902 protein-coding genes, 7 tRNA genes, 5 pseudogenes and 2 riboswitches (2 of these 916 only partly in view) are annotated in these 906,579 nt (G+C 65.4%); of the genes and pseudogenes, 490 read left to right on the top strand and 424 right to left on the bottom strand.

Annotated elements, in window-relative coordinates; translation table 11 throughout:
- The 4 genes from KF730_RS01180 to KF730_RS01195 all read left to right on the top strand — a co-directional run.
- On the top strand, positions 1-386 hold the end of the coding sequence (locus KF730_RS01180; protein WP_294091679.1) for a sulfite exporter TauE/SafE family protein. Its footprint begins 391 nt before the window's first position; 386 of the gene's 777 nt are visible here — the last part of the coding sequence; its start codon lies beyond the left edge, outside the window; its stop codon occupies positions 384-386.
- A 17-nt stretch (positions 387-403) separates the two neighbouring features.
- The gene (locus tag KF730_RS01185) at positions 404-1,081 is read left to right on the top strand and encodes a cytochrome b/b6 domain-containing protein (protein WP_294091680.1); all 678 of its coding nucleotides are present in this window, start codon (positions 404-406) and stop codon (positions 1,079-1,081) included.
- Positions 1,078-1,812, top strand: coding sequence for a molybdopterin-dependent oxidoreductase (locus tag KF730_RS01190; RefSeq protein WP_294091681.1), 735 nt, complete (start codon positions 1,078-1,080; stop codon positions 1,810-1,812). Before KF730_RS01185 ends, KF730_RS01190 begins: the two co-directional genes overlap by 4 nt.
- 81 nt (positions 1,813-1,893) lie before the next feature.
- Positions 1,894-3,144, top strand: a complete 1,251-nt coding sequence (locus KF730_RS01195; RefSeq protein WP_294091682.1) for a cyclopropane-fatty-acyl-phospholipid synthase family protein — start codon at positions 1,894-1,896, stop codon at positions 3,142-3,144.
- A gap of 3 nt (positions 3,145-3,147) precedes the next feature.
- Here KF730_RS01195 and KF730_RS01200 read toward each other — a convergent pair whose 3' ends face one another.
- Complete coding sequence (locus KF730_RS01200; RefSeq protein WP_294091683.1) at positions 3,148-3,567, bottom strand: DUF1801 domain-containing protein; 420 nt, start codon at positions 3,565-3,567, stop codon at positions 3,148-3,150.
- Complete coding sequence (locus KF730_RS01205; protein WP_294091684.1) at positions 3,560-4,636, bottom strand: tetratricopeptide repeat protein; 1,077 nt, start codon at positions 4,634-4,636, stop codon at positions 3,560-3,562. Before KF730_RS01205 ends, KF730_RS01200 begins: the two co-directional genes overlap by 8 nt.
- 124 nt (positions 4,637-4,760) lie before the next feature.
- Between KF730_RS01205 and KF730_RS01210 the strand changes: the two genes are divergently transcribed.
- The 4 genes from KF730_RS01210 to KF730_RS01225 all read left to right on the top strand — a co-directional run bounded on the left by KF730_RS01210 (position 4,761) and on the right by KF730_RS01225 (position 11,277).
- The gene (locus tag KF730_RS01210; RefSeq protein WP_294091685.1) at positions 4,761-5,978 is read left to right on the top strand and encodes an argininosuccinate synthase; all 1,218 of its coding nucleotides are present in this window, start codon (positions 4,761-4,763) and stop codon (positions 5,976-5,978) included.
- A 199-nt stretch (positions 5,979-6,177) separates the two neighbouring features.
- Positions 6,178-7,689 carry an NAD(P)/FAD-dependent oxidoreductase gene (locus tag KF730_RS01215; protein ID WP_294091686.1) on the top strand — a complete coding sequence of 504 codons (1,512 nt, stop codon included), beginning with the start codon at positions 6,178-6,180 and terminating at the stop codon, positions 7,687-7,689.
- A 106-nt stretch (positions 7,690-7,795) separates the two neighbouring features.
- Positions 7,796-9,544 (top strand): hypothetical protein, encoded by a 1,749-nt coding sequence (locus KF730_RS01220; RefSeq protein WP_294091687.1) that lies wholly within the window; start codon positions 7,796-7,798, stop codon positions 9,542-9,544.
- Between the two features lie 44 nt (positions 9,545-9,588).
- Entirely contained in the window at positions 9,589-11,277 is a 1,689-nt protein-coding gene (locus KF730_RS01225; RefSeq protein WP_294091688.1) for a hypothetical protein, read from the top strand.
- 5 nt (positions 11,278-11,282) lie between these two features.
- Here the strand turns inward: KF730_RS01225 and KF730_RS01230 are convergent, their stop codons facing one another.
- Positions 11,283-12,419: a GNAT family N-acetyltransferase gene (locus tag KF730_RS01230; RefSeq protein WP_294091689.1), complete on the bottom strand. Its 1,137-nt coding sequence runs from the start codon at positions 12,417-12,419 to the stop codon at positions 11,283-11,285.
- Positions 12,420-12,454: 35 nt separating this feature from the next.
- Between KF730_RS01230 and KF730_RS01235 the strand changes: the two genes are divergently transcribed.
- Positions 12,455-13,222, top strand: a complete 768-nt coding sequence (locus tag KF730_RS01235) for a hypothetical protein (protein WP_294091690.1) — start codon at positions 12,455-12,457, stop codon at positions 13,220-13,222.
- Positions 13,223-13,375: 153 nt separating this feature from the next.
- Here the strand turns inward: KF730_RS01235 and KF730_RS01240 are convergent, their stop codons facing one another.
- From KF730_RS01240 to KF730_RS01250, 3 genes are read right to left on the bottom strand one after another with little or no spacing between them, the layout of a single operon-like run.
- Positions 13,376-14,674: a mechanosensitive ion channel domain-containing protein gene (locus KF730_RS01240; protein WP_294091691.1), complete on the bottom strand. Its 1,299-nt coding sequence runs from the start codon at positions 14,672-14,674 to the stop codon at positions 13,376-13,378.
- Positions 14,674-15,861 (bottom strand): cystathionine beta-lyase, encoded by a 1,188-nt coding sequence (metC, locus tag KF730_RS01245; RefSeq protein ID WP_294091692.1) that lies wholly within the window; start codon positions 15,859-15,861, stop codon positions 14,674-14,676. Before metC ends, KF730_RS01240 begins: the two co-directional genes overlap by 1 nt.
- A gap of 10 nt (positions 15,862-15,871) precedes the next feature.
- A complete protein-coding gene (locus KF730_RS01250) occupies positions 15,872-16,696 on the bottom strand; it encodes a sulfurtransferase (RefSeq protein WP_294091693.1) in 825 nt (274 codons plus the stop codon).
- 55 nt (positions 16,697-16,751) lie between these two features.
- Here KF730_RS01250 and queF point away from each other — a divergent pair, with 55 nt between their 5' ends.
- The 3 genes from queF (at position 16,752) to KF730_RS01265 (ending at position 20,925) form a co-directional block, all read left to right on the top strand.
- The gene (queF, locus tag KF730_RS01255) at positions 16,752-17,198 is read left to right on the top strand and encodes a preQ(1) synthase (protein ID WP_294091694.1); all 447 of its coding nucleotides are present in this window, start codon (positions 16,752-16,754) and stop codon (positions 17,196-17,198) included.
- Between the two features lie 144 nt (positions 17,199-17,342).
- The gene (locus KF730_RS01260; RefSeq protein WP_294091695.1) at positions 17,343-19,601 is read left to right on the top strand and encodes a glycosyltransferase; all 2,259 of its coding nucleotides are present in this window, start codon (positions 17,343-17,345) and stop codon (positions 19,599-19,601) included.
- Between the two features lie 37 nt (positions 19,602-19,638).
- The gene (locus KF730_RS01265) at positions 19,639-20,925 is read left to right on the top strand and encodes a glycoside hydrolase family 130 protein (protein ID WP_294091697.1); all 1,287 of its coding nucleotides are present in this window, start codon (positions 19,639-19,641) and stop codon (positions 20,923-20,925) included.
- Here the strand turns inward: KF730_RS01265 and KF730_RS01270 are convergent.
- From KF730_RS01270 to KF730_RS01295, 6 genes are all read right to left on the bottom strand, one after another.
- Complete coding sequence (locus tag KF730_RS01270) at positions 20,922-22,922, bottom strand: oligopeptide transporter, OPT family (RefSeq protein WP_294091699.1); 2,001 nt, start codon at positions 22,920-22,922, stop codon at positions 20,922-20,924. The genes KF730_RS01265 and KF730_RS01270 overlap by 4 nt on opposite strands.
- 207 nt (positions 22,923-23,129) lie before the next feature.
- Positions 23,130-25,460, bottom strand: coding sequence for a TIM-barrel domain-containing protein (locus KF730_RS01275; RefSeq protein WP_294091700.1), 2,331 nt, complete (start codon positions 25,458-25,460; stop codon positions 23,130-23,132).
- 80 nt (positions 25,461-25,540) lie between these two features.
- A complete protein-coding gene (locus KF730_RS01280) occupies positions 25,541-27,202 on the bottom strand; it encodes a helicase HerA-like domain-containing protein (protein WP_294091702.1) in 1,662 nt (553 codons plus the stop codon).
- Positions 27,203-27,284: 82 nt separating this feature from the next.
- Positions 27,285-28,784: a Do family serine endopeptidase gene (locus tag KF730_RS01285; protein ID WP_294091703.1), complete on the bottom strand. Its 1,500-nt coding sequence runs from the start codon at positions 28,782-28,784 to the stop codon at positions 27,285-27,287.
- 108 nt (positions 28,785-28,892) lie between these two features.
- Entirely contained in the window at positions 28,893-29,741 is an 849-nt protein-coding gene (locus KF730_RS01290; RefSeq protein ID WP_294091705.1) for a protease modulator HflC, read from the bottom strand.
- Positions 29,738-30,835, bottom strand: coding sequence for a protease modulator HflK (locus KF730_RS01295; RefSeq protein ID WP_294091707.1), 1,098 nt, complete (start codon positions 30,833-30,835; stop codon positions 29,738-29,740). The genes KF730_RS01290 and KF730_RS01295 overlap by 4 nt, the downstream gene beginning before the upstream one ends.
- 267 nt (positions 30,836-31,102) lie before the next feature.
- Between KF730_RS01295 and KF730_RS01300 the strand changes: the two genes are divergently transcribed.
- Positions 31,103-31,864, top strand: coding sequence for an Mrp/NBP35 family ATP-binding protein (locus tag KF730_RS01300; RefSeq protein WP_294095632.1), 762 nt, complete (start codon positions 31,103-31,105; stop codon positions 31,862-31,864).
- A 2-nt stretch (positions 31,865-31,866) separates the two neighbouring features.
- A complete protein-coding gene (locus KF730_RS01305; protein WP_294091708.1) occupies positions 31,867-32,295 on the top strand; it encodes a CoA-binding protein in 429 nt (142 codons plus the stop codon).
- Here the strand turns inward: KF730_RS01305 and KF730_RS01310 are convergent.
- From KF730_RS01310 to KF730_RS01330, 5 genes are all read right to left on the bottom strand, one after another.
- Positions 32,282-33,388, bottom strand: coding sequence for an aminotransferase class V-fold PLP-dependent enzyme (locus tag KF730_RS01310; protein WP_294091709.1), 1,107 nt, complete (start codon positions 33,386-33,388; stop codon positions 32,282-32,284). The genes KF730_RS01305 and KF730_RS01310 overlap by 14 nt on opposite strands.
- Before the next feature lie 100 nt (positions 33,389-33,488).
- On the bottom strand, positions 33,489-34,265 hold the full coding sequence (locus KF730_RS01315) for a tryptophan 2,3-dioxygenase family protein (RefSeq protein ID WP_294091710.1): 777 nt from the start codon (positions 34,263-34,265) through the stop codon (positions 33,489-33,491).
- A gap of 41 nt (positions 34,266-34,306) precedes the next feature.
- Positions 34,307-35,098 (bottom strand): hypothetical protein, encoded by a 792-nt coding sequence (locus KF730_RS01320; protein ID WP_294091711.1) that lies wholly within the window; start codon positions 35,096-35,098, stop codon positions 34,307-34,309.
- 65 nt (positions 35,099-35,163) lie between these two features.
- Complete coding sequence (dapD, locus tag KF730_RS01325; RefSeq protein ID WP_294091712.1) at positions 35,164-35,979, bottom strand: 2,3,4,5-tetrahydropyridine-2,6-dicarboxylate N-succinyltransferase; 816 nt, start codon at positions 35,977-35,979, stop codon at positions 35,164-35,166.
- Positions 35,976-36,644, bottom strand: coding sequence for a pyrimidine 5'-nucleotidase (locus KF730_RS01330; RefSeq protein WP_294091713.1), 669 nt, complete (start codon positions 36,642-36,644; stop codon positions 35,976-35,978). The genes dapD and KF730_RS01330 overlap by 4 nt, the downstream gene beginning before the upstream one ends.
- A 65-nt stretch (positions 36,645-36,709) precedes the next feature.
- Here KF730_RS01330 and KF730_RS01335 point away from each other — a divergent pair, with 65 nt between their 5' ends.
- Entirely contained in the window at positions 36,710-37,699 is a 990-nt protein-coding gene (locus KF730_RS01335) for an LLM class flavin-dependent oxidoreductase (protein ID WP_294091714.1), read from the top strand.
- On the opposite strand, the gene KF730_RS01340 is transcribed toward KF730_RS01335, so the two are convergent.
- The 4 genes from KF730_RS01340 to KF730_RS01355 form a co-directional block, all read right to left on the bottom strand.
- The gene (locus tag KF730_RS01340) at positions 37,696-38,517 is read right to left on the bottom strand and encodes a hypothetical protein (RefSeq protein ID WP_294091717.1); all 822 of its coding nucleotides are present in this window, start codon (positions 38,515-38,517) and stop codon (positions 37,696-37,698) included. The genes KF730_RS01335 and KF730_RS01340 overlap by 4 nt on opposite strands.
- Before the next feature lie 66 nt (positions 38,518-38,583).
- A complete protein-coding gene (locus tag KF730_RS01345) occupies positions 38,584-39,891 on the bottom strand; it encodes a HAMP domain-containing sensor histidine kinase (protein ID WP_294095634.1) in 1,308 nt (435 codons plus the stop codon).
- Between the two features lie 178 nt (positions 39,892-40,069).
- Complete coding sequence (locus KF730_RS01350) at positions 40,070-40,735, bottom strand: response regulator transcription factor (RefSeq protein WP_294091718.1); 666 nt, start codon at positions 40,733-40,735, stop codon at positions 40,070-40,072.
- Between the two features lie 22 nt (positions 40,736-40,757).
- Entirely contained in the window at positions 40,758-41,114 is a 357-nt protein-coding gene (locus tag KF730_RS01355) for a hypothetical protein (protein ID WP_294091719.1), read from the bottom strand.
- A 56-nt stretch (positions 41,115-41,170) separates the two neighbouring features.
- Here KF730_RS01355 and KF730_RS01360 point away from each other — a divergent pair, with 56 nt between their 5' ends.
- Entirely contained in the window at positions 41,171-42,949 is a 1,779-nt protein-coding gene (locus KF730_RS01360; protein ID WP_294091720.1) for an ATP-binding cassette domain-containing protein, read from the top strand.
- 122 nt (positions 42,950-43,071) lie between these two features.
- Here the strand turns inward: KF730_RS01360 and KF730_RS01365 are convergent, their stop codons facing one another.
- The 7 genes from KF730_RS01365 to KF730_RS01395 are packed head-to-tail and all read right to left on the bottom strand — an operon-like array spanning position 43,072 to position 51,861.
- Entirely contained in the window at positions 43,072-44,028 is a 957-nt protein-coding gene (locus KF730_RS01365) for a sensor histidine kinase (protein ID WP_294091721.1), read from the bottom strand.
- Positions 44,025-44,156, bottom strand: a complete 132-nt coding sequence (locus KF730_RS01370; RefSeq protein WP_294091723.1) for a hypothetical protein — start codon at positions 44,154-44,156, stop codon at positions 44,025-44,027. Before KF730_RS01370 ends, KF730_RS01365 begins: the two co-directional genes overlap by 4 nt.
- A 16-nt stretch (positions 44,157-44,172) precedes the next feature.
- Entirely contained in the window at positions 44,173-44,982 is an 810-nt protein-coding gene (locus KF730_RS01375; protein WP_294091724.1) for an ATP-binding protein, read from the bottom strand.
- Between the two features lie 31 nt (positions 44,983-45,013).
- Positions 45,014-47,089 carry a tetratricopeptide repeat protein gene (locus tag KF730_RS01380; protein ID WP_294091725.1) on the bottom strand — a complete coding sequence of 692 codons (2,076 nt, stop codon included), beginning with the start codon at positions 47,087-47,089 and terminating at the stop codon, positions 45,014-45,016.
- Entirely contained in the window at positions 47,073-48,422 is a 1,350-nt protein-coding gene (gene prsR / locus KF730_RS01385) for a PEP-CTERM-box response regulator transcription factor (RefSeq protein WP_294091727.1), read from the bottom strand. The genes KF730_RS01380 and prsR overlap by 17 nt, the downstream gene beginning before the upstream one ends.
- Complete coding sequence (gene prsK / locus KF730_RS01390; RefSeq protein ID WP_294091729.1) at positions 48,419-50,473, bottom strand: XrtA/PEP-CTERM system histidine kinase PrsK; 2,055 nt, start codon at positions 50,471-50,473, stop codon at positions 48,419-48,421. The genes prsR and prsK overlap by 4 nt, the downstream gene beginning before the upstream one ends.
- Positions 50,473-51,861 carry a TIGR03013 family XrtA/PEP-CTERM system glycosyltransferase gene (locus KF730_RS01395; RefSeq protein WP_294091730.1) on the bottom strand — a complete coding sequence of 463 codons (1,389 nt, stop codon included), beginning with the start codon at positions 51,859-51,861 and terminating at the stop codon, positions 50,473-50,475. The genes prsK and KF730_RS01395 overlap by 1 nt, the downstream gene beginning before the upstream one ends.
- 168 nt (positions 51,862-52,029) lie before the next feature.
- Here KF730_RS01395 and KF730_RS01400 point away from each other — a divergent pair, with 168 nt between their 5' ends.
- Together KF730_RS01400 and KF730_RS01405 are read left to right on the top strand one after the other, a co-directional pair.
- Positions 52,030-53,118 carry a mannose-1-phosphate guanylyltransferase/mannose-6-phosphate isomerase gene (locus tag KF730_RS01400; RefSeq protein WP_294091731.1) on the top strand — a complete coding sequence of 363 codons (1,089 nt, stop codon included), beginning with the start codon at positions 52,030-52,032 and terminating at the stop codon, positions 53,116-53,118.
- 7 nt (positions 53,119-53,125) lie between these two features.
- Complete coding sequence (locus tag KF730_RS01405; protein ID WP_294091732.1) at positions 53,126-53,728, top strand: aspartyl/asparaginyl beta-hydroxylase domain-containing protein; 603 nt, start codon at positions 53,126-53,128, stop codon at positions 53,726-53,728.
- On the opposite strand, the gene pepF is transcribed toward KF730_RS01405, so the two are convergent.
- From pepF to KF730_RS01430, 5 genes are all read right to left on the bottom strand, one after another.
- Entirely contained in the window at positions 53,729-55,588 is a 1,860-nt protein-coding gene (gene pepF / locus KF730_RS01410) for an oligoendopeptidase F (RefSeq protein WP_294091734.1), read from the bottom strand.
- 110 nt (positions 55,589-55,698) lie between these two features.
- Positions 55,699-55,878 carry a hypothetical protein gene (locus KF730_RS01415; RefSeq protein WP_294091736.1) on the bottom strand — a complete coding sequence of 60 codons (180 nt, stop codon included), beginning with the start codon at positions 55,876-55,878 and terminating at the stop codon, positions 55,699-55,701.
- Positions 55,879-56,119: 241 nt separating this feature from the next.
- Complete coding sequence (gene groL / locus KF730_RS01420) at positions 56,120-57,763, bottom strand: chaperonin GroEL (RefSeq protein WP_294091737.1); 1,644 nt, start codon at positions 57,761-57,763, stop codon at positions 56,120-56,122.
- A gap of 109 nt (positions 57,764-57,872) precedes the next feature.
- Positions 57,873-58,160 (bottom strand): co-chaperone GroES, encoded by a 288-nt coding sequence (gene groES / locus KF730_RS01425; RefSeq protein ID WP_294091739.1) that lies wholly within the window; start codon positions 58,158-58,160, stop codon positions 57,873-57,875.
- Positions 58,161-58,273: 113 nt separating this feature from the next.
- The gene (locus tag KF730_RS01430) at positions 58,274-59,677 is read right to left on the bottom strand and encodes an MATE family efflux transporter (protein WP_294091741.1); all 1,404 of its coding nucleotides are present in this window, start codon (positions 59,675-59,677) and stop codon (positions 58,274-58,276) included.
- 129 nt (positions 59,678-59,806) lie between these two features.
- Here KF730_RS01430 and sppA point away from each other — a divergent pair, with 129 nt between their 5' ends.
- Genes sppA through KF730_RS01445 form a run of 3 tightly spaced genes read left to right on the top strand, consistent with a single transcriptional unit; the run spans position 59,807 to position 62,702 of the window.
- Positions 59,807-61,702: a signal peptide peptidase SppA gene (gene sppA, locus KF730_RS01435; protein WP_294091744.1), complete on the top strand. Its 1,896-nt coding sequence runs from the start codon at positions 59,807-59,809 to the stop codon at positions 61,700-61,702.
- Entirely contained in the window at positions 61,699-62,274 is a 576-nt protein-coding gene (locus tag KF730_RS01440; RefSeq protein WP_294091746.1) for a GNAT family N-acetyltransferase, read from the top strand. Before sppA ends, KF730_RS01440 begins: the two co-directional genes overlap by 4 nt.
- Before the next feature lie 44 nt (positions 62,275-62,318).
- Positions 62,319-62,702 (top strand): hypothetical protein, encoded by a 384-nt coding sequence (locus tag KF730_RS01445; protein WP_294091748.1) that lies wholly within the window; start codon positions 62,319-62,321, stop codon positions 62,700-62,702.
- Here KF730_RS01445 and KF730_RS01450 read toward each other — a convergent pair.
- A complete protein-coding gene (locus KF730_RS01450; RefSeq protein WP_294091749.1) occupies positions 62,699-62,857 on the bottom strand; it encodes a hypothetical protein in 159 nt (52 codons plus the stop codon). The genes KF730_RS01445 and KF730_RS01450 overlap by 4 nt on opposite strands.
- A gap of 44 nt (positions 62,858-62,901) precedes the next feature.
- Positions 62,902-63,537 (bottom strand): trimeric intracellular cation channel family protein, encoded by a 636-nt coding sequence (locus KF730_RS01455; protein WP_294091750.1) that lies wholly within the window; start codon positions 63,535-63,537, stop codon positions 62,902-62,904.
- Positions 63,538-63,588: 51 nt separating this feature from the next.
- Here KF730_RS01455 and KF730_RS01460 point away from each other — a divergent pair, with 51 nt between their 5' ends.
- A complete protein-coding gene (locus KF730_RS01460) occupies positions 63,589-64,227 on the top strand; it encodes a YoaK family protein (RefSeq protein ID WP_294091751.1) in 639 nt (212 codons plus the stop codon).
- Between the two features lie 6 nt (positions 64,228-64,233).
- Here the strand turns inward: KF730_RS01460 and KF730_RS01465 are convergent, their stop codons facing one another.
- From KF730_RS01465 to sdhC, 17 genes are all read right to left on the bottom strand, one after another.
- Positions 64,234-65,568, bottom strand: coding sequence for a serine hydrolase (locus KF730_RS01465; RefSeq protein ID WP_294091752.1), 1,335 nt, complete (start codon positions 65,566-65,568; stop codon positions 64,234-64,236).
- Positions 65,569-65,688: 120 nt separating this feature from the next.
- Positions 65,689-67,089, bottom strand: a complete 1,401-nt coding sequence (lpdA, locus tag KF730_RS01470) for a dihydrolipoyl dehydrogenase (RefSeq protein ID WP_294091753.1) — start codon at positions 67,087-67,089, stop codon at positions 65,689-65,691.
- 134 nt (positions 67,090-67,223) lie between these two features.
- Positions 67,224-68,444, bottom strand: a complete 1,221-nt coding sequence (odhB, locus tag KF730_RS01475; RefSeq protein WP_294091755.1) for a 2-oxoglutarate dehydrogenase complex dihydrolipoyllysine-residue succinyltransferase — start codon at positions 68,442-68,444, stop codon at positions 67,224-67,226.
- Between the two features lies 1 nt (position 68,445).
- Positions 68,446-71,376 (bottom strand): 2-oxoglutarate dehydrogenase E1 component, encoded by a 2,931-nt coding sequence (locus tag KF730_RS01480; RefSeq protein WP_294091757.1) that lies wholly within the window; start codon positions 71,374-71,376, stop codon positions 68,446-68,448.
- Between the two features lie 55 nt (positions 71,377-71,431).
- On the bottom strand, positions 71,432-72,316 hold the full coding sequence (gene sucD, locus KF730_RS01485; RefSeq protein ID WP_294091758.1) for a succinate--CoA ligase subunit alpha: 885 nt from the start codon (positions 72,314-72,316) through the stop codon (positions 71,432-71,434).
- Positions 72,317-72,865, bottom strand: a complete 549-nt coding sequence (locus KF730_RS01490) for a hypothetical protein (RefSeq protein ID WP_294091759.1) — start codon at positions 72,863-72,865, stop codon at positions 72,317-72,319.
- A complete protein-coding gene (mdh, locus tag KF730_RS01495) occupies positions 72,865-73,827 on the bottom strand; it encodes a malate dehydrogenase (protein WP_294091760.1) in 963 nt (320 codons plus the stop codon). The genes KF730_RS01490 and mdh overlap by 1 nt, the downstream gene beginning before the upstream one ends.
- A 210-nt stretch (positions 73,828-74,037) precedes the next feature.
- On the bottom strand, positions 74,038-75,879 hold the full coding sequence (locus KF730_RS01500) for a glycoside hydrolase family 2 TIM barrel-domain containing protein (RefSeq protein ID WP_294091762.1): 1,842 nt from the start codon (positions 75,877-75,879) through the stop codon (positions 74,038-74,040).
- Between the two features lie 28 nt (positions 75,880-75,907).
- Positions 75,908-77,020 (bottom strand): cell division protein ZapE, encoded by a 1,113-nt coding sequence (gene zapE / locus KF730_RS01505; protein ID WP_294091763.1) that lies wholly within the window; start codon positions 77,018-77,020, stop codon positions 75,908-75,910.
- Positions 77,017-77,487 (bottom strand): PaaI family thioesterase, encoded by a 471-nt coding sequence (locus tag KF730_RS01510; protein ID WP_294091764.1) that lies wholly within the window; start codon positions 77,485-77,487, stop codon positions 77,017-77,019. Before KF730_RS01510 ends, zapE begins: the two co-directional genes overlap by 4 nt.
- Positions 77,484-78,269 (bottom strand): succinate dehydrogenase iron-sulfur subunit, encoded by a 786-nt coding sequence (locus tag KF730_RS01515; protein WP_294091765.1) that lies wholly within the window; start codon positions 78,267-78,269, stop codon positions 77,484-77,486. Before KF730_RS01515 ends, KF730_RS01510 begins: the two co-directional genes overlap by 4 nt.
- Before the next feature lie 96 nt (positions 78,270-78,365).
- Positions 78,366-78,980 (bottom strand): peptidase S14, encoded by a 615-nt coding sequence (locus KF730_RS01520; protein ID WP_294095636.1) that lies wholly within the window; start codon positions 78,978-78,980, stop codon positions 78,366-78,368.
- A gap of 286 nt (positions 78,981-79,266) precedes the next feature.
- Positions 79,267-80,229 (bottom strand): C13 family peptidase, encoded by a 963-nt coding sequence (locus KF730_RS01525; RefSeq protein WP_294091766.1) that lies wholly within the window; start codon positions 80,227-80,229, stop codon positions 79,267-79,269.
- Positions 80,230-80,305: 76 nt separating this feature from the next.
- Positions 80,306-81,067, bottom strand: a complete 762-nt coding sequence (locus KF730_RS01530) for a hypothetical protein (RefSeq protein ID WP_294091767.1) — start codon at positions 81,065-81,067, stop codon at positions 80,306-80,308.
- Positions 81,068-81,170: 103 nt separating this feature from the next.
- Positions 81,171-82,985 (bottom strand): succinate dehydrogenase flavoprotein subunit, encoded by a 1,815-nt coding sequence (sdhA, locus tag KF730_RS01535; protein ID WP_294091768.1) that lies wholly within the window; start codon positions 82,983-82,985, stop codon positions 81,171-81,173.
- Positions 82,985-83,371: a succinate dehydrogenase, hydrophobic membrane anchor protein gene (gene sdhD, locus KF730_RS01540; protein WP_294091769.1), complete on the bottom strand. Its 387-nt coding sequence runs from the start codon at positions 83,369-83,371 to the stop codon at positions 82,985-82,987. Before sdhD ends, sdhA begins: the two co-directional genes overlap by 1 nt.
- The gene (sdhC, locus tag KF730_RS01545) at positions 83,364-83,786 is read right to left on the bottom strand and encodes a succinate dehydrogenase, cytochrome b556 subunit (RefSeq protein WP_294091770.1); all 423 of its coding nucleotides are present in this window, start codon (positions 83,784-83,786) and stop codon (positions 83,364-83,366) included. The genes sdhD and sdhC overlap by 8 nt, the downstream gene beginning before the upstream one ends.
- 209 nt (positions 83,787-83,995) lie before the next feature.
- Between sdhC and KF730_RS01550 the strand changes: the two genes are divergently transcribed.
- From KF730_RS01550 to KF730_RS01565, 4 genes are all read left to right on the top strand, one after another.
- Positions 83,996-85,321, top strand: a complete 1,326-nt coding sequence (locus tag KF730_RS01550) for a methyl-accepting chemotaxis protein (RefSeq protein ID WP_294095639.1) — start codon at positions 83,996-83,998, stop codon at positions 85,319-85,321.
- Positions 85,322-85,336: 15 nt separating this feature from the next.
- The gene (locus tag KF730_RS01555; RefSeq protein WP_294095641.1) at positions 85,337-86,701 is read left to right on the top strand and encodes a methyl-accepting chemotaxis protein; all 1,365 of its coding nucleotides are present in this window, start codon (positions 85,337-85,339) and stop codon (positions 86,699-86,701) included.
- Between the two features lie 106 nt (positions 86,702-86,807).
- Positions 86,808-87,509 (top strand): SDR family NAD(P)-dependent oxidoreductase, encoded by a 702-nt coding sequence (locus KF730_RS01560; protein ID WP_294091771.1) that lies wholly within the window; start codon positions 86,808-86,810, stop codon positions 87,507-87,509.
- Positions 87,510-87,551: 42 nt separating this feature from the next.
- Positions 87,552-88,517: a 50S ribosomal protein L11 methyltransferase gene (locus tag KF730_RS01565; RefSeq protein ID WP_294091772.1), complete on the top strand. Its 966-nt coding sequence runs from the start codon at positions 87,552-87,554 to the stop codon at positions 88,515-88,517.
- A gap of 1 nt (position 88,518) precedes the next feature.
- On the opposite strand, the gene KF730_RS01570 is transcribed toward KF730_RS01565, so the two are convergent.
- Both KF730_RS01570 and phhA read right to left on the bottom strand, forming a co-directional pair.
- Positions 88,519-88,761 carry a hypothetical protein gene (locus tag KF730_RS01570; RefSeq protein ID WP_294091773.1) on the bottom strand — a complete coding sequence of 81 codons (243 nt, stop codon included), beginning with the start codon at positions 88,759-88,761 and terminating at the stop codon, positions 88,519-88,521.
- Complete coding sequence (phhA, locus tag KF730_RS01575) at positions 88,755-89,621, bottom strand: phenylalanine 4-monooxygenase (protein WP_294091774.1); 867 nt, start codon at positions 89,619-89,621, stop codon at positions 88,755-88,757. Before phhA ends, KF730_RS01570 begins: the two co-directional genes overlap by 7 nt.
- A gap of 46 nt (positions 89,622-89,667) precedes the next feature.
- Here phhA and KF730_RS01580 point away from each other — a divergent pair, with 46 nt between their 5' ends.
- On the top strand, positions 89,668-90,426 hold the full coding sequence (locus tag KF730_RS01580; RefSeq protein WP_294091775.1) for an alpha/beta fold hydrolase: 759 nt from the start codon (positions 89,668-89,670) through the stop codon (positions 90,424-90,426).
- 55 nt (positions 90,427-90,481) lie between these two features.
- Here KF730_RS01580 and KF730_RS01585 read toward each other — a convergent pair whose 3' ends face one another.
- Positions 90,482-90,775, bottom strand: a complete 294-nt coding sequence (locus tag KF730_RS01585) for a hypothetical protein (RefSeq protein WP_294091776.1) — start codon at positions 90,773-90,775, stop codon at positions 90,482-90,484.
- A 9-nt stretch (positions 90,776-90,784) separates the two neighbouring features.
- A complete protein-coding gene (locus KF730_RS01590; protein ID WP_294091777.1) occupies positions 90,785-91,825 on the bottom strand; it encodes a glycerophosphodiester phosphodiesterase in 1,041 nt (346 codons plus the stop codon).
- Positions 91,826-91,929: 104 nt separating this feature from the next.
- Between KF730_RS01590 and KF730_RS01595 the strand changes: the two are divergent.
- Positions 91,930-92,319, top strand: a pseudogene (locus KF730_RS01595) (XdhC family protein); the annotation flags it as partial.
- Positions 92,306-92,899, top strand: a complete 594-nt coding sequence (locus KF730_RS01600) for a nucleotidyltransferase family protein (protein WP_294091778.1) — start codon at positions 92,306-92,308, stop codon at positions 92,897-92,899. The pseudogene KF730_RS01595 and the gene KF730_RS01600, both read left to right, overlap by 14 nt.
- A gap of 37 nt (positions 92,900-92,936) precedes the next feature.
- Here the strand turns inward: KF730_RS01600 and KF730_RS01605 are convergent, their stop codons facing one another.
- Genes KF730_RS01605 through KF730_RS01620 form a run of 4 tightly spaced genes read right to left on the bottom strand, consistent with a single transcriptional unit; the run spans position 92,937 to position 97,710 of the window.
- Positions 92,937-94,145, bottom strand: coding sequence for an ABC transporter permease (locus KF730_RS01605; protein ID WP_294091779.1), 1,209 nt, complete (start codon positions 94,143-94,145; stop codon positions 92,937-92,939).
- On the bottom strand, positions 94,145-94,858 hold the full coding sequence (locus KF730_RS01610) for an ABC transporter ATP-binding protein (RefSeq protein ID WP_294091780.1): 714 nt from the start codon (positions 94,856-94,858) through the stop codon (positions 94,145-94,147). Before KF730_RS01610 ends, KF730_RS01605 begins: the two co-directional genes overlap by 1 nt.
- On the bottom strand, positions 94,845-96,281 hold the full coding sequence (locus KF730_RS01615) for an efflux RND transporter periplasmic adaptor subunit (RefSeq protein WP_294091781.1): 1,437 nt from the start codon (positions 96,279-96,281) through the stop codon (positions 94,845-94,847). Before KF730_RS01615 ends, KF730_RS01610 begins: the two co-directional genes overlap by 14 nt.
- Positions 96,271-97,710, bottom strand: a complete 1,440-nt coding sequence (locus KF730_RS01620; RefSeq protein ID WP_294091783.1) for an efflux transporter outer membrane subunit — start codon at positions 97,708-97,710, stop codon at positions 96,271-96,273. The genes KF730_RS01615 and KF730_RS01620 overlap by 11 nt, the downstream gene beginning before the upstream one ends.
- 122 nt (positions 97,711-97,832) lie before the next feature.
- On the opposite strand from KF730_RS01620, the gene acs reads away from it, so the two are divergent.
- The 3 genes from acs to KF730_RS01635 are packed head-to-tail and all read left to right on the top strand — an operon-like array spanning position 97,833 to position 100,524.
- Positions 97,833-99,770, top strand: a complete 1,938-nt coding sequence (gene acs / locus KF730_RS01625; RefSeq protein WP_294091785.1) for an acetate--CoA ligase — start codon at positions 97,833-97,835, stop codon at positions 99,768-99,770.
- A 5-nt stretch (positions 99,771-99,775) separates the two neighbouring features.
- Complete coding sequence (locus tag KF730_RS01630) at positions 99,776-100,285, top strand: O-acetyl-ADP-ribose deacetylase (protein WP_294091787.1); 510 nt, start codon at positions 99,776-99,778, stop codon at positions 100,283-100,285.
- Positions 100,286-100,344: 59 nt separating this feature from the next.
- A complete protein-coding gene (locus tag KF730_RS01635) occupies positions 100,345-100,524 on the top strand; it encodes a hypothetical protein (protein ID WP_294091788.1) in 180 nt (59 codons plus the stop codon).
- 367 nt (positions 100,525-100,891) lie between these two features.
- Here the strand turns inward: KF730_RS01635 and KF730_RS01640 are convergent, their stop codons facing one another.
- Positions 100,892-102,685, bottom strand: coding sequence for a peptide MFS transporter (locus KF730_RS01640; RefSeq protein ID WP_294091789.1), 1,794 nt, complete (start codon positions 102,683-102,685; stop codon positions 100,892-100,894).
- Positions 102,686-102,817: 132 nt separating this feature from the next.
- Between KF730_RS01640 and KF730_RS01645 the strand changes: the two genes are divergently transcribed.
- The 5 genes from KF730_RS01645 to KF730_RS01665 all read left to right on the top strand — a co-directional run bounded on the left by KF730_RS01645 (position 102,818) and on the right by KF730_RS01665 (position 105,185).
- The gene (locus tag KF730_RS01645) at positions 102,818-103,426 is read left to right on the top strand and encodes a nitroreductase (RefSeq protein ID WP_294095644.1); all 609 of its coding nucleotides are present in this window, start codon (positions 102,818-102,820) and stop codon (positions 103,424-103,426) included.
- A gap of 6 nt (positions 103,427-103,432) precedes the next feature.
- Positions 103,433-103,789 carry a GntR family transcriptional regulator gene (locus tag KF730_RS01650; RefSeq protein WP_294091790.1) on the top strand — a complete coding sequence of 119 codons (357 nt, stop codon included), beginning with the start codon at positions 103,433-103,435 and terminating at the stop codon, positions 103,787-103,789.
- A 5-nt stretch (positions 103,790-103,794) separates the two neighbouring features.
- On the top strand, positions 103,795-104,637 hold the full coding sequence (lepB, locus tag KF730_RS01655; protein WP_294091791.1) for a signal peptidase I: 843 nt from the start codon (positions 103,795-103,797) through the stop codon (positions 104,635-104,637).
- 61 nt (positions 104,638-104,698) lie between these two features.
- Positions 104,699-104,935: a putative quinol monooxygenase gene (locus KF730_RS01660; RefSeq protein WP_294091792.1), complete on the top strand. Its 237-nt coding sequence runs from the start codon at positions 104,699-104,701 to the stop codon at positions 104,933-104,935.
- A gap of 58 nt (positions 104,936-104,993) precedes the next feature.
- The gene (locus KF730_RS01665) at positions 104,994-105,185 is read left to right on the top strand and encodes a hypothetical protein (RefSeq protein WP_294091794.1); all 192 of its coding nucleotides are present in this window, start codon (positions 104,994-104,996) and stop codon (positions 105,183-105,185) included.
- Here the strand turns inward: KF730_RS01665 and KF730_RS01670 are convergent.
- The gene (locus KF730_RS01670; protein WP_294091797.1) at positions 105,182-106,888 is read right to left on the bottom strand and encodes an acyl-CoA dehydrogenase; all 1,707 of its coding nucleotides are present in this window, start codon (positions 106,886-106,888) and stop codon (positions 105,182-105,184) included. The genes KF730_RS01665 and KF730_RS01670 overlap by 4 nt on opposite strands.
- A 46-nt stretch (positions 106,889-106,934) precedes the next feature.
- Here KF730_RS01670 and KF730_RS01675 point away from each other — a divergent pair, with 46 nt between their 5' ends.
- Entirely contained in the window at positions 106,935-107,891 is a 957-nt protein-coding gene (locus KF730_RS01675) for an L-threonylcarbamoyladenylate synthase (RefSeq protein ID WP_294091799.1), read from the top strand.
- Between the two features lie 85 nt (positions 107,892-107,976).
- Complete coding sequence (gene aqpZ / locus KF730_RS01680) at positions 107,977-108,702, top strand: aquaporin Z (protein ID WP_294091800.1); 726 nt, start codon at positions 107,977-107,979, stop codon at positions 108,700-108,702.
- Positions 108,703-108,718: 16 nt separating this feature from the next.
- On the opposite strand, the gene msrA is transcribed toward aqpZ, so the two are convergent.
- The gene (gene msrA, locus KF730_RS01685) at positions 108,719-109,261 is read right to left on the bottom strand and encodes a peptide-methionine (S)-S-oxide reductase MsrA (protein WP_294091802.1); all 543 of its coding nucleotides are present in this window, start codon (positions 109,259-109,261) and stop codon (positions 108,719-108,721) included.
- A gap of 65 nt (positions 109,262-109,326) precedes the next feature.
- Between msrA and galE the strand changes: the two genes are divergently transcribed.
- Positions 109,327-110,322, top strand: coding sequence for a UDP-glucose 4-epimerase GalE (gene galE, locus KF730_RS01690; RefSeq protein WP_294095647.1), 996 nt, complete (start codon positions 109,327-109,329; stop codon positions 110,320-110,322).
- 137 nt (positions 110,323-110,459) lie between these two features.
- On the opposite strand, the gene KF730_RS01695 is transcribed toward galE, so the two are convergent.
- From KF730_RS01695 to KF730_RS01705, 3 genes are all read right to left on the bottom strand, one after another.
- Entirely contained in the window at positions 110,460-111,173 is a 714-nt protein-coding gene (locus KF730_RS01695; protein ID WP_294091803.1) for a phosphatase PAP2 family protein, read from the bottom strand.
- A gap of 222 nt (positions 111,174-111,395) precedes the next feature.
- Positions 111,396-113,483, bottom strand: a complete 2,088-nt coding sequence (locus KF730_RS01700; RefSeq protein WP_294091806.1) for a bifunctional (p)ppGpp synthetase/guanosine-3',5'-bis(diphosphate) 3'-pyrophosphohydrolase — start codon at positions 113,481-113,483, stop codon at positions 111,396-111,398.
- Positions 113,484-113,531: 48 nt separating this feature from the next.
- Positions 113,532-113,849: a hypothetical protein gene (locus KF730_RS01705; RefSeq protein WP_294091808.1), complete on the bottom strand. Its 318-nt coding sequence runs from the start codon at positions 113,847-113,849 to the stop codon at positions 113,532-113,534.
- Positions 113,850-113,995: 146 nt separating this feature from the next.
- On the opposite strand from KF730_RS01705, the gene KF730_RS01710 reads away from it, so the two are divergent.
- Entirely contained in the window at positions 113,996-114,472 is a 477-nt protein-coding gene (locus tag KF730_RS01710; RefSeq protein WP_294091809.1) for a helix-turn-helix domain-containing protein, read from the top strand.
- Position 114,473: 1 nt separating this feature from the next.
- On the top strand, positions 114,474-115,115 hold the full coding sequence (locus tag KF730_RS01715) for a hypothetical protein (protein WP_294091810.1): 642 nt from the start codon (positions 114,474-114,476) through the stop codon (positions 115,113-115,115).
- On the opposite strand, the gene KF730_RS01720 is transcribed toward KF730_RS01715, so the two are convergent.
- Both KF730_RS01720 and KF730_RS01725 read right to left on the bottom strand, forming a co-directional pair.
- Positions 115,105-115,530 (bottom strand): thioesterase family protein, encoded by a 426-nt coding sequence (locus tag KF730_RS01720; protein ID WP_294091811.1) that lies wholly within the window; start codon positions 115,528-115,530, stop codon positions 115,105-115,107. The two genes, KF730_RS01715 and KF730_RS01720, sit on opposite strands and share 11 nt — an antisense overlap.
- On the bottom strand, positions 115,527-116,735 hold the full coding sequence (locus KF730_RS01725; RefSeq protein ID WP_294091813.1) for an LL-diaminopimelate aminotransferase: 1,209 nt from the start codon (positions 116,733-116,735) through the stop codon (positions 115,527-115,529). The genes KF730_RS01720 and KF730_RS01725 overlap by 4 nt, the downstream gene beginning before the upstream one ends.
- Before the next feature lie 115 nt (positions 116,736-116,850).
- On the opposite strand from KF730_RS01725, the gene phaC reads away from it, so the two are divergent.
- The 3 genes from phaC to clpS all read left to right on the top strand — a co-directional run bounded on the left by phaC (position 116,851) and on the right by clpS (position 119,995).
- Complete coding sequence (phaC, locus tag KF730_RS01730; protein WP_294091815.1) at positions 116,851-118,584, top strand: class I poly(R)-hydroxyalkanoic acid synthase; 1,734 nt, start codon at positions 116,851-116,853, stop codon at positions 118,582-118,584.
- Between the two features lie 113 nt (positions 118,585-118,697).
- Positions 118,698-119,420 (top strand): phasin family protein, encoded by a 723-nt coding sequence (locus KF730_RS01735; protein ID WP_294091817.1) that lies wholly within the window; start codon positions 118,698-118,700, stop codon positions 119,418-119,420.
- A 242-nt stretch (positions 119,421-119,662) separates the two neighbouring features.
- Positions 119,663-119,995, top strand: coding sequence for an ATP-dependent Clp protease adapter ClpS (clpS, locus tag KF730_RS01740; RefSeq protein WP_294095649.1), 333 nt, complete (start codon positions 119,663-119,665; stop codon positions 119,993-119,995).
- A gap of 191 nt (positions 119,996-120,186) precedes the next feature.
- Here clpS and KF730_RS01745 read toward each other — a convergent pair whose 3' ends face one another.
- Positions 120,187-120,894 (bottom strand): Crp/Fnr family transcriptional regulator, encoded by a 708-nt coding sequence (locus tag KF730_RS01745; protein WP_294091818.1) that lies wholly within the window; start codon positions 120,892-120,894, stop codon positions 120,187-120,189.
- 151 nt (positions 120,895-121,045) lie between these two features.
- On the opposite strand from KF730_RS01745, the gene murA reads away from it, so the two are divergent.
- The gene (gene murA / locus KF730_RS01750; protein ID WP_294091819.1) at positions 121,046-122,332 is read left to right on the top strand and encodes a UDP-N-acetylglucosamine 1-carboxyvinyltransferase; all 1,287 of its coding nucleotides are present in this window, start codon (positions 121,046-121,048) and stop codon (positions 122,330-122,332) included.
- Between the two features lie 276 nt (positions 122,333-122,608).
- On the top strand, positions 122,609-123,373 hold the full coding sequence (locus KF730_RS01755) for a hypothetical protein (protein WP_294091821.1): 765 nt from the start codon (positions 122,609-122,611) through the stop codon (positions 123,371-123,373).
- On the opposite strand, the gene KF730_RS01760 is transcribed toward KF730_RS01755, so the two are convergent.
- A complete protein-coding gene (locus KF730_RS01760) occupies positions 123,357-125,867 on the bottom strand; it encodes a glycoside hydrolase family 9 protein (protein ID WP_294091823.1) in 2,511 nt (836 codons plus the stop codon). The genes KF730_RS01755 and KF730_RS01760 overlap by 17 nt on opposite strands.
- A 73-nt stretch (positions 125,868-125,940) precedes the next feature.
- Between KF730_RS01760 and KF730_RS01765 the strand changes: the two genes are divergently transcribed.
- Together KF730_RS01765 and KF730_RS01770 are read left to right on the top strand one after the other, a co-directional pair.
- Entirely contained in the window at positions 125,941-127,506 is a 1,566-nt protein-coding gene (locus tag KF730_RS01765) for an MFS transporter (protein ID WP_294091824.1), read from the top strand.
- Between the two features lie 89 nt (positions 127,507-127,595).
- Entirely contained in the window at positions 127,596-128,492 is an 897-nt protein-coding gene (locus tag KF730_RS01770) for an iron-containing redox enzyme family protein (RefSeq protein ID WP_294091826.1), read from the top strand.
- Positions 128,493-128,558: 66 nt separating this feature from the next.
- On the opposite strand, the gene KF730_RS01775 is transcribed toward KF730_RS01770, so the two are convergent.
- Entirely contained in the window at positions 128,559-128,765 is a 207-nt protein-coding gene (locus tag KF730_RS01775; RefSeq protein WP_294091828.1) for a cold-shock protein, read from the bottom strand.
- Positions 128,766-128,928: 163 nt separating this feature from the next.
- Positions 128,929-129,105: a hypothetical protein gene (locus tag KF730_RS01780; RefSeq protein WP_294091830.1), complete on the bottom strand. Its 177-nt coding sequence runs from the start codon at positions 129,103-129,105 to the stop codon at positions 128,929-128,931.
- Positions 129,106-129,246: 141 nt separating this feature from the next.
- On the opposite strand from KF730_RS01780, the gene KF730_RS01785 reads away from it, so the two are divergent.
- A complete protein-coding gene (locus KF730_RS01785) occupies positions 129,247-130,245 on the top strand; it encodes an SGNH/GDSL hydrolase family protein (protein WP_294091832.1) in 999 nt (332 codons plus the stop codon).
- On the opposite strand, the gene KF730_RS01790 is transcribed toward KF730_RS01785, so the two are convergent.
- Complete coding sequence (locus KF730_RS01790; protein ID WP_294091835.1) at positions 130,242-131,558, bottom strand: cystathionine gamma-synthase family protein; 1,317 nt, start codon at positions 131,556-131,558, stop codon at positions 130,242-130,244. The two genes, KF730_RS01785 and KF730_RS01790, sit on opposite strands and share 4 nt — an antisense overlap.
- Positions 131,559-131,740: 182 nt before the next feature.
- Here KF730_RS01790 and KF730_RS01795 point away from each other — a divergent pair, with 182 nt between their 5' ends.
- On the top strand, positions 131,741-132,880 hold the full coding sequence (locus tag KF730_RS01795) for an N-acetylmuramoyl-L-alanine amidase (RefSeq protein ID WP_294091836.1): 1,140 nt from the start codon (positions 131,741-131,743) through the stop codon (positions 132,878-132,880).
- 11 nt (positions 132,881-132,891) lie between these two features.
- Here KF730_RS01795 and pgeF read toward each other — a convergent pair whose 3' ends face one another.
- Genes pgeF through lgt form a run of 4 tightly spaced genes read right to left on the bottom strand, consistent with a single transcriptional unit; the run spans position 132,892 to position 136,183 of the window.
- Positions 132,892-133,662, bottom strand: a complete 771-nt coding sequence (pgeF, locus tag KF730_RS01800; protein WP_294091837.1) for a peptidoglycan editing factor PgeF — start codon at positions 133,660-133,662, stop codon at positions 132,892-132,894.
- Entirely contained in the window at positions 133,659-134,162 is a 504-nt protein-coding gene (locus KF730_RS01805) for a GNAT family N-acetyltransferase (protein ID WP_294091838.1), read from the bottom strand. Before KF730_RS01805 ends, pgeF begins: the two co-directional genes overlap by 4 nt.
- Positions 134,159-135,256 carry an SAM-dependent methyltransferase gene (locus tag KF730_RS01810; protein ID WP_294091839.1) on the bottom strand — a complete coding sequence of 366 codons (1,098 nt, stop codon included), beginning with the start codon at positions 135,254-135,256 and terminating at the stop codon, positions 134,159-134,161. Before KF730_RS01810 ends, KF730_RS01805 begins: the two co-directional genes overlap by 4 nt.
- Before the next feature lie 39 nt (positions 135,257-135,295).
- The gene (lgt, locus tag KF730_RS01815) at positions 135,296-136,183 is read right to left on the bottom strand and encodes a prolipoprotein diacylglyceryl transferase (protein ID WP_294091840.1); all 888 of its coding nucleotides are present in this window, start codon (positions 136,181-136,183) and stop codon (positions 135,296-135,298) included.
- Between the two features lie 182 nt (positions 136,184-136,365).
- Here lgt and KF730_RS01820 point away from each other — a divergent pair, with 182 nt between their 5' ends.
- The 4 genes from KF730_RS01820 (at position 136,366) to KF730_RS01835 (ending at position 141,659) form a co-directional block, all read left to right on the top strand.
- The gene (locus KF730_RS01820) at positions 136,366-138,594 is read left to right on the top strand and encodes a molybdopterin cofactor-binding domain-containing protein (RefSeq protein ID WP_294095651.1); all 2,229 of its coding nucleotides are present in this window, start codon (positions 136,366-136,368) and stop codon (positions 138,592-138,594) included.
- Entirely contained in the window at positions 138,594-139,616 is a 1,023-nt protein-coding gene (gene hemH, locus KF730_RS01825; RefSeq protein ID WP_294091841.1) for a ferrochelatase, read from the top strand. Before KF730_RS01820 ends, hemH begins: the two co-directional genes overlap by 1 nt.
- Positions 139,617-139,645: 29 nt before the next feature.
- Positions 139,646-140,368, top strand: coding sequence for an acetoacetyl-CoA reductase (gene phbB, locus KF730_RS01830; protein ID WP_294091843.1), 723 nt, complete (start codon positions 139,646-139,648; stop codon positions 140,366-140,368).
- Positions 140,369-140,672: 304 nt separating this feature from the next.
- The gene (locus KF730_RS01835; protein ID WP_294091845.1) at positions 140,673-141,659 is read left to right on the top strand and encodes an esterase-like activity of phytase family protein; all 987 of its coding nucleotides are present in this window, start codon (positions 140,673-140,675) and stop codon (positions 141,657-141,659) included.
- On the opposite strand, the gene KF730_RS01840 is transcribed toward KF730_RS01835, so the two are convergent.
- Together KF730_RS01840 and rpmB are read right to left on the bottom strand one after the other, a co-directional pair.
- Positions 141,654-142,160: a hypothetical protein gene (locus KF730_RS01840; RefSeq protein ID WP_294091847.1), complete on the bottom strand. Its 507-nt coding sequence runs from the start codon at positions 142,158-142,160 to the stop codon at positions 141,654-141,656. The genes KF730_RS01835 and KF730_RS01840 overlap by 6 nt on opposite strands.
- Before the next feature lie 96 nt (positions 142,161-142,256).
- The gene (gene rpmB, locus KF730_RS01845; RefSeq protein ID WP_294091849.1) at positions 142,257-142,553 is read right to left on the bottom strand and encodes a 50S ribosomal protein L28; all 297 of its coding nucleotides are present in this window, start codon (positions 142,551-142,553) and stop codon (positions 142,257-142,259) included.
- Positions 142,554-142,717: 164 nt separating this feature from the next.
- Between rpmB and KF730_RS01850 the strand changes: the two genes are divergently transcribed.
- The 4 genes from KF730_RS01850 to KF730_RS01865 all read left to right on the top strand — a co-directional run bounded on the left by KF730_RS01850 (position 142,718) and on the right by KF730_RS01865 (position 145,207).
- A complete protein-coding gene (locus KF730_RS01850) occupies positions 142,718-143,011 on the top strand; it encodes a hypothetical protein (RefSeq protein WP_294091850.1) in 294 nt (97 codons plus the stop codon).
- Positions 143,011-143,196 (top strand): YqaE/Pmp3 family membrane protein, encoded by a 186-nt coding sequence (locus KF730_RS01855; RefSeq protein WP_294091851.1) that lies wholly within the window; start codon positions 143,011-143,013, stop codon positions 143,194-143,196. The genes KF730_RS01850 and KF730_RS01855 overlap by 1 nt, the downstream gene beginning before the upstream one ends.
- A gap of 76 nt (positions 143,197-143,272) precedes the next feature.
- Positions 143,273-143,704 carry a nucleoside deaminase gene (locus tag KF730_RS01860; RefSeq protein ID WP_294095652.1) on the top strand — a complete coding sequence of 144 codons (432 nt, stop codon included), beginning with the start codon at positions 143,273-143,275 and terminating at the stop codon, positions 143,702-143,704.
- A gap of 189 nt (positions 143,705-143,893) precedes the next feature.
- On the top strand, positions 143,894-145,207 hold the full coding sequence (locus tag KF730_RS01865) for a hemolysin family protein (protein WP_294091853.1): 1,314 nt from the start codon (positions 143,894-143,896) through the stop codon (positions 145,205-145,207).
- A gap of 54 nt (positions 145,208-145,261) precedes the next feature.
- Here the strand turns inward: KF730_RS01865 and KF730_RS01870 are convergent, their stop codons facing one another.
- From KF730_RS01870 to purD, 3 genes are all read right to left on the bottom strand, one after another.
- Complete coding sequence (locus KF730_RS01870) at positions 145,262-146,143, bottom strand: helix-hairpin-helix domain-containing protein (protein ID WP_294091854.1); 882 nt, start codon at positions 146,141-146,143, stop codon at positions 145,262-145,264.
- An 85-nt stretch (positions 146,144-146,228) separates the two neighbouring features.
- Positions 146,229-147,995: a VWA domain-containing protein gene (locus KF730_RS01875; RefSeq protein ID WP_294091855.1), complete on the bottom strand. Its 1,767-nt coding sequence runs from the start codon at positions 147,993-147,995 to the stop codon at positions 146,229-146,231.
- Between the two features lie 140 nt (positions 147,996-148,135).
- Positions 148,136-149,401: a phosphoribosylamine--glycine ligase gene (purD, locus tag KF730_RS01880; RefSeq protein ID WP_294091856.1), complete on the bottom strand. Its 1,266-nt coding sequence runs from the start codon at positions 149,399-149,401 to the stop codon at positions 148,136-148,138.
- Here purD and xseA point away from each other — a divergent pair.
- From xseA to KF730_RS01900, 4 genes are all read left to right on the top strand, one after another.
- Positions 149,400-150,788 (top strand): exodeoxyribonuclease VII large subunit, encoded by a 1,389-nt coding sequence (gene xseA / locus KF730_RS01885; protein ID WP_294091857.1) that lies wholly within the window; start codon positions 149,400-149,402, stop codon positions 150,786-150,788. The two genes, purD and xseA, sit on opposite strands and share 2 nt — an antisense overlap.
- A 16-nt stretch (positions 150,789-150,804) precedes the next feature.
- Complete coding sequence (locus KF730_RS01890) at positions 150,805-150,999, top strand: DUF2093 domain-containing protein (RefSeq protein ID WP_294091859.1); 195 nt, start codon at positions 150,805-150,807, stop codon at positions 150,997-150,999.
- Positions 150,999-151,898 (top strand): M23 family metallopeptidase, encoded by a 900-nt coding sequence (locus tag KF730_RS01895; RefSeq protein ID WP_294091860.1) that lies wholly within the window; start codon positions 150,999-151,001, stop codon positions 151,896-151,898. Before KF730_RS01890 ends, KF730_RS01895 begins: the two co-directional genes overlap by 1 nt.
- A gap of 268 nt (positions 151,899-152,166) precedes the next feature.
- Entirely contained in the window at positions 152,167-155,193 is a 3,027-nt protein-coding gene (locus KF730_RS01900; protein WP_294091861.1) for a TonB-dependent receptor, read from the top strand.
- Between the two features lie 144 nt (positions 155,194-155,337).
- Here KF730_RS01900 and clpB read toward each other — a convergent pair whose 3' ends face one another.
- Positions 155,338-157,920 (bottom strand): ATP-dependent chaperone ClpB, encoded by a 2,583-nt coding sequence (gene clpB / locus KF730_RS01905; protein ID WP_294091862.1) that lies wholly within the window; start codon positions 157,918-157,920, stop codon positions 155,338-155,340.
- A gap of 102 nt (positions 157,921-158,022) precedes the next feature.
- On the opposite strand from clpB, the gene KF730_RS01910 reads away from it, so the two are divergent.
- Genes KF730_RS01910 through KF730_RS01920 form a run of 3 tightly spaced genes read left to right on the top strand, consistent with a single transcriptional unit; the run spans position 158,023 to position 161,801 of the window.
- Positions 158,023-158,487 carry a hypothetical protein gene (locus KF730_RS01910; protein WP_294091864.1) on the top strand — a complete coding sequence of 155 codons (465 nt, stop codon included), beginning with the start codon at positions 158,023-158,025 and terminating at the stop codon, positions 158,485-158,487.
- A 56-nt stretch (positions 158,488-158,543) separates the two neighbouring features.
- Positions 158,544-159,608 carry a hypothetical protein gene (locus KF730_RS01915; RefSeq protein WP_294091866.1) on the top strand — a complete coding sequence of 355 codons (1,065 nt, stop codon included), beginning with the start codon at positions 158,544-158,546 and terminating at the stop codon, positions 159,606-159,608.
- 45 nt (positions 159,609-159,653) lie between these two features.
- A complete protein-coding gene (locus tag KF730_RS01920; protein WP_294091867.1) occupies positions 159,654-161,801 on the top strand; it encodes a penicillin acylase family protein in 2,148 nt (715 codons plus the stop codon).
- Positions 161,802-161,828: 27 nt separating this feature from the next.
- Here the strand turns inward: KF730_RS01920 and KF730_RS01925 are convergent, their stop codons facing one another.
- Positions 161,829-163,502, bottom strand: coding sequence for a M20/M25/M40 family metallo-hydrolase (locus KF730_RS01925; RefSeq protein WP_294091871.1), 1,674 nt, complete (start codon positions 163,500-163,502; stop codon positions 161,829-161,831).
- Positions 163,503-163,639: 137 nt separating this feature from the next.
- Between KF730_RS01925 and KF730_RS01930 the strand changes: the two genes are divergently transcribed.
- A complete protein-coding gene (locus tag KF730_RS01930; RefSeq protein WP_294091873.1) occupies positions 163,640-166,447 on the top strand; it encodes a pitrilysin family protein in 2,808 nt (935 codons plus the stop codon).
- Positions 166,448-166,466: 19 nt separating this feature from the next.
- The gene (locus tag KF730_RS01935; RefSeq protein WP_294091874.1) at positions 166,467-166,766 is read left to right on the top strand and encodes a hypothetical protein; all 300 of its coding nucleotides are present in this window, start codon (positions 166,467-166,469) and stop codon (positions 166,764-166,766) included.
- Between the two features lie 146 nt (positions 166,767-166,912).
- Here KF730_RS01935 and KF730_RS01940 read toward each other — a convergent pair whose 3' ends face one another.
- The 3 genes from KF730_RS01940 to gpmA form a co-directional block, all read right to left on the bottom strand.
- Positions 166,913-167,998, bottom strand: coding sequence for a 5-(carboxyamino)imidazole ribonucleotide synthase (locus KF730_RS01940; RefSeq protein WP_294091875.1), 1,086 nt, complete (start codon positions 167,996-167,998; stop codon positions 166,913-166,915).
- A complete protein-coding gene (gene purE, locus KF730_RS01945; protein WP_294091877.1) occupies positions 167,995-168,474 on the bottom strand; it encodes a 5-(carboxyamino)imidazole ribonucleotide mutase in 480 nt (159 codons plus the stop codon). Before purE ends, KF730_RS01940 begins: the two co-directional genes overlap by 4 nt.
- A gap of 171 nt (positions 168,475-168,645) precedes the next feature.
- Positions 168,646-169,332, bottom strand: a complete 687-nt coding sequence (gpmA, locus tag KF730_RS01950) for a 2,3-diphosphoglycerate-dependent phosphoglycerate mutase (RefSeq protein ID WP_294091878.1) — start codon at positions 169,330-169,332, stop codon at positions 168,646-168,648.
- A gap of 113 nt (positions 169,333-169,445) precedes the next feature.
- On the opposite strand from gpmA, the gene KF730_RS01955 reads away from it, so the two are divergent.
- The 5 genes from KF730_RS01955 to KF730_RS01975 all read left to right on the top strand — a co-directional run bounded on the left by KF730_RS01955 (position 169,446) and on the right by KF730_RS01975 (position 172,570).
- The gene (locus KF730_RS01955; protein WP_294091879.1) at positions 169,446-170,348 is read left to right on the top strand and encodes a hypothetical protein; all 903 of its coding nucleotides are present in this window, start codon (positions 169,446-169,448) and stop codon (positions 170,346-170,348) included.
- A 75-nt stretch (positions 170,349-170,423) separates the two neighbouring features.
- Positions 170,424-170,861, top strand: coding sequence for a DUF3592 domain-containing protein (locus tag KF730_RS01960; protein ID WP_294095653.1), 438 nt, complete (start codon positions 170,424-170,426; stop codon positions 170,859-170,861).
- 11 nt (positions 170,862-170,872) lie between these two features.
- Positions 170,873-171,565: a hypothetical protein gene (locus tag KF730_RS01965; protein ID WP_294091881.1), complete on the top strand. Its 693-nt coding sequence runs from the start codon at positions 170,873-170,875 to the stop codon at positions 171,563-171,565.
- 25 nt (positions 171,566-171,590) lie between these two features.
- Positions 171,591-172,040, top strand: coding sequence for a hypothetical protein (locus KF730_RS01970; protein ID WP_294091883.1), 450 nt, complete (start codon positions 171,591-171,593; stop codon positions 172,038-172,040).
- On the top strand, positions 172,037-172,570 hold the full coding sequence (locus KF730_RS01975; protein WP_294091884.1) for a hypothetical protein: 534 nt from the start codon (positions 172,037-172,039) through the stop codon (positions 172,568-172,570). The genes KF730_RS01970 and KF730_RS01975 overlap by 4 nt, the downstream gene beginning before the upstream one ends.
- A gap of 12 nt (positions 172,571-172,582) precedes the next feature.
- Here KF730_RS01975 and KF730_RS01980 read toward each other — a convergent pair whose 3' ends face one another.
- From KF730_RS01980 to KF730_RS01995, 4 genes are read right to left on the bottom strand one after another with little or no spacing between them, the layout of a single operon-like run.
- Positions 172,583-173,050: a GNAT family N-acetyltransferase gene (locus tag KF730_RS01980; RefSeq protein ID WP_294091885.1), complete on the bottom strand. Its 468-nt coding sequence runs from the start codon at positions 173,048-173,050 to the stop codon at positions 172,583-172,585.
- Between the two features lie 2 nt (positions 173,051-173,052).
- A complete protein-coding gene (locus KF730_RS01985) occupies positions 173,053-173,823 on the bottom strand; it encodes an energy transducer TonB (RefSeq protein ID WP_294091887.1) in 771 nt (256 codons plus the stop codon).
- Between the two features lie 16 nt (positions 173,824-173,839).
- Complete coding sequence (locus tag KF730_RS01990; RefSeq protein ID WP_294091888.1) at positions 173,840-174,955, bottom strand: M14-type cytosolic carboxypeptidase; 1,116 nt, start codon at positions 174,953-174,955, stop codon at positions 173,840-173,842.
- Entirely contained in the window at positions 174,952-175,545 is a 594-nt protein-coding gene (locus KF730_RS01995) for a DUF4136 domain-containing protein (RefSeq protein ID WP_294091890.1), read from the bottom strand. The genes KF730_RS01990 and KF730_RS01995 overlap by 4 nt, the downstream gene beginning before the upstream one ends.
- Positions 175,546-175,713: 168 nt before the next feature.
- Here KF730_RS01995 and ykgO point away from each other — a divergent pair, with 168 nt between their 5' ends.
- Both ykgO and KF730_RS02005 read left to right on the top strand, forming a co-directional pair.
- Positions 175,714-175,839, top strand: a complete 126-nt coding sequence (gene ykgO / locus KF730_RS02000) for a type B 50S ribosomal protein L36 (protein WP_066482602.1) — start codon at positions 175,714-175,716, stop codon at positions 175,837-175,839.
- A gap of 9 nt (positions 175,840-175,848) precedes the next feature.
- A complete protein-coding gene (locus KF730_RS02005; protein WP_294091892.1) occupies positions 175,849-176,463 on the top strand; it encodes an HAD family phosphatase in 615 nt (204 codons plus the stop codon).
- A gap of 71 nt (positions 176,464-176,534) precedes the next feature.
- Here the strand turns inward: KF730_RS02005 and KF730_RS02010 are convergent, their stop codons facing one another.
- From KF730_RS02010 to pyk, 3 genes are all read right to left on the bottom strand, one after another.
- Positions 176,535-176,861, bottom strand: a complete 327-nt coding sequence (locus KF730_RS02010) for a hypothetical protein (protein ID WP_294091893.1) — start codon at positions 176,859-176,861, stop codon at positions 176,535-176,537.
- A gap of 65 nt (positions 176,862-176,926) precedes the next feature.
- Positions 176,927-178,024 (bottom strand): MBL fold metallo-hydrolase, encoded by a 1,098-nt coding sequence (locus KF730_RS02015; RefSeq protein WP_294091895.1) that lies wholly within the window; start codon positions 178,022-178,024, stop codon positions 176,927-176,929.
- Positions 178,025-178,117: 93 nt separating this feature from the next.
- Positions 178,118-179,590, bottom strand: a complete 1,473-nt coding sequence (gene pyk, locus KF730_RS02020; protein WP_294091898.1) for a pyruvate kinase — start codon at positions 179,588-179,590, stop codon at positions 178,118-178,120.
- Positions 179,591-179,626: 36 nt separating this feature from the next.
- Here pyk and KF730_RS02025 point away from each other — a divergent pair, with 36 nt between their 5' ends.
- The 7 genes from KF730_RS02025 to KF730_RS02055 all read left to right on the top strand — a co-directional run bounded on the left by KF730_RS02025 (position 179,627) and on the right by KF730_RS02055 (position 184,129).
- Positions 179,627-180,040, top strand: coding sequence for a DUF1244 domain-containing protein (locus KF730_RS02025; protein ID WP_294091900.1), 414 nt, complete (start codon positions 179,627-179,629; stop codon positions 180,038-180,040).
- Between the two features lie 73 nt (positions 180,041-180,113).
- Entirely contained in the window at positions 180,114-180,353 is a 240-nt protein-coding gene (locus tag KF730_RS02030; RefSeq protein WP_294091902.1) for a DUF2312 domain-containing protein, read from the top strand.
- A 134-nt stretch (positions 180,354-180,487) separates the two neighbouring features.
- Positions 180,488-181,567 carry a S41 family peptidase gene (locus KF730_RS02035; protein WP_294091904.1) on the top strand — a complete coding sequence of 360 codons (1,080 nt, stop codon included), beginning with the start codon at positions 180,488-180,490 and terminating at the stop codon, positions 181,565-181,567.
- A gap of 63 nt (positions 181,568-181,630) precedes the next feature.
- Positions 181,631-182,374, top strand: coding sequence for a YebC/PmpR family DNA-binding transcriptional regulator (locus tag KF730_RS02040; RefSeq protein WP_294091906.1), 744 nt, complete (start codon positions 181,631-181,633; stop codon positions 182,372-182,374).
- A 139-nt stretch (positions 182,375-182,513) separates the two neighbouring features.
- Positions 182,514-182,999, top strand: coding sequence for a crossover junction endodeoxyribonuclease RuvC (ruvC, locus tag KF730_RS02045; RefSeq protein ID WP_294091907.1), 486 nt, complete (start codon positions 182,514-182,516; stop codon positions 182,997-182,999).
- A 138-nt stretch (positions 183,000-183,137) separates the two neighbouring features.
- Positions 183,138-183,731: a Holliday junction branch migration protein RuvA gene (ruvA, locus tag KF730_RS02050; RefSeq protein WP_294091909.1), complete on the top strand. Its 594-nt coding sequence runs from the start codon at positions 183,138-183,140 to the stop codon at positions 183,729-183,731.
- A complete protein-coding gene (locus KF730_RS02055) occupies positions 183,728-184,129 on the top strand; it encodes a hypothetical protein (RefSeq protein ID WP_294091911.1) in 402 nt (133 codons plus the stop codon). Before ruvA ends, KF730_RS02055 begins: the two co-directional genes overlap by 4 nt.
- A 23-nt stretch (positions 184,130-184,152) precedes the next feature.
- Here KF730_RS02055 and KF730_RS02060 read toward each other — a convergent pair whose 3' ends face one another.
- The gene (locus tag KF730_RS02060) at positions 184,153-184,578 is read right to left on the bottom strand and encodes a hypothetical protein (RefSeq protein WP_294091913.1); all 426 of its coding nucleotides are present in this window, start codon (positions 184,576-184,578) and stop codon (positions 184,153-184,155) included.
- A gap of 134 nt (positions 184,579-184,712) precedes the next feature.
- Between KF730_RS02060 and KF730_RS02065 the strand changes: the two genes are divergently transcribed.
- The 3 genes from KF730_RS02065 to ruvB all read left to right on the top strand — a co-directional run bounded on the left by KF730_RS02065 (position 184,713) and on the right by ruvB (position 186,689).
- Entirely contained in the window at positions 184,713-185,141 is a 429-nt protein-coding gene (locus tag KF730_RS02065) for a hypothetical protein (protein WP_294091914.1), read from the top strand.
- 226 nt (positions 185,142-185,367) lie between these two features.
- Positions 185,368-185,670, top strand: coding sequence for a hypothetical protein (locus KF730_RS02070; RefSeq protein ID WP_294091915.1), 303 nt, complete (start codon positions 185,368-185,370; stop codon positions 185,668-185,670).
- Entirely contained in the window at positions 185,667-186,689 is a 1,023-nt protein-coding gene (gene ruvB, locus KF730_RS02075) for a Holliday junction branch migration DNA helicase RuvB (protein ID WP_294091917.1), read from the top strand. The genes KF730_RS02070 and ruvB overlap by 4 nt, the downstream gene beginning before the upstream one ends.
- On the opposite strand, the gene KF730_RS02080 is transcribed toward ruvB, so the two are convergent.
- Complete coding sequence (locus KF730_RS02080; protein ID WP_294091919.1) at positions 186,686-186,889, bottom strand: helix-turn-helix transcriptional regulator; 204 nt, start codon at positions 186,887-186,889, stop codon at positions 186,686-186,688. The two genes, ruvB and KF730_RS02080, sit on opposite strands and share 4 nt — an antisense overlap.
- Positions 186,882-187,331 (bottom strand): hypothetical protein, encoded by a 450-nt coding sequence (locus KF730_RS02085; RefSeq protein WP_294091920.1) that lies wholly within the window; start codon positions 187,329-187,331, stop codon positions 186,882-186,884. The genes KF730_RS02080 and KF730_RS02085 overlap by 8 nt, the downstream gene beginning before the upstream one ends.
- Before the next feature lie 113 nt (positions 187,332-187,444).
- Here KF730_RS02085 and KF730_RS02090 point away from each other — a divergent pair, with 113 nt between their 5' ends.
- From KF730_RS02090 to KF730_RS02140, 11 genes are all read left to right on the top strand, one after another.
- A complete protein-coding gene (locus KF730_RS02090; RefSeq protein ID WP_294091921.1) occupies positions 187,445-187,906 on the top strand; it encodes a YbgC/FadM family acyl-CoA thioesterase in 462 nt (153 codons plus the stop codon).
- A gap of 30 nt (positions 187,907-187,936) precedes the next feature.
- The gene (gene tolQ / locus KF730_RS02095) at positions 187,937-188,596 is read left to right on the top strand and encodes a protein TolQ (RefSeq protein ID WP_294095656.1); all 660 of its coding nucleotides are present in this window, start codon (positions 187,937-187,939) and stop codon (positions 188,594-188,596) included.
- 149 nt (positions 188,597-188,745) lie between these two features.
- Positions 188,746-189,204, top strand: coding sequence for a protein TolR (tolR, locus tag KF730_RS02100; protein WP_294091922.1), 459 nt, complete (start codon positions 188,746-188,748; stop codon positions 189,202-189,204).
- Entirely contained in the window at positions 189,204-190,010 is an 807-nt protein-coding gene (locus KF730_RS02105) for a cell envelope biogenesis protein TolA (protein WP_294091923.1), read from the top strand. Before tolR ends, KF730_RS02105 begins: the two co-directional genes overlap by 1 nt.
- Positions 190,011-190,018: 8 nt before the next feature.
- Positions 190,019-191,380 carry a Tol-Pal system beta propeller repeat protein TolB gene (tolB, locus tag KF730_RS02110; protein ID WP_294091924.1) on the top strand — a complete coding sequence of 454 codons (1,362 nt, stop codon included), beginning with the start codon at positions 190,019-190,021 and terminating at the stop codon, positions 191,378-191,380.
- 69 nt (positions 191,381-191,449) lie between these two features.
- Positions 191,450-191,959, top strand: a complete 510-nt coding sequence (gene pal / locus KF730_RS02115) for a peptidoglycan-associated lipoprotein Pal (protein ID WP_294091925.1) — start codon at positions 191,450-191,452, stop codon at positions 191,957-191,959.
- 120 nt (positions 191,960-192,079) lie between these two features.
- Positions 192,080-192,985: an SPFH domain-containing protein gene (locus KF730_RS02120; RefSeq protein ID WP_294091926.1), complete on the top strand. Its 906-nt coding sequence runs from the start codon at positions 192,080-192,082 to the stop codon at positions 192,983-192,985.
- A gap of 9 nt (positions 192,986-192,994) precedes the next feature.
- Complete coding sequence (locus KF730_RS02125; RefSeq protein ID WP_294091927.1) at positions 192,995-193,207, top strand: toxin-antitoxin system HicB family antitoxin; 213 nt, start codon at positions 192,995-192,997, stop codon at positions 193,205-193,207.
- Positions 193,204-193,425: a hypothetical protein gene (locus KF730_RS02130; RefSeq protein WP_294091928.1), complete on the top strand. Its 222-nt coding sequence runs from the start codon at positions 193,204-193,206 to the stop codon at positions 193,423-193,425. The genes KF730_RS02125 and KF730_RS02130 overlap by 4 nt, the downstream gene beginning before the upstream one ends.
- Positions 193,422-193,682, top strand: coding sequence for a hypothetical protein (locus KF730_RS02135; protein WP_294091929.1), 261 nt, complete (start codon positions 193,422-193,424; stop codon positions 193,680-193,682). The genes KF730_RS02130 and KF730_RS02135 overlap by 4 nt, the downstream gene beginning before the upstream one ends.
- On the top strand, positions 193,679-194,629 hold the full coding sequence (locus tag KF730_RS02140) for an alpha/beta fold hydrolase (protein ID WP_294091930.1): 951 nt from the start codon (positions 193,679-193,681) through the stop codon (positions 194,627-194,629). Before KF730_RS02135 ends, KF730_RS02140 begins: the two co-directional genes overlap by 4 nt.
- On the opposite strand, the gene KF730_RS02145 is transcribed toward KF730_RS02140, so the two are convergent.
- From KF730_RS02145 to KF730_RS02160, 4 genes are all read right to left on the bottom strand, one after another.
- On the bottom strand, positions 194,626-195,468 hold the full coding sequence (locus KF730_RS02145; RefSeq protein ID WP_294091931.1) for a S1/P1 nuclease: 843 nt from the start codon (positions 195,466-195,468) through the stop codon (positions 194,626-194,628). The genes KF730_RS02140 and KF730_RS02145 overlap by 4 nt on opposite strands.
- Positions 195,465-196,466 carry an isoaspartyl peptidase/L-asparaginase gene (locus tag KF730_RS02150; protein ID WP_294091932.1) on the bottom strand — a complete coding sequence of 334 codons (1,002 nt, stop codon included), beginning with the start codon at positions 196,464-196,466 and terminating at the stop codon, positions 195,465-195,467. The genes KF730_RS02145 and KF730_RS02150 overlap by 4 nt, the downstream gene beginning before the upstream one ends.
- Positions 196,467-196,542: 76 nt before the next feature.
- Positions 196,543-197,010: a hypothetical protein gene (locus tag KF730_RS02155; protein WP_294091933.1), complete on the bottom strand. Its 468-nt coding sequence runs from the start codon at positions 197,008-197,010 to the stop codon at positions 196,543-196,545.
- Positions 197,011-197,107: 97 nt separating this feature from the next.
- On the bottom strand, positions 197,108-198,304 hold the full coding sequence (locus KF730_RS02160) for an MBL fold metallo-hydrolase (protein WP_294091934.1): 1,197 nt from the start codon (positions 198,302-198,304) through the stop codon (positions 197,108-197,110).
- Between the two features lie 85 nt (positions 198,305-198,389).
- Between KF730_RS02160 and ligA the strand changes: the two genes are divergently transcribed.
- Positions 198,390-200,522 (top strand): NAD-dependent DNA ligase LigA, encoded by a 2,133-nt coding sequence (ligA, locus tag KF730_RS02165; protein ID WP_294091936.1) that lies wholly within the window; start codon positions 198,390-198,392, stop codon positions 200,520-200,522.
- Positions 200,523-200,723: 201 nt separating this feature from the next.
- Positions 200,724-203,969, top strand: coding sequence for a carboxypeptidase regulatory-like domain-containing protein (locus KF730_RS02170; protein ID WP_365972860.1), 3,246 nt, complete (start codon positions 200,724-200,726; stop codon positions 203,967-203,969).
- Positions 203,970-204,078: 109 nt separating this feature from the next.
- Here the strand turns inward: KF730_RS02170 and KF730_RS02175 are convergent, their stop codons facing one another.
- Positions 204,079-204,669 carry an HD domain-containing protein gene (locus KF730_RS02175; protein WP_294091940.1) on the bottom strand — a complete coding sequence of 197 codons (591 nt, stop codon included), beginning with the start codon at positions 204,667-204,669 and terminating at the stop codon, positions 204,079-204,081.
- Between the two features lie 388 nt (positions 204,670-205,057).
- Between KF730_RS02175 and KF730_RS02180 the strand changes: the two genes are divergently transcribed.
- From KF730_RS02180 to KF730_RS02195, 4 genes are all read left to right on the top strand, one after another.
- On the top strand, positions 205,058-206,167 hold the full coding sequence (locus KF730_RS02180; RefSeq protein ID WP_294095658.1) for a histidine kinase: 1,110 nt from the start codon (positions 205,058-205,060) through the stop codon (positions 206,165-206,167).
- Positions 206,164-206,964: a response regulator gene (locus KF730_RS02185; protein WP_294091942.1), complete on the top strand. Its 801-nt coding sequence runs from the start codon at positions 206,164-206,166 to the stop codon at positions 206,962-206,964. Before KF730_RS02180 ends, KF730_RS02185 begins: the two co-directional genes overlap by 4 nt.
- Before the next feature lie 216 nt (positions 206,965-207,180).
- Positions 207,181-207,615: a hypothetical protein gene (locus KF730_RS02190; RefSeq protein WP_294091944.1), complete on the top strand. Its 435-nt coding sequence runs from the start codon at positions 207,181-207,183 to the stop codon at positions 207,613-207,615.
- Between the two features lie 60 nt (positions 207,616-207,675).
- Entirely contained in the window at positions 207,676-208,434 is a 759-nt protein-coding gene (locus KF730_RS02195) for an isocitrate lyase/phosphoenolpyruvate mutase family protein (protein WP_294091945.1), read from the top strand.
- Positions 208,435-208,774: 340 nt separating this feature from the next.
- Here KF730_RS02195 and KF730_RS02200 read toward each other — a convergent pair whose 3' ends face one another.
- The 3 genes from KF730_RS02200 to KF730_RS02210 form a co-directional block, all read right to left on the bottom strand.
- On the bottom strand, positions 208,775-210,367 hold the full coding sequence (locus KF730_RS02200) for a serine hydrolase (RefSeq protein WP_294091946.1): 1,593 nt from the start codon (positions 210,365-210,367) through the stop codon (positions 208,775-208,777).
- Between the two features lie 40 nt (positions 210,368-210,407).
- Positions 210,408-210,683 carry a DUF3297 family protein gene (locus tag KF730_RS02205; protein WP_294091947.1) on the bottom strand — a complete coding sequence of 92 codons (276 nt, stop codon included), beginning with the start codon at positions 210,681-210,683 and terminating at the stop codon, positions 210,408-210,410.
- 89 nt (positions 210,684-210,772) lie between these two features.
- Positions 210,773-211,123, bottom strand: a complete 351-nt coding sequence (locus tag KF730_RS02210) for a hypothetical protein (RefSeq protein WP_294091950.1) — start codon at positions 211,121-211,123, stop codon at positions 210,773-210,775.
- Between the two features lie 150 nt (positions 211,124-211,273).
- Here KF730_RS02210 and KF730_RS02215 point away from each other — a divergent pair, with 150 nt between their 5' ends.
- Together KF730_RS02215 and KF730_RS02220 are read left to right on the top strand one after the other, a co-directional pair.
- Positions 211,274-211,675 (top strand): EVE domain-containing protein, encoded by a 402-nt coding sequence (locus tag KF730_RS02215; protein ID WP_294091951.1) that lies wholly within the window; start codon positions 211,274-211,276, stop codon positions 211,673-211,675.
- Between the two features lie 62 nt (positions 211,676-211,737).
- Positions 211,738-212,217, top strand: a complete 480-nt coding sequence (locus KF730_RS02220; protein WP_294091953.1) for a methylated-DNA--[protein]-cysteine S-methyltransferase — start codon at positions 211,738-211,740, stop codon at positions 212,215-212,217.
- A 49-nt stretch (positions 212,218-212,266) separates the two neighbouring features.
- Here the strand turns inward: KF730_RS02220 and KF730_RS02225 are convergent, their stop codons facing one another.
- Both KF730_RS02225 and typA read right to left on the bottom strand, forming a co-directional pair.
- On the bottom strand, positions 212,267-212,830 hold the full coding sequence (locus tag KF730_RS02225) for a hypothetical protein (RefSeq protein WP_294091955.1): 564 nt from the start codon (positions 212,828-212,830) through the stop codon (positions 212,267-212,269).
- A gap of 98 nt (positions 212,831-212,928) precedes the next feature.
- Positions 212,929-214,752, bottom strand: coding sequence for a translational GTPase TypA (gene typA / locus KF730_RS02230; protein ID WP_294091957.1), 1,824 nt, complete (start codon positions 214,750-214,752; stop codon positions 212,929-212,931).
- A 376-nt stretch (positions 214,753-215,128) separates the two neighbouring features.
- Between typA and KF730_RS02235 the strand changes: the two genes are divergently transcribed.
- Positions 215,129-215,719 (top strand): NADPH-dependent FMN reductase, encoded by a 591-nt coding sequence (locus tag KF730_RS02235; protein WP_294091958.1) that lies wholly within the window; start codon positions 215,129-215,131, stop codon positions 215,717-215,719.
- Positions 215,720-215,825: 106 nt separating this feature from the next.
- Here the strand turns inward: KF730_RS02235 and KF730_RS02240 are convergent, their stop codons facing one another.
- Complete coding sequence (locus KF730_RS02240) at positions 215,826-216,410, bottom strand: hypothetical protein (protein WP_294091959.1); 585 nt, start codon at positions 216,408-216,410, stop codon at positions 215,826-215,828.
- Positions 216,410-217,252 carry a hypothetical protein gene (locus KF730_RS02245; RefSeq protein ID WP_294091960.1) on the bottom strand — a complete coding sequence of 281 codons (843 nt, stop codon included), beginning with the start codon at positions 217,250-217,252 and terminating at the stop codon, positions 216,410-216,412. Before KF730_RS02245 ends, KF730_RS02240 begins: the two co-directional genes overlap by 1 nt.
- A 222-nt stretch (positions 217,253-217,474) precedes the next feature.
- On the opposite strand from KF730_RS02245, the gene KF730_RS02250 reads away from it, so the two are divergent.
- The 4 genes from KF730_RS02250 (at position 217,475) to KF730_RS02265 (ending at position 221,197) form a co-directional block, all read left to right on the top strand.
- The gene (locus KF730_RS02250; protein ID WP_294095663.1) at positions 217,475-218,680 is read left to right on the top strand and encodes a toxic anion resistance protein; all 1,206 of its coding nucleotides are present in this window, start codon (positions 217,475-217,477) and stop codon (positions 218,678-218,680) included.
- Between the two features lie 6 nt (positions 218,681-218,686).
- Positions 218,687-219,397 (top strand): hypothetical protein, encoded by a 711-nt coding sequence (locus KF730_RS02255; protein WP_294091961.1) that lies wholly within the window; start codon positions 218,687-218,689, stop codon positions 219,395-219,397.
- Entirely contained in the window at positions 219,394-219,954 is a 561-nt protein-coding gene (locus KF730_RS02260) for a hypothetical protein (RefSeq protein WP_294091962.1), read from the top strand. The genes KF730_RS02255 and KF730_RS02260 overlap by 4 nt, the downstream gene beginning before the upstream one ends.
- 286 nt (positions 219,955-220,240) lie before the next feature.
- A complete protein-coding gene (locus KF730_RS02265; RefSeq protein WP_294091963.1) occupies positions 220,241-221,197 on the top strand; it encodes a hypothetical protein in 957 nt (318 codons plus the stop codon).
- Here KF730_RS02265 and KF730_RS02270 read toward each other — a convergent pair.
- From KF730_RS02270 to ubiA, 3 genes are read right to left on the bottom strand one after another with little or no spacing between them, the layout of a single operon-like run.
- Positions 221,175-221,963 carry a 3'(2'),5'-bisphosphate nucleotidase CysQ gene (locus KF730_RS02270; RefSeq protein WP_294091966.1) on the bottom strand — a complete coding sequence of 263 codons (789 nt, stop codon included), beginning with the start codon at positions 221,961-221,963 and terminating at the stop codon, positions 221,175-221,177. The two genes, KF730_RS02265 and KF730_RS02270, sit on opposite strands and share 23 nt — an antisense overlap.
- Positions 221,964-221,975: 12 nt before the next feature.
- Positions 221,976-223,322 (bottom strand): metallopeptidase TldD-related protein, encoded by a 1,347-nt coding sequence (locus KF730_RS02275; protein WP_294091968.1) that lies wholly within the window; start codon positions 223,320-223,322, stop codon positions 221,976-221,978.
- Between the two features lie 31 nt (positions 223,323-223,353).
- Positions 223,354-224,280 (bottom strand): 4-hydroxybenzoate octaprenyltransferase, encoded by a 927-nt coding sequence (gene ubiA, locus KF730_RS02280; protein WP_294091969.1) that lies wholly within the window; start codon positions 224,278-224,280, stop codon positions 223,354-223,356.
- A gap of 156 nt (positions 224,281-224,436) precedes the next feature.
- Here ubiA and KF730_RS02285 point away from each other — a divergent pair, with 156 nt between their 5' ends.
- The 4 genes from KF730_RS02285 (at position 224,437) to KF730_RS02300 (ending at position 227,688) form a co-directional block, all read left to right on the top strand.
- The gene (locus KF730_RS02285) at positions 224,437-224,811 is read left to right on the top strand and encodes a DUF2147 domain-containing protein (RefSeq protein WP_294095664.1); all 375 of its coding nucleotides are present in this window, start codon (positions 224,437-224,439) and stop codon (positions 224,809-224,811) included.
- 104 nt (positions 224,812-224,915) lie between these two features.
- The gene (locus KF730_RS02290) at positions 224,916-225,518 is read left to right on the top strand and encodes an EF-hand domain-containing protein (RefSeq protein ID WP_294091971.1); all 603 of its coding nucleotides are present in this window, start codon (positions 224,916-224,918) and stop codon (positions 225,516-225,518) included.
- A gap of 9 nt (positions 225,519-225,527) precedes the next feature.
- On the top strand, positions 225,528-226,268 hold the full coding sequence (locus KF730_RS02295; protein WP_294091974.1) for a 16S rRNA (uracil(1498)-N(3))-methyltransferase: 741 nt from the start codon (positions 225,528-225,530) through the stop codon (positions 226,266-226,268).
- Positions 226,269-226,311: 43 nt separating this feature from the next.
- Complete coding sequence (locus KF730_RS02300) at positions 226,312-227,688, top strand: glutamate--cysteine ligase (protein WP_294091976.1); 1,377 nt, start codon at positions 226,312-226,314, stop codon at positions 227,686-227,688.
- Here the strand turns inward: KF730_RS02300 and KF730_RS02305 are convergent.
- Positions 227,685-228,227, bottom strand: a complete 543-nt coding sequence (locus KF730_RS02305; protein WP_294091977.1) for an MOSC domain-containing protein — start codon at positions 228,225-228,227, stop codon at positions 227,685-227,687. The genes KF730_RS02300 and KF730_RS02305 overlap by 4 nt on opposite strands.
- Positions 228,228-228,236: 9 nt before the next feature.
- Entirely contained in the window at positions 228,237-229,538 is a 1,302-nt protein-coding gene (locus KF730_RS02310; RefSeq protein ID WP_294091978.1) for an isoprenylcysteine carboxylmethyltransferase family protein, read from the bottom strand.
- A gap of 124 nt (positions 229,539-229,662) precedes the next feature.
- Here KF730_RS02310 and KF730_RS02315 point away from each other — a divergent pair, with 124 nt between their 5' ends.
- The 4 genes from KF730_RS02315 to KF730_RS02330 are packed head-to-tail and all read left to right on the top strand — an operon-like array spanning position 229,663 to position 233,463.
- Positions 229,663-231,561 (top strand): collagenase, encoded by a 1,899-nt coding sequence (locus KF730_RS02315; RefSeq protein WP_294091979.1) that lies wholly within the window; start codon positions 229,663-229,665, stop codon positions 231,559-231,561.
- Positions 231,562-231,590: 29 nt separating this feature from the next.
- Positions 231,591-232,133, top strand: a complete 543-nt coding sequence (ppa, locus tag KF730_RS02320; protein ID WP_294091981.1) for an inorganic diphosphatase — start codon at positions 231,591-231,593, stop codon at positions 232,131-232,133.
- Positions 232,134-232,165: 32 nt separating this feature from the next.
- Positions 232,166-232,825, top strand: coding sequence for a hypothetical protein (locus KF730_RS02325; protein WP_294091982.1), 660 nt, complete (start codon positions 232,166-232,168; stop codon positions 232,823-232,825).
- A complete protein-coding gene (locus KF730_RS02330) occupies positions 232,822-233,463 on the top strand; it encodes a DUF1345 domain-containing protein (RefSeq protein WP_294091983.1) in 642 nt (213 codons plus the stop codon). The genes KF730_RS02325 and KF730_RS02330 overlap by 4 nt, the downstream gene beginning before the upstream one ends.
- A gap of 73 nt (positions 233,464-233,536) precedes the next feature.
- Here the strand turns inward: KF730_RS02330 and KF730_RS02335 are convergent, their stop codons facing one another.
- The 4 genes from KF730_RS02335 to ispG are packed head-to-tail and all read right to left on the bottom strand — an operon-like array spanning position 233,537 to position 236,383.
- Complete coding sequence (locus tag KF730_RS02335; RefSeq protein WP_294091984.1) at positions 233,537-233,893, bottom strand: TfoX/Sxy family protein; 357 nt, start codon at positions 233,891-233,893, stop codon at positions 233,537-233,539.
- Positions 233,893-234,375: a GNAT family N-acetyltransferase gene (locus KF730_RS02340; RefSeq protein ID WP_294091985.1), complete on the bottom strand. Its 483-nt coding sequence runs from the start codon at positions 234,373-234,375 to the stop codon at positions 233,893-233,895. The genes KF730_RS02335 and KF730_RS02340 overlap by 1 nt, the downstream gene beginning before the upstream one ends.
- A complete protein-coding gene (locus tag KF730_RS02345) occupies positions 234,372-235,265 on the bottom strand; it encodes a DMT family transporter (RefSeq protein ID WP_294091986.1) in 894 nt (297 codons plus the stop codon). Before KF730_RS02345 ends, KF730_RS02340 begins: the two co-directional genes overlap by 4 nt.
- Positions 235,262-236,383 (bottom strand): flavodoxin-dependent (E)-4-hydroxy-3-methylbut-2-enyl-diphosphate synthase, encoded by a 1,122-nt coding sequence (gene ispG / locus KF730_RS02350; protein WP_294091988.1) that lies wholly within the window; start codon positions 236,381-236,383, stop codon positions 235,262-235,264. The genes KF730_RS02345 and ispG overlap by 4 nt, the downstream gene beginning before the upstream one ends.
- A gap of 109 nt (positions 236,384-236,492) precedes the next feature.
- Here ispG and KF730_RS02355 point away from each other — a divergent pair, with 109 nt between their 5' ends.
- On the top strand, positions 236,493-237,701 hold the full coding sequence (locus tag KF730_RS02355) for an acyltransferase (protein WP_294091990.1): 1,209 nt from the start codon (positions 236,493-236,495) through the stop codon (positions 237,699-237,701).
- Here KF730_RS02355 and KF730_RS02360 read toward each other — a convergent pair.
- Positions 237,648-238,475 carry a LytTR family DNA-binding domain-containing protein gene (locus tag KF730_RS02360; RefSeq protein WP_294091992.1) on the bottom strand — a complete coding sequence of 276 codons (828 nt, stop codon included), beginning with the start codon at positions 238,473-238,475 and terminating at the stop codon, positions 237,648-237,650. The two genes, KF730_RS02355 and KF730_RS02360, sit on opposite strands and share 54 nt — an antisense overlap.
- Positions 238,476-238,561: 86 nt before the next feature.
- Here KF730_RS02360 and KF730_RS02365 point away from each other — a divergent pair, with 86 nt between their 5' ends.
- Positions 238,562-239,677 carry an acyltransferase family protein gene (locus tag KF730_RS02365; RefSeq protein WP_294091993.1) on the top strand — a complete coding sequence of 372 codons (1,116 nt, stop codon included), beginning with the start codon at positions 238,562-238,564 and terminating at the stop codon, positions 239,675-239,677.
- Here the strand turns inward: KF730_RS02365 and KF730_RS02370 are convergent, their stop codons facing one another.
- The gene (locus KF730_RS02370; protein WP_294091995.1) at positions 239,678-240,262 is read right to left on the bottom strand and encodes a DUF3617 domain-containing protein; all 585 of its coding nucleotides are present in this window, start codon (positions 240,260-240,262) and stop codon (positions 239,678-239,680) included. It abuts the gene before it with no gap.
- Positions 240,263-240,365: 103 nt separating this feature from the next.
- Here KF730_RS02370 and KF730_RS02375 point away from each other — a divergent pair, with 103 nt between their 5' ends.
- From KF730_RS02375 to KF730_RS02385, 3 genes are all read left to right on the top strand, one after another.
- Positions 240,366-241,304 (top strand): ABC transporter ATP-binding protein, encoded by a 939-nt coding sequence (locus KF730_RS02375; RefSeq protein WP_294091996.1) that lies wholly within the window; start codon positions 240,366-240,368, stop codon positions 241,302-241,304.
- On the top strand, positions 241,297-242,139 hold the full coding sequence (locus KF730_RS02380) for an ABC transporter permease subunit (RefSeq protein ID WP_294091997.1): 843 nt from the start codon (positions 241,297-241,299) through the stop codon (positions 242,137-242,139). Before KF730_RS02375 ends, KF730_RS02380 begins: the two co-directional genes overlap by 8 nt.
- A 265-nt stretch (positions 242,140-242,404) precedes the next feature.
- The gene (locus tag KF730_RS02385) at positions 242,405-243,280 is read left to right on the top strand and encodes an OmpA family protein (protein WP_294092000.1); all 876 of its coding nucleotides are present in this window, start codon (positions 242,405-242,407) and stop codon (positions 243,278-243,280) included.
- 101 nt (positions 243,281-243,381) lie between these two features.
- Here the strand turns inward: KF730_RS02385 and KF730_RS02390 are convergent, their stop codons facing one another.
- Entirely contained in the window at positions 243,382-245,055 is a 1,674-nt protein-coding gene (locus KF730_RS02390) for a hypothetical protein (RefSeq protein WP_294092001.1), read from the bottom strand.
- Between the two features lie 158 nt (positions 245,056-245,213).
- Between KF730_RS02390 and uvrB the strand changes: the two genes are divergently transcribed.
- The 5 genes from uvrB to KF730_RS02415 all read left to right on the top strand — a co-directional run bounded on the left by uvrB (position 245,214) and on the right by KF730_RS02415 (position 249,846).
- Complete coding sequence (uvrB, locus tag KF730_RS02395) at positions 245,214-247,409, top strand: excinuclease ABC subunit UvrB (RefSeq protein WP_294092002.1); 2,196 nt, start codon at positions 245,214-245,216, stop codon at positions 247,407-247,409.
- Between the two features lie 88 nt (positions 247,410-247,497).
- The gene (locus KF730_RS02400) at positions 247,498-248,622 is read left to right on the top strand and encodes a glycoside hydrolase family 5 protein (RefSeq protein WP_294092003.1); all 1,125 of its coding nucleotides are present in this window, start codon (positions 247,498-247,500) and stop codon (positions 248,620-248,622) included.
- A gap of 38 nt (positions 248,623-248,660) precedes the next feature.
- Positions 248,661-249,197: a hypothetical protein gene (locus KF730_RS02405; RefSeq protein ID WP_294092005.1), complete on the top strand. Its 537-nt coding sequence runs from the start codon at positions 248,661-248,663 to the stop codon at positions 249,195-249,197.
- On the top strand, positions 249,194-249,649 hold the full coding sequence (locus tag KF730_RS02410) for a hypothetical protein (RefSeq protein WP_294092006.1): 456 nt from the start codon (positions 249,194-249,196) through the stop codon (positions 249,647-249,649). Before KF730_RS02405 ends, KF730_RS02410 begins: the two co-directional genes overlap by 4 nt.
- A gap of 47 nt (positions 249,650-249,696) precedes the next feature.
- Positions 249,697-249,846: a hypothetical protein gene (locus tag KF730_RS02415; RefSeq protein ID WP_294092007.1), complete on the top strand. Its 150-nt coding sequence runs from the start codon at positions 249,697-249,699 to the stop codon at positions 249,844-249,846.
- A gap of 451 nt (positions 249,847-250,297) precedes the next feature.
- On the opposite strand, the gene KF730_RS02420 is transcribed toward KF730_RS02415, so the two are convergent.
- Both KF730_RS02420 and mutS read right to left on the bottom strand, forming a co-directional pair.
- The gene (locus KF730_RS02420; RefSeq protein ID WP_294092008.1) at positions 250,298-250,525 is read right to left on the bottom strand and encodes a hypothetical protein; all 228 of its coding nucleotides are present in this window, start codon (positions 250,523-250,525) and stop codon (positions 250,298-250,300) included.
- Positions 250,522-253,104: a DNA mismatch repair protein MutS gene (gene mutS, locus KF730_RS02425; RefSeq protein WP_294095666.1), complete on the bottom strand. Its 2,583-nt coding sequence runs from the start codon at positions 253,102-253,104 to the stop codon at positions 250,522-250,524. Before mutS ends, KF730_RS02420 begins: the two co-directional genes overlap by 4 nt.
- A 101-nt stretch (positions 253,105-253,205) precedes the next feature.
- Between mutS and KF730_RS02430 the strand changes: the two genes are divergently transcribed.
- From KF730_RS02430 to KF730_RS02450, 5 genes are all read left to right on the top strand, one after another.
- Entirely contained in the window at positions 253,206-254,765 is a 1,560-nt protein-coding gene (locus KF730_RS02430; protein WP_294092010.1) for a hypothetical protein, read from the top strand.
- Between the two features lie 32 nt (positions 254,766-254,797).
- On the top strand, positions 254,798-257,053 hold the full coding sequence (locus tag KF730_RS02435; protein ID WP_294092011.1) for an NADP-dependent malic enzyme: 2,256 nt from the start codon (positions 254,798-254,800) through the stop codon (positions 257,051-257,053).
- A gap of 71 nt (positions 257,054-257,124) precedes the next feature.
- Positions 257,125-257,499: a BlaI/MecI/CopY family transcriptional regulator gene (locus KF730_RS02440; protein WP_294092013.1), complete on the top strand. Its 375-nt coding sequence runs from the start codon at positions 257,125-257,127 to the stop codon at positions 257,497-257,499.
- Positions 257,499-259,013, top strand: coding sequence for a M56 family metallopeptidase (locus KF730_RS02445; RefSeq protein ID WP_294092014.1), 1,515 nt, complete (start codon positions 257,499-257,501; stop codon positions 259,011-259,013). Before KF730_RS02440 ends, KF730_RS02445 begins: the two co-directional genes overlap by 1 nt.
- Positions 259,014-259,095: 82 nt before the next feature.
- Positions 259,096-259,431, top strand: coding sequence for a UrcA family protein (locus KF730_RS02450; protein WP_294092016.1), 336 nt, complete (start codon positions 259,096-259,098; stop codon positions 259,429-259,431).
- On the opposite strand, the gene KF730_RS02455 is transcribed toward KF730_RS02450, so the two are convergent.
- Positions 259,428-260,216 (bottom strand): SDR family oxidoreductase, encoded by a 789-nt coding sequence (locus tag KF730_RS02455; RefSeq protein ID WP_294092017.1) that lies wholly within the window; start codon positions 260,214-260,216, stop codon positions 259,428-259,430. The genes KF730_RS02450 and KF730_RS02455 overlap by 4 nt on opposite strands.
- A 3-nt stretch (positions 260,217-260,219) precedes the next feature.
- Positions 260,220-261,365, bottom strand: a complete 1,146-nt coding sequence (locus KF730_RS02460) for an acyl-CoA dehydrogenase family protein (RefSeq protein WP_294092018.1) — start codon at positions 261,363-261,365, stop codon at positions 260,220-260,222.
- A gap of 144 nt (positions 261,366-261,509) precedes the next feature.
- On the opposite strand from KF730_RS02460, the gene KF730_RS02465 reads away from it, so the two are divergent.
- Positions 261,510-262,949, top strand: a complete 1,440-nt coding sequence (locus KF730_RS02465; protein ID WP_294092019.1) for an MFS transporter — start codon at positions 261,510-261,512, stop codon at positions 262,947-262,949.
- A 113-nt stretch (positions 262,950-263,062) separates the two neighbouring features.
- Here KF730_RS02465 and KF730_RS02470 read toward each other — a convergent pair whose 3' ends face one another.
- Together KF730_RS02470 and aceA are read right to left on the bottom strand one after the other, a co-directional pair.
- Entirely contained in the window at positions 263,063-263,218 is a 156-nt protein-coding gene (locus tag KF730_RS02470) for a hypothetical protein (protein ID WP_294092020.1), read from the bottom strand.
- Positions 263,219-263,229: 11 nt separating this feature from the next.
- Entirely contained in the window at positions 263,230-264,513 is a 1,284-nt protein-coding gene (aceA, locus tag KF730_RS02475) for an isocitrate lyase (protein ID WP_294092021.1), read from the bottom strand.
- A 196-nt stretch (positions 264,514-264,709) separates the two neighbouring features.
- Here aceA and KF730_RS02480 point away from each other — a divergent pair, with 196 nt between their 5' ends.
- Together KF730_RS02480 and KF730_RS02485 are read left to right on the top strand one after the other, a co-directional pair.
- On the top strand, positions 264,710-266,080 hold the full coding sequence (locus tag KF730_RS02480; protein WP_294092023.1) for an XRE family transcriptional regulator: 1,371 nt from the start codon (positions 264,710-264,712) through the stop codon (positions 266,078-266,080).
- Between the two features lie 118 nt (positions 266,081-266,198).
- Complete coding sequence (locus KF730_RS02485; protein WP_294092025.1) at positions 266,199-266,504, top strand: hypothetical protein; 306 nt, start codon at positions 266,199-266,201, stop codon at positions 266,502-266,504.
- 59 nt (positions 266,505-266,563) lie between these two features.
- On the opposite strand, the gene metH is transcribed toward KF730_RS02485, so the two are convergent.
- Genes metH through KF730_RS02505 form a run of 4 tightly spaced genes read right to left on the bottom strand, consistent with a single transcriptional unit; the run spans position 266,564 to position 272,097 of the window.
- On the bottom strand, positions 266,564-269,167 hold the full coding sequence (metH, locus tag KF730_RS02490) for a methionine synthase (RefSeq protein ID WP_294095668.1): 2,604 nt from the start codon (positions 269,165-269,167) through the stop codon (positions 266,564-266,566).
- Between the two features lie 39 nt (positions 269,168-269,206).
- A complete protein-coding gene (locus KF730_RS02495; protein ID WP_294092027.1) occupies positions 269,207-270,253 on the bottom strand; it encodes a homocysteine S-methyltransferase family protein in 1,047 nt (348 codons plus the stop codon).
- Complete coding sequence (gene metF, locus KF730_RS02500) at positions 270,250-271,143, bottom strand: methylenetetrahydrofolate reductase (protein WP_294092028.1); 894 nt, start codon at positions 271,141-271,143, stop codon at positions 270,250-270,252. The genes KF730_RS02495 and metF overlap by 4 nt, the downstream gene beginning before the upstream one ends.
- A 3-nt stretch (positions 271,144-271,146) precedes the next feature.
- On the bottom strand, positions 271,147-272,097 hold the full coding sequence (locus KF730_RS02505; protein ID WP_294092030.1) for a metalloregulator ArsR/SmtB family transcription factor: 951 nt from the start codon (positions 272,095-272,097) through the stop codon (positions 271,147-271,149).
- A gap of 129 nt (positions 272,098-272,226) precedes the next feature.
- On the opposite strand from KF730_RS02505, the gene KF730_RS02510 reads away from it, so the two are divergent.
- The 3 genes from KF730_RS02510 to KF730_RS02520 are packed head-to-tail and all read left to right on the top strand — an operon-like array spanning position 272,227 to position 273,565.
- The gene (locus KF730_RS02510; protein ID WP_294092031.1) at positions 272,227-272,466 is read left to right on the top strand and encodes a hypothetical protein; all 240 of its coding nucleotides are present in this window, start codon (positions 272,227-272,229) and stop codon (positions 272,464-272,466) included.
- Entirely contained in the window at positions 272,463-272,624 is a 162-nt protein-coding gene (locus KF730_RS02515; protein ID WP_294092033.1) for a hypothetical protein, read from the top strand. Before KF730_RS02510 ends, KF730_RS02515 begins: the two co-directional genes overlap by 4 nt.
- Positions 272,621-273,565 (top strand): aldo/keto reductase, encoded by a 945-nt coding sequence (locus KF730_RS02520; RefSeq protein ID WP_294092034.1) that lies wholly within the window; start codon positions 272,621-272,623, stop codon positions 273,563-273,565. Before KF730_RS02515 ends, KF730_RS02520 begins: the two co-directional genes overlap by 4 nt.
- 74 nt (positions 273,566-273,639) lie before the next feature.
- On the opposite strand, the gene KF730_RS02525 is transcribed toward KF730_RS02520, so the two are convergent.
- On the bottom strand, positions 273,640-275,694 hold the full coding sequence (locus KF730_RS02525) for a TonB-dependent receptor (RefSeq protein WP_294092035.1): 2,055 nt from the start codon (positions 275,692-275,694) through the stop codon (positions 273,640-273,642).
- A 175-nt stretch (positions 275,695-275,869) separates the two neighbouring features.
- Here KF730_RS02525 and KF730_RS02530 point away from each other — a divergent pair, with 175 nt between their 5' ends.
- Both KF730_RS02530 and alr read left to right on the top strand, forming a co-directional pair.
- A complete protein-coding gene (locus KF730_RS02530) occupies positions 275,870-277,450 on the top strand; it encodes an MFS transporter (RefSeq protein ID WP_294092036.1) in 1,581 nt (526 codons plus the stop codon).
- 10 nt (positions 277,451-277,460) lie between these two features.
- On the top strand, positions 277,461-278,480 hold the full coding sequence (gene alr, locus KF730_RS02535; RefSeq protein WP_294092037.1) for an alanine racemase: 1,020 nt from the start codon (positions 277,461-277,463) through the stop codon (positions 278,478-278,480).
- A gap of 137 nt (positions 278,481-278,617) precedes the next feature.
- On the opposite strand, the gene KF730_RS02540 is transcribed toward alr, so the two are convergent.
- Both KF730_RS02540 and KF730_RS02545 read right to left on the bottom strand, forming a co-directional pair.
- Positions 278,618-279,793, bottom strand: a complete 1,176-nt coding sequence (locus KF730_RS02540; RefSeq protein ID WP_294092038.1) for an acetyl-CoA C-acetyltransferase — start codon at positions 279,791-279,793, stop codon at positions 278,618-278,620.
- A gap of 30 nt (positions 279,794-279,823) precedes the next feature.
- A complete protein-coding gene (locus tag KF730_RS02545) occupies positions 279,824-280,894 on the bottom strand; it encodes an alpha/beta fold hydrolase (protein ID WP_294092039.1) in 1,071 nt (356 codons plus the stop codon).
- A gap of 13 nt (positions 280,895-280,907) precedes the next feature.
- Here KF730_RS02545 and phaR point away from each other — a divergent pair, with 13 nt between their 5' ends.
- On the top strand, positions 280,908-281,462 hold the full coding sequence (gene phaR, locus KF730_RS02550; protein ID WP_294092041.1) for a polyhydroxyalkanoate synthesis repressor PhaR: 555 nt from the start codon (positions 280,908-280,910) through the stop codon (positions 281,460-281,462).
- A 140-nt stretch (positions 281,463-281,602) separates the two neighbouring features.
- Here phaR and KF730_RS02555 read toward each other — a convergent pair whose 3' ends face one another.
- Both KF730_RS02555 and KF730_RS02560 read right to left on the bottom strand, forming a co-directional pair.
- Positions 281,603-282,667, bottom strand: coding sequence for a methyl-accepting chemotaxis protein (locus KF730_RS02555; RefSeq protein ID WP_294092042.1), 1,065 nt, complete (start codon positions 282,665-282,667; stop codon positions 281,603-281,605).
- Positions 282,668-282,720: 53 nt separating this feature from the next.
- Positions 282,721-283,524 carry a methyltransferase domain-containing protein gene (locus tag KF730_RS02560; RefSeq protein WP_294092043.1) on the bottom strand — a complete coding sequence of 268 codons (804 nt, stop codon included), beginning with the start codon at positions 283,522-283,524 and terminating at the stop codon, positions 282,721-282,723.
- Between the two features lie 52 nt (positions 283,525-283,576).
- Here KF730_RS02560 and KF730_RS02565 point away from each other — a divergent pair, with 52 nt between their 5' ends.
- Positions 283,577-283,765, top strand: coding sequence for a hypothetical protein (locus KF730_RS02565; protein WP_294092044.1), 189 nt, complete (start codon positions 283,577-283,579; stop codon positions 283,763-283,765).
- Here the strand turns inward: KF730_RS02565 and KF730_RS02570 are convergent.
- Genes KF730_RS02570 through KF730_RS02580 form a run of 3 tightly spaced genes read right to left on the bottom strand, consistent with a single transcriptional unit; the run spans position 283,762 to position 286,038 of the window.
- On the bottom strand, positions 283,762-284,895 hold the full coding sequence (locus tag KF730_RS02570) for an aspartyl protease family protein (protein ID WP_294092045.1): 1,134 nt from the start codon (positions 284,893-284,895) through the stop codon (positions 283,762-283,764). The two genes, KF730_RS02565 and KF730_RS02570, sit on opposite strands and share 4 nt — an antisense overlap.
- An 8-nt stretch (positions 284,896-284,903) precedes the next feature.
- On the bottom strand, positions 284,904-285,248 hold the full coding sequence (locus KF730_RS02575; protein WP_294092046.1) for a hypothetical protein: 345 nt from the start codon (positions 285,246-285,248) through the stop codon (positions 284,904-284,906).
- Positions 285,232-286,038, bottom strand: coding sequence for an aspartyl/asparaginyl beta-hydroxylase domain-containing protein (locus KF730_RS02580; protein ID WP_294092047.1), 807 nt, complete (start codon positions 286,036-286,038; stop codon positions 285,232-285,234). The genes KF730_RS02575 and KF730_RS02580 overlap by 17 nt, the downstream gene beginning before the upstream one ends.
- Before the next feature lie 170 nt (positions 286,039-286,208).
- Here KF730_RS02580 and KF730_RS02585 point away from each other — a divergent pair, with 170 nt between their 5' ends.
- Together KF730_RS02585 and KF730_RS02590 are read left to right on the top strand one after the other, a co-directional pair.
- A complete protein-coding gene (locus KF730_RS02585; protein ID WP_294092048.1) occupies positions 286,209-289,118 on the top strand; it encodes a M16 family metallopeptidase in 2,910 nt (969 codons plus the stop codon).
- A gap of 63 nt (positions 289,119-289,181) precedes the next feature.
- Positions 289,182-289,568 (top strand): hypothetical protein, encoded by a 387-nt coding sequence (locus KF730_RS02590; RefSeq protein ID WP_294092049.1) that lies wholly within the window; start codon positions 289,182-289,184, stop codon positions 289,566-289,568.
- A gap of 10 nt (positions 289,569-289,578) precedes the next feature.
- Here the strand turns inward: KF730_RS02590 and KF730_RS02595 are convergent, their stop codons facing one another.
- The 3 genes from KF730_RS02595 to KF730_RS02605 are packed head-to-tail and all read right to left on the bottom strand — an operon-like array spanning position 289,579 to position 294,175.
- Entirely contained in the window at positions 289,579-291,390 is a 1,812-nt protein-coding gene (locus tag KF730_RS02595; protein ID WP_294092050.1) for an AMP-dependent synthetase/ligase, read from the bottom strand.
- Between the two features lie 43 nt (positions 291,391-291,433).
- Positions 291,434-293,152, bottom strand: coding sequence for a gamma-glutamyltransferase (ggt, locus tag KF730_RS02600; protein ID WP_294092052.1), 1,719 nt, complete (start codon positions 293,150-293,152; stop codon positions 291,434-291,436).
- 45 nt (positions 293,153-293,197) lie between these two features.
- Positions 293,198-294,175: a quinone-dependent dihydroorotate dehydrogenase gene (locus KF730_RS02605; RefSeq protein WP_294092054.1), complete on the bottom strand. Its 978-nt coding sequence runs from the start codon at positions 294,173-294,175 to the stop codon at positions 293,198-293,200.
- A 260-nt stretch (positions 294,176-294,435) separates the two neighbouring features.
- Between KF730_RS02605 and KF730_RS02610 the strand changes: the two genes are divergently transcribed.
- The 11 genes from KF730_RS02610 to KF730_RS02660 are packed head-to-tail and all read left to right on the top strand — an operon-like array spanning position 294,436 to position 302,513.
- Positions 294,436-295,338, top strand: coding sequence for a helix-turn-helix domain-containing protein (locus tag KF730_RS02610; RefSeq protein WP_294092056.1), 903 nt, complete (start codon positions 294,436-294,438; stop codon positions 295,336-295,338).
- A 53-nt stretch (positions 295,339-295,391) separates the two neighbouring features.
- A complete protein-coding gene (locus KF730_RS02615) occupies positions 295,392-295,820 on the top strand; it encodes an Rrf2 family transcriptional regulator (RefSeq protein WP_294092058.1) in 429 nt (142 codons plus the stop codon).
- The gene (gene sufB / locus KF730_RS02620; protein ID WP_294092059.1) at positions 295,820-297,283 is read left to right on the top strand and encodes a Fe-S cluster assembly protein SufB; all 1,464 of its coding nucleotides are present in this window, start codon (positions 295,820-295,822) and stop codon (positions 297,281-297,283) included. The genes KF730_RS02615 and sufB overlap by 1 nt, the downstream gene beginning before the upstream one ends.
- A complete protein-coding gene (locus KF730_RS02625) occupies positions 297,280-297,522 on the top strand; it encodes a hypothetical protein (protein WP_294092061.1) in 243 nt (80 codons plus the stop codon). Before sufB ends, KF730_RS02625 begins: the two co-directional genes overlap by 4 nt.
- Positions 297,519-298,034 carry a hypothetical protein gene (locus KF730_RS02630; RefSeq protein ID WP_294092062.1) on the top strand — a complete coding sequence of 172 codons (516 nt, stop codon included), beginning with the start codon at positions 297,519-297,521 and terminating at the stop codon, positions 298,032-298,034. Before KF730_RS02625 ends, KF730_RS02630 begins: the two co-directional genes overlap by 4 nt.
- Before the next feature lie 51 nt (positions 298,035-298,085).
- Positions 298,086-298,829 (top strand): Fe-S cluster assembly ATPase SufC, encoded by a 744-nt coding sequence (sufC, locus tag KF730_RS02635; protein ID WP_294095670.1) that lies wholly within the window; start codon positions 298,086-298,088, stop codon positions 298,827-298,829.
- Entirely contained in the window at positions 298,826-299,953 is a 1,128-nt protein-coding gene (locus tag KF730_RS02640) for a SufD family Fe-S cluster assembly protein (RefSeq protein WP_294092063.1), read from the top strand. Before sufC ends, KF730_RS02640 begins: the two co-directional genes overlap by 4 nt.
- Positions 299,950-301,197 (top strand): cysteine desulfurase, encoded by a 1,248-nt coding sequence (locus KF730_RS02645; RefSeq protein WP_294092064.1) that lies wholly within the window; start codon positions 299,950-299,952, stop codon positions 301,195-301,197. Before KF730_RS02640 ends, KF730_RS02645 begins: the two co-directional genes overlap by 4 nt.
- Positions 301,194-301,652, top strand: coding sequence for an SUF system Fe-S cluster assembly protein (locus KF730_RS02650; protein ID WP_294092066.1), 459 nt, complete (start codon positions 301,194-301,196; stop codon positions 301,650-301,652). The genes KF730_RS02645 and KF730_RS02650 overlap by 4 nt, the downstream gene beginning before the upstream one ends.
- A 40-nt stretch (positions 301,653-301,692) precedes the next feature.
- Positions 301,693-302,049, top strand: a complete 357-nt coding sequence (locus KF730_RS02655; protein ID WP_294092068.1) for an iron-sulfur cluster assembly accessory protein — start codon at positions 301,693-301,695, stop codon at positions 302,047-302,049.
- Entirely contained in the window at positions 302,046-302,513 is a 468-nt protein-coding gene (locus tag KF730_RS02660; RefSeq protein WP_294092070.1) for a GreA/GreB family elongation factor, read from the top strand. The genes KF730_RS02655 and KF730_RS02660 overlap by 4 nt, the downstream gene beginning before the upstream one ends.
- Here the strand turns inward: KF730_RS02660 and KF730_RS02665 are convergent.
- From KF730_RS02665 to KF730_RS02680, 4 genes are all read right to left on the bottom strand, one after another.
- Entirely contained in the window at positions 302,500-305,601 is a 3,102-nt protein-coding gene (locus KF730_RS02665) for a PAS domain-containing sensor histidine kinase (RefSeq protein ID WP_294092071.1), read from the bottom strand. The genes KF730_RS02660 and KF730_RS02665 overlap by 14 nt on opposite strands.
- Before the next feature lie 102 nt (positions 305,602-305,703).
- On the bottom strand, positions 305,704-306,645 hold the full coding sequence (locus tag KF730_RS02670) for a hypothetical protein (protein ID WP_294092073.1): 942 nt from the start codon (positions 306,643-306,645) through the stop codon (positions 305,704-305,706).
- A gap of 97 nt (positions 306,646-306,742) precedes the next feature.
- Positions 306,743-307,327: a TetR/AcrR family transcriptional regulator gene (locus KF730_RS02675; RefSeq protein WP_294092075.1), complete on the bottom strand. Its 585-nt coding sequence runs from the start codon at positions 307,325-307,327 to the stop codon at positions 306,743-306,745.
- Positions 307,327-308,955, bottom strand: coding sequence for a sulfatase-like hydrolase/transferase (locus KF730_RS02680; protein ID WP_294092077.1), 1,629 nt, complete (start codon positions 308,953-308,955; stop codon positions 307,327-307,329). The genes KF730_RS02675 and KF730_RS02680 overlap by 1 nt, the downstream gene beginning before the upstream one ends.
- A gap of 117 nt (positions 308,956-309,072) precedes the next feature.
- On the opposite strand from KF730_RS02680, the gene KF730_RS02685 reads away from it, so the two are divergent.
- The gene (locus KF730_RS02685; protein ID WP_294092078.1) at positions 309,073-309,957 is read left to right on the top strand and encodes a haloalkane dehalogenase; all 885 of its coding nucleotides are present in this window, start codon (positions 309,073-309,075) and stop codon (positions 309,955-309,957) included.
- 14 nt (positions 309,958-309,971) lie between these two features.
- On the opposite strand, the gene KF730_RS02690 is transcribed toward KF730_RS02685, so the two are convergent.
- The 5 genes from KF730_RS02690 to infA all read right to left on the bottom strand — a co-directional run bounded on the left by KF730_RS02690 (position 309,972) and on the right by infA (position 312,404).
- Positions 309,972-310,047: transfer RNA gene (locus KF730_RS02690), tRNA-Phe, on the bottom strand.
- A gap of 54 nt (positions 310,048-310,101) precedes the next feature.
- Positions 310,102-310,287: a DNA gyrase inhibitor YacG gene (gene yacG, locus KF730_RS02695; RefSeq protein ID WP_365972893.1), complete on the bottom strand. Its 186-nt coding sequence runs from the start codon at positions 310,285-310,287 to the stop codon at positions 310,102-310,104.
- Positions 310,287-311,231, bottom strand: a complete 945-nt coding sequence (locus tag KF730_RS02700; RefSeq protein ID WP_294092081.1) for a ribonuclease — start codon at positions 311,229-311,231, stop codon at positions 310,287-310,289. The genes yacG and KF730_RS02700 overlap by 1 nt, the downstream gene beginning before the upstream one ends.
- A 165-nt stretch (positions 311,232-311,396) precedes the next feature.
- Complete coding sequence (locus KF730_RS02705) at positions 311,397-311,963, bottom strand: nucleoside triphosphate pyrophosphatase (RefSeq protein ID WP_294092083.1); 567 nt, start codon at positions 311,961-311,963, stop codon at positions 311,397-311,399.
- 222 nt (positions 311,964-312,185) lie between these two features.
- A complete protein-coding gene (gene infA / locus KF730_RS02710) occupies positions 312,186-312,404 on the bottom strand; it encodes a translation initiation factor IF-1 (RefSeq protein WP_003049127.1) in 219 nt (72 codons plus the stop codon).
- Positions 312,405-312,566: 162 nt separating this feature from the next.
- Here infA and KF730_RS02715 point away from each other — a divergent pair, with 162 nt between their 5' ends.
- The 4 genes from KF730_RS02715 to KF730_RS02730 all read left to right on the top strand — a co-directional run bounded on the left by KF730_RS02715 (position 312,567) and on the right by KF730_RS02730 (position 316,801).
- Positions 312,567-313,718 (top strand): acetyl-CoA C-acetyltransferase, encoded by a 1,152-nt coding sequence (locus tag KF730_RS02715; protein ID WP_294092085.1) that lies wholly within the window; start codon positions 312,567-312,569, stop codon positions 313,716-313,718.
- 148 nt (positions 313,719-313,866) lie between these two features.
- Positions 313,867-314,886, top strand: coding sequence for a CaiB/BaiF CoA-transferase family protein (locus tag KF730_RS02720; RefSeq protein ID WP_294092086.1), 1,020 nt, complete (start codon positions 313,867-313,869; stop codon positions 314,884-314,886).
- Positions 314,883-315,662: an SDR family NAD(P)-dependent oxidoreductase gene (locus KF730_RS02725; RefSeq protein ID WP_294092087.1), complete on the top strand. Its 780-nt coding sequence runs from the start codon at positions 314,883-314,885 to the stop codon at positions 315,660-315,662. The genes KF730_RS02720 and KF730_RS02725 overlap by 4 nt, the downstream gene beginning before the upstream one ends.
- Positions 315,662-316,801 (top strand): acyl-CoA dehydrogenase family protein, encoded by a 1,140-nt coding sequence (locus KF730_RS02730; protein ID WP_294092088.1) that lies wholly within the window; start codon positions 315,662-315,664, stop codon positions 316,799-316,801. The genes KF730_RS02725 and KF730_RS02730 overlap by 1 nt, the downstream gene beginning before the upstream one ends.
- Before the next feature lie 7 nt (positions 316,802-316,808).
- On the opposite strand, the gene KF730_RS02735 is transcribed toward KF730_RS02730, so the two are convergent.
- Positions 316,809-317,450: a glycosyltransferase gene (locus KF730_RS02735; protein WP_294092090.1), complete on the bottom strand. Its 642-nt coding sequence runs from the start codon at positions 317,448-317,450 to the stop codon at positions 316,809-316,811.
- Positions 317,451-317,546: 96 nt separating this feature from the next.
- Here KF730_RS02735 and KF730_RS02740 point away from each other — a divergent pair, with 96 nt between their 5' ends.
- The 3 genes from KF730_RS02740 (at position 317,547) to KF730_RS02750 (ending at position 321,358) form a co-directional block, all read left to right on the top strand.
- The gene (locus tag KF730_RS02740) at positions 317,547-318,623 is read left to right on the top strand and encodes a glycosyltransferase family 2 protein (protein WP_294092091.1); all 1,077 of its coding nucleotides are present in this window, start codon (positions 317,547-317,549) and stop codon (positions 318,621-318,623) included.
- A gap of 115 nt (positions 318,624-318,738) precedes the next feature.
- Positions 318,739-320,913 carry a catalase/peroxidase HPI gene (gene katG / locus KF730_RS02745; RefSeq protein WP_294092092.1) on the top strand — a complete coding sequence of 725 codons (2,175 nt, stop codon included), beginning with the start codon at positions 318,739-318,741 and terminating at the stop codon, positions 320,911-320,913.
- A 157-nt stretch (positions 320,914-321,070) separates the two neighbouring features.
- On the top strand, positions 321,071-321,358 hold the full coding sequence (locus tag KF730_RS02750) for a hypothetical protein (RefSeq protein WP_294092094.1): 288 nt from the start codon (positions 321,071-321,073) through the stop codon (positions 321,356-321,358).
- A 620-nt stretch (positions 321,359-321,978) separates the two neighbouring features.
- Here KF730_RS02750 and KF730_RS02755 read toward each other — a convergent pair.
- The 3 genes from KF730_RS02755 to nusB all read right to left on the bottom strand — a co-directional run bounded on the left by KF730_RS02755 (position 321,979) and on the right by nusB (position 325,829).
- Positions 321,979-324,168, bottom strand: a complete 2,190-nt coding sequence (locus KF730_RS02755; RefSeq protein ID WP_294092095.1) for a sodium-translocating pyrophosphatase — start codon at positions 324,166-324,168, stop codon at positions 321,979-321,981.
- Positions 324,169-324,280: 112 nt separating this feature from the next.
- Complete coding sequence (thiL, locus tag KF730_RS02760) at positions 324,281-325,168, bottom strand: thiamine-phosphate kinase (RefSeq protein ID WP_294092096.1); 888 nt, start codon at positions 325,166-325,168, stop codon at positions 324,281-324,283.
- A 199-nt stretch (positions 325,169-325,367) separates the two neighbouring features.
- Positions 325,368-325,829 (bottom strand): transcription antitermination factor NusB, encoded by a 462-nt coding sequence (nusB, locus tag KF730_RS02765; RefSeq protein WP_294092097.1) that lies wholly within the window; start codon positions 325,827-325,829, stop codon positions 325,368-325,370.
- A 30-nt stretch (positions 325,830-325,859) separates the two neighbouring features.
- On the opposite strand from nusB, the gene KF730_RS02770 reads away from it, so the two are divergent.
- The gene (locus KF730_RS02770; RefSeq protein WP_294092098.1) at positions 325,860-326,297 is read left to right on the top strand and encodes a hypothetical protein; all 438 of its coding nucleotides are present in this window, start codon (positions 325,860-325,862) and stop codon (positions 326,295-326,297) included.
- A gap of 10 nt (positions 326,298-326,307) precedes the next feature.
- Here the strand turns inward: KF730_RS02770 and KF730_RS02775 are convergent, their stop codons facing one another.
- The 3 genes from KF730_RS02775 to hisG are packed head-to-tail and all read right to left on the bottom strand — an operon-like array spanning position 326,308 to position 328,636.
- A complete protein-coding gene (locus KF730_RS02775; protein WP_294092099.1) occupies positions 326,308-326,697 on the bottom strand; it encodes a hypothetical protein in 390 nt (129 codons plus the stop codon).
- Positions 326,697-327,989, bottom strand: a complete 1,293-nt coding sequence (hisD, locus tag KF730_RS02780; RefSeq protein WP_294092100.1) for a histidinol dehydrogenase — start codon at positions 327,987-327,989, stop codon at positions 326,697-326,699. The genes KF730_RS02775 and hisD overlap by 1 nt, the downstream gene beginning before the upstream one ends.
- Positions 327,986-328,636, bottom strand: coding sequence for an ATP phosphoribosyltransferase (gene hisG / locus KF730_RS02785; protein WP_294092101.1), 651 nt, complete (start codon positions 328,634-328,636; stop codon positions 327,986-327,988). Before hisG ends, hisD begins: the two co-directional genes overlap by 4 nt.
- A 49-nt stretch (positions 328,637-328,685) precedes the next feature.
- Between hisG and KF730_RS02790 the strand changes: the two genes are divergently transcribed.
- Positions 328,686-329,744 carry a DUF2332 domain-containing protein gene (locus KF730_RS02790; protein ID WP_294092102.1) on the top strand — a complete coding sequence of 353 codons (1,059 nt, stop codon included), beginning with the start codon at positions 328,686-328,688 and terminating at the stop codon, positions 329,742-329,744.
- A gap of 246 nt (positions 329,745-329,990) precedes the next feature.
- Here the strand turns inward: KF730_RS02790 and KF730_RS02795 are convergent, their stop codons facing one another.
- The 4 genes from KF730_RS02795 to KF730_RS02810 form a co-directional block, all read right to left on the bottom strand.
- Positions 329,991-330,881 (bottom strand): alpha/beta hydrolase, encoded by an 891-nt coding sequence (locus KF730_RS02795; protein ID WP_294092103.1) that lies wholly within the window; start codon positions 330,879-330,881, stop codon positions 329,991-329,993.
- Between the two features lie 82 nt (positions 330,882-330,963).
- Positions 330,964-331,461, bottom strand: coding sequence for a hypothetical protein (locus KF730_RS02800; RefSeq protein ID WP_294092104.1), 498 nt, complete (start codon positions 331,459-331,461; stop codon positions 330,964-330,966).
- Positions 331,462-331,641: 180 nt separating this feature from the next.
- Positions 331,642-332,541, bottom strand: coding sequence for a pirin family protein (locus KF730_RS02805; RefSeq protein WP_294092105.1), 900 nt, complete (start codon positions 332,539-332,541; stop codon positions 331,642-331,644).
- A 54-nt stretch (positions 332,542-332,595) separates the two neighbouring features.
- Positions 332,596-332,880 carry a BolA family protein gene (locus KF730_RS02810; RefSeq protein WP_294092106.1) on the bottom strand — a complete coding sequence of 95 codons (285 nt, stop codon included), beginning with the start codon at positions 332,878-332,880 and terminating at the stop codon, positions 332,596-332,598.
- An 89-nt stretch (positions 332,881-332,969) separates the two neighbouring features.
- On the opposite strand from KF730_RS02810, the gene KF730_RS02815 reads away from it, so the two are divergent.
- On the top strand, positions 332,970-333,533 hold the full coding sequence (locus KF730_RS02815; RefSeq protein WP_294092107.1) for a J domain-containing protein: 564 nt from the start codon (positions 332,970-332,972) through the stop codon (positions 333,531-333,533).
- A 175-nt stretch (positions 333,534-333,708) separates the two neighbouring features.
- Here KF730_RS02815 and KF730_RS02820 read toward each other — a convergent pair whose 3' ends face one another.
- Genes KF730_RS02820 through KF730_RS02835 form a run of 4 tightly spaced genes read right to left on the bottom strand, consistent with a single transcriptional unit; the run spans position 333,709 to position 335,603 of the window.
- A complete protein-coding gene (locus tag KF730_RS02820; RefSeq protein ID WP_294092109.1) occupies positions 333,709-333,888 on the bottom strand; it encodes a hypothetical protein in 180 nt (59 codons plus the stop codon).
- Positions 333,889-333,899: 11 nt separating this feature from the next.
- Positions 333,900-334,625 carry a DUF1428 family protein gene (locus tag KF730_RS02825; RefSeq protein ID WP_294092110.1) on the bottom strand — a complete coding sequence of 242 codons (726 nt, stop codon included), beginning with the start codon at positions 334,623-334,625 and terminating at the stop codon, positions 333,900-333,902.
- 25 nt (positions 334,626-334,650) lie between these two features.
- A complete protein-coding gene (locus KF730_RS02830) occupies positions 334,651-335,133 on the bottom strand; it encodes a VOC family protein (RefSeq protein WP_294092111.1) in 483 nt (160 codons plus the stop codon).
- A gap of 23 nt (positions 335,134-335,156) precedes the next feature.
- Positions 335,157-335,603: a VOC family protein gene (locus KF730_RS02835; RefSeq protein ID WP_294092113.1), complete on the bottom strand. Its 447-nt coding sequence runs from the start codon at positions 335,601-335,603 to the stop codon at positions 335,157-335,159.
- 78 nt (positions 335,604-335,681) lie between these two features.
- Between KF730_RS02835 and KF730_RS02840 the strand changes: the two genes are divergently transcribed.
- The gene (locus KF730_RS02840) at positions 335,682-336,356 is read left to right on the top strand and encodes a helix-turn-helix domain-containing protein (protein WP_294092115.1); all 675 of its coding nucleotides are present in this window, start codon (positions 335,682-335,684) and stop codon (positions 336,354-336,356) included.
- Here the strand turns inward: KF730_RS02840 and KF730_RS02845 are convergent.
- The gene (locus KF730_RS02845) at positions 336,353-337,057 is read right to left on the bottom strand and encodes a hypothetical protein (protein ID WP_294092117.1); all 705 of its coding nucleotides are present in this window, start codon (positions 337,055-337,057) and stop codon (positions 336,353-336,355) included. The genes KF730_RS02840 and KF730_RS02845 overlap by 4 nt on opposite strands.
- Positions 337,058-337,233: 176 nt before the next feature.
- Here KF730_RS02845 and cobS point away from each other — a divergent pair, with 176 nt between their 5' ends.
- From cobS to KF730_RS02880, 7 genes are all read left to right on the top strand, one after another.
- On the top strand, positions 337,234-338,238 hold the full coding sequence (gene cobS / locus KF730_RS02850; protein ID WP_294092119.1) for a cobaltochelatase subunit CobS: 1,005 nt from the start codon (positions 337,234-337,236) through the stop codon (positions 338,236-338,238).
- A complete protein-coding gene (locus tag KF730_RS02855) occupies positions 338,235-338,444 on the top strand; it encodes a hypothetical protein (RefSeq protein ID WP_294092120.1) in 210 nt (69 codons plus the stop codon). Before cobS ends, KF730_RS02855 begins: the two co-directional genes overlap by 4 nt.
- A gap of 47 nt (positions 338,445-338,491) precedes the next feature.
- A complete protein-coding gene (cobT, locus tag KF730_RS02860) occupies positions 338,492-340,318 on the top strand; it encodes a cobaltochelatase subunit CobT (RefSeq protein ID WP_294092121.1) in 1,827 nt (608 codons plus the stop codon).
- A gap of 103 nt (positions 340,319-340,421) precedes the next feature.
- Positions 340,422-340,670 carry a ribbon-helix-helix domain-containing protein gene (locus KF730_RS02865; RefSeq protein ID WP_294092122.1) on the top strand — a complete coding sequence of 83 codons (249 nt, stop codon included), beginning with the start codon at positions 340,422-340,424 and terminating at the stop codon, positions 340,668-340,670.
- A 101-nt stretch (positions 340,671-340,771) separates the two neighbouring features.
- Positions 340,772-343,300: a TonB-dependent receptor gene (locus KF730_RS02870; protein ID WP_294092123.1), complete on the top strand. Its 2,529-nt coding sequence runs from the start codon at positions 340,772-340,774 to the stop codon at positions 343,298-343,300.
- Between the two features lie 101 nt (positions 343,301-343,401).
- Complete coding sequence (locus KF730_RS02875; RefSeq protein WP_294092124.1) at positions 343,402-343,989, top strand: tetratricopeptide repeat protein; 588 nt, start codon at positions 343,402-343,404, stop codon at positions 343,987-343,989.
- Positions 343,983-344,666: a Fe2+-dependent dioxygenase gene (locus KF730_RS02880; RefSeq protein ID WP_294092125.1), complete on the top strand. Its 684-nt coding sequence runs from the start codon at positions 343,983-343,985 to the stop codon at positions 344,664-344,666. Before KF730_RS02875 ends, KF730_RS02880 begins: the two co-directional genes overlap by 7 nt.
- On the opposite strand, the gene KF730_RS02885 is transcribed toward KF730_RS02880, so the two are convergent.
- From KF730_RS02885 to KF730_RS02915, 7 genes are all read right to left on the bottom strand, one after another.
- A complete protein-coding gene (locus KF730_RS02885) occupies positions 344,663-345,574 on the bottom strand; it encodes an FAD:protein FMN transferase (RefSeq protein WP_365972908.1) in 912 nt (303 codons plus the stop codon). The genes KF730_RS02880 and KF730_RS02885 overlap by 4 nt on opposite strands.
- Positions 345,575-345,648: 74 nt before the next feature.
- Positions 345,649-346,479, bottom strand: a complete 831-nt coding sequence (locus tag KF730_RS02890; RefSeq protein ID WP_294092126.1) for a DUF4198 domain-containing protein — start codon at positions 346,477-346,479, stop codon at positions 345,649-345,651.
- Positions 346,480-346,495: 16 nt separating this feature from the next.
- Entirely contained in the window at positions 346,496-347,029 is a 534-nt protein-coding gene (locus KF730_RS02895; protein ID WP_294092127.1) for a DUF2271 domain-containing protein, read from the bottom strand.
- Positions 347,030-347,042: 13 nt separating this feature from the next.
- A complete protein-coding gene (locus KF730_RS02900; protein WP_294092128.1) occupies positions 347,043-347,684 on the bottom strand; it encodes a PepSY-associated TM helix domain-containing protein in 642 nt (213 codons plus the stop codon).
- Positions 347,685-347,781: 97 nt separating this feature from the next.
- Positions 347,782-348,525 (bottom strand): hypothetical protein, encoded by a 744-nt coding sequence (locus KF730_RS02905; RefSeq protein WP_294092129.1) that lies wholly within the window; start codon positions 348,523-348,525, stop codon positions 347,782-347,784.
- A gap of 38 nt (positions 348,526-348,563) precedes the next feature.
- On the bottom strand, positions 348,564-353,177 hold the full coding sequence (locus tag KF730_RS02910; protein ID WP_294092130.1) for an NAD-glutamate dehydrogenase domain-containing protein: 4,614 nt from the start codon (positions 353,175-353,177) through the stop codon (positions 348,564-348,566).
- Between the two features lie 111 nt (positions 353,178-353,288).
- Positions 353,289-354,539, bottom strand: a complete 1,251-nt coding sequence (locus KF730_RS02915; protein ID WP_294092132.1) for a hypothetical protein — start codon at positions 354,537-354,539, stop codon at positions 353,289-353,291.
- Positions 354,540-354,717: 178 nt separating this feature from the next.
- Between KF730_RS02915 and KF730_RS02920 the strand changes: the two genes are divergently transcribed.
- A tRNA-Thr gene (locus tag KF730_RS02920) sits at positions 354,718-354,793 on the top strand.
- A gap of 210 nt (positions 354,794-355,003) precedes the next feature.
- On the opposite strand, the gene KF730_RS02925 is transcribed toward KF730_RS02920, so the two are convergent.
- The 9 genes from KF730_RS02925 to KF730_RS02965 form a co-directional block, all read right to left on the bottom strand.
- The gene (locus KF730_RS02925; RefSeq protein WP_294092133.1) at positions 355,004-355,840 is read right to left on the bottom strand and encodes an IclR family transcriptional regulator; all 837 of its coding nucleotides are present in this window, start codon (positions 355,838-355,840) and stop codon (positions 355,004-355,006) included.
- A gap of 168 nt (positions 355,841-356,008) precedes the next feature.
- Positions 356,009-357,346, bottom strand: a complete 1,338-nt coding sequence (locus KF730_RS02930) for a CaiB/BaiF CoA-transferase family protein (protein ID WP_294092134.1) — start codon at positions 357,344-357,346, stop codon at positions 356,009-356,011.
- Complete coding sequence (locus KF730_RS02935; protein ID WP_294092135.1) at positions 357,265-357,990, bottom strand: SDR family oxidoreductase; 726 nt, start codon at positions 357,988-357,990, stop codon at positions 357,265-357,267. The genes KF730_RS02930 and KF730_RS02935 overlap by 82 nt, the downstream gene beginning before the upstream one ends.
- Before the next feature lie 105 nt (positions 357,991-358,095).
- Positions 358,096-359,241 (bottom strand): acetyl-CoA acetyltransferase, encoded by a 1,146-nt coding sequence (locus tag KF730_RS02940; RefSeq protein WP_294092136.1) that lies wholly within the window; start codon positions 359,239-359,241, stop codon positions 358,096-358,098.
- Positions 359,234-359,614 carry an OB-fold domain-containing protein gene (locus KF730_RS02945; protein WP_294092137.1) on the bottom strand — a complete coding sequence of 127 codons (381 nt, stop codon included), beginning with the start codon at positions 359,612-359,614 and terminating at the stop codon, positions 359,234-359,236. Before KF730_RS02945 ends, KF730_RS02940 begins: the two co-directional genes overlap by 8 nt.
- 4 nt (positions 359,615-359,618) lie before the next feature.
- Entirely contained in the window at positions 359,619-360,773 is a 1,155-nt protein-coding gene (locus KF730_RS02950) for an acyl-CoA dehydrogenase family protein (RefSeq protein ID WP_294092138.1), read from the bottom strand.
- Positions 360,770-361,894, bottom strand: a complete 1,125-nt coding sequence (locus KF730_RS02955; RefSeq protein ID WP_294092139.1) for an acyl-CoA dehydrogenase — start codon at positions 361,892-361,894, stop codon at positions 360,770-360,772. The genes KF730_RS02950 and KF730_RS02955 overlap by 4 nt, the downstream gene beginning before the upstream one ends.
- 263 nt (positions 361,895-362,157) lie before the next feature.
- Entirely contained in the window at positions 362,158-363,087 is a 930-nt protein-coding gene (locus tag KF730_RS02960; protein ID WP_294092140.1) for an electron transfer flavoprotein subunit alpha/FixB family protein, read from the bottom strand.
- Positions 363,084-363,851 (bottom strand): electron transfer flavoprotein subunit beta/FixA family protein, encoded by a 768-nt coding sequence (locus KF730_RS02965; RefSeq protein WP_294092141.1) that lies wholly within the window; start codon positions 363,849-363,851, stop codon positions 363,084-363,086. The genes KF730_RS02960 and KF730_RS02965 overlap by 4 nt, the downstream gene beginning before the upstream one ends.
- Positions 363,852-364,005: 154 nt before the next feature.
- On the opposite strand from KF730_RS02965, the gene KF730_RS02970 reads away from it, so the two are divergent.
- From KF730_RS02970 to KF730_RS03025, 12 genes are all read left to right on the top strand, one after another.
- The gene (locus KF730_RS02970; protein ID WP_294092143.1) at positions 364,006-364,401 is read left to right on the top strand and encodes a PaaI family thioesterase; all 396 of its coding nucleotides are present in this window, start codon (positions 364,006-364,008) and stop codon (positions 364,399-364,401) included.
- A gap of 327 nt (positions 364,402-364,728) precedes the next feature.
- Entirely contained in the window at positions 364,729-367,233 is a 2,505-nt protein-coding gene (locus KF730_RS02975) for a TonB-dependent receptor (protein WP_294092144.1), read from the top strand.
- A gap of 32 nt (positions 367,234-367,265) precedes the next feature.
- A complete protein-coding gene (locus tag KF730_RS02980; RefSeq protein ID WP_294092145.1) occupies positions 367,266-368,180 on the top strand; it encodes a TauD/TfdA family dioxygenase in 915 nt (304 codons plus the stop codon).
- Between the two features lie 11 nt (positions 368,181-368,191).
- The gene (locus KF730_RS02985; RefSeq protein ID WP_294092146.1) at positions 368,192-368,965 is read left to right on the top strand and encodes a class II aldolase/adducin family protein; all 774 of its coding nucleotides are present in this window, start codon (positions 368,192-368,194) and stop codon (positions 368,963-368,965) included.
- Positions 368,966-368,988: 23 nt separating this feature from the next.
- A complete protein-coding gene (locus KF730_RS02990) occupies positions 368,989-370,371 on the top strand; it encodes an MFS transporter (RefSeq protein WP_294092148.1) in 1,383 nt (460 codons plus the stop codon).
- Positions 370,368-371,099 (top strand): hypothetical protein, encoded by a 732-nt coding sequence (locus KF730_RS02995; RefSeq protein ID WP_294092150.1) that lies wholly within the window; start codon positions 370,368-370,370, stop codon positions 371,097-371,099. The genes KF730_RS02990 and KF730_RS02995 overlap by 4 nt, the downstream gene beginning before the upstream one ends.
- A gap of 53 nt (positions 371,100-371,152) precedes the next feature.
- Positions 371,153-372,019 carry a MaoC/PaaZ C-terminal domain-containing protein gene (locus KF730_RS03000; protein ID WP_294092151.1) on the top strand — a complete coding sequence of 289 codons (867 nt, stop codon included), beginning with the start codon at positions 371,153-371,155 and terminating at the stop codon, positions 372,017-372,019.
- Positions 372,016-372,912 (top strand): MaoC family dehydratase N-terminal domain-containing protein, encoded by an 897-nt coding sequence (locus KF730_RS03005; RefSeq protein ID WP_294092152.1) that lies wholly within the window; start codon positions 372,016-372,018, stop codon positions 372,910-372,912. The genes KF730_RS03000 and KF730_RS03005 overlap by 4 nt, the downstream gene beginning before the upstream one ends.
- Positions 372,913-372,984: 72 nt before the next feature.
- Complete coding sequence (locus tag KF730_RS03010) at positions 372,985-373,887, top strand: SDR family NAD(P)-dependent oxidoreductase (RefSeq protein WP_294092153.1); 903 nt, start codon at positions 372,985-372,987, stop codon at positions 373,885-373,887.
- A 38-nt stretch (positions 373,888-373,925) separates the two neighbouring features.
- Complete coding sequence (locus KF730_RS03015; RefSeq protein WP_294092155.1) at positions 373,926-375,329, top strand: 3-oxoacyl-[acyl-carrier-protein] synthase III C-terminal domain-containing protein; 1,404 nt, start codon at positions 373,926-373,928, stop codon at positions 375,327-375,329.
- Positions 375,329-376,525, top strand: coding sequence for an acetyl-CoA acetyltransferase (locus tag KF730_RS03020; protein ID WP_294092156.1), 1,197 nt, complete (start codon positions 375,329-375,331; stop codon positions 376,523-376,525). The genes KF730_RS03015 and KF730_RS03020 overlap by 1 nt, the downstream gene beginning before the upstream one ends.
- A 23-nt stretch (positions 376,526-376,548) precedes the next feature.
- Complete coding sequence (locus tag KF730_RS03025; protein ID WP_294092157.1) at positions 376,549-377,337, top strand: enoyl-CoA hydratase-related protein; 789 nt, start codon at positions 376,549-376,551, stop codon at positions 377,335-377,337.
- Between the two features lie 53 nt (positions 377,338-377,390).
- Here the strand turns inward: KF730_RS03025 and KF730_RS03030 are convergent, their stop codons facing one another.
- The 3 genes from KF730_RS03030 to KF730_RS03040 are packed head-to-tail and all read right to left on the bottom strand — an operon-like array spanning position 377,391 to position 381,173.
- Positions 377,391-379,079 (bottom strand): acyl-CoA dehydrogenase family protein, encoded by a 1,689-nt coding sequence (locus KF730_RS03030; protein ID WP_294092158.1) that lies wholly within the window; start codon positions 379,077-379,079, stop codon positions 377,391-377,393.
- A 31-nt stretch (positions 379,080-379,110) separates the two neighbouring features.
- On the bottom strand, positions 379,111-380,331 hold the full coding sequence (locus KF730_RS03035) for a CoA transferase (protein ID WP_294092159.1): 1,221 nt from the start codon (positions 380,329-380,331) through the stop codon (positions 379,111-379,113).
- Positions 380,332-380,366: 35 nt separating this feature from the next.
- Positions 380,367-381,173 carry an enoyl-CoA hydratase-related protein gene (locus tag KF730_RS03040; protein ID WP_294092160.1) on the bottom strand — a complete coding sequence of 269 codons (807 nt, stop codon included), beginning with the start codon at positions 381,171-381,173 and terminating at the stop codon, positions 380,367-380,369.
- A 235-nt stretch (positions 381,174-381,408) separates the two neighbouring features.
- Between KF730_RS03040 and KF730_RS03045 the strand changes: the two genes are divergently transcribed.
- The 8 genes from KF730_RS03045 to KF730_RS03080 are packed head-to-tail and all read left to right on the top strand — an operon-like array spanning position 381,409 to position 390,390.
- Positions 381,409-382,503 (top strand): thiolase family protein, encoded by a 1,095-nt coding sequence (locus KF730_RS03045; protein ID WP_294092161.1) that lies wholly within the window; start codon positions 381,409-381,411, stop codon positions 382,501-382,503.
- The gene (locus tag KF730_RS03050; RefSeq protein ID WP_294092162.1) at positions 382,500-382,922 is read left to right on the top strand and encodes a Zn-ribbon domain-containing OB-fold protein; all 423 of its coding nucleotides are present in this window, start codon (positions 382,500-382,502) and stop codon (positions 382,920-382,922) included. The genes KF730_RS03045 and KF730_RS03050 overlap by 4 nt, the downstream gene beginning before the upstream one ends.
- Before the next feature lie 33 nt (positions 382,923-382,955).
- Positions 382,956-383,741 carry an enoyl-CoA hydratase-related protein gene (locus KF730_RS03055; protein ID WP_294092163.1) on the top strand — a complete coding sequence of 262 codons (786 nt, stop codon included), beginning with the start codon at positions 382,956-382,958 and terminating at the stop codon, positions 383,739-383,741.
- Positions 383,742-383,788: 47 nt separating this feature from the next.
- Positions 383,789-384,985 carry a CoA transferase gene (locus tag KF730_RS03060; RefSeq protein WP_294092164.1) on the top strand — a complete coding sequence of 399 codons (1,197 nt, stop codon included), beginning with the start codon at positions 383,789-383,791 and terminating at the stop codon, positions 384,983-384,985.
- Between the two features lie 17 nt (positions 384,986-385,002).
- Positions 385,003-386,175: an acyl-CoA dehydrogenase family protein gene (locus KF730_RS03065; RefSeq protein ID WP_294092165.1), complete on the top strand. Its 1,173-nt coding sequence runs from the start codon at positions 385,003-385,005 to the stop codon at positions 386,173-386,175.
- Positions 386,176-386,186: 11 nt separating this feature from the next.
- Complete coding sequence (locus tag KF730_RS03070) at positions 386,187-387,866, top strand: AMP-binding protein (RefSeq protein WP_294092166.1); 1,680 nt, start codon at positions 386,187-386,189, stop codon at positions 387,864-387,866.
- On the top strand, positions 387,863-389,047 hold the full coding sequence (locus tag KF730_RS03075) for a CaiB/BaiF CoA-transferase family protein (protein WP_294092167.1): 1,185 nt from the start codon (positions 387,863-387,865) through the stop codon (positions 389,045-389,047). Before KF730_RS03070 ends, KF730_RS03075 begins: the two co-directional genes overlap by 4 nt.
- 11 nt (positions 389,048-389,058) lie before the next feature.
- The gene (locus tag KF730_RS03080; protein WP_294092168.1) at positions 389,059-390,390 is read left to right on the top strand and encodes an MFS transporter; all 1,332 of its coding nucleotides are present in this window, start codon (positions 389,059-389,061) and stop codon (positions 390,388-390,390) included.
- A gap of 18 nt (positions 390,391-390,408) precedes the next feature.
- Here KF730_RS03080 and KF730_RS03085 read toward each other — a convergent pair whose 3' ends face one another.
- From KF730_RS03085 to KF730_RS03130, 10 genes are all read right to left on the bottom strand, one after another.
- Positions 390,409-391,203, bottom strand: a complete 795-nt coding sequence (locus KF730_RS03085) for a CoA ester lyase (RefSeq protein ID WP_294092169.1) — start codon at positions 391,201-391,203, stop codon at positions 390,409-390,411.
- Positions 391,204-392,204: 1,001 nt separating this feature from the next.
- Entirely contained in the window at positions 392,205-394,979 is a 2,775-nt protein-coding gene (locus KF730_RS03090) for a pitrilysin family protein (protein ID WP_365972930.1), read from the bottom strand.
- Positions 394,980-395,052: 73 nt separating this feature from the next.
- Positions 395,053-398,262, bottom strand: a complete 3,210-nt coding sequence (locus KF730_RS03095; RefSeq protein WP_294092170.1) for a TonB-dependent receptor — start codon at positions 398,260-398,262, stop codon at positions 395,053-395,055.
- A gap of 93 nt (positions 398,263-398,355) precedes the next feature.
- Positions 398,356-399,315, bottom strand: a complete 960-nt coding sequence (locus KF730_RS03100) for a FecR domain-containing protein (RefSeq protein WP_294092171.1) — start codon at positions 399,313-399,315, stop codon at positions 398,356-398,358.
- Positions 399,293-399,838 (bottom strand): sigma-70 family RNA polymerase sigma factor, encoded by a 546-nt coding sequence (locus KF730_RS03105; protein ID WP_294095677.1) that lies wholly within the window; start codon positions 399,836-399,838, stop codon positions 399,293-399,295. Before KF730_RS03105 ends, KF730_RS03100 begins: the two co-directional genes overlap by 23 nt.
- 693 nt (positions 399,839-400,531) lie before the next feature.
- A complete protein-coding gene (locus KF730_RS03110) occupies positions 400,532-401,743 on the bottom strand; it encodes a HupE/UreJ family protein (protein WP_294092172.1) in 1,212 nt (403 codons plus the stop codon).
- On the bottom strand, positions 401,740-402,630 hold the full coding sequence (locus KF730_RS03115; protein WP_294092173.1) for a peptidylprolyl isomerase: 891 nt from the start codon (positions 402,628-402,630) through the stop codon (positions 401,740-401,742). The genes KF730_RS03110 and KF730_RS03115 overlap by 4 nt, the downstream gene beginning before the upstream one ends.
- Positions 402,630-403,355, bottom strand: a complete 726-nt coding sequence (locus KF730_RS03120; protein ID WP_294092174.1) for a c-type cytochrome — start codon at positions 403,353-403,355, stop codon at positions 402,630-402,632. The genes KF730_RS03115 and KF730_RS03120 overlap by 1 nt, the downstream gene beginning before the upstream one ends.
- Before the next feature lie 19 nt (positions 403,356-403,374).
- Positions 403,375-404,847, bottom strand: a complete 1,473-nt coding sequence (locus KF730_RS03125; RefSeq protein WP_294092175.1) for a hypothetical protein — start codon at positions 404,845-404,847, stop codon at positions 403,375-403,377.
- Positions 404,848-404,850: 3 nt separating this feature from the next.
- Positions 404,851-406,998 carry a TonB-dependent receptor gene (locus KF730_RS03130; protein ID WP_294092176.1) on the bottom strand — a complete coding sequence of 716 codons (2,148 nt, stop codon included), beginning with the start codon at positions 406,996-406,998 and terminating at the stop codon, positions 404,851-404,853.
- 293 nt (positions 406,999-407,291) lie between these two features.
- On the opposite strand from KF730_RS03130, the gene KF730_RS03135 reads away from it, so the two are divergent.
- Together KF730_RS03135 and KF730_RS03140 are read left to right on the top strand one after the other, a co-directional pair.
- Positions 407,292-407,771, top strand: coding sequence for a DUF6644 family protein (locus KF730_RS03135; RefSeq protein WP_294092178.1), 480 nt, complete (start codon positions 407,292-407,294; stop codon positions 407,769-407,771).
- Between the two features lie 39 nt (positions 407,772-407,810).
- Positions 407,811-408,293, top strand: coding sequence for a DUF6644 family protein (locus KF730_RS03140; RefSeq protein ID WP_294092179.1), 483 nt, complete (start codon positions 407,811-407,813; stop codon positions 408,291-408,293).
- Positions 408,294-408,350: 57 nt separating this feature from the next.
- On the opposite strand, the gene mgrA is transcribed toward KF730_RS03140, so the two are convergent.
- Positions 408,351-409,391, bottom strand: a complete 1,041-nt coding sequence (mgrA, locus tag KF730_RS03145; protein ID WP_294092181.1) for an L-glyceraldehyde 3-phosphate reductase — start codon at positions 409,389-409,391, stop codon at positions 408,351-408,353.
- A 60-nt stretch (positions 409,392-409,451) separates the two neighbouring features.
- Positions 409,452-410,243: an IclR family transcriptional regulator gene (locus KF730_RS03150; RefSeq protein WP_294092183.1), complete on the bottom strand. Its 792-nt coding sequence runs from the start codon at positions 410,241-410,243 to the stop codon at positions 409,452-409,454.
- A gap of 42 nt (positions 410,244-410,285) precedes the next feature.
- Here KF730_RS03150 and KF730_RS03155 point away from each other — a divergent pair, with 42 nt between their 5' ends.
- The 5 genes from KF730_RS03155 to KF730_RS03175 all read left to right on the top strand — a co-directional run bounded on the left by KF730_RS03155 (position 410,286) and on the right by KF730_RS03175 (position 415,367).
- The gene (locus KF730_RS03155; protein ID WP_294092185.1) at positions 410,286-411,269 is read left to right on the top strand and encodes an acetaldehyde dehydrogenase (acetylating); all 984 of its coding nucleotides are present in this window, start codon (positions 410,286-410,288) and stop codon (positions 411,267-411,269) included.
- Positions 411,266-412,294, top strand: coding sequence for a 4-hydroxy-2-oxovalerate aldolase (gene dmpG / locus KF730_RS03160; protein WP_294092186.1), 1,029 nt, complete (start codon positions 411,266-411,268; stop codon positions 412,292-412,294). The genes KF730_RS03155 and dmpG overlap by 4 nt, the downstream gene beginning before the upstream one ends.
- Positions 412,295-412,316: 22 nt before the next feature.
- Positions 412,317-413,063, top strand: coding sequence for an SDR family oxidoreductase (locus KF730_RS03165; protein ID WP_294092188.1), 747 nt, complete (start codon positions 412,317-412,319; stop codon positions 413,061-413,063).
- Positions 413,064-413,103: 40 nt separating this feature from the next.
- A complete protein-coding gene (locus tag KF730_RS03170; RefSeq protein WP_294092189.1) occupies positions 413,104-413,508 on the top strand; it encodes a hypothetical protein in 405 nt (134 codons plus the stop codon).
- A gap of 227 nt (positions 413,509-413,735) precedes the next feature.
- A complete protein-coding gene (locus KF730_RS03175) occupies positions 413,736-415,367 on the top strand; it encodes an FAD-binding oxidoreductase (RefSeq protein WP_294092191.1) in 1,632 nt (543 codons plus the stop codon).
- Positions 415,368-415,476: 109 nt separating this feature from the next.
- Here KF730_RS03175 and KF730_RS03180 read toward each other — a convergent pair whose 3' ends face one another.
- The 3 genes from KF730_RS03180 to KF730_RS03190 all read right to left on the bottom strand — a co-directional run bounded on the left by KF730_RS03180 (position 415,477) and on the right by KF730_RS03190 (position 418,055).
- Positions 415,477-416,784 carry an MFS transporter gene (locus KF730_RS03180; RefSeq protein ID WP_294092193.1) on the bottom strand — a complete coding sequence of 436 codons (1,308 nt, stop codon included), beginning with the start codon at positions 416,782-416,784 and terminating at the stop codon, positions 415,477-415,479.
- A gap of 58 nt (positions 416,785-416,842) precedes the next feature.
- Positions 416,843-417,184: a hypothetical protein gene (locus KF730_RS03185; RefSeq protein WP_294092194.1), complete on the bottom strand. Its 342-nt coding sequence runs from the start codon at positions 417,182-417,184 to the stop codon at positions 416,843-416,845.
- A gap of 151 nt (positions 417,185-417,335) precedes the next feature.
- On the bottom strand, positions 417,336-418,055 hold the full coding sequence (locus KF730_RS03190) for a GntR family transcriptional regulator (RefSeq protein WP_294092196.1): 720 nt from the start codon (positions 418,053-418,055) through the stop codon (positions 417,336-417,338).
- A 60-nt stretch (positions 418,056-418,115) separates the two neighbouring features.
- Here KF730_RS03190 and KF730_RS03195 point away from each other — a divergent pair, with 60 nt between their 5' ends.
- The 4 genes from KF730_RS03195 (at position 418,116) to KF730_RS03210 (ending at position 422,243) form a co-directional block, all read left to right on the top strand.
- Positions 418,116-419,003, top strand: a complete 888-nt coding sequence (locus KF730_RS03195) for an alpha/beta fold hydrolase (protein ID WP_294092197.1) — start codon at positions 418,116-418,118, stop codon at positions 419,001-419,003.
- A 10-nt stretch (positions 419,004-419,013) separates the two neighbouring features.
- Positions 419,014-419,964: a 3-carboxyethylcatechol 2,3-dioxygenase gene (locus KF730_RS03200; RefSeq protein WP_294092199.1), complete on the top strand. Its 951-nt coding sequence runs from the start codon at positions 419,014-419,016 to the stop codon at positions 419,962-419,964.
- A gap of 54 nt (positions 419,965-420,018) precedes the next feature.
- Positions 420,019-420,942, top strand: coding sequence for a VOC family protein (locus tag KF730_RS03205; RefSeq protein WP_294092201.1), 924 nt, complete (start codon positions 420,019-420,021; stop codon positions 420,940-420,942).
- 68 nt (positions 420,943-421,010) lie between these two features.
- Positions 421,011-422,243, top strand: a complete 1,233-nt coding sequence (locus KF730_RS03210; protein WP_294092204.1) for an FAD-dependent oxidoreductase — start codon at positions 421,011-421,013, stop codon at positions 422,241-422,243.
- On the opposite strand, the gene KF730_RS03215 is transcribed toward KF730_RS03210, so the two are convergent.
- The gene (locus KF730_RS03215; protein ID WP_294092206.1) at positions 422,240-423,868 is read right to left on the bottom strand and encodes an FAD-dependent monooxygenase; all 1,629 of its coding nucleotides are present in this window, start codon (positions 423,866-423,868) and stop codon (positions 422,240-422,242) included. The genes KF730_RS03210 and KF730_RS03215 overlap by 4 nt on opposite strands.
- Before the next feature lie 2 nt (positions 423,869-423,870).
- Positions 423,871-424,179: an antibiotic biosynthesis monooxygenase gene (locus KF730_RS03220; protein ID WP_294092208.1), complete on the bottom strand. Its 309-nt coding sequence runs from the start codon at positions 424,177-424,179 to the stop codon at positions 423,871-423,873.
- A 540-nt stretch (positions 424,180-424,719) separates the two neighbouring features.
- On the opposite strand from KF730_RS03220, the gene wrbA (KF730_RS03225) reads away from it, so the two are divergent.
- Positions 424,720-425,319, top strand: coding sequence for an NAD(P)H:quinone oxidoreductase (gene wrbA, locus KF730_RS03225; RefSeq protein WP_294092210.1), 600 nt, complete (start codon positions 424,720-424,722; stop codon positions 425,317-425,319).
- Between the two features lie 24 nt (positions 425,320-425,343).
- Here wrbA (KF730_RS03225) and KF730_RS03230 read toward each other — a convergent pair whose 3' ends face one another.
- The 7 genes from KF730_RS03230 to KF730_RS03260 form a co-directional block, all read right to left on the bottom strand.
- Positions 425,344-425,784, bottom strand: coding sequence for a MarR family winged helix-turn-helix transcriptional regulator (locus KF730_RS03230; protein WP_294092212.1), 441 nt, complete (start codon positions 425,782-425,784; stop codon positions 425,344-425,346).
- Positions 425,785-425,901: 117 nt separating this feature from the next.
- Positions 425,902-426,666 carry a fumarylacetoacetate hydrolase family protein gene (locus tag KF730_RS03235; protein ID WP_294092215.1) on the bottom strand — a complete coding sequence of 255 codons (765 nt, stop codon included), beginning with the start codon at positions 426,664-426,666 and terminating at the stop codon, positions 425,902-425,904.
- Between the two features lie 30 nt (positions 426,667-426,696).
- Positions 426,697-427,506, bottom strand: a complete 810-nt coding sequence (locus KF730_RS03240; protein ID WP_294092216.1) for a fumarylacetoacetate hydrolase family protein — start codon at positions 427,504-427,506, stop codon at positions 426,697-426,699.
- On the bottom strand, positions 427,488-428,174 hold the full coding sequence (locus KF730_RS03245) for a class II aldolase/adducin family protein (protein ID WP_294092218.1): 687 nt from the start codon (positions 428,172-428,174) through the stop codon (positions 427,488-427,490). Before KF730_RS03245 ends, KF730_RS03240 begins: the two co-directional genes overlap by 19 nt.
- Entirely contained in the window at positions 428,164-429,069 is a 906-nt protein-coding gene (locus tag KF730_RS03250; protein ID WP_294092220.1) for a VOC family protein, read from the bottom strand. Before KF730_RS03250 ends, KF730_RS03245 begins: the two co-directional genes overlap by 11 nt.
- Position 429,070: 1 nt before the next feature.
- Positions 429,071-429,601, bottom strand: a complete 531-nt coding sequence (locus KF730_RS03255; RefSeq protein WP_294092221.1) for a VOC family protein — start codon at positions 429,599-429,601, stop codon at positions 429,071-429,073.
- A gap of 22 nt (positions 429,602-429,623) precedes the next feature.
- On the bottom strand, positions 429,624-431,114 hold the full coding sequence (locus tag KF730_RS03260) for a 2-hydroxymuconic semialdehyde dehydrogenase (RefSeq protein WP_294092223.1): 1,491 nt from the start codon (positions 431,112-431,114) through the stop codon (positions 429,624-429,626).
- 299 nt (positions 431,115-431,413) lie between these two features.
- Between KF730_RS03260 and KF730_RS03265 the strand changes: the two genes are divergently transcribed.
- The 4 genes from KF730_RS03265 to KF730_RS03280 all read left to right on the top strand — a co-directional run bounded on the left by KF730_RS03265 (position 431,414) and on the right by KF730_RS03280 (position 434,454).
- On the top strand, positions 431,414-432,316 hold the full coding sequence (locus KF730_RS03265) for a fumarylacetoacetate hydrolase family protein (protein ID WP_294092225.1): 903 nt from the start codon (positions 431,414-431,416) through the stop codon (positions 432,314-432,316).
- A gap of 45 nt (positions 432,317-432,361) precedes the next feature.
- The gene (locus tag KF730_RS03270; protein ID WP_294092226.1) at positions 432,362-432,817 is read left to right on the top strand and encodes an SRPBCC family protein; all 456 of its coding nucleotides are present in this window, start codon (positions 432,362-432,364) and stop codon (positions 432,815-432,817) included.
- 53 nt (positions 432,818-432,870) lie between these two features.
- Complete coding sequence (locus KF730_RS03275; protein ID WP_294092228.1) at positions 432,871-433,077, top strand: 2-hydroxymuconate tautomerase family protein; 207 nt, start codon at positions 432,871-432,873, stop codon at positions 433,075-433,077.
- A gap of 102 nt (positions 433,078-433,179) precedes the next feature.
- The gene (locus KF730_RS03280) at positions 433,180-434,454 is read left to right on the top strand and encodes a hypothetical protein (RefSeq protein WP_294092229.1); all 1,275 of its coding nucleotides are present in this window, start codon (positions 433,180-433,182) and stop codon (positions 434,452-434,454) included.
- Between the two features lie 308 nt (positions 434,455-434,762).
- Here KF730_RS03280 and KF730_RS03285 read toward each other — a convergent pair whose 3' ends face one another.
- A complete protein-coding gene (locus tag KF730_RS03285; protein WP_294092230.1) occupies positions 434,763-435,521 on the bottom strand; it encodes a GntR family transcriptional regulator in 759 nt (252 codons plus the stop codon).
- 205 nt (positions 435,522-435,726) lie between these two features.
- On the opposite strand from KF730_RS03285, the gene KF730_RS03290 reads away from it, so the two are divergent.
- From KF730_RS03290 to KF730_RS03325, 8 genes are all read left to right on the top strand, one after another.
- Entirely contained in the window at positions 435,727-438,117 is a 2,391-nt protein-coding gene (locus tag KF730_RS03290) for a TonB-dependent receptor (RefSeq protein ID WP_294092231.1), read from the top strand.
- A 142-nt stretch (positions 438,118-438,259) separates the two neighbouring features.
- Positions 438,260-439,213, top strand: coding sequence for a sugar phosphate isomerase/epimerase (locus tag KF730_RS03295; protein WP_294092232.1), 954 nt, complete (start codon positions 438,260-438,262; stop codon positions 439,211-439,213).
- Positions 439,214-439,353: 140 nt separating this feature from the next.
- On the top strand, positions 439,354-439,746 hold the full coding sequence (locus KF730_RS03300) for a DUF6152 family protein (RefSeq protein WP_294092233.1): 393 nt from the start codon (positions 439,354-439,356) through the stop codon (positions 439,744-439,746).
- Positions 439,747-439,814: 68 nt separating this feature from the next.
- A complete protein-coding gene (locus KF730_RS03305) occupies positions 439,815-440,528 on the top strand; it encodes a hypothetical protein (protein ID WP_294092234.1) in 714 nt (237 codons plus the stop codon).
- A gap of 2 nt (positions 440,529-440,530) precedes the next feature.
- Positions 440,531-441,232, top strand: coding sequence for a hypothetical protein (locus tag KF730_RS03310; RefSeq protein WP_294092237.1), 702 nt, complete (start codon positions 440,531-440,533; stop codon positions 441,230-441,232).
- A gap of 35 nt (positions 441,233-441,267) precedes the next feature.
- Entirely contained in the window at positions 441,268-443,871 is a 2,604-nt protein-coding gene (locus KF730_RS03315; protein ID WP_294092238.1) for a glycoside hydrolase family 3 C-terminal domain-containing protein, read from the top strand.
- A 135-nt stretch (positions 443,872-444,006) separates the two neighbouring features.
- Positions 444,007-444,510, top strand: a complete 504-nt coding sequence (locus KF730_RS03320) for a luciferase family protein (RefSeq protein WP_294092240.1) — start codon at positions 444,007-444,009, stop codon at positions 444,508-444,510.
- 415 nt (positions 444,511-444,925) lie between these two features.
- The gene (locus tag KF730_RS03325) at positions 444,926-447,079 is read left to right on the top strand and encodes an autotransporter domain-containing protein (RefSeq protein WP_294092242.1); all 2,154 of its coding nucleotides are present in this window, start codon (positions 444,926-444,928) and stop codon (positions 447,077-447,079) included.
- 266 nt (positions 447,080-447,345) lie between these two features.
- Here the strand turns inward: KF730_RS03325 and KF730_RS03330 are convergent, their stop codons facing one another.
- On the bottom strand, positions 447,346-447,939 hold the full coding sequence (locus KF730_RS03330) for a hypothetical protein (RefSeq protein ID WP_294092243.1): 594 nt from the start codon (positions 447,937-447,939) through the stop codon (positions 447,346-447,348).
- Between the two features lie 130 nt (positions 447,940-448,069).
- Between KF730_RS03330 and KF730_RS03335 the strand changes: the two genes are divergently transcribed.
- Together KF730_RS03335 and KF730_RS03340 are read left to right on the top strand one after the other, a co-directional pair.
- Positions 448,070-449,044, top strand: coding sequence for a DUF3800 domain-containing protein (locus KF730_RS03335; protein ID WP_294092244.1), 975 nt, complete (start codon positions 448,070-448,072; stop codon positions 449,042-449,044).
- 310 nt (positions 449,045-449,354) lie between these two features.
- The gene (locus KF730_RS03340; RefSeq protein ID WP_294092245.1) at positions 449,355-450,587 is read left to right on the top strand and encodes a hypothetical protein; all 1,233 of its coding nucleotides are present in this window, start codon (positions 449,355-449,357) and stop codon (positions 450,585-450,587) included.
- Positions 450,588-450,595: 8 nt separating this feature from the next.
- Here KF730_RS03340 and KF730_RS03345 read toward each other — a convergent pair whose 3' ends face one another.
- The 8 genes from KF730_RS03345 to KF730_RS03380 form a co-directional block, all read right to left on the bottom strand.
- Positions 450,596-451,600: a hypothetical protein gene (locus KF730_RS03345; RefSeq protein ID WP_294092246.1), complete on the bottom strand. Its 1,005-nt coding sequence runs from the start codon at positions 451,598-451,600 to the stop codon at positions 450,596-450,598.
- Between the two features lie 296 nt (positions 451,601-451,896).
- Positions 451,897-452,466, bottom strand: coding sequence for a hypothetical protein (locus tag KF730_RS03350; protein ID WP_294092249.1), 570 nt, complete (start codon positions 452,464-452,466; stop codon positions 451,897-451,899).
- A 215-nt stretch (positions 452,467-452,681) separates the two neighbouring features.
- Positions 452,682-455,762 carry a hypothetical protein gene (locus tag KF730_RS03355; RefSeq protein ID WP_294092251.1) on the bottom strand — a complete coding sequence of 1,027 codons (3,081 nt, stop codon included), beginning with the start codon at positions 455,760-455,762 and terminating at the stop codon, positions 452,682-452,684.
- Positions 455,763-455,798: 36 nt separating this feature from the next.
- Positions 455,799-456,773, bottom strand: a complete 975-nt coding sequence (locus tag KF730_RS03360; RefSeq protein WP_294092252.1) for a CsgG/HfaB family protein — start codon at positions 456,771-456,773, stop codon at positions 455,799-455,801.
- Positions 456,773-457,339: a hypothetical protein gene (locus tag KF730_RS03365; protein WP_294092253.1), complete on the bottom strand. Its 567-nt coding sequence runs from the start codon at positions 457,337-457,339 to the stop codon at positions 456,773-456,775. Before KF730_RS03365 ends, KF730_RS03360 begins: the two co-directional genes overlap by 1 nt.
- 146 nt (positions 457,340-457,485) lie before the next feature.
- Positions 457,486-459,471, bottom strand: a complete 1,986-nt coding sequence (locus KF730_RS03370; RefSeq protein WP_294092254.1) for a hypothetical protein — start codon at positions 459,469-459,471, stop codon at positions 457,486-457,488.
- A gap of 68 nt (positions 459,472-459,539) precedes the next feature.
- Positions 459,540-460,295: a hypothetical protein gene (locus KF730_RS03375; RefSeq protein ID WP_294092255.1), complete on the bottom strand. Its 756-nt coding sequence runs from the start codon at positions 460,293-460,295 to the stop codon at positions 459,540-459,542.
- A 119-nt stretch (positions 460,296-460,414) separates the two neighbouring features.
- The gene (locus KF730_RS03380; RefSeq protein WP_294092256.1) at positions 460,415-461,581 is read right to left on the bottom strand and encodes a pyridoxal-phosphate dependent enzyme; all 1,167 of its coding nucleotides are present in this window, start codon (positions 461,579-461,581) and stop codon (positions 460,415-460,417) included.
- 623 nt (positions 461,582-462,204) lie between these two features.
- On the opposite strand from KF730_RS03380, the gene KF730_RS03385 reads away from it, so the two are divergent.
- From KF730_RS03385 to KF730_RS03420, 9 genes and pseudogenes are all read left to right on the top strand, one after another.
- Positions 462,205-462,966, top strand: coding sequence for a LuxR family transcriptional regulator (locus KF730_RS03385; protein WP_294092257.1), 762 nt, complete (start codon positions 462,205-462,207; stop codon positions 462,964-462,966).
- A 46-nt stretch (positions 462,967-463,012) separates the two neighbouring features.
- The gene (locus KF730_RS03390; RefSeq protein ID WP_294092259.1) at positions 463,013-463,648 is read left to right on the top strand and encodes an acyl-homoserine-lactone synthase; all 636 of its coding nucleotides are present in this window, start codon (positions 463,013-463,015) and stop codon (positions 463,646-463,648) included.
- 13 nt (positions 463,649-463,661) lie between these two features.
- Complete coding sequence (locus KF730_RS03395; RefSeq protein WP_294092260.1) at positions 463,662-464,543, top strand: phytanoyl-CoA dioxygenase family protein; 882 nt, start codon at positions 463,662-463,664, stop codon at positions 464,541-464,543.
- 38 nt (positions 464,544-464,581) lie between these two features.
- A pseudogene (locus tag KF730_RS17770) lies at positions 464,582-464,743 on the top strand (DUF6499 domain-containing protein); the annotation flags it as partial.
- A 69-nt stretch (positions 464,744-464,812) separates the two neighbouring features.
- The gene (locus KF730_RS03400) at positions 464,813-465,358 is read left to right on the top strand and encodes a DUF2285 domain-containing protein (RefSeq protein ID WP_294092261.1); all 546 of its coding nucleotides are present in this window, start codon (positions 464,813-464,815) and stop codon (positions 465,356-465,358) included.
- 427 nt (positions 465,359-465,785) lie between these two features.
- Positions 465,786-467,387, top strand: a complete 1,602-nt coding sequence (locus KF730_RS03405) for an FAD/NAD(P)-binding protein (protein WP_294092263.1) — start codon at positions 465,786-465,788, stop codon at positions 467,385-467,387.
- On the top strand, positions 467,353-468,198 hold the full coding sequence (locus tag KF730_RS03410; protein ID WP_294092264.1) for a hypothetical protein: 846 nt from the start codon (positions 467,353-467,355) through the stop codon (positions 468,196-468,198). The genes KF730_RS03405 and KF730_RS03410 overlap by 35 nt, the downstream gene beginning before the upstream one ends.
- Positions 468,195-470,534: a hypothetical protein gene (locus KF730_RS03415; RefSeq protein ID WP_294092266.1), complete on the top strand. Its 2,340-nt coding sequence runs from the start codon at positions 468,195-468,197 to the stop codon at positions 470,532-470,534. Before KF730_RS03410 ends, KF730_RS03415 begins: the two co-directional genes overlap by 4 nt.
- A 386-nt stretch (positions 470,535-470,920) precedes the next feature.
- On the top strand, positions 470,921-471,214 hold the full coding sequence (locus tag KF730_RS03420; RefSeq protein WP_294092267.1) for a hypothetical protein: 294 nt from the start codon (positions 470,921-470,923) through the stop codon (positions 471,212-471,214).
- 64 nt (positions 471,215-471,278) lie between these two features.
- On the opposite strand, the gene KF730_RS03425 is transcribed toward KF730_RS03420, so the two are convergent.
- The 3 genes from KF730_RS03425 to KF730_RS03435 all read right to left on the bottom strand — a co-directional run bounded on the left by KF730_RS03425 (position 471,279) and on the right by KF730_RS03435 (position 472,365).
- Positions 471,279-471,716: an Arm DNA-binding domain-containing protein gene (locus KF730_RS03425; protein WP_294092269.1), complete on the bottom strand. Its 438-nt coding sequence runs from the start codon at positions 471,714-471,716 to the stop codon at positions 471,279-471,281.
- A 173-nt stretch (positions 471,717-471,889) separates the two neighbouring features.
- A tRNA-Leu gene (locus tag KF730_RS03430) sits at positions 471,890-471,976 on the bottom strand.
- Between the two features lie 206 nt (positions 471,977-472,182).
- Positions 472,183-472,365 carry a hypothetical protein gene (locus KF730_RS03435; protein ID WP_294092270.1) on the bottom strand — a complete coding sequence of 61 codons (183 nt, stop codon included), beginning with the start codon at positions 472,363-472,365 and terminating at the stop codon, positions 472,183-472,185.
- 115 nt (positions 472,366-472,480) lie between these two features.
- On the opposite strand from KF730_RS03435, the gene KF730_RS03440 reads away from it, so the two are divergent.
- From KF730_RS03440 to KF730_RS03465, 6 genes are all read left to right on the top strand, one after another.
- Positions 472,481-472,648, top strand: coding sequence for a hypothetical protein (locus KF730_RS03440; protein ID WP_294092272.1), 168 nt, complete (start codon positions 472,481-472,483; stop codon positions 472,646-472,648).
- A 537-nt stretch (positions 472,649-473,185) separates the two neighbouring features.
- Positions 473,186-474,145, top strand: coding sequence for a hypothetical protein (locus KF730_RS03445; protein WP_294092273.1), 960 nt, complete (start codon positions 473,186-473,188; stop codon positions 474,143-474,145).
- 8 nt (positions 474,146-474,153) lie between these two features.
- Entirely contained in the window at positions 474,154-474,639 is a 486-nt protein-coding gene (locus KF730_RS03450; protein ID WP_294092274.1) for a hypothetical protein, read from the top strand.
- A 43-nt stretch (positions 474,640-474,682) separates the two neighbouring features.
- Positions 474,683-475,768: a hypothetical protein gene (locus KF730_RS03455; protein ID WP_294092275.1), complete on the top strand. Its 1,086-nt coding sequence runs from the start codon at positions 474,683-474,685 to the stop codon at positions 475,766-475,768.
- 72 nt (positions 475,769-475,840) lie between these two features.
- Positions 475,841-480,859 carry a hypothetical protein gene (locus KF730_RS03460; protein WP_294092276.1) on the top strand — a complete coding sequence of 1,673 codons (5,019 nt, stop codon included), beginning with the start codon at positions 475,841-475,843 and terminating at the stop codon, positions 480,857-480,859.
- Entirely contained in the window at positions 480,856-481,356 is a 501-nt protein-coding gene (locus tag KF730_RS03465) for a hypothetical protein (RefSeq protein WP_294092277.1), read from the top strand. The genes KF730_RS03460 and KF730_RS03465 overlap by 4 nt, the downstream gene beginning before the upstream one ends.
- On the opposite strand, the gene KF730_RS03470 is transcribed toward KF730_RS03465, so the two are convergent.
- The gene (locus KF730_RS03470; protein ID WP_294092279.1) at positions 481,353-481,925 is read right to left on the bottom strand and encodes a TetR/AcrR family transcriptional regulator; all 573 of its coding nucleotides are present in this window, start codon (positions 481,923-481,925) and stop codon (positions 481,353-481,355) included. The two genes, KF730_RS03465 and KF730_RS03470, sit on opposite strands and share 4 nt — an antisense overlap.
- Before the next feature lie 177 nt (positions 481,926-482,102).
- Here KF730_RS03470 and KF730_RS03475 point away from each other — a divergent pair, with 177 nt between their 5' ends.
- Genes KF730_RS03475 through KF730_RS03485 form a run of 3 tightly spaced genes read left to right on the top strand, consistent with a single transcriptional unit; the run spans position 482,103 to position 487,895 of the window.
- Complete coding sequence (locus KF730_RS03475) at positions 482,103-483,287, top strand: efflux RND transporter periplasmic adaptor subunit (RefSeq protein ID WP_294092280.1); 1,185 nt, start codon at positions 482,103-482,105, stop codon at positions 483,285-483,287.
- 10 nt (positions 483,288-483,297) lie between these two features.
- Positions 483,298-486,483 (top strand): multidrug efflux RND transporter permease subunit, encoded by a 3,186-nt coding sequence (locus KF730_RS03480; protein ID WP_294092282.1) that lies wholly within the window; start codon positions 483,298-483,300, stop codon positions 486,481-486,483.
- A complete protein-coding gene (locus tag KF730_RS03485; protein ID WP_294092283.1) occupies positions 486,480-487,895 on the top strand; it encodes an efflux transporter outer membrane subunit in 1,416 nt (471 codons plus the stop codon). The genes KF730_RS03480 and KF730_RS03485 overlap by 4 nt, the downstream gene beginning before the upstream one ends.
- An 88-nt stretch (positions 487,896-487,983) precedes the next feature.
- On the opposite strand, the gene dinB is transcribed toward KF730_RS03485, so the two are convergent.
- Complete coding sequence (dinB, locus tag KF730_RS03490) at positions 487,984-489,054, bottom strand: DNA polymerase IV (protein ID WP_294092284.1); 1,071 nt, start codon at positions 489,052-489,054, stop codon at positions 487,984-487,986.
- Between the two features lie 238 nt (positions 489,055-489,292).
- On the opposite strand from dinB, the gene KF730_RS03495 reads away from it, so the two are divergent.
- From KF730_RS03495 to KF730_RS03520, 6 genes are all read left to right on the top strand, one after another.
- Positions 489,293-491,158: an ABC-F family ATP-binding cassette domain-containing protein gene (locus KF730_RS03495; protein WP_294092286.1), complete on the top strand. Its 1,866-nt coding sequence runs from the start codon at positions 489,293-489,295 to the stop codon at positions 491,156-491,158.
- A gap of 84 nt (positions 491,159-491,242) precedes the next feature.
- The gene (locus tag KF730_RS03500; RefSeq protein WP_294092287.1) at positions 491,243-492,868 is read left to right on the top strand and encodes a hypothetical protein; all 1,626 of its coding nucleotides are present in this window, start codon (positions 491,243-491,245) and stop codon (positions 492,866-492,868) included.
- Entirely contained in the window at positions 492,850-494,457 is a 1,608-nt protein-coding gene (locus KF730_RS03505; protein WP_294092289.1) for a hypothetical protein, read from the top strand. The genes KF730_RS03500 and KF730_RS03505 overlap by 19 nt, the downstream gene beginning before the upstream one ends.
- Positions 494,454-495,689 (top strand): cytochrome P450, encoded by a 1,236-nt coding sequence (locus KF730_RS03510; protein ID WP_294092290.1) that lies wholly within the window; start codon positions 494,454-494,456, stop codon positions 495,687-495,689. Before KF730_RS03505 ends, KF730_RS03510 begins: the two co-directional genes overlap by 4 nt.
- Before the next feature lie 232 nt (positions 495,690-495,921).
- Positions 495,922-499,086 carry a TonB-dependent receptor gene (locus KF730_RS03515; protein WP_294092292.1) on the top strand — a complete coding sequence of 1,055 codons (3,165 nt, stop codon included), beginning with the start codon at positions 495,922-495,924 and terminating at the stop codon, positions 499,084-499,086.
- 129 nt (positions 499,087-499,215) lie between these two features.
- On the top strand, positions 499,216-500,106 hold the full coding sequence (locus KF730_RS03520; protein WP_294092293.1) for an ROK family protein: 891 nt from the start codon (positions 499,216-499,218) through the stop codon (positions 500,104-500,106).
- A gap of 100 nt (positions 500,107-500,206) precedes the next feature.
- Here the strand turns inward: KF730_RS03520 and KF730_RS03525 are convergent, their stop codons facing one another.
- The gene (locus KF730_RS03525; protein ID WP_294092295.1) at positions 500,207-500,830 is read right to left on the bottom strand and encodes a DNA-3-methyladenine glycosylase 2 family protein; all 624 of its coding nucleotides are present in this window, start codon (positions 500,828-500,830) and stop codon (positions 500,207-500,209) included.
- 63 nt (positions 500,831-500,893) lie between these two features.
- On the opposite strand from KF730_RS03525, the gene KF730_RS03530 reads away from it, so the two are divergent.
- Positions 500,894-501,211, top strand: a complete 318-nt coding sequence (locus tag KF730_RS03530; protein WP_294092297.1) for a 2Fe-2S iron-sulfur cluster-binding protein — start codon at positions 500,894-500,896, stop codon at positions 501,209-501,211.
- A gap of 206 nt (positions 501,212-501,417) precedes the next feature.
- Here the strand turns inward: KF730_RS03530 and KF730_RS03535 are convergent, their stop codons facing one another.
- From KF730_RS03535 to KF730_RS03545, 3 genes are read right to left on the bottom strand one after another with little or no spacing between them, the layout of a single operon-like run.
- A complete protein-coding gene (locus KF730_RS03535) occupies positions 501,418-502,137 on the bottom strand; it encodes a hypothetical protein (RefSeq protein ID WP_294092299.1) in 720 nt (239 codons plus the stop codon).
- 14 nt (positions 502,138-502,151) lie between these two features.
- Complete coding sequence (gene rlmB / locus KF730_RS03540; protein WP_294092300.1) at positions 502,152-502,898, bottom strand: 23S rRNA (guanosine(2251)-2'-O)-methyltransferase RlmB; 747 nt, start codon at positions 502,896-502,898, stop codon at positions 502,152-502,154.
- Positions 502,898-504,499: a M20/M25/M40 family metallo-hydrolase gene (locus KF730_RS03545; RefSeq protein ID WP_294092303.1), complete on the bottom strand. Its 1,602-nt coding sequence runs from the start codon at positions 504,497-504,499 to the stop codon at positions 502,898-502,900. Before KF730_RS03545 ends, rlmB begins: the two co-directional genes overlap by 1 nt.
- Positions 504,500-504,621: 122 nt before the next feature.
- On the opposite strand from KF730_RS03545, the gene KF730_RS03550 reads away from it, so the two are divergent.
- Positions 504,622-504,707 (top strand) — tRNA-Tyr (locus KF730_RS03550).
- Positions 504,708-504,785: 78 nt separating this feature from the next.
- Here the strand turns inward: KF730_RS03550 and KF730_RS03555 are convergent.
- From KF730_RS03555 to cyoA, 7 genes are read right to left on the bottom strand one after another with little or no spacing between them, the layout of a single operon-like run.
- Entirely contained in the window at positions 504,786-505,319 is a 534-nt protein-coding gene (locus tag KF730_RS03555; RefSeq protein WP_294092304.1) for a response regulator transcription factor, read from the bottom strand.
- Positions 505,316-506,602: an ATP-binding protein gene (locus KF730_RS03560; RefSeq protein WP_294092305.1), complete on the bottom strand. Its 1,287-nt coding sequence runs from the start codon at positions 506,600-506,602 to the stop codon at positions 505,316-505,318. Before KF730_RS03560 ends, KF730_RS03555 begins: the two co-directional genes overlap by 4 nt.
- Positions 506,602-507,258 (bottom strand): SURF1 family protein, encoded by a 657-nt coding sequence (locus KF730_RS03565; protein ID WP_294092308.1) that lies wholly within the window; start codon positions 507,256-507,258, stop codon positions 506,602-506,604. Before KF730_RS03565 ends, KF730_RS03560 begins: the two co-directional genes overlap by 1 nt.
- A 1-nt stretch (position 507,259) precedes the next feature.
- Positions 507,260-507,601, bottom strand: coding sequence for a cytochrome o ubiquinol oxidase subunit IV (gene cyoD / locus KF730_RS03570; RefSeq protein WP_294092310.1), 342 nt, complete (start codon positions 507,599-507,601; stop codon positions 507,260-507,262).
- Complete coding sequence (cyoC, locus tag KF730_RS03575) at positions 507,598-508,212, bottom strand: cytochrome o ubiquinol oxidase subunit III (protein WP_294092311.1); 615 nt, start codon at positions 508,210-508,212, stop codon at positions 507,598-507,600. The genes cyoD and cyoC overlap by 4 nt, the downstream gene beginning before the upstream one ends.
- Positions 508,213-508,214: 2 nt before the next feature.
- Complete coding sequence (gene cyoB, locus KF730_RS03580) at positions 508,215-510,215, bottom strand: cytochrome o ubiquinol oxidase subunit I (protein ID WP_294092314.1); 2,001 nt, start codon at positions 510,213-510,215, stop codon at positions 508,215-508,217.
- Positions 510,216-511,253, bottom strand: coding sequence for a ubiquinol oxidase subunit II (cyoA, locus tag KF730_RS03585; RefSeq protein ID WP_294092315.1), 1,038 nt, complete (start codon positions 511,251-511,253; stop codon positions 510,216-510,218).
- A 130-nt stretch (positions 511,254-511,383) separates the two neighbouring features.
- On the opposite strand from cyoA, the gene KF730_RS03590 reads away from it, so the two are divergent.
- The gene (locus tag KF730_RS03590; protein WP_294092316.1) at positions 511,384-512,760 is read left to right on the top strand and encodes an MFS transporter; all 1,377 of its coding nucleotides are present in this window, start codon (positions 511,384-511,386) and stop codon (positions 512,758-512,760) included.
- Positions 512,761-512,797: 37 nt separating this feature from the next.
- Here the strand turns inward: KF730_RS03590 and KF730_RS03595 are convergent, their stop codons facing one another.
- Genes KF730_RS03595 through KF730_RS03620 form a run of 6 tightly spaced genes read right to left on the bottom strand, consistent with a single transcriptional unit; the run spans position 512,798 to position 519,495 of the window.
- Positions 512,798-513,301, bottom strand: a complete 504-nt coding sequence (locus KF730_RS03595) for an asparaginase domain-containing protein (protein ID WP_294092317.1) — start codon at positions 513,299-513,301, stop codon at positions 512,798-512,800.
- 14 nt (positions 513,302-513,315) lie between these two features.
- Positions 513,316-514,887, bottom strand: a complete 1,572-nt coding sequence (locus KF730_RS03600; RefSeq protein ID WP_294092318.1) for a sodium:solute symporter — start codon at positions 514,885-514,887, stop codon at positions 513,316-513,318.
- 9 nt (positions 514,888-514,896) lie between these two features.
- A complete protein-coding gene (locus KF730_RS03605) occupies positions 514,897-516,129 on the bottom strand; it encodes a DUF1343 domain-containing protein (protein WP_294092319.1) in 1,233 nt (410 codons plus the stop codon).
- A complete protein-coding gene (locus KF730_RS03610; protein WP_294092320.1) occupies positions 516,129-517,298 on the bottom strand; it encodes a serine hydrolase domain-containing protein in 1,170 nt (389 codons plus the stop codon). The genes KF730_RS03605 and KF730_RS03610 overlap by 1 nt, the downstream gene beginning before the upstream one ends.
- 37 nt (positions 517,299-517,335) lie before the next feature.
- Positions 517,336-518,349, bottom strand: coding sequence for an inorganic phosphate transporter (locus tag KF730_RS03615; protein WP_294092322.1), 1,014 nt, complete (start codon positions 518,347-518,349; stop codon positions 517,336-517,338).
- 21 nt (positions 518,350-518,370) lie between these two features.
- Complete coding sequence (locus tag KF730_RS03620; RefSeq protein ID WP_294095680.1) at positions 518,371-519,495, bottom strand: DUF47 family protein; 1,125 nt, start codon at positions 519,493-519,495, stop codon at positions 518,371-518,373.
- Positions 519,496-519,698: 203 nt separating this feature from the next.
- Here KF730_RS03620 and KF730_RS03625 point away from each other — a divergent pair, with 203 nt between their 5' ends.
- The 4 genes from KF730_RS03625 (at position 519,699) to KF730_RS03640 (ending at position 524,204) form a co-directional block, all read left to right on the top strand.
- Positions 519,699-520,034 carry a GntR family transcriptional regulator gene (locus KF730_RS03625; RefSeq protein WP_294092324.1) on the top strand — a complete coding sequence of 112 codons (336 nt, stop codon included), beginning with the start codon at positions 519,699-519,701 and terminating at the stop codon, positions 520,032-520,034.
- Positions 520,027-520,953: an ABC transporter ATP-binding protein gene (locus KF730_RS03630; protein WP_294092326.1), complete on the top strand. Its 927-nt coding sequence runs from the start codon at positions 520,027-520,029 to the stop codon at positions 520,951-520,953. Before KF730_RS03625 ends, KF730_RS03630 begins: the two co-directional genes overlap by 8 nt.
- Positions 520,940-521,812, top strand: coding sequence for a hypothetical protein (locus KF730_RS03635; protein WP_294092327.1), 873 nt, complete (start codon positions 520,940-520,942; stop codon positions 521,810-521,812). The genes KF730_RS03630 and KF730_RS03635 overlap by 14 nt, the downstream gene beginning before the upstream one ends.
- Before the next feature lie 220 nt (positions 521,813-522,032).
- The gene (locus tag KF730_RS03640) at positions 522,033-524,204 is read left to right on the top strand and encodes a TonB-dependent receptor (protein ID WP_294092329.1); all 2,172 of its coding nucleotides are present in this window, start codon (positions 522,033-522,035) and stop codon (positions 524,202-524,204) included.
- Positions 524,205-524,319: 115 nt separating this feature from the next.
- Here the strand turns inward: KF730_RS03640 and KF730_RS03645 are convergent, their stop codons facing one another.
- The 11 genes from KF730_RS03645 to rph form a co-directional block, all read right to left on the bottom strand.
- Complete coding sequence (locus KF730_RS03645; RefSeq protein WP_294092331.1) at positions 524,320-525,060, bottom strand: creatininase family protein; 741 nt, start codon at positions 525,058-525,060, stop codon at positions 524,320-524,322.
- Positions 525,060-526,571, bottom strand: a complete 1,512-nt coding sequence (locus KF730_RS03650; RefSeq protein WP_294092332.1) for a benzoate-CoA ligase family protein — start codon at positions 526,569-526,571, stop codon at positions 525,060-525,062. Before KF730_RS03650 ends, KF730_RS03645 begins: the two co-directional genes overlap by 1 nt.
- On the bottom strand, positions 526,564-526,968 hold the full coding sequence (locus KF730_RS03655) for a RidA family protein (protein WP_294092333.1): 405 nt from the start codon (positions 526,966-526,968) through the stop codon (positions 526,564-526,566). Before KF730_RS03655 ends, KF730_RS03650 begins: the two co-directional genes overlap by 8 nt.
- Complete coding sequence (locus KF730_RS03660; protein WP_294092334.1) at positions 526,965-527,357, bottom strand: thioesterase family protein; 393 nt, start codon at positions 527,355-527,357, stop codon at positions 526,965-526,967. Before KF730_RS03660 ends, KF730_RS03655 begins: the two co-directional genes overlap by 4 nt.
- 8 nt (positions 527,358-527,365) lie before the next feature.
- Complete coding sequence (locus KF730_RS03665; protein ID WP_294092335.1) at positions 527,366-528,529, bottom strand: acyl-CoA dehydrogenase family protein; 1,164 nt, start codon at positions 528,527-528,529, stop codon at positions 527,366-527,368.
- Positions 528,529-529,338, bottom strand: a complete 810-nt coding sequence (locus tag KF730_RS03670) for an enoyl-CoA hydratase family protein (RefSeq protein WP_294092336.1) — start codon at positions 529,336-529,338, stop codon at positions 528,529-528,531. Before KF730_RS03670 ends, KF730_RS03665 begins: the two co-directional genes overlap by 1 nt.
- Positions 529,335-529,817 (bottom strand): MarR family transcriptional regulator, encoded by a 483-nt coding sequence (locus KF730_RS03675; RefSeq protein WP_294092337.1) that lies wholly within the window; start codon positions 529,815-529,817, stop codon positions 529,335-529,337. Before KF730_RS03675 ends, KF730_RS03670 begins: the two co-directional genes overlap by 4 nt.
- Positions 529,814-530,536: an SDR family NAD(P)-dependent oxidoreductase gene (locus KF730_RS03680; RefSeq protein ID WP_294092338.1), complete on the bottom strand. Its 723-nt coding sequence runs from the start codon at positions 530,534-530,536 to the stop codon at positions 529,814-529,816. Before KF730_RS03680 ends, KF730_RS03675 begins: the two co-directional genes overlap by 4 nt.
- Positions 530,533-532,806: a bifunctional salicylyl-CoA 5-hydroxylase/oxidoreductase gene (locus tag KF730_RS03685; RefSeq protein WP_294092340.1), complete on the bottom strand. Its 2,274-nt coding sequence runs from the start codon at positions 532,804-532,806 to the stop codon at positions 530,533-530,535. The genes KF730_RS03680 and KF730_RS03685 overlap by 4 nt, the downstream gene beginning before the upstream one ends.
- A 151-nt stretch (positions 532,807-532,957) precedes the next feature.
- Positions 532,958-533,587, bottom strand: a complete 630-nt coding sequence (rdgB, locus tag KF730_RS03690; RefSeq protein ID WP_294092341.1) for an RdgB/HAM1 family non-canonical purine NTP pyrophosphatase — start codon at positions 533,585-533,587, stop codon at positions 532,958-532,960.
- Positions 533,584-534,297 carry a ribonuclease PH gene (gene rph / locus KF730_RS03695; RefSeq protein ID WP_294092342.1) on the bottom strand — a complete coding sequence of 238 codons (714 nt, stop codon included), beginning with the start codon at positions 534,295-534,297 and terminating at the stop codon, positions 533,584-533,586. The genes rdgB and rph overlap by 4 nt, the downstream gene beginning before the upstream one ends.
- A gap of 94 nt (positions 534,298-534,391) precedes the next feature.
- Between rph and KF730_RS03700 the strand changes: the two genes are divergently transcribed.
- From KF730_RS03700 to KF730_RS03735, 8 genes are all read left to right on the top strand, one after another.
- Entirely contained in the window at positions 534,392-534,604 is a 213-nt protein-coding gene (locus KF730_RS03700; RefSeq protein WP_294092343.1) for a DUF6438 domain-containing protein, read from the top strand.
- Entirely contained in the window at positions 534,601-534,906 is a 306-nt protein-coding gene (locus KF730_RS03705) for a hypothetical protein (RefSeq protein WP_294092344.1), read from the top strand. Before KF730_RS03700 ends, KF730_RS03705 begins: the two co-directional genes overlap by 4 nt.
- A 22-nt stretch (positions 534,907-534,928) precedes the next feature.
- Positions 534,929-535,720 (top strand): glucodextranase DOMON-like domain-containing protein, encoded by a 792-nt coding sequence (locus tag KF730_RS03710; RefSeq protein WP_294092345.1) that lies wholly within the window; start codon positions 534,929-534,931, stop codon positions 535,718-535,720.
- Positions 535,721-535,765: 45 nt separating this feature from the next.
- Complete coding sequence (gene hrcA / locus KF730_RS03715) at positions 535,766-536,809, top strand: heat-inducible transcriptional repressor HrcA (protein ID WP_294092346.1); 1,044 nt, start codon at positions 535,766-535,768, stop codon at positions 536,807-536,809.
- Between the two features lie 12 nt (positions 536,810-536,821).
- Positions 536,822-537,397, top strand: coding sequence for a nucleotide exchange factor GrpE (gene grpE, locus KF730_RS03720; RefSeq protein WP_294092347.1), 576 nt, complete (start codon positions 536,822-536,824; stop codon positions 537,395-537,397).
- 135 nt (positions 537,398-537,532) lie between these two features.
- Positions 537,533-540,280, top strand: a complete 2,748-nt coding sequence (locus KF730_RS03725) for a [protein-PII] uridylyltransferase (RefSeq protein WP_294092348.1) — start codon at positions 537,533-537,535, stop codon at positions 540,278-540,280.
- 12 nt (positions 540,281-540,292) lie between these two features.
- Complete coding sequence (locus KF730_RS03730) at positions 540,293-540,676, top strand: VOC family protein (RefSeq protein ID WP_294092349.1); 384 nt, start codon at positions 540,293-540,295, stop codon at positions 540,674-540,676.
- Positions 540,673-540,897 carry a hypothetical protein gene (locus KF730_RS03735; RefSeq protein ID WP_294092350.1) on the top strand — a complete coding sequence of 75 codons (225 nt, stop codon included), beginning with the start codon at positions 540,673-540,675 and terminating at the stop codon, positions 540,895-540,897. The genes KF730_RS03730 and KF730_RS03735 overlap by 4 nt, the downstream gene beginning before the upstream one ends.
- 441 nt (positions 540,898-541,338) lie before the next feature.
- Here the strand turns inward: KF730_RS03735 and KF730_RS03740 are convergent, their stop codons facing one another.
- From KF730_RS03740 to thrS, 5 genes are all read right to left on the bottom strand, one after another.
- A complete protein-coding gene (locus KF730_RS03740) occupies positions 541,339-542,199 on the bottom strand; it encodes a glycoside hydrolase family 16 protein (RefSeq protein ID WP_294092351.1) in 861 nt (286 codons plus the stop codon).
- Between the two features lie 121 nt (positions 542,200-542,320).
- The gene (gene infC, locus KF730_RS03745) at positions 542,321-542,854 is read right to left on the bottom strand and encodes a translation initiation factor IF-3 (RefSeq protein ID WP_294092352.1); all 534 of its coding nucleotides are present in this window, start codon (positions 542,852-542,854) and stop codon (positions 542,321-542,323) included.
- 116 nt (positions 542,855-542,970) lie between these two features.
- On the bottom strand, positions 542,971-543,279 hold the full coding sequence (locus KF730_RS03750) for an RcnB family protein (protein WP_294092354.1): 309 nt from the start codon (positions 543,277-543,279) through the stop codon (positions 542,971-542,973).
- Between the two features lie 132 nt (positions 543,280-543,411).
- Positions 543,412-543,735 (bottom strand): YnfA family protein, encoded by a 324-nt coding sequence (locus tag KF730_RS03755; protein ID WP_294092355.1) that lies wholly within the window; start codon positions 543,733-543,735, stop codon positions 543,412-543,414.
- Complete coding sequence (thrS, locus tag KF730_RS03760; protein ID WP_294092356.1) at positions 543,735-545,726, bottom strand: threonine--tRNA ligase; 1,992 nt, start codon at positions 545,724-545,726, stop codon at positions 543,735-543,737. Before thrS ends, KF730_RS03755 begins: the two co-directional genes overlap by 1 nt.
- Positions 545,727-545,912: 186 nt before the next feature.
- On the opposite strand from thrS, the gene KF730_RS03765 reads away from it, so the two are divergent.
- Positions 545,913-547,628, top strand: a complete 1,716-nt coding sequence (locus tag KF730_RS03765; protein ID WP_294092358.1) for a hypothetical protein — start codon at positions 545,913-545,915, stop codon at positions 547,626-547,628.
- Here the strand turns inward: KF730_RS03765 and KF730_RS03770 are convergent.
- Positions 547,625-548,080 (bottom strand): vgr related protein, encoded by a 456-nt coding sequence (locus KF730_RS03770; protein WP_294092359.1) that lies wholly within the window; start codon positions 548,078-548,080, stop codon positions 547,625-547,627. The two genes, KF730_RS03765 and KF730_RS03770, sit on opposite strands and share 4 nt — an antisense overlap.
- Positions 548,081-548,153: 73 nt before the next feature.
- Between KF730_RS03770 and KF730_RS03775 the strand changes: the two genes are divergently transcribed.
- Positions 548,154-549,065 (top strand): CPBP family intramembrane glutamic endopeptidase, encoded by a 912-nt coding sequence (locus KF730_RS03775; protein WP_294092360.1) that lies wholly within the window; start codon positions 548,154-548,156, stop codon positions 549,063-549,065.
- Here the strand turns inward: KF730_RS03775 and KF730_RS03780 are convergent.
- Both KF730_RS03780 and KF730_RS03785 read right to left on the bottom strand, forming a co-directional pair.
- On the bottom strand, positions 549,062-549,580 hold the full coding sequence (locus KF730_RS03780) for a PH domain-containing protein (protein ID WP_294092362.1): 519 nt from the start codon (positions 549,578-549,580) through the stop codon (positions 549,062-549,064). The genes KF730_RS03775 and KF730_RS03780 overlap by 4 nt on opposite strands.
- Entirely contained in the window at positions 549,577-550,026 is a 450-nt protein-coding gene (locus KF730_RS03785; protein ID WP_294092363.1) for a copper chaperone PCu(A)C, read from the bottom strand. Before KF730_RS03785 ends, KF730_RS03780 begins: the two co-directional genes overlap by 4 nt.
- 159 nt (positions 550,027-550,185) lie before the next feature.
- On the opposite strand from KF730_RS03785, the gene dnaK reads away from it, so the two are divergent.
- The 9 genes from dnaK to KF730_RS03830 all read left to right on the top strand — a co-directional run bounded on the left by dnaK (position 550,186) and on the right by KF730_RS03830 (position 561,762).
- Positions 550,186-552,096, top strand: a complete 1,911-nt coding sequence (gene dnaK / locus KF730_RS03790) for a molecular chaperone DnaK (protein ID WP_294092365.1) — start codon at positions 550,186-550,188, stop codon at positions 552,094-552,096.
- Positions 552,097-552,177: 81 nt separating this feature from the next.
- Positions 552,178-553,299: a molecular chaperone DnaJ gene (gene dnaJ / locus KF730_RS03795; RefSeq protein WP_294092366.1), complete on the top strand. Its 1,122-nt coding sequence runs from the start codon at positions 552,178-552,180 to the stop codon at positions 553,297-553,299.
- A gap of 58 nt (positions 553,300-553,357) precedes the next feature.
- A complete protein-coding gene (locus KF730_RS03800) occupies positions 553,358-554,080 on the top strand; it encodes a response regulator (protein WP_294092367.1) in 723 nt (240 codons plus the stop codon).
- Positions 554,077-555,405 carry a HAMP domain-containing sensor histidine kinase gene (locus KF730_RS03805; protein ID WP_294092368.1) on the top strand — a complete coding sequence of 443 codons (1,329 nt, stop codon included), beginning with the start codon at positions 554,077-554,079 and terminating at the stop codon, positions 555,403-555,405. Before KF730_RS03800 ends, KF730_RS03805 begins: the two co-directional genes overlap by 4 nt.
- A 138-nt stretch (positions 555,406-555,543) precedes the next feature.
- Positions 555,544-557,793, top strand: a complete 2,250-nt coding sequence (locus KF730_RS03810) for a glycoside hydrolase family 3 N-terminal domain-containing protein (RefSeq protein WP_294092369.1) — start codon at positions 555,544-555,546, stop codon at positions 557,791-557,793.
- Positions 557,790-559,136, top strand: a complete 1,347-nt coding sequence (locus KF730_RS03815) for a gluconate:H+ symporter (protein ID WP_294092371.1) — start codon at positions 557,790-557,792, stop codon at positions 559,134-559,136. The genes KF730_RS03810 and KF730_RS03815 overlap by 4 nt, the downstream gene beginning before the upstream one ends.
- 11 nt (positions 559,137-559,147) lie before the next feature.
- A complete protein-coding gene (locus tag KF730_RS03820; protein WP_294092373.1) occupies positions 559,148-560,158 on the top strand; it encodes an SMP-30/gluconolactonase/LRE family protein in 1,011 nt (336 codons plus the stop codon).
- Between the two features lie 132 nt (positions 560,159-560,290).
- Positions 560,291-561,034 (top strand): NUDIX domain-containing protein, encoded by a 744-nt coding sequence (locus tag KF730_RS03825; RefSeq protein ID WP_294095682.1) that lies wholly within the window; start codon positions 560,291-560,293, stop codon positions 561,032-561,034.
- Positions 561,031-561,762 carry an extensin family protein gene (locus KF730_RS03830; protein ID WP_294092374.1) on the top strand — a complete coding sequence of 244 codons (732 nt, stop codon included), beginning with the start codon at positions 561,031-561,033 and terminating at the stop codon, positions 561,760-561,762. The genes KF730_RS03825 and KF730_RS03830 overlap by 4 nt, the downstream gene beginning before the upstream one ends.
- Before the next feature lie 33 nt (positions 561,763-561,795).
- Here the strand turns inward: KF730_RS03830 and KF730_RS03835 are convergent, their stop codons facing one another.
- Positions 561,796-562,347, bottom strand: a complete 552-nt coding sequence (locus tag KF730_RS03835) for a hypothetical protein (RefSeq protein ID WP_294092376.1) — start codon at positions 562,345-562,347, stop codon at positions 561,796-561,798.
- A 220-nt stretch (positions 562,348-562,567) separates the two neighbouring features.
- Positions 562,568-563,779, bottom strand: a complete 1,212-nt coding sequence (gene manD / locus KF730_RS03840; protein ID WP_294092378.1) for a D-mannonate dehydratase ManD — start codon at positions 563,777-563,779, stop codon at positions 562,568-562,570.
- Positions 563,780-563,866: 87 nt separating this feature from the next.
- On the opposite strand from manD (KF730_RS03840), the gene KF730_RS03845 reads away from it, so the two are divergent.
- The 3 genes from KF730_RS03845 (at position 563,867) to KF730_RS03855 (ending at position 565,569) form a co-directional block, all read left to right on the top strand.
- Positions 563,867-564,637, top strand: a complete 771-nt coding sequence (locus KF730_RS03845) for a FadR/GntR family transcriptional regulator (protein ID WP_294092379.1) — start codon at positions 563,867-563,869, stop codon at positions 564,635-564,637.
- Between the two features lie 208 nt (positions 564,638-564,845).
- The gene (locus KF730_RS03850; protein ID WP_294092380.1) at positions 564,846-565,268 is read left to right on the top strand and encodes a thioesterase family protein; all 423 of its coding nucleotides are present in this window, start codon (positions 564,846-564,848) and stop codon (positions 565,266-565,268) included.
- Positions 565,269-565,392: 124 nt separating this feature from the next.
- A complete protein-coding gene (locus tag KF730_RS03855; RefSeq protein WP_294092381.1) occupies positions 565,393-565,569 on the top strand; it encodes a YegP family protein in 177 nt (58 codons plus the stop codon).
- On the opposite strand, the gene KF730_RS03860 is transcribed toward KF730_RS03855, so the two are convergent.
- The 4 genes from KF730_RS03860 to ispH all read right to left on the bottom strand — a co-directional run bounded on the left by KF730_RS03860 (position 565,562) and on the right by ispH (position 568,479).
- Positions 565,562-565,927: a hypothetical protein gene (locus KF730_RS03860; protein ID WP_294092383.1), complete on the bottom strand. Its 366-nt coding sequence runs from the start codon at positions 565,925-565,927 to the stop codon at positions 565,562-565,564. The two genes, KF730_RS03855 and KF730_RS03860, sit on opposite strands and share 8 nt — an antisense overlap.
- 76 nt (positions 565,928-566,003) lie before the next feature.
- Positions 566,004-566,444, bottom strand: a complete 441-nt coding sequence (rnhA, locus tag KF730_RS03865) for a ribonuclease HI (RefSeq protein ID WP_294092384.1) — start codon at positions 566,442-566,444, stop codon at positions 566,004-566,006.
- On the bottom strand, positions 566,441-567,397 hold the full coding sequence (gene thrB / locus KF730_RS03870) for a homoserine kinase (protein ID WP_294092385.1): 957 nt from the start codon (positions 567,395-567,397) through the stop codon (positions 566,441-566,443). The genes rnhA and thrB overlap by 4 nt, the downstream gene beginning before the upstream one ends.
- Positions 567,398-567,525: 128 nt before the next feature.
- The gene (gene ispH / locus KF730_RS03875; protein WP_294095685.1) at positions 567,526-568,479 is read right to left on the bottom strand and encodes a 4-hydroxy-3-methylbut-2-enyl diphosphate reductase; all 954 of its coding nucleotides are present in this window, start codon (positions 568,477-568,479) and stop codon (positions 567,526-567,528) included.
- Positions 568,480-568,697: 218 nt separating this feature from the next.
- Between ispH and KF730_RS03880 the strand changes: the two genes are divergently transcribed.
- The 6 genes from KF730_RS03880 to KF730_RS03905 all read left to right on the top strand — a co-directional run bounded on the left by KF730_RS03880 (position 568,698) and on the right by KF730_RS03905 (position 574,791).
- The gene (locus KF730_RS03880) at positions 568,698-569,333 is read left to right on the top strand and encodes a hypothetical protein (protein WP_294092387.1); all 636 of its coding nucleotides are present in this window, start codon (positions 568,698-568,700) and stop codon (positions 569,331-569,333) included.
- 238 nt (positions 569,334-569,571) lie between these two features.
- Positions 569,572-569,665: riboswitch (glycine riboswitch) on the top strand.
- Positions 569,666-569,827: 162 nt separating this feature from the next.
- Positions 569,828-570,991, top strand: a complete 1,164-nt coding sequence (gene gcvT, locus KF730_RS03885; protein WP_294092389.1) for a glycine cleavage system aminomethyltransferase GcvT — start codon at positions 569,828-569,830, stop codon at positions 570,989-570,991.
- Between the two features lie 3 nt (positions 570,992-570,994).
- On the top strand, positions 570,995-571,366 hold the full coding sequence (gcvH, locus tag KF730_RS03890) for a glycine cleavage system protein GcvH (protein ID WP_294092391.1): 372 nt from the start codon (positions 570,995-570,997) through the stop codon (positions 571,364-571,366).
- Between the two features lie 120 nt (positions 571,367-571,486).
- Entirely contained in the window at positions 571,487-572,845 is a 1,359-nt protein-coding gene (gene gcvPA / locus KF730_RS03895) for an aminomethyl-transferring glycine dehydrogenase subunit GcvPA (RefSeq protein ID WP_294092392.1), read from the top strand.
- Positions 572,842-574,413 (top strand): aminomethyl-transferring glycine dehydrogenase subunit GcvPB, encoded by a 1,572-nt coding sequence (gene gcvPB, locus KF730_RS03900; RefSeq protein WP_294092394.1) that lies wholly within the window; start codon positions 572,842-572,844, stop codon positions 574,411-574,413. The genes gcvPA and gcvPB overlap by 4 nt, the downstream gene beginning before the upstream one ends.
- A 24-nt stretch (positions 574,414-574,437) precedes the next feature.
- The gene (locus KF730_RS03905) at positions 574,438-574,791 is read left to right on the top strand and encodes a DUF6481 family protein (protein WP_294092395.1); all 354 of its coding nucleotides are present in this window, start codon (positions 574,438-574,440) and stop codon (positions 574,789-574,791) included.
- 412 nt (positions 574,792-575,203) lie between these two features.
- Here KF730_RS03905 and KF730_RS03910 read toward each other — a convergent pair whose 3' ends face one another.
- Entirely contained in the window at positions 575,204-575,683 is a 480-nt protein-coding gene (locus KF730_RS03910) for an isoprenylcysteine carboxylmethyltransferase family protein (RefSeq protein WP_294092397.1), read from the bottom strand.
- 73 nt (positions 575,684-575,756) lie between these two features.
- Here KF730_RS03910 and KF730_RS03915 point away from each other — a divergent pair, with 73 nt between their 5' ends.
- The 3 genes from KF730_RS03915 to KF730_RS03925 are packed head-to-tail and all read left to right on the top strand — an operon-like array spanning position 575,757 to position 577,469.
- Positions 575,757-576,272, top strand: coding sequence for a CcdC protein domain-containing protein (locus KF730_RS03915; RefSeq protein ID WP_294092399.1), 516 nt, complete (start codon positions 575,757-575,759; stop codon positions 576,270-576,272).
- On the top strand, positions 576,269-576,856 hold the full coding sequence (locus tag KF730_RS03920; protein WP_294092400.1) for a DUF938 domain-containing protein: 588 nt from the start codon (positions 576,269-576,271) through the stop codon (positions 576,854-576,856). Before KF730_RS03915 ends, KF730_RS03920 begins: the two co-directional genes overlap by 4 nt.
- Positions 576,846-577,469 carry a TMEM175 family protein gene (locus tag KF730_RS03925; protein ID WP_294092402.1) on the top strand — a complete coding sequence of 208 codons (624 nt, stop codon included), beginning with the start codon at positions 576,846-576,848 and terminating at the stop codon, positions 577,467-577,469. Before KF730_RS03920 ends, KF730_RS03925 begins: the two co-directional genes overlap by 11 nt.
- Before the next feature lie 178 nt (positions 577,470-577,647).
- Here the strand turns inward: KF730_RS03925 and KF730_RS03930 are convergent, their stop codons facing one another.
- Positions 577,648-578,541, bottom strand: coding sequence for a DMT family transporter (locus KF730_RS03930; protein ID WP_294095688.1), 894 nt, complete (start codon positions 578,539-578,541; stop codon positions 577,648-577,650).
- A 59-nt stretch (positions 578,542-578,600) separates the two neighbouring features.
- Between KF730_RS03930 and KF730_RS03935 the strand changes: the two genes are divergently transcribed.
- Together KF730_RS03935 and KF730_RS03940 are read left to right on the top strand one after the other, a co-directional pair.
- Positions 578,601-580,133: an aminoacyl--tRNA ligase-related protein gene (locus tag KF730_RS03935; protein WP_294092404.1), complete on the top strand. Its 1,533-nt coding sequence runs from the start codon at positions 578,601-578,603 to the stop codon at positions 580,131-580,133.
- Positions 580,130-580,735, top strand: coding sequence for a TIGR02466 family protein (locus tag KF730_RS03940; protein ID WP_294092405.1), 606 nt, complete (start codon positions 580,130-580,132; stop codon positions 580,733-580,735). Before KF730_RS03935 ends, KF730_RS03940 begins: the two co-directional genes overlap by 4 nt.
- A 151-nt stretch (positions 580,736-580,886) precedes the next feature.
- Here KF730_RS03940 and glpD read toward each other — a convergent pair whose 3' ends face one another.
- On the bottom strand, positions 580,887-582,374 hold the full coding sequence (gene glpD / locus KF730_RS03945) for a glycerol-3-phosphate dehydrogenase (protein ID WP_294092406.1): 1,488 nt from the start codon (positions 582,372-582,374) through the stop codon (positions 580,887-580,889).
- A gap of 151 nt (positions 582,375-582,525) precedes the next feature.
- Here glpD and rnr point away from each other — a divergent pair, with 151 nt between their 5' ends.
- Genes rnr through KF730_RS03960 form a run of 3 tightly spaced genes read left to right on the top strand, consistent with a single transcriptional unit; the run spans position 582,526 to position 585,571 of the window.
- Entirely contained in the window at positions 582,526-584,808 is a 2,283-nt protein-coding gene (gene rnr, locus KF730_RS03950) for a ribonuclease R (RefSeq protein WP_294092407.1), read from the top strand.
- A 50-nt stretch (positions 584,809-584,858) separates the two neighbouring features.
- The gene (locus KF730_RS03955) at positions 584,859-585,254 is read left to right on the top strand and encodes a hypothetical protein (protein WP_294092408.1); all 396 of its coding nucleotides are present in this window, start codon (positions 584,859-584,861) and stop codon (positions 585,252-585,254) included.
- Entirely contained in the window at positions 585,251-585,571 is a 321-nt protein-coding gene (locus tag KF730_RS03960; RefSeq protein WP_294092409.1) for a hypothetical protein, read from the top strand. The genes KF730_RS03955 and KF730_RS03960 overlap by 4 nt, the downstream gene beginning before the upstream one ends.
- Positions 585,572-585,606: 35 nt before the next feature.
- Here the strand turns inward: KF730_RS03960 and KF730_RS03965 are convergent, their stop codons facing one another.
- The 3 genes from KF730_RS03965 to KF730_RS03975 form a co-directional block, all read right to left on the bottom strand.
- Positions 585,607-586,770 (bottom strand): saccharopine dehydrogenase NADP-binding domain-containing protein, encoded by a 1,164-nt coding sequence (locus tag KF730_RS03965; RefSeq protein ID WP_294092410.1) that lies wholly within the window; start codon positions 586,768-586,770, stop codon positions 585,607-585,609.
- A gap of 66 nt (positions 586,771-586,836) precedes the next feature.
- A complete protein-coding gene (locus KF730_RS03970) occupies positions 586,837-587,592 on the bottom strand; it encodes a hypothetical protein (RefSeq protein ID WP_294092411.1) in 756 nt (251 codons plus the stop codon).
- The gene (locus KF730_RS03975; protein ID WP_294092412.1) at positions 587,589-589,361 is read right to left on the bottom strand and encodes an ABC transporter transmembrane domain-containing protein; all 1,773 of its coding nucleotides are present in this window, start codon (positions 589,359-589,361) and stop codon (positions 587,589-587,591) included. Before KF730_RS03975 ends, KF730_RS03970 begins: the two co-directional genes overlap by 4 nt.
- A gap of 148 nt (positions 589,362-589,509) precedes the next feature.
- On the opposite strand from KF730_RS03975, the gene phaZ reads away from it, so the two are divergent.
- Complete coding sequence (gene phaZ, locus KF730_RS03980) at positions 589,510-590,742, top strand: polyhydroxyalkanoate depolymerase (RefSeq protein WP_294092413.1); 1,233 nt, start codon at positions 589,510-589,512, stop codon at positions 590,740-590,742.
- A gap of 261 nt (positions 590,743-591,003) precedes the next feature.
- Here phaZ and KF730_RS03985 read toward each other — a convergent pair whose 3' ends face one another.
- The 12 genes from KF730_RS03985 to KF730_RS04040 form a co-directional block, all read right to left on the bottom strand.
- A complete protein-coding gene (locus KF730_RS03985) occupies positions 591,004-591,378 on the bottom strand; it encodes a YkvA family protein (RefSeq protein ID WP_294092415.1) in 375 nt (124 codons plus the stop codon).
- A gap of 168 nt (positions 591,379-591,546) precedes the next feature.
- Positions 591,547-592,029, bottom strand: a complete 483-nt coding sequence (locus tag KF730_RS03990) for a pyridoxamine 5'-phosphate oxidase family protein (RefSeq protein ID WP_294092416.1) — start codon at positions 592,027-592,029, stop codon at positions 591,547-591,549.
- Positions 592,030-592,076: 47 nt separating this feature from the next.
- The gene (locus KF730_RS03995; protein ID WP_294092418.1) at positions 592,077-593,024 is read right to left on the bottom strand and encodes a glucokinase; all 948 of its coding nucleotides are present in this window, start codon (positions 593,022-593,024) and stop codon (positions 592,077-592,079) included.
- A gap of 138 nt (positions 593,025-593,162) precedes the next feature.
- Positions 593,163-593,663: a DUF805 domain-containing protein gene (locus KF730_RS04000; protein ID WP_294092419.1), complete on the bottom strand. Its 501-nt coding sequence runs from the start codon at positions 593,661-593,663 to the stop codon at positions 593,163-593,165.
- A 32-nt stretch (positions 593,664-593,695) separates the two neighbouring features.
- Complete coding sequence (locus KF730_RS04005) at positions 593,696-594,244, bottom strand: SMI1/KNR4 family protein (protein WP_294092420.1); 549 nt, start codon at positions 594,242-594,244, stop codon at positions 593,696-593,698.
- 2 nt (positions 594,245-594,246) lie between these two features.
- Positions 594,247-595,425 carry an acetyl-CoA C-acyltransferase gene (locus tag KF730_RS04010; RefSeq protein ID WP_294092421.1) on the bottom strand — a complete coding sequence of 393 codons (1,179 nt, stop codon included), beginning with the start codon at positions 595,423-595,425 and terminating at the stop codon, positions 594,247-594,249.
- Positions 595,426-595,548: 123 nt separating this feature from the next.
- Positions 595,549-595,980: a MaoC family dehydratase gene (locus tag KF730_RS04015; protein ID WP_294095692.1), complete on the bottom strand. Its 432-nt coding sequence runs from the start codon at positions 595,978-595,980 to the stop codon at positions 595,549-595,551.
- A gap of 303 nt (positions 595,981-596,283) precedes the next feature.
- Complete coding sequence (locus KF730_RS04020) at positions 596,284-597,462, bottom strand: mechanosensitive ion channel family protein (protein WP_294092422.1); 1,179 nt, start codon at positions 597,460-597,462, stop codon at positions 596,284-596,286.
- Entirely contained in the window at positions 597,459-598,478 is a 1,020-nt protein-coding gene (locus KF730_RS04025; RefSeq protein WP_294092423.1) for a DNA topoisomerase IB, read from the bottom strand. Before KF730_RS04025 ends, KF730_RS04020 begins: the two co-directional genes overlap by 4 nt.
- A gap of 36 nt (positions 598,479-598,514) precedes the next feature.
- Positions 598,515-599,582 (bottom strand): acyltransferase, encoded by a 1,068-nt coding sequence (locus KF730_RS04030; protein ID WP_294092425.1) that lies wholly within the window; start codon positions 599,580-599,582, stop codon positions 598,515-598,517.
- On the bottom strand, positions 599,579-600,931 hold the full coding sequence (locus KF730_RS04035; protein WP_294092426.1) for a putative O-glycosylation ligase, exosortase A system-associated: 1,353 nt from the start codon (positions 600,929-600,931) through the stop codon (positions 599,579-599,581). Before KF730_RS04035 ends, KF730_RS04030 begins: the two co-directional genes overlap by 4 nt.
- The gene (locus KF730_RS04040) at positions 600,924-601,073 is read right to left on the bottom strand and encodes a hypothetical protein (RefSeq protein WP_294092427.1); all 150 of its coding nucleotides are present in this window, start codon (positions 601,071-601,073) and stop codon (positions 600,924-600,926) included. Before KF730_RS04040 ends, KF730_RS04035 begins: the two co-directional genes overlap by 8 nt.
- 179 nt (positions 601,074-601,252) lie before the next feature.
- Here KF730_RS04040 and KF730_RS04045 point away from each other — a divergent pair, with 179 nt between their 5' ends.
- Together KF730_RS04045 and KF730_RS04050 are read left to right on the top strand one after the other, a co-directional pair.
- Positions 601,253-602,494 (top strand): TIGR04063 family PEP-CTERM/XrtA system glycosyltransferase, encoded by a 1,242-nt coding sequence (locus tag KF730_RS04045; RefSeq protein ID WP_294092429.1) that lies wholly within the window; start codon positions 601,253-601,255, stop codon positions 602,492-602,494.
- A complete protein-coding gene (locus KF730_RS04050) occupies positions 602,491-603,348 on the top strand; it encodes a hypothetical protein (RefSeq protein WP_294092431.1) in 858 nt (285 codons plus the stop codon). Before KF730_RS04045 ends, KF730_RS04050 begins: the two co-directional genes overlap by 4 nt.
- On the opposite strand, the gene KF730_RS04055 is transcribed toward KF730_RS04050, so the two are convergent.
- Both KF730_RS04055 and KF730_RS04060 read right to left on the bottom strand, forming a co-directional pair.
- Complete coding sequence (locus KF730_RS04055; RefSeq protein WP_294092432.1) at positions 603,345-603,659, bottom strand: hypothetical protein; 315 nt, start codon at positions 603,657-603,659, stop codon at positions 603,345-603,347. The genes KF730_RS04050 and KF730_RS04055 overlap by 4 nt on opposite strands.
- Entirely contained in the window at positions 603,656-603,835 is a 180-nt protein-coding gene (locus KF730_RS04060) for a hypothetical protein (protein ID WP_294092433.1), read from the bottom strand. Before KF730_RS04060 ends, KF730_RS04055 begins: the two co-directional genes overlap by 4 nt.
- A gap of 90 nt (positions 603,836-603,925) precedes the next feature.
- On the opposite strand from KF730_RS04060, the gene KF730_RS04065 reads away from it, so the two are divergent.
- Positions 603,926-604,546, top strand: a complete 621-nt coding sequence (locus tag KF730_RS04065) for a S24 family peptidase (RefSeq protein WP_294092434.1) — start codon at positions 603,926-603,928, stop codon at positions 604,544-604,546.
- A gap of 36 nt (positions 604,547-604,582) precedes the next feature.
- Here the strand turns inward: KF730_RS04065 and KF730_RS04070 are convergent, their stop codons facing one another.
- Positions 604,583-604,759, bottom strand: coding sequence for a hypothetical protein (locus KF730_RS04070; protein ID WP_294092435.1), 177 nt, complete (start codon positions 604,757-604,759; stop codon positions 604,583-604,585).
- 107 nt (positions 604,760-604,866) lie between these two features.
- Between KF730_RS04070 and KF730_RS04075 the strand changes: the two genes are divergently transcribed.
- Together KF730_RS04075 and KF730_RS04080 are read left to right on the top strand one after the other, a co-directional pair.
- A complete protein-coding gene (locus tag KF730_RS04075) occupies positions 604,867-605,109 on the top strand; it encodes a hypothetical protein (protein WP_294092436.1) in 243 nt (80 codons plus the stop codon).
- 84 nt (positions 605,110-605,193) lie between these two features.
- Positions 605,194-606,948, top strand: coding sequence for an SLC13 family permease (locus KF730_RS04080; protein WP_294092438.1), 1,755 nt, complete (start codon positions 605,194-605,196; stop codon positions 606,946-606,948).
- Here KF730_RS04080 and KF730_RS04085 read toward each other — a convergent pair.
- The gene (locus KF730_RS04085) at positions 606,945-607,310 is read right to left on the bottom strand and encodes a VOC family protein (RefSeq protein ID WP_294092440.1); all 366 of its coding nucleotides are present in this window, start codon (positions 607,308-607,310) and stop codon (positions 606,945-606,947) included. The genes KF730_RS04080 and KF730_RS04085 overlap by 4 nt on opposite strands.
- A 58-nt stretch (positions 607,311-607,368) precedes the next feature.
- Here KF730_RS04085 and KF730_RS04090 point away from each other — a divergent pair, with 58 nt between their 5' ends.
- The 3 genes from KF730_RS04090 (at position 607,369) to KF730_RS04100 (ending at position 609,883) form a co-directional block, all read left to right on the top strand.
- Complete coding sequence (locus tag KF730_RS04090; protein ID WP_294092441.1) at positions 607,369-607,659, top strand: hypothetical protein; 291 nt, start codon at positions 607,369-607,371, stop codon at positions 607,657-607,659.
- Complete coding sequence (locus KF730_RS04095; protein ID WP_294092442.1) at positions 607,659-608,630, top strand: quinone oxidoreductase; 972 nt, start codon at positions 607,659-607,661, stop codon at positions 608,628-608,630. The genes KF730_RS04090 and KF730_RS04095 overlap by 1 nt, the downstream gene beginning before the upstream one ends.
- A gap of 107 nt (positions 608,631-608,737) precedes the next feature.
- Complete coding sequence (locus KF730_RS04100; protein ID WP_294092443.1) at positions 608,738-609,883, top strand: tetratricopeptide repeat protein; 1,146 nt, start codon at positions 608,738-608,740, stop codon at positions 609,881-609,883.
- Here the strand turns inward: KF730_RS04100 and KF730_RS04105 are convergent.
- Both KF730_RS04105 and KF730_RS04110 read right to left on the bottom strand, forming a co-directional pair.
- Positions 609,880-611,304 (bottom strand): aldehyde dehydrogenase family protein, encoded by a 1,425-nt coding sequence (locus KF730_RS04105; protein ID WP_294092444.1) that lies wholly within the window; start codon positions 611,302-611,304, stop codon positions 609,880-609,882. The genes KF730_RS04100 and KF730_RS04105 overlap by 4 nt on opposite strands.
- A gap of 151 nt (positions 611,305-611,455) precedes the next feature.
- Complete coding sequence (locus tag KF730_RS04110; RefSeq protein ID WP_294092445.1) at positions 611,456-612,754, bottom strand: M20/M25/M40 family metallo-hydrolase; 1,299 nt, start codon at positions 612,752-612,754, stop codon at positions 611,456-611,458.
- Between the two features lie 116 nt (positions 612,755-612,870).
- On the opposite strand from KF730_RS04110, the gene KF730_RS04115 reads away from it, so the two are divergent.
- Positions 612,871-612,941, top strand: a tRNA-Gly gene (locus tag KF730_RS04115).
- Positions 612,942-613,137: 196 nt separating this feature from the next.
- Here KF730_RS04115 and KF730_RS04120 read toward each other — a convergent pair.
- From KF730_RS04120 to KF730_RS04140, 5 genes are read right to left on the bottom strand one after another with little or no spacing between them, the layout of a single operon-like run.
- On the bottom strand, positions 613,138-613,911 hold the full coding sequence (locus KF730_RS04120) for an SDR family oxidoreductase (protein ID WP_294092446.1): 774 nt from the start codon (positions 613,909-613,911) through the stop codon (positions 613,138-613,140).
- Positions 613,912-613,932: 21 nt separating this feature from the next.
- Positions 613,933-614,652, bottom strand: coding sequence for a PA1136 family autoinducer-binding transcriptional regulator (locus KF730_RS04125; RefSeq protein ID WP_294092447.1), 720 nt, complete (start codon positions 614,650-614,652; stop codon positions 613,933-613,935).
- Between the two features lie 16 nt (positions 614,653-614,668).
- The gene (gene hchA / locus KF730_RS04130) at positions 614,669-615,754 is read right to left on the bottom strand and encodes a glyoxalase III HchA (RefSeq protein WP_294092449.1); all 1,086 of its coding nucleotides are present in this window, start codon (positions 615,752-615,754) and stop codon (positions 614,669-614,671) included.
- A gap of 59 nt (positions 615,755-615,813) precedes the next feature.
- A complete protein-coding gene (locus tag KF730_RS04135) occupies positions 615,814-616,686 on the bottom strand; it encodes an alpha/beta hydrolase (protein WP_294092451.1) in 873 nt (290 codons plus the stop codon).
- Positions 616,687-616,702: 16 nt separating this feature from the next.
- A complete protein-coding gene (locus tag KF730_RS04140) occupies positions 616,703-619,126 on the bottom strand; it encodes a TonB-dependent receptor (RefSeq protein WP_294092453.1) in 2,424 nt (807 codons plus the stop codon).
- A 145-nt stretch (positions 619,127-619,271) separates the two neighbouring features.
- On the opposite strand from KF730_RS04140, the gene KF730_RS04145 reads away from it, so the two are divergent.
- Positions 619,272-619,874 (top strand): TetR/AcrR family transcriptional regulator, encoded by a 603-nt coding sequence (locus KF730_RS04145; protein ID WP_294092455.1) that lies wholly within the window; start codon positions 619,272-619,274, stop codon positions 619,872-619,874.
- 152 nt (positions 619,875-620,026) lie between these two features.
- Here the strand turns inward: KF730_RS04145 and KF730_RS04150 are convergent, their stop codons facing one another.
- Positions 620,027-620,581, bottom strand: a complete 555-nt coding sequence (locus KF730_RS04150; protein ID WP_294092457.1) for a mechanosensitive ion channel domain-containing protein — start codon at positions 620,579-620,581, stop codon at positions 620,027-620,029.
- A 363-nt stretch (positions 620,582-620,944) separates the two neighbouring features.
- Between KF730_RS04150 and KF730_RS04155 the strand changes: the two genes are divergently transcribed.
- The 3 genes from KF730_RS04155 to KF730_RS04165 all read left to right on the top strand — a co-directional run bounded on the left by KF730_RS04155 (position 620,945) and on the right by KF730_RS04165 (position 625,014).
- A complete protein-coding gene (locus KF730_RS04155; protein ID WP_294092459.1) occupies positions 620,945-621,934 on the top strand; it encodes a Dyp-type peroxidase in 990 nt (329 codons plus the stop codon).
- Positions 621,935-622,038: 104 nt separating this feature from the next.
- A complete protein-coding gene (locus KF730_RS04160) occupies positions 622,039-623,424 on the top strand; it encodes a M20/M25/M40 family metallo-hydrolase (RefSeq protein WP_294092461.1) in 1,386 nt (461 codons plus the stop codon).
- 3 nt (positions 623,425-623,427) lie between these two features.
- Positions 623,428-625,014, top strand: coding sequence for an NAD(P)/FAD-dependent oxidoreductase (locus KF730_RS04165; protein ID WP_294092463.1), 1,587 nt, complete (start codon positions 623,428-623,430; stop codon positions 625,012-625,014).
- Between the two features lie 86 nt (positions 625,015-625,100).
- On the opposite strand, the gene KF730_RS04170 is transcribed toward KF730_RS04165, so the two are convergent.
- Positions 625,101-626,390 carry an amino acid permease gene (locus KF730_RS04170; RefSeq protein WP_294092465.1) on the bottom strand — a complete coding sequence of 430 codons (1,290 nt, stop codon included), beginning with the start codon at positions 626,388-626,390 and terminating at the stop codon, positions 625,101-625,103.
- Positions 626,391-626,495: 105 nt separating this feature from the next.
- Positions 626,496-627,251, bottom strand: a complete 756-nt coding sequence (locus KF730_RS04175; protein ID WP_294095694.1) for a molybdopterin-binding protein — start codon at positions 627,249-627,251, stop codon at positions 626,496-626,498.
- A 46-nt stretch (positions 627,252-627,297) separates the two neighbouring features.
- Between KF730_RS04175 and KF730_RS04180 the strand changes: the two genes are divergently transcribed.
- Positions 627,298-628,221, top strand: coding sequence for an MBL fold metallo-hydrolase (locus KF730_RS04180; protein ID WP_294092467.1), 924 nt, complete (start codon positions 627,298-627,300; stop codon positions 628,219-628,221).
- Positions 628,222-628,245: 24 nt separating this feature from the next.
- Positions 628,246-629,070: a type I methionyl aminopeptidase gene (gene map, locus KF730_RS04185; protein ID WP_294092469.1), complete on the top strand. Its 825-nt coding sequence runs from the start codon at positions 628,246-628,248 to the stop codon at positions 629,068-629,070.
- A 5-nt stretch (positions 629,071-629,075) separates the two neighbouring features.
- Here the strand turns inward: map and KF730_RS04190 are convergent, their stop codons facing one another.
- The 3 genes from KF730_RS04190 to KF730_RS04200 all read right to left on the bottom strand — a co-directional run bounded on the left by KF730_RS04190 (position 629,076) and on the right by KF730_RS04200 (position 630,665).
- Entirely contained in the window at positions 629,076-629,894 is an 819-nt protein-coding gene (locus KF730_RS04190; RefSeq protein WP_294092471.1) for a ferredoxin--NADP reductase, read from the bottom strand.
- 14 nt (positions 629,895-629,908) lie between these two features.
- A complete protein-coding gene (locus KF730_RS04195; RefSeq protein ID WP_294092472.1) occupies positions 629,909-630,328 on the bottom strand; it encodes a hypothetical protein in 420 nt (139 codons plus the stop codon).
- A 115-nt stretch (positions 630,329-630,443) separates the two neighbouring features.
- Positions 630,444-630,665: a hypothetical protein gene (locus KF730_RS04200; protein WP_294092474.1), complete on the bottom strand. Its 222-nt coding sequence runs from the start codon at positions 630,663-630,665 to the stop codon at positions 630,444-630,446.
- Positions 630,666-630,893: 228 nt separating this feature from the next.
- Between KF730_RS04200 and KF730_RS04205 the strand changes: the two genes are divergently transcribed.
- Both KF730_RS04205 and glnA read left to right on the top strand, forming a co-directional pair.
- A complete protein-coding gene (locus tag KF730_RS04205; RefSeq protein ID WP_294092475.1) occupies positions 630,894-631,232 on the top strand; it encodes a P-II family nitrogen regulator in 339 nt (112 codons plus the stop codon).
- A 31-nt stretch (positions 631,233-631,263) separates the two neighbouring features.
- Positions 631,264-632,676: a type I glutamate--ammonia ligase gene (glnA, locus tag KF730_RS04210; protein WP_294092476.1), complete on the top strand. Its 1,413-nt coding sequence runs from the start codon at positions 631,264-631,266 to the stop codon at positions 632,674-632,676.
- Positions 632,677-632,761: 85 nt separating this feature from the next.
- Here glnA and KF730_RS04215 read toward each other — a convergent pair whose 3' ends face one another.
- Positions 632,762-633,496 carry a hypothetical protein gene (locus KF730_RS04215; protein WP_294092478.1) on the bottom strand — a complete coding sequence of 245 codons (735 nt, stop codon included), beginning with the start codon at positions 633,494-633,496 and terminating at the stop codon, positions 632,762-632,764.
- Positions 633,497-633,644: 148 nt separating this feature from the next.
- On the opposite strand from KF730_RS04215, the gene KF730_RS04220 reads away from it, so the two are divergent.
- The gene (locus KF730_RS04220) at positions 633,645-634,226 is read left to right on the top strand and encodes a heme-binding protein (protein ID WP_294092479.1); all 582 of its coding nucleotides are present in this window, start codon (positions 633,645-633,647) and stop codon (positions 634,224-634,226) included.
- A gap of 45 nt (positions 634,227-634,271) precedes the next feature.
- A complete protein-coding gene (locus KF730_RS04225) occupies positions 634,272-634,499 on the top strand; it encodes a hypothetical protein (protein WP_294092481.1) in 228 nt (75 codons plus the stop codon).
- A gap of 218 nt (positions 634,500-634,717) precedes the next feature.
- Here the strand turns inward: KF730_RS04225 and KF730_RS04230 are convergent, their stop codons facing one another.
- Both KF730_RS04230 and KF730_RS04235 read right to left on the bottom strand, forming a co-directional pair.
- A complete protein-coding gene (locus KF730_RS04230) occupies positions 634,718-635,260 on the bottom strand; it encodes a glycine zipper 2TM domain-containing protein (protein ID WP_294092482.1) in 543 nt (180 codons plus the stop codon).
- Between the two features lie 105 nt (positions 635,261-635,365).
- Positions 635,366-636,190 (bottom strand): class I mannose-6-phosphate isomerase, encoded by an 825-nt coding sequence (locus KF730_RS04235; protein ID WP_294092483.1) that lies wholly within the window; start codon positions 636,188-636,190, stop codon positions 635,366-635,368.
- Positions 636,191-636,313: 123 nt separating this feature from the next.
- Here KF730_RS04235 and KF730_RS04240 point away from each other — a divergent pair, with 123 nt between their 5' ends.
- Positions 636,314-637,117: an outer membrane protein assembly factor BamD gene (locus tag KF730_RS04240; RefSeq protein WP_294092484.1), complete on the top strand. Its 804-nt coding sequence runs from the start codon at positions 636,314-636,316 to the stop codon at positions 637,115-637,117.
- A gap of 57 nt (positions 637,118-637,174) precedes the next feature.
- Entirely contained in the window at positions 637,175-638,839 is a 1,665-nt protein-coding gene (gene recN, locus KF730_RS04245) for a DNA repair protein RecN (RefSeq protein ID WP_294092485.1), read from the top strand.
- A 10-nt stretch (positions 638,840-638,849) separates the two neighbouring features.
- Here recN and KF730_RS04250 read toward each other — a convergent pair whose 3' ends face one another.
- The 3 genes from KF730_RS04250 to KF730_RS04260 are packed head-to-tail and all read right to left on the bottom strand — an operon-like array spanning position 638,850 to position 641,015.
- On the bottom strand, positions 638,850-639,143 hold the full coding sequence (locus tag KF730_RS04250; RefSeq protein WP_294092487.1) for a transcriptional regulator: 294 nt from the start codon (positions 639,141-639,143) through the stop codon (positions 638,850-638,852).
- Between the two features lies 1 nt (position 639,144).
- Positions 639,145-639,777 carry a hypothetical protein gene (locus KF730_RS04255; RefSeq protein WP_294092488.1) on the bottom strand — a complete coding sequence of 211 codons (633 nt, stop codon included), beginning with the start codon at positions 639,775-639,777 and terminating at the stop codon, positions 639,145-639,147.
- 5 nt (positions 639,778-639,782) lie between these two features.
- Complete coding sequence (locus tag KF730_RS04260; RefSeq protein ID WP_294092489.1) at positions 639,783-641,015, bottom strand: acyltransferase family protein; 1,233 nt, start codon at positions 641,013-641,015, stop codon at positions 639,783-639,785.
- A 261-nt stretch (positions 641,016-641,276) separates the two neighbouring features.
- Between KF730_RS04260 and KF730_RS04265 the strand changes: the two genes are divergently transcribed.
- A complete protein-coding gene (locus KF730_RS04265) occupies positions 641,277-641,651 on the top strand; it encodes a hypothetical protein (protein ID WP_294092490.1) in 375 nt (124 codons plus the stop codon).
- 60 nt (positions 641,652-641,711) lie between these two features.
- On the opposite strand, the gene KF730_RS04270 is transcribed toward KF730_RS04265, so the two are convergent.
- The 14 genes from KF730_RS04270 to KF730_RS04335 all read right to left on the bottom strand — a co-directional run bounded on the left by KF730_RS04270 (position 641,712) and on the right by KF730_RS04335 (position 651,686).
- A complete protein-coding gene (locus KF730_RS04270) occupies positions 641,712-642,080 on the bottom strand; it encodes a hypothetical protein (protein WP_294092491.1) in 369 nt (122 codons plus the stop codon).
- A 9-nt stretch (positions 642,081-642,089) separates the two neighbouring features.
- On the bottom strand, positions 642,090-643,067 hold the full coding sequence (locus tag KF730_RS04275; RefSeq protein WP_294092492.1) for a cell wall hydrolase: 978 nt from the start codon (positions 643,065-643,067) through the stop codon (positions 642,090-642,092).
- A 138-nt stretch (positions 643,068-643,205) separates the two neighbouring features.
- Positions 643,206-643,619 carry a hypothetical protein gene (locus KF730_RS04280; protein ID WP_294092494.1) on the bottom strand — a complete coding sequence of 138 codons (414 nt, stop codon included), beginning with the start codon at positions 643,617-643,619 and terminating at the stop codon, positions 643,206-643,208.
- 15 nt (positions 643,620-643,634) lie between these two features.
- A complete protein-coding gene (locus KF730_RS04285) occupies positions 643,635-643,958 on the bottom strand; it encodes a hypothetical protein (protein ID WP_294092495.1) in 324 nt (107 codons plus the stop codon).
- Between the two features lie 2 nt (positions 643,959-643,960).
- The gene (tgt, locus tag KF730_RS04290; RefSeq protein ID WP_294092497.1) at positions 643,961-645,106 is read right to left on the bottom strand and encodes a tRNA guanosine(34) transglycosylase Tgt; all 1,146 of its coding nucleotides are present in this window, start codon (positions 645,104-645,106) and stop codon (positions 643,961-643,963) included.
- 124 nt (positions 645,107-645,230) lie between these two features.
- Positions 645,231-645,611: a hypothetical protein gene (locus KF730_RS04295; RefSeq protein ID WP_294092498.1), complete on the bottom strand. Its 381-nt coding sequence runs from the start codon at positions 645,609-645,611 to the stop codon at positions 645,231-645,233.
- A gap of 99 nt (positions 645,612-645,710) precedes the next feature.
- Positions 645,711-646,376 carry an HAD hydrolase-like protein gene (locus KF730_RS04300; RefSeq protein ID WP_294092500.1) on the bottom strand — a complete coding sequence of 222 codons (666 nt, stop codon included), beginning with the start codon at positions 646,374-646,376 and terminating at the stop codon, positions 645,711-645,713.
- Positions 646,369-647,301 (bottom strand): cation diffusion facilitator family transporter, encoded by a 933-nt coding sequence (locus tag KF730_RS04305; RefSeq protein WP_294092502.1) that lies wholly within the window; start codon positions 647,299-647,301, stop codon positions 646,369-646,371. Before KF730_RS04305 ends, KF730_RS04300 begins: the two co-directional genes overlap by 8 nt.
- A gap of 34 nt (positions 647,302-647,335) precedes the next feature.
- Positions 647,336-647,857, bottom strand: a complete 522-nt coding sequence (locus KF730_RS04310) for an EF-hand domain-containing protein (RefSeq protein ID WP_294092503.1) — start codon at positions 647,855-647,857, stop codon at positions 647,336-647,338.
- A gap of 10 nt (positions 647,858-647,867) precedes the next feature.
- Positions 647,868-648,893: a tRNA preQ1(34) S-adenosylmethionine ribosyltransferase-isomerase QueA gene (queA, locus tag KF730_RS04315; protein WP_294092504.1), complete on the bottom strand. Its 1,026-nt coding sequence runs from the start codon at positions 648,891-648,893 to the stop codon at positions 647,868-647,870.
- A 24-nt stretch (positions 648,894-648,917) separates the two neighbouring features.
- Positions 648,918-649,592, bottom strand: coding sequence for a peptidylprolyl isomerase (locus KF730_RS04320; protein WP_294095696.1), 675 nt, complete (start codon positions 649,590-649,592; stop codon positions 648,918-648,920).
- 97 nt (positions 649,593-649,689) lie between these two features.
- Positions 649,690-650,187 (bottom strand): pantetheine-phosphate adenylyltransferase, encoded by a 498-nt coding sequence (gene coaD / locus KF730_RS04325; RefSeq protein ID WP_294095701.1) that lies wholly within the window; start codon positions 650,185-650,187, stop codon positions 649,690-649,692.
- A gap of 352 nt (positions 650,188-650,539) precedes the next feature.
- Positions 650,540-651,439: a polyprenyl synthetase family protein gene (locus KF730_RS04330; RefSeq protein WP_294092506.1), complete on the bottom strand. Its 900-nt coding sequence runs from the start codon at positions 651,437-651,439 to the stop codon at positions 650,540-650,542.
- Between the two features lies 1 nt (position 651,440).
- On the bottom strand, positions 651,441-651,686 hold the full coding sequence (locus KF730_RS04335; RefSeq protein WP_066797310.1) for an exodeoxyribonuclease VII small subunit: 246 nt from the start codon (positions 651,684-651,686) through the stop codon (positions 651,441-651,443).
- 87 nt (positions 651,687-651,773) lie between these two features.
- Between KF730_RS04335 and KF730_RS04340 the strand changes: the two genes are divergently transcribed.
- Complete coding sequence (locus tag KF730_RS04340; RefSeq protein ID WP_294092510.1) at positions 651,774-653,144, top strand: NAD-dependent succinate-semialdehyde dehydrogenase; 1,371 nt, start codon at positions 651,774-651,776, stop codon at positions 653,142-653,144.
- Positions 653,145-653,147: 3 nt separating this feature from the next.
- On the opposite strand, the gene KF730_RS04345 is transcribed toward KF730_RS04340, so the two are convergent.
- From KF730_RS04345 to KF730_RS04370, 6 genes are all read right to left on the bottom strand, one after another.
- Positions 653,148-653,747 carry an OmpA family protein gene (locus tag KF730_RS04345; protein WP_294092511.1) on the bottom strand — a complete coding sequence of 200 codons (600 nt, stop codon included), beginning with the start codon at positions 653,745-653,747 and terminating at the stop codon, positions 653,148-653,150.
- Positions 653,744-654,277 (bottom strand): hypothetical protein, encoded by a 534-nt coding sequence (locus tag KF730_RS04350; RefSeq protein WP_294092513.1) that lies wholly within the window; start codon positions 654,275-654,277, stop codon positions 653,744-653,746. The genes KF730_RS04345 and KF730_RS04350 overlap by 4 nt, the downstream gene beginning before the upstream one ends.
- Positions 654,278-654,356: 79 nt before the next feature.
- On the bottom strand, positions 654,357-655,034 hold the full coding sequence (locus KF730_RS04355) for a methyltransferase domain-containing protein (RefSeq protein WP_294092514.1): 678 nt from the start codon (positions 655,032-655,034) through the stop codon (positions 654,357-654,359).
- Between the two features lie 96 nt (positions 655,035-655,130).
- Positions 655,131-656,834 carry a long-chain fatty acid--CoA ligase gene (locus tag KF730_RS04360; protein WP_294092515.1) on the bottom strand — a complete coding sequence of 568 codons (1,704 nt, stop codon included), beginning with the start codon at positions 656,832-656,834 and terminating at the stop codon, positions 655,131-655,133.
- A gap of 31 nt (positions 656,835-656,865) precedes the next feature.
- A complete protein-coding gene (locus KF730_RS04365; protein WP_294092517.1) occupies positions 656,866-657,069 on the bottom strand; it encodes a hypothetical protein in 204 nt (67 codons plus the stop codon).
- 78 nt (positions 657,070-657,147) lie between these two features.
- Positions 657,148-658,803: a diguanylate cyclase gene (locus KF730_RS04370; protein ID WP_294092518.1), complete on the bottom strand. Its 1,656-nt coding sequence runs from the start codon at positions 658,801-658,803 to the stop codon at positions 657,148-657,150.
- Positions 658,804-658,969: 166 nt separating this feature from the next.
- Between KF730_RS04370 and KF730_RS04375 the strand changes: the two genes are divergently transcribed.
- Complete coding sequence (locus KF730_RS04375; RefSeq protein ID WP_294092519.1) at positions 658,970-660,124, top strand: DUF418 domain-containing protein; 1,155 nt, start codon at positions 658,970-658,972, stop codon at positions 660,122-660,124.
- 283 nt (positions 660,125-660,407) lie between these two features.
- On the opposite strand, the gene clpA is transcribed toward KF730_RS04375, so the two are convergent.
- The gene (gene clpA, locus KF730_RS04380) at positions 660,408-662,732 is read right to left on the bottom strand and encodes an ATP-dependent Clp protease ATP-binding subunit ClpA (RefSeq protein WP_294092520.1); all 2,325 of its coding nucleotides are present in this window, start codon (positions 662,730-662,732) and stop codon (positions 660,408-660,410) included.
- Between the two features lie 135 nt (positions 662,733-662,867).
- On the bottom strand, positions 662,868-663,065 hold the full coding sequence (locus KF730_RS04385; protein ID WP_294092521.1) for a DUF1192 domain-containing protein: 198 nt from the start codon (positions 663,063-663,065) through the stop codon (positions 662,868-662,870).
- A 75-nt stretch (positions 663,066-663,140) separates the two neighbouring features.
- Here KF730_RS04385 and KF730_RS04390 point away from each other — a divergent pair, with 75 nt between their 5' ends.
- The 10 genes from KF730_RS04390 to KF730_RS04435 all read left to right on the top strand — a co-directional run bounded on the left by KF730_RS04390 (position 663,141) and on the right by KF730_RS04435 (position 670,787).
- A complete protein-coding gene (locus KF730_RS04390; protein ID WP_294092522.1) occupies positions 663,141-664,142 on the top strand; it encodes an NAD(P)H-quinone oxidoreductase in 1,002 nt (333 codons plus the stop codon).
- Between the two features lie 52 nt (positions 664,143-664,194).
- On the top strand, positions 664,195-664,482 hold the full coding sequence (locus tag KF730_RS04395) for a GIY-YIG nuclease family protein (RefSeq protein WP_294092523.1): 288 nt from the start codon (positions 664,195-664,197) through the stop codon (positions 664,480-664,482).
- Positions 664,483-664,537: 55 nt separating this feature from the next.
- On the top strand, positions 664,538-665,116 hold the full coding sequence (locus KF730_RS04400) for a hypothetical protein (protein WP_294092524.1): 579 nt from the start codon (positions 664,538-664,540) through the stop codon (positions 665,114-665,116).
- 82 nt (positions 665,117-665,198) lie between these two features.
- Positions 665,199-665,816, top strand: coding sequence for a glutathione S-transferase family protein (locus tag KF730_RS04405; protein WP_294092526.1), 618 nt, complete (start codon positions 665,199-665,201; stop codon positions 665,814-665,816).
- 62 nt (positions 665,817-665,878) lie between these two features.
- The gene (locus KF730_RS04410) at positions 665,879-666,757 is read left to right on the top strand and encodes a UDP-2,3-diacylglucosamine diphosphatase (RefSeq protein ID WP_294092527.1); all 879 of its coding nucleotides are present in this window, start codon (positions 665,879-665,881) and stop codon (positions 666,755-666,757) included.
- A gap of 5 nt (positions 666,758-666,762) precedes the next feature.
- On the top strand, positions 666,763-667,782 hold the full coding sequence (locus KF730_RS04415) for a glycosyltransferase family 1 protein (RefSeq protein ID WP_294092528.1): 1,020 nt from the start codon (positions 666,763-666,765) through the stop codon (positions 667,780-667,782).
- A 163-nt stretch (positions 667,783-667,945) separates the two neighbouring features.
- Positions 667,946-668,611 (top strand): DUF1013 domain-containing protein, encoded by a 666-nt coding sequence (locus KF730_RS04420; protein ID WP_294092529.1) that lies wholly within the window; start codon positions 667,946-667,948, stop codon positions 668,609-668,611.
- 75 nt (positions 668,612-668,686) lie between these two features.
- Positions 668,687-669,541, top strand: coding sequence for a dienelactone hydrolase family protein (locus KF730_RS04425; protein ID WP_294092530.1), 855 nt, complete (start codon positions 668,687-668,689; stop codon positions 669,539-669,541).
- A 65-nt stretch (positions 669,542-669,606) separates the two neighbouring features.
- On the top strand, positions 669,607-670,230 hold the full coding sequence (locus tag KF730_RS04430) for a glutathione S-transferase family protein (RefSeq protein WP_294092531.1): 624 nt from the start codon (positions 669,607-669,609) through the stop codon (positions 670,228-670,230).
- 23 nt (positions 670,231-670,253) lie between these two features.
- On the top strand, positions 670,254-670,787 hold the full coding sequence (locus KF730_RS04435; RefSeq protein ID WP_294092532.1) for a TIGR00645 family protein: 534 nt from the start codon (positions 670,254-670,256) through the stop codon (positions 670,785-670,787).
- On the opposite strand, the gene KF730_RS04440 is transcribed toward KF730_RS04435, so the two are convergent.
- The 4 genes from KF730_RS04440 to KF730_RS04455 form a co-directional block, all read right to left on the bottom strand.
- Positions 670,748-670,972 carry a DUF1289 domain-containing protein gene (locus KF730_RS04440; RefSeq protein ID WP_294092533.1) on the bottom strand — a complete coding sequence of 75 codons (225 nt, stop codon included), beginning with the start codon at positions 670,970-670,972 and terminating at the stop codon, positions 670,748-670,750. The genes KF730_RS04435 and KF730_RS04440 overlap by 40 nt on opposite strands.
- On the bottom strand, positions 670,957-671,463 hold the full coding sequence (locus KF730_RS04445; protein WP_294092534.1) for a thioredoxin family protein: 507 nt from the start codon (positions 671,461-671,463) through the stop codon (positions 670,957-670,959). The genes KF730_RS04440 and KF730_RS04445 overlap by 16 nt, the downstream gene beginning before the upstream one ends.
- Positions 671,460-672,893 (bottom strand): DEAD/DEAH box helicase, encoded by a 1,434-nt coding sequence (locus tag KF730_RS04450; protein ID WP_294092535.1) that lies wholly within the window; start codon positions 672,891-672,893, stop codon positions 671,460-671,462. Before KF730_RS04450 ends, KF730_RS04445 begins: the two co-directional genes overlap by 4 nt.
- 101 nt (positions 672,894-672,994) lie before the next feature.
- Positions 672,995-673,450, bottom strand: a complete 456-nt coding sequence (locus KF730_RS04455; protein WP_294092536.1) for a hypothetical protein — start codon at positions 673,448-673,450, stop codon at positions 672,995-672,997.
- A 73-nt stretch (positions 673,451-673,523) separates the two neighbouring features.
- On the opposite strand from KF730_RS04455, the gene KF730_RS04460 reads away from it, so the two are divergent.
- Positions 673,524-674,972 (top strand): FAD-binding oxidoreductase, encoded by a 1,449-nt coding sequence (locus KF730_RS04460; protein ID WP_294092537.1) that lies wholly within the window; start codon positions 673,524-673,526, stop codon positions 674,970-674,972.
- Between the two features lie 62 nt (positions 674,973-675,034).
- Complete coding sequence (locus KF730_RS04465) at positions 675,035-675,817, top strand: SapC family protein (RefSeq protein ID WP_294092538.1); 783 nt, start codon at positions 675,035-675,037, stop codon at positions 675,815-675,817.
- Between the two features lie 456 nt (positions 675,818-676,273).
- Here the strand turns inward: KF730_RS04465 and KF730_RS04470 are convergent, their stop codons facing one another.
- Positions 676,274-677,119, bottom strand: a complete 846-nt coding sequence (locus KF730_RS04470) for an N-formylglutamate amidohydrolase (protein ID WP_294092539.1) — start codon at positions 677,117-677,119, stop codon at positions 676,274-676,276.
- A gap of 102 nt (positions 677,120-677,221) precedes the next feature.
- Between KF730_RS04470 and cpdR the strand changes: the two genes are divergently transcribed.
- Positions 677,222-677,596 carry a cell cycle two-component system response regulator CpdR gene (cpdR, locus tag KF730_RS04475; RefSeq protein ID WP_294092540.1) on the top strand — a complete coding sequence of 125 codons (375 nt, stop codon included), beginning with the start codon at positions 677,222-677,224 and terminating at the stop codon, positions 677,594-677,596.
- Positions 677,597-677,655: 59 nt separating this feature from the next.
- Positions 677,656-677,730, top strand: a tRNA-Val gene (locus KF730_RS04480).
- Between the two features lie 92 nt (positions 677,731-677,822).
- Here KF730_RS04480 and KF730_RS04485 read toward each other — a convergent pair.
- Positions 677,823-678,323, bottom strand: a complete 501-nt coding sequence (locus KF730_RS04485; RefSeq protein WP_294092541.1) for a hypothetical protein — start codon at positions 678,321-678,323, stop codon at positions 677,823-677,825.
- 252 nt (positions 678,324-678,575) lie between these two features.
- Positions 678,576-678,763: riboswitch (cobalamin riboswitch) on the top strand.
- Positions 678,764-678,877: 114 nt separating this feature from the next.
- Here KF730_RS04485 and KF730_RS04490 point away from each other — a divergent pair.
- From KF730_RS04490 to KF730_RS04555, 14 genes are all read left to right on the top strand, one after another.
- Positions 678,878-680,749 carry a TonB-dependent receptor gene (locus KF730_RS04490; protein ID WP_294092542.1) on the top strand — a complete coding sequence of 624 codons (1,872 nt, stop codon included), beginning with the start codon at positions 678,878-678,880 and terminating at the stop codon, positions 680,747-680,749.
- Positions 680,746-681,576 carry an ABC transporter substrate-binding protein gene (locus tag KF730_RS04495; RefSeq protein ID WP_294092543.1) on the top strand — a complete coding sequence of 277 codons (831 nt, stop codon included), beginning with the start codon at positions 680,746-680,748 and terminating at the stop codon, positions 681,574-681,576. The genes KF730_RS04490 and KF730_RS04495 overlap by 4 nt, the downstream gene beginning before the upstream one ends.
- Positions 681,573-682,544: an iron ABC transporter permease gene (locus tag KF730_RS04500; RefSeq protein WP_294092544.1), complete on the top strand. Its 972-nt coding sequence runs from the start codon at positions 681,573-681,575 to the stop codon at positions 682,542-682,544. The genes KF730_RS04495 and KF730_RS04500 overlap by 4 nt, the downstream gene beginning before the upstream one ends.
- A complete protein-coding gene (locus KF730_RS04505; RefSeq protein ID WP_294092545.1) occupies positions 682,535-683,302 on the top strand; it encodes an ABC transporter ATP-binding protein in 768 nt (255 codons plus the stop codon). Before KF730_RS04500 ends, KF730_RS04505 begins: the two co-directional genes overlap by 10 nt.
- Before the next feature lie 78 nt (positions 683,303-683,380).
- Positions 683,381-684,877: a CoA-acylating methylmalonate-semialdehyde dehydrogenase gene (locus tag KF730_RS04510; RefSeq protein ID WP_294092546.1), complete on the top strand. Its 1,497-nt coding sequence runs from the start codon at positions 683,381-683,383 to the stop codon at positions 684,875-684,877.
- Between the two features lie 5 nt (positions 684,878-684,882).
- Complete coding sequence (locus KF730_RS04515; protein WP_294092547.1) at positions 684,883-685,854, top strand: polysaccharide deacetylase family protein; 972 nt, start codon at positions 684,883-684,885, stop codon at positions 685,852-685,854.
- On the top strand, positions 685,851-686,294 hold the full coding sequence (locus KF730_RS04520) for a hypothetical protein (protein WP_294092548.1): 444 nt from the start codon (positions 685,851-685,853) through the stop codon (positions 686,292-686,294). The genes KF730_RS04515 and KF730_RS04520 overlap by 4 nt, the downstream gene beginning before the upstream one ends.
- The gene (locus tag KF730_RS04525; RefSeq protein ID WP_294092549.1) at positions 686,291-687,436 is read left to right on the top strand and encodes an acyl-CoA dehydrogenase family protein; all 1,146 of its coding nucleotides are present in this window, start codon (positions 686,291-686,293) and stop codon (positions 687,434-687,436) included. The genes KF730_RS04520 and KF730_RS04525 overlap by 4 nt, the downstream gene beginning before the upstream one ends.
- Before the next feature lie 8 nt (positions 687,437-687,444).
- Positions 687,445-689,085, top strand: a complete 1,641-nt coding sequence (locus KF730_RS04530) for an alpha/beta fold hydrolase (protein ID WP_294092550.1) — start codon at positions 687,445-687,447, stop codon at positions 689,083-689,085.
- Positions 689,085-690,119: an enoyl-CoA hydratase/isomerase family protein gene (locus KF730_RS04535; protein ID WP_294092551.1), complete on the top strand. Its 1,035-nt coding sequence runs from the start codon at positions 689,085-689,087 to the stop codon at positions 690,117-690,119. Before KF730_RS04530 ends, KF730_RS04535 begins: the two co-directional genes overlap by 1 nt.
- Complete coding sequence (locus tag KF730_RS04540; protein WP_294092552.1) at positions 690,116-690,322, top strand: hypothetical protein; 207 nt, start codon at positions 690,116-690,118, stop codon at positions 690,320-690,322. Before KF730_RS04535 ends, KF730_RS04540 begins: the two co-directional genes overlap by 4 nt.
- Positions 690,315-691,091, top strand: a complete 777-nt coding sequence (locus KF730_RS04545; RefSeq protein WP_294092553.1) for an enoyl-CoA hydratase — start codon at positions 690,315-690,317, stop codon at positions 691,089-691,091. The genes KF730_RS04540 and KF730_RS04545 overlap by 8 nt, the downstream gene beginning before the upstream one ends.
- A 124-nt stretch (positions 691,092-691,215) precedes the next feature.
- A complete protein-coding gene (gene mmsB / locus KF730_RS04550) occupies positions 691,216-692,091 on the top strand; it encodes a 3-hydroxyisobutyrate dehydrogenase (RefSeq protein ID WP_294092554.1) in 876 nt (291 codons plus the stop codon).
- A gap of 184 nt (positions 692,092-692,275) precedes the next feature.
- Complete coding sequence (locus tag KF730_RS04555) at positions 692,276-693,199, top strand: right-handed parallel beta-helix repeat-containing protein (protein WP_294092555.1); 924 nt, start codon at positions 692,276-692,278, stop codon at positions 693,197-693,199.
- Positions 693,200-693,326: 127 nt separating this feature from the next.
- Here KF730_RS04555 and KF730_RS04560 read toward each other — a convergent pair whose 3' ends face one another.
- Positions 693,327-694,937 carry an alkaline phosphatase family protein gene (locus tag KF730_RS04560; protein ID WP_294092556.1) on the bottom strand — a complete coding sequence of 537 codons (1,611 nt, stop codon included), beginning with the start codon at positions 694,935-694,937 and terminating at the stop codon, positions 693,327-693,329.
- An 81-nt stretch (positions 694,938-695,018) separates the two neighbouring features.
- On the opposite strand from KF730_RS04560, the gene KF730_RS04565 reads away from it, so the two are divergent.
- The 4 genes from KF730_RS04565 (at position 695,019) to KF730_RS04580 (ending at position 700,284) form a co-directional block, all read left to right on the top strand.
- The gene (locus KF730_RS04565; protein WP_294095704.1) at positions 695,019-697,025 is read left to right on the top strand and encodes a protein-disulfide reductase DsbD domain-containing protein; all 2,007 of its coding nucleotides are present in this window, start codon (positions 695,019-695,021) and stop codon (positions 697,023-697,025) included.
- A 69-nt stretch (positions 697,026-697,094) separates the two neighbouring features.
- Complete coding sequence (locus tag KF730_RS04570; RefSeq protein WP_294092557.1) at positions 697,095-698,540, top strand: circularly permuted type 2 ATP-grasp protein; 1,446 nt, start codon at positions 697,095-697,097, stop codon at positions 698,538-698,540.
- Positions 698,540-699,475: an alpha-E domain-containing protein gene (locus tag KF730_RS04575; protein ID WP_294095706.1), complete on the top strand. Its 936-nt coding sequence runs from the start codon at positions 698,540-698,542 to the stop codon at positions 699,473-699,475. The genes KF730_RS04570 and KF730_RS04575 overlap by 1 nt, the downstream gene beginning before the upstream one ends.
- Positions 699,475-700,284, top strand: coding sequence for a transglutaminase family protein (locus tag KF730_RS04580; protein ID WP_294092558.1), 810 nt, complete (start codon positions 699,475-699,477; stop codon positions 700,282-700,284). The genes KF730_RS04575 and KF730_RS04580 overlap by 1 nt, the downstream gene beginning before the upstream one ends.
- A 192-nt stretch (positions 700,285-700,476) precedes the next feature.
- Here KF730_RS04580 and KF730_RS04585 read toward each other — a convergent pair whose 3' ends face one another.
- Both KF730_RS04585 and KF730_RS04590 read right to left on the bottom strand, forming a co-directional pair.
- Positions 700,477-701,262, bottom strand: coding sequence for an arginyltransferase (locus tag KF730_RS04585; RefSeq protein ID WP_294092559.1), 786 nt, complete (start codon positions 701,260-701,262; stop codon positions 700,477-700,479).
- A gap of 333 nt (positions 701,263-701,595) precedes the next feature.
- On the bottom strand, positions 701,596-702,840 hold the full coding sequence (locus KF730_RS04590) for a threonine ammonia-lyase (protein ID WP_294092560.1): 1,245 nt from the start codon (positions 702,838-702,840) through the stop codon (positions 701,596-701,598).
- Between the two features lie 57 nt (positions 702,841-702,897).
- Here KF730_RS04590 and KF730_RS04595 point away from each other — a divergent pair, with 57 nt between their 5' ends.
- Complete coding sequence (locus tag KF730_RS04595; RefSeq protein ID WP_294092561.1) at positions 702,898-704,550, top strand: amidohydrolase family protein; 1,653 nt, start codon at positions 702,898-702,900, stop codon at positions 704,548-704,550.
- Between the two features lie 138 nt (positions 704,551-704,688).
- Entirely contained in the window at positions 704,689-706,320 is a 1,632-nt protein-coding gene (locus KF730_RS04600) for a hypothetical protein (RefSeq protein WP_294092562.1), read from the top strand.
- 12 nt (positions 706,321-706,332) lie between these two features.
- On the opposite strand, the gene KF730_RS04605 is transcribed toward KF730_RS04600, so the two are convergent.
- From KF730_RS04605 to KF730_RS04620, 4 genes are all read right to left on the bottom strand, one after another.
- Positions 706,333-707,487, bottom strand: coding sequence for a cytochrome c peroxidase (locus KF730_RS04605; protein ID WP_294092563.1), 1,155 nt, complete (start codon positions 707,485-707,487; stop codon positions 706,333-706,335).
- 3 nt (positions 707,488-707,490) lie between these two features.
- Entirely contained in the window at positions 707,491-707,634 is a 144-nt protein-coding gene (locus tag KF730_RS04610) for a hypothetical protein (protein WP_294092564.1), read from the bottom strand.
- Between the two features lie 135 nt (positions 707,635-707,769).
- Positions 707,770-708,477 (bottom strand): response regulator transcription factor CtrA, encoded by a 708-nt coding sequence (gene ctrA, locus KF730_RS04615; RefSeq protein ID WP_294092565.1) that lies wholly within the window; start codon positions 708,475-708,477, stop codon positions 707,770-707,772.
- A 198-nt stretch (positions 708,478-708,675) separates the two neighbouring features.
- Positions 708,676-709,587: a LysR family transcriptional regulator gene (locus tag KF730_RS04620; RefSeq protein ID WP_294092566.1), complete on the bottom strand. Its 912-nt coding sequence runs from the start codon at positions 709,585-709,587 to the stop codon at positions 708,676-708,678.
- 85 nt (positions 709,588-709,672) lie between these two features.
- Between KF730_RS04620 and KF730_RS04625 the strand changes: the two genes are divergently transcribed.
- The 6 genes from KF730_RS04625 (at position 709,673) to arfB (ending at position 713,919) form a co-directional block, all read left to right on the top strand.
- On the top strand, positions 709,673-710,416 hold the full coding sequence (locus KF730_RS04625) for a pirin-like bicupin family protein (protein ID WP_294092567.1): 744 nt from the start codon (positions 709,673-709,675) through the stop codon (positions 710,414-710,416).
- A 67-nt stretch (positions 710,417-710,483) separates the two neighbouring features.
- Positions 710,484-711,086, top strand: a complete 603-nt coding sequence (gene wrbA, locus KF730_RS04630) for an NAD(P)H:quinone oxidoreductase (protein WP_294092568.1) — start codon at positions 710,484-710,486, stop codon at positions 711,084-711,086.
- A 447-nt stretch (positions 711,087-711,533) separates the two neighbouring features.
- Positions 711,534-711,902 (top strand): mannan-binding lectin, encoded by a 369-nt coding sequence (locus KF730_RS04635; RefSeq protein WP_294092569.1) that lies wholly within the window; start codon positions 711,534-711,536, stop codon positions 711,900-711,902.
- 149 nt (positions 711,903-712,051) lie between these two features.
- A complete protein-coding gene (locus KF730_RS04640) occupies positions 712,052-712,837 on the top strand; it encodes a mannan-binding lectin (protein ID WP_294092570.1) in 786 nt (261 codons plus the stop codon).
- Between the two features lie 37 nt (positions 712,838-712,874).
- Positions 712,875-713,525, top strand: a complete 651-nt coding sequence (locus tag KF730_RS04645; protein ID WP_294092571.1) for an RNA pseudouridine synthase — start codon at positions 712,875-712,877, stop codon at positions 713,523-713,525.
- Entirely contained in the window at positions 713,518-713,919 is a 402-nt protein-coding gene (gene arfB / locus KF730_RS04650) for an alternative ribosome rescue aminoacyl-tRNA hydrolase ArfB (RefSeq protein WP_294092572.1), read from the top strand. The genes KF730_RS04645 and arfB overlap by 8 nt, the downstream gene beginning before the upstream one ends.
- Here the strand turns inward: arfB and KF730_RS04655 are convergent.
- Entirely contained in the window at positions 713,916-714,974 is a 1,059-nt protein-coding gene (locus KF730_RS04655) for an AraC family transcriptional regulator (RefSeq protein WP_294092573.1), read from the bottom strand. The genes arfB and KF730_RS04655 overlap by 4 nt on opposite strands.
- Before the next feature lie 63 nt (positions 714,975-715,037).
- Here KF730_RS04655 and KF730_RS04660 point away from each other — a divergent pair, with 63 nt between their 5' ends.
- From KF730_RS04660 to KF730_RS04670, 3 genes are all read left to right on the top strand, one after another.
- Positions 715,038-715,808: a DUF2306 domain-containing protein gene (locus KF730_RS04660; RefSeq protein WP_294092574.1), complete on the top strand. Its 771-nt coding sequence runs from the start codon at positions 715,038-715,040 to the stop codon at positions 715,806-715,808.
- Positions 715,809-715,849: 41 nt separating this feature from the next.
- A complete protein-coding gene (locus KF730_RS04665; protein WP_294095709.1) occupies positions 715,850-716,338 on the top strand; it encodes a GAF domain-containing protein in 489 nt (162 codons plus the stop codon).
- Positions 716,339-716,465: 127 nt separating this feature from the next.
- Entirely contained in the window at positions 716,466-717,452 is a 987-nt protein-coding gene (locus KF730_RS04670) for an RcnB family protein (RefSeq protein ID WP_294092575.1), read from the top strand.
- A gap of 19 nt (positions 717,453-717,471) precedes the next feature.
- Here the strand turns inward: KF730_RS04670 and KF730_RS04675 are convergent, their stop codons facing one another.
- Positions 717,472-717,927, bottom strand: coding sequence for a universal stress protein (locus KF730_RS04675; protein ID WP_294092576.1), 456 nt, complete (start codon positions 717,925-717,927; stop codon positions 717,472-717,474).
- Positions 717,928-718,056: 129 nt separating this feature from the next.
- Here KF730_RS04675 and KF730_RS04680 point away from each other — a divergent pair, with 129 nt between their 5' ends.
- From KF730_RS04680 to KF730_RS04710, 7 genes are all read left to right on the top strand, one after another.
- Positions 718,057-719,340, top strand: a complete 1,284-nt coding sequence (locus KF730_RS04680) for a pyruvate dehydrogenase complex dihydrolipoamide acetyltransferase (RefSeq protein ID WP_294092577.1) — start codon at positions 718,057-718,059, stop codon at positions 719,338-719,340.
- A gap of 15 nt (positions 719,341-719,355) precedes the next feature.
- A complete protein-coding gene (locus tag KF730_RS04685; protein ID WP_294092578.1) occupies positions 719,356-719,574 on the top strand; it encodes a hypothetical protein in 219 nt (72 codons plus the stop codon).
- Positions 719,567-719,950: an acyl-CoA thioesterase gene (locus KF730_RS04690; protein WP_294092579.1), complete on the top strand. Its 384-nt coding sequence runs from the start codon at positions 719,567-719,569 to the stop codon at positions 719,948-719,950. Before KF730_RS04685 ends, KF730_RS04690 begins: the two co-directional genes overlap by 8 nt.
- Before the next feature lie 13 nt (positions 719,951-719,963).
- Positions 719,964-721,364 carry a dihydrolipoyl dehydrogenase gene (lpdA, locus tag KF730_RS04695; protein ID WP_294092580.1) on the top strand — a complete coding sequence of 467 codons (1,401 nt, stop codon included), beginning with the start codon at positions 719,964-719,966 and terminating at the stop codon, positions 721,362-721,364.
- A gap of 11 nt (positions 721,365-721,375) precedes the next feature.
- Positions 721,376-721,984, top strand: coding sequence for a carboxypeptidase-like regulatory domain-containing protein (locus KF730_RS04700; protein WP_294092581.1), 609 nt, complete (start codon positions 721,376-721,378; stop codon positions 721,982-721,984).
- Positions 721,985-722,046: 62 nt separating this feature from the next.
- The gene (locus KF730_RS04705; protein WP_294092582.1) at positions 722,047-722,391 is read left to right on the top strand and encodes a DUF3140 domain-containing protein; all 345 of its coding nucleotides are present in this window, start codon (positions 722,047-722,049) and stop codon (positions 722,389-722,391) included.
- 102 nt (positions 722,392-722,493) lie between these two features.
- A complete protein-coding gene (locus KF730_RS04710) occupies positions 722,494-723,069 on the top strand; it encodes a DUF4142 domain-containing protein (RefSeq protein ID WP_294092583.1) in 576 nt (191 codons plus the stop codon).
- A gap of 80 nt (positions 723,070-723,149) precedes the next feature.
- Here KF730_RS04710 and KF730_RS04715 read toward each other — a convergent pair whose 3' ends face one another.
- Together KF730_RS04715 and KF730_RS04720 are read right to left on the bottom strand one after the other, a co-directional pair.
- Positions 723,150-723,653 (bottom strand): polymer-forming cytoskeletal protein, encoded by a 504-nt coding sequence (locus KF730_RS04715; protein WP_294092584.1) that lies wholly within the window; start codon positions 723,651-723,653, stop codon positions 723,150-723,152.
- The gene (locus KF730_RS04720) at positions 723,653-724,246 is read right to left on the bottom strand and encodes a hypothetical protein (RefSeq protein WP_294092585.1); all 594 of its coding nucleotides are present in this window, start codon (positions 724,244-724,246) and stop codon (positions 723,653-723,655) included. The genes KF730_RS04715 and KF730_RS04720 overlap by 1 nt, the downstream gene beginning before the upstream one ends.
- A gap of 274 nt (positions 724,247-724,520) precedes the next feature.
- Here KF730_RS04720 and rpsL point away from each other — a divergent pair, with 274 nt between their 5' ends.
- From rpsL to KF730_RS04870, 30 genes are all read left to right on the top strand, one after another.
- Positions 724,521-724,892: a 30S ribosomal protein S12 gene (gene rpsL / locus KF730_RS04725; protein ID WP_019831557.1), complete on the top strand. Its 372-nt coding sequence runs from the start codon at positions 724,521-724,523 to the stop codon at positions 724,890-724,892.
- A gap of 57 nt (positions 724,893-724,949) precedes the next feature.
- A complete protein-coding gene (rpsG, locus tag KF730_RS04730; RefSeq protein WP_294092586.1) occupies positions 724,950-725,420 on the top strand; it encodes a 30S ribosomal protein S7 in 471 nt (156 codons plus the stop codon).
- Between the two features lie 65 nt (positions 725,421-725,485).
- Positions 725,486-727,579, top strand: coding sequence for an elongation factor G (gene fusA, locus KF730_RS04735; protein WP_294092587.1), 2,094 nt, complete (start codon positions 725,486-725,488; stop codon positions 727,577-727,579).
- Positions 727,580-727,671: 92 nt separating this feature from the next.
- Entirely contained in the window at positions 727,672-728,868 is a 1,197-nt protein-coding gene (gene tuf, locus KF730_RS04740) for an elongation factor Tu (RefSeq protein WP_294092588.1), read from the top strand.
- Between the two features lie 157 nt (positions 728,869-729,025).
- Entirely contained in the window at positions 729,026-729,298 is a 273-nt protein-coding gene (locus tag KF730_RS04745) for a PadR family transcriptional regulator (protein ID WP_294092589.1), read from the top strand.
- Positions 729,295-729,912: a hypothetical protein gene (locus tag KF730_RS04750; RefSeq protein ID WP_294092590.1), complete on the top strand. Its 618-nt coding sequence runs from the start codon at positions 729,295-729,297 to the stop codon at positions 729,910-729,912. The genes KF730_RS04745 and KF730_RS04750 overlap by 4 nt, the downstream gene beginning before the upstream one ends.
- Complete coding sequence (locus KF730_RS04755) at positions 729,909-730,436, top strand: hypothetical protein (protein ID WP_294092591.1); 528 nt, start codon at positions 729,909-729,911, stop codon at positions 730,434-730,436. Before KF730_RS04750 ends, KF730_RS04755 begins: the two co-directional genes overlap by 4 nt.
- Positions 730,437-730,568: 132 nt before the next feature.
- Positions 730,569-730,880 carry a 30S ribosomal protein S10 gene (gene rpsJ / locus KF730_RS04760; protein WP_010545719.1) on the top strand — a complete coding sequence of 104 codons (312 nt, stop codon included), beginning with the start codon at positions 730,569-730,571 and terminating at the stop codon, positions 730,878-730,880.
- Positions 730,881-731,217: 337 nt separating this feature from the next.
- A complete protein-coding gene (gene rplC, locus KF730_RS04765) occupies positions 731,218-731,976 on the top strand; it encodes a 50S ribosomal protein L3 (protein WP_294092593.1) in 759 nt (252 codons plus the stop codon).
- A 2-nt stretch (positions 731,977-731,978) separates the two neighbouring features.
- Positions 731,979-732,608, top strand: a complete 630-nt coding sequence (gene rplD / locus KF730_RS04770) for a 50S ribosomal protein L4 (protein ID WP_294092594.1) — start codon at positions 731,979-731,981, stop codon at positions 732,606-732,608.
- A complete protein-coding gene (locus tag KF730_RS04775) occupies positions 732,601-732,918 on the top strand; it encodes a 50S ribosomal protein L23 (RefSeq protein ID WP_066797112.1) in 318 nt (105 codons plus the stop codon). The genes rplD and KF730_RS04775 overlap by 8 nt, the downstream gene beginning before the upstream one ends.
- A 3-nt stretch (positions 732,919-732,921) precedes the next feature.
- The gene (gene rplB, locus KF730_RS04780) at positions 732,922-733,770 is read left to right on the top strand and encodes a 50S ribosomal protein L2 (RefSeq protein ID WP_294092595.1); all 849 of its coding nucleotides are present in this window, start codon (positions 732,922-732,924) and stop codon (positions 733,768-733,770) included.
- On the top strand, positions 733,770-734,045 hold the full coding sequence (gene rpsS / locus KF730_RS04785; protein ID WP_066797106.1) for a 30S ribosomal protein S19: 276 nt from the start codon (positions 733,770-733,772) through the stop codon (positions 734,043-734,045). The genes rplB and rpsS overlap by 1 nt, the downstream gene beginning before the upstream one ends.
- Complete coding sequence (gene rplV / locus KF730_RS04790; RefSeq protein WP_066797103.1) at positions 734,045-734,422, top strand: 50S ribosomal protein L22; 378 nt, start codon at positions 734,045-734,047, stop codon at positions 734,420-734,422. The genes rpsS and rplV overlap by 1 nt, the downstream gene beginning before the upstream one ends.
- A complete protein-coding gene (gene rpsC, locus KF730_RS04795; protein ID WP_294092597.1) occupies positions 734,422-735,129 on the top strand; it encodes a 30S ribosomal protein S3 in 708 nt (235 codons plus the stop codon). The genes rplV and rpsC overlap by 1 nt, the downstream gene beginning before the upstream one ends.
- 15 nt (positions 735,130-735,144) lie before the next feature.
- On the top strand, positions 735,145-735,579 hold the full coding sequence (gene rplP, locus KF730_RS04800) for a 50S ribosomal protein L16 (RefSeq protein WP_294092598.1): 435 nt from the start codon (positions 735,145-735,147) through the stop codon (positions 735,577-735,579).
- 1 nt (position 735,580) lies between these two features.
- On the top strand, positions 735,581-735,784 hold the full coding sequence (gene rpmC, locus KF730_RS04805) for a 50S ribosomal protein L29 (protein WP_294092599.1): 204 nt from the start codon (positions 735,581-735,583) through the stop codon (positions 735,782-735,784).
- A gap of 10 nt (positions 735,785-735,794) precedes the next feature.
- Positions 735,795-736,064: a 30S ribosomal protein S17 gene (rpsQ, locus tag KF730_RS04810; RefSeq protein ID WP_294092600.1), complete on the top strand. Its 270-nt coding sequence runs from the start codon at positions 735,795-735,797 to the stop codon at positions 736,062-736,064.
- 170 nt (positions 736,065-736,234) lie between these two features.
- Positions 736,235-736,603 (top strand): 50S ribosomal protein L14, encoded by a 369-nt coding sequence (rplN, locus tag KF730_RS04815; protein ID WP_066797091.1) that lies wholly within the window; start codon positions 736,235-736,237, stop codon positions 736,601-736,603.
- A 1-nt stretch (position 736,604) separates the two neighbouring features.
- On the top strand, positions 736,605-736,922 hold the full coding sequence (rplX, locus tag KF730_RS04820; RefSeq protein ID WP_294092602.1) for a 50S ribosomal protein L24: 318 nt from the start codon (positions 736,605-736,607) through the stop codon (positions 736,920-736,922).
- A complete protein-coding gene (gene rplE, locus KF730_RS04825; RefSeq protein ID WP_294092603.1) occupies positions 736,915-737,496 on the top strand; it encodes a 50S ribosomal protein L5 in 582 nt (193 codons plus the stop codon). Before rplX ends, rplE begins: the two co-directional genes overlap by 8 nt.
- A gap of 18 nt (positions 737,497-737,514) precedes the next feature.
- Positions 737,515-737,820, top strand: a complete 306-nt coding sequence (gene rpsN / locus KF730_RS04830; RefSeq protein WP_294092604.1) for a 30S ribosomal protein S14 — start codon at positions 737,515-737,517, stop codon at positions 737,818-737,820.
- Between the two features lie 10 nt (positions 737,821-737,830).
- Entirely contained in the window at positions 737,831-738,226 is a 396-nt protein-coding gene (rpsH, locus tag KF730_RS04835; protein WP_066797082.1) for a 30S ribosomal protein S8, read from the top strand.
- Between the two features lies 1 nt (position 738,227).
- A complete protein-coding gene (rplF, locus tag KF730_RS04840) occupies positions 738,228-738,761 on the top strand; it encodes a 50S ribosomal protein L6 (protein ID WP_294092605.1) in 534 nt (177 codons plus the stop codon).
- Positions 738,761-739,120, top strand: a complete 360-nt coding sequence (rplR, locus tag KF730_RS04845) for a 50S ribosomal protein L18 (RefSeq protein ID WP_294095711.1) — start codon at positions 738,761-738,763, stop codon at positions 739,118-739,120. Before rplF ends, rplR begins: the two co-directional genes overlap by 1 nt.
- Position 739,121: 1 nt before the next feature.
- Complete coding sequence (rpsE, locus tag KF730_RS04850) at positions 739,122-739,829, top strand: 30S ribosomal protein S5 (RefSeq protein ID WP_294092606.1); 708 nt, start codon at positions 739,122-739,124, stop codon at positions 739,827-739,829.
- Positions 739,830-739,835: 6 nt separating this feature from the next.
- The gene (gene rpmD, locus KF730_RS04855; RefSeq protein ID WP_294092607.1) at positions 739,836-740,012 is read left to right on the top strand and encodes a 50S ribosomal protein L30; all 177 of its coding nucleotides are present in this window, start codon (positions 739,836-739,838) and stop codon (positions 740,010-740,012) included.
- Positions 740,013-740,107: 95 nt separating this feature from the next.
- Positions 740,108-740,653: a 50S ribosomal protein L15 gene (gene rplO, locus KF730_RS04860; protein WP_294095714.1), complete on the top strand. Its 546-nt coding sequence runs from the start codon at positions 740,108-740,110 to the stop codon at positions 740,651-740,653.
- A 131-nt stretch (positions 740,654-740,784) separates the two neighbouring features.
- Complete coding sequence (secY, locus tag KF730_RS04865; protein ID WP_294092608.1) at positions 740,785-742,146, top strand: preprotein translocase subunit SecY; 1,362 nt, start codon at positions 740,785-740,787, stop codon at positions 742,144-742,146.
- A 31-nt stretch (positions 742,147-742,177) separates the two neighbouring features.
- Entirely contained in the window at positions 742,178-742,831 is a 654-nt protein-coding gene (locus tag KF730_RS04870) for an adenylate kinase (protein ID WP_294092609.1), read from the top strand.
- 35 nt (positions 742,832-742,866) lie between these two features.
- Here KF730_RS04870 and KF730_RS04875 read toward each other — a convergent pair whose 3' ends face one another.
- Positions 742,867-743,292, bottom strand: coding sequence for a hypothetical protein (locus KF730_RS04875; RefSeq protein WP_294092610.1), 426 nt, complete (start codon positions 743,290-743,292; stop codon positions 742,867-742,869).
- Between the two features lie 144 nt (positions 743,293-743,436).
- On the opposite strand from KF730_RS04875, the gene KF730_RS04880 reads away from it, so the two are divergent.
- The 7 genes from KF730_RS04880 (at position 743,437) to KF730_RS04910 (ending at position 749,021) form a co-directional block, all read left to right on the top strand.
- Positions 743,437-743,595: a hypothetical protein gene (locus KF730_RS04880; RefSeq protein ID WP_294092611.1), complete on the top strand. Its 159-nt coding sequence runs from the start codon at positions 743,437-743,439 to the stop codon at positions 743,593-743,595.
- Between the two features lie 96 nt (positions 743,596-743,691).
- The gene (locus tag KF730_RS04885) at positions 743,692-744,384 is read left to right on the top strand and encodes a response regulator transcription factor (protein WP_294092612.1); all 693 of its coding nucleotides are present in this window, start codon (positions 743,692-743,694) and stop codon (positions 744,382-744,384) included.
- Positions 744,381-745,724: a HAMP domain-containing sensor histidine kinase gene (locus KF730_RS04890; RefSeq protein ID WP_294092613.1), complete on the top strand. Its 1,344-nt coding sequence runs from the start codon at positions 744,381-744,383 to the stop codon at positions 745,722-745,724. The genes KF730_RS04885 and KF730_RS04890 overlap by 4 nt, the downstream gene beginning before the upstream one ends.
- 66 nt (positions 745,725-745,790) lie before the next feature.
- On the top strand, positions 745,791-746,807 hold the full coding sequence (locus tag KF730_RS04895) for a polysaccharide deacetylase family protein (RefSeq protein ID WP_294092614.1): 1,017 nt from the start codon (positions 745,791-745,793) through the stop codon (positions 746,805-746,807).
- A gap of 271 nt (positions 746,808-747,078) precedes the next feature.
- Positions 747,079-747,447: a 30S ribosomal protein S13 gene (gene rpsM / locus KF730_RS04900; RefSeq protein WP_294092615.1), complete on the top strand. Its 369-nt coding sequence runs from the start codon at positions 747,079-747,081 to the stop codon at positions 747,445-747,447.
- Between the two features lie 14 nt (positions 747,448-747,461).
- The gene (rpsK, locus tag KF730_RS04905; RefSeq protein ID WP_169555796.1) at positions 747,462-747,851 is read left to right on the top strand and encodes a 30S ribosomal protein S11; all 390 of its coding nucleotides are present in this window, start codon (positions 747,462-747,464) and stop codon (positions 747,849-747,851) included.
- 102 nt (positions 747,852-747,953) lie between these two features.
- Entirely contained in the window at positions 747,954-749,021 is a 1,068-nt protein-coding gene (locus KF730_RS04910) for a DNA-directed RNA polymerase subunit alpha (RefSeq protein ID WP_294092617.1), read from the top strand.
- Positions 749,022-749,187: 166 nt separating this feature from the next.
- On the opposite strand, the gene KF730_RS04915 is transcribed toward KF730_RS04910, so the two are convergent.
- On the bottom strand, positions 749,188-750,498 hold the full coding sequence (locus tag KF730_RS04915) for a serine hydrolase (protein WP_294092618.1): 1,311 nt from the start codon (positions 750,496-750,498) through the stop codon (positions 749,188-749,190).
- Between the two features lie 212 nt (positions 750,499-750,710).
- Here KF730_RS04915 and rplQ point away from each other — a divergent pair, with 212 nt between their 5' ends.
- The 6 genes from rplQ (at position 750,711) to KF730_RS04945 (ending at position 757,742) form a co-directional block, all read left to right on the top strand.
- Positions 750,711-751,133, top strand: coding sequence for a 50S ribosomal protein L17 (gene rplQ, locus KF730_RS04920; protein ID WP_294092619.1), 423 nt, complete (start codon positions 750,711-750,713; stop codon positions 751,131-751,133).
- Positions 751,134-751,208: 75 nt separating this feature from the next.
- Positions 751,209-753,272 carry a prolyl oligopeptidase family serine peptidase gene (locus KF730_RS04925; RefSeq protein WP_294092620.1) on the top strand — a complete coding sequence of 688 codons (2,064 nt, stop codon included), beginning with the start codon at positions 751,209-751,211 and terminating at the stop codon, positions 753,270-753,272.
- Positions 753,273-753,410: 138 nt separating this feature from the next.
- A complete protein-coding gene (locus tag KF730_RS04930; protein ID WP_294092621.1) occupies positions 753,411-753,971 on the top strand; it encodes a hypothetical protein in 561 nt (186 codons plus the stop codon).
- A 77-nt stretch (positions 753,972-754,048) separates the two neighbouring features.
- Entirely contained in the window at positions 754,049-754,567 is a 519-nt protein-coding gene (locus tag KF730_RS04935) for a hypothetical protein (RefSeq protein ID WP_294092623.1), read from the top strand.
- A gap of 43 nt (positions 754,568-754,610) precedes the next feature.
- A complete protein-coding gene (gene guaA / locus KF730_RS04940; protein WP_294092624.1) occupies positions 754,611-756,167 on the top strand; it encodes a glutamine-hydrolyzing GMP synthase in 1,557 nt (518 codons plus the stop codon).
- 318 nt (positions 756,168-756,485) lie between these two features.
- Positions 756,486-757,742, top strand: coding sequence for a tyrosine-type recombinase/integrase (locus KF730_RS04945; protein WP_294092625.1), 1,257 nt, complete (start codon positions 756,486-756,488; stop codon positions 757,740-757,742).
- Here the strand turns inward: KF730_RS04945 and KF730_RS04950 are convergent.
- The 4 genes from KF730_RS04950 to trbG all read right to left on the bottom strand — a co-directional run bounded on the left by KF730_RS04950 (position 757,732) and on the right by trbG (position 760,452).
- Complete coding sequence (locus tag KF730_RS04950) at positions 757,732-758,025, bottom strand: AlpA family phage regulatory protein (RefSeq protein WP_294092626.1); 294 nt, start codon at positions 758,023-758,025, stop codon at positions 757,732-757,734. The two genes, KF730_RS04945 and KF730_RS04950, sit on opposite strands and share 11 nt — an antisense overlap.
- Before the next feature lie 122 nt (positions 758,026-758,147).
- Positions 758,148-758,369, bottom strand: coding sequence for a DUF2274 domain-containing protein (locus KF730_RS04955; protein WP_294092627.1), 222 nt, complete (start codon positions 758,367-758,369; stop codon positions 758,148-758,150).
- Positions 758,370-758,371: 2 nt separating this feature from the next.
- The gene (locus KF730_RS04960) at positions 758,372-759,499 is read right to left on the bottom strand and encodes a TrbI/VirB10 family protein (RefSeq protein WP_294092629.1); all 1,128 of its coding nucleotides are present in this window, start codon (positions 759,497-759,499) and stop codon (positions 758,372-758,374) included.
- Positions 759,496-760,452 carry a P-type conjugative transfer protein TrbG gene (trbG, locus tag KF730_RS04965; RefSeq protein ID WP_294092631.1) on the bottom strand — a complete coding sequence of 319 codons (957 nt, stop codon included), beginning with the start codon at positions 760,450-760,452 and terminating at the stop codon, positions 759,496-759,498. Before trbG ends, KF730_RS04960 begins: the two co-directional genes overlap by 4 nt.
- Before the next feature lie 60 nt (positions 760,453-760,512).
- On the opposite strand from trbG, the gene KF730_RS04970 reads away from it, so the two are divergent.
- On the top strand, positions 760,513-760,890 hold the full coding sequence (locus KF730_RS04970) for a nuclear transport factor 2 family protein (protein ID WP_294092632.1): 378 nt from the start codon (positions 760,513-760,515) through the stop codon (positions 760,888-760,890).
- A gap of 5 nt (positions 760,891-760,895) precedes the next feature.
- Here KF730_RS04970 and trbF read toward each other — a convergent pair whose 3' ends face one another.
- From trbF to KF730_RS05025, 11 genes are all read right to left on the bottom strand, one after another.
- The gene (trbF, locus tag KF730_RS04975) at positions 760,896-761,585 is read right to left on the bottom strand and encodes a conjugal transfer protein TrbF (protein ID WP_294092633.1); all 690 of its coding nucleotides are present in this window, start codon (positions 761,583-761,585) and stop codon (positions 760,896-760,898) included.
- The gene (gene trbL, locus KF730_RS04980; protein WP_294092634.1) at positions 761,582-762,943 is read right to left on the bottom strand and encodes a P-type conjugative transfer protein TrbL; all 1,362 of its coding nucleotides are present in this window, start codon (positions 762,941-762,943) and stop codon (positions 761,582-761,584) included. Before trbL ends, trbF begins: the two co-directional genes overlap by 4 nt.
- Positions 762,944-762,945: 2 nt before the next feature.
- Positions 762,946-763,212, bottom strand: a complete 267-nt coding sequence (trbK-alt, locus tag KF730_RS04985) for a putative entry exclusion protein TrbK-alt (RefSeq protein WP_294092636.1) — start codon at positions 763,210-763,212, stop codon at positions 762,946-762,948.
- 14 nt (positions 763,213-763,226) lie between these two features.
- Positions 763,227-764,003, bottom strand: a complete 777-nt coding sequence (gene trbJ, locus KF730_RS04990) for a P-type conjugative transfer protein TrbJ (protein WP_294092638.1) — start codon at positions 764,001-764,003, stop codon at positions 763,227-763,229.
- Positions 764,000-766,492 carry a conjugal transfer protein TrbE gene (trbE, locus tag KF730_RS04995; protein WP_294092640.1) on the bottom strand — a complete coding sequence of 831 codons (2,493 nt, stop codon included), beginning with the start codon at positions 766,490-766,492 and terminating at the stop codon, positions 764,000-764,002. The genes trbJ and trbE overlap by 4 nt, the downstream gene beginning before the upstream one ends.
- A gap of 10 nt (positions 766,493-766,502) precedes the next feature.
- Positions 766,503-766,784 (bottom strand): VirB3 family type IV secretion system protein, encoded by a 282-nt coding sequence (locus KF730_RS05000; protein WP_294092641.1) that lies wholly within the window; start codon positions 766,782-766,784, stop codon positions 766,503-766,505.
- A complete protein-coding gene (locus KF730_RS05005; RefSeq protein WP_294092643.1) occupies positions 766,784-767,116 on the bottom strand; it encodes a TrbC/VirB2 family protein in 333 nt (110 codons plus the stop codon). Before KF730_RS05005 ends, KF730_RS05000 begins: the two co-directional genes overlap by 1 nt.
- The gene (trbB, locus tag KF730_RS05010; RefSeq protein ID WP_294092645.1) at positions 767,113-768,096 is read right to left on the bottom strand and encodes a P-type conjugative transfer ATPase TrbB; all 984 of its coding nucleotides are present in this window, start codon (positions 768,094-768,096) and stop codon (positions 767,113-767,115) included. The genes KF730_RS05005 and trbB overlap by 4 nt, the downstream gene beginning before the upstream one ends.
- A gap of 146 nt (positions 768,097-768,242) precedes the next feature.
- Positions 768,243-768,722: a CopG family transcriptional regulator gene (locus KF730_RS05015; RefSeq protein WP_365973516.1), complete on the bottom strand. Its 480-nt coding sequence runs from the start codon at positions 768,720-768,722 to the stop codon at positions 768,243-768,245.
- Positions 768,723-768,732: 10 nt separating this feature from the next.
- The gene (locus KF730_RS05020; protein WP_294092648.1) at positions 768,733-770,721 is read right to left on the bottom strand and encodes a conjugal transfer protein TraG; all 1,989 of its coding nucleotides are present in this window, start codon (positions 770,719-770,721) and stop codon (positions 768,733-768,735) included.
- Positions 770,722-770,852: 131 nt separating this feature from the next.
- Positions 770,853-771,806 (bottom strand): LysR family transcriptional regulator, encoded by a 954-nt coding sequence (locus KF730_RS05025; RefSeq protein WP_294092649.1) that lies wholly within the window; start codon positions 771,804-771,806, stop codon positions 770,853-770,855.
- Between the two features lie 199 nt (positions 771,807-772,005).
- Between KF730_RS05025 and KF730_RS05030 the strand changes: the two genes are divergently transcribed.
- Together KF730_RS05030 and fabF are read left to right on the top strand one after the other, a co-directional pair.
- Complete coding sequence (locus tag KF730_RS05030) at positions 772,006-772,515, top strand: helix-turn-helix domain-containing protein (RefSeq protein WP_294092651.1); 510 nt, start codon at positions 772,006-772,008, stop codon at positions 772,513-772,515.
- Positions 772,516-772,519: 4 nt separating this feature from the next.
- Positions 772,520-773,782, top strand: a complete 1,263-nt coding sequence (gene fabF, locus KF730_RS05035; RefSeq protein ID WP_294092652.1) for a beta-ketoacyl-ACP synthase II — start codon at positions 772,520-772,522, stop codon at positions 773,780-773,782.
- Between the two features lie 83 nt (positions 773,783-773,865).
- Here fabF and KF730_RS05040 read toward each other — a convergent pair whose 3' ends face one another.
- Both KF730_RS05040 and tet(G) read right to left on the bottom strand, forming a co-directional pair.
- Positions 773,866-774,780 (bottom strand): LysR family transcriptional regulator, encoded by a 915-nt coding sequence (locus KF730_RS05040; protein ID WP_294092653.1) that lies wholly within the window; start codon positions 774,778-774,780, stop codon positions 773,866-773,868.
- Between the two features lie 92 nt (positions 774,781-774,872).
- Positions 774,873-776,048 carry a tetracycline efflux MFS transporter Tet(G) gene (gene tet(G), locus KF730_RS05045; RefSeq protein ID WP_063856077.1) on the bottom strand — a complete coding sequence of 392 codons (1,176 nt, stop codon included), beginning with the start codon at positions 776,046-776,048 and terminating at the stop codon, positions 774,873-774,875.
- Between the two features lie 104 nt (positions 776,049-776,152).
- Between tet(G) and tetR(G) the strand changes: the two genes are divergently transcribed.
- The gene (gene tetR(G) / locus KF730_RS05050) at positions 776,153-776,779 is read left to right on the top strand and encodes a tetracycline resistance transcriptional repressor TetR(G) (RefSeq protein ID WP_294092657.1); all 627 of its coding nucleotides are present in this window, start codon (positions 776,153-776,155) and stop codon (positions 776,777-776,779) included.
- Here the strand turns inward: tetR(G) and KF730_RS05055 are convergent.
- The 9 genes and pseudogenes from KF730_RS05055 to KF730_RS05095 form a co-directional block, all read right to left on the bottom strand.
- Positions 776,776-776,892: pseudogene (locus KF730_RS05055) on the bottom strand (DUF3363 domain-containing protein); the annotation flags it as partial. The gene tetR(G) and the pseudogene KF730_RS05055 sit on opposite strands and share 4 nt — an antisense overlap.
- 93 nt (positions 776,893-776,985) lie before the next feature.
- Positions 776,986-778,200, bottom strand: a complete 1,215-nt coding sequence (floR, locus tag KF730_RS05060; RefSeq protein ID WP_294092659.1) for a chloramphenicol/florfenicol efflux MFS transporter FloR — start codon at positions 778,198-778,200, stop codon at positions 776,986-776,988.
- Positions 778,201-778,416: 216 nt separating this feature from the next.
- Complete coding sequence (locus tag KF730_RS17775) at positions 778,417-780,324, bottom strand: DUF3363 domain-containing protein (protein ID WP_365973518.1); 1,908 nt, start codon at positions 780,322-780,324, stop codon at positions 778,417-778,419.
- Between the two features lie 460 nt (positions 780,325-780,784).
- Positions 780,785-781,717, bottom strand: a complete 933-nt coding sequence (locus KF730_RS05070) for a lytic transglycosylase domain-containing protein (protein WP_294092660.1) — start codon at positions 781,715-781,717, stop codon at positions 780,785-780,787.
- Positions 781,714-782,049: a DUF736 domain-containing protein gene (locus tag KF730_RS05075; RefSeq protein ID WP_294092661.1), complete on the bottom strand. Its 336-nt coding sequence runs from the start codon at positions 782,047-782,049 to the stop codon at positions 781,714-781,716. The genes KF730_RS05070 and KF730_RS05075 overlap by 4 nt, the downstream gene beginning before the upstream one ends.
- Positions 782,050-782,084: 35 nt before the next feature.
- Positions 782,085-782,630, bottom strand: coding sequence for a S26 family signal peptidase (locus KF730_RS05080; protein WP_294092662.1), 546 nt, complete (start codon positions 782,628-782,630; stop codon positions 782,085-782,087).
- Entirely contained in the window at positions 782,627-783,145 is a 519-nt protein-coding gene (locus tag KF730_RS05085) for a DUF2840 domain-containing protein (RefSeq protein ID WP_294092664.1), read from the bottom strand. Before KF730_RS05085 ends, KF730_RS05080 begins: the two co-directional genes overlap by 4 nt.
- 61 nt (positions 783,146-783,206) lie before the next feature.
- A complete protein-coding gene (locus KF730_RS05090; protein ID WP_294092666.1) occupies positions 783,207-784,283 on the bottom strand; it encodes a replication initiator protein A in 1,077 nt (358 codons plus the stop codon).
- Positions 784,284-784,553 carry a helix-turn-helix domain-containing protein gene (locus tag KF730_RS05095; protein WP_023516906.1) on the bottom strand — a complete coding sequence of 90 codons (270 nt, stop codon included), beginning with the start codon at positions 784,551-784,553 and terminating at the stop codon, positions 784,284-784,286. It abuts the gene before it with no gap.
- 462 nt (positions 784,554-785,015) lie between these two features.
- Here KF730_RS05095 and KF730_RS05100 point away from each other — a divergent pair, with 462 nt between their 5' ends.
- The gene (locus KF730_RS05100) at positions 785,016-785,303 is read left to right on the top strand and encodes a DUF2285 domain-containing protein (protein WP_294092667.1); all 288 of its coding nucleotides are present in this window, start codon (positions 785,016-785,018) and stop codon (positions 785,301-785,303) included.
- Positions 785,304-785,428: 125 nt separating this feature from the next.
- On the opposite strand, the gene KF730_RS05105 is transcribed toward KF730_RS05100, so the two are convergent.
- From KF730_RS05105 to KF730_RS05115, 4 genes are all read right to left on the bottom strand, one after another.
- Positions 785,429-785,944 carry a GNAT family N-acetyltransferase gene (locus KF730_RS05105; RefSeq protein WP_294092668.1) on the bottom strand — a complete coding sequence of 172 codons (516 nt, stop codon included), beginning with the start codon at positions 785,942-785,944 and terminating at the stop codon, positions 785,429-785,431.
- 255 nt (positions 785,945-786,199) lie between these two features.
- Entirely contained in the window at positions 786,200-786,847 is a 648-nt protein-coding gene (locus tag KF730_RS05110; RefSeq protein ID WP_294092670.1) for a DUF2285 domain-containing protein, read from the bottom strand.
- Positions 786,765-786,980, bottom strand: coding sequence for a DUF6499 domain-containing protein (locus tag KF730_RS17780; RefSeq protein WP_365973060.1), 216 nt, complete (start codon positions 786,978-786,980; stop codon positions 786,765-786,767). The genes KF730_RS05110 and KF730_RS17780 overlap by 83 nt, the downstream gene beginning before the upstream one ends.
- Positions 786,981-787,181: 201 nt before the next feature.
- Complete coding sequence (locus KF730_RS05115) at positions 787,182-787,712, bottom strand: antirestriction protein ArdA (protein WP_294092671.1); 531 nt, start codon at positions 787,710-787,712, stop codon at positions 787,182-787,184.
- A gap of 467 nt (positions 787,713-788,179) precedes the next feature.
- Here KF730_RS05115 and KF730_RS05120 point away from each other — a divergent pair, with 467 nt between their 5' ends.
- Genes KF730_RS05120 through KF730_RS05135 form a run of 4 tightly spaced genes read left to right on the top strand, consistent with a single transcriptional unit; the run spans position 788,180 to position 794,177 of the window.
- The gene (locus tag KF730_RS05120; protein ID WP_294092672.1) at positions 788,180-789,898 is read left to right on the top strand and encodes an Eco57I restriction-modification methylase domain-containing protein; all 1,719 of its coding nucleotides are present in this window, start codon (positions 788,180-788,182) and stop codon (positions 789,896-789,898) included.
- Positions 789,898-790,644 (top strand): PaeR7I family type II restriction endonuclease, encoded by a 747-nt coding sequence (locus KF730_RS05125; RefSeq protein WP_090844159.1) that lies wholly within the window; start codon positions 789,898-789,900, stop codon positions 790,642-790,644. The genes KF730_RS05120 and KF730_RS05125 overlap by 1 nt, the downstream gene beginning before the upstream one ends.
- Before the next feature lie 12 nt (positions 790,645-790,656).
- Positions 790,657-791,982, top strand: coding sequence for an SIR2 family protein (locus KF730_RS05130; protein WP_294092676.1), 1,326 nt, complete (start codon positions 790,657-790,659; stop codon positions 791,980-791,982).
- Positions 791,979-794,177 carry an ATP-binding protein gene (locus KF730_RS05135; RefSeq protein ID WP_294092677.1) on the top strand — a complete coding sequence of 733 codons (2,199 nt, stop codon included), beginning with the start codon at positions 791,979-791,981 and terminating at the stop codon, positions 794,175-794,177. The genes KF730_RS05130 and KF730_RS05135 overlap by 4 nt, the downstream gene beginning before the upstream one ends.
- On the opposite strand, the gene KF730_RS05140 is transcribed toward KF730_RS05135, so the two are convergent.
- A complete protein-coding gene (locus tag KF730_RS05140) occupies positions 794,154-794,441 on the bottom strand; it encodes a hypothetical protein (protein ID WP_294092679.1) in 288 nt (95 codons plus the stop codon). The two genes, KF730_RS05135 and KF730_RS05140, sit on opposite strands and share 24 nt — an antisense overlap.
- A gap of 92 nt (positions 794,442-794,533) precedes the next feature.
- Between KF730_RS05140 and KF730_RS05145 the strand changes: the two genes are divergently transcribed.
- Genes KF730_RS05145 through KF730_RS05160 form a run of 4 tightly spaced genes read left to right on the top strand, consistent with a single transcriptional unit; the run spans position 794,534 to position 796,404 of the window.
- Entirely contained in the window at positions 794,534-795,160 is a 627-nt protein-coding gene (locus KF730_RS05145; protein WP_294092681.1) for a hypothetical protein, read from the top strand.
- A 32-nt stretch (positions 795,161-795,192) separates the two neighbouring features.
- Positions 795,193-795,573 carry a GNAT family acetyltransferase gene (locus tag KF730_RS05150; RefSeq protein ID WP_294092683.1) on the top strand — a complete coding sequence of 127 codons (381 nt, stop codon included), beginning with the start codon at positions 795,193-795,195 and terminating at the stop codon, positions 795,571-795,573.
- Positions 795,570-795,917 (top strand): ArsC family reductase, encoded by a 348-nt coding sequence (locus tag KF730_RS05155; protein WP_294092684.1) that lies wholly within the window; start codon positions 795,570-795,572, stop codon positions 795,915-795,917. The genes KF730_RS05150 and KF730_RS05155 overlap by 4 nt, the downstream gene beginning before the upstream one ends.
- Positions 795,918-795,972: 55 nt before the next feature.
- The gene (locus tag KF730_RS05160) at positions 795,973-796,404 is read left to right on the top strand and encodes a hypothetical protein (protein WP_294092685.1); all 432 of its coding nucleotides are present in this window, start codon (positions 795,973-795,975) and stop codon (positions 796,402-796,404) included.
- Between the two features lie 6 nt (positions 796,405-796,410).
- On the opposite strand, the gene KF730_RS05165 is transcribed toward KF730_RS05160, so the two are convergent.
- The 4 genes from KF730_RS05165 to KF730_RS05180 all read right to left on the bottom strand — a co-directional run bounded on the left by KF730_RS05165 (position 796,411) and on the right by KF730_RS05180 (position 798,016).
- The gene (locus tag KF730_RS05165; protein WP_294092686.1) at positions 796,411-796,860 is read right to left on the bottom strand and encodes a surface-adhesin E family protein; all 450 of its coding nucleotides are present in this window, start codon (positions 796,858-796,860) and stop codon (positions 796,411-796,413) included.
- Between the two features lie 62 nt (positions 796,861-796,922).
- On the bottom strand, positions 796,923-797,135 hold the full coding sequence (locus KF730_RS05170; protein ID WP_294092687.1) for a helix-turn-helix transcriptional regulator: 213 nt from the start codon (positions 797,133-797,135) through the stop codon (positions 796,923-796,925).
- Positions 797,128-797,550: a hypothetical protein gene (locus tag KF730_RS05175; RefSeq protein ID WP_294092688.1), complete on the bottom strand. Its 423-nt coding sequence runs from the start codon at positions 797,548-797,550 to the stop codon at positions 797,128-797,130. Before KF730_RS05175 ends, KF730_RS05170 begins: the two co-directional genes overlap by 8 nt.
- A 1-nt stretch (position 797,551) precedes the next feature.
- The gene (locus tag KF730_RS05180; RefSeq protein WP_294092689.1) at positions 797,552-798,016 is read right to left on the bottom strand and encodes a hypothetical protein; all 465 of its coding nucleotides are present in this window, start codon (positions 798,014-798,016) and stop codon (positions 797,552-797,554) included.
- Between the two features lie 124 nt (positions 798,017-798,140).
- On the opposite strand from KF730_RS05180, the gene panB reads away from it, so the two are divergent.
- The 5 genes from panB to KF730_RS05205 all read left to right on the top strand — a co-directional run bounded on the left by panB (position 798,141) and on the right by KF730_RS05205 (position 803,130).
- Positions 798,141-798,998: a 3-methyl-2-oxobutanoate hydroxymethyltransferase gene (gene panB / locus KF730_RS05185; protein ID WP_294092690.1), complete on the top strand. Its 858-nt coding sequence runs from the start codon at positions 798,141-798,143 to the stop codon at positions 798,996-798,998.
- A gap of 71 nt (positions 798,999-799,069) precedes the next feature.
- Entirely contained in the window at positions 799,070-799,780 is a 711-nt protein-coding gene (locus tag KF730_RS05190; protein ID WP_294092691.1) for a tetratricopeptide repeat protein, read from the top strand.
- Positions 799,777-801,099: a PQQ-binding-like beta-propeller repeat protein gene (locus KF730_RS05195; RefSeq protein ID WP_294092692.1), complete on the top strand. Its 1,323-nt coding sequence runs from the start codon at positions 799,777-799,779 to the stop codon at positions 801,097-801,099. Before KF730_RS05190 ends, KF730_RS05195 begins: the two co-directional genes overlap by 4 nt.
- Before the next feature lie 123 nt (positions 801,100-801,222).
- Positions 801,223-802,590, top strand: coding sequence for a ribosome biogenesis GTPase Der (gene der / locus KF730_RS05200; protein ID WP_294092694.1), 1,368 nt, complete (start codon positions 801,223-801,225; stop codon positions 802,588-802,590).
- Between the two features lie 87 nt (positions 802,591-802,677).
- A complete protein-coding gene (locus KF730_RS05205; RefSeq protein WP_294092695.1) occupies positions 802,678-803,130 on the top strand; it encodes an Hpt domain-containing protein in 453 nt (150 codons plus the stop codon).
- An 18-nt stretch (positions 803,131-803,148) separates the two neighbouring features.
- Here KF730_RS05205 and KF730_RS05210 read toward each other — a convergent pair whose 3' ends face one another.
- From KF730_RS05210 to KF730_RS05230, 5 genes are all read right to left on the bottom strand, one after another.
- Positions 803,149-804,156, bottom strand: a complete 1,008-nt coding sequence (locus KF730_RS05210; protein WP_294092696.1) for a phage tail protein — start codon at positions 804,154-804,156, stop codon at positions 803,149-803,151.
- 91 nt (positions 804,157-804,247) lie between these two features.
- On the bottom strand, positions 804,248-804,733 hold the full coding sequence (bfr, locus tag KF730_RS05215) for a bacterioferritin (protein ID WP_294092698.1): 486 nt from the start codon (positions 804,731-804,733) through the stop codon (positions 804,248-804,250).
- 104 nt (positions 804,734-804,837) lie between these two features.
- Complete coding sequence (locus tag KF730_RS05220) at positions 804,838-805,008, bottom strand: (2Fe-2S)-binding protein (protein WP_294095732.1); 171 nt, start codon at positions 805,006-805,008, stop codon at positions 804,838-804,840.
- Between the two features lie 77 nt (positions 805,009-805,085).
- Entirely contained in the window at positions 805,086-806,312 is a 1,227-nt protein-coding gene (locus KF730_RS05225; RefSeq protein WP_294092700.1) for a DUF418 domain-containing protein, read from the bottom strand.
- The gene (locus KF730_RS05230) at positions 806,309-806,746 is read right to left on the bottom strand and encodes a hypothetical protein (protein ID WP_294092702.1); all 438 of its coding nucleotides are present in this window, start codon (positions 806,744-806,746) and stop codon (positions 806,309-806,311) included. The genes KF730_RS05225 and KF730_RS05230 overlap by 4 nt, the downstream gene beginning before the upstream one ends.
- Positions 806,747-806,936: 190 nt before the next feature.
- Between KF730_RS05230 and KF730_RS05235 the strand changes: the two genes are divergently transcribed.
- Both KF730_RS05235 and KF730_RS05240 read left to right on the top strand, forming a co-directional pair.
- Positions 806,937-807,248, top strand: a complete 312-nt coding sequence (locus KF730_RS05235; protein ID WP_294092703.1) for a hypothetical protein — start codon at positions 806,937-806,939, stop codon at positions 807,246-807,248.
- Complete coding sequence (locus KF730_RS05240) at positions 807,245-807,610, top strand: hypothetical protein (protein ID WP_294092704.1); 366 nt, start codon at positions 807,245-807,247, stop codon at positions 807,608-807,610. Before KF730_RS05235 ends, KF730_RS05240 begins: the two co-directional genes overlap by 4 nt.
- Here the strand turns inward: KF730_RS05240 and purL are convergent, their stop codons facing one another.
- Together purL and KF730_RS05250 are read right to left on the bottom strand one after the other, a co-directional pair.
- Positions 807,611-809,830, bottom strand: a complete 2,220-nt coding sequence (gene purL / locus KF730_RS05245; RefSeq protein WP_294092705.1) for a phosphoribosylformylglycinamidine synthase subunit PurL — start codon at positions 809,828-809,830, stop codon at positions 807,611-807,613.
- Between the two features lie 100 nt (positions 809,831-809,930).
- Positions 809,931-810,356 (bottom strand): hypothetical protein, encoded by a 426-nt coding sequence (locus KF730_RS05250; RefSeq protein ID WP_294092706.1) that lies wholly within the window; start codon positions 810,354-810,356, stop codon positions 809,931-809,933.
- Between the two features lie 162 nt (positions 810,357-810,518).
- Here KF730_RS05250 and KF730_RS05255 point away from each other — a divergent pair, with 162 nt between their 5' ends.
- The gene (locus KF730_RS05255; protein WP_294092707.1) at positions 810,519-811,256 is read left to right on the top strand and encodes a hypothetical protein; all 738 of its coding nucleotides are present in this window, start codon (positions 810,519-810,521) and stop codon (positions 811,254-811,256) included.
- 11 nt (positions 811,257-811,267) lie between these two features.
- Here KF730_RS05255 and arsC read toward each other — a convergent pair whose 3' ends face one another.
- Genes arsC through aroQ form a run of 4 tightly spaced genes read right to left on the bottom strand, consistent with a single transcriptional unit; the run spans position 811,268 to position 813,919 of the window.
- Positions 811,268-811,603, bottom strand: coding sequence for an arsenate reductase (glutaredoxin) (gene arsC, locus KF730_RS05260; RefSeq protein WP_294092708.1), 336 nt, complete (start codon positions 811,601-811,603; stop codon positions 811,268-811,270).
- Positions 811,600-812,961, bottom strand: a complete 1,362-nt coding sequence (gene accC, locus KF730_RS05265; RefSeq protein ID WP_294092710.1) for an acetyl-CoA carboxylase biotin carboxylase subunit — start codon at positions 812,959-812,961, stop codon at positions 811,600-811,602. Before accC ends, arsC begins: the two co-directional genes overlap by 4 nt.
- A 1-nt stretch (position 812,962) precedes the next feature.
- Positions 812,963-813,451 carry an acetyl-CoA carboxylase biotin carboxyl carrier protein gene (gene accB / locus KF730_RS05270; protein WP_294092711.1) on the bottom strand — a complete coding sequence of 163 codons (489 nt, stop codon included), beginning with the start codon at positions 813,449-813,451 and terminating at the stop codon, positions 812,963-812,965.
- Between the two features lie 33 nt (positions 813,452-813,484).
- A complete protein-coding gene (gene aroQ / locus KF730_RS05275) occupies positions 813,485-813,919 on the bottom strand; it encodes a type II 3-dehydroquinate dehydratase (protein WP_294092713.1) in 435 nt (144 codons plus the stop codon).
- Positions 813,920-814,158: 239 nt separating this feature from the next.
- Here aroQ and thiS point away from each other — a divergent pair.
- The 5 genes and pseudogenes from thiS to KF730_RS05300 form a co-directional block, all read left to right on the top strand.
- A pseudogene (gene thiS / locus KF730_RS05280) lies at positions 814,159-814,374 on the top strand (sulfur carrier protein ThiS); the annotation flags it as partial.
- A 139-nt stretch (positions 814,375-814,513) separates the two neighbouring features.
- Positions 814,514-815,281, top strand: a pseudogene (locus KF730_RS05285) (thiazole synthase); the annotation flags it as partial.
- A 154-nt stretch (positions 815,282-815,435) separates the two neighbouring features.
- Positions 815,436-816,587, top strand: coding sequence for a PepSY domain-containing protein (locus KF730_RS05290; protein WP_294092715.1), 1,152 nt, complete (start codon positions 815,436-815,438; stop codon positions 816,585-816,587).
- Complete coding sequence (locus tag KF730_RS05295; RefSeq protein ID WP_294092716.1) at positions 816,584-816,748, top strand: hypothetical protein; 165 nt, start codon at positions 816,584-816,586, stop codon at positions 816,746-816,748. The genes KF730_RS05290 and KF730_RS05295 overlap by 4 nt, the downstream gene beginning before the upstream one ends.
- 22 nt (positions 816,749-816,770) lie before the next feature.
- The gene (locus KF730_RS05300) at positions 816,771-818,924 is read left to right on the top strand and encodes a TonB-dependent receptor (RefSeq protein ID WP_294092717.1); all 2,154 of its coding nucleotides are present in this window, start codon (positions 816,771-816,773) and stop codon (positions 818,922-818,924) included.
- Positions 818,925-819,246: 322 nt separating this feature from the next.
- On the opposite strand, the gene KF730_RS05305 is transcribed toward KF730_RS05300, so the two are convergent.
- Positions 819,247-819,843, bottom strand: coding sequence for a class I SAM-dependent methyltransferase (locus KF730_RS05305; protein WP_294092718.1), 597 nt, complete (start codon positions 819,841-819,843; stop codon positions 819,247-819,249).
- A gap of 92 nt (positions 819,844-819,935) precedes the next feature.
- On the opposite strand from KF730_RS05305, the gene KF730_RS05310 reads away from it, so the two are divergent.
- Both KF730_RS05310 and KF730_RS05315 read left to right on the top strand, forming a co-directional pair.
- Complete coding sequence (locus KF730_RS05310) at positions 819,936-820,139, top strand: CsbD family protein (protein WP_294092719.1); 204 nt, start codon at positions 819,936-819,938, stop codon at positions 820,137-820,139.
- A 186-nt stretch (positions 820,140-820,325) separates the two neighbouring features.
- Entirely contained in the window at positions 820,326-820,640 is a 315-nt protein-coding gene (locus KF730_RS05315) for a helix-turn-helix domain-containing protein (protein ID WP_294092720.1), read from the top strand.
- Here KF730_RS05315 and KF730_RS05320 read toward each other — a convergent pair.
- Positions 820,637-822,283 carry a thiamine pyrophosphate-binding protein gene (locus tag KF730_RS05320; RefSeq protein ID WP_294092721.1) on the bottom strand — a complete coding sequence of 549 codons (1,647 nt, stop codon included), beginning with the start codon at positions 822,281-822,283 and terminating at the stop codon, positions 820,637-820,639. The genes KF730_RS05315 and KF730_RS05320 overlap by 4 nt on opposite strands.
- A 47-nt stretch (positions 822,284-822,330) precedes the next feature.
- On the opposite strand from KF730_RS05320, the gene KF730_RS05325 reads away from it, so the two are divergent.
- The 14 genes from KF730_RS05325 to grxD all read left to right on the top strand — a co-directional run bounded on the left by KF730_RS05325 (position 822,331) and on the right by grxD (position 832,933).
- The gene (locus tag KF730_RS05325) at positions 822,331-823,074 is read left to right on the top strand and encodes a glutathione S-transferase family protein (RefSeq protein WP_294092722.1); all 744 of its coding nucleotides are present in this window, start codon (positions 822,331-822,333) and stop codon (positions 823,072-823,074) included.
- Between the two features lie 74 nt (positions 823,075-823,148).
- Entirely contained in the window at positions 823,149-823,856 is a 708-nt protein-coding gene (locus KF730_RS05330) for a CoA transferase subunit A (RefSeq protein ID WP_294092723.1), read from the top strand.
- Complete coding sequence (locus KF730_RS05335; protein ID WP_294092724.1) at positions 823,853-824,920, top strand: HAD family acid phosphatase; 1,068 nt, start codon at positions 823,853-823,855, stop codon at positions 824,918-824,920. The genes KF730_RS05330 and KF730_RS05335 overlap by 4 nt, the downstream gene beginning before the upstream one ends.
- Positions 824,920-825,555 carry a CoA transferase subunit B gene (locus KF730_RS05340; protein WP_294092725.1) on the top strand — a complete coding sequence of 212 codons (636 nt, stop codon included), beginning with the start codon at positions 824,920-824,922 and terminating at the stop codon, positions 825,553-825,555. The genes KF730_RS05335 and KF730_RS05340 overlap by 1 nt, the downstream gene beginning before the upstream one ends.
- A complete protein-coding gene (locus KF730_RS05345) occupies positions 825,555-826,436 on the top strand; it encodes an alpha/beta hydrolase (protein ID WP_294092727.1) in 882 nt (293 codons plus the stop codon). The genes KF730_RS05340 and KF730_RS05345 overlap by 1 nt, the downstream gene beginning before the upstream one ends.
- Positions 826,437-826,467: 31 nt before the next feature.
- Positions 826,468-827,139 (top strand): ferritin-like domain-containing protein, encoded by a 672-nt coding sequence (locus KF730_RS05350; protein WP_294092728.1) that lies wholly within the window; start codon positions 826,468-826,470, stop codon positions 827,137-827,139.
- Between the two features lie 114 nt (positions 827,140-827,253).
- A complete protein-coding gene (locus tag KF730_RS05355) occupies positions 827,254-828,090 on the top strand; it encodes a c-type cytochrome (protein WP_294092729.1) in 837 nt (278 codons plus the stop codon).
- A 70-nt stretch (positions 828,091-828,160) separates the two neighbouring features.
- Positions 828,161-829,603, top strand: coding sequence for a 3-isopropylmalate dehydratase large subunit (leuC, locus tag KF730_RS05360; RefSeq protein WP_294092731.1), 1,443 nt, complete (start codon positions 828,161-828,163; stop codon positions 829,601-829,603).
- 171 nt (positions 829,604-829,774) lie between these two features.
- Entirely contained in the window at positions 829,775-830,386 is a 612-nt protein-coding gene (leuD, locus tag KF730_RS05365; RefSeq protein ID WP_294092732.1) for a 3-isopropylmalate dehydratase small subunit, read from the top strand.
- Positions 830,367-831,368, top strand: coding sequence for an NADPH:quinone oxidoreductase family protein (locus KF730_RS05370; RefSeq protein WP_294092734.1), 1,002 nt, complete (start codon positions 830,367-830,369; stop codon positions 831,366-831,368). The genes leuD and KF730_RS05370 overlap by 20 nt, the downstream gene beginning before the upstream one ends.
- Before the next feature lie 2 nt (positions 831,369-831,370).
- Positions 831,371-831,991, top strand: a complete 621-nt coding sequence (locus KF730_RS05375) for a glutathione S-transferase (RefSeq protein WP_294095737.1) — start codon at positions 831,371-831,373, stop codon at positions 831,989-831,991.
- A gap of 60 nt (positions 831,992-832,051) precedes the next feature.
- On the top strand, positions 832,052-832,375 hold the full coding sequence (locus tag KF730_RS05380; RefSeq protein ID WP_294092735.1) for a DUF1476 domain-containing protein: 324 nt from the start codon (positions 832,052-832,054) through the stop codon (positions 832,373-832,375).
- Position 832,376: 1 nt separating this feature from the next.
- Positions 832,377-832,616 carry a BolA family transcriptional regulator gene (locus tag KF730_RS05385; protein ID WP_294092736.1) on the top strand — a complete coding sequence of 80 codons (240 nt, stop codon included), beginning with the start codon at positions 832,377-832,379 and terminating at the stop codon, positions 832,614-832,616.
- Positions 832,617-832,621: 5 nt separating this feature from the next.
- Positions 832,622-832,933, top strand: a complete 312-nt coding sequence (grxD, locus tag KF730_RS05390; protein WP_294092737.1) for a Grx4 family monothiol glutaredoxin — start codon at positions 832,622-832,624, stop codon at positions 832,931-832,933.
- 90 nt (positions 832,934-833,023) lie between these two features.
- Here grxD and KF730_RS05395 read toward each other — a convergent pair whose 3' ends face one another.
- Positions 833,024-834,202 carry a hypothetical protein gene (locus tag KF730_RS05395; RefSeq protein WP_294092738.1) on the bottom strand — a complete coding sequence of 393 codons (1,179 nt, stop codon included), beginning with the start codon at positions 834,200-834,202 and terminating at the stop codon, positions 833,024-833,026.
- Positions 834,203-834,593: 391 nt separating this feature from the next.
- Here KF730_RS05395 and KF730_RS05400 point away from each other — a divergent pair, with 391 nt between their 5' ends.
- From KF730_RS05400 to nadA, 6 genes are all read left to right on the top strand, one after another.
- Positions 834,594-834,962, top strand: coding sequence for a BlaI/MecI/CopY family transcriptional regulator (locus KF730_RS05400; RefSeq protein ID WP_294092739.1), 369 nt, complete (start codon positions 834,594-834,596; stop codon positions 834,960-834,962).
- Entirely contained in the window at positions 834,959-836,488 is a 1,530-nt protein-coding gene (locus KF730_RS05405) for a M56 family metallopeptidase (RefSeq protein ID WP_294092741.1), read from the top strand. The genes KF730_RS05400 and KF730_RS05405 overlap by 4 nt, the downstream gene beginning before the upstream one ends.
- A gap of 135 nt (positions 836,489-836,623) precedes the next feature.
- On the top strand, positions 836,624-837,730 hold the full coding sequence (locus KF730_RS05410; RefSeq protein ID WP_294092743.1) for an AI-2E family transporter: 1,107 nt from the start codon (positions 836,624-836,626) through the stop codon (positions 837,728-837,730).
- A gap of 7 nt (positions 837,731-837,737) precedes the next feature.
- Positions 837,738-838,595, top strand: a complete 858-nt coding sequence (locus KF730_RS05415) for an MBL fold metallo-hydrolase (protein WP_294092744.1) — start codon at positions 837,738-837,740, stop codon at positions 838,593-838,595.
- Positions 838,592-839,278, top strand: a complete 687-nt coding sequence (locus KF730_RS05420) for a DUF4230 domain-containing protein (RefSeq protein ID WP_294092746.1) — start codon at positions 838,592-838,594, stop codon at positions 839,276-839,278. The genes KF730_RS05415 and KF730_RS05420 overlap by 4 nt, the downstream gene beginning before the upstream one ends.
- A 7-nt stretch (positions 839,279-839,285) precedes the next feature.
- Positions 839,286-840,314, top strand: coding sequence for a quinolinate synthase NadA (gene nadA, locus KF730_RS05425; RefSeq protein ID WP_294092748.1), 1,029 nt, complete (start codon positions 839,286-839,288; stop codon positions 840,312-840,314).
- Between the two features lie 6 nt (positions 840,315-840,320).
- Here the strand turns inward: nadA and KF730_RS05430 are convergent, their stop codons facing one another.
- Positions 840,321-840,974: a hypothetical protein gene (locus KF730_RS05430; protein ID WP_294092750.1), complete on the bottom strand. Its 654-nt coding sequence runs from the start codon at positions 840,972-840,974 to the stop codon at positions 840,321-840,323.
- Between the two features lie 52 nt (positions 840,975-841,026).
- On the opposite strand from KF730_RS05430, the gene nadC reads away from it, so the two are divergent.
- Positions 841,027-841,875 carry a carboxylating nicotinate-nucleotide diphosphorylase gene (gene nadC / locus KF730_RS05435; RefSeq protein WP_294092751.1) on the top strand — a complete coding sequence of 283 codons (849 nt, stop codon included), beginning with the start codon at positions 841,027-841,029 and terminating at the stop codon, positions 841,873-841,875.
- Positions 841,876-842,035: 160 nt separating this feature from the next.
- On the opposite strand, the gene KF730_RS05440 is transcribed toward nadC, so the two are convergent.
- Complete coding sequence (locus tag KF730_RS05440; RefSeq protein ID WP_294092752.1) at positions 842,036-842,440, bottom strand: DUF4112 domain-containing protein; 405 nt, start codon at positions 842,438-842,440, stop codon at positions 842,036-842,038.
- Positions 842,441-842,463: 23 nt separating this feature from the next.
- Positions 842,464-843,906: an ABC transporter substrate-binding protein gene (locus KF730_RS05445; protein WP_294092753.1), complete on the bottom strand. Its 1,443-nt coding sequence runs from the start codon at positions 843,904-843,906 to the stop codon at positions 842,464-842,466.
- Positions 843,907-844,070: 164 nt separating this feature from the next.
- On the opposite strand from KF730_RS05445, the gene KF730_RS05450 reads away from it, so the two are divergent.
- Positions 844,071-844,301 carry a hypothetical protein gene (locus tag KF730_RS05450; protein ID WP_294092755.1) on the top strand — a complete coding sequence of 77 codons (231 nt, stop codon included), beginning with the start codon at positions 844,071-844,073 and terminating at the stop codon, positions 844,299-844,301.
- Positions 844,302-844,309: 8 nt separating this feature from the next.
- On the opposite strand, the gene KF730_RS05455 is transcribed toward KF730_RS05450, so the two are convergent.
- Positions 844,310-844,810 (bottom strand): helix-turn-helix domain-containing protein, encoded by a 501-nt coding sequence (locus KF730_RS05455; RefSeq protein ID WP_294092757.1) that lies wholly within the window; start codon positions 844,808-844,810, stop codon positions 844,310-844,312.
- A 69-nt stretch (positions 844,811-844,879) separates the two neighbouring features.
- Here KF730_RS05455 and KF730_RS05460 point away from each other — a divergent pair, with 69 nt between their 5' ends.
- From KF730_RS05460 to KF730_RS05470, 3 genes are all read left to right on the top strand, one after another.
- Positions 844,880-845,974, top strand: coding sequence for a branched-chain amino acid aminotransferase (locus KF730_RS05460; protein WP_294092759.1), 1,095 nt, complete (start codon positions 844,880-844,882; stop codon positions 845,972-845,974).
- 45 nt (positions 845,975-846,019) lie between these two features.
- A tRNA-Gln gene (locus KF730_RS05465) sits at positions 846,020-846,094 on the top strand.
- A 116-nt stretch (positions 846,095-846,210) separates the two neighbouring features.
- Positions 846,211-846,657: a hypothetical protein gene (locus KF730_RS05470; protein WP_294092760.1), complete on the top strand. Its 447-nt coding sequence runs from the start codon at positions 846,211-846,213 to the stop codon at positions 846,655-846,657.
- A 307-nt stretch (positions 846,658-846,964) separates the two neighbouring features.
- Here the strand turns inward: KF730_RS05470 and KF730_RS05475 are convergent, their stop codons facing one another.
- Positions 846,965-847,183, bottom strand: a complete 219-nt coding sequence (locus KF730_RS05475; protein ID WP_294092762.1) for a DUF6471 domain-containing protein — start codon at positions 847,181-847,183, stop codon at positions 846,965-846,967.
- Between the two features lie 166 nt (positions 847,184-847,349).
- Between KF730_RS05475 and KF730_RS05480 the strand changes: the two genes are divergently transcribed.
- Both KF730_RS05480 and KF730_RS05485 read left to right on the top strand, forming a co-directional pair.
- Positions 847,350-848,294, top strand: a complete 945-nt coding sequence (locus KF730_RS05480; RefSeq protein ID WP_294092763.1) for an IS1595 family transposase — start codon at positions 847,350-847,352, stop codon at positions 848,292-848,294.
- Complete coding sequence (locus KF730_RS05485) at positions 848,291-848,497, top strand: hypothetical protein (protein ID WP_294092764.1); 207 nt, start codon at positions 848,291-848,293, stop codon at positions 848,495-848,497. Before KF730_RS05480 ends, KF730_RS05485 begins: the two co-directional genes overlap by 4 nt.
- A gap of 8 nt (positions 848,498-848,505) precedes the next feature.
- Here KF730_RS05485 and KF730_RS05490 read toward each other — a convergent pair whose 3' ends face one another.
- Positions 848,506-848,817 carry a hypothetical protein gene (locus KF730_RS05490; protein WP_294092765.1) on the bottom strand — a complete coding sequence of 104 codons (312 nt, stop codon included), beginning with the start codon at positions 848,815-848,817 and terminating at the stop codon, positions 848,506-848,508.
- Between the two features lie 104 nt (positions 848,818-848,921).
- Between KF730_RS05490 and KF730_RS05495 the strand changes: the two genes are divergently transcribed.
- Positions 848,922-849,158, top strand: coding sequence for a helix-turn-helix transcriptional regulator (locus tag KF730_RS05495; protein WP_294092766.1), 237 nt, complete (start codon positions 848,922-848,924; stop codon positions 849,156-849,158).
- Positions 849,159-849,165: 7 nt separating this feature from the next.
- On the opposite strand, the gene KF730_RS05500 is transcribed toward KF730_RS05495, so the two are convergent.
- The 10 genes from KF730_RS05500 to KF730_RS05545 all read right to left on the bottom strand — a co-directional run bounded on the left by KF730_RS05500 (position 849,166) and on the right by KF730_RS05545 (position 858,051).
- On the bottom strand, positions 849,166-849,555 hold the full coding sequence (locus KF730_RS05500; protein WP_294092767.1) for a hypothetical protein: 390 nt from the start codon (positions 849,553-849,555) through the stop codon (positions 849,166-849,168).
- Between the two features lie 448 nt (positions 849,556-850,003).
- Positions 850,004-850,399, bottom strand: a complete 396-nt coding sequence (locus KF730_RS05505; RefSeq protein ID WP_294092768.1) for a TrbC/VirB2 family protein — start codon at positions 850,397-850,399, stop codon at positions 850,004-850,006.
- Between the two features lie 13 nt (positions 850,400-850,412).
- On the bottom strand, positions 850,413-851,336 hold the full coding sequence (gene virB11 / locus KF730_RS05510) for a P-type DNA transfer ATPase VirB11 (RefSeq protein ID WP_294095741.1): 924 nt from the start codon (positions 851,334-851,336) through the stop codon (positions 850,413-850,415).
- A gap of 65 nt (positions 851,337-851,401) precedes the next feature.
- Positions 851,402-852,403 (bottom strand): TrbI/VirB10 family protein, encoded by a 1,002-nt coding sequence (locus KF730_RS05515; RefSeq protein ID WP_294092769.1) that lies wholly within the window; start codon positions 852,401-852,403, stop codon positions 851,402-851,404.
- 98 nt (positions 852,404-852,501) lie between these two features.
- The gene (locus KF730_RS05520; protein ID WP_294092771.1) at positions 852,502-853,185 is read right to left on the bottom strand and encodes a TrbG/VirB9 family P-type conjugative transfer protein; all 684 of its coding nucleotides are present in this window, start codon (positions 853,183-853,185) and stop codon (positions 852,502-852,504) included.
- A complete protein-coding gene (locus KF730_RS05525; protein WP_294092772.1) occupies positions 853,182-853,898 on the bottom strand; it encodes a type IV secretion system protein in 717 nt (238 codons plus the stop codon). The genes KF730_RS05520 and KF730_RS05525 overlap by 4 nt, the downstream gene beginning before the upstream one ends.
- The gene (locus tag KF730_RS05530) at positions 853,895-855,118 is read right to left on the bottom strand and encodes a type IV secretion system protein (protein ID WP_294092774.1); all 1,224 of its coding nucleotides are present in this window, start codon (positions 855,116-855,118) and stop codon (positions 853,895-853,897) included. Before KF730_RS05530 ends, KF730_RS05525 begins: the two co-directional genes overlap by 4 nt.
- Entirely contained in the window at positions 855,115-857,469 is a 2,355-nt protein-coding gene (locus tag KF730_RS05535; RefSeq protein ID WP_294092775.1) for a VirB4 family type IV secretion/conjugal transfer ATPase, read from the bottom strand. Before KF730_RS05535 ends, KF730_RS05530 begins: the two co-directional genes overlap by 4 nt.
- The gene (locus KF730_RS05540; protein WP_294092776.1) at positions 857,448-857,732 is read right to left on the bottom strand and encodes a type IV secretion system protein VirB3; all 285 of its coding nucleotides are present in this window, start codon (positions 857,730-857,732) and stop codon (positions 857,448-857,450) included. Before KF730_RS05540 ends, KF730_RS05535 begins: the two co-directional genes overlap by 22 nt.
- A gap of 1 nt (position 857,733) precedes the next feature.
- A complete protein-coding gene (locus KF730_RS05545) occupies positions 857,734-858,051 on the bottom strand; it encodes a TrbC/VirB2 family protein (protein ID WP_294092778.1) in 318 nt (105 codons plus the stop codon).
- Between the two features lie 270 nt (positions 858,052-858,321).
- On the opposite strand from KF730_RS05545, the gene KF730_RS05550 reads away from it, so the two are divergent.
- From KF730_RS05550 to KF730_RS05625, 16 genes are all read left to right on the top strand, one after another.
- Positions 858,322-858,534 carry a hypothetical protein gene (locus tag KF730_RS05550; protein WP_294092779.1) on the top strand — a complete coding sequence of 71 codons (213 nt, stop codon included), beginning with the start codon at positions 858,322-858,324 and terminating at the stop codon, positions 858,532-858,534.
- A 58-nt stretch (positions 858,535-858,592) separates the two neighbouring features.
- Positions 858,593-862,780 (top strand): RHS repeat-associated core domain-containing protein, encoded by a 4,188-nt coding sequence (locus KF730_RS05555; RefSeq protein WP_294092780.1) that lies wholly within the window; start codon positions 858,593-858,595, stop codon positions 862,778-862,780.
- Complete coding sequence (locus KF730_RS05560) at positions 862,771-863,286, top strand: hypothetical protein (protein WP_294092781.1); 516 nt, start codon at positions 862,771-862,773, stop codon at positions 863,284-863,286. The genes KF730_RS05555 and KF730_RS05560 overlap by 10 nt, the downstream gene beginning before the upstream one ends.
- A gap of 256 nt (positions 863,287-863,542) precedes the next feature.
- Positions 863,543-865,042, top strand: a complete 1,500-nt coding sequence (locus tag KF730_RS05565; RefSeq protein ID WP_294092782.1) for an RHS repeat-associated core domain-containing protein — start codon at positions 863,543-863,545, stop codon at positions 865,040-865,042.
- Positions 865,027-865,566 (top strand): hypothetical protein, encoded by a 540-nt coding sequence (locus KF730_RS05570; protein ID WP_294092783.1) that lies wholly within the window; start codon positions 865,027-865,029, stop codon positions 865,564-865,566. Before KF730_RS05565 ends, KF730_RS05570 begins: the two co-directional genes overlap by 16 nt.
- A 15-nt stretch (positions 865,567-865,581) precedes the next feature.
- Positions 865,582-865,914, top strand: coding sequence for a hypothetical protein (locus KF730_RS05575; protein ID WP_294092784.1), 333 nt, complete (start codon positions 865,582-865,584; stop codon positions 865,912-865,914).
- Positions 865,915-866,036: 122 nt separating this feature from the next.
- On the top strand, positions 866,037-867,122 hold the full coding sequence (locus KF730_RS05580; protein WP_294092785.1) for an RHS repeat-associated core domain-containing protein: 1,086 nt from the start codon (positions 866,037-866,039) through the stop codon (positions 867,120-867,122).
- A 284-nt stretch (positions 867,123-867,406) separates the two neighbouring features.
- The gene (locus KF730_RS05585; RefSeq protein WP_294092787.1) at positions 867,407-867,613 is read left to right on the top strand and encodes a transposase; all 207 of its coding nucleotides are present in this window, start codon (positions 867,407-867,409) and stop codon (positions 867,611-867,613) included.
- Positions 867,614-868,245: 632 nt separating this feature from the next.
- Positions 868,246-868,866, top strand: a complete 621-nt coding sequence (locus tag KF730_RS05590) for an Ig-like domain-containing protein (protein WP_294092789.1) — start codon at positions 868,246-868,248, stop codon at positions 868,864-868,866.
- A gap of 62 nt (positions 868,867-868,928) precedes the next feature.
- Positions 868,929-870,737: a hypothetical protein gene (locus KF730_RS05595; protein WP_294092790.1), complete on the top strand. Its 1,809-nt coding sequence runs from the start codon at positions 868,929-868,931 to the stop codon at positions 870,735-870,737.
- The gene (locus KF730_RS05600) at positions 870,692-873,415 is read left to right on the top strand and encodes an RHS repeat-associated core domain-containing protein (RefSeq protein WP_294092791.1); all 2,724 of its coding nucleotides are present in this window, start codon (positions 870,692-870,694) and stop codon (positions 873,413-873,415) included. Before KF730_RS05595 ends, KF730_RS05600 begins: the two co-directional genes overlap by 46 nt.
- Positions 873,416-873,429: 14 nt before the next feature.
- Entirely contained in the window at positions 873,430-873,864 is a 435-nt protein-coding gene (locus KF730_RS05605) for a hypothetical protein (RefSeq protein ID WP_294092793.1), read from the top strand.
- Positions 873,865-874,133: 269 nt separating this feature from the next.
- Positions 874,134-874,985, top strand: a complete 852-nt coding sequence (locus tag KF730_RS05610; RefSeq protein WP_294092794.1) for a hypothetical protein — start codon at positions 874,134-874,136, stop codon at positions 874,983-874,985.
- A 66-nt stretch (positions 874,986-875,051) separates the two neighbouring features.
- The gene (locus KF730_RS05615) at positions 875,052-875,828 is read left to right on the top strand and encodes an RHS repeat-associated core domain-containing protein (protein ID WP_294092796.1); all 777 of its coding nucleotides are present in this window, start codon (positions 875,052-875,054) and stop codon (positions 875,826-875,828) included.
- Positions 875,829-875,952: 124 nt separating this feature from the next.
- The gene (locus KF730_RS05620) at positions 875,953-876,285 is read left to right on the top strand and encodes a hypothetical protein (RefSeq protein WP_294092797.1); all 333 of its coding nucleotides are present in this window, start codon (positions 875,953-875,955) and stop codon (positions 876,283-876,285) included.
- A 95-nt stretch (positions 876,286-876,380) separates the two neighbouring features.
- Positions 876,381-876,524 (top strand): hypothetical protein, encoded by a 144-nt coding sequence (locus tag KF730_RS05625; protein ID WP_294092798.1) that lies wholly within the window; start codon positions 876,381-876,383, stop codon positions 876,522-876,524.
- A 12-nt stretch (positions 876,525-876,536) separates the two neighbouring features.
- On the opposite strand, the gene KF730_RS05630 is transcribed toward KF730_RS05625, so the two are convergent.
- The 4 genes from KF730_RS05630 to KF730_RS05645 all read right to left on the bottom strand — a co-directional run bounded on the left by KF730_RS05630 (position 876,537) and on the right by KF730_RS05645 (position 881,636).
- Positions 876,537-878,099, bottom strand: coding sequence for an AMP-binding protein (locus KF730_RS05630; protein WP_294092799.1), 1,563 nt, complete (start codon positions 878,097-878,099; stop codon positions 876,537-876,539).
- On the bottom strand, positions 878,096-879,727 hold the full coding sequence (locus tag KF730_RS05635) for a carboxylesterase family protein (protein ID WP_294092800.1): 1,632 nt from the start codon (positions 879,725-879,727) through the stop codon (positions 878,096-878,098). Before KF730_RS05635 ends, KF730_RS05630 begins: the two co-directional genes overlap by 4 nt.
- 89 nt (positions 879,728-879,816) lie before the next feature.
- A complete protein-coding gene (locus KF730_RS05640) occupies positions 879,817-880,881 on the bottom strand; it encodes a serine hydrolase (RefSeq protein WP_294092801.1) in 1,065 nt (354 codons plus the stop codon).
- Positions 880,882-880,883: 2 nt separating this feature from the next.
- On the bottom strand, positions 880,884-881,636 hold the full coding sequence (locus KF730_RS05645) for a GntR family transcriptional regulator (protein ID WP_294092803.1): 753 nt from the start codon (positions 881,634-881,636) through the stop codon (positions 880,884-880,886).
- Between the two features lie 197 nt (positions 881,637-881,833).
- Here KF730_RS05645 and KF730_RS05650 point away from each other — a divergent pair, with 197 nt between their 5' ends.
- The 6 genes from KF730_RS05650 to KF730_RS05675 all read left to right on the top strand — a co-directional run bounded on the left by KF730_RS05650 (position 881,834) and on the right by KF730_RS05675 (position 889,088).
- Complete coding sequence (locus KF730_RS05650; protein ID WP_294092805.1) at positions 881,834-884,197, top strand: TonB-dependent receptor; 2,364 nt, start codon at positions 881,834-881,836, stop codon at positions 884,195-884,197.
- 88 nt (positions 884,198-884,285) lie between these two features.
- Entirely contained in the window at positions 884,286-885,587 is a 1,302-nt protein-coding gene (locus KF730_RS05655; protein WP_294092808.1) for an MFS transporter, read from the top strand.
- A 13-nt stretch (positions 885,588-885,600) separates the two neighbouring features.
- The gene (locus KF730_RS05660) at positions 885,601-886,860 is read left to right on the top strand and encodes a hypothetical protein (protein WP_294092809.1); all 1,260 of its coding nucleotides are present in this window, start codon (positions 885,601-885,603) and stop codon (positions 886,858-886,860) included.
- A complete protein-coding gene (locus tag KF730_RS05665; RefSeq protein WP_294092810.1) occupies positions 886,857-887,534 on the top strand; it encodes a glutathione S-transferase family protein in 678 nt (225 codons plus the stop codon). Before KF730_RS05660 ends, KF730_RS05665 begins: the two co-directional genes overlap by 4 nt.
- A gap of 169 nt (positions 887,535-887,703) precedes the next feature.
- Positions 887,704-888,624, top strand: a complete 921-nt coding sequence (locus KF730_RS05670; protein WP_294095746.1) for a formylglycine-generating enzyme family protein — start codon at positions 887,704-887,706, stop codon at positions 888,622-888,624.
- 149 nt (positions 888,625-888,773) lie between these two features.
- Positions 888,774-889,088: a metalloregulator ArsR/SmtB family transcription factor gene (locus tag KF730_RS05675; protein ID WP_294092811.1), complete on the top strand. Its 315-nt coding sequence runs from the start codon at positions 888,774-888,776 to the stop codon at positions 889,086-889,088.
- Here KF730_RS05675 and KF730_RS05680 read toward each other — a convergent pair.
- The 4 genes from KF730_RS05680 to manD (KF730_RS05695) all read right to left on the bottom strand — a co-directional run bounded on the left by KF730_RS05680 (position 889,067) and on the right by manD (KF730_RS05695) (position 893,384).
- Positions 889,067-889,966, bottom strand: coding sequence for a 1-phosphofructokinase family hexose kinase (locus KF730_RS05680; RefSeq protein ID WP_294092812.1), 900 nt, complete (start codon positions 889,964-889,966; stop codon positions 889,067-889,069). The genes KF730_RS05675 and KF730_RS05680 overlap by 22 nt on opposite strands.
- Positions 889,963-890,961 carry a bifunctional aminoglycoside phosphotransferase/ATP-binding protein gene (locus tag KF730_RS05685; RefSeq protein WP_294092814.1) on the bottom strand — a complete coding sequence of 333 codons (999 nt, stop codon included), beginning with the start codon at positions 890,959-890,961 and terminating at the stop codon, positions 889,963-889,965. Before KF730_RS05685 ends, KF730_RS05680 begins: the two co-directional genes overlap by 4 nt.
- A 67-nt stretch (positions 890,962-891,028) precedes the next feature.
- Entirely contained in the window at positions 891,029-892,159 is a 1,131-nt protein-coding gene (locus KF730_RS05690) for an endo-1,4-beta-xylanase (protein WP_294092818.1), read from the bottom strand.
- 13 nt (positions 892,160-892,172) lie between these two features.
- On the bottom strand, positions 892,173-893,384 hold the full coding sequence (manD, locus tag KF730_RS05695) for a D-mannonate dehydratase ManD (protein WP_294092819.1): 1,212 nt from the start codon (positions 893,382-893,384) through the stop codon (positions 892,173-892,175).
- A gap of 124 nt (positions 893,385-893,508) precedes the next feature.
- Here manD (KF730_RS05695) and KF730_RS05700 point away from each other — a divergent pair, with 124 nt between their 5' ends.
- Positions 893,509-895,656, top strand: a complete 2,148-nt coding sequence (locus tag KF730_RS05700; RefSeq protein WP_294095750.1) for an alpha-glucuronidase family glycosyl hydrolase — start codon at positions 893,509-893,511, stop codon at positions 895,654-895,656.
- A gap of 241 nt (positions 895,657-895,897) precedes the next feature.
- On the opposite strand, the gene KF730_RS05705 is transcribed toward KF730_RS05700, so the two are convergent.
- Complete coding sequence (locus tag KF730_RS05705; protein WP_294092820.1) at positions 895,898-896,914, bottom strand: cupin-like domain-containing protein; 1,017 nt, start codon at positions 896,912-896,914, stop codon at positions 895,898-895,900.
- A gap of 67 nt (positions 896,915-896,981) precedes the next feature.
- On the opposite strand from KF730_RS05705, the gene KF730_RS05710 reads away from it, so the two are divergent.
- Positions 896,982-897,695: a DUF6445 family protein gene (locus KF730_RS05710; protein WP_294092822.1), complete on the top strand. Its 714-nt coding sequence runs from the start codon at positions 896,982-896,984 to the stop codon at positions 897,693-897,695.
- A 76-nt stretch (positions 897,696-897,771) separates the two neighbouring features.
- Here the strand turns inward: KF730_RS05710 and KF730_RS05715 are convergent, their stop codons facing one another.
- The gene (locus tag KF730_RS05715) at positions 897,772-901,047 is read right to left on the bottom strand and encodes a TonB-dependent receptor (RefSeq protein WP_294092825.1); all 3,276 of its coding nucleotides are present in this window, start codon (positions 901,045-901,047) and stop codon (positions 897,772-897,774) included.
- Between the two features lie 331 nt (positions 901,048-901,378).
- Here KF730_RS05715 and KF730_RS05720 point away from each other — a divergent pair, with 331 nt between their 5' ends.
- The 4 genes in view from KF730_RS05720 to KF730_RS05735 are tightly spaced (each overlapping or abutting the next) and all read left to right on the top strand, a layout consistent with a single transcriptional unit that may run on beyond the window.
- Complete coding sequence (locus KF730_RS05720) at positions 901,379-902,875, top strand: tryptophan halogenase family protein (protein WP_294092829.1); 1,497 nt, start codon at positions 901,379-901,381, stop codon at positions 902,873-902,875.
- On the top strand, positions 902,875-904,311 hold the full coding sequence (locus tag KF730_RS05725; RefSeq protein ID WP_294092830.1) for a tryptophan halogenase family protein: 1,437 nt from the start codon (positions 902,875-902,877) through the stop codon (positions 904,309-904,311). The genes KF730_RS05720 and KF730_RS05725 overlap by 1 nt, the downstream gene beginning before the upstream one ends.
- On the top strand, positions 904,308-905,828 hold the full coding sequence (locus KF730_RS05730; RefSeq protein WP_294092832.1) for a tryptophan halogenase family protein: 1,521 nt from the start codon (positions 904,308-904,310) through the stop codon (positions 905,826-905,828). The genes KF730_RS05725 and KF730_RS05730 overlap by 4 nt, the downstream gene beginning before the upstream one ends.
- On the top strand, positions 905,825-906,579 hold the 5' portion of the coding sequence (locus KF730_RS05735) for a tryptophan halogenase family protein (RefSeq protein ID WP_294092835.1). 748 nt of this gene lie beyond the right edge of the window; only the first 755 of its 1,503 coding nucleotides appear in the window; its start codon is at positions 905,825-905,827; the stop codon falls past the right edge of the window. The genes KF730_RS05730 and KF730_RS05735 overlap by 4 nt, the downstream gene beginning before the upstream one ends.

Below are 906,579 nucleotides of genomic sequence, written 5' to 3' on the forward strand. Positions count from 1 at the left end.
ATTGGCTGCACGCCCGCGTCACCATCGGCCGCCCCACGCTGATCGCGGCGCAGAGCCTGCTTGGCATCTATGGCGGCTATTTCGGCGGTGGCGTCGGGCTGATCACCACCGCGGTCTATGGCCTGCTCGCCGGCGCGCATCCGCGCTCGCTGTTCGCGATCCGCACGCTGATGCTGGCGGTCGCCAACCTCGCCGCCGCGTTCGTGTTCATCGCCACCGGGCTGGTCCGCTGGTGGGCGTGCCTGCCGATGCTGGCTGGGGCGATCATTGGCGGGTGGCTCGGCGCGCGAGTGGGCAAGAAGCTGCCCCATGGCCTCGTCCGTGCCTGGACGCTGATCGTCACCGGCGTCACCACGCTCGTCTTCTTCGTGCGCGCCTACGGATAATGGAGTAGGTCGGCGCCATGCAGGTCTATCGCCACCGGCTGATCACGCGCATCTGGCACTGGCTCAACGCGCTCGCCGTGTTCGTGATGATCGGCTCGGGCCTGATGATCTTCAACGCCCATCCCCGGCTCTACTGGGGGCATTATGGCGCGAATTACGATCATGCTTGGCTGGAGCTGCCGCGCTGGCCGGGTTGGATGACGATCCCCTCGCACTACAGCCTCGCCGGCGCTCGCCACTGGCACCTGTTCTTCGCGCTGGTGCTCGCGTTCGGCCTGCTGGTCTATCTGATCTGGAGCCTGATCAATCGCCACATCCAGCGCGACCTGCGCATCCGCGCCGACGAGCTGACGCCCGCGCATCTGCTCGAAGACGCCCGGGCGCATCTCCAACTGCGCTTCCACGATCCCGCGAATCCGCGCGCCTATAATATCTTCCAGAAGATCAGCTATGCCGGCGTGCTGTTCGTGCTGCTGCCGCTGCTGATCCTGACCGGCCTCGCCATGTCGCCGGGGATGTGGCCATGGCTGATCGATCTGTTCGGCGGGCGGCAATCGGCGCGCTCGGTCCATTTCATCGCGATGGTGGCGATGAGCGGCTTCATCGTCGTCCATCTGGCGCTGGTGTTCCTCGCCGGGGCCATCAACGAGGTCCGCTCGATGATCACCGGCTGGTGGAAGGCGCCGGAGGAATGATCGTCACCCGTCGCAAGGTCATCCTCGGCACCGGCGCGGTGATGCTCGCCGGCTGCGATTCGTTCACGGACAATCCGGTGCTGCTCGGCGCGGACGACGCCCATCGCTTCCTCCAGCGTTCGGTCACCGGCCGCGCCGCTCTCGCCCGGGAATATCGCGCCGATCAGCGCAGCCCGTTGTTCCGCACCAACGGCAACCGTAATCCCGACACGCCCGAATATAATGCGCTCGCCGCCAATCGCTTTGCCGATTGGCGGTTGCGGGTGGACGGTCTCGTCCAGCGCCCGCTCAGTCTCAGCCTGGCCCAGCTCCAGTCGCTCCCCCAGCGCGCGCAGATCACCCGCCACGATTGCGTCGAGGGCTGGAGCGCGATCGGCAAATGGCAGGGCCCGCGGCTGGAGACGATCCTCGGGCTGGCCGGCCTGCGCGACGCCGCCCGCTATATCGTCTTCCACTGCGCCGACCGCTTCGGCTCCTCGCCCTATTACGAGTCGATCGATCTGGTCGACGCCTTCCATCCCCAGACCATTCTCGCCTGGGCGATGAACGACCGCTACCTCGAGATCGGCCACGGTGCCCCGCTGCGCCTCCGCGTCGAGCGCCAGCTCGGCTACAAGCACGCCAAATATGTCATGCGGATCGAAGCGGTCGCTTCGCTGGCCGGGATCGGCAGCGGCAAGGGCGGGTTCTGGGAAGATTCGAACGCCTATGAATGGTATGCCGGTATTTGAGGGGCATACCGACCTGATACATTGTCAGGACATGTCAGGTGTCTAGGAGGGTAGCCGGGGGGCTGTTTGACGGGACGGCCTATGCTGTTGATCGACAAGTTTTTCACACGGGCGGTGCGCCGCGGGCAATTGCGGGTGGTCTATGCCGATGGCCGTATCGGCGACTATGGCGCGCCCGATCCCGATCTTGCTCCCGTCGCGATGCGCCTCGAAAAGGGCGCCGCCGCCGCGATCCTCCGCGATCCGGCGCTCGGCGCGGCCGAGAGCTTCATGGATGGCCGCCTGGTGCTCGAGCAGGGCGACATCCTCGCGCTGCTCGACCTGATCACCACCAACAACCGGTGGGAACAGAACGCCTCGGTACTCAATCCGCGGCCGCTGCGCCGTCTTGCCGGCGCGATCGCCCATCGCATCGGCCGGATCAACATGGCGGCCCGCGCCAAGCGCAATGTCGCGCATCATTACGATCTTTCCGGCGAGCTCTACGCGCTCTTCCTCGATTCCGACCTCCAGTACAGCTGCGCCTATTTCACCGATCCCGCCAACAGCCTCGAACAGGCGCAGGCCGACAAGAAGGCGCACATCGCCGCCAAGCTGGATCTGCGCCCCGGCATGCGGGTGCTCGACATCGGCTGCGGCTGGGGCGGCATGGCGCTGTACCTGCACCAAAAGACTGGCGCCGAAGTGCTGGGAATCACGCTTTCCGAAGAGCAGCTCAAGGTCGCGCGCCGCCGGGCCGAGGCGGCGGGCGCGGCCGGCCAGGTCCGTTTCGAGCTGATCGATTACCGCCACCTGACCGGCCAGTTCGACCGCATCGTCTCGGTCGGCATGTTCGAGCATGTCGGCGTCCATTATTTCCGAACCTTCTTCGCCAAGGTCCGTGAGCTGCTTACGCCTGAAGGCGTCGCGCTGATCCACACGATCGGGCGCGCGGGCGGGCCGGGCGTCACCGATGCCTTCACCCAGAAATACATCTTCCCCGGCGGCTATATCCCCGCTCTGTTGGAAATCGCGCGCGGCTATGAGGGGCAGCGCATGTTCATGACCGATGTCGAGGTGCTGCGCCTCCATTACGCGCTGACGCTCGAGCACTGGTACCGGCGCACGGTCGCCGCGAAGGACGATATCGTCGCGCTCTATGACGAGCGCTTCTATCGCATGTGGTGCTTCTATCTCGCCGGCTGCATCGTCAGCTTCCGCAACGGCGGGCTGGTCAATTACCAGCTGCAATTCTCGCGCGCCCGCGATGCCCTGCCGCTGACCCGCGACTATATCGGCGAGGCCGAAGCCAGATTGCGCGGCGAGACGGCGCCCGCGCGGAATTTCGCATGACCGTCAGCAGGCGTTGCACTGGTCGATCGTGGTTTCGAACGAGCGCCGGGTGATCTCCGCGAGCACATCCGCGTCCACATCGGCCAGCTTCTTGATATAGAGACACGCCTTGGAGCGTTTGTGCGTGCCCAGCCGCGCCAGCATCGCCTCATATTCGGGAAAGCCGCCGACATAGAGCACCAGCTCCGCCTTGCGGGGTGAGAAGCCCACCCGGCACATGTCGCCCTCATGCCCGCTGGCATATCGATAGTGATAGCTGCCGAAGCCGATGATGGTCGGCCCCCACATCGTCGCGGGCTCACCCGTCACCCGCTCCATCATCGCGCGCACCGCCTTGCCGTCCGCGCGCCGCTGTGGATGCTCAACCGCTTCGAGGAAATCGTCGACGCTGACCTCGTTGGCCTTCGTCTTGATCTCAGCCATCGCAATCGTTCCAATAATCCTTGTTGGTCGTGCACTGGCGGATGCCCTTGATCGAATCGACAAGGCAGGTCGTCTTCATCGGGCAGGATTTCCATACGCGCGGATGATATTCGGGGGGTGCGTTGGCGCGCTTGAACGCCGCGACCACCTGCGGGCGCATCGTGCTGATCTGCTCCTTGATCTTGGCGTCGCCATCGCGGATTGCGGTGTCGAACCAGTAGAGCACCTCGTCCTCGCGGGTCTTGGCGTCCTTCATCTGGAGCAGCGCGCTGGCGGCGAGCACTGCGCCCACCACCTCGCCCTGCGAATCGAGATTGCGCGCAAGGCGATAGGCGAGGGCGTGATCGGTTTTGATGCCGTCGCCGTCATTGGCCATATAGGCGGCAAGATAGGTGGCATAGGTATGCCCGCGCTCGGCGGCGCGGCGGAAATAGTCGAACGCCTTGGGCTTGTCCTTCTTCACCCCCAGCGAGCCGTCATAATAATAATTGCCGGCCAGGAAGAGCGCGTCGACATGCCCCGCCGCCGCCGCTTTTTCGAGCAGGGGCAGGGCGCTGGCGTAATCGGGTTTGCCCATGGCGGTGCCGTTTATGTAGAGCAAAGCCTCGAAATATTGGGCGTGGGCATAGCCCTTATTGGCTGAATCAACGAGCAGTGACCATGCCTGCGGACCCGTCAGCTTGGTAGTCTTGCCCTGAAAAACCGCATTGGCGACCTCGAAATAGGCGACCGGATCGCCATTGTCGCCATAGGTCGCGGCGAAGGACAGCGCATCCTCGGTCTCGATCGTCCGGTCGGTGGCGCGGGCAGCGAGCGCGGCGCTTGGCTCGGGACAGGGCTGCTTGGCCTTGGCGGCGTTTTCGTAGCTTTCGGCCCAGGCCTGGTCCTCATTCGAGATGCCCTTGCCGGACTTGGCCTGGGCGAAGACCAGGTCATAGGCCCCATGGCAATTGGAGCGGTGGAAATGCGAGGTGCCGATTTCCGGCATCGATCCGTTTCGCTGATAGGCCGTCGCGGTCCCCGCTGCCGCGATCCATACGCACGCAAACAACAAGCCGCCGATCCGCATCGCCTGTCTCCTCTTCGATATTGCGAAGTTGTGCATTTGCCGCGCCGGGCGTCAAGCGTTCGGGTTGCACGCAGGGGCCATGGACCCTAGAGCGCGCCGGTTCCCAGAATCCCGGAGTCGTTTCATGTCCGATCAGATCAACCGCGTCGTCCTTGCCTATTCGGGCGGCCTGGACACCAGCGTGATCCTGAAATGGCTCCAGCAGACCTATAATTGCGAGGTGGTGACCTTCACCGCCGATCTCGGCCAGGGCGAGGAGCTCGAGCCGGCGCGCAGGAAGGCCGAGATGGCCGGCGTCAAGCCCGAGCACATCTTCATCGACGATCTGAAGGAAGAGTTCGTCAAAGACTTCGTCTTCCCGATGATGCGCGCCAATGCGCTCTATGAGGGCCTCTATCTGCTCGGCACCTCGATCGCCCGGCCGCTGATCGCCAAGCGCCAGATCGAGATCGCGAAGCTGGTGAACGCCGACGCCGTCAGCCACGGCGCGACCGGCAAGGGCAATGATCAGGTCCGCTTCGAGCTCGGCTATTATGCACTCAACCCGGACATCAAGGTCATCGCCCCGTGGCGCGAATGGGATTTGACCTCGCGCACCCGCCTGATCGAGTTCGCCGAGGCGCACCAGATCCCGGTCGCCAAGGACAAGCGCGGCGAAGCGCCCTTCTCGACCGATGCCAACCTTCTCCACACCTCGTCCGAGGGCAAGGTGCTCGAGGATCCGTGGGACGAGGTTCCCGATTACGTCTATTCGCGCACCGTCAATCCCGAGGACGCGCCGGACCAGCCCGAGACGATCACGATCGATTTCGAGCGTGGCGACGGCGTCGCGCTGAACGGTCAGGCGCTGTCGCCGGCCAATCTGCTGGCGGCGCTCAACGAGTTGGGCCGCAAGCACGGCATCGGCCGCCTCGATCTGGTCGAGAACCGCTTCGTCGGAATGAAGTCGCGCGGCATGTATGAGACGCCGGGCGGCACCATCTATCATCTCGCCCATCGCGGCATAGAGCAGATCACCCTCGACCGTGGCGCCGCGCACCTCAAGGACGAGCTCGCGCCGCGCTATGCCGAACTTATCTATAACGGCTTCTGGTTCGCCCCCGAGCGCGAGATGCTGCAGGCAGCGATCGACCATAGCCAGGAAAAGGTCACCGGCACCGTCCGCCTCAAGCTCTACAAGGGCAGCGTCATCGTCACCGGGCGCAAGTCGCCCTACACGCTATACAGCGAGAAGGTCGTCACCTTCGAGGACGATCAGGGCGCCTATGACCAGCGCGACGCGGCGGGATTCATCAAGCTCAACGCGTTGCGCCTGCGGCTGCTCGGCCGCCGCGAGGGCTAGGTTTGCGCGCCTGCGAAAGCAGTAGCCCAGAGCCCCAACCAAAGCGACCGGTAACCCTGGGCTCCTGCTTTCGCAGGAGCGCGGGAACGCACCCGAACAGCCAATATCCGCGCAGCGCGCATTCTCCGCCGCGTTAACCCTCCGTTATCCTTCCTTCTTCATTTCCGGTTCCGTGAATATATCCCGGGGAACCACCAGAATGGCCGCTTCCAGTAACGCCGTTGACGTCGCGATCATCGGCGCGGGCCCGGCCGGGCTGACTGCGGCGTATCTGCTTACGAAAGCGGGCTATTCTGTCACGGTGATCGAGAAGGATCCCGTCTATGTCGGCGGCATCAGCCGCACCGTCGAGCATCAAGGTTTCCGCTTCGATATCGGCGGGCACCGCTTCTTCTCGAAATCGAAGGAAGTGGTCGATCTCTGGAACGAGATCCTTCCGCATGATTTCATCGAGCGCCCGCGGATGAGCCGCATCTTCTATGGCGGCAAATTCTACAGCTACCCGCTGCGCGCGTTCGAGGCCCTGTTCAATCTGGGGCTCTGGACCTCGACGCTTTGCATGCTGAGCTATGCCAAGGCCAAGCTCTTCCCCAAGAAGGACGTGAAAAGCTTCGAGGATTGGGTGGTCAACCAGTTCGGCCACAAGCTCTATTCGATCTTCTTCAAGACCTATACGGAGAAGGTCTGGGGCATGCCATGCGACGAGATGTCGGCGGATTGGGCGGCGCAGCGGATCAAGGGGCTGAGCCTCGGCAAGGCCGTGATCGACGGGCTCAAGCGCTCGCTGCACCTCAACACCAGGCCCAATGACGGCATGGAAACCAAGACGCTGCTGGAAAGCTTCCGCTATCCGCGCAAGGGCCCCGGCATGATGTGGGAAGCCGCGCGCGACCGGGTGGTCGAAGGCGGCAACCGCGTGCTGATGGACCACGCCCTCAAGGCTATGCGCTTCGACGACATCACCCAGCGCTGGAACGTTCAGGCCAGTCATGGCGGCGACATCGTCACGATCAACGCCGCGCACGTCATCTCCTCGGCGCCGATGCGCGAGCTGGCGGGGCGCATCCAGCCGCTGCCCGCTACCATCCCGGCGGCGATGGACCTGCATTACCGCGACTTCCTGACGGTGGCGCTGATGATCCGCTCGGAAGACCTGTTTCCCGACAATTGGATCTACATCCACGAACAGGGCGTGAAGGTCGGCCGGGTCCAGAATTTCCGCAGCTGGTCGCCCGAAATGGTGCCCGATGCGGAGCTCGCCTGTGTCGGCCTCGAATATTTCTGCTTCGAAGGCGATGGCCTGTGGAACAGCAGCGACGCCGATCTGATCGCGCTCGCCACCAGCGAACTCCACAAGCTCGGCCTCGCCGATCCCGCCACCGTCGTCGGCGGCGCGGTGGTGCGCCAGGAAAAGGCTTACCCCGTCTATGACGAGGGCTATCGCGACAATGTCGATACGCTGCGCGAGGAACTGGAAGCGCGCTACCCGACGCTGCACATGGTCGGCCGCAACGGCATGCATCGCTACAACAATCAGGATCATGCGATGATGACCGCGATGCTGACGGTCAAGAACATCGAGCTGGGCGCGCGCGTCTACGATATCTGGAACGTCAATGAAGACGCCGAATACCACGAGAGCGGCACCGAGGGCGAACAGGCGGCGCTGGCTTCCGAGCGCCTCGTTCCGGAGAAACTGAGGGCGGCATGACCGCAGCCTCGGCTATTATCTTGTGCTCCTGCGAAAGCAGGAGCCCAGAGCCACAAACGGCGATGCCCATTACCCTGGACCCCTGCTTTCGCAGGGGAACGGACGCGTGAGCACAATGCCCTCCCAACGCCTCGTCCCCACCGTCCTGATCGGCTGGGGTGTCGCCGCGCTGGTCCTGACGCTCGTCTCGCTGCCCCAGATCGCCCATCTCTGGTTCCCCGATCCGGACGACGCGATGCGCCTCAACGAGGTCCGCGACTGGCTCGGCGGGCAAAGCTGGTGGGACGTCAGCCAGCACCGGCTATGGGGCGGCGCCTTCGAGATGCACTGGTCGCGGCTGGTCGATATCCCGCTCGCATTCGTAATCGCGATCTTCACGCCCTTGGTCGGCCCGTGGTGGGCGGATCGCATCGCGCTCACCGGCGTGCCGCTCGTCACCCTTCTGATCGTCATCGCGCTCGGCGCCGAGCTCACCCGCCGCGTCGCCGGGATCGAGCGCGCGAAGATGGCCGTGCTCCTCGCGCCGCTGTCGGTGCCGCTGATCTATCAGCTCCGCCCGATGCGGATCGATCATCATGGCTGGCAGATCGCCCTGGCGCTCGCCGCCGTCGTGGCCTTGCTCGGCAAGCCCAACGCCAGATCCGGCGCGCTGATCGGCCTGTCGCTCGCCGCCCTGCTCACCATCTCGCTCGAAGGGTTGCCGATAACTGTCGCCATCCTCGGCGTGATGCTGCTCGCCTGGGTGTTCGATGATGCCCGCCGCGAGCAGGCGGCCGCCGCGCTGGCAACCCTCGTCATCGGCGTCGTCGCGCTGCATGTCGCAACGCGCGGTCCGGCGATCATGGCGCCCGCCTGCGACGCCATCGCTCCCGTCTGGATCGCAGCCCTTGCGGTCGGCGCGCTCGGCGCCTGCGCGGCGATGTTCGTGCCGCGCGCCAGCGTGCCCGCGCGTCTCGCCATGCTCGCCATGGCCGGCGCCGCCGCGCTGGCGGTGATCGTCACCAAGGCGCCGCTGTGCACCAAGGGACCGTTCGCGACGCTCGATCCGCTCTCGTACAATTTCTGGTACCGCAACGTCTCCGAAGGGCTGCCGCTCTGGGATCAGGTGCTGCCCTGGGCGCTGATGACGATCGGCTTTCCCATCGCCGGCCTTGTCGGCGGCGTCCTCGCCTGGCGCGAAGCGCAGGGCGAGGACCGTGCCCGCTTGATGATGATCCTCGCGCTGGCCGCGCTCTCCTTCGCGCTGTCGATCCTGATCATCCGCACCGGCGCCACCGCCAACGCGCTCGCGCTGCCTGGCGGCGCCTGGCTGCTTCACAATCTGCTGACCCGCGCCCGCGCGATTACATCTCCGCTCAAGCGCACCCTCGCCACCGCCGGCGCGCTGATCGCCGCGACTCCCGGCCTTGCCGCCAGCGCGCTGTTCGGCTTGCAGGGCGACACGCAGGCGACCACGCCCGTTGCCGCCACTGTACCGCTCTGCGACCAGGGTCACGAAATCGCCGACCTCAAGGCGCTGCCCGCCGCGACGCTCTTCGCGCCGCTCGATATCAGCCCGGCGCTGCTCGCCTGGACTCCGCACAAGGCGATCGGCAGCGGCTATCACCGCAACGCCCAATCGATCCACCGCGTCCTCGCCACCTTCCTCGGCACGCCCGAAGCCGCCCAGGTATCGGTCCTCGCCAGCAACGCCGATTATGTCGTCGGCTGTCCCGGTTCCAACGAAACCGAGATCTACAAATCCGCCGCGCCGAACGGCTTCTGGGCCCGCCTCGAACGCGGCGAGCGCTTCGGCTGGCTCCAGCCCGTCGCCATTCCGGGCTCGCCCGTCCTGATCTGGAAAGTGATCCGCTAATCCTCCGCTTGCAGGCGTGGCGGAAGCGCGCTTAGAAGCCGGTGATGGACAAAGGCGAAGCGCTGCAATGGTGGCAGACACGATGGTTCGTGGCGCTTTGCACATTGCTCGCGATCGTGCCGCTGCTCTGGCCCGAGATTCCGCCGCTCGTCGATCTGCCCGGCCATATGGGGCGCTACCGCGTCCAGCTCGTCTACGATCAGTTTCCGCACCTCCAGCAATGGTATAATTTCCAGTGGAGCCTGATGGGCAATCTGGGCGTCGATCTGCTCATCATCCCGCTGTCGAAGATCTTCGGGCTCGAGTTCGCGGTGAAGCTGATCGTCATCTCGATACCGGCGATGACGGTGGCCGGGCTCTTGTGGATCGCCCGCGAAGTGCATGGTCGCATTCCCGCCACGGCATTGTTCGCGCTGCCGCTGGCCTATGCCTTTCCCTTCCATTTCGGCTTCGTCAATTTCGCTTTGTCGATGGCGCTGGCGCTGCTCGCATTCGGCTGGTGGCTGCGGCTGGCGCGGCAGGGCAGGCTGGTGTTCCGCGCGATCGTGTTCGTGCCGGTCTCGTGCCTGATCTGGGTGGCGCACACCTTTGGCTGGGGCGTGCTCGGCGTGCTCGCTTTCTCCGCCGAGATGATCCGCCAGCACGATCTGCGCCCGCCGTCGGACAAGCCGTGGCACCGCGATCTCGTCGATGCCTGGGTCAAGCCGGCTTTCTGGGCAGGCGTGCACTGCATTTCGATGGCGCTGCCGGCGCTGCTGATGGTGGCATGGCGCAGCGGCGCGCATGTCGGCGGCCAGACCGCGGACATGTTCAACTGGCGCGCCAAGATCCTGTGGGTGGTGCAGGTGTTCCGCGACCGCTGGCAGCTGTTCGACATCGCCTCGGTCGGCGTGCTGTTCCTGCTGCTGTTCAAGGCGGTCCGCGATCCGAACATCCAATATTCGCGCAATCTCGGCCTTTCCGCCGGTTTCCTGCTCGCAGTCTATATTCTCCTGCCGAGGATCGTCTTCGGCTCGGCCTATGCCGATATGCGGCTGGTGCCGTTCATGCTCGCGATCGCGATCATCGCGATCCGGCCCAAGCCTGGCCTGTCGATGCGCGGCGCCGCCACCGTGGCGATTCTCGGCATGGCATTCTTCACCGTCCGCATCGCCGCGACGACCTGGAGCTTCGCGCTCTACGATCGCAGCTATGACCGCGAGCTGAAGGCGCTCGACCATCTGCCCCAGGGGGCACGGCTGGTCAGTTTCGTCGGCGAGACCTGTTACAATGAGTGGCGGATGACGCGGCTCCAGCACATCCCCGGCCTGGCCCTCGAGCGCAAGCTTGCCTATACCAACGATCAATGGTCGATGGCCGGCGGGCAACTGCTCACCGTGCGCTATCAGAGCAATACCCCGCGCGGCGATATCCGCCGCCGTTTCGTCCACGACCCCTCGCAGATCGTCACCGACGTCCAGTGCCCGCGCGAATATTGGCGCCCGATCGCGTTCATGCTCGCCAAGCTGCCGCGCGACGCATTCGACTATATCTGGATCATCCGCCCGCCGGCCTATGACCGGCGGCTCGAACAGGGCCTGATCCCTCTGTGGCGCGAGGGCAGCAGCGCTCTGTTCAAGATCGATCACAGCGTCGATCCCGCCCAGCCGAGCGCGCGGGATCTGCCCCGGCCCAAGCCGCTTTCGGCGACGCCGGAGGACGAAGTCCGCAACTCGATGTCGCCCGACGAATAGGGCGCCTAGCCGCGCTTGAACGGCATCAATTCGCCGAGGAATTCCTGCTCCTGTTCGACCGCGGCGCGTTCGCGGACGAGGAAGTCGCTGACCGCGCGGCGAAAGCCGGAATCGGGGATGTAGTGCGCCGACCAGGTCGTCACCGGCGCATAGCCGCGCGCCAGCTTGTGCTCCCCCTGGGCGCCCGCCTCGACCCGTGCAAGTCCGCGCGCGATCGCCGCGTCGATCGCCTGATAATAGCAAAGCTCGAAATGGAGGAAGGGCACGTCCTCACGGCACCCCCAGTAGCGGCCATAGAGCGCATTGGCCCCGATCAGATTGAGCGCGCCCGCGATCGGCACCCCACCGCGCTCGGCGAAGATCAGCAGCACCTTGTCGGCCATCTCCGCGCCCAGCAGCGAGAAGAACTCGCGGGTCAGATAGGGCCGCCCCCATTTGCGGCTGCCGGTATCCTGATAGAAATCCCAGAACGCGTCCCAATGCGCTTCGCCGATCTCGCCGCCGCTCAGGTGTCGGACGGTCAGCCCGTCCAGCGCCGCCGCGCGTTCCTTGCGGATCGCCTTGCGCTTGCGGCTCGATAACGCCACCAGGAAGTCCTCGAAGCTGGCATAGCCGGCATTTTGCCAGTGAAACTGCGTCCCCGCGCGCACCAGCCATCCCGCCGCCTCGAACCAGTGCAACTGGTTCTCGTCGAGGAAGGTTATGTGCGCCGAGGACAATCCGTTCTGTTCGGTCACCGCCTCGATCGCCCCGATCAGCGCTGGCGCCAGCGCTTCGTCGCGCATCAGCAGCCGCGGCCCCGGCACCGGCGTGAACGGCACCGCCACCTGCAGCTTCGGATAATATTGCCCGCCCGCCTGTTGCCACGCATCGGCCCAGCCATGATCGAAGACATACTCGCCCTGGCTATGGCTCTTGGCATAGGCGGGCGCGATCGCGGCGGGCGCGCCATCGGCGCCGTCGATCACGATCGGCAACGCCTGCCACCCGGCGCGCGGCGAGACCGATCCCGAACGCTCGAGGATCGAGAGGAAGGCGTGGCTGACGAACGGATTGCCGAAGCCCGCGCACGCATCCCATTCGGCGGCGGGAAGCGGGGTCACGCCTTGGGCGATGCGGGCGGTAATCGGGGCGGGAGGCACAAAGCCTAACTAGGGATGATGGTCGTCGGTCCGCAATGGCGGAGGTGATCGTTGACGGCCGTTTGTACAGAGAGCAGTTTGAAATTGTGGAGAAGGATCGAACCAGCCTCGATAGCCGAACTCGGCTGGCAGCAGCCATCGCCCTCTGTTGTATAACGCTGGTGAGCGTGAAAGCGCAGGCGGTCGATCCCGCAACCGAGAGAAGCAATGCCTTCGAGCAACTGCTGCACGCAGCCAAGGACCGCCCATTTTATACCTTGGACTGGCATCAGCTCAGATTGGCGATTGTCGACGATCAATCGGCGGCCCGATTGAAGCACGCATTGTCACGCTCCGGGCGTTCGACGTCCGACGTGCAGGAACAGAGCTTGTGGGTCGATGCGGCGGCGGGGCATCACCAAGCCGCTCTCGCATTTTATGATGCCAACGCCGCAAGCAATCCGAATGACAAGACGCTCCTCAACGCCGCATGTTGGGCACGTGCGGCTCACGGGATCGATCTTGAGCACGTGATGACGGTCTGCGATGCGGCAGTGGCGGCGGATCGGCAGAGCCACACCTTGGTTCATCGCGGAAAGGCGGCGTTGCAACTGGGGCTTTTTCAGAATGCATTGACCGATTTCGATGCGGCTCTCGCCGACGAGGCGTTTATGCCGCACCCGATGCGGGCTGATGCCGTTTTCGGTCGCGGCGTAGCGCGTGTTCGTCTTGGTGATGTCGGCGGCCGAGTAGACATTGGCACCGCCACCCGAATGAGCAAACGCGTCGCGACGGATTTCGCTGATATCGGGATCGTGCCCTAGCCGACCCGCCTGTAAACCGCCTGGTCCTACATCGCCTGTTTCTGCTTAGCTCCCGACTCGCTCCTTGAACCGCCGGGATGCGCATCCCTGCCCGCGTAACAATCTTGCGTGTATAGGAAGCGAAGTTTCACGATTCGCATGAAAAGTGTGAAGCTAAGCCTGCTTATGGTCAGTGCGACGGTCAGGGGAATTCGTGGCGCCTGGCTTCATCTGCACCTCACGTTGCGCCACCGGAATCGTGATCCCCGCATCCTTGAACATAAGCCACAGCCGGTTGAGCACATCGCTGCGAACATTGCCGACCCCGCCTTCGGGGTCGCTGATCCAGCACAATATCTCATGCTCGACGCCGTTCACCCCGAATGCCGACAAACGCACCGTCGGCTTGGGACTGGTCAGCGCGCGAGGGCTGTCGACCACGGCCTTGAGCATCAGCTCTTGCGCCTTGGCCAGATCGCAATCGTACGAGACCGTGACGGGTATCCGCACCCGGACGTTGCGGTCGGTATAGGACCAGTTCTCCACCTCCTGCGTCATCAGCAGCTCGTTGGGGATCAGATGCTCCTTGCCGTCGCGGGTGATCACGCTGACCGCGCGCACGCCGATCTTGTTAACCCAGCCGAAGCTGTCGCCGACCACGATCACGTCGCCCGGTTTGATCGAGCGGTCCATCAGCAGGATGATGCCCGCGATCAGATTGCCGATGGTCTTTTGCAGGCCGAAGCCGATCGCGAGGCCGAACGCGCCGGAGAACACCGCGAAGGCGGTCAGGTCGATCTCGAGAAGGTCGACGCCGATGAAGAACGCCATCACAACCGCGGCAATGCCGGCGAGCTTCTGGAAGAGCAGCTTCTGCGTCGCGTCAAAGCCGCGGGCGCTGGAGATCGAATGCGCCAGCATCCTGTTGACCAGCCGCACGCCGGCGAAGAGCAGCAGCACGGTGACGCCGAAGGTCAGCGCCGAGAGCAAGGTGAAACGCCGCGCGCCGACCTGCACGCCGACCCGGTCGAGCGTCGTCTCGACCACCGAGAAACCGCCGATCGCGTGGCTGAGGATCGCGGTGAAGGCGAGCGACGCAAGCGTCCATGCCGCCCAGCGCGGCATGTTGAGCCCGCGCAGCACCGCGACGACGAGCATCGCCGCCGCCGCGCCGCAGGCGATGCCGAGGCCAAGATCGGCAAGCGGGTGCCACGGCCACGCCGCGAGGATCACCGCGAGCAGCAGTGCCGCGACGCTGTGGCGGACGATGCCGGCGGTGCGTGGGCCGAGGCCTTCGCCGATCCCGCCGGTGCGCCTGGCCAGCAATTCGGTGATGCGCGTGCCGAGGTGCCGCCCGGCCAGCCAGCCGGTCGCCAGCGCGGCAACCGCCAGCGCGGCGGCGACGCCGGCCTCGCTCAGTTCGACGGGGGCGGGCAGGCCATAGCCCGCGAGCCAAGCCTGGATCCGCTCCATCAGCCGCGTGCCATGGCGAAGCGGGCGAGCCCGGCTTCGAGATCGGCAATCAGGTCGTTGGGATCCTCGAGGCCGATCTGGAGGCGCACCACCGGCCCCTCGGCCCGCCATTTGGTGACGGTGCGGATGTTCTGCGGATCGGCGGGAATGGCGAGGCTCTCATAGCCGCCCCAGCTATAGCCGATTCCGAAATGTTCGAGCCCGTTGATCAGCGCGGCGCGCGCGGCCTCGCCGCCGCCGTTGAGTACGACCGAGAACAGCCCCGATGCGCCCTTGAAGTCGCGCACGAAGAATTCGTGGCCCGGACAATCGGGCAGCGCCGGATGCAGCACGCGGGCGATTTCGGGCCGCTTGTCGAGCCATTCCGCGACCTTCAGCGCCGAACGGCCATGCTGCTCCAGCCGCACTCCCATCGTCCTGAGCCCGCGCGCGCCGAGCCAGGCGTCGTCGGGACTGGCCATCTGCCCGAGCTGATAGGTCGCGTTGCGCAGCGCGTCATACTTGCCCTGGGCCGCGGTGACCGATCCGAGCATCACGTCCGAATGGCCGACGACATATTTGGTGCAGGCGAGCATCGAATAATCGACGCCCATCGCGATCGCCGGAAACAGCAAGGGCGTCGCCCAGGTATTGTCGAGGATTGTGGCGATACCGCGCGCCTTGGCGACCGCGACGATCGCCGGAATGTCCTGCACCTCGAAGGTCAGGCTGCCCGGGCTTTCAAGCAGGATGACCTTGGTGTTGTCCTGGCAAAGACCCGCGATCCCCGCGCCGATCAGCGGATCGTAGAAGGTCGTCGCGACCCCCATCCGCTTGAGCATGCCGTTGGCGAAACTGCGGGTCGGATCATAGGCGCTGTCCGGGACCAGCAGATGGTCTCCCGGCGACAGCAGGGCGAGCAGCACCGACGAGAGCGCCGCGACGCCGGACGGGTAGAGCAAGGTCGCCTCGGCGCCCGGCTCCAGTTCGGTCAACGCTTCGGCCAGCGACCATTGCGTCGGCGTGCCGCGCCGGCCGTAAAACAGGGTGTGATGGGTGTCGGGCTTGTTGTTGGCGCGCAGCGCCGCGACATCGTCATAGAGCATCGTCGAGGCGCGCCATACCGGGGGATTGACGATTCCCCGTGTCCATTCCTTGCGGCGGCCGGCGGTGACGATCCTGGTCGCCGGTTTCTTGTCGTCGCTCATGGTCTCATCTTCATGCTGGGCCCAATGCCTTGGCGGTTTCGGGCCGCGAGCCCCATTCGGTCCAGCTGCCGTCGTACAACGCCGCCTCTACGTCGAGCAGATGCGCGCCAAAGGCGAGGATCGCGGCGGTGATGCCCGATCCGCAGGTCGTGACGAGCGGCTGGGCAAGGTCGATCCCGCTCTCTTCGAACACGCCGCGGATATGCTCGGGCCGCTTCCATGTCCCGTCGGCATTGAAGAAGCGCGGATAGGGAATGTTCTTCGATCCCGGGATGTGCCCCGCCGCGACGTCGCCGCGCGGATCGGCTTCCTCGCCGGTGAAGCGTGCCGCCGAGCGGGCGTCGGCGATCTGCTCGGTCGTGACTTTCATCTGATCGAGCGTGCGCGCCTGCGATCTGGGCGCGCGCGGCTCGAAACTGCCGGGCTCGGCGCGGTGCGTGCCGCTTTCCAACGCACGGCCTTCGGCTTTCCACTTCGCCATCCCGCCATCGAGCAGCGCCGCATCGACTCCGGCCAGGCGCAGCACCCACCAGGCGCGGCACGCGGTATGGTGCGGGCTGTTGTCGTAGAGGACGATCTGGGTCTCGGTATCCGCGCCCAGTTCGCGCAGCCGCTCGGCGATCCTTGCGACGCTCGGCATGGTCGAGGGCAGAGGGCTGGTCTCGTCGATCAGGCTGTCGAGATCGAGGAAGCGCGCCCCGGCAATATGTTCGGCCTCGAATTCGGCGCGCGGATCGCGTGGCGCAGAGCCCGGGATCGTCGAGGTGTAGGTCGCATCGAGCACCAGCGCATGCGGCGCCTTCGCCAGCCAATCGGTCGTTACCAGTCCGTCCATCGCCGCTGACCCTAGTGGGATGCAAAGCGCGGGGCAAATCGCTACATGGGCGGCCATGGACGCCAAGCATCTCGGAAAGACCTCGACTCTCCCCGCCACGCCGGAGGAAGCCGAACTCGATTACGTGCCCAATCCACGCAAGGGCACGCGCTATCTGATCCGCTTCGCCGCGCCCGAGTTCACCTCGCTCTGTCCGATCACCGGCCAGCCCGACTTCGCGCATCTGGTGATCGATTATGTGCCGGGCGAGACGATCGTCGAGTCCAAGTCGCTCAAGCTGTTCCTCGGCAGCTTCCGCAATCACGGCGCCTTTCATGAGGATTGTACCGTCGGCATCGGACAGCGCCTGTTCGACGAGATGAAGCCTGAATGGTTGCGGATCGGCGGTTATTGGTATCCGCGCGGTGGCATTCCGATCGACGTTTTCTGGCAATCGGGCGAGCCGCCGGCAGGCGTCTGGGTGCCGGCGCAGGACGTGCCAGGCTATCGCGGGCGCGGCTGAACGGCACATTTACACCGGTCTGCCGCGAGTCATTGATGTTGCAATGCAGCACAACGCAACCATATTAAAAAGCGAGAGTTTGAAAGGGGAAATGGCGATCTCACGCCAAAACTAATTTGCGTTAGCGAAAGGACAGAACGGAGCATGAATCCGCCCGGCATCCAGCACATCGCGCTCATCGGCAATTTCCTTCCGCGCAAGTGCGGCCTCGCGACATTCACCACCGATACGTACAACGCGCTTACGCGGCGCTATCCTGATCTCCAGGTCGATGTTTACGCGATGGACGATCACCCGGGACGCTATGACTATCCGGACGAGGTCACCGCCGCGATCCCGCAGAATGATCGCAATGCCTATCTCGAGGCGGCGCGTGCCATCCAAGAGTCCGGCGCCCAGGCGCTGTGGGTCCAGCACGAATACGGCATTTATGGCGGCCCCGCCGGCGAGTTCCTGATCGCGTTGATCGACCGGCTGAACATTCCGGTTATCGCAACTCTGCATACCGTGCTCGAACGCCCCAACCCCGACGAGCGCCGGGTGATGGAAGCTCTATTGCGCCGCGCCTCGCGCGTGATCGTGATGGCGGAAAAGGGTCGCGAGATTCTCAAGCGCGTCCACGGCGTCGAGGATCGTAAGGTCGTGATGATTCCGCATGGCGTGCCCGATCGTGCCTTTGCCGATCCCGCGCTGTTCAAGCCCGCATTCGGCTGGGCCGGACGCGATGTGATCTTCACCTTCGGCCTGCTCGCGCCGGGCAAGGGTATCGAGACGATGATCGAGGCGATGCCGGCGATTGTCGCCGCGCATCCGGCGGCGCATTATGTCGTGCTCGGCGCGACGCATCCTAATCTCGTTGCGCATGAGGGCGAAGCGTATCGCGATCGGCTCAAGGCGCTGGCCGCGGAACGCGGGGTCGCCGGACATGTCGCGTTCATCGACGCTTTCGTCGAGCATGACGAGTTGATCGACTATCTGCAGGCGGCGGATATCTATGCGACGCCGTACCATAACCCCGCACAGATCACGTCGGGCACGCTCTCCTATGCCGTCGGCGTCGGCAAGGCGGTGGTCTCGACCCCCTATGTCCATGCCACCGAGATTCTCGACGCGGGTCATGGCGTGCTTGTTGATTTCCGCGATTCCACTGGCTTCGCGCGCGAGATCGTCCGGCTGCTGGGTGACAAGGATGCGCGAATCGCGTTGTCGCAACAGGCCTATGCGCGTGGTCGCACGATGCTGTGGCCGCGCCTTGCCGAGCGCGCCATGAGCGAGTTGCAGCAGGCGCTGGCGTCCAGGCCGCGGCGCCTGTTCAAGCCGGCGCTCGATCTGACCGTGCTCAAGCCGGATATCGCCGCGGTCGAGCGGATGAGCGATGCGACCGGCATGCTCCAGCATTCGATCTATTCGGTGCCCGATCGCCGCCACGGCTATTGTATCGACGACAATGCCCGCGCGCTGATCCTGATGTCGAAGATCGACGATATGGACGAGACGCTGCGTGACAAATGGACCTCGGTCTATGGCGCCTTCGTGCAATATGCGTGGAACCCCGATCAGCGCCGCTTCCGCAACTTCATGAATTTCGACCGGACCTGGTGCGAGGATGTCGGATCGGAGGATTCGAACGGCCGCGCGCTTTGGGCGCTGGGCGTCACCGCGCGCGACGCCAGGCAACAGAAGCATCGCGCCTGGGCGTCGTCGCTGTTCGACACGACCGCATCGATCGCGCTCGATCTCGGCAGTCCGCGAGCCAAGGCGTTCGCCATGCTTGGCGCGGCGGCGATGCTCGACGCGCATCCGGGGCATCCGCTGTGCCGCGAAATCCTCGATCGCTTCGGCGGTGAACTGATCCAGCTGCTCGACGGCAACCGCCGCCCCGAATGGAGCTGGTTCGAGATTGTGCTGGCGTACGACAATGCCCGGTTGCCCGAGGCGCTGTTGCGCGCCGGGCAGGCGTTGGGCCGCAGCGAGTTCACCAGCGTTGGCCTCGAGACGCTGGAATGGATCGTCGTGCGCCAGACCTCGCCCGAAGGCCGTTTCCGCGCCGTCGGCACCGAAAGCTTCGGGCGCGCCTATGCCGCGCCGCTCATGTTCGATCAGCAGCCGTTGGAGGCGCAAGCCACCGTTGATGCGTGCGTCGCGGCGCACGAAGTCACCAGAGAAGCGCGTTGGGTGGAGGAGGCAATGCGGGCTTATCGCTGGTATCTGGGCGTCAACGACCTCGAAATGCCGCTCGCTAGTCCGCAGGATGGCGGCTGCTTCGACGGTCTGATGCCGCATGGGCTCAACCGGAATCAGGGCGCGGAATCGATTTTGGCGCTCCAGCTCGCCAATTGCGCGATTTCGGGCCTTTCAAAATCGGCGGAAGTCGTGGCAGGACCGGAGCTCGCCGTAGCCTGACACCAGCCGACGGGCGATCGGCATTCCCGGGGGTGCGATGCTCGACGTTTTCAATCATGAACTGCGGTTGCGCGCCGATCCGTCCCGCGTGGTGGTGCGGCCGTTTCACATAGCTTGGCAATCGAACGGCCGGGGACCTAGCCGCAGCGAGCGGCTGGTCGCGAATGTGCTGCGGATGACGCCGGCGGAAGCAAGCCAGCAGCTCGAGGTGGTGCTGAAGGATTTCGAGGCGCGGCACTGGCAGACGCGGCGGGTGTTCATGACCCGCTATGACGAGATCGAGGGCATGCTCGGCCTCAATGGGGCCGAGATCGGCGACGAGAAGCGCCAGTTGATCGGCGCCTACTTTTGCCACGAATATAGCTATGCCGCCGCCGCGCTGATGAACCCCAGCGCGGTTCCGCATTACGATCAGTCGGGCATGCCGCGCGGTTCGCTGCGCATCCTGATGAGCCTGCGCGCGGTCGGCGAGGGGCATATCTCTTCGGTGGCGTTCCGCGAGGGGATCATCACCGACAGGAACGAACTGACGCTCGCGCCCGAGCCGCCCTTCGCCACCGCTGCCGATGCCCGCGAGGAGGAAGAGGACCAGATTCCCGAGGGGCCGGTGACCGTGTTCCGCCATCGCGATTCGACGCTGTCAGGCACCGTCATCTTTCCGATCACCAAGGCGCAGTCGAACGGGCTCGAGGATCTGCGCATCTGCCATTTCACCCATGACGATGGCGAAGTGGAATGGATCGGCACCTACACCGCCTATAATGGCTCGCAGATCCAGTCCGAGCTGATGCGGACCAAGGACTGGCGCAGCTTCGATCTGGTGCCGATGGCCGGCAGCGCCGCGCGCAACAAGGGCATGGCGCTGTTCCCGCGCAAGATCGGCGGCAAGTATATGATGCTCGGGCGGCAGGATGGCGAGAATATCTTCCTCCATACCTCCGACACGCTGACCGACTGGGAAGGCGGCGAGCTGCTGATGAAGCCCGAATACCCCTGGGAACTGGTCCAGATGGGCAATTGTGGGCCGCCGATCGAGATCGATCAGGGCTGGCTGGTGTTGACCCACGGCGTCGGCGCAATGCGCAAATATTCGATCGGCGCGGCGTTGCTCGACAAGGACGATCCCTCAAAGGTGATCGCGCGATCGAAGGAGCCGCTGCTCGCCGCCGCCGACCAGGACCGCGAGGGCTATGTCCCCAACGTCGTCTATACCTGCGGCGCGATCCGCCATGGCGACAAGCTGTTCATCCCCTATGGCGTCGCCGACAGCTCGGTCGCGTTCGCATTCGTGCCGATCCAGTCGATCCTCGACCAGATGGCCTAGCGATAGCTAGCGATGTCCGGGTCCGCGGGCGGTTCGTTCGCCGGCGGTGCCGAGGCGACCAGCGCACGGGTGCGGCCGTAAAGCAGAGCGATGGAGCCCGCGAACAGGAGGGGCGCCAGCCACATCGCTGCCGTCTCGAATTCCTCGCCGAGCAATGCCAGCGGCGCGTCGCTGCCGGTGCTTGCGACGACGCCGGCAAAAGCGACACCGAACAGGCTTTCGCCGACGATCAGCCCGGTCGCGGCGAGGATGCCCATCCGTTCGGCGAACGCCGGATTGGCCTGGCGTCTCGCCCAGCGATCGTAGAAATGGCCGATCACCGCGCCGACCGGGATCAGCAAGGTCAGCGCCATCGGCAGATAGATGCCCATGCCGACGCCCAACGGGGGCAGGCGCATCCTGCCGGCCTTGCCGAGCAATTCGTCGATAAGGATCACGACCACGCCGATGCCGGCACCGGCGCCGATCAGCTTCCAGTCGATATCGCCGCCGAGCACGCCCTTGGCGAGGCTGGAGATCAGCGCCGCCTGTGGCGCGGCGAGCGCGGTATCCTTGGCATTGGGGGCGCCCTGGAAGGTGAAGGCGGTGTTGAGCAGATCGAGCACCGGCGGAATCACCAGGCTGCCGAAGATCACGCCGAGCACCAGCGCGAACTGCTGCTTCCACGGCGTTGCGCCCACCAATTGCCCGGTCTTGAGGTCTTGGAGATTGTCGTTGGAGATCGTCGCGACCGAGAAGACGATCGCGGTGGCGAACAGGGCATAAGCGATCAGCGCGTTGGTGCGCGCGGGATCGGTGCTGTGGCCGAAGATCGCGACGAGGAGCAGCGATGCGCCGAGCACGGCGAGGATGCCGACGCCGGAGACCGGCGAGTTCGATGCGCCGATCAGGCCGGCCATATAGCCGCACACCGCGGCGATGATGATGCCGATGATGACGATATAGAGGATCGTGCCGCCAATGACCGGCACCGCCGCTTCATGCACCGGTCCGCCCGCCGAGAAGGTCCAGAGCAGCCAGCCGATCGGAATCAGGGTGAGCAGCACCGATCCGCCGACGACGCCGATCGGCAGGTCGCGCTCGGTAAGCTCGAGCACCTGCCCGCCGGCGCGGGCGCGCGATGCCGCCATCGCCGAGCGGATGCCGCCGATGATCGGGCCGAGGATCTTGAGCAGGGTCCAGATCGCGGCGACACCAATGGTGCCGGCGCCGACGAAGCGGACCTGGTTGCGAAACACGGTGCTGACCACCGTGTCGATCTCGCCGGGGACGCCGGCGGTAAGATAGGGCATCAGCCCGGCCCAGGCGATCAGCATGCCGAACAGCATCGCCGCGCCGACCGACAGGCCGACGAGATGGCCGACGCCGATCAGCGCCATCGACCAGCTGGTCGAGACGCCGGTCGCACTGGCGGTACCGACCTTGAAGTTCTTGGCGGCCTCGGCTGCGGCCAGTTTCACCGCGGTGGCGAGCTGGAACAACGCCGCGGCGACCGAGCCGAGGATGATGACCTTGAGCCCGCGCGCATTCTCGGCATCGCCTTCGCGCGATCCGGCACCGACGCGCAGCACTTCGGCGGCGGCGACGCCCTCAGGGTAGGGCAGGTCCGATCCGGTGACGAGCGCGCGGCGCAACGGCACCGAGAACATCACGCCGAGGATGCCGCCGGCGGCGCAGACCATCGCCGTGGTCCAATAGGGAAAGCCCTGCCACCAGCCGACCAGGATCAGCCCCGGCAGCACGAAGATGATCGCCGCCAGCGTGCCGGCGGCGCTCGCGATCGTCTGGACGATATTGTTCTCGAGGATGTTGGAGGTCCTGAAGAAGCGCAGGATCGCCATCGAGATCACCGCCGCCGGGATCGAGGTGGCGAAGGTCAATCCGACCTTGAGCCCGAGATAGACGTTCGCGGCTGTGAACAGCACCGTGATCAGCGCACCGAGAATAATGCCCCGGATGGTGAGTTCGGCGAGCGGACGGGCGGGTTCGGTTGCCATTTATCGGGCTCCGGAAATGCGAATGTTGAGGATGCGAATGTTGAGGAAGTTTAGTGTTTTTGGGGGACTCAACATTCGCGACCCGACAACTCCAGGGTTGGGCAACGCGCCGGCGAGACGGCTGGGCACATCGGCATTCGAACAGCGTAGGCTCATGGCGTCAGCGTGGCATTTGTCGGCGGTGTAGGACAGCGATTTTTTGAGGAGTCAGTTCGTCGTCCGACCGGGAACCACGCGCAGCAGCGCCTGGGCGTCCTGCCCGGTCGGCAGCTTGCCCGAGACGCTCAACCGCTGCGCGGCATCGTCCCAGCGCAGCACCGCCGACCGGCCGCCGCCGGCCTTATAGGCGTCGCTAGTGCCGTCATCGTCGAACAGCGTGAAGCTGCCACTGGCGCCGGGGAAGACACGGATCTCGGTGAGCGGCTGGCGGACGCTGGTATTGGCGACATCGGCGCCGAGCGGAACGATGGCCCCGGCGCGGGCGAACAACGGGATGCGGTCGATCGGCGCCGACGCATCGATCCACGTGCCGCCGGCGTGGCGTGCGCCGGTCCACCAATCGTACCAGTCGGTGCCCTGCGGCAGATAGACGCGGCGGCTGGTCGCGCCCTGCTCGGTCACCGGGGCGACCAGCAGCGCCGCGCCGAGCATATATTGGTCGCCGATCGTCGCGGCCTGGGCGTCCTTCGGGAAATCCATGAACAGCGCCCGCATGAACGGCGCGCCCGAGCGCCAGGTGCCGTGGCCGAGCGAATAGAGATAGGGGATCAGCCGGTAGCGCAGGCGCAGATACTCGGCGAGGATCGGCTCGGCGGCGGCGCCATATTCCCAGATCGCGGTGGCCGGACGCTGGCCATGGATGCGCAGGGTCGGGGTGAAGGTGTTGAGCTGGAACCAGCGCACGAACAGCTCGGGATAGTCCTTGTAGGACGGCGCCATCGCGGTCGCGCCGGCCGGATCGACCAGCACCGGCCGCTGCGCTTCCGGCCCGTTCGGCCACATCCAGCCGCCGGTGTCGCTGCTGGTATAGGCGATGCCGCTTGCCGCCATGTTGAGCGTGGCGGGGACCTGACGGCGCAGCGCCTCCCAGGTCGAATGAACGTCCGCCGTCCAGAAGATCGCCCCCGATTTCTGCGCGCCGAGATAGGCGGCGCGGGCGAGGATCAGGTTGCGGAAGCCTGGCCGATCCCTGGCCGAACCCTCGGCGACGCCGGCGGTGTGGACCAAGGGGTAGAGGTTATAATAGCGGTCGCCCGAGCCGATCGAATAGAAATGGCCGGAGGGGACGAGATCGGGCTCGGTCTCGTCGAGCCAGAACCAGTCGAAGCCCTGGCTGGCGAGATTGTCGCGGATGCGGTCCCAGAACCAGGCGCGGGCTTCGGGATTGGTGCTGTCGAGCAGGGCCCCGGCGCGGTCCGAGCGCAGGGGCAGCCCCTCGACCGCATTGCCGCTACTGTCCTTGAGCAGCCAGCCCTTGGCGACGAGCATGTCGTGGTAGCGGCCCTCGCGCTCATAGCGCGGCCACACCGAGAGGATCGAGCGCATGCCGCGATCGTGCAATTGCTTGTTCATCCCTTGCGGATCGGGGAAATAGGCGCGATCGATGTCCATCTGGCCCATCCGGGTCCAGTGGAACCAGTCGAGCACCATCACGTCGAGCGGATAGCCGCGCTTGGCATACCCATCGGCGATACCCATCAATTCGGCCTGGCTTTCGTAGCGCGCCTTGGACTGGATCAGGCCGAAGGCGGCCTTGGGCGGCAGCGGGGTCTGGCCGGTGAGCAAGGCATAGCCGGCGTAGAGATCGTCGGTGGTGTCGCCGGTGATCAGGAAGAACGAGACGCGCTCGCCGACCCTGGACTGGAAGCTGGTCCTGCTGTGCAGGCCGGGCGAGACGGTGGTCACAGAGGGATTGTCCCAGACGATGCCATAGCCCTGGTTGGTGACAAGGAAGGGGACGCACACGGTCTCGCCGGCGGGCGCATCGTAATTGTGGCGGCAGTCGATCGTTCGTCCGCGCAGATCGAGGATGCCCTCCTGGTTCTGGCCGAGTCCGTAATAATGGGTGTCGGGCCGGTCGGCGAAGCTGGCGCCGACGCGGAAGGTCGCTTCGCCATTGACTTCGTGGGGCACCATCTCCCAGCCGTCCATCCGCGTCACTTCGCGGCCGTCGGCGCGGCGGATCGTGACCGAGACCGGCGGCAGCGAGGGCAGGAAATAGCGCTCCATCATCGACGGCGCCTTGGGGAAGGGCTTGGCGTCGATGGTCACCGCCAGCGCGGAGGAGGTGAAGACATCGCCCGAGGCGTCCGTGCGGTGCGCCCAGCCGCGCGCGTCGGGCTTGGCGATGAAGCCGGGGCCGGGGCCCCTTTCGAGCTCGGCGCGGTCGAGCGCGATCGTGACGTGGACGATATTGGGGGCGTAGGTCTCGATCGAGACCAGCCCGCCATGGCGATCGAGCGTGCTGGGCTGGGCGGCCGCCGACGATATGCCGAGCATGCCCGCGACCAGGAATGTGAGAATCTTGCCGGCGCCCATCAGATCCTCACCCCCAGGATTGCATCGGCGCCAAGTCTGCTACCGCTAACATCGTTGCGCAAGCGAGACTTTCGGGGCGGTCACCTTCCCTTGAACAATCCCCCGAGCACGCCGCGGACCAGCCCGCCAATGACACTGGCGCCGATGCCGCTCTTCTTGCCGAACACCGCCTTCGAGACTTCGCCCGCGACGGCGCGGCCCGCCGCCGAGGTGGCGGAGCGGGTGGCGGAGTTTATCGCACGGTTCCAAGGGTTGGCGGCGGCGGCGCGCTCGGCGTCGCGCTGGGCCTGGCGGTCGAGCCGGGCCTGACGGTCGGCGTCGCGTTGTTCGGCGAGGCGAGCGCGCTCGGCTTCCTTGGCGAGCCGGGCATCTTCCTTGGCCTGGACAGCGGCAACCTTTTCGGCGTCGCTGGCAGCCTGGGCTTCGGCGGCCGCGGCGGCGGCCTCGGCGCTCTTGGCGGCGAGCAGCTCCTCGGCGGATTCGCGATCGATGCGCGTGTCGTATTTGGTACCGATCGCATCGGTCTGGATCAGGACGCCGCGCTCCACTGGCGTGACCGGGCCGACGCGCGAGCCGGGCGGCTTGATCAGCGCGCGCTCTACGGGCGCGGGGGCGCCGTCTTCCTGAAGCATCGAGACCAGCGCCTCGCCGACCTTGAGCTCTGTGATGATGGTCGCGACATCGACCCCGGGATTGGCGCGGAAGGTGGTCGCCGCCGATTTGACCGCGGCCTGATCGCGCGGGGTGAAGGCGCGAAGCGCGTGCTGGACGCGGTTGCCGAGCTGGCCGGCGATGGTGTCGGGGACGTCGATCGGGTTCTGGGTGATGAAATAGACGCCGACGCCCTTGGAGCGGATCAGGCGGACGACCTGCTCGATCTTTTCGAGCAGCGCCTTGGGGGCGCCGTCGAACAGCAGGTGCGCCTCGTCGAAGAAGAAAGCGAGCTTGGGCTTGTCGGGATCGCCGACCTCGGGGAGCGATTCGAACAGGGCCGAGAGCAGCCACAGCAGGAAGGTGGCGTAGAGCTTGGGGCTGGCCATGAGCTTGTCGGCGGCGAGGATATTGACGACGCCGCGGCCCTTGTCGTCGAGGGTGAGGAAGTCCTCCATCGACAGCGCCGGCTCGCCGAAGAAATGCTCACCGCCTTGGCTGCGGAGCTGGAGCAGCGACCGCTGGATCGCGCCGACCGACTGCTTCGAAACATTGCCATAGGTCGCGGTCAGCTCGTCGGCGCGCTCGGCGCAATGGACCAGCATCGACTGGAGATCGTCGAGATCGAGGATCAGCAGCCCTTCCTTGTCGGCAAGGGTGAAGGCGATGGTGAGCACGCCTTCCTGGACGTCGTTGAGGTCGAGCAGGCGGCCGAGCAGCAGCGGGCCCATCTCGCTGACGGTGGTGCGGATCGGGTGTCCCTGCTCGCCGTACAGATCCCAGAATTGCACCGGGGTGTCGGCATAGGCCCAGTCGCTCTGGCCGATCTCGGCGGCGCGGGCGGCGAAGATGTCGTGCATCTTGCCGGTGGGTGAGCCGGCCATGGCGAGACCGGACAAGTCGCCCTTCACATCGGCGACGAAGCAGGGGACGCCGGCGGCGGACAGGCCCTCGATCATCCCCTGGATGGTGACGGTCTTGCCGGTGCCGGTCGCGCCCGCGATCAGCCCGTGGCGGTTGGCGCGCTTGAGGTTGAGCGCGATTGGCGTGCCGCTCGCGGCGCCCATGAAAATGCCCGTCTCTCCCGCCATGCTACGCTCCTTATCCAGAGCGCCAGACATAGGGGAAAGACGGGCGATGTTTCCAGTGCTTCCGCAAGGGGAGCGCGGCAGATCAGCGCGGAATCTCGACTCCGACATAGCCGCTGCCGCCGCCGCGGCGCTGGATGTACAGGCTGACGGTGGGCCGCCCGGCGCGTTTCGCATTGGCGACGATCGCGGCGATCTGGGCCGCGGTCGTGACCGGCTGGTTATTGGCCTCGGTAATGACGTCGTAGCGCTGGATCTTGCTCGCGGCATCGCTGTTGGGAGCGATGTTGAGCACCAGCACGCCGCGCGTCGTCGGGTCTAGGCCCAGCTGGCGCGCCTCGTCGGGGGCCAGCGTCCGCATCTGCAGGCCGAGCGAGGCCGCGGCCATCGAACCGCTGTCGCCATCGGGGATGGTGCTGTCATCCGACGGATCGAGCTGGCGCAGCTGATCCTCGGGCGGGCGTTCGCCGAGCGTGACGTTGAGCGTCAGACGCTTGCCGTCGCGGATCACCTCGAACGGCACGCGCGAGCCGGGCGTCAGCGACGAGGTCAGGTTCGACAGGGTCTGGTCGGGCGTGACGTCCTTGCCGCCGATCTTGACGACGACATCGCCGCGCTTGATGCCGGCCTTGTCGGCGGCCTCGCCGGGGCGGACATCGCGGATGATCTCGCCAAAGCCCTTGTCGACACCCCATGCGTCCGCGATGTCCGGGGTCAGCGGCTGGATGCCCACCCCGATATAACCGCGCTTGACCGCCGCGCCTTTCATCAGGGTGGCGATGATCGGCTGCGCCTGTTCGGCGGGGATCGCGAAGCCGATGCCGACATTGCCGCCGGTCGGCGAATAGATTTGCGAATTGATGCCGATGACGGCGCCGTTGAGGTCAAACATCGGGCCGCCGGAATTGCCGCGGTTGATCGAGGCGTCGGTTTGAATGAAGCGGTCGAACTGGCCAAGGCCGGTGCGGTGCACCGCCGAGACGATGCCGGCGGTGACCGACCCGCCAAGGCCGAAGGGATTGCCGATCGCGACCACCCAGTCGCCGACGCGGGTCGATGTCGAATCGCCGAACTTGACGAACGGCAGGTTGGTCTGGCCGTCGATCTTGAGCACGGCGAGGTCGGAGAGCGCGTCGTTGCCGATCAGCCTGGCCTTGAACTCGCGGCGATCGGGCAAGGTGATGGTGATCGATTCGACCACGACGCCCTTCTGGTTGCCCGCCGAGATGACATGGTTGTTGGTGACGACATAGCCGTCGGCCGAAATGATGAAGCCCGAGCCGAGCGATTCGGCCTTCTGGGTGGTCGGCCCGCCCTGCGGCCCGAACTGCTCGAACGGCGTGCCCGCGAACGGATTGACGCTCTGGACCTTCACCCGCTGGGTGGTCGAGATGTTGACCACCGCCGGCTGAAGCTTGGCGACCATGTCCGCAAAGCTCATCGGCGCGCCGGGACGCGGCGTGCTCGCCTGGATCGTGCCGGGCTCGTTCTGCGCGGTCTGCGCGCCGGCGGGAACGTTGAGCGTCAGGGCGGTGGCGGCGCCACCAAGCAGCACGGCAGTGGTAAGAGCGTAGGCGTAACGCACGGGCGTGAATCCTCTCAAAGGTCCAAAGCGAAATTGGGGCATATCTTGCGCCGCTTTCCTGAACGGCAATTGAATATGAACGTTTTGACAGGCTTTTGGCCGCCTGCTTCAGCGTCCCATGAACTCCTTCAAATAGCTGTTCTGCGGGCTGAGGATGATCGACGTTTCACCCTTGTCCGCCGCCGGATCGAGGAAGGTTCTCCGGTACGACTGCATCGCGCGGTAGAAGTCGTAGAATTTCGGATCCTTGTTGAACGCGGCGGCATAGATTTCCGCCGCCTCGGCCTGCGCCGTGGCGCGGATGATCTGCGCGTCCTTCTGGCCCTGGGCGCGGATCGTCGCCGCCTCCTGCTGGCGGGCGGTACGCATCCGGTCATAGGCGCTGTCGAGCGGCGAGCCGGTCGGCAGATCGGCATGCTTGATCCGGACATCGACGATCTCGACGCCATATTGGGTGCCGAACGCCTGCAGGTTCTTCTGGATATTGTCCATCACCTGCCCACGCTCGGCGCTGAGCAGCGCCGAGAAGGGCTGCTTGCCGAGTTCGTTGCGCAGCGCCGAGCTGAACAAGGGCTGGAGCCGCTCGGTCAGGCGATCGGTCGAGCCGACGGTGATCGCCATGCGCAGCGGATTGACGACGCGGAAGCGCGCGAACGCATCGACTTCGATGCGCTGCTGATCGGTCGACAACACCGGCTGGTTGGACAGGTCGAGCGACAGCACGCGCTTGTCGACCCACACCACGCGATCGATGAACGGGATGTGGAACAGCACGCCCGAGCCGGTGCGGCCGAACTGCTCGCCGCGCTTATAGGCATTGACCGTCTGGTACGGCTCGTTGAGCCGCAGCACGACGGCCTGGCGCGTCTCGGGAACGATCGAGAAGGAGCTGAAGAGCAGCACCAGCAGGATCGCACCCGCCACGGCCATGGCGATGGGGCTACGAAAGGCGGTCATCGCGTGGCTCCCTGAGCGGGCTTGTCGGCAGGCTCGGCGCCCTTTCGGGCGAGACCGGGCAGCGGCAGATAGGGGGTGACGCCGGGCGCCTCGACGATCGTCTTGTTGGTCTTGCTCAGCACCTGCTCCATCGTCTCGTAATAGATGCGGCGGCGGGTGACGTCGGGGGCGAGCTTGTATTGCTCATAAATCTTGTCGAACTCGGCGGCGTCGCCCTGCGCGGCGGCGAGCACCTGCTGGGCATAGGCGTTGGCGTTGTTCTTGGCGGCCTGCGCCTGCTGCTGCGCGGCGGTGACCTGCTTGAACTCCTCGTCCACCGCCTGCGGAGCGGCGGCCTTCTGGATCGAAACGCTCTGGATCTGGATCCCCGAATTATATTCGTCGAGGATCTGCTGCATCAGCAGGATCACCTGCCCCTCGATCTTGGCGCGGCCCGACGTGATCGTGTCGTTGAGCGTCGCATTGGCGACGACCGCGCGCATCGCGGATTCGGCGGTGTCGCGGACGGTTTCCTGCGGGCTCTTGACCTGGAACACATAGTCCGAGGCGCTGCGCACCTTCCACTGCACCAGATAGGCGAGATCGACGATGTTCTGATCGCCGGTGAGCATCAGATTCTCGCCGCCGCTCTTGGGGAAATTCTCGTCGCGGATCGCCTGGACGTCGATCGTCTGGACGACCGAAAACGGCGCCGGCAGGGTAAAGCGCCAGCCTGGCTCGAGCGTGCCGGAGAAACGGCCGAGGGTCTGGACGACCGCGCGCTCCTGCGGGCCGACCGAGTGGACCGATGTGAAGGCGATCCAGCCGAACAGCAGCGCGCCGACAACCAGGCCCCAGAAGCGGCTGCCCTGCGGAATACCGGGCATGCCCGAACCGCCGCCGCGGCGTGCGCGCTGGAACAATTCGTCGAGCGCGCTCGCGGCACCCTTGCCGGGGCGCTTGCCGCCGGGGGGAAGCGACCATGGGTTGCGCGGGCCGCCGCCATCGCCGCCGCCCTTGTCCCCGCCGCTACCGGAGCCGGCGCCCCAGGGGCTTTTGGGAGGTTCGTTCTTGAGAGCGCCGGCCCATGATCGCCAGCCCGAAAGGTTTGCCATACATGCTTTATAGGGGTGCCGCAGCGGATTTACAGTGGCGCGCCGCGATTGTGTGCCTATCTGGCGGACATAATGACCGACAGTGCAACGATTCAGGCCGCGCTCGATCCCGTCGCGGCGGGCCGCGCCACCGCCCGGCTGGAAAACGGGCGCACGAATATCGTTCTCGACGTGACCGGCCTCAGCGAAGCCGCGCGGACGGAGCTTGAGGCCGATGTCCGGTTCGCGGCCGCCGGTGTCGAAGGCGCCGGGGAAATTCGCGTGCTGATGACCAGCGAGCGGCGCACGCGGCGCCTGATCGCGGTGGCGAGCGGCAAGGGCGGGGTCGGCAAATCGACCGTGGCCGCCAATCTCGCGATCGCGCTCAAGAATGCCGGCCGCAAGGTCGGGCTGGTCGATGCCGATATCTATGGCCCCTCGCAGCCGCGGCTGATGGGGGTGGATGGGGTGAGGCCCAAGGCGCGCGACAAGACGCTGCTGCCGGTGGAGACGCCCTATGGCGTGCCTTTGCTGTCGATGGGCGGGCTGGTCGCCGAAGGACAGGCGATCGCCTGGCGCGGGCCGATGGCGGGCGGGGCGCTCGGTCAGTTGGTCGACGGCGATTGGGGCGAAGCCGAATTGCTGGTGCTCGATCTGCCGCCGGGTACCGGCGACGTGCAGCTGACGATGATCCAGAAGCACAAGCCGGCCGGTGCGGTGATCGTCTCGACGCCGCAGGACCTGGCGCTGATCGATGCGACGCGCGCGATCGACCTGTTCCGCAAGGCCGGGGTGCCGATCATCGGCCTGATCGAGAATATGAGCGGCTATGCCTGCCCGCATTGCGGCGAGGTATCGGACCCGTTCGGCAAGGGCGGCGCGGAAGCGGCGGCGGAGAAGCTGGGCATCCCGTTCCTCGGCCGCGTGCCGCTCGAAATGGCGATCCGCGCCGCTTCCGACGCGGGCACGCCGCCCGCCGCCGGGAACGGGGCCGAGGCGCAGGTGTTTGCTCAGATAGCCGACAAGGTGAATGGCTGGCTGGGAGGCTGAACATGCCGCTGACGCGTGACGAGGATATCAGGGCGCTGCTCGAGGAGACGCGAACCATCGCGATGATCGGCGCGTCGGACCGCCCCGACCGCCCAAGCTATGGCGTGATGGCCTATCTCCAGAGCCGCGGCTACCGGGTGATCCCGGTCAACCCGCAGATCACCGGCGAGCATATCCACGGCGAGTTCGTGTTCCGCGAATTGTCGCAGATCGGCGAGCCTATCGACATGGTCGATATCTTCCGGCGTCCACAGGCTGCGGGCGAGGCGGTGGACGAGGCGATCGCGGCGGGCGCCAAATCGGTGTGGCTGCAGATCGGCGTGATCAACGCGGAAGCCGCCGCGCGTGCCGAGGCGGCGGGGCTCAAGGTGGTGATGGACCGTTGCCCCAAGATCGAAATCCCCCGGCTGGGCGTCGCTAGAGCCGGCTGAGCGCTTCCAGCAGCGCGTCGACGTCGCGGGCGTCCTGGTAGAGACCGAAGCCGATGCGGAGCACATCGCCGCGCACGTCGGTGATGATGTCCTGCGCCTCCAGCTCGGCCTGCCAGCGCTGGGCGTGGGGCGAACGCAGCGCCACGAAGCGGGCCGGGGACGCCGCACTGATCACCTCGCCTTTCAGCGGGAGATCGGCGAGCAACTGCGCTCGCAGCCGGGCGGTATGCGCGGCTATCGTCGCGGTGGCCAGCCCCTCCTCGGCGAGCATGTCGCGCACCGCGACGAAGCGGTAAATGCCCGAAGGGTCGAAGGTCGAGCCCATATAGCGCCGGGCATCGGGGGCGTAGCCGATCTGGCCCGGGGGCAGCGAAAGATCGTCGAACTCGGCATACCAGCCGGTGATCTCGGGGCGGGCGCCGAAGCCCGGTGGCGCGTGGAGGAACGCGCAGCCCTCGCCCGCCATCGCATATTTATAGCCGCCGGCGAGGTAGAAGACCTTGTCCGCGATCGCTGACAGATCGACTTCGGTGGCCATGAAGGCGTGATAGCCGTCGATCACCACCCAAGGACCTTCGGGCCGGGCAAGCGAGGCGAGATACTCCGCCTCGAGGAAATATCTGCCGGTGCCGAACTGGACATGGCTGACGAAGATCAGGTCGTGCTCGCCCGCGCCCGCCCGCGACGGCAGGCGCTCGATCGGCACGCGTTCGACGATCGCGGTGCCCGCTTCCTCCCAGCGCGCCGCCTGGCGGCGGAAGCTGTGGAACTCGCCGTCGCTGGTCAGGATGCGTAAGGGGCGGTTTGGCAGGGCCGAGACGATGCGCAGCAGCAGATCATGCGTGTTGGGCGCGAAGACGATCGTGTTGGGGTCGGGCAGGTTGAGTTCGGCGGCGACATGGGCCTGCGCGGCGGGCCAGATCTCACCCATCACCCGTTCCCATTTGCGGTCCGCGAGGCGCGCGGCGTCGTCCCAGGCGGCGAGCTGGCCGACATAGGACGCATCGGGCCAGAGATGGTGCGAATGGGCGGCGAAATGGAGTCGTTCGGGCGCGGCGGCCAAGGCGCGCTGGAAGAGGCGCTTGTAGCTCATGCGCCGTGCCCTTGCGAAAGCAGGAGCGCAGGGCGGCAAGCGATCGGCCTGTGACCCCGGGCTCCTGCTTTCGCAGGCGCACGCAGGTGACATTCCCGGATCAAAGTTGGGTCCTGAGCGACCAGAGCTCGGGAAAGGCGCGCTTCGACAGCGTCGATTCGAGATAGGGGACGCCCGCGGTGCCGCCGGTGCCCATCTTCATGCCGATGACGCGGCTGACGGTGATGACGTGCTTGTGGCGCCAGGTGGCAAGGGCGTCATCGACATCGACCAGCTTCTCGGCGAGCTGATAGAGCTCCCAATATCGGTGCGGGTTGCGATAGATTTCGGCCCAGGCATCCTCGACCGCCTTGCTCGGCCGATAGGGCTCCGCCCAGTCGCGTTCGAGCGTCTCGGCGGGCACAGTGAAGCCGGCGCGGGCGAGCGCGGCATTGGCTTCGTCCCACAGGCTCGGCGCGGCCTTGGCGGCATCGGTGAGCGGGCCGGGCACGCCGCCGCCGCGCACCCCGAGCAGGGTCTCCACCGCGCGGAACTGATCGGACTGGAAACCGGAGGAGGTGCCGAGCACCTCGCGGAAGCGGGTGTAGTCGCTGGGCGTCATCGTCGCGAGCACGTCCCAGCTCAGCGTCATCACGGCCTGGATGCGGCTGACCCGGGCGAGGTTCTTGTACGCCTCGACCGGCTTGTCGGCGCGCACGAGCTGGATGGCGTCGCGCAGCTCGACCAGCATCTGCTTGAGCCATAGCTCCTTGGTCTGGTGGATGATGATGAAGAGCAGCTCGTCGTCGCGGTCCGAGATCGGATGCTGCGCGTCGAGCAGCTGGTCGAGCGCGAGGTAGCGGCCATAGGTCATCGGAGTGGTCTGGGGTTCGGTCATGACCGTATCGCTAGGACGATCGCGCGCGATTGGCTACCGATTCAGAAGTTTCGCGAGGGCCCGAATAGGATCGCGAAGGCGGCGAGGCAGGCGATCCCGAACAGGAGGAGCGGCCAGCTGCGCGCCAGCACGAACGGCCGGGTTTCGGTGCCGTGCGGGGTAGCGAAGCCGATCGATATAAAGCCCGCCAGCCCGCCGAACGAGGATGCCGCCGCCGACATGATCGTGATGACGATACCGACCGGGTTCATCAGCCCGACCACCACCGCGGCGAGCCCGGCGGTCGCGTAATAGACATGCGCGATGCGGCGCCGGGCGCTTCCGGTCTCCTCCGAATCGCCGAGCATGATGGTGAGGGTGCGGATCGCGGCGCGAACCAGCAGGATATAGGCGATCACGCCGAACGCGAACTCGCCGACGCGCCATGCGAGCGGCATCGGCATCCCCGTAAGGCTGCCGCCTTCGCCCGTGCCGAGATCGCCGAACCCGGTCGCGCCCGAAAAGCAGAAATAGCCGGCTGCGACAAAGCTTTCGCTGACCCAGATCAGCCATAGGAGCAGCCGCGCCCGATCGCCCTTGGCGCCGCGCCAGAGCAGATAGGCGATACAGGCGAGGATCGCGTTCACCGTAACGCCCGCCAGCGCGACGATGATGTCGGCGATGCCGCTAAGGCCGGTGCATTCGACGTAAAAGGCGCCGATGGTGGCGACATGCCCGCCCTGGACCGCGCAGGCCGCGGCGTGGCCGCCAATCTCGTGCCACATGGTCAGGAGCGGCATCAGCGCCATGCCGATGCCCGCCATCGTCAGCAGATCCACGCGTTGCCCGGTCATCCGCTATCCCCCCCGCTCAGTGCGCGGACAGCATTTCACGCGGGACCGGTTGAGGCAATGGCGGATCAGTCGCGCAGCAGCTCGTTGATGCCGGTCTTGCTCCGCGTCTGGGCATCGACCGTCTTGACGATCACCGCGCAGTACAGCCCCGGGCCGCCGTCCTTGACCGGAAGCGTGCCGGGGACGACCACCGAATAGGGGGGCACGTGTCCACGATGCACTTCGCCGGTGGCGCGGTCGACGATCTTGGTCGATGCGCCGAGATAGACGCCCATCGACAGCACCGCGCCTTCGCCGACGCGGACGCCCTCGGCCACTTCGGCACGCGCGCCGATGAACGCGCCGTCGCCGATGATCACGGGATCGGCCTGGAGCGGCTCGAGCACGCCGCCGATGCCGACGCCGCCCGAGAGGTGGACGTTCCTGCCGATCTGCGCGCAGCTGCCGACCGTCGCCCAGCCATCGACCATCGATCCCTCGCCGACATAGGCGCCGATATTGACGAAGCTCGGCATCAGCACGACGCCCTTCGAGATATGCGCGCCGTGGCGGACGATCGAGCCGGGAACCTGGCGGAAGCCGGCGGTGCGGAAGCGGGCATCGTTCCAGCCGGCGGTCTTCAAGGGTACCTTGTCGAAGCCGACACCGCCGCATTCGGCCGGCATCACCGCATTGTCGTTGAGGCGGAAGCTGAGCAGCACCGCTTTCTTGAGCCACTGGTTGACCTGCCAGCCGTTACCGACCGGCTCGGCGACACGCGCCTCGCCGCTGTCGAGCAGGTTGAGCGCTTCCATCACCGCATCGCGGACCTCGCCCTGTGTGGCGGTCGAGAGATCGGCACGGGCTTCCCAGGCGGCGTCGATGGTCGCTTCGAGAGTCACGCTTGGTCCTCCAGGATGTCGTGGAGCCAGGCTCCGAGATCGGTGATCGTGTAGTCGATGAAACTGCGGTCCGAATCGTCGGTCTGCTCTGAGCCGTTGTCGATCCACACGGTGGTCATGCCGATCGCCTTGGCGGGCTTCAAGTTGCGCGCCATGTCCTCGACGAACAGGCTGGCCCGCGGATCGATGCCATAGCCCGCGCACATGCTTTCATACGCGAGCGGATCGGGCTTGGGACGATAGTCGGACTGGTGGATATCGTGGATCGCCTCGAACGTGTCGTTCATCCCGAGCCGTTCGAGCACCTCAGCGGCGTATGGCGCATTGGCGTTGGTGAAGATCAGCTTGCGGCCGGGCAGGCGGATCAACGCTTCGGCGAGCGCCAGATCGGCCTCAAGCCCGCTCATATCGACCTGATGCACGGCGTCGAGATAATGATGCGGATCGACAGCATGCTCGGTCATCAACCCGTTCAGCGTCGTGCCGTGACTGTGGAAATAGCCCTTCTGGATGCGATGCGCTTCCTCGGGCCCGCACTTCAGCAAGGTCTGGACGTACTGGCCAATCCTGGCGTCGATCTGCGTCCACAGGTCGCCGCTCGCCGGATAGAGCGTGTTGTCGAGATCGAAGATCCAGTTCTCGATATGCGATAGCGCGGCTTTCATGGGCGCGCGTTAAGCTGCGTCATCCGGGGTGGCAAGGGCGCGAACGCCACCCCATTTGTCGAACCATGACCGCTTACTCGCTGCTTGACCTCGTCCCCATCGTCCAGGGCGGCACCGCCTCCCAGGCCTTCGCCAACGCCGCCGATCTGGCGCGGCATGCGGAGAGCCTTGGCTACACCCGTTACTGGGTTGCCGAGCATCACGGCATGGAGGGCATCGCCAGCGCCGCCACGGCGGTGGTGATCGGCCATGTTGGCGCGGCGACCGCGACCATCCGCATCGGTGCCGGCGGGATCATGCTGCCCAACCATGCGCCGCTTCAGATCGCCGAGCAGTTCGGCACGCTCGATGCGCTGTTTCCCGGCCGGATCGATCTCGGGCTGGGCCGCGCGCCGGGATCGGACCAGCGTGTCGCCCAGGCGATCCGGCGCAATCTCGAAACCGACGCCAATGCTTTCCCGCAGGATGTGATGGAACTGCAGAGCTTCTTCGCCGATGACGGCAAGACCGGCATCCGCGCGACGCCGGGGGCGGGCGCGAAAGTCGATCTGTGGATTCTCGGGTCGAGCACCTTCGGCGCGCAACTCGCGGCCGCGCTTGGCCTGCCCTATGCCTTCGCTTCGCATTTCGCGCCGGGGCAGATGATGGAGGCGATCGCGCTGTATCGCCGCAACTTCCGGCCCTCGGCGGCGCTGGCCAAGCCGCATCTGATGCTCGGCTTCAACGTCTTCGCCGCCGATACCGACGCGGAAGCCGAACTGCTCGCCTCGTCGCAGCAGCAGGCGTTCGTCGCCATCCGCACCACCGGGCGCGGTATCCAGCTGCCGCCGCCGGTGCCCGGCTATCGCGAGAGCCTCGGCGCGCAGGGAATGGCGGTGCTCGACCATGTCCTGTCGGCCAGTGCGGTCGGCGGGCCGGACAAGGTCCGCGAGCAGATTGCCGCCTTCATCGCCAGAACCGGTGCCGACGAGTTGATGATCGCCAGCGCGATGTTCGATCACCAGGCGCGCAAGAAGAGCCTGACGCTGGCGGCCGAGGCGATGCGGGGGCGTTAGCCGGCGAGCGCGCAGCGCAGCCCCGGCTCCAGCATCGGCACGTGGGTCCGCCCGACCACGACGAACACCTTGTCGCCCTTCAGCGCGGCATCCGCGAAGCTGCGCAGCATATGCGCGTTACGGAACTCGCTGTCGGCGGCGGCGATCGCGGTCAGGAACCCGGCTTCGGGATCGCGTGCGATCGACGAGAACCAGTTGTCGGGCATGGTGCGCCAGTCGCGACCAGGCCATTCGCGGGCCACGGCGGCAGTGAGGCTGGCGAGGTCGGTGATGCTGGTGGTCAGCCCTGCCTTGGCGACCAGCGGCGCGGACTTGGCGAGCATCGCGGTGACGAGCATGTCGAGCACCTCGCCGCTCTTTCCCTCCCGGTCGCGGATCCGCGCGGCTTCGCGCAGCACGAAGAACATCAGGATGCGATCATGGCTGAACCTGTCACGCAGCGCCGCGATCTGATCGACCGGGTCTGGCTCGAGCGAGGCGACGGGCAGCCCGGCCTGTTTGGCGAGAAAGCGGAGATAGCCCGATTCGCCCATCGTGCGGATCGCGTCATCGGCATTCTCCGCGGTGCCGCGGTCGGGGCCTTCGAAAAAAACGCGCGTGGGCGCGGCGGCGGCGAAGCGCTCGGCGATATGGGCGAACTGCTTGTGCGCCGGATCGCGCATATGCTGGGCGCCGATCACCGTGACCGATCCGCCGCCGGGCGCAGTCAGGCTAAGATCCCAGTTCCGTCCGGGAATGTCCTTCCAATCGGCATAGGAGCCGAGGCGGGCTTCACAGGGCGCGGTCTGCGCGGCGAGCAGGAGAAGGGCGGTCAGCATAGAGTGTGGCGTAACGATGATGCACCGCCAGGCAAGCCTCGGTCGTCGATTCTTCGCCGCATTGCCCTATGAGGCCGCGGGCAGCCGTAACCGCACCAGCAGCCCGCCGAGATCCTCGCTCTCCTCAAGGCTGACGGTGCCGTCATAGATCTCGGCCACGTCGCGGACGATGGCGAGGCCAAGGCCGGTGCCGGGCTTGCCGCTGTCGAGGCGGACGCCGCGATCGAAGATGCGGATGCGATCGGCCTCGGGGATGCCGCGCCCATCGTCCTCGACCATGATCTCGACAAAGCCGGACTGGACGCTGGCGGTGATGAACACGCTGCCCCCGCCATATTTCGCGGCGTTCTCGACGAGATTGCCGAGCAGATCGTCGAGATCCTGGCGCTCGATATGCGCGACGAGGTTCTTCGGCCCGTCCACATCGATGCGGACCTGCGGATAGAGGCGGGCGACCGCGCGCTCGACCGCTTCGATCGACGGCCAGACCTGCGCGCGGCTGTGCGCCGAGCCGCGGCGGCCGACGGCGCGGGCGCGGGCGAGGTGATGATCGATCTGGCGGCGCATCGTCCGCGCCTCGCGGATCACCTGCGGACCCATATCGGGCTGGCCGGCGGCGGCGGCGTTCATGATGACGCTGAGCGGCGTCTTGAGCGCATGGGCGAGATTGCCGGCGTGGCGGCGCGCTTCCTCGGCCTGGCGGTCGTTATGCTCGACCAGCGCGTTCAGTTCCTCGACCATCGGCGCGACTTCGGCGGGCATCGCCTTCTCGATCCGCGCCGATTGCCCCGCGCGCAGCCGGGCGATCTCGGATCGCACCCGGCGGAGCGGCAACAGCCCGTACCAGGTCTGGAGCGCGACCATGATCATCAGCCCGAGCCCGAGCAGCACGAAGCTGCGGATCAGCGTGGTGCGCAGCGTCGCGATCTGGCCGTCGAGCGTCTCGCGGCTCTGCGCGACCTGGAAGCGCCAGCGCACATTCGATCCCGGCAGCGTCGCGTCGCGCTCGGCGATGCGCAGCACCTGGCCGGGAAATTCGGTGCTGTCGTAAACATGGACGTCGGTGTCCTTATGGACCTGATCGACCTTGAGGCGCTGGTCCCAGAGCGATCGCGACGGGAAGGTCTCGAAGCCCTTGCCGCTGATCTGCCAATAGGCGCCCGAATTATATTCGAGGAAACGCTGATCGGCGAGCTCGCGGTTGAGGATGACCTCGCCGCCGGGGCCGAGCTCGGCGGAGAAGATCATCGCCTTGAGCAGATAATCGAGCTGATCATCGAAATTGCGGGTGACGGTGGTGACCAGCACGCGATCGAGCGCGTAGCCGCCGCCGACGAGCAGCAGCATGATCCAGGCGATCGCGACCAGCAGCATCCGCCGGCTGACCGATCCGGTGGCGCGGACATAATGGCGCGGCTGCGGCTCGGTCACCGGCTGGGCGATGCGCGCGGTATCCTCGGCGCTTTCGTGCGGCGCGTCGGGCGCGGCGACGGGCCTGGCCGAGAGGCGCTGGCGAAGCCCGCCGAGCATCTGGCCGAGCCCGGGCATGGCGTTACGCGGTCGGCTCGTCCAGGCTGTAGCCGAGCCCGCGGATGGTGGTGATGATCTCGGCGCCGAGCTTCTTGCGGATGCGCGTCACGAACACTTCGATGGTGTTCGAATCGCGATCGAAATCCTGATCGTAGATATGATCGATCAGCTCGGTACGGCTGACCACCTTGCCCTTGTGATGGAGCAGATAGCTGAGCAGCTTATATTCCTGCGCGGTCAGCTTGACCGGCTCGCCGGCCTTGGTGACCTTGCCCGAACGCGTGTCGAGGCGGATGTCGCCCGCGGTCAATTCGGCGGAGGCGTTGCCCGAGGAACGGCGGATCAGCGCGCGCAGGCGGGCGATCAGCTCCTCGGTCTGGAAGGGCTTGGCGACATAATCGTCGGCGCCGGCATCGAGCCCGGCGACCTTGTCCGACCAGCTGTCGCGCGCGGTGAGCACCAGCACCGGGGTCGCCTTGCCCTCCTTGCGCCAGCGGTCGAGCACGGTCAGCCCGTCGATCTCGGGAAGCCCCAGATCGAGGATGATCGCGTCATACTGCTCGTTCGAGCCGAGATAGAGCCCCTCCTCGCCATCGGTGGCGAGATCGACGGCATAGCCCGCGCCTTCGAGCGCGTTCTTGAGCTGTTGGCCGAGCGTCGGCTCGTCCTCGACGATCAAAAGTCGCATGGTCTGTTTCCCCTCAGCGCGCTCAATTGCCCGAGCGTCGTACGATGTTGCCGGTGCGGCCATCGACGTCCACCCAGATCACCGATCCATTGCGCAGGAATTTGAGCGTGTAAACGTCCGAAGACGGATCGTAATCGAATCCGAGATATTGCGCGCCCGGCATCTGGGGGATCACGCGGCGTTCGATCTCGCGCACCGATATGCCCGGCACCTGGTTGCGGCGCTTGGCCTGGCTGTCCTGCGCCCGGTCGCGCGGCGTCGAAAACGCCGGCTGCGCCGGTTGCGCAAACGCAGCCGCTGGCAACGGGATCGCCAGCAGACATGCGCACAGAACCGGTTTCGCCAGCATCTTCATGCGTCTGCCATGGGGTTCGCGCATTGAATAGCCCCTGAACGGGGACGACAGACGCCCGTCAGGTTGCTAGGGGGCCGCGCATGGCGGCACCTGTACTTGCATATGAGGGCCTTGGCTTGGTCCAGGGACATGGCTGGCTGTTTCGCGGGCTCGATCTCTATATCGGCGCGCGCGACCGGCTGGCGCTGATCGGGCGCAATGGCGCGGGCAAGTCGACGCTGCTGCGGCTGATCGCCGGGCGGATCGATTCGGACGAGGGCCGGCGCGTCATCCAGCCGGGCACCAATGTCGTGATTCTCGAACAGGATCCGAACGTGGAGGGGTTTCCGACCCTGCTCGATTTCACGCTCGGCGGCGAGGATGCGCCGCAACGCTACGAAGTCGAGGCGATCGCGGGGCAGCTAGGCGTCGATCTGAGCCGCGAGGCGGCGACCGCGTCGGGCGGCGAGCGGCGCCGCGCCGCGATCGCGCGGGCGCTGGCGCAGAATCCCGATGTGCTCTTGATGGACGAGCCGACCAACCATCTCGACATCGCCGCGATCGACTGGCTGGAGAATTGGCTGGCGCGTTACACCGGCGCGTTCGTCGCGATCAGCCACGATCGCACCTTTCTCACTCGCCTGACTCGCCAGACATTGTGGCTCGACCGCGGCACCATCCGGCGCGCCGAAGTGGGCTTTGGCGGGTTCGATGCCTGGACCGAGCAGGTCTATGCCGAGGAAGAACGCAACGCCCAGCGGCTCGACGCCAAATTGAAGATCGAGGAACATTGGCTCCAGCGCGGTGTCACCGGGCGACGGCGCCGCAACGAAGGGCGCAAGGCCAAGCTGATGGAGATGCGCGCCCAGCGCGCGGCGATGATGGGCCCGGCGGGCGCGGCCAGGATCCAGATCGGCAGCGACGACGCCCAGACCAAGGTGGTGATCGATGCCAAGCACGTCACCAAGCGCTTCGGCGACCGCACGATCATCAAGGATTTGTCGCTGCGCATCACCAAGGGCGACCGTATCGGCATTGTCGGCGCCAATGGCGCGGGCAAGACCACGCTGCTCAGGCTGCTGACCGGCGAGTTGGCCCCCGACGAAGGCAGTGTGCGGCTGGCCAAGACGCTCGACGGCGTGATCATCGACCAGCAGCGCAGGCTGATGGACCCGGCCAAGAGTGTGCGCGACGTGCTGACCCAGGGCGGCGAATGGATCGAGGTGCTGGGGGTCAAGAAGCACATCCACGGCTATTTGAAGGAGTTCCTGTTCGAGCCGTCGCTGGCCGATGCCAGGATCGGCACGCTATCGGGCGGCGAGCGCTCGCGGCTGCTGCTGGCGCGCGAATTCGCCCGGCCGTCGAACCTGCTGGTGCTCGACGAGCCGACCAACGATCTCGATCTCGAGACGCTCGATCTGCTCCAGGAAGTGATCGCCGATTATGAAGGCACGGTGCTGATCGTCAGCCATGACCGCGACTTTCTCGACCGCACGGTGACGGTGACGCTCGGGCTCGACGGTTCGGGGACGGTCGATGTCGTTGCCGGCGGCTATATGGACTGGGAAGCCAAGCGGAAGCCGAGGGCCGAGGCCAGGAAGCCGGTGGCGAAGGCGGCGGCTCCGGAGACGCCGAAGGCGAAGGCGACCAAGCTCAGCTACAAGGACCAGCGCGATTACGACCTGCTGCCGGCGCGCATCGAGGAGATCGAGAAGCAGATCGCCCGTGACGAGGAGGCACTGGCCGATCCGGCGCTCTACACCCGCGATCCGGCCAGGTTCACCGCGCTGAGCGAGGGCATCGGCAAGCTGCGCGACGAGAAGGACGCGGCGGAGATGCGCTGGCTCGAGCTGGCCGAGATGGTCGAAGCCTTGGGGTAGCTGATTCCCCTTCCTGACGGGGAGGGATTAGGGGGCGTGCCCGTATACGGCGAGGCCGACACCGAGCTTCTCCGTACTGCCCGGACGGGCCCTCCCGACCCCCCTGTCAGGGAGGGGAGTGATCATGCCTCCAGCTCGACCGTCACCGTCGTGCCTTCGGCTGTGCTTTGGGTCGAGACGGTGCCGTGCGCCTGTCGCGCGAAAGCGTCGATCAGGCGGGTGCCCATGCCGCCGTCGCGGCCTTTGGTCCGTTTGGCCTCCGACATGCCCGTGCCATTGTCGCTGACCGTCAGCCGCCAGCCGTTTTCGGTGGCTTCGAAACGGACGCTGATGCGGCCGGCGTCGCGTCCCGGAAAGGCGTGCTTGACGGCGTTGGTGACAAGTTCGTTGACGACGAGGCCGATCGAAACCGCCCGGTCGCGGGGGATGGCGGCATGATCCGAATAGCAATCGAGCGTGATCGCCCCGCGCAGGAACAGGGCTTCGGAAAGCGCGGTGCAGAGCTCGCCCAGATAGGATGCCATGTCGACGCTGCCCGGCGCGGTGCCGCTGCCGCGATAGAGATGGCGGTGGGCACGGGCGATGCTCTCGACGCGCGATAAGGCCGCCTGCAGCGCATCGGCGGTCTCGCCTTCGCCGGCGCGGCGGCGCTGCATGTCGAGCAGCGAGGCGACCAGCGTGAAATTATTCTTCACGCGGTGATCGAATTCCTCGAGGAACAGGTCGCGCTCGGCGACTTCACGGTCGCGCTCGGCGGCGGCGCTGCGCACCGCCCGCCGGAACATCTCCGCGAGCGCGACGGTGAGGATCACGCCGACCACGACCGATCCCATCGTCACCGCCTGGGCCGGACTTTCGAAGCGCCATGAGTTCTTGACCGGGAACAGATAATACCAGCCGTACAGGACCGAGATCGTCCCGGACGTCGCGCCGGCCGGCCAGCGCGCGAACAAGGTGGCGATCATCGCCGCGGGAAAGATCAGCGGGAAGATGGCGGCGCCCGGCACGATCGCATCCATGACGAAGCGCGCGATCGCGGCGCAGGCGGTGGCGAGCAGGCCGATGGCGATCGACGTCAACCAGCGCGGAACGGATGGCGCCAGCCGGTCTGGTAGATCGAGTTCTCCAATTCGCCCCATAATGGGTAGTCAGGCGCGAGTGACCGGGCGAAGTCAAGCATTCGCGCGCGCGCCTTGATCTCGATCATGCGGAATCGTGCATATTCATAATGATTTCCCCGAACGCCCGGCAAGATCGACAATATATTGCCATGCGACCCGCCCCGAGCGGCTGCCGCGCCGGGTCGCCCAGCCAACCGCTTCTGCGGAGTCGAATGGCAAGCCATGCGCTTCGGCATAGCCGCGGACGATGTCGAGATAGGTATCCTGATCGACGACATGGAAGCCGAGGCTGAGGCCGAAGCGGTCGGCCAAAGCGAGGCTGTCATCAACGCTGTCGCGCGGATTGATCGCCGAGGATTGCTCGGCGATGTCGCGCGGGACCAGGTGGCGCCGGTTCGAGGTGACGATCAGCCGGGCATTGGCCGGACGCGCTTCGGCGCCGCCTTCGAGGAGGGAGCGGAGCGCGCGGGCGTCACCGGCGGCATCGAAGCCGAGATCGTCGAGGAAGATCGCGAAGGTCCGGTCAGCCCTTGCGAGCGTCGCGAACAGCGAAGGCAAGGTCCCGAGATGATTGGTCGCGGCTTCGACCAGCGCGAGCTTGCCGCCGCCGGCCTGAACTGCCGCCACCGCGCCCTTGACCAGCGCGGATTTGCCGGTGCCGCGTGCCCCCCACAGCAAGACGTCCTGCGCGGCATGGCCGGCGGCGAGACGCTGGAGATTGGCGAGCAAGGCATCGCGCTGGGCATCGACACCGTGCAGCACGGCAAGCGGCAGCGGATCGAAGGCGCGGGCGGGCGTGAGCGCATCGCCGCGCCATATATAGGCGGGGTGCGCGGTGAGGTCGGCCGGCGGCGCGGGCGGCGGCGAGAGTCGCTCGAGTGCGTCGGCGATGCGGAGGAGGGGATCGGTCACGCCGCCGCTATAGCGCGCGCGAGCGCTCGGCTCACCCCAGTTTGGCTATCAGCGCCTGCGCCGCTTCCTTGTCGGCAAAGCTCGGATCGGCGAGCGCGGCCTGGGCGTGGAGCCTTGCTTCGGCCTTGCGGTTCGCGCCGGCATAGGCCTGCGCCAGATGCCATCGCAGCCCGGCGTGGCGTGGCGCGATCGCGACCGCCTTTTGCAGCAATTCGATCGCGCCATTGGTGTCGCCGTTGCGGAACATCGCCCAGCCATAAGCATCGGCCACCGCCGGATTGGACGGAGCGAGGCCATAGGCGGCCTCGCCGAATTCGAGCGCGGTGCCGAATTCGCCGGTGCCGGTATAGGCGGCGGCCAGCTCGGCGTTGAGCGCGGCGTCGCCATCGCCGATGCGGCTGCGCAGATCCTCGAGGCTGTCGATCGCGGCGTCATATTCACCGCCCATCAGCTGCCAGTGCGCCGAGAGGCGGAGCGCGGCGAGATTGGTGGGGTTCTGGGTCAGGAACAGCGCCAGCGCGTTGGCGGCATCGGCGCGGCGGCCTGCGGCATCAAGCGCCTCGATCAGCCGCAGCATCGTCGGCTCGTCGAAGCGGAGATCACCGGCGCGGCTATAGGCGGTCGCGGCGTCGGCGGGGCGGCCGGCGAGCATCAGCGTGTCGCCGAGCAGGATGTGGGCGGCGGGCGCGCCCTGGTTTTTCGAGACGATGTCCTGCGCTTTGGCGAGCGCGCCGGCCTTGTTGCCGTCGCTCAGCAATGCGCGGATCAGCGGCACCATCGCGCCCGGATCGCCGGGGCGCTGAGCGGCATCGGCGGCGAGCACCGGGGTCGAATCGTCGGACGAGAAGGACGTCGCATCGCCGGTCGCGGGATAGGCGGCACGGTCGAGATAGCGGGCGGCCTCGACGCGGTCGCCGATCCGTTCGAAGCCGCGCGCGACGAGAGTCAGCGCATAGCTGTCCGCGTCGGGACGGGCGACGACCGGGCGGAGCGTGTCGATCGCGTTGCGCGCGCTGTCGGTGCGCAGCAGCGCGACCGCGAGCAGCTTGCGCGCGGTGATGTTCATCGGCTGCTGGGCGACGAGTTCGCGGAGCTTGGCGAGCGCCTGCTCATATTCGCCGTTCTGGATGTCGAGCGTGCCGCCGAGCAGCAGCGCGCCGGGGAGCCCGTCGATCGCGCCGCCGGTCTTGTCCATGATCGTGCGGGCGAGATCGAACTTGCCGGCACGCGCGGCGATCACCGCTTCGAGATAGAGCGCCTGCGGGCTGCCGGGGCGCGATTCGAGCGCGCGGCGGCAGGCGGCGAGGGCATCGACGGTGCGGCCCGAATCGCCAAGCGTGGCGGCATATTCGATCAGCGCGTGATGGTGAAAATTGTCGCGTTCCAATGCGCGCTCGAACCATGGCAAGGCAGCGACGAGGCCGTACTGGCTGCGGACGAGCTCGCCGCGCAGCACCAGCGCCTCGACATTGCCGGGCGCCAGCTTGACCGCCTTCTCGGAAGCTTCGGCCGCGCCGAGCAGGTCGCCAGCGGTGAAGCGGAAGCGGCCGATATCGGTCCAGACCTCGGCATCGTTCGGGGCGAGGCGCGCCGCCTCGTCGAGATTTTCCATCGCCGCCGCGTAGTTGCCGAGCGCGGTGAACGCCTTGCCGCGCACGCGCAGGCCATAGACGCGGAATTTGGGATCGGTCCTCTCGCTTTCGGCGAGCGCCTTTTCCGCTTCGCCCTGCAGCAGCAAGGCGTGCGCGCGCAGGTGCGGCGCGAATTTCGGGTTGTAGCCGGCATCGACCGCGCGCTGGATTTCGCCCTCGGCGCCGATGCCGTCATCGAGCGCGAGTTCGGCCTGGGCGAGCGCGATATGCGCGTCGGCGCTGTTGGGATCGAAGCGCACCGCGTTGAGCGCCTGCACCTTGGCACCGTTGGCGTTGTTGGCCTGATACAAGGCTAGGCTGCGCTGGACCGCGTCGCGCGCGGAAGCCGGATCGAGCCGGGTCGGCGCGAGCGTGAACCAAGCGACGATCGCCGCGGCGAAGGCGGCGAGCGCGGCGCCGACGACGAGCGCGCGGCGGAGCATCGGGGCGCGGGCGCGTTTACGGCTGGAGGTCATAGGCCTTCATCAGATCATAGAGGGTGGGGCGGCTGATCCCGAGCAGGCGCGCGGTGCCGGAGATATTGCCTTCGGCGCGGGCGAGGGCATGACGGATCGCCTTGCGATCGGCCATCTCGCGCGCGGCCTTCAAATTGACCGGGCCGGTCTCGCCCTGCGCTTCGAGATCGAGATCGGCGGCGGTGACGAGCTTGCCATCGGCCATGATCACCGCGCGCTTCACCCGGTTTTCGAGCTCGCGGACGTTGCCCGGCCAGTTCCATGCGTCGATCGCGGCGAGCGCGTCGGGGGCGAAATTGCGGACCCCGGTCTTCATCGCATCGGCATATTTGTGGAGGAAATGGCGCGCGACCAAGCCCGCATCGCCCGGGCGTTCGGCGAGCGAGGGAATGCGGATGACGATTTCGGCGAGGCGATAATAGAGATCTTCGCGGAAGCGGCCTTCGGCGACCATCGCGTCGACGTCCTGATGCGTGGCGCAAACCACGCGGACATCGACCGGGATCGCCTTGCGCCCGCCGATCCGCTCGATGACGCGCTCCTGGAGGAAGCGGAGCAATTTGACCTGGAGCGGCAGCGGCACGTCGCCGATCTCGTCGAGGAACAGCGTGCCGCCCTGCGCGAGTTCGATCTTGCCCTCGGTGGTTTTGACCGCGCCGGTGAAGGCGCCTTTCTCATGGCCGAACAGCTCGGATTCGAGGAGAGTCTCGGGGATCGCGGCGCAGTTGATCGCGACGAACGCGCCCTTGCGGCGGCTGGCGTCATGGAGGCCGCGCGCGAGTAGTTCCTTGCCGGTGCCGCTGGCGCCGAGCAGCATCACCGAAACGTCAGCGCCGGCGACGCGCTCGATCGTGCGGGTGACCTTGAGCATCTCGGGCGCGCCGGTGATCATGCCGCCCAGCACCGTGCCGGCTTCGGCACGTTCGGCGAGGCGGCGGTTCTCGGCCTCCAGCGCATGGACATGGAAGGCGCGTGCGACGATCAGGCCGAGCGCGTCGATGTCGATCGGCTTCTGATAGAAGTCCCAGGCGCCCATCTCGATCGCGCGCAGCATCGAATCGCGGGCACCGTGGCCCGAGGCGACGATGACCTTGGTATCGGGGCGCAGCGACAGGATGGTCTCGAGCGTCGCGAAGCCTTCGGTGGTGCCGTCGGGATCGGGCGGCAGGCCGAGATCGAGCGTGACCACCTGCGGTTCCTCGGCGCGGATCAGCGCGATCGCTTCCTCGCGATTGGCGGCGCAGTGAATCTCATAGCCTTCATAGGCCCAGCGCAGCTGGCGCTGGAGCCCGGCATCGTCCTCGACGATCAGGAGCTTCTTGATGTCGCTCATGCCGCGCGTTCCACAGGCAGATCGGCGGCGTGCGCGGCCTTGAGGATGACGCGGAAGCGGCTGCCCGCGCCTTCGCGCGAGGTGACTTCGATGCGGCCTTCCATCTGCTGGGCGAGCTGCATCGCCTCGAACGCGCCGATGCCGAAGCCGCCGGGCTTGGACGAGACGAACGGCTTGAAGAGCTTGTCGCGGACGAAAGCCGGCGACATGCCGGTGCCGGCGTCGATCACGTCGATCGTCACCTGCGCGCCATCGGCGCCGATGGCGAGGGTGACCGGCTCGGTCGCCGGGCTGGCTTCGATGGCGTTCTGGACGAGATGGCCGAGGATCTGCTCCAGCCCAGTCGGATCGGCCTGGGCGATGGCGGCGCGGGCGCCGGCGATGATCACCGGATGCTGGGCGCGGCGGTCGGCGGCGACGCGCTCGACCAGCGGCACGATCTCGCACGCTTGCGGCGCTTCGGCGCGGCCGCGATGGATCTGCGACAGGCGCGCGAGCAGGGCGTTCATCCGCTCGGCCGAATCCTTCAGCGTCGCGACCATGTCGGCGCGGAATTCAGGCTTGTCGGCATGGCGCTCGGCGTTGCGGGCGGTGAGGGTGAGTTGGGACACGAGGTTCTTGATGTCGTGGAGGATGAAGGCGAAGCGGCGGTTGAACTCGTCGAAACGCTGAGCTTCGGCGAGCAAGTCCTGGGCGCGGGCCTCGGCGAGATAGGAGGCGACCTGGCGACCGGCGACCTTCAGCAGATCGAAATCCTCCCAATCGAGCGGCCGGCTGACCGCGGGACGCGCGAGCAGGATCGCGCCGGCAAGGCTGCCGAGATGCGGCAGTGGCACCAGCACCCAGGCATCGGGCGCATCCTGCATCCATTGCGGGACGGCAGCGGCATCCCCCTGATCCGGATTGGCGCGGATCGCGTCGAGATCGAGGATGCGGCCGGTCGCTTGGAGGTGGTGCGCGAGCGCGGTATCGCTGGCCAATGGGAGCTGGGCGCGGTCCCAGTTCCAGCTGGCGCCGGGGCCGAGGCCGCCGGCATCGGGAACCAGCAGCACGCCCGCCGGCGATTCGGTAAGGTCGGCGATGGCTTTGACGATCCGTTCTTCGAGTGCGGTGCCGCCGGGCGCGCCGAGCGTCTCGGTGAAGCGCATCCACTCGCCGCGATAGTCATATCGGTGCCGGAAGAGGTGCTTGGCGAGCTTGACCTTGATCCAGGCGCGCAGCCACGAATTCGAGACGAGCGTCAGGATCGCTGCGGTCGATCCGAACACGAAGGCGGTCTGGAAGACGCGGGCATTGTCGCCGCCGATCGCGGCGATGCCCCAGGTGGCGAGCGCCAGCAGCGCGAAATAGGCGCCGATCGCGACCAGCGACAGCGACTGATAGGCGACGGTGCGCGAGACATGGACGTTCCATTCACCCTTGCGCTGGAGCCCGGTGCCGATCGCCAGCGCGACGACCACCATCGAGAAGCCGCGCAACGCCACCTCCCAGTTCGCCCAGGTGGCAGTGACATAGGAAGTGCTGAAGATGAGGAAATCCATCGCCCAGATTCCGGCGAGCGCGAACACGACCCATTTGAGGCCGCCGCCTGCGGACGGGTGAACCGAGGAATAGATCGCCTGGACCAGCACCAGCGCGGCGACCGCGACGAGCATGCGCAGCAGCAGCGCGCCGGTTTCGACCTCGCGCGCGATCTCGGGTCCGCCGGCGTTGCCGGCGACATGCATCGCCAGCGCGGCGACCGCGACCAGCGCGACGACGCCGTAAACGGTGCCGATCGCGACCGGCGGGCGAACGCTGCCGCTGCGGCGGTGGAGCGCGATCATGAAGGCGAGCCAGGCGAGGTTGCGCAGCGTCTCGGTGATGCGCGTGCCCATGTCCGCCGCGCCGATGCCGGCGACGGCGAGCGCCCAGAGCGCGGTCATCGCCAGCGCGAGGACCAGGCCCCGGCGCGGCAGGTGCGGCTCGCGCGTGCGCCAAGCCGCGATCACCAGCCCGCCGAACAGCAAAGCCGCGAGCGCATGGCTCCAGACGACAATCTCGATGCCCATCAGCGCGCGCCTTCGGGGAAGAGCACGACGCGGATGGTCTGGAGGATGATCAGCAGATCGAGAAAGGGCGAATAATTCTTGGCGTAATAGAGATCATATTCGAGCTTCTGGCGGCTGTCCTCGATCGACGCGCCATAGGGATAGTTGATCTGCGCCCAGCCGGTGATGCCCGGCTTCACCATGTGGCGCTCGGCATAATAATTGAGCTTGGTCTCGAGATCCTCGACGAATTGCGGACGCTCGGGGCGCGGGCCGACAAAGCTCATCTCCCCCTTCAGCACGCTCCAGCATTGCGGCAGCTCGTCGATTCGAGACTTGCGCAGGAACTTGCCGACGCGGGTGATGCGCGGATCGTCCTTCTCGGCCCATACCGCCTTGCCGCCGGCTTCGGCGTCCTGACGCATCGAACGGATCTTGATGACGTCGAAGCCCTGGCCGAACAGGCCGACGCGGCGCTGGCGGTAGAAGGCGGGGCCCTTGCTCTCCAGCTTCACCGCGATGGCGGCGAGGGTGATCACCGGCAGCATCAGGGTCAGCAGCAACAGGCTGGCGGCGATGTCGAACACGCGCTTGAACGCGCTCGAGATCATCCGGCCCGAGGAGAAGCCGTCCGAGAAGATCAGCCAGCTCGGATTGACCGACTGGAGATCGACGCGTCCGGTCTCGCGCTCGAGGAAGGTCGAGATTTCGTTGACGTGGACGCCGGTGGTCTTGATGCGCAGCAGATCCTTGAGCGGCAGCGCGTTGCGGCGCTCCTCCAGCGCGAGGACGACCTCGCTGGCGTTGAGCAGTACGACATGGTCGGCGAGATTATAGATGGCGTCGCGGGCGATCGCTTCGGGGATGACGCGGGCGGGCTCGCTCATCGAGATATAGCCGACCACCGCGAAGCCGGCGCCGGGGGTCTTGGAGAGCTCCTTGAGCCGCTGCGCACGGGCGCCGGCACCGAGCACGACGATACGGCGTTTGAACGCCTGGCTGCCCAGGGCCTTGCCGAGCAGCATGCGCAGGAAGATCAGCATCACGATCGACGCGGCCATCGCGTAGAGCAGGTTCGAGCGCCAGAAGCTGATCTCGGGGATCAGGAAATAGAGGACGCTGAGGCCGATCACACCGAGCGAGATCGCGACGATCAGCCGCGCCATGGCGTAGCGCAGCGATTGCAGCGCCTCGGTGCCGTAGACGCCGACCGCGATCATCGCGATTTCGAGGAAGGCGGCATAGCTCGCCAGCTCGGGCCAGCGCGTGCTCATCGGCAGCGCCGTCATGCCGAGCTGATTGGCACGGATCGTCCAGCCGATCTCGCCAGCGGCGACCAGCAGGATGATATCCAGCACACCGAGCAGCAGCACGGCATTGGGAACATAATGCTTGAACAAGCGGATCATGACGCCTTCGCATTAATCGCGAAGTGTAAACAAATCCGACATGCCCGCGCCTGTCGAGCGGTTTGACGCGAAAAAGTCGCTTGGGGCTGCAACCGGCGCCTGAGGCAGGTGTTTGACGCCCGGAGCAAACACCACCATTCAGCGAGGCATAGTCAGGAGCCCGTACCCATGCCGGATTTGAAGCCGATCATCCCTGTCATCCTGTCCGGGGGATCGGGCACGCGGCTGTGGCCGATGTCGCGCAGCGAGCGGCCCAAGCAATTGCTGGCGCTGACCGCCGAGGAGACGATGCTGCAGTTGACCGCGCGGCGGAGCATTGGCGGATTGCGCGCAGAGGGCGCGCGGCGCGGCGAGCGCTTCGCCGCGCCGATCGTGGTGGCCAATGCCGCGCATGCCGATCTGGTCGACGAGCAACTGGGCCTGGTCGGCGCGGCGGCGCAGGCGCTGATCCTCGAGCCGGTGGGGCGCAACACCGCGCCGGCGATCGCGCTGGCAGCACTGGCGGCGGGCGGCGGCGCCGATCCGCTGCTGGTGATGCCGTCCGACCATGTCATTGCCGATGTCGCCGCTTTCCACCGCGCGATCCAGGCGGCGCTGCCACTGGTCGAGGACGGATGGCTGGTCACCTTCGGGATCACCCCCGACGCGCCCGAGACCGGCTATGGCTATATCAAGGTCGGCGAGCGGATCGGCGAGGGCGTCCATCGCGTCGATCGCTTCGTCGAGAAACCGATGCGCGACAAGGCCGAGGAGATGCTCGCCAGCGGTGACCATGCCTGGAATGGCGGCATCTTCCTGTTCCGCGCCGATGTCTATCTGGGGTCGCTGGCGTCCTATGCGCCCGAGATGCTCGCCGCCGCGCAAGCCGCAATGGAGAAGGGCAAGCGCGATTGCGCGCGGATCTGGCCGGACGCGGACGCCTTTGCCGCGAGCCCTTCGAACTCCATCGACTATGCGGTGATGGAGAAGGCGCCGCGCGTCGCGGTGGTGCCGGTCGATATGGGCTGGAGCGATGTCGGCAGCTGGGACGCGCTGCATGCGATCAGCGATGCCGACGATGGCGGCAACGTGCTGCGCGGCGATGTCGTCGCGATCGACACCGCGCATTGCATGGTGCGCGCGGGCGCCGGCAAGCGCGTGGCCCTGGTTGGCGTGTCGGACCTGATCGTGGTCGCCGATGGCGATGAGATATTGATCCTGCCGCGCGGGCGCAGCCAGGAGGTCAAACGGTTGCTCGACGCGATGCAGCGCGGCTGACGCGGCGATGGCGACGGCGCTCCGAGAAGCAGGGCTTCCCGACCGGGTCCGTCTGCCGTTCGCCTTCGATCCCGCCGGACTGGCCGATGATCTGGCCTTGCTCGGCGATGCCGAATGGATCGCGCATTTCGTGCCGCAGAATTACGAGGGTGAATGGGGCGCGTTGCCGCTGCGTGCCAAGGCGGGCGCGACACATCCGGTGATGATGATCTATTCGGACCCGGAGGCGACCGAGTTCGAGGATACGGCTTTGCTGGGGCAATTGCCGCATATCGCCGCGGTGGTGGCGGCGTTTCGCTGTCCGGTACGCGCGGTGCGGCTGATGCGGCTGACGCCGGGATCAGTGATCAAGGAGCATCGGGATCACGACCTCGCCGCCGAATTCGGCATGGCCCGCATCCATGTGCCGATCGCCACCAATCCCGGCGTCGAGTTCCTAGTCAATCGAGCGCCGGTGGCGATGGCGCCGGGCGAGGCCTGGTATCTGCGGCTGTCCGATCCGCACGCCGTCGCCAATCGCGGCGAGAGCGACCGTATTCACCTCGTCATCGACGTGCTGGTCGATGGCTGGCTGGCCGCGCAGCTCGAAAGCGGCGCGGCCGGCGCCTGATTATGCCATCAGCGCTTCGGCCTGATCGAGCACCGATTTGAAATCGGCGACCAGCGCCTGATACGGGGCCGGGCTCGCCATATCCAGGCCGGCGCGCTTGAGGATCTCGACCGGATAGTCCGAGCCGCCAGCCTTGAGCACGCTCAGATAATTGTCGCGCTCCTTCGGGCCGCCCTTGAGGATCGCCTGCGCGAAGAAGGTCGCGGCCGAAATGCACGTCGCATACTGGTAGACGTAGAAGCTGTTGTAGAAGTGCGGGATGAACGCCCATTCGTTGGCGTAGGCGGGATCGAGGCCGAAATTCGGTCCGTGGTAGCGCTTGAGCAGATCGAAATAGATGTCGTTGAACTTGGCGCCGGACATGCCCTCGCCCGCTTCGGCCTTGTCGTGGGCGACGAGCTCGAACTCGGCGAACATCGTCTGGCGGAAGAAGGTGCCGCGGTAATTCTCCATCTGCTGGCCCAGGTAGAAGAGCTTCTCTTCCCTGGTCTTGGCACTCTTGAGCATGTGCGCGACAAGGAGCTGTTCGTTCAATGTCGAGGCGATTTCGGCGAGGAAGATCGGGTAATCGGCCTTGTCGTAAACCTGCGTCGCGTTCGACAGCAACGAATGGAGCGCATGGCCCCATTCATGGGCATAGGTGCTCATACCGTCATATTTCTCGCTGAGATTGAGCAGCAGGAACGGGTGCACGTCATAGGCGCCGGGCTGCATATAGGCGCCCGGATTCTTGCCCTCGCGCGGCCAGGGATCCATCCACTTCGCGGCCGTCGCCTTGGCGATGCGCGCCTGGTAATCGGTGCCGAGCGGCTTGACTGCCTCCAGCGTCGTCGCGCGCATCTGATCGAGGGTGAAGGTGCGGTCGAGCGAAACCAGCGGCGGATAGATATCGTAATAGTGGATGTCGGGCAGCTTGAGGATCCGGCGGCGCAGCTCGAAATAGCGGTGGAGCTGCGGCAGGCCCTTGTTGGCCTCCGCGACCAGCGTGCGATAGACGCCTTCGGGGATATTCGAGCCCGACAGCGCATTGGCCAGCGCGCTCGGATATTTGCGCGCCTTGGCGTAGAACATGTTGCCCTTGATCTTGGCCGCATAGGTCGCGCCGAACGAATTCTTGAACTTGCCGTGCGCGGTCCAGAAAGCGTTGAACACCGCCTTGCGGTCCTCGCGGTTGGGGGCGTCGCGGTTGAGGGTATAGCCTTGGCTGTCGAGGCGGACCTCCTTGCCGGTCGACAGCTTGATCGTCGGCCAGGGAATGTCCGACGAGCGCAGCTGGCCGGAGATCTGCTGGGGCGCCCCGAGCGGCGCGCCGACGCTGGCGAGGAGCGATTCACCCTCGGGCGAGAGCGTGTGCGCAGCCTGGCGGACGATATCGGCGAGATAGAAATCGAAGCGCTTGGCGAGCGTCGCATTGGCGGCGACGAAGCCCTTGATCCTGGCCTCGCCGACACCGAGCAATTCGGGTGACATCCATGATATCGCTTCGCCGAACGCGGTGTAGAGGTCGCGCGACTGGGACAGCTTCTCCTGATAGCCCGAATTGCGGACGTCCTCATCGGCCTTGAGCGCGGTGTAGACATAGATGCGGGCGATGGTGCGGCCAAGATCGGACTGGAGCACCAGCGCTTCCGCCAGAACATCGGCGCTTGTCCCCAGCTTGCCCTTATATTTCCCGATGCCGGGAAGGGCCGCGAGCGCGGTCTTGCGGGCGGCGTCCCAGGCGGCATCGTCGGGATAGATTTCGCTCAGGTCCCAGAGCGGTCCCGTGCCGCCCGCGGTCTGGCCCCATGCGGGGGCGGCGGCGGCAAGGGTGACGAGCGCGGCTGCGGTGAGTGCTTCGCGGCGCGTGACTTCGGTCATGAATGGCTTCCCCAGGGAACGCGCCGATAAGGCTCAGCGCTGGTTGAAGACGGCAATCTGTCGCCGAAATTCAAGGAAGGGAAGCGATTTGTCGAAGTGACACACCGGCCTCAGCGCTTTGGCGCGACGATCCAATCCCGCTTGGCGCGGCGGATCATCGATACTCCGCAATACATGCATCTGCTGGTATATTTGTCGTCGCCATCGGCTTTGACGGCATGCTTTTGCGACCGCTCATGCTTGCCGCCGAGGCAGCGCATGCGACCGGCAATCCAACGAAACACGAACATTCCCCCCTAAAACTTGCGCCCAGCTTGCGCAACAATCGCGACCGGTCAAGTCGCGCCTTTGGCCCATTTTGAACGCGAAGGCCGGGAGATCGCTCTCCCGGCCTTCAATTTGGTTCGACCGGATGGCCGGGTGGTTCGGATCCGGTCCCCGGCCAAGCCGGGGACTCGTCGGCGGGGCTGTGCCCACCGTCCGGATCGGAACGAGTCCTGGATTAGCGTGGCCAATCCAGGCCGTTCTCGATCAGAAATCCATACCGCCCATGCCGCCCATGCCGCCACCGCCCATCGGCATCGCCGGCTTGTCTTCCGGCAGCTCGCTCACCGCCGCTTCGGTGGTGATGAGCAGGCCGGCGACCGAGGCCGCATTCTGCAGCGCGGTGCGGACGACCTTGGTTGGGTCGATAACACCGGCCGAGACCAGGTTCTCATAGGTGTCGGTCGCGGCGTTGAAGCCGAGCGTCGGATCGCCGCCGTCGAGCAGCTTGCCCGAAACGACCGCACCGTCATGGCCGGCATTGGCAGCGATCTGGCGGACCAGCGCGGTCAGCGAGCGGCGGACGATATCGATGCCGCGGGTCTGATCCTCGTTGGAGCCGGTCAGACCGTCGAGCGCCTTCGAAGCATAGAGCAGCGCGGTGCCACCGCCGGGAACGATGCCTTCTTCCACGGCCGCGCGGGTCGCGTGGAGCGCGTCGTCGACACGGTCCTTGCGCTCCTTGACCTCGACTTCCGAAGCGCCGCCGACCTTGATCACGGCAACGCCGCCGGCGAGCTTGGCGAGACGCTCCTGGAGCTTCTCGCGGTCGTAATCGCTGGTGGTGACTTCGATCTGCTGGCGGATCGCATCGGTGCGGCCCTTGATCGCCTCATGCTCACCGGCGCCATCGACGATGGTGGTGTTGTCCTTGTCGATGGTGACGCGCTTGGCGGTGCCGAGCATGCCGAGCGTGACGCTCTCGAGCTTGATGCCGAGGTCTTCCGAGATGACTTCGCCCTTGGTGAGGACGGCGATGTCTTCCAGCATCGCCTTGCGGCGATCGCCGAAGCCCGGCGCCTTGACGGCCGCGACCTTGAGGCCGCCGCGCAGCTTGTTGACGACCAAGGTCGCCAGCGCCTCGCCCTCGATATCCTCGGCGATGATCAGCAGCGGACGGCCCGACTGGACGACGGCTTCCAGGATCGGGAGCATCGCCTGCAGGTTCGACAGCTTCTTCTCGTGGATCAGGATGTACGGATCGTTCAGTTCGACCGACATCTTCTCCGGATTGGTGATGAAGTAGGGGCTCAGATAGCCGCGGTCGAACTGCATGCCCTCGACGACGTCGAGCTCGAATTCGAGACCCTTGGCTTCCTCGACGGTGATAACGCCTTCCTTGCCGACCTTCTCCATCGCTTCCGCGATCTTCTCGCCGACTTCCTTGTCGCCATTGGCCGAGATGATGCCGACCTGCGCGACTTCGGACGAGCCCGAAACCGGCTTGGAGCGCGACTTGACGTCGTCGATCACCTTGGCGACCGCAAGATCGATGCCGCGCTTGAGATCCATCGGATTCATGCCGGCGGCGACCGACTTCATGCCCTCGCGGACGATCGCCTGGGCAAGCACGGTGGCGGTGGTGGTGCCGTCACCGGCGACGTCGTTGGTCTTCGAAGCGACTTCGCGGACCATCTGCGCGCCCATGTTCTCGAACTTGTCCTTGAGTTCGATTTCCTTGGCGACGGTGACGCCGTCCTTGGTGATGCGCGGCGCGCCGAACGACTTGTCGATGACGACGTTGCGGCCCTTCGGGCCCAGAGTGACCTTCACCGCATCGGCGAGGATGTCGACGCCGCGGAGGATGCGCTCACGCGCGTCGCGGCCGAATTTTACGTCCTTGGCTGCCATGTTGGCTATTCCTTGTTTGCTTGTGCTCCCGCGAAAGCAGGAGCCTGGGGTTCTGAATACTTGGCTCTAGGCTCCTGCTTCCGCAGGAGCGCAGGAAAGGGTCAGGCGATCAGCCGACGATGCCCAGGATGTCGGATTCCTTCATGATGAGGAGGTCCTCACCGTTGATCTTGACCTCGGTGCCCGACCATTTGCCGAACAGGATGCGGTCGCCGGCCTTGACGTCGAGCGGCGAAATCTCGCCCTTGTCGTTCTTGGCGCCGGCGCCGGCGGCGACGACTTCGCCTTCCTGCGGCTTTTCCTGGGCGGTGTCGGGGATGATGATGCCGCCGGCGGTCTTCTGCTCGGCTTCGACGCGGCGAACCAGCACGCGGTCGTGCAACGGACGGAAGTTCATTGCTCTAATTCCCTCTCGGATATGGAACGTCTGGCACTCAAGCGAGTCGAGTGCCAACAGCGCGCATATGTGGAGGCGGGTGACCGGCGTCAACCGGTACGCATGGAATAAATTCAGGCCGGCAGCAGGCCGATGCGGGCGCGGATATGCCAGCGCCACAGCAGCAGGATCGAAACGACGAGCAGCCCGACCGCGAGCCCGGTCCAGATGCCGACGCCCTCCCAGCCAAGCCCGAACCCCAGAATGACCGCCGTGCCAAAACCCGCGACCCAATAGCCGAGCCCGGCGACGATCATCGGCACGCGCGTATCCTGCAATCCGCGCAGCACCCCGGCACCCACCGCCTGTGCGCCATCGACGAGCTGGAATATCGCGGCGAGCGTGAGATATTGCGTCGCCAGCGCCACCACGCGCGCATTGGCGGCGGCGTCGACGTCGATATAGGCCGAGATCAGCAATCTCGGCATCATCCAGATCATGCTCGCGGTGATCGCCATCGCGCCGATGCCAAACAGGATCGCGGCGGTGCCGGCATGCGCGATCCAGACGTGATCGCGCGCGCCATAGCCCATCCCGACCCGGATCGTCGCCGCCTGGGCGATGCCAAACGGAATCTGGAAGGTAACCGCGGCGATATTGAGCGCGACCGCGTGCGCGGCGACTTCGGCGACGCCGATCAGCCCCATCAGCAGCGCCGCGCCGCCAAACAGGGCGCCTTCGAAGAACCAGGTGAACATGATCGGCGTGCCGATGCGAACGATCTCGCGGAAGCGCGCCCATTCGGTGCGCCACCAGCGCCCGAACAGGTGGAAGCGGCGCAGCTTGCGATCGGTGAGCAGGATCAGCGCATAGGCGAGCATCATCGCGATCATCGTCACGACGCTGGCGAGCGCCGAGCCTTCCAGCCCCATCGCCGGGAAGCCACCATGTCCGAAGATGAACAGCCAGTTGGTGAGGATCGCGACGCCGAGCGCGAGCGCGGTCACCACGAACGCCCAGAAGGCGCGGTCGAGCGCGGCGGCGGTGGTGCGCATGATGCCGGCGGCGACGCCGGGCACGATCGCGAACAGGATGATGTCGAGGAAGGTGCCGGCGCGCGCCGCCACGACCGGATCCTGCCCGGCGAGCAGCAGCAGCGTCTCGCCATGCGCGAGGATCAGGATAACCGGCACCGAGCCGGCCGCGCCGACCCACATCGCCATCCGGAAGCTGCGCCGCACCTCGCGCACCGAATGCGCCCGGCGGCCAAGCTCGGCGGCGATGATCGGCGCGGCGGCGCTGGTCAGCCCGATCAGCGCGAACATCGACAGGTTGAACAGAAAGACGCCCAGCGTCGCCGCGGCGAGCTCGACGGTGCCCAGCCGCGCGACGAAGATCACATCGACCGCCGACACCGTCATCTGGAGCAGGTTGGCGCCGACCAGCGGTCCCGCCAGCCAGACGAGCGCGCGCATTTCCTCCCGAAGGGTTGCGGGCGCGGGCGCAGTGACTGCCGTGGCGGGGATCATTCCGGACATGACGCGCGCCCCTATCGATTTCGGCGGATGAAGGAAACCACTCCGTGTTATTACGATAATACAGCCGTTTACTCGCCCGCTACACTCCGGTAGCTAGGACAGCGGGGCATTCTTGGATCGGAACCTATCGTGAAGCTCGTCAAAGGCGCCTGGAAGATTCTCGTCGCGATCAAGGACTTCCTTGTCCTGGTCTTCATGCTGCTGTTCTTCACCGTCTTGTTCGCGGCGCTGTCCCACAAGCCCAATGCGGCGGGCATCCGCGACGGCGCATTGGTCGTCGCGTTCGACGGCGTGCTGACCGAGCAGCCGCGCGAGCCCGATCCCTTCGCCAATTTCGGTGGCGGCCGGGCGACGAAGGAGCTGCGCCTGCGAGACGTGCTGCGCGCGCTCGATGCGGCGCGGACCGACGACCGCGTCAAGGCGGTGGTGCTGGATATGGACCGCTTCATGGGCGGCTATCCGGCCGCGGTGAGCGAAGTCGCCGAGGCGGTCGGAAAGGTGCGCGCCGCCAACAAGCCGGTGCTGGCCTATGCCACCGGCTATAGCGACGACGCCTATGCGATCGCCGCCAATGCCAGCGAGATCTGGGTGCATCCGATGGGCGGCACGCTGTTCGCCGGGCCCGGCGGCACCAGCCTCTATTACAAGGGCCTGCTCGACAAGCTCGGGGTCAACGCGCACGTCTACAAGGTCGGCAAGTACAAGTCGGCGGTCGAGCCCTATATCCTGACCGGCATGTCGCCCGAGGCGCGCGAGGCCAGCCAGGCGCTGTACGGCTCGATCTTCAGCCAGTGGCAGCAGGGCATCGCCAAGGCGCGGCCCAAGGCCAAGCTCGCCGGCTTCCTGACCAGGCCCGATGAAGCGGTGGCGGCGGCGCGGGGCGATATCTCGCAGGCCAATCTCGCTGCCGGTCTGGTCGACAAGCTCGGTGACCGGCTCGCCTTCGGCAAGCGCGTCGCCGAGATCGCCGGCACGCCGAGCGGCAAGCCCGCGGGCAATTTCAATGCGATCAAGCTCGCCGATTTCGTGGCGGCGCATCCGGCGCCCACCGGCGGCGACGCGATCGGCGTGATCACCGTTGCCGGCGAGATCGTCGATGGCAAGGCCGGGGCGGGCACCGCCGGCGGCGACACCGTCTCTTCGCTGCTCCTCAAGGGGCTGGCGACCAAGAATTTGAAGGCGCTGGTGGTACGCGTCGATTCGCCGGGCGGATCGGCGCTGGCCTCGGAACAGATCCGCCAGGCGATCCTGCAGGCCAAGGCGCAGGGTCTGCCGGTGGTGGTGTCGATGGGCAGCCTCGCCGCCAGCGGCGGCTATTGGGTATCGACCGCGGGCGACGCGATCTTCGCCGAGCCCGATACGATCACCGGATCGATCGGCATCTTCGGGATCCTGCCGACCTTCGAGAACAGCCTCGCCAAGATCGGGGTGACCAGCGACGGCGTCCAGACGACGCCGCTGTCGGGCCAGCCGAACGTGATGGGCGGGACCAACGCGGTGACCGACCGCATCCTGCAATCGGCGATCGAGCAGGGCTATCAGCGCTTCATCGGACTCGTCGCGGGCGCGCGCAAGCTGACGCCGCAACGCGTCGACGAGATCGGCCAAGGCCGGGTCTGGATCGGCGGGGTGGCGCATCAGCTGGGTCTGGTCGATCGCTTCGGCGGATTGCAGGCGGCGATCGAGGAGGCGGCGCGGCGCGCCAAGCTCGATCCGGCCAAGGTCCATCCGGTCTATCTCGAAAAGGAACAGTCGGGCTGGCTGAAATTCTTCGAGGAAGTGACGCGTGACGATACCGGCAAGGACGATGGCTGGGCCGATAGCCCGGGCGGCGAGGACGCGTTCGCGCGGATCGCCAGTCAGCAACGGGCGCTGGTGGCGCAGGCGCTGGGCGATGCGCGGCGGCTGGCCCGGGGCGGTTCGGTGCAGGCGCGTTGCCTCGAATGCGGCGGGCTGGGACCGGTCGCGGTGCGCGCCGAGGATCGCAGCCTGTTCGAGCTCCTGCTGGCGCGTTTCGCCGGATGATCGCGATCCGGGCCGCGACCAGCGACGACGCCAGCGCGATCGCGGCGATCTATGCGCCGCACGTGCTGACCGGCACCGTTTCGTTCGAGAATGATCCGCCCGACGCGCGGGCGATGCGGACGCGGATGGCGGCGAGCGACGGTCTCTATCCGTGGCTGGTGGCGACGACTGGTGGTTCGGGGGGCGGCGAGCCGGATGGCGGAGTGATCGGCTATGCCTATGCTACCAGGTTCCGCGACCGGCCGGCATATCGCTATGTCTGCGAGACCTCGATCTATCTGACCGACGCGTCGAGCGGATCGGGGGTCGGGCGGCTGCTCTACAAGGCGCTGGTCGATACGCTGCGCGCGCAGGGCTTCGTTCACGCGATCGGCGCGATCGCTCTGCCCAACGACCGTTCGATCCGGCTGCACGAGGCGGTGGGGTTCCGCCGCGCCGGAGTCTATCGCGAGGTCGGCTTCAAGCATGGCCAGTGGATCGATGTCGGCTTCTGGCAGGCCGAGCTGAACGAACCGAGCGTGCCGCCGGTCGAACCGCGCAAGTTCAGCGACGTGGGCGTGGTGCGCGGGTAACGCGCGGCAATACTTTCGCAGGGAAATCGCGCTAGATCGGGGATATGCAGCCGCCGGTTCAGACCATCCGCATCGATCGCGCGCATAAGCTTGTCGAGGTGCATCTGTCGGGCTTCTTCACGGCGGAGGATGCGGCGTGGACCGGCGAGGAATTGCGCGCCGCGATTCTGTCACTCGGGCTCGCGCCGGGCGAGCATGTTACGCTCTATGACGCGACCGAGCTCAACGTCGCGCCCAATGCCACGGTCGAGGCGGTGAAGAGCATGTTCGCCAACCCCAGCGTGCGGCCGCTCTGGGCGCGCAAGGTCGCGATCATCACCCGTTCGGCACTGGCGCGACTGCAAATACGGCGGCTGCGCGAGGCGCGCGCCGACATCGCGATCTTCGCGGAGCGCGACGCGGCGGTCGATTGGCTGCTCGCCGCCTAGTCGATCAGGGTGTGGCGGACGATATGGTCGAAGGCCGGCGCGTTGGGCGCCGAGTCGATCGCATCATAGGCATTGTCGCCGACGCGCGGCCAGCGCGTCGAGATCGTCACCTTATTTCCGCGGCTCGAACAGGTGAAGCGGATCGTGGTCGCCACACTGTCTCACATGCGGGCAACTCGGTTGAAAGATCAATCAAGAGTCAACGGCGCTTGCGATAATGCGGCATCGCGATCTTCCAATGGATCGCGGCGCCGCGCAGCGCGAAGCCGGTGCCGGCGGCGATCAGCCCGGCCGCGAAGGGCGGCAGTCCGGCCAGGGTGAGGCCGACCTGAAGCGCGGCGGCGACGGCGGCGGCGGTGACGTAGAGCTCGGGCTGGAGCAGGATCGAGGGCTCGCCGGCGAAGACATCGCGGATCATGCCCCCTGCGCACGAGGTCAGTACCCCCATTACCGCTGCCGGAACCGGAGGAATGCCATAGCTGAGCGCCTTGGCCGCGCCGAACGCGGCATAGGCGGCGAGGCCGGCGGCATCGAGCCAGTCGAACGCGCTCGCCGTCCACCAGCGCTGGGGCGTGAACCAGATCAGCACCGCCATCGACATGCACAGCGCCGCGACGCTGGGGGCATGGACCCAGAATACCGGTGCGCCGATCAGCAGATCGCGGATCGTGCCGCCGCCGACGCCGGTGACGAGCGCGAAGAAGGCGAGGGTGATGAAGGTCAGCTCGCGCCGCGCCGCCGCCAGCGCGCCGGTCATCGCGAACAAAGCGATGCCGAACAGATCGAGCCAGGGCAGGATCGGCCCAAGGCGTGCGGCGGCGGCGATCGGGTCCATGGGCGCTTTTCCCTGTTTGGCAGTGGCGCGTCAAACGCTAGAGAAAGGCATATGGACCGCACGCCTCAGCCGCTCATCGTCATCGCCATCTGCCTTGCCGCGCTCGCCGGCTTCGTCGACGCGCTCGCTTTCACCAGCCTCGGCGGGTTCTTCGCGAGCTTCATGAGCGGCAATTCGACCCGGCTCGGCGTCGGGCTGGGCAGTGGCGGGGCCGGCGACGCGGCAATGGCGCTGGCGCTGGTGATGAGCTTCGTCAGCGGGGTGATCGTCGCCAGCGTGATCGCGCGCAGATATGCCGCGCATCCGCGCGAATCGACGATGGTGGTGGTCACCGCGCTGCTGACCGCGGCGGCGACGATGGCCACGCTCGATCCCGGCCCGGTGGTGCTGATCTTCCTCGCCATGGCGATGGGCTGCGAGAATGGCGTGTTCAACCGCGATGGCCAGGCCAGTTTTGGTGTCACCTATCTTAGCGGCACTTTGGTGCGACTGGGGCAGAAGGCCGCGAACGCGCTGATGGGCGACAGGGACCGCTGGGGCTGGGTGCCGTATCTGGCGCTGTGGCTCGGCTTCGTGTCGGGCGTGCTGATCGGCGCGGCCAGCCAGCTCCGCTGGGGCTGGGGCGCGCTATGGGCCGCACCCGTGGCGGCGGCGGTGATTACTGTTGCGCTGGGGCGGGTGCGGAGCTGAGCCAGGCTATTTCCGCACAGCTTTCATGTCGCGGCCGTTCTGGTGCATCACTGCGCCGTCGATCTTGCCGGTTGCGTCGCGCGTGAAATCGATCTGCGCATCGACGACCTTGAAGAAGAAATGGTCGGGCGTTTCGGCGAAGAGATCGAGCGCGTTCTGGCCGGTGGCCTGTGCGGTCAGCCTGGCGCCGTCGGCACGGATGGTGAAGCCGAAGCGAGGCGAAATCTCGTAAGTCCCCTCATATTGCTTGAGGGCGTCCGCGGGCAGCGTCACTGCCTTGCGCTCGCTTGGCAGTATCACCGCGCCGCCGCGCGCCAGCGTCATCAGCGACCTGCCGAGCCTGCTTGCCGCCGGGCCGTTGAGATTAGCGAGGACGATGACGGTGACCTTGCTCTCGGGGTCATAGGCGAGCCAGGAGTTGAACCCGTCGATCCCGCCGCTGTGCTCGATCGAGGTCTTGCCGTCTGCCTTCGCGACGACGATTCCGAGCGCGTAATTGTTTTTATAGGGCGTGGTGAAGGCCGTGAAGCTTTCGGGCTTGAGCATTTTGCCGCCGAACATCGCGGTCTGCCACTTCAGCAGATCATGGGTGGTCGAATAGAGTCCGCCCGCTCCCTGGGGCACGGTCATGTCGAGATAATCGGCATTGACCACGCCGCCCGATGCGGGGCTGTAGCCCGAAGCGCGGCGTGCGAGCACCGTCTTGTGGCTGTCATAGCCGCTATCGGCCATGCCGAGCGGCTTGAAGATGTTGTCGGCAACGAACGTGCCGTAATCTTGGCCGCTTGCCTTCTCGATAATCGCGGTGAGCACGACATAGCCCGAATTCGAATAGTCCATCCGCTCGCCGGGCGCGAAATCGAGTGGCTTGTCGCGGAAGCGCGCGATCAGTTCGGTGGGCGTGGTGGCGAGCGCCTTGGTCTTTCCGTAATCGTCGAAGCCGGTGAAATTGGGGATACCGGCGCTGTGATTGAGCAGGTTGCGGACCGTGACCTTGTCCCAGCTTGCCGGCGCATCGGGCAGATAGGTCTTCACCGAGGCATCGAGGCTTAGTTTGCCGCGCTCGGCGAGCAGAAGGATCGCCGTGGCGGTGAACTGCTTGGTGACCGAGCCTAGGCGGAATTTGGTGTCGCCGTCATTGGCGATCTTCCATTCGAGATTGGCCGAGCCATAGCCGCGGTCGAGCAGGACCTTGCCATCCTTGGCGACCAGCACTGCGCCCATGAACTCGCTTTTGTCGGCATCGGCGCGGACGACGAAGTCCATCCGCGCCGGATCTTGAGCGCGCGCGGGCGCCGCGGCGAGTATGAAGGCGGTGACGGCAAGTAGCAAAGCGCGCATCGAAATCCCCTTGCATGTATTATTCAACTAATACGCGTAAGGAGCCGGTGCAAGCGGCGCAAGGAGGGCGAGTGCCGACTGGCGCGCTCGCCAACGATTTTCGCCAACCGCTTGCGTGGGTCAGACGTGGATCGGCTTCCCAAGCACCGCCATCGATGCTTCCTTGATCGCCTCGTTGTGCGTCGGGTGCGCGTGACAGGTATAGGCGATGTCCTCGCTCGTCGCGCCGAACTCCATCGCCTGCGCGACCTGGGCGATCATCGTGCCGGCGGGGACGGCGATCATCCACGCGCCGAGGACGCGGTCGGTCTTGGCGTCGGCGATCACCTTCACCCAGCCATCGGGCTCGTGATTGGTCTTGGCGCGGCTGTTGCCGGCCATCGGGAACTTGCCGATCTTGACCTCGCCGCGCTCCCGGGCCTGCTCTTCAGTCAGGCCGACACCGGCGATTTCGGGCCAAGTATAGACCACCGACGGAATGATGTCGTGGTTCACGATGCCGGTCTGGCCAGCGATGTTTTCGGCAACCGCGATGCCTTCGTCCTCGGCCTTGTGCGCCAGCATCGGGCCGGGGACGACATCGCCGATCGCCCAGACGCCGGGGGTGGCGGTTCGGAAGCTGTGGTCGATCCCGATCTGGCCGCGCTGATTGACCGAAAGCCCGGCGGCTTCGAGGTTGAGACCGTCGGTATTTGGCTTGCGGCCGATCGAGACCAGCACGCAATCGGCTTCGAGCGTCTCGGCGGCGCCGCCTTTGGCGGGTTCCAGCGTCAGGGTCGCCTTGCCGCCCTTGACCGTCACGCCGGTGACTTTGGTGCCGAGCTTCAATTCCATGCCCTGCTTCTTGAACAGGCGGCCGGCCTCCTTGCGGATGTCGCCGTCCATGCCGGGGAGGAGCTGATCGAGGAATTCGACGACGGTGACCTTCGCGCCGACGCGGCGCCACACCGAGCCGAGCTCGAGGCCGATCACGCCGCCGCCGATGACGACGAGGTGGCCGGGAACCTTGGCAAGCTCGAGCGCGCCGGTGCTGTCGACGACGACCTGCTTGGCGTTATCGACTTCGACGCCCGGAAGCGGCGTGACCGACGAGCCGGTGGCGATGACGATGTTCTTCGCGCGGACCTCACGGTCGCCGACCTTGACCGAATCCTTGCCGGTGAATGACGCGCGGCCCTTGAGCCATTCGACCTTGTTCTTCTTGAACAGGAATTCGATGCCGCCGGTGAGGCCCTTGATCGCATCGACGCGCTGGGCGTGCATCGCGTCGAGATCGAGCTCGACGCCGCTGGTCTTGACGCCGAGCTTGGCGAGCTTGCCGGATGCGGCTTCCTCGAACAGCTCGGAAGCGTGGAGCAGCGCCTTGCTGGGGATGCAGCCGACATTGAGACAGGTGCCGCCCAGCGTCTCGCGGCTCTCGGCGCAGGCGGTCTTGAGCCCGAGCTGCGCGGCGCGGATCGCGGCGACATAGCCACCGGGGCCGGCACCGATCACGAGGACGTCGAAGTCGTATTCAGCCATTTTCTCTTCCTTGTTCCCCGGCGAAGGCCGGGGCCCAGTACCGAGACGGAATTTGGTGAGCGTCTCGCGTAGTTACAAACTTCATTCCAACTGGGCCCCGGCCTTCGCCGGGGCACCGTTGGGTTTCGGTCAAATCACAAATCGATCAGCAGCCGGGTCGGATCCTCGATCGCGTTCTTGAGCGCGACGAGGAAGGTGACCGCCTCGCGGCCGTCGATCAGGCGGTGATCGTAGCTGAGCGCGAGATACATCATCGGGCGGATGACGATCTGGCCGTCGCGGACGACCGGGCGCTCCTCGATGCGGTGCAGGCCAAGCACGGCCGACTGCGGCGGGTTGATGATCGGGGTCGACATCAGCGAACCGAACACGCCGCCGTTGGAGATGGTGAAGGTGCCGCCCTTCATCTCTTCCATCTTGAGCGTCCCGTCCTTGGCGCGCTTGCCGAAATCGCCGATGGTCTTTTCGATGCCGGCGACGCTCAAATCCTGCGCGTCGCGGATCACCGGGACGACCAGACCCTGCGGCGCGGAGACCGCGACCGAGATATCGGCATAATCGTGATAGACGATCTCATCGCCTTCGATGCTCGCGTTGACGCTGGGGATATCCTTCAGCGCCATCACCGCGGCCTTCACGAAGAAGCCCATGAAGCCGAGGCGGACGCCGTGCTTCTTCTCGAACAGATCCTTGTATTTCGCGCGCGCTTCCATGACCGCGGTCATATCGACATCGTTGAAGGTGGTGAGGAGCGCGGCGGTGTTCTGCGCGTCCTTGAGGCGGGTGGCGATGGTCTGGCGCAGGCGCGTCATCCGCACACGCTCTTCCTTGCGGCCGCCCGAGGGCGTGGCCGCGGCGACGGGAGAGGCGGCCGGTGCCGGCGCGGGCGTCGCCGGCTTGGAGCTGGCGGCGGCGACCACGTCTTCCTTGGTGATGCGGCCGTCCTTGCCGGTGCCCTGCACCGTCGCCGGATCGACGCCATGTTCGAGCACGGCGCGGCGCACCGACGGGGAGAGCGCGGCGGCCTCGACTTCGCGGACCTGCTCGCTGGGGCCGGTCTGGCTGCCGTTGGTGGCGGGGGCTGGCGCGGCGGGCGCCGAGGCGGGTGCCGCAGCCGCGCCGCCTTCGCCGACGGTGGCGATGACGGCGCCGACCGAGACGGTGTCGCCGACCTTGACGAGGTGATCGCCCATCACGCCCGCGACCGGCGAGGGCACTTCGACCGAAACCTTGTCGGTCTCGAGGGACGCGATCGGCTCATCGGCCTTCACCAGATCTCCGGGCTGCTTGAGCCACTCGCCAAGCGTCGCTTCGGTGATCGATTCGCCCAGTACGGGAACGGTAACGTCGGTCATATCATGCCTTCCGGGTACGGCGGATTTCTTCGCGGACATTGTGGCCAAGCGCATCGGCGACGAGCGCGCCCTGCTCGGCCTGGTGGCGCTTCATCAGGCCGGTCGCCGGCGACGCGGCGGCGGCGCGGCCGGCGTAACGCGGGCGACGCGGCTTGATCCTGGCGTCGATAATGCACTGTTCGATCAGCGGCTCGACGAAGAACCAATAGCCATTGTTCTTCGGCTCTTCCTGCGCCCAGACCACCTCTTCGAGGTTGCCCATCTTCTTGAGGCGCGCGGTCAGCGGCTCGCCCGGGAAGGGATAGAGCTGCTCGATGCGGACGATCGCGGTGTTCTTGTCGCCGGCGGCGTCACGGGCTTCGATCAAGTCATAGGCGACCTTGCCGGTGCACAGCACGAGGCGCTTCACGTCCTTGTCGGCCGGAGCCGAGGGATCGGAGAGGATGCGGCGGAACTGGCTGTCGCCCTGGAACTCGGCCGCGCTGCTGACCGCCAGCTTGTGGCGGAGCAGCGACTTGGGCGTCATCTGCACCAGGGGTTTACGGAAATTGCGGCGCATCTGACGGCGCAGCAGGTGGAAATAATTGGCCGGCGTCGTGATGTTGGCGACCTGCATATTGTCCTGCGCGCAGAGCTGGAGGAAGCGCTCGGGGCGCGCCGAGCTATGCTCGGGACCCTGGCCTTCATAGCCGTGCGGCAGCAGCATCACCAGGCCGTTGGCGCGCAGCCACTTGGCTTCGCCCGAGGCGATGAACTGGTCGATCATGATCTGCGCGCCGTTGGCGAAATCGCCGAACTGCGCTTCCCAGAGGACCAGCGTCTTGGGATCGGCGCCGGCATAGCCATATTCGAAGCCGAGCACGCCATATTCGGAAAGCGGCGAATCCAGCACTTCGAAATTGCCGTGCGGGATCGTCGCGAGGGGCACATATTTATGCTCGTCGGTCTGATCGACCCAGACGGCGTGACGCTGCGAGAAGGTGCCGCGGCCCGAATCCTGACCCGACAGGCGGACGCCATAGCCTTCCGAGAGCAGCGCGCCGAAGGCGAGCGCCTCACCGGTGGCCCAGTCGAAATTCTCTCCCGACCTGAACATCTCGCGCTTGGCGTCGAGGACGCGACCGAGGGTCTTGTGGATCTGCAGCCCTTCGGGAACTTCGGTCAGCGTGCGGCCAAGGCTGTCGAACAGCTTCTTCTCGATGCCGGTATCGACGCTGCGGCGCGCGGTCTCGCCATCGGCGGGGGCGCCGAGGCCCGACCAGCGTCCGGCGAACCAGTCCGCCTTGTTCGGCAGATAGGCCTTGCCGGCCTCGAACTCGCCTTCGAGCAGATCGGTGAACTGCTGGACTTTCTGCGCGGCAAAGCCTGCGTCGATCACGCCCTGCTCGACCAGTCGTTTGGCGTAGATCTCGCTGACGCCGGGGTGGTTCCTGATCTTGGCGTACATCAGCGGCTGGGTGAAGCTCGGCTCGTCGCCTTCGTTATGGCCGAAGCGGCGATAGCACCACATGTCGATGACGACGTCGCGCTTGAAGGTCTGGCGATATTCGGTCGCGACCTTGCAGGCGAAGGTCACGGCTTCGGGATCGTCGCCGTTCACATGGAGGATCGGCGCCATCACTCCCTTCGCGACATCGCTCGGATAGGGTGAGGAGCGCGCGAATTGCGGGCTGGTGGTGAAGCCGATCTGGTTGTTGATGACGAAATGGATGCAGCCGCCGGTATTGTAACCGCGGATGCCCGAGAAGCCGAGGCACTCCCAGACGATGCCTTGGCCCGCGAACGCCGCGTCGCCATGGATGAGGACGGGCAACACCTGGGTGTGTTCCGCCAGATCGCCGCGGACCGTCTGAAGCGCGCGGACCTTGCCTAGCACGACGGGATCAGCGGCTTCGAGGTGCGAGGGATTGGCGACCAGCGACATATGGACGCTGACGCCGTCGAACTCGCGGTCGGTGCTGGTGCCCAGATGATACTTCACATCGCCCGAACCGGCGACGTCATCGGGGTTGGACGAGCCGCCGCCGAACTCGTGGAAGATCACCCGGAACGGCTTGGACATGACGTTGGCGAGCATGTTGAGCCGGCCGCGATGGGCCATGCCGTAGACGATCTCGCGCACGCCGGTGGCGCCGCCATATTTGATGATCGCTTCCATGGCGGGGATCATCGATTCGCCGCCATCCAGGCCGAAGCGCTTGGTGCCGACATATTTCTTGCCGCAGAAGCGTTCCCACTGCTCGGCTTCGATGACCTTGGAGAGGATCGCCTTCTTGCCCTCGGGCGAGAACTGGATTTCCTTGTCCTTGCCCTCCATCCGATCCTGGAGGAAGCGCCGCTCCTCGACATCGGCGATGTGCATATATTCGAGGCCGACATTGCCGCAGTAGTTGCGGCGCAGGATGTCGACGATCTCGCGGACGGTGCCCCATTGCAGGCCGAGCACGCCGCCGAGATAGACCGGGCGATCGATATCGGCGTCGGTGAAGCCATGATATTCGGTGCGCAGATCGGCGGGCAGATCCTGGCGGGCGAGGCCCAGCGGATCGAGATTGGCGGCGAGATGCCCGCGCACCCGATAGGTGCGGATCAGCATCATCGCGCGGATCGAATCCCCGGCCGCCCTGGCGATATCGTCCTGCGACGGCGGCGCCTTGGGCGCGGCTGCCGCCCCACCGCCCTTGGCGGGCTTGGGCGCGGGCTCCATCTGCGTCGGATCGAGCGCGGCGGTGAGCGCGTCGGTTTCGGTCGGCGGCCAGTTGGCCTGCTTCCAGCTCGGGCCCTGGGCGCTGCCTTCGAGCCCCTCGAACCATGTCCGCCAGCCGGCCTCGATCGAAGCCGGATCGGCCTTGAAGCGCTTGTACATGGTCTCGACGAAGGCCGGGCTTACGCCGCCCGCGATATCGTCGAAGTCGAGGCCCTCATAGCCCATCGGTCACATCCAATCGTTAGTCGAACGCGCGCGATACACCGCGCGCATTAACCATTTACCCCTTGAGCACTTCCAGCAGCGTCTCACCGAGCAGCGAGGGGCTGGCCGAGACGCGAATGCCGGCGGCTTCCATCGCCGCGATCTTGCTTTCGGCATCGCCCTTGCCGCCCGAGACGATCGCGCCGGCATGGCCCATGCGGCGGCCCGGAGGCGCGGTGCGGCCGGCGATGAAACCGGCCATCGGCTTCTTGCGGCCCTTCTTCGCCTCGTCGATCAGGAACTGCGCGGCCTGCTCCTCCGCATCGCCGCCGATCTCGCCGATCATGATGATCGACTTGGTGGCGTCGTCGGCGAGGAACAGCTCGAGCACGTCGATGAAGTTGGTGCCGTTGACCGGATCGCCGCCGATGCCGACCGCGGTGGTCTGGCCCAGGCCCGCATTGGTGGTCTGGAAGACGGCCTCATAGGTCAGCGTGCCCGAGCGCGAGACGACGCCGACCGAACCCTTCGAGAAGATGCTGCCGGGCATGATACCGATCTTGCACTCGCCGGGGGTCAGCACGCCGGGGCAGTTCGGGCCGATCAGCCGCGACTTGCTGCCCGAAAGCGCGCGCTTGACCTTGACCATGTCGAGCACCGGAATGCCCTCGGTGATCGCGACGATCAGCGGGATCTCGGCATCGATCGCCTCGAGAATCGAATCGGCGGCGAAGGGCGGCGGCACATAGATCACGCTGGCGTCGGCGCCGGTCTTGGACTTGGCCTCGGCGACGGTGTCGAACACCGGCAGGTCGAGATGGGTGGTGCCGCCCTTGCCGGGGGTGACGCCGCCGACCATCTGCGTGCCATAGGCCAGCGCCGCCTGGGTGTGGAAGCTGCCGGTCTCGCCGGTCATGCCCTGGGTGATGACCTTGGTATTCTTGTTGACGAGAATCGACATTCAAAACCCTCCAATGGCCTGCGAGACGAGGATCACGCCGCTAAGCCCCAATTGCTTGGCGACAGCTTCGTCCTTGGGCATGTAATTCAATTCAAAAGTCCGGCCATCGACCCATGGCTCCCACAGGAAGCGCGTGCCGCCGGCCACAGGCATCAATCCGCTCGTGGACGGCTTGCCGATCCAGCGTTCGACGACGGCCTCGTCGATCGCGCCGGGCGCATCGAAATCATAGACGCGGCAGCCATTGCCCCAGAAGCCGCTCTTATCCTCGTAGCGGCTGACGACGAGGAAGACCTGACGGACACCGACCGTGTGGCGATAGCGCGCGCCGAACATCGTGCCGTCATCGCCGACCGCGTCCCGCCCGAGCTTTTCGAGGTGCCAAAGCCGTGGGTCGGCGTCCTCGGCGATTTCTTCCCAGCCGCCCTTGGCCGCCTCGGCCTTGGTCTTCTCGAAATCCTCGACGTGCGCGCAGGGCGCGGCAAAGGCTTCGAGCAACGCCGTGCCATCGGTTGCTCCCGCGAGCAGCAAGGCGGCGGCGAACAGCATCAGCCGAGCGAGCTATCGATGCCCTTGCACGCGACCAGCAGTTCCTTGACCGCATCGACCGAAACCTGAAGGTTGGCCTTGGCCTCATCGTTGAGCTCGATCTCGACGATCTGCTCGACGCCGTCCTTGCCGATGATCACCGGCACGCCGACGTACAGGTCATCGACGCCATACTGGCCGGTCAAGTGCGCGGCGCAGGGGAGCAGGCGCTTCTGGTCGTAGAGATAGGCTTCGGCCATCGCGATGCCGCTGGTCGCGGGGGCGTAGAAGGCCGAGCCGGTCTTGAGCAAGCCGACGATCTCGCCGCCGCCCGAACGGGTGCGCTGGACGATCGCGTCGATGCGCTCCTGCGTCGAGCGATCCTGCTTGATGAGATCGGGAATGGGAATGCCCGCGACGGTCGAATATTCGACCACCGGCACCATCGTGTCACCATGGCCGCCGAGCACGAAGCTGGTGACGTCCTTGACCGAGACCTTGAATTCCTCGGCGAGGAAGTGGCTGAAGCGCGACGAATCGAGCACCCCGGCCATGCCGACGACCATGTGGTGCGGCAGGCCCGAGAATTCGCGCAGCGCCCAGACCATCGCGTCGAGCGGGTTGGTGATGCAGATCACGAACGCGTCGGGGGCGTTGGCGGCGATGCCTTCGCCGACGGCCTTCATCACCTTGAGGTTGATGCCGAGCAGATCGTCGCGGCTCATGCCGGGCTTGCGGGCGACACCGGCGGTGACGATGATCACGTCTGCGCCGGCGATGTCGGCATAATCATTGGTGCCGGTGATCTTGGCATCGAAGCCCTCGACCGGACCGCACTGCGAGAGATCGAGCGCCTTGCCCTGCGGCACGCCTTCGACGACGTCGAACAGGACGATGTCACCAAGACCCTTGAGCGCGGCGAGATGGGCGAGCGTGCCGCCAATGTTACCAGCGCCGATGAGTGCGATCTTCTTGCGGGCCATGAGAACTCCTTGCTCGTGCCGACACGCGCGAGGCCGCACCCCACGCGAATTTCGCGCGCGGCTTAGGCCGATTGGCCGCATGTCGCAACCTCAGAAGGGTGGAGCAATCGGATTATCTTTGCGACTAATTCGCAAGTGCAATAAAGGGTGATTTCTGGCGCGACGGGGCGGCGCGTCGCGAAAAACGCGCGGGCGGGATCTGGCTGCCGTTCAGCGGCTGGCGGCGCGGCGCTTGTACGCCTCCGCCAAAACGAAGAACGCCGCCTTGCGAGTGCCGGTCTCGGAGATCAGCCCCTTGCGGTTCCAGCCCTGCTGATAGACCGGGTGTTGGCGCCGCGGCGAGCGGAAGTCCTTGAGGATCCACGGCGATAGACCGGCGAGGAACGGTACCTTCTCCGCCATCTTCAGCGTCTGGCGATAATATTCGGCCTGGAATTCCTCGCTGAACTTGTGCGGATCCTGGTCGCCGTCATGGAAGCCGGCCAGCGCGTCGGCGCCGAATTCGGAGAAGATCAGCGGCTTCTGCACCGGCGTGCGCCATTCGAAGCCCGGCAGCGTCATCAGCGCGTCGTCCGAATACCAGCCATTATAGGTGTTGATCGCCATCACATCCAAATCGCCAACCAGCGGATCGTCGATCGTCATCACCTTGCCCTCGCGCTTGCTAAGCAAGGCGGCGGTTACGAGGCGGCTGTCGTCCAGGGCGCGGACATCGCCGATCAGCGTGCGCAGGAATGTGTTGCGCGTGTCGCCGACCGGTGTCTCGTTGGAGACGCTCCACAGCGCGATCGATGCGCGGTTGCGGTCGCGGCGGATATTCTCGGCGAGCATCGCGCGGGCGTCGCGCAGCGTATCGGGGTTGCTCCAATCGACGCGCCAATAGACCGGCACCTCGCTCCACACGAGCAGACCGAGCTCGTCGGCCATGCGGGTCATCACCTCGCTGTGCGGGTAATGCGCCAGGCGGACGAAATTGCCGTTCAGGCCCTGCTTGATCTCGGTGAGCAAAGCGCGGGCGGCAGCGGGCGTGATCGCACGGACCGGATCCTTGCCCAGCTCCTCCTCGTGCATCGAGATGCCGCGCAGGAAGATGGGCTGGCCGTTGAGCAGGATCTTCGTGCCGCGGACTTCGACGGTGCGGAAGCCGATACGGTCGGCGAGCACATCCTCGCCGCTGGCGACGCTGACATCGTACAGCGCCGGGCTCTCAGGGGACCAGCGCTTGAGGCCTTTGGGCGCCGCCACATCCGCTTCCCATTGTCCGGCCGCGTCGGTGCGGCCTTCGAGCTTGAGGCCGAGCGCTGGGATGGCCAAGCGGATCGCCGCACCGGCCCTGGCCGGCCCGTCGAGTTGCGCCGAGATCGCGATCTTGCCGTCACGGGTCAGGCGTACAAAGGCGTCGTCGACATAGGTTTCCGGCACCGCGATCAGCGTCACCGAGCGGGTGATCCCGCCATAGGTCTCCCAATCGGTGACCGGCGGCGGGACATCGGCATTGGTGCGGACGCTGTCGACGCCCAGCGTGATCTGGTTGTTGCCGGGCCGCAGGAGCGCGGTAACGTCGAAGGCGAAGGGGGTGAAACCGCCGCGATGACTGCCGACATGCTTGCCATTCAGATAAACATCGGCGGCATAATCCACCGCGCCGAAGCGGAGGAACACGCGTTTGCCGTCCGCCGGCGGATCATAGACGAAACCGCGCTGGTACCAGACCAGTCCCTGATACAGCCGCATCTCGGGTGCATGGCCGATCCAGCTGCCCGGCAGATGCGTCACCGGCGATTGCTGCATGTCGAATTCGAACCATTTGGCCGGATCGGCATCGGCGACATCCTTCTGGACGATATCCGCCCAGCGCCGCGTGCTCTCGCCCGGAGGGCCGCCATGGAAGCCGGCGACACCGTCACGATAGGGATCGATCGACCAGTGCCATGCCCCGTCGAGGCTGGTCGAGGGCCGCATATCGGCGGCGGCGAGGGTTTGCGCGGCGGCGGGGAAGGCGAGAAGAGTCAGCGCTGTCATCAGCGCGGCGATGCGGGCGAGCGGCTTCATCCTTCCCCTCCTGTAATTTGCGTCAGGCTTAGCGCTCGCCGTGCCCCTCGGCCAGATATTCGTCCGAGCGCATCTCCATCAGCCGGCTGACGGTGCGATCGAATTCGAAGCGGCCATCGCCGGCTTCGTAAAGATGCTCGGGCTCGGCATCGGCGGCGGCGAGCAATTTGACGTTGTGCTCGTACAGCGCGTCGATCAGCGTCACGAAGCGCGCGGCTTCGTTGCGGTTCTCGGGGCCGAGCCTGGGAATACCGACCAGGATCACGGTGTGAAAGCGGCGGGCGATGGCGAGATAGTCCGCCGCGCCGCGCGCCTCGCCGCATAGCCGCTTGAACGAGAACACCGCCACGCCTTTCAGGCACTTCGGCACATGGATCTCACGTCCGCCCTGCACCGGCAGATCGCATGCCGGAACATGATCGCGATCCTCGGGGGGATAATCGGTCAGGCGAAAGAAGGCGGCGGAAAGCTGCCGGGTCGCTTCGGGGCCGTTGGGGACGAGCCAGGTTTGCATGCTGCCAAGCCGGTCAAGCCGGTAATCGACCGGGCCATTGAGCGCGAGCACGTCCATCCGCTCCTCGATCAGCGCGATGAAGGGCAGGAACAGCTGGCGGTTTATCCCGTCCTTGTAGAGATCCCGCGGCACCCGGTTCGAGGTGGCGACGATCGTCAGGCCATGGCGCATCATCTCGGTGAACAGCCGCGACAGGATCATCGCGTCGGCAGGATTGTTGACCACCATCTCATCGAACGCGAGCAGGCGGATGTCCTCGGCCAGTGCTTCGGCAACCGCGATGACGGGGTCCGCCGTTTCCTTCTTGCGCTCGTCGTTGAGGCGGGCATGCACCTCGATCATGAACTCGTGGAAGTGAACGCGGCGCTTGCGGCGGATCTGTACGCACTCGAACAGCAGGTCCATCAGCATGGATTTGCCGCGCCCGACTCCGCCCCACAGATAGACGCCGCGCGGCGCTTCGGGCTGGCGGCCCAATGCGCGCCACAGGATGCTGCCTTTCTTGGGCACGGCTTCGAGGTGGGAAGCGAGGATATTGAGACGGAGCGCTGCGGCTTCCTGCTCGGGATCGGCGCGAAGCTCGCCCGCCGCAACCAGCTCGCGATAGCGTTCGAGAACGCGTGTCATGACGCCGGCTTGCGGATCGTGCCCGAGAAGCTGGCGATGGTCGCGCCTTCCTGCACGATCAGCCCGCGCAGGAACAGGAAGCGCCGAGTCTCGCGCAGCAATTCCACCCGCGCCTCGACCGCGCCGGTCGGCACCGGCGCGCCGGCGATGAACTGGGCGGAGAGGTCGAGCGTCGCGGCGGTGCCTGCGGTCAGCACGCCAAACGCGCGTCCTGCGGCGAACAGGGCCATGTCCATGAAGCCTAGCAATGCCCCGCCATGGACATCGCCGCGCAGGTTCGAATGCATCTGCTTGGGACTGAAGCGCACCCGCGCGATACCGTCCTCAACCAGCACCGATAGCGGCCCGAAGATCGAGTTGAACCGCGTCGTATCGGTCAGCGACCAGCGCTTCCAGCCGGGAAGATCGGGATCGTCCTCGAAAACGAAACGGTGTCCGTCAGCCCTGTTCGAGTCATTTGGGCTCAAAGCGTGCGCTCGGCTTCCATCTTCTTGATCTCGGCGATCGCCTTGGCGGGATTGAGACCCTTGGGGCAGACGTTGGCGCAGTTCATGATCGTGTGGCAGCGATAGAGGCGGAACGGATCCTCGAGCTGATCCAGACGCTCGCCGGTCATCTCGTCGCGGCTGTCCGCCAGCCAGCGATAGGCCTGGAGCAGGATCGCCGGCCCCAGGAACTTGTCGCTGTTCCACCAATAGCTCGGGCACGAGGTCGAGCAGCAGGCGCACAGGATGCACTCATAGAGGCCGTCCAGCTTCTCGCGCTGCTCGGGGCTCTGGAGCCGCTCCTTGCCGGAAGGCGTGGTGCTGACCGTCTGCAACCAGGGACGGATCGAGGCATATTGCGCATAGAAGTGCGTGAAATCGGGGACCAGATCCTTGATCACGTCCATGTGCGGCAGCGGGGTGATCTGGACCTCGCCCTTGATGTCCTCGATTGCCGTCGTACAGGCGAGGCCGTTGCGGCCGTCCATGTTCATCGAGCATGATCCGCAAATGCCCTCGCGGCACGAGCGGCGGAATGTCAGGGAGCTGTCGATCTCCGACTTGATCTTGATCAGCGCGTCGAGGACCATCGGGCCGCATTCGTCGAGATCGATCTCGAACTTGTCGTAGCGCGGATTTTCGCCGGTATCGGGATCGTAGCGGTAGATTTTGAAGGTCTTGGTACGCTCGGCGCCCGGTGCCGCTTTGTGCACCTTGCCCTTCTTGTTGATCTTGCTGTTCTTGGGCAGGGCGAATTCGGCCATCACGCGTTCCTTGTGCTGGCTGCGCGATAGCCAATCGGGGCGGGCGGCTCAACCTCCTATGATGCGGTGCCGCAAAGCCCGGTGTGTTTGGCAATGCTAAATCACGTCGAGCACCAAGCCGAGATCGCGCGCCTGCAAGGCGTCAATATACCAATTCGACGGCGCTCGCTGGCAGACCTCCTCGAAGGAGACGCGCGAACCGACGACGATCGCGCGGAAGCCTTCCTCCTCGATCCGCACCGATTCCTCGATCTCGTGCAGCGTCGCCTTAAGCGTGGCCACGCAGGACTTGAGCGGGCCCGAGACCTGGATCGTCTTGTCGATGATCCGCTCGTGCAGCATCAGCCGGGTGCCGCGCGTCAGGAAACGCTTGTCGACCGGGAAGCTCGCCATGAACGTCGCGCCCGCCGAATAGACCGCGACCTTGCCGAGGAAGAGCATCTCGCGGCCGGTATAGTCGCGCATCAGCCGCAATTCGTCACCCATCAGCCGCGCGACTTCGGGATCGCCGCCGAGCGTGGAGAGCGAGACGACCAGTGGGCCCTCGCGGGGCGCCTTGGCGAGCTGCTCGCGGAAGCTGGCGTACATCGCCTGATCGACGGTGCCCGAGAGACTGATGTGCGGCGTGCCAAGCAGCGGATAGTGCGTCGCGCGGCCTGAAGCTGCGCTGGAATAGGGTGTGGGGGCGGGAGCATGGGCCGGTTCGGTCATGGCCTGCGCAACCGGCGCGGGGGCCTGCGGTTCCGCGAAAACAGGACGGGGCAGCGATTCATGTCTGGGAGCGGGGCCCAGCGCCGCCCGCTTCGCCTCGCGCTTCTCCAGCATCCGCCGCACCACGAACGAGAAGCCGAAGGTGATCAGCGCGCCCAGAACGATCTGGATCAGCCGGTTCTTGAAGCCGCCGGGCAACATCTTCTCGACGGCGGCCGGGATCTGGTGCTCCAGATCGCCCGGGATCAGCCGCTCGATGAGCGTTTCCTGGCGCTCGGCCATGTGGCTATCCGCCCTTGAGCGCGTCGGTCGCCGGGCGGCCGACCGGCTGGCTCGCGGTCTTGGGCATCCGCGCCTCGAGCGGGACCAGCCAGGTCGAGACCTTGTCACCGATGCTCACCTGCGGGTTGCTCGGCTGCAGCCGCGCCGCGCCTTCCCAGTCGCCGATCAGCCCGCGCGCCTCGTCGGATGCCTTTTCCAGCGGCTGCGCTTTACGCAGGCCATGGTTGATCATCGCGTCGCCGAAGAAGGTCCAGTCATTCTCGGCCATGCAGCCGAACGACGGACGCTCGGAGGAGGCGGCGGTGAACAGCGCGGTAGTGTCGCTAGATACCGCCGGCACGAAGATCCCCGAATAGCAGGCCGAGAGGATCAGCACGCGGTTCTTGATGCCGAGTCCGTCGAGGATGCCGGCGAGCCGTGACGGGGTGAGGATGCCGAAGCCCTCGTCGCCGTCATGATAGGCGATGCCGACCTTGGCGCCATGGCTGGTGGTGTAGAGCACCAGCACGTCCTGCTGCTTGTCCATCAATTCGGCGACGCGGGCGAGGGCGAGGGTCAGGCTGGTCAGGCTGCCGGCCGGAAGCTCGCTCGGCGCGGCGCCGCTGGAGCCGCCGAGGACGATGGTGCGCCCCTTGGCGTCATAGCGCGCGCCGAGCACCTTGCCGGCTTCGCGCGCCTCGCGCCCGAACACCGGATCGCTGTCGAGCGCGATCGAGACGACATAGGCATCGACCAGCTTGGGCCGTTGCGGCTGGAGCGCGGCGAGCGCGGCGGCCAGCTTGCGGCTGTCGGCGAGCATCGCCGCGGGCGAGCGCCCGCGTTGGAGCTCGGGACCGAATTCGAGATCCTCGGCGCTGCCGGCAAGCGGCGGATAATCCACGGTATGCTTCGGCGCCTGATATTGGGCGAGCGCCGGGGACGCGACAGAGGCGGCAAGCGCGGCAAGCAACGCGAACAGAAAACGCATGGTCGGAACTGGCCCCCCGGATTTGGTTAACGTCAGTCTCTCCTGTGCGGGGGCGGAGTCAAGCGATTGGGAGTGACTATGGGTCCGATTGCGGGACCGTGCCTTCGCGCGGTGCGAGCAAGGCAGCGCGAGTGGACGCCAGAAGATAGACTATGATTACGCTCGAAGGAGCAGTCAGATCGGATGAGAGGATCGACAGCGCCGCTATCATCACTACGCTCAGCATGGCGCCACCAAAGACAATCGTGACACCCCATGAGCGGACCGGCCAGCCTCGGTTCCAATGCATTAGTGGTACCGGTAAGGCTCCGAAACCAGTGCTTATGAATATGCCGATCAGCGTCAGTATCGGGGTAAGGACCGTGAGGCTTACGCCGAGACCGGTGATCGGAATACCGATCGAATCGGCGCATACTGGGAAATATCGGCGGTCGAGATCAAGCGAGAGGCCGTGGATAATGCCGGGCACATAACTGAGCAGCGCTACGATGCCGAGAAGAAAGTACATCCAGCGATTTGCGGGTGTCCGAAACCATGGCCGCTCCGGTGCGCCGATCCGCAATGCCAGCACCAGCGCTGCGGTGGTGAGTGCGGCCGCAGCGACGGCGCTGCCGGCATTCATCAAAGCATAGTGCCAGCCGAACAATGCAAGGTACCGGTCACCCGCTGCGTGATCGACGCGTGCCGCCGGCGTGCACCATGCGTCGAACGCGGCGAACGCTTGCTCATAGGGTACCGTGTAGACCGGCAGGCTATGCCCATAGGCAGTCAGCGCGAGGCCGGTGACCGCCAACGCTACGCAGGCAAGCACCGTCACCCGAAAAGAAATTGACCGCATTGCCGCTCTCCTTCGAGGCGGCATTGCAACACTCGGTGCCGTCGGTAATGAGCGATCGATGAGCAAAGTCTGAGGCGCGCGAGCGCGCGGTCAGCCCGTCCCCTCAATAAACCCGCTTCTTCGGCTTGATATACTCGATCGCGTCGGTGAGCGTGTAATCATGCACCGGACGGTAATCGATGCCGGTCTTGCCGCCGGTACCACCCCAGCCGTCGAAGGTCGCGACGGTGTGCTTCATCCACTTCTTGTCGTCGCGCTCGGGGAAGTCCTCGTGCATATGGGCGCCGCGCGATTCCTTGCGGTTGGCGGCGCACTCCATCGTCACCACGGCCTGGCCGATCAGATTGTCGAGCTCGAGCGTCTCGACCAGATCGGTGTTCCAGATCAGCGAGCGATCGGTGATGCCGACATCCTGGAAGCTCTGATAGACCTTGCCGATCTTCTCGACGCCTTCGGCCAGCAGCGCGCTGTCGCGGAACACGGCGCAGTTGCGCTGCATCGTCTTCTGCATGTCGGCGCGAACCTGCGCGGTGGGCAACGAGCCCTTGGCGTTGCGGAAATGGTCAAGGCGGGTGAGCGAATATTCCTCGGAATTCGCCGGCAGCGTGTTGTGCGGCGTGCCGGGCTTGAGGATTTCCTTCAAGCGGAGACCCGTGGCGCGGCCGAACACGACCAGATCGATCAGCGAGTTCGAGCCGAGGCGATTGGCGCCGTGGACCGAGACGCAGGCAGCTTCACCGACCGCGAACAGGCCCGGGATGACCGCATCCGGATTGCCGTCCTTATTGTGGACGACCTCGCCGTGATAATTGGTCGGGATGCCGCCCATATTGTAATGGACCGTCGGTACCACCGGCAGCGGCTGGCGGGTCAGATCGACGCCGGCGAAGATCTTGCCGGTCTCGGTGATGCCGGGCAGCCGCTCGTGGAGGATCTTGGGGTCGATATGATTGAGGTGAAGGAAGATATGGTCCTTCTCCTTGCCGACGCCGCGGCCCTCGCGGATCTCCATCGCCATCGAGCGTGACACAACGTCGCGCGAAGCCAAGTCCTTCGCCGACGGAGCATAGCGCTCCATGAAGCGCTCGCCTTCGGAGTTGGTCAGGTAGCCGCCTTCGCCGCGCGCACCCTCGGTGATCAGCACGCCGGCGCCATAGATGCCGGTCGGGTGGAACTGGACGAACTCCATGTCCTGCAGCGCGATGCCGGCGCGCAGCGCCATGCCGTTGCCGTCGCCGGTGCAGGTGTGCGCCGAGGTCGCCGACTGATAGATGCGCCCGCCGCCGCCGGTGGCGAGCACCACCGCATGACTGCGGAAGCGATGGATCGAGCCGTCTTCCATGCACAGCGCGATGACGCCGCGGCAAACCCGTCCGTCCGGGCCATCCTCCATGATCAGGTCGAGCGCGAAATATTCGATGTAGAAATCTGCGTCGTACTTCAGGCTCTGCTGGTAGAGCGCGTGGAGCATGGCATGGCCGGTGCGGTCGGCCGCCGCGCAGGTGCGCTGCACCGGCGGGCCTTCGCCCATATTCTGCATATGGCCGCCGAACGGGCGCTGATAGATCGTGCCATTGTCGTTGCGGCTGAACGGCACGCCGGCATGTTCCAGCTCATAGACTGCGGCCGGCGCCTCGCGGACCATATACTCGATCGCGTCCTGATCGCCGAGCCAGTCCGAGCCCTTGACGGTGTCGTACATGTGCCACGACCAGTGATCGGGCGAGTTGTTGCCGAGGCTGGCGGCGATGCCGCCCTGCGCCGCCACGGTGTGGCTGCGCGTCGGGAACACCTTGGTGATGCACGCGGTCTTGAGACCCGCTTCGGCGCAGCCCATCGTCGCGCGCAGGCCGGAGCCCCCGGCGCCGACGACGACCGCGTCATAGGTGTGATCGATAATCTTGTAGGCGGACGACATCAGATCGCTCCGGCGGTGAACGCGGTCTTGAGGATCGCGAAGATCGCGGTCGTGGCGGCGGCGAGGGTGAAGAAGTTGAGCAGTACGAGGAACACGATCCGCGTCTCGTCATGCTGATAATCCTCGATCACGACCTGGAGACCCAGGCGGAAATGATAGAAGGTCGAGACGACGAGCAGGATCAGCGGCACCGCGACGGTGGTCTGGCTGGCCCAGCCATGGATCGTTTCCCAATCGTGCGCCGGCAGCAGCGCGATGCTGAGCACGAACCACAGGACGAGGATCAGGTTCGAGCCTGCGGTCAGCCGCTGGTGCCACCAGTGATGCGCGCCCTCATGCGCCGAGCCGAGCCCGCGCACGCGGCCGATTTCGGTTCCGTCACCCATTGCTCTTCTCCAGAATCCAGACCCAGAAGGCCGCCGTGGCGACGACCGAGAACACGAAGGTGACCATGGCCGTGGTCTTGTTGCCCTTCAGTTCGAAATTGGCGCCCTGATCGAGGAACAGGTGGCGCACGCCCGATGCCATGTGCTGGAAGAATGCCCAGGTCAGGCCGACGCCGACGATCCAGCCGATGGCGTTGAGCTTGCCCGAGCTGTAGGTGAACGGGTCGAGGAAGCCCGCATAGGCCGCCGGGCCCGAAGCGGTGGCGGTCAGCCACCATACGAACAGGATCGTGCCGAGCGTCGCCATGCCGGTGCCGGTGGCGCGGTGGATGATCGAGACCGCCATGCCGGGTCCCCATTTCCAGATCGTGAGGTGCGGCGAAAGCGGGCGCGCTTCGTTGCGGACGTTGGCCAAATGGCGTTCCTTTCGGGTCGTTGCCGCTTCCTTAGTCTGCCCTTCCGCCGATGCAAGCCGGGATGCTCGCCAGCTCGTCTTGGCTAACCGGGTCTTAACCAGTTCGGCGCATAGCTTTCCGCAACGGATCGAGTGGCTTGCCCGCTCGCGCGAAGGGAAACCCTGTGACGACTGCCGCCTCCATTGCCAGCCTGCCCGCGCCCGGCACCATGACCGCTCGCATCGACGTAAGCTCGCGCCTGCGCATTTTCGATTTCGAAGGCTCGCTGATCGCCAGCAGCCGCGAGGTGTGGAACACGCTCGAGCCCGAGATCCAGGCGGTCTCCGGCGCCTATTGGCAGCAATGGCTGCGCTGCTTCGCCGATGAGAGCAGTTGGGCCCCCGACGATACTCAGAAGATGATCGATGTCGGCGCGGTGTTCCTCAAGAATCGCTTCCTCGATACTTCGGGCACCGCCTGGGTCGAATCGATCGAGCGCTCGGTCGCCGCGGCCTATGCCAAGGATGTGCCGCCGATGGCGCTCCTGTCGATGATCAGCGCCAGCGATCGCGCCGCGCTGGAAGTGCTGATGCGCCGTGTCGGTACCGGCGATCCCAAGCTTCCCGTGCTGATCGACACGCTGATGCGGCTCTCGGCGCTCGAAGGCGACATCACCGTCGAAATCTACAACATGTACCGCGAATATGGCGCCCAGACCGCGCGCGACGTGCTCACCGCCGATTTCCGCGACTCGATCGGAGCCACCGTCGAGCGGGCATCGCGCGAAGGCGATGCGCTGCGCATCCAGGCCGTCCACACCTCGGCTTCGGCGCGTGGCATGCTTGGCAAGGCCAGCGAGGTTGCCGCCGCCGCCGAGCAATCGGCGGTTGCGATGCGCGAGGCGGCATCGACGGCGGCGGGCCTGATCCGGGCCATCGAGGACGCCCGCATGGAAGTCGAGGCCGCTGCCGAGATCGCCACCCGCGCGTCGGGACAGGCGGGGGCTGCGGTCGGCACCAGCGAGGCGCTTTCCGATCATGCCAAGTCGATCGAATCGATCCTCGGCCTGATCCGCGACATTGCCGGGCAGACCAATTTGCTCGCGCTCAACGCGACGATCGAGGCCGCCCGTGCCGGTGATGCCGGCCGTGGTTTCGCGGTGGTCGCGCAGGAAGTGAAAAGCCTCGCCAACCAGACCGCGCGCGCCACCGACGACATCGCCGCCAAGATCGCCGCGATCCAGTCGGCGACGCGCTCGACCGTCGAGACCAATGTCTCGATCCGCGAGACCGTCAGCGAAGTTCAGGAAAGCGCCCACCGCATCCGCAGCGCGATGGAGATCCAGGCGCAGACCGTGACCGCGATCACCGCCGCCGTCGATGAGACCGCGCTCGCCGCGGATTCGATGTCGGCGACGATCGGTGCGATCCGCGAGGACACCGAATCGGTTGCCAGCGAGATCGATCGGGTCGGACAGGGCTTCGCCGCCCTCGACGGCCAGCTCGCCAGCCTCAAGACCAGCGCCGGCGACTTCGTCGCCAAGGTCGCGGCGTAAGGGAGATTATAGATGATGGGTAAGCGCGAACCTGGGCATTGGACCGGCGGAAGCCGTTCGGTGGCCGATCATCGCCGCGAATATGACTGGGATGGCGCGATCGAGCCCGGCTGCCGCGAGATCTGCAAACTGGTCGGCACGCGTCAGCGCGAGATCGCCGAAGGCTTCTGGCGGCATTACAAGGCGCTGCCGGCGAGCGCACCGGTGCAAGGGATCCTCGATAATCCCGAAAGCTATGAAGAGCAGATCGCGCGGGGCACGATCTACGGCACGCTCAAGTTCGAGAAGCCGTTCAGCGAGGAATGGGTTGAGATGGTGTGCGGCTACGCCGCCGAGACCTATCGGGCCGGGATTCCGCTGCCGGCGGTGATCGCCGCCTTCTCCTATGCTCATAGCGAGACGATGCGCGTTCTGCGCGAGGAGCTGAAGGGCGATGCCGAGACGCTCGGCCGGCTCTGCGACGTCGTGCAGCGCATGGCGATGGCCGAGGCCGACCTGATGGCGGGTCATCTCGGCGCGCGCGACGCCGCCCAAGCCGACGAGGATCGCCGGGGCCGTTCGATCGCATTCCAGGCGAGCATCGCCGAATCGATCCAGAGCGCGACCGAAGCCGGCAACCGTATCCGTGTCCAGGCGCAGGGCGCGTCGAGCTCGGCGCGTGGCATGCTTGGCAAGGCCAGCGAGGTTGCCGCCGCCGCCGAGCAATCGGCGGTTGCGATGCGCGAGGCGGCATCGACGGCGGCGGGCCTGATCCGGGCCATCGAGGACGCCCGCATGGAAGTCGAGGCCGCTGCCGAGATCGCCACCCGCGCGTCGGGACAGGCGGGGGCTGCGGTCGGCACCAGCGAGGCGCTTTCCGATCATGCCAAGTCGATCGAATCGATCCTTGGCCTGATCCGCGACATTGCCGGGCAGACCAATTTGCTCGCGCTCAACGCGACGATCGAGGCCGCCCGTGCCGGTGATGCCGGCCGTGGTTTCGCGGTGGTCGCGCAGGAAGTGAAAAGCCTCGCCAACCAGACCGCGCGCGCCACCGACGACATCGCCGCCAAGATCGCCGCGATCCAGTCGGCGACGCGCTCGACCGTCGAGACCAATGTCTCGATCCGCGAGACCGTCAGCGAAGTTCAGGAAAGCGCCCACCGCATCCGCAGCGCGATGGAGATCCAGGCGCAGACCGTGACCGCGATCACCGCCGCCGTCGATGAGACCGCGCTCGCCGCGGATTCGATGTCGGCGACGATCGGTGCGATCCGCGAGGACACCAAATCGGTCACCAGCGAGATCGACACGCTCCAGCGCGACGTGACCGAAGTCGATGACAAGCTGCACCGCCTGCGCGACGCGGCGGACAGCTTCTCGAGCAGCGTGGCGGCTTAACCAACCCAGCGCTCCTGCGAAAGCGGGAGCCCAGGATCGCAATGGTAACGCCAATGGCCCTAGGCTCCCGCTTTCGCGGGAGCACGGGAGCGGCTAAGCGCAACCGATGGCCACCCATATCCTCCTGACTGGCAGCAGCCGCGGCATCGGCGCGGCGATCGCGGACTCCTTCGCGAACGATGACGTTCGCCTGATCGGTCACGGTACCAGCAGCGGCATCGCCGCCGATTTCGACAGCGCCGGCGGCGCCGGGTCGCTGTGGCAAAAGGCCCTCGATGCGCTCGATGGCCGCATCGACGTGCTGATCAACAATGCCGGCATCTTCGAAAGCAACCCGATCGCCCAAGACGATGCCGCCTGGGTCGCCAATTGGGAGCGGACAATGCGCGTCAATCTGACCGCCTCCGCCGAACTCTGCCGTCTCGCCATCCTCCATTGGCAGAAGGGAAAGCGCGGCGGCCGCATCGTCAACATGGCCAGCCGCGCCGCCTATCGCGGCGACTCGCCCGCGCACTGGCATTATGCCGCATCCAAGGCCGGCATGGTCGGCATGACCAAGTCGATCGCCCGCGGCTATGCGAGCGACGGCATCCTCGCCTTCGCGATCTGCCCCGGCTTCACCATGACCGGCATGGCCGAGGAATATCTCGCCAGCCGCGGCGGCGATAAATTGCTTGCCGACATTCCCTTGGGCCGCGTTGCCGAAACCGCTGAAGTCGCCACGCTGGCGCGCTTCTGCGCGCTGGAGGCGCCGCCATCGATGACCGGGTCGGTGCTCGACATCAACGGCGCGAGCTATGTGCGTTAATTTGCGCGGCTCCCGCCGTGCCGCGACAACAAGGATTCCGCGATGAGCAGCTGGAAGCTCACACTCCCCTGCACCCGCGACGAGGCCGAGGCGATCGACGCCGGCGAAATCGATCTCGATCCGGCACCGGTGCTGCTGACCAGCGAGACGATCGCCGACGATCCGGAAAGCTGGCAGCTCGAAGCCTATTTCGACGGCAAGCCCAATAGCGGCATGATCGATGCGGTCCGGCGGCTGGTGCCCAGTTCCGCGGCGGTGCGCGCGGCGCCCGAGAAAATTCGCGATCAGGACTGGGTGACGCTCAGCCAGTCGGGGATCGAGCCGGTCCATGCCGGGCGCTTCTATGTCCACACCGAAACCAACAAGGGCGTGGTGCCAGCTGGCGCCAAGGCGTACCGGATCGATGCCGGCCTCGCCTTCGGCACCGGCACCCATGAGACCACCTCAGGCTGCCTGATCGCGCTCGGCGACCTCGCCGCGGCGGGCAAGCGCTTCGACAATGTGGCAGATATCGGCACCGGCACCGGCCTGCTCGCCTTTGCCGCGATGCATCTTTGGCCGCGCGCCTATGCGACCGCATCGGATATCGATCCACGCTCGATCGACGTGACGGCGGAGAATGCCGGGTTGAACGGTGTGGCTCTGGGCGGCGGTCGCGGTGCGCTGTCGCTGGCGGTCGCGCCGGGCCTCGAACATCCGCTGCTGATCGGCCGCGCTCCCTATGATCTGATCCTCGCCAACATCCTCGCCGGCCCGCTCACCGAATTGGCGCCGACGATCGGCATGGCGCTGGCGGAGGGTGGGACGCTGGTGCTGGCTGGCCTGCTGCACTCGCAGGCCGAGACGGTGGCGCGCGCCTATCGCCGCCAGGGCCTGCGTCTGGTCGCCCGGATCGACCGCGGCGACTGGCCGACGCTGATTCTGGCAAAGCGCCACCGCTTCGGCGCGGATCGCGTGACGCGCATGAGCCGCGGCAAGGGCGAGGCGCCGGGGTTCGGAAGCTGGTGAGCTAAAGCTGCTCAGCCTCTGCCAGTAGCCGGCGAAGTACCGCCTTGCCTTCATCATCTAGAGGCAGATTAACCGCCAACGACTTGAGGCGGATGGCATCCAATGTTCGATCTCTGATCGGTATCGAGATGAAGTCGTCCCAATCCCACTGGCCGCTGTTGCCATCGAGAAAGTCACGCAGCGCGTTGGAAACTTGTCGAGGCGTGAGATCGGCGCGCCCCAAACCAGCGAGCCATTTCAGCACTTCGCATTCGCATATGCCTGCGTCCCCCGCGTGATCACGCGATCTTCCGGCAGGATCGTCGCGATCGGGATATCCGGCTGTGCGAGCAGCTCGCGATAGAGCGGCGCGAAATCGGTCTCGACGGTGACGCGGAGCAGCTCGTCGAAGTTCGGGATCACGAAATAATTCTGCTGGAAATCGTCGATCCGGTAATCGGTGCGCATCACCCGCCTGAGATCGAAGCCGATCCGGTTGGGGCTCGGATCCTCCAGCGCGAAGATGCTCTCGGCGAAGCTCGATACGATCCCCGAGCCGTAGATGCGCAGATCGCCCTCTTCCTCGATCAGCCCGAACTCGACCGTGTACCAGTAAAGCCGGCCGAGCTGCTTGAGCGCGCCCAGCTCCAGCGCGCGATTTCCGCCGCGGCCATAGGCTTCGAGATAGTCGGCGAACACCGGATCGGCGAGCATCGGCACATGCCCGAACACGTCGTGGAAGACGTCGGGCTCCTGGATATAGTCGAGCTGATCGGGGCGGCGGATGAAATTGCCGGCGACGAAGCGGCGATTGGCCATGTGATCGAAGAACACATCGTCGGGCACCAGACCCGGCACCGCGACGACCTGCCATCCGGTCAGCTTCATCAGCCGCTCGGACAATTGCTCGAAATTGGGGATGCCGCCGTTCGACAGCTTCAGCGCGTCGAGGCCCTTCAGATACGCCTTGCTCGCGCGGCCGGGGAGCAACTTCGCCTGACGCGCGTAGAGCGTATCCCAGGTGGCGTGTTCTTCGGCGGTGTATGCGTCCCAATTCTGCGGAATCGTCCAGTCGGCGGCCGAGCCTTCGGGAGGACGATCCAGTACGTGGGTGGTTTCAGCCATCGGCAAGGCATAGCATGATCGCGACAAGTACCAAATGATACGGATCATGACGCGAACCCTGGACAGGCTTTTGCCGAGCACCGCCGCCGAGCCGCCGCCCAAGCTGGCGATCGCGCTCGAATGGCCGCGCGCGGCGTGGACGCTGATGCGGCTGGCCGGGAGCAGCTGGGCGAAGGATTTGCCGCCCGGCGACGGCCGCCCGGTGCTGGTGCTGCCGGGATTGTTCAACACCGATCGCTCGAACACCGCGCTGCGGCACATGCTTCGCAAGCTCGGCTACCGCGCCTATGGCTGGGGGCTGAAGCGCAATCTCGGCGTGCGCACCGTCGGCAACGAGAATGAGCGGCTGATCGCGCGCATCGCCGCGATCCATGCCGAAACCGGCGAAAAGGTCACGCTGATCGGCATCTCATTGGGCGGGATCATGGCCCGGCTGGCGGCGCATCGGCATCCCGAGCTGGTCCGCGAAGTCATCACGATCAGCTCGCCCTTCGCCGGGCCGCCGACCGCGACCAATGTCTGGCGGCAGTTCGAATGGCTGACCGGCGAGAAGATCGGCGACGCGGCGGTGATCGCCCGGCGCGAGGAAGCGGGACGGCCTCTGCCCGTGCCGGCGACGGCGATCTGGAGCCGCAGCGATGGACTGGTCAACGGCCTGATCTGCCGCGAAGCCGAAGACGGCAATGCCCGTGCGATCGAGATCAGCAGCAGCCATTTGTTCGTGCAGATGAAGCCGGAAACGCTGCGCGCGGTGGCGCGAGTTTTGGCTGGTCGGGCATGCGCTCCTGTGGAAGCGGGAGCCTAGTCACGGGCGAGAAGGCTGGTGGTCCCGGGCTCCCGCTTTCGCTGGAGCACCAGGATCAATCGTCGCCGCGCCTGTGCTTGCGGTCCTGGCGCTGCTTTTCCTTGAGCTCGGCGTCTTTCCACCGGGCGTCCTCGTCGGCGGCGCGGCGCGCCTTGCCTTCGGCGGCTTCCTTCTTGCGCATCTTCTTGCCGTAATTGCGGTCGGCTTCGCTCTGGCTGGTCGTCGCCCAGTCGACGCCCTGACTGGCCGCCTTCACCGGCAGCGTCGCGACATCGACGAGTGTCTTGGCGATGCAGCCGCCCGCTAGCAGCGGCAAAGCCATGATCAGTGGTAACAAAATCTTGCGCATGTCAGCCCCTCACTTCGCGGGCGTCCGGAAGGACTCGCGCGCCTGGGCACCGATATAGGGGTAATCCGTGAAGAAACCGTCGACGCCCAAGCCGATGAAAAACCGGATTTCCTCGAGCAATCGGCCATGCTCGGCGGGGTCGGTTCCCGTGCGATAGGCGAGGTTGAGAAACGCGTTCTCGGCGCGGAAGGTCCAGGGATGGACCTTGAGGCCCGCGGCGTGCGCATCGGCGATCAGCGTCGTCGGCTTGTTGTCCGCGGCAAGAATCTGGGTCAGCTCGGGGCCAATGCCATAGGCGTAAGCCGCGATCTGCTTGAGCGCCGCTGGCTCGGCCATCTCGCGATAGGTGGCGTAGGAACCATCGGCGGGCGCGGTCGCCGGCTTGATCAGCTGGATCAGCCTTACCTTTGTTTTCTGGTGCAGCGCCTTGAGATTATTGACCTCGAACGACTGGATGAACACCGGCGCATCGGCGCGGTCCCAGCCCGCCTTCTTCAGCGCCGCGAGCAGCTTCGGCTCGATCGCCAGGCCCAAGGCCGCGAAATAGCTCGGGTGCTTGGTCTCGGGATAGATGCCGATCGTCCGTCCGCTCTCGGCGCCGGCGCGCTTTGCGAGGGCGATGACTTCCTCGAGCGTGGGGATCTCGGCCTGACCATTATATTGGGTGTTGGCCGGGCGCATCTGCGGCAGCCGCTCGATCGCGCGCAGCGTCTTCAATTCGGCGAGGGTGAAATCCTCGGTGAACCAGCCGGTTTCCTTGACCCCGTCGATCGTCTTGGTCGTCCGCCGCGCCGCGAATTCGGGATGCTGGGCGATGTCGGTGGTTTCGACGATATTGTTCTCGTGGCGAACGACGAGGTGCCCGTCTTTGGTTGGCACCAGATCGGGCTCGATATAGTCGGCACCCTGTTTGATCGCCAGCTCATAGGCCAGCAGCGTATGCTCGGGCCGCTCGCCGCTGGCGCCGCGATGGGCGATCACCAGCGGGCCGGTTTCCATTTTGTGCTCGGCAGTCGTCGCGCAGCCCCCCGCAGTCAGCCATGCCGCCATAATCAACGATCTCGCCAGTGCCCGCATCACGCGCTAGTCGATAGCGCATATCTGTGACGGGAGCGAGGCGAAGCGTGGCCGAAAACGACTGCGTGATCGCCACCGCGCGCTCCGCCGGCACGCCGCTCGATATCGGCACCGATCCCGCCAGTGGCATCAGCGCGATCGGCGTGGGCGGCTTCGTCAATCGTTACGATCCGCCGCGCCGCCTGCTGATCGTCGGAGCGGTTCAGATCGCCCAGTCGCTGACCGGCCTCGCCCGCGAGCTCGGGATAAAATGCACTGTCATCGATCCGCGCGGGAGATTTTTGACGCCCGCGCGTTTTCCTGATGTGACACTCGACGACCGCTGGCCCGACGAGGCCGTAACCGCCCTGAGACCCGACCGCGCCATTGAAGGCCCCGCCGGGCTCTATCCAGGCGTGATCGGCCCAGCCGAGATCGCCTTGTCGATCGCCGCCGCGATGGTACGGAGCTTCCATGGTCGAGCCTGAGAATGTCGCCCTGGTGCTGCTTGCCGCCGGCCGCTCACGGCGCTTCGACGGCGACAAGCTGAACGAGCAATTCCTCGACAAGCCGCTCGCCTACCATGTCGTCACCGCGCTCGCGAATATCCCTTTCTGCGCGCGGATCGCGGTGGTCTCTGACACCGGGCTCGACTTCGCGGCATTGGGATATGCGGTCGTCCAGAACCCCGATCCCTCGCTCGGCCAGGCAGGTTCGCTGTGCCACGGGGTGACGCGTGCGAAGGAATTGGGCTGCGACTATGTGCTGGTCGCGCTCGCCGACATGCCCCGCGTCACCGCCGCGCACATCATGCGGCTGTTCGATGCCGCGAACGGCCCCGACACGATCGTCGCTTCCAGCGACGGCGTCCGCCCGATGCCGCCGGCACTGTTCGGCAAGGACCGCTTCGACGAGCTGCTCGATCTCGACGGCGACGACGGCGCACGCGAACTGATCAAGGCCGGGCGGCATGTGGTGACCACCCCCGCCGAACTGGTCGATATCGACACCCGTGAGGATCTGGAGGAACTGCGCGCTCTCTACGGCCTGCCGACCGACGGCAAATGAAAAGCAAATCCTCCCCCGCTGGGGGAGGATTTAATCGTCACTCGTGCCGCAACGCATCGATCGGGTTGAGGCTCGCCGCCCGCCGCGCCGGGAAATAGCCGAACACCACGCCGATGATCGCCGAGATCGCGAAGGCGATGACGTTGATCTGCACATCGAACAGAAACGGCAATCCGCCCGCGATCGACAGCCCGATCACCGCCAGCTGCGCCAATAACAGCCCGATCACCCCGCCGAGCATCGCCAGCACCACCGCTTCGACCAGGAACTGCATCAGCACCTCGCTCGCCACCGCGCCGATCGCGAGGCGGATGCCGATCTCGCGGGTCCGCTCGGTCACCGACACCAGCATGATGTTCATGATGCCGATCCCGCCGACGATCAGGCTGATCCCCGCCACTGCCGCGACGATCTGGGTCAGCAGCGTCGTCGTGCCGGTCAGCGTGGCGCTGATCTGGGCCGTATCGAAAATGTTGAAATCATCCTGCTTGCCGCCCGAGATGTGGCGCCGTTCGCGCAACAGATCGGTGATCCCGGCCTGGACCTGGGCGCTGTCATAATCGGGATCGGTGCCGACCAGCATCAGCCGTATCTCGCGATTTCCCGTGAAGCGGCGCTGGACCTGCTTGATCGGCATGATCACGACATCGTCTTGATCGCCGCCGAACCCGGCCTGGCCGCGCGTCGAGAGGATGCCGATCACGTCGCACGAGATGCCGTTGATCCGCAGCCGCTGGCCGACCGCGTCGCCGCCGTTGAACAGGTTCTTGCGCACGGTGTTGCCGATCACGCACACGCCCTTGCCGGCCTGTTCCTCGGCCCGGTTCCAATAACGGCCATCGACCAAAGGCCAGGGCTGGACGCGGAAGAAGTCGAGCGTGGTGCCGTTGACCGTCGTCGTGGCGTTGGCGCCTTCGTGGATCGCGGTACCGCTGGCCTGGGCCTGCGGCGCCACCGCGGTGACGCCGGCGATCTGCTCGCGCACGGCCTGCACGTCCTGCTCGTCGAAATTGGCCGGCTGCGGCCCGCCGCCGCCGCGTCCGAACCCCTGGCCCGGGCGGACCTGGAGGATGTTGGTGCCGAGCGCCGAAATACTCTGCTGGACGGCGGCGGTGGTCGCCTTGCCGAGCGTGACCATCGTCACCACCGCGGCGACGCCGATGATGATGCCGAGCGCGGTCAGGATCGAACGGAGCTTGTGGCGCAGGATCGAGCGCAGCGCGAGCAGGAAGGTGGTACCGAACATCAGGCCGGCACCTTGTCATTGTGTTCGATCCGCTCGACCAGCCCGTCCTTGAAATGCACCAAAGTCCGCGCGAACGCCGCCATCTCCGGCTCGTGCGTCACCATCAGCACGGTGATGTTGCTGGTCTTGTTGAGGTCGGTGAGCAATTCCATGATCTCCACCGAACGCTCCGAATCGAGATTGCCGGTCGGCTCGTCCGCCAGCAGCACGTCGGGATTGGTGACGATCGCCCGCGCGATGGCGACGCGCTGCTGCTGCCCGCCCGAAAGCTCGGCCGGGGTATGATCCCACCATTTGTCGAGCCCGACCTTCTCCAACGCCGCCATCGCCATGTCGCGCCGCTGTGCCTTGGCATCGCCGCGATAGACGAGGGGCAGTTCCACATTCTCGAGCGCGGAGGTACGCGCCAGCAGGTTGAAACCCTGGAAGACGAAGCCGAGATATTTCCGCCGCATCAGCGCGCGCTGGTCGCGGCCCAATTGCTCGACATGAAAGCCCTTGAACAGGAACTGCCCCGCCGAAGGCACGTCGAGGCAACCGAGGATGTTCATCGTCGTCGACTTGCCCGAACCCGACGGGCCCATCACGGCGACGAAATCTCCCGCCGCTATATCGAGATCGATGCCCTTCAGCGCCTGGAACTGCGTCGCACCCTCGCCGTAAACCTTGGTGACGCCCTGCAGCCGGATCAGCGGCGGCTCATTGTCCGCCACGCTGACCTCCGCCCTGACTGCCTTGCGCCGAGCCGCCACCCTGGCCCGGGCTGCCGCCTTGGCCGCCCTGGCGCCGCTTGCCCGATCCGCTCTTGCCGCCGCTGTTCGCGGCAAGCTGCCCGGTGATGACCTTCATGCCGGGCTTGAGATCGCCCCCGGTCACTTCGGTCATGGTGCCGTTGGTTTCGCCGATGATGACCTTCACCGCCTGCGGCTTGCCGTCTTCGCCGAGCACATAGACGGTCTGTTCGCCGCCACTCGATACCGTGGAAGTGCTCTCGCGATTGCCACGGCGGCGCGGGCGGCTGGGGACCAACGAACCGGCGATGCCGCTCTTGCCGTCGCTCGCGCCCGCTCCATCGGTGGCGGCTGGCGTGAAGCGCAGCGCCGCATTGGGCACGAGCAGCACATCGGGCTTGGCCTTAGTGGTGATCTCGGCGGTCGCGGTCATGCCGGGACGCAGCTTGAGATCTTGGTTGGCCACGCTCAGCGTCGCGCCATAGGAGACGACCTGATTGGCGGTGGTCGTGCTGCTAGTCGCGCTGGCCGCGCTCGCGGTCAGGTTCGATCCGACATCGACGCGGGTGATCGTCGCCGGGAAGGTCTTGCCCGGAAAGGCGTCGACGGTGAAGGTCGCGGTCTGGCCCTGCTGGACCGAACCGACATCGGCTTCGTCGATCGACACCTGCAATTTCATCGCCGACAGATCCTCGGCGATCACGAACAGCACCGGCGCGTTGAGCGATGCGGCGACGGTCTGGCCCGGCTCGATCTGGCGGACCAGCACCACGCCGTTGACGGGCGAACGGATGACCGCCTTCGAACGCTGCGTCTGGTTGGACGACAGCGCGGCGCGTGCCGAGGCGACATTGGCCTGCGCCGCCCGCTGCGACGCGACCGCGCGCTGCACGGCGGCCCGCGCTTGCTCCATCTCGACCTTGGCGGGAACGCGCCCGCCCGACAGCCGGCTGACTTCCTCGAGCCGCGCCAATTGCGCCTGCGATTCCGAAACCGTCGCCGCTGCCTGTGCCACCTGCGCGATATTGGCGTTCAGCGCGGCGGCGCTTTGCGCGATCGCATCGTCGAGCCGCGAGGTGTCGAGCAATGCGATCGGCTGGCCCTTCACCACCCGGTCGTTGACGTCGGCGGTCACGCTGACCACCAGGCCCGAAAGTTCGGAGCCCACCGTCACCTGATTGGTCGGTGCCAGCTTGCCCGTCGCTGAGACGGTCACCGTCAAATTGCCGCGCGCAACCTCGGCGGTCGAATAGCGGACCTCGCTGGAGGTGCCGAACAGCTGCCAGCCCAGCAGCGCCAGCAGCAGTACGCCGGCTCCGATCAGCACCCATTTCAGGTAGCGACGCCACCATGGCACGGCGGGCGTGCCAAGGAATTCGTCGAGCTTCTTTGCGTCAGTTGCCATTTGCGGGAGCCTGTTCGGGAGCGGCCAAGGGAGCGATGGGCGTGACATTGCTGTCCCATCCGCCGCCCAGTGCGAGGTAGAGTGCGATCAGCGCAGTCGATTGGTCGGCCTGCGCCTGGGAAATGCCGTTGCGCGCCGAGAGCAGGCTGCTTTCGGCCTGGTTGAGCGTAGTGAAATCGGTGAGGCCCGATCGGTATTGCAACCGCGCCAGCAGCGTCTGGTTGTTGGCGGCATCGAGCGCGACGCGGAACTCGGCCTCGCGCGCCTGCGCCGAATGCAAAGCGACGATCGCATTCTCGATATCCTCGAGCGCTGCGAGCACCGTCTGCTTGTAGCTCAGGAACGCGCCGTCGGCGGCGGCCTCGGCCGAACGGACCTGGCTCTGGCGGCGCCCGCCGTCGAAGATCGTCTGGGCGATGTTGGCAAACAGCCGCCCGCTGATCGCATCGAAGATCGTCGATAGCGCCCCCCCGCCGCCATCGAGGCTGCCGCCGATCGAGAGCGATGGGTAAAGCTGCGCCGTCGCCACGCCGATATTCGCGGTGGCGGCGGCAAGACTGCGCTCGGCGGCGCGAACGTCGGGGCGGTGGCGCAGCGCATCGGCCGGGATGCCGGTCGCGACATTGGCCGGGCCGCGCGGGATCGGCCTGGCAGCCTCGAGCTCAGCCTTGAGCGCGCCCGGTGCCTGTCCGGTCAGCACGCCGAGGCGCGAGACGAAGCTGTTATAGCTGGCTTCCAGATTGGGAATCGACGCGGCGGTCTGCGCGCGGCTGGCCCGCGCCTGTTCCTGATCGAGCGAGGAAACCAGACCCGCCTGCACGCGGAAACCGGCGATCTCGAGATTGTCGTCTGAAATCGCAAGCGCATCGCGGGCGTTGGCGAGATTGGTTTGCGCCAGCCGCGCCAGCACATAATTGCGCGCGGTCTCGGCCTGCACCGAGATCAGCACCGCCGCATAGTCATACCCGCTCGCTTCATATCCGGCGCGAGAGGCTTCGACGCCGCGGCGCACGCCGCCGAACAGATCGACCTGATAGCTGGCGTCGCCGCCGATCGAGAAACTGGTGCCGCCACCGCCGGGCCCGGTGATCGCCTGGCTGTGCGAGGCGCCCGCCCCGGCGGTGATCGCCGGTAACAGGCTCGCGCGCGATTGGGCGAGCGACTCACGTGCCTGCCGCAGCCGGGTCACCGCCAACGCCACGTCGAGATTGTTGGCGCGGGCGCGATCGACCAGGCTTGCCAGCATCGGATCGTCGAATTTGGTCCACCAATGCGTCAGGTCTTCCTGGGCTTGGCTGTTGGCCTTGACCGAATAATTGTCCGGCACGCCCAGCTCGGCGGCGGCGCGCGGGCGATAGTCCGGCCCCGACGAGCAGGCGGCGAGCGGCATCGCAAGTGCGAGCGTCCAGGCGAGAGGGCGGTTAAGCATGACCTGCTAGATGGTTTCGCAAGCGGTTCTGTTCCACCAAAACATTGTCGCAGTTTGTCGCAGCGCTTGCGCTTGCGCGATTTGTCTCCGCGCTTCTATCAGGGGCGGGCAAGGAGAGCCCAATGTCTGACAGTGTCTATCCCGTTCCCGAAGAATGGGCGCGTAACGCGCGTGTAGACGCCGCCGGCTACGAGAAACTCCATGGTCGCAGCCTGGCCGATCCCGGCACTTTCTGGCTGGAACAGGCACGGCGGCTTGACTGGATCAAGCGGCCGGAGATCGCTGGCGATTGGTCGTTTGACGAAAACGACTTCCGCATAGAATGGTTCGCCGACGGCAAGCTCAACGTGTCGGCGAATTGCATCGATCGGCACTTGGCGAAGCGCGGTGATACGGTCGCGATCCTGTGGGAGCCCGATGAACCGTCGGAAGCGGCGCGCAGCTATACCTACCGCCAGCTGCATGCGGAGGTTTGCCGGTTCGCCAACGTCCTGAAGGGACAGGGTGTCCAGAAGGGCGACCGCGTCACGATCTACATGCCGATGATCCCCGAGGCGGCGTTCGCGTTGCTCGCCTGTGCGCGGATCGGCGCGATCCATTCGGTGGTGTTCGGCGGCTTCTCGCCCGAGGCGCTGGCCGGGCGGATCACCGATTGCGACAGCGGCGTCGTGATCACCGCCGACGAGGGCCGGCGCGGGGGCAAGAAGGTGCCGCTCAAGGCCAATGTCGATATGGCGGCCAAGCACGCCCCGGCGCTTGAGAAGGTGATCGTGGTCCGCGCGACCGGCGGCGATGTCGCGATGCAGCCCGGCCGCGACGTCTGGTATCACGAGGCCGCCGCCGCGGTCTCCGCCGATTGCCCACCCGAGCTGATGGGCGCCGAAGACCCTTTGTTCATCCTCTACACCTCGGGATCGACCGGCAAACCCAAGGGCGTGCTCCACTCGTCGGCCGGCTATCTGCTATGGGCGAGCTACACCCACGAGCTGGTCTTCGATTACCGCCCCGGCCAGATCTACTGGTGCGCCGCCGATATCGGGTGGGTCACCGGTCACAGCTACATCGTCTACGGTCCGCTCGCCAATGGCGGCACCACGCTGATGTACGAAGGCGTCCCCAACTGGCCCGATGCCAGCCGCATCTGGCAGGTGGTCGATCGCCACCAAGTCGAGATACTCTACACCGCCCCCACGGCGCTGCGCGCGCTGATGCGCGAGGGCGATCAGTACGTCACCGCCACCTCGCGCAAGAGCCTCAAGCTGCTCGGCACCGTCGGCGAGCCGATCAATCCCGAGGCATGGCGCTGGTATCACGAGGTCGTCGGCTCGGGGGCCTGCCCGATCGTCGATACCTGGTGGCAGACCGAGACCGGCGGCCAGATGATTAGCCCGCTGCCGGGTGCCACCGCGCTCAAGCCCGGCTCGGCGACGCTGCCATTGCCCGGTATCGATCCCCAGATCGTCGATGCCGAGGGCAACGTCCTGCACGGCGCCACCGAGGGCAATCTCTGCATCGCCCGCTCCTGGCCCGGCCAGATGCGCACCGTCTGGGGCGATCACGCCCGCTTCTTCCAGACCTATTTCAGCACCTATCCCGGCAAATATTTCACCGGCGACGGCTGCCGGCGCGACGAGGACGGCTATTACTGGATCACCGGCCGCGTCGACGACGTCATCAACGTCAGCGGCCACCGCATGGGCACCGCCGAGGTCGAGAGCGCGCTTGTCCTGCACCCCAAGGTCGCCGAAGCCGCGGTCGTCGGCATGCCGCACGACATCAAGGGGCAGGGCATCTATGCCTATGTGACGCTCAACACCGGCATCGGTTCGTCCGAAGCGCTGCGCAAGGAACTGCGCGACTGGGTCCGCACCGAGATCGGCCCGATCGCCACCCCCGACGCGCTGCAGTTCGCGCCCGGCCTGCCCAAGACCCGCTCGGGCAAGATCATGCGCCGCATCCTCCGCAAGATCGCCGAGGGCGACGTCTCCTCGCTCGGCGACACTTCCACCCTCGCCGACCCCGCCGTCGTCGACGATCTGGTCGCCAACCGCGTGACATGAGCAATATGCGCCTCCGCATCGTCGAGGGCGACATCACCCGTCTCCGCGTCGATGCGATCGTCAATGCTGCCAATTCCTCACTGCTCGGGGGCGGCGGCGTCGATGGCGCGATCCACCGTGCCGCCGGCCCCGAACTGCTCGACGAGTGCCGCAAGCTGCGCTCGCTCGGTGGCTGCAAGACCGGTGATGCCAAGCTGACCAAGGGCTACCGCCTGCCCGCCGGGCATATCATCCATACCGTGGGGCCGGTCTGGCAAGGCGGGGGCAATGGCGAACTGGAACTCCTCGCCTCCTGCTATCGCCGCTGCTTCGAGATCGCCCGAGCGCAAGGGTTCCGCACGCTGGCCTTCCCGGCGATCAGCTGCGGGGTCTATGGCTATCCTGTCGCGGCCGCGACGGCGGTCGCGGTCGCCGAGGCCCGCATTGCGCTGGCAGCCGACCCCGCGCTTGAAGTGACTTTCGCGACCTTCGGTGCCGAAATCACCGATGCGTACAAGAGCGAGCTCGCCATCTGAATCCCGATTGCGGCTGGCATGTAAACACGATCAAGATCCTGCTGCTCGCGGGCAGCGCTTTGTTGTCATCCACAGCGCTGGCGCAGACCGCGCCGAACGGGCCGCGCTTTGGCAGCTTCGGCGTCGATCTTAGCGCCAGGGGCCCCAGCATCAAGCCGGGCGACGATTTCTGGGCCTATGCCAATGGCGGCTGGGACAAGCGCACCGACTTCCCGGCGGACCGCGCCGCGATCGCGTGAATATCTGGTAAGCCGTACGGCTTCGATTTTCGGGGCGTCGCATCGAAGGATGCGGCGTCCCTTTTCTGTGCTTCTTCCCCGGCCGAGGCCCGTTCGGACCGCCGCAGCGGATGCCGCGCTACCGCAACCGCTCCCACCGGGCTGGCCTTCTGGGGGCAAGCCTGAGAATCTTGCAATGTAGGATTTGGCCTGCTTGGGCCGGAGCCCGGCATCGCCGCTGGCGGTACCGGCGCTCTTTGAATCGTCGCTGCCGGCCGGCATTTGCAAGGCCCATGGTCACTGCGACCATTGGGACCATTCGCAGGCGAGCGTGCACAAAAAATGGGGGTCCGCAGCCGCGGCCACGAACCCCCTTTTCGCGCAGCGCTTATTTGACGCCGTGCATCCACTTCTTGAGCGGGAAGCTCAGGAGCAGCAGCAGCACGCCCAGCCCGATCGCCCACCAGGCGATCAGCGTGAAGACATGGGTGTAGGTGTCGAGGCTGACCTTGAGATTGGTCACCTGACCGCCCACCGTCTCGACGCTTGCGAACTGGGCGATCACGCCGGCGACGTACTGCGCCACCGAGATCGACAGGAACCACACGCCCATCATCAGCCCGACGATCCGCGCGATCGAGAGCTTGGTGATCATGCTCAGGCCCACCGGCGAGATGCACAGCTCCGCGAAGCTGTGGATCAGATAGAGCCCGGCCAGCCACCAGATCGCCACCTTGAAGTCGTCACCGGCGAAGCTGGCGCCCCATGCGAGCAGCAGGAAGCCCAGCGCCACGCCGATCAGCGCGGTGCCGAACTTGACCGGGATCGTCGGCTCCATCCCGCGCTTGGCGAGGCTGGTCCACAGCATCGACATGAACGGAGCGAGAAGCACGATGAAGGCGGCGTTGAAGAACTGGGTCTGCCCCGCGGTGATCGTGAACAGGCCGAATACCGAGAGATCGGTGTTGCGATCGGCGAACAAGGTCAGTGACGAGCCGGCCTGCTCGAACAGCGTCCAGAACACGACGTTGAAGACGATCAGCACCATCGCCGCCAGCATCATCTGGAATTCCTGGCGGCTGCCGGCCATTGCCGACCAGATCAGGATTCCGGGCACGCCGAGCAGAAACGAGCCGAACAGCAATTTGCCCATCAGCGGCAGCGCCATGACATAGCCGACGATACCCGAGCCTTCGGCCGGCGCGGGGGCGTTCATCAGGTTGACGTAAAGCAGGTAGAACAGCGGCACGACGCACAGCGCCGCGATATAGATGATCCATTGCTGCTTGTTGACGTTGGGCTTGGCCGGAGGCTCGCCATAGCCGGCGAGCGACGGTCCGGCGAAGTGGATCAGGCACCACGAGATCATCATGCCGATCGCGGCGAGCAGGAAGCCGACCCACCAGTCATACGCAACGGCCAGCCACGGGCAGAGGATCTGCGAGAATAGCGAACCGAGATTGATGCCCATGTAGAATATGGTGAAGCCGCTGTCGCGGCGCCGGTCGCCTTGCGCATAGAGCTCGCCGACCATCGTCGAGATATTGGGTTTGAAGAAACCATTGCCGACGCTGACCATCGACAGCGCGAACAGCATCAGCATGACATGGAACGGGCTGCGCTCGGCGTCCGATTCGAAGCTACCCTTGGCGACCTTCTGCACCGATGCGCCATTTTCGAGCAGATCGACGGTGCCGTCGTCATTGCCCTTGATCTCGAGCTTGCGCGCGCCCTGGACGACGTAGCGGACTTCCTTGTCCGCCTGCTTCTCGATCGAGACCTCGTAGCGCTGGCCGTCGATCGTCGCGTTCGGCCTGGCGGTCTCGCCGCCGAAGCAGAGCGTGAGATAGCCGAGCGACATGATGATCGCGCCGAACTTCACCGCGCGCTTGGAGCCGAGATACTGATCGGCGAGGTAGCCGCCGACGAGCGGGGTCAGGTAGACCAAGGCGGTGAACCCGCCATAGATACCGGTCGCCTGCCGGTCGCCGAACATGAAATGCTGGGTCAGATAGAGCGTCAGCAGCGCCCGCATGCCGTAATAGCCGAAGCGCTCCCACATCTCGGTGGTGAACAGCCGCGCGAGCTGGCGCGGATGCCCGAACCAGGTCTTCTCATCGGCTGGATTGATATGGGTGATATCCGGTTCTGCCGGATTATCGGCGGTAGGTGTGTCGACCATGCGGGAAAATCCCCTCTTTTTCTCATCTTCCGGGCGGTGCCCGGCGCATGGGCGGCGAGACTAGACGGAATGAAGCGGCTGTAAAGCATCGGCTTGCTTGGCGCGGGCGCCGCGGCTTCCTAGATGCGCGTGATGTTCAACGACCGCTCCACGCCGCTCACGCTCCTCAAGACCCGCCGCTCGGGCAAGCCGCGCGAGATGGTCGCGCCGGGCCCGAGCCGCGAGCAATTGCTCGAAATCATCGAGATCGCCTCGCGCACCCCCGATCATGGCAAGCTCTTCCCGTGGCGTTTCGTGGTGGTGCCCGATGAAGCGCGCGACGCGCTGGCGGCGAAGCTGGGTGATATCCTGCGCGCCGAGAAAGCCGACTGCACCGACCGCGATGTCGAGGCCGCCTGGCAGTTTGCGCGCCAGGCGCCGGCGCTGGTGGTCGTGCTGTCCGCGCCGATCGCGGAGCACAAGGTTCCTGTGTGGGAACAGGAGCTTTCGGCCGGCGCCGTGGCGATGAACCTGCTCCATGCCGCCCATGCTTCCGGCTTCGTCGGCGGCTGGATCACCGGCTGGGCGGCCTATTCGGACGCGGTTCGCGACCTGTTTGGCAAGGAAGGCGAGCGGATCGCCGGATTCATGTTTCTCGGCACTCCCGCGCGGCCACTGGAAGAACGCCCGCGACCTGCACTGTCCGAAATCGTACAGTTTTGGCAAAACGGGTATGGACATACTGTGCAATCAGTGTATTAGGGAGGCATGACAGCGCTAGAGCATGAAGATTCGCCCGTATATCTCAAGCTCCGTGCGAGCATCGCCGCGGCGATTCTGCGCGGTCAATATCGTGCGGGCGATCAGCTTCCCTCGGTACGCGCGCTTGCCGCCGAGCACGGCGCCAATCCGCTGACCGTGGCCAAGGCGTATCAGAGCTTCCAGGACGACGGCTATGTCGAGGTCCGTCGCGGCGTCGGCATGTTCGTGCTGCCCGGCGCGGTCGAGCGGCTGCGCGTCGCCGAGCGCGATCGCTTCCTCACCGGCTATTGGCCGCGCGTGAAGGAGCATATCGCGCTGCTCGGGCTCGATGCCGGCGAGTTGCTGGGGCGCGAACTGGCGTAAAGCGCATGCGTCGGTTCGCGATCCCGAACTGGCTCAAACCGTTCACACCCTGGATATTGCTGGTGCTAGGCACCTTCACCTTCCAGACCGCGATCGCCAAACCCTTCTACATTCCCAGCGAATCGATGATGCCTGCGCTGCAGGTCGGCGATCGGCTGGTCGTGACGAAATATCCCTATGGCTACGCCTATTCATCGCTGTCGATCCACGGCAGCGGCGTGGTGCCCGGGCGCCTGTTCGGCCGCCTGCCCGAGCGCGGCGATATCGTCACCGTGGCGCGGCGGGGCGACGGCGCGGACCTGATCAAGCGCGTGATTGGCCTGCCGGGCGACACGATTGCGCTTAGCCACGGGCAGGTGATCCTGAACGGCGTAGCCGTGCCGCGCGTCGCCAACGGTCATGCGATGATCCCGGTCGATGCCAATACGCCGTGCGACGCCGATATGGTGCGGCCGTTCCGTCGCCCTGGACCGGATGGCGCGCTCTATTGCCAGGTACCCCTGTTTCGCGAGACGCTGCCTAATGGCGCGAGCTACGACACGATCGATCTCGGCGATACGCATCTGCCCAACGGCTATCTTAGTCCGCGCGACAATTTCGCCACGATCCGCGTACCCGAGGGCCATGTCTTCCTGATGGGCGACAACCGCGACCAGTCCGCCGACAGCCGCTTCTCGCTGGAAGAGAAGGGGCTGGGCGGTCCGGTGCCGCTCGAGACGATCAGCGGCCGCGCGGAGTTCGTGACGCACAGCTATGATGGCGACGCCGCGTGGTGGAACCCGGTCAGCTGGGTCAGCGAACTACGCGGCGGCCGTGCGGGAACGAACCTTCGTCCCGAACATCACTGATGCTGGTGATCACCGGCACTTCCGCGTACCGCCCGCCAATCTCGATGCGGCCCGCCCGCATATGGCTGCGATGATCGCCGCCAGCCGCGCCGAGGCGGGATGCCTGCACTACAGCTACGGCGAGGATGTTCTCGATCGCGGGCTGATCCACGTCACCGAATATTGGGTGAGCCGCGAAGCGCTGGCCGCGCACGGCGTGACCGCGCACATCAAGGCATGGCGGGCGAGCTGGCCGGAACTGGGCATCGGCGAACGCGATCTGACCCTGTTCGAAGCCGATGACGGCGCGCCGATCTAGGCAACATTCCCGAGGCGGCGTTTCACCAATTTGCGGAAGATGGTGCTATAGCGCGGTCATGCGTGTCCATATCGTCCTCCCATTCCTGCTCCTGGCCGCTTGCCATCCGCCGGCAAAGTCGCCCGCGCCGGCCGATACCGCCGATGAAAACACGGTCGAGCAGTCGATGGAGAACAGCCAGTTCGCGGTCGAGGACCAGATCGAGAATGATGCGATCGACCAGGAAGACGTCGAGGCGAACCTTGACTAGACCGCGAATTCCTCGGCGCTGACCGCATACAGCACGTCCGACTTCGCCATCGCCGCGGCCTTGAGGCCCATCGCCTCCGGGACGATCTGCTCGACATAGAAGCGCGCGGCGGCCTGCTTCATCCTTAGGAACGCGGGATCGCCCTCCGAGCGCGCCGCGATCCTTCCGCTTTCCTCCATCAGCCAGCCGCACACCGCGGTCGCGAGCATCGTCAGGAACGGATAGCTCGCCGCCAGCCGGTCGTCGGTCTCGCTCGCCAGCAGGTTGCGGCCGACCTCCTCGCAAGCGTCGATCAGGTTGAGCAGACCGGTATCCTCGGCATCGCCGCGCATCTCGGCGAGCAGTGCCAGCAGTGTCGCGCCATTATCCATGCTCAGCTTGCGCCCGACCAGGTCGGCGGCCTGGATGCCGTTGGTGCCCTCGTATATCGGGAAGATGCGCGCATCGCGGAAATGCTGGGCGGCGCCGGTCTCCTCGATATAGCCCATACCGCCATGGACCTGGATACCGAGGCTGGCGACTTCGTTGCCGAGATCGGTGCCGTGCGCCTTGGCGAGCGGGGTGAGCAGTTCGAGCCGCGCCTTGGCGGCGGGATCGCCGGCGTTGGCGCGGTCGAGCTGGCCGAAGGCGTAATAGACCAAAGCCCGCGCCGCCTGGGTCTGCGCCTTCATCCGCATCAGCATGCGGCGGACGTCGGGGTGCTCGATGATCGCCACCGGCTCGCGGCCCTGCCCGGCACGTGCCGACTGGATACGCTCGCGAGCATAGGCGACGGCGCGCTGGGTGGCGCGTTCGGCAACCTCGACGCCCTGCAGGCCGACGTTGAGCCGCGCGTTGTTCATCATCGTGAACATCGCGACGATGCCGCCCATCTCGTTGCCGATCAGCTCGCCGACGCAATCGTCATGGTCGCCGAAGCTCAGCACGCAGGTCGGTGAGGCATGGATGCCCATCTTGTGCTCGATCGAGACGGTGCGGACGTCGTTGAAGTCGCCGGGCGTGCCATCTTCGTTGAGGCGGTATTTCGGGACGAGGAACAGCGAGATGCCCTTGGTGCCCGCGGGCGCGCCGGGAGTACGGGCGAGGACGAGATGGACGATGTTGTCGGCCATGTCGTGATCGCCGAACGAGATGAAGATCTTGGTACCCTTGATCAGGAAGGTGCCGTCGCCGCGCGGCGTGGCGGTGGTACGCAACGCGCCGACGTCCGATCCGGCCTGGGGCTCGGTCAGGTTCATCGTCCCGGTCCATTCGCCGGTGGCGAGCTTGCCCAGATACGCGTCCTGCTGCGCCGGGCTGCCATGATGGACGAGCGACTCTATCGCGCCGACCGTCAGCATCGGCGCGAGCGCGAAGCCGATGTTCGAGGTGCCGAGCGTCTCGATCACCGCGGTGGCGAGGCTGACCGGCAGGCCTTGGCCGCCATGCGAGACCGGCGAGCCGATCGTACCCCAGCCATTCTCGACATAGGCCTTGTACGCCGCGACGAACCCGGCGGGCATGACCACGCCCTGTTCGGTCCACTTGGCGCCGACCTCGTCGCCCACGCGCTCGAGCGGCGCCCACTCGCCCGTTGCGAATTGGCCCACGCCCTCGAGGACCGCATCAACAAGGTCGGGCGTCGCTTCTTCCGAGAGCTCGCTCAGGCGGACGATATGGTCGAGCACGAAGCGCTGGTCGGCGATGGCTGGCTGAAAGGTCATGCTGTCTCTCTTGTCGGCGTCTTGATCGCGCTATAGCCGCAGCGTGATGAGTGCAACCAAGCCCTTGATACTGCCCTATGGCGACGCGGCTATCGCCGAGGCTGCGCGCGTGATCGCCTCGGGTGGATGCGTCGGGGTGCCGACCGAGACGGTTTATGGGCTCGCTGCGGACGCAACCGACGCCCGCGCCGTGGCGGGGATCTATGAAGCCAAAGGACGGCCTTCGTTCAATCCGCTGATCGTACATGTGTGCGATCTGGCGGCGGCGGAACGGATCGCGGTGTTCGACGATGCGGCGCGCGCACTGGCGAGGCGCTTCTGGCCGGGCCCGCTGACCCTGGTGCTGCCGGCGCGTGCCGATAATGGGGTCGCGTCGCTGGTGATGGCGGGGCACTCGACCATCGCCATTCGTGTGCCCGCGCACCGGGCGATGCAGGCTTTGCTCGCGGCTACGGGTAAGCCGCTCGCGGCGCCTTCGGCCAATGCCAGCGGCGGGATCAGTCCGACGCGCGCCGCGCATGTCGCGGCGAGCCTTGGCGGGCGAGTACCGTTGGTTATCGACGATGGCGCGACGCCTGCGGGGGTGGAATCGACGATCGTAATGGGGTCGCAGATTCTGCGCCCCGGCCCGCTGACCGAAGAACAGCTTTTCCCCGGCGAAGGCCGGAGCCCAGCCTTGAACTCTGAGTCCGGGGCCCAGCCTTCGGGGAAAGAAGGGGTGGTTTCGCCTGGGCAGCTCGCGAGCCATTATGCGCCGAGCAAGCCGTTGCGGCTGGACGCGACCGAAGCCAAGGACGAATGGCTGATCGGCTTCGGCGAAGTCGCGGGCGACGAGACGCTTTCCGCCTCCGGCGACCTCACCGAAGCTGCCGCCAATCTCTTCGATGCGCTTCACCGGGCGGATGCAGGACGCGCGGCCAAGATCGCCGTCGCACCGATTCCCGAGACCGGCGTGGGCGCCGCGATCAACGACCGCCTGCGCCGCGCGGCGCATCCGCGCTGACCTTTACACCTGCGCAACAAAGAATAGAATCCCCCTCCAGTCGTAAGCGTTGCGTGCCAGCGGAACCACTTGCGGAGGGGAAATCATGACCAATGTGCAGCGCGGGCTTGCCGAGATGATCGGCACGTTCTGGCTAGTCTTCGGCGGATGCGGCAGCGCGGTGCTCGCGGCGGCATATCCCGATCTCGGCATCGGCTTTACGGGCGTGGCGCTCGCTTTCGGGCTGACGGTGCTGACCATGGCCTATTCGATCGGGCATATCTCGGGCTGCCATCTCAATCCGGCGGTAACGCTCGGGTTATGGGCGGGTGGACGCTTCGCGGCGAAGGATATCCCGCTTTATGTGATCGCGCAGGTCGTGGGCGCCTGCATCGCCGCGTACCTGCTTTACCATGTCGCGAGCGGCGCGCCGGGCTATGCAGGCGGCTTGGCCTCGAACGGCTTTGGCGAGCATTCGCCTGGCAAATTCTCGTTCGAGGCGGGGATGGTGATCGAAGTGGTGCTGACCTTCATCTTCCTGCTCGTCATCATGGGATCGACTGACAGCCGTGCGCCCGCGGGCTTCGCGCCGATCGCGATCGGGCTGTGCCTGACGCTGATCCATCTGATCTCGATTCCGGTGACCAACACCTCGGTCAATCCCGCGCGCTCGACCGGGCCGGCGCTGCTCGAAGGCGGGATCGCGCTGCAGCAGCTAATGTGGTTCTGGATCGCGCCGATCGCCGGGGCGCTGATCGGCGGCTTTGCTTATAAGCTGCTTGGCGCCGATGCGACGAAGCGGCCGCCGATCGAAGGCGAAGCGCTTCCCTGACCGATCAGGGCGCGGCTCAGGCCGCGCCCTCCTTGGCCCGCGCGGCGAAGCTCTTGCGGAGCTTGCGCAGCTTGGGCGGGATGACGGCGAGGCAATAGGGGTTACGCTGGCCTTCGCCAGACCAATATTCCTGGTGATATTCCTCGGCGGGCCACCATTCGCCGAGCGTCTCGATGCTGGTCACGATCGGGGCGGGCCAATCGGGGCGAGCGCGGTCGAGCGCGTCCAGCGCCTCGCGCTCCTGCTCGGCCGAATGCGGGAAGATCGCCGAGCGGTATTGGGTGCCGATATCATTGCCCTGGCGATTGAGCTGGGTCGGATCGTGCGTCGCCAGGAAGATGTCGAGGATCTCGCCATAGCTGATCTGGTCGGTGTCGAAGCTGACGCGGATCGCCTCGGCATGGCCGGTCGTGCCCGAGCAGACCTCTTTGTAAGTGGGGTTGACCTTGGTCCCGCCGATATAGCCGCTCTCGACACCGGTGACGCCAATCACATCGTTGAACACCGCTTCGGTGCACCAGAAACATCCGCCTGCCAGCGTCGCGGTCTCGATGGTCATCTGCAACTCCTTGCTTACCGGCCCAAGATAGGATTGAGCGGAAGAACCACAATGCGGGGATGACGATGCGCGACGGAACGGTGATGGTCACGGGCGGGGCGGGCTATATCGGCAGCCATGCCGTGCTGGCCTTGCTCGATGCGGGCTGGAAAGTCGTGGTGATCGACAATCTCGTCACCGGCTTCGACTGGGCGGTCGACAAGCGCGCTTCGCTGGTGGTCGCCGATATCGAGGACGACGCCACGGTCCGCGCCACGATCCGCGAGCATGGGGTGATCGCGATCATGCACTTCGCCGGATCGGTGGTGGTGCCCGAGAGCGTGACCGACCCACTCAAATATTACCGCAACAACACCGTCGCCAGCCGCGCGCTGATCGAAAGCGCGGTGGCCGAAGGCGTGAAGCATTTCATCTTCTCCTCGACGGCGGCGACCTATGGCATTCCCGAGGTGGTGCCGGTCAAGGAAGACAGCCCCAAGCTGCCGATCAACCCCTATGGCATGTCCAAGCTGATGACCGAGATCATGCTCAAGGATGTCGCGGCGGCGCATCCGATCAATTATTGCGCGCTGCGCTATTTCAACGTGGCCGGCGCCGATCCGCAGGGGCGCTCGGGGCAGAGCACGGCGGGCGCGACGCACCTGATCAAGGTCGCGGTGGAAGCCGCTACCGGGAAGCGGGAGAGCGTCGGCGTGTTCGGCACCGACTTCGACACGCCGGACGGGACGGGTGTGCGCGACTATATCCATGTCAGCGATCTGGCGGCGGCGCATGTCGACGCGCTCGACCTGCTGATCGCCGACCCGGCCAAGAACCACACGATGAACGCCGGCTATGGCCGCGGCTTCTCGGTGCTCGAAGTGCTCGACGCGGTCGACCGGGTGACCAATCTGACGATCAACCGCAAGCTGGAAGGGCGCCGCGCGGGCGATCCCGACATGCTGATTTCGGACAACTCAGCGATCCTCGCGGCGCTGCCGTGGCGGCCGAAGAATGACGATCTCGACCAGATCGTCCGGGATGCGCTGGCGTGGGAGCGCAAGCTGGCTGAGCGCGCCTAACTTCACGCTTTTCACGGTCGTTCGGGTTCAAAGTTGCGCGCGTGGGAAATTTTCGTGCGTGGCGGGCTGTGGTGGGTTTCGACAGCGTCAAAGAGCGGGCCGGCGCTTCCGGCCGACACAGCCAAGCAGGCGAAATCCTACATTGCAACCGGCTTCTTGCCGTCCAGCCAGCGTAGCTCGATCCACCACCACAGCATCGCCCAGCCGCCGCCGAACACCCAGCCGGCGACGACGTCGCTCGGCCAATGGACGCCGAGATAGACGCGGCTGACGCCGATCGCGCCGGTAAGCAGGATCGCCACGCCGAGCACGAAGCCGCGCAGGCGGCGATCTGGCATCACCGGAAACAGCAGGGTGGCGAGGGTCAGGTAGACGATCGCCGAATTGGCGGCGTGGCCGCTCGGAAAACTGTGCGAGACCTCGACCATCAGCCGGTCGATCAGATCGGGGCGGGCGCGGCTGACCAGCGCCTTGATGACGGTGACGACCGCCGAGCCGAGCAGCGTCGCACCCAGTACCAGCGCCATGCTCCGCATCCGCTGGTGCAAGGCGAGGAAAATCGCGGCGGAGGCGACGACGAAGGTGAGCACGGTCGCGCTGCCCAGCGCGGTCACGTCGCGCATCGCCGAGGGGAGCCAGGCCGGGCCGGCGGGAATGTCGGGGTGGCCGGGCACGCGCATCGCCAGCATGATCGCGCGGTCGATGCTGGCGCCATCGCCTTCGCTTAGCTCATGGCCGAACCATAGGATCAGCAGCAGCAGCGCGGCGCAGGCGGAAGCGGCGGCGATCGGCCAGGGAATGCGGCGTGAGGCCGGGCGCTCGGGGCCGCGGATGATGGTGGGCTCGTCCATGGGGGGATGGTGGCGCGGCGGAGTGGAGAGGGCAACCGGATAGCGCGGGGAGAGGCCGGAAACCCGTCACCAGTTGATTTCACATGAGCCGAAGCAAGGCTGTTCCCCTGCGAAAGCGGGGGTCCAGAACCCCTAGCGGCAACTTCTGTGACCCTGGCTCCTGCTTTCGCAGGAGAGCATGTACTTAAATATCGGTGGTGCTTCGAGCTGTCGGTAACGGCCCTAAGCCCGCTCGGCCGAGCTCACCACGTCGGCGGCGCGCAGCGCCGCGAGCAGCTTCATCAGGTGCGCGGCATTGCGCACCTCCAGCTCGATCACGTTGGTGTGGAAGGTGGTGTCGCGGTTGTCCATGCGGAGCTCGAGAATGTTGGCCTTGTGCTGGCCGATCAGCGTGGCGATCGCGCCGAGCGCACCGGGCTCGTTCTTCAGCGTGACCGCGATCCGGGCGATCCCGCCCTCGGCCTTGTCGCCCCAGGTCAGGTCGATCCAGTCTTCCTCGTCGCTGTCCGCCAGATGCGCGCATTCGATGGCGTGGACCTCGATCGGTTTGCCGGCGCGGCGCAGCCCGACGATGCGGTCGCCCGGGATCGGCCGGCAATCGATCGCGAAGTCGAACGCCACCCCCGACGTCAGCCCCTTGATCTCGATGGCGTGCTGCTGTGGCGGATGCTCGTGCTCGTCGCCGGTCGCCGAGCCCGGCATCACCGCTTCCATCACCTGACGATCGGTCAGCTTGCGGCGGGCGATCGCCTCCATCAGCGTCGCTTCGTCGGCGAGCTTGAGGCGTTTCAAGGCATCCTTGAGCGCGCTCGCTCCGGGCGGAGTCGGCAGGCGGGTGACGATCTCGTCATAGAGCTTGCGCCCCAGCCGCATCGTCTCGTCGCGCTCCTTGTGGCGGATATGGCGGCGGATCGCCGCACGCGCCTTGCCGGTGATCGCGAAGTTGAGCCAATTGGCCTGCGGCTCCTGCGCCTTGGAGCGGAGGATCTGGACCTGGTCTCCCTGCTGGATCTCGGTGCGCAAGGGTACGACCTGGCCGTTGACCTTGGCGCCGACCGCCTGATCGCCGATGTTCGAATGCACCGCATAGGCGAAGTCGATCGGCGTCGCGCCCTTGGGGAGCTGGATCAGCTCGCCCGCGGGCGAAAAGGCGAAGATGCGGTCCTGGTACATCGCCATCCGCGTATGCTCGAGCAGCTCCTCGGGGCTGTCGGCATGTTCGAGGATCTCGATCAGGTCGCGGATCCAGCTGACCTGGGTGTCGGGCCGCACCGCGTCCTGCTTGTACGCCCAGTGCGCGGCCAGGCCATATTCGGCCTGGGCGTGCATGTCGCGGGTGCGGATCTGGATTTCGACGCGCTGATTGTCGGCGAGGATCACGGTGGTGTGGAGCGAGCGGTAGCCGTTGCGCTTGGGCGTCGAGATATAATCCTTGAAGCGCCCGGGAACCATCGGCCAGCGGCGGTGGATCACCCCCAATGCGCGGTAGCACTCTTCCTCGGTTTCCACCGTCGCGCGGAAGGCCATGATGTCGCTGAGCTGTTCGAGGCTGACATGCCGCTCGGACATCTTCTTCCAGATCGAATAGGGGTGCTTCTCGCGTCCCGAAACCTCGGCCTCGATGCCGCCGCGCGACAGCAGCAATTTGAGCCCCGATCCGATCTTGGCGATGCGGTCCTCGCCCTCGACCTTGAGCGCGTCGAGCCGCCTGGTGATCGATTCATAGGCTTCGGGCTCGAGCTCCTTGAAGGCGAGGCTCTGCATCTCCTTCATGAACTCGTACATGCCGATGCGTTCGGCGAGCGGCGCGTAGATGTCCATCGTCTCGCGCGCGATGCGGCGGCGCTTGTCCTCCGATTTGATGTAGTGGAGCGTCCGCATGTTGTGCAGCCGGTCGGCGAGCTTGACCAGCAGCACGCGGATGTCGTCGGACATCGCCAGCAGGAACTTGCGGAGATTCTCGGCGGAGCGCTCGGTCTCGCTCTGCGCCTCGATCTTGGAAAGCTTGGTGACGCCGTCGACCATCCGCGCGACATTGTCGCCGAACAGGCGCTTGATCTCGTCGGGAGTGGCGACGGTATCCTCGATCGTGTCGTGCAGGATCGCGGTGGCGATCGTCTCGTCGTCGAGATGCAGGTCGGTCAGGATGCCGGCGACTTCGATCGGGTGGCTGAAATAGGGATCGCCCGACGCGCGCTTCTGGCTGCCATGGGCGTTGACCGAAAACACATAGGCGCGGTTGAGCAGCGCCTCATCGGCTTGGGGGTCGTAGGAAAGGACCCGGTCAACCAGTTCATATTGCCGCAGCACAGAGCCTGTTTGGGGCCCTGTGCTGCTGCATTGCAATGATTTTTGAACTCAGCGCGCCTTGGCGTTGCACTTTTCGAGCGCGGCGGCGTCGAAATCGGTGCCGTTGGCGCGGAACGCGTTGAGCTTGCCGACTTCCTTGGCGACCAGTTCGCAGACGATGCTGTCACGCGCATCGGCCTTGTTGGCGACGCAGGTGCCGTCGGCGCACTTCCACACCGTCGAGCGCGTGATCATGCTGGTCTTGGCGGGGGCGGTAACCGGGCTGGCCGAATAATAGCCGCGCACCGGACCCTGGGCGAAGCCGGCGACGGGGGTGAGCGCCAGCGTTGCCGCGGCTGCTGCCGCGACGGCGAGAAAACGGGTCATGATAAATCCTCCTGGGGTACTGGCTTGCAACCAGGTTGCGAATCACCACCTAATTAACATAAAGGTAAGTTGCAAGCAGAAACCATTGCTGCGGCGCAAAATGTTATCCCGTTCCGAAACCCCGGGATTTGAGGTATGCAATCTTCATGGGTGCGAATAAATTGCGAGAAGACCTATCGGCCTTGTGCAGCCTGCCGGCGGCGCTGGAGGCGATGGGCGAGCGCTGGTCGTTCCTGATCCTTCGCGGCTCGTTCAACGGGCTCCACCATTTCGAGGAATTCCAGTCCGAACTGGGGATCGCCCGCAACATCCTCGCCAACCGGCTCGCCCGGCTGGTCGATCATGGCATCCTCAAGCGCCAGCCCTGCGCCGACGACCGCCGCAAGGTCGAATATGGGCTGACCGACAAGGGTTTCGCCCTGCTGCCGACGATGGTCGCGCTCCGGCAATGGGGCGAGCGCTGGGAAACCGGCGTGCCCGCCACCCCGATCCTCGTCGATGCGCGCGATGGCCAGCCGATCCGCCAGATCGAAGTGCTCAGCCATGACGGCCGCGTGTTGACCAAGGGCGATCTCCACTGGGCGCTGCCCGAGGATGTCGAAGCCGCGCGGGCCGCCGAATAATATGATCGCACGGGTCGCGGCGCTGGCGCTCCTGACGCTGACCGGCGCCTGTACGCTGAGCTCGAACGTGGCGCTGATCGCCCCCGGCGTGGCGGTGCCCGAGCTCAAGACCGGCACCTACCGGATCTATCTGCCGCTGGAGGAAGCCGATGCGCTGAAGCTTGGCGATGTGCGGGCGAAGGCATGCCTCAAGACGGTGCGTTCGGTCGAGGGCAGCGACACCCTCGATGGCCCGCGCCGCACCGAGCGGATCGTCTATTGCGACCGCGATCCCGAGACCGGCGAAGGGCCGTATGATCTCGAGCTGCGCGGCACGGCAGGGGCCTATACGCTCAAGGGTCCGGAGGGCGAGACGAGCCTCGCCTTCAAGGGGCTGGGCGACGGGCGCTATCTGGCGCAGACCGAGAAGGCGCCGCCTTCGACCGCGTTCGAATATACCCTCGCCGGATTCCATGGCGACGATATCGATGTCTTCACGCTTGGCTGCGACGAGTTCCCCTCCGTCAAGCAGACCGACGGGGCGGGGGCGACGCGCTGCGAGATCGCCTCGTTCGATCCGGTCACGCCCGAACTCGCCAAGGTCATCGCGCGGATCGAGGCCGGGACCAAGGCGCCGCTGGTGATCCTGAAGCTCAGCCGCTGAGCGCCGCGAGCCGCGCCCGGACATTGTCCGGCATCGGCTTCGAGCGGCGCGCGGCGAGATCGACATGGACGCTGACGATCTCGATCGTGGCATGCAGCTCTTGCGTTTCGGCGTGGCAGAGATCGACCGCCATGGTCAGGCTCGAATTGCCGACGCCGCTCACCCGCACCCACGCCTCGACCATGTCGTCGAAGCGCAGCGACTTTTTGAAATCGACCGTCGCCCTGACGACGTTGAACTCGGCATCGAGCCAGTCGGGGCCGATGTCCGCCAGGTTGGCCCAGCGCCAGAACTCGGTGAGCGCGACATCGCCATATTCGAGATAGCGCGAGTTGAAGACGATCTTCTGCCCGTCGATCTCGGAATAGCGGACGCGGAAGCGGGTCGAGAAGGGGAAGCCGGGGCGGGTGTTCATCCCGCCTTCGTGGCCCCGGTATTGACCCCCATCGACTGGAGGTACTTCTTCACGTTGCGCGCCGCCTGGCGGAGGCGCTGTTCGTTCTCGACCATGGCGATGCGGACAAAGCCTTCGCCATTCTCGCCATAACCGACGCCGGGCGCGACCGCGACCTTGGCGTGGCTGAGCAATTGCTTGGAGAATTCGAGGCTGCCGAGATGCGCCAGCGCCGGCGGCAGCGGCGCCCAGGCGAACATGCTTGCCGGCGGGGCGGGGATATCCCAGCCGGCGCGGCCGAAGCTTTCGACCAGCACGTCGCGGCGCTTGTGGTAAAGCTCGCGGTTCTTCTCGACGATGTCCTGCGGACCGTTGAGCGCCGCGCAGGCCGCGGCCTGGATCGGGGTGAAGGCGCCGTAATCGAGATACGACTTCACCCGCGTCATCGCCGCGATCAGCCGCTTGTTGCCGACCGCGAAGCCCATCCGCCAGCCGGCCATCGAATAGGTCTTGCTGAGCGAGGTGAACTCGATCGCGACATCCTTGGCGCCCGGCACCTGGAGGATCGAGACGGTCGGCTTGCCGTCATAATATAGCTCGGAATAGGCGAGATCGGAGATGATCCAGACCTGGTTCTCCTTGGCCCAGGCGACGAGGCGCTCGTAGAAGGCGATATCGACCGTCTCCGCCGTGGGGTTCGACGGATAGTTGACGACGAGGATCGAGGGCCGCGGCACCGTGAAGGCGATCGCGCGCTCAAGGCTTTCGAAATAGGCTTCGTCCGGCGTGGTCGGCACGGCGCGGATCGTCGCGCCCGCCAGGATGAAGCCAAAGGTGTGGATCGGGTAGCTGGGATTGGGCGCCAGCACGACGTCGCCGGGGGCGGTGATCGCGGTGGCGAGGCTGGCGAGCCCCTCCTTCGATCCCATCGTCACCACCACTTCGGTCTCGGGGTCGACATCGACGCCGAAGCGGCGGCCGTAATAATTGGCCTGGGCGCGGCGCAGCCCGGGAATGCCCTTGGATTGCGAATAGCCATGGGCGTCGGGCTTTTGCGCGACTTCGACCAGCTTCTCGATGACGTGCGGCGGCGGCGGCAGATCGGGATTGCCCATGCCGAGATCGATAATGTCCTCTCCCGCCGCGCGCGCCGCCGCCCGCATGCCGTTGACTTCGGCGATGACGTAGGGTGGCAGGCGCTTCATGCGGTAGAATTCTTCGGACATTTCCTCGTCTCGTGAGTTAGGAGGGCGGCACGAACCTGTGCCGTGCTGGTGCTGATAGGGCATAAGCGCCTAAGGTGGAAAGCAGTTACGCTTTGCACGCCCGAGGAGAGGATTGATGGCCGAGACCCCCACGCCGACCCCGAGCCTCGAAGACCTGCAGCACTGGACCTGGGTGCTCGGCAAGGCGCAGCAGATGATGCTCGAACAGGGCATGGACGTGATGCAGAACGCGCCGGCGAATCCCGCCTTCACCGCGATGTTCGATCCCGCCACCGCGATGCGCGCGACTGCCGATTTCTGGGCGGATTCGATGCAGCTGTGGCAGCGCTTCCTCGATCCCGCGCATGCCCAGCCGTTCGAGGAGACGCCCGAACAGGCGCGCGACAAGCGCTTCAAGGCGCCGCAATGGCGCGAGGAGCCGGTGTTCGATTTCCTCCGCCAGAGCTATTTCGTCATCGCCGACCATCTGCTGAAGGGCGTCGACGCGCTCGACGGGGTCGAGGGCAAGCAGAAGGAGCAGATCCGCTTCGCCACCAAGGGCTTTATCGACGCGATCAGCCCGACCAATTTCCCCGCGACCAACCCGCAGGTGCTCGAAAAGATCGTCGAGACCAAGGGCGAGAGCCTGTTGAAGGGACTCCAGCACATGCTGGCCGACATCCAGAAGGGCCAGATGACCCAGACCGCGGAAGGGGCGTTCGAACTCGGCCGCAATCTGGCGATGACCCCGGGCAAGGTCGTCAAGCGCACGCCCTTGTATGAGCTGATCCAGTACGCGCCGGTGACCGAGCAGGTCTTCAAGACGCCGCTGATCATCTTCCCGCCCTGGATCAACCGCTTCTACATCCTCGACCTGACGCCCGAGAAGAGCTTCATCGCCTGGGCGGTCAGCCAGGGACTGACGGTGTTCGTCGTCTCGTGGAAATCGGCCGACGCCAGCATGAAGGATGTGCGCTGGGACGATTATATCGAGGGCGGGCAGATCGACGCGATCGATACCGTGCGCGCGCTGCTCGGCGTCGATGCCGTCCACGCCATCGGCTATTGCGTCGCGGGGACGACGCTGGCGGCGACGCTCGCGGTGCTGGCGGCGCGCGGCGAGAAGGACAAGGTCGCCTCGGCCACCTTCTTCACCGCGCAGGTCGATTTCTCCGAGGCCGGCGATCTGCAGATGTTCGTCGATGACGATCAGCTCAACCTGATCCAGTCGCTGGGCGGCGAGGGCTTTCTCGACGGGCGCTACATGGCGACGACGTTCAACCTGCTGCGCGGACGCGACCTGATCTGGAACTATGTCACCAACAATTATCTGATGGGCCAGGATTACGCGCCGTTCGATCTGCTCCACTGGAACTCGGACGTGACCAACCTGCCGGCGGGCTGGCATCTCGATTATCTGCGCGACCTCTACCGCGACAACAAGCTGGTCGAGGCGGGGGCGCTGGCGATCAACGGCACGCCGCTCGATCTCTCGCAGGTGACGACGCCGACCTATGTCCAGGCGGGCCGTGAGGACCATATCGCCCCCGCCGCCAGCGTCTGGAAGATCACCCATCACTTCAAGGGGCCGATCCAGTTCGTGCTCGCCGGATCGGGACATATCGCCGGGGTCGTCAACCCGCCGAGCGCGAGCAAATATCAATATTGGACCAACGACAGCAAGGTCGAGACGCTCGCCGAGTTCGTCGCCGGCGCCGAGGAAACCAAGGGTAGCTGGTGGCCGCACTGGATCGGCTGGATCGAGGGCGTGGATGATGCCAAGGTCGCCGCGAAGGGCGCGCGCGTGCCCGGAAAGGGCAAGCTCAAGGCGCTTGCCGATGCCCCTGGCACCTATGTGAAGACGCGCTAAGTAACTGTCTTTATGTCCTAAAACATTTTTGTTGCAGTGCACAAAAAACCTCTTGCATTGCAACACGAGCCTGCATATATGCCGCATTGCAGCAATCAAGCAGGGAATGTCATATGGCAAGCAAGGGACCGAAGAACGGCACGGTGAAAACCGCCGCCAAGCCGGCCGCGCGCAAGCCGGCGGCAGCCAAGGCAGTCGTTGCTGCGCCCAAGGTTGAGAAGGCCGTCCCGGCAGCTCCCGTCGAACCGCTTGCCGCGGTTGTCGAGGCGCTGCCCGAGCCGGCTCCGGCCGTGGCAGCAGCAACGCAGGAAGTCATCGAAACCACCGAGACCGTCGAAGCCGCGATCGAGCCCGTTCAGGAGGCCATCGCCGAAACCGTCGCTCCGGCAACCACGAAAGTTGAGACCATGATCGAAGCAAACACCCAGAAGGCCCAGGCCATGTTCGCCGATTTCAACGACCGCACCAAGGCTGCCGTCGAGAAGTCGACCAAGCTGATCGAAGAAGCCAACGACTTCGCCAAGGGCAATGTCGAAGCGATCGTCGAGTCGGGCAAGATCGCGGCCAAGGGCCTCGAGACGCTGGGCCAGGACGCCGCCGAGTATAGCCGCAAGTCGTTCGAGACCGCGACCGCCGCGCTCAAGACCTTCGGCACCGTCAAGTCGCCGACCGAGTTCTTCAAGCTCCAGAGCGATTTCTTCCGCACCTCGTTCGACTCCTATGTCGCCGAAGCGTCGAAGAACACCGAAGCGATGATCAAGCTGGCCGGCGACGCCGCCCAGCCGCTGTCGAGCCGCTTCGCGGTCGCAGCCGAGAAGGTGAAGACCGCGGCGTAAGCCTGGCGCTTCGCTAACAGGTAGAGAGGGCGGTCACCCGAGAGGGTGGCCGCCCTTTTGCCGTCCCGGCTCGTCATCGCCGCGAAAGCGGGGACCCGGAGCCACGAACGACACCGCCTGTTACCCTGGATCCCCGCTTTCGCGGGGATGGCGAGGGGAGGGTCGGTGCAAACCCTTGCCCTTCCCCACCCGAACCCATATTTTCCAGCGCGATGCACCACAGCACCGATTTCCAGATTCGCATGGCCGAGGATGGCGATGACGATCGCCGCGGCGACGGCCCTTCGGTCGGGCTCGCCACGCGAACCCGCACGCGCACCAAGCAGCCGACGCCGTATCGGGTGCTGATGCTCAACGACGATTACACGCCGATGGAGTTCGTGGTGCTGGTGCTCCAGCGCTTCTTCAAGATGGACATGGAGGCGGCCACCCGGGTGATGCTGGCGGTCCACCAGCGCGGCGTCGGGGTATGCGGGGTGTTCAGCTACGAGGTCGCCGAGACCAAGGTCAGCCAGGTGATCGATTTCGCCCGGCAGAACCAGCACCCGCTGCAATGCACGATGGAAAAGGCCTGATCTGGCCGTTTCGGTCGCATCTACGGATATTACCGTAGCCGAAAGAACCCTGCGCATCCGCTAGGACAAGCATGTTCCTGAGGCCGGGGGGTAGTAGGGAACGGCGCCGGGCGGCGTTGAACTCCCTCGTAAACCGCCGCCCGGCCGCCGCTTTGTCGAAGCGGCAATTCCGGAAAGTCAGCTCGGCCCGGTCAATTGGGCTTGGGCAGCCAGTTGAGGCTGAGCCCCTCATAGCGATTGACGTAATTGGCGGCGCGGCCGAGCGCGCGCTCGTCGAGCAATGTCACGCGGCCGCCTTCGCGGGCGATCATCTTCTCTTCCTCGAGCTGGCGCAGCATCCGGTTGACATGGACCGCGGTGAGCCCGGTGGCGTCGCCGATCTCCTCCTGGGTCAGCCCGAGCGCGAAGACATTGGCGATGCTCTTGTCGGTGGCGCGAAGACGGTTGCGCAGTTCGAGCAGCAAGGCGGCGACACGCGCCTTGGCGCTGGTGCGCCCCAGCGCGGCGAGCCGGTCGGTCAGGGCGACGCGCTCGATCTGCGAATAGACCAGCACCATCGCGGCGAGGCGGGGATGCGCGACCATCATCTCGGCGAGCGCGGTGCGGTCGAACGGACTGACCACGCAGTCCGACAGCGCCGCCAGCGTCTCGGGCGCTTCGCTGTAGATCGCGGAGGAGATACCGAGCATGTCGCCGGGAAACAGGAAGCGCAGGATCTGGCGGCTGCCGTCGTCGAGCAGCACATAGCTCATCATCAGCCCCTTGCGGAGGATGAACAGCTCGCCACACGCTTCATTCTCGCGCTGCAACACCGCCCCGCGGCGCAGGGGCCGCTGGCGTTCTTCCAATTTTTCGAGCGCGTCCCGTTCGACTTCCGTCAGATCGACAAGCTCGCTCAATACTTCGGCAAAGCAACTACCGGACACGCGTTCACTTCTCCCCCACCGGCACACCGTGAAGCAGTGCAGTGGAATCAATGCATTAAAGTCGATCAAGCGGTGTAAATTGCACCATGCTTGCCTGACGCGGTCCAGCGGCTAGAAGTCCGCAATGGACCGAATCCTCATCCGGGGCGGAAACCGCCTCGCAGGCCAGATCCCGATCTCCGGGGCAAAAAACGCCGCACTGACGCTGATGCCGTGCGCGCTGTTAACCGACGAACCCTTAACCTTGCGCAACCTGCCCAGGCTCGCGGACGTCGACAGCTTCGGGCATCTGCTCAACGAGCTTGGCGCATCGACCGCGATCGAGGGCACGCGCCCCAGCGATTTCGGGCGGGTGATGACGATGCGCGCCGGGCGGCTGACCTCGACGGTCGCGCCCTATGATATCGTCCGCAAGATGCGCGCCTCGATCCTCGTGCTGGGGCCGCTGCTCGGCCGCGCCGGCGAGGCGACGGTGTCGCTGCCCGGCGGCTGCGCGATCGGCAATCGCCCGATCGACCTGCATCTGAAGGCGCTGGAGGCGATCGGCGCCGAGATCGAAGTCGCCGCCGGCTACGTGAAGGCGAGCGCGCCGAAGGGCGGGCGGCTGTCGGGCGGGCGCTATCGCTTCCCCGTGGTCTCGGTCGGCGCGACCGAGAATGTGCTGATGGCGGCGGTGATGGCCAGGGGCGCCACCGTGCTGGAAAATGCCGCGCGCGAACCCGAGATCGTCGATCTGTGCAACCTGCTGGTGGCGATGGGCGCGTCGATCGACGGCATCGGCAGCGAGACGCTGACCATCGAGGGCAAGGACCGGCTGCACGGCGCGACCTACAAGGTGATGCCCGACCGCATCGAAGCGGGCAGCTATGCCTGCGCGGCGGCGATCACCGGCGGCGATGTCGAGCTGATCGGCGCGGCGGCGGACGACATGCGCGCGACGCTCGACGCGCTGGTCGAGGCCGGGGTTACGGTCGAGGAGAAGAGGAACGGCATCCGCATTGCCGCCAGCGGTCCGCTCAAGCCGCTGACGCTGAGCACCGCGCCGTTCCCGGGCTTCGCCACCGATATGCAGGCGCAGTTCATGGCGATGCAGTTGATGGCCGAAGGTGCGAGCGTCTTCACCGAGACGATCTTCGAGAACCGCTACATGCACGTGCCCGAGCTGGCGCGGATGGGCGCGAATATCGATGTGCGCGGGCGCACGGCGGTGGTGCACGGCGTCGAGCGGCTGACCGGCGCGCCGGTGATGGCGACCGATCTGCGCGCGTCGATGAGCCTGATCATCGCCGGGCTGATGGCCGGGGGCGAGACCCAGGTGAACCGGGTCTATCACCTCGATCGCGGCTATGAGCGGCTCGAGGAAAAGCTCCAGGCGGTGGGCGCGGATATCGAGCGGGTTGGCGACGGGTAAAACCCCCTTTTCGTCATCCCCGTGAAAGCGGGACCCAGAGCCGGGAAGCGCGGCGCCGGGTACCCCGGGTTCCCGCTCTCGCGAGAAGAACCATGGCGAGGGAAACACCGAGCTGGACGATCGCCGCGACGCCGAGAAAGCGGCGGCATCCCGCTTGAATATGCGCCATGCGCGTCTCTCTCCCGTCGGTCTCCCGCACGCCATCAGCGCGATGCCTGCGGCAAAGGACTTTTCGCTCGGCTCGACTGGGGAACGGAAAGCTGATCTACGACCGGCATGGCCGATCTGATCCTGCCGGGCGGCCTGTCGGTCGCTCTCGATGCCTCGGGCAATTGGGAAAAGGTGATCCTCGCGACAGGCCCCGGATCCGCAAATGAGCTGGCGTTTTGCGCGCCCGGCGAAGCGCTTCGCGACGCGCTGATGGTGAACGATGGGGTGGTGGTGATCGCGAACGCGACACCGCTGGGTCCCGCAGTATGTGGGTGCGGCGGCACGCCGGGCTTCAGCAATGTGCTGACGCTTTCGGGCTGGAGGTTTCAGATACGCCCCGGCGTGAAGCAGTGTTTGATGATCAGCAAGTCGAAGAAGGGAGCGTTATGGACTCCCGATGGCGTCGGCCTTTTGTCCGATCCTTCGCAATGGACGCAAGCGGCTGTTTTCTCGGCCGCCGAGCCCGCGTCAATCGCCGCGCTCGTCGGTCGCATCGACGCCGCGCTCGTCGGTCGCATCGACAGCGTCTTTCGAGACGCGCACAGCAAGCGTACCGACCCCTATCATGCCCATTTCAACGACGTTGCGACCAATCCCGACTGGACCGGCATCCTGATCCTGAGTCCGTCTATTCTGTCAGCCGGGTGCGCTCATCATCTCGGCGTCACCCTGAGCACGATCGACCCCGCGGCCTCCGGCGCATCCGTCTCATCGATTTTTGGCTATATCGACGATGTCGATGGGCCAGGTGGCTTCCGGGTGCTGTTCCAGAACAGTGCCGTGCAGGCCTTCGCTTTCGTACCGGCCGATATGGTCAGCGCTTCTCCTTGAGCAAGTCGATACCGGCATGGACCAGCGCGATATAGCTCGGGCTCATGTTCACGACATATTCGTTCTCGCCCCAGAAGAACGGCCAATGTTCGCTGTTCTCGGGGAAGTCGGGCTTGAGGATCAGTGCGCCGGGCACCACGCCGCCGGCAATGAACGAGAAATCGGCACGGTTGCTGCCGTACGCGACTTCTTTGGAGACGGTGCCGACGCCCGAGACGAACGAGATGTCCGATCCCGGATGCGTGCCGTGGAGATAATCGAGCGCGGCGAATACGCGGCTGCCGTCGCTGATCGCCGGGAAGGCCTTGTGCACCGCATAGTCGGTGAGGCCGGTCTGGATCACCGCGCCATTGCCCGCCCAGCCGCCTTCGGTGATCGGCACGCCATAGGGGTTGCCGGGCGCGGGCTGGGCCTGCCATTGCCTCGCCGCCGCCTCGACCGCGGCGCGGTACGAGGGCGGCATCTCGGGCAGCGCCTGGATCGCGGTGGTCGCGTAGAAGCCGAAGCGCTTCGACACTTCCGGCCACAGCGCCTCGATCCGCGCGGCGTATTTCCTGTCGCGGGTGGTGGTCAGCAATTCGACCGCGGCGGTGAATTCCTCGCCGGGCAGCCAGCCGCCGGTGGTGTTGCCATGGCTGAAGGTGTTGGGGGCGTGACCCTGTTCCTCGTCCCATACGCCCGTCGCCAGCTTCAGCGCCTTGGCCGCGAGCGCATCGTCATGGCCCTTGAGTGCCCGGCTCGCCGCCGCCAGCGCCGCCGCCGAGCCATAGTTGAGTGCGGAGGATTTGCTGGTGAACACCCAGCGATCGTCGGGCGTGCCGCTCTTGCCGTCGCGCCGCTCGCCGCGCTTGAGGCTGGGATCATAGACCAGCCCGTCGGTTTTGGAGGCGGCATCGCCGAGATGGGTGTATTGCGCGACATCGGGCTCGACCACGCCGTGCACCGCATAGCCGACCGCATCATACATCGAGGCGAGATAGAGCACCCCATGCTTGATCTGCTGGAGCAGATCGGGCGCCCCGTCGGGGACGTGCATCTCGGCATGGCGCAGATCCCAATCGACCAGGGTCTGGTCGCGCGCCGGGCGGTGCCGCTCCCAGATATCGACGAGGCTGCGGATCACGGCATATTGCGTCTGGGTGCGGATGTCGAAGTCGCCGGCGTCGAGCCAGCCGCCGACGTTGAGGCCGGGAATATGCTCGCCGGGCGCGAACCGCGTGTCGGTGGTCGGGCCCTGCGCGTAGAGATCGATATGCTCGTGGTTGACCGGCGCCTGGCGGGCATCGTCGCGGTGGCTGTCGCCGTGCCAGACGCGATAGGCTTCGTTTACCGCCATGTGGTCCATCTGGACGGGCAGGTAGACGTCGAGGCTCGGGTGCCAGGCCTTGTCATAGACGTCGGCGGCGATGCGGAACGGCGCGGTGCGCTTGCCGGCATATTCGAGCATGTAGATGCCGGGCGCGCGGACCGCGCTGAAATCGAAGCTACGATACCGATAGCGCAGATATTTGCCCCATTCGGGGGCGGGGCTGGCCAGCGCCTCGATCATCTCGCCCTTGTCGGTCACGCGCAGCAGCCGCGCGGTATCGGCGCCGGGGTCGTTGGCGTCGAGCTCGATCACCGCGCGCTTGGCCTGACCCGGCGCATAGCCGAGCTGCGAATGACCGATCACGGGCGCGCGCTTCCAGCCCGCCACGCTGTTCGGGGTCACGCTCCATTCGAGGACCCGGCCGGTCTTGCCCGCCGGGATCAGGGTACGCGCGACGAACCAGCCATTCTGCGCCTGGTCGCGGCCGTCATAGAGCCGCACCCCCGCGCTCGAGGCGATCGTCACCCGCCGCGCCGGATCCTCGGGCGCCAGCACCAGCGATTTGCCGCTCGCGAAGGGCAAGGGCTCGGCGCCCGGCCCGATATCGCGCCCGCTCGCGGCGTTGCGCTCGCCGCCGGCGACCATGTCGCTTGCGGGGTGCAGCGGGAATGTGCCGCTGGCGCCGTCGGTCATCCAGCTCTTGTGGAAGAAGGCCGCCGGCAGGAATTCCAGGTTCAGCCCGGCCTTGCCCGCCAGCGCCGCGGGCAGCGGGGCATCGAGGATCACCGCCAGCACCACCGATCCGCCCCGCCGTTCGGCGCGGATGCGGTACCGGAATTCATGCTCGGGATATTCGAGCAGCACCTCGATCGCGCCGGTGCTGGCGTCGACGTCACGCTTCACCATCCGCCCGATCGGATCCCATTGGCCGGGCGTGGCGGAGAGGCGGACATCGCCGTTGGTGGCGATGCGCTCGCCCTGCTGGATGATCTCGACGCCGCTGATCTTGGCGTCCGCGAACAGCCCGTCATACCAGTTGGAGAAGACCAGCAGATTGGCGCCGTCGGCTTCGAAATAGCCGGCTTGGTTGAGCCGGAGGTCCTGCGCCGTGGCGGGCAGCGCGGTGCCCGCCAGCAGGCACGCGCAGATCAGTCGGAACGCCTTGGCTTTCACATCGCTCTCCATCGTGGCAGGTTGGTTCCCGCATTACGTTAGCGCTAACACAAGCGTGGCGGCGGGCAAAGCGGGGGGCTGGGAAATGACGGGAGCATTGGCGGATCGGCGCGGCGCCTGGGCGTTCGCGCTCGGTTGCGTGTGCGTCACCATCGGCGTGCTGATGCACATTCCGATGTTCCTGATGGGGCGCGACATGCATTTCATGCTCGCCGGCATGGCGATGGGCTGGGACATGATCCTCGGTATGGCGCTGATCGTCGGCGGCGCGCTGATCGCGGCCTATGGCCTGCTGCCGCGGAATCTCGCCGCGCAGCGTGCCGCCAGCGCCGGCATCACCGTCGCCGCGCCCGAGGATGCGCAACTGGGGCCGGCGCATTGGGGGTTGATGGCGGTGCTGGTCGTCGCCCTGGTCATCGACACGATGAAGCCCGCTGCGCTGGGCTTCACCATCGACGGGATGAAGCACGAATATATGGTCGATCAGTCGGTCGCCTCGCTGGTGCCGTTCTTCGCGCTGGTCGGCACCGTCACCGGATCGATCCTGTGGGGTGTGCTCGCCGACATCTATGGCCGCAAGGCGACGATCCTGCTGTCGGCGGTGATGTTCGTCGGCACCTCGATCTGCGGAGCGATGCCGTCGCTCTACTGGAATATCGGCATGTGCTTCATGATGGGCGCGGCGGCCGGCGGCATGCTGCCCGTCACCTATGCGCTGCTCGCCGAGATGATGCCGAGCAAGCATCGCGGCTGGAGCCTGGTGCTGGTCGGCGGGCTCGGCGCGGGCGGCGGCTATCTCGCCGCGAGCGGTGCGGCGACCTATCTCGTTCCGATCCTCAGCTGGCGGGTGCTGTGGCTGCTCAACCTGCCGACTGGGCTCGCGCTGGTGCTGCTCGGGGTGTTCATCCCCGAAAGCGCCAAGTTCCTGCTCGCGCGCGGCCGGGCCGCCGAGGCGCGGAAGGTGATGGCGAAGTTTGGCGCGGTAGTGCGCGAGACCGAAGCGCCGGCAGCGGCATCCGGTCGCCCGCACGGGGCCCTCAAGGGCATGCACCTCTATGGCAAGCTCACCGCGCTTTCGATCACCGCGCTGAGCTGGGGCTTCGTCAATTTCGGGCTGCTGTTGTGGCTGCCGGCGCATCTGCGCGACAAGGGCTATGCGCTCGAAGTCGCCAATGGCCTGCTCGCCAAATCGGCGCTGATCGCCATCCCGATGGCCTTCGCCTGCGCGCTGATCTATTCGCTGTGGAGCACCAAATGGTCTTTGGTCTCGGCGATCGGCATTCTCGCGCTGGGGCTGCTGGGGGTGCTGCGGCTGGAGCTGTTCGGCGGCGGCGATCCGGTGCTTCCCTTCGCGCTGCTGATCGTCGGCATCAACGGGATCATCGCGATCGTGCTGCCCTACACCGCCGAGAGCTTTCCCTTGCGCGTGCGCGGGCGCGCCACCGGCTGGGTGGCGGCGTGCACCAAGGGAGGCGGGGTGATCGCGCAGGGCCTGTCGATCACCCGGCTGGTGCCGCCGATCGGCATCGTCGCCGGGGCGGTGGTGGTGCCGGTGGCGGCGGCGCTGATCCTCGTCGCCTGGTTCGGCCGCGAGACGCGCGGCGGCGACCTGCGCCTGCTCGACGACGCGCTGGATGAACCGCTCGTCTGAAAATCGCCTGATCCACGTTAGTTAGCCGCGCGGAGGCGGAACGCGCAGGGTGTTGCCGGGTTGGTGGCTCAGAACTGGAGAGCGACCCGATGGCCACTCGTGCCCCCGAATTCACCGACAAGCCCGATTCCCAATTCCTCAAAGACAGTTTCCAGCGCGGCCTCGCCCATTGGAACCGCGAGCGGCTGATGCCGGGTTTCCCGAGCGACGCCTGGCAGCACCGCTTCGAACGCGACGTGAAGATGCAGCGGCTCGAAGGCGGCTTCCTTGAGGAACTGCGCGCCGAGGTAATCGACGAAGCCGCGCGGGCACCGACCGACGCGGACGGCTTCATCGCCTGGTTCGAGGATCTGAAGGCGAGCGGACCGGGACAGGGCGACCCCCTGTTCCCGTGGCTCGCGGAGGAAGCCGGCAAGGACCAGCTTCGATGGTTCTTCGAACAGGAAGCCGCCGGCGAGGCCGGGTTCGACGATCTCGTCGCGCTGACCCAGGTCAAGCTGCCGGTCGAGCCCAAGCTCGAACTTGCGCGCAACTACTGGGACGAGATGGGCCACGGCACCGCCAGGGGCATGCATGGGCCGATGCTCGACGCCCTGGTCGAGACGCTCCAGGTCGAGCCGGTGATCGAGAACACGGTGTGGGAAAGCCTCGCGCTCGCCAATGCGATGACGGCGATGGCGGTCAACCGCCGCTACGCCTGGCATTCGGTGGGCGCGCTCGGCGCGATCGAACTGACCGCGCCGGGCCGCGCGGCGCTGGTCGCCGAAGGTCTCAAGCGCGTCGGTCTGAGCCCCAAGGAAGCGCGCTATTTCACGCTCCACGCGGTGCTCGACGTCAAGCATAGCGAGGAGTGGAACCGGAACGCCATCCGCCCCGCCGTGGAAGAGGATCCACGCCGCGCGACGGCGATGGCCGAGGGCGCGCTGATCCGCCTCAAATGCGGTGAGCGCTGTTTCGAAGCGTATCGCGCGTACCTCTGGAGCTAGAAACGAAAACGGCCCGCTTCCCTTGCCGGGAAGCGGGCCGGATTCTTGAGCCGGGGCTCCGGGCGCTTAGAGAGCCTGGAGATTCACCGCCGAGGACTTGCCCCGGTTGTCGGTCTCGATCTCGTATGACAGGCGCTGGTCGTTCTGCAGCGTGCTCATGCCCGCGCGCTCGACGGCGCTGATGTGGACGAAGCTGTCATTGCCGCCGTCTTCCGGCGCGATGAAGCCATAGCCCTTGTCGTTGTTGAAGAATTTTACTTTGCCGATCGGCATGGAATGTTCCTTTCACGAAACATGGAAATTCCGCGGCGCAGCGTGCGCGGCGGAGCCAGGAAGCGCGAAATGGAAGGGTCGGCCCCAGGGGCCTAATATTCCGTCACAGGCGACGATAGCCCGCTCCATATAGGCGCAAACCGCCCGGAGAGCAATTGTGGGCCTATTCGGCGACGACCGTCTCGCGGCGTTTTTCGCGTCGCTCGGCGTCGGCGGCTTCCTTGGCCCAGGCATCGGCGGCGCGCAGCGCGACCACGCGGCTATTGTCGAGCGTCGCGGCGGCCGCCAGTTCGCGGTGATGGGCTTCCTGCTTGCGGCACATTTGCGAAGAGGGGTTCATTTCTGTCCTTCCGGGACTCCGGCGTTCGAGCCGGGGCGGCCAACGCTCTGATCCGATACGGAGCAGCCTGCTCGATATAGGGTGCCGGCGGCGAAATGACAGTGCTTCTCCGGCGCGGCGATGCGGGCTAGCCTTGCGCGCATGAAAGCATTGCTCGCGCTGCCGCTGCTGTTCACCGCGATTCCCGACGAGATGCCGCTCGTTGTCCAGACGCCGGGCCGGGTGAGCGCCGAGGGCCGCTTCGGCTGGCCGGGCGTCTATTTCGAGAGCCGCTTCAGGGGCGGCGACGTGACCGTCGCGGTCGATACCGGCGGCGAGCCGGTGCGGCTGCTGGTCGACGGCGAAGTCCGCGCCACCCTCGCCGAACCGCGCGAGACGCGCTTCACCGTGTCGGGGCTCGGGAACGGCGAACATGCGGTGCGGCTGGAGAAGGTCACCGAAAGCCAGTCGGGCGGGCCGCGCTTCCTCGGCTTCTGGACCAGAGGCGTGGCGCTGCCGGTCAAGCCGCGCGCGCGGCACATCGAGTTCATCGGCGATTCGCACACGGTGGGATATGGCAATACCTCGCCGACGCGCGACTGCGACGGGGCCAGGGTGCGCGCGACCACCGACACGCAATTGGCTTTCGGCCCACTCGCGGCCAAGGCGCTCGGCGCCGATTACCGGGTGATCGCCTATTCGGGATATGGCGTGGTGCGAAACTATGCCGGCAAGGCGCCCGGCGACAATCTGCCCGCGCGCTATCCGCGCATCGTGCCGGGCGAGACCGCGGTGCTGCCCGCCGCCGCCGACAGGGCGTGGCGCCCGCGCGTGATCGTCATCAACCTCGGCACCAACGATTTCTCGACGGCGCTCAAGCCCGGCGAGGCATGGGGTAGCGCCGACCAACTCCACGCCGATTACCGCGCGAAATATATGGCCTTCATTCGCCGGCTCAAGCGCGAGCAGCCCCAGGCGAAGTTCGTGCTGATGGCGGCGGAGAACTTCGCGCCCGATGTCGAGGCCGTCGCCGCGCAGGCGGGCGCGGCGATGCTGCGCGTGCCGGCGCTGGAACTGACCGGATGCAACTGGCACCCCTCGCTCAAGGACCATCGCACCATGGCGGGCCTGATCGAGGGGGCCGTGCAGCCGCTCTTCTAGATCGCGTTCAGCGCTTCCTCGAAATCGGCGATGAGATCGTCGGCATCTTCCACGCCGATCGATATCCGCACCAGGCTGTCGGTGATCCCCAGCGCGTCCTTGCGCGCCTGCGGGACCGACAAATGCGTCATCCCCGCCGGGTGCGACGCCAGCGTCTCGGTACCGCCGAGCGACACCGCCAGCTTGGCGATCTTGAGCGCGTCGAGGAACGCGAACGCCTCCTTCTCGCCGCCCTTAAGATAGAGCGAGAAGGTCGATCCCGCGCCGGCGCAGTGGCGGCGATAGATATCGGCCTGGCGGGCATCGCCCTGCTCATCGAGGAAGCCGAGATAGCCGACCCGGTCGACCTTGGGATGGCCGTTGAGGAAGTTGCAGACCTTGGCGGCGTTCTCGCCGGCGCGGCTCATCCGCAATTCCAGCGTCTCGAGCGAGCGCAGCAGCATCCACGCGGTGTTGGGATCGCAGATCGTGCCGATGGTGTTGCGCATCAGGCGGATGGTGTTGATGTGCTCCTTCGAGCCGAGCACGCCGCCGGCGACGAGGTCGGAATGGCCGCCGGCATATTTGGTCAGCGAATAGACGACGATCTCGGCGCCCTGCTTCATCGGCTGCGCCCAGAGCGGCCCGAGGAAGGTGTTGTCGATCGCGATCGGCGGCTTGTTGGCGCCGGTGAAGATCGCGTCGCGGCTGGCGCGCACGGCTTCGACATCGACCAAGGCATTGGTCGGATTGGCGGGGCTCTCCAGATAGATCAGCGCGACATTGCCGGTCGCGGCCTTGCTCAGCACCGCGTCGATCTCCTCGCGGGTCGCGCCGGCCGGGAAATCGACCCAATGCACCCCGAAGCGGCCGAGGATGCGGCCGATCAGCGTCTCGGTCGCGGCATAGAGCGGCCCCGAATGGACGATGGTGTCGCCGGGCTTGACCATGGACAAGAAGAGCGTGGCGATCGCCGACATGCCCGAGGAGAAGGCCAGCGCGTCCTCGGCCTCTTCCCAGATCGCGAGCCGGTCTTCGAGGATCTCCTGGTTCGGCCCGTTGAAGCGCGAATAGACCAGCCCCTCGGCGCCGCCCGGGCGCTTGCCGGTGACGCCCTCGAAATGGCGCTTGCCGGCCGCGGCGTTGGGAAAGACGAAGGTCGAGGTCAGGAAGATCGGCGGCTTCAACGATCCTTCGGAGAGCATCGGATCATAGCCATGCCCCATCATCATCGTCGCCGGCTTGAGCTTGCGGTTGCCGACCTTCTCGACGTTCGCCTTGGGGCGGCGGCGCGGGGTGCCGCCGGTCAGATCGGCTTCGGTTTCGTCGGTCATCAGGATCTCCGGAAAATATCGTATCGTCTGTAACCAGATCATTCGGTTTTGCGAGCGCAATCTGGAGCGCAGGATCAACGTTCCACGGCGCCCGAAGGAACCGCAACGGACGATTCCTGCACTTCCACGCAAGTGTGTCGCGGCATAGCTTCGCGGCATCGATACTTTCGGGAGGGGAACTTATGCCGGGCACATCGCCGATCGCCGGGCTGGCGCAACTCTATGCGAGCCAGCCGATACAATATCCGCAGCTGAAGGCGGTGACGCTGGCGCAGTGGATGGTGGAAAGCGGGCGCGGCACTTCAGGCCTGGCGACGCAGCACAACAATTTCGGAGGGCTGAAATGGCGCGACGAGATGGCGCCCTATGCGACCAAGGTGATGTATCAGGCGCATGACGGGCTCGATGCCTATTGCAAGTTCGCGACGCCCGAGAAGTTCATCGCCGGCTATTGGGCTTTTATCGCCCGCGCGCCTTATGCCGGCTGGGAAAAGCATGTCGCGACGCCCCAGGACTATATCCGCTTCATCGGCCCCATCTACACGCCAAAGCCGAGCTATCCCGATGACGTGCTGGCGCTGCTGGCCGAGGCGACCACGCTGCTTGGCGCGACCAAGGCCGGCGCGGCGCAAAGCGCGGTCGATATCGGCACGATCGTCATCGATCCCGGCCATGGCGGCCTGAAGAAGGACGAAGGGCCGGGCACGGGTTCGTGGAATAACGCCACCAGCGCTTCGGGGGTTCTCGAAAAGAATCTCGCGCTGCAATGGTGCAAGCGGCTCCGCGAGCTTCTCACCAGCCAGGCGGAAGCGGCGGGGCAGAAGATCAGGGTCGTGCTGACCCGCGAGACCGATATCAATCCCCGGCTCGCCGATCGCGCGGGCAAGGCCGGCGCCAACAATGCCAGCGTCTTCGTCTGCATGCATTTCAACGGCGGCGAGCCGGCGCTCAGCGGAACCGAGACCTTCTATGCGGTGAAGGCGAACGGCAACCAGAACGAGGCCGAAGACATCGCGTTTTGCGCGGCGATCCACGCCGCGATGCTTGCCGGCCTGCGCAAGGTCCGGCCGGCGACCAAGGATCGCAAGGTGAAGCCGGAGACCGATACCAGCAAGAAGCGGCTCGGCGTGCTGCGCGACGACTATCTCGGCAATAGCGGCAAGCCCAGAAAGTGTCTCGCCGCCTATCTCGAGGTCGAGCACATCACCAATGCCGAGGTCGACAAGGCGTTCATCTCCGGCCCCGATGCCGCCGCCAACCGCGATACGGTGCTCGCCTCGATCGCCACCGCGATCCGCGCGGAAATGGTCAAGCGATTGTAGCGGCAGGCTGCCTAGCGCAGTCCGATGATGGAGATCTGCCGGCCGTAATCGCTTTCCTGGCGGTGGGTGGCGCGGCGGAAGCTGTAGAAGCGTCCCGGCTGGGCATAGGTGTCCTCGCCCATGGTCTCGACGGTGCGGAGTCCCGCGGCCGCCAGCCGGTGCGCGACATAGGCTTCGAGATCGAACTGGTAATGCCGTGGCTTGCCATCGGCGAAGAAGCGCTCATTGGCGGGATCGGCCTCGGCGAAGCGGCGGAAAAAGCCTTCGTCCACCTCATAGCTGGCGCGGGCGATGCACGGGCCGATCGCGGCGGCGATGCGCTCGCGCTTGGCGCCCAGCTCCTCCATCCGCGCGATCGTCGCATCGGTGACGCCGCCGAGCGCGCCCTTCCATCCGGCATGCGCGGCGGCGACCACACCGGCTTCGCGGTCGGCGAACAGCACCGGCGCGCAATCGGCGGTGAGGATGCCGAGCAACAGGCCGGGCGTGCTGGTGACCAGCGCGTCGGCGTGCGGGCGCTCGGAAAAGGGCGCGGTGGCGATCACCGCGTCGGCCGAATGGACCTGAAACACCGTGGCGAGCGGCGCGCCGGGCAGGATCGCGTCGGCCGCGCGCCGGCGGTTCTCCTCGACAAGCCGCGCATCGTCGTGCGACCCGAGCCCGACATTCAATCCGGCATGGACGCCGGTCGAAACCCCGCCACGCCGCCCGAGAAACCCGTGCGCGACGCCCTCCAGTGCACGGGCGCGATTGACCTCGACCTCGTCAGGCTTTGGACTCACAGCACCATCCGATACAGCCGGTCCTCGTCGGCCTGATTGCCGACCATGAACGCATAGGGCCCCTGATCCGTGAAGCCGTAGCGTTCGTAGAAACGCTTGGCGCGGTGGTTGTCGCTGTACACCGTCAGCCAGATCTCCTCGGCCCCGCGCGCCCGGGCCTGCGCGATCGCCCAGTCCATCAGCGCCTGCGCCGCGCCGCCGCCCTTGGCGCGCTCGGCAAGGTAGAGCTGGCGCAATTCCATCGTGCGAGCGCTGGTTTCGGCGGGAAGTTGCAGGTCGCTGATCTTGCAGAATCCCGCGAGCCCGGCTTCGTCCTCGGCGATCCGGAAGCGCAGATCGGGTTGCGCGAATTCCTCCGCCCAGGCTTCGGGCGTGAAGCCTGCGAAGAATGCCGCCGCATCCTCGGGCGCGTAAAGGTGCCCGAAGGTCGCATCGAAGCTCTCGCGGAACAATGCGTCGATCGCCGGCAGATCGGCGGCGGTGGCGTCGCGATAGTTCATGCGAAACCCGCCGGCACCGGCCAGCCGGGCGCGGTCAGCGCGATGACCTTGAACAGTTCGCCCATCTGCTCGGGATCGATCAGCCGGTCGCGGTCGAGCGCCAATTGCTCCGCGCGTTCGGGCGACGCCTTGGCGAGCGCCTCGGTCCGCGCCGCGATGCCCAGCGCCGAGAGGAACGCGCCCTGCGTCACCGGCCCGTGCACGGTCAGTCCCTCGGCCTCGGCAGCCTCTTTGAGCGTCGCGAAATCGACATGCGCGGTGAGGTCGGCCTCACCCGGCGTGTCGAACGGGTTGGCATAGGCATGGTCCTTCACCGCCTGCAGCGTATCGCCGATGGCGGGGCCTTCATAGCCATAGTCGATGATCAGCGCCGCGCCGCCTTGCGCCAGCAGCCGCGCCGCCAGCCCGCGCAGGATCGCGACGCTGGCCGGCGAGGTCTCCAGCACCGATCCGGGATCGGCCTGGAGCAGGTCGCGCGGAATGATCATGTCGAAGCTGCGGTCGCCGGCGATCGGCAGGAACAAAATGTCCTGACAGGCGACCAGCCGCTCGCGCCAGCCCTCGCCGGTCGCGATCAATTGCCGGATCGGCAAAGCGTCGAAGAATTCATTGGCGATCACCAGCAGCGGCACATCGTCGTGCAGCCCGATCAGGTCGAGATGGAATTCGGCGTTCGGCACGCGTTCGGCCTGCGCCGCGCGCAGCATCGGGCTGTTCTCGATCAGATCGACCGGCGGCGCGAGTCCGGCCTTGGCCATGGCGCGCAAGGCGTCGGCGGCGAGCGTCCCGCGCCCCGGCCCGAGCTCGACATAGCGCGCCGGCGGCTTTCCCGCCCGCTCCCACATGTCGACCAGCCACAACCCGATCAGCTCGCCGAACATCTGGCTGATCTCCGGCGCGGTGGTGAAGTCGCCGCGCGCGCCCAGCGGATCGCGGGTGCCATAATAATGCGCGTTGGCGGCGGCCATGAACTGCGACAGGGGGATCGGCCCGCCCAGCGTGATCGCCCGCGCCAGCCGCTCGGGCAGCAAGGGTTCGGCGGCGTTTTCGGCGCGCTCCCGCGGCGCGGCGGCGAGGGGGTTATCGTCAGCCATCGAGCTTCTCAGGGTGACGGTTTCATTAAAGAGACGAGATCAGGCGACACTTTCGCCGCCCGCAATCGGCTCGACCCGCTGGCGGCGGCCCGCCGCGGTCGCGATCAGATAGATGCCGCCGGCGATCATCGGCAGGCACAGCCACTGGCCCATATGCAGCCCGGTCATATCGGCCAGCCAGACAAGCTGCTTGTCGGGCTCGCGGAAGAATTCGACGGTGAAGCGGCACAGGCCATAGCCGAGCAGGAAAATGCCGGTGAGCTTGCCCGGCTCGTAGCGCGATTTGGTCCGCCAGAAGAAGAACCACAGCACCGCGAACAGCAGCAGCCCTTCGAGCCCGGCTTCGTAGAGCTGGCTCGGATGGCGAACCGGCTCGATCTGCCCGGCCATCACCGTGTTTGGAAAGACGATTCCCCATGCGACATTGGTGGGCTTGCCCCACAATTCGCCGTTCACGAAATTCGCCAGCCGCCCGAAGAACAGGCCGAACGGTACCACGCAGGCGACATAGTCATGGATACGCAGCCAGTTGAGCCCGTTCTTGCGCGCGAACAGAATGATTCCGAGGGTGACGCCGATGACCCCGCCATGGAACGACATGCCGCCGTCCCACAGGCTGACCGCCCTGATCGGATTGACCAGCATCTCGGGCGCGTAGAACAGGATATAGCCGATCCGCCCGCCAAGGATGATGCCGAGCGTCGCGTAGAAGACGAGATCGTCGGCATGCGCCTTGCTCATCGGCGCGCCGGGCTGGCGCAGCAGCCGCCCGAGATACCACCAGCCGATCAGGATGCCGGCGATATAGGCCAGCGAATACCATTTGATCGTGAAGAAGCCGAGATCGAGCGCGACCTTGCTCAGGCCGAGCTGGTCGAAATGGATATGGCCGGCCGAGGCCGCGGCGAGGGTCAGGAGATCGGTCATCCCCGCCCGGATAGAGCAGCCGCGCGGCAAACCCAAGCGGCTTGGGAGGATGCCTTGATTGTTCCCCTGCTTTCGCAGGGGAACGATTAGGCTTTGGATATCTGGCGCTAGGGCCGGGGCCAAGCTAGAGCTACCTTCCAATGGCGCTCGACCTTCCCAAGCTCGACCTTTCCAAGCTCGATATGTCGAAGCTGAAGCGGCCCGACCGGCGGACGCTGCTGATCGGCGGCGGCGTCGGCGCCGGGCTGGTGGTCGCATGGGCGGTGTGGCCGCGCACCTATCTCCCCAATCTCACCGCGGCGCCCGGCGAAAGCCTGTTCGGGGCATGGCTCAAGATCGGCAGCGACGGGCATGTCGCGGTGGCTGTGCCGCAATGCGAGGAGGGGCAGGGGGTGTTCACCGCCATGCCCCAGATCATCGCCGACGAAATGGGCGCGGACTGGAAAATGGTCGGCGTCGAGCCGGCGCCGCTCAATCCCTTGTACGCCAATCCGCTGGCGGCGGCGTCGCTGTTCGAGCTGGCATTGGGCAGCCTGCCCGAGCAATTGCAACGGACCTACACGGCGCGCACCGGACTGATGCTGACCGGCTGCTCGACCTCGATCCGCAATTTCGAGGATCAGCTCCGCCAGGCCGGGGCCGCCGCGCGCATATTGCTGTGCAAGGCGGCGGCACGCCGCTGGAGCGTCGATTGGCAGAGCTGCGGCACCGCCGGCGGCTTCGTCATCCATGGCAATCAGAAGCTCGGCTTCGGCGAGCTGGCGGGCGAGGCGGCGGACGAGAGCCTGCCCGCCGATCTGCCGCTGCGTTCGGGCGATGCCAACCGGCTCTATGGCCAGACCGTGCCGCGCCTCGATGTGCCGGCGAAGGTCGATGGCAGCGTCAATTTCGCCGCCGACATCCGCCTGCCCAACATGGTCTTCGCCTCGATCCGGCAGGGGCCGACCGGCGAAACCGAACTGGTCAAGCTCGACCGCGAGGCCGCCAACAAGGTGCCGGGCATGCTCGCGGTGGTCACCACCAGCCAGTGGGTCGCCGCCGTCGCCGAGACGTGGTGGGCGGCCGAGCGGGCGATCGACGCGATGCGCCCGCGCTTCAAGACGCCCGAGGATGTCGTCAATTCGGACACGATCGAAGCCGGGCTGACCGCGGCGTTCGAAGGTGAGGGTGCGCGCATCGCGTCGGCGGGCGATCTGCGTGCCGAGTTCAAGGGCGCCAAGCTGGTCAGCGCCGAATATCGCGTCGGCCTCGGGCTCCACGCCGCGCTCGAGCCGATGACCTGCACCGCCAATTACGCCGATGGCCGGCTGACCCTGTGGCTGCCGACCCAGGCGCCCGGCCTCGCGCGCAGCGCCGCCGCGCGCGCCGCCGGGGTCGGCGAGGCCAGCGTCTTCATCCACGCGACGATGGCCGGCGGCTCGTTCGGCGCCAAGCTCGAACATGAAGTCGCGGCGCAGGCGGCGATGCTCGCGGTCAAGATCGGCCGCCCGGTCCAGCTGACCTGGCCGCGCGGCGAGGATTTCCGCCACGACCGCTATCGCCCCGCCGCCGCCGGGCGCCTGTCCGCGCGGCTCGACGGCAAGGGCCGCGTCACCGGCTGGCTGGCCAAGGTGGCGGCGCCCGAGACCGGTCGCGAACTGGCCAAAAGGCTGCTCGGCGGCGACGCGATCGTCACCGCCTCGCTGAAGATATCGGGCGCGGGCGACCCTTCGGCGATCGCCGGGGCGACGCCGCCCTATGCGATTCCCAATTTCGGGATCGACCATCATCCCGCGAAGATCGGCGTGCCGACCGGCTATTGGCGCTCGGGCGCGCATAGCTACACCGCCTTCTTCACCGAAAGTTTCATCGACGAGCTGGCGCATGTCGCCGAACAGGATGCGCTGACCTTCCGCATGGCGATGCTCGGCAACGAGCCGCGGCTCGCTCGTTGCCTGCAGATGGCCGCGCAACTGGGCGGCTGGCAGGGCGGCCAGCCGGGCAGTGGGCAGGGCATCGCCTGCCACATGTTCCGCGGCTCCTATGTCGCGGTGATGGCCGAGGCGCGGCTCAACGGGCGTCAGGTCAAGGTCGAGCGGCTGGTCGCGGCCGTCGATGTCGGGCGGGTGGTGAACCCCGATCTCGTCAAGCAGCAGATCGAAGGCGGATTGCTGTTCGGCATGGCCGCGGCGGTCGGCGGATCGACCGGCTTCACCGAGAATGTCGCCGACGTCCGTGAGCTGCCCGAGCTCAACCTCCCGACGCTGGCGAGCTGCCCCGACATCACCGTCGAGATCATCGCCAGCGGCGGCGACCCCGGCGGAGTCAGCGAGCTCGCCGTGCCGCCGGTCGCCCCCGCCATCGCCAACGCGCTGCAGGCCGCGAGCGGCGTGCGCTTCCGCCGCCTGCCGCTGCTGTCGGACGCTGAATGATGGACGATGGCGCGGGGCACGAACCCGCCGATCATCCGCTGGCGCCTTGCGGCAATATCGGCGTGCTGCTGGTCAATCTCGGCACGCCGGGCGCGCCCGATGCGCGATCGGTGCGGCGGTACCTGGCCGAATTCCTCTCCGACAGACGCGTTGTCGAGATCCCGCCGCTGATCTGGCAGCCGATCCTGCGCGGGATCATCCTCAATACCCGGCCCAGAAAGTCGGCGCACGCCTATGCCCAGGTGTGGCGTCCGGATGGCTCGCCGCTCGACGCGATCACCCGCGCCCAGGCCCGCGCGCTGCAGGACGCGTTCGGCGGGAATGTGTTCGTCGATTACGGGATGCGTTATGGCCAGCCGTCGCTCGGCGACCGGCTGGCGGGGTTCCAGGCTTATGGCTGCGACCGGATGCTGATCGCGCCGCTCTATCCGCAATATTGCGCGGCGACCACCGCCACCGCCAACGATGCCGCGTTCGCGACACTGGCGAAGATGCGCTGGCAGCCGGCGATCCGCACCCTGCCGCCTTATTACGACCACCCCGCCTATATCGCCGCGCTCAAGGCATCGGTGGAGAAGAGCCTCGCCGCGCTCGATTTCGCGCCCGACATGATCCTCGCCAGCTTCCACGGCATGCCGCAGCGGACGCTGGAACTGGGCGATCCCTATCATTGCCATTGCCGGAAGACCGCGCGGCTGCTGAGCGAAGCGCTTGGCCGCGAGCTGACCGTCACCTTCCAGTCGCGCTTTGGCCGCGCCCGATGGCTGGAGCCGGCGACCGACGCGACGCTCGCGGCGCTGCCCGGCAAGGGCGTGCGGAAGATCGCGGTCGTCGCCCCTGGCTTTTCCGCGGATTGCCTCGAGACGCTGGAGGAGCTGGCGATCCGCGGACGCGAGACCTTCCGCGCCGCGGGTGGAACCGATTTCGCTTATCTGCCTTGTCTCAACGACAGCGCGGATGGCGTGGAAATGCTGCGCAGCATTTTGCAGCAAGAACTTGAAGGCTGGGCTCCCGCCGCCTAGCGTCGGCGCAAACAAGGGAGAGAGATTCTATGGCACGCGTAGCGATCGTAACAGGCGGCAGCCGCGGTATCGGCGAAGCGATCAGCGTCGCGCTCAAGGAGGCGGGTATGACCGTCGCCGCCAATTACGCCGGCAATGACGAGCGCGCCAAGGCATTCACTGAGCGGACCGGCATCAAGGCGTATAAGTGGGACGTCGCCGATTTCGATGCCTGCCAGGCCGGCTGCGCCAGGGTCGCCGAGGAACTCGGCCCCGTCGACGTCGTGGTCAACAATGCCGGCATCACTCGCGACGGCACGCTGCTCAAGATGACCTATCAGATGTGGAAGGAGGTCATGGACACCAATCTCGGCGGCTGCTTCAACATGGCCAAGGCGACCTTCCCCGGCATGCGCGAGCGCAAATGGGGCAGGATCGTCAATATCGGCTCGATCAACGGCCAGGCCGGGCAATATGGCCAGGTCAATTATGCCGCCGCCAAATCGGGCATTCACGGCTTCACCAAGGCGCTGGCGCAGGAAGGCGCGCGCGCCGGGGTGACAGTCAACGCGATCGCGCCGGGCTATATCGACACCGACATGGTCGCCGCGGTGCCCGCCGACGTGCTCGAGAAGATCGTCGCCAAGATTCCCGTCGGCCGCCTGGGCCAGGCGCATGAGATCGCGCGGACGGTGGCGTTCCTGTGCTCGGACGATGCCGGATTCATCACCGGCTCGACGCTGTCGGTGAACGGCGGGCAGCATATGTACTGACCGTTGCAGGCGCGGCGACGTCCGCGCCGTTGCGCGAAGCGCAGCAGCGGGCACGGCCGGCGGGTGACCCAGGGTCATCCCGTCCGACGCGGGCTTTGCCCGCGTCCCGCCAATGCCCGGACATGCGAAGGGGGCCGATCCACAAGGAACCGGCCCCCAACCCTCGATACGCTACACGAGGGAATCGGTACGCGAACAACCCATATGGATTAACCCGGTTCCATTGACGCCTTGCTGAACAGCGTGGTTAGCGCGGGTTCATCTCCGCGCTGGTGGTGCCGGCGCGAATGGCTATGACGGCGCGATGCGCGTTCTCGCTTTGATGTTCCTGCTCGCTTTGTGCCTGTCGCTGGGCGCATCGGACTCGGGCCAGCGTGACATACTCGGCCTGGAAGCGAGGATCACCGCAACACCGGTCCTGCTCGATTCCCACGATCCCGCGCGGATAAAAGTCGGCGCGCTCACCTATCTGGGTGGCGTGCGATTGCGCAGCCCCGACCTCGCATTCGGCGGATTTTCGGCGATGCAGGTGGTCGGCGACCGTTTCCTGCTGGTCAGCGACGCCGGCAACATCGTCCGCTTCCGCATGGATGCCGCCTTCCGTATCTCCGAGGCCAGCTTTGGCGACGTCCGGATCGGGCCGGGCACCGGCCAGTACAAGCCCGAGCGCGATATCGAATCGCTCACCAGCGATCCCGCCACCGGACGGATCTGGCTCGGCTATGAGCGCGAGAACGCGATCTGGCGCTACGATGCCACGCTGCTGCGCAGCGCCCGCGCGGTGCGGCCGGCGGCGATGCGCGGCTGGTCGACGAACGGCGGTCCCGAATCGATGGTTCGCCTGCGCGATGGCCGCTTCATCGTCATCAGCGAAACCTCGCGGCCCAAGGGGCCATTGGCCAGGACCGGGCGGGAGGCGCTGATGTTCGCCGGCGACCCGACCGAGGCGCCCGATCGCGGCTTCGGCTTCGTCTATGTCCCACCCGCCGGCTTCGATCCCAGCGACATGACCGAGCTGCCCGATGGCCGCCTGCTGATCCTCAACCGCCGCTTCGCGGTGCCGTCGCTGTTCACCGCCAGGATCACCTTGGTCGATCCCGGAGCGATCCGCCCCGGCGCGGCGGTCCAGGGCCGCGAGATCGCGGCGTTCGCCTCGCCTCTGCTCCACGACAATTTCGAAGCGCTGGCGGTGACGCGCGAAGGCAAGGACACGATCCTGTGGATGGCGTCCGACGACAACCAGCAATTCTGGGAGCAGTCGCTGCTGCTCAAGTTCCGGGTGGAGCTATAGCTTCCTGCGCGGCTTGCGACGCTGGGCAGCGAGGCGCGCCACCTCGCGCAGCCGTTGCGGCATTCTGTCGGCGCGCGCCGAATTGCCGCAATTATCCACTGTCAGGTCGCCCACTTGCACATATGCGTCGGCGGTGCGCGTTCGTGTCACGAATAACAGCAGTGGCTTGCCCATCAGCAGCGGCGTGCGGGCGGTGGTATTCTCGCTGAAGATGCGGAAGCGTCGCGGCGGCCTGCCCTTATATGCCTTTTCGAGCGTCACGTCGTAATAGGCGCCCAGATAGGGATCGAGCCCGCCGGGCATGTTGCCGAACGAGAGCGGCTGCCTTAGCTTCACCGGGCGACGATTGTCGTCCAGCCAAGTAACCCCGGTCGCGCGGACCAGCACCACCAAATCCGAACGCCTGAATTCTCCGGCGACGCTATAGTCCGCGTCGTCGCAACTGGCGGATACGGGCACTGCTGCGAGCGAGGCGGCGAGAATCGGCAGGTAGCGGAGCATGACAGTTGCTAAGCGCCCCACGTCAGGTCCGCAACGCGAAAAACCCGCTCTCCCCCGGGGAGAACGGGCTGACGCTTTATTCCTCGAAAGGAAAGGTTAGGCGGCCTTCTCGGCGGCAGACGCCTTGCGCACGTCGCGCTTCAGGCGGCGCGCGCGCAGCGAGAGATCGTCGTCGCTGGTCTTGAGCAGCCAATTGTCGAGACCGCCATTATGCTCGACCGAACGCAGGCCGTGCGTCGAGACGCGCAGACGCACGCTCTTGCCCAGCGCATCGCTGATCAGCGTCACGTTCTGCAGATTCGGCAGGAACGTCCGCTTGGTCTTGTTGTTGGCGTGAGAAACGTTGTTTCCCACCTGCCGGCCCTTGCCGGTCAGCTCGCAAATGCGCGACATCGCTTTTAATCCTGGTTCGTGGCTTATGCCGGAAAGGCCGCGCCGATACCCGCAATGGGACGGTGCGTCAACCGATTCGCCCAAGGAAAGCCTTGTGCGAACGCAACCCTCGTGGTTGATAAACGTTAATTACGCAAGCGATTCAATTACAGGGGAGAATGACGATGCGTGGACTTCTGGTGCTGATCGGTCTGATCGCAATCGCCGTCGTGGTGCTGATGTCGCTGGGCATGCTCAAGATTACCCAGGCGACTCCGGGCGCGATGCCGAGCGTCGCATTCGACATGAAGGGCGGCAAGCTGCCCGAAATCAAGGCCGAGACGGGCTCGGTAGGGATCGGATCGACCAACGCGTCCGTTACGCTGCCGACGGTTGAGATGAAGAACACGACGGTGACCTTGCCCACGATCGAAGTGAAGCAGGCTCCGGGCGCCAGCCCGACGCCTGCCGCCAAGTAATGCCGCACCCGGGCCGCATCGCGGCGGCGGCATTGTTGCCGCCGCTCGGCGTGTACCTGCGTCGCGGCCCGGGGCGCGACTTCCTGATCGCATGCGGCCTCACCGTGCTGGGGTTCGTGCCAGGCATGGTGTTCGCGTTGTGGACGGTGCTGCGGGGCGAGCCCATGGCCACCGTCACGGCCTAGCCTCTCTCAAGCCCCTCCCTTGAAAGGGAGGGGCCAAGAAGGGCAGTACACCCCCATGTTCCCGCTGCCCGAACCGATGCGCCTCGCGCTCGCCGCCGCCCGCGCCGCCGCGCAAGCCGGCGAGGTTCCGGTGGGGGCGCTGGTCGTCCGCGACGGCGAAGTCATCGCCACCGCCGCCAATGCTCCGCGCGCGCTCAACGACCCCACCGCCCACGCCGAGATTCGTGCGATCCGCGCCGCCGCCGCCACGCTCGGCCGCGACCGGCTTGAGGATTGCGACCTGTGGGTCACGCTCGAGCCCTGCGCGATGTGCGCCGGCGCGATCGCCCATGCCCGCATCGCGCGGCTTTACTATGGCGCCAGCGATCCCAAGGGCGGCGCGGTTGAGCATGGTCCGCGCTTCTTCACCCAGCCGACCTGCCACCACCGCCCCGAAATCTATCCCGGCATCGGCGAGCGCCAAGCCGCCGATCTGCTCCGCGATTTCTTCCGCGAGCGGCGCGGTTGAACGGTCTTGCAATGTAGAATTTCGCCTGCTTGGCTAAGCCGGTCGGCGGTGCCGCCCGCTCTTTGAAGCCCATTCCGGAAAAAACACCCATGGTCAGTGCGACCATTGGGACCATTCGCGCCAAACCGGCCTCGTCGTCACACAGTTGTTGTGCAGCGCGGCGCAGTGCGGATATGAGGACCATGCACCATGGACGCCCCCTTTCCCTGGATCGATGTCGCGATCATCCTCGTGCTGATCGCCGTGAACGGCCTCTTCGCCATGTCGGAGCTGGCCATCGTCTCGGCGCGGCCGGCGCGGATGGAGGCGCTGGCCCGGGTCGGCAAGCGCGGCGCCAAGACCGCCGTGCTGCTCGCCTCCGATCCCGGCAAGTTCCTCTCCACCGTCCAGATCGGCATCACCCTGATCGGCATCGTCGCCGGCGCCTATTCGGGCTCCAGCCTCGGCACACCCACCGCGCAGCGCCTCGAATGGCTGGGCGTGCCGCACGAGACCGCCGAGACCCTGGGCTTCGGCCTCGTCATCGCAATCACCACCTATGCCTCGCTGATCGTTGGCGAGCTCGTCCCCAAGCAGTTCGCGCTGCGCTCGCCCGAGCCGATCGCGGCGATGATGGCGGTGCCGATGTTCTGGCTCAGCCGGGTTACCGCGCCGATCGTCTGGCTGCTCGATCAGTCGAGCGCGCTGATCTTCCGTCTGGTCGGCCTCAACCGCGAATCGGAAAACCGCGTCACCGCCGAGGAACTGCATCTGATCGTCGCCGAGGCGAGCAAATCGGGGGTGATTGAGGAGCATGAGCGCTCGATCATCTCGGGCGTGGTCCGCCTGGCCGATCGCCCGGTTCGCGAAGTGATGACCCCGCGCACCGAAGTCGATTGGCTCGATGTCGATCTCGATGGCGACGGCATCCGCCGCGCGCTGCTGGCGACGCCGCATACCCGCCTGCCGGTCGCGGAAGGTTCGGTCGATGGCGTGATCGGCGTGGTCCAGTCGCGCGACATCGTCGCGGCGCTGTTCCGCGGCGAGCCGCTAGATCTGCGTAAGCTGATGCGCGCCGCGCCGGTGCTGCCCGATCAGGTCGATGCGATGGACGCGCTCGGCGCGCTGCGCCGTGCCGACGTGCCGATGGGCCTTGTCCATGACGAATATGGCCATTTCGAAGGGATCGTGACCCCGGCCAATCTCCTCGCCGCGATCGCCGGCGAGTTCGCGTCGGACAGCGATCCCGGCGACAACCCCAATATCGTCGTCCGTGAAGACGGCTCGATGCTCGTCTCGGGGGCGATGCCCGCCGACGCGCTGGCCGAGCGGCTGGGGCTCGACCTGCCCGAGGACCGCGACTACGCCACCGTCGCCGGCTTGGCGCTGGCGGTGCTCAAGCACCTGCCGCAGGAAGGCGAGCGCTTCACCGAGCAGGGCTGGCGCTTCGAGATCGTCGATCTCGACGGCCGCAAGATCGACAAGCTGCTGGTGACGCAACTGACCAGGCGCGAAGAGGTGTAAAAGCCTTTGTCACCCCGGACTTGTTCGGGGTGACAGGGTCCAATTGCCCGCGGCTTACAGCTTCCCGAACGCCGCCTCGAATCCGGCGATATCCCCGCTCGCCAGATAGCCGGCCTGCTCGATCCAGCGGTCGCGGTGGATGCGGCCCTGGAAATCGCCGAGTTGGGCGTCGAGCGCATCGGCGGCTTCCGGGGTCAGCGCGGCGATCTGGGCGAAGCTGGAGATGCCGACGCTGCCAAGCCGCTCGGCCAGCCGCGGACCGACGCCCTTCATCTGGGTCAGGTCGTCGACGGTGCGCGGCGCGGATGCCAGGATCGGCTGCGGTGCGGGTTCCTCGTCGGCAACAGGCTCGGGCGCGGACAGATCGGCCGCGATCGATGCCGGCGAGGCGTCGAACGGTGCCGCCGCCGCGATCGGCTCGTCGGTGATCGGTGCCGGCTCGCGGGCTTCCTCGGCCGCTACCGGCTCCGGCTCCGGTTCGGGGTAGGGCGGAACATAGGCGACCGGTTCGGGAGCCGGTACAGGCTCCGGTTCGGGTGCGGGCGCTGGTTCCGGAGCGACATAAGCCACCGGCTCAAGCTCAGGCGCTGGTTCCGGCGCGACATATGCAACCGGCTCAGGCTCAGGCGCTGCGACAGGTTCCGGGGCGGGCTCGGGCGCAGGTGGCGCTTCATAGACCGGCGGCACGATCACCGGTTCCTCGGCGATCGGCGGCGGTGGCGGAGTCACCGGCGGCGGGGTGATCGGCCGGGTGACGGGCACTTCCTCATGATAGACCGGCTCGGCCACGTCTTCGGCGCGCTTGCCGCCCCGGAACAACCGGCTGAGCAGCCACAGCAGCACCAGGGCGATAACGACGCCCGCGCCGATTTGCACCGCGGGCTCGCGCGCCCAGGGTGGCGCGTTGGCCAAAAGCTGCTGGATCTGGTCGTTCATGCGCGCCCTCCCGACGCTAGGCAATTGCGTGATCTGGCAACTGCATAGCGCCGGGATGCCGGGAGCAACACCCTATTCGCGAAGCCTAGTCGCGGCCGCCGCGTGCTGGCTGTCCCGATTCGGCCAGCTGGACCAGCTTTACGAACTCGCTGCGCCAGTAATTGCCCGATGCCGGCGCCAGCGCGCCGATCTGGCGGTAGCCGAAGCCGTTCAGATATTTGTCGCCGCGCAATTTCTGCCCGAACGCCGCCACCGCAGTGACGAAAGCCATATCTCCCTGCGGCGCGCCGGCGTTGCGCATCAGGGCCGCGGGCACCGGGCGCTCGATCAGCTTCGACGCGGTCTGACCGGGCAGCTTGTAGCGCAATTTGACGAAGGCGAGCTCGCCGCCGGTGCTGGCCGGCACCGGCGCGGGCTGGCGATTGCCCTCATAGCGCCGCTCGGGCAGCCAGCCCGCCTTGTCTGCCGGTACGATCTCGTAGAGCGCGGTAACCTGATGCCCCGCGCCGATATCGCCGGCATCGACGCTGTCATTGGCGAAATCCTCCTCGGCCAGCGCGCGGTTTTCATAGCCGATCAGCCGGTATTGCTTGACCTGCGCGGGATTGAACTCGACCTGGACCTTCACATCGCCGGCGATGGTCAGCAGCGTCGCCGAAAGCTCCTCGTCGAGCACCTTCTGCGCTTCCATCAGGCTGTCGATATAGGAATAATTGCCGTTCCCGGCGTCGGCGACCTGCTCCATCATCGCTTCGTTGTAATTGCCTGTGCCGAAGCCGAGCGTGGTCAGGGTAATACCGCTGTCGCGCTCGCGCTTGACCATGTCGATCAGCGCCTTGTTGTCGCTGACGCCGACGTTGAAGTCGCCATCGGTGGCCATCAGGATGCGGTTGACCCCGCCCTTGATATAATTGGCGCGGGCGATGCCATAGGCCATCTTCATCGCCTCGCCGCCGGCGGTCGAGCCCTCGGCATAGAGGCAGTCGAGCGCCTGGCGGATATAGTTCTTGTTCGAGGTCGGCTCGAGCACGGTCGAGACGCTGCCCGAATAGGCGACGATCGAGACGCGGTCATTGGGCCCGATCCTGTCGGCGAGCATCGACAGCGATTTCTTGACCAGCGGCAGCTTGTCGTCCTCGTCCATCGATCCCGAGACGTCGACGAGGAAGACGAGATTGGCGGGCGGACGCCCCCGCGCATCGACATCGTATCCGCGCAGCCCGATCCGCATCAGCCTGGTATCGGGGTTCCACGGCGTTGTCGCGACATCGGTGGTGACGCTGAACGGCGCCTCGCGATCGGTCGGCTTGGGATAATCGTAGCGGAAATAGTTGATCATCTCCTCGGTCCGCACCGCTTCGCCGGGCACGTTCAGGCCCTGGGTCAGCATCCGCCGGACGTTGGCGTAGGCGCCGGTATCGACATCGACCGAGAAGGTCGAGACCGGCTGATCGGCGACCGAAAGGATCGAGGCGACCGCCTTGCCGTCATAGCGCTCGGTATTCTCCGCCGAGCCATATAGCGGCGTTGCCGGCACCCGCTGCACCGCCCCCGCCACCATAGCTGCGCTCGCCGAACGCGTCGCCATTGGCGCCGGCGGCGCGGGCGGGGAAGGCGGCGGCGGGGGCGTCATCACGGACATCGGCTCCGGAGCCGGCGCCATCGTCGGCGGGGGCGGCGCATAGGCCAGCGGCCGCGTCTTGCGGCGATAGTCCTCCCTCTGGCGCGGCGTGCACCGCACCGGCGAGCGGCGATCCTGGCTCGCGCCCTGCGGTGCGGCGGGAAGGGGCGGCGGCGCGGCGGAGGTCAGGAGGACGGCGGAGCAACCAAGCAGCAAGCTGAAACGCGGCATATCTACTCTCCCCTAATGCTCCGGCGAGCTTCACCGCGCGCGGATGACTGTTAGATGAACGTAATGATATCTTATATCATACACAGGTCAAGTACAGGGCCTTTGGTACCGGAGCCGGCCCGTGCAGACGAGGGAAGGGTCTAAAGCTTCTCGCGCTGGATCTCGCGCCAGCCGATGTCGCGGCGAAAGAAGCCGGTCGGGAATTCGATCGCGTCCACCGCCTTGTACGCGGCGGCCTGCGCCTCGCGGACATTCCTGCCCGATGCGGTGACCGCAAGCACGCGCCCGCCATTCGCCACCAGCGTCTCGCCTTCCATCCGCGTGCCCGCCTGGAATATCTGCGCGCCACCGGCTTCGGCCTTGGGGATGCCGCGGATCGCGCCGCCGCTCTCGGGCGTGCCTGGGTAGCCTTTCGCCGCCATCACCACCGTCAGCGCGCTGCCTTCGGAGAATCGCGGCGGCGCCCGCCCGGCCAGTTCGCCGCGCGCGGTCGCGACCATCCATTCGAGCAGATCGTCCTGAAGGCGCAGCATCAGCACCTGGCATTCGGGGTCGCCGAAGCGGGCATTATATTCGATCAGCTTCGGCCCGTCGGCGGTCAGCATCAGCCCGGCATAGAGCACGCCCGAATAGGGCGTGCCCATCCGCGCCATCGCCTTGACCGTCGGCCGCACGATCGTCTCGATCGCCCGCGCCTCCAGCTCGGGGGTCAGCACCGGCGCGGGGCTGTATGCCCCCATCCCGCCGGTATTGGGGCCGACATCGCCGTCACCGACGCGCTTGTGATCCTGCGCCGATCCGAACGACAGGATCGTCTCGCCATCGGTGAGCACGAACAGGCTGACTTCCTCGCCCTCCAGGAACTCCTCGATCACGACGCTGGCTTGCGGCTCTTCGAAGATCGCGAGGATCGCCGCCTCGGCTTCCTCGAACGACATCGCCACGGTCACGCCCTTGCCCGCTGCGAGACCATCGGCCTTGATCACCACCGGAATGCCGAAATCGCCGAGCGCGGCGAGCGCGCCATCCTTCGATTCGGCCTTGGCGAAGGCGGCGGTCGGGATGCGTTCGCGGGCGCAGAGATCCTTGGTGAAGCTCTTCGATCCTTCGAGCTGGGCCGCCGCCTTGTTCGGCCCGAATACGAGGACCCCCATGGTGCGCAGATTGTCGGCGAGCCCCGCCACCAGCGGCGCTTCGGGCCCGATCACCACGAAGTGGATCGAATGGCGCAGGCAGAAATCGATGATCGAACGGTGGTCGCTCACCGGGATATCGGCGAGCTCGGCATGATCGGCTATCCCCGGATTTCCGGGCGCCGCCCATAGCTTTTCGAGCGCCGGTGATTGCGCCAGCTTCCAGGCGAGCGCATGTTCACGGCCTCCCGACCCAAGCAACAGGACGTTCATGCCCGACCCCCTTTTCGACGAAAGCGTTTCCGAGTTTGGGCGGCTGGTAGCCGAGGAGATGCCTGGCGACAACGCGGCGGCGATGAGCGTCAGCGAATTGTCTTCGAAGCTGAAGCGCATGGTCGAGGGGGAATTTGGCCATGTCCGCCTGCGCGGCGAGATTTCGGGATGGAAACGCGCTGCTTCGGGCCATGCCTATCTGTGCCTCAAGGACGCCGATGCAGTGATCGACGGGGTGATCTGGCGCGGTGCCGCGTCGATGATTCCGTTCAGCCCGCAGGACGGGCTCGAGGTCGTCGCCACCGGCAAGCTCACCACCTATCCGGGCCGTTCCAAATATCAGGTCGTCATCGAGCGGATGGAGCTGGCGGGCGAAGGCGCGCTGATGGCACTGTTCGAGAAGTTGAAGGCCAGCCTCGCCGCCGAGGGCCTGTTCGACCGCGCACGCAAGAAGCCGCTGCCCTACATGCCACGCACGATCGGCGTGGTGACCTCGCCCACCGGTGCCGTGATCAAGGATATCCTGCACCGCCTCGCCGATCGCTTCCCGAGCCATGTCATCGTCTGGCCGGTAAAGGTGCAGGGCGATGGCGCCGCCGCCGAAGTCGCGGCGGCGATCCGCGGGTTCGATTCGTTGCCGGCGGATGGCCCGGTCAGGCGTCCCGACCTGATCATCGTCGCGCGGGGCGGCGGTTCGATCGAGGACCTGTGGGCGTTCAACGAGGAAGTGGTGGTTCGCGCCATCGCCGACTGTTCGATCCCGTTGATCTCCGCGGTCGGGCATGAGACCGACACCAGCCTCTCCGATTTCGCCGCCGATCTGCGCGCGCCGACGCCGACCGCCGCCGCCGAGATGGCGGTGCCGGTCTGCGCCGAGGTCGCCGGCACCATCGCCAGCCTGGCGCTGCGCACCGAACGCTGCGTCCGCCGCTATCATGAGCGCGCCGGCGAGCGGCTGTCGGCGCTGGTCCGCGTGCTTCCCCGCAGGGATGCGCTGCTCGGGCCGCAGCGCCAGAGGATGGACGATCTCGGCGGGCGCCTCGATCGTGCGCTGGAACGCCGCGTCACCCGGGCACGCGGCCAACTCGACCGTTCGACCGGCGCGCTGCGTCCGGCCATGCTCGGCCAACGTCTCGAAGCAGCAAGACAAAAGCTCGACGCCGCCGCGCGTCACCTCGATCTGGTCCACCCCAATCGCCCTCTCGAGCGCGGCTATGCCTGGGTCGAGGCACGCACCTCGGGCAAGGTGATCGGCACCGCCGATGCCGCGCGCGCGGCGGGCGCGGTAACGCTGCGGTTCATCGATGGCACGGTAGACGCCAAGGTTGAGCGGCCGGGCGGCAAGGCGTATCCAGCCGAAAAGCCCGAACAGCCAAGCCTGTTGTGACGGGCGGGAGAATGGAATGCTGATGTCGAACAGCCGCCCGGCGCGGCTGCACTATATGGCCAATAGCTTCCGCGTCCTCGTGCCCGGCGACCATGTCGTCTGCGCGGTGACCGGCGAGCGGATCCAGATCGACGCGCTGCGCTATTGGAGCGTGGCGCGGCAGGAAGCCTATGCCAGCGCCGAGATCGCCGCGCGGGCGATGCACCCCTGATGGGCCTCGCCGCGCGCCTGCCCGCCGCCGCCGCATTCTGGGTGTTGCTCGGCACCTGCGTGCAATTGCCGTCCGCGGCCGCCGACAGCGTCGCGCCGCGGCCGCTGCCGCAAGCACCGCAGACCGATCCGGCGTTGCGCTTCGCCTTTGATGGCCAGATGATTCAGGGCGGCGCGGTGATCGGCACCGCGCCCAAGGGCGCGACGCTGCTCACCCTCGATGGCGCCCCGGTGCCGATCGCGCCCGACCGCAAATTCCTGATCGCCTTCGATCGTGACGCCGGGCCGTCGGCGACGCTGGTGGCGACGCTCGGCAACGGCCAGCAGGTCCGCCGCGCGCTCGCCATCGCCCCGCGCGCCTGGGATATCTCGCGGCTCAACACCTTGCCCAAATATCCGGTGCCGCGGCCGGAATTCGAGAAGGTCCGCCCTGCCGAACTCGCCCAGATCAACGCCGCGCGGCGGATGCAAAGCGATTCGGCGGGCTGGCGCCAGACGATGCTGTGGCCGGTGGTCGGCCGCATCTCCACCTTGTTCGGCTCGCAGCGCATCTATGCGGGCGAGCCGGGTTCCTATCATTCGGGAATCGACATCGCCCGGCCGACCGGCACGACCGTGCTCGCCCCGGCCGACGGCGTCGTGATTCTGGCCGCCGCCAGGCCTTTCACGCTCGAAGGCAATCTGCTGATGATCGATCACGGCGCCGGACTGAACAGCGCCTTCATGCATCTATCCCGTATCAATGTGCGGGTAGGGGAGCATATAAGAAAGGGTCAGCCGATCGGTGCGGTGGGGATGACGGGGCGCGCAACCGGCCCGCATCTCCACTGGAGTCTCAAGTGGCGGGACGCGCGGATCGACCCGCTCCTGCTCGCCGGGCCGATGCCGGTCGCGGAATAAAGCCCGCGGCGCCTCTCGCGGCGCAACATAAACGAACATATCAGGCGGTTTTCGCGCAACAAAATGCGCGGCAATGTGTCATTTTGGCTACAGTTGGCCCAAAAGCGGGCGCAGCAATCTGAATGCGACCTTTACAGCGGCCCGCTCCATCTTCATCCACCGTACCCAAGCTTTGCCCGAAGTGCGCGCTGCGCATGGGAGGCTAAGCGGGGAGACACCCCGGCCGGGGGCACACACGCAAAACGGCCGGACCAAGCGAGGGAAGTTCATGAAGAAGACCCAGATCACCAGCGGCCTGCGCGGGGGCACTGCCCTGTCGGCGCTCGTCCTTGCCAGCGCGCTGTTCGCCGCGCCTGCGTTCGCGCAGGACACGAGCACGACGACCACGACGCAGACCGCTCCGGCTGCTGACGATGCAGCTACCGACGACGGCGCGATCGTCGTTACCGGTTCGCTGTTCCGTCGCACCAACTCGGAAACCCCTTCGCCGGTCACCGTGCTGAGCGCGGCCACGCTCGAGCAGCGCGGTATCAACACCGTCGCGGAGGCCGTTCAGCGCGTCTCGGCTGGTGGCGCTGGCAACATCACGCAGGGCTGGAACACTGGTTCGAACTTCGCGACCGGCGCGAACGCGGTATCGCTCCGCGGTTTGACCGTGCAGTCGACCCTGACCATCTTCGACGGCCTGCGCATGGCGCCGTATCCGCTCGCGGACGACGGTCACCGCAACTTCGTCGATCTGAATACCATCCCGAACGCCATCGTCGAGCGCATCGAAGTTCTGCGTGACGGCGCGTCGTCGACCTACGGCGCCGACGCGGTTGCTGGCGTTATCAACGTTATCACCAAGAAGCAGATCACCGGCCTGCATGCCAATGTTTCGGCGGGCATCTCGCAGCAAGGCGATGCGGCGGAGCAGCGCATCGATCTCACCTGGGGCTATGGTGATCTCGACGAGCAGGGCTTCAACTTCTATATTAATGGCGAATATCAGCGTCAGGACGCGCTGTACGCGCGTGACCGCAAATATCCGTTCGGCACGGCAGATCTGAGCCGCATCTGTAATGCTGCCGGCTCGTGCATGTTTAATAACGTTCAGAACAGCTACACTAATGGTCGCTGGAACGGTTTGTTTGCAACCCAGGTGCCGGTGGCACGCGCGGTTGACGCCACGGGAGCTGCGATTCCCGGCAGCACCGCGTTCACCCTCCTCAATCCGGCAGCGGGTTGCCGCGAACTGACTCCGGTTAACGTTCCGGCAGCAGTCAGCGCCACCGCCGGCGGGACCGTTCAGTGCTCGCGCGATGCTCGCGCGATGTACTCCCAGCTCTTCCCGGAGCAGGAGCGCCTGGGCTTCGCTGGCCGCTTCACCGCCAATATCGGTGACCGCGCTCAGTTCTACGCCTCTGCCAACTACTATCAGGTGCGGACCGAGACCCAGGGCACGCCGAGCCCGATGAGCGGCAACCTGCCGCCCCCCAACCCGGCAGGCTTCCTGCAGCCGTCGAACCTGTATTTGCCGGTTTATGTCTGCGGCACCGGCGTGGGCAACCGCCTGATGACCGGTACGGGCTGCACTGCGGCCAATGGTGTCCTGAACCCGCAGAATCCTTATGCTGCGGCCGGTAACCGCGCGCAGGTCCTGTCGAGCTACGATCAGCCGCGCTACATCCAGAGCAAGTCGCGCTCGCTGCGCGCTGCCGCAGGTATCAACGGCTCCTTCGCGGATGACTGGAACTATTCGGTCGAAGCGACGGTGTCGCAGGTTCAGCTGGACATCAACCAGTACAACCAGATCATCCCGCAGCGTCTGTGGAATGCGGTTGCTCGTGGCGAATGGAATTTCCTGAACCCCGCCGCGAACACGCAGGCAACGCGTGACTATGTCGCGCCGCTGAACAGCACGCGGTCCTTTTCGGATCTGTGGCAGGTGTCGGGCACGCTCTCGAAGGACCTGTTCCAGCTTCCCGGTGGTCCGCTTCAGGCGGCTGTCGGCGGTTCGTATCGTCACGAGTCGATCAACAACCCGTCGGCGAATGCCGAGAACCTGACCTCGCCTTACGATCGCTACTTCGTCGCCAACGCGGTTGGTGCTGTCGGTAGCCGTAACGTGAAGTCGGCGTTCTTTGAAATCAACGCGCCGATTATCCCGCAGCTCGAGATCAACGCTTCGGGCCGGTATGACGACTATTCGTCGGGCCAGAGCAACTTCTCGCCGAAGATCGGTGCGAAGTTCACTCCGATCAAGCAGCTCGCGATCCGCGGTACGTATTCGAAGGGCTTCCGTATTCCTTCGTTCAACGAATCGTTCGGTCTGCCGACGACGGGTTACGTGACGTACACCCTGAACCCGGCGGTTCCGGCCGAGGCGGCCTTCATCGCGGCGCACGGCGGCAACGCTTATGCCACGGGCAGCTTCCCGGTGGGTCTGACTTCGACCGGTAACCCGTCGCTCGCCCCAGAAAAATCGACCAGCTGGACCGTCGGCGGTATCTTCGAACCGATCCGCAACGTGAGCTTCACTGTCGATTACTGGAATATCGAAGTGAAGGACATCATCGGTGGTGCTGACTATTCGGACGTCCGTCGTCAGTATTATACGAACAACGGTGTCGTGAATGTCCCGGGGATCACCGTCGTTCCGGGCACGCCGGACGTCGCGTTCCCGGCCGCGCTCCCGCAGCTCGGCTTCATCCAGTATTCGTTCGAGAACAACGACTCGCAGCGCGTGTCGGGTATCGATCTGGGGGCGAATGTTCGCCTTCCGCTCGGTGGCGACATCACGCTGACGAGCGCGTTCGAAGCGGCGTATCTGCTGAAGTTCGAGAAGTCGATCGGTGGCACCGTCCAGCGTTACGACGGCACGCTGAGCCCCTGCGACGTCACGTCGTGCTCGGGTGCGCCGAAGTGGCGTGGCAGCTGGCAGAACACGGTCGAGATCGGTGGCTTCACCGGCTCGCTCACCGCGTACTACACCAGCGGCCTGGATCTGGCCTCGATCGACTACGGCGGGATCAAGGGTAACTGCACCGCCAGCATCGGCAGCTCGGTTTCGACCTACGCCGATGGCACGCCCGTGCTTTGCAAGACGAAGGCGCAGTGGAACGCCGATCTTGCCCTGAGCTATCGCATCAACGATCGCTTCACGGTCTACACCAACGTGCTCAACGTCTTCGGTATCGACCCCGTGTTCGATCCGAGCGCTGCGTACCACATCTTCCAGTTCAACCCGTCCTGGTCTGGCCCGAACATCCTGGGTCGTTACTTCCGCGTAGGCGCGCGGGTTAAGTTCTAAGACTCTGGATTTTCTGGAAAAAGAGGGGCGGCTCCGCAGGGAGCCGCCCTTTCTTTTTGACCTCGGCAGATCGCAGGTGCGGAGGGGCAAAAGGCCGCGGCCACCCTGGGGTGACCGCGGCCCTTCGCGTCGTTCAGTGGCGGATCAGGCGACGCTAAGCTTCAGCGCCCCATCACCCTCATCGACCTTGACGGTAGAGCCATCGCGAACCTCGCCGCGCAGGATCTTGTCGGCGAGCGGGTCCTGCAGATAGCGCTGCACCGCGCGCTTTAGCGGGCGCGCGCCATATACCGGATCGTATCCGACCCGTCCGAGCCACGCTTTCGCCGCATCGCTGAGCTCGATATGGATCTTGCGATCCGCGAGCAGCTTCGCCAGGCGCCCGACCTGGATGTCGACGATCGGCGCCATATGCTCCGCCGCCAGCCGGTGGAACAGGATGATCTCGTCGAGCCGGTTGAGGAATTCCGGGCGGAAATGGGCGCGGACGATTTCCATGACCTGCGGCTCGACGCTGGCGGTGGTCTCCCCCTCGCCAAGGTTCGCCAGATACTGGCTGCCGAGGTTCGAGGTCAGGATGATGATCGTGTTCGAGAAATCGACCGTGCGGCCCTGGCCATCAGTCAGCCGTCCGTCGTCGAGCACCTGCAGCAGCACGTTGAACACGTCGGCATGCGCCTTCTCGACCTCGTCGAACAGCACCACCTGATAGGGCCGCCGCCGCACGGCCTCGGTTAGCACGCCGCCTTCCTCATAACCGACATAGCCGGGAGGGGCGCCGAGCAGCCTCGCGACCGAGTGCTTTTCCATGAATTCGCTCATGTCGATGCGGACCATCGCGCTTGAATCGTCGAACAGGAATTCGGCGAGCGCCTTGGTCAACTCGGTCTTGCCGACGCCGGTCGGCCCGAGGAACAGGAATGAGCCGAGCGGCCGGTTGGGATCCTGCAAGCCGGCGCGGGACCGCCGAACCGCCGTAGCCACTGCCTTGACCGCATCGGACTGGCCGATCACGCGCTTGCCGAGCTGCTCTTCCATATGGAGCAGCTTCTCGCGCTCGCCTTCCATCATCTTGTCGACGGGGATGCCGGTCCAGCGCGCGACCACCGCGGCGATATCCTCGGCGGTGACTTCCTTGCGGATCATCGCGTCCTGGGTCGAAGCCTCGGCGTCGGCGATTTGCTTGGTCAGCGCGGGGATGGTGCCGTAGTTGAGCTCGGCCATCTTGGCGAGGTCGCCCTGCCGCTGCGCCTGCTCCAGCTCGGTGCGCGCGGCATCGAGCTGCTCCTTGAGCAAGGTCTCGGAATGCGTCCGCTCCTTCTCCGCCAGCCAGCGCGTGGTCAGCTCGGCCGATTGCTCCTCGAGATTGGCGAGGTCGTGACGCAGATTGCCAAGGCGCTCCTTCGAGGCGTCGTCGGTTTCCTTGGCGAGCGCCACTTCCTCGATCTTGAGCTGGAGGATGCGCCGGTCGAGATTCTCGATCTCCTCGGGCTTGCTCTCCACTTCCATGCGGATGCGCGACGCGGCCTCGTCCATCAGGTCGATCGCCTTGTCGGGCAGGAAACGGTCGGTGATGTAGCGGTTCGACAGCGTCGCGGCGGCGACGATCGCGGCATCGGCGATGCGCACGCCCTGATGATGCGCCTCGTACCGGTCCTTCAGCCCGCGCAGGATCGAGATCGTATCCTCCACGGTCGGCTCGCCGACGAACACCGGCTGGAAGCGCCGCTGCAGTGCCGGATCCTTTTCGACATGCTTGCGATACTCGTCGAGCGTGGTCGCGCCGATGCAATGCAGCTCGCCGCGCGCCAGCGCCGGCTTGAGCAGGTTGCCGGCGTCCATCGCGCCCTCGCCTTTGCCGGCGCCGATCAGCGTGTGCATCTCATCGATGAACAGGATGATGTCGCCTTCGCCGGCCTTGACCTCGTCGAGCACGCCCTTCAGCCGTTCCTCGAACTCGCCGCGATATTTGGCGCCGGCGATCAGGCTGCCCATGTCGAGCGCCATCAGCGTGCGATCCTTGAGCCCGTCGGGCACGTCGCCATTGACGATGCGCAGCGCCAGACCCTCGGCGATGGCGGTCTTGCCGACGCCGGGCTCGCCGATCAGCACGGGATTGTTCTTGGTGCGCCGCGCGAGAATCTGGATGGTGCGGCGGATTTCCTCGTCGCGGCCGATCACCGGATCGAGCTTGCCCGCGCGCGCATCGGCGGTCAGGTCGCGCGCGAACTTCTTGAGCGCGTCATACCGGTCCTCGGCGCCGGCGGTGTCGGCGGTGCGGCCGTTCCGCAGCTTCTCGATCGCGGCGTTGAGATTGTTCGCGGTCACGCCTGCGGCTGCCAGCGCCTTGCCTGCCGGAGTGGTCGTCGCCAGTGTCAGCGCGAGCAGCAGCCGCTCGACGGTGACGAAGCTGTCGCCGGCTTTCTGCGCGACCTGCTCGGCGGAATCGAGGACGCGCACCGCGTCGTTGTCGAGCCCGGGCGTCTGCTGCGCGCCGCTGCCCGAGACCGCCGGCACTTTGGCCAGCGCCGCGTCGATCTCGCTCAGTGCCTTCTTCGCATCGCCGCCCGCGGCCGCGATCAAGCCCGAAGCCATGCCCTGCTCGTCCTCGAGCAGCGCCTTCAACAGATGTTCGGAGCCGATCCGCTGATGGTTCATCCGGATCGCAACGGTCTGCGCCGATTGCAGGAAGCCCTTGGCGCGGTCGGTAAATTTCTCGAGATTCATGGAATACCCTGTTAGCCTGTACCGAACAGATAGTGTTGCAATTAGGCAACACAAGGGGCGTGCACGATGCCGTTGATATTATCTGCGCTCGTCCTCGCCGGGATGCAAACCGCGCCCGTCCGCATCGAGCCAGGCTGGGACGGCAGGAACTGCGGCGTGCGCGTTGACGATGCGCCGATGACGATGGAACAACTCACCGCAAGCGCCCCCGGCTGGTACGATACCGAGCGTGCGATCGAGATTCGCGTCGACAAGGAAATACCGTATCGCTGCGCGGGTGCGGTGATTCTCGCATTGCAGACCGAAGGCTTGCGGGCCCGCTTCGTCAGCGGATTCAGCGTCGTCCAGCTCGCCATTTTACCCGGCCCATGCCGCGTCGCCGTGAACGGCAAGCCCGTCAGCCTGTCTCGCCTTCCGGGCGAGACGCGCAAGTGGAAGAAGGACGCCGAAATCCATTTCGAGCCTGATCCGCGGGCCGAAACTGCCTGCGTCGATCGCGTGCTGAAGATCGTAAAGGCGAGCGGGCGCGGCAGGCTGGGTTTCGTCGGCAACGGCCTTGCCGAGTAGCACCTCGTTAACGCTCTCCGTTTAGAAATCCGGCCACACGCCATCCGGGGGAATGTGTGGCCACGCGATTTTCCAGCCAGTTCGCAGCGGCCGCCGCGCCGGTATCCGGTTCGCTCGCCGATCCGGCGCGCGCGATCCTCGGGCCCAAGCGCGACGCCTTGCTGTTCTGGGGGGCGCCGCTTGCCGCGTTCCTGTTCGTCCAGCTATGGCTGCGTGGCTGGGACACGTTCGTGCCCGCCGCGGTGTCGAGCCAGGCGGTGATAGCCCTGTTCGGTTTCGTCTCGGTGCTGACCTGGGCGCATCTGATCGCGGTCGTCCCGCGCGCCTATCTGAACCGCGAGGTATTCACGGCCTATAAGCTGCGCCTCACCATCGTCCCGGCGCTGTTACTCGCGGCGCTGTTCGCCTCGCACACCGCGTTGGTCGCGGCGGCGGTGCTGGCGGTGTTCTGGGACGTCCACCATTCGGCGATGCAGAATTTCGGCTTCGCGCGCATCTACGATATGAAAGCCGGCAACGCGCCCAACATGCTGCGCGCCACCGATCTGCGGCTGAATTGGGCGCTCTATGTCGGTCCGCTCGCCGCGGGCGCGGCGCTGGCGGTGCACACCGTCTATTTCAAACAGTTCGACGGTACCCTCCTCAGCGCGCTGACCAGCGTGCCGGGCGTGCTCGATGCCAGCCATGCGGGTATCCGCCTCGCCGCGATGCTCGCCTATGCGGTGGTGATCGGCTGGGCGGTGATCGACTATGCCGGCGCGATCCGCAGCGGCTACAAGCTGCCGGCCCACAAGCTGGCGACGATTATCGTCACCGGCGCCGTCTCGATCCTCGCCTGGGGCTTCTCGCCGCCGCTCGTCGCGCTGGCGGCGATCAATCTCTATCATGCGGTCCAGTATTTCGCGCTGGTCTGGGTCAAGGAAGGCGGGCGGATGGCGGGCAAGGGCACCGCGCTGCGCGGGGGCCTGTTGTTCGGGCTGGGTTGCGCCATGTTCGGCCTGGCATATGCGGCGGCGGTCTCCGGCCGCCCGACCCTGTTCGTCGCGCCCTTCATCGCCTGCTCGCTGCTCCATTTTTGGTACGATTCTTTCGTCTGGTCGGTTCGCAAGCGCCAAGTGTAAGTTGCCGCCCGAAGCCGCGAATCCAGCGGCGGGGGAGGGCCAGGAATGCGGATCGTCAAACGCATCGCGATCGGACTAGGCATATTGCTGGTCGTCATCGCGATCGGGCTCGCCACTTGGGAGCCCTTGCTCGCCCGCCGCGCCGCGCCGCCGCCGGATCACAAATATGACGTGGTGATCAAGCGCGACAAATTCGGCGTCCCGCATATCTTCGGGCGCACCGACGCGGACGTGTCGTACGGCATCGCCTATGCCCATGCCGAGGACGATTTCGACACGCTCCAGGAAGTGCTGGCGATGACCCGTGGCCGCCTCGGCGCGATCAACGGCCAGGACGGCGCCAAGACCGATTTCGTCGTTCACCTGCTCGGCGCCCGCGCCACGGTCGACCGCGACTATATGAAGCAGCCGGCGGATATCCGCGCCTTGCTCGATGCCTATGCGACCGGGCTCAACCGCTATGCCGCGCAGCACCCGCAAGAGGTCAAGCTCGCCAAGCTGTTCCCGGTCAACGGCCAGGATGTCGCGACCGGCTTCGTCGTCCGCTCGCCCTTCTTCTTCGGGCTGGAGGGCGTGCTGGGGGCCCTGTCGGGCGACAAGCCGCTGCCGATCGAGAAGGGCTATGCCAAGCCCGACGCTCCCGACGCGCCCAACGTCACGCCGCTCGGTCCGAACGCGCAGGAGAATGGCTCGAACGCCTTCGTCGTCGCGCCGAAGCGCTCGGCGGACGGTTTCACCCGGCTGGTCTCGAACTCGCATCAGGGCTGGCGGGGCGCCGCGGCATGGTGGGAGCTGGTCGTCCATTCGCAACAGGGCTGGAACTTCGCCGGGGCGACCTTCCCCGGCGCGCCCTATCCGCTGCTTGGCCATAACGAGCATCTCGGCTGGACCAACACCGTCAACCGGCCGGACATGGTCGACCTCTACAAGCTGGTCCTCAATCCGGCGGGCGACGAATATCGCTATGACGGGCAGTGGCGGAAGCTGGAGACGGAGCGCGTCTGGCTGCCGGTCAAGCTGTGGGGGCCGTTCGTGCTGCCGGTGCCCAAGACCGTCTACCGCGCCGTGCAGGGGCCGGTGCTGATCAACAAGGAGGGCGCCTTCGCGATCAATTATGGCGGCCGCGACCAGCTCGGCATGGTCGAGGAATATTACCGGCTCAACCGCGCCCAGAATTTCGAGCAGTGGCAGGCGGCACTGGCGCAGCACGCGATTCCCGGCACCAATTTCATCTATGGCGATGGCGCCGGCAACATCGCCTATTTCTACAATGCCAGCTTCCCCAACCGGAAGCCGGGGTTCGACTACAGGGCCGTGCTGGCGGGCGACACTTCCGCCAACTACCAGCCCGGCACCGTCCCGTGGGCAATGGTCCCGCACAATATCAATCCGGCCTCGGGCTTCCTGATCAACGCCAATAATTCGCCGTTCCAGGCGGCGGGCGCGGGATCGGAGATCAGGCCCGAGGACTGGTCGCCGCTGCTCGGCATCGAGACCGACACCACCAATCGCGGCACCCGTTCACTCGAGCTGATGGGTGCGGACGGATCGATTTCGGCCGAGGATCTGTACCGCATCAAGTTCGACAGCGGGGTCAGCCAATATTCCTACCTCTACGCCTGGTTCAAGGAGCTGATGGCGGTCGATCCCAAGGGCGACAAATTGCTGACCGACGCCCGCGAGTTGCTCAGCCATTGGGATTTCAACTGGGACGGCAAGGGGCCGGCGGACAGCCTCGCCTTCTCGGTGATGCGCGTCCCCAATCGCTGGCACTACGAGCGTAAGCCCAAGCCCGATCCACGCACCGTGCTGGCCGAGGCGGCGGGCTATCTGCAGAAGCATTTCGGCAAGCTCGACGTGCCCCTGGGCGAGTTCATCCGCCTGAAGCAGGGCAAGGTCGATCTGCCGCTCGATGGCGGGCCGGACGCGCTGCGCGCCTCGACCAGCTATGACGAACTCCCCGACGGCCGCCTCGCCATCAAGCATGGCGACAGCTTCGTGATGTTCATCACCTGGGACAAGGCCGGCAAGGTCAGCTCGACTTCGATCCAGCCGTTCGGCTCCGCCAGCACCCGCCCGGCTTCACCGCATTACACCGATCAGGCGCAGTTGTTCGTCCAGCACAAGCTCAAGCCGGTATGGTTCGATCCGGCCCAGCTCAAGGGCAATACCGAGCGGACCTATCGGCCCTGATCTCCCTCTCCCCTGAGGGGAGAGGGCTTATTGCTGCCCCGCAATCGGCGGCGGCGCGCCGATGCCGGTGGCCGGGCGCTTGGCCTTGGGCGCGTCCTTGGCGTAGCGCTCGCCATAGGTATTGCCCTCATACCAGCGCGGCGCCTCCTTGCCGTCGGCGATCTCGCGCGCGATCAGGTAATTGAGCCGCGCGAACTTGGCGCCGGCGTCCCAGTTGATCGGCTGCGTCACCTGGTCCGAGGGCTTGTGATAGGTCGTCGCGAGGAAGTCCTTGAACGCCTTCTCGCCGCCATTCTTGAAGCCCGTGACGAGGAACACCGAAGGCACGCCCTGCTTGACGAAGCTGTAGTGATCGGAGCGCATGAACAGATTCTCCTGCGGCATCGGATCGGGTGACAGCGTCACACCCATCCTGGCGCCCGCAGCCTCGACGATCGGCCCAAGGGTCGAATGCTCGGCGCCGAACGCGACCACGTCCTGGAAATCGTAGAGCAGGATCGGCATGTCGAGATTGACGTCGGCGACGACCTTGCCGGCGCCAACCACCGGATAATGGGCGAGATAGTCCGATCCGAGCAGTCCGTCCTCCTCGGCGGTCAGCGCCACGAACAGGATCGAGCGCCTGGGTGGCTTGCCGCTCCGCTTGAAGGCGCGCGCCGCCTCCAGCATCGTCGCCACGCCCGCGGCATTGTCCATGGCGCCGTTATAGATCTGGTCGCCGGCCAGCTTGGGATCGACGCCCTCATGATCGAGATGCGCCGACAGCACGACATGTTCGGGCGCGAGCTTGGGGTCGGAACCGGGCAGCAGCCCGATGACGTTGGGGCTGGAGACGAGCTTGACCTTGCTGGTGCGCTCGGTGGTGACCTTCTGCCTGAGCGCGAAGCCCTTGATCGCGCCCGGCTGCGCGGCGGCGGCGAACAGCTGCTCGGCGCTCATCGGCGCGCCCTGGAATAGCGCCGCGCCCGCGTCCGGATTGATATAGGCGCCGATCTTGATGCCGGGATCCTCGCCCGCCGGCGCCCCGCTCGGGCTCAGCCAGTTGGTCTGTTTCTGGCTGAAATAGCTCAACGCCTGAATCCACGGGAACGCGCCCTTCAGATTGTCCGGCGTGATCAGGTAGAGCACGCCGAGCGCGCCGCGCTTGCCGGCGATGACCGGCTTGTCGCTGCCGCCCGCGGCCTTGATCTGGTCCGGGGTCATCCCCTTGGGGGTGCCGATCAGCGTCACGACGAATTTGCCGCGCACGTCGAGCCCATCGTAATCGGCATCCATACCATAGCCGACGAACACCGCCTCGCCGCTCAGCGTCTGCGTCGCCTCGCCGTAGCGCGGGCTCGCCGAGACCAGCACTTCGGCGCCGTTGGCGAACTTTTTGGTGCCGATCGTGATCGACGCCGGCTTGCTCTCGTCGAGCGCATATTCGGCGAGCGGCACTTGCTGGTACCAGCCGCCATCGGGCGCGCCGGGCTTGAGCCCCAGCGCGGCGAAGCGCGTGGCGACATAGCGCGCCGCGACATCATATCCGCGCGTGCCGGCATTGCGTCCCTCGAGCAGATCGTCGGCGAGGAAGGTCATGTGTGCGCGGACCTCATCGGCGCTGAACACGGGCTCCCCCGAGCCCGACGGCGTCGCGGTCTGGGCAAAGGCGGCGGGTGCCAGGGCGAGCGACACCGCGGAGAGAAGCAGGGACAAACGCATCGAAAAATTGCTCCAGCGGGAGATCGGGAAGCGGCGAGGCTAAAGGAAAAGCGGCAACGCGCAAAGCGCGGTTTGCACCTGCCCGGACCGTGGCTAAGGTCGCGTCATATTGATCTCTTCAGGATGGCCCGCGTCTCATGAAACTTCCGCTCTTTCTCTGCGCCGCGCCGCTCGCGCTGGCCATGCCCGCCGCCGCACAGGAGGCGATCAAGCCGGTGCCGGTCGCCGAACTCGTCGCCCATGTGAACGTCCCCTACGAAACCTTCACGCTCAAGAACGGCCTGCGGGTGATCGTCCATACCGATCGCAAGGCGCCGATCGTCGCGGTCTCGACCTGGTACGATGTCGGCTCGAAGCATGAGCCCAAGGGTAAGACCGGCTTCGCCCATCTCTTCGAGCATCTGATGTTCAACGGATCGGAAAACGCGCCCGGCGAATTCTACGAGCGGCTCAAGGATTTCGGGGCCACCGACTATAACGGCACGACCAATTTCGACCGGACCAATTATTTCGAGACCGTGCCGGCGCCGGCGCTGGAGCGGACGCTGTTCCTCGAAAGCGACCGGATGGGCTGGCTGCTCGGCGCGATCGATCAGGCGGTGCTCGATGAGCAGCGCGGCGTCGTCCAGAACGAGAAGCGCCAGGGCGACAACCGGCCCTATGGCCTCGTCTATTACAAGCTGCTCGAGGAGCTGCTCGCCGGCAACCCCTATGGCCACACCCCGATCGGCTCGATGGCGGATCTCGATGCCGCCAGCCTCGACGACGTCAAGAACTGGTTCCGCGGGCATTACGGGCCGAACAACGCGGTGCTGGTGCTGGCCGGCGATATCGATGCCAAGACCGCGCGCCCGCTGGTCGAGAAATATTTCGGCAAGATCGCTGCGGGCCCCAAGAGCGTGCTTCCCAAGGTCGAGATTCCGACGCTGCCCGTCTCGAAAAGCGTGACGATCAAGGACCGTGTCGCTTCGACTCTGGTGATGCGCGCCTGGGCGGTGCCGGGGATGAACGACAAGGATGCGGTCGCGCTCGATGCCGCGAGCGATGTCCTTGGCGGGCTCGCCAGCTCGCGGCTCGACAATATCCTCGTCCGCAAGGAGAAGCTCGCGACCAGCGTGTCGTCGGGCTTCCAGTCGATGGCGCAGCTCGGCATCTTCACCGTCCAGCTGGTGGTGCGGCCCGGCGTCGATGTCGCGACGGCCACCAAGCGCCTCGACGAGATTCTCGCCGAGCTGATCGCCAAGGGGCCGACCGTGGATGAGGTACAGCGCGTGGCGACCACCAATGTCGCCGATCGGATCGAGGGGCTGGAATCGGTCGGCGGGTTCGGCGGCAAGGCCGTCGCGCTCGCCTCGGGCCAGCTTTATTCGGGCGATCCGCTGTTCTTCAAGAAGCAGCTCGAAGCGACCGCCCGGCTCACCCCCGAAGAGGTTCGCGCCGCCGCCGCCAAATGGCTCACGCGCCCGTCGGTGACCATCACTGTCGAGCCGGGCACGCGCGACGCCTATCAGGAGGCGCAGGCGGTGGCGCCCGCCAAGGTTGTCGCCGCGCCGCAGGCCGCGCCCGCCAACAGCCGCGGCGAGATGCCGGCGGTGGCGCAGATCCGCGATCTCGATTTTCCCGCCGTCACGCGCACGCACCTTTCGAACGGCATCGAGCTGATCTACGCCCAGCGCACCGCCGTGCCCCTCACCCAGATCGTGATTAGCTTCGATGCCGGCGCCGCCGCCGATCCCGACGGCAAACTCGGCACGCAGGGGCTGACGCTGTCGCTGCTCGACGAGGGCACCCCAACGCTCGATTCCGCCGGCATCGCTGAAGCGCGCGAACGGCTCGGTGCGGATATCGGCGCGGGCAGCTCGGCCGACCGTACCTATCTGACGCTGGCGGCGCCCAGCCCCAATCTGGCGGCGTCGCTGCAATTGTTTGGCGATATCGTGCGCAATCCCGCTTTCGCGCCCGATGAGGTCGAGCGGCTGCGCGCCACGCGCCTTGCCGGCATTGCCCAGGAGCTGACCAGTCCCGAAGGACTGGGCGGCCGCGCCCTGCCGCCTTTGCTCTACGGGCCCGATAATCCCTATGCCAAGCTCGCGGCGGGATCGGGCGATCCGGCGGCGATCAAGGCGCTGACCCGCGACGATATCGTCGCCTTCCACCGCGCCTGGATCCGTCCCGACAAGGCCAAGATCTTCGTGGTCAGCGATCGCCCCCTCGCCGAAGTGCAGGCAGCGATCGAGCGGTACTTCGGCGATTGGCGCGGGCAGGGTGCCCCCGGCACTAAGACCTTCGCCGCCGCACCGGTACAGTCCGCGCCCAGGATCGTGCTGATCGACCGGCCCGATTCACCCCAGTCGCTGATCCTCGCCGGGCAGATGACCGGGCTCGATCCGCAGACCGAATTGCTGACGGTGCTGACCGCGAACGAAGTGCTGGGCGGCGGCTTCCTGTCGCGGATCAACATGGATCTGCGCGAGGCCAAGCATTGGTCCTATGGCGTCAGCGGCGGGTTCGGCTGGCTCGAGCATGCCGTGCCCTACACGATCAGCGCGCCGGTCCAGGCCGACAAGACCGGCGAATCGATCCAGGCGTTGATGCTCCAGGTCCGCGAGTTCCTGACCACACGCGGCGTCACCGCCGCCGAGCGTGATCGCACCATCAACGGCGATGTCCGCGGGCTCGCCGGCCGATTCGAAACCGCCGGCGCGGTGCTCAGCGCGATGCAGACCAACGACATCCGCAAGCGTCCCGACGATTTCTACACCAGCATCGCCGAAAAATATCGCGGCATGACCGCGGCCCAGCTTGACGCTGCGGCACGCGGGGCTTTGCGCGCCGATGGCTTTGTCTGGGTGGTGGTCGGCGACGCCGCCAAGGTGCGCCCGCAGCTTGACTCGCTCGGCCTCCCTGTCGAGGTGGTTCCCGCAGCGGCGGTGACCGCCAACTGACTTTTTTGGAGAGACGATCATGGCGAATGTGGATGGCAGCTGGAACACCGTCGCGAAGACCCCGATGGGCGATCAGGCGGCGGTGCTGACGGTCAGCTCGAACGGCGACAGCTTCACTGGCACCTTTTCGGGCGCGATGGGCAACACCGAGGTCAAGGACGGCAAGGTCGATGGCGATCGCCTGACCTTCGCGATCGACATCACCGTGCCGATGCCGATGACGCTGACCGGCGACGTAACCGTCGACGGCGACAGCATGAACGGCACCGTCACCGCCGGCGCGTTCGGCGCATTCCCGCTGACGGGTACGCGGGCCTGAGCCTTAGATCCTCTCCCTCCGGGAGAGGAAAGACGGGCCGCAAGGCCCGGCGAAGGTGAGGGTTAGGTCGAAACGCTCGGTTACTAGCCGTTTCGACCCAGCCCTCACCTGCCGCTTCGCGGCTATCCTCTCCCGAAGGGAGAGGATCAGGAGCGCCCAACCCGGGTCAAATGTCCCATCTTGCGCCCCGGCCGGGCAGTGCCCTTGCCATAGAGGTGCAGATGCGTCCCCGGCTCGGCGAGCAGTTCGGCCCAGCGCTCGCCCTCCTTGCCGATCAGGTTCAGCATCTCGATCATGTTGCCGGTCAGCCCGGTCGATCCCAAGGGCAGCCCGCAGATCGCGCGGATATGGTTCTCGAACTGCGAGCATTCGGCGCCCTCGATCGTCCAGTGCCCGGAATTATGGACGCGCGGCGCCATCTCGTTGAATACCGGCCCTTCGGGGGTCGCGAAGAATTCGAGGGTCAGCACCCCGACATGGTCGAGCGCCTCGGCGACCCGCGCGGAAAGCGTTGCCGCCTGCGCCCAATGGATCGCGATCTCGTGCGGGGCGGGCAGCGTCGATCGGGCGAGGATGCCGTCCTTATGCTCGTTCCATGGCGGCGGATAGCTGGCCAGTGCACCGTCGAGCCCGCGCACGGTGATGATCGAGAATTCATGGCTGAAATTGACGAAACCTTCGAGGATCGCCGGCCGCTCGCCGATATCGGCCCAAGCGGCCTCGGCCTGGGCGGCATCGTGGATGCGCACCTGGCCCTTGCCGTCATAGCCGAGGCGCAGCGTCTTGAGGATCGCCGGCGCGCCGATCTCGGCAATCGCGGCGCGCAGCTCGTCGAGCGTGGTGACCAAGGCCCAGGGCGCGGTCCGCCCGCCCAGTTCGCCGACGAAGCTCTTCTCATTGGCCCGGTCCTGCGCGATCTCGAGGCTCTTGGGGCCGGGCCGCACCGGCACCTTGCCCGCCAGATATTCGACCGGCCGGATCGCGATATTCTCGAACTCGTAGGTCACGACATCGGCGTGCGCCGCCAGCTCGTCGAGGACGATGCGGCTGTGATAATCGGCGCGGGTGAAGCTGGACGCGGTCTGCGCCGCGACGCTCTCGGCATCGGGGGCGAGGATATGGGTGCGATAGCCGAGTTGCGCCGCCGCCACCGCCAGCATCCGCCCGAGCTGCCCGCCGCCCAATATGCCGATCGTCGATCCGGGCGCCAAGGAACCGTTGCTTGCGCTCATTCGGGCGAGTCCGCCACGCTATCAGTCTGCGCCGCGCGCCAGTCCTTGAGCCGTCCGGCCAGCGCTTCGTCCGATGTCGCGAGGATCGCCGCGGCCAGCAGCCCGGCATTGATCGCGCCGGGCTTGCCGATCGCCAGCGTGCCGACCGGAATGCCGCCCGGCATCTGCGCGATCGAGAGCAGGCTGTCCATGCCCTTCAGCGCCTTGGATTCGACCGGCACGCCCAGCACCGGCAGATGCGTCATCGACGCCGCCATGCCCGGCAAATGCGCCGCGCCGCCGGCGCCGGCGATCACCACCTTGAGCCCGCGATCGGCGGCGCTGGTCGCATAGTCATAGAGCCGCTGCGGCGTGCGATGCGCGCTGACTACCTTGGTCTCATGCGCCACGCCCAGCGCCTCCAGCACCTCGGCGGCATGGCGCATCGTCTCCCAATCGGAAGTGCTGCCCATGATGATGCCGACCAGAGGTGCCATGCGCGGCTTCCTAGAGGCGCGGTGATGTAGGAGCAACCTCGATCCTCCCCGGCACGGGGAGGGGGACCAGCCGCAGGCTGGTGGAGGGGGCGGGCCGCAAGCGCGGTGCCGCGTGGAAAGCCCCCTCCGTCACGCTGCGCGTGCCACCTCCCCGTGCCGGGGAGGATCGGATCACCGCTCGCTCAGATAGTATCGATCCGTCGCATTCAGCTGGTCGTCGAGCTCGAACACGATCGGCTGGCCGGTCGGAATCTCCAGGCTGACGATATCGGCATCGGCGATGTGCGAGAGATGCTTGACCAGCGCCCGCAGCGAATTGCCGTGCGCCGAGACGACCACCCGCTTGCCCGCCCTGAGATCGGGCGCGATTCTGGCCTCCCAATAAGGCTGCACCCGCGCGATCGTGTCCTTCAGGCTCTCGGTCTGCGGGATCTTGATCCCCGCATAGCGCCGGTCCTTCGTCAGATCGAATTCGCTGTCGGCTTCGCTCAGGGGCGGCGCGATATCGAAGGCGCGGCGCCAGATATGGACCTGCTCGTCGCCATGGATCCTGGCGGTCTCGGCCTTGTTGAGCCCGGTCAGCCCGCCATAGTGCCGCTCGTTCAGCGCCCAGTCCTTCTCGACCGGCAGCCACAACCGGCCCATCTCTTCCAGCACGATATTGAGCGTCTTGATCGCCCGCGTCTGCAGGCTGGTATAGCATTGATCGAAATCGAAGCCCTTTTCGCTGAGCAGCTTGCCCGCCGCCTTGGCCTCCTCGATCCCCTGATCGGTCAGGTTGACGTCCCACCAGCCGGTGAAGCGGTTCTCGAGGTTCCAGGCCGATTGGCCATGGCGGATCAGGACGAGCGTGGGCATGGCGGACTCCTTTTCGCGGTCCTCTTAGTCGTGCTTCGGCGGAGCGCAACCGGCAGAGCCTCTCGACCGGGCAATTGCCTCGTGCCATGCCAATGGGCGATGCGGACCAAGCCATGGATCTGAACCTCACGGACCTGCCCGTCGATGCCCCCGCGGTCCGCTACATGCGGCCCGATCCGCGGCTGATGCCCTATATTTCGGGCTATCACGCCTATGCGGCCGGCAGGATTGGCGGCGGCCCCTATCATGAATGGTTCTTTCCTGGCTGGGCCAATGTCCGCTTCCGTCTCGCCAGCGCGCCATGGCAATTGGGCTATGGCGACGCCGCACCCGAAGAGGTGCCGGAAATGGTGTTGTTCGGGCCGAGCCGATCGGGCGCGCACAGCATCTCGCAAGGCGGGCATCTGGTCGGGTTTGGCGTCACGCCGCTTGGTTGGCACCGGCTGTTTCGCGACCCGGCACAGCGCTTCGCGGACCGGCTGACTCCGCTCGATGGCCTGTGGCCCGCCGCGCGGCCGATGCAGGATGCGCTTCGCGACGCACGGACGACGGCGGATGTGGTGCGCATATTCAACGCGCACCTGCTTGGGGCGCTGCGGCCGGCCTCGCCGGACGAAGCGCTGATCGCGCGGCTGTTCGATCTGCTTGTCGAGGATCATGATCTGGATCTGCGCAAGGCGGCGGTGGCGATGGGCTGCTCGCCGCAGAAGCTGCGTCGGATATCGATCGCCCATTTCGGCTTTCCGCCCAAGATCCTGCTGCGCCGCTCGCGCTTCCTCAAATCGCTGGTGGCGATCGTCGGCACCGAGCCGGGGCAATGGAGCCAGCGGATCAGCGCCAGCTATTTCGACCAGTCCCACTTCATTCGGGATTCGCATTACTTTCTGGGCATGAAGCCGGGCGCGTTCCTCGCCCTCGATCGGCCGCTGGCGATGCTGTCGATCAAGGCGCGGCAGGCGGCGCTGGGCGCGCCGTTTCAGGCATTGCACCGGCTTGGCGCTTCTTCCACGGCGTGATCGTTTCTTCCAATCCACGCGGCGTATCTCGGACTAGCTCTTCGTCCTAAGCGGCGCGGAGGGCGATCCTTGGACGTGACATTATTGCTCGTGGTCGTAGCACCGATGGTGGCGATCACCGCCTTGCTGCTCTGGCTGGCCGCGCGCGCGGATCGGCTGCGCGAAGCTTCGAAGCATTGGCCAAAGGCGTCGGGGATCGTCGAAGAGGCCAAGGTCAACCACAGTGGCAAGGGCGGCCATTGGCCCAAGGTGCGCTACCGCTATTCGGTCCACGGTCAGCAGCATAGCGCCACCCGCATCGGATTCGTGCAGGAAAACCGGACCCGCGCCGATTGCGAGGCGCTGGTCGCCCGGTACGCGCCGGGAACCGCGGTGGATGTCTGGTACGATCCGCAACGGCCCGGTTTCTCGGTGCTCGAACGCGGCGGCAATTCCAACGGGCTGCGGATCGCGGCCTGGATCATCGGCGGACTCTTCGCGGTGACCTTCATGATTCTTGTGCTGAATGGATGAGGAGAATGGCGATGGCCGGTTTTACATTTGCGATCGCGGTGACGGGGATGACCTGGGCCATGCCGGCGCTGGCGCAGGATTGCCCGCCCGCCGGCGCTCGCTACGAGCATGACAATTTCGTCGTGCGCTCGATCGTGACCTCGCTGGGGGGAAGGCGCCATCCTGCCCTCGGATGCCAGTGGCGGCGATCGACCGACAATCGCGTGATCTGGCTGGAGCCGGGGGTGGCGATGAAGCCCGTCGGCGATAGCGCGACCGTCGCGCCGCGTATCTCGCCCGCGCGCCCGGCTGTTACCCGGCCACCGGCGCGCGTGGCCGTCACGTCGCCCGGAATTGCGGCGCCGTCGCGCCCTGTGCCAGCGCCCGCACCCGCACCTGTGCGGCCGGCCGGCGATTTCGGGCCGATCCAGATCGGCGTCTATGAATGCGATCAGCCGATCAGCATCGGCGGAATGATCATGGGATCGCCGGTGCCGGGCCCGATGTTCGGCGTCACCGGCCCCGGCGCGTATCGCGACTTCAATGGCGGCACCGGCAGTTTCAGCTTTTCCGGCGGCATCCTGACGATGACCAGCGGCCCCTTGCGGGGCACGCGATATCAGCGCTCCGACGCGACTCTCTTCCACCCGCTCGATGCCAAGGGGCAGCGGGGTTCGATTCGCTGTGTGCTGAACAAACGCAAGGATCTTCGCGGCCGATGGTGAGCCGCGCTTGTTGGGAGACGATGTGATGAAGACCGCTATCCTGCTGGCAGCATCCGGAGCGGCGCTATGTGCCGCGTTGCCGGCGGCCGCGCAGCCCTATCGCGAATATGACAAGGTCGAGGTGGAGGATGCCGAGAATCCCGGCGAATGGAACGCCTGTACCGTCACCAAGGTGTTCAAGGGCGCCTATGAGGTGAGTTGCAATTATGCCAAGTCGATCCGGCGCGATATCCAGGTGCGCCTGCCGGGGCGGGAGCCCGTGGCGCAAAGCGCGGCGATTCCGGTATCCGGCCCGCCCTTTGTGAAGGACGATCTGGTGCTGGTATCGACGATGGGCCTGCCCGATGATTGGAAGCTGTGCGTGGTCCGGCGCAACCAGGTGAACAGCCTGAACACCTATGTCGTGGCTTGTGGGGGCAGCGATTACAACGTGCTGCCCAAATGGGTCCGCGCCGATCCGGAAGCACCGCAATGAAGCCGCTCGCTTGCGTGGCGGCGGTGCTGATCGCGGGTTGCGCCTCGGCTCCGGCGGAGGCGCAGTCGCTCAGTTCCTGCTCGGTCGGCCAGCGGGTCAAATCGCCGGCGGGCCCGGCGACGGTCGTGTCGGTCCAGGGGTCGAGCTGCACGGTTCGGGTGGACGGGCGTTCCTATAACGATGTCTATGCCGCGTTCATGCTCGAGGCGCTGGGCGGTCCGCCCCGTACCGCCGCGCAGCCCCGCGCCGCCGCACCGGTTGCGGCAGCGCCGGGAGGCAATCCGAAGCCGGGCGTCTATCAATGCGTCGGCGGGCCCGCGGGCAACCTGAAGCTCCGTTTCTTCACCGGCGGCGGCTATGCCAATGAACAGGGCGCGCGCGGGCGCTATGCTCCGGGCAAGAACGGGCAGATCAAGTTCGTGACCGGCCCTTGGGAAGGCTATTATGGAAAGGTGCTTGCAAATGGCCGGATCGGGCTAACTTCCGTCGAGGGCGGCAGTTTCTATAACATGACCTGCGATCCGCGCTGAGCGCGGATCGCTTCACAACACCCGCGTCATGAACCGGCTGAACGGATCGTCCGCCGGATAATCCCCGAACGCCCCGCAATCGGTGAAGCCGAACTTGCGGTACAAGGCGATTGCCGGTTCGAACGCTTCGCCTGACCCCGTCTCAAGGCTCAGCCGCTTCATGCCCTTGGCGCGCGCCGCGCCGAGGATATGCGACAGGATCGCAGCGCCGGTGCCCCCGCGCAGCCGCCCCGGCGCGGTCCGCATCGATTTGATCTCGCCGGCATCGCCGCCCAAGTCCTTGAGCGCGCCGATCCCGGCCAGCGTCTCGCCGTCCCAGGCCGACCAGAAGCTGATGTCGGGCGTCCTGAGCCCCGAAAGATCGAGGAAATGGCAGCTCTCCGCCGGCGAGTTCGCCAGCATGCCCTGCGCATGCAAGCGCAACAGGTCGATCACCTGCGGATCGTCGAGGCCGCCGTCGCGAATATGCAATTCGGACATGCTCAGCGGATGATCTGTGGTGCGACGTACAATTCGGAAGCCATCGGCCGGCCGGCTTTGTCCAACGCAGGTTTGAACCGGGCTGCCGAAACGTACCGGCAAAGCTGAATATCGCCTTCGTCCGTGCCGGTGGTCCAGCTGATGCGACACCCCGTCACGTCGCCCCTCGCCGAAATCTGGGCCATCGCGCCGGGATTCTTCGTTGTGAAAGTCGCAGCCGCTCCGCGGATGACCAGCTTTTTGGGTTCGCTGAGAACGGCCTGCGTCGCCCATGCTGTTGGTAGTGAGAGCACGTTGACCGGTTCGTTCGACGGCGGTTTGGGAATTTCGAGGTCGAATTTCGCGCCGATTCGTACCTGCCCGGCCGTCGGCATTCCCTCCACCGTCAACGCGTGCCGGAAGACACCACGTGCGCGCAGAAGGCTGCACGTCACATCCCCCAATATCGCGGGTTGCGAATCTTCGATCACCCGGCAGCGCAGCAGCGCATCATCCGGGCCGACATCCACTTGGACGATCACCGATCCCGTGATCCCGGCATCCAGAGCCGATTTCGGATAGTCGGCTGGAGACAACCAGTCCGGCGCGTCCGCGCGAAGTTCCGCGTTGCGCAACAGCGCGGCGTCGTCGGGCAATTGATAGCCGGCGTAGAACGTAAAGACCGTGGGAGCTCGGCCATCGGGCAGCGGCTTGCCGTACGCAGATTGCGCCGCCGCCTGTTGCGCGCCGAATACAGCCGCAACGATTGCGGCCGCCGCCAAAGCTTCCCGCATATCGCCCCCCGTTTCCTCAGATCTCGTCGATGAACCCCGCCAGCGTCTCCAGGCACGCGTGCGCCAGGCGCTTGCACCGCTCCGGCGACCAGGCGAACTCGGCATCGGGGTTCGCGTCATGATCCTTGAACGGCATCTCCAGCGTCATCGACACGGCGCCGAAGCGCTCGGCGAGCTGGTTGGTCGACATCGAGAGATTGGCCGTGCCGGGCGCCGATTTGGCATAGCCCAGTTCGGTCTGGAAATCGGTCGTCTGCTTCGCGAGCCGGCGGGCATATTCGTAGAATTTCTCGCCATGCGCGTCGGTCCAGCTTGGGATTCCTTCAAAGCCGGCGAGGAAATTGGCCGGGATCGCCTCGTCGCCATGCACATCCATCGCGAAGTCGCAGCCGGTCTCGTCCATCGCCGCGCGCACCAGGAACACTTCCGGGCTCTTGTCCATCGACGGCGCATGCCATTCGCGGTTGAGGTTCACCCCCGCGGCGTTGGTGCGCAGATGCCCGCGGCGCGACCCGTCGGGATTCATGTTCGGCACGATATGGAAGGTCGCCTTGTCGCGCAGCGCCGTCGCGGTGGCGTTGCCCGAGGTCAGATATTCCAGCGCGCCCTCGGCCCACCATTCGGCCATGCTCTCGCCGGGATGCTGGCGGGCATAGATCCACACCGTCTTCGGGCCCGTGCCCATCGTCAGTACATCCATCGATTGCCCGTCGAGCGTCACGCCCAATTCGCGGTGCGAAACGCCCGGCATCAGCGCGATGCGACTGACCAGATCGTGATGCCGCTCCATCGAATAGGGTGCGAAATAAGCGAACCAGGCGATATCGCTGTCGAAGCTGTGCGTGAATTCGAACACGCCATCGGCATAGCCGCCCTTGGCCAGCCGCCATGTCTCGCGGTCGGTCGAGACGCGCGCATCATAATTGGGCCAGCCGTCCGGATAGGCCGATCCGGCGGCATTGAGGATGCGGAACGTGATGGTCCGGCCCTTCGCCCCGCTCACCCGGAAGTGAAACCATTGATAGAAATCGGAGAGGTGATCGACGACGATCTCGAGGTCGGCGCGGTCGCCGTCGATTGTCAAAACGCGAATATTGCCGCTGTCGAAAGCGGAATTGATCTGGATGCTCATTTCACCGTGATAGTCACCCCTGACTCGCCGGGGAAGCCCTTGAACAACGCCCTGGCCAGCCTGCCGGCCGTCTCGACCGGTTGGTCGCCGGCCGATTCGGTCACGGCCTTGCCTTCCCATATGGTGCTGTTGTCGCTGCGCCGGCGCAGCTGCACGGAAAGCTCGGAGACATAGAGTTCGCGGGTCTTGCCGCCGACCCCGAACGAGACGCCGCCGCCGACACCCACGCCGCCGCGATAGCCGCCGCCATAGCTGCCGCCGCCAATCCCGATCGAGACCGGCGGGCGTTCGCGGTATGCGCCGCGCGACATGCGGGTGAAGCCGACCGCGGCGATATAGCCGGACTGCATGTCCACGCCGCCCTTCACATAGCCGAGCCTCTGCAGCTCGATCGCCACCGCATCGGCGTAAAGCTGATATTCGGGACTGACCGTGGCTCCGATCGGCTCGATCGCCACGGTGGTGCGCTCGGTGATCGGCTGGCCGAGATGATAGCGCGTCACGTCGATCGGCCCGTTGCGCGTCGTCGCGGTGCAGCCGCCGAGCAGGGCGGCGCCGGCGAGCAGGGCGAGAGTGAAGGGCTTGGTCACGGGCTTCCTCCATGTTTCGCGAGCGCAACGGCTCGTTGGAGGTGTAACAAGAGTCGGGGCGAGTCGGTTCCCAGCCTTTTCCGCCCTCGCGCGCCTTGACTTGGGACGGTTCGGCCTCTAGGCGACCCCCTCTTTTCCAGACACCAATATTCGAGAAGCGAATCGGTCATGAAGATCGTGAATTCATTGAAGTCGCTCAAGGGCCGTCACCGCGATAACCGCGTGATCCGCCGCCGTGGGCGCATCTACGTCATCAACAAGACGAATCGCCGGTTCAAGGCCCGCCAGGGCTAAGCTTCCGTGGTGCAGCCCAAGGCCGTCATCTTCGATGTCGGCAAGGTGTTGTTCGACTGGGAACCGCGATATCTCTACGAGCGCCTGATCGGTGACGATCGGGCGCTCGAAGCGTTTCTGGCCAATGTCGTCACCAGGGACTGGCATTTCCAGCACGATGCAGGGCGTCCGTTCGCGGAGACGTCTGCCGAGCTGATTGCGCAATTTCCCGAGCACGCCGATCTGATTCGCGCCTGGGGCCCGCGCTTCAACGAAACGATTCGCAATCCCATCCCCGGCATGGCCGAGATCGTCGCCGAGCTCGATGCCGCCGGCGTGCCCCTGTTCGCGATCACCAATTTCTCGGGCGAGTTCTGGCGGCCGTTCGCCGCCGCGCATCGCGACCTGTTCGATCGCTTTCAGGGCATCGTCGTCTCGGGCGACGAAAAGCTGATGAAGCCGGATCCCGCGATCTACCGTCTTGCGCTCGATCGCTTCGGTCTGGAGCCCGGCGAAGCCGTTTTCGTCGACGACAACCTCGCCAACGTCACCGCGGCCAGCGCGCTCGGCATCCATGCGGTGCTGTTCACCTGCGCCGCGGGCTTCCGCGACAGCCTCGTCAGGTTCGGGCTGCTGGCGCCATAGCCTTTAGCCCGGAAGATGTCGGGAGCATCCCCGGCCACCAGTACGGCTGGCGACCGGCAGCAGGTCAGGCTTCACTGCTTCTTTCCCGTATAGAAGCCGAACTCGGCCTTGCACGCCGCATAGCCCGCCTGATCGAACGGCGGCGGCTTGGTGATGTCCATCGCCCGCGCCATGTCCGCCGAATATTGCGGTGAGGAGATGCCTTCCCGCTGCTTGGCGGCGAGCGACAATTGGCTCACATCGTTGAGCCAGAGATCGTCGTTCATGAACTTGCCGGTGCGCTTGTAATAGGTCTCGCTGTTGTACCAGGCGGTGGTCAGGCAATCCATGATGCGCCGGTAGCTCGGGTCCTGCGCCGCGATCGGCGTGGCGGCGGCGAGCAGCATCGCGCTCAACATCGGTGATCCCTCCCTGTTGCCCGGCGAATGTTCCCGCCCGCGCCGCGTGGGTCAATCCCCGCCGATCATTTGGCCGGCTCGCCGCGCGCCTCGCGCCATGCGCTCTCGATCAGCGGATCGAGCGCATAGTCGGTGAACCAGATCGACAGCCAGGCATCGCCCCCGGCAAAGGCGCGGCGCTCCGCGCTGAAATCGGTCTTCGCGCCCACTTCCTCCAATGGCGTGCCCGCAGCCAGCGGCGTCACCTGCTTGCGCACCGCATCGGTGAACGCGATCAGCTGGCGGAGATAGCGGTGATCGCGCATCGGCGTGCCATGCCCGGGCACCAGCACCGCGAAGTCATAGGCATCGATCCGCGCCAGTGTCCTGACCATCTCGGACGGCTTGACGTTGAACATATAGGGGATCGGCGCCACCACTGCGTCGCCCGCCGCCAGAACGCGCTGGCGCGGCAGCCAGACGATCGCGTCGCCATCGGTGTTTGCGGCGCCGAGAAACCGGATCTCGACCGGGACATCCTTGTCATCGATCCGGTAGCTGTCGGTGAACACCGTATCGGGCAGGATCAGATAGGTGCCGGCGACATCGCCGATCCGCGCTTCGGTCGCCGTGGCGGCATCGGCCCATTCGGCGCGCACCGTGGCGGGCAGCGACGCGTCCGCCGCGCTCTCGCGGAACTGCGCGATCGCCTTCTTCAGCCCGTCGATCCGCGCCGCTTCGAATTCGGGCGAGGGTTCTCGCTTGAGCCCGCCCATCGTCTCGGTTTCCATATGCTCGCGCGTCCGCACCGTCGAAATGATCCTCGCCGCCGGCCATTCGGCGCGGATCGCGGCAATGCCGCCGGGATGATCGCTATGCCAATGGGTGAAGATCACCGCTTTCACCGGCAGCCGCGTGATCGCCTTCACATGCGCCACCACGCGCTTGCCCACGCCATAGGTCGCGCCGGTATCGACCAGCACCACCCCGTCGCTCTGCTCGATCACCACGACATTGCCGATGACCCCGGCGAAGGTCCGTTCGGGCTGGCGCAACACGTGCACGCGCGGCGCGACCTGTTCGGCGGTCTGGATGTGCGACAGGGTCTGCGCGGCGGCGGGGCCTATGGGCAGCACCGGCAGCGCGGCGAGGAAAAGGGCGTGAAGACCGAAGCGAGGCAGCATGGATGCGGGCTCCTGACAGGAAGCCGCACGCCTTCCACCCGCCGCGCCGCGTGCCAATTAAAGATCGGCTAAAGCTTCGATAAAGCGCGGCGTTCAGCTTGCTTCGCCGTCGCCCTTGTAGCTCCTGAGCTCATCGCCGACGAGGGTGACGACATGGAGCACATTGGTCGATCCCGGGGTGCGGAACGGCACGCCGGCGCACAGGATCAGCCGGTCGCCCGCCGCGGCGATATGGTGCCGCATCGCCATCCGCTTCGACTTCGCGACCATTTCCTCGAACGAATCGACATCGCGGGTATGAACGGCGTGCGTGCCCCACAGCAGCCCCAGCCGCCGCGCGGTCTCGATCTTGGGTGTCAGCACCATGATCGGCACCGATGGCCGCTCGCGGGCGATGCGCCGCGCCGTCGATCCCGACGAGGTGAAGCACAGGATCGCCGTTGCCGATACCGTGCTGGCGATGGTCTTCGCCGCTTCCGAAAGCGCGTCGGCGGTGGTCGGATCGGGGCGGGTGATCGTGAAATGGACGCGGTCGCCATGCGTCGGGTCGCGCTCCACCGCGTCGGCGATCGAGTTCATCATCGCCACCGATTCGACCGGCCATCTGCCCGCCGCGCTCTCCGCCGAGAGCATGATCGCGTCGGCGCCGTCATAGACCGCGGTGGCGACGTCGGAGACTTCGGCGCGGGTCGGCGAGGGGCTCTCGATCATCGATTCGAGCATCTGCGTCGCGACGATCACCGGCCGGCCCATCCGCCGCGCGGTCTCGACGATGCGCTTCTGCAGCGGCGGCACGCTCTGCGGTGGCAATTCGACGCCCAGGTCGCCGCGCGCGACCATCACCCCGTCGCACTGCTCGACGATTTCGTCGAGCCGGGCGATCGCGGAGGGCTTCTCGATCTTGGCGAGCAACGCCGCCTTGCCCTGGATCAGCCGCCGGGCCTCCATCAGATCCTCGGGCCGCTGCACGAACGAGAGGGCGATCCAGTCCGCGCCCATTTCGCATGCGAATGCGAGATCGCTGCGGTCCTTCTCGGTCAGCGCCGCCAGCGGCAGCACCATGTCGGGGACGTTGAGCCCCTTGTTGTTCGACAGTGCGCCGCCGACCTCGACGATGGTGGTCAGCCGGTCCGGCTGGGCCGTCACGACCCGCAGCACCAGCTTGCCGTCGTCGAGCAGCAGCCGGGCATCGGCATGCGCCGCCTCGAAAATCTCGCGGTGGGGCAGCTCGACGCGGGTCGCGTCGCCCGGCGTCGGATCGCGGTCGAGAATGAACTCGTGCCCCGCCATCAGCATCACCTTGCCCTCGGCGAACTTGCCGACGCGCAGCTTCGGGCCCTGCAGATCGGCGAGGATCGTCGTCGGCCGGCCGAGCTTCTTCTCCAGCCCGCGGATCGCTTCGAACACCGCGACCTTCGATTGCTGGTCGCCATGGCTCATATTGATGCGGAAGGCGTCGGCGCCGGCGTCGAACAGCCGCTCGATCATCTCGGGGGTCGAACTCGCCGGCCCCAGTGTCGCGAGGATGCGGACCTTGCGGGAGCGGGGGCTTATGGCCTTTGTCATCGCTGTCATTCCTCGGCCAAAGTTCGGCGGTTGTGCGTGGCTGCCTCTAGCCCCAAATGCGAAGCGATCAACCCGGAGGTGCATATGGACGATCTCGACAGGCTCGACGACGCGACGGCGGCTCAGGCGTTCCGCCGCCTTGTCCGTCATCTGCGCCATCGCAAGGACGCCGAAAATATCGATCTGATGGGGCTTGCCGGCTTCTGCCGCAACTGCCTGGCCGATTGGGTGGCGGAGGCCGATGGCCGGCTCTCGAAGGACGAAGCGCGCCGCATCATCTACGGCATGCCCTTCAGCGAGTGGAAGGCAAAGCACCAGGGAGAGGCCAGCGAGGCGCAGCTCGCCCGCATGGAAGCGAGCATGCGCAGGAACGAGGACGCGCTCGACGAAGCCCTGGACGAGAGCTTCCCCGCCTCCGATCCGCCTTCGATGACCCAGCCCAATCGATAGGGCCAATCGATAAGGGTTGAGGCACGCGCCGGGCTTCTCTATCGCCCCCGCTTCATCCCATCAGGAGCCAAAAATGTCCGATTCTGTTTCCGCCGAGCAACTGCGCCTGTTCATCGAGCGCATCGAGCGGCTCGAGGAAGAGAAGAAGGGCATCGCCGACGATATCAAGGACGTCTATGCCGAGGCCAAGTCGACCGGCTTCGACACCAAGACGATGCGCGCGATCGTGCGGCTGCGTAAGATGGAAAAGCATCACCGCGACGAAGCCGACGCGTTGCTCGAGACCTATCGCAACGCGCTCGGGCTGCACTGATCCGCCGTCGCACGGCGCCCCGCCTGCATTTTCGTCGCCATATCCGGCATGTCCGTCGCATTTTCCTACGCGGCGCCGGATGGTCCAGATAGTGTGTTGCTTTAGTGCGACACCAATGGACCGTGGGAGGAAACATGCGCAATCTCGTCATCGCTCTGGGGCTGCTGGGGCTTGGCGCTCCCGCCATGGCCCAGCAGGCGCAGCCACAGCCTGTTGCCGCCGCATTCGATCGCAAGGCGGCCCTCGATGCCGTCGCGGCGCTGGCGGACGCGCTCGAGAAGCGTTTCGTGTTCCCCGAAACCGCGCGTGCCTATGCGGCGATGCTGCGCGCCAAGCTTGCCGCGGGCGCCTATGCCGGCATTGCCGACGCCGAGACGCTGGCGAACACCGTGACCGCCGATCTCCAGGCCGTGGCCGCCGATGGCCATCTGCGCATGCGCGCGCCGGGCGGCGGGGCCCCGGTTCGCGGCTCCGGCGGCGCGGGCACGCAGCCGCGCCGGCCCGATCCGATCGAGCAGCCCGGCTGGATCGCGCCTGGCGTCGCCTATATCCGGTTCAACGCCTTTCTCGGGGGAGACGAGGCCAAGCAGTTCGCCGCGTTCCTCGACACCCATCTGGGCGCCAGGACGCTGATCATCGACGCGCGCACCCATCATGGCGGCGGGCTCGACGAGATGGACCAGCTGTTCCCGCGCATCTTCGCCAAGCCGCAGACCGTGATGGTGATGGACACCCGCGGCGACGTCGGCGTGTTCGAGATATCCGATACGGTGGTCGCCGTCGAAGCGCCCGGTGACGTCCGGCGCTCCGAGCACCGTGTCGCGCCCGGTGCCGATTCGCCGTGGCGCGGCGCGAAGATCTATTATCTGACCTCGGGCCGCACCGCCTCGGCCGGCGAGCATCTCGCGACGGTGTTCAAATATACCGGGCGGGCGACGCTGATCGGCGAGACGACCGCCGGCGCCGGCAATTATGGCGGCAGTGTCGAGCTGCCGGGCGGCTATTCCGCCTTCATCCCGGTCGGTCACAGCTATTTTCCCGGCACGCGGGGCTGGGAAGGCACCGGCGTCGCTCCCGATATCGCCGTCGCGCCCGAGCGCGCGCTGGTCGAGGCGCTGGTCCGCGCCGGGGTGGCGCCGGCCGAAGCAGAGACGCTGTCCGCCAGCCATGTCCCGGGGGAGCCGATGGTCCGGCGCAGACCGCTGCGGCCTTGAGCGTTGCGGAACGACGGAAGACTGGCCTAGAGACGCCCGGTCCTATTACCGAAGAGAACCTCCGTGGCCGGTCATTCCAAATTCAAGAACATCATGCATCGCAAGGGCGCGCAGGATAAGAAGCGTTCCAACCTGTTCTCCAAATTGAGCCGTGAAATCACCGTCGCGGCCAAGATGGGCATGCCCGATCCCGAGATGAACCCGCGCCTGCGCGCGGCGGTCAATGCCGCCAAGGCGCAGTCGATGCCCAAGGACAATATCCAGCGCTCGATCGACAAGGCGAGCAAGGGCGATGGCGAGAATTACGAAGAGATCCGCTACGAGGCGTTCGGCCCCGGCGGCGTGTCGCTGATCGTCGAGACGCTGACCGACAACCGCAACCGCACCGTCACCAACGTCCGCACCGCGATCAGCAAGAATGGCGGCAATCTCGGCGCGCCCGGCTCGGTCGCGCACGCCTTCGACCGGATGGGCCTGATCAACTATCCGGCCAGCGCCGGCGATCCCGACAAGGTCTTCGAAGCGGCGCTGGAAGCCGGCGCCGAGGACGTGGCCAGTTCCGAGGACGGCCACGAGATCTGGACCGGTCAGGGCGACCTCCACGAAGTCGCCAAGGCATTGGAGCCGGTGCTCGGCGAAGCCGAAGGCGCGAAGCTCGCCTGGCGCCCGCAGACCATGGTCGAAGTCGACGAAGGCGATGCCGGCACCCTGCTCAAGCTGCTCGACGTGCTCGACGACGATGACGACGTCCAGACCGTCTGGGGCAATTACGAAATCTCCGATGCGGTCATGGAGAAACTGGGTTGAGGCAAACGCCCTCTCCCGTCGGGAGAGGGAAGGGGCCCGCTCGCGAAGCGAGTGGGAAAGGTGAGGGCCGCCGCCTCCATCCCGCACTCAGCCTTCCGCAGCCTCGCTGCTCCCTTGCTCTCCAGACGGGAGAGGGAATTTGATCCTCCTCGGCCTCGATCCCGGCCTTGGCACCACCGGTTGGGGCCTGATCCGCGCCGAGGGCAACCGCTTGAGCCATATCGCCAATGGCCGGCTCAGGACCGACACCGCCGCCCCGCTCGCGCGCCGGCTCGCGCACCTCGATGCGATGCTCGCCGCCCTGATCGCCGATCACGCGCCGGACGCCGCGGCTTGCGAGGAGGTCTTCGTCAATTCCAATCCGCAATCGACATTGAAGCTCGGCCAGGCGCGCGGGGTCGTGCTGTGTGCCGCCGCCCGTGCCGGGCTGGAGGTCGGCGAATATGCCGCGCGGCTGGTCAAGAAGTCGGTGGTCGGCACCGGGCAGGCGGAAAAGGCGCAGGTCCATGCGATGGTCGCGCGCCTGCTTCCCGGCGCCAGGATCGACGGCCCCGATGCCGCCGATGCCCTCGCGGTGGCGATCTGCCACGCGCACCATATGGCCAGCGCGCGCCGCCTCGGCTGAAAAGGCTTTCCTACCGGGCAATGTTCCTGTTAGGTTCCCCGCGATGCGGGCCCATGCACCTTTCCAACACCACCCTGCGGGCGTGAATATTGTGTGCCCTGAAAACACTAAACTTCCTCAACATTCGCGGGTCTCGCCATGATCGCGCACCTCAAGGGCCGCCTTGCCGCGACCGGCGCGGATCACGCGGTGATCGACGTGAACGGCGTCGGCTATCTGGTCGGCGCTTCGGCCCGCACGCTCGATGCTCTGGGCGCGATCGACAATCTCGTGACGATCCACACCGAGATGCTGGTCTCGGAGGATTCGATCCGCCTGATGGGCTTCGCCTCGGCCGCCGAGCGCGACTGGTTCCGCCTGCTGACCTCGGTGCAGGGGGTCGGCGCCAAGGTCGCGCTGGCGATCCTCTCGATCCTGTCGCCTGAAGAGGTCCAGACCGCCGTTGCCCGCGCCGACAGCGCGATGATCGCGCGCGCCAACGGCGTCGGTCCCAAACTCGCCCAGCGCATCGTCAACGAATTGAAGGACAAGGCCGGCGGCGTCGCGCTCGGCGGGGCCGGTGCGGCCGCGCCGAAAGGCGGCGCGGCGGCGGATGCGGTCTCGGCGCTACTCAACCTCGGCTTCAAGCCAGCCGAAGCCGCAAGCGCGGTCGCTGCCGCTCAAGAAGAGCTGGGCGCGGCGGCGACGCTCGACGCGCTGGTGCGGATGGCGCTACGGAAGGTGGCGAAGTGAGGGGTGTCTGGAAGGAAACCGAACGCCATCTCATCGGTCAGCCGCTTCGCCTGATGCGTCGCGAGAATGACTGGGCGTTCGATTTCGGCGACGCTGCGACCATATGTGTGGGCTGCTTGTGGCGGATGCGCAGCGAGGCGCTACTGCTGACAAGCGAGGACTCCGATCGACAATTTGGTTTGCCGGAGCCCATTGATGCTGCGTCCCGCTGCAATGAAATTGTTGCGGGCGCCGTCGTGGACGCGATTGCCTTCGACCAGCAGACTGGCGACCTGACATTGGACATGTCGAACGGCGTCAAGGTGGAATTGATTACCGACTCAAGCGGATATGAGAGCTGGCAAGTCTACGCTGGCGATGAATTGAGAGCGGTAGGTGGAAACGGTGGCTTGCGATGAAAGCGCGAGCCGCGACCCGCCTCTCACGCCACGCGCTTCTCCGGCGCCAGCAAAGCCTCGATACCGCTGCGCTCGCGCAGGATGTGGCGGTGGAGCATCGCCATCATGCCGCTGGCGTCGCGGCGATATTCGGCTTCGTGCCCCTCGATCCCGCTCGCGGTCCAGCGTCCGAGATAGACGCGGAAGGTCTCGCCCAGCGCGACGCAATCGATCTTCATCCGCTGCGCGATCCGCGAATCCTCGGGCGCGCCATGGCGGGTGAGCGGATCGAAGATGCGCTGGTGCTTGAACATCTGGTAGCCGGTCAGCAGCCGGGTAAGCTTCCAGCGCGCATGGGCGGTCGCCAGCGCGTCGATGGTGTCCGCCGTCAGCAGCGTCTGCGTCTCGGCCATCCCGGCCTTTATGTCGGTCTGGTGGGCGTAGAGTTGCGCGAGGATGCCTGTGTTCATGGCATGCTTGTGCCGCGGTCAGGGTGTTCAGCGCTTTACCCGCCCCATCCGTGCGAACCCGCATCCGGGTCACCCCGCGTCCGGCGAACTGCGTATTCTCGACAGGCGATGCCCTCGATGGCTAGGGGCGGCGTATGACCGACGCCGACCTCATCATGATCCTTAAGGATCGCGACCAAAGGGCGCGCCTTGCGCTTCGCGGAGCGGGGTTCGCATTTGTCGCGATGTTCGCAACCGGGCTGGCTGTGCGCGGCATTGCCGATCCCGGCGCGCTGTTTGTGATTGCCTTGGCTGCTGGGCTGCTGACCATGCCGGTCGCGCTGGGCCTGGGCGTTTTCGCAATTGCCCGCGGTCCGGTTTTGGTTGTGTTCGCTTCTCTGTTCGCGATGGTTACCGTCGTCCTCGGAGCGCTGGTGATGTGGGATGCGCTGATGTCTTCGCAATCGACCGCCGGCATCGCATTCTTCCTGCTGCCCATGGCCGAAATGGCCGCTTTCACGGTGGTGCTGACGGCCGGTCTCGTAGGCGACGCTATCCTCGGAACGCGCGGCAAATCCTCATGACCGACACCCACCGCATCCTCGCCCCCGCGCGCAAGACCAGTCTCGCTGACATCGTGTCATTTGCGATGGCGCTGCGAGGCGCGAGATGATGTTTCTCGCTCTTATCGTGGCAGGCGCGCAGGACATTCCGCCAAGCTCTCGCATTGCCCATCCCGTAGTCCGGTGCTGGGCGGGCGAGAAAGTCGGGGGCAGTTCCGATATTACGTCTTTCGATACGCACGATGATGTGTCGCCTTATCTGATCACGCACAATCGAGACCTGCTCTTCAAGGGCGATCAAGTCGAGCAGGACTATAATTTCATCGATTATTGGTTCGGGGAGCCCGCAAGGCCGATACATGCGCGCCACTATCTCCGCGACGAGCGTGTGACGGTCGATCTGCCGACGCCCGAGGGAGTCTCGATGTCGCTCGACCAACTCCGCGCGGCCTTTCCGCCCGAGATACTTTGCTATCTGCAGAAGCGCTTCGATCAGATCGAGGTCAGGACGGACGACGGCTATGTAGAACTATGGTCGAGCCGGAAATGACCGACGCCGACCGTATCCTGACCCCTGCGCGCAAGCCCGAGGATATCGACGCCGCGCTGCGCCCGAAGTCGCTCGACGAATTCGTCGGCCAGCGCGCCGCGCGCGAGAATCTGCGGGTGTTCGTCCAGGCGGCCAAATCGCGCGGCGAGGCGCTCGATCATGTCCTGTTCTTCGGCCCGCCCGGCCTCGGCAAGACCACGCTGGCCCAGATCGTCGCGCGCGAGATGGGCGTCGGCTTTCGCGCCACCTCGGGCCCGGTCATCGCCAAGGCGGGCGATCTCGCCGCCTTGCTCACCAATCTCGAGGATGGCGATGTGCTGTTCATCGACGAGATCCACCGGCTCAATCCCGCGGTCGAGGAAGTCCTCTATCCGGCGATGGAGGATCGCGCCCTCGATCTGATGATCGGCGAGGGCCCCTCGGCGCGCTCGGTCCGTATCGATCTGCCGCGCTTCACGCTGATCGGCGCGACCACGCGGCAGGGATTGCTCACCCAGCCGCTGCGCGACCGCTTCGGCATTCCGGTTCGCCTGCAATTCTACACCGTCGATGAGCTTGAGCGCGTCGTCGCGCGTGCCGCGCAATTGCTCGACCTCCATGTCGCGGAGGACGGCGCCCACGAGATCGCCAGACGCTCGCGTGGCACGCCGCGCATCGCCGGCCGCCTGCTGCGCCGCGTGCGCGACTTCGCCAACGTGCTGGGCGAAGCGATCGTCCACGCGAAAGCCGCCGACGCCGCGCTCACCCGGCTGGAGGTGGACGAGCTCGGCCTCGACAGCATGGACCGCCGCTATCTCGGCATGATCGCCGGCATCTACAAAGGCGGCCCGGTCGGCGTCGAGACGCTGGCGGCCGGCCTCAGCGAGCCGCGCGACACGATCGAGGAAGTGATCGAGCCCTATCTGATCCAGATCGGCATGATCGCCAGGACCGCGCGCGGCCGCTGCCTCAACCCGGCCGGGTGGAAGCATCTCGGGCTGGAGCCTCCGTCCAATGCGCAGGACGGGCTGTTCGACTAGGGCTTGAGCGAGAAGATCGCTTCGACCGGGCATCCCAGCGCCGCCGCCAGCTTGAGCGCCAGCGTGGTGGAGGGGACGAACACGCCATTCTCCACCGTGTTGATCGTCTTGCGCGTCACGCCCACCGCCTCGGCGAGCGCGGCCTGGGTCAGGCCGTGCTCGGCGCGCAGCTCGCGCAGGCGGTTGGCGAGCTCAGCCATCCTTGAGCGCGCGGCGCTCGAGCATGCCGAAGCGGAGCAGCGCCGCGCCGACCCCCAGCGTCAGCACCCGGTGAATGGCTTCGCGCGCGGTCACCGGCTCGAACGCCGAGAGGATATAGGCCGCCACGCAGGTCAGCATCGCCGCCCAGAAGCCGAAGGCGATGGCGCGCAGCCGGTGCTCGCGGCTCAGCTCGTCGTTGAGCAACGCGCGTACCTTCCTGCTGCGGAACAGCCCGCCGCCGGTGGCAAGCAGCAGCAGCAACGCCAGCGCCCAGACCAGCCATGCCGAGATTCTCGTCGCGTCCACGGCACGCATCGGCTGGGCGGCATTGCCGAAATAGATCGCCTGGCCCGAGAGGAAGATCAGCGCCATTGCCGGCAGCACCCGCGCGCGCCGGTGGGTCAGCCGTTCGGCGATCTCCTGATCGGTTTCGTAAGCCATGATTTTCGTCCCTTTTGCGTAACCTATAGGTGACATGTAACCCATGCGTTACATCGCTGCAAGGGGATTCCCCGGGGTTTCGCTCGCGACTCCGCTGGGTTAGGAGCCCCGGCATGGACCGCGACAACGCCTTCCTGCCACCCATCGGCCGTATCGAGGGTCAGGCGCATCATTTCGTCCTGCGTGTCTATTTCGAGGACACCGACCTTACCGGCGTGGTCTATCACGCCAATTATCTCAGGTTCATGGAGCGCGCCCGCTCGGATATGCTGCTCGCCGCCGGGATCGACCAGCGCGCGGTGCAGGAAGCGGGCGAGGGCGCCTATGCGATCAGCAATCTCGGCATTCGCTATCGTCAGCCGGCACGGCTGGGCGATGAACTGACGGTGGTCAGCCGTCTCCTGCGGCTTCGCGCCGCGTCTGTGGATATTCATCAACGAGTAATGCGCGGGGCTGAAATATTGACCGAAGCGGATGTGGAAGCGGCGTTCGTCGCTCCCGGTGGGCGGCCGCGTCGCCAGCCGGCCGCTTGGGTCTCGGCGTTCGAGCCGTTGATCTGGAAGGGGAAAGAATAAGTGGAGTTCTTCAGCACCGACGCCGCGACCATGTCTCCGGTCGGCCTGTTCCTGCAGGCGGACTGGATCGTGCGCGCCGTTATGGCCGGCCTGCTGCTCGCGAGCCTGTGGACCTGGGCGATCATCCTGAGCTTCGGCTTCAAGATTTCGGGCGTGCGCAAGGCGATCGACAAGTTCGAGGCCGAATATCGCGAAGCCGACGATATCGACGAGTTTCACCGCCGCGTCGCCGGGCGCGATCAGCCGATCAGCCGCGTATTCTCGGCGGGCGTCACCGAGTGGCGCCGCTCGACGGCGGGCAAGGCGATCGACCGCGAAGGCACCCGCGAGCGCCTCGGCACCACAATGGGCGCGACGATCGCGCAGGAGATCGATCGCCTGGCCGATCGGCTCAACTTCCTCGCCACCGTCGCTTCCTCGGCGCCGTTCGTCGGTCTGTTCGGCACGGTCTGGGGGATCATGCGCAGCTTCACCAACATCGCCAAGGAGCAGAGCTCGTCGCTGGCGGTGGTCGCTCCCGGCATCGCCGAGGCGCTGTTCGCCACCGCGATCGGCCTGTTCGCCGCGATCCCCGCGCTGATCGCCTACAATCGCTATTCGCACGGCATCAACCGCGTCGAGCAGCGCCTCAACCGCTTCGCCGACGGCTTCCACGCGACGCTCAGCCGCCGCCTGGAGATGGAGGCGTGAGGATGGCCTGCTTGATCCTCGCCGGCACGGGGAGGGGGACCAGCCGCAGGCTGGTGGAGGGGGCGTGCCGCAAGCGCTTCGCTATGAGGAGAGCCCCCTCCGTCAGCGCGTTGCGCTGCCACCTCCCCGGTACGGGGAGGATCTGAGGCATGGCGATGCACCTGCCCTCCGGCAAAGGCCGCGGCCGCCGCTCGCCGATGGCGGACATCAACGTCACGCCGCTCGTCGATGTGATGCTGGTGTTGCTGATCATCTTCATGGTCACCGCGCCGCTGCTGACGGCCGGCGTGCCGGTGAATTTGCCCGAAAGCCGCGCCAAGGCGCTCGAGCAGGAGCAGAAGCCCGTCCAGATCGCGATCGACGAGGCCGGCAAGGTGTTCGTCGACAATGAGGAAGTCACGGACGCCGCGCTGGCTGCCAAGCTCGAGGCCATCGCCGCCCGCCCCGCTGGCCCTGACGGCAAGCCCGCCCAGATCTTCCTGCGTGCCGATCAGGCGCTCGGCTACGGCAAGGTCATGAAGGTGATGGGCGAATTGAACCGCGCCGGGCTCAACCGCGTTTCGCTGCTCACCAATGCGAGCAGCGCCAGTCCGGGCAGCAAGCCCTGATGGATCGCATCGAGGGAACCGGGCTGACGATAGCTATCCTGGGCCATGCCGCCCTGCTCGGCTTCCTGTCGGCGACGTTCCTGCACCCGGCCGAACCGGTCAAGATCGAGCAGACGCCGATCGAGGTGTCGTTGTCCGACGATATTGGGCTCGAGACCACCGCACCCGAGATCAGCCATGAGGAGATGGCGGCCAAGCTTTCGCCGCTCGACGCCCCGGTCGAGCCGGAAAGCGCGCCGCCCGAACCCCAGCCCGAGCCACAACCGGCCAAGCCCGAACCGACTCCGCCCAAGCCGCAGCCCGCGCCCGCGATCAAACCGCAGCCGCCGGAAAAGCCGGCTCCGGCCAGGCCCAGCGCGCAGCCCCAGCCCAATCGTCCGGTCAAGCCGTCGGGCGGCCTGCCCGATTACGCCAAGGAGCTGGGGCAGGGGAACAAGCCGAGCGAGAGCAACTCGACCAAGCCGCCCGCCTCCGCCACCGGGTCGGATGTCGCTAGCTATACCGCGGCGATCCTCCGCCAGGTCCAGCCCTGCGCCAATCGTCAGGTGACGCCGGGACCGGGGGCCGAGCGGATTCGCGTGACCGTCCTGCTCAAGCTCAACCGTGACGGTTCGCTGGGCGCCGATCCGCAGATCATCGCGGTCGATGGCGATGACGAGGACAATAGCCGCTATGTTGCCCGTGTCCGCGATCTCGCGCGCGCGGTGTTCAAGGGCTGTTCGCCGATCACCGGACTGCCGCCCGCCTTGTACGATGTTCCCCGTGGTTGGCAGACGGTTCGTTTGCGTTACAAATTGCCTGGATGAGGAAGCCGATGAAGATTGTTCCAACCCTTGCCCTCGCTTTCAGCCTGGCTGGCGGCACCGCCTATGCGCAAACCCCGCCGGTGGCACCCCCGGTGCAGGTGGCGGAAGAGGATCCCGTCATCGATGTGGTCGGCGGCATCTCCGCGCCGATGCCGATCGCGATCCCGGTGATGCCGACTTCGGCAGTCGCCGCCACGCCCGCCGGTTCGACCGATGTGCTCGGCCGCCAGCTTTCCGAGATCATCACCAACGATCTGCGCAATTCCGGGCTGTTCACGCCGCTGTCGCAGGATCGCCTGCTCCCCGTCGCCTATTCGCAAGTGACCGCGCCCGCCTATCACAATTGGGGCGCGACCGGCGCGCAGGCGCTGGTGCAGGGCTATGTCCGTGCCAATGGCAATGGCAGCCTGACCGTCGGCTGCTATCTCTACGATATCGCCTCGCGTGCCGAGATGATCCGCGAAGGCTTCGTCGTCTCGCCCGCCGACTGGCGCCGCGCCGCGCACAAATGCGCCGATGCGATCTATACGCGCCTGACCGGCGAAGGCCCCTATTTCGACAGCCAGCTCGTCTATGTCGCCGAGCAGGGGCCCAAGAACCGCCGCCGCAAGCAGCTGGCGATCATGGATCAGGATGGCGCCAATCATCGCTTCATCACCAATGGCCAGTCGATCGTTCTGACCCCGCGGCTGTCGCCGAAGCAGAACCAGATCGTGTTCATGAGCTATGAGAACAAGCGGCCTTCGATCCGCATCTACGATCTCGGCTCGCGCACCACGCGCCTTCTGGTCGATAATGCCAGCCTCACCTTCGCGCCGCGCTTTTCGCCCAATGGCCAGAATGTGCTGTTCTCGATGTCGGTCGCCGGCAACACCGATCTCTACACCGTGCCCGCAGCGGGCGGCACGCCGCGCCGGCTGACCAGCGCGCCCGGCATCGATACCGGCGGCAGCTATTCGCCTGATGGTTCGAAGATCGTTTTCGAAAGCGATCGCGGCGGCACCCAGCAGCTCTATGTGATGAATGCCGATGGCAGCGATCAGAAGCGGATCAGCTTCGGCGGCGGCCGCTATGCCACGCCGGCCTGGAGCCCGCGCGGCGATCTGGTCGCCTTCACCCGCACCGGCGGCGGCGCCTTCCGCATCGGTGTGATGTCGCCCTCGGGCGGTGGCGAGAAGCTGCTGACCAACAGCTGGGGCGATGAAGGCCCGACCTGGTCGCCCAATGGCCGCGTGCTGATGTTCTTCCGCACGGCGCAGGGTTCGGGGCGCCCGGACCTCTGGTCGGTCGATCTCACCGGGGTCAACGCCCGCAAGATTCCGACCCCGCTCGACGGATCCGATCCCAGTTGGGGACCGATCCGCCCGTGATTCGTTGCGCTTGAAGCGTGCTTTTGTGCCCCGGACGGGCTAGTGTTCGTGAAAATGGAGGAAAGAACGATGGCAAAAGTGATGACCAGCGTGGTGCTGGGCCTGGCGCTTGTCGCAACCGCGGGTTGCACCAAGAAGCGCATCACCGACGTGCCCCCGGGCCCGATCACCGACAATGGCGGCGGCTTCGACAACAGCTCGGGCGAGGAAGGCTCGAGCGCGCTCAACGAGCAGTTCAAGCGCGAAGTCTCGAGCAACACGGTGCATTTCGCCTTCGATCAGTATGACATCGATGGCGAGGCGCGCGCGATCCTCGACAGCCAGGCGCGCTGGCTCGCCGCGCATCCCGGCGTGCGCATCACCATCGAGGGGCATTGCGACGAGCGTGGCACCCGCGAGTACAACCTCGCGCTGGGCGACCGCCGCGCTAACGCCGCCAAGAACTATCTCGCGGCGCGCGGCATCTCGCCCTCGCAGATCAACACGATCAGCTACGGCAAGGAACGTCCGGTCGCCCTCGGCTCGGACGAATCGAGCTGGGCGCAGAACCGCCGCGCGGTGACCATCGTCATCAGCTAAGCCCTTCGCAGGCAGGTTCGAAGGCCGTCGGAGCACGCGCTCCGGCGGCCTTTTCTTTTTGTTCTTGCCGCACCCTCCAAACCGATATAAATAAGATATCATAATTATCGGGAGGCTTTGATGACCGACGACCGTTCCGCAACCCATGCGCTGCGCCAGAGCCGCGAGAAGACCGCGAGCACCGCCAGCGGCTATGGCATGCTTCTCGTGCTGCTGCTCTCGATTGTCGCGGGCGCCGCCGCGCTCACCCAGATCGACCGGATGAACGATGCGATCGTGGTCCCCTGGCTCATCGCCTCGGTCGTCGTTTTTCTCTTTGTTTCCATGGGCTTCTATCTGCTCCAGCCCAATCAGGCGGCGGTGATCACCTTGTTCGGCGACTATCGCGGCACCGATCGCACCACCGGGCTGCGCTGGACCTGGCCGTGGATGGGCAAGAAGAAGATCTCGGCGCGCGCCAACAACATCATTTCCGAGCGGATCAAGGTCAACGATCTGCGCGGCAACCCGATCGAGATGGCGGCGCAGGTGGTGTGGCGCGTGACCGACACCGCCCAGGCGCTATTCGACGTCGACGATTACAAGGCGTTCGTGAACGTCCAGATCGAAGCCGCCGTCCGCACCATCGGTTCGCGCTATCCTTATGACGATTTCGAGCATCAGGAGATCACGTTGCGCGGCAATCACGATCAGGTCGGCAGCGAGCTCCGCGCCGAGCTGATCGCCCGGCTGACCGTCGCCGGGATCACCGTCGACGAATGCGGCTTCACCCATCTGGCCTATGCGCAGGAGATCGCCGGAGCGATGCTGCGCCGCCAGCAGGCCCAGGCGGTGGTCGCCGCGCGCCAGACGCTTGTCGAGGGCGCGGTCGGCATGGTCGAGATGGCGCTCGATCACCTCTCGGCCAAGAACGTCGTCGAGCTTGATGACGAGCGCCGCGCCGCGATGGTCTCGAATCTGATGGTGGTGCTGTGCGGCGAGCGCGACACCCAGCCGGTGGTCAATGCGGGCTCGCTGTACCAATAGGCTGGTCCGGTGTCCGCTCCTCCCAAAAAGGCGTTTCCGCTCCGTCTCGATCCCGCGCTCTACGCGGCGATCGAGCGGGCGGCGGCGAGCGACCTGCGCAGCGTCAACGCCGAGGTCGAATGCCTGTTGCGCGAGGCGCTGGGCCGGAGGGGCGTCAAATTGGCCGATCCGGTCCGCGCCAGGCGCGGCCGCCCGCCCAAGGATAAAGGAGACGAGGAATGATGCATCTGATCCCGCGCAGGCGCGGCTGCAACGGCCGCGGGAATCGGCGCATATCGGCCGCGCTCGGCCTGCTCTCGGCGATCATGATCGGTTTCGGCGCCTATCTCGGGCAGCACCATGAAGTGCGCACGCCGGTCGCGCTCGCAATCGGCCTCGGCATCCTCGTGGTCGGGCTGGTGGTGGTCCGCTTCGTCGCGCTCCAGGGAGACGGGAAATGAGCGATGATTCGGGCGAGTGGTTCGCCCCCAAGCGTTATGGTTATGGTTCGGGACTGCCGATCGCGTGGCAGGGCTGGGTGATCTTCCTCGGCTTTCTCGCCGCGATCATGGGCGGCGCGACGTTCCTGGCGCCGCGCTACCCGATCGGGTTTCTGGTGATCGCCTTGATCCTCACCGCCGCCTTCATGCTGGTGGTCGCGCGGCACACGCGCGGCGGCTGGCGCTGGCGCTGGGGCAAGGATGAGGATTCGAAATGAAGCTTCTCGCGCTGGCCGTCACTGCGGTGCTGACGATGGCGCCGGCGAACCCGGTCGAGCCGGTCGAAGTCACCGTGCCCGGCCCCGCCGGGCCGCTGGCGGGCACGCTGATCGATCCCGGCGGAAAGGCGCCCGCGATCCTGATCCTGCCCGGCTCGGGGCCGACCGACCGCGACGGCAACAATCCGCTCGGCGTGGCCGCCGCGCCCTATCGCCTGCTCGCCGATGCGCTGGCCGAGCGCGGCATCGCCACGCTGCGCGCCGACAAGCGCGGCATGTTCGCGAGCAAGGCGGCGATCCCCGATGCCAATGCGGTGAAGATCGCCGATTACGCCGCCGATGCGCATGCGTGGGTCGATATGCTCCGCCAGCGCTCCGGCCGCGCCTGTGTCTGGCTGCTCGGCCATAGCGAGGGCGGGCTCGTCGCGCTCAAGGCGGCGCAGCGCCCCGAGGGCATCTGCGGCGTCATCCTCGTCTCCGCGCCCGGCCGCCCGCTCGCCACGGTGATGCGCGAACAGCTTCGCGCCAACCCCGCCAATGCTCCGCTACTCGACGCCGCGATGGCTGCGCTCGATGCGCTAGAGGCCGGGCGCCGGGTCGATACCGCGACGCTGCCGCCGCTGGCCGGGCTGTTCGCGGCGCCGGTGCAGGGCTTCCTGATCGATGTCTTCGCGCAGCATCCCGCCGAACTCGCCGCCAGCCTGCACGTGCCGGTGCTGATGGTGCACGGCGACCGCGACATCCAGGTGTCGCTCGCCGATGCACAGGCGCTCGCTGCCGCCGCCAGGGGATCGACGCTCAAGATATTGCCCGGCGTCAACCACGTCCTGAAGTCGGTCGCGAGCGACGATCGTGCGGCGAATATCGCCACCTATGGCAATCCGTCGCTCCCGCTCGCGCCGGGCGTGGCCGACGCCATTGCCGGCTTCGTAAGTGCGCGGCGTTAGCCGAGCGCCTCGTCGAGCAGGCGCGCGAGTCTCAGCCCACCCTTCACCATCTGCTGGCGCGCGGGCTCCACGAGTTTGTCGATCGTCTCGGCCGTCAGCGTCCCCCGCGCCGGCGCATTGCGCGCGCAGGCGTCGCCGCCGAACGCGCTGCCATAGGCGACGTCGCGCGCCACCTGCCAGCTGTCGCGGCTCCAGTCCTCGGTGGTGCCGCCCCACAGCTTCTCGCGCTCCTCGGTCGAATAGACCCGCACGATCGATGGCGGCGTCGAGATCGCGCGCTCGGAGAGATGGCCGTCCCAGATCGTGTGGAGGCTGAGCTTTTCCGTCGAGTAAAAGCCATAGCTGGTCTTGGCACGATTGCCGCCAAGATCGCCATGATCGCCGGCATGGAGCGGCTGATGCAGATCGCCGACGAAATGGACGAGGAAGGCCAGCGCCATGATCCGCTCGCGCGTCGGCACGCCGTGATCCTTGAGCAGCTTCACGTCGCGGTCGATCTGCGCCGAGACGCAATTGCCGTCGGGGCAGTTCGATTTGATATCGAACGGCTTGCAGATGTTCACGTTCTGATAGTGCCAGTTATAGGCGTAGCTGAAGCGCGGCCCGAGCGTCTTGATGCAATCGGCCCAGACGCTGGCCTGCTCGATGGTCTTGGCCGGGCAACCCGCGGTTTCGAGCAGCGCCGAATTCTTGAGCAGCCGGTCGATCGAGGCGCGCACCTCCGGCGTCACGTTGCGATAGGCGATCGCGGCGACCGTCTCATGGCCCCATTCCCAATAGGCATGCGCGGGCGAGGCGAAGCCGATCAGGGCGGCGAGCAGGATAAGGATGCGCTTCACTTGTCGTCTCCATAGAAAGCCACGATGCGCTCGCCGTTCGACGATGCGCGTCCGCGATACATGCCGGGGGTGTTGAAGCTCCAGGCCATCTCGCCACTCGGGCCGGTCACGATCACGCCGCCCGCGCCGCCGAGTGCCAGGGTCTCGGCCATCACCGTGTCGGCGGCGGCCTTCAGGCTATCGTCCTTGAAGCGCACCCGCGCGCAGATCTCGTGCGCCACGCCCTCGCGGATGAAATACTCGCCCGCGCCCGTCGCCGAGACCGCGCAGGCGCGATCGTCGGCATAGGTGCCGGCGCCGATGATCGGGGCGTCGCCGATCCGGCCCCAGCGCTTGCCGGTCAGCCCGCCGGTCGAGGTCGCGGCCGCCACATGCCCATTGGCGTCCATCGCCACCGCGCCGACCGTGCCGTATTTGCGATCGACATCGTACCAGCCGAGCTTTTCGCTGGCCTTCAATTTGTCGAGCTGCTCGCGCCGCGTCGGCGTCGCGAACCAGCTGTTGGGCACCTGCTCCAGCCCCTGGCTGCGCGCGAATTCGTCCGCCCCGGCGCCGGAGAGCATCACATGCTGGCTTTTCTCCATCACCGCGCGCGCGGCTGCCACCGGATGCCGCGTCGTCGTCACGCCCGCCACCGCTCCGGCGGCGCGGGTACGCCCGTCCATGATCGCCGCATCGAGCTCGTTGCGCCCGTCCCAAGTGAACACCGCGCCGCGCCCGGCATTGAAATGGGGATCGTCCTCCAGCACCTGCACCGCGGCCTGGACGGCATCGAGCGCGTCGCCGCCGGCGTCGAGCACCTTCGATCCCGCCGCCAGCGCCGCTTCCAGCCCGGCACGCACCCCGGCTTCCTGCTCGGGCGTGATCCTGTCCCTCTCGATGGTTCCGGCGCCGCCATGGATCACCAGCGTCCAGCGCGGCTTTTGCGCTGCCTGATTCTGGGCCTGCGCCGCGAGCGGCGTCAGCAGCGCCGCGATCACAAAGGGCAAGAGTCGCATCGAGGCTCTCCGGGGGAGGGTGACGCGCTTTCCTAGCAGATGCTTGGAACCATGCTACCGCCGAGGCGGCGGCGGACTAATAATCGCGGCAGCGCCGATATGCCACGCGCCACATCACCACCCCGATGAACGCCGCGATCACCGCCAGCACCGCGCTGGAGGCGAGCGCGCTCAGCCAGCGATAGATCCACGCGCCATTGTCCATCGGCGGCATGCTGAACAGCCCGAAGCCATAGGTCTGCGCGCCGACGAAGATCGCCATCGCCGTGACCGCGCCGACCAGCGCGGCATGGCGCGGCTTGCGCAGCCCGGCGACGTGCATGACCAGCCACAAAGGTCCGCCCACGGCGGTGATGGCGATACCGGCGAAGACGCTGCCGATCACCCAGCCGCTGGTCAGCGTCAGCGGGTCGCGTTTGCCGCCGAGCAGCAGCAGCCCCAGCACTATGCCCCCCGCAAGCACGCTGCCCACGGCGAGGGCGAGCCCGGCGCGGTCGATCGACATTTCATAGCGGCGCGGTGCGCGCATGGCGCGGTCGTTCACCTGTTCAAAGCTCCCCAGCCCCAAGCCGGGAAATATATGCCTAACAGTTGCTTACCGCAACGGAGCGAATCGGAGGGTTTTGCCGTTTTGGCACGGCTCAGCGCAAAGCCGCGAAGCGCCCCGCGGTCTCGCACGCGGTGAGCGCCTTGAGATCGGGCGGCGGCGGCGCGGCGCCCAATGCCGGGACCTCGACGGTCTCGCCGATCCGGGTCGCGGCGAAGCGCGTGGGGTCGACATGCGCGCAGCCGAGCATCGCCTTCAGCATCTCCGGCGGCGTCTCGCGCCCTTCCCAGGACAGGCGGAAGGTGCCCCAATGGATCGGGACGGCGAACGGACGGCCCAGCCCGTCCCACACCCGTATCGCCTCGCGCGGCCCGATATGGCTGCCGCTGACCATCTGCCCCGCCTCGAAGCGGAACGCGCCGATCGGGATCGCCGCCAGCCGGATCGGCCCGAGGGCGGCTGCTTCCGCGGGCCATTGGCCGTCGCCATAGCCGGTGTCGCCCGCGAAGAAGAAGTTGCCGCTCGGCAGCTTTACCACGAAGCTCGACCACAAAGCGCGATTGCGGTCGGTGAACCAGCGGCTGTCCCAATGATGGCTGCGCGTGGCGGTGACCGTCACCCGGGCCGGGCAATCCGCGAACGCCGGCGGGCATTTGCCGATCCCGGTCGATCCGCGCCAGTCCAGCGCGGTGCCCGGAATGCCCGCGCCGCGCAGGATCGCATCGTTGCCGAGCGAGGTGACGATCAGCGGACGATCGCGCCGCCAAAGCCGCTTGAGTGTCGCCAGGTCCATATGGTCGTAATGGTTGTGGCTGATCAGGACGATGTCGATCCTCGGCAGATCGTCGAAAGCGATCCCCGGCTCGGCCACCCGCTTCGGCCCGAACCCGAACGGTCCGGCATGCGTGCTCCAAACCGGATCGGTCAGGATGTTCACCCCGTCCGCCTGCACCAGCAGCGTCGCATGGCCCACCCAGGTGACCAGCATCCGCCCGTCCTCGATCCGCGCCGGCGGCTTGGCGCGCGTGACCGCCACCTTCCCCGGCCAGACCGGGCGCTCGGAATCGCCAAACACCTGCTTCCAGATGAAGCGCACGCGGCTGCCGGGGCCGGTTACCTTGAGCCGGTCGTCATCGCCATCGGGATTGAAGAAATGGGCGCCGTCGAAATGGCCGCTCACCGCCCCGCGATAATAAATGCGGTCGAGGAAATGCGGGATCACCGTCGCGGCAAGGCACAGAGCGACCACAGTCCATAACAGGATGGCCGCACCGGCCCGAACGAAACGCATGTCCGCACTGTCGGCGTAGCGGGCCGTGCGATCAAGCGCGATCACGACCGTTGCCGTAACTGGGTTCAGACCCTAACCCGCTGGCATGACCGCCGCGCTGCCCGACACGCCCGAAACCGCCGCCGCCGAGCTCGAACGCCTCGCCGCCGAGATCGCGCACCACAACCGGCTTTATCACACCGACGACGCGCCCGAGATCAGCGATGCCGAATATGACGCGCTGATGCGGCGCAACGCCGCGATCGAGGCGGCCTTTCCCGATCTCGTCCGCCCCGATTCGCCTGCGAAGCTGGTCGGCGCCGCGCCCGCCGGGCACCTCGCCAAGGTCGCGCATGCCCGGCCGATGTTCAGCCTCGACAACGCCTTTGCCGACGAGGGCGTCACCGACTTTCTCGGCCGTGTCCGCCGTTTCCTCAAGCTCCGCGACGACGAAGCGATCGCGCTCACCGCCGAGCCCAAGATCGACGGACTGTCCTGCTCGCTGCGCTATGAGAGTGGCGCGCTGGTCCAGGCGCTGACTCGCGGTGACGGGCGGATCGGCGAGGATGTGACCGCCAATGTCCGCACCATCGCCGATATCCCGCAATCGATCGCCGGCGCCCCCGATGTGTTCGAGGTGCGCGGCGAGGTCTATATGGCCAAGGATGATTTCACCGATCTCAACGCCCGGTTGCTCGCAGAGGCCGAGGCGGTGGGCAAGGAAGCGCGCCAGTTCGCCAATCCGCGCAATGCCGCCGCCGGATCGCTCCGCCAGAAGGACGCGTCGGTCACCGCGTCGCGTCCACTGCGTTTCCTCGCCTGGGGGTGGGGCGAGGTGTCGGAAGAACCCTCGGGCGGGCAGTTCGAAGCGATGCGGCGGATCAAGGGCTGGGGTTTTCCGGTTTCGGATCTGCTGGTGCGCGGCGACCTCGACGAAGCGCTCGCCCAATATCGCCGGATCGAAAAGCGGCGCGCCGATCTGCCCTTCGATATCGACGGCGTCGTCTACAAGCTCGACCGGCTCGACTGGCAGGCGCGGATGGGCTTTGTCGGCCGCGCCCCGCGCTGGGCGATCGCCCATAAATTCCCCGCCGAGCGCGCCGAAACCACGCTTAACGATATCGAGATTCAGGTCGGCCGCACCGGCAAGCTCACCCCTGTCGCCAAGCTCGAGCCGGTCACCGTCGGCGGTGTCGTCGTCCGCAACGCCACGCTCCACAATGCCGATGAGATAGCGCGTCTGGGCGTCCGGCCGGGCGACCGCGTGATCCTCCAGCGCGCCGGCGACGTGATCCCCCAGATCGTCGAGAATCTCACGCGCGATATCGCCCGCCCGGTATGGCACTTCCCCGCGCGCTGCCCGATCTGCGATTCCGAAGCGGTGGCCGAGGAGGGTGAGGTCGATATCCGCTGCACCGGCGGGCTGATCTGCCCCGCTCAGCGGCTCGAACGGCTCAAGCATTTCGTCAGCCGCGGCGCGCTCGATATCGAGGGGCTGGGGGAGAAGACCCTGGTCGAGTTCCTCGATCTCGGCTGGATCACCGAGCCCGCCGACATCTTCCGGCTCGCGCCGCATCGCGACGAACTGCTTGGCAGGGAAGGCTGGAAGGAGAAGTCGGTCGATAATCTGCTCGAAGCGATCGAGGCGAAGCGCGCGCCCGATGCCGCACGGCTGCTCTTCGGCCTCGGCATCCGCCATATCGGCACGGTCACCGCGCGCGACCTGCTCAAGCGCTATGCGACGCTGCCCGCGCTGCAAAAGCTCGCCGACGAGATCATCGCGCTCCGCGCTGCGATGACGCCAGCGCTCGGCGAGGAACCCGCCAAATTCCAGGCCCGGCTCGACAAGGCTGTCGCCGAGCATATCGGCGTCGAGAATGTCGGTGCCGCCGTCGGACACGCGCTCGCCGATTTCTTCCACGAACCGCACAATCGCACGGCGTGGGACGATCTGCTGGCCGAGGTGGATCCGCCGGTCTTCCTTGTCGAATCGCGGGAATCCGAAGTCACCGGCTTCACGCTGGTCTTCACCGGCAGCCTGGAGTCGCTGAGTCGCGACGAAGCCAAGGCGCAGGCCGAATCGCTCGGCGCGCGAGTCGCCGGATCGGTCTCGGCCAAGACCGATCTGGTGATCGCGGGCCCCGGCGCCGGATCGAAGCTCAAAAAGGCCGCCGAACTCGGAATTCGGGTTATTTCTGAAGGGGATTGGGCGCAGATCGTGGCTGCGGCTAAGGAATGATACGGTGATGCTTTTTTGCAACGCAACAAAAGTCATCGATAGTTAACAACAAGTTCCTGAACGACTCCGATTGACCTGTCATGGACTCGCAATAAAGGAGTCTCATGGGCGGGCAGACGGTGAACCGCACCGCGTGATTCAGTGCAACGAACGCACTTTCAGGGGACTACCATGCGACATCAGCTATTTCTTGGCGCTGCAGTGGCTGCGCTTATCGTTCCGGCGGCCGCCAGCGCGCAGGAAACCACTTCGATCATCCGCGGCTCGGTGATTTCCAGTGCTGGTGAGGCCGTTGCGGGCGCGACCGTCACGATCACCAATGTTCCCACCGGCACCGTCGTGACGACGACCACCGATGCCGGCGGTCGCTTCTCGGCGTCGGGCCTCGCGGTGGGCGGTCCGTTCACCGTTGCGGTCGAGAGCGGCGCGGGCAATGCTCAGATCACCGACATCTTCACCGTTCAGGGCCAGGCCTTCGAAGTCCCGGTCGTGCTCGCCGAAGCCGGCGGCGACGAGATCGTCGTCACGGCGCGCGCCCTTGCGGGCGCGGGCATCACCGTTCGTGGTCCGACCACCACGCTTACCCAGCGCGACATCAGCAAGGTCGCTTCGATCAACCGCGACGTGCGTGATCTCGAGCGCCGCGATCCGTTCGCGACCCTCGATCTTTCGAACAGCCGCGCGGTTTCGTTCGCCGGCGTCAATCCGCGCTTCAACCGCTTCACGATCAACGGCGTCCAGGTCGGCGACAGCTTCGGCCTGAACGCCGACGCGAACCCCACCGGCCGCGGTCCGATCCCGTTCGACGCGATCGGCCAGTTCTCGGTCTCGGTCGCGCCGTTCGACATCCAGCAGGGCAACTTCTCCGGCGGTTCGATCAACACCGTGATGCGCTCGGGTACCAACGAGTTCCAGGGTACCGGTTTCTATTCGCTCAGCACCGACGACCTGCAAGGCAAGCGGATCGGCAACAACACCTTCAGCCCGCCCAGCTACAAGTCGAAGACCTATGGCGCCGAGCTCTCGGGCCCGATCTTCAAGGACAAGCTGTTCTTCATGGTCGCCGCGGAGCGCAACACCGATCCGCGTCCGCTCGCGGTCTCGTCGCCCACGCAGATTCCGGGCTATAACGCCGCCAACGTGGCGTCGGTGGTCGCCGCGGCCAAGACCGCGCGCTACGGCAATTACGATCCCGGCGATTTCGTCTCGATCAACAACCAGAAGGACGAGAAGATCGTCGGCAAGATCGATTGGAACGTCATGGACGGCCAGCGCCTGTCGCTGTCCTACATCAATGCCTACGAATCGAGCACCATCGCCAACGGCACGAGCACCAGCACCTCGACGCCGCAGATTTCGCTGGCATCGAACTATTATCAGCGCTCGGTCCTGCTGCGCGCCGGCATCGCCCAGCTCAATTCGGACTGGAGCGACCGTCTGTCGACCGAAGCGCGCGTGCTCTATCGGTTCACGCGCGTCGGCCAGGATTCGCTGATGGGCACCGGCTATCCGCAGATGCGCGTGTGCACCGATGCGGTCAGCGTCGGTTCGGCGACGGGCTGCACCTCGGGCGTTCCGGTCGTCGGCTTCGGCCCGGACAACAGCCGTCAGTCCAACCAGCTGTTCTTCGATACCTGGGGCGGCTCGTTCCTGACCCGCTATTCGGCGGGCGCCCATGAGTTCAAGCTCAACGTCGAATATACCGAGAACCGCACCTACAACCTGTTCCTCCAGAACAGCGCCGGCAGCTATTATTTCGACTCGATCGCCGATTTCCAGGCGGGCACGGCGAGCGGCTACAACCTGCAGGTTCCGGTCAACGGCGACATCCAGAGCGCTGCCGCGAACTTCCATTATGGCCAGTGGACCTTCGGCTTCCAGGACGACTGGCAGGTCACCGATCGTCTCGCCGTCACCATCGGCGCGCGTTATGACCTGTTCGGCATGCGCGATACGCCGCTCGCGAACGCAGCCTTCCTGGGCCGCTACGGCTTCTCCAACACCAAGACCTACAAGGGCCTCGACAATTTCCAGCCGCGGATGAGCTTCAGCTGGAAGGCCAATGACTGGTTCCGTCTGCGCGGCGGCGTCGGCGTGTTCGGCGGCGGCTCGCCCGACATCTATCTGTCGAACAGCTTCTCGAACACCGGCGTGGCGGCGAATGCGCTCAACTCATCGACCAGCAACTACGGCGTGATCCGTTCGGGCCCGGGTTCGCCCACCTGCACCGGCAGCACCTCGTCGATCTGTTCGGTGCTGAACAACGTGACCGCGCCCGCCCTGCCTGGCGCCGCGGTGAACTACCTCACCACCAACACCGCGTCGCTGGCTGCGGCGCCGACCAACTCGATGGCGCAGAATTTCCACCTGCCGTCGGTGATGAAGGCGACGCTGTCGGCGGACGCGACGCTGTTCGGCGTCAATGTCGGTGCCGACTTCCTCTATACTGACACGCTGCATGCACCGGCGTTCACCGACATTCGCGAACGCGTCGTCAGCACGCTGCCCGATGGCCGCCCGCGCTATGCCGGCCTGGTCACCGCCAACGACACCAACAGCGACTTCGTGGTCTATGATACGAACAAGGGCCGCAGCTATATCGGTGTCCTCCGTGCGCGGAAGGATTTCGATTTCGGCCTGTCGCTGCACGGCAGCTACACCTGGCAGGACGTCAAGGATTTCAGCCCTGCAACGTCGTCGACGGCCAGCTCGCTCTACGGCAATCAGACCGCGAGCGATCCGAACGTCGCGGCATACGGCACCTCGAGCGACCAGACCAAGTGGGCGTTCAAGTACGGCGTCGGGTTCGATCATGCCTTCTTCGGCGACTATCGCACCGTGTTCCAGCTGTTCGGCGAAACCCGCGCGGGCCGTCCGTACAGCTACACGATGATCGACAACAATACCGGCCGCTCGCCGGTGTTCGGCACCTTCGGCAACAACAACCGCTATCTGCTGTACGTGCCTGCCGGCACCACGGATGCGAAGGTCAGCTACGATTCGACCGCGACCCAGACGGCGCTCGAAGGCCTGATCGGCCGGACCAAGCTGGCCGATTATCGCGGCCAGATCGCACCGAAGAACATCGCCCGCAGCCGCGCCTTCACGCGAATCGACTTGCACCTCGAGCAGGAAATTCCGACCTTCGTCGGCAAGTCGCGGTTCACGGTGTTCGGCGATATCGAGAACCTGCCGAACCTGCTCAACAGCAATTGGGGCGGACTGCGTCAGCTCGGCTTCCCGCAGACCGCGTCGGTGATCCAGGTGCAGTGCCTGAGCGCCGCGACGGCAACCGGCACCGCGCCGGCTGCGGGTGTGGTGAATACTGCTCCAACCCAGACCTGCGCCCAGTACCGCTATTCGTCGTTCCGTGACCCGAACCAGGCTTCGGTGAACACGTCGAACTCGCTGTATCTGATCCGCGTGGGTGTTCGTTTCAGCTTCTAAGCTCCAACGACCTACCCAAAAAAAGAAACCGCCGCTCCAGCGATGGGGCGGCGGTTTTCTTTTGTGCCGAAGCGATGGGCCAGGCGGCCTGTGCTGCCGGCGCGGATCGTCAGGCCGCCTCGGCCGCCTTCGCGTAGATCGAGTTGAGCGGCCGGGCGAAGATGCGGCGCACCATCGGCTCGAAGAATTCGAGCGGTTCGCTCCGATAGGCCGGATCGAACGCCGCCTGATCATATTTCTCGCAGAACTCCGCGCATGCCTCGAAATGCCGGTGGCCGCGAAACGCTTCGCGCGCGTCGCGGTCGAGCCCGAGAAAATGGAAGAAATAATAGCCCTGGAAGGCGCCGTGCTTCTCGCAAATCCAGTGCAGTTCCTCGCTGACGAACGGCTTGAGGATCGCCGCGGCGATATCGGGATGGTTGTAGCTGCCCAGCGTGTCGCCGATGTCGTGAAGCAGCGCCATCACGACATAATCTTCCCCCCGCCCGTCGCGGTGCGCGCGCGTCGCGGTCTGCAGCGAGTGCTGCAGCCGGTCGATCGGAAAGCCGCCGAAATCGCCGTCGAGCAGCTTCAGATGCGCCAGCACCCGGTCCGCCAGCCCGTTGGCATAGCCCATGAACTGGCCGCCGATGATGCCCCAGTCCTCCTGCGTGCCCTCGGCCATCGCCGTGAATTTCGCGCGCTCGCCGCTATCTTCCATGCGCCTCTCCCTGGCCGCTCCGTCACGCCGGACTTGTTCCGGCATCCACCTCGCCGCAGGGGCTGGTCCGTGAGCTTCCTGGCCAGAGACTGCCGCACGGTGGCCCCCGGAACAAGCCGGTGCATATCCCTTTGCGCCAAGGTATCGGCTGTTCCCTGCGAAAGCAGGGGTCCAGAGTTACAAGCGATGCCGCTCGGGGCTCCTGGGCTCCTGCTTTCGCAGGAGAACGCGTTCACTCGCCTCCCTCCTTGTCCGAATGGTATAAGTACCGAACAAGCCCAGGGTGACAGGCCGTGGGACGCTCGCCCCGCACACGCGCTTTGCCGCGCCATCGCAGCGGTGTTAGAGAAGCGGCGTGGCGAACCCAGTCCATAGCGCCCGGCAACTGATGCCGGCACCGATCCGCGATCCCGGCCTGCTCTCGCGCCCGTTCTTCGAGGACAAGTCGCGCGCCTTCTGGCTGCTCCAGGCGGCGGGCTGGTCGGGCTACCTGTTGCTGCGCACCGTGGTATCGATTTCGAACGCGATCACGGTCGAGGCGATCATCGCCGCGATCATCGAGGCGATCGTCGGCTACTGCCTGACGCTGCTGCTCTCGACGCTCTATGGTTATTTCCGCCGGTTCAACCGCATCAGCGGCGTGCTGCTGACCCTCACCGCGCTCCTGCTGGCGACGGTCATCTACGCGGTGATCGACGCCTTCACCTTCAGCTTCATCAAGGCCGCCGAGCCGGGCATCAGCATACCCCTCGTCATCGGCTCGCTGTTCCTCAATTTCACAGTCCTCGCCGGCTGGTCCGCGCTCTATTTCGGGATCAATTTCTATCTGATCGTCGAGCAGCAGATCGATCAGATGCAGGCGCTGGAGATGCAGGCCAGCCACGCCCAGCTGGCGATGCTGCGCTATCAGCTCAATCCGCATTTCCTGTTCAACACGCTCAATTCGATCTCGACGCTGGTGCTGCTCAAGCAGACCGAGCGCGCCAACGTGATGCTGTCCCGCCTCAGCTCGTTCCTGCGCTACACGCTCGCCAACGAGCCGACCGCGCATGTCACGCTCGCGCAGGAGGTCGAGACCCTCCAGCTCTATCTCGAGATCGAGAAGATGCGCTTCGACGAGCGCCTGCGCCCGCATTTCGATATCGATCCGCGCGTCGCCAGGGCGCGGCTGCCCTCGCTGCTGCTCCAGCCGCTGGTCGAAAACGCGATCAAATATGCGGTGACGCCGCAGGAGGAGGGCGCCGATATCACCGTTTCGGCTCGGCTCGCCGGAGAACGGGTGCAGATCAGCGTATCCGACACCGGACCTGGATTGATCGAACGCCAGCCGAGGCCGACCCTTTCAACCGGCGTGGGGCTCGCCAATATAAAGGAACGGCTGGCGCAGTCCTTCGGGGCTGACCACCGTTTCGATTCGCAGTCGAACCCGGGGCAGGGGTTCAGCGTTGAGATCGAGATACCGTTCCAGATCGAGGAACCGAACCGAGAGGCCGCATGACCATACGCACCATTCTGGTCGACGACGAACCGTTGGCCATCCAGGGCCTTGAGCTCCGCCTTCAGGAGCACGAAGACGTCGAGATCATCGACAAATGCTCGAACGGCCGCGAGGCCATCCGCAGCATCAAGACCCACAAGCCCGATCTTGTCTTCCTCGATATCCAGATGCCCGGCTTCGATGGTTTCTCGGTCGTCCAGGGCCTTATGGAAGTCGAGCCGCCCTTGTTCGTGTTCGTCACCGCCTATAGCGACCACGCCATCCGCGCCTTCGAGGCGCAGGCGATGGATTATCTGATGAAGCCGGTCGAGCCCGCCCGCCTTGCCGACACGCTCGATCGCGTCCGCCAGCGCCTGACCGAGAAGCGCGGCGTCGAGGAAGTCGAGAAACTGAAGGAAGTCCTCGCCGAAGTCGCGCCAGAAGCCGCCGACGAGATCGCCACCACCGATGGTGAAATGGCCTCGAACCGCTTCGAGAAGCTCATCAACATCAAGGATCGCGGCCAGATCTTCCGCGTCGATGTCGATACCATCGAGCGCATCGACGCCGCCGGCGATTACATGTGCATCTATACCGGCGACAACACGCTGATCCTGCGCGAGACGATGAAGGACCTCGAAAAGCGCCTTGATCCGCGCCGCTTCCAGCGGGTCCACCGCTCGACGATCGTCAATCTCGATCTGGTCAAGCAGGTCAAGCCGCACACCAACGGCGAATGCTTCCTGGTGCTCGATTCGGGGGCCAGCGTGAAGGTCAGCCGCTCGTACCGCGACGTGGTGGCACGCTTCGTTCACTGATCGCCTAAATCCTCCCCGGAGGGGGAGGGGGACCGCGAAGCGGTGGAGGGGGCTTGCCCCAAACGATACCGCTCGTGGCGAACCCCCTCCGTCAGCCTTTGGCTGCCACCTCCCCCTCCGGGGCAGGATCAAAGCACCCAACCCTACCCTATCCAGGGGATAGCCACCGCCCGCCGCCCAGCTATCGCCATCTCCTGAACTATCAGGGGATGGCCGATGCGTTTCAGGGATATCATTGCCGCAATCGGCCTGATCGCGGCGACATTGTTTTCGGGCGCGGCGCAAGCGGGCGACAAGGCGGCGGGCTGGGCGAAATGGGCCGACCGCGCCGAACTCATCTATAACTCCACGCTTGCCGGCAATGCGATGGAGGTCGCCACCGCGTGCAAGGGCGTGACCGGCGTCGTCATCGGCCAGGGTTTCCAATTCCCCTATTGGGGCCAGTCGCTGATCCAGGTCTGCGACGTGCTGAAGGCGGCGGAAAAGGAGTCCGGCAATCGCCGCCGCAAGGGGCAGGTATGTTCGGACCTTCGCCGTCTAGCCAAGATCATGGCCAAGGCCGAACCCGTCGCCGAAGAGCCGCGCGCTGCCGTCGTCGCTCAGAATATCGCCAAAGTGCTGACGGTGATGGACCAGCAATCCTGCCACTGAGCGCTTGTTGACCGCATGGAACGAATGTGGAACATTGGCGGCGCGAGAGGAAGGCCGCCAATGACCAGGTTCGAGATATTTGCCGCCCTGCACGTGCCCGGAAACCCGCTGATCCTGTTCAACGTGTGGGACGCGGGCAGCGCCCAGGCGGCCGAGCGGGCAGGGGCCCTGGCCATCGCCACCGGCAGCGCCTCGGTCTCGACCGCGCATGGTTTCAGCGATGCCGAGGAGCTTCCGCTCGATCTCGCCCTCGCCAATGCCGAACGCGTCGTCCGCGCCACATCGCTGCCGGTCAGCATCGATTTCGAAGGCGGCTATTCGACCGATCCCGCGCAGACCGCCGCCAATGTCGCCGCGCTGGCCGCGACCGGCGCGATTGGCTGCAATCTCGAGGACCAGATCGTCGCCACCCATGGCACGCCCGGGCGGACCATGCACGCCATCGCCGATCAGGCCAGGCGCATCGCGGCGATCGTCAGGGCCGCGCCCGATTTCTTCCTCAACGCCCGCACCGATACCTTCCTGATCGCCAGGCCCGATACGCATGACGATGCGATGGCCGATGCCGCGATCGAGCGCGGCAAGGCCTATGCGGATGCCGGTGCGCACGGCTTCTTCGTTCCCGGTCTCGCCGATCTCCGGTTGCTGGAGAGGGTCTGCTCGGGCGTTCCGCTGCCGGTCAATTTCATGGCCTTTCCCGGCGCCCCCGATGCCAAAGCCGTCGCCGCCACCGGCGTCGCCCGCATCAGCCACGGCCCCTTTCCGCACATGGCCGCGCTCAAGGCCTTCGAAGACGCGGCGCGTGCGGCATTTGCCTAAAAATCCTCCCCCGGAGGGGGGGACCGCGAAGCGGTGGAGGGGGCAGGCCGCAAACGATATCGCCTGTGGCGAGCCCCCTCCGTCAGGCTGCGCCTGCCACCTCCCCCTCCGGGGGAGGATTGAGAAGCTTGCAATGTAGGATTTCGCCTGCTTGGCTCGCGCGGTCGGCATTGCCGTCCGCTCTTTGAAATCGTCGGTCCCGAACTCCCCATGGGCAGTGCGAAGATCGCGCCGCGCGCACAACAGCCAGCCCCCATGGTCAGTGCGACCATTGGGACCATTCGCGAATGTTTAGCCCCCTAAAAAGACTAAACTTCCTCAACATTCGCGCCGATGGCGATTACCGCACCGGCACGAACGCCAGGTGCTGGAAATCGTAGCTGAAGTCGGCGAGCGGCGAGAGCGCCTTCATGCTCACGCCCGTCACCTTGCCGTCCACGACCGCGAATTTGATCACCGCATCCTCGCCCGCGCCCTTGGGAAAATGGGTGCGGAAGGTGTCGGGCCCCCATGGCTCGAGCGCGCTCTTGAACACCGGCGTCGGCGTGAAATCGATAGCCAGACCCTTGCCGCGCTTGCTGACGACGATGTCGCCGTACCATGGATCGCGATAGCGCCCGGCATAGGCATCGAGAGCCAGGCTCGGGCCGCCCGCCGGCGCCTTGTCGAGACTGCCGCCCAATTCGGCCAGCGCCGCGTCGTTGGCGGCCTTGACCCGCGCCTGCGCCGCCGCGACCCAGTCGAATGCGGGCGCGCCGATGCACAGGTCGAGCAGCGCGTTGCGGATCCCGCCGGACACGCCATCCTCGGTGTTCGAGAACACCGCCACCGCCGCCTTGCGTCCCGGCAGCATCGCCGTCTGCGTCACCTGGCCCGAAAGCCCGCCCGAATGGTGCACCAGCCGTTCGCCGCGATAATCCTGGACGAACCAGCCGAGCGCATAGGTCTGGGTCACGCCACGCGCCGGCCAGGTGTCGCTCGGCCCGTTGGAGGAGGCGACGATCGTCTGCGGCTTCCATAGCTCGGCCTGCTGGGCGGGGCTCCACAGCGCGTTGCCGTCGGGCAGCTTGCCGCTCGCCATCTGCACTTCGAGCCAATGGACGATGTCGCTCACGCTGGCGTTGATCCCGCCCGCAGCGTCGGTCATCGGCCCCTCGTCCGGCGGAATCACTTCCATCGGTCCCATGCCCCGGAGCGGCGGCCCGAGCCGGGCGTGCCGCCCCGCGACATTGCCGCCCTTGAGGAAGCGCAAAGCCGGCGCCGCGTCGGTCATGCCCAGCGGGGTCAGCAGCCGCTGGCTGACGAACTCGGCCCATGTCTTGCCGGTCAGCCGCTCGATCAGCAGCCCCGCGACGACATAGAGGATGTTGTCATAGGCGTAGCCGGTGCGGAAGCCGCGCTCGGCGGCGAGGAAGGGCAGCGCCTTCAGCGCCTCGCTGGCTGGCCGCTCGCTCGCCGGGAATTGCATCAGGTCGCCCGCGCCCAGCGCCAGTCCGCTATTATGGACCAGCAGGTCGCGCACCGTCATCAATGCGGTGACGCGCGGATCGTGCATCCTGAATTCGGGGATATATTTGGTGACCGGCTCGTCCCACGCGACCTTGCCCTCCTCGACCAGCATCGCCAGCGCGGCGGCGGTGAAGCTCTTGGAGTTGGAGGCGATGCCGAAGCGGGTGTGGATATCGACCGGAGCCGGCTTGCCGAGCGTCTGGACGCCATAGCCCTTCAAATAGGTGGGCTTGCCCGGCCGGATCACCGCCACAGCGATCCCGGGCGTCTCGAACGCGGCCATGAACCTGGTGACGATATCGTCGATCGCGGGATCGGCGGCCGCCTGCTCGGTGGCGAAGGCCATTGCCGGCAAGCCCGCCGCGACGAGCCCGCCTGCGGACCAGAGCAGCGCCTGGCGCCGATTGAGTTGCAGCCCGCTCATGTCATGTGCTCCCGGTCGTTCGCCGCGAGCCTAGCCGGGCTTATTCGGCTTCGGAAGCCTCGTCGGCGGCGCCTTCCGCCGGGCGCTCGAACCAAGCCTCGACCGGGCCCTTGAGCGTGATCGTCAGCGGCTGGCCACGGCGATCGACCTTGTTGCCGAGCGCGACCTTGATCCAGCCCTCGGAGATCGAATATTCCTCGACGTCGCGGCGCTCGACGCCCTTGAAGCGGATGCCGATCCCGCGCTCCAGCACGGGCTGATCGAAATAGGGGCTGTTCTGGTTGACCGAGAGCCGGTCGGGGGGAGTATCGCTCATATTCGCGCCCTTAGCCGCTATTGCCGTCAAGCAAAAGGGGCGCGGAGCCTGTCGCTCCGCGCCCCTTCCCTGTTAGCCGGCGCTACGTCTTAGCGGCAGTAGCGGACCCGCACGCTGCGGCCCAGATACGGGTCGTACTGGCGGCGGATGGTGCAATGATCATATCCGCGATAACGGCGATAATTCTCGCGATAATAATAGCCGTCGGTCGGATAATAGCCGCGCTCGCGATAATAGCGGCGGTCATAATCGTAGCGGCTGTCGCTGGCGAGCGCCGCGCCGATGGCGAGACCCGCGATACCCGCGACAACGGCGGTGCCGGTATTGTCGTGATGATAGCGGCCGCGATAGCGTTGCGCTTCCGCGGTCGGCGCGACGGCGACTAGCATGCTGGCGCCCAGCGTGACGCCGAGAACCGCCTTTTTGACAAGATTGGCCATGACTTTCCTCCTCGTGTTCAACATCAGAGCCCTGACCCGACCTCTCATCAACGCGAGTCGAAGGCTGAGGATGCATTTTTAGTAAATTGCTTCTGAACCCGTGCGGAACCGAGTGTTCATGCCGCGTCCAGTTCGGTAAACACCGATGCCATGCGATACTGGCTCCTCCGCTCCGAACCCGACGCCTATAGCTGGGACGATCTGATCCGCGACAAGGGGACCGAATGGAATGGCGTGCGCAACTACACCGCGCGCAATTTCCTGAAGGAGATGGAGCCCGGCGACCGCGCCATCTTCTATCATTCGAACACCGAGAAGGCGGCGGTCGGGATCATGGAGATCACCCGCGCCTGGCAGCCGGATGGCGACGACGGCAAATGGGCGAGCGTGCGGGTCGAACCGGTCGAGAGATTGAAGAAGCCGGTGCCGCTGGCCGATATCAAGGCCGAGAAGCGCCTCGCCGAGATCGAAGTGCTGCGCCAGTCGCGCCTGTCGGTGACGCCGGTGCGCGAAGCCGAGTGGAAGGTGTTGCTGGAGATGGCCGGGCATTGAGCGCAAGCGGCGGGAAGCGGCGCGGCGGCTTGCCGGATAGTCGGCAGGCGAAAGGACCCGCTATGACTCTCGCTTTCAAGAATATGCCTTCGCCGGTCGGCGAGCTGAGGTTGGTGGCCAGCGACAAGGGGCTGGTCGCGATCCTGTGGGAGAATGACCGGCCGGGCCGTGTCATACTCGGGCCGCTAGCCGAGGATCGCGACCATGCGATCCTGACCGATGCCGAGCGGCAGATCGCCGCCTATTTCGCCGGCACGCTGACCCGCTTCGACGTGCCGCTCGATTTCCGCGGTACCGATTTCCAGAAATCGGTGTGGGCGGCATTGCTGACGATCCCGTTCGGCGAGACGCGCAGCTATGGCGAGATCGCGCAGCAGATCGGGCGGCCCAGCGCATCGCGCGCGGTCGGCGCCGCCAATGGCCGCAATCCGATCTCGATCATCGCGCCGTGCCACCGGGTGATCGGATCGAACGGCGCCCTGACCGGGTTCGCGGGCGGGCTGGCGACGAAGGAGCTGCTGCTGCGCCTGGAGCAACGATGAGCAAGAGCGAAGCCTGCTCTTTCAGACGAATCCTACATTGGAAGGGCGATCAGGGCGTCGCTGATCCGGGCTCGGCCGGCTTCGGATCATCGAGCGGGATCGGCACCCGGTTCGACTTGTCGATCCTCGGTTTCTTGCGGAACACCTTGCCGATATCGTGGAGCAATCCGCCGAAATTGGTGGCTTCGCCCGGTTCCTCGCAGCAGCTGTCCTTGTCGATCAGCTTCCCGACGGCGCGCACCAGGAAGGTCGCGCCGCCGAACAGGTCGACGCCTGTCGTGCAGCCCTGCGACAGCGTGGCGCAGGGCGGGACAGAGACACGAAGCGCATCGATGCCGGTGACGTCGGGATTGCTGGGCATCGGCCGGTCGGGCGGGCCGCGTTCTTCGGGTAGCGGCAGGCGGGGCACTTGCGCGGCGGCGGTGGCCGCCTCGCCGCAGACAAGGAGTTCGCCCTCGACCCGCTCCGAGGCGCAAGGGTCGGGCATCAGCGACCAGCGCTGCGTGCCGTCCTTGTCCCTGGCGGGCGTGGTGACGCCGCTACCGACCGTGTGAGGCACCGGCGCGGGAACGTCCTGCGCACCCGCCAGGATCAGCAATGCGGCGATGATCATTCCGGCGGCTCCCATTCGCCCTGTGCAGCGAAGATAAGCACGGGATTTCCTACATTAAAAGGAAAAGGCGCCCGGATCGCTCCGGACGCCTTTGAACCTCAGGCCGCGACCTTCGCGCGCGAGGCGCGCTTGCGCTCGTGCGGATCGAGGTGGCGCTTGCGCAGGCGAATCTTCGACGGCGTGACTTCGACCATCTCGTCATCGTCGATGTACGCGATCGCCTGTTCCAGCGTCATCTTCTTCGGCGGGGTCAGGCGGACGGCGTCGTCCTTGCCGCCCGAGGCGCGGAAGTTGGTGAGCTGCTTGGCCTTCATCGGATTGACTTCGAGATCGTCATTCTTGGCGTTCTCGCCGATGATCATGCCCTCATAGAGCGCCTCGCCATGGCCGACGAAGAGGATGCCGCGATCCTCGAGCGGGCCAAGCGCATAGCTCTGCGCTTCGCCCGAGCCGTTCGAGATCAGCACGCCATTCTTGCGGCCTTCGATATTGCCCTTGTGGGGACCGTACTTCTCGAACAGGCGGTTCATGATGCCGGTACCGCGGGTGTCCGACAGGAACTCGCCGTGATAGCCGATCAGGCCGCGCGACGGCGCCGAGAAGGTGATCCGCGTCTTGCCGCCACCCGAGGGGCGCATGTCGGTCATCTCGCCCTTGCGCTGGTTCATCTTGTCGACGACCGTGCCCGAATATTCATCGTCCACGTCGATCACGACGGTCTCGTACGGCTCGGTCTTGTTGCCGTTCTCGTCCTCGCGGAACAGCACGCGCGGGCGGCTGATGCCGAGCTCGAAGCCTTCGCGGCGCATCGTCTCGATCAGCACGCCGAGTTGGAGTTCGCCGCGGCCGGCGACCTCGAACGAATCCTTGTCCTCGCTCTCGGTAACCTTGATCGCGACATTCGATTCGGCTTCGCGCTCTAGGCGGTCGCGGATCATGCGACTGGTGACCTTCGAACCTTCACGGCCGGCCATCGGCGAATCGTTGACGGCGAAGCGCATCGACAGCGTCGGCGGATCGATCGGCTGCGCCTGGATCGCTTCGGTGACCGAAGTGTCGGCGATGGTGTTCGACACGGTAGCGACGGTGAGACCGGCGAGCGAGATGATGTCGCCGGCACGGGCTTCGTCGGTGGGGACGCGGTCGAGACCCTGGAAGGTCATGATCTTCGAAGCACGGCCGGTCTCGACGATCTTGCCGCTCATGTCGAGCGCGTGGATCGGCTGGTTGATCTTGACGGTGCCAGACTGGACGCGTCCGGTGAGGATGCGGCCGAGGAAGTTGTCGCGGTCGAGCAACGTCACCAGGAAGGTGAAGGGGGCATCGACTTCGAGCGCCGGCGGCGGCACGTGATCGACGATCTTCTGGAACAGCGGCTTGAGCGTCCCTTCGCGCAAGCTCGGGTCCTCATTGGCATAGCCGTTGCGGCCCGAGGCGTAGAGCACCGGGAAATCGAGCTGCTCGTCGGTGGCGTCGAGGGACACGAACAGATCGAACACTTCGTCGAGCACTTCCTGGATGCGCTCGTCGGGACGGTCGATCTTGTTGACGACGACGATCGGGCGGAGGCCGAGCTTCAGCGCCTTGCCGGTCACGAACTTGGTCTGCGGCATCGCGCCTTCCGACGAATCGACGAGCAGGATGACACCATCGACCATCGACAGGATGCGCTCGACCTCACCGCCGAAATCGGCGTGGCCGGGGGTATCGACGATGTTGATGCGCGTACCTTCCCACTCGACCGAGGTCGGCTTGGCGAGAATGGTGATGCCGCGCTCCTTTTCGAGATCGTTCGAATCCATCGCCCGCTCTTCGACGCGCTGGTTGTCGCGGAAGGTGCCGGACTGGCGGAAAAGCTGATCGACGAGCGTGGTCTTGCCATGATCGACGTGGGCGATGATCGCCACGTTGCGAAGGTTCATACGATATCCTGGATGCCGCCGGAGTGCGGTTCGGGCGCGCCCATAACCGAAATTGTGCGGATGCGAAAGGGCCGGGCAACAGCGCGGCATCGCGAATGTTGATGAAGTTTAGTGTTTTCGGGGCATGTTGCGGGCGTTCTCCAGAGGGGGGGCGCCGGCGACACGACACTGGCGCGACACCAGCGCGACACTGGCGAGACGCTGCCGCGACGCCACGCGACAGGTGCGCGACACCGCCGCGACGCGCGGGCGACACTGGCGCGGCACGCTGGCGACGCCGGCGCGACACGCAAGCGATGGGCGGAACCTGGGACTGGACTGCGCATTGCCGAGGGTACAGCAGAAAGCGCGCATGTAGGACAGCCCGGAGATGGTGATGACGGAACCGCTCAAAATTCTCGTGATCCTCGGATCGGTGCGCGAAGGGCGGATGGCCGCGCCGGTCGGGGACTGGGTGATCGAGCGGGCCGCCGCGCGCGCCGATCTGGATTGCGAACTGGTCGACCTGGACGACTGGGACCTGCCATTCTTCCCGCATGCCAAGCCGCCCGCCGCCGGCAAGTATCAGGACCCGCTGCAGATCCGCTGGGCGGAGAAGATCGCCGGTGCCGACGGCTATATCCTGATCTGCCCCGAATATAATCATTCGGGCAGCGCCGTACTCAAGAACGCGCTCGACACGGTGTTCGCCGAATGGGGCCGCAAGCCGGTGAGCTTCGTTGGCTATGGCACGGTCGGCGGGGCGCGCTCGGTCGAGCAATTGCGCCTGACCGCGGTGACGCTGGAAATGGCGCCGCTGGCGGGCGCGGTGCATCTGGTGCGCCCGGGCGCCAAGCGCGACGGCGACCGGTTCAACGCCGATTCGTATGACGACAAGGCGCTGGCCGCGCTGTTCGACGAACTGACCTGGTGGGGCCGGGCGTTACGGGTCGCGCGGGCTGGCCAACTTCCCAGCCCCTCCATTTAGCGAACCCCGTCCCATCCCAACAAAGCGCCAGACGAGGCATCGAGCCTCGTATGCCGCCGAGCCCACCCCTTTCCCCTCCCTTGAAAGGGAGGGGCCAAGAATGAAGCTATTTCGCGCAGCCAGCCGGCTCCCACATCGCGGTCGGGATCGATTCCTGTTCGGCCTTGGGGTCGCCCGCCGCCGCCCAGGTGTAGCTGTACCAGAGCGCCTGGCCGATGCCGCGCATGAAGATGCGCGCCGGGGCGGGATCCTCCGACTGCGGCGGGTTGCTGAACGCGGTCAGATCGGGATTGAAGGCGTCGAAGGTGATGTTCTGGAGCGGATCGGGCGCGTCACCAGCCTGCTTGGCGGATTCATCCCAATCCTTGAATGCCTGTGGCTGCTCGCCATCCTCGCGCATATCCTCCTCGTCGATCATCGCCGCGCTGAGCGAGGGCGACAGCCAGGTGCCGCCATAGCCGTTGGGCGATTCGAAGCCGAACCACCAGGTGCGCTTGGGACTCTTGATCCAGAACAACAGGTCCGACGTCATCCGGCCATGCGCGAGCTTGGTGAAGCCGGCGAGATAGTCGGCATTGTCCTTCATCCGGTACGTCGCCTTGTCGATCGCGCATTTGGGGGCGTCGAGCAGCTGGGCATGGGCGGTGGCGGGCAGGCAGAGCGCCGCCGCGGCGAGGAGAATATGGCGCATCAGAAGTCCTTCCATTCCTTGTCGAGGCCGCCGATCTGCGCGGAGACACCCTTGAGCTTGAGGCTGCTGCCCTCGATCTCGAAATCGAGATTGGCGCGGCCGCCGCTGGCGCAGCAATTGGCGTCCTCGTCGCGCCACAGCTCAGTCGCGGCGGCGAGATTGACGAGGTCGTAATCGACGCCGTGCCAGGCGCCGAACCCCTTGGGCAGGCGGCGGGCGAGATCCTCCTTCCAGCTTTGCGTCTCGATCTCGACCCATTTGCCGTTCTGGCGCTGGTAGAGAATGTCGGCATTGCCGTCGCCGGTGCCGGCCATGCGGCCGCTGACCCACAGCAACTGGTTATAGGCGCTGTAGCGGGGCGTCTCCATCCACACGCCCTCAAAGGTCCAGCCGATCAGCTGCGGCGGATTGGGACTGCTCGCATCCCACAGCATCGCGCCCATGCCGCTGCCATCCTCTTCCGACGCGCCCGACTGGAGCTGCCAGAGGATGCGGGTGCCGTCGAGGTCGCGGAGCATGCCGGCCATCGGCACGTTGCAGTTCATCGAGAGCCATTTGGCGAGGCAGTTCGCGCTGATGATCTCGGCCTGGCTCGCCTTGGCGGTGATGCCCCTGGCGCGTTCGATTTCGTTGTCGATGATGTGGATCTGATCGGCGATATGGCCTTTGCGCGCCGCGGCCGAGAGTGGCTTGCCCGCGTCATCGGTGGCGCCGGCCAGCCATTTGCGGAATTCCGCCGAGCGCGCCGCCCAGGTCGCGGGGCGCGCGGTCGCGGCCTGGACAGCGGTCTCTTTCGCGGCGAGATCGGCTTCGGAAGACTGGGCGAATGCGGGTCTGGCCATAGCCAGGATCGCCACACCGATGAGCAATTGCCGATACCGCACCCAAATTCCTCCCGAATTTCAATTCCTGCGCAGATTGGCACCGGATCCGCCCCACGCAAAGACCGTTACGCGAAAAATGCATCTCTTGGCGAGAATGCGCAGGTGTACTATATAGACAACACAGTTGGATAGCTGTCGAACTATGCCTATTGTGGGCGGGCAGCTTTGGAGAATGACGCGATGGCGACCGAGACGATCACGGCCGAACAGGATCTGGTGCTGACTCCGCCCGAGCCGGTGCAGGCGGTCGCGCCCGCCAAGGCCGCGGGTCTGGTGCCGGTCGAGGACGCCAAGAAGACCGAGCTCGACGCGCGGGTCGATGGCTTCATCGACGATCTCGTCGCGCAGGACGTCAACTCGCCCGAATTCGGCAAGCGCGTCGACGCGATCGCGGCGATGGGCCAGAAGGAGATCCGCGCCGCCGCCGGGCAATCGAACCGGTTTCTCGATCGCCCGGTGAAAGCGATCGGCAGCGACAGCGGCGTCGGCGCCGATCTGCTGGCGCTGCGCAAGACCGTCGAGGGGCTCGATCCGAGCAAGAACGGCAAGCTGATCAGCGGCAAGGACGGCTTCTTCGCCAAATTGTTCGGCGGCGGCGGGCTCACGCAATATTTCCGCAAATATCAATCGTCGCAGAGCCACATCAACGGCATCCTCAAGAGCCTGTCCAACGGCAAGGACGAGCTGATCGAGGACAATGCCGCGATCGGCACCGAGCGCGCCAATCTGTGGGAGGCGATGGGCCGGCTGGAGCAGATGATCTATCTCTCCAAGGCGATGGACGAGAAGCTCGAGGCCAAGGCGCTCGAGCTCGATCATACCGACCCGGCCAAGGCCAAGGCGGTGCGCGAGACCGCGCTGTTCTACGTCCGCCAGCGCACCCAGGACCTGCTGACGCAGATGGCGGTGACGGTGCAGGGCTATCTGGCGCTCGATCTGGTCAAGAAGAACAATGTCGAGCTGATCAAGGGCGTCGACCGCGCCTCGACGACGACGGTTTCGGCGCTGCGCACGGCGGTGACGGTGGCGCAGGCGCTGACCAACCAGAAGCTGGTGCTCGATCAGGTGACCGCGCTCAACACGACGACGGCGGGGCTGATCGATTCGACCGGGCAGCTGCTCAAGACCCAGTCGGCGGCGATCCACGAGCAGGCGGCCAGCTCGACGATTCCGGTCGAGACGCTGCAGCGCGCGTTCCAGAACATCTATGACACGATGGACGCCATCGACACCTTCAAGATCAAGGCGCTCGACAGCATGAAGACGACGGTCAACACGCTGTCGAACGAAGTCGAGAAGTCGAAGGGCTATATCGCCCGGGCCGAGGGCGCGGCGCAGAACCAGGTGAGCGGCGGCGCCGAGACCTTCAAGCTGGAGGCGATGTAAGCGCCGATGACCGATGTCGATCGCCTGAGCGCGCGGGCCAGCGAGCTGATCGAGCGTTCGCGCGCGCAATTGCCGGCGACGGCGGCCGAGCAACGGATGCGGCGGCGGCGCGAGAGCGAAGTGGTTCGCCGGGTCGGTCGCATCGCGATGGCCGATGGCGCGATCCTGGTCGGCGCGATCATATTCGCGCTGGCGGTGGCGCCGTTGGGGGCGATGGGCGCGTTTCTGGTGGCGCTGCTGCTGATCGCGGCGACCCTGCTGTTCGCGGTGCTGCCGGCGGGCAGCGCGCTCCAGGCCGAGCAATTGGGGCAGGTGCCGCTGAAGGCGCTGCCGAAGACCACCGAGGCGTGGCTCGATACCCAGCGCAAGGCACTGCCGGCGCCGGTGCTCGGGCTGGTCGATTCGATCGGCGTGAAGCTGGAAATACTCAGCCCGCAACTCGCCCAGCTCGACGAGCAGAGCCCCGCGGCGATGGAAGTCCGCAAGCTGATCGGCGAGCAATTGCCCGATCTGGTCAAGGGCTATGCGCGGGTGCCCGAGCCGCTGCGCCGCATCGAGCGCGGCGGGCTGACGCCCGACCAGCAGCTTGCACAGGGGCTGCAGGTGATCGACGACGAGATCGCCGAGATGAGCACGCAACTGGCGCAGGGCGACCTCGACCTGCTCGCGACGCGCGGGCGCTATCTGCAGATCAAATATCAGGGGGATGGCGAATGAGGCACTGGCTGGTGGCGTTGCTGGCGCTGATCGCGGTGCCGGCGCAGGCGCAGAGCGATGACGCTGCGATCCGCGGCATCGTGCGGAGCATCTATGCCGGTTACCAGACCAAGGCGGTGTCGCCCAATATCAAGGAACCGCGCGCGACGGCGCGGTTCACGGCGGTGGAGAAGCAATGCGCGGCGACCGCGCGCCTGCTCGACAAGACCGAACCCGACGCCTCGTACGGCTATTGCGCCAATGATTATGGCGTATGGTGCCAGTGCCAGGATTTCGAGGGGATCGATTTCGCGAACATGAAGGTGGACGTGACGATCGCCGGGACGGATGCGACCGCGACGCTCAACTTCACCGGCGGCAAGGATCCCGACCTGCGGCTGAGCTTCAAACGGATCGGCAAGGGCTGGGCGCTCGACGATATCTGGGAATATAACCGGCTGGAGAGCGAGGAAGGCAGCGAACCCGACGAGGCGAGCTATCGCAAGCGGCTGGTGCTCAACATCAACGAGATGCGCGAGACGCTGAACCTGCCGGCCTGGGCCGAGCCGAAGGGCTAGGGTCCGTACTCAATACCGGAGGTGGTCGTGACGGTCTGGATTTTGTTGTCTGGCAAGGAATTAGGAGGGAGCGATGCAGCGCATCGCGACCGACGACATGACGCGGCCAGGCGGCAAAAGGCGGGCCGCCGCTTCGCGGTCGCCCGGAGAGGGGCGCTGGCGGCGTCACGCCGCTTGCGCGGGCTACCAGCCCGCGACTGCGCGACCTTTCTTGCCAGCGCCCCTCTCCGGGCGATCCCGACCCCCTCCGGTATTGAGTACGGACCCTAGCGGGAGAATCGCGCCGATGCGGTTGCTGGCGTTCCTGGCCTGCCTGCTCTTCGCGATCGCGCCGACCGGCGCCCAGCCCAAGGATTTCGTCTATCTCGGTCAGGACGAACTCGAGGAAGCGCTGCCGATCCTCGACCGGCCCGACATTGGCGGCGCGCAGATCATGTATGTCTGGCGCAATCTCGAGCCGGAAAAGGGCGCCTACGACTTTTCGATGATCGAGCATGACCTCGCGCTGGCCAAGGCGCGGGGCAAGACGATCTATATCGAGATACTCGACCGCTTCTTCCAGCCGAACGCGCGGTATCTGCCCAAATATCTGCTGGACGAGCCCGAATATGGCGGCGGGCTGGCGCGGCAGGGCGATATCAAGCCGCAACCTTGGTCGGGATGGATCGCGCGGCAATGGGATCCGGCGGTGCGTGCGCGCTTCCAGGCGTTGCTCAAGGCGCTAGCCAGGCGATTCGACGGGCGGATCGCCGGGGTCATCCTGACCGAGACGGCCGCGGCGATCGACGAGGATGCGCCACCCGCGGGCTGGGATTGCGAGCGCTATTTCGAAGCGGAGAAGGAGAATGCGCTGGTCGCCCGCCGCGCCTTCAAGCGCGCGCACGTCATCCAATATGTCAATTTCTGGCCGTGCGACACGTTCAACTCGAGCCGCTACATGAGCCGTTTCTTCGATTTCGCGGCCGCCAATCGCATCGGCGTGGGCGGACCGGATATCGTGCCTTGGCAAAAGGGCCAGATGCTCAATTCCTATGCCTTTATCCGCGTCTATCAGGATAAGGTGCCGATCGTCGCGATGGCGGTGCAGGAACCCACGCTCGCCTATGTGAACCCGGAGACGGGCAAGCCCTTTACCCGGCGGGAGTTCGCGCGGTTCGCGACGGTCTATCTGGGGGTGGACGTGATCTTCTGGAGCAAGGAGGCGCCCTGGCTGCGCGAGCCTATCGCCGCACCGCCGCGCTAGCGCGCTCCGCCAGCCGTTCTACCGCGGCGGCGTGGATGCCGGGCGCGGTGGCGAGGACGCCAAAGGCTTCGGCTGCGGGGGTGTTGAAGGCGATCGGGCCGCCCAGCGCGTCGCTGACGGTGGCGCCGGCTTCGGTGGCGATCAGCACGGCGGCGGCGATGTCCCATTCATGGCCCCAGCGGATCGAGGCGAGGAGATCGGCTTCGTTCGCGGCGACCATGGCGATGCGCAGCGCGATCGAATTGGGCTTGGCGACCATTTCGAGGTCATTGTCGACCTGCGGGAGCTGATCGGCGGGGACGCGGGCTCCGGCTAGTTGCGTGCGGTTGCCGGCCGTCAGGCGCTTGCCGTTCAGCCATGCGCCCTGGCCCGCCCTGGCGATCCATTTCTCTTCGCGGGCAGGGGCATCGAGCACGCCGATCAGTGGCTGGCCGTCTTCGATCAGTGCGATCGACACGGCCCAGCCCGGGCGCATGCGGACATAATCGCGGGTGCCGTCGATCGGATCGACCACCCACAGCCGGCGGCTGCCCAGGCGATCGGCATTGTCCACGGTCTCCTCGGACAGCCAGCCGGCATCGGGGAGCAGCGCGTTGAGACGCCGGCGCAGGAGCGCATCGACTTCGAGATCGACGTCGCAGACGGGCACGCCGGGAGTCTTGTCCCAGCGCTTGAAGCCGGTGTGCCAGCGATCGATCGCAAGGCGGCCCGCTTCGGCGGCGATGTCCGCGATCTGCTGGCCGAGTTGGGGGTCTACGCGGATCATGAGTGCAGACCCCTAGTCACCGGCGATCGTCATCCCGTCGATGCGGAGCGTCGGGGCGTTGATCCCGTAGCGAAACTCAAGATCGTTGGCGGGGGTAAGCGCGCGGAACATATCCTTCAGGTTAGAGGCGATGGTGATTTCGGAGACGGGGCGGGTGATCTCGCCCTTCTCGATCAGAAAGCCGGCCGCGCCGCGGCTGTAATCGCCGGTGATGCCGTTGACGCCCTGGCCGATCAGTTCGGTGACGAGCACGCCATAGTCGATCTCGGCTATCAACGTCTCGGGCGGGATGTGTCCGGCCTGCATGAATAGGTTGCTCGGGGCGACGCCGGGCGCGCCGCCGATCCCGCGCGAGGCGTGGCCGGTCGGCTCGAGCCCGAGCTGGCGCGCCGAGGCGCTGTCGAGCAGCCACGTCTCCAACATGCCGTCATCGACGAGCTTGAGCGGCTGCACCGGCAGCCCCTCGCCGTCAAAGGGTCGCGAGCGCAGCCCGCGCGGACGGTGGGGATCGTCGCGGATCGTCACGCCCCTGGCGAAAACCTGCGTGCCGAGCGCGTCTAGCAGGAAGCTGGTCTTGCGGGTGATCGCCGAGCCGGCGATCGCGCCGAGCAGATGGCCGAGCATGCCCGAAGAGACGCGGCGATCGAACACCACCGGCATCGCGCCGCTGGCGATCTTCTGCGGATTGAGCCGGGCGACGGCGCGTTCGCCGGCGAGGCGGCCGATCGCTTCGGGTGCGTCGAGCGTGGCGGCATGGCGGGCGCTGTGGTGCGCATAATCGCGCTCCATACCGCTGCCGGTGCCGGCAAGCACGCTGGCCGAGAGCCCGTGGCTGGTCTGGGCATAGCCGGCGGCGAAACCGTGGCTGGTGGCGATGGCCATTACCGCGCGCGACAGGCTGGCGCTGCCGCCCTCGCTGTTGGTGACGCCGGACACGGCGCGGGCGGCGTCCTCGGTGGCGAGGGCGCGGGCCTTGAGCGCTTCGGGCGAATCACTTGCGCCGTCGTCGAGGTCGAGGAGGGGCGGGCTGCCGCGGAGCAGGCGCTCGGCGGGGGCGAGGCCGGCCCATTCGTCCTCGGGCGCCTCGCGCGCCATCGCCAGCGCGCGTTCGACGAGCGTATCGAGCGCCGCGCCGCTGAGATCCGAGGTCGAGACGCTGGCCGAGCGACGTCCGGCGAAGACGCGCAGGCCCAATTCCTCGCTTTCCGAGCGCTCGACATCTTCGAGCGCGCCCATCCGGACCGAGACCGAAAGCATGCGATCGGCGGCGAAGACGGCGTCGGCGGCGTCGGCACCTGCGGCTTTGGCGCGCGCGACGATATCGGCGGCGCGGTCGCAGGCTTGTTCGGTGGTCAGCATCGGCGCGATCTAGGTATGCGCGCGCCGAAGGTCAAAGCGTCTGCCCGACGACCAAGCAGGCGGCGAACATCAGCAGACCGGCATTGCGGTTGCTGCGGAAGCGTTCGAGTGCATTGACGCCGTTGGCGGGGGCGAGGGTGACGGCCTGCCAGAGCAAATGGAATCCAATTGGGATCAGCGTGGCCAGCGCCAGCGGGTCGGGGCGCATCCGCCAGACCGCGGCGGACCACAAGGCGAGCGCGAGCGCGTAGAACAGCGCGACGCCAGGCTTTACCTTTCCTCCCAGCGCGCGCGCCGAAGAGCGGACGCCGACCAGGGCATCGTCCTCGACGTCCTGTAGCGCGTAGATCGTGTCGTAGCCGATCACCCAGCATACGCTGCCCGCATAGAGGAGCAGGCCGGGGATCCACGGCATATCCGCGGCTTCGGCCCATGCGACCAGCGTCGCCCAGGAGAAGACCATGCCGAGCCATGCCTGCGGCCACCAGGTGATGCGTTTCATGAAGGGATAGGCGGCGACCAGAGCCAGGCTGGCGACTGCGATGGCGGCGGCTTTTGGGTTGAGTTGCAGCAGGACGACCAGGCCGATCAGGCATAGCGATCCCAGCCAGAGCCACGCAGATTTGAGGCTGATCGCGCCGCTGACGAGCGGGCGGCCTCGGGTACGGGCGACCTGCCTGTCGAGGTCGCGATCGACGATATCGTTATAAACGCAGCCGGCGCCGCGCATGGCGATGCTGCCCAGCAGGAACCACAGGATGAGATCCCAGCGCGCCACCGCGTTGCCCGACAGCGCCAGCGCCCAGGCGCCGGGCCAGAACAATAGCCACCAGCCGATCGGCCGATCGAAGCGGGCGAGCAAGGCGTAAGGGCGGGCGGCGGCGGGCAGCAGGTCGATCATGCCGCGATGCTCGCTATCGGGAACGTCGCTCGCGGCAACAGGGGCGGGATCGGTCATTTCGCAGCCCTATCGCCTTGCCCGGTGCGGCGGCAAGCTGCGGTTCAGCCATATCCCGCCATGATTGCGCCCTTGAAACGGCACGAAGGCTCCCGATGTGGCGAGCCGAGCCAGAGATTGGATGTCATGTTGATTCGTTTGTTGAGCCTGTTGACCGTGCCGCTCCTGATCGGGGCCGCTGCGCCGCCTGCCGCCCCTGGCATTCGGGGCGAATGGCGCAACACCAACAACACCGTGCATATGCGCCTCCAGCCCTGTGGCGCGGCGCTGTGCGGCACCGTAACCTGGGCGGCCGCCCAGCAACGTGCCGACGCCCGCAAGGGCAGCGGCAAGGAACTGGTCGGCAGCACGATATTGCACGATCTGAAGGCCGATGGCGACGCCACGTGGCGCGGCAAGGTGTTCATTCCCGATATCAACACCAATGCATCGGGCACGGTCGTGCAGGTCAGCGATATCCTGATCCGCGTATCGGGTTGCACGATGCTGGGCCTGCTCTGCAAGACGCAGCACTGGCATCGCATCGGCTAAGGCTCGGCAACATTTGAGCATGAGCCCGAGACAATTGCGCGCTATGCGGGCTTCGGAGACAGATTGATCGGAAGGCCCGGAACATGCGTGCGTTGATTTTCGGTATGGCAATCGCGGGCGCGGCGATCGGTAGCGCTTCGGCTCAGGACGCCAAGTTGCACGAGCGGCTGTTCGTCAGCCCGATGGGTGAACCGTTCCGCAGCGGCCGTGATGGGCCGGCGCCGCAGGATGTGTGGTTCGACGGCGCCGATACCAATCATGACGGCGCCCTGACTCTGGAGGAAATGATCGCCGATGGCGCGCGCTTCTTCGCGATCCTCGATGTGCGTGGCGATGGCGAGATCGATCCAGACGATATGGAGCGCTACGAGACGGTCTTGCTTCCCGAGGTGCGCGGCGGCGGCCCGGACCTGAGCAAGCGCCGGACCTACTTGAAAGGCGATGGCAGCGGCCTGCATGACGATAACGGTGCCGGCAGTCCGCGCGACCGCACGGTCACCACCGCAGGCAAGAAGGGGGCGGCACGCTTCGGCTATCTCGATTATCCGCAGCCCGTTATCGTCGCCGACCGCAACTTCAACCGTGGCGTCGATCCGCGCGAATGGGCCAAGGCGGCCGAACTCCGCTTCAACGCACTCGACACCAATGGCGACGGCAAGATCCTGAAGAGCGAACTGCCCGATTTGCCGCAAGGGCGCGGCTGGTAACGCACAGGCATGGCCGCAACGCCCGCCTGGCCGCCGCAATCGACGCCGCGGCTGTTCGTCGAGGGCGAGCTTGCGGTTGGGCCGCTGCGGATCGATGGGCCACAGGCGCATTACCTGGTGCAGGTGATGCGGGTGAAAGCGGGCGATCCGGTCAAAATGTTCGACGACAAGACCGGCGAGTGGCTGGGCGTGGCGGCGAGCGTCGGCAAGCGGGACCTCACGCTCGATGTCACCGCGATGCTGCGCCCGCGCGAAGCGGTGCCCGATCTGTGGCTGGTGTTCGCGCCGATCAAGAAGGGGCCGGTCGACTGGCTGGTCGAGAAGGCGTCCGAGCTTGGCGCCGACCGGCTGGTCCCGGTAATTACTCGCCGCACCGTGGTCGACCGGCTCAATCTCGACCGGTTACGCGCCAATATGATCGAGGCCGCCGAGCAATGCGGACGGACGGCGTTGCCGGGCATAATCGAGCCGGTGAAGCTGACGGCGCTGCTGCGCGACTGGCCGAAGGACCGGACGATATTCTTCGCCGACGAGACCGGTGGCGAACCCGCGGCGGAGGCGATGCGGGCGCGGCCCGGGCCGGCCGCGATCCTCATCGGCCCGGAAGGCGGGTTCGATCCGGAGGAGCGCGATGCGATCCGGGCGCGTCCCCAGGCGGTCGGCATAACCCTCGGCCCGCGTATCCTGCGCGCCGAGACGGCGGCGGCGGCGGCGGTTTCCCTGTGGATGGCGGCGGCGGGGGACTGGTAGTTCTTCGCTGGCGCACCACATGCCCCGAGAGTAAGGGGCGAAAATGAGCACGAAGACAGTTTCAAACAGCAACGTGACCGTCATCGAGAGCCGGGACCAGCTGATCGGCTATTTCGCCAAGGGCGAGAAGCCGGCGGAGCGCTGGAAGATCGGGACCGAGCACGAGAAATTCGTCTATTGGAAGACGCCCGATCACCGTGCGCCCAGCTATGAGGAGCCCGGCGGCATCCATGCGCTGCTGATCGGGCTGACAGAGTTCGGCTGGAAGCCGGTCTATGAAGGCGAGAATATCATCGCACTGTCCGGGCCGGACGGGGCGATCAGTCTCGAGCCCGCCGGACAGTTCGAACTGTCGGGGGCGCCGCTCGACAATCTCCATGAGACCTGTGCCGAGACCGGGCGGCATCTGGAGCAGGTCAAGGCGGTGGGCGACAGGCTCGGGATCGGTTTCCTGGGGCTGGGGATGTGGCCCGACAAGACCCGCGCCGAGCTGCCGATCATGCCCAAGGGCCGCTACGAGATCATGCTGAGCCACATGCCGCGCGTCGGCTCGCTGGGTCTCGACATGATGCTGCGTACCTGCACGATCCAGGTGAACCTCGATTACGCCTCCGAAGCCGACATGGCGAAGAAGTTTCGCGTCGGGCTGGCATTGCAGCCGCTGGCGACCGCTTTGTTCGCCAACTCGCCGTTTCTGGAAGGCAAGCCAAACGGGTTCCTGTCCTATCGCAGCCATATCTGGTCGGACACCGATCCGGCGCGCACCGGGATGCTGCCGTTCGTGTTCGAGGACGGTTTCGGCTATGAGCGCTATGCCGACTATGCGCTCGATGTGCCGATGTACTTCGTCTATCGCGAGGGCAGATATATCGACGCCTCGGGCCTCAGCTTCCGCGACTTTCTGGAAGGGAAGCTATCGGTCCTGCCCGGCGAGAAGCCGACGATGGACGATTGGGCGGACCATCTCTCGACCGCCTTCCCTGAAGTGCGCCTCAAGACCTTCCTGGAGATGCGCGGCGCCGATGGCGGGCGCTGGGGACGGATTTGCGCGCTGCCGGCGCTGTGGGTCGGGCTGCTCTATGACAGCCAGGCACTCGATGCGGCGTGGGATCTGGTCAAGGACTGGGACATGGCTGGGCGCCAGGCATTGCGCGATTCGGTGCCGAAACTGGCGCTCGACGCGCCGCTGCCGGGTGGCGGCAAGCTGCGCGACATCGCCGGCGAAGTGCTCGACATCGCCGCGGCCGGGCTCAACGCGCGCGGGCGGCTCAATTCGTCGGGCGATAATGAGAGCGGTTTCCTCGATCCGCTGCGCGAGATCGTGCGCACCGGCAAGGTGCCGGCGCAGGTGCTGCTCGACCGGTTCAATGGCGAGTGGCAGGGCGATATCTCGCGAGTGTATGAAGAGGCGAAGTTCTAGACGCGCTCGAGCGGCGCGTGCGGCAGCGGCGGCAGCTCGATCCCGATCGCATCGCCTGGCCGCACCGTTCCGCCCGCCAGCACCACCGTCATGACCCCGGCCTTACGGATCAGCTCGCCATTCGGGCCGTGGTCCAGGACGGCGCCGAGCAGGCCGGGCTGAAAGGCTTCGATCTGAGCGCAGGGATTGCGCAGACCGGTCAGTTCCAGCGCGGCGCCGCCAATGTGGAGCACGGTGCCGCGCGGCAAGCCAAGCAGGTCGATACCGCTGGTGGCGATATTCTCGCCGAGATCGCCGGGGCGGACGGTGAAGCCCTTGGCCGCCAGCTCCTCGAACAGCTCGGTATGGATCAGGTGGACCTGACGCAGATTGGGCTGGGTCGGGTCGGCGCGAACGCGTGAGCGATGCTTCACCGTCACGCCGGCATGCGCATCACCGGCGACGCCCTGCCCGGCGACGATCTCGATCGACGATGCGATCCGCTTGGAGAAACGATGTGTACCGTCGCGGGCGACCGCGACGACTTGGGCCCCGTTCATGCGCGCAGATTAGCGCGCGGCGAACAATCCGCCAATGCGCTGGAAGAAGCGCGGTACGAGGCCGTTGCGCGCCATCCAGCCATCATATTCCTGATAGGCCGGATCGAGCGAAAGGTGCTTCTCCTCGGTGCGGGCGCGCCAGTAATAGACGCCGCTGACGCACATCATCACCGCGGTGTTGCGGATCGCGTCGGTCCAGCTGCTCGTCGCCAGGAAGGGCAGGGTCGAGAGCCACCAGAAGGTGTTCTTCGACAGATAGGCCGGGTGGCGGCTGAACGCGTAGGGCCCGTGGGTCAGGATGCCGCGATGGGTGAGGTTCGAGAAGCGGATGCCGAAGGCGACCGTCGCCCAGGCATAGATGCCGGTGAGCGTGACGAGCACCACGCCGAGCGCGGTCAGCGCCCAGGAATGGCCCGCCAACCAATAGGTCCAGTCGGCCGAGCCCGGATGGTAATCGAGCGGACCGCCATCGCCCATCAGCAGGAACGGCGGGTAGCAGATCAGCGCCGCGGTCCAGCCGGCCGCGAAGGGATTGGCGGTGCGGATATGCGAATCGAGCGGACGGAAGGTGAGGATGTAGCCCGCCGTCGCGAACGCCACATCGATCACGAACATGAAGGTGATGCAGTAATTGGCCAGCGCGATCGGGTTCGACAGCAGCCCCTCGGTGTTCCACGCGATGAAATCGCCAAAGCCCGGCGGCACGATCGAGAGCATGAAGGCGAGGAAGAAGCCCTTCACCGCCCAGCTGCGCAGATGGTTGTGGATCGCGGCCTTGTCGGCGCCTTCGACGCCCATCAGCCACGCGCCCATATGCCAGGCGCCGTCGCGCGGCTCGACCATGCGGCGATCGAGCCAAAGCACATAGGGGATCGACAGCGCGAACAATGCCGGCGCTACCGTTTCGAAGCACCACATCGCGAACGGGAAATTGGCGAAGCGGGTGTCGGACCAGACACGGAAGACCGCATAGATCACGGCGATCCCGCCCCAGGTCAGCCACAGGCCGGTCAGCTTGGTGATCGAGATCTCGAGCGTGTCGCGCCACGGGCGAACATTCTTCCAGTCGATCCCGGTCGAGGGATTGCGATAGACCTTGTCGACGAAGACCGACCACAGCACCATCGGCAGCGCGCAGGCCGCGACATTGACGAGCGCCGAATAGGGTCCGTCGAGATGATAGACATATGCGAAGACCGTCCAGGCGCTCATTCCCGCGAGGCCCACGAAGCCGACGCCGGCGCTGACCGCCGATTTGGGGCGCGGATCGGTCCTGGCCGCTGCTTCTGCCAATGCGGGATCGTGATACATGGCCGAAATATCTAGATCGCAATGGTTAGCGAGCGGTGAAGGATAGGCGCCTTAGGTGCTTTACCTTGACCAATCACTCGGCCAATGTGCCGGCCATTCCGATCTTGCCCGAGAGGCCCATTCCATGATCCGTGCGCTTTCCATCGCTGCCCTGCTCGCCACCACCGCTCCGGCCTTTGCCCAGAGCCCTGCTGGCAATAGCGCGCCCCATCCGGTGCCGTTTACCGATACGATCCCGAAGCCGCGCGATGTCGCCTATCCGGGGACGATGACGCTCGACGTCGATGCCACCAACGTGCAGCAGGGCATCTTCCGCGTGAAGCAGACCATTCCGGTGGCCAAGAGCGGGCACATGGTGCTGCTCTATCCGAAATGGATTCCCGGCAAGCATGGTCCGCGCGGCGAGATCGACAAGCTGGCGGGGCTGAAGTTCTTCGCCAATGGCCAGCAGCTCGAATGGACCCGCGATCCGGTCGATGTGTTCGCGTTCCACATCAACGTGCCCAAAGGCGCGAAGACGGTCGAGGCGGAGTTCCAGTTCCTGTCGGCGACCAAATCCGATCAGGGGCGCATCGTGATGGCGCCGTCGATGATGAACCTGCAATGGTATTCGCTGAGCCTGTATCCGGCGGGCTATTATACGCGCCGCATCCCGGTGGTGGCGATGGCGACTTATCCCGAGGGCTGGAGCGCGGCCTCGGCGGTCCCCGCCAGGAAGGAGGGATCGACCTACACCTATGACAAGGTCGATTACGAGGTTCTGGTCGATTCGCCGGTATTCGCCGGGCGCTATTATCGCGACATCAACCTTGGCGAACGCGTCGATCTCAATGTCTTCGCCGATTCGCCGGAAGAGCTCGCCGCAACGCCCGAGCAGATCGAGAAACACCGCAACCTGGTGACGCAGGCGATCAAGCTGTTCGGCGCGGAGCATTATGACCGCTACGAATTCCTGTTCGCGATTTCCGCCGAGATGGGCGGCATCGGCGTCGAGCATCATCGCAGCTCGGAGAACGGCACCGGGCTTGGCTATTTCACCAAATGGGATGAGCAGAATACCGGCCGCAACCTGCTGGCGCACGAATATACGCATAGCTGGGTCGGCAAGTATCGCCGCGGCGCCGACCAGATCACCGCCGATTTCCGCCAGCCGATGCGCAACTCGATGCTGTGGGCCTATGAAGGGCATGACCAGTTCCTCGGCTATGTGCTCGGCGCGCGCGCCGGGCTGATGACCAAGGAGGACACGCTGGAGGTTCTGGCGAGCTATGCCGCGCTCCAGGACACGCGGCCGGGGCGCAAATGGCGCTCGATTCTCGACACCACCAACGATCCGATCATCACCGCGCGCGCGCCCAAGGGCTGGCTGAGCTATCAGCGCTCGGAGGATTATTACGTCGACGGGCTGATGACCTGGATGAACGTCGACGCGATCCTGCGCGAGAAGAGCGGCGGCACCAAGTCGATCGACGATTACGACCGCGCCTTCTATGGCATGCGCGACGGCGATTATGGCGATCTGCCCTTCACGATCGACGACATCGTCAAGACGCTGAACGGCATCGTGCCCTATGACTGGCGCACGCTGTTCGACGAGCAGATCAACAAGCCCACCGAGGGCGCCCCGCTGCAGGGCTTCGAGAAGAACGGCTACAGGCTGGTCTATACCGACAAGCCCAACAAGGCGACGCCCAAGACCGGGCTCGACCTGATGTATTCGCTGGGTCTGGCGATGGGTCCGTCGGGGATCAGCCAGGTGATGTGGGATGGCCCGGCGTTCAAGGTGGGGATCGATCTGGGAGACGAGATCCTCGCGGTGAACGGCCGCGGCTATACCGCCGACCGGCTGAAGGCGGCGGTGATCGCCGCCAAGGACGGCAAGGACCCGATCAGGCTGCTGCTCAAGAGCGGCGATCATTTCCGCGAAGTGAGCATCGACTATCATGGGGGGCTGCGCTATCCGCACCTCGAAAAGATCGGGGATGGAGAGGCCGGTCTGGACAAGCTGCTCACGCCTAAATGAGGCGGCGCGGCGCCATTACAGGGTAGACAATGCGTATTGATATGATCCCCGTCGGGGACGACGCGCCGAACAGCCTCAATGTGATCATCGAGGTGCCGACGGGCGGCGAGCCGGTGAAATATGAGTTCGACAAGGCGAGCGGCGCGCTGTTCGTCGATCGCATCCTGCATACGCCGATGCGCTACCCGGCGAATTACGGCTTCGTGCCGCATACCCTGTCTCCCGATGGCGACCCGCTCGACGCGCTGGTGATCTCGCGTTCGCCGTTCATCCCGGGCTGCGTCGTCCGTGCGCGGCCGATTGGCGTGCTCAAGCTCGAAGACGAAGCCGGCGGCGATGAGAAGCTGATCTGCGTGCCGATCGACACCACCTTCCCTTATTATTCGGATGTCGGCGAGCGGCAGGACCTGCCCTCGATCGTGCTCCAGCAGATCGAGCATTTCTTCAAACACTATAAGGATCTCGAATCCGAAAAGTGGGTGCGGATCGGCGAATGGGGCGATGCGGAGGAAGCGCGGCGGATCGTGATGGAAGCGATCGACACCGCCAAGCAGGCAAAGGCCGCCGCCTGAAGGCCGCGACCGCCTGGCGCGCCACGGCGCTGGTGGGGATCGCAACCCTCGTCGTCTCGTCGATGTTCGGGCGCGTGCCGGGATTGGCGGTGTGCGGGCCGAGCGGCGGCGCCGGGCCGGTGATCGCCTTCGAACTGGTGCGGACGGCCGAGCAGGTGCTGGCATTGTTCGGCAGCGAGCCGTGTACCAGCACGCTGATCGCGGCGCAGCGTGAGGCGCTGTGGCTCGATCTGCTCGGCTTCATCCCCGCTTATGCCGCGTTCCTGGCGCTCGGGGCGTTCGCGCTGCGGCGCTCGGGGTTGCTGCTGGCGCTGGTGACGATGAGCGTGTTTCTGGCGGCGGGCACCTTCGATGAACTCGAAGGGCTGGTGATGTTCAGGATCCTTGGCGCGATGCCGGGGAGCGATGCGATGTATCAGGCGCTATTCTGGACCGTGCGGCCGAAGTTCGCGCTGCTCGGCGCGGGCGAGATATTGCTGGCGGCGTTGCTGTGGCGCGGGCCGTTGCTGGCCAAGATCGCTTCGGGGCTGCTGCTCGCTGGCGGGCTGGCGTCGCTCTATTTCCTGTTCAACGATCCGCACGCCCCGGCGATGATGAAGGCACATAGCTATGCCTGGGGCGCGCTGCTGGTCGTGGCGCTGATCGGGGTGGTGCGGCCCGATTTCGTGACGCGCGAGACGCCCGCGGCATGAGCGCCGGTTGGAGCATCGGTAACCGGATCGCTCCGCCGCGCTTCCTTCTCTTCATCGCGGTGACGGCGGCGGGCGTTGCCCTCGCCGTGCCCGCGTTAGGCCCGCGTTATGGCGCGATGGCCGGATTCGACATCGGTGCTCTGGTCTTCCTGCTCGCGTGCATGCCGATGCTGCCGCACGAATCCGATACGATGCGCGAGGCCGCCAAGCGCAACGACGGCAATCGTTTCCTGCTGCTGCTGATCACGCTGGCGGTGTCGCTGGTGGTGCTGGCGGCGGTGGCTAGCGAATTGATGCAGAAAGAGACGGGCGAATGGTGGTCGATCCCGCTGGTGATCGGGACTTTGGTGCTGAGCTGGACCTTCAGCAACACCGTCTACGCGCTGCATTACGCGCATCTGTTCTATAGCGCGGCGGGCGGCAGGGATGCCGGCGGGATGACCTTTCCCGACACGCCCGAGCCCGATTATTGGGATTTCATCTATTTCGCCTTCTGTCTGGGGATGACCTTCCAGACCAGCGATGTCGAAGTGACGCAGGGACGGCTGCGCAAGCCGGTGACGCTGCATTGCCTGGCGGCGTTCGTCTTCAACCTTGGCGTGATCGCGTTTTCGATCAATGTGCTGGGGGGCGGGTGATCAACTAATGTGCTCCCGCGAAAGCAGGCGCCTGGAACCCGAAGCGTGTCGCTTATGACCCTGGACCCGGTAACTAGGGCTTCGTTTTCCTGGTCCTCGGCTTCTTCGCGGGCGCGCGCTGGCTGGCGGCGATCGCCACACCGGCCCATTCGCGCATCGCGTCGGGGTCGTCATAGACGTCCGCCGGCGCGCGCCAGTAGTTCATCACCTCGGTCTTGCCGTCCTTGCTGGTGAAGGTGAAGCGGCTCGATCCCGCTTCCTCCCACACCGGCGCGCTTGTCGCGTCGCCCTTGAACCAGATCTCGGTCTCATCGACGATCGCGAAGATGCGGCCGTCCGCGTAGAGCGTCGCGGTGCCCATCATGTGGCGCATCGCGACGTCGCCCAGCGCCTCGCGGACCAGCTCGACAAGACCCGCGTCGAACGCCATCAGCCGCGGCCGGCCAGCTTCGTCAGGGCGTCGCCGGTGACGCGGTTCACGGTCCACTCGTCCATCGCGACCGCGCCCATCGCGCGATAAAAGTCGATCGCGGCGGTATTCCAGTCGAGTACCGCCCATTCGAAGCGGGTGCAGCCGCGATCCACCGCCAGGCCCGCCAGATGCTTGAGCAAGGCGGTGCCGACGCCGGCGCCGCGGGCCTCGGGCGTGACGTACAGGTCTTCGAGATACAGCCCGCGCCAGCCGGTCCAGGTCGAGAAATTGTGGAAGAACAGGGCCATGCCGACGGGCTTGCCGTCGATCTCGGCGATCACCGCTTCGGCGGCGGGGCGATCGTCGCCGAACATTGCCCCAAGCAGCAATTCCTCGGTCGCGACGACCTTGTCGGCCTCACGCTCAAACTCGGCGAGTTCCTTCACGAAGAACATGATCTGCGGGACATCGGCCGGCGTGGCGTCGCGGATGTGGATCATGACAGGCCAGGCTCCATGGCTTCGGGTTTGCGGCGCAGCGCCAGCAGGCAGCCGGCGACGATCAGCAGCGTGCCGGCGACCGTCGAGAAGGCCAGCTTCTCGCCGAACATCCACCAGCCCATCAGCGCCGCCCAGATGAAGGCGGTGTATTCGACGGTCAGCAAGATCTGCGCCTCGGCACGGGCATAGGCCCAGGACAGCAGCAGCAGCGAGGCGATGGCAAGCAGGGCCGCCGCCCCGATTCCCGGCCAATGCTGCGCGGCAGGCACGGTCAGCAGGAACGGCGCCGCGAGGCCGAGCAGGATCAACACGAACAGGTTTTGCCAGAATGCGATTTCGAGCGGTTTGGCGATCTGGGCCTGGTGCCGCGCGACGACGAGGTTGCAGGCGTAGAATAGCGCGGAGACCAGAACCGCCGCCACGCCGTACATCGCGTCCGGGCTATGCGTGCCGCCGAGCCGCCCCGACAGGATCACGCCAACCCCGGCGAGGCCGAGGACCGAGCCGAGCACCGATTTCGCGCCGACCTGCTCCTTGAGGAAGATCGCGGCCAGCCCGAGCGCGATCAGCGGGGCGATGAACGAGAGCGCGATCGCTTCCGCCAGCGGAACGCGGACGATGCCCCAGAAAAAGGCGATCGCCATCACCGCGACGAGGATGCTCCGCCCGAAATGCACGCGCATCGTGCGCATCGCGGGCATGACCGGGCGGGTGCAGGCATAGAGCAGGCCGGTGAGGATCACGGCGATGCCGAGCCGCCAGACGAGGGTGTTGTACGCGCCGATCTCGATCGACACGGCTTTCATCACCGCGTCCATCACCGAATAGAGCGCGATGCCGAGACAGGCCGCGGCGAACGCCGCGACGACCTGATCGGGCCGGGCGCTCACTCCGCCGCTTGCGGTTCGGCGTTTGCCGCTTCGATCTCGGCGGCCTTGGCCTCGACCAGCTTGACGATGTGCTCGAGCATGTCCGCGCTCTCGACGGTGTGATCGGTCACGCCCGAGAGATAGACCATGTGCTTGCCGTTGCCGCCGCCCGTCAGGCCGATATCGGTTTCGCGAGCTTCGCCGGGGCCGTTGACGACGCAGCCGAGCACGGAGAGCGACATCGGCGTGCGGATATGCTGGAGGCGTTCCTCCAGCGCCTGGACGGTGCGGATGACGTCGAAGCCCTGGCGCGCGCAGCTCGGGCAGGAGACGACGCGGACGCCGCGGTTACGGATGCCGAGCGCCTTGAGGATCTCAAAGCCGACGCGGACTTCCTCTTCGGGCTCGGCCGAGAGGCTGACACGGATCGTGTCGCCGATGCCATACCAGAGCAGCGAGCCGATCCCGATCGACGACTTGACCGTACCGCCGACGAATCCGCCGGCTTCGGTGATGCCGAGATGGAGCGGGCAATCGACTTGCTCCGCGAGCTGCTGATAGGCAGCGACGGCGAGGAACAGGTCGCTGGCCTTCACCGCGACCTTGAATTCGTGGAAGTCGCGGTCCTGGAGCAGCTTGATGTGGTCAAGCGCAGATTCGACCAGCGCCTCGGGGCAGGGCTCGCCATATTTCTCGAGCAGATCCTTCTCCAACGACCCGGCATTGACGCCGATGCGGATCGCGCAGCCATTGGCCTTGGCGGCGTTGACGACTTCGTTGACGCGCTCCGCCGAGCCGATGTTGCCGGGGTTGATGCGCAGGCAGGCGGCGCCGGCATCGGCGGCTTCCAATGCGCGCTTATAGTGGAAATGGATATCGGCGACGATCGGCACGCGGCTGGCGCGGACGATCTGCTTCAATGCCGCCGTGCTCTCCACATCGGGGCAGGAGACGCGGATGATGTCGACCCCGGCATCCTCGCAGCGGCGGATCTGGTCGATTGTCGCGGCGGCATCGGAGGTCGCGGTGTTGGTCATCGTCTGCACCGTCACCGGCGCATCGCCGCCAACGGGGACGTTGCCGACCATGATCTGGCGGCTGGAACGGCGGACGATATCGCGCCACGGACGTACGGACATGGCGGCTCCTATAGACCCGCGCGCCGGTCGCGCCAACCGCGTCTTTACGCGATGCTAAGGCGCGGTGTGGCATGCGCGGGGACTGGTAAATCCCGCGGAAGGTCTATTCTTGCAGCACGACCCGACCCTTGCTGCATCGCTGCGCGCCAGCCAGCGCCATTACGGGATGGACTGGCTGCGCATCGCCGCCTTCGCGCTGCTGATCGTCTATCACATCGCCATGGTGTTCGCGCCATGGGAATGGGTGATCCACACGCCGCATCGCTATGCCGCGCTGATACCGCCGATGGCGCTGCTGACACCGTGGCGGCTGCCGCTGCTGTTCGCGGTATCGGGCTATGCCTCGCGCAAGCTCTATGACCGGTCGGCGGGCCCGGGCGATTTCGGCGCATCGCGGGCGAAGCGATTGCTGATCCCGCTGGCATTCGGGATGCTGGCGATCGTGCCGTTGGAGATGTGGGTGCGGGTGATGGAGACCGGCTACCCGCACGGTTATCTCCATTTCTGGGCGACGGATTATTGGCGCTCGGGCGAGTTTTACGGGCGCGAGTTTCCGAGCTGGGAGCATCTGTGGTTCGTCGCCTATCTGGCGGCCTACAGCCTGATGCTGGCGGGCGCGCTGGCGCTGGGCGGCAAGCGCGTCGTCGGCTGGCTCGACCGTGTCGTCGACTGGCTGGCAGAAGGCTGGCGGTTGTTGTGGACGCCGGTCGCGGCGCTGGTGGTGGCGCGGCTGGCCTTGCTGTTCGTCGTGCCCGAGCATCAGGGGCTTACCCGCGATTGGGCCGGGCACGCGCAATATCTGCCGCTGTTCCTGTTCGGCTTCGCGCTGGCCGGGGCGCCTCGGCTGTGGCTGGCGATCCACCGGGCGTGGAAGCCGGCGCTGGCGCTCGTGGCGTTGGCCGGGCTTCCGGTGGTGGTCACCGAGATGATCTGGCCGGGCAGCGCCATGCCGCCGCACGCGATCATGGCGCTCGATCGCGCCTGTCGCATCGCGATGGCCTGGGGGATGATCCTGACGCTGTTTCACGTCGCCGAGACCCGGTGGAACCGCGACCATAAGTGGCGCAAGCCGCTCGCCGAGGCGGTGTTCCCCTTCTATATCATCCATCACCCCGCGATCGTGCTGATCGCCTGGTACACGCTGCCGCTGAACCTTGGGCCTTTCGCCGAATTCGCGTTGCTGCTGGGTGGTACACTCACGACATGCATGGCGGTGTATTGGATCGGCGGACGGATCGGCTGGGTCAGGCCGTTGATCGGGCTGTCACAGCGCCGCGCGATAACGCCGGCTGCCGCGCAGCACCGCGCCGCCATCTAACGTCACGGTGAAGTCGCCGCTGCGCTCGGTCTCGATCGTGCGCACCGCGGCGCGGCGGACCAGCCGGCCGCGATGGATGCGGACGAAGCCGGGGCCCAGGTCCGCCTCAAGCGCCGCCAGTGTCGAGCGATGCAGCAGCACGCGCTCGCCCCAGGCGATCTCGACATAATTGCCCGCGGCGGCGGCCCAGCCGATCGCATCGACAGGCACGCGGTGGGTAACGCTGCCATCGGGGACGAGCAGGACTTCGGGCGAAGCGGCGGCGGGCTCGGGCTGCGCCAGCAACCACTGCGCGAGCGCCATGAAGGCGGCTAGCATCAGATAGGAAGCGGCGTCCTTGCGATATTCGTAGAGGAAGCGCTCGGCGGCGCCGCCATAGCCGTAGCGCTCGCCCATCGCTGCGTAGATGGCGAGCCGGATCGCGATCATCCCGGCGACGTGCACCGCCGAGATCGGCAGCGTCGCAACCGCATGGGCGAGCGCGGCCCAGCCCAAGGCCATACGCGGCGGGCGGACCCGCGCGACCATCCAGCCGATGACGGGGAGCAGCGCCACCCACATTGCGATGGCGCTCAATTCCCAGAGCCAGATATGCGCCGCCGTCTCACTAATCCCGGCACGGGTGAAATCGGCGCGGGTGCTCTCGACATTGGCGAAGGCGTGGACGCCAGCGAAAACAACGAAACCGAACACGAGCAGGGCGATGCGCTGGCGGCGCGGCATCCCGCTCGTCACGCCTCCGCCGCCGCTCGTCCCTGCCATGCTATCGGTCATCCCGCGCGCCCCGCCATTCCTCCCTCTCCGATATCGGCTGGCACCACGCTCCGCTAGCCGCCGTGCCACCAAGAAAAGGATCGGCGATGGAACGGCACTACGGGATGGACTGGCTCAGGATCGGCGCGTTCGCGCTGTTGATCCTCTATCATGTCGGGATGGTGTTCGTGCCGTGGGACTTCCATGTGAAGACCGCCGCGCCCGCCGATTGGGTGGCGATCCCGATGCTGTTCACCAATGCCTGGCGGCTGATGCTGCTGTTCCTCGTCTCGGGCTTCGCCAGCCGGATGCTGCTGGCGAAATCGAAGGGGTTGAGCGGATTTCTGCGCAACCGCAATGCGAGGCTGCTGATCCCGCTGGCGTTCGGCATGGCGGTGATCGTGCCGCCGCAAAGCTGGGTCGAGCTGGCCGGCAAGCATGACTATGCGCACGATTATTGGTGGTTCTGGACGCGAGACTATTTCCGCTTCGGCGCGCTGGACGGGATCGTCCTGCCGACCTGGAACCATTTATGGTTCGTCGTCTATCTCTGGGTCTACACGCTGGCGCTAGGCGTGTTGCTGCTGTTTCCGATCCGGCTTCGGCGGCTGTTCGACCGTGTGTTTGGCGGCGTGGGTGCGCTGTGGGTGCCGCTGGTCTATCTTATGCTGTTTCAGGTGCTGCTGTTCCGGCGCGGGGTCGAGACGCACGACCTGATCGGCGACGGCGTGGCGCACCTAGCCTATTTCCCGGCGTTCCTGTTCGGCTTCGGGCTGGCGGGGTCGCGGGTGACGATGCTGGCGTTCGCGCGGTGGTGGAAGCCCGCGGCGGTGCTGGGGCTTGCTGGATATGTGGCGGTGGCGGGGGTCGAGGCGATGTGGCCGGGGAGAGCGCTGCCGCTGGCCTGGATCAAGGATGGCTTCGCGGTAGCGCGCGAGGTGCAGACCTGGGCGAGCATCGCGGCGCTGATCGGGCTAGCGGAGTTGTATCTCAACCGCGACCATCCGTGGCGCGCGACGCTGACCGAAGCGGTGTTCCCCTTCTACATCATCCACCAGACGGTGATCGTGCTCGGCGAATATGCGCTGCTGCCGCTACGGCTACCCGCCGTGGCCGAGTTCGCGATCCTGGTCGCGGCGACCGTGGCGGGGTGCTGGTTGTTCTACCTGACCGCGCGGCGAATCGGCTGGCTCAGACCCCTGGCAGGGTTGCGGCCGCGCTGATCAGCCCTTGCACTCGCCCAGCCGCTTGCCGGTCGCGCGGATCGTCATCTTCGACTGGGCGGAGCCGCCCGGCGGGGTCTGCTCGGTGGTGACGGTCATGTCGTAGCTGCTCGGCGACTGGGTGCCGTTGATGGTCATCTTGACCGGGCCGAACGGGCCTTTGCACTCCATCTTCGCATCGACCTTGCCATTGGCCATCACATATTTGGGGAAGGTGCAGCCCTGCGTTGCCGGGGCGAGCTTGGTGAAGTCCATCGCCTTGGCGTCCTCGGCCTTGCGGCACTCCCTGGTGGTCGAAGGCGGCTTCTTCGCTTCCTCGGCCATTTTCTTGCGGAGCATCTCGGGCGCGCCGGGCATGTCGGCCGAGACCAGCTGGAAGGTGTTTTCCCATTCGCCGGGCTGCATCCTGTTCTTTTCCTGCGCCGCCGCGGCCTGCTTCATCACTTCCTCGGCAGTGGCGTTCTCGAGGCGGATCTCGCCGCTCGAGCGGGCGCTATCCTCGGTCGACGGCCCCTTGTCGCAACCGGCCAGCGCCACCCCAAGACCCGCCAACAGCACCAGCTTGCGCATATCCGTCTCCCTCATCCTCGCCCCTGTACAGACGATATTCGTGGCGGTGGCAATGACGCGGATTGACGACAGTGATTTGGTGTACTAGTTCTCCGGTACGGTAGAGGAGCGAATGGCGATGGCCACGAGGAATAGCGAACCGGTTCTGGAGATCGCGGGACTGAGCAAGACCTACACCCGGCGATCGGGCGGGGTGAAGGCGGTGCAGAACGTGTCGCTGACCGTCGGCGCGGGCGAGGTCTATGGCTTTCTGGGCGCCAACGGCGCGGGCAAGAGCACGACGATCCGCATGCTGCTCGGCCTGATCGCGCCGAGCGCGGGGACGATCCGCCTGTTCGGACGGGACCTTCGCCACGGCCAGCCGCCGCGCAAGGTGGGGTCGCTGGTCGATGGCGGCGCTTTCTATCCGTTTCTTTCGGGGCGGCGGAACCTCGACGTGCTGGCGCGCACGCAGGGGCTGGACGGCGGCAATATCGATGCGCTGCTCGCCCAGGTCGGGCTGGCGCGCGACGGGCACCGCAAGGTGAAGGGATATTCAACCGGCATGCGCCAGCGGCTGGGCGTGGCGGCAGCGCTGCTCAACGACCCCGATCTGGTGATTCTCGACGAGCCGGCCAACGGCCTCGACGCGGCGGGCATCCAGGAGATGCGGGCGCTGATCCGCAGCCTCGCCACGGAGCACAACAAGACCGTGTTCCTGTCCAGCCATCTGCTCAACGAGGTCCAGCAGACCTGCGACCGGCTGGCGATCATCGATCGCGGCGTGCTGATCCGCGAGGATACGGTGGCCGGCATCCTTCACGAAGAGGACATATTACGCGTCGTCGCCATCCCGCTCGGCAAGGCGCAGGCGGCGCTGGCCGACTGGCCCTCGGCGATCGAAGGCGCCGCGCTCAACGTCCGCGCCGCCAAGGCCGATGCGCCGGAGATCGCGCGGCGGCTGATCGCGGCGGACGTCGAGGTCTTCAGCCTCGCGCCGCATGAGCGCTCGCTCGAAGAAGCCTTTCTCGCCATCACCCAGGCTGAAACCAACGCGGCGGAGACCGGAAATGCGTAACATCGTCTCGGCCGAATGGACCAAATTGCTGCCGCACAAGGGCACCTGGCTGCTGGTGTGGATCTATCCGATCCTGTTCGCGCTGATCCTGACGATCGGGCTGATGGGCGAACCCGGCATGTCGAAGGATGCCGCCAAAGCGGCGGGCTGGATCGACGAAACGACAATGATCTGGCACGTGCCCGCGATCACGATGGGGCGCTATTTCATCGCCGCCTATTTCGCGCTGGTCTTCGCCGGCGAATATGGCTGGAACACGCTCAAGCTGGTGCTGCCGCACACGCCGCGCTGGAAGCTGGTCGCGGCCAAATATCTGGTGCCGATGGCGCTGCTCTATGCCGCCTGGCTGATCGCGGCGGTGCTGACGGTGGCGGCGGAATATGCCAAGACGGCACTGGCCGGACTGCCGGTGCCCGAAGGCGTGACCATGGCGACGATCCTGAACGGCCACGTCACCACGCTGCTGGACGGGGTGGTGCCGCTGTTGCTGACGGCGGCCTATGCCAGCGTGCTGGCGGTGTTCACCCGATCGACGCTGGCGGCGTTCATCGTCTCGCTGGTGCTGATCACGCTCGACGAGCTGCTCGGCAAGATCGTCAGCGCGCTGAGCGGTTTCGGGATGGAATGGCTGGCAGTGCCGTATCGCGTGCTGCCGAGCTACCATCTCGAGAATTTCGCCAGCTGGACGCAGCAGGGCGTGGCCTACAAGCTGCCGCTGGCGAGCGGGGCGGTGATCGAGATGTCGCAAATCACCTCGACTCTGGCGCTCGCGGCGTGGATCGGCGGGCTGGTCGCGCTGACCTTCTGGTGGTTCCGTCGGCAGGACATCAACTGAGCGGCGCAGGCGCTTCGGCGCCTGGCTTGCGCGGATCGACGCTCGCAAAGAGCGGGTGTCGCCGAATCCGGCCGGCGCCCGCTGACCGAAACAGGCGAAATCCTGCATCGCGACCCCGGTTTCGATGCGCCCGGCGGGTCGGCTCGCCGCAGGATCGGCTCGCACCATCCGCGCGGGCGGCAGAATCGCCGGGCGCGTTCATCCGGCAGACAGGTTGATCCGAACACGCCAGCCCAGCCGGGGTGGCGATATTCGGAGTTTTTTGATGCGAAATCTTCCCCACAAGCCGGCGATCGGCCTGGTCCTTGCCGGCCTTGCCCTGTCCGCGGCCGGCACCGCCTCCGCCCAGCAGACCCCGCAGGACAACAATATCGTCGTCACCGGCGTGCCTGCCGACGTCGCGCTGGTCGCGGGGCCCGAGGTCAAAGGCGTCATCGCCGCGCGCAATGGCGACCGGATCAAGGTCAATACGGTCGATCGTGGCCCGGTGATCGTCGCGGTCAACGACGCGACCAAGATCCGTGCCGGCGGCGGGCTGTTCAGCAGCCGCAGCAAGCTGGCGACCGATTCGCTGCTCAACGGCCTGCCGGTGACGATCCGGACGATGCAGCCCGCCGATGGCGCCGGTGGCGATCTGCTGGCCAGCCAGATCAGCTTCAAGAAGAACGACCTGAAGTTCGCGTCGATGATCCGCAACGGCACCGATCAGCGCTTCGAGGAGCAGACCGCCGCGACCGAGGCGCTGCGCGGCCGGCTGGGCGATATCGACAAGTATAACGTCAAGGCGACGACCAACGTCCATTTCGAGACCGGCCGCGCGGATATCTCCGCCGCCGACAAGGCCGAATTGTGCACCACGGCGGCATCGGCCGGGCAGATGGAGAACGCGCTGATCCTGGTGGTCGGCTATACAGATTCGACCGGCAATGACGACATCAACCAGGAGCTGAGCGATAAGCGCGCCGGCAAGGTGATGAACTTCCTCCAGCAGAAATGCGGCTGGAAGCCGTACCGGATGCTGACCCCGACGGGGATGGCGACCAGCGATCCGCTGGCCAGCAACGATACCGAGGAAGGCAAGGCGCAGAACCGGCGTGTGGCGGTGAACGTGCTGGTGAGCAAGAGTGTCGATGGGTTGTGAGTGATGCGGGCCGGGAGCGGTGTGGGCCGCTCCCGACTAGCGCCCGTAGAGCGGCACGGTCACACTGGGCCGCCGTGCCTGAGCCAGGCGGGCGCTCTACCTTACTTCGGTACCCATCCCGTATTCCCCGTGCCGCTCTCCTTGACGTAGAGCGTCGTGCCGGTTCCGCCGTCGCTTCGCGTGAACAGGGAGCCGATTGGCGCGATAACGGCGCCTTCCGGCGTGCCGCTGCCGCTCGTCCAGATCACCGATCCCACGCCGGGGCGGACCTCCGCTGAATAGGTCTGGCTAAAGCGCTTCGCCGACGTGCCGAGCGTCATCGTGTTGTCGGTCCAGGGATAGAATTGCGACGTACTCATATAGGCATTGAGCGCGCCGCCGATGAACCAAGTATGCGTCGAGCCGGCGCGGTACCGGGTGCTATTGGTCGCATCATCGCCGAGGCTCAGATGTGGATCCTCGTTGACCGCCACCTTGAGGAAGCCGGTCGATCCGATAGCGCCGACGCCGAGCGCGTGCGGAATCTCGAACCCGTATTCGAGATCGCGGATTTGCCATCCGGACGTCAGATAGGCCTGCCGCACCGCCGACGAGTTATCGAGGAAGTTGGAGCATTCGAGGGTGAGACCTCTCGCGCCCGACCAGATGCCGTAGGAAGACGGGTTGAGGCATCCAGCGGCCGTTGCCAGATGCGCCCGGATGGTGATGTTGACCTTGGGCGAGGCATAGGGCGTGGACGTGTCCACCGTACCGGTGGCGATGTCGGCATTCGCCACGCCCAGCGCGTTGCCGGTCTCGGACATGACGTTGGCGCGGATGTTGTAAAGTCCCTGTGCGGTGTCGGTCGGTGCCATGCTGGTCGTGGAGAGCTGGAGCGAAGGCCGATCCGAAATGTTGTGGATGTTCGCCTCAATGTTGCGCGTGCTGCGGACCCGCTTCGAATGGGCACCCGAGCTGCTCTCGGTGATGACGCCGATATTGGCGCAGGTGCCGCCAGCGAAGATGCCGGTATAGCTGGGCTTGACGAAGACGTTCGCCCGCCCATTGTCCACGCCGTAGACGAAATATGCACGGAACACGTTGTCGGCGACGATCAGGCCGATCTTGTGATTGTCGGGCGCATGCGCGCCGTTGAAGGCATAGGCGCATTCGGTGACGTCGATCAGATCGACGGTGACGCCATCGAACAGCCCATAGCTCTTGTCGTTGGCATCGTAGAGCAGGGCGTGCAGACCGTTGGTCACGCGGATCGTGCCGAACTTGTGATCGGTGAGGAGCGCGCCCGTTGGCGAATAGGCGCGGCAGGTGATGATACCGTTCGCGAGCGCGATCGCGAGCGTCGCCGCAGTCCACTCGTCGCCGGTCGCCTCGATATATTCGATGTCGAGGTTCGACATCTGGATGTCGAACAGCGTGACCTGCTTCGCGTTCGTGCCGGTGATCCGGAAGTTGGGGCGGCCGCGCATGACGAAGCCGTCCGTGCCGTCGAGCGTGAAGATCGAGTTGCCCGTCGTGACCGACGACCCAACCAGATAGGTTGCGTCGTCGAAGTGGAGGGCGAAGTTCGCGTTGTCCAGCACGAAGGCGACGGCATCGGCGATGGCGTCGGTATCGTCGGTCGTACCGTCGCCGACCGCACCGAAATCCTTGACATGGACGGTGTCGCGCAGCTTGTCCTCGACTGTCCTCGCGACCGCGTTGGCGTCGGGCTGGATGAAGCCGACCAGGGAGGCGCCGTTATCGGCGGCCAGATCGGTTGTGGTCACATAAGCCATTTTCGTTCTCCGTGAAGCTCTCGGAGGTGAGAGAACATTTGGAGAACATTCTAAATCCTACATTGCAAGTGGTGGCAGTGGAAAAGCGCAATTGCAGGCTGGCTCGTATTGCTCGTCGCGATTGCACCCCCCGCCCGCGCACCCCATATTCTCCCCCGATGGCCATCCAGATCCGCACCAGTCTCGACGAGCCCGAAACCGGGCAGTCGTTTATCCCGCATCGCCCCAACCGCCCCGACAAGCTCGAGGGTGGCAAGCGCTTCAAGATCGTTTCCGATTACACCCCGTCGGGCGATCAGCCGGCGGCGATCAAGGAGATGGTCGAGGCGGTGAATGCCGGGGAGCGCGATCAGGTGCTGCTGGGCGTCACCGGTTCGGGCAAGACCTTTACCATGGCGCAGGTGATCGAGGCGACGCAGCGGCCGGCGCTGATCCTGGCGCCCAACAAGATCCTAGCGGCGCAGCTTTATGGGGAGATGAAGTCGTTCTTCCCCGACAATGCAGTCGAATATTTCGTCAGCTATTACGATTATTACCAGCCCGAGGCCTATGTGCCGCGCTCCGACACGTACATCGAGAAGGAAAGCTCGGTGAACGAAGCGATCGACCGGATGCGGCATTCGGCGACGCGGTCGCTGCTCGAGCGTGACGATGTGATCATCGTCGCCTCGGTCTCGTGCCTCTATGGCATCGGCTCGGTCGAGACCTATTCGGCGATGATCTTCGATCTGAAGAAGGGCCAGAGCGTCGATCAGCGCGAGATCATCCGCAAGCTGGTCGCGCTGCAGTATAAGCGCAACGATGCGGCCTTTCAGCGCGGCAATTTCCGGGTGCGCGGCGATACGCTGGAGATCTTCCCGTCGCATTATGAGGACAGCGCGTGGCGGGTTTCGTTCTTTGGCGACGAGATCGAGGAGATCGTCGAGTTCGACCCGCTTACGGGCTCCAAGGTGGCTAGCCTTGACTATGTCCGCGTGTTCGCCAATTCGCATTATGTGACGCCGGGGCCGACGCTCAAACAGGCGGGCGAGGCGATCAAGCATGAGCTGGCCGAGCGGCTCAAGGAACTGCATGCGGAAGGCAAATTGCTTGAGGCGCAGCGGCTGGAGCAGCGGACCAATTTCGATCTGGAGATGATCGCGGCGACGGGGAGCTGCGCGGGGATCGAGAATTACTCGCGCTTCCTGACCGGGCGCCTGCCGGGCGAGCCGCCGCCGACGCTGTTCGAATATCTGCCCGAGAACGCATTGCTGTTCGTCGATGAGAGCCACCAGACGATCGGCCAGATCAACGGCATGTCGCGGGGCGATCACCGGCGCAAGATCACGCTGGCGGAGTACGGCTTCCGGCTGCCGAGCGCGATCGACAACCGGCCGCTGCGCTTCAACGAATGGGACGCGATGCGGCCGCAGACCGCCTATGTCTCGGCGACGCCGGGCAATTGGGAGATGGAGCAGACCGGCGGCGTGTTCACCGAGCAGGTGATCCGGCCGACCGGGCTGATCGATCCGCCTGTGGAGATCAAGCCGGTCGACGAGCAGGTCCAGGACCTGATCGTCGAGTGCAACAAGACCACGGCGCTGGGCTACCGCACGCTGGTGACGACGCTGACCAAGCGGATGGCGGAGGATTTGACCGAATATATGCACGAGGCGGGGATCAAGTGCCGCTACATGCATTCGGATACCGAGACGCTGGAGCGGATCGAATTGATCCGCGATCTTCGTTTGGGTGTCTATGACGTGCTGATCGGGATCAATTTGCTGCGCGAGGGGCTGGATATCCCGGAGTGCGGGCTGGTGGCGATCCTCGACGCCGACAAGGAGGGCTTCCTGCGCTCCGAGACGTCGCTGATCCAGACGATCGGGCGCGCGGCGCGCAACGTCGAGGGACGGGTGATCCTCTATGCCGACCGGATGACCGGGAGCATGGAGCGGGCGATCGCCGAGACCGACCGGCGGCGGGCCAAGCAGGAGGAATATAACCGGGCGCACGGAATCACGCCCGCTACGGTCAAGAAGAATATCGGCGACATCATCGCCCATGTCGCGTCGAAGGATCAGGTGACGGTCGAGATCGACGGCGCCAATGGAGTCGGGCGTCCGCACATGGTCGGGCACAATCTCAGGGCCTATATCGAGAGCCTTGAGAAGAAGATGCGCGATGCCGCGGCGAATCTGGAGTTCGAGGAAGCCGGGCGGCTGCGCGACGAGATCCGCAGCCTTGAGGCGGAGGAACTCGGGCTGCCGGCCGAGGAGCGCAAGGCGCCGGTGATGGGGCGGAGCAACGAGGGCAAGCCGGGTACGCGCAAGGGGCGCTATGGCAAGCAGAGCCGGACCAGGTTCGGGCGGTGACTGCTTGCCTTTGTCTGCGCGGTACCGCTAACAGTCAACGCTGACAGAAGCGCCGGAGAACCGGCGTGCGGGCGTTGGAGAGCAGGCGATGAAGCGCAATCCGGGATTTTCGAGTGTGATGGTGCTGGCGCTGGTCGCGTGCAGCGGAGCGAGTGCGGGGACCGGCGGGTCGGTGACGGCTCCGGCACCTGTGCCGACAGCTACCGTGACGCCGACGCCCACGCCGACCACAACGCCGACGCCGAGCTATACGCCGGCCGCCGCGCGGGTGCCGACCACCGGCATCTCGATCCCCGTCGGCAAGTGCGTCAACATGGGCAACCATCTCGAACCCCCCAACGAAGGCGATTGGGGGCGGGCGATCGCCGATGGCGATTTCGCGATCATCAAGGCGGCGGGGTTCGACACGATCCGGCTGCCGGTGCGCTGGTCCTCGCATGCGCTGGCCGCCGCGCCCTATACGATCGACGCGGCGTGGATGGCGCGGGTGAAGCATGTGGTGGACGCGGCGCGGGCGGCGGGACTCAACGTGATGCTCAACCTCCACCATTATGAGGAGATGGCGACGGCGCCGGCGGCGCACGCGACGCGCTTTGCCGAGCTGTGGAAGCAGATCGCGGCGGAGTTCGCCGGCTATCCGACCGCGAGCCTGTGGTTCGAGCTGATGAACGAGCCCAATGGCGCGCTCAACGACAGCAATCTGGCGGGCATCCTCGCGCCCGCGCTGGCGAATGTGCGCGCGACCAATCCGACACGGCCGGTGATCATCGGCGGGCAGAACTGGAGCGGGGTGGATTCGCTTGGCACCCTGGCGATCCCCGCCGATCCCTATGTCGTGGCGACAATCCACACCTATGATCCGTTCGACTTCACCCATCAGGGCGCGACCTGGGTGACGCCGACCCCGGCGCTGGGGCGCACATTCGGCAGCGCGGCGGATTATGCGGGCCTTGAGAGCAATCTGCAGAAGGTGCGCGACTTCATGACGCGGACCGGACGGACGGTATTCGTCGGCGAATATGGCGCGAACGATGTGGCGGGTGTGCCGCTGTCCGAGCGGATCAAATATTATGGCACGATAAGCGCGGCCTATGCTTCGATCGGGGTGCAGAGTTGCGCCTGGGCCTATGCCAATACGTTCCGGTTGCGCGACGGCAGCGCGTGGTTGCCGGGGATGATCGAGGCGATCCGGACGACGACTACGCTCCAGTAAGGTTGAGCATGGCGGCGACTTCCCGCATAAGCCCGGTGATGCGCCGCCTGTTCCTCGCTTCGTCCGCGCTGCTTGCGCTCGCTTCCTGCTCCACGCCCGAAGTCGCGCCAGCCCCCGCGCCGCCGGCGCCGCTGCCGGCCCCGACGCCAGCCCCCGCGCCGCGACCCGCACCTACCCCGGCGCTGGGTGCGGACTGGCGCGACTGGCCGCTGACGCCGGGAACCTGGGCGTACCGGCAGGACGGACGCGGCAGCATCGCCCTGTTCGGGCGGGCGGGGACCGATGCCGATCTGACGCTGCGCTGCGATCGCGGGCGCGGGCAACTCTATCTGTCGCGCGCCGGCGAAGGCTTTGCGACGCTGACGGTGCGCACCTCGACCGACCGCAAGGCGATTCCGGTGACATCGACCGGGGGCGTGCCGCCCTATATGGCGGCGGAACTTACGCCGCGCGACAGCCTGGTGGATTCGATGGGGTTCAGCCGTGGCCGCTTCGTGGTGCAGGCGAGCGGTATGCCCGATCTGGTGCTGCCCGCCTGGCCCGAAATCCTGCGCGTCGCCGAGGATTGCCGGTGAAGGCGCTGGCGATGCTGGCGGCGTTGCTGCCGGCGACGGCAGCCGCGCAGGACGTGGCGCCGCCGGTCAGGACGATGATCGCCACAAAGGGCGAATGCACTGGTCTGGTCGTCAATAGCGCGCCGGCGGCGTGCGGCGATGTGGCGCTCAACATGGTCTATCGCGATGGCCAGACCTCGATCATGATCAAGACCGGGGACGGCAATCTGGTCAGCTTCTACGGCACGCTGGACGGCAAGGGCGGGATCGCGGTGACCAAGGTGACGATGTCGCGTAGCGGCGAAACCCCGTCGGTCAGATCGACTCCCGCGACCGGCTATTGCACCGCCGAGACGCTGCGGAAGCCGCGCACGCATATCGAGTGCACCGCGGACGCGCCGGACGGCAGGCGTTTCGCGGCGTCGTTTACCGGCACCGAGGACGAGGTGACGGTCTCCGACATGGATCGCTAGCGGATAGCTTTGCCGCGCTCGCGCGTTTCCCGGCCGAGGAGACGGTCATGATCCGCAAGCTCAAATCGGGCGAATACAGGCTCTATTCGCGCAAGGTCGATCCCGAGACCCGCAAGCGCCGCAATCTCGGCACGTTCGACACCCGGGCGGCGGCCGAAAAGCACGAGCGCGAAGTGCAGTATTTCAAGCGGCATTAGGGAGGCTGGCAAACGTGGCGCAGAGCGCTTCGGGCCGGAAACTCTGATTCTGACGGCAAACAAAAATAATACAAGTCTTGCGCTGCGACTCGTGTTGATTCAGTGTGTTGCCGTGCCCAGACGGGTGCGCCGTTTCAACTAGCGAAAGGAGGTGATCCGATGTCTCATGGTTCAGCAATGGGGTCGGTTCAGTTCGTTCGGGAGACGCGCCGCTAAGCTGAAAGCGCGGATGGAAGCCCTCCATCCGTTTCGTGCCGGGAGGTATCCTCCTCCAATCAACGGCACGCGCTGAAGCAAAGCGGTCCGCCTGGTCTCCCGGGCTGGAACCATCCGGCCGCTGACCATGTCGGAGGTCGCCGGGATCCTTGAAAGGGTTCCGGCGGCCTTCTTCGTTTGGGGCGGGTGATCGCGTGCGGGCGGCGCGCCAACGCCTGCTTCGCAAGCGAGGTGGCTATTCGCCGACGATCGGATGTTCGCCGCGTATCTGATCGGCGAGGCGCTCGACCGCGGCATTCTCATAGGCGTCGCCGCTCGGGCTGATCAGCCAGTTGCAATGTGGATGGGTGGCGAGGCTGTAGAGCTTGACCTCGCCGAGCACCGCGCGCCAGCGGCGGCGGGTGCCGTTGCCCTCGCGGAGCAGCTTGCGGATGAAAAGGTCGATCAGCGCGTCGCGGGTCATGCGCCGTCCGCCGCCAGGCCCTTGAGGCGATAGAGCGCATCGAGCGCTTCACGCGGGGAAAGGGCGTCGACATCGATGGCGGCGAGTTCACTGCGCAGCGTATCGATCGCCTCTTCCTCCTGTTCCGCGGCGGCGGCGAAGAGCGGCAGGTCATCCAGCCCGGCGGCGAGACCTCCGGTTTTCTGGCGCCCGGCCTCGAGCTTGTCGAGGACCGCCTTGGCGCGCTTCAATGCTGCGGGAGGCATGCCGGCCAGCCGCGCGACGGCGATCCCGAAGCTGCGATCGGCCGGGCCTTCGGCGACTTCGTGGAGGAGGACGAGATCGCCCTTCCATTCGCGCGCGCGGACATGGTGGAGGGTGAGGGCGTCGCAGCGCTCCGCCAGCCGGGTCAGCTCGTGATAGTGCGTCGCGAACAGGCAGCGGCAGCGATTATCCTCATGGATCGCCTCGACCACCGCCCAGGCGATGGCGAGCCCGTCATAGGTCGAGGTGCCGCGGCCGACCTCGTCGAGGATGACGAAGCTGCGCGGGGTGGCCTGGGCGAGGATCGCTGCGGTCTCGACCATCTCGACCATGAAGGTCGAGCGGCCGCGCGCGAGATTGTCCGACGCGCCGACGCGGCTGAACAGGCGATCGACCAGACCGAGCTTCGCGCGCGTGGCGGGGACGTAGCTGCCGGCTTGCGCCAGCACTGCGATAAGCGCGTTCTGGCGAAGGAAGGTCGATTTGCCGCCCATGTTCGGGCCGGTGACCAGCCATAGCCGGCTGGATTCGGAGAGGGTGCAATCATTGGCGACGAAACGCGCGCCCGATCTGGCGAGCGCATCCTCGACCACCGGGTGGCGGCCGCCCTCGACTTCGAAACAGGCGTGATCGACCAGCGATGGGCGCGCCCAGCCGCCTTCCGCGGCGCGTTCGGCCAAGGCGGCGGAGACGTCGATGCGGGCGAGGGCGTCGGCGGTGGCGGCAATGTTTTCGCGGGTGGCGAGCGCGGCTTCGGTCAAGTCTTCGAGATGCGCGGCTTCGGCGGCGAGGGCGTGCGCGCCGGCCTGCGTCACCTTGATCGCGACTTCGTGGAGCTCGGGAGCGTTGAAGCGGACGACGCCGGCCAGCGTCTGGCGGTGGGTGAAGCCGCTCTCCTGCTTCATCAGCGGATCGGCGTTTTTCGCGGGGACTTCGATATGATAGCCGAGCACGCCATTGTGGCGGATCTTGAGGGCGTTGATGCCGGTGCGGGTCTTGTATTCGGCCTCCAGCGCGGCGATGGCGCGGCGACCGCCGGCGCCGGCATCGCGGAGATCGTCGAGCGCGGCGTCATAGCCCTCGGCGATATAGCCGCCCTTGTCGGCATCGATCGGCGGTTCGGGAACGAGCGCGCGGCTCAGCAGGTCGATCAGCGCGCCATGCCCTTGGAGCTGGGGGATAAGGCCGGCGAGCAAAGCGGGCTTGTCGGCGAGCGTGGCGAGCCGTTCGGCCAGGCGCCAGGCACCATCGAGGCCGTCGCGGAGCTGGCCGAGATCGCGGGGAGAACCGCGGCCGGCGGCGATGCGGCCAAGGGCGCGGCCGATATCGGGGAGGGCGCGCAGGTTTCCGCGCGTGCTGTCGCGAAGCCCCGAATCGTCGTGGAAGCGCTGGACGAGATCGAGGCGCGCGTTGATCGTGTCGCCGTCCATCAGCGGTGCGGCGATGTCCTGCCCGAGCAGGCGGGCACCGGCGCCGGTGACGGTGCGGTCGACCGCGTCGAGCAGGCTGCCCTTGCGAGCGCCTGCGGCGGTGGCGGTGAGTTCGAGGCTCTCACGAGTGGCGGCGTCGATCGCCATCGCCGCTTCGGTGCGGGTGATGCGGGGCGGGCGGAGGAAGGGCAGCGACCCCTTGGCGGTGTGTTCGAGATAGGCGACGAGTCCGCCGGCCGCAGCCAGCGCGGCGCGGGAGAATTGGCCGAAGCCGTCGAGCGTGGCGACGCCGAACAGGCGCTTGAGGCGGGCTTCGCCATTGCCGCTGTCGAAGTCGTTTTTCGGCCGCAGCGCGGTGGCCAGCTCGGAGAAGCCGGAGGCTTCGGAGGCGATGGTTTCGGCGGGCGAGAGCCGGGCGATCTCGGCATCAGCGCGGCCGCCATCGGTTTCGATGACGTGGAAGACGCCGGTCGAGATATCGGCGCAGGCGATCGCGACCTGGCCGCCGGCCTCGCCGATCGCCGCGCACCAGTTCGCTGCGCGGCTGTCGAGCAGGCTTTCCTCGGTCAGCGTGCCGGCAGTGACGACGCGGATGATGGCGCGGGCGACCAGCGCCTTGGACCCGCCGCGCTTCCTGGCTTCCTCGGGCGTCTCGGTCTGATTGGCGATGGCGACGCGGTGGCCGGCCTTGATCAGCCGGGCGAGATAGCCGTCCATGGCATGGGCGGGAACGCCGCACATCGGGATGCGCTCGCCTTCATGCTCGCCGCGCGCGGTGAGCGCGATGTCGAGGACTGCGCTCGCCACCTTGGCATCGTCAAAGAAGAGCTCGAAGAAATCGCCCATCCGGTAGAAGAGCAGGCAGTCCTCCGCCTCCGCCTTGAGGGCGAGATACTGGGCCATCATCGGAGTGGGAGCGGAGGACATGCTGACCCTCGCTAACCAGCCCGGGACGATATTCCAAGCGGGCGGGTGACAGCGCCTGTGGACAGCGATAACGGCGGGATATGGAAGACGGCGCGGGCGCTTCGGAAAAATCGCAAATGCGCATCGGGCTGCTCAGCTGGCCGGCCATTGTGCTCTTCGCGTTCGCGGCGCTGCTGCCTTTGCTGTTCACCGCGATCCCGCCGTTGATCGACTTGCCCGGACATCTCGGGCGCTACGCGATCCAGGCGGCGGGGCCGGATAATCCGCTCAGCGGCTATTTCGATTTCCGTTGGGCGCTGTCGCTCAATCTTGGCGTCGATCTGGCGGTAGAGGCGCTGCGGCACGTCTTCGGGCTGGTCGGCGCGCTGTGGGCGGTGGTCGCGGCGACAACGGTGCTGACCGTGCTCGGCCTGTTCCTGATCGCGCGGGCGGGCAATCGCAGCGGCGCATGGGCGATCAGCTGGGCGCTGCCGTTCGTCCATGGCTTCGCCTTCCGCCATGGCTTCCTCAATTTCTCGCTGGGGGTGGCGTGCTCGCTGCTCGGCTTCGCGCTGTGGCTGCACCTGGCGCAACGGCCCAAGCTGCGCGCGGCGTTGATCCTGCCGCTCGCGCCGCTGCTGCTGGTGGTGCACGCGGTCGGCGGCGGCTTGCTGATGGTGCTGATCGGCGGGCGTGAGGCATGGCCGGCATGGCGCGCACGGGACTGGCGGGCGCTGCGGCCGGCATGGCCGCTGGCGGGAGGGATCGCCTTCGCGCTTGTCTTCCTGCTGTTCGGCGATTCGAGCGGCGGGGCGACGCGCTGGGTGCTGGAGCGCAAGCTCGACGGGCTGATGATGCCGGTGCGCGACCAATATATATTGCTCGATATCGGCACGGTGCTGCTGACCGTCGCGGTGATGGCGACCGGCTGGCGGGCGGGGGCGCGGATGCGCGAGCCCGGCGCGGTCGCGGCACTGGCGTTGCTGTTCGTGGCGGCGCCGGCCCTGCTCTCGGGCGTCGCGCATATCGATTCGCGGCTGGTGCCGGTGCTGGCGATGCTGGCGCTGGCGCTGATGGACTGGAGCGCGGTGCTGCCCGGGCTGCGGCGTGGGGTGATGCTGGCGGGCCTGGCGCTGTTCGCGGTGCGGCTGGCGGTCACGGCCACCGCCTTTGCCGGTTATAATGCGAGCTATGTCAGCGAATTGAAGGCGCTCGACCATGTCGCGCAGGGGTCACGGGTGCTGGCGCTGACCGAAGTCGAATGCGGTCTCGCCGGGTGGCGCGAGACGCGGCTGGACCATATCTCCAACCTCGCCAGCCTCTATCGCGACACCTGGGTCAATTCGCACTGGGCGGCGGAAGGCGTGCAATTGCTGCAGGTGCGCTATCGGCCGTCGAACGACTATTATGTCGATCCGTCCGAGTTCGTCTGGCCCGCGCGCTGCATCGACAGGACCAAGCCGTTCGAGGTGCGCCCGCGCCATACCGCCGCCGAGACATTGCCGCGCCTGCCGGTCGAGCGCGTCGATTATGTCTGGCTGATCGGCGTGCGCGCACCTGCCGGATTCGCCGATCCGCGGCTGGCGAGGATATGGTCGAACGGCACCAGCGAGCTATATGCTGTGCGGGCACCGGTTCCCAATTCGGCGATACGGCCCTAAGAGGCGGGGAAACCTTCCCCGGAGAGACAAGAATGGCCGAAGACAGCAGCGTCCAGTTTTCCGAGCGCGAGGCGCTGCTCTATCACTCCGAGGGCCGCCCCGGCAAAATCGAGATCGTCGCCTCCAAGCCGATGGCGACGCAGCGCGACCTGGCCCTGGCCTATTCGCCCGGCGTGGCGGTGCCGGTGCTGGCGATCGCCGAGAACCCGGCGCTTGCCTATGACTATACCGCCAAGGGCAATCTCGTCGCCGTCATCTCCAACGGCACCGCGATTCTGGGCCTCGGCAATCTCGGCGCGCTGGCGTCCAAGCCGGTGATGGAAGGCAAGGCGGTGCTGTTCAAGCGCTTCGCCGATGTCGACTCGATCGATATCGAGCTCAAGACCGAGGATGTCGATCGCATCATCGACGCGGTCGAATTGATGGAGCCGAGCTTCGGCGGCATCAATCTGGAGGACATCAAGTCACCCGAATGCTTCGTGATCGAGCAGACGCTGCGCGAGCGCATGAACATCCCGGTGTTCCATGACGACCAGCACGGCACCGCGATCATCGCCGCCGCCGGGCTGATCAATGCGCTGCACCTGACCGGGCGCGACATCAAGGACACGAGAGTGGTGATGAACGGCGCCGGCGCCGCCGCGATCGCCTGCGCCGAGCTGATCAAGTCGATGGGGTTGCCGCAGAACAACCTGCTGATGTGCGACCGTTCGGGCGTGATCTATCAGGGCCGCGAGAAGGTGAACCAGTGGCAGTCGGCGCATGCCGTGGCCACCGACCGCCGGACCCTGACCGAGGCGCTGGCCGGGGCCGATGTGTTCATGGGCCTGTCGGCGGCGGGCGCGGTATCGCAGGACATGGTGCGGGCGATGGCGCCCAATCCGATCATCTTCGCGATGGCCAATCCCGATCCCGAGATCACCCCGCCCGAAGCCAAGGCGGCGCGACCGGACGCGATCATCGCCACCGGCCGTTCGGACTATCCGAACCAGGTCAACAATGTCCTCGGCTTCCCCTTCATCTTCCGCGGCGCGCTCGACGTGCGGGCGACGACGATCAACGACGCGATGAAGATCGCCGCCGCCAACGCGCTGGCCGAACTCGCCCGCCAGCAGGTGCCCGAGGAAGTCGCCGCGGCCTATGGCGTCAAGCACAGCTTCGGCCCCGACTACATCATCCCGGCGCCGTTCGATCCGCGGCTGATGGAGATCGTCCCCGCCGCCGTCGCCAAGGCCGCGATGGATTCGGGCGTGGCGACCAAGCCGATCGCCGACTTCGCCGCCTATCGCCAGTCGTTGCGGGCGCGGCTCAACCCGACCACTTCGGTGCTGAGCCTTGCGGATGAGGGCGCGCGCGCCAATCCCAAGCGGGTTATCTTCGCCGAGGCCGAGGAAGAGGTGGTGCTGCGCGCGGCGATCGCCTTCAAGGCCGAGGGCTATGGCACGCCGGTGCTGATCGGACGCGAAAGCGTGATCGACAAGCTCCGCTCGCTCGGCGCCAACCCCGACGAGTTCGAACTGCACAACAGCGTCAATTCGCCGCTGGTGCCCGAGATGGTCGAGTTCCTCTACCAGCGGATGCAGCGCCGCGGGTACCTCCGCCGCGATGCCGAGCGCATGGTCAATCGCGACCGCAACATCTTTGGCGGGCTGCTGCTCCAGCTCGGCAAGGCCGATGCGATGATCACCGGCGTGACGCGGACCTGGGCGGAATCGATGCGCCAGGTGAAGCGGGTGATCGATCACCAGCCGGGTCGCACCCCGTTCGGCATGCACATCCTGGTCGGCCAGTCGCATACCGTGTTCATCGCCGACACCACCGTCAACGAGCGCCCGACCGCCGAGGAACTGGCCGATATCGCCGAGGGCGCGGCGCTGGTCGCGCGCCGCATGGGTCACGAGCCGCGCGTCGCGTTCCTCAGCTATTCGAACTTCGGCAATCCCGAGGGGCGCTGGCTCGAGAACCTGCGCGGCGCTATCAAGGTGCTCGATACCCGCTCGGTCGAGTTCGAATATGAAGGCGAGATGTCGCCCGACGTGGCGCTCAATCCCAAGCAGCTCGCCAATTATCCGTTCGCGCGGCTTTCCGGGCCGGCCAATGTGCTGATCATGCCCGGTCTGCAATCGGCCAACATCTCGGCGAAGCTGCTGCGCGAGCTGGGCGGCGATTCGACGATCGGGCCGATCCTGATGGGCATGGAAAAGTCGGTCCAGATCGCCCCGATGACCGCGACCGCGAGCGAACTGGTGACGTTGGCGGTGCTCGCGGCGGGGGGGATCGCCCGCTAACACGGCACGTTGAAAGCCTCTTGCTGCTACATTTGTAGCATGCTACGTATGTAGCAGGATGGAGGTTTGCCGTGATCGAATCGCTGCCGCGCCGCGAGCGTGAAGTGTTTGAAATCCTCTGCAGCATGAAGGAGGCGACTGCCGCTTCGGTCCGCGGAGCGATGAACGACGCGCCGACCGACTCGGCGGTGCGAACCTTGCTGTCGCGGCTGACCGCCAAGGGCTTGGTGCGGCACCGCACCGAGAACCAGGCCTATGTCTATTCGCCTGCGCCGCAGACCGGCGAAGTGGCGGAGACGGCGTTGCAGAAGCTGGTGCAGACATTCTTCCAGGGGTCGGCGGCAAGCGCCGCGACCGCCTTGCTGGGGATGGAGCCCAAGCTCGCCCCCGATGAGATCGACGCGCTCCAGCGCGCCATCGACCGCGCCCGCAAGGATGCCGAGTGATGCAGGACATGCTCGTCGATCTCGGCTGGAAATCGGCGCTGATCGCCGGTGCGGTACTGATCGCATATCAGGCGCTGCGGCGCAGACCGGCGAGCGAGCGCGTGTGGATGCTGCGGCTCGGGATCGGCGCGTTGCTGGCGCTGCCGTTGGTGGCGCTGTTCGCGCCGTCGCTCGATCTGGCAGTGCTTCCGGCGGAGGAAGCCGTTGCGATGGCGGTGCCGATCATCGCTGACACTGCGCCGATGGCCGTGAAGCCCGAGGCGCCGGACGCGCTCGATCTGATCCTGATGCTCTATTTCGCCGGCGCGGCGATCGTGTTGCTGCGGCTGATCCTGGGGCTGTTCACCTTGTGGCGCTGGACGCGGACGGCGGTCCCGGTCACCGATCCGCATTGGCTGCGCGCACTTGCCCGCGCAGCGGCGGGGATCGGTCGGCCGGTTCGGCTGCTGGTGTCGCGCAAGGTGTATGCTCCGCTAAGCTGGGGTCTGGCGCCGGCGTGGATATTGATCGGCCCCGAGGCCGAGGCGCGCGGCGAGCAGGCGCAAGCGGTGATCGCACATGAGATGGCGCATGTTCGGCGCTTCGACTGGCCGATGCTGATGCTGGCGCAGATGGTGACGGCGATACTGTGGTTCAATCCGCTGGTCTGGTGGCTGGCGCGTGCGCTTGCGGCGCAGATCGAGCTTGCCGCCGACGAGGAAGCGGTGGGGCAGGTCGCGCGGTTCGATTATGCCGAGACCCTGCTCGCCGTCGGCGCGGGGAGCGCGCATCCCTCCGCCTGCGGGATGACCTATGCTCGCGCCACGCTGGGTCAGCGCATACGCGGGGTTCTCGAGGCGGCGCCGCAGCGCCCGGCGAACCGAGTGTTGTGCGCGGCGATGCTGATCGTGGCGATGGCGACCGCCGGCCCGCTTGCGATGCTGCGGTTCGTGCCGGTCGCCGCACAGGCCGCGCCGGCACCCGCGCTGGACGAATATATTCCCGCCATCACTCCCGAAGCGCAGGCGGTGTCAGCCGCTGTGCAGACCGCGCCGAAACCAATGGCACCACGCAAGCGCAAGGCGCCCGGCTTCGCGACGGCAGCGCCGACGCGTCTGGTGGAAACCGCCGCGGCAGCGCCGGCCAATCCCATCCCGGTCACGTCGCCGGAACCCGTTGCTCCCACCGCGTCTGCATCCCTGAAGCGCGGACCCCGGTGGGAGCAAACCCCAGCCGCGATTGAGCGCCACGCAGCGCTCGAGGCGCGGCGCGTGGTACGCGCCGCCGAATTGGAGCGACGCCTGGCCGCCGAAGTGGAGCAACGCCTGCGCGTCTCGCCCGTCGAGCGGGACCGCGCGCTCCGAACGAGCGAGACCGCCAACAGCATGCGAAACAAGGCGCGGATATTGGAGAGGATCGCCGCCGATCCCGCCACGCCACGAGATGTACGGAACGAACATATCCGCGTGGCGAGCCGACTCCGCCGCGCCGCGCAGACCATGGATTACGATGCGCGGCAGATGATCAAGCTCTAACCGCCCGCCCATCCGACGACCGACGCAGAGCGCGATTTCGCGCCACGGGGTCGGCTTGCCTGCAAAACAAAGGAGATGAACGATGCGAGTGACTGTCTTCCTGCCGCTTGTGATGCTCGGTGCGTGCGCCGCGCGTGGACCGCTGCCGGTTGCTGAGCCGGCGGCGCGCGTCTTCTATGGCGACATCGCGCTGGACAGTGCCACGGGTCGCGCCGCACTTCGCGCGCGGGTCGCCAATGCCGCGCGCGGTTTCTGCGCGAAGCATGAGGACGAGATCACGCCCGACGCGCTACGCACCGACAAATTCTACTGCCTCGAACGGGTGCGCGACACGCTGGTTGCCGAAATGCCGGGCGCGGTCCGCGGCGCCTATCGCACCGCTATGGACGAAGCGGGGATCATCGGACGGCGGCTTTAGATGTCGATGCTGCTAGACAGATTGGCGTTGACGATACCGCCATCGACGGTGAGCGTCTCGCCGACGACATAGTCGCCGGCGCGGCTGGCGAGGTAGATCGCGGCGCCGGCCATGTCCTCATCGACGCCGATGCGGCCCGAAGGAATACGCTTGGCGACGCCGTCGGCATGGTCGCGGGCGGCCTTGTTCATGTCGCTGGGGAAGGCGCCCGGGGCGAGCGAGGAGACGACGATCTGGTCGCTGATCAGCCGCGCGGCCATGCGGCGGGTGAGGTGGATCAGCGCCGCCTTCGACGCCTGATAGCTGTAGGTCTCCCACGGATTGACGCGCTGGCCATCGATCGAGGTGATGTTGATGACCTTGGCCGGCTGGGCTTCGCTGGCGCCGGCCTTGAGCAGGCTATGCAACGCCTGAGTCAGGAAGAAGGGCGACTTGACGTTGAGGTCCATGACCTTGTCCCAGCCGCTTTCGGGGAATTCGGCCAAGGGAGCGCCCCAGGCGGCGCCGGCATTATTGACGAGGATGTCGAGCCGTGGCTCGCGCTCGGCGATCGCCGCGGCGAGGGCCTTGCAGCCCTCGACCGTCGAGACGTCCATCGGGATCGAGATGCAATTGGGGCCGAGCGCATCCGCGGTGGCATCGCAGGCATCGGCCTTGCGGGCTGAAATATAGACCTTCGCGCCCTGCTGGATGAAGCCGTCGGCGATCATGCGGCCGATGCCGCGCGATCCACCGGTGACGAGTGCGACGCGGCCGTCGAGGCGGAAGAGCTTGCTGGTGTCCATGGGTTATCCTCCCCGTTTCAGTGTTTCGCGTGCGATGATCAGCTGCTGGATCTGGCTGGTGCCTTCGTAGATCCGGAACAGGCGGACATCGCGATAGAGGCGTTCGATGCCGTAATCGGCGATATAGCCGGCGCCGCCGAAGATCTGGACGGCACGATCGGCGACGCGGCCGACCATCTCGCTGGCATAATATTTGGCGGCGGCGGATTCCATGACGACATTCTCGCCGGCGTCCTTTGCTGCGGCGGTCTGCAATACCAGCGCCTTGGCGGCGAGGGCCTCGGTCTTGCTGTCCGCGAGCATCGCCTGGATGAGCTGGTGCTCGGCGATGGGCTTGCCGAACTGCTTCCGCTCGCTCGCATAGGCGACGCAATCGGCGATCAGCCGCTCGGCGACGCCGACGCAGACCGCCGAGATGTGAAGCCGCCCGCGATCGAGCACCTGCATCGCAAGTCTGAAGCCTTCGCCCTCGGCGCCGAGGCGGAGCGCGGCGGGAACCGGCGTATCGTCGAACACCACGTCCGCGACCTTGGCGCCCTTCTGGCCCATCTTCTTCTCGGGCTCGCCGATGGTGATGCCGGGCAGATCGCGCGGCACGAGGAAGGCGGAGACGCCGCGGCCGCCGGGTTCCTCGCCGGTGCGGGCCATGACGGTGAAGACATGCGCCTTGTCGGCGTTGGTGATGAAACGCTTGGTGCCGGTGAGGCGGTAGACGTCGCCATCGCGGACGGCCCGCGTTTTCACCGCACCCGAATCCGATCCGACATCGGGCTCGGTCAGCGCGAAGCTGGCGACGACTTCGCCGCTGGCGATACGGGGGAGCCAATCGGCCTTTTGCTCGGCGGTTCCGGCCATGACCAGGCCCTGGCTGCCGATGCCGACATTGGTGCCGAAGGTCGAGCGGAAGGCCGGCGTGGTGCGGCCCAGTTCGACCGCGACCTTGCATTCCTCGACCATATTCAGGCCGAGCCCGCCATATTCCTCGGCGATCGAGAGGCCGAACAGGCCGAGGTCGCGCATCTCCTGGACGATGTGCGCCGGGATCGCATCAGCTTCCTCGACCTCACCCTCCAGCGGGCGGAGGCGCTCGGCGACGAAGCGGCGGATCGTCTCGATCAGCGTGTCGAAGATTTCGGGTTCGAGCGCCATTCCGCACCGTTCTTTCTGTTCGAAGCGCCAAGGCTATAACGCGGACAACGGATCGGACAAGCCATACCCGATCTTCCAATCGCATATGATTGACGCGGCACCGGGCGGCTTCCATGCTGCAGGCAACGAGCGAGGGAGAGACGCATGTCAGCGGTGCAAGAGGCCGGGAATCTACCGCCGGTCCGCCGATTGGGGCAGCCGACCATGCTGGCATATGGTGCCGGCGCGGTGGCCTATGGGGTCAAGGATTTCGGCTTCTCGACCTTCCTGCTGTTCTTCTTCAACCAGGTGATGGGCTTGCCGGCGTCACAGGTGGGGCTCGCGATCCTGTGCGCGCTGATGCTCGACGCGTTCATCGATCCGATGATCGGCACGCTTTCGGATCGCACGCGCAGCCGATGGGGGCGGCGGCATCCCTGGATGTACGCGTCGGCGATTCCGATCGCGGTGGGGTGGCTGTTGCTGTGGAACCCGCCCGCGCTCGGGCAGGGAGCGATGCTGGTCTGGGTGTTCGCGCTTTCGGTGATCGTCCGCAGCGCGGTCTCGGCCTATGAAGTGCCGTCGCAAGCGCTGAGCCCCGAGCTTTCCGCCGATTATGACGAGCGCACGCGGATCATGGCTTATCGCTACCTGTTCGGCTGGGCCGGCGGCATGGCGATGCTGGTCGCATCCTATGCCTATTTCCTCGCACCCTATCCCGGGCAGGAGACGGGGCTGCTCAACCGCGAGAGCTATGTCGGCTTCTCGATCGCGGGCGCGGTGGCCATGGCGGTGGCGATCCTGGTCTCGGCGCTGGGAACGCATCACGAGATCGCGCATCTGCCCAAGCCGGTGATCGCGCAACAAAGCATCGCCGGGCATTTCCGCGAGCTGGGCGAGACGGTGCGCAACCGCGCCTTCCTGATCCTGATGGGGGCGGGGATCTGCTTCTATTCGGCGCAGGGGATCAGCTTTTCGCTGTCCAACTATCTCTACACCTATGTGTGGGGGATGAAGGGCGGCGATTTCGTCGCGCTGGCGGGGGCGTTGTTCCTCGGTGTGGTCGGCGCGTTCGTGATCGCGCCGCGGGTGGCGCGGCGGGTCGGCAAGCCGGTCGCGGCGATGGCGTTCATGGCCGGCGCGGCGATACTGATCGGATCACCCTATGCGCTGCGGCTGCTTGGGGCTTTCCCCGATCCTTCGAGCCCGGCGATGCTGCCGCTGCTGTTCACGATCTTCGGAGTCAATGCGACATGCAGCGTCTCCTCGACCATCCTCGGCGCTTCGATGATGGCCGATGTCGTGGAGCATTCGGAAGTGGATACCGGGCGGCGATCCGAGGGCGTGTTCTTCGCCGGCGGCTTCTTCGTCCAGAAATGCACGACGGGCATCGGCATCTTCGCCTCGGGCTTCATCCTTTCCGGCATCGGCTTTCCCGAGGGCGCCAAGCCCGGGACCATCCCCGCGGCGACGATCGACCTGCTGACGATCATCTTCATCCTGCTTTATCTGATGCTGGGGATGGGCGCGGCGTATCTCTATCGCCGCTTCCCGTTCGGCAAGGCCGAGCATGATGCGCGGATCGGGCTGGCAACGAACGGGTAAATGCCCGCTGGAGCTTGGCGCTCCAGCGGGCATCCTTTCCTCCCCAGGAAAGCTGTAGGCTCCGTTAGGAGCCGGAGCCCCGGCGCAGGCCGGGGTCCAGTATCAAGGGCGCTTCAGCCGACGCGGCCGAGGCGGTGGAAGAGATTGGCGAACTTCACGGACTCGGGCTGGTCCTTGATCGCCTGAAGATGGGTGCCGACAGCTTCGCGGATCAGGCGGAAGTCCTCGGTCGAGAAGACGGCGCGGCTGCGCTGCGGTTCGTTGGTCATCCTTACTCTCCTTACGCTGCTTGCTTGTTGAACTGATCGGCCTCGGTCGATTCCGAATAGGCCGTGGTCGAGCTTTCGCCGCCGGCGACGGCCTGGGCGATCAGGTCGAAATAGCCGGTGCCGACTTCGCGCTGATGCTTGGTCGCGGTGTAGCCATTGGCCTCGGCCGCGAATTCGGCCTGCTGGAGCTCCGAATAGGCCGCCATGCCGCGATCCCTGTAGCCCCGGGCCAACTCGAACATGCCGTAGTTGAGCTGGTGGAAGCCGGCCAAGGTGACGAACTGGAACTTGTAGCCCATCGCGCCGATCTCGCGCTGGAAGCGGGCGATATCGTCCTTGTCGAGATTCTTCTCCCAGTTGAACGAGGGCGAGCAATTATAGGCAAGCATCTTGTTCGGTTGCTCCTTCTTGATCGCCTCGGCGAAGCGGCGGGCATCGTCCATGTTGGGCTTCGAGGTTTCCCACCACAGCAGATCGGCATGCTCGGCAAAGGCGAGGCCGCGCTTGATGCAATGGTCGACGCCGGTGCCTTCCTTGAGGCGATAGAAGCCCTCGGCGGTGCGCTCGCCGGTGAGGAATTCATGGTCGCGCTCGTCGATATCCGAAGTGATCAGCTTGGCCGATTCCGCATCGGTCCGCGCGCAGATCACCGTCGGCACGCCGCAGACATCCGCCGCGAGACGGGCGCTGTCGAGATTGCGGATATGCGCCTGGGTCGGGATCAGCACCTTGCCGCCGAGATGCCCGCACTTCTTTTCCGATGCGAGCTGATCCTCATAATGCACGCCCGCGGCGCCGGCGGCGATATAGGCCTTCATGATCTCGAAGCAGTTGAGCGGCCCGCCGAAGCCGGCCTCGGCATCGGCGACGATCGGCGCGAACCAGTCACGCGTCGCGCCGCCTTCCGAATGCTCGATCTGATCGGCGCGCTGGAGGGCGTTGTTGATCCGCTTGCATAGCTCGGGGCCGGCATTGGCCGGATAGAGCGACTGATCGGGATACATGGCGCCGGCGGTGTTGGCGTCGGCGGCGACCTGCCAGCCCGACAGATAGATCGCCTTGAGCCCAGCGCGGACCTGCTGCATCGCCTGATTGCCGCTCATCGCGCCGAGCGAATTGATATAGGGCTCGGTCTTGAGCAATTCCCACAGCTTGAGCGCGCCCTTGCGGGCCAGCGTATGCTCGATCGCGATCGACCCGCGCAGCTTGGCCACATCGTCGGCGCTATACGGGCGGACGATTCCGTCGAAGCGGCCGGTGGGAGCGGAGATCAGGTCTTCGAAGCTGGTGGTCATTGTCGTTTCCTTGACTGAACTAGTCGCTGGATACCGACAAAATGGCGAATGGTCCCAATGGTCGCAATGACATTAGAGTGCGGCTGTCTTAAATCTCCTCTCCGATTGCATGTCGTGATGTAAATAATTTACAAGGCCGCGCTTATCGAGAAGCGGGCGTATCGAACGGCGCTCGTGTAGGACAGGGAAAAGCGCCATGGCCGAAGGCAAGCTGTTCGCGGGGCATCCGATCCGGCGGCTCAGGCGGCAGATCGGACTGACGCAGGCGGCGATGGCCGAGGCGCTGAACGTGTCGCCAAGCTATCTCAACCTGATCGAGCGCAACCAGCGGCCGGTGTCGGCGGTGCTGATGCTGCGCCTGGCGGAAGTCTATGATTTCGACCTGCGGACGCTCAGCGCATCCGCACCGGGCGGCGGCGCCGAAGCGCTGCGGCGGCGGCTGGCCGATCCGATCTTCGCCGATCTCGACATCGACCGCCACCAGATGGAGGAATGGCTGGCCGGGGCGCCGGGCGGGGCGGAGGCGTTCGCGCGCGCCTATGACCGGATCGGCGCGGGGCAGGCGGGCGCGGGTGACGCGCCCGATCCGCATGGGCAGGTGCGCCGCGAAATCGAGCGCTGGCGCAACCATTTCGCCGATCTCGACGCGGCGGCGGAAGCACTGGCCGACGAACTGCGGATGAGCGGCGATCTCTATGGAGCGATGGCCGAGCGGCTGCGGGTCAAGCACCAGCTATCGGTGCGGATCCTGCCGGCGGACGTGCTCGGCGCCAACCTCAGGCGGCTCGACATGCACGCGCGGCAATTGCAGCTCTCCGAAATGCTCGACGCGCCGGCGCGCAGCTTCGCGCTGGCCGGGCAGTTGGCGTGGGAAGTACGCGAGCAGATCGACGCGCTGGTGCGCGGGAGCGGGCTCGACCGGGTCGCGGAGCGATTGTTTCGCCGCCATCTGACCGGCTATTTCGCGGCGGCGGTGATGATGCCGTACGCCCGCTTCCTGCGCGCCTGCGAGGCGACCGGATATGATCTCGACATTCTCCAGCGGCGCTTCGGGGCGAGCTTCAGCCAGGTCGCGCACCGGCTGACGACGATGCAGCGGGTCGGCGCGCGCGGGCTGCCCTTCTTCATGCTGCGTATCGATCGCGCCGGGCAGGTATCGAAACGCTATGCCGGGGCGAGCGGATCGCCGCTGGCCGAGGGTCCGGGCGTGTGCCCGCTCTGGGATATGTTCGCGGCGTTCGCGCGGGCCGACGAGACGGTCGCCGATCTGGTCGAGACCGAAGACGGGCGGCGCTGGTTTACCCTGGCACGGTGCGTGACGCCGCAGGGCGCGGGAGCGGTCAGGGCGCGGTTCGCGGTGGCGCTGGGGCTGGAGGCGGCCGAGGCGCGGAGCCTGACGGCGGCGCGCGGCAGGGACTTCACCGCGCGGGCGACGCCGATCGGGCTGGGCTGCCGCGCCTGTACGCGCGCGGACTGCCCGCAGCGCTCGGCGCCGCCGGCGGGGCGCGGGCTGGTGGTCGGCGAGCGGGAGAGCGGCGTCACCCCGTTCGGCTTCGCGGGGGACTAAGGGTCCGGCCGTAATGGCGGCAATTGTCGGCCCGATCGGCTTGCCAGTGGCGGCGGCATGACCGCCTATGCTGCGGGTCCGGCGACTCCTTCACCGGACAATCCGGAGAGGAGAAATCATGGCCGACAATCCGAATTTTCCCGTCGCGACCGCCGCCGTCAACTGGATCGACAGCAGCGGCAATCTGCACATCCGCGTCTATTCCAGCGATGGCTACAACGTCATCGAGCGTTGTACCGATACCGGCACCAATGGCTGGACGACCGGCTCGTTCAGCCAGCCCGGATCGCAGGTCTCGGCGACCGCGTGGCAGACTTCGAATGGCGCCTATATCCGCGTCTATTGCACCGGCAACGACACCACCACCGAATGGTGCATGGATCCCGGCGGCAATTGGTATCAGGGCCAATACACCACGAGCTGAGCCTCGGCGGTGATTGCCGCGTGAACCGGTTCTCCGCCTTTCGCGGGGCGGAGGCTGGCTCAGTCCAGATTCGGCCGCAACCAGCGGGTCGCCTGCTCGACGCTGACGCCGCGCCGCGCGGCATAGTCTTCGAGCTGGTCCTGGCCGATGCGGGCGACGCCGAAATATTCGGCCTGGGGGTGGCCGAAATAGAAGCCGGAAACCGCCGAGGTCGGCAGCATCGCGAAGCTTTCGGTCAGGGAAATGCCGGTGCGGTGATGCGCGTCGAGCATCTTGAACAGGATCGGCTTGAGGCTGTGCTCGGGGCAGGCGGGATAGCCGGGGGCGGGGCGGATGCCGCGATACAGTTCCTTGATCAGCGCTTCGTTGGTGAGCTGCTCGCCCTCGGCATAGCCCCATAAGGCGGTGCGGACATAATGGTGGAGGCGTTCGGCGAACGCCTCGGCGAGACGGTCGGCAAGGGCCTTCAAGAGGATGTCCGAATAATCGTCGATCGCGTTCTTGAAGCGCGCGAGGTGCGGCTCGATGCCGTGAAGCGAGACCGCGAAGCCGCCGATCCAGTCGCCCTGCGGATCGATGAAATCGGCGAGGCACATATTGGCGCGGCCTTCGCGCTTGGCGATCTGCTGGCGGAGCATCGGCAGAGTGACATGGGTCTCGTCCTCGACATGGACGACGATGTCGTCGCCCGAGCGGCGGCACGGCCAGAGACCGGCGACGCCGCGCGCGGTGAGCCATTTCTCGGCGATGATCTTGTCGAGCATCTTCTGCGCGTCGTTGAACAGCGAGGTGGCGCTTTCGCCGACGATCTCGTCCTCGAGGATCGCCGGATAGACCCCTGCCAGCTCCCAGGCGCGGAAGAACGGCGTCCAGTCGATATACTGGCGGAGGTCATTGAGGTCCCAATCGGGGAAATCATGGATGCCGGGCATGCGCGGCTTGCCGGGCTTGAGCGCCATATCGGCCTCGAAAGCGTTGTCGCGGGCCTTTTCGAGCGGCAGCAATTCGCTCTGGCCGCGATTGGCGCGGGCCTGGCGGACGGCCTCATATTCCGCGGCGACCTTGGCGACATAATCGTCGCGGATCGTATCGGAGACGAGCGTGGTGGCGACGCCGACCGCGCGCGATGCGTCGAGGACGTGGACGACCGGGCCCTTGTACGCCGGCTCGATGCGCAGCGCGGTGTGGACGCGGGAGGTGGTCGCGCCGCCGATCAGCAGCGGCATGGTCATGCCCGAGCGCTGCATCTCCTCGGCGACGGTGACCATCTCGTCGAGCGAGGGGGTGATCAGCCCGGACAGCCCGATCATGTCGGCGTCATTCTCGTTGGCGGCCTCGAGGATCTTCGACCAGGGGACCATCACGCCGAGATCGACGACTTCGAAGCCATTGCACTGGAGCACGACGCCGACGATGTTCTTGCCGATATCGTGGACGTCGCCCTTGACGGTGGCCATCACGACCTTGCCCTTGCCCTTGGCGCCCTCCTCCTTGGCGGCCTCGATGAAGGGCAGGAGGTGGGCGACCGCCTTCTTCATCACGCGGGCGGACTTCACCACCTGCGGCAGGAACATCTTGCCGCTGCCGAACAGGTCGCCGACGACGTTCATGCCGTCCATCAGCGGGCCTTCGATGACTTCGATCGGGCGCGGGAAGGCGAGGCGGCATTCCTCGGTATCCTCGACGACATATTGGTCGATGCCCTTGACCAGGGCGTGCTCCAGCCGCTTCGAGACTTCCCAGCCACGCCATTCGGCCATCTGCTTTTCGGCGACGGCATCGGTGCCCTTATACTTCTCGGCCAGCGCGACGAGACGCTCGCCGGCATCGGGGTCCTTGTTGAGGATCACGTCCTCGCAGGCCTGGCGCAGCTCGGGCTCGATCGTGTCGTAGACGTCGAGCTGGCCGGCATTGACGATCGCCATGTCCATGCCGGCGGGGATGGCGTAATAGAGGAACACCGAGTGCATCGCCTTGCGGACGGTCTCGTTGCCGCGGAAGCTGAAGCTCAGGTTCGACAGGCCGCCCGAGATATGGACATGCGGGCAGCGCGCCTTGATCTCGCGGGTCGCCTCGATGAAGTCGACGCCGTAATTATTGTGCTCCTCGATGCCGGTGGCGATCGCGAAGACGTTGGGATCGAAGATGATGTCCTCGGGCGGGAAGCCGATGCCGGTGAGCAGCTTGTAGGCGCGCTCGCAGATCTCGATCTTGCGGTCGCGCGTGTCGGCCTGGCCGGTCTCGTCGAAGGCCATCACGACCGCGGCGGCGCCATAGGCCATGCACTTGCGGGCCTGTTCGAGGAACTGCGCCTCGCCCTCCTTCATGCTGATCGAATTGACGATCGGCTTGCCCGAGACGCATTTGAGCCCGGCCTCGATCACGCCCCATTTCGAGCTGTCGATCATCACCGGCACGCGGGCGATATCGGGCTCGGCGGCGATGAGCTTGAGGAAGGTCGTCATCGCCTCATAGGCGTCGAGCAGACCCTCATCCATGTTGACGTCGATCACCTGCGCGCCGTTCTCGACCTGCTGGCGCGCGACCTCGACCGCCCGGGCATAGTCGCCGGCCATGATCAGCTTCTTGAACGCGGCCGAACCGGTGACGTTGGTGCGCTCGCCGACATTGACGAAGGAGGTGGAGGAGGCGGTAGAAGTCATTGTCATTCCTAGTTCCTCCCCGCGCCGGGGAGGATCGATTCAGGCGGCCATCGTGAAGGGTTCGAGTCCGGCGAGGCGGGTGCGGACTTCCGGGGTGGCGAGTTCGCGCGGCGCCAGTCCCCGTACCGCTTCGGCGATCGCGGCGATGTGCGCCGGAGTCGATCCGCAACAGCCGCCAAGGACATTGACCTGGCCGGCATCGGCCCATTCCTTGACGAGGCCCGCGGTCGTCTCGGGCGATTCGTCATAGGCGCCGAGTTCGTTGGGCAGGCCGGCATTGGGATAGACCATGATCAGCGTGTCGCAGAGGCCCGACAGCGTCTTGACGTGCGGACGGAGCTGCTCGGCGCCGAACGAGCAGTTGAGGCCGATCGTCAGCGGATTGGCGTGGCGGATCGCGGCCCAGAACGCCTCGACGGTGTGGCCCGAAAGGTTGCGGCCCGACAGGTCGGTCAGCGTCATCGACATCATGATCGGCAGATCGCGGCCGAGATCGTTGGCGGCCTCGATGCAGGCCATCACCCCGGCCTTGGCGTTGAGCGTGTCGAACACCGTCTCGATCAGGATGAAATCGACGCCGCCTTCGACCAGTGCGTCGATCTGCTCGCGATAGACGTCCTTCAGATAGTCGAAATCGATCTCGCGAAAGCCGGGATCGTTGACGTCGGGGCTGAGCGAGAGCGTCTTGTTGGTCGGGCCGAGTGCACCGGCGACGAAGCGGGGGCGGCCGTCCTTGGCTTCGAACTCGTCGGCGATCTGGCGCGCCATCTTCGCGCTCTCGACGTTGATCTCGCGGACGAGATGCTCGGCGCCATAATCGGCCTGGCTGATGCGGTTGGCCGAGAAGGTGTTGGTCTCGGCGATGTCGGCGCCGGCTTCGAAATAGGCGCGGTGGATGCTGGCCGGCACGTGGGGCGCGGTCAGCGCGAGGATGTCGTTATTGCCCTTCTGATCGTGCGACAGGCCGAGAGCGCCGGCGTAATCGGCTTCGGCGAGCTTCCAGTTCTGGATCTCGGTGCCGAAGGCGCCGTCGGTGATCAGGATGCGCTTGCGCGCTTCGGCGAAGAATTTCTCGCGGGCGTTCATTTCGGGCGCACTCCCAGAAGGTGGCAGATCGCGTAGCTGAGCTCGGCGCGATTGAGCGTGTAGAAGTGGAACTGGCGGACGCCGCCGGCATAGAGCTTGCGGCACAGCTCGGCGGCGAGGGTGGCGGCGACGAGCTGGCGCGCGGCGGGGCGATCGTCGAGCCCCTCGAACAGGCGCTCCATCCAGCCGGGGACGTGGGTGTTGCACATCGCCGACATCTTCCGGACCGCGGCGAAGCTCATCACCGGCATGATGCCTGGCACTATCTCGTTCTTGATACCGACTTTCGCGCAATCGTCACGGAAGCGGAAGAAGGTGTCGGGCTCGAAGAAGAATTGCGTGATCGCGCGGGTGGCGCCGGCATCGATCTTGCGCTTGAGATTGTCGAGATCGGCGGCGGCGTGCGGCGAATCCGGATGGCATTCGGGATAGGCGGCGACCGAGATTTCGAACGGGTGAAGCCTGAGCAGTCCGCCGACGAGATCGGCGGCATTCTCATAGCCGCCGGGGTGCGTCGCATATTTCTCGCCGGCGCGAGGCGGATCGCCGCGCAGCGCGACGATATGGCGGACGCCGGCCTGCCAATAGTCATTGGCGACCTGATCGATCTCGTCGCGGGTCGCCTCGACACAGGTGAGGTGCGCGGCGGCGGGGATGCCGGTCTCGCGGGCGATGCGTGCGACCGTATTGTGGGTGCGCTCGCGGGTGGTGCCGCCCGCGCCATAGGTGACGCTGACGAAACGGGGGGCGAGCGGCGAGAGCGTCTGGATCGATTCCCAGAGCGTCTCCTCCATCTTCTCGGTCTTGGGCGGGAAGAACTCGAACGACACGTCGATATCGCCGGCAACGTCCGCGAACAGCGGTCCGGCCAGCGGGTTCACTTCAGTCATGACTCATGCCGCTTTCACTTTCCTGGCGGGCTCGCCGGTCTTGCGGCCGAGCCATAATTTGACCGTGAGCTCGCCGCCTTCGAGCGTCTCGACCTGAACCGGCGCGAGACCGTGCGCTTCGAGCCAGCCGAGCACCTGCTCGTCGGAGAAGCCGAGGCGGGTATGCGCGTCCTGCTGGCGAAGATCCTCGCGCTCGTGCGGCGCGAAGTCGGCGATCAGGAGCCGCCCGCCGGGCGCGAGCACGCGCGCGGCCTCGCCGATGGCGGCGCCGGGCTGTTGCGCGAAATGGAGGACGTGATGGAGGATCGCCGCATCCGCGCCGCCATCGGCGAGAGGCAGCGCGTAGAGATCGGCCTGGCGCAGCTCGGCGTTGAGCCCGCGCTCGGACAGCTTGGCGCGGGCGAGGCGGAGCATTTCCGACGAGCGATCGATGCCGAGCGCGTGGTTGGCCTGGGGCGCGAACAATTCGAGCATCCGGCCGGTGCCGGTGCCGATATCGATGAGGCAGCCGAGTGGGGCATCGCCCAGCGCCCTGGCCATCGCCGCCTCGACTTCGCTGTCGGCGACATGCAGCGAGCGGATCGCGTCCCATTGCCCGGCATTGGCTTCGAACCATTCGGCGGCGGCGCTGGCGCGGTCGGCGCGGACTGCGGCGAGGCGGGCCTCGTCGGCGACGGTCCAGTGATCGGCCTCGCCCCAGCTATCCAGCGCGGCGAGGATCGGCCTGACCCTGGCGTCCGGCCCCAGCGCCACGAACACCCAGCTACCTTCCTTGCGGCGCTCGGCGACGCCGGCGTCGCAGAGGATCTTGATATGGCGGCTGACGCGCGGCTGGCTCTGCCCGAGCACCTGCGCCAGCTCTCCGACCGACAATTCCATCGAGCGAAGCAGCGCGAGGATGCGCAGCCGGGTGGAATCGGCGAGGGCGCGGAAGATGATGAGAGCCTGGTTCATGCGGTTCCGTCTCTGGGTACATAGAGATATAAAGATATCTTTATATCAGGTCAACGCGCAGTTGGGGTTGCGTGAGAGAGAGCGGGTCGGTTAGCCCGTTGCCGACAGGAAAACACGAAAGGGACTATGATGCGCAAGGCTCTCCTCATCCCCCTCGCCGCGGCGGCGGTGCTCAGCCTCTCGGCGTGCGGCAAGAAGGCCGCCAACGAAGCCGCCGAGGCCAATGAATCGGTGGGCGGCGACAGCAACACGATGGGCGAGGCGGTCAGCGATGTGAACGCGGCCGAGAACGCGGCGTTCGGCGCGGCCGAGAACAGCTATGCCGAGGCCCCCGCCGACGAAGGTGGCGACAACGAGATCGAGGAATGATCCGCGCCGTCCCCCTGCTTCTGCTGCTCGCGCTTGCGGCATGCGGCGGGGACGATCCGGCGCCGGGCGGGCTCAGCCGCGGCGAGGAAAAGCAGCTCGACCAAGCGGCGGCGTCGATCGACATCAACGCGATGGACGACAAGGGGAATACGCAGTGAGCGCCGCGCGGGCGCTGGGCGGAAGCGGCCTGACCACGCCGCCGCTGGTGCTGGGCGGCAACGTCTTCGGCTGGACCGCGGACAGGGCGGCGAGCTTTCGCGTACTCGACGCGTTCGCCGATGCCGGCGGGACGATGGTCGATACCGCCGACGTCTATTCGGCCTGGGTGCCGGGGCATAAGGGCGGCGAATCCGAGACGCTGATCGGCGAATGGCTGCGGACCTCGGGCAAGCGCATGCAGGTCGCGACCAAGGTCGGGATGCTGCCGGGCGAGGGTGGCGAGAAGCTGGCGCCGGCGCGGATCGCCGCGGCCTGCGAAGCGTCGCTCAAGCGGCTCGGGGTCGAGACGATCGACCTGTATTTCGCGCACCAGGACGATGAAGGCGTTCCGCAGGAGGATGCGCTCGCGGCATTCGCGAAGCTGATCGAGGCAGGCAAGATCCGGGCTCTGGGCGCTTCGAACTTCAGCGCCGAACGGCTTGGCCTGGCGCTGGATGTGGCGAAGCGCGAGGGCCTGCCGCGCTACACGGTGCTCCAGCCCGAATATAATCTGGTCAGCCGCGACAGGTTCGAAGGCGCGCTGCAGGATCTGTGCGTCGCCGAGAATATCGGGGTCGTGCCCTATTATGGGCTCGCCTCGGGATTTCTGACCGGCAAGTATCGCTCGGCGGCCGATCTTGGCCAATCGGTGCGCGGCGGGCGGATGACGGCGTTGCTGGAGGGCAAGGGCGCGAAGGTGCTGGCGGCGATGGACGCGGTGGCGGCGGAGACCAATGCGAGCCTGGCGCAGATCGCGCTGGCCTGGCTGGCCGCGCAGCCGGGCGTGACCGCGCCGATCGCGAGCGCGACGCGGGTGGAACAGGTCGAGGAATTGATCGGAGCGTGGGATGTGGCGCTGAGCGACGATCAGTTGAGCCGGCTGACCGCGGCGGGGGCGTGACGCTTCGAGGGAATTGCGAGACGGGCAAGCGCGATTCCTGGCGCTCATGGAGCGGTCGCCGCAAGTGTCTTCCTTTAGAGGACGTGACGGACCTGGAGGAACAGATACTGGCTCTGCCGGGTCTCGCGGCGTTCGCTGAACAGGATCGGCGTGATGTTGCGCGGGCCGGAATGGACTTCGCGGCCATTGGCGACCCGGAAATTGGTGACGTTGCCGAGATCGATGCGGACGGTCATTTTCGGATTGGGCTTCCACTGGCCGTAGATCGAGACGAACGGCTGGTTGTCGATGGTGCGGACCTCGCGGACGCGATAGGCGGTGTAGCGGTCGATGTTGCAGCCATGTTCGAAGCCGTAGGAGAATTTGCCGCCCTCGAGATCGTGGTTGAACGACACGCTGCAGGCGAACGGGATTTCGCGCGACAGGCGGCGATGCTGGCCGGTGAGCGGATCGGTGACCTGCGACTTCTGGGCCGCGAAGCGCGCCGATAGCAGGGCGTTGGGGATGCCCAGCCGGTCGAACGGCAAGGTGATCCGCACCTGGCCGAGATTGACCCAGCCATTGCCGATATTGCCGACCGCGTCGAACCCGCCGATCAGCGGGATGATGTCGATCACATCCTCGATCTCGGTGTGCTGGAGAGTCAGCTCGACCGCGCCCTTGCCCCAGAAGCGGCGCTCGTAGACGACCTCATAGACGGTCAGCTTTTGCGGTTCGAGATCGGCATTGCCGCCGGCGACGGTACCGAGGTTGATCTCGGTCGAGGCCGAGAAGTCGCCGAAATTGAGCTGGCCGACCGAGCGCTCGGCGCGCAGCCGGATCTGGTGACCGGCACCAGGCACCCAGGTGAGCTGGAGACGCGGCTTGGGATAGACGAACGACTTGGACTTGTCGGTGTCGCCCGATTGGCTGATCGTCGATTTCTCGACGCGGAGCGCTGCCTCCAGCGTCAGGTTCGCGGTGGGCCGGAACGTGGTCTGGCCGAACGCCTCGCCGCGCAGCTCGCTGACCAGAACCTTGGCGTTGGGCAGGGCGACCGGAGCGCCGTTCTGATTGTAGCGGCTGGCGTTATCGAGGAAGTTGTAGGCGACCTCGCCGCCGCCCTCGAACGCCCAGCGGTCGCTCTGGCGATATTTGAGCGTGCCGCGGACGATGCTCTCGCCGCGAAGCGAATCATTGTCGAACTCGGTGGTCGCGCCGCTGCCGTCATAGCTCGACGAATCGTAGCGCTGGCGCGAGCCGCGCTGGAGGGCGATCAGATTGATCTCGGTGCGGGGCCCCAGCGGCCTGGTCCAGTTGACGCCGAGCTCGCCGCCCCAGGCGTGATTGACGTCCTGGTTGTGGCTGTTGACGCCGGGGCCGGACAGGATGGCGATGTCCTGACGGTTGTTGAAATTGGTGTAGTCGATCAGCGCGTTGGCGCGCAGCTTGCCGCCGCCCAGGGGCCGCGTGATCGAGCCGCGGACGCTGCCGTTGCGGTAACGGTCCCACAGATCGAGATCGGCTTCCTGAAACGCCGCGCCGGCCGCATCGTAGCGGGTGCGATGGCCCCTGGCGGTGCCGCCGGTGCGATCGGTGGTGGCGGAGAAGGCGATCTCGGTCTGCTTCTCGCCCTCACGCCGCGAATACTGCGCCTTGAGCAAGGGGCCGGCATAGGCGTCGCGGTAGAAATAGCTGTTGGTCTCCAGCACGATCTGCGAACTGGCGGTGCGCTTGAGCACGACATTGGCGATCACCGAGCGGCCCTGCATATCGATGCCCGGCGCGCCGCCGCGGATCAGCTCGACGCGCTCGACGCTGGCGGCGGGGATGCGGCGGAGAATCTCGAACAGATTGTCGGTCTTGGAGGAAGGGCGGCTGCCGTCGATCAGGACGTTACCCTGCGCACCGGCCAGCCCGCGGGCTTCGGAATTGCCGGTGTCGAGCCCGAAACCGGGGACGCGCTGGATCATGTCCAGCGCCGTATCGGGGCCGGCGCTGGCGAAGAATTCGGGTGGATAGATGAGGATGCCGGTTTGCGCCGAATCGGCGGGCGCGGCGGCGGTTGTGGTGGCGGGGCTTTCCTGCGCAACGGCCAGGCATGGCCATGCGGCAAGCGCGGTGCCTGCCATTGCGAGTGCGCGATTCATTCCCGGTCTCTCCCCTGTGTCGGACTTGTGTCCGATCTTTTGCCGGTGTGCTAGTGATTTGCCGCACCGTGTCTGAACGAAATGTATTGAACATGGATACACGATGACGGCCGGGCGACGCTTGCCGCCTTGCGCGCACGCGCTAAGGTCCGGCGAAAAGCCAGGGGAGGCGGGCATGGGGAGCGGAGAGCCGACGGCGAAGGAGATGCGGCTGGTGATCGGCGCGTCGTCGCTGGGCACCATCTTCGAATGGTATGACTTCTTCATCTGGGGCACGCTGACCACCACCGGCATCCTCGGGCGGACCTTCTTTCCGGCGGATAATCCGGTGCTCGGCGATCTGCTCGCCTGGGCGACCTTCGCGGTGGGGTTCGGTTTCCGGCCATTGGGCGCGGTGCTGTTCGGGTTTCTCGGCGACAGGCTCGGGCGCAAATACACGTTCCTGATCACGATCACGGTGATGGGCCTGGCAACCGCCGGGATCGGGCTGGTGCCGGGCTATGCGGTGGCCGGTGTCGCGGCGCCGGTGCTGATATTGCTGTTGCGCATCGCCCAGGGCCTTGCGCTGGGCGGCGAATATGGCGGGGCGGCGATCTATGTCGCCGAACATTCGCCGGGCAGGCGCGCCGGCTTCCACACCAGCTTCATCCAGGCGAGCGTGGTCGGCGGCTTCATCCTCAGCCTGACCGTCGTGCTGCTGTTCAGGATGGCGCTGAGCGACGTTTGGGACGCATGGGGCTGGCGGGCGCCGTTCGTCTTCTCGGTGGTGCTGCTCGCGGTGTCGCTATGGATGCGGCTGAAGCTTTCCGAGAGCCCGGTGTTCAAATCGATGAAGGAAGCGGGCGAGACCGCGAAGAACCCGTTCGTCGAGAGCTTCACCTATCCCGGCAACTGGAAGCGGCTGTTCGTCGCGCTGTTCGGCATCGCCGCGGGGCTGACGGTGATCTGGTACACGGCGATGTTCTCGGTGCTGTCGTTCCTCCAGCAGCAGATGCATGTCGATGCGACCGCGGCGCAGCTGATCACCGGCGGGTCGGCGCTGGGCGGCCTCGTTTTCTTCATCCTGTTCGGCGCGCTGTCGGACCGGATCGGGCGCAAGAAGCCGATCGTCTGGGGCTATGTGGCGACGCTGGTGCTGCTGTTTCCGATGTTCTGGATCATCGGCAGCGAGGCCAATCCGGCGCTGAGCGCCGCTTCCGCGCGGGCGCCGGTCGTCGTCTCGGGGCCGGAATGCGCCTATGATCCGTTCGCGTCGAAGCAGAAGGACGAATGCGGGCGCGTGCTCGAATATTTCGCCAAGAAGGGCGTCGCCTACACCAAGGCCGAAGCTTCGGCGATCGACGTGACCGTGGGCGGCACGGCGGTGCGCGACACCCGCGCCGCCGGGCTCGACGCGGCGCTGGCGGCGGCGGGCTATGACCTCAAGCCGATCACCCCGCCGGCGAAGAGCATCGCGATCATCATGGCCGCGATCCTGGTGCTGATGGCGCTATCGGGCGCGACCTATGGCCCGGTCGCGGCGCTGCTTTCGGAGATGTTCCCGCCGCGCATCCGCTATTCGTCGATGTCGATCCCCTATCATATCGGCACCGGCTATTTCGGCGGCTTCCTGCCCTTCATCAGCCAGTCGATCGTGGTGAAGACCGGCGATCCCTATTCGGGGCTGTGGTACACATTCGCCGTGGTGGCAGTGGCGCTGGTCGTGACGGTGTGGGGTTTGAAGGAGACGGTGGCGCCCGCATCCGTGGCACGCTAATCGCGCCACCATGTCCGCTCCGCTCCGTCTGCGCCTGAATGGCGATGCGCTTGTCGCCAATTGGCTGCTGCTGGCGCGGCTGAGCGGCAGCGCGGCGTGCGGCGCGGCGGTCAAGGCCGATGGCTATGGGCTGGGCGCGCGGGAGGTCGTGACGCGGCTGGCGGCGGCGGGGTGCCGCGATTTCTTCGTGGCGAACTGGGCCGAGGCGCGGGCGATCGCCGATGTCGGCGTGTCGGTGTCGGTGCTGCACGGGGTGCGCGCGGAGGACATGGCCGGCGCGCGGCCGGCGAACGTGCGGCCGGTGCTGGGCACGATGGATCAGGTGCGGCTGTGGCAGGGTGCCGGCGGCGGCGCGTGCGACGTGATGGTCGATACCGGCATGAACCGGCTGGGGGTCGCGGCGGAAGATGTGAGCGCGCTGGGCGGGCTCGCCATCGACACGCTGATGAGCCACCTCGCTTCGGCGGACGAGGATGTCGCGCTCAACCGGCAGCAACGCGATGCGTTCGCGGCGCTGGCGGGCACCACCAACGCGCGGCGAATGAGCCTCGCCAATTCGGCGGGGATCGGGCTGGGGGCGGCCTATGCCTTCGATCTGACCCGGCCGGGGATCGCGCTTTATGGTGGGAAGCAGCGCGCCGGGCATGATGGCATCGCCCAGGTCGTCACGCCCGAGGCGCAGATCGTCCAGCGTCGGCGGGTGTCTGCCGGAGGGATCGTCGGCTACAACGGAACCTTCACCGCGCCGCGCGACATGGAGGTGGCGATCCTCAATATCGGCTATGCCGACGGCTATCTGCGCTGCTTCTCGGGCAGGGGCATGGCGCGGGTGGACGGCGTCGCGCTGCCGGTGATCGGGCGCGTGTCGATGGACCTGACGGCGATCGACGTGGATTCGATGCCGGGGCTGGCCGAAGGCGACTGGGTGTCGCTCGACTACGCGCTGCCGGAGACTTCGGCGCTGAGCGGACTGTCGCAATATGAGCTGATCACCGGGCTGGGGGCGCGGTTCGATCGGGTTTGGGGGTGAGCCGATCCTCCCCGGTACGGGGAGGTGGCACGCGAAGTGGTGGAGGGGGCTTGCCACAGGCGGTCCGCTCGCGGCGAGCCCCCTCCGTCAGCCTGCGGCTGCCACCTCCCCCTCCGGGGGAGGATTGAAGTAGCGGCTCAATCCCGCGCGATGCACATGGCGATGCCCATGCCGCCGCCGATGCAGAGGGTGGCGAGGCCCTTCTTGGCGTCGCGCTTCTGCATTTCGTAGATCAGAGTCGTCAGCACGCGGGCACCCGAGGCGCCGATCGGGTGGCCGATGGCGATCGCGCCGCCATTGACGTTGACCTTGTCGGGATCGAGGCCGAGCTCCTTGCCGACCGACAGCGCCTGCGCGGCGAAGGCTTCATTGGCTTCGATCAGGTCGAGATCGGCGACGCTCCAGCCTGCCTTCTCCAGCGCCGCCCTGGAGGCGGGGACCGGGCCGATGCCCATGATCGAGGGATCGACGCCGGCCGAGGCCCAGCTCTTGATGACGGCGAGGATCGGGGCGCCGCGCTTTTCGGCTTCCTCGCGGCGCATCACGACCAGCGCGGCGGCGCCGTCGTTGAGGCCCGAGGCGTTGGCGGCGGTGACAGTGCCGTCCTTCTTGAAGGCGGGGCGCAGGCCCGCGACGCCTTCGACGGTGGCGCTGGCGCGGATATATTCGTCATCGGCGACGACGGTGTCGCCCTTGCGGCCCTTGATGGTAACCGGCGCGATCTCGTCCTTGAACTTGCCCGCCGCGCGCGCGGCTTCGGCCTTGTTCTGGCTGGCGACCGCGAACTCGTCCTGCTCGGGCCGGGTGACCTGATATTGCTCGGCGAGGTTCTCGGCGGTGATGCCCATGTGATAGCCGTTGAAGACGTCGGTCAGGCCGTCCTTGATCATCGTGTCGACCAGGCTGAGATCGCCCATCTTGGTGCCCGGGCGCAGCGACTGGGCGTGGGTCGACATCGACATGGATTCCTGGCCGCCCGCGACGACGATATTCGCGTCACCGGTCTTGACCGCCTGATAGGCGAGGGCGACGGCGCGGAGCCCCGAGCCGCAGACCTGCTGGACGCCCCAGGCCGGCACTTCCTTGGGGACGCCCGCGGCCATCGACGCCTGGCGGGCGGGGTTCTGGCCCTGCGCGGCGGTGAGCACCTGGCCGAGGATCACTTCGCTGACTTCCTCGCCCTTTACCCCGGCCTGTTCGAGCGCGGCTTCGATCGCGACGCGGCCAAGCTCGTGCGCGGGGGTGCTGCCAAAGGCGCCGAGGAAGCTGCCGACGGGAGTGCGCTTGGCGGCGGTGATGACGATATCGGACATGGCTCGACTCCGGCTGAAATTCGTTGCGCGTTACCTAGTGTGCGCTGCGGCAATTAGCCAGTCGCGCAGTGGCTCCCACAGTTCGGCCTGCGCACGGCCGCCGACGACCATGCCGACATGGCCGGAGCGGAGGATGCGCTGTGCGGGCAGGCCGGCGGCGCTGGCGGCGGGGACGATGCGGTCGGTCGCGGAGATGAACTCGATCGCCGGGCAGGCGAGGCGCGACGGCGCGATGCGGGTGCCACCGACCCACCAGCGGCCATGGCCGGGACGGTCGGCGGCGAAGAAGCGCTCGAACATCTCCTCGCCGACGGCATAGGTCAGCGGCGCGCCGCCATTCGCCCAATCCTCGAGCGCGACGAAGCCGCGCGCCTGCGGACTGCCGGGCGCCATCGCGGCGAATTTCTCGAACTTGGCGACGGTGCGGGCGGGGTCGAGCTGCCAGAAGCCCGATTGCAGCACTTCCATCGGGACGAGGCCGAGCGCCTGACAGGTGGGCCGCGCCGCTTCCCACTGCGCCGCGATCGCCGCGCGCGCGGGATCGCCGTAACGAACGAAGCGCCAGGGCGCGGCAATTGTCGCCACACCCCGCACCGGGCGCAACGACGCGGCGGCGAGCGCGAGCGTGCCGCCGAGGCAATAGCCGGCGAGCAATGGCGGTTCGCCGAGCGAGTCGATCAACGGCAGCAACAGCCGGGCGATATGATGGTCGAGGCCTTCGCCGCGCGCTTCCGGCCCCGGGCTGCCCCAATCGACCAGCAGCGGGCGCAGGCCCTGCGCCGCCAGCCAGCGGAGCAGCGAATTGTCTTCGGCAAGGTCGAGCACGAAGGGCGGATTGATCAGCGACGGGACGAACACCACCGGCGGACCCGAACCGCCATAGTCGCGCAACCGCGCCCGGCCCGATTCGGCGATGGCCGGCGGCGGCACGCGCTCGGGCGGGCGTTCGGCCTGCTGATAGGCCTTCAAACCGGCCAGCGCCGCCTCTCGCCGCTCCGGCGATGCTGCGGTTTCGCTGCGCAGCAGAGAGAGGAACAGCGGGAGCGGACGCGGCCCTTGTTGCGCTGCGGCATGAAACGATGTTAGGTGGCCTTCAGTCACTGACGGGGTTCCCATGAAGAAAGCAGCGCCTGGCACCGGTCCGGTCATCATCAAGAAGTATGCGAACCGCCGCCTCTACAACACCGAGACCTCGTCCTATATCACGCTCGATCATCTCGCGGCGATGACGCGCGAAGGCCGTGACTTCAAGGTCATCGATGCCAAGACCGAAGACGATATCACGCACAATGTGCTGACCCAGATCATCATGGAAGAGGAAGCGCGCGGATCGCAGATGCTGCCGGTCAATTTCCTGCGCCAGCTGATCTCGCTCTACGGCGATTCGATGCAGGCGATGGTGCCCGGCTATCTCGAAGCCTCGATGGAGAGCTTCCGCCGCAACCAGGAGCAGTTCAAGTCGACGATCGAGGGCGCCTTCGCCAATTCGCCCTTCGCCGAGATGGCCAAGCGCAACATGGCGATGTTCGAAGCGGCTTCGGCGGCGTTCAAGCCGGGCCAGGCCGGGGCCGCTCCCGAGGCGCCGGCGGCACAGGCCGGTGACGATGTCTCGGCGCTGAAGGCGGAACTGGCGCGGCTTCGGGACAAGATCGAGAAGCTGGGGAAGTAAGCCACCGCGGCTCCACTTAGGCACCCGTCACCCTGAACTTGTTTCAGGGGCCAATTCTCCACAAGCAACGGCATCGGTTGTTGCACGTTGGATGCTGAAACAAGTTCAGCATGACGACGCTATATATAGGTTCGTGGCGCCTAACCGCGCGCGCTGCGTGCCCTGAGCCCACCCAGCGCTTCGTCGATCTCGTCGGCGCTCAGCATCTTCTGTTCGATGACGCAGCGCAGGCCGAGGCCGCCAAAGCCGAGATAATCCTGGGCTGTCGCGAAGGCGACGGTCGATTCGCCGCGCACCTCGGCGCCGCGCACGGCGTTGGCGGGCAGCGGCACGATCTCGCCATAGCGCGAGCCCGACGAATCGGCGACGACGCGATCGGACTGATCGACGATGCTGATCCGGGTGCGGGCCCAGTCGCGCTCGCCGAACAGCGACTTGTCGGAGATCATCGCCTGGATGTGGCTCTCCCAGTCGAATTCCAGATAGAAGGCGCCGGCGGGCGCGCCCTCGACGCCGCGGGCGCGGATGCCGGTGACGAGGACCAGCACGGCGCGGTGATCGGACCAGGGGTTTTGCCAGACCTCGTCGGTGAACCAGTCGGTGCTGCGCCAGCTTGCCATCGCCTTGAGGAATTGCGGCGCGTCGGCGAGGTTGGTCTGCTTCACCCGCGCATTCGGGTTCGAACAGAGGATGATGCGGCCCGCGGCATCGGCGACGAAGGCGGTGACGTAATAGGGCGAGGTCGCGGTCAGCAGTTCGAGCCGGGCCTGCGCCGCGGCAAGATTTTCGGGGCCGGGATCGAGCGTGGCGGCGACGATCTCGGCGTCGGAGGCGAGCAGGCGCAGATCGAGGCTGCGGCCATAGATCTGGCGGGTGACGTTGTGGATCAGCGCCTGGGCGAGCTCGACCAGCCGGCTGCCTTCGATCTCGGCGACCATCTCGTCGGCGATGCTGGCGCCCTTGGCGAGCCGCTCGCCGACTTCGGAGCGGAATTCGAGGGACGCGCCGCGCGCCTGCTGGGCCAGCGCCTTCACTTCCTGGGCGACGACCGAGAAGCCGCGCCCGGCTTCGCCGGAGCGGGCGGCCTCGATCGCGGCATTGAGGGCGAGCAGATTGGTCCGCGTCGCGATCTCTTCGCTGGTGGCGGCGTAGCTATCGACTTCCTCGCGGAGGACGGACAGCAGGGATCGGATGCGGCGCGGCATGCGGGCACGCTACGCCGATAATGGTTAACGCACCGTGTTTCAGTCGCTTAGCCCTACGGCTTGACGAACTTCAGCGTCATCCGGTCGCTCTCGCCGATCGCCGTGTATCTGGCGCGGTCGACATCCTTGAGCCGGTAGCTGGGCGGCAGGGTCCAGACGCCGTTGGGCCAGTCGGCGGTGTCCCTGGGATTGGCATTGATCTCGGAGGCGCCGACGAACCTGAACCCCGCCGCTTCGGCGAGGAGGCGGACGGTCGAGACCTTGAGATAGCCGCTGGTCTTCTCGCGCTCGCTGGCGGCGCTTTCGGGCAGGCGGTGATCCTCGATCCCGAGGATGCCGCCCTTTTTGAGCATCGCGAACATCTGGGCGAAGGCTTCCATCGAATAATCCGCGCCCTGGCGCTGATAGCCCATCCGCCAGTTATGGACGTTGCGGAAGGTGAGGACGACATCGGCACTGCCATCGGGCACGCGCGGCTGGCCCTGCGCGGCGGGGAAGGCGGCGACCTGGATATGGCCATAGGTGGCGTGGTCCCCGGCCTGCAGCGCCTGCACCGCCTTGAGCCCGTCCGGCCAGGGCGCCGCCGCGTAATATTTTCCCTTCTTCGCGGTATAGGGCGCGAGGATCTCGGTGTACCAGCCGCCGCCGGGCCAGATCTCGACCACCGTGTCGCCGGGCTTCACCCCGAAGAAGGCGAGCGTTTCGGCGGGGTGGCGATAGGGATCGCGCGCGACGTTCGCCGCCGTGCGCGTCGGCGCGGCGACGCTGGCGTCGAGCGCGGGGCGATAATCGCTGGCGCAGGCGGTGACCGTGGCGAGCGCCAGTAGCGCCAGAGGATGGGCGAAGGTCTGGCGCATCGGTTTTCTCTCCCTAGATATGCCGGCCAAGGTGCGGGGAAACGGACGCTCGATGCAACAGGAATTGTGGACGGGCGTGGGAGTCGCGATGCTGGTCGCGGTGATCGCCGGACTGGGCGAGCGCAAGCGCAAGCGCCGCCGCGACATGGACCGGATCGGATTGATGAACTGGCCGCTGATCCAGGTGCTGGCGCTGTTGACGGCGCTGATCCTGACCAGCCTGGCGCTGCACCTCGGCTAATAAAAGGCGCGCAGCGTGATCGTGCGCTCGCGGCCGTCGCATTCCCGCAGGCGGACGACGCGGCCGGGCGTGCCGACGGTCCAGTCAACCTTGCCATCGGCCTCGACATCCTCGCGGACCGGCTGGCCATCGGCGGCGCAGATGCGCTCGCCCGCGGCGAAGCCGGCCTGTTCGGCGGGCGATCCGCGCATGACGTGCAAAATCCGCAGCGCGCCGTTCGCATAATTGACCAGCAGCCCGCTGGTCGAGCGCAGCGGCGTGCGTTCGGCGGCGGGATCGGGGCGCAGTACCATTCGGCCCGCGCCGGGATCGAGCAGCACGCGATAGCGCATCAGCAACCCGGTGCCGATCCGCCCGGCGGTGCCCGCCATTTGCGAGAAGCCTCCCGCCGCTTCGATGCGCAGCTCCGTCTCGCCGGTGGCGCGGCCGCCAAGCATGATGCCGGGCAGGATCGCCGCGTCGCTGACGAGCGCGCCGCCGGCGCCATAGCCGAGCGTGGTGGTGACGCGGGTGCCGGGCGGGCGGGCCGTGGTCCAGGCTTGCGATGTCAGGGTCAGCGACGAACCGTCGCCGGTATCGACGAGGATCGGGCGCAGGCGGCGGGTGCCAAGGGTGAATTCGGTGACGAAGACGCCGCTGCCGCGAACCTTGGACAAAGGTGCCGTGTCGCCAGTGAAGGGCATGCGGCCGCTGGGCAGGATACGAAAGCGGCGGGCGGGATAGTCGATGTCGATGGCGCAGCAGCCGAGCAGATCGGCGCCGACATAGATTTCGGCCGAAACGCCGGGGATGCCCGCCATATCGGCGACCGCGACGCGCCCGCCGGTGCGGCTCAATCCGCCGAACGCCACGCGCGGGGCCGCGGCGAGGTCGATCGGGATGGCGCCGCCGATCGCGGTCGCGCGCCCGCTTTCGAGATGCTTGAGCCCAAGCGTATCGGCGAAGCCACGCGATACGACGCTGATGCTGATGCCGGTGTCGAGAATGGCGCTGACGTCACGGCCGCCGGCCTGGATCGTGAAGCGGATCTGGTTGCTGGCGGTCAGCTCGAACGGCACCCAGCGCGCTTCGCTATCGGCCGCGAGAACCGGCTCCTGCGTGGCGGCGGCAAGGGCCAGCATGGCGAGCATCGCGCCGCTCAGGCTTCGGATTCACCCGCATGGGTGGTGGCGTTGGTGACGGTCTGGTCGTGCCCGCTCTTGTCGCTGAAGAACGCGGCGGCGAACAGCCCGCAGCCCAGCATCATCGACACGAACACGCCGCCGATCGTGGCGAGCACCGCCGAGGGATAGAGCGCGTCGTAGAGCGAGAGATACCAGAGCGACGCGACCACCATCAGCACGCCGGCGATGGCGATCCAGACGAGCATGCGCCGAAACTCGCTCCATGCCTTGGCGCGGTCGAAGGCGGGCGGAGCGACAGGCTGGTTTTCCATGGTGCCGATATGGTCCTTGCGGCGCGCGGCTTCAATGCTCGAGTGCACGATTCTCCTGGCTCCAGACGCGCAGATTGGCGCGCGCTTCCTGGACGAAGGCCGAGCGGCGGACGAGGCCGAGAAGGCTCTCGGCGATCCAGCGCCCGGGATTGCGCAGGGGGCGGCGGAACTGGATCGCGAGCACGATCCGCGTGCCCGACGTGTCGTTCCACACCTCATGATCGCGGGTATCGTCGAATATCAGGGTCTCGCCCTCGGCCCAGCGCACCACCCGGTCTTCGAGGCGCATCCGGGCATCGCCGTCGCGCGGGATGATCAGGCCGAGATGGCAGGTGATCAGCCCCTTGGTGACGCCGCGATGCGGCGGAATGTGCGTGCCCGGCGCGAGGATCGAAAAGAAGGCGCTGTTGAGCCCCGGAATGCCCTCGACCAGCGACGCGGTGACCGGGCAGCGATGGATATTCTCGGGGACCGAATAGCCATATCCCCACAGGAAGCAGGATCGCCACTTGGCGGGGTGGGCGATGGCGCGGTGATCGGGGGAAATCGCGGCGAGGGGCGGGGTGGCATCGGGCGCGAGCGCGGCGGCCAGCGCCTCGTCGCGGATCGCCTGCCAGTTCTCGCGCAATTGCTGGGTCCAGGCGAAATCGCGGACATCGAGCACGGCCTCGTCGGGCACCAGCGAAGACGCCGCGATCAGCCGGTCGAAGCCGCCGCGCAGATGCTTGCCGTATCTGATCAGCAGCGGCCGGCTGCGCGCGGCGGCGAGCGGCGCGTCATCGGCGCGCTCGTCTGCTTCGCGCTCCAACGCGCCGCCGGCAATGGATTCGGCCTTCACTGGAACATCCCTGTACGCACAAACGGAATCGCCCCCCGTCCGGCGACTCCGGGTTAGGCGGGGGCTGGGTCCAAAACATGGCCGCATCGGGCCATTTGGGGGCAATCCCGTACACCTGCGCGAAAGGTGAGCGCTGGCATGGGAGGGCGTTCCCCACTAGATGAGGCCGCATGCCCCCTATCAAGCGCTTGCCGCATTTCGCCTTCCTTGCCCTCATCACGCTCGCCGCGCCGGCCGCGCTTCAGGCGCAGACCGCGCCCCAAAGCGCCGCCCAGCCGGCGCCGCGCCCGGTCCAGACCGCCGAGGATCCCTGGCTCTACAAGGGCAGCGACCTCGTTCATGACGACGCGTGGAAATTCGGCCGCCTTCCCAATGGCGTGCGCTATGCGGTGCGCAAGAACGGCGTGCCGCCGGGGCAGGTCTCGGTGCGGGTGCGGATCGATGCCGGATCGCTGATGGAGCGAGATAGCGAGCGCGGCTTCGCCCATCTGCTCGAGCATCTGAGCTTTCGCGGATCGGTCCATGTGCCCGACGGCGAATCGAAGCGGATCTGGCAGCGTCTCGGCGTGACCTTCGGATCGGATTCGAACGCCAGCACCACCTTTACCGCGACCACCTACAAGCTCGATCTGCCGATGGCGACGACGACCGGGCTGGACGAGAGCATGAAGATCCTGTCGGGCATGATGACCGGCCCGGCGATCACGCCGGCGGCGCTGACCGCCGAGCGCCCGGTGGTGCTCGCCGAGCAGCGCGAGCAGCCGGGGCCGCAGGTGCGGATGCAGGACGCGCAGCTCGACCTGATCTTCGCCGGCCAGCCGCTCGCCCAGCGCGAGCCGATCGGCACCGTCGAGACGCTGAACGGCGCGACCGCCGAGACCGTCCAGGCGTTCCACGACCGCTGGTATCGTCCCGAGCGGGCGGTGGTGATCGTCATCGGCGACATGGATCCGGCGATCCTCGAACAGATGGTCGTCAAGCATTTCTCGGACTGGAAGGGCGTGGGCCCGGCGCCCGAGACCCCCGATTTCGGCAAGCCGAGCACCGGCCATCCGGTCGCCGCGAGCATCGTCGAATCGGCGATTCCACCGATCGTCATGATGAGCACGCTGCGCCCGTGGACGGTCTTCGCCGACACGGTGATCTTCAACCAGAAGCGGATGATCGACCTAGTCGCGATCCGCATCATCAACCGCCGGCTTGAGACGCGCGCGCGGACCGGCGGGACCTTCATCGCCGCCGGTGCCGATCTTTCGGACATCGCGCGTTCGGCCAATGTCACCACGGTGCAGGTCCTGCCGGCAGGCGAGGACTGGGAAGCGGCGCTGCGCGATGTGCGCGGGGTGATCGCCGACGCGCAGGAAACCCCGCCGACCCAGGCCGAGATCGACCGTGAGGTCGCCGAGATCGAAGCCGCGTTCAAGCAGCGCATCAACACCGCGCCGGTCGAGGCCGGCGCAAAGATCGCCGAGGACCTCGCCGAGGCGGTCGACATCAATGAGACCGTTACGACGCCCGAAGCCAGCTACGACATCCTGAAGGGCGCGATCGAAGGCAAGTTCTTCACGCCCGAGAATGTGCTCGCCGCGTCCAAGCGCGTCTTCGAGGGCACCGCGACCCGCGCGCTGGTCAATATCCACGCGCCCGACGCGAAGGTGCTAACCAAGGTGACGGCGGCGCTATCGGCCAATGTCACGGCGGCCGGCAACCGCAAGTTCGTCGGGGATGTCAGCTTCGACGCGCTGCCCAAGCTCGGCGCCCCGGGCGTGGTGGCGCTGCGCCAGACGGTGCTGCCCCTGGTGCAGATCGATCAGGTCACCTTCTCCAACGGCGTCAAGCTGCTGATGCGGCAGGATCAGTCGGAGACGGGCAAGGTCTATGTCCGCGTCCGCTTCGGTGGCGGGCTCAACGCGCTGCCCGCCAATCGCCAGACCCCGGCCTGGGCCGGCGAACCGGCGCTGATGGCAAGCGGCATCGGCAGCTATGGCCAGGAAGAGCTCGACGCGCTCACCGGGCGACGCCAGATCGGCGCCGATTTCTCGATCGACGACGACGCTTTCGTGCTGAGCGCACAGACCACCAAGGACGATCTGTCCGATCAGCTCAAGCTGTTCGCCACCAAGCTGGCGGCGCCGGGCTGGGATCCCAATCCGGTGCTGCGCGCCCGTGCAGGCATCCTATCGGGCTATGCCGGACTATCGGCTTCGCCGGATGCGGTGTTGTCGCGCGATCTGGACGCGTTGCTCCATTCGAACGATCCGCGCTGGGGTATCCCGCCGCGTGCGACGATCGATGCGATCACTCCCGAAGCGTTCCGCAAATTCTGGGAGCCCTTGCTCGCGAGCGGGCCGATCGAGGTCTCGGTGTTTGGCGACATGGACGCCAACGCCACTGTCGACGCCGTTGCCGCCACCTTTGGCGCGCTCGCGCCGCGTCCGGCGAGCACCGCCGCCGCGCCGCCGGTCAAATTTCCCGCGCATGTCGCCAAGCCGGTGATCCGCACGCATACCGGCAAGCCGGATCAGGCCGCGGCGGTGATCGCCTGGCCGACCGGTGGCGGCAGCGCCGGCATCACCGAGAGCCGCAAGCTCGAACTGCTCGCCGCGATCATGCGCGACCGGCTGCTCGATCAGCTGCGCAGCCAGGCCGGGATCAGCTATTCGCCCACCGTCGCCAGCCAATGGCCGGTCGGCATGGCCTCGGGCGGCAAGCTCATCGCGCTCGGCATGGTGCCGGCCGACAAGACCGATTATTTCTTCAAGCTGTCGCGCGAGATCGCCGCCGATCTCGTCGCCAAGCCGGTCGATGCCGATGAACTCGAGCGCGCGCTGACCCCGCTCAAGCAATTGCTGATGCGCCAGTCGAGCGGCAACATGTTCTGGATGCGGCTGGTCGAGGGCGGCACGCGCGATCCGGCGCGGATCGAGGCGGTCAACACGCTGGGGCAGGACATCGCCCTGACGACGCCTGCGGAAATCCAGGCGCTGGCGGTGAAATATCTCCGCCCCGACAAGGACTGGACGCTGGCGATCGTGCCGGAAGCGGCCAAGCCGGCGAAGGCGGCCAAGGCCAAGAAGTAGCAGCTTGGCGGAATGCCGCCCGCGCGGTTAGGCTTGCCGGTGTGGAACCGGAGAGTTGCGCGCATGGCATTTAACCGGATCGGCTGCGCCATATTGGTGGTCGTCGTTGCGCCACTGGCGCTGCTGTCCTCGTGCCCGCGGCCAGCGTGGAATCAATCGAGCCTGAAGGCGATCAAGGCCGAGTCGGACATGCTGATGACCACCTATCCGGTCCATCCGGTCGATCGTTCGACCGAGGTGCCCCAGGACAAGTGGCCGCCGGCCATCGCCAGGCTCGAGCCATATTCCGTGACCGTCTTCGATTGGGGTGTCGAGATCTCGACCAGGCCGGGTTTTGACGGTGGCTGGGGCTATGGCGTCCCGCGCAGCGGCAAGAAGACGGACCTGTCGATGCTCCCTGAGTGCTGGTCGGAAGTAAGCCCGGGCCTGTTCTGGCACGGGCCCTGCTGATCGTTCTGGTTCAGTAAAGCGCGTCCAGCCTTTCGCCATAAGCCTGCTTCAGCACGTGCCGGCGGATCTTCAGGCTCGGGGTCAGCTGCTCGTTCTCGATCGTGAACGGGCCATCGGCGATGATGAACTTGCGGACGCGCTCGATCACAGACAGCTCCTTGTTGACCCGCTCGACCGCCTCGCCAAGCGCCTTCTTGTAGTCGGGATCGTGCGCCAGCTCCTTGAAGTCGCACTTGCTGCCCGAGTGCGCGCACCATTCCTGAGTCCATTCGGGATCCGGGACGATCACCGCGGTCATATAGGGCCGCTTGTCGCCGGCGATCATCGCCTGAACGATTTCGTTCTGGAGCGTCAGCATCCCCTCGACCTTTTGCGGCGCGACATTGTCGCCCTTGTCGTTGACGATGATGTCCTTCTTGCGGTCGGTGATCTTGATCCGGCCCTTCTCGTCGATCAGCCCGATATCGCCGGTATGGAGCCAGGGGCCTTTGTCGGGCTCCGCCGGGTCTGGCTTCAGGACGCGGGCGGTCTCCTCCTCGTTGCGCCAATAGCCGTGCATGACCAGTTCGCCGCGCACGAGGATCTCGCCATCGGGCGCGATCTTGACCTCGACGCCCTCCAGCGCCGGCCCGACCGTGTCCATCTTGAGCCCCGCCTTGGGGCGGTTGCACGAGATCACCGGCGCGCTCTCGGTCTGGCCATAGCCCTGGAGGAAAGTCAGCCCCAGCGAAGTGAAGAAATTGCCGACCTCGGGATTGAGCGGCGCGCCGCCCGAGACCATCGCCTTGATCCGCCCGCCGAACTTCTTTGCGAGCTTGGGCCGCAGCGTGGCGTTGAGGAACAGGTTCATCGGCACGTCGGTGATCGGCACGCGGCCCTTCGCCGCCTTGTTGCCGATCGAAACGGCGCGATCGAGCAGGTAATTGGCGAACTTGCCCTGCTTCTCGACTTGCTTGACGATCCGCGTGCGCAGCACCTCGAACAGGCGCGGGACGACGACCATGATCGTCGGGCGCACTTCCTCGATGTTCGAGGCGAGCTTCTCCAGCCCTTCGGAATAATAGATTTCCGCGCCGAGCCCGATCGGGAAATGCTGGCCGCCGGTATGCTCATAGGCGTGGCTGAGCGGCAGGAAGCTCAGGAACACTTCGTCCTCCCAGCCGAAATCCTCCGAGATCAGCGAGCAGCACCCCTCGACATTGTGCAGGATCGCGCCGTGATGCTGCATCACGCCGCGCGGGCTTCCGCCGGTGCCGCTGGTGTAGATGATGCAGGCGGTGTCCTCGCGCAGCAGGCTGTCCGCGCGCGCCGCGGCTTCGCTCGCCGGGGTGTCGTGCCTGGCGATCAGATCGTGCCAGTCATGGAAATCGAGCGCGCCCTGCTGGCCGATGCGGACCTCGTCGATGCCGATGATCATCCGCGCCGAGGAAGCGCGGATCGCGGCGGGGAGCAAAGTCTTGGCGAGCTTGGTGTTCGAGACCACAATGGCGCAGGCGCCCGAATTCTCGATGATATGCTGGTGATCGCGCTCGGTGTTGGTGGTGTAGGTCGGCACGGTGATGCAGCCGGCCGCCATGATCGCGAGATCGGTGATGCAGAATTCGGGGCGGTTCTCGCTGACCAGCATGACGCGGTCGCCGCGCTTCAATCCCAATGCGGTGAAGGCACTGGCGAGGCTGGCGACCTGCCGCGCGGCGTCCGCCCAGCTCGTCGGCTGCCAGGCGCCGCCGGTCTTGTGCCACAGGAACGGCTTGTCGCCCTTCTCACGGGCGCGCGCGAAAAACATCGCGACGAGATTTTCGAACCGTTCGAGCTTGCGCATATCGTCCCTCTCCGAGCGCCGCTTGTGCGGCGTCTCCCCTGTATTACTCCGCCGGGCGGTTCGGCGTGGCGCCCACCCGGGTGATCGTGCTGGTGCTGCCGTCCTGCTGCATCACCACGCCTTCGCTGCGCGGATCGGCGGCGCCGGCCCAGCCAGCGCCGACCCGCTCGATGGCATTGGCCTTGAGGCCCAGCGGCATGACCTGGACGCGCTCGCCCAACGCCTCAAGCGCCGGGACCATCGCCTCGCGCTCGGTGCCCTTTTCGACGAAAGCGGTCGCGCCCGGCGCGTAGATCAGGCCCAGCGCGACCGCGTCCTGCGCCGGCAAATTCCAGTCGATCACCCCCATGATCGCCTTGGCCACCTGGGCGATGATCGTGGAGCCGCCGGCCGCGCCGACCGCCAGACGAACCTCGCCGTTCGGCGCATAGACGATCGACGGCGCCATCGAACTACGCGGGCGCTTGCCCCCCTCGACGCGGTTGGCGACGAGATAGCCGTCCTTGACCGGCACGATGTCGAAATCGGTGAGCTCGTTGTTGAGCATCGTGCCATCGACCGACAGCCCCGATCCGAACGAGCCCTCGATGGTGGTCGTCACCTGCGCGATGTTGCCGGCGCCGTCGGCGACCGAGAGCGAGGTGGTGCCGGGCACTTCGCTGGGCGTGACGCTGATCCGCTTGGGCGCCCCTCGGGGCGTGCCGGCGGTGACGCTCGCCATCGACCGGTCGGCGCTGATCAGCGCCGAGCGGCTGGCGATATATTTCCTGTCGAGCAGCCCCTTGATCGGGACCTTCACATAATCGGGATCGCCGACATAACGGTCGCGATCCGCATAAGCGAGGCGCGAGCTTTCGGCGAACAGATGCCAGGCGACGGGCGAATCCTTGCCGAGTGCCGCCATGTCGAAGCGTTCGAGCTGCTTGAGGATCATCAGCACCGCGACCCCGCCCGAAGACGGCGGACCCATCGAGCAGATCTTGTGCTTGCGATAGCTGCCGCACAGCGCCGGACGATCCTTGGCATCATAGGCGGCGAGATCGCCGATGGTCATTTTCGAAGGGTTGCGCGCGGCATTGTTGACGCGGGCGACGAGCTTCTCGGCCTGCGGCCCGATATAGAAGCTGTCCGGCCCCAATTTGGCGACGCGCTCGAGCAGATCGGCCTGTTCGGGGTTGCGCGCGGTGGCGCCGATCGCGAGCGGCTTGCCGTCGGCGCCGGCGAACAGCGCCCTGGTGCTCGCCTCGACATGGCCGGCATAGCTGTTGAGCGCGAAGTTGAGGCGCGACGAGACTTGGAAACCGTCCCGCGCCAGCCGGATCGCGGGTTCGAACAAGGCGGCCCAGGGCAGCTTGCCGGCGCGGCGATGCGCCATCGCCATCGCCCGCAACGTTCCGGGCACGCCGACGCTGCGCCCGCCGGGGACGGCATCGGCATGGCTGAGCGGCTTGCCGTCCGGCCCGAAGAACCAGCGCATATCCGCGGCCATCGGCGCGGCTTCGCGGCCGTCTATGGTGGCCGTCCGCTTCCGCCCGGCATCGTACTGGACGATGAACGCGCCACCGCCGATCCCGGCGCTTTGCGGCTCGACGACGTTGAGCGCGAGCATCACCGCGATCGCCGCGTCGGTGGCGCTGCCGCCCTTGCGGAGTATCTCGGCGCCGGCCGCCGCGGCGCGGGGATCGGCGGCGCTGACCACGCCCTGCGCCATGGCCGCGAATGGCAGGAACAGGGCGATGAGGAGCATGGCGAGCTTTTTCATGGCCGCAGGATTAGCCCGGTTTGGCGCGGTGGCAAAGACGCTACGTCAGCGAAGCGCGCGGACGATCTCGCGAACCAGGCCGGGGCCCTTATAGACCAGTGCCGAATAGATCTGGACCATCGCCGCGCCGGCATCCACGCGGCGCCTGGCTTCGTCGCCGCTATCGATGCCGCCGGCGGAGATCAGCGGGAGCTGGGCGCCCGATGCCTCGCGCGCCTCGATCAGTTTGGCGAGCGCCAGGTCGCGCAAGGGCTTGCCCGACAGGCCGCCCGCTTCGCTCGCGTTGCGCGAGACAAGCGGAGGGCGCGTGATGGTCGTGTTCGAGACGATCAGCGCATCGATACGATTGTCGATCGCCGCGCGGACGGCGCCGTCGATTCCGGCGCGGTCGAGATCGGGTGCGATCTTGAGGAACAAGGGCGTGCCGCCTCGCGCGGCATCGGCGGCGGCGAGCAGCTCATCGAGCGCGGGGCGTGATTGCAGGTCGCGCAGCCCCGGCGTGTTGGGCGAGCTGACGTTGATGGCGATATAGTCGGCAAGGGGCGCCGCCTTGGCGATGCCGGTCGCGTAGTCGGCGACGCGGTCGTCGCTATCCTTGTTGGCGCCGACATTGATGCCAAGTACGCCCTTGCGCTTGCCCAGTTTGGCGATGCGGGCGAGCGCGGCGTCGATCCCTTTGTTGTTGAAGCCCATGCGGTTGATCACCGCTTCGTCCTCGGCCAGCCGGAACAGCCGCGGCCTGGGGTTGCCCGGCTGCGGGCGCGGCGTCAGCGTACCGACCTCGACCGCGCCGAAGCCCAGCGCGAGCAGCCCGGGGATCGCTTCGGCGTCCTTGTCGAGCCCGGCGGCGAGCCCGACTCGATTGGGGAAGGTCACCCCGGCGATCGTAACTTGCGAGGAATCGTCCGTAACGGACGAAAAAGGCGTGCCGATGTTGCCCCAGAGTGACAGTGTCCGGATCGCCGCCCGGTGGGCGCGTTCGGCGTCGAGCGTGAACAGTGCGGAACGGAGCGGAAAGGTCATGGCTGGCCGCCTTTCGCACCTGAATTCCCCTCCGTCAAAACGCGGATGTCGGTTTCGTCCAATCCCCATCTGGCGAAATGGAATAGGTGGCAAATGCGACCCGAGGGTCCCGCTTTAAACAGGGGATCCTTCACTTCAGGGCCCGGCCGGCTTGCTGGCCGGGCCACTTTTCTGTCCGCCGCGTTCCCTGTATCCTGACCACAGGCAAAATTCCGGCAAGGGGCGGCGGGTTCGGCATGCGGGGCGCAAGCGATCGATTGTTGATTGACGATCCGGATGCCCGGGCCGCGCCGGCGCCGACCATCGAGTTACGCAACGCGACCGGCGCGCTGATGCCGCACGTCGAATCCTATTATCTGTTCCGCTTCGACGCGCGGGACATCGACGGCGTCGAGCGCGTCGATCTCGGCCAGTTGCGCTTCATGATCCGCGGCGAGGGGGAGGTGACCTTTCCCGATGGCCATGTCGAGAAGACCCGGCCGATCATGGTCAACGGCCCCGGCACCGCCGCGGCGCGCTACCGTATGAACGGGCCGTTCCACTGCTTCGGTGTGTCGCTGCGCGCGATCGGCTGGAAGGCGCTGATCGGGCTGCCGGCGGACAAGGTCGCCGATCATATCGTCGATGGCGAGAAGCTGTTTTGCGAGCAGGCGCCGATGCTGCTCCAGCGGCTGCGCAAGATGACCACGCTCGACGAGATGATCGCGGCGGTCGAACCGTTGCTCAAGATGCGCCAATATGAGGTCAAGCCGGTGCCCAAGGCGCATTTGGTCTTCCTCGGCGCGATCCGCGAATGGGCGGCGGGGGGCGATCCCTCGCTCGATCAGCTCTACGCGCTGATCCGCGCCAAATCGAATATCGGCGAGCGCCAGGTGCAGCGGCTGTGCAAGGAATATTTCGCCGGAAGCCCCGCGCATCTGCGCCGCAAGTTCCGCGCGATCGGCGCGGCGATGCGCATCTATCAAGGCGCTCGGGTCGAGGATGTCGTCGGGCCGTTTTCGGATCAGTCGCATATGATCAACGAGATCCGCCACTTCACCGGCCATACCCCGACCAGCCTGCGGTCGGGGATCGATCCGGTGCTGGCGGTGACGCTCGATAACGAGACCTTCCATTTCCTGCCCGATGTAATCCCCGAATCGGTTGACCTCAGGCGCCGCTAGGCCCACATGCGCAATCGGATCGAATTGATCTGATTTGAGAGTCATTCGCAATAATGCGTCTTTCGAGCCTTGCCGATTATGCGGTGGTGATGATGTCCGCGGCCGCGCGCCATTGCGGCAGCATCCGGTTGAACGCGACGTTGCTCGCCGACGAGACCGGTCTGCCGCTGCCGACGGTGCAGAAGCTGGTGAGCAAGCTTTCGGGCGCGGGGCTGATCGAATCGACACGCGGCACCGGTGGCGGCTTTCGCCTGTCGCGCCCGCCCGCGGCGATCAGCCTGGCCGATATCGTCGAGGCGATCGAGGGCCCGATCGCGATGACCGCCTGTGTCGATGCCGGCAAGCATGATTGCCATGTTGAGGATAGCTGCCGGGTCAAGCCGCATATGGGGGCGGTCAACGGCGCGGTGCGCGGGGCGCTGGCCGGGGTGTCGCTGGCGAGCCTTTCGGCCCAGCCCGTCCAGATGGCGGAGCACGCATGATGGCTACCAGGAATGCCGAAGCGCTCGCCGCCGCCAACAAGAAATATGAATGGGGTTTCAGCTCGAACATCGAGCAGGAGTTCGCGCCCAAGGGGCTGAGCGAGGACACGGTCCGCTTCATTTCGGCCAAGAAGAACGAGCCCGAATGGATGCTGGAATATCGCCTCAAGGCGTTCCGCGCCTGGCAGGCGATGGAACTGCCCGAATGGGCCAAGCTGGCGATCCCCGAGATCGACTATCAGGACGCCTATTACTACGCCGAGCCCAAGGCGAAGCCCAAGGTCGGTAGCCTCGACGAGGTCGACCCCGAGATCCTGCGTGTCTATGAGAAGCTCGGCATCCCGATCGAGGAGCAGAAGGTGCTCGCCGGGGTCGAGGGCAGCCGCAAGGTCGCCGTCGATGCCGTGTTTGACAGCGTTTCGGTCGCGACCACCTTCCGCGCCGAGCTGGAGAGCGCCGGCGTCATCTTCCGCTCGATCAGCGAGGCGATCCGCGAATATCCTGAGCTGGTGAAGAAGTGGCTGGGCAAGGTCGTGCCGGTCCGCGACAATTTCTTCTCCGCGCTCAATGCCGCGGTCTTCAGCGACGGCACTTTCGTCTATGTGCCCGAAGGCGTGCGCTGCCCGATGGAGCTCAGCACCTATTTCCGCATCAACGCCGAGAATACCGGCCAGTTCGAGCGGACTTTGATCGTCGCCGACAAGGGCTCGTACGTTTCGTACCTGGAAGGCTGTACCGCGCCGATGCGCGACGAGAACCAGCTCCACGCCGCGGTGGTCGAGCTGGTTGCCCTCGATGACGCCGAGATCAAATATTCAACCGTCCAGAACTGGTATCCCGGCGACGAGAACGGCAAGGGCGGCATCTTCAACTTCGTGACCAAGCGCGCGCTGTGCGCCGGCAGGAATTCGAAGGTGAGCTGGACCCAGGTCGAGACCGGCAGCGCGATCACCTGGAAATATCCGAGCTGCATCCTCCAGGGCGACGGCTCGGTCGGCGAATTCTATTCGGTCGCGGTCACCAACGGCCATCAGCAGGCCGACACCGGCACCAAGATGCTGCATATCGGCAAGAACACCCGCTCGACGATCGTCTCCAAGGGCATCTCGGCGGGCAAGTCGAACAACACCTATCGGGGCCGCGTGCTGGTCAATGCGGCGGCGGAGAATGTCCGCAACTTCACCCAGTGCGACAGCCTGCTGCTCGGCGACCAGTGCGGCGCGCACACCGTGCCCTATATCGAGGTCAAGAACCCCTCGGCGCAGATCGAGCATGAGGCGACGACCTCGAAGATCAGCGAAGACCAGATGTTCTACGCGATGCAGCGCGGACTCGACTCCGAGGCTGCGGTGGCGCTGATCGTCAATGGCTTCGCCCGCGAGGTGCTCAAGCAGCTGCCGATGGAATTCGCGGTCGAGGCGCAGAAGCTGCTGGGGATCTCGCTGGAAGGGTCGGTCGGGTGATCCTCGCCGGTGGTCTCCTCTTAGTGGTGATGGGCCTTTACTCTGCTTGTCGGATTCTGCGGTATGCACTGGGCGGGAAGGCGTTCGTGTTCAGCGATGCCTCTGGCAAAGGCCTGGCGGGTGAACAGGCGGCGGGTGCGCCGAATACCATGTTCTCAGCAACTCTAGTCATGAACCTGCTCGGCGCATCCGGGCTCATCATCGTGGGTGGGCTGTTGTTGTGGAGTGCGGTCGGATGATCGCCGCCTTCCTCCTTTTCCTCGCCGCGCAGGACGTACCCAAGCCCGTCGCCACAGCCCCGGCGGAAGACGACCAATATGACGAGATCGTCGTCAAGGCGACTTATGGCACCACGACGATGCTGTTCGACAAGGGCAGCGACAACAAGCTGCGCAATTGCCGGATCATGGTTTCGAGCGGCAGCCAGAAGCGCGACACCAACGCCTGTCAGGCGACGCCGGTCTGCTATGAGAAGACCGCCGATCAGGTCACCGATTGCGTCGCGCTGACGGCGATCGAGCCTTCGGCGATCGGCGGGCTGAAGGGCGCTCTCGGCACCGCGCAGCCGCCGGTGTTCGACATGCCCAAGCTGGTTCAGCCCAAGCCGGCGCCGTTGCCCGGCACGCTCGGCCCGGCGCTCGCGCATGACGATCCCGATAGCGACCGCCAGCGTGCCAAGAAACTTCCGCCCCCGCCCAAAAATGAGGGCAGCGGCCCCGTGATCCGGTTCGGCAATGTCGAAGACAAGTGATCCCCGGCCGGCGGCGGACCCGCGACGAACCTTCAACGTGAACGGACAATGATGCTCGCAATCGACAATCTCCGTGCCGAAATCGACGGCAAGGAAATCCTCAAGGGCCTGAGCCTCAGCGTGAATGCGGGCGAGATCCATGCGATCATGGGCCCGAACGGCGCCGGCAAATCGACGCTCGGCTATGTGCTGGGCGGGCGCCCGGGTTATGAGCCGACCGGCGGCAGCGTCGACTTCATGGGGGCTGACCTGCTCGAAATGGCGCCGCACGAGCGCGCCGCGGCGGGGCTGTTCCTCGGCTTCCAATATCCGGTCGAGATCCCCGGCGTCTCCAACGTCCAGTTCCTCCGCGAGGCGCTCAACAGCCAGCGCCGGGGCCGGGGCGAGGCCGCTCTGTCGGGCGGCGAGTTCCTCAAGCTCGCCCGCGCCCAGGCCGATGCGCTGGGCATGGATCAGGAGATGCTCAAGCGCCCGGTCAATGTCGGCTTTTCGGGCGGCGAGAAGAAGCGCAACGAGATGGTGCAGATGGGGATTATCGCCCCGAAGCTGGCGATCCTCGACGAGACCGATAGCGGCCTCGACATCGATGCGTTGAAGGCGGTCGGCGACGGCATCAACCGGATCATGCGCGCGCCCGACAAGGCGGTGATCCTGATCACCCACTACCAGCGCCTGCTCGATTATGTGAAGCCGGACTTCGTCCATGTGCTGGAAGCCGGCCGCATCACCCGCAGCGGCGGCCCCGAGCTGGCGCTCCAGCTCGAGCGCGAAGGCTATGGAGCGGTGGCGGCGTGACCACGCTCGAACTTCCTTCTCCCAAGCAGGAGGAATGGCGCTGGTCCGACATGGCGGCGCTCAAGGCGGCGGCTGGAGTCGAACCGCATACTTCGAATATCGATCCCGCGTCGCTGTTCCTCGATCTCGACGGCCCGCGCTTGCTGTTCGTCGACGGCACATTCGAGCCCGCGCACAGCCGCCCCGGCCCGGTGCAGGTTGGCCGGATCGTTCCCGATAGCGCGCATCCGCTAGGCGGTCGTGCGGGGGGCGAGGGCTGGATGCTGTCGCTCGATGCGGAAGCAGCCGTGACGGGCATCCAGATCGTCCATCTCGGTTCGGGCGGCGAAAGCCATGTGCCCGCCAGGATCGTGCTCGGCGAAGATGCGGTGGCATCGGTGGTCGAAACCTATGCCGGACTGGGCTGGGCCAACCGGATCGCGACGATCTCGCTGGCGAAGGGCGCCCGGATGATGCGTTCGGTGCGGCTGTTGCAGGACAAGGGCTTCGTCTCGATCCGCGACGAGGCCGAGATCGGTGAGGCGGCGAGTCTGGTCTCGATCTTCCTCGGCGCCGGGGGCATGGGCACGCGCATCGACGGCGCGCTGACGCTGACCGGCAAGGGCGCATTCGCCGAAATGGGCGGCGCGCTGCTGACGCGCGGATCGCAGCGCCAGGAATGCGCGGTATCGGTGCGGCACGAGGAAACCGACGGCAGCTCGCGCCAGATCTGGCGGGCGGTGGCGGCGGACAAATCCATGGCGAGCCTCGCCGCCCGCGTCGAAGTCGCGCGCGGCGCGCAGAAGACCGACGGCGAGCAATCCTTGCGCGGGCTTTTGTTGCAGCGGACCGCAACAGTGAACCTCAAGCCCGAACTTGAAATCTTCGCCGACGATGTGAAATGCGCGCACGGCGCCACGGTCGGCGAGCTCGACAAGCGTGCGCTGTTCTATCTCCAGTCGCGCGGCATCGACGAAGCTCGCGCCACGGCGATGCTGACGCGGGCATTTGTGGCCGACGCACTGGCGCGGATCGGCGAGGATGATGTGCGCGAGGTGTTCGAGGTGGATGCGGATCGCTGGTTGGAGGGCAATCAGTTCCCCTCCCGCTTGCGGGAGGGGCTAGGGGAGGGCGTGTCACAATGACCGGCGTTTCTCTGGGACAGGCCCTCCCCCGACCCCTCCCGCAAGCGGGAGGGGAGCCTTTGGACGTCCTCGCCGATTTTCCGGCGATCCCCGCCGGCTGGGCCTATCTCGATACCGCCGCGACCGCGCAAAAGCCGAAGCCCGTGCTGGAAGCGATCAACCGCGCTTATGGCGAGACCTATGCGACGGTGCATCGCGGCGTGTACCAGCGCTCGGCCGATATGACGCTCGCTTACGAGGCGGCCCGCCAGCGCACTGCCAAGTTCATCGGCGCGCGGGAGGATGAGATCGTCTTCGTCCGAGGCGCGACCGAGGCGATCAATCTCGTCGCGCAGAGCTGGGCCGGCACCCAGCTCAAGGCCGGCGACCGCATCCTGCTTTCCACGCTCGAGCATCATTCGAACATCGTGCCGTGGCAGATGATCGCCGAAAAGACGGGCGCCGAGATCGACGTGGTCCCGCTCGATCGGGAGCAGCGCATCGATCTCGACGCGATGGCGCGGATGCTGACCCCCGATCACAAGCTGGTCGCGCTGGCGCATGTTTCGAACGTGCTCGGCTCGGTGCTCGACGTGAAGCGCGCTGCCGCCTTGGCGCATTCGGTCGGTGCGAAGATTCTGATCGACGGCTGCCAGGCCGTGCCGCGCATGCCTGTCGATGTCGTCGATCTCGACTGCGACTTCTACGTCTTCTCGGGCCACAAGCTGTACGGCCCGACCGGCATCGGCGTGCTGTGGGGCCGCTACGAGCTGCTCGACGCGATGCCGCCTTATCAGGGCGGCGGATCGATGATCGACCGGGTCAGCTTTGCCGGCACGACCTACGCGCCGCCGCCGGGCCGGTTCGAGGCGGGCACGCCGCATATCGTCGGCGTCGTCGGGCTGCATGCCGCGATCGACTATGTCGAGGGCATCGGGCTGGATCGCATCCACGCCCATGAGACCGCCTTGGTCCGCCAGGCGCGCGAGGCGCTCTCGAAGCTCAACAGCGTTCGCCTGTTCGGGCCCGACGATGCCGCAGGGATCGTCAGCTTCGCGGTCGAGGGGGTGCATCCGCACGACGTCGCCACCATATTGGATGAGGGCAATGTCGCGATCCGCGCCGGGCATCATTGCGCCCAGCCGCTGATGGAGGCGCTGGGCGTGCCGGCAACCGCGCGGGCGAGCTTCGGGGTGTATAACAGCGCCGCCGATATCGACGCGCTGATCAAGGGTATCGAGCGAGTGACGAGGATCTTCGGGTGAGCGACAAGTTCGAAATCGAGCAGGTGGATGCGGTGACTCCGCCGCCCAAGGCGCGTGTCGAGGATGCGCGCGAGGGGTTTGAACGCAAGAAGGATTATCTCGCGGGCTTCCTCGCGCAGAAGCCGCAGCCCTTGTCCGGGGGAGAGCCCGGCGGCGAAGTCTATGAGGCGATCATCGCCGCGCTCAAGGATATCTACGATCCCGAGATCCCGGTAAACATCTACGATCTCGGGCTGATCTATGGCGTCGAAGTCACCGATGACGGCCATGCCGCCGTCACGATGACGCTGACGACGCCGCATTGCCCCGTCGCCGAGTCGATGCCCGCCGAAGTCGAGTTGCGCGTCGGCTCGGTGCCCGGCGTCGGCCATGCCGAAGTCAATCTCGTCTGGGATCCGCCCTGGGATCCGCAGAAGATGACCGACGATGCTAAGCTCGAACTGGGGATGTTGTGAAAAAGCCCCTTCCCTTCGGGAGAGGGGCTTGGAGAAGACGATGACGGAAGCCAAAATTCGCGAACGCCCGGCGGCTCTGAATCTCACGCCCAGCGCCGAGGCGCGCATCGCCGATCTGATGGCGAAGGCGCCCGCCGAGGCGATCGGAGTCAAGCTCTCGACCCCGCGCCGCGGCTGTTCGGGGCTGGCCTATTCGGTCGATTATGTCACCGAAGCCAAGGCGTTCGACGAGAAGATCGTTACGCCCGGCGGCACGCTCTATGTCGATGGCGGCTCGATCCTGTACCTCATCGGCTCGACGATGGACTGGGTCGAGGACGATTTCGCCGCGGGCTTCGTGTTCAACAATCCCAACGCCAAGGGCGCGTGCGGCTGCGGCGAGAGCTTCACGGTATGAGCGTCGCCTTTCGTCGCGAGAGCGACGAGGACCATAAGGAACCCAAATTCGAGCTGCCGCTGCCCGTCGGACCGAACATGGTCACCGCGCGCGGGCTAGCGCTGATCGAAGCCAGGGAAGCCGAACTCGAGGCGGCGATTGCCGCAGAGCAGGAAGAGGAGCCACGCGAGGCGCTCAAGCGCGAACTGCGCTATTGGCAGACCCGCCGCACCACCGCCCAGATCGCGCCACCGCCGGAAGAAGGCGTCGCCGGCATAGGCTCGCGGGTGACGATCAAGCTCGCCGGCAAGGTGCGGACCATCGACATTGTCGGTCATGACGAAGCCGATCCGTCGGCGGATCGCGTCTCATTCGCGGCCCCGCTCGCGCAAGTGCTGATTGGCGGCGAGCAAGGCGAGCGGGTCGATTTCAACGGCAGGACCGAAGCGATCGAAATAGTCGCGGTGGAGCTTATCCCTCGATAATCCCGCGGATGCGCGTCGCCAGCGCTTCCATCGCGAAGGGCTTGGTGATCATCGTCATGCCGGGCTCAAGGAAGCCCGAGGCCAGCGCCGCGTTCTCGGCATAGCCGGTCATGAACAGCACCTTCAGCCCCGGCCGCACTTCGCGCCCCGCATCCGCCACCTGCCGGCCATTCAGCCCGGGCAGCCCGATATCGGTGACCAACAGGTCGATCCGCTTCTTCGAGCGCAATATCTCGACACCCTTGGGCCCATCGGCGGCCTCGATCGCGCGATAGCCGAGCTCGCTCAGCGTCTCGACGATCAGCCCGCGCACCACCGGCTCGTCCTCGACGACCAGCACGACCTCGCCCTGATCGGTAACGTGCGCCTCGCTCAGCTGCGGCATTTCCTCCTCGCCCTCGGCATGGCCGCGGTGGCGCGGGAGATAGAGCTTGAAGGTGGTGCCCTCGCCGACCTCCGAATAGATCTTGGCATAGCCCTCCGACTGGCGCGCGAAGCCATAGATCATCGACAGGCCAAGCCCGGTGCCCTGGCCGATCGGCTTGGTGGTGAAGAAGGGTTCGAACGCCTTGGCGATGGTGTCGGCATCCATGCCGGTACCGGTGTCGGTCACGCAGATGCAGACATATTGGCCGGGCTTCACGTCGCGCTGGCGGGCGGCATAGGCGTCATCGAGATGGGCGTTGCAGGTCTCGATGGTCAGCTTGCCGCCCTCGGGCATCGCGTCGCGGGCGTTGATGACGAGGTTGAGGATCGCGTTTTCGAGCTGGTTGGGGTCGCAGAGCGTCAGCCACAGCCCGCCCGCCAATACCAGCTCCAGCTCGATCCGCTCGCCGATCGTGCGGCGGAGCAGGTCCTCCATCGAAGCGACCAGCGGATTGGCGCGGACCGGGCGCGGATCGAGCGGCTGACGGCGCGAGAAGGCGAGCAGGCGATGGGTGAGGGCGGCGGCGCGATTGGCGGCGGTCGTCGCGCCGGCGAGGAAGCGGCCGATCTCGGTCAGGCGCCCCTGCGAGACGCGGCGCTCGATGATCTCGAGGCTGCCGGTGATGCCTTGCAGCAGATTGTTGAAATCATGGGCGATGCCGCCGGTCAGCTGGCCGACAGCCTCCATCTTCTGCGACTGGCGCAGCGCTTCCTCGGCGGTCGCCAGCGCTTCGGCGGCCTCGCGCTCGGCGGTCACGTCGCGGCCGAAGCCATAGACCATGTCCGCCTCGGGCACGCTGGTGAAGGCGATGGTCCGGCGCTCGCCGCTTTTGGTCTTGAACACCGTGTCATGCTCGTCGAGCGGCTTGCCTTCGGCGAGCGTGCCGAGGTTGCGTGTCGCATTGCCGACATCCTCGGCATCGATGAAATCGCGAACGTCGCGCCCGATCGTCTCGCGTTCGCTCCAGCCGAGCAGCCGCGTCCAGGACGGGTTCACCGCGAAGACCACGCCGTCAAGATTGACGACCAGCTTGACCACCGGCGACAGGTTCCAGATCCGCTCGCGCTCGCGCGCCAGCATGCGTTCCTGGGTGATGTCCCGGCCAACGCCGTGGACGCGGCCATCTTCGGGCACCGCGGTCCAGGCGAGCAGCCGGTAGGTGCCGTGGACCGAGCGCCAGCGGTTTTCGAAAGCGAGCGTCTTGTCGCCCCGCGCGAGCCCGGCGATCTCGGATTCGGTCGCGCGCTGATCGTCGGGATGGACGAAGTCGCTCAGCCGCTTGCCGAGCATCTCGGGCTCTTGCCAGCCGAGCATTCGCGTCGCGGTCGGGTTCACGGCGGTGATGACCCCGTCATAGTCACAGACCAGCAGCAGATCCTGCGACAGCGTCCACATCCGGTCGCGGTCGCGCGCGGTCTCGGCCTCGGCGAGCTTCTGGTCGTGAATGTCGGTGTTGGAGCCGATCCAGCGCAGGATACGGCCGTCATCGGCGCGGATCGGCAGCGCCCGCACGAGATGCCAGCGATACTGGCCATCGCCGCGCTCGATGCGGAATTCGGTTTCGTAGTCCTCGCCGGTTTCGATCGAGCGCGCCCAGCGCGCGCCCGCCACTTCGCGGTCGTCGGGATGGACGATTGCTGCCCAGCCTTGCCCGCGCAATGCGTCTGCGCTGCGGCCGCTATATTCGACGACACGATCGTTGAACCAGTCGAGCAGCCCGGTCGGCGGCGCGGTCCAGACATGGTTCGGCATCGTCTGGGCGAAGGTGCGGAACTGCGCTTCGCTGGCGTTGATCGCGTCCTGCGCCTGCACGCGCTCGGTCACGTCGACGCCATCGACGAAGATGCCGTTGATCCGGCCATCGGCGCCGGCGATCGGCTGGTAGACGAAGTCTACGAAGCGCTCGCCGAGCGGGCCCATGTCGAAGCGCGCGGCGGTGAGCGCCAGCGCCTCTCCGCTGGCGAAAACCTGGTCGAGCAACGCCACATAGCCCTGATCGACCGCTTCGGGCAGCGCCTCGGCGACGGTCTTGCCGAGGACCTCGCGCCCGCCGACGATGCGGCGATATGCCGGATTGGCCATCACGAAGCGATGCTCATGGCCTTCGAGCAGCGCCATGAAATTTGGCGCCTGTTCATACATCTGCGCCAGCCGCATCCGCTCGTCGTTGAGCTGGCGGTCGGCGAGCACCTTCTCGGTGGTCTCCACGACGATCGCGATCACCCCGAGCGGGGTGCCGTTCTCGTCGATCACCGGCGAATAATCGAGATCGAGCCAGGCGGGTTCGAGACCGTTGCGGCGGTCGAGCGCCAGTTCCTGCTCGGTATAGGAAAGCGTCTTGCCCTCGCGGAACACGGTCTTGACGATATTGTCGTTGAAATCGGCGACCTCGGGCCATGCCTCGCGCACGTCCATGCCGAGAAGCTGGGGATGCCGCTTGCCCGCGAAAACCGAATAGCCATCGTTATAGATCATCACGCCGGGCTCGCCCCACAGCGTCACCATCGGGATCGGCGAGCGCAGCATCATGCCCAGTTGCGCGCGCATCGCTGCGGGCCAAGTGTCGATCGGCCCGAGGCTGGTCTTCGACCAGTCGAACGCCGCGATCAAATCCCCTAGCTGGCCTCCCCCCTTGAGAAAGCCGGCGCCTTTGCCGTCCATGCGGGCCGATCTCTGTTCCGGCGAAGAAGTCGCCGTAAAGGCGTTCAACGCGGTCAGGCCTATTGCGTTCCCGCAACGAATTCCCGATTTGGGAATGACCGGTCAGTCGAACGCGATCAGCGGCGGCCGCCCCCGCCAATATGCCGTCGCGGGCGCGTCCATCGGGAAACCGCCATAGGCCAGCCCGCGGAGTGCGCGGTCAAGCTGCGCCGCGACCGCCGCGCCGGCGGCTGCCAGCTCGGGGCGCTGCATCCACGCCATCGAGATCAGATAGCCCTTGGGGGTGCGCTCCAATATGCCATCGACGACCATCGCCTCGAGATTGTTGCGCACCGTCGAATAGGGAATGGCAACGGCGCGGGCGAGGACGCTGGCGCCGATGGGCGTGCGTAACGCGTCCGGCGGCGGCGAATAGATATCGGCATACCGATGCGCGAGCCCGTGATCGAAGGTATAACGCCGCGCGTTCCCCGTCATCAGCGAGACATAGAGGAAGGGCCGCTGCCAGTTGAGCGTCGGATGCGGCGGAACGCCGAACTCGAACGCGTGCATCAGCGTGTCGATCGCCGCACGCTCGATGGTGGCGCGCGAAACGCCCGTGCCCCGCACCACCGGCAGCGGGTAGTCGAGCGTCACGAAGTCCTCGATCATCTTGATCATGTAATCGTGGCAAGCGGCGCGAAGCGCCACAACCATCGGCTGCGTCACGACATGATCGGGCACGAACGGGCCGGCCTCGCAGCGCTCGACAAGCCCCATCGCCACCAGCCGGTTGCACAGCCGGCGCATCGTCTCGAACGGACGCTTTGTGGAGCGGCTCAGCGCGCTGATGCTGGTCGGCGCCATCGTGCCGATGCCGGTGCCATCGAGATCGGCGCGGCGCAGCAAGGTCACAAACAGCAGGCCGATATCGATATCGCCGTCGAAATGTCGCGTCAGCGCGGCGCAGAAATGCAGGCAATATTCGGCGACGCCACGCACCGCGATCCGCGCGAACGGCCGGTACGCCGCCGCATTCTGAAAGCGATCCTCCTCCGATTTCAACGCGTTCGCGGCCTCGCTCCGTGGAAAAATCAGGAAAATATTAGAGTAGTGGCGAAACGGAGCAAGCAGTCCGCGATGGGGGGCACCGGGCGCCGCCTCAGCGCCGTTCGATCAAGTGTTCGAGCATATGCCGCACAATCGCCTTTGCGGCCTCAGGCGATCTGCCCTGATCGATGCGAAGGCGCTGCCAGGCTTCGAAGCTGAGTGCGAGGTCGATCGCCTCGAACGCCACTTCGTCTTCGGCAAGGCGTGTGGGCAACAGCGCCAGCAGGCGCGCGCGCATCGCTGCCAGCAGCGCGGTGTGACGCTGTTGCAGCGAGGCTGACATATGGCGATGCGCGTCGGCGGCGCGCTTGAACGGCATCAACCGTTCGAAGGTGGCAGTGCGCCGCTCGCAAGCCTCGTCCAGCTGTCCGCGCCAGTCGGCCGCCGCAAACGGTGTATCCCAATCGGCATAGGATGCGGCCATCCGCTCGCCCATTTCGGCGTACAGGCTGTCCATGTCGCGGAAGTGCCGGAAGACCGTCCGCAACCCGACCTGGGCGCGGCTTGCCACCGCTTCCGCGGTCGGCGAGATGTCACCGGCCGCGATCCGCGCAAGCATCGCATCGACGATCCGCGCGCGGCTGCTCTGCGCGCGCTGGCGGCGGCCATCGGCTTCGAACGCGCCCGTATGGCGCATCAGTTCGACCAATAGCTATAGGCTTCGCCCGCGACGGGTTTGGTGCCGAGCGGGCGGTCGATGGCGATCGGCGACCGGATCATCGCCGGCCAGGATGGCTTCACGCTCAGCGCATCAAAGGCGGCGATCTCGGCGGTCAGGCGGCGGACGATCTCGGGCCGGGCGGCGGCGAGATCGCGCCGTTCGGTCGGGTCTTCCTTGAGATTGTACAGCAGCGCCTGACGCGGCAGATCGAGCAGCTGCAGCTTCCAGTCGCCATCGCGCACCACGCGATAGGCGCCGCTGCGCCAGAACAGAGGCCGTGGCGCGGCATGGGTGGCGGACAGCAGATCGATGCCGTCGATCGCCCGGTCCGCCGGCAGTTTCGCGCCCGCGGCGGCGCTGGCGGTGGCGAAGATATCGAAGTGGCTGGCCGGCGTTTCGATTCGCGAGCCTGGCGCGATATGGCCGGGCCATTGCATGAGGAGCGGGACCCGGACGCCGCCTTCGAAGAAGGTCGCCTTCCAGCCGCGGAACGGCCGGTTGATGTCGGGCAGGCCGATATAGTGCGCGCCGCCATTGTCGCTGGTGAAGATGACGAGGGTATTGTTGTCGAGCCCGTCGGCGCGGAGCTTCGCCAGGATCCGTCCGACACCGCGATCGAGCGCGCGGATCATCGCCGCATATACGCGGGTGCGGTGGTCGGCGATCCGGGGCAGGGCGTCATAGTCCGACTTCAGCGCCTGGAGCGGCGTGTGCGGCGCGTTGTAGGCGAGGTACATGAAGAACGGGCGATTGCGATTGGCGTCGATCGCGCGTTCGGCCTGATGGGTGAGATAGTCGGTCATGTAGCGATCCGGGTGGAAGCGCTGGCCGCCATTATACTGCACGCTGAACGGCAGGTTCGCCCAGATATATTTGTCGATCGGATCGAAATCCTGCTTCGAATTGACAGCGTTGGGATCGTGTTCCGGCAGGAACATCTGCCCGCCGATGATGAAGCCAAGACTCTCGTCAAACCCTTGCTGCTCGGGCCGCATGCCGGGCGAACCGCCAAGATGCCATTTGCCGAGGTGGAGCGTGTGATAGCCGCGCGAGCGCATTTGCTCCGCGATCGTGATTTCGGATGCCGGCATGCCCTTGCTGTCGGGTGGCGGGTCGTTCGCCGCGGCGTTCTCGTCGAAGATCGTCTTGTGCTCCCAGGCGGTGGGGAAGCCGGCGATGGTGCGGGCGAAGCGGGTGTCGGTGGGGGTGAATTCGAAGCCGAAGCGGGTCGGATAGCGCCCGGTCAGCAACGCCGCGCGCGATGGTGCGCAAGTGGCGTTGCCGGCATAGGCTTGCGAAAAGGACATGCCGTTTCTGGCGATCGCATCGATGTTCGGCGTCGGCATGCCCGCGACGCCGCCGCCATTGAGACTGATATCGTTGAAGCCGAGATCGTCAGCGACGATCAGGATGACATTGGGCGGGCGCACTGCGGCGGGAGCGGCGGGACGATCCGGGCCAGCCTGCCACGCGATCTCGCGAAACGCCTCGACACGCGGAGCCATCCAGCCCGGCAGGTGCAGCAGCACATAGTCCTTCGCCAGATAGGCGCCGCCAGCGGCCAGCGCGGCAGCACCCAGCAAGGCCTTGTATCGCAGCTTCATGCAATCCCTCCCCAGCGATCAAGTGCGACAGTCTATCACCGGAAAGCCGTACTGCAATCTTTTGGCATTGACCGTGCCAATATCGCTGGCATGCTCTGTTGCCGGAAAGGGGACAGCATGAAAATCCTTCGCGTGCCCGATACTGCCTTTGCCAGCTTGCCGGATTTCCCGTTCGGCCCGCATTTCGCCGAGATATCCGGCGGGCTGCGCGTCCACTACATCGACGAGGGCCCGCGCGACGCGACCGTGGTGCTGATGCTGCATGGCGAGCCGACCTGGTCGTATCTGTACCGCCACATGATCGGGCCGATCGCCGCCGCGGGGTTCCGCGCCGTGGCACCCGACCTCATTGGCTTCGGCCGGTCGGACAAGCCGGCGCGGCGCGACGACTATAGCTATGCGACGCAGGTGCGCTGGATGCGCGAATGGATCGAGGCGCTCGACCTGCGCAATATCGTGCTGGCCTGTCAGGATTGGGGCTCGCTGATCGGGCTGCGGCTGGTCGCGGAAATGCCGGAGCGATTCGCGGGTGTGGTCCTGAGCAATGGCGGCCTGCCCGCCGGGCAGCCGGCGCCGCGCGCGTTCGCGATCTGGCGCGGCTTCGCCCGCTGGAGCCCGTTGTTCCCGATCGGCCGCATCGTCCAGGCGGGCACCAAGCGGCGCCTCTCCGACGCCGAGCGCCGCGCCTATGACGCGCCGTTTCCCAGCCGCGCGCACAAGGTCGCGGCGCGGCTATTTCCCGCTCTGGTCCCGTTGGGTCCGAACGTCGCCAATGCCGATCAGGAAAGGGCCTGGTCGGTGCTGGAGGGCTGGGACAAGCCGTTCCGCTGCTGCTTCAGCGATGGCGATCCGATCACGCGCGGCGCCGATGCCGTGTTCAGGGAGCGCGTTCCGGGCACGGCCGGGCAAAGCCACGCCACGCTGCATGGCGGGCATTTTATCCAGGAAGACGATCCGGGCGGTTTCGCCACCAACATCATCGCGGTGGCGCGGAGCGTCTAGGCGATCGGGAAAAGTGGTGCCCGGGGACGGAATCGAACCGCCGACACTGCGATTTTCAGTCGCATGCTCTACCAACTGAGCTACCCGGGCCCGTCCGGCAAAGCCGGGGACTTATGTCTCCGGGCGAACGCCGGAAGCGCGCTCTTAGTCAGGGTCTCGTCCGCTGTCCACCCCGGTAAATGCTTCGGGGTCGACGGGCTCGCCGGGGACGCGATAGCCCTCGCCCAGCCACTGCAGCAGGTCGCGATCCTTGCAGCCGCGCGAACAGAATGGCTTGAATTCGTCGGAAGTGGGCTGGCCGCAGATCGGGCAGCCGGTGCGCTTGGCCATCATTGCTCCTTGGCGGGCAGGAATTGCATCGCCCCGCCCATCCGCCGCGCCAGCTCGGCGGTCCAGGCCGGCTGCTGGGCGAGGCGGCGCGCGATGCGCTGACTGACAAGATAGGTGGCCGGAAGCGGCGGCGAAAGGCGTTCGGCGCGACGCAGCTCGGCGCGTGTCTCGGCGCCGACCGGATCCATGCGCAGCAATTCGGGCAGCGACGGCCGGGTGCGGCGGCGGACGATCTGGAGGAAGCCGAAGCCGTTGACGGTGGTGCGCTCGAACGGCTGGGGGAGCGCGGCGTCGATCGCCTCGGCCACCGCCTGGCGCGCGGCCTTGCTGGTGAGGGTCGGGAAGTCGATGCCGATCGAGCCGGCGATGCCGAGCCGTTCGCAGGCGCGGGCAACGGCATGCGCGGCGGCGACGGCGAGCGCGTCGTGCGGCGCCGGGCCATCGACGTCGAACAGCGCCATCGCCGGGGTCGGCGACAATCGTAGCGCGCCGCCGGCGAAGGCGATCTCGCCGCTGATCGCTTCCTCAAGCACTTCGGACCAGCCGGCTTCCTCGAGCGCATCGGGCGCATGCGCGCGCATCATGCGGACGGGCAGGCCGGATGCGGTGATTCGTGCCAGCAGATCGGGGCCGGGCCCGAGCGGCAGGTCAGCCGGTACCGCCTTGGGCAATTTGGGGCGGCCGGGTTCGGGAATCGCCTCGCGGACGATCAGCGCATGGAAGCGGCCGCCCTGCGTCACCTTGGGCAGGGGGTTGCACAGCGCCTCTCCGCCATCGGCAAGCGTGATCCGCGCGGTCGAGCGATCGGTCATCCGCGCTTCCATGACGCTGCCTTCGCGCGGACCCGAACCCTCAAGCTCGATCCGCGCCTTCCAGATCACCCCGCGCGAAACCAGGGCCGCGCGATTCTCGCCGATCCCGGCCTCGTACAGCCACTCAGCCATAGGAGATTCCCGGCCCAGCTTCACGCTTTTCACGGTGGTTGTGCAATTCCGTTGCGCGACCGCGAAAGATAATTGCGTTTGCAGAAAACAAGCCGGCGCTGTCAGTTGCGAACATGGGACGCGGCATAGCCACTTTGCCGCCGTGTAGGACAGCAAATAACGCGGCTAGATCGCCAGTCCGGCGCTCAGCAGCAATGCCCGCGTCTCGAACACCGGCAGGCCGACAACGCCCGAATGGCTGCCCGAAAGGAAGCGCACGAACGCCTCGGCCTTGCCCTGGATCGCGTAGCCGCCCGCCTTGCCCATGCCTTCGCCGCTGGCGACGTACCAGTCGATCTCCTGCGCGGTCAGCCGCTTGAACGCGACGATGGTGTCGGAGATGCGGGTGCGCGCCTTGCCGTCCGCGCCGATCGCGCAGACCGCCGAATAGCAATGATGGCGGCGGCCGGAGAGCAGCGCCAGCATCCGCCGCAGATCGGCTTCGTCCTCGGGCTTGGCGAGGATGCGCCTGCCGACCGCGACGGTGGTGTCGCCCGCCAGCACGATCTCGTCCGCCGCGCGCTCGACCGCCATCGCCTTGGCGATCGCGATGCGCAGCACATAGGGGCGCGGCAATTCGCCGGGCAGCGGATCCTCATCGATGTCGGGCGCGGCGACGCGCGCGGGCTCGATCCCGATCCGCCTGAGCAGATCGAGCCGACGCGGCGATGTGGAGGCGAGGACGAGCTTCAATTACCTAGTCTTCCGTCATGCCGACCCGGATCGAGATGGTGCGTATCCGGTTCGAACCAGTATCGTTCTCCTGCGAAAGCGGGAGTCCAGGTGACCGGGCGCAGCGCTTGTGACCCTGGGCGCCTGCTTTCGCAGGAGAACAATCTGAACCGATCACTTGCTCGATACCGCCCGCGGCACCCTGGATCCTGAAACAGGTTCAGGATGACGGCCTTCAGACCGTCACTTGAAGCGGTAGGTGATACGACCCTTGGTCAGGTCGTAGGGCGTGAGCTCGACGAGCACTTCGTCGCCGACCAGCACGCGAATGCGGTTCTTGCGCATCTTGCCGGCGGTGTGGCCGAGGATCTCGTGATCGTTCTCGAGCCGGACGCGGAACATGGCGTTGGGCAGAAGCTCAACGACCTGGCCGCGCATTTCAAGGAGTTCTTCTTTGGCCAAAAATATGCCTCTCGGATGTAAAGTATGCCGCGTAAAATCGCGGTGCCTTTACTCTGTGATGGGGGAAAAGGGAAGCGCGCCATGCTCTTGCGCACGGACGCCGCCTCCGGCACTTACATCGGTGTAAGTTGACCCCGGTGCAAGGGGCATGAGGAGAGGCTTGTGGCCGAAGCATATATCGTCGCGGCGACGCGCACCGCGGGCGGGCGCCGGAATGGCAAATTGATGGGCTGGCACCCGGCCGATCTCGGCGGCGCGGTCCTCTCCGAAATCGCCTCGCGCTCGGGGATCGACCCCGCCGCGATCGATGATGTCATCATGGGCTGTGTCGGCCAGGCCGGCGAGCAGGCGCTGCATATCGGGCGCAACGCCGTGCTGGCATCGACGCTGCCGCAAAGCGTTCCCGCCGTGTCGATCGACCGCCAGTGCGGCAGTTCGCAACAGGCGATCCAGTTCGCGGCGCAGGCGGTGATGTCGGGCACGCAGGACGTGGTGATCGCCGCCGGCGTCGAGCATATGAGCCGGGTGCCGATGGGAACCTCGGTGGCGGGTGCAAAGCCGTACAGCCAGAAGGCGCTCGACCGTTTCGGGGTGCACGGGTTCAGCCAGTTCACCGGCGCCGAGATGATCGCCAGGAAATATGGCTATGACCGCGAGCGGCTCGACGCCTATGCGCTGGAGAGCCACCGGCGCGCGGCGGCGGCGGTGGAGCGCGGCGACTTCGCCGACGAGATCCTCGCGCTGGAGATCGAGACGCCGGAAGGCACCGCGATGCACGCGCAGGACGAGGGCATCCGTTTCGATGCGAGCATGGAGGGACTCGGCGGCCTCAAGACGCTGGCCGAGGGCGGCGTGATCACCGCCGGCAATGCCAGCCAGATCTGTGACGGCGCATCGGCGGTGATGGTGGTCAGCGAGGCGGCGTTGAAGGCGCATGGCCTGACGCCGCTGGCGCGCATCCATAACCTGACGGTGACCGCCGGCGATCCGGTGGTGATGCTGGAGGAGCCGCTGTTCGCCACCGACCGCGCCCTCCAGCGCGCGGGCATGAAGATCGGCGATATCGACCTGTATGAAGTCAACGAGGCGTTCGCGCCGGTGCCGCTGGCGTGGCTGGAGCATAGCGGCGCCGATCCTGAGCGGCTCAACGTCAATGGCGGGGCGATCGCGCTCGGGCATCCGCTCGGGGCTTCGGGGACCAAGCTGATGGCGACGTTGGTCCATGCGCTGCGCAAGCGCGGCAAGCGCTATGGCCTGCAGACGATGTGCGAAGGTGGCGGGATCGCCAATGTGACGATCGTCGAGGCGCTGTGAGGGGACGGCTCTTCGATCCTCCCCGGCACGGGGAGGTGGCGCGCGTAGCGCGACGGAGGGGGCTATCCACGCAGCGAAGCATTTGCGGCGCCCCCCCTCCACCATGCTGCGCATGGTCCCCCTCCCCGTGCCGGGGAGGATCGTTTTAATGCCCACCCTCGCCGGCATCCGCATCGTCGAATTTGGCGGGATCGGGCCGGGGCCGTTCGCGGGAATGATGCTGGCTGATCATGGCGCCGAGGTGATCCGCATCGAGCGGCCCGGCGCGGCGCTTGGCCCGCATGCGATGGCGCGGTCGCGGACGATCGTCGGGATCGACCTCAAGGCGGCGGATGGCATCGAACAGGCGCGGGCGCTGTGCCGCGACGCGGACGGCATCATCGAGGGGTTCCGCCCCGGGGTGATGGAGCGGCTCGGGCTGGGGCCGGAGGTGCTGATCGGCGACAATCCCAGGCTGGTCTATGGGCGCATGACCGGCTGGGGGCAGGATGGACCACTCAGCGACGCGCCGGGGCACGACATCAATTACCTCGCCATCGCCGGGCTGCTCGACGGGATCGGCGTGCCGGGCGAGCCGCCGGTCGCGCCGGTCAATTATGTCGCCGATTTCGGCGGCGGCGGCATGCTGCTCGCCTTCGGGATGGTGAGCGCGTTGCTGGCGGTGAAGATGGGGGCGCCGGGCCAGGTGGTCGATGCGGCGATGACTGATGGTTCGGCGCTGCTGGCGAGCATGGGCTGGGGTTTCAAGGCGGCCGGCATGTGGCGCGACGGGCCGGCGGCGAACCTGCTGAGCGGCGCCGCACCCTTTTATCGCTGTTACGCCTGCGCCGATGGCCGCCATGTCGCGGTCGGGGCGATCGAGCCGCAATTCTATGCGGCGCTGGTGGCCGGGTTGGGCGAGGAGGGCGCGAGCCAGATGGACGCGAGCCTGTGGCCGGCGCGTATCGAGCGTTTCGCCGCGATATTCGCCGCGCGCGGCCGCGACGAATGGATCGCGCATTTCGCGCCCGACGCCTGCGTCTCGCCGGTGCTGACCTTCGACGAGGCCGCGGCGCATCCGCACAATCTGGCGCGCGGCACCTTTGCTGGCGGCGCGCCCGCGCCGGCTCCGCGCTTCTCGGCAACCCCCGCTTTGGCCCCCGTGCCGCCCATCTGGAGAGAGACATGAAGTTTGAAGGCACAGCCGCGGTCGTCACCGGCGGCGCATCGGGATTGGGCGCGGCCACCGCGCGCGCGCTGGCGGCGGCGGGCACCAAGGTCGCCCTGTTCGACATGAACGCGGAAAAGGGCGAAGCGCTGGCGGCCGAGATCGGCGGCACCTTCTGCAAGGTCGATGTCCGCTCGGATGACGAGGTCGATGCCGCCTTCGCCAAGGCGCGCGATGCCCATGGCCAGGAGCGCGTGCTGGTCTGCTGCGCCGGGGTCGGCAACGCCTTCAAGACCGTCGGGCGCGACCGGGCCACCGGCGAGATCAAGCAATTCCCGGCCGCGGCGTTCGACTGGGTGATCCAGGTCAACCTCGTCGGCAGCTTCCGCTGCATCGTCAAGAGCGCGGCGGGGATGCTGACGCTGGAGCCGGACGATGGCGGCGAGCGCGGGGCGATCGTCTGCACCGCCTCGGTCGCTGCGGAGGACGGGCAGATCGGCCAGGCCGCCTATTCGGCCTCCAAGGGCGGCATCGTCGGCATGACGCTGCCGATCGCCCGCGATCTCTCGGGCGAGGGCATCCGCATCAACACGATCCTGCCCGGCATCTTCGATACGCCGCTGATGCAGGCGATGCCGCAGAATGTGAAGGACGCGCTCGGCGCCTCGGTGCCGTTCCCCAAGCGGCTCGGCAACCCGGAGGATTATGCCGGTCTCGCGCTGGAGATGCTGCGCAATCCCTATTTCAACGGCGAGGACGTCCGCCTCGACGGCGCGATCCGGATGGCGCCGCGCTGATGGGCTGGCGCGACGACCCCGAGCTGGTCGCGCTGGCCGATGGCGCCGCGCGGTTCTTCGAGCGCGAGGCGCCGCCCGAGCGGATCGCCCGCTGGCGCGAGGCGGGGCAGGTCGAGCGCGGCTTCTGGCGGCAGGCGGGCGAGGCGGGGCTGCTCGGCGTGTCGATTCCAGTGGAATATGGCGGATCGGGTGGCGATTTCCGGCACGATGTGGTGCTGGTCGAGCAGGTCGGGCGGCACGGCGTCGAGGGGTTCGCGCTGTCGCTGCACAATGTCATCATCCTGCCCTATGTGCTGGCGCACGGCACCGAGGAGCAGAAGCGGCGCTGGCTGCCGAAGCTGTGCTCTGGCGAGAGCGTCGCCGCCATCGCGATGAGCGAGCCCGGGGCGGGATCGGACCTGCAATCGATCCGCACCACCGCGCTCCGGGACGGGAATGGCTACCGGATCAACGGCGCCAAGACCTTCATCTCGAACGGCCAGATCGCCGACTTCATCATCGTCGTCGCCAAGACCGATCCCAGTGAAGGCGCCAAGGGCGTGTCGTTGCTGATCGTCGAAACAGAAAGCGCCGAGGGCTTTCGCCGCGGCAAGGCGCTCGACAAGATCGGGCTCGATGCGCAGGACACCAGCGAGCTGTTCTTCGACCAGGTCTGGGTGCCCGCCGACAATCTGCTCGGGGCGAGCGAGGGGCAGGGTTTCCGCCAGCTGATGGCGGAGCTGCCGCGCGAGCGTCTCGTCATCGCCATCTCCAGCGTCGTGACGATGGACAAGGCGGTGCAGGTCACCACCGAATATACCAGGGAGCGCAAGGCGTTCGGCCAGCGCGTCTTCGATTTCCAGAACACCCAGTTCAAGCTCGCCGAGTGCAAGGCCAAGGCCGAGATCGCGCGCGTTTACGTCAACGACTGCATCGAGCGGCAGCTGGCCGGCACGCTCGATCTGACCAGTGCCGCCATCGCCAAGCTATGGGTGACCGAGGCCGAGGGGCAGGTGGTCGACGAATGCCTGCAACTGCATGGCGGCTATGGCTATGTGAACGACTATCCGATCGCGCGGATGTGGCGGAACGCGCGGGTGCAGCGGATCTATGGCGGGTCGAACGAGATCATGAAGATGCTTATCGCGCGCAGCCTTTAGGCGCTGCTCAGGCGACCTGCCGTGTGTGCAGCTCGTCATAGGCGCGCAGTGTCGAGCCCCAGAGCTGGTCGGCATAGACCGGGCCCGGCCCCTCATATTTCTGCCCGGTGAAATGGGTCGGGATGAAATAGTGGCTCGGATAGATGCGCAGCGGCGCATAGCGGTATTTCCGGTAACTCTGCGTCAGCCGCAGCGGGCCGACCGTTTTCCACGCCTTTGATTTGATGACATCCGGATCGTCATGGATGTCGCGGATGATCTGCGCGACGAACTCGTTGCCCGCCTCGCAGCCGAAATAGCCGGCGGCGATCAGCCCGGGACGCGCGGCTTCGTTTTCCCAGCAGGCGAACGCCTCGCAATCGAGCAGGTGATCGTCGAGCGGACGCAGCGCGATGCTGTCGGCATCGACGACGACGCCGCCCTTCGCGTGGAGGATCTCCCAGCGCATCATGTCGGCGACGCCGTTCCATTCGAGCTGGGCCATCGCCGTCATATGGTCCTGGTTGTACCAGTCCTGTCCGGCGAGATCGTCATTGCCCCAGACGAGGATTTCCCAGTCCGGGTTCATCGCGCGCCAGGTGTCCATGCAGTTGGTCGGGCATTTGCTCTCGTCGCCGACCCAGATGAAATGCAGGAGCTTGGGGATCACAATGGTCTTCCTCGCGCGGCGCGGTTCTGTTCACCGTCACAAGTAAAGCGGCATGGTTAACAATTTTTTCGCATGTCGCCGGGCATGGACGAAGCCATGAAAAAAGCTGGCCAGTTCCGCACCAGTTCCAAGGCGCGCGCGAGCATCGCCGCGGTGCTCATCGTCAAGGACGAGGCGCGCTGCATCGAGCGCTGCCTGAAAAGCCTGCGCGGCCATGTCGATCGCATCCTCGTGCTCGACACCGGCTCGACCGACGGGACCCAGATGCTGGCGGCCGCCTGCGGCGCCGAACTCCATCATCTGCCCTGGCCGGGGGATTTCTCCGCGGCGCGCAACCATGCCCTCGACCTTGCCGATGCCGACTGGAACCTGATCCTCGACGCCGACGAATGGATCATGTCGGGCGGCGATGCGCTGCGCCGCTGGTGCAAGGGCCAGGCGCGGATGGGCAAGGTTTGCGTGCACAGCGCCATGGACGGGCCCAATTCGCCCGACGGCGCTTCCCGCCGCAACTGGATGACGCGGCTGCTGCCGCGCGGCGTGCGCTACGAAGGCCGTGTCCACGAACAGGCGGTCTCGGACCTGCCGCGCATCAATATCAACATCCATGTTGGCCATGACGGCTATCTGGAGGCGCATGTCGAGCGCAAGAAGGACCGCAACCGCCCCCTGCTGCTCGCCGATCTCGCCGAGCGGCCGGACGACCCCTACATCACCTATCAGCTCGGCAAGGATTGCGAGCTGCACGGCGACATGGACGCCGCCGCCGAGCGCTACGAGCAATCGTACAAGGGCACCGGGCCCGACGCCAATTGGCGGCACGGGCTGATCATCCGCTTGCTGCGCAGCCTCAACAAGACCGGCAAGCGCGAAAAGGCGCTGGCGATCGCCGATGCCGAAATGCCGCACTGGCAGGAATCGCCCGATTTCTTCTTCGTGGTCGGCAATCTGCTGCTCGATGAGGCGATCGAGGACCCGGCGCAGGCGGTGGAGCAATGGCTGCCGCTCGCCGCCGGCTGCTGGGAGCGCTGCCTGCAGATTGGCGAACGGCCCGATCTGGAGGGCAGCCTGCAAGGATGCGGCAGCCACCTTGCCAGGCATAACCTCACCGCGGTGCACACCCAGATGGCGCTGCACGCCGCACAGAGCGAGCTTGCGCGGATCGTTCAATAAGTTCCGCCGCTTTGATCGATTTTCTGATTGGCACTGGTCGAGTTTAGTCGTTTCACCGACTCCGCGACCGCGCCTAGCCTCCGCGAAATCCAAAGAGCGCGAGAGGATTACAGGCATGAACGCAGAGACGGAAACCAAGGGTGGCTGCCCGATCCATGGCGGCGGCATCCGCGCGTTGCTGGGACGGACCAACAAGGATTGGTGGCCGGAGATGCTGGCGACCGAGATCCTCAATCCCAATGGCGCATCGAACCCGATGGGCAAGGATTTCGATTACGCCGAAGCGTTCAAGGCACTCGACTACCGGGCGCTAAAGGCCGATCTGACCGCGCTGATGACCGACAGCCAGCCCTGGTGGCCGGCCGATTACGGGCATTACGGCCCGTTCTTCGTCCGCATGGCCTGGCACGCCGCCGGCACCTATCGCACCGCCGATGGCCGCGGCGGCGCAAACAGCGGGCAGCAGCGCTTCGCGCCGCTCGACAGTTGGCCGGACAATGGCAATCTCGACAAGGCGCGCCGCCTGTTGTGGCCGATCAAGCAGAAATACGGCAAGCATATCAGCTGGGCCGACCTGTTCATCCTCGCCGGCAATGTCGCGATCGAATCGATGGGCGGGCCGGTATTCGGCTTCGGCGGCGGCCGCGCCGACGTGTTCGAGCCCGAGCGCGACATCTATTGGGGCTCGGAAGACAAATGGGTCAACCAGGGCGTCCAGACCCGCATCGCTCCCGAACACGGCATGCACGAGCTCGAAGGCCCGCTGGCCGCGATCCAGATGGGCCTGATCTACGTCAATCCCGAAGGCCCGCAGGGCAATCCGCATGACGATGCCGGCATGGCGCGCGACATGAAGGAAACCTTCGCGCGCATGGCGATGAACGCCGAGGAGACCGTCGCGCTGACCGCCGGTGGCCATACCTTCGGCAAGGCGCATGGCAATGGCGACGCCTCGCTGCTCGGCGCCGCGCCCTCCAGCGCCGATCTCGCCGCGCAGGGTTTCGGCTGGGTCAGCGGCCATGAGAGCGGCGGTATCGGCGAGCATACCGTCACCAGCGGCATCGAAGGGGCCTGGACCAACACGCCGGACAAATGGACCGAGAATTATTTCCGCCTGTTGTTCGATTACGACTACGAGCTGGTCAAGTCGCCGGCGGGCGCCAACCAGTGGCAACCGATCGACCAGAAGGAGGAGGACATGGCGCCGGCGGCCTGGGACCCGAACCTCAAGGTTCCGACGATGATGACCACCGCCGACATGGCGCTGAAGCGCGACCCCGAATTCCGCGCGATCAGCGAGAGGTTCCGCAACGACCATGAGGCGTTCAAGGACGCATTCGCCCGCGCCTGGTTCAAGCTGACGCATCGCGATATGGGCCCGAAGGTCCGCTATCTCGGGCCGGAAGTCCCCGCCGAAGACCTGATCTGGCAGGATCCGATCCCCGCCGGAACCATGCCTTCGGACGCGGACGTCCAGGCGGTGAAAGCCAAGATCGCGGGCAGCGGCCTGACCGTCAGCCAGCTGGTCAAGACCGCCTGGGCCTCGGCCAGCACCTACCGCAAGTCGGACCATCGCGGCGGCGCCAACGGCGCGCGCGTGGCGCTGGCGCCGCAGAAGGATTGGGAAGTCAACGAGCCGGCGATGCTCGCCAAGGTGATCGACACGCTCAACGGCCTGCGCGGCTCGATGAGCCTTGCTGACGCGATCGTGCTCGGCGGCGTGGTCGGCCTCGAAAAGGCGGGTGCCAGGAATGTGCCCTTCACCGGCGGCCGCGGCGACGCGACGGCGGAACAGACCGACGCCGAGAGCTTCGCGGTGATGGAGCCCGAGGCCGATGCCTTCCGCAACTATGTCGGCAAGAAGAAGCTGGCGGTGAAGGTCGAGGAGATGATGCTGGATCGTGCATCATTGCTTGGCCTGTCGGTGCCGGAGATGACGGTGCTGATCGGCGGCCTGCGCGTGCTCGGCGCCAATCACGGCGAGCGCGGCCATGGCCATTTCACCAAGCGGCCGGGCCAGCTGACCAACGACTTCTTCGTCAACCTCTACGACATGACCAATGTCTGGAAAGCGACGGACGAGGACGGCGCGGAATATGTCGCGACCGACCGCAAGGACGGGGGCGAGAAATGGCGCGCGACCCGGGCCGACCTGATCTTCGGCTCGAATGCCGAACTGCGCGCGGTCGGCGAGGTCTATGCCGAGAACGGGCATGAGGAGAAGTTCGTCAACGACTTCGTTGCGGCGTGGACCAAGGTGATGAACGCCGATCGCTTCGATCTGGCGTAATGCGACTACCTTCCCTCTCCCTTGATGGGAGAGGGAGGGGCCCGCTGCCGAAGGCAGTGGGAGGGTGAGCTCTCCTCATAGGACTGCCCAATGAGGATAGCTCACCCCCACCCAACCTCCATCAAGGGGGGAGGGGCTAAAAAGGGAGAGGAAGGCGATGCGGCGTGCCGACGTCGATCTGCTGGACCCGCGCCGCGCCTATTGGGTGCCGAGCGTCGTCGCGCCCTGCCGTGACTGGCCCGCCGCGCCGGGCTGTTTTCGCGGCGCCCGCTTCCTCGTCGATCGCCACACGCTGCGCGCCAACCGCAGCGATTTCGCCGCCTTCGCCAGCAAGGCCAGTTGCATGCGCTGGATGATGCGGCATCGATTGGCGCTCAACGCCGCCCTGCCCGAAGCGCGCGTCGACGCGGTTCGGCTGGATCGGTGGTTGCTGGGACTGGATTGAATGCGCGACCGTGCCGCGCTGGCGGCCATCCTTTCTTCGTCACCCCGGACTTGTTCGTCACGTATCCCGCTTGAGCATGTATCCTCCTCGGCTCCCCGGCGTAGGTCGGGGCCCAGGTGGAGAGGTCGCGGTAACGAAGCGTGGCGCTTGCCAATGCTCGTTTCCCAACTGGGCCCCGGCCTGCGCCGGGGAACCGTCCATGTTCTAGCGGGATGAGCACCGATTTGTTTCGGGTGTCACCAAGCGGCTTGGTATGGAGCAAGCATTGTTTGGCTTCACGCGGTCGGCATTGTGGTTCCCGGGAAAAGCCCGGGATGACGATGGGGCTGGTATTCGATGTTGAGCCATCCTCTTGCAATGTAGGATTTCGCCTGCTTGGGCTCGGCCGCTCGGCGCTCCCGACCGCTCTTTGAAATCGTCACTTCAGAAACCCCCATGGTCACCGCGACCATTGGGACCATTCGCGCCGCGCGGCACCCGTTCCTGGTGTCACCTTCGTGATCTTTGGTAGCCTGACGCCGCGCCCGCCCAAGGAAAAACCCGCCCGGATTGCGTCCGGGCGGGTTTTCTCATTTTCGGCCCGCCGCGGCAAAGCCGCGTCGGTCGGTGCCGGGCACCGCCTACCCCGCCACATGCCCCGCCAGCGCCGCGAGCAGCAGCAGCGCGACGATGTTGGTGATCTTGATCATCGGATTGACGGCCGGACCGGCGGTGTCCTTGTAGGGATCGCCGACCGTGTCGCCGGTCACCGCGGCCTTATGGGCTTCCGAGCCCTTGCCGCCGTGATTGCCGTCTTCGATATACTTCTTGGCATTGTCCCATGCGCCGCCGCCCGAGGTCATCGAGATGGCCACGAACAGACCCGAGACGATCACGCCCAGCAGCATCGCGCCCAGCGCCGCAAAGCCTTCGCTCTGGCCGGCGACGTAGGTGATGATGAAGTAGACCGCGATCGGGCTCAGCACCGGCAGCAGCGAGGGGACGATCATTTCCTTGATCGCCGCCTTGGTGACGATGTCGACCGTGCGGGCATAGTTGGGACGGCTGGAGCCTTCCATGATGCCCGGGTTCTCGCGGAACTGGGTGCGGACGTCCTCGACCACCGAACCGGCGGCGCGGCCCACGGCGGTCATGCCGAACGCGCCGAACAGATAGGGCAGCAAGGCACCCAGCAGCAGCCCGACGATGATGTACGGATTGCTGAGCTGGAAATCGACCGGCACGTCAGGGAAGAATTCCTTGAGGTCGGTCGTATAGGCGCCGAACAGCACCAGCGCGGCGAGCGCGGCCGAGCCGATGGCATAGCCCTTGGTCACGGCCTTGGTGGTGTTGCCCACCGCGTCGAGCGCGTCGGTCTTGTGACGGACATCGTCGGGCAGGCCAGCCATTTCGGCGATGCCGCCGGCATTGTCGGTGACCGGACCATAAGCGTCCAATGCGACGACCATGCCAGCGAGTGCGAGCAGCGAGGTCGCGGCGAAGGCGACGCCGATGATGCCGGCGATCTGGAACGCCGCGATCACCGCGACGACGATCACCAGCGTCGGCAGCGCGGTCGATTCAAGGCTGATGGCCAGGCCCTGGATGACGTTGGTGCCGTGGCCGGTCTCCGATGCCTTGGCGATCGACTTGACCGGGCGATAGTTGGTGCCGGTGTAGTATTCCGTGATCCAGACGAGGAGCCCGGTGACGGCGAGGCCGATCATCATGCACAGGAACAGGCTCATGCCCGTGAATTCCTTGCCGGTGAGCGTGGCGATATCGCCGGTGCCGGCGATGACGGCGGTGGGATCGACCGGCAGCGCGCCGACGACGGTGTTCATGTCGCCGAGGAACTGGCCGGTGAGCGTGTAGCTCGTGGCCACATAGATTGCCGGGATCGAGAGGATCGCGGTGGTCCAGAAGCCCTTGTACAGCGCGCCCATGATCGACTGGCTGCCGCCGAGGCGGACCATATAGGTGCCGATGATCGAGGTGATGATGCACACGCCGCCGACGATCAGCGGCAGCGCCATCAGCTTCATCAGCGCCTCGGCGCCGACGCCCGCGAGGAGCAGCGCGATCGAGACCATGGTGAGGCCGAGAGTGACGACATAGGTTTCGAACAGATCGGCGGCCATGCCGGCGCAGTCGCCGACATTGTCGCCGACGTTATCGGCGATCACGGCCGGATTGCGGGGATCGTCCTCGGGGATACCGGCTTCGACCTTGCCGACGAGATCGGCGCCGACGTCAGCGGCCTTGGTGAAGATGCCGCCGCCGAGACGCGCGAAGATCGAGATCAGCGAGGCGCCGAAGGCGAGCGCGGTGAGCGCGGCGATGATCTCGCGGCGGTCCGCCAGCTCGCCCAGGTTCAGCCCGGCGAAGTGGATGAGATAGCCGAAGATGCCGGCGATCGAGAGCAGGCCGAGACCCGCCACCAGCATGCCGGTGATCGCGCCCGAGCGGAACGCCAGCGTCAACCCGCCCTGCAGCGAGCCGCGCGCGGCCTCCGCGGTGCGGACATTGGCGCGCACCGAGATGTGCATGCCGACGAACCCGGCGATGCCGGAAAGCACCGCGCCGATCACGAAGCACAGGGTCGATAGCGTGCCGAGGGTGAAGAACATGATGACGGCGACGATCGCGCCGACGATGGCGATGGTGAGATATTGCCGGCCGAGATAGGCCTTCGCGCCTTCCTGGATGGCGGCGGCGATACTTTGCATCTTTTCGTTGCCGGCAGGCGCGCTGAGCACCTGCTGGGCAGTCAGGATGCCATAGAGTACGGCGATCAGGCCGCATGCTATGGCGATGTAGACGATCGTCATGGTGATGAAGTCCTTCCCCTAGAACTTTTGGAGACGCCTCTTCCGGTCTTGGCGCCGGATTTCGAGAGCAGGGGTGGAGGTATAAGCAGGCTTCGGGCGAGCGCAAGCGCGCTCAGCGGTGTTCGTAGCCCAAGTCTCCGGTCGGAGGCATCCCATCGAGCAGCAGCGGTGCGGGGCCAGGCGCGAGAACGTGGCCGATGCAGGTCGCGTCGATCGGCGGGTCGAAGGATTCGGGGGCGGTGAACAGCAGCTCGTAATCGTCGCCCCAGCCTAGCGCTTCCAGCTCGCGGAGATCACAGGCGCCAGGGGAAAACGGCACGCGATCCTGCTGGATGGCCAAGGTGCAATTGCTGGCCACGGCAATCCTGCTGGCGTCCAGCAGCAGGCCATCCGACACATCCATCATGGCATGAACATGCGGTGCCAGAGCGCGGCCTTCGTACAGGCGAGGAACCGGGCGGAGGTAACGGCTCGTGTCGCCGTAGACGGCTTCCTCCTCGGGAAGGTCAGCGGCTTGGTCGCGAAGCGTTTGATATCCGATCATCGCCGCGCCGATGCTGCCGGTCAGCCAGATCAGATCGCCGACCTTAGCGCCATTCCGTGTCGGGATCGGGCCGGTCGCGCGGCCGATGGCGGTGCAGCCGAATACCGCGGGGCTGGTCGCGATGGTGTCACCGCCAAGCAAGGGGACTTTGTAGGTTTCGAGAATGTCGCGCAGCCCCTCGATGAAGCGCTCGTCGCTCAGCGTCGCGCCGATCAGCACGCCGATCGGCTCGGCACCCTTGGCGGCGAGGTCGGACAGGTTCACCGCCACCAGCTTCCAGGCGATATCGGCGGGATCGGTGCCGGGAAGATAATGCACGCCCTCGGCGATGGCATCGTGGGTGAGGACCAGCGTCTCGCCGCCGATGGTCAGCGTCGCGGTGTCGTCGAGCAGGCCGTGCGCGCCCGGATGGAGCGGCAGGGTGCGCAGCGCGGCAATGAAATCGGCTTCGTTCAATCGATCCTCCCCGGCACGGGGAGTGTTCGAGCTTTGGCCTGCCCCCGGCAGGCCAAGATCGCGTGCGGGGCACGCGATCTCGCTTGAACACAGTGCGAAGCACTGACGGAGGGGGCTCTCCACGCAGCGATGCGCTCGCGGCACGCCCCCTCCACCAGCCTGCGGCTGGTCCCCCTCCCCGTACCGGGGAGGATCGGAATCAGGAGCGCACATCCTTGGCGATCGCATCCAAAAGGCCGTTGACGAAGCCCTTTTCGCGGCGGTCGTAGAATGCGTCGGTGACGTCGAGATATTCGCTGATCACCGCGCCGACCGGCACGTCCTTGCGCGCCATCAGCTCATAGGCGCCGGCGCGCAGGATCTGGCGCATCGGCTTGTCGAGCCGGTCGAGCGACCAGTCGGACGAGAGCTTCGAGGAGATGACGCCGTCGATCTCGTCGCGGCGCGCGTCGACGCCCTTCACGATATCGTCGAAGAAGGCGGCGTCGGCGTCGGCATATTCGACGTCCTCGATGGTCGCGCCGAGGCGGTGCTGGTGAAATTCGTGGAGCAGGGCGGTGATCGGCGTGTTTTCCATCTCGCGCTGGTAAAGCGCCTGGACGGCGGCGAGGCGCGCGGCGGCGCGGGCCTTGGAACGGGTCTTTGCGGTAGGACTAGGCATAAGCGGGGCAGATAGGTAGCTTTGCGCGATATGGCAAAGCGTCTTGCGTTCTTCTCGCTTCTCGCGGCGTTCTGGGGAATGTCCGATGCCCGCGCCTGCTCGATTCTCGTAGATCACGAACCAACCTTTGCGGAGCGGCGCGCATCCGCGGAAAAGACCGTGGCTGAGGCCAGCGTCATTCTGGACGGCGAGGTAGTCGAGGCCGGTGTCGATGGCGGCGCGCCAGCCAGGATCCGCGTGATCCGGGTGTTCAAGGGAACGCCGGAGCCATTCATCCATGTCTTCGGCGATAGCGGGGCCTGCGACCTCAACTTCGAGCGCGTGGGGGAACGATGGCGCTTCGTGCTGTTCGGCACTGCTGACCGCTATCGTAGCTGGGTGGATTATTCGAACGCGCGCGCGATCGACCGGGTGTTGAAGTCGGACCGGCGCAAGGACTGGCCGCTCAATACCGAAGAGGTTCGCTGAACCCGGCTCGCTAGGCGCGTGGCCAAATCCTGAGCGGGGGGCGGGCAGCATAGTCGCGGCTGCCCGCGTCGCCCTTCTGGATTTCGATGATATGCTCCTGGTTGAACGGTACTTCGGCGCCCAGCCAGAAATCGTCATTCTCATCGATCTCGGGCTCGTTATCGAGCAAGCCGAAATAGGTGTCGCCAGCGACTTCGCGGACCACGACCCACATCCGCTCGACCAACGGCGCGTCGTCATCGTCGGTCGCGACGAGGAAGATCAGCTTGGCGAAATCGCCGACCGCGAGGCTGGTGCGCGCCGCCTCGTTGGGGATCGGGAAACTCTCAGGGTGGAGCAGGTGCCGCTCGACCCCGCTTTCCAGGCACCAGCCATCGTCGTGAAGATCGGGCACGCGCATCACTTGCCCCTGAGCCGGATCGCGACCGAGCGGGCGTGCGCGGGGAGCCCCTCGGCATGGGCGAGGGCGACGGCGGCGGGGCCGATCGCGGCGAGGCCGGGCTCGTCCAATTGCAGGAAGCTGGTGCGCTTCATGAAATCGAGGACGGACAGGCCGGAGGCGAAGCGCGCGCGGCGGCCGGTGGGGAGGACATGGTTGGGGCCCGCGACATAGTCGCCGATCGCCTCGGGCGTGTGGCGGCCGAGGAACACCGAGCCGGCGTGGCGGACCTGCTCGAACAGCGCTTCGGCGTCGTCGCAGGCGAGTTCGAGATGCTCGGGGGCGAGGCGGTCGCACAGCGGGATCGCATCGGCGAGGGCGGCGACGACGATGATCGCGCCGTTTGCATCCCAGCTGGCGCGCGCGGTCTCGGCGGTGGCGAGCCCGGCGATCTGCCTGTCGACCGCTTCGGCGACCTTGTCCGCGAAACCGGCGTCGTCCGTGAACAGGATCGACTGGCTCGTCGGGTCGTGCTCGGCCTGGCTGAGCAGGTCGGCGGCGATCCATTCGGGATCGTTCTGGCCATCGGCGACGACGACGATCTCGCTGGGGCCGGCGACCATGTCGATCCCGACCACGCCGTAGAGCTGGCGCTTGGCTTCGGCGACCCAGGCGTTGCCGGGGCCGGTGATGACGTCGACGGGTGCGATCCGGTCGGTGCCATAGGCCAGCGCCGCGATCGCCTGGGCGCCGCCGATCCGCCAGATCTCGTCGACCCCGGCGAGATGCGCGGCGGCGAGGACCAGCGGATTGACCTCGCCGTTCGGGGTCGGCGTGACCATGATCAGGCGTTCGACGCCGGCAGCGCGGGCAGGGAGCGCGTTCATCAGCACCGAGCTGGGATAGGCGGCGCGGCCGCCCGGGACGTAGACGCCTGCCGAGTCCACCGGACGCCAGCGGGCGCCCAAGCGAATACCCTGCGCGTCCATATCGTCGCTGTCGGCGGGGCGCTGCTTGGCGTGATAGGCGGCGATGCGTTCGGCGGCGAGTTCGAGCGCGGCGCGAAGGTCGGGGGTGAGGCCTTCCCACGCCTGCAGGCATTCGGCGCGGTCGATGCGCCAGCCGGTCGCGTCGAGGTCGTGCTTGTCGAACAGGCGGGTGAGATCGCGGACGGCGGCATCGCCTTCGTCGCGGACGCGCTTGATGATGTGGGTGACGTTGCGGGCGACGTCCTCATCGGCTTCGCGGCGGGCGTTGACGAGGGCGGTGAAGGCGCGGCCGAAGCCGAGTTGGGTGGTGTCGAGGCGGATCACGCGACTGCCTTGCGGAAGGCATCGACCAAAGGCACGACCTCGCCGGCGCGCATCTTGAAGGCGGCGCGGTTGACGATCAGGCGCGAGGTGACTTCGGCGATGACCTCGACCTCGACAAGGCCGTTCTCCTTGAGGGTGCGGCCCGAGGAGACGAGATCGACGATGCGCGGCGCCAGGCCCAGCACCGGGGCCAGCTCCATCGCGCCGTTCAGCTTCACGCATTCGGCCTGGACGCCGCGCGCCTCGAAATGGGCGCGGGTGATGTGCGGATATTTGGTGGCGATGCGTACATGGCTCCAGCCGCGCGGATCGTCCTCGCTCGCCATGTCGGCGGGCTCGGCGACCGAGATGCGGCAATGGCCGATGCCGAGATCGACGGGCGCGTAGAGCTCCGAATAGGCGAACTCGGCGAGCACGTCCGATCCGACGATGCCGAGCTGGGCGGCGCCGTGCGCGACGAAGGTGGCGACGTCGAAGGCGCGGACGCGGATCAGGTCGATCGCCGGGGTGTTGGTCTTGAAGCGCAGCGCCCGGCTGTTCTCGTCCGCGAACGCCGGTTCGGGGATGATTCCGACATGCGCGAGCAGCGGCAGGCATTCTTCGAGAATGCGCCCTTTCGGTACGGCGAGGATCAAAGGCTCGGTCATGGAGAGCGGGGCTTTACTTGGGGGGGCGCTGCGGCGCAACAAGCGCGGCATGTCGGATGAAGCAGCCAACCGCGAAGCCTATCGGCTCCAGCACCATTATTGCACGGCGATGGGCGCGCCGATCACCGCGCGAATCTGCCTGGCGCTCGCCGATTGCCTGAGCCGCGACAGCCGTACCGGCGCGCGGGCGCTCGACTGGGAAGGCGAGCCGACCAAGGCGGCGCTCCCCTTGCGCACGGTGGGCGGACTGCATTCGCTGGCGTTGCGCGGCGTGGCGCTGGTGGATGTGTTCGACGGCACGATCACCGATCCGGAAGCGGTGAAGGCGGCGCTGTCAGCGGCGTTGAGCGCGCATGACGGCGAGCTCTATCCCTGGCTCGATGGTCCGCCGCAGACCAACGAGGCCGGGCGTTCGGGCGCGTTGATGTGCGGGCTCATCGAAGTGTCGCGGCGCTTCGGTCAGCCGCTGGAGATATTGGAGATCGGATCGAGCGCTGGGCTGAACCTGTTGATCGACCGCTACCGATTCGATCTCGGCGGGACGACCGTTGGACCGGAGGATGCGCCGGTGACGATCCGTCCGGAGTGGCGGGGTCCGGTGCCGCCGCGGGTGCCGGTGCGCTTTGCCAGCGTGCGCGGATGCGATCAGGCGATCGTCGATGTCCGCGACGCGGCGGCTGCCGAGCGGCTGCGCGCCTATGTCTGGGCCGACAACCCCGAGCGGCAGGCGCGGATGACCGGGGCGATCGCGATGATCGCGGCCCAGCCGGTGCAACTGGAGGAGGCCGACGCCGCCGAGTGGCTGGAGGCGCGGCTGGCCGAACCCCAGGCCGAGGGCGTGACGCGGGTGCTGATGCATTCGGTGGTGTGGCAATATCTGCCGGCGCAGACGCAGGCCAAGATCACCGGGATGATGGAAGAAGCGGGCGCCGCAGCGACTGCCGACAAGCCGCTCGCCTGGGTGGAGATGGAGCCGGACCGGACGCTGCACCGGCAGGAAGTGCGGGTGCGGACCTGGCCCGATGGCGCGCCCGGGGTGATGGTCGCCGCCTCGCAGGCACATGGGGCTTGGGTGGAGGGCTGGACCGCGAATATTGAGGAAGTTTAGTGTTTTCCGGGGGCTAAACATTCGCGAATGGTCCCAATGGTCGCAGTGACCATGGGCATTTTTGGACGACGATTTCAAAGAGCGGGCGGCAGTGCCGACGGCATCAGCCAAGCAGGCGAAATCCTACATTGCAAGGGCGGCGAACGGAGCCGCTCCTACCTGCGTCATCCCGGCGAAAGCCGGGACCCAGAGCCACGCAGCGCATCGCCGAGTAACCCTGGGCCCCGGCTTTCGCCGGGGTGACGATTAGCGTTTCGCCAGCCACTCCCGCATCGCCGCGGTGACCGGTTCGGGCTTTTCCCATGGCACGAAATGGCCGGCATCCTCGATCTTCACCAGCGTGAGATCAGGGACGTAATTGGGCAGCTCGGCAAGCTGGACCGGGCGCAGGGCGGTGTCCTTCATGCCCCAGATCACCAAGGTCGGCTGGGTGACGGGCGGGAAGGGCGCGTCGAGCCAGGCGGGCCGCTCGGGAGTCTCGCCCGGAGCGGGGACGATGACGCTGCTGCCGCGATACCAGTTGAGCATGCCGGTCATCGTGCCGGGCTGGCTCCACTCGTCGATATAGGCGTCGCGCTCGGGAGCAAGCGCTGCGGCGTCGGTATATTTGGCGAAGCTGGTGTCGAAAAAGGTGGGGATGCCCATCCGCGCGACGAACTGCTCGAAGTCGGGGTTACGGAAGGCGGTGATGTACTGGCTGGAGGCGCGCTGCTCGGCATCGTCGAACAGCGAGCGCTGGAAGACGAGCGGATGCGGCGCGTTGACGATGATCAGCCGCGCGATCCGCTGCGGGTGCTGCAGCGCCGCCATCCAGGCGATCGCCCCGCCCCAATCATGGCCTACAAGCGTGAACTGGCCGATGCCGAGATGATCGGCGAGCGCGAGCAGATCGGCGACGGGCTTGTCGGGGGAATAATTCTCGGTGCCCTCGGGCTTGGACGAGCGGGCGAAGCCGCGCTGATCGGGGGCGACGACATAGTGATCCTTGGCCAGCGCAGGGATCTGATGCCGCCAGGTGCGATGCGATTCGGGGAAGCCGTGGAGGAGGATGATCGGCGGATTGGCGGGGTCGCCGGCGATGGCGACGTCGAGCTCCACCCCGGAGGGCAATGCGATCCGCTGGAGGTCAAAGCCCATTTCCGTCTCCTGTTTTGCCGCGCTGCCGGGCATTTTGGAGAGGGTAGGAGGCGGGTCTCGGCTTTGCAAATGGCCAGTGCCGCTATCGGCGGATGGTTGCCCGCGCATGTAGCGTGGCGATCAGGACGGTCGAATAATAGCTGATGATCGTCAGCATGAAGAGGACCATAGCCTGGATTATCGGCCCGCCCAGCGTGCTGTCGAAGCCGGTGACGTCGCCGGTCATCGCCAGGATCAGCGCGGCACCCTGACCGATCATCAGATAGGCCAGCGGCAGCATCAGCAGGTGCAGAATCCACGCTCTGCGCACATGCCTGGACAACCGCCAAAACAGAACGGAAAGGGCGATGGGGCCGAACGTCGCAATTAGCCAGCCGCAAATGGCCCCGGCTTGCTGCCATACCGACATCTTCTGCACATGGGTGTAAACCCAGGCGGCGCCCAATGCGACGTCGAGGAACAGCATCGTCGTGACAATCACCGCCACCAGCGCGAATATCTCGTAGCGGTTAAGCCGAAAGCGCATGCGTAAAATCATAGCGTAACCAGCCGCTTCCGCCAGCACGCAAGTCGAGGTCACCGAAGCTCCGGCTCAGGGGTGGGCGTGGCGAGGAAACCTGCCCCTGGTGCGGCTGGTCAAATGGTAGCGAAAGCAACGGTCGCAGCGATAGGGGTGAAGGGCCGCGCCATCGCGGATTGCCGCCCGCGCTTCGGCTTCGGACGCGAAGCGCTGTTTGCGGGCGCAGCGCTGGCGCGGGTGCTAGGGATAGCTCACCGTCAGCGGCACTTCGGGGATCGGGATGAATTCCTTGTCGTCGTCCGGCACCTTGGGGAAGGCGCCGGCCTTCCAGTCGGCCTTGGCCTGGTTGATGCGGTCGCGGCTGGAGGAGACGAAGTTCCACCAGACATGGCGGGGCGTCTTGAACGCTTCGCCGCCGCACAGGGCGATGCGGGCGCCGGTATCGGAGCGCAGCGTCGCGGCGATGCCGGGGCGAAGGACGTAGAGGGTCATCGGCTCCAGCGTCATGCCGTCGAGCGTGGCTTCGCCGGTGGCGAGGTAGACGGCGCGCTCGTCTGCCGAAGGATCGATCGGGATGTTGCCGCCGGCATCGAGGGCGATGTCGGCATAGATGGTCTGCGCATAGGTGGTGGTCGGGGCCGAGGCACCCCACAGATCGCCCATGATGATCCGGGCGGTGGCGCCTTCGCCCTCGACCACCGGCAGCTGTGCGGCGGCGACATGCTCGAAGGCGGGATCGACTTCCTCATATTTCTCTGGGAGGGCGAGCCAGGTCTGGAGGCCGGACAGTTCGGGGCCTTTCGCGCGCTCGGCCGATGGCGAGCGCTCGGAATGGACGATGCCCTTGCCGGCGGTCATCAGATTGACCGCGCCGGGTTCGATCGTCGCGAAGGTGCCGAGGCTGTCGCGGTGGTCGATCGCCCCGGCATAGAGATAGGTGACGGTGGCGAGGTTGATGTGCGGATGCGGGCGCACATCGATGCCGGTGCCGACATCCAGCCGAGCCGGGCCCATCTGATCGAAGAAGATGAAGGGACCGACCATCGTGCGCGGGCGCGAGGGCAGGGTGCGGTGGACCTTGAAGCCGCCCAGATCATGGGTGACCGGCTCGATGGTCTGGAGGATCAGGCTTTCGTTCATGGTGCCAAGGTAGCGCGCATTCGTGCGGCGGCAATCGCCGGTACGGAAACGATCCTATTCTCCGGGTGCTCTGGCCTTGATCGCCAGCGCGTGGATGCGCTGCCGGAGCAGATCGGCGAGGGCGTGGTTGACCATCCGCTGGCGGGCGACGCGCGACTGGCCGGCAAAGGCCGCGCTTTCGACGATTACCGTCCAGTGCGATTCGCCCGAGCCGTCATCGCCCATATGGCCGGCATGATGATGACTGTCGTTGATCACCTCGAGCTGCGACGGAGCGAGGGCGGCGGTGAGACGGGCATGGATGATTTCGGCGAGCGGCGCGGTGGCGGGCAGGGTCATGCCGCCTATATAGGGCGATTGTTCGAGGGAGTCGCGTGGCCGATAGCCAGCCCAGAAAAGACCGGCCGAATTCTCGTTTCCACGGCCGCGTGGAGGCGCCCGGGCGGCTGTGCGCCGAGCCGGGATGCACCGAGCCGGGCGAGTTTCGCGCGCCGCTGATCGAAGGCGCGCAGAGCGGGCGCGACGGGCCGCCCGAGTTTCGCTGGCTGTGCCTCGAGCATGTCCGCGAATTCAATTCGGGCTATAATTTCTTCCGCGGGATGAGCGCCGACGAGATCCATGACGCGCAGCGGCCGCTCGCCGGCTGGGAGCGCGAGACGCGGGCCTTTTCGGGCAATGGCGGCGCCGACCGGCCGCCGCGCTGGGCCGATTTCAGCGATCCGCTGGATGCGATCGGCGCGCGCTTCAGGCAGCGCATGCAGGATCAGGCCGCGCGCAAGGACGGCAAGCCGCTATCGGGCCGCGACCGCGAGGCGCTGCGCGCACTGGCGCTGGATGTGGATGCCGACCGGACGATGCTCAGGCGGCGCTATTCGGATCTGGTGCGGCGATATCATCCCGACCGGAATGGCGGGGATCGCTCACACGAGGCCAAGTTGCAGGCGGTGATCGAGGCGTATCAGGTGCTGAAATCGTCGCCGGCGTTTGCTTGACTCGCTCTTCGTCACCCCGGACTCGTTCCGGGGTCCACCGTGCCGCCAGAGCGAAGCTGGAGCCTCTAGCGCTACACCAAGTGGCCTGGTGGATCCCGGAACAAGTCCGGGATGACGGTTTGGAGTAAGCCCTTCGCTTCTACCTCTTGCCGGCAATCCGCTTGGCGACGGCTTCCTATTGCATCAGCCCGCCGGCCATGCCGTCGCTCGCCTTGATCATCCGGTAGTCCATGCCGCCTGGAGGGGCTTCGGCGTCGATGTCCCAGCCGACCACGCCGTTGTAAAAGGCCTTGGCCGCCGTGATGTCGCCTGTCAGCAATTCGTACCAGATGAAGCTGCCATGCGCGTTTTCCATCGTACGCCCCTTCAGCCGTTCCGGGTGTCGAGGATCGGCTTGAAGCCGCCCCACATCATGCGCTTGCCATCGAAGACCGGCTCGGGCTGGTTCTGCATCCGTTCGTCTTCCATGAGCTTGCCCCAGCCGGCGTCGCGCGTGGCCTTGTCGGGCCATTCGACCCAGGAATAGACCACGCTCTCGTCGGGCTTTTTGAGCGTGGCGCGGTTATAGTCGGTGAGCTTGCCGTCGGGCGTCTCATCGCTCCAGCCTTCGACGACGCGCAGGGCACCGAATTCCTGGAACATGCCGGATACCCTTTCAGCCATTTCGCGATATGCATCCTTCTTGTCGGTCGGTACCGGGATCAGATAGCCGTCGACATAGCCGGGGGCGGTGGCGGTGCCGGTATCGACGATCGCTTCGAAGCCCGAATAGATCATCCGCCCGGCGTCGAACGGCATGTCCTTGGCCATCTCGGCCATCGCCGGGTCGCTCATCATCTTTTCGTTGGCGGCGTCGCGCGCGGCCTTGTCGGGATATTCGAGCCAGCTGAACAGCACGGTCTCGCCGTCTTCGAGATTCACCGATTTCTTTAGGTCGTTGACCTTGCCGTCGGGGACATCATCGCCCCAGGTCTCGACGAAGCGGGTGGCGCCGAGGCGCTCGAACAGCGGCGCCGCGCTTTGGGCGTGCTTGAGATATTCGTCCTTGTTGGCGCTGGGGACGGGGGTCAGGAATCCTTCGACATAGGTCATCGATTCTCTCCTCGGATTTTCGGCTTCAGCCGGCGATCGCGGCCTCGATCGCGGCGACGTCGATCTTCTTCATCTTCATCATCGCCTCGTGCGCGCGGCGGGCGGCGTCCCTGTCGGGATTGGTCATCGACTCCAGCAGGACGCGCGGCGTGATCTGCCAGCTATAGCCCCATTTATCCTTGCACCAGCCACACACCGATTCCTGACCGCCATTGCCGGTGATCGCGTTCCATAGCCGGTCGGTCTCGGCCTGGTCCTCGGTGACGATCATGAACGAGACGCTCTCGTTTGGCTTGAACATGTCGCCGCCGTTGAGCGCCGAATATTTGCGGCCATCGAGGGTGAAGTCGATGACGAGGACATCCCCTTCCTTGCCGCTGGGATTGTCGCCGGGCGAGCGGATGACCCGGTCGACATGGCTGTCGGGCAGGCCCAGCGAGCAATAGAAGTTGGCGGCTTCCTCGCCGACATGGTCGAACCAGAGGACGGTGGTGATCTTATCGGCCATTTTCTCTCTCCTGTGTCTTGGTTTTAGGCCGGTTCGTGGGCCGGGCCATCGGGGAAGGCGGCCATCGCCGCTTCCATGTCCATGAACATCGGCTCGAACATGTGGCCGTCCGGATCCTCGAAGGTGCGGCCATACATGAAGCCCATATCCTGCACCGGGCGCACATCGGCGCGCCCGCCTGCTGCGGCGGCCCGTTCGTTGATCGCGTCGACCGCCTCGCGGCTGTCGCGCGAGATGCAGATCAGCACCTCGGTGGCGGCATGCGAATCGGCGATCGTCTTGTCGGTGAAGGTCTGGAAGAAGTCGCGGTGCAGGATCATCACCGTGATCGTGTCCGACAATTGCATGGCCGAGGCCATTTCATTGCTGAAGCGGTCATCCCGGGTGAAGCCGATCGCCTCGTAGAAGGCGGTGGATCGGGCGACATCGGCAACCGGCAGGTTCACGAAAATCATCTGGGGGGCGGACATCTTGTTCTCTCCTTGCGAATCATTATTTGCCTTTATTCGCCGGACTGGTTATAAAAAGCAACCATGAAGTTAAAAAAAGTGACCCAGACGGAAAATTCCTCCCGCAGCCGCTGGTATGACGATGCGTGCGGTACCGCGCTTGCGCTTGAACTGGTGGGGGAGCGCTGGTCGCTTCTGATCGTGCGCGAGCTGATGTTTGGCGGACGGCGGTTCGGGGAATTGAAAGCCGCGCTGCCGGGGATCAGCGCCAATATCCTGACGCAGCGGCTGGAGGGGCTGGAGGCGTCGAAGATCGTCGCCAGGCGCAAGCTGCCGCCGCCGGCATCGGTGCAGATCTATGAGCTGACGCCCTGGGGCTATGAGAGCGAACCCGCGATCCAGGAATTGGGCCGCTGGGCGGTGCGCAGCCATGATCACGATGTGACGCTGCCGCTATCCGCCGCCTCGATCATGATGTCGTTCCGGACCATGTACGCCCGCGAGCGGGCGCGGGAGCTGATCGGCAGGACGGTCTGCTTCGTCATGGGCCCGGAGCATTTCGTCGCGACGCTGAAGTCCGACGAGATCGCGATCCGCCGCGCCGACGAGGCGTGCGACGTCCGCTTCGAAACCGATCCGATGACGCTGGCTTCGGTGGTCTATGGCGGGCGGCCACTGGCCGATGCCGAAGCGGCGGGGGTGCTGGCGATCAGCGGCGATCGCGCGCTGGCCGAGCGTTATCCTTCGCTGTTCGTGTTGCCGGAGAAAATCTAGCGCCGGTTGCAGAAGCCCGGACGGCGATTCGCGTTCGAGCAGCCATCGCTGATCGCCTCGCGGAGATCGTCGCAGGTCATGTCGGCGGTGCAGCCGCGATCCCAGCGGCCGTTCACGACACGGCATTGCCTGACGAGATAGGCCGAGGCCGATCCGCCGACTTCGGCGGCGCAGCTCTGCTCGCCGCGGCGGCGGCGCGGACCCCAATTCTCATCGCGCCAGCCACCCTGATTCCAGTCGCGCGGCGGGCGGGGGTGGCGGGGGCGAACCTTGACTGGCGGGCGCGGTGCCGGGGTCCAGGTCGGGCGCGGTTCGGGGCGGGAATAACCCGAGAGGTAGCGGCGATAGGCGGTGGCGACGCAGGCCGCGTCCTCGCAGCGGTTGCGCTCGCTGAGCAATGCGATCTGCTGGCGCTGCATGACGCGTAGCGCGCCGCGCTCGGCACCCTGGCGGGCATTGGCCCATTCGGTGGCGAGCGTGCGATGCAGATAGCGCAGATTCTTGTTGTCGCAGACCAGCCACTCGCCGCGCCGCATCTGGCCGCGGCATTCGGGATCGGGCGCGATCCAGTCGAACGGCGGCTCGACGACCGGGCGCGGGCGATCGTGCGGCGGCGGCGGGGGTGGCGGCTCGCTCGCGCCCCAGTTGCACGATCCGAGCGAAGCGCTTGCCAGCGCAAGGAACAGCAGCTGCCTGATCATCGATTTCCTCTCGGGGCAGGGCGTTTCGATGACGTCATGATCTCACGAAAGCGAGGCAGTGGAAAGTGCGCTGTCGGTTCGTGCGACGAAGGATCGACGGACGGGACCATAGTTTCAGGCGATTCCACGCAACCAGCCGTTGCGGTCGCCTCTCTCACCCTCTAGGCGGCTGGTGCATGGCCGACATTCCCAACACCCAGCCCGACAGCCGCGACACCACCATCCTCGCCGCGCCCGACAAGATGATCTCGGTTCGCGAGCTGTTCGGCATCGACACCGACATGGAATGTCCCGCGTTCAGCGAGGCCGACGAGCGCGTGCCCGATCTCGATCCGGCCTATGTGTTCGACGGCGACACCACGCTGGCGATCCTGGCCGGCTTCGCGCACAATCGCCGGGTGATGGTCCAGGGCTATCACGGCACCGGCAAATCGACGCATATCGAGCAGGTCGCGGCGCGGCTCAACTGGCCGTGCATCCGTATCAATCTCGACGCGCATATCAGCCGCATCGATCTGATCGGCCGCGACGCGATCGTCCTCAAGGACGGCCAGCAGATCACCGAATTCCGCGAAGGGCTGCTGCCCTGGGCGTTGCAGACGCCGACGGCGCTGGTGTTCGACGAATATGATGCCGGCCGCCCCGACGTGATGTTCGTGATCCAGCGCGTGCTGGAGACCGAGGGCAAATTAACTCTGCTCGACCAGAATCGGGTGATCCGTCCCAATCCCTATTTCCGGCTGTTCGCGACCGCCAACACGGTGGGCCTGGGCGACACCAGCGGGCTCTATCACGGCACCCAGCAGATCAACCAGGGCCAGATGGACCGCTGGAACATCGTCGTCACGCTCAACTATCTGCCGGCCGCGGTCGAGGCGCAGATCGTGCTGGCCAAGTCGGGCGAATATGACCAGCCCGAGGGCAAGGCGACGGTCGAGAACATGGTCCGCGTCGCCGATCTGACCCGCAAGGGTTTCATCAACGGCGATATCTCGACCGTGATGAGCCCGCGCACGGTGATCACCTGGGCGCAGAACGCGCTGATCTTCAAGGATGTCGGCTTCGCGTTCCGCCTGTCGTTCCTCAACAAATGCGACGAAGCCGAGCGCGCGCAGGTGGCGGAATATTACCAGCGGGTGTTTGGGACCGACCTGCCCGAGAGCGTGGTCGCCAAGGCTTGAGCGAGGGCGGATCAGAGGACGATCCGCTCCACCCGAGCCGCTGGCGGAGCAATCCGGACGGGCCGATCACCGGCGATGAACTGGCGTATTTGAAGGACCTGATCCATTCGCGGATGGGCTTCGAGACCGAGCGCTTCAGTGCGGTGACGCCCGTCCCGCCGCCCGGCCGCTGGGGCCGTTTCAAGGCGTGGTTGCGGCGGAGATAGTCGTGCGCGCTCTTGCGATTGCCGACGCCGCCGCTCAATAGGCTCGCATGGCCGCCGACTCCCCGATCGAACAGTTGCGCAACGTGTTGGGCGGTGCCGCGCGTGCGCTTTCGGGCGAGGCGGAGGCGGAACTGAGCTTCACCGCCGACGCGCCGCGCCAGGACGGGCGCCAGATCAAGGTGCCGATGCCGTCGCGGACGCTTCCCGCCGAACAGGTGGCCGAGGCGCGGGGCTTCGCCGACAGCTTCGCGCTCAGGCTCAAGTATCACGACAATGGCCTGCATCTGAAGGGCGCGCCGAGCGAGCCGGTGGCGCGCGCGGTGTTCGACGCGGTCGAGACGGCGCGGATCGAAGCGCTGGGCGCGCGCGGCTATCGCGGCATCGCCGACAATCTCGACCATGCGCTGGAGATGCGGCTCAAGTCCGATCCGATCTCGCGCGCGCGGGGTAAGGACGAGGTGCCGCTGTCTACCGCGGTGCAGCTGATGGTGCGCGAGCGGCTGACCGGACGCGAGGCGCCGGCCAGCGCGGCGATGGGGATGGCGCTGGTCCGCGACTGGATCGAGGAGCGCGCCGGCGACGATCTCGACGCGCTGCGGCTGGCGATCGACGACCAGGGGGCGTTTGCCGGGTTGACCACCAAGCTGCTCCGCGATCTCGAGCTCGTCGAAGGCGACATGGTTCCCGACGAAGCCGATGAGGGCGGCGGCGAGGACGAAGGCACCGACGACCGCGACGAGCCCGGCGACGAAGAAGGCGAGGGCGAGGCTCAGCAGGGCGAGGGCCAGATGGAGGCGCGCGGCGAGCAGCGCGATACCGAGGCCGGCGAGGAGGGCGACCAGCAGGCCAGCGACGCGATGGACGATGGCGACGGCGATCCCGGCGACGAAGGCGAGGACGGCATGCTGCCGACGCGCCCGAACCGCCCGTGGAGCGATCTGCCGCCGCAATTCGAGTACAAGCCCTATACCCGGCAGTTCGACGAAGAGATCGCCGCGACCGAGCTGTGCGACCCCGAAGAGCTGGATCGCCTGCGCTCCTATCTCGACCAGCAACTGGTGCATCTGCAATCGGCGGTGACCAAGCTCGCCAACCGGCTCCAGCGGCGGCTGATGGCGCAGCAGAACCGCAGCTGGGACTTCGATCAGGAAGAGGGCATTCTCGACGCGGCGCGGCTGGCGCGGGTGATCGTCAATCCGATGCTGTCGCTCAGCTACAAGCATGAGCGCGACACCGAGTTCAAGGACACGGTCGTCACCCTGCTGATCGACAATAGTGGCTCGATGCGCGGACGGCCGATCTCGATCGCCGCGATCAGCGCCGACATCCTCGCCCGCACGCTGGAGCGGGTGGGGGTCAAGACCGAGATACTCGGCTTCACCACCCGCGCCTGGAAGGGCGGGCAGGCGCGCGAGAAATGGCTCGCCGATGGCCGCCCCCCCCAGCCCGGCCGGCTCAACGACGTGCGCCACATCCTCTACAAGCAGGCCGACGAGCCGTGGCGGCGGGCGAAGAAGTCGCTCGGGCTGATGATGCGCGAGGGGCTGCTCAAGGAGAATATCGACGGCGAGGCGCTGCTGTGGGCGCACCAGCGGCTGATCGGGCGGCCCGAGGACCGCAAGATATTGATGGTGATCTCGGATGGTGCGCCGGTCGACGATTCGACGCTGTCGGTGAATTCGGGGAGCTATCTGGAGCGGCATCTGCGGCAGGTGATCGCGTGGATCGAGAGCCGCTCGCCGGTCGAGCTGGTGGCGATCGGGATCGGACATGACGTGACGCGCTATTACAGCCGTGCGGTGACGATCATGGATGCCGAGCAGCTGGCCGGGACGATGGTCGAGCAGCTCGCGGCGCTGTTTGATAGCGAGTGAGCCGTTCTTTCTATCGTCATCTCGGCGAACGCCGGGCCCCAGAGCAAGGCGCGTGCCCTGTAACCCTGGGCCCCGGCGTTCGCCGGGGTGACGGACGTCGGGCGTGAACGTCGATCCGCCCGCGGGCGGCTTCCACGGTCCGGTCAAGCGTTCGGTGACGATCGCCGGGCACCAGACCTCGATCAGCCTGGAGCCGATCTTCTGGGAGGCGCTCGAAGCCGCCGCCGCGGAGCGCGCGCTGCCGCTCAACGCGCTGGTCGCGGCGATCGATCATGCCCGTATCTCGGGCGAAGACCCGCCCAATCTCGCCAGCGCGATCCGCACATGGCTGATGGACCTGCGGCATCGCTGACACATTTTGCGACAAATTTGCGAGTTACTCGCAATAACATTGACTCTGCGAACGCTTCGCAATAGCTGCCCCCGCAACGACCATACCGAAAAGGGGCTATCGTGATTCGTTCCAGTTCTGCCGTGCGCGGCTCTTCCGCATCCTTCCTCGCGCTCGCATGCGTCGGCTTCATCGCGTCGGCGCCCCTGGCGCATGCCAAGGCGCCCGATCCCGATGCGCGGGCAGGCGCCAGCGAGGACGACGATCAGGACCGCCCCGCGCAGGACCGCAACCAGATCGTCGTCACCGGCGAGCGCGTCGAGCAGGTCGGGCCGAAATCGACCGCGCCGCTGGTCAACACCCCCCGCTCGGTGGTCGTCCTGCCGGCGCAGGTGATCGAGCAGACCGGGTCGGCGAGCCTGTCCGAAGCGCTGCGCACCGTTCCCGGCATTACCTTCGGCGCCGCCGAGGGTGGCAACCCGATCGGCGACCGCCCTTTCATCCGCGGTTTTGACGGCCAGGGCTCGACCTTCGTCGATGGCGTGCGCGATATCGCCGCGCAGACCCGCGAAGTCTTCGCGACCGACCAGGTCCAGATCGTCCGCGGTTCGGATTCGACGCTGGGCGGGCGCGGCAGCGCCGGCGGCTCGATCAACATCATTTCCAAGCTGCCGGTCTCGGGCAATTTCGTCCGCGCCAATGCGAGCTACGGCACGGCGGACTACAAGCGCTTCACCGTCGACCTGAATCAGGAACTGGGACACAATATCGGCGTCCGCATCGCCGCGCTCTATCATGATCAGGATGTCGCCGGCCGCGACGCGATCTGGTCGCGCCGCTGGGGTGTCGCCCCGTCGCTCACGCTGGGCCTCGGCACCGATACCCGCCTGACGGCGGCCTATTATTACCTCGAGAGCCACGAACTGCCCGACAGCGGCATCCCGTTCCTCTATACACTCAACAATCACCCCGGCACCGGTGCGATCGAGACCGGTCCGGCGATTGGCCGCATCACCACCATCGGCGGCGTGACCGGTACGGTCGACCGCTCGACCTTCTATGGCCTGAAGGCCCGCGACTTCCGCGACGCGACGACCCATCAGGCATTGATGCGCGTCGAGCATGATTTCGGCGATGTGACGCTGCGCAACACCTCGCGCTACACGCACAACGACCAGAGCTATATCTTCCTGCTGCCGGACGACAGCCAGGGCAACGTCTATGGCACCGCCGCGACCAACCCGACCACCGGGGCGGCGGGCGCGCGCGGCGACGTGCTCACCGGCGGCTATGTCTGGACGCGTGGCAACACCCGCTATGGCTATACCGACACGCTGACCAACCAGACCGACCTGTTCGGCACCTTCGACACCGGCTCGATCAAGCACAGCTTTGCCGCCGGCGTGGAAGTGAGCTGGGAGAAGGCGCGGCGCGGCACATTCGTCTCGGCGAACGGATCGACGATCAGCCCACGCTGCAACGCTGCGACGATCGCGCGCTTCTATTGCGTCAGCCTGTTCAATCCGAACCCCGATGCCGCCTGGGTCAATTACGCGAGCGACACCTCGACGGTGGTCACCCCGATCGCGAAGGTCCTGCCGATCCAGGAAACGCAGAACGAAGCGAAGACCGTCTCGGTCTATGGTTTCGACTCGATCACGCTGCTGCCGTCGCTGATCCTCAATCTGGGCGTGCGCTACGATCGCTTCGAAACCAAGGTGACGCCAGGCCAGGCTGCGACCGCGACCAGCACGTTCACGCTGGAGCGCAAGGATAATTTGTTCAACTGGCAGGCGGGCCTGGTCTTCAAGCCGACCAGCAACACCAGCCTTTACGCCAGCTACGCGACCGCGGCGACTCCGCCAAACGCGCTGCTCGGCGAAGGGCAGGAACAGAATTCGCTCGGCACCACCAACACGCCCGCCGCGCTGGCGCTGCTCAACAGTCTCAAGATCGAGAAGACCAAGTCTTATGAAATCGGCGCCAAGGCCAATCTATTCGACAATCAGCTCGCACTGACGCTGGCGGCGTTCCAGACCGACACCGACAATGCCCGTGTGACCGGCCCGAACAACACCGTCGAGTTCATCGGCAAGCGCCGCATCCGCGGCGTGGAGTTCAGCTTCAATGGCAATATCACCAACTGGCTGACGGTGTTCGGAGGCTATACGCATCTCGATCCCAAGATCGTCGATGGCGGCTTCACCGCACTCACCGCCGCAGCCGTCGGCGCGCAAGCGGCGAAGGTGGTGCTGGTGCCCTCGGTCAATACCGGCCGTCAGGCGACCCAGACCGCGCGCGACAGCTTCACGCTTTGGGCGAATGTAAAGCCGATCGAGGGCCTGAGCTTGGGCGGCGGCGCTTTCTATACCAGCAAGCAATATGGCGGCTATGCCGACAATCGCACCGCGACGCAGACCAGCGCGGGCGTGGTGACGGTCAATCCGGCGACCAAGGTGCTCTCGCGCTCCATCCCGGAATATTGGCGCTTCGATGCCCGGATCGGCTATACGATCAGCCCGAATGTGGAGCTGAGCGTCAACGTGCAGAACATCACCGACAAGGTCTATTTCACCCAGGCCTATACCTCGCATTATGCGTCGATCGCGCCGGGCCGCTCGGCCTTCGCCACGATCGGGCTGAAGTTCTGAGCGAACCGCTCGACCAATTCTCCGCTAAGGAGATCGCCGCCCGCCTCTCCGGTTCGCCGGAGGCGCGGGCGGCGCTGATTCGTACAGGCGCCGAAGAGGGTGTGGCCGAGGCGCAGGCGGTGCTGGGGCAGATGCTGCTCGATGCGGGCCAGGCGGCCGAAGGGTTTGCCTGGTTCAACAAGGCGGCGGCGCAGGGCCATCTGATGGCGCTCAACATGGTCGGGCGCTGTTACGATCTCGGCTGGGGTGTGGCTATCGACAAGGCGCGGGCGGCGGAATGCTTTCGTATCGCCGCCGAGCGCGGGCTCGACTGGGGCATGTACAATTACGCGACGTCGCTGACGCTGGGCGAGGGCGTTGCCGAGGACAAGCCGGCGGCGCTGGGCTGGTTCGAGAAGGCCGCGGCGATGGGCAATGCCAAGGCGATCAACTATATCGGTAGCTTCCATGAGGATGGCTGGGTGGTGACGAAGGACATGGCGAAGGCGGCGGAATTTTATTCCCGCGCGGCGGAGGGCGGCGATTTCCGCGGAGCGTTCAACCATGCCCGGATGCTTGCGAGCGAAGGACGCCTGGAGGAGGCGCGCGGCTGGATCGCGCGCTGCTTCGAAACCGCGACACCGGCTTTCGTGGAGAAGGCGCGCGCGTTTCTCGCGGCATCGCCCTGGCCCGAGTTACGCGCATGCTGATCGCGATTCCGGAACTGCTCTCGGCCGATGAAGTCGCGCGCGTGCGCGGAATCATCGACGCGGTGGAATGGGTCGATGGCAACGTCACCTCGGGCGCGCAATCGGCGCTGGCCAAGCGCAACGAGCAATTGCCTGAAGGCACCCCGGCGCATGCCGAAGCGGGCGGCATCATCCTCGATGCGCTCGGCCGCTCGGGGCTGTTCGTGGCGGCGGCGCTGCCGCTCAAAGTGTTCCCGCCCTTGTTCAACCGCTATGCCGGCGGGCAGGCGTTCGGCACGCATGTCGACAACGCCGTTCGCATCCAGCGCGGCAGCGACTTCCGCATCCGTAGCGACCTTTCGATGACGGTCTTCCTTGAAGACGATGCGGCCTATGATGGCGGCGAACTGGTGATCGAGGGCAATTTCGGCGAGCAATCGGTCAAGCTGCCGGCGGGACATGCGGTGCTCTATCCCTCATCGAGCCTGCACCATGTGACGCCGGTGACGCGCGGGCGGCGGGTGGCGAGCTTCTTCTGGATCCAGTCGATGGTTCGCGATGACGGTGCGCGGCGGATATTGTTCGAGATGGATCAAGGCGTGCAGGGCGCGGCGGAAGCGCTCGGGCAGGATCATGCGACGGTCATCGCGCTGACGGGGGTATATCACAATCTGTTGCGGCGCTGGGCCGACGCCTAGCCGATCATGGTTTGCAGCGCGGGTGAAAGGTATTCCTCGAATCCGCTTTCGCCGCGCACCGCCATATGCACTGCCAGCCCCTCGCGTTCGGCGAGCGGCATCCCTTCCGGCCCCAGCACGGTCAGCGCCGTCGCCCAGGCGTCCGCCAGCATGCAGCTGGGGTGCAGCACGGTCACCGATGCGACGCCATTGTCCGCCGGACGGCCGGTGCGCGGATCGAGGGTGTGGGCATAGACCTTGCCGCCCCGGGCGAAGGCGCGGCGATAGTCGCCGGACGTCGCGACCGCCAGACCATGCAGCGCGACGCGGACCGGAGCGAGGGCGGCCCCGGGCACTGGTTCGAGATCGACCCACCAGGGCTGCCCGTCCGGCTTGATCCCCTCGCCGCGCAGTTCGCCGCCGACTTCGATCAGGAAGTCGCGCACCTCCATGCCGCGCAGCCGCTCCGCGACCGCATCGACCGCGAAGCCCTTGGCGATACCGGACAGGTCAAGCGTGGCTGGCGCGGTGCGGCGAAAGCGGGTGCCGTCGATCTCGAGATGATCGCGTCCGGATTCCCGCAGCGCTTCGGCGATCTCGGTGTCCGCCGGGACGTCCGCACGGGGCCCGGGCGGGCCAAACCCCCACAGATCGACCAGCCGGCCCATCGCCGGATCGAACGCGCCGCCGCTCGCTCGAGCTATCCGCAACGCCGCCGCCAGCACCGTCGCAAGATCGCGCGGCAGGGGCTGCCACCAACCCGGTGCGCCGCGATTCAACCGCCCCAGATTCGAATCTGGTGCCCAGTGGCTCATCTCTGCGACGATGCGATCCAGGACCTGCTGGATCTCGCCGGCGAGCGGGCCCGCGCCGCCGATGACCTTCGCCGACCAGCTGGTGCCCATGGTCTCGCCCGACAGCTCGGCCACAAAGGCAGCGGCCTGCCGCCGGTGGAACGCGGCTGGTGACAGGCCGCCGGGAATCGCGACTCTGGGCGTCAGGCTCAGGGCGCGAGCACCTCAAGCGTGGTGATATAGGCGACGCGGCGCTGCGGCTGGGCGCCGGCCGGCGGCGGACCTTCCATCGCCGGGCCGCCATCGGGCACGACGTTCAGCCAGTACATGCCGGGCGTCGGCCATTTGATCGTGACCTTGCCCTCGGCATCGGTCCTGGCGTCGATCTGGTGGAGCCCGTCGCGATAGCGGATGCCGCCGGGGATCGCGACGACCTTGAGGTTGGCGCCGGGCTTGCCGTCCAGCAGGAATTTGAAGGTCGCGCCCTCGCCCGCGATCAGGTCATTGGGGTGCGTCACCGGCACCAGCTCGATGCCGCGGCCGCTGGTCTTGAAGACGGTGTCGGTCGGTGCGCCCTGGGTGATGAAGGTCTCGTTGCGCGAGACGACCTCGGCGGTCTGCACGTCGGTGGCACCGGCGGGGATCGCGGCAGCCAGTGTGGCGGTGGTGGTGCCGCGCGGCAGCTGCCTGGTCTCGCCGTTCAGCTTGTAGCTGCCGAACACGCCTTCGTTGAGGATCGACAGGCGATAGGTGCCCTGCTGGGTCAGATGCAGGTCGAAGGTCGCGCGGAACTTGCCGACCGCATGGTTCTCGACCTTGCCCTCGGTGCCGTCGGGCTGGGTGACGGTGGGGAGGGCGGCGAGCGGGCGATGATCGAAGAAGAAGACTTCGTTCGACGCGGCGGCATCGACGGTCACCCAATTGTCGGTGCCCGAGACGATCGTCGACGAGGGCAGCAGCCAGGCGCGGTGGGCATAGGCGGCGGGCGCGGCGATCGCGGCGAACGCGGCGGCGGCGATGAGGGGCTTGCGGAGGTTCATGAGCTTGTCCTTCAGATCAGCGCTTGAGGGTCAGCGAAACGGCGCCGAGCTCGCCCGAGCCCTTGGCGCTGGCCGAGACGGCCGTTTTGCCGTCCCAGTTGAACGGCACCGCAACGACTTCGCGGCCGCCGGCCTCGCGGGCGGCTTCGATCATCAGCTTGTAAGCGCCGGGAGTCAGGTTCGGCATCGATCCGCGGCCGCCGGTAAAAGCGAGCTTGTGGGTGCCGGGCGCGCGGGTCGCGCCGGTCAGGCCGTCGGCGGGAAAGCTGAGGCCACGGCCCGAGGCGCGCCACCATTGGCGCACGTCGCGCAGCCACTTGGTGCCTTCGCCTTCATTGCCCTTGAGATCGAAATCGTACCACACCGCGATGGTGCGCGGCGTGACGCCTTCCTTTTCGAGCCAGATCGCCACGTACGGACGGTGATATTCGGCGACGGTCAGCTTGGGGATGGCGACCGAGAGATCGAGCGTCTGGGCGCTGGCCGCGGCGGGCGAAAGCGCCACGCCGCTCAGCGCTGCGGCGGTCAATCCGGTGAGGCGGAACTGCATATGCGGGTTTCCCTTAGTGGATCAGGAAGATGGCGATGATCGCCGGGATGAGGAGGCCGAGGCCGACCAGCGGCCAGGTGCTCTTGCGGTGCTTCGAATGCATCTGGAGCAATACCAGTCCGGTGAGCGAGAAGATCACGCAAGCCAGCACGAAGATGTCGATGAACCATTTCCACACGGTGCCGGCGTTGCGGCCCTTATGGAGATCGTTGAGATAGGCGATCCAGCCGCGCGAGGCGTTCTCGCTGGTGACGGCGCCGGTCTCGCGATCGATCGAGATCCAGGCATCGCCGCCGGGGCGGGGCATGCCGAGATAGATTTCGTCCGGACGCCATTCGGCGATCCCGTCCGCCTTCATCTTGACGGCATCACCGATGAACTTGGCGACATCGGCGGGCAGCGGCTTCTTGGCGTCGGGCGCGTCGTCGGGCTTGACCTTGGCCAGCAGCGGCGGCGGCAGCTGCGCGGTGGCCTCGACCGATTTCGGCGATCCTTCGATCTGGCCGGCATGATTGAGCGTGAAGCCGGTGATCGCGAACAGCATCAACCCGATCAGGCTGATCGCCGAGCTCATCCAATGCCAGGTATGGAGCTGCTTCAGCCAGAAGCTCTTCCGGCTGCGCTTTCGGGGAGCCGGTGCGGCGGTTGCATCCATCGGGCGGGGTTCAGACTCGGGAGTGGAAACTATGCTCGGCCATTAACGCGAACGATTCGCAATTGCAAATCATGGTGTTGAAAATCGCGCGCCAATTTCAGCTTTCGGGACACTTCCAATCCTTAAGCAACGGCAGCGTCGAACGGATCCAGCCGAACATCTTGTCGCGCTCCGCCGCTACCGGGCGATCGGCGATCGGGAGGTTGGCGATCTCGCGGCCGCCTCGCTCGATGACGATCGCGCGCGGTGCACCCTCCATTCCCTGGACGACCCGATCGAGATCGGCCTGTGCGACCGTTTCATAGGCCTGTTGCGGCGGGGTTGCGACGCTCGTGACGACTCCGATCATGTCGTTCATCATCTCGAACATCGAGGGAGGCACGAAAACCGGGAGCTTGCCGCCGGCGCCATAATCGATGTGGAGCTTGTAGAGCGAGAGGTCGCCGGGTGCATCGAGGAAATCGCCGCCGGTAACCGTTATCGCCACGGGCAGGACGTCGCTGTCGGGCTGGCCGGACGCGCCGAGCGTGAAGCGATACCAGATGCCGATCGACGGCGTGATCCGCTCGTCTTCATTGTCCGGGTCCAGCGTGACCAGCGGCTGGCCGCCGGCGAAGCGCGCCCTGGCAGGGTCGGCGCGGTAGAGGAAAAAGAGGTCGGCCTGGTTCCTGCCGCCGGGGAGGCTGGTCAGGATCGCCTGACCGCTATGATCGGGGGCGAAATCATAGCCGCGGCAATAGAGCTGCTTCTGTTCGTTGGTGTTCGCCGCCTTTTGCGCGAAAGCCGTGGCCGGGAACATCGCCGCAGCCACGCATATTGCCGCCAAAACCGATCGTGCCATGATTCCCCTCCACCGATTGCGCCGATCTGCCGGCCGGATCACTCCCGCCCGAGCAGCACCCGCGCTTGCCCCGCGATCTGCGCCAGCATCGCCGCGTTGGGCACCGCCGATTGGCGCGCGCGCGCGACCAGATTGGCGAATTGCGCGACGCGGGCGCCGTTTTCGGCGAGCCAGGCATCGACCGTCGCCTGCGGATCCTTGCTCTTGTCCCGGGCGAGGAACTCGAGGCGGATCTGCTGGAAATCGCGGGCGAGGCCGGCGATGAGCAGCCGCTCCCACGGATCGCCGGTGGTGATCCGCGCCGCGATCGACTGGGCCCAATCGAGCCCGAGCGCCTGACCGAGCGAAGTGAACGCGCGCGTCAGCACCGTCTCGTCGATCCCGCGCCCCACGCCGAGCTCGGCGAGGCCGACCGCGCCGTCCAGTTCGAACAGGCGGATGACCTTGGCGACCAGTTCCTTGGGTGCGCCGGCTGCCTCCAGCTTGTCGGCGATACGGTTCGACTGGGCCCTGACCTCGTCGAGCAGCAGCGCCTTGGCCTGTTTGTCGAGCGCGTCGATGCCGGGCTTCAGCCGTTCGATGACCTTGGCGGGACTCGCACCCGGGCGGGCGATGCGGAGCAGATCCGCGACCTGGCCGCGCACCGCGACCGCGACTTCGTCGAGCAAGGCGATGCGGGCGCCTTCGCTGATCTGCGCGGTCTCCACCGCTTCCCAGATCGCGGGCAGGTTGAACAGGCGCTCGGCCACCGCATACATTGCGGCGATATCGGCCATCGCCGCGCCTTCCTCTTCGGCAAGCTCGAAGGGATGGAGGACGCCGAGGCGGTTGATGACGCGATTGGCGAGCTTGGTCGCGACGATCTCGTTGCGCAGGCGATGCTCCATGATCGCCTTGCCGAAGCGCTTCTGCATCGCCGGCGGGAAGGCATGGCAGAGATCGCTTTCCAGCGCCGGATCATGGCCGAGCTTGCCGTGCTCGATCGCATCCTGAAGCGCGAGCTTGGTCGATGCGAGCAGCACCGCCAGTTCCGGGCGAGTAAGCCCGCGGCCGTCCTGCGCGCGGCGAAGCAGTTCCTCGTTCGAGCCGAGGCCCTCTACGGCGCGGTCGAGGCGGCCCGAACCTTCGAGGATCTCGATGACGCGGACGTAGCTGGGCAGCGAGACCGCGCCGTCATTTTCCATGAACGAGATCGCCAGCGTCTGGAGGCGGTTATCCTCCAGCACCAGATGCGCGACATCGTCGGTCATCGCGGCGAGGAGCTTGTTGCGATCCTCGAATTCCAGGCGGCCCTCGATCATCTCGCGGTTGAGTGCGATCTTGATGTTGACCTCGTTGTCCGAGCAGTCGACGCCGGCCGAATTGTCGATGAAGTCGGTATTGATGCGGCCGCCATGCGCGGCGAAGGCGATGCGCCCGGCCTGGGTCACGCCGAGGTTCGCGCCTTCGCCGACTGCCTTGCAGCGCAGATCCTCGCCATTGACGCGCAGGCGATCATTGGCGGGGTCGCCGACATCGCCATGGCTCTCGCTCGCCGCCTTGATGTAGGTGCCAATGCCGCCGAACCAGAGCAGGCCGACCTGCATCTTGAGGATCGCGACGATCAGCGCGGTCGGGTCCATCTCCTCGGCATCGACGCCGAGCATCGCGCGGACCTCGGGCGAAAGCGGGATCGACTTTTCGGTGCGCGCGAAGACGCCGCCGCCCTTCGAGATCAGCTTCGGATTGTAATCCGCCCAGCTTGAGCGCGGCAAAGCGAACATGCGGTCGCGCTCGACCCAGCTCTTTGCCGGATCGGGATCGGGATCGAGGAAGATGTGACGGTGGTCGAACGCGGCAACGAGCTTGATCGCCTTCGACAGCAGCATGCCGTTGCCGAACACGTCGCCCGACATGTCGCCGCAGCCCGCGACCGTGACGGGCTCGGACTGGATGTCGATGCCCATCTCGAGGAAGTGGCGGCGAACCGACACCCACGCGCCCCTGGCGGTGATGCCCATCGCCTTGTGATCATAGCCGACCGAGCCACCGCTGGCGAAGGCATCGCCCAGCCAGAAATTGCGTTCGATGGCGATGGCGTTGGCGACGTCGGAGAAGGTCGCGGTGCCCTTGTCCGCGGCGACGACGAAGTACGGATCCTCGCCGTCGAGGATCGCGACGCTGTCCGGGTGCACCACCTTGCCGCTGACGATGTTGTCGGTGATCGACAGCAAGGTGCGGATGAAGATGCGGTAGCTCTCGGTACCTTCGGCGAACCACGCATCGCGGTCGGTAGCGGGCGAGGGCAGCATCTTGGGATAGAAGCCGCCCTTGGCGCCCGTCGGGACGATGACGGCGTTCTTGACGCGCTGCGCCTTCATCAGGCCGAGGATCTCGGTTCGGAAGTCGTCCCGCCGGTCCGACCAGCGCAGACCGCCACGCGCGACCGGGCCGGCGCGCAGATGGATGCCCTCGACGCGGGGGGAATAGACCCAGATCTCGCGCCACGGCAGCGGGGCGGGGAGACCGGGGACCTTGGCGCTGTCGAGCTTGAAGGCGAGCGCTTCCTTCGCGGCGGGGGCGAAGGCGTTGGTGCGCAAGGTCGCCGCCACCACCCCGCGCAGCGTCCGCAGGATGCGGTCGTCGTCGATCGCGGAAACTGCGTCGAGGCCGGCATCGATCGCCTTGCTGGCAGCCTCGATTGCGCCCTTGTCCTTTCCGGCACGCGCCGGATTGTGCGCGGCGTCGAAGCGCTCGATCAGCGCGGCGGCGACGCCGGGCGCGCGGCGGAGCGCGTCGACGACGGTGGCCATACCGTAATTCATGCCGGTCTGGCGCAGATAGCGGAACCAGGCCCTGAACAGGACTACGGAGGCGGGTTCCATCCCGCTCTCGACGATCAGCCGGTTGAACAGGTCGTTCTCGGCATTGCCTTCGAGCACCGCGGCGACGGCGTTCTCGATGGTGGCGAGATCGCCAGCCAGGTGCGGCACCTCGACTTCGAAATCATGGACGAAGGCTCCGCCCGAAAGCTGGGTCGGCACCTCCTCGATCACGCGGAAGCCGAAATTCTCGAACACCGGCACCGCGTCCGACAGCGCCAGCGCGCCACCCTGGGCATAGAGCTTGATGCGATATTCGCCGGGCTTGCCCTCAACGGGAGTGATCCGCACCGAACGGTCACCGGGGCTTTCGAGCGTGGCGATGCGCAGGATGTCGCTCGCGGCTTCCTCTGGCGTCGCGGTGGTGCGGTAGGCGGCGGGGAAGGCGTTGGCGAAGCGCAGCGCCAGGCGAGTCGCGGCACCTCCGGCCTGCTCGTTCAGCGCCGCCTCGACCGCGGGGACCCAGCCGCGCATCATCCGCTCAAGCTGATCGTCGAGGGCCGCGGCATCGGGCATCGTGCCGCCCTGGCGCAGATCGAGCGTGTACCGCAGCAATGCGACGACGCCGTCTTCCAGCGCGATCGACCAGTTGATCAGCTTGGCGTTCGCCGCTTCCTCGAGCATCGACCCCACCGCTTCGCGGCGGCTGGTGGTGATCTCGTCGCGCGGCAGCCAGACGAACGCGAACAGATGACGTCCCAGCGGGCTCTTCACCAGCACCAGCTTCGAGCGCGGGCGATCAGCGACTGACATCGAGGTGAGCACCAGGCTCTCCAGCGAATCCACGTCGAACGCGGTGGTCAGATCGTGCGGCAGCGCGGTCATCGCGTGGGCCATGGCCTTGCCGGTATGGCCCTTGGGATCGAAACCAAATTTCTGCTCGAGCCGGTTCAGCCGGTCGCGCAGCACCGGCACCTCCTCGGGCGCCGCGAACAAGGCCGCGCTGGTCCACAGGCCGGCATGGATCGAAAGGCCGGTGACCTGGCTGCCGGTCAGGATCGGCACCACGACGATATCGAGCGGCACGCGGCGGTGCACGGTCGATATCGAATTGGACTTGAGCAACAGCGGCGCCTCGCCGCCCTTGCGGAAATATTCCACCGCCGCCTTGCGCGATGCTTCGGCGAGGATCGGGGTTTCGAGATCGTAGCGGGCTAGGCCGAGCTGGTCGCTGGTCTTGCCGTCCGCCGTCCAGTTCTCATGCGCGAGCAGGGTCATCGCGCCGTCGTGGAACCAGCGCAGCAGCTTGCCGCCCTCCTTGCTGGGGATCGAGGCCGCGTCGGCGCCCATCGCGGTCTGCAGCGCGCGCCAGTCGTGCACGGCGTCGCGAACCTGATCGAGCATCCGCTCGAGCTCGGCGACGAGCTCGCGGCGGGTGCGCGCGTCGGCGCGGTCCATCTCGATATAGATCATCGATTCGCGGCGGGCATCGGCATCGTCGCCACCGATCGCGGTGAGCTTGCCGGCCTTGTCGCGCGACACCGCGATCACGGGATGGAGGATACGCTGGATGGAAAGATCATGCGCGCCGATCGCGGCGGCGATCGAATCGACGAGGAAGGGCATGTCGTCGTTGACGACGGCAAGGCGCATCCGCCGCCGCTCGCCGGCCATGAAGGTCGCCAGTGCGATCCGTGGGGTACCCGCTCCGCGCACCGCGGCGGTTTTCGCGACGAAATCCGCCGCCTCCGCGCGCTCGGCTTCGTTGAAGCCTTCCAGTTCACCCGGGAGCGCCCCCTGGAGGAGCCGCTCTTCGAACGCTCGCGTCAGCGAGGTCATCATGTTCTTCATGTCCTAAAGCGCTACTCCCGGAGAGTCGGCGCTTCAAGGCCTGAGAACCCTTGCAAGGGCTTTGAACCGGTAACGGGTGAAACTATTTTTATGCGGCGGCCTCGCGGCCGGTCAGGCGGCGGCCTTCCGAATCGTGCGCTCGGTCAGCGGCGCATCGCTCAGCTGGGCGACAATATCCATGCCCTTCTTGCCCTTGCGGGCGAGCAGAACCACGAAATCGCCATCGGCCTTCAGATCGACATGGGCGATCGGTGCGCGGTTGCGCAGTTCGTCGGCGATCTGCGCGAACAGGTCCGGTTTGGCGGCCGGGCGGCGCCAGGCGCGCTCGGCGGCGACGACGCCCTTGATGCCGCCCTCGGCAGTATCGAGGAACGAGTCGAGCCCGCCCGAGGGCACGAAGCTGCGCTTGGCGTGGCTCAGCACCGCGGCGAATTCGGTGAGGCGGGTCTTGTCGTAATCGGCGCCGAAGACGAGCTTGACCGCCGGGGTCATCGGCGCGCGTGCCTGAACCTTCAGCCCGGCATCCTCAAGCAATTCGGCATAATCGGCCGCGTTGCTTTCGGCGGCGAGCGCGAAATCATAGGAACGCGCCAGCGCGCGATAGAGCGCCGAGCGGCTGCGCGTATCCGAAGCGCGCGCGGCGGCGGCGGATTCGCGGGCGAGCATCAGGCGATCGGCCAGCGACGAATCATCCGGCACGTCGGCCACCACCAGATCGTCGCTCGCATCGAATCCGGCGCTCGGACCATCGGCCCAGACTGGCGCGGCCACCGGCGGCGCGTGCACGCTGCGGCGCGCTTCCTCGACCTCGGCCTCGAGCCTGGCCTGCGTCGCCGCATCGACCAGCTCCTTCCAGTTGATCACGCCATAGATGAAGTCGATCTCCTCGCCATTCGACGAGAAGGGCATCAAAATGCCGCGATACATGGTGTTGTGGCCGCGCGTGCCGACGAACTCGGCCTCGAAGCCGATCGGCGCGCGATTGGCGATGATCTGGAGATAATGGTCGGTCAGCCGCGACAGCAGCGAACGGCTCGGCACTTGCGCGACATGCGTGATCGAGGTATCGAGATCGGTCTCCTCGCGCAGTGCCTTGCCGAGGAAACGAATCGCCGGGTTGTCGATGCCCTGCGAGAAATCGAGCAGCACCGAATGGGCGCCGAAATCGGCGATGTTGCCGGGATCGAGATCCTCGATCGAAGGATAGGCGCGGCCGCGCAGCAGCGACACCCAGTGATTATAGGCGCGGACATGCATGCGGCGCTCGTCGGTGCCGACATCCAGCGGACGGTCCGATACGGCCTCGTTTGGCTCGGGATCGCCCGCACCCAGCGGATCGTTGATGCCGCGCGACATATCCATGCACATGCTCCACTTCGGACGACTTTCGCCCATTCGCTCAAGTTGTCTTGTTGTGCACGCCATGTGGTAAACGCCGCGTAAAGCCGGAGATGCGGAACAAGCCTCTGGCAACGCTTGTCAGCCAGGGATCATGCTGGTAAGCGCGCCGCTCCTCGGGGGCGACGCCTTCGAGTACCAGGCCGCTTTAGCTCAGCTGGTAGAGCATCGCATTCGTAATGCGGGGGTCACAGGTTCGAGTCCTGTAAGCGGCACCACTTCCCGATCAAGAGAGGGCACCATCGGTGCCTATTGATCGGGGCCGCGCAATTGTTTCCAGGCAAATCATACATCAAGGTGATCAATCGGTTTGCAGTTCTTTCAGTGCAAACCTGAAGGACGTCGGCCGGAATGAGAGGATTGAGCGTCCGGGCCTAAGCACCACATTTCCTCGACCGCACGGCCGCTCAAATCCCAAGTTCGAAATCTCAAACGCGGCCGCCGAGTGTTCTGGCGATCTGCTCCGCGGTTTTGGCGACTGCCGGGCCATGCTTCTTGCGCATCTGCTCTTCCGGCATGAGGAAGGACGGGCCTCCGATGTTCAGTGCCAGTATACGGCCATCCGGCAGGATAATCGGCGCGCCCGCAGCGTTGATGTCGCGATGCCATTCGCCGATTGAAAGGCAGAAGCCGACATCGGAAATCATCGCCTGCGCTTCGTTGATCTTGCCGGCGATCTTCTTTTTTTCGACGGGCTTGATTTCCAATTCGGTGAGGACCTTGTCGATTCCGTCGTCGGTAAGTGCGGCCAGATAAGCGCGGCCCATGGCGGTGGTGATCAGGGGAACCCGCGAGCCGGGCGCCAGCTGCAATGCAATCAGTCCGGGACCCTGGCAGGTTTCCAGATTGAGCATATGATCGCGGTCACGCATACCAAGGCAAACGTTCGCATTGACGACTTTGGCGAGTTCCTCGAGAAGCGGGCGCGTCAGCCGTCCGATGTCCACGCGCGACAGTGCCGCGAAGCCGAGCGACATCGCGGCGCCGCCGAGCTCATAGGTATTCAATCGCTCGTTGTTGATCAGGAAACCGGCTTTGGTGAGCGTGTTCGTGATCCGTGAGATGGTGGCCTTTGGCAGCTTGGTCAGGCGGGCAAGCTCCTGATTGCCCAGCGTCGTACCTTTGCCGCTAAAGACTTCCAGCACGGCCAGCCCGCGTTCGAGTGCCGAAATGGTCAAGGCCTCCTTGGCCTTTTCGCCGCGGGCAGGTTTCGTCGCAGTAGCGCGCCGAGGCGATTTTTGTCTGGATACTGCTTCGCGTGCCATGCGGCCTCTTGGCTAAAGGAAAGGCGACATACACCCGCCAGTGAACGAAGCGCTGGTCGCAGCACCTCGTGCGCAGGCATAGTTTAGCCGCTGGAGACAGGCAACTGGCGTAAAATGGTTTTGAAACCATGCTCCAGATTTCGAGAGCGCACTACTCCATCCCATTCATCAGATAATGGCGTCTCGTTTGAGCGCCTCGATGGTCTCGGCATCGAACCCGAGAAGGCCTGATAGAATCTCGTCGGTATTTTCACCGAGCAACGGCGGCGCCCGATAGGTCTCGACAGGCGTTTCCGAAAACCGGATCGGGTTTGCGATCAGCTGCAAATCAGCGCGGTATGGATGGGAAGTCCGCACAGTTAGCCCGCGGGCCAGCGAATGAGGGTCGCCAAAGACTTCGGAATAATCGTTGACCGGGCCAGCTGGCACGCCCGCCTTCTCCAGCATTTCGAGCAGTTCGCCGCTGTTCCAGCATGACAGGCTTTGCTGAATTGCCGAGACGAGCGGACGCCGGTTGTCGGACCGTTGCGGAACCGAGGCATAGCGTTTGTCGGCCACCAGATCCGGCCGGTCGATCACCTCGCAGAATCGTGCGAATTGTTCGTCATTGCCCACCGCCAGCATGATCGGCCGGTCCGCGCAGTCGAAGACGCCCGCCGGCATCCCGCCATTGCCTTCGGTGCCCTTTCGAACCGGGACGTTTCCGGTCACCAGATAGTCCGTCGGATAATGCGAGGCCGCAGCCACTGCCGTGTCGAACAGGGCAAGATCGATGTGCTGGCCCTTGCCGGACACCTGGTCGCGATGGCGCAGCGCCGCCAGGATCGCGATCGCGGCATTGTAGCCGGTCAGCACGTCTACGATACTCGGGCCGACTTTCATGGGCCCCCCACCGGGCTGATCGTCTGGCAGGCCGGTGACGCTCATCAGGCCGGAGCCCGCTTGAAAGATCCCGTCATAACCGGGTCGGTTGCGATATGGCCCGGTTTGTCCGAATGCGGTGATCGAGCAATAGACCAGCCGGGGATTGATCGCGGAAAGGGTCTCGAAATCGAGACCGTATCTGGTCAGCGTCCCGAATTTGAAATTCTCGATCAGCACGTCGCAACGCGATACGAGCTCGCGAACCAGCCGCTGGCCTCCCGATTTGCCCATATCGATGGTGATCGACTTCTTGTTGCGGTTGGTGCTCAGATAGAATGCCGACTGGCGCTGCCCGGTGTTGTCGGGCGCTTCGAGAAATCCTGGGCCGTATTTCCGTGCGTCGTCGCCCGCACCGGGACGCTCGACCTTGATCACCGTGGCGCCAAGATCGCCGAGCATCTGGGCGGCGAATGGTCCCGCCAGCACCCGGCTCAGGTCCAATACCTGTACGCCGTCCAAGGGCCGCGGCGAGCTTTCAGCCAAAGTCATGGAGATTCCTGTCAGGTTGCAATGTGGAAGCCGCCATTCACACCGATGTGCTGACCGGTGATGTACGACGCGGCGTCCGAAAGCAGGAAGCAAGCGGCCGATGCCGCTTCCCCGGTCTGCGCGACGCGGCCCATCGGGATCTGCGCGAGCAGCTTATCGCGGAAGCGGTCACTTCGCATCACCTCCGTCATGGGAGTTTCCACCGCGCCGAAGCACAGCGTGTTTACGCGGATGTTGTCGGCAGCCCATTCGCGCGCCGCACTCATCGTCACGCCCAGGATACCGGCCTTGGCCGCAGCATAGTTGATCTGTCCGATCGTGCCGCGCCGGCCGGCATCCGAAGAGATATTGACGATGGAGGCTCCGGTTTCCCCGGAGACGTGGCCGAGCATATGCCTGCCGACAGCCTGCAGCACGATGAAGGCTCCAGTCAGGTTGATATCGATGACATCGCGCCATTGCTGGAGCGTCATCTTGGCGATCATCGCGGGCCTGATGATGCCGGCATTGTTGACCAGTCCATGGATCGGTCCGAACGTCTGTGCCGTCTCCTCCACCATGGCTTCCACGAAATCCGGGTCCGAGACGCTTCCTGCAAAGACCTTGCAAGGCCCCGGCAGCGATTCCCGCACAGTCTCGAGCAGATCGGCGTTCATATCGACCAAAGCGAGACGCGCGCCTAGTTCGGACGCCATTTTGGCGATGCCGGCGCCGATTCCTTGCGCCGCGCCGGTCACGATCACGGTACGCTCGGCCAGATTCAGAAGATCAACCATTGAACGTCGCTTTCGATCGGGGATTTGTCTGCACGCCGATTAGGGCGGGGCCGGTCGCAGGTCGCTTCATAACGTTGCCGCCGATCCGAGGATCAATGTCGCCTGGCTGGAAAGGACGCCGCCATTGCCATGGACGACCGCGACATCCGCATTCTCGACCTGCAGGCCGCGTGCTGTGCGAGAGATTTGGCGGAACGCCTCTTCGATGGCGAAGATGCCGTACATGCCGGGATGCACGCATGAGAGCCCGCCGCCATTGGTATTGACCGGCAGGGCGCCTCCCGGCGCCGCGTTGCCTTCGGCAAAGAAGGTCGCCGCTTCGCCCTTCCGGCAAAATCCGAGATCCTCGAGAAACAGGATCGGATTGATCGTGAAGGCGTCGTATAGCTGGGCGATGTCGACATCGGCCGGGGTCAGGCCGGCAAGCGCGAACGCCCTCGGTCCGCAGTCCGCGGCTGCTGTGCGTGTCAGATCCGCCATGGCCGAGATATAGCGGTGCGTCGTCGCAGCGGCGCCCCCCAGCAGATAGGCCGGGCGGGTGCAATGATCCTTGGCACGATCGGCCCGCATCATGACGATTGCACCGCCGCCATCCGTGACCAGGCAGCAATCGCGCACCTTGAGCGGCGATGCGACCGGTCGAGATGCCAGGCATTCCGCGATGGTCAGCTCGTCCCGCAGCATCGCATCGGGATGATGCCGGGCCCATTTCCGCATCGATACCGCCACGGAGGCCAGCTGTTCCGCGGTCGTGCCATATTCGTGCATATGGCGGCGCGTCGCCAAAGCATAGGAGGCGGCGAGCGTCACGTTGAACGGGCTCTCGAAATCGGACGAGCCGGGAGCAACCAGCAGTTTGCGGCTGCTGCGCGACACCGATCCGTACGCGATGAGCGCGATATCGATCAGACCGGCTTCCAGATACAATGCCGCCGTCACCGCGTGTGACATGAAGGACGAGCCACCGAGGCGGTTGTTGTCGGTATGGCGTGGAGTTAGCCCCAGATATTCCGAGAAGCTCAGCCCTGAGAGCATGTCGTCGGGCATGCACAGAAAAATGCCATCGACATCGGAAAGTGCCAGATTGGCGTCCGCGAGCGCATTGAGCGATGCCTTCGCAGCCAGTTCGGTGGCCGTGAAGCCTGGAGCGTCGCCGACACCATAGGTCCCACCGCCTACGATCGCGGCCGCTCCGCGAGACCATTCATGCATCGCGCGACTCCCCGGCAAGCCGACACAGGATTATCGGTTCGCCATCTTGTATCTCGATGAAAAGCCGGACGGATCGGCCGATCGCGAGATCGTCGTTCGGCGCATCCACTAGCCGGGTCATCACCCGCGGCCCTTCGGCGAGATCGACCAGGCAAATATTGTAATCCGGTTGCGGCGATTTCGCGGCGACGATCGTGAAGGAGTAGAGTGTGCCTTCACCGCTAGCCTCGACCCACTCCAGATCTTCACGGCCATCGCCGGGAAGCATGATGCGCGGCGGAAACACGTGGCGGCCGGTCGTGCGTGAGCGCTGGATCAGCAACTTGCCGAGCAACGCGTTACGCTTGTAATGTTGCGTGGCGCTTTCGATCATCCGATCATCTTTCCGGAAGGTTCAGCCAGCGCTTGGACAGGATATTGCGCTGGATTTCGCTAGTTCCGCCGAAGATCGATGCGGGTCGAGAGATCATGTACAATTGGCGCAGGTCGAGCGCCGATGAGCCTTCACCCCAGACGCCGATCGCGCCGGCTTCCGCAGCGAGCGCCTGCGTCGCCTGGGCTATAGCCTGGAAGAGTTCGGACGATGTCAGCTTCAGGATCGATAGCTCGACATCGTCATAGATGCCGCGCGTGGCGGCATCGACGATCTCGCGGAACAGGCAATCCAGTTCCGCGTAGCGAAGCTCCAGTCGCACGCGCTCGTGTCGCACGACGGGATTGTTCGCCTCGCCAAGTTCGCTGGCGAGCCGCCGGTAGGTTTCCAGCGCGAGCCGGGAGAGCGCGGGCGTTCCGATAGCGATCCGCTCGAAACCCAACAGTGATTTGGCGATGGTCCAGCCATGCCCTTCTTCGCCAACGCGGTTGTTGATTGGCGTGCGCAGACCGTCCAGGAACACCTCGCAAAATTCCCGATGTCCGGCGATATTGGTGATGGGGCGCACGGTGACACCACCGTTCCGCATGTCGGCAAGCACGAAAGTGATGCCCTTTTGCGGCCGGTCTTCGACCGAGGTCCGGACGAGCATGAAGCAATGCGTCGCGTCATGGGCATAGGACGTCCATGTCTTCTGCCCGTCGATCACGTAATCGTCGCCATCGCGAACAGCGGAGGTACTCAGCGATGCCAGGTCCGAACCCGCGCCGGGTTCCGAATATCCCTGGCACCAGCGATGCTCGCCGCTGAGGATGCGAGGCAGGTAGTACGCCTTTTGCGCCTCGGTCCCGAATTTGATGAGAGTCGGCCCCAGCATCGAAATGCCGGCATCCACCGTCCTGGCGACGCGATATCTTTCGAATTCCTCGGTCATCGCGATCTGGCGATCGACTGACAGCCCCATTCCGCCATGTTCGACTGGCCAGCCTGGCGCGACAATCCCGCCACGGAACCTGATCCTTTGCCAACTCAGCGCTTCTTCGCCTTGCAGGCGGTCGAAGGGGCGGCGGATGCTCTCGGGGCAATGCGCCGCAAGCCATTCGCGGATGAAGCTCCGGAACTCAGGCAGCGCCATCCGGGAGAAATCGGGGGGACTCATGCGGCAAGCTCGTTCAAGTTGAGCAAATGGACGGTGAGAGCTTCGGTATTGCCGAGCCACGGCGCGAGCACGAGCGCTGCGACATGGTAAAGACCGATATCCGCGTCGTCGGTGTAGCCAAGCGCACCGTGCAAATGGATCCCGCCTCGCGTCACGACAAGCGCAGCTTCGGCCGCGCTCAATTTTGCGGCGGCGGCAAGTGACTTGGCGCGATCGGCATCGTCGCCATCAACTGCCTTGAGCGCTTTGACGCATAGTGCTTCGCTCAGTCGGATGCGCATCGCATAGTCGACCAATCGGTGCTGGATTGCCTGGAACGAGCCGATCGGTTTGCCGAACTGCTGGCGGGTCTTTGCATGTTCGATCGTGATAGCCAGCGCGGCCCGGGCGATCCCCAACAGCTGCATCGCGAGCATCGCCCGTACTTCGGTGAGCGCGCCGTCCAGGGCGCTGGCACTACCGGTCTGCAACCACATATCGTCCGCGACCGGAGCGGAGCTGAAACATATCGTGGCGGCAGTGGTGCCGTCGATCTGGCGCTGATCGGCGATGCGAACGCCTTCGGCGTCGCTCGGTATCAGGAGCAGATGCGGCGTTCCCGCTCCGTCCGCCGCCAGCACGATCAGCCTCTCCGCAGCGCCACCGCCGACGACGAATGTCTTTTCGCCGTCGAGTCGCCAGCGCCCGCCTTCTTTCGACAGACGGGTGCGGAGATTGCCGGCGATTTCGACCGCGCCGGGGCGTTCCTGCCACGCTACGGCGATACGCGATTGTCCGCCCAGCAAACCCTCCATCGCCGAGGCGCGGGAAGCGCCTTCGTCAGCGTGCAGCAGCGTGATCAGCGGGAACAATCCTTGCGCGAGATAGGGCTCGGGCACGAGGCGCTCGCCAACCAGTTGCGCAATACCGCCGGCCGCGTGCGCAGAAAGCCCGCTCCCGCCCTCGCGCTCCCCTGCGCGCGATCCCAGCCAGCCCTCGGCCGCGAATCTTCGCCACAGCGCCGGACTATAGCCCGGTGCCGTTTCGCGGACCCGGCGACGGCGAGCGAGGTCATGATGTTCGTCAAGAAAGCCGCCGAAGCCGTCCAAAACGGCGCTAGCGATCTCATCATCGGACAGCATCGCGAAAACCTCTCCGCCTTCAAACCGTGGACGCGGTATCATGCTTCGGCGTCGTTACCGCTTTTCAGCTAAATGAGGGAAATGTCAAGTAAACGGAATTGAATTTCATAAATGGATATGACTGTGCGTGGGCTTTTGACCTGTTCGGCCGGCAACTGCTGCAAGGCGGGCGGGCAGCGGGTTCGCATATTCGCGGACCCCAGCGACTAATCCTAAACCGGTCGCCTGAGTAGAGTTGGCAGCATCGACTGGTTGCCGGCACGCTATAGTCGTTCGGTCAGTTCGGGCACGATTTTGAAGAGGTCGCCGACGAGGCCGATGTCGGCGACCTGGAAGATCGGGGCGTCCTCGTCCTTGTTGATGGCGATGATCGTCTTGCTGTCCTTCATGCCGGCGAGATGCTGGATCGCGCCGGAAATGCCGATCGCGATATAGACTTCGGGAGCGACGATCTTGCCGGTCTGGCCGACCTGATAGTCGTTCGGGACGTAGCCGGCATCGACCGCGGCGCGCGATGCGCCGACCGCGGCGCCGAGCTTGTCGGCGAGCGGCTCGATGATCGAATGGAAGTTCTCCGAGTTCTGGAGCGCGCGGCCGCCCGAGACGATCACCTTGGCGGCGGTCAGTTCCGGACGCGTCGATTCGGCGATCTCCGCCGAGACGAACTTTGAAATGCCGGTGTCGGCCGCACCTGAAACCGCTTCGACCGTGCCGCTGCCGCCGCTGGTGGCGGCCTTGGCAAAGGCGGTGCCGCGCACGGTGATCACCTTCTTCTGGTCGGAGCTCTGGACGGTGGCGATGGCGTTGCCGGCATAGATCGGCCGCGTGAAGGTGTCGGCGCTCTCGACCGAGAGGATGTCCGAGATCTGCATCACGTCGAGCAAGGCGGCGACGCGCGGGGCGATATTCTTGCCGTTGCTGGTCGCGGGGAACAGCACCGCGTCATGATCGGCCATCAGGCTGACGATCAGCGGCGCGGCGTTCTCGGCGAGTGCATGGCCCAGCGAGGTGTCATCGGCGAGATGGACCTTGCCGACGCCGGCGATCTTCGCGGCTTCGTCGGCAACGGCCTTGCAGCCGCTACCCGCGACGATGAGATGGACTTCACCCAGCTGCGAAGCGGCGGTGACGACGGCGAGGGTGGCGTCCTTGACGGAGGCGTTGTCGTGCTCGACCCAGACCAAAGTCTTCATTTCGCGACTCCCCCCCGTACAACTCCCAGAGCCTTGAGTTTCTCGACCAGCTCATCGACCGAGCCGACCTTGATGCCTGCCGAGCGCTTGGCCGGCTCGACGGTCTTGAGCGTCTTGAGACGCGGCGCGACATCGACACCGTAATCGGCGACGGTCTTCTTCGCGACCGGCTTGGACTTGGCTTTCATGATGTTCGGCAGCGTCGCATAGCGCGGCTCGTTGAGGCGGAGATCGGTGGTGACGATCGCCGGTGCCTTGAGATCCACCGTTTCGAGACCGCCATCGACTTCGCGGGTGACGACGACACGGTCGCCGCTCACCTCGACCTTCGAAGCGAAGGTGCCCTGCGGCCAACCGAGCAGCGCCGCAAGCATCTGGCCGGTCTGATTCGAATCGTCGTCGATCGCCTGCTTGCCGAGGATCACCAGGCCCGGCTGCTCCTCGTCGCACACCGCCTTCAAGAGCTTGGCGACGCCCAGCGGCTCGACCTCGTCATCGGTAGCGATCAGGGTCGCGCGGTCGGCGCCCATCGCGCGGGCGGTCAAGAGCACATCGGTCTCGGCCTTGGCCACGCCGATCGTCACGACCACCACTTCGCTGGCCGCGCCCTTTTCCTTCAGACGGATCGCCTCTTCCACCGCGATCTCGTCGAACGGGTTCATGCTCATCTTGACGTTCGCCAGATCCACGCCCGTCCCATCCGCCTTCACACGCGGCTTCACATTGTAATCAAGCACCCGCTTGACCGGTACCAAGACCCTCATGCCACTCTCTCCAGCAGATCGGCCTGCCTAAGCGTCGCGCATGATGTCCGCCGCGGCCCGCCATTCCATCAATATAAAGAAAAATGGAACTAGATTTCAATGTAGTCAAGTGTAAGGGGCTGCACTTTGATGCTGCGTGGCGCGGAGGCGCGATATGGTGTTCGGTGAAGAGCAGGGGATACTCACGCAAGGAGATTGGCGACCGTTCGACGCGGTGCCGGGCTTCTGCGATCTTATCGGGCCGATCTGGAAATTGCCCGTCGATTCGGAAGACGAAATTATCCGGCTGGGATTCCGGGTTGAGCCTCGGCATTGCAACCGATTGAGCTGGTGCCACGGCGGGATGGTGTCGACCATGTGCGACACAGCGCTTGGCATCAATGCGAACCTTCATGCGGGGATCGAGAATGTCACCCCAACGGTCTCGCTCTCTGTCGACTTCATCAGAGGGGCAAGGCTTGGCGAGTGGGTCGAAAGCCGGGTCCGCATCCTCAGGATGACGGCAAGCCTTGTTTTCGTGGATGGCCTGCTCCGAACCGAGTGCGGGTGACTGCTCGGGCCAACGGCGTATTCAAGCGCAGATAGCCGGACAAGCCGTAACGCCGCGCTGTGTTCATTCGAGCATGGCCTGTCTCAAGGGTTGCCGAGCACGCCAATGTTGAAGGATCCATTGGCGGACATCACTACCGGTAACATCTTATGATATAAGGGAAATATTGTCAGCATAGTATATGTGAAATGCCATTCCATGCGAAATATATAAACGCAGAAACGAAATGTAGTTTCATTATTGACTCGCTCCGCCTCCGCGTTATGCTCCAGCGACGAATAAGCGGCGGCGACTCCAAACAAGGAGTGCCCAAGGGGAGGAACGGAAATGGCTATCGGACGCTACGCTCTCTATCTCGCATCTGCATCCGCAGCACTGATCGCTGGTACCGCACAGGCGCAGGACGCGCCGGCGGCGTCGGCGGGCCAGGCCGAGGAACGGGTGGTGCACGGCGATGGCGCCGAATCCGGCGAGATCGTCGTCACCGCGCGCAAGCGCGACGAGAAGCTTATCGACGTGCCGGTCACGGTGAGCGTTCTTTCCACCGCGGATATTGCCCGATACGATTCCAATGATCTCGTGCGTCTCGCCGAGATGACCCCGACGGTGGTGGTTGCACCCTACAAGATCGCCAATGGCGGTCTCATTTCCATTCGCGGGATTAGCACGCCGCCGGGAAGTGCCGGTCTCGAGCAGACCGTCTCGGTCGCGATAGATGGTTACCAGACGTCGGACGGGCGGATCGCGTCTCTGGGGTTCTTCGACATCGAGCAGGTCGAGACGCTGAAGGGACCGCAGGCGCTGTTTTTCGGCAAGAACAGCCCGGCGGGGGTGATCGCGATCCGCACGGCCGGGGGCACCGATACGCTGCAGATGGGCGTGAAGGCCAATTACGAGTTCGTGGCGGATCAGATCACCACCGAAGCCTATATCAGTGGTCCGCTAGGTCCCGATATCCGGGGCCGTATCGCCGGCAAGTTCCGGAAGGCGCAGGGCTGGTTGTACAACGACACCGTCCCCATGGCCAACCCGTTCTACACCGTGGCGCTGCCTGCCGGCGCTGCGCAGTTGCCGGGTTCGCGCCACAAGCGGCTCGGCGACGACGAGGTAATGGGCCGGGCGACGCTGGAATATCGCCCTGACCCCAGCTTGAGCGTGGTCGCCAAACTGTTCATGCTCGAGGGCAACGACCCGGGCTCCGCGTCTTCCGTCCAGAATATCGGTCCCTGTCCGTCGGGCAATTCGCGGGTTAACACCGTCGTCGATGTCGGAGAATGCCGGCGGGACAATCATATGGTCTACGCCGATTTCTCCCCGACGGTTGCGGCGGGGATGCCGCGCGCTCCCCGCGATGGCCGCGCTTTCGGGCACAGTTCCGCTTCAATCGGAAATCTCAACGTTTCCAAGGATCTGGGCAAGGTCAACCTGACGCTCAACTCGGGCATCAGCACGTTCCACTACAACAGCTTCGCCGGACTCGATTCATCCTCGTTCAACCAGCTCGCCGTTGTCGAGGATTCCACGAACAAGGCGTTTTCGATTGAAGCGCGCGCGCTGACCGATTTCGACGGCCCCATCAACTTCATGGTGGGGGCCTATCTCCAGAATACGGAAATCCACTTCTATAACGACGTGAAGACCAGCGACACCGGCTATGTCGCGGCGACCGGCCGTTATGACGCCTACGAGCCGCTCAAGCAGGTCAGCGGGCGATCTCGGTCGATTTTCGCCCAGGCGATCTGGAATATATTTCCGAATCTGGAACTGGCAGGCGGCGGACGATATAGCTGGGAGCAGAAGCATCTCAACGCCCGCAACCTGTACGGCACCGGTGTTTTTGCGACGACCAACATGGTGATCCCGACCTCGACGGATCCGACGCCAGGCGTCCTTGCTTACACCTTCAAGGACGATAACTTCTCGCCGGAAGCGACGCTAACCTGGCATCCGACGCGCGATACGACGCTGTATGCAGCCTATAAGACCGGCTTCTTATCCGGAGGATTCGGTCTTCAGGGCGGCATTCGAACCACAACGACGATAGCGGATGTCGATTTCAACTCGACCACCGTCGAAGGTTTTGAAGTTGGCGCGAAGGGCGAGTTCTTTGATCGCAAATTGCGCGTGTCCTCAGCGGCGTTCTTCTACGACTTCAAAGATCTTCAGGTCAGCACGTTCAACTCCACGTTGATCCAATACACGCTTAACAACGCCGGTGCGGTCAAGCAGCGCGGCGCGGAGATCGAGGTGCAGTTTGATGCCGCGCCTGGGTTCCAGTTGCGGGGGGCGCTCACATATTCGCGCAATCGTTTCGAGGGATATGTTGGTCAGTGCTACGTCTATCCGATCCCGGCGGCGCAGGCCCAGACCGCCGCGGCGCCTTCCGGGTGCTCGTTTGTGCTAAATTCTGCCGGCGGGCGCGTGCTTTCCGGCGGCGCGCCGGTGCTGCAGCAGGTATATGACGGGCGTGCGCCCGCAAGGTCGCCGGATTGGGCGGGCAATCTCGGATTTACTTATGACTATTCGTTCTCGGACGACGTAAGGCTCGGAATCAGCGGCGATGCGCTCTACTCGAGCAGCTATCTCGCGGCTGACACGCTATCGCCGATCTCCCGACAAGACGCCTATGTGAAGTTCAACGCCAATCTGCAGTTGCAGTGGGGCGACCATTGGACCTTCAGCCTGACCGGCCGCAACCTGACCAACAAATATATCCTCCTCTATGCCAAGGATCGCACGGGTGGAGCGGCGACCAGCCTCCAGATCGGCGAGCACCATGGCGTGGTTTCGCGCGGGCGCGAGATAGCCGCGGGAATTTCGTTCAAGTTCTAGTCGAATTCGGTGACGGAAGATGGAGAGCGCAGATGGCGACGCTTGCTTCTGAACAAGATCTGGAGATCGAGTGCACGCCGATCGGGTGGGCGCTGGGCGCGGAGATCAAGGGTGTGGACATCAGCGCGCCGCTCAACTCCGAGCAGATAGGCGCGATCCGCAGTGCGCTGCTCAAGCATAAGGTTCTCATCTTTCGCGGATGTCCGATGACGCCCGACGAGCAGATCCGCTTCACCAAGTATTTTGGTGAATTGCCGGATCTGCCGTTCAACAAGCGATGGATGCATCCCGAATTCACCAACGAAGTCTATGTGGTGACCAATAAACCGAAGGCGGATGGGGCCATTCCCGAAACGGTGAATACCGGGCGCTGGTGGCATTTCGATCAGAACTTCATGCCCCAGCCGGCGATGGGACGGGTATTGCACTGCGTAGAAGCGCCCGCGCTTGGCGGCACGACCATGTTCGCCAATCAGGAACTGGCCTATGAGTTGCTGAGCGACGGCTACAAGCGGATCGTCGAGGGGCTTCGGCCGGTGTACGATATCGTGAGCAGCGCGATCGCACGGCTTTCGAACCGCAAGCCGATGAGCCAGGAGGAGATCGACCGCACGCCTTCCAGCGCGCATCCGTGCGTTCGCACGCATCCCGAGACCGGCAAGCGGTCGCTGTTCTTCGACAAGTCGACCTGTGAGCGTTTCGAAGGACTTACTCTGGAAGAAAGCGCCGGCATCATCGCGTTCCTGCATCAGCATACGACGCAGCCGACGCTGACATACCGGCATATGTGGAAGCCGGGCGACACGCTGTTCTGGGATAATCGCTGTGCGACGCACTATGCGCCGCCGGACTATGATGTCGGCAATCTGCACGATCCGCGGAACTGGCGGACGATGCATGGCACGACGATCGCCGGGGACACGCCCGTACTCCGGCCGATCAGCTGATCGGGGCGGAGATGCATCAGCCTCGCCCGCAATTGCGCTATTCGCAGGCGGAATGGGAAGTCCGGTGCGATCTGGCGGCCTGTTACCAGCTCGCCGAGCTTTACGGCATGTCCGATATGGCGGTGACGCATATCTCGGCGCGTATTCCGGGAGATGGGGATTTTTTCCTGCTCAATCCGTTCGGCATGCTGTTCGATGAGATCACGGCTTCCTCGCTGATCAAGGTCGACCTCGACGGCAATGTAATCGATGGCGGATCCGAAGAGATGAACCCGGCCGGGTTCGTCATCCATAGTGCGATCCACATGGCGCGGCCGGAACTGACCTGCGTCATGCATTCGCACACGCGTGCCAACAATGCCGTGGCGATGCAGAAGGAAGGGCTGTTGCCGCTCAGCCAAAAGGCGATGCTGATTTCCAGCTTCGTCCGGTATCACGATTATGAGGGCGCCTCGCTCAATCTCGGAGAACGCGAGCGGATTCTCGATGATCTGGGCGATGGCCGCATATTGATCCTGCGGAACCATGGCGCGCTGACCGCTGGAACCTCGATCGCGGAAGCGTTTTGCTGGATGCACAAGCTCGAAGCGGCGTGCAGGTTTCAAGTCGATGGCCTGAGCGGCGGGCGGGAGCTCAACTGGCAAAGTGAAGAAGCGGTGCGTTCGACAGCCGAGCAGGGACGGAAGCTGTTCGGTCCCGGTGGACCCGCGGCAGCGGGCAAGCTGGAATGGGCGGCGCTGGTACGAAAGCTGGAGCGTGAGCGTGGAACGAATTATCGGACATAGATGCATGCCTCCAGCCGAGGATCGTGACCTTGTCGGGAGCTAGGGCACGCCGGCGGCCGGGGGTCTCCACCGGGCTGGAGCGGACCCCGCTGGTTCTGAAGGCGGCTTACGGACTGGGTGTCTTCGGGACGACGCTGGCGCAGCTCTCGTTCGCGCTGCTGCTGCTGTTTTTCTACACCGATGTCATGCGGCTCAGCCCGATCCAGGCGGGGCTGGTCATTTCGTTGGGCTCCACCATCGATATCGGCGCGAATTTCGGCATTGCCTGGCTGAGCGCAAGGCGAAAGGGCGGGGGCGAGCGATACCGCCCCTTCATCCTCTACGCGGCGCCGCTGCTCGGATTGACGCTGTTCGCCATGTTCTACATGCCGTCGATCGCGCCGGAATATCTGTTCGCTTATGCGCTGGTCACGCACCTCGCCTTCCGGGCGAGCTATGCGGCGGTGATGACGCCGCACAGTTCGCTCATCAGCCGGCTTTCCGATGACGCGGACGAACGCGCCGCTATCGGCGGCGTAAAGGCGATCGCCAACGCACTCGGTGTCCTGACGGGCGCCGTTCTCGGGATCGAAGCCATCGAAAACCTGCCGCCCGAGAATTTGCGCGAGGGTTTCGTCGTGTTCGCGCTCGTGTTCGGCGCTCTGGCGGGAGCTAGCGCTTTCTTGTCTGGCTGGGTTTGCCGGGAGCGGGTTAACCGCCAGAGCATGGACCGGGACGTCTCGAACCCGCTGCTGGCAGCCAAGGCGATCGGGCGAAATCCGAAGATCCTCGTCCTTTTCGCGGCGATGCTCGTTTTTTTCGTCGGCTACACCATCCTCAACAGCGGCCTGGTCTACCTGTTTCGCTATGTCGTGGATGCCGATTTCTCGACTGCGGACGCCCTGATCGCGATCTCGGTCGGCGGTGTGCTGATGCCATCGATCTGGACGATGATCATACGCCGCACCAGCAAGGCGGCTGTCTGGACGGCCGGCTGCACGCTGGTCGCACTGGTGCTCGGGCTCCAGTATCTCATCAGTTCCTCGGCCGCCACCTGGTTGATGATCATCGCCTATGTGCTCGTCGGCGCAGGCAAGAGCGGCATCGTCATCAACTATTTCGCGCTCACCGCCGACGCGGTTGATTATGGTCAGTGGCGCGTCGGCGAACGCGTCGAGGCTTTCAGCTTCGCGCTCCTCGCCATCATGAACAAGACAGGCACAGCGTTGGGCGCAGCTTTGCTTGGATTTCTGCTGGAGTGGTCCGGCTATGTCCCCGGCGTGGCGCAGACCGCCGGAGCCAAAGACAGCATCTCGTGGATCGCATGCCTGGTTCCCGCTGGCTTCATGCTGGTGTCCGGGCTGATCATGCTGGCCTTTCGGCTCGATGCGAAACGTCACCGGGCGATCCTGGAAGAGATGAAATGATCGCGGCCGCGAACCGCAGGGATGTGCGCGACAATCGGCTCGAACGGCAGCTGTCGGGCGGTGGAACCGGCTGGACGACCACCTTTTTCGGAGTGCCTGCGGATGGGCCAGTTGAAGGCAATGACGGCCCGCAAGCCTATCTTGTCGAACAAGCGCCGGGAAGCTGCGTCCTGCCGCATTTCCACGACGAGGATCAGTTTCAGGTCATTGTCTCCGGCGGAGGCACACTCAACCGGCGACCTGTCCGATCCCCTGCAATCCACTACGCGAACCGGCATACGGCATATGGCCCGATCATCGCCGGGCCGGAGGGGCTTTCATACTTCACGTTGCGCGCGAGCGGCGCGATGGGCGCGCATTTTCTGCCTGGCGCCATCAAGCTGGTCGATCGCAATGTCCCGCGCCGGCAAGCCAAAGCCGAGATTTCTCCGCATCGTCAGATGCGGATAATCGAGGAGCTTCTGGCCGAGTCCGATGATTCTCTGGCCGCCTGGTCGATCAGAGCTCCTGCCCGGTCCGATATTCGATTGCCCGCCGGAAGCGGGCATGGTGGCCGGTTTCTCGTGATACTCGAGGGTCAGGCGGTCTTATCCGGCGAAATCCTGGATCCGCTCGGCGTCGCTTATGTTTCCGACGACGCGAATGTGTCGCTCCTGAAAGTGTCCGGCGCCGGCCCCGCTCACATTCTGCTTCTGCAGATGCCCCGTGTCGCGTCGGTTGCCAGCTAGACCAACGCCGTCTTTGCGACGGTCCGGGATCATGTTTTACGAAGGTTGCCGAGATGCCAATTGATTATGACCGCCTGAAAAATTGGGACTTTCCGGACATCCAGCACAGCTACGACCGGCGCGATTCACAACTCTACGCGCTGGCGATGGGCTGTGGCGCCAACCCGCTCGACCAGCAGGATCTGGACTTCGTTTACGAAGCGCGAGGCCCGGCGGTGCTTCCCAGCATGTCGGTGGTTTTAGGGTATCCGGGTTTCTGGCTTGGGGATCCGGCGACTGGCGTCAACGCGGGTCAGGTTCTCCATGGCGAACAGGGATTTGTGATCCACAAGCCTCTTGCTCCATCAGGCACCGTCATCGGACGAACGCGCGTGTCGGAAGTGATAGACAAGGGCGCCGGCAAGGGCGCGCTGATCCTCACGACGCGCGATGTGATCGACCGGGACTCTGGCGAGTTGCTGGCAACGCTAACCTCGACCTCTTTCGCCCGCGGGGATGGTGGTTTTGGCGGGCCCGCCATCGCCGCGCCGCCGCCGCATCCGATGCCGGACGGTGCGCCACAGGCTTCGCTCGATCTGCCAACGCTGCCGCAGGCGGCCCTGATCTACCGGCTGTTCGGCGACTACAACCCGCTGCATATCGATCCGGACGCGGCTTCGTCCGCCGGATTCGACCGCCCGATCCTGCACGGCCTCTGTACGTTCGGTGTGGCCGTACGCGGTCTGGTGCGGATGTGTTGCGGGAATGAGCCGACGCGGATGCGTTCGGTCCGCCTTCGATTCTCGGCGCCGGTGTTTCCCGGGGAGACCATTCGCGTCGAGACATGGCCGGAGGGGGAGGGCACCGCCGCGTTCCGCGCAAAGGTGGTGGAGCGCGATGCGATCGTACTCAATAACGGCTTCGTCACCTTTACCGCATGACCGATCTCGCAAACCCCATGAGCGATGCGGCACTTGACGTGTTGAGAGGCGCGATTGGCCGCACCGAGGAAAGCCGCGATATCGTGTCGCCATCTCTGGTCGATCGTTTCAGGGCAACGCTCGGTTACGCGTCGCAACAAGGCACGGATGCGCCGCTCGGCATCCACTGGTGCCTTTCGCCGCCCGCGGTGGCTCCGGAGGGGATCGATATCGACGGGCATCCCAAGCGGGGAGGCTTTATACCGCCCATCGCACTGCCGCGACGCATGTGGGCGGGTGGCGCGATCACCTTCATCGCGCCGATCCAGGTTGGCGACACCGTCATCCGCCGGTCGCGTATCGCCGATATTGCCGGCAAGACCGGGCGTTCGGGGCAGTTGGTCTTCGTTACCGTGGAACACGAGCTTTCGGGCGCAGCGGGCCCTTTGCTCCACGAACGACAGGATATTGTCTATCGGGAGGCGTCGCGCTCCGCACCGGGGCCGGAAGCGATCGCCACGCTCTCACCCATGCCCGCCGCCGAGCATGCGCGCGAGATGGCGGCCGACGAGGTGCTGCTGTTTCGATACTCCGCGCTTACCTTCAACGCGCACCGGATTCACTACGACCTGCCCTATGCCGTGCAGGAGGAGGGGTATCCGGGACTCGTCGTGCACGGCCCGCTTCTGGCCACGCTCCTCCTGAACCATGCCGCAGAGGTGGCGGGCAGGCCTCCCGTTGAATTCACGTACCGGGGAATCCGCCCGCTGATTGCCGGCGCGAGCTTTTCGATAAACGCCAACGCTTCAAACGGCCTCGACCTGTGGGCGGCGGATGCGGCAGGGGTAAAGGTTTTCGCCGCAGCCGCCACAATTGACGGATCAAATAATGAAACGTCATTCCATTATATTTGACACCTTCCATTTTTGATGCGACTGACGAGCTCGTAGAACGCAATGGAAGGGGCTCCAGTGGGCGCGGGATCATTGGACGGAAAGGTTGTCATCGTCACAGGCGCCGGCCGGGGGATTGGCCGCGAAATCGCGCTATATGCCGGGCGTAGCGGCGCGAAGGTGGTCGTCAACGATCTCGGCGCGCAGCCTGACGGTAGCGGGGCCGACCTTTCGCCAGCCGAAGAGGTCGTCGCCTTGATCGCGAAGGAAGGCGGCAAGGCCGTTGCAAATTTCGACTCGGTCTCCGAGCCAGCTGCGGCGGAGCGGATCGTCAAATCGGCGATCGATGCGTTCGGACGGCTGGATGGCGTCGTCAACAATGCCGGCATCCTGCGCGACGTGATCTTCCACAAGATGACCGCCGAGGATTTCGAATCCGTGGTGAAAGTCCACCTGTTCGGTTCGTTCCATGTTTCGCAGGCGGCTGCGCGGTATTTTCGCGATCAGCAAAGCGGCGCGTTCGTCCACATGACTTCGGCGTCCGGCCTGATCGGCAATTTCGCCCAGGCGAACTATGCGGCGGCAAAGCTCGGCATCGTCGCGCTGTCGCGCTCGATAGCGCTGGATATGTCGCGTTTCGGGGTTCGCTCCAATGCGGTTTGCCCGTTCGCCTGGAGCCGGCTGATCGGTGGCCTGCCCACCGAAACCGAGGAACAGCGCGCCCGGCTCGAGCGCATGAAGGCCATGGGCCCCGAGAAGCTGGCGCCGCTGACCTGCTACCTGCTGAGCGACGACGCGGCCGATATCTCGGGTCAGATCTTCGCGGTTCGCAAGAACGAGATTTTCCTGATGGGGCAATCCCGTCCGCTTCGTTCGGTCCATTCCGCGACCGGATGGGACGGTGAATCGCTCGCCAGCCACGCAATCCCCTCCTTACGCGCTTCCTTCTACCCGCTCGACCGGTCGCCGGATGTGTTCTGCTGGGATCCGGTATGACTCGGGGGATCCTGGACTTCGGCGTATACATTCCGCTCATGCGCCTGCAGCGCTCCGAGATCGCTGCGGCCAATGCCTGGGCCAATCCCTTGGCGGGAGCGGGCAAGGGCGAGCGTGCGATCTGCAACTGGGATGAGGACGCGATCACGCTGGCGGTGGAAGCCGGTCGCGATGCCATCCGTGACTTGGACCGTAACGCCATCCGCAGCGTCAGGCTGGCATCGACGACGCTGCCGTTTCTCGATCGTTTGAACTCGGCTGTGGTGGTGGAGGCGCTCGGTCTGCCGCCGGAGGTTTCCGCCATCGACTATGCCGGCAGTCAGCGCGCCGCGACCTCGGCACTGATCCAGGCATTGCAGGCGGACGAAACCCAGCTGCTGGTCAGCGCGGAAAAGCGCGATGCGAAATCTGGCAGTGTGGTGGAGTTGACCGCCGGCGATGCCGGTGTCGCGGTCGTTGTCGGCGAAGGCGAGGCGCTCGCGCTGCCGCTGGCCTGGCATAGCGTCACATTGGATTTCGTCGATCATTACCGCACTGCGAGTTCGGGTGGGGACAGCTTCTGGGAAGAGCGCTGGATCCGGGATGCCGGCTATATGGATGCAATTCCCGAGGCGATCGCGGAAACGCTCCGGAAGGCCGGCGTCGCGGCCTCCGAAATCGCGCATTTTTGCGCTCCGATGGCCGATCAGCGCGCTGCGTCGCAAATCGCCCGCAAAGTGGGAATGGCCAGCGATGCGTTGCGCGACAGTCTCGCCGCGACATGCGGGCATGCCGGCGCGGCACACCCGATGCTGATGCTGGCTTCGGCGCTGGAGGCGGCTATGCCCGGAGACAAGATCCTGGCCGTGGGCTTCGGCCAGGGGGTCGACGTCGTCCTGTTCGAAGCGACTGCCGATGTCGCGCGCCCGTCGGGCCGGACCGGCTTGCGCGGCAGTCTCGCCCGGCGGCGTGAGGAGCGAAACTATCATCGATTTCTCGCGATCAACGATGTCGCCGATTTCGATCGCGGAATGCGGGCCGAACAGGACAAGCTGACGCCAATGTCCGTTCAGTGGCGCAACCGCGATGCGATCACGGGCTTTTTCGGTGGGAAATGCGCTGCCTGCGGCACCGCGCAATTTCCGAAGTCGCGGATATGCGTCAATCCCGATTGCGGCGCGATCGACACCCAGGAGCGCGAGCCGTTCGCCGACAAGGTCGGAACGGTCAATTCCTATACAGCCGACAACCTGACCTACACGCCCGATCCGCCGGCTTGCTACGGCATGATCCAGTTTCCCGGCGGCGGCAGATGGATGATGGATTTCGCTGACGTGCGACAGGAAGACCTCTCCGTCGGCATGACAATGAAAATGGCGTTTCGCATCAAGGATATCGATCGGCAACGGGGTTACCGGCGCTATTTCTGGAAGGCCGTTCCCGAACATATGGGAGTGGCGTGATGGCTATCGGTATTCGCGACCGCGTCGCGATCATCGGGATGGGCTGCACGCGGTTCGGCGAGCGCTGGGATATGAATGCCGAGGATCTGATGGTCGAGGCTTTCATCGAGGCGCTTGATACATCCGGCATCGAGAAGGTCCAGATCGATGCCGCGTGGCTGGGGACCGGCATCGAGGAGCAGAGCGTCGGCAAGTCGGCCGTGCCGCTTTCGACCGCGCTGCGGCTGCAGTCGATTCCCGTTACCCGCGTCGAGAATTATTGCGCCAGCGGTACGGAAGCACTGCGCGGTGCGGCCTATGCCGTTGCTTCGGGTGCGGTCGACATCGCTCTGGCGATGGGTGTCGAGAAGCTGAAGGATACCGGCTATGGCGGGCTCCCGCAGCGCGGTCGCGGCACGCTGAACAACATGATCTGGCCGAACATCTCGGCGCCGGGCTGCTTCGCCCAGGTCGCGACGGCCTATGCCAGCCGGCATGGCGTCGATCGCGCTGATATGAAGCGCGCGATGGCGCATATTTCAGTGAAGAGCCACGCCAATGCCGGGCGCAATCCCAAGGCGCATCTGCGCAGTGCGCTGACGATGGACGCGGTGCTGAATGCCCCGATCATCGCGGAGCCCCTGGGGCTTTACGACTGCTGCGGCGTATCCGATGGTGCGGCCTGCGCCATCGTCACGCGGCCCGAGATCGCCGAAGCCCTCGGGCATCGGGATCCGGTCCGGGTCAAATCGCTGCAGCTTGCCGGGTCCAGCGGCGTGGAGGCGCAGTTCAACGCGTGGGACGGCAGCCATTTTGCGACCACGCGCGCGGCGGTGAAGCGCGCTTATGCCGAGGCGGGCGTTACCAATCCGCGCGACGAAATCGACCTGCTCGAAGTGCATGATTGCTTCTCCGTAACCGAATTGGTGACGATGGAGGATCTGGGCATATCGCCGGAGGGTGGCGCGATCCGTGATGTGCTCGACGGGTTTTACGATGCGGATGGCGCAATGCCTTGTCAGATCGATGGCGGGCTCAAATGCTTCGGGCATCCGGTCGGCGCGTCGGGGCTTCGCATGCTCTACGAGATCTACCTTCAGATGCACGGCCAGGCCGGCGAGCGCCAACGCAAAGATATCCCGAGGCTTGGACTGTCCCATAACCTCGGCGGCATGCCGCATCAGAGCGTCTGCGCAGTCGCGCTGATTGGTCGATAGCATTCACTTCGATGGGAGCCCGCATGCGCGTCGCCGATAGAATTTGGGAAACACTGTCGGTCACCGTGGATGCGGGGATCGCCACCATTGCCTTCGCCCGCCCGGACAAGTTCAATGCCATGAACCTGGCCATGCGCGATGAACTGTTCGAGTGTTTTGATGCGATCGCTCGCGATCAGTCGATCCGCTGCGTGATACTGACCGGGCAGGGCAAGGCTTTTTCCGCTGGCGGCGATATCAACGACTTCAGGAACTCCCCCGGGACGCTGCACAATATGATGGGGCGGCTCACCCACCGCTGGGTGCGGGCGCTCTGGAACCTGCCGCAGCCCGTGGTGGCCGCAGTCAACGGCGTCGCGGCCGGCGGCGGCGCGAGCATCGCCCTGTTGTGCGATATCGTCGTCGCGTCCGAAGAAGCGTCCTTCGTACATACGTTCATGAACGTAGGCCTAGTGCCCGATCTCGGCGGAATGTTCGTGTTGCCCCGGCTGGTGGGACTGCAAAAGGCCAAGGAACTGGCGTTTCTCGGTGAAAAGCTCTCGGCGCGTGAAGCATTCGACTGTGGTCTGGTGAATCGCGTTGTCCCGGCCCCCGAGCTGATGGAGCATGTATCCGGAATGGCTGCTCGACTGGCCGGCTTGCCGAGTTCGGCCGTTACCATGGCGAAACGAACCTTCAATCGATCGTTCGAGAGCGCCATGGATGCGGTGCTGGACGCGGAATGGATGGCGCAAAGCTATCTGTTCGGTACCGAGGAAAGTCAGGCGGGCGTTTCGGGATTCCTGTCCAAGAGCGGCGCTGCCGACAGGTGAATGCGCTACGGCCGCCGCGGCGGCCTGCGATGCGATCCGGAGCCGGTTGACGATCAGGCAGGCCCCGCTGTCCCATGGGTAGCCAGCAATCCGCGGCCGATGACGTGCGCCTGAATCTCCGCCGCGCCTTCGAAGATATTCAGCACGCGAGCGTCGCAAAGCACGCGGCTAATCTCGAATTCCAGGGCGAAGCCGTTGCCGCCGTGAATTTGCAGCGCGGCATCCGCGTTCGACCAGGCGACGCGCGCGGCCAGCAGCTTGGCCATGCCGGCTTCGATATCGCAGCGCGTTCCCTCATCCTTGCGGCGTGCGGCGAAATAGGTGAGCTCGCGGACCATCACCGTCTCCACCGCCATCAACGCCAGCTTGTCCGCCACGCGCGGGAAGTCCCGAAGCGGGCGGCCGAATTGTTTGCGCTCGATTGCGTATCGGAGACCGAGCGCCAGGGCGTTGCGGGCAACGCCAACCGCGCGGGCAGCGGTCTGGATGCGCGCGCTTTCGAAGGTGCGCATGAGCTGCTTGAAGCCCTGACCCTCGACCCCGCCGAGGAGCGCGTCGCGCGGCACCGCAAAGCCATCGAAGGCGATGTCGTATTCGCGCATGCCGCGATAGCCGAGCACATGGATCTCGCCGCCTTCCATCCCCTCGGACGGGAAGAGATCGCCCTCCGAGCCGCGGAGCTTAGGCGCCAGGAACAGCGATAGCCCTTCATGCCCGGGCTTGCTCGCATCTGAGCGGGCGAGGACCGTCATGAGATCGCTGCGCGAGCCATGCGTGATCCAGGTCTTGTTCCCGCTCAGCCGCCAGCCATCCTCCCCGGCGACCGCGCGCGTGCGCACGCGCGCCAGATCCGATCCCTGGTCCGGCTCGGTGAAAACGGCGGTGGTGAGAATCTCGCCGGAGACGATCCGCCCGAGCCATTGCCGCTTCTGTTCTTCGGTTCCCGATCCGGCGATGAGCTCGCAGGCGATTTCCGAGCGGGTTCCGATCGACCCCACCGCGATCCAGCCCTTGCTGAGTTCCTCGGTGATGACGCACATCGCCAATTTGCTCATGCCCATCCCGCCATATTCGGGATCGGCCGAGATGCCGAATACGCCAAGCTCCGCCATTTCGGCAATCAGCGAATCCGGAACCAGTGCGTTATCGAGGTGCCATTGATGCGCGAAAGGTGCGATCCGTTCGTCGACGAACCGCACGAACTGGGCGCGGATCATGTCGAGATCGCCGTCACCCAGCGTATCGGAGACGGTGTCGCCGCGCGAAAGCGCATCGACAAGGGCGGCGCGATTCGCCGCGGTATTCCCGAAATCCAAGAAAGCCTGGACGGCGGGACGGCTTTCCAGCTCGCGGACATCCCCTGCCAAGCCCAGTTCGCGTAGGCGGACCGTCTCGGCCTGGCTCATGGCGATGCCGCCGGCCAACTGGCCGAGATACTCACCGAACCCAATGCGGATCGTCAGGCGCTCCAAGCGGCCGAGCAAGCCGTCCGCAGCCAGGCGCCGACCCCAGCGAAGCGTCTGATCGAGCGTCTCGACAACTGTCCAGACCCATGCCGTTCCGTGCAGGACGCGCTGGCCGGCGTTCAGATCCGCTTCCGAGCGGCGCCCGTTGTCGAGCGGGATTGCCCGGTCGAGCACTGGAATACAGCTTTCGGCGAGCGCGCGCGCCGCGGCGACGGCTTCCTGGGCGGTTTCGAGCAACCGTTCGTCGCTCAGGAGATTTTGCAGGCTGGTGGTCATCATGGTCTCCGGGGCGTGCAATGGCACGCATCTATGCGTTGGCGCTCGCGACGATTCCGCGATCGTGCAGCGCCGCGATTTCGCCGCCCGAGCAGCCGAGCAGTTCGGCGAGCACTTCCTCGGTATGCTCACCGAGAAACGGCGCGCGGGCAGCGGGCAGGCGGTCGGCCGCTGGTAGAGAAGCTGGAAATCCAGGCGCGGGGTAACGCATCCCGCTGGGATGGCTGACATCGGAAAAGACGGGGTTCTCGCGCACCAGCCGCGGCTCTTCGGCAATCGCCGCGCGCAAGCCGTGATATTTCCCCCAGCACACGTTATTACCGGCGAAAGCGTCGAAGAGATCGTCAGACCGGCGCCGGGCTATCGCGGCGGCGACGATGGGATTGAGCGCGTGCCGATGGGAGAAGCGCGCTCCCTCGTCGCGAAAATCGGTGCCGAGGGACGCTTCGAGGCCGCCAATATCGGCAGCGATATCGAGTGCCTTGATCAGGCCAGTCCATTGGCGAGGGGTGATCGCCACCACCATGATGCGCTTGCCGTCGGCGGTAGTGAAATCGCACCCGAAAGCGCCATACAGCGCATTGCCATAGGCGGGGCGATCATGGCCCGAGGCTTCGACCTCGCCGATCTGTCCCAGATTAGCCAGGGTTGCGATCGCGACATCGCTCAAGGGAAGGCGGATCTCGCCGCCGATCCCGCAAAGCCGCCGGCGGTGCACCGCGGCGAGCACCGCCGTCGACGCCAGCGCGCCGGTGAGCAGATCCCAGGCCGGCACCACATGATTGACGGGCTCGTCGCCGCCTTCGGGCCCGGTCATATAGGGCACGCCAACCGCGCAGTTTATAGTGTAATCGACCGCGGGGGTGCCGTCATTCCATCCCATCACCCGGGCGGTGATCAGATCCGCACGATGCGCGACGAGTCGGTCATGCGCGAGAAAGCCCCTTTCGGGATAATTCGTCAGGAAGATGCCGCTGCTGGCGCCCGGCGCGGTGGCGAGCCTGACCATCAATTCGCGCCCTTCCGGATTGCTCAGATCGACCGCGACCGATTTCTTACCCTTGTTGAGGCCCTCCCAGTACAGGCTGTGACCATCCGGCGCGACCGGCCACCTTCCGAAATCGGGGCCGCCGCCAATCTGATCGATCCGGATCACTTCGGCGCCGAGCTGCGCCAGGTGCAGCCCGCACGACGGACCGGCCACGAACGACGCGGCCTCGATCACGCGCAGATCGCCGAGCATCTCGTACATTCAGCGCGCTCCCGCCAGCTTGTGACGCATGCCGCTCACTTGCCCCTGCGGGTGCGGAATTGCTGGAAATCGGGCGGGCGCTTTTCCATGAACGCGGTGGCGCCCTCGATCATCTCGGGATGGCCGGCCATCCGCATCAGCGCCTGGCCGGCATGGTTGAAGTGCGGGCGCATCATGTCCCACCACACGTTCGACGAGATTTTCGTGACTTCCAGATAGGCGGGGCTCTTGGCGAGCAGCTCATCGACCCAGCGGTCGACCTCCGCCTCGAGCTGCTCGTGTGGAACGACGGCGTTGATCCAGCCCATCTCGAGCGCCTGCGCCGCGGTATATTGCCGGCACAGCATGCAGATTTCCTTGGCCCGCTTTTCGCCGACCGACATCGCGAAGAGATTGGTCGCGCCGAAGACGGGCGAACTCCCGATGCGTGGGCCGGTCTGGCCCAGTTTCGCCTTGTCGGAAGCGATGGCGAGGTCGCATGCCACGACGAACTCGTTGCCGCCGCCGACGGCATAGCCGTTGATCGCCGCGATAACCGGCTGCGGCGCGCTGCGGATCGCCTCAAGCGCCTTCATTGCGCTTCCGAAGAGGTGCCGGGCCTTTTCGGGGTTGAAGCTGGTCAACTCGCCGAGATAGCCGCCGGTACAGAAAGCCTTGTCGCCAACGCCCGACAGAATGATCACGCCGATCTCGGGATTGGCTGAAGCTTCTTCGATAGCCGCCGCGAGTTCGAGGCAAGTGTCGCCGTCAAAGGCGTTGAGCCGCTCGGGATGGTTGAAGCTGATCCAGACGCACCCCGTACGGCGATGCTCTACCAGAATGTGCGCAGTACCTTGGGCCATCTTCATTCTCCTGTTTTCGGGGCCGGCCTTCAGGCTGTCCAAAACTGTCAAAATGCCTAATCGTAAAAATGGAACTGAATTTCAAGTCTGTTGACACAAGCTGGTTGGGCTCCTTATAGAATTGGCCAGGGAGCAGGATATGACAGAGCGAATCGACCGAAGCCTTCGCGGCAAAGTGTGCCTGGTCGGAGTCGGAATTTCGAAGCGTGTCGGCAAGGTTCCGGGGGTCAGCCCTTTGACCCACGCCGTCGAAGCCGCGCTGGCCGCCATCGAGGATGCGGGGATCGACAAGAGCGAGATCGACGGAGTCGTATCGTGTCCGACATTCGCTGGACGGTATAATCGTCCCAGCGTCATCATCGCCGAAACGCTTGGCATCCAGCCCCGCTATTCGACCAATATCAACGTTTCCGGCGGCGTAGGGGCCGCGGCGCTCAACCAGGCCGCGGCGGCGGTCGCCGGCGGGTTGGCCGATGTCGTGCTGTTCGCGACCGGCGATGCGATGCTGACCGGATTGACGACCGAACTCGCGCTCAAGGCGATGTCCGAGACCCGCGACCAGCAATATGAGGTGCCGTTCGGCATCCCTTCGTCCAATACCTTCGCGATGATCGGCGCGCGTCATGCGCATCTCTATGGCACGACCGCGGAGCATCGCGCGCATGTCGCGGTGACGTTTCGCAACCATGCGCTGAAAATGCCCGGCGCCCAGATGACGACGCCGATCACGATCGAGGATGTAGTCAATTCGAAGATCGTGACTTCTCCATACCGCAAGCTCGATTGCTCGCTGATCTCGGATGGCGGCGTCGCCTGGATCCTGACTACGCCGGAGCGCGCGAGGGCGATGAAGCAGAAGCCCGTCTATTTCCTTGGCGGTGGCGAATTCTACACGCAGGAGCATTTGTTCCTGATGGAAGATCTCGCAACGACGGGGGCGGCGCAGTCGTCGAAGCTCGCATATCGGATGGCGGGCGTCACGCCGAAGGACATCGACGTTGCGGGAATCTACGATTGCTTCACCGGCGTATGCATCGTGGTCACCGAAGATCTCGGCTTTTGCAAGAAGGGCGAAGGCGGCCCGTTCGTGGCCGAGGGCAACCTCACGCATGGCGGCGCGATCCCCGCGAACCTGCACGGCGGGCTGCTTTCCTATGCGCATATCGGCCTTGCCGGCAGCGTATATCATCTGATCGAAGTCGTGCAGCAATTGCGCGGCAATGCCGCGGACCGCCAGGTGCAGGGCGCCGAGGTCGGGCTGTTCCACAGCTTGGGCGGCGGCATGTCGTGCAATTCGACGACCATCCTCGGAACGGAGGCGACCCTGTGAGCGACGCGACGCTGGCCGAAACCAAGCCGCTGCCGATACCCGATCCCGAGTCCCAGGCGTTCTGGGACGGCGTGGCGCGTGGCGAGCTGCTGCTTCTCCACTGCAACAATTGCGGCTACGTGCATTATCACCAGCAATTATACTGCCGACGTTGTTCATCGCCCGATCTCGAGCATCGTGCGGCCAGCGGCAATGGCTTTATCTACTCGTTCAGCACCGTCTACCGACCGGCGGGCCCCGCCTTCGCGGCGGAGACGCCATACACCGTCGTGCTCGTCGAACTCGAGGAGGGGCCGCGAATGATCTCTTCGCTCGTCGGCGCTGCGCCGGAGGATGTCGATTTCGGCAAGAAGGTGCGCTTCGCTCCGGAAAAAATCACGGACGAAATTTCGCTTCCGCGGTTCGTTCTCGCGGACTGACCCTTTCCACCCGATTCAAAGCAGAGGTTTGCGATGTCCGAAGAAAATTACGTCCTGTTCGATGTCGAAGAGGGCGTGGCGACGATAACCCTGAATCGCCCGGAGCGCCGTAATGCGCTGGGGACCGCCGTATTCAAGCGCCTTTACGAGATTCTCGACGAGGTCGAGCGCAACGACGATATTCGCGTCGCCATCCTGACCGGCAGCGACTGCGGCACCTTCTGCGCCGGCCTTGATCTCAAGGAAGCGGCCGAGCTCCGCGAAACCAAGGGGATCGATATTCTCGACATTATCGGCGATCCGTCGTTCCCGCGGCTGAGCGAGCTGAAAAAGCCGATGATCGCCGCGATCAACGGCTATGCGCCCGCGGGCGGCATGCTGATGGTGCAGGCGTGCGATATCCGGGTCGGCCTTGCCGGCGCGCAGCTTGCGATCACTGAGGTCCATCGCGGCCGGGGTTCGCCCTGGGCGGTGTCGTCGCTGTGGCAGATGCCCTCGCCGGCGCTGCTGGAGCTGATGCTGGTCGGCGATCCGATGCCGATCGAGCGCTTCCACCAGATCGGTTATATCAATTATCTCGAACCGACGGTCGAAAAGGTGCTGGAACGGGCCAAGGCGCTGGCGAGGCGGATCGCTGTCGCGGCGCCCTTGTCGGTGGAGGCGGCAAAAGCGTCGATCAAGGCGGCCGAGGATCTGGTCACTGCGCATGCGCTCAAGGAAGCGAGCCGCCTGCACGACAAGGCGTACAAAAGCGAGGACGCCATCGAGGGGCCCAAGGCGTTCTCCGAGAAGCGCAAGCCGCAGTGGAAGGGGCGCTGAGCGGGAATATCCGTCGGCACGAGGCGTAGGGCTGGAGAGTTCGAGTTATGGGTACGGGCGCACTTGCCGGGCTGAAGGTGATCGATATTTCGACGATCATTGCCGGTGGTCTGGCAAGCTCGATGATGGCCGATCACGGCGCCGACGTCTGCAAGATCGAGATGCCCGAGGCCGGCGACCCGGCCCGGCACATGCAGCCTTTCAAGCAGGGCGTTTCGCTGTGGCACAAGGTCGCCGGGCGCAACAAGGCGGCTCTGACCCTCAAGCTCAGCGATCCGCGCGGCGCGGCGATATTGCGCAAAATGGTTGCGTCGGCGGACATCCTCATTGAGAATTTCCGCCCCGGCACATTGGAGAAATGGGGGCTGGGCTGGGAAGCGCTCAAACAGATCAACCCCCGATTGGTGATGGTTCGGATCAGCGGATTCGGCCAGGACGGTCCCTATGCTGAGCGGCCCGGATTCGGCACGATCGCGGAAGCGTTCGCCGGGCTGCCGGAGCGCACCGGCTTTCCCGGATTGCCGCCGCTCCTCTCGTCGTTTCCCATGGCCGACAGCGTCGCCGGGCTGTTCGCGACCTTCTCGGCGATGTTCGCGATCTACAATCGCGATCATGGCACCGGACAAGGGCAGGTCGTCGATATCGGGCTGTACGAGCCGCTGTTCCGTCTGCTCGAGGACCAGATGGTGCTCCACGATCAGCTTGGGCTGCTCGTCGAGCGCATGGGCAATCGCTCCAATCAGGCCGCGCCGCGCGGCGTCTACCCGACCAGCGACGGGCGCTGGATCGCGCTGTCGGCATTTTCGGACCGCACCGTCGGACGCCTCCTCAACGTGATTGGGGGAGAAGCGTTGGCGAGCGATGGGCGGTTCGTCACCAACGAGTTGCGCATCGCCAATGTCGAGGCGCTGGACGCGATCCTTTCGGAATGGACGGCATCCAAGACCGAAGCGGAGGCGTTGCGGATCTTCGAGGGCGCCGGCGTCGTCGCGGGCGCGATCTACGATGCCGCCAGGATCGCGTCCGACCCGCACTATCTTCACCGCGAGAATATCGTGACGGTGCACGACGAGGGCCTGGGCGAGGTCCGTGTGCCCGGGGTCGTCCCGAAATTCCAGGATACGCCCGGCGAGGTCGCGTTCCTCACCGCGCCGCTCGGGCAGCACAACCGCGAACGCTATTGCGGGGAATTCGGGATTTCGGACGCCGAATTCGACCGGCTGGTAGCGGACGGCATCATCTAGATTTCAGGCGAACGCACATGGAATTCGAATTCAACGAGATTCAGCAATCGGTCCGCGACGGTGTCGCGCGCATCTGCGAGCGCTTTCCCGATTCCTATTGGCTGGAAAAGGACGAGAAGCACGAATTCCCGCACGAGTTCGCCGATATGATCGCCGAGAACGGCTATCTCGGCATTGTCATGCCCGAGGAGTATGGCGGTGCTGGTCTGGGCTATGTCGAGGCGGCGATCATGATGCAGACGATCGCGGAATCGGGCGGCGGCATGGCCGCATGCTCGTCGATACACGTCAACGTCTTCACGCCCGGCACCATCCTGAAATACGCGTCGCACGAGCAGAAGCAGCGCTGGATCGGACGGCTTATCGCCCGCGAGGACCGCGCCGCCTTCGGCGTCACCGAAGCGGACGCCGGGATCGATACTTCAAGCATCGCGATGAAAGCCGAATGGGACGAGGGCGCGCAGCGCTATATCCTGAGCGGCAAGAAGATCTGGACCTCGGCGGCGCAGACCGCGAACAAGGTGATGATCCTGGCCCGCACGACACCGGCCGATCAGACCAAGCGCAAGATCGACGGGCTCAGCCTGTTCTATACCGATCTCGATCGCCGATATGCCGAGATCCGCGAAATCCCGAAAATGGGACGGGCCGCGGTCGATTCCAACGAAGTGTTCTACGACGGCATGCCCGTGCCGAAGGAAGATCTGATCGGGGAAGAGGGCAAGGGGCTGTACTACCTCTTCGACAGCCTGAACCGCGAACGGATCCTGGCGGCGGTCGAGGCGGTAGGCCTGGGCCGCGCGGCACTCAGGCGGGCAAGCCAATATGCGAAGGAGCGGGTCGTGTTCGGCCGACCGATCGGCAAGAACCAGAGCGTCCAGCACGTCATCGCGTCCAACTGGTGTCATCTTGAGGCCGCCAACCTGATGGCGTTCAAGGCCGCGTCTCTAGCCGACAGGGGCGAGCCGTGCGGCGCCGAGGCCAATGCCGCGAAGTGGCTCGCCGCCGAGGCAGGATTCGAGGCGTGCGAACAGGCGATCCTGATCCATGGCGGCATGGGATATGCGCGGGAATATCACGTCGAACGCTATCTGCGCGAGGCACAGATATTTAGGATCGCGCCGATCCCGCAGTCGCTCGTTCTATCCTATATCGCTGAGCGGGTCTTCGACTTGCCGAAATCGTATTGAGCGCTGCCGCGATGCGCCATTTCCCCCATTTCGAGCCGCATTTTCCGAGATCGCAATGGACGCTGCCGCAGGTGCTCGCGCACCAGGCGCAGGTGCTGGGGGACAAGCCGTTTTTGCAATGGACGGCGGATGGACAGCCGATCAGCTATGCGGAAGCGGAACGGCGCTCCAACCGCTTCGCCCGCGGGCTCGCGCGGATCGGCGTGGGTTTCGGCGACCGCGTGGTGCTCATGCTGCCGAACTCGCTCGATTATGTGTTTGCCTGGTTCGCGATCAACAAGCTCGGCGCGGTCGAGGCGCCGATCAATGTCGCGCTCAAGGGCGCCTTCTTCGAGCATCAGGCCAATATAAGCGCAGCGTCCACGATCATCATCGACGCCGGCTTTGCCGAGCGGCTTCGGGAAAGCCTGCCGAACATGCCGCGAATAGCGCGGATCATAGTCTCGGGTGATCCGGGCGCACTCGATCTGCCGAAAGGCTGGCGCGGTGAAGTGTACGCGCTGGCGGACCTGTACGACGCAGACGACAGCGCGCCCGACGTAAGGGTTCGTCCGCAGGATCTCGCCGCGATCATGTACACCTCGGGCACCACCGGACCGTCCAAAGGCGTGCTGATGCCGCATGCCCAGACCTATCTCTTTTCGGAGGAAAGCGCGCAGCTCGTCGGGCTGGGGCCGGACGATAGCTATTTCATCGGGCTGCCATTGTTTCACGCCAACGCGCAGTTCCTCTGCCTCTATCCCTGCATGATCGCGGGCGCGCGATGCGTGCTCTACGACCGGTTCAGCGCCAGCGAATGGCTGAGCCAGGCGCGGAGGTCCGGGGCGACGGTGACGAACACGCTCGGCGTGATGCTGCCCTTTGTTTACGGGCAGCCGGCGCGGGCGGATGACCGCGAACACGGTGTTCGCCGTGTTTTCTCTGTCCCGGGTCCGCACGAGAAGGCGGCCGCGTACCGCGAGCGCTTTGGCATCGAGCAGTTTCACGAAGCGTTCGGACAGACCGAGATTTGCCTGCCGTTCATGACCCCGCCCGATGCCGAGCCGCCGCAAGGATCGTGCGGCTTGCTGGTCGATCAATGGTTCGACGTTCGGCTCGCCGATCCCGAGACCGATGAGGAAGTGGCAGTCGGCGAGGTCGGAGAACTGCTCGTCCGGCCCAAGCTCCCCTGGACGATCAACGCGGGCTATGCGGCGATGCCGGAGAAGACCGCCGAGGCCTATCGCAACCTGTGGTTCCACACCGGCGACGGGCTGCGCCGCGATGCCGACGGCTGGTATTATTTTGTCGACCGGTTGAAGGACGCGCTTCGCCGCCGGGGCGAGAATATCTCTTCCTTCGAAGTGGAGGCGCCGATCCGCCAGCATCCCGCCGTCGCGGATGTGGCCGTCATCGGTGTGCCCGCGGAGGAGGGGGGCGAGGACGAAGTGAAGGCGTGCGTCGTGCTGCGCAGCGAATTCACGCTCGATCCTGAAGCGCTCGTCGCCTGGTGCGAGGAACGGATGCCGTACTTCGCCGTGCCGCGATATATCGAGTTCCTCGACAATCTGCCGCGCACCCAGTCCGAGAAAATCCAGAAAGGCGAGTTGCGCGCCGCTGGCGTCACCGACGCCACATGGGATCGGGTCAAAGCCGGATACCAGCTCAAGGAGGAGCTCGCGCGCAAGCAGAAAAGGGGCGCCGCGCAATGACCGCCAAGGCCAAGCAAATCCAGCCTCTGTCAGGCGTGAAGATACTCGAATTCGCGACGCTCCTGCCGGGACCGTTCGCCGGCTTGATGCTGGCGGCGGCGGGGGCCGAAGTGATGAAAGTCGAGCGGCCCGAAGGGGACGAGCTTCGCGGCTATGTGCCGAAAGCCGGCGAGGACAGCCTGTGCTTCGCGCTGTTGAACCGCGGCAAACGCAGTATCGCGATCGACCTGAAGGCACCCGGCAGCATCGATCGCCTGCGGCCGTTGATCCGCGAGGCGGACGTCGTGATCGAGCAGTTCCGCCCGGGCGTCATGGCGCGGCTGGGGCTGGGTTATGACGCGCTTCGCGCGATCAATCCGCGGATCATCCTATGCTCGATCACCGGCTTTGGGCAGACCGGCCCCAGGGCCAGAATCGCGGGACATGACCTCAATTACCAGGCCGAGGCGGGCCTGTTGTCGCTGACCTGTGATCGCGATGGCGTGCCGGTCTTGCCGGCCACGCTGGTCGGAGACATCGGCGCGGGCTCGCTTCCCGCGGTGCTCAACATCCTGCTTGCGCTGCGCCAGCGGGATTTGACGGGGGAGGGGGCGTGGCTCGATATCGGGATTACCGGGAATCTGCTGACCTTCCCCTATTCCTATCTCGGCTATGGCCTGGCTCTGGACCAATGGCCCGAGCCGGGTCGCGACCGGCTGACGGGGGCCTCGCCGCGGTACCAGCTCTACCGGACACGCGATGGCAGATACCTGGCCGCGGCGCCGATCGAGCAGCGCTTCTGGGACAGGTTCTGCGACGCCCTCGATCTGGCGGAAGCACTGCGCGACGATGCGGCTGATCCGGAAGCGACGCGCCGTGCGATCGGCGATATCATTGCGCGGCAGGATGCCGATCACTGGATCGCGCTGTTCAGCGGAATGGACGTGTGTGTCACGCTGGTGAAGACGATGCAGGAAGCCGCATCGGATCCCGACACCCGCGCGCTGCCGCCGCTCGCACGCCAGGTCGATACGCCAGAGGGCGCCGTGCCGGGCCTGTACCTGCCGGTATGCGCCCAGTTCCTGGGAGCCGCCGGCATCGGCGCGCATCCCGCGTTGGGAGAGGATCAGGCCGCGCTTGATCGCTCGCGGCCTGTATTGCGCGCGATCCGCCGGGGAATGCGCGCCGCTCATACCGGATAACGGAGATCGTCATGGACGCTGCGAAATCGACCGAAGGCAACGGCTCGATCGTATATTCCTTCTACGTCGTGGCGATCCTGATGGCGGTCTATGTGCTGTCCTTCATGGACCGCATATTGCTGAGCCTGCTCGTCAAGCCGATCCGGCAGGAGTTTCAGATCGGCGACACCGGCATGGGCCTGTTGATGGGTTTCGGGTTCGCCCTGTTCTACACCAGCTTCGGCCTGTTGTTCGGGGCGATCGCCGACCGCTACAATCGCCGGAACCTGATCCTGGCGGGACTGCTGGGATGGAGCATCGCGACCTGCGGCGGCGGTCTCGCGATGGGCCTCGGCACATTGATGTTCGCGCGCGCCATCGTCGGGGTCGGGGAGGGTTCGCTTGCGCCCGGCGCCTATTCGACCATCGGCGACCGGTTCTCTCCGGAGCGGCAGGGCCTGGCGATCGGAATTTATTCGATGGGCGTCGGCCTTGGCGGGGGCCTGTCGATGGTTTTCGGTGGAGCGCTGGTCCACTGGGCGGGGAATACGAGCGTGACGCTGCCCTTGCTGGGAACGCTTACGGGCTGGCGGCTGGCAATGGTGACGATGGGCGCGCTGGGCTTCCCGCTGGCAGCCCTGTTCCTGGCTACGGTGCGGGAGGCTCCGCGCAAGGCCAGGTCGATCGCTCCGCCGCCATTTTCGGCAGTGCTGCGGATGATGGCGAGGCGCTGGCGCGCTTTTGGTGGCGCCCTTGTCGGCTTCTCCTGCGCGGTCGTTTCGGTCTACATTCCCTATCTCTGGGTGCCGGCATTGTTCGCGCGGTCCCACGCGATGAATCCGCAGGAGATCGGCGGTGTTCTGGGCGTCGTCCTGATGATCTCGGGGGTTTGTGGCGTGGTGGGTGCCGGCGCGCTTTCGGACAAGCTGCTCAGCCGCGGCATGGCCGATGCGCCGGTGCGGACGATCTTCTGGGCGGCACTCGTCCAGATGCCGATCCTGGGCCTGGCCTATATCGTGCCCGATCGTACCACCGCGCTGGTGCTGCTCGCGATCGGTATGGTGCTGACCAGCGCCTCCAGCAGTCTTCAGGCGACGGCGCTCACATTGATGACCCCCGGCCAGATGCGCGGGCGCATGATGTCGATCCACCTGCTGGTGATCACCGTCGTCGGTCTCGGCCTGGCGCCGCTGTTCACCGGCTTGCTCAGTGACCATGTCTTTACGCAGGACAACGGCCTTGGCCGTTCGCTCGCGATGGTCTCGACGATCGCCCTGGCGATATGCTGCGTCGCGCTCGCGCTGTCGCGCGCGGCCATTCAGCAGGTCATCGTGGAGAGGCGGGCGGCCGCCGAGGCCGCGTGAGCGCGACGCAGAGGACCGTCAAAGCGATGCCAGGATGCGCGCGGCGCGGCGCCTGACCGGCTCGTCGATCATGGTTCCCTCGATTTTCGCGGCACCGCGCGTGGTATCGGTGCCGACCACTTGCCTGGCCCAGGCGATTTCCTCCACCGACGGATGGAATGCGCGTGAAACCGCTTCAAGCTGACGCGGGTGAATGCAGAGCTTGCCGGCGAAGCCGAGGGAACGGGCGCGCCGCGCGTCCTCGAACACGGATGCTTCGTCGTCGATCATCACCGACACCCCGTCGATCGGCGCGGCGATGCCCGCCAGCCGCGAGGCGATGACGAGTTCCAGGCGAAAGCCGTCGAGGGCGGTATCGGGGCCGATGAAGTCCAGGTCCAGAGCGAAATCCAACGCGCCGAAGGCCAATCGCTTGACGTCGGGGTGTTGCGCTACCACGCGCGCCGTGGCGAGGCCTTCCGCGCTCTCGATCAATGCTATAACGGGCTTTGGCCAACTACGCGCGTGAAGTGCGTCCGCGTCGGCTTTGGGCAGCATAATCGCCGAAGCGGTCGATTGCGCGACCGCAGCGATATCGTGCTCGAACCACGGCGTTTCGGCACCGTTGATCCGGACAATCGATCCTTTCGCCTGCCCAAGCCAATCAAAAACGGCGTGCCGCGCAGCGTCTTTGGCGGCCGGTAGCACTGCGTCCTCCAGGTCGAGGACAATCGCCTGCGCGCCCGATCCCCGCGCCTTCGAGAATCTCTCGGGCCGGTCGCCAGGCACAAAAAGGAGCGTGCGAGCATCAATTTCTGGCGGGCAACCCAACATACGATAGGCTTAATGGAATCTCATTCCATTTAAAATAGAATTCTGTCCGTTGCGGGTGGGCTGCCGACTATTAATTTACGCCTCGGAAGGAAGAAAACCATTGGATCGCGCTTTCCAAGTGTGGCGCTTGGGTCCTGATTGGGGCGTTTTGTAGGAAATGGGCGGCGACCTCCGCTCCGCCCACTGGATTGGGCCGGAGCTACCGCTGAACTCAAGCGGGCTCGCCCGCCGCCGCGCTCGCAACCGTGCCTGATGATAGGACAAGGCTCCGGGCGTCGAGCATCCCACCGGCGTCACCGAATGCGTCGTCACGTTGGACGAAGCAGGCGCCCCGATCGAAGCCGACATGCTACGCACGGCACGCAAGCTGATCGATGGGATGATATTCTCGTGAGCCGCGACGAAGGCGGCTAGATCCGCAGCCGGACGCTGGCGCCCTTCCGTGCCGGCGTTCGCGTCCCTGCCGGCGCGGTCAATGCGTATTGTCCTGTCTTGGACCCCAGTCGCATATTCCGAGTCGGCATTCTTCGCCGTCGGTTATGCTGTTGCGATGTGGGCGCTTCACGCGTGAGCAATCAAAATTTCCCAATGTTCCGAGTGCCCGATCGGGTGGTGTATGGAGCGCCATTTCCGTCAAGAGAGGGTGTCATCGGTGCCTGATCGTCGGGCTGCCACTGGTAGCGATCTCCAGCGATTTGATCGGGCCGGCGATGGTGATCGCATCACGACCTTCGCGATGAACCGACGGCGTATTGCCGCATCGTTCTGGATTGCCGGGTTTGTTCGCGCGGACGGCCGGTTTTGTCGAAGGCAGTAATTGCCCGGCACTTCGTGGCAGCCGACCTTGAAGAGCGGGGTGCCGGTCGCACCACCCCGCTCCTCGGTCAGCAGGATGACTGCCCGCGCCGTCCAGCTAGGGTTCGAGAGGCCCCTTGGTTATTAAGGGCTGTCACGTCACCGCTTCCGCAGATGAGCCGTCAACTGAGCGCACATCACGATGGTCATCGCACGCGCTTGCCATCGGCGTTGTAGACCATCACCTCACCGAAATTCAGCTTCCGTATATCCGCCTCGATTTTCGACAGGTCGCCGACCACGAACCATGTGAGCTCATTCGGACGGTAAAGCCTCGTCGCCGCAGCCTGAACCTGTTCGGGTGTGAAGGCGTCGATACGCTGGACATAGTCGTTCCAATAATTGTCCGGCAGGCCGTACAGGATGACGTTCCGATAAAGGTTCATTGCGCCGCCGGGATCCTGCAGTTCCGCCGAGAGGCCCAGCAACATCGCGTTTTTCGCGATGGCGATTTCCGCGGCCGTCGGTTTGCGGGTCGTCCCGAGTTCTCGCAATTCGCGCTCGATCTCGCGCATTGAATCAGCAGTTTTGTCTGTCTGGACCACGGCGCCGGCGCTGATCTGCCCTAGTAACGGTGCTTCGGTAAGCTGCGACTTCGCACCGTAAGACCAGCCTTTTTCTTCTCGTAGATTTAAGTTCAAACGCGATACGAAATTGCCGCCAATTACCGTGTTGACGACATTCAGCACGTCGTAATCTGCGGCGGCGCGCGCAGGCCCTGTCTCGACGACGCTAACAAGGGAAGATTCCGCGCCTGGTTGATCAGCCAGGACGATTCGAGGCCGAGCAGGAAGCTTTGCCGGCGGGAGGGGCGCCTTGACCGGCTTTGGCCCCATCGCTCGCCAACCACCAAAGCGCTGTTCGAGCTTCGGCATCATCTCGGCTAGGCTCGTGTCTCCGACGATCAGGATCGTCGCAAGATCAGGACGGATCCATTTGCGGTAATAGGCACGGAAATCGTCCACCGTCCATCGGCCAACGGTTTCCGGCGTGGAAACGCTGGCGTAGGGATGGCCCGGACCATAGACCATCTCTCCGATGATCAGCGCCAGCTTGCCGCCCGGCGAACGCTTGTTTTCCTCGAAATTCGCCTTGAACAGCGAATAGAGCCGGTCCCATTCCCCCTTGGTAAAGCTCGGATGGAGCAGGATATCGGCGTATAGGTCGAGCGCCTCGTCGAGCTTCGGCTTGAGCACGTTCATCCCGAACCGGGTTGTCTCGCTGTTGTTTTGCCACGCGATTCCAGCACTCAATTCCTGCTGGCGCTGCGAAATCTCGAGTGCGGACAGCGACGTGGTACCGGTCGATGCCAGGGCGAAGGCGGTGCTCAGTCCCTCCTTGGCAGGATCGCGCTCGGGCAGAGCGCCGATATCGAACATCATCGACATCGTAACGGTTGGCACGTCATGCCGTTCGGCCAGCAAGACCTTGATCCCATTTGACAGCGTCGCCCCCTGAAGCGGCGGCAACGAAAAGGCGTCTGGCCGGCCGAGCGGCGGCTTGGCGGCGCGATCGACCGGCTTGCCCGAGACGGTATGATTGCCGAACGGCTTTACCTCGACCGTGAAGGATCCGTCCGACAGCCATTTGCGCGCGGTATCCAGCAGCGTCTCGGGCGTCGCGTCGCGGGTGAACTCCTGCCGCCTGGTCGCGAAATCCGGCGTGCCGGCGTAAAGCTGGGCCTCGGCCAGCAATTGCGCCTTGCCCATGGTCGAGGTCTGGCCGCGGACATTGGCGGCGTATCGCTGGAACTTGATCCGGTCGAGCGTTGCTTGACTGATCCCGTCGCGCAGGAACTTAGCCATCTCTTCGTCGATCGCGGTTTCGAGTTGGGCCAGGCTGACGCCGGGCCGGGCGGTCGCCTCGATCACGAACTGCGAGCCGAGCTCGAGGAGCTGCACGCTGACATCGATGTTGCTGGCGAGCTGCAGATCGCGAACCAGCCGCTTCTCCATCGGACTGTTTTCGCCATCCGCCAGGGCGCTGGCCGCAAGGCGAAGCACTTGAGCGTCGCGGCTCGACCAGCCCGGCACATTCCAAACCTTGACGAGCTGTGGCGTCGTGACGTCCGCCTCCAGCGTGGCACGCCGGTTGCCGACCATCTTGGCGATGTATTCCTCCTGCCGCTGCAGCGCGGGACCGGCGGGAATATTGCCATAGAAGCGCTCGGCCTTGTCCCGCGCCTCCGATACGGTGATGTCCCCCGACAGCACGAGCACGGCGTTGCTTGGCCCATACCATTTCTTGAAGAACGTCTTCACATCGTCGAGCGATGCCGCGTTCAGATCTTCCATCGATCCGATCGGCGTCCAGCTATAGGGATGGCCGGCCGGATAGATCGACGCGTAGAGCAAATCGGGGAGCGCGCCTTTCGGGGAATTGGCACCCTGGCGCTTTTCGTTTTGAACGACCTTGCGTTGCTCATCGAGCTTGGCCTGGTCGATCGCCGGCAGCAGATTGCCCATGCGATCGGATTCGTACCACAGCACGCGATCGAGACCGGACTTGGGGACCGTCTGATAATAGTTCGTGCGGTCGTTGCCGGTCGAACCGTTCATCCCCGTCGCGCCGATCTCGTTCATGAATTTGAACCAATCGTCGTTGGCATGCTCGGAACCGTTGAACATCAGATGCTCGAACAGGTGCGCAAAGCCGGTGCGGCCCGGGGTCTCGTTCGCACTGCCGACATGATAATAGGTCGCGACCGAGACCACCGGCACCTTGTGATCCTCGTGGACGATTACCGTCAGGCCATTCGGGAGCGTGAATTTTTCGTACGCGATCGTGACGATCGGAAGCGGTGCCGCAGCCGGCTTGATCGCGGCAGGACGCTGTCCGCGCTTGGGAGCCGTTTGGGCGGTGGCCGCCGACAGCGACGTGGAACCGAGCAACAGGGCAATCATAGCGTGGCGCAGCGTCATATTCGATCCTTGGTTACGCAGGGAAACTGGCGCGGGAGCATCGCCCCCGCGCCGAACGGCAGGAAATTTTTCGTTACTGACCGAAGGACTTGCGAACGCTCAGCGTGAACCGCCGCAGCCTTGGGTCGCCATAGGTGCTGTAGCCCGCCAGGTTGTAACTGCTGATGGCGATGATCGGCGGCCGGCTGTTGAAGATGTTCTGGACACCGCCCGACACGCGAACCCCGCCCAGCACACCGCCAGCGTCCTTGAAGTCATAGGAAAGGAACAGGTCGCTATAGGACTGGCTAGGCACCCGGCGTGCGCCTTGATTGGCGATCGCGCTGTTCACCGAATTCTGCCCCGCCACCACGCTTGTGTCCTGGGTGCTGTAGATATTGTAGCTGTTGTAGAACTGGGTGTTCCACCGGACGGCGAGCTTACCGATCGTCCAGTCGATCCCGGCGTTTCCTTGCACTTCGAGCGGGCCGTCGCTGTTACCGGTGAAATTGAGCGGGCGAAGACCGATCGTCTGCTGCCGGACCGTGTCCGGCTGCCAGGTGGCAAGCGCATAGAGGCGGAAGTCGCCCCATTTCGAGGTCTTGAACGCGTAATCGGCCTGGAAATCGATCGCCTGGATCTGGGATCTCAGGAAATTGATCGGCGATGAATCGATCGAGATGATACGTCCGAGATACCCTGCCGGATCACCGGCACCCGGCGCCGCGCGGACGACACGCCCGGGGAACAGGTCGGGATTGGCGAGCACCAGCGCTACGGTTGGCACGCCGAGTTCGCCCTTCTTGGCGATCCGCGTATAATCAGCGGAGAAACGGAAACCATTGAAGGGCGTCAGGATCACGCCTGCCGACAGGCTGCGCGACTTTTCGGGCTGCAGGTTCGGATTCCCGGCATATAGAACGGTGTACTGATAGCCCTCGGCGAGATTGCCGCGAAACGGATCGGGCGTGAACTGGGCACCCAGCGCTGTTGTCGCCGCCGCCTGGATCACGTTCGGCGGCAGAAAGCCCGTCGCGTAGCTGGCGCGGAACATGACGCCTTCGAGCGGCGACCAACGGCCGGCGAATGTGAAATTCGTGCTCTTGAAGCGCGATTCGACGCGCGTGAAAGCCGGGATGGCGACGTTGGGATCGCTTGAATTGATCGAGCCGAAACCGCCCGGTTGATCGTAGAACGCGCCGTTGCCGAGCGAATAGTTGATATAGGTATCGCCGCCCGGCGGGGCCGCTGTGAAATAGGCGTCGTGGCGAATCGCTGCGCGCAGTTCGAGCTCACGGATCAAGGGAATCCCGCTTTTGGCGCCGACCAGAGGCAGCGTTACTTCACCATATTCCGAAGTCGTGGACTGTTTGCGGCCCGGGAAAATCGAATAGTTTCGGCCGGTCGCAGTTCCATCGGAGAAGGAGTTCCGGGATGTGTCGATGATCGTCGATTCCCGCTGGACGGCGACGGTAAGATTGGCCTTGCCTCCGGGCAGGGTGAACAGCGGTCCGGCTACGCGTAGCGAGGGATTGTTGAACTGCGACCCATATGGCCCGCTCACGAAAGTCGGATCAGGGTAGATATAGGGCGTGAAGTCGATCGGTGACTGAAACGGGTTGAGGCCTGGCCCGCCGTTGCACGTTGCGGCGCCCGAACTGAGGCATGTCGTTATCGCCGAAGGTATTGTCGTCGAATAGTTCGAGCCGCTGCTCTTGGTCCAGGTCTTGTTATATTCGAGATTGAGCGCCCAGTCTTTCCCGAGGCGGACGATCGTGCCGACGCTCAACGTGTCGGTCACCGACTTGAACCGAAACGGCAGGTTGACGCCCTGCACCGGGAAGGTCACGCGCACATTTTGCTGGAAGGGATTATTCGGAGCGGCAGCGGCCAGGGTCACCGAGTTGTTAAGGGTGCCCACGCTGTAGCTGACCGACCGATTCTCGAAGTGCGAATAGTCGGTGAACAGGTCGAACAGGTCCGAGAACTTCCGGCGCAAATTGACGTTGAACGACCGCGTTTCCGGAGACGAAAGCATGCCGCGGCGAAGGCCCTGCAGGTCGTCCGGCGGCGTCAGCGTGTAGGTGCCCGCATTCGTCCGCAACAAAGCGCCATTGTCACTCGAGACACCGGCATAACCAAGCGGCAGCGTCGTAAAGGCGGAGCCGAGATTCGCACCCCCATATTGCGGGTCGAGCACAAGATTGGCGCCCGTCGTGCTACGGATATTCACGCCATTGCTGGCGGGGGGCGTCGCCAATGTCGTGATATCGACGTTGCGACGATAAAGGTCGATGCCACGTTGCGTGAGATTGAGGCGGTTGCCGACGCGCAACGTGCCGGATTTAGCGATCCCGCCGCCAAAGGTGACCGTGGTTCTGCCGCCTTCCAGCGCAAAGCCGCCATTGATATCCAGCCGGCCGTAAGGCGCATGAAAATCGAAGGTGTCATTGTAGGTCGCGGTGAGGTCAACGCCGCGATAATCACTCCGAAGGATGATATTGATCACGCCGCCGACGGCATTGCCGCCATAGATGCCGCCGGCCGATGACGGAAGGATCTCGATCCGTTCGATCGAGCCTACTGGAATGCCGTTGATGTCGGCCTGGCGAGGGGTCTGATTCTGATTGGCGACTACGGGAAGGCGTCGCCCGTTGACAAGAATCAGGGTCTGGAGCGCGCCATTCGTACCGGTGCCGCCCAGGCCACGAAGGTTGAAACTCGAAAAGTTCGAACCGCGCCCGGTTTCCTGAGATGCCGCCCCGTTGGGGGCGGTGTTTTGCGTCAGGCGCGTCCGCAGGAATTCTTCGACCGTCGTTGCCTGGGACGATTCGATTTCGTCACGGCTGAATACAACATATGGCTGGGCGTCGTTCTCCGTGCGCCTGACATCGACGTTGCGGCTGCGATTGCCGATGACCAGGATCTCGGCTTTGCCGGCCTCGTCGCCATCCGGGTCAGCGGTTGACCCGGCTTGCCCGTTTCCCGTCTGCAACAGGCCGATCATCGCGATGCCGCCTTCGGTCGAGGTCTTGCCTAGATCGGTGCCCTCGAGCAGTCGCCTGAGGCCTTCCTCGACTGTATAGGTTCCCTTGACCGCCTTGGTGCGCTTGCCGCGCAATTCGGTGGCGCTGCCGAGGATTTGCGCGCCGGCTTGCTTCGCGAAAATCGGGATCGTTCGGGTGGCTGGACCAGCGGGGACATCGAAGGTCCGGGTCTGAGCCATCACCGGACTCGCAGCCGCTACGCACAGTATGGCGGCCGCTCCGGCCATCAACTGCTGATACGTCCCGAAATTACGCATATCTGTCTTCCCCCCGTATCGCCCCAGTTAATTGGGCGTTGGGAAAAGGACGATCGACGAGGAAATTTCCGACGACTCTGGCCGAATATTATTTCAACGCGACAGCGTGATCGTGCCTTCATTCAGGTCGACGCGCGCGCCAAGCAGTTTCGCAGTCGCGCGCCCGAACTGCTCCGGCTGATCGGCGCGGAAATAGCCCACCAACGGCTCGCGGCCGAGTTGGACGTCACCGACTATAATTTTTGTCTGATTGTAGCGATTGAACTCGTTGACGGCATAAGCGAGACTTTCGCCGTTCAGCGCGATCTCGCCGGTACGCCACGCAAGCTGGCGCTCGATATCGTCTGCGGCCGAAACGACTTCCACTGCCGGTCGCTGCGTTTCGATGAAGCTTTTCGAGCCGGCGGCGATCCGCGTGCGCCCGCTCTCCCGGCCGACAATCCAAGCCTCGACGACGCCTTCGGTGACGAGGACGTCGGCACCACCCTCACGGCGGCGCACTGAAAATGCAGTCCCTACTGCCTGCACCCGAATGTCTCCAGCTTCGACGACGAATGGGCGGGCGCTGTCGTGAGCGACCTGAAACCAAACCTCACCGTCCTCGAGCTTCACCGCGCGCTTGGTCGGCAGCATCGACACTGCGATCCTGCTTCTGGTATTGATTGAAGCGACCGACCCATCAGCAAGCGGTACACGCCGTACCTCTCCGATTGCGGTTTCGAGTTCCAGAGGGCGCGGTCGCGTAAGCAGCAAGCCGACCACGCCGGCCGCGCTGATCCCGCTCAGTGTTCCACCGATTAGGAATGCCCGCCGGCCAAAGCTTGCCCGGCGGAAGCCGAATCCGCTCTCAGCTTCTGGTTCGGCGAGCGCGCGCCCTCGATCGAGATAGGCGAGCACCGCCTCGGCACGCAGCAAGGCGCCAGCGCGTCGCTCGTCGTACAACAGCCAGTCATCGAGTGAGCGCTGCTCCTCATCGCTGAGCGGCTCTCTATCCAACCGGATCGCCCAGCGCACGGCATCATCGTCGATTTCAGTTGGCACGCCGTCGGTCACTTGTCTGCTCTCGTCTAGGGGCGGGGCCTTCGCCGGCGTCTTCACCGGCCAGGGACTTCAAGATCAGCTTGAGGCCACGGCAAGCCTGTTGTTCGATCGTGTGTTCGGGCAGGCCCAGCCGCTCGGATATTTCGCGCTGCGATATGCCCTGCACCCGCCGGAGTTCGAAAATCTGTCGGCAGCGGTCCGGTAGCGCTTCGATCAGCCGCCGGACGCGCTCGAGCTCGAGCCGCGCGCTGACCCGACGCTCGGGGCCGGGATCTTCGTCAGCAAGCGTTAGCGCCTCCATTTCTGTCATGCTGTCGATCCGAACAATCCGCTCACGCCGTATCTTGTCGAGTAGGACCGTCCGCGCGGTCGCGAAGAAGTAGCCGCGGCCATTATGGATGTGCGCCACCGAATCCAGATTGGAGATTTTGAGATAGGCGTCCTGCACGATATCGCTGATCTCCTCCTCGGACACCGCCATGCGCCTGAGTCGAGCACGCAAATCTGCCTCGTGCGGAACGATGTTGCTCCCCACCCAAGTGACGATCTCGCGCCGGTTTCGCCTCAACCCTGCGATCCTGGTCCTCTTGCGTTCGCTTGACCCTTATATCCCAAGACGGACGCCCGATCGATTTCCGATGATCCAGGTGAAAATTGATTTGAAAAGGCGATGAAAATTATTCGCGGTGCGCACATTGGCGAATGCGGGCGCGGACTAAGAAAACCACACGAAGTGTGCCTCAGTTGACTCCATATCAGGAATTAGGCGCGAGATCACAGCGCGGCGATCGATGGGTTGGTGCCTCAGCGCTTCTTCGCGTCGATGACTTGGTCGGTCAAGCGACCCGCGGGACATATCCGCGATACATACCAATGCCGCGCCTTAGCGCCAGTAGTTCAGTCCGCACGGGCAGGCGGCCAGGGTCAATGCAAGTGCTACCGACACCCAAAGGAGTCCGCTGTCATTACATGCGCCGCAACCGCCAGCGTGCGCATGCTTTCGCTCAGGACGCTGAGCATTGGCTTGGGAATGGCCGGGCGAGGAGGCTCGAACCGTTTTTGTGGACGTTGAGCCTGTCGCTGTCTGCCCAACACTCATGCATCTGGCCCACGGATATCCCCAATGGTCGAACACCTGACTTTCCAGGTGGCGTCCAATCCCCCGCTTATGCGGATGATTGCGGGCCGCGAGATATCCATGCGCTCGACCTGCGGCTGCGCCGTGTCGCTATGCAACAAAGCTTCGCCCCACGAACCAGAAGACGCCGACCGCGACCAGCGCCGAGGCGGCAAGATCGACGGTGATCGCTCGCGGTGGCGCCAGCTTCGCGCGGACCAGCAACATGGCGGCGGTTGCGACCGCCAGGACGACGCTGAGCTGACCGATCTCGACGCCGAGGTTGAAGCCGACCAATATCTCGGCGAGCTTCTCCGGCGGCAGGCGGCTCTCGAGCAGATCTGCGGCGAAGCCGAAGCCGTGGATCAACCCGAACACCAAAGTCACCACCAGCCGTAGCCTGCCAGCGTCCTTCAGATAGCCCGATACCATCAGGTAGTTCGCCGAGAAGATCGCGGCGCCGATCAGCAGCAGTGGCGGCAAGACGCCGATGCCAGCGAGGCGCAGCGCCGCCATCGCCGCCAGAGTGCCGCCGGTCCATAGCGCTACCAGTGCCGGGCGCCGTGCCGCGAGCGCGATATTCTCGGCGCCGATCAGCGCGATCGTCAGCGCGACCAGCGCATCGATGAACTCGGCATGCGGACGGATGATGCCGGTCACCGCCAACGCCAGCGTCAGGCTGTGGCCGATGGTGAAGCCGGTGACGACGAATACCAGGTCGCGCAGACGGCGCGAGATCAGCACCAGACCGAGCAGGAACGCCATGTGATCGATGCCGGTGAAGATGTGCATGATGCCCATCTCAATGAACTTGAAGAAGCTGGCATTGCCCAGCGTACCGCCGCCCGCCTCGTCGAGATCGATGGCTGGGGCGCTGGCATCCATGATCTGCTCGACGAACTCGCCGTCGGGCCGCTGAACCTGCGCGAAGTTGATATGGGCCGGCGCGACATCGAGAAACGCGGTGCTGGTGAGGCGCATCGCTTCGGCGGAAGGGCAGGCATATTGGAACTCGATGCGGCGCATGCCGGGCGCGGTGCTGACCTTCTTCGGCGGCGCGGTGAGGCCGCAGGGCGCGCCGTTCGCCGACACGCCGACATGCCCGGCGAGATAGGCGGTGAGCGCGGCATCGGACACCGGCTCGCCATTTCGCGCCAGACGGGCGACTTCGACATCGGCCACCGCGAAGCTCATATGGATCAGCCGCCCGTCCAGCGTCCAGGCGCTGTGCGAGGTGCTGCGGGTATGGGCATCGGCCGGGGGCATGCCGCCGATCGTCAGCATGGTGAGGATCGCCATGCAGCGGATCAGGGCGCGGATCATTGGTAGCCGCGCTGGATCTGGATGTCGGCGCGCTTGCGTAGAAAGCGCTCGTTGCCGGCGATCAGCGTCGCCTTCTGCGCGGCGATATAGTCGGAGCGGACCCGGTCGCGGACCTTGGCGAAATCGGGCGCGGGCGGACGGCTGTTGCTGCGCATCACCAGGATGTGTGTGCCGTCCGGCAGTGCCACCGGATCGGAGACGTGGCCGGTGTCGAGCTTGCGGGCGATCTCGAACAGGCGCTCGCCGAGATGGATCTTCGCCGCGAAGTAGAATTCCTCACCATCGGTCATGCGGCCGGAGCGCTTGAGGCGATGACGGGCGAGCACCGCCGGCTGGGTTCCCGCCACGCGGAGATCGGCGACGGCGCGGGCGCCGTCTGCTCCGGTGGGGAGGATATATTCGTCGAGCGTCATCATGCCTTCGTCGGCGAACTTTTCCGGATTGGCGGCGAAAAAGGCTTGCAACTCCTTTTCCCCCGGCTGCGCCGAAGCGGCGTCGGACGCCGCCATCGCCTCGACCGAACCGACCAGCGCCTGGCGAACTTCGATCGTATCGGTCTGCATCCCGAGCTCGATCCCTCGCTGCACGTACAGCTCCTCGCGGATCATGTCGTCGAGCACGCGGCGCTTCTGCGCGGGTGTCGCGCCATCGAGCGGCAGGTCGTAGACGGCGCGCAGCTGCAAGGCATAGTCGCTCATCAGGATCGGCACGCCGTTGACGGTTGCGACATTCTCGGGCGCGACGCCGGACACGCGCGTGCCCTCGGCGGTGAACAGCCCGAAGCCGGCGATCAGCAGCCCCGCGACGAGGCCGATGGTGCAGAGGATCAGCGATCGGCGCGCGTTCGGCTCGGCCAAAGACCCGAGCCAGCGGGGCGGGGCGGGCATCATCGTGATCCTCCACTGCTTCGCGTTCTCAGGGACACGGCGAACGCGGCAACCGCGCGCGCTTCGACGGGGGAGAGCGAGCGCGCGAAGCCGGGCATGACCCCGGCATGCCCGCCGGCGACCGAGCGGCGCAGCGCCGCGGGCGAGCCGTCGCCATAAAGCCAGACATCGTCGAGCAGGTTCGGCGCACCGACCGCGGTGTCGCCGCCACCATCGGAGGCGTGGCAATCGTAGCAGCCACCCTTGCCGGAATAGATCGCGCGCCCTCGCCTTGCGGCTTCGGCGTCAGGCACATCGCCGTGCAGCGATCGCAGATAGGCGACGACATCGTCGATTTCGCCGGGACGGAGCGGCGGGATATCTTCGGCAGCATAGGGCCTGGCAGTCGCATAAGCCGGCATCGAGGCGAGATTCCAGCCCTTGGGATCGCCCGAGCGGATGCCGTGGAGCACGATCTGCTCGATCTCGGCGACGCTGCCCGATCCGTAGAGGAAGTCGCCATCAGTGAGATCCGGCGCGCTCTGGTCGCGCAGGCCCGCGCCATCGGCGCCGTGGCAGCTCGCGCATGCGCGGGCGAAGATCGGGCCGCCAATGGCGATCGCGGTCCGCCGCAGCCTGTCCTGCCCGAGAATGGATTCCGGCGCGGCCTGGATCAGCGCCGCGCGGGCATTGCGATCGGCCGCCCCGCGCCACACCGCGGCGACCAGAACCAACAGCGCCAGCATCAGCGCGGCATACCCGTTCCTACTTCGCCAGCGCATGGCTCTGCCTCCGCGGCATCAGGCGCCGCCACCCGATCACCACCCCGCTGACCGCCACGATCGTCGCGGCGATCGACCACAGCCACATCCACACATCCCACAAGGGACGGCGAGTGATGAAGCCTTGCATGTCCCAGCGGTGCAGCCCGTCATACAGCCAGCGATAGGTGCGGCGGCGCGCATCGATGTCGCCGAGCATTTCGCCGGTTTCCAGGCTGATATGGGCCCAGGTCTGCGCCGGATCGGCGAAGATGACGCGCAGCACCGGCAACTCGACCGAACCCTTTGCTTCATACCAGTAATTGTCGGCGTTATGCAGGATCTCGGCGGACCGGATGGCATAGCCGGGCACCAGCAGCGCGCTGCGGCGGACGAGCTCTCCAGTGCCGAACCGCACCGGCGCCAGCGTCGCCGCATCGGCGACGGCTTTCGTCAGATCGGCATGTTCGAAGACCAGCAGCATGCGGCCGGCGGCGGGTATCAGCCGCATCCGCCGGGCGGCGCTGGCGGCGGGCAGGGTGCCGACGCGTGCCCAATCGATTGCCGGGACCATGGCCGAACCCGCAAAGGCCGCTTGCCCGGCATCGGACAGGCCGGGGCTGGCGAACCAGCGGCCGGGATCGACCGACAGCCAGCCGCTGACGATCCAGGTCGTCAGCAGCGTGCCGCCAGTCAGGCCGAGGACATGATGCCACCATTGCCAGCCGCGATAGGGGGTGATGCGACCGCCCTTGTAGCGGCGGCGGAAGCGCGCGCGCAGGATGCCGATCCACATGCCCGAGACGACCGCGACGATACAGAATCCCGAGGTCCACAGGACCACCTGGCGCCATAGCGGCTGATCCTGGCGCAGGATCGTCGGGTACAGCCAGTGCGGCACCGCGCCCAGCCAGTTCCAGAAGCGCTCGCCGGCAAGCGTGTCCTGAACGACCGCGCCGGTGACCGAACTGACGTAGAGGATCCGGCCATCCGCGCCGTTCAGCTCGGCCTTCCATAGCGGGCGGAAACGATCATAGCCGCCTGCCACAGTCCATTGGTCGCGTTCCACCGGCGTGACGCGAGTCACGCTGGCCTTGCCGAATTGACCCGCGATCCGCGCGGCCGCCCGCTCGTCGATCGGTGCGAGCGCCGCGCCGGTCGTGGCGGAAATCACTTGCTCGCCCGTGCCGGTCCGCACCCGCCACACCGGCTCTTGCGCGCCTTGCTCCAGCACAATGCCGCGCGGATGCCCGGAGGCATCCGCGCGCAGGGAGGGATCGGGTAGTTGCTTGACGCGGGACCAGTCGATCGGTGCGAGCCCCGCCATCCGCTCACCGGCGGTGAGCGAAGGATAGGGTACGTACATCATCACCACGCCGGAAATGACCCACATCGCCAGCAGCAAGCAGGTGGCGATGCCGATCCAGCGATGGATCAGATACAGCCAGCGCTTGCCGCGATGCAGCCAGCGGGTCACTCGCTAGAACCGCGCGCTCAATGCGATATCGAATGAGCGCGGGCGGCCGAGCAGCCATTGTTCGTCATTGTAGCTGGTGGTCGCATAAGCCTTGTCGAACAGGTTGTAGACCCGTCCGGTCAACCAGATGCCGTCGCTCAGCCCGATGCTGATGCCGGCGTCCGCCACGGCATAGCCGGGGATGCGATAGGTGTTGGCGTTGTCCGAGAAGGTCGGGCCGACATAGCGCAAATTGGCGTTGACCCGCACCCGCGCCGAAACGGGGCGCCAATAGACCGAGAAATTGCCCGCGGTCTCGGGGGTGTTGGCCGGAGTCTTGCCGTTATAGTTGGTGCCGCCGCTGATGAAGTCGTCGAACCGGGCATCGAGCAGGCTGACATTGGCGTCGAAGCCGAACGATTTGCCGAGCTGCATGGCGACCGACGCCTCGACGCCTTGCGACGAACGCTGGCCAACCTGCTCGATCGGGCTGGTCGGGGTGCGCTGGGCGGCGAGGCCCTGCTTGACGATCCGGTAGCCGGCGAGGGTGGCGCTGCCGCGCCCGCCCAGGAACGATGCCTTGACGCCGCCCTCGACCTGATTGCCGCGGGCATTGGTGAAGGCGAATTGCGAGGCGCTGGTGGTGTAGGTGGTCAGCGTGCCGAGCGGATCGACGCCGGTGGTGTACTGGCCATAGAGCGACACGTCGGGCGTGGGCTGGTAGACGCCGCCGACGCGCCAGGTGGTGTTGTTGAAGACGCGCTGGGTTCGCCCGCCGGGGAAGGCATTGGTCTCGGTGGTGCCGGCCGGCGTGTAGTTGATGTTCACACGCCGTACCGCGTCGCGCTCATGGCGGACGCCGGCGACCAGCGACAGCTGCTCGGTCAGCTTCAGCCGATCCTCGGCGAAGACCGACCATTCATTGGTGCGGGTGCGGTAGCGCGGGGCGATGCCCTGGGTGTCGTAGAACAGGCCGGGGTTGAAGCTGTAGGGATTGACGGTGTCGAACTGCGGTGCCGATCCGAAATCATGCGAATAGGTCAGCCGGATGCGGTTGACGTCGAAACCGATGACGAAGTCATTGCCCATCCCGCCGATCGGCTTGCTGATCTTGAGGCTGGCCTGGTTGCCGAGCTGCTCCTGGTCATGGGCGATGCCAAGATTGTCCATGCGGTCGATCGTGCCGCTGGCGCCGTTCCAGAAATAGCTTTCGAGATTCTTGAACAGGCGCTTCGAGGTCAGCCGGTAGGCGGCGTTCGAGAGGGTGACGCCCTCAGCCAGCGTCCAGTCGGCGACGAGGCTGGTGCGGTTGTCGAGATAGCGGAGCTCGCCATCGGCGACATTGTAGTTGCGGCGCTGATTGGCATCGACGAGCTTCCCCGCGATCAGCGGCGTGCCGAAATAGTCCATCGGATGCTGCAGGCCGTGATCGTGGCGCAGCGTCAGCGAGAAAGCATCGGACGGCGCGAAGCGCAGCGCGCCCGACAGCGCCAGGCTGTCCGAATCGCCGCGATCGACCCAGCCATCCGACTGGCGATAGCTCGCATCGACGCGGTACGACAAAGCCGGCGCGATCGGCCCGCCGATGCCAGCGGCGATGCGCCAGCTCTGCTGCGAGCCATAGCCCGCTTCGACGGCGGCTTCGGTGCGCTCGGTGCTCGGCGCCTTGGTGACGATATTGATCGCGCCGCCCAGCGCGCCCTGACCGTACAGGACCGAGGCGGGGCCGTTCAGCACTTCGATGCGATCGACATTCCACGGGTCGGTCGGAAAGGTGATCGTGCCCGCGACCGGAAACAGCCGCACGCCGTCGACGAGCTGGAGCACTGAGCCTTGGCCGCCGAAACCGCGCATCACCAGCGCGGTGCCGCCATTGCCGGGATTGGCAGAGGTCGTCACGCCGACCGAGCGGGTCACGGCGCCATTCAGATCGAGATCGCCGCGGGCGTGGATCGTGGTGGCATTGATGCTGGCGACGCTCGCCGGCGTCTCCAGCGGAGTCAGGCCGAGGCGGGACCCGGTGCGGCCGGGCTCCTGCAGCGGTGCGCGGACAAGGCCGGTGACGACGATATCATCATCCGCGGCCTCGGACTGGCTGGCGACTTGCGCCTGCGCCGGCGCGGCGGCGAGCAGGACCGACCACCCAAATGCCGACCAAGAAACTCCCTTCATGCGTCATCCTCTCGACTGGCAGTGCGCTGCGTATCCAGCGGCTGTTGTTGGGCAGAGGACTGGAAGCGGGCAGGGGCGCCGCCAAGTTCTTTACAGTTTTCGGAGGTTACGATGGCCAAGGGCCTTGGTCTGAAGGGCGGGCGGGCGGGGCTGCGCCGCCGCAGGGGCAGTAAAGTGTAACGTCGCTGTAACCTTCCATCCGCGCCTGTTTCGCCCAGCAACCGTACATAACTGGCGCCGCGCCCGCCTGGCTGTAGCGATCTCCCGAAAGCGTTACGCAAGGGGAGGATTGCATGGAGTTCAGTCTCTGGCTCTACGATACGCCGGTCAGCACGATGATCCGCGAGATCAGCTGGATCGTGCCGACCGTGCAGACCATCCATATCATCGCGATCGCGGTGGTCGTCGGTTCAGCCCTGGTCACCGACTTGCGGCTTGCGGGGGTGCTGGCGATCGACGAAGCGCCGGCCACCGTCGTGCGGCGCTATCTGCCATGGATGTGGGGGGCTCTGATCGTCCTGCTGCTTACCGGGCTGGTGATGCTGGTCGGCGAGCCCGACCGCACGCTCAACAATGTGGTGTTCTGGACCAAGATGGCGCTGGTCGTCACCGCCTTCGCGCTGACCCTGCTGTTCCGGCGGCCGTTGCTCGATCCCGAGTTCAGCCCGAAGCACGCGGCTTGGGCGAAGCTGGTGAAGCCGATGGCCTGGGTTTCGCTCGCGATCTGGATCGCCGTCATCATCTGCGGCCGCTGGATCGCCTACGTCATCTGACGGCGGCAGCGCAGCCACGAACATCCGGGAGAGGGCATCGTGAACGACATCATCCAATCCATCTATGATTCCGGCATCGGCACCTGGATGCGCGAAAGCGCCACCGCCTTTCCCTGGGTCGAAACCTTGCACGTCATCGCCATCACCACCGTGCTCGGCACGATCGCGATCGTCGATCTGCGCCTGCTCGGAGTGCGCGCGCACCGCCGTGGGGCGCTCCAGCTGATCAAGGACATGCTGCCCTTCACCTGGGCTGCGTTCGCGCTCGCCGTTGTCACCGGCCTGCTGCTGTTCGCATCCGACGCCACCGGCTATGTCGAGAAGGGCCCGTTCCGCGGCAAGATGTTGTTCATCGTCGCGGCGGGGATCAACATGGCGGTCTTCCACCTGACCGCCTATCGCAAGATAGACAAATGGGACGAAGCGGCGCCGCCGCCTTTGGCGGTGCGGATCGCCGGCGGCACCTCGCTGGCGCTGTGGATCGCGGTGACCTTCGCCGGACGCTGGATCGGCTTCGTCTAGGCGACCACGCAAACCCGGGCGGACGCACCCGGCCCGGGTGCGTCCGCCTTGCTGTTTCTAGAGCGTGGAGGAAATCTTCCACAGATCGATCTCGCCCTCCTGAGCGTAGAGGTCGATCTCGGCGAGTTCCTCAGCCGAAAAGGCGAGGTTGTCGAGCGCGCGCAGCGTATCGGCGAGCTGATCGACGGTGCGCGCGCCGACCAGCGCGGAAGTGACGCGCGGGTCGCGCAGCACCCAGGCGATCGCCATCTGGGCAAGGGTCTGCCCGCGCCGCTTGGCGACTTGGTTGAGCGCGGTGATGCGCGCGATATTATCCTCGGTTACCAGCGCGGGGTCGAAGGACCCGGCCTTGGCCGCGCGTCCATCCCGCGGGATGCCACCAAGATATTTGCTGGTCAGCATGCCCTGGGCCAGCGGCGAGAAGGCGATGCAACCGGTGCCGAGATCGGCGAGCGTGGAGAGCAATTCGTCCTCGATCCAGCGGTTGAGCAAGGAATAGCTGGGCTGGTGAATCAGCAGCGGTACCTTGTGCCCGGCCAGGATCGCCGCCGCCTTGCGGGTCAGCTCGGGCGAATAGCTGGAGATGCCGACATAGAGCGCCTTGCCCTGCTGGTGCAGCGTCGCCAGCGCCCCCATCGTCTCCTCCAGCGGCGTGTCGGGATCGACGCGGTGCGAATAGAAGATGTCGACATAATCGAGCCCCATCCGCTTGAGGCTCTGGTCGCACGAGGCGATCAGATATTTGCGCGATCCGCCGACATCGCCATAGGGGCCCGGCCACATGTCCCAGCCGGCCTTGGTCGAGACCAGGATCTCGTCGCGGTGCGCGCGGAAATCGGTGGCGATGACGCGGCCGAAATTCTCTTCCGCGGAGCCGTAAGGCGGCCCGTAGTTGTTCGCCAGGTCGAAATGGGTGACGCCCTTGTCAAAAGCGTGATGCAGTATCGCGCGGCCGTTCTCGAAGACATCGACGCCCCCGAAATTCTGCCACAGCCCCAGCGAGATCGCCGGAAGCTTGAGACCGGAGAGGCCGCAGCGCCGATAGGGCATCGCATCGTAGCGGTCGGCGGCGGCGGTATAGGGTAAGGGGAAAGTCACGCATCGCTCCCATCAAAATGGCGAGCGGGCGTGCTGTCCGCTCGCTGGTAAATCAAAAAGTCAGCCTTGCGGTTCAAGCTGGTGGCGCGCGGTGCCGGCCGGGGTGACCGGTCGGGCGAAACGTTCGGCGATGATCCGCGCGCGGGCCTGCAACATCGGGGCGACCGCCGGGGCTTGGCTGGGACCGAACCGCCCCGGATCGCCGGAGACAGAGATCGCGAACCAGCCCTCGCCGGGCAGCGCCAATGGCACACCGACGCAGCAAAGCGCTTCGTGCATCTCGCGGTCATCAAGCGCGAACCCGTCGATGCGGGCCGCATCGAGCACCAGCCGCAATGTATCCGGCTCGACGATCGTGTGTGGAGTCAGGCGGACCAGCGGTAGCATCAGATAGGTTTCGAGCTCGGAATCGGGCAGTTGCGCGAGCAGCGCCTTGCCGATTCCGGTGCAATAGGCCTCAAGCTGGCCATGCTCGCGCGTGAAGACGCTGTGACGCCCTTCCTTGACCAGATAGGTCACCATCTCATTCTCGAACATGCCGAGATGCGCGGTGCAGCCAAGCTCGCGGGCGATACCGCGCAATACCGGCCGGGCAATCTCGATCAGCCGGGCATGGGCGCTGACGCGCGCCGCCAGCGTCCGCAGGCGATCGCCGCCCATATATCGACCGCGCGCGGCCCGCATGATCCATCCCTTTCGCAGCAGTGCGGCGACCAGCCGGCGTGCCGTCGATGGCGCCAGCTCAAGGCTTTCGGCGATCGCCGCGATGGAGCTGGCGCCAGCGTCCATCGCGATCGCGTCTAGCAGATCGAGGACGCGAGTGGCGGATTGGGTGCCTCGCACTGTGCTCATCATGTGAGCGCAATGCCACTCCGGAGGCTGTATATCAAGTACATGCATGCTAGCATTTTTTCATTGAGAAGAGGGTATGGTTTAGTGACCAAGACGAAAGTAGCGATCATCGGCTCCGGCAACATCGGCACCGACCTGATGATCAAGGTCATGCGCTTGTCCGAAAGCCTGGAAATGGGTGCCTTTGTCGGCATCGATCCGGAAAGCGACGGGCTGAGACGCGCGGAGCGTTTGGGCGTTCCGATCACGGCGGGCGGCATCGAAGGCCTCACCGCGATGCCGGAATTCAAGGATATCGCGATCGTGTTCGACGCGACCTCGGCTGGCGCGCACAAGCGGCACAGCGAGATGGTGATCGCGGCAGGCAAGCGCATGATCGACCTGACCCCGGCGGCGATCGGGCCCTATACGATCCCGCCGGTCAACGGATCGGTCAATCTCGACGCGGCCAATGTCAACATGGTGACCTGTGGCGGCCAGGCGACGATTCCGATCGTCCACGCCGTCAACCGCGTCGCCAAGGTGCATTATGGCGAGATCGTCGCCTCGATCAGCTCGAAGAGCGCGGGTCCGGGCACCCGCGCCAATATCGACGAGTTCACCGAGACGACCAGCCAGGCGATCATGGATGTCGGCGGTGCCACGCGCGGCAAGGCGATCATCATCCTCAATCCCGCCGAGCCGCCGCTGATCATGCGCGACACCGTCTACTGCCTGTGCGAGGACGGTGACCGCGATGCGATCCGCCAGAGCATCGAGGACATGGTCGTGGAAGTGCAGACCTATGTGCCCGGCTACCGGCTGAAGCAGGCGGTTCAGTTCGAAAGCATCGGCGACAACGCGCCGCTGCACATCCCCGAAATGGCCGGCACCGGCCAGACCGACTTTACCGGGCTCAAGGTGACGGTGTTCCTCGAGGTCGAGGGCGCGGCGCACTACCTGCCGGCCTATGCCGGCAATCTCGACATCATGACCTCCGCCGCGCTGCGCACGGCCGAGCGCATCGCCGAAAGGATGGCGGCATGACCTTCGATCCGGCCAGCACCAAGCTCTACATCCAGGACGTCACCCTGCGCGACGGGATGCACGCCATCCGCCACCAATATGGCATCGAGCACGTCAAGGGCATCGCCCGCGCGCTCGATCGCGCCAGGGTGGACGCCATCGAAGTGGCGCATGGCGACGGGCTGCAAGGCTCTTCGTTCAACTATGGCTTCGGCGCGCATACCGATTGGGACTGGATCGGCGCGGTCGCCGAAGTGCTCGAGCACAGCGTGCTGACGACGCTGCTGCTGCCGGGGATCGGCACCGTCCACGATCTCAGGCACGCTTATGAGATGGGCGTCCGCTCGGTGCGGATCGCTACGCATTGCACCGAGGCCGATGTCTCGAAGCAGCATATCGAGGCCGCGCGCGGTCTCGGCATGGACGTGTCGGGATTCCTGATGATGAGCCACATGTCGGAACCCGATGCGCTCGCCCAGCAGGCCAAGCTGATGGAAAGCTATGGCGCGCACTGCGTCTATGTCACCGATAGCGGCGGCGCGATGCATATGGACGCCTATGCCGCGCGTCTCCAGGCCTATGACCGCGTTCTCAGCCCCGAGACCCAGCGCGGTGTACATGCCCATCACAATCTCTCGCTCGGCGTCGCCAACTCGATCGTCGCGGTCCAGAACGGTGCGGTGCGGGTCGATGCCAGCCTGGCCGGGATGGGCGCGGGCGCGGGCAATGCGCCGCTCGAAGTGTTCATCGCCGCGGCGGACCGCCATGGCTGGAACCATGGCTGCGACCTCTACGCGCTGATGGACGCCGCCGAGGAGCTGGTCCGTCCGCTTCAGGACCGGCCGGTGCGGGTCGATCGCGAGACGCTGACGCTCGGCTATGCCGGTGTCTATTCGAGCTTCCTGCGCCACGCGGAGAAAGCGGCGGCCGAGCACGGCCTCGACACGCGCGCGATCCTCACCGAAGTGGGGCGCCGCAAGATGGTCGGCGGGCAAGAGGACATGATCGTCGATGTTGCACTCGACATGATCAAGAGCCGTCACTGAACGATAAAGGCGGGAGAGAAGGATGGACCTGGGACTGAAAGGCAAGACGGCGATCGTCTGCGCCGCGAGCAGCGGCATCGGCCGCGCCTGCGCCGCCGTCCTCGCGCAGGAAGGCGCGAACGTCATCATCAACGCCCGCACCGCGGAGACGCTCGAGGCGGTGGCGGCCGATATCCGCGCCGAAGCGCCCGATGTCACGGTAACCACCGTTGCCGGCAGCGTCACCGACGCGGCGGTACGTGAGGCGCTGGTGAACGCCGCGCCGCAGATCGATATCCTCGTCAACAATGCCGGCGGACCGCCGCCCGGCGACTTCCGCGACTGGGACCGCGATACCTGGATCGCGGCGATCGACCAGAATTTGCTGAGCGCGATCGAGCTGATCCGCCTGACCGCCGATAATATGGCTGCGCGCGGCTTCGGCCGGATCGTCAACATCACCTCTTCGGCGGTGCGGGTGCCGATCCCGGTCATCGGCCTGTCGAACGCCACCCGCGCAGCGCTCACCAATTTCGTGTTCGGCATCGCCGGGGAATTCTCGTCAAAGGGCGTGACGATCAACAATATCCTGCCTGGGCCCTTCGATACCGAGCGGCTGCGCAAGTCGAAGGATATTACCATGCACCTCACCGGCAACCCGGTGGCCGGCCGCATCGGCGACCCGCTGGAGATGGGCGCGATGTGCGCGTTCCTGTGCAGCAGGCATGCGGGCTATATCACCGGGCAGAATTTCCTGATGGATGGCGGTCTCTATCGCACGAGCGTTTGACGCTCGCGACCAGGTACGCGCGGTGACGGGAGAGGAATCGATGCGCGGCACGGGCACCCTGCAGCACGACATCGACGCTCTGGAGCAGACCAATGCCCGGATGCGGGCAGTCTTCGAAGCGAAATCGGGGAACTGGAAGCTCGAGCTGGTCAAGCTGCGGCGGATCCAGGGCGTGCAATTGTCCATCCTCTCTGAAAGCCTCGGTAAATGGGCCGGACAGGTTCTTGATCCCGGCGACAGGGAGACCGCGACGCGTCTCTTCGCGGAGATGCGGCGATCGGTGGGGACGACGCAGGCGGAGTGGCCGCTCAGCTTGATCAATGATGCGGAATCGCTGCGCCGGTATAACGCCGCGAGCCAGCATGCCATCGCCGCCAGCACGGCATTCTTCTCGTGGATCAAGACGCATCTCAGGCGCCCCGAACAGGGCATCGAGCTGCGGTGAGCGGCGGCCGGAACGTTACCACGGAGGTTACAGATCGCGGCAGACGCCGCCTGCCCGCAGTCGCCAACCCTGCCCCTTCATCTCTGTGAACGACGCGCCGGGAACGGCAAACAACGTTATGAAACTTGCTGTGCCGGGCAGGCTCGGTAGCCCTCAAATCCTAAACGCGGCCCGCAAACGGGTTGCCAGGCTCGAGCCGCCTGGTGAGAGGATGAGAGGAAGACGCGATGATCCAACATTATTTCCACGCGCCCTGGCAGCAGCCGACAGGTGATGATTTCCTTGTGGCGCCGCGCCGTTCCGCGCTTGACCGGCGGGCGTTCGTGCGCTCCGGCCTGGTGGCCACCGCGGCGGCGGTAGCGGCGGTGCCGGCCGGCGGACTGTGGGCAAAGCCCGTCCTCAAGGGAAGCGGCCTTGCCGCCATTCCCGACGAGATGGCGGCGATCGCCCTGAACGGCAAGTCGCTGGCGCTGAAGCGTGCGGACATCCGCGCGCTGCGCGACGCGCTAAAGGGGCAGGTGCTGCTGGCGCAGGACGAAGGCTATGATAGCGCAAGGCGCATCTGGGATACGAGCTTCGATCGCCGGCCGGCACTGATTGCCCGCTGTGCGAACGCTCAGGACGTCATGCAGGCCGTCGACTTCGCGCGCTCGAGCGGAATCCGCACCGCGGTGCGCGCAGGCGGCCACAGCCATTCGGGCATGTCACAGCCCGAGGGTGGATTGATGATCGATATGACTGCGATCAACGAGGTGCGGGTCGATGCGGCAGCGCGCGAAGCCCGAGCCGGCGGCGGCACGCTGCTTGGCGGACTGGACCGGCCAGCGCAGGCGGCTGGCTTTGCGGTCACGCTAGGCACCGACACCGGCACCGGCATCGCCGGCCTCACGCTCGGCGGCGGCATGGGTCGTCTGATGCGGCAGTTCGGGCTCACCATCGACAATCTGCTGAGCGCCGATGTCGTCACCGCTGACGGTAAGCTTCGCCATGCCAGCGCGCGGGAAAATCCGGAACTGTTCTGGGGCATCCGGGGCGGCGGCGGTAATTTCGGCATCGTCACCGACTTCCGCTATCGGGTGCATCCGTTCGCGCGCCCCGTCATGGATGGGTTCAGGGGCTTTCGCTATGATCCCAAACAGGCGCGCGCGTTCTACGCGACGATGGCCGAGCTTGCCGCGCGCGCGCCCGACGATCTGATGCTCGGTGCGGCGATAGTCAATTCCGTGCCGCCTGGCGGCAAGGCATTGGTTCGCTCGATGGTGTTGAGCGTCAGCTATACGGGCGTCGATTTCGATCGCATCAACACGATGCTCGCAGCGTTCGACAAGTTTGGCCCGCCGGTTTTCGATTCGATCGCGGTAATGCCGTATCTCAAGGCGCAGCGCGCCGAGGGCGCGGCGAACGTCATCGTCCCGACAAAGGTGCAGATGTTCTCCGAAACCGGCTTTCTGCGCGAGATGCAGCCGGAGATGATCGATGAGCTGGTGCAGCGGTTCGAAGCCATGCCCGGCGATATCGGCATGATGGCCGCCATCGGCCAATTGGGTGGCGCAGTGTCGAGGGTAGCGCCGGATGCGACTGCCTATTGGAATCGCTCTGCCAAATTTCAGTTCTACGTCACTGCGAGCTGGAGCGATCCGGCGCGTGGCGCTGTCAGCCGCGAGGCCGCTCAAGCGATCTGGGCCGGCGTCGAGGAATATACCGAGGGCTATTACATCAACATGCTGGATCACGAGGAGGATCAGCGCCTGCGCGCCAATTTCGGCGGCAATTTCAAGAGGCTGGTGAAGCTCAAGCGCAAGGTGGACCCGGGCAATTTGTTCCGCATGAATGCCAACATCAAGCCGGACGCCGTCTGACGCCGTGGCGCGGTCGCGGCGGCTTGGGGTATGGGCCGTCCCTGCCGGTCATGGCGGGACGCCCATTGCCTCCGGTTTCGGCTTGGCCGCGCCGATCAGGAACGCGGCGCTAGACCGGGTGCGCCGCCGAGCCGTCCTGCGGGAGCGCGGCGTCGCCCGCAGAGCCGGCCAGACGCGTCTGGGCGATGAAGAAGCAAGCCGCGGCAATCAGCGTACCCGCCATGCCGGTCAGGGCGATGGCGAGACCGAGGCGCATGCCGCCATTGCTGAAAACACCCACGAACAAGGGGCCAAGACTGCCGCCGACCGCCGCTGTGCACAGGCCCATAAGCGCCGCGGCGCGGGCCTGTTGCCAGGGTTGGACACTGAGCTGAAGCGGCACCAGCATCATCGAATTTATCATCGAGGCCAGGAAGACGAAACCCGCATAGCAAATCAGCGCCGTCACCGGCGAACCGCTCAACCCGAGGGCCGCCGTCGCAACGGCGGCACCCGCGGCAATCAATTTGAGAAAGCGGATCAGCGCAAACAGCGAATCGTCCTGCCGCCGCGCCGCCGCGCGATTGGCGACCAGGGTGCCGATGACGCCGGCGGTTAGGAACGCCGCTCCCGAGGCCGCGCCGGCCGACCCCACTTCCATGCCATGCTCGCGAACCAGCAACATCGGGAACCAGGCGACGAAGCCGAACATGGCGAGGAAGTTGGCCGTCATCGCCGCATAATGCCATGGCAGGAACGGCGGGATGCTGCTGCCGCTCTTCACCACGGCGTCCGCCACCTGCTGGCGCTCCGGGCGCGGGCGTTCCGTCACGCCCCATGCCAGCAGCGGCGCCAGCGCCAAGCCGGGCAGGCCGAGCAGGACGAAGATATAGCGCCAGGGATCCTCGATCGAACCGGTGAGCAGCTTGAGCGCGATGCCGCCGCCGATCAGCGCGAGTCCGCTGCCCAGCCATGGCGCCAGCATGAAAAAGCTGCTCGCTCGCATGACGTCGCGGCGTCCCCCCATCTGGCTGATGAGCGATGCCGCCGCCGGGCCCAGGCCGGCCTCGGCGACTGCGGTCAGGCTGCGGAAGAAGAACAGGGTCACGAACGATCCGACGAACCCGCAGGCGATCGTGGCAAGGCTCCAGATCAGCACGCACAGGCCGGCGATGCCGACGCGTCGCGCGCGGCGGTCCAATAGCCAGCCCAGGGGCAGGCCGGCGATCGCGTAGAACAGGGAAAACGCGACGCCCTGAAGCAGCCCAAGCTGCAGATCCGAGAGATGGAGGGCGTCCTGCACCGGCTTGGCCAGCAAGCTCATGACGTGGCGGTCCGCCTGCGCCGCGATGGTGCAACCGATCAGCGTGAGCAGCATGGCGCGGTCCTGACGCGGCCGCCGCGCCTCGCTGCCATCCATGGCGGGGGATATGCTCATAATCTACCTCGATATCGTCCTGGATGCGCCGCAAATCCGGCGCGAGGCGGGGACGCGGTTATGGGATCGCGGAACCTTGATGCGGGTGCACGGCGAACGGCTGACCGCGCGTCACGTCATAGGGCGCGGCGAACAGGCCGGGCCGTCGCGCTTCGATCCAGCGGCCGACGCCTTCGGCATGGTCCCGAAGGGCACGGTCGTCGCGAAAGGTGCTGAACACGCCGAAGCGTCCGCCGCCGAGATCGACCGCCATATAGCCGGAAGTGCCGGTTTCGGCGCGCAGCCGCACGGCCACCGATTCGAGAAAGTCCCGAGCCTCGTCCTCGCGGCCCGGAATGGCCTCCATCGTCACCCACACCGCGTGCCGGTCCATGTCAGCCGGGACTGCCGCAGATGCCATGCTCGCCTCCACCATATCAAAGCTCCTGCCGTAGAGAGGCATGCTTGCATGCAAGTCATAGGGATAATGACGTGGCGCCTCAAGCGTCTTTGGACAAGGCTGGCATCCGTGCGCCCGGTCGGGCAGGGCGGCAACGCGAACCGCGCCTGGGTCAGCCTTTCTCCAGTCCGACCAGCACGGCGCCGGCGACGGCGGCGATATGGGCCTCGGCCACCAGCTTGGCGCGCTCAGGCTGATGACGGGCAATGGCGTCGATGATCTGCTCGTGATCCTGCACGGCATCCGACATGAACGCTTCGAACCCCGCCGAATGGGTGATGAAGAAGTCGCACATGTTGAAATTGCTGCGCTGCTTTTCGTCCAGCAGCGGCGAGCGGGCCATTGCGTGCATCAAATGATGGAACTCGCGGTTCAGCGCGGCATGCGCCACAGCGTCGCCCGTCTGGCCGATGGCGATCAATCGATTCTGGAGCCCGCGGAGCTCGGTCAGTTGCGCATCGGTGCGGCGCATCGCGGCAAGCTCGACAAGAAGCCCTTCCATGCGCTGGAACATCAGAAAGAAATCGGCGATTTCATCGCGGCTGGGATCGATCACCTGGCAACCGACTTGCGGGATGATCTGGACAAAGCCGTCCGCCGAAAGCCGATTGAGCGCGGACATGATCGGTTGGCGGCTGGCGCCGGTCTCGGCAATCAGTTCCTTGACCAGGATCCGCTCGCCGAACGCGTAGCGCGCATGCACAAGCCTGTTGATGATGAGGCCATAGACTTGGTTGTTCTTGCTCAACCTCGGCGCCTTTCCTTCCCGCAACATATGTTCCCTATCCCCCTTGGCGCGCCGATCAAGCTCTGACTGAGGCAGGCGCACCATTGCGTGACTTTACAATACATGCTTGCATGCTAGTATGATTGAATAGAGAGGGGATTGGAAATGGCATTTCTGTGGCCCGAGCTGGCAAGTGGCGAAGTCCGCCTCGGCTATGTCGATGCGGGCGGCATCCGCACCCGGTACCTCGAAAGCGGCGATCGGGACGCGGAAGAGGCGGTGATCTTCGTTCACGGTACGGGCGGTCACCTCGAAGCCTTCATCCGCAATCTGCTGCCGCACGCGGCGGCGCATCGCACGATCGCGCTGGACATGGTCGGGCATGGCTTCTCCTCAAAGCCCGCGCACGACTACGAAATCCGTCATTATGTTCAGCATCTGCTCGATTTTTGCGATGCCACGGGAATTGCGCGCGCCCATCTCCACGGTGAATCGCTCGGCGGATGGATCGTCGCGCAATTCGCCATCGACCATCCCCAGCGGGTCGCGACGCTGACGCTCAATACCGCGGGCGGGCTCAATACCGATCCCGCTGTAATGGAGCGGGTGTATAACGTCACCATGAAGGCGGTTGCCGAAGCGAGCCCGGCGACCGTGCGTGCGCGGCTCGAATGGTTGATGAACGACCCGTCGCGCGTCACCGACGATCTCGTCGAATTGCGCTATCGAATCTACACCCAGCCCGGATTCATCGACGCGATGAAGCGCATCCTGTGCCTCCAGAACATGGAGATCCGCATGCGCAACGTCCTGACCGACGAAAGCCTGACCCGCATCTCGGCGCCGACGCTGGTGATCTGGACCGATCATGATCCGACCGCGCCGGTCGCGACTGGCGAGCGCTTCGTCGCAGCGATTCCCAATGCCGAGCCGCTCGTGATCATGGGCGACTGCGCGCATTGGCCGCAATGGGAAAAGGCCGACGAGTTCAACCGCATCCATCTCGATTTCCTCGCCCGGCAAAGCGCCGCGGCGAGCGCCGTCGCGGCCTGAGGTAGAGAGGATGCCGCTGCGCCTGATCTGCGCCTCCCATACGCCGCTGATGGACCATGTCGATGCCGACCCCGCGGTCGATGCGGCGGTGCGGGGTCATTTCGCCGCGTTGGCGGAAGAGGTTGGCGCCTACGATCCCGAGCTCGTCATCGAATTCGCGCCCGACCATTTCAAGGGCTTTTTCTACGACATGCTGCCGTCCTTCACCGTCGGCGTGCGCGCGACGTCGATCGGCGACTACGACATTGGCGGCGGCGACTTCGACGTGCCGGAGGATCTGGCGATCGATTGCGTGCGCGCGGTGCATGCGGATGGCGTCGATGTCGCCATGTCCTACCGGATGCAGGCGGATCACGGCTTTGCGCAGTTGCTCGTGCTGCTGGGCGGGCGGGTCGATCGCTGGCCGGTATTGCCGATCCACGTCAATTGCGCTGGCCCGCCGCTACCGTCCTTCGCACGGGTGCGGGCGCTGGGTGCGGCAGTGGGACGCTGGGCGAATGGACTGGGTAAGCGCGTGCTGATCCTGGGCTCGGGCGGGCTGTCGCATGATCCGCCGATCCCGAAGATCGCGACTGCTTCGCCGGATGTCGCCGAGAAGCTGATCGCCGGACGCAACCCACCGATCGAGGCGCGGCGCGCCCGCGAGGAACAGAATTACGAGGCCGCGCGCAGGCTGGCGCGCGGCGAAGGCCAGAGCCTGCCGCTCAATGCTGCATGGGATCAGGGGCTGATGGCGGCGCTCGACCGCGGTGAGCTAGACTGGCTCGATCATCTGAGCGAGCGCGAACTGGAAGATCTGGCGGGCTGCGGCGGGCACGAGGTGCGCAACTGGGTTGCGGCCTATGCCGCCATTGCGGCCGTTGGCCCCTATGTTTCGCAAAAGCGGTTTTATCACGACATTTCCGCGTGGAATGCGGGAATGGGAATCAGCGTGGCGACACCGGCGGCGGAAGTGGCCTAAGCTGGCCGGACCGGTGCCGAACCGTCCGCTGCAGCGCGTGTGGGAGAGGGTAGGATGATCCATTCGTTGAGGCATTTCGCGCTGAGTGTACCCGATTTGACGCCGGGCGCGGATTTCTACCAGGCGTTCGGGCTGAACCTGGCGGAACGTGACGGGGCATTGGGCTTTCGCAGCGACGGCCGTGATCATGACGAAGTGATCCTGATCGAGACCGGGCGCGACCGCAGATTCCATCATATCTCGTTCGGCACCGATGCGGCTGGACTGGCCGCCATCGCCGGGCGGCTTGAGGAGCGCGGCATCCATCGCCTTGATCCGCCGCTGCCGGATGCGCCGGACGGGCTGTGGTTCCGCGACGCCGATGGCAATCTCGTCAACGTCACCGTTGCCGAGAAGAAAGCGCAGCCGGCGGAGCCGGCGCCGTCGATCAACCGGCCGGGCCTGGTCACCCGTGCCGGCGTGCGCGGCTGTCCAAGCCGTGACATTCCCGCTCGACCGCGCCGGTTGGGCCATATGATCCTGTTCACCGCCGATGTCGCCCGCATGCGGAATTTCTATCGTGACGTGCTCGGCATGAAAGTCAGCGATACGATCGTCGATGAGTATGCCGCGTTTCTGCGCCTGCCCGGCGACAGCGACCATCATGTGCTGGGGCTGCTCAAGTCCGGCGGCCCGGGTTTCCACCATGCCAGCTTCGAAATGGGCTCGATCGATGAAGCGGCGCTGGGCGCGCAGCGGGTGTTCGGAAAGGGATACCGCCATGCCTGGGGGCCGGGGCGGCACGGCGTGGGCTCCAACTACTTCCATTACTTCCGCGATCCGTGGAACGGCATGGCGGAATATTATTTCGACATCGATTTCGTACCCGCCGATTTCGAATGGCCGGTGACGGACTGGACCAAGAAGGACGGCATGTTTCTGTGGTCAGCCGACGGCCCGCCGCCTTCGGACTTCGGGCATAATTACGAACTGGGCTGAGCGGTCGCCGCACAGGGGTCGGACCGGGCTGCCGGTCCGCGCGCCGATGACCGTATTGAAGGCAGGGCATGGTTGAGACATCGTTCGACATCGTCATCGTCGGCGCCGGTCATGCCGGCGCGCAGGCGGCAATTGCGCTGAGGCAGAACAAGTACGCCGGCAGAATCGCGATCGTCGGCGACGAGCCCGAACTGCCCTATGAGCGCCCGCCGCTCTCGAAAGAGTATTTCTCCGGCGAGAAGTCCTTCGAACGTATTCTGATCCGCCCCGCCGCATTCTGGGACGAACGCGGCGTAACGATGCTGCTTGGCAAGCGCGTGGTGCAGGTCGATCCGTCTTCCAGAATCGTCACGACGGAAAGCGGCGAGGCCATCGGCTATGGCCAGCTGATCTGGGCAGCCGGCGGCACGCCGCGCGCCTTGTCCTGTCCGGGGCACGATCTCGCCGGCGTGCATAGTGTCCGCACCCGCAAGGATGTCGACCGGATACTCGCCAATCTCGATGGCGCCGCCCGGATCGCGGTGATCGGCGGGGGCTATATCGGCCTCGAGGCCGCGGCGGTGCTGGCCAAGGCCGGCAAGCAGGTCGTGCTGATCGAGGCGCTCGATCGGGTGCTTGCCCGGGTGGCGGGCGAGGCGCTGTCGCGCTTCTACGAAGCCGAACACCGCGCGCATGGCGTCGAGATCCGGCTGGGCGCGGTGGTCGCCTGCATCGAAGGGGAAGGCGAGGCCAGCGGGGTGCGCCTCGCGGACGGCGAGGTGATCGCCGCCGACCTGGTGATCGTCGGCATCGGCATCGTCCCCGCCGTTGCGCCGCTGATCGCGGCGGGAGCGGAAGGGGGGAACGGCGTCGCGGTCGATCGCCAGTGTCGCACGTCACTCCCCGATATATTCGCGATCGGCGACTGCGCCTTGCACGCCAATCGCTTTGCCGGCGGGGCGCCGATCCGGGTGGAGTCGGTCCAGAACGCCAATGATCAGGCGACGCTCGTCGCGAAGACGATCACGGGGCAGGAGCTGGAATATGATTCCGTCCCTTGGTTCTGGTCGAACCAGTATGACCTGAAGCTCCAGACTGTCGGCATCTCCGCCGGCCATGACGTGGCGGTGCTGCGCGGCGATCCGGCGGCGCGCAGTTTCTCGGTCGTCTATCTGAAGCAAGGCCGGGTCGTCGCGCTGGACTGCGTCAACGTCGCCAGGGATTATGTCCAGGGCCGAAAGCTGGTTGTCGAGGGGCTATGCCCGGATCCGGCGAAACTCGCCGATCCGGGCACCCCGCTCAAGGAACTGGCTGGCGCCTAAGCCGCGCGCGATCGGCGAGTCTTGCGCGCTGGCCGCGGCTTGGCCGCCAGACTCTCGACCAAAGCCGCCGCCTCGCCGGGCAGGACGCCCTGGCCGCGCCAGGCGACATAGCCGTCCGGGCGGACCACCAGTGTCACCTGCTCGTCCGGCGCGACGCCGAAACGCTCGAACGCTTCTGCATTCTGCCCGGCACTGTCGATCTGGTGGACTTCCACCTCGCGGCTCGCGGAGATGCTTGCCAGTGCCTGGCTCTGCGCCGCGTCGAGCGCCGCATTTGAGAAGACGAGGATATGGAAGCGATAGCCCTTGATCAGGTCGAACACCGCCTTCCCGCCAGTCAGCGGCGCGTTTGGCACTCGCCCGCCCGGCTTCACCTTGCCATCGGTGCCGCCGACGAACGCCGAGCGTGGATAGACGATTCCGCGCTGCGAGAGCTTGTTGAAGACCTTGTTATGGAATGGAGGGAGCTTGGAAATGACTGGCAGCGCCAGACTGGCCATGCGGTCGCGCAATGCAGCGATCCAGCCGGCCTGTCCGGCGGCGGCGGCGAACAGCTTGCCGGTCGATTTCACCACCGCTTCGCCGAGCGGACGGCGCTCTGCGTCATAGCTGTCGAGCAGTGATTCCGATCCCGATCCGCGTAGCACGGCGGCGAGTTTCCACGCCAGGTTCGCCGCGTCCTGGAGTCCGGTGTTCATGCCCTGGCCGCCGGCGGGCGAATGGATATGCGCGGCGTCGCCGGCGATGAAGGCGCGGCCGCTGCGATACTGGCCGGCGATGCGATGGTGCGCGCGGTAGCGGGTCAGCCATTCGGGATTGCTCAGCTTTACCGGCACGCCGATCGCCTTGGCGAAGCCGGCCTGCATTTCCTCCAGCTCGAGAGGCGCGGGGCGGGCATTCTCTGCATCGCCGACTGCGTTTTCGCTGAGATCGGTGGCCATTACGCGTGACAGGCGCGATCCGTCGAGCGGCAGGAACAGCCCGGTCAGCGCGCCATTGTGGAAGACGCGGAACTTGTCATGGCTGAATTCCCAGTCGACCTTGCAATCGGCGAGCAGGAAACGCTGGGGCACCATATCGCCTTCCCAACCGATTCCGGTCTCGCTGCGCACGATGCTGCGTGAACCGTCGCCGCCGACGATATAGGCGCTGCGGATTTTCGCCTGGCCAGCGGGTGTAGTCACCGTTGTGGTCACACCGGTCGCATCCTGCTCTATCCGGTCGACGGCGACACCGCGCTCGACCTTCACGCCGAGCTTTTCGATATCCTCGGTGAGGATCGCCTCCGTTTCCGACTGCGGGATCATGAAGATATAGGGGTAGGGGGTGTCCGGCGCCCGGACATGGGCGAAGTTGAGACCGCCGCGGAATTTGCCTTGGAAATGCATGTTGACCGAATCGACGGCCATGCCGCGCGCCAGAAACCGCGCGGCCAGCCCGATGCTCTGCATCAGCTCCAGCGTGCGCGCCTGAACCGCGAAAGCGCGCGATTCGCGGGTCTGTTCGGGGCGTTGCTCGACCAGCCGGACATCGATGCCGTTGCGCTTGAGCAGGTTCGCCGCCATCAGCCCGGTCGGGCCGGCACCGACCACCAGCACTTCGCAATCGAGAGCCGATTTCGCCATGGTCAGCCCGCCTTTTGCGGCTTGACCGCCAGCACGTCACCGCGGGTGATCGCGTAGGGTTCGGTGAACAGCTCGGGATTCATCGCCTGCGTCCAGGCGGCGATCTCTCCGCCGACATGCGCCAGGAAAGCGTCCTGATCGGCCATCGCGTTGAAGATCGCGAACTTGCCATCGCCCAGATCGATGGAAAAGAAATGGGTGGTTCCCGGCTCGGCTTCGATGCGGCGGCACGCTTCCACCAGGAATTCGGCGGCTTCGGCTTCCCGGCCGGGCTTCGCCTGCATTGTTGCCCAGATTGCGAGCTTGGTCATGAAATCTTCTCCTGCTTCGTGCGGGATCCGCGACATCGGCGCTGCCGGCTATCGCCACCTCGTGCCTTTGGGCGCGCATCGCCGCACTATGACGTCATCGATTCGATAGGGGCGCTGCGAAATGCTGGATGCACGCGTGGGGATAACCGTATCGCGGGCCGCCGCATCCTCTCGATATCCTTTCATCGTGCCTACCAGGACCTGTCGTTCCGGCTTGCGCCCAATCATAGCTGAGTCCATCTGACATGCAAGTATGTCAGATGGTTGTGAGTCGGCCCCAGCTCGCAGCCTCCGGCTTAATAGTGTGTGCACTTACTGCTGCGGCTCGATAAAAATCAACGTCAATGGCGAAGCCTCCTTTACAACTGTATACAGTTCTGTAAGATCGCGCTTCCTGAATAAGGTGCATTGCGCGTCGTCGTTCGGCAACGGGTGTCGAGGGCTTTGCCGAACCTGCCCTGAGGATCGTTGCGCAGGCACCGATCAGGGATAACGGGCGAGGCCGCGGACCAATTCTGCCGATTTCAATGGAGAGATTTCATGGCCAAGGTTCTCGTCCTTTATTACTCCAGCTACGGGCATGTTGAGAGCATGGCCGAAGCCGTCGCGCAGGGCGCGCGCGAGGGCGGCGCCGAAGTCACAATCATGCGGGTGCCCGAAACCGCGCCGGCGCAGGTCGTCGCCGCGGCACATTTCAAGGTCGATCAGCAGGCGCCCGTCGCGACGGTCGAGGATCTGCCGAATTACGACGCGATCATCCTCGGCGCACCTACCCGCTATGGCCGTATTCCCGCACAAATGGCCGCGTTTCTCGACCAGACCGGCCCGCTTTGGGCACGCGGCGCGCTGAACGGGAAGATCGGCGCCGCTTTCACCTCGACGGCAAGCCAGCATGGTGGGCAGGAAACCACGCTGTTTTCGATTATCACGAACCTGCTCCACCTCGGTCTCACCATCGTCGGCCTGCCCTATGGCTTTCAGGGCCAGCTGCGGCTGGATGAGATCACGGGCGGATCGCCGTACGGCGCGACGACGATCGCTGGCGGCAGGGGCGAACGTCCCGCCAGCGCGAACGAATTGGATGGCGCGCGATATCAGGGCAAGCTGGTTGCGGAGCTGGCGGCCAAGGTGTTCGGCTGAGCAATTGAGAGGCGCGCCGGGCGTTCAGCCCGGTGCGTCGAAGCCCGCGAGAATGCGAAGGCAGCGCAGGAGCTGATCCCGCTGGACGGGCGGCAACGGGTCTAGGATTTCCTGTTGTGCCGCCTCTACCTTGGGCAGATATTCGATCAGCACCCGCTCGCCGGCCGGGGCGATGCGCATGGTCCAGGCGCGGCTGTCATCAGGATCCCGCGAGCGCTCGATCCAGCCGCGAGTCACCATCCGCCCGATCATTTCCTTGAGTGTACTCTTGTCGATGCCCGTGGCCTCGACCAGATCTCGCTGCGACGCCCCGGGCAGGTTGGCGAGCGCGATCAGGAGCGCGATCTGCTGGCGCGTGATGCCGTCGCCGACATGGCGGGTGAAGATTTCGTATGATCGCTGATGGTTGCGCCGGAGCAAGTGTCCGGGCGCTGACAGCAGATCGAAACGCTTCAGCGCCGCCATGAGCTCGCTATCGGGCAATACATCCCCTCCGAGAAGTCGAGCTCCGATATGGCCGCGAACCATGCCGGGTTTCAAGTGGATGGCGCGCGGGGCGGGGGCGATCCGCTGCTCGCGCGCTCAGATCCCTGCTACCGTGAACTCGACCCGGCCGAGGCGCTGGATCTGGAGCCGGACATGCTGGCCGGGCGCCAGTTGCTCGGCCGCGGTCGCGCCGCCGGCCATCACGATATCGCCGGCCTGGAGCGGCTCGCCCGCCTCTTCCGCCAGCCGTGCCGCCGCGACCAGCGAGCGGATCGGATTGCCGAGGATCGCGGCGCTGGAGCCGATCTGGCGGGTGACACCATCGATTTCCATGACGAAACCGAGATTGGAGAGGTCGCCGCGCGGATCCGACCAGGGCCCGATCACGAAGCCCGAAGACGAGCTGTTGTCGGCGATCACATCGGTCAGCGAGAATTTGAAGTCGCGGTAGCGGCTGTCGATGATCTCGAGCGCGGGCGCGACTCCGCTCACCGCGGCGAGAGCCGCGGCGGTCGTCACCCGCTCGGGCAGCGGTGCCGACAGGATAAAGGCGACTTCGGGCTCGACGCGCGGGTGGACATAATCGGCAATGTCGATCTGACTGCCATCCTCGACCATCATCCCGTCGGTCAGCCGGCCCCAGATCATCTCGTCGATGCCCATCTGGGCCATCTTGGCGCGGCTGGTGAAGCCCATCTTGATGCCGACGCGGCGTTCACCGCGCGCATAGCGGCGGGCGAGCGACGCGGCCTGCACGGCATAGGCCTCCTCCAGCGTCAGCGGTTCGGCGAGCTGGGGCGTCGCTTCAGCGCGATAGGCGGCATCGTCGAGCCTAGCGGCGATCTCCAGAAGTTCAGGCATGGGTCGCCCCCTTGTCGTTGCGGTGGATTGTCATGCGGCGGCGAAGGCGACGCGGACCGCGCCCAGGCCTTCGATCCGGGCTTCGAAACTGTCGCCGGGCTGTGCTGCGACCATCGGCCCGAGCGCGCCGGCCAAGACGATATCGCCCTTGTCGAGCGGGCGGCCGACTTCCGCCATCTTCGCGGCCAACCAGCCCAGCGCGTGCAGCGGGTTGCCGAGGCAGGCGGCGCCGGCGCCGAACGACACCGGATCGCCGTTCTGCTCCAGCACCATGCCGCACAGGCGCAAATCGATCTCCGCGACCGGAACCGGCGTGGTGCCGAGCACGAACAGCCCCGACGAGGCATTGTCGGCGACGGTATCGACGATGCGGATATCCCAATTGGCGATGCGGCTGTCGACGATCTCCAGCGCTGGCAGCGCATAGTCGATGCAGCTCAGCAGCTCGGCGGTGGTCAGCCGCGCCGGATCGGGCCGGCGGCCGAGCACGAACGCGATCTCTGCCTCCACCTTGGGCTGGAGCAGGCGGCCATGGGCGATGGTTTCGCCGTCCGGTACCGACATATCGGCGAACAGGGTGCCGAAATCGGGCTGATCGACGCCGAGCTGGACCTGCACCGTCTTGGCGGTCAGACCGATCTTGGCGCCGACCGGGACGCGTCCGGCCTGCTGCCAGAATGCGGTATTCGCTTCCTGGATCGCATAGGCTTGCTCGATCGACGCATCGGGCAGGGCGTCGCGGATCGGTGCGATCGGAACCCCCGAGGCATAGGCCTCGCGGATTGCCAGCGAGAAGCGCTCCAGGTCGCGCGCCGGCGGGGTCAGGGTATCGATTGCCATTCAGGGTCTCCGAAGCAGAGATGGTGCCACATTCGTTCGAACAGTCCGCCGGCCTTGACCGCGCGTGCGGCTACCTCGGCGGACGTATATTCGCGGGGCGCAGCGCCGGCGGCGCGCGCCGGCAGGATTGCCAGCTCGAGCCGGGCGGCATCCTCGAGAAAGAAGGCGAGGCAGGCGGCCTCTTCGAGCGTCGCGGCGGCGCAGACGCAGCCATTGCCCGACAGCACGATCGCCGCGGCATCGCCGAGCATGTCCGCAACCTGCACCGCCTGGGCATCGTCGCGAACCAGCGCGACGCCGGGCCAGAGCGGGGCGGCCGGCGCGAAATAGGCGCCGAGGCCGTGATGGACCCGCGGCGTCTCACCCAGCGCCGACAGCGCCATCACCGACGGCGGCTGGACACGGACGACGCCGCCGATGGCGGGACGCTTGCGATAGATCTCTCGATGGGTGCGCACTTCGGGCAGCGCGCCGGCGGGCAGATCGCCGTCGAGCGGTACGACCACGCCCGGCTCGTTCGTCGTCACCGTGCCGAGCGGCTGGGGTGGCGAGACGAGGAAGCTGCCGTCGTCGAGGCGGGTGCTGACATGGCCATAGGCGTGCGCCAGGCCATGCCGACCCATCGCCCGCGAGGCGAGCCGCAGGGTTCGCGCGGGATCAGGCGGCATGCAGCAAAGTGGAATCGGGCGTGGTCTTGCCCGTCTTGAATTCCGGAATGTCCGGCTCCGAGCCCCACATGCAGAAGCTGCTCGGCACCGCCGGGAAGGAACGCGGAACATAGCTTTCCTCATCCTCCGCCGTGATCATCCGCACGCCGGTCGAATATTCGTAGATGAGATCGTCCGGCCCCTGGAAATACAGAAAGCGCGCGCCCGATGTCGGATGCCGACCGGGACCGAACACGATCTTCACGCCCCGCTTTTGCAGCAGGTAGAAGGACCGCATGATATCGTCCTGGCTCTCGACCTGGAAATTGACGTGCTGGATGCCCTGTTTGGTCGATGGAAACAGCGCGACATTGTGATGCACCTCGTTGATGCGCAGCAGCGCCGCCTCGCCGATCCAGTCGCTGACCTTGGCGTTGAGATTGCCGATCCAGAACGCTTCGTCCGCCTGTGCATCCCTGGTGTGCATGCCGACATGGCTGAAACCGGTAATGCCGGCGTCGCGCGTGCCGAAATAGCGGCGGCCACAGGCATTGGGGCGGGCGACCAGCTCGATCGTGTTACCGGTCGGGTCACTGAGTATGACCAGGCCACGCACGCGCCGCAGCTCGCACTCTTCCGAAGTGCCGGCGCGGACGTGGACGCCGTTGTCCTCGAACTCGGCAGCGGCGCGGTCGAGCGCGGCCATGTCCGTGACTTCCCAGCCCGTCGCATGGCCGCTCTCGCGCCCGCGGGTGTAGCAGATATTGTGATCGCGATCGTCGCCGCGCAGCCAGGCGTTGCTGGCGTCACGTTCCATCAACTCCAGGCCGAGGATCTCGGTCGCGAAGCGGATGCTGGCGTCGAGATCGTCCGACCCGATCCGCGCATAGCGGATGTCGTGAAGATCGGCGCCCATCCTATTTCTTTTTGGTCAAGGTCGAATCCGGACGGGCGAAGCTGCGGCTCATATGGCCCTTGCCTTCCTGGTCGCCGAGCGCGAAGCCCCAGGCATAGCCGCCCTTGGGGTTGGACAGGATCTCCCAGCAATTGTCGTCGGCGTCGAAGAAATAGAAGCAATAGGTGCCGTGCTGGACGATCGGGCGGGTGATCTTGGTGATGCCCCATTGCTCGGCGTCGCGCTTGACGATCGCCCAGGCGGCATCGACATCGGCCTCGGTGCTGACGTCGAGGCCGTTATGGTTGAGGAAGGGCATCGTCTCCTTCTTGCCCCGCGGGCTCTGGACGACGACGATCACCTGATCGCCGCCCATCCGCGCCCAGAATGAAACGTCCGCCATCTGGACGACTTCGAACCCCAGAAATTCCTCGAAGAAGCGGCGGGTGAACTTGATGTCCTTCGCTTCCAGCGTGGCGTGCGAGTAGAAATTGAGATCGAGCGCGGGCTTGATCTTTGCCACGGGCTCCTGCCCGGCGGTCGCTGTCGCCATGATGCCTCTCCTGCTTCTCTCTTTAAAGCTTGATGCAGATATTCGTCGGTTCGGAATAGAAATTGATCGAATGGTGCCCGCCCTCGCGGCCGATGCCCGACATCTTGGCGCCGCCGAACGGGGTGCGCAGGTCGCGCAGGAACCAGCAATTGACCCATGAAATGCCGACCTCCATGGCCTGCCCGACCCGGTGGGCGCGCGACAGATTGGTGGTCCAGATCGAAGCGGCCAAGCCATATTCGGAATCGTTGGCCAGCGCGATCGCTTCCTCCTCGCTATCGAACGGAATGATCGCCGCGGCGGGGCCGAAAATCTCCTCGCGGCAGATGCGCGCATCGTGCGGCAGGCCGGTCCACAGAGTTGGCTGGACAAAGAAGCCATCGGCTGCCGGGCCGTCGAGCTTGGGCACGCCGCCGCCGGTGACGACGGTTGCGCCTTCCTCGACAGCGAGAGCGTAATAGCCCAGTACCTTGGCACGATGCCCGGCCGAGATCAGCGGGCCGAGATCGACTCCGGAATCGTGGGGGAGGCCGGGCTTGAGCGCTTCAGCCTTGGCTTTCATGCCGGCAACGAAGGCATCGAACACGCCGCGCTGAACATAGATGCGCTCGGGCGCGAGGCAGACCTGGCCGGTGTTGAGGAATACGGCGCGGGCGAGGCCGGTGACCGCGGCAGGAATATCCGCATCGTCGAACACGATCGCGGCGTTCTTGCCGCCCAACTCGAACGACAGCGCCTTCACGGTTGGTGCGGCTGCCTTCATGATCTCAGTGCCGGTGCGGGTCTCGCCGGTGAAGGTGATCGCGCGGACGCCGGGATGCGAGGTGAGCAGCTCGCCCGCCGAATTGGGACCGAAACCGTGGACGACGTTGAACGCACCGGCGGGTATGCCGGCCTCATTCATCACTTCGCCGAGCAGCGTCGTGGTGGATGGTGTCTCTTCGGACGGCTTGACGATGACGGCGTTGCCGCAGGCCATGGCCGGAGCGACCTTCCAGGTCATCAGCAGCAGCGGCAGGTTCCATGGCGAGATCACCGCGACGACGCCGAGCGGCTTGCGCACCGCGTAGTTGATGGCCTTGCCGCCATCGGGGGTGTCCATCTCGAACGTTTCGGCCGGCATGTTGGCGATCGCGTCGGCGAAGACGCGGAAGTTCGCGGCGCCGCGCGGAATATCGAGATGATGGGCGAGGGTGTGCGGCTTGCCGGTATCGGCGATCTCCGCTTCGAGGAACTCATCAAAGCGCGCCTCGATCAGATCGGCTACGCGGGCCAACAGCGCCCGGCGCTTCGCCAGCGGCATCCGGCCCCATTCGCCGTCGATGGCGCTGCGCGCGGCTGCGACCGCCGTGTCGATGATGGCGCGATCGGCTTCATAGGCGATGGCGTGGACGGCACCGGTGGCGGGGTTGAGAATGTCGAAGGGCGTGCCGCCGTCGACGAACCTACCGCCGACAAAATTGAGCAGCGAACGGATCCGGCCCGGCGATTCGCGTAGTGGCCTTTTGGTCACGTCATCGCTCAACTGCTGCTCTCCAGGTTTGGCTACGGTCAACCCACATCATCCGTCTGTAGGACGTATACGTCGTATAATTGCATGGCGCAAGTGGGTGCAGTTCTTACCCGTCCCGGCAGGCCGTCATGCCGCATTCGAGATTGGTTTTCATGTCAAGTCCGTGCTTTCTACAACAAATACAGTCTGGGTCGTATGCGTCTTATTGACAGATCTGGTGGCGAGCGCCAGATTGTGCATGCACTTTTGTAGATTGGTTTCCTGTCGCTTTGTAGGCGGGCGCAGGAGGAGGGGGATTCATGTACAAGCTGGCTGTGGTCCGGGATCAGTCCGGGCCGTGCGTCATGGTCGCGGCGGGGGACCGGTTGATCGACCTTTCGGAGGTTGTGGGTGCGGACGCGATGGTTCGGCTCGGCGGGCCTCCGGCGGACCTGTTGCCGATCCTCAATGCCTGGGCTGAATGGGACGAACTGCTGAGCGACGCGGCATCGCGTCTGCCGGCCGGCGCCGGTCGGTCGATCGATGCCGAAACAATGTTCCTGCCGCCACTGGCGGCACCCGGGAAAATCATCTGCATCGGCGCCAATTATCATGACCACATCGAGGAGATGGCGATCCCGATGGCGCCGACCTATCCCTACAGTTTCCTCAAGCCCGCCAATAACACGCTGCGCGGTTCCGGGGTTGGCGTGGCGGTGCCTGCCGGGGTGGAGATGATGGACTGGGAAGCCGAGCTGGCGGTCGTCATCGGTATCGAATGCCGGGATGTGACGGCGGCGGACGCGCTGTCGGTGATCGCCGGCTATGCCAATTTCAACGATCTGTCCGCGCGTGACTGGCTTGCGTCGCGCCCGGGTGTCGGTGTCGATTGGGTGCGCCACAAGGCACATGACGGGTTCGCGCCGATGGGGCCATATCTGCTGCCGGCGCGCTTCGTGGACGATCCCCAGCAGTTGCCGGTGCGGCTGAGCGTCAACGGCATCCGCAAGCAGGATTCGAGCACCGCGCAAATGGTGTTCGGCGTCGTGCCGATCATCGAGCATCTTTCGTCGATCATGACGCTGTCTCCCGGTGACGTCATCGCCACCGGCACGCCAGCGGGGGTCGGCCATGGCCAGAAGCCGCCACAGTTCCTGAAGCGCGGGGATGAAGTGCGCATGCAGGTCGGTGGGCTTGGCGAACTGGTCACGCCCATTCTCTAACCCCGGGTGAGGGTCTAGGCTGCTCACCAACGCAAGGAGCATCGCATGTTCACGCTATCGCACGCCGTAGAGGTCAATCCGGCCGGTGCGGAACCGGTTCTCGCGGCTGAGGACGTCTGGCGCGGCCTCGTCATGAAGGCCGAGAACGCGCTGCCGTTCGTTCCCGGCATGTCGCGGTGTGACATTATAGAACGCGGCGAGAACTGGCTGTTGCGTGAGGTCGAGTTTGCCGGGGACACGCACCGGGAGCGCATCAGCTTCCGCGCGCCGGTGCAGGTGCACTTCGAGCGGGTCGGCGAAGGCGGCTTTATCGAGAACACGATCAGCTCGTCCGATCATGGACCGTTGCTGACCTTCACCTTCGGCCTGCAATTTCCGGGGATCGAGCCGGGCTCGCCAGCGGAACGTGAGCGGGGCGAAGGCATGAAGGGTGCATATATCGGCGCTGTCGCGGCAACGCTTTCCCGCGTCCGGGAAATGAAGCGGAACGGCGAACTCTAGCGTTCGCGCCGCATCCGGCCGACCGGAAGATTGCGGTTGATAGGAGGTGAGGCATGCCCATTATCCGGGCCGAGATCGTGGCGGGGCGAAGTTGGGAGAAGCGGCAGGAACTGATGCGCAAGCTGGCGGAAGCGGCGGCTGAGGCGCTCGACGCGCCGCTTGCCACCGTGCGCGTGCTGGTAACCGAGATCGAGCCGCATCATTGGTCGGTCGGCGGCGAGCCCAAGGCCCTGCCGGACGCGGATCCGGCCAATGCGTAGCGGGGCCGCGCGCTGAGTTCCGGCCATCTCGATGGTGCCGGGGCGCCGGAAGACATACCGGCGCGGCTGGCCTTGGACACGCGACTTGGGTACGCTTCGGCGATGCCGCGGACATTGCCACTCGACGATGTTGAACATGCCGATGCGATAAACCGCGAGATCGAGCGGATCCGCCAGCCCAGCGTGCTCGGCCGTTCGACCAAGCTGGTCGCGCTTTTCGATTACCTGGTCTCTCGATCCCGCGCGGGCAGTCCGCCGCGCGAAGTCGAGATCATGCAGGACGTCTTTGCGCCGGCGGCTGCGGGTGCCGATGACGGGGTGGGGCGGGTCTATGTCCACCGGCTACGGCGACGGCTGGGGGAAATCTATCGCGAGGGGCCGTCACCGGTTCGCATCGCGCTGCCATTTGGCGAATATCGCCTCATTGCCGAGCTTGCCTCCGATGATCTGGCCGAAGCGGAACCGGCCCAGGCTCCCCGGCATGGCGAACGGCGCTGGCCCGCGCTGGCGGTTGCGGCAGGTATCGGCGCCGCGATCGCGATCGCGCTCACCATGGCGGTTTCGGCACGACTCGGCGGGTGGAGCGAGACCGCGTCTGCGCGGCGCTCGCCGATCTGGAATACGATGCTGACCAACGGCAAGGGGATCCTGATCGCCGAAGGGGATTATTATCTGTTCGGCGCGCTGGGAGCGAGCGGGCAGGTCGAACGCCTGGTTCGCGATTTCTCGATCCAGTCGCGAGAAGATCTCGACGCCTATCTCGCCAAGCAGCCCCAGGATGCCGGGCGCTATGTCGATGGCAATGTCCGTTATATTCCGGTCTCGGTCGCGCGGTCGCAATTGTATCTGTCGCGCCTGCTGCTGCATGCCGACAATGTCCGCATGGTTCCGGCCTCCGAGCTCACTCCGGCGTCGATGTTCGCGCAGAACATCCTGTATCTCGGCCTTACCAGCGGCCTCGGGCAATTAACCCTGCCGGTTTCGGCGGGATCGCGCTTCGCCTTCGGTCCTACGCCTGACGATATTCGCGACCTCAAGACCAACCATATCTACCATGGCCAGCCAGCGCAGGTGGATGGGGCGGCGCCGCGGCGCCAATATGGTCTGGTGAGCCTTTTCTCGGGCAAGACCGGCAACCGCTATATCGTGCTGGCCGGAACCAGCGAAATGGGGCTGGTTGGACTGACCGAGACCTTTGCCGATCCCGCCCGGCTCGCCGAGTTGGTCAAGGCGACCGGCAATGCTGAAGCTTTCGAGGCGCTGTATCAGGTCAATAGCCAGGGACGCGGTATCCTCGAGGTGCGCCTGCTCGCCACCAATCGCCGCGATCCGCGAAAGATCTGGTCGCCCGACGCGGGGACGGCGGCTCCGCGCTGATCCGCCCAGGCGGTCTATGATCGGTTTCCTTGCTCGGCGCGCTGGTTTCGCGACGTTGCCGGGGAGCGCCGCCACGCGTGATGTGAAGGTGTCGAAATCGAGCCCGACAGCGCGAATGGTCCCAATGGTCGCACTGACCATGGGGATGTCGTGCGCGGCGTTTCAAGCGAAATTCCAGCCAGTGCGCCGCGCGCAGCACCAGCACTGACGCGGTGATTAGCGACGATGAGAAAGAGCCGCGCAGACTCTTTCGCACGAAATCCTACATGGCAAGCACTGGCGAGGTCCGTCCGGCAAGCGGACCGTATTCAGTTACCGTTTGCCACGGCGTGGCAGCCGGCGATCGCGAAATGCAGGCCATCGCGCAGCCGCGAGGAATCGAATTCCGGCGCCAGGGCCGCGAGCAGTTCCAGCGCCGTTCTGGCAAGGTGGCGCGCGGCGAGCTCGCCGGCCTGCGCCACGTTGCGCTCGCTTATCGCCGCGAAAATCCTGCGATGCTCGTCCTCGCCGCGCTGCCACCAGCCCGGCAGATGCGCGCCCTTGCTGGCCGACTGATATCTCGCGCTGCGCAGCTCGAGCGTGCGCAATTCTTCGATCAATGTCGATCCCGCCTGGGACACCATCAACTGATGCAGGCGGCGGTGATGCGACCGCCAGCATTCGAAATCGCGGTGCCCCTCATCGCCTTCGAGGACCTGGATGGTCGCGCCGATCTCGCCGCACAGCGCGTCGGTCATGCGCTTGGTGGTGATCGACACGGCCAGCGCCTCGAGCGTCACCCGCTTGATATAGAGCGCTTCGATATCGCTGGCGTCGAAGCCGACGACGCGGCTGCGGTAATTGGGCTCGCCGACCAGAAGCCCGCCCTCCTGCAGCATCCGCATCGCTTCGCGGACCGGCGTCCGGCTGACGTTCAGCGCCTTGGCAACTTCGACCTGCGACAAAATCGTGTCGGGCCGAAGCCGCCCATCGAGAATAGCGGCTTGCAGACTTTCGAACACCGCGACGGCCGTCCGGCGGATTTCTCCACGGTCGATTGGATGCAGTATGCCCAGATCAAATCCCATCATTCATGGCTACCAGCCTCGCATTTCGGGTCAAGTGGCTGCTGCCTCGCGACGGCGCATCCTCAAAATTGGACATGCGGGCAAATAAAAGACGCATACACCCTATTGACAGCTTCCGACACTGCGACGCATAGTGGATGCACTTTTCGGGGATTGGCGTGCTGAATCCTTGAGGCGTCAATGAAATGAGCATGGGGAGGTAATCATGAAAAGCGCATTCCTGGCGTGTTCGATGCTTGCGATCAGCGCGGCGGCATCGCCGGCTTTCGCACAGCAGGCCGACAACACGACCGGTGACGACGAAATCGTCGTCACCGCGACTCGCAACGAGACGCTTCTGTCGAAGACGCCGATCGCGATGACGGCGATCAGCACCGAGCAGCTTCGCGATCAGGGCATCACCGATCCGACCCGCCTGGTCGAGGCGGCGCCGAACCTGCAGATCGACCGCGTGATGGGCCAGGGCGTGCAGATCACGATCCGCGGCGTCTCCAGCGCCGACAACTCACAAAAGGGCGATCCTTCGGCGGCGTTCCTCAACGACGGCATCTACATCGCCCGGCAACAGGCGGTGGAAGTCAGCCTGTTCGACCTCGAGCGGGTCGAGGTGCTGCGCGGGCCGCAGGGCACGCTCTACGGCCGCAACACCACGGCGGGCGTGGTCAATGTGATTTCGGCGCGTCCGACCAACAAATTCTCGGTCTCGGGCGACTTCGCCTATGGCAATTTCGACACGATCCAGGCGACCGGTGTGGTCAACGTGCCGCTGGGCGACAATTTCGCGGTGCGCGCGGCAGTGAACTTCAACCGCCGCGACAATTACGTGCTGCGCTTTCCCGGCAGCCCCGGTCTGCGGGTGAACTCGCCGGCTGTCCTGCCGCGGCCCGTCGGCCCCTCGCTCGATCCAGGCAAGGACGATCTGTCGTTCCGCCTCGGCGCCAAGCTCGACATCGGCGAGCGCATCCGGCTGTACCTGAAGGGCGACTATAGCGAGATCAAGGGCAGCAACACCACCGGCGTCGCCGTCTCCAACTTCTATCAGATGCCGATCGCCGGTCCCGCGGCCGGGCAGCGCGGCGCCACGCCGGTCTACCTGACGGACCGCACCGATACGCAGCACCGCACGCTGAACTACCCGCAGATCAACCGGCCGCTCAACGACAACCGCACCTGGGGCATTCACGGTGAGCTCGAAGTCGATCTGGCCGACAATGTCACCGCCACCTATCTCGGATCGTATCGCGAGTTCCGGCGTGACGAGGTGCAGGGCATGCTGGTCGGCGTAAGCTATCCGGGACCTCCGGGACCGCCCCCGAACATCGTCTTCCCGCTCGATGCGACCTATAAGGGCGACTATTACCAGCAGTCGCACGAGCTGCGGCTGGCCTATAATTCCGATCTGCTGACGGCGCAGGCTGGCGCTTATTATTTCCGCGAGAGTTCGGTGACCGAATTCCTGCTGTTCGGCACGCGCTTCTTCCAGCCCGGCCAGCGCGGTTACATCTACGGCTTCCCGACCCCATCGACGATCTCCAAGACGCTCGGCTTTTTCGGGCAGGCCACGCTCAATGTCGGCGACAACCTCCGCTTCACCGCGGGCATCCGTCATACCACCGACGACAAGTCGCGCCTTGGCTATGTGATCAACCATGTGAAGCTGACCGATCCGCTCGACTTCACGACCGGAACCCAGCCGGGAACGACCAACCCCGGCAGCGCGGCGACCGGCGGACAGCCGGTGCGCGACTCGCTCAACAACGCTTCGGTGAACTACAGCAAGGTGACCTGGAAGCTCGGCGTCGATTTCGACCTGACCCCCAGCACGCTGCTCTATGCGACGGTATCGACCGGCTACAAGGCTGGCGGGTTCAACGATGGCTGCCTGGCCGGCCAGGCCAACTGCGCCACTCCGGCTCCCGCTTCGGCGCTGTTCTACAAGCCCGAAACGCTGACCTCGTATGAAGCTGGCGTGAAGGCCAACCTGCTCGACCGCAAGCTGCGGGTGACGGCGGCGGCATTCCACTACGACTATTCGAACCTGCAGCTGAGCCAGATCAACGCCACCTATTGCGGGGGTCCATGCCTGGTGATCAGCAACGCCGCCAAGGCGAAGATCGACGGTGTCGAATTCGAAGCCATCGCCAATCCGAGCCCGCGCAACCGGTTCAACTTCGCGATCAACTGGCTCGATGCCCGTTATACCGACTATCTGCTCACCCCCGGCGTCAATTTCGCCGGCGAGAAGCTCGACCGCTCGCCCGAATGGACGGCGATGGCCGGCTATCAATATACCCTGCCGGTCGGAGACGGCAGCCTGGTCTTAGGCGCGCGCACGCGGATGAGTGATCGCTATCAGATGATCAGCACGTCGTTGCGCAACTTCTTCCGTCAGCCGGCCTTTACCAAGACCGATCTGACGCTGACCTACAACGCACCGGGCGATATGTTCTACATCCAGGGCTATCTGAAAAACCTGGAGAACGTCCTGACCGTAGGCAGCGTCTCGCTGTCGGCCAACTTCCCGTCCTTCACCGACGGCAACCTCCAGTTCGGCGACCCGCGGACCTATGGCGTCCGCGCCGGGTTCAGGTTCTGAGGACGGTGATCTGAGCGGAAGTTGACGGATGCACGCCGCGAACCGCCAGGCTGCGCTCGAACCGCTTTTCCCCGCTCGGGGAAAGGGCGGGCTCACGAGGCGGCAGTTCGGCGGTCTCGCGGCGGCAACGGCGGCGTCGGCAGTGTTCGGAAGCAGATCCGAGGCTGCGGAAAAGGGGCCGCTGCCGACGGTCTTTGGCGGCGTCCATATGGGCGTGTGCCTGTTCGACTTCCGCGACCTGCCGCGCCTGCCGGATACCCTTGCCTATGTCGATACGCTGGTCGATGCCTGCCGCCAGGTCGGCGCCGGGCTGGTCGAGATCAATGCCAGGAATCTCGAGCCGGCCAGCGACCTGCCGCATGCGGGGATACCGCGGCTGTGGGACGAGGCGCCGACCGGGCCTCCGGCCATGCTCGAGGCGTACCGGCGGATGAGGCCGGGGGAAGTGCGCGCGGCGCGCGATCATCTGCGCAAATGGCGGGTGTCGACGCCGCCGCGGTTTTTCGGCGAGGTCCGGCAAAAGTTCGCCGATGCGGGGCTGACGCCCTTCGCCTATGGCTTCACTTTCACTCCCGACATGAGCGATGCCGAGATCGACGCCGCCTTCCGCCAGGCGCGGGCGCTGGGCGTGCGCGTCTTCGGTACGGGGGCGACCAGGATCGAGATGGCGCCGCGGCTGGTGCCCTACGCCGAGCACTATCGGATGGACCTCGGCTTCCACAATCATACCGCGACGCAAAATCCCAACGAGGTCGCCTCACGCGAATCGCTGGAGCGGCTGCTGTCGCTGTCGCCGCGCGTGAAGATCAATCTCGATGTCGGCCATTTCACCGCCGCCGATCAGGACGTCATGGCCTTTGTTCACGAGCGGCTCGACCGGATCAGCCATTTCCACATGAAGGATCGCAAGCGCGGCCTGGGGCCGGGCACGCCCTGGGGCGAAGGCGATGCGCCGCTGGCCGAGCTGCTGCGGTACGTTCGCGAACGCGGCTCCGATGTGCCGGCCATCGTCGAATATGAATATCGCGGCACGGGCGGCGGCGTCGCCGAGACCAGGCGCTGCTTCGATTATATGAAGTGGGCGCTGGGAGCATGACCATGCCCGCCAATCCATGCCCGTCACAAGCGACCGTTACAGGTGGCTGCGGTGCGCCGTTAACAACCGTTACGAACCTTACGCACGGCGGCATTCAGGGTCATCCTGCCGTCATAAAGACTGTCCCGAGGAGAGATATCATGCGCGTTCGAGCTGCACTGCTCGCCATTGCCGCCACCGGCGGAATCGTCGCGCCGGCTGTGGCCCATCACTCGTTTTCGATGTTCGATCAGACCAAGACGCTGATGTGGCAGGGAACGGTGAAGGAATATAAGTGGAGCAATCCACATACCCATATCATCATCGTCGTGCCCGCGAACAAGCCGATGGCCGGAACCTGGGACATTGAGGGCGCCAGCCCCAACATCATGCTGCGCCAGGGCTGGAACAAGGGCACGTTCAAGCCCGGCGACAAGATCACCGTCGCCGGTCACCCGCTGCGCAGCGGCGAGAAGGGCGCATCGCTTTATTACGCGATCAGCCCGACCGGGCAGAAGCTGTATCACGATGTGAGCCGCGCGCCGGGCGGCTAACCGTTCCGGCCGCCCCATACCGACCGCTATCTTGAGGTAGATCGATGAACCCGAAACTTTTGGGTGGAATGGCGCTCGTCCTGAGCGCAGCGGGCGCCAGCCTGCCATCCACCCCGCTCCTCGCGCAGACCCGGCCCGCCGCGGCGCCGGCAGAGTCCGCAAACCCCGCGCTTGACGGCTTCTGGGCGCCGCGACCGTTGGAGGCCGCGCCCGCCGCCCTGACTCCGAAGTTCAAGGCGATGAGCGCCATCGCCGCCAATCTCGCTCCGGGCATCACCCAGGAGCATGCGGAGCGCTGGTGCGTCCATCGCGGCTTGCCGTCGCAAATGGCGACATCGGGCACGATCGACATCATTGTCGGCAAGGGCATGATCGGCGTCGCCTTCATGGTGCCGGGCGCCCAGCGCTATATCTACACCGACGGCAGGAAGCGGCCATCGAGCGAGGTTCTCGACGGCACCACCAACGGCTTCTCGATCGGACGCTGGGAAACGGGCGTTCTCGTCGTCGATACCGCAGCCTTCGCCAACACCGGCGTGCGTGCCATTCCCGGCGGCGGCTGGCGCGGCGAGACTTCGCGGCTGACCGAGCGTTTCGCGCTTTCCGAGGACGGCAAGATGCTGACCGTCACCAGCACCTGGAGCGATCCCAAGGTGTTCGCCAAGCCGCACAGCTATTCGATCATCTACGATCGTGTGCCCAGCAGCTTCTCCGCGAACGAGAAATATTGCGACGCGGTCGTCCCGGCGCGGATGGCGCCCACCTATGTAGGGGAGTATTGACCGTGCGCCGCATTCTTCGCGCCGCCTGCGCCGCGATGGCGCTTGCCCATGCCGTTCCGGCGCTGGCGCAGCAAGTGCCCGAACTCACCGGTTTCTGGGAATTGCGTGACGACAGCAAGGAGGCGATCGAGCCCGATCTCACGCCGACTGCCGCTGAGCGCTGGAAGAAGCTGCTCGCGCTGCGGCTGTCGATCACCGAGCATGGCAACCCCTTTCCGAAAGACTGGCCGCACTGCTCGAACCGCGGCAACCTCGGCGGGATGGGTGACAGCGCGCCGATGGCGATCGTGCAGTCGCCGCGCGAGATCGCGATCTTCTTCGAGACCAACGCCGCGCCGCGGCACATCTATATGGACGGGCGCGACTGGCCCGATCCGAAGACGCTGGAGGCCAGCACCGCCGGTTATTCGATCGGCCGGTGGGAAGGCGACACGCTGGTCGTCGAATCCCGCGGCTTTCATGCGACGCGCGGCCAGCCGGCGCCGGGCGGCTACACCTTCAAGACGCGCACCACTGAACGCTGGAAGCTGATCGACGGCGGGCAGAAGCTGCAGTTGCGTTGGACCTTCGAAGAGCCGGCGGTCTATGTGAAGCCCTATACCTTTACCTGGACCTATTACCGCGCGCCGAAGGACACTTACGGCTCGGAGCTGCTGTGCGACGCCAGTGATCCGGCGCAGTCGAAGACCGTGGAGCCGAAATGATCCGGCCGCCGTTGAGAGAAGGGGTTCGTGTGAAAATGAGGAATATCCTGCTGGCGTCGATCGCCGGCACCGTCGCCGTGTTCACCGCTCCGATCGCAGCCGCGCAGGAAGCGGGTGCTCCGCCCGCAGCTGCACCGGCAGCCGCGACACCACCGGATGCCGCCCGCTGGACGCCGCGCGTCCGCAAGCTTCTGTCGGAACTGACGCTGGACGAGAAACTGGGCTTGTTCATCGGCGGCTTCTCTCCCGATTCCCATGGCGAATCCGGCTATGTGCCCGGCGTGCCTCGGCTCGGCATTCCCGCGCTCAGCCTGGTCAACGGCCCGACCGGCGTGGAGAATAATTACGAGACCACCGCGGTGCCGACCGGGATCGGCCTCGCCGCGACGTTCAACGACAAGCTGGCCTATAGCTATGGCCAGATCCTCGGCTGGGATGCCCGTGCCAGCGGCTCCGATGTGCTGCTCGGGCCGCAGCTCGATCTGGCGCGCTCGGCCAATTGGGGCCGCAACTACAGCGCATTGGGCGAAGATCCGCTGCTGACCGCCCGGCTCGGTGCCGCGCAGATCAAGGCGATCCAGGCGACCGGCACGATGGCCACCGCCAAGCATTTCCTCGCCCATAATGGCGGCGTCATCAATGGCGACGGTCCCCGCGCGGCGATGGATATCCGGATCGACGAACGTACCCAGCAGGAGCTGTACCTGCTGCCCTATGAGGCAGCCTTCAAGGCGGACCTGGCGGCGGTCATGGCATCCTATGCCTTCACCAACGGCCGGTGGAGCAGCGAGAATCGCGACAATCTGACCGGCTTCCTTCGCCACCAGTTCGGCTGGGGAGGGTTCGTCATGTCGGACTGGACCGCGACCCATTCGACGGCGGATTCGCTGCGCGCCGGCCTCGACCTGGAGATGCCGGGCTATGGCATCGCCGGCCAGCCCGGCCAATGGCCCCATTATTTTGGGGACAAGATGAAGGAGGCGATCGCAGCCGGGCAAGTGTCCGCGAGCGAAGTCGATGTGCCGGTCGGCCGCATCCTCACCCAGATGGAAAAGTTCGGCATGTTCGACGGGACGCGCGTCAAGCCGCCCGCGTCGATCGATGTCGAGCGCGAGGCCGCGATGGCCCGCGCGATCGCCGTGGAATCGGGCGTGCTCCTGCGCAACGAAGGTAACGCGTTGCCGCTCAAGACCGGTGGTGGCGAGACGCTCGGTGTGATCGGCCCGACCGGAGGGCAACTCGCCCCCGGCTCGGCAACCGGGCGTTCCACCGGGTTCGAAGCGCGCCTGATCTCGCCGCTCGATGCGCTGCGCCGTGCGGGTGTGACGGCTGAATATGCGGTCGGCAATGACCAGACCGGCATGGCGGTCCCCGCCACCTATCTCAGGACCAACAATGGCGCGCCGGGCCTCAAGCGGCGGCAGGGCGACGCCGTGTCGGTCGATCCGACCCTGGATTTCGTCGGCGCGCGGGCGTTGCCGGCCAAGACCAGTGCCAATTGGAGCGGCATGCTGACGGTGCCGGAAACCGGGCGTTATCTGCTGATGATCCAGAGCTGGGGCGGCTCGGCTATCCTCAAGATCGACGGCAAGCCGGTCCGCACCTCGGCCAAGGTGGCGTTCCATGGCCCGCCGAGGAAGTGGACGGCGTTGCTGCCGACCACCGACGGTCTCGACAACGGACAGTCCGAGCAGCAGTTCGAGGCCGGCAAGTCCTACCAGATCGATATCGAGGAACTGGGCGACACCGCCAATCCGGTGCAGATCCGCCTCGCCTGGGTAACGCCGGAAATGCGGCGCCAGAATATCGACGAGGCGGTGGCCCTGGCCAGGCGCGTCAAGACGCCGGTCGTGTTCGCCTGGAACAAGAGCGGCGAACTGGCCCAGGCGCCGCAGACCATCAACCTGCCCGACGAGCAGGATGCGCTGATTGAAGCGGTCGCCGCGGCCAACCCCAACACGATTGTCGTGCTCAATACCGGCAATCCGGTCGCGATGCCGTGGCGCGACAAGGTCAAGGCGATCCTGGAGATGTGGTATCCTGGCCAGGAAGGCGGGTGGGCGACCGCCGATCTGCTGCTTGGCAAGGCCAACCCCAGCGGCAAGCTGCCGATCACCTTCCCGAAACGCTTCGAGGACACGCCGGTCATGGATCCGGATCATCCCGAGCGGCGTGCGGCCAAGGATAATGCGATCAGCTATTCGGAAGGGCTGCTGATCGGCTATCGCTGGTACGATACCCGGGGCATCCAGCCGCTTTATGCCTTTGGGCATGGCCTGTCCTACACCCAGTTCCGCTATTCGGGCCTGAAAACCCGACCGAAGGGCGACGGCGCGGAAGTGCGCTTTACCGTCACCAACACCGGCAAGGTCGCGGGCGCGGAAACGGCTCAGGTCTATCTTGCCGCTCCGCCGGAAGCTCCGGCGCCGATGCCGAGCAAGTCGCTGGTCGGGTTCGATAAGGTGAACCTGGCGCCGGGGCGCTCCGCGACGATCAAGATCGAGATCCCGGCTCGGGCCTTCTCCTACTGGTCGGCCGAGCGGAAAGCCTGGACGAAAATTCCGGGGCCCCGCACCGTGCTGATCGGCGGGGCATCGGATTCAACCTCCCTCACTGGTACCCTTAGCGCGGGAAACTGACGCGCAACCGGGAGCTAGCCTGGGGATAGCAGCGGGCGCGCGGATACGCGCACCCGCTACGCAAACTGTGCAGATATCGCGGTCCGGGCGGTGGCTCCCGCAAGATTATTTCTGCCAACCGGAAGGGGAACCTGCGTGACGTCATCTGCTGTGCCCGTGAATGGCATCCATGCCCTCCCTGCACGCGCCGGCCCGCGGCCGCGTACTATACCGTGTGCGCCACACAGCCAGATCGACCAGATCGTCCCGGAAGCGCACGCACTGGCGTTGGCACTGATCGAACGGGTGGGCGGGCTGGCGCATGTCGAGCTCGGCGGCAGCCTGCGCGCGCCGCCCGGGACGGTCGGGTTGCACCTCCAGCCTAGCGCATGTTGCGGCAGCGCCCGCACTTTCCTGCTCGGCCGCGAATTCGCGCATGTCCATCTTGAGGACGATTGCAGCCTGCACGCGATCCTGCCCGAACCGCTTCGCAGCGCCGCGATCGAAGCCGGTTGGGCGGAGGCGCACCCGCTGGCCGGGCAACCCACGGTCTCGCCGGATACGGTCATGCTCTATGCTCCGCGCGATGCGGCCGAGATCGAGATACTGGTGCAGTTGGTCGAAGCGAGCTGGAGAAACGCGCAGGGGCTCCCCTTCTGAACGGCTGATCGGTGATCAGTTCTCCCGGTTGCTGCCCCCGCGCCTGAGCGATCATTTACGAAACGCTTGGAATTGCCAGTATCCTGCGATCGGCGTCCTTGGCGCCGCCACGGCCTGCCTGATCGCAGGCTCGCCCGCCGCCGCTCGCAACCGTGCCGGATGGCATTGGGGCTTGGGCATTCTTCGCGGCTGATGCGTTGCGATCTGCCCAATTCAAATGCGAGCGATTGGAATTTCGCAATGTTCTGAGTGCCCTTGGGTTGTGCATGGGGCACCACCTGCTTTTCTAACTTGGAAGCAACGGCAGCAGATGTTCGCTTGCGAACGGATGTTCGGCTGGGCGAGGCGTTTGGGTCCTGTGTGGGATGCTTTGGGCGCGACCTGCGCTATACCCATTTGACGCCGTAGTCGTTGCATGTTCCCGCGAAGCTGTCTCTCGGTAGCCGGAACTGGGCCGACGGGCCTGGGGGCAATTACCCTGACCGGCGGCACGCTCAGCATCGGTGCGGGTAACGGCAATTCGTCGTTCGCCGGCACCATCTCGGGAACCGGCGCGCTTGCCAAGACCGGCACCGGCGCGCTGGTCCTAACCGGGGCCGCCACCCACAGCGGCGGCACCACCATATCGGGCGGCACGCTCCAGATCGGCACTGGCGGCACCGCCGGTTCGATCGCCGGCGCGATCGTCAACAACGGCATCGTGGCGATCAACCGTAGTGATGCGGTGACGCTGGCCAATGCGATGTCGGGCACCGGCGGCTTCGTTCAGGCCGGTACCGGCGTCACCACGCTGACCGGCGCCAACAGCTACACCGGCGGCACGCTGGTATCCACCGGGCGCCTGCGCGGCGACACCAATTCGCTTGCCGGTAATATCCGCATCGATAGCACGCTCGAGTTCGCCCAGACGAGCAACGGTACCTATTCGGGCACCCTGTCTGGCGCGGGCCTGCTCGAGAAGACCGGAGCCGGCACGCTCGGCCTGACCGGCAACAGCGCGGGCTTCACCGGCGCGACGCACCTCATCAGCGGCGGATTGGCGCTCAACGGCCTGCTCTCGCAGTCGATCGTCACCGTCGGCACCGGCACGACGCTGAGCGGCACCGGCACCGCCGGCGGCCTGATCGTCCAGACCGGCGGCACCATCGCGCCGGGCAACAGCGTCGGCACGTTCAGCGTCGCCGGCAATGTCCAGTTCCAGGCGGGCTCGCTGTTCGCGGCCGAGCTCCAGGCCGGCGGCAGTGACCGGATCCAGGCGTCGGGCACCGCCCAGCTCAACGGCACGCTTCAGGTCAGCAATCTCGGCGGCAATTACGCTTTCAACAGCACCTATGTGCTGGTGCATGCCGATGCCGGCGTCAGCGGCACCTTTGCCACCGCCAATATCAACGCCTTCGGCCTGTTGTTCCGGCCGCGGCTGATCTACACCGCCACCGAAGTGCAGCTGTTCCTCGCGCCGAACATGCTGTCAGCGGTCATCAACGGTACGGTTCCGCTCACCTATAATCAGACCAGCACGATCGCCCGCATCGATGCCGCGGTCATCACCGGCGGCTACGACCCGCAGTCGCTGAGCGCGATCTACAGCCTGACGCCGACGGCGATCGCCGCCGCTGCCGATCAGCTTTCGGGCGAGATCTATGCCGACGCCACCCGCGCCGCGCTAGAAGACGAGCGGCCGGTGCGCGAGGCGGTGCTGGGCCGGCTGGCGATGGCGGCCGATCGCGGTCTGACCGGCGGTGGTGCCTGGGGCCAGGTCACCGGCAGCTGGGGCGGCGCGCGCAGCGACGGCAACGCCGCCGGCTACGACGTCGATCGCACCGGTTTCCTGATGGGCGTGGATTTCGGTGACGCGACCGATAGCAGCGCCTGGCGCGCGGGCTTTACGGGACATTATGCGCGTATCACCGTGCCCGCTTCGGCGCGCAACAGCCGGGCGACGATCGATCGCACCGGCGGTGGCATTTATGCCGGCGCGACGATGAACAGCTGGCGCGTCGGCGTCGGCGCATCTTTGTCGTCGCTCGATCTCAAGGCACGGCGCGACATCGCCGTGCCGGGCCTCTCCGCCACCGAACGCGGCACCCAGCGCGGTACGATGCTCCAGACCTTCGGCGAGATCGGCTACCGCATCGATGCCGGCGCCCATGCCTTTGTCGAGCCCTATCTCGCCGGTAGTGTCAGCCGCGTCAGCTTTGGCGGCTTCACCGAAACCGCTGGCCCCGTCGCGCTTCAGGTCCGCGCTCAGAAGAGCGTGCTCGGCACCGCTGAGCTCGGCATGCGCGGCGAAACCGCGCTGGGTAGCGACCATGTGCGGCTGGGCGGCAATATCGGCCTGAGAACCGCTTTCGCGGACCGCTGGGCCAATCCGGTGATCGCACTGGCCGCGGCTCCGAACCAGGGCTTCAACGTCCGTTCAACCGAGTTCGACCGCTTCGCGGCGACCGCGAACCTGAACCTCACCGTCGATCTCAGCGATCGGTTAAGCTTACGCGTCGGCTATAGCGGCATTCTCGGCAGCAGGACCCGCGAGCACGGCGCCCGCGCCACGCTCAATCTGAGGTTCTGAGCAGGGCAGCCGGAAGTTCGGGTTTCTCAGGGCGGCCGGGAAGTTTGGGTTTCTCGCTGGTCCTGCGGCTATCCGCGAACAGGAAAATGGTGCCAGAAGAACACTCTAATCGGGCACCTAAGCAGCTAATTTCGTTGCCATTTTTGCCGGCCGAAACTCGCCAAGACCATCAATAACGCCTCCAAAAATTCTGGCAAGTGCTGGACCTCCGCGGACGGTCGAAACAGTCCAACGGCGCCGTCCGACCTTTCGCGCTTCGCTCGGCCTCAAGCTCCTGTGCCGAAAAGCGGAAGCGTTTCGTCATGGCGCCCGGTGGACCAGCGCTCGGCCAGATTTTCACGGTAGAATTCGTCGTCGCCGAACAGGGGGCCGAGCGAAAGTAATGTGGCGCCTTCTAGCCATAGTGCGTGATCGTCCGCAGTGAGCAAGCGCGGCATCGTTGAGCTCAGCGGTTCAACGAGGGGATTAGCCTCAATGAGCACACCGGCGCATGCTCCATCTATACAAACCCCGGCCCATGCGGCCAGCGGGCGATCCCAGAGCCCGATCCAGCTGCGTGTGCACTGACCCGATTGCCCCGCCGGATAGGCAAAGGATTCGAGCAAGATCAGACACCGCGACATCAATGCCAGATCGCCGAGGCGAGTGGCGCTGCGCCAGAAGTCGCGCGAATAGATGACGCCGCGCTGTTTGGAGGGCACCGGATCGAAAAATGCCGTGGCTGGAAGACCCCAGGCCATTGTCGTCAAGCGGCGAGCACCGTCTTCATCGGCAACGACTACCGGTACCTGCTCGCCGGTCCAGATCGATTCCGGCCAATCGAGCTTCGGATCGGGCTCAGCGTTGAACAGGCGGGCCATTTCCGAAGCCGCGCCCCGAGTGCGTAAAAGACAGGTCATAGGAGGCAGCCTCTATCGTCTACAATTCCCCAGCGACTCGCGTTATCGTTCCATATTTGTTCTTATGCGGTCGCTGGAGTCAATGCCGCCTGTGACGCTTCACTTCTACATCGACGACAGCGGGAAGGATGATCCGCCCGTATTCGTGCTCGGCGGCGTAGCGTTCGAGAGTGATCGTCTCGCGGCGTTTGAGCGCGATTGGAACGCCGCGCTCGCCGCACCGCCGGCAATCGCCTATTTCAAAATGACCGAAGCCAAGGCCTGCCGCGGCGCTTTTCAGAATATACCGCCCGCCGAGCGGGACATTAAAGTGAAAGCGCTGGGCGAGGTGTTGCGGGAACATGCCGTTGCGACGCTCGCCGTGATTGTGCGCCACGAAGATTATCGGCAGGTCTACGCCGGTAAGATGATGCGCTGGATGGACCGGCCCTATCAGATCATGTTCCACCTCGCGATCGCCACGGCCTACAAGCTCTGTCAGGAACAGGGGTTGGGCGAGCAGGCTGAATTTGTTTTCGACCGGCAGCTCGAGCATGAACAGGCACTGCAGGATTCCTATCCTGCTTTCCGGCGCGGGATGGAGCCGGCGCTCGCCGCGTTTCTTCCGGAAGATCCGCGCCACGCCGACGACAAGGTCGAAGTCGCGCTTCAGGCCGCCGACATGGTTGCCTGGCACGTCCGGCGATCGTGGCGGGATGGGCATAGAGCGCTCGCGTCGGCATCGACCGCCGGGCCTGCCATCGCCGCGCTGCCCGGCAAGCATGACCTCTTCACCGAGCAGACGCTTCAGTATCTCGCACAGATCGCGACCGGGACCGTGCGGCGAATGAACACTGTCTTTCCCTATGAGGCCGAGCGGATCGCCGGACAGTTCGACATGGCGGCGACCGTTGCCAATTTTCATCTGATGGCCGATGCGCGCCCGCTTCAGCCGGTGGAGCTCATTTCCTTCCCGGCCATCGGAACCGGCAAATATCTGCTTGTCCGTAGCTGTGCTCAACTAGACAGGCCGCATCTCCACAGGCGATCCGAAAACAGGTGCCTAGGAGCGGCGTCGGCGGCGTAATCCCGTCTTCCAGAATGGCGATCGCGACGGGCGCGCCGCAGGTCTTGCAGGCAACGCCGAGATAGATCGCGTTGCCTCTCAGCTCCAATTCGATGGCACGGCCGATCGGTTCCATGCGCAATTCTCGCGATCATCCAGCGATTGGACAAGCGTCGTCCGCGCCTTCGTTCGCGGACACGCCATCATCATCCGTCTTATGCTTGGAGGAAAATCTCGCCGGCGGCGCCTGCCAGCCGGCGGCCGATCCATGCAGGGGAACCGCCCAGTGGTCACGAGGGACGAACTGTATCGACTGGTCTGGTCCGAGCCGATGATCAGGATCGCCGAGCGGTTCGAGGTATCGGGGAGCTATCTAGCGCGCATCTGTACTCTGTTGAACGTTCCGAGGCCAGAACGCGGATATTGGGCCAAGCTTGCCGTCGGCAAGGCGCCGCCTCAGCGTCCGCTGCCTGAAGCGCGCGCCGGCGATCCGCTGCAATGGTCGCGGGACGGCGAGCCTATCGCCGCGCCCAAGCCGGTTGCGCCCATACCGCGAGCTCCGCGAGCCAAAGCGTTGAAGATCCCTCGCGGTATGATCCATGCTCTGGTTCGGGGTGCGAGGACGCATTTCGAGAACGGGCGGCCGATCGATGAAGGCGCCTATCTCAAACCGTTCAAGCGGCTGCTGGTGGATGTTACCGCTTCGGCCGCTTGCCTGGACACAGCACTCGAGCTTGCGAGCGACCTGTTTAACGCGCTCGAATCGGTCGGCCACCGCGTGGTGCTCGCGCCGGCCGGAGCGCAGCTGCATCGGCAGGAAGTGGAGGAGCGCGAAGCGGGCGGAGCGCCGCGTGAACGCTGGCATTATAGCGGCCTCTGGGCGCCGTGCCGCCCGACGGTTGTGTATATCGGATCGGTGGCGGTCGGGCTCTCGGTTGTCGAAATGTCGGAGCATGTCACGCTCCGCTACGTGCGTGGGAAATATATCCGGGAGCGGGATCATGTCCCTTCACGCCGGGATGGCCATACATGGACCACCACGCGCGACGTTCCTTCCGGCCGGCTGAGGATCATTGCCTATTGCCCCTATGGCCGGGTCACCTGGTCACAGCAGTGGCAGGATACGCCCAAGGCGTCGCTGCGCCCTGCGCTGAAAACGATCGTCGCCGCCATCGAGCAAGCCGCATCCGACCTTGTCGCGAAGCTGGAAGCGGCCGAACGGCGTGCGGAAATCGAACATCGCGAGTGGCTTGCCAAGCAGGAGCGATGGCGCCGCGAAGAGGATCGCCGCCGCGTCGAGCAGGCCAACAGCGACAGCGACAAGCAGCTCCGCGACGTCATCCGGCAATGGTCGGACATTATGAGCGTCGAAGCTTTTCTCGCCGGTGTCCAAACGCGTGCTGAGGTTCTGTCCGGCGACGAGAAGGCCATGGTTCTTGAGCGCTTGGCGCTCGCGCGGGGATTTCTGGGGTCGCAGGATCCGCTCGACTTCTTCCGAGAATGGAAGACGCCGGACGAGCGGTACGAGTCTCGATATACGGAGGAGGAAGACGATCTGCGCTGATTGCCGAATTAGACTGCTTCCAGCTGATCCTCGAGCGTCTCGCGCAGTACGCCTTTATAGGCGAGCAGGTTGCGCACCACATTTCGATGGACGCCAAAAAGCCGCGCCGCGCCGTCGATCGAACGCTCCGGGCGATTCACGTCGATCATCGTGCGCAGATCGTTGAACGGGCAGAGCAGGCTCTGTGCGAAGGCACGCTGGAATTTCTGGCGATCGGTTCGCGCGTCGCTGACCGGCCCAAAAGCGGACTGGTTCGTCCAGATCGCGTCTCCGAGCAGCCGCGCGATTTCAAAGCGGCGATCGACGACGGTGCTCGATTGAATGGCGACCTTTTCGCTCGTGCCCCTGGTGCGAAGACGCGCGGCATAGGGTAGTCTTCGCGCGGTCGCGGTTGCTTCCTTCAGCGTCTCCCAACGCGTCAGCAGCATGTTGGCGAATGCGGCGTCGCTGATCGGGCCATGATCGAGGCCGATGAGCTCCCGAACTTGAGCCGCCGCCGATTCGGCCAATTCCCAAGGGCTCGGATATTGGCGCGTGCCACGCGCAGGATCGACACGTTCGGCCAGCCCCAAATCGATTTCTAGCGGAGAGGCTTCTGATGCTTCGAGCACCTGCTCAAGCATGCGAGGGCTGTCCGCTCCAGGATAGGCGGTCGCCGCTTCCTTGACTTCTTCAGCACCGAGCGACGGCGCAAGGCGCAGCAGGCCTTCCACGACCGAATCCGGCGCCTGATCGGGATCGAAGCCAAGGCAAGCTTCGAGCTTTCGCCACGCCGCAAGTTCTGCATCGCCGCGCTCAGTGACGAGCTGATCGACCAGCTCACGCAAGGTAGCCGCGTCGGCGGAGCGCGCGCAGTTGTCGCGTACGAGGTTGAAGAAATTGTCGATGCCGTGCTCGAACTGGTTGCCGGTTACCATCCGGACCCGCGAGTCGAGATATTGCAGCGGTTCTAGCGGTGTCCGCCGGCTGAGAGTCGGAGCGATGATCACGCGTTCGCCGCCGCTGTAGATCATCAATGGCGGCCACAAAGTACCGCCCGATGCCGAGGAGAGCTCGTGGCGCATGCGCCAATCCGGGGAAGGCATGGTCGTCGGATCGATCGGCTCGCAGCGGAGACGCCACCAATGATCGGCAAACCAGAATGCGAGCGTTACCGCTGAACCACGGAAGAAGTCGCGATTGGTGCGTGTGGTCAAATCGGCGACGCGCGTCAGATAATCGCCGCCGAGACGGATTGCGATCTCCGCGACGTCTACCGCGTCAGCCGCCGGACTTTCCGGCCACGCCGCCTCGATTTCGAAGAAACCGCTCATGGCCTGTATCGCTCCTGCGCCGCGCTCAGGATCGCGATCCCTTCATTCCTTGTCATCCGATCGCACATATATAGGTGTTCTTCGGAGGAATCGTAAACCCATCGCTCGAAGCGGGCGATGACCTTGGCTGCCATCGCGTCTCCAGGAAGCAGCGGATAGCCGTGATAGATGGCGCGGCCTGGATGCGTGATCCGGCCTTCAAACACCCAGCCTGTGGTATCGATCGTCCAGAGCGTCCGCGGATCATGCGGGGCGCCCTGATGCCCGATCAGGCCCGCGAAGATGCCTCGCCGTAAGAGGTCTGGGATGCGGTGGATATCGTCAGGCGTGAATTGCGCATGTCCATCGCAATAGGTGGGATCGTCCGAAATCGCGGGGATCGGATCGAGGCCGAACGCGCGAGGATGAAGCTTATGCTTTGCATAGGGCTCATAGTCTGCCCGACCTGCCAGGCGTGCGAGGTCTTCCGCGAGCAATGGCAAGTCGGCCAGCTCCCGCTTGTCGTTATCGCTTCGCCTCGGCGTCAAGGTGCGGCGTTCTGGCCTGCGAATTGTCACGATCGTCAAGCACTCCGCCGGTGTCGCATCCTTGACCTATTATCCCGCGACTTCCCACCTATGGACGAATATCGAAGGCAGAACCACATTTTGCGACCTGCGCCGCGGCACGAGTGTAGCAGAAATGCGCGCACCGCTTGAGGATGAAAGGCCGCCACGCTTTCGCGTGACGGCCTTTCCCGCCGGCGAGCTCCGGGGGGAAGAGCTCTGACCGGCGGCGCTGCTCAGCGTGGGGAGGCGATCACGCTGGTCGCCTGGTTCCCCACCGCTGTCGCCGCGAGGCTGTTGCCGGTCATCGAAAGCGTGCTTCCACTGACCGCGCCGGTGGTGATCTGATAGGGTGCGGCAGACAGGAGCGCCGTGACCCCACCATAGTTGGTCTGGACATTGGCAATGCCGACGCCCGGAGCCGCTTCCGCCGAGGTCAGCGCGACGCTGTTGTTCGCGCTGTTGCCATAGGCCGAGGCCTGGATCGCGTTGCCGCCGAGGGTGATGCTCGATCCCGTCACCGCCGCCGACGCGTTGAGCGGCACGCGGTAGCTTGAGCCATCTGCGCTCGCAGTTACCGCGCCATAATTGGCCTGGCCGTTGAGCAGGACATTGCTGCCCTGGACCGATTCATCGCGAAGGTTGGCCGACGCCGGACTCCCTGCGCCACCCAGGCCGGCGATGGTCATCGCGTTTTCGGCGGCGTTGCCTCGCGCCAGCGCCGAGGCGGCGTTGCCGGTGATCGAGATCGTCGATCCATCCACGGGACCCGTAGCGGGTTGCGTTAGCGCATAGCCCGCGACGCTGATGGCAGCGGCGCCGACCTGCGCCATGTTGGTCTGACTGTTTGCCAATGCCGAGCCGGGGTCGGTCGCGGCTGCGGCCTCCACGGTCAGCATGTTCGCGACGCGGTTACCGGCGGACTCCGCGACATTGGTGTTGCCATCCACCGTGAAGCGCGATCCGGAGATGCTCTCGCCCGATCGCACATCGCCGATATGCGAGATGGCGTTCGCATGCGCGCTGCCCGTCGCGAATTGCTGATTGGCCAGCGCCACACCGCCCGTCGCCATCGGTGGTCCCAGCGGGCCGCTGGACGCGAACGCGCCGGACTGCGTGCCGTCCGTCGCACCATCGGCTTGAAGCGCATTCGTGGCGTCGTTGACCACGCCAAGCGCAATGTTGCTGTTGCCGGTGAGCGAAGAGGCGGAGTCCGTCAGATCGCCATGGGCGCCGAGCGAGAAGTCGGATGTCGCGGCGATATTCGCCTGGCCGTATTGGCTCGACGACAGTGCGGCCCCGGCATCGTCCAACTCCGACGCGGAAAGCGTGAGGCGATTACCCGCGCTATTGCCAAGCGCTTCGGAACGCTGCCGGTTGCCCGCAACCTGGATCGTCGAGCCGGAGGCGGTGCCTCCGCCGACCACACCGCTAAGCGTGGCGACATCGCTCGCGATCGTTGGTGTGAGCGCGTCGTTGACGCTCATCTGACCGAGCTTCTGGTTGTTGGCGAGAACCAGCGTGCCGCGCGCGCCATAGTCGGTCTCGACTGCACCACTCACCGCCGGTGCCCCATTACCGCGGACCGTCGCGGCAGTGACGTCGAGCGCGTTGCTGGCGGCATTGCCGATCGCCGAGCCCGTGGTGGAGTTGGCGGCGACGGTCAGTGTGGACCCGGTGATGTCGCCGGCTGGGGCGATCAGCACGCCGCCGGGGTCGGCGAGCGTGCCGAGCGTCGAGGTGACACTGCCATTGCCCGACTGGACATTGTTCACCGCCGCGCTGGTCTCCAGCGTGGTCACGGCAAGCTTCGCCGCATTGGCCGCGCTGTTGCCGATGCTGTTGCCGGCGCCGCTATTGCCGGTAAGATCGACCGTCGATCCGAGCAGCGCTCCGCCGACGCGCGCACGAACTTCGGATCCGGCCTGCAGGTTCGACAGGCTCGCAGTATTGTTGTCCTGGACGTTCTGGACGGTAAACCCGGCATCGGCGAACGCGTCGCCATTGGGTCCGACCAGCGCGACATTGTTGCTCGCCGCGCCGGTACCCGCCTCCGAGGTCGCGGCATCGACGGTCAGCCGGTTGCTGGTGGCCTCGTTGCCGATCGCCCTCGTGTCGCGGACATTCTGCGAGATCGACAGGCTCGAACCGTCAAGCTGACCGGCCACATCGGTGGCAACGCCGCCATGCGCCGAGGCGACAATCACCGCGCCCGCCGCCGACTGGACGTTGGTGATGGTGCCGATCGCGCCGTTGCCACCGGGCGCGGTCGAAATATCGGCGGCGGTCAGCGACAGGCCGTTGGCCGAGCGATTCCCGTTGGCGCTTGCCGAGACCGTGTTGCCGTCGCTGATCAACGATGCGGCGCTGGCGTCGGCGCCGATCCGCGTGACGATCGCCGGGCCGCCGTCAAGGATGCCGTCGAGAAGATTTCCGGCGCGAGCCTTGATCACGCCCGAGGCCTGCTCGTTGCTGAGCACGCCGAACCCAGCCGAGACCGACGGGTCGCCTTCGCCGATCGCCGGAACCCGCGAGGCGAAGCCGGCCGGGCGCGGCGCTTCGATCGCGCCGCCGGACACGGAGAGCATGTTGGCGACCGCGTTGCTCGCGGCGTCCGCGTCATTGCTGTTGCCGCTGAGGTTGACGCTGGTGCCGGTGATGGCATCGGTGTCGAGGGTGACGCCGCGCCGGACACGCGCCGCGACCCCGCTATTCGGACCGCTGACCTGCGTGCTGACGATGCCCGCGCCGTCGCCGGCTTCGCCGGTGACCGCGATCGTCGCGGTCGCGGCATTGCCGTCGGCGGCTGCGGACTGCGCATTGTCCGTCAGTTCAAGCGCGCCGCCGAGCACGTCATGGGCCGCAATGCTGATCGGTGACAGTTCGATGTCCGCGACCGCTTCGGCGCTGCCGGAGCGCTGCTGATTGGCGATGAGCGTATTGGCCTGCGCGTCGATCGCCGCCGTGCCCGCCGTGAGCGAGGTCGATCGGCTGGGCGAGGCCGGGCTCGGAGGCGGTGCGAGCGTCTGCGTGGCGGCGTTGGCGCGGGCCGTGGCGGTGATCGTATTGCGATCGAGCGCAACCGTCGATCCGGTCAGCGGGCCGGCGACAATGCTCTGGATGGTCGCGCCATCGCCGCGCGCTGCGGTGAGGCCGCCGGGCGCGGACTGCGCGTTGGTCAGGACCGTATCACCGGTCGCCTGGCCGGATACGGCCTGGGCATGGGCGGGAAGCGCGGCGAGCGCGAGGGCGAGCGCCGCTCCGGCGCCGCTCAGCAACCGGCTTTTGCAGGCGCGGGTCTTCGATTTCGGAATCATGTCGTTCACTCCTTGGGGGGACAGGGTCAGGCGGCGTCAGCCGCCGCGGGTGCGATCGGTGGAGGCGGACCGCACGAGCACCGGATCAGGCGCCGGGCGCGCCGGTGCCTCGCGGATGGGCTCGGGCGGGAACCAGCTTTGTTTGGAAAGGCAGGGCGCCGGGTCGCTCGCGGCGACGGCTGCCACCAACCTGAGCGTCGCTTCCTCGAGCGCGGTGCGGATGCCGAGCTGCAGCGGCTCCTGTCCTTTGGCGCCGAGGTTCACGTCGAAGAGATCGGAGCCGAAGAAGCGGAACAGGTTGAACCCGACTTCATAGCCGGTGAATTGCTTGGTGAGGCTGATCGTCTTCACCACTAGCAGCGAGCGCGTGTCGACGATCCGCAGGTCGATCGCGACCGACTGGGTATAGATGCGCGCCTTTGGACCGAGCTGGCTGATGCGCGCCTCGATTCCGCCGGAGCGGATGTCATAGTTGAGCTCGGTGATGCCGCCGACGATGTAATAGTCGGACGCCGCGATGCTGCCCCCGAAATAGGGGAGCCAGGGCACCGCGGCGACGCCTGCGCCGATAGCATGCGGCGTGCCGTCGCCCAGTTGCCGGCGGTCGGTATAGCCGAGCTCGCGCTCGGCGATGACCGGATCGAACCGCTCGGCGAGCCGGACCGCGCGGCCCATCTTGCCGATCGCCGAGCTGACCATCAGCGCGCCGCCCTGGGTGATCGCGGCGCCTTCGGTGACCGAATATTTGCCGGTATAGTCTCGCACATCACCGACCGCGATCGTGAGCGGCCGGGCGCCGCGCCCGGCGAGGATATCGGCGAAGCAGCCGAGCGCGGGATCCATCGGTGTGCGGTTGTCGCGCACTGCGGGACCGATCGGTGTCGGCGCTTCGTCGGGCGAGAGCCGAAGGTGATCGAGATGCGCGCAACCGGGAAGCGCGAGCGCGGCGAGCATGAGGCCGGCGCGGCGCAGGCGCCGCGGCGGAGACGGAATGTGGATGAAGAACGGCATCAGTTGAGCACGCCGAACGCGCAGGCGCTCGAGCCCTGGACGCTGGCGGCCTGATTGCCGCTGTTGGTCTGGGTCGAGTTGAGCGCCTGCCAGGCCGTGCCCTGCACATTCGCGCTGGTGCCGCCCACGAGCGTCGATGAGACCGCTCCGGCGTTGAGCTGGCCGTTGGTGATATCGGGGCTGGAGCGGTCGCCGGTCGTGGAGGCGCTGTTGTTGTTGCCGGTGGCGGTCGAGCTGGCACCCGTCACGGTGGGCGAATTGGCGACCGCGCTCTGGACGCCGCTGTTGCCGGTCGCGGTCGCGGCGACCGAGCAATTATACTGGCGATCTACATGGGTGTTGTAGATCGGCGCCGAGAAGACGCCGGCGCGGCGGCGCTCGATCAGATCGCGCGCGGCGAGCTGGGACGCGAGGTCGCTCGGGGTCTCGAACTGCCAGGAAGCGCTCTCGCCATAGTTGTTGGCGGCGGCCGGTGTCGCGGTGAGCAGCGGGAGCGCGAGCAGCAGGCTGGCGAAAGGCGAGCGGGTTCGTTTCCGCGCCTTCGGCGCGGAGGGGATACTGGACATGGTGGGATCTCTCTCGACGGGGCGGACGGGATTGGCCCCGGCCTCGGTTGAGAGATGTGCCTTGCTTCGAAATTCTGTGGCAGACGCCTGGTGCCGCCAGGTCTCGCCATGTCACGCCACAGTGCGGCTTTGACATGATCTCAAATTCAGTCTGGGCGGTAGGTTTCGATCGACGGACCCTCGGCTGCTACTTGCAGAATGAATGTCGCCGCCGGCGGGGTGCCTGTGCCGACGGTTCCGGCCACCATCCGGACCTTCGCGCGCAAGGCGCCCTTACGAACAATGGTTCGATCGATCAGAAAATGGGTGGCGGTGCCAATTTCCTTGGCAGCGATACCTTCTCTTATGGCGTCAAAATCCCCGGCGTCGTCTCCGAGCTTCGCAATCGCGTCCTTGACCACATACGCGACGAACAAGCTGCGATATTGATCGGGTTTAACGCCTCTCATCCTGCGCAGCAGGACCGCTATCAACGACCATATTGTAGCTGTTGCGGGATCCAGGCTCACCAGATCCTCGATATTCACCGCCAACTCGCGGGTCAGAAAGAGATGCCGAATGATTGATCTTTTGGTTGCGCGGCAGGTGACGCGAATCGTGCTGACACGGTCGAATTTTGGCCGCCTAAGAGGCTCTGGAGGATCAACATCGGATTGCCGGACAGGGTCGGCGATATGGAGCGTAAGGCGCGCGCCTGCCCCTTGAATGGTGAATTTTCGCGACCCTGCCGCGCCGTCCAGAACCTGCCAGCCGAGAAGGCGCATAAGTTGAGCGATATTGCCGCAATGCCGGTCGAAATCGGCTTCGGAACGGCGCTTTGCCGACAGCAGTAACACCGATGTCGACCACAGGTGGTCACGATCACCGGCTATCGACGAAGACAGAATTTCCGGAGTGCCGGCATATAGTGCCGCCAGCACCGCTCTCGTGTCGGCCGGCCGCGCGTCCGGTTCGACGGCAAAGAAATGGGTCGCGTTCCAAGGAACCAGGCCCCAGGCCCAAGCCTGATCATAGTTTTCTGCGGCATCCGTCGCGGAATCCGAATGCTCGATCGTGCCGGCTGCCAGGAGCATCGAGCGCGCCTGAGGCATCGCGTAGCGTCCGGTCAGCACCGCCGCGGCGATTTCGACCGCTACGAATACGACACTGCTGTTTCGAACAACACCGGGAGATGCCTCAGTCTTGCCCGGAATGGGTAATTCGATGAACGCCGCCATATTCTCCGGAATCGCCGTATCGTCCGATAATTCGAGTTGGTTGCTGACGCGATAGGAGATCGCCACCGTATTTCTCGGCGCCACTCCCGCCGCGGCCTCCAGTGCGCGTTCGATTTTCACACCTCGAAGCAGAATGACCGTCGGCAGCTCGCCTTGCGGCGAAAACGCCTCCTCACTGTCCCAACTGACGAGATCGATACCCGCACGGCCCACGCGCCGGAGCCTCCACCGCAGGAGATCGATATCGAACTCTCGATCCACGACGAGGCGGACCGTGAATGCCCGATTCAGCTCACGAACGGCCGGTGCAAACCCCAGGGTGATGTCGCGCAGACCGTCGAAAAGACGCGGGCTTCGTTCCAGCGCTTGAATGATCGCAGCGCGCAGGTCGCGGCTGACAGCTCGACTGGGCGCCTCCTGAAATCCCTGGACGAGAACAGCTCGCCCCTCAATCGTCGCGAGAATTCTGCGCGGCCAGTGCGCATCGGCACCGAGCCTGTCCAGCAGGCCTTGCCGGACATCTGCGGTGAATATCGAGAAATCCCGCCATTCGTCCGCCGCGCGCTGAGACACCTGTGCGAGTCGTTCGAATGCCTGACGGGCAAACTCGTCCCGCCGGACATCCAGACCGAGGAACTCAGACACCTCGCACGCAAGCAGCGGAAAATTCGACAGCGTGCTATCGAGCAGTTCGCCTAGGCGAGCTCTCGCATCAGCATCGTTGCCGACAATGAGCTGACCGTCGAATGCAAAGGCGAAATAGGGCGGATCGCTGAGCGTCGCGGGCGCTCCTTCGATATCCCGCATCGGCATGTCCTGAAAATCGGCCGGCTCGAACCCGGATATGGTGTTGCCGCTGCCCACAATCTGGACCAGCCGGGCATTGCGCAGCTGCTGGCGGAAAATCGGAACCATGAAACCGATTCCCAACCCAACGGGATCGGTCAGGCCGACAAGTTCGGCCGACCCAGGATCCGCGCCGCTCACAGCAGCGTCCTCCAGCGGAAGAAATCTTCCACGAGTTCGTAGAGCTGCCCCGCATGCGCGAGCGCTTTCTGCCGCCCGTAGGTCCGATAGGTTCGAAGTACCGCATTAGGGCATTCCTCGAGCACGCGAAGTATGGGCACCTCCACTTCGAGCGCAGCGGGGCCGATGATTGCCACCAGCGAATCGCGCAGCGCAACGCCGCGGCTGAATTGGACTTCGATCGTCGTGCGGCGATCATCGTCGTCCTGGATCGTTTCGTCGTTCGCAAGTCGCGCGATCGCCCGCGCCTCGGGATAGAGGTTCGAAATATCCTCGGGCCGGACCGTCGGCATTTGACGGTAGTAATTGAGATTGGTCTCATAGAACGCCGCGACCAGTCTCGGCGGCGTATCCGCCCCGCCCGCCAGTTCGAAGGCCTCCCGGTTCAGCGTTCCTGTGCTCGGAGCATATCGATCAAAACCTCCGCTATCGAAGGGCAGGATGCGCTCGGCGCTCGCGAGAGCGGAGGAATCGAAGACGAGGCACATCGGAAGATGCTCTGCCATGCTGCTGGCAGCCATGCCGGCGAGCGGCTTGAACGCCGGCCGGCCGTAAAACAGATAAACCAGTGACTCACCGTAAACAGGACAATTCTCGGCCCTCAGTTCCCCAGTATTGAGCGCTTGGACACCGCGAATCACCGGCGTGCAGTGCACCAGTCCCAGCGGCAATCCGGCTGGCGTGAATTGATCGAGAAAATCGCTGAGACTCAATTCAGAACATCCTCAACCCGACGCAATCGCACGATCGATCCTTCGAATACCGGCAGGTTGATCGGATACTTGCGGAATGTAAACGCGGGCGCATCTGCAATAGCACACCAGCGAAGCCGTCAATGCATTAGGTTCGCGTCCACCATCAACGCTTCGGGGAACCCATGCTTCCCAAGCCGCTCAAGGACTTCGTACCATGACGCGACATCGATCTCGGCGGCCGCGAGCCATGGATAGTCATAGATTGTTGTCGCGTATCGATCGCCGTCGTCGCAACCGAGCGTTACGATGCTGCCGGTTTCGCCGCGCCTGTGCATTGCTTGTGCCAGCATCAGCGCGCCGATAAGGTTCGTTCCGGTCGATGGGCCAAACCGTCGCCCGACACGGTCTTCGAGCCAGTGCGTGCCAGCGACCGAGCCCGCATCGGTGACCGAGATCATCTGGTCGACTAGCGCTGGATTGAAGCTGGGTTCGACGCGGTTTCGGCCAATGCCTTCGACGACCCGGCTTGTGCAGCCGGTCATTGTCCAATCTCCCGAGGCATAGGCGCGGAAGAAGGCGGAGCCTTCCGGGTCGACCACGCACAATCGGGTCCGCGCATATTCGGTCTTGAAGCGGATATAGCGCCCAATCGTCGTGCTGGTGCCGCCCGTTCCGGCGCCCACTACGATCCAGCTCGGAACCACGGATCGCTGCTCGCGCATCTGCGCGAATAGGGTTTCGGCTATATTGTTGGCGCCGCGCCAGTCGGTCACGGTCGCGGCGTTCGAAAACTGGTCCATGAAATGACCGCCGGTCTCGCGTGCGACCCGCTTCGCGATCCGGCTGATATCTTCTTTCGGTCCGGCGAACAGGATCTCGCCGCCGAGCGCTTCGATCGCCGCGACCTTCGCCGACGCGGTTCGCTGCGGCACGACAGCGATGAAGCGCAGCCCTAGCTTGGCGGCGAACCAGGCTTCCGAGATGGCGGTCGAGCCCGACGAGGCTTCGATCACCGTCGACCCTTCGTGCAGATCGCCATTGCAAAGCGCGTGGAGAAACAGCGCGTGCGCGAGGCGGTGCTTGAGGCTGCCTGTAGGATGGGCGGTCTCGTCCTTCAGGAAGAAATCGATGCCCTGGAATTCGGGAAGCGGTACCGGGATCAACGGCGGATCGACCGCGGCGTTGGCGGGATCGCTCAACTGACCGAGCGCCCAAGCGGTCCATGCGCGGGCGCGGGGGCCAGCGCGGACCAAGGAGTGGCGGTCTTCGCGCTGCGCGACAGAAACTGCTTCGCGCCAGGTCATCGCGCCGGGCCTGCGATATTGAGATGGCGGCGCCGGGTCTCGGGGGGAGCGCCCGGCGCCTGATCTGCAACGTCCGCCGTGAGGTCAGGGATAGCGCGACAAACCGGGGCTTGGCGTCGCGTCAGGGCCCCACAAGCCGGATTGTGGCAGAGCATCACGGTCGGGAAAGCGGCAATGAGCCGGTGCGGCATGCGCCAAGAGCGGGTGCTATGAGGAAAGAACCAAACCCATCCCCGCCATCGGCATCGCGGCCTCAGCCCATCACCACCTCCCTGACCTGGTTCGCCCGCGTGCCGAGCGTTCCTGCCTCATAAGACGCGCGAGCGCGGCTTCTCCGCAATCAGGATGGTGTGGTTGACCGCGAGGATCGCACCCGCGCGGCTCCGCCTACAGGAAAATCATGTTGTTCCGGAAAGTTATCCCCAAGTCGGATTGCGGACAATCCAAGCGAAACCGTCCCTGTTCAGGCTAGAAGCATCTGAAGTGGACCGGAACGATAAATGGCCATCAATATTACTGTCGTATATATTGGACAATATATTAAGTCAATCACTGCCAACTGCTACAGAATTTTCCTCGACCATCGAGCCTCGCATTAGAAACTTTGCGCGCGCTTCGCTGAGATGAGCCTGGCCGATCTTGCCGAGGAGTTTGAACGTCGAACCGGTATCTGCGGTTCGCTGCAAGAACTCGTGCCGCTGATCGGCGACGCCGGCCGCGAGATCGGCTTCGATCATTTCGCGCTGACGATCTGCGATAATCTTCGCCAGACCGCGCCGCGCTTCGCCCATCTCGACAATTATCCGCCCGCCTATGCCGAAGTGTTCGTGGCCAACGGGCTCTACCGCTTCGATCCCGTCCTGCTTCACGCCCAGCGGCGTATCGGCGGCTTCGCTTGGGACGATGTTCGCGGCATGGCGACGTATCAGCGTGAACTGCTCGACCGAGCGGCGCGCGAAGGGCTGTGCTCGGGCTACACCGTCCCCGCCAATGTCCCGGGCGAGCCATGCGGCGCCGTCTCGTTTGCCAGCCGGCGCGCGTGCCGCATGACGTCCGAGATCTGCTGCGTGACCGACTTCATCGCCCGCACCGCCTTCGAGGCGTCCCGGCGGCTGCGGGGTTTGTCGGTATTGCCTGCACCCGTGCCGCACCTCGCCACGCGCGAGATCCAATGCCTGAGGCGGCTGGCGCTCGGCGAGACCGACAAGCAGGTCGCGCGTGCGCTTGGCATCAGCCCCGACACGGTCCGCCAATATGTGAAGACAGCGCGCAAATCCTATCGCGCCCGAACCCGCGCCGAGCTGATCGCGCTGGCGCTTCGCGACAGCCAGATCCTGTTCGGCGAGCCGTCCATTCCCCTATTTGGGGGAACAGACCTGGGCTGACCGCTCTGCTCCCATCGCGTGCGTCGAACCGCACGGGAGCAATCCAATGATCCATATCGTCCAGGGCATGCAGGACGCAGCGCATGCCCAAGCGCTCGAATCCATGTTCATCGACCGCAAGCGGCTGTTCGTCGACTTGCTGGGCTGGGACGTGCCGATCGTCGATGGCCGCTTCGAGATGGACCGCTTTGACGGGCCTGACGCCTGCTACCTCATCGCCTGCGATGGCGCCGGCGATCATATCGGTTCGATGCGGCTGCTCCCGACCAGCCAGCCGCACCTGCTCGACACGTTGTTCGCCGATCTGTGCAACGGCGAGGTGCCGGCCGGGTCCGACACGTACGAGATCACCCGGCTCTGCATGCCGTCACGCCTCGGCGCGGTGGAGCGCCTGCGCATCCGCAATCTGCTCATCTCGGCGATGGTCGATCATGCGCTCGAGCAAGGCATCGTGGTGATGACCGGTGTGGTGCAGGCCGATTTCCGTCATGCCGTGCTGGCGATGGGATGGCGGTGCGCGCCGCTTGGGCCGGAGCGGACGATCGGCCAGCGTCCGCTCGGCGCCTTCCGGCTCGAGATCGACGCGGACACGCCGTCGCTGCTTGCTCTCAACGGCATCTACACCGCTGGCGCGCGGGCTCGCTCGGGCGTGTCCGTTGGCGCTGCTGTGGCTGCGGCCTGAGCGGGAGGCGACCATGACCAACGCCACCGATTGGACCGCCCGTCTCGCCGCGGACGGCTATGCGATCATCCCCGAGGTGATCGATCGCGACACAATCACTTCACTCGCCAGCGATCTTGCGCCGATCTTCGACGCGACGCCGGCTTGCGAAGGCGATTTCTACGGCCGCCGCACCAAGCGCTTCGGCCGCCTACTGCTTCGCTCGGCCCAGACGCAAGCGCTGGTGCGGCATCCGCTCATGCTGCAAATCATCGACGCGACGTTGCGGCCGTGGTGCGACCGGTTCGACCTGAACCTGACCCAAGGCGTGGAGATCGGTCCGGGCGCCCTCGCGCAATATCCGCATCGCGACCAGGACATGTGGGGCGGCGCCAAGGGCGAGATCGAGTATCTCGTCAATGTGATCTGGCCGTTGACGCGCTTCACTGAAGCGAACGGGGCCACGGTCATTTGGCCGGGCAGCCATCGCCGTCAGGCGGAAGCGTCGCTGCCGCTCGAAGATGCGGTCGCGGCGGAAATGCAGCCCGGCGACGCGTTGCTATTCCTCGGATCGACGTTGCATGGCGGCGGCGCAAACCGGACGAGGCTGGTGCGGCGCGGGATTATCATCAGCTATTCGCTGGGCTGGTTGAAGCCGTTCGAGAATCCGTGGCTGGCGTATCCGCCCGAGGTCGCGCGGGACTTCGATCCCGAGCTGGCGGCATTGGCGGGCTACGCGATCCATCGGCCCAATCTCGGTAATTTCGAGGGGCAGTCTCCGGCGGTGCTGCTCGGCGATGATCTCCCCGCGCATCTAGCCGCGGTCGATGCGCTGCGGTCGGACCAGACGGCGGCGCTGGGCGACTATGTCGCTGGACAGACCGGGGAGGCAGCACGCGAGAACGGCAGCGTCTGAGCGGCTACCGGTCAGGCCCGACGCGACGCTGCGGCTCGATGATTTCGCCGCCCGCTTGGCTCCCGGATTGGCGGGATCCATCTGCCTATCGCTTCGAGCGACTGGACCGGGCTGGCTTCGCTTGGGAATGGTTGCGGCGATCTCCCGATTATCAAGAGATCGCTTGCCGCTTAGCTGATGATCCGGACGCCGCTGGGCGATGGGGATTGGTTGCATTCGAGCGGGCAGACCGGGCTGCCCCTGTCGCGCGGGCACAATGGCGATCCGATGTGGATCATCAGACGCTCGTGGCGGACAATCTCTCGGAGGACTCACCGCTCGCCAAGGGGGAATCTTGGCTCGATCGGCTCCGGGGCCTAGTCACCCTGATCGAAGGAAAGGACGTTGCACATCTTCTGATCACCGACGGCTGGCGGCGTCTCAGGATCGACTTGTACGGATACAACAGTGCCGGCGCACCGAACCTGCCTCGCTGGCAGCTCTCGGGGATCGACCTCAATTCACAACTGCTCTCGCTGAGGCGACTGGTCTCGGTAGCGCGCTCGCAGCGCTTCGGCGGCCATTTATGGCCTCGCGATCCACGAACTCGCCGGTGGATTCTTGCGCTACGGGCCCATGACGCGATTGCAGCCGGTGCGGGCCACCGTGAATTGGCCGAACTGTTCGGCGGCGTGACCGGCGACGCCCGCTGGCGAAGCCGAGAACCCTCACTTCGCCTTCAAGCCCAGCGCCTGGCGGCCCTTACGCGGACTCTACAAGGAATGGGGTTCGCGGATCGTTATCTCGCAAGCGCTGAAGTCGATCGCGGCCATTGATTACCGAACCGCCAAGAGTCGAGACAGTTAAGGACGAGCGACAGATGCTGCTTTCCCCAAGAGCGGGCTGGTCCGACAGTGCGTATCGTCTGCCGCACGTTACATACCGCAAGCAGCTATTCTCCGATCGATCGTACCGGACGTTGTATTGCAGATTATAGCCTGACCTGAAAAACGATTGGCTGTCGATATCAGCATTCATGGGCAAATGCTGAGCATCGGCTCCGGGTAGAGAATCGCATAAATTGAGCATATTAGATATCCAATATGGACATAAATCGTCTAGCCGCTCACATATTTGCCTTTGAGTCAAGAGTATCACGTAACATCTTGGTTAGGTGCGCTTCCCGACATGCGTGACTCATTGATGTCTTGACAGTGACCCACGCGTTGCAGCCTAATGTTGCGCTTGAGGGGGCGCTGCTAAATGTCGATCAGAAATGACTGCGAACTCGTAATAAAGGCGTCCCAAGCTTCTTTGCCCAATGTATATTTTGTAGGACCCTATGGCGCGCGCGTCAGTTTCGCATCGCAGCAGCGGCGGGTGCTAAACCTCATCTGGGCATTACGGGAGGGCGGCGACAAGCTTTGGCCCAACATGCGGCAACCGCGTGCTGCGGTGATCGGCGCCGGCATTGCCGGAGTGACCTGCGCTGCGGCGCTCCGCATGCAGAAATGCAGCGTTTGGCTGTACGAATCGACTGGCTCGGAGCTTGGTCTGCAGCGCCAAGCTAAGCACCGCTTTGTCCATCCTTCGATCAATTTCTGGCCTGAGCAGCCGCTCTCCTGGACGACTCGCTTTCCTTTCATGGATTGGTATGCGGCCTCCTGTGAGGACATCATCAAGATGATTTCCCGGCAATGGCAAAAGCCCTTTCGCGGCAAGATTGCGCAGCTCAAGACCAACTATGAGTTCAAGGGATTCGAAGCCGTCCCGCCTGGCGGGCCCAACGGCGGCCGGGTGAAGTTAAGCTTCGTCGGCCGGGATGACGAGTTCGCTGACATCGTGTTCATCACCACCGGTTACGGCCGCGAGAAAGATCTCGATGATCCCAAGTTCAAATCTTACTGGGAGTCCGATCACGTCGATCGTCTGACTGAGGACAAAGACAAGCATTATGCTGTGAGCGGTACTGGCGACGGGGGCGTGATCGACGTCCTGCGCCTGACCTATCCTTCGTTCATGAGTGACGAACTCGCGCTTCGCTTCCTTCTCAAGATCGACCCTGATGCTGGTGACCGGTCAAAGAAGTCGCTTCCCAGGGAGATCGTTTCGGAGATCGAGCAGAAGGCCGAGGCTCTCCTTGAGCCGAACGCGCGATCGCGCCACTATCATGAGAAATATACCGAGTTTGCGCTCAACCAGGACGACGAGGCGAAGCAATTGCTTCCGCCGTTACCGCCACAGAAGAACCCGATCATGCTGATCGGCCGCTATGAGCATCCGTACGACATCTCGAGCGCGCCTATCCACAAAATCCTCCTGGCGCTTTCGATCGCGCTCAAGCGAATCGAATATCACCAAGGTGAGGTCACGCGCGACGCGGGAGGTGTCTATTGGCGCACCAAGGAGGGTGAAGCCCCGGTACGGATCGAGGCCGACTATGTCGTTGTACGCCACGGCGCCATCCCCCCTATAGCGGACATCCTCGACCCGGACGCACTTGGGGCACTCCAGGGCACCCAGCGGGAACTCGGCGACTATTTCGACCTTAAAGGCTACGACGAGAAGAAGTATTTCGACGATCCGACGATCGCTCCCGGGCGTCACTCCGATCCGGAAGAGTTCTACAAGGTTCGAACCCCGATGGCGCAGGAGTTTTTGCGCTCCCGGTTTGACGTGGGAATGCGGTCGCCGCTTTCGACGAGCCTTGCCGGTTTCGAGGTCATGGACGAGCGAGCGCCTGATGTCGCGGAAGACCATCCCTTCGGCCGCTTGCCGAACGAACTGTTCGGAATTCCCTTGAAGATCTCCGGTGACCGCGTTCCGCCGATTGATCCGCTTGTCGGGCGAAGTGATCATGGCTGACGTCTTTGCGAATCCGATTCTGCGCTCCGGTCTCCATGTGGCGTCGGCGTGGGACGGCTTTGGCACGATCGGTATGCTGTGCCTCGACGGCCGCGGCACTATGGTCGCGCTCACCAGCAACAGAGTCATTGCCACCGATGAATATGGCACGCTGCCGAGCGTGCGCGGTGTTGTGACGCTGGGGCCCGCTTTCGCGCTCGAAGCGGCGCCGCATCCGCACCACTTACCCGCGACCGCCTTGATCACCGCCCTTCCTGTCGATGCAGGTGTTCGCGTTAGCGCGTCGGTCGCCGGGCTCGAGGCGGCCCGCCATTGCTGGTCGCTGCGCGCAGCCGAACACGAACGCCTATACCTGGCGCGCTTGGAAGGGCCGGTCCCGTTGGGCGTGCTCAGCGCCATCCATGCTTCCGCCTATCTGGAGACGGTCGAAGGACGGCAAAGCTATTTCGACGCGGCCGAGATCGAACTCACGGGCTGCGACGTTCTGCGCCCCGGCGATGCCGGGGGTCTTGTGATGACGCGTGAAGGCGCGCCGGTCGGCTTGCTGGTTGGTGCTCGTGGCACGACGGCGATCTTGGCACCGCTCGCCGAGATCCTCCAAGCCTCGGGATTTCTACCACTAACTCCGTTTGAGGCGGCGCGGCATGAGCGCGCCGTGATCGACCGGGCGGCGGACCGGGCGCTCGACCGGCAGGCCGAGGCGGAGCTTAGCGCGAGCTATGCGCCGGAACTGGACCAGTTGCCCGCCACATCCCGGTCGTCCGACGAGATTCGCGCGAAACACGAAGACATGTTCGCGAACGCCGCATGACGCCCCCTTCGACCGAGACCAATGCGCAGCGCTATGTCGAGGCGGCGATCAGCCTGCGCAGGTCTATTTACTGGAACCGGGAAGACAGCGACTTCGAGGCCAAGACCGGCCATGAGATCGTCTATCTCTTCGATACCAACGTATTCATTTTCCACGCACATGTTCATGATTCCGGTACGCTGAACGAAGATTTGGATAAATTGGTCGGTGAAGGGGAAGGCAGAGCCGAGCTATCGAAGGCAATGGCCCGATTAACGGCGGACTATCTGTTTTCTGGCCGGCTTCCCGGCCAGAAGGATCTCAAGGGCTATATCTCGCTTCCGCATTTCGAGGAGTCTCTCGATAAGGCGAGCGAGATCGGCAGAAAGATCGCGTTAGAGAGCTACGACGGCGCGTCTCTTCCTGTGGGGAAGGCGCTTGACGACATGCGCCAGACTCTGAAGTCGCGCATTTCGGTCAAGGAGAAGGTCCGCAAGATTGGTGAGGACTTACCCAAGGCTTGGCTGGATGCGCTTGACGCCAAAGCGCATTTCAACCGTGTCCTGAGGGAATGCTTCATCAAACCCGGTACGATCGTTCCGCTCGATAAACATCCTGACTGGGCTGCGGCCGGCCGGGTCGAGCACGCCGATTTGCAACCGTGGTTCACCGCGCTTCCCTCTCCTTCAAGCGACCGGACCGCCGATGCGATCCGCGGGGACGCGGTGACTCTTGCGACAATCGTCAATTTGTACCGCAACGATGAGGAGTCTACCGGCCGATACCGCAAACGCATGTACGTGCTTGTCACCAACGACAGCGTACTGATCAACGCTGTTCGGGACCGCAGAGGACTGCTTGAGCGCGAAGGCATTCCGCTCTTTACGCGTTCCGCGCGCGACTATCTTCCGCTGCTGAATCTAGAGTCGATGACGAGGGCGCTTGCGCGTGTCGCGCCGAACGAGAAAATGCGTGAGCGCTTCCACCAGGTGTTCCGCACTTTGACCTCGGCGGTTGACTGGATCGCCCTTGCTAAGGACGACGCATCTGCGCTGGCATCGCTTTCGAGGCCCGGAGGGCCGCTCCAGGACTTGCAGAACGCCTGGTCTGCGATCTCCGAATATGTTGCTGTTCTGAACGCGCGCCATCTGGTTGAGGAGGATGAGATCGTCGCGGACCTCGAAAGGTTCATGACCGGAGAGACCCAGGACGTCACTGCGAGGCTGGTCGAAACGTCGGTGCGAGCAGTGCGCGACAAGCATCTCTGGATCGCCCTGGACTCCGCACTTGCCGATCTGAGAATGCGCGCAGCGGCAGGGCACCCGGCGGGCCCGCGTCGCTTTCATTTGCATATGATTGACGAGACCTTCGGTGGCCTGCTCCCGGTCAATATGGACATGAACGCCTATCTGGACTCCCTCGTCAAATCGGGTGCGCCGAAGGTCATAAGCGATGAGAATTCTACGAATCCGCCCCGGCCAGGCGCGCAGCAGTTGGCCGCCTGCATCTTCATCGCCGCCGATCGCTGGGTCGCTGCGGCGCACGCCGCAGGCAGAGCGGTCGAGCAACTGCCGGAAAATGCGCGAGGACCGGAGCCATTCGATGCCCGCTATCTTCTTGCCCATACCCTGCGCTTCTCGTTGCGCACGCATTACGACCTTAGCCGCGCGCAGAAGTTGCTCAATCAGAACCTCAGCGCCTATGCGACACGTCCGATAGGCCTCAAACGCGCTTGGTTGCGTCGCTTGCGCGATGAGATGGAGCTTGGGAGCCTGCTCGTCACCGCAGCGATTTTGCAGGTTCTGTCGCTGACGCCGGTCGGCGAGCGCATGCTCGGGTCGAAGACCGGCGTCCACCTCACCGACAATCCCAGCGCGCTGCTTGCAACGGGTGTCTCGCATCTCCGTGATGCCTATGAACTGCTTCTCGAATCCGAGCCGCTACCCAATCCTAACGATGACCGGGAGAATAGGCGAACCGCGCAATTTTTCCGTGCGCTAAAGATGCTCGCGGTCACGAACCTTGCGGAAGCCTATGTGTTCGAGCAGCTCGCCCCGGGACTTCAAGCCGAGATTCCGGTCTCGCCGCCGAACATCGCCGATATCATCGAGACACTTGGGGAAGAAATTCGAAACAGTGCGCGCGACGATGAATCGCTGATTTTGACCCTGCACATCTACTACCACCGCGCTCGGGCGCTGCTTGGCAATGTCGACGACAGGGCTGCTGCACTGACGCGATTGAAGGGTCATCTCGATGCTGCGCGCGAGATACATGATCTTCCGCAGATCGATGTGCTCGAGTTCGGCTTCATTGCCGATCAGCTCGCCACAGAACCCGGCGCCGCCTCCACCTAACTTGAGGCTCCGACGAAGCCAACCAAGACATTCTGCTCCCATGGAAGAGCGCCTTGTTTTGATCGGTTTGCGCGTTTGTCAAAGCCTTGGGGAGCGGCACCCTGTTCGCTGAAAGGCCAATGGCTATGGCATGCCTGATTTCGATTGCGGAAAAGGCCCTCACACGCGTCTAAAGCTACAAGCAATCGATTCTTCGGTTTGAGGGTGATGGCACGGGGACTGGGCATTGCAGGTGTGCGGACGGTGGAGCGACTTAGCTCCGGCGCTCCGGGCCTGTGTGCCTGGGGCAGCCTGCGAATTAGCACCTGCCGGCTCGGCTGAGCCGGCGCGTGCCCGCGCTTTCTCGGAGGGAGCGCGCATTCTTCCCGAATCGATGAGTATTTCCCATGCAGAACAGTCCTGCGCGCGCCGCCGCGCCTTCTCACGTGCCGTCCGTCAAGGTTCCTCGTGAGCGCGTCGTGCGTCTCGCGGTCGAAACCGAAATCTGTCCGCAAGTTCTGCTCCGCGTCCTTGGGCTGTTGGCTCAGCGCTGGATCGTGCCGCTCACGATCTCGGCGCAGCGGTCGGACGAGTCGATGCGGCTGGAAGTCGAGATCGAAGTGCCCGCCGACGGAGATTATGCCTCGCTCGTTGCGAAGATCGAGGAGGTTGTGATGGTTCGGTCAGCCCGGATCATCTGAGCCCGGCTGCAAGTATATCGACAACTCTCGGGACCGGGAGTGCGGCCAGTTCGCGCGCGCGCGTCTATATCCATGGAAGACTCCGGGCTGCGGTGTTGCGTCTTCGCTGCTCCATGCCGAGCAGCCAGCGGATCTTTTCGAGCGTGACAGGCGCGCGTCCTTCGCGCTCGGTCTTGGTCACCCACTCCTCGGCGACCGTCTTGAAGGTATTGTCGGCCGCGATCTTCTTCGCGATTCGCGCGACCCTCTTCTCGGTGGCGGGATCGAGACCAGCCGCGATCTGGGTGCGTGCTTCATCGCGCTTGGCCCGGGCAGCCGCCAGGCTCACATCCGGCCATCCGCCGAGGTGGAGCGTCTTTTGCCGGTCGAGATAGCGGTAATTCATCCGCCAGAGTTTTGCGCCGGACGGCTGGACGACGAGGTACAGCGCGTCCGAATCGGTCAATTTGTACGGCTTCGCCGAAGGCTTGGCGTGCGTAATCTGGATGTGTGTAAGTGCCATGATGGTTCCAGCTCCAAGGGGCTGCTCAGGACCATCAAAAACACCATCAAAGCTGATGGTCTTGTGATGGTCTTTGCCGGATCAGCCCGGATTTCCACTGGCGAGTTTCGAGGAAAAAACGGTGGAAAACCAGCCGCTTGGTGGACGTTTCCGGACTTCGCCGGAAAGGCCACTGGTGCCCAGAAGAGGACTCGAACCTCCACGCCCTTGCGAGCGCCAGCACCTGAAGCTGGTGCGTCTACCAATTCCGCCATCTGGGCACGGGGTAGGCGGTGGCCACTACGGAAGGGGCTGGGGCCTGTCAACCGCATCCGGCATCTATTTGCGCGGTTGATCGCGACCCATTCCGCAGCGCGGCGGGTGGCCTTTCCGCGCCGGCCAGCGGCGGCCGCGCGATCGTGCGGCCGCATCGAACTGGCGGCCGCGGAAACCTTGGCCACCGCGCGACATCCAATGCGGTGAATGTTCAGGCGCTGGCATTGGTCAAGAAGCGCGGCGTTGCGCCAGAGGACAACGCCACCAGCGCGGCGCCGTCGAAATCGGCGGCCGCTTCACCAGCGGCGACGGCGAAGCTCGACTGGCTGGCGTTTGATCCGCCTATGTCGCCAACGAGGTCGCCCTGCACCGCACCGTCAATGGTGCTCCGCACAGCACGCTGGTCCCGGGCGCCAAAATGGCGAGCGCAAGGCATTGCTTGAACCTAACCTGAGCCTGTTCACCGAGCATCGGATGTACGCCGAGCATATCGCTTCGGAGCTGCGCTGATGACGGCGCTGGCCAGGGTGATGTTCGTGCAGACCGTGCTCGTCGCTTCCCCGATGGCAAGCGCGGCCCTGGCGCGGCCTGCGGGCAAGACCTACACGATCGTGATCGACAAGATGAAGTTCGGCGCCGTGTCGGCCGGGCTTGGCGTCGGTGACACGATCATCTGAGTCAACCGCGACAGGTTTCGCCAAATCGCCATTGCGCGACGGCGGCTTCGATGCCGATCTGCCGGCGGGCAAGATCGGAGAGACGGTGCTCATCCGCGTCGGCGCCATCGCCTTCTGGTGCAAGTTCCATCCGGGATGACGGGGCAGCTTGCCGTCGCGCGGTGACGCGCAAGGCCGCACCGGTTACTTGCGAAGAATGGCGCGAATCATCCGCCACTTGAAGAACAGCCCCGATTCGCTTGGCGAAAAGATCTGCTGGCCAGGCGTCGCTGTAGGTGCATACCAGAAGGTGTGCATGATTAGCCTGATTCGGTTCAAAATGGACTAAATAGGTATGCAGATATTATCTGCGTGACTTGGTAGAATGGTAGGCCAAAGTCACTAATTTCCTAAATCTCAATCAATACTCTGCCTAATTACATATCAGATTGGATGCAATAAACTAGTTTATACGGGATGATACATAGTTTCGCTTTAAACGATCCGTAAAATATCCAATACATTCATGTGTTCGTCGAGCGCATGAAAGTGAACCCCATGCAGAAAGGCGAGTATTACAAGATTTCAGCGGCGTTATCCTGCGTGGCGGGCTGTGTGATTGCCGCGCCGACAGGCGCCACGACGCCCGCATGTGCGAATATCTCCAATGTCGCCCGGCTCGCTTTCACCGAGGGCGATACCCCCCACATCATTGAATCGAATGCCGCCGCGTTCCGCGCCGCCCAACTCCTCGATCTGCACCTGACCGCTGACAGCGCCACCGTGCCGCTGGCCCGGAACGCTGCCGGTGCCATTCCTTTCGCGCTCACCAATAGCGGCAATGGCGAGGAAGCGTTCGTGCTCGATGCCCGGATCGACGGCGGCGACGCCTCGGTCACGGGCTTCGCGATCGACAGCGATGGCAATGGCCGGTTCGATGCCGCGATCGACGTGCTGATCCCCAATCGCACCGTCACCGCGCCGCTCGCGCCGGGCATCCGTGCCGCATTGCTGGTGCTGGTCGATGGCGGAGCCAGTGCCTCTCCAGGCACGCTGACCGTCACCGCGCGCGCGGTGACCGGCTACGGAACGCCGGGCATGGGCTTTGCCGGAGGAAATGAGTGCGAGGCCGTTGTCGGCGTGACCGGCGCCAATGCCGCCGCCACCGTCGAGCTGACCGCGGCGCCGGGCTCGGATCTCAGCCAGGTGACCCTCGTCAAATCGCAAAGCGTCGTCGCCCCGGACGGCAGCGCGATGCCGGTGAGGGGCGCGACGGTCATCTACACGATCGAGTCCCGCTTCGGCGGCAGCGGCGTGGTTCGCGCGGCGCGCTTCGCCGATCTGATCCCACAGGGCGCTCGCTACATTCCCGGTAGCCTCAGTCTCGACGGCGCGGCGCTGACCGATGCCGAGGATCGCGACGCCGGCGGTTTCGATGGCGAAGCGGTGCGCGTCGCGCTCGGCGATGTGTCCGCGCCGGCCGTCCACACCATCCAGTTCCGAGTGAAGATCCAGTGAGGAAGACCATGGCACGCTTTAGCAATTTCGGTAGCATCCCGCTGGCGCTGGTCGCCATCATCCCGGCCACGCTCGCTGCCGCACCGGTGGGATCGCCGGTCAGCATTACCGCGCAGGTGCTTGTCGAGACCCGCAAGCCCGCGGCGGACGGCACGGTGCGGATCGTGCTGGCGCCGGCGGCGCGCGTCACGCCGGGCGATCGTCTCGTCTATCAGATCACCGTCCAGAATTCGGGCCGGGAAGCGGCGCTGAATCTGGTCGTCGCCAATCCGGTCCCGGCCGGTCTGATCTATGCCGGCGCCGCCGCCGGCTCGCCCGAGCCCGAGCTTTCGGTCGATGGCGTGCGCTTCGGCACATTGTCCCAGCTCGCGGTGCGCAGCGAAGGCGTCAGCCGGCCCGCGCTTCCCGCCGATGTCCGTGCCGTCCGCTGGCGGATCGCCTCGATCGCCGCCGGACGCAAGGCGCATCTCTCGTTCCGCGCCACACTCAAATGACAGCCACCACTCCCACAGCATCTTGAGCAACAGGGAAAAGCCCATGAACCGTTCGATACGATTGCTCGGCACCGCCGCGCTGACCACGCTGCTCGCAACGCCCGCCTTCGCGCAGCAGACCCCTGCGGGCACGACGATCAACAACCAGGCGACCGTGAGCTATTCGGTCGGCGGGTCGCCGCAGACCAGCACCTCGAACACCGTATCGTTCGTGGTCGACAAGAAGGTCAACCTCGCGGTTGCCGAAGTCGGCGGATCGGCGACGCGCGTGGCGATCGGCGCCACTGATCAGGTCACGACATTCACCGTCACCAACCTGACCAACGCGACCCAGGACTTCCGCCTCACGCCCGATCAGCAGACGGTATCGATCCCGCTGCTCGGCACCGACGATTTCAACGTCACCAATTTGCGCGCCTTTGTCGATTCGAACGGCAACGGCGTCTATGACGCCGGTATCGATACCGCGACCTTCATCGATGAGCTCGCGCCCGACGCTACCGTCACCGTGTTCATCGTCGCCGACATTCCCAATACGCAGGGCATCCACACCGCCATCGTCGGGCTGAAGGCCACGGTCGCCGCCGGGGGTGGATCGGGCGTGCTCGGCGCCGATCTGGTCGCGACATCGCTGCTTACCCCGGATTCGCCGTCGACAGTCGATATCGTCTTCGCCGATGACGCCAATCTGCTCGATCAGCCGCGTGACGGCGCACACTGGGCGTTCGACGCCTACACGATCGATTCCGCCGCGGTGACGATGACCAAGACAGTGCGCGTGATCAGCGATCCCTACAATCTGCTCGTCAATCCCAAGGCCATCCCCGGCGCGGTGGTCGAATATTGCATGACGATCAGCAACGCCGGTCCCGGCACCGCCACCGGGGTAACGCTGTCGGACGTCGTGCCCGCGAATATGACCTATGTCTCGAACTCGCTGACCGTCGGCGGGCTCGGTGTCGGCGGCCAGTGCGTGCTCAACGGCACGATCGAGGACGATGACGCGACCGGTGCCGACGAAAGCGACCCCTATGGCGGCTCATTCGACGGCACCACCGTGCGTGCGACGATCGGAACGGTGTTGCCGCTGGTGCCGCTGACCGTCGCGTTCCGCGCGACCGTGAACTGACGCGCGGAATAGCAAGGCTTTCCCCCGATCCGGCGCGCGCTGCTCCCTCGCGCGCCGGAGAAGGGCGACGCTATGCCCGGAATCCCTTTCCCCAAGCGCGCGCTTCTGGCGCTGCTGATCCCGCTGGCGACGCTGTTGCCGGCAGCAGGCGCGGGCGCCCAGACGATCCGTAATACCGCTACGCTCACCTTTGCCGGTCCGGTTGGCGATATCGCCGTGCCGTCGAATACGGTCGAGCTCACGCGCGGGCGATACAAGACCGCGATCACCTTTCATCGTCCCCCTGCGGGCTGGAACCCCGATTACGGCAAGGCGATGTGCGAACCGCTACCCCAGCCGGCCTATCGTCCGCTCGCGCTCGACGAAACGCTATTTGCCGCCACCGCGCCGCTCAAATCGCTCGATATCGGCAGTCCCTATGTGCTCGCGCTCGACGCGCCGGGCGAGAACCATGATCCCGCCGTTCGTGAAAAGACGTGGGTCATGATCGATTCCGGTGTGCGTGAGCTCAGGCTCGAGCTGACCGAGACCGGCGCCAATAGCGGCGTGTTCGCCGGGATGGTCCCGGCCGGAGGTCATGCCACGGGCGCACCGGAGACAGGCTGCGACATCGGCCAGGACGGCGCCGACTGGATCGCGGCGCGCTTCGATGGTGACGACGACAATGACGGCTCCGATGCCCGGATCCCGGTCGATCCCGGAGGCCTTGTATTCGATTCGGTCACCGGCAAGCCGATCGATGGCGCGACCGTGACGCTGATAGACGACGCGACCGGCTTGCCGGCGGAGGTTCTGGGTGACGACGGGATCAGCAGCTATCCCGGCACGATGGTCTCGGGCGCGCCGGTCACCGATGGCGGCGGCTGGCTTTATCCCATGGCGCCCGGCCACTATCGTTTCCCGCTGGTTCGTCCGGGCAGGTATCGCCTGCAGGTGACGCCGCCCGATGGCTATACCGGACCTTCGAAGGCCGGGGTCGAGGATCTGAAGACGCTGGCCGGGCCGCATAGCGAGCGGCGTATCGTCGTTCCCGGCTCTTTCGGCGGCGTATTCGCACTGGTGACGATCAATCCGGTGATCATCGACATCCCGCTCGATCCCGTTCTCAAGATAACCAAGGCGGTTCAGGCCAGGCTGGTGCTGACCAAGGTCGCTTCGGTGCGCGAGGCGAGCGCGGGCGATTTCGTCCAGTACCAGCTTGAGTTGCGTAACGCCGGCGACGGCTCGGCAGTGCCCGCAATCGTCACCGACATCCTGCCGCATGGCCTCCGCTACCGGCTGGGTTCGACGCGCGGCACGGACGAGCCCAAGGTCAGCGGCGATGGTGGCACGCTGACCTTCACGATCGCCGATCTGGCGGCCGGCGCGAAAAAGAAATTCACCTATCTGGTTGAAGTCGCACCCGGTGCGCCCGCTGGTGAGGCGGTCAATCGCGCCAGTGCGGCCACGCCGGGCGGAATCTCCAGTGCCGTCGCCAGCGCGTCGGTCCGCATCCGCGCGCTCTTGTTCACCGACACTTTCACCGTCATCGGCCGCGTCACCGAAGGCGATTGCCTGAATCCCGAGCGCGGCCGCAAGGGCATCGCCGGCATCCGTCTGCTGATGGAGGACGGCAGCTATGTCGTCACCGACAAGGACGGGCTCTACCATTTCGAAGGCGTCGCGCCCGGCACGCATGTCGTCCAGATGGACCTGGCCAGCGTGCCGCCCACGCACGCGCCGGTGGTGTGCGATGCCGATACCCGCGCCGCGCGCAGCCCGATCTCGCGCTTCGTCGAGGGCAGTGGCGGCAGTCTCCAGCGCGTCGATTTCCAGTTGCGCCTGACCGGCGTGGCGGCGGCCGCGGCCAGCGCGCTGCCGATCAAGCCGCTCGCCGATGCCGAAGCCGCGGGTAGTCGCGACGACTGGCTGGCGCAGGCCGAGCCGGGCATCGGCTGGATGTTCCCGGCGATCGATCACAATCCCCGCGCGCCCGCGGTCCGCGTCGTCATCCGCCACGCACCGAGCCAGCGCGTCGCACTTCTGCTGAACGGCAAGCCGGTCGATCCGCTTAGCTTCGACGGCACCGACAGCGATCAGGGTCGCGGCATCGCCGTCTCGCGCTGGACCGGTCTTTCGCTCTCCGAAGGCGACAACCGCCTCGAAGCACGCGTGCTCAACGAAGATGGCAGCGTCGCCGCCACGATCGATCGCATCGTCCATTACGCCAATACTCCCGCCCGCGCCGTCTATGCGCCCGAGCAGTCGCGCCTCGTCGCCGACGGCCTGACCCAGCCCCTGCTCGCCGTGCGCGTCACCGATCGCGACGGTCGCCCGGTCCGCGCCGGCACCATCGTCCCGTTCCGCGTCGAGCAGCCCTACCAGGCCGCACAGGAAGCCGCCGCCGAGCAGGGCCGCCAGCTCGCCGGTCTCGAACGGACCCGCGCCACCGCGCGGGTGGTCGGCGATGACGGTCTCGCCTTCATCGCCCTCCAGCCGACCTCGCAGTCGGGCGCGGTCCGTATCGCCGTCACGCTGGCCGATCGCGAGCGCGAGACGGTCAGCGACATCAAGGCGTGGCTCGCCGCCCCGGCACAGGACTGGGTCGTGGTCGGCTTCGGCAAGGGCTCGATCGGATACGACGTCCTCTCGGGTGCCGAGAAGCCCGCCCGTGGCAAGAGCGGCGAAATGATCAGCGACGGTCAGCTGGCGCTCTATGCCAAGGGGCGGATCAAGGGTTCGTGGCTGCTGACCCTCGCCTATGACAGCGACAAGGACGAGCGGCGCATGCGCGAACGCGGCGCCCATGGCACCATCGATCCCGATCGCTACTACACCGTCTATGGCGATGGCACGCGCCAGGGCTATGACGCCGCCAGCCGCCGCAAACTCTACATCCGCCTCGAACGCCCCGAATTCCAGGCGCTGTTCGGCGATTTCGACACCGGCCTGGTCGATACCCGCCTGACCCGCTACAGCCGCACGCTCAACGGTGCCCGCGCCGAATATCGCGGCAACCGCGTCCAGGTCGCCGGCTTCGCCGCCAGGGACGATAGCCGCTATGGCCGCGACGAGATCCAGGGCAATGGCCTGTCGGGCCCGTACCGCCTGTCGGGCCGCGACATCGTCCCGAACAGCGACAAGCTGCGCCTCGAAACCCGTGACCGGCTGCGCCCGGACCGCGTGCTCGACAGCCAGCAACTAACCCGCCACATCGACTATGATATCGATCCGCGCACCGGCCTGGTCCGCTTCCGCGAGCCGATCCTCAGCCGCGATGCCGAGCTCAATCCGGTCTTCATCGTCGCCGATTACGAGACCTATGGCGATGGCGACAAGCTGGTCGCCGGCGGCCGCGCGTCGCTCACGCTCGGCAAGGTCGAAGCCGGCGCCAGCGTCATCCACGATGCCGGCGTCGCCAATGCCGCCACCGTCGCGGGCGTCGATCTCCGCATCCGCGCCAGCCGCACCACGGAATTCCGCGCCGAAGCCGCCGGCGGTGGCCGCACCGGCGTCCGCGACGGTCGCGCCTGGCTCGCCGAAGTCGAGCATCACGGCCCCGTCGCCGATCTCCTCGTCTATGCCCGCCAGCAGGACCGCGCCTTCGGCCTCGGCCAGCAGAATTTCGGCGATGCCGGATCGCGCAGGATCGGCATGGACGGCCGCGTCCGCCTCAGCGAGCGCTGGAACCTCGCCGGTTCGGCCTGGGTGCAGGACGATCTCGACGATTCCGCGCGCCGTGTCGCCGGCGAGGCCCGTCTCGAATATCGCCGCAACACCGGCACCGTCTTCGCCGGCGTGCAGTTCGCATCCGACCGCACCGCCACCGGAGAGCATCGCGACTCCCGCCTGCTCACCCTCGGCGGCACGCGGAATCTGCTCGACCACCACCTCGAACTCACCGCCGAGGGCCAGATCCCGCTCGGCGGCAAGGACGACAGCATCGATATGCCGGCGCGCAAGCGGCTGGGCGCGGCGTGGCGTTTCAATCCGTGGCTCAAGCTGATCGGCGGCGTCGAGTTCGCCCGGGGTGACAAGTTCACCGCGCGGACCGCCCGCCTCGGCTTCGATGTCGCCCCCTGGTCCGGTGCCCGCGCGCTCGCCACGATCAATCAGGGCGCGATCGGCGAGAACGGAATCCGCACCTTCGCTCAATATGGTCTCAGCCAGTCGCTGCCGCTCGGCAAGCGCTGGACGATCGACGTGACGGTGGATTCGAGCACCACGCTCTCCGGCGCACTCCCCACCGGCGACACGATCAACAAATTCCACCCCGTCGCCGCCGGAGGCATCCTCGGCACCTCGGGCATCGACGAGGACTTCACCGCCGCCACGCTCGGTGCCACCTATCGCGGCACGCTGTGGAGCTGGAACGGTCGCGCCGAATATCGCGCCGGCAGCCGCGAGGAGCGCTGGGGGCTGACCAGCAATTTGCTGCGCACCCTCGGCGACGGATCGACCCTGGCGTCGGGCATCCGCGCCTATCGCCTCCGCCAGAACAGCGGCAAGGCGGTGCGGTCGATCGATGCCGATATCGCCCTGGCCCTCCGCCGGATGGACAGCCGCTGGTCGCTGCTCGAACGCTTCCAGCTGCGCAGCGAAGGCGCCGATGGCAGCATCGCGCCGGATAACGCACTGGCGGTGCCGGTCCTCGCCTCGGATACGCGCACCACCTTCCGCCTGATCAACAATGCCGCCATCAACTATCGCACCGGCAGCGAAGGAGCGGGGCACGGTTTCGAAGCCAGCCTTTACTACGGCGCCAAATATGTCCGCGGCCGTTACGCCGGCGAACGGTTCGACGGCTTCGTCGATGTGGTCGGGCTCGAGGTCCGCAAGGACTTGACCGCCCGCTTCGATATCGGCGCCAATGCCAGCGTCCAGCATAGCTGGACCAACGGCGCGGCCAATCTGTCGCTCGGCGCCTCGATCGGAATCTCGCCCGCCAGGAATCTGTGGCTGACCGCCGGCTACAACATCGCCGGCTATCGCGACCGCGATTTCGAGGAGGCGCGCTGGACCCGCAAGGGCCCGTTCCTGATGCTGCGCTTCAAGTTCGACCAGCAATCCCTGGGCGAAGTCGCCCGCCCGATCTTCGGAGTCCGCGAATGAAGCGCTTGCGCCTGCTGCCGCTGGCATTGCTGGTCGCCGCCAGCCCGCTGACCATCGTCAAGACCTCGTCGGTGGTCTCCGATCCGCAGAACAATCTCCTGCCCAAGCGCGTGCCGGGCGCGTTCGTCGATTACACGATCACGATCACCAATCCGAACGGCGTGCTGACCACGGTCAACGGCGTGACGTTCGCCGATGCCATTCCCGCCAACACGGCGCTGCGCGTCGCGGATCTGGGCCTGCTGCCGGGTTCGGGGCCGGTGGTCTTCGCCGATGGCCTCCTGCCGCCCAGCCTGCTCACTTACAGTTTCACCAGTCTCGGCAGCACCAGCGACCGGCTCGACTTCTCGTGCGACAATGGCGCGACCTGGACCTGCACGCCGGTCGCCGACGCCAATGGCACCGACGCCCGCGTCACCAATATCCGGGTGCGATTGGGCGGCAATCAGGTTGCCGGTTCGTCCTTTTCGATCCGCTTCCGCGTGATGGTCCGCTAGCGGATCGCGGCGGCGAACAGTTCGGCCAGCTTCTCGCGCACTCGGCTATTGCCGTCGCTCAGCGTCTCGATGCCCATCGTGTTCAGCACCGCGCTGCCTATCATTACCGCAAGCACCAGAGCGGCGCGCAGTTCGGCGTCCTTGGCGTCGAGCATCTTCTCGACCGGGGCGAGTACGCCTTCGTGCAGGATCTCGCGGACGATCTTCGATGCCTGGGGCGATCCTGCCGAGCGCATGACGATCAGCAGCCATTCGGCCTTTTCGGCCGATACTTCGCATTCGGGCACACTCAGCAATTCGGCGAGATAGGCGGGCAGGGCCTCGGCGGTCATGCCTTCGAGGAATTCGCCATCGTCGGGGTGGGGCAGTACTTCGCGAAACAGCGCTTCCTTGCTGCCGAAATAGCGGCAGACCAGCGCCGGATCGACGCCGACCGCACCGGCGATCTCGCGCAGCCCGACATTCTCATAGCTTTCTCGCGCGAACTGGCGACGGGCCGATTCGAGCATCGCCTGGCGGGTCGCGGCGGCGTTGCGCAAACGGGGCTGGGAACAGACGGGCGCGAGCATGATGGTTAAGCCTATGCCTTCGCGCCCAAAAGTCAACGATCGATGACTTTTATGTCTACAGCCGTTGACAAGGTCTTGGAACGGTTTTAGCGCAGCGCTATCGAAGCCGACCCAGAAGCGGCGCCTCGGATGAGGATGGCTGGTCGGCGGACAACTCTGGCGCGCGGACCCGACCTGATGAATCGCTCTTTTCTTGCGGCCGCGGCCGCGGCTCTGGCTCTGACGCTCGCCGGTTGTGGTGGCGGCAAGGAGGCTCAGGGCGGCCCCCCTCCGGCCGCGGTCACCGTGGCGACACCGCTGGTTCAGGATATCGTCGATTGGGACGAATATGTCGGGCGCTTCGAGGCGGTGCAGAATGTCGAGGTGCGCCCGCGTGCTACCGGCTTCCTCGCCTCCGCCCATTTCCGGGACGGCCAGTTCGTCCAGCGCGGGCAATTGCTGTTCCGCGTCGATCCGCGCCCGGCGCTCGCCGCGCTGGCGCAGGCCAGGGCGCAGGCCGCGCAGGCTCAGGCGACGCTCGCCAATGCCCGCACCGAGCTTGCGCGTTCGCAGAATCTCGCGGCGCAGAAAGCGGCCAGCCAGGAAGAACTCGAGCAGCGTCAGGCGACGTTGCGCTCGGCCGAGGCGCAGGTCGCGGCGGCAGGGGCGGTGGTCCGCGCTCGTCAGCTCGATCTCGCCTTCACTCGCGTCACCGCCCCGATCAGCGGCCGCATCTCGGAGCGCCGCGTCGATCCCGGTAACGCCGTCGTCGCCGACCAGACCGTGTTGACCACGATCGTATCGGTCAATCCGCTCCACTTCGTCTTCCAGGGTTCGGAAGCGCTGCTGCTCAAATATCAGCGGCAGGGCGCGGGCACGCAGAACGGCACTCCGGTGCGCGTCAAGCTCAGCGATGAGTCCGATTACAGCCATTCGGGCACGCTCGATTTCATCGATAACGCCATCGACACCGGCGCCGGCACGATCCGGGCTCGCGCCGTCATCCCCAATCCCGGCGGCTTCCTGAAGCCCGGCATGTTCGGCAATCTCCGGCTTGAGGCTTCGCGTCCCTATCCGGCGCTATTGGTGCCCGATACGGCGGTGATCGCCGATGCCGCGCGGCAGGTCGTCTATGTCGTCGGCAAGGACGGCTCGGTTGCCGCGCGTCCCGTCCAGACCGGACCGCTGCTCGGCACGCTGCGCGTGATCCGCAGCGGCATCACCCGCGACGATCGCGTCATTATCGACGGCACCCAGCGCGCGATGCCCGGGCAGAAGGTTCAGGCCAAGCAGGGCAAGATCCAGCCCGGCGCCGCGCCCGCCAGCGCCCCTCCGGGGTCCTCCGCGCCGCCGTCCTCGTCCGCGCAAGCCGTCGGCCGCTGAGGCCAGAGCGATGAACATATCCAGCTTCTTCATCGAGCGGCCCATATTCGCGGGCGTGATCGCGGTGTTCATCACCCTGATCGGCGCCTTCGCCTATCCGCTGCTGCCGTTGTCGCAATATCCCGAAATCGCCCCGCCGACGATCGCGATCACCGCCGCTTATCCCGGTGCCGCCGCCGAGACGGTCGCCGAGACCGTCGCCGCGCCGCTCGAGCAGGAGATCAACGGCGTCGAGAACATGCTCTATATGAGCTCGTCGTCGAGCCAGGGCGCCGCGCAGGTCACCGTGACCTTCAAGCCCGGCACCGATCTCGATGCCGCGCAGGTGCTGGTCCAGAACCGCGTCGCGCTCGCCGAACCGCGACTGCCCGAGCAGGTCCGCCAGGTCGGCGTGATCGTCAACAAGCAGGAATCGGGCTTCCTGATGATCGTGGCGCTGACCTCGCCCGACAAGAGCCTCGACGTCGATTATCTCGGCAATTTCGCCAACACCCAGGTCCGCGACCGGCTGCTCCGCCTCGACGGCGTCGGCGGCGTGCAGGTGTTCGGCGGCGGCAATTATTCGATGCGCGTATGGATCGATCCCGACAAGGCGGCGGCGCGCAACCTGACCGCGAGCGAGATCATCGCGGCGCTGCGGGCGCAGAACGTTCAGGTCGCGGGCGGTGCGCTGGGGCAGGCGCCCTCGGGCAAGGACAATCCCTCGTTCGAAGTGCCGGTGGACGTGCAGGGCCGCCTCACCACCGTCGAGCAATTCGCCAATGTCACGCTCAAGACCGACACGGCCGGTGCCGCGATCACCAGGCTGCGCGATGTCGCCCGGATCGAGCTCGGCAGCGAGGATTATTCGATCCGCGGTTCGTTCAACGGTCAGAGCGGCATCGCCCTGGCGGTGATCCAGCAGCCGGGCGCCAACTCGCTTTCGTCCGCCGATCGCGTGCTCAAGGAAATGGACCTGATCGGCAAGACGCTGCCCCCCGGCATGAAATGGTCGGTCCCATACAACCCCACCGAATATGTCGCCTCGTCGGTGACGGCGGTGCAGGAGACGCTGCTCGAAGCGGTCGTGCTGGTCGTGATCGTCGTCCTGGTCTTCCTCCAGACCTGGCGCGCGGCGGTGATCCCGATCATCGCGATCCCCATCGCCTTGGTCGGCACCTTCGCGGTGCAGCTGGCGCTGGGTTATTCGATCAACTCGCTGTCGCTGTTTGCCCTCGTGCTCGCGGTCGGCATCGTCGTCGATGATGCCATCGTCGTGGTCGAGGCGGTCGAGCGGCATATCCGCGAGGGGATGGCTCCGCGCGAGGCGGCGCACCGGACGATGCGCGAGGTCTCGGGCGCGCTGATCGCGATCGGGCTGGTGCTGGTCTCGGTGTTCGTGCCGACCGCCTTGGTGCCCGGCATTCCCGGCATCTTCTACCGCCAGTTCGCGGTGACGATCGCCGCCGCCGCCGCGATCTCGCTGGTGGTGTCGCTGACGCTGTCGCCGGCGATGGCCGCCTTGCTGCTCAAGCCGCATCAGGAACTCGATACCGATAGCGGTCCGCGCTGGATGCGCCCGGTCAAGCGCGGCGCCGAGAAGTTCAACGCCGGGTTTGACTGGCTGTCGGATCGCTATGGCCGCTTTACCGGCCGTGTCGTCCGCATGGGCGTGATCATGATGCTGATCTACGCGGTGCTGCTCGCGCTCACCGGATGGCGGCTGACCGCGACGCCGACCGGGTTCATCCCCGAACAGGATCAGGGCTTCCTGATCGGCGTGATCCAGCTGCCGCCCGGCGCCTCGCTCGACCGCACCAGCGCCGTGCTCGACAAGGCGTACCAGATCGCCAGCCACACCGACGGCGTGATCGAGGGCGCGGCATTCGCGGGTCTCGACGGCGCGAGCTTCAGCGCGGCGTCGAACGCCGGTGTGATGTTCCTGAAGCTCAAGGACTGGTCCGAGCGCGGCAGCGCCAACTCCGCAGAGGCGCTGGCCGGCAAGCTGACCGGCGCGCTCGCCGGGCAGATCGAAGGCGCTAACATCTTCATCATCTCGCCCCCGGCCGTCGAGGGCCTCGGCAATGGCTCGGGCTTCGTGATGATGATCCAGGATCGCTCGGCCAACGCCGGCTATCGCGGCCTCGAAGGCGCGGCCGGCGCGATGATGGGCGCGGCGATGCAGGACAAGAACGTCACTCAGGTCTTCTCGCTGTTCAACACCAGCACCCCGCGCATCCGCGCCGATGTCGACCGCGACAAGGCGCAGCTGCTCGGCGTCCAGCCGCAACAGGTGTTCGACGCCATCGGCACCTATATCGGCTCGACCTATGTCAACGACTTCAACCTGCTCGGCCGCACCTTCCGTGTGACCGCGCAGGCCGAGCCCTATGCCCGCGACGACATCGCCGATGTCGGCCGGCTGCAGGTGCGTTCGTCGAGCGGGCAGATGGTGCCCTTGTCCTCGGTCGCCACCCTGGTGCGTGACAGCGGGGCCTCGCGCGTGGTGCGCTACAATCTGCTCCCCGCGGTCGAGCTGCAGGGCTCGGCGGCGCCGGGCGTCTCGTCGGGTGCGGCGCTGGATTCGATGGAGAAGCTCGCGGCGCAGGCGCTGCCGCAGGGCTACACCTATGAATGGACCGGGCTGGCCTATCAGCAGAAGGAGGCGGGGGGCAGCGCGGCGCTGATCTTCGTGCTGGCGGTGGTGTTCGTGTTCCTGGTGCTGGCGGCGCAATATGAGGCGCTGACCTTGCCGCTGGCGGTGATCCTGATCGTGCCGATGTGCATCCTCGCGGCACTGCTGGGCGTCAATCTGCGCGGCATGGACAATAATATCCTGACGCAAGTCGGCCTCGTCGTCCTCATCGCTTTGGCCGCGAAGAACGCGATCCTGATCGTCGAGTTCGCCAAGCAGGGTGAGGAGGAAGGCATGACCCGCTTCGACGCCGCGATCTACGCCGCGCGTACCCGCTTGCGTCCGATCCTGATGACCAGCTTCGCCTTCATCTTCGGCGTGATTCCGCTGGCGATCGCGACGGGGCCGGGGCAGGAGATGCGCCAGTCGCTCGGCACCGCCGTCAGCTTCGGCATGCTCGGGGTCACCGTGTTCGGGCTGATCTTCACCCCGGTCTTCTACGTGCTGATGCGCAAGCTTAGCCGTGACCGCAAGGACAAGGCCGAGCCGGAATTGCCGCTGGCGGCAGGAGAAGCCCAATGACGCGTACGATCCTCGCACTGCTGGGCGGCGTGGCGCTGAGCGGCTGCATGGTCGGCCCCGACCATGTCTCGCCGGTGCCGAAGGCGCCGGCGCAAGGTGGCTTCGTCGGCGGCGGCACTGCCGCCTTCGCGCCCGCCGAGCCGCCTGCCGAATATTGGAAGCTGTTCAACGCGCCGGCGCTCGACGCGCTGGTCGCCGAGGCTTTGAAGAACAACACCGATCTGCGCGTCGCCGACGCGAATCTGCGCGAGGCGCGGGCCAGGTTGCGCGAAACGCGCAATGCCCGGCTGCCCTCCACGGAGATCAAGGCCAGCGCCAGCTATGGGCAGGCGGCGGGGTCAACGCTGGGTCTGACCGGCGCGGGGCCGCGCGGCGACAGCTACGATGCCGGGCTCGATGTCGGTTACCAGATCGATCTGTTCGGGCGGATCGGTCGCGCGATCGAGGCGGGCCGCGCCGATATGGAGGCGGTCGAGGCGGCGTATGATCTCGCCCGCATCACCGTCGCGGCGGAAACCACCCGCGCCTATGTCGATGCCTGCGCCAATGGCCAGCAGCTCGCGGTCGCGCGCGAAAGCCTGCGCGTCCAGGAGCAGACCTTCGACCTCACCCGCCGCCTGTTCGAAGGCGGACGCGGCACCGCGCTCGACACCAGCCGCGCCGGCGCGTTGCTCGAGCAGACCCGTGCCGACATTCCGACGCTCGAGGCCGAGCGCCAGGCGGCGCTCTATCGCCTCGCGGTGCTGACCGGGCGCCCGCCCGCGCAATTCCCCGCCGAAGTCGCCTCGTGCGCGGTCGCGCCCACGCTCAACAGCGCGGTGCCGGTCGGTGACGGCGCCAGCCTGCTCGCCCGCCGCCCGGACATTCGCGCGGCCGAGCGCCGGCTGCACGCCGCGACCGCGCGCGTCGGCGTCGCCACCGCCGATCTCTATCCGAGCATCAGTCTCGGCGGGTCGATCGGATCGACCGCCAATTCGCCCGAAGGGCTGTTCTCGTCCTCGGGCTTCCGCTTCGGGCTGGGGCCGCTGATCTCGTGGTCCTTCCCCAATATCGGTGCGGCGCGCGCGCGGATCCGCCAGGCCGAGGCGCAGGCCGATGCGGCGCTGGCGACCTTCGACGGCACCTGGCTGCGCGCGCTGGAAGAGACCGAGAGCGCGCTCAAGCGCTATGCCGCCGCCGCCGATCGCATGACGACGCTGGAGCGCGGACGCGCCCAGAGCGCCGAGGCCGCCCGCATCGCCCGGCTGCGCTATCAGGCGGGTGCCGAAAGCTTCCAGATCGTGCTTGATGCCGAACGCTCGCTCGCCGCCTCGGAAGCGCTGCTGGCGCAGGCGCGTGCGGCCTATTCGGATCAGGCGGTGACCTTGTTTCTCGCGCTGGGCGGCGGCTGGCAGACGGCGGCTACGAACTAGTCTTTGCGCTCCTGCGAAAGCAGGAGCCCAGGGTTGCGAGCGATGCACCATTTGGCTCTGGGCTCCTGCTTTCGCAGGAGCGCGGAGATCATTCGAACAACGGCAGCTCTCCCGCCTCCGCGGTCTCGAAGTTCGAAACCGTCACCCCCACCAGCCTGATCCCCTTCGCCACCGGAAATACCGAGCGGATCAATGCCAGGCTGGCGTCGCGCAGCTTCGCATGGCTGTCGATCAGTGCCGGATGGCTGCGGCTGCGCGTTGATTTCTGAAAGTCGGCCCAGGTTATTTTCACGGTGGCGGTGCGCCCGAACGACTGCGCCTTTTCGCACCATGCCCACACGTCCTCGGCCATCCGCAGCACGCCGGCTTCGATCTCCGCCGGCTCGGTCAGATCGCGGTCGAACGTGGTTTCCGATCCCGAGGATTTGCGGATCTGGTTGGGATTGACCGGGCGATGGTCCTCGCCGCGGGCGATGGCGTGATACCATTTGGCCGAGCTGCCGAAATGCTGCTGGAGGAAAGCCAGCGACTTGGCGCGCAGGTCCGCCCCGGTCTCGATGCCGAGCGCCTGCATCTTGCGCGCGGTGACCGGGCCGACGCCGTGGAAGCGGGCGACCGGCAGCGCCTCCACCCAGGCCGCGCCCATCTCGGGCGTCACCGCGAACTGGCCGTTCGGCTTGCGCTGGTCGGAGGCGAGCTTGGCGAGGAATTTGTTGTACGAGATGCCCGCCGATGCGGTCAGCCCGGTCTCCTCCAGAATACGCGCGCGGATCGCCTTGGCGGTGGCCCAGGCGGTGGGGATGTTCTGAAGGTTCTCGGTCACGTCGAGATAGGCCTCGTCGAGCGACAGCGGCTGGATTACGGCTGTGAACTCCTCGAAGATCGCGCGGATCTGCTTGGAGACCGAGCGGTACACATCGAAGCGCGGCTTGACGAAGATCAGGTCGGGACACCGCCGCAGCGCGGTGACCGAGGGCAGGGCGCTGCGCACTCCGAACGCCCGTGCCTCATAGCTCGCCGCCGCGACCACGCCGCGCGCCGCCGGATAGCCGACCGCGACCGGCTTGCCCTTGAGCGCCGGGTCGTCGCGCTGCTCCACCGACGCGTAAAAGGCGTCCATATCGACATGAATGATCTTGCGGATCGGAGCCTCATCCATGCGTCCCTCTAGCGGACCCCGAACAGATACGGAACACCTGTCCTACACGCCGCCAACGTGCTAGGGCCGCTATATGTTGCGCACGCTTGCCTCGCTGCCAGATCACCGGCCGGGCAACATCATTTCCCACGCGCGCAACGAAATGTCCCAACGACCGTGAAAACAGTGAAGTTAGCGCGGTCGCCGGTGCCATTGCCACTTCACGCTGCGGCGCAGCAATGCTAGGCGCGCCGGCATCATGCTCAATCTGACCGATATCACGGTGCGCCTCGGCGGGCGCACGATCATCGACGCTGCCACCGCCAAGTTGCCGCCGCGCGGGCGCATAGGTCTGATCGGCCGTAACGGCGCTGGCAAAACGACGTTGGTCAAGGTCGTAGCCTCGCAGCTTGAGCCTGATGCCGGAACGATGGACATGCCGCGTGGCGCCCGGCTCGGCTATATCGCGCAGGAAGCGCCGCACGGCGACGCGACGCCGTTCGAGACGGTGCTCGCCGCCGACACCGAGCGCTCGGCGCTGATGGCGGAGAGCGAAACCAGCACCGATCCCGATCGGCTTGGCGAAGTCTATGAGCGGCTGATGGCGATCGACGCCTATACCGCGCCGAGCCGCGCCGCGCAGATCCTCGTCGGCCTCGGCTTCGACGAAGCGATGCAGCACCAGCCGCTCGACAGCTTCTCGGGCGGGTGGAAGATGCGGGTGGCGCTGGCGTCGCTGCTGTTCTCTCAGCCCGATCTGCTGCTGCTCGACGAGCCTTCGAACCATCTCGATCTCGAAGCGGTGCTGTGGCTGGAGGACTTCCTGAAATCCTATCCGGCGACGATCCTGCTGGTCAGCCACGAGCGCGACTTCCTCAACAATGTCGTCGATCACATCCTGCATCTCGATCGCGGCAAGCTGACATTGTACCCGGGCGGATACGACGCGTTCGAGCGCCAGCGCGCCGAGCGTCAGGCCCAGCTCGCCTCAGCCCGCGCCAAGCAGCAGGCGCAGCGCGAGCATCTCCAGGCCTATATCGCCAAGAATTCGGCGCGCGCCTCGACCGCGAAGCAGGCCCAGTCGCGGGTCAAGGCACTGGCCAAGATGCAGCCGATCGCCGAACTGGTCGACGATCCGACGCTGACCTTCGACTTTCCCAATCCCGACGAACTGCGCCCGCCGCTGATCACGCTCGATCTGGCCAGTGTCGGTTATAGCGAGACGCCGGTGCTGAAGCGGCTCAACCTGCGCATCGATCCCGACGACCGTGTCGCGCTGCTCGGCCGCAACGGCAACGGCAAGACGACGCTGGCGCGCCTGCTGGCGGCCCAGCTGACGCCGATGGAAGGCGCGATGAATGCTTCGGGCAAGATGCGGGTGGGCTATTTCACCCAGTATCAGGTCGAGGAACTTGAGCGCAGCGAAACGCCGCTCCAGCATATGACCGTGCTGATGAAGGGGGCGAGCCAAAGCGCGGTGCGCGCGCAGCTTGGCCGGTTCGGCTTTTCGGGCGCCAAGGCGACCACCGAGGTCGGCAAGCTGTCGGGCGGCGAGCGCGCGCGGCTGGCGCTGGCGCTGATCACCCGCGACGCGCCGCACATGCTGATCCTCGACGAGCCGACCAACCACCTCGACGTCGATGCCCGCGAAGCGCTGATCCAGGCGCTCAACGACTACACCGGCACCGTCGTGCTGGTCAGCCACGATCGTCATATGCTGGAGATGACCGCCGACCGGCTGGTGCTGGTCGATCAGGGCACTGCCAAGGAATTCGACGGCTCGCTCGACGATTATATCGCCTTCGTGCTGAGCAAGGACGGGCAGGCACCCAAGGCGAGCAAGGCCGACAAGAAGGAAGCACGCCGCGCCGCCGCCGAAGCGCGCGAAAAGGGCACCGAGCTGCGCAAGGCCGCCAAGACCGCCGAGAGCGAATTGGCCAGGCTCAACGAGCAGCGCAGCGCCATCGATCGCGCGATGTTCGATCCCTCGACCGCCGAAGCGTCGCTGGCCAGGCTGACGATGACCGACCTGATGAAGCGCCGGGCCGAGCTCGACGCCGGGATCGAGGCCGCGGAGCTGGTCTGGATGCAGGCCAGCGAAGCGCTGGAAGAGATCGACGCCTGAGGCCGATCGGCCCGAAAGGGTCCTAAATCCGCTGTCAAAATGGGAAGTACTGTGTGAGCCTCCGCGCTTGGGGGGAAGCTCAGGATGCGCCAAACGACCTTGTCCGTCGCGCTCGAGGTGAAGCCGGAGAGTGCCGATCACCTCTCGGGCCTGCTCGACAAATTGCGTGACCGGCGCAATCCCGATCCGTCCGGCGGCACCGGACCCTTCGCCGAATTCCTGACGCTCGTTCCCGCCCTGCACTTCATATCGCTCAGCGTGTTCCCGGGCGCCGAATATGATCCCTTGTTCGTGGTCGAAGCCAATTTCGATGGGCAGCCGGGCCCGTTCTGGGCGCAGCTCGAATCGGCGATCGGCGACGATCTCCGCGCTTTCCTGCGCTGCTGCAAACGTCCGCTCGACAATGACGGGCCGCTCTACGATTCGATAACCGCGCCAGACAGCCGCGCGCCGATCGCGCCCTATATGGAGCGGCGCGCGCTGACCCCGACGGTGTTCCATCACGGCAATCGCGGCATGACCCGCGACCGCATCCTGGCCGAGCACGCGCTGTTCCTCGGCACCCGCGGCGAGCTTGCCAATACCGCGAGCGGCGGACCGAGCCCCTATCGCCGCCTGAGCGCGGTGGAGGTGCACAACAAATTGCGCGCGGCGCTGCTGCCGAAGTTCGATTGGCTCAACCAGAAGGCGCCGGCGCGCATCCCCTTCTTCCAGGGGCTGATGGATTATGTGCAGCTCGTCGCCTTCGTGCTGATGGTGGTGTTCGTGCTGTCATTGCCCGGGCTGATCGTAAAGCTGGAGATGCCGTGGGAGCGCTATCTGATCCTGCTCGGCGTGCTGTTCGTGGGGCTGGCGGCGTTGCTCAAGAAGATCGGCGTGGCGTTACCTGGAACCGCGACGCCCACGAAATTCAGCTTCATCAAGCTCTCGATCCAGACCTTGGTGCCGACGCTGATCTTCTTTGGCATCTATGTCGTGGTGGCGGCAGCGGCGGGAACGGGCATCTCGATGTTGATGACCGGGCGCAGCCTCGCGCTGGCGTGGAAGGACATGCTGGTCTGGCTCGGCTGGGGTCTGGTGAGCCTGCCGGTGACGCTGGCGGCTTTGGTCTTCTGGCTGCGTTGCCTTGAGCGCGCCGACGCCTCGCAGGACGCGCCGCCGGTCGACCCGTTGATGCTGCGCGAAATGGCGCGGCGCGAGGACTGGATCCCGCAGAACCACATGGGATCGGTGGTGCTGATAAAGCCTGGCATCCTGCGCATGATCATCATCCGCGTCGGGCACCACGCGCTGGGTCTCGCGCTGCGCATCGTCGCGCGCGACGGCTATCTCGGTTCGATGCGCACGATCCACTTCGCCCATTGGGCGATGGTCAACAACAAGTCGCGGCTGATGTTCTTCTCGAACTTCGACCAGACCTGGGAGAGCTATCTCGACGACTTCATCGAGAAGGCGCATGGCGGGCTTACACTCGCCTGGTGCTGCGGCGTCGGCTTCCCGCCCACGCGGTTCCTCGTCAAGGACGGCGCCAGCCATGGCCGCCAGTTCAAGGAATGGGCGCGCCATTCAATGACCGTCAGCCGCTTCTGGTATTCGGCGTACAAGGACCTGACCGCCGAACAGATCGAGCGCAATTTCCGCATCGCCTGCGGGCTTCGCAAACCCAGACTCTCAGCCAAGGAGGCCGCGGCGTGGATCAACGACCTGTGAGCGAGCCGGGCGGGTCGCCGCCGAGCTGGCACCTCGCCAAGCCGCACGACACGCTGACCCAGGGGCTGGTGGTCAGCGGCTTCGCCTCACTGCCCACCGGGCGGGCATTGTTCCTCGAATTCGGCTGGAAGGGCGTGCCGCGCAAGGGCGGCGGCGCGTGGTTGCAAAAGCTGGCCGAAATCGCGCCGGTGACCGACGCCGACGGGCGAGACGCCAAATGCGCGGCGATGGGCTTCACCTTCGAAGGCCTGCGCAAGATGGGCCTCAACAAGAACACGCTCGCTTCCTTCGACCGGCCGTTCAAGGAAGGCATGTTCCAGGAGGATCGCCTGCGCCGCCTGGGCGACCGGCGCGGTGAGGAATGGCTGCAGACCGTCATTCCGGGCGGCCCGAAATGGAGCGGCAACACGCCGCTCGACGATGCGGCGCGCGATGACGAGGTTCGCGCGTTCGACGATATCGCGCAGCATGATGTGGAACAGCGGATCAAGACGCCGGTGACGGTGCACGCGCTGCTGATGCTCTATGAAAAGGACGAAGAGTCGGCCGAGGCATGGTGCGCGCAGGTTAGCGCCGCGCTGGCGCCGTTCGAGATCACCGTGGTCCATCGCCTGCCGCTCGATCTGCGGCTGGACGATCATGGCATCGCCCGTGAGCATTTCGGCTTCGCGGACGGCATCTCGCAGCCGGTGCCCTATGAAGACGGTGTGGTCGTCGACAAGAGCGGCCAGTCCGCGCCGAAGGATTATTGGAACGGCGTGCCGCTCGGTGAAGTCCTGATGGGGCATATGAACGGGCATCACGAGATCGCGCCCGGCCCGGTCGTCCCCGACACGCCAGAAGGCCGAGATGCGGGGTTGCCCGCGCATCCCAAGGCGGAAGGCTTCCTCGATCTCGGGCTCGACGGCAGCTATATGGTCGTCCGCGAGCTCAAGCAGGATGTGCCCGCCTTTTGGGAATCGATGCGCAAGGGCGCCGAGCGCATCCGCACCAGCGATCCCGAGCATTCCGCGCACGTCACCACCACCTGGCTTGCCGAGCGCGTGATCGGACGCGATACTAAAGGCAATCTGCTATGTCCGGCCGGCGTGCTGCCGGTCGATCGATACGGTCAGCCAGACAATGATTTCGGTTTCTTCGACCGCGATTTCCGTGGCCGCGGCTGCCCGCTCGGCAGCCATGTCCGCCGCGCCAATCCCCGCGATGGCCTCGCCCCCAAGCCGGGCGACAAGCAGACCCTGCTCGATGCCGCCAACAGCCACCGCATCCTGCGCCGCGGTCGCAAATATGGCGAGACGATCAGCATGCCGCCGGTCGAGGACGGCAAGGATCGCGGATTGCTATTCGTTGCGCTCAACACCGATCTCACGCGGCAGTTCGAGTTCATCCAGCAGACCTGGCTGCTCAATTCCAACTTCGCCTTCCTCTATGACGAGACCGATCCGCTGGTCGGGCCGAAGGGAACCATGACCATCCCCGAGGATCCACTGCGCCGGATCGTCAATGTCGAGACCTTCGTGCAGATGGCGGGAGGTGAATATTTCTTCCTGCCGAGCATGCCGGCGCTGCGTTACCTGGCGGGGTTATGAACGCGCTCACTTCGCGCGAGGTGCTGCGGCCCGAGAAAAAGGGGCTGGGCGGCATGCTGCAGCGGATCATGTTCGCTGGCATGCCGATGGTCTTCACCTTCCTCAGGCGGTGGAGTCCGATCACCAGGCTGGGCAGCATGTATCTGACATCCCGGCATGACGATGTCCGTGAGGTGTTCGCGACCGATCCCGCGTTCGGCGTACCCTACAAGCCCAAGCTCGACATCATCATGGGCGGCCAGCCGTTCTTCCTCGGCATGGGCGATACCCCGCAGTATCGGCACGACACCGCAGCGATGCGCAAGGTGGTGCGGCGCGAGGATTTGCCGGAACTGGGGAGCAAGGTCGAGGCGATAGCGGAAAGCATCGTCTCCGCCGCTTCCGGACGGATCGACGTGGTCGATACGCTGGTGCGCCGCGTTACCTTCTCCGCGCTCGGCGACTATTTCGGCATTCCCGATCCGCCCGGCGGCGATCTTCGTGTCTGGGGCACGCGTCTGTTCGAATTCCAGTTCGTCGGATCGATGAATGACAAGGCATTGCGCGTCGAAGTCGATCAGATCGCTCCGGCGCTGCGCGCGCATATTCAGAGCGAGATCGAGCGTCGCCGCGGCGCTCCCGGCAGGGACGACGTGCTCGCGCGCTGTCTCGCCGAGCAAAAGGCGGGGACCAGCGGGTTCAGCGATGACGAGATCCGCACGGCGCTGATGGGCTTCATCGTCGGCGGTCCGCCGCAGCCGCCGATGGTGGTGCCGCAGGCGATGGAGCAGTTGCTCCGACGTCCCGAAGCGCTTGCCGGCGCGCAGGCGGCGGCACGTGCCGACGATGACGATCTGCTGTGGCGTTATGTGCAGGAGGCGATGCGTTTCGATCCGCTCGCGCCGGGGTTGCCGCGCGATGTGCTGACGGATTTCACGCTGGCCAGCGGCACGCGGCACGCACGCACGATTCCGGCCGGATCGACGGTGCTCGCCGCCTTCGCGTCGGCGATGATGGATCCGCGCCGCATTGCCGACCCGAACCGTTTCGATATCAATCGCCCGGCCAGCGACTACATCCACTTCGGCTACGGCCTGCATCAATGCTTCGGGATCCATATCAACCGGGCGACGCTGCACCGGATGCTCAAGCCGCTGCTCAAGCGACCCAATCTGCGGCGCGCGTCGGGGCGCGCAGGGCGGCTGCACAAGAACGGTCCGTTTGCGGCATCGCTGACCGTCACGTTCGGATGAAGCGGAAAGGCTGAGTCGAAACTCGCCATCCCTATCAAAACTCATACAACACTCGTTGCACCGCTGCATTTCGATGCTGTGGTGCAATAACTATTTGAAAATCCAATAAACTAATCATCCTCAAATGTATGAGTTGACAGCTTTGTGTCTGAAGCATAGCCAATGTGACCGCTAACATCGCGCTGATGCGATGCGGTTCACGGCCCGCAAGAGGCCATCAATGGAGGGGACTATGCGCACTCGTTCTGCGACCAATTTCACTGCGCGCCGTGCCGCGATGCTCGGCGCGGTGCTGCTGGCGGGAACGGCCTGGCCGGCGCTCGCCCAGCCGATGGCCGATCCGACGCCCGAGACAACTGCGCCGCAGGATGCGCCTGCCACCGCGCAGAGCGACCCGCAGGAGGACGAGATCGTCGTCAGCGGCTACCGCGCCTCGCTCGCGAGCTCGACCAACGCCAAGAAGAATTCGACGGGCTTCACCGACACGATCTTCGCCGAGGATATCGGCAAGTTTCCCGACACCAATATCGCCGAGAGCTTCAACCGCATTCCCGGCGTGACGATCAGCCGCGAAGTGACCGGCGAGGGCCTCAACGTAACGATCCGCGGCCTCGGCACCAACTTCACACGCGTCCTGCTCAACGGCGCGCCGGTAGCCGTTGCTTCGACCGGCCGCACCGACGCGCAGAATACCAACCGTGAGGTCGATCTTGACCTGTTCCCGACCGAATTGTTCACCCAGTTGACCGTGAGCAAGAGCGGTGTCGCCAATATGGTCGAGGGCGGCGCGGCCGGCACCGTCAACATGCGCAGCGCGCGCCCGTTCGACAAACCCGGCATGCACTTCACCTATGGCGGCCAGCTGACCAAGAACACCAATGCCGACAAATGGGGCTATCGCGGCTCGCTGCTCGGCAGCGCGACCTTTGGTGATTTCGGTATCCTGCTCGGCGTAGCCGGCGTCCATAACCAGGTTCGCACCACCGGCTTTGAGACGATCGGCTGGACCAACCCCAACCTCTCCGCGGCGCAAAGGACCAGCGGCACGCTGAACCCCACCGGTGGCGGCAACTGGACGATTCCCGCGACGGTGCCCGCCAATGCCGGCAATGGCTTGGTCACCGGCACGGTGATTGATCAGGCCTTCCTGCTGGCGCGCAATCCCGGCACCACGATCGATCAGATCGATAACGGCATTATCCCGCGTCTCGGGCGTCCGATGGATGAGTTCGGTACCAAGGACCGCATCAACGGCATCGCCAGCATCGAATATAAGGGCGAGAATTTCCACGCTTATGTCGACGGCATGTATGGCTGGAAGAAGAACAGCCTCGAGCGCATCGACATGAACTGGGTCGGTCGCAACGGCGCGATGATCCCGCTCAACACCACTTATGACCGCACCGACTGTGCGACCGGCTGCGTGGTGACTTCGGGTACCTATGCCAATGCCCAGTTCTTCCTCGAATATCGCCCGCATATCGAGGAAACGCGGTTCTGGGGCATCAATCCCGGCTTTGATTTCCAAATCACCGACAATCTGAAGATCGAGCTTCAGGGCAACTACACCAAGAGCACGTTCCACCGCGAATCGCCGACGGTGCTGGTGATCACACCGGCGAGCTCGGGCGTGACCGTCAACTACGACAATCGCAGCGGTGAGATGCCGATCATCACCTCCAACATCAATCTCAACAACCCCGCCAATTTCGGCTGGCCGGGCGGCCGCGTGAACATCCAGGACGAGCGTCGCGAAACCAAGACCAAGGGCGTGCGCGGCAGCCTGACCTGGGGCGAGGATCGCCTCAACCTGCAGGTCGGCGGCGCCTATGACGATGTGTCCCGCAGCATCCGTGCATATGACAATAGTCAGAACTGGCAGAACGCGGTTTGCGGGAATCGCCCCAGCGTGAACCTGCCCGGTCCCAATACCCAGCCGCCGTGCAATGGGCTCAACCAGGCCGGCGCGGCACCGGCGGGCTATCCCACCTATCCGGCTTTCGGAACGGGCTATACCGCAGGGCAGACCGGCCCGGTCACCTATCAGGGCTCACTGATCCCGAATTCGGCTGTCGCGGGTTTCCTGAAGCCGGGACCGAGCGGCTTCATCACGGTGGATTGGGATCGCTTCAAGGCGGCTTCGAACTATGACACGTTCCACGATGCGGCGGGCGAGGCGGGCTCCTCCAATACCGGCGCCAATGGCGGCTATGTCCGCGAGAAGACGACTGCGGCGTTCGCGCAGGTGAACGGCGATCTGCCGCTTGCCGGCGGCACTATCAATTTCAACGCCGGCCTGCGTTACGTCCGCACCGATCAGACGATCGGCGGGCGCGTGACGATCACCGATCCGCGCAACAATATCGATCCCGACGGCGCTGGCCCGCTTCCCGCGGCCTGCCCGGGTGGCGGCGCCAATCTGCGCGATGGCTCCTGCTATCCGAACATCGTCAATTTCGTCTACACGAACGCCAAATACGACAACTGGCTGCCCTCGGCGAACGCGGCGTTCCACATCAGCGACAATGCCGTGGTCCGCGCGGCGGCCTCGCGGACGATGACCCGGCCAAATCCCAATACCATGTTGCCGGGCCTGAACTTCAGCAGCCCGTCCGCAGACGTCGGTTCGGTCGGCAATCCTTCGCTCACACCGTATATCTCGACCAATTTCGATCTGGGTTTCGAATATTATACGGGCGCCGAGGGCTATGTCGGCTTCACCGCCTTCCGCAAGGCGGTGACCGGTTTCACCACCAACGGGAATGTCACCGTGCCGTTCTCGTCGCTGGCGACCTATGGCGTGACCTATGACACCCTCTCGCCAACGCAGCAGGCCGCGATCAATTCGCGCGGCGGCCCGGGCACCGCGACAGTGGTGCTGACCCAGCAGGTCAACGCGACCGGCACGCTCAAGGTCAACGGCCTCGAAGTGAACTGGGTGCAGCCGCTCGACTTCCTGCTCGGCCGCTATCTCGGGCTCAATGGCTTCGGGTTCAACGCCAACCTGACGCTGATCGATCAGGTCGGCTCTGGCGCGGCGCCGGCGGTGGCGACTGGCGTGTCGCCGGTCACCTACAACATCACCGGCTATTACGAGCATGGCGGCATCAGCACGCGGCTGAGTTACACGTTCAACCGCGGCTCGGTATCTTCCGGCGCCAACCAGAACGGCATCCCGCTGGCTTCGCTCTACAATGACGATTACGGCCAGCTCGACCTTTCCGCGAGTGTCGACTTCGCCGAGATCCTCGACCTGAAATGGGCGCCGCAGTTGACGCTCGATGTCCAGAACCTGACCAAGCAGAAGCAGCGCAGCTACTTCCAGTTCGAGAACGCTGCCTTCACACTCTACAATCCCGGGCGCCAGGTGATGATCGGACTCCGTGGCCGCTTCTAGGGGCGGCGCGGCAAAAGGGGGCGTGGCGGCCGGAACCAACCGGCCGCCGCTGCTCTCAACGATTTCCGCATCTGGGGCCGTCTTCGGACGGCCTCTTTTTTGTGCGCGCCGCATCGGCTAGCGCAAGGCATGGCATCCCTTCCGATGATCGCCGGCCTTGAGCTCGGCGGCACCAAATGTGTCGCGATCCTGGGTAGTGGCCCCGATGACATCCGGGCGCGGGAAACGGTGCCGACCGCCGATCCCGCGACCACCCTCGCGGCGCTGGAGGCGGTGCTCGACGGCTGGCAATTCGACGCGATCGGCATCGCCAGCTTCGGGCCGCTCGAACTCGACCGGCAAGCGGCGGACTTCGGATCGATCACCGCAACGACCAAGCCGGGATGGACCGGCACCGACCTGACCCGGCGGCTATCCGCGCGCTACGCCAGGCCGCTGGCGATCCAGACCGACGTGGCGGGTGCGGCGCTGGCCGAGGCGCGCTGGGGCGCGGCGCGGGGACTGGCGACGCACGCCTATATCACCATCGGCACCGGCGTCGGCGTCGGGCTGATCGCCGACGGCAGGCCGGTGCAGGGCGTCGCGCATGGCGAGGGCGGGCACATGCGGGTGGCGCGCGCGCCGGGCGACAGTTTCGCCGGCTGGTGCCCGTTTCATGGCGACTGCGTCGAGGGGTTGATCTCGGGGCCAGCGCTGGCCGAGCGCTTCGGCTGCCCGGGGCGGGATTTGCCCGATGACGGACCACAATGGGGCCTGTTCGTTCATGACCTGACCGGGTTGCTGCACAATCTCGTCACCGTCGCCGCGCCCGAGCGGATCGCGATCGGCGGCGGCGTGATCGCGGAGCGCGAGCATTTGTTCGAACGGTTGCGCGCGGCATTGGCGGCCAGCATCGGGGGCTATGGATCGCTGGAGGCCTATGCCGGCGAACTCGACCGCCGCCTCGGGCCGCCCGGCCTCGGCACCCTGGCCGGACCGATGGGCGCGATCGCGATGGGGCTGGAGGCGCTGGGAGCTTAGCCGCCCGCCAGCACCTGTTCGAGGCGGGCGGCTTCGGCATGGCGCTGGCCGGCGCGCAGCTTCTCCGCCGCGATCTCGTCACGGACCTTCTCCCAATGCGTCAGATCACGTCCATATCGACCTTATAGTGATGCCAGGCGAAGATCGCCGCCGCGCCGCGATGCGGGCGCCAGGCCTCGGCGATTTCGCGCAACGCCTTTTCGCCGGGGCGGTCGGCATGGCCGAGCAGGCGGCCGACTTCGATCTGGACGGCGAGATCGCCGGCCGGCCAGACATCGGGGCGGCCTTCGGCGAAGAGCAGATAGATTTCCGCTGACCAGCGTCCAATCCCCTTGACGCGAACGAGCTGGGCGATCGCTTCCTCATCGTCGGCGGGCAGGTTGTGCAGGTCGAGCGCGCCGCTGGTCACCTCCTCGGCGAGGCTGCGGGCATAGCTCGCCTTCTGCCGTGAAAGCCCGGCGGCGCGCAATTGCTCGTCGCTGGCGGCGGCGACGATCGCCGGCTGGGTCAGGTCGCCCAGCTCCGCCTCGAGCTTCTTCCAGATCGACGCGGCGGCGGCGACGCTGACCTGCTGGCCAATGATCGTGCGCAGCAGCGTTTCATAGCCGCGATCGCGCAACCGCGGCTCGGGATAGCCGGCGCGTTCGATGCCGGCGGCGATGGCCGGCTCGACCCTGGCGAGCGCATCGAGCGCGGTCTTGAGCTGTTCGGCGGTCAGGCCCATCGGTCATGTCCTTGAAACGTGGCGGCGAAGGCGGCATGGGACGCCAAACCGGAGGAATTTTGCATGCCCAAGCTTATCGTCGTGACCCGCAATGGGGAAGAACGCGAAGTCACCGGGGAAGCGGGCCTTTCGGTGATGGAAGTGATCCGCGAGAACGGCTTCGACGAATTGCTGGCGCTGTGCGGCGGCTGCTGCAGTTGCGCGACCTGCCATGTCCATGTCGATCCGGAATTTGCGGCCAAACTGCCGGCGATGAGCGAGGACGAGAACGACCTGCTCGACAGCTCGGCCGATCGCGACGGCCGTTCGCGCCTGTCGTGCCAGATCCCGTTCACCGACGCGCTCGACGGGCTGCGGGTGACGATCGCCGACGAGGATTGAGGCCCGGCGGCGGCGCGAATGTTGAGGAAGTTTAGTGTTTTTGGGGGACTAAACATTCGCGAATGGTCCCAATGGTCGCAGTGACCATGGGGTTGGCGGATCGACGATTTCAAAGAGCGGTCGGGAGTGCCGACTGCGTGAGCCAAGCAGGCGAAATCCTACATTGCAACCTATCAATCCTCCCCCTCCGGGGGAGGATCAGTTGATCAGATGCCCTTCACCCGCAGCATCGCGGTCGGCGCGTCTTCGCTGGTGGGGGATACCTTCCAGGTGATGCTCTTCCCCGCCGCGACCGGCTTCGCGCCTTCCTCCTGGTTCTGGCTGACGATCTCGGCATCGGTGATCAGCGTGAAGGTGCCGTCGAGATTGGCGCTGGCTTCCTCGCTTGCGCCCATCGAATTGTCGCCATCCCGCTGCTTGGCGAAGGCCGGTGCCTTGATCCGGACCTGATCCTTGCCGCGCAGTTCGATCGCGACGAACGGGAAGAGCAGCCCGGTATCCTGATTATAGGGGAAGACGAAATTATGGGTCAGCACGCCGCTGATCGCATATTCGACATAGAATTTCCCGTCGCCGCGATATTCGACGACGGTGTAGCCGGCTTCCTTGACCAGCTGGGCGGCGATCTCGCGATACTTGGCGTCCTGCTCGGCCTTTTCCTTGGCCGCGTCCTCGGGCGAAGTGTCCGGCGCGGCGGTGTTGGTGGCATCGTCGCTGGTGTTGGAGAAGGCGGCGGCGAAGCCGCCCATCGCCTTGGTCATCTGGCCCGCCAGATCGACCGCGATCACCTCGCCCTTATAGCTATAGGTGAAGCTGCGATCGGCGTGGACGGTCATCACCGAAGTGAACTTGCCCGGCACGAACAGGCATGCGGCAAGCGCGAGCGGCACCAACAACGCGGCGGCGAGCGCCTTCCAATGCTTCATCGATAATCCCCCAATCAGCCGCGCGCGGCCACCGCGTAGAGCGCGATCGCGGCGGCATTCGACACGTTCAGGCTCTCGACCTTATCGGAGATCGGAAGCTTCGCAAGCTGGTCGCAATGCGCCTCGGTATTCTGGCGCATGCCTTCCCCCTCGGCGCCGAGAACGAGGCAGATGCGCGCCTTGCCCATCACTTCGCCCAGCGTCTGATCGGCGTGACCGGTGAGCCCGATCCGCCAGAAGCCGGCGCGCTCGATCTCTTCCAGCGCGCGGGCGAGATTGACGACGCGGACCCAGGGCACGGCCTCCAATGTGCCGGCCGCCGAGCGCGCGACGGTGCCCGATTCCGGCGGGGCGTGGCGATCCTGGGTGACGATGCCGAGCGCGTCGAACGCCGCCGCCGAGCGCAGGATCGCGCCGACATTGTGGGGATCGGTGACCTGATCGAGCACGATCAGCGGGCGATCGTCACCCTCGCCCTGCGCGAGCAGATCGCCGAGCCAGATATCCTCGAGCGGGTCGACATCCGCCACCAGCCCCTGATGCGGAGCATCGCTTGGCACCAGCCGCCCGAGATCGGCGGCGTTGGCGAAGGTCACCTGGATGCTGTTGGGGATATCGAGCCCGGCCAAGGCTTCGTGGGTGCCCCAGATATGGCGCACATTGCGTTCGGGATTGTTAAGCGCGGCAAGCACCGCGTGGCGCCCGTAGAAGCGCGGGCGCGACGGCGGAGCCTTGCTGGGCCTGTGCCCGCGCTTGGCCATTACCTGCCGCCCGCCGGGGCGGCGTAGCCGTAATAATCGCCCTCGTTCGGCTTGGTCGGGAGCGGCAGGCGCGGCAACGGCTTGTCGGCATTGGCGGCATTGACGAGGAAGGCGGCGAGGATGATCGCGCCCTGGCGCATATCCTCGGCCTTCAGCGCGTCGAAGGTATCGAGATTGGTGTGGTGGCGCAGGCTGCCATAATCGAGCGGATCCTGGATGAACTGGAAGGCGGGGATGCCGACCGCGTCGAAATAGGCGTGATCGGTGCTGCCGACCTTGCGGATGGCGATCTGGCCGGCGCCCATCGAATGGAACGGCTTGAACCAGTCTGCGAAGATCGGACCGACGGCGGCATTGTTCTGGATGTTGATCCCGCGGATCTTGCCCGAGCCATTGTCGAGGTTGAAATAGGCGCTGAGCTGGGCGTGACCGGGAAGCGGGGTGATCGGCCAGCTATTGCCCCAGGCGAAGCGCGCGGCGAGGCCGGTGGTGCCCTCGGGCACCGGGCGGCTGGCGAGATAGCGCGCGACATAATCGCGCGAGCCGAACAGCCCCTGCTCCTCGCCCGACCACAGCGCGAAGCGGATCGTGCGCCTGGTCTTGATGCCGCTCGCCTTGATGATCCGGGCGGCTTCCATCACCATCGCGCTGCCCGCGGCATTGTCGGCGGCGCCGTCGCTCGCGGCCCAGCTGTCGAGATGCGCGCCGGCCATGACATAGCCGGCCTTGGCATCGGTGCCGGGGATATCGGCGATGACGTTATACCCCTGCGTGTCGCTATCGTCGTAGCGGACCTGACTGGCGAATTCGACGACCGGCGCGGCGCCCATCGCCGACAGGCGGGCGAGACGGCGATAATCCTCCTGGGCGATGTCGAAGCCGGGCAGCGGCGGCGAATCGCCGACCGCGAAGCGCGAGCCCTGGCCGCCGACGATCTTGCCGGGGCGGGCGGACATGGTGGCATAGCCGACCGCGCCTTCCTCCTTGAGGAACGCTTCGCGCGCGCGCGAGAGCATCTGGCGCGCGCTGAAATCGAGCTGGGGCCGGCGCGAGAAGTCGAAAGTGTCGAACTTGTCGAGCTCGTCATCGCTCCAGCGCTTGAACGGCGCGTCCGCCCAGTCCTTGGGCGCCTCGGGGTCGCTGATCAGCACCAGCTTGCCCTTGAGCTTGCCCTTGTAGCGCGCGAGCGAGGCGATGTCCGGCATCGGCGCGACGATGACCTCGGCGCGGACGGTCCCTTCGGTGCCGGGGGTCCACACCACCGGCACCATCGTCAGCTGGGTCACGCGCGGCTCGACCAGCCGCATGAACGAACCCTGCGATTCCCAGCCGCGGCCGAAATCGAAGCCTTCCTTATGGACCGCGCTCAGGCCCCATTCGCGGAACTTGGCGGCGGTCCAGTCCTCGGCGCGGCGCATGCCGGGCGAGACGGTGAGGCGCGGGCCGATCACATCGGTCAGATACTGGGCGATCTTCATCACTTCGGAATTGTTGGTGCCCTCGGCGATGATTCGCGCGGTGTCGGCCGGGATCGCCTGTGCGGCGAGCGGAAGCGGGGCGATGCAGGCGGTGGCGGCAAGGAAGGTGGCAAAGGCGCGCATGGTTCGTGAGTCTCGCGGCTGGGAGGGGGAACGCCGACGCTATGCGCCGCGAAGGATGCGCGCAAGACGTTGACAGCCCGGCTTTCGCCCGGCAATGGACCGCGCTCGCCAAGGGCGCCCAAGGACAGGTGGCCGAGTGGTTAAAGGCAGCAGACTGTAAATCTGCCCGTGCAAGCGTACGCTGGTTCGAATCCAGCCCTGTCCACCACCGCCGTCCTGTACGAGCGGGCAATCTCGAAAATCCTGTTGTGCGGAAATGGAGTGGGTCGCGGTTTGCGCCCCGGGGCTATTTGACCGGGCGCTTCTCGAGTTTCCGCGCCAGGGTCCGGCGGTGCATGCCCAATCGCCGCGCGGTTTCCGAGATGTTGAAGTCTGTCGCGGCGAGCGTCTCGTTGATCATCTCCCATTCGTGCGTCTTGATCGACGAGGCGCGCCCGGTGACCGGAACCTCGGCATCGCCCCGCGCCTTGCCGAAGGCGGCTTCGATATCGTCGGTGTTGGAGGGTTTGACCAGATAGTGGCAGGCGCCAAGCTTGATCGACTCGACCGCCGTGGCGATGCTGGCATAGCCGGTGAGGACGACGATCAGCATCTCGGGGTCGCGGGCGTACAGCCTGGCGACGCACGGCAGACCCGATGCGGTGCCGAGCTTGAGGTCGACCACCGCGTGGCTCGGCACTTCGGCTTCCAGCAATGTATCGAGCCTGGAAGCGCTGGCGGCGGTGCGGACGCGATAGCCGCGCCGCTCGAACGAGCGGGCGAGGGTGCGGGCGAAGGTCTCGTCGTCCTCGACGATGATCAGGCTGGGCTGGCCGGTCATTGCGGTTTCACCGGCAGGACCAAGCGGACTTCGGCGCCGCCCGCGGGGAGGTTGCGCGCCTCGAGCCGGCCGCCGAGACGGCGGGCGACATTGGTGGCGAGGAACAGGCCGAGGCCATGGCCGGCGCCCTTGGTCGACTGGTAGAGCTGGCCGACCAAGGCGAGCTGTTCGGGGGCGAAGCCGGGGCCATAGTCGCTGACCGTGATCGCCAGCATGCCGGCTTCGATGCGCGCGCGCAGGCGGACGGCGGGGGAGACTTCGGCGCCATTGTCGAGCAGGTTCCAGATTGCCTGACGCAGGGCGGGATCGGCGGCGACGATCGCGGCCTCGACTCCCTGCGGATCATAGTCGAGCGGGACCTGCGGGTGGGTCGGCTGCCATTCGGCGGCGACGGCGTCGAGAAAGGGACCGGCGGCGACGCTTTCCATCGCCTCGCCGCGCGGCTGTCCGGCGGAATGGAGGATATCCGAGACGATTCCCTTGCAGCGCTGGACCTCGGCCTGCATTTCCCGGACCTCCGCCGCCAGCTCCGGATCGCTGGCGATTGCCGGCATCCGGCGCCAATCGGCGAGGATCACCGAGAGCGTGCCGAGCGGCGTGCCGAGCTCATGCGCCGCGCCCGACGCGAACAATCCCATGCGGACAATCCCCTCCTCCTGGGCGGCGTGCTGGCGGAGATCGGCGACATGCGCGTCGCGGGCACGCAGGTTGCCGGTGATGCGGGTGATGAACAATACCAGCAGCCCGGCGACCATCGCGAAGGCGATCCAGCGCCCGATCGCGAACAGATCGGCGGTCTCCGCGACCAGTCCGCTCGGGATCACCAACGGGATGGCTCGCACGCTGAGCAACGCGTAGCTCAGCACCGTGGCGGCAACCAGCATGGCGGCGAGCGCGGTCGGCAACAGAATGGCCCCGAGCACGACCTGGAGCAGATATAGCGAGATGAAGGGGTTGGTCGCGCCGCCGCTGAAATAGAGCTGGAGCGTGAGTGCGCCCATGTCGAGCAGCAAGGCCAGCATCACTTCGGAATCGGGAACGCGGTGGCGCGGCACCGCCATCGTGACCAGCAGGTTGGCGAGCCCGAGCAGCGCGGCGACGCCGAGCATTTCCGCGAGTGGCAACGGTATCCCCAGCCACAGGCCGACAAGCAGGATGGCGACGGTCTGACCCGCCACCGCGATCCAGCGCAGCTGGATAAGCTGCCGCATATTCTGCGCGGCGGCGGTCTCGGCGAACTCGCGCGGATAGTGGCGGGTGAGCGCGAGGAGCGGGGTATCCATCAGGCGCGCTTTCGCCGTAGTGCCAGTACCGCGCCGGCGGCGCTGAGAAGCGCGAGCGCGAACCAGGTCAGCGCATAGACCAGATGATTGTTGCGGAAAGCGACCACGGTCAGCCCTCCTACCGGATAGCCGCCCGGGTTGGGAGTGGCATCGGCATCGATGAAGAACGGCGCGACCGGGCCGAGTTGCCGTGCGGTGGCGATTGCCGTCACGTCGCGGGAATACCAGCGGTCGTTCGCAGGATCATTGGCACGGAGGAAGCCGCCTTTGGGCTCGGTTGCGCGCTGGAGCCCGGTGATGGCGGCTTCGGTGTCCGGCCCGCACCAGCGCGCTTGCCGCGGCGAGGACACGAAGCCGCGATTGATCAGCACCACACCCTGCGCGGTGCGCAGCGGCGTCATCACCCAAAAGCCTTCGCCGCGTTCGGTCACCGCCTTCACCAGCGTCTCGCGGTCGCGGAGGTAGGTGCCGGTCAACCGGACCTTGCGATATTCGGCGAAGCGCCGCCAGTCGCTCGCGGGCGGCGCCTTCAGGCCGGCATCGACGCGCGCGATCAGATCGAGCTTCCATGCGCGTCGCTCGATCTGCCAGATGCCCAGCGCCGTGAAGCCCAGGGCCGCGGCCAGAGCGAACAGGACGAGCAGCGCCCGTTTCATCTCAATGCGCCGACATCTCCGCCATCGGCATCATGTTGGAGTTGATATGGTACATGATCCACAGCGAGCCGGAGATGACGATCAGCACCATCACCGCGGTGAAGACATAGGCCATCAGCGTCCAGCCGCCTTCCGAACGGGTGTTGACGTGGAGGAAGCACACGGTGTGGACGAGGATCTGCACCACCGCGAGCCCGACGATGACGATCGCCGTCAGCTGCGGCGCGGCGGCGCCGGTCATCACCATCCAGAACGGCACGGCGGTCAGCACCACCGACAGCAGGAAGCCGATCAGATAGGCACGGCGCGAAGCGTGCGGGGCGGCATTGTGGGAGGCGCTCATCGAACCACTCCGAGCAGATAGACAAAGGTGAACACGCCGATCCAGACGATGTCGAGGAAGTGCCAGAACATGCTGAGACACATCAGCCGGCGCTGGTTCTCGGGATGCAGTCCGCGCTGGCCGAGCTGGACCAGCATCACCACCAGCCAGATGATCCCGAAGGTGACATGCAGCCCGTGCGTCGCGACCAGCGTGAAGAAAGCGGAGAGGAAGGCGCTGGTCTGCGGCGTCGCGCCTTCGTGGATCAGATTGCCGAACTCGTAGAGCTCGATGCCGACGAAACCCGCGCCGAGCAGCCCGGTGACGATCAGCCACAGGCGGACGCCGGAGAGCTTGCCCTCCTGCATCGCGATCATCGCGAAGCCATAGGTGATCGACGAGACCAGCAGCAGCGCCGTGTTCACCGCCACCAGCGGCAGCTCGAATATCTCGCGCGGGGTGGGTCCGCCGGCAAAGGCGGAGCTGAGCACGCCATAGGTCGCGAACAGCGTCGCGAAGATCAGCGCGTCGCTCATCAGGTAGATCCAGAAGCCGAGCATCGTGCTGCCGCCGGCTTCGTGATGCTCCTCTTCCAGGACGTAGAAGCCCGGGTTCTCGGTCGCGGTCGTCATGGTCATGCTCCCGCCGCCAGCAGGCTGGTGCGCGCGTCTTCGGTGGCGGCGACTTCCTCCGCCGGGATATGATAGTCGCGGTTATAGTCGAAGGTGTGCCAGATGCCGTAGGCGAGCAGCCCGATCGCCGATAGCGCGGCCAGCCACCAGATATACCAGACCATTGCGAAGCCCAGCGCCAATGCCATGGCCGACAGGATCACCCCGGCGCCGGTGTTCTTCGGCATATGGATCGGCAGGAAGCCTGTCACCGGACGCTCGGCGCCGCGATCCTTCATGTCGTACCACGCGTCGAGATCGTGGACGCGCGGCGTGAAGGCGAAATTATAGGCCGGCGGCGGCGAACTGGTCGACCATTCGAGGGTGCGGCCTTCCCAGGGATCGCCGGTCGTGTCGCGCAGCTTGTCGCGGTTCTTGATGCTTACCGCGATCTGGATGACGAAGGCGAGGATGCCGATCAGGATGATGACCGCGCCGATCATCGCGATGATGAAATAGGGCTGCAGTGTCGGGTCGTCGAAATGCCGCACCCGCCGCGTCGTGCCCATCAGCCCGACGATGTAGATCGGCGTCCAGGCGACCCAATAGCCGATCACCCAGCCCCAGAAGGTCACCTTGCCCCAAAAGCGGTCGAGCCGGAAGCCGAACGCCTTGGGGAACCAGTAGTCCATGCCCGCGAACAGCCCGAACACGACGCCGCCGATGATGACGTTGTGGAAATGCGCGACGAGGAAAAGCGAGTTGTGCAGCACGAAATCGGCGGGCGGCACCGCCAGCAGCACCCCGGTCATGCCGCCGACCACGAAGGTGATCATGAAGGCGACGACCCACATCATCGGCAGCTCGAAGCGGATCTGCCCACGGTACATCGTGAACAGCCAGTTGAATATCTTCGCACCGGTCGGGATCGAGATCACCATGGTGGCGATGCCGAAGAACGAGTTGACGCTGGCGCCTGATCCCATGGTGAAGAAGTGGTGGAGCCACACCAGATAGCTGAGGATGGTGATGACCACCGTCGCGTAGACCATCGACGAATAGCCGAACAGCCGCTTGCCGGTGAAGGTCGAGGTGATCTCCGAATAGATGCCGAAGACGGGCAGGACGAGGACGTACACCTCGGGGTGGCCCCAGATCCACACCAGGTTCCAGTACATCATCGGGTTGCCGCCGAGATCGTTGGTGAAGAAATTGGTGCCCGCGTAGCGATCGAGCATCAGCAGCGCGAACGCGCCGGTGAGGACCGGGAAGATCGCGATCGCCAGCACGTTCGAGCAGAGCGCGGTCCAGCAGAACACCGGCATCTTCATCATCGTCATGCCGGGCGCGCGCATCTTGATGATCGTGGTGACCATGTTGATCGCGCTGAGCGTGGTGCCGACGCCCGCTATCTGCAGCGCCCATAGATAATAATCGGGCCCGGTATCGGGGCTGTTCTGGAGGTTGGTGACCGGCACATAGTTGAGCCAGCCGCCGCGCGAGAATTCGCCGACGAACAGCGAGATCATCACCAGGATCGCGCCCGCCACGGTCAGCCAGAAGCTGAGGTTGTTGAGGAAGGGGAAGGCGACGTCGCGCGCGCCGATCTGGAGCGGCATCACATAGTTGATGATGCCGACGACGAGCGGGATCGCCACGAAGAAGATCATGATCGTCCCGTGCGCCGAGAAGATCTGATCGTAATGATGCGCGTTCAGATATCCTTCGCTCGCGCCGAACGCGAGCGACTGCTGGAGCCGCATCATCAGCGCGTCGGCGAAGCCGCGCAGCAGCATGATGATGCCGAGGATGATGTACATGATGCCGATCTTCTTGTGATCGACCGTCGTCAGCCATTCGGTCCACAGCCAGCCCCACAGCCGGTATTTGGTGACCAGCGCGAGGATGCCCACCCCGAGCGCCACCACCACCGCGAAGGTGACGAGCAGGATCGGTTCGTGGACCGGGAAGGATTCAAGCGTCAGGCGGCCGAAGATCGTGCGCGCCAGCGATTCGGTGAACATTCAACGCTCCTGATGGTGCGAATGCGGGGCGGGGCCGGGTTGCGCGCCGGGAGGGGCGGTGAGGCTCTCACCGCTCTTGCTCTGGTCGCCTTTCTCCATCAGCGCGCCTTCGGGCTTGCCGGCTTCCGGTGCGTGGCCGCCATGCATGCTGGCGACGCAGGGCGTGCCCGGCTTGACGCAGCGCTGCACCGCGCGGGTGAACAGGCTCTGGTCGATGCCGCCGAAATAGAGCGCGGGCACTTTCTCGCTGGGCTTCTCCAGCTCGAGGAAGCGATCGGTGTCGAGCGTGGGGCCGCTGGCCTTGACGCGGGCGACCCAGCTGTCGAACCCGCCCTGATCGACGCCGTAGAGCTTGAAGCGCATGTCCGAGAAGCCGGCGCCACTGTAATTGGCGGACATCCCTTCGAACCTGCCGGGCCGGTTGAGCACCGCGTGCAGCGTCGAGCGCATGCCCGGCATGGTGTAGATCATCCCCGCCAGCGTTGGCGCGTAGAAGGTGTTCATCATGTTGGTCGAAGTCAGATCGAAGCGCACCGGACGATCGACCGGCAGCGCCAGCTCGTTGACGGTGGCGACGCCCTGTTCGGGATAGATGAACAGCCATTTCCAGTCGAGCGAGACGACCTGCACCACCAGCGGCTTGACCTGGGGATCGACCGGCTTGCCCGCGGCGATCCGGTTCACCGGACGGAACGGATCGAGCAGATGCGTGCTCCACCAGGTCAGCGCGCCGAGGCAGATGATGATCAGCAGCGGCGCCGACCAGATCACCAGCTCGAGCGAGGTCGAGTGGTCGAAATTTGGATCATAGGTGGCGTCGTTGCCCTTGCGATAGCGCCATGCGAAGGTGACGATCAGCGCGATCACCGGCACGATGATCAGCAGCATCAGCGCCGTGGAGATATAGATGATGTCGCGCTGCTGGAGGGCGATGTCGCCAGCGGGATTGAGCACTTCGCGGTTGCATGCCGCGAGCGCCAGCAAGGGCAGCAGCGGAAGCGTCCGGCGGAACGATGGCAATGACAGGTGTTTGCGCATGATGATCCGCCTATCCCGGCGCCCGTTACGCCGACATTGGACATTTTGTCCTATCCCCACCGCTGCGCTTTTCTGGTGCAAGGCGCGTTATAACGCAATAATCTAGGCCAAGGCCGCCGGAGCTAGCCCTATGAGTGCACCGATCGCCGCGTCGAATTCGACGCAAATGGAGCGCGACGCCCGCGTCGTCACCGCGCGCGAGCACCGAATCGCGCCGGGCGAGATCGCCATTGGCGTGATCGTGGGCCGCACCAGCGAATTCTTCGACTTCTTCGTCTATGCGATCGCATCGGTGCTGGTGTTCCCGGCGCTGATCTTCCCGTTCGTCGATGCGGTGACCGGGACGCTCTATTCGTTCGGATTGTTCTCGCTGGCATTTCTCGCGCGCCCGCTCGGCTCGGCGATCTTCATGTGGATCGATCGCAACCATGGCCGTGGCGTCAAGCTGACCATCGCCTTGTTCCTGCTCGGCGGCTCGACGATGGCGATGGCGTTCGTGCCGAGCTACGCGGATGCCGGGCTGGCGGCGATGTGGATGCTCGCGGCGCTGCGCGTCGGCCAGGGCATGGCGCTGGGCGGAGCGTGGGACGGGCTGCCGTCGCTGCTTTCGCTGAATGCTCCGCAGACTCGCCGCGGCTGGTATGCGATGATCCCGCAGCTCGGCGCGCCGCTGGGGCTGATCGTGGCGGCGGGACTGTTCGCGTTCTTCATCTCGACGCTGTCGAGCGCGGATTTCCTCAGCTGGGGCTGGCGCTATCCGTTCTTCGTCGCCTTCGCGATCAATGTGGTGGCGCTGTTCGCGCGGCTGCGGCTGGTGGCGACGCCGGAGTTCCAGAAGCTGTTCGAGAGCCGCGAGCTGCAGGCGGCGCCGTTTTGGGAAACGGTGCGGCTGGAGTGGCGGACGATCGCGCTCGGCTCGTTCGCGCCGCTGGCGAGCTTCGCCTTGTTCCACCTCGTCACCGTCTTCCCGCTCTCCTGGGTCACGCTGTACACCGGCGAGGACGCCGAGCGCTTCCTCGTCATCGAGATCATCGGCGCGGTGGCCTGCGTGTTGTCGATGCTCGCTTCGGGACTGATCGCCGATCGTGTCGGGCGCCGAGCGGTGCTCGGTGTCTCGGCCGGGCTGATCGCGGCCTATAGCGGCTTCGCGCCGCAATTGCTGGGCGCGGGCGGCTTTGGCGAGACGGTCTATATGCTCGCGGGCTTCGTGCTGCTGGGGCTGGCGTTCGGCCAGTCGTCGGGCGCGGTCAACGCCAGCTTCTCGGCCGAGCGCCGCTACACCGGTGCCGCCACCACCGCCAACCTCGCCTGGCTGATCGGCGCCGGCTTCGCGCCGCTGGTGGCGCTGGCGCTCGCCAGCCGCTTCGGCCTCTGGTCGGTTGGCGCGTATCTGCTTTCGGGCGCGCTCTGCACGCTGATCGCGCTGGGGGTGAACAAGGATTGGGCGCTCGCCACCCCCAATTCCGATTCGCCGGCGGTTGATCAGGATACGGCCCAGACCAGGTGATGCCGGCAGGGATCGTTCGCCAATCTTCAGCGAGTGGTCATAAGTCCCCGGTCGCGACGAACCTGCCGGCTTCGCGGTCCTTGCGGACGCGGGTGCCGTCGAACACCTGGCCGCTCATCGCGATATAGACGCCGGGCGCCGCCGTCTGGACGCAGGCGAAGGCCATGCCGAGGTTGAACGCGGCGTCGCTCTCGGCGAAGCGGGCGGGGGTCAGCGCGCCGGTGAGCGCGATGGTCTTGCCGGGGATCCCGGCCAGCGCCCGCGCGGTTTCGGTCATGGTATCGGTGCCATGGGTGATGATGATGCGCTTTTCGGGAGCGGCGGCGACGCGCGCGACCAGATCGGCGCGATCCGCCTCGGCGATGTCGAGGCTGTCCTTGCGCATCACTTCCTCGATGCGGAAGGCATGCGCCACCCGCGCGACCTCGAGCATCCGCGCGATGATGCTCTCCGTGATCGCATATTCGCTCAGCGCGTCGAAATATTGCTTGTCGATCGTGCCGCCGGTGGTGAGCACCAGGATGTCACTGTCGCTGGCCATTGTCGCTTCCGCCTTCAAACCTCGCCGCGCGCTAGCTCGGGCGCGGACGCGCGTCCAGCCGGTACGGCGGCGACGAGGAAGGCGACCGCGGTGCCGAGGCAAAGCTGGAACGGGAAGGCGAGGTGGCAAAGCACTTCCGGCAGGCCGATCGACGCGGCGATTGCCGGCTGGAGCAGCAACACCGTGACGAAGCCCGCGATCAGCGAGGCGATCACCGATGCCGTCGATCCGCGCCGGGTGAAGATTACCGTGAAATAGACGCCGAGCAGGCCGGAATAGGCGAAGACCATCACGCCGAGGGCGAATTCGAGCAGGCCCATCTCGGTATAATGTTGCCAGTAGAAGGACAGCACCGCGACCGCGAGCATCGCCACGCCAATGATGCCCATGCCGGCACGGCCGGCCTGGACGTAATGATGCTCCTCGACCGGAGCCCGCCGCGCGCGCCACGGGCGATAGAAATCCTCGATCAGCACCGAAGACATGGCGTTGAGCGCCGAATTGGTGGTGGCGACGGCTGCGGCCATGATGCCGGCGGTGACCAGGCCGCGCAGTCCCGGCGGAAGCTGCGTCAGGATATAATGCATGAAGGTGCTGATCTTCTCGCCGTCGAAGGCGTGGCTGGCGGTGGCGGTGGCGCCGCCCATCAGCTCGGGACGATCGTAGAAGATGTGGAGCAGCAGGCCGATGGTGATGAAGATCGCCACCACCGGCACCGTCGCCAGCACCGAGACATAGAGGCTGCGCGCGCCGGTCTTCGCATCCTTGCACGCCAGCAGCCGCTGGGTGATGTCCTGATCGAGCCCGGTCGAGGCGACGGTGAGCAGGGCGATGCCGGTGACGATCGCCAGCAGCGAGAAGGGCTTGGACAAATCCATCGACAGATCGAACAGGCGCAGCTTGTCGATATCGCCCGGCGCGTTGGCAAGGCCGTGGAGGATCTCGGCATTGGTCGCGGGGATCGACAGGCGGATGAAGATCAAAACGGTGATCGCCGATCCGACCATGATCACGAACTGGACGAGATCGATCCACAGCACCGAGCGCAACCCGCCGACGAATGTCGAGAGAAAGGCGGCGGCGACCAGCAGCGCGGCGGCGATGAAGATGCCTCCTGCGGTGACCGTGGAGGTCATCACCATCGCGATGGCGATCGCCGCCAGATAGATGCGCGCGCCGCCCGCCAGCACCCGGCCGAGCAGGAACATCGCCCCGGTCCAGCGCGTCGCGATCGTGCCGAAGCGCAGGGTCAGCAGTTCGTAGACCGTCGTCACCCGTGCCGCGTAGAAGCGCGGGATCAGCACCCGGGCGACGAAGATCGCGCCGAGCAACGCGCCGAGATTGGTGCCGAGATAGGTGAAGTCGCCGCGATAGCCGTAATCGGGTCCGCCGAGGAAGGTCGCCGCCGACTGCGTAGCCGACAGCACCGAGACCGCGGCGAGCCAGACCGGCACGGTGCCGCCGGCAAGGAAATAGTCCTTGGCGGTGTGGGTGTGCTTCGGGGTGAACAGCCAGGCGCCCGCCCCCAGCAAGGCGAGGTAGGCGAGGGTGACTACCCAATCCAAGGTGCTGAAAGGCAAGGACATCGAAATCCCCTAGTACAACAGATAGCCCGCGCGGCGGGCCTTGAAGCGCTGGAGCTCGGCCTGCCAGCCTTTGGCGATCACCCGCGGGTCCATGCCCGCCTTGATCCGGTCGAGGACGGTGCGGTTGCGCAGCAGCCGGTCGACCTTTTCGATCTGGAACGTGTCGCCATAGAGCTTCCACAAGGCGGCGACGGCCTCGATGCCGAGCGCCGGCGCATCGAGCCGGTCGCGGTCGTGGATGATCACCTCGACGCCCTGAAGCCGCTGGCCCGCAAACGGGTAGAGCTTGTCGTTCGCCGCGACATAGGTGACGGGGAGGAAGCTGACGCCCGGAATGCGCCGCGCGTTGAGATAGGCCGCGAGCTGCGTCGCCTTGATCCACGGCGCGCCGAAACGGAGGAAGGGCGAGCCCTCCGGCCCCTTGATGCTGATATTGGTGCCTTCGAGCAGCGCGGTGCCGGCATAGGCGGTCGCCTGGGTCAGGCTGCGCAGATTGGGCGAGGGGTTGATCCACAACAGCCCGGTATCGTCGTACCAGAGATCGCGCCTCCAGCCCGTCATCCGGATCACGGTCAGCCTCGCGCCGATCTTGTCCTCGGCGTTGAACATCCGGGCCAGTTCGCCGAGCGTCATTCCCGGGCGCATCGGCTCGGAATGGACATTGGTGTAATCCTCGCGGCCAGGGGTCGAGACAGGGCCCTGCACCGCGACCCCTCCCAATGGGTTGGGACGGTCGAGGATGATGATCTCGACGTGGTTGGCCGCGCCCGCCTGCAGGAAATATTTGGTCAGGGTCTGGAAGGTCCAGTAGCGCACGCCCGCGTCCTGCAGATCGATCACCACCGCATCGACGTCCGCCAGTTGCGCGGCGCCGGGGCGCTTTTCGGCGTCGGTCCGGCCATAGAGGCTGATGATCGGCAGGCCGGTCCCGGTGTCGATCCTGTCATCGATATCCATGTCGTCGGTCGCGGCGTTGATGCCGTGCTCGCCGCTGAACAATTTGACGATCTCGACGCCGGGGATATGCGCTTCGCGCAGCACGTCGATGGTGCGGCGACCGTCGCTGTCGACGCTGATCGGGTTGGCGAGGATGGCCAGCCGCAGCTTGCCGCCATGCCGCGCCGCGATCTCGGCGAGCGCCGCGAAGCGGGTATCCTGCAGCACATCGATACCGGTGCGGACCTGCGCCGCGGCGGGCATGGTGACGAACAGCGCCAGCAGCGCGAGGATCAGCCGGCGCATCATTTCCCCTTGTCCAATGCCTCGAGCACGGCGCTGTGGATCGCCGGGCGGGCCTGATTGATCAGCAAATTATCACGGGTCGGGTTCACCCGGTTGGTGAGCAGGATCACGAAGGCGTCGCGGTCCGGATCGATGTAGATCGAGGTGCCGGTGAAGCCGGTGTGCATGATCGCGTGACGAGACGCCAGCGGCCCGGCCCAGCCGGCGCCGGGCGGCATGTCCCAGCCGAGCGCGCGGCTGCTGTCCGCCGGAATGCCCTGCGCGCTGCGGAACAGGGCCACGGTGCCGGCGCGGAGCAGCCTTTTGCCGCGATAGGTGCCGCCGTTCAGATACATTTGCGCCAGCTTCGCCAGATCGCGCGCGGTCGAGAACAGCCCGGCATGCCCGGCGACGCCGCCCATCAGATAGGCATTTTCGTCATGCACCACGCCGCGCACCAGCGCGTGGCGTAGGACATCGTCCTGCTCGGTCGGAACGATGCGAGCGGAGGGGCGCGGATTGAAGCCGGTATCCGTCATCCCCAGCGGGCCGAACACTTCGCGCCGCACGAAGCGGTCGAGCGGCTGCCCGGAAATGCGTGCGACGATCTCGCCGATCAGGATGATGTTGAAGTCCTGATATTTGTAGACCGCGCCCGGCGCGTCGCTTGCGGGGAGCGCGTAGATCTGGGCGAGGATGCCCTGCCGGTCCTTGGCCTTGCTCCAGAACACTCCTGACGGCTTCAGCCCCGAACTGTGGGTGAGCAGGTGGCGGACAGTGATCCGGTCGTGCCCGGTGGTGCCGGCGAATTCGGGCAGGTAGCGCATGACCGGCGCATCGAGATCGAGCTTGCCGCGATCGTAGAGGATCGCCGCCGCGCTGGTCGTCGCCACCACCTTGGTGAGCGAGGCCATGTCGAAGATCGCGTCGGCCGGCATCGGCGGGGCGCCCTCCGCGACGCTCATCCGTCCGAACGCCTTCAACGCGATGATCCGGCCATGTTGACCCACCGCCAGCACCGCGCCGGGAAACGCCTTCGCCGCGACCCATTTGTCGACTTCGGCAAAGGCTGCCGCGAAGCGCGCATCGGGGGTCGCCGCGTGGTGGCCCGCAAGCGCCGCGATGCCGGGCTGGCCGCACAGCAACAGCCCCGCCGCCGCACATGCACAAAGCGCGTTCCTGCCGATCATGCGCATCGATGCTCCGCCATATGGCGGAGCATAGAGCCTAGAAAAGCAATGTCACCGCGTAGAAAGCCGCGCCAATCACCGCCGATGCCGGAATGGTGATGATCCACGCCATCACGACATTCTTGGCGACGCCCCAGCGCACCGCCGAAGCGCGCCGCGCGGTGCCGGCGCCGATGATCGAGCCGGTGATGGTGTGGGTGGTCGAGACCGGAATGCCGAGCGTCGACGCGCTGAACACGATGATCGAGCCGGCCAGCGAGGCGCTGAAGCCCTGGTGCTGCGAAAGCTTGGTGATCCGCGAGCCCATCGTCTCGATGATCTTCCAGCCGCCGGTCATCGTGCCGGCCGCGATCGCGATGTAGCAGCTGATCGCCACCCAGTGCGGTACTTCGAAGTCGCCGGTCAGCCGGCCTGTCGAATAGAGCAGGACGGTGATGATCCCCATCGTCTTCTGGGCGTCGTTGAGGCCGTGGCTGATCGAATAGCAGGCGGACGAAATCACGTGCAGCACGCGGAAACTGCGCTCGGCGTGGAACGAATTCACCCGGTGGAAAATCCAGCTGCTGACCAGCATCACCAGCATCGCCAGGATCATGCCGAGCGTGGGCGAGAGGACGATGGCGACGAGGGTCTTGTTGAGCCCGGTCCACTGGATCGCGAAGATGCCACCATGCGCTACGCCCGCGCCGATCAGCCCGCCGACCAGCGCGTGGCTGCTCGACGAGGGGATGCCGCGCAGCCAGGTGATGACGTTCCACGACATCGCGCCGCCCAATGCGCCGAAGATCACCGCGGGCGTGACGATATCCTTGTCGACCAGCCCCTTGCCGATGGTCTCGGCGACGGCATGGAGCGCCGGGAAGGCCAGCGACAGGAAATAGGCGGCGAAATTGAAGAATGCGGCGAACAGCACCGCCTTGACCGGCGACAGCAGCCGCGTCGCCACCACCGTCGCGATCGAATTGGCGGCATCGTGCAACCCGTTCAGATAATCGAACGCCAGCGCGACGGCGATCAGGCCGACGAGCAGCGGAAAGGCGAGCTCATGCATGGGCGCGGACCCCGTTCAGGCTCAAGCGTGGTCGATCACGATGCCGTCGATCTGATCGGCGACATCCTCGAACGCATCGACGATACGCTCGAGATGCTTGTAGATCTCGCGCTCGGTGACGAAGCGCAGCGTGTCGGTCTTGCCATATTGCTGGAGCGAGCGCTTGAGGCCGGCGGTGTGGATCTGGTCGGCATGCCCCTCGATGCGGATCAGGCGCTCGGTCAATTCGTGCAGGCGGTCGCCGTTGCGGCTGATGTCGCGCAGCAGCGGCATCGCCTCGGCGGCGAGCCGCGCGGCATCGACGATGATGCCGGCCATGTCATGCATCTCGGGGGTGAACTCCCTGAGCTCGTACAGGTCGATCGCCGAGGCCGCCGCGTGCATTTCGTCGATCGTGTCGTCGAGCGCGCCGATCAGCGCGGTGATCGCGCCGCGATCGAAGGGGGTGAGGAAGGTCTTGCGGACCGTCTGCAGCACCTCGCGGGTGATGTCGTCGGCATCATGCTCGCGCTCGCTGATCTCGAGGATATGCTCGCTGGCATTGGGACCGCCGGCGAGCAGCCGCGCGGTCGCCTCGGCGCCGGAAAGAACCGTGGCGGCATGCGTTTCGAACATCTCGAAGAAATTGCCGGTGCGCGGCAGCAGCCGCTGAAACCATCCAAACATTGGTGCCAGTCCTGTATGTCGAGTCATGGTGCCGAGCGCACCGGTGCGCCGCACGGCGGCCTTGAATTCGCGGGGTGCGAAAGATCGAATGAGGTTACGCAGATCGGGTTCGTTGACGATGTTGGCGGCCTCGGAAAGGCTGTACCAGCGCCGCTCGCGCTGATCCTGTTCCTTCCACGAAGGCAGGATGTCGTTCACCGCCAGCGGGAAGACATCGACATCGACCATCAGCGTCGCGCCGCTGCCGCGCAGCTTGCGATACTGATAGCTGCCGAGCGGGATCGGGCACAGCGCGCCGCGCACGCCGGCTTCCTCCTCGGCCTCAAGCGCGGCGGAGGCGTGGGCCGACATGCCGCTATTGGGATTGCCCTTGGGAATCACCCAGCGCCGGGTTCCCCGTGACGTCACCAGCAGCACCTGCACCGAGGGTTCCTCGGTGGTGCCTTCGATGCGGTAGGGAAGGGCGGCAATCTGGCGAATGGAAAAGCTCTCTCGCGATTTCGCGAGTCGCATAGAACAACGCCGCCGGGCCGTCATGCCATATTAAAACTGTAACATTTGCCGGCGCCGGAGCCCGATTGACTCATCTATATTACTGTACTAGTGTTCCAGTACAGCGGATAGGATGGACCTTGCAGCTTCTGATCGACCCTCGGGCCTCCAGACCCATTTACGGCCAGATCATGGATGAGATCCGCCGTCTGATCGTGACCGGCGCGCTCAAGGCGGACGATCCGCTGCCGTCGGTCCGCCAGCTCGCCGCCGATCTCCGGCTCAACCACAACACGATCGTCCAGGCTTATCGCGAGCTTGAGCGCGAGGAAGTGGTCTATGTACGCCGCGGCCAGGGGACGTTCGTCGCCGCGCAGCGCGAGCCCCAGGTCCAGCGCGAGCGCGTCATCGCCGAAGTCGCCGAGCGGGCGATCGGCGACGCCCGCCGCCACGGCATCGCGCTCGATGAGCTGGTCGATGCGCTTCGGGCCTCGGCCCCCAGGATCAAGGAAGCGAAGAATGGATAGCGCCGAACCGCGGGCGCTGGCGGTGGAGACCCGGCAGCTGATCAAGCGCTATGGGCGGGAAACCGCGCTGGCCGGCGTCAATCTCGCCGTGCCGCGAGGCGGCGTGTACCTGCTCGCCGGCACCAACGGCGCGGGCAAGAGCAGTTTGCTGCGCGCCCTGCTCAACCTCGAACGCATCGATCACGGATCGGCCATGGTGCTCGGGCTCGACACGGGCACCGGCGGGCCGCGGATTCGCGCACGCACCGGCTATGTCCCCGAAACCGGCGAAGGCACTTATCGCTGGATGCGCGCCGGGCGCTTTCTTGACCATTGCGCGAGCTTCTATCCGAACTGGGACGCCGAATATGCGGAGCATCTGATCCGCCTGCTCGAAGTGCGTCCCGAAAAGCGGCTCGGCACGCTTTCCAAGGGCCAGGCGCGCCGCGTCCAGATCGTCGCCGCGCTCGCGCACCGACCGTCGCTGCTGCTGCTCGACGAATTGACCGACGGTCTCGATCCACTGGCGCGCGAGGAGGTGCTGTCGCTGCTCGCCGCTTTCCTGGCGGATACCGGCTGCACCGCGATCCTCTCCACGCATCTGGTGGCGGAAGTCGAGACGCTGATCGATCATATCGGCGTGCTGCGCGCCGGCCGGCTGGTCGCGCAGGCGCCGACCGCGCTGCTGCTGGAGCGGTTGCTGCGCTATCATATCGATGCGCCCGACAGCTGGTCGCCGCCCGAAACGCTGGTGCCGGCGATCCTGCGCCGCGAGAGCGGCCTCGGTTCGGCTTCGCGGCTTGTCGCCATGGGCGAGGAGCGCCAGATCGCCGCCGCCATCGCGGCATCGGGCGCGCAGGTCCGCGAAGTCTCGCGTCTCAGTCTCGCCGAAGCCGTGCCCATGCTGCTCCAGTCGGAGAAATCCCATGACTTCGCCTGACCCGCATCGCCAGTCGTTCGCGGCGTTGCTCGTCGAGCAGGTGCGCGCGGTGGGCCTCGCGGTGCGCCGTGAAGCGATCCTCGCCGGCGCCGCGCTCGCGCTGATCCTGCTGCTGTCGCTGATCATGGCGTTCAAATATGATGAGCAGCTGTTCCTCGTCCCCGAACTGCTCCAGCCGACCTGGCTGGCGGCGATCCTGCTTCCCTATGCGGTGTGGAAAAGCGATCCGATCTTCGGGCGGGCGTTCCTGTGGACGCTGCCGGTTCGCCGCCAGCGCGCCGCCGCCGCCAAGATACTGGCGGGCGCGTTCTGGCTGGTGATCGCGTTGCTGGTGACGATGGCCTCGCTGGCGCTCGCTGCGTTGCTGACCGGTGGCCCGATCGGCGTCACCGAGACCCGCTATGTCGGCGAGGGCGCCTCGATCGCCGGTGCGGCACGCGTGCCGTGGAGCACGCCGCTGTGGATGTGGCTGATCCCGTTCACCAGCGCGCTGATCCTCTACATTTTCGGCAGCGCCGCGATCGTCGGCCTCCGCCATCCGATCCGCTGGGTCGCCGGCATCGCGGTCGGACTGGCGATGACGCTCGCGATGGCGGCGACGACAGGATCCGGCGGCGCGTTCGACCGGTTTCTCGAAAGCGTCCACCATCTGATCCTGAACGGCAGCGCGGGGCTCGATTTCATGCTCACCGGTGGCACGGATTCGCTGAGCCTCCGGCTCCGGCGGCTCGGGCCGGGATCGGACATTTTGTGGCGGGAGCTGCCGAGCATGGGCCGATGGGTCTGGGCGACATTGGTCTGGCTGGGCCTCGCGCTGCTGGCCCTGGCGCTGGCGATCCGGAGGCATTGGGAACGCTGAACCGGGTCTGAACCAAACTCCGGATCACGCGCGAATAGCGCCCAAAATCCGGTGAAATAGTGAATTAAATCACTACCACACTATCGGGATATCTGAGATGATTTCACCAAGACCTCATCAGCCGCTCATGCCGCTCACCTCCGGGTGCGGCACGGCCGGCGACACAAGTTTTCAAAGAGCGGGATATTCGATGGTCAAGCAGTTACCCCTTCGCAGTTCGATGATCGCGGTCGTGGCGGCCATGCTGGCGCCGGGCCTCGCCGGTGCGCAGACCGCGCCTGCACAAACGGCGCCCGCGCAAGCCGCGCCGGCTCAGCCCGCGCAGGACAAGGCGATCGTCGTCACCGGCCAGCGTTCCGAAGTCACCTCCGCGCCGGACCGGCTGAGCTTCAACATCGCCAACGATCTGCAGGCGCAGAACGGCACCGTCGCCGATGCGCTGCGGGCGGTGCCCGGCGTCGAAGTCGATCTCGAAGGCAATGTCGCCCTGCGCGGCGATCGCGGCGTGACGATCATGGTCGATGGCCGCCCCTCGGCGATGATGAGCGGGGAGTCGCGCGCGACGATCCTGCAATCCATGCCGGCATCGTCGATCGAGCGGGTCGAGGTGATCACCAATCCCTCGGCGGCGATGAGCCCGGAGGGTTCGGGCGGTGTTATCAACCTCGTCACCAAACAGGCGCGGCCCGGTGCGCGCTCGGGCACGGTCCGCGCCTCGATCGCCAATCGCCAGAGCGGCACGCTCAACCTCAACGGTGTCGTCTCGAAGCCCGGCCTGACGGTCACCGGCGATATCGGCTATCGCCACTTCCGCACCGAGCAGGGCGCCGAGCAGGATCGCTCGCGGTTCGATGCGTTGTCGAACGCCTTCATCAACAGCCGCCAGACATCGCTCCAGCGCAACACCGTCAATTTCGGCAATGGCCGGATCGGCATGGATTACGACCTCGACAAGGTGAACCGGCTGAGCACCGAGTTCAGCTATCGCGACGGCCGCTTCACCTCCAAGCGGATCGACACCTTCACCAGCCCGAGCTCGGCCTATGTCCGCGATTCATCCGCGACCATGGCGAACAGCGGCGGCGGCGGCCGGCTGTCATGGCGGCGCACCCTGCCGGGCCAGGACCATGAATTCGTCGCCGACGTCGAATTGCAGCGGGGCTCGTTCTCGCGCGATGTCAGCGCGGTAACCACGCCCCGCATCCCGGCCGGCGCACCTGGCTTCGAGCGAATCCGCAACGCCTTCGACGCGAACAACTTCAATGTGAAGCTCGACTACAAGCGGCCGATGGGCGAGGGGAAGTCGCTCAACATCGGCTATCAGTATAATCTCGATGAGAACGGCTTCGACTTCACCGGCGCGCGGGGCACCAGCTTCAGCACGCTGGTGCCGGTGGCGGCGCTGACCAATCAGTTCGACTATCGCCAGGCGATCCACGCGCTTTACGGCACCTTCCAGTTCCAGGCCGGCAAGTTCAACTTCCAGCCGGGGCTGCGGCTCGAGGAAGTCGGCAACCGGATCGATCAGGTGACCGGCGGCGTGCATGTCAGCAGCGATTATTTCCGCGTCTATCCGACGCTGCATGCCGGCTATGAGCTTTCGGCCAAGTCGAAGCTGCGCGCGAGCTACAGCCGCCGCATCCAGCGCCCCGGCGCGCAGGATCTCAATCCCTATATCCTCTATGTCGATCCGCAGAATGTGCGGCAGGGCAATCCCAATCTGCGCCCCGAAGTCACCGACTCGTTCGAATTCGGCTGGCAGCTTCGCAGCCAGGGCACCTTCTATTCGATCAACGCATTCTACCGCGATTCCAGCGGTGGCGTGACCGATGTCGTCACCGATCTCGGCGGCGGTGTGTTCCTGTCGAGCCGCGCCAATCTCGCGACCAGCAAGCGCGCCGGCGTCGAGCTGCTCGCCAACGGCAAACTCGGCAAGACGCTGAGCTATAACGCATCGGCCACCTATTTCTGGAGCAGGATCGATCCGCGCAGCGCCGGCATCGCGACGCCGCGCTCGGGCGCGACCGCGACGGTGCGCGCCAATCTCAACTGGCAGCCGACGAGCAAGGACTATTTCCAGCTCAATGGCTTTTACGGCGGCCGCCAGCTGATCGCGCAGGGCTATCGCGAGGGCATGGGCGTGCTCAACCTCGGCTATCGCCGCAAGGTCAACGACAAGTTCAGCGTGCTGCTGACGGTGCAGGATCTGCTCGAGACCGGCAAGCAGGAGGTCTTCATCCAGACGCCGCTGATCCGCGACCGTTTCGAACAGCGCGGGCCGGGCCGGATCTTCCTGCTCAGCGCGACCTATAATTTCGGCAATCCGGGCGGACGCAAGCAGCGTGAGCCGGGCTTCGAGTTCGACTCGGGCGCGGGTGCCCCGCCGCAGTGACGGCGGCTTGGAATCGAAGAACTGTGCTCCTGCGAAGGCAGGCGCCTAGGATGGTCGGGCGATGCGCTTATGACCCTAGGCTCCCGCTTTCGCGGGAGCACGGCCAAGGCCGTTGTCAATTCAACAACGCATGCACTTCGCGGACGATCGCCTCGGCCATCGCCGCATAGGTCTGCGCGCCCTCATGCGCGGTCGCGGCGGCGGGGTCGCCGAAATAGGCGTGCGGGCCGCCAGCCTCGGTAAAGGTGGTGGCGCCCGCCGCGAAGGCGGTGACGAGGCTGGCGGGATTGGCGTCCAGCGACTTGCCGGCCTCGCGGACGGTTTCCGGCCGGTCGGCGAGGACGAGGCTCGTTTCGAACTGGCCGGCATGGCAGGCGCCAGACTGGAATTCCTCGGTCAGCGTTTGCGCCAGGGCGCGGCGGGTGAAATCGGGGAAGGCGACCGGCAGGCCGAGCGCGACGATCTCGGGCACGGCGGCGCGCAGCATCGCGACATTGGCGGGATCGAAATGGCTGTTGGCGAGCGCGAGACAGGCAAAGCCCTGCGTCTGCAGGCTGCGTGCGATATCCAGCAGTAGTGCGGTCGCGGTCGCCGAACTGATCGAGATCGTCCCCGCGAATTCGGCGGCATATTCAGCTGGCGCATAGGCGAGCGCGGGCAGCACGAAGGCGCGCACGCCATTTGCCTCCAGCGCTTCCGCCGCGCGCTTTGCCATGCCGTCGCTGATGATCACGTCGGTGCCGAGCGGCAGATGCGGCCCGTGCGCTTCGATCGCGCCGAGCGGGAGGATCGCCACCACGGGAGCCTCGCCCGCCAGCGCGTCGCGAATCTCGGTCCAGGGCAGATCGGCGTACATCAGATTTCCTTCCGGAGCCGCTTGCGGTCGATCTTGTCGCGGTCGTTGCGGGGCAGTGGCTCGCTGCGGAAGGCGATCGCGTGCGGCACCTTGTACCGCGCCAGCCGCGCGCGCGCGAAGGCGATCAGTTCCCCGGCCAGCGTTTCCGGGCCATGCCCCTCGGCGGGCACCACCAGCGCGAACGGCTTCTCCAGCCCGTTGGCGTCGGCCTTGCCCAGCACGCAGCATTCGCGCACGCCCGGATGCTCGGTCAGGCAGGCTTCGACCTCGACCGGGCTGACATAGATGCCGCCGCTCTTGATCAGATCGTCGCCGCGCCCCTCGAAATACCAGTAACCGTCCTCGTCCTGGCGGAACTTGTCGCCGCTGACGATCCAGCCGCCGCGTAGATGCTCGACCGATTTGGCGTAATCGGCATGGTAATAGAGCGCCGCGCTGTCGCCGCGGATGTGCAGCGTGCCCACCCCGCCGGCGGGCACGGGCGCGCCGTCATCGTCGAGCAATTTCGCCTCATATCCGGGGACCAGCTTGCCGAGGCTGCCGGGGCGGATGTCGCCGGGGCGGTTGCTGATATAGATGTGGAAGCTCTCGGCGCTGCCGATGCCGTCGATGATCGGCACGCCGAATGCATCGTCCCAGCGCTGATGCAGGTCGCGCGGCAGGGCCTCGCCCGCACTCCACGCGAAGCGCAGGCTGGAGAGGTCGGGCTTGCCGCCTTCGGCCTCCAGCATGCGGTTGATGAGCGTCGGCACCGCTGTCAGCACCGTTGGCTTGTGGCGTTCGATCAGCGCGAACAGCCGCTCGGCGCTGGGGGCTTCGCGGAATAATATCGTCGTTGCACCGACCGAGAAGGGGAACATCAGATTGGTGCCGGTCGCATAGCCGAAATAGAGCCGGGCGCCGGAGAGGGTTACATCGTCCTCGCCCATGCCGATGAAGTTCTGCGCATAGACCTGGGTATTGAACGGGAAGTGGGCGTGGCTGTGCACCGCGCCCTTGCTCTGGCCGGTGCTGCCGCTGGTGAACAGCCACACGGCGGGATCGTCGCGAGTGGTCGGCCAGGGTTCGGCATCGGCGGCGGGCCCGGCCAGCCACGCGTTGAAGTCGTCCGCGGCGATCGTCTCCGGCTGAAACCGCGAGCCCGCCAATGCCGCGCCGAACGCCTCCATGCTCGCCTCGTCGACGAATGCGAACTGCGGCTTCACATAGCCGAGATAATAGGAATAGTCCGCGACCGGCAGCAGCGGATTGACCTGCGTCACCACGGCACCCGCCTTGAGCGCGCCGAACCACGCGTACACGAACTCCGGCCGGTCCTGCATGCACAGCAGTACGCGTTGCTCGGGCAGCAGTCCGCGCGCGATCAACTGCGCCGCGACCGCGCTGACCTTGTTCGCCACCTCGGCATAGGGGATCGCCTGATCCTCGAACAGGATCGCGGTCTTCGCCCCGCGCCCGGCCGCGATGTTCGAGAAGACATAATAGTCGGCGAGGTTGAACGGCTCAGCCATTGGGGATCACCGCGGTGGTCTCGATCTCGATCTTCGCGGCTTCCTCCATCAGCGCCACCACCTGCACCACAGCCATTGCCGGAAAGTTCTTGCCGATGATCTCGCGATAGGCCGCGCCGATCGCGGGCAGGCCATCGAGATATTCCTGCCGGTCGGTCACGTACCACGTCATCCGCACGATATGTTCGGGGCCCGCGCCCGCTTCGGCGAGGATTGCGACGGTGCTGGTCAGGATGCGGCGGAATTGCCCGGCCATGTCCTTATCGGGGAAGGTCTCCTGCTCGTCCCAGCCGACGACGCCGCCGGTCCAGACGGTTCGGCCCTCGGCGAGGATCCCGTTGGCATAGCCCTTGGGACGCGGCCAGCGGGGGGGGAGCAAAGTGGTATGCGCGGTCATGCCATTGCCTCCAGCCGCGCCCGCCAGTCATCGGGCCACGGCTTTGCCTTCATTACGGTGAGATCCATGAGGACGATCTTGAGTGTAACCTCGAAACGCAGATCGCCGCTGCTGGTCACCGTGGCGTCGAGCGTGAGCGAGGTGCGCCCGACCTCGCCGACCGCGATCGCCACATCGAGCAGGTCGCCATGCCGCGAGATCGCCGCGAAGCTGGCGTGGAGCTCGACCGCCGGGGTGCCCAATGCCATGTCGCGGTGCATCGCCGCGCGCGAGACGCCGAGCGCCGCTTCGGTCCAGTCCTCGACCGCCGCGTCGACGATCTCGAAATAGCGCGGATAATAAGCGATCCCAGCCGGATCGCAGTGGGCGAAGCGGAGCGGGGTCTGCATCGTGAAGCTCATTGCGCACCCTTCAGATGCTGGCGCGCGATCACCAGTTTTTGCACCTCGGATGCGCCCTCATAGATGCGCAGCGCGCGGATCTCGCGGTACAAAGCCTCGACCGGCACGCCACGCACCACGCCCATCCCGCCGAACATCTGCACCGCCTTGTCGATGACGTGCTGCGCGCTGTCGGTGGCGTGCAGCTTGGCCATCGCCGCCTCGCGGGTGTTCGCTCGGCCCTCGACATCGCGGACCCAGCCGGCGCGATAGATCAGCAGCGCCGAGGCGTCGATATCGAGCGCCATCTCGGCGAGGTAGCTCTGCATCACCGCATTGTCGGCCAGAGTGCCGCTGCCTTGCTTTCGGCTCAACACGCGGGTGGTCGCCTCGTCGAGCGCTCGCCGCGCGAAGCCCAGGGCCGCAGCGCCGACGCTGGTGCGGAAGATATCGAGCGTCGCCATCGCCTGCGCGAAGCCGCGCCCGGCTTCGCCGAGCAGCGCATCGGCGGGCAGGCGCATATCGGTGAAGCGCAAGGTCGCCAGCGGATGCGGCGCGATCACCTCGATCCGTTCGCTGGCGTCGAGGCCCGGCGTATCTGCGGGGACGATAAATGCCGAAATGCCTTTCGCGCCGGGTGCCTCGCCGGTCCGCGCGAACAGCACATAATAATCGGCGATGCCGCCGTTCGAGATCAGCGTCTTGGCGCCGTTGATCACCCAGCCATCGCCATCGCGCACCGCGCTAGTGGTCATCGAGGCGACGTCCGATCCGGATTCCGGCTCTGTCAGTGCAAACGCCGCAATCGCTTCGCCTTTCGCAACGCGGGGCAGCCACGCCGCCTTTTGCTCAGGCGTGCCGAACAGCGAGATCGTCCCCGATCCCAGCCCCTGCATCGCGAACGCGAAGTCGGCGAGCCCCGAATGCCGCGCCAGCGTTTCGCGGATCAGGCATAGCGAGCGTACGTCGAGCGTTTCGGAGGCGCCGCCATATTCGGCGGGCACGCAATGCCGCAGCCATCCGCTGCTCCCGAGCTTGCGGACCAGTGCGCGGCATTCCTGGTCGACATCGTCGCCATGCGCATGGCCGATCTCGCGGGCGGCCCAATCATCGAGCGCCTCGCCCAGTTCGCGGTGCGCGGCGTCGAAGAACGGCCAGGCGAGGAAGCTCTTGTCGGCCATCAGTCGCCCTCGAACACCGGCGTCTGCTTGGCGGCGAACGCCTCGAAGGCACGTCGAAAATCCTGGGTCTGCATGCAGATCGCCTGTGCCTGCGCCTCCATCTCGATCGCCACGTCGAGACTCACCGCCCATTCCATGTCGAGCTGCGTCTTGGTGATCCCATGCGCGAAGGTCGGTCCGGCGGCGAGACCGGCCGCGAGTGCTCGAGCCTCTTCCATCAGCGCTTCGGTTTTGACGATCCGGTTGTGGAAACCCCAGCGCTCGCCTTCATCCGCAGTCATCACCCGGCCGGTGAACAGCAACTCCGCCGCTCGTCCCTGGCCGATGATCCGCGGCAGGATCGCGCAGGCGCCCATGTCCGCGCCCGCCAGCCCGACGCGGGTGAAGAGGAAGGCGGTCTTGGTTCGCGGCGTCGCGATGCGCAGGTCCGATGCCATCGCCAGGATCGCGCCCGCCCCGGCACAGATCCCGTCGATCGCCGCGATCACCGGCTGCGGGCAGCGCCGGATCGCCTTGACCAGGTCGCCGGTCATCCGGGTGAAGGCGAGCAGCTCCGGCATCGCCATTTCGGTCAGCGGACCAATGATCTCATGGACATCGCCACCCGAGCTGAAATTGCCGCCCGCGCCGGTGATCACCACCGCCTTGACCGTTTGATCGAGCGCGAGATCGCGGAACGTGTCGCGCAGCTCGGCATAGGAATCGAAGGTCAGCGGGTTTTTCCGCTCGGGGCGGTTCAGCGTGATCGTCGCGACGCGATCGGCGTAGTGCCAGCCGAAATGCTTGGGCGCGAAGGTTTCGGGGTTCATGCGGGTTCCTTGGCGGTTGCGATCGAGGTTTTGAGCGCGCCCAGGGCGGCATAGAGCCGGGCATGGTCGGCGCCGGGCAGCGCGGCGAACAGCGCGTCGATATGATCATGATGCGCGGTCGCCAGGTCGGCGAAATGCATGCGGCCAGCCTGCGTCAGGCGCACGCGCGAGACGCGGCGATCGCGCGGATCGGGCGTGACCTGCACCAGTTCGTCGGCGGCAAGCTTCTGGACAAGCTGGGTGACATTGCCGTTCGAGACCAGCAATGCCTGCGACAATTCCCCCATCGTCAGGCCGTCGTCCGCGCGCTCGAGCGCGGCCATGACGTCGAAGCGGGGCAGGGTGGTGCCGCGCTCGCCCAGCACCCGCTGCGCCGATTTCTCGATCGCCATGGTGCAGCTAAGCAGCCGCAGCCACAGCCGGACATTGGCGTGGTCGCCGAGCGCGCCGTCATGCTTCTCGGCGACGGCGCGGCTCATGCGATCTCCATCGCTTCGCCGGTGCGATTCGACAGTACCAGTTCGACCACCGCGTCCGCGACCTCTTCCGGCGCAATCAGCCGGCCGCTGGGATTGAAGCGGGCAAGCTCGGCACGCGCTTCCTCTGCGCTGCGCCCGGTCTTCGCCTGGATGTTGCGCGCCGCCGCCGCGACGATCTCGGTATCGGCATAGCCCGGGCAGACCGCGTTGGCGGTGACACCTTTGCTCCGCAGTTCCTCGGCGAGCGCGCGCATCAGCCCGACCGCGCCATGCTTGGCCGCGACATAGGGTGCGACGTACGCGGCCCCGCGCAGTCCGGCGATCGAGGCGATGGTGACGATCCGGCCATGTCCCGCCGCCAGCATCCCCGGCAGCGCCGCCTGCGAGCAATGGAACACCGCGTCGAGATTGACCGCCAGCACCTGCCGCCACGCGTCTTCGGTGACCTTGGCGAACGGCGCGCTTTCGGCGAGCCCGGCATTGTTGACGAGGATCGTGAAGGGGCCCGCGTCGGCGATCACCCGATCGATTGCGCCGCGATCGGTCACATCGGCGGCGATGGCGGTGCCACCAATCTCCCGCGCTATAGCTTCCAGCAGTTCGCGCCGCCGTCCCATCACCGTCACCGTCGCGTCTTCCGCCGCCAGCGCGCGCGCGATCGCCGCGCCGATGCCGGTGCCGCCGCCGGTGACCAGCGCCTGCTGTCCCGCCAGCCTCATCCCCGCAGCTCCTGCTCGCGCTGGAGGTTGCGCGCGAGCTGGCTCATCCCGCCGAGATAGGGCGGCGGAACCGCGACATCGCGATAGCCCTGCTGCGCCGCCGCGCGCAGCGTCCAGCTCGGATCGATCAGATGCGGCCGCGCCAGCGCGACCAGATCGGCGCGGCCGGCGGCGAGGATCGAATTGGCGTGATCCGCCTCGAAAATGTTGCCCACCGCCATCGTCGTCAGCCGCCCCTCGTTGCGGATGCGGTCGGCGAACGGCGTCTGGAACATCCGGCCATAGACGGGCAAGCACTCCGCCCAGGTCTGCCCGGCCGAAACGTCGATCAGGTCGGCGCCGGCCTCGGCGAAGGCACGCGCGATCTCGACCGCCATTTCCGGCGTCACCCCCGCATCGCCCATCCAGTCATTGGCCGAAATCCGCACCGACATCGGCCGCTCGGCGGGCCAGGCCGCGCGCATCGCCACGAAGACTTCGAGCGGGAAGCGGAGGCGATTCTCCAGGCTGCCGCCATATTCGTCGGTGCGCTTGTTGGTCAGCGGGGTGATGAAGCTGGAGAGCAGATAGCCGTGCGCCGCGTGGAGCTCGATCATGTCGAACCCCGCCTCGATCGCGGCGTGCACGCCCGCCACGAACTGATCGCGTACCCTATCCATGTCGGCGCGCGTCATCGGGCGGGGCACCTGGTTGTCGGGGCTCCAGGCGATGTCCGATGCGGCCATCAGCGGCCAATTGCCGCTGTCGAGCGGCACATCATAGCCTTCCCAGCCGATTTTGGTCGAACCCTTCGGCCCCGAATGCCCGAGCTGGAGGCAGAATTTCGCCTGGCTATGCGCATGGACGAAATCGACGACGCGCTTCCACGCCGCGACCTGCTCGGGCGTGTAGATGCCCGCGCAGCCCGGCGTGATCCGGCCCTCTTCCGAAACGCAGGTCATCTCGGTGAAGACCAGCCCCGCGCCGCCTTGCGCGCGCGCGCCGTAGTGGACGAGATGGAAGTCGTTCGGCAGGCCGTCAACCGCCGAATAGGTCGCCATCGGCGAGACGACGATGCGGTTCGCCAGCGCCATCTCGCGCAAGGTGAACGGCGCGAACATCGGCGGTGTCGCATGCTCGCCGCCCGCGAACCAGCGCTCCAGCCCGGCCAGCCATTCCGGATCGCGCAGCCGCAGATTCTCATGGCTCACCCGCTGCGACCGCGTCAGCAGCGAATAGGCGAACTGGATCGGTTCGAACCCCAGATAGCGATCGAGTGTCTCGAACCATTCGGTCGAATTGCGCGCGCTGTTCTGGAGCTTGAGCACCTCGAGATTGCGCTCGTCGCGATATTCGATCAGCGCCGTCTCGCGGTCGAGGCCCGGGCGGTTGAGCACCTCGGCCAGCTTGATCGCATCCTCCAGCGCCAGCTTGGTCCCCGATCCGATCGAGAAATGCGCGGTGTGCGCGGCGTCGCCGAGCAGCACGAGGTTGCGGTAATGCCATTGGTCGCAGATGATCCGGCGGAAGTTGAGCCACGCCTCCGGCCCCGCCAGATGCGCCGCGTTCGACATCAGCGCATTGCCGCCCAGATACTGCGCGAAGATCGCCTCGCACTTGGCGATCGCCTCGGCCTGGCTCATCCGGTCGAAGCCCAGCGCGGCCCAGGTCTCCGGCTCGCATTCGACGATGAAGGTCGAGAGGCCTTTTCCAAATCGGTATGCATGCGCCCACACCCAGCCCGCCTCGGTCTGCTCGAACGCGAAGGTGAAGGCGTCGAACACCTTGTGCGTGCCGAACCAGAAGAACTTGTTCTTCCGCGTCTGGATATCAACGCCGAAATGCGCTTCGTAGCGGGTGCGGATGCGGCTGTTGGCGCCGTCCGCCGCGACCACCAGGTCATATTCCGCCCAATCGTCCAGATCGGGGCTCGCCTCATGCTCGAAATGCAGCGTCACGCCGAGTTCGCGGGCGCGCTCCTGCAATATCCGCAGCAGCCGCTTGCGGCCGATCCCGATGAACCCATGCCCCGAACTGCGGATACGCTGCCCGTGGATATGAACGTCGATGTCGTCCCAATGCGCGAACTCGTCGCGGATCGTCGCGCCGCTGACGGGATCGTTGGCCATGAGATTCTCGACCGTCTGGTCGGAGAAGACCACGCCCCAGCCGAACGTGCTGCCATCCTTGTTGCGTTCGAAGAGATCGATCACGTGGCGCGGGTCGCGCAGCTTCATCGAGATCGCGAAATAGAGCCCGGCAGGGCCGCCGCCAAGGCAGGCAATGCGCATCCGATCCTCCCAATTGCTTTAGGAGTAAAATATCTGGAGGCGTATCGCAAGGCGCTGCTCTGCGCTGCCCGTTCTCCTGCGAAAGCAGGAACCCAAGGTCACGAGCGATGTCCTCTGAAACCCTGGACTCCTGCTTTCGCAGGAGAACGAGTTAAAGCACCGCCGCGACCAGCTGGTTGAACGCATCCGCCCGATGACTCATCGCATGCTTGGCATCGGGCTCCATCTCGCCGAACGTCTCGTCATATCCATTCGGCACGAACATGGGATCGTAGCCGAAGCCATTCTCCCCGCGCGGCGGCCAGACGAGCGTGCCATCGACGCGCCCCTCGAACCATTCGACATGCCCGTCTGGCCAGGCGAGTGCCAGCGCGCAGACGAAGTGCGCATCGCGGCCGGTCTCGGGCGGCAGGCCTGCGAACTTGTCCTCGATCAGCTGCATCGCCATGCCGAAATCCTTGGTGGGACCTGCCCAGCGCGCCGAGAAGATGCCGGGATCGTTGCCGATCGCTTCCACGCAAAGCCCGCTATCATCGGCCAGCGCCGGCAGGCCGGACAGATCGGCCGCCTGCAAAGCCTTCAGCTCGGCGTTGGCGACGAAGGTCGTGCCGGTTTCCTCGGGCTCGGGCAGATCGAGCTCGGCCGCCGAAACCGGCTCGATCCCGAACGGCCCCAGCAGCGCGCGGATTTCGCGGACCTTGCCCTCGTTGTGGCTGGCGATCACCAGCTTGCCGGGAGCCAGCTTGCGGATCGCCTGGGGGACTTCGCCTTCACCGCTCATGAGACTGCCTTCAACTGCGCTTCGAAGATCCGGCCGCAGCCGATGCGGGCGAGGCGGAGCAGGCGGAGCAGCCCTTCCTCGTCATAGCAGGCGCCCTCGGCGGTCGCCTGCGCTTCGGCGATCTTGCCGTCCGACAGCAGCACGAAGTTGGCGTCGGCGTCGGCGGAGCTATCCTCGTCATAATCGAGATCGAGCACCGGATTGCCCCGATAGATGCCGCACGAAACTGCTGCGACCTGCTGCTGGATCGGATCGCGCTCAAGCAGGCCTGCCGTCAGCAGCTTGTTGACCGCCAGCCGCAGCGCCACCCAGGCGCCGCTGATCGCCGCCGTCCGCGTGCCACCATCTGCCTGGATCACGTCGCAGTCGAGCGTGATCTGGCGCTCGCCGAGCAGCTTCAGATCGGTGACCGAACGCAGCGAGCGTCCGATCAGCCGCTGGATTTCCTGGGTGCGTCCCGATTGCTTGCCCTTGGCCGCCTCGCGCGATCCGCGGGTATGGGTGGCGCGGGGGAGCATGCCATATTCGGCGGTGACCCAGCCTTCGCCCTTGCCGCGCAGCCAGGGCGGGATCCGCTCCTCGATGCTCGCGGTCACCAGCACCCGCGTGTCGCCGAAGCCGATCAGCACGGAGCCTTCCGCATGGCGGGTGAAATTGGGCTCGATGCTGATCGCTCGCATTTCATCGGGGGCGCGGCCGGATGGGCGCATATGTTCATTCTCCTGTAAACTCGCCTCGGCCACGTAGACGGGAAGACCGGAACGCGCCAGTGTTGCGGCGGGTCCCGCGTGGAGGAGACAGGCGATGCGGCAGTGGATGGCTTTGGGTGCGGTGGCGTTGGCGCTGGCAGGCTGCGCGCGCGACGGGCGCCCCGATCTGCCTGACGCGCCGGTCGCGATCGAGGGCGATTCGATCCGGTACGAGACCAGCGCCTGCTTCGGTGCCTGCCCGATCTATGTGGTGACGCTGCGCCCCGACGGCACCGGCACCTTCGAGGGCAAGCGCTCACCGCGGTGACCGGCACCCGCGAATTCAAGTTCAGCAAGGCCGAATATGACGCCTTCGCCGCCAAGCTCGCGCCCTATCGCCCGACCAGCGGGACGACGCGCTACACGCCGGACGAAAAGAAGAATTGCGCCCGCGCCGCGACCGACTTGCCCGGCGTCGATATCATCTGGGCCCGCGCCATCGGCGACAGCCAGACGCTGAATTATTATTTCGGCTGCGACATGGACAAGAATCAGGACATGGCCGAAGCGATCGGCAGCGCCCCGGAGGAAGTGCCGGCGCTGGAGGCGCTGATCGGGCCGCGGCCCTAGCCAACGGGGAAGGGAGAAACGGATGAGAAAGCGAATTCTGGCGGGCGCGCTCGCGATGATGTTGCCGCAGATGGTGCAGGCGCAGACGGTGAGCTTCAAGGACCCGGTGGGCGACGACAACGGCCCGGGCAGTTATGTCTATCCCACCGACGCCGCCTACACGCCCGGCAGTTTCGACATGACTGGCTTCGAAGCCCGCCAGTTGGGCACCAATCTCGAATTCACGGTGCGGATGAGCGCGCCGCTGATCGATCACTGGAAGATGGGCGGCGGCTTCTCCACCCAGATGATTTTCGTCTTCATCCGCACCGGCGCGGGCAAGTATCTGGACGGGCTGCCCGGCCTCAATATCCGTTTCGCGCGTCCCGGCTGGGACAAGGTCGTCATCCTTTCGCCCCAGCGGCCCGCGCGGGTGCTGACCGAGGTCCAGGTCAAAGCCGCGCCGTTTCTCGCCGACGTGCTCATTCCGCAGCGGACCCGCGGCGTCGGCAGCGCGATCATCGGCAGCGTGCCGCTCGCCGGGTTGGGGGGTGGCAACCCCGCAGCATGGTCCTATCAGGTCGTGGTCGCCGGTAATGAAGGCTTTCCCAGCGGAACCGACCTGATGACCCGTAAGGTCGACGAATATGCAAGGCAGCACCGCTTCGGCGGCGGCACCGACCATGACTGCGATCCGCATGTGATGGACGTGCTGGCCGGAACCGGTGCCGGCATGCCGGGGGAGGTGGCGGCGCAGGCCAAGGCGCTCGCTTACAAGTGCGGTGCGGACGGCCGCACGGTCGCCGCCGCGACACTGCCGATGCTGCGCAAATGAGGGCCGGCCATTGAGGCGCGGCCCGCCCGCGCTACATTAGGCGCGATGACCACGCCCCCCATCCACGAGCTGACCGACCGCGCCCGCGATGTATTTCGCATCGTCGTGGATTCGTATCTCGATACCGGGGCGCCGGTCGGCTCGCGGACGATCTCGAAGATCTCGGCGCTCAATCTCTCCCCCGCCTCGATCCGCAACGTCATGCAGGATCTGGAGGAACTTGGTCTGCTCGCCGCGCCGCATACCAGCGCCGGCCGCATGCCGACCGAGACCGGCCTGCGCCTGTTCGTAGACGGCATGATGCAGGCCAGCGCTCCTTCCGCGGAGGAACGCGCCGCGATCGAGCTGCGCGCCGGGCAGGCGGGCCCGGTCGAGGATGCCCTTGCCAGCACCACCGCCGCGCTCTCCGGCCTCTCCGCCTGTGCCGGGCTGGTGCTGGTGCCCAAGGCCGAGCCGGTGCTGCGCCAGTTCAGCTTCGTGCCCTTGAGTCACGATCGCGCGCTGGCGGTGCTGGTCGGCGAGGATGGCTCGGTCGAGAATCGCGTCGTCGAGCTGCGCGGGGGCATGGACCCGACCGCGCTCGCCCAGGCCAGCAACTACCTGACCGCGATGCTCGGCGGCGTCACCCTCAGCGAGGCCCAGCGCCGCGTCGCCCGCGACCTCAAGGACCAGCGCGCCGCGCTCGACAGTGCCGCATCGGCGCTGGTCGAACGCGGTCTTGCGGTATGGAGCGAGGATAATGGCCGCCGCCCGGTGCTGATCGTGCGCGGTCAGGCGCGGCTGATCGATGCCACCGCCGCCGATGATCTCGACCGCGTCCGCCAGTTGCTCGACGAGCTGGAGGGCAAGGAAGAGATCGCTCGCCTGCTCGACAGCGCCAGCGAAGGCGAAGCCACCCGCATCTTCATCGGATCGGAAAACAAGCTTTTCGCGTTGTCCGGTTCGTCGGTGATCGCCAAACCGGTGCGCGCGCTCGATGGCCGCGTGGTCGGCGTGGTCGGTGTGATCGGCCCCACGAGGTTGAATTATGCGCGGGTAGTGCCAATGGTGGATTTTACGGCGGCAACGCTGGCCCGATTACTTGCTTGAACAAGAAGAGATATGGCGAAAGACAAGAAGATGGACACGACCGAGGCTAACGAAACGCGGGACGAGGCGCTCGACCTGCGCGAGGAAACCGCGGAAGCGGCGCCCGAAGTCGCCGAGCATGACCGCCTTGCCGAGCTGGAGGCCGAGCTGGCTGAGGCCAAGGCGGCGGTGATGTACGCCCAGGCGGAGACCCAGAATGTTCGCCGCCGCTTCGAGAAGGAAGCGCAGGACGCCAAGACCTATGCGGCGACCGCCTTCGCGCGCGATATCCTGTCGGTGGCCGACAATCTCGCGCGCGCGCTCGCCGCGATCCCGGCCGAGCTGCGCGAGGACGACAAGCTCAAGGGGCTGGTCACCGGGCTCGAAGCCACCGGCCGCGAACTGGATACGGTGTTCGCCCGCCACGGCATCTCGAAGATCGTCGCGATGGGCGAGGCGCTCGATCCCAATCGTCACCAGGCGATGATGGAAATGCCCACCGCCGATGCCGAGCCGGGCACGATCGTTCAGGAAATCCAGTCGGGCTACATGATCCGCGATCGCCTGTTGCGCCCCGCGCTGGTGGGTGTGGCGAAGAAGCCGGATTAGCCAACTGCGTCATCCCGCGAAAGCGGGGATGACGCAGGGTTACTCAGCGAAGCCCTGCTTGGCTCTGGGTTCCCGCTTTCTCGGGTATGACGGATATAGTGGCGCAACATCCGCCATCGGCCTATCCCCTTCCGCATGTCCCGCTTCGATTCCGTCCCCAATCGCCGCGCGCTGATCGACCGGCGCGGCGTCGCGGAGAAGCTGGCGGCGCTCGAGGCCAGGGACGGCACCTTGCTCCGCCAGGCAGCCACCGCCGAACTCCGCCAGGCGCTCGACGCCGGCCGCGCCGAGATCGCCCGCCGCATCGCCGAGCATCCCTCCAAGGGCCTCGAAGCCGCCGCCGCCGGCGCCTTCCTGATCGATCAGTTGCTCCGCCTGCTCTGGGATTTCACCACCGAGCGGCTCCACCGCAACTCCAATCCCAGCACCGCCGAGCGCATGACCCTGCTGGCGGTCGGCGGATATGGCCGCGGCGAGATGGCGCCGCATTCGGATATCGATATCGCCTTCCTTACCCCATGGAAGGTCACCGGCTGGAGCGAGCAGGTGATCGAATCGATGCTCTATTCGCTTTGGGACATGCAGCTGAAGGTCGGCCATTCGTCGCGCTCGCTCGACGAGATGGTGCGCCAGGCCAAGGGCGACGTCACCGTCCGCACCGCGCTCCTCGAAGCCCGCTATGTCTGGGGCGACACCGATCTCTATGACGAGGCGTCGCGCCGCTTCAGGGCGGAGGTCCAGCACGACACCGCCCGCGCCTTCATCTCCGACAAGCTCGCCGAGCGCGAGGCGCGTCACAAGCGCATGGGCGACAGCCGCTACGTCGTCGAGCCCAACGTCAAGGAAGGGAAGGGCGGCCTGCGCGACCTCCACACGCTCTTCTGGATCGGCAAATACGCCTATAACGTCCGCGAGCCCGCCGAACTGGTCGAGGCCGGCCTGCTCAGTGCCCATGAATTCCGCCAGTTCCGCCGCGCCGAGAACTTCCTCTGGGCGGTGCGCAATCAGCTCCACCTGATCACTGGCCGCGCCGAGGACCGGCTGACCTTCGACGTCCAGCGCGAGATCGCCGAACGGATGCGCTACGCGGACCGCCCGGGGAAATCGAAGGTCGAGCGCTTCATGCACTTCTACTTCCTCCAGGCGAAGATGGTCGGCGATTTGACCGGCGTCTTCCTCGCGCATCTCGATGAGAAGTTCGCGTCGCGCGGCAGCCGCTTCGGCTTCCCGACGCTGTTCCGATCCCCGCGCAAGCTCAAGGGCTTCACCCTCGAACGCGGCCGGCTGGCGATCCCGCGCGACAATTTCTTCGCCGAAGCACCGGCGCGTCTGATCCAGCTCTTCCAGCTCGCCGATCTCCACGGGCTGGAAATCCATCCGCTGGCGATGCGCGCCGCCGCCCGCGACGCCAAGCTGGTCGATGATGTCCGCGGCGATCCCCATGCCAACGCGCTGTTCATGGAGGTGCTGACGAGCCCGCGCGATCCCGAGACGGTGCTGCGCTGGATGAACGAGAGCGGTGTGTTTGGCCGCTTCGTTCCAGAATTCGGCCGCGTCGTCGCGCAGATGCAGTTCGACATGTATCACCATTACACCGTCGACGAGCATTCGATCCGCGCGATCGGGCTGCTCAGCCAGATCGAGAAGGGCGATCTCAAGGAGGATCATCCGCTCGCCACCGGCATCTTCGCGCAGGTCGTCAGCCGCCGCGTCCTCTATTGCGCGGTGCTGCTCCACGATATCGCCAAGGGCCGAGGCGGCGATCATTCGGTGCTCGGCGCCGAAATCGCCGAGCGGCTCTGCCCGCGCTTCGGCCTGAGCGCGGCCGAGACCGAGAATGTCGCCTGGCTGGTCCGCTGGCATCTGCTGATGTCGGCCACCGCCTTCAAGCGCGACCTCAGCGACTTCAAGACGATCCTCGATTTCGCCGAGCATGTGCAGAGCCCGGAGCGGCTGCGCATGCTCCTCATCCTCACCATCGTCGATATCCGCGCGGTTGGCCCCGGCGTGTGGAACGGCTGGAAGCGCCAGCTGCTCGGCGATCTGTTCGAAAGCGCCGAGGAGGTTCTGCGCCTCGGCCACAAGCAGAAGGGCCGCAGCGAGCGCGTCATGGCCAAGCAGGCCGCCCTGGCCGAGATGCTCGGCTGGGACGACAAGCGCATGGCCGCGTTCAAGAAGCGCGCCACCGAAAGCTACTGGATCGCCGAGCCGCTCGACGTGCTCGAGCGCAACGCCCGCCAGATCGACGCCGCCGGCGATGCCAGCCTGTCGGTCGAGGCGCAGGTCTATCCCGAGCGCGGGGCGACGCTCGTCACCGTCTACGCCGCCGATCATCCCGGCCTGTTCTATCGGATCGCCGGCGCCATCCATGTCGCCGGCGGCAACATCATCGATGCCCGCATTCACACCACCCGCGACGGCATGGCGCTCGACAATTTCCTCGTTCAGGATCCGCTTGGCCGTCCGTTCGACGAGGATCAGCGGCTCGAACGGATCAAGACCAGCATCGCCGACGCGCTCGCCAACCGCACCAAATTGTCCGATCGCCTCAGGACCAGGCCCTTGCCGCGGCTCCGCGCCGACGCGTTCCAGATCGAGCCCAATGTGCTGATCGACAACAAGGCCTCGAACCGCTTCACCGTGATCGAGGTCAACGCCCGCGACCGGCCGGCGCTGCTGTTCCACTTGGCGCAGGCGCTGTTCCAGTCGAAGGTGACGATCCATTCGGCGCACGTCGCCACGTACGGCGAACGTGCCGTCGACACCTTCTATCTGACCGACCTGATCGGCGATAAGATCGAGAGCGGCGCGCGGCTGAAGGCGATCGAGAAGCGCTTGCTCGATGCCGCCAGCGGCGAGGGCGTGGTCGCGCAGGCCGCATAAGGGAGAGAGGATATGGGCGTAGTCGGAATGGGCGGGCTGTTCTTCCGCGCGAAGGACCCCGATGCGCTCAACGCCTGGTATCGCGAGCATCTGAACGTCGGCGGCGGCTGCGACGGCGCCGGCGAAGGGGCGGTCAACCAATGGGTGTGGACGACCAGCGGCGGTCCTATGGTGTTCGCCCCGTTCAAGGCCGACAGCGATTATTTCGCCGCCGACAAGCAGTACATGATCAATTTGCGCGTCACTGATCTCGACAGCCTGCTAGAACAGCTCAACGCGGCGGGAATCGAGATCATCATCAAACCCGAATGGAACGACCCGAGCACCGGCCAGTTCGCCCGCATCCACGATCCCGAGGGCAATGCCATCGAGCTGTGGGAGCCGCCGGCCCAATGAGCTGGCCGCTGATCCTCGCCACCGGCGCGGTGATCTTCCTGCTCGGCGCCACCGTGGCGATCGGCATCCGTCCGCGCGACGAGGACATCGCGGCGGAACGAAAGCGCGTGCCCAGACAGGACGGCGGCGGCGGTTATGCCGATAGCGGCTATGGCGGCGACATCGGCGGATCCGATGCCTGCGCCGGCGACGTCGGCGGCGATTGCGGGGCAGGCGACTAGCAACTGATTGTCACCCCGAACTTGACCCTGGGACCCGCTTCTGTCGCCATGCAGATCGGCAGGGAATTATGACGAGTCTCCAGGGTTACAAAAGGGCGCACTTCCATACTTCGAAAGTAGTGCTAGGCTTGAGGTTCTATCGCGGGATCAACTATCATGATCGATATTGCAAGTAGCGTGTCGCAGTTTGTTATGTGGTCATGTATCTATCTTGCGAGCAGATATAGTTGGAGTCGTAAGGCCAGACTAATCGTCTGCGGGCCTATAGTGATGTTTATGGTGTGGGAATTATTGGCGCCGATTGAAGTCGTCATTCAATCCTCGATCGGCCGACCCCTTAATACAGTGCTGGGCCTCGCTACGCTCGCAGTGATATTGCTCTTCTTGGTTCACGCTGGACGCGGCGCGCAGCCTGGCAGCCTCAAGGACGGCGGGTAGAGCCTACCGCTTCTGCCAAACCCGCACATATTCCACTTCCATCCGCGCCGGAAACGCCGCCGGATCGATCCCCATCTGTCCACCCCAGCCGCCCACCGCAACGTTGAGGATCAGATATTCGGGCGTGCCGAACGGCCAGGTGGCGGGATCGCCTTTCCTGTCATTGTCGAAGCGCATATGCGCGCGGCCGTCGACGCCGATCAGGATGCGGTCCTCGTTCCAGTCCATCTGGTAATTGTGGAACGCCTCGCAGGCGTCGGGTACTGTCGTGTAGCTGCCCTTCTGGGTGTCGATCGTATGGTTGTAGGCACCGGTATGGACGGTGCCGTAGCTGCGGCCCTGGTTCCAGCCGACATGCTCCATGATGTCGATCTCGCCCATCGCCGGCCAGCCCTTGCTGCCGTCCGACGCCAGCATCCAGATCGCCGGCCACACCCCGCGCCCGCACGCGAGCTTGGCGCGGATTTCGAAGAAGCCGTATTTCCAGTCGGCCTTGCCCTTGGTGACGATCTTGCCCGAGGCGAATTGCTGCCCGCCATAATCGTCCCGCGCGGCGAGCCGCTCCTTGCGCGCCTCGATGATCAGCTTGCCGCCTTCGACGCGGACATTCTCGCGGCGCTTGGCGGCGTAATATTGCAGCTCGTTGTTGTACCAGCCTTCCTTGTTGCGGCTGGTGTCCCAGCCCCATTTCTTCGGGTCCGGAAGCCCGGGCGTGTCGAACTCGTCGGACCAGACCAGCTGGTGATCAGTGGGCAGCGTCAGCTCCTCGTCGGTCCCGGCGGTGATCGGTGGATTATGGACGGTCTGCGCCGCCGCAATGGGGGCAATTCCAAGCGCAACCGCCGCCATCCCGCAACGCCACATCACCGTATCCTCTCGCCGACATCGTTGTCAGTATCTTCGCGCGGAGCGGTTGGGCTTGCAAACGAAAAAGGGCGGAGCCGCGGCCCCGCCCTTCGAACCTTCCGCCAACATGGCCAGCCGCTTATTTCGGCGACAGCACCATCAGCATCTGCCGGCCTTCCATGCGCGGATAGCTCTCGACCTTGGCGTCCTCGACGGTGTCGTCCTGGACGCGCTTGAGCAGCGCCATGCCGAGCTGGCCGTGGCTCAGCTCGCGGCCGCGGAAGCGCAGGGTGATCTTGACTTTGTCGCCTTCGCCGATGAACTTGTGCACCGCCTTCATCTTCGTCTCATAATCATGATCGTCGATGTTGGGACGCATCTTGATCTCCTTGATCTCCTGCGTCTTCTGGCTCTTGCGGGCGAGGTTGGCCTTTTTCTGGGCCTCGTATTTGAACTTGCCGACGTCGAGGAACTTGGCGACGGGCGGGTCGGCATTGGGCGACACTTCGACAAGGTCGAGCCCGAGCGACTGCGCCTGTTCCATCGCTTCGCGCGTGAACATGACGCCGAGATTTTCGCCCTCATGGTCGATCACGCGAACCTTGGGCGACTGGATGAATTCGTTGAACCGCGGACCATTCATCGGCGGTGGCGCGAGCGGGCGCCGGGTCATGGGAGGACGTATAAGACTAGCTCCTAGGTGATTCCGGCGTGCGATATAGTCGCTGGGCGCGCAATTTGAAAGCGGGGAGCGAGCGGTCGCGCAAAACGGCCGCCCGCATGCGCCGGTCAGCGGATCGCGTTGGCGATCACCGAGGCGATGATTCCGCTGCCGATCGCGACCAGAACCGCATCATTGTCCGAGCGCACCCAGCGATAGCCGCGCGGCGGCGCGCGCAGGCCGCGATACTTGCGATAGTCGATCTGCTGGTAATAGCGCGCGTGGCGCCGGTCGAAGCGCTGGCCCTTGCGCCATTTGCGCCAGTCGTTGCGGTTGTGGCGCTGGTTGTACCGCTGGATTTCGAGCGGTGCGGGCGTCACTGTCGGAACCGCGGCCGTGGATGTGGCCAAGGCAAGTCCGAGAAGGATCATGTGCATTCTCCTGATTGCGAGCCGGGTGAAGGACTCAGGACACGCCAACGGGAGGCACGGACGATCGTTTCTATGTGTCCGGCAGAAATATTGTCGCAGATTGTATCAATTGTGTCTGCGCGGGCATCCTAGCGCGGATCAACGCCTTCCGGCGAGGATCACGATACAACCGAGAGTGGCCAGCAAGGATCCGGCGAGGTCCCACCGCGTCGGCGCGATCCGCTCGACCAGGATCAGCCAGCCGAGCGACGCGAGAATGTAGATGCCGCCATACGCCGCATAGGCGCGGCCCGCCGCATCTGCGCTGCTCAACGTCAGCAGCCAGGCGAACAGCGCCAGCGAGGCGCCGCCCGGGACGAGCAGCCACCACGGCTTGTCGAGCCGGAACACCGCCCAGAAGGCGAAGCAGCCGGCGATCTCCGCCAGCGCGGCGCAGGCATAGATCGCCAGCGTCGCCGGCATCAGCGCAGATCGGGCGGCGTCGCTTCGTCGCGCAGCTTCGTGGTCGCTGCGTCGAGGCTCAGCATTTCCTGGCCCTGCGAACCGAGCGTGCGCACCGCGACGGTGCCCTCATCGGCTTCGCGCTTGCCGACGACGAGCAGGTACGGGACCTTCGCGAGCGAATGCTCGCGCACCTTGTAGTTGATCTTCTCATTGCGCAGATCGGTTTCGACGCGGATGCCCGCCGCCTCCAGTTTCGCCGCGACTTCCCGGGCATAGTCGTCGGCGTCCGAGACGATCGTCGCCACCACCGCCTGCACCGGCGCCAGCCAGAGCGGGAAACGGCCGGCGAAATGCTCGATCAGGATGCCGATGAAGCGCTCATAGCTGCCGAAGATGGCGCGGTGGAGCATCACCGGGCGATGGCGCTCGCCATCCTCGCCGACATAGCTCGCGTCGAGCCGCTCGGGCAGCACCCGGTCCGACTGGATGGTGCCGACCTGCCAGGTCCGCCCGATCGCGTCGGTCAGGTGCCATTCCAGCTTGGGGGCGTAGAAGGCGCCTTCACCGGGCAGTTCCTCCCAGCCATATTCCGTGGTCGCCAGCTCGGCGCGAACCACGGCATCGCGCAATTCGGTCTCCGCCTTGTCCCACATTTCCTCGGTGCCGAAGCGCTTCTCGGGACGCAGCGCCAGCTTGATCGAATAGGTGAAGCCGAAATCCTTGTAGATGCGGTCGGCAAGGCGGCAGAATGCCTGGACCTCGTCGACGATCTGATCCTCGCGGCAAAAGATATGCGCGTCGTCCTGGGTGAACTGGCGGACGCGCATCAGCCCGTGCAGCGCGCCGTGCGGCTCGTTGCGGTGGCAGCAGCCATTTTCATAGAGGCGCAGCGGCAGATCGCGGTACGATTTGATTCCCTGGCGGAAGATCAGGACGTGCGCCGGGCAGTTCATCGGCTTCAGCGCCATCCACTCGGCGGCGTCGGAAACGATCGCGCCTTCATCCTCGGTATTGGGCACCTCGTCGGGGATGACGAACATGTTCTCGCGATACTTGCCCCAATGGCCGCTCTGCTCCCATTGCTTCGCGTCCATCACCTGCGGCGTCTTGACCTCGAGATAGCCCGCGGCATCGATCGCGCGGCGCATATAGGCCTCCAGCGCGCGCCAGATGACGAAGCCCTGCGGATGCCAGAACACGCTGCCATGCGCCTCGCTCTGGAGGTGGAACAGGTCCATCTCCTGGCCGATCTTGCGGTGATCGCGCTTGGCGGCTTCCTCCAGCCGGGTCAGATGCTCATCGAGCTGCTTCTTGTTGAGCCAGCCGGTTCCGTAGATGCGGCTGAGCATCGCGTTGTTCTGGTCGCCGCGCCAATAGGCGCCCGAGACGCGGGTCAGCTTGAAGGCGTTGGGATCGAGCTTGCCGGTCGAGGCGAGATGCGGCCCGCGGCACATGTCGAGCCAGGCGTCCTCGCCCTTGCCGGCTCGATACACCGTCAGTTCCTCGCCCTCGGGCAGCTCGGCGGCCCATTCGGCCTTGAAGCTTTCGCCGTCACGTTGCCAGCGCGCGATCAGGTCGGCGCGGCTCCACACTTCGCGGATCAGCGGCTGATCGGTGGCGATGATCTTGCGCATCTCGGCTTCGATCGCCGGCAGATCCTCGTCGGTGAACGGACGATCCTTCGGCGCGAAGTCGTAGTAGAAGCCGTCATCGGTCGAGGGGCCAAAGGTGATCTGCGTGCCCGGAAACAGCTTCTGCACCGCTTCGGCCAGGATGTGCGCGAAGTCGTGCCGCGCCAGCTCCAGCGCATCTGCTTCGTTCTTGGCCGTCACCAGTGCCAGTTGGCTGTCGCCCTCGAACGGGCGCATGATGTCGCGCAGCTCGCCATCGACGCGCGCGGCGATCGCCGCTTTGGCCAGCCCCGGACCGATCGCCGCGGCGATGTCCGCCGGGGTAGTCCCCGGGGCTACCTCGCGGACGGAACCGTCGGGCAGCGTAATGCGGAACATCTCGGACACGGGATTTGGGCTTTCTGTTGGATCAGGAGCGGGGCTTATGCCTTCGCGAGTGCAATATAGGCAAGGCGCCACGCGCAGTCATTCTCCGTTCAGCAGCGGAGAGAGATGCTCAGCGTAACAAATGGGAAACAGGGTGAGGCAAAGATGACGCGGGACAGGTTGATCCGACTGGCGGCGATGGTAGCGGTTCTGGGGCTGCCGGCGACTGTCGCGCCGCTGGCGCAAGCGGCGCAGCGCGCGCCTGTCGCCGGCAACGACTATCGCTGGATCGACCGCGCCGATGCGCTGTGGGAGGCGATCGGCGACGCGCCGCCCGATTTCACCTTCTCGTTTCAGGGGCTGGAGCCCTGGGCATGGCAGACCGCCGACGGGCATGTGATCGTGGTCGAGGATGCCGGGGAGCAGGGCGGCATCCGCAGCTATTATTTCGCGCCCGGCGCGCTGACGCCGTTTCTCGCCGTCGAGCCGGGCGCCAGCTTCGGCTTCACCGGCACCAAGGTGGCGATGGTCTATGGTCCGGATGGCGGAGCCCTCGCCAAGGCGAGATGGGGCAAACGGCCCGCGCGGGGCCTAAGCCTGTTCGCCCGCGCCAGGCTGATCAAGCGGGCGATGGACCGCGAGCGCTATGGCGTCGACCCCTATGCGTGGAGCGAGTTTAGCGAGCCGGCGCTGTCGTTCCTGCTGCAATGGGATATCGGCCGGACGCGCTATTCCGGCTGGCGCGCGCATCGCGGCAGCACGGAGGGCATGGATCGCCGCCGCCGGCTCGATCGCGAACGCGCGCAACGGCGCGGCGAGGCGAGCGACTTCGAGCGCTGGCGCCGCGGCAATTTCCGCGGGAGCCCGCCCGCCGGTTTCGATCCGCGCCGCCCCGGCGGCTATCGCACGCGGCCGGATGGCGCCGGCAACAATGGCGCCGGCATGCCGCCTCGCCCGTACCGCGAGCAGCGCTATCCGCGTCCGCAATATCGTGAGCGCGACGCGTTCGACCCGGCGCTGACGGAGCCGATGGTCCCGGCCTCGCCGCCGCGCTGGCAGCCGGGGCGCGACCGTTTCGATCCCCCCGCGCGCCCGGCGCTCGACAATCGCGAGCCCGCGCAGAGGCCCGGGCCGGCAACCGGCGGCTGGTCGACACGTCCGCAGCGTCCGGCTCCCGATGCGCAGGCGCCGTCCTGGCCAGCGGGAGAAGGGCGTCCGTCACGGCCCCAGCGTCCCGCGCCCGACGCGCAAGGACCGGTCCCGCCACAGCCCCAGCCGCCAGCGGGTGGGGAGCGCCCGTCACGCCCTCAGCGCCCCGCGCCCGACACACAAGCGCCCGTCACGCCGCAGCCCCAGCCGCCGGCGGAAGGCGAGCGCCCGTCGCGGCCGCAACGTCCCGCGCCGGAGGTCCAGCCACCCGCCGCCGCGCCGCAGCCGCCGGTCGAACCAACCCTTCCGTCCCCGCCGGCTGTGGACCGTCCCAACCGGCCCGATCGCGGCGAGGGACGTCCACCGCGCGTGCAGCCGGTCGCGCCGTCTCCCCAGCCGATCGACGTGCAGGTCGCGCCCGTCGAAGTTGCGCCACCTCCCGAGCCGGTTGTCGTGCAGCCGGAACCGCAGCCAGAGGCTCAGCCCCGACCTCGGCGGGAGGCTCCGGAAGCGCGGCCGCGCTCGCCCAAGGCCGAATGGATCGAGAGCCAGCGCGAGCGGCCGGTCGAGGCCGATTTGCCGCCGCCGGCCGAGAGTGTGACGGTGGCGCCGGAACCCGCGCCTCCACCGCCCGAACCGGCCCCACCGCCACCGCCAGCCCCGCCTCCTCCTCCGCCCCCACCGCCTCCGCCATCACCGCCTCCGCCATCACCGCCGCCTCCCGCGGAGCCGGCGCCGGAAGCATCGTCGGAGACGCCAGGCTAAGCGGGCTTGAAGGGCAGGATCGTCTCGTACTGGGCGAGCGGCGGCGCGCCTTCGATCAATATGCGGTGGCGCAGCAGGAAGGCGTGGCGGACCAGCTCGGCCTGCTGCTCGAGCCCGTATTTCTCGAACTTCTGCCCGGGCCGGATCGCATAATCGTAGCGGCAGAACGGGTGGCGCCTGAGCGGCAGGAAGATGCCCTTCTGGTGCTGCCAGATATGCGTCATCTCGTGGATGAAGAGCCCCTGCACGCCGATATGCGCGGTCGAGAAGTCCTCGCTATATTTGTCGCTCTTGGGGTGGAAGTGGATCGTACCCGTCGGGGCCATCACCGTTTTCACCGGCTGGAAGAACGCCCATTTCGAATTGGCGACCCGCGCCCGCGAATAATCGATCGCGTCACCGAATACCGAGGCGGCAAGCGCGATTTCGCCGGAGGTGAGCGGGCGTGACACGCCCGCATATATGACGCACTGGTCGCCCGGCGGCCAGTGTTGTATGCGACTGACACGGGCGGGAGGGAAATCAATGGAAGCTGTCGAACTCGGCAATGCGCGCGTGCTGCGTCCGGGCAAGTTGCTCTGGTTGAGAGCGATGGGCTGGATGGTGGCGCTGTTCGTGCTGATCGTCGCGTTCGCGGCGTTGTTCGCCAATGGCATGCTGCGCGTCGGCACCGCCGCCAGCGGCGCCACCTTCACTCGCCCTGAACTAGTGCCGGAGCCGATCAAGTTCACGGTCATCGCGCTCACCGCGGTGCTGGTATTGCTGCTCTACAGGGGAGCGGTGCGTTTCGCCGAAAATCGCCGGGTGCCCGAGCTCTCCCTGCGCGAAATGCCGGCGGAGCTGATCGGCGGTCTGCTCGTCGGCGCGCTGCTGATGGCCGGGTCGATCGGGCTGCTTTGGGCGACCGGCTGGGCGGTGGTGACGCCGAAGCCGATCGCCGCGATCCTCCCCGCGATCCGCAGCTCGATCCAGTCCGGGGTGATCGAGGAAGTGGTGTTCCGGCTGATCGTCTTCCGCCTGTGCTGGCGCGCGTTCGGGCCGTGGTGGGCGCTGGCGATCTCGGCCTTGCTGTTCGGCGCGCTCCATCTCGGCAATCCCAACGCGACGATCTTCGCCGCGATCTGCATCGCGCTCGAAGCCGGGATCCTGCTGGCGACCTTCTACATCCTCACCGGGCGCATCTGGGCGCCGATCGGCGTCCATGCCGGCTGGAACTTCACCCAGGGCTGGGTCTTCGGCGCGGCGGTCTCGGGCGGATCGGGCGGCTTCAATGGCGGCCCGCTATCGACCCAGCCCGCCGCCGGCGTGCCCGAAATGCTGTCGGGCGGCGGCTTCGGGCCGGAAGCGTCGCTGCCCGGGCTGCTGGTCTGCACCGCCGCCGGACTCAGCCTGTTGTGGCTGAGCTGGCGCAAGGGACGGATGACGGCGGCCGGCTAGATCGGCTCGCCAAACCCTTCATGCACCATGTCGATCTCGCGCACCCCGCGATTGCGGCGGGCGGCATCGACCAGTTCGCGCAGCTTTTCCCGGCGGGCGCGGGCATGATCGACATCGCGGATCACCAGAGGCGCCTCCCGCGTGGTCTCGTCGGACGAGGTGATGGTGATCGCGCCGATATCGGCCATCTGGTTGATGATCGTGAAATCGATGCGGACGTCCTTGACCCGGTAGAGCTCGATCTCGTCGATCGACTTCATGAGAATGCCCTTGTGGAGGATCAGCCGGTCGGCGGTGACCTCATAGGTAGTAGCGAGGTTGCTGATCCATTTTGCGGCGATGACGGCGAGTTCTACTACGATTATGATCGGGCCTACCCACCTGATGTTCGGCAGGCCCGAAATGAACGCCAATAGCGTGGTGCCCGCGGCGGCCAGTAAGCAGAACAAGGATAGCCATCCGATCAGCGTCCCGCGCAGCCAGCCCCAGGTCGAGGAACGGAAACGGTCGATCATTTCGCGGCCTCCCCGGGCGCGGCGTCTCCGGCGCCGACCACCATGGCCTGGATTTCCAGCGTCTTGCCGCCGGCGAAGGCGAGCCTGAGCGGGATGCGCTGCCCGGCGGTGACGCGCGGGCCCAGATCGAACAGCATCACATGCCTGCCGCCCGGCGCGAACGACAGGGTTCCGCGCGCCGGCACCGCCACGTCCTTGATCGGCGCCATCGCCATCATGCCGTGATCGCCCTTCATGCTCTCGTGCATCTCGGTGCGCAGCGCGGCGGGGGTCGAGACGGCAAGCAGCGTGTCGGCCTTGTCGCCGCCATGCACGGTGAAATAGGCCGCGCCCGGACGCCCGGCGGCGGCGGGCAGGCGCACCCAGCCATGATCGGCCTTGAGCTCGGCCGGCTGCTGGCACGCCGACAATATCGCCAGCGAAACGATCCCCAGAACTGGACGCATCCACTCAGTCTCCCAAATCGGGAAAAGCCCTAGAAACTCCGCCGACTTGCGGCAAGCGCAAGCGCACCTATATCGCATCCCGGACCGGCTGTTCGCGTCGCCTAAATTGGGGCGCGAGGGCCATAAGCTTTTGATTTTGATAGGGGCCAACGAGGGACCATGGCTAAAGTAATCGGTATCGATCTCGGCACGACCAATTCGTGCGTAGCGGTGATGGAGGGCGGCAAGCCCAAGGTTATCGAAAATGTCGAAGGCGCGCGCACCACGCCGTCGATCGTCGCCTTCGCCAAGGATGGCGAGCGGCTGATCGGCCAGCCGGCCAAGCGCCAGGCGGTGACCAACCCGGATTCGACCGTGTTCGCGGTCAAGCGCCTGATCGGCCGCCGCTTCGACGATCCGATCACCAAGAAGGACACCGAGCTGGTGCCCTACACCATCGTCCGCGGTCCGAACGGCGACGCATGGGTGCAGGCGGGCGGCGAGGACTATTCGCCGTCGCAGATTTCGGCTTTCATCCTCCAGAAGATGAAGGAAACCGCCGAGGCCTATCTCGGTGAGACCGTGACCCAGGCGGTGATCACCGTCCCGGCCTATTTCAACGACGCCCAGCGCCAGGCGACCAAGGATGCCGGCAAGATCGCCGGCCTCGAAGTGCTGCGCATCATCAACGAGCCGACCGCGGCGGCGCTCGCTTACGGTCTCGAGAAGAACGACGGCAAGACCATCGCGGTCTATGACCTTGGCGGCGGCACCTTCGACATCTCGGTCCTCGAGATCGGCGACGGCGTGTTCGAGGTGAAGGCGACCAACGGCGACACCTTCCTCGGCGGCGAGGATTTCGACGCCAAGCTCGTCCAGTATCTCGCGGAAGATTTCCGCAAGGCCGAGGGCATCGACCTCACCAAGGACAAGCTCGCGCTCCAGCGCCTCAAGGAAGCCGCCGAGAAAGCCAAGATCGAGCTTTCGAGCGCGCAGACCACCGAAGTGAACCTGCCCTTCATCACCGCCGACGCCAATGGGCCGAAGCATCTGGTCAAGCAGGTCAACCGCGCCGAGCTGGAGCGCCTCGTCGAGGATCTCATCCAGCGCACGCTCGAGCCGTGCCGCAAGGCGCTGGCCGATGCCGGCGTCAAGGCTTCGGCGATCGACGAAGTGGTGCTGGTCGGCGGCATGACCCGCATGCCCAAGGTTCGCCAGATCGTGAAGGAGTTCTTCGGCAAGGAGCCGCACACCGGCGTCAACCCCGACGAGGTGGTGGCGATCGGCGCGGCGATCCAGGCCGGCGTGCTTCAGGGCGACGTCAAGGACGTGCTGCTGCTCGACGTGACGCCGCTGTCGCTCGGTATCGAGACGCTGGGCGGCGTGTTCACCCGCATGATCGACCGCAACACCACGATCCCGACCAAGAAGTCGCAGGTCTATTCGACTGCCGATGACAATCAGCAGGCGGTGACCATCCGCGTCTTCCAGGGCGAGCGCGAAATGGCGGCGGACAACAAGATGCTCGGCCAGTTCGATCTGGTCGGTATCCCGCCGGCGCCGCGCGGCGTGCCGCAGATCGAAGTCACGTTCGACATCGACGCCAACGGCATCGTCAACGTCTCGGCCAAGGACAAGGGCACCGGCAAGGAACAGCAGATCCGCATCCAGGCCTCGGGCGGGCTCAGCGACGCCGACATCGATCAGATGGTCCGCGACGCCGAACAGTTCGCCGAAGACGACAAGAAGCGTCGTGCCGCGGCCGAAGCCAAGAACAATGCCGAGAGCCTCGTCCACACCACCGAGCGTCAGCTCGCGGAGAATGGCGACAAGGTCGACGATGCGCTCAAGGGCGAGATCCAGGCCGCGATCGACGAGACCAAGGCCGCGATCGACGCCGGCGATGCCGATGCGATGCAGGCCAAGTCGCAGAACCTCGCCCAGGTGGCGATGAAGCTCGGCCAGGCGATCTACGAGAAGCAGCAGGCATCGGAGGCTTCGCCTTCGGCGGGCGGCGATGCGGCTCCAGAAGCTGGCGGTGAAGAAGTCGTTGACGCCGAATTCTCCGAAGTCGACGAAAACAAGGCGTAAGATGCGTATCCCCCGTCATTCCCGAGCGGCGCACCAACAGACGGCGCCGCGAGGGAGTGGCGGGCGGGGCGGGGGCCCAAGATGACCACCGAAGTCGATTATTACGAGCTGCTCGAATGCGAGCGCACTGCCGACGATGCGACGCTCAAATCCTCCTATCGCAAGCTCGCGATGAAGTATCACCCCGACAAGAACGGGGGCTGCAAGGATCACGAGGCCAGGTTCAAGGCGGTCAGCGAGGCCTATGAGGTTCTCAAGGATCCGCAGAAGCGCGCCGCCTATGACCGGTTCGGGCATGCCGCGTTCAAGAATGGCGGCGGACCCGGCGGCGGCTTTGGCGGCGGCCAGGATTTCGGCGCGTTCAGCGATATTTTCGAAAGCGTGTTCGGCGAGTTCATGGGCGGTCGCGGTGGCGGCCGGCCCAATCGCCGCGGCGCGGATCTCCGCTACGATATGGAGATCACGCTGGAGGACGCCTATCACGGTGCCGCCCGCGACATCACCGTCGATGTTTCGGGCCTGTGCGATCCGTGCGACGGCACCGGCGCCACGCCGGGGACGCAGGCCAAGCAGTGCCAGACCTGCGGCGGCCACGGCAAGGTCCGCGCCCAGCAGGGCTTCTTCATGGTCGAGCGCGCCTGCCCCGCCTGTCACGGCGCCGGTGAAGTCATCGCCGATCCCTGCAAGCATTGCCGCGGCGAAGGCCGTACCGACAAGACCAAGACGCTCAAGATCAACGTGCCGCCCGGCGTCGATGAAGGCACCCGCATCCGCCTGCAGGGCGAAGGCGAGGCTGGCGCGCGCGGGGCGCCGTCGGGCGATCTCTACATCTTCCTCCATGTGAAGCGTCACGCGATCTTCGAGCGCGAGGGCACCAATCTCCACGCCCGCGCCCCGATCAGCTTCACCACCGCGGCGCTGGGCGGTGAGATCACGCTGCCGGGCCTCGATGGCGAGAAGCATGTCGTCAAGATCACGCCGGGCACGCAGAGCGGCCGCGAAGTGCGTCAGCGCGGCGCCGGCATGCCGGTGCTGCAAGGACGCGGGCGCGGCGATCTGGTGGTCGAGCTGACGGTCGAGACCCCGACCAAGCTGAGCGCCAGGCAGCGCGAACTGCTTGAGGAGTTTCGTTGCACCGAAACCGGCGAGGAATGTCCCGAGAGCCAGGGCTTCTTCGCCAAGATCAAATCGGCGCTGGGGTAGGGTGGAGCTGACGCGTCGGTGCAACATTCCAGACGCATATCGGGTTAAGACCGGCAACATGATCAACGCCCCCATCCCCGCGGACGACTCAGCCACATTGCTGGTCGTCGATGACGACCACGATATCCGCATGCTCCTCGCCAACAGCCTCGGCGCGCGCGGCTATCGCGTCGAGACCGCGTCGAACACGCGCGACATGGATCAGATTCTCGCGCGCACGTCCGTCGATCTCATCATTCTCGACGTGATGATGCCCGGCGAGGACGGGCTCTCCGCCTGCCGCCGCATCGCACAGAAGGACGGCCCCGAAGTCGTGCTTTTGAGCGCGCTGGGTGAGGAGCAGGACCGCATCCTCGGCCTCGAGGTCGGCGCCAGCCATTATCTCTCCAAGCCGTGCAGCCCGCGCGAGATCCTCGCCACGGTGCGCGCGGCGCTGCGCAAGCGCGGCGCCAGCGCCGCCGCCGAGAGCGATGTCTATACGTTCGAAGGCTGGCGGATCGATCTCGGCAGCCACGAATTGTTCGATCCCAAGGGGGTGCTGGTCGGGCTCACCGATGGCGAGTTCGCGGTGCTGCGCGTGTTCATCGAGCGGCCGCGCCGGGTGTTGTCGCGCGAGGCGTTGCTGGCGGCGGCGCGCGGTCCGGATTCGGATGCCTATGACCGCGCCATTGATGTGCAGGTCAGCCGCCTGCGCCGGAAGCTGCGCTCGGGCGGCGACGAGATCATCCGCACCGTCCGCAACGAAGGCTATCTGTTCGTGCCCCGGGTCTCGCGCGGATGAGGCTGGGGAGCGTGGCGCGCGCGCCATTGTTCCTCCGCGTATTCCTGCTGATGCTGATCTGCGTCGGCGTCGTCCAGTTGATGAACCTCGCGCTGCTGATCGCGGTGCAATCGCCCGCGGCGCGGCTGTCCACCGTCGGCGAGGTCGCCGACGCGCTCCAGCGTGGCGCGGATCACACCGGCGCGTTCGATGTCAAACGCACCGATACCGTCCAGACCTTCAAATGGACTCCGCGCGCGGAGCGTCTTGGCCTGGCGCTGGCCACGGCGATGCAGGTCGATCCCGGGCGGGTCGAGGTCCATTTCCCCACACCCTTCCTCCAGCGCGAGCTGGTCTATAATCGCGCCGGCATTCCCGCGCCGGTCGCGCCGGCCAGCGCCGATGCCGCGCGCACGGCGGTGCTGACCGGCGATTTCGTCGCCTCGCTGCGCCATCCGGACGGCACCTGGACGGTGGTCCGCTCGGGCGGGTTCGAGCCGTGGCGCTGGTTCGTGCTGCTGTGGCTGATCCTGTCGGCGGCGGCGGTCGCCCCCTTCGCCTGGACGCTGGCGCGCCGTCTGACCAAGCCGATCGCGACTTTCGCCGAAGCGGCGGAGCGGCTCGGCCGCGATCCGCGCGCCGCGCCGATCCCGCTGGAGGGCCCCATGGAAATCGCCGAGGCGGCGTCGGCGTTCAATCGCATGCAGGCGCGGCTCAATCGCTATGTCGATGATCGCGCCACCGTCGTCGGCGCGGTCGCGCACGATCTGCGCACGCCGCTGATGCGGCTGGGCCTGCGTCTCGAAGGCGCTCCCGAAGACCTGCGCACCGCCTGCGAAGGCGATATCCGCGACATGGAGGCGATGGTCTCGGCGACGCTTTCCTATGTCCGCGACACCAACACCCTGCTCGAACGCCGCCCCCTCGATCTGCGTTCGCTGGCCGAGACGGTGATCGACGATCTCAGCGATCGCGGCGCCGCGGTCTCGCTTGCTCCGGGCGAACCGGTCGTGATCGTCGGCAATTCGGCCGCGCTCAAGGCGATGCTCGCCAATCTTGTCGGCAATGCCGTCAAATATGCGGCCGGCGGCGAAGTCAGCATCGTGGCCGATCCCGATCAGGTGCGCGTCGAAGTCCGTGACGAAGGGCCGGGCATGCCGCCAGAGGATATCGAACGCGCCTTCGAACCGTTCTTCCGTGGCGAGCGATCGCGCAACCGCGACACCGGCGGGATCGGACTCGGCCTGCCCAGCGCCCGCGCCGTGGCCCGTGCCCATGGCGGCGATCTGACGCTCAAAAGCCGCGAGCCGCGCGGTCTCTCCGCGATCGTTACGCTGCCACTATAGGGGCGCCGCGGCGGCTGCCCCCAAGGCACACGCGCGACCGGGCTTTGCATCGGCGCGCGTTCGCGGTAGCGCTAACAATGCTGAGGATTGACGCGAAGTCAGCCGCGCACGACAATTTTGGCGGGAGAGGGGCCGGCTATGGGGACCAAGGGGATCGACCGCCGCGCGCTGGTCAAGGCCGGAGCGATGCTGGCGGCGTCGGCGTGGCTGCCGATGGCGCGCGCGCAAGGCGTAGTCCGGCCCAGCAAGCGCATCAATGCGCTGCTCGCCGAAATGACCCTCGCCGAAAAGCTCGGCCAGATGAGCCAGATTCCCGGCGGCCGCCAGCGCGCGCTCAATTCGCGGCTCGATGCGGCGATGCTCGATCGCGTCCGCAAGGGCGAGATGGGCTCGTTCCTCCACGTCGCCGGTGCCGAGCCCCTGCGCGATCTCCAGCGCCTCGCCGTCACCGAAACCCGGCTCAAGATTCCGCTGCTGTTCGCGATGGACGTGATCCACGGCTACCACACCACCTTGCCGGTGCCGATCGCGCTGGCGTCGAGCTGGGATCCCAAGACCGCCGAGCGAGCCGCGCGCATCGCCGCCGAGGAGGCTTGGGCCGCCGGCCTCCACTGGACCTTCGCGCCGATGGTCGACATCACCCGTGACGCGCGCTGGGGACGGGTGGTCGAAGGAGCGGGCGAAGACCCCTATCTCGGCGCGCGCATGGCCGCGGCGCAGGTGCGCGGCTTCGAGCCCGATGGCACCGCCCGCCGCAATGGCATTCTCTCCTGCGCCAAGCACTTCATCGGCTATGGCGCGGCGATGGGCGGGCGCGACTATGACAGCGCCGATATTTCGGAGCGGACGCTCCACGAAGTCTATCTGCCGCCCTTCTTCGCCGCGGCGCAGGCCGGCGCGGGCAGCTTCATGGCGGCGTTCAACGATGTCGCGGGCGTGCCGATGACCGCCAATGCCGCATTGGTGAACGGCTTGCTGCGCGACCATTGGGATTATCAGGGCATCGTCGTCAGCGACTGGAACGCGATCCGCGAGCTGATCAACCACGGCACCGCCGCCACCCCGGCCGAGGCCGCCGCGCAGGCGTTGCGCGCGGGGATCGACATGGACATGGCGAGCGCGACCTATGCCGGTTATCTCGCCGAGGCCGTTGCCGCCGATCCCGCGCTGATGCCGCTGATCGACGCGGCGGTCCGCCGCATCCTGATGGCCAAGGAGCGGTTGGGGCTATTCAACGATCCCTACGCGTTCGGTGATGCCGATCAGGATAAGCTCTCGTCGGACCGCCGCCCCGCCCGCGATCTGGCACGCAAGTCGATCGTCCTGCTCCGCAACGAAGGCGCATTGCTGCCGCTCAGGCCGGGCGCGAAGCTGGCGCTGATCGGCGGGCTTGCCGACGACGCCTCGACCACCCTCGGCTCGTGGCGCGCGCGCGGGCTGGCGGAGAACGCGGTGACGCTGCGCGCGGCCATGCCCGGAGCGGTCTTTGCCGATGGCAAGGATATTCCCGCCGCCGTTGCCGCCGCGAAGCGCGCCGATATCGTCCTGCTCGCGATCGGCGAGGATTTCGATCTGTCGGGAGAGGCGCGCAGCCGCTCGGATATCGGCCTGCCGGGAAACCAGCCGGCCCTGGTCGAGGCGATCAAGGCTACCCGCAAGCCGATCGTGGCGGTGCTCATGAACGGCCGTCCGATGGCGCTGGAGTCCGCGCTCAGCGGCATCCCCGCCGTGCTCGAAACCTGGTTCCTCGGCATCGAAAGCGGCCCGGCCATCGCCGATATCCTCACCGGCAAGGTCTCGCCCGGCGGCCGTCTGCCGATGGGTATGCCGCGCGTCACCGGCCAGGCGCCGATGAGCTATGCCCACTTCCCCAGCGGCCGTCCCGCCAATCCCGATCTCGGCATCGACAGCGCCCGCTACCGCGATGTCGATATCGGCCCGCTGTTCCCGTTCGGGCACGGGCTCAGCTATGCGAAGTTCGATTATGGGCCGGTCGAGCTGAGCGGCCCGGTGTTGAGCCGGTCGGGAACTCGCATCACGGTCGCGGTCACCAATTCCGGCGCGGTCGAAGCCGATGAAGTCGTCCAGCTCTATATCCGCGCGCCGGTCGCAGCGGCGGCGCGGCCGGTCAAGGAATTGCGCGGTTTCGCCCGCGTGACGCTCGCGCCGGGCCAGAGCAAGCGCGTGACCTTCACCCTCCGTTCCGACCAGGTGGCGATCTGGTCCGAACAGGGCTGGGCGGTCGCGCGCGGCCGCGTCGAACTGATGCTCGGCAGTTCCTCGGACGATATCCGCGCGCGTGCCGAACTGACGGTGGCCGAAGCCTATGTCACCACGCCCCATGCCGCGCCCGCCGCCGCGATCGAGACACGCGTGAATATCGCATGATGGGCGAGCCCTGGACCACGCTGCTGATTGTCGCCGCCAGCATCGCCGCGGTGATCGTGCTGGTGCTGCGGGTCAAACTCCAGCCGTTCCTCGCCCTGCTGCTGGTCGCGCTGGTCACCGGTCTCGCCTTCGGCGCCGATCCGCAGGCGGTGATCGCCGCCGTCCGCAAGGGCACGGGCGAGGCGTTGGGCTTCGTCGCGGTGGTGATAGGCCTCGGCGCGATCCTCGGCGGGCTGCTGGAGGCGTCGGGCGGGGTCAACGCCATCGCCCACCGCCTGCTCGATGCGTTCGGCGAGCGCCGTATCCCCTGGGCGCTGACCGTGGTCGGCATCATCGTCGGCATTCCGCTCTTCTTCGACGTCGCGTTCATCATCCTCGCGCCATTGCTGACCACGCTGGCGGTGCGCGCGCAGCGCCGCATCACCTATTTCGCGATACCGCTGCTCGCCGGCCTGATGGTGATGCACGCGCTACTGCCGCCGCATCCGGGTCCGGTCGCGGTCGCCGAGCTGATCGGCACCGATTACGGCCTGCTCGCATTCTACGGCCTGGTCTGCGGCATCCCCGCCGCGATCCTCGCCGGTCCGGTCTTCGCCCGGTTCGCCCATTCGGCGCCCGGCTGGGGCGATCAGAGCCCGCCGCCGATGCTAGACCAGGGCGCGCCGCAGACCGCGCCGATCGGCTTCTGGCCAGCCTTGGTGGCGATGCTGGTGCCGCTCGCGCTGATCCTGCTCGCGGCGGTCGCGGGACAGTTCATGGCCGATGGCCCCGCCAAGGCCACGCTCCAGTTCATCGGCCATCCCTTCACCGCCTTGATCCTCGCCACTCTCTCGGTCACCGCCTGGCTGCGCTTCCGCGTCCATGCCCCGCTCGAGACGATCTCCAGCATCATGACCCGCGCGCTCGAGCCTGCCGGGCTGATGGTCCTCGTCGTCGGCGCCGGCGCCGCCTACAAGGAGGTGCTGATCGAAAGCGGCGCCGGACAACAGGTCACCGTGGCGGTCGCCTCGGCGCAGGTATCGGTGCTGGTGTTCGCCTTCCTGCTCGCCGCCTTCGTGCGGATCGCGCAAGGCTCGGCGACCGTCGCGATGGTCACTGCCGCCGGGCTCGCCGCGCCGCTGATCTCCGCCGCCGCGCTGTCGCCCAGCCGGATCGCGCTCGTGACCATCGCCATCGGCGCCGGCGCCTCGATCGCCAGCCATGTCAACGACACCGGCTTCTGGCTGGTGAAGCAATATCTGGGGCTCACCGAAGCCCAGACCTTCCGCAGCTGGACGCTTTGCGCCACCATCGCCGGTGCGACGGTCTTCGCGATGGCCGCATTGCTGTGGAATTTCGTGTGAGGGGAAATGGAATGATCCGAACGACACGCCGCACGGTCCTGGCCGGCATCGCCGCCACGCCCTTTCTGCCGGGCCTCGCGCGCGCGGAGGCGGTGGGCAGGATCACCCGGTTCGACGACGCCCTGGATGCGGTGATCGACGTCGCTTCCCCGATCGAGGTGCTCGGTACCGGCTATAAATGGGCCGAAGGGCCGGTATGGGTGAAGAAGGGCGGCTATCTGCTCTTCAACGATGTCCCTTCGAACGTCTGCTACCAATGGCGGAAGGGGAAGATCGCCAAATTCCTCGATCCCTCGGGTCTGACCGGGCCGATCCCGGCGGGCATCCGCGAGGCCGGGGCCAATGGCATGGTGGTCGATGCGCTCGGACGGTTGATCATCGCCGACAGCGGCACCCGCGCCATCGCCGCGATCGATCTCAAGACCAAAAGGAAGACGATCCTCGCCGACAAATCCGAGGGCAAGCGCTTCAACAGCTGCAACGATGTCGCGCTGCACAGCAACGGCACGATCTATTTCACCGATCCGCCTTATGGTCTCGCCGAAGGCGACAAGTCGCCGCTCAAGGAGATCGATTTCAACGGCGTCTACCGGCTCGATCCGCAGGGCAAGGTCAATCTGATCGACGCCGATCTCAGCCGCCCCAACGGTGTCGCTGTCTCCGCCGACCAGCAGATCCTCTATGTCGCGATGTCCGACGAGAAGCGCCCGCAGGTGCTTGCCTATCCGCTCGATGTCGAGGGCGGCGTTTCGGACTATCCCAAGGTCTTCTGCGATTTCAGCGCGGAATTGGACCAGAAGCTCCCCGGCCTGCCCGATGGCATCAAGGCCAGCCGCGGCGGCCATGTCTTCGCCACCGGCCCCGGCGGGGTCTATATCCTCGCCGCCGATGGCAGGAAGCTCGGCCTGATCTCGACCGGCAAGGCCATCGCCAATTGCTGCTTCGGCGAGGATGGCAAGACCCTGTTCCTCACCTCCAGCGATATGATCGCCAGGGTCCGGCTGAAGATATCGGGCTGGTGAGCCGCTTCTACCGTTCTCCTGCGAAAGCAGGAGCCCAGAGCCACAAACCGCATCGCTCGTGACCCCGGACCCCTGCTTTCGCGGGGCAACAAATCTGCTTCAACAGCGGTCGTGCCGATCCTAAAGCAAAGCATGGCCGAGCCCGAGGCGATTCCCGCAGCTACCGTGATCGTGATGCGCGAGGGCGCCGGCGCGCCCGAACTGCTTATGGTCGAGCGCGCCGCGGCGATGTCGTTCGCGGGCGGGGCCTTGGTGTTCCCCGGCGGTCGTGTCGATCCCGGCGACCATGCCCTCGCCGCCACCCTGCCGGGCGACCCCGACGATCTCGCCGCGCGCATCGCGGCGGTACGCGAAACGCTGGAGGAGGCGGGCGTCGCGGTCGGCATCGACATGCCCGGCGCCGTGATCCCCGATCTCGGACGGCGGCTCTATGCCGGCGAAACCCTCGGAGCTTTGCTGGCCGAAGCGGGCGGGGCGCTGCGCCTCGACGATCTCGTTCCCTTCGCGCGCTGGCTGCCCAACAATGTCCGCCACAAGGTGTTCGACACACGCTTCTATCTCGCCCGCGCGCCCGAAGACGCCGAGCCGGTGGTCGACGGCAACGAGAATGTCCGCGTCTTCTGGGCCAGCGCGCGCTCGATCCTCGATGCCGCCGATCGCGGCGAGACCAAGATCATCTTCCCGACCCGCCGCAATCTCGATCGGCTGGCGTTATTCGGCTCTTATGCCGATGCCGTCGCCGATGCCCGCGCGCATGAGATCCGCACCGTCACGCCGTGGATCGAGGAGCGGGAAGGGGCCCAGTTCCTCTGCATCCCCGACGATCTCGGCTATCCGATCACCGCCCAGCCTCTAGCCGACGCGAACCGCCTGTGACCGGCGTCAAACAGGCGATCATCGCGGTGCTGATCTTCACGCTCGTCGCCGGCGCGTTGCTGCTCGGCCTCGCGGTGTTGCGCGGGCGCCCGCAGGATTTGCCCTGGACTCGCCTCGATCTCGGCGCGCCGATCGGCATGTTCACCGGCCGCAAGCTCGCCGGCCTCACCGACAATTACGCCCGGTGCCGGGCGCTGCTCCGCGCCGCCGGCGTGCGCTACACGATGCTGCCCGCGGTCAAGGGCGACGGCCAATGCGGCTATTCGGACGGCATTCGTTTCGACGAGGGCGGATCGCAGCAGATCGACTATAGCCCCGCCAATCTCGGCACCTCATGCCCCGTCGCCGCCGCGCTGGCGGTATGGGAATGGAACGTCGTCCAGCCCGCCGCGCAGCGCCGCTTCGGCGCCCGAGTCACCCGTATCGAGCATCTCGGCAGTTATTCCTGCCGCCGTATCTATGGCCGCAGCGCCGGCGACTGGAGCGAGCACGCCACTGCCGACGCGCTGGATATCGCCGCCTTCCGCCTGTCGAACGGCGAGCGGATCAGCGTGCTCGAAGACTGGAAAAAGGGCGGCGAGAAAGCCGGCTTCCTGCGCGAGGTCCGCACCGGCGGCTGCAAGCTGTTCTCGACGGTGCTCTCGCCCGATTACAACGCGGCGCACCACGATCATCTGCACTTCGACCAGGCCGAGCGCGGCGAGATGGGATGGCGGGCGTGTAGGTGACCTAAATCCCTCCCCCTCCGGGTGAGGATTATCTCAGTTCGAAAGCGCCGTCCCGTCGACCTTTTCCACCCATTGCGGGAAGAATGCCGGCTGACGGTTCGACCAGCCCGAGGCGGTGGCCGCGGCTTCGCTGATCGACTGGAGCAGCTTGCGGCGCAGGTCCGGGTGGAGGTGCGGCAGGGCGGCGGCGGCGCAGAACGCCGCTGGCAGCCATGGACGAACCTCGGCCCCGATCAGCCGCTCATAGAGGAAGCGGAAGGCCGAGAAGGTGGTGATCCTGCCCTGGCCGAGATCGAACGCGGCGATGGTGACGAGCGGCGCCATGAACGGCTCGATCGAATCCAGATCGGCATCGTCGGGCATCAGAGCGCGGACTTCGTGAAGCCGGTCATAGATGCGGGCCTGGGCCCGGATGCTGGCGGCTTCGGTGCCGTCGCGCGACCAGCGCTCCAGCGCGTCGTCGCGCTCAAGGCCGATATCGAGGCTGCGGCGCACATAGCGCTGCGTCGCCGCGCTGAATCCGGCAAATTCTTTCATCTCGGCCAGCGTCATCGCGCCCTCGGCCGGTTTCATCTTCGCGCCCATGCTCTTCGACTCCCCGGTACTCAACCCTCCGAAAGCCGTTATGCCGCGTATTGGTTAACGAGCGGCTTAACCGACTTGTTCTCCCCGGTTCAGAATGGAGCCGGAAAGCGGGGACGGAGCAACATGGCTTGCGATGAGTTGAGTCCCGGCACACAAAAATGTCGCCAGGTGATGCGTTTGCGCAACTAAGTTAAAATCCGGATCGGTCCCGGAACGAGCCTCACCAGCTGTGCATCGTTCCGTCTTCGAGACGGTTTACCGGCAGATAGGCGCGCTTATATTCGTACTTCGCGGCCAGCGCCTCATCGATATCCACGCCCAGGCCCGGCGCGTCGCCCGGATGCATCAGCCCCGATTCGAAGCGGTATCCGTGGGGGAACACCGCGTCGGTCTCGGCCGAGTGGCGCATATATTCCTGGATGCCAAAATTGGGCACCGACAGGCCGAAATGCAGCGCCGCCGCCATCGTCACCGGCGACAGGTCGGTCGCGCCGTGGCAGCCGGTCTTGACCTGATAGAGATCGGCAAGTCCCGCGATCCGGCGCAGATGGGTGATGCCGCCGGCATGGACCACCGTCGCGCGGATATAGTCGATCAGCTGCTCTTCGATGAGTTGCTTGGCGTCCCAGATCGAATTGAAGATCTCGCCGACCGCCAGCGGCGTGGTGGTGTGCTGGCGGATCAGCCGGAACGCGGCCTGGTTCTCGGCCGGGGTCGTGTCCTCCAGCCAGAACAGTCGCCACGGCTCCAGATCCTTGCCCAGCCGCCCGGCCTCGATCGGGGTCAGCCGGTGATGCACGTCGTGCAGCAGATGCACGTCCCAGCCCAGCGCATCGCGCGCCTTCTCGAACAGCTTTGGCACGTGGCGCATATATTTGGCGGTCGACCAAACCGTCTCGTCGGGCAGCGAGCCCTTGGCCGGTTCGTAATAGAAGCGCTCGCCCGATACCCCATAGGTGGTGGCGATCCCCGGCACCCCCGATTGCAGCCGGACGGCCCTGTAGCCCTGCTCCAGATATTCGTGCGCACGCTCGATCGTCTCGTCGATGTCGGAGCCATTGGCATGGCCATAGACCATGCAGCCCTCGCGGCTGGCCCCGCCGAGCAATTGATAGACCGGCAGGCCGGCGACCTTGCCCTTGATGTCCCATAGCGCCATGTCGACCGCGGCGATCGCCGACATCGTCACCGGGCCGCGCCGCCAATAGGCGCCCTTGTAGAGATACTGCCAGATATCCTCGATGCGGTGCGCGTCGCGCCCGATCAGGCAGGGAATGACATGGTCGGTCAGATACGCGGCCACCGCAAGCTCGCGCCCGTTGAGCGTGGCGTCGCCAACGCCGTACACGCCTTCCTCGGTTTCGATCTTGAGCGTTACGAAGTTGCGGCCGGGACACGTCACGATGACGCGGGCGTTTGTGATGCGAGGCAAGGCGGTATTCCCGAAAGTGGCCTGACCAATATCCACTTGTCCCATGCCCCGTGTCAACCTACGAGATGTAAGACGATCGGGACTGCGATGAAGATTACCGGCAACAAGCTGTATCAGCGGGTGGCGGCGTCCGTCACCGAGGGGATCGAGGCGGGGCGCTGGGCGGTCGGCACGCGGCTTCCCGGGGAACGTGATCTGGCCGACGAGTACAAGGTCAGCCGCCCGACGATCCGTGAAGCGATGATCGCCCTGGAAATGCAGGGCTGGATCGAGGTGCGCCACGGCTCGGGCCTCTACGTCACCAGGCGCGATCATGGCGCCGGCCGGCGCGAGGACGCGCTCAATTTCGATGTCGGCGCCTTCGATCTTATCGAGGCGCGAATCCTGTTCGAAGGCGAGGCGGTGGCGCTCGCGGCGGTCTCGATCACCGACGAGCAACTCGCCGAGCTCGATGCGCTGCTCGAAGAAATGGCCGCGGACGATCCGAACGAGCCCATGGTGATCGATGCCGATCGCCGTTTCCACCTCGCCATCGCCAATGCCACCGGCAATGCCGCGATCCGTAGCGTCATCGAATATCTCTGGGAGTTGCGGGTCAAGTCGCCGCTCGCCGCCAACATGTTCGCCCGCGCCAGGCGTGGCGGCGTCACCCCGCGCGTCGATGAGCATCGCCCGATCCTCGCCGCGCTCAAGGCGCGCGATCCCAATGCCGCGCGCAACGCGATGCGTCTGCACCTGCGCGGGGTGGTCGATGATCTGCTCGAAGCCACCGAGCTGGAGGTGATGGAGCGCGCCCGCAACGAGCTCGATGCCCGGCGTGACAGCGTCTCGAAGCGGCTCGAGATCGGCTCGGTTTGACACCGATCTCACGGCGGACATGATTGGCCTTACCAATTTGAGGCCAGAGATTTGGCGCCAGAGATCTCGTCGCGGTGGTTGATTGATCCGATTGATCGCGTCCGCGCCGCGAACTGCCGCTACGGCAAGCGGGATTTCTCGGAAAGGCGCGGTTTTCTGGGGGTTTTCAGCGATTTTTGTGTCGCCTTTACGTTCACGTCAGGCTATGATGCGCCTCGTGACCACCGCCGCGCTCCCTTATGAGTTCCCGATCGACGTCGCGCAGGACGATATCGACTTCATGGGCCATGTGAACAACGCCTCCTATCTCAAATGGGTTCAGGAAGCGGTGATCAGCCATTGGCAGGCGCTGGCTCCGGTCGAGGCGGTCGCCCAGCATCTCTGGGTCGCGCTCAAGCACGAGATCACCTATCGCCGCCCGGCGTTCCTCGATGACGACGTCGTCGCGACGGTGCTGCTCGAAAAGGTCCATGGCGCGCGCGCCTTTTACGAGACGATCATCAAGCGCGGTGGCGAAGTCCTCGCCGAAGTGAAGTCGAGCTGGTGCTGCATCGACGCCGAGACGCTGCGCCCGGCGCGGCTCACCCAGCAGGTCATCGACAAGTTCTTCGTGCCGCGCGCGGCGGGCTGATATCCGTGGCCGCGTCGTCGGCCGGCACGGAAATCGACCGGATCGGCATGTGCGCGCGCATTTGGCGCTAGCCCCGTCCCGCCGGGGCCGCTAATCTGGATCAATCATCAGCGGAGTGCTTGGCATGGCTCACAAGTTCGAAATCTACAAGGACAAGGCGGGCGAGTTCCGCGTGCGCTTCAAATATAACAGCGAGATCATGTTCTCGACCGAGGGGTATTCGAGCAAGACGTCCGCCCAGAACGCCATCGAATCGATCAAGAAGAACGGTCCGGGCGCTCCGATCGAAGACATTAGCTGATCCACGCGCGCGGCTGCGGCCAGACCGTATTCGCGCTCATGGCCGATCGCCGCACAACGCGGCGACGGTTCGTTCGGTCAACCGCGCGCAATCCACGCCGGCGAAGCGCGCGGTGTCGTCCAGCGCCGCCCGGATATTCGGCCCCAGCGTTTCGCGTAGCCGGCGGCGCGCGCGCAGATAGCCGGGTTCTCACGCCTTTCGACAATATCGCGAGCAGCAGCCCCAGGCCCGTCGCGCCGAGCGCCGCATGCAGCAGCGACGGGCGCCATCGCGCTATCCGTCCTCGCAACACCGAACTGGCGAGCACCAGCCCACCGATCGCTCCCGCGCCAAAGGCGATCAAGGCATAGATCAACATATCGCATCCCCTCAAGAACCCCGCTGCCAGCCGCGGACGATGATTGGATGCCTTTTTCCGGACGAGGTTCCCGGCGTTACTGCGCCAGCGCGGCGTCGCTCGCGAGGGTGTCGGCGCGCTCATTGTCGGGATGGCCGGCATGGCCCTTCACCCACACCCATTCCACCCGGTGCGGCTTCGATGCCGCCAGCAGTTCCTGCCACAGATCGGCGTTCTTGACCGGCTTCTTGTCGGATGTCCGCCAACCATTCTTCAGCCAGCCGTGGATCCACTTGGTGAGCCCGTCCATCACATAGCGGCTGTCGGTCGAAAGCGTCACCCGGCACGGACGCTTCAACGCCTGCAAGCCGCGGATCGCCGCCATCAGCTCCATGCGGTTGTTGGTGGTATGCGGTTCGCCGCCCGAGAGTTCCTTCTCGGTCCCGCCCATCCGCAGCACCACGCCCCAGCCGCCGCGCCCGGGATTGCCCTTGCACGCGCCATCAGTGGCGATCTCGACATGCTGGAGCTCGGTCATGCGAACAGCGCCGCGCCGTGCGCCTGATAGAATTCGAGGCGGCGCAGATAGGCGAGGGGATCCTTGCGGGTCACCATCGCGTCGGCGGGGGTGTTGAGCCAATCCCATGCCCGGCTCAGCAGGAAGCGAAGCGCCGCGCCCTCGGCCAGCACCGGCAGCGCCGCGCGCTCGGCGTCGCTGAGCGGGAAGCTGGCGGTATAGCCCGCGATCAGCGCTTCGCCGATCGCCGCGTCATAGTCGCGCCCGGTGCCGTCGAACGCCCAGGCGCCGTGCATCACGGCGAGATCGTAGGCGCGGATATCGGTGCAGGCGAAATAAAAGTCGATCAGTCCGGTCACCGCGTCGCCGAGCATCAGCACATTGTCCGGGAAGAGATCGGCGTGCACCGCGCTCGTCGGCAGGTGTCGCGGCCAGCGCGCGACGATGTCCTCCAGCGCGCCGGACACGCGCGCGAATAGACCCGGCGCGATCCGGTCAAGACTCTCGCCGCAACGTTCGAGCAGCGGCCGCCAGCTATCGACGCCCATCGAATTGGCCCGGCCGAGGGTGAAATCGTCGAGCGCGGCATGCATCCGGCCCATCGCCGCCCCGGCCGAGATCGCCTGCGCCGCGGTCGGATGCGTCACGGACACGCCCGGCAGGAACTGGATCAAGCACGCCGGCCGCCCCTCCAGCGCATGGATTTCGGCGCCAGTGCGATCCTTGATCGCCGGCGGTACCGGCAGGCCCTTGGCCGCGAGGTGATCGAGCAGCGCCATGAAATAGGGCAAATCATCCGCCGCCACCCGCTTCTCGTACAGGGTCAGGATGAAGCGGGCCTTGGTCGTATCGACCAGGTAGTTGGAATTCTCGACGCCTTCGGCGATGCCCTTGGCCGAGACCAGTTCGCCGACATCGAATTTCGCGAGAAATGTGTTGAGGGCTTCCGCCGATACGTGCGTGTAGACTGCCATTGCGCCCCCAAACCGTCGTCATCCCGGGCTCGACCCGGGATCCCGCTTCTTCTTCCGCTGAAAAGGCAGCGGAACCCCCGGGTCAAGCCCGGGGTGACGAGAAAAACTTGAGCCGGCCGAACCGGTGGCTACGCCGCCTCCAGCCCGCGCGGCAGCTTGAAGACGACATTCTCCTCGATCGTCTCGACTTCGCGTTCGGTCACTTCGAAGCGCTCGGAGAGCTTGTCGATCAGCTCACGCACCAGCAATTCGGGCGCCGACGCTCCCGCGCTGATCCCCACGGTGCCGACCCCCGCCAGCCATTCCCAGTCGATATCCTCGGCGCGCGGGATCAGATAGGCGGTGGTGCCTTGCCGCTCGGCGACTTCGACCAGCCGCAGCGAATTCGACGAATTGGTCCCGCCGATCACGATCATCAGATCGACGCCGCTGGCGATCGCCTTCACCGCGCCCTGGCGGTTGGTGGTCGCATAGCAGATGTCGTTCGGCCCCGGCGCGAGGATCGCCGGAAAGCGTCGTTTGAGCACCGCCAGCGTCGCTGCGGTGTCGTCCACCGACAGAGTGGTCTGGGTCAGGAAGGCGAGGGTATCCGGATCCGCCACGGTCACCGCCTCGGCGTCCGCCGGCGTCTCGATCAGCGTCATCGCACCCTCGGGCACCTGTCCGAACGTGCCGATCACTTCGGGATGCCCGGCATGGCCGATGAACAATATATGCCGCCCCGCCGCCACCAGCCGCTCGGCCTGGCGATGGACCTTGGAGACCAGCGGGCAGGTGGCGTCGAGATATTCGAGACCCCGTTCGGCCGCCTTGGCGGGCACCGCCTTGGGCACGCCATGCGCCGAGAACACCACCGGCACGCCGTCCGGCACCTTGTCCAGTTCCTCGACGAATATCGCGCCCTTCGCCTTCAGGCTATCGACCACGAACTTGTTGTGGACGATCTCGTGGCGGACATAGACCGGCGCGCCATATTTCTCGATCGCCAGCTCGACGATGCGGATCGCGCGATCGACGCCGGCGCAGAAGCCGCGCGGCGCGGCGATCAGGACTTCGAGGACGGGTTTTAGCGGCTCAGGCATGTTGGACTCGGTTGGCGGCACCAGCCCGCTCCCCCGCCCGGCCTCCCAACGGCAGTGTATTCTACGGGAAGCCGGGCGGGGGAGCGGGCTGGTGCCGAAACGCCGCGTCAGCGGCACAAGGCCCCCCTACGCGATTGCTTGCGTGGACGAAAGGCGGTTCCTATGGTGCCCGCCGTTTCCGGGCCCGTGCCCGCAGTGTTTCGAAAGGTGCCCCCAACTTGGTTCGCAAGCTCGCAATCTCCGCCCTGATCCTGCTCGCCGCCGGCGGATGCAGCCGTACCGGCGAGATCACCGATGGCGGCATCACCGCGCTGCGCTCGGCCTGCCCGCGTGTCGGCGTGCCTGCCGGCACCGGCGACGTCACCCAGTTCAATCCGCCTTCCAGCCGCGAGGCTTCGGCGATCGACGTCACCGCGACGCTCACCAACGTCACCTCGACCTGCGACGAAGCGGGCGAGCAGATCGTCACCACGATCAATTTCGAGGTGCTCGGCAGCCGCCGCGACGCCGGCGCGGCGCGCGACGTCAGCCTGCCTTATTTTGTGACGGTCGTACGCGGCGGCACCGCCGTGATCGCGAAGAGCATCAACCGCGTGACGCTCCACTTCGAAGCCGGCCAGACCCGCGCCAGCACCAAGGGCCAGGCGACCACCCGCGTCGATCACGCCGCCGCGACGCTCCCCGAGGATGTCCGCCGCCGTCTGACCGAAAAGCGCAAGGCCGGCGAGGAAGCCGCCGCGATGGATCCGCTCGCCGATCCCGCCGTCCGTCAGGCCGTGCTGTCCGCGACCTTCGAGGCGCTGGTCGGCTTCCAGCTGACCGAGGACCAGCTCAAGTACAACATGACGCGCTGAATCGATCCTCCCCGGCACGGGGAGGGTGTGCGGGCGAGATTGTGTCCGGGGGACACAATCTCGCCCGCACACGCCCGAAGGGCGTGGTCGAGGGGGAGCGCCGCAAGCGTTGCGTTGCGTTGAGCACCCCCTCCGTCAGCCCCGGAACAAGTCCGGGCCTGCCACCTCCCCGTGCCGGGGAGGATTGAATGGGCGATTGACTCGAATCACCGCGCCAGCCAAGGCTCCGCTTCGTCGATAGGCACGCGCGGGAGAGTGTGAGGCATCCAGCCTCACCGCCGAAGGAGCAACCGCCCCGGAATCTCTCAGGCACCAGGGACCGCGCGGGCACGACACTCTGGAAAGCGCTTCCCCGAAAGGGGCGGCCACCGAAGGGGTAAGCTCCGCGCAAGCCGGAGCGAAAGCTCTCAGGTTCCCGTGACAGAGGGGGCGATGGACATGCGCGTGAGCGGTCACGCCGGTTCGTCGTTCTATTCTGCCGCCGGAGCGATGTGATGAGCCAGCAAGTCCAGGATCAGTTACTCAGCGGCGATCCCGAAGGCGGGGAGGGCGAGCCCGCCCTCGCGCTGCTGGCGCTCGACGCATGGCACCGCGCCCATGGCGGCCGGATGGTTCCGTTCGCCGGCTATGAGATGCCGGTCCAGTATGAAGGCATCATGGCCGAGCATCTCTGGACGCGTGAGAGCGCCGGGCTGTTCGACGTGTCGCATATGGGCCAGCTGATCTTCTCCGGTCCCGGCGTCGAAGCCGCACTCGAAGCGCTGATGCCGGCAGACATCGCCGCGGCCAGGCCCGGCAACCCGGTCTATTCGCTGCTGCTCGCCGAAAATGGCGGGATCCTCGATGATCTGATGTTCACCCGGCGCGACGACGGCTCGATCTACATGGTCGTTAACGGCGCCTGCAAATGGGACGATATCGCCCATTTCCGCGAGCATCTGCCTGACGAGATCGAGACCAACTATCTCGAGGATCAGGCGCTGCTGGCGCTGCAGGGCCCGAAGGCGGTCGATGCCCTGTCGCGCCTGATCCCCGGCGTCGAGGCGTTGGTCTTCATGCAGGGCGGCTTGTTCCAGTGGCAGGGCCATGAGCTGTGGATCAGCCGCTCGGGCTATACCGGCGAGGACGGCTTCGAAATCTCCGTCCCCGCCGCCGCTGTCGAAGCGCTCGCCGATGCGCTCACCGCGCAGGACGAGGTCAAGCCGATCGGCCTCGGTGCCCGCGATTCGCTGCGTCTGGAGGCCGATCTCCCGCTCTACGGCCACGATCTCGATACCGAGACCACCCCGGTTTCCGCCGCGCTCGGCTTCGCGCTCAAGAAGCGCCGCCGCGAGGAAGGCGGCTTCCCCGGTTACGAACGCATCATGGCCGAGCGCGAGACCGGCCCGATACTCAAGCGCGTCGGGCTCGTCATCGACGGCCGCCAGCCGGTCCGCGAAGGCGCCGCGGTGGTCGACGCCGACGGCACCGAAGTCGGCCGCGTCACCTCGGGCGGCTTCGCGCCTACCGCGCAGAAGCCGATCGCCATGGCCTATGTCCCCGCCGCCCTGTCAGCGGTCGGCAGCAGGATCACCCTTGCCCAGCGCGGCAAGATCCACACCGCGGAGGTCGTGCAAATGCCCTTCGTCCCCCATCGCTATGTCAGAAAGGGAGCCTGACACATGAGCCGCTATTACACCGAAGATCATGAATGGGTCGAAGTCGATGGCGACATCGGCACCGTCGGCATCAGCGAATACGCGCAGAGCCAGCTCGGCGACATCGTCTTCGTCGAGACGCCGGACGAGGGCAAGGAAGTCTCCAAGGGCGACGACGTCGCCGTGGTCGAGAGTGTCAAGGCCGCGTCGGATGTCTATTCGCCGGTCTCGGGCACAGTGTTGGAGGGCAACGCCGCCCTCGCCGACACCCCCGAACTGGTCAACGAAGACCCCGAAGGCGATGGCTGGTTCTTCAAGATCACGCTGAGCGACCCGAGCGAGGTCGAAGGGCTGATGAACGACAGCGCCTATGCCGAGTTCGTGAGCAAGCTGTGACCTAACTCCCCCTCCCTTCCAAGGGAGGGGGTCGGGGGGTGGGTGCCCTCCACAAGCGATAGTCCCGGGGGCGCACACCCACCCCCAGCCCCTCCCTTGGAAGGGAGGGGGGAGAATGTGATGCGCTATCTGCCTCTTACCCCTTCCGACCGCCAGGAAATGCTCGGCGTCATCGGTGCCAAGTCGATCGATGACCTCTTCGCCGACGTGCCGCAAGCCGCCCGGCTCGACGGCCCGATCCCCGGCCTGCCGCTCCACGCCAGCGAGCTCGCGGTCGAGCGCCACATGTCGGCGCTCGCCAGGAAGAACCTCGCCGCCGGCGACGGGCCGTTCTTCCTCGGCTGCGGGGCGTACAAGCATCACGTGCCGGCGTCGGTCGATCATCTGATCCAGCGCGGCGAGTTCCTCACCGCCTACACGCCCTACCAGCCCGAAATCGCGCAGGGCACGCTGCAGATGATGTTCGAGTTCCAGTCGCAGGTCGCGCGCCTGCTCGGCTGCGACGTCGCCAACGCATCGATGTACGACGGCTCGACCGCGTGCTGGGAAGCCATCGTCATGGCCCGCCGCGTCACCCGCCGCGGCAAGGCGATCCTGTCGGGCGGGCTCCACCCGCATTACGTCTCGGTCGCCAACACCATGGCCAAATTCACCGGCGATCAGCTTGTGACCAGCGTCCCGACCCTGACCCCGAACCCCGACACCGACGATCTCATCGCCCAGATCGACGACGACACCAGCTGCGTCGTCGTCCAATACCCCGACATCCTCGGCCGCATCGCCGATATGTCGAAGCTCGCCGACGCCTGCCACGCGAAGAAGGCGCTGCTCGTCGCCGTCGTCACGGAGCCGGTTGCGCTGGGTGCGATCAAGTCGCCCGGCGAGATGGGCGCGGACATCGTCGTCGGCGAGGGCCAATCGATCGGCGTCGGCCTCCAGTTCGGCGGGCCCTATGTCGGCATGTTCGCCTGCTCGGAAAAGCTGGTCCGCCAGATGCCGGGCCGCCTGTGCGGCGAGACCGTCGATGCCGAGGGCAAGCGCGGCTTCGTCCTCACGCTCTCCACCCGCGAGCAGCATATCCGCCGCGAAAAGGCGACCTCGAACATCTGCACCAGCTCGGTGCTGTGCGCGCTCGCCTGGTCGATCCATATGACCCTGCTCGGCGAAAAGGGCCTGCGCCAGCTCGCCCAGATCAACCATGCCGCCGCCTCCGCCGCCGCCGATGTGCTGGCGAGCGTTCCCGGCGTCGAACTGATCACCCCGGCCTTCTTCAACGAGTTCACCCTGAAGCTCTCCAAGGAAGCCCGCCCGGTCGTCCGCGATCTCGCGGCGCAAGGCATCCTCGCCGGCGTCTCGCTCGGCCGCCTCTACCCCGGCGAAGCGAGCTTGCAGAATGGCCTCGTCGTCGCCGTCACCGAAACCACCACCAAGGAGGACGTCGAGACCTTTGCCTCCGCGCTCCGGGAGGCACTGGCATGAGCACGATCAACCAGAGCGGCTGGCGCCCCACCACCCCCGAGGCCGGCGGCAGCGACGCCGCCACCTTCACCGGCAACCGAGCGCTGATGCTCGACGAGCCGCTGATCTTCGAGATCGGCTCGATCAGCACCACCGGCGTCGATTTCGCCGAAGCGCCCGCGGGCAAGTCGCGCCTCGCCGGTCTTGAGCGCCACCGCGACATCGGTCTCCCCGGCCTGTCCGAGCCCGAGACGGTGCGCCATTACACCCGCCTCAGCCGCCAGAACTACGCCATCGATCTCGGCCTGTTTCCGCTCGGCAGCTGCACGATGAAGCACAATCCGCGCCTCAACGAGCGGATGGCGCGGCTGCCCGGCTTCGCCGATCTCCACCCGCTGACCCCGGTCGATTGCGCGCAGGGCGCGTTCGAAGTCATCGACCAGCTCGCCCACTGGCTGATCACGCTCACCGGCATGCACAGCGTCGCGATGAGCCCCAAGGCCGGCGCGCATGGCGAGCTGTGCGGCGTCCTCGCCATCCGCGCCGCGCTCGATGCGCGCGGCGAGCAGGCCCGCAAGATCCTGCTGGTTCCGATCTCGGCGCACGGCACCAACCCCGCCACCGCCGCCTTTGCCGGCTTCACCGTCGAGGACATCCCCGCCACCGATGACGGCCGCGTCGATCTCGCCGCGCTCAAGGCCCGCCTGGGCCCGGACATCGCCGGGGTGATGATCACCAACCCCAACACCTGCGGCCTGTTCGAGCGCGACATGAAGGCGATCTCGGATGCGGTCCATGCGGCCGGCGGCTATGTCTATTGCGACGGCGCCAATTTCAACGCCATCGTCGGCCGCGTCCGCCCCGGCGATCTCGGCATCGACGCGATGCACATCAACCTCCACAAGACCTTCTCGACCCCGCATGGCGGCGGTGGCCCCGGCTCGGGCCCGGTGGTGCTTTCCGAAGCGCTCACGCCCTATGCGCCGTTGCCCTTCGTCGAGCGCGACGGCGATCATTTCCGCCTCGTCGAGGAGGAAACCGCCGGCGAGCACCATGCTGGCACCTTCGGCCGCATGACCGCCTTCCACGGCCAGATGGGCATGTTCACGCGAGCCCTGACGTACATTCTGTCCCACGGCGCCGACGGTCTCCGCCAGGTCGCCGAGGATTCGGTGCTCAACGCCAATTACATCCTGCGCAGCATGGAAGACGTGCTCGACGCGCCCTTCGCCAAGAGCGGACCGTGCATGCACGAAGCGATCTTCAGCGATAAGGGCCTGCCCGAGGGCTTCTCGACCATCGACATCGCCAAGGGGCTGATCGACGAGGGTTTCCACCCGATGACGGTCTATTTCCCGCTCGTCGTCCACGGCGCGATGCTGGTCGAGCCGACCGAGACCGAGAGCAAGGCCACGCTCGATCAGTTCATAGGAGCCTTCCGTTCCGTGGCCGAACGCGCTAAGGGCGGCGACCCCGCGATCCGCACCGCGCCGCATTTCGCGCCGCGCCGCCGTCTCGATGAGACGCTGGCCGCGCGCAAGCCGGTGCTGGCGTGGAAGGAGCCCGTCGGGGCGCAGGCGGCGGAATGACCGCTCAGGAGTTATGATCGAAGAATGACTTACAACGATACGTTCCGTGACCGCGCCGGCCGCTCGGCGGACGCCAAGAAGGCGCTGCTTGAGAAGATGAAGGCCGCGCCCAAGCTCAGCGAGGCCGAACTCGCCGAGCGCCGCGCCGCGCGCGAGAAGAAGGAAGCCGAAGAGGCCGAGAAGCGCGCCGCCAAAAAGGCCGCGGCGGAAAAGGCCAAGGCCGACAAGCTCGCCGAGGAAGCCGCCGCCAAGGCCGCTGCCGAGGAAGCCGCGCGCGAAGCGAAGGAAAAGATCGCCCGCTCGTTCATGCTCCCCACCGCCGAAGAGCAGAAGGCCAAGCGCGACGCCCGCTACGCTGCGCGCAAGGCGCGAAAGTAATTCAATCCTCCCCCGGAGGGGGAGGGGGACCGCCGCGAAGCGGTGGTGGAGGGGGAGTGCCGCAAGCGCTGCGCCCTCTAATGACGCGCAGAGATAGCCAAGACCCTCCCTGTGTCACCCCGGACTTGTTCCGGGGTCCACTGTGCCGATCGCGTTGAGCCAGAGCCTCTTGCTTCTCGCTAAGCCGCTTGGTGGACCCCGGAACAAGTCGGTGCTTATCCCGCTCGAGCATGTGCGGTTCCCCGGCGAAGGCCGGGGCCCAGTTGGCGGACAGATATTGACGGGCGCAGCGCTTCGTTACGGCGACCTCTCCACCTGGGCCCCGGCCTTCGCCGGGGAACCACAGGAGACACATGCTCGAATGGGATAAGTACCGAACAAGTCCGGGGTGACAATTATGGTTTGGAGGCGGCTAAATCCACCGCCGAACCTGCGCCTTGTAATCCAGATACCGCGCGCCAAACCGGCTCGTCAGATATCCCTCCTCCGGCTCGATCACTTCCTTCTGGATCACGAACAGCAGCGGCAGCAACAGGCACAATTGCGTCCCGCTGTCGTTGAGCATGGTGATGCCGAGATAGACCAGCGCCATTCCCAGATACATCGGGTTGCGCGACCATTTATAGACGCCCTCGACGATCAGGTTGCTGTCCGATTTCCACGGCCGCGAATCGGTCTTGAAGCGCAGGAACAGCCCCTGCGCGGTCAGGATGATCGCCGCGCCCAGCACCAGCGCGATCATCCCGAAGGTGTGGAGCGTGCGGTACGGGATCACCGGGATCGCCGGATAGCCGATCCAGCCTTCGAGCGCCCAGCCGGCCAGCAAGGTGCCGATAAAGGCGAGCGGCGGCGGGAATTTGATCCGGGGGCTGTCGGCATCTGGTGTCAGCATGGATGCCTGATGAACGCGAACGTGCGGAATCGCAACGGCTTGCCATTCGTGGCCGAACCGTAATGATGCGCACATGCACACCGCGTCTCCCCAAGGCTGGCTGCAATATGCCATCCCCGCCGTCATCATCGCCGTGGTCCTGTTCTTCCGCTTGCGGAGCATGAGCCGCGAGCGGCCCTTGAAGGTCGAGCGGCTATGGATCGTGCCCGCGCTCTATCTCGTCATCGCCGGCATCACTTTCTGGAACATGCCGCCGCACGGGATGGTCTGGGGCTATTGCGGCGCGGCTTTGCTCGCCGGCGCGGCGATCGGCTGGCAGCGCGGCAAGCTGATGCGGATCGCGGTCGATCCCGAAACCCACGAACTGAGCCAGAAGGCGTCACCCTGGGCGATGCTCCTGCTCCTCGGCCTGATCGTGATCCGCTCGGTCGCGCGCAACGCCGATGCGCTCGGCGTCCCCGGTGTCCATGTCGATGTGATGATGATGACCGACGTGCTGATCGCGTTCGCTTTGGGCCTGCTCACCGCGACCCGCGTCGAGATGTACTTGCGCGCCCGCCGCCTGCTGGCCGAAGCCCGGGCGGCATGAAGCGCCATGCCCCGGCGACGGCGCGCAATCGGGAGCCGATCGCGGCGGTGCTGTCCGAGGTGTTGCCCACCGAAGGGCTTGTGCTGGAGGTCGCCAGCGGCTCGGGCGAGCATTGCGCCTATTTCGCCAAACGCTTCCCGGCGCTGGCATGGCAGCCCAGCGACCCCGATCCGGACGCACTCGCCTCGATCGCCGAATGGACCGAAGGTCAGGAAAATGTCGGCCGGCCGCTGATGCTCGATGCCGCCGGTGCGTGGCCCGGCATCCTTGCCGATGCGATCCTCTGCATCAACATGGTCCATATCAGCCCCTGGGCGGCGACGCTCGGCCTGCTTGACGGCGCGGCGGCGCTGCTTCCGCCCGGTGCCCCGCTGATCCTCTACGGTCCCTATCGCCAGCACGGCGTCGAGACCGCGCCCTCGAACGAGCAGTTCGAGCTGTGGCTCAAGGACAAGTCCCCGGAATACGGCCTCCGCCATGTCGAGGACGTCACCCGCGAAGCCTCGGCGCGCCAGTTCACCCTCGAACGTATCGAGCCGATGCCCGCCAACAACCTCATATTGGTGTACCGCCATGACGCCTGAGATCATCAAACGCGTGGACAGCTTCACCGACGCCGCCTTCGCCTTCGCGGTCAGCCTGATGGTCGTCGGCGCCGGCGGATCGGCTGCCGATTCGGCGACGCTCGAAAGCGCGGTCGCGGCGATCCCCAGCTTCGCGATCGGCTTCGCGATCATCACCCTGTTCTGGTTCAGCCATCTCCGGTGGCGCGTACTGCGCGGGGTTGGCGACGCGCGCTCGCTGCTGCTGACGCTGCTGCTGATATTCATGGTGCTGGTCTACATCGTCCCGCTACGCGCGATGGCGGTATCGTTCGCGGCGTTCCTCGGCGGGCAGGGCGACTCCTATCGCGGCAGCCTGGCCCAGCTCTTCACCGTCTACGGCATGGGCTTCACCGCGATGTCGGTGATCACCGTGCTCTTGTTCCGCGATGCGCTGCGCAATCCCGAACTCACGCCCGACAAGCGGCGCGAGGCGGCCGGGCAATCTTGGATCTGGGCGATCCTGGCGGTCACCGGCACGCTGTCGGCGATCCTGGCGATGATCCCCGGCGTCGGCATCTTCGCGCCGTTCCTCTACGCGACCCTGCCGGTCACCATCGGCCTGTTCGCATGGCGCTGGCAGTGGGAGGTCTGAGCGGCTTGCCCAAGAACCTTGCAATGTAGGATTTCACCTGCTTGGCCCATGCGGCCGGCTCTGCCGTCCGCTCTTTGAAATCGTCTGTCCCGACCCCGCATGGTCACTGCGGCCATTGGGACCATTCGCGAATGTTTAGTCTCCCAAAGCACTAAACTTCCTCAACATTCGCACCGGCTCACAGCCCCGGTTCGACGATCTTCTCCTGGTGCCGCACCCGCTCGCGCCAGACGATATAGAGCCCGCTGGCGAAGATCACCGGCGCGCCGATCCAGGTGTGGCGGGTCGGCAGAACCCCGAACAGCAGCCAGCCATAGAGCGTCGCCCAGATCAGGCTCGAATAGTCCATCGGCACCACGCTCGCGACCGGGGCGAAGCGCAGCGATCCGGTCAGCGCCAGCTGCCCGACGCCGCCGATCAGCCCGATCCCGATCAATATCGCCCAGGTCGTCAGGTCATGCGCCTGCCATTGGAAGGCATAGGGCACCGCCAGCACCGGCACCGACAGCGCCGAGAACCAGAACACCGTCGTCCCCGTGCTCTCGGTCTTGCCGATCTGGCGCAGCAGGATCGCGACGATCGCCACGAACAGTGCCGCGAGCAGGCCCACCACCGCACCATACAGCGGAAAATGCCCGCTCCCCGGCTGGGCGACGATCAATACCCCGGCGAACCCGGCGATCACCGCGCCCCAGCGATGCCAGCCGGTCTGCTCCCGCAGCACCAGCGCGCCCAGGATCGTCGCGAAGATCGGCACCGTGAATTGCAGCGTCGTCGCCTCGGCCAGCGGCAGCAGCAGCACCGCGCCGAAGGTGAAGACCATCCCGGTCAGCCCCACCGCCGCGCGGCCGACATGCGCCCCGAAGCGCTGGGTCCTGACCGATCCCAGCCCAGGCCCGGCGGCGATCCACGCCACGACCAGCGGCACCGCCCAGAATTGCCGGTGAAACATCGTCTCGATCAGCCCGGCGCCGCGCGCCTCGGCGAGCTTGACCAGCGCCGACATGGCGGAGAGGCACGCGATCGCGAAGAGCCTGAGGGCCAGCCCCTTGAAGATCCGGTCGCCTTCCATCGCCGCGATCCCTTGCGGCACGGTGGACCCCGGGACAAGTCCCCGCTAATCGCGCTTCCATGATCAAGCACGCTCTCCCCGTCACCCGCGAAGCGGATTTCAACGCCTGGTATCAGGCCGTCATCTCGGAGGCCGATCTTGCCGAAGAGAGCGGCGTCCGCGGCTGCATGGTCATCCGGCCATGGGGATACGGCATCTGGGAACGCATCCAGCGCCTGCTCGACGATCGCATCAAGGCGACCGGCCATGAGAATTGCTATTTCCCGCTGTTCATCCCCTTGAGCTATTTCGAGAAGGAAGCCGATCACGTCGAGGGCTTCGCCAAGGAGATGGCGGTCGTCACCCATCATCGCCTGATCTCGGACGGCAAGGGCGGGCTGATGCCCGATCCCGCCGCCAAGCTGGAGGAGCCGCTGATCGTCCGCCCGACCTCGGAGACGGTGATCGGCGCCGCCTTCAGCCGCTGGGTCCAGTCGTGGCGCGATCTGCCGGTGCTGATCAACCAATGGGCCAATGTCGTCCGCTGGGAGATGCGCACCCGCATGTTCCTGCGCACCAGCGAGTTCCTCTGGCAGGAGGGCCATACCGCCCATGCCAGCGAGGCCGAGGCGCGCGAAGAGACGCTCAAGATGCTGGAAGTCTATCGCAGCTTCGCCGAGGATTGCCTGGCGATGCCCGTCGTCGCCGGCGAAAAGCCCGAGAATGAGCGCTTTCCCGGCGCCGTCGCGACCTATTCGATCGAAGCGATGATGCAGGACGGCAAGGCGCTCCAGGCGGGCACCAGCCACTTCCTCGGCACCACTTTCTCGTCGGCGCAGGACATCAAGTTCCAGAATTCGGCCGGCGAACTCGAACTCGCCCAGACGACGAGCTGGGGCGTCTCGACCCGCATGATCGGTGGCGTGATCATGGTCCATGGCGATGATGACGGCCTGCGCGTCCCGCCGCGCATCGCGCCGTGGCAGATCGTCATCGTGCCGATGCTGCGCGACAATGACGAGGACGCCGCGCTGGTGGAGTATTGCAAGGGTCTCCAGGCCGATCTCGCCAAGCTTTCGGCCCTTGGCGAGCCGGTCCGCGCCTTGCTCGATCTCAAGTTCGGCAAGGCCGCGGCCAAGCGCTGGAGCTGGGTCAAGAAGGGCGCGCCGGTCATCATCGAGGTCGGCGGGCGCGACATGGCCGGCGGCAACGTCTCGGTGATCCGCCGCGATCGGCTGTATCGCGAGGACGGCAAGCTCGACAGCGCGGTGGTGGGCAAGGACGAGTTCGCAGCCCAGGCGGCGACGATGCTGGAGGAAATCCAGTCGGGGCTCCACAGCGAAGCCCGCGCCCGGATGGACGCGAACATCACCCGCGACGTCCCGGACTTCGCGGCGATGGAGGCGCATTTCGGCAAGGGCGGCAAACCCGGCTGGCTCGAAATCGAATGGAGCAAGCCCAGTGGCGCTGACCTCGACAAGGTCGTCGAACGCCTGAAGGCGCTCAAGCTGACGCTTCGCAACGTAGCCCAGGATGCTTTGCCCGCCACCGGCGCCTGCATCTTCACCGGCGCACCCGCGGTCGAGCGGGTGCTGGTCGGACGCGCCTATTGAGCACGCGCCCGCTCTTCGCGAGCCTGCTCTATCAGGCTTCGCTCGGCGATGACGGTCTGGTCGCCGAACTGGAGCAGTCGTGCCTCCAGCTCGCCGAGGACGACATGGCCGGCAAGCGCTGGGCGAAGGAACATGGCTATAAGGGCTATACCAGCTACGCTTCGCTGGGCGATCTGCCGATCCGCGATCCGGCCTTCGCCGATCTCAAGCGCCTGCTCGACAAGCATGTTGCCCGGTTCGCCAAGGACGCCGCGTTCGACCTGCAGGGCAGGAAGCTCAAGCTCGACAGTCTGTGGGTCAATGTCCTGAACGGCGGCGGCGGCCATTCGGGCCATATCCACCCGCACAGCGTCGTCTCCGGCACGCTCTATGTCGCGTTGCCCGCAGGTTCGCGCGGCCTTCGTCTCGAAGATCCGCGCCTGGCGATGATGATGGCCGCGCCGACCCGCACCGAAGACGCGCCGGAGATGCTGCGCAGCTTCGTCGAGGTCACGCCCGAGGCCGGCACCGTACTGCTATGGGAAAGCTGGCTTCGCCACGAGGTTCCCGCTGGAACCGGTAGCGCCAAACGGATCAGCGTCAGCTTCAACTATCGCTGGTAAGGCTTTCCCGCCCGGTGTCGCGGCGATGCCAGATATAGAGGAAAGCGGCGGCGACGATCAGGCAGATCAGCATGATGAGCAGGCGATTGATATCCATGTGCGTCTCCTTGGTAGCGCCACCCCACCCGCGGGTGAGGATCGTGCCAAGGCGTTAACGAGAGGTTTCCGCCAGCACCTTCTCCACCCGCTCGGCCAGCCCCGGCGTCGCGTGCAGCCCGATCTTGCTCCGCCGCCAAAGCACATCCTCCGCCGTCCGCGCCCATTCATGGTCGCGCATCCAGCGCACCTCGATCTCGGTCAGCCCGCCGCCCAGGTCCGTGCCCATGCCAGCCTCGTCGGTCACCTCGTGCAGCATGTCGTCGAGGCAGCGCCCATAGGCATGCGCCATCCGCCGCGCGCGATACTCGCCGAGGAACGGCCAGCGTGCGCGGACCTTGGCCAGATACTGGTCGAAGCTGGCGATCGCGCCGCCGGGGAACATCCGCGCGCGAGTCTTGTGTCGCGCATCCACGCCCAATAGCGGCCCGATCTTGTCCAATGCCTCCTCGGCCAGCGCCCGTGCCGTGGTGATCTTGCCGCCGAACACCGACAGCAGAGGCGGGCCGTCCGCATCGACCTCCAGCACATAATCGCGCGTCACATTCTGCGCGCTGGCCTCGCCGTCATCGTGGAGCGGGCGCACCCCCGACCAGGTCGTCACCACATCGGCGGCGGTCACCTGGCGAGTGAAATAGCGGTTCACCGCCTCGCAGAGGTAACGGATTTCCTCGTCCGAGCAGACCGCGTCCTCGGGACGCTCGACGGGAATGTCGGTGGTGCCGATCTCGGTGAAGCCGCCCTCATAGGGAATGGCGAACACGATCCGCCGGTCTGGCTGCTGGAGGATATAGGCATGCTCGCCCTCGAACAGCCGCGGCACCACGATGTGGCTGCCCTTGACCAGCCGCACGCGCGAACTGGTGGTAATGCGCAGCCGGTCGAGCAACCGCGCCACCCATGGCCCGGCGGCATTGACCAGCATCCGCGCCGCGACGCTGCGCCCGTCCGAAAGCTCCGCCCGCCAGCCATTGCCCGCGCGCTCCGCCGATACCAGTTCGGTCCGCGTCGCGATCTCCGCGCCGTTTCCCGCCGCGTCGAGCGCATTGGCCAGCGTCAGCCGCGCATCGTCCACCCATGCGTCCGAATAGACGAAGCCTTTGTGATCGCCCTCGAGCGGATCGGTGAACGCCCGGTCGCGGGCATGCAGTCCCCGCGAGCGCGGCAGCGAGGATTTGCCCGCCAGCGCATCGTAGAGAAACAGTCCGACGCGAACCATCCACCACGGCCGCACCGAATGGGCGTGCGGCAGCACGAAGGTCATCGGCCGAATCAGATGCGGTGCGGCGCAGAGCAACCGTTCGCGCTCGTGCAGCGCCTCGCGGACCAGCCGGAATTCGTATGTTTCCAGATAGCGCAGCCCGCCATGGATCAGCTTGGTCGATGCCGAGCTGGTGTGGCTGGCCAGATCGTCCTTCTCGACCAGCAGCACCTTCAGCCCATGCAGGCTGGCCTCGCGGGCGATCGCGCAGCCGTTGATCCCGCCGCCGACGATCAGCAGGTCAAAATGCTGTCCTACAGAGGAGGAAGCTGTCAGGGTCACCAAAGCTCTTTGAACCGTCGCGGGCTTTTGGGGAAGCGCCTGAAATAATCGATCAAGAGTAGGAAATTAAACTGCCGAACCACCGTGAAAAGCGTGAAGCTGACGTGCCGGCAATTGGAATCCGCGCCGCGACTCATTACCTCGGTTGCCAATGAAAAAACAAAACACACGAAACGGCCTGCCCACGCGGCAGCAAATTCTCGATTTTATTTCCACTTCCTCCACCCCCGCCGGCAAACGCGAGATCGCCAAGGCGTTCGGTCTGCACGCGCAGGACAAGATCGCGCTCAAGGCGCTTCTGAAAGACATGAGCGATGAGGGGCTGATCGATACCGCCCCCGGCCGCGCCTTCCACAAGATGGGCGGCGTGCCCAAGGTTACCGTGCTGCGGGTCACCGACGTCACCGGCGATACCGTCTGGGCGCAGCCCGAGCAATGGCAGGCGGAGGGAATTCCGGTGCCGCGCCTCCGCGTTCGCGAGCGCGGCAGGAAGGGCGCATTGGGCGTTGGCGACCGCATCCTTGCCCGCACCGAAGAGGCCGGCAATGGCTGGATCGCTCATCCGATGAAGAAGCTCGCGCGCGGCGAGGAGCAGATGCTCGGCGTCGTCCATGAAGAGGGCGGGCGACTCTATCTTCAGGGCATCGACAAGAAGGATCGCAACAGCCTGCCGATCTCGGATCGGGGCGAGGCGATGCCCGGTGATCTCGTGCTCGCGGAAAAGGCCGGTCGTCCGCCGCGCATCTTCGCGCGGGTCACCGAAATCCTCGGCGATCCCTTCGCCCCGCGCAGCTTCTCGCTGATCGCGATCCACAAGCATGGCATTCCCAATGTCTTCTCCGACGATCTGCTCGCCGAGGCCGAGCGCGTCTCGAAGCAGCAACTGGGAAAGCGAGAAGACCTGCGCCACCTGCCGATCGTCGCGATCGACCCGGCCGACGCTCGCGACCATGACGACGCCGTCTGGGCCGCGCCCGACGACGATCCCAAGAATGAGGGCGGCTGGAAGGCCGTTGTCGCCATCGCCGATGTGTCTTTCTACGTTCGCCCCGGCTCGGAGCTAGACCGCGAGGCACGCAAGCGCGGCAATTCGGTCTATTTCCCCGATCGCGTCGTGCCGATGCTGCCCGAGATCCTCTCTGCGGAAGTTTGCTCGTTGAAGGAGGGCGAGGATCGCGCGGCGCTTGCCTGCCACCTTCAGGTAGGCGCGAACGGCGAGCTCAGGAGCTGGCGCTTCACCCGCGCGGTGGTCAGCATCGCCGCCAACATCGCCTATGACGATGCCCAGACGATCATCGACGGGCCCAAGACCGAGCGCGCTTTGCTCGACGAACGCTTCGCCATCGGCTCCGACAAGCGTGCCGAGGTCGAGCCCGCGCTCAAGCATCTTTGGGGCTGCTGGGCGGCGCTAAACAAGGCGCGGCAGAAGCGCGAACCGCTCGATCTCGATCTGCCCGAACGCCGCATCGTCCTCGACGAGAAAGGCCGCATCCTCTCGGTCGCCCCCCGCGAGCGCCTCGATGCGCACAAGCTGATCGAGGATTACATGATCGCGGCCAATGTCGCCGCGGCCAAGGCGCTGGAGGCCAGGAAGGCACCGGTAATGTATCGCATCCACGAGCCGCCGAGCCGCGAGAAGCTGGTCGCGCTTAAGGACTATCTCAAGACCTTCGACATGGAATTCGCTTTGGGGCAGGTCATCAAGCCCGCGACCTTCAACCAGATTCTGAGAAAGGTCGAGGAAAGCGACGCCCGCGACGACATCATGACCCAGGTGTTGCGGACCCAGACCCAGGCCTATTACGGACCCGAGAATGCCGGGCATTTTGGCCTGTCGCTCGGCAGCTACGCGCACTTCACCTCGCCGATCCGCCGCTATGCCGACCTGATCGTCCATCGCTCGCTGGTCAGCGCCTATGGGCTGGGGCAGGGCGGTCTCACCGCCGAGGAGGCCGGCGGCATGGAGCGCATCGGCGAGAGTATCTCCCAACTCGAGCGCCGCGCGATGGAGGCCGAGCGCGACACCATCGATCGCTATGTCGCCGCCTATCTCGCCCAGCATGTCGGTGAAGTGCTCGACGCCAAGATCACCGGCGTTCAGAATTTCGGTTTCTTCGCCACGGTCGAGGGCATCGGCGGCGACGGGCTGGTGCCGGCGCGCGACCTAGGCACCGAATATTTCCGCTATGACGAGGCCAGTCAGCGGCTGATCGGCGAGCATTCGGGCACCAGCTATGCGCTGGGCCAGCGACTCCAGCTGCGTCTCGCCGAAGCCAATCCGGTCACCGGCGCGCTGCGCTTCGAGCTGCCCGACGGCAAGGGTTCGGCGAGCGGAGGAGGTTTCGATGCGCGTCGCGACCGTGGCGGGCCCAAGCGCGTCATCAAGCATCGCGGCCGTCCCGCCAATATCCGCCATCAGGGCCGCAAACGCTGAATTGACGGCGCGGGCGGTATGCGTATGCTCTCCGACTAAAGGGGAATATCATGCTGAAACTGCTTCTCGCCGCCGCTGCGTTCGCGCTGGCCGCGCTACCCGCCGCCGCGCAACAGACCTCGTCCGCTTCCGGCACTCAGCCGGCGGCCAAGCCCACCGCCGCCGACTTTGCGAAGAACATGCAGAGCGTGATCGGGCAAACCTTCGAAGGCGGCATCACTGTCAAATCGGTCACCGCCGAAGCCAATACCCTGGTGTTCGTCATCGGCGGTCCGTCCGGCTGGCGCGCCGAGCTGACCGAACAGACCATCTCGGATGCGATGATCGGCGGCTTCTGCAAAACCTCGCCTGACTTCTTCGCTACCGGGGTGACGATGCGCGTCGATTCGCTGGATGATGGGGGAATTCTCGCGGGCCCGCTGGCCAACGCCTGCCCGGCACAATGATCGCATCGCCGATCATTCCGATCGGCGCGATCATCGCGCGGGCACGGCGCAAGATCGTCGCGCATTTCTTCGTGCAGCACGCGGTCAGCGCTGAAGAAGCCGTCGCCTTCGTGCCGGACCGCCACGTCATGCACCGCGAATTCGCGCGGATGCAAAGCAGGGGCATTGTCCGCGAGGCTTCGGCGGGGCGCTACTGGATCGATACGGTAGCGCTTCAGGCCGATGCCGATCGCCGCCGCCGCATCCTGGTGCCGATCGTGATCATCGTCGCCGTCCTGGCGGCGGTAATACTCATGCTCGCCGGCTACCAGGGCTAGAGCGAGGGTCAGGCAAGCAGCGATCCCGGCCGCGCCTAGTCGATCGAGAAGCTGAGCCCGGCATTCGCCTCAAGCCGCCTGATCAGCGGCTCGGCCATCAGAGCGCCAGGGGTCCAGACGCCGCCTTCGCCTTTCACATCGCGGATCAGGCACAGGGCGCTCTCCGCGATCATCTTGCTCGTCGAGCCATAGCCGGGATCGCGATCACCCTTGACCGTGGCGGTGACGCGCTCGCCCGTGGGCATCTCCGCCACGAAGGCGATGTCATAGAAGCCGGTCTCGCGCTCTTCCTTGCTCGGGCCTTCGCCGGGCGCCGGTCCCTTGTCGGCGTTCATCGGGTTCATTTTGGCGATCGCCTCTGCGGCGGCCTTGCCCATTTCGCCCAGGCCCGGCGCGACCATCATCTCGTCATATTTGAAGTCCTCGCCATAGGGGTGGCCGGCGAGGAAATTGGTGCGGTGGACATTCTTGGTGTTGATCACCGCCATCATGAACGGCGCCACCCAGGCGCCCATGGCTTCGTCATATTCGGGCAGCACGCCCTTCGGCTGGTCCGGCCCCGAAAAGCCCGGCGTCAGGGAAAAGGGATCGACCAGCGCCTTGAACACCGAAGGGTCCTTGGCCGCGGCCATTGCGGTCGCCTTGCCGCTGGCGAAGGTGCCGCCCGAGAAGGTGCCCTTCATCGCCCGGACGCGGCCCTTCACGCGCGGAGCTGGCTTGCCGAAGCGGCGGATGCATTCCTGCTCGACGGTCCACACGCCGAGATCGAAGGGGATCGAATCGAAGCCGCACGAAAAGACGATCCGCGCGCCGCTGGCCTTCGCCGCGTCCTGATATTTGCGGATCATGGCGTGCATGAAATTGGGCTCGCCGCACAGATCGACATAGGCGGTGCCGGTCTCGACACAGGCCGCGAGCAGCGGCTCGCCATAGAGCTGATAGGGGCCAACGGTGGTGATGATCACCTGCGCGCGGGCGGTCAGCGCCTTGAGTGCGGCGGGATCGTCGGCATTGGCGGTGAGCAATGGCGTGTCGGCGGGCGCGCCGATCTCGTCACGGACTTCCTCCAGCTTGGTCAGCGAGCGGCCGGCCATCGCCCATTTCACGTCCGCGTAGTTGGCCGCGAAATATTCGGCGACGAGGCGTCCGGTGAAGCCAGTGGCGCCATAGACAATGATATTGAACTCGCGGTCCGCCATGTTCATCCTCTCCTGTGCGGGAGAGAGCATACCGCGCTTTCGAATATTGGGTAAAGGGGCCTGCGGCTATTGCAGCGGGCAATCCCCTTCGGCTGCCGCCTTGCGCAGCGCGTTCACGTCCGAGACCAGCCGTGCTTGCAACGCGGCACCGCCGGGTAGCTGGAAGCGGGTGACGGCGAACATCTCCTGCGCCTTCGGGCCGCCGAAATAGATGAACTGCACTTCCAATATTCCGCCGCCAGCCTGGAATGTCTTCTCCAGCGCAGCCCGCCAGCTTTCGATCTGCCGCTCGGACATGATGGGCGCACGCAGCTTGGGCCAATAATGCGGCGAATGATCGTACATGCTCGCCAGGGTCGGCACCGTAACTCCGGCGAACTCGATCGTCGGCGAATCGTCCAGGTCCGAGGCGAAGGCAATCAGGCTCGCGTCGCCCAAGCTGAACCGGACGACATATTCTGTGTCCTTCATCTTGCCCTTGCGCAGCACCGGCCACGCGAAGCCGAAACCGGATACTTCGGAGAATACCGATCCTGGCTGGCGCCAGTCCTTGCCGGGCAGCGAGTGGCCGGTGCGATAAAGGTATAACAGAGCCTTGGGGTCGGCGGGGAATTTGAAGTCGGTCTTGTCGTCGAACAGGATCTTGCTGCCGATCAGCGGGCTCTCGGTCAGCAGGCCGGTCAGTTCGGGGCCCTTGCCGATCTTCGCCTCGATCTTCGAGGCGCGGCGATCGGCATAATTATCGACCTCGCAGACCTTGGCTTGCGCCAGCGCGGGCAGCGGCGCGCAGGTCAGCGCAACGGCGAGCAGCGCGCGGATCATGCGGGTTGATCGAATTGCAGCGCCGCCAGCCGCGCGTACAGCCCGCCCTTGGCAACCAGTTCGGCATGGGTACCGGTTTCGGCGATGCGCCCTTCATCCATGACGATGATGCGCTTGGCGGCGCGGACGGTGGCAAGGCGATGGGCGATCACCAGCGTGGTGCGGTGCTCCATCAGCCGATCGAGTGCATCCTGGACCAGCCGCTCGCTTTCGGCGTCGAGCGCGGAGGTGGCTTCGTCGAGCAGCAGGATCGGGGCGTCGCGCAGCAAGGCGCGGGCGATGGCGATGCGCTGGCGCTGGCCGCCGGAAAGGCGCGCACCGCTTTCGCCGAGAAAGGTGTCTAGGCCTTGCGGCAGCTCGCGGAGGAATTCGGCGGCGTTGGCGGCATCGGCCGCAGCCCAAAGCTGCTCGTCGGTCGCGTCCCAGGCGCCGTAGCGCAGATTGTCGCGGGCCGAGGCGCCGAAGATCACCGTGTCCTGCGGCACCAGCGCCATACGGGCGCGGATGTCGGCGGGATCGGCATCGCGCAGCGGCACGCCATCGACGCGAACTTCGCCGCTATCGGGATCGTAGAAGCGCTGGACGAGCTGGAAGAGTGTCGATTTGCCCGCACCCGAGGGGCCTACCACCGCGACGGTGTCGCCCGGCTCCACTTCCAGAGAGAAGTCAGCGAGGGCGGAAACTTCGGGGCGCGTCGGGTAGCGGAAGGTGACATGCTCGAACGCGATACTGCCGCGCGGCGGTTGGGGCAGCGCCACCGGGCTCGCCGGCGGGGCGATGTCGGGCTCCTGGCGGAGCAGTTCGGCGAGGCGGCTGGCGGCGCCCGAGGCGCGCAGGAGATCGCCATAGACTTCGGTGAGCGCTCCGAACGAACCGGTGACGAGGCCCGCTGTGATGACGAAGGCGGTGATCGAACCGCCCGAGATGCGGCCGGCGGCGACACCCGAGACCGCGTCCCACATGATCAGGGTGATCGCCGCGAAGAGCAGGCCGATGACAAGCGCGGTCATGATCGCGCGGAGCGCGAAGCGCTTCTTGGCGGCGGCGAAGGTACTGGCGACAGCGGCCTGGAAGCGCTCGCCCTCGCGCTGCTCCTGCCCGAATGCCTGGACGATACGCATTGCGCCCAGGGTTTCGGAGGCGATCGAGCCAACATCGGCGACGCGGTCCTGACTGGCGCGCGAGAGCTGGCGGACGCGGCTGCCGAGCCAGACGATGGGGAGCACGACCAGCGGAATGCCGACGATCAAATAGGCGGCGATGCGGGGGCTGAGCGCGAAGAGATAGATGATCCCGCCGACGCCGGTCAGGAAATTGCGCAGTGCGATCGAGACGGTCGAGCCGACGACCTGTTCGACGATGGCGGTATCGCTGGTCAGGCGCGACGCGATCTCGCTCGGGCGGTTTTCCTCGAACCATTTGGGCGGCAGGCGCAGCAGGTTGCGGTGCACCGCGGTGCGAAGGTCCGCGACGGTCTTCTCGGCGACCCAGGAGACGAAGAAGAAGCGGACCGCGGTGGCGATGGCAAGCACCGCGACGACCAGCAACAGCCCCTGGAAATAGATGCCGATCTTGCTGGTGTCGGCGCCGGCCGCGAAGCCGTTATCGACGATCTGCTTGAAGGTGCGCGGAATCCACAGCGTCGCGGCCGACGAGGTGAACAACGCGAGGGTAGCGATGACGAGCTGGAGCGGATAGCGGCGGGTGAAGCCCCAGATCACGGCCAGATTGCTGAGCTTGCGGTTCGGTTGCGGGGCGGAACTGGCCATGGGAGGCGGCCTAGCGCGGATGAACGGGGAGGGGAACTGTCCACAACGCTCTCACCTTGGTGAATTCCCGGCGTTGCGCCGCAGCATGCGACCGCTATAACGACCGGCCCCGCTGCCGTTTACCGGGGGGTACGGTGAAGGATTGCCAATGCTCTACGACGCCTATGAGATTCAGCGCTCGCTGCTCGCTGGAGCCAGCGCGATGGCGAATTTCAGCGCGGGATTGCTCAACAATCCGGCCAATCCCTTCGCCTATTTCGGCGGTGGACCCGTTCTCGGCTCCGCGCTCGAAGTGTTCGCCCATGCCAGCGCCCCGCGCGGCAAGCCTGAATTCGGTCTCGACCGCACCATCGTCGATGGCGAGATGGTCGACGTCCATGAGGAGATCGTGCTCCGCAAGCCATTCGGCCAGATCAAGCATTTCCGCCGCGAAGGCGTGGAAGGTAGCCCCAAGCTGCTGATCGTCGCGCCGATGTCGGGCCATTACGCGACGCTGCTGCGCGGCACGGTCGAGCGGATGCTGCCCAAGCACGACGTCTACATCACCGATTGGCGCGATGCGAAGCTGGTGCCGGTGGCGGACGGCAAGTTCGATCTTGACGATTATATCGACTATATCACCGAATTCTTGGCGTTCATCGGTAGGGATGGCGATCCGCGCCCGCACATGCTGGCGGTGTGCCAGCCCTCGGTGCCGTGCTTCGCGGCTGCGGCGCTGATGGCCGCTGACAATCACCCCAATCGTCCGCGCACGCTGACGATGATGGGCGGACCGATCGACACGCGCGAGGCACCGACCGCAGTCAACACGCTGGCGACCGAGCGGCCGCATACCTGGTTCGAGCAGAATGTGATCGCGACGATCCCGATGACCTATCCGGGCGCGGGCCGCCGGGTCTATCCGGGCTTCCTGCAACTGGCAGGCTTCATGACCATGAACCTCGGCAGCCACATGGTCAGCCATTGGGAGATGTTCAAGCATCTCGTCCAGGGCGACGGCGAAGGCGCTGATTCGACGATGAAGTTCTACGAGGAGTATCGCTCGGTCTGCGACATGACCGCGGAATTCTATCTCCAGACGATCAGCACCGTTTTCCAGGACCATGCGCTTCCCAAGGGCATCATGACGCATCGCGGGCGGCTGGTGGACCCGGGCGCGAACACCGACATAGCGGTGCTGGCGATCGAGGGCGAGAAAGACGATATTTCAGGCATCGGCCAGACCAAGGCGGCGCTGACGCTGTCGACCGGACTGCCGGAGGCGATGAAGCAATATCATCTGGCGGAAGATGTCGGCCATTACGGCATCTTCAACGGATCGAAATGGCGCAACCGGATCGCGCCGGTTGTCGACAAGTGGATCGCCACGCATAGCGGTTGAGCCGGAAGCAGGGGGGCACCTTTCGCGGTCGCGCCCTCAGAGGGCGATGGCGGTGAAGCGACAGTGGCGCGACACCTTCGCGACGCTGATGCGACATTGGCACGACACCGACACGCCACTGGCGCGACAGCCACGCGACACGAGCGCGACAGCGTGGCGACACTTCGGGCTTATTCAGGATTTCAAAGAGCGGCCGGAATTGGCGACCGCTGACCCAAGCAGCCGAAATCCTACATTGCAAGCCGGGGACCGGATGCGGCCCTATTCATAGCCGCTGGTGGCGACGATGCTGTAGACCAGCCATGCGCAGGCCGCCCAGATCGCGACGACGATGAGGATGCCGAACAGGCTTACCGGGCGCTCGGTCTCGATCGCGGCCCGGGCGCGGTGCTCGGTCATGAGATCGGCGGGGACGAGGCGCTCGAACAGCCAGATCCCGATCGGAATCAGGATCGCGTCATCGAGCAGCCCGATGACGGGAATGAAATCCGGGATGAGGTCGATCGGAGACAGGGCGTAGGCGGCCACCAGCAGCCCGACCAACTTGGCGGCGATCGGCGTGCGCGGATCGCGGGCGGCTAGCCAGACGGCATGGGCTTCGGTGCGGATGCGGTGGGCGAGGGTGGGGCCGGGCATTTGGGAGGGGTGGCGGGGTGTAGATCGCGCGTCAAGGCATAGGTTTTTCCCCGGCGGAGGCCGGGGCCCAGTTGGGAAGGTTGCTGTAACGGAGCGCAGCGCCCGCCAATACATGTCCTCCAACTGGGCCCCAGCCTTCGCTGGGGAACCGTTATTTCGCGAGAGGCCTCATCCCTCCGCCGTCGTCTCCACCACGGCGTGGCTGCCGACCTCGTCGCCCTTGACCTTGCCGCCGAACAGCATCTTGAGCTTGCCCGACAGCGACATGTCGGTCTCCCACAGTTCGGCGCTGTCGAGATCGATGCGAAGCAGCGCGAGGTTGGGATCGTCCTTGCCGCCGGGGAACCAGGCCTGAACTTGCGGACTCCACAATTTCTCGACCTGGGCGAAATCATTGTCGATGCGGGCGGTGCCGTCGAGGCAGGCGAAATAGTCATGCCCCTTGGCGGCGAAGTGGATCATCGCCTTGCCGCCTTGGGCCAGCCGATTGTCCTTGCCGATAAAGAAGAACATCGTATCGACTTGGTCCTCGTCGAGCTGGGCGGTGAGCGGGATATGATGCTCGGCGCTGTCCATCAGCCCGACCATGACGAACGGGCTGGCGGCGAGCTTCGACCACAGATCCTTTTTGAGTTTCGCGACATCGGCCATGGCTGTTCTCCGGGGTTTCGGTTCCCCCGGGGTAACGAGCGCCCGGCTCAGGCGTTCCCCAGGGCGGCGGCCGCGCCCAGCAATTCCAGATCGTTACGGTTGACCAAGGCGGCCGGGACTTCGGAAAGCTGGCGGCGGAACGCGGCCTTGCTTTCCATGCGGCGGCGGAAGCCGGGATCGGAAAGCTGGGGCAAGAGCGCGCGGGCGATGGCGCCGGTGAAGAACACCCCATCCCATGCGCCGAACGCCATCGCCAGATCGCCGGCGAAGCTGCCGAGATGCTCGGTGAACATCCGGACCGCGGCGGTGGCGGCGGGATCGCGGCCGATGCCGCGCGTCACGTCCTCGGGCCTGGCGAGCTTCTGCCCGTCCGACAGGGCTTCATAGGCGAGGAGCAGCCCTGGCGCGCTGAGCAGCAGCTCGACATCGAGCGTAAGGCCCTTTCTGGCGCAGAAATCGGCGAACTTGCGCTCGTCGGGCGTGGTCGCGGCGAAGGACATGTGCCCGGCCTCGCTCTGGACCGGGACAATGCGGTCGCCGGCACTGATCAGGGCGGCGACGCCGAGGCCGGTGCCGGTGCCGATCACGACATAATTGCCGCCGGGTTCGACCGCGCGCGGGGCGGGGCCGTGAAGCGGGGTCAGGGCGGAAGCGGGCAGGAGAGTGAGCGCCAGCGCATTGGCGGCGCATTCGTTGAGCGCGCGGGGCGGTACGCGCAGCACCGCCTCGACCCCGGCGAGCGAGATGTACCAGCGGCTTCCCGTCAGGTTGATGAGGTCGCCGCGCGCGGCACCGGCGACGGCGAGGACGCTGGGCAGGCGCTCCTCGCGCAGGTTCACCGCGGTGAGATAGTCGACGAGGGCGCTGGTGAAGGTCGGGTGCTCGCTGACCAGGAAGCGGCGCACGTCGCGCGGCTCAAGCCCGGCGTCGCCACCGGTCAGGCCAAACCGCACCGATTGGCGGCCGATATCGGCCACCAGCGCCAACTCGCCCATGGGCGATCCCTCTCCATTCACGGCTTCCGTTAGGGAAGTCTGGCGCTGTTATCGCTAACACCTGTTACCAAAGTGACAAGGGTCGGCGTGTGGCAGCGTTGTCACAGCATGGCGCAAGCGGCGCGGATTGCAATAGCGTCAGTCGAGGCGCGGATCGGGACCATAGCGGTTTGGGCCGTAGGTTGGCGTGCGGAAGGAAAGAAAGAGGATCGCGAGCATCCAAGCGAGCGATGCGAGGGTGAGCGCGGTCGTTGCCGGGCCGGGCATCGGGTGGAAGCTCCACGACAGGAAGCTGACGGTGAGCCCGCCAAAATCCTGCTGTGGCTGGAGCGCATAACCGAGGGTGAGCAGACAGCCGACCGTGAGCAACAGGAGTACCCACCAGCCCGAAATATCCTGATCGTGCAGCCGGCGCACGGTGATCGCGACCCACAGATACGCCCATAGCAACTGCCACAGCGCCTCAAGCGATTGGACGACGAGGGGATCGACGCCGGCGGCATCGAGGCCGATCCTGGGCAGATTGACCAGGCAACCCAGCACGCCAAGGATGAGAATATCGGTACGCCGCGCGCGGCCCGAAAGGCTGAGCAGACTGGCGAATAAGCCGCGCCCGCGCGCAGAGGCTATATGCTCCATTTGGCGAGGGTGCCGTGCGGGCACCCTGTGCGTCAATGGATTGCGCGATTGTTGCGTATGTAGAGGTCGAGGAAATCGTCAAAGCTGGCAGCGATATAATGGTCTTCGCTGGTGATCACGGCGACCTTGCCGCGGTTTTCGGTGTCCGAGCAATCGACCGCCCAAGCGTAGCACCACATCAGATGATCGGCGAAGACGAGGAGCTTGTCGCTGTCCAGCGCCGATGCGGTCTCCCAATCGGCGCATTCCTCGCGCAGTGACTTAATGTCGGCCAGCGGAAACCAGCGCGTGCCTTCGTCGTCCCACGCATTGCCTTCGGGCATTGCGGCCTGAAGGTAGCGGCGAAAATCGTCCGGGAGGGTGATCGCGTAGCGTTGTTCGAGCGCGTGCAATTGCGTGTCCAGCGCAGCGGCGGAAGGTTCGCGGCCCCACCACAAGAGCAGGCGCTGCACCGGCGATGCGCCGGGTTCCGCCAGCGCACAAGCGCGCCTGGCAGCCGCAGCTTGCACTGCCAAACGCAGGTCATGCCGCTGGCGCCGATCGGCTGCCCGGCGGGCCAGCCAATCGGCGATCCAGCCCATGCTTACAGAACCTCGAACAGCCCCGCCGCGCCCATGCCGCCGCCGACGCACATCGTGACGACGACGTACTTGGCGCCGCGGCGCTTGCCTTCGATCAGGGCATGGCCGGTGCAGCGCGCGCCGGTCATGCCGTAAGGGTGGCCGATCGAGATCGAGCCGCCGTTCACGTTGAGCAGTTCGCTGGGGATGCCGAGCTTGTCCTGGCAATAGAGGACCTGGACCGCGAAGGCCTCGTTGAGCTCCCACAGGCCGATATCGTCCATCTTGAGGTTGAAGCGCTCAAGCAACGCCGGGACGGCGAAGACCGGGCCGATGCCCATCTCGTCGGGCTTGGTGCCCGCCACCGCCATGCCGACATAGCGGCCGAGCGGGGTCAGGCCGCGCTTCGAGGCGAGCGATTCTTCCATCAGTACCGACGCCGAGGAGCCGTCCGACAGCTGCGAGGCGTTGCCGGCGGTGACGGTGCCGTCAGGGAGGACGGTGTTGAGGGATTTGAGGCCTTCCAGCGTGGTGTCGGCGCGGTTGCCTTCGTCCTTGGTGAGCGTCACCTCCTTCTGGGTGACTTCCTTGGTCTCCTTGTTGACGACATTCATCGTCGCGGTGACCGGCACGATCTCGTCGTCAAACTTGCCGGCGGCCTGGGCGGCGGCGGTGCGCTGCTGCGACTGGAGGGCATATTCGTCGCAGCGATCGCGGCTGATGCCGTAGCGGGCGGCGACGACCTCGGCGGTCTGCAGCATCGGCATGTAGACGTCGTTGTGCATCGCCAGAAGCTCGGGATCGGGTGCAACACGCATCTGCGGCGTCTGGACGAGGCTGATCGATTCGAGGCCGCCGCCGATAGTGACGTCCATATTATCGACGATGATCTGCTTGGCGGCGGTGGCGATCGCCATCAGGCCCGAAGCGCACTGGCGATCGAGCGACATGCCCGACACGCTGGTCGGCAGACCGGCGCGCAGCGCGACCTGGCGGGCGATGTTGCCGGCGGTGCTGCCCTGCTGGAGCGCGGCGCCGAACACGACATCGGCGACTTCGCCGCCGTCGATCCCGGCGCGCTCGACCGCGGCCTTGACCGAATGGCTGCCGAGGGTCGGGGCGGGAAGATTGTTGAACGCGCCGCGATAGGCGCGGCCGATCGGAGTGCGGGCGGTGGAGACGATGACTGCGGAGCGGGACATTGCTTCTTCCTTCTTCTGCTCCCCTCCCGCTTGCGGGAGGGGCCGGGGGAGCGGCTGTCGCCACTCCGTTCATTGCTGGAGGACAGACCCTCCCCTAACCCCTCCCGCTAGCGGGAGGGGGACCTAGACGTAAATCAGGCTGATCCACTCGGCGATGAGGGCGGGCTTGTCGGCACCTTCGATCTCGAGCGTGTATTCGTTGATCTGCTCCCACACGCCGGGCTTGCGCTCGGTGAAGCTGAGCAGCTTGAAGCGGCCGCGGACTTTCGAGCCCGAGCGGACCGGCTGCATGAAGCGGGTTTTGTTGCCGCCGTAATTGACGCCCATCTTGGCGCCTTCGATATTCGGCGTATCGGTCTTTGCGGCGAGCATCGGCATCAGCGACAGCGACAGGAAGCCGTGCGCGATGGTGCCGCCGAACGGGGTCCTGGCGGCGAGCTCGGGATTCACATGGATGAACTGGTGGTCGCCGGTCGCGTCGGCGAAGGTGTCGATCATCTTCTGGGTGACCTCGACCCAGTCGGAGACGCGCTCGGTGCCGATGCTTTCGGCCATCTGCTGAACGGTGATCGTATCCACTTAGGCGAATCTCCTGCGCGGGTTTCTCGCATGGCGCTTCGCATCCCCTAGGAACCTGCCGGGCCGCAAGCAAGCCTCGCAAGACCGAGAATATGAAAATGGCGGCCGGCATGGTGCTTCGCCTGCGCGAAACCATGAACGAGCGGCACCGGATGAGCGAACCCGATATTCTAAAGTCGGCTGGCGCGCGAGATTAAGGCGTGAATCGCGCGGTGGGGGGGTGCACGAGCATCTACATCGTCGGCGCGGTAGCGACGTCGCTCAGCCTCGACCAGGGATCTAGGTTCGCGGGCTTTCTGGCGGCCGCGTTTCAGGCGTATCGGGCCAGGGATAGATAAGATGCCCGTCTGGGGCGGCCGTATAGGCGGTCTGGGTGGGATAGGGGATGACGATACCCTCCGCGGCGAAGCGGCGGACGATTCCGAACATGATCTTGTCGCGGACGATCTGCGCGTTCGGCATGTCGTCGCCCGGCACGTCATATTCGATCATGAAATCGATCGAGCTGGCGCCGAAGCCCTCGGTGCTCGCGCGCGAAAGCGTGCCCCCGGCTTCCTCGACGATCGCCCTGAACATCGCCGGCAGCGCTTCGAGCTTTTCGGGCGGAGTCTCATAGGCGACGCCGATCGGCAGCTTGATGCGGGTGTGGTGCCGAAGCGACAGATTCTCGATCAGCTTGTCGAGCAGCTGCTTGTTCGAGATCACCAGTTCCTCGCCGATGAACGAGCGGATGCGGGTGCTCATCAGCCCGATCGACTGCACGGTGCCGCTATTCTTGTCGAAGCGGATCTTGTCGCCGACGCGGAAGGGGCGGTCGAACAATATGGTCAGCGCGGCGAACAGATTGGCGAACACACCCTGCGCGGCGAGACCGATGGCGATACCGCCGACGCCGAGACCGGCGATCAGACCGGCGACGTTGACCCCGAGATTGCCGAGCACGACGACCAGCGCGATCGCGAACAGAACGACGGTGATCAGGATGCGGATGATGCCGAGCGCGCTGGTCAGGCTGCTGCCCTGATAATCCTCGGCGCTGGTCTTGTGCTCGATCGCCCCGAAGATCAGCTCGCGGATCCAGACCGCGACCTGGAACACCGCCGAGATGGTGAAGAGGAAGCCGACCGTCGTCGCCACCACGGCCGGCGGGCTGGCATAGCCGGTGACCAGCTTGATCGAGCTCATCAGGATGAAGAAATGCCCGGTCCTGGCGAGCGCCCGGCCGAGGATCGCGTACCAGTTGGCGACGCCTTCGCCGCGCTTGCAGAGCTTGATGCCCCAGGCGCGGACGGCCTGGAGCGCGAAGAAGACCGCGATCGCCACGCCGGTGGCGATGAGGATGTTGAGCCAATGGCCCTGAATCCAGATCGTCGCGTCGGTGAAGAAGCTCTGGGCCTGTGCCTGCAGCTCATCGCCGGTGGGAAGTGCGGGCTCTTTGCGGGTGACGTTGGTAATCATGCTGCCTTTTTACGGCTGGAGGTGCGGATCGGTTCCTCCAGATACGCGATCAAGCCGCGTTCGTAACGATTGAGATGATGCGTCGCGCGCGGCAGCGACAGATGTTCGCGGAACGCCGATTGCGCTTCCTTGTCCCTGGCGAGATCGATCAGTCGCGGGTGGACATAGGATTTGCGGGCGATGGCGGGGGTGTTGCCGAGCGCCTCGGTGACCGGTTCGAGCATCGATTTGATGCCGATATGGGAGTCCGCGTCGGCCAATGCCTCGAAGGCGATGACGCTCGCGCCCCAGGTGCGGAAATGCTTGGCGGTGAAATCGTCGCCCATCGCCTCGCGGATGTAGCAATTGACGTCGGTCGAGGTGACCGGATGCGCCTCGCCGTCCTCGTCGAGATAGCGGAACAGGTTCTGGCCGGGCAGATCCTGCATCTTCCTGACGAAGCGGCTGAGCGACCCGTCGGTGACGGTCATCACGCGCAGCTTGCCCGATTTGGCGCGGAACTGGAGCTTGAGGGTAGCGCCGCGAACCTTGGCGTGGCGCTTGCGCAAGGTGGTCGCGCCGAAGCTCTTATTCTCCTGCGCATAGGCTTCATTGCCGACGCGGATGCTGCCGCGATCGAGCAGGCGGACGACCGCGGCGACGGCCTTTTCCTTGCACAGCCCGCGCAGCTTCAAATCTTCCTCGACCCGGGCGCGCAGCCGGGGGAGGTGTTCACCGAAGGTGGCGCAGCGATCATATTTCGCCGCTTCCCGCGCCTCGCGGAAGCCGGGGTGGTAGCGATATTGCTTGCGGCCCCTGTCGTCCTTGCCCGTCGCCTGGATATGGCCGCGCGGATCGGGGCAGAACCACGCGTCGGTATAAGCGGGTGGAAGGCCGACGGCGTTTAAACGGTCGATCTCGTCGCGATCGGTGATGCGGGCGCCGTCGGGATCGTAATAGCCCCAGCCATGGCGCACTTTCCTGCGGGTGATTCCGTGTTCGGAATCATCGACATAGACGATCTGGTTCTTGGCCATCGGACTCCCTCGCGATTGCGGGGGAATGCGCGGGAGCTACGCGAGTTCCTCACGGCGGTGCGATGGCGGCCGCAGGGCGTTGATCCAGCGCTGCGCGGGACGCTCTATCCCGTGGTAGAGCGCGGCCGAGCTGGCCAGCACCAGCGCGAGATAGAAGGCGATCAGCGGCAGCGGGACGGCATGGTCATCCTCAATGAACGCCAGCTTGAACGCGAACCAGAGCAGGTAATGGCCGAGATAGGTCGCGTAGCTGATCTCGCCGAGATAGTGGATCGCGCGGCTTTCGAGCAGGGAGCCGCGGGTGAGCGCGAGCGCGAGCAGCGCGGCGGCGAAGGCGGCGGGGACGGCGAAGGTTTCGGGCAGCAGGCCGAGGATGGTGCCGGCCGCAAGCGATACGGCCAGCGCGGCGCTGAGGATGGCGGGTACCCGCCATTGCTCGCGCCAGCGCAGCCACAACGCGGCGATGGCGGTGCCGCAGGTGAACTCGATGACGCAGCGGATCAGCCCCAACTGCGTGATTTCCTGACCCAGGGAAGTCGCACCGCGCAGCGCGAAGACGGCGTGGAGCAAGGTCAGCAGGGCGGTGATCGCGGCGAGGATCGCCAGCGCCGGCACGCGGCGCCAGTCGATGGCGAGCGCGAGGAACGGGAAAACCAGATAGGCGCCGAGCTCGCATGATATCGACCAAGCCGGATCGTTCCAGGCGAGCGTATCGGTGAGGCCCCAATTCTGGAGCAGCACCACATGCAGCGGCAGTTCGGCGAAGGGAAAATGCGCGGTTTCGCGGCCGGTCGCCAGCATGGCCAGCGCCAGCGCCACCCCGAAGCCGAGCATAAAGACGTGCAGTGGCCAGATCCGCGCGACGCGGCGGCGCAGGAACTCGGGCACGGCGGCGAAGCCGCGCTCGCGGATGCGCGGGGCATAGCTCATCCAGATGACGAAGCCCGAAAGCAGGAAGAAGAAATCGACCGCGAGATAGCCGTGGGCGAGGATGGCCATGCCGAGATCGGGCAGCCCGGCGATCGACGTGCGGATGTGGAACAGCACGACCAGCCAGGCGGCGATGCCGCGGACGCTGGTAAGCTGGCGCAGTTCGCCGCTCATGCCGTGGCGAGCTTCTGCTTGCGCAGCGGCCGCCACGAGGTTTCCTCACGCTTGCGGGCGCAATAGGTATCGAGCCCGATCTGCGCGCCGATCAGCATGTAGACGAACGGCTGGAAGGCGATGGCGATGAAGCAGCTGCCGAGCAGATAGATGATGTGCGCGCTTTGCAGCGCGCTTGCCAGCGGCGCGATCCATTGCTGGCCCTCTTCAGCCTTTTTGTAGCGCTGCCGCAGCACTTCCATCCGGAAGATGCCGACGATGTTGAGGATCAGCCAGATGGCGAGCCCCGGATAGCCCTGTTCGCCGAGCATCTCGAAATAGGAGCTGTGATAGGCGCGGGCCTTGTCGATCTCCCAGCTGCGCTTGATCGTCATATGGCCTTCGCCATCATCGACCATCGCGACCTTTTCGTAGCGGATCTGGTTCTGGCGATAGGTCTCGAAGCCGCCGCCCATCGGATGGTCTTTCGCGTAGGCCATCGTCCATTTCCACACCTCGATGCGGGTCGAGGCGGAGGCGTCGGCCTGATAGGTCTGGATCGTCTCCATGCGCTCGGTGAACGCCGAGGGCAGGAAGGGGATGGCGATCAGGCCCATCGTGGCGAGCCCGGCGAGATAGACGATGGGTCGCTTGAAATCGCGGATCATCAGGATCGCGAGCAGGCCGATGCAGAGCAGGCCGGTGCGCGTCGAGGTGCCGACCGGGATCAGCAGGCAGGCGAAGACCAGCGCGTAGCAGAACGTCTTCACCCGCCAATCGGGCGCGAAGACGGTGCCGAATTTGGTGAACCACAGGATGATCGGGATGATCGCGATCGCCACCATCGAGATGGTCGAGCCCTCATAGAGACCCGAATTGTTGGTCACCATCAGGTTGAGTTCGCCATAGCCGCCGCCCGAGCCGAGCGTCTTGATCCCGCCGACGATGATGATCGAGGCGGCCGAAAGGATCATGAACAGCAACAGGCTTTCGATGCGCAGCTTGGTGCGCAGCGTCAGCGGCAAGAAGGCGGCAAATGTCAGGGCCTTCCACACCCATTCCCATTTGTCCTTCGCCTCCATCGGGAAATCGGCGTGCATCGTGGTGTAGAAGCAATAGGCCAGCAGGACGAGGATCAGCCCCTGGCGCGGGGCGACGCGAACGTCGCGCTTGTCGTCGATCGCCAGCCAGCCCAGCACCGCCAATCCCACCGCGATCAGCGAGATCGGCACCGAATTGAGCAGGATATAGGTCAGCCGCTGGGGCGAGACGATATCGATATAGGCATAAGCCAGCACGAACAGGAACGGGCGGCGGAAGCCCGTCGCGAACAGTGCGGCAAGGAAGGCGACGAAGACGAGATCACGCACCGGGTTTGCCCCAGCGGTTCTTCTTCGGCGTGTCGCTGTCCTTGGGGCTCGCTTCGACATCCAGGTCGTCGCGGCGCATCAGCAGGAAGGCGGCGAGCAGCATCAGGCCGTGCGAGATCGCAAGCGATAGATTGTCGATCATGCTCCCGTCTCTTGCTCGTGCCTAAGCCGTTCTCCCGCGAAAGCAGGAGTCCAGGGTTTCAAGCGATACGCCCGTGGCCCTGGGCTCCTGCTTTCGCAGGAGAACAAGGTCGCCCATTTCTCTGTTCTACCGAGGGCCAGTTGACGCGCCGTTAAGGGCTCGCGTGCCAGAAGAATGCCATGCGCATCCTCCATATTCTCGACCATGGCCTGCCGCTGCATAGCGGCTATACCTTTCGGACGCGTGCACTGCTCAAGGCGCAGATCGCGCGCGGCTGGGAAGTCGCGGCGGTGACCGGGCCCAGGCATGGCGATTACGACGCTGCCGACGAAGTGATCGACGGGCTGCAATTCTTCCGCACGCCGGCGGTCAACTCCCCGGTGCCGATTCTGGGCGAATGGCGCGAAGTGGCGCGGTTCGCGCGGCGCATCCGCAAGGTCGCCAAGGCGTTCAGGCCCGACATCCTCCACGCCCATTCGCCGGTGCTCGACGCGATGGCGGGGCAGCGCGCGGCCGACCGGCTCAAGCTGCCGTTCGTCTATGAAATCCGCGCTTTCTGGGAAGATGCGGCGGTCGGCAATGGGACAGGCAGCGAGGGCAATTGGAAATATAATCTGACCCGGGCGCTGGAGACGCGCGCGGTGCGCAAGGCCGATGCGGTGGCGGTGATCTGCGAAGGGCTGCGCGGCGACCTCGGGCGGCGCGGGATCGATCCGCGCAAGATCTTCGTCTCGCCCAACGGCGTCGATCTCGACATGTTCGGCGAGCCGCTCGCCTATGATCAGGCGCTGGGCCGCGAACTCGGCGTCGAGGGCGGCGAAACGATCGGCTTTATCGGCAGCTTCTACGATTATGAGGGGCTCGACGTCCTGATCGACGCGATGCCCGAACTGGTGCGGATGCGCCCCGACATGCATCTGATCCTGGTTGGTGGCGGTCCGTGCGAGGCGGCGCTCAAGGCGCGGGCGGCGGCATCGCCGGTGGCGGGGCGGATCAAGTTCATCGGCCGGGTGCCGCACCACGCGGTCGACCGCTATTACAGCCTGATCGACGTGCTGGTGTACCCGCGCAAAAAGATGCGGCTGACCGATCTGGTAACGCCGCTCAAGCCGCTCGAAGCGATGGCGCAGCGCAAGCTGGTCGCGGCATCCGATGTCGGCGGGCATCGCGAGCTGATCCGCGACGGCGATACCGGCACCCTGTTCAAGCCCGATGACGCCCATGCGCTGGCGCGGTCGGTGGCCGGTGTGTTCGGCGACCGCGACCATTGGGAGGCCCGGCGGGCGCGGGCGCGCAGCTTTGTCGAGATCGAGCGAAACTGGGCGGTGAACGTCGCCCGTTATGATTCCGTTTACCAAAAGCTCGCACAGTCGGCGGAGAAGAAACCCGCTTGGTCGCACAGGACAGTCGCAAAGGCATGAATCTGCCGCTCGCCCCTCTGGCAGCAGCCGCACTCGGAACGGTCGCCGCGCTTGGCGTTCTCGTCATGCCCGTCGGCGTGCTCGAGTCGCTGGTGATGGATTCGGGGATCGCGGCGGTGGTGCAGGCGGCGGAGCCGCCGCTTGGCTTCACCGCGCGGGCGATGCTTGCCGGCGGCGCCGGCGGGCTTGCCGCGGTGCTCGGCTGGTTCATGGCGTTCATTGTCGTCGGTACCCGCAGCGTCAGCGTCGGCGAGACGACCGAACCGAGCGCGCCGCACATGCCGGTCATCCGCCGCGCCGATGCCCATCCCGATGCGCCGCCGCGCGAGCCTCTGCTCGCCACCCGCGATCTCGGCACCCCGTTCCTTGAAGTCCGCGCCACCGCGAATGTCGAGGAAGCCGAGGATCTCGCGCCTGCGCCGCAGCCGATGCCCGAACCGCTGATCGAGCAGCCGCTGCCGCGCGATTTCAATCAGCCGCTGGCGGCGTTCGACCCCGATTCGATTCCGCAGGTGCCGCGCCCCAAGCCGGTGCCGCTGGCGCCGCTGCGCCGCACGCCGCGCCCGGCGGTGTTCGACGAGAGCGAGCGCTTCGAAGTCTTCGAGCTGACCCCGCCGGTGCGCCCCAAACCGGCGCCGGTCGCGCAGATGGCCATGCCCGCCGCGCCGCCGGTGCAGCCGATCGTCCGTCCCGAGACCGATGCTTCGGTGCATGCGCTGCTGGAGCGGCTGGAGCGCGGCGTGGTCCGCAAGGGGCTGGCGACCGGCATGGAAACCGAAGCGCGTCCGCGCGACGCCGAGCGCGGGCTGGAGGATGCCTTGGTCACGCTCCGTAACCTGGCGCGCCGCGCCTAACGCTCCTCCACCGTCAGGATTTCGAGCTCGACCGAGACGGCGCCATCGTCACGCGTAACGCGCATTACCTGAAGATCGGCGACAAGGTGCCCGCGCAGCGCGAACTCGGCCTCGGGAAGCGCCGCGAGCCAGGCATCAAATTGCGGCGATGGCGCGCGCGCAAGGGTCATTGTGTGGCGGGTGCCCATGAAGGTGGCGCTCGCCCAGCGCTGGACCGTCGATTCCGCGATCGTGACGGCACAGCCCGCAACCGCCGCGCTGGCCTTGAGCGCGCGTTCGAGCAGCGTCGCGGCGTCGGGGCCCCGGCTCATCGGTCCGACTGCTCGGCGAGGAAGGCTTCCAGCCGTTTGGCCAGCGAATCGCCCAGCTCGCGGCCCCGGCGCAGATCATGGACCAGCCGCGGATCGCGCGCTGCCAGCCGCCCGAACTTGCTCGGCGGCATCTGCGTCCGCCGCAAGAATTTCTCGATCTTCCAATGCACCGACATCGCGCCTGCTCCTCGATTCGCTTATCTATGATCATGATTTGTTCTCATTTCCTACTTGTCTAGGAAAATTCCTACGGCTATAGACCGATCGTGGAACCGGACGCGCAACGAGCCGCCTTTGCGGCGCTGATGGAGCGGCAGGGGCGGAGCTTTGCCGAGCTGTCGCGGGTGATCGGGCGCAACGCCGCCTATCTGCAGCAATATCTGAAGCGCGGGACGCCGCGGGTACTGGCCGAGGCCGATCGCGGGCGGCTGGCGCGCTATATGGGCGTGCCCGAAGCGGCTTTGGGCGGGCGCGGGGCGGACAATGCGATCGAGATCGCGCGGATCGACGTGCGGGCGTCGGCGGGGCCGGGGGGGCTGGTCGATGAAGAGGCGCGGCGCCAGCCGGGGATGTTCCCGCCAGCGATGCTGCGCCAATTGGGCGTGCGGCCCGGCGCGGCTTCGATGATCGCGGTGCAGGGCGATTCGATGTCGCCGCTACTGGAGGATGGCGACGAAATCCTCGTCGATGGCGATCAGCGCGTGGTGCGCGGGTGCGGCGGGGTGTTCGTATTGCGGCTCGATGGCGAGCTGATCGTCAAGCGCCTGCGCCCGGCGGTGGGTGGGATCGAAGTGGTGAGCGACAATCCGGCCTATCCGATGCGCTTTGTCCGCGCCGGGGAGATCGAGGTGCTCGGGCGGGTGGCGTGGCTGGGGCGGGCGCTTTGAACATGCCGTCATCCCGCCGGGGTGACGGCTACGGTGTCAGCCCCTCCGCCGGTCCACCAGCCACACGAGCAGAAGCCCGGCCAGCCCGGCGCCGAGCCCGGCCAGGAACCCCAGCGAGGGTTCGCCCTTCGCCGCGCCGGCGATGACGCCGACGATCAGCGCGATCGCGAGAAGGAAGCCGCCGGCCATCGGGGTGCGTGATGCGTTTGCCATTGCGGGCCTTTGCCACGGCCTGCGGCCCGGCGCCACAATTGATGGTTTAGACTTGCTTCACCGTATTGCTCCGCGAAGGCTTCAGCTTCGCATGCCTATTGCGGTGTATGGATTTCTACGAGCCCCGCGCGAACGCCGGCCCCACACTTCCCTATCTCGCCGACGCGCTGCAGGTGGCGGACGCGACCCAGCTCATCGCAAGCTTCGGCGACAATGCCGGCTGCGAAGCCGCGGCCCGGGCGGACCATTACCGCGATCTTGGCAATGCCATCAATTTCTGCCGCTGGCGCCAGATCGAGCGGCTGATCGTGCTGCTTTCGATCGGGCGCGCGGTGGGCACCGTTCACTAAGTTCCATAGGGTTCGGACCCGAAACCACCCTTACGAGTTAAGCGCTTACGCTCCACTCGTGAGGTTCGATTGACGCTACCCCAGATGCTTTCCGTCGGCGTGCTGGCCGGCATGATGCTGCTCTTCATCTGGGGGAAGCTCCGCTACGATCTGGTCGCGGTGATCGCCCTGCTGGCGGCGCTGGCGGTGGGCGTGGTCAAGCCCAAGGAGGCCTTTAGCGGCTTTTCCGACGATATCGTGGTGATCGTCGCCTCGGCGCTGGTGCTGTCGGGCGCGGTCCAGCGATCGGGGGTGATCGAAAGCGCGATGCTGGTGTTGCAGCGCCGCGTGACGCGGATTCGCTCGCAATTGCTGCTGCTGTGCGCCAGCGTCGGCTTCGCCTCGGCGCTGGTCAAGAATATCGGCGCGCTGGCGATGATGATGCCGGTCGCGCTGCAAATGTCGAAGCGATCGAACGCGGCGCCGGCGGTGTTCCTGATGCCGATGGCGTTCGCTTCGTTGCTTGGCGGGCTGATCACGCTGATCGGTACTTCGCCCAACATCATCGTCAGCCGGGTGCGCGAGGAGATGACCGGCACGCCGTTCGGCATGTTCGATTATGCGCCGGTCGGATTGGGGCTGACCCTGATCGGGCTGGTCTTCCTGCGCTTCGGCTATCGGCTGCTGCCGCGCGACCGGCGCGCGGCGCCGACGCTCGGCGAAGCGCTCGATATCAGCGACTATGTCACCGAGGCGGAGATCCCGGCCGGATCGCCCGCCGTGGGCGAAGCGGTCGCGGCGTTTCTCGAGCGGCATGACAACGAAGTGACCGTCACCGCGGTCCTGCGGGAGGGCATTCGCAGCGCGCCGTTTCCCGACACCAAATTTCGCGAAGGCGATCTGCTGATCATGACCGGCGCGCCGGACAGCCTCGAGCGCGTGATCGCCACCGACGCGCTCGCGCTCGAAGGCCAGAGCCGCAACCGGCCCAAGGAGGGTGGCGACGAGATCGGCGTGATCGAGGCGGTGATCGGCACCGGCAGCGTATTGATCGGGCAGACCGCGCTCAGGCTGGGCCTGCACGAACGCTTCGGCGTCAATCTCATCGCGGTTTCGCGTCAGGGCGAACGGATATCCAAACGCCTCGCCGAAGTGCAGCTGCATGCCGGCGACGTCATCGTGCTGCAGGGGCCGATGGAATTGCTGTTCGAGCGGCTGAGCGAGCTCGGCTGTCTGCCATTGGCCGAGCGGACGCTGCGATTGGGCAGCGCGCGCAAGGGCCTCATTCCGTTGCTGGCGCTGGGCGTGGCGATGTTCGCGACAGCGATGGGCTATGTGCCGGTCGCAGTAGCGTTCTTCGCGGCGGCGGGGGCGGTGATCATCACCGGCGCGCTGCCGGTGCGAGAGGCGTACAACTATATCGAATGGCCGATCCTGGTGATGCTCGGCGCGCTGATCCCGGTCAGCGATTCTCTGCGCACCACCGGGACCACGGATCTGATCGGCGAGCGGCTATCGGCGCTCGCCTCGGTCCTGCCGCCCTGGGGGGCGGTGGCGCTGATCCTGGCGGCGGCGATGGCGGTGACCCCGTTCCTCAACAATGCCGCGACGGTGCTGGTGATGGCCCCGATCGCGGCGACCTTCGCCAGTGGATTGGGCTACAAGCCCGAGGCGTTCCTGATGGCGACGGCGGTGGGTGCGGGCTGCGATTTCCTCACCCCGATCGGGCACCAGTGCAACACATTGGTGTTTGGGCCGGGCGGATACCGGTTCGGCGATTATGCGCGGCTGGGGGCGCCTCTGTCCCTGATCGTGCTTGTCGTGGGGACGCCGCTGATCCTGTGGGTGTGGCCCGTCTAGCGGCTGGAGAGCACGAAACTGTTGCCATCGGGATCGCGGAACTTGGCGAACGTCCCCCAGGGCTGCTTTTCGGGCGGACCGTCGAATGCGACGCCGCGCTCGCTGAGCTTGCGGTAGGTGTAGTCGACATCGTCGCAGGCGAACGAGCCGTTGAAGAAGGTGCCGATACGGTCTTCCTGTCCATCGGGGGTGAACAGGACGATGCCGGTCTCGGCGCCGGGGATACCGAGCTCGATCCAGCGCCTGTCCGGGCCCATCGGCTGATCGGTGACGATGCGGAAGCCGACCTGCTCGGTCCAGAAGGCCAGGGCGCGATCCTGATCCGAGGTGGGGATGCTGGCGAATTTGAGCTGCCTGATCATGGCCCCACGCTAGCGCGCGCTATTGTCCGGCGGGAGCATGGTAGCTATTGCTATAGCAATGACTGCGCCGCTGACCCTCGAACGCTATGTCGTCGACGTGCTGATGCCCGATCTGGTCGGGCACGATCGCATGCCATCGGCGTTCTTCGTCTATCTGCTGGTCGAAGCGGCGGATGCGGGCGAGCCGCTCGGCTATTCGGCGATCGCCGAGCGCACCGGCCTGTGCCGGCGGACTTGCCAGGACGCGGTCGCGCATCTCGAACGGCGTGGGCTGATCGCGGTCGAGCGGCGCGCGGAGAATGAGGCGGCGCGGTTCCGGCCGCTTCGCCCGTGGATACGGAGGCATTGATGGCACGCGCGGCACGGATCGAGCGGACGGGCGGCCCGGAGGTGATCGGCTGGGTCGATATGGACCTGCCCGCGCCGGGGCCGGGCCAGGTGCGGATGCGCAACACCGCGGTCGGGCTCAACTTCATCGACACCTATCATCGCTCGGGCCTGTATCCGGTGCCACTGCCGAGCGGGCTGGGCGGCGAGGCAGCGGGCGTGGTCGAGGCGGTGGGCGAGGGTGTGGGCTTCGCGGTGGGCGATCGGGTCGCAACCTTCGGCCCCGCGCTGGGCGCCTATGCCACCGAGCGGAATGTCCAGGCGGAGAGCCTGTTCAAGCTGCCTGACGATATCTCCGACGAGACCGCGGCGGCGGCGCTGCTCAAGGGCGGGACGGTCGAGTTCCTCGTCGAGCGCTGCGCGCGGGTGCGGCCGGGGATGACCGTGCTGGTCCATGCCGCGGCGGGCGGCGTCGGCCAGATCGCGGTGCGCTGGCTCAAGGCGATCGGCGCGCAGGTGATCGCGACGGTCGGCACCGAAGCCAAGGTCGCGCTGGCGCGCGAGGCGGGCGCGGGCCATGTGCTGCTCTCGCGCACCGATGACGTGGCGGCGCGGGTGCGCGAGATCACCGGCGGCATGGGCGTGGATGTGGTGCTCGACGGGGTCGGCAAGGCGACATGGCGGGCATCGCTCGCCTCGGCGAAGCGGCGCGGGCTTATCGTCAGCTTCGGCAATGCCAGCGGGCCGGTCGAGGGCGTCAACCTCGGCGAACTGGCGCGGGCGGGATCGCTGTTCGTCACGCGGCCGACGATGTTCGATTATTACGTCACGCCCGAGGAACGCGCGGCGGGCAGTGGCCGGCTGTTCGAGATGCTACGCAGCGGCGCGGTGCGCGCCGATATCAATCAGCGCTTCGCGCTGGAGGATGCAGCCGAAGCGCACCGCGCGCTGGAGGCGGGCGAGACGACCGGATCGACGATCCTGGTGCCCTGAGCCACGGTCGGCCATCCGACCGTCTTGCCGGGACGTTTGTGACAATGTGCTCGGATCGTTTACGGATGTAGTCAATATGCCGGCAATGGCCCCGGCGGAGTGACACGATGAGAGTGCTGAAGACCACCATCTTGTTGGCGATGCTGGCCGCCGCGCCTGCGCATGCGCAAGGCAGCCGCGCGGATGCGGTGATCGGCAAGGCGATCGCTGCGATGGGCGGGATCGAGAAGATTCGTGCTCGCACCTCGCTGGTGCTGCGCGGCATGCATTATGAAGGCGCCTATCATCAGGAATTCGCCACTGGCGGTTCCGGCAACGCGCTGATGACGCGGATGCGGCCCAATCTGCGCGTGGTGGGCTGCGTGCCCGCCTTGCCGGGCTGCGACGGCAAATTCGGACGCATCGTCGAAGGCTATGACGGCAGTGACGGCTGGGAGCTCAACGGGCCGAGGCAGCGGCTGGTGCATGCGGTCAACAAGGCGAGAAGCGCATTGATCTGCGGCGCGCAATTCGATCCGTTGTTCGTCGATTACCGGAAGCGCGGCTTTTCGGCGGCTTATCTGGGGCGGCAGACCCTGCTCGGCATCAAGACCGAAGCGGTGCGGATCGATCATCCGGGCTGCCCGTCCGAAACCTTTTATTTCGACGCCCGGACCTATCGCCTGCGCATGCAGCGCGTGAGCCTGCCGGTGCACGCGCGCGGCGATGCCGTCGATACCGTGCGCGTGCTGAGCGATCTGCGGCCCGTCGCCGGGGTGCTGATGCCGTTCCGTTCGGAGGAGATCGCGATCGCCGACGGGCATGTGCTGTTCGGTGAGATCTGGGCCTCGATCGAAGCCAATACGATTGCCGATCCCGCCATCTTCACGGCGCCGGAGGTGCATCCGTCCGGATCGACGGCATTGGCGCTGGCAATGCTCGCCGCTGCGCCGGGCAAGTCTTCCGCGGAATTGCTGGCGATGTACGATGCGTTCCGGGCGACGGCGGAGGGAGCCGCCGCCGATACCGCGTACGACATGAACTGGCTGGGCTATGAGCTGCTCAAGGTCGATAATTATCCGGCCGCGCTGGCGATATTCACGCGCGTGATCGCCGAGCATCCGGACTCCGCCAACGCCTATGACAGCCTCGGCGATGCGTATCTGCAGCAAGGCGACATCGCCGCCGCGCTGGCGGCGTTCGACAAGGCGATATCGCTCGATCCGACATTGCGCGAAACGGTGCGCAAACGCGATGCGCTCAAGCGCTCCTAAGCCAGCGCCCCCACCAGCGACTTCACTTCCATGAATTCGGCGAGCCCGAACTTGCCATGTTCGCGGCCATTGCCCGATTGCTTGTAGCCGCCGAACGGCAGATCGGGGCTGGGCTGGCCGCCATTCACATAGACCATGCCGGCACGCAGGCGCGGCGCGACTCGGCGGACGCCATCGGCATCGCCGAACAGCACCGCCGACAGCCCATAATCGGTATCGTTGGCGATGCGGATCGCGTCTTCCTCGTCCTTGTACGGGATGATCGTGACGACCGGCCCGAAGATCTCCTCGCGGGCGATGGTCATGTCGTTGGTCACGCCCGAGAAGAGCGTCGGCTTGACGAAATAGCCGGTCTCGATGCCGTCGGGGCGGCCGGGGCCGCCGGTTTCCAGCGTGGCGCCTTCCTCCATACCCTTGGCGATCAGCCCCTGGATCTTGTCCCACTGCGCCTTGTTGACGACCGGGCCGATATGGCGGCCTTCCTCGGCGGGATCGCCGGCCTGGGTCGCCCTCATGACCTCGGCGGCGATGGCGGTGACTTCAGCGGCCCTGCTCTCGGGCACGAGCAGGCGCGCGGGGGCGATGCAACTCTGCCCCGAATTCATCAGCACCGAGAACAGCGTGCCCTTGACCGCGGCGGCGGGATCGGCGCTGTCGAGCATCACCGAGGGCGATTTGCCGCCCAGTTCCTGATGGACGCGCTTGACGGTATCGGCGGCGTTCTTGGCGACGAGCACGCCGGCGCGGGTCGAGCCGGTGAAACTGACCATATCGACGAGTTTGTGGGTGCTGAGCGCGGTGCCGACGCCCGGTCCGTCGCCATTGACGAGGTTGAACACGCCCGCCGGAACGCCCGCCGCGTCCATCACCTCGGCGAAGATCACGGCGCAGCCCGGCGCTTCCTCGCTGGGCTTGAGGATCATCGTGCAGCCGGCGGCGAGCGCGGGCGCGACCTTCGAGACGATCTGGTTGAGCGGCCAGTTCCACGGGGTGATCATCGCGACCACGCCGATCGGCTCATGGACGACGAGGCTGTTGCCGATCGTCTCTTCGAAGCTGAATTCCCTGAGCGCGCGGATCGCCGACATCAGATGGCCGATGCCCGAGCCGACCTGCGCGGTGCGGGCGAGGCTGACGGGGGCGCCCATCTCGAGGCTGATCGCCTCGGCCATGTCGCCGGCGCGGGCCTTGTACGCCTCCAGCACGCGTTCGAGCAACGCGATGCGTTCATCGACCGAGGTGCGCGAGAAGGTCTCGAAAGCGCGGGCGGCGGCCTTGGCGGCCTTGTCGACATCGGCGGCGGTGCCGAGGGTGATCTCGGCGGTCGGCTCTTCGGTCGCCGGGTTGATCACGTCGTGGCGGGTGCCGCCTTCGCTCTCCACCCATGCGCCGTCGATATAGTGCTTGAGATAGCTGCGCATGGTCCCGCTCCGATTTTAGAAGTTTCGGTATGCGAGATGGCGCGGCGCGGCGCGGGTTGCAAGATGCAACCTTGCCGGACCGGGCAGGCGCACCCTTTCCGGCCTTCCGCGCCCGGTTATCCGGGCGTTCACCCGGACGGCGGCGTATCGCTCAGCGCTTCTCCCGCGCCAGCCGGCTCATCAGGATCGCGCTGCGCTTCGCCTGGGTCGAAATGCTCGGCAGATCGAGCCATTCGCCCTCGGCGTGGAGCGTGCCGCCGATCGGGCCCATGCCGGCCAGCGTATCGGCCCAGGCGGCGACGAAGCTCGAATCGGCGGCGCCGCGCTTGGCGGGCGGGAACTCGGCCATCTCGGGCAGGCCCATGTCGCGGTTGATCGCGTTGACGCGCGCGAGCAAGGCGCGGTTGCCTTCGGTCGGCGCCATCGGCGGGGTGTTGTCCTGAAAGGTCAGCGTCGCGCTGGTACCTGGCAGATGCTGGGCGACGATCGCCTGCATCTTCTCGCGCGCCCTCGCATCCTGTTCGGGGCTGAGGCTGCGCAGATCGCCGCGGGCGATCGCCTGGGCGGGGATGACGTTGGTCTTGCCCGATGCCTGGACCTTGACGCCATCGGCATCGATGCTCGCCGGAGTGCCGCCGGCTATGACGCCGACGTTGAAGGTCAAATTCTCCTCGCGCAGCTCGCTTTGCCAGTGGTCGAGGATGCGGCTGATCTCGTAGATCGCGCCATAGCCGAGATCGGGGCCGAACACGCTGCCGCCATGCCCGGTCTTGCCGGTGGCGGTGAGCGTCCAGTTATTGGCGCTGCGCCGCGCGACTGTGCCCCATTCCCTGCCGTCCTCCTGCGCGAGATTTTCATATTCGAGCGCGACATCGGCCCATTTGCCGGCCTCGACCAGATCGCGGCGCGCGAGCGGGATCGGATCGCCGGTCTTCTCCTCGTCGCCGGTCAGCATCACCATGATGTCTGCGCCCTTTAGCGTGCCGGCCTGCTGCATCGCCCGGAGCGCCGCGACGATCACCGCGATGCCGCCCTTGTCGTCGACCACGCCGGGGCCGACCGCCTTGTCGCCGTCGCGCACGAACTTCTGGAAGGGCGAGCCGGCTTCGAACACGGTATCGATATGGGCGATGAGCAGCATCCGCTTGCCCTTGCCACTGCCCTTGTGGGTGGCGACGAAATGGCCGGCGCGTTTGGTCTCGGGCACGTCGATCCACGCGACCTTGAAGCCCAGCGCCTCGAACTCGGGCTGGAGCATCGCGCCCATCGCCCGCACGCCCTCCAGGTTCAGCGTGCCGCTATTCTGGTTCACCATCCGTTCGAGCAAGGCGATCGTGCGGTCGCTCTCCTTGTCGACCGTGGCGACCATCGCGGTCTCGGCCTTCGACAATTGGGCATGGGCGGGAAGGGCGGCGGCAAGCGCGGCGGCGGTGAGGAGGATGCGGAACATGGCCGCGAGGTTAGTGCGCGGATCGCGGCAACGCTACCCATTGACGCGCCTGCGGGCAGCGTGTCACAGGCGCGTTCTCAAGCGCGGCTTCGGGCGACCGGCCAAAGCCTTGAAATGCGGGTGTAGCTCAATGGTAGAGCAGAAGCTTCCCAAGCTTACGACGAGGGTTCGATTCCCTTCACCCGCTCGCCTGGCACTGGCCGCTCAAATCATCATGATATTCTAGTGCGTTAAATATAAGTCCATCGGCACTGGAAGATGCGTGCCTGCACAAATGGAAGCAAACTTCCTTCAGAATCACTGACAAGGCAGTCACTGGCTTCCGCGAGACTGGCCGCCGACGCCTGAAGCCGCGATGACGAAGTCGTGCCGAGCCTCCATGGTCAGATGCGGATCGTCCATGCGTCCTCCTGCTCCTTTCGCACCATCGCCTCGGCGCTCGCCGGGCGCACGGTTCGATAGGGTGGGTGTTCGGCCTCGATCACGTCGATGATCGCTTCGATCATTTCCGCCGGATCGTGCTGGTGATCGAGCGCGCGAACCGGCCAGTGGGCGACCACGCGTTCGCCCTGGTCCCACCACTGATCCATGCTTTCCATGCCGGTGTCGTTGAAGCCGGTCCGGTAGGCGCCGGGATTCACCGTCACCACCTCGACGCCATAGGGTTTCAGTTCCTCGCGCATCGCAGAGCAGATCCCTTCGACGGCGTGTTTCGATGCCGCGTAGGCGCCGTCGAACGGCACCTTGACCAGCCCGGCGACCGAGGAGGTCCAGACGATCCGGCCGGCGCCGCGCCTGACCATGGCGCGCGCGAATCCCTGAGCCAGTTCCAGCGCGGCGAAGACGTTCGTCTCGAAGACCGACCGGAACACCGCCATCGGAATCTCGGCCATCGGCCCCGATTCCATGATCCCGGCATTGTTGAACAGCACGTCGATTTCGATACCGAGCGCCTTGGTCCGGTCGATCTCGTTCAGGACATCGAGCTTGATGACCTGCATATCGGCGCCATCCGCCTTTGCCGCGTTCCGCAATTCCCAGACCTGCGGCCATATCTGGCACCCCGCGATCACCCGATGCCCCCGTTTCGCGAGGCCGAACGCGACACCGCGGCCAAAGCCGGACGCGGCGCCGGTTATGAGGACGGTCTTGCTCATCTTGTTTCTCCCGAACCGATGCTAGGCGGTAATCTCCCCATTGCGGATCGCGACCCGGACCGCCTGCGCGGTTGTCGAAACGCCCAGGCGTTTGCGGATGCGCCGCAGATGATTTTCGACCGTGCGCTCGGACAGGCCAAGCGTGGCGGCGATGTCGATCTGCCGCCGCCCGGCGGCGGTCCAGGCGAGAACTTCCCGCTCGCGCTCCGACAAGGTGCCGAAGCCGTCAGTGGCGGGCGATTCCAGTATTGTGCGCGCCGCGCGAAAGGCCGCCTCCGCGATCAGCCCGAGCGCCAATCGGGCTTGCGGCGATGCGTCGATCCGCTCGCCGCCGAGACTCATCGCGCCTTCCAGTCCCATCGGGCCGAAGACGGGGATCTGGAGACCGTGAATCCCGCGCCCGCGCGGGGCGCGAACGATCCGGTACAGGTCGCCGCCGTTTCCCGCCGTCTTGGTCCAGAAGAACGGCTCGTTTGCTTCGAGGATATGCCGCGTCACCGGACAGCGCCGAATATAGGTCTCGGCGTCGACGCTTTGGCCGTCGCCGAACCAGTCGCCCTCGACCCAGTAGATGCTCTGGAGCACCTCGTCCCGAGCGGCCGATGCCGAGAAGAGCACGAACCGATCGTAGCCGAGCGGCCCGGCGAAGGCGCGGACGGCGCTTTCGATCGCGGCCATATCCTCGGCCCCCTCGATGACGAGGACGCTCCGGAAAGCCGAATCCGCCGCGACCGCGCTCATCGACCGGCCCGGCCCATCAAACGACGGCGACATCCGCGAGCAACGCCTCGGCGGCAAGCTTGCCGAGCGCGTTTCCGGCCAGCGGGCTGTCCCCGGTCAGCAGCTTGCGGTCGCGATGCACGGCGCCGGAAATCCCGTCGTTGATGATCTCGAAGCCCAGTGCCTTCAGCCTCTCGCCGAACTTCCACGTCAGATGGCCGGGCATATAGCCGATGTCCGGCGTCTGGGCGTCGAGCGCATCCGGAAAAGCGCAAATCCTGTATCCGCGATAGATGTCGCTGTCCCCGACCGCGAGGAAGGCGGCGGGTCCGTGGCAGAGCGAAATCACGAAACGGTCATTGGCAGCGGCCCATTCCAGCGCGGCTTTCACATCCTCGCTTTCGGGCAGGCCGATCAAAGCGCCGTGGCCACCGGGGATGAAGATCGCGGCATAGTCGTCAAGGCCGCCTGAGACCAGGTCCGCCAGCTTGAGCGGTTCTTTGAAATGGGGATGATATTTGTCGAAGAAACCCTGCACTTCCTGATCCTCGGACGGCATCGCCCAGAACTCGAACTTGACCGGATTGCCCGACACGGTCGCCACGTCGAAGGCGAACCCCGCCCTGTCGAGGTGATACATCGGCAGGAGCGTCTCGACCGGATGATTGCCGGTCGAGAAGAAGGAACCGTTGTCGGTGAGCAGATAGCGTTCGTCGGCGCCGATCATCAGCACCTTCTTCGCGCCTTGATAGGGAGCCGGATAGTCCGCGCCGCTCAGGTCGGACTTCGGCGAGGTGAACTGGCTCAGCGAATAGCTTGAGGGAAAATACGCACCCTTCTCCGCCGGATCGGGCTGCGGTTCTTTGTCGTCTTCCACCATTCCGGCCATCGGGGATCCTCCATTCCGTAAAGTCGTTTCAGGATACGGTTCCCGGTCGACCCGACAATGGGGGTTTTCCCTCAATAGCGACAGACTTGTCGAACCGATCGTGAAGGCTGCGGAAGCTGCGGCGTAACGGCGCGCGCAGTCGGCGTAGCGGCTGATCCGGCCCGAGGCGATGTGTCCGGCAAGGGTGCTGCGGAATCGTCGACAGCAGATGCTTGCCGAGGAGCGGATAGCCATAGGCCTCGCCGCCCGCGGTTTTCAGAGCTCTTGGCGCACCCAACTCCGCAATCCGATCCTCACGGCACCGTCTCGAGAAAGCGGCGAATGGCATCGCGCGCCTCGGGCTCGCTCAGCGTCGGGGCATGACCGATGCCCGGCACCTCGACCAGCATGGCCCCGGGCGCCTTGGCCTTCATCTTCGCGGCGATGGCGGAACTCAGTATGTCCGACGCTTGTCCACGGATGATGAGCGTCGGCCGCGTCCGCGCGAGACGGCGGAAAAGCAGCCATGCCAGCGGCGATGAGGCCTTGAAGTTGCCCGCGGCGAGCGGCACGGCGATCGCCGGATCGTAATCGAGCACGGGGACGCCATCGTCCTGTTCCCGGAATGTCCGATGCGCGAATTTGCGCCAGTCCTCATCGGCGAAGTTCGGAAAGGTGCCTTCGTTGATCCGCCGGATATAGGCCGTCGCTTCGTCCCAGGTGCGGATGGTGACGGGCTTTCCCGCATATGACTTGATCCGCGCTATGCCTTCGGGCGCCACTTCCGGGCCGACATCGTTCAGCACCGCCGCCGCGATGCGTCGGCGGTGCCGCGCGGCGAGCAACATGGTGATGATGCCGCCCATCGACGTGCCCACGAACACGGCGCGCGCGATTCCCAGCAGGTCCATCATGCGCGCGATGTCGCGTGCGTACACGGACGGCACATAGCTGCGCGGATCGGGACCCCGATCCGACCTGCCCCGGCCGCGGACGTCGGGAACAAGCACGCGCCGGCCGCCCGCCGCCAGGAACGGCGCCAGCTCCTCGAAGTCGCTGCTGTTGCGGGTCAGCCCGTGAAGGCAGATGACGGGCAAGCGCGCGGGCCCGCCCGTGCCGCCGTAGTCCCTGGTGAAAAGGTTCAGACCGTCCTGGGACGACCAGAACCTTTCCACGAAACCACTCATCGATTCCGCCGCCCGACTAGAAGCGCATGCCGGCGGATACGAAGATCTGGCGGGGGTTCCCGTAGAATGCCGTCAGGATGCCTTCCCGTCCCACGGCCGACGACAAGCCAGGTTGCCCGTTGGGCAGGATGAACTCGCCCGTGAACGGGTTCTGGTTGAAGAAGTTGTACCCCCCGAGGATATAGCGCTCGTCAGTGAGATTCTTGGCATGCACGCCGAGAGACCAGCGGCCGCCCGGCGCCCGCCACACCAAATTCGCATCCCAAAGTGAGAATGCGCCCTGGTCGAGGCCTGGAATCGGACTTTCGAACTGCTGGCTCTTGCCACGATAGGAGAGTGTGGTGTTGAAGTTGAGGCGGCCGCTCCCGACCGGCACATCGTAATCGAGTGTCGCGCTCGCGGTCCATTTGGGCGTGTTCTGGATCGAGCGGTAATCGGACACATCCCTTTGTGCCGCCGGCACGATCGGCGTTCTGTCCGGCCCAAAAGCCACGACGCTGAAGAATTCCTTGAATCTGGCGTCGAGATAGCCAAGCGACCCTGACAGCGTGAGGCGATCGCCTCCCGCCGCCATGCCCTCGGCGACGCGGAACGCGCTTTCGAGTTCAAGTCCCTTGAAGGCGGCCTTGCCGGCATTTGAGGTGAGACCGCAGAAGCTCGCGACGCCGCTGACCGTGCACGGGATCGATGCGGGAATCTGGACATCCTTATAGTCGGCATAGAATCCGGCGATCGACCAGGTGAGGCGCCGATCGAGCGCATTGCCCTTCCAGCCGATTTCGTAGCTGTCGACCGTCTCCGGCTCGAACGCCATATAGTCGAAGATGCCCGCGGGCGTCTGGACCGGGGCCTGCGATGTCTGGCCGCGGGGATCGAACCCCCCGCCCTTGAAGCCGCGCGAGTAGCTGACGTACAGGTTGTGATTGGCGTTCGGCTTGAAGGAAAGCGAGGCGCGCGGCGTGAACGCCGTGTCCCGGCGCTTGGCCTGAAAATTGGAAGTGATCGCGACTGCGGTCCCGACGCCGAACGGGGCGGCGCCGCCGAAATCGGGCGAGCCGCCCAGGATGTAGGTCCGGCGGACGATGTCTCCCCGGCGCCGATCGTCGGTATAACGGCCCCCGAGTGACAGGCTGAACCGGTCGCTGAAGTCATAGCTGAAATCAGCGAACAGAGCCCAGGTCTCGCTGGCGATCTTGCTGTCCGTTCCCAGCGTCAGGCCGGGAAGCGCCAGCAGGTTTCCGGTGGTATATGCCCGAACGTCGAAGGCGGTTCGCGCGTCGGCGTTCAGATAATAGGCGCCGATAAGGCCGTTCAGCGGTCCGTGTTCGACCACCAGCTGGAGTTCCTGGCTGAACTGGCTGTTCTCATAGAGGCCCGGCACGTCCGCATCGACGGTGGGGAGCGCATCGAAGTCGATCGGCCCGAAAGAGCTGTCTTTCCGGTACGCCGTGATGGAGCGAAGCGTAAGGTCTGATCCAAGCCCGATCTCCAGGCGGCCGACGATGCCGCCGCCCTTGACCTTCTGCTTCGGCGTATCAAGTCCGCCCCTCGTGTCGAACACGTTGTTCAGAACCGGGGCCAGCGTAAGCAGGCTGGGAAGGAGCCGGTGTCCGCCGCGCGGTTTGCTGTCGTCCCACGTATAGTCACCCGACACGCGGAAGAGAAAAGATTCGGAAGGCTGGAATTCCAGCGTTCCCCTGGCCGCGATCATGTCCTTGTTGTAATTCGCCTCACCGGTCGTGAGGTTCTTACCGAAACCGCCGCGGCTCAACCGGGCGAAGGCCGCACCGACCCTGAGGCCGTCGGCAATTGGAGCCGAAGCGGTCGCCACCAGATCAATTTGCTCGTAGGAACCGACATTGAAACGGATGCTGGCTTCCGGATCGTCCGACAGCCGCCGGGTGACGTACTTGATCGCACCGCCGATCGTGTTGCGTCCGTAGAGGGTCCCCTGCGGTCCGCGCAGCACTTCGATCCGCTCCACATCGTAGATGTCGAGCAGCGCTAGCTGGGGGCGGTTGAGATAGACGTCGTCGATATAGATGCCGACGCCCTGCTCAAAGCCCGCGACCGGATCCTGCTGGCCCACGCCGCGAATGAAGGCGGTCAGGGTGCTGTTGGTGCCGCGCGAGGTCTCCAGGGTCACGTTCGGCGTCGTTTCGCCGAGATCGGTGATATCGAGAGCGCCCTGGCGCTCAAGCTGCTCGCCCGAAAAGGCCGTGATCGCGATCGGAACGTTCTGCAATATCTCGTCCCGGCGCCGCGCCGTGACGACGATTTCCGGATCGCCCGCCGTAGCGGACTGATCGGCCGTGCGGTCGCCTGGAGGTGCGGGCTGTCCCGTCCCTGCGTCCTGGGCCGAGGCCGAGGCAGCGGACAGCAACGCCGCGGCGGCGATGCCGCCGTACAGCCAATGCCTGGAATGAAGCAGCTTCGTCATGATCCCCTCCCATGTGTGCCCGGTGCCTTATTGGTACCTTGGCGTATGTAATATTGATCACCCGATTCTAATAGACTGTCAAGCATGTTCATACGGTACCGTATTCATATTTGACCGGCGCTTCCTTTGCATCCATGTACGGCGGATGGCATCGAAAGCACGCAAGCCGCGAGTCAGCCGGATCGAGGAGGATGACTGGATCGAGTCAGCCTTCGACATGCTCGCGAATGGCGGTGTCGCGGCGGTGAGGGTCGAACCGCTGGCCGACAGGCTGGGGGTCACCAAGGGTGCGTTCTATGCCCGTTATCCCACGCGCGACGCGCTGCTTGCGGCGATGCTCGAATACTGGCGGCGCGTGTCCACCGTGGATGTGCTCACCGCGTTCGCCGAGATCAATGAGCCACCGGTCGAGCGGCTGCGGCGCATCCTCGACCTGCCGTTCCGGCGCGCGGACGTCCGCAATCGCGCGCGCATGGAGATGGCCATCAGGATCTGGGCGCACCATGATGAGCGCGCGGCAAAGACGATGGCGGAAATCGATGCGTACCGAATCCGCTATTTCGAGTCGGTGCTGCGCGCGAACGGCTTTGCGGCTCCGGAAGCGGAAGCCCGCGCTTTCCTGATCTATGCCTATGTAGTAGCCGACGGCTCCCTGCCGGGTGCGCGATCGCCCGCGCTACGCTCGCGCGTTCGCCAGTTCCTCTCAACGGAGCTGGACAACGAGAACGAGGCTCAGCAGACGGATTAGCGGTCGAGGCCAATCTCGTCAGCATGGGCGGCGAGGAATTCGATCGCATCTTTATGCTGGAGGCATTCTGGAGGCGTCCTCCAACCTCTGCATGCACAAGGCGCGTTGAAACCTAAACAGAATTAATTCAGCAGGTTAGGTAGAGCAGGGCGTCACGGCGAATTGGCAGGAAGCTTGATCATCGTCTGCTGCGCCATGGTCCCGTTCGCGATGATGATCTCCCGTCCGTCATCGGTGCGAAGGATGGTGAACCCGAGCGTGATGTCTTCGACGACGCCGACATCGTATTGATCCTTGTTCGGGGCGATGACCTGCAACCGGTCGCCGCGGCGGAACGGCTTGTAGAGAACGAGGCTGATACCCGCGATCAGATTGCCGAGCGTCGTCTGCGCGGCGAATCCGACAATCACCGACATCAGGCCCACCCCCGCGAGCAAGGCGGTGCTGAGGCGCGTCAGCGCCGGGACGAGATGGGTGTAGAACGCCGCGAGCAACAGCCAGATCGTCAGGATCGCAAGGTGGCTGAGGAAGGAAATCGTAATCTGGTCGATCCGTTCGGATCGATCGTGCGCAATCGCAGTCCTGAACAGGCGACGCGTCAGCCAGGAAAGGAGGAGACCCGTCGCAAACAGCAGGGCGGCAACGATGCTCGCACCCAGCCAGGTCCTGGTATCGAGATAGTGCAATGGCGCGGCAATCTGTTCCATCAGCGCTGGCCTATGGCTTGACGTTGTTGACGCGAAGCCAGGCATCGCGGTTCGCATATACGCCAGCGGACCTCGGCGTCGGGGCATTCGCACTGCCCGGAATGAAACGGAGAATCCATCTGCATTCGAAAATACCTACCATTTCGGGGAAATCGGCGCGACCATCGCATTCGAGGCTTCCGGCGCATCGGTTGATTGGGCTGTTCGTCGCAACTGCGGGGCGATACGATCGCGTCAAAATCGTGAGGGGTTTGTGATGTCGCAGGGCGATTCAGGCTACAAGCTGTACAACCACCGGGTGGAGGCGATCGCCCGCAACGGCATGCCCGCGGCCAGGTCGATCGCCGTCCGAGCGATCGCGGCATGAGCATGGACGAAGCCGCGGGCGCGACGGTCGGCCAGACCTGGGAAAGGGTACCGATCGACGCGCAGAGCGTCGAGGCGCCGCTGTCGCAGGCGGCGGTGTTCCTGGTCGTGACGGTCGGCGCTGACGACCAGGCGCTGGCGACGGTCCGTGAAACCCTGGCCGGCATCGACGACCTCATAAAGACGGTCGGCTTTCGCGATCTGGCCGGCCGGCTGTCCTGCGTGGTCGGGATAGGTCACGACCTGTGGCGACGGCTGGACACAGGAGCTTTGCCGGCCGAGCTGCATCCGTTCAGGCCCATACAGGGTGCAAAGCACGTGGCGCCCGCCACGCCGGGCGACATCCTGTTCCACATCCGGGCCGAACGGGTCGATCTGTGCTTCGAGTTCGAACGGCTGCTGCTGGCGGCGCTGGGCGACACGATCCGCGTGGTCGATGCCGTGTCGGGCTTCCGCTATTTCGACGCGCGCGATCTGCTCGGCTTTGTCGATGGCACCGCCAATCCGGCCGGCAGCGACATTCCGGACGCCGCGCTGGTGGGGCGGGAAGATCCGGACTTCGCCGGCGGCAGCTATGTCGTCGTCCAGAAATATCTCCACGACCTGACCGCGTGGAACGCGACCGATCCCGGTCAGCAGCAGGCGATCATCGGCCGGACCAAGATCGACAATGTCGAGCTGGCCGACGCTGGCGCGCAGGAACAGAAATCGCACAAGACGCTGGCGACGATCGTCGACGAGCAGGGCGTCGAGCACGACATCCTGCGCGATAACATGCCGTTCGGCAGCCCGGCGCGCGGCGAGTTCGGCACCTATTTCATCGGCTACTCACGGCGCCTGTGGGTGATCGAGAAGATGCTGGAGCGGATGTTCATCGGGGATCCGCCGGGCAGCCACGACCGGTTGCTCGACTTTTCGACCGCCAAGACGGGAACGACCTTCTTCGCGCCCTCGCGGCGCGTCCTCACTGGCCTGTGCGGTGACTAGCAAGTTTTAAATGTGACAGATTGTGCTACACGCCCGCCCGCGGGCAGGGATGATAGCGACCGATTCCCTTCACCCGCTCCAATTTCCTGAACGGAGCCTCCTTCATGCGCCACGCTGCCGCGGCTTTCCTCGCATTGGCGCTCACCGCCGCTCCCGCCGCGCAGGCGCAGAGCGACAGGCAGGCCGAGGGCCAGGCGCTCGATATGCTCAAGCGCGGCATCGCCTTCCGCACGGTGGCGGGCGAAGGCAACCAGACCTTCGATTATGCCAGCTATCTGAAGGGGCAGCTGGTCGCGGGCGGATTTGCGGCCGACGATGTTCGCATCGAGAAGTCCGACGACACCGCCTTCATGGTCGTCCGCTATCGCGGCACCGATAGCGCCAGGAAGCCTATCTACATTTCCGGGCATATGGACGTGGTCGAGGCCAAACCGGCCGACTGGACCCGCGATCCGTTCACCCCGGTGATTGAGAACGGCTATATCTGGGGCCGTGGCGCCAGCGACATGAAGTATGATCTGTCGACGATGGTCGCGACGCTGCTCCAGCTCAAGCGCGAAGGCTTCAAGCCGGGCCGCGATATCCTCCTGCTCGCATCGGGCGACGAGGAGACGTCGATGAAGACCACGCAGAAGATGGCGGCGGAATTCCACGATGCCGAATTGCTGCTCAATATCGACGGCGGCGGTGGTGAACTGGACGAGACCGGCAAGGCGGTGATGTTCGGCATCCAGGGCGCCGAGAAGACCTATGCCGATTACGAGCTGACCTTCACCAACGCCGGCGGCCATTCGAGCGCGCCGACCCGATCGAACGCGATCTATTCGCTGGCGCGGGCGCTGGACAAGATCGCCGCCTATCAGTTCCCGGCCGAGATCAACGAGATCACCCGCGCCAGCTTCGAAGCCAGCCTGACCAGTGCCGACAAGCCGATGGCCGAGGCGACGCGCCGCTTCCTGGCCAACAAGGACGATCCGCAGGCGCTGGCCTATCTGCGCTCCTATCCCGGCCTGACCGGCCAGACCGGCACCACCTGCGTGGCGACCACCGTCCAGGCCGGGCATGCGACCAACGCGCTGCCGCAGCGGGCGACCGCCAACATCAATTGCCGCATCTTCCCGGGCACGAGCACCAAGGCGGTGATGGAAACCCTGACCAAAGTGGTCGGCGATCCCGAGCTCAAGATCGTCGAGCTCGACAGCGGCACCGTGGCGAGCGACGCGTCGCCGCTCAAGCCGGAGCTCATGAAGCTGATCGGCAAGCTGATCCATGCCCGCTTCCCTGGCGTGCCGATCGTGCCGAGCATGTCCGCGGGGGCGAGCGACAGCATGTGGTTCCGCGCGCGGGGCGTGCCGAGCTATGGAGTCAGCCCGATCTTCATGAAGTCGTCGGACGGGTTCGCGCATGGTCTGAACGAGCGCACGCCGCTCAGCGAAATCGGGCCTTCCATCACCTATTACCGCGCGCTTCTCAGAGAGCTTGCGAAGTAGGTCGTGACCAGGCGCTACGACGCGCTGATCATCGGCGGCGGGCATAACGGGCTCGTCTGCGCTTTCTATCTGGCGCGCGCGGGCATGAACGTGCGGGTGCTGGAGCGGCGGCATGTCGTTGGCGGCGCGGCGGTGACCGAGGAATTCGCGCCCGGCTTCCGCAATTCGACGGCGAGCTACACGGTCAGCCTGCTCCGGCCGAAGGTGATCGCTGACATGAAGCTGCATCAGCGCGGCTGGCGCGTGGTGGAGCGGCAGATCTCGAACTTCCTGCCGCATGACGGCGGCTATCTGAAGCTGGGCGGCGGAGCCGAGCGCACGCGCGCCGAGTTCGCACGCTTTTCGAAGAAGGATGCCGAAGCCTTTCCGCACTATGAGGACGCGCTGGAACGCGTCGCGGAAGTGCTGCGCGACATGGCGCTCAGGACGCCGCCCAATGCCGGGGGGGGCATCCGCGCCTTGCTGGCGGCAGCGGCGCAGGGGCGCAAGCTGGCGGGGATGCCGATCGAGGCGCAGCGCGATACGATGGACCTGTTCGTCAAATCGGCGCGCGACTTCCTCGATAGCTGGTTCGAGAATGCGTACGTCAAGGCCGCGTTCGGCTTCGACGCGGTGGTCGGCAATTATGCCAGCCCCGATACGCCGGGCAGCGCCTATGTTTTGCTCCACCATGTCTTCGGCGAAGTGAACGGCAAGAAGGGTGCATGGGGGCATTCGATCGGCGGGATGGGCGCGATCACGCAATTGATGGCCGAGGCGTGCGTCGAGGCGGGCGTCGCGATCAGTCTGGAGGCGCCGGTCTCTAAGCTGCTGGTGGACGGTAGCAAGGTCGCGGGGGTGCGGCTGGAGAGCGGCGAGGAGATCGCGGCGAAGGTGGTCGCGGCAAATGTCGGGCCGGCTTTGCTGTATCGGCAATTGGTCGATCGCGCTGACATGGCGTCCGACTTCGCGCGGCGGATCGACAACTACAAAGCCGGTTCAGGCACGTTCCGGATGAACCTGGCGCTATCGGAGCTTCCCGACTTCACGGTGCTGCCGGGCAAGGGCGAGCATCACACCGCCGGCATCATGATCTGTCCGACGCTCGACTATATGGATCGGGCCTATACCAGCGCGAAGGCCAGGGGCATGTCCGACGCGCCGATCGTCGAGATGACGATTCCCTCAACGATGGACGACAGCCTGGCGCCGCCGGGGCAGCATGTCGCGGCATTGTTCTGCCAGCAATTCGCGCCCGATCACGATTGGGATACGCACCGCGAGGCCGCGGCCGACCGGATCATCGATACGGTCACGCAGCACGCGCCCAATTTCAAGGCGTCGGTGATCGCGCGCCAGATCCATTCGCCGCTCGATCTCGAGCGCAAGTTCGGGCTGACCGGCGGGGACATCATGCACGGGCACATGTCGCTCGATCAGCTTTGGGCGGCGCGGCCGGTGCTGGGGCATGGCGATTATCGCGGGCCGATCGCCGGGCTCTATATGTGCGGCGCGGGTACGCACCCGGGCGGCGGCGTTACCGGCGCGCCGGGGCACAATGCGGCGCGGGAGATTTTGCGGGATCGCAGCCTGTTCGCGAAAATCTTCTGACTGTCTTCCGGACTTGTTCCGGGATCCCGCTTCTTCGGTGGGCGAAGGCAGCGGGATCCCGGCTCAAGGCCGGGGTGACAGAAGACTCAGGCGGTAACCTCTTCCGCTTTTTCGGCTGAGCCGCGCAGCAGGTAGAGCGGCACCGCCGTCGCCATCAGGCCGAGGCTGAGCCCGATCGCCTCATAGCCAGCGCCCCAGATCGCCCACAAAGCGAAGAGCAGGCCGATTGCCGCAGCGGGTCGCGCCACGCCGATGACCAGCGCGGAGATGCACGCACCCGCATAGAACCAGAGCGTCGCCGCCGTCGTCACACGCAGCATGAAGTCGTAGATCGCCGACGTATCCTTCGAGACGTTGCTGAGGATCAGCACGCTCGCCAGCGCGGTCGAGGCGATCAGCGCACCGACCGGCACGTCGCGACTGCTGGTGCGGCCGATCGCGGCGGGGATCACCCCGGCGCGGGCCATGCCGAGCGGGGCTTCGCCCTGGAGCAGCACCCAGCCGTTAAGCGCGCCGATCGCCGCCACCGCCGCGAAGCCGGCAACCGCGAGGCCGGCCCAGCGGCCCCAGAAGGTTTCGACGAACAAGGCGACCGGAGCATTGACGCCCGCGACCGCCTCTTGCGGCATCGCGAAGATGATGCCCGAGCAGGCGATCAGATAGAGCAGGCCGGTGACACCGACGCCGGTCAGCGTCGCGCGGGTAACGGTGCGGCCGGGATCGCGGACGCGCTCGGCGCAGAGCCCCGCGCATTCGAAGCCGACCATCGCGAAAAACGCCATCGTCACGGCGGGGGCGAGCTGCTTGACGTCAAAGGCGGCATGGGGGTGTGCGTCGAGCGCGAGACCGCCGCCGATGCCGAGCTGGGCGAGAAGCAGGATGATCGCGGCCATCGGCACCAGCTTGATCAGCGTCGTCACGACCTGAAATCGCCCCGCCGTCGGCGCGCCGCGCAGGTTGAGCAGGGTGATCAGCCACAGCAGGCCGACCGCGCCGAGCACCAAGGTGAAGGACGAGGAAGCGAGCGGCGGCCAGAATACGCCGAGATAGCGCACCGCCGTCAGCGCGATGAAGGCGTTGGCCGACCAGATGCCGACCCACATGCTCCAGCCGATCAGCACGCCGGGGAGCGGCCCCAGCGCTCTGGCGCAGATCGCCAGCGTGCCGGTCGCCTCGGGCATCGCCCGCGACAGCCCGGCGATCACCCAGGCGATCACCATCGCCCCGGCGATCGCCGCGACCCAGGCGGCGACGCTGGTGAAACCGAACGGGGCGAGCTGCGCCGGCAAGGCGAAGAAGCCCGAGCCGATCATGTTGCCGATGACCAAGGCGGTAGCGGTCCAGAAGCCGAAGGGCCGTCGATTGGTGTCGCTCATCGTTCCCCCCGAAACTCAGTTGTGCTCCTGCGGAAGCAGGAGCCTAGAGCCGATATCGTTGTCGTTCGTAGCCCTGGGCTCCCGCTGCTGCAGGAGCACATACACTCAGATCCCGCCGTCGACCGCTTCGAGCCCCTTGCTGGTCAGTCCGGCGATCAGCGCCTCGGCACAGGCGTCGAGCGTAGCCCGATCGGTGGCGCGCACCACGAAATTCGCGCCGGTGCGGCCGTCGCGGAAAAAAGGGTAGCTGCCGATCGCCACGCCTTCATGCGCACGCTCGGTTGTCCCGAGGAAATCGGCGATCTCGCTCTCGGCGACCCAGCTTCCCACAGTGCGCGACAACACCGGGCGGCCACCCTCCAGCGTGCCGGTCAGCGCGTCGAGCATCCCGGCGGCGATGTGCGGCACGCCGGCGAGGATGAAGATGTTGCCGTGGCGGATGCCGGGCGCGCCGGAGACGCGGTTGACGATCAGCTCGGCGCCCTCTGGCACGCGCGCCATGCGCAGGCGGGCATCGGTGATCCCGCCGCGGGTTTCGTAATAGCGCTCCAGCACCGCGCGGGCGGCCGGGTGGATCGTCACGCCGACGCCGAGCGCCGCTGCGATCGCATCGACGGTGATGTCGTCATGCGTCGGGCCGATGCCGCCGGTGGTGAAGAGATAATCGTTGCGCGCGCGCAGGGTGTTGACCGCCTCGACGATCGCTTCCTGGACATCGGGCACGACGCGGACCTCGGCGAGGCGGATGCCCTGGACGTTGAGCCAGGTGGCGAGCTGGGCGATGTTCCTGTCCTGGGTGCGGCCCGAGAGGATCTCGTCGCCGATCACCACCAGTGCCGCAGTCCAGATGCGCTCGCTCATGCCTCCCGCATAGACCGAAGCTTCGAGCCCGACTAGCTTGACCGTCATGCTCAACGCGCTTCTTTCGCTCGCGCTCGCCGCCGCGCCCTGCTCGGCCGAGCTGGTGGTGCTCGGCACCTCGCAGGATGCCGGCACGCCGCAGATCGGCCATCCCGAGGACCCGGCGTGGAGGAACCCGGCGCTGCGCGCGACCGCCGCCTCGCTGGCGCTGATCGATCACGCCACCGGCAAACGTTATCTGTTCGACGCGACCCCCGATCTGCGCGAGCAGCTGCAGTGGCTCGACACGCATGATCCAGCGAAGGGCAGGGGGCTGGGGATCGACGGCATCTTCCTGACCCACGCGCATATCGGCCATTATGCCGGGCTGATGTTCCTCGGCCGCGAATCCGCCGGATCGCAGGGCATTCCGGTCTATGCGATGCCGCGCATGGCGAAGTTCCTGACCAACAATGGTCCGTGGGGACAGCTGGTCGCGCTGGGCAATATCGCGCTCAAGCCGCTCAGCGAGGGCACGCCGGCGACACTGGAATCGGGGATCGCGGTGATCCCCTATGCCGTGCCGCACCGCGACGAATATTCGGAGACGGTCGGCTTGATGGTCGCCGGGACGACCGCGCGGGCGCTGTATCTGCCCGATATCGATAGCTGGGAACTGTGGGAAAGCCGCATGCATATCCGCATCGAGGATATGATCGCCAGGGCGGATATGGCCTATATCGACGCGACCTTCTTCGACGATAGCGAGCTGCCGCCGGCTGTCGCGGCCAAGGTTCCGCATCCGCGCATCACCACATCGATGGCGCGGTTCGCTGCTTTGCCGGCGGCGGTGCGTGCCCGCATCCGCTTCATTCACCTCAACCACACCAATCCGGCGCGTTTCGCCGATTCGCCGGCGCGGGCGCGGATCGCGGCGGCGGGCTTTGGCGTGGCCGAGCCCGGCGAGCGCTTCTGCCTCTCGAAAGGCTGAGCATTTGCGCCTATATCGCGCGCCATGACCGAATATGTAGCCGTGACCCCCGATATGCCCAAGACCCGCAGCCACGCGATCAAGCTGCATGGGCCCGAGGGGTTCGCAGGCATGCGCCGTGCGGGGCGGCTGGCGGCGGAGATCCTCGACGCGCTAGTTCCGCATGTCGTGCCTGGCGTGACCACCGCGGCGCTCGACGATATCGTCCGCGAGATGTCGATCGCCGGCGGCGGCGTGCCGGCGACGCTCGGCTATCGCGGCTATACGCATAGCTGCTGCATCTCGATCAACCATGTCGTCTGCCACGGCATCCCCGGCGAGAAGATGCTCAAGGACGGCGATATCGTCAATATCGACGTGACGCCGATGATCGATGGCTGGCACGGCGACACCAGCCGGATGTTCCTGGTCGGTGACGTGCCGATCAAGGCCAGGCGGCTGGTCGATGTGACCTATGAATGCCTGATGCTCGGGCTGGAGCAGGCCAGGCCGGGCAATTTCCTTGGCGATATCAGCCATGCCATCCAGAGCCATGCCGAGAAGCACCGTTACGGCGTCGTCCGCGATTTCTGCGGGCATGGCGTCGGGCAGCTGTTCCATGACGCGCCCGAGGTGGTCCATGCCGGCCGCCCCGGCACCGGGCCGGAACTGCGGCCGGGTATGTTCTTCACCGTCGAGCCGATGATCAATATCGGCCGCGCCGACGTGAAACTGCTCGACGACGGCTGGACCGCGGTGACGCGCGACCGTTCGCTCTCGGCGCAGTTCGAGCATTCGATCGGGATCACCGAGGACGGCTGCGAGATTTTCACGAAAAGCCCGAAGGGGCTCGACCGCCCGCCCTATTGAGCGGACTATCCGACGAACGCCCGCTCGATCACGTAGTGGCCCGGCGCCTGATTCGATCCTTCCGCGAAGCCGAGCCTTTCGAGCATCCCGGCGAAATCGCGGATCATCTCCATCGATCCGCACAGCATCACCCGATCGGTCTCGGGGTTGAAGCCTGTTTCGCCCATCACCGGCGGGGCGAACATCGCGCCGCTTTCCGCGAGTTGGCCGATACGACCCCGCGTCCGGAACGGCTCCCGCGTCACCGTCGGAACATAATGGAACTGGAGAAGCGCCTGTTCCTGCACCAGCGGATCGCTCGCAAGCTGCGCGGTCAGTTCGTCATGATAGGCGAGATCGCTGACTTTGCGCACCGAATGGACGATTACCACCTGCGTGAAGCGATCGTAGATATCAGGATCGCGCGCGACGCTGAGAAATGGGGCGAGGCCGGTGCCGGTCGAAAGCATGAACAGCCGCTTCCCCGGAAGCAGCGCATCGGCGACGAGCGTGCCGGTCGGCTTCCGGCCGAGATAGAGCTGGTCGTCGGGACGGATCGCCTGAAGTTTCGACGTGAGCGGGCCGTCTGGCACCTTGATCGACAGGAATTCCAGCTCGTCCGCCCATGCCGGACTCGCGATCGAATATGCGCGCATCAGCGGCTTGCCGCTCTCGCCCGCCAGACCGATCATCACGAACTCGCCCGAGCGGAAGCGGAAGCTCGCCGGGCGCTCGATCGCGAAGCTGAACAGATGCTCGTTCCAATGCTTCACCCAGCGCACCGATGCGGTGATGAAGGCGGCATGATCGGGAAGCAGCGCCGGCGGGCGCGTGTGCAGGGTCATCTCGGGATCCGAAGCTAGAGTGGGCGCGGGACGGGCGCGCGTCGCAGCACATCGGCGACTTCGCCGATCGCCGCGATGAATGGGGTCACCGCCTCGGGCTTGACCGCCTGTTCGGCGAGACGTCGCGTCTGCCGGAGATCGCCATCGGCGGCGGCGTGAAACAGCACGAGCAGCGCCGCTTCGTCATCGCGGACATGCGCGCAATTCTCGCGGCAGAAAACGCGTGGTGCGGCACCCTCCACATTGAGCAGGAACATCGCCACGTTGAAATTGCCGAGCAGGTCTGCCAGGCGCCAGCGCTCGAACGACGGCCCGAGCGCCGCGCAGGGGCAGCGTTGTCCGGCCATCGCCGCCACCCAGCTCCGCATCGACCAGAGCAGGATTTGCTCGGCCGGTGCCAGGCTGGTCACCGGACGATCCATGAAACGGTACACGCCGATACCCTTAGTTATTGCGATTGACTCGCATTAGCTATGCAGTGGCCGAACCGTCAACCGGCAAAAGCTGATTCAGAACGCCTCCTGGCGCCCTTGCAGCGCTTTCAGGGAATCAGTGTCGCCTAGACCAGCTACGCAATGCCTCTTCGGCATCGCCCGGGCTGAGGTCGCCCGCCGCCGTCGCGATCCAGCAGCTTCCGCGCTCGGCGGGATCAAGCGCCATCAGGCCGTGCGCCATGATGACGAGAGGGCCGCGCGCGACGATCACGTCCGCGGCATCCTTGTTCACCCACCGATGGATTTCAGCGGGCACGTTCATGGGTAAAAGCTGCATACATGCATCCCAGGTTCCAACGTCAAAACCCATTTTGGGGATTTTTGTTCCCTGCCGGGTGCCGAGCAATCGGGCAGCGATGCGGTCGCTGCTTATTTGTTGGGCAGTTGTTGACCCGCATCACCGGTTCGTCCGCTGGGAAAGCGCCGGGAATGCGGCTGGCACGCTTGTTGTAAGACGCGCGATGGGGAAGAAGGGATCGTCCGAATTCCTGAGGGGTGCTGCCGCGTGAAAAAGATCGAAGCGATCATCAAGCCGTTCAAGCTCGATGAAGTGAAGGAGGCGCTGCACGAAGTGGGTGTCAGCGGCATCACCGTCACCGAGGCCAAGGGCTTCGGCCGGCAGAAGGGGCATACCGAGCTGTATCGCGGCGCCGAATATGTCGTCGATTTCCTGCCCAAGGTGAAGCTCGAGGTTGTCGTCGAGGATGCGCTCGCCGAGCGCGTGGTCGAGGCGATCGCCGCCGCGGCGCAAACCGGCCGCATCGGCGACGGCAAGATCTTCGTCATCCCCGTCGAAACCGCGCTGCGCATCCGCACCGGCGAGCGCAACGAGAACGCAATTTAACTACTCAGCGAGAGCGAAAGGGTTTTTCAACATGGCGAATTCGGCCAGCGACGTTCTGAAGATGGTCAAGGACAACGAGATCGAGTGGATCGATCTGCGGTTTACCGATCCCAAGGGCAAGTGGCAGCACCTGACCATGGTCGCCTCGGTAGTGGGCGACGACGAGCTGACCGACGGGCTGATGTTCGACGGCTCCTCGATCGAGGGCTGGAAGGCGATCAACGAGAGCGACATGATCCTCAAGCCCGATCTCGACGCGGTGTGGATCGACCCCTTCTCGGCGACCCCGATGCTGATCCTGGTCTGCGACGTGGTCGAGCCTTCGACCGGCGAGCTCTATTCGCGCGACCCGCGTTCGACCGCCAAGCGTTCCGAAGCCTATCTGAAGACGCTCGGCATCGGCGACACCGTCTATGTCGGCCCCGAAGCCGAATTCTTCATGTTCGATGATGTCCGCTTCGAGAACAGCTATTCGACCAGCTATTACGCGATCGACGATATCGAGCTGCCGGGCAATTCGGGCCGCGAATATGACGGCGGCAATATGGGCCATCGCCCGCGCGCCAAGGGCGGCTATTTCCCGGTCGCCCCGGTCGACAGCGCCGTCGATATCCGCGGCGAGATGGTCTCGACCATGCTGGAGATGGGCCTGCCCTGCGACAAGCATCACCACGAGGTCGCCGCCGCGCAGCACGAGCTCGGCCTGACCTTCGGCACGCTGGTGCAGACCGCCGACCGCATGCAGATCTACAAGTACGTCGTCCATCAGGTGGCGCATGCCTATGGCAAGACCGCTACCTTCATGCCCAAGCCGATCAAGGACGATAACGGATCGGGCATGCACACCCACATTTCGATCTGGGACAAGGGCAATCCGCTGTTCGCCGGCAATGGCTATGCGGGCCTGAGCGACATGTGCCTCTATTTCATCGGCGGCGTGATCAAGCACGCCAAGTCGCTGAACGCCTTCACCAATCCCTCGACCAACAGCTACAAGCGGCTGGTTCCGGGCTATGAAGCGCCGGTGCTGCTCGCCTATTCGAGCCGCAACCGCTCGGCTTCGTGTCGCATCCCTTACGGCGCCGGCAGCAAGGCCAAGCGCGTCGAGTTCCGCTTCCCGGACGCGCTCGCCAATCCGTATCTCTGCTACGCGGCGATCCTGATGGCCGGGCTCGACGGCATCCAGAACAAGATCCACCCGGGCGATCCGATGGACAAGAACCTCTATGATCTGCCGCCGGCCGAGCTTGAGCAGGTGCCGACCGTGTGCGCGTCGCTCTGCGAAGCGCTCGACAGCCTCGAGGCCGATCAGGACTATCTGCTCAAGGGCGACGTGTTCACCCGCGACCAGATCGCGGCCTATGTCGAGATCAAGCGCGCGGATGTCGCGCGTTGGGAAATGACCCCGTCGCCGGTTGAGTATGACATGTACTATTCGGCCTGATTTTCGAGATCAGACGATGAAAAGGGCGTCCGGGGAAACCCGGGCGCCCTTTTTCAATCCGGCATTCGTGAAAGCCGAGAAGCGCTCAGCTTCCGTTGTTCGCGACCATGTCGATGTCGGTGCCGCCGTCGCTGCGCGCGGTCATGAACAGCACATAGGCGCCGCCGTCGCGCTCGCGGGTGCCGCCGAGGATGTGCTGCTCTCCATCCACCTGATGCTCGGACGTATAGCCCGATTTGATCGCGCGGGTGTAATACCAGTCGAGCATCGCCTGCATCGGCTGGGCCGAGGAGAAGCTGACCGCGCGGAGCTGGCATGTGCCCGCCTCGCTGCCCGCCGCTTCGGTGACGCGTGCTTGCGGGAACAGCGGAAGATCGCGCGGCAGGCGGTTCGCCCAGCCGGCGCTGTAGGTCATCGACGACGCGCACTGGCTGGTGCGGGCGTCGCGCTGGCGCGCGGCGATGCCGCCGAGCGTGACGCTCTCGCGGCCGGCGGCGCACTGCGTGCAATTCTTGTCGGCGGGCGTGGGCGCGGGGGCTTTCATCAGGCCGCTCATGTCCGGCTGATCGGTGTTGGTGGCGACGCCCTCATCGGGCACGCCGCCCGAGTAAGGCTGGCCCGGCGGGCGGATCGCATCGCCATTGGCCTGACGGCCGAGCTGGGGATCGACCATGATCTGATCCTGCAGCGCGCTCGCCAGTGCCGGATCGGCGGCGTTGCCGCTGACTTCCTCAAGGCCGTTGAGGCCGTTCGAGCCGCCGCATCCCGTCAGCGCAAGCGGCAGGAGGATCGACAGACGGAAAGCTCGGCGAAAGGCCATTCAACGCTCCTTTGGGCAGAGCCGTCATGCCTTGGGAAGGTTAAGGAAGCGTTTGGCAGGGCTGGCGGAACCCCGCGTTTTGCGTTAACCATTCGGAACCCGGACGGATCGAGTGCGTTGACCGCAATCGAATTCGAAGGGGGATTCCATGGCTTTTAGCGCGAAGATGATCGGTGGCGGCGTGGCCGCCGCGGTGGCGACCGGCGTCGGCTATCTGCTGCTGTCGCGAGGTGAGCAGGCCGCCGCGTTCCGCACCATCTCACGCGAGGGTGCCTTCAGCGTTCGTGACTATCCCAAGCTGTGGGTCGCCGAGACGGTGATCGAGGGGATGCGCGAATCCGCGGTCGCACGCGGTCTTGGCCGGCTTGCCGAATATCTGTTCGGGCGGGGCGGCGGGTCGCGGCTGACGATCCCGGTGCTCGCCGACGGCGATGAGGATGGCCGTGGCTGGCGCACCCGGCTGGTGATGCCCGACCGCATCCGCCCCGAGGGTCTGGAGCCCGAGGAAGGCGTGGCGCTTCGCGCGCTGCCGCCGCGCCGGATCGCGGCGATGCGCTTCTCGGGTGACAATAGCGATCACATCCTAGGCAGCCATGAGGCCGAATTGCGCCGCTGGATGAAGGCGCAGGGCCTGCGCGCCGCCGGGCCGGTCGAGCACGCCTTTTACAATTCGCCGCTGACCCCGGCGCGCCTGCGCCGCAGCGAAGTACTGATCCCGCTCGCGGCATAGCTGTGCTATATTGCTAATACACTATGGAAGCCCTATAGTCTTCGCATGCTCAATATCCTTTCGATCCTCGTCGGCATCATCGCGTTCCTGATAGCGCTGGTCGGCATCATACCGATCCCGTTCGTACCGTTGCTCAACTGGATCGCGCTTCCGATCGCGATCATTGGCGCGGCGCTGGGCGCGGTCTCGGGCCGGACCTCGGGCCGTAACCTCAACCTGCTGGTGTGCATCGTCAGCGGCCTGCGCCTGTTCCTGACGGGTGGCTTCATCTGACGCGCCACGCTGGATCTGATCCAGCGACGTCATGCTGACCTTGGCTCGGCATCCATTGCCCAACAAGCTTCGTCTTGCGCATGGTGTGTTGGACCCTGAGACGCGTTCAGGATGACGACCAGGCAAGTTTGGCGGTCTCACTGGTTGGCCCTCGGGCAAGCAAAAGGCCCCGGCGGTTTCCCGCCGGGGCCTTTCTCTCGCCTGCGTGGCTGAGCGCGTTAGCGGCAGCGGATGTTGTTACGGTCCACCGAAGCGCCAAGCGTCGCGCCGACCGCGGCACCGAGCAGCGTGCCGAGAGTGGCGTTGCCGCCGCCCGCGATCGCGTTACCGAACAGTCCACCCGCGACACCGCCCACGATCAGGCCGGTGGTGCCGTCGCTGCGGCGGCAATAATAGCGGCCGTCGCGGCCGCGATAGATGCGGTCGTTCCGCGTCAGGCGGCGTTCCTGATAATAGCGGCCGTCGCGATAATAATCGTCGGCCCAATAGCGGGTCTCGCCGCGCGGCAGGCGGTTATAGTTGTAGTTGCGATAGGTGCGCCAATCGCGCTGCCACGCGCGGCGGTCATCGTGACGCGCCTGGGCGATATCGCGGCGGCAGTCCATGGCCTCGCGGCGATATTCGCGGCGGCTGTCCGCGTTGCGAAGGTCACGGGCGCAATCGGCGCGGGCCGCCCGCTCGTTATGATTATAGCTCTGGGCCATCGCCGGCACAGCCGGAAGGGTGGCGGCGGCAACGGCCGCGGCAAGGATGATACGCATGGATTTTCTCCTGTCGTTTCCGTTTCAGGTGTATGTCCAACGTATCGAAGCGGGACGAGGTTGCGTGAACCCGAAACTACTCCCGGTTCATCGCAGGGACAGGCGTCAGATCCGGGTGTCGCCGGGATACGCGAAGAGCAGGTCGCTGCCTTCGTCCGCTTCCAGCCTGGCTTCGCCAGTGACAGTCAGGCACTGACCCGCGCGGAACGCCGTGCCGCCGATCGTGCCGCCGCCGGTGAGCGCGACCAGCCAGCCGGTGATGCCCTCGGGCATCGCCACCTCGCGGCTGCCGGCCTGCCAGCGCTCGAGAACGAATTTGGGACCCTCGACGAGGATGTCGCGCCCGTTGCCGACATCGCCCGGCATCGGATGTGGGACGAAGGGCACCGGCTCGGCGACGGCGATGCCCTGATCGAGATGCAGTTCGCGCGGGCGGCCATAGTCGTAGAGCCGATAGGTGGTCTCGCTGTTCTGCTGGACCTCGACCAAGGTGATTCCCGCGCCGATCGCGTGGATCGTCCCCGATGCCGAATAAAAGAAATCTCCGGCCTTCACCGGCTTCCAGTCGAGCAGGTCCTCGATCGATCCGTCGAGCGCGGCCTCGCGCAGCGTCTCGCGGTCGGTGGGGAATCTGGTGCCCAGCGCGATCGTCGAATCGGGTTCGGCGGCGAGGATAACCCAGCATTCGTCCTTGCCGCGCGGCAAGCCTACGGCATGCGCCTGCTCGTCGTTCGGATGGACCTGCACCGACAATTTCTCACTGGTGAACAGATATTTGATCAGCAGGTCGGGGGTGCTGTCGCCCGGCGTCTGGAACCAGATCTCGCCGACCGGATCGCCTTCGGGCGCGGGGTTCTCGAAGCCCGGCCACAAGGTGTGGCGGCCCCACGGCTTTTCGACGCGGTGGGTGGCGAGCAGCGTTGCGGTCACTGGGAATCCTTTGCGTGAATCTGCTATTCTTGGCCAACGCGCATAGCGCCCAAGCGCTCCCGCCCCAATCCCGCCGCGAAAAGGATTGTTTGAAGCCATGCGACCGCGCTAAGACGCCAACCCATGCGTACACCATTTCGTCGCGCCCTTGCGCTCGCCATCGTTCCCGTGCTCGCTTTTTCGGTCGCCGGGTGCGCCAAGAAGGGTGCCAAGGCTGACCTTCCGTATGTCGCGCGCGACGTCGGCACGCTGTACAGCACCGGCAAGGAAAAGCTCGACCAGCACCAGTACAAGCTGGCCGCGGCGCTGTTCGACGAGGTCGAGCGCCAGCATCCCTATTCGATCTGGGCGCGCCGCGCGCAGCTGATGGGCGCGTTCAGCTATTATCTGAACAAGGATTATCCCGAGGCGATCTCCTCGGCGCAGCGTTTCCTGGCGGTGCATCCGGGCAACCGCGACGCGCCCTATGCCTATTATCTGATCGGCGTGAGCTATTACGAGCAGATCAGCGACGTGACGCGCGATCAGAAGATCACGCAGCAGGCGCTCGATTCGCTGGGCGAGCTGACGCGGCGCTATCCGACCTCGAAATACGCTTCGGACGCGCGGCTCAAGATCGATCTGGTCCGCGATCACCTCGCCGGCAAGGAAATGGAGATCGGGCGCTTCTACGAATCGCGCGGGCTGTGGCTGGCGGCGTCGCTGCGCTTCCGCGCCGTGGTCGACAATTACGAGACCACGACGCACGTGCCCGAGGCGCTGCTGCGGCTGACCGAAACCTATCTGGCGCTGGGCGTGCCGATGGAGGCCAAGAAGTCGGCCGCCGTGCTCGGCAACAACTATCCCGGCACCGACTGGTATCAGCGCGCCTACAAGCTGATCCAGGACAATCAGGACAAGCTCGCCAAGGCCGTTCCGGCGAGCTGAGCGGATAGTGGTGCCCGCCACTTCCGTTCCTGACTTGTTCCTGTATTAGAGGCGCCGATGCTGACGGCGCTTTCCATCCGCGATGTGGTTTTGATCGAGGCGCTGGACCTGGAGTTCGGCGAGGGGCTCGGCGTGCTCACCGGCGAGACCGGGGCGGGCAAATCGATCCTGCTCGATGCGCTGGGGCTGGCGCTGGGCGCGCGCGGCGAGACCGGTCTGGTCCGCCAGGGCGCGGGACAGGCGGTGGTGACCGCGACCTTCGAGACCCCGCCCGCCGATGGGGAAGTCGCCGGCCTGTTCGCGGAGAACGGGCTTGAGCTGGAGCCGGGCGAGCCGTTGATCGTGCGGCGTATCGTCAAGTCCGATGGCGGCAGCCGGGCGTTCCTCAACGATCAGCCGGCCTCGGCCGGGCTGTTGCGCGAGCTGGCGCCGCATCTGGTCGAGATCCACGGCCAGCATGACGATCGCGGACTGCTCAATCCGCGCGGGCACCGCGCGCTGCTCGACGCCTTCGGACGATTGGACGCCGCGCCGGTGGCGGGCGCGCACAAGGCGTGGCGCGACGCGGAGGCGGCGCTGGCCGCGGCGCGCGCCGAGCAGGATGTCGCCGAGCGCGACCGCGAGTGGCTCGAGCATGCCGTCGCCGAATTGCGCGCGCTCGCGCCCGAGCCGGGCGAGGAAGAGACTCTCGCCGAGCGCCGGGCGACGATGCAGCGCGGTGAGAAGATCGCGGGCGAACTGCAATCGATCGCGGATCTGCTCGAAGGCTCGGACGGCGGCCTGACCAAATTGCGCCAGGCCGCGCGAATCCTCGATCGCATCGGCGAGGATCACCCGTTGCTCGGCGAAGCGCTGGCCGCGCTCGACAGCGCCATCAACCATGCCGCCGAGACGCAGGACAAGGTCGATGCCGCCGCCGAGGCGCTGGCATTCGATCCCGCCGCGCTGGAGGCGGACGAGACGCGGCTGTTCGAGCTGCGCGGGGTGGCGCGCAAGCACCGCGTCCAGCCCGACGATCTTGCCGGCCTGCTGACCGAGCTTTCCGCCAAGCTCGAGCGCGTCGAGAGCGGTGGCGCGGGGATCGCGGCGATGGAACTGGCGGTCGAGGAAACCCACCGCGCCTATCGCGAGGCCGCGCGCACGCTTTCGGTGGCGCGAACCGAGGCGGCGTCGCGGCTCGATCTCGCCGTCGAGAGCGAGCTCAGGCCGCTCAAGCTGGACGCGGCGCGGTTCCGCACCTCGGTCGAGCCGCTCGAGGAGTCGCAATGGTCGGCATCGGGGATGGACCGGGTCGAGTTCCTCGTCTCGACCAACCCCGGTGCGCCGTTCGCGCCGCTGATCAAGATCGCGTCGGGCGGTGAACTGTCGCGCTTCATCCTCGCGCTCAAGGTGGCGCTGGCCGAAGAGGGTGGGGCGAGCACGCTGATCTTCGACGAGATCGATCGCGGCGTCGGCGGGGCGGTGGCGAGCGCCATCGGCGACCGGCTGGCACGGCTGGCGGGGACCGCGCAGGTGCTGGTGGTGACACACAGTCCGCAGGTCGCGGCGCGGGGCGCCCGCCATCTGCTGATCGCCAAGTCGCACGACGGCATTGTCACCCGCACCGGCGTCACCCCGCTCGACGACGCCCAGCGCCGCGAGGAGATCGCCCGGATGCTATCGGGCGCCGAGATCACCGACGAGGCGCGCGCCCAGGCCGAGCGGCTGATCGAGCCGGCCTAGGGCCCGGGCTCTAGCCGATCAGCTTGCCGAGCGCCTCCAGATAGGTCTTGAACGCCGCGCGCCCCTTGGTCGTGATCCGGGCACGCGTCAGTGGCTTGCGGCCGAGGAAGCTCTTTTCGATGGTGATATATCCGGCCTCTTCCAGCTTGCGGAGATGGACCGAGAGATTGCCCTGGGTGGCATCGAGCAACGCCTTGAGCTCGTTGAAATCGGCTGCTTCGGCGTCGGCGAGATAGGCCATGATCCCCAGCCGCATGCGGCCGTGGATGACGTCGTCAATCTGCCCGATATCGAAGCCGCCCATGTCAGCCGCGCGCCGCGCCCCGCCACAATATCCAGCCGGGCAACGCCATCAGCCCCAGCAGCGCCACCGTGAGAATCGCGAGAAACGGCACGAACAGGTCCGGATCGCCGAGGCCGAGGATCCACGCCAGCGCCAGCGAGGTGACGAACCACCCGCCCGAGACCAGCCCGAACCAGCCCTGCCGGCGCACCGCGAAGGCGATGTACCAGACGGTACCCTGCACCACGCAGATCATGATCGGATGCAGCAGCCACGTCGCCATGCTGTGGGTGCGCCAGGCGAGCCAGCCGAAGATCAAGGCCGTGGTCAGCGCCGCCAGGCCGCCGCCGCCGAATGCGGCGTTGATCGCGCGGGTGCCGACGCTGTGCTTGCTCTGGCCCTTGTCGCGGATCGTGATGCGGATCATCTCCGCGATGAAGATCAGGGTTGGCAGGATGCCGACGGTGAGGTGGACGGCGACAGGTGCCTCGATGCCCGTCGCGAGGATCGTCTGGATCAGGCACTGGATGCCATAGCAAAGCCCGGCTACGAACAGTGCCTGACCGAGCGAGAGCTGGACCTGGCCACCTTCGCTCACCAGCGCGCGGACGAAGGCGAGGTCATCGCGCGCGCTTTCCGTTATCGGGTCGCTCATGCCGTCTATACCTCCATCCCCGGAACCGGCTTGCGCCAAGGCAGTTTGCGGCCGTTGAGCCAGCGCCCGAGCCAGCTGTGCCGCACGAGCAGGTGATAGCTGGCGATGAGGATAAGGAAAGCGCCGCCCGTCACCAGTCCCCATTTGGCCAAAGCGGGGAGGGGCAGGGCAAAGACCAGCACCTGCAGCGCCATCACCACCGGCAGATGCACGATATAGATCCAGTAGGACGCATCGGCGATATAGCGGATCGCCGCGCGCTCGCGGGTGAGGAAGCTGAGCGCGGCGCCGGTTACGCCCAGCGTCCAGCTCCACACCGCGATCGCGTAGCAAACGGCGATCGCGGTCTTGGTGCCGCCTTCGGGAAAGGGCACGAAGCCGTTGCTGTCGGCGAGCAGCCACAGGCACGCGACGGTGAGCGCTGCGGCGGCGATCAGGTTGATCGCCCACCAGCGCGCGATCGCCCCGAGCAATGCCGGCTGGCGCTGGAGCAGCCAGCCGAAGCCGAATGCGGAGCCCAGGCCGATCCAGGTCGTCAGATGAGGCACGAAGCCGGTGTCGGCGGTGGGGATGCCGCCGCGCGCGAACCAGTTCAGCTGCAGCGCGAACGCCAGTGCGAGCGGGGCGGCGAGCAACGGCGCCGCGGCGGGCGTCGCGGTGATTGCGCGCATCGCCCGGTCGAGAATGCCGCCGCGCAACCATTCGCCGCGATCGATCAGGCGGACTACACCGCGCACAACCAGCGCCGCTACGTAGAAGAGCGTCAGCAGATACAGGAACCACAAATGGGTCAGCGGGAAGGTCGCCAGGGTCAGTGGCGGCGGGGGCGGGCCGTTGGCAGGCAGGGTGCCGCCATTCATCGCCGCCACGCCCCAGATGAAGCAGGCGATGATCGCGGCGAACATGGGGAACCAGAAGGCGAGCAGCGGCAGCGTGATCCGGCTGAGCCGGTTGCGGATGAACCCGGCGGTGCCGCGACGCTGGAGCAGCATCCGCCCGAAATAGCCGGCGATCAGGAAGAAGGTCGCCATGCGGAAGATGTGCGCGACGAAGAAGAAGATGCCCAGCGCGTCGCTCGGCGTGTCGCGCACCACCCAGATTTGCGGGCCGGGCAGGAAGCTCATCGCCGCGTGAAACGCCACGCCCAGCAGCAGCGCGCCGGCGCGCACGGCGTCCAGCGCATGCAGGCGGCCGCCGGCGTTGGCGCCCGTGCCGGCGCCGGTCCCGATGCTCGTCATTTGAAATCCCCTTTGCTCAGGTGCGCATCACACGCGGAAACGCCACATACACAGACTAGTTTACATTTCAAACTGAATCCGCGCGCGTCGAGATGGCGGGCTTGGCTTTCCGAATCTGAACGAAGCTTTCGGGATTGCGACAATCGGTGACACAAAAGTGCGGCCGCCGGCACATTCTGACGACAGGGCGCTTCCATATATCTCCTCACAGGCCGCTACCCCCCAATACCGGCGGCCGGGAAATACCAGAGGAGAACGACCATGAAGAAGTTCACGCTGATGATCGCCGGCCTCGGCATCTCCGCCGCCGCCATCCCCGCCACCGCGATTGCCGCGCCGGTGCCGCAGCCCGGCTATGGTTTCCAGGGCGGCGCATGGCAGAACATCAACGCTCGCCAGAACCGCATCGAAGCCCGCATCAACCAGGGCATCCGTTCGGGGGCGCTCACGCGCGGCGAAGCGATGCGTCTCCGTGCGCAGTTCCGCGACATTGCGCGTCTCGAGGCCCGCTATCGCGCCTCGCGCCCCGGCCTGACGGTCGCCGAGCGACTCGATCTGGATCGCCGCTTCGACGCGCTTGAGCGCAGCATCCGCATCCAGAAGCACGATCGCGATCATCGCGGCCGCCGCTGGTAAGACAAGCTGCCATTCCGGGCAGGCACGGGCTCCGCCGCAAGGCGGGGCCCGTTTCGTTTGTCAGGACTTGCAGGTCATCGCGTTGGAGAAGCCCAGCCAGCGAATCTGCGCGGTGCCCTCAAGATCGTACATCACCGCCAGCGGCGCGCGGTTGGGCTCGGCCGGGGCGTTGCTCTTCACATCGGCGGACAGGAACATCACGCCGCCGCGCGTCCGCTGGAGCAGGATCGGCCCTTCCCAGCATGCGGAGTAGGAACAGATCGACAGGCGGTTGCCGCGCCGCGTCAGTTCCATCGGCGTGAAGCTCTCGGTCTCGACCGCGCAGCTGTTGCTGACACAGCGTATCTCGGCCTCGGTGTTGCGGCAGTGGAAATCCTGCGCGGCGGCAGGGAGCGGAGCCAGCAGGGCGGCGATCAGGAGCGTGCGCATGGCTGCACGTTAGCGCAAAGGTTTGCCGCTGTCCTTCCACTTGTCGAGGATCTGCGACTGCGGCTCCTCCTCGCGCGCGGCGGTGGCCGTTGCCGTGGCGGCGGGGAGCGGCGTGCCGCTCCGTGCATAGGCGGGCTGGACCTGGATCGGCGTGGGCACCGCCATCGGCGTGCGGGCGATAGCGGCAGGCGCGGGAGCATTGACCGGGGCGTCGGCGCTCGGATGCGGCCCCGGCGAAGGCTCATGCCCGCCATAGACCGAGCGGAATGCGGCGGCGGTGCCCCAATAGCCCTTCCAGCGATGGAAGAAATGGGCGCCGAAGACCCCGGTCATCACCAGGCTGCGGTTCCAGGACGGCGTGACGGCATAGGTGTGATAATGCGTCGCCATGCCGACGGGAGCGAAGACGCTGCCGTTCAGCGCATCGGCGGCGACGCGGGCGGCGCGCAGCCAGGCATCGCGCGCGGGCGCCCCGCGGGTCATCGCGCCGTCACAGGCGAAGCTGAACTGGCAGCCGCGCTTTTCCGAACCCTGGAACACCACGCCGCACACCGTCGACGGGAAGGCTGGATGGCGGACGCGGTTTAGCACGACCTGCGCCACCGCGCGCTGGCCGGCATCGGGCTCGCGCGCGGCTTCGTAATAGATGGCGGTGGTCAGGCATTGCAGCGCGCGCGACTTGTCGAGGCCGGTGCCGGCCAGCCTGAAGGGCGAGGCGGGCTGGATCGATTCATCGACCACGGCATTTTCGGGCACCGGCATGTCCGGCAGCTCGGCGGTGCCAGTCGCGCCAGGGGCCGCGCCGTCGGCGGGCGCCTGATCGTCGTCGACCGCGGTGTAATAGGCGGCGCCGGGGAAATGGTCCTCCGCCTCATAGCCGGTGGGCGCGGCGGTGGCGGCGGGCTTGGGGAGGTTCGGGCCAAGCGCCTGTGCCGAGAATCCGGCGCCGATCAGCGACACGAACGCCGCCGCCGCGATCCCCCGCACCTGCATTTTCGTAAAGCGACGCCAGAACAAAGCCCAAAACCCCACGCGGCCGAGCGCGGAATATAGGCCAAAACCCTAACGGTTTCGCCCGCGATTTTGGCTGCGTCCCGCAGCGAAACACTTGATGGTTAAGGTAATTTATTTGAGCAGCATCGGCGCGAAGACCAGGGCTACCGCCGCGAAGCAGGTCGTCGTCCAGCCTATCCTGCGCGAGCGGACCCAGCCGCTGGCGCCGATGCTGATCAGCAGCGCGACCATGCCGGTAAGGAAGGTGAGGCTCATCGCGATACGCGCGGTCTCGGCCATGGAGATGGCGCCCTTGGGCGCATGCGGATGGAGCGCGGCGGTCAGCGACGTGGTCGCGATGACGCAAAGCACGAATGCGGTGGCGGCGAGCGCCGAGGCGACAACCGCCACCGAAGCGGCGCGCGATTCCTTGCCGAGCGTCAGGAACAGCGCGAGAAACGTCGCGGCGAAACCGCCCAGGAATGCGCTGAGGCCGCCGATCTGCGCGGCCAGGGCGGAGAGATAATCGGGAGCGAGCGAAACCATCGGCCGGCGCAGTCCTTAATGATGACCGTGCCCGCGAGGGTGGAGCAGCAGGATCGTCGCAAGGTTCACCGCCATCGCGGCGATCAGCTTGAGATCGACCGGCTTGCCCGGGCCGACATAGGCCATCAGCGCGACCAGGAACACGCCGAGCGCAAGCGCGCTGGCGGTGGTCATCGCGCTCGCGGCATTATGCCCCGGCACCAGCGCGGCGAGCACCATCGCCCCGCCCGCGATCAGATCGGGGATACGGAACATCTCGTCCTTCATCGTGCCGTTGAGCACATAATAGACGGTGGCGGCGCCGATCACGGCGGTCAGCAGGCGAAGCAGGCTCAGCATGGCTATCCTCCCTTTTGGGTAGCGTAACGCATGCGGAATGAATTAGCGAACGCACCAAGAGTTCCCTCGGCGATTGCCGCGCGGAGGTCACTCATGAGGTGCTGATAGAAAGTGAGGTTGTGCTCGGTCATCAGCATCGCGCCCAATATCTCGCCGGCGCGGACGAGGTGGTGGATATACGCCCGGCTGAACCCGGTGCAACTGGGGCATGGGCATTCGGGATCGAGCGGTCCCTGATCCTCGGCGAACTTGGCGTTGCGGATGTTGATCGGGCCGGTGCGCGTGAAGGCCTGGCCTGTGCGGCCGCTGCGCGTCGGCAGCACGCAATCGAACATGTCTATTCCGCGCTCGACGGCGCCGACGATATCGTCGGGCTTGCCGACACCCATCAGGTATCGTGGCTTGGCGGGATCGAGCTGGCCGGGTGCGTAATCGAGCACGCCGAACATCGCTTCCTGGCCTTCGCCGACCGCGAGCCCGCCCACCGCATAGCCGTCGAAGCCGATATCGAGCAGCGCGTCGGCGGACCATTTGCGCAAGCCTTCGTCGAGCGCGCCCTGCTGGATGCCGAAGATCGCGTTGTTCGCGGCATGCTCTCCACCGCTGTCGAAGCCTTCACGAGAACGTTTCGCCCAGCGCATCGAGCGCTCCATCGCCGCAGCCTGGACCTCCCGGGTCGAGGTGGTTGGCACCAGCTCGTCGAACGCCATGACGATGTTAGAGCCGAGCAGCCGCTGGATCTCCATCGACCGTTCGGGGCTGAGCATGTGCCGCGTGCCGTCGAGGTGTGACTTGAAGACGATGCCTTCCTCGCTGCGCTTGGTCAGCTCGGACAGGCTCATCACCTGATAGCCGCCGCTATCGGTCAGGATCGGGCGATCCCAGCCCATGAAGTGGTGCAACCCACCCAGCCGCGCGACGCGCTCGGCGCCGGGGCGCAGCATCAGGTGATAGGTGTTGCCGAGCAGGATATCGGCGCCGCTCGCGCGCACGTCCTGCGGCTTGACCGCCTTGACGGTTGCGGCGGTGCCGACCGGCATGAAGGCCGGCGTGCGGATCTCGCCGCGTTGCATCGCGATCGTGCCGGTACGCGCCTTGCCGTCGGTGGCGGAGATGGTGAACTCGAAACGTGGCGGGGTGTTGGACATGATCGCGCAATGGCGCGTTGCGCTTCGGATGCCAACACAATCCTCCCCCGGAAGCGGTGGAGGGGTACACCGCAGAGCACCGCGTGATGGTATGGCTGGCAGTGCATCTCGGCTGATTGCTCGGCTATATGAGCATGAGGGCGAAAAGCGCGGCGCAGACCGCAGTCGCCACAACCAGGCCGACGATCAGTTGCTGGTGCACGGCGCGTTGGTGCGCGTCCGTAGCGCGATAGGAGAAGGTACGCGCGGCGAGCAGGATGACGGCGTCTGGGAGGAGGAATATCATCAGCTCTCCGCGCGATGCCGGCCGGGCAAGTAGCGGAGTGAAGAACAGGGCCAAATTGACAAGGAGCGCGAGCCCAAGGGCGACCTTCGGCCATAGCTCGCCAGGATAGTCCGATCCGATCTTGAAAACGAGGAAGAGGCACATGCCCGCGCAGGCGATGCGGTATGTCGTATCGATCGGCAGCCCGATCATGCCTTCCAGCGCGAAGCCGATGGTCACGAAGACGCCGATCCCGAGAAGCGCCAAGCAACCGCGCTGAAGGCCCTCTTTCAACTTGTCCCCCGAACCCGCATCCGCCCATCGGCACCAACGCTGGGCTCAGCGATGCTTCGCCACATACTCCAGAATATCCTGTGGCACGCGAAACAGCGCGTCGGGCCTGGTTTTGACCAAAGCCTCTTCCGCCGCATAGCCCCACAGCACCGAACCCGCACGCATGCCCACCTCGCGCGCCGAATCCACATCGCGGGTCTCGTCACCGATCGCCAGCGTCTCTTGTGCCGGAACGCCGAGCCGCTTGAGCACGCGGCGGAATTTCGGTGCCTTGCCGAACAGCGACGAGCCACCGGCGTAAAAGGAGATCAGCGCGGCATTCTCCGGCCCCAGAATCCGCCGGGCATTGTCTTCGGAATTGCTCGTCACCAACGCGATCTGCACGCCCATCGCGCTGATCTTCTGCAGCAGATCAGGCATGCCCGGAAACAGTTCGATCTGTCCGACATTGCGGCCAACCAGCCGGCGGACATACCAGGCGATGAAAGGCAGCTTCCAGCGTGCAATCTGGAGGTATTTTATCACTTCGCGCGAGCTCTTGCTCCGCAGCATCTTGATCTCGCCGCCGCTCACCCGGCGAAAATTGAAGATGCCGGCGAGATGATCGGCGACCGAGATGAACCAGTCTCCGCTGTCCGAAAGCGTGCCGTCGAAATCGAAGATCACCAGCCGGACCGGAGCCTCTGTGGGGAGGGGTGACGCGTCAGTCATGCGCGTGTCCCTTTCCATGCATGCGGCATTCGGCTCCGTCGCCCAGCTCGATCTGCACCGTGGTGTGGTCGATGCCGTGATCGTGCGCCAGCCGGTGTTGCAGGTCTGTCAGGAAGGCGTCGCCGGGATGCCCTTGCGGCATGACGAGATGCGCGGTGAGTGCCGCCTCGGTGGTGCTCATCGGCCAGATATGGAGATCATGAACCCGGGTCACGCCCGGCAAGGCGGCGAGGGCGCGCTCGACCGCCACCGGATCGATGTTCGCCGGCACCGCCTGCAGCACCATCGTCAGCGACTCGGTGAACAGACCCCAGGTGCTCCACAGGATCACGCCGACGATGATCAGGCTGATCACCGGATCGATCCACGCCGCGCCGGTGAACAGGATCAGCGCCCCGCCGATCATCACGCCGGCCGACACCGCCGCGTCCGCCGCCATGTGGAGATAGGCACCGCGGATATTGATGTCGCCCTTGCGCCCGCTTGCGAACATCAGGGCGGTCGAAAGGTTCACGACGATGCCGGCGCCGGCGACGAGCATCACCGTGCCGCCCGGCACCGTGGCGGGCTCGGAGAAGCGCTGGATCGTCTCGAGCAGGATCGCGCCGACCGCGACCAGCAGCAGCACCGCGTTGGTCAGCGCCGCGAGGATCGAGGAGCCACGCAGGCCATAGGTGAAGCGCGCGGAAGCAGGGCGCTTGGCCAGCTCGGCACCGCCCCAGGCGATGAGCAGTCCGAGCACGTCGGAGAGATTGTGCCCGGCATCGGCGAGCAGCGCGACCGAATTGGTCCACACGCCCGCCGCGCCCTCCACCGCCACGAAGGCGAGGTTGAGCACGGTCCCGATCGCGAAGGCGCGGCCGAAATCGGCGGGGGCGTGGTGGTGCCCGGCATGCTTGTGGTCGTGGTCGTGATGTGCGGCCATTTGCCAGGTCTTAGCCTTGGCCGGGCATGAGATACTAGCGCTTGCGGCGTTTTCCGTCGCCGCGATAGTTGGGCGGCGGCATTTGCGGGCGGATCGTGACCAGCTCGCGGCGGCTCAGCACACCGTCCTTGTCGGCGTCGAAGCGCTTGAACAGCAGGTCGAAGCGCGCGGCCAGCTCGGCGAAGGTGATCTTGTTGTCGCCATCGGCGTCGGTCTCGAACGGACTGGGGAGGGTGTTGCGATCGCCCAGCCAGCGCTCGGACCAGTCGGAGAAGCCGATATAGCTGAGCGCGCCGTCACGCGGGTTCATGCTGTCGAAGCTGCGGCGCAGCCCGGCATCGAATTCGGCGCGGGTGACGCGGGCATCGCCGTCGCTGTCGAACGCGGCGATCATCATCGCGACGGGCTCGACGATCACCGTCGCCGCCGGTTGCGTGACCGTACTCTGGCCGATCGGGCGGCTCGTGTCCTTCTCGCCCATCGGAATGCCGACGCGGTTCTGGGCCAGCGCGGGTGTCGCGGCGAGCAGCGCAAGCGGCAGGAGGAACGGGCGCATCAAAATCCTTTCAGGGCAACAGCAGCGAGGCATCGCCATAGCTGTAGAAGCGGTAGGCATGCGCGATCGCATGCGCATAGGCGGCCTGCATCGTATCAAGCCCCATCAGCGCTGACACCAGCATGAACAGGGTCGAGCGCGGCAGATGGAAATTGGTGATCAGCCCGTCCACGCCCTTGAAGCGATAGCCGGGGGTGATGAAGATCGCGGTGTCGCCTTCAAAGGCGCGGATCATTTGGTCCTCGCCCGTCGCGCTCTCGATCAGGCGCAGGCTGGTGGTGCCGACCGCGATCACCCGGCCGCCCTTGGCGCGCACCGCGTTGAGCCGATCTGCGGTCGCCTGATCGATGCGGCCCCATTCGGCGTGCATCCTGTGCTCGTCGGTGTCGTCGGCCTTGACCGGCAGGAAGGTGCCCGCGCCGACGTGGAGCGTCAGGGTGGCATGCTCGATTCCAGCGCTTTCCAGCGCGGAGATGAGACCGGGTGTGAAGTGCAGCGCCGCGGTCGGCGCGGCCACCGCGCCGGGCTCGCTCGCGAACATCGTCTGATAATCGTGAGTGTCGCGTGCGTCGGTCGGGCGCTTCGAGGCGATATAGGGCGGCAGCGGCATGCGGCCGCAGCGGTGGAGCAACACCTCGACCGGTTCGTCGCCGGCGAAATCGAGTGCGAAGCTGCCATCCTCGCCGCGATCCGATGCAGTGGCGGTGACATCCTCGCCGAAATCAATGGTGTCGTCCTCGCGGAGCTTCTTGGCGCCACGGATGAATGCGCGCCAGCGGCGTGGGCCTTCGCGTTTGTGGAGCGTCGCGCCGACCCGCGCGCTGCCACGCAGCCCCTCAAGCTGTGCCGGGATCACCCGGGTGTCGTTGAACACCAGGCAATCGCCGTGGCGAAGTGCTGACGGTAGATCGCTGACCAGCGCGTCGCGCATCATACCCTGTTCGACCACCAGCATTCGCGCCGAATCGCGCGGGGAGGCGGGCCGCAGCGCGATCCGTTCTGCCGGCAGTTCGAAATCGAAAAGGTCGACGTTCATCGCATCATCCGCCCGTCAGGCGGTTCAGGGAACCAGCTTCACGCGCTCCTCGCCCGCGGGCAGCGCCTTGGGCGCGGCGGCCGGCAGGTTCGTATATTCGGGCGGATTGTCGGCCAGGATATAGGCATGGACGATCCTGGTCGGGTTCGCGGGCGGCTCGCCGCGCTCGATCTTGTCGACCCACTCCATCCCGCCGGCGACGCGACCGAACACGGTGTAATTATGATCGAAGCCCAGCTTGGGTCCGAACATGATGAAGAACTGGCTGTTGGCGCTGTTCGGGTCCTGGGTCCGCGCGGCGGACACCGCGCCACGGACGTGCGGCAGCGAGTTGAACTCGGCGGGCACGTTGGGCAGGTCCGAATTGCCGGTACCGGTTCCGGTCGGATCGCCGCCCTGCGCCATGTTCTCCTCGCCATCGATCACGCGATGGAACGGGACGCCGTCATAGAAGTGCTTGCGGGTCAGCGTCTTGACCTGCTCGACCATCTTGGGCGCGGCATCGGGGCGCAGGCGGATCAGCACGCGGCCGCCCGAGGAGAGATCGAGCACCCAGGTATTCTCGGGGTCGGCGGGGACGACCACGGGCAGCTGCTTTTCGGAGGTCGCATCGGTGGCGACTCCGGTGAATGGCATGACCTCAGGCTTCGCCTTCCCACCTTGCGCCAGCGCCGGCGTGGCACACAACGTCGCGGCCAAGCCAACCAGGATTCCCAAGAAACGCATCACATCCCCACTCGATCGGAAAGTTTTCGGGCGCACGTCTAGAGCAATCCGCGCGTCTCGGGAAGCGGAGTCAGCTTCCCTTGCGGCCAATCGCCTCGACGCGCGCGGCGACTTCGCGCTGGACCCGTGTGGGCACGAACTTGCGGATATCGCCCCCGTAGAGCGCGATCTCCTTGACCAGCCGGCTGGCGATCGGCTGAAGCGAGACATCGGCCATCAGGAAGACCGTCTCGATCCGGCTGTTGAGCTGCTGGTTCATCCCCGCCATCTGATACTCATATTCGAAATCGGCGACGGCGCGCAGGCCGCGGACGATCACGCCGGCGCCGCAGCGTTCGGCGAAATCCATCAGCAGCGAATCGAAGCTGACCACCTCGATGCCGGGAATGTCGGTGGTCTCGCGGGTGACCATCGCCATCCGCTCCTCGACCGTGAACATCGGGTTCTTCGAAGGATTGGTCGTGACCCCGATCACCAGCCGGTCGACCAGCTTCGCGCCGCGACGGATGATATCCATATGGCCGAGCGTGATCGGATCGAAGGTGCCGGGATAGACGCCGGTGCGGATGGTCATGTTAGCGACCAGATGCGTATAGTTGCTGTAGTGGCGTGCATTTCGATGTCGCTTCCATTCGCCGCTTTTGCGTCCCGGCATTGGAAACCGAAAGGGCGCGCGGTGCAAGCGCGGCTCAAGGCCTTCGTCCAGCTGTCCTTGCATGTTGCAGAAAGCTTCACCTCGACATTGATAGCGCCGCCTTGCCAGCCGCCGCCCTCGTCGCGGGAAATAAAGTGTGGTTCTGCACCGCCGCAGCCGGGGAAAGCGGCCTGTTCGCGAAGCAATTGCGTTATGGTTGCCGCAGACGGGGCATCACTGCACGCTATCGCGAATAGCATGAGCCCAAGCGCACCAGCCGCCCGGATCACCGATCCCGCTCCAGCGTATACCGCGCGATGTCGCGCAGCAGATCGGCTTCCGGGCCATAGGATTTCAGATGTTCGATCGCCTGATCGACGAGTAGCGTGGCCTGTGCCCGCGCCCGTTCGGCGCCGAGCAGGCTGAGGAAGGTTTCCTTGCCCGCTTCGCCATCCTTGCGCAGCTTCTTGCCGGCCAGTGCCTCGTCGCCCTCGGCATCGAGGAGATCGTCGGCGATCTGGAAGGCGAGGCCCATGTCGCGGGCATAGCCGCGCAGGCCGGTGCGGCCCTCGGGCGACAGCCGGGCGAGGATCGCGCCGCTTTCCACCGCACAGGCGATCAGCGCGCCGGTCTTCATCGCTTGCAGGCGCGTGACGGTCGGCAGGTCGAAGCTGGCTTTCTCGGCCTCCAGGTCCATCATCTGCCCGCCGGCCATGCCCGCCGGCCCGGCATTGTGGGCGAGACAGCCGACCAGCTCGATGCGCACGAAGGGATCGGGGTGCGTCGCCTCGTCGGCGAGGATCTCGAACGCCAGCGCGTGCAGGCAATCGCCGGCCAGGATCGCGGTCGCCTCGTCGAATTCGCGGTGCACGGTGGGCTTCCCGCGGCGGACATCGTCATCGTCCATCGCCGGCAGGTCGTCATGGATCAGCGAATAGACATGAATGCATTCGAGCGCGGTGGCGACGCGCGCGGCGCAGGCCTTGTCGACGCCAAACAGGCGCGCGGTGGCGAACACCAGCAGCGGGCGCAGCCGCTTGCCGCCGCCGATCGCGGCGTGGCGCATCGCCCGATAGAGATTTTCGCGCGGGTCGCCCGGGATCGCGAGTAGCTGGTCGAACTGGCGGTCGATCTCGGCGGAGACCTCCCGAAGCGCGGTCTGGAGTGCGAGGCTGGCTCCCGCCACGTCAGTTCGCGGCGAAGGGGGTGGTGCCGGCCGCCCGGCCTTCGCTATCGGTGCGGATCGCCTCGATCCGCGCCTGCGCCGCATCGAGCCGCGCCGCGCACTGGCTGCGCAGCCGGTCGCCGCGCTCGTACAGGTCGATCGCTTCCTGCAGCTGCGCCTCGCCGCTTTCGAGGCGGCCAACGATCCGCTCGAGTTCCTTGAGCGCTTCCTCGAATGAAAGTGCCGCGATGTCCGCTTCTTCTGCCATGCCGCCGCTATGCGGCAGGGCGGCGGGGGATTGCAACCGGGGATGCGCGCCACATGTTGGGCACACGATCAGATGAAAGGCTTCCCCATGTTCACCAGCATCAATCCCGCGACCGGCGAAACCGTCGGCACCTATGAGGAGCTGGATCAGGACGGGATCGAGCAGGCGCTGGTCCGCGCCTCGGCGGCGTTCAGGGCGTGGCGCAACTCGGCGGTCGAGCAGCGAATAGCGTTGCTCAACGCGATTGCCGACCAGTGGGAGGCCAACAAGCAGCATCTCGCGGAGATGGCGGTCCGGGAAATGGGCAAGCCGATTGGCGGGGCCATCGCCGAGGTCGAGAAATGCATCCTCGGCTTTCGCCACTATGCCGAGCATGGCCCGTGCTATCTGGAGCCCACCACGGTGGCGACCCCGGGCGGCGGGCACGCCGATGCCCGCTGGCTGCCGATGGGTCCGGTGCTGGCGGTGATGCCCTGGAACTTCCCCTATTGGCAGGTGGTGCGCTTCATGGCGCCGACGATCATGGCCGGGAATGTCGGGCTTCTGAAGCACGCCTCCAGCGTTCAGGGCTGCGCGGCCTTGATCCAGCAACTGGCGAATGCCGCGGGCGCCCCCGATGGCGTCTTCCAGAATCTGCCGATCAAGTCCGATCATGTGTCGGGCATCATCGCCGACAAGCGTGTGGTCGCCGTGACGCTGACAGGCAGCGAAGGCGCCGGCGCCAAGGTGGCGCAGGCGGCGGGGCGCGCGCTCAAGAAGGTGGTGCTCGAACTGGGCGGTTCGGACCCGTTGATCGTCATGCCCTCCGCCGATCTCGACGCCGCGGCGAAGACCGCGGTGACCGGGCGCATCCAGAATGCCGGGCAGAGCTGCATCTGCTCGAAGCGGATGATCGTCCATGCAGACGTCTACGATGCCTTCATGGAGCGCTTCACCGCCGGCATGAAGGCGGTGCGGGTCGGCGACCCGATGGACAAGGCCAATGCCATGGGCCCGCTCTCCAGCGTCCAGCAGCGCGATACCGTGCTGGAGCAGGTCGCCCGCGCCCAGTCCGAAGGCGCCACCTTGCTGTTCGGCGGCGAGAAGATCGAGCGCGAAGGCGCGTGGATGACGCCCGGCGTGCTGACCGATATCGATCCCGAAAGCGACGTCGCCAAGGAGGAAATCTTCGGTCCGGTGGCGGCGGTCTACAAGGTCAAGGATATCGACGAGGCGATCGCGCTCGCCAACGACGTGCCCTACGGCCTCGGCTCGTCAGTCTGGACGCAGGACGATTCCGAGATCGAGCGCTTCGCTCGCGACATCGAATCCGGCATGACCGCGGTCAATTCGCTGCTCGCCTCCACCCCCGCCGCGCCGTTCGGTGGTGTCAAACTGTCGGGCCATGGCCGCGAGCTGGGGCCATGGGGGATGCACGAATTCATGAACCTCAAGGCGGTGATGTTCGCCAAGCCCTGAGGGTCAGCCCTTGGGAATCGTCACCTCGACGCGGCGGTTCTTCGCCCGGCCCTGGGGATCATCGCTGCCGTCGGACTGGGTATTGGGCGCGATCGGCGCGGTCTCGCCTTTGCCCGTGGTGGTGAAGGTCCAGCCCTTCAGACTGTCCTGCTTGCGCAGCCATGCCGCCACCGCCTCGGCACGGCGCTCGGAGAGCTTCTGGTTATAGGAATCGTCCCCCTTGGCGTCGGTATGGCCGGTGATCGCGATCGTGCCTTGCTTGCCCTTGCGGATCAGCTCGGCGGTGCGCGCGAGATTGGGCTCCGCCGCCGGCGTCAGATCGGCCTTGTCGAAATCGAACAGCGTATCGGTGGCGAGCTCGACCACCGTTGCCGTGTCGGTCACGGTCACGCGGAAATCGGTGACCGCGCCCGTCAGCGGACTGGTGGCGCCGGTAAGAGCGCTGGTCTGGCCGATGGCGTTGCCGGTCGTTCCCTGCGGTGCGGCGGGCGCCGGCCGCGGCTCGGCCTGGTTCACCGCCGGCGCCGAAACCGGGTCCTGGCTGGGAGCCGCATTGCATGCGGCGAGCGCGAGCGCGGCAGCGATGCCGGACGCGCGCCTCACCGCGTCACCAGCACCGCATCGAACGGGGCGACTTCGGGAATGGTGATCGACACCGTCTTGCTGGCCGCTGGCGGAGCGGGGAATTTGAACCAGACCTGTGCCGGGCCGCGGGCGGTATCGACGCGTATCTCCTTGCCGTCATTGTTGAGCGGCGCCGCCATCCACTTGCCGGCATTGTCCTTGAGCACGCCGATGCGCTGCGACGTGGCGTCGTCGATCGCGCTGACCTCCTCGACCTTGGCATAGCTGCAGCAATCGGCGCCGGTATAGGTCAGCGCCACCGTCATTATGTCGCCGGTCACCGCGACCTTGTTGAGCGAAACCTGCGACCCCTTCGGTCCCGGCTGGGTCTGGATTGCGACCGGGGCAGGAGCAGCGACCGGCGCGGGCGTGGCAGCGACTTCCTCGCGCACGACGCCATTGGCGGTCGCCGTCGTGGTCGTGGTGACGCTGTTCTCCGTGGTCTGACTTCCCGAGCAGCCCGCCAGCAGGCCGACGAACAAAATCGATGCGGCAAAAAGTTTCGGCACGCTTCTCTCCCACCAGATTCGGAAAAAATGAATCGGGCAGGGAATGGTTCCCGCGCCGAAACGGTCGCGCCGTCGCGCGCTAGGTGGCAGGCGGGTGTCGGGAGAAATCTGCCGCCTCGGCGACGAAGCTCGATACGCCGCGTGGGTTCGGGGCACACCGCCAGCCCGGCGCCTCGGCGAACAGCGAGCCATGCTCGGCATTGGCGTAGATGACCACCACTTGCCTGGTTCCTGCACGCAACGCCTCTTCGAGACGCGTTCGCACCGCGGTCATGACGTTCGCGCCAAAGGGATTGTAGAGATAAGCGAGGATCGCGGGGCCGTCGGGCACGAACGAAGCGGCATCGCCTTCGAACAGCCGGGCATGCGGCAGGCCGGGATTCCGCGATGCGAAGCGCTCGAAGTTCTTCCGGGCAGTCTCGCAGAGGCGCTCCGATAGTTCGACTCCCGTGACGGTGCGGAAACCCATTTCGGCCGCCAGCATCACCATTCGCCCTTTCCCCGCGCCATAATCGACAAAGTCGAACTGCGCCGGATCGATGTCTAGCATCGCGACCGGGTCCCGTAACATCGCTTCGTCGCTGGGGTCGTAGCGGCGGCACTCGTCCACCAGCGCCTCTGGAAAGCCGAGCTCGCGCACGGCGATCCCACCGCTGGTATCGGTGCCCCAGCGGCGATCAAAGGCCTGATCGGCGCGCTGGCGCGCACGCGCGGCACGGGAAAAGCGGTGCCGGAGGTTGACCAGCGAGAGGCGCACGATTTCTCTGGGGCTGCGTCCGCGCAATCGGGAAAGGGGCATGTCGGCCTCGGTGTCGAAACAAGGCCGGTGTGCATCGCCAAGGTGGATATCGGGTTAAGCGGGGCGCGGTTCCCCAGCGATCTCCGTCAGCAGATCCTTGCGGCTCAATTTCCCGATCATCGTCTTGGGCAGGCTTTCGCGGACCACGACTTCCTTGACGCGTTCATGCTTGCCGAGCTGCTGGTTGAGCCATTTGCACAGCTCCGCGCCAGTGATCCCGGCGCCGTCGTTGAGCGTCACATAGGCATGCGGCAGCTCGCCATGATAGGAATCGGGCAGCCCGATCACCAGCGCTTCCTTCACCGCTTCATGCTTGTAGAGCACCGCCTCGATCTGGCTCGGGAAGACCTTGAAACCGCCGACCGCGATCATGTCCTTCAACCGGTCGACGATGCGGATGAACCCGTCCTCGTCGATCGTCCCGACATCGCCGGTGCGCAGCCAATGCCCGTCGACGAAGGTGTCGGCGTCGGTATCGGGCCGGTTCCAGTAACCACGCATGATCTGCGGGCCCGAGACGACGATCTCGCCGGGCTCGCCCTCGGGCGGTGGCCGGGTCGGGTCCTCCTTGTCGACGAGGCGGACGCGGGTGGCGATCAGCGGCTGGCCGATCGTGCCGGTCTTGTTGAGGCCCTCATAGGGATTGGTCGAGACCACGCCCGAGCTTTCCGAAAGCCCATAGCCCTCGATCACCCGCGCACCGGTCACTTCCTCCCAATGCGCCTTGAGCGCCGCCGGCAGGGGCGCGCCGCCCGAGATGCAATATTGCAGGCTCTTGAAGTCGCTCGGCTTCATCCCCGGCGCGTCGAGCAGAGCCTGGTACATGGTCGGCACGCCGGGCAGCGAGCGCGGTTGGGTGCGGCGCAGCGCCGCCAGCGCCTGCTTGGCGTTGAAGCGCGGCAGCATCACGATCTCGCCGCCTGTCAGCACGGTGCGGTTGAGCACGCAGGTGTTGGCGAAGACATGGAAGAAGGGGAGGATGCCGAGGATCGTATCGGCCTTCTCGCCCAGGTGCGGATCGAGCCGCGCGACCTGGCGGCAATTGGCCGACAGGTTCTGATGGGTGAGCATCGCGCCCTTGGGCACGCCGGTGGTGCCGCCGGTATATTGGATCAGCGCGAGATCGGCCTCGGGATCGATCGCCGGGGTGTCGCACACGCCGTCATTGTGGATGAGCTGCGAAAAGGCCTGGATACGATCATCGACGGGCCGCGGGGTGACTTCCTTGCCCTTGAACAGCCGGTAGAACAGTGACTTCGCGCCGGGCAGCGCTCCTGCCACCGATCCCACCACCAGCCGTTCGAGCTTGCTTTGCTCGAGCACCTTGAGCGCGGTCGGCAGCAATGCGCTGGCCGAAAGCGTGAACAGCAGCCGTGTACCGCTGTCCTCGACCTGCGCCGCCAGTTCCTCGACCGAGTAGAGCGGCGAGAAATTGACCACCGTCGCGCCGAGCTTGAGGATGCCGTAATAGGCCGCGACATAATGCGGGACGTTGGGAAGGAAGAGCCCGATCCGGTCGCCCTTGCCATAGCCGAGAGCCTTCAGCCCGCACGCGACCCGGTTGGCGCCGTCGAGCGTCTCGCCATAGCTGTATTTGCGGCCGAGGAAATCGAGCAGGTGCGCGTCCGGGTGCGCCCGGGCGCTGGTCTCGAACAGATCGACCATCGAGAGCGGCGGGAAGACATCGTCCCAGCGGCCGGGATGGCGGAACGCGCTGCGCCAGATATCTTCCGGCCCGAGATGTTCAAATACGCTCATTTACACTAGTGTAAGCAAGCTCCGGGGCCGGTCAATATCCAAGCCGCTTGCTCCACGTCACCAGCACCGAAACCGCGATCACGCCGAGATCGACCGCCGCTTCCATCTTGCGGGGTGAAGGATCGTCCGCGCGCGCCATGGCGATGGAGATGGCGGCGTGCCGGGCATTGCCGAGCGACAGCAGCAACAGCGCCAGGGCTCCCAAAGCCAGGATGATCCGGTTGCGTTTGACCATGATGGCGCCGGTATATGCCGGCTGAACGAAAGCGGCAATCGAGCGCGCGACGAAAACGCGCCCGAAGTGACGGCCGGTTCAGGCGGCGGCGCGGATCGTGTTGCGGGCGCGGTCGCGCCCGGCCGATTTCGCTTCGAACAGCGCGGCGTCGGCGCCGCGATAGAGCGCCTTCCACTCGACATCGCTGGTCAGCGGCCCGCGGCACCCGCCGATGCTGGCGGTGACGAGCAGGTCGAACGGCATCCGCGTCGCCCGCAGCCTGGCGAGCAGCGCTTCGGGCTCGACGGGTTCGGCGGCCGAGGAGAGGATCGCGAATTCCTCGCCACCCAACCGCGCCACCAGGGCGCCGGTGGGCACGTGCGTGCGCAGCAACCGCGCGAACAGCCGCAGCACTTCATCGCCGCCGTCATGGCCCAGCGTTTCGTTGACGCCCTTGAAGTGATCCAGGTCGGCGATCAGCAATTGTTGCTCTCCGGTCCGCCCGATCGCCTGATCGAGGAACGCGCGGCGGTTGAGCAGTCCCGTCAGCGGATCGGTATCGGCCAGGCGGCGCGCCATCACCTCGTTGGCGATCGCCCAGTCGCGCTCGTCGCGCAGCAGCTTGATCCGATAGGCAATGGCGAGGCTCGACATCAGCGCCTCGACCACCATCGACAGGATCGTCGAATTATCGAGCCAGAAATTCCATGGGATGACATGGAAATTGGCGAGCACGCGCCCGACCGACATCAGGATCGGCGCACCCCAGCCGACCGCGAACAGCCACAGATAGTTGCTCCGCTTGCGCCACGCCTGCCACAAGGTCGGTCCGACCACGGTGGCCAGTCCCAGGAACACGATCGAGAAGGCGGCGTCCGCGGTTCGTACGGAGAAGGGTGCGGACAGGTAGAACAGCACGCCGACCCCGGCCATCGCGGTGGCGACCGCGGCCGTATAGCGCCCGAGGAACCCCACGAAGACGCGATCTTCGAAGAAGCTGCGGGCGAAGATCAGCGCGGATGCCCCGACCATGCCGAGCAGCAGATAATTGATCCGCAGCCGTTCGTTGTTGGCGATATCCGGGAAAGTCCAGGCGAGGGTGCCCGAGGACGAGAAGGTGTAGGCGAGCAGGCACGCCACCATCGCGCAATAATAAAGCTGGAAGCGGTGACGCAGCGCACCCCACAAAGCGAGATTGTAGATGATCAACGCGATGCACAGTCCGGCGAAGGCGGCGTACATCGCCGCCATCGTCAGATTGGTGCGCTCGCTCTGCGCGCCGGTCGAAAGCCTCGCCCCGAGCACGACGCCGCGCACATTCGCCGATCCCTCGACATGCCACATCAGCCGGACGACCTTCGCGTTCAGCTGCGGCAGCGGATATTCGACCAATGCGCCGAGCTGGATCAGCGGCGTCACCCCGCGCGCGTCGGTGGTGGAGGTTGTCATCCGGCCGTCGGAATACAGGACATGCAGCGACAGCCTGTCCTGCCACAGGCTGGCGATGCGGGCATTGAGCGGCTCACCCGAGCGCGAGCGCTGGTTGATGTCGTTGGTGATCACCCAGAAATTGCCGGGGCCGAACCTGTGCTGCTCGGTCATGCAGTCGAAGCGTTCGGGATACTGGATCAGCACTGCCGGGTTCATTCCGCCGGTATCGGGCAGCACACAGACCTGAAGCGGCCGCCCGGTGACGGCGCGCTGCGCCTGTGCCGGCACGGCAAGCGCCGCAAAGCCGATGCACGCGAGCAACACCGCGATTCCGCGCGAAAGACAGGCCCGAACCATGCTTCTTGCTACGCCCGGCATGACGAACAACCCGTTAAAATGCGGGGAGATCGCCGCTTTCTCCGCAACTTGCGCGATCCGCTTTGTTCGCGTGCGGTCGCGCAGCTATAGTCGGACAAAAGGGGAGGGGCATATGGCTGAAGAACGGCTGCAACTGGTCGATGTGCTGCGCGGCTTCGCGCTGATGGCGCTGTTCCTCGTCCATATGCTGGAGAGCTACGAGCTGTATTGGGCCGCCCCGCAACCGGGGATCGCCGACACGATATTTCTGCTGTTCATGGGCAAGAGCTTCTCGCTGCTGGCCTTGTGTTTCGGCTTCAGCTTCTTCGTGCTGATGGATCGCGCGGCGCGGCGCGGCGAGGATTTCTCCGGGCGTTTCGCGTGGCGGCTGGCGGTCCTGCTGGTGATCGGTTTCTTCCATGCGCTGGTCTATCGCGGCGACATCATCCAGTTGCTCGCCGGGCTCGGCTTCGTGCTGTTGCTCGCGCACCGGATACGGTCGAACCGCGTGCTGATCGCGCTCGCCGCCTTCTGCTTCGCCGGGCCGATCCTGATCCTCCAGATCGTCGCCGCTTCCTCCGGCGCGGCATGGGCGAATCAGCCGCCGCATTTCTTCAGCGATTCCGCAATGCCCATCTATCTCAACGGCACGCTGGCCGAGACGCTCAAGGCCAATTTGTGGGAAGGCCAGCTCCCCAAATGGTGGTTCATGCTCGAAAGCGGGCGGCTGGTGCAGATCATCGGCCTGTACCTGGTCGGCATGGTGCTTGGCCGGATCGGCTTCTTCGCGCGGGCGGGGGACTATGTGCGCGCGCGCTGGATAGCTTTCGCGATTGCCGCCGCCGTTGCGCTCGCGCTGCATTTCGAGCGCGATGCGTTGACCGGCTGGTTCGCCGCGCAAGGGCATGGCGAAGCTGCGGGGCGCTGGTTCGGGCTGTTGCTGGGAAGCTGGTTCGAGTTGGCGGGGACCACGCTCTGGGCGCTGATCCTGATCGCTTTGTGGCAGGGGCCGCTGCGCGCATTGATCGCGCCCTTCGCCGGCGTCGGGCGGCTGACGCTGACGCTCTATATCGCGCAGAGCCTGGTGTTCGTGCCGATCTTCTATGGTTTCGGCCTCGGCCTGTGGGACGATTGGAGTCAGCCGACGCGCCTGTGGGTTGGCCTTGCCGCGATCTTCGCACAGCTGGTGCTGGCGGCGATCTGGCTACGGCATTTCCACTATGGCCCGGTCGAATGGGGATGGCGCGCGCTGACCTATCTGCGCCGCGACATCCCCTTCCGCCACTAACAGCCGTCCAGCGGCTAGACCGCTCCGGCCAGGCTTTGCATGAGTGCGGCCGTGCTGGAGAGGATGAAGATCGTCGCGAAGCTCGCGGCAAGCGCCGCTTTCGTATTGAGTGCCATTTCCCTGAACCTTTCCAATTCTTCTTCCGGGAATGGGCCGTAGCGGAGCGCGCAAGCGATCCCAGCGCCGCGAGACAGGGCGACCAGTCTGCGACGGAGTGGCGACGAGCGAACACCAAAAAGGGCCGGAACTTCGCGTTCCGGCCCCTCTCGTTTGATTCACGCCATTACTTGGCCTTGGCGGTCGCCGCCTTCTTGCCGCCCTTGCCCTTCGGCTTGGGCGCGGCGGGGGTGGTTTCGAACACCAGCGCGCCGTCCTTGAGCTTCACATTGACCTCGCCGCCATGGACCAGCTTGCCGAACAGCAGCTCCTCGGCGAGCGGCTGCTTGATCTTCTCCTGGATCAGCCGGCCCATCGGGCGCGCGCCATAGAGCTTGTCGTAGCCGCGCTCGGTGAGCCAGGCCTTGGACTCGTCGTCGAGCTGGATATGGACGTTGCGGTCCGCCAGCTGCAGCTCGAGCTGGAGGATGAACTTGTCCACGACCCGCGCGACGACGCTGGTCGGCAAATAGTCGAACGGCACGATCGCATCGAGGCGGTTGCGGAATTCGGGGGTGAAGAGCTTCTTCACCGCTTCCTCCTGCACGTCGTCGCGGCTGATCTCGCCGAAACCGATCGATTCGCGGGTCATGTCGCTCGCGCCGGCATTGGTCGTCATGATCAGGATGACGTTGCGGAAATCGACCGACTTGCCGTGCTGATCGGTGAGGCGGCCATTGTCCATCACCTGCAAGAGGATGTTGAACAGGTCTGGATGCGCCTTCTCGATCTCGTCGAGCAGCAGCACGCAATGCGGCTGCTGATCGACCGCGTCCGTCAAAAGCCCGCCCTGATCGAAGCCGACATAGCCGGGAGGCGCACCGATCAGCCGGCTGACCGAATGGCGCTCCATATATTCGGACATGTCAAAGCGCTGGAGCGGGATGCCGAGCAATTCGGCCAGCTGCTTCGCCACTTCGGTCTTGCCGACGCCGGTCGGGCCCGAGAACAGATAATTGCCGATCGGCTTCTCGGGGTCGCGCAGGCCCGCGCGGCTGAGCTTGATCGCCGAAGACAGAACTTCGATCGCCTTGTCCTGTCCGAACACGACGCGCTTCAGGTCCTGCTCGATATTGGCGAGCACCTTGGTATCGTCGCTCGACACGGTCTTTGGCGGGATGCGCGCCATCGTCGCGATGACGGCCTCGATCTCCTTGGCGGTGATCGTCTTCTTGCGCTTCGACGGCGGCACCAGCATCTGCATCGCACCGACCTCGTCGATCACGTCGATCGCCTTGTCGGGCAGCTTGCGGTCGTTGATGTAGCGCGCGCTCAGCTCCACTGCCGACTTGATCGCGTCGGGCGTGTACTTGACCGCGTGATGCTCCTCGAACGCCGTCCGCAGGCCGCTCAGGATCTTGATCGTATCCTCGACCGTCGGCTCGTTGACGTCGATCTTCTGGAAGCGCCGCAGCAGCGCGCGGTCCTTCTCGAAGTGATTGCGGAATTCCTTGTAGGTGGTCGATCCGATGCAGCGGATGCTGCCGCCGGACAGCGCCGGCTTGAGCAGGTTCGACGCGTCCATGGCCCCGCCGCTGGTCGCGCCCGCGCCGATCACGGTGTGGATCTCGTCGATGAACAGCACCGCGTGGGGAAGCTTCTCAAGCTCGGTGACGACCTGCTTGAGCCGCTCCTCGAAATCGCCGCGATAGCGCGTGCCGGCGAGCAGCGCGCCCATGTCGAGCGAATAGATCACGGCTTCCTTGAGCACCTCGGGCACTTCGCCTTCGACGATCTTGCGCGCCAGCCCCTCGGCGATCGCGGTCTTGCCGACGCCGGGATCGCCGACATAGAGCGGGTTGTTCTTCGAACGGCGGCACAGGATCTGGACAGTTCGGTCGACCTCGGGCCCGCGCCCGATCAGCGGATCGACCTTGCCGGCCTTGGCCTTCTCGTTGAGATCGACGGTGAACTGCTTGAGCGCGCTCTCATTCTTGCCGCTCTTGCTCTCGGACTTGGTCGCGGTCTTCTCTTCCTCGGCGCCCTTCGGCGTCGTGGTCTCGCTCGCGCCGGCGCCCTTGCCGACGCCGTGCGAAATGAAGCTGACCGCGTCGAGGCGGCTCATATCCTGCTGCTGGAGGAAATAGACCGCATAGCTCTCGCGTTCGCTGAACAAGGCGACCAGCACATTGGCGCCGGTCACTTCATCGCGCCCCGAGGACTGGACATGGAGGATCGCGCGCTGGACGACGCGCTGGAAGCCGCTGGTCGGCGAGGGATCGGTGGCGGCATCGACCTTCAGCGCCTCGAGCTCGGTATCGAGATAATGGGCGACGGTGCCGCGCAGATCGTCGAGCTCGACCCCGCACGCGCTCATCACCTTGCTGGCATGCTCGTCATCGACCAGCGCCAGCAGCAGATGCTCGAGCGTCGCATATTCGTGGCGGCGCGAGCTGGCGGCTTCGAGCGCCTTGTGCAGGGTGGATTCGAGCGCGGAGGCGAAACTAGGCATTCAGAGACACTCCAGTCGGGCCAGAAGGATACGCGGCCCGGTTTCCCACTATGTCGGGATGACGGACGCTCGCATCAAGCGTGGCGGCCCAGCACCGGAGTTTTCTGGCATCTGCCCGAGACTCCGGCGCAACGCTCATCGCTTGAATAGGGCGTCAGCGCTTGCGCGATGGTTAACGGCGCGTTGCATTTTTGCCTTTGTTCGCGCGATCTCGGCTTCGAGCAATTCGATGCGTTCGGCCAGTTCCTCGACCGAGAAGGGATCGAGATCCTGCTTCGCCAGCATGGCGGCGGCATCGTCCTTGCGGCGCGGAAGATTTTCGTCTGCGTCCATCCTGCGGAAACGTTGACCGGGCACGAGCCGATGTCAATAAACACCCGACCCTGCTTGGCCGAAAGCGACGAGCCGATGACCTTCCCGGATATGATGCGCGCGATCGATCCCGAAGCTCCGGGCGGACCCGAGGTGATGGCGCTTGTCGAGCGCCCGGTGCCGAAGCCGGGGCCGGGCGAGGTGCTGATCAAGGTCGCCGCCGCCGGGGTGAACCGCCCGGAAGTCATGCAGCGCAAGGGAATGTACCCGCCGCCGCCCGGCGCGCCGACCATTTTCGGGCTGGAACTGTCGGGCACCATCGTCGCGCTGGGTGAGGGCGTGAATGCCGAGATGCTAGGCCAGCCGGTATGCGCCCTGGTCAGCGGCGGCGCCCAGGCCGAATATGCCGTCGCCCCGATCGGCACCTGCCTGCCCGTGCCCGAGGCGCTGACCATGGTCGAGGCCGCGGCGATGCCCGAAACGCTGTTCACCGTGTGGACCAACGTCTTCGAGCGCGCCTACGCCAGCGAGGGCGACACGATCCTCATCCATGGCGGCACCTCGGGGATCGGCACGATGGCGATCGCGCTCTGCAAGCTGTTCGGTGTCGAGACCATCGTCACCGCCGGCTCCGACGACAAATGCGCCGCCGCCCGCGAACTCGGTGCGGACCATGCGATCAACTACAAGACCGAGGATTTCGTCGCGCGGGTGAAGCAAATCACCGGCGGCAAGGGTGTCGATATCGTCCTCGACATGGTCGGCGGCGATTATGTGCCCCGCAACATGCAGTGCCTCGCCGACGAGGGCCGCCACGTCTCGATCGCGGTGCAGGGCGGGCTACAGGCAACCATCCCGATCTTCGAGATCATGCGGCGTCGGCTGACGCTCACCGGCTCGACGCTCCGCCCACGCCCGGTCGAGTTCAAGGCGCTCGTCGCCGACGAACTTCACCGCACCGTCTGGCCGCTGGTCGCCGCCGGGCAGCTCAAGCCGGTGATCGACACCATATTCCCCCTCGCCGAAGCCGCCGAGGCGCACCGCCGCATGGAAGCCGGCGACCATGTCGGCAAGATCGTGTTGGTCGTCGGCGAGTGACCTCCCCATTCGTCATCCCCGCGAAAGCGGGGACCCCGCTTCTTTTCTTCTGATGGGCGGCTACATCTACATGATGTCGGATCGCTACCGCGGCGGCATCTACACGGGAGTGACCGCGCAACTCGCCGGGCGAATCGAGCAGCATAAAACCGGCAAAGGTTCGAGATTCGTCGCCCGATATGAATTCACCCGTCTCGTCTACATTGAGGTCTTCGAGGACATCTCCGATGCCATCGTCCGCGAGAAGCGCCTCAAGAAATGGAGGCGCGCGTGGAAGATCGAGCTGATAGAAGCGATGAATCCTGAATGGCGTGATTTGTCCGCCGAAATTCACGAGTAAATTGGAAGCGGGATCCCCGCGTTCGCGGGGAAGACGAAGAAGGTAGGGGGAAGCAATGCTGCGCAACATCGTCGCGGGGGTGCTGATCGTGGCGCTTCCGGTGATCCTGCTGATGTCCGACCGGCACTGGTTCCTGAGCGACCAGCATCGCGCGGTCGATCATGTCGCCGATATCCCGGCCGATGCGAAGGGCCCGATGGTCGCCAATCTCGAGCGCATCGTCAGCCATGAGGGCGTCCATGTCGTCCGCGAACCGACCAAGGCGGAATCGCTCTATCAGCTGCTGGTCCTTGCCGGTCGCGCCCCGCCGCCCCGCATCAGCGGCGAGCACGAGCCGCTGCGCTACGGCTATTCGGTCCGTGAATGGAGTTTCCTCGGCATGCCGTTCGGCTGGTACGAGGAGTTCGGTTATGTCGTGTACACCCGCAACCGCTGGGAACTGGTGATGGCGCCGTTCCTGCCGAGCTACGATGCCGAGCTTCACAGGGAAGTGGGCCGCGACCTCAAACAGGGCTTCTTTTTCCCGTTCTGGGCCCACAGCTGGGGCTGGCTATACGTCGCCCTGCTCGCCTTCTGGGGCTGCCTCTATCACCGCGGCATCGTCAAATGGCGCGAGGCCGAAGGCATCATCTGAGCTTATAAGTCCAGCGCCATGCCTTGTTGGACGCGCCGCGTCCGCCACGGCAAGCGCATGCCGATATAATGGGGGAAAGCCGGTGACCGCTCTCACGCTTCACGAATATGCCGCCTCGGGGAATTGCTACAAGATCCGGCTGACGGCGGCGCATGCCGGGATCAAGCTCGATCGGCGCGAATATGACATCATGGCCGGCGCGACGCGCACCGCGGAGTTCCTCGGCCAGGTCAACGCCAATGGCCGCATCCCGGTGTTGCAGGTCGGTCCCGATTTCCTGCCGGAAAGCAATGCCGCGGCCTTCTATATCGCCGACGGCACGCCGCTGATCCCGTCCGACCGCTTCGAGCGTGCCGATCTCCTGCGCTGGCTGTTCTGGGAGCAGTATAACCACGAGCCCAATATCGCGACGGTGCGCTTCTGGAAGGGCTGGATCGGCTTCGACAATCTCAACGAGGTCCAGCGCGCCAATCTCGCGTCCAAGCAGGCAGGCGGCGAGGCCGCGCTGGCGCTGATGGACGAGCATCTCCAGCGTCGCGACTGGTTCGTGATCGATCGGCTGACCCTCGCCGATATCGTGCTCTACGCCTATACCCATGTCGCCGAAGAGGGTGGTTTCAGCCTCCAGCCTTATCCCAATGTCCGCGCCTGGCTGGATCGCGTCGCCGCGCATCCCTGTCACATTCCTATAACCGCATGATGATCGGGCTGTAACAATCCGCCGCCATAGCGCTCCCAGGCAAGGGCGAGGGGGCGCGGCGCATGACCACGATCACCAGGCTGACGTTCGGCGCGGCGGGCATCGCCGATTTTCACGCATCGCATCCGGCAATTCCCGAAAAGCCGGTGCTCGAGCGGCGGCGCTACCGCACGATCTGGATCAGCGATATCCACCTCGGCACGCGCGGCTGCAACGCCGAACTGCTCATCGACTTTCTCGATCATGTCGATAGCGAGTGCATGTATCTGGTCGGCGACATCGTCGATGGCTGGGCGCTCAAGAAACGCTTCTACTGGCCGGTCTCGCACAACGACATCGTCTGGCGCGTGCTCAAGCGGGCCAGGCGCGGCACCCGGATCGTCTACATCCCCGGCAATCATGACGAGATGTTCCGCCAGTTCGCGGGCCTCGATTTCGGCGGGGTCGAGATCCGCCGCCAGGCGGTGCACGAAACCGCCGATGGCCGCCGCCTGCTCGTCCTTCATGGCGACGAGTTCGATGCGATCACGCTGTCGCACCGCTGGCTCGCCTATCTGGGCGATGCCGCCTATGAGACCAGCATGGTGCTCAGCCGCTGGGTGAACGCCGTCCGCCGGATGCTGGGTCTGCCCTTTTGGTCGCTCAGCAAATACGCCAAGCACAAGGTCAAGAACGCCGTCGCCTTTATCTCCCGGTTCGAGGAGATCGTCGCGCATGAGGCCGGATCGCGCGGTGTCGATGGCGTCATCGCCGGGCATATCCACACCGCCGAAATGAGGATGATCGACGGCGTCGAATACTATAACGACGGCGACTGGGTCGAAGGATGCACCGCCCTGGTCGAGCATTTCGACGGTCGAATGGAGATTTTGCACTGGGCGGAGGAGATGGCAGCGCGGGATCGGGAGAAGACGCCGGCTATGGAGCGGCAGGCGGCCTGACGGGCGTGCGTATCGCGATCGTCACCGATGCCTGGGATCCGCAGGTCAACGGTGTGGTCCGCACGATCCAGGCGGTGCGCAAGGAGCTTGAGAAGCACGGCCATATCGTCAAGGTCATCTCGCCCGATCTGTTCCGCTCGCTGCCGTGTCCGACCTATCCCGAGATCCGCCTGGCGCTGACCCGGGTCGCTACCGTCGGCCAGATGCTGGAGGACTTTGAGCCCGAGGCGATCCATCTCGCCACCGAAGGGCCGCTGTGCATCGCCGCGCGGCGCTGGTGCATGCGGAACGGATTGCCGTTCACCACCGCCTATCACACCCAGTTTCCCGATTATGTCTCGGCGCGCACCCGGCTCCCGGCCGAATGGTTCTGGAATTATATCCGCTGGTTCCACGCCCCGGCGCAGGCGATCCTCGCGGCCACGCCCTCGATCCGCCGCTCGCTTGAGGAGCATGGCCTCCACAAGCTCAAGCCATGGGGCAGGGGCGTCGACTTGAGCAACTTCCATGCCGGCGTCGAACCCGATCCGGCGATGCGCGAACTGTCCGGTCCGATCCAGCTCTATGTCGGCAGGGTCGCGGTAGAGAAGAATCTCGAAGCCTTCCTGCAAACCGGTCATCCCGGTACCAAGGTCATTGTCGGCGACGGCCCGGCCCGCGCGTCGCTCGAAGCCAGATATCCCGATGCGATGTTCCGCGGCGCGATGTTCGGCCCGGCGCTCGCCGCCGCCTATGCCGCCGCCGACGTTTTCGTCTTTCCTAGCCGCACCGACACGTTCGGGCTGGTGATGATCGAGGCACTGGCCTGCGGCACGCCCATCGCCGGCTATCCGGTGACCGGGCCGATCGACATCGTCACGCCCGAGACCGGCGCACTTTCCGAAGACCTTGAGACCGCCATCGCCGAAGCCCTGACCAGGGACCGCGCCGCCTGCGCTGCCTATGGCCGCACCTTTACCTGGGAGGCCAGCGCGGCGCAGTTCTTCGCGGGATTGTGTCCGCTGATATCGCGACGCGCTGCCTGAAACATCCTTCCCTGGCCTCCGCCGGGGAGCGCTAATAGTCGGCTTGATGGTGCGCTATCCGCTTGCCCTCCCGCCCATCCGCGACTAAGTCAGCCTCCGTTACCGGCCGCCCGTGATGGGCGGCCCTTTCTATTTCTGGAGACTGCTCGTGGCCCAGCCGCTGATGCCCCATGCGACCGCCAGCTGGCTGGTCGACAACACCGCGCTCTCGTTCGAGCAGATCGCCGAGTTCTGCGGCCTGCACATCCTCGAGGTGCAGGCGATCGCCGACGATACCGCCACCGCCAAGGTGATGGGCCGCGATCCCGTCCGCGCGCATGAGCTGACGATGGAAGAGATCGAGAAGGGCCAGGCCGATCCCGATTATTCGCTCAAGATGCTCAAGGGCCCCGAGCAGGTCCGCCGTACCAAGGGCCCGCGCTACACGCCGGTCTCGAAGCGCCAGGACAAGCCCGACGGCATCGCCTGGATTCTGCGCAACCACCCCGAAATCTCGGACGGCGCGATCGGCAAGCTGATCGGCACCACCCGCACGACGATCACCGCGATCCGTGACCGCAGCCATTGGAACATCGCCAATATCGTGCCCAAGGACCCGGTCACGCTCGGCCTCACCACCCAGCGCGAGCTCGACGCCCTCGTCGCCAAGGCCGCCAAGGCTGCCGGCATCGAGGCCCCGGTCGACAACCGCCTCGAGGGCGACCGCGAGGCGCTGATCGAGCAGCTCCGCGCCGAGCGCGTTGCCGCCGCGGCCGCTGCCGACGCGATCGAGAATGGCGAGCCCGCCGCCCCGGTCGAGCACACCGCCGAAAGCCTGTTCAAGAGCTAAGTCGTGGCGGGGTGACCGCCGTGACTAACATCATTAGTCTTCCGCAACGCCAAGGGGCGATTCGGGAGCCTGATGATGTGCGACGAACATACCGAAGCCGATAACGCCGCCTTTCTGAAAGGCGCGCTCTCGCGCCGCGCGTTCGGCGCCGCGACCGCCGCCGCCGGCGCGATGATCGTCCTGCCGCGCGCCGCCAACGCGATGGCGGTCAAGGGCCGCGACGTGACGATCAAGACTGCCGCCGGCACCTGCGACGCCTATTTCGTCGCGCCCGCCAGCGGCAAGCATCCGGCGGTGCTGGTCTGGCCCGATATCTTCGGCCTGCGTCCCGCCTTCCGTCAGATGGCCGACCGGCTGGCGGAATCGGGTTATGCGGTGCTGACGGTCAATCCCTTCTACCGCTCGCTGACCGCACCGGCGCTGGCGGCGAGCGGCGACCGCGACGCGATCTTCGGCAAGGCCGCCGAGGCCCGCAAGTTGCTGACGCCGGAAGCGGTGATCGTCGATGCGACCAGTTTCATCGCCTTCATCGACAAGCAGCCCGAAGTCGATCGGAAGCGCGGCATCGGCACCACCGGCTATTGCATGGGCGGCCCGCTGGTGATGCAGACCTGCGCCGCCGTCCCCGGACGCGTCCGCGCCGGCGGTACCTTCCATGGCGGCGGGCTTGCTGCCGATCCGTTCCTCGCGCTCGTGCCCAAGATGCAGGCCAGTTTCCTCATCGCCGTCGCCCAGAACGACGATGCCAAGGCGCCGGGCGACAAGGACAAGGTCCGCGCCGCGCTCGCTGCAGCCAATCGCCCGGCCGAGATAGAAGTCTATCCCGCGCAGCATGGCTGGTGCCCGCCCGATAGCCCGGTCTACGATCAGGCCCAGGCCGAAAAAGCATGGGGACGGTTGCTGGCGCTGCTCGGCAAGGCGCTTGCCTGACGCTTGCCGTCCGAGTTTCTGTTCGCTATTTGTTCCGATATTGAAACGAATCGAAGGAACGCGTCATGGCCGCCGATCTGGTCTTCTACACGAATCCGCAATCGCGTGGCCGCATCGCCCGCTGGATGCTCGAAGAGATCGGTGCGGCTTACGAGACGGTGGTGCTGGGCTATACCGACACCATGAAGCGGGCCGAATATCTCGCCGTCAATCCGATGGGGAAGGTTCCGGCGATCGTCCACAAGGGCAAGGTGGTGACCGAGGGGGCGGCGATCTGCGCCTATCTTGCCGATGCGTTTCCCGATGCCGGCCTCGCACCAACGGACGCCGAGCGCGCCGATTATTACCGCTGGCTGTTCTTCGCGGCCGGGCCGGTCGAGCAGGCGGTGACCAACAACCACGCCAAATTCATCCCCACGCCCGAGCAGGGCCGGATGTTCGGCTACGGAAACTATAACCAGACCGTCGATGTGCTGGAGCAGGCGGTACGGGCACACGACTATATCGCCGGCGACCGCTTCACTGCCGCCGACGTCTATGTCGGCTCGGCGATCGGCTGGGGCATGATATTCGGAACGCTGCCCAGGCGGGATGCCTTCACTGCATACTGGGATCGCCTGACCGTGCGCGATGCGTATAAGCGTGCGAACGAGCTGGACGACGCCGTCGTGGTGCCGACGCCGGCCTGACAGGGCGTTATCCGGGGGGAAATATGAGCGGTTTGAAGCGAATCGAGCGTGTCTTTGAGAATGGGCTGTTCGCCTCGCGCTGGCTGCTCGCGCCCTTTTATGTCGGGTTGATCGCTGCGATCGGTTTGCTCCTGATCGTCTTCGTCCGCGAATTCTTCCACGCCGTGCCGCAGATCTGGGTGATGAGCGTCGAGGAGGCTATCCTCAACGTGCTTACCCTGCTCGATCTGGCGCTGGCCGCGAACCTGATCCTCGTCGTCATCCTCGCCGGTTACGAGAGCTTCGTATCCAAGATCGATACCGAGGGGCATGAGGATCGCCCGGCCTGGATGGGGACGACCACCTTCTCCGGACTGAAGCTGAAGCTCTACGCCTCGATCGTCGCCATCTCGGGCATCCAACTGCTCAAGGCGTTCATGGGCGTCGGCGGCGAACCGGTGCCCAAGGAGGAATTGATGTGGATGACGATCATCCACTTCGCCTTCGTGGTGACCGCGGTGCTGTCGGCGCTGACAGATTATCTGTCGGCGCGGGGATCGAAGGGTTCGGCGAGTTGAGCCATTCGCGCCGGTAGTTCGGCCATCACCGCCGCGCGGGCCTCGGGGCTGGTTTCGCCCCACATCGCGATCTCGTCGATCGTGCGGCCGCAGCCTAGGCACCAGCCGGTCTCGCCGTCCATCACGCAGATATCGACGCACGGGGTTTCGATCACGGGCAGATATTCGATCACTTCTTCGCCCATTTTCCCAGCCACGCGGCCATTTGCGGCGGCGTCAGCAAGGCCGCCTCGCCCAGCCCGAGCACCTCGGCACGGTTGAGCAGCTTTCCACTGTGCGGGTCGATCACGAACAGCGCCGGCACCGCATCGAGCGAGATGCCGTAGCGCGCGGCGATATCCATATTGCGGTTGAAGCGGCCGACATCGACCGAGACCAGCTCGAAATGCCGCGCGATCCACGGCCGCATCTCGGGCAACTCGGTGACGCTGGCGAAGACGCGGCAATCGATGCACCAATTGGCGCCGAAATCGATGAGTAGCCGCTTGCCGGACTTGCGGGCCCGCGCCGTCGCGCCGGCGATGTCCGCATTCGCATCGGCCTCGGCATCATAGGGCGCGGCCAGCGGTTGCGGCAGTTGCGCCAGCGTCCGTACCGAGAGCCTTGGCGGCGCGACCTGTGCCAGCGCGGCGCCGGGCAATGCCAACGCCAGCAGCGCGGCTGCCGCGCGGATCATGCGCTCAGGGTGAAGTTCAGGAAATCAGGGAGCGGGCCGTTCCAGCCATCGTCCGGACCGTCATCCTCCGCCTCGCGGCGACGCGATTCGTCGCGGCGCGTATCGCCTCGCGGCGGGCGCGATTCGCGCTCCGGGCGCGGGGCGCGGGGCGCGCGTTCTTCCCGGGGCGCACGCTCCTCACGCGCCGGCCTGGTTTCGGACGCCGGCTTCTCCGCCCGGTCCGCCTTCGCCGCGGGCTTGCCGCGACCGCGCCCGCGTTTGGGCGCTTCCTCGCTTGGCGCGTCATCGCCAGCATCCGGAGCCTTGCCCCCGGGAACGGCGACGCGCTCGATCTTCTGGCCGGTCAGCTTCTCGATCTCGGCGATGTTCTCGGCGTCTTCGGGCGTGATCAGCGTATAGGCGGTGCCGGTGGCGCCCGCCCGCCCGGTGCGGCCGATGCGGTGGACATAATCGTCCGGGTGCCACGGCGCGTCGAAATTATAGACGTGACTCACGCCCTTGATGTCGAGCCCGCGCGCGGCGACGTCGGAGGCGACGAGGAGATTGATCTCGCCCTTCTTGAACTTGTCGAGCTCGGCCAGCCGCGCCGGCTGGTCCATGTCGCCATGGATCTCGCCCGAGCGGAAGCCGTATTTCTTGAGGCTCTTGTTGAGCTCGCGCACCGTCGTCTTGCGGTTGCAGAAGATGATGCCGGTCTGGACGTCGTCGGCCTCGAGCAGCGCCCGCAGCGCCTTGCGCTTCTCGAACGCGCTCGACGGCACGGGCACGAGCCGCTGGGCGATGTTGGTGTTGGTCGTCGCCGGCCGCGCGACTTCGATCTGTTTGGGATTGTCGAGGAACTTGTCAGCCAGCTTCTTGATCACCGGCGGCATCGTCGCCGAGAACAGCAGCGTCTGGCGCTGCTTGGGCAGCTTGGTGCAGATCGTCTCGATATCGGGGATAAACCCCATGTCGAGCATCCGGTCGGCCTCGTCGATCACCAGCAGATTGCAGCCGGTCAGCAGGATCTTGCCGCGCTCGAACAGGTCCATCAGCCGGCCCGGCGTCGCGATCAGCACATCGACGCCGCCCTGCAGCGCCTTGACCTGATCGCCCATCTGCACGCCGCCGATCAGCAGCGCCATCGATAGCTTGTGATTGACGCCATATTTGTCGAAATTCTCGGCGACCTGCGCCGCCAGCTCGCGGGTCGGCTCGAGGATCAGCGAGCGCGGCATCAGCGCGCGGGTGCGTCCTTCGCCGAGGATGTCGATCATCGGCAGCACGAACGCCGCGGTCTTGCCGGTGCCGGTCTGGGCGATGCCGATCAGGTCCCGGCCCATCAGCACGGACGGGATCGCCTGCTTCTGGATCGGTGTGGGCTCGCTATAGCCCGCATCGGTCACTGCGCGCAGGAGTTCGTCGGAAAGGCCGAGATCGGCAAAGCTCATGAATTTATCCGGAAAACGGGCATGGGAAGCCCATGCCGCTAAGCCTGCACGCGCTTGCGGATTTGCCCGGAAATGTCAAGGGAAACGGGGTCTGGTGCGCCTTACTTGACGGGCACGAGGCTGCGGAAGTTCTCGATGCTGCACGAACGGCCCGAGCGCGAGCGGAAGGAATCGCGGCCGGCGCAGATTTTCTCGTCCTTGGTCGGCTTGACGTAGAAGCCCGAATAGAAGCCGAGCGCTGGGCAATCGTCGCCCAGATTGACGCGCAGCAGCTTGCCGTCGTTGAGCAGCAGATCGATGCTGTTGGCGCGGTTGACCGAATAGCCGGCGATCTTGCTGATCTTGACGCAATCGTCGGCCTTCTTCTCCTTGAAGGCCATGGGGGCCGCCGATCGCATGACGATCGTTGCCGACATCGTCACCCGCGGGACATGCACGGTGATGTGCTGCTGCTGAAACAGCTCGGCCGCGCGCGTCCATTCGGGCGGCTCGGGCGAAGCGCCCGGCGCGGCGAGGAAAAGCAGCAGGGGAGCGGCGGCAAACGGCGTGTTCAGCATGTCGGCTATGGTTTCTACCGCAAATCCTTGAACAGTGGATGAACTAACCCTGTACATGCTACCTGCCGCCGCCATGAAGCCCGCGCAAGCCCAGCTCGTCGAGACCGTCCGCCAGCGCTTCGGCGACAAGGCGGTGACCACCGATGCCGACACGATCGCGCCCTGGCTCAGTGATTGGCGCGGGCGGTACCGCGGCGCGGCGCCGGCGATGCTGACGCCCGCCTCGCGTGACGAGGTCGCGGCGATGGTGGCGCTGGCGGCGGACGCGCGGGTCGCGCTGGTGCCGCAGGGCGGCAATAGCGGCATGGTCGGCGGCGCGACGCCCCCGGCGGACGGATCGGCGCTGCTGCTGTCGCTCCGCCGGATGAACCGCATTCGCGCGCTCAATCCCGAATCCAACCTCGCCATCGCCGAGGCGGGCGTGATCCTCGCCGATTTCCGAGAGGCCGCCGAGCGGGCCGGGCGCCGCTTCCCGCTCGATCTCGGCGCGCGCGGCAGCGCCACGATCGGCGGCCTGGTCTCGACCAATGCCGGCGGCACCCAGGTTCTCCGCTTCGGCAATATGCGGCAGCTCGTCGCCGGCGTGGAGGCGGTGTTGCCCGACGGATCGATCCATGACGGGCTCGCCCCGCTCAAGAAGGACAATCGCGGCTATGACCTTAACCAGCTGCTGATCGGCGCCGAGGGCACGCTCGGGATCGTCACCGCCGCGACGCTGCGGCTGGCGCCGGGCCTCGTCTCGCGTGCGGTCGCCTGGGTCGGGCTGGAGAGCCCGGCGAAGGCGCTGGCGCTGCTCCGCGCGATCGAGGCGAAGACCGATGCCGTCGAGAGCTTCGAGATCTTGCCGGGTCCGGTGCTCGATCTTGTCGTCGGTCACATCCCCGGCACCAGGGCTCCGCTCGAATCGCGTCATCCCTGGCACGTGCTGATCGAGGCGGTGTCGATCGATGCCGCCGCCGAACCGCCCGCGTCGCTGCTCGAACGACTGCTTGGTCCGGCGCTCGAAGCGGGACTGGCTGGCGACGCGGTGATCGCCGCCAGCGAAGCCCAGGCCGAGGCGTTCTGGAAGATCCGCCATTCGATTTCCGAATCGGAGCGCGCCGCCGGCCCCGCGGTCCAGCACGACATCTCGGTGCCGGTCGATGATATGCCGCGCTTCATGATCGAGGGCGCGGCGGAGGCCGAGCGGCGCTTTCCCGGCACCCGCGCCATCGCCTATGGCCATCTTGGCGACGGCAACGTTCATTTCCACGTTCGTGCCCCGCACGGCATGGATGCCGCCACCTTCCATGCGGGCGACGCGGCGGCGATCACCCGGCTGGTGCACGACATGGTCGTCGCGGCCGGCGGGTCGATCTCGGCCGAGCATGGTATCGGCCAGATGAAGCGTGCCGAACTGGAACGGCTGGGCCCGCCAGCCAGGATTGCGGCGCTGAGGGCGATCAAGGCGGCATTGGACCCGCGGGGGATTCTCAATCCGGGGAAGCTCGTGACGCTTGCGCCGGAAGCCGCCACGCCATAGACGCGCTAGCGCATTTCACAGCATTCGCAGATTTTTTCGAATTCGGTTTTCAGGAGAGTAAGATGGCCAGCGCGCCACAGCAGCAGCTTCCGTTGTTCTATAACCAGCTCGAACCGCTTTCGAGCCAGGTTCACGGCGATCTCAAGGTTCGCGTCCTCGACAAGGCGCCGTTCCTCGCCAAGCATCACGCCGTGCCGGTCACGGTCGAGGAATTCCCCCTCGTCCAGCGCTACATGCCGATCGTCTTCTCCGCCGGCGAGGATCCCGTTCCGCTCGCGTTGATGGGTCTCAACGAAGGCGTCAACGTCTTCATCGACGATGAAGGCAAGCTGATCGATCCGAACTTCTATGTTCCGGCCTATATCCGCCGCTATCCCTATCTGCTCGCCCGCCTGCGTCCCGACGCCGACGAGCTGTCGCTGTGCTTCGATCCGACCTCGGAGACGATCGGCAAGTTCGACGAGGGCCAGCCGCTGTTCGAGAATGGCGAGCCGAGCGCGGTGACCAAGGAAATCCTGGCGTTCAACGAGCAGTTCGAACAGGCCGGTCAGCGCACCGCGATGTTCATGAAGGACTTGCAGGAGCTCGACCTGCTGACCGACGGCGAGACCTCGATCCAGCCCGACGGCGCCGAGCAGCCTTTCGTGTATCGCGGCTTCCAGATGATCGACGAGAAGAAGCTCAACGAGCTGCGCGGCGACCAGCTTCGCAAGATCGTGCAGAACGGCATGTTGCCGCTCATCTATGCGCACCTGTTCTCGCTGCAGCTGATGCGCGACGTCTTCGCCGCGCAGGTTCGCCTCGGCAAGATGCCGCAGCCGCAGCTGGTTCCGCCGGCCGTCTGAGACGCCAGCAACCGCGCTGAACGATTGGAGCGCGGCGATCGCCCTTCGCGGGGGGTGATCGCCGCGCTCTTTTTTCGGGTCTTGCAATGTAGGATTCCGCCTGCTTGGCTGAAAACCCAGCGTGCCTCGGCTCTGAAATCGCTGGCCGAGATCATCCAAATCCGATGCCCATGGTCAGTGCGACCATTGGGACCATTCGCGCCGGATTGGCCTGCGCTCGACAGGTTTCCGAGGCGTTCATGCCTCCATCCCAGTGCCTCGCAACGGCTGGCCGCTGACTGGGCACGGTCTCCCGCAGCCCCTTGAACAATCTGACCTTTCACCTATATTTGTCCTGTACGACCTTGTGTTCCCCCTTTCGCGAGGTCGTGCGGCACACCTTCGGGTGTGTCTCCTCCCTGAACCTTGGCCACCTCGTGGGTAACCGCGGGGTGGTTTTTTTATGTGCTGCTTCCGCTACTCAGCGGCGAGCGCGGCGGGGAGGGCCTCGTCGGCCAGCGCGTCGATGATCGCGCGCAGCAGCTGCACCGCCGCCTTCAGCCCCGGCCCGGGCTGGTCGAACGCGGTGTCGAGATAGAGGCTGCGGTCGAACTCCAACTGGATCGCATGCACCCCGCGTCGGGGATCGCCATGCTTCTCCAGAATGTGACCGCCCGAATAGGGCGTGTTCGCGGCGCAGGCGATGCCATGGGCGCGGGCCACGCCCTCGATCCGCCCGGTGAAGCGCGCCGCCGCCGATTTGCCGAAGCGGTCGCCCAGCACCAGCCGGGGCGCCGAGGCCGGATCGCCCAAGGGCGGCATCGAATGCACGTCGAGCAGCACCGCCACGCCGAACCGGGCTCGTGCCGAAGCGAGCGCGGCGGCAACTGCGGCGTGGTAGGGCCGGTGATCCTCGCGGATCCGCGTCTCGACCTCGTCCGCCGACAAGCGCCGCGACCAGATATCGCCCGAACTGCCGACGCGGCGTGGTACCAGCCCCAGGCCGCTGCGCAACTTGGCCGATAGCGGCGGTCCGCCGGCGCGGGCGCCGTCGTCCAGCCGGGGGTCGCGCTCCTGCTCGCTGCGGTTGAGGTCGATCCAGGCGCGCGGGCGCTCGGCGACGAACAGCGTCTCGCATTCGCGCGCGCCCAGCGCGATGGCATCGGCGTGGCGGTCTTCCAGTCCGCGGATGCCCGCCAGCGGCACGCGCAACGCCGCGCGCAGCGGCAGCGGATAGTCGCGCCCGGCATGCGGCACCGACAGCACCACTGGGCTGATCGGTTCCTTGGAGCCATAGAGTGCGAACGGCGGGGTTGCGGTCACCCGTTCAGCCTAGGCACGCCGCGCCCGCGCGGCAATGCGTGGCTGGAAAATCTTAAGGGCTTTGAGCTATGTACCGGCTCGAATGATTGGGGTGGGGCAACGATGATCCGGATTCTGCTGGCCGAGGACGATCGCGTGATGCGGGAATATCTCACCCGCGCGCTCGAGCGGTCGGGCTATGCCGTCAGCGCGGTCGATCGCGGCACCGAGGCGCTGCCCCTGCTCGAAAATGAGCGGTTCGATCTGCTCCTCACCGATATCGTCATGCCGGAAATGGACGGCATTGAGCTGGCGCAAAAGGCCAGCGAACTGGCGCCCGACATGCGGGTGATGTTCATCACTGGCTTCGCGGCGGTCACGCTCAAGGCCGGAAAGCAGGTCCCGCAGGCGCGGATCCTCTCCAAACCCTTCCATCTGCGCGACCTGGTGCTGGAGGTCGATCGGCTGTTCGAAGCCGAGAATGCCAGCCTGAATTAAATCGCGTTTCGGGTGCTTGCGCGGGGGCACAACCCCCGCTAGAGGCGTCCGACCATTGAGGGCGTGTAGCTCAGTGGTAGAGCACTGTGTTGACATCGCAGGGGTCGCAAGTTCAATCCTTGCCACGCCCACCATTCAAAAAGCCCGCTGAGGCCCTTGGTCTCGCGGGCTTTTTATTGCCCGGCGAATAGCTCGCCAGTTGCCCGGTCCGAGCCGGGCTTGTGCTTTAAATCATGGATTTCGCGGGCGTGGGCAGGCCGAGCCCGCTGCAATAGCCGATAAGCGACGGATTGCTGTCCGGCATGGGGAAGAACGGGTCGGCGGTGCATTCGCCGATCAGGTCCAGCATCGGGCAGCCTGCGACATTCGTCCGATTATTATAGAGACGATGCCGATTTGGCTGCCACGTGATCGAGAGCGACGAATCCGCTACGAACAGGGTTCGCGTGCCGAGCTTCGGCGGCGTGACATCTATCAGATTCCCGGTCGGATCCTCCCATACGCTATGGCAGTTGCCGAGCACGCATTGTGGAAATTGCCATAGTGCCCAACCCAGTACGCGACGCCCGCCCGCCACGCTAACGCGATGGTTAGCGGATACGTGACAAAAATCGGGCGAATAGCCTGCGCCGACATCGACATAATCAAGGAATATCGGGTCCGGCAGACCCCAAAGGGCCAGGAACTGCAGAACGTCGGGGTCTGTCGGTTGTGGCAGAGTGAACAAGGTGAATCCTATCCGGGGCGCTTCTGGATTCTATACTCCACATCGCCCGTCAGCGCATCGTCGAGCGCCGCCGCGAGTGTTTCCAGCCGATGGTCCGAGCAGTACTGGGCGCTGGCCGACGCCCGGGCCGGTGATCTCGTCGCTATAGCGGGCGGTCAGCCCGACCCAGCAAGACACAATCCATCCCGATGCGGGAGCGTAACGACCGGCTCGCCTGTAGGTTCCCCGTTGCGCAATGCAGCATGCGCGACTAGAGGCCGGCTCGTGACAGGTTCCCCGCAAGGGGATCAAAAAGGGAATTCGGTCCGATGCCGAAGCTGCCCCCGCAACTGTGACCGGTTAGTTGCCGCGCCATCATGCCACTGAGCGAAAGTTCGGGAAGGCGGCGCGCCAGCGTTGACCCGGGAGCCAGGAGACCTGCCCGTCACGGTCGATTCCTTTGCGCGGGCGGGGTGCACCGGGCGAACGAGGGGCGAAATCCCTTGCGTGAGCGACACCGAACCGGGTCGCCTGCGCCACTTCAGGCAAACGGCCCAAGCAATGGGTGTCTTGTTATGAAGTTCAAATTCCTCCTCTGCGCCTCGGCGGCGCTGCTGCCGGCATTCCCCGCCTTCGCACAGACCGGCCCTGACGATGACGACACGATCGTCGTCACCGCCACCGGTATCGCCCAGCCGATCGATCAGGTCGGTCAGGCTGTCACCGTGCTCGATGCCGAGACGATCCGCACCCGCCAGGACGTCAGCGTTGCTGATCTGCTCGCGACCACGCCCGGCGTGCGCTTCAACCGCACCGGCACCACCGGCTCGGTCACCGGCATCTCGCTGCGCGGCGCCGAGACCAACCAGACCCTGGTTCTGGTCGATGGCGTCAAGGTCAACGATCCCAGCGCGATCGGCGACGGCTTCGATTTCGGCAACCTGCTGATCGGCAATATCAACCGGATCGAAGTGCTGCGCGGGTCGAACTCGGTGGCCTATGGCAGCCAGGCGATCGGCGGCGTCGTCAGCGTGACCACCGTCAACCCCACCGACGGGTTCGCGGCGAACGCCTCGGCCGATTACGGCTACAGCAACACGCTCAACGGCAAGGCGAACATCGCCGCCGGCAGCGGCATGGTCTCGGGCTCGGCGGGCATCGCCTATTTCGACACCGACGGTATCTCGTCGGCGGCGCGTTCGTTCGGCGCGACCGAGAAGGACGGCTATCGCAACCTCACCGCCAATGCGAAGCTCAAGGTCGCCTTCACCGACGCGGTCAGCCTCGATCTGCGCGGCTATTACATCGATGCCGATCTCGATCTCGATGCCTTTTTCGGTCCGCCCGCCGACACGCCCGACGTCAGCAAGTCGCAGCAATATGTCGGCTATGCCGGCCTCAACGCGGCGTTGTTCGGCGGCGTGCTCAGCAACCGGCTGGGCGTTACCTATTTCAAGCACGACCGCGACTATTATTTCGCGCCCAGCAACGCGCCGGATTATGGCTATTCGGGCAAGACGCTGCGCTTCGAATATCAGGGCGTGCTGCAGCCGGTCGAGCAGGCGAAGCTGATCTTCGGCTATGAGCATGAGCGCCCCGAATACACCTTCTTCGGCTTTGGCTCGACCAGCGCGGCCAAGGCGCGGCTCGACAGCTTCTACGGCCTTGCCGTGGTCCAGCCGGTCACCGGCCTGTCGGTCACCGGCGGCGTGCGCCATGACCAGCACAGCCAGTTCGGCGGTGCGACCACGTTCGGCGCCAACGCCAATTATTCGCCCAACCAGGGCGAGACCAACATCCGCTTCAGCTATGGCGAGGGTTTCAAGGCGCCGTCGCTCTATCAGCTCTATGACAGCTTCAGCGGCAATGCCGCGCTGCGCCCCGAGCGTTCGCAAAGCTATGATGTCGGCCTCGACCAGAATTTCGGGCGCCATGTCACCGCCGCGGTCACGCTGTTCACCCGTGATACCCGCAACCAGATCAACTACGACACCACCACCTTCACCTACGGCAATATCGATCGCACCCGGGCCAAGGGCGCCGAAGTGTCGCTGGCGCTGCGCCCGATCGACGCGCTGAGCTTCACCGCCGCCTATTCGTACATCGATGCGAAGGATCGTTCGCCCGGCTCGCTCAACTTCGGCAAGCGCCTCGCCCGCCGCGCCGAGGATGCGGTCAGCGTCTCGGTCGATTACGACTGGTCGTTCGGACTCAAGACCGGCGCGACCTTGACTCATGTCGGCGCCAGCTTCGACGATCCGGCGAACGCCCGGCGGCTTCAGGGCTATGTGCTGGCCGGCTTGCGGGCGTCGCTGCCGATCGGCGAGCATCTGGAGGTCTATGGCCGCGTCGATAACCTCTTCGATGAGCAATACAGCACCGCCTATGGCTTCGGCACCTATGGCCGCGCCGCCTATGCCGGCGTGCGGGTGAAGCTCGGCAAGTGAGGCTGACGATCCCGCCGCTGCTGATGCTCGCGCTGGCGGGCTGTGCCCCGGCAAACGCGCTGGGCGGCGGCGGGATCGTCTCCACCAATCCCTGCGCGGACGCGATGCTGGTCGAACTGGTCCCGGCTGGCCGCATCGCCGCGATCAGCCATTACTCGCAGGACCCGGCGGCGACTTCGATCCCGCTCGATATCGCCCGCCGCTTCCGCACCACCACCGGCACCGCCGAGGAGGTCGTGGCGATGCGGCCCGATCTGGTGATCGCCAGCAGCTTCACTTCGCCCGCCACCCGCGAAGCCTATCGCCGGGCCGGGCTGAAGACGCTCTACCTCGATTCCCCGGTCACCATCGAAGCCAGCAAGGCGCAGGTGACAGAGCTTGCCGCCGCGGTCGGTGCCGAGGGGCAGGGTAGGGCGATGAACGAGCGTATCGACCGCGCCGTCACCGCCGCCAACTGGAACGGTACGCAGATCCCGGCGCTGATCTGGATCGGCGGCAATCTCGTCTCGGGCGGCGGCAATCTGCTCGACGAGATGATGACCCGCGCCGGCTTCTCGGATCATGCCGCGCATTACGGCCTGCAATTCACCGGCAATCTGCCGATGGAGCGGATCATCGTCGATCCGCCTCGCGTGATGCTGGTCCCCGACGCGCCCGGCCGCATGGCCTCCTCGCGCGCCGCCCAGTTGCGCAGCCGCGCCCTGGCGCATCTCGGCGGCAAGGTGACCGAGGCGCGTTTCCCGCGCGATCTCGTCAATTGCGGTGGCCCGGTGATCGCCAAGGCGATGACGCGGCTTGCCGAAGTGCGGCGGAGCGTAGGGCGGTGAAGCGCCTGTCGCTCAACCTCGCGCTCGCGGCGCTGGTCGCGATCCTGTTTCTCGCCTCGCTGATGGCGGGCAAGGCGTGGGTGCCGTTTTCCGCCTGGTTCACCCATGATCCGCGCTGGTGGATCGTCGCCGAGCTCCGCCTGCCGCGCGCCATCCTCGGGGCCGGCATCGGCGCCGCGCTCGGCCTCACTGGCGCGGTGTTGCAGGGCTTCCTGCGCAACCCGCTCGCCGACCCTAGCGTGGTCGGCGTTTCCTCCTGCGCCGCCCTGGGCGCGGTCGCATCGATCGTCCTGCTCTCCGCCAGCGCGCCGCTGATCATCTTCGGCAGCGCCATGCTCGCCGCCGCCGGCGGGATGGCTTTGCTCGCCGGACTCGCCTGGCGGTCGCAAAGCGCGGTCGCCTTCATCCTCGTCGGCACCGTCCTCGCCAGCCTGGCGGGCGCGCTCACCGCCTTCCTGATCTCGATCGCGCCAAACCCCTATGCCACCGCCGAGATCATCGACTGGATCATGGGCTCGCTCACCGATCGCAGCTTCAGCGAGGTCCAGTTCGCGATGCCGTTCATCGCCCTTGGCTGCGCGGCGCTGCTGTTCACCGGCCGCGCCCTCGACGCGCTGACGCTCGGCGAGGATGCCGCCCGCTCGCTCGGCCTCAGCCTTCGGCGCACCCAGATGCTGATCGTCCTCGGGGCGGGGCTGGCGGTCGGCGCCAGCGTCGCGGTCACCGGGGTGGTCGGGTTTGTCGGCCTGATCGTGCCGCATCTGCTGCGTCCGTTGACCGGCGCGCGGCCTTCGGCGCTGCTGCTGCCTTCGGCGCTGGGCGGCGCGGTACTGGTGCTTGCGGCCGACAGCCTCGTCCGCCTCGGACCCGGCGCGACCGAGATCCGCCTCGGCGTCGCGATGGCACTGATCGGCACGCCCTTCTTCTTCGCGCTGCTGCTCAGGATGCGGAGGTCGGCATGGATCTGACCATCGACCGCCTTTCGCTCAGCCTCGGCAAGCGCCAGGTTCTCCACGATGTCAGCGCCGTGCTGCGCCCCGGCCGCGTCACCGCGATCCTCGGCGCCAACGGTTCGGGCAAGACCACTCTGGTCAAGGTGCTGGCGGGCCTGCTTCCGGGCGATCTCCGCCTCGGCGACCGGCGCATCGACGCCCTCGATCCCCGCGAGCGCGCCCGCGCCATCGGCTATCTCCCGCAGGACGGCGCGGTGCATTGGGACGTCACCGTCGAAAGCCTTGTCGCGCTCGGGCGCCTGCCGCACCGCGCGCCCTTTGCCGGACTCTCGCCAGCCGACGAAGAGGCCATCGCCCGGGCCCTTGCCGCCACCGAGACCGCCGAACTCGCCCACCGCCTCGTCGCCGAGCTATCCGGGGGCGAACGCGCCCGTGTCCTGCTCGCCCGCGTCCTCGCCGGCCAGCCTTCATGGCTCCTCGCCGATGAACCGCTCGCCAGTCTCGATCCCCAGCACCAGCTCGGCCTGCTCGATCGCCTCCGCGCGCTGGCGGGCGAGGGGATGGGCGTGGTCATCGTCCTCCACGACCTGATCCAGGCCGCCCGCGCCGCCGACGATGTCCTGCTGCTCCGCGAAGGCAGGGTCGTCGTCTTCGCCCCCGCCGCCGAAGCCCTTTCCCCCGAGCATCTCCGCGCCGCCTTCGGCGTCGAGGTGATGCAGGTTCGCGACGAAGCGGGACGCCTCCTTCCCGTGCCGATCGGCAGGAACCGCTGACAGAGCGGTTTCGCTGTGCCAAAGTAATTTAATTACAAACGCGAGTCGGCCATGCCGGCGCCGCGAGAGGAGAGCATTTTGCGTATCATCGACCATGTCATCTCTGGCGCGTCCGCCGGTTCCGCGGCCCGCACCGGCGACGTCTTCAATCCCAATACCGGACAGATCCAGGCGAAGGTGAATCTCGGCACCCAGGCCGATCTCGATCGCGCCGTCGCCGCCGCGCAGGCAGCCCAGCCCGCTTGGGCCGCGACCAACCCCCAGCGCCGCGCCCGTGTGATGTTCAATTTCAAGGCTTTGGTCGAAGCCAATATGGACGAGCTGGCGCATCTGCTGGCGTCCGAGCATGGCAAGGTCGTCGCCGATGCGAGGGGCGACGTGCAGCGCGGTCTCGACGTCGTCGAATTCGCCTGCGGCATCCCGCATCTGCTCAAGGGCGAATACACCCAGGGCGCCGGTCCCGGTATCGATGTCTATTCGATGCGCCAGCCGCTCGGCATCGGCGCCGGCATCACCCCGTTCAACTTCCCGGCGATGATCCCGCTGTGGATGAGCGCCGTCGCCATCACCTGCGGCAACGCCTTCATCCTCAAGCCCAGCGAGCGCGATCCCTCGGTGCCGGTGCGTCTCGCCGAACTGTTCCTCGAAGCCGGTCTGCCGGAAGGCATCTTCCAGGTCGTCCATGGCGACAAGGAAATGGTCGATGCGATCCTCGATCACCCGGCGATCAGCGCGGTCAGCTTCGTCGGTTCTTCGGACATCGCGCATTACGTCTATCGCCGCGGCGTCGATGCCGGAAAGCGCGTCCAGGCGATGGGCGGCGCCAAGAATCACGGCATCGTCATGCCCGATGCCGATCTCGATCAGGTCGTCGCCGATCTTTCGGGCGCCGCCTTCGGCTCGGCCGGTGAGCGCTGCATGGCGCTGCCGGTGGTCGTCCCCGTCGGCGACAAGACCGCCGATGCGCTCCGCGAACGCCTGATTCCGGCGATCGAAGCGCTCCGTGTCGGCGTCAGCACCGATGCCGAGGCGCATTACGGTCCGGTGGTCAACGCGGCGCACAAGCAACGCGTCGAAAACTGGATCCAGACCGGCGTCGATGAGGGTGCCGAACTCGTCGTCGACGGCCGCGGCTTCAAGTTGCAAGGCCATGAGGAAGGCTTCTTCATCGGACCGAGCCTGTTCGATCGCGTCACCACCGACATGGAAAGCTACAAGGAAGAGATTTTCGGCCCGGTCCTCCAGATCGTCCGCGCGCCGGATTTCGAGACCGCGCTGCGCCTCCCCAGCGAGCATCAGTACGGCAACGGCGTCGCGATCTTCACGCGCAACGGCCACGCCGCGCGCGAATTCGCCGCACGCGTCAATGTCGGCATGGTCGGCATCAACGTGCCGATCCCGGTACCGGTCGCCTATCACAGCTTCGGCGGCTGGAAGCGCTCGGCCTTCGGCGACACCAACCAGCACGGCATGGAAGGCGTCCGCTTCTGGACCAAGACCAAGACGATCACCCAACGCTGGCCCGATGGCGGCGCGAGTGGCGATTCGGCCTTTGTGATCCCGACGATGGGCTGACGCTCGTGATCCGGCTGCTCCTTTTCATCGTCGCCTTGATGTTCGTGGTCCGCGCCGAGCCGGTCGCGACCGTCGATGCGTCAGTACCGCAGGAGCGCCGCAAGCTGATCGCGCTGACCTTCGACGATGTGCCGCGCTTCCGCGGCGCGTTCATGACGCCCACGGAGCGCGGCGAGCGGCTGATCGCCACGCTGAAGGACAAGGGCGTCGATCAGGTCGCCTTCTTCCTCAATCCCGGCCAGATGACCGAGTTCGGCGACACCAGGGGCGCCGGGCAGCGGATCAGGGATTATGTCGCGGCGGGGCATGTCATCGCCAATCACAGCAACACCCATCCGCACCTCTCGGGCACCAGCGCGGAAGCCTATCTCGCCAACATCGACGCCGCCGAGGCGTGGCTGTCGAAGCAGCCCGGGCACCGTCCCTGGTTCCGCTTTCCGTATCTCGACGAGGGCGGCAAGGACTTGGCCAAGCGCGATGCGATCCGCGCCGGGCTCAAGGCGCGCGGGCTGATGAATGGCTATGTCACGGTCGACGGGTCCGACTGGAACATGGAGCAATTGGCGATCGAGGCGCTGAAGGCCGGCAAGAAGATCGACATGGCGGCGCTGCGTGATCTGTACGTGGAAACCCACGTCCAGTCGGCGGACTTCACCGATGCGCTGGCGGTGCGCGCATTGGGCCGTTCGCCCGCGCACGTGCTGTTGCTCCACGAAACCGACATGGCGGCTCTCTTCCTCGGCGACCTGATCGACGCGTTGCGTGCCGATGGCTGGGAGATCATCTCCGCCGACGGCGCCTATTCCGATCCGATCGCGCGGGCCGAACCTAATGTCCCCTCCTCGAATGGCACCCGCATCGAGGCGCTGGCGTGGGAAAAAGGCATCACCGGCAAGCGCTGGTACGACCGCAACGAGATGGAAATCGCCAACCCGCTCTTCCGCGAGCGGGTTTTGCATGAGGGGGCCGGGCAATGAGTCTGGGTGTGTTGGCCTTGGCTTTGACGCTGATGCTGCAAAATGCGGAGACGCCCATCAAGATCGCCGAGGGGGGCTTCTGTATCGGCCTTGGTTGGATCAGTGCTGACAGTTCTCCCGATCTGATCGTCGAGGAAGGCCCCGATTTTGCAGTATACCGCTACCGGGAGAAAGGCACCGAATGGGGCATTTACAGCGGTGGTTTTTCTCAGGTGCGTGACGGCGAGCGCAAACTTCTTTTTCGTCGGGATGGCGTCACGGTGTCCGCGATGATCGTCGATGGTCAATCGGAAGGCTATCTGGCGGAGAAGGGGCGGGGGCTTGAGAACCATTTCTTCGGAACGCCGTTCAAAGACGCCAGAAGCGCCCAGGAATTCTTCAAGCGCGTCGATTTCGGCGCCGAGGGCAAGGCCAAGTGCAAAAGGCACCCAATGCAATGACCACCCAGTTCGAACTCACCGACGAGCAGATCCAGATCCAGGAGATGGCGCGCGCCTTCACCGCCGATGCCATCACGCCCCATGCGGCGGAGTGGGACGAGACGAGCACTTTCCCGCGCGACACGATCAAGTCGTCGGCCGAATTGGGCTTCGCATCGATCTACGTGTCCGAGGAATCGGGCGGGATCGGGCTCGGGCGGCTCGAATCCGCGCTGATCATGGAGGCGATGGCCTATGGCTGCGTGCCGACCAGCGCCTTCATCTCGATCCATAATATGGCGACCTGGATGATCGACCGGTTCGGCAGCCAGGCGGTCAAGGACAAATACCTCCCCGATCTGATCTCGATGGAGAAGATGGCGAGCTATTGCCTGACCGAGCCGTCGTCGGGGTCCGATGCCGCCGCACTCAAGACCAAGGCAGTCCGTGACGGCGATCATTGGGTGGTCAACGGTTCCAAGCAGTTCATCTCCGGCGCCGGCGTCAACGATATCTACGTCACCATGGTCCGCACCGGCGTGGATGGCCCCAAGGGCATTACCTGCATGGTGATCGAGAAGGACATGCCCGGCGTGTCTTTCGGCGCCAAGGAGCGCAAGCTCGGCTGGAACGCCAGCCCGACCGCCGGCGTCACCTTCGAGAATGTCCGCGTGCCGGCCGAGAATGTCGTCGGCGGCGAGGGCGAGGGTTTCCGCATCGCGATGATGGGCCTCGACGGCGGCCGCCTCAACATCGGCGCGACGTCGCTCGGCGGCGCCCAGCGCTGCCTCGACGAAGCGATCCAATACACCAAGGAACGCCAGCAGTTCGGCAAGGCGATCGCCGATTTCCAGAACACCCAGTTCACCCTCGCCGATATGGCGACCGAGCTCGAGGCCGCCCGCGCCTTGCTCTATCTCGCCGCCGCCAAGGTTACCGCCAACGCACCCGACAAGACCAAGTTCGCGGCGATGGCCAAGCGCTTCGCCACCGACACCGCCAGCTCGGTCACCGATCGCGCGCTTCAGCTCCATGGCGGCTATGGCTATCTCAAGGACTATCCGATCGAGCGCTTCTGGCGCGATCTGCGCGTCAATTCGATCCTGGAGGGCACCAATCAGGTGATGCGGATGATCGTCGGGCGGGAGCTGACTCGCCAGTGATTTCCGACATGACCGAGCGCCTGAAAGCGGCGATGGAAAAGATGCCCAAGAGCGGAACGCTGCCGTTCGACCCACTCGCCATCGCCCAGGCGACGACCGAGTTCGCGACCTCGCTCAAGCCCGCCGACCTGCTCGAAGTCCAGCTACAGGCCGCCAGGCAGTGGAGCGATTTCTGGACCCGCGCCTTCACCGGCGCGGCGACCAAGAAGCCCCGTGACCGCCGCTTCGCCGCGCCCGAATGGCAGGACGATCCCTATTACCGCAACATCCGCGACGCCTATCTGCTCGCCTCGGATCAGCTGCGCGCGTTGGTCGCGAAGGGGGAGGGCGGCGCGATGGTCCGCTTCCTGCTCGATCAATATCTGAACGCCGTCGCCCCGAGCAACTTCGCCGCGACCAATCCCGAAGTCGTTGCGCGAACCTCCGAAACGGGTGGTGCGAACCTCCTGAATGGCTTCGCGAACCTCCTGGAAGACGTATCAAGCGGCCAGGGCATCGTCCGCCGCCGCACCGATCCTGATGCGTTCGTGAAGGGCGAGACCATCGCCGCCACCCCCGGCCAAGTGGTCTATCAGAACGAGCTGTTCCAGCTGATCCAGTACGACCCCGCCACCCCGGATGTCGCCGCCGAGCCGCTGCTCTACGTGCCGCCGCTGGTGAACCGCTTCTATATGATCGACCTCCAGCCGAAGTCGAGTCTGGTCAAATGGCTGGTCGATCAGGGCCGCACCGTCTTCGTCATCTCCTGGGTCAACCCCACCGAGGCGCAGCGCGACAAGGGCGTCGAGCAATATGTCCTCGAAGGCATCGTCGAAGCGATCGGCGTGGTGACCAAGCGCACCAAGGCCAAGCCCGACCTGTTCGCCTTCTGCCTTGGCGGCACTTTGGTCGCGATCACGCTGGCGTACCTCGCTGCCAGGGGTCGCGCCGGCGAGGTCAACTCCGCCACGCTGATCGGCTCGATGGTCGATTTCGCCGACATGCGCGACTGGTCGGCCTTCGTGCATGAGGGCCACCTCTCGGCCCTTGAAGACCATCTCGAAGCACAAGGCTTCATCGACTCGGTCGAGCTCCAGCGCCTGTTCGCGGCGATGCGCGCCAACGATCTGATCTGGTCGTCGGTGGTCAACCATTACCTGCTCGACAAGCCCGCGCCGCCCAGCGACCTGCTCTACTGGTTCGAGGACGGCGCGCGCATCCCGGCGGCGTTTCTGAAGTCGTACAACCGCGACATATTGTTCGCGAACAAGCTGACCTCGGCCGGCTTCGTCGTCGATGGCGCGCCCATCGATCTCACGGCGATCAAGACCCCGATGATGGTCATCGCCCTCAAGGACGATCACGTCTCGGCCTGGTCCGCGGTCTATGACGGTGCCCGCCTGCTGAACGCCGATTTCGTCCTTGGCGGCTCCGGCCACAATGCCGGCGTGATCAATCCGCCCGCCGCCAACAAGCATGGCTATTGGACCAGCGACGCCACCCCCGCCACCGCTGCCGAATGGCTCGAAGGCGCGGAGAAGCACGAAGGCTCGTGGTGGCCGCACTGGCAGCAATGGCAGGCATCGCACGGCTCGGGCGAACGCGTTCCAGCCCGCACGATCAAGGACGGGCTTGAACCCGCCCCCGGTAGTTACGCTAAGGCGCTTTGATGACCGTGACCTACGACGAAGTCCGCGCGTATGCCGATGGGCAGGCTGGCCGCCTGCGGCTGAACCGCCCGCGTGCGCTGCATTCGCTCGATCGCTCGATGGTCCAGGCGATGACCGCGGCGCTGCTCGAATGGCGTGACGACCCGCAAGTCCGCATCGTCCTGATCGATCATGCGGAAGGTCGCGGCTTCTGCGCCGGCGGCGACGTTGTCGGCATCGCCAACAGCGTCGAGGGCCATGAGGAAGCCGCCCGCGCCTTCTTCTTCGACGAGTATCGCCTCAACCATTTGATGTACACGTACCCGAAGCCCGGCGTGGCGTTCATGGACGGCATCACCATGGGCGGCGGCGTCGGCATTTCCTGCCCGTGCCGCTACCGCGTCGCGACCGAGCGCACCGTCTTCGCCATGCCCGAGACGACGATCGGCATCTTCCCCGATGTCGGCGGCGGGCGCTATCTCTCGCGCCTGCGCGGCCGTCTCGCCCAATATCTCGCGCTGACCGGCGCACGCCTCAACGGCGCCGAATGCAAGGCGCTGCGCCTCGCTACGCACTACATCCCGTCCGAGAAGCTGGAGGCGGTCAAGGAGGCGATCGCCGCCAATCCCTACCGCGTCGAGGCGATCCTCGACGAAGCGACGGACCATGAAATCCCACCCGCGCCGATCATGGCGAAACTGCAGCTGATCGACCATTGCTTCGCCAGCGACGATCTCGACCAGATCCTCGCCTGCCTCGATGCCGAACAGGACGAGTGGGCCGCGCAGACCGCCGCCACCATCCGCGCCAAATCGCCCACTGCCTGCAAGGTTTCGCTGCGCATGCTGGTCGAAAGCCCCAAACAACCGCATTTCGTCGATGAGATGCGGATGGAATATGGCCTGATGGTCCGCATGATCCGCTTCCCCGATTTCCGCGAAGGCGTCCGCGCGCTGCTGATCGACAAGGACAATGCGCCGACCTGGGCGCCGGCTGCGGATGTCGAACAGTTTTTCGCGCCGCTGCCCGCCGATGAGGCGTGGAGCCCGCTATGAAATGGGCCGGCAAACTCCTGCTGGCGCTGCTGATGGTAGCGTATGCGATGATCTGGACCGGCCTGGCGCTGGTGATGTTATTTAGCCGGGAATGGCCAACACATTGGGTCGGTTGGGCCGTCATTATCGCGAATCCGCTACTGCTTGCGACGGTTGCGGGCTTATTCGAACGCTATCGTCAAAAAGGCTCTTATCATGGCTGATTACCAAACCATCCTCGTCGAGCAGCGTGGTGCCGTCACGCTCGTCACGCTCAACCGCCCGCAAGCGCTCAACGCCCTCAACAGCCAGATCCTGTCCGAACTACAGGACGCGATGCGCGCCTTCGACAAGGACCCGACCCAGGGCTGCGCCGTCATCACCGGCAGCGAAAAGGCGTTCGCGGCAGGGGCGGACATCAAGGAAATGCAGGCCCAGGGCTTCGCCGACATGTACGGCCATGATTTCTTCGCCGGCTGGGATGCCTTCACCCGCACCCGCAAGCCGATCATCGCCGCGGTCGCCGGCTATGCGCTCGGCGGCGGCTGCGAGCTGGCGATGATGTGTGACTTCATCCTCGCCGCCGACACCGCCAAGTTCGGCCAGCCCGAGATCAAGCTGGCGGTCTCGCCCGGCATGGGCGGCTCGCAGCGTCTCACCCGCGCCGTGGGCAAGGCCAAGGCGATGGAGATGTGCCTCACCGGCCGGATGATGGACGCCGCCGAGGCCGAGCGTGCCGGGCTGGTCAGCCGCATCCTGCCCGCCGCCGATCTGGTCGGGGACGCGGTCAACACCGCCGCGCTGATCGCGGCGATGGCGCCCTTGGCGATCCTGGCGAACAAGGAAATGGTCAACGCCGCTTTCGAGACCAGCCTCGCTCAGGGCGTCGCCTTCGAACGCCGCCTGTTCCACGCCTTGTTCGGCACCGCCGACCAGAAGGAAGGCATGACCGCGTTCGTCGAGAAGCGCCCGGGCAACTGGACGGGGAAGTAACTTCTTCTGCTCCCCTCCCGCTTGCGGGAGGGGTCGGGGGGAGGGAATGTCGAGAGGATGGGAGCGGCTAGACAGGCCCTCCCCCAACCCCTCCCGCAAATGGGAGGGGGATTAAGGAAGAAGAATGGCACGCGTAGCATTTATCGGCCTCGGCAATATGGGCGGCGGCATGGCCGCGAACCTGGCGAAGAACGGCCATGACGTCCGCGCCTTCGATCTCAGCCAGGAGGCGCTCGACCGGGCCAGGGCCGCCGGCTGCCTGCCCGCCGCCACCGCCGCCGAAGCCGTGGCCGGCGCCGAGGCGATCATCACCATGCTGCCTGCGGGCAAGCATGTCGAAGGCGTGTACAACGATACCGTTTTCGACGGAGCGGAGGCGGGTGCGATCCTGATCGATTGCTCGACGATTGACGTCGATACCGCCCGCCGCGTCGCCCAGGCCGCCACCGCGCGCGGGTTGCAGGCGGTCGATGCCCCCGTTTCGGGCGGTATCGCCGCGGCCAACGCCGGCACGCTCACCTTCATGGTCGGCGGCTCCGCGCAGGGCTTCGAGCGCGCCGAGCCGTTCCTGGCGGATATGGGCAAGGCGGTGATCCACGCCGGTGCCAGCGGCGCGGGGCAGGCGGCCAAGGTCTGCAACAACATGCTGCTCGGCGCGACGATGATCGCCACCTGCGAGGCGTTCGCGCTTGCCGAAAAGCTCGGCCTCGATCTTCAGAATTTCTATGACATCGCCTCGGTAAGCTCCGGGCAAAGCTGGTCGATGACCAGCTATTGCCCGGTCCCCGGCGTCGGTCCGGAAACCCCTGCCGATCGCGGCTATACCGGTGGTTTCGCCGCGCCGCTGATGCTCAAGGATCTGCGCCTGGCGATGGAAGCGGCGGCCAGCACTGGCGCCGAAACCCCGATGGGCAAGCGCGCCGCCGAGCTCTACGAAGCCTATGTCGCGGGCGAAGGCGCGGACAAGGATTTCTCGGGGATCATCGAGACGTTGAAGTAACGCGCGCGCCCCAACCTATCTTTAGTCACCCCGGACTTGTTCCGGGGTCCAAGGTTCAGCAAGCGGTGCCGCTAGAGCCTCTAGTCCGTCGCCCGCCGCCCGTTGGACCCCGGAACAAGTCCGGGGTGACAAGGGAGTGGGCGGGATGACGGTACGTTAACCCCGCCCAGCCTATCCTGTGGCCATGCGTCCGCTAATCCTCCTCCTCGCCCTCGCGACTCCCGCCGCCGCCCAGCAGGCCCGCGCCCCCTTCACCATCGCTGAGACCGGCCAGGGCTTCGCCACGCTCGACGAGGCGGTGACCGCCGTCCGCGACAACACCGCGACGATCCTGATCGCCCCCGGCACCTATCGCCAATGCACCGTCCAGCAGGGCGGGGTGATCACCTTCAAGGCGGTCCAGCCCGGCACTGTCATCTTCGAGAACCAAGTCTGCGAGGACAAGGCGGCGCTGGTCCTGCGCGGGCGTGGCTCGGCGGTCGATGGCATCATCTTCCGCGGCTATGCGGTGAGCGACGGCAACGGCGCCGGCATCCGCATCGAGATGGGCGACCTGCTCGTCACCAATTCGATGTTCCTCGACAGCCAGGAAGGCATTCTCGGCGGCGGCCATGAGACCGTCCGCAACATCACCATCGATCGCACCACCTTCTCCGGCCTCGGCCAGTGCGAGACCGAGAATTGCAGCCACTCGATCTATCTCGGGCTGCAGGGCAAGGTCGTTGTCCGCAACTCGCGCTTCGAGCGCGGCACCGGCGGCCATTACGTCAAGATCCGCGCGCCCCAGGTCGAGATCGAGGACAACAGCTTCGATGACAGCCAGGGCAAGGGCACCAATTATATGATCGACCTGTCCGAAGGCGGCGCGGGGCTGATCACCCGCAACACCTTCGTCCAGGGCCCGAACAAGGAAAACAGCTCGGGGCTCATTGTGGTCGCCGCCGAAGCCAGGACCTATGGTTCGAACGGGCTGACCATCACCGACAATGTCGCCAGCATGGCCCCCGGCGCGCCCGGCAACCCCGCCTTCGTGGCGGACCTCAGCCGCTCGCAGATCCAGCTATCGGGCAACCGCCTGACCGGCATGCGCGAGTTCGAGCGGCGGTGATTCCCTCTCCCATCGGGAGAGGGAGGGAGCTGACGAAGTCGGCGGAAGGGTGAGGGCGGGACGACTATCCTCATCCTTCCCACGCCTTCGGCGCGGGCCCCTTCCTTCTCCCAAGAGGAGAAGGAGATTACTTGCAGCTATCGCCCGGCCCCGAATCGAGATCGAGGCATTTGCCGTCGATCTCCACCGGCACCGGAATATGCAGCATCGCCGCGAGCGTCGGCGCGATGTCCACGGTTTCCACGCTCAGCGGCTGCTCGAACCCGGTCATGCCCTTGCGCCAGAACAGGATCGGCACGCGGCGGTTATAGGCCCAGCCGCTGGTATGCGTGGCGACAGCGCCCTTTACCGGATCGACGAGGGGCGTGACTCTTGGCTGCAGTACCACCAGCAGATCGCCCGAGGTGGCGGAATAGTAGGACTGGCTCAACTCTTCCAGAAGCGACCAGGTGTCGGGCGGGCCCTTGGGCTTGGGCGTCGCGGCAACCTGCTCCTTTGTATAGACCGCTCGAATCTGCGGATGCGCAGTGTAGCGCGCAGTCGCCTCGGCCAGCACGGCCTTGCGCTGCGCGAGGGTCAGCTTGGGATCGGCATAGATGTCGCCGAACGAGCCGCCATGGAGCACCGGCGCCGTCAGGCCCAGCTTGGCGGCGATTTCCTTGCCCATAACGCCGGCGTTCAGCGCCCGATCGACGCGCTCGCCGCCGGCAGAGCCGTCCTCGCTGGTCCGTTCTGGAAGGTCGAGCCCGCCATGATCGGCGGTCAGAACCACACTATAATCGACCCCGGTTTTATCGAGCGCCGCGAAGAATTGGCCCAGGCTGTGATCGAGCGCCATCATTTGCAGGCACATCTCGCTGCCACGTGTGCCGAGCTGATGGCCGATATAGTCGGTCACGGATGCGCCCACGATCAGCAGATCGGTCGATGCTCCCTGGCCAAGTTTCATCCCGGTCGCGAAGTCGGTAGCCAGGTCGAAGACCGCCTCGTCATACTCCGGCGACAGGCGGAATGCGGTCAGATCGCCGGCGGCACGATCGAAGCGCCACGTGCCAACGGTCTTGCCGCCGCCAACCGAAATCGCGCGCGAACGTGCCTGGCAGAATGCCGGGAGTTCCATCGGCTCCCGTGCCGTGGCAAGGCGCGTCTCTATCGAGCGATTGGCCTTGGCCACCATCTCCGGCATCGCCCGGTCGGCAAAAGAGGTGAACGTCTTGCCGGAGATCCACCAGAGTTCGTCGGTCTTGTGCCCGCCCATCATCAGCGCGGCGCGGTCCTTGCCCGCAACCGAGACGACCCGGCTCGCCGGATCGGCGAGCTTCATCCATTCGCCCAAGGTCGAAACCTTCAGGTTCTTCGGTGAGACGGTGTAGCTTTTGGAGGTACTGCCGGGGACGGTTGGGTCTTCGGAGCAATTGACCGTCTTGTCCTCGCGCGGGACCGAGAAATCCATCCAGTCGTTGCCGATGATGCCCGTCCGTGCAGGCCGCGCGCCGGTCAGGATCGTCGAATGGCCCGGGCAGGTCTCGGTCGCGCCATGGCTCTGATAGCCCGAGGGGAAGACCCCGCCGGACAGGAGCCGGGCGAAGCCTTCGCGGAACTGGCCGCGATATTCGGCGAACAGATCGGCCGAGAATTGATCGACCGATACCACCACCACCAGCTTGGGCGGCGGCGCCGTCTGCGCCAAAGCGGGCGCCGCGGTCAGGGCCAGGGCGACGGCAAGCAATTGCTTCATGGGATCGGGAAACCTTCCAGCATGGTCAAACAAGGCCGCCTCGCTATTGTCGATAACGCCGCGGCACGGCAAGGACGCGTGATGAAGGCCTGGTGTTTCATGCTTGTGTCCATCGCGGCGGCGCTGCTCGCGCCGCCGGCGGCCGCGCAGCCGGTGGGGCCGGGGCCGCATGTCCAGATAGAGCTGGTTACCGAGACCGCACATCCCGCGCCGGGCGGCGAAGTCACGCTCGCTTTCGCCTCGGTGCCGGACAAGGGCTGGCACGCTTATTGGGAGAATCCGGGCGATGCCGGCTTCCCGGCCAGCGCCAAATGGACCTTGCCCAAGGGCGTCACCGCCGGCCCGATCCGCTTTCCGGTGCCGCAGCGGCTGACGATCGCGGGGCTGATGAACTATGTCTATGAAGGCCCCTTCGCCCAGCTGGTGACCCTCAAGCTGCCCGCCGATGCCAGGGGCGAGCTGCCCATTGCCGTGGAGCTCGACTATCTCGTCTGCACCGACGCGATCTGCGTGCCCGAGAAGCGCAAGCTCTCGACCCTGCTGACGGTCGGCGATGGCGCGATTCCCGCCGATCGCCGCGCGCGCTTCGATGGCTGGCGCAAGGCGCTGCCCAAGCCGCTTGGTTCCTCCGGCACTTATCAGCTCGAAGGCGGCCGCGTCCGGCTGGCGATCCCGTATCCGGCCAGCGCACCGGGCGGCGATTTCTATTTCTACCCGCTCGCCCAGAATATGCTCGACCACGCCGCGCCCCAGACCGTGACCCGCGACGGCGACCGGCTGGTGATCGACACCGCGGCCAAGGGCGCGCCCACAGCGCTGGAGGGCGTGCTGGCGATCGGCGGACAGGGGTTCATCGTATCGGCGAAGCCCGGTGCGGTGCCGCCGATCGACACCGCCTTCCCCTGGGCGGCAGCGCTGGCGGCGTTCTTCGGCGCGGTGCTGGGCGGGCTGCTGCTCAACGTCATGCCCTGCGTCTTCCCGATCCTCAGCCTCAAGGCGCTGAGCCTCGCCAAGGCCAATGACGGCGCCGGCCATCCGCGCAGCGAGGCGCTCGCATACACAGCCGGGGTAGTGCTGGTCTGCCTTGCGCTCGGCGGCACCTTGCTGGCGCTTCGGGCCGGGGGCGCGACGCTGGGCTGGGCGTTCCAGCTTCAGGACCCCCGCGTGATCCTCATCCTGCTGCTGCTCGTCACCGGCATCGCGCTCAACCTCGCCGGGCTGTTCGAGCTGTCCGCGCCCGGCATCGTCAACCGCGCCGCTTCGAAGGGCACCGGCGGCGCCTTCGCCACCGGCGCGCTTGCCGCCTTCGTCGCCACGCCATGCACCGGCCCGTTCATGGGCGCGGCATTGGGCGCGGCGTTGATTCTGCCCTGGCTGGCGGCGCTTGCGGTGTTCGCCGGCCTCGGCCTCGGCATCGCCCTGCCGTTCCTCGCATTGGGATTCATTCCCGCGCTCCGTCGCCACCTGCCCAAGCCGGGCGCGTGGATGGAAAACCTCCGCCGCATCCTCTCGATCCCGATGTTCCTCACCGCTCTCGCCCTCGCCTGGGTGCTGGGGCGGCAGACCGGCGTCGATGGCATGGCGATGGGGCTGCTCGTCACGCTGGGCCTCGCGCTGGTCCTGTGGGCGCTCGGCCGGCGGCAGGCGCGGGGGCTGGGCTCGGGTCTCGCCTGGCCGATGGTCCTGCTCATCGCCATCGCGGGAATCTGGCTGGCCGCGCGCCAGCCTGCCGAGGTCAATGCCGCCGCGAGCGGCTATGGCGAACCCTTCAGCGAGACGCGCCTCGCTCAGCTCCGGGCCGAGGGCCGTCCGGTCTTCGCCTATTTCACCGCCGACTGGTGCCTCACCTGCAAGGTCAACGAGAAGGCGGTGATCGAAACCGCGACCGTCCAGAGCGCGCTTCAGCAAGCCAGGGTCGCGGTCCTCGTCGGCGACTGGACCGATGGCAATCCCGAGCTCGGCCGCTTCATCGAGCGCCATAACCGCGCCGGCGTGCCGCTATATCTCTGGTACAAGCCCGGCGCGGCGGAACCGGAGGTTCTGCCGCAACTGCTCGCCGCAAGCATATTCACCGAGCGCACCCGCTAATTCCCTTGTGCGCCGCAACAAAGCGTTGCAGCATGGAACCAGCCGGCATTTCCGGCACTTTGGAGGCGCATGGGGGCAAAGGGAGCGTTCGATGAAATCTGGGGCCTGGGCGGCCCTGACCATCCACGCCCCGAATTCGCCGCGCTGTCGCAGTGGGTGGCGGACACGCCCGCCTCCGAACTCCAGCGCCGCCAGCAAGCCGCCGAAACCGCCTTCCGCCAGCTCGGCATCACCTTCGCCGTCTATGGTGACAGCGACGCCGCCGAACGCATCATCCCCTTCGATATCGTCCCGCGCATCTTTCTCCAGAGCGAATGGCAGCGGCTGTCCGAAGGACTGGTCCAGCGCGTCGAGGCGATCAACGCCTTCCTCGAAGACGTCTACGGCGAGGCGCGCATCCTCAAGGAAGGGATCATCCCCCCCGAACTGGTGCTACTCAACGATCAGTTCCGCCCGGAGGTCAACCGCGTCCGCCCGCCGCACGGCGTCTGGGCGCATATCTGCGGGATCGATCTGGTCCGCACCGGGCCCGACGAATTCTATGTGCTGGAGGACAATGCCCGCACGCCCTCGGGCGTTTCGTACATGCTCGAAAACCGCGAGGCGATGCTGCGCCTCTGCCCCGAACTATTTCGCGATTTCCGCGTCGCCGCGGTCGACAGCTATCCTGACATGCTGCTGGAAACCATGCGATCGGTCTCGCCGGGCAGCAAATCGGATCCGGTCTGCGTCGTCCTCACGCCGGGCCATTTCAACTCGGCCTATTACGAGCACAGCTTCCTCGCCGATGCGATGGGCGTCGAGCTGGTCGAGCCGGCCGATCTCGTCGTCGACGACGATATCGTCTGGATGCGCACGATCGGCGGCCGCGTCCGCGTCGATGTCATCTATCGCCGCATCGACGACGATTATCTCGATCCGCTCGCCTTCCGGCCCGACAGCCTGCTCGGCGTGCCCGGCCTGATCGCCGCCTATCGCGCCGGCAATGTCGCGATCCTCAACGCGCCCGGCAACGGCATCGCCGACGACAAGGCGATCTATTCGTACATGCCCGAGATCGTCCGCTTCTATTCGGGCGGCGAAGCCAGACTGCCCAACGTCGAGACCTTCCGCTGCCGCGAGCCGCAGGCGCTCAAATACGTTCTCGATCATCTCCCCGAGCTGGTGGTCAAGCTGGTCGATGGCTCGGGCGGCTATGGTATGCTCGTCGGCCCCACCGCCAGCCGCAACGAGATCGAGCAGTTCCGCGCCGCGCTGGTGGCCGAGCCGCATCGCTATATCGCGCAACCGACGCTGTCGCTGTCGACGGTGCCGACGCTGGTGGAGGCCGGCCTCGCTCCCCGCCACGTCGATTTCCGCCCCTTCGTCCTCACCGGCTCCAACGGTGTGAAGGTGGTCCCCGGTGGCCTGACCCGCGTAGCCCTTCGGGAGGGCTCGCTGGTGGTGAATTCCAGCCAAGGCGGCGGCACCAAGGACAGTTTCGTGCTGATGGATGACGGGGCCGCGTCATGCTGATGCTCTCGCGCACCGCGTCGGCGCTCTATTGGCTCGGCCGCTATGTCGAGCGCGCCGACTTCATCGCCCGGCTGGTCGAAGCCACCGTCCGCCTCGATGCGCTTTCCGCGCGCCCGGCGGGCGAAGCGGCGTGGAAGAGCGCGCTCGCGGTCAGCTACACCGACGAAGCCTTCGCGCTTACCGGCAATCCGCTGACCCAGGCCCATGTCGCCCGCTTCCTGACCCTCGACCCCAGCCATCCCGGCTCGATCGTCCGCTGCCTCGATATGGCGCGCAACAATGCCCGCGCCGTCCGCACCGCGCTGACCCGCGAGGCGTGGACCGCGATCAACCGCGCCTGGCTGCTGTTCCAGAACCGCGCCTCGACCGGCGGCACCACCGCGACGCTCAACCTGGTAGAGCAGGTCAAGGGCGAGACGCGCGGGTTCGAAGGCGCGATCCACCGGATGATGCGCAACGAGCCGACCTTGCTGATCCAGCTCGGTTCTGCGGTCGAGCGCGCCGACAACACCGCGCGGCTGGTCGACGTCAAATATCATCTGCTGCTGCCCAAGGGGGAGCCGGTCGGCGGTGTCGTTGATCGCGATCAATGGACGACGATCCTCCAGACCGTCTCGGCGGTGAACGCCTATCGCTGGGTCTATAATGACGGGCTCCAGCCGCGCAACGTCATCGATCTGCTGCTCAGCCGCGCCGAGCTGCCGCGCAGCCTCGCCGCCTGTGTCGAGGAGACCGTCGGGCTCCTGAGCGCCCTCGCCAAGCGCACCGGCTTGCAGGGCGAGGCCGATCGCATGGCCCGCGCCCGCATGTCGCGCCTGCAAAAGACGCGGACCACCCAGATCATCGTCAGCGGCCTCCACGAATATCTCGGCGCCTTCATCGCCGAGAATGCGATGCTCGACGCCGCCATCGCCCGCCAGTTCCGGTTCACCTGATGCGCATCGCGATAGACCACCGCACCCATTACCGCTTCTCGGAGCCGCAGGCGCGGCTCGTCCAGATGCTGCGGCTGACGCCCTGCGACACGCAGGACCAGACCGTGGTCAGCTGGCACATCGGCGTCGATTGCGACGCGCGGCTGCGCGATGCGACCGACGGCTATGGCAACGCCATCACCATGCTCTATGCCGAGGGCCCGCTCGCGGCGATCGATATCACCGTTACCGGCGAAGTGCTGACCAGCGAAGCGACCGGGGTGATCCGCGACGCGGTCGAGCCGCTGCCACCCCTATTCTATCAGCGGGCCACGCCGCGCACGCTCGCCGATGCGGCGCTGGCCGATTTTGCCGCCGAAGCGGCCAAAGGTGCCGATCGTCTTGAGCGGATGCACCAGCTCAACACCGCGTTGCACCGCCGCTTCCCCCGCGCGCCCGACGCCCCCGATACCGGCGCCACCGCCGCCGAGGCGTTTGCCGCCAAGATCGCCAGCTCGCGCGATATCGCCCAGATGTTCATCGCCGGGGCCCGCAGCCTGCAGGTGCCGGCGCGCTATGTTTCGGGCTACCGCAGCGACGGCGAGGCCAGCCACAGCGCGCCGCATGCCTGGGCCGAGGCGCATATCGAGGGGATCGGCTGGATCGGCTTCGATCCCGTCACCGGCCTGTCGCCCGATGCCAGCTATGTCCGCGTCGCGGTCGGGCTGGATGCGCTCGGCGCGGCCTCGATCGCGGGCATGCGGATCGGGCAGGGCAGGGAAGAGCTGGACGTCGATCTCCACGTCGATCGCCTGGGCGGCGAGGAATAGCCCGATCTCTCTTCCAATGTAGGATTTCATCTGAAAGAACCCGCGCGGCTCTTTCTCATCGTCGTCGCGGATCAGGGTACGCCGCATGCGCAAATGCGCGGCCTGCCGTCCCCAATCTCGCCCGAAATATCGCGAGCGGAGAACCCCCATGGTCAGTGCGACCTTTGGGACCATTCGCGCTTCCGGATCTGGTCAGGCCGCTTCGGTAACCCGCGCCGGCAGCGGCATCGCGAAGGCCTGATCCTCGTCCTCGAGCAGCGACCAGCCGGTCGGCCCGAGCACTTCGATCGGGCGATAGCGCGTCTTGTACGCCATCCGCTCGCTGCCCTTCACCCAATAGCCGAGATAGACATAGGGCAGCCCGGCGGCGCGGCTGCGCATGATGTGTTCCATGATGATGTAATTGCCCAGGCCCGGCCGGGCATCCTCGTCGGCATCGAAGAAGCTGTAGATCATCGACAGACCATCGGCCTGCTGATCGGTGATGCACGCACCGACCAGCTTGCCGGGCTCGCCATCCACCGAAGGCTCGCGATATTCGATCACATAGGAGCTGACCGGCGATTGCTCGACCATGTCGGCATAATCATTCTCGTCCATCGCCGCCATGCCGCCGCCCGGGTGGCGCTTGGCGAGGTAGCGCTGGAGCAGCGCGAACTGCTCCTCGGTCGCCCATGGCTTGCACGCGGTGATCTCGAGATCGGCGTGGCGCCTGATCAGCTTGCGCTGGGTGGCATTGGGCACGAACTGCTCGGCGACGACGCGAACCGAGACGCAGGCGGTGCAGCCCGCGCAGCTCGGGCGGTACGCGACCGACTGGCTGCGGCGGAAACCGATCCTGCCGAGCGCGTCGTTGAGCTCGCCGGCATGGGCTCCCGACAATTCGGTGAAGATCTTCCGCTCCTGCTTGCCCGGCAGATAGGGGCACGGCGACGGGCTGGTGACGAAGAATCTCGGAAAACGGGAGAGTGCGGTCACCGCTTGTTTGCCCCTTCTTTATCGGCCGCCCTGAATCGGCCGTTGGCGGGACTATGAAGCGGGTCGCGGGTGATGAAAAGCCGCTTTACCATGAAAGAAGGTTAACAATTAAGCAGTGCGGAAGATCACGGAAAACAAGCTTTTGCGCCGTTTCGCGGCGGTACGCGAACCGGCGTTGTTAACTTTCTCGCCGCGAGAAAGGCGGCTTGTTGCGGGATCGTATCGCCATTCGCGGGCGATGTGAATCGGCCACGGACTCGGTCCGTCGCACGCCCGATTCGCTTGGTCCGATTGCGAATATGAAAGGCTGTGGCGCCGGGGCCACAGCGATTTTCAGGCGAGTTCGACCAGGTTCACTTCATAGTCGGCGCGGCGCAGCGCCGTCATCAGCCGGTCGAGATGCTCGCGGTCGCGGGTCTCGCATTCGACGTCGAGGCTCAGGCCCTTGGCCGGCAGGTTGGTGAAGATGCGCTGGTGCGAGAGCTCAAGGATGTTGACCGAAAGCTGCTCGAAAATCTGCGCGACCTTGTAGAGCGCACCCGGCCGGTCCTGCAGGCGGATGCGCAGCCGCGCCATCCGTCCCGAACGGGCGAGGTCGCGCAGCAGCACATAGGCGAGCAGCCGCGGATCGATATTGCCGCCGCACAGGACGATGCCGACGGTCTTGCCCTTGAAGCGCTGCGGCTCGCTGAGCAAGGCGGCGAGGCCGGCGGCGCCGGCGCCCTCGACCACCGTCTTCTCGATCTGGAGCAGCAGGCTCACCGACTCCTCCAGCCGGCGTTCGCTGACCAGCACGATATCGTCGACCAGTGCTTCGACCATCCGCGCGGTGATTCCGCCCGGCTCCTTGACCGCGATGCCCTCGGCCAGCGTGTCGCCGCCGCATGGCATCTCGGTGTGATGCACGCGATTGTACATCGAGGGGTAGAGCTCAGCCTGTACGCCGATCACTTCGATGGCGCGGCCTTCGGACTTGGCGACCGTCGCGCAGCCCGAGATCAATCCGCCGCCGCCGATCGGGATCACCAGCGTGTCGATCGCCGGCACGTCGGTGAGCATTTCGAGCCCAACCGTGCCCTGGCCGGCGATGATCCGCGGATCGTCGAACGGATGGACGAAGGTGAAGCCCTGTTCCGCCTCCAGCTCGCGCGAATGGGCATAGGCGGCGTCGAAGGTCTCACCGAACAGGATGACGTTGGCGCCATGCCCCTCGGTCTGCATCACCTTCACCGTTGGCGTGTTCTTCGGCATCACGATCGTGCTGGGGATGCCGAGCCGGGTGGCGTGATAGGCGAGGCCCTGCGCGTGATTGCCCGCCGATGCCGCGATCACGCCCTTGGCGCGCGCCGCCTCGTCGAGCTGGAGCAGCGTGTTGAGCGCGCCGCGCTCCTTATAGGCGGCGGTGAACTGAAGGTTCTCGAATTTCAGATAGACGGTCGCGCCGGTCAGGTCCGACAGCGTCTTGCTGACCAGCGTCGGCGTCCGCACGATCGAGCTGCCGATCCGGTCATAGGCCGCGCGGACATCGTCGATGGATACGGGAAGCTGCGCGTCTGCGCTGATTGTCTTGGTCGCCATGATGACGGCGGCCTAGACCATCTGGCGCAACGGGGAAACACCTCCTATCGCTTGGGCATGACCAAGCTGATCTCGCGCCTGATCGCAGCCTTCGCTCTGTTCCTCGCTCCGATGGCGCATGCCGATGGGCTGATCGACAATGTCAACGGCATCACTCTCGACGAAAAGGGCGAGGTCGTCCGCTTCACCGGCATCCTGTTCGCGCGCGACGGCAAGGTCAGCGCGCTGTTGAAGCGCGGGGACAAGCGCCCCAAAAAGCCCGAATGGAAGATCGACATGGCCGGCAAGACGCTCGTGCCGGGAATGATCGACGGGCACGGGCACGTCATGGGGCTTGGCGATCAACTGCTCCGGCTCGACCTTTCGGCGACCACGTCGCTGGAAGAGGCGCTCGGCAAGATCCGCGACTATGCCGCGGCCAATCCCAACAAATGGATCCTCGGCGGCGGCTGGAATCAAGAGAAATGGCGCCTCGGCCGCTTCCCGACCGCCGCCGAACTCGACAGCGCCGTCGCCGATCGTCCGGTCTGGCTCGAACGCGTCGATGGCCATGCCGGCTGGGCTAACAGCCGCGCGATCGAGCTGGCCGGGATCGGCGCCCCGACCACGGATCCGAGTGGCGGCCGCATCGAGCGCGATGCCAAGGGGGCGCCGTCTGGCGTTCTGGTCGATGGCGCGATGAACCTGCTGACCAAGGCGATTCCGCAGCCGACCCCGCGCGAGCGCAACGCCGCCTTCCTCGCCGCGCAGGAGCGATTGCTGTCGCTTGGCATCACCGCCTCGGCGGATATGGGCACCACGGTCCAGGATTGGCTGACCTATCGCCGGATGGGCGATCTCGGCCTGCTCAAGATGCGGATCATGTCCTATGGCAGCGGCGTCGAGACGGCGCTCGCCGTGGCCGGGCAGGAGCCGACGCCGTGGCTCTACGGCGATCGGCTGCGAATGGGCGGGATCAAGCTCTATGCCGATGGCGCGCTGGGCAGCCGCGGCGCCTGGCTCAAGGCGGATTATGCCGATGCGCCGGGGCAGAAGGGGTTGGGCTTCCTCTCCGACGATCAACTGCTCAATATGATGATCCGCGGGGCGATGGACAATTTCCAGATCGCCGTCCACGCCATCGGCGACCGTGCCAACCAGCAGGTTCTGGACGCCATCGAAATCCTCTCCGACACCTATAAGGGCGACCGCCGCTGGCGCATCGAACACGCCCAGATCGTCGATCCGAAAGACCTTCCGCGCTTTGGCAAGTTCGGAACGATCGCCTCGATGCAGCCTGTCCACCAGACCAGCGACCGGACGATGGCCGAGGCGCGGCTGGGCCCGGACCGGCTCAAGGGCGCCTATGCCTGGCGGACGATGCTGCAGAACGGCGCGAAGCTGGCGTTCGGCTCCGATTTCCCGGTCGAGAGCCCCGATCCCTGGGCGGGCTGGGCGGCGAGCTTCACGCGGATGGACGCGCAGGCGCAGCCCTATGGCGGCTGGCGCCCCGAAGAGGCGGTGACTCGTGAACAGGGTTGGGCGGGTTTCACGACGGGCGCGGCCTATGCCGGATTCGCCGAGACCATGATCGGCCGCCTCGGCCCCGGCATGAAGGCCGACTTCCTGATCCTCGACCGCGACCCGCTGCTCGCCTCACCCACCGATCTGCGCGCGACGCAGGTGTTGGAGACCTGGGTCAACGCCCAGCGGGCCTGGCGCAGGAAATAGCGTTTCGCCGGCGATTCCGCCCGGCAGCCGGGCCATTCGTGGCATCTGGCGGGCGTGACGGCGCAAGAATCTTGCGGCCTGCCATGCCGGGCGCGAGATGTGGTGCACTTCATCGCGCGAAAGGTTATGCTGGTGGCTATGAACGACCGTCGAGTATCCGCTTCGCCTTCGTCTTCTCTGTACACGCGCCGCAGCACGCTCGCGATGCTGTCCTCGACCGCGATGCTCGCCGCGTGCAGCAGCGGTGGTAGCACTGGCGGTGGCGGGCCGGCGCCCACGCCGACGCCGACCCCTACGCCGACTGCGACGCCCACCCCCACCACGGGGCCGGCATGGTTCAGCTACGGTCGCGATGCGCAACACACCGGCGTGAGCGCGATCGCGTCGCAGGATCTCGGCCGCATCAGCTGGTCGTCGGCGGTGGACTTGGCGCCGCAATACACGCCGTCCGGCGCGCTGCTCACCCATTACGGCTCACCGGTCGTCACCACCAACAACACCATCGTCATCCCGGTGAAGACCACCGCCACCGGCGGCTTCCGCGTCGAAGGCCGCAACGGCGCGACCGGCGCGGTCATCTGGCAGACCGCCACCGATTATGTGATGCCGCCGCGCAACTGGCTGCCGCCCTATAATGTGCTGCTCACGCCGCAGGGCCGCCTCTATGCGCCGGGCAGCGGCGGCAAGCTGCTGATGCGTGCCGATGCGGACGCCGCCGCAGGCACCTTCGTTACGCACGTCTTCTACGGAGCGGCGACGTACAACGCCAATGCCGCGGCGTTCGATGCCACCGTGTTCATCAACACCCCGCTCACCGCCGATGCCGCAGGTAACATCTTCTTCGGTTTTGTGGTGACCGGCACGAATCCGGCCGGACTGGTCAGCGGCATCGCCCGCGTCGCGCCCGACGGCACGGGAACCTGGGTCAGCGTCGCTACCGCCGCCGGCGACCCCACCGTCGTCAAGCCGGTGATGAATTGCGCGCCCGCGCTCTCGCCCGATGGCGCCACGGTCTATATCGCGGTCAACCGGGGCTCGACCACCGCAACGCAGAACGGCTTCCTGCTCGCGCTCAACAGCACCACGCTGGCGACCCGTGCCGCCGCCCCGCTCAACGATCCCAACACCGGCGGCCGAGCCCGCCTGAGCGACGACGGCACCGCCTCGCCGGTGGTCGGCCCAGATGGCCGCGTGTTCTACGGCGTGCTGGAGACGACCTTTCCGACGCACAATGCGCGCGGCTGGCTGCTCCAGTTCGATGCCCTGCTCAATCCGGTCGGCGTTCCGGGCAGCTTCGGATGGGACGTGTCGCCCAGCGTCATCCCCGCCTCGATGGTGCCATCCTATACTGGCACATCGACCTATCTGCTCGCGCAGAAATATAACAATTACGCCGGCGTCGGCACCGGTGACGGGCTCAACCGGCTCGCCATCGTCGATCCGCGCGGAAGCCAGGCCGACCCGATCGTGCCGGCCGTGCAGGTGATGCGTGAAGTGCTGACGATCGTCGGGCCAACGCTCGACGGCACCACCGCCAATTCGCGTCGCGAATGGTGCATCAACACCATGGCCGCCGATCCGCTGCGCCGCTCGATCCTCGCCAATAACGAGGATGGCGTGCTGTATCGCTGGGATATGGCCACGAACACGCTGTCGCAGAGCGTGCGACTCAACACCGGCCTGGGTCAGGCCTATACGCCGACGCTGGTTGGCGCCGATGGCGCGGTCTACGCGATCAGCAACGGCACCCTCTACTCGATCCGCGCCTGATTGCCGCCGCCGTCAGCGGCGGAACGGATCGCTGAAGCGCGGATCCTTGATCAGCGCGTCGTCGTTCAGCGTCATCAGGAAGGCGACCAGCGCGGCCTTGTCCGCCGCGCTGAGGTTCAGCCGCCGCGGCGCGCGACCCTCGCGCAGGCGATGGTCGAGCGCCGGACCGTCCTGCACGCCATGATCGTAGAATTCGACCACCTCCGCCAGCGTCTGGAAGCGGCCGTCGTGCATATACGGGCCGGTCAGGCCGACGCTGCGCAGCGATGGCGCCTTGAACAGGCGCTTCTCGCCGGCATCGAGACCGTTGCTCCCCGAATCCGCGGCCAGCGCGAATGTCGGCGGCAGGTGACATGAGGAGCAATTCGCGCCGCCTTGGGCTGCGCTGGTCATGAACAAATGCCGCCCGCGATTCTCCGCCGCGGTGAAGTTCGGCAGATCCCTGTCCAGCGCGCGGTTCGGTGCGGTGGGGGAGAAGACCCGCGCATAACCCTGATCCCAGCGGCTTGAGCTTGAGATCATCGCGCGGAGGAACTGGGCGAGCGCCTGCTGAATGCGCGGCTCGGTGATCGCGGGGCTGCCGAACGCCCAGGCGAAGAGATCGGGATAGAGTTCGGTCGCGGCCATCTTCCGCATCAGCGCGTCGAGCCCGCCGGCGGGGCCGCCCCATCCCAACTCGATCAGGCTGTGGAGCGGATGGCTCGCCTGCGCCTCGACGCTGGCGGCGCGCCGGTCCCAGAAAGTGGTGCCGGGCTGCCAATAGCGGAGATTGCCGAGCCGCATCGCGTGGAAATCGGTGATCGCGGCGGTGCTGATCCCGTTGCTGAAGCGCATCGGATCGGTGAAGCCGAACCGCTGCTGATGGCACGACGCGCACGAAGCGTGATTGTTGGTGCTCAGCCGCAGATCGTAGAACAACACCCGCCCAAGCGTCGCCACGCGATTATTTACGGCGTTGGTCGCCGGGCTGTTGTCCAGCGCCTTAACCGTCGCGTCGAAATAGGCGGGCAGGCGGGGATTGGCATAATCGGCGACATTGGCGAAATCGATGGTGGTCAGCCTGGCGACGCCCGCCGGGGTGACCGGAGATTTGCTCCCGCCGCCGCACGATGCCAGCGCCAGCGTCAGGGCGCTCGCCGCAGCCAGGATCATGTTTCCCCGGCGCATCGTTCAGGCCACGCCCATGCCGCGTGTGGCATTGCGCGGGGTCGCGAGCTCTTCCGGCGACATATAATCGGCAAGGGTGGCGGCCTTATGGAAAGGCCGGGTCTCGATCCTGTTCGTGAACGCCATCACCCGCATCGCCTGTCTCATTTGCCGAGCTTGCCGCATTTGGCGGCTCAGCGGAACGACGAACCAGCAACTATTTGCGCGGGATACCGCGCGCCAACGAAAAGAGCCGCGGCCCCTTGCGGAACCGCGGCCCTCAGCCCCCGCTGTATTTCGTGGTCAGGCGACCGCCGGGATCGCCTGCTCGCCACCTTCCGGCTCACGCAGCACATAGCCGCGACCCCAGACGGTCTCGATATAGTTCTCGCCTTCGGTCGCCATGCTCAGCTTCTTGCGCAGCTTGCAGATGAAGACGTCGATGATCTTGAGTTCGGGCTCGTCCATGCCGCCATAAAGGTGGTTGAGGAACATTTCCTTGGTGAGCGTGGTGCCCTTGCGGAGCGAAAGCAGCTCCAGCATCGCATATTCCTTGCCGGTCAGGTGCACGCGGGCGCCATCGACCTCGACGGTCTTGGCATCGAGGTTCACGGCCAGCTTGCCGGTACGGATGACCGACTGCGAATGCCCCTTCGAGCGGCGGACCACGGCGTGAATGCGCGCTACCAGCTCTTCGCGGTGGAACGGCTTGGTGACGTAATCGTCGGCGCCGAAGCCGAAGCTGCGCACCTTGGAATCCATTTCGTTGATGCCCGAGAGGATCAGCACCGGCGTCTGCACGCGGGCGACGCGAACCTTCTTGAGAACGTCATACCCGTGCATGTCGGGCAGGTTCAGATCGAGCAGGATGATGTCGTAATCATAGAGCTTGGCGAGGTCCAAACCCTCTTCGCCCAGGTCGGTCGTGTAGACGTTGAAGCCTTCGGTCGTGAGCATCAGCTCGATCGCCTTGGCGGTCGACGGCTCGTCCTCGATCAGCAGCACGCGCATGCCAGTTCCCCTTGCCCACCGAACGCTTTCCACCCTCATGGCGGGGTCGTCCTGAGCGATTCATTAACCTAAAGCTGTCTGAAGGCAAAAGGTTAATTTCTTCCTAACCCGCAGAAATCCACGAGTCGTGGGAAACCACGTAACTGGAGGACTCGGATTCGTTACGGAGTCGAGTCACTTAATGGGTTTGCTGTACCGTCAGTGCGCATCGGCGCACAATCGCCTGAGACGATCTGAGAGAAACGCGATCAGCGTTTCGACACGCGCCGGGCGCAGCGTGCCGGGCGGCGTGACCAGATGGAGCCCGGCCGCGCCCGCCGACCATTCTGCAAGCACGGCTTCGAGCCGGCCGGCGGCAATGTCCTGATCGACGATGAAGCCGGGCAATACCGCGACTCCGAGGCCGGCGCGCAACGCCGGCAGCATCGCCTCGCCATTGTCGGTACGCAGCGGTCCCTGGACGCGCACCGACGCTTCCTCGCCGCCCGCCCTGCGGAAGCGCCAGACATCGGGGTTGGCGAGGTTGGCATAAGTGAAGCAGGCGTGGCCGCTGAGATCGGCGGGGTGGCGCGGACGGCCATGCTTGTCGAAATAAGCGGGCGCGGCGACGATATGGGCAGTGACCGCACCCAAGCGGCGCGCGCGCAGCGAAGAATCCGGCAGCTCCGCAATCCGGATCGCGACGTCGACGCCCTCGGCGACGATATCGATGCGGGCGTCGGACAGGCGCAGGTCGATCTGGATGCCGGGATGGTCGCCAAGGAACTCGGCCAGCAGCGGCCCAAGATGCTTGATCCCGAAGGTCAGCGGTGCCGCCATGCGCACCAGCCCGGCGGGTGCGCTGGCGGATTCGAATGCAGCTTCCTCGGCGGCTTCGCCCTCCGCGCGGATGCGCTGGGCGTGATCGGCAAGCGCCCGGCCGCTGTCGGTGAGGGTCAGGCGGCGCGAGGTGCGGTGGAAGAGGGTGGTGCCGAGCCGCGCTTCCAGCCGGCTGATCGCCTTTGAGACGGTCGCCTTGGACACGCTGAGCGCATCGGCGGCGGCACTGAACGAGCGATGCTCGACGACGGCGGCGAACACCGCCCATGCTTCGAAATCAGGCAGCTTCATCGCGAAACAATCCGTTTCCAATGTTTCTATTTATGCGCTGATACATCCTCCTATCTCGGGGTTCAAGAAATGAAAGGTCATCACCATGATCGACACGCAGACCAAACCGAAGATTGATCGCCGCACCTTTGAAACCCTCGGCCATGCCGATCACGGCTGGCTCAATGCGCGGCATCATTTCAGCTTCGCCAATTATCATGATCCCAGGCGCATGGGTTGGGGCTCGATCCGGGTTTGGAACGACGACGAGATCGCCGCCAATTCCGGTTTCCCGCCGCATCCGCATCAGGACATGGAGATCATCACCTATGTCCGCACCGGCGCGATCACCCATCAGGATTCGATGGGCAACAAGGGCCGCACCGGTGCGGGCGACGTTCAGGTGATGAGCGCGGGGACCGGCGTTCGCCATGCCGAGTACAACCTCGAGCCGGAGACGACGACGCTCTTCCAGATCTGGATCCTGCCGCGCGAGCGTGGCGGACAACCCAGCTGGGGCGCCAAGCCGTTTCCGAAGGGCGATCGCGGCGGCAGGTTCGTCACGCTCGCCAGCGGCTTTGCTGGCGATGACGATGCCCTGCCGATCCGTGCCGACGCCCGCGTGCTCGGCGCGTCGCTGAAGGCCGGCGAGCGTGTCACGTACGAAGTGGGGGAGGGGCGGCACGCCTATCTCGTTCCCGCGGTGGGCGTGATCGAGCTCGATCCCGGATCGGAGTCCGGAGTCGGCGCCCAGCGGATCGACGCCCGCGACGGCGTCGCGCTGTCGGGCGGCAGCTACACGATCACCGCGATCGAGGATGCCGAGATCGTCCTCGTCGACGCCGACTAAGACCCCCCGTCCGCCGCGCTTTTCCCTGGGGCGCGGCGGACACCCCCGATCTGCAAGGAATTCCCAAATGTCCAAGGTCCTCGTTCTCTATTATTCTTCCTACGGTCATATGGAGCAGATGGCCGATGCCGTTGCCGATGGCGCGCGCTCTGCCGGCGCGGAGGTCGATATCCGCCGCGTGCCCGAGACCGCGCCGCCGGAAGTCGTCGCGGCCGCGCATTTCAAGGCGGACAGCGCGCACCCGGTGATCGAGAGCCCTGACGCGCTCAAGGACTATGACGCGATCATCGTCGGCGCGCCGACGCGGTTCGGTCGGATGGCGAGCCAGATGGCGAGCTTCTGGGACACGGCCGGCGGGCTGTGGATGAGCGGCGCGCTGCACGGCAAGGTCGGCGGTGCCTTCACTTCGACCGCAACCCAGCATGGCGGACAGGAGACGACGCTGTTCAGCATCATCACCAACCTGCTCCATTTCGGCATCACCATCGTCGGCCTCGATTATGGTCATCAGGGCCAGATGGCGGTGGACGAGGTGGTCGGCGGCGCCCCCTATGGCGCGACCACCGTGGCGGGCGGCGACGGCAGCCGCCAGCCGAGCCCGATCGACCTGGACGGTGCGCGCTATCAGGGCCGCCGGATCGCGGAGATCGCGGCCAAGCTCTCCGCCTGATCGCGCGGGCCCCGGAACTGGCGGCGCGACCTCCGGGATCGCGCCGTCAGCCTTAAATCCCGCTACCATGGTTGGGCAAACAATCCGGAAGCGCCTGCCATCGAGCGCGCGTCCGCAGCTGCAAGATGTCGGCCTCTTTGATGCCAGCGGCGGGACGGTGCCGCGCTGCGTGCTGGCCCGTGAAATTGCCGCTTTCTAGAGGCGCCGCCGCACTGATGGATATCCTGCCGGGCAGAACGATCGATAATGGTTTAAAATACCGCCTTCGTGGAGCGCAATGTCGAGGGATTGGTCGACTTTGGCGATACGCCATTGCGCACCCTAGTGAGCCAGATATCCAATGTTACGGTTCTTGTGGTGTACCGACCGTAACGTTTCCGCAATTCGCGGATGCATGACATATGCTCATTATTTAGGGGGTGTTTCATGAAAGCAAACATTTTTTACATGGCGGCAATCGCCGGGATGCTGGTGACGGCGCCCGCATTTGCGCAAAACCAGCCCCAGACCATCGATGTGAACGCCGGGCCGATCTGGAATCAGCCGGATGCCAACGCCAAATGCCCGAAGGTGGCGGGCGATTACGGCGGCAAGTGGAATGGGCAGTGGAAAACGACCGTGCCCGGAAAGATGTCGGTTTGCGGCGTGACTTTCTACACGCGCGATGTCGAGGCCGGCCCGATCTGGAACCAGTCCGACGCCAACGTCAAATGCCCCGCCGCCACCAGGAAGGCCGGCGGTGTGTGGAACGGCCAGTGGAAAACGACCGTGCCCGGCAAGATGTCGGTTTGCGGGGGACGTTTCCCGACGGCTTGACGCCCCTGCGGGCGCTTCGGCGCCGGCGGTGGATGGACGGCTTTCGGGCGGCGGCTGGAACCTTCGGGTCCCGGCCGCCGTTTTGTCATTCGTTGCGCCTCCGCAACCAAGGCGTCATTATGGCGCGCAGAGTCTGAAAGGATCGAGCCATGATCGCACGCATTTCCGCCCTCGCCATTGCCCTCGCCATCCCGGCCACCGCGGCGTTGGCCAATAGCCATGAAGCCCCGGCCGCTCAGCGCGGCGTCGATGGGCGCAACGTCACCCGCGTGTTTCACAGCGGACCCGGTTCGTTCGAACAACTCGACAGCGGCCGCTGGATCGAATTCGGCGACGATGGCCGGCTGATCAACCAGTTCGAGGAGCGCAGCCGCGACGCCAATCGCATCGAACTTTTCGATCCGGCGCGCGGTGTGCGCGTGTGGATCGATCTGCGCACCCGCGAGATCGGCGGTCTCTCTCCCCGCAGCGGGCCGCAATTGCTCTACCGCATCCTCGACATGGATGCCGGTGAGCGCGGCCGTGGCTGGCGCGGCCGGCGGGGCGGTGGCGGCAATGGCGGCTGGAACGGCGGCAACAATGGCGGTGGCTGGGGTCGCGACAATGTCCGCGATTATGAAGTCGGGCCGATCTGGAACCAGCGCGACGCCGAGCGCAAATGCCGTGACAAGGCTCGTGAGCTTCGCGGCGAGTGGAATGGCCAGTGGCGCACCACCGTGCCGGGCCGCATGTCGGTGTGCGAGATCGAGACCGGGCGCGGCGGCGGCTGGGGCCGCGACAATATTCGCAATATCGAGGTCGGACCGATCTGGAACCAGCGCGACGCCGAGACCAAGTGCCGCAACAAGGCGCGCGAGATGCGCGGCGAATGGACCGGTCAGTGGCGAACCACGGTTCAGGGCCGGATGTCGGTCTGCGAGATCCGCTTCCGCTAAGCTGGCGCTCCGCCGCCCGTGATGGCATGGGCGGCGGATGTTCAAGGATCGCGTTCTCTTCATCGATGGCGAAGCGCTGGTGATCGACAAGCCCGCCGGGCTGCCCGTCGATCGCCCGCGCGATCGCTCGCGCAGCCTGGAGGACATGCTCGGCGAGCTGACCTTCGGCTTTCAGCGGCTGCCGCTGCCTGTCCACCGGCTCGACCGTGATACCAGCGGTTGCCTGCTGCTCGCGCGCAACCCCAAGGCGCACAAGCGTTTCGGGCAGGCGTTCGAGCAGGGGCTGGTGACCAAGCGCTATGTCGCGGTGCTCGATGGCGAGCCGGAGGGCGATAGCGGCGAGATCGATCTGCCGCTGATCAAGATTTCCTCGGAAGAGGAGGGCTGGCGGATGACCGGCGATCCGACAGGCAAGCCGGCCTTCACCCGCTGGGAAGTGATCGAGCGGGTCAAGGGCAAGGCGATGGTCGCCTTCTTCCCGAAGACCGGACGAACGCACCAATTGCGCGTCCACGCCGCCGAGGGGCTGGGCCTGCCGATCCTCGGTGACCCGGTTTACGGCGCGGGTGGCCCGGCGGTGATGCTCCACGCCGCCGAGCTGATCGTGCCGCGCGAAGGCAAGCCGGATGTGAAGGCCGAGGCGCCGCTCCCCTTGCGCTTCCATAATATCGGCTTCGGCCGTGGCTGAATGGCCGGAAGAGGCGATCGTCGAGGAGAAGTTCCTCGCCGCCTCGGGACCCGGCGGCCAGAACGTCAACAAGGTCGCAACCGCGGTGCAACTGCGCGTCAACGTCTTCGCGCTGGGGCTGCCAATCTATGCCTATCAGCAATTGAAGACGCTGGCCGGCACCAGGATGACCGCCGCTGGCGAGCTGGTGATCACCGCGCGCAAGTTCCGCACCCAGGAGGCCAACCGTGCCGATGCGCGGGCGCGGGTGGGTGAGTTGCTCGACAAGGCGATGGAGCGTCAGGCGCGGCGGGTGAAGACCAAACCAAGCAAGGCCGCCAAGGCGCGGCGGGTGGACGAGAAGAAGGGGCGTAGTGCGGTCAAGGCCGGGCGGGGCAGGGTCAGCCTCGACTAAACCGGCTGCTCGCGCCAGTGGCGCGGGCTTTTGCCGGTCCAGCGCTTGAACGCGCGTGAAAAGGCGCTGGGATCGGAAAAGCCGACCAGATAGCCGGTCTCGTTGACGGAGGTTCGTCCGCCTTCGAGATAATGGATCGCCATCCGGCGGCGCAGATCGTCGAGCAGGGCCTCGAAGCCGATCCCTTCGCCTTTCAGGCGGCGATAGAGCGATTGGCGGCTCATCCCCGCCTGCCGCGCGATCGCCTCCATCGTGATCTCGCCGCGATGGAGCATCGGGATCAGCATCGCCTCTATCCGCCCGCGCATCGTCCGCGCGTCCTCAAGGCTACGCATCAGCTGGTCGGCATGGGCGCTGAGGACGCCGAAGGCGTAGACGCTGGGGTTATGCAGCTCGATGCCGAGCCAGCTCGGATCGATCTCGATGGCATTGCGGGCGGCACCGAAGGTGACCGGTACGTCGAGCACTTCCCGATAGGCGTCGCGATGCTCGGGCGCGGCATGAGTGACCTGGACCGACAGCGCGAACGGCGCATCGGGGAAGTGGCGGCGGGTCTCGCCGATGAAGCGCGCCCAGGTCGCCTCGGTCATCTCTGGAAATTCGTTGGGATCGCGGCGCATATCCTCCAGCAGCAAGCCGTTGCCTTGTGGCACGATCCGGAAGCGCGGGCCGGCCGCGGGCACATCGACTTCCGCGACGAGCCGGCCGTAGCGGTTGAGCTCGGTCAGCGCCGCGTCCATCGTCGGCGAGGCATAGCAGATCAGCCCTACAATCGAGAATTCGCGGAAATCATTGGCCGCGCCGAGATGCAGCGCCAGCGCGGGCATATCGCACAGCATCTTGGCGGCGCGCATCAGCGCGACATAATTGGCAAGCGGTATGCGCGCATCGGAATCCGTCAGGTCCGCCGCCGCCACGCCGGAGCGCGCCTCGAGGGCCGCCGCGTTCGCGCCGTGCGCCAGCGCGAACTGCATCAAATGCCGCGTATAGCCGCCCGACACGGTCGGTGCCGCGAATTGGCCCGCACGATCATGTTTGTTGGTCTTTGCGGTCATGTTCCCCAGAATCCGGGCGCGGTATTCCCGCCACCTGAACAGGGTGGAGGAGTGGTGGCAAGCATGAACGGTGTGAAGGCGTTGGCGTGGTCGGCGCGCTTGTGGTTCGCGGTGGCGCTGGCGGGGCAGGCGGCCTTCGCTCTCTACGTCATCGCCTTTTACGGGCGCGCGGCGGCGGCCGGCAATTACGCGAAGTGGAACGAGGTGCTGGTCGGCGGCTTCATTCCCGGCGGACTTATCGGCAATCTGATCCTGGGCGCGCATCTGTTGCTGGCGGTGACGATCACGCTGGGCGGCCCGCTGCAATTGATTCCCGCGATCCGCGCTCGCGTGCCGGCATTCCATCGCTGGAACGGGCGCATCTATCTGCTTACCGCGCTGGTGATGAGCGTCGGCGGCGCGTTCATGGTGTGGACGCGCGGCACGGCGGGCGGCGATGCGATGCGGATCGGCATCACGATCAACGGCGTGCTGATCGTCGCGGCCGCGTGGATCGCGTGGCGCCACGCGCGGGGCAAGAGGTTTGCCGAGCATCGGCGCTGGGCGCTGCGCGCGTTCCTTCTGGTCAATGGCGTATGGTGCTTCCGCGTCGGGCTGATGCTGTGGATCCTCGTCAATCAGGGGCCGGTCGGTATCGGTTCGGATTTCGACGGGCCGTTCGTCCGCGTCTGGGCCTTTGGCTGCTATCTGCTGCCGCTGGCGATCCTCGAGCTCTATCTGCGGCCGCGCGCCGGATGGGGAACGGCTTTGCTGCTCTTCCTGGTCACGCTGGCGATGGGGGTCGGGATCGTCGGCGCGGTGATGGGCATGTGGCTGCCACGCTTTGGCGGATGAGACCCCTCCCGCTCGGGCGCGCGGATCGCTACATGGGTGCCATGTTCGATTTCACCGTTACCGCCGCATCCGGATCCGAGCTCTACCGCGATCTCGCCGCCGCGCTCGATTCGCTGACCGCCGATGAGCCCGACGCCATCGCCAACATGGCCAATGTCTCGGCGCTGATCTGGCAATATCTGCCCGATCTCAACTGGGCGGGGTTCTACCGCAATGTCGGCGGTGAACTGGTGCTCGGGCCGTTTCAGGGCAAGGCGGCGTGCATCCGCATCCCGTTCGGCAAGGGCGTGTGCGGCGCGGCGGCGGCGACGCTGGAAACGCAGCTGGTCGAGGATGTGTACGCTTTCCCCGGACACATCGCCTGCGACGCGGCGAGCCGCTCCGAGCTGGTCGTGCCGATCGTCCATCAGGGCGAATTGCTTGGCGTGCTGGATCTCGACAGCCCCTTGCCCCGACGCTTCGATGCCGGGGACGCCGCGGGGTGCGAAGCGCTGGTGCGGATATTGGCGCCGCGGATCGTTCCTGCCTGACCCGGATCGGGACTGCGTTAACCAGCAATCGGAATCGCTGTCGCGGAGCGGACGCGGTAATCTTTCGTCAACCATGAGAGCGGGGCTGCTCGGCCCAAACGCGCTTAGGGGCGAAGGAGTTTTTGCGATGCGTATCCTGATGATGGCAGCCATTTCGGCGGCGGCGCTTGGCGCCGCGGCGCCGGCTGCGGCCCAGGTCTATGCGCCAGGCCCGGTCTATCAATCGGCCCCGATCCCCGCGCCCGGCGGTGCCGTTTACGGCCAGCCCGGCCCGCAATATGGCGCCCCGCCGCCCTTCGTGCAGCAGCAGCTTCCACAGGCGCAGGCACAGGTGCCGACGGCGGGCCCGCGCATATGGCAGAATGGCCGCTGGATGGCGCTGCCGCCGAGCCACAACATCGCCCGGCAGAACGACCCGAGCCGTTGGGGCTATGAGATTCAGGGCCAATGGTATGGCGGTGTGCAGGCACCAGGCGGCTGGGGCGCCTATCGCCGCCTCGGTCGTGGGCACCCTATGCCGCAATATTGGCTGAACGGCTCGTTCGGCATCCCCGATTATCTGAGCTACGGCCTTGCCGCTCCGCCGCGCGGCTATCGCTGGATCCGCTATTATGACGATGCCGTGCTGATCGATGATCGCGGCGACGTGTGGGATTCGGTCGGCGGTATCGCCTGGGCGGGCGCCGGTGCGTCCTCCTATGGCAGCCATTCGAACTCGAGCAGCTACAGCTATTCGAGCAGCGGCGCGGCGATCCAGCCGGTCGATCCCAATGCCTATTACGCGCAGCAGCAATACCCGGGGGGGTATGCTCCGCCGGTGGCGTACGCGCCGCCGGCGGCGCAGTATGGCTATGGCAATGGCGGTACCGCCAGCTACGGCGCGGGCTATCAGCAGGGCGGCTATTATTACGGCGCGCCCGGCACCACGAGCTATTCGACGATCACGATCATCCCGACCACGACCACAACAACGGTCGTCGAGGAAGATATCATCGAGGAATCGGTGGTGACCACCAGCTATGTCCGCGCCGCGCCGCGCCGCGTGGTCCGCCGTGCGCCGGTCCGCCACCGCGCCAAGCCGCGCACCGTCTGCTGCCAGTGCCGCTGCCGCTAGCGCGTTTTTAACAGACGCATCAGCTTAGGCGATCGATCGCCTCGACATCGAGCGAGCCGGGGATGATCATCACTGGCACGCTCAGCGCGCCGGCATCTGCACCCGAGAAATGCGAGACCAGCGGCCCCGGCGGGCCGCTGGCGGCCGCCCCGATCACTAAGGCCGCGATCTCGCGATTGGCCGATATCATCTCGCGGACCACTGCCGGCCCATCGCCGTCGCGCAGCGTGATCGAGGGCGTGATCCCCGATTCGGTGAGCAAGGTGCCGGCGGCGCGCGCGACCAGCGCCTCGGCGCGCTGGCGCGCTTCTTCCTCGATCGTCGCCATCACCCCGCCCCAGGCGACGAATTCCTGCGGCGGGATCAATGCCAGAATCTCGACATTGCCGCCGGTTTTGACCGCGCGCCGAGCCGCGAAACGCAGCGCGATCTCGGCTTCGGGGCTCTCGTCGATCACCACCAGATAGGTGCGCATGGATAAATTCCTCTCCCGGCGCTTTTAGGTGCCGTGCGATTGCCTTTGGCGCAAGCGGCCTTGACCCTGCGGCGGGGCGGCGCAAAGAGGGCGCAACCTTGATCCAGGCGCGTAACGACGGGAAGCCCAATGGGAATCGAAATCAAGATGCCGGCCCTTTCTCCCACGATGGAGGAGGGCACACTTGCGAAGTGGCTGGTCAAGGAAGGCGATACGGTGAAGTCCGGCGACCTGCTTGCCGAGATCGAGACCGACAAGGCGACGATGGAATTCGAAGCCGTCGACGAAGGCGTGATCGGCAAGATCACCGTCGCCGAAGGCACTGACAATGTGAAGGTCGGCACCGTCATCGCGGTGATGGCGGGTGAGGATGGCGAAGCGACGCCCGCACCGGCCCCCGCCAAGGCCGAAGCCACGCCCGCGCCCGCCGCCAAGGTCGAGGAAGCGCCCAAGGCCGAGGCTCCCAGGCCCGCCGCCGCGCCCGCGGCCAGGGCCGAAGGCGACCGCATCAAGGCGAGCCCGCTCGCCAGGCGACTCGCCGCCGAAAAGGGCCTCGACCTCTCCAGCGTGACCGGCTCGGGCCCGAACGGCCGCATCGTCAAGGCCGACCTTGAGGGCGCCAAGCCCGGCGCGGCCCCTGCCGCCAAGGCCGAAGCGCCGGCAGGCGCACCCGCCGCCGCTGCGGCACCCGCCGAAGCCAAGGCCGTCTGGTACGATGAGTCGATCCCGCACGAAGAAGAGAAGCTCTCAAACATCCGCAAGACGATCGCGCGCCGCCTCACCGAATCGAAGCAGACCGTCCCACATATCTACCTCACCGTCGATATCCGCCTCGATGCGCTGCTCAAGCTGCGCTCGGACCTCAACAAGGCGCTCGAAGGGCGGGGCGTGAAGCTGTCGGTCAACGACCTGCTGATCAAGGCGCTCGGCGTCGCGCTGATCCAGACGCCCAAGTGCAATGTCACCTACACCGGCGACAAGCTGATCAAGTACAGCCGCGCCGATGTGTCGGTCGCTGTCTCGACCCCCACCGGGCTGATCACGCCGATCATCCGCGACGCGGCGGGGGTCAGCGTCTCCTCGATCTCGACGCAGATGAAGGATCTCGCCGGCCGCGCCAAGGAAGGCAAGCTGAAGCCCGAGGAATATCAGGGCGGCACTGCGTCGCTTTCGAACATGGGCATGTTCGGCATCAAGCAGTTCGAAGCGGTGATCAATCCGCCGCAGGGCATGATTATGGCGATCGGCGCGGGCGAGAAGCGCCCCTATATCATCGACGATGCGCTGGGCGTGGCGACGGTGATGTCGGCGACCGGCAGCTTCGATCACCGCGCGATCGACGGCGCCGACGGCGCCGAGCTGATGAAGGTCTTCAAGGAGCTGGTCGAAGCCCCGATGGGCATGATCGCCTGATAGACGGAGCCGGGCATGCGCGTCCTGATCGAAGTGCTGCACATCGTCGTCGGGCTGCTCGCGGCGCTGCTGATCGCGGCGCTGGCGTCCTGGTCGTACCCGCTCGCCAGGCAGGATATCTGGTTGGTCACCTATGTCGCGATGGCGGCGGTGGTGGGGATGGGCATCGGGCCGATGCGCCGTGCTTATGCCAAGGACAAAGCCGGGTTCGACGGTGCGCCCGCCGATGGCTGATGGCCGCCCGGAAACCCAGCCCGCGATCCGCGTCAGCGCGATGCCGGCCGATGCCAACGCCTATGGCGACATTTTCGGCGGCTGGCTGATCGGACAGATGGATCTGGCGGCGGGTCTCGTCGCCTCGCGCAAGTCGAAGGGGCGCGCGGTCACCATCGCGATGGACGGCATGCAATTCCACGCGCCCGTCCATGTCGGCGATGAGGTTTCGGTCTATGCCCATATCGTCAGGGTCGGCCGCTCCTCGATGCTGATCGCTGTCGAGGCCTGGCGCCGCGACCGCAATGGTGAGGATGTGCAAAAGGTGACCGAGGCGAGCTTCACCTTCGTCGCGATCGATGAAAACAGGAAACCCCGTCCCGTAGAGGCGGCGTAAGAAGGAAATGTCCGTGGCTGAAACCTACGATCTCATCGTCCTCGGCTCCGGGCCGGGCGGCTATGTCGCGGCGATCCGCGCGGCGCAGCTCGGCATGAAGACCGCGATCGTCGAGCGCGAGAATCTCGGCGGCATCTGCCTCAACTGGGGCTGTATCCCGACCAAGGCGCTGCTGCGCTCGGCCGAGATCTTCCATTACATGCAGCACGCCAAGGACTACGGGCTCGCCGCCGAAAAGATCAGCGCGGACCTGGAGGCGGTCGTCAAGCGCTCGCGCGGCGTCGCCAAGCAGCTCAATCAGGGCGTCACGCACCTGATGAAGAAGAACAAGATCACGGTCCACATGGGCACCGGCAAGCTCACCGGCAAAGGCAAGCTGAGCGTCACCGACAAGGACGGCAAGGCGAACGAGCTGACCGCCAAGAACATCATCCTCGCCACCGGCGCCCGCGCCCGCGACCTGCCCAATCTGCCCGCCGACGGCAAGCGCGTCTGGACCTATCGCCATGCGATGACTCCGGCCGAGATGCCGGGCAAGCTGCTGGTGATCGGATCGGGCGCGATCGGGATCGAGTTCGCGTCCTTTTATAACGACATGGGCGCGGACGTGACCGTTGTCGAGATGATGGACCGGATCGTCCCCGTCGAGGATGCCGATGTCTCCGCCTTCCTCGAAAAGTCGCTGACCAAGCAGGGCATGAAGATCAAGACGAGCGCGAAGATCGACAAGATCGAAGCCGGCGCGTCGGGCGTGAAGGCCAGCATCTCCGGCAAGGATGGCAAGGCCGAGACCACCGAGTTCAGCCATGTGATCGTCGCGATCGGCATCCTGCCCAATACCGAGGATCTCGGGCTCAAGGAACTGGGCGTGAAGGTCAATGACCGCGGCTTCCTCGAGACCGGTCCGGACTGCAAGACCAATGTCGATGGCCTCTACGCCATCGGCGACATCATCGCGCCGCCCTGGCTCGCGCACAAGGCCAGCCATGAAGGCGTCATCGCGGTCGAGGCGATTGCCGGCAACCATCCGCATGCGATGGATCCGCGCAACATCCCGGGCTGCACCTATTGCCACCCGCAGATCGCCAGCGTCGGATTGACCGAAGCCAAGGCCAAGGAGGCTGGTTACGAGGTCAAGGTCGGCAGCTTCCCCTTCATCGGCAACGGCAAGGCGATCGCGCTGGGCGAAGCGGAAGGCTTCATCAAGACGGTGTTCGACGGCAAGACCGGCGAGCTGCTCGGCGCGCACATGATCGGCGCCGAAGTGACCGAGCTGATCCAGGGCTACACCATCGGCAAGACGCTCGAGACCACCGAGGCAGAACTGATGGAAACGGTGTTCCCCCACCCGACGCTCTCCGAGATGATGCACGAGAGCGTGCTCGGGGCTTATGGGAAGGCACTGCATATCTGAGGAGAGCGCCCGTGACCGACCTGCGCGTAAGCTTCCCCACGCCCTGCGACGAGAAATGGGAGGCGATGAAGCCCTCTGGCTGCAACCGGGTCTGCGCGCGATGCGACAAGGTCATCCACGATCTGTCACAATACGAACTGGAGGAAGCCGAGGCGTTGCTCCGCCGCGCTCCGGACAGCTGCGTTCGTGCGCGTATCGATGCGGATGGTGTGGTCGCAGTGAAGCGCGGAGGCGGCATGCGGCGGATGGTGATTGCTGCCGGCGCCTCGGCAGGCCTGCTCGCAAGCCAGCCTGCATTGGCAGGGCAGGATCGCCCCAAGGGTGCGATTTCGGGCGACGTGATGACATATGGCTTTCGCACCAAGGTCACGGCCACAGACACGAGCGGCAATTCGTACCGCACGACATCGAAAGCCAACGGCAAATACAAGCTCAAGCACCTGCCCGCCGGCACCTACACGCTGACCTTCGTTCCCGATTGCGGGGATAGCTGGACGGTCGAAAACGTGATTGTCGCGAGCAGCGAGATCGCGGCGCCGAAGAGCCCTGACGAGAGCGGATGCATCATCGTCGGCAAGATGCTGATCGACGGCGGCGCGCCCGATCCCAAGCGCGTTTAGCTTCGGTGCAGGCCGGTCTGGATCTCGCGGAACGTCCGGCGCGCGGTACGGGTTGAGTCGCCATGCCCGCCAAGGATGATCACGACGCCGTCTACCGCGCCTTTCACGATGCGGTGAACATGGCGCCCGCCGAGATCGAGGATTGGCTCGATACCGAGGAGAGCAGACAGGTCGGCTTCAAGCGGCCGGGCGCAACCGAGAGCGTCGGCCACGCCTCGGGCCGGCGGATCGTCCAGATATTGCGGACCCGGAAGGCCGAGCTAGACGGCGGCGACTATGCGCACATGCGCAAGGTGGTCGGCTTCGTGAAGCGGCATTGCGGGCAGGGGCCGCATGACGAGTTCCGCGTTCCCACCTCACGCTGGCGCTACTCGCTGATGAACTGGGGGCATGACCCGCTCAAATGACTGATCCAGATTAGCTCGCTGATTTTATTGTGTTTCCGGACAGTCCTCGCCGGAACGGTGCCCTCGATATGGCGTTGGGCCACGATCAGAGGAGATATCTGCATGCATAGGAACCTGATCGCTCTCGGTCTTGCCCCCGCCCTCGCGCTCGGTGCCTGCGGCGGCGACAAGACCAACAATACCGTCACCACCATGGAAAGCCCGGTGCCCATGGAAAATATGGACATGGACAATGCGATGGTGACGGGCGAGGCGGCCTCGCCCGGCCAGGCATTCGCCAACACCGCCGGCGCCAGCGACTGGTACGAAGTCGAGGCCGGCAAGCTCGCCAAGGAAAAGGCCACCAGCCAGGCGCTCAAGGATTTCGGAGCGATGATGGAGAAGGCCCACACCGAATCGACCGCCAAGCTCAAGGCCGCGGCGGCCAAGGCCAATCCGGCGATCACGCCCAACCCCGCGCTCAACGCCGAGCAGGAAGCCAATCTCGCGACACTGCGCGATGCGACCGGCGCGGACTTCGACACCGCCTACAAGTCGCAGCAGGTCGTGGCGCACGAGAAGGCGCTGGCGGCGATGAAGGATTATGCGGCGAACGGCGACGTTCCCGAACTCAAGGCGTTCGCATCGAACACCGTCAAGGTCGTCCAGATGCACCTCGACAGGATCAAGGGCATGTAGGCTCCGGATCACGTCCGAAGGAAAAGGCCGCGCTCCCGGTGAGGGAACGCGGCCTTTCTTTATCGGCTAGAGCGTCTGGCTCAGGCCGCGTGTTCGTTGGCCGCTGTCGGATAGGGCGGCGTGACCTCCACCGGGCGCGGGCCGGCGGCGGGAGCAGCCGGCGCGGCCTGCTGCTGTTGCTGGATCGTGCTCATATGCTTGAGACGCCCGTCGATATGGCCGCCATTCTCGATGGTGATGTTCTCATATTCGACATCGCCGCTGATCTTCGCTGAACGCTCGACGGTCAGGTTGCGAACGCGGACGGTGCCTTCGACCGCACCGGCGATGCGGGCGACCTCGGCGGTGACGCTGCCGAAGATCTGGCTCTCGGCGCCCTGCGCCAAGCTGCCGCAATTGACATCGCCTTCGACGCGGCCGTCGATGTGGAGATCCGAGCTTGCCGTCACATTGCCGGTGACGATCACGTCGGGCCCGAGCACCGAGAACATGCCGCGCTTGGCGCCGCCCGTCTGGGCCGGCGGAGCCGGCGGCGGCATTGCCGGACGCTCGTCACGACCGCGGCCACGATTACTATTGAACATTACGCTGCTCCCCAAGACCCGGATTCGGAGTTCCCTCCCACTCGATTAGCATAGCTTGCACGGGGGTGCAGAGGCCAGATTTCTTCGAGCCGTTCCATAGAGGGATTATCGTTGGCCGCCGCGAGCACCGAACCGCGCATCGAAACCCAGGCGATTGCGGGGATCGTTGCGCAGGCGAAAGCGCCGATAAGCGGGTTCGCCGCGATGGCGGTCAGCATCGCCAGCGCGCCGCCGAGTACGGCCAGCGCTGGCAGGCATGCGCCCGAATCGGACTGAACGCGGCGAATCACCAGCAATGCGGGCACCAGCAAAGCTGCCGCGCCGATCGTTGGAATTGAAAGCGTGAGGATGGATGCGGGCAGGGCGACACCCACCCAGCCTGATGCTCCCGCCGGTGTCACGCGCGTCCGCGCCACATGCCAGGCGAGCATCCCGGCGCACCCGGCTAGCAATAGCCCGAGCCCGCCCCAGCCGAACAGCGGCGTCACACCCGGCAGCGCCGGCCCGGCCAGCCCGAACGCGAGCGTAGCCGCCGCCGCGCCCAGCGCGGTGAGCGGTCTTTGCCAGCGGCCAAGCGGGTTGCGCACGATCATCCGCGCAGCCTAGCGGAGGAGGCGTTGACGCATCCTTATCCGGGCGGGAGATTCTCCGGGGAGGGGCGGTTGACCATATCGGGCCTCGCCGCTATAGGCGCCACCGTCTCGAAGCGTGCCGGCTATGGCCGTGGCCGCATCGCGACAAGAGCTGAACGTTGCTGGAAACGCAATGGCCCGGGGGGTCAAGGACACCCGGGGCCTTTTCGTATTCTCTCTTGTTCCAGCAAAGTAACCTCCGGATTTTCCGGGCAACATAAGGTGAAGGGCTTTCATGCCGACGATTAACCAGCTGGTCCGCAAGGGCCGCGAACCGCAGAAGGCCAAGAGCAAGGTCCCTGCGATGGAGCAGAACCCGCAGAAGCGTGGCGTTTGCACGCGCGTCTATACGACGACTCCGAAGAAGCCGAACTCGGCGCTCCGCAAGGTTGCCAAGGTTCGCCTGACCAACCAGCGCGAAGTCATCAGCTATATCCCGGGCGAAGGTCACAACCTTCAGGAGCACTCGGTGGTGCTGATCCGCGGCGGCCGCGTTCGCGATCTTCCCGGCGTTCGCTATCACGTCCTGCGCGGCGTTCTCGATACCCAGGGTGTCAAGGACCGCAAGCAGTCGCGTTCGAAGTACGGCGCCAAGCGTCCCAAATAAGCCAAAGTAAGCCCCGGACGGGTTCCGGATCGGCTGAAGTTTAGAAGGAAATTCAAGATGGCACGTCGTCGTCGTCCCGAGAAGCGGGAAATCCTGCCTGATCCCGTTTATGGTGATGAGGTTCTCTCCAAGTTCATGAATTCGGTGATGCTGGACGGCAAGAAGTCCGTCGCCGAGAACATCGTCTATTCGGCGCTCGAAACCGTCGAGCAGCGCGCCAAGCGCGAGCCGATCGGCGTGTTCCATGATGCGCTGAACAACATCAAGCCAGGCATCGAAGTCCGCTCGCGCCGCGTCGGCGGTGCGACCTATCAGGTTCCGGTCGAAGTGCGCCCCGAGCGCGCCCAGGCGCTGGCGATCCGCTGGCTGATCTCGTCCGCGCGCAACCGCAGCGAGCACACCATGTCGGCCCGTCTGTCGGGTGAACTGCTCGACGCCGCCAACAATCGCGGCAACGCGGTGAAGAAGCGCGAAGACACGCACCGCATGGCGGAAGCGAACCGCGCGTTCAGCCACTACCGCTGGTAAAAAACATAACTACATTCTGGGGAGCCGGAACGTCCGGCTCTCCAAATCCTTAAGGAACCACGATCATGGCCCGCAGCCATCCGCTCGACCGCTATCGTAACATCGGCATCATGGCGCACATCGACGCCGGCAAGACGACGACGACCGAGCGCATCCTCTATTACACCGGCAAGTCCTACAAGATCGGCGAAGTGCATGAAGGCACCGCGACGATGGACTGGATGGAGCAGGAGCAGGAGCGCGGGATCACGATCACCTCCGCCGCGACGACGTGCAAGTGGCGCGCCGCCGAGGGCAAGGGCGAAGAGCACCTGATCAACATCATCGACACGCCCGGCCACGTCGACTTCACGATCGAAGTCGAGCGCAGCCTGCGCGTGCTCGACGGCGCGGTGACCTGCTTCGACGGCGTCGCTGGCGTCGAGCCGCAGTCGGAGACGGTGTGGCGTCAGGCCGACAAGTATCGCGTGCCGCGCATGTGCTACGTCAACAAGCTCGACCGTACCGGCGCGAGCTTTGAGCGTTGTGTGCAGATGATCAAGGATCGCCTGGGCGCGCGTCCGGCCGTGCTGTATCTTCCGATCGGTCTCGAGAGCCAGTTTATCGGCCTGGTCGACCTGGTCGAGAACCGCGCGATCGTGTGGCTCGACGAGTCGCTCGGCGCGAAGTTCGAATATCGCGAGATTCCGGACGACATGAAGGACGCGGCCGCCGCTGCCCGCAGCGAGCTGATCGAGATCGCCGTCGAGCAGGACGACGCGGCGATGGAGGCCTATCTCGAAGGCAACGAGCCCGACGTCCCCACGCTCAAGAAGCTGATCCGCAAGGGCACGCTGGCGTTCGATTTCGTGCCGGTGCTGTGCGGTTCGTCGTTCAAGAACAAGGGCGTCCAGCCGCTGCTCGACGCGGTGGTCGACTATCTGCCGTCGCCGCTCGACATTCCCGACGTGCAGGGCGTCAAGCTCGACGGCGAGACCCCGGATTCGCGCCCGCCGGCCGATGACGCGCCGATGTCGCTGCTTGCGTTCAAGATCATGAACGACCCGTTCGTCGGCTCGCTGACCTTCGCGCGCATCTATTCGGGCACGCTGACCAAGGGCAGCTACCTGAATTCGGTGAAGGACAAGAAGGAGAAGATCGGCCGCATGCTCCTGATGCACGCGAACTCGCGTGAGGACATCGAGGAAGCGCGCGCCGGCGATATCGTCGCGATCGCGGGTCTGAAGGAAACGACGACCGGCGACACGCTGTGCGACGCGTCCGCGCCGATCATCCTCGAGCGGATGGAATTCCCCGAGCCGGTGATCGAGCTGTCGGTGGAGCCGAAGACCAAGGCCGATCAGGAGAAGATGGGCATCGCGCTCAACCGCCTGGCCGCCGAGGATCCCTCGTTCCGCGTCTCGACCGATCACGAATCGGGCCAGACCATCATCAAGGGCATGGGCGAGCTTCACCTCGAGATCCTGGTCGACCGCATGAAGCGCGAGTTCAAGGTCGAGGCGAATGTCGGCGCGCCGCAGGTCGCCTATCGCGAGTATCTGAAGAAGCCGGTCGACATCGACTACACCCACAAGAAGCAGTCGGGCGGCACCGGCCAGTTCGGCCGTATCAAGGTCAAGCTGACCCCGGGTGAGCGCGGCGCGGGCATCATCTTCAAGGATGAGATCAAGGGCGGTAACATTCCCAAGGAATATATCCCCGCGATCGAGAAGGGCATGCGCGAGACGGCGGCTACCGGTTCGCTGGTCGGCTTCCCGATCATCGACTTCGAGATCCTGCTCTATGACGGCGCGTACCACGACGTCGACTCGTCGGCGCTGGCGTTCGAAATCACGGGCCGTGCCGCGATGCGCGAGGCTGCCCAGAAGTCGGGCATCACGCTCCTCGAGCCGGTCATGAAGGTCGAAGTCGTCACCCCGGAGGATTATCTGGGCGATGTCATCGGCGACATGAACAGCCGCCGTGGCCAGATCCAGGGCACCGACAGCCGCGGCAACGCGCAGACGGTCGAGGCGATGGTCCCGCTGGCCAACATGTTCGGCTATGTGAACTCGCTGCGCTCGTTCACCCAGGGCCGCGCGAGCTACTCGATGCAGTTCTCGCACTATGACGAAGTGCCGCAGAACGTCGCAGATGAAGTGAAGGCGAAGCTGGCCTAAGGGCTGGCGCTAGAGGAAATAGGTCGCTAAGGGGCCGCGTTCGCGTGGCGCCCTGACCGGCCGCGAAATTGAATTCAGAAGGTAGGAAACCAATGGCCAAGGCAAAATTTGAGCGGAACAAGCCGCACCTCAACATCGGCACCATCGGTCACGTCGACCACGGCAAGACCTCGCTGACCGCCGCGATCACCAAGATCCTGGCCGAGAACGTCGCGGGCAACGCGGCCGTTGACTTCGCCAACATCGACAAGGCTCCGGAAGAGCGCGAGCGCGGTATCACCATCTCGACCGCGCACGTCGAGTATGAGACCGACAAGCGTCACTATGCGCACGTCGATTGCCCCGGCCACGCCGACTATGTGAAGAACATGATCACCGGCGCGGCCCAGATGGACGGCGCGATCCTCGTCGTTGCCGCCACCGACGGCCCGATGCCGCAGACCAAGGAGCACATCCTGCTCGCCCGTCAGGTCGGCGTGCCGACGATGGTCGTCTTCCTCAACAAGGTCGATCTGGTCGACGACGAGGAAATCCTCGAGCTGGTCGAGATGGAAATCCGTGAAGAGCTCAGCAAGCGCGAGTTCGACGGCGACAATATTCCGATCATCCGTGGTTCGGCGACCGCCGCGCTCTCGGGCAGCGACGACAAGCTCGGCAAGGACGCGATCCTCGCCCTCATGGCCGCCGTCGACGAGTCGATCCCCCAGCCGGAGCGTCCGCTCGACAAGCCGTTCATGATGCCGATCGAAGATGTGTTCTCGATCTCGGGCCGCGGCACGGTCGTCACCGGCCGCGTCGAGACCGGCATCGTCAAGGTTGGCGAGGAAGTCGAGATCGTCGGCATCCAGGAAGCCGTCCGCAAGACCACCGTCACCGGCGTCGAGATGTTCCGCAAGCTGCTCGATCAGGGTGAAGCCGGCGACAATATCGGCGCGCTGATCCGCGGCGTCGGCCGTGAAGAGGTCGAGCGTGGCCAGGTTCTCGCCAAGCCGGGTTCGATCAAGCCGCACACCGATTTCAAGTCGTCGGTCTATGTGCTGTCGAAGGACGAGGGCGGCCGTCACACGCCGTTCTTCGCGAACTATCGTCCGCAGTTCTACTTCCGCACCACCGACGTGACCGGCACCATCCAGCTGCCCGAGGGCACCGAGATGGTCATGCCGGGCGACGAAGTCGCGCTGGGCGTCACGCTCATCGCGCCGATCGCCATGGACGTCGGCCAGCGCTTCACGATCCGCGAAGGCGGCCGCACCGTGGGTGCCGGCGTCGTCGCCGAGATCTCGAAGTAAGCTTCACCCTTTAGGGTTGAGTTCGAAGGCCCGGTCTCCCGCAGGGGAGGCCGGGCTTTTCGTTTGCCTGGCACGCGCCACGCGAGAGCGTTTGACTCTTAAATCTACATATGTTGTATATTGCGCCATGCCCCGTGACCGTCAGCCCTCGAAGCAGATGCGACTGGTTCTCGCCGCGCTGTCCGCGCAGGCGCGGCAATGGCGGCACGGCTATGACCTGATGAAGGAAACCGGCCTGCTGTCGGGTACGCTCTATCCGCTGTTGATGCGGATGACCGACAACGGGGTGGTGGAAGCCGAATGGCGCGAGCCGGTGCAGCCCGGACGTCCGGCACGGCACGCCTACCGCCTGACCGCGAAGGGGTTGGCGCTCGCGCTGGAGCTGGAGAAAGTTGATCCGCTTCCGGCCGCGAAGGCGTCGCTCGCGTGACCGTGCTTCTGTCCCGCGCCTTGATGGTCATGGCGGTCCGCTGCCTCGGCGAGCACCGGCGCGAATGGGGCCTGGCGATGGAGGCCGAGTTCGACGCGGCGTGGCGCGATGGACAGCCGCTGCGCTTCGCGATCGGGTGTCTGCTGGGTGCGTTGCGCGAACTGCCGCATCATGAATCCGGCCGGTTCGCGCTTTGGAGCCATGCGCTCGCATTGGGGCTGATGGTGCCGATCGCCACCGGACTGATCTTCGGCGTGCTGTTTGATTTCCCCTATTCCTATCTGATGCAGATGCAGGCGATGAGCCTGCCGAAGGGCAATGGCGATGCCGCCATGTTCCTGCACGAGGCCAATCGTGCGGCGTTGCCTTCGCTGGCGCTCCTGATCGTCTTCCTGGGCGTGGGCCACCTCCGCATCGCCTGGGACATGCTGGAACGCGATTGGGCGCGGGTGGCGGTGGCGGCGCGGGCCAATGCGGCGATCACCGCGACGCTGGCGGTGTTCACCGGACTGGTTTTCTCCAGCACCCTGCCGGTTCTTATCCAGGTGACGGCGTTGGCGGTCGAACTGACGGTGATCGGGTTGATGGCGCGCTGGGCCAGTCGCCTTGCATGATCGGCCGGGAGTCCTCGGGGCTTGCGGCCTGCGCGCTTGGAATCATGGCGGCGGTGCTGGTCGCCGGCCATGATTCACCGCCGCCGCCGCCCGGGGCGCTGTTGCTTGGCGCGCTTCCGGTGCAAGGCAGCCTGACCGATGCGTTGCGCGCCGGCTTTACCTATTGCGTGAACACGACCGCCAACAGGCTGCGCTGCCGCAAGGAGGACGTGACGCTGATGGGGCAGGGGCCATATGGGGCCGCCGTCGATCTGCGCGGGGGCGACGGCCGTGGCGGCTTCCGCCAGCTGACGCTTTGGAGCAATGACGATCAGGAAGCGGTCTGGACGATCGGCAAGCTGCTCAAGCGGAATGGCTGGTCGCTGTGCCGTACCGGCCCCAGCGAGTTTCGTGGCGACCAGGAAATCTACACCCGCGCCGGGTCGCCGGTCCGTTTCTCGATCGATATCAGCTATTGGGGCAAGCGCCGGGTGCGGGTTCTGCCCGAGCAGGGCCAGCCGACCGGCTATTGCTGGTCGCGATGAGGCGCGCGAAAAAATCCGGGCCGCGGGGTTGATTCATTCCGGGCTTCCGAGTAGTGGCCCGCCTCCAGTTTGAGTTTTGAACAGCAAGAACCCTGTCCAACGGGGTCCGCTCTTTCGCATCGGTAGGAAACCATGGAAACGCAGAATATTCGCATTCGCCTGAAGGCTTTCGATCATCGCGTGCTTGATCAGGCTGCCGGCGACATCGCCGACACCGCGCGCCGCACCGGCGCTCTGATCCGTGGTCCGATCCCCCTGCCGACGCACATCGACAAGTTCACGGTCAACCGTGGTCCCCATATCGACAAGAAGAGCCGCGAGCAGTTCGAGACGCGCACCTACAAGCGTATGCTCGACATCGTTCAGCCGACTCCGCAGACCGTGGACGCGCTGATGAAGCTCGACCTCGCCGCCGGCGTCGATGTCGAGATCAAACTCGCCTAAAGGCGGTTTGCCGCTTCCGCACATGCGGGGGTGGACAGGGAAGCGCTGCTGACGTAAAGGCGCGCCTCCACACGAGATTCGCGTCTCCCCACAGGGGATTCGCGCGGTTCCTCGACAGGGTCGATCCCGACCCGATGCAAGGAACGGTGAGGGCGCCAAGCGCGCGCTGACCAGGAAACAGGGATACCGCCGGCCTCTTCGGAGTGTCCGGGTCTGCGTCCCCCGTCCTCCGCTTCGGCGGAGCCCAGCCCAGACGGGGGCTCGCATCATATTTGGGGCTGGAGCACGCACCCGGGGGAATGGTTCCGCGGGTGCCTCTGTATAGGAGCACAAGATCATGCGCACTGGCGTGATCGCGAAGAAGTTGGGGATGACCCGCCTGTTCCAGGACGACGGCCGCCACGTGCCGGTCACCGTTCTGGCTCTCGAAGGCGTTCAGGTCGTCTCCGTCCGCGAACAGGATCGCGACGGCTACACCGCCGTCCAGCTCGGCGCCGGCTCGGCGAAGAGCAAGAACGTCGCCAAGCCGCAGCGCGGCCATTTCGGCAAGGCCGAGGTCGAGCCCAAGGCGATCGTCCATGAATTCCGCGTCGATGCCGACGGCCTGCTCGAAGTGGGCGCCGAGATCTCGGCCGACCATTATGTCGCCGGCCAGTTCGTCGACATTCAGGGCCGTACCCAGGGTAAGGGTTTCGCCGGCGGCATGAAGCGTTGGGGCTTCGGCGGTCTGCGCGCCACCCACGGCGTCTCGGTCTCGCACCGCTCGCTCGGTTCGACCGGTCAGCGCCAGGATCCGGGCAAGGTCTTCAAGAACAAGAAGATGGCCGGTCACATGGGTGACAAGTTCCGCACCCAGCAGAATCTCGAGATCGTCGGCACCGACGTCGAGCGCGGCCTGATCTTCGTCAAGGGTTCGGTCCCTGGCTCGAAGGGCGGCTGGCTGTTCGTCAAGGACAGCGTCAAGGTTGCCCGTCACGCCGACGCGCCGTTCCCGGCTGGCCTCAAGGCTGCCGCCAACAACAACGACACCGCCCCCGCGGAGACTCCGGCCGAAGTGACCGAGGCTCCCGAGGCGACCGAAGGCCAGGAGGGCTGAACGTGAAGGTCAAGGTTCAAACCCTCGACGGCAAGGCGGCCAAGGGCGCCGAGCTCGAGCTCAACGACGCGATCTTCGCCGTTGAGCCGCGCGCGGACATCCTGCACCGCGTCGTCACCTGGCAGCTCGAAAAGCGCCGCGGCACCGCCCGGGGCACCCGCGAGCGTGCCGACGTCGCCCGCACCGGCAAGAAGTTCGGTCGCCAGAAGGGCGGCGGTACCGCCCGTCACGGCGATCGCCGCGCTCCGGTGTTCATCGGCGGCGGTAAGGCGCACGGCGCTCGCGTTCGCGACTTCAATCCGTCGCTGAACAAGAAGATCCGCGCGCTCGGCCTCAAGATGGCGTTGAGCACCCATGCCAAGGCCGGTTCGCTGGTCGTCATGGACAGCATCGCGATCGAGAACAACAAGACCAAGACGCTCGCGGGCAACCTCGAGAAGCTGAAGTACGGCAAGACGCTGGTCATCGATGGCGACGCCGTCGAGAACAGCTTCGCGCTCGCCGCGGGCAATTTGCACACGGTGAACGTCCTCCCGGCCATCGGCGCCAACGTCTATGACATCCTGAAGCACGACACGCTGGTCCTGACCCGCGCTGCCGTCGAGAAGCTGGAGGCGCGCTTCAATGGCTAAGAAGCAGGCAGCCGCGATCGACAACCGTCATTATGACGTGATTGTCGCGCCGCACATCACCGAGAAGTCGACCATGGTTTCGGAGCACAACGCGGTTGTGTTCCGGGTCGCTGGCGACGCCACCAAGCCAGAGATCAAGGCCGCCGTCGAGGCGCTGTTCTCGGTCAAGGTCACCGGCGTCAACACGATCGTCCAGAAGGGCAAGACCAAGAAGTGGAAGGGCAAGCCCTACACCCGGTCGGACATCAAGAAGGCAATCGTGACGCTCGCCGACGGCGACCAGATCGATGTGACCGCGGGGGTCAACTAAGTCATGGCACTCAAGAATTATAACCCGACGACGCCGTCGCAGCGCGGGCTGATCCTGATCGACCGTTCGAGCCTGTACAAGGGTCGTCCGGTCAAGGCTCTCACCGAAGGCAAGCGCAAGACCGGTGGCCGCAACAACAAGGGTCACGTGACCTCGCGCGGCATCGCCGGCGGTCACAAGCAGCGCTATCGCATCGTCGATTTCAAGCGCCGCCTGTGGGACGTCGAGGGCACCGTCGAGCGGATCGAATATGATCCCAACCGCACCGCTTTCATCGCGCTCGTGAACTACGGCGCCGACGAGAACGGCAAGGATCGCATCGCCTACATCATCGCTCCGCAGCGCCTCGGCGTCGGCGACAAGGTGATCGCGTCGAAGAAGACCGACGTGAAGCCGGGCAACGCCATGGAGCTGGGCTCGATGCCGGTCGGCACCATCGTCCACAATGTGGAGATGAAGCCGGGCAAGGGCGGTCAGATCGCGCGTTCGGCCGGCACCTATGTGCAGGTCGTCGGCCGTGACCGCGGCATGGTGATCGTTCGCCTCAATTCGGGCGAGCAGCGCTACATCCACTCGAACTGCATGGCGACGGTCGGTGCGGTGTCCAACCCGGACAACCAGAACACCAACCTCGGCAAGGCCGGTCGCAATCGCTGGCTCGGCCAGCGTCCGCTGACCCGCGGCGTCGCCAAGAACCCGGTCGATCACCCGCACGGCGGTGGTGAAGGCCGGACCTCGGGCGGCCGTCATCCGGTCACCCCATGGGGCAAGCCGACCAAGGGTGCGCGCACCCGCCACAACAAGGCGACGGACAAGATGATCATCCGTAGCCGTCACGCGAGGAAGAAGTAATGGCTCGCTCGGTATGGAAGGGTCCGTTCGTGGACCTGCATCTGCTGAAAAAGGCTCAGACCGCGCAGGAAACCAACGCGCGCGCGCCGATCAAGACCTGGTCGCGCCGCTCGACGATCCTGCCCGATTTCGTCGGCCTCACGTTCAACGTCTACAACGGCCGCAAGTTCGTGCCGGTGTCGGTCAACGAGGACATGGTTGGCATGAAGCTCGGCGAGTTCGCTCCCACCCGCTTCTTCCCCGGCCACGCCGCCGACAAGAAGGGTAAGCGCTAATGTCCAAGCCCAAGGCACCCCGTCGCGTCGCCGACAATGAGGCGCTGTCGGTCGGCACGCAGATCCGTGGTTCGGCGCAGAAGCTGAATCTGGTCGCTGGCCTGATCCGCGGCAAGAAGGCTGGCGATGCGATGAACATCCTCCAGTTCTCGACCAAGGCGATGGCCGTCGATGCCCGCAAGGTTCTCGCCTCGGCGATCGCCAATGCGGAAAACAACCATAACCTCGATGTCGACGCGCTCGTCGTCGCCGAGGCTTCGGTCGGCAAGTCGATCACGATGAAGCGCTTCGCGACCCGCGGCCGTGGCAAGTCCACCCGCATCCTGAAGCCGTTCAGCCGTCTTCGCATCGTCGTCCGCGAGCAGGAAGAAGCATAATGGGTCACAAGAGCAATCCGATCGGCCTGCGCCTGCAGATCAACCGTACCTGGGATAGCCGCTGGTTCGCGGAGGGCGCCGATTACGGCCGCCTCCTCATCGAGGACCTCAAGATCCGCAAGTTCATCCTCAAGACGCTGCCCCAGGCCGCGATCTCGAAGGTGGTGATCGAGCGTCCGGCCAAGCTGTGCCGCATCTCGATCTACGCGGCGCGCCCCGGTGTGATCATCGGCAAGAAGGGCACCGACATCGAGAAGCTGCGCAAGACGCTGGGCGAGATGACCTCGTCGGACGTCTCGCTGAACATCGTCGAGATTCGCAAGCCTGAAGTCGATGCCAAGCTCGTCGCGCAGGGCATTGCCGACCAGCTCGAGCGCCGTATCGCTTTCCGTCGCGCCATGAAGCGCGCGGTGCAGTCGGCGATGCGCCTCGGTGCCGAAGGCATCCGGATCAACTGCGGCGGCCGTCTCGGCGGCGCCGAGATCGCCCGTTCGGAATGGTATCGCGAAGGCCGCGTTCCGCTGCACACGCTGCGCGCGAACATCGACCACGCCGAGGCCGAGGCCCACACCGCCTATGGCGTGTGCGGCGTCAAGGTCTGGATCTTCAAGGGCGAGATCCTCGGCCACGATCCGATGGCGACCGACCGTCTCAACATGGAATCGCAGACCTCGGGCGTTCGCCCGGCGCGCGAAGACCGTCGCTAAGGCTAGGACAGAGCAATGTTGCAACCGAAGAAGTTTGCGCACCGCAAGCAGTTCAAGGGCCGCATCCATGGCGACGCCAAGGGTGGGACCACGCTGAACTTCGGCTCCTATGGCCTGAAGGCGATGGAGCCGGAGCGGATCACCGCGCGCCAGATCGAAGCGGCCCGCCGTGCGATCACGCGTCACATCAAGCGCCAGGGTCGCCTCTGGATCCGCATCTTCCCGGACGTTCCGGTTTCGTCGAAGCCGGCCGAAGTCCGCATGGGCTCGGGCAAGGGTGCGCCGGAATATTGGGCCGCCCGCGTCAAGCCGGGCCGCATCCTCTTCGAGCTGGACGGCGTTCCCGGCCCGCTCGCCGCGGAAGCGTTCTCGCGCGCTGCGATGAAGCTGCCGATCAAGGTCAAGGTCGTGGCCCGCCTGGGCGACACCTCGCACCTGGGAGTGTTGTAAGATGACCAAGGCTACCGATCTTCGTGCGAAGACCGAGGACCAGCTGAGCGAAGAGCTCGGCAACCTGAAGCGCGAGGCGTTCAACCTTCGCTTCCAGGCCGCGACCAGCCAGCTCGAAAAGTCGAGCCGGGTCAAGGAAGTCCGTCGCGACATCGCCCGCATCAAGACGCTGCAGAACGAGCGCTCGCGCTCGGCTGCCAAGTAAGGAACGAGACATGCCGAAGCGCGTGCTGACCGGGAACATTGTCTCGGACAAGGGCGACAAGACGGTTGTGGTGCTGGTGGAGCGCAAGGTTAAGCACGCGCTCTACGGCAAGATCATCCGCCGCTCGAAGAAGTATCACGCCCATGACGAGGGCAATGAATACAAGGCCGGCGAGACCGTGCGCATCGAAGAGACCGCGCCGATTTCGAAGCTGAAGACCTGGAAGGTGATCGAGCGGGTCAACACCCACGCGACGCCCGCCAAGGTGACGGCGGAATAATTTCGACGTCATCCCGGCGAAAGCCGGGACCCAGAGCCAGGAGCGGCATCGCCCGTAACCCTGGGCCCCGGTTTTCGCCGGGGTGACGATTAGAGTTTCGGGGCGACCCGGAGGAACTGGAACCCCCGGGCCATTGGTCCCGGTAGGCCAAGAGAGAAGGAACCGGATCGATGATCCAGATGCAGTCCAATCTCGACGTCGCAGACAACAGCGGCGCGAAGCGGGTGCAGTGCATCAAGGTGCTGGGCGGCTCGAAGCGCCGCGTGGCCGGCGTTGGCGACGTGATCGTCGTCAGCATCAAGGAAGCGCAGCCTCGCGGCAAGGTGAAGAAGGGTGACGTTCACCGTGCCGTCATCGTCCGCACCGCCAAGGACATCCGCCGCGCCGATGGCTCGGTCATTCGTTTCGACGGCAATGCCGCCGTGCTGGTCAACAAGAACGAGGAGCCGATCGGCACCCGTATCTTCGGGCCGGTGGTTCGTGAGCTCCGCAACAAGGGCTTCATGAAGATCATCAGCCTTGCGCCGGAGGTGCTGTAAAATGGCGTCCGCCAAGATCAAGAAGGGTGACCAGGTCATCGTCCTGTCCGGCAAGGACAAGGGCCGCACCGGTGAAGTCACCCAGTCGCTGCCGAAGGAAGGCAAGGTCGTCGTCGCCGGCATCAACGTCGCCGTGCGCCACCGCAAGGCTTCGCAGGCCAACCCGCAGGGTGGTCTCGAGCGTTCGGAAGCGCCGATGCACGTCTCGAAGGTCGCGCATGTGACCAAGGACGGCAAGGCGACCCGCGTCCGCTTCGAGGAGCGCGACGGCAAGAAGGTTCGCGTCGCGGTCAAGACCGGGGAGGTCATCAATGGCTGATAAGTACACCCCTCGTCTGCGCAAGCTCTATGACGAGAAGATCGCCAAGGCGATGACCGAGAAGTTCGGCTACAAGAACGTCATGGAAGTTCCGCAGATCGACAAGATCGTGCTGAACATGGGCGTTGGCGAAGCGACCCAGGACAAGAAGAAGGTCGAGCAGGCCGCTTCTGAAATGGAACTGATCGCGGGCCAGAAGCCGGTGATCACCAAGGCGAAGAAGTCGATCGCGCAGTTCAAGCTGCGTGAAGGCATGCCGATCGGCGTGAAGGTCACCCTTCGCCGTGAGCGCATGTACGAGTTCCTCGACCGTTTCGTCACGATCGCGCTGCCGCGCGTTCGCGACTTCCGTGGTCTGAACCCCAAGTCGTTCGACGGCCGTGGCAATTATGCCTGCGGTCTGAAGGAGCAGCTGATCTTCCCGGAAATCAGCTACGACAAGGTCGACAAGATCCGCGGCATGGACGTGATCGTCACCACCACCGCGAAGACTGACGACGAAGCTCGCGAGCTTCTCCGTCTTTTTGGCTTCCCGTTCCCGCTCGATGCGGACGGCGAAGCGCAAGCCGCATAACGAAGAGAGCTTAAGTCCATGGCGAAACTGAGTTCGATCAACAAGAACGAGAAGCGCAAGCTGCTGGTGAAGAAGTATGCCGGCAAGTACGCGAAGCTCAAGGCGACCGCGAATGACAAGTCGCTCGACGAGACCGAGCGCCTGATCGCGCGGCTGAAGATGGCCGAAATCCCCCGCAACGGGAATCCCACGCGGATTCGCAACCGCTGCGAGCTGACCGGCCGCCCGCGCGGTTACTACCGCAAGTTCCGTCTCGCTCGCGTCATGCTGCGCGATCTGGCCAACAAGGGCCTGATCCCCGGCGTCACCAAGTCGAGCTGGTAAGGATAGATCGATGGCATTGACCGATCCCCTGGGTGATATGCTCACCCGCATCCGCAACGGCCAGCGCGCCCGGAAGGACTCCGTCCTGACTCCGGCGAGCAAGCTGCGTGCGCGCGTTCTCGATGTGCTCCAGCGCGAAGGCTATATCCGTGGCTATAGCGAAGAGCAGATGGGCCCCGCCGCGGGCATCCGTATCGAGCTGAAATATTTCGAGGGCCAGCCCGCGATCAAGCATGTCGCGCGCGTCTCGAAGCCCGGCCGCCGCGTCTATTCGGGTTCGCAGGAACTGCCCCGCGTGCGCAACGGCCTCGGCATCACGATCGTTTCGACGCCTCGCGGCGTTCTCTCGGACGCGGAAGCGCGCGAGCAGAATGTCGGCGGCGAAGTGCTCGCGGAGGTGTTCTGATATGAGCCGCATCGGCAAGAAGCCGGTAACCGTACCGGCAGGCGTCACCGCCTCGATCGACGGCGGCGTGCTGAGCGTGAAGGGTCCGAAGGGCACCCTGTCGCTCACGCTTCGCGACGAGATCAAGTACGAGCTTTCGGACGGCGGCATCTCGGTGCAGCCGGCCAACGACAGCAAGTCGGCGCGTGCCTTCTGGGGCATGCAGCGCACGCTCGTTCAGAACCTGGTGACCGGCGTGACCGAGGGCTTCTCCAAGAAGCTCCTGATCACCGGCGTCGGCTATCGCGCGGCGTCGCAGGGCAAGGTGCTCAAGCTCCAGCTCGGCTATTCGCACGACGTCAATTTCGACATCCCAGAGGGTATCGAGATCAAGACGCCGGATCAGACCACGGTCGAGATCTCGGGCATCGACAAGCAGAAGGTCGGCCAGGTGGCCGCGGAAATCCGCCGTTGGCGCAAGCCGGAGCCCTATAAGGGCAAGGGCATCAAGTACGACGGCGAATTCATCTTCCGCAAGGAAGGGAAGAAGAAGTGATCAGCACCAAGGGTCTCTCGCTTTTCGACAAGCGTCGCCGCCGCAACCGTACCGCGCTTCGTGCGCGTTCGGGTGGCCGTCCCCGTCTTTCGGTCCATCGCTCGGGCAAGCACATCTATGCCCAGGTGATCGACGATGCCGCCGGCAAGACCGTCGCCTCGGCCTCGACGCTCGACAAGAGCGTCAAGGGCAAGGCCGGCTCGAACGTCGCCGCGGCGCAGGAAGTTGGCAAGCGCGTTGCCGAGGCGGCCAAGGCTGCCGGCGTGACGCAGGTCGTCTTCGACCGTGGCGGCTTCCTCTATCATGGCCGCGTCAAGGCGCTGGCCGATGCCGCTCGTGAGAGCGGACTGGAGTTCTAAGATGGCGGACGAAATCAACACGACCGAAGCTCCGGTCGAGGCGCAGGACGCCGGCGCACCCGAGGGCCGTGGCCCGCGTGGCGGCCGTGGACGCGGCCCCGGCGGCGGCAACAACCGTGGCGGCCGTGACGGCAACCGCGGCCGTCGCGACGACCGTCGCGGCGCGCAGGACGATGGCGGCGAAGAGCTGATCGAGAAGCTGGTCCACATCAACCGCGTCTCGAAGACGGTGAAGGGCGGCAAGCGCTTCGGCTTCGCGGCACTCGTCGTGGTCGGCGACGGCAAGGGCCGTGTCGGCTTCGGTCATGGCAAGGCGCGCGAAGTGCCGGAAGCCATTTCGAAGGCGACCGCTTCGGCGAAGAAGGCGATGGTCCGCATTCCGCTCAAGGAAGGCCGCACCCTGCATCATGACGGCAACGGTCACTTCGGCGCAGGCCGCGTGACGGTTCGCTCGGCTCCGGCCGGCACCGGCATCATCGCGGGTGGCCCGATGCGCGCCATCTTCGAATCGCTGGGCGTCGCGGACGTCGTCACCAAGTCGGTCGGCACGTCGAACCCCTACAACATGATCCGCGCCACCTTCGAGGCGCTGAACGAGCAGACTTCGCCGAAGTCGGTCGCTCAGCGGCGCGGCAAGAAGATCGCCGACCTGCTCGGCCGCGGTGGTTCGCAGACCGCCGAGGCGGATGCGGCCGCGATCGCGGAGTAAGCGACAATGGCTACCATCAAGATCAAGCAGACCGGTTCGCCGATCCGCCGCACCAAGGATCAGCGCGCGACGCTGATCGGCCTCGGCCTGAACAAGATGCATCGCGTCAGCGAGCTTCAGGACAGCCCCGAGGTTCGCGGCATGATCCGCAAGGTTCAGCACATGGTCGAGATCCAGGACTAAGTCCCGCTCTCAACCTAGACAGGCGAAGGGGAGGGGGCTAAGCGGCCCCCTTTCCAATTTCACCAGCGCGACAAAAGCGAAAGCGAGTGCACGACATGAAGATCAACGAACTCAAGGACAATGAAGGCGCCCGCAAGGGCCGGATGCGCGTCGGACGCGGCATCGGTTCGGGCAAGGGCAAGACCGCCGGCCGTGGCCAGAAGGGTCAGAAGAGCCGTGAAGGCGTTTCGATCAACGGCTTCGAGGGCGGTCAGATGCCGCTCCACATGCGCATCCCGAAGCGCGGCTTCAACAATATCTTCGCCAAGGATTATTCCGAGGTGAACCTGGGCGCGATCCAGAAGGCGGTCGATGCCGGCAAGCTCGACGCCAAGGCGACCATCGACCAGGCGGCGCTCAACGCGGCCGGCCTGACTCGCGGCGGCAAGGACGGCGTGCGCCTGCTCGCCAAGGGCGAGTTCTCGGCCAAGCTGAACTTCACCGTCGCCGGCGCCTCAAAGACCGCCAAGGAAGCGGTCGAGAAGGCGGGCGGTTCGGTGAACATCCCCGAGATCGTTCCCGCCGCCGAAAAGGCCAAGGCCAAGCACCGTTCGGTGCAGAAGGTCATCGCCGCCAAGAAGGCGGGCGGCAAGGCCGCCTGATTTCGTTCCCGGCCAAAAGCCGGGGACAAATTGCTCGACAGGTTAGACAACCCGGCGAGCGTGCCTATATGAGCGGCGGGGGGCGTTAATCGGCGTCCGCCGCCGTTTCAGTTTCCAGGACGAATACGCACATGGCATCCGCATCCGATGCGCTCGCATCCAACATCAGCCTGAGCAAGTTCGCTCAGGCGACCGATCTCAAGAAGCGGCTGTGGTTCACCCTCGGCGCGCTGATCGTTTTCCGCATGCTGAGCTATGTGCCGCTGCCGGGCGTCGATCCCACCCAGCTGAACCTGCTGGCGGAGCAGACTCAGGGCGGCGTCCTCGACTTCTTCAACAATTTCACCGGTGGCGCGCTCAGCCGCATGTCGGTCGTCGCGCTCGGCGTGATGCCCTACATCACCGCCTCGATCGTGGTGCAGCTGGCGACCTCGCTGTCGCCGCAGCTCAATGCGATCAAGAAGGAAGGCGAGAGCGGCCGCAAGCGCCTGAACCAATATACCCGCTATGGCACGGTCGCGCTGACCGCGGTGCAGGGCTGGTTCATTGCCGTCGGGCTTGAGAGCTTCGGCGCGACCCAGGGTCTTCAGGCCGTGATCGAGCCGGGCCTGCTGTTCCGCGTCGGCGCGGTGATCAGCCTTATCGGCGGCACCCTGTTCCTGATGTGGATCGGTGAGCAGATCACCAGCCGCGGCATCGGCAACGGCATCTCGCTGATCATCATGGCCGGCATCGTCGCGCGTCTGCCGCAGACGATGGTCCAGCTGTTCGAGAGCGGCCGTCAGGGCACGATCGATCCGTTGCGGCTGATCCTGATCCTGGTCGGCGTCGCCGCGATCGTCCTGCTGATCTGCTTCATGGAGCGCGCACAGCGTCGTATCCTGATCCAGTATCCCAAGCGCCAGACCGCGCGCGGGGTGCAGGCGGAGCGCAGCCATCTGCCGCTCAAGCTCAACACCGCCAACGTCATTCCGCCGATCTTCGCCTCGTCGCTGCTGCTGCTGCCGCTGACGATCACGCAGTTCGCCGGCAATATGACCGCGGGCGAGAGCAGCTGGGGCGACTTCATCATCACCCTCAACACCTATCTGCGCCACGGTTCGCCGCTGTACATGACGCTCTATGGCGCGGGCATCATCTTCTTCACCTTCTTCTACACCGCGGTGGTCTTCAACCCCGAGGAGACGGCGGAGAATCTGAAGAAATATGGCGGGTTCATCCCGGGCATCCGTCCGGGCAAGAATACCGAGAAATATTTCGACTATGTCCTCACCCGCATCACCGTGATCGGTGCGGCGTACCTGACCTTCATCTGTCTGGTGCCCGAATATCTGATCGCGACGATGGGCGTGCAGTTCCTGATGGGCGGCACCAGCCTGCTCATCGTCGTCAACGTGACGATGGACACGGTCACCCAGATCCAGTCGCATCTGCTCGCCCATCAATATGGCGACCTGATCAAGAAGGCGAAGCTCAAGGGCCGCGGGCGCTAAACGGCGCAGCGAACAACAGGGAGAGTTGGGCGTGAACATCATCCTGTTGGGACCGCCGGGTGCCGGCAAGGGCACCCAGGCGGAGCGGCTGGTTACCGGCCGGGGCATGATCCAGCTCTCCACGGGCGACATGCTCCGCGCCGCGCGCAAGGCCGATACCCCATTGGGGCATCAGGTCGCCGCCGTGATGGATTCGGGCGCGCTCGTCTCGGACGAGATCGTGTCGGCGCTGATCGACGACAAGCTCGGCTCGATGTCCGACGATCAGGGCGCGATCTTCGACGGCTATCCGCGCACCGCCGCGCAGGCGGAATCGCTCGACGGTCTGCTCGCCGCGCATGGCCGCGAGCTCCAGCACGTCATCGAGCTGCAGGTCGATGAGGATGCGCTGGTCGAGCGCATCACCGGCCGCTTCAGCTGCGCCAATTGCGGCGCGAACTATCACGACAAGTTCAAGCAGCCCAAACAGGCCGACACCTGCGACGTATGCGGGGAGCATGCGTTCAAGCGCCGCCCCGACGACAATGAAGCCACCGTCCGCACGCGGATGGAGGAATATCGCGCCAAGACCGCGCCGATCCTGCCGATCTACGAAGCGCGCGGCATCGTCAGCCGGGTCGATGGCATGGCCGACATGGATCATGTGACCGCGGCGATCGCGGCGGTTTTGGACGGACGGAGCTAGAGGCTAATTTGCCGGGCAGGACGTGCGCGCGTAGACTACGCCTGCCACATCAAGCCATCCGATCGCCCCGATCCGGTGGTCCAGACAAAGCTGCCATCGTCTTCGCGGCGCAAGCCGAATATGTAGCTGGCGTTGCCGCGTACAAAGCTGCCGCCTTCGTTCTGCGCGTTGGGTGCGCGCTCGACACCGGGCGAGACTGAGACGCTGATCGACTGCTTGCCGCGATCTACAGCATAAGATCGCGGCGGCAATCCTGCCATCTGGAATTCGGTTTCGGTAATCCTCAGCGGCGGCCAGCCCGGCGCGCTGTAATAGCCTTGTGCGTCGGCACGCGGGAAAGGAGGCGGAGGTGTCGCTGGCAGCCACCACGAAATCACCAGCGCAGCAATTACGCCGCCTATGGCGACAACCCGGACCAGGCCAATGTCACCCTCTCCGAAAACGTAGCTGCGGAATGCCATGCCCGGCATTCTAAGTCCGGGCATGATGTATGAAAATCGCAACATGACAAAATCTTCATCTCCGCGTCACCGGAGCGGCTGACTCGCCGGCGTAGAAGCATTTCCACGGACGGCGTTGGTGCCGCCCGGTCTGGAGATTGCAAGATGAACGCTCGTTTCCTCCTCCCGCTCGCCGCGCTGTCGATGATCGCCGCGCCGGCAATGGCGGGCACCACCACCCACAAGACCACCACCCACAAGGTCAAGGCCGAGAAGCCGGCCAAGCCCGCAAAGCCCGCCAAGGCGGCCAAGAAGGCGAAGTAACCCCGCGCCTCTCTAATCACTGCCCTGTGATTGACGGCCGGCGGAGACCCCTTTCCGCCGGCCGTTTGGCGTCCTAAGCGGTGACGAGGCCTGCATATGACCCGTAAGATCCTGATCGTCGAAGACGACGCCGCATCCGCCGCCTATCTGGCCAAGGGGCTGGGCGAGGCCGGGTTCGCTGTCGAAAGCTGCGGCGATGGCCGCGATGGTCTGTTTCTCGCGTCCGAGGGCATTTTCGACCTGATCGTCATCGATCGTATGCTGCCGGGGCTCGACGGCCTTTCGGTGCTCGGCGCGCTCAGGGCCGCGGGCATCCGCACTCCGGCGCTGGTCCTGTCCGCGCTCGGCACCGTCGACGACCGGGTCAATGGCCTGCGTGCCGGTGCCGACGATTATCTCACCAAGCCCTTCTCCTTCACCGAACTGCTCGCCCGCGCCGAGGCCCTGCTGCGCCGCGCCGAGGGCGTTTCGGTCGGGTCCGCGCCGACGCGCCTGTCGGTCGGCGACCTCGAAATCGATTTGCTCGCGCGCACCGTCCAGCGCGCCGGCCGCGCCATTCCGCTCGGCGCGCGCGAGTTCAACCTGCTCGAATTCCTCGCCCGCCATGCCGGGCAGGTCGTCACCCGGACGATGATGCTCGAGAAGATCTGGAACTATCATTTCGATCCGGGCTCGAACGTCGTTGACGTCCATATCGGACGCCTGCGCCGCAAGCTCGAAGAGGGCTTCGCCACGCCGATCCTGCATACCGTGCGCGGCGCCGGCTACCGGCTGTCGCCCGACGAATGATCCGCCTGTCGATCACGGCGCGGCTGGCGCTGCTCGCCGTCGCGCTCGCCCTCGCGTCGAGCTTCGTGATCGCCGGCTTCGTCTGGCAGCAGACCCATGACGACGCGATCGGCCAGTTGCGCCGCGACACCGTCGAGCAGGCCGATACCTTCGCCGCGGTCTGGCGCTCGGGCGGCACCGATGCGCTGGCGCAGGCGATCAGCGATGCGCAGGAGGGCGACGATTCGCTCGTCGCCGAAGTCGTCGATGGGCAGGGCCAGCGCCGTCTCGGCGTCGGTCCCGATCGCCTCGCCTTCGTCCCCGCCGCCGAGCCGTTCCGCATCGATACGCTGGCGTTGAACGGCGACTGGGGACAGCGCGAGGTCGGTTTCGCGATCCGTCCGGTCGGGCGCGACTGGCTGGTGAGCGGCCGCCTGCTCGACGATTGGGAGCGCGCCCAGCGCACCATCGAGCGGGCGCTGCTCCTCGCCATCCTGCTTTCGGTCCTGCTCGGCGTCGCCGCCGGCCTCGTCCTCACCCGCTATGTCAGCACTCGGCTCAATCGCATCGCTGGCGCGGTCGATGCCGTCGCCGCTGGCGATCTGACCCGCCGTGTCGGCACCGTCGCGGGCGGCGGGGACGCCTTCGACCGGCTCGGCAGCCGGATCGACGGCATGCTCGACCGGATCGACCGGCTGATGGCCGAGCTGCGCATCGTCACCGATTCGATCGCCCATGATCTGCGCTCGCCGATCGCCCGCCTGCGCGCCCGTGCCGAGGCCGCTTCCTCGGCGCCGACGCCGGCCCAGCGCGACGCCGCGCTCGCCGGCCTCACCGCCGAGACCGATCTGGTGATGCGGATGCTGACCGTCCTGCTGGAGATCAGCCGGTCCGAAGCGGTTACACGCGACGCCCTGGTCACGCTCGACCCCGCCGGGCTGATCGAAGAGATCGCCGATCTCTACGCCCCCGTTGCCGAGGATGCCGGCCTCCGCTTCGCGCTCGATATCCAGCCGGCGCCGCCGGCGCGGCTCCATCGCGAATTGCTCAGCCAGGCGATCGCTAATCTCATCGACAACGCGCTGCGCCATGCCGGGCAGGGGGGCGAGATCGCCCTGTCGCTATCCAGTGCCGATGGCGCGCTGCGCATCACTGTCGCCGATCGCGGCCCCGGCATCGCTCCCGCCGATCAGGACCGCGCCCGCAGCCGCTTCGGCCGCCTCGACAGCGCCCGCAGCCTGCCCGGCGCGGGGCTGGGGCTGGCGCTGGTCGACGCGGTGGCTCGCCTCCACGGTGGCCGCCTGGAGCTCGCCGACAACGATCCGGGGCTGATCGCCGCGATCGTCATCCCGTATGATTGAGCCTCGCGGCCATCAACTCCCGGTTAACGGCACGATGCGACAAGGGGCGGCGAGGGAGTACGCCGCGTGTCGCCAAAGGTCGCCTTGCTGAAAGCCGCGGCGCTGTCTGGTTTGTCAGGTATCGCCCGCCGCGTGAGCGCGCGCCAGCTGCGTATCCTCTGCTATCACGGCCTCTGGCTGGGCGAGGACAGGCCCTATGGCAACTGCCTGTTCATGACGCCGGCGATGTTCGATAGCCGGATGAGGGCGCTGCGCCGCTCGGGCCGCCCGGTGCTGGGCCTGGACGAAGCGGTTGCCCGCTTGTCCGCCGGCGATCTGCCGGAGGCCGCGGTGGTCATCACCATCGATGACGGCTGGGCATCGGCCCACAGCCATATGCTGCCGATACTGGAACGCTACGAACTGCCCGCGACGCTATACGCCACCACCTGGTATTCCGGCCGCGATCTTCCGGTGATCAACGTCGCGGTCGGCTATCTGCTGGCGGCGGCGGGCTGCGATCCGTCTGCACGCGCCCGCGAGATACGCCGCATCGAGCAATTGCCCGAGCGGGACCGCCTCGCGGCGTTGCGCGATCTCGGCCGCTCGCTGGGCGTCGGCGAAGCCTGGCTCGACCGCCGGCAGTTCCACCTGATGCGTCCGGCCGAGATCGCCGATGCCCATGCGCGCGGCCTCGATATCCAGATGCACACCCACCGCCATATCGATGTCGCCGCCAATCTCGGGCTGCTGGCGCGCGAGATCGAGGACAACCGGGCCTTCCTCGCCGCGGCGGGCGTGCCGGAGCCGCGCCATTTCTGCTATCCCAGCGGCACCTGGCATCGTCTCGCCCCGGCCATGCTCGCCGCCGAAGGCGTCGCCTCCGCGACCTTGGTCGATGAAGGGCTCAATCCGCCAGGCACCGATCCCCATGCGCTGCGCCGTTTCGTCGATGGCCCCGCCGTGTCGCGCGCCGAGTTCCACGCCTATCTCAGCGGTTCGCTCGAATATCTGGCGCATATGCGCCGCATCGCCGACGGCATCCGATTCGAGGCACCACGCCGGGCGGCGGCCGCCTCCAGCCTGTTGCTCTGCGCCGTCTGAGACGGCGGATATCCCGTTCCTGAAGCGGGACAGCGTCCCGCCGCACCCGCTTGGCGCAGGCGCAACCTTGGTGTATATATCCGCTTCCGACGAAAGCCGTCCGCAGCGCTTGACAGTGCCTGCGGGGCTGCATATGTCGCGCATCTTCCGAAACAGCGGTTTCACCGGCAGCGCTTCCACGCGCTTGCCGCGCGACTGCATTTTCGGAGTAACGCTACGATATGGGATGCACGCTGCCATGCCGCATCCTGTGGAGCTGGGAGAATAATTCATGGCTCGTATTGCGGGTGTCAATATCCCGACCAACAAGCGCGTCGTTATCGCGCTGCAGTATATCCACGGTATCGGCCCGGCCAAGGCCAAGGAAATCACCGACAAGCTGGGCATCGCCGCCGAGCGCCGCGTGCAGGACCTGTCGGACCAGGAAGTGCTGCAGATCCGCGAGACCATCGACGCCGGTTACTCCGTTGAGGGTGACCTTCGCCGCGAAACCGCGATGAACATCAAGCGCCTGATGGATCTGGCCTGCTATCGCGGCCTCCGTCACCGTAAGGGCCTCCCGGTCCGTGGCCAGCGCACGCACACCAATGCGCGCACCCGCAAGGGCAAGGCCAAGCCGATCGCCGGCAAGAAGAAGTAAGGGAGCGCTGAACAATGGCACGTGAACCGCAGCGCCTTCGCCGGCGCGAACGCAAGAACATCACCGCAGGCGTCGCCCATGTGAACGCCAGCTTCAATAACACCATGATCACGATCACCGATGCCCAGGGCAACGCGATCTCGTGGTCGTCGGCGGGCATGATGGGCTTCAAGGGCTCGCGCAAGTCGACTCCGTATGCGGCTCAGGTCGCGGCGGAAGACGCGGGTAAGAAGGCCGCCGAGCACGGCGTCCGCACGCTCGAAGTCGAAGTGAAGGGTCCGGGCTCGGGCCGCGAGTCGGCGCTCCGCGCGCTGCAGGCGGTCGGTTTCCAGATCACGTCGATCCGCGACGTGACTCCGATCCCGCACAACGGCGTCCGTCCGTCGAAGCGTCGTCGCGTCTGATTTGCCGTTCTGTTCGGCTCACGGATCCGGGTGCGGGTTCGGGGCCGGACAGCGATTTTCTGGCGGGGCAAGCACCAGCTCCGCCCAACATGAGGAAAGCCTGTGTCGGTGAACCCTAAGAACTGGCAGGAACTCAAGAAGCCCAACGGCCTCGAAAAGAAGCCGGGTGGCGATCCCAAGCGCAAGGCGTCGTTCGTCGCCGAGCCGCTCGAGCGCGGCTTCGGCCTGACGCTCGGTAACGCGCTGCGTCGCGTTCTGTTGTCGTCGCTTCAGGGCGCGGCGGTCACCTCGATCAAGATCGAGAACGTGCTCCACGAATTCTCGTCGCTCGCCGGCGTGCGTGAAGACGTGACCGACATCGTCCTCAACGTGAAGCAGATCGCGATCCGCATGCAGGGCGAAGGCCCGAAGCGGCTCCAGCTGTCGGCCACCGGCCCGGCGGAAGTGAAGGCTGGCGACATCGCCGTCTCGGGCGACATCGAAGTGATGAACCCCGAACTGGTGATCTGCCACCTCGACGATGGCGCGACGCTCAACATGGAGCTGACCGCCGACACCGGTAAGGGCTATGTCCCCGCCGCGTCGAACCGTCCGGCCGATGCGCCGATCGGCCTGATCCCGGTCGATGCCCTGTACAGCCCGGTCCGCCAGGTCTCGTACAAGGTCGAGAACACCCGCGTCGGCCAGGAGCTCGATTACGACAAGCTCACGCTGACCATCGAGACCGACGGCACGATCACTCCGGAAGACGGTCTGGCCTATGCCGCGCGCATTCTTCAGGACCAGCTCGCGCTGTTCGTCCACTTCGACGACTCGGCGGTCACCCGTTCGGCGCCGATCGGCATGGCCGCGCCGTCGGCAGCGCCGGAAGGTGGCGCTGGCGACACCGCGCAGATCAACCGTTACCTTCTCAAGAAGGTCGACGAGCTCGAACTGTCGGTGCGTTCGGCCAATTGCCTGAAGAACGACAACATCATCTATATCGGCGATCTGGTCCAGAAGACCGAAGCCGAGATGCTGCGCACGCCGAACTTCGGCCGCAAGTCGCTCAACGAGATCAAGGAAGTGCTTTCGTCGATGGGTCTCCGTCTCGGTATGGAAATCCCCGGCTGGCCGCCCGAGAACATCGAAGAGATGGCCAAGAAGCTCGAGCAGGAGATCATGGGTTGATCCTGGGCGAATAGGGCAACCTGTTCGCCGGCTAGACGATCAACCCGGCCGGTGGGCATCGCCCGTCCGACGACGCGGCTTCGCCGCGGCGGGTCCAGGAACAAGCAAGGGCCGTCCCGCAGGGGGCGGCCCTTTTGCTATCGAACCGGATCGGCGCCTCCGGACCCTAGCGTTTCCCGTCATTGGCCCGCAGCCATGTTGCCACGGCATCATATGCCGGAATCGTGACGGGCGTGTTCGCACGATTGCCCGCAACCGGATGACTGGCGAAGCGGACGATGACCATTTCGGCCTCGCGATCGATATAGATGCCCTGGCCGTTGACCCCGAGCGCCAATATCTGTCCGCCGGGCCGGTGCCACCATTGGCTGCCATAATTGCCGCCATCCAGACCAGGATAGTTGACATTGGCGAAGGCGGCGGGATCGCCACCCTTGACGATCGCGGCAATCGCGGCCGGTGGTACGATCTCGCGACCCTGCCAGCGGCCCCCCAGGCGTATCATCTCGCCGAAGCGCGCCATGTCGCGCAATGAGGCCGAGAGACCACCGCCCGCGAAGGCCGTCCCCATCCGGTCGACGCTCAAATTCGCTTCCTGCTCCATTCCCATGGGGGACCAGAATTGCTGCTCGATCTGCTGCGCGAGCGGCTTGCCGGTAATGCGCTCCAGCACCCAGCCGAGCGCCATGCTGATCGGCGTGCGATAAACGAAGCCGCCGCCATGCTCCCCATCCTTCTTCAGCGAGGCCGCATAGGCGTAGCCGCCATCGGGTCCGTCATAGCCTGCGGGCCGCGGCCGCCAGCCGAGCGCGATCACCATTCGGGTGACATCGCTCATCCGGGTACCCATCCCGTTATAATCCTCGGTGTAATCCAGTCCGATCCGCATATCCAGAAGCTGGCGGATCGTCGCATCGCCGAAGCCGCTGGCAGCCAATTCGGGGACGTAGCTCGCCGCGGTGCGGTCTGGGTCGAGCTTGCCCCGGGCGATGAGGGTTTCGGCGAGCGTGCCGATGAAGCTCTTGGTGACCGACATGGCGATGTGCTGGTCTGCTGGTCCGAACGCGCCGAAATAGCGCTCATAGACGATCCTGCCGCGGTGAAGCACGACGATACCGTCGGTGTAGTTGGCGTCCAGCGATTCCCGCCACGTCATCGTCCGCCCGTCGAGGGTGGCGAAGCGCAGCGCATCCAGGCCGCTACGTTCGGCGCGGGGGAAGAGCTTGGCCGGCGCGCCGCGATGGATCGCCACGGTGGGCAGGAGTTCGCGCATATGGCTGAAGGACCAGCGGGTTTTCGGGAAGTCCCACATGCTCTGATCGTCCCAGCGTACCTGTGCGGCCGGCGGCACCGGGAAACCCTGCATCAGCATCAACTTGCCGGGCTCGCTCTCCACGGCGGTTGGGGGCGCGGTTTGCGCCAAAGCGACCGGGTTCAGCATCACCGCTCCAACAAGCGCCAGATTCCAACGTAGCATCCGCTCTCTCCCTGATCCTGACGGTCATGTTGCGGCGGCGGCCGGCGCCTGGCAACCGCTGGAATATATTGCCGGGCGGGGCGGCGAGCGGTTGATGCCTTGACTTTCGGAGCTGGATCGGCTTGGAGCGCGCTTCGGTTTTGGCGGTGGCCATAAGCACCGCCTGGTCTGGGGTACCTCATACGGCCCCTTAACGAACGAAGGAAATACCCATGCGCCATCGCGTCGGCGGCCGTAAGCTGCAGCGTACCTCGGCCCACCGCCTTGCCCTGTTCCGCAACATGAGCGCCGCGCTCATCAAGCACGAGCAGATCACCACCACCACCGCCAAGGCGAAGGAACTGCGTCCTTACGTCGAGAAGCTGATCACGCTCGCCAAGAAGGGCGGTCTTTCGAACCGCCGTCTCGCGCATTCGCGCCTTCTCGACGATGCCCAGCTGGTCAAGCTGTTCGACGTGCTGGCCGCGCGCTACGCCGATCGCAACGGTGGCTACACCCGCATCATCAAGGCCGGCATCCGCGCGTCGGACGCCTCGCCGATGGCGATCATCGAGTTCGTCGATCGCGACGTCTCGGCCAAGGGCCAGGATTCGGGCCCGGTGATGGGCGACGACGATTTCGCCGACGCCGCGTAAGACCGTCCATTCGGTTGAATTACAGGAAAGGCCGGGCCATTTGGCACCGGCCTTTTCTCGTTCTGGAGTATCCCGATGCCGATCGCCTATCCCGAAACCCGCCGCGACGATGTGGTGGAGCAGCAGTTCGGGATAGCGGTGGCGGACCCGTATCGCTGGCTGGAAGCCGATGTGCGCAATGATCGGGAAGTTGCGGACTGGGTCGAGCGCCAGAACGCGGTGACCGGCGCCTATCTCGCCGCGCTCCCGGCGCGCGACTGGTTCCGTACCCGCATCACGCAGCTCTTCGATTACGAACGCTTCGGCATCCCCGAGAAGAAGGGCAGCCGCTATTTCTACATGCACAATTCCGGGCTCCAGCAGCAAGCGGTGCTGTTCGTGCGCGAAGGGCTGGACGGCGAAGGCCGGGTCCTGATCGACCCCAATGGCTGGTCGGCCGATGGCGCCACCGCGCTTTCCGAATGGACGCCGTCGGACAATGGCGAGCATCTGCTCTATGCGGTCCAGGACGGCGGCAGCGACTGGCGCACCGCCCGGGTGCTCGATGTCGCCACCGGCAAGGACACCGGCGACGTCATCGAAGGGATGAAGTTCACCCTCGCCGCGGTGTGGAACAAGGACGGCAGCGGCTTCTTCTACTCGCGCTATCCGGAGGTGGCCGAGGAGGACAGGTTCCAGGCGCTCAACGAGAACCACAAAATCTATTTCCACCGCCTCGGCAATCCGCAGTCGGCCGACCGGCTGGTCTATGAGACGCCCGAACATCCCAGCCACAGCCATTACGCGCAGATCACCGATGACGGGGACTGGCTGGCGATCACCACCAGCGAAGGCACCGACGACCGCTATCAGATCACCCTGATCGACCTGCGCGAACCGGCCTGGCCGGCCCGGACGATCATCCATGGGCTCAACCATCACTGGTCGCTGGCGGGCAATAGCGGCACCCGCTTCTACTGGACCACCAACAGCCACGCGCCGCGGATGCGGATCGTGACCATGGACGTGACCGGGAGCGAGCATCCCGAGGCGCACGAACTGGTGCCCGAGGACAAGGCCACGCTGGAGGGCGCCACGATCATCGGCCACACGCTGATCGCCAGCTATCTCGTCGATGCCCGCACCGAGATCCGCCGCTTCGCATTGGACGGCACGCCGCTCGGTCCGGTCGCCTTGCCCGGTATCGGCACCGCATCGGGCTTCGGCGGCATGGCCGACGATCCCGAGACCTTCTTCGCCTTCACCAGCTTCAACGAGCCGACGACGATCTACCGTCACAATGTCGCGACCGGGGAAAGCACGCCCTGGGCGGCGCCGAAGCTGCTGTTCGACCCGTCCGATTACGCCGTCGAGCAGCGCTTCTACGCGTCGAAGGACGGCACCCGCGTGCCGATGTTCGTCGTCCGCCGCAAGGATACCCACGGCCCCGCGCCGACCCTGCTCTATGCCTATGGCGGCTTCGGCATCTCGCTGACCCCCGCCTTCGCCTCGTCGCGCGTCGCCTGGATGGAGCAGGGCGGGGTGCTCGCCGTCGCCAACATTCGCGGCGGTGGCGAATATGGCAAGGCGTGGCACGATGGCGGCCGCCTCGCCAACAAGCAGAACAGCTTCGACGATTTCATCGCCGCGGGCGAATATCTGATCCACGAAGGCATTGCCGGGAAGGGCCAGCTCGCGATCCAGGGCGGCTCCAATGGCGGCCTGCTGGTCGGCGCGGTCACCAACCAGCGCCCCGATCTGTTCGCGGCGGCGCTGCCTGCTGTCGGGGTGATGGATATGCTCCGCTTCGATCGCTGGACCGCCGGGCGCTACTGGGTCGATGATTACGGCAAGCCGGCGGAGGAAGCGGACTTCCGCACCCTCCACGGCTACTCGCCCTATCACAATGTGCGCGCCGGGGCGGACTATCCCGCGATCCTGGTGACGACCGCCGACACCGACGACCGCGTCGTCCCCGGCCACAGCTTCAAATATGCCGCGGCGATCCAGAGTGCTGCGATCGGGGAAAAGCCGCACCTGATCCGCATCGAGACGCGCGCCGGCCATGGCTCGGGCAAGCCTACCGACAAGCTGATCGAGGAGACCGCCGATCTCCTCGCCTTCGCCGCCGAATGGACCGGGCTCGTCATTCGCGATTGAGACGCCGGTGACATGGGCCGGGTCCATTTCCGGCTGCGCTCATTGGTCGCATCTTCGTCGCGCGCTGCTTTCGGTTCATCGACGCGACAGCCGAACGCGCATAATCTCGTTTCACTAGAGAAACGGGAGGAAATTGACATGAGCATCCTGAAGCTGGCCGGTGGCGCGGCCGCGACCCTCGCGATGCTGGGTATGGCGGTTCCCGCCGAGGCGCAGCGCTATCGCGGCGGCGGCCGCGGGCATTATGGCGGCCATCATCGCGGCGGCGACAAGGTCGATGCCGGCGGTCTGATCCTCGGCGCGGTGCTCCTTGGCGGTATCCTCGCGCTGAGCGATTCGGAGAAAAAGCGCCGCGAGCGCGCCGAAGTCTATGAAGAGGAATATGATGCCAACTCGCCCGAGAGCGGCTCGCCCGTAGCCGAGATGCCCGCTCCCAACGCGGCGCAATATGACGGCTTGTACGACACCGAGGCGGCGACCGATCGCTGCGCCTCCGAAGCCGAGACGCTGGCGCAGAATTACGCCCGACTGACGCGGGTCACCGACATCCGCAGCACCGTCTGGAATGGCAGGAGCTGGGTGGTCAAGGGCACGGTCGAGCTTGCCAACAGCTACAGTGACGCGATCAAGCGCAGCCACGCTTTCCGTTGCGCGCTGAGCGCCGGCAGCGCCCCGCAGATCAGTTTCGAAGGTCTTTGACCCTCCGGCCGCCGCTGGTTCACCTCGGTGACAGATTCGGCGGAGTAGGCCGTTCATGAAGAAACGGGAGAGTCTCTGTGCGGGTCATGAAGTTCGGCGGCGGGATCGTTGCGCTCGTCGGGGTGGCGGGATTGGCGGTCCCGGTGCAGGCGCAGCGCTGGGACGATCGTGAGTACCGGCAGCATCACCGCGAAGGCGACCGGGTCAGCGTCGCCGATGCGTTGATCGGCGGGGCGGTGATAGGCGGCCTCCTCGCCATCGTCGCTTCGGAGAAGAATCGCCGCGACCGCGCCGACGCGGCCTATGCCGAGGAATATGACACGGTCGAGCCGGCCACGATGCCGTCGGATTATGATGGCACCTACACTGCGGAACTGGCGCAGGATCGCTGCACCGAAGAAGTGGAGACCATGGCGGCCAGATATGACCGGCTTTCGCGCATCACCGCGGTGAGCAGCACCAAATGGGATGGCCGGAGCTGGCTGGTGAAAGGCCAGATCGAATTTGGCGAAGGCCATCCGGTGGCGCGTAGCCATAACTGGCGATGCAGCCTGACCGCCGGCGCTCGGCCCGAGGTTACGTTCCTCGGGCTCTGATCCGCCCTTCCCAAGCGGCGATGTTCTGCTAAGCGCGTCGGGCATGGACCATCATGCCGATTCAATCCTGATCGTCGATTTCGGGAGCCAGGTGACCCAATTGATCGCGCGCCGCGTGCGCGAGGCGGGGGTCTATAGCGAAATCGCTCCCTTCACCACCGCTGCCGAAGCGTTCCGCCGAATGAAGCCCAGGGGGATCATCCTCTCAGGCTCGCCGGCATCGGTGCTGGAAGATGGCAGCCCGCGGGTGCCGCGGGAAATCTTCGATTCCGGTCTGCCGATCCTCGGCATCTGCTACGGCCAGCAGGTGATGATGCACCAGCTCGGCGGCGAAGTCCGGCTGGGCGACAGCGGCGAGTTCGGCAGCGCCTTTATCGAGATCGAGGATGGCTGCGTGTTGTTCGATGGCCTGTGGGCCGAGGGCGAGACGCATCAGGTGTGGATGAGCCACGGAGACAAGGTCACCGAGCTCGCTCCCGGCTTCCGTCCCGTCGCGGTCAGCCCCGGCTCGCCCTTCGCGGTCGTCGCCGACGATGCGCGTCGTTACTATGCGATGCAGTTCCACCCCGAAGTCGTGCATACCCCCGACGGTTCGCGCCTGCTCGCCAATTTCGTGCGTCACGTCTGTGGCCTGCATGGCGGCTGGACGATGGCCGAGTTCCGCGCCGCCAAGATCAGGGAAATCCGCGAGCAGGTCGGCACTGGCCGGGTGATCTGCGGGCTTTCGGGCGGAGTCGATAGCGCGGTCGCGGCGGTGCTGATCCACGAGGCGATCGGCAGCCAGCTGACCTGCGTGTTCGTCGATCATGGGCTGATGCGGGCAGGGGAGGCCGATCAGGTCGTCAGCCTGTTCCGCGGGGCGTACAATATCCCGCTCGTCCATGTGCAGGCCGAAACCCTGTTCCTGAACGGCCTCGCCGGGGTCTCCGATCCCGAAGCCAAGCGCAAATTCATCGGCAAGACGTTCATCGAAGTCTTTGAAGAGGAAGCGAAGAAGATCGGCGGCGCCGATTTCCTGGCCCAAGGCACACTCTATCCCGACGTGATCGAGAGCGTCAGCTTCACCGGCGGCCCGTCGGTGACGATCAAGAGCCACCACAATGTCGGCGGCCTGCCTGAGCGGATGAACATGAAGCTGGTCGAGCCGCTGCGGGAACTGTTCAAGGATGAAGTCCGCGCCCTGGGCCGCGAGCTTGGCCTTCCCGAGATTTTCGTCGGCCGCCATCCGTTCCCCGGGCCCGGTCTCGCCATCCGCATCCCCGGTGAGGTAACCAAGGAACGCTGCGACATCCTCCGCAAGGCCGACGCGATCTATCTGGAGGAAATCCGCAACGCCGGGCTCTACGATGCGATCTGGCAGGCCTTTGCGGTGCTGCTGCCGGTGCGCACCGTCGGCGTGATGGGCGATCACCGTACCTATGATCATGTCCTGGCATTGCGCGCAGTCACTTCGACCGACGGCATGACCGCGGTCGCCTTCGAATATCCCGGCGGCTTCCTGGCGCGGGTGACGACGCGGATCATCAACGAGGTCCGCGGTATCAATCGGGTGACTTATGATTACACATCGAAGCCGCCCGGGACCATTGAGTGGGAATAATTCGGGCCTATCCGAACGCCGCCGATTACCGCCGATCACCGCACATAACTAACTGAAATCATTATATAATTTTGTTACCATCTATCGCGGTCTATCGTCGTGCGAGCCTCGCAAATGACGGTATAGGTGACGGTATGGCAAAACTTGTCACATTTGGAAATTGCATATACCGTCAAGGGCAAGAGAGCTTCTGACGGTATATTTTTTACCTTATTCCATTGATAATAAAGGGAAATTTACCGATCAGCTAGGCTGATTTTGGCCTGACGGTATAATTGGCTGCTCTCTGACGTTTTTGGACGGTCTTGGAGGGTCAAAATGCTGACTGACGCGGGCATCAAGGCTCTGAAACCAAAGGATAAATTGTATAAGGTCGCTGACCGTGACGGTATGTATGTCGCGGTCAATCCCTCGGGGGCGGTCGTGTTCCGGTATGACTATCGCCTCAATGGGCGGCGGGAGACGTTGACGCTGGGTCGATACGGTGCAGCCGGCCTATCTCTGGCGCGAGCGCGCGAGCAGTTGATAGACGCGCAGCGGGCTATCGCGGAAGGGCGGTCGCCCGCGCGCGAGAAACAACGTGAGAAGCGCCGTATCAAGGAAGCAAAGAGCTTCGGCGAGTTCGGCGAACGCTGGTTGCAGGAGGCGCGGATGGCGGACAGCACCCGTGCGATGCGTCGCTCGATCTATGAGCGGGACATTCTGCCGACCTTTCGGAACCGGATGCTGACGGAAATCAGCCCCGACGATCTGCGCGCGATGTGTGCAAAGGTGAAGGGGCGTGGAGCACCGGCCACCGCCGTTCACGTCCGCGACATTGTGAAGCTCGTTTATGCCTTCGCAATCCTGCACGGGGAAAAGGTGGCAAATCCGGCCGATGAGGTCGGGCCTGCATCTATCGCAACCTTTGTTCCCAAAGACCGCTCACTATCGCCTGCTGAAATCCGGGTCATGTTGGGTCAGCTTGAGCATGTGCCAACGCTGCCGACAATCCGGCTCGGAATGAAGCTGTTCCTGCTCACCATGGTCCGAAAGAGCGAGTTGCAGGACGCGACTTGGGATGAGGTCGATTTCGAGAACGCAGTCTGGTCGATCCCGAAGGAGCGGATGAAGCGATCCAAAGCGCACAACGTCTATCTCGCGCAGCAAGCAATCGACATTCTCATTGCGCTCAAGACTTGCGCCGGCAATTCCAAATATCTGCTGCCATCGCGCTACGATGCGGATGCTCCCATGTCGCGGGCGACCTTCAACCGTATAACCACCGCTGTCGTGGCGCGGGCGAAGAACGAGGGCTTGCCGCTCGAACCTTTCACTGTTCACGATCTGCGCCGAACAGGCTCTACGCTCCTGAACGAGCTGGGCTTCAATAGTGACTGGATCGAAAAGTGTTTGGCACATGAGGATGGCCGCTCGTCCCGTGGCATCTACAACAAGGCGGAATACGAGCACCAGCGCCGCCATATGATGCAGGAATGGGCGAACCTTGTGGACGCTTGGGTGGTGGGCCAGAAATACGTGCCGACGCTGTATCCGCCGTCAATGGACCTGTTGGTGCCTGAACCTAGCGTTTGACGGGCCGGAATTTTCTGAGCTTCACATCGGGCGACGGCGCGCGCCTGATAGCTTTCTCTCTGGAGGCTTGGCGACGTTCTTCAAGCCAAGCCTCCACTTCGGCGAGGTCCCAAACCACACACCGGGCCGTCAAATAGAACCGCTGGGGAAATTCCCCCCGTTGTTCCATGTCGTAGATTGTCGTGTCGGCAAGGGGAACGAGTTCCCGAAGCTGATGCCTGCGAATCGTCCGTTTACCCAGCGCGGATGTCGGATCACTCATGTTCATAACCTCGGTAGCCATGTTCGACGGGATTCCGGGCAACTGGAGGTCCCCGAAACTATGCGAACCATGGAGTGAGGTCGCCGGCCTGTAGCGTGCCGCATTTGCGCCTATGCGCTGGCGGCACCCTGCCGGGATGGGATTTAGCTTGCGGCTCGCCGAGCCTTGGCGAAACCGCGATCCGTAGCGATGAACCGCTCCAGCATCGGCACGATGAGCTTGATGGGATCGGCGACGGGCTTGCCGGTTTCACGGGTCAGCACCTCGGCATAGTCGATCAGATCGCGGTTGAGCGTTGCGGGCAGCTCTAGCGTGACCTTCACGGGCTTGTCGTCGGCGAGCGGGCCGAGTTTCAGCTTCGTCATGGTCAACCTCCTGCCGGCTCGAACACAAGGTCGCGGGTGACGATGATCCTGACCGGGAAGCCCGGCCGGATGGTCAGCGTCGGCGCAACCTGCAACTGGCGTTGGACGATCTGCTGGCCCGCCTGATTGACAGTATCCTGCGCGCCGTCGCGGATCGCACGGATAAGCCGGTCCTCGTCGCTCGTCGCCAGCTCCGCGCCGACCGCGAGCAGCGTGGAGAGGCCAGCCGCTTTCATTAGATCCCACCAATGGTAGTCGATCCCGTCTTCAAGACCGGCATAGCCGCTTGCGTCCGCGCCCGGCAGGCGCTCCAGAACGATGGAACGGCCACCGGGCAGGATCAGGCGATTCCATACCAGCAACACGCGGCGCTGGCCGAAGGTCACGCCGTCATCATATTGGCCGATGATGCGCGTTCCCTGCGGGATCAGGAGCAGCGAGCCGGTCGGGCTGTCATAGACATTCTCGGTCACTTGAGCCGTGATTTGGCCCGGGAGGTCGGAACGGATGCCGGTGATAAGCGCGGCCGGGATCACGGCCCCGGCCTGAAGGATGTAGGGCGATGCCGGCGGCGCGACACGATCCGGCGCGACGGTCTGCCGGTCCACGGGTCCATTGAGGAACGCCGCGTGCCGGTCCTGTGTCGCGGGCTGACCGCCGAGGCCAAGACCGGCAAGGCCGGGTATGGCCGTCCCTGCCGGCGCTGCTGTGCGCGGGCCGGATTGGAAGAACACATTGCTCAAGCGCGCGGCTTCTTCCTCGGCGCGGCGGCGTTCTTCCTCTGGATCGACGGCGGGCGTCGCCATAACGGGCGGCACGACTGGTTGTCCCCGGTTCTGCGCGTCGAGGATCGGACGGCCGAGGTCGCCCGGCAGCGCCGGCCCCAAGACAGGGCCGGTATAGTCGCTCGGCAGGCCCGCCAGCCCATCGGCAGTTTGCCGGTTGTTGGTCGAAAAGAGTTCTTCGCCGCCCGGTCCTGCGTCGCGGGTCTGGAGCGCGTATATCAGTGCGCCGCCGATGCCGAGCAAGGCGACAGAGCCGACGCCTGCCAGCATCTTGCGCGACAGGCGGGTGACGCGGGGCGATTCAGCGCGCAGGCGCATGGGGGCTGCGGTATCGGTATCGCTCATGAGGACGATCCTTCCGTGGTCGCGCTGGCGGGCCGCGCGTCGGCGGCCTGCGTCGGATTGGTGCGGACGATCCTGACGACCTGCTGGCGATTACCGCTGCCGAGGCGCAGCTCGGCCGCGCCGAATAGGCGGTCCACAATCAGGACGTTCTGGTGGATGCGGGAATTGACGATTTGCGGCTCGCCGTTCGCGCCAAGCACGAAGATCGGCGGCATTTCGCCCTGCACGATCCCGGCCGGGAAGACGACATAGACGCGGCGGCCATCGTCGAAGACGGAGACGGGCCGCCACGGCGGGCTGTCGCCCTGCACCTGCAACCCATAGCGATAGTTCCGCGCCGCCTCGGCCGGGATGATCGGCGCGGCCGGAACGGTCTGGCGCTGGCCCGGCGTTGCGGGATAGGCCCATGCCACGGCGGGCATGTAGAGCGATTCCCGCGCGCGCAGCTCGAGCATGTAGGTGCGCCGGTCGGTGGTGACGACAAGGTTGGTCGAAATGTCCGGCCGCGTCGGCTTCACAAGGATATGGACACGGTGGTTTGCGCCGCTGCCGCTCTCAGTGTCGCCGATGATCCAGCGGGCGGTGTCGCCCGCCGCAATCGGCCCCGCGCCTGTCAGGCTCTCACCCGGCTCCAGCGCGATCGTCGTTATCTGCCCGACTGCGGCATAGACCTGATAGAGCGCGCCTTCCGACCACGGATATATCTGGATGGCGTTGTAGTAACCTTCGCGGCGCGGCTCGACGCGGGCGGCGGCGTTGGCGTTCTCGACGCGGCCGGCCGGCGTGCCTGCGGCGGTGCCGCCGCGTGCGATGGTCCATGCCGGGGGCACATGCAACGGCCGGGGCGTGTTGTCGGTTGCCGCCGCCTGCACGGTCGGCAGCTGCGGCACGCTGGCATCGTAGCTGAATTGCGGCGTCCGGTTGGTGGCGCAGCCTGCCAAAGCGATTGCCACGACCGTCACAAAAGTCGCATAGGATAGCGGCTTCACAACCAATGATGAGGAACCGACAGAATGGATTCTGCCCCGACGATTGTTGCCCGGTATATCGACGCCTACAACACGATGAATGTTCAGGCGATGCTTGACTGTCTGTCGAGCGATGTTCGGTTTGTTAACAGATCGAACGGAGAGACGACGAACGAAACGCACGGGATCGAGGCATTTCGCGCGCTGGCGGAACAGGGCGTCCAGTTGTTTGCTGAAAGAGAACAGACGATCCTCGACTGTATCGCGATAGACGACCGTGCAGCCGTGCGCATCGGCTACCGCGCCAAGGTCAAAAGCGACCTGCCCAATGGCTGGAAGGCCGGGCAGGAGGTCAAGATGACGGGCACCTCGTTCTTCAATATCTCCGAGGGAAAGATCAGCGAGGTGATTGACGCAAGCTGAGGTTTTCATTGGCTCATCTCCCGCGACCATGAAATTGCATTGACGTAGATGCCGAGCGGATTGGCGCGCAGACGCTCGGCGTCGCGCGGCGGCTGGATGACGATGGTGAGGATGGCCGTCCATCGTTCCGTGCTGGAAAGCTGGCCGTTCTCGAAATGGCGTTCCGTCCACGCGATGCGGAAACTGTTGGGGGACGCCCGGATGACGCTCGACACCTCGACGGCGATCTGCTGGCGGCCGACCTTGGCGAAAGGATCATTGGCGCGGGCGTAATCGTTGAGCGCCGCCGCGCCGCGATCCGTGGTCCATTCGTAGGCGCGAAGCCAGTTCTCGCGGACAATGATCGCGTCGGCCGGGATCGCGCGCACCTGCTCGATAAATCGGCCGAGATGGAAAGCGATCTGCGGATCGGTCGGCCGATAGTCGGCGTTGGCGGGCGCGACGGTCTGCGCCTGTCCGAGATTATCGACTTGCACCACCCACGGCACCACGGTCCCGCGTGCGGACTGCCACACCAGCGCCGAGGCGAAGCCGGCCGAAAGGATCAGCGAACCGAACGCCATAATGCGCCAGTTTTTCGCCTGCATGCGGGCCGAGCCGATGCGCTCGTCCCATGCCTGCGCCGCCTTCTGATAGGGCGTCTCGGGTTCGGGCGATTTGCCGTAATGGGTGGCTGGTCGTTTGAAGATGCTCATGAGCGGTCACTTTCGGAAAGGTTGATGGAGGAACCGGAGCCGTGGCTGTCGCCGGAGCGCACCGCATGGGCGGCCATGGTCGTGCCGTGGTTCATGGCTTGCGAGCGCCGTATCCGTTGCGCCCATGCGGGCGGGCTGCCGGCCGGGCCGGATGCTGCTGCGGCGGGATCGGCGCTCGCGCCGCCGACCGTGCCCATGGTCGAGTTGCCGCCTGACGCGCCGAATCCGGCTTTCGTGCCAGCGGAGAAGCTGGATTTGACGGATTCGCTGGCGCGCGCGGCGGCGCGTTTGAGCGGCGAGATAGCCGCCGATCCTGCCGCTCGGGCGACGCCGCCGAGACCGGAAGCGATGCCCGCCGCGCCGGTCTGGCCGAGGGAACCGACGCTATAGGCGGCGGTCGCCGCGCCCGCGGTGGCCGCGCCGCCGCGGACGGCCGCGGCCCCGCCGGACAGGGCAGCGGCACCGCCCTTCGTGGCAAGCATGGTTGCACCGCCTGCCGCGACGGCCGCGCCGCCGACCGCAAGGCCGGTTCCCACGGCCGCGCCCGCGCCGAGCTGCGGGCCGCCCGAGACGATGCCGTTTGCTATGCCGGGGCCGAAGATGCCGAGGCCGAGCAGCGATAGTGCGGCGAGCACGATAGCCATAGCGTCGTCGATGGTCGGGGTTGCCCCGCCGAAACCGGCCGTGAATTGCGAAAACAAGGTGCTGCCGATGCCGATGATGACGGCGAGGACCAAGACCTTGATGCCGGACGACACCACATTGCCCAAGACCTTCTCGGCCATGAAGGCGGTCTTGCCGAACAGGCCGAAGGGGATCAGGACGAAGCCGGCGAGCGTGGTCAGCTTGAACTCGATCAGCGTCACGAAAAGCTGGATGGCGAGGATGAAGAAGGCCAGCACCACCAGCGCCCATGCAAACAGCAGGCACGCGATCTGGATGAAGTTCTCGAAGAAGCTGATCCAGCCCATCAGGTCGGAAATGGAATCGAGAAGCGGACGGCCGGCGTCGAGGCCGGTCTGCGCCACGCGGCCCGGCCGCATCAGATCGGTGACGGAAAAGCCGGTGCCCGACGCCATGAGGCCGAGGCCGGCGAAGCTCTCGAAGACGATCCGGGCGAGGTTGTTCCAATTGCTGATGATGTAGGCGAAGACGCCGATGAACAGCGTCTTTTTGACCAGCCGGGCGATGATGTCGTCATCCGCGCCCCATGCCCAAAAGAGCGCGGCGAGCGTCACGTCGATGACGATCAGCGTCGTGGCGATGAAGGCGACCTCGCCGCCGAGCAGCCCGAAACCGCTGTCGATGTAGCTGGTGAATACGCCGAGGAAATTGTCGATGACGCCCGTGTTGCCCATGGTCAGCGCGCCTCGCTGCGATCACGGCCGAGGAAGCGGTCACGGGATTGCGCCCATGCGGCGAGGCAGCCAGCGTCACTCGCCGCCGCCTCGCCGAGCTGCTGGCAGCGGCGCAGGGTTTCTCGCAGGGGATCGGCCGGGGGCTGGAAGGCCGATGCCGGGGGCGGCGCGGAAGGTTCATCCTTCCGCGCCATGTCGATTGCGGTCGCCGTGACGGCGATGGCGATGAACACCACGGCCCCAAGCCGGGCCAGCATCTTGCCGTCCATGGCGAGCCTCCCGGTCAGTTGTTGCCGTTGTTGAACATTTGCGCGTTGCCGGGCTGGTAGCCGCTACCGGGCGTCAGGAACCGCTCGCGCTGGATGCGGCCCTGTTCGGCGGCGGTCGCGTGCTCCGCTTCTGTCAACGCATCGGCGCGGCCGTTTGCCGAGATGACCGCGATCAGGTCGGAAAGCTGCTGCGACTGGAGCGCGAGAAGCTGGTTGCCGGCCTGCGTCGCCTGCAATGCCCCGGTCGCGCCCTGACTCTGGCCGACCAGCGCGGCCATCTCGGCGCGGTTGGTGTCGATATTGCCGACCGCGCCCGCCTGCACGCGCATCGCGTCCTGCAAGCCGCCGACCGTGTTTTCCCAACGGCCGCGCGCATCGGCGACCAGTTGGGCGTCGGTCGCCGACAGCGAGACGTTGCCATATTGCTGCTGGAACGCTTGGTCGATCTGGCCGACATCGAACGCGAGATTCTGGGCCTGCCCGAGAAGCTGCTGCGTGCGCTGGACGTTCTGCTGGAGCTGCTGGAGCGAGCTATGCGGCAGGCTCGCAAGGTTGCGGGCCTGATTGATGAGCATCTGCGCCTCGTTCTGGAGGCTGGTGATCTGGTTGTTGATCTGTTCGAGCGTGCGCGCTGCCGTGAGGACGTTCTGCGCATAGTTGCTCGGGTCATAGACGATGCGACCGAAGCCGAATTGCGCATGGGCCGGGCTTGCCAGCATGGGCGAAAGCGCGACGGGCACGGCGAGCGCCAGCGCGAGGGCCGAGGCCCCTACGATCTTCGGATAGGTCATGGAAGAATCTCCTGTGTGGGGTGGGTATCGAGCCAGGCCGGCGCGGCGGATTCCGGCCGGTCCGCAAGATTGGTGAGGTTCGGGATCAGGTCGGCCGCCCACTCGACGCCGCGCTCGCGCAGCCATGCGGCGAGGAAGCCGTCGCGGCCGTGTTCGGCGACGATCTGCGCAATGAGGGTCTGGTCGGATTTGGCGGATGCGGCGCAGAGCGCGAGGCCGACTTCGGACAGGCCAAGCTCGAACAGGCGATTGCCCCTGCGGCTTTGGCAGTAATAATCCCTCTTGGGCGTGGCCCGTGCGAGGATTTCGATCTGCCTGTCATTAAGGCCGAAGCGGCGATAGATGGCCGTGATCTGCGGTTCGATGGCGCGCTCGTTCGGCAGCAGGAGCCGCGTCGGGCAGCTCTCGATAATCGCGGGCGCGATGTTGCTGCCGTCGATGTCGGACAGGCTTTGCGTGGCGAAGATGACCGATGCGTTTTTCTTGCGCAGCGTTTTCAGCCATTCGCGGAGCTGGCCGGCGAAACCCTCGTCGTCCAGCGCAAGCCAACCCTCGTCGATGATGAGCAGCGTCGGCCGCCCGTCGAGCCGGTCGCCGATGCGATGGAACAGATAGGCGAGCACGGCCGGGGCCGCGCCGGTCCCGACAAGGCCCTCGATCTCGAACGCCTGCACGTCCGCCGATCCCAAATGCTCTGCCTCGGCGTCGAGCAGCCGGCCATAGGCCCCACCGACGCAGAACGGCCGGAGCGCCTGTTTCAGATCGTTGGATTGCAACAGCACCGCAAGGCCGGTGATGGTGCGTTCCTCGACCGGCGCGGAGGCGAGCGAAGTCAGCGCCGTCCAAAGATGCTCTTTGACCTCGGGGGTGATGGCGATGCCTTCGCGCATGAGGATGGCGGCAATCCAGTCCGCCGCCCAAGCGCGTTCATAGGTGTCGTGGATGCGGGCAAGCGGCTGGAGCGAAACGGACGCCTCGTCCCCTTCTGTCAGCCCGCCGCCAAGGTCGTGCCAGTCACCGCCCATGGCGAGCGCGGCGGCGCGAATGCTGCCGCCGAAGTCGAACGCGAAGACCTGCGATCCTGAGTAACGGCGGAACTGGAGCGCCATGAGGGCGAGCAGCACGCTCTTGCCCGCGCCCGTAGGGCCGACGACAAGGGTGTGCCCTACGTCGCCGACATGCAAAGACAACCGGAACGGGGTTGAGCCTTCGGTCCTAGCGTAGAGCAATGGAGCGTCGCCGAAATGCTCGTCCCGTTCCGGCCCCGCCCACACCGCTGAAAGCGGGATCATATGGGCGAGATTCAAAGTGCTGATAGGCGGCTGGCGGACATTCGCGTAGGCGTGTCCGGGGAGGCTGCCGAGCCATGCGTCAACCGCGTTGACGCTCTCGGGCATGGCGGTGAAGTCGCGGCCCTGAACGATCTTCTCGACCAGGCGCAGCTTCTCATCGGCAAGGCGGGGATCGTCGTCCCATACCGTCACCGTGGCGGTGACATAGGCCATGCCCGCGACGTCCGCGCCGAGTTCCTGCAAGGCCATGTCGGCGTCGAGCGCCTTGTTGGCGGCGTCGGTGTCCACAAGCGCGGACGCCTCGTTCGTCATCACCTCTTTCAGAATCGCGGCGACGCTCTTGCGCTTGGCAAACCACTGACGACGGATGCGGGTCAGCAGCCGGGTCGCATCGGTCTTGTCGAGCAGGATGGCGCGGGTGGACCAGCGATAGGGGAACGGCAGCCGGTTCATTTCGTCCAGCAGGCCCGGCGTCGTCGCGGTCGGAAATCCCACGATGGTCAGGACGCGGAGGTGCGCGTCCCCAAGGCGCGGCTCCAGCCCGCCAGTCAGCGGCTGATCGGCGAGCAGCGCGTCCAGATACATCGGCACTTCCGGCACGCGCACGCGATGCCGGTTCGTGGAAACCGTCGAATGGAGATAGGTCAGTGTGCCGGCATCATCGAGCCATCGGCACTCGGGCATGAAGCCGTCGAGCAGCGCCAGAACGCGGTCGGTGCGGTCCACGAAGCCGCGCAGCAATTCGTGCGGGTTTATCCCGGATTGCTCGCGGCCCTCATAGAGCCAGCTTTCCGCCCGCGCCGCTTCCTCGGCGGGCGGCAGCCAGAGGAAGGTCAGGAAGTAGCCGGACACGAAATGCGCGTCCGCTTCCTCGAAACCGGCTTTCCGCTCGGCATCGACCAGCGCCGATGCAGCATCGGGAAATTTGCTGTCGGGATAGGTCGCGGCCTCGCTGCGCTGCGCCTCGACGAAAATGCTCCAGCCGGAGCCGAGACGGCGCACGGCGTTGTTGATGCGTCCGGCGACGGCGACCAGTTCGGCGGCGACGGCGGAATCCAGATCGGGACCGCGAAACTTCGCGGTACGCTGGAAACTCCCGTCCTTGTTCAAGACGACGCCGGAGCCGACCAATGCAGCCCATGGCAGATAGTCGGCGAGCCTCGTGGCGGTGCGGCGGTATTCGGCAAGGTTCATCATGGCCGCGCCCTCACACCGCAAGATGGCCGGGGATGCGGAGATGCCGCCGCCCGACCTCGACGAATTGGGGATCGCGCTTCGCCGCCCACACGGCCGCGAAATGGCCGATGGCCCACATGACGAGGCCGACCAGCCAGAGGCGCAGGCCGAGGCCCACGGCCCCGGCCAGCGTTCCGTTCATGATGGCGATGGAGCGCGGTGCGCCGCCGAGCAGGATATGCTCGGTCAGCGCCCGATGGACCGGGACCGTGAAGCCCGGCACCGCGTCGAGCTGTTCGAGGCCGCCCGCCATCAAACGAGCGCCCCGCCGCCGAACGAGAAGAACGACAGGAAGAAGCTCGACGCCGCGAAAGCGATGGACAGACCGAACACGATCTGGATCAGCTTTCGAAAACCGCCGCCTGTATCGCCGAAGGCCAAAGTCAGGCCGGTCACGATGATGATGATGACGGCGACGATCTTGGCGACCGGCCCCTCGATGGACTGGAGGATTTGCTGCAAGGGCTGCTCCCACGGCATCGACGAACCGGACGCATGGGCGGCCGGTGCGAGCATGAGGCTGATGACAAGGGTGGATGCGGCGGTCGCCATGGTGCGATAGCCGCACGAAAGAGTGCGGATCATGAAAGGTCTCCTGTGTGGTCGGGGATTGCGGGGACGATGCTGTAGTCGCCGTCCGGCCCCAGACTCTCGACGCGGGCGAGTTCTGTGAGCCGGCGTGCTGAACCGCGCCCGGCGAGGACGGCGATAAGGTCGATGGTCTCGGCGATCAGCGCGCGCGGGACGGTGACGACAGCCTCTTGAATGAGCTGTTCAAGGCGACGGAGCGCACCGATACCGGTGCCGGCATGGATGGTGCCGATGCCGCCCGGATGGCCGGTGCCCCACGCTTTCAGAAGGTCGAGGGCTTCCGATCCGCGCACCTCGCCGATGGGGATGCGATCCGGGCGCAGGCGCAGCGAGGAACGGACCAGATCGGAAAGCGTCGCCACGCCGTCTTTCGTCCGCATGGCGACAAGGTTGGGCGCGGCGCATTGCAGCTCGCGCGTGTCCTCGATGATGACGACGCGATCCGCCGTGTTCGCCACTTCAGCGAGCAGCGCGTTGGTCAGCGTGGTCTTGCCGGTGCTGGTGCCGCCCGCGACAAGAATATTGGCTCGCGTGGCGACGTTCAGACGCAGCACTTCGGCCTGAAGACTGGTCATGATCCCAGCTGCCACATAGTCCTCTAGCGTGAAGACCGCCACGGCGGGCTTGCGGATGGCGAAGGCCGGCGCGGCGACCACGGGTGGCAGCAGGCCCTCGAACCGCTCGCCGCTCTCCGGCAATTCGGCCGATACGCGAGGGCTGCGGGCGTGAACCTCCGCGCCGACATGGTGCGCGACCAGCCGCACGATGCGTTCACCATCGGCGGCGGATAGCCGTTCGCCCGTGTCGGAAAGCCCTTCGGACAGCCGGTCCACCCAAAGGCGGCCGTCCGGGTTCAACATCACCTCGACCACGGCCGGGTCTTCGAGCAGCCGGGCAATGGCGGGGCCGAGCGCGGTGCGCAACATGCGCGCGCCGCGCTGGATCGCTTCCTGTCTGTGGTGGTTGGTCATCATGTCGGCCCCGGCTTCTGGCGGGGCGCAACAGGTGGTCCCCGGATCGGGGTCGATTAAGAAAGCCCGGAATTGGGCTGGTTCAACAAGTATCTAGCGCTGTGCGGTGATCGGCGGCGAACGGCGGTAAATAGGATGGGTCCAAATACTCATTCCTGATCGCAGTCGCTCTCGGACTCGTCCGGTAACGGATCGTCGGGAAGTGAGTCGAGGTCACGCGACAGCTCTTTGAGGAACCTGTCGCCGGTCGCCAGACGCCGGCCGAGATTCTGCATGAAGCCCTCGAACCGCTCCGCGCCTTTGGCGCGGGCAGCAGATTGTGCGGCTCCCGTAAGCGGCGGCGTGAGGGTCATCCAGAAATGGATAAACTGCGCGACCGTCTCGCCGAGGACGGCGAGATCCAGGTCGAGCGTGTCGATCTGGCGGCCGAGCTTGTCCAAGCGGCGCGACATAGCGGCTTCAAGCTGGTCGTCGGCATCGCCGGACAGATAGGACATGACCGCCGCCTCCACGATGGCGGATTTCGAGACCTTGCGGCGCAGCGCCAGCGAGCGACGCAGCGCCATCGCCTCGATCTGTGGAATGAGCGCGGGGTCGAAATAGAGATTCAGGCGGGTTCTGGTTGCCATGGGCGTGTCCTCAAAGGTCGATTCCATCATCGGGGTTCATCGCCACCTGCCGCGCCACCATCCTCATGCGCTGGCGCATGGCGCGGGCCTTGGCCGCGTCAACGTCCGGCTCGTCGTCCAGAAACTCGAACTCCTGTTCGGGGGATGGCGGCGGGGCGACGATTTCCTCATGCTCGGGCAATTCCGGCTCGCGGCGGATGCCGGCATTGGCCGGATCGCCCTCGGCCCCGTCTGCGGCGGCCGGCGCGGAATGGCTTTCCGCCGCGACCACGCGGCCGGACCAGTCATCGGCGGATGGGTTGGGCGCCAGCGGAGCGGCGACCAGATCGGGCGGGGTCAGGATGCGTTCCTGCAACCGCACATCCTCGAAATAGCGGGCCTTGGTGGCGCGGATCGGCGGCGTGCCCGCGACCATGACGATTTCATCGGATGGCGGAAGCTGCATCACCTCGCCCGGCGTGAGCAGCGGCCGGGCCGTCTCCTGCCGCGACACCATCAGATGCCCGAGCCACGGGGCCAGCCTATGCCCGGCGTAGTTGGTGGAATCGCGCATCTCCGTCGCGGTGCCGAGGGCTTCGCTGATCCTCTTGGCAGTCCTTTCGTCGTTCGTGGCGAAGGCGACGCGGACATGGCAGTTATCCAGGACGCTGTTGTTCGCGCCGTATGCCTTTTCGATCTGGTTGAGGCTCTGCGCGATCAGGAAGGATTTCATCCCGTAGCCGGCCATGAAGGCGAGCGCCGATTCAAAGAAATCCAGCCTGCCGAGCGCGGGAAACTCGTCCAGCATGAGCAGCAGCCGATGGCGCTTGCCGGACGTGTTCAATTCCTCGGTCAACCGCCTGCCGATCTGGTTGAGGATTAGGCGGATGAGCGGCTTGGTGCGGTTTATGTCGGATGGCGGCACGACCAGATAGAGCGTGACAGGCTGGCGGCTGCCGACCAGATCGGCAATGCGCCAGTCGCATCGTGCCGTCACCCGCGCCACCACGGGATCGCGGTAGAGGCCGAGGAACGACATGGCGGTGGAGAGCACGCCTGACCGTTCGTTTTCGGATTTGTTCAACAGCTCGCGGGCCGAAGACGCGATAACCGGATGAACGCCCGCCTCGCCGAGATGCGGCGTATCCATCATGGCGCGCAAGGTCGCCTCGACTGGACGGCGGGGATCGGACAGGAAGTTGGCGACGCCCGCCAGCGTCTTGTCCTTCTCCGCATAGAGAACATGCAGGATCGCGCCGACCAGCAGCGAGTGGGAAGTCTTTTCCCAATGGTTACGCTTGTCGAGACTGCCTTCCGGATCGACCAGAATATCCGCGATATTCTGCACGTCGCGGACTTCCCATTCCCCTTGCCTGACCTCCAGCAGCGGATTGTAGGCCGACGATCTGGCATTGGTCGGATCGAACAGCAGGACACGGCCGTGCTTGGCCCGAAAGCCGGCTGTCAGCGTCCAGTTCTCGCCCTTTATGTCGTGGACAATGGCGGATGCCGGCCATGTCAGCAGCGTCGGCACCACGAGGCCGACGCCTTTGCCGCTGCGGGTCGGGGCGAAGCATAGGACATGCTCGGGACCGTCATGGCGCAGATAGTCCCGGTCGTATCGGCCGAGCAGGACTCCATCGGGGCCGAGCAATCCGGCGGTGCGGATTTCCCGATCCTCGGCCCATCGCGCCGATCCGTAGGTAGCAACATTGCGCGCCTCCCGTGCCCGGATAATCGACATGAGGATGGCGGCGGCGATGGCGAGAAAGCCGCCCGATACGGCGATGATGCCGCCCTCCACGAAGATCGCGGGCGCATAGGCGTCGAAGGAAAACCACCACCAGAAGAAGGCAGGCGGGTAATAGACCGGCAGGCCCGCCAGCTCGAACCATGGATTGCCAAGCTGGGGCTGAAAGCCGAGGCGGAACGCCGTCCATTGCGTCGCTGCCCACACCATCACCAGAACGATGGCGAAGACGACAGCGATTTGACCCCAAAGGATTCGGCCTCCGCGCAATGCAGGCTCCAGTCGAGAAAAGAGACGGAGCCGATCAGAGAGTAGGCAATTATGGGACAGGCAACAGGAAAGAGGATGCCGGAGGGCTACCGGATACTATCGGCGGCAAATAGGACGGGTTGCCTTTGCTGTTATCGTGCCGGCCGCGCGCCATCGCGCAACTGGCCGAGCGAATCGCCGAAACGCCTTGTAGTGTTTGCAAGGTTGAGCAGGTTTTTCAGCGCGGTGCTGCGACTGAATGGCGACCAGACGGCGCTAAAGGCAACCGGCTCTCGCTCATCGGCAAAGGGCAGGAAGACGATGCCGGTAGTCGGCAGCAGCGCCGTGGCCGCGCTGACGATGGTGATGCCGAAGCCCTGTCCAACCATGGATAACAGCGTGCCGCGCCCCACATCGAAACGCTGGATCGACGGCGAAGGCCAGCGCCCGGCAAAGCGCATCACGATATGGTCATGAACCTGCGGGCCGGTGCCACCATGACGGACAAGGAACGTTTCGTCCGTCAGATCGGCCCAAGTGATTGCCTGCTGCCCGGCAAGGCAATGCCCCTCCGGCAATGCGACCATCAACGTTTCGGTCCAAATCAGGCGAGTGTGGCAGTCCGGCAGTTCGGGCGTACCTGCTACGAACGCCACATCGAGCCGGTCGGCGCGAAGCTGCATGACCGCATCGCGGGCCGTGCCCTCGGCAATCTCAACCTCGATGCCGGGATGGCCTTGCCGATACTGCCCGATCAGTTCGGCGGGGAAGCTGCCCGGAATCAGGGCATGGATACCGATGCGCAAGCGGCCGCATTCTCCCGCCGCCGCCATGCCGGCCGTCTTTACGGCATGGTCCAGTTGATCGACGCCGGCCGCGATCCGCTCGACGAAGTGGTGTCCGGCCTCGGTCAGTCGGACGCCGCGCGCGTGACGCTCGAACAGGAGGATGCCGAGGTCCTCTTCCAGCGCCTTCACGCGGGCGCTAACGCTGGATTGCGCCACGCCGAGCGCATTGGCCGCGTGGCGGAAGTTCAGATATTCGGCGACGGCAAGCGTCTGGATCAGCGATGCGAGGGGGATACGCGATCCGAGCGTGGTCGGCACGCCCCATGGGCAACCATTCATCGGTGCTAATCGCCGCCGTCGCATCGCTCAAATGCCACTACAGTGCTTCATTGCGCGCCGCAGCGGACGCAGTTGCTTGGCTTCCTTAGAATGACGCATTGGATTGCCCCCTCCCTCTATGTCGCCTACTACGCACACGTGACTTGCATGATGGAAGTTACACCATTATGGATGTGTCATGCAACGAACAAGCTTTCTGTCATTAGAGTGTCCCGCAGCCCGAGCGCTGGAAAGCGTCGGTGACTGGTGGAGCATCTTGATCCTGCGAGACGCCTTCCAAGGGTTGAGCAAATTCGATGAATTCGAGAAGAATCTCGGTATTTCCGCGAACATTTTGGCGAGGCGATTGAAACACCTCACGGCGGAAGGACTGTTTGAAAGGCGACGATACAATGATCATCCGCCTCGATTTGAATACGTCCTTACCGACAAGGGGCGAGATTTTTATCCGGTAGCAATCGCCCTGTTCGCATGGGGGAACCGGAACCTTGCGCCCAATGAAATAGCCATGCGGCTCGGCGACAGGGAAACCGGTAGGGAACGAAGCGCCATCATGGTCGATGCGGATACTGGAGAAAAAATTACTCCTGAAAACACCGTTCTTCTAGCAGGCCCAGCGGCAACAGAGGAAACGATGCGCGTCATAAATCGCGTGAAGCAGATAAGCTCAGAAAAAGGAGCGGAATAATCCAATGCGCCGAATTGTTGTAACCGGCATGGGTTTAGTTGGCCCTCTTGGTTCTGGCATCGAAACAAGCTGGAAAAGACTTCTCGACGGGAAATCGGGAATCAGGAGTTTGCCCGATGAAATTTCCAACGATCTACCGGTGAAGATCGGGGGAATCGTTCCTAGTCTGATTGAAGATTCCGAAGCCGGTTTTGATCCCGACTTGATCGTTGACACAAAGGATCAACGAAAAATGGATCGCTTCATTCTGTTTGCACTTGCGGCCGCGAAGGAGGCTCTTGAAACGGCGGGATGGCATCCCACGAGCGACTACGAACGCGAGCGCACGGCGACAATTATCGCCTCTGGTATAGGCGGGTTTCCTGCTATCGCTTCGGCAGTTCGCATAACGGATACCCGGGGAGCAAGGAGGCTCTCACCCTTTACCGTGCCATCGTTCCTCGCCAACCTCGCGGCAGGACAGGCTACCATCAGGTATGGATTTACAGGCCCAATTGGCACGCCTGTAACCGCCTGCGCTGCTAGCGTTCAGGCCATCGGCGACGCCGCGCGGTTGATACGCTCCAACGAGGCCGACATCGCTCTGTGCGGCGGGGCAGAGGCATGCATTGACAAGGTTAGTCTCGGGGCATTTGCTGCCGCGCGAGCACTATCCACCGGCTACAATACTACCCCGGAACTGGCGTCGAGGCCGTTCGACACCGAGCGCGATGGTTTCGTAATGTCCGAAGGGGCGGGTCTGATCGTCATAGAGGAATTGGAACATGCCCTCGCTCGGGGTGCTAAGCCCATAGCCGAACTAGTAGGATACGGCACTACCGCTGATGCACACCATATGACTGCCGGTCCAGAGGACGGTCGAGGTGCGGCCCGTGCGATGAAAATCGCGCTCCAGAGTGCCGGGTTGAAGCCAGTCGATATTCAGCATTTGAACGCTCATTCGACCTCCACCCCCGTAGGGGACCGTGGAGAAATAGCGGCGATAAAATCCGTTTTTGGCAATCATGATGTGGCCGTAAGCGCCACGAAATCGGCGACCGGACATTTACTTGGTGCAGCAGGCGGTATTGAGGCGATTTTCACGATACTCGCCCTACGGGATCAAATCGCTCCCCCAACGAGAAACTTAGCAACCCCCGATCCTGTTGCCGCAGGTATCGACCTCGTGCGCCAGTCTTCACGTCCTATTCTCGTGGAACATGCCATTTCCAACGGATTCGGTTTTGGCGGCGTTAATGCAAGTGTCGCTTTCCGGCGATGGCAATAACAGCCCCGGACGGTGCTTCCGCGACCGCTTCGGCACAGCGCACTTGCTGCTGGCTAATTGTACGGTGCCGATGGACTTGCAGTTCACGCCCTCGCTATCCGTGGCAGTACCGAATTCGTGCAGACCTGCCGGCCCATGTCGTTAGCGAGGCTGAGCAGGTTGCGAAGCGCCGCGCTGCGATTGGACGGCGACCAGACAGCCGAGAAGGCGACCGGCTCCGGCTCGTCGGTGAAGGGCAAAAAGACAATGCCGTTTGTCGGCAACAGCGCCGTGGCCGCGCCGACGATGGTGATGCCAAAGCCCTGTCCGACCAAAGACAAAAGGGTGCCACGCCCCACGTCGAAGCGCAGGATCGACGGCGCAGGCAAGCGCTCGGCATGGCGTAGCACGATATGGCTATGAACCTGCGGTCCAGTGCCGCCATGCCGGACAAGGAACGTCTCGCCTGCCAAATCGGGCCATGTGACGGCTGACCGCTTGGCGAGCGGATGCCGTTCCGGTAGCACCGCCAAGAGCGGTTCGGTCCATGTGCGACGGGAATGGCAGTCGGGTGGTTGGGGCGTGCCCGCGACGAACGCCACGTCCAACCTGCCGGCGCGAAGCTGCACCACCGCTTCACGGGCCGGGCCTTCGGCGATCTCGACTTCAACATCGGGGTAATCCTTGCGGTATTGGCCGATCAGCTTTGCGAGGAAGCTATGCGGAATCAGGGCATGGATACCGATACGAAGCCGGCCGCTTTCTCCGGCTGCCGCCATGCCGGCGGTTTTCACCGCATGGTCGAGTTGGTCAATACCTACGGCTATCCGCTCGACGAAATGGCGTCCGGCCTCGGTCAGCCGAACGCCGCGCGCATGACGCTCGAACAAGAGGATGCCGAGGTCTTCTTCCAGTGCCTTCACGCGGGCGCTGACGCTGGACTGTGCAACGCCGAGCGCATTGGCGGCGTGACGGAAGTTGAGATATTCGGCGACAGCGAGAGTGTGAACTAAGGTCATCATTGGCACTCGCCCCGAAAGGAGATGATTGCTCAACAGATTTAATCTGTCATTTCTCCTAAGTCTACGCATGCCAATTCACCATGACTAAATCACAATGAAGTTGCGAATGGTCTGCGTAGTATTGGCAGACATATTAAATAGAGGATCGCGCCGACAATCCAAACCCAACCGTTCCATGCTCCGGCGGTGGCAGAATAGAGTGCTGTGAAGCCAAGCGGTCCTGCGATAGAGCTTAGATTGGTGAGGCTCGTTAGCGTTCCCTGCAAAGCCCCTTGCTTGTTACTGCTGACATTGTTTGAGAGCATTGCTTGCAAGGCCGGCATGCCAACACCCCCGGCGGCAAGCAGCAACAGAATCGGGAACACCATCCATCCCTGCGTGGCAAAAGCCAGAAGAACGAAGCCAGTCGCATCCGCAGCCATGCCAAACAGTAGCGTGCGCCGCTCTCCAAGCCGGCTTGAAAGCGGGCCGGTAACAAACGCTTGGAAGATCGCATGTGTTGCCCCAAACGCCGCGAGCGACAAACCAACGGTCGCGGTGTTCCACTGAAAACGATCCTCGCCATATATAACCCATAGGGCCGCAGGCACTTGGCCGATCAGTTGAATAATGAAGAAAACGGCGAAAAGAGCAGTCAACCCACGCAACACATCGTCCAGCCGGAATAGAACAAATGGTTGGATACGAACCGGCTTTCCGGTCTTGCCATGACCGCGACGGGTCTCCCTGAGGAAAATGCAGGCAAGCAGGAACGCGAACCCGTTGAGAAGGGCGGCGGCGATAAATGGGGCATGAGCAGAGATACCACCGAGCATGCCACCAAGTGCTGGCCCGGCAATCATGCCCGCCCCATAACAGGCCCCCATGTAGCCGAACCAGCGTGCGCGAGAACCTTCCCCCGTCGAATCGGCAATGGTTGAGGCAGCTACAGCTCCGGTTGCGCCCGTGATGCCGGAGACGAGTCGGCCGATATAGAGCACCCATAAGACCGGCGCTGATGCCATAATCGCATAATCGACTGCGGCTCCCGCAAGGGAAGCCAGAAGCACCGGACGCCGACCGTAAGAATCCGAAAGCTGTCCAAGCACGGGTGCGAAGACGACCTGCATCAATGCATAGAGCGACAGCAAGGCACCATAGTGACCGGCGACCTGCTCTGCTGGCACAAGCTCACGCAGAAGCGTCGGAAGGACGGGCATGATGAGGCCGAGACCCATGGCGTCGAGCCCCACGATCAGCAGGGCAATGATGGCAGAGCTGCGCACCTGAAACTCCAGCGCCGCTCAATGCGAGCGACTTTATCAACGATAAGGATGTGGACATAGAGCTTATCGGTGATAAATTGTCAAGCACTGGCGAAGGAACGTGAATGACCAAACTGGACAAGGGCACCGTGATCGCGGCAGCGCTGGAGCTGTTGAACGAGGTTGGCATGGACAGCCTGACGACGCGGAAGCTCGCTGAACGCCTCAAGGTTCAGCAGCCTGCGCTTTACTGGCATTTCCAGAACAAGCGAGCGCTGCTTGACGCATTGGCGGAGGCGATGCTGGCGGAACGCCACACCCGCTCACTACCCGAAGGCGATGAGGACTGGCGGGTGTTCTTGAAAGAGAACGCCCTGAGCTTCAGAACGGCGTTGCTCTCTTATCGCGACGGCGCGCGTATCCATGCCGGCACTCGACCGACAGAACCGAATTTTGGCACCGCCGAGACGCAAATACGCTTTCTCTGCTCGGCGGGCTTTGGTCCGAAGCGCGCCGTTTGGGCGCTCCGGGCGGTCAGTCACTATGTGGTCGGTTCCGTTCTCGAGCAGCAGGCATCTGATGCCGATGAGAGAGTTCCGGACAGGCCAGATGTGTCCGAGCAAGCACCGTCGTCCTTCCTGCACGATCTGTTTCACGAGTTGGAAACAGACGGCATGGATGCTGCGTTCAACTTCGGACTCGACAGCCTCATCGCTGGTTTCGAGCGGCTGCGTTCATCTACAACAGATTAGAGGCTTATGCCCCTTTGCCGCCCCAACTGCCACGACACCGATCCGCTTTGCACGATGCCCATGACCTCACGGCCGAGCTGGCGGTCGATGACCGGCCGCCACGGGACAAGGGAAATGAGCGGTATCTTGCCAGACAGGATACCGCCATTCACGAGGTTTCGATGATTATTGCGCCGCATCGGAGCGGGCTTGCTTCCAGTCGTCGGCTAGACGACTGGCGACTTCTCGGTGGCAGCATCACGGGATCGAAGGAGCGCCAGCCCCAACGACACCAGCACTGCCATTGCCGTGGCGTAACAAATCACGGGCCACGCTGTATCGCCGTTTAACAGCGTCACCGCCAATGTCCCGACGATACTGACTATCAGGCTTTGGATGCAGAAGTAGAACGCAACCGCTGATCCAGCGATGTCGTCGAACTGCGCAAGTGCGCCGTTGGCGGTAACGGACACCGTGAAGACAATGCCGACCGCGACAACCCACATCGGCAGGATGAAGCTGAAAAATGACGGCGATCCGAAAAGTTGGCCGATCCCTAACAGGATCGCGCCGGAAACGAGCAACGCCATCCCGCGCGCTACGCATCCCGCGATACCCCATTTGGCAACGAAGGACTTTGCGAAGCGGGTTGTCGTGACCATGACCAGCGCGACAGTCGCGAAGGCCAAGCTAAATCCGATCTCGGAATAGCCGGCTTGGCCTATGAGAACACGGGGGGCTGTCGAGAAGAAAACGAAGAATGTGCCCATGCCGGCACTAAATCCGACCGTGTAAACCCAAAAGGCCAGACTCGCGAAGATCGGCAAAACAGATCGTTGCGTTCTGGCCTGATCCAACGGTCGGGTTTCATGCCACCTGAAACTGGCGTTCAAGAGTGCGAGCGAAGCCAGTGCAGCCAGTGTGATGAAGATCGCCTGCCATCCCCAAAACTCGCCGATCAGCGCACCGGCTATAGGGCCGAGCGCAGGCACGAACGCCAGCATCGAACTGAAAAGGCCGTAGATGACGGCACCTTCGGGACGATTGGCATATACGTCGCGCACGGTCGCGAAGGTGGCCACCAGCATGGCCGATGCTCCAACTGCCTGAACCAGACGAAACGCAACAAAGGCTAATGCAGTTGAAGAACAAGCCGCTCCCAGAGACGCAGCAACGAAAGCCGTTGCGCCTACAAGCACGATCGGCCGTCGCCCGACGCGATCGGAGAGTGGCCCAAAGATCACTTGGCCCACACCGAGCATCACCATGTAGAGGCTCAACGTGAGTTGGATTATGGATGGAGTCGTGTTCAGGACGCCCGGCATCGCCGGAACGACTGGAAGATAAATATCCATCGCCAGCGAGGCGAGGATGTCGAAGGGAGCCATAAGCAGCAAGGCTGCCGGCAGCGTATAGGCCCACGCGGGGCGTGTGGTGGTCATGACGAATCAACCGCTCGATTAAGGATACCGGGCAGCGTCTGCTCGCCAGCAATCAGATGGGATTGGTCTTACAGAGCGCCGCAACAACAATTCTGATGTTGCGGCTTACTTGTCTGCTGACTTGGAATTTCCCATGCTGATGGCTCCACGATTACGAAATTGAATAGCAGCTCTTATCGAATTAGTTGTTGCGTTGCAATGCGGTATCGTTGGCTCCTATAGCCCCAACCCCCGCCGCCGCCCTAACTGCCACGACACCGAACCGCCCTGCATGATACCCGCGACCTCGCGGCCGAGCTGGCGGTCGATGATCGGCCGCCACGGGACAAGGGTGAACTCGTGGCTCTTTTCCACGATGGCGAACTTGCCGCTCGTTAGCTGGACAGTCCCGGTGAACTTGCCGCTGACACTCTCACCATCCTTGGCGGCTCGGAACGGCAGCGCCTTGCCCTCGGCCATCTCCGCACCGGCGCGCGCAACTTCCCGCTCGCGCAGGGTGGCGAGAAGATTGCGCCGGTAGAAGATTCGGCCGTCCCGCGCTCGGGTGGCATCGCCCTGTTCGATATGATGCTCGCGCCGCTGGTCCATCGCCTCGCGCACCTGCTGGCCGAAGCCGGCCGGGGCAAGGTCGGCCGTCTCGCCATGGATCAGCCTCCGGTCCAGCCAGGTCGCACCGTCCGATCCGATCTGCCTTTGCAGATCGACCGGGGAAAGGACGTGAACGCTGGCCTGCCGGTCGCGGCCGGCGTCGTATTCGGCCGCGCGGCTGACCAGATCGTCGGGGATGCGCCATTGGTCGGCGTCGATCCGCTCCGCGATCCCGGCGCGGCGCAACGCCTCCAGCCGCCGGACATGGGCATCGAGATAGCCCTCATAGTCGCCACCCGGAACGCGGCCCTCGAATTTCGCCTGCTCCAGATGACGGCTCGGCCGATAGATGCGGTCCTCGGCGATGGCGATGATGGTGCGGTCGGAGGGCCGGGCCGTCACCTCGGCCGGGCCGATCTCGACGACGCTGCCTATGCGGGCATCCTCCAGCCGCTCGGGCGCGACGCCGGCGATGTGGTGTGTGCGGCCGTCGATCCCGTCCACCACGATTGTCAGGTTCTCGCCCAACTCGTCGGACAGATGCTTGTCCACGGCACGGCCGATGATGGGTGTCTCGGGCGCTCCGTCATGGATTTGGAAGCTCATGGGATCGCGTTCGCCGCCCTGCGGGCCGAGCGCCTTCTGCATGGTGCGGATAATGTCGCCCCGCTCGCCCAACTCGCGCAGGGCCAGCTCCATGTCCTTGCTCAATTCCCAAACGCCGGGCGCGTGCTCGGTCGCCAATCCCATCTTCTCCAGCTTGCCGAGACGGCGCAGGCGCAGCGTCCGCTCGAACTGCCGCCTCGGCGCTGCCGGCTCATGGCGCAAGTCGAGGAAACAGGCGTCGGCTTCCTCTGTCATCGCGCGGTCGAACCGGGTGAATCGGTCTTGGTCGATTTCGGCCGACAGCTTGCGGGTCCGCTCGATCTCGGTGACAGGACCGAGTTCCAGACTGGCAAGCTCGCTCGCCCGCTCGCGCAGGCCGGCGGAAAGGTAGTCGCCGTTGATGACTAGATCCCCGCCCGTGTCGTCGCGGCCGTTGACGATGACATGCACATGGGGATGGCCGGTGTTGTAGTGGTTCACCGCAACCCAATCGAGTTTCGTGCCGAGGTCGGCTTCCACCTGTTTCATGAAATCGCGGGTGTAGGCCGTGAGGTCCGATAACTCCGCGCTGTCCTCTGGCGAGACGATGAATCTGAACTGATGGCGGTCGTCCTTGCCGCGATCAAGGAAGGCGTCGCCATCGGCGCGGTCCTCGGTTCCCGAATAGAGCTGGCCGCGCTCGCCGTCGCGTGACGTGCCGTCGCGCTGAACATAGCGCAGATGCGCGCGGGCACGGCCGCCCTTCCATGCGGCCCGGACGCTGCGCTGCTTGACGATCACACGGCGGCTGCCCGGCTGGCGATGTTGCCATTGGCCGGAGATGTTCCGGGCGCGCACGAAGCTCGCGCCCCGGCCGCGCTTCACGCCCTTGCCGCTGGCGACCACGGAACGGGACCGGCCCGGCGATGACGGGCGGGCGGATGACGGCATGGAAGGATCGCGGGCGGCTGCCGCCTGATGCTGCCGGGTGATCTTCTTGACCTGCGTGAAAAAGCTCTTGGTCTTGCCAGCCTTCGGCGTGTCGGATCGGATGCGGCCGGGCTTCGGTCGGAAGCGGTTTTCGTCGTCGGTGCTCAAGGGCGCGACTCCAGCCCAAACCGTCGAAAACAGGCCGATATGGGCCTATGGTGCCGCTCGAAACCCTGCAAAGCCAAGGCTTTGCACGAAATCGCGGCACGCGGCCCCTCAAAACCATGGTGCCGGAACCGGCCACCTAACCAGTGTGCAGACAACAATAATTTCCAGAAGCGGCCCGATATGGTGCCGTCTTCTTTAATCTTGCCCTCCGCCCTTTCCGCCTGTTCTGCCCCTCCTGCCGGGAATCCAGCCGGGCAAAAACCTGCCTGACAGGACACCGGAATGAACGCCGCCGAGCGCGGGAACGCCGTCCTCATGGCGTTCCCGAACCGCTCGCGTCGGCGACGAAAATGCTGTCGCCCCGTGACTCCGCATCGACGGGATCGCGCGCCGGAACGCTCGCGCGGCCGTCGCCGGATCGTGCGTCGGACGGCGGCACGGCGACAGCCTGCGCATCGCCCGGACGCATGACGAATAGCGGTGCCTCGCGCCAATCCGGCGGCGGTGGCGGTGCCGATGACGGCGCTTCGGTTGCAGCCGCGCCGCCGAGGGTCGGCGCAAGCGCGGCGACATAAGCCCGCGTTTCGGCCGGCAGGGTGCGGCCGGTCGCAAGGTATTCGTCATAGCGGCCGGGACCGGCATTGTAGGCCGCCAGCATCGCCGCGACATTGCCGTAGCGGTCGAACATTTCGCGCAGGTAGGCCGTGCCCGCCATGATGTTGTCGCGCGGATCGTAAGGATCGCGGCCGAGGCCGTAGCGGACGCGCAGGCCCGCCCATGTGTCGGGCATCACCTGCATCAATCCCATCGCGCCGGCCGACGAAACCGCGCGCACATCGCCCGCGCTCTCGGCGCGCAGCACCGCGACGATCCAATGCTCCGGTATGCCGAACCGCTGCGATGCCTCGGCGATGTGAGCCGCATAGGGATGGGCGGCGGCGGGGCGCTCGACGGGCGCGGATTGCGCGACCGCGACGCCCGATCCGTCGCAGACGGAAAGCGTGCCGGCCAGTATCAGGACGGCATAATGCCATGCAGTCCTGTCTCCGCTTCGACACCAGCCTGCCAGCGTGCGCGCTGCGGTCAAGGGCAAGGCGCAAGCGCCGGCCGATGGCCGCCCCTGACCTTCGCTGCGCGCGCCGGCCGTCCGGTGGCCGAGCGGGACGAAGGGATGAGACGGCTTTCCCGCGAACAAAGGGATGACGATCTTGGGCCGAATGGCGGGCCGGACGCGCGCGGCCGTCATTCCTCATCCTCGACTTTCCGGGGGTGCTTCCAACGTAGCGTCCAGACCGAAGGATCGTCGTTGGACTGGAACAGCTTGGCGCGGATCGGGAACGGGAAGATCGGTCCCTCCAACCGCATCGACACGAAGTCGCCGGCATTTTCGCTGGCGTCCTTCCATGCCGGGCCGGCGTCCGGGCCGTCCTCGCTATCGAGACGCACGCGATAGTCGGGGGTGTTTTTCACGTCGCTCGGCTTGGCCGGGACTATGAACAGCTTTTCGTGGAGGCCGAACGAATGAAGCTCCCCGGCGTAGCCGGTTTCGGTGCGGGTGAAGGTGCCTATTTCTGCCATGGGAATCTCCTGTGGTTGGCTTTCGGGGGATGGTTTCATTGCGTCGGTGCGCGCCACTCGTAGCGGCCGACGCCTTCCTCATCGGTCCAGAGCTGGACCGCTCGGCCGATGACGGAAGCTGCGGGGATGGGTCCGAAATAGCGGCCGTCGAGACTGTCGCGGACTTCCCAGTTCATGAGGAAAAGCTGGCCGTCGCCGATCACGCGGCAGCCCTGCCAGACGGGCAGATCGCGGCCGAGCCTGTCGCGCTCCAGCGTCTCGCCCATCTCGATCCCGTCAACCGTGATCGTGCGGCCGGTGCGGCAAACCCGCTGTCCCGGCAGACCGACGACGCGCTTCAACAGCGGGACGCCCTGCGCAATATAGCCGCGCTCGACCATGAAGGCGGCGAGCGGTTCGGGCGGCATGACGGCGACCAGCTCGGGCACGTCGAGCGCGTCGGCCGGCTCGACGGTGTAGAAGCCGATGGGCGCGCTGGCGGTGGCGTTCCAGATGAGTTTCGTCGGCGTCTCGACCGCGCTTGCGGCGGCGATGCCGATGATGGCGAGCGCCGTCACCGTGAGGGTGCGGCGGCGCGTCATGGGTCGATCCTTCGGCGATGAAGCCAAGCGGCATGTCGCTCGGCGGTGTAGGCGTGCGGCTCCAGATTGGCGGTCAGCCGGTTGTGGACGTGCCGCCAATGCTCCGGCGAAGCGTCGGCTGGATCGAGGCCGAGCGCGTCCACGTCGTCGATGGCTGCAAGCGCACGCTGCACCTTGGGCCAGCTATCGAGGCGCAACAGGATTGCGCCACCGGGGCGCACGAACGGCAATGTCTGGAACGGCTCGCCGCGACCGATGGCGCGCACAATGTCGATGCGCGAAACGACAGTGCCGTGCTCGCCAGATGCCCAACGGACGAAGGCGAAGACGCTGCCCGGCGCGAAGCCGACGATGCTGCGGCGACGGTCGATGATCTGCTCGTAGCTCTTGCGGCCGAAGCGTATCCAGTGCTCGACCTTGCGTTTCTCGAAGGTCAGCTCGACCAATGTTGTGAAGGGCGCAGGTCCGTCCGGCAGCGGATGGCCGTGCGCGCTGCGATGGGCGCGACGGGTCATTGTTCGTCTCCGGTGATGTGCTGGGGGCTGCGCGGGCGCAGCGCGTCGAGCGCGGCGGCCGTCATGGCTCGCCCCTTCGGGCAGAACCGGCACCACGCTTCGCCTGCGCGCGCGTCAAAGAAAAAGAGTTAGAATCTCTGTTAGATAAGTTAGCGGTCGGATTCCGCTTTTCAGGCCAAAGCGTTAGCTGCGGTTCGTGCGCCTGATCTGCCGATAGTGGTGCGCCTGATGTGCCGATACCCCGTGCGCCTGATCTGCCGATGGCATTAACAGGGTTATCAACAGTGCCTGTTGACAGGTTTTCGGGGCGGATGCGCAGCAGCTCGCGGCCGTCTTCCCGCTCGATCTGGAGCCGATAGCCGGGGAGTGGCTGGCGGGCCGCGATCCGGCGCAGGTCGAGCGCGAAGTCGGACGGCCGCGCGAGGCTGCCGGATTTCTGGTGAAGATGCGCGACCTCGAAAATCCAGCCGTGGCGCTGGTGCCCGGCGTGCTTTCTGGCGACGCGGTAAAGCCATCGCTCGATGCCGCCAGTCAGCCGGAAATAGGCCGGGTCGATGGTCAGGACCAGCGAACGGTCGATGACGCTGTTGTAGAACCATTCGGGCAGGACGAACTCCATGCCCTCGACGCGGCCGGCGCGCGTCGTCATTTCCTCCCATTCGTTGATCCATGAGAATTGCCGGCGACGCCAATGCGGGCCGTTGCGGATCGTGGTGGCGATGACGGTCGATTGCAGCCGCGCCAGCGCGGCTTTCAGAAGCCGGTATTGGTGATTGCCGGTCGGCCGCCCGATGGCGCGCAACAGATGGTAAGGCGTAAACCGGACAAAGCGCGACGTGGTGAGGCCGTTGTTCTCGGCCGCGACGATCTGCGAGGCGGCCCATATGAGCACATCGGCATCCCAAATGGTCGCCATGCCGTGATCGGGCATCCCGAACACCTGCACCTCGATGTCGGCGGCCTTGTAGAGAATCGGCTTGGTGCGTGGGGTCTTCGCCAGCGAGAAAAACGGCCGTTCCATCAAGTCGCGCTGGTCGCGCGGCGGCGCATCGCCCGTTGCGACCACGAAGGGGTCTAGGCGGCTGCGCTCGCTGTCCTCGGTAGGGTGCGCGGGGTCGTGATCGTCCTCGCGCAGCATCTAGCACTCGTCCCGTTCTTCGGGCGTGAGCGGACGCGCCGGAAAGACGGTGCCGGCGGTCTTGTCGCGGGTGGATTTGCGTTCGCCGACCGCACTCCAGTCTTCCAGATCGCGGACGGTGTAGAGGACGCGACCGCCGACCTTGCGATAGGTCGGCCCGGTGCCATAGGTTCGATGCTTCTCAAGGGTTCTGATGGATATGCCGAGGAAGCGCGCGGCTTCCTTGGTGCGCAATAGGCGCGGCGGCAGGCCCGCAAGCGGGTTGGGCATGGATCACCTCCAGTCGGGATTGGACTGCCGGGGGGCGGCAGCGGACTGTGGCGAACCATGGCGAGGGATCGGCGGCGCGTAGCGTGCCGCATTTGCGACTATGCGTTGGCGGCACCCCCCTCGGGGATGTGACTGCCCAAATAGATGAGAGATTTCAGCGGTCGTCGCCTGCCGTGCTGAATAGGCAAAGACATTCGCACGTGGTTCAGCTAAGAATGTGGGTGGAGCAGACGCGCTGCTCTGGGGCGTCGAAACCCCTCACGAATGGCTGGTGCTGGCCAGAACGGCACCAACTCCTTGACCTATGGTCGGGGAGCCTGTGGCGTATACAACAGGCTTTCCGAGCTAAAGGCCATGGGGCCGTTTCGTGACGGTTTCGAACTCCCCGATCACCAAGAGTCAGAGAGAATCGTTTGCGGGGGCGCACCGCAGACAAAGTTCTCTCGGATACGGGGAATAGCTATGCGGGTTCCCGTCGAACTCGATCCCGATGTGGATGATAACGCGCCGACCGGCGATGCGATAACTGCCTATGACGAACGGCACTACGTCACCTATCTGCGCCTTCTCGATGCGAACGCCGAGGGTGCGGACTGGAAGGAAGTGGCTCGGATCGTGCTTCACCGCGATCCGGCGGCCGAGGAACTTCGGACCTATCGTTGCTGGCAAAGCCATCTCGAACGCGCGCAATGGCTTTCGCATGAGGGCTATAGGAAGATTCTGGAACAGGCGGCAGCTAACAAGGCGTGATGAGCGGCGATTTTCAGTTTGCTTTGTATCGCAAGTTTCGGGATTTCGCGTCATCCGACCGGCGGGAAACGACCTCATCGCCGACGTTTCGAGTGGCTTTGAGACTTCCTAAAAGTGATATGCCTTCAGTTGCTGGTCCATTCTGAACAGGTCAGCTCATACGTTACCTCGCCGTGCTCCGTGCCAGGTATGGGGTCGGGAAAATCCAAGAAATCCGTCCGCGTGTGTTTCATACCAATCTTCTCCATTACCCGGCGCGACCCTTGGTTGACCGCCATTGTATTGGCCACAATTTTATCATACCCGGCAACCTCGAAGCCCCAACTGATGAGAGCCGACGCGCCTTCAGATGCCAGCCCCCGACCCCAAGCTTCCCGGCGTAGTCGATATCCAATTTCAGCTACCGCCTTCACTTTCGGCAACAAGCAGAACCAGCCGACGAACTCGTCATCCACATTGCGTCGCGCCGTCCAGACGTTCGGCTCGGTCCCTCTTGGCATGAGAAACGGCGCGGTCGCCGGATCGGCCCAATGATGATCAACCGCGCCATTGTTGAGAAAGCGCATCACTTCTGGGTCAAGCTCTAGCTGGATGAAGTCGATGCGATCTACCGGGATGCAAGGACTGAGCGTCAAACGCACCGTCTTTAGTAAGGCCATAGCAAATGCTCTCAAAAGAAATTTCGAGTTGGTCGTGCGAATTCGTGGATTGCGCAACAATGTTAGTCAGTTGAGCGTCCGATTTGTATTCTATTAGCTTTTCCAACCCATTCATACCGAAGTTATCGCGTAAATCCACTTCTCCGAAGGCCGGTTTTCTAGCCTTTTTCATGTCGCACGTCATCGTTGCAGTTGGCAGAAAATTTGCGACATACAACAAGATGGTGCTCGGAATAATCAACGTTTGTTGGGCCTGATTGGATAGTGGAGCAACAGGCGATAGCCGCCGAGCATCATCTTAATACCGTGAGCGACTAGGCGGCGGGCCTTGTTCTTGCGCGGGTCGTTCTCGAAATCCTCTTTGGTGCCGCGAAAGCAGAACAGGACTTCGGCGATGGTGCGATAGCTTTCGCCGCGCAACCGCGCGTCGAGCGCGCGCAGGGACAGAATATGCCATTGCCGGAGCTGGGCGGGAACGGTCCGGAAGTCGGGGCCGGGTGCGCGGCCATTGAGGGACCGCCAGAAACGGCGGGCGGCGTGAGCGCGAAGCTCCAGAAAATTATCCATCGGTAACGTGGCGGCGAAGGCACCCGAGTCCGACACCGCCTCGGGCAGCCAGAATTGATGTGAGACGCCATCCACCTGCCAGATGCCGTGCCAGCCATCGGCAGCACGGCGCATGTCGAGGTCGGAGAGATGGGCCAGCGTCAATATTGGTTCGGTGTCGCCACCCTTATGCTCGACCGGCGAGAGCATCACCGCTTGAGGATGAAGGCTCGGGCTCCAGATTGGTGGCGACCGGTCATGCGGCGCGTCGGGATCGCACGGGAAATCGCAAGCCCCAGCGATCCGCGAACGCTTCAAGGTCACGGCCGGATGGTCCACCGGTCAGTGCGATAGTCTGGAACTCATGACGATAATCGTCATTCCGGCGCAAATATTCCCAAGCGAAACCGGCGGCCGGAATATGCTTCGCGTGCCTGTATGCCGCCGGCGAACGCCAGTCGGTGCTTAGCATGGCGTCACCTCCAAAAGCTCGGGCGCGCAAGGCAGCGCCCAGCCCTTAGAGGTTCAAAGATCGCTAGAAATATAGAAGCCGCTTAAAGCAGATACCTTGAGCGGCTAACACGATCATTCGTAGTTATTTTCTGCTTAACAATATTTCGGATGAATCTGCGAGACGCCCGCCCGCAGAAGTGCGGGCAAGGCGTTCCGACTTTCATCTGCTGGAAAACACATGCATCTCGTCGTGTGCGGTTTCGACTGTAAAAAACTCGCCGTTCATTTCAGCGTCACGGGCCATTGCTTTCCAATCAATGTAGTAGCGCAGTGCCTCGGGGATCGTGACGCCGCTTTCAGCGGTCAAGTCCTCCATGAAGTCGGCAAGGCTAGCGAACTGGCCGTGATAGCAGTCCCGCAAGGCGGTTTCGGCTTGGTCCATGTCACCGTCGCACTGATCCAGCAGGCCAGCACCTAGCGCGCCATGCTCGGCGATGAAAGCGCCCATACGTGCCACGGTGTCGATGCCGGCATATTCTTTGATGGTCACGCCCTCGAAGCCTTCATAGTCGTGAATGGCGTATTCCTCCGCGTGCTCGATGGGGGACCGTGCGAGCATGGCCGCAATCTCGTCCCTGATTGCGTCTGCGTCCTGATCCGCGTCGATCCAAGCCCCATGCAGATAGCCGTTGTTGTAGGCGGCAAGGCAGGCGACATAGATGTGGGGATTGCTGTCGGAAAGGTTGGTCATGTCTCTGATCCTCGGGTTTGGGGTTCAGAGCAGCGAAGCGCTGCTCCTGAACCCTTGCCCGGCGGCGAGCCAAGGGTAGCAAGGCGCAGGAAAAGCCTCTGGCACCGTGGAATAAATGGAGGGGACCCGCTTGCGGGGAGAGGGCCGTTTATGCCGCGAAAGGCCGGAGAGTTTTCTTGCGCCGCGCGAGGGCAACGCCCTTAGCAACCTATGTAAGAGAACCAGCGGCAACCGTCGGCCCGGAGGCGACTGCGCGTCATGATGTATGGGTTCAATCATGTGGTTGAATGCCCCCGACATGGCTCTCAACGGTGCGGTCCGGCACCTTTCTCATTGACCCAAACCCGTGCCTATGATCTTCTTTTGTTCACATTTTCGTTCCGTCTGAAACGGGTCGATTCGCGCCAACGTAATTGGGCACGGAGGCATTAGTCCTTTATCTGCTCGAATGAACGATAAGGAACGTGATGACCAATATTGATCTCGCCACCATGCTACGGGAACCATCGTTTCCCGGCCTGTGTCCCGTTACCGATGCAGTGGATTCGATGGCAAATGCGGGCATCGAGGAACGTGGCGCGATCTTCACGCGACGCGAGGTTGTCGAATTCATTCTCGACCTTGCTGGCTATGACGCCGCCTCTCCACTGCACACGCGCCGCCTTCTCGAACCGTCCTTTGGACATGGCGATTTCTTGCTACCTGCAATTGATCGTTTGCTGGTCGCATGGAAGCGCAGCGGGGTCGGATCAGACGCTCTCCTAGACGCCATCCGGGGCGTGGAGCTTCACCGTGCGTCATTCAACCGGACCCATGCTCTCGTGGTTCAGAAGCTTCGCGTCGCTGGCATCGGGTTGCGGGATGCAGAAAGCCTTGCCGATCGGTGGTTGATGCAAGGCGATTTCTTGCTCGTCCCTCTGCCGGGCAAGTTCGATGTCGTCATCGGAAACCCGCCCTATGTGCGACAGGAGCTAATCCCGAATGCGCTCATGGTCGAATATCGCAGCCGCTACCGGACCATCTATGACCGCGCCGACATCTATATCCCGTTCATCGAACGGTCGCTGAGTCTGCTGGCAAAAAACGGGCAGCTCGGTTTTATCTGTGCGGATCGTTGGATGAAGAATCGCTACGGTGGGCCGTTGCGCGCGATGGTCGCGGATGGTTTCCACTTGAGCGTTTATGTGGACATGGTGGACACTCCGGCCTTCCATCAGGAGGTTGTTGCCTATCCGGCCATCACCATCATCGGGTGTGAGAAATCTGGCCTGACTCGCGTTGCCCTTCAGCCTGAGATTTCTGATAGCGCCCTCTCGCAGCTTGCCGCTACGCTCCGATCCCCAGAAACACCTCTTTTGGCTTCTGGTGTGAGAGAGATTCAGGCCGTCACCTCCGGCGCAGAACCGTGGATTTTGGACTCATCCGATCAACTCTCGCTTGTGCGTAGACTCGAGTCTGAATTCCCATTGATTGAGGATGCCGGATGCAAGATTGGCATCGGTGTGGCGACCGGAGCCGACAAGGCGTTCATCGGAAACTTCGACGCGCTTGATGTGGAGGAGAACCGGAAACTTCCGCTCGTGATGACCCGCGATATCATGGATGGCAGCGTCAAATGGCGCGGACTTGGCGTGGTCAATCCGTTCGGTGACGATGGCAAACTGGTGAAGCTCGACCAATTCCCGAAGTTGAAACGCTATCTTGAAGAGCGCCGTGGGCTAATCGCCGGGCGGCATGTTGCGCAGAAGGCCCCGGCCAATTGGTATCGTACCATCGACCGGATTTATCCCGAGCTGGCGGATGAGCCGAAGCTGCTGATCCCGGATATTAAGGGCGCAGCGCATATTGTTTACGAGGAAGGTCGCCTCTATCCCCATCACAACCTGTATTTCATCACGTCCGACACATGGGAGATGCACGCGCTACAAGCGGTTCTACTTTCGGGCATAGCAAGGTTGTTTGTAGCAACGTACTCGACGCGGATGCGAGGCGGCTATCTTCGCTTTCAGGCACAATATCTGCGACGCATTCGTTTGCCGGACTGGAAAGGCGTGACGCCGAAGATGCGCCAAGCTCTTAAGAAAGCCGCCGAAGCGAGTGATGTTGAGGCATGCAACAACCTGACGTTTGATCTATACGGCTTGTCAACTCAGGAGAGGGCCACGCTTGGGGGAGCGGAAAAGTAATGGGATTGGATTTAGCGGATTACGAGGCGAAAGCCCGAGATGCAGCGATGGCATTTTGGGGAAATCGCCAAAAAGCCCTTCAAGCAAAAGTTGAGGCTGGAAAGACAGACACAGGTGAACGCGGCGCTGTGACCGCTGGCAATACAATGGATGGGTTCACGGCGCTGATGATCGACCTCGTTGAGGCGAATGGTCTAGGACACGCAGAAATCTACCGGCACCGAAAAGTGCTGACTTTGCCGGGATTTTTCCGCCCGACCAAACTCTGGGATATTCTCGTCATCCTTGATGGCAGACTGATTGCTGCTGTCGAAATGAAGAGCCATGTTGGCCCGTCATTCGGAAACAACGCGAACAACCGTGCCGAAGAAGCCATCGGCACGGCGCACGATTTCTGGACGGCGTATCGTGAAGGCGCATTCGGCGCTGATGCAGCCCGACCCTTTGTCGGCTGGCTGGTGATGGTGGAAGATGCTGATAAGTCACGGCGTCCATCCAAGCGGGAAGCCTCGCTACACTTCCCGATTTTTGAGGATTTCAAGGGGGCGTCATATCTCGAGCGCTACGACATCCTTTGCAAGAAGCTCGTCCTTGAAAACCTCTATACAGCCGCCTGCGTCCTTGCCTCGCCGCGTTCCGCCGAAACAACGGGCGACTATTCAGATATGTCGGACCTAACGAGTTTGAAGTCCTTCGTTGCAGCATTCGCCGCGCACATCGCAGCCGAAGCTGCCCGGTCTCAGTAACCGGAGGGGAACATGAATCTCGACGACAAGCATGTTTATCGTGTCGGGAGCCATTCCGAATCTTGGAATGACCTCCCCGCAGGCGATGACGAACTCGACAAATTTATCGCTACGGCGCGCAAGCGGATCGAGCCGTGGCTGTCCGCCGTGTTTCAGGCTGAGCATCTTAATCTGCTTATCGGGAGCGGCTTCACAACCGCAGTAGGATATATGGCCGGGGCCGCTGCAACGGGCATGGGCAAGGTTGTGTTCGGTAGTGAATTTGACGCGGAGATCGACAATTATGCCGCGAGTGAAGCCGCGCTCATGGGGCGCGGCACGGCCAATATTGAGGATCAGTTCCGCGCGGCCCTCTCAGTCTATGAAGGACTGAGGATCATCGATGCGGCGAAAGCGTCCGCCCTCAAAGACGCAATGGATCGGCAACTCCGGGATTTCCTTGAGTCACTTCTCAAAACTGAAGCGGGGCTAATCGGTGGCGATCCGGAAAAACGGGTTGTCGCCGAAGGTGCGGTGCAATCGTTCCTCCTCAGCTTTGCCAGCCGCGCGGCTTCGCGGGAGCGGCTTCATGTCTTTACGACGAACTACGACCGTTTGATTGAGCATGGCTGCGATCTCGCCGGGCTTCGTATCATCGACCGTTTCGTTGGGGCGCTCACGCCAGTTTTCCGGTCAGCCCGTGTCGAGGTTGACGTACATTATAACCCGCCAGGTATTCGCGGAGAGCCCCGCTTCATGGAAGGCGTCATCCGACTGACGAAACTTCACGGCTCCCTCGACTGGCTGTTCAGCAAAGCAGACCGGAAGATTTCGCGGAAGGGCATACCCTTCGGTGCGCCAACCGATCACACTGACCTGCCTAAAAATCCCGTCGATACGGTAATGATCTATCCGAACCCGGCAAAGGATGTCGAAACCACCCAGTACCCCTATGCCGAGCTATTCCGCGATTTTGCCGCCGCCACGTGCAGGCCCAATGCAGTCGTCGTGACCTACGGCTATGGCTTTGGCGACGATCATATCAACCGTGTGCTGCTCGACATGCTGACGATCCCGTCAACGCATCTAGTCGTGTTTGCTTACTCAGCGGATGACCGATTGAAAGGCTTTCTCGCGCGGACTCGGGATGCACAGGTATCGCTGCTGATCGGCTCTCACTTCGGCGACCTTACTACGTTGATCGAGAATTATCTCCCGAAGCCAACGCTAGACTATATTACCGGGCGTATGACCGAACTTATGAAGCACCGTCCGCCGGAACATACGCAAGCGCCGGACCCTGCTCTCCCGGTTGCGGATGACTTCGACGAAGTATTGGGCGGTGGAACAACGGCATGACTACACCCATCGAGTCCATTGCTGGCTTGGTGATCGGCGCGGTTGAGTCCGTTTCTCCCGATGAAATCCGCATCCTGCTCGATCTGGATGCACCGCAGGCAACTGCGCTCAACACGGGGACGCCTGCCGCCTTTCCCCGACTTAACGGTTATGTCCTCGTACCCAATGAGGCAGGGGCGACAGTTGCCTATATATCATGGATCGGGATCGAACGGTCGCCCTATCCCAAGCGGTCGGGCCTGAAAGATTTCGGCCTGATCGACCTCCCGTTTCCACTGCGAAAGATGTGCGTCTCTCCTGTCGGTACGCTGACCTCTCGCCGGGATCGCGCGTCGAAACAGACAGTTTATGAACTGTCGCGCGGTGTCGCCGCGTTTCCCTCGGTGGGCGACCAAGTACTCATGCCGACGCCTGAACAGGTCGAAGCTATTGTTGGCGCGAAAGAGTCGGATCGGCGTGTCCGCATCGGAACCTCGGCCCTTGCGTCGAGCGCCGAGATTAAGGTTGATCCCGACAAGCTGTTCGGCAGGCATCTCGCCGTGCTTGGCAACACGGGTAGCGGCAAATCCTGTACGGTTGCTGGGCTGATCCGCTGGTCGCTCGACGCCGGAGCAAAAGCGATGCGTGATGCGGGCCGAAAAGGCCATCCGAACGCGCGCTTCATCGTTCTCGATCCTAATGGCGAATATGCAAAAGCCTTTACGGATCAAGGAGATCAACTCCGTCTGTTCCGCGTCCCTCCCGTTGTTGGAGTTGAAAAGGAGTTGGATGTCCCGGCATGGCTTTGGAGCGGTCATGAATGGACCGCTGTTGCTCACGCAGCGCCGGGTACGCAGCGCCCGCTTCTGCTCCGTGGTATACGCGAGCTGAAATCAAACCAGACGGAGGAGCTTCCCCGTGAGGTTCAGGTACGACGCTACGTCCATTCATACTTGATCCAAATCCGCGACATGCTCGGTCGGGGTGTCGGTGCGTTTACGGGAAACAAGAAATACGAGTGCCGCGACCTGCTTCAGAATATTTCTTCGGACTGCGAGGCATTCCAGCCATCTGTCGAAGAACCTTGGAGTAGCGTGTTGGGTGCAATCGTTCAGGAGGCTTCGGCCCTTATCGCTGCACGGCGCTCAGGTCCGCAACTTCAATATGTAACGGATTTCAGCATAGTCGACATTGAAGCCATCAGAGACAGACTGACGGCTTACATGGATAGCGTTGACGACGATGCCGTCGCTACCTCGATCAGTGAGGACGCACCCATCCCGTTTGATGTGAACCTTTTGGCAGACCATCTTGACCGCATAGCTGCTGGACAAGGTAATTTGGCCGGGTTCATCAGCACACTTGGACTTCGTATTCGTAGCATGCTCGCGGATCAGCGGCTTGGAAACGTTATTGGAAAGACACCACCAACCAGCTTCGAGGAGTGGCTTAAGAGTTACATCGGCGACGACGGCGCAAGCAATGGCCCATTAGCGATCATTGATCTTTCCTTGGTTCCATCCGAGGTTGTTCACGTTGTTGTTGCCGTGCTGGCGCGGGTAATTTTTGAATCCTTGCAACGCTATCGGCGGCTTCATGCAGAGGGGCTATCCCTACCCACGGTACTCGTTCTGGAAGAAGCCCACACTTTTATTCGGCGGGGCAAAGACGATGAAGGTCCAGCGTCCAGCCCTAGCCAACTCTGCCGAGAAACCTTCGAGCGCATTGCCCGCGAGGGACGCAAATTCGGTTTAGGTTTGGTGCTGTCTTCGCAGCGCCCATCAGAGCTGTCGCCGACCGTGCTGGCTCAGTGCAACACCTTCATTCTTCATCGTATCGTCAACGATTCCGACCAGAACCTCGTCGCACGTCTCGTGCCTGACAATGTGGGAGGGTTGTTGCGCGACCTACCCAGCCTGCCATCAAGGCAGGCGATCCTATTGGGGTGGGCGACGCCTATTCCCGTACTGGTCGAGATCGACGAACTGGTAAAGGAGCATCAGCCTCAATCTGCCGACCCTGATTTTTGGGATGTCTGGACAGGAGCTAACGAAAGGCCCATTAATTGGGGCGAAGTAGCCATGCAATGGTCGGTTTCATCTCCGTCAGCCGTTGCAAAAGCGGAAGAGGCGGACGGTGCTGGTGTCCCGGTCGTCCCTGATCCACCGGCGGGTTTGGCCGATCCGTTTGGGTTAGACGATGATATTCCATTTTAAGACGGCCGAACGCTGTACGTGCCCATCGGAACCGTTGTCGCGAGTATTGGATAGGTTGGAGCGGCCGACTTTGCGGATGGCCAACCAAGCATCGTGACGGTACAATCCTGTTTCATCGAGCACATTCACCGAGTCGATGCCAAACTTCCGGCAGTTGCCGTCTCCAGCGATAGATGGCGAAATGTCGAGCTTCATCGCCAGCCCAAAAAGCTCAATAAATTCAAGATCGAACTTTCCTGACGGTAAGCTTGACGGTATCTTCACATGCGAAAAAATATTTTCGCATTATTTTTCAATGCACTAGGTTATCTCAAAATAATCGAGTGGGAATAGGCTGGCTGCTGAGGAACATGACGATGAACAAGATGATCCTGCTCGGTGCCACGACGCTGCTCGCCGCGCTCGCCGGCTGCAAGAGTGAGACCACCACCAACGCCAGCACGATCGTGGCCAACGAAGCCGCCGATTTGACCGCACCGGCTCCGGCGGCGGCCGGCGCCAATGTCACCGCCGAGATCAACCCGGCCACGCCGGCGCTCAACCTCGCGCCCGACGAGCTGACCCTCATTCTCGATAATGGCAGCGCCCGCCATGTCACTTTCGGCATGGGCAAGGAAACCGCGACGACGATGGTCTCGTCCGCGCTCGGCAATCCGATCGAGCAGGAGGCCAATCAGGATTGCGGCGCCGGCAAGCTCGATTACGCCGCATTCCGGGAAGGGCTCTCGCTCTATTTCCAGGACGGCAAGTTCGTCGGCTGGGATCTCGACGGGCGCGAAAACGGCAAGTTCCAGACCGCCAACGGCATCGGCATCGGCATGACCCGCAAGGCGCTGGAGGCCGCCGCCGGCAAGGTAACGGTCGAGGAATCGACGATCGGACAGGAGTTCATGATCGGCGAGATGTCCGGGCTGCTCAGTTCGGCCGCGGCCGACGGCAAGGTCACCAACCTCTGGGCCGGCGCGACCTGCATCGCACGGTGATAGAGACTGCAAGTCTGGAGGATCGGGAGGCCGTGGTCGCGCTGTGGCGTGACTGCGGCCTAACCCGCCCGTGGAATGATCCGGACGCGGATTTCGCGCTGGCGCTGGCCAATGACGCCAGCGTTGTGCTTGTCGTGCGCGAGGGGGACGGTATCGCCGGCAGCGTCATGGCCGGTTTCGACGGGCACCGCGGCTGGGTCTATTATCTGGCGGTGGCACCGGGTCATCGGCGCGGCGGGCGGGGCAGGACGCTGATGGCCGCCGCCGAAGCCTGGTTGCGCGAGCGCCGCGCACCCAAGATCCAGCTTATGGTACGCGGCGGCAACGCGGAGGCGCTCTGCTTCTACGAGGCGCTTGGCCTCGAGCGGCAGGATGTCGTAACGCTGGGGCGCTTCCTGAAGGACCCCGAATGAGCGTCACCATCTACGGCATCAAGAACTGCGACACGATGAAGAAGGCCCGCGCCTGGCTGGCCGAAAACGGGATCGCCGCGAATTTCCACGACTATAAGGTCTCGGGCATCGATGCCGCGCGGCTCGCGCACTGGGTCGACAGCGCCGGCTGGGAAAGGATCCTCAATCGCGCCGGCACCACCTTCCGCAAGCTGCCCGACGACGCCAAGACCGGTCTCGATGCCGCCAGGGCGATGGCGCTGATGCTGGAACAGCCGTCGATGATCAAACGCCCGGTGGTGGAATATCCCGGCGGGCTGCTGATCGGCTTCAAGCCCGATGAATACGCCCGAACCCTTCTCTAGCGCCGGGATTTCGGATATGTTTCCGTAACAAGTCGCGAATTTCGGGGGAATGGCGATGACTGTTGCGAAGCGGCCCGGCTGGTTCATCATTCTCGTCAGCGTGCTGATCGTCTGGGGGCTCGCGGGCTGCGCGGCATTCTACGCGCATGTCGCCTATGGCCCGGCCATCGATCCGCATGCCACCGATTGGGACCGCGCCTATTTCGCCGCGCTGCCGGGCTGGTTCACCTGGGACTATGCCGCCGCGGTCGGGGCCGGGCTGCTCGGCTCGATCGCCCTGCTCGCGCGTTCGAAGGTGGCGGGCCCGCTCTACATTCTGTCGCTGGTCGCGGTGGTGATCCAGTTCGGCTATGTCTTCTTCGCGACCGACATGCTCGCGCACAAGGGCGCGGCGATGACCGTGCCGTTCCCGCTCTTCATCATCGCCATGGCGGTTCTGCAGGTCTGGCTGGCCGGCTACGCCCGCGATCGCAACTGGGTCAGCTGACGCGGCTCAGAAGCCGTTGGCGAACTTGCCGCGCACCCAGGCTTCGACATCGCCGGTAACGACCGGCGAGAAATAGTCGCCGCGCCCGCAAACGGTGTTGAGCATGGTCAGCAGCACCGATTGGGGCTTGGCGATCATGATATCCCCCGGGCCGTCTTCATGCCCCAGGAACTTGCTGCCGACATAGAAGTCGCTGTTGCGCATGCTTGAGGAATAATCGCTGCAATCGGCGTCGCGCCACAGCATGGATCGGGTGAAGTCGCGCGTCGCGGTGACCTCCTGATAGATGGTCATCTGGCGAAAGCTGACCTTGGTGCCGTCGCGCTTGATCGAATCGATATCGACGAAATAGGCCAGTTGCGGCGCGCTGTTCGAATAGGCGGCAAGGCGCCACGCTTCGGCCGATGCGGTGTGCGGAACCAGAAACGCCACAAGAGCGAGAAGCGAAGCGCGCATGAAAATCCCCCGTTGTTGCGTGAAAGCTAGCGTTTATCCCAAACCACGCAAGACGGTACCGCTCACTCCTCCCATTGGAACACCTCCTCCAGCGGCTTGCCGAACACCCGCGCGATCCGGAACGCGGCCTCCAGCGTTGGCGAATATTTGCCGGCCTCGATCGCCGCGATCGTCTGGCGGGTCATGCCGATCTTCTCGCCGAGCTCGGCCTGGGTCATCTCCCCGGCCAGGAAGCGCAGCGTCCGGACCTGATTGGCGATGTGCGATTTAGCCATGCCAGCCGCGCCGATAGCTTAGGATGACGATGCCCTGATCGACCAGCTCGGCGATCACGATCGCCAGCAGCGTGGTGTTGACGATCTTCCACGGCGTCTCGCTGAACGGCATCATCACCCCGGTCAGGATCGTGCCGCCGAGCAGCACCAGATACGCGATGCTCCGCCCGCGCCGCGCGATCGCCCGGTCGCGTTCGTCGGGCGGGGCGCGCCCTTCGGCGCCCGCCTGAACCTTGATCGCGAACCCGATGCCGCCATAGAGCAGCGCATGCATCGGCGCGGCGATGCCGAACAGCCACAGCATGTCGATCAATCGCGGTGCGGGTGGATGCGTGGCGATGGCGATGAAATACACCGAATAGACCAATGCCATCACGGCGAAATTGAGCGCGGCGAGCTTTTCGCGATAGGCCATGTCAGCCCTCCATCCGGAAGCGGATCAGCTGAGTCACCGAATTGGCGACCTCCGCGATCACCAATGCGGCGAGCAGCGTGTTGCCGGTCAGCACCGGCGCCATGCCGTGCGGGAAGGCCGGGGTCCATTCGGCGGCGATGCGCAGCAGCACCGGCCCGGTGATCATCAGCATCACCACGATCAGGCTGAGGGTGACATAGGCCGAGCGATAGCCGAGCAGGGCGATCGCCTTTTCGCGGTCGTCGGCGGGGCTCTGCGCATCGCGCCCGGACATCAGCGCCAGCACCACCGCCAGCACGATATGGACGATGACGAGCAGGACGATGGCGAGGATGAAGTCCCCCGTCTCCATCGCCTGGTCGAAACGCCCGGCGCGAACCGCGCCGGCGAAGCCCCAGAAATACCAGCCCCATATCGCCAGCGTGCTGGCCAGTGACGCCCAGAGCATCTTCTCGCGGAAAGCCAAAGCTCCCTCCCATGTTTGTGATTCGCTACATCATGTAAAAAATATCTTACATAGAGTCAAATAAGGCAAACATGATTGCCGCCGTTGCTTCCCACGCTTCCGCGCCCTCGCTAGGAAGCGCGCCATGTCCCACATGACTCTCGATACCGCGACGAGCCGCGCGAACCCGACGCCGGCGCCGATGAAGCGGCTGACCATTCCCGCGATCCGCAACCGTAAGGGCAAGGATCCGATCGTGATGCTGACCGCCTACACGACGCGGTTCGCGCAATTGCTCGATCCGCATTGCGACGTGCTGCTGGTCGGCGACAGCCTGGGGCAGGTGATCTACGGTTTGCCGTCGACGCTGCCGGTGACGCTCGAGATGATGATCGCCCATGGCGCGGCGGTGGTGCGCGGCAGCTATCATGCGGTGGTGATCGTCGACATGCCGTTCGGCAGCTATGAGGCGAGCCCCGAACAGGCCTTTGCCTCGGCGTCGCGGGTGCTCGCCGAGACCGGCGCGGCCGGGGTCAAGATGGAAGGCGGCGAGACGCTGGCGCCGACGGTCGAGTTCATCACCCGGCGCGGCATCCCGGTGATGGGGCATGTCGGCCTGACCCCGCAAGCGGTCAACGCGCTCGGCGGCTATGGCGCGCGCGGGCGCAGCAATGCCGAGCATGCCCAGATTCTCGACGATGCCCGCGCCATCGCCGAGGCCGGCGCGTTCGGTGTCGTCGCCGAGGGCGTGGTCGAGACCCTCGCCAACGAAATCACCGCCGCAGTCTCGGTTCCGGTGATCGGCATCGGCGCCTCGGCCCAGTGCGATGGCCAGGTTCTCGTCACCGAGGACATGCTCGGCATGTTCGAGCGGACGCCGCGTTTCGTGAAGAAGTTCGACGACCTGGCTGGCCGCATTTCCGCCGCGGTTGAGACCTATGCCGCCGAGGTTCGCTCGCGGGCTTTCCCGGGTGCCGAACAGGTCTATGCGCCGCGGGATTGAACGGCTAACCAGACGAACTTTCCCAAGGCACGGATCGAGGTCCGCGCGCTACGAGACCGATGGAGTAGATTTTGGCGCTTCCCCCCTCCGGCACGACAGACGATGGCTTCCTGCGCGAAGTCGATGAGGAGTATCGCCGCGACCGGCTGCTCAGCATCTGGCGCGATTATGGCCGCTGGATCATCGGCGGCGTCATCGCCGCGCTCGCCGCGCTCGCCTTGTACCTCTATCTCGGCCACCGCGCTTCCAGCGCCGCCGGCACGCAGGGCGAGCAGTTTGACGCGGCGCTGCGTCTCGCTGAGGAAAACCAGCCCGACAAGGCGATCCCCGAGTTCGACAAGATCGCCAGGCAGAGCGGCAAGGGCTATGCCGGCCTCGCGCTGATTACTGAGGGCAATCTGCTGCTCCAGAAGGGCGACACCAAGGGCGCGACCGCCAAGTTCGCCGAAGTCGCCGGCGACGCCAGCTATCCGCAGCCCTATCGCGATCTCGCCTTGCTGCGCCAGACCTCCAACGAATATGACACGCTCAAGCCCGAGCAGGTGATCGAGCGGCTCAAGGGCCTCGCCATATCCACCTCGCCCTGGTTCGGCACCGCCGGCGAGATGGTCGCCGCATCCTATCTGAAGCAGGGCAAGCGCGCCGAAGCGGGCAAGCTCTATGGCCAGATCGCCCAGGGCGGCGAGAATGTGCCGGAGAGCATTCGCCAGCGCGCGGTCACGCTGGCCGGCGTCCTCGGCGTCGACGCCATCGATCAATCCACGGGAAATACCACGCGATGAATAACAAGGTGAGGATTGCCGCGGCGCTCGGGGCGCTCGCGCTGGTCAGCGGGTGCAATGTGTTCAAGGGCGGCGGCAAGAAGACGCCCGTGCTCGGCGAGCGCGTGCCGATCCTGCTGTCGGAAAACGATATCACCGCCGATCGCTCGCTCTCGGGCGTCGATGTGCTGGTGCCGGAAGCCGTCACCAATGAAAGCTGGAATCAGCCGGGTGGCAATGCCTCCAAGTCGATGGGGCATCTGACGCTTGGGCAGAACCTCAACCGCGCCTGGTCCAGGTCGATCGCCAAGACCTCGAAGAGCGCGCGCCTTGCCGCCTCGCCGGTGGTCGCGGACGGCAAGCTGTTCGTGATCGACACCGCCGGTATCGTCCACGCACTGGCCGCCGATACCGGTGCCGAGCTGTGGGCCGCCAACACCGTCAAGGAAGACGGCAACAAGGCCGCGCGCTTCGGTGGCGGAGCCAGCGTCGATGGCGAGCATGTCTTCGCCGCCAACGGCCTTGGCGATCTTGTCGCGCTCAACGTCGCCGATGGCACCGAAGTCTGGCGGAAGCGTCCGGGCGGCCCGCTTCGCGGCGCACCGACCGTGGCCAATGGCAATGTCTATGTGATCACGCAGGACAACCAGCTTTTCGCCTTGTCCCAGAGCGCGGGCGAGGTCGTCTGGACCGCCTCGGCCAGCCTCGAGTCCCAGGGCGTGTTCGGCGTCGCCGCCCCGGCTTCGGCCAACGGCACTGTGGTTGCCGGCTTCTCGTCGGGCGAGCTCAATTCCTATCGCTACGAAAACGGCCGCTCGCTCTGGGCGGAAGTCCTTTCGCGCAGCTCGATCTCGACCTCGGTGTCGTCGCTATCCGATATCGATGCCGAGCCGGTGATCGATCAGGGCCGGGTTTACGCCGTTGGCCAGGGCGGGCGCATGGTCGCGATCGATCTCTCCAGCGGGCAGCGCATGTGGGAACAGAATATCGCCGGCCTGTCGACGCCATGGGCGGCGGGCGAATGGCTGTTCGTCGTCACCGACGATTCCCGCCTGCTGGCGATTGCGCGTGGCAGCGGCAAGATCCGCTGGATGGCGCAGCTCACCCATTATCGCAATGAGAAGAAGCTCAAGGGCGAGTATAGCTGGGTCGGCCCGGTGCTGGCCGGCGGACGCCTGCTCCTCGCCAATTCGCAAGGCCAGTTGGTTTCGGTCAATCCGGCCGATGGCAGCGTGATCTCGACGCTGGACGTGAAGGCGCCGGTGTCGCTTCAGCCGATCGTTGCCAACAACATGCTCTATATCCTCGACGACAAGGGTAATCTGAGCGCGTATAGGTAACGCGCGGATTTGTTTATATCGCCCTCACGGCGCAAGGCCGGGGCGGCGAAGAGTTTGGAACGGGCGGGGCGCGATGCTCCGCCCGTTTCTTTTATTCCCATGAATTGAGTCTATAGCCGTCCCATGCCCCAGCCCGTCGTCGCCATTATCGGCCGTCCCAATGTCGGCAAATCGACGCTGTTCAACCGGCTGGTCGGCAAGCGCCTGGCGCTGGTCGACGATCAGCCGGGTGTGACGCGCGACCGCCGCGAAGGCGATGCGTCACTGCTGGGGCTCGATTTTCGCATCATCGATACCGCCGGCTATGAAGACGACGATGTCGCCACCCTGCCGGGCCGGATGCGTGCGCAGACCGAAGCGGCGGTGCGCGATTCGGACGTGTCGCTGTTCCTGATCGACGCCCGGGTCGGCGTGACGCCGCTCGACGAGGAAATCGCCCGCTGGCTGCGCGGGACCAATCGCCCGGTGGTGTTGATGGCCAACAAGGCGGAAGGAAAGGCGGGCGAGGCGGGCATCTTCGAAGCCATGGCGCTGGGGCTCGGCGACCCGATCGCCTTCTCGGCCGAGCATGGCGAAGGCGTCGCCGATCTGTTCGAGGCGCTGCGGCCGCATATCGAGCGTGAAGACGACGAGCCGGAGGACGACGCCGATGAGGCCGATGCCATCCTCAAGATCGCCATTGTCGGCCGCCCCAATGCGGGCAAATCGACGCTGGTCAATCGCCTGCTCGGCGAGGACCGGCTGATCACCGGCCCTGAGGCGGGGATCACCCGCGATTCGATCTCGGTCGATTGGGAATGGACCGATTTCGAGGATCAGCCGCGCAAGGTCCGCCTGATCGACACCGCCGGCCTTCGCAAAAAGGCTCGCGTCGAGGAGAAGCTCGAAAAGCTCTCGGTGATGGATACGCTGCGCTCGATCGACTTCGCCGAAGTCGTCGTGCTGCTGCTCGACGCCACCCGCGGGCTCGAAGTGCAGGATCTCAAGATCGCCGATCGCGTCCTTCAGGAGGGCCGCGCGCTGATCATCGCGCTCAACAAATGGGACGTCGCCGAAAACGCTTCCAGCCTGTTCAACGGCGTCAAAGGCGCGCTCGAAGAGGGGCTGTCACAGGCCAAGGGCATTCCGGTGCTCACCGTCTCGGCGGTGACCGGCAAGGGCCTCGACATGCTGATGAAGGTCGCGTTCGAAACGCGCGAAGCCTGGTCGCGCCGCGTCTCGACCGGCCAGCTCAACCGCTGGTTCGAGCGCGCCATCGAAGCGAATCCGCCGCCGGCGCCCGGCGGCAAGCGGATCAAGCCGCGCTACGTCACCCAGAACAAGACCCGCCCGCCCAGCTTCGTTTTGTTCGGTACCCGCGTCGATCTGCTGCCGACCAGCTATCAGCGTTACCTGATCAACGGGCTGCGCAAGGAATTCGATTTCGGCGCGGTGCCGGTGCGCCTGAGTCTCCGCGCGCCCAAGAACCCGTTCGATCACAGTAAGGATTAGCGTTCCGCTGCAGGATCTTAATCCTTGCCTACGCGCAAATACCCATATCGGTAAAATCAACCTGCTGTTTACTTCCACCTCATAATAATGACGCCGTACCTCCTGGAGTGCGGAGTTGGGGTAGATGCGATGATCGGCGGCGATCCTCTGGTGAACTGGGCCAGCTTTGGCCAGGCGCGTAGCGAGTTGGGCGCGAATTTCGTGCGTATTCTCGGCTATTTTCGCGAGGACGGCGTCAAGTCGGTCTCGCAGATCGAGGACGCGATGCGCGGCCAAAGCGCCGCCGCGATGGTGATTCCCGCGCACACGCTGAAGGGTGAGGCACGTCAGTTCGGCGCCGATGTGCTTGCGGACATGGCTGAGGAAATCGAGACGATCGCGCGCCTGTGTGTCGAACGCCACGATACGCCGACCAATGCGCTCGAGCAGGTCGTCAAGCTGCGTCCGCTGTTCGAATCGACGCTGGAGATGCTCGAACGCGAAGCCAATCCGCTGGTCGCGCGCCGCCCCGCCTTCGGCCGCCGCAGCCTCGCCGACTGACGCACTACCAGCCCGCCGCTAGCGCGCGCCGCGGCCCTTTCCCCGCACCGCGGCATTGGCGAGCAGTTCCGCCGCCGTCGCCTTGCGCGCCGGGGACGGCACGCCATCCGATCCCCGGACGAGGCGCCCGCGCAGATCGGGCAGCGCGAAATGCGTGTCGGTCACGCCAAACCTGTCGCCGAGCGTGGCGTGAAGCGCTTCATAGGTCCGGCTTTGCATCTGTCCTTCGGCGCGTTGCCAGTCGCGCGGTACTTCTTCGGATGCGGTCGCGACGATCTGGCCGATGAACGGCATGTGGTGCGCGATATCGCGGCCGCGTTCGAAATCGGGGAAGCTGCCGCCCGTGGCGATCAGATGATGCAGCGCCAGCGCCGCCGGGCGGTCCGCGCCGGCGGCGATCGTCTCGCCCGGCGTCAGTGGGACCGCGCCATCGCGGGCACCCGCTCCGGCAACCGCCTTGCCGCGCAGATCAGGCAACGCGAAGGTGGTTGCGCCGTCGCCGCCGAAACGCGCGCCGATCGCCGCGAACAATCGCGGCTCCGCAGCCACGTCAAGCATACGGCCATCGGCGATCAGCCAGCCCGGCGGGGCGAAATCGCCCGCGAACGGGATCAGCAGGCCCGGCTGGTCAAATCCCCATTGATCCGCGGGCAGCCGCGCGATCAGCCAGGTTACCGCGAGCGCGCCCGGTGGCGTGCCGACCGCACCGGCGCCGGTCGCGAAGCACCCGCGCAGGTCGGGGATGTTGATGTGATGGACGTCGCGCGCACCATAGCGCCCACCGATCGTGAGCTGGAGCGAGGCCCCGCGCCGATCGCGAATCTCGAATTCCTCGCCATCGGCGAGCGACCCCAGCACCCGGCGCACATCGCCCGCGAAGCTGTGGATCATCCCCAGCGTCGCGTCGGCGGTCTCGGCGGGCCGGAAGCTCTCGCTCCGGCTCGGGAACGCGCCGGCGTCGGCCATCATGTAGTGCAGGTCGAGCACCGGCAGCGCCGGATCGGTGCCCTTGTCGATATCAGGCATCATCCATCTCCAGCGCAATTTCCGCAGGAGACGAGGCTAATGTGCTGGCAAGGGGCTTACAATCGCGGGACGGACCGAAACGGCCGGAGCCCTATTCCCCGTCGGCTTCCGGCTTGGAATTGAGCTGGATGTAATTTTCCAGTCCCATCCGCTGGATCATCTCGAACTGGCGCTCGAGCGTGTCGACATGCTCTTCCTCGCTGTCGAGGATGCGGCGGAACAGGTCGCGGCTGACATAGTCGCGCACCTTCTCGCTATGCTCGATCGCATCCTTGAGCACCGCGATCGCCTCGATCTCCAGCGCCAGATCCGAACGCAGCGCTTCCTCGACCGTCTCGCCGATGCGCAGCCGCCCGAGCAGCTGGAAATTGGGCAGGCCGTCGAGGAACAGGATGCGCTCCGAGACCATGTCGGCGTGCTTCATCTCGTCGATCGACTCGTGGCGCTCGAACTCGGCGAGGCGCTTGACGCCCCAATGGTCGAACATGCGGTAATGCAGCCAATACTGGTTGATCGCCGTCAGTTCGTTCTTGAGCACCTCGTTGAGGTATTCGATAACCTTCGCGTCGCCCTTCATGTGCCCGTCCAATCGCTGAAATCCGGGCACGACAATACGCCCGCTTGGCAGCGTTGGACAGCTAAAAAATGGCGGATTTCTGCGGTTTTTCGCTGTTGCGACTGTTACGCAGCAGCACGCTCTTCAGCGATAATGGCTCGCGCGAACGGCACGCACTGGCCGCATTTTGGCTGCATGCCCAGCGCCCGATAGGCCTGGCAGGCGCTGACCGCGCCTTCGCGCGCCGCGGAGCGGACTTCGCGCTCCCGAATTGCATTGCAAACGCAGACGACCATGGAACCCTCACACTCGATATCCCGCATCTAGGGCTATTGAGAGTGATTCGCAAGGGTATTGCGACGCGTTCGCAAGTTCAGTCTTTGGCGGCTCCGAACATCGTCTGCGGCCTTCCGCGCGCGAGACTGCGCCATAGCCACTCGAATGGCCCGAATCGGAAATGGTCGAGCCAGGGCTTCGACCACAGCAGGATCAGCGCCCATATCGCCAGCACGACGAGATAGAGCTCGGCGCGGCCGAGATGGCCGAACCAGCCCAGTCCATAGCCGTAGAACAAGGTGGTGCAGATCAGGCTGGTGCCGAGATAGTTGCTGAACGCCATCCGTCCCGCCGCGGCGAGGCGCCCGGTCAGCCACCCGCCGGGCCGGGCGAGGAGGATGATCAGGCACATCCAGCCGAACACCATCACCGGCCGCACCGCGATGCTCAGCGCGAAGACCAGCGCGACCGCGAACAGGCTGAAATCGGCGTTGATCAGATACACCGCCAGCGCGGTATAGGCGGGGATCGAAATGGCGAAGGCGATCCACGCCCAGCGCCGGTAGCGCGCCGGCTCCCATTCGCCGCGCAACAGCCCCGATCGCAGCGACACCATGCCGAGCAGCATATAGGCCAGCGTCTCCCAGCTGAACAGGAAGGTCATCATGAAGGGTCCGCCCGGATACTCCTCGATCCGCGCCGCGAACACGCTGGCATAATCGCCGCGATAGGCGGTCAGCGCGTGCTGGATCACCGAAGGATCCGGTATCCCGAAGCCGTTGGTCAAATCCCGCAGCATCGCGGCATTGCCGGGCGCGGCCGGGTTGAGCTGCGCGAAATGCACCGTCACCGGCAGCATCATCACGAACAGCGACAGCGCGATCAGCAGCAGCACCAGCGCCAGCCCGACCTGCCGCGCCGGCGGCATCCGGTAGCAGAGATAGGCGACCATCCCGATCAGCGCATAGCCGTTGAGGATGTCGCCGAACCATAGCAGGTAGAAATGCGCCAGCCCGAATAGCAGCAGCCAGATCATCCGCGAGAAATGGACTCTGGCCGGGCTCTCGCCCTTGGCCTCGGCCCGCTCGATCACCAGCAACATCGAAGCGCCGAACAGGAACGAGAACAGCCCCCGCATCTTTCCGTCGAACAGGACGAAGTTGAACAGATAGACCGCGAGATCGAGCCCGTCCGCGCCGCCATAGGCGCGCGGATTGAAATAGGCGGTCTCGGGCATGCCGAAGCCGACGATGTTGAGCAGCAATATGCCCATCACCGCGACGCCGCGGACGACATCCAGTGACTGGAGGCGAGCGGCGCTCATCCGCGCCGCGCCGTCAGCGCGATCGGCCAGCCGACCAGCACGATGTGGCAGAACAGCTGCTTGGCGATGGCGATGGGATCATGCGGGATCGGCGCCCCGAAGCGGGTCGGCAGCACCAGGAAATACATCACCAGCCAGATGCCAATGCCATATAGCGCGCCCCAGATCAGCGGCTGGCGCTTGAGCGCCGCGAGCCGGTCGGCGGCGAGCACGAACACGGTGGCCATGATCGCCATCAGCATGAAATGCGTCGCCAGACCGATCGCGGCCCCCGCCATCCCCATTTCCCTGGCGGCGGGGAATGGGCCTGATCCCACGCTGCGCAGCATGCCGCGCACGGTGCCGCCGGCGGATATCGAGAGTATCATCGCGGCCAGAATATCGAGTGTGCCCGCGATCCCGGTGGCGATCAGGATGCGCTTTGTCGCGGCCATATGGTCCCCCTCCCAATTATCCCGCCTGTCTACCGGTTTTCGCGGCGCGTCACCAGCTTGCGTCCCGCGACCGCGCAGAGCTTGATACCGATCGACGGCCTTTGCCTGACGGCATTTGCACGTGCGAGCTAGCCTCGCTTCTTGATATGCGCCATCATGCCTGCACGGAGTTGAACATGGGGAGAATCGCATGATCCTGAGCAGCCTGATCGCCCTTGCCTTGGCGCCCGCCCAGGCGACCTGCGTCCGCTCGCCGCAGGACGGCCATACCGGCGCGGCGCGGCTGTCCTGGTACATCAACGACGAGGCGGTCACGGTCGATCGCAAGAAGTTCGTGAAATACGGCTTGCCCCGCGTCCTGGAGCCGGGCGATGTCGATCTGCACGCGCCCTACGGGAACGGGTATTTCTACCGCGAGAAGGGCACGCACATGCCCGACCTGCTGTATCTGCTGATCGACCTGAAAGACTGCGAATTCCAGCCCTATCAGGTCGCGCAATGATCCTCATCGGGGCAGTGATCCTGCCCGCGGCGCTGCTGTCCGCTTCGCCGCAGGCGCAGCCATGCGGCTATGATCGCGCGCAGCACAAGATCACGGGGGGCCAGGCGACGCCGGACGCGCAGATGTCCGCCAAGCCCGCCTGGTTCGCCAGCGGCGAGGTGCGGCTGGGCGGCGTCACCTATACGAAGTTCGGCGCCCCCATGCAGATGTCTCCGTTCGAGACCGATGCCTTCCAGGCCGTCGATGAGAAGGGCGGCGTGCCGGTCTTCATGATGGTCGTCGACGGCGAACGCGACGACTCGGTCGTCTATGCGATGGTCAGTTCGGCGGAGTGCAGCTTCCAGCGCTTCGGCAAGCCCTGATCAGGCGAGCGCGGCGTCTTCCTCCATCAGCGCGGGGAAGAAGCCTTCGTGCGCCGCGCGGAGTTCGTCGAGGCTGACGCAGTGATCGCCTTGCTCGAGCTCGAAGATCAGCCGGTCCTTGATCGTGCGGCCGATCGGATCGGCGGCGAGGCCGGCCTTGTCGGCGGCGACGAGGAAGTCGGCCAGCGCCTCGTCCTTGACCGTGACGACGTACAGCCCCTGATCCTCGCCGAAGAACGATCCCGCCACGCCGAACGGCTGCGGTGCATCGATGATCGCGCCGATCCCCGACGCCAGCGCCATCTCGGCGATCGCGACCGCGAGACCGCCGTCGGACACGTCATGACAGGCGGTGATCGCGCCGGTGCAGATGCCCGAGCGCACGAACGCGCCGGTGCGGCGCTCGGCCATCAGATCGACCGGCGGGGGAGGGCCTTCCTCGCGGCCATGGATTTCGCGCAGCCAGATCGACTGACCGAGATGGCCGGAGCGCTCGCCCAGCGCGATGATGATGTCGCCGGTGCCCTTGAAGGCGATGGTGCAGCTCTTCGACCAGTCCTTGAGCAGCCCGACCCCGCCGATCGCGGGAGTGGGAAGGATCGCCGATCCGCCGCCGGTCGCCTTGCTTTCATTGTAGAGCGAGACGTTGCCCGAGACGATCGGGAAGTCGAGCGCGCGGCACGCCGCCGACATGCCTTCGAGGCAGCCGACGATCTGGCCCATAATTTCGGGGCGCTGCGGGTTGGCGAAGTTGAGGCAGTTGGTCACCGCCAGCGGTGTCGCGCCGACCGCGCACAGGTTGCGCCAGGCTTCGACGATCGCCTGCTTGCCGCCTTCGACCGGGTCGGCGAAGCAATAGCGCGGGGTGCAGTCGGTGGTGATCGCCAAGCCCTTCTGGGTGCCATGGACGCGGACCACCGCGGCGTCGCCACCGGGGCGCTGGACGGTATCGCCGCCGACCTGGCAATCATATTGCTCCCAGATCCAGCGGCGCGAGGCGATGTCGGGCGAGCCCATCAGCTTGAGCAGGTCCGCCGCCACGTCCGTGCTTTCGGGCACATCGGTCAACTCGGCCGGCCTGGGCGTCGGCACGTGCGGGCGGTCGTAGAGCGGCGCTTCGTCCGCCAGCGGCGCCAGCGGAATATCGGCGACGGTTTCGCCCTTCCACTTGAGCACCATATGCCCGGTGTCGGTAACCGTGCCGATCACCGCGAAGTCGAGCTCCCACTTCTTGAAGATCGCCTCGGCAAACGCCTCGCGGCCGGGCTTGAGGACCATGAGCATCCGCTCCTGGCTCTCGCTCAGCATCATCTCGTACGGCGTCATGCCGGTCTCGCGCTGAGGAACATCGTCCATGATCAGCTCGATGCCGACGCCGCCCTTGCTTGCCATCTCGACCGAGGATGAGGTCAGCCCCGCCGCGCCCATGTCCTGGATCGCGACGATCGCGTCGCTGGCCATCAGCTCCAGGCATGCTTCGATCAGCAATTTCTCGGTGAACGGATCGCCGACCTGCACCGTAGGCCGCTTCTCTTCCGAATCCTCGCCGAAATCCGCCGACGCCATCGTGGCGCCATGGATGCCGTCGCGCCCGGTCTTGGAGCCGACATAGACGATCGGATTGCCCACGCCCGAGGCCGCCGAATAGAAGATCTTGTCCTGATCGGCGACGCCCACGGTCATCGCGTTGACCAGGATGTTGCCGTCATAGGCGGGGTGGAAATTGACCTCGCCCCCCACGGTCGGCACGCCGACGCAATTGCCGTATCCGCCAATGCCGTGGACGACGCCCGCGATCAGGTGGCGCATCTTGGGATGATCGGGCCGCCCGAAACGCAGAGCGTTGAGGTTGGCGACGGGCCGCGCGCCCATCGTGAACACATCGCGGAGAATGCCGCCCACGCCCGTCGCCGCGCCCTGATAGGGCTCGATATACGAAGGGTGATTGTGGCTCTCCATCTTGAAGATCGCCGCCTGCCCGTCGCCGATGTCGATCACCCCGGCGTTCTCGCCTGGCCCGCAGATCACATGGGGGGCCTCGGTCGGCAGCTTTTTCAAATGGATACGCGAGCTTTTATAGCTGCAATGCTCGGACCACATCACGCTGAAGATGCCCAGCTCGGTCAGGTTCGGCGCACGCCCCATCGCGTGTAGGACGCGTTCATATTCCTGCGGGGACAGGCCGTGCTCGGCGACGATCTCGGGGGTGATTCCGCTCATGAGCGCAGCCCATAGCGGGGGCAACGCGGCGCGTCATCACCCGAGCGTGACTTGATGCGGCGAGCCCCGATTTTCCGCGTTGCCGCAGCTACCGGCTGGCTTATTCGAGATTGATGTTGAGCTCGCCCGAATACCAGCGCGCCTGGTTGTCGTTGACCGGAGCGAACTCGCCGTTGCGCGAGCGCATGAACACCGTGTAGCCGACCAGCTGCTCGATCTGGCGGCAGCCGATATCGGATACGAGGATGCGCGAGAAGCTGCCATCCGCCTCGATCTTCACGGCATAGGGCACGGTGATATCGAAGTGCCTGGCCTGCTGGCCGGGAAACCTGCATTTGCGCGTGCTCAACGTATCTTCGACAAGCAGCGACAGCGCGGCATAATCGGTATGATCCACCCGGGACGCGAGCCGCGGGAATTTGCCCCATGGTGCCTTGCCCACATCGATGGTGATCTTGTCGCTATTGTCCTGCGCCATCGCGGGGGTCGCCAGGACCGCTAGAGCGGCCGCCAACACGATCTTCATATACCTCTCCCAACCGGCGGACTTTGATACCCAAGCCTAGCAAAGTTTCGTATCGCGGCAAGCACATGGCGCGCTGCCGGCGAGTATCGCGCCTGTCCTGTGCTGCGCGATACGCGTTTTCCACTGCCTTCTGGCATGATATCGTCCGCTAAGGAGGCATGGATGGGCATATTCGAACGTCTTTTCAGATCGAAATTCATGCCGGCCGATGGCGGCTATCTCTACCGTGTTCAGGAGGTGGACTATTGGTTTGATGCCGAACGCATCGAGCAATTCGTCGCCAAATGGCGCCAGCATTGGAACCCCATCGCGCTGGCAATGTATCTCCTGCTTGGTGTGGCGCTTCCCGCCTATCTCTACTTCCAGGAATATTGGGGAATGGCGTTCGTTATCGGCACGATCGCTGGAATCGTGATGGCGGTAAACCTCATCCACCCGCTCCGTGAGCCGGTGGAGGCGACACGGGACATGTTCGGATACGAGAAGCAACGGCCGTTCGTCGCGACCACCGGCGCGGATGTGATCATCGCCTTTGCTGGCTTCCTGGTGATCGTCGTAGGGGCATGGTTTCTTCAAAGGCCAGGCACACCCTGGTTCGATTCATCGAACATGTTGGTGATTTTTTGGGTGATTAATCTGGGATGCGCCTCGGGTCTGGAGTTTGTGCTTTGGTGGCGCGAGCGCCGCGGCACGGTATGGCCGCTCGCGGCCGGCGAGAAGTACCGTGTCCAACTGCGCGGATTCTATGTGGTCCTGCCGGTCCTCGCCATCATGGTCTGGCTGTCACCGGCCAGCGGTTGGCTGGATCGCGCCTTTCCATTGATGATGCTGGGCATCCTGATCGCGATCGACGTCTGGGGCTGGCTGAAGAAGCGGATCGAGAAACAAGCGGCGCCCTGATCCGCGCCAGCCTAGAGTATCTCCCGCACGCTCTCCGGTGGCCGCCCCATCCGCACGCCCTTTTCGGTCTCGACCAGCGGCCGCTCGATCAGGATCGGATCGGCGGCCATCGCCGCCAGGATCGCCGCGTCATCGGCGCCGGTCAGGCCCTTCGCGCCCGGTTCGCTTTTGCGCAGCACCTGCGCGGGCGAAAGCCCGCCCCGCGCGAACACGCGCGCCAGCTCGTCCGCGTCCGGCGGTGTCCTGAGATATTCGACGATCTCCACCTCGGCCCCGGCATCCTGCAGGATCGCCAGCGTCTCGCGCGATTTGGAGCAGCGCGGATTGTGCCAGATCCGGGCTTTCACGCCTCTGCCGCGTCCTGGCGCGCCAGCCACTCTTCCAGCCACTTGATCGTATAGTCGCCGCTCTGGAATTCGGGATCCTCGATCAGCGCCTGATGCAGTGGGATCGTCGTCTTCATTCCGTCGATCACGAATTCCTCCAGCGCGCGCCGCAGGCGCCGGATCGCGCCCTGGCGGGTCGTGCCATAGACGATCAGCTTGGCGATCATGCTGTCGTAATAGGGTGGCACCTTGTAGCCGGCATAGAGCCCGCTATCGACGCGGACGTTCATCCCGCCCGGCGCGTGATAGCCCTTCACCAGCCCCGGCGACGGCGCGAAGGTGCGCGGGTCTTCGGCGTTGATGCGGCATTCGATGGCATGGCCGCGGAAATGCACGTCTTCCTGCCGCAGCGTCAGGCCATGCCCCTCCGCGACGCGGATCTGCTCGCGGACGAGGTCGAGCCCAGTGATCGCCTCGGTCACCGGATGCTCGACCTGCAGGCGGGTGTTCATCTCGATGAAGTAGAATTCGCCGTCTTCCCACAGGAACTCGATCGTGCCCGCGCCGCGATAGCCCATATCGGCCATCGCCCTGGCGCAGATCCCGCCGATGCGGTCGCGCTCTTCGGGCTTGAGGACCGGGGAGGGGGCCTCTTCCAGCACCTTCTGGTGGCGGCGCTGGAGCGAGCAGTCGCGCTCGCCGAGATGGATGGCATTGCCCGCGCCATCGCCGAACACCTGGATTTCGATATGGCGCGGATTGCCGAGATATTTTTCGAGATAGACGGTGGCGTCGCCGAACGCCGCCTTGGCCTCGCTGCCCGCCTGCAGCATCTGCGCTTCGAGCTCGGCGGGGTTGGTCACGACCTTCATGCCGCGTCCGCCGCCGCCCGATGCGGCCTTGATGATCACCGGATAGCCGGCCTCCTCGGCGATCGCCTTGGCCTCTTCCACATCGCTGATCGCGCCGTCCGAGCCGGGGACCAGCGGCAGCCCCAGCGCGCCGGCGGTCCGCTTGGCCTGGATCTTGTCGCCCATGGTAACGATATGCTCGGGCTTGGGCCCGACGAAGATGATCCCGTGCGCCTCGACGATCTCGGCGAACTTGGCGTTCTCCGAGAGGAAGCCATAGCCCGGATGGATCGCGTCGGCGCCGCTGATCTCGGCGGCGGCGATGATCCGGGGAATGTTGAGATAGCTCTCGGCGGCCGCCGGCGGCCCGATGCAGATCGCCTCGTCGGCCAGCCGCACATGCATCGCGTCGCTGTCGGCGGTCGAATGCACCGCGACGGTCCTGATGCCCATCTCATGACAGGCGCGGTGGATGCGCAGCGCGATCTCGCCGCGATTGGCGATCAGGAGCTTCTTGATCTCCGGCATGCTACTCGACGACCACCAGCGGCTGGTCGAACTCGACCGGCTGGCCGTTCTCGACGAGCACCGCCTGCACCGTCCCACCGCTGGTGGCGTGGATCGGGTTCATCACCTTCATCGCCTCGATGATCAGCAGCGTGTCGCCCGCGGCGACCTTGTCGCCGACCTGGACGAAGTTCTTGGCTTCGGGATTGGGCGCCAGATACACGGTACCGACCATCGGCGACTTGACCGCGTTGAAGGAGGCCGGCGCGGCCTCGCTGGCGGGTGCGGTGGCGGCGGCCGCCGGAGCGGCCGCTGCGGCAGGCGCGGGCGCATAGGCCGGCGCCTGCATCATCGCCGGCGCGGCCTGCACGGTGCGTGCGACGCGCACCTTGCGATCGCCGTCCTCGACTTCGATTTCGGTGAGGTTGGTATCGTCCAGCACGGCGGCGAGCTGGCGCACGAGATCGATGTCTACGTGCATCGCCCCCGCCTTGTCGTTCTTTTCGGCCATTTGACTCTTCTTCCGATGAAAGCGCGCGCTCTGTCAGAGTCGCGCGGCGGCTTCAAGCGCAAGCATGTACGAAAGCGCGCCGAACCCTGAGATGGTTCCGCGCGCGGCACGACCAACAAAGCTCTCGTGGCGGAATTCCTCGCGCGTGAGCGGGTTGGAAAGATGGACCTCGATCACTGGCGTCCGAATCGACTTCATCGCGTCGTACAGCGCCAGGCTGGTATGGGTGAAAGCGCCGGCATTGAGCAGCACCGCCCTGGCGCCGCGCGCCTGCGCTTCGTGCAGCCAATCGACCAGATGCCCCTCGTGATTCGATTGGCGCATGTCGATGGTCAGATCGAGTTCGCGGGCGCGGTCTTCCAATTGCCCGGCGATGTCGTCCAGCGTGTCCGAACCATAGATTTCGGGCTCGCGCGTGCCCAGCAGATTGAGGTTGGGGCCGTTGAGGACGAAGATCGTATCGGTCACTGCGAATCTTTCGATCGGCGGGAAAACATGTGGCGGGCGTCCGTGCGCAATTGCCTACGCGCTGGTCTGGGATCCATCAACCGGGTGCGCCGAAGCCAGCCGCCTAGCAGCGCCGGCCCCACGATACATGCCGCGAACAACGCCACAAGGGCGGCAGTGGCAATCATGTTTTCCAGGCACAGCTCCTTTCGGGTGGCGCTATCGATTACGTCCCTATATCGCGATTTGCCATGAATACCATGCACACCGACGGCACCGTCTCGATCCGCGTCAATGGCGAGCACAAGCGCGTCGCCGCCGGGCTGACCATTGCGGGTCTTGCCGAGGAGCTGGGACTTGTTCCCGCCAAGCTCGCGGTGGAGCGCAATCTCGAAGTCGTGCCGCGCTCGACGCTCGATCGGGTGCTGGTCGAGGATGGCGACGAACTGGAGATCGTCCACTTCGTCGGCGGCGGCTGACGCACTTGGGCTCCTGCGAAAGCAGGAGCCCAGGATTATTTCGCGGGCCGCCGATTGCCTGGCCCTGGATTCCTGCTTCCGCGGGAACACGAGAAGAATGGACGCACCAATGAATATCGCTGCCCCCGTGACGATCGACGACACCTGGACCGTCGCCGGCAAGACCTTCCGCTCGCGGCTGATCGTCGGCACCGGCAAATACAAGGATTTCGAGCAGAACGCCGCCGCCGTCGCCGCATCGGGCGCCGAGATCGTCACCGTCGCCGTCCGCCGCGTCAATGTCAGCGATCCCAAGGCGCCGATGCTGACCGACTATATCGATCCGAAGAAGATCACCTATCTCCCCAACACCGCCGGCTGTTTCGATGCCGAAAGCGCGATCCGTACGCTGCGCCTCGCCCGCGAGGCCGGCGGCTGGGATCTGGTCAAGCTCGAAGTGCTGGGCGAGGCCCGCACCCTCTATCCCGACATGGTCGAGACCCTGCGCGCGACCGAAATCCTCGCCAAGGAAGGCTTCAAGCCGATGGTCTATTGCGTCGACGATCCCATCGCCGCCAGGCGGCTGGAGGATGCCGGGGCCGTCGCGATCATGCCGCTCGGCGCCCCGATCGGCTCCGGCCTCGGTATCCAGAACCGCGTCACGATCCGGCTCATCGTGGAGGGCGCCAAGGTCCCCGTGCTGGTCGATGCCGGCGTCGGCAGCGCCAGCGATGCGGCGGTGGCGATGGAGCTGGGCTGTGACGGCGTGCTGATGAACACTGCCATCGCCGAGGCGAAGGATCCGGTGATGATGGCGGCGGCGATGAAGGCGGCGGTGGAAGCGGGGCGCCTCAGCTACCGTGCCGGGCGGATGGGCAAGCGGATGTACGCCGATCCGAGCAGCCCGCTGGCGGGGCTGATCTAGCGAAGCGAACGCCGGTACACCTGCTGCCTCGTAGCACCTTGCGGACCGCGATCCGTTATCAGAGGCGCCGGCCCAGCTAGCGGCGCGCTCGTTGCGCTCGGCAGGCGCAATCGCTTCTTGATAATGATTCGCAAGAGCGTATAGCGATGCTGCAATGCAGCGTTCGACGATCCGCGCTTGGTACCTCGTCCACAAATGGACGAGTCTCGTCTGCACGATATTCCTGTTGATGCTGTGCGTTACCGGCCTGCCGCTGATCTTCCATGACGAGATCGATGCGCTGACCGGTGATGCTCCGGCTTACGCCGCGGATGCGCCTGCCTCGTCCCAGGGCGGGCTCCCGCTCGATACCATGCTGGCCAAGGCGCTCGCCGCGCGGCCGGGCGAGGTGCCACTGTTCATGGCGTTCGACAACGCGTCGCCGGTGCTGACGGTCACCACCGGCCCGGCGCCCGACGCCCCGGCTAGCGCGATGACGCTGCAGCTGTTCGATCGCTCGACCGGCACGACCACCGGCGCCGTCGATGAAAGCGGGGTGATGCATTTCATCCTCCAGCTGCATACCGATATGTTCCTGGGCCTGGGGGGAATGCTGTTCCTCGGTGCGATGGGTGTGCTGTTCGTCGTCGCGCTGGTATCCGGTACGGTTCTCTACGCCCCGTTCATGCGCAAGCTCGATTTCGGCACGCTACGTACCGGCCGCAGCAAGCGGGTGAAGTGGCTCGACTACCACAACCTGCTCGGCATCGTCGCGCTGATGTGGATGACCGTCGTCGGCGTGACCGGCGTGATCAATGCGCTTGCGACGCCGATCATCGGCATATGGCGAATGAGCGAGCTTGCCGACATGACCAGGAGCCATGCGGATCGCGAGCCGCTGCCGCCGTCCCGCTACGGCTCGCTCGACAAGGCGATGGCCGAGGCGCGCAAGGCGCTCCCCAATGCCAATCCGCAGTTCATCGCCTTCCCCGGCGGTTCCTATAGTAGCAAGCATCATTATGCGGTGTTCTTCCAGGGAAACAGCCCGATCACTGAGCGGCTGCTGACCCCCGCCTTGATCGATGCCGAGACCGGAACGCTCACCGATGTGCGGCCGATGCCCTGGTACACCCAGGCGCTCTCGCTTTCGCAGCCGCTGCATTTTGGCGACTATGGTGGGCTGGTGCTCAAGATCCTGTGGGCGATCCTCGACATCTTCACCCTCTATGTGCTCGGCACCGGCCTGTATCTGTGGCTGGGCAAGCGCCGCGCGCCGCTGGAGCGGCGCGTGCGCGAGGTCGAGACCGGCGGAGCCGCAGCGGCATGACCCGCTCGACCTTCGCGCTTCCGGCAATCCTCGCCGCCGCCACCCTGTTCGGGCTCGTCGTCGCACTCACCGGCGATGGCCTGCGCGACGCGCTGGCGTGCTTTGCCCTGTCGTTACCGGTTGCAGCCGTCGCCTGGGCGATGCGCGGCAAGCGCACCTGATTTCACATCGAAAGGCTTAATGATGTTTCGTCTCACTTTCCGTCTTGCCGCCACCGCCTCGGCGCTGGCGCTCGCCATGCCCGCGTTCGCTCAGGATGCTGAGCGCGTCGGTGGCGACGAAATCCTCGTCACCGCGCAGCGCGACAACCAGACCGAAGTGACGCCCGGCGGTAGCCTTGGCGCGCTGGGCGACAAGGCTGCCGAGGACGTGCCGTTCAGCATTAAGAGCTACAATGCGGCGCTGATCCTCAACCAGCAGCCGCAAACGCTGGGCCAGGTGCTCGAGAACGACCCCTCGATCCGCACGTCATACGGCTTCGGCAATGCCGCCGAGCAGTTCGTGGTTCGCGGTTTCACATTGTACGGCGACGATGTCGGACTGGACGGCCTGTACGGTATCGCCCCGCGCCAGCTGATCGCGCCCGAGCTCTATGAGAGCGTCCAGGTGCTCAACGGCGCCAGCGCCTTCCTCAATGGCGCCGCGCCCGGCGGCAGCGGCCTTGGCGGCAACGTCAATCTGATCCTCAAGCGCGCCGGCGCTCGCGACCTCAACCGCGCCACCGTCAACTACACGTCGAGCCAGCATTTTGGCGGTGCCTTCGATGTGTCGCGGCGCTTCGCCGATGGTGCCTGGGGCCTTCGCGTCAATGGCGCGTTCCGCTCGGGCGACATCTCGATCGACGATGAATTTCGCCAAACGGCGGTGATCGGCGGGGCGCTCGATTACCGGGGCGCCGATGTCCGCCTGTCGCTCGATCTCGCCTACCAGCGCGTCAGGGTCCGCAACCTGCGTCCCAAGGTCACCATCGGCACCGCGGTTATCCCGCGCGTCCCGGCCGCCGACCATAATTACGGTCAGGCGTTCAGCTATACCACGCTGCGCGACGTGTTCGGCGTGGTGAAGGGCGAATGGGATGTCGCCGACAATGCCATGCTTTACGCCTCTTACGGCGCGCGCGACGGCTCCGAGCGGGGCATCTATGACGGCATAACCGTGCTCGATGCGGTCACCGGTGCCGCCAATGGCAATGCGCTGTACGTGCCGCGCACCGACAATAACGAAGCCGCGACCGTCGGCATGCGTGTCAAGCTCGGCACCGGCATCACCCATGAGATCAATTTCGGCGGATCGTATAGCTGGCTGGTCAATCGCAACGCGTATGATTTCCTCTACGGTCCGGGCTTTGCGGGCTATGCGACCAATATCTACAACACGCCGGCCGTGGCGCTGCCGGCATCGACGCTGGTCGGCGGCAACCTCGCCGATCCGTATCCGATCTCGCGCACGCGCCTCGGCAGCATGTTCGTATCGGACACGGTCGGTTTCTTCGACGATCGCCTGCTCGTCACCGGCGGGCTTCGCCTCCAGAAGATCAAGGTGATCAGCTATTCGAGCGCGGGCGGCGCGCAAACCGGCGTGTACGATGAAAGCGCGGTCACGCCGGTGGTCGGCGTGGTCGTCAAGCCCGCTGCGGGCCTGTCGCTGTTCGCCAACCGGATCGAGGGCCTGGTCCAGGGCGATACCGCGCCGATCGACCCGCTGCTCAGCAATTCGGGCGAGGTGCTGGCGCCGTTCAAGACCGTGCAGTACGAAATCGGCGGCAAGCTCAATTTCGGCCGCTTCAACGCCAGCCTCGCGGCGTATCAGATCGATCGGCCCAGCGCCTATGCGGTGGCCGATCCCGCGCGTCCGGGCTTTTCGCGCTTCGGCACCAACGGCGTGCAACGCAATCGCGGCGTGGAGTTGAGCCTGGACGGCGAACTGACCAAGGGTCTGCGCGTGATTGCCGGCGCCTCGATCAACGATGCCAGGTTGCGCCGCTCCGCGGGTGGGGTGAACCAGGGCAACAAGGCGGTCGGCGTGCCGGACTATACCGCCAACGCCAATATCGAGTGGGATGTCGCCGATACCGGCTTCACGCTCACCGGCCGCGTCGTGCACACCGGCAGGCAGATGGTGAACATCGCCAACACGCTGGAAATCCCGGAATGGACCCGCTTCGATCTCGGCGCGCGCTACGTCGCGATTCTCGGCGCCACGCCGCTGACGCTGCGGGTCAATGTCGATAACGTCGCCAACCGGCGCTACTGGGCATCGGCGTTCGACGTTTTCAACGCGGCGCTGCTCCAGGGCGCGCCGCGCACGTTCAAGGCTTCGGCCTCGATCGATTTCTAAAAGGGGGATGGACGGGCCCGGTTCGCCGGGTCCGCCCATTTTTTCCCCGCACCAGCCGTGGCTCGGCGGCCCAGCGCGCGATCCTGTTGCCATGTAGGATTTCGCCTGTTTCGCGCGTCCCCGCGACGCGCTGCGCCGCCGCTTTCTGACTCGTCCGGTCCCTTCCTGAAGCGCTTGCGAGATCGCGAGGTCTCCCGCCCGCTGTTATTTCAGGCTGGATGGGGCAAGCGAGAAGCCCATGGTCAGTGCGAACATTGGGGAACATTCGCGCCTGCTGCGCCGATCACAGGGGCGCGGTCGCGCCCCTCACTGGCCCCCGCGCTCAATGCCCCCGCCGCACGAACCACACGCTGCGCCCGCCGACATGATGATCGTCGGGCACGAAGTCGATCTCCATCAGCCCATGTTCCTCGAACAGCGCCCGATATTCGAACGGCGCCAGGCTGGCATGGTAGATATCCTCATCGAATTGCGTGCCGATCGCCTCGCCGCGCGCCGGGCCGGTGTTGAACAGCATCGCGCCGCCCGGCTCCAGCCAGTTCGCCATCCTGGCGATCATCGCCGCCTGGTCGTCGTGTCCCAGGTGAAACAGGCTGTCCCACGCCAATATCCCCTCGAAGCGGCGGCTCATCACCGCCTTGCGCATATCGGTATGCAGCCAGATGTGCCGCGGGAAGCGGGTGCGCGAGAGCGCGATCATCTTGGCCGAGACGTCGACGCCGGTGATGTGATAGCCCCTGTCGACCATATAGCGACCCACCGGCTCGCCCGCGCCGCAGCCGAGATCGAGGATATGGCCGCCCTTCGCCACCCCGAGCAGGAAGCGGTCGAGCCAGAAGCGCTCGACGAAGTTGCGCCGCCGCGCCGCGTCGAACGCGTGCGCGTGGCGCTCATAATGTTCCGCAATCCGGTCGGGCATCATGTGGAACCCCCGCCGCGCATAAAGTGTTGAAGCTGGACGAGAATGGCCGGCGCCCCCTGCGCCGGGATCGTGCCAGGAGTTTGAAAATCATGGGTGAACTCACCGACAAGATCAAGGGCAACGTCAACGAGATGGTCGGCAAGGCCAAGCAGGCGATGGCCGGCGATGCCGACGATCCCCAGCGCACCCATGCCGACGACAAGCTCGCTGCCGAGGGCAAGGCCCAGGAACTCAAGGGCAAGGGCGAGCAGTTCATCGGCAAGGTCAAGGGCGCGCTCGGCGACGACATCTGATTGAGCCGGCGCCGGCCCCCTCCCGAACAAGCTGTGCCGGCAACGCAGAAAGAGGCCGTTTCCCATTGGCGAAGCGGCCTTTTTCTCATCCTGCCGCATGACTCCACCGCGGCACCGCAGCATATTTGACTCATGCGGCATAGAGGCGGACATCGCACCCACGCCGACTCAGTCCGGGGGGACGCAATGTTTCATTCCCAGCTTGCTTATTCCGACGATGCCGTATTGCCGTTCGGGCAGGACGAAATCGCGCAGGTGGATCTCGGCAAGCTCGGCCCGACGCTCAAGCGCGCCCGCGAAGCCCGCCGCCTGACGCTCGAGGATGTGGCCGCCACCACCCGCATCAGCCTGCGCTACCTCACCGCGATCGAGAATTCGCGTTTCGACGCGTTCGTCGGCACGGTCTATGCGCTCGGTTTCGTCCGCGCCTATGCGCGGATGGTCGGCATGTCCGAGACCTGGGCCGCCGACACCCTCCGCGCCGAGGCCGGCTGGCGCTAACCTCCCCGAATGCCGGTGACCGTAAGTCCCGGCGTGATGAACTCGACATCGGTCTTGAGGTGCAGCAGCCGCACGCCGCCCGCCGCCAGCGCCCGGTCGAGCGCGTGGGCGAACTGCTCGGTCGCATCCACCGTCTCGGCCCAGGCGCCATAGGCGCGGGCGAGCGCGGCGAAGTCGGGATTACGCAGCGTCGTGCCGCTGAGCCGCGCCGGATATTCGCGCTCCTGATGCATGCGAATCGTGCCGTAAACACCATTGTCGATGACCAGCACGAGGATGTCGGCATGGTGCTGGATCGCGGTGGCGAGTTCCTGGCCGTTCATCATGAAATCGCCATCGCCCGCCAGCGCCACTACCGGACGGTCGGGCGCGCGCAGCTTGCCGGCGATCGCCGCGGGCACGCCATAGCCCATCGCGCCGGCGGTCGGCGCCAGCTGCGAGGGCTGCGCGGCATAATGCCAGTAGCGGTGCCACCACGACGAGAAATTGCCAGCGCCGTTGCAGATGATCGCGTCCGGTATCCGCTCCCGCATCGCCGCGACGCACTGGCCGAGATCGAGCGCCACGCCCTCGCGCGGCTTGGGGCTCGACCAGTCGAGCCATTCGGCGTGCGCGGCGGCGCCGTCGAAGGTCGGCAGCTCGGGCTCCTCCGCCGCCACCGATACCGCGAATTCGAACGGCCGCGCGCAGATCGGCAGGTCGGCCAGATAGACGCGGTTGAGCTCGTTGGGATCGGGATGAACGTGGATGATCGTCTGGCCCGGATGATCGGGGGTGATCAGCGTGTAGCCATCGGTCGTCGCCTCGCCGAGCCGCGCACCGACCACCAGCAGCACGTCGGCGTCCTTGATCCGCTGGACCAGCCTGGGGTTCGGCCCATAGCCGAGATTGCCGGCCCAGACCGGCGAGCTGTTGGGGATCGCGTCCTGCCGCCGGAATGCGCCCGCCACCGGCAACCCGATCCGCTCGGCGAACTTGGCGAAGTCCGCGCCGCTATCCTCGTCCCAGCCGGCACCGCCGACGATGGCGATCGGGTTCTTGGCGCTGCCGAGGATCTCGAACATCTGATCGAGGTCATAGGCATCGGGCGCCTGCAGGGCAGGAGCCAGTTCCGGCCGGTCCACCGCCTCGACGACATCGCACAGCATGTCCTCGGGCAGTGCCACCACCACCGGTCCCGGCCGGCCCGACATGGCCACGTTCCACGCCCGCGCGACATATTCCGGAATGCGCCGCGCGTCCTCGATCCGCGTCGCCCATTTCGCGATCGGCGAGAAGAACGCGGTGAAATCGACTTCCTGGAATCCTTCGCGGTCGCGCATGCCGCGATCGACGTCGCCGATGAACAGGATCATCGGCTGCGAATCCTGCATCGCGACGTGGACGCCGATCGAGGCGTTGGTCGCGCCCGGCCCACGCGTCACGAAGGCCACGCCCGGCCGCTGCGTCATCGCCCCGTCGGCGCAGGCCATGAAGCCGACCCCGCCTTCCTGCCGGCAGGTCACCACGTCGATCGCCGGCACGTCGTGCAGCGCGTCGAGCACGGCGAGGAAGCTCTCGCCCGGCACATGGAAGATACGGTCGCAGCCCTGCGCGACCAGATTGTCGACGAGGATCCGGCCCCCGGTTCGTTTCGCGGTCATGCCGTGTCTCTAGACCGGACAAGGCTCCTCACGTAACCCCTGCAACCATGCTGATCATTGGCAATCATGTCTCGCCCTATGCACGCAAGACATTGGTCGCGCTCGCACTCAAGGGCGTGGCGCATGAAATCGATCCGATCGTGCCCTTCTACGGCACCGGCGAATTCACAAGGGTCAGCCCGCTCCGGCGGATCCCGGTGCTGATCGACAAGGATCTGGTGCTCAACGATTCGACGGTGATCTGCGAATATCTCGACGAAGCCTATCCCGAACCGCCGCTGATGCCGAAGAGCCCCGCCGATCGCGCCCGCGCGCGCTGGCTTGAGGAATATGCCGACAGCCGTTTGGGCGACCTGATCATCTGGCGGTTATTCTACCGCAAGGTCGTCGCGCCGCGCGTGTTCAAGGTCGAGCCGGACGCCGCCGCGCTGGCCGAAGTCACCGATCGCCTGCTGCCCGAAGCGCTCGACTGGATCGAGGCGCAGGCGCCTGCGGACGATTTTCTTTTCAGCCATTTGTGCATCGCCGACATCACTTACGCGTCTTTCTTTCGTAATGCCCTGCTGGCAGGCTGGACGATCGATCCCGCTCGCTGGCCGCGCACCGCCGCATGGATGCGGCGGGTCGAAGCTGTGCCCGCCTTCGCCGACTCGATCCGCATGGAGCAGGTGATCGTCAACGTCCGCGGACCCCAGCGCGCCGAGGCGATGCGCGCCGCCGGCGCCAATGTATCGCAGCGCAGCTATGGCGGCGCCACGCCCGCCGCCAGCATCATGCTCGACCAGAGTTGAATACCTATTCAGGTTGCCTTGACCGCCAGGCGCGCGGGAGACTATCGCGCGGCCAACCCACGGAGAATCGGCATATGAAGAAGCTCTATCCCAACGCAGAAGCAGCGCTGGAAGGGCTGCTGTTCGACGGCATGACGATTTGCGCCGGGGGCTTTGGCCTGTGTGGCATCCCCGAGCGGCTGATCGATGCGATCGAGGCCAATGGCGTCAGGAACCTGACCATCGCCAGCAACAATGCCGGGATCGACGGGCAGGGGCTCGGCAAGCTGCTGCGCACCCGTCAGGTCAAGAAGATGATCTCGTCCTATGTCGGCGAGAACAAGGAATTCGAGCGCCAGTATCTGTCGGGCGAGCTTGAGGTCGAGTTCTGCCCGCAGGGCACGCTCGCAGAGCGCTGCCGCGCCGGCGGCGCCGGCATCCCCGGCTTCTACACCAAGACCGGTGTCGGCACCCAGGTGGCCGAGGGCAAGGAGGTCAAGACCTTCGACGGGCAGGACTATATCCTCGAGCGCGGCATCCGCAGCGACCTGTCGATCATCAAGGGCTGGAAGGCCGATGAAAGCGGCAACCTGATCTTCCGGAAGACCGCGCGCAACTTCAACCAGCCGATGGCGACCGCGGGCAAGATCTGCGTCGCCGAGGTCGAGGAAGTGGTACCCGTCGGCAGCATCGATCCCGATCACATCCATCTGCCCGGCATCTATGTGAAGCGGATGATCGTCGGCGCGCCCTATGACAAGAAGATCGAATTCCGCACCGTCCGCGAACGGGCGGCGGCATGAGCATCCGTCCCGCGCTCGCGGCCCTGATGGCCGGGTCGGTCCTGCTCTCCGGCTGCGTCGTCGCCGCATTGCCGGTGATCGCCGCGGCCGGCATCGGCAAGAATGCGATGGACGGGCAGGACGGCAAGAAGCGCAAAGCGTCGAAAAGGGCCCGGCAGCAGGCGGCGCCCAAGCCCGGCCAGGTGATCCGCACCGAAAACGGCACGGCGGTCATAACCGGCCTTACCGCGCTCCCGCCCCCCAGTGGTGCCGCCCCGGCGACCGCGAAGCCGGCGGTCGTTCCGCCCGAGATGCAATATCTCTATGGTTCGGGTGAAGGCTCGGCGATCAGTCTGCAAGCGTATCGGGGCCTGTGGAACTTCCTCCACAACGAGATCGGCTATCGCCGCGACAAGAGCCAGATCAGTTCGGTGGTGCTGTCGCGCGGCTCGACGCTGACCTCGCCCAAATTCGATCTGTGCGGCAAGCGCAAGCTGGCGGTGGTGCTCGATGTCGATGAGACCGCGCTGCTCAATCTCGGCTTCGAATATGACGCGGCGGCCAAGCCCGCGCCATACGACCAGAGCAAATGGTCGCGCTGGGAACAGACCGGTGCCGGCAAGGTGGTCGCCGTGCCCGGCGCGGCCGACACGCTGGCGGCGGCGCGCAACGAAGGCATCACCGTGATCTTCAACTCGAACCGCTCGACCAGTAGCGCCGCGCAGACCGCCGCCGCGATCGAGGCGGCCGGGCTGGGGCCGGCAGTGCTCGGCGATACGCTGTGGCTGCGCGACGATGGCGCCCCCAGCGGCAAGGACGAACGGCGCTGGAAGATTTCCGAGACCTATTGCGTCGTAGCGATGGTCGGCGATCAGCTTGGCGATTTCAGCGACCTGTTCAACACCGGTGAATACAGTCCAGCTATGCGCCGCAACATGACCAGCGAGAGCCTGCTCGCCACCTTGTGGGGCGCCGGCTGGTTCGTGCTGCCCAACCCGGTCTACGGCTCGGCGCTGCATGGCGGGCTCGACGAGGTGTTTCCCAAGGACAAGCAATGGGCCGATCCGGCCGAGGAGAAAAAGTAATGCCCTGGACCCGCGACGAGATGGCCGCCCGTGCGGCCAAGGAACTCGAGGACGGCTATTACGTCAATCTCGGCATCGGCATCCCGACACTTGTGGCGAACCACATTCCCCCGGGCGTGGAGGTCACGCTCCAGTCGGAAAACGGGATGCTCGGCATCGGCCCGTTCCCCTATGACGACGAGGTCGATCCCGACCTGATCAACGCCGGCAAGCAGACGATCAGCGAGCTGCCGCAATCGGCCTATTTCGGTTCCGAGCAGAGCTTCGCGATGATCCGCGGCGGCCATATCGACCTGACCGTGCTCGGCGCGATGGAGATCAGCGAGACCGGCGATATCGCCAACTGGATGATCCCCGGCAAGATGATCAAGGGCATGGGCGGGGCGATGGATCTCGTCGCCGGCGTCAAGAAGATCATCGTCGTGATGGAGCATACCAGCAAGAACGGCGATCCCAAGTTCATCGCCGAATGCTCGCTGCCGCTGACCGGCAAGAACGTCGTCGACATGATCATCACCGATCTCGCGGTGTTCCAACGCCCCGATCATGACAGCCCGTTCAAACTGATCGAGATCGCTCCGGGCGTAACCGCAGAAGAAGTGGCGGCGAAGACGACGGCGAAGTACGTCAGCTGATGTGGCGTAAGGCCGGGCTCGCCGCACTGGCGATCGTGGCGGGGCTCGGGATCATGGTTGCATTCACCTCGCCGCCGGCTTTGCTCTCGTTGCTCGACGGGGTGATGGGCGGCGGATCGGGCGCGATCCGCACCGCCAGCGCGGTGCCGTTCGGCACGCACGGTCAGACGCTCGACGTATGGCGCCCGGCGGGCGCTGCGGTGCCCAACCGCCCGGTAGTGATCTTCTGGTATGGCGGCGGCTGGGTGAAGGGCGACCGCCGCGCCTATAGCTTCGCGGCCCGGGCATTGGCGCGCGAAGGCTTTGTCGTCGTGGTGCCCGATTACCGCAAGGTGCCGACGGTACGCTTTCCCGCCTTCCTTCAGGACGGCGCCGAGGCGGTCAAATGGACCCACGATCATGTCGCCGAATTCGGCGGCGACCCGGCCAGGATCGCGGTTATGGGGCATTCGGCTGGTGCCTACACCGCGGCGATGCTGGCGCTCGACCGGCGCTGGCTCGAAGCCGAGGGTGTGGATCCGGGGACCGTCAAGGCGGCGGTCGGCCTGTCTGGTCCCTATGATTTCTTCCCCTTCACCTCGAAGCGCGCGATCGATGCGTTTCAGGGCGCCGCCGATCCGCAAATGACCCAGCCGCTGCATTTCGCGCGGCATGATGCGCCGCCGATGCTGTTGATCACTTCCACCACCGACGACACGGTTCGCCCCAGGAACGCGATCAATCTCGACGCCAGGCTCAGGGCATTGGGCGCGCCGGTGGAACTCAAAAACTATCCCGGGCTCAGCCATGAGGAGGTCGTAATGGCGCTTTCGGTGCCGTTCCGCGGCAAGGGGCCGACGCTGGCCGACAGCGTGGAATTCCTGAAACGCAGCTTGCGTTGACTCAGTATCCACGAAGGCGCAGCCTCCGTAAATGTTAGCCGCCTTCCGCCGCCGGTATCTCGACCTTCTCGGTTCGATCTACATCTATAACGAACATCGCGGCTATACGAGCATCGACCGCGTGCTCGAAGCCGTGAAGGCGCGCGAGCCGGGCAACACCCAGCTCATCGCCGATATCGAGAAGCACCGCGCCGACGAGCGCAAGCACTATGTCATGTTCAAGCGCTGGTTCGAGCTGCAGGGCAAGATGCCGCTCCAGGTCGATCGCACCTGCGGACATATCGATCGCTTCGTCGAGATCGTCTTTCGCCGCACTATCGACGAGCTCGATACCAACAAGATCATTGCCGAGGATGACGGGTTCGAGAAGTTGTGCCGCGTCATCTCGCTCACCGAGCAGCGCGGCATGAAGCAGGTCGAGATTCTGCTCAAGCACCCGCTGGTCCGGGACGACAAGACGCTGATCAAGATCTTCAAGATCATCGAGAAGGACGAGCCGAGCCACTGGGCGCCCTATGATGGCTGGCTAAAAGCCAATGGAAAGCGCGATCCCAAATGGTGGGAGCGGGCGATCGACACCTTCATCCATTCCGAGCTGCTGTTCCTCAAGCTGCCGGCGCTGTTCCTCAATCCGTGGGTCAAGCGGCGCACCGATTGGCAGGACGAGCACGATCCCGTGCCGCTGGTCGCCCAAGCCGCCTGAGCCTCTGCCGCCGGACCCTCTTCCGCCGGCCCCTTCGTCGCATCCTCGTCGCGAACGAAGCGACTGTCGTTTCGCTGCCGATATGTGCAGATTTCGCCAAAGGGAGGGCGGAACATGCGGAAATGGATTGTGCGCGGCCTGATCGGGCTGGCCGGCTTCATCGTGCTCGCGCTGGTTGTAACCTATGCGGGATCCGAGATGGTGATCCGCAAGGGCTATGCCGCGGCATTGCCGCGGATCGCCGCAGACCGCACGCCCGATGGGATCGCCGAAGGCGCCCGGCTCGCCGCCGCGCTGGGTTGCCGCGGCTGTCACGGCCCTGACGGCAACGGCCGGGTGATCGTCGACATTCCCGGCGTGATCCATGTCGCGCCGCCGGCGCTGGCACCGATCGTGGCCAACTATTCCGATCCCGAACTGGCGCGGCTGATCCGTCATGGCATCAAGCGGGGCGGCGGTGGCGCGTTCATCATGCCGGTGCAGGGGCACAACGGTGTCGCCGATGAGGACCTCGCCCGGATCATCGGCTGGCTGCGCTCGCTCAGGCCCTCCGCCGCCGACAGCAAGGATACGCTGCGCTTCGGGCCGGTCGGGCGCTTCGCGGTTCTGACCGGCGGCATCGTACCCGAGGTGCTCGAAACCACGCGCGCACCGGCCAAGCGCCCCGCGGACAAGGGCGCCTACATTGTCGATACGGTCTGCGCCGGCTGCCACTCGCTGCGCGAGGAGCGCAAGGCGCATGACGATGGCCGCCCGGTTCCGGCGCTGGCGGTGATCGGGCCGGCATATGACCTGCCTGCACTCCGGAAGCTGCTGAGTACCGGCGTCGGCATGTCGAACCGCGATCTCGGGCTGATGAAGCAGGTCGGCAAGGACGATCTTTCGCATCTGACCGCCGATGAGGTCGAGGCGGTCCATAGCTATCTGATGGCCGAAGCCACCAAGCAATAGCCCAGCTTCACGACTTTAAATTGCTTGGTGGCTTGCGGGAGCGCAAGATTCGATTAGAGGCAGGCACATCATGGCCAGCCGTCCCCTCACGCTCTACGAAAAGATCTGGGCCGATCACGTCGTCGAACGCCGCGATGACGGGACGTGCCTGATCTATATCGATCGCCACCTCGTTCATGAGGTCACCAGCCCGCAGGCCTTTGCCGGGCTGCGCGCCGAGGGCCGCAGTGTCCGCCGCCCCGATCTGACGCTGGCGGTGCCCGATCATAACCTGCCGACCACCGCGCGCGTCGATGCGGCGGGCAATCCGCTGCCGATCAAGGATCCCGAAAGCGCCAACCAGTTGGCGACGCTCCGCCAGAACGTCGCCGAATTCGGAGTGCCCTATATCGACGCGCTCGATGCCCGGCAGGGTATCGTCCACGTCATCGGCCCCGAACAGGGCTTCACGCTGCCCGGGACCACCCTGGTCTGCGGCGACAGCCACACCTCCGCACATGGCGCGCTGGGCGCGCTGGCGTTCGGCATCGGCACCTCCGAGGTCGAGCATGTCCTCGCCACCCAGACGCTGCTGCTCCAGCAATCCAGGACGATGGAGATCCGTGTCGATGGAGCGCTCGGCTTCGGCGTCAGCCCCAAGGACGTCGCCCTCGCCATCATCGGCAAGATCGGCGCCGCGGGCGGCACCGGCTATGTCATCGAGTTCACCGGCGACGTGATCCGCGCCATGTCGGTCGAGGGGCGGTTGACCGTATCGAACATGTCGATCGAGGGCGGTGCGCGTTCGGGGCTGATCGCGCCCGACGAGACGACCTTCGCCTATCTCAAGGGCCGGCCGATGGCGCCCGCCGGCGAGGCTTGGGACAAGGCGGTCGCCTATTGGCGCACGCTGCCCAGCGACGCGGGTGCGAACTACGACAAGACAGTCACCCTGCACGCCAGCGATATCGCGCCGTCGCTCACCTGGGGCACCAGCCCCGAGGACGTCGTGCCGATCACCGGCAGCATCCCCGATCCCGAGAGTTTCGCCGACCCGAGCAAGCGCGTCGCCGCGCAGAAGTCGCTCGATTATATGGGGCTCAGCGCGGGCACGCGGATGCAGGACATCGGCATCGAACACGTCTTTATCGGTAGTTGCACCAACAGCCGCATCGAAGACCTTCGCGCCGCCGCCGCGGTGGTCAACGGGCGCCATGTCGCGACCAGCGTTCGCCAGGCGCTAATCGTGCCGGGGTCCGGACTGGTCAAGCGCCAGGCCGAGGAGGAGGGGCTCGACAAGGTCTTTATTTCGGCCGGATTCGAGTGGCGTGAGCCTGGCTGTTCGATGTGTCTCGCAATGAACCCCGATAAAGTACCAAGCGGCGAACGTTGTGCTTCCACCTCGAATCGAAATTTCGTAGGAAGACAGGGTCCGGGTGCACGGACCCACCTGCTATCCCCCGCAATGGCGGCGGCTGCGGCGGTCACGGGGCGCCTTACCGATGTCAGGGAGCTGATGCCGGCGGATGCGTGAGGGGGTGTCACATGAAGCGTGCGTTGATCGTGCTTATCGCCGGAACTGTGCTCAGCGGCCTCGCCGCGGCCTATGCGGGCACGCTGCCCGCGCCGAAGACCGCCGCCGTCCGCTAACAAGCGGAGGCATTGATGCGCTAACGGGCTTCCGCCCAGCGTGGAGGTCTGTGTCATGCAGCCTGTGAAGCAGGTCGAAGGGCGTGCCTATCCCTGGGGCGCCAAGAATATCGACACCGACATCATCATCCCCGCGCATTGGCTCAAGACCACCACGCGCGAGGGGCTGGGTAAGGGCGCGTTTGAGACCGTCCGCGCGGTGGAGGGCAATGTCTTCGACGATCCGCGCTACGCGGGCAGTCCGGTGCTGATCGCCGGCGATAATTTCGGCTGCGGTTCCAGCCGCGAGCATGCCGCCTGGGCGCTGGCGGACATGGGCGTGAAGGCGGTGATCGCGCCGAGCTTCAGCGACATCTTCTCGGGCAACGCCTTCAAGAACGGCATCGTCCCCGTCGTGCTGCCGCAGGAAGCGGTAGACCGGCTCGTCGAGGTCGCCAGGACCGACGAGATCACCGTCGATCTCGAGACGATGACCGTCACCACCCCGTTTCAGGACCGCTTCCCCTTCGAGCTCGATCCGTTCCGCCGCCAATGCCTGCTCGAAGGGCTGGACGAGATCGGCCTGACGCTGGCAAGGGATACCGCGATTTCGAAATACGAATCCGGTGCCGCCGAAGCGCGTCCCTGGGTCAGTGTGGGAGCGGGAAATGAAGGCGTTGCTGTCTAAGGCCGTTGGCGGACCGGATACTCTAAGTCTCGACGAACTGCCCGATCCCGTCGCCGGTCAGGGCCAGGTCGTGGTCGCGGTAAAGGCCTGTGCGATCAATTTCCCCGATGTGCTGATCATCGAGGATAAATATCAGTTCAAGCCGCAACGCCCCTTCGCGCCGGGCGGCGAGATCGCCGGGGTGATCGAGAGCGTGGGCGAGGGCGTCACCGGCTGGGCGGTCGGTGATCGCGTCATCGCCGTCCCCGGCAATGGCGGGCTGGCCGAGAAGATGGCGCTCAGCCCGGCGCAACTGTTCCGCCTGCCCGAAGGCCGCAGCTTCGAGGACGGTTCGGCGCTGCTGCTGACCTATGCGACGACGATCCACGCGCTGCTCGACCGCGGCAAGCTCAGGGAAGGCCAGACCCTGCTCGTCCTCGGCGCCGCCGGCGGCGTCGGTCTCGCCGCGATCGAATTGGGCAAGGCATTCGGCGCGCGCGTGGTCGCGGCGGTATCGTCGGAAGAGAAGGCGGCAGCCGCCAAAGCCGCGGGTGCCGACGCAACCCTCGTCTATGGCCGCGCTCCGTTCGACAAGGACGCCAGCAAGGCGCTTGCCGAGCAGTTCAAGGCGGCGGTCGGCCCGAAGGGCGCCGATGTGATCTACGATCCGGTGGGGGGCGATTACGCCGAACCGGCGCTCCGCGCGATCGCCTGGGAGGGCCGCTACCTCGTCGTTGGCTTCCCCGCCGGCATTCCCAAACTGCCGCTCAACCTCACCCTGCTCAAGAGCTGCGACGTCTGCGGCGTGTTCTGGGGCGCCTTCGCCGCGCGCGATCCGCAGGCCAACCAGGCGCATGTCGATCGCCTGTTCCGGCTGTGGAGCGAAGGCAAGATCGCCCCCAGGGTCACCGAGACTTTCGCGCTCGCCGATGGCGGCAAGGCCATCGCCAAGCTCGGTGCGCGCGACGTGATCGGCAAGGTCGTCGTGCGAGTGGGTGCGTAAGGCTGGACACGCTCTACAGCTTCCGCCGCTGCCCCTATGCGATGCGCGCGCGCATGGCGCTGCTGGTGCGCCGCAAGCCGTTCGAAATCCGCGAGATCGTGCTCCGCGACAAGCCGGCGGAGATGCTCGCCGCCTCGCCCAAGGCCACTGTGCCGGTGCTGGTACTGACGGACGGCGCGGTCATCGAAGAGAGCATCGACATCATGCGCTGGGCGCTGGCCGACCACGATCCCGAAGACTGGCTGGCAGGCGACGATCCGGCGCTGATCGCGCTGTTCGACGACCGCTTCAAACACCATCTCGACCGCTACAAATATGCCGAGCGCCACAATACCAACCCCGCCGAGCATCGCGCCGCTGGCCTCGCCATGCTGCGAACGCTCGAAGCGCGATTGACAGCACATGCCAATCTCTGCCGGGATGCGCGCGGGCTCACCGACATCGCGCTCTTCCCCTTTGTCCGCCAGTTCGCCGCGGTCGATCCGTCCTGGTTCGACGCCCAGTCCATCCCGCGCGTGCGCCGATGGCTGGCGGGGCATATCGGCTCGCCGCTGTTCGAACAGGCATTCGCGCGCCTGAAACCGTGGAAGAAAGGCGATACGCCCATTCACTGGCCCGCCTGATGGTTGCCACGGCTCACCCGCTTACCTATCTCCGCTCAAACAGCATTTGAGGGAGCAGGCATGACCACGTTCGACGATCGCGAAAAGGCATTCGAGGCGAAGTACGCGCGCGACGAGGACATGGCTTTCCGCGTCACCGCTCGCCGCAACCGGCTGGTTGGGCAATGGGCGGCGGCCAAGATGGGTCTCACCCCCGAAGAGACCGACGCTTATGCCAAGGCGGTGGTTCAGGCCGATTTCGAGGAAGCCGGCGACGAGGACGTTATCCGCAAGGTCCTGGGCGATTTGCTCGGCGCCGGGGTCGAGACCGATGACGCCACGGTGCGCCAGGCGCTGCACGACCAGACCGTCGAGGCCCGCCGCCAGCTGATGGAAGCCAAATAACATGCCGATGGCCGCTTCCGAGATCGAGGAGCTGATCCGCGCTGGCATCCCCGATGCCAATGTCGAGATCACCGATCTTGCCGGTGATGGCGATCATTATGCGGCGCGCGTGGTGGCGCCGATGTTCCGGGGGATGCCGCGCGTGCGGCAGCACCAGGCGGTTTATGCGGCGCTGGGCGACCGGATGGGCGGAGTGCTCCACGCGCTCCAGCTCACCACCGCAGCGCCAGTCGAGGAGTGAATGCCGTGAGCGACGATGTACAGGACCGCCTGAAGGCTTTGGTCGAAAGCAATGAAGTCGTGCTGTTCATGAAGGGCAGCCCGCTGTTCCCGCAATGCGGTTTCTCCAGCCGCGCGGTGGCGATCCTCAATCATCTTGAGACCGAGTTCGAAAGCGTGGACGTGCTGCAGGATCAAGGCATCCGCCAGGGGATCAAGGAATTCTCCGATTGGCCGACGATCCCGCAGCTCTACGTGAAGGGCGAATTCGTCGGCGGATCGGACATCATGATGGAGATGTACGAAAGCGGCGAACTGGCCGAGCTGGTAGGGAAGTAAGGCCCTTGGCGCTCCTGCGAAAGCAGGAGCCCAGGGTAGTAAGTGCAACGCTTGAGACTCTGGGCTCCTGCTTTCGCAGGAGCACGGAAATCAGCCGCAGCGCTCTCCCAGTTTCACAAGCCGGTAGCTCACCGTCCGGCTGCCCCCGCGTCCGCGATACCGCATGCTGTCGGTTGCCGCGGAGTCGCACTTCGAGCCTTCCAGCCACGCACCGCCGACCTGGCATTGCGCCCTGTGAAACCCGCTCGCGCAAACCCGAAACCCCGCCGGAACGGCAACCGCCGCCGACCAGCCCTTCGCCGGCACCACCAGTGTTTCCGGCGTCTGCACCACCGGCTTCGCCGCCGCCCTGGGCGCCTTCGCCGCCAGCGCAGTCACGCTCGCCTCCAGATCCTTATACCGATCCCCCATCCACCCGGTAAGCGTTACGCGCTCCTGCTTGGCGGCGGCGATCACCGCCTCATCCTCGGGCGTGATCGCTTCGCCGCGCTCCAGCCGGGTGCGGATTTCGCGAAGCTGTGCCGCGCGCGCTTCGTTGCGGCGCTGCTCCACCAGCCGCTCGACCTTGGCGAGTTCGTCATCCTGCGGCCGCCCGGTCCGCATCCATGCCGGAACGCCCAGACTGGCGAGCGCGCGCTCAGGGATCAGCATGTTCCCGAGCGCGATCAGCAGCGCCAGCAGCGGCAGCCCGATGAACACCGCTTCTTCCAGCTTCGGCGCGACTCGCCCGAACAGCCACAATGCCAGTACCACCACCGGCGCCAGCACCACGAAGGGCAATGAAGCGCCGAGCGACCGGTCCCCGGGGGCCAGCGCGAACAGCAGCAGCGGGATCAGGAAGGCGAGAAATATCCGCGCAAGGATGCGGCCATAGCCGAGCAACGCGCCCCCGGCGGTTCCCGCACCACGCACCACCGCGACGCCGCCGCCGACCAGCAATAGCCCCACCAGATGCGTCGGCTGGAGAAACGCATAGAGCGCGGCGAGGCCGAACCCGGCGATCAGCGCATAGTTCATCCACGCCAGCCCCAGGCTGCGGAATAATGCACCGAGGAACAGCATCACGATCAGCCCGGCGATCACCAGGATCAGCCGCCGGTGCATCTTCTCGACCGAGACCCCCGCCGCCTCGATCGTCTCGCCGACTTCACTGCGTGCCTTGCCGAGCATTTTCAGCGTCCCGGCCTTGACCGATTGCAGTGCGGAGCGCCGCGCGGGTGGCGCAATCGCCGCGGCCTGTGTGGCCGTTGTCGCCGGAAGGTCGTTCATCGCTGCCCCCAATGCCTGCCGACTCGTGCATAGACGAGCACGCGAATCGCGGGAAGTGGCGGCTGGTTCGGAGAGAAGCCCGGGGCGGGTGGGTCGACGCGAGACCGGGTAAAAGCTGGTCGACCCACCCTGGAATGAAGCGTCAAACGCTCGGGGTATCCTTATCCTTGCAGTCCGCGTGCCAGTTCGAACGAAGCACGCTTTCTCAAGTGTTTGGATGGTTAACACCCTCGGCAACCACATCGCATCTGTAAGCGATTCCGACAGTTTCGGCGCCGTTCCGGCCCGCATGCGCTCGTCACCTTTCCGCATTGTTCATCCCGCGTTCACTCGCTTGACTACAGACGTAATCACGACGATTACAAAGATAGTCGATGAAAGAGGGACTGCGATGACCGAACGTATCAGCGACGCCGAGCATGCCGTGATGGAAGTGCTGTGGGAGAAGTCGCCGCTCACCGCCCAGGAAGTCGTCGAGCGCGTGCCCGCCGAGCGCGGCTGGAGCGCCAACACCGTCAAGACGCTGCTCGGCCGCCTGCTCGCCAAGTCGATCATCGCGCATGAGGAAGAGGGGCGGCGCTATCTGTATCGCCCGCTCGTCGCCCGCGCCGATTATGTCGCGGGTGAATCGCGCAAGCTGATGGATCGGCTGTTCGGCGGCAAGCTCACCCCGCTGGTGGCGCACCTCGCCGAGCGCGACCAGATCACCGATCAGGATATCGCCGAGATCGAGGCGCTGCTCAAGGATCTCAAATCGTGAGCGCCGGGCTCTCCGGCTGGGCGATCGAGACGATCGTCGCGACCACGCTGCTGATGCTGCTGGTGCTTGCCGTCCGCGCGCCAGTCCGCAAGGCGTTCGGGCCGTATATGGCCTATGCGCTGTGGCTGCTGCCGGTGCTGCGCATGCTCATGCCGCCGCTGCCGGCGAGTTGGACCGAGCAGGCGGCGGCGCCGGTCGCCGCGGCCAGCGACGTCATCGCCTATTATGTTGTCGAGCCGATCGCCAGCATCTCGGACACCCCGGTCACCGCTGCCACGGCAAGCTCGATCAACTGGCTGCTGATCGCCGGCATCGCCTGGGCTGCGGGGGCACTGCTGTTCCTGGGCTATCATCTGATCTCGCACACCCGTTATTGCCGGAATCTGCTCCGCGCCGCGCGGGTCGATCGCACTGTGGCCGAGGGTAGGGTGCGGGTGATCGAGACCGATGCAGCGCACGGTCCGCTCGCCTTCGGCGTGTTCCGCAAATATGTCGCCTTCCCGCGCGATTTCTCGGAGCGCTATGACGAGCAGGAGCGCGATCTGGCGCTGGCACATGAGCTTGGCCACCATGTTCGCGGGGATCTGATCGCCAACTGGGTCGCGCTCATCGTCCTCGCCATCCACTGGTTCAACCCGGTTGCCTGGAGGGCCTTTCGCGCCTTCCGCGCCGATCAGGAAATGGCCTGCGACGCCCTGGTGCTCGCCGGCCGCGCCCAGGCGCTGCGCCATGCCTATGGCCGCGCGATCGTCAAGTCCGCGCATGGCGGTGCGGTCTCGGCGGCATGTCACTTGCACACGATAAATGAAGTCAAAGGGAGGTTACGCATGCTTTCGAAGACCGGAAAACTATCTCCCACGCGCCTTGCTTGCGGGTTGGTTGGTGTCAGCGCCCTGAGCCTGGCCGCGCTGGGGCTCACCGCCTCCGGCACCCAGGCCGCCGAGACGATCAAGAACGAGGTCGAGGCCGTCACCGGCGTCACGCTCGGCCAGGATGTGCCCGCGCCGCCGGCGCCCGCCGCCGCGCCGCGCGCACCGGCCGCTCCGGAAGCCCCCGGGGCGCCCGAAGCTGGCAACCGCCATGTCGAGCGCCACGTCTATCGCTTCAGCGACGACGACAAGGACGGCAAGGGCGGCAAGCGCGTCAAGAAGATCGTGATGGTCCATGCCGACGGCACCCGCACCGAAACCGAAATGCCCGATATCGACAAGATCATGGCCGATATGCCCCAGATCCGCGACGGCAAGTGCGGCGGTGGTGGCGAGCCGACCGTCGAGCACCGCATCGATGGCGGCAAGAAGGTGATGATCATCTGCACCGATCGCATTGAGCGCGTCACCGCCGATGCCACCCGTTTGGCGATGCGCGGCAAGCGCTTCGGCATGCAGGGCGCGCTGATGAGCCTGCGTCACGCCCGCCGCAGAGTCGAGATGGACGGCGAGCTCAACGGCGACGAGCGCGCCAAGGCACTCAAGGGCATCGACGAGGCGATCCGCGAGCTCGAGAAGAACAGCGACAAGGACTAGACCTTAGGGGGAGGGCGTTTGCTTTAGTGCCCCTTTCGCAAATGCCCTTCAGGAAGGGGCCGGCTGAACTCCTTCGCAGCCGGCCCCTTTTTGCTGTGACTTGTTGAATGCACGCGCCGGGGGCATGCACAGGGCATGACGACTGGCGCGCCTCACAGCAAAGCTCCCGCAACCGCTGACGCGGCGCTGCGCACCCGGCAAATCTGGTTCACGCTGGTCGTCGCCGCGCTGGCACTGTGGATGGTGCTGCCCTTCGCCACGCCGATCGCCTGGGCGGTGGTGATCGCGATTGCAGAATGGCCGCTGTTCCGCCGCGGCATCCGCCGCTTCCCCGGCCATCCGCTGCTCGTGGCGCTGGGGCTTACCCTCGCGACTGCCTTGCTCGTCATCCTGCCGCTGTCGATCGCGGCGGTAACGCTGGCGCAGGAAAGCCAGGTGGCGCTGGCCTGGTTCCAGCAGGTCCAGCAGAACGGCCTTCCCGAACCGGGCTGGCTGCACGATCTGCCCTTGGTCGGCGAGCGTGTCGCGGCGTGGTGGCGCGAGCACCTCGTCCACGGCCCGCAAGCCAGCGCGCTGCTCGCCGCGGTCAGCGCGACATCGGTGCTCGCCTGGACCCGCTCGATCGGTGCCGAAGTCGCCAAGGACTCGGCGCTGTTCGTCGAGACGCTGCTGGTGCTGGCGGCATTGCTCGCCCGCGGCGAGCATATCGCCGTGCAGGCGGAGATCGTGGCGCGGCGCATGTTCGGCGATTTCGGCAGCGCGTTCCTCCATCGCATCACCGGCGCCGTGCGCGCAACGGTCAACGGCACGATCCTCGTTTCGGTGATCGAGGGCGGTTTGATCGGTGTCGCCTATGCCGTGGCCGGAGTGCCCCAGCCCCTGTTGTTCGCGACCTTCACCATCGCCCTCGCGCTGATCCCGTTCGGCGCGTGGCTGGCGTTCGGGCTGGCGAGCCTGATCCTGATCGGTGGCGGCCATGTCCTCGCGGGCACCCTTTTGTTCGCGTTCGGCGCGGCGGTCATGACCATCGGCGACCATGTCGTGCAGCCTTCGGTGATCGGTTCGGCGGTGAAGCTGCCGTTCCTGCTGGCGCTGCTCGGTGCCTTTGGCGGCCTTGCCGAGCTGGGTCTGGTCGGCCTGTTCGTCGGCCCCGTAGTGATGGCGGCGGCGCTGCTGGTGTGGCGGCAATGGATGGCAGGCGATGCCGAAACCTTGCAGGCGCCCCCGCCAGCGGCCATCTGATAGGGTGATGAACGATTTCCCCACCGGCGTTGCGATGGCGATCGATCCGCTGGTCACGCGGGTGCTGGCGCCCAATCCCTCGCCCTTCACCTATACCGGCACCCAGACCTATCTGGTCGGCACCACCGAACTGGCGGTGATCGATCCCGGCCCCAACGAGCCCCAACATCTCGCCGCGCTGACCGCCGCGATCGCCGGCCGCAGGGTGATCGCGATCCTCTGCACGCACACCCACCGCGACCACAGCCCCGCCGCCGCGCCGCTCAAGGCGCTGACCGGCGCCCCGATCGTCGGCTGCGCGCCTCTGTCGCTGGCCGATGCCGGTCCCCGCGCCGATGCCGCGTTCGATACGACCTACATCCCGGATCGCGTGTTGACCGATGGCGAAAGCGTCACCGGCCCTGGCTGGACCCTCATTGCAGTCGCCACCCCTGGCCACACCTCGAACCACCTCTGCTTCGCGCTCCCAGAAAGCGGCGCCTTGTTCACCGGCGATCATGTCATGGGCTGGTCCACCACCGTGGTTTCACCCCCCGATGGCGACATGGCGGAATTCATGGTGAGCCTCGACAAGCTCATGCACCGTCAGGATCGGATCTACTTCCCCGCGCATGGCGAGCCGATCGAGAGACCGCACCGCTTCGTCCGCGGACTCATCGGTCACCGCAAGCAGCGCGAGGGGCAGATATTGCGGCTGCTCAAGGCCGAGGTGCACGCGGTTCCCGATATGGTCGCGCGCATGTATGCTGGCCTCGATCCGCGGCTGTTCGGGGCCGCGGGCCGCTCGGTGCTCGCGCATCTGATCGATTTGCGCGAGCGGGGTGTTGTCGTGGGAGGCGATGACGAATGGAGGATCGCGGCTTGAGCAAGGGATGCATGGGGCTGGTCGGCACGCTGCTGGCGCTGATCCTCGTCATCGGCGGCGGTTTCTGGTTCCTCGGCGACCAGCTCAAGCGCCAGTTCGCCGCGCCCAGCCCGGTGACCGTCGCCCAGGCCAGCCTCCAGGGGCTGCGCGAGCAGAACCGTCTCTCGACCTTCGCCGCGCGCTATGTCGCCGTGGTCACTTCGACCCAGAGCCGCCTGGGGCTCGAGGCCAAGAAGACGATGATCATGCCCGGCAATGTCCGCTACGAGGTCGATCTCTCCAAGCTCCAGCAGCGCAACCTCAGCTGGGACGCCGCCAACAACAAGCTGACCATCACCTTGCCGCCGATCGAGGTCGTCGGACCCGAGGTCGATATCAACAATATCCGCGAATATGGCGCCGGTGGCTTGTTGATGTCGCTCACCAATGCCGAAGACGCACTCGACGAGGCCAATCGCAAGGCGGCGCAGGTGGAACTGGTCCGCCAGGCACGCGAGGAAACGCCGATGCGCCTCGCTCGCGACGCCACCCGCCGCGCAGTCGAACGCAGCTTTTCGATGCCGCTCCGCGCGATCGGCGTGAACGCGAACGTCGAGGTGCTCTTCCCCGACGAGACCAACGCACCTAGCGAGCAATGGGATGTATCGCGCAGCGTGAGCGACGTGCTCGCCAACCGGAATTGAGGAACTGATGGACGGACGTTTGGGAATGGGCGGAAGCCTCGCCGGGCTGGACTTGCGCGCCGAGATCGATCGGCTGCGCAAGGAGCGCAACGCCGTCATCCTCGCGCATTATTACCAGAAGCCCGAGCTCCAGGATTTGGCGGATTTCGTCGGCGACAGCCTCGATCTCAGCCGCAAGGCCGCCGAGACCGATGCCGATGTCATCGCATTCTGCGGCGTGCGCTTCATGGCCGAGACCGCGAAGATCCTCTCGCCCGACAAGATCGTCGTGCTGCCCGACATGAATGCCGGCTGCAGCCTCGAGGATAGCTGCCCGCCCGATCAGTTCGCCGCCTTCCGCGCCAAGCATCCCGATCACATCGCGCTCACCTACATCAACTGCTCGACCGAAGTGAAAGCGCTCTCCGACATCATCGTCACCAGCTCCTCTGCCGAAAAGATTCTCCAGCAGATCCCGGCCGATCAGAAGATCATCTTCGGCCCCGACCGCAACCTCGGCGGCTATCTCACCCGCACGCTGGGCCGCGAAATGCTGTTGTGGCCGGGCGTGTGCATCGTCCACGAAGCGTTCAGCGAAACCGAGCTGCTCAAGCTCCGCGCCCAGCACCCCGGCGCGCCGATCGCCGCGCACCCCGAATGTCCGCCGCACATCCTCGACCATGCCGATTATGTCGGCTCGACCCGCGGCATCCTCGATTTCGCCAAGAGCTTCCCAGGCCAGACGCTGATCGTCGCCACCGAGCCGCACATCATCCACCAGATGGAAAAGGCGCTGCCGGAGAAGCAATTCATCGGCGCCCCCGGCGCGGACGGCAACTGCAACTGCAACATCTGCCCCTACATGGCGCTCAACAACATGGAGAAGCTGTATCTCGCCCTGCGCGACCTGACCCCGCGCATCGAGATCGAAGAAGGTCTGCGGCTGCAGGCGAAGAAGTCGCTCGATCGCATGCTGGAAATGGCCAGCGCGACGGTCGGGCAGGGCGATTTGGGACCGGTGCCGGCAGTGGGCGGGCCGCCGACCAAGGGGGATTAGATCGCGTCAGCGCGGCGGCATTTGAACGACCAGCATCGGTATTTCCTCACCGTTGCACTGCGCGATCTGCCGGTGGGCGGGCGCGAAATCGCTTTCGCCGGTCATAACGCGCACCGCGCCGCCCGGCGCACTTTCCGCGGCGACCTGAATGCAGATCGGCACGGCACATTGCCCGGTACAAAGCGGGCTCAGCAGTTCGTGATCGGCCTTTGAGATGGGTATCATCGCGCCGCGCGACAGGCCGAACGGATTGACTATCGCCCAATAGGCATCGTGGCGCCGGTCTTTGGTGACCTTCTCCACCGGATATTTGGCAATGCTTGCCACGCCGCCGGCCGAAAATGCGTATCGATCGGCGAACGACCAGGCGGCAATGTAGAATATGAAGGCGCCCAGGAAGGTCACCAGCGCCGATGCGATCATGTTGGTGAACCGGTCGTTCCAGTCCCGATTTATACGGGCTAAAATCCTGCCGAGCCAGAGACCCAGCCCCGCCCCAATGGCCGCACTCGCTCCCCAAAGCGCAGCCGGGATCGGCGTGAGCAATTGTGATGAGGGCGTGAGGGCGTAGATCGAGACCAGCGCGAAGACAGCGAGCAAGCTGGCCAATTGCACGCCTTCCGAGGCGCTGATCGGTGCGGGCCATTGCCTGTTGGACACGTCGTCGCCGATCTCCCTTGCGATGCCCTGCGTCTATGGCACAAGCGCGGGCATGTCAGAAATCCAGATCCCCGGCTTCGACCTCCCCGCCTTCATCGCCACCACGCTCGCCGAGGACCTGGGCGACGCTGGCGACATCACCTCCGCCGCAGTCATCCCCGCCGACGCGATCTTCGCCGGCGTCATGGACAGCCGGGACGCGATCACCGTCGCGGGCCTTCCCATCGCCGAGGCATTCTTTCGCGCGCTCGACCCGCAAGTCAGCATCGAGCGGCTGGTGCAGGATGGCGAGCGCGTCCCCGCCGGCACCGATCTGATGCGCCTGCGCGGCAAGGCCCGCGCCTTGCTCACCGCCGAGCGTTCGGCGCTCAATACCGTTCAGCACCTCTCCGGTATCGCGACGATGACGCGCGCCTATGTCGACGCCATCCACGGCACCGGCGCGACCCTGCTCGATACCCGCAAGACCATCCCCGGCCTGCGCCTGCTCGAGAAATACGCGACCCGGATGGGCGGCGCGACAAATCACCGCATGGGGCTGTGGGACGCGGCGATGATCAAGGACAATCATGTCGCCGTCGCCGGCTCGGTCGGCGAGGCGGTGCGCCGCGCGGTGGCGGCGGGCATCGCCAGCATCATCGTCGAGGTCGACCGCATCGACCAGATCGCGCCCGCGCTGGACGCGGGCGCGACACACCTGCTGCTAGACAATATGGAGCCCGATACGTTGCGCGAGGCGGTGGCGCTGGTTGCCGGGCGAGTGCCCACCGAAGCTTCGGGCGGCGTCCGCCTCGATACCATCCGGGCCATCGCCGAAAGCGGCGTCACCTTTGTCAGCGTCGGCCGGCTCACCCAGTCGGCCCCCGCCGCCGATATCGGGCTCGATTTCAAAACCGCTTGAAATGTAGGATTTCGCCTGCTCGGCTGCGCCGGTCGGCATTGCCGGCCCGCTCTTTGACTCCGTTGATCCACCCCACCCAGGCAAACGCGCGTAAGCGCCATTTTACCGCCCCTCGCGGATGCCCATGGTCAGTGCGACCATTGGGACCATTCGCGGCCGATCAGCGCTGGTCGATCACCGCGCTCGACGGGTGATGCTTGTCGAGATGCTTGCGGATGATCCGCAGATTGCGCGAGTTTGAGCGGAAGAGGAGATCGGGGACTATGCCGACGACCGGGATCAGCCCGAGCAGCCAGTCGAACCCGACATTGCCGAGCATGCGGACGATCGCGCTCTTGGGCATGTTGAGGTTGCGCGCCTCCATGACCATGTAGAGCCCCATCGCCGCCGCGACGAAGTCGCCGCCGATCGGGATCAGGTCGAGGATCACGTCGAGGCCGAATTTCTGATTGGTGCCGGGAATGGTGAAGCCGCGCTCGAGCAGCTTTTCCATGCCCTCGATCCGGCGGCGCACCGCGGCGACATCCCTGCCCAGCGGCAGGCCGTGGCTCAATCCGGAAGCCATTCGCGTTGCTTTTGCCACTGTCCTCACCTTTCGTTTCGCAGGTGGTTCAACGGGTGCCAGGCGCGGCTGTTCCCTTGCCACGCCCGTAGCCGAAGCGCGACGATAGACCAGCGCAGCGGTTGAGCAATCGGAATATATGCGGCGTCGGCGGTCAGCGCCGCGTCGGCCTCGGCGATGCGGCGGGCACGGGTCGGGAGATCGGGCGCGTCGCGGCCGGCCTCGACCAGCGCGGTGGCCGCCTCGCCGCACGGCGCGCAGGCGATGGCGACGAACCAGCGCCCGCTGTCATAGGGGGCGACGGCGTCGATCAGCCGCAGCTCGGCCTCATCGTCGCTGCCGACGCGCACCGCTTCCGCCCCGATCGCCCGCATCGCCTCGGCGAAATAGGCCCAGACCAAAGTCGATCCCGGGCCAGCGGGCAGGGCGATCCGCAGCACCGGCGCGGCGCCATGCGCCCGGCGCCACGCCGCCACGGTCGCGGCGGCGCTGGCGCGGCGCGCCTCCATCGCCAGTGGCGCCCAGGCGGGCTGCGCGATGGCGGCGGCGGAGTCGAGCTGCGCGGGCAACAAGGTCTCGATCGGCGCCCAATCGGAGCTGATCGCTTCGGTCAGCGCCTTGCGGTCGATCGCCATCGCCACTGCGGCGCGGTTGGCGGGTTCGGCCAGGAAACCGTCGCGTCGCGCCACCGCCAGTCCGAACAGGCCGAGCGCGGCATCGGTGCGGATGTTCGCCGGGGCGATCCCCGCCGCCGAGACGATCGGCCAGTCGGCGAAGCTGCCGCCCAGGATCAGATCCGACTGGCCGTCCTTGAAACGCGACAGCGCGCTCGCCGCGCGCTCGCCGCCCAGCAGGATCGTCTGCTCCGGTGCCGGGCCCAACTCATCCGGCGCATCGGGATCGGGGGCGGGGCGCAGCAGCATCCCGCGCCCGTCCGAGCGGGCGATGCGGAATGGGCCGCTGCCGCCGCCCGCGCGCACCACCGCCAGTTCGGGCTGGGCGAAGAGCTGGAGCAGGTCAGGGCGCGGGCGCTTGAGCCGCACTTCGATCACCTGCGGCGTCATCTCGACGATCTCGTCGATCACCGCGAGGAACGGAGCCAGCGCGTTGCGGCTGTTCGCGGCGGCGGCGCGGCGCAGCGCCCGCACCACCTGCTCGGCGGTGACCGGCTCGCCATCGGCCCATTCGGCTTCGCGCAGGCGGAAGATGAAGCTGCGCCCGTCGTCGATCACGATCCAGCGCTCGGCCAGCCCCGGCTCGATCTGCCCGGCGGCATCGAAGCGCACCAGTCCCTCGGCGGTGGCGCCCAGCAACACGCGGGCTGGGGTGGCGAGCGCCCCCGCGCTTGGATCGTCCGCCCGCACCGCGCCGCCGATCGCGCTCACGATCACCGGCGCATCGTCCTTGCGCTGCCCGGCACCGCCGCAAGCGGCGAGCGCGAGAGCGAGGAGAAGGGGCAGGCGGTTCATCGATGCTCCGGCTGTGGGTTGCCGCCGTGTATGACCCCCGGCAAGCGCTGCCAACCCCCGGGCCGCCCCGTGATGCGCTCGCTCTGCCGCATCGCGGCAAGACCCCCCGCGACCCGACGGGCCGCCACGGATTAGGTTCCGGCATCCCTTCTCAGGAGACCATCGTGGCAAGACTATTCAGCAAGTTGGCGGTCGCGACCGCGGCATTGTCGCTCGCCGCCGGCCCGGCGCTGGCGCAAAACAGCGCCTCGGCACTGTCGCTCCGCGCGCACACCACGGCCAAGAACAAGTCGGATATCACCGGCCCGCCGCTGATCGCGGTCATCGGTCTGCTCGCCATTGTCGGCGGCGGCATCTTCATCGCCGTCGATGACGATCGCCCCGACAGCCCGTAAGCGCCAGCCTATTTGCCGAGATCGGCGATCCGGCCGCGCTCGGCCTCGGGCACCAGCCCCTCGAGCACGGCCCAGAAGCCGCCCACGGCCCCCTGTCCGGCACTCGAATAGGCGCCCGACATCTTCTCGCGCAGGGCTTCGAACAACTCTGCTTCGAGCGCTGCGCCCGAAGGGGTCAGCCGCAATAGCCGCTGTCGCCGGTCGCGCTCGCCCGCTCGCGTCTCGACCAGCCCGCGCTCGGCCAGTTCGCCCAATACGCGCCCCAGCGATTGCTTGGTGATCGCCAGCAGCGCCAGCAACGCGCTCACCGTCAGTTCGGGCTTGCGGGCGATGAAATAGAGCGCACGGTGATGCGCGCGGCCAAGGCCCTGCGCGGCAAGACCGGCGTCGATCGCGCGGGTCATATGCGCATAGCCGAAATAGAGCAATTCCACCCCGCGGCGGATTTCCGGCTCGCGCAGGAACAGCGGCGATGCCGTGTTCGGCGAGGCGGGAATTGGGGCAGCCATGTTGACCATCTTTGCCACCGCGCCTAACCGTTCGCAACCCATAGACACCCTGGCAAACGGATGACGGAAATGGCCGACGCGACGATCCTGGATTTCGAGTTCGAAGCGCACGCCAATCCGGTTTCCGACACCAACCGCGCCGAAGCGCTCGCCAATCCCGGCTTTGGCCAGATTCTGGCCGATCACATGGTCCAGATCCGCTACTCCGAAGAGCGCGGCTGGCACGATGCCCGGGTCAGGCCCTATGGTCCGCTCTCGATCGATCCGGCCTGCGCGGTGCTGCATTATGCGCAGGAGATTTTCGAAGGGCTTAAGGCCTATCGCCTGCCCGATGGCGGCGCGGCACTGTTCCGCCCGGAAGCCAATGCGAAGCGTTTCAACGAGTCGGCGGCGCGGATGGCGATGCCGGAGATGCCGGAGGCGCTGTTCCTCGCCTCGCTGCGCGAGATCGTCCGCACCGAGCGGAACTGGATCCCCGATATCGAAGGCGGCTCGCTCTATTTGCGGCCCTTCATGTTCGCCAGCCAGAACTATATCGGCGTGCGCCCCGCGAGCGAGTTCATCTATCTCGTCATCGCTTCGCCCGCCGGCTCCTATTTCAAGGGCGCCGAGTCGGTCACCCTGTGGACCTCCGAGCATTACACCCGCGCCGCGCCGGGCGGGACGGGCGCCGCCAAGTGCGGCGGCAACTATGCCTCCAGCCTCGTCGCGCAGCAGGAAGCGATCCGCGAGGGCTGCCACCAGGTCGTGTTCCTCGACGCGGTCGAGCGCCGCTGGGTCGAGGAACTGGGCGGCATGAACATCATGTTCGTGTTCGAGGACGGCTCGATCCAGACCCCGCCGCTGGGCGGCACCATCCTCCCCGGCATCACCCGCGATTCGCTGCTGACGCTGGCCCGTGACGCCGGGATGACGGTGCGCGAGGAGCGCTACGGGATCGATCAGTGGAAGGCCGATGCCCAAAGCGGCCGCCTGCGCGAGGCTTTCGCCTGCGGCACCGCCGCGGTCGTCACCTCGATCGGCAAGGTCCGGGGCCGCGATTTCGAGTTCACCATCGGCAATCAGGGGCCGGGCCTGGTCGCGCAGAAGCTCAAGAGCGATCTGGTCGCGATCCAGCGCGGCCGCGCACCCGATCCGCACGGTTGGGTGCATCGGCTGTTCTGACCCCCTTCCATCCCGCGCAAGTGGAGCTATAAGCCCGCTTCCCGTTGGGGCGTCGCCAAGTGGTAAGGCAGCGGCTTTTGGTGCCGCCATTCCCAGGTTCGAATCCTGGCGCCCCAGCCAACCTTCCGGCCTATTCCAGCAAACGCACCAAGGGGTAACTCGACGGTGCGCTGGCCGTAATCGTATTTTGAGGCATGGGAAATTCGAACCGCCTCGCGTCGCTAGAACGCAAAATCATGTTGCTGCTCGGCGAGCGCGATATGAAGCGCGAACAGATCGCCAAGATCGAGAGCGCCTATGCTACGGTGCCAGACCTGCGTAGCCGCGTCGATGAGATCGGGCGATTGCTCGAAGCCTGTCAGATCGTAATCACGAGCGACCACCCCAAATGGACAATCGACCACATCATCCCGGCCCGTCCTTTCGCTCACAAGATTCCGGTGAAACTAGGTAGTGCGACCAAGCTTGCCTATGAGGCACTCCGCCTCGCCGAGAAGCCCCTGACGGGCCGCGAGATCGCGCGAGAGGTGCTTCGCCGTTCAGGACAGACTGATCCACATCGCGACACCATCACCAAGGTGGCGAACACGATCGGGAACAGCCTGCGAAAGCGGCACGCACGCGGCGTTGTCGCGAATGACGGAGAGTGGCCGGCTCGGTGGTGGGTAGTTAAACCAAGCTGATTCCGCGCAAGGTCTACTCCACTCGTCGCAAGCGAACCGGAAGAATTGTCCTAATACAATTCAACTCGTCGCAAATATACAGGACAAGTCTTCCGGTTGATTAAAATTATATTTGACAAGTGTCAAAAGCCTACCGCAAAGCTCGGACTCCGGCTCAAATAAAGAGCCGGAACCACGGGTAGTTACTAGCTACCCGTGGTTCCCAACAATCAACCTTTTGCTCAAGAAAAGGAGGTGTTGTCGTGCGAATGACTCGCGCGAAGCGCTCATATAAACTCGTATTCTGGCGGAGTCCATGCGGAATCTGTCAGTCGAGGTGTAGCGTCTTCACATCCATCGCTGCGAGGCACTGGAGGAAAAAGTCAGCCGGAAACGAGCCTCGGCTGAACTTGTTTCGCAAGCTCCCGTTGGTTTCCTCGATACCGATCTCGCCTAACGCGCTGACCAGCCCGTCATAATTGAGGTCTTTGCGAGCCATTTCGGCCTTGAGAATGCGCCGAGCCCCTCCATCACGAATATGAGACATACGTTCCCCTTATGACACATTTGTCTACAAATACGACACGCGACCTGTTGCACATCTGGGACAGGCGTGTCACATCCGATGCATTCGTAACGCATCGGAGGGTGATTCGCAGCATTTTCTCGCCTCGTCGGCGGCAGCAACGCTCAGCATATTCGACATCGTTGAGATGCCGGAGAGCGAGGCCGAGTCTGCTTTCGAGGCGATCCGCTTCGCGGATAAGGGTGGTGAGCCATTCTGCGTCTGGTGCGATTGCGAGGCGGTCTATCGCATCACTCGCAACGTAACCAATCGCAAGACCGGCAAGATCACCTCACGCCGGCTCTTCAAGTGCCAAAAGTGCCTCAAGCAGTTCTCGGTCACCTCGGGCACTATGTTCCACGGCCGCAAGCTGGCGTTCAAAAAGATCATGGCCGCCGTCCTGCTGTTCGCCGATGGTGCAGCGGGCAAAGCAGCTCTCCACTTGCGACGTGACATTAAGTGCAACCACAAGACGGCATGGACGCTGCAACACCGGCTCCGCGAGGCCATGACCAGCTACGTCACCGCCCGCCGCCTGACCGGGCCGATCGAGATGGATTCCACTGACTTCGGCGGAAAGGTCCGTAAGGCCAACCGGGCCGAGGATCGTAAGAACCAGCCTCGGCGACACATGGACAAGGTAGTCACGGTCTCCGTCCTGCGGGAACGTGGGCGGCACGGGCGGGTGGTGCCGTTTCTCGGCAACGAGGCGGCGCTGGTGAAGGTGATCAACACTCTTATCGATCCGCTGTCGAAGCCGTTTGTCGATGAGCATCCGGCTTGGAACGCTCTCTTCGCGCAATTCCCTGTTCGACAGATCAAGCACAAGGATCGCTATTCCGACCTACACGGTACATCGACCAATCTGGCGGAGTCGTATTTCTCCCGCTTCAAGCGGATGTACAACGGCACCTACCGGCACTTCTCCCGCCAATACGCTCAGGCGTACAACGGCGAATGTGCCTGGCGCGAGGAGCATCGGCGCTCACCGAATGGGGATCAGTTCATCCTCATCGCGGCCGGGGCACTCCACCACCCCCCGTCGCCGATCTGGCGAGGATACTATCAGCGCACGTTGCGGAAGGCCGCATGATGGCATCGTTCTGCATCCACCTCATGGGACAACGGCAGCCCATCACGCTCGACTTACCGTGCGCCGACATCGGCTATCTGGTCGAGGAGGCATCGCGCGCCAAGTTTCTTGTTGGTCACATGGCAGAGGCTGACGAAGAAGGTGTGTGTAGGCGCGTGATGATTGCCACGTGCCGTATCGAGTGCGCAGTCGAGGTGGGATAGGGCGGCAGCTAGAAGGCCCTCCCCTTCGGTTGGACAACTTGGCAAGTTCCACGCTCGATTTCACCAAAGGCTCTCCGCTGGAGCGTCAGATCGACCCGGCTCAACGTGAAGCCGATGAAGTAGACCGCGTTCGACGTGAAGCGCGCTTGGGTGCGCTGCTGGCCCGAAACCTGAGTGTAGTAATCGACCGTGCCGGCGCTTTCGTTCAGCGTAAGGTCCCACGATTTCTGCTGACCACCTTGGGTGGTCTCACACTTAAGGTAGACGACCGCTGGCGGTGAGGCCGTCTGCGTTAGAAGAAGTGCTAGGGCAACAAACATCGGACCATCCTCATTTTTCTGGATGCTTCCCAATACCACACAAAGGTTAACAGCGGGATTCATACTCCGTGGACCGATAATCACCTATTCCGCTCACTGGGCCGGTGAGCGACCCATATCTCGATATACTCGGCCAACGCATCCGAGCCCGTAGGCGGGAGCTTGGAATGTCGCAGGAAGGCTTGGCGCACACGGCCGGGCTGGATCGCAGCTACGTCGGGCGGATCGAGCGCGGAGAACATAACCTCACGTTCGTAGCGCTGGTCAAATTGGCGCGTGCGATGGGGTGTGATGTGGCGGCGCTGACGGGTGGCCTACCGCCGACTCCAGCCAAAGGTTAGTAAGCGCTCATCCAGCCAACGTTTCGTACATCCGCACCCGCCGTTCAACGTCCTTCATAAATCTCGTTGGGCTGGGCAGGCCGCCATTCGACGGCATCGGACAAGAGGCCGCCACGTCAAAGACTGCCGGGTGTATCTCGGGTAGGTCGAATGCCGATGTACCTTGTGCGACGAGCGGATCATCCTCTCCCGGCTTAAGCCACATTGTAATCAGCACAAGCCGCATGAGAAGCGGACCTATCTTTTCGGGCGGAAACTGTCCGGAAAGAGCGTCACGGATCGATGTGTCCTCGGAGTCATCGCCCGGTAGTGCCTCGTAGCGCGCTTTGAACGCCATATTGGAAGCGATGAAGGCACGTCGCAGTTCGTCCGGGGTTACTGTCGGAAATTTTGCCATGCAACGATTGTAGCAAGCATCGGCCTCCGCAAAACGGTGATCCGGGTTCCTACGGCAGCAATCGTTTTGGGTGCGTTTGCTGGAATAGGCCGCAACCTTCTCGCAGTCATTGATTGCACTCGAGCTTCCTCGCGCCGCTTCAACTCGGCAGGGGTTTGATACAGAACCCTGCTACAGAGGCGGGAATTCTGGCGCTTGGCACGCGTCCCAAATGCGACCCGTCGGGCCGGAATTTATCATTTCCGACGAACTCTTCGAGGCTTTCACCGCGCTCTACTTCAATTCCGTCTGGCGAAGGGGCGGCGTCGCAATCGGGAAGTCTCTCGCTGGCGGCCAACCGCGGGTTCAACGATAGCGCGGGTAGGCGGCCAGACCGAGAGACATGCGATTACAGGTGCCGAGCGCGCTTGTTCATATGTGCGTCAACCCTTTTAACAACGACCCGAGGCTAGCGAATAGGTACTGAAGCGCCCGCGTAGGGATCGTAGGTTGTGGTGGGCGAGGCGGGCAGGCTCGTGGCAGGCGGTCCGGGCTGCATATCGATCGTGTCAAATCTGTTCTGTTGGGGCGCGGCGTTGACCGCGCCCATGATTCCGGACGCGATCGCCGGTGCTCCGAACAGTATGAAGCAGCCCAGAAGGGCGGTGCCCGAACGGCGGAGAGGCAGGCGGCCTGCCAGCATCATCAGACCCAGGGCCGCGATTGCGACGATCGCGACGCTGACGGCGATCGATCCGATGATCGCGCTCTCCAGCCATTCGACCGCGGCCAATGAAGGGCTTGTCCCGATGGGATCCGCTAGCGACGGCGACAGGGCCGATGCAAACAGGTTGAACTCTAGCATCGCGCTTCCCGGGTCACGCCAACATCACCTCGGCGATTATCCGTCGCCCGCCCTCGCGTGCCAGCTGCACGTACACGTCAACGGTGTTCCGGATGTAGTGCCGCACATCGTCACGGTTCAGTTGCGTTCCGGCCTGCAGCACCAGCAGGACGATTTGCTCGACCGCCCGCTCGCATGAATCCGCATGCACCGAGGTCATCGAGCCCGGGTGACCGGTGTTGACCGCGCGAAGGAAGGTATAGGCTTCCTCCCCGCGCAGTTCGCCCAGGATGATCCGGTCGGGGCGCATGCGCAGCGATGCCGCGAGCAGATCGGTGGCGCTGACGCGCGCTTCGCCAAGCTCGCCGCGCACGGCAAGCAGTCCGACCATATTGTCATGATGCTGATGAAGCTCGGGCGTGTCTTCGATCAGGATCAGCCGATCTTGCGCTGGGATCTCCCGGATCAGCGCGTTGAGGAAGGTGGTCTTGCCGGTCGATGTGCCGCCCGAGACGAGGATATTCTTGCGCGCACGCACCGCTGCCGCGAGCATACCGGGAATGTCACCGCTTTCGAGCAGATCGGTGAGTTCGGTATCGGCCTTCGATTTGCCCGGGCTGGCGCGGCGGGTCCGCTCGAACGCACCGGCGCTGACATAGTCGGCGAGCCGCAGGTCCGAGGAGATGTGCTTGCGGATCGCGATCGCCATCGGCCCCCGCGTCGCGGGCGGTGCCACGATCTGGACGCGCGCGCCATCGGGCAGCGACGCCGACAACAGAGGGTGCTCGCGACTGATTCCCTGATGCGATAGCGCCGCGATCTGGCGCGAAAGCCGGTCCAGAGTCGCGGCGTCCAATGCCGGTGCTTCGTGCCGCTCGACTTCACCGCCCAAGGTTTCCGCCCAGATCTCGCCGGGCCGATTGACGTAGATATCGGTGACGTCGGGCCGCGCCAGCATCCCGGTGAGCGGCGCAAGATAGGAGCGCAGATAGACCTGCGCGCCGCCTTGCTGGGGCTGGGCGTTCACCGCGCTTCCACGCTGGTGAAATCCAGGTCGCGCGCGACGAAGACGGAGATGCTGGTCGCGGCCCTGACAGAAAGCGTCGGGCGGATCTGTCCGCTTGTGTTCTCGCGTGGAGCTACGCCTTGTAGCGAGCCCGGCAGCGCCAGAATGACTGGCGAGTTCGACGACCGCGACGCGAGATTCACTCCGACATCCAGCGCTGACTGCAAAATTGCGCCCGCAAAACGCTCGAAGAAATGGCTGTTCACCCGCGCGCTGACGCCGGCGCGGCCGAGCGTGTCGCTGCCCGGCGAGCCGATCGCGATCGTCGCGCCATCTGGGCGGATGAGGCGCAGCCAGTTGACCAGCATGCGCTTCTGCCCGGATTCGACCTGTGCGCTATATTCGCCGACCAGCCGGCTCCCGCGCGGGATCAGCACCCGGCTGCCATCGAATCCGCGGATGTCGCGTGACACGATCGCGCGGGCGAGGCCGGGCCGGGTGGAGTCGAGGGCGGTCTCCAGAACGGCGGGGATCAGCGTGCCCTGCGGGACCGTCGTTGCGCGATTGGCGAGCATGCCCGCGCCCGATCGTGCCCCCGCCACTTTCGGCTGCGTTCCCGTCTCATCGGAAGCGGCTGCGCCGGCTGTCGATTGGGCATTTGCGGCCGCGGGCGCGGTCATGTCGATCACAAGCGCCGGTTCGGCGGCGATACGCGACGGCGCTTTGACCGGGGCCGGGGCCGCTTCGTAGCGAGGCGGGGGCGTGTAGACGATCGCGGGAGGGGGTGCCGGTCGTGCAACCGCTGGAGCTGGCGGCAGCGCCGATGCGATTACCGGCACCGCTGGCGGTGGCGGGGGCGGCACGGACGGGTCCGGCGGGATGAATAGCGGAGCGGGCAACGCGGTAGTGCCGGAGATCGCATCCACCGTGCGCGGCCGAACTGCGGGCGCGGTCAAGGCGCGGCGCCGGCTGTCGAGGACCAGGAACAGCATGATCCCCAGTACCACCGCGACCGCCACGATCGCCCAGGCGGGCAGGCCATTTCCCGGGCGCGCAACGACGGGTAGCACGCTCGCCTCGTTGCTGGCGGAATGTGAAGGCCCGGCCCTTGTCGCCATCATTGGGCTTTCGGCGCCACGCGCAGCGCGATCGCGCTGCGGCGATCGATGCGGAACACCAGCTTCGCCTGAACGCTGTCGATCACCATGCGTCCGTCGCGCATCATGCCGTTGACGAGCATTTCCTTGCCCTGATCGTTGATCGCGTAGATCGCCGGAAGCGCGCGATCCTCGGGCCATTCCACATAGGTGTGGACCCCATCATCGTGGATGCCGCTGGGCCTGAGTTCCGCAGCGCCGCGTACCTTGTAGCGTCCGAGCAAAGCATCCGGCATCGCCGCGTCCGGCGGCGCTGCCGGTGCCGGCGAAGGGTAACGGAAGCGCACCGAATAGGGCAGGCCGCGCGCCGTTTCCGAAACCGGCGTCAGCTCGAACGAATACAGCCGGGCGTCGGTGGCCACGATCATGTTGGTTGATATGCCGGGCTGCACCAGCTTCACGAACAGCCGGTCGCCGCGCTTGTTGGCGGTAACCTGCCAGGCGCCGCTGTCGCCAACCGCGACATTCTCTATGCGCTCGTCCGGCGCGAGTTCGATCATGAGCTGATATCCGGGCGCCGCGCCGAGCGTGAACAGCCCGTCGGGCACATAGTCGATGATCTGAACCTGCGAGGCGCCAGCAGGCGCCATCTGCGCCCGGGCGTTCAGCGGCATCAGCGCGAGAAGCAGGAGAATCGCCCTCATTGGGGCGTTCCGGGGGGCGCCGCCTCGGGCGCCGCCAGCGCCTCCGCGTTGCGCTGATAGTGCGACACTTCGAAACCGAGCGGATTGATGAAGCGATCCTCTAGGCGCATCGGCTCGCCCGAATAGCGATAGCGGATCACCGCGACCCAAGCCCGCGGCTCCTGCGTCCGTCCGTCCGCGTCGCGGCGGATGGTATCGAAGCGCACCAGCGCCGAATTCGCCGCGAGCGGCGAGACACTCTTCACCCGCGTTTCCACGATCGTCGTGCGCGGTAGCCGGGCGAGCGGACTGTCGGGGTTCGAAGCCTGCACGCTCGCGACATAGGCGTTGCGCGCGCCGCCGTCGGACCAGAGCGAGACCTTGCGGTAATTCGCCTGAAGCGTGGCAATGTCGAAGCTCTCGCGCGCGATCACATATTGCACCAGGAACGACTGGGTCAGCGCGGCATTGCCGCTCACCAATTGCGCATCCAGCGGCTTCAGCGCCTGGACGAAGCCGGTCTGCTTGTCGACGAGCAGCGTATAGGGTTCGACGGTCTTGAGCGGCGTAAGCAGCAGCAGCGCGAATGCCTCCATCACGGCGATCGCCGCCGCGGTTCCCGCGATGATCCATGCCGTTCTGCGCGAAGCGCGAAGACCGGCTTGCTGGTCCTCCGCCCAGCTGCCGGCCTCGCGGTAATAGGCGTCGAGCGCTTCGCGTGCCTTGTGCTTCATAGCGTCGCGTCCCGCCTGCCGGCGCTTGCCGACACGCGCGTCTGCGCCCGGCGGCGATGGCTTTGACCGAGCGGGGAGGAGGGGATGTCCCGCGCGCCTGGCATGGTTGCGCTGGCGGTGGTGCGCGAGGGCGCGCCGTCCGAAGCGAGCCGCATGGTTTCACGCCGCTCGATATGGCTGACCGCTTCCGCCAATGCCGCGGCGCGTGAGTGCCGCTCGGCGGGAATCCGGCGGACTTCCGGCGCCGCGATCGGCATGCGAGGATGCGGCGGGGCCATGATCTGCGCGGTGGCTTCCCGCCAGCCCGCCGGCAGCCGAAAGCTCAGCACGATCCGCGCCGCCATGCCGAGCGCGGCCAGCAACACCAAGGCGAACGCGAACGTCACGACCAGCAGCTCGGTGGTCGCCCCGCCAATCGGCAGACCCGCTTCCCGCCGCGCGATCAGCGTCGCGAGCCAGGGTTCCAGCAGGGCAAGCTCCAGACCCAGCATCAGCGTTACCGCCAATGCGCCGATCGCCGCGGCGGCGAGCGCTCGAATCCAGCCTTCGAACAATCCCCGCGATCCCTGGAACAGCAGAAAGGCGATAAAGAACGGGCCGACCGCGAGCAGCAGACCGGCGATGAAGCGCACCGATGCAAAGGCGGCTATCGTCGCGGTCAGAAAAACCAGGCGTGATGTGCCCAGTGCCGTCGTCCCGAAGATGCTCATCGGCTCCGGTGCCTGCTCGACGACCAGCGTGCTTTGCCCGTCCGCCTCTCGCGGTCGCGCCGCTATATTGACCGGACCGGTGCCCAGCCGGCCGAGTGCGATGAACGCCGCGTCGGTTTGGCCGAGACGCGGTGCCATGCCCCCTTCGGCGCCCGGCACGCCGGCGGGTCGCCCTATCGCCGACGCCAGCTCGGCGGGACCATGGAATGCAAGGTCATAGACCAGCGGCCGATACGCCGCCCAGCTCGTCGCAAGCGTGAGGACGATGCCGATCTTGACGAACGCCATCACGCCGGCACGGACCCCGAAGGTCTCGCCGAGCAGCATCCGGTATCCCGCGAATGCGATGAACAGCGTCAGCAGGCCCGTCAGGAGCAGCGTGAAATTGGAGCCCGGAGCCGCCAGCGCGTCATAGCCGCGCGCGCCCAGCGATTGCGCCTGGCAATCGATGAAGCCGAGCGCGCTTTCGAGAAAGGCGCCGTCGATGATGCCGGGACAGGCCGTGCTCATGCCGCCTCCAGCAATCGGGGAAGCCACTCGCCGGGGTCGTCGCCGGTTTGCGCGCGTATCTCGTCCAGCAGGCGCACCGTGCGTTCGCGGCCCGACAATATCGTCAGCAATTCCCGCTCGCCGGTCAGGTTCAGCCGGGCCACGACACTTTCATTGCCGTGCTTGATCAGGAAGCAATGCGCGCTGTCGGGCAACGCGCGCACGAGTTCGAATTCATGTGCGGTGAGGCCGAAACCCTCCATATAATCCGCGGCGCGCGCCTTTGGGTTGGCCATGAAGATCTGGGTCGCGGCCTGCTCGATGATCGCGCTGGCGATGCGGCTTTCAAGCGCGTCCTGCGCGCTTTGCGTCGCGAAGCCGACGATGCCGTTGCGCTTGCGGATCGTCTTTTCCCAATCCTTGATCCGGCGGACGAACACATCGTCGTCGAGGGCCTTCCAGCCTTCGTCGACCACGATGATCGCGGGCGTACCGTCTAGGCGTTCCTCGACCCGGTGGAACAGATACATCATGGCGGGCGTCCGCATCGCCGGATCGTCGAGAATCTGGGTCATGTCGAACCCGACGGTTTGTGCGGTCAGGTCGGTTTCGTCGCGGGCATTGTCGAAGAGCCACGCGCGTTCGCCATCGCCCCACCACGGGCGAAGCCGTGCCCACAGATCGGCGGCATGCGGCCGCTGCCCGCCGCGAAACAGCTCGACGAGATGGCAAAGCCGGCGCTGCTCGGACGGTTGGCCGAAATTGGCGTCGATCGTATCCTTGATGCGCGCCAGCTCGTCGATATCCGCGCCACCCGCGAGAAGCGCGATCCAGTCGATCAGGAACTGCCGGTTGGCGGCCGTATCCTCCAGTTGCAGCGGGTTCAGGCCCGATGGCTTGCCTGGACGCAGCAGATCATAGCGCCCGCCGATTGCGCGGAGGAACAGTTCGGCGCCGCGATCCTTGTCGAAAAAGATGATCCGGGGTGCGAATTTGCGGGCCTGCGCAAGAAGGAAATTGAGCACCACCGTCTTGCCCGATCCGGAAGGGCCGATGACCGTGAAATTGCCCAGATCGCCGCGGTGGAAGTTGAAATGATAGGGGCCGGCCGCCGTGGTCTCCAGCAAGGTGACGGCGTCGCCCCAATGATTGCCGGCCGCCTTGCCTTGCGGCAAATTGTGCCCGCTCGCGAAGCCGGCGAAATTGCCGGTCGAGATCAGTCCGCGCCGCGCGATGTATTTGAAGTTTCCGGGGAATTGCGCCCAGAAGGCCGGCTCCAGCGCGATCTCCTCGCGCACCGCGATGATGCCCATGTCGGTCAGCGCCGCCAGCACTTCGGCGACGCCCTCATCGACCTGCGCAAGCGTGCCGCCGCGAACCGCGATGGTCATATGATGCTCGCCAAAGCCGGCGCGTCCCGCCGCGACTTCGTCCTTGGCGCTAGCTAGGTCGGCGCGAAGACTCATCGCTTCGTCCTCCGCCGAGCGCATCCGCCTGAGCGCCAGGTTCATCCGCGAAAGCGCGGCCTGACGCTCCACGAAGCCGAAGCTCTGCGCGATCGTCAGCTCGAACGGCAGCCGGAGCAGTTCGTCGAGCATCCCCGGTGAGGATTGTCCGGGATAGTCCTTGATCGACACCATCCCGACAAAACTTCGCGGCAGGCCGCCGGCAGGGCCCAGCTCGGCGGTCTCCTGTCCGAAGCTGATCCTGCGATAGGGAAGATACGCGCCCAGGTCCTGCATCGGCAGCAGCACCGGGCGCATCTCGCCGTTATAGAGGCTCGACAGGAATTCGAGCGGTTCGGAGCAGGTGCCCTGCGGCGTCTGGTAAACGCTCAACAGCCGCGGTTCGTAGCTGCCGAGCGCCGCAAGCAGCGCATCGCGCGCAGCGCCGAGCTGCCGCAATTCGTTGGCGGCGTTCACTTGTGGCGTGCCGCCGCGAAGCCGGTCGAGAATGCCCAGCCGGCCCTGGAGCGGGCGGCGGACCAGCGTGACGAAGATGTCATTGACGTACAGCTTCTTGCTCGCCAGCCGCCCGTGCCAGGCCGTGTCGAGCCGCGCCGAGAAAGCGTCGAGGAAGTCCGCGGTGAGCTCGCTATGCACCTGCCGGCGAACGACGTGATGATAGAGCGCGAACCGCGATGAGCCGATCGACTGCAGCACCGCGTCGCGCAGCCGCTTGCGATAATTCAGTTCGTCGGTATCGGCGGTCTCGAACAGCAGCCCGCGCAGATGGATGAACTGCATGAGCAATCCGTCGCGCGTCTCGATCGTATGGTCGTCGACATGCCGGGCATAGGGTAGATGCCGCCCGGCGGGCGCCTCGCGTTCGATCGCCCTGGGGTCCCGCGTCAGGGGCGATAGGAATTGCATCGCCAGATCGAATAGTTGCGCACCCGAGGGCAGCGGCCGACGCGGATCAGCCAGAGGTCGAAAAAGCGCGGCTCGCGCAGGCACAGCAGCACGCCCGCGATATGGATGGTTAGTGCGGCGAGCAGCACCCATATGGATTTGAAGATCAGGAACAGTTCGGTCGCGATCACCGCGTTGGCGACGAAGTAGCTATACGTCACTCCCGCGAACATCTGCGGGCGGGTAAGGGCTACGAAAAGCGGATCGCGTTCCAGGCCATTCACATCATTGGCCCAGTTGCGCGGTGGACTGGATGCCGGCGACGATGCTGGCGGCGCCGAACAGGATGAAGCAGCCGAGGATCACGGTCGCGCCATAACGCCAGTTGATCCGCCCGGTGAGCATCAGGAAGCCAACCGAAGCCACGGCGATCACCGCGATGACGGTGGCGATCGTGCCGAGCAGTGTGCCTTGCAGCCAATGCACCGCCGCAACGATCGGTCCCGAGCCGGCGGGATCATATTCCTGTGCGTTGGCGCCAACAGGCAACAATAGGCCCAGGGCCATACAGGTCGCTCGCCGCTGCAATTCCTTGAATGTCATGCGATCCCTCACTGCGTATCGAAGCATGCCGGGCCTGAACCACTTTGCAATATGGATTCTGGTTGATTCGTCAGTTCCGTCCATAACGGTTGTAAAACTGCCATGTTCGAGCGGGTGAAGCGATTGACTGCGACGGCATGGTGATCCAGTAATTTTACCTGAAGGTCTTTCGATTCTCTCCGAAATGAAAGTAAAGGCTTTGCGGATTCGGGGTCGTGACATTCACTAGTCTTTGCTTGAGCTAACCGATTCCGGACAAGGAGAGGTGCTATGCGGAAGCCGACTATCGCCGCCATCGCGGCTGTTACCCTTGGTCTTGCGAGCGCCGCGCAGGCGGCCGAGACCATCACCTACACCTATGACGCCAAGGGGCGGCTGGTGAAGGTCGAGCGATCGGGCTCGGTCAACAACAACGTCAAGTACGAATACACGCAGGACAAGGCGGACAACCGCACCCGCGTGAAGGTAACCGGCTCACCCTGATATTCTGAAGGGCCGCTCGGGCGGCGGCCGCGCGTCTACGTCATTCCAGGAGGGATCCATGCAGAACCACGTCGGGGCCGTGCGCCCGGGCGGCCGCCGCGCCGCGTCCAGAATGCTTGCCTGTTCGATGCTGGCCTCGGCCTCGCTGCTGTCGATCACCACGCAACAGGCGTTCGCGCAGGTGGCGCCGCCGCCAGCGCCGCGCCAGTCGATCGACGGCAATGGCGTCGATCTGTTCTGGGGCAAGATGGCGGTGGACGGCCCGGTGGTCGCGGCCGGCCAGGGCGGGCCGGAGTCGCTGGTATGGCAGAAGTTCAACCGCGGCGACGGCTGGGGGGATACCGTGCTGGCGACGCTCACCGTGAGCGGCAGCACCGTCTATGTCAGTTTCGGCGGCAAATCGGATCGCTTCACGATCTCGGGCGGGTCTTACATTCCCACCGAAGGCAACGGATCGACGCTCTCGCTGAGCAGCGGCATCTATACCTATACCACCGCGGACGGCACTGTCTCGCATTTCAGCCAGACCAGGGTCGGCACCTATCCCTATAGCACCGTTACCGGACTGGTGACCGACATCACCCTGCCGTCCGGCGCGTCGCGCAGTTTCAATTTCGAGACGGTGAACACCTGTGTCCGTTCCAAACCGGGCGGCTTCGGCTATATCTGCACGCAACGCATGGACATCAGCCGTATCGCCAGCGTGACGAACAACGCCGGATACACGCTTTCCTTCCTCTACGCCAACGATGCGAGCTTCTATCTCGATCCCGATTTCGTTCCTTACGAGCCCTATGAGAATTTCTGGGCCGAATGGGGTGATATCGTCGGTGTTTCCGGGTCTGGCGGTTCGCAGAGCTTTTCCGCCGGTTGGAGTGGCGGCTCCTTCAATTACGAGATCACTGACGCGCTCGGCCGCGTTACCAAATACAGGATGACGGGCAATGCGGTGGCCGGAGTCACGCGCCCTGGAAGCGGTTCGGAAGACCTGACCGTCGGTTACGTCTACAGCCCCACCACCCGCGTAGCGTCGGTCGCCACCGCGGCGGGCACCACGACCTATTCGGCATCGGACGCATCGGGCGTGCGCACCGTGACGGTCACCGATCCGGGCAGCCATGCCACGGTCTACACCTTCGACATCGCGTCGCAGCGCATGACCTCGATGACCGATCCGCTGAGCCGGACCACGGCCTGGCAATATGACGGTTCGGGCCGCGTCACCCGCGTCACCGCGCCCGAGGGCAATTACACCGAATACACCTATGATGCGCGCGGCAACGTTACCGAGACGCGCGTCGTGGCGAAGAGCGGATCGGGGGTCAGCGACATCGTCGCCACCGCCGACTATGATTCGTCCTGCACCTATGCCGCCAAGTGCAACCAGCCCAATTACACCGTCGATGCCCGCGGCAACCGCACCGATTACACCTATGACACCACCACCGGCCTGCCGACCAAGGTAGAGCTGCCCGCGGCCAGCGGCGGCGGCATCCGCCCGACCACCAATTACAGCTACGGCACCGCCGCGAGCATGGCGGTGGTGACCGGCATCTCGACCTGCCAGACGACCTCGTCGTGCGTCGGCACGGCGGACGAGGTCAAGACCAGCATCTCCTATAATTCCGCCGCCTTGCCGACGAGCATCAGCAAGGGCGCGGGCGATGCTTCGCTGACCGCGACCACCGCCCTGACCTATGACGGCGCCGGCAATCTGCTGACCGTCGATGGCCCGCTCTCGGGCAGCGCCGATACGGTGCGTTACCGCTATGACGGCGCACGGCGGAAGATCGGGGTGATCGGCCCCGATCCCGATGGCGGCGGATCGCTCAAGCACCGCGCGCAAAAGCTCACCTATGACGTCAGGGACCGCGTCACCCTGGCCGAGACCGGCACGGTCGACAGCCAGAGCGATGGCGACTGGGCGGCGTTCGCCAGCGCGCAGCAGGTCGCGACCGACTATGACGATGCCGACCGCCCGGTGAAGCGGACCGTCACCGCCAGCAGCACCACCTATGGCGTCACGCAATACAGCTATGACAGCGACGGCCGCCTCGAATGCACCGCGGTGCGGATGAACAGCGCGACCTGGGGCAGCCTGCCCGGCGCCTGCACGCTGGCCACCACCGGTTCGCTGGGCCCCGACCGCATCACCAAGAATAGCTACGACAATGCCGATCAGCTTACCAAGGTCCAGTCGGCCTATGGCAATACCGAGCAGTCCGACGACGCGACGCTGACCTACACCAGCAACGGCAAGCAGGCGACCGTCACCGATGCCCAAGGCAACAAGACCAGCTACGAATATGACGGCGCCGATCGCCTGGTGAAGACGCGCTACCCGGATACCACCCAGGGCGCGGGCACCAGTTCGACCAGTGATTACGAGCAGCTGACCTATGACGCCGGCAGCAACGTCACCGCGCGGCGTCTCCGTGACGGGACCAGCATCGGCTATACGTTCGACAATCTTGGCCGCCTGACCGCCAAGGACCTGCCGGGCAGCGAGCCCGATGTCGCCTATACCTACGACCTGCTCGGCCGCCCGCTGACCGCCGCGACGGCGTCGCAGACGCTGACGTTCGGCTATGATGCGCTCAGCCGCAACACCAGCCAGGCCGGGCCGCTGGGAGCGGTGAGCTATCAGTACGATCTGGCCGGGCAGCGAACGCGGATGACCTGGCCGGACAGCCTCTATGTCGATTACGACCATCTCGTCACCGGTGAGGTCAGCGCGATCCGCGAGAATGGCGCGACCTCGGGCATCGGGGTGCTGGCCACCTACGCCTATGACAATCTCGGCCGGCGCACCGGCATCACGCGCGGCAACGGCACGACCACCGCGTACACCTATGACAATGTCTCGCGGCTGGCGTCGCTGTCGCAGGACATGTCGGGAAGCACCTACGACTTCACGCACAGCTTCACCTACAATCCCGCCGGGCAGATCGCGAGCAACACGCGCTCGAACGACCTCTACGCCTGGGCCGGGCACTTCAACGTCGATCGCAGCTACACCAACAACGGCCTGAACCAGGCGACGGCGGCGGGGGCCACCAGCCTGAGCTATGACAGCCGCGGCAACCTCACCACCTCCGGCAGCGACAGCTACGGCTACACCTCCGAGAATCTGCTCACCAGCGGTCCTTCCAGCGTGACATTGGCCTATGACCCGGCGATGCGGCTGTACCAGACGGCGGGCGTCGCGACGACGCGGTTCCAATATGACGGCACGGCGATGATCGGCGAGTACAACACCTCGGGCACGCTGCTGCGGCGCTACGTGCCGGGCCCCGGCACGGACGAGCCGCTGGCCTGGTACGAAGGCTCGGGCACCAGCGACCGCCGCTGGCTGCACGCCGACGAGCGCGGCAGCGTGGTCGCGGTCAGCAACGCCTCGGGCGTGGTGACCAACGTCAACACCTATGACGAATATGGCATCCCGGGCAGCGGCAATGTCGGGCGGTTCCAGTATACCGGCCAGGCCTGGCTTCCCGAGCTTGGCATGTCCTACTACAAAGCCCGCATCTACTCGCCCACCCTCGGCCGGTTCATGCAGAATGATTCCATCGGATATTACGACGGCATGAACTGGTATAACTATGTAAAAAGCGATCCGGTTAATAGGGCGGATCCATCCGGGAATTTTGGATTATTTGGTGGCTGCCCCGCCGGTAGTAGATGCGAGAGTACTAATCCCGCCGCATCGAACGCTGCTGACGGCTACCGTAATGCGAAACTAAATTCTGAAATCGCCCGAGGCATACCAGGAATTTCCACGGCTGGAATAAATCAAATCCGAAATTGCTTCAATAATCCTACCAGCGAATGCATGGGGTCACCTGTTATAGGACTTCCAAATTTCAGTTTAGGAGCCAATAATTATTCTAGTGACGCGTTCGGAAATTCAGTTCAAAGCCATACTGTATTTTGGGAGGTGCCGGCATCAGTAATAACGTGGATACATATAAAACATTATTCTCCAGAATTTTTTGTAGGTAAATCAAAGTTTACAGATGAAATATATGGTGACCTCGTTAATGCCATTGGAAAAACAATAATGTTTGGAAAGGGGACTCATGGCTTAGGCGGGCAAACTATATTTACCTTAGACTGGGGAACCCAAGTGGGTACTCTCCCCGATGGGTCTATTACCAATACGATGACCGTTGTGGGTTCTCATAGAGTTGGCGATCAGGAGGGGCGAGTTCGCTCCGCATATCCAGGGCCTCCCACTTGGCCATAGATTGGCAGATATATAGAGTAGTAGATATGATGAAATTTAATATAACCCCTTATTTGCAGAGCAATCATACTATTTCACAAATTGAAAATTTCATTATGGACGGTAAATTTTATGAACTTACTCGATTCTTTTTAGTTAATTACCAAATATCTTTAGGGAGTAAATATAAGATAGAAGATGAAGATAGCGCTTTAGTGATTTTGCCTTCGTTGTTGAACTGTATAAAGCAGATATTATTAGGGAATTATTGCGTATTACAGATGAGTGATTCACCACCAAATGTCGTTTTCCAGCCTAAATTAAGAGAGTGTATCATATCTGTCGATTCTTATGGCTCAATTATTGAACAGGAATCTCAAGATTTGAAAATATTAATTTCAGATTTAAGAAGTAATGCGATAATATGTGCAAACTATATTAAATCAGTTTCTAAAATAGATTTAGAACATATTATTTCTGAATTAAACCCTGGCCATCACGATTTATTGGATTACATGAATGCTTGAGGCCGCTTAATTAACTGCGAATAATAGTGCAAGTATTTTAAATTATAATGTAATTAATAATTATATCATTTAATGATTTATACAGTTGATAGGCGATAACTTGTCGCCGACGCTTGCAATGTAGGATTTCGCCTGCTTGGATCGGGTGGCCGCAACCTGCGGCCCGCTCTTTCCCATCGTCGTAGCCCTCTTCGTAATACGAGCGTCGCGAGCCACCGCGTAGCGATGCAAACGCCCCGCGCAGCGTCCGGCCTTATTGCCGCGCAACAAGCGCGCTCTCGCCGCCATCTTAATCGTCCCAGACCCCCATGGTCAGTGCGACCATTGGGACCATCGCGGCAACGGCACGACCACCGCGTACACCTATGACAATGTCTCGCGGCTGGCGTCGCTGTCGCAGGACATGTCGGGAAGCACCTACGACTTCACGCACAGCTTCACCTACAATCCCGCCGGGCAGATCGCGAGCAACACGCGCTCGAACGACCTCTACGCCTGGGCCGGGCACTTCAACGTCGATCGCAGCTACACCAACAACGGCCTGAACCAGGCGACGGCGGCGGGGGCCACCAGCCTGAGCTATGACAGCCGCGGCAACCTCACCACCTCCGGCAGCGACAGCTACGGCTACACCTCCGAGAATCTGCTCACCAGCGGTCCTTCCAGCGTGACATTGGCCTATGACCCGGCGATGCGGCTGTACCAGACGGCGGGCGTCGCGACGACGCGGTTCCAATATGACGGCACGGCGATGATCGGCGAGTACAACACCTCGGGCACGCTGCTGCGGCGCTACGTGCCGGGCCCCGGCACGGACGAGCCGCTGGCCTGGTACGAAGGCTCGGGCACCAGCGACCGCCGCTGGCTGCACGCCGACGAGCGCGGCAGCGTGGTCGCGGTCAGCAACGCCTCGGGCGTGGTGACCAACGTCAACACCTATGACGAATATGGCATCCCGGGCAGCGGCAATGTCGGGCGGTTCCAGTATACCGGCCAGGCCTGGCTTCCCGAGCTTGGCATGTCCTACTACAAAGCCCGCATCTACTCGCCCACCCTCGGCCGGTTCATGCAGAATGATTCCATCGGATATTACGACGGCATGAACTGGTATAACTATGTGGGAAGCGATCCCGTAAATCGCAGAGACCCAAGCGGGTTTCGTGAATGCATCATAAATGAAAAAGGTGAAGGAAACGAAGACTGCTATATTCAAGTCGATGGTCGGCTAATTGACCCATTTCCGGCTTGGGAAAATTACGAAACAGATTATAAAGACACAGATTTTGGTCAGAATTATACCACTAATGGTGATGTTATCATGTGTAGAATGTTAAAAATTAAAATAACTGGAGTTGGTCCTAATCAAGCCAATAGCAATGTTCGAACAGCAATTTCCCAACAGCCTGGAAATACTATTTTAAATGGTAGTGTGGCAATAGATCCATCAGATTTTGGTGTACCGAACGCGCGAGGTGAGTTCAGAAGCGTTTTGGCGCGTATTAAAATTTATCCGCAATGGAGCGGAGCTGAACAACCATCCAACGGAGCACCAGCGATGCCGGTCGGGCTACCCTCAACCGGGCCCTACAATGTAGTGGATGTGATTGCTCCTCCCAGCGCCCGCAATCAGCCAGGCGTTCATATTGATTTATATCGCTATACTAGCACTAAGAATGCCTTTGCTTCCACAAGAATCGTGCCCACTATATTCTCAATTCCAGTTAATGATGTAGGTGTCACATGTCCAACTGGCTAATAGCTCCTCTTTTACTATTTACCATTCAGGCGGAAATTGCAGAGCCGCGGGTAGGGTACAATAGTATTGATATAATAGAAGGAAAGGCTATAACTAATTATAGATTTGAAAAAGATCTATTAGTAAGTTTTGATGGCAAAGATGGTATCACTATAAAATATGGAACTACAGGTATTAATATTCCTGCAAGAACCCCATCAACCCTTATTTCCTTCCCGCTGTCAAGATATATTATTTTAAACTTTGGAGATGGGTCGGGCCAAGTGTATGATATACTTGGAATTAAACTAAATAACGGCGAGCAGATTAATTTCGAGCCGCTGAAGCGATCAATGATTCAATTTGCAAGAAAAAACAGATGCGCAATTAAAAAAGATGAGATAAGTATAATTTTGGTAGGGTGGGATAAATTCGACAATATTTTACTTAAAAGTGAAGATTTTTCTAGATTAGGCAATTGCAGTATTATGAATAGAACTTGGAAGTTTTCTCTAAGTAATTCTAGATATACGATGCGTAATTGAAAATTCTGGGGCGGCGTGGGCTACGACCGTCTCGTCACCGGCGAGGTGAGCGCGATCTGCGAGAATGGGGCGACCTCGGGCATCGGGGTGCTGGCCACCTACGCCTATGACAATCTCGGCCGGCGCACCGGCATCACCCGCGGCAACGGCACGACGACGGCCTACACCTATGACAATGTCTCGCGGCTGGCCTCATTGTCACAGGACATGTCGGGCTCGACCTACGACTTCACCCACAGCTTCACCTATAATCCCGCCGGTCAGATCGCGAGCAACACGCGCTCGAACGACCTCTACGCCTGGGCCGGGCACTTCAACGTCGACCGCAGCTACACCAATAACGGCTGAACCAGGCGACGGCGGCGGGCGCCACCAGCCTAGCCTATGACAGCCGCGGCAACCTGACCACGTCAGGCAGCGATACCTACGGCTACACCTCCGAGAACCTGCTCACCAGCGGTCCTTCCAGCGTGACGCTGGCCTATGACCCGCTGCTGCGGCTGTACCAGACGGCGGGCGTCTCGACGACGCGGTTCCTGTACGACGGCACCGCGATGGCGGGCGAGTACAACATCTCGGGCACGCTGCTGCGCCGTTACGTGCCGGGCCCCGGCACCGACGAGCCGCTGGCCTGGTACGAAGGCTCGAGCACCAGCGACCGCCGCTGGCTTCACGCCGACGAACGCGGCTCGGTGATCGCGGTCACCAACGCCTCGGGGGTGGTGACCAACGTCAACACCTATGACGAATACGGCATCCCCGGTTCGGGCAATGCCGGGCGGTTCCAGTATACCGGCCAGGCCTGGCTTCCCGAGCTCGGCATGTCTTACTACAAAGCGCGGATGTACTCGCCCACCCTCGGCCGGTTCATGCAGACCGATCCCATCGGCTATGGCGACGGGATGAACTGGTATAATTATGTGAAGAGCGATCCGGTTAATTTCGCGGATCCGAGTGGGTTGAAGAAGGTCTGGTACTGTGATGAAACCGGGAAGTGCGGCTGGATAGACGACAACGAAATTACGGTTACCGGGAAGAGAGAAGGAGATGACTGTAATGTTCGAGACGGATGTCGTGTAGGGAGCCCAGACGCCCTTAAAGGCCGGCCGACCATTCCGCTCTCCGATCCAACCCCGCAGCTAGAAGATATTGTTGTATCCGCGAAAAAGGCCGATCCAAAGGTGTGTAAAAACATCAATAACGCGGCAAAGGCTGGCAAGGCCGGACTGCCATCTAATACCAAGGGATACCTAACGAGTCCGGCTATATGGAATAATATGAATAGACTAATGTGGGAAGTCCAGACGGCGAGGGACAATAATGCTCAATATCGATCCGTAGACTACGGGTTGTCTTTATTTGGGCTCGCAACTGCAAGTGGCAGTTTCGCTGTAAGGCTAACGTCAGGAACTGTTGGAGGATTTGCCACTTGGTTGGCTAGTGATTTTATATCGTCTGGCGTTGACAATACCCAGGCCGAAATCATAGCTTTAGATGCTCGTATCACTCAGCTGCAGGCCCAAGAGGATGGCACGTGCAAGTATCAGCCGGGATAATAAAATGGATAATATTTTTGTAAAAATACTTGTAATAGTTGCTATCGCATTAGCGACGTGGAGCGCGGTTGACAGGTTGAGCTCGATACCCGAAAAGATTTTTTTTGTAGCTATTGTTTTGTCTGCGGCCCCTATTGCAATTTATTTTAAGAGAAGGTTCCTAAAGTGAATTCAATTACGCAATTACGGTGAATTACGGCGCCAGTTTACTAAATCCACCAAATTCGTACTCGGGGGGGAATGGCACGCCTCCCCCTCTTGTTCTGCCCGGTTATCCGTATCACGTGCCCCAGCGCGGTAACCGCCGCCAGCAGACCTTTTTCGAGGATGGCGACTTCGCGTTCTATCGCGACCTCCTCTCCGACGCCGCCGATCGCGGCGGGGCGCAGATCTGGTGCTACTGCCTGATGCCCAATCATGTTCACGTGATCGTCAATTACGGTGACAGTTTACCAAACGCACTAAACTTGCCGCTCACGCTTGCAATGTAGGATTTCGCCTGCTTGGATCGGGTGGCCGTGACTTGCGGCCCGCTCTTTTCCATCGTCGCAGCCCCTTCGTAACGTGAGCGTCGCGAGCCACCGCGTAGCGATGCGAATGTCCCGCGCAGCGTCCGGCCTTTTGCCGCGCAAACAGCGCGTTCTCGCCGCCATCTTCATCGTCCCAGACCCCCATGGTCAGTGCGACCATTGGGACCATTCGCGGCAACGGCCTACGAATATGATGGCGTCGATCGCCTGGTGAAGACGCGCTACCCGGATACGTCCTAGTTATCAGGTCAGCATTTACTCGAAAAAAGATACGTGACCGGGGGGCATTGAACTGGGCGCATCTGTGACTTCATCCGCGGTCTCGCGGGCGGGCCGCACGCAATATGCGCCCGCCTGTTCCAGCCATTTCGGTTCAAAAAGTTGAATTGACAGGCGCAATCGCTCCTTTCAATTTGCCTGTGCTCGCAGGGTGTATTCGCGGCCGGGCAGTGAAATTGCCGGGTTGCCGCTGAATATTGCGGCTGAGTTTTAGCTTTCAGAGGTTGGTCCGCTTCGGAGCGGTATCCGGCACGCGGCATGGTCGCGTGCGGGCGCCGGCGCGTGTCCAGCGGGCCCGATTTGGGAGGATGCCTGTGCAGACGAAGGCGCGGTTACGCAGTTCCGCAGCGTTGGGAGCGGCCCTGTGCTGGGCGCTGCCCGGTACGGCGCAGGAAAGCACGACCTATAGTTACGATGCGCTGGGGCGGCTGATCCAGAGCAGCATCTCCGGCGGCCCCAACAATGGCCTGTTCACCGGGACCTGCTTCGATCCGGCGGGCAACCGCTCGCAATATCACACCGGCAGCGGCGCGCCGACCTGCACGCCGACGCCCGCACCCTCGCCGACGCCGTCGCCCACTCCGACGCCGACCCCCACGCCGACACCAACCCCGACGCCGACCAACTCGCCGCCGGTGGCGGGTGCGGATTCGGCCAACTTCCGCTGCAACCAGTCGACGACGGTGAATCTGCTCGCCAACGATACCGATCCCGAGGGCAATTATCCGCTGAGCCTGATCTCCGTCACCTGGCAGTCCGGCGGCGCCTTCGCGACCATCATCAGCAGCACCAGCGTCTCGCTCCAGGCCGCGTACACCGGCATGTATTCGTTCAGCTATCTGGTCGCCGACAGCCTCGGCGCCACCAGTACCGGCTATCTCTCGGGAAATGTCACCGGAAACGACAACAGCTGCCTCGGCGAACCCGGGATGTGACCGGCGCGCCTTCCAGACAATTGCCCGGAAAATCGAAACGCAGCGAACAGGGGAAAACACCGATGGCCAGGCACGCTTTGAAGACCCTTATGCTGGCCACGGCGGCGGTCTGCGCCGCATCGTCAGCGCTCGCGCAGGAAATTCTTCCACCCAAGGTTTACAGCACCACGCCGGGCGGCATCAATGTCGCCGATGCGTCCTTCGTCCATTCAGTCGGCGATCTGGTGATCGGCCCGCTCCAGCTGGAGCGGTTCCACCTCTCCGGCGTCAAGAAGCCCAACAATCCGCTGATCGGCACCAACATGTCGCACAACTTCGATATCTATGTCGCGGCGAACCTGCGCCAGGCGACCGGGATGCCGTGGCATCTGCCCAACCGGTACCGGCCGGTCGTGCATATCGGATCGAGCGCCAGCGGGGTCTATGCGCAGACCACCAGCAATCTCGCCACCATCAACGACTGGAATCTCGACGCGCAGCGTTCGGGCATATTGAGTTGGAGCGGCGCCGCGAGCTGGACCGGTGGCCATTACGTCTACACCGACCGGGACGGTGCGATCTACACCTTCACCGAATCGGTTTCCGCGGCCGGCGTGCCGTTTCAGTCGCAGCGCGTTTCCTCGATCGCATTTCCCGACGGCCGCATCCAGACCTTCACCTATAATTCCAGCCAGCAACTCAAGCTGGTCAGCGACTCATCCGGCTATGCCATCGTCTTCGATTATAACGGCGCGGGCGATGTGTCGGCGGCGTGCGGTTTCAATCTGTCGCAAAGCTATGTGACTGCAAGCAGCACCTGCAGCGCCGCGACGCCGAAAGTCAGCTATGGTTATGACGGCAGCGGCAACCTCACCAGCGTGACCGATGTCATGGGGCAGGTCACCACCTATCCAGGCAACGGATTTTACGGGATTACCTGCGTGCAGCCCCCCGGCTATTCGAGCTGCAAAGCGTCGATAAACTATGGGTATAACGTTTCTGACGCCAACGCCGTCCAGACGATGGCGGATGGCTCGGTATGGACGGTTCTAGGGTCTCGCCCGGACATCATCAATGATCCCGACTCTCCCGTCGATCCCATCGATGGCGGAAATTCCGGCAGCGTAACCGATCCTGCGGGCAAGGTGACAAGTTTCACCTTTACCAAGTCCACGCCCTATGCCGTGACCGACCCGGACGGGAAGACGACCGCCTACCGGTTCGAAGGCGGTATGGAGTTCGACTATATGGGAACGCCTTATTCGGAAGGTACGCTTCTGAAGGAGGTCACGCTTCCCGAAGGCAACCAGTACGAGGCCGAATATAACGGCCCGGCCCGCAGCATCACCAAGGAGACGCTGGTGGCCAAGCCGGGCAGCGGGCTGGCCAACCGCGTCAAGGAATATGGCTATAACGCTTTGAGCTGCACCGCGCAGAACTGCACCAAGCCGATCTGGATCAAGGATCCCAAGGGCAACCAGACGGACTATACCTATGCCAGCTGGGGCGGGCTGACGAGCGAGATGCAGCCGGCGCCGAGTTCGGGCGCGGCGCGGCCGCTCAAGCTGGTGACCTATGTCCAGAAGAGCGCGTACATCAAGAATTCGGGGGGCACCCTGGTGTCGACCGGTCTGCCGATCTGGCTGCCGGACACCGAGACCTTGTGCCAGACCTATGCGGGCAGCAGCACCGCCACCTGCGATACCGGCGCGCCGATCACGGTCACATCCTACGAATATGGCGCCAACGGCACCGCCGACAACCTCCTCCTGCGCGGCAAGGTCGTGACCTCGGGCGGCGTCAGCCTGCGCACCTGTTACGGCTATGACGCGCGAGGTCGCAAGATATGGGAGACGAGCCCGCGCGGCACGAGTTCGGCGGTGTGCTCGTGAGGGCGGCGGTGCTGCTGGGCGCGGCAAGCGCACTGGCCTTGCTGGCGCCCGCCGCCGGCTTCGCCCAGTCCGCGGCATCGGACTTCACCAGCGCCACGCGCTACGACACCGCAGGACGCGTGACGGGCACGATCGCGCCGCTGCCGCATGCGGCGTCGGGCCACACCCATCTGGCGGTGCGCAACACCTACGACATCAATGGCCGGCTGGTCACGGTGGAGAAGGGCTATCTCGCCGCGTGGCAGGACGAGAGCGTGGCGCCGGCGTCGTGGAGCGGGTTCACGGCCGATACGACGGTGGAGACGGTCTACGACCTGCTCGACCGCAAGACCGTCGAGCGGGTGCGCGCGGGCGGGGTGAGCGGCACGGTGACGTTGGTCACCCAGTACAGCTATGACGCGGTGGGCCGGCTGGAGTGCACGGCGGTGCGGATGAACCCTGCGGTATTCGGCTCGCTGCCGTCGAGCGCGTGCACGCTGGGCACCGCGGGGAGCTACGGGGCGGACCGGATCACCCGGCAGGTCTATGACGATATGGGCCAGGTGGTGAAGGTGCAGAAGGCGGTCGGCACCGCGCTGCAGCAGGATTACGTCACCTACAGCTATACGAACAACGGCAAGCAGGCGAGCGTCATCGACGCCAATGGCAACAAGGCGGCATACGCCTATGACGGGCATGACCGGCTGGTGAAGTGGAGCTTCCCCGACAAGGTCAATACGGGCTGGGTGTCGGCGACCGATTATGAGGAATATGCCTACGACGCCAACGGCAACCGCACATCCTCACGCAAGCGCGACGGTCGGGTGTTCGACTACAGCTACGACGCGCTCAACCGGATGACGGTGAAGGTGGTGCCCGATGCGTGCGTATCGGGCTATGCCTGCACCAACGTATCGTCGTCGGCGACGCGCGACGTCTATTACAGCTACGATGCCCGGGGGCTGCAGACCAGGGCGGCGTTCGACAGCGCGGGCGGCGCCGATGCGGTGAGCAGCGCGTATGACGGGTTCGGGCGGCTGACGAGCAGCACGACGAGCATGGGCGGGGTGAGCCGGACGCTGAGTTATGAATACGACACCAACGGCAATCGCACCCGGGTGACGCATCCCGACGGCAATTACGTCGACTATTACCGCGATGGTCTCGACCGGCTCTATTACGCCGCGCTCAACGGCTCGATGCCCTTGTTCCACCCGCCCTACGACAATGCCGGGCGGGTATCGGTGCTGTACCGCTGGAACGGCAGCGGCTGGGGCAATTACACCGCCTATGGCTATGACGGGATCTCGCGGCTGAGCTCGTCGGCGAGCGATCTCGCCGGGACCGGCTATGACGTGACGGCGACGTTCGCCTACAACCCCGCCAGCCAGGTCGTCACTCGCACCCGCGACAACAATGCCTATGCGTTCACCGACTATCCGGTGGGCGGCGTGACGCGCAGCTACACCGCCAACGGGCTCAACCAGTACAGCGTGGTCGGCGGCAACAGCTATGGCTATGACAGCAACGGCAACCTGACCTCGGACGGCGTGATCGCCTATACCTACGATGCCGAGAACCGGTTGGTGGTGACTTCGACCGGCGCCAACCTCGTCTACGACCCGCTCGGACGCCTCTACGAGACCTACAAGGCCAGCACCGGCACGACGCGGTTCCTCTACGATGGCGACCAGCTGACGGCGGAGTATGACGCATCGGGCAATCTGCTGCGCCGCTACGTCCACAGCGATGGCGAGGACGATCCGCTGGTGTGGTACGAGGGCTCGGGCGTATCGTCCCCGCGCTACCTCTACAGCGACCATCAGGGCTCGATCGTCGCGGTGACCGATGCCTCGGGCAATGCCATCAGCATCAACAGCTATGACGAATACGGTATCCCCGGCTCGGGCAATGCGGGGCGGTTCCAGTACACCGGCCAGGCTTGGATCCCCGAGCTGGGCATGTACCACTACAAGGCTCGAATCTACTCCCCCACGCTCGGGCGGTTCCTGCAGACCGATCCTATCGGCTATGAGGATCAGATCAACCTCTATGCTTATGTCGGGAACGATCCTGTTAATGGCGTTGATCCGAGCGGAGAATGTGGAAGATGTCCGCGGCCAGCCCCATACCGATCGCTTGCAGCCTATCAAGCCAGAGCTCAATCAGCAGCATTTCAGCGAGGGCTAACGCGTGTTGTTCCAGGTTACCGTGCTCGTCCCTCCATAAGCTCATCAACTCCGTCCGCCAGAGCATATGGAAATGAATTAGAGCAGGCGCGGGCAGACTACCAAGCCTTATCGATTATTGGTTTTGGCACCTTCAATAATCAAAGTCGTCTTGGCGAGGGATTAGGCAATCCAAATCTTGCTGTAGGTCGAATTCAGTCAGCGTTTGAGAGAGTAAGATACGATGGAGTTTCGTCTCCGGGTACCTATCAATTCAATGGAGGGACTGGTGGTATCCAATCCGCTGAGAATTTCGCGCAAAGCCTTGGCGGAACTCGCACAGGATCAACCGGGACCGGCTCTATATACTCTCTTTCGGGCCTTCCATATGGAACCACCGGAGTCGCAGTTACTTATAATAGCTCAAATGGTTATGCGCGGACTACAGTGACGATAACGACCACCTACACTGAAACAGGAAGTATTATACGTCATAAAATTAGCAATACGTTTAAAGTTAGATTTGATTAATAAGGCGCAATATAATGATAAAACCTCAAAATGACAAGGAATTCGGGCCATTTGGCGAGGCATTCTTATTAGTTTTAGATTTACTTTTTCCTAAAATATACAATAAAGTATTAATAATAGACCCAGAATTTAATGATGAAAACTCACCAAATATAAGCCCTCAATTCTCGAAAAAAGATTTTTTTATATTGTCATCTCATTCACCGTTGAATTTAACGAGCAGTGTTAAAAATAATTTTCATTTTTTTTCTGAATCAAAAGATTTGGATGAATCGATAGATTTTTTTAAATACGAGAACATTATATTAGGGAGTGCTAATTTAGATGTAATAACGGCTTGGGCTCAATCCGAATATGCGATTATTGCATTTCGTGAAGAAACTTTAAATGACCATTTACAATGGCTTGATGCCATGCAAAAATTTGGTGTGGTCAGAGACGTTCCTTAATTATTTTAATTATTGAACGATAGTGACTCGCGTTAACGGGCGTACTAAGCAAACGAAGTCACTTGCCTGCTTGCAAAGTAGGATTCCACCTGCTCCAGTCGAGCGGTCGTGAAGCGGCCCGCTCTTTCCCATCGTATACCCCCCCCCCCCCGCAAACGCGAGCGCCGGCGAGCCACCGCGTAGCGCCTTCATGCAAAACCGCGTCCTTGGCCTAACCTTCGCCTAACCTTCCGGCACCGAGTTCGGGTGCGGCGCGGCCGCTCAAGCTGGTGACCTATGTCCAGAAGAGCGCGTACATCAAGAACTCGGGCGGCACTCTGGTCTCGACCGGCCTGCCGATCTGGCTGCCGGATACCGAGACCTTGTGCCAGACCTATGCGGGGAGCAGCACCGCCACCTGCGATACCGGCGCGCCGATCACGGTCACCTCCTATGAATACGACGCCAACGGCAACCGCACCAAGGTGACGCATCCCGACGGCAACTACTTCTATGATTATCATGACGGGCTCGACCGAGCCTATTATAGTGCGCTCAACCTCACGACCCCGACGCTGCAGAAATATTACGACGCGAACGGGCGGATGTTTGCGATGGACCGCTGGAACGGCAGCGGCTGGGGCAATGCCACCGCCTATGGCTATGACGGGATCTCGCGGCTGAGCAGCGCGGCGAGCGATCTCGCCGGGACCGGCTATGACGTGACGGCGACGTTCGCCTACAACCCCGCCAGCCAGGTCGTCACTCGCACCCGCGACAACAATGCCTATGCGTTCACCGACTATCCGGTGGGCGGCGTGACGCGCAGCTACACCGCCAACGGGCTCAACCAGTACAGCGTGGTCGGCGGCAACAGCTATGGCTATGACAGCAACGGCAACCTGACCTCGGACGGCGTGATCGCCTATACCTACGATGCCGAGAACCGGTTGGTGGTGACTTCGACCGGCGCCAACCTCGTCTACGACCCGCTCGGGCGCCTCTACGAGACCTACAAGGCCAGCACCGGCACGACGCGGTTCCTCTATGACGGCGACCAGCTGACGGCGGAGTATGACGCATCCGGCAACCTGCTGCGCCGCTACGTCCACAGCGACGGCGAGGACGACCCGCTGGTGTGATACGAAGGCTCGGGGGTATCCTCGCCGCGTTACCTGTACAGCGACCATCAGGGCTCGATCACCGCGGTGACCGACAGCGCGGGCAACGCCATCATCATCAACAGCTATGACGAGTACGGCATCCCGGGCTCGGGCAATGCCGGGCGGTTCCAGTACACCGGCCAAGCCTGGATCCCCGAGCTGGGCATGTACTACTATAAGGCCCGCATCTACTCGCCCACGCTGGGACGGTTCATGCAAACGGACCCGATTGGGTATGACGATCAGGTCAACCTCTATGCTTATGTCGGGAACGACCCCGTCAATAAGCGGGATCCGACAGGCAAGCAAAGCGCAGAATACCAGTTGGAAGCCCAGCTCGATGCGTCGTTTCTGCTAGAGTTGTCCGCGCAGGAGCGTAGAGATTATGCAAGTGCACGCTTCAATGGAGCGGTACAGGCTCTTTTAGTGGCGGGCCCACTTCTTATTGCGCCCGAACTAGTGGTCGCGCGTGGTCTCGCATGGGCGGGAGGCTCATTCCCACGCGCGTTTTTTGCTCTAGAGAGATTGGCTAGTGGCCTTCAACGAACGGGCGGAAGTAGCGGCCAAAAAACGTGGCAGGGAGTTATGAGTGGGGGAGAGACCGCCGCGACAAGACTCTTCGAGGGCCTTACGCGCGGTAAATCCGTCGCTCAGGATGGAGGGCGTCTTGGGCGCTTGCAAGACGGGAGCAGAATTCAAATGAGCACGCGGACGTTGCGGGATGGTACCCGACAAACCAACATCCGTATCAGTCGTGAAGTAACCGAGACCGGTTCGATCATTCGTAAAACACAAAATATAAAGATACGGTTTAGCGAGTAAAGTAACCATGTCTATTTTGCAAGATTTCGGAAACTGGCACCTCCTGATGAAGTCGCAAAGGATATGCTTGCCATATTCTTTGAATTTGCTTGACTTGAGTAGATGGCTGTCATTGCGCGGCACTATGGCCATCAAGAGAAATTTTGATATATGTGTCGGTAGTAATTTGATTAATTGGAGCGATAATGATGTTATAGATCTCTATGATCGAGTGCAGCAGTTGTGCTTCTCGCAGTCTTTTTCAAACTTTTACTTAAGAGATCGCGATACAGAAAGCATTATGCTATTTGATCGCTATGAGAGGTTTAGCGTTTTTTCGGCAGAGCCAGATGTACTTGATCGTCTTTATCCATTCTCACGCACTGTGATGTGGGAGCACTTCGCTATCTCACAGGATGAGGATATTGATTATTCACTGACCGAAGTTTTTTCTGAGATTTACAGACGGCCCAGCTAGTATCGGGATCCATAAACAAGATTTGCCTTGCGGTTCGGATGTGATTCAAGCTGCACAACGATGCCTATGCGTTCACCGACTATCCGGTGGGAGGCGTGACGCGCAGCTACACCGCCAACGGTCTGAACCAGTACAGCATGGTCGGTGGCAACAGCTATGGCTATGACAGCAACGGCAACCTGACCTCGGACGGGACGATCGCCTACACCTATGACGACGCGATCAGTGAGCAACACTGAAAATCCCTCTTACTAATGGTTCGAATAGATCGCGCGCAGGCGGGTCTTGTCGATCTTGCCGGTTGAAGCCAAAGGCATGCCCGGCACGCGGATCACCGCATCGGGCACCCACCACGAAGCCACCCGGCCGCGCAGCGATCCGAGCAGATCTTCGTCCGAAATGTCCTGATCCTCGCGCAGTTCGACCAGCAGGATCGGTCGCTCGCCCCATTTATGATCGGCCCGCCCGATCACCGCGGAGAGCGAAACCTGCGGCAGCGCGCTGATCACCGCTTCGATCTCGGCCGGATTGATCCATTCGCCGCCTGACTTGATCAGATCCTTGGCGCGGCCGGTGATCATCAGATTGCCTCGGGCGTCGATTCGCGCGAGATCGCCGGTATCGAACCAGCCATCGGCATCGGTGACCGGCCGCTCCTGCCCGAAATAGCGCTCGATCACCGCGCCACCGCGAACATGCAGCCGGCCCTCCCGATCGCGCTGCTCGGCCAGTGGCACGCCACTCTCATCGGCCAGCATCAGATCGACACCCAGCGCCGGACGGCCCGACATCGCGGCGCTGCGTACCGCATCGCTGAGCACACCGAATGTGCCGACCGGCGACAGTTCGGTCATCCCCCAGCTGGTCTGGACGGTGACGCCCAATTGCCCCTCGATCCGCTCCATCAACGCCGGCGGCAACGGCGCGCCGCCGCTGACGATCCGCTTGAGCGACGGCACGGTCGTGCCGCTGGCCTCGAGATGCTCGCACAGGCCGAGCCACACCGTCGGCACGCCCACCGCGATCGAAACCTCCTCCGCCGCGATCAACCGCGCCAGGCTGGCGCCATCGGTGTGGCGCCCGGGCAGGACCAGCTTGCCGCCCGCGGCCGGTACCGCAAAGGGCAGTCCCCAGGCATTGGCGTGGAACATCGGCACCACCGGCATCACCACATCGACGCTGCGCGCGCCGAGCACATCGGCCTGCAGCAGCCGCAGCGTGTGGAGAAAGTTTGAACGATGCGTGTAGGTCACGCCCTTGGGCGCGCCGGTCGAACCCGAAGTGAAGCACAGCCCGCTTGGCGCGGTCTCGTCAAACTCGCCCCATTTCACGTCCGCGGATGCCGATGCGATCAGCGCCTCCAGCGCTTCGGCTTCCCCGGCGTCGCCGTCGATGACGAGGATCCGCTCGAGGTCCGGCGCTTCCGCGGCGATCTTGCGCGCCAGCGGCAGCAGATCGGCGCTGACCACCAGGATGCGCGCGCCGGACTGGCCGAGCATCCACGCCAGCTGGGTCGCGGTCAGCCGCGGATTGAGCGTATGGCACACCGCGCCCATGCCCATGATCGCGTACCAGGTCTCGACATGCGCCTGGCTGTTCCACGCCAGCGTTGCGACACGTTCCCCCAAGACGACGCCGAAGCGGGCAAGCACGGCGGACACTCTCAGCGCCCGTTCGCGGAGCGCGGCATAGCCGATATGGACGATGCCGTGATCGGTCGCGGTCGCAATCTGCGCATCGCCATGCCATTTCGCCGCATGATCGAGGATGCGGTTGAGCGTCAGCGGAAACGCCTGGATGCTGCCGTCAATCATCGGCATTTCTCCGTCGCGGGAGCGAGTGGCGGGGCGATCACTCCGGCATTCCAGTTCCACGGCACATTGCCGGCCGCGCGGCGGCGGCAGATGACCTGTTCGTGCAGCGCATATTGGCCAGGGAACAGGTCCGCGGCGAGCTGTGGCGCGCCGGCAAAGCGCATATAGGCGGCGCGCTTGTTGTGCGCTGGCCAGGCGGGCTGGCGCTGGGCGCCGGGCGAGCCGGATTTGACGAAGCTCGCCCAATAATCGACCATCGCCGTGGAAAGCGCGCGCTCCCCGGGCGTGTCGGGAATCGCCGGCCAGAGCGCGCTGACGCGGTCGATCGTGCCGAACATGTACGGCACTTCGGACGCGTGGAAGGCGTGGATCCCGGCCTGATCGGCGGCGGGCGTGCCGTGATCGAAGAAATAGAGATAGGCCGGCTGCCCGATCGCCGCTTGGCTGCGCACCAGCCGCTGCGAGGTCCAGCCGAAAAAGAGGTCGCGCGATGCGGCGAAGATGCTGCCTTCGATATCGCTCGCCGGATAGAACTGCAGGAACGCATCGGCGAGTTCACCGTAGTTCCTGCGGATTGCCGTCTCATATTGTCCGGCGTCGAACTTCGCGATGTCGGGCAGGCCGGGCAGGATCGATCGCATCGTCCGGATTTCACCGGCGGTGAAGCCGGTCATCAGCGGCACGCGCGCCTGCTCGCCGGCATCGAAGGTATCGATCAGCTGGCGGGTCAGCGTCTTGCCGTCGACGATCGCCGTCGAGGCGAAACGCGCCTGGGTGGCGCGGGCGACCAGCGTGGGCGCGTCGATCGCGCGCAGATCGGCCAGGCTCCTGGCGCCCATCGCCACGGTCAGCCGGTCGCCGGTCGCCTCAGCCGAGGGCAGGCCGAACCGGTCGGTCTTGAGCTCGGGGATATTCATCAGCGATGCGCTCTGCACGATCGCCCGGGCGAACAGTCCGCGCGCCTGGGGTGCGGCGAGCAGATGCAGGATCGCCAGCCCGCCGGCGGATTCGCCGGCAATCGTCACCTTGCCGGCATCGCCACCGAACGAAGCGATGTTGGCCTTGACCCAGCGCAGTGCCGCGATCTGATCGAGCAGGCCATAATTGCCCGAGACCCCGTCTGGCGATTCAGCGCTCAATTCGCGATGCGCGAAATAGCCGAAAATGCCGAGGCGGTAATTGATCGAGACGACGATGATACCGCGCCTGGCCAGCGCCGCACCATCGAACATCGGCTGGCTCGATGCGCCGCGCACCAGATTGCCGCCATGGATCCACACGAGCACTGGCCTCTTCTTCGCGTTCCTGGGTGCCCAAATGTTGAGCGACAGGCAGTCCTCACGCATCGCCGCATAGGTTTCGGCATAGATGCTGCCGGCCGGATAGGGCGCCTGCTGGCAGGCCGGGCCGAACCGCGTCGCATCACGCACAGCGCTCCATGCCGGCATTGCGGCAGGTGGCTTCCAGCGTTGTGCGCCGATCGGCGGTAATGCGTAGGGAATGCCCTTGAAGACATTCTGGCCATCGGCCTCGACCCCACGAACCGGTCCCGCCGGCGCGCGCACCACCGGCTGCCCCGGCGCGCTCCCGGGGATTCCGCAGATCAGCGCCGCGCTCCATGCGGCCATGCGACAGGCAAACGCCATCCTTCCCCTCCCACTGACTGGTTGGCGGCTAGCCCCGTCCCGCGGGGCTGCTCATTCGGTGCGAAGCGCGGCTAGCCGATCGCTTTCATCAGCCGCAGCCACAATTGATTGTCGAAATCCTTGTCACCCGCCGCCGCGCCGGTCCGTACCACCACCAGCTTGAGACTGGGCACGACATACAGGCGCCGGTCGAACGCGCCGAGCGCGGCGACGGTGTCGGCGGGGGCGGCTGCGATCAGCGGGCCCTCCTTGCGCTGCGATTCGATTGAACCGCCCGCGCCGGTTGTCACCAGCCGCATCGTATATTCACTGCCGTTCAACCACCATAGCCGGCCATAGGCCGGGTTGGTTGCCGAGCGCTCGAACAGTGCCTTGAGCTGCGCCTCGGAGACGATGCGCTTGCCGTCATTGCCGATCCCGCCATGCAGCACCATCAACCCGAACAGCGCAGTATCGCGCGGAGTGGTGACCAGCCCGGTATCGTTGCCGACCGAAGCCAGCGCCGCCGGACGCTTGCGCCAAGCGGTGTCGTTCATCCCCAGTGGCGCCGTCAGCCAGTCGCGGGTGATCGTATCCAGCGGCAGCTTGGCGGCGGCGGCGACGATCCGCTTGGAAATCGCATAGACCGGCGTGTTGTAGACGAAGCGCGTGCCGGGATCGGCGGCATAGGCGAACTTCTCGGTCAGGCCGCTGCTCATCGTCAGCACGTCGATCACCCGGATCCGTGCTTCCTGCTCGGGTGAAGCCTTGGACCAGCCCTCGCCGAGATAGGCCGAGACCGGCTTGGTGACATCGACCAGCCCCTTGTCGGCCGCGATCGCGATCAGCACCGCGACAAAGCTCTTTTGCTGCGACGCGACGTCTTCGAGCAGCGCGCCATTGGCGCTCTTCCCATAGACGAAATTGGCATACACCGGATTGCCCTCGGGCGCGGGCCAATTCTTCTCGACCAGCACCTTGCCATCCTGGACCACCAGAAAGCCGGTGCTGTTCTGGTTGCGCAGATAATCGAGCACCTTGGTCATCGCCGCGGCGCGATCATCCGCTGGCGCGGCGAGCGCCGGCGTGACGACCGGTGCGGCGGGCGTCGCAAGCAGCATTCCGGCGAGCAATACCGTCTTGTGGATCGCACCCATATTCACCTCCGATTCGCCGCGCGGCGCTTGATGGCGGGATCGGCTGCCGGGAGTGGCGAGTCCTCCCGGACCCGTGAGCCATGCGCCAGCATGATCCGGGCGACCTCGCCCTGCATGAAATAGAGGATGTCGCGGGCTGCCTGGCTGGCCTTGTCGGCATCGCGCGCAACCAGCGCGGCGCGCACGCTGCGCCAATGCGCATAGGGGCCGGGGCCATTGGCGGTGAGCGCGAGGGCGACGTAGGAAAAGTGGAAACGGGTCTTGCGGCGAACCGATTCGATCATTTTCTGCGCATCGGGGCTGGCCGATTCGGCCATCTCGCTGAAGATTTCCTCGCTGGTGGCGATGATCTGTTCAGCGGGAACACCGCTCGCCGCATCGCTCAGCATGCGATCGATATTGACAAGCATGTGGCGGATCGCCGCATCCGACGCGCGCATGCAGGCGAAGCGCGCGGCCAAGCCATATAGCGCGGCGCGAGTCTCGTAGAGATCGAACACTTCCTCGACGGTCGTCGCCGAAACCCGCGCGCCGCGATTTTCCTCGATCTCGATCAGTCCGTCATCGGCCAGAATGCCAAGCGCACGGCGAACGATCGAGCGGCCGACACCGAACTCTGCGCATAGGCGCGCCTCGCGCAGCCATTCGCCGGGGGCCAATTCGCTTCCCTGAATCTGCAGCCGCAGGGCGTGCGCGATATCGTCGGCACCCTTCGCACCAGAAGATATCGATTCATGGTGCTCAACCAAGGACATGCCTCTCTCAAAATTATCGGATTCGGCATCTTCTCTACCGATCCTGCGACGCCATTCCTATTGCTGCATACCGCCACGAGCAAGCCCTTTGTCGATCTATTATATTAAAATTGTCGTACAATCTATTTGACATTGCCCGGCGATCGTTCGATGAAAGTGCCTCGGCGCCGCAAAAATGCGCGTCAATGGGAGGATGCATGCGAGATTTTCTTGCCACGACCGCAACGCTTGCGCTGGTCGTCGCCACACCGGCATTTGCACAGACGGCCGACAGCAATTCACAAACCGCCGAACCCGCCACGGTCACGCCTGCCGCGGAAGACGGCAATATCATCGTCACCGCACGCCGCCGCGAAGAGAATATCCGTGACGTGCCCGGCACGATCTCGGCAGTGACCGCCGAGCAGCTCGAGGCCAAGGGCCCGGTCGCCGGAACCGGCGATCTGCTCAGCACCGTGCCCGGCGTGCGCTTCAACGATCTCGCCAGCGAAAATCTCGCCGAAGTATCGGTCCGCGGTTCGGGAACGGCGCGCGCAACCGGCGCGGATTCGGGGGTCGGCCTGTTCGTCAACGGCGCCTATGTCGGCAGCTCGACGCTTGGCGGCCGCAATTTCAAGACGCTCGACTATTTCGATATCGACCGGGTCGAGGCATTGGAAGGGCCACAGGGCGCGCTCTATGGGCGTAATTCCGAATTCGGCGTGATCAACATCGTTCTCGCTAAGCCCAAGTTCAACGAGAGCGGCTATGTCCGCAGCGGCTATACGTTCGGGCTGAACCAGCTACGCGTCGCCGGGGTGATCAACACCCAGGTCAGCGATACCGTCGCGGTCCGCGTCGGCGGCGAAGTCTATGGGCAGAACCGTGGCTTCTACTACAATCCGGTGCACCGCGAATATTACGACACCACGCGCGGCTTCAATGGCCGCGGCCAGATCCGCTACCGCTCGGGGCCGCTCGACGTGACCCTGCTGGTCGAGGGCCAGGATCTGAAGCTGCCCAGCTTCGTAAACAGCCTGACGATCAAGCCCGGCACCAACGCCGCCTTGCCGCTAGGCTACTACCAGTCACGCTACGTCTTGCCACACGACGGAAAGGACGAACTGCAGCAAAAGGTCATTCGATCGATGCTGAGCGTCAGCTACGACATGGGCTTCGCGACGCTGGAATCGACGACGATGGCGACGCGCTGGCGCTCGAGTCAGCATTATGGCGCGGCGATTGATTTCGCGACGCTGCAGACCTTTCGTCAACAGGGTCAGCTCGGCATCTATCCGTTCACCCAGGTCCATACCAATGTCGTCGATCGCACGCTGTATCAGGACCTCCACCTGACCGGCAAAGCCGCGGGCGACAAGCTGACTTGGATCGTAGGCGCCGAGGCGCTGCACCAGGATGACGATTATCGGCTGATGATCGCCTCCTCGCCCTGCGGCTTCACACTGGTCACGCAAAGCGTGTGCACCGGCACGCCGACCCAGCCGGTCTGCCTTAAGCCGCTACCCACTTCGCTGAACTGCCCGGCGACCTTTCCGTTGGTCTTCGGCACCGATAGCTACACCAAGCAGCGCATCTATTCGTTCGCCGGCTATGCCTCGCTCGCCTATAAGCTCGGCAATCTCCAGCTGGTAGGCGAGGCACGCCTGTCGCACGATTACAAGACCGCGACCCAGTTCGTGTACGCGCTCTACACCACCAACTACACCCGCCTGCCGACAACCTTCGTCTACAAGTCGGATCAGCCGGTGTTCACCGCCACCGCCAGCTACAAGATCCCCGGATCGATGAACACATTGCTGTACGCCAAGGTCGGCACGGGCTACCGCGCCGGTGGCGTCAACAATGGCTCGTTCAACGCCGCGGCACCGAACCCGTACAAGTTCACCTACGGCAACGAAACGACGGTCGGCTATGAAGCCGGCATCAAATCGAACCTGACGCGCAACATCTTCGCGCGCTTCGCCGCTTATCTGTCGCGCACCAGCGATGCGATCACCAACATCAATGACGGCTGCACCGTCACCAACGCTTGCGGCACCGGCGGCCAGCAGTTCAACGTCAATGGCGGCACGATCGAGGCCAAGGGCATTTCGCTGGCGCTCGATGGCCGCTTCCGCCTCGCCGGCGGGCTGCTCTCGATCAACGCCAATGCCGCCACGCAGCGCGCGCATTTCGTAAAAATCCCGGCCGGCGTCACTGGTCTGCCGACGCTCAACAGCTCGGTCGCGCAGATTCCGGATTGGACGATGTCCGGCGTGATCGATTACCGCCATCCGATCGGTAACCACGCCAACGCCTTCATCAACTTCAGCTATGCGGGCCAGCGCGGCGGTTTCCAGGACACCACCACCCTTGCCACCCCGGCGATCCCGATGACCGACTTCGACATTTTCGGTACGCGTTTCGGCGTCAATATCGACAAGTTCCAGGTCGCGATGTTCGTCCGCAACATCACCGATCGCCAGATCCAGGTGTTGAAGTTCCTCCAGGCCGGCTCGCCGCTTTCGGTGCGCTACAACAAGCCCCGCACGATTGGCCTGAACGCGTCCTATCGTTGGTAGTCTCCCACTTGCCGGTCCCGGAGCATCCGGGACCGGCGGCTTGTTAAGCGCCGCATCTTCGATACTAATCGCTTCAGGAGAAATCAGCTTGGCAACGCAGCAACCGCCGACGGGCAAGCCAAGCATCAAGGTCGCCGGGATGGCTTCCGCCGGGGCCGCCGTCGAATGGTATGATTTCTTCATCTACGGCACCGCCGCCGCGCTGGTCTTTCCCAAGTTGTTCTTCTCGCCGGACATGCCGTTGTTCGTCGCGCAGATGGCGGCGTTCAGCACCTTCGCTGTCGGCTTCATCGCCCGCCCGCTCGGCGGTGCCTGGTTCGGCCATTTCGGCGACAGGCATGGCCGCAAGAAAGCGCTGGTGCTGGCGATGTTCGTCATGGGCCTGGCGACCACGCTGATCGGCTGCCTGCCCAGCTACGCGACTGCCGGCAGCCTCGCCCCGATCCTGCTGGTCGTTCTCCGCTTCCTCCAGGGTCTCGCGGTCGGCGGGCAATGGGGCGGCGCGGCGCTTCTGGCGATCGAAAGCGCCCCGAAGAACAGACAGGGATTTTATTCGAGCTTCGTCCAGGTCGGCGTGCCGCTCGGCGTGGTGCTCGCCAACACGGTATTCCTGATCGTCAGCGCGTCGATGGATTCGGACGCGTTTCTCGCTTGGGGCTGGCGGATCGGTTTCCTGATCAGCATCGCGCTGATCTTCATCGGCCTGCTGATCCACTGGACGATCGACGAGCCGGAGGATGAGACCCCGGCCCAGCCTGCCGCCGACACCCGGCCATCCTCGCCGCTGGCCACGCTGTTGCGCGAGCATTGGCGTGTCGTGCTGCTTGCCGGCGGCGCATTCATCGCCAACAATGTCTGCTTCTATATCGCGATCACCTATGCCGTCGCTTATGGCACCACCAGCGCCGGCATTGCGCGCGAAGTGCTGCTTGGTGCCGTGATGATCGGCAGCTTGGCGATGATCCCGGCGCTGGTTGTGTGCGGCGCCTTGTCCGATCGCTTCGGGCGGCGCGGTATCTTCATGCTCGGCGCAGTGCTGTGCGGGGCCTGGGCGTTCATCGTCTTCCCGCTGATCGAGCTCGGCACGCCGATCGCCGTGACCACCGCCATCGCCACTGGCCTCATCTGCATCAGCCTGATGTACGGCCCCCAGGCGGCGCTGTTCGCCGAACTGTTTCCCAAGGAGGTGCGCTATTCCGGCGCGTCGCTCGGCTATCAGATCGGATCGGTGGTGGGCGGCGGTTTCGCACCGATCGTCGCTACCGCCTTGTTCGCGCATTATGGATCGAGCCTGCCGATCTCGCTCTATCTCGCCGCAACTTGCGTGATATCGCTGGTCTGCGTCATCCTGCTCGGAAAGGGGATGACCGGAGAAGCACGACATGCCTAGCAGGCGCAGTTTCTTGGCCGGCAGCGCGGCCCTTCCCGCCGCCGCGGCGGCACATACCATCTCCGCTGATCGCATCGCCCAGGTCGCCGCCGATCTCGACAAATATATCGGCTTTGGCAGCAAGCAGGCTGGCGGTCCGGGCGACGCCGCCGCCGGTGCCTGGCTCGAGGCCGAACTCCGGCAACTCGGCTTCAGGATCGACCGGCAGGAAGTCTCGACGCCCTTCTTCACGCCGCAGCGCTGCGAACTTGCCTGCGGCGCCGCAAAGGCAGCCGTTTGGCCCCAGCCAATAGTTATCCCCACGCCACCCGAGGGGCTTACCGGTCCGCTGGTCCGCGTAAACGCCGGTGGCAAGGCGGCAGGTTCGCTTGCCGGTGCGATTGCGTTGCTCGATCTGCCCTATGGCCGCTGGTCGACCGCGATGGCCAAGGCGATTCGCGAACCGGTCGCGGCCGCCTTCGCTGCCGGCGCCAGGGCGGTGGTCGCGATCACCAACGGCCCGAGCGGCAAGGTAATCGCGCTCAACGCCGATGGCCGCAAGCCGATGTTCGCGGGCCCCGTCGCGCTGCTCGCCCCAAAGGATGCCGGCCCGTTTATCGACGCCGCGCTCGACCGGGCCGAAGCGACCCTCCATCTGATCGGGGAAGGGGGCCGCCGCCCGGCGGTCAATTTCATCGGCCGGATCGATCGCGGCAAGCCCCGCTGGCTGGTCGTCTCCACGCCGCGCTCGGGCTGGTATATCTGCGCCGGCGAGCGTGGCGGCGGGATCGCCGCCTGGCTGTGGCTGGCGCGCTGGGCGAGCAAGGCACTGACCGGCCACAACCTCGCCTTTGTCTGCAATACCGGCCATGAATATGAGAATCTCGGCGCCGCCGAAGCGCTGGAGGAGACCGCGCCCAAGCCGGAGGACACGCATTTCTGGCTGCATCTCGGCGCCAATGTCGCGGCCCGTGACTGGCATGAGATCGGCGGCCAGCCGCTGCCCGGGATCGACAGCCAGCGTTATATTTCGGTCAGCCCGGCCCTGCTGCCACTCGTGCGCCAGACCTTTGCCGGCCATCCCGGCTATGAGGCGCCTTATTCCACCGACAAACTCACCGCGGGCGAGCTGACCGAAATCGTCGCCGCCGGATACAGGAATGTCGCGGGGGTATTCGGCCTCCACCGCTTCCATCATGTCGCCGACGATGACGCCCGTTGCGTCAATCCGGCCAGTGTCGCTGCGACCTGCGCAGCGTTCCAGACCTTGCTGGGGCAGGCCGCAAAGGCATGATCGAGCTGTATCACTGCATGGATGCGCGTTCGTTCCGCGCGCTCTGGGCATTGGAGGAGATGGGCCTTCCCTATCGCTTGCACATGCTGCCCTTCCCGCCGCGCATGCACCAGCCCGAATATCTCGAGATCAATCCGCTCGGCACGATCCCTTTGCTGATCGACGGCGATGTGCGGATGACCGAATCCGCGGCGATCCCGCACTATCTCGCGACACATTACGGGCCCTCGTGCCTGGCCGTCGGCGTCGAGGAACCCGACCATGGCTTGTGGCTCGACTGGCTCCATCGCAGCGAAGCGACGCTGACCTACCCGCTGACGATCGTCCTGCGCTACACGCAGCTCGAACCGGAGGAGCGCCGCATCCAGCAGGCGGTGGACGACTATACCCAATGGTTTCTGTCGCGCCTTCGCCACCTGACCCGCGCATTGCACGACCGCGAATGGCTCTGCGCGGGCCGCTTCACCATGGCCGATCTGTGCGTCGGTTATGCGCTGCTGTTCGCCCGCGACGTTGGGCTCGATCACAAATTCAGTCCGGAAATCGCGGCATATTGGGAGCGTCTCGCCGCTCGCCCCGGCTTCCGCGCGGCAAAGGCGGCGCAAAAGGCGGCGAGCGCAGGTGATGCGGAAACTATGCCCTTTCTGGCATCGGGGCGGCTGACGAGCGGTTGATCGGGCATCGACAAATGCCGGGGCCGACAGCGCTTTGCTGGCCTTGGCAAGATCTGGACCCCGCGACCGACATTGCGTGATCCGCGACTGGAGGCGGAGGGGACCACGCATTAGGATGCGGTTGATGAAGACCTCCCCCAATGCCGACCGTGCGATCGACCATATGGGCATGAAGCTGATCGAAGGCGGCAGCTTCGTGATGGGATCGGAGCGCTTCTACGAGGAGGAGCGTCCGCTTCGCCAGGTGCGGGTGGCGTCGTTCTGGATTGACGTGAAGCCGGCCACCAATGCCGATTTCGCCGCGTTCGTGGATGCGACCGGTTATCGCACCCTTGTCGAGATTCCCCCCGATCCCCGCGACTATCCCGGGCTCGATCCTGCGCTGGCGGTGGCGGGGTCGCTGGTGTTCCAGCGCACCCCCGTGCCGGTCGGGTTCGAAGATCATTCGCAGTGGTGGGCGTTCGTGCCCGGCGCCGATTGGCGGCACCCGACCGGTCCCGACAGTTCGATCGAAGGGCTGGAGGATCATCCTGTCGTCCAAGTCGCATACGAGGATGCCGAGGCCTATGCCAAATGGACGGGCAAGGCGCTGCCGACCGAGGCCGAATGGGAATATGCCGCGCGCGGCGGGCTGGAAGGCGCTGAGTATGCCTGGGGCGACGAACTGGCGCCCGGTGGCGCGATCCTCGCCAATTACTGGCTTGGCATGTTCCCCTTCGCGACGCTCAAGGAGAACGAGCAGTTCCGCACCACGCCGGCGGGCAGCTTTCCGGCCAATGGCTATGGGCTGTCGGACATGATCGGCAATGTCTGGGAATGGACGCGCGACTGGTATGGCACGCCGCAGCCGGTGAAGAGCCGGGGCGGGTGTTGCGAGGCGGTCAATCCGCGCGGGGCGACGATCGGCGAGAGCTACGATCCGGGCGCGGTCGGCCTGCGGACGGGGCGGAAGGTGCTGAAGGGCGGATCGCATCTGTGCGCGGTCAATTACTGCCAGCGCTATCGCCCGGCCGCGCGCCATCCCCAGATGATCGACAGCGCGACCAGCCATATCGGTTTCCGCTGCGTCTCGCGGAGGGTGGCTGGCTAGCCTCTGGCAACCCTGTGGAAACGGGCTGGAAGCATCCCGGACAATTCAACGCCGCTGAATACCTGCAATGACCATTTCATCGCAAAAAACCTGTGCTTTCCGGGTGATACCGGTTGCCATCGGGCGCGATCATACATACCTGTCCGCCCGTGAAAGACGATATGATTGCTGTAGTCGACCGAGCGTCGCTGTTCCTCAAGGCCCTGTCCGGGCGCAGCCGATTGCTCCTGTTGTGTCACATGCTCGATGGCGAAAAGTCTGTCGGCGAACTCGCGCGGCTGACCGGTTCGCGCGATACCGCCGTGTCGCAGCAGCTTGCCTTGCTGCGCCGCGAGAACATGGTCGCGTCGCGCCGTTCGGGTCAGATGATCTTCTATTCGCTCGCCAGCAAGGACGCGGAGAAGATGCTCGAAGCGATGCACGGGCTGTTCTGCAACGCGCCTCAGGGCGAACTCGCCGCGTAAAGCCGTTCGACATCCTCCGGCCGGGCAAGCTCGGTCGCGGGTGTCATCAGCGTCGCCGCCCCCGCCGCGATCCCATAGCGTAGCGCGTCGGCGAGCGATTTGCCGCGCGCCAGCGCCAGCGTCACCGCGCCGACCATCGAGTCTCCCGCGCCGACGGCGCTTTTGGTCTCGACCTCGACCGCCGGCATCCGCAGCTCGACGCCGTCCGCCACCAGCAGCGCGCCGCGCTCGGCAAGCGACAGGATAATCACTTCGGCAAAGCCGCGCACGCGCAGGGTGCGGGCGGCCGCCAGCTCGTCGTCCTCGCTTTCGATCGGCTGCCCGAGCAGGTCCTTTACCTCGCGCAGGCTTGGCTTGAGCAGATAGATGCCGGCACCTTCGCACGCGGCCAGCGCCGGGCCCGAGGTATCGACGATCAGCTTGCTTTCCAGCGCGCCCAGCCGCCTGAAGATGCCCGGATCGCATCCGGGCGGCAGGCTGCCGCTCGCCACGATGAGTTCGGCCGCGGGAATCGCTTCCAGCAGCGCTTCGATCTCCGCCGTGCTCAGCGTAGGCCCCGGCAGCACGAAGCGATATTGCAGCCCGGTCTCGCCCTCATCGACGGTGAAGCTTTCGCGCGTCGCGCCCGCGATCTTCACCGGGATGATCGGCACTCCGGCCTCGCGCAACAATCCGACATAGGTTTCGCCCGCCGGACCGCCGTGCGGGAACACCGCGGTCACCTCACCGCCCAGCGCGTGGACCACCCGCGCGACATTGACTCCGCCGCCGCCGGGATCGAGCCGCGGCGCGGTGCAGCGCATCTTGTGGGTGTCGCGCACCTTGTCGGTGCAGGTGGTGATGTCGAGCGCGGGATTGAGCGTCAGCGTCGCGATCACCGCCGCCGCTCCAGCGCGCCGCGCGCGGCGGCGACGATCAGTTCGATCGGGCGGTTGACGCGAATGCGATGCCAGTCGGCCAGCACGCCGACCGGGCGGCGCGACTGCTCGCGCGCAACCTCGACGCTGGCGTCCGATGCGTCGCCGGAGCGTTCCGCGACTCGCGCCAGCCGGTCGCGCTCGGGCGCCTCCAGCCAGATGCCGGTGAAGGGCACGCGGTGGCGATGCGCCAGCGCCGCCGCCACGTCGCGCTCGCTGCGGTTCATGAACACCGCGTCGATGATCACGCTGTTGCCGCAGGCGAGGTGGTCGTCGGCGGATTCAAACAAGGCCTGATAGGTGTCCTGATCATTCAGCCTGGTATAATGCGCGGGCGGCAGCCGTGTTTCCGGCGGCACGCCGGCCAGCCGCTTGCGGAACACATCTGAGCGCAGCACCCGCGCGCCGGGCGGGCGTCCCATGCGGTTGCCGCTCAGCCGCGCCAGCGTCGATTTGCCGGTTCCCGAAAGCCCGCCGATCGCGACCAGCCGGGGCGGGGCGGGGGCGAGGATCGCGTCGGCCACCCCGGCGTCGGCGGCGCGCAGCGAGAGGTAGAGCGGCAGCAACGCCCAGCCGGTCGCTCCCTGCGGCGTCACGTCGAGATAGCGGTTAGCGAGCAGATTGGCCTCGGCGGTGCGGCCCAGCCCGACCAATGCGGCCAGCGGCAAGGCCAGATCGTGGAGAATATCCTCATCGCCGGTATCGAGCGCGCGGATGCGGCCAGCCCGGATGCGGCGGTCGAGCTGCGCGCGGTGCCGCTTCAATTCGAGCTGCTGCGCAGGAGCTTGCGCCGCAGTCTCCAGCAAATGCAGGAACGCCTTTCCGTCCGCGCGCGGCGCAGCGCCATGTTCCTTGCCGATCGCATCGGTCAGCGCCTGTATCGCGGCCGCGTCCAGTCCGCCCTCGCCGAGCAGGGCCGCTAGCGATGCCTCGCGCTGTGCGGCCGCCGCCGCCATTCTCCGCCTCCCGCCGATTCCCGGCTTCCCTAGCAGGCAAAAGATGAACGCACGACAGCGGCTTTTTCTAGCGCGCCGGCGCGGCCTCGAATGCCTGCCGGATCGCGGTGTAGATCGGCTTGGGCTGGAAATGCTCGTCATAGGGCGTCGCGCGCTGATAGCTTTTGTCGGCGCGCGGGCTGAAGCCGTTGAGCCAGCCATATTTGTCGCACATCCCCCAAACCAGCACGTCGCGCAGCTGCCTGTAGCTCAGCGTCACGTCGAGATAGGCGCGCATGTAATCGGCGATCTTGGCGTCGCGCGCCTTGATGTCGGTCGGCAGGCGCTTGTCGTTGATGTCGAGCTCGGTGATCTCGAGCGTGTAGCCCATGCCCGTCACGGCATCGAGGAAGTCACGCCAGCCCTTTTCCTGATCCTTCACCTGCTGGGCGACGCTGTGATCGCCGCTCACCCAGATATGCGATTGCAGCCCGAGCGCATCGCACGGCACGCCGCGCTTCCTGAAGCCTTCGAGCAGCCGCAGCACGCCGGCGCGATGCTTCTCGCCGCCCTCCCAACTCATATAATCGTTGTACACCAGCTGCGCGCCGGGCGCGTGCTCGCGGGCAACGTGGAAGGCATGGTCGCACATCGCATCGGCGCCGCCATAGGCCCTGGACAGCGATGATCCGCGTTGCAGCCCGGTCTGCTCGTCGATGGTCTCGTTGACCACGTCGAAGCTGTAGAGCCGCGCGCCATAGAGCTTGCACATCGTCTTCACATGCTGGGTCAGGATGCGCTCGGCTTCCTTCGCGGGTGTCGCGCCGAAATCATAGTCGTTGAGCCATTGCGGAAAGCGCTCGGTCTTGTGCCACAGCAGGGTGTGCCCGCGCACCGGCATTCCCTTGCTCTCGGCATAGGCCAGCATGTCGGCGAAGCGTTCGACATTGAAGGTCTTGGCGTCGGGGCGCGTCGCCTGCCACTTGAATTCGTTCTCGGGCACCAGGATGCCGCAGTCGCGCTCGAGCAGCGCGGCATAGGCCGGGTTGGCGAACGAGCCCCGGTCCGCGCCTGCCGGGCTCCATGCGAAGCACGAACCGAAGCGCATGCCCTTTGCTTTGGCAGCGGCGTTGAGCCCGCTCCCCGCATCCTGTGCGAAGGCGGGCAGGGCGGCGCCCATCGCCGCGGTCCCGGCAAGCATCTCGCGTCTCGTGATCATCGCCTCTCTCCGCTCACCAGTTGAACATCGTGCCGTCTTCGAGCCGCGCGACGGGGAGATAGGCGCGTCTGTATTCATGCTGCGCGGCCAGCTCCTCGTCGATCTCGACCCCGAGCCCGGGCCTGTCGCCCGGGTGCATCATCCCATGCTTGTAGGTGTAGGCATGCGGAAAGACCGCATCGGTCAGCTCGGTGTGCGGCATCAGCTCCTGGATGCCGAAATTGGGTACTGACAGGCCGAAATGCAGCGCCGCCGCCATCGTCACCGGCGACAGGTCGGTGGCGCCGTGGCAGCCGGTCTTGACCTGATAGATATCCGCCAAAGCGGCGATGCGGCGGACATGAGTGATGCCCCCGGCATGGACGATCGTCGCGCGAACATAATCTATCAATTGCTCTTCGATCAGTTGCCTGGCGTCCCAGATCGAATTGAACACCTCGCCCACCGCGAGGGGGGCCGTGGTGTGCTGGCGGATCAGTCGGAACGAGGTCTGGTTCTCGGCCGGGGTCGGATCCTCGATCCAGAAGGGGCGATAGGGCTCGAGCTCCTTGCCGAGCCGCCCGGCCTCGATCGGGGTCAGCCGGTGATGCACGTCGTGGAGCAGATGCACGTCCCAGCCCAGTGCATCGCGCGCCTTGGCGAACAAGGGCGCGACCGAGCGCATATATTTGCTCGTGGACCACAGGCTCTCCGCCGGCAGCGAACCATTGGCGGGCTCATAGCGCTCGCCCGATTTGGCGACCCCGTAGGTCGCGGCCAGCCCGGGCACCCCTGACTGCAATCGCACCGCCTTATAGCCCTGTTCGACATGGGCGACGGCATTCTCGATCGTTTCCTCGATCGTCGCGCCATTGGCATGGCCATAGACCATGCAGCCCTCGCGGCTGGCCCCGCCGAGCAATTGATAGACCGGCAGGCCGGCGACCTTGCCCTTGATGTCCCATAGCGCCATGTCGACCGCGGCGATCGCCGACATCGTCACCGGGCCGCGCCGCCAATAGGCGCCCTTGTAGAGATACTGCCAGATATCCTCGATGCGGTGCGCGTCGCGCCCGATCAGGCAGGGAATGACATGGTCGGTCAGATACGCGGCCACCGCAAGCTCGCGCCCGTTGAGCGTGGCGTCGCCCAGTCCATGGACGCCGTCGCGCGTCTCGATGCGCAGCGTCACGAAATTGCGCCCGGGGCAGGTGACGATAATGCGCGCGGAAACGATCTCGGACATGCGCGCCTGGTTACCCCCTCCATTGCCGGCGCATGACAAAACGCCGTGTTGGTAGCGCTACCAAAAGCAAGCTGCTACCAGCTTGTCAACGGCGGCGCGCGACTGCCAGGAGGAGTGGATGGCTATGCAGCGGATATTGCTGGCAATTTTGTCTGCGTTTTTGGTTTTTGGCGTGCCGAATCAATCGCATGCGGAAACCGGCTATGACCTTTGGCTGCGTTACGCCGCCTTGGAATCCGGGCGGCGCGCCGCTGCTGAGGGGGTGGTGAAGTCGATTGTGGCGCCGGGCCGCACCGCCACCGCCGACGCGGCGCTTTCCGAGCTGCAACGCGGTCTGGCCGGTATGCTCGGCCATGGCGTGGCGCGTACCAGCGGTATCGTGGATGGCGCCTTGCTGATCGGCACCCCGGCGGATGCACCGGAGATCGCCGCGCTCCGCCAGCCGCTTGTGGCTCTCGGCAGGGAGGGATTCCTGATCCGCAGCGCGGTTGTCGACGGCGCCCGCATCACCATCATCGCCGCGAACACCGACGTCGGCGTCCTCTACGGCGTCTTCGCGTTCCTCAAGCGCGTCCAGCTTGGGAAGCCGCTCGAAAATCTCGACATTGCCGACAAGCCCAAGCTCCAGCTGCGCGTGCTCAACCATTGGGACAATCTCGATCGCCATGTCGAGCGCGGCTATGCCGGCTGGTCGATCTGGGACTGGCAGAAGCTGCCCGGCTACAAGGATCCGCGCTATACCGATTATGCCCGGGCCAATGCCTCGATCGGCGTCAACGGCGTGGTGCTGACCAACGTCAACGCCAATGCCGAAGTCCTCAAGCCCGAATGGCTGGTGAAGGTGAAGGCGCTGGCCGAAGTGTTCCGGCCCTATGGCATCAAGGTTTATCTGACGGCGCGCTTCTCCGCTCCAATCGAGATCGGCGGGATGAAGACCGCCGATCCGCTCGATCCCGGCGTCGCGGCGTGGTGGAAGGCCAAGATCGACGAGATCTACACGGTGATCCCCGATTTCGGCGGCTTTCTGGTCAAGGCCAATTCGGAAGGCCAGCCGGGGCCGAACGACTATCACCGCACCCATGCCGATGGCGCCAATATGTTCGCCGATGCGCTGAAACCCCATGGCGGCGTCGTGATGTGGCGCGCCTTCGTCTATGCGGCCGAGAACGCGCAGGATCGGCACATGCAGGCCTTTGCCGAGTTCCAGCCGCTCGACGGCAAGTTCCGTGACAATGTGCTGGTCCAGGTCAAGAACGGCGCGATCGATTTCCAGCCGCGCGAGCCCTTCCATCCCTTGTTCGGGGCGATGCCGAAGACGCCGCTGATGATGGAATTCCAGATCACCAAGGAATATCTCGGCTTCGCCACGCACCTCGTCTATCTCGGGCCGATGTGGGAGGAGGCGCTGGAGGCCGACACCTTCCGCCCCGCCAGGGGCAGTACCGTCGCCAAGGTGATCGAGAAGCCGGTCGCCGTCACCGGAATGGCCGGCGTCGCCAATATCGGCAGCGATGTGAACTGGTCGGGCTCGCAATTCGATCAGGCGAACTGGTACGCATTCGGCCGCTTCGCCTGGGATCCGGGTGCGTCCGCCGAGAAGATCGCCCGCGATTGGGCGGGGCTGACCTGGGGCAATGATCCCGCCCTGGTCGATCCGGTCGTCGCGATGATGATGGGCTCGCACGAAGCGGTCGTCGATTACATGACGCCGCTGGGGCTCGGTCACCTGATGGCGACCGGCCACCATTATGGCCCTGGCCCATGGGTCGCCGATCTGGCGCGCCCGGAATGGAACCCGGTCTATTATCACAAGGCCGATGCCGGCGGGATCGGCTTTGACCGGACCAGGACCGGCAGCAATGCGCTGAGCCAATATGCGCCGCAGGTCGCCAAGGTTTGGGGCGATCCCAGGAAGGTGCCCGAAAGCCTGTTGCTGTGGTTCCACCACCTGCCCTGGGATCGCAAGATGCAGTCGGGCCGCACGCTCTGGGATGAATTGGTCATCCGCTACGATGCCGGTGTCGATGCCGTCGCGGCGATGCAGGCGCGCTGGGACGGGCTGAAGGACAAGGTGGACGCCCGCCGCTGGTCCGAGGTCCGCGACTTCCTTGGCATCCAGCACCAGGAAGCCAAATGGTGGCGCGATGCCTCGATCGCCTATTTTCAGTCGATCTCGAAGCGCCCGCTGCCTGCCGGCCATGCCGCGCCCCCGCACGATCTCGATTGGTACAAGGCGATCAACAATCGCTACGCGCCGGGGCAGGGGCGGTAGCAACCACCCTAATTGTCACCCCGGACTTGTTCCGGGGTGACAGGTTGGCCCGGGTGTTACGGCCTGGCCCCGGCACTTCGGCTTGCTGTCCTCCACCGCCGAAATGCGTCACTCTCCAGCCGTGCTCGTCTCGTTGCTCTTCGTCACCCTTACGTCCGCGAGTAGCGAAGTTTCACGATTCACATGAAAAGTGTGAAGCTACGCCGCGCATTTCCTATCGGCCGCGAAGAATCGCATCGACTCACGGCCGCGCCAGACCACGCATCAGATACCCCTTGATGTACGCGCGGAGCTTGTCCGTCGGCGCGCCCAATACGCTGCGATGCTCGGGTGCCAGATGCTCGGCCGGCTCGCCGTGTCGCTTGAATACGAAATTGTCGAACATCGCCCGCCACGCATCGCGCCGCGGTTCGGGCAAATGGCTGACGGTCAGTACCGCATGCACCATCGCATCGAACCGCGCCGCCATGTCGGGCGAGTCCGCCCACCAGTAGTTCATCAGCACATTGAAGGGCGCCAGCGCATCGACCTGATGCCACCACAACGCCGGGATGTAGATGCCGTCCCCCGGCTCCAGCTCCGCCACCAGCGCGTGGTCCAGCGCTTCGCGGAAGCGGGGGAAGCGCTTGAAATCGGGGCTGTTCAGTTCCACCATGCTCGCCGGTTGGCCGGCCATGGTATGATCGAGCGGGCCGACATAGAGATTGTGGATCTGATCGGGTGGAAACAGCGTGAAGCGCCGCTTGCCCGCCGCGACCACCGCGACATTGTCCGAAGCATCGAAATGGGTGCTGACCGTCGAGGCGTTGCCCACCCAGATACGCGGATCCGCCCCAAGCCCTTCGACCAGGGGCATGGGATTGGCCTCGGCCAGACCGGGCAGGGCGGTGGGCGTCTCCAGCGCGCCGGCATAGACCGAAGGCGCACCCTCGCGCCCGGTAATGGTCAGCAGATAGCGCAGCAGATCCGCCAGGCTACCCTTGCGCCGTTCGAAATTGAAGCCGCGCATGTCGGGCGCATAGAAAAAGCGCCCCTTGATCGTCGCCGGGCCGACAAACGCCTCCGCCGTCGCGCCCCGATCGAAGCCAAGCAGATAACCGGCTGCCGCCTGATCGCCTTGCGCCGACGCCGCCACCAGCGGCCAGCCGCGCGCGATTCCGCGCATCACCACGGGCGCGTAGCCTGGTACGATCTGCTCGCGGAAGAGCGCGGGCGTCACATCATGGATTTCGGAGATTGGCCTGACCTGGTGGTTCATTTTATCCTGCAACATCAAAACCTAATCGGAGAAACTTCGCAGACATGGGGCGCTGGTCCGGTGCCTTATGGATCAGCATGTCGACCTGTCCCTCAATACGGCGGCGTCCGCTTCGCTCCGGCATATCGGCGCCGAGCGCGAACCGCTGCTCCAGATCGACGATCTGCTGTGCTTCCCGGAGAACTTGGTGGACTATGCCGCACGGGAAGTCACGTTTCAGCCGGTATACGGCCCCGAGGGCGGCTATCCCGGCATCCGCGCCCCCGCGCCGCTCGATTATGTCGAGGCAGTGGTGCGTGGTGTCGATCCGCTGCTGCGTCAGGCGTTCGGGCTGGAACGGGCGCGCCTCGCCAATGCCGAGTGCAATTTCTCGCTCGTCACGCTCGCCCCTGAAGCGCTGGCCGCGGCGCAGCGCATCCCGCATGTCGATACCACCTCCGGCCTGCAATTCGCTTTCCTCCACTATCTGTGCCGGCCAGATCAGGGGGGCACCGCCTTTTATCGCCACCGCGCCACCGGCTTCGAAGCGCTGACGCCCGAGCGCGCCGCCGAATATGTCGCGGCGCGCGCGACGGAGGCGGGGCGGGAGACCACCGGCTACATCGCCGGTGACACGCCGCATTTCGAGCAGACCGGCGCGGTCGAGGCGGCATTCAACCGGCTGGTGATCTACCGCAGCCGTATCTTACATTCGGGCCGGATCCCGCCCGGTGCCGCGCTCTCCGGCGATCCGCGCGAGGGCCGGCTGACCGCGAACATCTTCGTCACCTACCGCACCTGATTCGCTTCCCCACACCGCAAATAAAAAGCGCCGCCGGTACGAGACCGACGGCGCCAGTGCAGGGTGATGACGAAACCTAGAAGTTGAAGCGGGCGATCGCCGAGATACGGCGGTCGTTCATGTACCAGCCGCGCGGCACTTCCTTGATCGTGTTCGGGCCGCCCGTGCCGGTGATCACCGCGTTGGTGCGGGTGATCTCGTTGGTCAGGTTCGAGCCCTGGACGCCGACCTTGATCTGCGGAGTGATCGCGAAGAACACCGAAGCGTCAAGCTGGCCGGTCGCCTTGTTGATGATCGGATCGAACGGCGTGATCACGTCGCGGACGGTGAGCACGAAGTCCGAGCGCCACGAATAAGTGGCACGCATCGAGATCGGACCCCAATCGAAGAACGGAGTGACGTTGACCTGATGCTTCGACAGACCTTGGAGCGGCAGCAACGCGGTGTTGACCGTGGTCACGCGGCCGGCGGCCACGTCCGGATCGGTCGCCGACAGCGTCGACTGCGGCACACCCGACGAGTCCACATAGGTGTAGTTCGCCTGGAGGCCGAGACCCTTGAGCGGACCCGGCAGGAAGTCGAAGGTCTGCTGGTAGCCGATTTCGAAGCCCTTGATCTTGCCGACCTTGGTCGCGTTGACCGGGGTGGTGACCAGCGCATCGAACGTCGCGCCATTATTGGTGAAGCTCTGGCGTACCGTGTCGTTGGTCAGAACCCCGTGAAGCTCCTTGTAGAAGCCCGAAAGGGTCAGCTGGCCGACGCTCGAGAAATACCATTCCGCCGTAAGGTCGAAGTTATCGGCCTCGGTGGGCTTCAGGTACGGATTGCCCGCGGTGAGCGATCCCTGCAGACGGAAGCTGTTGGGGATCAGGTTGCCGCTGGCGTCGACATTCTGCACCACGCCCAGATTGACCGGGAAGTAGTTGCGGATAAAGCCGGTCTGCGGCGGCGAGACGCCCTTGAAGTACGCCGCGCGGAACTGCACCCCGCCGCCGACCTCGAACTTCACGTTCACGCTCGGCAGCCAGTAATCGTACCGCAGCTTCGCGGTCGATGCGACGGTCGCACCGTTGATGAAGTTGCGCGCCGCAGTGCGCGTGGCAGCGTTAAACGAGCAGAACGGCTGCACCGTGTCAGGCGGCACCACCGGGGTGGCGCAGACGGTCTCGGTCGGAAACGCCGTGGTATTGACGAACGACTGGAAGCCGCTGGAGGTACGATCGGTGCGGCTGAAGCGCAGGCCGACATTACCGCTCAGGCGCAGGCCGCGACCGAACTCGGTATCGAACCGGGCCATGGCATAGGCGGCATAATTCTGCTCGCGGATCGGGTTGATCTCGTCTTGCAGGAACGGCGTGCCGGCGACAACACCGCACCGGCTGGCAAGTCCATTCCAGCCGGTATTGACGGTGCGTCCGTCAGCGCAAGTCGTCGTGCCCTGCCATTCGCGAGCGATCAGACCCGCATAGTCGATCATCTGCTGATAGTTGGCGACGGTGTTGCCCGAGTAGAACAGGCGTCCCGACCCCGCGAGCGGGTTGGTCACCTTGCCGCGGAAGAAGTTGTCGAACGAGAATGCCTCATAGCCGGTCGGCGCCGTACCCTGGGTGTGGCCGTTGGCATTGTTGCCATCGACCGGCGTATCGAACCAGACCGGGCCGTTATTGCCCCACTGCTCGGAAAGCACGCCCCAATTGTAGCGCGAGAAGCGCGAGACCTGATCGCGATCTGCATAGCGCACGCCGGCACGGATCGACTTCAGGAAGTTCGAGTCCGGGAACGAATATTCGAGGTCGAGACGGACGGCGTCGGAATTGCCGTCGCTCTTCTCGATGTGATCCATCGCGGCGCGATAGAAGCTGTTATACGGGTCGAGGAAGCTGGTGTGACCCGCGCCGTAATAACCCGGATTCTGCGGGCCACCGACAGCCTGCGCCGTATTGCAGTCATAGTCCGTACCCGGCGGGTTCTGCGAATTCGCCGCGGGACCGTTGCACACCTGCGGCGGCAGGAACGCAACCGTCGGGAACTTGTCGCCGTTCAGCGCGAGCGATGCGTTCTGGTAGGTCGAGCCCCAGACCGTGTTGTCGAGCAGATCGGTGGTCGAGTTGACATGCTGATAATCGAACACCAGGCCGAGACGATCGCTGGCATTCCACTTGAAGTTGAAGCCGTAATCGTCGGTGACGAGCTTCTGCTCCTGATCGCGGCGGATGTTGTTCGATTGCAGGCCCAGCATCGGCACGCGCGCCGTGCCGCAACCGTCCGCGATGCAGTTCTGGTCACCGCGCCAACCGGTCGGTCCGGTGATGGTGCCGCTGGTGAACATGCCATCGCTGCCGAATGCCAGCGTCGTGCCGGGAACGCGGCGCGAGTCGCCGTTCGACGAGACGTTGTCGGTCGCGATTTCGACGGTGTGCTCGGTCCAGGCCTGGCGCGCATCGGAGCGCAGGAACTGGAACACGGCTTCCATCGACCCGTCGTTGCTGCGCCACTGCGCGGCTGCCGCATAGCCATAGCGCTTGCGGTCGAACTCCTGGTTGCCGACCACGGCGCCGCGCGGGAAATAGACCTGGCCGGTCTGCGTCGTGCCGCCATTGTCCACCACGTCGCCGTCCGAATAGAGCGTGCGGATGCGGAAGCTCGACAGCTGGAAGCGGTCGGCGCGGGTCTTGAGCTGCGAATAGGAGACGTTGGCCAGCAAGCCGATCTCACCGATCCCGGTTTCCCAGCGGTTGCTTACGAGGAACGACGCGGTCGGCGCCCACTTCTTGACGAAGTCGCCATAGTTGGCCTCGATCGAGCCCGCGACCACCAGACCCTTCGCATCGAACGGCTTGCGGGTGCGCAGGTTGACCACGCCGGCGATGCCGCCTTCGATGCGGTCCGCCGAGGGCGATTTGAACACGTCGACGCCGCCCAGCATTTCCGACGGCACGTCGGAGAAGCTCAGCGAGCGGCCGTTATTGGCGGTGAATGCCTCGCGGCCGTTGAACTCCGAGCGGATATAGGTGAGGCCGCGAACCGTGACGCCCGAACCTTCCGCGGTGAAGTGGTCGGGATCGACGCCCGCCGCGAAGCGGTTGATCGACACGCCCGGGATGCGCTGCAGCGCTTCGGTCACCGAACGATCGGGAAGGGCGCTGATGTCCTCGGCGGTGACCGAGTCGACGATCACGTCCGAATTCTTCTTGAGCGCCTGTGCGCTCTGCAGCGACTGACGATAGCCCGAAACGACGATCTCGCCGTCGTCTTGCGCGGCTTCCTGACCGGCCGGAGCGTCCTGCGCCCAGGCCGGTGCGGCTACCGCGAAACATGCCAGGGCGACGGCGGAAACGCCGGCCCGCAGCACGGCGCGCGGCCTGCCAGCGTTGTCAGTTGACTGAATTACATTAAGCTTGCGCATCAAGCTGTCCTCCCCTTAGAAATGTTAGCGCTATCACCGCGTAGCGTCGTTTTATGTGCATAGAGCTTAATTGAGGTTTCGGGCAAAGATCAAGCCGTGTCTGAAACAATTCTGCAAAGGCCGCATTTTGTGGCGGAATTGCAACGGTTGTGGAGAGCCGAGCCGAGCCGGAAGGCGCAGTTTCGCGCCATTGACGGCCAAAAATGGGGCAGGCGTGCGATTGACCGTTTGGTTGGGGGAGCGCTAACATTTGGACTTGGGAGAGGGGCATGACCCGATGTTGGTGAAGCGCGTTCTGGTGGTCGGCGGGGGCACGGCCGGCTGGATGACGGCGGCCGCGCTGTCCAATAAATTCGGGAATTCACCGCTTGAGATTCGCCTGATCGAATCGGCGGAAATCGGAACCGTCGGGGTCGGCGAGGCGACCGTTCCCCATATCCATCATTACAATTCGACCCTCGGCTTCGACGAGGCCGATTTCATGGTCCGCACCAAGGCGACGTTCAAGCTCGGGGTCGAGTTCGTGAACTGGGGGCGAATCGGCAATTCCTACATTCATCCCTTCGGTGCTTATGGTGAGGATTTCGGTGGCGTGCCGTTCCATCAGCATTGGGTGCGGATGCGCGACCAGCCGGGTGTCGGCGATTTCGAGGCCTTCTCATTGCCGATCCACGCCGCGCGGATGGGTCGCTTCCAGCACCCTGATCGCGATCCGTCGTCGCTGCTCAACACCTATAACTACGCCTATCAGTTCGACGCGAGCCTCTATGCTCGCTTCCTGCGCGAATATTCCGAGGCGCGGGGCGTCGTCCGACAGGAGGGCAAAGTCGTCGATGTCGCACTCAATGGCGAGACCGGTTTTGTCGAATCGGTGGCGCTCGACAGCGGCGAGCGAATCGAGGCGGATCTGTTCGTCGATTGCTCGGGATTCCGCGGGCTGCTGATCGAGCAGACGCTGAAGACCGGATATGAGGAATGGACGCATTGGCTGCCTTGCGACCGCGCGATCGCTATTCCCTGTCCCAATGATGGGCCGGTGATGCCGCTCACCCGCTCGACCGCACAGCAATCGGGTTGGGTGTGGAAGATTCCGCTCCAGCATCGCTGCGGCAACGGCCATGTCTATTCGAGCAGCTCCATTTCCGACGACGAAGCGCTGGAGGTGTTGCTGGGGGCGATCGGCGCGCCGCCGCTCGCCGATCCCAACAAGCTCCGCTTCGTCACCGGCAAGCGCAAGAAGCAATGGGTCGGCAATGTCGTCGCGATCGGGCTGTCCTCGGGTTTCCTCGAGCCGCTCGAATCGACCAGCATCCATCTGATCCAGCTCGCGATTGGCCGGCTGCTCGATTTCTTCCCCACCGGCGAATGGGACCCGCTCGACGCCGAGGAATTCAACCGCGTGATGGTGCTCGAATATGAGCGTGTCCGCGACTTCCTGATCCTCCACTATAACGCCACCGAGCGCGATGATTCGGACTTCTGGAACTATTGCCGGACCATGGATCTGCCCGAGTCGCTCAAATACAAGATCGACCTGTTCCGCGAGCGCGGCGTGGTCGTGAATTACCGCGACGGCATGTTCCTGGAGCCTAGCTGGCTGGCGGTGTATCTCGGGCAGAACGTCATGCCCCGCGCTCACGACCCGCTTTCCGAACGGCTTTCCGATGCGGATCTGATCGCGGCGATGGCCGATCTGCGCGCGCGCTATGCCGCCGCCGCGGTGGCGATGCCCACGCACGAGGCGCTGCTTGCCGGAATGGCGGCGGCCGCCTGATGGGATCGATCCGGCGCGTTGTGATCCTTGGCGGCGGCGTGGCCGGCTGGATGAGTGCGCTCGCGCTCAGCCGTGCATTGGAAGGTAGCGGCATCGCGCTCGACCTGGTCGAAATCGGTGGCCCCGATCATAGCATCGGTCCGTTCGGCCCCGGCGAAGCGACGCTGCCAGCATTCCACCTTTTCCTGGGCGATTATGGCATCGACGAGGATGCCTTGCTCCGCGCTGCGCGTGGCACCTTCGCCCTCGGCGCGGCCTTTTCAGGCTGGGGGGGGCAGCAATCGGCGTGGTTCCTGCCCTTTGGCGACATTGGCGCGGCGATGGGTCCGGTCGGGTTCCCGCCGCTCGTCGCTAAGCTCCGCGCCGCCGGGCACCCGGTGCGGCCCACGGATTTCTCGCTCGCCGCGGTCGCCGCCGCGGCGGGTCGCTTCACGCGCCCCAGCGACGATCCGCGCTCGGTGCTGTCGAGCTACGGCTATGGCCTGCACCTCGACAAGGCGGCGCTGGCGGCGGTCTGTCGCGGGCTGGCTCAAGGTGTGACGGGCCATCCATCGCCATTCGTTCGGGCGATCCGTGCCGGGAACGGTCATGTCACGGCGCTGGAACTCGAAAGCGGCGCGCAGGTCGCGGGCGATCTCTTCCTCGATTGCTCCGGCCCCGCCGCCTTGCTCAGCCAGGATCATGGTTTCGACAGCTGGTCCGCATGGCTTGCCTGCGATCGCGTCATCGAAGGCGCTTCTGCGCAAGATGGGGTGCCGCCGCCCTATACTCACGCTGCCGCGCATCCGGCCGGCTGGCGGCGCAGCGTGCCGCTGCTCGGCGGCCCCAGCGAGGCGACGCTGTTCGCCTCCGCGCACCACACCGACAGCGCCGCCACAGCGATCCATCAGGGCCGCCGCGTGCGCGCCTGGCAGGGCAATGTCGTCGCCATCGGTGCCGCCGCGGCGCTGATCGAGCCGCTCTACGGCCACAACCTTCAACTCGCGCACCGCGCGATCCAGCGCTTGGTCGCCTTGTTCCCCAATCACGCCGAGGGGCCGGAGGCGGCCGAGTATAATCGTATCGCCGGCGAGGAAGCCGATCGCGTCCGCGACTTCGTCATCGCCCATTACAAGACCAACGGGCGCATTGGCGAACCCTTCTGGGACGCGGCGCGGGCGATGGCGGTGCCCGATACGCTGCAATACAAGCTCGATCTCTACGCCAGCCGCGGCCGCATGCCGATGTATGACGAGGAATTGTTCGATCGCGGCGAATGGATCGCCGCGCTGGATGGCCAGGGAGTGCATCCGCGCCGCTATGATGCACTCGCCGATACCGTGCCCGAACCCGCTATAATCCAGCACGTCACCCGGCTGCGCGAACTGATCGTCGATGCGGCCAAGGCGATGCCCAATCACGGCGTGACGCTGGCGCAGATCGGAGGCGCGGTATGACCGCGCTCCAGCCGATCCGCAGCATCGTCATCGTCGGCGGCGGCACCGCCGGCTGGATGGCGGCGGCCGCCTTTTCGCGCCTGACGCGCACTGGCGTGAAGGTCACCCTGGTTGAATCCGATGCGATCGCCACCGTCGGCGTCGGCGAGGCGACGATCCCGCCGATCCGCAATTTCAACGGCCTGCTCGGCCTCGATGAGAACGACTTCCTCGCCAGGACGCAGGGCACGCTCAAGCTCGGCATCGATTTCGTCGGCTGGCGGTATGAGGGCGACCGCTATTTCCACCCCTTCGGCGAGTTCGGCTTCGATATAGAGGGCGTGAAGTTCCACCAATTCTGGCGCAAGCTCCACGAAAGCGGCCTGGCCTCGGGCATTGGCGACTATAATCTCTGCGCGCGCGCCATGGATCTTGGCCGCTATCAGCCGCCTTCGAGCGATCCCGCCTCGATCCTGTCGCGCATGGCCTATGCCTATCAGTTCGATGCTTCGCTCTATGCGGGGTATCTGCGCGAATATGCCGAGAAGCGCGGTGTGGTCCGCCTCGAAGGCAAGGTCGTCGAGGTGCCGGTGCGCGGCGAGGACGGGCATATCGAGGCGGTAGTGCTGGAAGGGGATCGCCGGGTCGAAGGCGAGCTCTTCATCGACTGCACCGGTTTTCGTGCGCTGCTGATCGAACAGACGCTCGGCGCCGGCTGGGAAAGCTGGGCGCACTGGCTGCAATGCGACCGCGCCGTCGCGGTGCCCTGCGAATCCGCCCCCGATGGCACGATCACGCCGTATACCCGCTGCACCGCGCACAGCGCCGGATGGCAGTGGCGGGTCCCGCTCCAGCACCGGATCGGCAACGGTTACGTCTATTGCAGCGGCGACATTTCAGACGATGCCGCGCGGGAGACTCTGCTCGCCAATCTCGATGGCGCAGCCTTGCGCGATCCCTTCATCCTGAAGTTCGAAGCCGGACGGCGGAAGAAGGCGTGGCACAAAAACTGCGTCGCATTGGGCTTGTCATCGGGCTTCCTCGAACCGCTCGAATCGACCAGCATCCATCTGATCCAGGCCGGAATCTCCAAACTTATGGCGCTGCTGCCCGATGTCGGCTTCAGTGCCATCGAGCGCGACGAATATAACCGCCTGACCGATATCCAGATGGAGCAGGTCCGCGACTTCATCATCCTCCACTATCACGCCAATGCGCGGAAGGATGGCGATCTCTGGCGCCGTGTCCGCGAGATGGAAATCCCCGGCACGCTGACCCGCAAGCTCGACCTGTTCCGGGGTCGTGGCCGCCTGTTCCGCTATGAGGATGAGCTCTTCGCCGAATCCTCCTGGATCGCGGTGATGTTGGGGCAGGGGATCTACCCCGCCGGCTGGGATCCGCTGGCTGACACGATTGATCCCGTGCAAATCCGCAACACGCTCGACCGTATCAAGGCGCTGTTCGCCCAGACCGCCCAATCGATGCCGCGCCATGAGGAATGGCTCGCGCGCAACGCACCCGCCCGGAGTTTCGCATGACCGACAATCGCATCCGCAGCATCGTCATCGTCGGCGGGGGCACCGCGGGCTGGATGGCGGCGGCGACGCTGTCGCGGATCCTCACCACGGAATATGCCAGCATCACCCTGATCGAATCCGATGCGATCGGCACGATCGGCGTCGGCGAGGCGACGATCCCGCAGATGGCGACCTTCAATCGCATGCTCGGGCTCGACGAAGACCAGTTCATGCGCGAGACCCAGGGCACCTTCAAGCTCGGTATCAAGTTCATCGATTGGGCACGCAAGGGGCATATCTACTATCACCCATTTGGTAAATATGGCTTGGATATGAAGGGTGTGTCATTCCATGCCTATTTCATGCGCCTTCACCAGATGGGAGAAGCTCCGGATATCGATCAATGGTCGCTCCAGGCGATGGCGAGCCGCGACAATCGTTTCATGCGCCCGATCGATGCGGGCAATTCGCCGCTCAGCGAAATCCCTTACGCCTTCCATTTCGATGCCGGTCTCTACGCCAAGTTTCTGCGCAATTATTCGGAAGAACGGCGTGTTGTGCGCCGCGAAGGCATGATCAACGAGGTCAGACTGCGCGGCGAGGACGGCTTCGTTCAGTCGGTCGTCCTCCAGGACGGTAGCGAGATCGAAGGCGATCTGTTCATCGATTGCTCGGGCTTCCGCGGGCTGATCATCGAGCAGACGCTCAAGGCGGGCTATACCGACTGGTCGAAATACCTGCCGTGCAACCGCGCCATCGCGGTGCCATGCGA

It is taken from the genome of Sphingomonas sp. (assembly GCF_019635515.1).
Taxonomy (GTDB): domain Bacteria; phylum Pseudomonadota; class Alphaproteobacteria; order Sphingomonadales; family Sphingomonadaceae; genus Sphingomonas.

Bases quoted from the DNA above. Each gene is read 5' to 3' on its own strand.
- KF730_RS01185 (WP_294091680.1), top strand. From the start codon at position 404: ATGCAGGTCTATCGCCACCGGCTGATCACGCGCATCTGGCACTGGCTC.
- KF730_RS01190 (WP_294091681.1), top strand. From the start codon at position 1,078: ATGATCGTCACCCGTCGCAAGGTCATCCTCGGCACCGGCGCGGTGATG.
- KF730_RS01195 (WP_294091682.1), top strand. From the start codon at position 1,894: ATGCTGTTGATCGACAAGTTTTTCACACGGGCGGTGCGCCGCGGGCAA.
- KF730_RS01200 (WP_294091683.1), bottom strand. From the start codon at position 3,567: ATGGCTGAGATCAAGACGAAGGCCAACGAGGTCAGCGTCGACGATTTC.
- KF730_RS01205 (WP_294091684.1), bottom strand. From the start codon at position 4,636: ATGCGGATCGGCGGCTTGTTGTTTGCGTGCGTATGGATCGCGGCAGCG.
- KF730_RS01210 (WP_294091685.1), top strand. From the start codon at position 4,761: ATGTCCGATCAGATCAACCGCGTCGTCCTTGCCTATTCGGGCGGCCTG.
- KF730_RS01215 (WP_294091686.1), top strand. From the start codon at position 6,178: ATGGCCGCTTCCAGTAACGCCGTTGACGTCGCGATCATCGGCGCGGGC.
- KF730_RS01225 (WP_294091688.1), top strand. From the start codon at position 9,589: ATGGACAAAGGCGAAGCGCTGCAATGGTGGCAGACACGATGGTTCGTG.
- KF730_RS01235 (WP_294091690.1), top strand. From the start codon at position 12,455: ATGGCGGAGGTGATCGTTGACGGCCGTTTGTACAGAGAGCAGTTTGAA.
- KF730_RS01240 (WP_294091691.1), bottom strand. From the start codon at position 14,674: ATGGAGCGGATCCAGGCTTGGCTCGCGGGCTATGGCCTGCCCGCCCCC.
- metC (WP_294091692.1), bottom strand. From the start codon at position 15,861: ATGAGCGACGACAAGAAACCGGCGACCAGGATCGTCACCGCCGGCCGC.
- KF730_RS01250 (WP_294091693.1), bottom strand. From the start codon at position 16,696: ATGGACGGACTGGTAACGACCGATTGGCTGGCGAAGGCGCCGCATGCG.
- queF (WP_294091694.1), top strand. From the start codon at position 16,752: ATGGACGCCAAGCATCTCGGAAAGACCTCGACTCTCCCCGCCACGCCG.
- KF730_RS01260 (WP_294091695.1), top strand. From the start codon at position 17,343: ATGAATCCGCCCGGCATCCAGCACATCGCGCTCATCGGCAATTTCCTT.
- KF730_RS01265 (WP_294091697.1), top strand. From the start codon at position 19,639: ATGCTCGACGTTTTCAATCATGAACTGCGGTTGCGCGCCGATCCGTCC.
- KF730_RS01270 (WP_294091699.1), bottom strand. From the start codon at position 22,922: ATGGCAACCGAACCCGCCCGTCCGCTCGCCGAACTCACCATCCGGGGC.
- KF730_RS01275 (WP_294091700.1), bottom strand. From the start codon at position 25,460: ATGGGCGCCGGCAAGATTCTCACATTCCTGGTCGCGGGCATGCTCGGC.
- KF730_RS01280 (WP_294091702.1), bottom strand. From the start codon at position 27,202: ATGGCGGGAGAGACGGGCATTTTCATGGGCGCCGCGAGCGGCACGCCA.
- KF730_RS01290 (WP_294091705.1), bottom strand. From the start codon at position 29,741: ATGACCGCCTTTCGTAGCCCCATCGCCATGGCCGTGGCGGGTGCGATC.
- KF730_RS01295 (WP_294091707.1), bottom strand. From the start codon at position 30,835: ATGGCAAACCTTTCGGGCTGGCGATCATGGGCCGGCGCTCTCAAGAAC.
- KF730_RS01300 (WP_294095632.1), top strand. From the start codon at position 31,103: ATGACCAGCGAGCGGCGCACGCGGCGCCTGATCGCGGTGGCGAGCGGC.
- KF730_RS01305 (WP_294091708.1), top strand. From the start codon at position 31,867: ATGCCGCTGACGCGTGACGAGGATATCAGGGCGCTGCTCGAGGAGACG.
- KF730_RS01310 (WP_294091709.1), bottom strand. From the start codon at position 33,388: ATGAGCTACAAGCGCCTCTTCCAGCGCGCCTTGGCCGCCGCGCCCGAA.
- KF730_RS01315 (WP_294091710.1), bottom strand. From the start codon at position 34,265: ATGACCGAACCCCAGACCACTCCGATGACCTATGGCCGCTACCTCGCG.
- KF730_RS01320 (WP_294091711.1), bottom strand. From the start codon at position 35,098: ATGACCGGGCAACGCGTGGATCTGCTGACGATGGCGGGCATCGGCATG.
- KF730_RS01330 (WP_294091713.1), bottom strand. From the start codon at position 36,644: ATGAAAGCCGCGCTATCGCATATCGAGAACTGGATCTTCGATCTCGAC.
- KF730_RS01335 (WP_294091714.1), top strand. From the start codon at position 36,710: ATGACCGCTTACTCGCTGCTTGACCTCGTCCCCATCGTCCAGGGCGGC.
- KF730_RS01340 (WP_294091717.1), bottom strand. From the start codon at position 38,517: ATGCTGACCGCCCTTCTCCTGCTCGCCGCGCAGACCGCGCCCTGTGAA.
- KF730_RS01345 (WP_294095634.1), bottom strand. From the start codon at position 39,891: ATGCTGCTGGTCGCGATCGCCTGGATCATGCTGCTGCTCGTCGGCGGC.
- KF730_RS01350 (WP_294091718.1), bottom strand. From the start codon at position 40,735: ATGCGACTTTTGATCGTCGAGGACGAGCCGACGCTCGGCCAACAGCTC.
- KF730_RS01355 (WP_294091719.1), bottom strand. From the start codon at position 41,114: ATGCGCGAACCCCATGGCAGACGCATGAAGATGCTGGCGAAACCGGTT.
- KF730_RS01360 (WP_294091720.1), top strand. From the start codon at position 41,171: ATGGCGGCACCTGTACTTGCATATGAGGGCCTTGGCTTGGTCCAGGGA.
- KF730_RS01370 (WP_294091723.1), bottom strand. From the start codon at position 44,156: ATGATCGAGATCAAGGCGCGCGCGCGAATGCTTGACTTCGCCCGGTCA.
- KF730_RS01380 (WP_294091725.1), bottom strand. From the start codon at position 47,089: ATGACCTCCAGCCGTAAACGCGCCCGCGCCCCGATGCTCCGCCGCGCG.
- prsR (WP_294091727.1), bottom strand. From the start codon at position 48,422: ATGAGCGACATCAAGAAGCTCCTGATCGTCGAGGACGATGCCGGGCTC.
- prsK (WP_294091729.1), bottom strand. From the start codon at position 50,473: ATGGGCATCGAGATTGTCGTCTGGAGCCATGCGCTCGCGGCTTTGCTG.
- KF730_RS01395 (WP_294091730.1), bottom strand. From the start codon at position 51,861: ATGATCCGCTTGTTCAAGCATTATGTTCCCAATGCCGTGCTGCTGCTC.
- KF730_RS01400 (WP_294091731.1), top strand. From the start codon at position 52,030: ATGCCGGATTTGAAGCCGATCATCCCTGTCATCCTGTCCGGGGGATCG.
- KF730_RS01405 (WP_294091732.1), top strand. From the start codon at position 53,126: ATGGCGACGGCGCTCCGAGAAGCAGGGCTTCCCGACCGGGTCCGTCTG.
- pepF (WP_294091734.1), bottom strand. From the start codon at position 55,588: ATGACCGAAGTCACGCGCCGCGAAGCACTCACCGCAGCCGCGCTCGTC.
- KF730_RS01415 (WP_294091736.1), bottom strand. From the start codon at position 55,878: ATGTTCGTGTTTCGTTGGATTGCCGGTCGCATGCGCTGCCTCGGCGGC.
- groL (WP_294091737.1), bottom strand. From the start codon at position 57,763: ATGGCAGCCAAGGACGTAAAATTCGGCCGCGACGCGCGTGAGCGCATC.
- groES (WP_294091739.1), bottom strand. From the start codon at position 58,160: ATGAACTTCCGTCCGTTGCACGACCGCGTGCTGGTTCGCCGCGTCGAA.
- KF730_RS01430 (WP_294091741.1), bottom strand. From the start codon at position 59,677: ATGTCCGGAATGATCCCCGCCACGGCAGTCACTGCGCCCGCGCCCGCA.
- KF730_RS01440 (WP_294091746.1), top strand. From the start codon at position 61,699: ATGATCGCGATCCGGGCCGCGACCAGCGACGACGCCAGCGCGATCGCG.
- KF730_RS01445 (WP_294091748.1), top strand. From the start codon at position 62,319: ATGCAGCCGCCGGTTCAGACCATCCGCATCGATCGCGCGCATAAGCTT.
- KF730_RS01455 (WP_294091750.1), bottom strand. From the start codon at position 63,537: ATGGACCCGATCGCCGCCGCCGCACGCCTTGGGCCGATCCTGCCCTGG.
- KF730_RS01460 (WP_294091751.1), top strand. From the start codon at position 63,589: ATGGACCGCACGCCTCAGCCGCTCATCGTCATCGCCATCTGCCTTGCC.
- KF730_RS01465 (WP_294091752.1), bottom strand. From the start codon at position 65,568: ATGCGCGCTTTGCTACTTGCCGTCACCGCCTTCATACTCGCCGCGGCG.
- lpdA (WP_294091753.1), bottom strand. From the start codon at position 67,089: ATGGCTGAATACGACTTCGACGTCCTCGTGATCGGTGCCGGCCCCGGT.
- odhB (WP_294091755.1), bottom strand. From the start codon at position 68,444: ATGACCGACGTTACCGTTCCCGTACTGGGCGAATCGATCACCGAAGCG.
- KF730_RS01480 (WP_294091757.1), bottom strand. From the start codon at position 71,376: ATGGGCTATGAGGGCCTCGACTTCGACGATATCGCGGGCGGCGTAAGC.
- sucD (WP_294091758.1), bottom strand. From the start codon at position 72,316: ATGTCGATTCTCGTCAACAAGAATACCAAGGTCATCACCCAGGGCATG.
- KF730_RS01490 (WP_294091759.1), bottom strand. From the start codon at position 72,865: ATGCTGTTCGCCGCCGCCTTGCTGCTCGCGGGAGCAACCGATGGCACG.
- mdh (WP_294091760.1), bottom strand. From the start codon at position 73,827: ATGGCCCGCAAGAAGATCGCACTCATCGGCGCTGGTAACATTGGCGGC.
- KF730_RS01500 (WP_294091762.1), bottom strand. From the start codon at position 75,879: ATGAAGCCGCTCGCCCGCATCGCCGCGCTGATGACAGCGCTGACTCTT.
- zapE (WP_294091763.1), bottom strand. From the start codon at position 77,020: ATGACACGCGTTCTCGAACGCTATCGCGAGCTGGTTGCGGCGGGCGAG.
- KF730_RS01515 (WP_294091765.1), bottom strand. From the start codon at position 78,269: ATGGCCGAATTCGCCCTGCCCAAGAACAGCAAGATCAACAAGAAGGGC.
- KF730_RS01520 (WP_294095636.1), bottom strand. From the start codon at position 78,980: ATGACCGAACCGGCCCATGCTCCCGCCCCCACACCCTATTCCAGCGCA.
- KF730_RS01525 (WP_294091766.1), bottom strand. From the start codon at position 80,229: ATGCGTTTTCTGTTCGCGTTGCTTGCCGCGCTTGCCGCCTCTGTCGCG.
- KF730_RS01530 (WP_294091767.1), bottom strand. From the start codon at position 81,067: ATGCGGTCAATTTCTTTTCGGGTGACGGTGCTTGCCTGCGTAGCGTTG.
- sdhA (WP_294091768.1), bottom strand. From the start codon at position 82,985: ATGTCGTCCGCCTACAAGATTATCGATCACACCTATGACGCGGTCGTC.
- sdhD (WP_294091769.1), bottom strand. From the start codon at position 83,371: ATGGGTGACGGAACCGAAATCGGCCGCGTGCGCGGGCTCGGCTCGGCG.
- KF730_RS01550 (WP_294095639.1), top strand. From the start codon at position 83,996: ATGACCGCTCGCATCGACGTAAGCTCGCGCCTGCGCATTTTCGATTTC.
- KF730_RS01555 (WP_294095641.1), top strand. From the start codon at position 85,337: ATGGGTAAGCGCGAACCTGGGCATTGGACCGGCGGAAGCCGTTCGGTG.
- KF730_RS01560 (WP_294091771.1), top strand. From the start codon at position 86,808: ATGGCCACCCATATCCTCCTGACTGGCAGCAGCCGCGGCATCGGCGCG.
- KF730_RS01565 (WP_294091772.1), top strand. From the start codon at position 87,552: ATGAGCAGCTGGAAGCTCACACTCCCCTGCACCCGCGACGAGGCCGAG.
- phhA (WP_294091774.1), bottom strand. From the start codon at position 89,621: ATGGCTGAAACCACCCACGTACTGGATCGTCCTCCCGAAGGCTCGGCC.
- KF730_RS01580 (WP_294091775.1), top strand. From the start codon at position 89,668: ATGACGCGAACCCTGGACAGGCTTTTGCCGAGCACCGCCGCCGAGCCG.
- KF730_RS01585 (WP_294091776.1), bottom strand. From the start codon at position 90,775: ATGCGCAAGATTTTGTTACCACTGATCATGGCTTTGCCGCTGCTAGCG.
- KF730_RS01590 (WP_294091777.1), bottom strand. From the start codon at position 91,825: ATGGCGGCATGGCTGACTGCGGGGGGCTGCGCGACGACTGCCGAGCAC.
- KF730_RS01600 (WP_294091778.1), top strand. From the start codon at position 92,306: ATGGTCGAGCCTGAGAATGTCGCCCTGGTGCTGCTTGCCGCCGGCCGC.
- KF730_RS01605 (WP_294091779.1), bottom strand. From the start codon at position 94,145: ATGTTCGGTACCACCTTCCTGCTCGCGCTGCGCTCGATCCTGCGCCAC.
- KF730_RS01615 (WP_294091781.1), bottom strand. From the start codon at position 96,281: ATGGCAACTGACGCAAAGAAGCTCGACGAATTCCTTGGCACGCCCGCC.
- KF730_RS01620 (WP_294091783.1), bottom strand. From the start codon at position 97,710: ATGCTTAACCGCCCTCTCGCCTGGACGCTCGCACTTGCGATGCCGCTC.
- acs (WP_294091785.1), top strand. From the start codon at position 97,833: ATGTCTGACAGTGTCTATCCCGTTCCCGAAGAATGGGCGCGTAACGCG.
- KF730_RS01630 (WP_294091787.1), top strand. From the start codon at position 99,776: ATGCGCCTCCGCATCGTCGAGGGCGACATCACCCGTCTCCGCGTCGAT.
- KF730_RS01640 (WP_294091789.1), bottom strand. From the start codon at position 102,685: ATGGTCGACACACCTACCGCCGATAATCCGGCAGAACCGGATATCACC.
- KF730_RS01645 (WP_294095644.1), top strand. From the start codon at position 102,818: ATGTTCAACGACCGCTCCACGCCGCTCACGCTCCTCAAGACCCGCCGC.
- KF730_RS01650 (WP_294091790.1), top strand. From the start codon at position 103,433: ATGACAGCGCTAGAGCATGAAGATTCGCCCGTATATCTCAAGCTCCGT.
- lepB (WP_294091791.1), top strand. From the start codon at position 103,795: ATGCGTCGGTTCGCGATCCCGAACTGGCTCAAACCGTTCACACCCTGG.
- KF730_RS01660 (WP_294091792.1), top strand. From the start codon at position 104,699: ATGGCTGCGATGATCGCCGCCAGCCGCGCCGAGGCGGGATGCCTGCAC.
- KF730_RS01665 (WP_294091794.1), top strand. From the start codon at position 104,994: ATGCGTGTCCATATCGTCCTCCCATTCCTGCTCCTGGCCGCTTGCCAT.
- KF730_RS01670 (WP_294091797.1), bottom strand. From the start codon at position 106,888: ATGACCTTTCAGCCAGCCATCGCCGACCAGCGCTTCGTGCTCGACCAT.
- KF730_RS01675 (WP_294091799.1), top strand. From the start codon at position 106,935: ATGAGTGCAACCAAGCCCTTGATACTGCCCTATGGCGACGCGGCTATC.
- aqpZ (WP_294091800.1), top strand. From the start codon at position 107,977: ATGACCAATGTGCAGCGCGGGCTTGCCGAGATGATCGGCACGTTCTGG.
- msrA (WP_294091802.1), bottom strand. From the start codon at position 109,261: ATGACCATCGAGACCGCGACGCTGGCAGGCGGATGTTTCTGGTGCACC.
- galE (WP_294095647.1), top strand. From the start codon at position 109,327: ATGCGCGACGGAACGGTGATGGTCACGGGCGGGGCGGGCTATATCGGC.
- KF730_RS01695 (WP_294091803.1), bottom strand. From the start codon at position 111,173: ATGGACGAGCCCACCATCATCCGCGGCCCCGAGCGCCCGGCCTCACGC.
- KF730_RS01705 (WP_294091808.1), bottom strand. From the start codon at position 113,849: ATGACCCGTTTTCTCGCCGTCGCGGCAGCAGCCGCGGCAACGCTGGCG.
- KF730_RS01710 (WP_294091809.1), top strand. From the start codon at position 113,996: ATGGGTGCGAATAAATTGCGAGAAGACCTATCGGCCTTGTGCAGCCTG.
- KF730_RS01715 (WP_294091810.1), top strand. From the start codon at position 114,474: ATGATCGCACGGGTCGCGGCGCTGGCGCTCCTGACGCTGACCGGCGCC.
- KF730_RS01720 (WP_294091811.1), bottom strand. From the start codon at position 115,530: ATGAACACCCGCCCCGGCTTCCCCTTCTCGACCCGCTTCCGCGTCCGC.
- KF730_RS01725 (WP_294091813.1), bottom strand. From the start codon at position 116,735: ATGTCCGAAGAATTCTACCGCATGAAGCGCCTGCCACCCTACGTCATC.
- phaC (WP_294091815.1), top strand. From the start codon at position 116,851: ATGGCCGAGACCCCCACGCCGACCCCGAGCCTCGAAGACCTGCAGCAC.
- KF730_RS01735 (WP_294091817.1), top strand. From the start codon at position 118,698: ATGGCAAGCAAGGGACCGAAGAACGGCACGGTGAAAACCGCCGCCAAG.
- clpS (WP_294095649.1), top strand. From the start codon at position 119,663: ATGGCCGAGGATGGCGATGACGATCGCCGCGGCGACGGCCCTTCGGTC.
- murA (WP_294091819.1), top strand. From the start codon at position 121,046: ATGGACCGAATCCTCATCCGGGGCGGAAACCGCCTCGCAGGCCAGATC.
- KF730_RS01755 (WP_294091821.1), top strand. From the start codon at position 122,609: ATGGCCGATCTGATCCTGCCGGGCGGCCTGTCGGTCGCTCTCGATGCC.
- KF730_RS01760 (WP_294091823.1), bottom strand. From the start codon at position 125,867: ATGGAGAGCGATGTGAAAGCCAAGGCGTTCCGACTGATCTGCGCGTGC.
- KF730_RS01765 (WP_294091824.1), top strand. From the start codon at position 125,941: ATGACGGGAGCATTGGCGGATCGGCGCGGCGCCTGGGCGTTCGCGCTC.
- KF730_RS01770 (WP_294091826.1), top strand. From the start codon at position 127,596: ATGGCCACTCGTGCCCCCGAATTCACCGACAAGCCCGATTCCCAATTC.
- KF730_RS01775 (WP_294091828.1), bottom strand. From the start codon at position 128,765: ATGCCGATCGGCAAAGTAAAATTCTTCAACAACGACAAGGGCTATGGC.
- KF730_RS01780 (WP_294091830.1), bottom strand. From the start codon at position 129,105: ATGAACCCCTCTTCGCAAATGTGCCGCAAGCAGGAAGCCCATCACCGC.
- KF730_RS01785 (WP_294091832.1), top strand. From the start codon at position 129,247: ATGAAAGCATTGCTCGCGCTGCCGCTGCTGTTCACCGCGATTCCCGAC.
- KF730_RS01790 (WP_294091835.1), bottom strand. From the start codon at position 131,558: ATGACCGACGAAACCGAAGCCGATCTGACCGGCGGCACCCCGCGCCGC.
- KF730_RS01795 (WP_294091836.1), top strand. From the start codon at position 131,741: ATGCCGGGCACATCGCCGATCGCCGGGCTGGCGCAACTCTATGCGAGC.
- KF730_RS01805 (WP_294091838.1), bottom strand. From the start codon at position 134,162: ATGAACTATCGCGACGCCACCGCCGCCGATCTGCCGGCGATCGACGCA.
- KF730_RS01810 (WP_294091839.1), bottom strand. From the start codon at position 135,256: ATGGCTGACGATAACCCCCTCGCCGCCGCGCCGCGGGAGCGCGCCGAA.
- lgt (WP_294091840.1), bottom strand. From the start codon at position 136,183: ATGACCGATCTCCTGACCCTCGCCGCGGCCTCGGCCGGCCATATCCAT.
- KF730_RS01820 (WP_294095651.1), top strand. From the start codon at position 136,366: ATGTCGAAGCTGAAGCGGCCCGACCGGCGGACGCTGCTGATCGGCGGC.
- hemH (WP_294091841.1), top strand. From the start codon at position 138,594: ATGGACGATGGCGCGGGGCACGAACCCGCCGATCATCCGCTGGCGCCT.
- phbB (WP_294091843.1), top strand. From the start codon at position 139,646: ATGGCACGCGTAGCGATCGTAACAGGCGGCAGCCGCGGTATCGGCGAA.
- KF730_RS01835 (WP_294091845.1), top strand. From the start codon at position 140,673: ATGCGCGTTCTCGCTTTGATGTTCCTGCTCGCTTTGTGCCTGTCGCTG.
- KF730_RS01840 (WP_294091847.1), bottom strand. From the start codon at position 142,160: ATGCTCCGCTACCTGCCGATTCTCGCCGCCTCGCTCGCAGCAGTGCCC.
- rpmB (WP_294091849.1), bottom strand. From the start codon at position 142,553: ATGTCGCGCATTTGCGAGCTGACCGGCAAGGGCCGGCAGGTGGGAAAC.
- KF730_RS01850 (WP_294091850.1), top strand. From the start codon at position 142,718: ATGCGTGGACTTCTGGTGCTGATCGGTCTGATCGCAATCGCCGTCGTG.
- KF730_RS01855 (WP_294091851.1), top strand. From the start codon at position 143,011: ATGCCGCACCCGGGCCGCATCGCGGCGGCGGCATTGTTGCCGCCGCTC.
- KF730_RS01860 (WP_294095652.1), top strand. From the start codon at position 143,273: ATGCGCCTCGCGCTCGCCGCCGCCCGCGCCGCCGCGCAAGCCGGCGAG.
- KF730_RS01865 (WP_294091853.1), top strand. From the start codon at position 143,894: ATGGACGCCCCCTTTCCCTGGATCGATGTCGCGATCATCCTCGTGCTG.
- KF730_RS01870 (WP_294091854.1), bottom strand. From the start codon at position 146,143: ATGAACGACCAGATCCAGCAGCTTTTGGCCAACGCGCCACCCTGGGCG.
- KF730_RS01875 (WP_294091855.1), bottom strand. From the start codon at position 147,995: ATGCCGCGTTTCAGCTTGCTGCTTGGTTGCTCCGCCGTCCTCCTGACC.
- xseA (WP_294091857.1), top strand. From the start codon at position 149,400: ATGCCCGACCCCCTTTTCGACGAAAGCGTTTCCGAGTTTGGGCGGCTG.
- purD (WP_294091856.1), bottom strand. From the start codon at position 149,401: ATGAACGTCCTGTTGCTTGGGTCGGGAGGCCGTGAACATGCGCTCGCC.
- KF730_RS01890 (WP_294091859.1), top strand. From the start codon at position 150,805: ATGCTGATGTCGAACAGCCGCCCGGCGCGGCTGCACTATATGGCCAAT.
- KF730_RS01895 (WP_294091860.1), top strand. From the start codon at position 150,999: ATGGGCCTCGCCGCGCGCCTGCCCGCCGCCGCCGCATTCTGGGTGTTG.
- KF730_RS01900 (WP_294091861.1), top strand. From the start codon at position 152,167: ATGAAGAAGACCCAGATCACCAGCGGCCTGCGCGGGGGCACTGCCCTG.
- clpB (WP_294091862.1), bottom strand. From the start codon at position 157,920: ATGAATCTCGAGAAATTTACCGACCGCGCCAAGGGCTTCCTGCAATCG.
- KF730_RS01910 (WP_294091864.1), top strand. From the start codon at position 158,023: ATGCAAACCGCGCCCGTCCGCATCGAGCCAGGCTGGGACGGCAGGAAC.
- KF730_RS01920 (WP_294091867.1), top strand. From the start codon at position 159,654: ATGCGGATCGTCAAACGCATCGCGATCGGACTAGGCATATTGCTGGTC.
- KF730_RS01925 (WP_294091871.1), bottom strand. From the start codon at position 163,502: ATGCGTTTGTCCCTGCTTCTCTCCGCGGTGTCGCTCGCCCTGGCACCC.
- KF730_RS01930 (WP_294091873.1), top strand. From the start codon at position 163,640: ATGAAACTTCCGCTCTTTCTCTGCGCCGCGCCGCTCGCGCTGGCCATG.
- KF730_RS01935 (WP_294091874.1), top strand. From the start codon at position 166,467: ATGGCGAATGTGGATGGCAGCTGGAACACCGTCGCGAAGACCCCGATG.
- KF730_RS01940 (WP_294091875.1), bottom strand. From the start codon at position 167,998: ATGAGCGCAAGCAACGGTTCCTTGGCGCCCGGATCGACGATCGGCATA.
- purE (WP_294091877.1), bottom strand. From the start codon at position 168,474: ATGGCACCTCTGGTCGGCATCATCATGGGCAGCACTTCCGATTGGGAG.
- gpmA (WP_294091878.1), bottom strand. From the start codon at position 169,332: ATGCCCACGCTCGTCCTGATCCGCCATGGCCAATCGGCCTGGAACCTC.
- KF730_RS01955 (WP_294091879.1), top strand. From the start codon at position 169,446: ATGGATCTGAACCTCACGGACCTGCCCGTCGATGCCCCCGCGGTCCGC.
- KF730_RS01965 (WP_294091881.1), top strand. From the start codon at position 170,873: ATGGCCGGTTTTACATTTGCGATCGCGGTGACGGGGATGACCTGGGCC.
- KF730_RS01970 (WP_294091883.1), top strand. From the start codon at position 171,591: ATGAAGACCGCTATCCTGCTGGCAGCATCCGGAGCGGCGCTATGTGCC.
- KF730_RS01975 (WP_294091884.1), top strand. From the start codon at position 172,037: ATGAAGCCGCTCGCTTGCGTGGCGGCGGTGCTGATCGCGGGTTGCGCC.
- KF730_RS01980 (WP_294091885.1), bottom strand. From the start codon at position 173,050: ATGTCCGAATTGCATATTCGCGACGGCGGCCTCGACGATCCGCAGGTG.
- KF730_RS01985 (WP_294091887.1), bottom strand. From the start codon at position 173,823: ATGCGGGAAGCTTTGGCGGCGGCCGCAATCGTTGCGGCTGTATTCGGC.
- KF730_RS01990 (WP_294091888.1), bottom strand. From the start codon at position 174,955: ATGAGCATCCAGATCAATTCCGCTTTCGACAGCGGCAATATTCGCGTT.
- ykgO (WP_066482602.1), top strand. From the start codon at position 175,714: ATGAAGATCGTGAATTCATTGAAGTCGCTCAAGGGCCGTCACCGCGAT.
- KF730_RS02010 (WP_294091893.1), bottom strand. From the start codon at position 176,861: ATGTTGAGCGCGATGCTGCTCGCCGCCGCCACGCCGATCGCGGCGCAG.
- KF730_RS02015 (WP_294091895.1), bottom strand. From the start codon at position 178,024: ATGCTGCCTCGCTTCGGTCTTCACGCCCTTTTCCTCGCCGCGCTGCCG.
- pyk (WP_294091898.1), bottom strand. From the start codon at position 179,590: ATGACAAAGGCCATAAGCCCCCGCTCCCGCAAGGTCCGCATCCTCGCG.
- KF730_RS02030 (WP_294091902.1), top strand. From the start codon at position 180,114: ATGTCCGATTCTGTTTCCGCCGAGCAACTGCGCCTGTTCATCGAGCGC.
- KF730_RS02035 (WP_294091904.1), top strand. From the start codon at position 180,488: ATGCGCAATCTCGTCATCGCTCTGGGGCTGCTGGGGCTTGGCGCTCCC.
- ruvA (WP_294091909.1), top strand. From the start codon at position 183,138: ATGATCGCGCACCTCAAGGGCCGCCTTGCCGCGACCGGCGCGGATCAC.
- KF730_RS02060 (WP_294091913.1), bottom strand. From the start codon at position 184,578: ATGAACACAGGCATCCTCGCGCAACTCTACGCCCACCAGACCGACATA.
- KF730_RS02065 (WP_294091914.1), top strand. From the start codon at position 184,713: ATGACCGACGCCGACCTCATCATGATCCTTAAGGATCGCGACCAAAGG.
- ruvB (WP_294091917.1), top strand. From the start codon at position 185,667: ATGACCGACGCCGACCGTATCCTGACCCCTGCGCGCAAGCCCGAGGAT.
- KF730_RS02080 (WP_294091919.1), bottom strand. From the start codon at position 186,889: ATGGCTGAGCTCGCCAACCGCCTGCGCGAGCTGCGCGCCGAGCACGGC.
- KF730_RS02085 (WP_294091920.1), bottom strand. From the start codon at position 187,331: ATGGCTTACGAAACCGATCAGGAGATCGCCGAACGGCTGACCCACCGG.
- KF730_RS02090 (WP_294091921.1), top strand. From the start codon at position 187,445: ATGGACCGCGACAACGCCTTCCTGCCACCCATCGGCCGTATCGAGGGT.
- tolQ (WP_294095656.1), top strand. From the start codon at position 187,937: ATGTCTCCGGTCGGCCTGTTCCTGCAGGCGGACTGGATCGTGCGCGCC.
- tolR (WP_294091922.1), top strand. From the start codon at position 188,746: ATGGCGATGCACCTGCCCTCCGGCAAAGGCCGCGGCCGCCGCTCGCCG.
- KF730_RS02105 (WP_294091923.1), top strand. From the start codon at position 189,204: ATGGATCGCATCGAGGGAACCGGGCTGACGATAGCTATCCTGGGCCAT.
- tolB (WP_294091924.1), top strand. From the start codon at position 190,019: ATGAAGATTGTTCCAACCCTTGCCCTCGCTTTCAGCCTGGCTGGCGGC.
- pal (WP_294091925.1), top strand. From the start codon at position 191,450: ATGGCAAAAGTGATGACCAGCGTGGTGCTGGGCCTGGCGCTTGTCGCA.
- KF730_RS02120 (WP_294091926.1), top strand. From the start codon at position 192,080: ATGACCGACGACCGTTCCGCAACCCATGCGCTGCGCCAGAGCCGCGAG.
- KF730_RS02130 (WP_294091928.1), top strand. From the start codon at position 193,204: ATGATGCATCTGATCCCGCGCAGGCGCGGCTGCAACGGCCGCGGGAAT.
- KF730_RS02135 (WP_294091929.1), top strand. From the start codon at position 193,422: ATGAGCGATGATTCGGGCGAGTGGTTCGCCCCCAAGCGTTATGGTTAT.
- KF730_RS02140 (WP_294091930.1), top strand. From the start codon at position 193,679: ATGAAGCTTCTCGCGCTGGCCGTCACTGCGGTGCTGACGATGGCGCCG.
- KF730_RS02150 (WP_294091932.1), bottom strand. From the start codon at position 196,466: ATGCGACTCTTGCCCTTTGTGATCGCGGCGCTGCTGACGCCGCTCGCG.
- KF730_RS02160 (WP_294091934.1), bottom strand. From the start codon at position 198,304: ATGCGTTTCGTTCGGGCCGGTGCGGCCATCCTGTTATGGACTGTGGTC.
- ligA (WP_294091936.1), top strand. From the start codon at position 198,390: ATGACCGCCGCGCTGCCCGACACGCCCGAAACCGCCGCCGCCGAGCTC.
- KF730_RS02175 (WP_294091940.1), bottom strand. From the start codon at position 204,669: ATGGAAGATAGCGGCGAGCGCGCGAAATTCACGGCGATGGCCGAGGGC.
- KF730_RS02180 (WP_294095658.1), top strand. From the start codon at position 205,058: ATGCCGGCACCGATCCGCGATCCCGGCCTGCTCTCGCGCCCGTTCTTC.
- KF730_RS02185 (WP_294091942.1), top strand. From the start codon at position 206,164: ATGACCATACGCACCATTCTGGTCGACGACGAACCGTTGGCCATCCAG.
- KF730_RS02190 (WP_294091944.1), top strand. From the start codon at position 207,181: ATGCGTTTCAGGGATATCATTGCCGCAATCGGCCTGATCGCGGCGACA.
- KF730_RS02195 (WP_294091945.1), top strand. From the start codon at position 207,676: ATGACCAGGTTCGAGATATTTGCCGCCCTGCACGTGCCCGGAAACCCG.
- KF730_RS02200 (WP_294091946.1), bottom strand. From the start codon at position 210,367: ATGAGCGGGCTGCAACTCAATCGGCGCCAGGCGCTGCTCTGGTCCGCA.
- KF730_RS02205 (WP_294091947.1), bottom strand. From the start codon at position 210,683: ATGAGCGATACTCCCCCCGACCGGCTCTCGGTCAACCAGAACAGCCCC.
- KF730_RS02210 (WP_294091950.1), bottom strand. From the start codon at position 211,123: ATGGCCAATCTTGTCAAAAAGGCGGTTCTCGGCGTCACGCTGGGCGCC.
- KF730_RS02215 (WP_294091951.1), top strand. From the start codon at position 211,274: ATGCGATACTGGCTCCTCCGCTCCGAACCCGACGCCTATAGCTGGGAC.
- KF730_RS02220 (WP_294091953.1), top strand. From the start codon at position 211,738: ATGACTCTCGCTTTCAAGAATATGCCTTCGCCGGTCGGCGAGCTGAGG.
- KF730_RS02225 (WP_294091955.1), bottom strand. From the start codon at position 212,830: ATGATCATCGCCGCATTGCTGATCCTGGCGGGTGCGCAGGACGTTCCC.
- typA (WP_294091957.1), bottom strand. From the start codon at position 214,752: ATGAACCTTCGCAACGTGGCGATCATCGCCCACGTCGATCATGGCAAG.
- KF730_RS02235 (WP_294091958.1), top strand. From the start codon at position 215,129: ATGACGGAACCGCTCAAAATTCTCGTGATCCTCGGATCGGTGCGCGAA.
- KF730_RS02240 (WP_294091959.1), bottom strand. From the start codon at position 216,410: ATGCGCCATATTCTCCTCGCCGCGGCGGCGCTCTGCCTGCCCGCCACC.
- KF730_RS02245 (WP_294091960.1), bottom strand. From the start codon at position 217,252: ATGGCCAGACCCGCATTCGCCCAGTCTTCCGAAGCCGATCTCGCCGCG.
- KF730_RS02250 (WP_294095663.1), top strand. From the start codon at position 217,475: ATGGCGACCGAGACGATCACGGCCGAACAGGATCTGGTGCTGACTCCG.
- KF730_RS02255 (WP_294091961.1), top strand. From the start codon at position 218,687: ATGACCGATGTCGATCGCCTGAGCGCGCGGGCCAGCGAGCTGATCGAG.
- KF730_RS02260 (WP_294091962.1), top strand. From the start codon at position 219,394: ATGAGGCACTGGCTGGTGGCGTTGCTGGCGCTGATCGCGGTGCCGGCG.
- KF730_RS02265 (WP_294091963.1), top strand. From the start codon at position 220,241: ATGCGGTTGCTGGCGTTCCTGGCCTGCCTGCTCTTCGCGATCGCGCCG.
- KF730_RS02270 (WP_294091966.1), bottom strand. From the start codon at position 221,963: ATGATCCGCGTAGACCCCCAACTCGGCCAGCAGATCGCGGACATCGCC.
- KF730_RS02275 (WP_294091968.1), bottom strand. From the start codon at position 223,322: ATGCTGACCACCGAACAAGCCTGCGACCGCGCCGCCGATATCGTCGCG.
- ubiA (WP_294091969.1), bottom strand. From the start codon at position 224,280: ATGACCGATCCCGCCCCTGTTGCCGCGAGCGACGTTCCCGATAGCGAG.
- KF730_RS02290 (WP_294091971.1), top strand. From the start codon at position 224,916: ATGGCAATCGCGGGCGCGGCGATCGGTAGCGCTTCGGCTCAGGACGCC.
- KF730_RS02295 (WP_294091974.1), top strand. From the start codon at position 225,528: ATGGCCGCAACGCCCGCCTGGCCGCCGCAATCGACGCCGCGGCTGTTC.
- KF730_RS02300 (WP_294091976.1), top strand. From the start codon at position 226,312: ATGAGCACGAAGACAGTTTCAAACAGCAACGTGACCGTCATCGAGAGC.
- KF730_RS02305 (WP_294091977.1), bottom strand. From the start codon at position 228,227: ATGAACGGGGCCCAAGTCGTCGCGGTCGCCCGCGACGGTACACATCGT.
- KF730_RS02310 (WP_294091978.1), bottom strand. From the start codon at position 229,538: ATGTATCACGATCCCGCATTGGCAGAAGCAGCGGCCAGGACCGATCCG.
- KF730_RS02315 (WP_294091979.1), top strand. From the start codon at position 229,663: ATGATCCGTGCGCTTTCCATCGCTGCCCTGCTCGCCACCACCGCTCCG.
- ppa (WP_294091981.1), top strand. From the start codon at position 231,591: ATGCGTATTGATATGATCCCCGTCGGGGACGACGCGCCGAACAGCCTC.
- KF730_RS02330 (WP_294091983.1), top strand. From the start codon at position 232,822: ATGAGCGCCGGTTGGAGCATCGGTAACCGGATCGCTCCGCCGCGCTTC.
- KF730_RS02335 (WP_294091984.1), bottom strand. From the start codon at position 233,893: ATGGCGTTCGACGCGGGTCTTGTCGAGCTGGTCCGCGAGGCGCTGGGC.
- KF730_RS02340 (WP_294091985.1), bottom strand. From the start codon at position 234,375: ATGATCCACATCCGCGACGCCACGCCGGCCGATGTCCCGCAGATCATG.
- ispG (WP_294091988.1), bottom strand. From the start codon at position 236,383: ATGTCCGTACGTCCGTGGCGCGATATCGTCCGCCGTTCCAGCCGCCAG.
- KF730_RS02360 (WP_294091992.1), bottom strand. From the start codon at position 238,475: ATGACCGATAGCATGGCAGGGACGAGCGGCGGCGGAGGCGTGACGAGC.
- KF730_RS02365 (WP_294091993.1), top strand. From the start codon at position 238,562: ATGGAACGGCACTACGGGATGGACTGGCTCAGGATCGGCGCGTTCGCG.
- KF730_RS02370 (WP_294091995.1), bottom strand. From the start codon at position 240,262: ATGAGGGAGACGGATATGCGCAAGCTGGTGCTGTTGGCGGGTCTTGGG.
- KF730_RS02375 (WP_294091996.1), top strand. From the start codon at position 240,366: ATGGCCACGAGGAATAGCGAACCGGTTCTGGAGATCGCGGGACTGAGC.
- KF730_RS02380 (WP_294091997.1), top strand. From the start codon at position 241,297: ATGCGTAACATCGTCTCGGCCGAATGGACCAAATTGCTGCCGCACAAG.
- KF730_RS02385 (WP_294092000.1), top strand. From the start codon at position 242,405: ATGCGAAATCTTCCCCACAAGCCGGCGATCGGCCTGGTCCTTGCCGGC.
- KF730_RS02390 (WP_294092001.1), bottom strand. From the start codon at position 245,055: ATGGCTTATGTGACCACAACCGATCTGGCCGCCGATAACGGCGCCTCC.
- uvrB (WP_294092002.1), top strand. From the start codon at position 245,214: ATGGCCATCCAGATCCGCACCAGTCTCGACGAGCCCGAAACCGGGCAG.
- KF730_RS02400 (WP_294092003.1), top strand. From the start codon at position 247,498: ATGAAGCGCAATCCGGGATTTTCGAGTGTGATGGTGCTGGCGCTGGTC.
- KF730_RS02405 (WP_294092005.1), top strand. From the start codon at position 248,661: ATGCGCCGCCTGTTCCTCGCTTCGTCCGCGCTGCTTGCGCTCGCTTCC.
- KF730_RS02415 (WP_294092007.1), top strand. From the start codon at position 249,697: ATGATCCGCAAGCTCAAATCGGGCGAATACAGGCTCTATTCGCGCAAG.
- KF730_RS02420 (WP_294092008.1), bottom strand. From the start codon at position 250,525: ATGACCCGCGACGCGCTGATCGACCTTTTCATCCGCAAGCTGCTCCGC.
- mutS (WP_294095666.1), bottom strand. From the start codon at position 253,104: ATGATGGCCCAGTATCTCGCCCTCAAGGCGGAGGCGGAGGACTGCCTG.
- KF730_RS02430 (WP_294092010.1), top strand. From the start codon at position 253,206: ATGGAAGACGGCGCGGGCGCTTCGGAAAAATCGCAAATGCGCATCGGG.
- KF730_RS02435 (WP_294092011.1), top strand. From the start codon at position 254,798: ATGGCCGAAGACAGCAGCGTCCAGTTTTCCGAGCGCGAGGCGCTGCTC.
- KF730_RS02445 (WP_294092014.1), top strand. From the start codon at position 257,499: ATGCAGGACATGCTCGTCGATCTCGGCTGGAAATCGGCGCTGATCGCC.
- KF730_RS02450 (WP_294092016.1), top strand. From the start codon at position 259,096: ATGCGAGTGACTGTCTTCCTGCCGCTTGTGATGCTCGGTGCGTGCGCC.
- KF730_RS02455 (WP_294092017.1), bottom strand. From the start codon at position 260,216: ATGGACACCAGCAAGCTCTTCCGCCTCGACGGCCGCGTCGCACTCGTC.
- KF730_RS02460 (WP_294092018.1), bottom strand. From the start codon at position 261,365: ATGGCGCTCGAACCCGAAATCTTCGACACGCTGATCGAGACGATCCGC.
- KF730_RS02465 (WP_294092019.1), top strand. From the start codon at position 261,510: ATGTCAGCGGTGCAAGAGGCCGGGAATCTACCGCCGGTCCGCCGATTG.
- KF730_RS02470 (WP_294092020.1), bottom strand. From the start codon at position 263,218: ATGACCAACGAACCGCAGCGCAGCCGCGCCGTCTTCTCGACCGAGGAC.
- aceA (WP_294092021.1), bottom strand. From the start codon at position 264,513: ATGACCACCAGCTTCGAAGACCTGATCTCCGCTCCCACCGGCCGCTTC.
- KF730_RS02480 (WP_294092023.1), top strand. From the start codon at position 264,710: ATGGCCGAAGGCAAGCTGTTCGCGGGGCATCCGATCCGGCGGCTCAGG.
- KF730_RS02485 (WP_294092025.1), top strand. From the start codon at position 266,199: ATGGCCGACAATCCGAATTTTCCCGTCGCGACCGCCGCCGTCAACTGG.
- metH (WP_294095668.1), bottom strand. From the start codon at position 269,167: ATGACTTCTACCGCCTCCTCCACCTCCTTCGTCAATGTCGGCGAGCGC.
- KF730_RS02495 (WP_294092027.1), bottom strand. From the start codon at position 270,253: ATGAACGCCCGCGAGAAATTCTTCGCCGAAGCGCGCAAGCGCATCCTG.
- metF (WP_294092028.1), bottom strand. From the start codon at position 271,143: ATGACTGAAGTGAACCCGCTGGCCGGACCGCTGTTCGCGGACGTTGCC.
- KF730_RS02505 (WP_294092030.1), bottom strand. From the start codon at position 272,097: ATGAACCAGGCTCTCATCATCTTCCGCGCCCTCGCCGATTCCACCCGG.
- KF730_RS02510 (WP_294092031.1), top strand. From the start codon at position 272,227: ATGCGCAAGGCTCTCCTCATCCCCCTCGCCGCGGCGGCGGTGCTCAGC.
- KF730_RS02515 (WP_294092033.1), top strand. From the start codon at position 272,463: ATGATCCGCGCCGTCCCCCTGCTTCTGCTGCTCGCGCTTGCGGCATGC.
- KF730_RS02525 (WP_294092035.1), bottom strand. From the start codon at position 275,694: ATGAATCGCGCACTCGCAATGGCAGGCACCGCGCTTGCCGCATGGCCA.
- KF730_RS02530 (WP_294092036.1), top strand. From the start codon at position 275,870: ATGGGGAGCGGAGAGCCGACGGCGAAGGAGATGCGGCTGGTGATCGGC.
- alr (WP_294092037.1), top strand. From the start codon at position 277,461: ATGTCCGCTCCGCTCCGTCTGCGCCTGAATGGCGATGCGCTTGTCGCC.
- KF730_RS02540 (WP_294092038.1), bottom strand. From the start codon at position 279,793: ATGTCCGATATCGTCATCACCGCCGCCAAGCGCACTCCCGTCGGCAGC.
- phaR (WP_294092041.1), top strand. From the start codon at position 280,908: ATGAAGAAAGCAGCGCCTGGCACCGGTCCGGTCATCATCAAGAAGTAT.
- KF730_RS02555 (WP_294092042.1), bottom strand. From the start codon at position 282,667: ATGCCGCGCCGCATCCGATCCCTGCTGTCCGTCCTCCGCGAGGAAGTC.
- KF730_RS02560 (WP_294092043.1), bottom strand. From the start codon at position 283,524: ATGCGCCAGACCTTCGCCCATCCTCTGGCGCTACTGGCGCTCGCCACG.
- KF730_RS02565 (WP_294092044.1), top strand. From the start codon at position 283,577: ATGCAACAGGAATTGTGGACGGGCGTGGGAGTCGCGATGCTGGTCGCG.
- KF730_RS02570 (WP_294092045.1), bottom strand. From the start codon at position 284,895: ATGCTCGCCATGCTGGCCCTTGCCGCCGCCACGCAGGAGCCGGTTCTC.
- KF730_RS02585 (WP_294092048.1), top strand. From the start codon at position 286,209: ATGCCCCCTATCAAGCGCTTGCCGCATTTCGCCTTCCTTGCCCTCATC.
- KF730_RS02590 (WP_294092049.1), top strand. From the start codon at position 289,182: ATGGCATTTAACCGGATCGGCTGCGCCATATTGGTGGTCGTCGTTGCG.
- KF730_RS02595 (WP_294092050.1), bottom strand. From the start codon at position 291,390: ATGCGCAAGCTCGAACGGTTCGAAAATCTCGTCGCGATGTTTTTCGCG.
- ggt (WP_294092052.1), bottom strand. From the start codon at position 293,152: ATGAAAAAGCTCGCCATGCTCCTCATCGCCCTGTTCCTGCCATTCGCG.
- KF730_RS02605 (WP_294092054.1), bottom strand. From the start codon at position 294,175: ATGACCTTTCCGCTCCGTTCCGCACTGTTCACGCTCGACGCCGAACGC.
- KF730_RS02615 (WP_294092058.1), top strand. From the start codon at position 295,392: ATGCGTCTTTCGAGCCTTGCCGATTATGCGGTGGTGATGATGTCCGCG.
- sufB (WP_294092059.1), top strand. From the start codon at position 295,820: ATGGCTACCAGGAATGCCGAAGCGCTCGCCGCCGCCAACAAGAAATAT.
- KF730_RS02630 (WP_294092062.1), top strand. From the start codon at position 297,519: ATGATCGCCGCCTTCCTCCTTTTCCTCGCCGCGCAGGACGTACCCAAG.
- sufC (WP_294095670.1), top strand. From the start codon at position 298,086: ATGCTCGCAATCGACAATCTCCGTGCCGAAATCGACGGCAAGGAAATC.
- KF730_RS02645 (WP_294092064.1), top strand. From the start codon at position 299,950: ATGACCGGCGTTTCTCTGGGACAGGCCCTCCCCCGACCCCTCCCGCAA.
- KF730_RS02655 (WP_294092068.1), top strand. From the start codon at position 301,693: ATGACGGAAGCCAAAATTCGCGAACGCCCGGCGGCTCTGAATCTCACG.
- KF730_RS02660 (WP_294092070.1), top strand. From the start codon at position 302,046: ATGAGCGTCGCCTTTCGTCGCGAGAGCGACGAGGACCATAAGGAACCC.
- KF730_RS02665 (WP_294092071.1), bottom strand. From the start codon at position 305,601: ATGGACGGCAAAGGCGCCGGCTTTCTCAAGGGGGGAGGCCAGCTAGGG.
- KF730_RS02675 (WP_294092075.1), bottom strand. From the start codon at position 307,327: ATGCGCCATACGGGCGCGTTCGAAGCCGATGGCCGCCGCCAGCGCGCG.
- KF730_RS02680 (WP_294092077.1), bottom strand. From the start codon at position 308,955: ATGAAGCTGCGATACAAGGCCTTGCTGGGTGCTGCCGCGCTGGCCGCT.
- KF730_RS02685 (WP_294092078.1), top strand. From the start codon at position 309,073: ATGAAAATCCTTCGCGTGCCCGATACTGCCTTTGCCAGCTTGCCGGAT.
- yacG (WP_365972893.1), bottom strand. From the start codon at position 310,287: ATGGCCAAGCGCACCGGCTGCCCGATCTGCGGCCAGCCCACTTCCGAC.
- KF730_RS02700 (WP_294092081.1), bottom strand. From the start codon at position 311,231: ATGGCTGAGTGGCTGTACGAGGCCGGGATCGGCGAGAATCGCGCGGCC.
- KF730_RS02720 (WP_294092086.1), top strand. From the start codon at position 313,867: ATGCCCACCCTCGCCGGCATCCGCATCGTCGAATTTGGCGGGATCGGG.
- KF730_RS02725 (WP_294092087.1), top strand. From the start codon at position 314,883: ATGAAGTTTGAAGGCACAGCCGCGGTCGTCACCGGCGGCGCATCGGGA.
- KF730_RS02730 (WP_294092088.1), top strand. From the start codon at position 315,662: ATGGGCTGGCGCGACGACCCCGAGCTGGTCGCGCTGGCCGATGGCGCC.
- KF730_RS02740 (WP_294092091.1), top strand. From the start codon at position 317,547: ATGAAAAAAGCTGGCCAGTTCCGCACCAGTTCCAAGGCGCGCGCGAGC.
- katG (WP_294092092.1), top strand. From the start codon at position 318,739: ATGAACGCAGAGACGGAAACCAAGGGTGGCTGCCCGATCCATGGCGGC.
- KF730_RS02750 (WP_294092094.1), top strand. From the start codon at position 321,071: ATGCGGCGTGCCGACGTCGATCTGCTGGACCCGCGCCGCGCCTATTGG.
- KF730_RS02755 (WP_294092095.1), bottom strand. From the start codon at position 324,168: ATGACGATCGTCTACATCGCCATAGCATGCGGCCTGATCGCCGTACTC.
- nusB (WP_294092097.1), bottom strand. From the start codon at position 325,829: ATGCCTAGTCCTACCGCAAAGACCCGTTCCAAGGCCCGCGCCGCCGCG.
- KF730_RS02770 (WP_294092098.1), top strand. From the start codon at position 325,860: ATGGCAAAGCGTCTTGCGTTCTTCTCGCTTCTCGCGGCGTTCTGGGGA.
- KF730_RS02775 (WP_294092099.1), bottom strand. From the start codon at position 326,697: ATGCGCGTGCCCGATCTTCACGACGATGGCTGGTGCCTGGAAAGCGGG.
- hisG (WP_294092101.1), bottom strand. From the start codon at position 328,636: ATGACCGAGCCTTTGATCCTCGCCGTACCGAAAGGGCGCATTCTCGAA.
- KF730_RS02790 (WP_294092102.1), top strand. From the start codon at position 328,686: ATGTCGGATGAAGCAGCCAACCGCGAAGCCTATCGGCTCCAGCACCAT.
- KF730_RS02795 (WP_294092103.1), bottom strand. From the start codon at position 330,881: ATGGGCTTTGACCTCCAGCGGATCGCATTGCCCTCCGGGGTGGAGCTC.
- KF730_RS02805 (WP_294092105.1), bottom strand. From the start codon at position 332,541: ATGAACGAAAGCCTGATCCTCCAGACCATCGAGCCGGTCACCCATGAT.
- KF730_RS02810 (WP_294092106.1), bottom strand. From the start codon at position 332,880: ATGACCCTGCCCGCCACCGCGCCGCTCGCCGAAATCATCCATGCCCGT.
- KF730_RS02820 (WP_294092109.1), bottom strand. From the start codon at position 333,888: ATGGAAAACGCGCATGGCAGCTTCATCTGGTACGAATTGCTGACAGGC.
- KF730_RS02825 (WP_294092110.1), bottom strand. From the start codon at position 334,625: ATGACCTATGTCGAAGGATTCCTGACCCCCGTCCCCAGCGCCAACAAG.
- KF730_RS02830 (WP_294092111.1), bottom strand. From the start codon at position 335,133: ATGGCCGATAAGATCACCACCGTCCTCTGGTTCGACCATGTCGGCGAG.
- KF730_RS02835 (WP_294092113.1), bottom strand. From the start codon at position 335,603: ATGTCCGCCCCCCAGATGATTTTCGTGAACCTGCCGGTTGCCGATGTC.
- KF730_RS02845 (WP_294092117.1), bottom strand. From the start codon at position 337,057: ATGATCAGGCAGCTGCTGTTCCTTGCGCTGGCAAGCGCTTCGCTCGGA.
- cobS (WP_294092119.1), top strand. From the start codon at position 337,234: ATGGCCGACATTCCCAACACCCAGCCCGACAGCCGCGACACCACCATC.
- cobT (WP_294092121.1), top strand. From the start codon at position 338,492: ATGGCCGCCGACTCCCCGATCGAACAGTTGCGCAACGTGTTGGGCGGT.
- KF730_RS02880 (WP_294092125.1), top strand. From the start codon at position 343,983: ATGCTGATCGCGATTCCGGAACTGCTCTCGGCCGATGAAGTCGCGCGC.
- KF730_RS02890 (WP_294092126.1), bottom strand. From the start codon at position 346,479: ATGAACCTCCGCAAGCCCCTCATCGCCGCCGCCGCGTTCGCCGCGATC.
- KF730_RS02895 (WP_294092127.1), bottom strand. From the start codon at position 347,029: ATGCAGTTCCGCCTCACCGGATTGACCGCCGCAGCGCTGAGCGGCGTG.
- KF730_RS02900 (WP_294092128.1), bottom strand. From the start codon at position 347,684: ATGGATGCAACCGCCGCACCGGCTCCCCGAAAGCGCAGCCGGAAGAGC.
- KF730_RS02905 (WP_294092129.1), bottom strand. From the start codon at position 348,525: ATGGCACGATCGGTTTTGGCGGCAATATGCGTGGCTGCGGCGATGTTC.
- KF730_RS02910 (WP_294092130.1), bottom strand. From the start codon at position 353,177: ATGAAGAACATGATGACCTCGCTGACGCGAGCGTTCGAAGAGCGGCTC.
- KF730_RS02915 (WP_294092132.1), bottom strand. From the start codon at position 354,539: ATGGATATGTCGCGCGGCATCAACGATCCGCTGGGTGCGGGCGATCCC.
- KF730_RS02925 (WP_294092133.1), bottom strand. From the start codon at position 355,840: ATGGCACGCGAAGCAGTATCCAGACAAAAATCGCCTCGGCGCGCTACT.
- KF730_RS02940 (WP_294092136.1), bottom strand. From the start codon at position 359,241: ATGCATGAATGGTCTCGCGGAGCGGCCGCGATCGTAGGCGGTGGGACC.
- KF730_RS02945 (WP_294092137.1), bottom strand. From the start codon at position 359,614: ATGATCGAAAGCGCCACGCAACATTACAAGCGTAACGCGTTGCTCGGC.
- KF730_RS02950 (WP_294092138.1), bottom strand. From the start codon at position 360,773: ATGAGTCCCCCCGATTTCTCCCGGATGGCGCTGCCTGAGTTCCGGAGC.
- KF730_RS02955 (WP_294092139.1), bottom strand. From the start codon at position 361,894: ATGCTGTCCGATGATGAGATCGCTAGCGCCGTTTTGGACGGCTTCGGC.
- KF730_RS02960 (WP_294092140.1), bottom strand. From the start codon at position 363,087: ATGAAGACTTTGGTCTGGGTCGAGCACGACAACGCCTCCGTCAAGGAC.
- KF730_RS02965 (WP_294092141.1), bottom strand. From the start codon at position 363,851: ATGAGGGTCTTGGTACCGGTCAAGCGGGTGCTTGATTACAATGTGAAG.
- KF730_RS02970 (WP_294092143.1), top strand. From the start codon at position 364,006: ATGGTGTTCGGTGAAGAGCAGGGGATACTCACGCAAGGAGATTGGCGA.
- KF730_RS02975 (WP_294092144.1), top strand. From the start codon at position 364,729: ATGGCTATCGGACGCTACGCTCTCTATCTCGCATCTGCATCCGCAGCA.
- KF730_RS02980 (WP_294092145.1), top strand. From the start codon at position 367,266: ATGGCGACGCTTGCTTCTGAACAAGATCTGGAGATCGAGTGCACGCCG.
- KF730_RS02985 (WP_294092146.1), top strand. From the start codon at position 368,192: ATGCATCAGCCTCGCCCGCAATTGCGCTATTCGCAGGCGGAATGGGAA.
- KF730_RS02995 (WP_294092150.1), top strand. From the start codon at position 370,368: ATGATCGCGGCCGCGAACCGCAGGGATGTGCGCGACAATCGGCTCGAA.
- KF730_RS03000 (WP_294092151.1), top strand. From the start codon at position 371,153: ATGCCAATTGATTATGACCGCCTGAAAAATTGGGACTTTCCGGACATC.
- KF730_RS03005 (WP_294092152.1), top strand. From the start codon at position 372,016: ATGACCGATCTCGCAAACCCCATGAGCGATGCGGCACTTGACGTGTTG.
- KF730_RS03015 (WP_294092155.1), top strand. From the start codon at position 373,926: ATGCGCCTGCAGCGCTCCGAGATCGCTGCGGCCAATGCCTGGGCCAAT.
- KF730_RS03020 (WP_294092156.1), top strand. From the start codon at position 375,329: ATGGCTATCGGTATTCGCGACCGCGTCGCGATCATCGGGATGGGCTGC.
- KF730_RS03025 (WP_294092157.1), top strand. From the start codon at position 376,549: ATGCGCGTCGCCGATAGAATTTGGGAAACACTGTCGGTCACCGTGGAT.
- KF730_RS03030 (WP_294092158.1), bottom strand. From the start codon at position 379,079: ATGACCACCAGCCTGCAAAATCTCCTGAGCGACGAACGGTTGCTCGAA.
- KF730_RS03035 (WP_294092159.1), bottom strand. From the start codon at position 380,331: ATGTACGAGATGCTCGGCGATCTGCGCGTGATCGAGGCCGCGTCGTTC.
- KF730_RS03040 (WP_294092160.1), bottom strand. From the start codon at position 381,173: ATGGCCCAAGGTACTGCGCACATTCTGGTAGAGCATCGCCGTACGGGG.
- KF730_RS03055 (WP_294092163.1), top strand. From the start codon at position 382,956: ATGTCCGAAGAAAATTACGTCCTGTTCGATGTCGAAGAGGGCGTGGCG.
- KF730_RS03060 (WP_294092164.1), top strand. From the start codon at position 383,789: ATGGGTACGGGCGCACTTGCCGGGCTGAAGGTGATCGATATTTCGACG.
- KF730_RS03065 (WP_294092165.1), top strand. From the start codon at position 385,003: ATGGAATTCGAATTCAACGAGATTCAGCAATCGGTCCGCGACGGTGTC.
- KF730_RS03070 (WP_294092166.1), top strand. From the start codon at position 386,187: ATGCGCCATTTCCCCCATTTCGAGCCGCATTTTCCGAGATCGCAATGG.
- KF730_RS03075 (WP_294092167.1), top strand. From the start codon at position 387,863: ATGACCGCCAAGGCCAAGCAAATCCAGCCTCTGTCAGGCGTGAAGATA.
- KF730_RS03080 (WP_294092168.1), top strand. From the start codon at position 389,059: ATGGACGCTGCGAAATCGACCGAAGGCAACGGCTCGATCGTATATTCC.
- KF730_RS03085 (WP_294092169.1), bottom strand. From the start codon at position 391,203: ATGTTGGGTTGCCCGCCAGAAATTGATGCTCGCACGCTCCTTTTTGTG.
- KF730_RS03090 (WP_365972930.1), bottom strand. From the start codon at position 394,979: ATGACGCTGCGCCACGCTATGATTGCCCTGTTGCTCGGTTCCACGTCG.
- KF730_RS03095 (WP_294092170.1), bottom strand. From the start codon at position 398,262: ATGCGTAATTTCGGGACGTATCAGCAGTTGATGGCCGGAGCGGCCGCC.
- KF730_RS03110 (WP_294092172.1), bottom strand. From the start codon at position 401,743: ATGATCCGCGCCCTGATCCGCTGCATGGCGATCCTCACCATGCTGACG.
- KF730_RS03115 (WP_294092173.1), bottom strand. From the start codon at position 402,630: ATGCCCGCCCCGCCCCGCTGGCTCGGGTCTTTGGCCGAGCCGAACGCG.
- KF730_RS03120 (WP_294092174.1), bottom strand. From the start codon at position 403,355: ATGCTGGCGCTGTTGGTTCTGGTCGCCGCGGTGTGGCGCGGGGCGGCC.
- KF730_RS03130 (WP_294092176.1), bottom strand. From the start codon at position 406,998: ATGAAGGGAGTTTCTTGGTCGGCATTTGGGTGGTCGGTCCTGCTCGCC.
- KF730_RS03135 (WP_294092178.1), top strand. From the start codon at position 407,292: ATGGAGTTCAGTCTCTGGCTCTACGATACGCCGGTCAGCACGATGATC.
- KF730_RS03150 (WP_294092183.1), bottom strand. From the start codon at position 410,243: ATGAGCACAGTGCGAGGCACCCAATCCGCCACTCGCGTCCTCGATCTG.
- KF730_RS03155 (WP_294092185.1), top strand. From the start codon at position 410,286: ATGCATGCTAGCATTTTTTCATTGAGAAGAGGGTATGGTTTAGTGACC.
- dmpG (WP_294092186.1), top strand. From the start codon at position 411,266: ATGACCTTCGATCCGGCCAGCACCAAGCTCTACATCCAGGACGTCACC.
- KF730_RS03165 (WP_294092188.1), top strand. From the start codon at position 412,317: ATGGACCTGGGACTGAAAGGCAAGACGGCGATCGTCTGCGCCGCGAGC.
- KF730_RS03170 (WP_294092189.1), top strand. From the start codon at position 413,104: ATGCGCGGCACGGGCACCCTGCAGCACGACATCGACGCTCTGGAGCAG.
- KF730_RS03175 (WP_294092191.1), top strand. From the start codon at position 413,736: ATGATCCAACATTATTTCCACGCGCCCTGGCAGCAGCCGACAGGTGAT.
- KF730_RS03180 (WP_294092193.1), bottom strand. From the start codon at position 416,784: ATGAGCATATCCCCCGCCATGGATGGCAGCGAGGCGCGGCGGCCGCGT.
- KF730_RS03185 (WP_294092194.1), bottom strand. From the start codon at position 417,184: ATGGCATCTGCGGCAGTCCCGGCTGACATGGACCGGCACGCGGTGTGG.
- KF730_RS03190 (WP_294092196.1), bottom strand. From the start codon at position 418,055: ATGGTGCGCCTGCCTCAGTCAGAGCTTGATCGGCGCGCCAAGGGGGAT.
- KF730_RS03195 (WP_294092197.1), top strand. From the start codon at position 418,116: ATGGCATTTCTGTGGCCCGAGCTGGCAAGTGGCGAAGTCCGCCTCGGC.
- KF730_RS03200 (WP_294092199.1), top strand. From the start codon at position 419,014: ATGCCGCTGCGCCTGATCTGCGCCTCCCATACGCCGCTGATGGACCAT.
- KF730_RS03205 (WP_294092201.1), top strand. From the start codon at position 420,019: ATGATCCATTCGTTGAGGCATTTCGCGCTGAGTGTACCCGATTTGACG.
- KF730_RS03210 (WP_294092204.1), top strand. From the start codon at position 421,011: ATGGTTGAGACATCGTTCGACATCGTCATCGTCGGCGCCGGTCATGCC.
- KF730_RS03215 (WP_294092206.1), bottom strand. From the start codon at position 423,868: ATGGCGAAATCGGCTCTCGATTGCGAAGTGCTGGTGGTCGGTGCCGGC.
- KF730_RS03220 (WP_294092208.1), bottom strand. From the start codon at position 424,179: ATGACCAAGCTCGCAATCTGGGCAACAATGCAGGCGAAGCCCGGCCGG.
- wrbA (WP_294092210.1), top strand. From the start codon at position 424,720: ATGGCCAAGGTTCTCGTCCTTTATTACTCCAGCTACGGGCATGTTGAG.
- KF730_RS03230 (WP_294092212.1), bottom strand. From the start codon at position 425,784: ATGGCGGCGCTGAAGCGTTTCGATCTGCTGTCAGCGCCCGGACACTTG.
- KF730_RS03235 (WP_294092215.1), bottom strand. From the start codon at position 426,666: ATGCCTGAACTTCTGGAGATCGCCGCTAGGCTCGACGATGCCGCCTAT.
- KF730_RS03240 (WP_294092216.1), bottom strand. From the start codon at position 427,506: ATGGCAATCGATACCCTGACCCCGCCGGCGCGCGACCTGGAGCGCTTC.
- KF730_RS03245 (WP_294092218.1), bottom strand. From the start codon at position 428,174: ATGCCGCCTGATCCCGCGCGAACCCTGCGGCTCGCCTCGCGGGCGATG.
- KF730_RS03250 (WP_294092220.1), bottom strand. From the start codon at position 429,069: ATGGGCGCCGATCTTCACGACATCCGCTATGCGCGGATCGGGTCGGAC.
- KF730_RS03255 (WP_294092221.1), bottom strand. From the start codon at position 429,601: ATGGCGACAGCGACCGCCGGGCAGGAGCCCGTGGCAAAGATCAAGCCC.
- KF730_RS03265 (WP_294092225.1), top strand. From the start codon at position 431,414: ATGTACAAGCTGGCTGTGGTCCGGGATCAGTCCGGGCCGTGCGTCATG.
- KF730_RS03270 (WP_294092226.1), top strand. From the start codon at position 432,362: ATGTTCACGCTATCGCACGCCGTAGAGGTCAATCCGGCCGGTGCGGAA.
- KF730_RS03275 (WP_294092228.1), top strand. From the start codon at position 432,871: ATGCCCATTATCCGGGCCGAGATCGTGGCGGGGCGAAGTTGGGAGAAG.
- KF730_RS03280 (WP_294092229.1), top strand. From the start codon at position 433,180: ATGCCGCGGACATTGCCACTCGACGATGTTGAACATGCCGATGCGATA.
- KF730_RS03285 (WP_294092230.1), bottom strand. From the start codon at position 435,521: ATGGGATTTGATCTGGGCATACTGCATCCAATCGACCGTGGAGAAATC.
- KF730_RS03290 (WP_294092231.1), top strand. From the start codon at position 435,727: ATGAAAAGCGCATTCCTGGCGTGTTCGATGCTTGCGATCAGCGCGGCG.
- KF730_RS03300 (WP_294092233.1), top strand. From the start codon at position 439,354: ATGCGCGTTCGAGCTGCACTGCTCGCCATTGCCGCCACCGGCGGAATC.
- KF730_RS03305 (WP_294092234.1), top strand. From the start codon at position 439,815: ATGGCGCTCGTCCTGAGCGCAGCGGGCGCCAGCCTGCCATCCACCCCG.
- KF730_RS03315 (WP_294092238.1), top strand. From the start codon at position 441,268: ATGAGGAATATCCTGCTGGCGTCGATCGCCGGCACCGTCGCCGTGTTC.
- KF730_RS03325 (WP_294092242.1), top strand. From the start codon at position 444,926: ATGTTCCCGCGAAGCTGTCTCTCGGTAGCCGGAACTGGGCCGACGGGC.
- KF730_RS03330 (WP_294092243.1), bottom strand. From the start codon at position 447,939: ATGGCCCGCCTGTTCAACGCTGAGCCCGATCCGAAGCTCGATTGGCCG.
- KF730_RS03340 (WP_294092245.1), top strand. From the start codon at position 449,355: ATGATCAGGATCGCCGAGCGGTTCGAGGTATCGGGGAGCTATCTAGCG.
- KF730_RS03345 (WP_294092246.1), bottom strand. From the start codon at position 451,600: ATGATCTACAGCGGCGGCGAACGCGTGATCATCGCTCCGACTCTCAGC.
- KF730_RS03355 (WP_294092251.1), bottom strand. From the start codon at position 455,762: ATGATTCCGAAATCGAAGACCCGCGCCTGCAAAAGCCGGTTGCTGAGC.
- KF730_RS03360 (WP_294092252.1), bottom strand. From the start codon at position 456,773: ATGCCGTTCTTCATCCACATTCCGTCTCCGCCGCGGCGCCTGCGCCGC.
- KF730_RS03365 (WP_294092253.1), bottom strand. From the start codon at position 457,339: ATGTCCAGTATCCCCTCCGCGCCGAAGGCGCGGAAACGAACCCGCTCG.
- KF730_RS03370 (WP_294092254.1), bottom strand. From the start codon at position 459,471: ATGGTTCCGATTTTCCGCCAGCAGCTGCGCAATGCCCGGCTGGTCCAG.
- KF730_RS03380 (WP_294092256.1), bottom strand. From the start codon at position 461,581: ATGACCTGGCGCGAAGCAGTTTCTGTCGCGCAGCGCGAAGACCGCCAC.
- KF730_RS03385 (WP_294092257.1), top strand. From the start codon at position 462,205: ATGAGCCTGGCCGATCTTGCCGAGGAGTTTGAACGTCGAACCGGTATC.
- KF730_RS03390 (WP_294092259.1), top strand. From the start codon at position 463,013: ATGATCCATATCGTCCAGGGCATGCAGGACGCAGCGCATGCCCAAGCG.
- KF730_RS03395 (WP_294092260.1), top strand. From the start codon at position 463,662: ATGACCAACGCCACCGATTGGACCGCCCGTCTCGCCGCGGACGGCTAT.
- KF730_RS03405 (WP_294092263.1), top strand. From the start codon at position 465,786: ATGTCGATCAGAAATGACTGCGAACTCGTAATAAAGGCGTCCCAAGCT.
- KF730_RS03415 (WP_294092266.1), top strand. From the start codon at position 468,195: ATGACGCCCCCTTCGACCGAGACCAATGCGCAGCGCTATGTCGAGGCG.
- KF730_RS03420 (WP_294092267.1), top strand. From the start codon at position 470,921: ATGCAGAACAGTCCTGCGCGCGCCGCCGCGCCTTCTCACGTGCCGTCC.
- KF730_RS03425 (WP_294092269.1), bottom strand. From the start codon at position 471,716: ATGGCACTTACACACATCCAGATTACGCACGCCAAGCCTTCGGCGAAG.
- KF730_RS03440 (WP_294092272.1), top strand. From the start codon at position 472,481: ATGACGGCGCTGGCCAGGGTGATGTTCGTGCAGACCGTGCTCGTCGCT.
- KF730_RS03445 (WP_294092273.1), top strand. From the start codon at position 473,186: ATGCAGAAAGGCGAGTATTACAAGATTTCAGCGGCGTTATCCTGCGTG.
- KF730_RS03450 (WP_294092274.1), top strand. From the start codon at position 474,154: ATGGCACGCTTTAGCAATTTCGGTAGCATCCCGCTGGCGCTGGTCGCC.
- KF730_RS03455 (WP_294092275.1), top strand. From the start codon at position 474,683: ATGAACCGTTCGATACGATTGCTCGGCACCGCCGCGCTGACCACGCTG.
- KF730_RS03460 (WP_294092276.1), top strand. From the start codon at position 475,841: ATGCCCGGAATCCCTTTCCCCAAGCGCGCGCTTCTGGCGCTGCTGATC.
- KF730_RS03465 (WP_294092277.1), top strand. From the start codon at position 480,856: ATGAAGCGCTTGCGCCTGCTGCCGCTGGCATTGCTGGTCGCCGCCAGC.
- KF730_RS03470 (WP_294092279.1), bottom strand. From the start codon at position 481,925: ATGCTCGCGCCCGTCTGTTCCCAGCCCCGTTTGCGCAACGCCGCCGCG.
- KF730_RS03475 (WP_294092280.1), top strand. From the start codon at position 482,103: ATGAATCGCTCTTTTCTTGCGGCCGCGGCCGCGGCTCTGGCTCTGACG.
- KF730_RS03480 (WP_294092282.1), top strand. From the start codon at position 483,298: ATGAACATATCCAGCTTCTTCATCGAGCGGCCCATATTCGCGGGCGTG.
- KF730_RS03485 (WP_294092283.1), top strand. From the start codon at position 486,480: ATGACGCGTACGATCCTCGCACTGCTGGGCGGCGTGGCGCTGAGCGGC.
- dinB (WP_294092284.1), bottom strand. From the start codon at position 489,054: ATGGATGAGGCTCCGATCCGCAAGATCATTCATGTCGATATGGACGCC.
- KF730_RS03495 (WP_294092286.1), top strand. From the start codon at position 489,293: ATGCTCAATCTGACCGATATCACGGTGCGCCTCGGCGGGCGCACGATC.
- KF730_RS03500 (WP_294092287.1), top strand. From the start codon at position 491,243: ATGCGCCAAACGACCTTGTCCGTCGCGCTCGAGGTGAAGCCGGAGAGT.
- KF730_RS03510 (WP_294092290.1), top strand. From the start codon at position 494,454: ATGAACGCGCTCACTTCGCGCGAGGTGCTGCGGCCCGAGAAAAAGGGG.
- KF730_RS03515 (WP_294092292.1), top strand. From the start codon at position 495,922: ATGCGCACTCGTTCTGCGACCAATTTCACTGCGCGCCGTGCCGCGATG.
- KF730_RS03520 (WP_294092293.1), top strand. From the start codon at position 499,216: ATGGCATCCCTTCCGATGATCGCCGGCCTTGAGCTCGGCGGCACCAAA.
- KF730_RS03525 (WP_294092295.1), bottom strand. From the start codon at position 500,830: ATGGGCCTGACCGCCGAACAGCTCAAGACCGCGCTCGATGCGCTCGCC.
- KF730_RS03530 (WP_294092297.1), top strand. From the start codon at position 500,894: ATGCCCAAGCTTATCGTCGTGACCCGCAATGGGGAAGAACGCGAAGTC.
- KF730_RS03535 (WP_294092299.1), bottom strand. From the start codon at position 502,137: ATGAAGCATTGGAAGGCGCTCGCCGCCGCGTTGTTGGTGCCGCTCGCG.
- rlmB (WP_294092300.1), bottom strand. From the start codon at position 502,898: ATGGCCAAGCGCGGGCACAGGCCCAGCAAGGCTCCGCCGTCGCGCCCG.
- KF730_RS03545 (WP_294092303.1), bottom strand. From the start codon at position 504,499: ATGCGCGCCTTTGCCACCTTCCTTGCCGCCACCGCCTGCATCGCCCCG.
- KF730_RS03555 (WP_294092304.1), bottom strand. From the start codon at position 505,319: ATGACCGGCCAGCCCAGCCTGATCATCGTCGAGGACGACGAGACCTTC.
- KF730_RS03560 (WP_294092305.1), bottom strand. From the start codon at position 506,602: ATGGATACCCCGCTCCTCGCGCTCACCCGCCACTATCCGCGCGAGTTC.
- KF730_RS03565 (WP_294092308.1), bottom strand. From the start codon at position 507,258: ATGAAACGGGCGCTGCTCGTCCTGTTCGCTCTGGCCGCGGCCCTGGGC.
- cyoD (WP_294092310.1), bottom strand. From the start codon at position 507,601: ATGAGCGCCTCCCACAATGCCGCCCCGCACGCTTCGCGCCGTGCCTAT.
- cyoC (WP_294092311.1), bottom strand. From the start codon at position 508,212: ATGACGACCGCGACCGAGAACCCGGGCTTCTACGTCCTGGAAGAGGAG.
- cyoB (WP_294092314.1), bottom strand. From the start codon at position 510,215: ATGTTCACCGAATCGCTGGCGCGCACGATCTTCGGCCGCCTGACGCTT.
- cyoA (WP_294092315.1), bottom strand. From the start codon at position 511,253: ATGCGCAAACACCTGTCATTGCCATCGTTCCGCCGGACGCTTCCGCTG.
- KF730_RS03590 (WP_294092316.1), top strand. From the start codon at position 511,384: ATGAGTGCACCGATCGCCGCGTCGAATTCGACGCAAATGGAGCGCGAC.
- KF730_RS03595 (WP_294092317.1), bottom strand. From the start codon at position 513,301: ATGGCCAGCGACAGTGACATCCTGGTGCTCACCACCGGCGGCACGATC.
- KF730_RS03600 (WP_294092318.1), bottom strand. From the start codon at position 514,887: ATGTCCTTGCCTTTCAGCACCTTGGATTGGGTAGTCACCCTCGCCTAC.
- KF730_RS03605 (WP_294092319.1), bottom strand. From the start codon at position 516,129: ATGCGCCGGCTGATCCTCGCGCTGCTGGCGCTGTTCGTCACCATGCCC.
- KF730_RS03610 (WP_294092320.1), bottom strand. From the start codon at position 517,298: ATGATCGGCAGGAACGCGCTTTGTGCATGTGCGGCGGCGGGGCTGTTG.
- KF730_RS03615 (WP_294092322.1), bottom strand. From the start codon at position 518,349: ATGCATGAGCTCGCCTTTCCGCTGCTCGTCGGCCTGATCGCCGTCGCG.
- KF730_RS03625 (WP_294092324.1), top strand. From the start codon at position 519,699: ATGGATGAGATCCGCCGTCTGATCGTGACCGGCGCGCTCAAGGCGGAC.
- KF730_RS03630 (WP_294092326.1), top strand. From the start codon at position 520,027: ATGGATAGCGCCGAACCGCGGGCGCTGGCGGTGGAGACCCGGCAGCTG.
- KF730_RS03635 (WP_294092327.1), top strand. From the start codon at position 520,940: ATGACTTCGCCTGACCCGCATCGCCAGTCGTTCGCGGCGTTGCTCGTC.
- KF730_RS03640 (WP_294092329.1), top strand. From the start codon at position 522,033: ATGATCGCGGTCGTGGCGGCCATGCTGGCGCCGGGCCTCGCCGGTGCG.
- KF730_RS03645 (WP_294092331.1), bottom strand. From the start codon at position 525,060: ATGTACGCCGATCTGCCCTGGACCGAGATTCGCGACGCGCTGGCGGGC.
- KF730_RS03650 (WP_294092332.1), bottom strand. From the start codon at position 526,571: ATGGCTGAGCCGTTCAACCTCGCCGACTATTATGTCTTCTCGAACATC.
- KF730_RS03655 (WP_294092333.1), bottom strand. From the start codon at position 526,968: ATGACCGCGCATACCACTTTGCTCCCCCCCCGCTGGCCGCGTCCCAAG.
- KF730_RS03660 (WP_294092334.1), bottom strand. From the start codon at position 527,357: ATGCAGACCCCGCTCCGCTTCGCCCACTGCGATCCGGCTGGGATCGCT.
- KF730_RS03665 (WP_294092335.1), bottom strand. From the start codon at position 528,529: ATGGCCGACAAGAGCTTCCTCGCCTGGCCGTTCTTCGACGCCGCGCAC.
- KF730_RS03670 (WP_294092336.1), bottom strand. From the start codon at position 529,338: ATGAACCCCGAAACCTTCGCGCCCAAGCATTTCGGCTGGCACTACGCC.
- KF730_RS03675 (WP_294092337.1), bottom strand. From the start codon at position 529,817: ATGAGCCGCGCCGTCGCCGAGAAGCATGACGGCGCGCTCGGCGACCAC.
- KF730_RS03680 (WP_294092338.1), bottom strand. From the start codon at position 530,536: ATGAGGCTGGCGGGACAGCAGGCGCTGGTCACCGGCGGCGGCACCGGC.
- KF730_RS03685 (WP_294092340.1), bottom strand. From the start codon at position 532,806: ATGCGCATTGCCTGCCTTGGCGGCGGCCCTGCCGGGCTCTATTTCGCG.
- rdgB (WP_294092341.1), bottom strand. From the start codon at position 533,587: ATGAGCGGTGAAGGCGAAGTCCCCCAGGCGATCCGCAAGCTGGCTCCC.
- rph (WP_294092342.1), bottom strand. From the start codon at position 534,297: ATGCGCCCATCCGGCCGCGCCCCCGATGAAATGCGAGCGATCAGCATC.
- KF730_RS03700 (WP_294092343.1), top strand. From the start codon at position 534,392: ATGCGGCAGTGGATGGCTTTGGGTGCGGTGGCGTTGGCGCTGGCAGGC.
- KF730_RS03710 (WP_294092345.1), top strand. From the start codon at position 534,929: ATGAGAAAGCGAATTCTGGCGGGCGCGCTCGCGATGATGTTGCCGCAG.
- hrcA (WP_294092346.1), top strand. From the start codon at position 535,766: ATGACCACGCCCCCCATCCACGAGCTGACCGACCGCGCCCGCGATGTA.
- grpE (WP_294092347.1), top strand. From the start codon at position 536,822: ATGGCGAAAGACAAGAAGATGGACACGACCGAGGCTAACGAAACGCGG.
- KF730_RS03725 (WP_294092348.1), top strand. From the start codon at position 537,533: ATGTCCCGCTTCGATTCCGTCCCCAATCGCCGCGCGCTGATCGACCGG.
- KF730_RS03730 (WP_294092349.1), top strand. From the start codon at position 540,293: ATGGGCGTAGTCGGAATGGGCGGGCTGTTCTTCCGCGCGAAGGACCCC.
- KF730_RS03735 (WP_294092350.1), top strand. From the start codon at position 540,673: ATGAGCTGGCCGCTGATCCTCGCCACCGGCGCGGTGATCTTCCTGCTC.
- KF730_RS03740 (WP_294092351.1), bottom strand. From the start codon at position 542,199: ATGTGGCGTTGCGGGATGGCGGCGGTTGCGCTTGGAATTGCCCCCATT.
- infC (WP_294092352.1), bottom strand. From the start codon at position 542,854: ATGACCCGGCGCCCGCTCGCGCCACCGCCGATGAATGGTCCGCGGTTC.
- KF730_RS03750 (WP_294092354.1), bottom strand. From the start codon at position 543,279: ATGCACATGATCCTTCTCGGACTTGCCTTGGCCACATCCACGGCCGCG.
- KF730_RS03755 (WP_294092355.1), bottom strand. From the start codon at position 543,735: ATGCCGGCGACGCTGGCGATCTATGCCTGCGCCGCGCTGGCGGAGATC.
- thrS (WP_294092356.1), bottom strand. From the start codon at position 545,726: ATGTTCCGCATTACGCTGCCCGACGGTTCCGTCCGCGAGGTAGCCCCG.
- KF730_RS03765 (WP_294092358.1), top strand. From the start codon at position 545,913: ATGGTAGCGGTTCTGGGGCTGCCGGCGACTGTCGCGCCGCTGGCGCAA.
- KF730_RS03775 (WP_294092360.1), top strand. From the start codon at position 548,154: ATGGAAGCTGTCGAACTCGGCAATGCGCGCGTGCTGCGTCCGGGCAAG.
- KF730_RS03780 (WP_294092362.1), bottom strand. From the start codon at position 549,580: ATGATCGACCGTTTCCGTTCCTCGACCTGGGGCTGGCTGCGCGGGACG.
- KF730_RS03785 (WP_294092363.1), bottom strand. From the start codon at position 550,026: ATGCGTCCAGTTCTGGGGATCGTTTCGCTGGCGATATTGTCGGCGTGC.
- dnaK (WP_294092365.1), top strand. From the start codon at position 550,186: ATGGCTAAAGTAATCGGTATCGATCTCGGCACGACCAATTCGTGCGTA.
- dnaJ (WP_294092366.1), top strand. From the start codon at position 552,178: ATGACCACCGAAGTCGATTATTACGAGCTGCTCGAATGCGAGCGCACT.
- KF730_RS03800 (WP_294092367.1), top strand. From the start codon at position 553,358: ATGATCAACGCCCCCATCCCCGCGGACGACTCAGCCACATTGCTGGTC.
- KF730_RS03805 (WP_294092368.1), top strand. From the start codon at position 554,077: ATGAGGCTGGGGAGCGTGGCGCGCGCGCCATTGTTCCTCCGCGTATTC.
- KF730_RS03810 (WP_294092369.1), top strand. From the start codon at position 555,544: ATGGGGACCAAGGGGATCGACCGCCGCGCGCTGGTCAAGGCCGGAGCG.
- KF730_RS03815 (WP_294092371.1), top strand. From the start codon at position 557,790: ATGATGGGCGAGCCCTGGACCACGCTGCTGATTGTCGCCGCCAGCATC.
- KF730_RS03820 (WP_294092373.1), top strand. From the start codon at position 559,148: ATGATCCGAACGACACGCCGCACGGTCCTGGCCGGCATCGCCGCCACG.
- KF730_RS03825 (WP_294095682.1), top strand. From the start codon at position 560,291: ATGGCCGAGCCCGAGGCGATTCCCGCAGCTACCGTGATCGTGATGCGC.
- KF730_RS03835 (WP_294092376.1), bottom strand. From the start codon at position 562,347: ATGGGCGCGAAGATGAAACCGGCCGAGGGCGCGATGACGCTGGCCGAG.
- KF730_RS03845 (WP_294092379.1), top strand. From the start codon at position 563,867: ATGAAGATTACCGGCAACAAGCTGTATCAGCGGGTGGCGGCGTCCGTC.
- KF730_RS03850 (WP_294092380.1), top strand. From the start codon at position 564,846: ATGCGCCTCGTGACCACCGCCGCGCTCCCTTATGAGTTCCCGATCGAC.
- KF730_RS03855 (WP_294092381.1), top strand. From the start codon at position 565,393: ATGGCTCACAAGTTCGAAATCTACAAGGACAAGGCGGGCGAGTTCCGC.
- KF730_RS03860 (WP_294092383.1), bottom strand. From the start codon at position 565,927: ATGTTGATCTATGCCTTGATCGCCTTTGGCGCGGGAGCGATCGGTGGG.
- rnhA (WP_294092384.1), bottom strand. From the start codon at position 566,444: ATGACCGAGCTCCAGCATGTCGAGATCGCCACTGATGGCGCGTGCAAG.
- thrB (WP_294092385.1), bottom strand. From the start codon at position 567,397: ATGGCAGTCTACACGCACGTATCGGCGGAAGCCCTCAACACATTTCTC.
- ispH (WP_294095685.1), bottom strand. From the start codon at position 568,479: ATGCCTGAGCCGCTAAAACCCGTCCTCGAAGTCCTGATCGCCGCGCCG.
- gcvT (WP_294092389.1), top strand. From the start codon at position 569,828: ATGAGCCAGCAAGTCCAGGATCAGTTACTCAGCGGCGATCCCGAAGGC.
- gcvH (WP_294092391.1), top strand. From the start codon at position 570,995: ATGAGCCGCTATTACACCGAAGATCATGAATGGGTCGAAGTCGATGGC.
- gcvPA (WP_294092392.1), top strand. From the start codon at position 571,487: ATGCGCTATCTGCCTCTTACCCCTTCCGACCGCCAGGAAATGCTCGGC.
- gcvPB (WP_294092394.1), top strand. From the start codon at position 572,842: ATGAGCACGATCAACCAGAGCGGCTGGCGCCCCACCACCCCCGAGGCC.
- KF730_RS03905 (WP_294092395.1), top strand. From the start codon at position 574,438: ATGACTTACAACGATACGTTCCGTGACCGCGCCGGCCGCTCGGCGGAC.
- KF730_RS03910 (WP_294092397.1), bottom strand. From the start codon at position 575,683: ATGCTGACACCAGATGCCGACAGCCCCCGGATCAAATTCCCGCCGCCG.
- KF730_RS03915 (WP_294092399.1), top strand. From the start codon at position 575,757: ATGCACACCGCGTCTCCCCAAGGCTGGCTGCAATATGCCATCCCCGCC.
- KF730_RS03920 (WP_294092400.1), top strand. From the start codon at position 576,269: ATGAAGCGCCATGCCCCGGCGACGGCGCGCAATCGGGAGCCGATCGCG.
- KF730_RS03925 (WP_294092402.1), top strand. From the start codon at position 576,846: ATGACGCCTGAGATCATCAAACGCGTGGACAGCTTCACCGACGCCGCC.
- KF730_RS03930 (WP_294095688.1), bottom strand. From the start codon at position 578,541: ATGGAAGGCGACCGGATCTTCAAGGGGCTGGCCCTCAGGCTCTTCGCG.
- KF730_RS03935 (WP_294092404.1), top strand. From the start codon at position 578,601: ATGATCAAGCACGCTCTCCCCGTCACCCGCGAAGCGGATTTCAACGCC.
- rnr (WP_294092407.1), top strand. From the start codon at position 582,526: ATGAAAAAACAAAACACACGAAACGGCCTGCCCACGCGGCAGCAAATT.
- KF730_RS03955 (WP_294092408.1), top strand. From the start codon at position 584,859: ATGCTGAAACTGCTTCTCGCCGCCGCTGCGTTCGCGCTGGCCGCGCTA.
- KF730_RS03960 (WP_294092409.1), top strand. From the start codon at position 585,251: ATGATCGCATCGCCGATCATTCCGATCGGCGCGATCATCGCGCGGGCA.
- KF730_RS03965 (WP_294092410.1), bottom strand. From the start codon at position 586,770: ATGGCGGACCGCGAGTTCAATATCATTGTCTATGGCGCCACTGGCTTC.
- KF730_RS03970 (WP_294092411.1), bottom strand. From the start codon at position 587,592: ATGATCCGCGCGCTGCTCGCCGTTGCGCTGACCTGCGCGCCGCTGCCC.
- KF730_RS03975 (WP_294092412.1), bottom strand. From the start codon at position 589,361: ATGGCCAGTTCCGCCCCGCAACCGAACCGCAAGCTCAGCAATCTGGCC.
- phaZ (WP_294092413.1), top strand. From the start codon at position 589,510: ATGCTCTACGACGCCTATGAGATTCAGCGCTCGCTGCTCGCTGGAGCC.
- KF730_RS03985 (WP_294092415.1), bottom strand. From the start codon at position 591,378: ATGCCCGGCCCCACCCTCGCCCACCGCATCCGCACCGAAGCCCATGCC.
- KF730_RS03990 (WP_294092416.1), bottom strand. From the start codon at position 592,029: ATGGCCGATGTCGCGAAACTCAAAAAGGATCTGTGGTCGAAGCTCGCC.
- KF730_RS03995 (WP_294092418.1), bottom strand. From the start codon at position 593,024: ATGGGCGAGTTGGCGCTGGTGGCCGATATCGGCCGCCAATCGGTGCGG.
- KF730_RS04000 (WP_294092419.1), bottom strand. From the start codon at position 593,663: ATGGAGCATATAGCCTCTGCGCGCGGGCGCGGCTTATTCGCCAGTCTG.
- KF730_RS04005 (WP_294092420.1), bottom strand. From the start codon at position 594,244: ATGGGCTGGATCGCCGATTGGCTGGCCCGCCGGGCAGCCGATCGGCGC.
- KF730_RS04010 (WP_294092421.1), bottom strand. From the start codon at position 595,425: ATGTCCCGCTCCGCAGTCATCGTCTCCACCGCCCGCACTCCGATCGGC.
- KF730_RS04015 (WP_294095692.1), bottom strand. From the start codon at position 595,980: ATGGCCGAAAGCATCGGCACCGAGCGCGTCTCCGACTGGGTCGAGGTC.
- KF730_RS04020 (WP_294092422.1), bottom strand. From the start codon at position 597,462: ATGATTACCAACGTCACCCGCAAAGAGCCCGCACTTCCCACCGGCGAT.
- KF730_RS04025 (WP_294092423.1), bottom strand. From the start codon at position 598,478: ATGGCCAAGAACCAGATCGTCTATGTCGATGATTCCGAACACGGAATC.
- KF730_RS04030 (WP_294092425.1), bottom strand. From the start codon at position 599,582: ATGAGCGGCGAACTGCGCCAGCTTACCAGCGTCCGCGGCATCGCCGCC.
- KF730_RS04040 (WP_294092427.1), bottom strand. From the start codon at position 601,073: ATGATCGACAATCTATCGCTTGCGATCTCGCACGGCCTGATGCTGCTC.
- KF730_RS04045 (WP_294092429.1), top strand. From the start codon at position 601,253: ATGCGCATCCTCCATATTCTCGACCATGGCCTGCCGCTGCATAGCGGC.
- KF730_RS04050 (WP_294092431.1), top strand. From the start codon at position 602,491: ATGAATCTGCCGCTCGCCCCTCTGGCAGCAGCCGCACTCGGAACGGTC.
- KF730_RS04055 (WP_294092432.1), bottom strand. From the start codon at position 603,659: ATGAGCCGGGGCCCCGACGCCGCGACGCTGCTCGAACGCGCGCTCAAG.
- KF730_RS04060 (WP_294092433.1), bottom strand. From the start codon at position 603,835: ATGTCGGTGCATTGGAAGATCGAGAAATTCTTGCGGCGGACGCAGATG.
- KF730_RS04070 (WP_294092435.1), bottom strand. From the start codon at position 604,759: ATGGCAAACGCATCACGCACCCCGATGGCCGGCGGCTTCCTTCTCGCG.
- KF730_RS04075 (WP_294092436.1), top strand. From the start codon at position 604,867: ATGGATTTCTACGAGCCCCGCGCGAACGCCGGCCCCACACTTCCCTAT.
- KF730_RS04080 (WP_294092438.1), top strand. From the start codon at position 605,194: ATGCTTTCCGTCGGCGTGCTGGCCGGCATGATGCTGCTCTTCATCTGG.
- KF730_RS04085 (WP_294092440.1), bottom strand. From the start codon at position 607,310: ATGATCAGGCAGCTCAAATTCGCCAGCATCCCCACCTCGGATCAGGAT.
- KF730_RS04090 (WP_294092441.1), top strand. From the start codon at position 607,369: ATGACTGCGCCGCTGACCCTCGAACGCTATGTCGTCGACGTGCTGATG.
- KF730_RS04095 (WP_294092442.1), top strand. From the start codon at position 607,659: ATGGCACGCGCGGCACGGATCGAGCGGACGGGCGGCCCGGAGGTGATC.
- KF730_RS04100 (WP_294092443.1), top strand. From the start codon at position 608,738: ATGAGAGTGCTGAAGACCACCATCTTGTTGGCGATGCTGGCCGCCGCG.
- KF730_RS04105 (WP_294092444.1), bottom strand. From the start codon at position 611,304: ATGCGCAGCTATCTCAAGCACTATATCGACGGCGCATGGGTGGAGAGC.
- KF730_RS04110 (WP_294092445.1), bottom strand. From the start codon at position 612,754: ATGTTCCGCATCCTCCTCACCGCCGCCGCGCTTGCCGCCGCCCTTCCC.
- KF730_RS04120 (WP_294092446.1), bottom strand. From the start codon at position 613,911: ATGAGCAAGACCGTCCTCATAACCGGCGCCGCGTCCGGCTTTGGCCGC.
- KF730_RS04125 (WP_294092447.1), bottom strand. From the start codon at position 614,652: ATGAGCGCGGTCGCGGCGGATTCGGCTTTCCGGAGCGTCCTCGTCATC.
- hchA (WP_294092449.1), bottom strand. From the start codon at position 615,754: ATGGCTATCCGCTCCTCGGCAAGCATCTGCTGTCGACGATTCCGCAGC.
- KF730_RS04135 (WP_294092451.1), bottom strand. From the start codon at position 616,686: ATGAGTGGTTTCGTGGAAAGGTTCTGGTCGTCCCAGGACGGTCTGAAC.
- KF730_RS04140 (WP_294092453.1), bottom strand. From the start codon at position 619,126: ATGACGAAGCTGCTTCATTCCAGGCATTGGCTGTACGGCGGCATCGCC.
- KF730_RS04145 (WP_294092455.1), top strand. From the start codon at position 619,272: ATGGCATCGAAAGCACGCAAGCCGCGAGTCAGCCGGATCGAGGAGGAT.
- KF730_RS04150 (WP_294092457.1), bottom strand. From the start codon at position 620,581: ATGGAACAGATTGCCGCGCCATTGCACTATCTCGATACCAGGACCTGG.
- KF730_RS04155 (WP_294092459.1), top strand. From the start codon at position 620,945: ATGAGCATGGACGAAGCCGCGGGCGCGACGGTCGGCCAGACCTGGGAA.
- KF730_RS04160 (WP_294092461.1), top strand. From the start codon at position 622,039: ATGCGCCACGCTGCCGCGGCTTTCCTCGCATTGGCGCTCACCGCCGCT.
- KF730_RS04170 (WP_294092465.1), bottom strand. From the start codon at position 626,390: ATGAGCGACACCAATCGACGGCCCTTCGGCTTCTGGACCGCTACCGCC.
- KF730_RS04175 (WP_294095694.1), bottom strand. From the start codon at position 627,251: ATGAGCGAGCGCATCTGGACTGCGGCACTGGTGGTGATCGGCGACGAG.
- KF730_RS04180 (WP_294092467.1), top strand. From the start codon at position 627,298: ATGCTCAACGCGCTTCTTTCGCTCGCGCTCGCCGCCGCGCCCTGCTCG.
- map (WP_294092469.1), top strand. From the start codon at position 628,246: ATGACCGAATATGTAGCCGTGACCCCCGATATGCCCAAGACCCGCAGC.
- KF730_RS04190 (WP_294092471.1), bottom strand. From the start codon at position 629,894: ATGACCCTGCACACGCGCCCGCCGGCGCTGCTTCCCGATCATGCCGCC.
- KF730_RS04200 (WP_294092474.1), bottom strand. From the start codon at position 630,665: ATGCAGCTTTTACCCATGAACGTGCCCGCTGAAATCCATCGGTGGGTG.
- glnA (WP_294092476.1), top strand. From the start codon at position 631,264: ATGGCGAATTCGGCCAGCGACGTTCTGAAGATGGTCAAGGACAACGAG.
- KF730_RS04215 (WP_294092478.1), bottom strand. From the start codon at position 633,496: ATGGCCTTTCGCCGAGCTTTCCGTCTGTCGATCCTCCTGCCGCTTGCG.
- KF730_RS04220 (WP_294092479.1), top strand. From the start codon at position 633,645: ATGGCTTTTAGCGCGAAGATGATCGGTGGCGGCGTGGCCGCCGCGGTG.
- KF730_RS04225 (WP_294092481.1), top strand. From the start codon at position 634,272: ATGCTCAATATCCTTTCGATCCTCGTCGGCATCATCGCGTTCCTGATA.
- KF730_RS04230 (WP_294092482.1), bottom strand. From the start codon at position 635,260: ATGCGTATCATCCTTGCCGCGGCCGTTGCCGCCGCCACCCTTCCGGCT.
- KF730_RS04240 (WP_294092484.1), top strand. From the start codon at position 636,314: ATGCGTACACCATTTCGTCGCGCCCTTGCGCTCGCCATCGTTCCCGTG.
- recN (WP_294092485.1), top strand. From the start codon at position 637,175: ATGCTGACGGCGCTTTCCATCCGCGATGTGGTTTTGATCGAGGCGCTG.
- KF730_RS04250 (WP_294092487.1), bottom strand. From the start codon at position 639,143: ATGGGCGGCTTCGATATCGGGCAGATTGACGACGTCATCCACGGCCGC.
- KF730_RS04255 (WP_294092488.1), bottom strand. From the start codon at position 639,777: ATGAGCGACCCGATAACGGAAAGCGCGCGCGATGACCTCGCCTTCGTC.
- KF730_RS04260 (WP_294092489.1), bottom strand. From the start codon at position 641,015: ATGACGAGCATCGGGACCGGCGCCGGCACGGGCGCCAACGCCGGCGGC.
- KF730_RS04265 (WP_294092490.1), top strand. From the start codon at position 641,277: ATGAAGAAGTTCACGCTGATGATCGCCGGCCTCGGCATCTCCGCCGCC.
- KF730_RS04270 (WP_294092491.1), bottom strand. From the start codon at position 642,080: ATGCGCACGCTCCTGATCGCCGCCCTGCTGGCTCCGCTCCCTGCCGCC.
- KF730_RS04280 (WP_294092494.1), bottom strand. From the start codon at position 643,619: ATGGTTTCGCTCGCTCCCGATTATCTCTCCGCCCTGGCCGCGCAGATC.
- KF730_RS04285 (WP_294092495.1), bottom strand. From the start codon at position 643,958: ATGCTGAGCCTGCTTCGCCTGCTGACCGCCGTGATCGGCGCCGCCACC.
- tgt (WP_294092497.1), bottom strand. From the start codon at position 645,106: ATGTCCAACACCCCGCCACGTTTCGAGTTCACCATCTCCGCCACCGAC.
- KF730_RS04300 (WP_294092500.1), bottom strand. From the start codon at position 646,376: ATGACTGACGCGTCACCCCTCCCCACAGAGGCTCCGGTCCGGCTGGTG.
- KF730_RS04305 (WP_294092502.1), bottom strand. From the start codon at position 647,301: ATGGCCGCACATCACGACCACGACCACAAGCATGCCGGGCACCACCAC.
- KF730_RS04310 (WP_294092503.1), bottom strand. From the start codon at position 647,857: ATGCGCCCGTTCCTCCTGCCGCTTGCGCTGCTCGCCGCGACACCCGCG.
- queA (WP_294092504.1), bottom strand. From the start codon at position 648,893: ATGAACGTCGACCTTTTCGATTTCGAACTGCCGGCAGAACGGATCGCG.
- KF730_RS04335 (WP_066797310.1), bottom strand. From the start codon at position 651,686: ATGGCAGAAGAAGCGGACATCGCGGCACTTTCATTCGAGGAAGCGCTC.
- KF730_RS04340 (WP_294092510.1), top strand. From the start codon at position 651,774: ATGTTCACCAGCATCAATCCCGCGACCGGCGAAACCGTCGGCACCTAT.
- KF730_RS04360 (WP_294092515.1), bottom strand. From the start codon at position 656,834: ATGAGCGTATTTGAACATCTCGGGCCGGAAGATATCTGGCGCAGCGCG.
- KF730_RS04365 (WP_294092517.1), bottom strand. From the start codon at position 657,069: ATGGTCAAACGCAACCGGATCATCCTGGCTTTGGGAGCCCTGGCGCTG.
- KF730_RS04375 (WP_294092519.1), top strand. From the start codon at position 658,970: ATGGCTGAAGAACGGCTGCAACTGGTCGATGTGCTGCGCGGCTTCGCG.
- clpA (WP_294092520.1), bottom strand. From the start codon at position 662,732: ATGCCTAGTTTCGCCTCCGCGCTCGAATCCACCCTGCACAAGGCGCTC.
- KF730_RS04385 (WP_294092521.1), bottom strand. From the start codon at position 663,065: ATGGACGCAGACGAAAATCTTCCGCGCCGCAAGGACGATGCCGCCGCC.
- KF730_RS04390 (WP_294092522.1), top strand. From the start codon at position 663,141: ATGACCTTCCCGGATATGATGCGCGCGATCGATCCCGAAGCTCCGGGC.
- KF730_RS04395 (WP_294092523.1), top strand. From the start codon at position 664,195: ATGGGCGGCTACATCTACATGATGTCGGATCGCTACCGCGGCGGCATC.
- KF730_RS04400 (WP_294092524.1), top strand. From the start codon at position 664,538: ATGCTGCGCAACATCGTCGCGGGGGTGCTGATCGTGGCGCTTCCGGTG.
- KF730_RS04410 (WP_294092527.1), top strand. From the start codon at position 665,879: ATGACCACGATCACCAGGCTGACGTTCGGCGCGGCGGGCATCGCCGAT.
- KF730_RS04420 (WP_294092529.1), top strand. From the start codon at position 667,946: ATGCCCCATGCGACCGCCAGCTGGCTGGTCGACAACACCGCGCTCTCG.
- KF730_RS04425 (WP_294092530.1), top strand. From the start codon at position 668,687: ATGTGCGACGAACATACCGAAGCCGATAACGCCGCCTTTCTGAAAGGC.
- KF730_RS04430 (WP_294092531.1), top strand. From the start codon at position 669,607: ATGGCCGCCGATCTGGTCTTCTACACGAATCCGCAATCGCGTGGCCGC.
- KF730_RS04435 (WP_294092532.1), top strand. From the start codon at position 670,254: ATGAGCGGTTTGAAGCGAATCGAGCGTGTCTTTGAGAATGGGCTGTTC.
- KF730_RS04440 (WP_294092533.1), bottom strand. From the start codon at position 670,972: ATGGGCGAAGAAGTGATCGAATATCTGCCCGTGATCGAAACCCCGTGC.
- KF730_RS04445 (WP_294092534.1), bottom strand. From the start codon at position 671,463: ATGATCCGCGCGGCAGCCGCGCTGCTGGCGTTGGCATTGCCCGGCGCC.
- KF730_RS04450 (WP_294092535.1), bottom strand. From the start codon at position 672,893: ATGAGCTTTGCCGATCTCGGCCTTTCCGACGAACTCCTGCGCGCAGTG.
- KF730_RS04455 (WP_294092536.1), bottom strand. From the start codon at position 673,450: ATGCTGAACACGCCGTTTGCCGCCGCTCCCCTGCTGCTTTTCCTCGCC.
- KF730_RS04460 (WP_294092537.1), top strand. From the start codon at position 673,524: ATGAAGCCCGCGCAAGCCCAGCTCGTCGAGACCGTCCGCCAGCGCTTC.
- KF730_RS04465 (WP_294092538.1), top strand. From the start codon at position 675,035: ATGGCCAGCGCGCCACAGCAGCAGCTTCCGTTGTTCTATAACCAGCTC.
- cpdR (WP_294092540.1), top strand. From the start codon at position 677,222: ATGATCCGGATTCTGCTGGCCGAGGACGATCGCGTGATGCGGGAATAT.
- KF730_RS04490 (WP_294092542.1), top strand. From the start codon at position 678,878: ATGAAGTTCAAATTCCTCCTCTGCGCCTCGGCGGCGCTGCTGCCGGCA.
- KF730_RS04505 (WP_294092545.1), top strand. From the start codon at position 682,535: ATGGATCTGACCATCGACCGCCTTTCGCTCAGCCTCGGCAAGCGCCAG.
- KF730_RS04520 (WP_294092548.1), top strand. From the start codon at position 685,851: ATGAGTCTGGGTGTGTTGGCCTTGGCTTTGACGCTGATGCTGCAAAAT.
- KF730_RS04525 (WP_294092549.1), top strand. From the start codon at position 686,291: ATGACCACCCAGTTCGAACTCACCGACGAGCAGATCCAGATCCAGGAG.
- KF730_RS04530 (WP_294092550.1), top strand. From the start codon at position 687,445: ATGACCGAGCGCCTGAAAGCGGCGATGGAAAAGATGCCCAAGAGCGGA.
- KF730_RS04535 (WP_294092551.1), top strand. From the start codon at position 689,085: ATGACCGTGACCTACGACGAAGTCCGCGCGTATGCCGATGGGCAGGCT.
- KF730_RS04540 (WP_294092552.1), top strand. From the start codon at position 690,116: ATGAAATGGGCCGGCAAACTCCTGCTGGCGCTGCTGATGGTAGCGTAT.
- KF730_RS04545 (WP_294092553.1), top strand. From the start codon at position 690,315: ATGGCTGATTACCAAACCATCCTCGTCGAGCAGCGTGGTGCCGTCACG.
- mmsB (WP_294092554.1), top strand. From the start codon at position 691,216: ATGGCACGCGTAGCATTTATCGGCCTCGGCAATATGGGCGGCGGCATG.
- KF730_RS04555 (WP_294092555.1), top strand. From the start codon at position 692,276: ATGCGTCCGCTAATCCTCCTCCTCGCCCTCGCGACTCCCGCCGCCGCC.
- KF730_RS04560 (WP_294092556.1), bottom strand. From the start codon at position 694,937: ATGAAGCAATTGCTTGCCGTCGCCCTGGCCCTGACCGCGGCGCCCGCT.
- KF730_RS04565 (WP_294095704.1), top strand. From the start codon at position 695,019: ATGAAGGCCTGGTGTTTCATGCTTGTGTCCATCGCGGCGGCGCTGCTC.
- KF730_RS04570 (WP_294092557.1), top strand. From the start codon at position 697,095: ATGGGGGCAAAGGGAGCGTTCGATGAAATCTGGGGCCTGGGCGGCCCT.
- KF730_RS04575 (WP_294095706.1), top strand. From the start codon at position 698,540: ATGCTCTCGCGCACCGCGTCGGCGCTCTATTGGCTCGGCCGCTATGTC.
- KF730_RS04580 (WP_294092558.1), top strand. From the start codon at position 699,475: ATGCGCATCGCGATAGACCACCGCACCCATTACCGCTTCTCGGAGCCG.
- KF730_RS04590 (WP_294092560.1), bottom strand. From the start codon at position 702,840: ATGGCGACCAAGACAATCAGCGCAGACGCGCAGCTTCCCGTATCCATC.
- KF730_RS04595 (WP_294092561.1), top strand. From the start codon at position 702,898: ATGACCAAGCTGATCTCGCGCCTGATCGCAGCCTTCGCTCTGTTCCTC.
- KF730_RS04600 (WP_294092562.1), top strand. From the start codon at position 704,689: ATGAACGACCGTCGAGTATCCGCTTCGCCTTCGTCTTCTCTGTACACG.
- KF730_RS04605 (WP_294092563.1), bottom strand. From the start codon at position 707,487: ATGCGCCGGGGAAACATGATCCTGGCTGCGGCGAGCGCCCTGACGCTG.
- KF730_RS04610 (WP_294092564.1), bottom strand. From the start codon at position 707,634: ATGAGACAGGCGATGCGGGTGATGGCGTTCACGAACAGGATCGAGACC.
- ctrA (WP_294092565.1), bottom strand. From the start codon at position 708,477: ATGCGCGTGCTGCTGATCGAGGACGAGCCGTCGACCGCCAAGGCGATC.
- KF730_RS04620 (WP_294092566.1), bottom strand. From the start codon at position 709,587: ATGAAGCTGCCTGATTTCGAAGCATGGGCGGTGTTCGCCGCCGTCGTC.
- KF730_RS04625 (WP_294092567.1), top strand. From the start codon at position 709,673: ATGATCGACACGCAGACCAAACCGAAGATTGATCGCCGCACCTTTGAA.
- wrbA (WP_294092568.1), top strand. From the start codon at position 710,484: ATGTCCAAGGTCCTCGTTCTCTATTATTCTTCCTACGGTCATATGGAG.
- KF730_RS04635 (WP_294092569.1), top strand. From the start codon at position 711,534: ATGGCGGCAATCGCCGGGATGCTGGTGACGGCGCCCGCATTTGCGCAA.
- KF730_RS04640 (WP_294092570.1), top strand. From the start codon at position 712,052: ATGATCGCACGCATTTCCGCCCTCGCCATTGCCCTCGCCATCCCGGCC.
- KF730_RS04645 (WP_294092571.1), top strand. From the start codon at position 712,875: ATGTTCAAGGATCGCGTTCTCTTCATCGATGGCGAAGCGCTGGTGATC.
- KF730_RS04655 (WP_294092573.1), bottom strand. From the start codon at position 714,974: ATGACCGCAAAGACCAACAAACATGATCGTGCGGGCCAATTCGCGGCA.
- KF730_RS04660 (WP_294092574.1), top strand. From the start codon at position 715,038: ATGAACGGTGTGAAGGCGTTGGCGTGGTCGGCGCGCTTGTGGTTCGCG.
- KF730_RS04665 (WP_294095709.1), top strand. From the start codon at position 715,850: ATGTTCGATTTCACCGTTACCGCCGCATCCGGATCCGAGCTCTACCGC.
- KF730_RS04670 (WP_294092575.1), top strand. From the start codon at position 716,466: ATGCGTATCCTGATGATGGCAGCCATTTCGGCGGCGGCGCTTGGCGCC.
- KF730_RS04675 (WP_294092576.1), bottom strand. From the start codon at position 717,927: ATGCGCACCTATCTGGTGGTGATCGACGAGAGCCCCGAAGCCGAGATC.
- KF730_RS04680 (WP_294092577.1), top strand. From the start codon at position 718,057: ATGGGAATCGAAATCAAGATGCCGGCCCTTTCTCCCACGATGGAGGAG.
- KF730_RS04685 (WP_294092578.1), top strand. From the start codon at position 719,356: ATGCGCGTCCTGATCGAAGTGCTGCACATCGTCGTCGGGCTGCTCGCG.
- KF730_RS04690 (WP_294092579.1), top strand. From the start codon at position 719,567: ATGGCTGATGGCCGCCCGGAAACCCAGCCCGCGATCCGCGTCAGCGCG.
- KF730_RS04705 (WP_294092582.1), top strand. From the start codon at position 722,047: ATGCCCGCCAAGGATGATCACGACGCCGTCTACCGCGCCTTTCACGAT.
- KF730_RS04710 (WP_294092583.1), top strand. From the start codon at position 722,494: ATGCATAGGAACCTGATCGCTCTCGGTCTTGCCCCCGCCCTCGCGCTC.
- KF730_RS04715 (WP_294092584.1), bottom strand. From the start codon at position 723,653: ATGTTCAATAGTAATCGTGGCCGCGGTCGTGACGAGCGTCCGGCAATG.
- KF730_RS04720 (WP_294092585.1), bottom strand. From the start codon at position 724,246: ATGATCGTGCGCAACCCGCTTGGCCGCTGGCAAAGACCGCTCACCGCG.
- rpsL (WP_019831557.1), top strand. From the start codon at position 724,521: ATGCCGACGATTAACCAGCTGGTCCGCAAGGGCCGCGAACCGCAGAAG.
- rpsG (WP_294092586.1), top strand. From the start codon at position 724,950: ATGGCACGTCGTCGTCGTCCCGAGAAGCGGGAAATCCTGCCTGATCCC.
- fusA (WP_294092587.1), top strand. From the start codon at position 725,486: ATGGCCCGCAGCCATCCGCTCGACCGCTATCGTAACATCGGCATCATG.
- tuf (WP_294092588.1), top strand. From the start codon at position 727,672: ATGGCCAAGGCAAAATTTGAGCGGAACAAGCCGCACCTCAACATCGGC.
- KF730_RS04745 (WP_294092589.1), top strand. From the start codon at position 729,026: ATGCGACTGGTTCTCGCCGCGCTGTCCGCGCAGGCGCGGCAATGGCGG.
- KF730_RS04755 (WP_294092591.1), top strand. From the start codon at position 729,909: ATGATCGGCCGGGAGTCCTCGGGGCTTGCGGCCTGCGCGCTTGGAATC.
- rpsJ (WP_010545719.1), top strand. From the start codon at position 730,569: ATGGAAACGCAGAATATTCGCATTCGCCTGAAGGCTTTCGATCATCGC.
- rplC (WP_294092593.1), top strand. From the start codon at position 731,218: ATGCGCACTGGCGTGATCGCGAAGAAGTTGGGGATGACCCGCCTGTTC.
- KF730_RS04775 (WP_066797112.1), top strand. From the start codon at position 732,601: ATGGCTAAGAAGCAGGCAGCCGCGATCGACAACCGTCATTATGACGTG.
- rplB (WP_294092595.1), top strand. From the start codon at position 732,922: ATGGCACTCAAGAATTATAACCCGACGACGCCGTCGCAGCGCGGGCTG.
- rpsS (WP_066797106.1), top strand. From the start codon at position 733,770: ATGGCTCGCTCGGTATGGAAGGGTCCGTTCGTGGACCTGCATCTGCTG.
- rplV (WP_066797103.1), top strand. From the start codon at position 734,045: ATGTCCAAGCCCAAGGCACCCCGTCGCGTCGCCGACAATGAGGCGCTG.
- rpsC (WP_294092597.1), top strand. From the start codon at position 734,422: ATGGGTCACAAGAGCAATCCGATCGGCCTGCGCCTGCAGATCAACCGT.
- rplP (WP_294092598.1), top strand. From the start codon at position 735,145: ATGTTGCAACCGAAGAAGTTTGCGCACCGCAAGCAGTTCAAGGGCCGC.
- rpmC (WP_294092599.1), top strand. From the start codon at position 735,581: ATGACCAAGGCTACCGATCTTCGTGCGAAGACCGAGGACCAGCTGAGC.
- rpsQ (WP_294092600.1), top strand. From the start codon at position 735,795: ATGCCGAAGCGCGTGCTGACCGGGAACATTGTCTCGGACAAGGGCGAC.
- rplN (WP_066797091.1), top strand. From the start codon at position 736,235: ATGATCCAGATGCAGTCCAATCTCGACGTCGCAGACAACAGCGGCGCG.
- rplX (WP_294092602.1), top strand. From the start codon at position 736,605: ATGGCGTCCGCCAAGATCAAGAAGGGTGACCAGGTCATCGTCCTGTCC.
- rplE (WP_294092603.1), top strand. From the start codon at position 736,915: ATGGCTGATAAGTACACCCCTCGTCTGCGCAAGCTCTATGACGAGAAG.
- rpsN (WP_294092604.1), top strand. From the start codon at position 737,515: ATGGCGAAACTGAGTTCGATCAACAAGAACGAGAAGCGCAAGCTGCTG.
- rpsH (WP_066797082.1), top strand. From the start codon at position 737,831: ATGGCATTGACCGATCCCCTGGGTGATATGCTCACCCGCATCCGCAAC.
- rplF (WP_294092605.1), top strand. From the start codon at position 738,228: ATGAGCCGCATCGGCAAGAAGCCGGTAACCGTACCGGCAGGCGTCACC.
- rpsE (WP_294092606.1), top strand. From the start codon at position 739,122: ATGGCGGACGAAATCAACACGACCGAAGCTCCGGTCGAGGCGCAGGAC.
- rpmD (WP_294092607.1), top strand. From the start codon at position 739,836: ATGGCTACCATCAAGATCAAGCAGACCGGTTCGCCGATCCGCCGCACC.
- rplO (WP_294095714.1), top strand. From the start codon at position 740,108: ATGAAGATCAACGAACTCAAGGACAATGAAGGCGCCCGCAAGGGCCGG.
- secY (WP_294092608.1), top strand. From the start codon at position 740,785: ATGGCATCCGCATCCGATGCGCTCGCATCCAACATCAGCCTGAGCAAG.
- KF730_RS04875 (WP_294092610.1), bottom strand. From the start codon at position 743,292: ATGGCATTCCGCAGCTACGTTTTCGGAGAGGGTGACATTGGCCTGGTC.
- KF730_RS04880 (WP_294092611.1), top strand. From the start codon at position 743,437: ATGAACGCTCGTTTCCTCCTCCCGCTCGCCGCGCTGTCGATGATCGCC.
- KF730_RS04885 (WP_294092612.1), top strand. From the start codon at position 743,692: ATGACCCGTAAGATCCTGATCGTCGAAGACGACGCCGCATCCGCCGCC.
- KF730_RS04890 (WP_294092613.1), top strand. From the start codon at position 744,381: ATGATCCGCCTGTCGATCACGGCGCGGCTGGCGCTGCTCGCCGTCGCG.
- rpsM (WP_294092615.1), top strand. From the start codon at position 747,079: ATGGCTCGTATTGCGGGTGTCAATATCCCGACCAACAAGCGCGTCGTT.
- rpsK (WP_169555796.1), top strand. From the start codon at position 747,462: ATGGCACGTGAACCGCAGCGCCTTCGCCGGCGCGAACGCAAGAACATC.
- KF730_RS04915 (WP_294092618.1), bottom strand. From the start codon at position 750,498: ATGCTACGTTGGAATCTGGCGCTTGTTGGAGCGGTGATGCTGAACCCG.
- rplQ (WP_294092619.1), top strand. From the start codon at position 750,711: ATGCGCCATCGCGTCGGCGGCCGTAAGCTGCAGCGTACCTCGGCCCAC.
- KF730_RS04925 (WP_294092620.1), top strand. From the start codon at position 751,209: ATGCCGATCGCCTATCCCGAAACCCGCCGCGACGATGTGGTGGAGCAG.
- KF730_RS04930 (WP_294092621.1), top strand. From the start codon at position 753,411: ATGAGCATCCTGAAGCTGGCCGGTGGCGCGGCCGCGACCCTCGCGATG.
- guaA (WP_294092624.1), top strand. From the start codon at position 754,611: ATGGACCATCATGCCGATTCAATCCTGATCGTCGATTTCGGGAGCCAG.
- KF730_RS04945 (WP_294092625.1), top strand. From the start codon at position 756,486: ATGCTGACTGACGCGGGCATCAAGGCTCTGAAACCAAAGGATAAATTG.
- KF730_RS04950 (WP_294092626.1), bottom strand. From the start codon at position 758,025: ATGGCTACCGAGGTTATGAACATGAGTGATCCGACATCCGCGCTGGGT.
- KF730_RS04955 (WP_294092627.1), bottom strand. From the start codon at position 758,369: ATGACGAAGCTGAAACTCGGCCCGCTCGCCGACGACAAGCCCGTGAAG.
- KF730_RS04960 (WP_294092629.1), bottom strand. From the start codon at position 759,499: ATGAGCGATACCGATACCGCAGCCCCCATGCGCCTGCGCGCTGAATCG.
- KF730_RS04970 (WP_294092632.1), top strand. From the start codon at position 760,513: ATGGATTCTGCCCCGACGATTGTTGCCCGGTATATCGACGCCTACAAC.
- trbF (WP_294092633.1), bottom strand. From the start codon at position 761,585: ATGAGCATCTTCAAACGACCAGCCACCCATTACGGCAAATCGCCCGAA.
- trbL (WP_294092634.1), bottom strand. From the start codon at position 762,943: ATGGGCAACACGGGCGTCATCGACAATTTCCTCGGCGTATTCACCAGC.
- trbK-alt (WP_294092636.1), bottom strand. From the start codon at position 763,212: ATGGACGGCAAGATGCTGGCCCGGCTTGGGGCCGTGGTGTTCATCGCC.
- trbJ (WP_294092638.1), bottom strand. From the start codon at position 764,003: ATGACCTATCCGAAGATCGTAGGGGCCTCGGCCCTCGCGCTGGCGCTC.
- trbE (WP_294092640.1), bottom strand. From the start codon at position 766,492: ATGATGAACCTTGCCGAATACCGCCGCACCGCCACGAGGCTCGCCGAC.
- KF730_RS05000 (WP_294092641.1), bottom strand. From the start codon at position 766,784: ATGGCGGGCGGCCTCGAACAGCTCGACGCGGTGCCGGGCTTCACGGTC.
- KF730_RS05005 (WP_294092643.1), bottom strand. From the start codon at position 767,116: ATGATCCGCACTCTTTCGTGCGGCTATCGCACCATGGCGACCGCCGCA.
- trbB (WP_294092645.1), bottom strand. From the start codon at position 768,096: ATGATGACCAACCACCACAGACAGGAAGCGATCCAGCGCGGCGCGCGC.
- KF730_RS05015 (WP_365973516.1), bottom strand. From the start codon at position 768,722: ATGGCAACCAGAACCCGCCTGAATCTCTATTTCGACCCCGCGCTCATT.
- KF730_RS05030 (WP_294092651.1), top strand. From the start codon at position 772,006: ATGCAACGAACAAGCTTTCTGTCATTAGAGTGTCCCGCAGCCCGAGCG.
- fabF (WP_294092652.1), top strand. From the start codon at position 772,520: ATGCGCCGAATTGTTGTAACCGGCATGGGTTTAGTTGGCCCTCTTGGT.
- KF730_RS05040 (WP_294092653.1), bottom strand. From the start codon at position 774,780: ATGACCTTAGTTCACACTCTCGCTGTCGCCGAATATCTCAACTTCCGT.
- floR (WP_294092659.1), bottom strand. From the start codon at position 778,200: ATGACCACCACACGCCCCGCGTGGGCCTATACGCTGCCGGCAGCCTTG.
- KF730_RS17775 (WP_365973518.1), bottom strand. From the start codon at position 780,324: ATGCCGTCATCCGCCCGCCCGTCATCGCCGGGCCGGTCCCGTTCCGTG.
- KF730_RS05070 (WP_294092660.1), bottom strand. From the start codon at position 781,717: ATGACGGCCGCGCGCGTCCGGCCCGCCATTCGGCCCAAGATCGTCATC.
- KF730_RS05075 (WP_294092661.1), bottom strand. From the start codon at position 782,049: ATGGCAGAAATAGGCACCTTCACCCGCACCGAAACCGGCTACGCCGGG.
- KF730_RS05080 (WP_294092662.1), bottom strand. From the start codon at position 782,630: ATGACGCGCCGCCGCACCCTCACGGTGACGGCGCTCGCCATCATCGGC.
- KF730_RS05085 (WP_294092664.1), bottom strand. From the start codon at position 783,145: ATGACCCGTCGCGCCCATCGCAGCGCGCACGGCCATCCGCTGCCGGAC.
- KF730_RS05090 (WP_294092666.1), bottom strand. From the start codon at position 784,283: ATGCTGCGCGAGGACGATCACGACCCCGCGCACCCTACCGAGGACAGC.
- KF730_RS05095 (WP_023516906.1), bottom strand. From the start codon at position 784,553: ATGCCCAACCCGCTTGCGGGCCTGCCGCCGCGCCTATTGCGCACCAAG.
- KF730_RS05100 (WP_294092667.1), top strand. From the start codon at position 785,016: ATGCGGGTTCCCGTCGAACTCGATCCCGATGTGGATGATAACGCGCCG.
- KF730_RS17780 (WP_365973060.1), bottom strand. From the start codon at position 786,980: ATGCTAAGCACCGACTGGCGTTCGCCGGCGGCATACAGGCACGCGAAG.
- KF730_RS05115 (WP_294092671.1), bottom strand. From the start codon at position 787,712: ATGACCAACCTTTCCGACAGCAATCCCCACATCTATGTCGCCTGCCTT.
- KF730_RS05120 (WP_294092672.1), top strand. From the start codon at position 788,180: ATGACCAATATTGATCTCGCCACCATGCTACGGGAACCATCGTTTCCC.
- KF730_RS05125 (WP_090844159.1), top strand. From the start codon at position 789,898: ATGGGATTGGATTTAGCGGATTACGAGGCGAAAGCCCGAGATGCAGCG.
- KF730_RS05130 (WP_294092676.1), top strand. From the start codon at position 790,657: ATGAATCTCGACGACAAGCATGTTTATCGTGTCGGGAGCCATTCCGAA.
- KF730_RS05135 (WP_294092677.1), top strand. From the start codon at position 791,979: ATGACTACACCCATCGAGTCCATTGCTGGCTTGGTGATCGGCGCGGTT.
- KF730_RS05145 (WP_294092681.1), top strand. From the start codon at position 794,534: ATGAACAAGATGATCCTGCTCGGTGCCACGACGCTGCTCGCCGCGCTC.
- KF730_RS05155 (WP_294092684.1), top strand. From the start codon at position 795,570: ATGAGCGTCACCATCTACGGCATCAAGAACTGCGACACGATGAAGAAG.
- KF730_RS05160 (WP_294092685.1), top strand. From the start codon at position 795,973: ATGACTGTTGCGAAGCGGCCCGGCTGGTTCATCATTCTCGTCAGCGTG.
- KF730_RS05165 (WP_294092686.1), bottom strand. From the start codon at position 796,860: ATGCGCGCTTCGCTTCTCGCTCTTGTGGCGTTTCTGGTTCCGCACACC.
- KF730_RS05170 (WP_294092687.1), bottom strand. From the start codon at position 797,135: ATGGCTAAATCGCACATCGCCAATCAGGTCCGGACGCTGCGCTTCCTG.
- KF730_RS05175 (WP_294092688.1), bottom strand. From the start codon at position 797,550: ATGGCCTATCGCGAAAAGCTCGCCGCGCTCAATTTCGCCGTGATGGCA.
- panB (WP_294092690.1), top strand. From the start codon at position 798,141: ATGTCCCACATGACTCTCGATACCGCGACGAGCCGCGCGAACCCGACG.
- KF730_RS05195 (WP_294092692.1), top strand. From the start codon at position 799,777: ATGAATAACAAGGTGAGGATTGCCGCGGCGCTCGGGGCGCTCGCGCTG.
- der (WP_294092694.1), top strand. From the start codon at position 801,223: ATGCCCCAGCCCGTCGTCGCCATTATCGGCCGTCCCAATGTCGGCAAA.
- KF730_RS05205 (WP_294092695.1), top strand. From the start codon at position 802,678: ATGACGCCGTACCTCCTGGAGTGCGGAGTTGGGGTAGATGCGATGATC.
- KF730_RS05210 (WP_294092696.1), bottom strand. From the start codon at position 804,156: ATGCCTGATATCGACAAGGGCACCGATCCGGCGCTGCCGGTGCTCGAC.
- bfr (WP_294092698.1), bottom strand. From the start codon at position 804,733: ATGAAGGGCGACGCGAAGGTTATCGAATACCTCAACGAGGTGCTCAAG.
- KF730_RS05220 (WP_294095732.1), bottom strand. From the start codon at position 805,008: ATGGTCGTCTGCGTTTGCAATGCAATTCGGGAGCGCGAAGTCCGCTCC.
- KF730_RS05225 (WP_294092700.1), bottom strand. From the start codon at position 806,312: ATGAGCGCCGCTCGCCTCCAGTCACTGGATGTCGTCCGCGGCGTCGCG.
- KF730_RS05230 (WP_294092702.1), bottom strand. From the start codon at position 806,746: ATGGCCGCGACAAAGCGCATCCTGATCGCCACCGGGATCGCGGGCACA.
- KF730_RS05235 (WP_294092703.1), top strand. From the start codon at position 806,937: ATGATCCTGAGCAGCCTGATCGCCCTTGCCTTGGCGCCCGCCCAGGCG.
- KF730_RS05240 (WP_294092704.1), top strand. From the start codon at position 807,245: ATGATCCTCATCGGGGCAGTGATCCTGCCCGCGGCGCTGCTGTCCGCT.
- purL (WP_294092705.1), bottom strand. From the start codon at position 809,830: ATGAGCGGAATCACCCCCGAGATCGTCGCCGAGCACGGCCTGTCCCCG.
- KF730_RS05250 (WP_294092706.1), bottom strand. From the start codon at position 810,356: ATGAAGATCGTGTTGGCGGCCGCTCTAGCGGTCCTGGCGACCCCCGCG.
- KF730_RS05255 (WP_294092707.1), top strand. From the start codon at position 810,519: ATGGGCATATTCGAACGTCTTTTCAGATCGAAATTCATGCCGGCCGAT.
- accC (WP_294092710.1), bottom strand. From the start codon at position 812,961: ATGCCGGAGATCAAGAAGCTCCTGATCGCCAATCGCGGCGAGATCGCG.
- accB (WP_294092711.1), bottom strand. From the start codon at position 813,451: ATGGCCGAAAAGAACGACAAGGCGGGGGCGATGCACGTAGACATCGAT.
- KF730_RS05290 (WP_294092715.1), top strand. From the start codon at position 815,436: ATGCAGCGTTCGACGATCCGCGCTTGGTACCTCGTCCACAAATGGACG.
- KF730_RS05295 (WP_294092716.1), top strand. From the start codon at position 816,584: ATGACCCGCTCGACCTTCGCGCTTCCGGCAATCCTCGCCGCCGCCACC.
- KF730_RS05300 (WP_294092717.1), top strand. From the start codon at position 816,771: ATGTTTCGTCTCACTTTCCGTCTTGCCGCCACCGCCTCGGCGCTGGCG.
- KF730_RS05305 (WP_294092718.1), bottom strand. From the start codon at position 819,843: ATGCCCGACCGGATTGCGGAACATTATGAGCGCCACGCGCACGCGTTC.
- KF730_RS05310 (WP_294092719.1), top strand. From the start codon at position 819,936: ATGGGTGAACTCACCGACAAGATCAAGGGCAACGTCAACGAGATGGTC.
- KF730_RS05315 (WP_294092720.1), top strand. From the start codon at position 820,326: ATGTTTCATTCCCAGCTTGCTTATTCCGACGATGCCGTATTGCCGTTC.
- KF730_RS05320 (WP_294092721.1), bottom strand. From the start codon at position 822,283: ATGACCGCGAAACGAACCGGGGGCCGGATCCTCGTCGACAATCTGGTC.
- KF730_RS05325 (WP_294092722.1), top strand. From the start codon at position 822,331: ATGCTGATCATTGGCAATCATGTCTCGCCCTATGCACGCAAGACATTG.
- KF730_RS05330 (WP_294092723.1), top strand. From the start codon at position 823,149: ATGAAGAAGCTCTATCCCAACGCAGAAGCAGCGCTGGAAGGGCTGCTG.
- KF730_RS05335 (WP_294092724.1), top strand. From the start codon at position 823,853: ATGAGCATCCGTCCCGCGCTCGCGGCCCTGATGGCCGGGTCGGTCCTG.
- KF730_RS05340 (WP_294092725.1), top strand. From the start codon at position 824,920: ATGCCCTGGACCCGCGACGAGATGGCCGCCCGTGCGGCCAAGGAACTC.
- KF730_RS05345 (WP_294092727.1), top strand. From the start codon at position 825,555: ATGTGGCGTAAGGCCGGGCTCGCCGCACTGGCGATCGTGGCGGGGCTC.
- KF730_RS05350 (WP_294092728.1), top strand. From the start codon at position 826,468: ATGTTAGCCGCCTTCCGCCGCCGGTATCTCGACCTTCTCGGTTCGATC.
- KF730_RS05355 (WP_294092729.1), top strand. From the start codon at position 827,254: ATGCGGAAATGGATTGTGCGCGGCCTGATCGGGCTGGCCGGCTTCATC.
- leuC (WP_294092731.1), top strand. From the start codon at position 828,161: ATGGCCAGCCGTCCCCTCACGCTCTACGAAAAGATCTGGGCCGATCAC.
- leuD (WP_294092732.1), top strand. From the start codon at position 829,775: ATGCAGCCTGTGAAGCAGGTCGAAGGGCGTGCCTATCCCTGGGGCGCC.
- KF730_RS05370 (WP_294092734.1), top strand. From the start codon at position 830,367: ATGAAGGCGTTGCTGTCTAAGGCCGTTGGCGGACCGGATACTCTAAGT.
- KF730_RS05380 (WP_294092735.1), top strand. From the start codon at position 832,052: ATGACCACGTTCGACGATCGCGAAAAGGCATTCGAGGCGAAGTACGCG.
- KF730_RS05385 (WP_294092736.1), top strand. From the start codon at position 832,377: ATGCCGATGGCCGCTTCCGAGATCGAGGAGCTGATCCGCGCTGGCATC.
- KF730_RS05395 (WP_294092738.1), bottom strand. From the start codon at position 834,202: ATGAACGACCTTCCGGCGACAACGGCCACACAGGCCGCGGCGATTGCG.
- KF730_RS05400 (WP_294092739.1), top strand. From the start codon at position 834,594: ATGACCGAACGTATCAGCGACGCCGAGCATGCCGTGATGGAAGTGCTG.
- KF730_RS05410 (WP_294092743.1), top strand. From the start codon at position 836,624: ATGACGACTGGCGCGCCTCACAGCAAAGCTCCCGCAACCGCTGACGCG.
- KF730_RS05415 (WP_294092744.1), top strand. From the start codon at position 837,738: ATGAACGATTTCCCCACCGGCGTTGCGATGGCGATCGATCCGCTGGTC.
- nadA (WP_294092748.1), top strand. From the start codon at position 839,286: ATGGACGGACGTTTGGGAATGGGCGGAAGCCTCGCCGGGCTGGACTTG.
- nadC (WP_294092751.1), top strand. From the start codon at position 841,027: ATGTCAGAAATCCAGATCCCCGGCTTCGACCTCCCCGCCTTCATCGCC.
- KF730_RS05440 (WP_294092752.1), bottom strand. From the start codon at position 842,440: ATGGCTTCCGGATTGAGCCACGGCCTGCCGCTGGGCAGGGATGTCGCC.
- KF730_RS05445 (WP_294092753.1), bottom strand. From the start codon at position 843,906: ATGAACCGCCTGCCCCTTCTCCTCGCTCTCGCGCTCGCCGCTTGCGGC.
- KF730_RS05455 (WP_294092757.1), bottom strand. From the start codon at position 844,810: ATGGCTGCCCCAATTCCCGCCTCGCCGAACACGGCATCGCCGCTGTTC.
- KF730_RS05460 (WP_294092759.1), top strand. From the start codon at position 844,880: ATGGCCGACGCGACGATCCTGGATTTCGAGTTCGAAGCGCACGCCAAT.
- KF730_RS05470 (WP_294092760.1), top strand. From the start codon at position 846,211: ATGTTGCTGCTCGGCGAGCGCGATATGAAGCGCGAACAGATCGCCAAG.
- KF730_RS05475 (WP_294092762.1), bottom strand. From the start codon at position 847,183: ATGTCTCATATTCGTGATGGAGGGGCTCGGCGCATTCTCAAGGCCGAA.
- KF730_RS05480 (WP_294092763.1), top strand. From the start codon at position 847,350: ATGCCGGAGAGCGAGGCCGAGTCTGCTTTCGAGGCGATCCGCTTCGCG.
- KF730_RS05485 (WP_294092764.1), top strand. From the start codon at position 848,291: ATGATGGCATCGTTCTGCATCCACCTCATGGGACAACGGCAGCCCATC.
- KF730_RS05490 (WP_294092765.1), bottom strand. From the start codon at position 848,817: ATGTTTGTTGCCCTAGCACTTCTTCTAACGCAGACGGCCTCACCGCCA.
- KF730_RS05500 (WP_294092767.1), bottom strand. From the start codon at position 849,555: ATGGCAAAATTTCCGACAGTAACCCCGGACGAACTGCGACGTGCCTTC.
- KF730_RS05505 (WP_294092768.1), bottom strand. From the start codon at position 850,399: ATGCTAGAGTTCAACCTGTTTGCATCGGCCCTGTCGCCGTCGCTAGCG.
- virB11 (WP_294095741.1), bottom strand. From the start codon at position 851,336: ATGCTGGCGCGGCCCGACGTCACCGATATCTACGTCAATCGGCCCGGC.
- KF730_RS05520 (WP_294092771.1), bottom strand. From the start codon at position 853,185: ATGAGGGCGATTCTCCTGCTTCTCGCGCTGATGCCGCTGAACGCCCGG.
- KF730_RS05525 (WP_294092772.1), bottom strand. From the start codon at position 853,898: ATGAAGCACAAGGCACGCGAAGCGCTCGACGCCTATTACCGCGAGGCC.
- KF730_RS05530 (WP_294092774.1), bottom strand. From the start codon at position 855,118: ATGAGCACGGCCTGTCCCGGCATCATCGACGGCGCCTTTCTCGAAAGC.
- KF730_RS05535 (WP_294092775.1), bottom strand. From the start codon at position 857,469: ATGCAATTCCTATCGCCCCTGACGCGGGACCCCAGGGCGATCGAACGC.
- KF730_RS05545 (WP_294092778.1), bottom strand. From the start codon at position 858,051: ATGACATTCAAGGAATTGCAGCGGCGAGCGACCTGTATGGCCCTGGGC.
- KF730_RS05550 (WP_294092779.1), top strand. From the start codon at position 858,322: ATGCGGAAGCCGACTATCGCCGCCATCGCGGCTGTTACCCTTGGTCTT.
- KF730_RS05555 (WP_294092780.1), top strand. From the start codon at position 858,593: ATGCAGAACCACGTCGGGGCCGTGCGCCCGGGCGGCCGCCGCGCCGCG.
- KF730_RS05570 (WP_294092783.1), top strand. From the start codon at position 865,027: ATGTCCAACTGGCTAATAGCTCCTCTTTTACTATTTACCATTCAGGCG.
- KF730_RS05595 (WP_294092790.1), top strand. From the start codon at position 868,929: ATGGCCAGGCACGCTTTGAAGACCCTTATGCTGGCCACGGCGGCGGTC.
- KF730_RS05600 (WP_294092791.1), top strand. From the start codon at position 870,692: ATGGGAGACGAGCCCGCGCGGCACGAGTTCGGCGGTGTGCTCGTGAGG.
- KF730_RS05605 (WP_294092793.1), top strand. From the start codon at position 873,430: ATGATAAAACCTCAAAATGACAAGGAATTCGGGCCATTTGGCGAGGCA.
- KF730_RS05620 (WP_294092797.1), top strand. From the start codon at position 875,953: ATGGCCATCAAGAGAAATTTTGATATATGTGTCGGTAGTAATTTGATT.
- KF730_RS05630 (WP_294092799.1), bottom strand. From the start codon at position 878,099: ATGATTGACGGCAGCATCCAGGCGTTTCCGCTGACGCTCAACCGCATC.
- KF730_RS05635 (WP_294092800.1), bottom strand. From the start codon at position 879,727: ATGGCCGCATGGAGCGCGGCGCTGATCTGCGGAATCCCCGGGAGCGCG.
- KF730_RS05640 (WP_294092801.1), bottom strand. From the start codon at position 880,881: ATGGGTGCGATCCACAAGACGGTATTGCTCGCCGGAATGCTGCTTGCG.
- KF730_RS05645 (WP_294092803.1), bottom strand. From the start codon at position 881,636: ATGTCCTTGGTTGAGCACCATGAATCGATATCTTCTGGTGCGAAGGGT.
- KF730_RS05650 (WP_294092805.1), top strand. From the start codon at position 881,834: ATGCGAGATTTTCTTGCCACGACCGCAACGCTTGCGCTGGTCGTCGCC.
- KF730_RS05665 (WP_294092810.1), top strand. From the start codon at position 886,857: ATGATCGAGCTGTATCACTGCATGGATGCGCGTTCGTTCCGCGCGCTC.
- KF730_RS05670 (WP_294095746.1), top strand. From the start codon at position 887,704: ATGAAGCTGATCGAAGGCGGCAGCTTCGTGATGGGATCGGAGCGCTTC.
- KF730_RS05685 (WP_294092814.1), bottom strand. From the start codon at position 890,961: ATGGCGGCGGCGGCCGCACAGCGCGAGGCATCGCTAGCGGCCCTGCTC.
- KF730_RS05690 (WP_294092818.1), bottom strand. From the start codon at position 892,159: ATGATCACGAGACGCGAGATGCTTGCCGGGACCGCGGCGATGGGCGCC.
- manD (WP_294092819.1), bottom strand. From the start codon at position 893,384: ATGTCCGAGATCGTTTCCGCGCGCATTATCGTCACCTGCCCCGGGCGC.
- KF730_RS05700 (WP_294095750.1), top strand. From the start codon at position 893,509: ATGCAGCGGATATTGCTGGCAATTTTGTCTGCGTTTTTGGTTTTTGGC.
- KF730_RS05705 (WP_294092820.1), bottom strand. From the start codon at position 896,914: ATGAACCACCAGGTCAGGCCAATCTCCGAAATCCATGATGTGACGCCC.
- KF730_RS05710 (WP_294092822.1), top strand. From the start codon at position 896,982: ATGGATCAGCATGTCGACCTGTCCCTCAATACGGCGGCGTCCGCTTCG.
- KF730_RS05720 (WP_294092829.1), top strand. From the start codon at position 901,379: ATGTTGGTGAAGCGCGTTCTGGTGGTCGGCGGGGGCACGGCCGGCTGG.
- KF730_RS05725 (WP_294092830.1), top strand. From the start codon at position 902,875: ATGGGATCGATCCGGCGCGTTGTGATCCTTGGCGGCGGCGTGGCCGGC.
- KF730_RS05730 (WP_294092832.1), top strand. From the start codon at position 904,308: ATGACCGCGCTCCAGCCGATCCGCAGCATCGTCATCGTCGGCGGCGGC.